Raw genomic sequence first — 917159 nt, 5'->3', positions numbered from 1 at the left:
GGACAAGGAAAGCGTCACGATGGCCTTGCCGGCTTCCTCAGCCGTTCGTTGCGGCCTTCACCCGGCGCAGTCGGACCGCCATGTACTCACGACCGGGAAGAGTGATCTTGGTCCGCCCCTCGGCCAATCCGGGCTGGGTTTCCACGGTCATGTTCCAGGTGTCGATGAGGTCCACCTCCCACTGCGTGCCCGGGGGCAGCTGGAGCCAGCGGAAGGTGGAGCAGCCGTTGCCGAAGTAGATGATGCGATGGTCGTCGTCTCCGCCGCACACCATGTCCCAGCTGGAGGGCAGAGCTTCGATGCGGCCGCTGGGGATTTCGGCGGTGATGCGGGCGAGGAAGCCGATGCGTTCGGCGGACTCACCGTGCAGGGTTCCGCCCTTGGACCACCAGAGGATCTCTTCGTCGTTGTAGTAGGTCTCGCCGTGGTTGACGTAGCCGCCGCGGATGGCGCCTTCCCAGCAGCGGCGCACAAGTTCACGGGCGCTGAGGTTGCCCCAGCCTGCGTCGATGTCGCCTTCGTAGCCGCATTCGTCGATGACGATGGGCTTGCCGTAGGTCTCCCGCCACTCGGTGGTGTTCTCCGCGGTCCGGTAGGTGTCGACGCGCTGGATGCTGCAGTGCGTGATCCAGGGCCGTGTGTGGTCGTAGAACGTGACCCCGTTGTGGATGCTGGTGAGGTGGCCGGCGTGGTCTTCCCGTCCGATCACCTGGGCAACGCGCTCCCAGTCCTCTTCGGTCTTGTGGGGCAGGAAGTCGTACTCGTTGGCCAGGGACCACCACACGTTGCGGTGCGCGGCCAGTCGCCGCACGACGTACGTGACGAACAGGTCGTCCGCCCAGGCGGGCATGGCGGAAAAGCCCCACCGGTCGTAGCAGTGGAAGAGGATCACGTCCGCTTCCACGCCGATGCGTGCGAGCTGCTCGACGCTGTGGTCCAGGTGCTGGAAGAACGCGACGTCGAACCGGGCGAAGTCGAAGGATCCGTCGTCGTTGCGGACGTAGGGGAAGAGCGGCGGTTCATCGGCGTTGAAGAAGTACGACTTAGGAAAGACACACATGCGGATCTTGGTGAAGGGTGCCTCTTCCAGCGTCCGGAGTGTGGCTGCTTGCAGCTGAGGAGTCTGGTGGGCCCAGGCGTATGCGGTCGTGCCGAGAGGCAGGTAGGGGGTGCCGTCCTGGTAGGCGAAGTGGTACGTGCCGGCCACGTGGACCGGACCCCGGTTGCCTGCCGAGGATGCGGACACCTGAAGTGACCCGGTCAGGCCGTCCAGTGAGCGGGCATTCGAGCGGGTCTCGAACGTCCAACGGCCGGGGTGGGGCGGCTGGAAGCGGATGCGGTAGGTTCCCGCACCGTCGTAGAAGCCGCCGACACGTACCTCGGGTGCTTCGGCGTGCCGGAAGACGGCGTCGAGTTCGACGTCGATGAAGGGGTTGCCGTGGTCCGGGCCCCGCAGGACGACCTCGGCGACGCCCCATTGCTCGGTGTCGCTGACCTCGCTGATAGTCGCCGATGCCCGGAGGGCTTCAGGGGAGTCGTAGTCCGGTACGGGGCGCGTGGGAGCTGGCTGGACCTTACGCAGCGGAGGGTCCGAGGGCAGGGAGGCCAGGTCTTGCCACAGCGCGTCCATCGCTGCGGGGGTCTCGCCAAGCGGTGGGTTGTGACCCAGCATCGCGCCCAGCGGGATGAAGGGCAGCACGGTGAAGTCGGGCATGTCGAGGATGCCGGGAAGGTGCCGCTCGAGAACGGCCGCAGCCTCCTTGGAGGCTTTGAAATCAGTCAGGGGGGTGTGGGGGCCGAAAGGCATCGCATTCTCCTGCGGGTGGGCCGAGGTGCGATCCAGGCTGGCTGGACGCGTGATGGACGGGGTGGACGAGGTGGCCGGGGTCGCCGAGGGACGTAGTAGGCGGATGCGCTGCATCCGTTTGTCGTCGACCGACGATGACGGTCGCGGCCGTGAAAAGAGCAGACCGAGCGGCGCGGGGCGGGCCGGATGGCGTCTGGCCGCGCGGTGAAATACCGGTCGGATCTGCGGCTCAGCCCCAGCGGCGGTGCGGATGACGGATGGGGTGAGACCGGCCTTGAGGTGGTGTGGGAGTGCCTGGCTGAGGGTCAGTCGCTCAGCAGGTTCCGTGCCACCTCGAAGTCGGTGATCAGAACGTTGATCCATCCGCCTTGCACCGCGCCGCGGATCGCAGGGGTCTTGGCCGTGCCGCCGGCCACGCCGATACGGCGCTCCACGGCACGCAGCTCATCGGGCCCGATACCGATGAGACGGTCGTTGAAGGGGGCGTCGACAGGATGGCCGTCGGCATCGAAGTAGCGGGTGCACACATCGCCCACCGCGCCGAGTTTTTTCAGCTGTTGCTGGTCCTCGGTGGTGATGGCGTTGCCCGAGCTGCGCAGCAAAGGTGACGGATCGAGGCCGCCGATGCCCAAAAGAGCGAGCGTGAGGCGCGACCACGCCTGTATCACCTCGTTCATGGCGGGCTCCTGTGACAGCAGGTCGCGCAGTTCACGGCTTCCGACCAGCGCCGCGGACGGCGCGAAGACCGGTCGGGCTCCGGTCAGTTCAGCCAGGCGGCTGGTCAGACGGGTGGCGTGGAGTTGCACTTCGGGGCTGCCCGAGCCGCCAACCATCTGTACGACTTCGTGAGCCACGGACGAGGTCTTCGCCCGCATCACCTTCACCGCTTCCAACAGCGTCGCGCTCCAGGAAGAGACACCGATGACGTCCCCGCCCTTGAGCGTGGCATCGAGGTAGGTGGCGGTCGCCGCAGCGAGTGCGGGGATGACGTCGATCCCCGCGCCCTCCACTTCCACCACGATGGCATCGCGCAGGCCGAACTTCGCGACGAGGGCTTCCTCGAGCTCGGCATGCACGCCCTCGGGGGAGACGACCACGGTGCGCACCACGCCACGGTCGGCGGCTTCCTTGAGCAGTCGCGAGACGCGGGGCTGCGACATGTTCAGGTGCGCTGCGATCTCGGGTTGGCGCACTCCGCGTTCGTGGTACATGCGGGCCACTTTCACCAGTAGCCGCAGGTGGTCAGGACCGGGAGCTGACGGCGCTGTCGCCACTGTTGTTCCCTCCTCGGTTCCCCTGACTGTCGCCGTGCGACACCCTATCGTCGTGCTGATGGTGCGATCGCTGGCTGCGGTTGCGGTACATGCTGTCCTGTCGTACTTGTGCGGAAAGGGCGAGTCTGTGGACCTTCTGTCACCGCAGGGTGCGAGCCGCCGCAAGGTGCCGGTGCCAGCGTGCGACCGCGCCGCTGCGCCGTAGCTCGTCCCAGCCGGGGCGGAAGACCTGAAGGCCGCTGTCGGCCCGTTTCTCCAGATCAGCCTGCGTCCACAGACCGAGTTGGACTCCGGCGAGATGGGCGCATCCTGCGGCGGACAGCTCGTGGTCCCGGGTGCGGGCCACGGTGAAGTCTCCGAGGTCGGCCTGCAACTGCATCAGCGTGTCACTGCGGCTGAGGCCACCGTCGGCAACGACCTGCTGCAGACCGGGCAGGACGGAGAGGACGTCGCCTACCTGGAAGGCAACCGACTCCAGAGCCGCGCGAGCCAGCTGGGCGCGACCGGTGCCGAGGGTGAACCCGGCGAGGACGGGCACGGCCTCAGGGTCGAACCATGGGGCACCGATGCCGCCGAACGCCGGCACCAGAGTGATCTCCTCCGCGTCCGCGTCGGCCGCGAGGCGGATGAGATCGTCCGGTTCTGCGCCAAGGAGGTCAGCGAGCCAGGTCAGGGTCCGCCCGGCTGAGTGGATGTTGGCCTCGTGTGCGTAAGTCGGCCGACCGGTGGACCAGGCGATGGTGCCGCACACGCCGTCCTGCGGTGCAGGCGAGTCCGCCACGGTCATGACCGACGAGCCGGTGCCGTAAGTGACCTTGACTATCCCCGGCCGCCAGCCGGCGTGCGCGAACAAGGCGGCGTGGGAGTCACCCATCACCGCCAGCACCGGGGTGCCGTCAGCCAGCGGCTCCAGGCCGCGCACCGTTGCGAACTCGCCGGTGGAGGCGACGATCCGGCTCAGCGCCGCCCGCGGGACGCCGAACAACTCAAGCAGCTCGTCGTCCCAGTCCGCGGTGGCGAGGCTGAGCAGCTGGGTGCGGGAGGCATTGCCGACCTCGGTGACCAGTTCACCGGTCAGCATGTGCAGCAGGTAGGCGTCCACCGTGCCCAGGCGCAGCTCGCCGGCCCGGCTGCGGGCCCGGGAGGGGTCGTGCCGGTCCAGGAGGTCCGCCATCTTCAGTGCGGAGAACATCGGGTCCAGCGGCAGGCCCGTGAGCCGACGGATCTCCGGCCCCATGCCCGCCTTGATGAGGTGCGCCGCACGTTCGGCCCCACGCCGGTCCTGCCAGCTGACCACAGGCGCGACGGCCCTGCCCGTGGCGCTCTCCCACAGGACGACCGACTCACGCTGCGTGCTCAGTGCCACACCGGCGACACCGCGCGGGTCAGTGTCCTTCATGCATACGGCGACGGCCGTGTGCACACTGTCCAGCAGCGCCGCGGCGTCCTGCTCCACCAGGCCAGGCCCCGGGTGGAACTGACGCAAGGGGGCATGCGCCCGGGAGACGATGTCGCCGGCGGCGTCCAGAAGCAGGGCCTTGGTCGAGCTCGTGCCCTGGTCGATGGCGAGAACGTGCGGCTTCATCAGGCCCGCCCCAGCACGGCACGCGCGGCGCCGGCGATGCCGTCGGCGGTCAGCCCGAAGTGCTCCAGCAGGAAGGCGGCGCTGCCCGTCGGGGCGAAGGCCGGCACACCCAACATGCGCACCGCCACAGGATGATTCTCTGCCACGACCTTGGCCACGGCTGCCCCCAGACCGCCGGAGAGCAGTCCCTCCTCCGCGGTGACGATGGCGCCGGTCTCCCGCGCCGCGGCCACCACCGCGTCCGCGTCGAGCGGCTCGACGAAGGTCATGTTGAGCACACGGGCGGAGATGCCATCACGGCCCAGGGCCGCGGCGGCGTCCAGCGCGCGCGAGACCATCGTGCCGATCGCAATGAGGGTGACGTCACTGCCCTCTGTCAGACGCACGGCCCGGCCGGCTTCGAAGGGGGCGTCGTCGGGGGTGACGGCGGGCACTTTGAACCGGGGCACGCGGATGTACGTCGGCTTGCCCGAGGCTGCGGCCCAGCGCACCGCGCTGCGCATCTGTGACGGATCCGCCGGCACGATGATCTCCAGGCCGGGAATCGCGCGCATCCAGGAGAGGTCCTCGATGGAGTGGTGGGTGGGACCGAGCTCGCCGTAGGCCATGCCGGGACTCTGGCCGCACAGCACGACGTGGCGGTGGGTGTAGGCGACGTCGGCCTTGATCTGTTCCATGGCGCGGCCGGTGAGGAAGGGGGCCGCGGCGGAGGTGAAGGGGATGAACCCGGCGTTGGCGAGGCCGGCCGCCACGCCGACCATGTCCTGCTCGGCGATACCGACGTTGATCAGCCGGTCGGGGAACTCATCGCGGAACTTCACCAAGTTGCTGGAGCCCACTGAGTCGTTGCAAACGGCCACGATCCGCTCGTCGGCGCGGGCCAGCGTGATCAGTTCGTCGGCGAAGTCCGTACGGCAGTCAAAAGTGGCAGCCTGCTGCGTCAGGGTGCTCATCGGGTCAGCTCCTCTAGCGCCAGACGTACCTGTTCGTCGGTGGGCACCTTGTGGTGCCACTCGACGCGGTCCTCCATGAACGACACTCCCTTGCCCTTGACGGTATTGGCGATCACCGCAACCGGACGGCCGGTGGTCGACGGCGCATACGCTTCCTTGATCGCCTGATGGTCGTGTCCGTCAATGACCCGCACCTCGAAGCCGAAGCTCTCCCACTTCGCGTCGAGCGGATCCAAGGCCGTGGTGTCCTCCGTGCGAGCGCCCTGCTGCAGGCGGTTGCGGTCAACGACGGCCGTCAGGTTCGACAGGCGGTAGTGGGCGGCGGTCATCGCGGCCTCCCAGTTGCTGCCCTCCTGCATCTCACCGTCGCCGAGCACCACAATCGTCCGCCACGCCTCACCGCGCAGCCGCGCGCCGAGGGCGATACCGGCGGCCACCGGGAATCCGTGCCCGAGGGGGCCGCTGTTGGTCTCCACTCCGGGCACCTTCAGTCGGGCAGGGTGGCCGTTGAGCGGAGACAGCGGTGCCATGAACTCGGAGAGCCGTGCCCGGGGGAAAAACCCGCAGGAGGCCAGCGTGGAGTACAGGGCGGCGGCGCAGTGGCCCTTGCTGAGCACGAACCGGTCACGCTGAGGGTGGCCGGGGTCGGCGGGGTGCATGCGCAGGGTGCCCCACAGCGCCGTGACCAGCAAGTCGGTGACAGACAGGTCACCGCCCACGTGGCCCATGCCGGCCGACTGGATGGTGGTGAGGATGTCGCGTCGGACGGCGGTCGCGATCCCCTTCAGCTCCGCGGCGGCCTCGGCGGGTGAGGACGCGCGCAGCAGGGCACTGCGCTGCTGGTAAACGTGGGCAGCGTGGTCATCGACCTGCAGCGGCGCTGCAGGCTCCAGGACGGTGGTCATTCGGATTCGCTTTCTGCGAGGGCGCGGAACAGCGCCCGCTTGGCGATGCGCTGCGCCCTCAGGGCGTCCTGGGCGGACTGGGCGGCCGCGAGTTCTTCCCGGTCGAGGTAGGCGAGGGCCTGGTGGAAGGCGCGCATGGTGCGGATGCCGGTGCGGGCGGCTTCGACGGGGTCCTCACGGAACGGGAACTGGTCGAGCTGCCACACCCCCTGCCAGCCGGCGTCGTGCAGGGCGAAGAAGAACTCGAAGGTCTCCAGCAGGTGGACCGAGCCGACGACCATGTCGTCGTCCCAGCCGCGGAAGTTGTCGTTGACGTCGATGGCGAACAGCCTGTCGCGGGCGATCGCCATGCGGGCGGCCTCGGCCGGGGTCTCCCCGCCGTACAGGGAGTGGCCGAAGTCCAGCAGGACGCCGACGTTGTCGACCCCCATGTCCTCGATGGCGAGCAGGGTGCGCGCCACGGACGAGAACACCATCCGGTTGCGCGGCTCGCGCGGCTTGTACTCGATGGCGAACTTCAGGTCTGGGAAGGACTGCGCCAGCTCCCGCAGCGCGTCCACCGACTTCGTCCACAGGTCGGTGTAGTCGGCCTGGAAGGGATAGTCGTAGCCGTCCTGTCCGGGCCAGATCTTGACGTAGTCGACGCCGAGTTCGCGGCCGACCTCGGCCGAGGCCGCGACCAGGTCGATGGCCTGTCGGCGCACGCCGGGGTCGGGGTTGGTGAACCCGCCCTTGGCGAACTTGCCGGTGTAGAACTCCGGCGTCACGGCGATCGCCCGCAGGTTCTGCTCGGCCAGCGCGTCACGCACCGCGGCCGTGCTGATGCCGCCCGGCGGGAAAGGCCAGTTCAGGTCGAGGACCGACAGGTCGCCCACCTCGCCGGCCAGCTTGATCGCGTCGAGGATGGTGCGCGGCTCGCCGTATCCGTCCGTCGCGTAGCGGTCGACGTAGGTGGCGAAGTGCCACACACCGGCACCGAAGACCGGCTCCCCCTCCGACGGCTCCTGAATGTCTATGCGTGCTTGATTGGGCATGCAGGCCAAGCTACGAACAGGCTTCTGGAGTGTCAACCCCGGCACACCCGGCGTCGCGGCGGCCGGCGAGGCGGCAAAGGCCGCGCCACCTCCATCATTCTGGGGCAAATAACGCAATACACGCCTGATCATCCGGGAGAGTCTGGGGGTCGGCACGCCAACCGTCCGCGCGGGCGGTGCAGGTCGCGCCGCGGCCATAGCCTCCTCTCGAGAGGTCTGCGGGCGTATGCCGACCACAGGAAATGCGCGACCGCCTGTCCTCGGTCCGGACAACATGGCGGTGCAGGGGTGGGTGCTCCGTGCCTGCAGCGGCTCAGGCAGAGCGGCACCGGCCCAGGCTTACGTGGTCGAAGCGAGGGCCGGGGCGTTCTGCGAGGTTGCGCGGACCATCCGTGTCGGGGCCGACGCCGGTGAGCCGGCAACCTCGCACCCGGATTGACGCCGTCTTCACGTGCCGCGCGGGCGTTGCCGCGCAGGTCTGCGGGCGTGGTGTGGCGTGCGGAAGACTGTCGGGGAGGTGAACTTGCTGAGCTGGGGCCGGTCCGGGCCCAGACCGGGCGCGCCTTGATCCATCTCGCACGTCGCAGGGCGGACAGCTCCGGCTGAGGTCTGTTGCTGGAGTGGGTCGCCGCGGGGAGGCCGGTGCTGCGGCTCGGCGTAGGCGGCGGGTCGGGCCTGCTACGTGCTGGTGATGCCCGTGTGATCGATGGTGAGGCGTCGGCAGAGGCTGTCGAGGTAGGTGAGGTGGGCGGTGAGGAAGTCGAAGGTGCCGTCGGAGAGCGCCCACTGGATCTGGTAGCCGTCCGCAACAGCGAGCATCTCGCGGGCGACGGCGCGGCCGTCGGTTCCCGGCATCAGGATGTTGCTCGCCACGCCATGGTCGATGGCCTTGGCGATGATGGCAATGATGCGCTCGTACCGCTCGCGGAAGTAGGCGTGGGCGGGGTGGTCCTCGCTGCCTGCCTCGGCGGCCAGAAGGGCGTACATCTGCATGAGGCCGGGCTGGGTGACGTTGAAGCGTGTCTGTTCGGCGATGAGGCGGAACAGCTCCACCGGGTCGGGCTCGGCGGGATCGAGACGGTGGAAGAACTGCTCGAACGCCTGGGTCTCACGGGTCTCGAGGACCGCACGCAGGAGTTCCTGCTTGCTGCCGAAGTGATGCATCAGGCCGGTGGTGGAGATGCCCACGTCGGCAGCGATCTTCTGCGTGGAGGCGTTGTGGTAGCCCTTGTTCGCGAAGTGAACGATCGCTGTTTCCAGGATGAGCCTGCGCCGCTCGTCCGCGGCGGCGTAGGTGCCGGTGCGGCGGCGAGTGCGCGGCTTCTTGGCCGCTCGGTCGTTGTGAGACGCAGGCGGCTCGGCGACGCTGGACATGGCAATGAGCATACGTGGAGGGCATTGACCGGATGACAGATCCGGTTCACGCAAATGCTCACTGGCCGACTGTTTTTAGCCAGGGCCCCATTCCACCCGTCGGCCGCGCAGACGGCTGTCCGGTGCCCGGGAGGTTCGACAGTCGCGTCAGTCCACCTCCCGCGTTCCTGGAGTGACAGTGACGTCCCGCCCCTGCGCACTACCTCCTTGTCGACCACCTGCAATAGCTGGGTCCGACAGCTGTCGGACCGGGACGGATGGCCAGCCGTGCTGGCCGAGCGCCGGCCGGCGCAACTGCAGGCGTACCTCGCGGGCCGGGAAACGCCGCCGTGGGACGGGGTGGACCTGCTACTGAGGGCCCACGAGCGATTCCGCGACACCGGCGCCGTACTGCGGGGGCGCACCTGATCTTTGTATACGCGCGTCCAGCGGTCCGAGGCCGCCCGACACCAGCCCGCGCCGCCCTCATGGCAGGCCCACGATCAGAACCTGGCAGGCGGGGTGTCACCGCAGCGAGCGCCATCCGCAACTGTCCCCGGAGCCGCGCCGGACAGCGAACGGTTCCTGAGCCGGCCCTGGACCAGTCGGCTCGGGAAGCGTCTCGCGACACGCCGCCGCCACGACCGCGGCGCAGGACGGCCGGTGCCTTACTGGCTGCGCCGGCATTCGGCGCCGCGGCTCCGCCGCTGGACAAGCCGGATCCCGAAGGCGCCCCCTCACAATCGGCGACCCGCATCCACAACTGCTGGCCCAGGCCCGCTCGACCGCTCGGCACCTGCGGGCTCTGCGCGCGGCCGGCGCGAGCGGGCAGGCCCACGCTGTGCTCTGCGACGCCGCTACGTGGCCCCGCGGCTTGCCCGCACTCGCTGCCGCCTGGAGGAGAACGGGCAGGAAGCGGAGATCGAGACGTCGCTGTGGGAGGGGCTTCGTTGCCGGCGAACGACCTCGCCCAGGCTGTCGAGGCTCTGGATGACGGCCGACGCTGGGCGCAGGCCGAGCATCTCGCACGCCTGGCCGCAGGCCGTCCGCCCAAGGGGACATCGCCGAGCTGGCTCGCGCGCTGCTGAAATCCGGCCATCGCGCCCTCGCCGGAGATCTCCTGCATCTCCTGCGGAGAGTGTTGGCGACCCGGCCGCGCCAGGACGCCGTAACCCTGGTGGCAGCCCGCCCCGCGTCCGTGCCCGCAATGCTTGCAGCAGCACAGGCCCTCTCCGACGCACACCGCAGGGACCTGCTCTACGCTCTGCGAGCGGCCGGTATGACCGGAGTGTTCTGAAAAACCGTGTCATGTGGAGAGGGTGGCAGCCCGCTGGGCCGCCCACGTCCGTTTGCAATATCGAATCTTCAACGCAAGGCGAGACCATTCTGGTGTGATCCAGGTCACATCGTTAAAAACCTGTAACGCAAACTGTTTTTAAGTTACGGTGCACGGCACCCGAACACTTCCCGCCACCCCGGTGGCTGGGCGGCCCGTCCAGCACGGCCTGCCGCCCCTGTCCGGAAGGACACGCGATGACGCGTACTCCTGCGGCCTCCCCGCCTCCCGCCCCCGTCGCGGACACGCCGCCAGGCGCCAGCACCCGCCTGGGACCCCGACTGACCATGGTCCTGCTGGCCATGCTGTGGCCCGCCCAGATGCTCACCGTGGCCGGTGTCTTCACCGCCACCTCGCAAGGGGCGATCGCCCAGCACTTCCACACCGCCCAGATCGCCTGGTTCACCACGATCTACGCCCTGGTCGTCGCCCTGGCCACCCCGTTCGTCGCCAAGGCCGGTGACCTGTTCGGCCGCAAGCGGGTCATGATCGCCATCCTCGCCGCGGGCCTGATCGGCGACCTCATCACCGTCCTCGCCCCCTCCTACGAGATCACGCTCGTCGGCCGGGCCGTCGCCGGCCTCTACGGGCCCATCGCAGCCCTGGTCTACGCATCGGCACGCGATGTCTTCCCACCCCGCCACGTCGGCATGGCTACTGGCCTGATCGGCAGCTCCGCCGGCGTCGTGCTGGTGGTGTGCCCACTGGCCGCAGGCTGGCTGCTGGACCACAGCGGCTTCCACGGCGTGCTGTGGGCACTGGCCGCAGGCATCGCGCTCGGTCTGCTGCTGGTGTTGCTGTTCATGCCGAACGTCCCTCCCACCGAACAGCGCGTCCACTTCGACTGGGTCGGCGGCCTGCTCCTGGGCGGCTCAGCCACGGTCCTGGTCTACGCCCTCGGCCAGGGCGGCACCTGGGGCTGGACCGACACCCGGATACTCGGCCTGTTCGCCGCCTGCATCGTCCTCGCCGTGGCCTTCGTACTCGTCGAACGCCGCGTGAGAGAACCCCTGCTGGACGTGCGCATGCTGGCCCGCCCCAGTGTCGCCACCGTCCTCGCCGGTTCGGCGATCGCACAGGGCACCTTCTTCACGGCGGGAACCATGGTGGTCTTCGTCGCGCTCTACCCCGCCATCCCCGGAGTATCCGCCGGGCTGGGCTGGTCGGGCACCCACAACGCCCTCGTCGGAACGCCGGCCGGTCTCCTGGTGATAATCGTCGGTCTCATCGCCGGTGTCCTCACCCGCAAGATCGACCCGCGCCTGCCCTGGCGAGCCGGCCTGCTGATCACCACCGCCGGCCTCATCAGCCAAGGCTTCTTCCACCACAACGAACTCCAGATCATCCTCGCCGGCTGCCTGACCAGCTTCGGAGGCGGACTGGTGCTGTCCTGCGCCGGCATCCTGCTGCTGGGCGCCGTCTCCCACCGCGAGCAGGGCCTGGCCAGCGGCATGGCCATCATGCTCATGAACCTCGCGAACGCCCTGACCACCCAGCTGATGTTCACCGCGCTCAACAACGACCGCCACATCCTCAAGGGCACCGCGTTCTACTCCGACGAAGCCCTCACCAACGCCTACTTCACCCTCGCTGGGTGCATGGCCGTCGCCCTGATTCTCTCCTTCTTCATCCCGCGGGTGCTGCGGCCCGACCAGATCGACACCGGCGCACAGCCGGCCACGGTCTGACCGATGCAGCCGGGTGCGTGAGTCCTGACCCCTCGCGCACCCGGCACACCCGCCACCTGAGCCGGACCACCGTCCGCCGCGTTCGCCACCCCTGCCGACCGTGACCGGCGTCCACCCCCCGGCGCACCGCCCGCCCCGCCTCAAGGAGCCCTGTGTCCCCCCACCAGCCCGCCACCGAAGCACACCCCTACCAGGACCCCGCACGCACCACCGAAGAACGCGTCAAGGACCTGCTCGGCCGCATGACGCTGGAGGAGAAGGCAGGACAGCTCTTCCACACCATGGTCACCATCGGCCCGGACGGCACCCTCGTCGACGACCCCGCCCAGGCCCCCGGCCAGACCACCGCACCGCACATGGTCACCGCCCAACACATGACGCACTTCAACGTCCTGGGCGCCGCCGGGTCCCGCGAGATGGCCCTCTGGCACAACCGGCTGCAGGAGACGGCCGCCGCCACCCGCCTGGGCGTCCCCGTCACCCTGTCCACCGACCCCCGCCACGCCTTCAGCGACAACCCCGGCACCGCGATGATGGCCGGTCCGTTCTCGCAGTGGCCCGAGACGCTCGGCCTGGCCGCCCTCGCGGACGCCGACCTGGTCCGCCACTTCGCCGACACCGTCCGCCGTGAGTACCTCGCGGTCGGACTGCGTGTTGCACTCCACCCGCAGATCGACCTGGCGACCGAGCCCCGCTGGTCCCGCATCCCCGGCACCTTCGGGGAGGACGCCGACCTCACCTCAAAGCTGGTGGCCGCCTACATCAGCGGACTGCACGGCCCCGGCGGCGCCCTGGGTGCCGACAGTGTGGCCGCCGTGGTCAAGCACTTCCCCGGCGCAGGCCCGCAGAAGGACGGCGAGGACCCTCACTTCACCTACGGGCGGGAACAGGTCTATCCCGGCGGATACTTCGACTACCACCTGCAGCCCTTCAAGGCAGCCATCGCCGCCGGGGCCACCCAAATGATGCCCTACTACGGCATGCCCGTCGGCACCGAGCACGAAGAGGTCGGCTTCGGCTTCAACAAGGGCATCATCACCGGCCTGCTGCGCGAGGAACTCGGCTTCACCGGCATCGTCGTCGCCGACTGGGGACTGATCACCGAAAGCGACATCATGGGCGAGAAGCACCCCGCCCGCGCCTGGGGCGTGGAACACCTCACCCCCGCCGAACGCCTCCTGAAAGCACTGCACGCCGGAGTCGACCAGTTCGGCGGGGAGAACTGCCCCGACCTCGTCGTCGACCTCGTGCGCGCCGGCCGCCTCGACGAATCCCGCGTCGACGCTTCCGTGGCCCGGCTACTGGCCGAGAAGTTCCGGCTCGGACTCTTCGACGACCGCCGCTACGTCAACCCCGACCAGGCTGAACAGACCGTCGGACGCGCCGACTTCCGCGCCGCCGGCGCCATGGCCCAGCGCCGCTCGGCCACCCTGCTGAAGAACACCACGCGAGCCGATACACCGCTTCTGCCTCTGGCCGCTCGCCCCCGCCTGTACGTGGAAAACCTCCAGCCTGACGTCGCAGCCGACTACGCCGACATCACCGCCGACCCCGCCGACGCCGACCTGGCCGTCCTGCGCCTGAACACTCCCTACGAACCGCGCCCCGGCCTCTTCGAGTCGTTCTTCCACGCCGGCCGCCTCGACTTCCCCGAGAACGACCTGAAGAAGATCCTCAACCTCCTCGACACGGTGCCCACCATCGTCGTCCTGCACATCGAGCGCCCCGCCGTCATCCCCGAAATCGCCGAACGCTGCGCCGCTCTCCTGGCCACCTACGGCGCCAGCGACGAAGCGGTCCTCGACGTCCTGTTCGGCCGTGCCCACCCAGAGGGTCGCCTGCCCTTCCAACTGCCCCGCAGCATGGACGAGGTCGAGCGCGGCCGACCCGACGTCCCCCAGGAAAGCGCCGACCCGCTCTATCCCTTCGGAGGTACCTTCGGTGGCCAGTAGAAATCGTATTCTTTCGTTCGCGGCCGTCGCCGCCGCATTTCTCCTAGGGCTCGGTGCTCCGCCCGCGAACGCGTCCGGGGGCGAGGGACACGACGGTTGCGCGGCGCCAGCCGCGCCAGGGCTCACCACACTGTCCGTCGACTTCAACGGCGGCACCTATCCGGTGACGGTGTACGTGCCCAAGGGGTACGACGGGCACCGGTCCGTGCCCGTCGTGCTCGACCTGCACGGCAGCTCCTCCAACGCTGTCGAGCAACTCGACCGCAGCGACATGGAACAGGCCTCGGACAAGCACGGCTTCCTGGTGGTCGCGCCCAACGGCGGAACGGCCTTGCCGACCGGCGGCTACGCCTGGGTGCTGCCCGGTGTCCCCAACACCTCCGGGCAGTACCCAGGCCCCCAGGAGCGCGACGACGTCAAGTTCGTGTCCGCCACCCTGGACGCCGTGGAGCACGGCTTCTGCGTGGACTCCCGCCGGGTGTACGCCACCGGTTACTCCGGCGGCGCCCGGATGACCTCCCTGCTCGCCTGTCGGCTCGCCGACCAGCTCGCCGCCATCGCCCCGGTCGCCGGCCTGCGTGCGGGCAACCCCGCCGCCGCCGACCCGTCCACGGTGGATCCCACCACCTGCGCGCCGAGTCGGCCCGTGCCCGTGGTGGCCTTCCACGGCCAGGCCGACCCCGTCAATCCCTACGCCGGGGGCGGGGCCGTGTATTGGCAGTACTCGGTGCCCGTGGCACTGCGGCAGTGGGCAACCCTCAACGGCTGCCGGATCGACCGCGGCCCGATCGAGCGGAAGCTCACGGAGCATGTGACGCGCACGGCGTATGCGGGGTGCCGGGCGGGTGCGGACGTGCAGCTGTACACCATCTCGGACGGGGGTCACACGTGGCCGGGGTCCTCGGCGGTCTTCCCCGAGGGACTGGGCAAGGTGACTGCGGAGGTCAACGCGACCGAGGTGATGTGGCGGTTCTTCCGGCAGCACGCGCTGGTGGGGTGACGGGGACTGGTGACCGGGTGGGGAACGCCTGCGGCGGGCCCCGCCCCACGCCGCCCTACACCGCCGGAGCGAGTGGTGGGAACGGACCGCAGAAGGGCGAGCGGGGCGTCTTCTGCGTCAGGGCATGGATTCTCGCCATCAAGGTCCGGGGGCCGGGCATCGATGAGGCGTAGACGTACCACTTGTTCGTTCCCCCACATGCGTTTCCATCGGATCCGGCCCGCACGGGCACCAGCCACGCCGCGGTAGCGTCGTACGGCACGTTCACCGCAGGTGACGGGACCGAGATCGTGCTCTCGGTGCAGAACGAACGCGAATGGGCCTCCTTCTGCAGGACCGTACTGGCGCGCGCGGACCTGACCGCCGACGAGCATTCGACAGCGGCAGCCGATGTGTGACGCATCGCCGTGCACTGGAGGCGTACATCACCAAGGTCTTCTCCGGTGACGGGTGAACAGGTCGAGCAACGCCTCGCCAAGGGACGGATCGCCCACGCCCGGCAACGCGGCGTCGCAGAGATTGCAGCGCACCCCCAACTTGTGGCCCGAAACCGACTGACCGAGGTGGAGTCGCCCGTCGGCTCGCTGACAGCAGTCCTGCCAGCCATCGGACTGCGGGGGCGCCCTTCGCGCATGGATCCCATCCCCGCCCTTGGGCAGCATGCGGACGCCATTCTCGAAGAGCTCGCCTACGACGGCCCGGCGCGCGACCGGCTGCACATCGAATCCGCCGTCTGAACCAACCGCTGCAAGCACTGTGTCCGCCGCGGCGAATGGGCCGTGGCGGACACACTGCTTGCAGATATCGAAGTCCTCGCATACACGATCCTGAAGCGTCCTCCGAAGCCGGTCGGGCCCGCCGCCAGCGCCCCAAGTGCATGGGTGATGCCGCAACTCCGGGCGAGACGGGCGACGGGGCGTGGAGCCGTCCCTCGTCGGCGTGTTTCGGACTGGGCGAGAATCGTGTCCAGTGAAGCTCGGTCGATCACACCGTGTCGTTGCGCACGTCGGCACCGGTCAGGAACGACGGCGAGTCTCTTGGCACGGCACCTTGCCGGCCAGGAGACCGGGCCACGCGGGTACCGCGCCGTTGTCTCCGCCGAGGACCTCGCCGACCCCGGCTGGAACCTCATGGACGAGAGCGACGACACCGGCATCGCCCCCCGCGTCCTCCCGTGCGAACCCGATCGGCTGCTGCCGCCCGACCGGACGCTGGTCACCGACAGCGGCCGCCACGTCGCTGGGTGCCCATGCACATGAACGTCACCGAGCCCCGCGGGTTCGTGTTCACCCAGTCGTTTATGTCGCTGCGACTGTCGCTGGCGACCGGACTGGGCGCCTCCGTCGAGAGACCGTCCTCCCTGACCGTGGTGGTGGTCGGGGAGGACGGTCGGCTGCTCATGAGCCTCGGCGAGCTCGACAGTCTTGTCGCGCAGTCCCGGGACGGTGCTCCCATCCTCGTCGTGGTCATCGACGACGGAGCCTACGGCGCCGAGGTGCACCACTTCGCTCCGCTGGGCGAGCCCACGGACATCGTCGAGCACGGCACCCGTGTCTTCCTCGGCGTGGCAACGGCCCTGGGCGCCCAAGGGCGCGTCGTCCGATCGAGCAAGGACCCACCCGGGGCCTCCCGGCATGGCTGTCCCGCCCCGAGGGCGTCTTCGTCCTCGACTGCAAGATCAACGGCGCCATCGTGGCGCAGTGGCCCGAAGAAGCGTTCCGGGGCCACGCCTATTAATCCAGCTGTAGGTCGGTATTTGGGCTGGTCAGGGGCCTGGTGGCGTGGAGTGTAGCGGGGCGCCGGGTGAGCGGGAGGGACTTCCCCACCGCGCCCAGTTCGAGAGGTGGTTGAAGGTGGTGCGGGAGCGGGGTGGCGAGGGGCCGCGGATCGGGCGTCCGTGGTGACCCCGCCCCCACCAACTGGCAACATCCAGCGCTTGCCTCGCCTGAGACCGCGGGGCAGCCGGGCCTGTTCGCCGGCCTCCTTGGCGGACTGGGCAGTACTGGACGTTGCTCAGGCGGTGGTTTTGGCCGGCCTGTTGGTGATGATGGGACCGCCAACCAGTGACGTCCGGTTGCCCGTCAGGCGCTGCTGTACCCGCTTGGCCACGGCGCCCAGGCATAGGTTGACTGCGATGTACATTGCGCCGACAACGACCACGGTCTGGAACTGGTTGCCGAACTGGGTCCAGATCTGCCTGCCGACCGCGGCCAGGCCGGGGGCGAGGATGTAGTAGCCGAGGCTGGTGTCCTTCAGGGCCACCACGCACTGGCTGATGATCGCGGGCAGCATGATCTTGACGGCCTGAGGAAACAGGACATGGATCATTGCCTGTGTCTTGCGCATGCCTATGGCGTACGCGGCCTCGGCCTGCCCCTTGGGCACGGCCTCGACGCCGGCACGGAAGATCTCGGCGAGGACCGCGCCGTTGTAGAGGGTGAGGCCGATAACCAGGGACCAGTAGGAGCCGATGCCGTTGTCGCCCGCACCGAAGGACATGAAGATGAAGATGATGGCCAGGAGCAGGGGAACGGCGCGGAAGAACTCCACGACGGCCCAGCTCGGCCAGCGCAGCCAGGGGCGCTCGGACATCTTGCCCACGCCGAAGGCGATGCCGAAGACCATCGCGAAAAGGATCGAGGTGAAGGCCATCTGCACCGTCTGGAGCAGGCCGTCCACCAGCAGGGCGTGTATGAAGCTTGGCGTGACGAACGGTTCCCACGCCGGGTAGGCGAACTGTTTCTTGCTTGCCAGCAGCCATACGACGCTGCCGACCGCGGCGATCAGACCCGCGATCGCGGAGGCGGTGTAGATGCGGTGCCGGGCGCGGGCGCGTGGGCCCGGGGCGTCGAAGAGAACGTTGGTCACCGAGCTGCCCTCCAGCGTCGTTCCGTTACCACGGCTCCGGCCGAGAGCAATTCGACGATGACGATGTAACCAGCTGCGAAGACAAGGAAGATGAGCGTGTCGTCGGTGGACTCGTTGGTGAAGTAGCGCATGCGGGCCGTGGCCTCCATCAGGCCGAAAGCTGCCGCGACCGACGTGTTCTTGGTCATCGCGATGAGCACACTGGTCAGCGGCGGTACGGCCACGCGGAACGCCTGGGGCAGGATCACCTGGCTCAGCACCTGGCCGAAGGAGAGCCCGATTGAGCGGGCGGCCTCTGCCTGCCCCACCGGGACCGCGTTCACGCCGGAACGAATGGCCTCGCAGATGAACGACGAGGTATAGACCGTCATCGCGATCACGCCCTTGACCAGGAAGGACGCGTCAATGAGGAGACCAAGATTGGGCAGCGCGACGAAGACGAGGACGAAGACGAACAGCAGTGGCGTGTTGCGGGCCACGGCCACGTAGACCGCCGATGCCTTCTGCAGGACCCGCACGGGGCCGACAGCGGCCGCCGCCAGCAGCGTGCCGGCCGTCAGCGACGCAATGCCGGACACGAGCGCCAGCTGGACCGTCAGCCAGAACGCTTGAAGAACTAGGTCGAAATGGGAAGTTATGTGGTCCATGCGTCAGCTCAGCACCTCGGGCGTGGGTGAGGGATGGGGCTCGGTGGCCTGGACGGGCCGGGTCTACGAAGGTCAGGAGGCGAGGCAGGCGTCCGGGGCCGGTGGGGTGGGAGTCTGAACGCCGGACTTGCCGAGGGTGGTCTCGAACGCCTTCTTCCAGGTGCCGTCCTTCTCGGCCTTGGTGAGCGTGTCGGTGATCCACTGACACATCTCCGGGTGCTTGCGGGAGTAGCCCACGCCCCATCGCTCGTCGGAGAACGGCTTGACGACAACCTTGAGCTGGCCCTTGTGCTGTGCGGCGTAGCCGAGCAGGAGCGCGCCGTCGGTGGTCATCGCGTCAACGGTCCCGTTGAGGACCTGGTCGACGCACTCGGAGAAGGTGTCGAAACCGCGCGGCTTGGCGCCCTTGGCCTCGATCTGGTTCAGTGACGTGGAGCCGGTCACGGAGCAGACCTCCTTGCCCTTGACGTCGGCCAGGCTGTCGATCTTGCTGTCGGAGCGCACCAGCAGCTGCTGACCGGTCGTGTAGTAGGGGCCTGCCTGGCCGACGACCTTGCGGCGCTCGTCCGTGATCGAGTACGACGCGACGACCAGGTCGACCTCGCCGTTCTCCAGGAAGGGCTCCCGGTTGTCGCTGATCGTCTCCTTCCAGGCGATCTTCTCCGGTGCGATGCCGAGTGACGCGGCGAGGATCTTCGCTATCTCGGGGTCGAAGCCGACCGGCATTTTGTCGGTGGCGCCCTTGAAGCCGACGCCGGGCTGGTCGAATTTCACGCCGATGGTGATCTTGCCGGCGTCGGCCAGCTTCTGCATTCTGCCGCCGACGGTGAAGGTGGGCTTGTCAGTGGCCTTGATGCCGACGTCGCTGGACTCGCTGCTGCCGGCGTTGCCGCAGCCGGTCAGGATGAGGGCGAGAACCGCGATGCTCGCGGCGGCGGTTCTGTTTCTGGCAGGGGGCATGGTTGTCTCCTCTGTGCGTGGGCATGACGGACCGACAGGTCGCGTTACTCGGAGGTCTCTACGGGAGCGGGTTGGGGGGAGGGAAATCTCGGCGTCGCGCGGGCGCGAACTGACATAGCCCGCGAGGCGACCAGTGGGGAATGTGTGGGCGAGGCGCGGCCCCGAGGGGAGAGTCAGTGCTTGAGGATCTTGCCGAGGAAGTCCTTCGCCCTGTCCGATCGGGGGTGGGTGAAGAACACCTCGGGGGTGTTCTCCTCGATGATCTGGCCGTCCGCCAGGAAGACGACCCGGTCAGCTGCGGTACGGGCGAAGCCCATCTCATGGGTGACGACGATCATGGTCATGCCTTGTCGGGCCAGGTCGGCCATGACGTCGAGCACCTCCTTGATCATCTCCGGGTCGAGGGCGGAGGTGGGTTCATCGAAGAGCAGGGCCTTGGGCTCCATGGCAAGGGCGCGAGCGATGGCCACGCGTTGCTGCTGTCCGCCGGAGAGCTGGGCGGGGTACTTCGCCGCTTGGTGCCCCACGCCGACCCGGTCGAGCAGCTCGGCTGCCCGCTGTTCCGCGTCGGCCTTGTTCTTCTTGCGTACCTTGATGGGGCCCAGAGTGACGTTCTCCAGGATTGTCTTGTGGGCGAAGAGGTTGAAGCTCTGGAAGACCATCCCGACCTCGGCGCGCAGTCCGGCCAGTGCCCTTCCCTCCTGTGGCAGCGGCCGGCCGTCGAGAGTGATGGTGCCCTGGTCGATGGTTTCTAGCCGGTTGATGGCGCGACACAGCGTCGACTTGCCGGAACCGCTGGGCCCGATAACGACCACGACCTCACGGCGGCGGACGGACAGGTTGATGTCCTTCAGGACGTGATGGCCTCCGTACCACTTGTTGACGCCGGTCAGGGCGATCAGCGGCGCGTCGTCGTCGCGTGTTGCGACAGCGCTGTCCGGGGATGTGGCGGGAGACTCAGGCATGGCGGGCTCCTATCTGTCCGGTCACGTAGGGCAGGCTGATGTGCAGGTAACCGACGATGCCGAAAGTCGGCCAGTCGAAGATCGATGCCTTGACGTTCTGTCGACCGCCACGATGGTCTTCGCCGTGTGTATGTCGATCCGGAGCTCGCCCCGGAGACGCCTACAGCCAGGTCGAGTTGGGGGAGGAGAGCGACTTACTGCCCCCACGCGTCACCGCTGGCATGCTGTTTACGCCGACGGGAGCAATGGCGCCATATCACTTTCAGCGGTCCCGGACCGGGCGGACAAAGAGCGTTCTCAGCACGCTGTATGGGGCCACGGGGCAGACATCCGTGTTGATCAAGGGTGGCCGAACTGTACGTGGATGATGGACTTGTACATTCGGTTGCGCCGCGGCGTATCGGGTTGCGTGCGGCCTTGCTCGTCCGTGGCGCGTGAGACGACGCAGTATTCACCTGCGGTGGGCGGTCTCCAGGGCAGGGTGAACCGTTGCCATGAGCTGTCCTGTCTCGGGCCCAGTTCGGCTGCGGTCCAGGAATGGCCGCCGTCGGTGCTGATGTCGAGGCGGGAGATCGGATACTCGCCCCAGCACCATCCCCATATATCGACCAGAGCGTCATGGACAGGCTGGCCGTTGGCCGGAGCGACGATGACCGAGTTCGGTGCCGCTTCCCAGACCGGGGTTTCCCGGGTGGAGTTCGCGACTGTCTCCCGGTCGGTGTAGTACGTCGTGGTGAAGGCGCTGGTTGATCGCGATGCCGACAGGGAGACCGATCGCAGCCATTTCGTTGAGTTGGTTCCGTAGTAGCCCGGTACCACGAGTCGCACCGGGCCACCGTGTTCGACCGGAAGTGGCATGTTGTTCATTGCAACAGCAAGCAGAACCGAGGGATCACAGGCCTTCGAAATAGGTAGATCCTTTTCGTAGGCGGGATGTCGTGCGTGTTGCCACATCCCATGGTCGACGCCTCTGGAGATGAGGTACTGCGCGTCCTCGTGTGCGCCCGTCAGGTCCAGTATCGCGGCGATCGGGACGCCGGCCCATTTGATGTTGGCTACCCTGCGCTGGGGGATGTCGGGGTGGATCGGGTTGCCCGCACACTCGTGAAACGCGGTCACCTCGCGTTGCGGCAGGCTGGCCAAATCCTGGAGGCTCAGCTCGAGTTTTCGTCGCACGAGCCCGTCGATGGTCACCGTCCAGGATTCGGCGTCAACTCGGGGGACACCGAAGTGATCGGCCTGGAAAACGAACGGCGCGGGGGTGATGAAATCGGTGAGTTTACCCGTCAGCGTGTAGTCCATGCTGGTTGTCCCTGCGTGGTGACTCAGATCGATGAGGTCTCGCGCGCTGCCGCGATCACTTCAACCGCGACCACCGCGCCCTCGGCCGGCAGCCGGGGAACCTGGACCACAGACCGGGCCGGTGGCTGGGCGAACCTGCGACGCCAGACCTGTTCGAAGATCGGGAAGTCGGCCATGTTCCGCAGGAAGACCTGAGCCTTCACGGTCCGCCCGAGAGAACTGCCCACGCTGGTCAGCGCGTCGTCGAGTCGGTCAAGCACCCACTCCGTCTGCAACTCGACGGCTGAGGAGTAGTAGGGATAGGCGTGATGCGGGAGCAGTTGCGGCGGGACGTCGCCGGTGTCCATGCCGGCGTAGACCCCGGCCGAGAATGCCAGGTCTCCGCAGCCGACCGCGTCCGGTCCGCGTGATGTGTCGCGCTCGGATCGGCGGACCGTGTCGCCGAGGTAGGCGGTGAGATCGATCTCGATGATGGTGTCCGTGACCAGAAGTGCGCTGATACCGATGGTTGCGAGCGCGGGAAGGCCGGTGTGTGAGGAGTTCCATATGGCGTCGAAACCCGCGGGGTCGGAAAGATCGGTGAGCAGTGTCTGAGCTTTGACCACCTGGTCGGCTGTGGCACCGGCGGCAGCCAGGGACCTGCGCATGTTGGCCAGGACGTAGGCGGTCTGCTTGCCGACATCGCACCGCGTCGTGGCACCCGTGGCCTCAGTCGGCAGGCCGTTGACGGCGTCGTGCGCGAGTTGTCCGGAGGTGAAGACGAAATCTCCCGCCGTGACGGCTTCGACCTTCTTGGTCATGGGACGAGGCGCGTCCGAGGTGGCAGGGACCGCCGTGATGCCGCTGTCCGCCCTGAGGGCCACGACCGAGATCTCAATTTTGGCCTCCGGAACAAGCAGACCACTGACGGCCACAGTGGTACGGGTCGGCGGGCGCGTGAAGTAGGTGTTCCACACGCGGTCGAACTCGTAGAAGTCCGTGGGATCAGCGAGGAAGACGTTTGCCTTGACGACGTGCGCCAGGCTGATCCCGGCCGCGGCGAGCGTGTCGGAGATCGACGAGAGAACGGATTCCGTCTGCAGCGTGATGTCGGAGACGAGGAAGGACGGCCGCGGTGTAGCCGGGGGTGTGATGCCAGTGCTCCCGACGGTTGCCAGGACCGCGGAGGTGAAGACGAACGGCCCGGCGACGGTGCTCTCTGCCTGCCAGATGAGGGGGTGTACCGCGGGTTCCCGGACAGCACTGCTCTGCTGATTGACCATTGGGTAGGGGCTCCTGTCTCGTGTGGTGGGATCGGACTCGGTCAGTCGGGGTAGAGGCCTTGGCGCCTGATCATGTATTGGAGCCATGAGGCGTGGGCGAGTAGTTCGTCATCGCGGTGACGGGCACCGATCGCTTGGACCGCGAGCGGCAGCCCGTGTGGACCCAGGGCTGCGGGCAGTGCCAGGCAGGGAAGGCCCAGCAGCGTCCACGAGCGGTTGAACGCCGCGTCGCCGGTCGATCGCAGACCCAGGGGTGCTTCCCCGGTCGCGGCGAGGGTGAGAACCAGGTCGTAGCCGGTGAACCTCTCATGCACGGCTGCGGCGAGCTTGCTGCTTTCCGTCTTCGCTTGTTCGTATTCGCTGAACGCTATGGGCAGCCCTTGCCGGATGTCGGCCTTGAGGGGGGCGCCCAGGCTGTGTCGTTTCGTTGTCCACTCGAAGGTCAGTGATCGGGACGTCTCGAATCGGGAGATAGTCCGCTGCCAGTCCAGTGATCGGTCGAAACCCGCCGGCGCGGTGAGGTTGGCCACCCGGCAGCCGAGTGCGGAGCAGAGTTCGGCGACCGTCTCCAGCGCCTCGATCGCCCAGAGTTCGGCCCGGTCGGCGTACGGTCCCAGGAAGACGCCCACCGTTGGCCGGTGCTGTGGCGGCGGACGTTCCGCCAGCGTCTGCTCCCCGCGCAGCGCCGCGAAGAACAAGGCGACATCGTCGATGTCTGCCGCGAACAGGCCGAGGGTGTCAAGTGACCACGACGGTGACCTGGTTCCGTACAGCGAGATCGAACCGAAGCTTGGTTTGAAGCCGACGACCCCGCAGAAAGACGCCGGCCTGATGACCGACCCACCGGTCTGGGTACCGGTGGCCAGCGGCACCTGTCCGTCGGCGACCGCGGCTGCTGAGCCGGATGACGAACCCCCCGGGGTGTGGGCGGGGTTGTGCGGGTTCCGGGTCGGAGTCGGCTCGCTGCCACCGAATTCGGTGGTGGACGTCTTGCCGAGGATGACGGCGCCTGCCGAGCGTGCCAGAGCGACACACGCCGCATCAGCCGGGGGCCGGTGCCCCGCATACGCTGCTGAACCGTAACCGGTGGGCATGTCCGCGGTGTCGGAGAGATCCTTGATCCCTACCGGAACTCCATGGAGGAGACCTTTCGGCGTTTCCCGGTCGCGCTGCCGGGACTCCGCGACGGCCTCCAACTCGGCGAGATGAGACCAGGCGCGCAGGTCGTTCTCGCGCTGCTTGGCGCGGCGCAGGTAGCTACGCACCAGTTGTTCCGATGTGAGCCTGCCGGACGCGATCAGCCGGGCGCCTTCCAGCGCGGTCCGGGGCGGAGGCTCCGCGATCATCGGACTAGTCAGCGCTGACAAGGAGGGTGCCGGCGTCCATCACGATGCGGCCATCGACGGTGATGGTCGGATCGCGCAGGATGAAGTCGTAATGGCAGGACGCCTTGACGGTGCCGCCCAGGTTGACACTTGTGCCCACGCCGATGTGGCAGGTGTTGGCGACGCCTTCGTCCTCGAGCATCAGGCCGATCAGCCGGCACTCGGGGTTCATGCCCACGCCGAGTTCGGCGACGTTGTACACGCCTGGATCATCCATGGCCGCCCAGGCGGCGCGCACCGTGTCCGCAGCCCGGCCACCCTTGATCTCCACGACGTTGCCGTCACGGACCTCAAGCACGACCGGTTGGTCCAGCACCCCGATACCGAGGTAGGGGATACTCGCGTCGCAGACAATCCGGCCCTCGGCCGTGACGGGTGACACTGGCGACTCGATGTCCGGCACGGGGTGGAACTGGCCCGGACGCACGATGCCGGTCTTGGCGTGCGGAGAACCGAGCCGCCCGCTGATGTCGAGCTGGAGGTCGGTGCCCGCAGCGGTGGTCACCTGCACCGAGCCGCCGGTGTCCCACACCTTGGCCAAGGCGCGCACCGTCGGTTCGAGCGCGACGAAGTCGGCGTCGATGCCACCGGAGACCATCATTCCCGCAGTCCACTGCGTCATGTTGACGATCCGGGTCCCGTCGGCGCAGGCCTCACTGCCCGCCCTCGTGTGAGTGATCGAGGAGGTGAGTGGTGTGAACACCACCGCCGAACTCCGCATGGCCGCGGCCACCGCTGCACTCGGCTCGCCGGAGTCGGTGCCACCGCCGCTGACCACCATGACGGTCGGCTGCGCGCCTGCGGCAACCACCGCCTGAGCCAGCACCGTGGCAATCCGGGGATCCTGCCGGGCGTCAGTGACTATCAGAGCGTCTTCTCCCGGCTGAACCGCGGCGCAGACCGAAACGAGCTTTGTCGCGCCCTTCATCATCAATACCTCGAGCATCTGTCCTCTTCTTCGTGCGGTTCCGCGCGGGGGGCGAGCAAGGCCGAGTTGCTTCGCAGATCGGGCGGCAGGCTTCCTCGAATCCCGGGCATAATTGGGTCACTGGGTGACCCAATTATGCTCCGAAGGGATGGAATCCTGTGTGTGATGTGCGCCACATTCGCATAGTGGCCTCTGGTCTTACGGCGGTGGCTTCACGTGGGCGGATGCGGGAGGCGGTGCCGACGCGGCAGTGGTCATCTCGGCTTCCACTGCGAAGCGTGCTACGAGTCATCCGTCAAACCCACGGGGCGGGCTTCGCCGGAGAACGCCGCAGTACAGTCGGCTACCGGAGTGTCGGCCCAGGATGTGGAGTGCTCGCCATGGAAGATCAAGTTCCGTCGGAAGGAAAAGCGCTCGAGCAACCGATGCACTTCCGGGCGGCACGCAGTCGCCGACTGTATGAAGACGTGGTTCAGCAGATCATCGAATTGATCGACTCGCAGCAGTTGCAGCCGGGAACCAGGTTGCCTCCGGAACGCGAGATCGCGAAGCAGATCTCGGTCAGTCGCAACGTGCTGCGCGAGGCATTCCGGGTCCTGGAGGAGCGCGGCATCATCATCTCCCGGCAGGGAGGGGGCCGGTTCGTGCGCGCCGTCGACGCCAAGATTCGATCCACAGGTGACTCGGTGTCCACGTTGGAAGTCGCGACGATCGTCGATGCCCTGGAGGCGAGAACGCTTCTGGAGGGGCAGATCGTGGCGCTTGCCTGCCAGCGCAGGACGGCCGAGGAAGGCCAGCGGCTGCGGGAGCTTGCCGAACGTGGCGCTACATGGCAGGACAACGTCGACTTCCATGTCGCTCTCGCGAACGCCACCCACAACTTTCTTCTGGTGCGCATGGTCCGGGAGCAACTTGACCTGCTCCACGAGCTTCACCAGCGCGATCACTATGCGATTCCAGAACAGGGCGGGTATCTGCACGGCGACCACGTCGCCATCGCTGATGCCATCGTCGCTCGAGATGCCCCGCTCGCTCAGCAACTGCTCCGGGAACACCTTGGGCACACGCAGGAAAGTCTGGAAGGCATCGACCCGAGCGACCCGAGCGACCCGAGTGCCGCGTAGCCTCGCTGCTTCGGTTCGGGTAGCCGGCATCTGCCCGGCGAGCAGGCCGTGCGGGACAGCGGACTGGAGTGGACGGTTCTGCGCCCCTCGTCCTTCGCCTCGAACACGCTGGCCTGGGCGGGTGCGGTCTTCACCGATCTCGGCCAGGAAGCGTGCGCCGGTGAGTGGCCCGATCCCGGGAAGCTGCCCAGGAATTCGGCGTCCGGTAGCCCCGCGAACGCCTTGGCCGGCGCCTCGGCGAGGTCATCGGCGGCCCGGCAGCCGGCATCCAACTGGGCGACCAGCGCCAGGGTTGCCGCCCCATAGTCTGCTCGACGAGCGGCGGCTGGTGCAGGTAGTCGCCGGTGAAAATGGTGCGCAGCCTTTCCACCCATACCTCGATGTTCCGCTGCCGTCCGGATCTGCGCAGGACGGCCCGCAGCTGGGCACGGGTCAGGCGGGCGGCGGCGTGGGTCGGGTGCCGCGGCGAGGACCGTGCGGGCCGCGGGAGTCCAGGCCGACGCCGCGGACGGCGAAGGCCGCGAGGGCGGCCGGGTAGTACTGCCGCGTCGTTCCCCACCGATCCGCCACCCAACCCCCGACAGCGCCTGGAGCATCGCGGCTCACGACTGACCTCACCTTAGAAGGGGTAGTGCGGCTGCTCGGTGGAGAGAGTGAGCCAGCGGATGTTCGAGAAGGACTCGATGCCCCAGCGTCCGCCGAAGCGGCCGTAGCCGGAGGCGGCGAAGCCGCCGAAGGGAGCCTGGGGTTCGTCCGCCACGGACTGGTCGTTCACGTGCACGATGCCGGTGCGGATACGGCGGGCCACCTTCAGGCCGTGGGTGCCGTTCTCGGTGAGAATGCCGCAGCTGAGGCCGTATTCGGTGTCGTCGGCCAGGGCCACGGCCTCGTCATCGTTCGCGAAGGCCCTGATGGCGACGAGGGGTCCGAAGGCCTCGGTCTGGTGCAGTGACGCGTCCTCGGGGACGTCGGTCAGCACAGTCGCCGGGTGCAGGGCGCCCTCGGGTGCGGCGCCGCCGGTGAGCACGCGTGCGCCCTTGCCAACCGCGTCCTCGACCAGGCCGGCGACCCGCTGAGCAGCGGCCTCGTCGACCAGCGGGCCGATGACGGTGGTGGGCAGACCCGGATCGCCGGTCGGCAGTTCGGCGATCTTCACGGTGAAGCGCCGGGTGAACTCGTCGGCGAGTGAGGCGTGCACCAGGATGCGGTCGGCGCACATGCAGATCTGGCCGGAATTCATGAACGCGGCGAACGCGGCGGCGTTCACGGCATGGTCGAGGTCGGCGTCCTGCAGCACGATCACGGAGTTCTTGCCACCGAGTTCGAGCACGGCCGGCTTGAGGTGCTGTGCGGCGAGGGTGCCGATGATCCGCCCGACGCCGGTCGAGCCAGTGAAGTTGACTGCGCGGACACGCGCGTCCGCTATCAGCGTCTCGGCAATCGCGGCGGCGTCCTGCTTGTCGTTGGTGATGACGTTGAGGACTCCGTCGGGCAGTCCGGCGTCGCGCAGCACGTCGGCGACGAACATCCCGCATGCGAGAGGGGCGTCCTCGCTCACCTTGGCCACGACGGTGTTGCCCGCCGCCAGCGGGGCGACGACGGCTCGGGTGCCGAGGATGATCGGCGCGTTCCACGGTGCGAACGCCGCGACGACGCCGAGGGGTTCGCGAACGGCCAGGCTCAGACCGCCCGGTTCCTGCGTGGTGAGGACGTCACCGAGCGGGGCGGTGAGCGCGGCGGCGGCCTCGCGCAGCACGTTCGCGGCCACGGTGACGTTGAACAGTGCCCATCCCTGGGTCGCGCCCGTCTCCGCGGCCATCAGTTCCACGGCCTGCTCGCCGCGCTGCTCCATCAGATCCGCCGCGTCGAGGAAGATCTTGCGCCGGGCGAAGGGCGTGAGGGCGGCCCACTCGGCGAAGGCGGCGTCGGCCGCGCCCACCGCGGCTCGCACATCCTCCGGTCCTGCGGCGGCGACCGTGGCGTACGGCTCGCCGGTCCACGGGTTGTGGTCGGTCGTGGTTTGGCCCGCGGCGGCGGGAATCTCCTTGCCGCCGATCAGGAGATTCCGATGAAGTTGCATGGGTCGTTTCCCTTTGTGCTTGGTCGGATGCGGATCTGCGAGTCAGGTGTCCATCAGGTCGAAGCCGCCGTCGGCGTTGAGCTATGCGCCGGTCAGGTGGGAGGAATCGTCGGTGGCCAGGAAGAGCGCGGTATCCACGAGTTCGGCCGGAGTCCGGATGCGGTCCAGCTGGTGTTGGCGATCAGGTCCTCGGGCGGGAGGACTTCCAGTCCGCTGTCTCGGTCTGAAGCCGGACACCGCGTTGACGGGTGCCATCAGCGGCCCGTTCCTGGGCCATGACATTCACCAGCTTGTCCAGGCTGCCCGTCGACAGGGACGAGAAGAACATCATGCTGTCCTGGCCCACTTCGCCGCTTCAGCCGACCCTTGGTCCACCCGGCGAAGACCGCACTCGACAGGTTCAGCGTCACGAGTGCGGTCCCACACCTCGTCCGGCGTGTCCACCGGGGGTCGCCGGTCGTTCGTACCCACGGCGTGCACCACCACGTCGAAGCGCCCAGTGCGCGCGCACCCGGGCATTCGAGCCCTGTGATGCGCGCGCCGCCCCTCAAGCCCTGGCTACCGCATAGGGAGCTTCTGGACTTCAACGGGCTGGGGGTGAGGAGCCGTCAGGCGAGTTCGATCCCGGTTCCGGCAGCCACCCGCGCGTAGTCGATGGCCAAACCCTGGAGGCTCGCCGTCAGAAGGACGTCCACCAGGGAGTTTCCGCCTTCGCTGAGACCGCCGTCGTGGATCGACAGAGCGTGCCGCGGTTTGATCTCGCGGACGTAGTCGATGACCTCGCCGGTCTTGGACCACGGGCCGTGGACCGGTACGAGGAGCGTGTCCACCGGGCGGGTGGGCACGGTGAACGCGTCGCCCGGGTGGAAGACAGCGCCGTCCGTGTTCCCCACGAGGAAGCCGACGTTCGTGTCCTGCGGCATGTCCGGGTGGATCGGCTCGTGGAGTTCGCCGTGGACCTCGACACTGATGCCCTCGATGTCGAAGGCGTCTCCGTTGCCGACGACGGCGACCCGGGTGCCGAGTCCTTCGAGCCTGGCCGCCACGGAGCGGTCGGCCCAGATCCGCAGGGCGGGGTCGGCCTCGGCCGCCGCGCGCAGCACGGCCTCGGCGAAATGGTCCTCGTGCTCGTGCGTCACGAGCACCGCGTCGGCACCCTCCAGTGCCCGGGGGTCGGAGAAGACACCGGGATCGATGACGATGACCACGCCGTCCCGCTCCAGCCTGATACAGGCGTGTCCGCACCTGATGAGTCGCATCTGTCCGCTCACTTTCGTAGTTCGTTCTCGGGAACCCACGTGCCGTGGAAGCCGTAGCGCAGCCGGAAGGGGATCTTCACGGTGGCGATGGGGCCGGCGGCGATGTCGAGGGCGTCGAGGATGACCAGGTCGTGCCGGTTCTGGTCGCGCCGACCGACAAGCGCCAGCAGGTAGCCCTCGCCTTCGGCCGCGTCTGCCGACTTCGGCACGAACACCGGCTCCTCGGGCGCGGCGTGCTCGCCGGGCGCCCAGTGCGTCGTCTCACCGGTGTCGTTGTCGCGGTAGACGAGGGAGTTGAACGGCGGGCCCATCGGACCGACCTCGCACATCGGCTCGTCGGGATGCATACTGCCGATCCACGCATGCCGGCTCTTCTCCATCAGCACACGGGGGTCCACGCGGGGCATGTCACCGGGCGAGGCGATCAGCTGTTCGCTGCGGTAGGTGTTCTTGGCGTCGTCCCAGTGAGCGGCGCCCTGGGTGAGGTCGAACGTCCAGCGGTGCAGGAACGGCGGCAGCTCGGGCAGCAGGCCGACGGTCGTCTTCGGGAACTGGGAGAACCAGCCGGACTTGGAGACGAAGTGGTCGGCGACCAGGGTGTCGCCGTCCGTCCATGCGTTGAGGGAGTGCGTCTCCATCAGCAGTTCGCTGCGGTACCACTGGATGCCGCTCACGCCCTGCTCGCGGGGGATGATCGCGACGTAGGTGCCCTGGTTCGGATCCCAGGCGAAGTACTGCTCGTCCGTCTTGAGCAGCTCCGCGTCGGCGACCATGGGCGAGATGGTGAACACGAAATGGTCCCGGGTGACCAGCCAGTCGTGCACCATCGCCGAGTACGGCACCTCGAAGGTCTGGGAGCGGGTGACCTTGCCGGAGGCCGAGATCTCGTAGATGTGGATCTGTTTGTCCGGCAGACCGGTCGCGTTGTACGCGAAGGCGATCAGCTCACCGGTGCGCGGATCGTGCTTGGGGTGCGCGGTGAACGTACGCCCGCGGATCTGGCCGGAGAAGTCGTAGATTCCCCGGGTCTCCAGCGTCACCGGGTCCAGCTCGTACGGGAGGGCCGCCTCCTTCAGCGCGAGCAGCTTCCCGGCGTGCCAGATGATCGACGTGTTGGCGTTGCCGTCGTCGATGCCGGCCACCGACGGATCATCGGTGTACGGGTTGCGGTAGGCGCCGAACAGGGCCTGGCGCGCCTGGCGTTCCAGCTCGAAGCGCTTGGTGCGGACGAAGCGGGTCTTCAGATCGGCGTGGCCGTTGTCGAACCGCACCATGTGGATCATGCCGTCGCCGTTGATGTAGACGTCGTTCGCGTACCGCGGCGGATACTGGGTGTCCGCGGCGGCCCGGTAGAAGGCGCCGGACAGCGCGGGCGGTATACGGCCCTCGACCTCCAGGTCGTAGACGTCCGCCTCGATCCGCGATGGGGCGAAGAACCCCCAGAACTTCGGCGTGTCCGGCCACGTCATGGTCTCCGGAGGCGGCTGGGTGCCCACAGGCTGCTGCCCGGGTGTCCCGCCTGGCTGCGTCGTTGCAGTCGCCATGGCTCTCTCCCCTGTGACTAGGGTTTGATCAAGCGAAGAAACTGATGGATGCTCCTGGGCGCCAGCGCTCTACTGTGAGAGCAGGCCTCGCAGGAAAGAGTGTAGGAATTGGTGGATCGGAGCTGAACAGCTCGTTCTGGCGCCATGATGTCCTCGTTGTGTCTTCGGAGTCCAACACTGAAACCCGCACGAAATGATCGGAGTTTGCGATGGATCTGCGGCAGATGGAGTACGCGGTGGCCATCGCCGACGAGCTCAACTTCACCCGGGCCGCGGCACGCTGCCGCATCGGGCAGTCCGGGCTCAGCCACCAGATCACCCAGCTCGAACACGAGGTCGGGACCCGGCTGTTCGAACGGACGAGCCGCAACGTCCGGCTGACCCAGGCCGGACAGACCTTCGTGGCCTCCGCACGGCAAGTGCTCAAGGTTGTACAGGAGATGCACGCCGAGATCGCCTCCCTCGACGGACGTGTGCGAGGACGACTGCGCATAGGCTCGGTGACGCTCACGGCCAGTGACATCGACCAGCTCGGCCTGCTGCGGGAGTACCAGGAGGCGTACCCCTCGGTCGAGGTCACCCTCTCCGACGCCGACGGGGTGGAAGCCGCCGCCCAGCTCCTGACCGGCGAACTCGAGGTCGCCATCATCGGCCTGCACGACCACCAGTTGCCCCAGGGCATCGCCTACCACCTGCTCCGCCTGGTGCCGCTCGTGGCCGTCGTGGGTCGTCAGCACCCGTTGCGAGGGGCCGGCGTCACGGATCTGGGCAAGCTCGCCGACGAGCGCTTCCTCGACTACGCCCCGGACACGGGACTGCGCCTGCAGGTGGACGCCGCCTTCGACCGTGCTCGGGCACGTCGCCGGAGTGTCTGCACATTGCGCAACGCGGGAGATCTCGTCTCGCTGGCCGTTGAAGGCATCGGGGTGACCGTCGTGCCCCGCCCGGTGGCCGACGCCATAGTCCCCGCGGACCAAGCCGACTGCATCCTGCGCCTCCACGACTGCCATGCACTCCAGCCACTGGCCCTCGCCCACCGCGACCCGGCACCGGCCTCACCCGCAGCCCAGGCCTTCCTGCGGCTCGCACTCGCCCGCCTGCCCAGAGCAGGGAGCACCTGATTACCTAGCCACCAACACCGGCTGGGTCAACGTCGGGACGGACCATGACACCGCCGGGTTCACCACCGAATCCATCCGCCGCTGGTGGCGCCGCCGTGGGCGAGTGGACCATCCGGACGCGGACCGGTTGCTGATCACCGCGGACGCCAGTAGCTCGAACAACGCCCTCTACTGGACCTGCTCGGCCAGGCGGTTCAACAGCCGCTCCACGATCGCCAGTTCCTCCCGCTCGACATGGACTTCCTGAAGCTGCTTGGTGAACTCCTCGGCGAGCGAGTCCAGTTCGCTTGGGCGAGCGCTGATCCACTGCCGCTCCTTCGTCCCTGGCCCTCCCGCGATCTCGTGGCGTGCCGTCCTGCCGACGGGTCGTAGGCGGGAGCGAGTCGCGGGCGCAGCCGAACCAGACATGCCACCGGAACCGGACCCACCCAATGATCAACACCAAGGCCATCGGCCGCCGACCGGCGCAAGTACCCCACTCGTCATGCACACCAGACCCGCGACCTGCGACTTCACGATGCACGCCGCTCAGTGGGGGGCGCGGTGGCTGACGCGCCGTGTCCGGTTCCCGCCGCCGCGCCCCCGCGCTGGGGGGCAGTGCGGCGGGACCAGCCGTCGCCCTTGTCGGCCGACAGGTTCCTGACCGGAACCGGGGCCGTGCTTCGCGTGGCTGCGCCGCAGCGGCGTAGCCGCCACCGGCAGCCGGTGGGTGGGCGGTCGTGGCCGCTGTCGGCCCGGATCACTGCCAGTCGGGCCACTGGTACGGGACTGAGCCGTCATCCCCGCGGTGAGGCGGAAGAGGGCTGAGCCGTCCCCGGAAGAAGACCATGGGCGCCGCGCCGGTCTTCTCGATCCCTAGTTCTCGCACATGACCGAGGACGAAGTAGTGGTCACCGGTGCTCTGGACGTCAGCGATGTCGCAGTCGATCCAGGCGAGGACGCCCGCCAGGATCGGGCTGCCCGAGGACGCGCCACGCCACTGGTGGCGTTCGAACCGTTCCGGTGACTTGGCGGTGAAGTCGCGGCACATGCCCTCCTGGCCCGCGCTCAGCACGTTGACGCAGAACGCACCGCTGGCCATGATCTGGGGCCAGGTGGTGGAGGAGCGACCGGGCAGGAACCCGACGAGCGAAGGATCCAGGGACACCGAGGTGAACGATCCGATGACCATGCCCACCGGGGTGTCGCCGGGTGCCATCGCGGTGACGACCGCGACACCGGTCGGATAGTTGCCGAGCACGTGCCGGAACCGGGCGGGATCGTCCATGGGGGTATCCCCATGAAGTGCAGCAGCCGACGCCGACGTCGAGTGGTTCATCAGGGGGTCTCCACGCCGAGGACGGAGCGTCCGTAGTCAGTCGCCCACATTCCGTACTGCGCGTTGAGGTGGGACTTGTAGGTGGCGACGTCGCGCAGGTAGCGCTGCATGCGCTCGCCGTTCGCCAGCGTGCTGGAGCCGCTGGCCGGGACCAGCCGCTCGACGGCCTGGCACGCGAGCTGGCCGGCCTGCCGGGCCGTGACCGAAAGGGATTGGTCGTCCAGATAGGAGAAGGGCTCGCCGCCTTGCATGCCGCGGGCGGCATACCCGGTGTAGTCGTCGGCGATCGACAGGATGATCCGCTGGGCGGCATCCGCCAGTCCCATGGCCAGGCCGAGGTTGCGCTGGTGCTCGGGCTCGTGACTGCGCGGATGGAACGGCGGTGTGTGAGTCTTCTTGGTGGTGATGATCCGCTGGTACTCGTCGATCGCGGCCCAGGCGACGCCCGCAAGGATCGAGACCAGTTGGATGTTGAAGAACGACGCCATCTGGCCCGCGTACATCGGGTTGCCGTGCAGACCGACGCCCGGTCCGTCCGCGACGTCGACAGCCTCGATATGGGTCTTGGACACGTACCCGTGGGGCACGAGCACGTTCTCGACGACGACGCTGTTGGAGCCGCTGCCACGGAACCCGAGAATCTCACCCCAGTTGTCCAGGACCTGCCAGTCAGAGGGGACGAGCACCATACCGGGGAGTGGCGGAGCGCCCTCGCCGTCGTCGATGAGCGCGCCGCCCAGGAAATGCGTGGAGACATTGACTCCGGAGGCGTAGTCCCATCGGCCGTTGACCAGGTAACCCTCGGGCGTCCTGACAGCGGTGCCGGTCGGGCTGACCGGCAGCGGCGCCCGGAAGTCGCCGGCCGGCCCGAAGACCTCGCGCTGAGTCTGCTCCGGGAAACGCCCGGCCACCACCAGGCTGTGGGAGGCGGCCAGGCACAGGTTCCAGCCGCTGGACGGGCAGCCCCGTGCCACCTCGGTGACCATCCGGGAGAAGGTGCGCAGGCTGAACTCATAGCCGCCGAAGCGGCGCGGCTGCAGGGTGCGGTAGAAACCGGCCTCCAGGAAGGCCTTGTGTGTGTCGTCGGGCATGCCTGTCAGCAGTTCCGTCTGGTCCTGCCGGTCACGCAGCGACGACTGGAGCTCACGTGCCCGGAGCACTAGGTCTTCCGGTGTCAGGCCCGGTTCGGGCTGCGGTATTTCCACGGTCACCTCGACTGTCTCTGACACTCGGCACCCCATCTGTGAACTGGCTTTTGTAGGTCTTGAATGGAGTGTCAGCACTCTTCGGAAAGCCGTCCAATGCCATTGCGTGTGACGCTGATGAGCGGCACGCATCAGAGAGCGCGGGAGGGAGCGCTCGTTTCAGTGGGATGACTGGCAGGGGGCGGGTGTGTAACCTGTGCCGCAGGTCACAGTGGCGTATCTAGGGCGTGACCTGGGGAGGGTGGAATGGAGATCCGGAGCCTGCGCCACTTCTCAGCGCTTGCCGAAACCCTGAACTATCGGATGGCCGCCGAGCGGCTGCACCTCACCCAACCCGCCCTGACGCGCTCGATCGCCACGCTGGAGCGCGAACTCGGCGTCACGTTGTTCGACCGCGACAAACGGCATGTGGAGCTCACCGCCGAAGGCGCCGAACTGCTCGAGCGAGCTCATCGGGTGCTCGTGAACGCCGACAGGCTCACCGCCACGGCGGGTGCCATCCGGGCTCAGTACACGCGCGAAGTACGGATCGGTCTCTACAGCATCGCCCTGGCCGAGCTGACCCATCCGATCATCGAGGCTTTTTGCGAGCGTTATCCGCACGCCTCGGTCCGCGTGCACGACGCGGATTTCCACCGCGGCATCGACCCGTTGCTCTCCGGGGAGTACGACGTCGCACTGCTGCGCGAGAACACAACCGTCTCCTCGCTGGTCACGGTGCCCATCTTCACCGAGCCCGCCTTCGTCACCCTCTGGAAGGGGGACCCGCTGGCCCGCGCGTCATCGGTGGACGTGGCCGAGGTCTTCGACCAGCCTTGGGTCACGCCTGACGTGTTGTCCGACTTCTGGGTGTGCGGGGATCAACGCAACGGAGTCCCCGCCGCGATCGGCTCCCACGCGCGCTCGGCCGCCGAGATGTCCGCGACGGTCGCCTACCAGCACATGGTGGGCCTGACACCGATGTCGGGGACACGGATGGCTCCACACCCGGGAGTGAGCGCGATACCTCCGAAGGAGCCCATCTTCTCGGTGGCCGCGATCGCGTATCCGGCAACCGGGTTCTCGCCGGCCGCTCCGGCCTTTGCCGAGGTGGCACGCCGGGTCGCCCAGCGCGAGTCGGCACGTGTCCCGCACGCCGAACTCGCAACGTGACTGCGGGGCCGCGTATGAACGACGGTGCGCTGTCGGCGGTCTTCGCCCGGACGGCGGCGTCCAAGAGGCTGCGTACGGCGCACACCGCACGCGCGCACAACTCGGTGCGGGACCGTGACTGACGCGGTCCCGCACTACGGCGAGCATCTCTACGTGATCGAGACGGAGTTGCCGAAAGCTCGATCAACGGCCTGATCGAGGACCTGATCGGTCACCGCCGTACGGGGTGGCCCTCCGCCGCTGCCAGCCGCTTGCCGAGCCAGGCCATCAGCACCTCGGCCACCTCGTCGGAGTTCCTCTCGCCCATGGGCATATGGCCGTTGCCGGTGAGTCCCATCTCCGGCAGGCGCAGGAGGTCGGCGTCGGCACCCGACTGCGTGAGGTAGTCGGCGATGCCGTGCTGGAACGCCGCGAACGGCGATGTGTCGGCCGCGACCACGGCGATGGGGAGGTTCCTCAGGTTGGGCAGGGACCGGGCGGGTTCGGCCTGGACGAGGCAGTCCTGCAGTCCTTCGGCTCCAGCCCTGCGGAGCTGCGTGCGCAGCTCCGCAGGATCCTCGACAGGTGGTTCGTAGGTGATCGGGGTTGCGGTGAGGCCCCAGTCCAGCCGGCCGAAGCCGGGCAGTTCGGTGAACGGCGGACCCATCGGCTCGACCGCGATGACGGCTTTGACCAGTTCTGGCCGGGCGTCGGCGACGACCCAGCCGAAGGGCCCGCCCATCGAGTGGGTGACGAGAACGGCGGGTCCGATGCGGTCCAGCAGTTCGGCTCCGCAGCGGCGCATCTGCTCCTGGTTGTCGGCGAACGTGGGCAACGTAGGTCCCTGGCTCGCGAGCAGCTGGTCCAGGGCGGGGTCGCCGATCTCGCCGGTCCCCGGCCACTGGCTGCCGGGCCGCGCCGTTCCGGTGCAGAACAGCGCCGTCAGGAACTCGTAGCTCGGCGGTGGGCCCACGATGGGTCCCAGCACGTCGGGGTGGTACGGGGAGCGCCCGTGTCCCGGCCGATCCACCACGTACACGGCGAAGCCGGCCTGGAGGAACCTTGTGGCCCACCCGGGGCGGCCGTCCGGTGTGGACAGGAAATCCGTTCCCTGGCCGCCACCGCCATGGACCATCACCACGGGAAAGGGATGCGTCAGGTCGGCCGGGATCTGGTACTGGACGTACATCGCGGCCTCGGGGACGGTGCCGCCCTCGGTCCGCCTGCGTCCGACCCCGACCCAGAAACCGCCCTGCTCACTGATCACAAGTGGTCCGTCGAGTGGTGGTGAGCTGGACATAGATCCTCCGTCACGGCAACTGCGCCTATGACCCGCACTATCCGTGAAGTGCGCCTGAGCGGTCCAATGCGAGTCGGGACGCAGTGATGCACGGCGCTCATCAGCACGCTCTCGCCATGGGAGCGGGCTCGCAACAACCGCGAGTAGCGGTGCGCCTCGTCAGCCCTCGCGGCGCAGGGCAGCCGGCGTCGTACCGAGGTGGGGGCGAATCACCCGGATCAGGAGCTCCTGGTGGGAGAAGCCGCCCATCGCCGCCACCTCGGCGATGGGCATGTCACCCACACGCAGCAAGCGGGCGGTCTGCTCCACTCACATGCCCGTGAGGTACCGATGGGGAGGGCACCCGTGCGGACCTTGAAACGCCGGGCTCACTGGCTGGCACTCAGCCCAGCCGCCAAGGCAAGGTCCTCCAACGACAAGGGCTCGGCAAGCCGGGCATCGAGAAACTCCCCTACGGCCGTGAACTGGCGGTCGCTGAGCCCGGCCGTACGTCCCGACGGCTCGGCGTCTTCCTCCCCAGCCCTCGGCCGGGGGGGCGCCCCCAGCCGTACGCTGTGCCGCCGGGCCAGATGGGCGGCGGATGAGCGCGAGCTGATCCACACAAGTGCGCCCATTGGGCTCCCAGCGCCGCACGACACCGTCGAGCGTCAGGACGAGCTGCTCCAGCAGCTGCGCAGCACGCAAAGATGCGGAAGTTCGCCGAGCACGGTCTGGGACCGGACATCCTCGACAAAGCCCCGAAGTTCTCCGTCTTCGGAGCCCAGAACGGAAGCCTGTTCGAGCTATACGGGTGCAGAACTCCTCAGTACCCCTGGCGGACCAGCTCCACGTCCGTAGCCGCGGGCTTCACCATCATCGATCTGCGCAAGGACATGGCCCACCTGGAGCAGAACAGAGCGAAGTGGGTCTCTCCCATCCAGGCGGCCCCCGGTGCCGGGGGAGATCTCCCGGCGGGCCCACCTGGTGAGCCCGCCGGGAGGGCGTCTGCGGCAACTCGCATACCCCCTGTGGAGCCGAACGCCTGTGCCACGGCAGAGCACCACGCCGTGCCGGGCAGGAGGCTGGCGGCCTCTGCGAGACCGCGGAAAGCCGTGTGGCGGGGCCGGTCAGGCGAAGGACGTAAGGAGTTCGCGGTAGTCCTTGGCAATGGAGGAGACATCCTCGTCGGAGAGTCCGAAGGCGGCGCCGTGCAGGGCGAACAGCGGCTGGATGTCGAACTGGCACAGGCCGAGCGTGGCGCGCCACGGGCCCAGGAGCTGGTGAATCGTGAACTCGGTCGGGCCTTCGAGGCTGTAATCGTCGGCCGAGCCGCCGGTGGTGACCGCCAAGATGGCCTTCTTGCCGGCGGTCTGCGACGGCTTGCCCTCGTAGTTGAACGCCCAGCCGTGGGTCAGGACCGTGTCCTGCCACTGACGGAAGATCGCGGGCGTGCTGTACCAGTACAGCGGGTGCTGGAAGACAATCACGTCGTGCTCCGCGAGCAGTGCCCGCTCGGTGTCGCCGTCGATCTGGAAGTCGGGGTAGACCGCGGACAGGTCGCGCACGGTCACGTGCTGCAGGTCGCGTACGGCGTCGACGAGTGCCCCGTTGTGCCTGGAGGCGGACAGATTGGGATGACCAACGAGCAGAAGAACCTTGGACATGATGAATGAAACCCTTACGTGGAAACGGTGGGACGAGGCGGTCGCAGCCGGCCGTCAGGCCAAGCGCACCGGCACCACTCCATGGCACCGGCGCGTACGCCTCTCACGGGCGATCGCCTGAACCGGCTGGTGCACTGACCGTGCCGCCCGAGGAACTTGATGCATCAAGTGAAGCCGTCCGAGCCCGTTCCTCCCAGGTACGCTCGGGACTCGTGACCGTCATTACCGGACCCGTCATCCCACGAGTCGACTACCAGCGCCTCGGACCCCTGCCGGGTCTGGGCATCGAGGTAGCGACCACGAACGAGGCACGCGAGCGTGCCGAGTGCATACCGGAATCGGGCCCTCACCGCCTCGACTTCGACCAGATCGCCTTGGTCACCGCCGGTTCCGACGAGCACGAGGTGGACTTCGTCCCCTATGCCTGCGCGCCGGGCACACTGCTGTGGATACGGACCGGACAGGTCCAGCGCGGCGTTCTCGCACCCGGTCTTTCGGGATGGCTGATCTGGTTCACACCGGACTTCCCGCATCCCCTGCCGACGACAGAGCACATGCTGCGGGACCCCGTCCGGACCGTGCGCAGAGATCTGGATCAGGAGGAGCTGAGTCGGCTGGTCACCCTCATCACCGAACTACACGCGGAGTCGAAAACGGCCACCCCCGACGCCCACTTCCTCCGACACATGCTCGCCGCCGTCATCCTGCGCATTCGTCGACTGCCCGCCCCCGCCGACCACCCCGACCCGGGAGACGGAGGGCACATCTACACCCGTTTCCTCCAGGAAATCGAACGCTCCTACGCCTCCACCCGCCAGGTCGAGGACTACGCCGCCCGGCTCGGCTACACAGCCAAGACCCTCACCCGGGCATCCCTGGCCGCCACCGGATACTCCGCGAAACACGTCGTCGACGCCCGCGTCCTGCTCGAGGCCAAACGACTGCTCGGCCACACCGACCGGACCGTGCTGTCCATCGCCACCCGGCTCGGCTTCACCGAAGCCAGCAACTTCGGCAAGTTCTTCACCCGCCACACCGGGGTGACTCCACTGGAATTCCGCAAGGCCAGCACCACCGTGTGACCACGACGAGCGGGAACACATCCGGCCGTGCGCCAAGCCGCTACCAGCCGGTGAGATCCCGAGCAGCACGAGCTCGGACGCAGCCGGACGAAGCCGGTGAAAGCCCAGTCGGCCGAACGCGTGAGGGATCTGCCGCTGTGGTTCTGCCTGATAGTTGTGGTGTGGCACGGTGAGGCCCTCTCGCAAAAGCAAGGGTGACGCCCAGGCCCGCTAAAACCACGGGCGATGCCCGGAACCGACCTCCAATCGGCTGCCCGCGGCAGACGTTCCGCGAGAGGTTCCCGGCTGTCGTGGAGCGCTACCAGCGTCGTACCAACCACATGACCGACCAACTCGGCTGCGGAATAGAGGAGTTAGCGGGCAGGGCGGGCGCCCGCCTCTGCCGCGTGCTGGCGGACGCCATCTCCCGTTCGACCGCTCTGCGCATGCTTACGCGCAGCACGCTGCCGCCGCTGCGCGTCCCGCGCGTGTTCGGCGTCGATGACTTCGCCCTCAAGCGCCTGCACCGGTACGCCACCGTGATCATCGACGCCTAGAGCGGTGAGCAGATCGACGTCCTGCCTGTCCGCACTGGTGCCCCAGACGCAGAGCAAAGACGCCAAGCTCATCGAGGTCTCGAACTCGACCGCAGCCCGTCGACGCCGGACTCACCCTCCCGGACCACAACGGCCGCACTGAAGGCGTCAACACACGAACCAAACGGATCACGAGGCAGATGCACGGCCGAGCCGGGTCCCCCCTGCTCCGCCACCGCGCTTCTCCAGTGATCGCTACACAGCGCTACCACCCATTACGGGCCAGAGCCTGATTCATGACACTCCCGTACGCGGGTGGGGACGTTCAGGTGTACGCCGACATTGCTCCCCGCCAGGTGCCTTATGACGAAACCCGACTACTGTGCACGGGGGTCGATCGTCCAGGTGCCCGCGATGTAGCCCGGGATCGCTGGCGCGTCCGTCGGAGTTGCCACGGATGCCTCCTGAGGTTTGGAGGTTGGGGTTCGAAGGTGGAGGCAGGAGTCCTCAGGGCCTCATCAGATGAGTGTGCCGGCGGCCTTGTCGTTGGCCCAACTCTCGAGCGTCTCGTAGCCGGCGCGCAGGTCCTGGCCGTTGAGCTCGCGCGCCTGGTAGGTCAGCTCGACCCGTTGTCCGTTGGGGTCGAAGAAGTAGAGCGAGTAGAAGAGACCGCCGTGGTCGACCTCACCGGCGACTTCAACGCCGGTTTGCTCAAGATGGCGGTGCCAGGCCTCGAGCTCCTCGTGGGAGTCGACCGAGAGTGCGAGGTGCTTGGCCCACGAGGGCACGCCGTCGTCCTGGGGGTCCAGGTCGGAGGCCAGCTCGAAGAACGCGATGCATGATCCGTCCTTGAAGGCGTAGAAGGCGTGGAGGTAGCCGGGGGCTTCCTCGCCGGTGCTCATGGTGTGTCCGTCGGCGCGGATTGCGGCTTTGAACTCGCAGCCCATGACCTCGGTCCAGAATCGGTGGGTCTCGGTCATGTCCTTGGTCGCGAGCGCGTAGTGGTTCACGCGCTCAGGGCTGAGGGTCCGGGTAGTCGTGTCGGTCATCAGTTGACCCCTGTGTTCGTTCCGGATGTCTGTTCGTTCCGGTGGAAGGACGGGTGGATACGGATGGGACAAGGGCACGGCGCGAGATCAGGGCGCGGCGACGTTGTTGGAGCCGTTGATACGGGTCATAAACAGCGCCAGCGGTCCGCTTGCACTTTGAGCGCCTGATCACGCGAGGGCGAGTGCAAGGCTGGCGGGGGCATCGGAAACGTCTTCCGTCGTGAGGTGGATAGGCGCGGCCCGCAGCCTTGGGCGGCCGCATCCTTTGACGGTGGAACCACGGGACTCTCCTGCTATCGTTAGCACAACGTATCAACGGGGGGCTGTCAAGGGTTCAGACGTGGCCGGCGATGTTACCGGTCGCCCTGGTCCGGGGGATCTCGGCGCTCAGCCGACGCTCGGCGGCGACGCGGCGGATCCCGTCCTGGCGGTACTTCCGCGCGGCGTCAACATGTCCGCCTCGTTCCCAGGCCACGACCGTGCTCACCCGGAGGACCGGGCCCTCGATCAGGAACCACCCATCGTCGAAAGGTCGTCATGCGTCTAGCCACCCAGTCAGGTCGCGCCGTGCTCGTCATCGGAGACAAGGCGCTCGACGTCGCCGAGGCTTCCGGCGGAGCCTTCAGCAGCGACATCACCAACCTCTACGACCGCTGGACCGAGCTCCGTGCCTGGGCCGAATCCGGCGTCGAGGGGCCGCTGCGCCCTCTCGACCCGGCCCGACTCGGTCCGGTCAGCCCCCGACCGCGGCAGTCGTTCTGCATCGGGTTGAACTACCGCAAGCACGCTGAGGAAGCGGGCTGGGAGGTTCCGGACGTCCCTATGGTGTTCACCAAGTTCCCGAGCTCGATCGCCGGTCCCGGGGACATCGTCGAGTTGACCGGCCCGACCGTCGATTGGGAGGTCGAGCTGGTCGTGGTGATTGGCCGGCGGGCGCACCGGGTCCCGGAAGAGGAGGCATGGTCGCACGTGGCCGGACTCACGGTGGGCCAGGACATCTCGGACCGAACGACGCAGAAGCGCCCGCGGAGCGCGCCCCAGCACTCACTGGGCAAGTCGCACCCGGGCTACTCTCCGATCGGCCCTGTCCTGGTCACCCCCGACGAGCTGTCGAACCCTGACGCGTTGGACCTGGGTTGCGCGGTGAATGGTGAGGAGATGCAGAACGGCAACAGCTCCGACATGGTCTTCTCCGTCTCCCAGCTGATCGCTTACGTGTCCGACATGCTGCCGATGCTCCCGGGCGACGTCATCTTCACCGGGACCCCGTCGGGTATCGGATCGACGCGGCAACCCCCTCGGTTCCTCCGTGCCGGTGACGAGGTCACGAGCTGGATCACCGGAATCGGCGAGATGTCGCAGAAGTTCATCGACGGCCCCGGCATACGGATGTGAGCCAGTGCCTGCCACGCTCTGCCTGACCGTCGACAACCTCGGGGCCGCGCTGGACATCGACCGTGGGCGCGCCGTACGCCCCGATCCCGACGAGCCCGGGCTCGCCATCGGGCTACCGCGCGCGCTCGCGCTCTTCCACCGACTCGGGGTGACGGCGACCTTCTTCCTCGAGGGCTGGAATGGGCTCCATCACCCGGACGCCGTCCGCCGGATCCTCGACCACGGCCACGAGGTGGGCCTGCACGGGTGGGTCCACGAACGCTGGGCCGAGCTGCCCGACGACCGTCAGGAGGTCCTCCTCTGGGACGGCACTGCCGCGCTCCGTTCGGCCGGGGCGAACCCGGGCGGCTTCCGAGCACCCGGCGGGTACCGGGGTCGGCGCACTGCTGCGGTTCTGGCCGATCTGGGCTACCGCTACGACAGCAGCATCGAACGGGCGACCGAGGAGCGACCCTTGGCGGTGCACACCCTGCCCGAGGGCCTCGGAGTAGTCCCGTGGCGCTGGGAGCACAACGACTACTGGCAGTACTTCATGAACCCATCCGGCGGGAGGACGGCTCGCCAGATCGAGCGATCGTGGCGCGCCGACCTCAAGGCGCAGGCAGCGAGCCGGGACGGGCTGCTGACCCTGACCGTCCACCCGTTCGTCTCCTTCGTCGACGACGAGCGCGAGGCCGTCGTCCGCCGACTGATCGAGTACGCGCTCGCGCAGTCGAACGTGCGCGTGTGCTCCGCAGGACAACTGGTCGGCGAAGTCCCGCGTTGACCTGGACAGCCGCAGATGGGCGTCAATGAACGCCGGCTGAGCCCGTCGTCGCTGCGAGGGGAGGGTTGTTGGGAGCAACTGCTGGGAGGCGACATGCCAGACACCACCTACGTGCAAGCACACGGCGCGCGCCGGGCGGCTGAGGCGGGCGGGGGAGGTCAGTGTCATGAAAGCCGTGATCAGTCACGCCTGAGTCGGCGTGAGGTACTGAGTAAAGGGCTCCCCATGCGCCCGACGAATGCTATCGTTAGCACATGTCAGAGAAGCGTACCGTGACGACCCGGGACATTGCAGAGCAACTCAACCTGTCGGTCTCCACCGTCGGGCGCGCGCTCTCCCAGGATCCTCGCATCAGTCAGGAGACCCGCGCCCGGGTCGAGCAGAAGGCCGGGGAGCTGGGTTACGTCGGCAACCTCGCGGCGCGGCTGATGCGCGGTGCTCCGAGCACGGTGGTTGGGCTGATGGTTCCCGATGTGCGTAACTCCTTCTACAGCACCGCGGCGCATGCGCTCACTCAGAGCATGGGCGAGGGCGGGTACCAGGTCATGCTGTCGCAGACCGACGACGACCGGGATGCCGAGCTGGCGCAGCTGCGCGGTCTGGCTGCGGCCCAGGTCGCCGGCGTGATCCTCGTGCCGTCGCCGAATCCCCGGCCCGAGGCTGTCCGGCTGCTTCGGGACCTTCCGAACGTCCAGCTCCTTCGACACCTCGACAGCATCGGCCATCACTGGTTCGGGGTCGATGACCGCGGAGTCCTGCGTGAAGCCACCCAGCACCTGGTGGACCTGGGGCATCGCCGCATCGCCTTCATCGGCGGGCAGCTCGGCTTCTCGACGAGCAACGACCGGCTGAGCGGGTATCGAGACGCGCTGCGCGGCGAGGTCGACGAATCCCTGGTCGTGCACGCCCCGCCGTCCTCGGTCGAGGAGGCTCGGCGGACCGTCGGGAAGCTGCTGGACCGCAAGGACCCGCCCACGGCCCTGGTGACGGCCTCGGTCAGGACGACGGAGGGTGTGTTGCAGGAGCTGACCTCGCGCGGCGTCGACGTTCCGACCGAGCTGTCGGTCGTCGGCTTCGGGGACGAGTCGGGCTTCTCGTGGTGGGGTCCCGGTCTGACCACGATGGCCTTGCCTGTGCACGAGGTGGCGACCCAGTGCTCGGTCTGGCTGCAGCGGCGAATCCGTAGCGGCGGCATCGAAGGGCCGTACGGCTCGAGCTCCCACGGTTACCTCGTCGAGCGCGGAAGCACGGCCGCCCAGTGACCTGCGCCTCCGACGAGACACCGGAATCTCCGGTCCTCGCCTCGGTCGTGCTGTCCGACGGCATCACGACGGCGGCCGCCGTGCACGCCGGCCGCTTCCTTCGGCTGGACCGGCTCGTGGAGGGCACTCCGGCCACCCTGACCGACCTGGTCCGGAGGTGGGAGGAGTTCGGCGACACGGTCGAGCGCGCGCTGCTGGGCGCGGCGCCCCGGATCGCCGAGGACGGCGCCGTCCTGCGCGAGGTCGCCGTGACCGCGCCGGTGGTCGGCGGGCAGACCTACTGTGCCATCGGGAACTACCGCGGGCAGCTCGCCCAGGCAGCTGCTGACGTCGCCGCAGGTGCCGGTGAGGGTTCGGCCGGTGACGCCGACGGCCGTCGGTTGCGTGCGGACCTGGAGCGCGGGTGGAGGGAGCGGCGCGCGACCGGCGCGCCCTATGTCGCGCTCACGGGCAGCGTCCGCATCGCTGGACCGTTCGATCCGCTCGAGCTCTCCGCCGACCTCACGACGCTCGACTGGGAGGTCGAGCTCGCCGCGGTGATCGGGTCGTGCGGGGCGGGACTGAGCCCGCACGCTGCCCTGGACGTCGTCGCCGGGTACTGCGTGGCCAACGACCTCACCCTACGGGGCGCGGTGTTCCGCACGGACGTGCCGGCTCTCGGCGGCGACTGGTTGACCAGCAAGGGCCGCCCGGGCTGGCTGCCCCTGGGGCCATGGCTGGTACCCGCGAGCAGCGTCCCCGACCCGGACGCACTCGGACTCGCCCTGCGTCTCAACGGCCAGCAGATGCAGGCCGACCGCACCAGCGACATGCTCTTCAGCGTGGCCGAGGTGATCGCCCACGTCTCCCAGCACACCGAGCTGCGGCCGGGCGATGTGGTGTGCACCGGGTCGCCGGCGGGATTCGGTGCCCACTACGGCCGCTACCTGCGGGCCGGTGACGTGGTCGAGGCCGGAGTCGAGCGGCTCGGCACCCAGCGCTTCACGGTCGTGTCCGAGAGCGCCGCAGTCGGCGCCGGCCACGGCCATCCCTGACCGACCGTCCTCCCGCTGTCCCCCTACTTGCGAAGGCTCTCCTATGGACTCAACCCGCCCAGTCGTCGTCCTCACCGACCGGGCCTGGCCCGACGATGAGATCGAGCGCCGCATCCTCGACGCGGCGGGCTTCGACCTCGTCGCCGGACCCGCCGATCCCGGGACCGCCGAGGAGATCGAGGCGCTGGTGACCGCTCACGACCCGGTGGCGATCATGACCTGCTGGGCCCGGGTCTCGGATGCCGCGGTCGCCGCGCCGAGCAACCTCGGCGCCGTCGCCCGCATGGGCGTGGGGCTCGACAACATCGACGTGGAGGCGGCCACCGCGCGCGGAGTCCGGGTCACCAATGTCCCGGACTACTGCGTGGAGGAGGTCTCCGACCACGCCGTCGCCCTGATCCTCAACTGGACGCGCGGGATCACCAGCTTCGACGCCCAGGTCCGTACGGGCTCGTGGAACCCTGCCGGCGCCCGGCTCGCTCGCACGGCGTCGAAGACTGTGGGGCTCGTCGGGTTCGGCCGGATCGGCCGCGCCACCGCCCGCAAGCTCACCGGTTTCCGCACTCGCATCCTGGTCACCGACCCGACCCTGGGCGCGGACGAGGCCGCCGATCTGGGGGTCGAGCGGACGCCGCTCGACGAGCTGCTGGCGACGGCTCAGATCGTCGTCCTCCACGTGCCGCTGCTGCCCACGACCCACCACCTCATCGGCGCGGAGCAGCTCGCGGCGATGCGAGCGGACGCGCTCTTGGTGAACGTCAGCCGCGGGGGCCTGGTCGACACCGTGGCCCTGGCCGACGCCCTCGATCACGGGATCATCGCCGGTGCGGCGCTCGACGTGCTCGATGAGGAGCCCGAGGTCGATCCTCGACTACTGGCGCACGCCTCAGTGACCGTGACGCCGCACGTCGCGTTCTCCTCCGACGAGTCGGTCGTCGAGCTGCGTACCAAGGCGACCGAAGAGGTCGTCCGGGTCCTGACCGGACGCCCTCCGCACTACCCCTGCAACGACATTGCAGAGCCCGACCCCATCACCGCCGGTGCGACCTCGCCCGCCGTGGACGCGAAGGAAGACAAGTGACCAGCTCCCACAACCGCACGCCCGACACGAGGGTCGCCTCGGTCCGCGGCCGCCAGATCTTCGACTCCCGGGGGCGCCCGACGGTCGAGGTCGACGTCGTCACCGCCTCCGGCGTGCTCGGTCGGGCCGCCGTGCCCTCGGGCGCCTCGACCGGAACCCACGAGGCATGGGAGCTCCGCGACGGCGGCAGCGACTACGCGGGCCTCGGCGTCCGCGATGCGATAGCGCACGTGGACGAGGAGATCGCGGCCGTCGTGATAGGTCGTGACGCCGTCGACCAACGCAGTGTCGACGCAGCGCTCCGCGAGCTCGACGGCACCCAGAACCTCCAGCGCCTCGGCGCGAACGCCGTCCTGGGCACCTCGCTGGCCCTGAGCCGGGCAGCGGCGGCCGCCCAGGGACTCCCGCTCTACCGCTGGCTCGCGCTGCTGGCGGGAACAACAACGCCGAGCCTGCCCATGCCCATGGTGAACATCCTCTCGGGCGGCCTGCACGCGGGCCGGGGGATGGATGTCCAGGACTTTCTCGCCGTGCCGGCCTCAGCACGCACGCTCGACGAGGCGCTCGCGCTGGTTGGCAGGCTGCGCTCGGCCGCGACCGACGTCATGGCCGACCGCGGTCTGACGACCTTGCTCGCCGACGAGGGTGGGCTGAGCCCGGGGCTGGAGACCGGTCGTGCCGCCCTCGAGATGATGGTCGAGGCCACCGAGCGGGCCGGCCTCGTCCCCGGGGAGGACATCGTCGTCGCGATCGACGTCGCGGCCCACGCGCTCTGGGATCCCGAGCGCGGCGACTACCACCTTGCCCGCGAGTGCCGGCACGCGAGCACCGAGGAGATGATCGAGATGGTCTGCGGCTGGGTCGCCGACTTTCCGGTCGTCTCGGTGGAGGACGCTCTCGACGAGGAGGACTGGGCCGGCTGGCGCGGGCTCACCGAACGAATCGGCGACCGGATCAACCTGATCGGTGATGACCTCTTCACCACCAACCCTGACCGTCTCCAGCGCGGCATCGAGTCCGCGGCCGGCAACGGGGTGCTGGTGAAGGTCAATCAGAACGGCACCCTGTCCGGGACGCTCGACGTGGTCGCCGCCGCCCGCGCGGCCGACTTCGTTCCGGTGATCTCAGCCCGCTCGGGAGAGACCGAGGACGCCTACATCAGCGACCTCGCGGTCGCCACCGCCGCGGGGCAGATCAAGATCGGCTCGGTGCGCTGCTCGGACCGGCTCTCCAAGTACAACCAACTGGTGCGCATCGCCGAGGACACCTCCTTGATGTTCGCCGGCATGAGCGCCTACCCGCACCACCGGGTGAGCCTGCCCGCCCGGGCACGAGCGAGCAGGGCATGAGCGAGCGGGGCATGAGGGAGCCGGAGGCCGCGGCGGACGTGCCCAACAGCGCCCGGGAATTCCTCACCGAGCAGGGCCTGGCCACCCCCGACGAGACCCCGCGGTGGACGCCCATGACCGGCGGCGTGTCCAGCGAGCTCTGGCGCGTCGACCTGGCCGGCGGCCCGGTCGCGGTCAAGGGGGCGCTGGCCAAGCTGAAGGTCGCCGAGGATTGGTATGCGCCCGTCAACCGCAACGCCGTCGAGTGGGACTGGCTGGTCTTCGCCCACAGCGTGAGCCCAGGCGCCGTCCCCGTCCCTCTCGCGCACGACGAGCGTCGTGGCCTCTTCGCCATGACGTTCCTGCCACCCGAGGACAACCCGGTGTGGAAGCAGCTGCTCCTCGACGGTGCCGTGCGACCCGCTGACGCGGCCGCGGTCGGTGACCTGGTCGGCCGCCTGCACGCCTGCAGCTGCGGTGACGACAGTGTCGCGCGGCGGTTTCGCACCGACGAGAACTTCCACCAGCTACGCATCGAGCCCTACTTCCTCGCCACCGCGGAGCAGCACCCCGATCTCGCGTCCGCACTGCGCGAGATCGCCGAGACGACAGCAGCGACCCACCGGGCGCTCGTCCACGGTGATGTGAGCCCGAAGAACATCCTCATAGGCCGATCAAATCCGGTGCTGCTGGACGCCGAGTGCGCTTGGTACGGCGATCCGGCGTTCGACGTCGCGTTCGTCCTCACCCATCTGGTCCTCAAGGCCGTCTTCCGACCCGACAGCGCGCGCCTGCTCGAGGCATCGGCGTCCGCGCTGCTCGCCGCCTACGAGGCACAGGTGGTCTGGGAGCCTGCCACCGATCTGCGCGCCCGAGCCGGTCGGCTGTTGTCAGCACTTCTGCTCGCCCGGATCGACGGCAAGTCGCCGGTGGAGTACCTCAACCCGACACAGCGCAATGACGTGCGCCGCCTCGCCCGGTCGCTTGTAGCAGGTGGTCCGCTGGAGGTCACTGCCGTGCTGACACTGGCCTACGAGCGGGTCGCCGCCAGCAACCTGGACCGCTGAACGCAATCGGACGCGCGTCGGGTCGTGCTATCGATGTCATGATCGGTGGGCGACAACCGGACGGGTTGCCTACTCATCGATCACGGCACGCAGGGGGAAAATGCTTGCGTGATCACAGTCACAGCATGCTATCGTTAGCACATGAAGCATCACAGCATCGACGCCGACGCCGATGTGGTCGTCGTCGGCGCAGGACCCTCCGGTGCCGCCCTTGCGGTGGAGCTGGGTCGGCGCGGCTTCTCCGTCGTGCTGCTCGAGGCCGGCGACGGGGTTGTCCGCGACGCGCGGCTGCACACGGTGTCCATCCGAACGATGGAGATCGCCCGACGTTGGGGGATCGAGTCCGAGCTGCGCAACTGCGGCTGGCCGTTGGACCGCCCTCAAGACGTCGTGTGGGGGACCAGCCTCGCGGAGCCTGAGATCGCCCGGCTCGAGTGGCCGGCCATCGCCGAGATGCGTCCCCCCGAGTTCAGCCCGACCTTCGCCCAGCGGTGCCCGCAACGGTGGTTCAACGCGATCCTGCTCGACCTGGCACGCCGCCAGCCCTCGGTGGAGGTCCGCACATCGGCGCGGATGGAGTCGTTCGTCCAAGACGAGAGCGGGGTGAGCGTCGAGCTCGCCGAGGCCGGCGACCGGTCGACTCGCCTGCGCTGCCGATACCTCGTCGGCTGCGACGGTGGCCGGAGCACCGTGCGCGGTGTCCTGGGGATCGAGCGCGAGATGTCGAGCACCTGGGGCACCTCCGCGGAGGCGATCATTCGCAGCCCCGACCTGGCGTCGTTCCCACTGGCGGGGCGGACCGGTCGGTTCACCGTGGTGGAACCGACCGGGATGTCGATCTCGCTGCTGCCCTTCGACGGCAGGGAGGAGTTCCGCGTGACTCTGATGGTGCACGACGGTCGCGGTACCCCAGACGACATCCGACGAGCCGTCACCACGATGGCGGGGCCCGACGTGGACTTCGAGTTCGTGACCGAGGTGATGCCCTGGACCAACCGGGAGGCCGTGGCGCACCAGTTCTTCGTGGGCCGAGTCATCCTGGCCGGCGACGCCGCCCACACGATGCCGACCACGGGAGGCATGGGCATGAACACCGGCATCCTCGACTCGACCGACCTCGGGTGGAAACTGCAAGCGCTGATGGAGGGCTGGGGAGGGCCCGGCCTGCTGCCCAGCTACGAGCACGAGCGGCGCAGCGCCGCGGTGCGCACCGCGGCGCTGGCCAGTGCGATCTACCGCGACTGGTTGGCGATGAAGGACCAGCTGAGCGACGTCGCCGAGCTCGAGCAGGAAGGCCCGGCCGCCGAGCAGGCCCGCCAGCGGCTGCGCGAGCTGCTCCTGACGGGGTTCCGGCGCGAGTTCAACGCGGTCGGCGGTGCCTTGGGCTACCGCTACGAGGACTCGCCGATCTGCGTGCCTGACGGGACGCCGCCGACCCCGGACGTCATGGAGACCTACGTCCCGACCGCACGGCCCGGGCACCTCGCGCCCCACGTGTGGCTGGAGGACGGGACCTCGACGATCGACCTCTTCGACCGCGAGTTCGTACTGCTCTGCCTGGGTGGGGACGAGAGTGCTGCCACTCAGATCACCGCCACCGCTACCGTCCGGGGCATCCCATGGCGGACGGTCGTGCTCACTGATCCGGCCGTCCGGAAGGCCTATGCGCGCAACTACGCGCTCGTACGGCCCGACGGGCATGTCGCGTGGCGCGGCGACGCAATACCCACCGACGTCGACAGCCTGCTCGATGTCGTCACCGGGCATGGCGGTGCGGACGCTCTGGCCCGCCCGAGCCATAACGCCGCCGCGCACGCCTGAACCCCGATGGCCGGTTCCGGCCACACAGCTCGAGCCCCAACGAGGGAAGAGGGTGTCCTTTGTCGACCATGAGAGCCGCACGCATGCACGCACAGCACCAGCCGTTCACGATCGACGAGGTGGAGGTCCCGGAACCTGGCCCGACCGACGTCCTCGTCCGGGTGGGCGCCTGCGGGATCGTCCCCAATCTGGGCAACGTGCTCAACTTCCTCCCCGAGTGGTGGCCCCACCTCACCTTCCCGCCGCTGCCGGCAGTCTTCGGCCTGGACGTGGCCGGCGAGATCGTCGGCAAGGGGAACCGGGTGCACGGCCTCGAGGTCGGTCAACGGGTGTATGTCAACCCCGGCCGGCAGTGCGGCGGCTGCTTCGCCTGCCGCACCGGCGACCCGCAGCACTGCCCGGCCTATACCTTCAATGGGTACTTCGGGTTCGGGGCCGGGTCGGCGCAGATCTTCGCCGACTATCCCTACGGCGGTATGTGTGAGTACATGACGGCGCCTCAGTCGAGCATGGTCACCATCCCTGACAACCTCTCCTTCGAGTCGGCGGCCCGGTTCGGTTACCTGGGTACCGCCTACCGGGCGCTGCGCATGGCCGGCGCCGACGCCAACAGCGTGGTCGTCGTCAACGGAGCCAGTGGCACGCTGGGTGTGTGCATCGTCTTGTTGGCCAAGGCCTTCGGCGTCCGCAAGATCCTGGGCGTGGCCCGCAACAAGGAGCAGCTCGAGAAGGTTCGGGCGATCGACCCGCAGCGCATCGAGGTCTTGTCGACGAACGACTCGGCAAAGGTCGCCCAGTGGATCATCGACTCCACGTCGGGTCGGGGGGCCGACATCGTGGTCGACGCTCTGCAGTCGGGCTCGCCCGCCGAGCCGCTCCTGGAGAGCTTCGAGGGACTGGCGCGCGGTGGTCGGCACGTGCCGCTCGGTGGGGTGCTCGGTCCCCTGCCGATCAACCTGAACGTGTTGATGTCCAACGACCGTCGCATCATCGGGTCGCTGTGGTTCGACGTCGCGGACGGCCAAGCCATGGCGAGCATGGTCGAGAGCGGCACCCTGGACCTCAGCTGCCTGGAGCACGAGGTCTTTGACCTGGAGGACGTGAACTCGGCTCTGGCGCTGTTCGAGAACCGCAACGGCGGCTTCAGCAACTACGTGATCACACCGTGACGACTCGTGGGCTGGGATCGCCCATGCGTGCCCCGGATGCCTCCCGATATGACCGAGGCTTGCCCGCCCTACCGAGTGGGCCCACGTATTGGCTCTACGGAATGGACCGTCTGTGAAGATCGTTCAGGTCGACAAGCCCGGGCCTCCCTCGGCGCTGGAGCTCGTGGAGGTTCCGATCCCCGAGCCGGGGCCGGGTGAGGTCTTGGTCCGGGCACACTCGATCGGGGTCGGGTACCCAGACCTCAGGATCCGGGCCGGCACCTACCCATGGATGCCGCCGCTGCCGGCGATCCCCGGCACCGAATTGAGCGGCGTCGTCGAAAGGATCGGTGAAGGCGTCACCTTGGTCCGACCCGGTCAGCTCGCGCTGCTCTCGGCCCGTGAGCGCACACACCGCGGAGGGCACTACGCGGAGTACGTCGCAGCACCGCAGGAGGCGACGTTCCTGCTGCCGGAAGGCATGAACCTGGAACAGGCTGCAGCACTCGCCAACTACCAGGTCGCCTACCACATGATCTACGACAGCATGCGGCCTCTGCCCGGTCAGGTGGCCCTCGTCTACGGCGCGGCCGGCGGCATCGGGAACGCGGTCATCGACCTGCTCAAGGGGCTGGGCGTGCGCGTCCTCGGCGTGGCGAGCAACGCCGAGCGCGCACGCTGGGCCACAACGTTCGGTGCGGACGAGGTGATCGACCGCACCAACGGAAACATCGTGGGTCAGGTCGCCGCGCTCACCGATGAACGCGGCGTGGACTGGGTGGTCACACCAGCCGCCGGCCCCACCATCCCCGGGAACATCGAGCTGCTCGCACCCGCGGGCACCCTGGTGATCTACAGCACCATGGGCGGTGCGGCGAAGAACGACCTCTGGGATGTGCTGTGGCCCAGCAGATCGGCAGCGGTGCGCCTGTTCAACATCCACACCTGGGACGACTTGGTGGAGGAGCGACGCGCGGGCATGCGGGCACTGATCGCCATGCTCGCCGAGGGACGCATCCGCCCCCACATCCACCGGCGGTTCAAGCTCAGCCAGGCACGAGAGGCACACGAGCTGCTCGAACAAGGCGAGGTCACCGGGAAGATCCTGCTCCAGCCCTAGCACGCTGGGGCGCGGTCCTTCGTGCCAGCACACGGCCGCCGGTTGCCCTCAGAGGTTGAGGTCGTGGAGCGATGGGACGTTCGGCAGCGCGGGTCTGGGCTGCACATGAACGCTTCTCCTTCAAAAAGTACGAGAACCACACTCACCGGGCCGCAGGCTCAACACCACTCAAAGGAGAGTTCGCCGTGACGCATGCGACCGTGCCTGTGCCCACCTGCGACGTCGACCTGTTCGCCGACGAGGTGCTGCACGACCCGTACCCCGCTCTCCGCCGACTCCGGGAAGCCGGCCCCGCGGTACGGCTGACCACCTACGACGCATGGGTCCTCCCCCGCTACGACCATATCCGCGCGGCCCTGGCCGACCACGAACGGTTCTCGTCCGCGCAGGGTGTGGGCTACGAGGACCAGTTCAACGCCCAGATGAAGGGAAGCGTGCTGGCCAGCGACCCACCGGATCACACCCGGCTACGGGCTCTGCTGTCCGACAAGCTCGCCCCCAAGGCCCTGGCCAAGCTCCGCACCCGGATCGCCGCCCTCGCGGACGACCTCGTCGCCGGCGTCGTGGCCAAGGGTGACTTCGACGCCGTGGCGGATCTTGCCGCGGTGTTCCCCGTGACCGTGGTCGCCGACCTGATCGGGCTCGCGGAGGAGGCAAGGGGCCCGCTGCTGTCGTTCGCGGACGCGGCGTTCAACACTTTCGGCCCGTTGAACGCCCGCGCCCAGGCATCCATCCCCTTCGTCGGCCAGATGTTGGAGTACCTGAACACGGTGATGGTGCCGGAGAACCTCCGCCCGGACGGCTGGGCCGCCGCCATCCATCAAGCCGCGGACCGGGGGGACATCGAAGCCGCCTCCGTGGTGCCCCTGCTGTCCGCGTACCTGATCGCGAGCATGGACACCACCATCAACGCGATCGGCAACACGATCCTCCTCTTCGCCCGGCATCCCGAGGCTTACCAGGAGGTGCGCGCGGAACCGGCGCTCGTCGGACCGGCGTTCGAGGAGTCACTGCGGCTGGAGTCCCCCGCACAGGGCTTCTTCCGGCGCACCACCCAGCCGGTGGACCTCGAGGGCATCACCATCCCCGCCGACACCAAGGTCCTGCTGTCCTGGGCATCGGCGAACCGGGACGAACGCAAGTGGGAGCGCCCCGAGGAGTTCCTCGTCCGCCGCAACCCGGTCGACCACGTCGGCTTCGGCTACGGCGTCCACGGCTGCGCCGGCCAGGGGTTGGCCCGTCTGGAGGCGCAGGCGGTGCTCGGCGCGCTGGTGCGGCGCGCATCGTTGATCGAGTTCGCGGGCGAGCCGGTCCGCAAGCTCAACAACGTGATCAGGGGCCTGGCTTCGCTGCCCGTCACGGTACGCGCGGAAGGGAAGTGAGATGTCCCGGATCGTGGTGGACTTCGACCGTTGCGAGGGCCACGGCCTGTGCGAGCAGACCGCGCCCGAGGTGTTCCGGCTCGACGACGAGGGCGACCTGCACCTGACCCACGAAGAGGTGGCTTCGGAGCACGAGAGCGCCGTCGCCGCCGCCGTACGGGTCTGCCCCGTCGCGGCCCTGAAGGTCCAGTCGTGAAGCGCATCGTCGTGGTCGGCGGGTCCATCGCCGCGCTGACAGCAGCGGAGAGCCTGCGGGCCGAGGGCTTCGACGGACCGGTGACCGTCCTGTCCGACGAGCCTCACCAGCCCTACTCGCGGGTCCCGCTGTCCAAGGGCGTCCTGGCCGGCAGGGAACCCGCGGATTCAGCCATGCTTCCTCCTCCGGGCGAGGACATCGAGTTCCGCACCGGAGCACGGGCCGCACAACTGGACGTCCGCGAGCGTGCGGTGCGTCTGACCGACGGCACACAGGTGCCGTACGACGGGCTGGTCGTCGCCACCGGCGCCCGGGCCCGTCGCCTGACCGGGCGCGACGATCTGGCGCTACGCACCCTGGACGATGCCCAGGTCCTCGCCTCCCGGCTTGCCGTCGCCCGGAGCGCCATCGTGCTGGGCGGCGGCTTCCTCGGCATGGAGATCGCCACGACCTGCCGTGCCCTGGGCCTGGACGTCACGGTGGTCGACCTCGTCCCGCCGTTGCTCAGGCTCCTCGGACCCTGGCTGGCCGATCTCGCCGTCGCGGCGGCGCGGGATCACGGTATACGTGTCCGGGTCGCGCCTGACGGCGTCGCCGTCCTGGGCGAACACCGCGTGCGCTGTGGCGAGGTGGTCCTGGAGGCCGACGTGATCGTGTGCGCGGTCGGCGACGTGCCGAACACCGACTGGCTGAAGGGCTCCGGCCTGCCTCTGGACGCCGGCGGCGGCCTCGTCGCCGACGCGTGCTGCCGCGTCACTCCCGGCGTGGTCGCCGCCGGGGACGTCGTATCGCGGGAAGGGCGCCGAACTCCACACTGGACCAACGCTGTTGAGCAGGGCCGGGCCGCGGCGGTCGGTCTGCTGCACGGCGCGTCGGCCCGGCCCTGCCGACCGGACCCGTACTTCTGGACCGAGCAGTCCGGACTCGACATCAAGATCAGCGGCGAGCTGCCGCTCACCGGGATCCCCGAAGTCCTCGCGGGCTCGGTGAACGACCGCAGTGCGCTGCTGAGGTGGCGGAACGACGGAGGGACGACCACAGCCGTCGCGGTCAATCACCGCCTCCCCGTCATCAAACTCAAGCGGCTCGGCGCCGGAGTTCCCGCCGCTCGCACGCCCGGCATCGCCCCGTCTTCTGACCCACCTCCTGATTCGTCTACCTCCCGGCTCACCACCGACGCGTTGCGTTCTGGCTCTGCGGGACCAGCTGATCATCTCTCCAGCCGCTGACCGTCGACCACCGCACCGCTCCCCGACACCCTGCGCGAGCACCTTGGCCTGACCGGCACGAAGAAGGGCTGCGGTCAGGTGCTGTGCGGTGCCTGCACTGCTCTGGTCGACGGCCTCACGACCGTCTCCTGCCTTCACCTCGCGGTGACCGCCGACGGGCGCGAGATCACCACCATCGAAGGGGTGGGCCGACGACGACCGGCTGCATCCGATGCAGACGGCGTTCCTCGACCTCGACGGCTACCAGTGCGGCTACCGCACCTTCTGTGGGATCTGCTCGCCCCTGGCGGTGATCGAGGAGCACGCGGCGGGCCGGCCGAGCGCGGTCACCACCGACGTGTGCCATGGCCGGCCCGCCGTCCCTGACCGCGGACGAGATCCGGGAGTGAATCAGCGTCGCCGCGAAATCAACCCCGCCAGCGACATTCAGACGGCATCCGGCGGCGCAAGGACGATGTCAAAGCGCACCCGCGACCAGGTTCCGTCGCCGAGTTCGCGACCATCAGGAGTCGGCGTGCCTTTTGGCTGCTCGATGAAGTCCTTAACGAGCGATTCCTTGACGCCAAACACGCTGTCGCTGCTCAAATAGCCGTCTCCCCGAACGAAGATGTGCGTGACCAAGGTGCGCAACCCAGGAGCGGTGACCATGAAGTGCAGGTGCGAGGCCCGCATCGGCGAGCGGCCGGTAGCCGCGAGCATGAGGCCGACCGGGCCGTCATGCGGGATCGGGTACGGCGTCGGTGTGATCGCCCAGAAGCGATAGGCGCCTTCGTCGTCGGTGAACAGGTGTGCGCGACCACCAGTACGAGCGTCGTCGTACTGAACGTCGTAGAAGCCGTCTTCATCAGCCTCCCAGACCTCGATGCGGGCACCCGCGAGAGCATTGCCTTCCGTGTCCTGGACGGTCCCCTCGACCCAGCACGGCTGACCGGTCGCGGCACCGGCGATGTCGCCGCCGAGCTCGACGCGAGGTGCGTCCTCCACGAAGAATGGCCCGAAAACAGTGGCCTCGGTGGCATCGGCGTACGCCTCGTTATTGATGGCGATGGTCTGCATCGAGGCGCCCAGCGTGTCGGATAGCAGAATGAACTCTTGGCGACGCTCGTCGCACATGTGCCCGACCGTGGTGAGAAAGTCGATGCCCTGCTTCCACTCGCCCTCGGTCAGCCGGACCTCACGCAGGAAACTGTGAAGGTGGCGCACCGCCGACGTCATGATCTCCTTGAGCCGCGCGTCTCCCGTTTGCTCGAAGGAGTCGAGCACGACCTGCACAAGAGCGTCTTCGCGGGAACGCTGCTCCTCGCTGATCTCCGGGTGCGATTGGGTCATCGCGGGTCAGCTCCTTCCCAGGCATCGTGCAGCAAGTGGGTGAGGTTGTCGATGGTGACCGAAGCCGGGTTGCTCGGGGGCACGTTGGGCATCACAGCAGCAGCGGCATCCGCCACCTGAGCCTCCTCGAGACCGACGTCCCGCAATGAACGCGGCGCACGCAGCAGAAGGCGCAGCGCTTGCAGACCGTCGAGGCCGGTGTTGGCCCCGAATGCCCGCGCGAGGCGCGCGTCGGCATCTGGGGCGAAAGGACCGTTCAGGGCGAGGACATACGGCAGCACGACAGCGTGAGTCTGCGCGTGCGGCAGGCCGTACCGGCCGCCGAGCACATGGCAGATCTTGTGGTGGAGCCCCGAGCCGGCGGAGGCAAATGCGACCGCTGAGAGGTAGGCCCCCAACAGCACCTGCTCCCGCCCGGACATCCCGGTTGGGTCGTCGACGATCCGCGGGAGGCCATCGGCCAGGGCTCGGACGCCCTCCGTGGCAAGCGCGACGTTGATGGGATCGGCCGCCGGCGCCCACATCGAGTCCACGCAGTGGGCCAGTGCGTTGAGCCCCGAGGCGACACTCAGCTCCACGGGCAGCGACAGAGTGAGCTCGGCGTCGTACACCACAGCACGCGGCAGCACCCGCGCGTCGGACCCGGTCGTCTTCGTCGTCCCCTCCGTCAACCCCCACACGTCGGTCGCCTCTGACCCCGCGTACGTCGTCGGCACGGCTACGACCGGCAAGCCGCTGGTCAGTGCCACGGCCTTCGCGAGACCTGTGGTCGAGCCGCCACCGACGCTGACGATGAGGTCGGCCTCGTGCTCGGCTGCTACTGCGCGGGCGCGCTCGGCCACGGCGACGGGCACGTGCATCACCACCTCGTGGTGCACCAGCACCACCGGGAGGTCACACGTGATCCGGGCTGCGAGCGCGACCTCGTGCGCGCCGACGACGACCATGACCCGGCGCGCACCGATCGCTTCAACCTCCGCGGCGAGCGACTCGGCCGCATCTCCGGTTGCGAAGCGCACCCGCTGGCCGAGCGTGTGATGGACGAACGGGCCGGTCACACGCGCCCCAAGACCTGAGCGAGCGCAGCGCGCAGCGCCGCGGTCGGATCGGCGGGCAGCGACGGCGAGCGCCAGGCGATGTGCTTGTCGGGACGGACCAGGAGTGCCCCGCTCTCCTCGATCTCGCGCGCCCGCGCCCAGTCGTAGTAGAGGTCGGTGACATCGCGACCGGGTCCGATGACGACGGCCTCAAGCGGAACACCGAGGTCGGCGGCAACAGCACGGGCGGCGTCCGCCCAAGCCTCACCGGCGATACCCGTGATGAGGGTGAACCGGTCGTAGGGCGCCAGGTCCATCATCGCCTGCTTGTGACGGTGATCGCCGACCCATGCGTGCGGCAGGTGGGCGCCTGCGGCGGTGGTCGACTCGTAGTAGAGATCGGCATCCCGTGTTGGCGCCGGACGATCGGCGCCATCGGGGACGATGGCGGCCGAGGTGTAGAACTGACCTAGCTCGACGCCGTGAGCATTGAACTCGTAGTTCTTGAGCTCCATCGCCTTGACCAGCGCCTCGCGCTTAGCCGCACCTTCGGGCGAGTTGGCCTTGCGCTCCTCTATCCGGGCAACCATCTCCTCCTCAGTCTTGGCCTCGGTGACGCCGAGTGCCACGAAAAGGTCGACGAACTCGCGGCTGGATCGGTTGGCCCGCTTCACGATCCGCTCCGCGACCGGCGCCCGCTCCTCGGAGTAGGTCTCCAGCAGGCTGGGCCTGGCGTATCCGCGCAGAACAGCGGCCAACTTCCACGCCAGGTTGTACGAGTCCTGGATGGAGGTGTTCGAGCCCAGCCCGTTGCTCGGTGGATGGCGGTGCACGGCGTCGCCGGCACAGAACACTCGACCGGACTGCAGGTGGGTCGCGTACATCTCGTTGTTGCCCCACAACGACGTGCCGGTGATCTCGACCTCGAGGTCGGGCATGCCGAGGAGGTTGCGCACGATCTGCGTCGCCGCGGCCTCGTCGACGGTCGGTGGCTCACCGGCGATGTCGTAGCCCCAGACGATCAGCCACTCGTCCCACGGCCGGACCATCCGCACCAGGCCGGCGCCGATGCCGCCGACGTTGGAGCCGGGCTGGATCACCCAGTAGAGGACAGATGGACGATGGCCGACGTAGGCCGCGATGTCGGCCTTGAAGGTGATGTTCATCGAACCGGCGATGTCCATCGCCCCCTCGAACGGCAACTCGAGATCCGCGGCGACCTTCGAACGGGCCCCGTCGGCGCCCACGAGGTACTTTGCGCGAATGACGTACTCCTGGCCGGTGAGCCGGTCGAGCACCTGCACGGTGACGCTGTCGGCATCCTGGGTGTGCGAGAGGTACTCGGTCGAGAATCGCGACTGGGTGCCGCGCGCGGTCGCATTCCTGACCAGGATCGGCTCCAGATAGGTCTGCGGGATGTCGACGGTCAGGCACGGCGACGCCAGCTGATAGTCGGCCTCGCGGGCGGGACTCGTTCCCCATGTCAGGATGCGCCCGATCTCCTCGCCGGCGATCGAGGTGCAGAACACGGTGTCGCCGACCAGCTCGTGGGGTGTCGCGTCCGCAAGGACCTGTGCCTCGATGCCGAGGTCGCGGAAGACCTCCATGGACCGCTGGTTCGTGATGTGGGCGCGTGGAGTGTTGGCTGTCCACCGGTACTTGGTGATCATGATGTTCGCCACGCCCAGCGTGGACAACGCGAGGGCCGCGGCCGATCCTGCGGGCCCGGAGCCGACCACTACGACGTCGGTCTCGACAACCGCAGTCGTCGGCAGCTCGGTCTCGGTCAGGCCGTCGTCGAAGCTCGGCATCACGCCACCCTTCCTCGGGCCAGCCGCGCGCCGGACCCATCTCCCTGCCAGGGTCGACGAACACCCCCGGCCAGGTCGATGACCAGCCGCCGTCTGGGCGGAAACGCAAAACGGTGGCCGAATGCCGCAATCGATCCGGTGGCTCAGCGCAACGCGGTGGCCCGAGCCGCGACGGCGCGTCGGCGGACCTCGCCGGCTCGCTCGCCGAACCGAGCGGTGAAAGCGCTCGAGAAGTGGGCCGCAGAGGTGAACCCGCACTGGTAGGCGACCTCGGCGATGGTCATCGAGGTCACGGCCGGAGTCTCGAGCAGCTTCCGGGCCCTCTCGAGACGCAGACCGCGCACGAGCTGGGGCAGCGTCGTGCCCACATCGGCCAAGACGCGCGACAGGTGGCGCGTGCTGATGCCGACCGCCGCAGCGACCTGTGGGGCCGAGAGCCGGCGATCGCGCAGGTGCTGCTCGATGTAGGAGTATGCCGCCGCGCGATGCGCCGCACGCAGGTCATCACGGTTGCGGCCGGTCAGGGCGACGACCAGCTCCAGCAGCGTCTCCTCCTGGATCGGCACCGGATCCTCGTCGCGAGCTGCACCCCCGACCGTGCGGGCCAGGGTGTGAGCAAAGGAGTTGGACCCGGCCGCGAAGTCCACTACGAGAGGTCGCAGGACAGCGTCGACTCCGGTCGCCTCGGCGAACACGTCGCGAGGTATCTTGAGCACCAGCTCCTCCAGCCCGCGGGAGAAGCCGCGCATGAAAGGCCGGTCGGCGTCGCACATCAGAAGCTGACCTGGCTGGACGGTGCGCAGACCGTCGTCGTGGTAGAAGAATGCCTCGCCGGCCAGGTTGAAGAACAGCGCGACCGACTCGGCCGGCCGGCGCCGCACCATCTCGGCGTCGCGCTCGACGACATGGGAGCTTCCCCGCACCCGTGCGAGGTGGACCCGGCCGAGCTGGACGTTGATCTCGGTGGCGTCGAGCGCCGCAGCGCCCAGGGTTCGACACCGCAGCCCGATCAGCGCGTCAGCGTTGTGACCTTCCCACAGCTCGACCCGCTGGTCCTCGGGAAGGTCGGCCGTCGAGAACACCACCGGATTGACTGGGACCTGTGTCATGTTCGGAGCCTACCTACCACCTGTGCTCGCCGTGGCTCGCGTCATGGCTCCGGGTTCGGCTCATCCTCGAGGCCGGGGCCGCCCCCGCCCAGCAGCAGGTCACAGCCGATGAAGAGTCGACTGAATCGCCAACAGCCGTGGGCCTCCTTGCGGAGCTCTCCGCGATAGAGAACCGAGGCGTGCAGGACGTGGCGGTCCCAGCCCGGTCGACGCGTGCGAGCGCACGACCGGGCAGAAAGCACCACGTCCTTACCGACGGGTAGTGCATCCCACTCGCGGTGTTGCTGACCGGCGGAAACCATAACGACGTCACTCAACTGCTGTCGTTGCTCGACAAGATCCCAGCTGTGACTGGGAATTGCGTGTCCCATGGAGCAGGGGACGGCACAAACGCCCGAGAGGCTCACAACCTTTTGGCGACGTGCTTGCCGAGATCGAGTTCGATTCCGTCAGGTTGCTGCAAGCCGCGTTCGAAGAGGCTGCGCACGTGATCCGCGTTCTCCGGACGTCCCCCTGTGCGCCTGATGGCGGCCAGAGCGGCTGCGTAGTCCCCCGCTGGGATTGCGGTGGCCGCGTCGACGAACTCCTTCGTGCCGGAGACCGCGGTCTTGTCGAAGCCGGCGATGCGGCGGGCGAAGGTGTCGACGAAGTCGTCCAGTTCGTCCTCGGGAAGAATGCGGTTGACGTAGCCGTATTCGGCGGCGAGCTGGGCCGGGAAGTCGTCTCCTCCCACCACGATCTCCATCGCGCGGCCCCGGCCCACCAGCTCGGCCAGTCGCCCCATCGGGTTGCCGCCGGGTACGGCGCCGAAGCCCACCTCGGGCTGTCCCAGGATGGCGTTGCTGCCGACGAAGCGAATGTCCGTGTTCAGGACGAACTCACTTCCCGCTCCTCGGGCACGGCCCTTGATGGCCGAGATCGTGACAGCCGGGACCCTGCTGAGGCGCAGAAGGCTGTCCGGGTAGGGGAGGAGTCCGGTGGGACCGGGCGCTGTGGCGTAAAAGCGCTGCATGTCGGACCGGAGGTCGAAGTGTGCCATGAAGAAGTCGGGGTTGGCACTCTGGAACACCACGACGGTCAGATCGGGGTCCTGCTCCATACGGGTCACCAGATCGCCAAGCTGCTCGACGGTGTCCAGATCGATGAGGTTGATCGGGCCGTTCTCGAAGGTCACCTTCCAGTAGGAAGGCGACACCGCATGTACTTGAAATTGCGAGGGATTGCTCATGGGGGTGACCCTAGAGCGTCTAACTTTAAAAATGCAATCCAGGTGGGATGTGACTCTGCCTCAACTGCCGAGGGAAGCGGCAAGTGCCCCGCCTGAAGAAGGCGCTGTGCATCCCTACCCGGCGGACGGGGCCGGTTCGGCCGTGGCACCCGGGAACTCCGCCGTCGGCGCCAATCGAACCCGGACCTGCCCAGCGCGGACATCCGCATCGGGTACGCGAGGTCCTTGACGGGCTCTCACCGCCCACCGCTCGCTCCCGGAAATGCTCGCCGGGCCCCTGCCCAGCATCTACGACCCCACAGGCCCGGGAAAGCCGCTGTTCGCATTCTTCGCGGCGGCGGAGACCGAGCGGCAGAACATCCGCGAGTCCACGCCTAAGGGCTCGACACCGCGGCCCGCGAGGGCAAGCAGGTTCCGCCCGTCATCACCGACGACATGCGCCACACCATGCTCGGCCGCCGCGCGGCCGGCGAGTCCGCCGAGCAGATCCAGCCCGACCTGATTTCTTCACTGGCAAACGCAAGGGCCAGAACCCCTGGATAGCCAGCATCTACCGGGCACTCGCCGAGCACGCCAAACGCGAGGCATACCCCGAAGCCGTCGCCCATGCACACGCCGACTTCTCCGCCCTCCAGGCCGGAGAGGTCCCGAGTCACGGGCCAAGTCACAGCTCGTACGGTGCCACGCCTTCAGGGGCACGGCAGCGCTGAGCGCTAACGACTGCTCCGCTGTTTCCCGAGGCCGGATGAGTTCTGAGGGTCAGGTGCTGCCATCAGCGACACATCCTCCATGGGGACCTCGCGGCCGTCCTCATCGAGGAACCCCACGTGGACGGCCCGACCCGTGGAGCGGGTCCGCTGGCAAGCGGAGGGGCCTGCGGGCCGCGGACGGTGACGGTCGCCCCACTGCTGCAGTGCACCCAGCACGGGCTGCAGTTCCAGCCCGGCCGGCGTCAGGTGGTAGCTCTTCCGGGGCCTGCTGCCAGCCTCCTGGTAGGCCAGTGTCCGCAGCACTCCGGCGTCGACGAGAACCTTTAGCCGGTCACTGAGCAGGTTCGACGCGATGCCGAGAGAATTCTGGATTTCAGCGAACCGGTGCCTGCCGTAGAGGACCTCACGCAGCACCAGCAGAGTCCACCGCTCGCCGAGTACCTGCAGGCTCCGCTCCATGGAGCAGGCCGGCTCGTCATCCATGGAGCCGGACACGTGCCTTCCTGACGGCACAGAACACACCTCCACATCGACGCCGGGTACTCGTTCCGGCGGCCACGTACTGCCCCCGCAGCCGCATCGTATGCCTGAGTTTACTATCAGAAGCCAGAAGACGCGCGCGCCTGCTGGGCGGGAGCAGGCGACTCGGGCAGGTCCTGCCACGGGATGGCGGTGTGCATCACGTGCAAGATCCGGCACTGCCAAGGGACACGGCAGACTCACGTGCGTTCCTGTCTGAGACATCCCGCGCAAGTCAGATGACACACAAACGGCGTCCCGGCACATCACGTCAGGCCGGTTTCTGGCTCTCCCGGTCGAGCAGCCTCCGAGCTGCCCGCGTGGCCGTCTCGCGCAGCCAGATGTGAGCGGCGTCGTGAGTATGCACCGGGTGCCACCACAGTGCCTCCCGCAGCGGAATGGCCTCGTACGGCGGCTCCACCACCCGCACGGCGGCGAGCGGCGCCATCAAGCGGGCGAGGCGGGCCTGCACCAGGGCGATCCGCCGCGTGCCTGCCACCAGGTGAGGCAGCAACTGGAAGCTGTCGACGGAGACCTCCACGCGGGGTTCGATGCCCAGCATGCCGAGCTGGCGCACCGCGGGGGCGTCGTACGTGCGCTGGTAGGTGACCCAGGGCAACTGGGACAGGTCCTCCGCCGTGATGCGGTCCTCGACGCTCGGGTGATCGTCGGCGACGAGGAACACCCAGTGGTCGTCGTAGAGGTCGGTGGCGGGGAAGTCGCTGATGATGCCGTGAGGCATGAGCAGGCCGTCGGTGGCACTCAGCAGCGTGGCGGTGTCGTCGACGACGGTGGGCGGGGTCTGGGAGAAGCGCAGCCGGATGCCTGGTGCCTCCTCGTGCACGACGCGGGCGAGCTCGGCGCCGAAGACGGCGACGGCGTAGTCCGACGCGATCAACCTGAACTCGCGGGTCTCCTTGGCCGGGTCGAAGTCGGCTTGGCTGGCGAAAAGGCGTTCCAGCACGTCATAGGCAGTGGAGGTGCGGTCGAGCAGTACCTGGCCGAGGGCGGTGAGTTCGTAGTGGCCGCCGACGCGGGCGAGCAGGTCGTCGTCGAAGTGGCGGCGCAGCCGGGCCAGAGACGCGCTCATGGCGGGCTGGCTCAGCCCGACTCGCTCGCCAGCTCGGGTGACATTGCGCTCTTCGAGCAGCGCGCGCAACGCGACGACGAGGTTGAGGTCGAGGCGGGCCAAATTCACGGACTTCCCCTTCGCGGTACGGCGATTACCAGCGAGAATAAAACACATGGATAGTGATCATCCATAGGATCGATTTCCCTGATTGCTGGTGCGCGGTCCAGATTAGTCGCACCGCAATCGGGAGGACATGTCCGTGAAACCTGAACCCGCGTCCGCGCTCTTCGTCGGACCATTCGCCCTTGCCACGCTCTCGGCTCCGGACGGGTCAGCCTTTCCCTCCTTGGTGACGCCCGACGGCCAGGCGCTCGACCTGCGGCGGGCCCTCGGCGACGAGCGGCTGACCGCGCTGGACGTACTGGACCGTTGGGAGGCGGTTCTGCCGCAGCTGCGCGCGCTGGCGGCCGACCCCGCCCTGCCCCGCACACCCGTCGCGGACCTTCGCGTGCACGCGCCGATCGCCCCGCGGCAGGTGTTCCAGTCGGGCGCGAACTATCGCCAGCATGTGATCGACCTGCACGTGGCCCATCGCGCCCCCGGTGACGACCGGCCCGAGGCTGAGCGCCGCGCGGAGGCGGCGGAACTCATGGACCGGCGGGCCGCGGAGGATCTGCCGTACGTCTTCATCGGACTGCCGAGCGCGATCACCGGACCGTACGACGACGTGGTCCTGCCTGCCTGGGCCGAACAGCCGGACTGGGAGCTGGAGTTGGCGGTCGTCATCGGTCGGGCCGCCTATCAGGTATCGGTGGAGGAGGCGCCGGAGTACATCGCCGGGTACACCATCGCCAACGATGTGACCGACCGGGCCACCGTCTTCCGCCGGGACATGCCGCAGATCGGCACGGACTGGCTGCGCAGTAAGAACGCCCCGGGGTTCACCCCGCTCGGCCCGTGGATCGTCCCGGCCGAGTCGATCGCGCACCCCGACGACCTGCAGGTCACGCTCAAGCTCAACGGCGAGACCCGACAGGACGAGTCCACCAAGGACATGATCTTCAAGGTCGCTCGCATGGTGGCGCACGCCTCGCAGACCGCCCAGCTTCTGCCCGGCGACCTGGTGCTCACCGGCAGCCCGGCCGGCAACGGCATGCACTGGGGCCGGCTGCTGCGCGACGGCGACGTCATGGAAGGCTCGGTCACCGGGCTCGGCGTGCAGCGCACCCGCTGTGTGGCGGAGGTCGCGCCGTGACGCTGGACCGCCACAACCCTGAGGCCGCAATCGCCGAAGCGGCCAAGGCCTTTTCCAACTGGGAGCGTTGGGGCGAGGACGACGTGCTCGGCACGCTCAACTTCCTCGACGAGGCCAAGCGCCGCGAGGGCGCGGCTCTCATCCGACGGGGCGTCAGTTTCTCGCTCGCCCAGTCCTTCGACATGAACGGCCCGCAGAAGGGCTGGCGGCGCCGCACCAACCCGGTGCACACCATGCTCGACACCGGCACCGACGCCGCCCTCGGCAACCAGGGCTTCCCGCACGGCATCGGCGGCGCCGACGACGTGATCGCGATGCCGCTCCAGTGCTCCACCCAGTGGGACGGGCTCGGGCACATCTTCGACCACGGCAAGGCGTGGAACGGCCGGGCGGCCGAGAAGGTCGTCACCTCCGACGGCGACCTGGTCACCGGCATCGAGCACATGGCTCCTCACGTCGCCGGGCGCGGCGTGCTGCTGGATGTGGGCCGCGTCATCGGTGACGGCGGCGAACTGCCCGACGGCTTCGCCATCACCGAGGAACACCTGACGGCGACGGCCGAGGCTCACGGGGTGGCAGTGGGCCGCGGTGACCTTGTGCTCGTGCGCACCGGCCGGCTGACCCGGGCCCGGCGTGACGGCTGGGGCGACTACGCGGGCGGCGACTCGCCCGGGCTGTCCTTCACCACGGCCAGCTGGCTGCACGGCACAGAGATCGCCGCGCTCGCCACCGACACCTGGGGCTTCGAGGTCAGGCCGAACGAGTTCGAGCCCGCCTTCCAGCCGCTGCACCAGGTCGCCATCCCGCACATCGGCCTGCTCATCGGCGAGATGTGGGACCTGGACGCGCTCGCCCAGGACTGCGCCGCAGATGGCGTGCACGACTTCTGGCTCACCGCAGCACCCCTGCCCATCACCGGAGCCGTCGGCTCCCCGGTCAACCCCATCGCTGTCAAGTAACCAGCGGAACAAGGGAGTTCCCCAATGACCCCTATGAGTAGAGCCCGCACGGTCCTGGTGATCGGCGGCGGTGCAGCCGGAAACGCCGTCACCCTCCTTCTGCGTCGCGGCGGAATCGCCGTGGATCTGATCGAGGCCAGGGATGACTGGAATGCCACCGCCGGCTCTGGCATCAGCCTCCAGGGCAACGCCCTGCGCGTCCTGCGTGAACTCGGGGTGTGGGAGCAGGTACAGGCGTCCGGCTTCAGTTACGACTCGGTCGGCATCACCGCTCCCGACGGCACCGTGCTACACGTCGCCCAAGACATCCGCACCGGCGGTGACGACCTGCCCGCCACGCTCGGCATGCAGCGTCCCCAGCTCCAGCAGATCCTTATCGACGCCGTGCGCGCGAGCGGCGCCTCGGTGCGCCTGGGCACGACCGCCCAGCTCCTCGACCAGGACGCGAACGGGGTCTCCGTACAATTCTCCGACGGTACCGAGGGCCGTTACGACCTGGTGATCGCCGCCGACGGGCTCGGTTCCTCGACCCGCGCGGCGATCGGCATCACCGACAAGCCGGAACCGACCGGCATGGCCATCTGGCGCATCGCCGCCCCGCGCCCCACCGGTGTCACCCGCACCGACCTCGCCTACGGCGGGCCCTCCTACATCGCGGGCTACAGCCCCACCAGCGACAGCACCCTGTACGCGTACGTCGTCGAGGACAACCGCGACCGTGCCTCGATCCCACCGGCAACGTACGCCGACGAGATGCGCCGCCTCGCCTCCGCCTACGGTGGCTTCTGGCCGGAGATCACCGAGCACATCACCGACCCGGCGAAGGTCAACTACACCTGGTTCGACCAGCTGCTGGTCGAGGGCTCCTGGCACCGCGGCCGCGTCGTGCTGATCGGCGACGCCGCGCACTGCTGTCCGCCCACCCTCGCTCAGGGCGCGGCCCTTTCCCTGGAAGACGCGTGGGTGCTCGCCCAGTTGCTGACCGCCACCGAGAGCTGGGACGACGCGCTGTTCCAGGCGTACTACGAGCGGCGTATCGCCCGCGTCCGACCGGTGGTGGTGGCGTCCGTGCAACTCGGCCAGTGGCAGCTCGACGGCGTCCGAGACGCGGACATTCCCGGTCTGATGGTCCGGACCATGACGATGCTGCGGGAGCTGCCGTGACCGCACTCACCGTCGACGTGCACGCCCACGTCCTGCTGCCCGAGGTCGAAGCACTGGTGGACGGCCTGCCGGGTCTGGCCGAGGCGAAGGCGCTGGACGCCCGGCGCAACGGCCCGGCGGCCCTGGCCGTCAACGGGCCCATGGTGCGCGAGCGCATCCCCCGGCTGACCGACGTCACCGTTCGGCTGGCCGCGATGGACGGGCAGGGCGTGGACGTCCAGCTCGTCAGTCCATCCCCCTCGCACTACCACTACTGGGCGGACGAGGATACGGCCGAGAAGATATACCGGCTCGCGGGCGAGGCGACGGCGACGCATTGTTCGGCCGCCCCCGACCGATTGCGCGGACTCGGCCTCATACCTCTGCAGCACCCGCGGCTCGCGGTACGCGCCCTCGAGCATGCCCTCGAACAGGGGCTGAGCGGCGTGGAGATCTCCAGCCATGCCCCGGGCCGTGAGCTGTCCGACCCGGCGTACGAACCGCTCTGGTCGCGGGCCGAGGAGACCGAGGCAATCCTCTTCCTGCACCCCTTCGGCTGCACGCTCGACCAGCGGCTCGACCAGTGGTACCTGTCCAACACTGTGGGACAGCCGACGGAGAACGCCGTCGCTCTCTCCCACCTGATCTTCTCCGGCGTTCTGGACCGGCATCCCGGTCTGAAGGTGATCGCCGCACACGGCGGTGGCTATCTGCCCACGCACATCGGCCGTTCCGACCACGCCTGGTCCACCCGTTCAGACGCCGGCGCCGGCTGCGCCCACCTGCCCAGCAGCTATCTGAAGCGCCTGTACTTCGACTCCCTCGTCCACGACCCGCACGTCCTGCGGGAACTGGTGCGCGTGGCCGGTCCCGACCGTGTCTGCCTCGGATCGGACTTCCCGTTCGACATGGGAACCGAAGACCCCGTCGGCGCGCTCCGCGCCGCCCAGTTGTCCGAGGCCGACTTCGACGCCGTACGCGGCGGCAACGCCGCCGCCTTGCTCAACCTCACCCTCGACTGAGGAGGATCCCCCCATGAGCACACGCCTGCTCACCCACCTGCGGCACGTCGACCTCGCCGTGCCCGACTACGACAAGCAGCTCGATTTCTACGCCGGTGTCTGGGGTCTGACCAAGGTGGCCGAGGACTCCGGCATCTCCTTCCTCGCCGCCGAGGGCTCCCCGGAGCAGTACGTCGTCCGGCTGCGCAAGGCCGGTGAAAAGCGCCTGGACCTGGTGTCCTACGGCGCCGCATCCAGCGAGGACGTCGACACGCTCGCCGAGCAACTCCTCGCTGGAGGCGTGCAATTGATATCCCAGCCGGGCAAGGTCGACACCCCCGGCGGTGGCTACGGCTTCCGTTTCTTCGACGTCGACGGCCGCACCATCGAAGTCTCGGCAGACGTCGAGGTCCGGCAGCACCGCAGGATCGAGGAGAAGGAGTCCATCCCGGTCAAGCTGTCGCACGTCGTCCTCAACTCCCCGGATCTCAACGTCACTCGGGAGTGGTACGAGCAGCACCTCGGCTTCCGCCTCTCCGACACCCTCAGCTCCCCGCACATGGGCGAGGTCATGCACTTCATGCGGATCTCCAACCAGCACCACTCCATGGCCATCGCCCAGGGCCCGCACACCTCCGTGCACCACGTCTCCTTCGAGATGCGCGGCCTGGACGAGTACATGCGCGGATCGGGCCGCGTCATCCGGGCCGGCTACCAGAAGGTCTGGGGTCCCGGCCGGCACATGGCGGGCGACAACACCTTCACCTACTTCCTCGATCCGCACGGCAACACCGTCGAGTACACGACGGAGCTGGAGCTGCTGGACGAGGACACCTGGCACCCGCACGTCTACGACTTCTCCCAGCCTGAAGTCGCCGACCAGTGGGGCACCGCCAACCCGATGAACGAACTCGTCGCCAAGGAGTCGTTCAACGACCCCGACCGCGGGGTCTTCGTCGCCCCGCCGGTCTGATCCCAACCTCGACACCCGGGGGCGCGGTGGCCCTGTCAACTGCCCTGACTGCACAAGCGCCGCGCCCACGGGCCCTGCCTGCCAGGAGCCGCACCATGCGTTTCGCCGCCTACGAACACCAGCACCGCCACCGCGTGGCCGTCGTGGAGGACGACGGCACACTCCTCCCGCTACCCGGCGTCCCGTCGTTCACCGCTCTGTTGTCGGAAGCCGGCGGTCTGCCCGGAGTGCTGGCCATGGGCGCGGCGGCGCTGGACGTACCACCTGGCCCCCATGTCTCGGAGGTCCGGCTGCTGCCTCCCCTACAGCCCGCGTCGGTACGGGACTTCGTCACCTTCGAGGAGCACGTGGAAGGCGTACGGCGGTCCGTGCAGAGCGCCGTCGGCGTACCGGAACAGTGGTACGCCGCTCCGACCTTCTACTTCACCAACCCGCACGCCGTGTACGGCCCCCACGACGACATCCCCGTCCCACCCGGCTCCACGGTCCTGGACTTCGAACTGGAGGTCGCCGCCGTCATCGGACGCGAGGGCCGCGACCTCACGCCCGAGCAGGCCCGCGACCACATCATCGGCTACACCGTCTTCAACGACTGGTCCGCCCGCGACCTCCAGTCCGCCGAGATGAAGGTCGGCCTGGGACCCTGCAAGGGCAAGGACACCGCCACCACGCTCGGCCCGTACCTGGTCACCGCCGACGAACTGGAGCCGTACCGGGATGCCGAGGGTTTCTTGCGGCTGGCGCTGACCGCCGAGGTCAACGGCGAGGTCGTCGGCAGGGATCTGCTGTCCAACATGAGCTGGACATTCGAGGAGATGGTCGCCTACGCCTCGCGCGGTACCCAGGTCATGCCTGGCGATGTCCTGGGCTCCGGCACGTGCGGCAACGGCGGCTGCCTCGCCGAGTTGTGGGGCGTACACGGCGAGCAGACCCCACCGCCCCTCAAGCCGGGCGACACCGTCACCCTCACGGTGGAAGGTATCGGCACCGTGTCCAACACCGTCGTCCCGGGCGCCGATCCGGTGGCCCTTCCCACCGGCCGACGCCGGTCCCGGGAGCGGCCGTGACCGACCTCCACCGCAAGAGGCTCCTGGGCCGAGTCGTTGTGGTCACCGGCGCGGCGCGCGGCCAGGGCGCCGCCGAGGTGGAGGCGCTCACCCGGGAGGGCGCCCGGGTGATCGCCACCGATGTGACCGAGGCACCCGGCTGCCGCCGTCTCGACGTCACCAGCGAGCAGGACTGGGCCGATCTCGCCGCAGAGTTGAGGGAGGCGTACGGGCAGGTCCACGGCCTGGTCAACAACGCGGGCATCACCTGGCGCGCCCGCCTCGGCGACGTCCGGGCCGAGGACTTCGACCGCGTCCACTCCGTCAACGTCACCGGCCCGCTCCTCGGCATCCAGCACCTCGCCCCGCTCATGCCACCCAGCTCCTCGATCGTCAACGTTGGCTCGTCCGCCGCGCTCACGGCTCACTATCCGGTCGCCTACACGGCCAGCAAGTGGGGGCTGCGTGGCCTTTCCAGGGTGGCCGCACTGGAACTCGGGCCGCGCGGCATCCGCGTCAACACCATCCATCCCGGCTACATCGACACCGAGATGACCGCCTCCGCTGCACCGGCCTTCCGCGAGACCAACATCCGGGAAACACCTCTGGGACGCACCGGAACCGTCGACGAGGTCGCGCCCCTGGTGGTGTTCCTGCTGTCGGACGAGTCGTCGTTCATCACAGGCTCCGAGATCCCGGTCGACGGCGGCCTGACCACCCACGGCGGCGTCAAGTCCGTGTCAGACGCCCTCCGCGAGGGGACGCAGTGAAGCTGCTCGAAGGCAAGGTCGCCCTGGTTTCCGGCACCGCGCGGCCAGGGCCGGGCCGCCGCGTTGCGCTTCGCGGCCGAGGGCGCGCTGGTCGGCGGCGATCCGCTGCACGAGGAGGCCGTCGAGACCCAGCGGCTCATCGCCCGGGAAGGTGGCACCGCCCTCACCAGCGCCCCCCCCTGGACGTTACCGACGAGGGGGGCTCCCTACGGATCTGGGTCGAGGACGCCGTGGACGCCTTCGTTGGATCGGCATCGCCAACGCCAACGCCGACGCCGTCCGGTTCGGACCCGTCGGCAGCCAGCCAGCCCACGTTGTCGCCTCGCGGGCCGAGCTGAAAGCGATGTGGCTGACCGCCCACGCGGCCTGGTCTCACCTCGTCCGCAGCCGGGCTGCATCCTGACGGCCAGCCGGAAAAGCAGCGTGATCGCGCTGACCCGGCACATCGCCGCGGAAGGCGCCCCGTACGGCATCCGCGCCCACTGCGTCAGCCCGGGCCTGATCGACACGGACGGTTCCCCCGCCGACTTCCTTGCGGCGGACCACCCGAGGCGCGACATCGCTCGCCCCAACCCGCTCAACCAGGGCGGTGCGTCCGACGACATGGTCAACGCGGACGTCTTCCTCGCCTCCGACGAGGCGTCGCACATCACCGGCACCCATCTGGTCGTCGACGGCGGCCGGTCCACCGTGCTGCCCGGCGCGGTGCACTGAAAGGACAACCGACACCGTGGACAAAGTCATCGGCAGCGCCGCCGAGTCGGTCGCCGACATCCCCGACGGCGCCTCGCTCGCAGTGGGCGGCTTCGGCCTCAGCGGCGTACCCCAGGTTCTGATCGGTGCCCTGCATGCCCAGGGCACGGGCGGTCTACGAGTCGTCTCCAACAACTGCGGGGTCGACGGCCGCGGCCTCGGCGTCCTGCTCACCGACGGGCGCATTGCCCGGGTCACAGGCTCCTACGTCGGTGAGAACAAGGAGTTCGCCCGGCAGTACCTGTCCGGCGAGCTCGAGGTGGAACTCGTCCCGCAGGGCACGCTCGCCGAACGCCTGCGGGCGGGCGGCGCAGGCATCCCCGCCTTCTACACCCCGGCCGGCGTCGGCACTCAGGTCGCCCAGGGCGGCCTCCCCTGGCGCTACGCCCCCGACGGTTCGATCGCCGTAGCCTCCCCGCCGAAGGAGACCCGCGATTTCGCGAGCCGCCCGTACGTCCTGGAGCACGGCATTACCACCGACTACGCGCTCGTCCGCGCCTGGCGGGGCGATCGGCACGGCAACCTGTGCTTCCGCCGTGCAGCCGCCAACTTCAACCCGCTGGCCGCCATGGCCGGCCGCATCACCATCGCTGAGGTCGAGGAACTCGTCGAAGTGGGCGAGCTGCGTCCCGACGAGGTGCACCTACCCGGCATCTTCGTCCAGCGGGTCGTGGCCCTCACCGCTGACGAGGCCGCCGACAAGCAGATCGAGAAGAGGACGGTACGTACCTGATGGCCTGGACCCGCGACCAGATGGCCGCCCGCGCCGCCGCCGAACTCACCGACGGCTCCTACGTCAACCTCGGTATCGGCCTGCCCACCCTCATCCCCGGGCACCTCCCGCCCTGCGTGCATGTCGTCCTGCACTCCGAGAACGGCATCCTCGGCACCGGTCCCTACCCCTACGAGGACGAGGTCGACCCGGACCTGATCAACGCGGGCAAGGAGACCGTCACCGTCCTGCCCGGCGCCAGCTTCTTCGACTCCGCCCTCTCCTTCGGCATGATCCGCGGCGGCCACATCGACATCGCCGTCCTCGGCGCCATGCAGGTCTCCGCCCGCGGCGACCTGGCCAACTGGATGATCCCCGGCAAGATGGTCAAGGGCATGGGCGGCGCCATGGACCTCGTCCACGGCGCCCGCCGCGTCATCGTGCTCATGGACCACACCGCCAAGGACGGCAGCCCGAAGATCCTCACGGAGTGCACCCTGCCGCTCACCGGCGAGCGATGCATCCACCGCATCATCACCGACCTCGGCGTCCTCGACGTCACCTCGGACGGCCTCGCGCTGGTCGAGACCGCTCCCGGCGTCACCGCAGAGGCCATCAAAACCCACACGCATGCCCCGGTGCGTGTGGACACCCTCACGGCCGCCTTCTGACCGGAGCCCTCCCAGCCGCTCCCCGTCGCACAGGTCCTCGCGGCCGCGGACATGGCCGGGAGCCGCTGTCACCGCTGCACTCGAGCGGGGGATCATCCGGATCGGCTGGATAGCCTTATGGCGACCGAAGCGCGAGAGGGACCAGTGCAGGTTGCCCGTACCGCTGAAAACGCCATGCCCGCCACCTCACAGGCGCGGGTGAGCAGCATCTGGCCCGGCGGGCTGGCATGGCTCGTCATCATGGAATGGCTGATCAAACGGACTTGCAACGCTTACGGGGTTTGGAGCAGGCACTCGTCGACCTGTACCAGCGCCACAGGCACAACGACTTGTCCGCCCTATGCCCGCCTTCGCATGCCGCCACCCCCCAAAGGCGGGGCACACCAAGCATGAGCGGTACAAGAAAAGTAGAGGCCATGAAGAAGCGGGAGTCAGCTGCACCGGCTCCCGCTTCCCGCGCCGGACACCACGTACTGATGCCGGAAGATCGATCTTGATTACCGTTGCTCGCTCCCGATGACGCCTACTAGCGCTGCTGCGGCAGTGATCCAGTCTGGGCTCAGTCCAGCGCACGCAAGCACAAGCACAGTGATCGTCACGGTGATCACGACTATGTGCCACCGCTCCGCGCCGTGTGCCCTGCGTCCATCGGGGGAATCCACACACTGAGGTACGGTCACGTACTTCTCCTTCCAGGTTCGCCTGGTGGGTTCGCCGCCCTCGACGCAGGCTGGTTGGCAAGCCGGGTACCTGCGTAGGGGGCGGCGTCTCTTGGTGGGTCCATACCCACAGATCCCTTCAGGTGGCCGTAAAGCGACGCACAGTGCGATGCATGAGGGGGCGCATGGTGGATTCGTCTCGCCAAATGGACATGATCCTGCGCCTGTCGACCAGCGGTACCGTGCCAAGGACGCTGGGATACGCCACGCCGGTTATCGAGTCGGTGGGCCAGCTGTGCACCGATACGCCAAACCACAGGTCACCGAGAGGTACCTCAGCCGGGCGGTGTGAGCGTCTCGCCCAGCTGACGGGTCCGGCGTACGACCACCTCGTACAGGTCCTGTGCCGCCTGCGGCACGGACTCGGTCCTGCGACGCTGGAGCAGCCGTCCCCGATACACCAGCAGTTCTCTCCAACTCACACCATCACGCGGGCTGTTCACAACTGCACGAGCCTGCCAACATCGTTGTCCGGGTTTGACGCCTTGGTGGGGGGTGGTGCTGTATGACGTCCGTACAGAACAACGACCAGCGGCTTCTCGACCGCATCCTGGAGGACCAGCATCGGAAGCTGGCGCCGGACAAGAGCAGGGACGACTTCTTCACGTTCTTCGCTGCCGACAAGGCCTTGCAGGACTGGGACCTCGACAACGACGAAATCATGGACGGCATCGTGGACGGTGCTCATGACTGCGGCATCGACGGCATCTGGACCTTCGTGGACGAGCGCTACGTCACCGCCGATGCCCATCAGTTCCTGCCGCCGCGTGCCGGCAAGATCGAATTGGTGATCCTGCAAGCCAAGACCTCGACGGGCTACCAGGAGACCGTTGTCGAGAAGCTGCACTTCCATCTGCCGACACTGCTGGACATGAGCCGGGACGAAGATGACCTGGTCGCACACACGAACGCCAAGCTCCTGGACCGCACACGGCGTTTCCTGCACATCCTCGAAGAGCTGGCGTCATCGTTCCCGCAGGTCCGCATCAAGGTGATCTACGCCAACAAAGCCGCCGAGACGCCGCACCCCAACGTGAAAGCCAAGGGAGACCGGCTTCGGCGAGAGCTAGCGAAGATCACTTCGGACACCAAGGCAGATCTGGAGTACCTCAACGCCGCTGACCTACGCGAACGCACTGCCCGAGGTGCCAAAGCGGTCGCGCAGTTGGTATTCACCGAAACCCCGATGAGCACCTCACTCGGTGAGGGGTACGTGTGCCTGGCCCGCTTGGACGAGTACTACCGGTTCATCACCTCGGACAACGAAGCGCTACGACTGGAACTGTTCGAATCGAACGTGCGTGACTACGCCGGGTCCACTGCGGTGAACAACGCCATCGGCGAGACGCTCAAGTCCGGCACCGGCGAGGATTTCTGGTGGTTCAACAACGGTGTCACCGTAGTCGCAGACGCTGCCCAGATCGCAGGTAAAAGGATCGTCGTCAAGGAACCGCAGATCGTCAACGGGCTGCAGACCAGCCATGAGATCTACAGCTACTTCCAGAACGGCGGCCAGCACCGCGACCGCTCCCTTCTGGTCAAGATCGTGGTCGCACCCGAGTCCGGTACCGCCCGCGACCGCATCATCCGAGCCACGAACAGCCAGACCCAGCTGCCGGCGGGCGCCCTGCGCGCCACCGAAGCCATCCAGAAAGACATCGAGGAAAGCCTGGGCCACGCCGGTGGTTACTACTACGAACGCCGCGCCAGCTACTACCGCAACCTCGGCTTCCCTCTCGACCGAGTCATCGGCATGACCCGCCTGGCCCGGGAGTTCACGGCATTCGTCCAGCGCGAACCACACACCGCCCTGCGACACTCGGACGCACTGCTGCTTGACGACCAGCACTACGCCCAGATCTTCTCCCCCCGCCACGACCTGGACATCTACCGCCTCTGCCTCGACGTCCACACCCGCCTACGGACCTTCCTCGCTCACTACGCCGAAGACCGCCCGCTGCTCGGAGAAACCCTGGAGAACTGGCTCTACCCCCTGGCAGCCATGTCCGCCCACACGCTCACTAGGCTTAGGCAGCCCACCTCGCGGGACTTGCTCAACATCGATCTTGAGCATCTCAGCGACGACCTCATGTCCCGCATGACGGGCACGCTGGAGCAGAACTTCAAGAGCGCCCTGCGTCAGAGCAAAGCCGGCGGCGTCGACCGCATCGCCCGCACACCCGAATTCACCACCAAACTCCGCCAGGCCGTCATCTCCCAAAGCCGGTATCACATCGAACATTAACTGCCAGGCAGCAAGCCCGCCCTCGACACGCAGCGCGTCGAGGGCGCTGGAGCAGACGGTGCGGCGACGGCTCGGACGAACGATTACGCCTCGGCCATGGGTATCGCCGCGAGCGAGACGATCAGGTGTGCCTTCGTCGAACTCGGCGTCCCCGAGGAGGCTGATGAAACGTCCCGCTGAGGGGGTGTCCGGGAAGTCGGAGCGGGTGTAGCGGTGCGCGACGGCCGCCCACAGTGCCGCTGTGGCCCCGATGCCGACCGAGCCGGTGTCCGGGTCCTTCGGTCGGCTGGGGTATATCTGCAGCCTGCCTTTTGCGCGCAGTGTCGTCAGGTAGGCGGGGTCGAGGTCCGCCGAGCAGGTAGTTGATCGCGTGCAGGACCGGGGAGGCGTGCGGCTTGACTGAGACACGGTCGGAGTGGTGGAGGACATGGAACTACAGCGCGACCATGATGTCGACCATCGAGGCCGAGGACGCCTGAGGTCCGCCGACCTTGACTCCACTGCTGTTGGGCCGAACCCCGGTTTGCTGCGTCGACGATGGCGGCCGAGAGCCAGAGCGCGCGCCGGGAAATGGAGCGCAGTACGTCCGCATCTTCCTTCGACGGCGCTTTGAGGGCTCCGCTCCAGCCAAGGCCGATGCTGACGCCGCTTGTGGGGCTGGTTGGAGCGGCGATCATGCGGGGCGCTCCTGGATCGTCGTTGCGTTGCACTGAGAATGCACTATGATGCACTCCATGAACGGTAGTGCCAGCGAGCTCTCGGCTGCGATCGGAGCCAAGGTGCGCGCCGAGCGTCAGGGTCGCAAGTGGACTCTCGACCGGCTCGCGGACGCGGCCGACGTGAGCCGTCGCATGATCATCAACGTCGAGCAGGGCACCGCGAACCCCAGCGTGACCACCCTGCTGCGCATCAGCGACGCGCTCGGCATCGGCCTGCAGGCACTCGTGGCAGTCCCGCAGACGAAACGGGTGAAGGTCGTGCGCAGCGGTGACGGTGCCGCACTGTGGACCGGCTCGTGCGGTGGTCGTGGGGTCCTTCTGGCCGGAACCGCACCGCCGGACGTGCTGGAGCTGTGGGACTGGACCCTCGCCCCCGGGGACAGGCACGACAGTGAGGCGCACGTTCGGGGGACCGAGGAGATCCTCCAGGTGCACGAGGGCTCGGTCACCATCGAGGTCGCCGGCCAGACGGAGGTCCTGGAGGTTGGTGACGCCATCTCCTTCGCCAGCGATGTCGCCCACTCCTACGCGAACGAGGGGTCCAAGGGAGCGCGCTTCTCCCTCACGGTGTTCGAGCCCGGTGTGGGCGCCGGCGGGAAGTCGGAGGCGAGCCATGACTGACCGGTCAAGCCTCGATCGAGGTCTAGGTCCTCCTCGCCGGGGCACTGATCGGCTCCGCCGTGGCCACCATCCGGCCGGTCTACCGCGCCCGCCTCATCGCAGGCGACGGCATCGCCCCGGTCCACCAGGATGACGACGCCACCGAAGCACTCCTCGCTCGATCGAGCCGAAGCCGCGGCGAGCGACCTCCTTGCGGATGGCCCCGCCGAAGGGGTTCCCCATGTCGCCGTGTGGTACGAGGCCTACCGCGCTTTCGGCGCCGAGCCGCAGCGCACTCGCAACAGCCGTGAAGCGCTCCTGCTTCGCGCCAGTACTGGTCTTCCGCGGGTCAACGGGCTCACCGACCTGTACAACGCGAGCGGCATCATCCACCAGGTCCCGCTGGGAGGCGAGGACCTCGACCGGTACGCCAGCCCGCCACGACTGATCCGTGCCACGAGGTCGGGTGCGACGACCAGGGCGTGACGTGCCGCCGTTGGAACTGGCGCCAGGGGCCAACGTACACAGCGCAGCCCGGACACCATGCGTGCTCTGTTCATCCTCGACGCCCCCGCATCGATGTCCGGCACGCGCTCGCCACGGCGGGCGACGACCTCACCGGCCATCTGCAGCGCATCAGCCGCGACGTCCGAGTCGCCACCCGCCTCCCGCAGTCTGAGCCTCACCACCCCAGGAGCAACCGTGATCTGCTGCCAGTTCATCTTCAAGCCCGGCACCTACGACGACGACTTCCACCGCCTCGACCAGGAGATCGACGAGTACGCGCGCAGCCTGCCCGGATTCGACAGGGTCGAGAAGTGGGTGGCGCCCGAGGGAGACGTGGTCAACGCGATCTACTACTTCGCCGACCCGGAGTCGGTGGCGCAGCTGGGCCGATTCCCGCAGCACCGCGAGGCCAAGGGTCAGGTGCAGCGCTGGTACGACGGCTACCGCATCGTCGTCAGCGACATACGAGCCACCTACGGGGACGGCCGGCTGCCCGCCTGACGGTCCCTGTCCCACACGAAGACCCCGCGAATGAAGCGGGCCTGTCCTTGCACGCGCCCGCCCACGAACTCGAAGGCAGACCATGACCACCGACGAGAGCACCCGCAAACCCTTCACCCGGCCGGACAAGCACGACTACGACAGCCTGACGGGCAACACGTGGTCCGTGCACGGCGGCAACCAGGCCGACGAGACCACGGGCGCGATCCGCACCCCGATCATCATGGCGAACTCCTACCGCCTGCCCACGGATCCGACCACGATCGATGACCCCGGCTTCGAGGGCCTCGTCTACACGCGCGAGCACGGAGCGAACCAGCGGGGCCTCGAGGAGAAGCTCGCCAAGCTCGAGCACGGCGAGGCCGCCGCGGTGTTCGGCACGGGCATGGCCGCCCTGCACGCCGCGTTCTTCACCCTCCTCAACCCCGGCGACCACGCCATCGTCTCCAACGTCGTCTACATGCGCGTCGCAGGACTCTTCGACAACCTGTTCCCGGCCAAGCTCGGCATCGAGGTCGACTTCGTGGACATCACCGACCTGGAGGCCGTCCGCACCGCCGTACGACCCACCACCTGTCTCGTCCACACCGAGGTCATCGCCAACCCCGACCTCCGCGTCGCCGACGTGCCTGCCCTGGCACAGATCGCCCATGACGCAGGGGCCCTGCTCACCATCGACTCCACGTTCACGCCGCCGCCCCTCATGCGTCCGCTTGACCACGGTGCGGACCTGGTCATGCACTCGCTCACCAAGTACTACAACGGCCACGGCGACGCGATGGGCGGCGTCGCGATCGGGGACCGCGCCCTCGTCGAGGAGATGCGCACCGGCGTCATGTTCCACGTCGGCGGCGCCATCTCACCGTTCAACGCCTGGCTCATCATGCGCGGCTCGACCACTCTGCCGCTGCGACTCCAGCGGCAGTGCGAGAATGCTCAGGCAGTCGCCGAGTTCCTCGACGCAGACCCGCGCGTCGCCCACGTCGCCTATCCGGGGCTGGCCGGCCACGGTCAGCACGCCGCTGCGGCCACCCAGTTCACCGGCGGGTTTGGCGGAATCGTCTCGTTCGCCCTCGCCGGCACGCACGAGAACCGCCTGCGGTTCGTCAACGACCTGCGCGTCATCACCTCCGCGGTCTCCTTGGGGCACGACGAGACTCTCGTTGCGTACGAGCAGTACCCCGACGGTCCCTCTGCCGCGTTCGCTCCGGTCTTCCAGGAGCACGGCCTGATCAGGCTCGCCATCGGTCTCGAGTCCCGGGAGGACCTGATCGCCGACCTCGACGCCTCCCTCACCACCGCCTACGGTCCGGCCCGCTGAACTCCCAGCGTCCGTCACCCCAGGCCCCAGAACGAAGCCGGCCCCAGCCGCGACTGGCCGACCCATCCAGCCCTCACTGGCATCCCGCACGAGCAGTGGGACTCGCTGGTCACCGAGTTGGCAGCGGCCCGCGGGGCTCAGCGGGAAGCAGACCTCCGTCACCTCCTCGCAGCACCAGCACCCGAGCAGGCCAACTCGGCGCTCCCCGCTCACTCAGCACACCTAGTGCCGCCCTGCGTTGTCCTACGGGGGGTTGTTGGGCGGATTTAGTGAGGCGTATTTCGTTGGGGCTCATTAAGTCAGGGGCGACGACGAGTAGGACTCCGCCGCGAAGGCTGGGTGGTCGGCTCTCCAGGACGCCAGTGGGTACTGGCGTTTCAACTGACTCCGCCCCTCATCGAGCGCACGGGCGAGGCCATCGGCGTATTCGTTGATGCGTTGAAGGAAGCGGAGTCTGGTGCCTTTACGGTTGCTGGGGGTCTGCAACTGTCCGATGGCGGAGACCAAGGCCTTGGTACTTCGCTTCGCTTCACGGAGTGCCTCCACTGGTGGGCTGTGCAGGTGGTCGCCTTGCGTCACGCGAGCCCACACGAGCGCGGTTGCCGCGGTCCGGGTCAGGGAGGACTCCGCGTCGGCAAGGCGGACCAGACCTACGGTGAGTGCAGCAAGGTCCTCGGCAGGGATCTGCCAGGTGCTCAGCGTTCGACGACGAGTTGCGAAATCCACGTGCCGTGCGGCAGCGTCCAATTCCTGTGCGACGGTCTCGACCGCCGTGTCGAGCAGCGGCCATTGGCCGCCGGGCAGCAGGTTTCGCTTGAGCACGGTCAGGCTACGTTGGGCGGTGACCCACGGTATTCCAAGGATCACGGCGCATTGTGGCCAGGTTCCGCCGCCGGCCATTTCGACGAGCTTGAGGGAAACGACGCGGCGTAGATGGCGTGGCTTCCATACATCCCCAGGGGCCCACAGGGACGTCAGATCGCCGAAGTGCGCACCGATCCAGGTCTCCGGTGCTAGAGCGGGGATGTGCTCGATCCCGAAATGGCAGTGACGTGAAGGAACGTGTTGTCTTGCGTGGTGATGGCCGCCAGCACGGTTGAAGCCAAGGGACCGCTGGGCCAGAGCTCTTGACAGGTCTGGGGAGACGTCCATGCGTCGGAAGGCAGCACCGGTGTTCGCCTCGTTACGCGTGAATGCGGCGCTCGCGAGCGGTTGGATCCGCTCGCGAAGGGCCGGACCGTCCTGGCCGCGGTCGCCGAGCAGGGTGTCAGCGGCCAGCAGCAGTGCTCCGCACTCGGCCGGGCCTTGAGGGGCGGCCCATGTATCACGGGCGCGCCTGCCCGGGCTGCGGTTTTTGCGGAGGGCGGTCCAGGTGGCAACGTGGCGGGCAATCAGGTCGGCGACGGTGCTGGAGGGAGCGAAGCGTGCACTGTCAGGCCAGCTGAGTCGGATGAGTTGAGCAGCGGTGATCAGGTCGGAAAAGAAGTGCTGCTCAGAGTTTGAGTTGTTGTCGCTGGTCGCCAGCGAAGGTTTGGTGGGCATCAGATGCTGTTCGATGCGTCGTTGCAGGGCAAGCATCATGACAAGGTCGCTGCCCGGTTGCTTAGCTGCACAAGCCGTCTGGTCGAGTCGTGCTGCACACAGCGGTGTTCGGGCGCTGACACCGACTGCACCGGATGCGAGGAGATGGCGGCACTGAGCTGGGTGCAGGCCACCGATCGTGCGCTGTGTGATGAGCCCTTGCCGCTCGGTGTTCGAGGGCCGGTTCGGATGGCCTCCGCACTGCGGACATCCATGCTCCAGGAGGCGGCTGTGGGCGGTGCACGCGAAAGAGACCGGGATATGCCAGCGCAGTTTCCACCGGCCGCCATACGTGTTCTGGATGGTGCTCCCATTCCCAGCCAGGCAGTTGGGGCAGAAACGGCTGGACAGGTTGAAGGCCCAGGTGCGTCGGGCGGAGGTCATGTTGCGGCTGCCGCCCAGACGCATGGTAGCCAGCGGCGGATAGGAGGCGGCCATGGCTGACAGAGTGAGCGCGTGGGCTTCGCCGTTGTGCAGAGACGCAGCTGCCTCAAGAGCTGCGGTTGACTCCGCAGGCAAGGTGATCAAGTACTTGGCGGGTAGTCGGTGTTGGTGGCGGCTCAGCCCGCACAGGGAGGCGATCCTGGCGGGCGGACGATCCAGCCGGTAGGCCAAGCGCAAGAGCAGGCCTGGCAGGGACTCTTCCGGTAGTGGGGCGAGACTCCGTGCCAGTGGACGTGTCGTCAATGGACCGGATCTTGGTGTCGGACGGCAGTCTGGATGGCCCAGATCGGTACTTCAATTCGCAAGTGAGTTCTTTCGTTGCAGACTAAGGCGAGCCGGGCAGCCATAAGCCGCGAGCCGACGATTCAGAGTCACGGAGTGGCGATGCGTCGCCGTTGGACTGTGAAGGTAGCTTGCTGAACGAGCCCCTGCGCGTTGTTCGCAAAGCCGGATGGATTCGCATGTAGCGGCGCAGACCTAAGTTCTGAACCTGGGGGACGGAAAGACGCGTCGGGTGGGCGAATTCGGCAGCGGTCTCAGCGGGCGGCTCGATCAGGCGATCGGCAGCGAGACGCCGTTGGCTTTTGATTCCAGTACCACGGCTCTGCCAAACGGGTGGGAAATCGGCGCACTCGATAAGCCGGGCGGAGAAGGAGTCGGTAAAGACTCCTCTGGGCCGGATCGTCGTCGTGCACAGTGATGTGGCCCTTCTGCTTCCCTTATAAATGAGTTTGTGGACCGGGATGTCGGCTGTTCACCGGAGGCGGCGTCGGGGTGAGGCATGTCGACCGGGATGACGGTGAACTGGTTGGGCATGTCCTTGGTCAGCCGTTCAATGCCATCTTCGATGGCGAGGCGACAAGCACGGTCGTTCCAGGCAGCGTGCCAGGGGACGGCGTCGGTCATCCGGCGTTGCTTTCGGCCGGGCCATCATCGTCGAACACGGTGTTGCGGCCCGGGGACTGCTTCTTCTGTGTCGGCTCGTGGGGCGGGATGTGGGGCTGTTCGCCGGATTCGGCGTCGAGGTCGGGCATGTCGTCGGGGGTGACGGTGAACTGGTTGAGCAGGTCCTTGGTCAGGTGTTCGCTCTTGTCCTCCATGGCACGGCGGCAGCCGTGCTGCACGAGCTTTTCCAAAATGCCGACCACACCCTTGGTACGGGTGAAGAGATACTCGGGCATGTCGCCTTGGGTGAGCATGCCGGCGGTGTTGGTCAGCAAGCGCAACTCGCCTTCCAGGCGCCGGAGATGGACCATCCATGCCTCCATCTCCGCAGGCGTGGCGTACCTGAACGGGCCGAGGTCGACGACCTGGAAGCGGCGTTCGTGCTGGCTGGCGGCGTGGTCGTTGGCACTGCGGCCGATATCCTTGACCGGCTTGTAGATCCACTCCTGCGTCTTGGGATCGCGGCGGCCTTCGCGTAGCAGGCCCGAAGTGGGGATGCCGACGCCGACGAGGATGAGTGTGACCGGCATGCTCATCATTTCGCGGATCAGGTCGAGAACGTCCTGGTCGGCTTCACGGTGGAGCTTGAGGCGGGTGATGTCGTCGATGACGAGTGCCTTCGTGGCGTGCTCGACGACCGCGGTCTTGACGGTGCGTACGAGGTCTTCCAGTCGCATGCCCTTGTAGTCCTCGCCGTAGAAGTCGAGGATCCGCTGGCAGGTGGAGATGGGAGTGGCCTTGACCGGGCAGCGTACATAGGCGACGGGGGCGACCAGGTCGCGGGTGCCGGGCATGGCGTCGGGGTTTGCGTAGTTGTTGAGGGCCAGCCACTCCTCCTGGAAGCAGGCTAGGGCCTCGCAGATCGTCTCGGTCTTGCCCTGGGCGCCGTCGCCGTTGACCATGATGCCGCCGCGGGTCCCGGCTTTGTGGCTGAAGGCGCCGTCCTCGACGCGGGCGAGCACCGCGTGGGCGACGTGTTCGCTCATGGGGGTGGCCTGGATAGGCAGGGAGCTGTGTGTCGCGAGGCGATGCAGGTCGTGGATACGCTTCTGGCGCTTCGATAGGCGGCTGTACTCCTGTGCCGTGAGGATCGGCGCGGGGACGAAGGCTTTGCGGGTCTCGCACCATCGGTTCCAGCCTTCGAAGGTGGTGCGGTCGATCGCCGGGCCGGGGAGGAACGACAGTGGGTTCTGCTTCGAGGTCATTGGCTGACTTCTTCCTCGGCCTCGCTGGCCGTGATGGTTACGTCGTCTTCGTCGAAGTCGTCATCCGGCAGCGCCAACAGACTTGAGGCGCGTAGCCGTTCAGAAAGATCGGGGGGCGTGGGTAGTTGGTCGGGGACCGCGGCTTCACGGCGGCGCTGGCGTTCGCTGTTCACCGCATCGTGTACTTGCTGGGCGCGATCGTTCGGGCGCAGAGGTACGACCTTGCCGTCGGGGGAACCTGCCCGCGCTGCGGGAAGGGAGGCGGGCTGTGTCGGCGGCTCCTTCCTGACCGAGTTCCCGGGCCGGTCGGCGGCCGCCGCGGACGCCTGGGCGACTTCGCGTGCGTGCTCGGTACGCTGCCTCTTGGCGAGCTGGGTCGGCCACTTCTCGACCGGGATGTTGCCGCCGATCAACTCCAAAAGCACCGGGAGGAGCTCGGTGTCCGCTTTCGGGGCAAGACCCCGCTTGCGTAGTTCCCGCATGGCTTCACGGACGCGGGCGTCGCTGAAGGCGGGCACCTCGCCCTCCTCGGGCAAGCCCGTCCAGCGCAGCGTGTGCCACTCGTGGGTCCGCGGGTCCTGGAAGAACACGAAACACGGATCGCGTGGGTCGCGGTGGATGACGTACTTGTTCTTGTTACGGCCCCCGCGGCGAGAGAGCTCCCCGCGGTAGGGATCCAGGGCCGGGGCGTCATACCAGAGGTTCTTGATCTTCACGCCGCGCTTGCCGTGGATCATGACCTTGTGCTGCGGCAGGAGCTGGTAGTACAGCTCGGCGGGCGGAATACGCAGGGCGAAGCCGCCCTGGAACATCGCCGCCGCGAATAGGCTGTTGGGGCTGTGGTCGCCGCGCGGGTCCCAGCTTGGGGCGTACGAGCCGAACCGGCGGTTCTGCCAGGTCTCGACAACCCAGGTGGCGATGAGGTGTTCCATCTCCGTCACGGTCAGACAGGCATCCGCCTCCGGGTCCACGCCCCGGTCGGCGACATCCGTGCCCTGGTAGCCGAGCAGGAGGGCGAACAGCAGCGACCTGATGGCGCCGAACGTCCGCTCCACGGAGTGCTTGTCCGTGGGGCGAAGAACGCGGCTGGGTTTGATGTTCGCCTTGATGATCCGCTGCACTTCGACCAGGTGGTGGTTGCGGTAGACGGAGCCGTGATCGGTGGTGACCGTCTCGGGAGGGAAGAACGGCAGTCCGGCGACCTCGTACCCGGCGAACTCCGCGACCACGGTGTTGGGAATGCCGGGGTAGGCCCACTCCACGTCCTTGCCCCAGTCCGGGCGCATCGGCAGGGGCATCATCATGTCCCGCAGCACCATCGCCACATCGATCGAGCTGTCGGACACAAGACTGAGCCGGAAGGCGACGATCGAGCGTGTGTAGACGTCCAGGGCCAGCGTCAGATGCACGGACACCGGGTCACCGAACACGTTGTCCAGCACCTTCACCGGCAACACGGTGCTGTCCAGGGCCACTACCTGGCCAGGCCGGTGCACCACGATGTGCCGGCCCGTCGCGTACTGCTTGGCCTTCGCCGCCGAGCGTGCGTAGCGCTGCCGCGCTCCGTTGGAGCCGAACCACTCCCTCCAGATGGCCCGCAGGGTGTCGTAGCTGGGCATCTTCATGCTCGGAGCGTCGGAGGACTTGCCTCCCACTGGATCGGGCGTCTCGCTTTCCGTTGGACCGAATGTCTCGCGCACGTACTGGTGGATGAGACGTTCTTTGTCCCTCATGGTCAGCTTCGAGCGGCGCTGCGACTCGGCATACACCGCGTACAGGGCCTCACGTAATTCGGGCGAAATCTTGTGACCGGTGGCCTCCCGTAGCCACCGGTCATCGACCACACCCACCGGCCCGTACTTCGCCCGTGCGGTGTCCCAGCGAATCAGTGTCCGCAGGCTCACACGGTGCAGGCCGTTCACCTTTGCCTGCGCAGGAGCCTCGGCTGCGGCCTTCCGTAACTCGTCCACTTTCGCAAGGCGGCGCTCGGTCAGAGTCGTGGTGTTCGGGTCGTACTGCGGCCGTGGTTCATGCGGAAGCGCGGCGAGTGGATGACCGTTGCGGAAGCCCGTTTCGACCTCCCGCAGGTGTTCCATCCGGAGCTCCACGATGGTGCGTTCCCCTAGCTCTAGGTCGTCCATCGCCTTGGGTTGCCGGCCCCGGTCCGAAGCTGGCAGGTCCGCACGGGTCCTGGTCGAGGGACGGCAGTCCGGACGATGGATCAGTGCACTCACCGAGGTCTTCCACGTCTCGCCGTCATCGTCGACGAGCGTCACCCGGCCGAGGTGGGGCAGGCAGGATTGGATCCGCCACGCGGTGTCGCTGATGATCAGCTCGGCGCCCGGTTCCAGGTTCCACATGGCCTCTACTGCCGTGCTCACCGTCCAAGCTCCTGGTGCTGCTGCGGAGCCAGCCGGACCAGGCTCGCGTCTCCCAACGGTACGGAGAGATCCACGCCGAGGTGGTGGTGCCACAGCAGATGGATCGCATGCGCCCGGCCGATCGAAGGGATGCGGCAGTGCTCCACCAACTCGCCGTAAGGCAAGGGTTTTTGCGCTGCTGCCTCCCGTAACTGGCCCTGCATCCCCAGCACATCGGGCAGTGGGCGCCGCTCCGCTGAGAGCGCGTCGATGTTCGTCCACACATGCTGGTGCCAGCCCACCACGACGCCGTAACGCCAGCCCGCCGACAGCGCAGTCGCCGACGCCGCAGCGAACTTCAACGCGTCCTCCGGCTTGATCCGCTCGGCAGGACGTACGTCGATCAGGAAGAGTCCGGACTCCGTCACCAGCAGAAAGTCTGGTGTGTGTTGGATCGCCTTCCCTTCGGCGAAGAACCGCAGCCGGAACGGCTGAGACAGGGCCTCCATGAGACCGGCGGCGAAGTCGGAGACCAACAGCAGGCACTCTTCCTCATGGCTCTCAAAACCGTGGTGCCGGTCCGTCGCCATCAGGTACTCCAGCCCCGGCCGGTGAAATTGATCTGTACGCCACGTGAAGCGGCGCACAGGAACACTCCGCCCGAGACTCACTTGGTCCAGGTCACGCACCGGAATGGCTGCTCGAGAACGGCCGAACTTCCACATCGTGGTCCAACGCACGGGCCACTTCTCGTCGAGATGCAATGCCTGCTCATAGTCGGTGAACCCGGTGTACAGAATGGCAAGATCTTCGAGGCCGCACGCATCCGACCACGCGAAACCCGGGGACGTTGCCGATTTGGAAGACCAACTCCCTTCGAAATCAATTGAGTTCATTCATGGATCCCCTGACCGCTTCTGCCTCCTGATCCGCATGTCAAGAGTGCAATCACGGTACGGCGCTTGGCCTAGCCATTGCCGGTCACTCTTCCCTGGGTCACGCAAACGAGTGAATGTGCGCTTGTTCTCTCGGTACAGTAGCAAGTTGTTCGGCTATGGAGTCAGGGATGCCGGCAGCGTGTGAAAGGTGCCAGAGAGCTACATCGGCGTGAGGCCGACCTCAGCGTCCCTATTGTTCCTGCTTGTTTCTTGATCTGGACTCAGTAGATCGCCCAGATCAACGTGAAGGCTGTTCCCGAGGTCACAGGCTCGTGCGATGGTGGCTGCGTAGCTCTCAAGCCGTTGGCGCAACCTTGGCCAACTGCCTGTCGGGCGATGATCTTCGTAGAATCGTCCTGCCTCTGATGTCAGCGGGGCTGATGGCTCTCCGATGCGTTTTAGCGCCTGGATCAGAGGGCTGTGTAGATGCTCGGACGAGGTTGCCTCGCTCCACACGAATACTGATCCGGGGGTGGGATATTCCTTATTCCGCAAACGGCTTAGAAAGGGAAGATCGCACAGGGTCATCCAGTCATCGAGCGGCATACGCCAATTAGTCAGCGCATGGCGCCGAATTGAATAGTTGATCGGATTCTTATCTCGTCCGAGCTGATGGGAGATTGCTAACACCTTTGCCTCGAATGCTGGCCATAGGTTTGGGGGCCCTAACTGCTCTCCAAGATAATTAACCGTGCCCCTTGCCGCCTTGTTGGGAATTCCCAAGGCCTCCGTACACCGGTACCAAGGTTGGCCGGAGGCTATTTCGGCGAGCCGCAGTGCGGCGCCGCGCCGCAGCTGGCGAGTGGTCCGCGGAGTGGTTCTGTGCATTTTATCCATGAAGTCGGAGAAGTGTGCATCGAACCACGGCTTGGGAAGAAAAGGTGGCACGTTCTGTAACTGGAAGCTGCCTTGGGGGGTTAGGGCTCGCGGTAATGGACCCGCTGGAAAACCATGGACACGCCGTGATACGGCACGTGCCATCGCGGGAGAAATGCCCATTGAATTCATTATGTTGAGCAGGTATTGAGGAGCACGTTCGTGTGCCATGCGGGCGATCGGCTGAACCCGTTCCTGTAGCGATGCTGCATCGCGGTCGCCGAGAAGTGCCTCCGCGGCCATGAGTAACGCCCCGCATGGCGCCGCTTCCTGAGGGAGATTCCGTGGTCCAACGAGACGGCCTGTAAAATTGGAGGTGCTGCGTTGTGCCGCGGCCTGGGCTGAGATAGGTGCAGCGTAAGCGTCGAGGCTGTCCTTCAAGGCAGTTGACGATAGCAGCGACGAACCGAGGGGCCAGCTAAACTTGATCAAGAGCGTGGATAAGATTAGGTCCTGAAGGTACTCTCCGTCCTGCTTCTCAAATACACTTCCCCCCAGCTTCCGATCCATCTGTTGCTGTAATGCGATGAGCAAGTTGATGTCTTCCGATGATATGGCGCCATCTGTGGTAATAGGCAGCTGGGATAATAGCGCGCCGCACGGTTTAATATGCGCCTTGCCGCCCGGGAACATGGGCACGTTTGGGGGGAGGAGATTACGACACTGCTGAGGATTCAGCTCTGGGACTCCTGGTGAGCAGATTAGGCCAATACGCGCATCTACGACGCCATTGATCGGTTGTCTGCATGTGGGACATTTGCTCGCCAATAGACGATGGTGTACTGGGCAAACGACATTCGTCGGTAGGTGCCAGCGCAAAATCCACGGGCCGCCGAAGGCATTCTGGATGGGGCTACCATCTCCATCCAGGCATTGGGGGCAGAAGCGCGTGGAGAGATTGAATGCCCAGTTTGCGCCCAACGTCGGACCTGAAAGTCGTGTTTCTGGCGGCATGGACGCCAACGGCAGATAGGCGTCAGTCAGACTGCTAAGGGTTAAGGATTCGGTTTCTTGAGCAGTCAGCCGGAGGCAGCCACTGACCCGTATGGTTAATTCGTGAGGCAGCTTGAGAAGATGGGTGGCTGGGATGCGATAGCCTTTCTGCAGGCCGCAAAGAGCCGCGATTCTATAAGGAGTGCGTCTCAAGCGATAGGACAGGCGAAGCAGGAGCCCGGGAAGGGACTCACCCGGCAGCGGGACGAGCCCCCGCGGGAGTTCATATCGTGTGGGCGGTGTCACCATGTCGTGAATTTCCGTGTACCTTGAAATCGAAGAACAATGAGTGGTTTGCAGCCCTCATGCTCTTGGATTACTCATCTCGACGCACCCGACCGATTCGCTCGTCCACCGTGGAAGTCCGACGGTACGGTGATTAGGTAGCTGGCGGCTGGCTGATCCTTTAGTGAGTCACTCTTACGGGTGATTAAGTTCCTACTGGGATCCGATTTCATTCCTGATGTGCCAGCGAACATTCGGTGGCCGGGCGGAATCCTGACGTCAACGCCCTTGGATTTTGACGCTCTCTCCGTACTCTTCAGTCACCTCTCCGGTGCGACGTCAGCATGAGCGTCTTTTCCCTATCGGCATCCCCGTGACCTGCGCTGTACCAAAGTGCCAACTACCTCTCTGATTCCGTGCCTGCAGCCGCTGAAGCTACTTGGCATCAGTGCAGGTCACGAACGTTGCCTTGTGTCAACTATCGATCCTGGTCACACTCGCTGTGACGAGGATTTTTTAGTTGGCACAAAAGATGGATAGTTGGCACCAAGATCACGCCCGTGTGATCGGTGGCTGCTGCCAGGCGAGGCTCATCTGTGCGCCGGCTTCCGCTCGCGCTGTAGACACGAGGCTTGCGTAGGGGCCCGCGACGGTCGCGGCCTCGATCTGGAGCCATGCCTGGTGGAAGGCCATTCGTGCCAGCAGGCTGCTGACCTCGTCGGTGAGTTGTTGCCGTACGGCGGACGAGGGCTCCGGCCGGCGCCGTATGCGGTAGGGCATCTCGAGGTACTCCTCGACCGCCGTCAGGGCTTCGGCGAACTGGCCCGGTGTTCCCTTCGCACGGCGCGTTGGCTGAGGGCGTAGGTCAGGAAGGCGCCGAGGAGCGCGATGCACGGGACGATCAGCCCGGCTGTCTGAGCCCAGGTCCAGCCGCTGTCCGTCGCTTGAGCCGCCGAGACGGCCTGCACACGTCACTCCCCGGGATGCCGTGCGGGGCATCCTTCACCAACCACTGGCCGCCGGACTCACCGCCGGTGAGCCGCCAGTAGTGTCGTGTGCCGTTCAGCTGGCTGAAAACTCTGACAGCCGGAGATCTGAAGCGCATGCCGCCGCGGGGAGCCCTGTCGCTCCCCGCGGCGGCATGACCCTTCCTAGGTGCAAACACCATGTTGCGGGAGTGTTGACACCCCGTGGCGCGAGCGTCGAGTATCTCGCCTACGAACACCCGATTGAATCGATTCATTTCGCTTGGGTGCCGTTCAACGCCGGATGCCGCCCCCTTCACGCTGCACTCCGCACAGCGAAAGCAGGAGCCCACGATGAACCATGTATCGCGCCGGTCCGCCCTGCGCTCGGCCATAGCCGTGGCTCTCACGCCCACTTTTGGTTCTCTTGCGCTTCCGGGGCTCGTGTCGACGGCGTCCGCAGCGGTTTCCTGGTCGGCGAGGTGGATCTGGGCGCCTTCCAGTGCGACGAACCAGTGGGTGGCGTTTCGTAGATCGTTCACGTCGGGTTCGGCTCCGTCGAAGGCGGTCACGCAGATCGCCGCGGACTCGAAGTACTGGCTGTGGGTGAACGGCACGCTGGTGGTGTTCGAGGGCGGGCTCAAGCGTGGCCCCAACCGTACAGACACCTACTACGACGAGATCGACCTCGCCCCGTACCTGCAGGCCGGTGGCAACACGGTCGCGCTGCTGGTGTGGTACTTCGGCAAGCAGGGCTTCTCGCACAACAGCAGCGGCAAGGGCGGGTTGCTGTTCCAGGCCGACATCACGACCGGCTCCACTGTGACCCGGCTCGTCAGCGACACCGGTTGGAAGCACGTCGTCCACCCCGGCTACTCGAACAACACGAGCGGAACACAGGTCAACTTCCGCCTGCCGGAGTCGAACGTCTACTACGACGCCCGCAACGCCACGGCTATGGCCGGCTGGCAGTCCTCCGGGTTCGACGACAGCGCCTGGACGGCACCGACCGACTTCGGCGCCACGGGTGCGGCACCCTGGAACGCCCTGGTCGAGCGGCCGGTCCCGCAGTTCCGCTACTCCGGTCCGAGGTCCTACACCAACGCCGCGTCCCTGCCGAGCACCGGGCGGGGCTCCACCGCGATCTCGGGCACCCTGCCCTCCAACCTCCAAGTGACCCCATACCTGAAGGTGGACGCCCCGGCCGGGGCGGTGATCGGCATCCAGAGCGACCACTACGACGACGGTGCGGGCCTGGTGGGCATCGAGCCCGGAACGCAGTACAACATGCGCGCCACCTACGTCTGCTCCGGCGGCGTCCAGGAGTTCGAGCCACTGGCCTGGATGAGCGGGACGGCCGTGCGGTACACGATCCCGGCGGGCGTGACGATCCTGGAGCTGAAATACCGCGAGTCCGGCTACGACACCGACTTCGCCGGGTCCTTCAGCAGCAGCGACCCCTTTCTCGACACCCTGTGGACCAAGGCCGCCCGCACCATGTACGTCAACATGCGGGACAACTACATGGACTGCCCCACCCGCGAGCGGGCCCAGTGGTGGGGCGATGTGGTCAACCAGCTGAAGGAAGGCTTCTACACCTTCGACACCCGCTCCCACGCGCTGGGCAAGAAGGCCATCGCCCAGCTGACCTCCTGGCAGGAGTCCGGCGGGGTGCTGTACTCCCCGATCCCCACGACCATCTGGACCAACGAACTGCCCGTCCAGATGCTCGCCTCGGTGTGGTCGTTCTGGACGTATTACCTCTACACCGGCAACGCGGACGCCGTCACGGGCGCCTATCCGGCGGTGAAGAAGTATCTGAACCTGTGGAGCCTGGACGCCGACGGCCTGGTCAACCACCGCGCGGGGGACTGGGACTGGGAGGACTGGGGCTCCGACATCGACGCCCGCGTCCTGGACAACTGCTGGTACTACCTGGCCCTCGACACCGCCGCAAAGCTCGCCGACCTGAGCGGCAACAGCGGCGATGTCGCCGGATGGAAGGCGCAGCGCGACAGCATCAGGGCCAACTTCGACCGCGTCCTGTGGAACTCCGCGCGCAACGAGTACCGCTCACCCGGCTACACCCGCGACACCGACGACCGCGCCCATGGCCTCGCCGTCGTCGCGGGCCTGGCCCCCGCCTCCCGGTACCGGGCGATCACCGAGGTGCTGCGCACCCATCTCAACGCCAGCCCGTACATGGAGTTCTACGTCCTGGAGGCGCTGTATCTGATGGGCGCGGCCACGGTCGCCGAGGAGCGGATACGCAACCGCTTCGCCGCCCAGGTCGCCGACCCCGCCTGCTACACGCTGTGGGAGGTGTGGGACAAGGCGGCCGGCACCGACAACCACGCCTGGAACGGCGGCCCGTTGTACGCGCTCTCCGCCTACACCGCCGGTGTCCGCCCGACCAAGCCGGGCTGGCAGACATACGAGGTGATCCCGCAGACCGGCACCCTCGCAAAGATCAACACCGTGACGTCGAGCGTCAAGGGTGACATCCGCCTGGGCATCACCCGCGACGGAACAAAGGTGACGCTGACCCTCACTTCCCCGAGCGGAACGGCTGCGCGAGTGGGCGTGCCCACCTACGGCGGAGCCCAGCCGGTCATCAAGGCGAACGACACCACCGTCTTCACCGGCGGTTCGTCGACCGGCGGCGTCAGCGGACTGACCTACGACGGCAAGGACTCCTCGTACGTGTACTGGGTTGTCCAGCCCGGCACATGGACCTTCACGGCGGCCGGCGTGGGCCGTCTCGACAACCTTGCCCTGGGCCGGCCGGTCACCGGCAACAACAGCCTGGAGAACAGCAACTGGGGCCGCAGCCGCCTGACCGACGGCACGCTTACCAGCGTGACCGGCGCCAAGGGCTACACCAGTAACGACTTCGCCTCCGCCGACGTCAGTGCCAGCCCTGTCTGGGTGGAGGTCGATCTCGGCGCCGACACCGACCTCGACGCCGTACGCCTCTTCCCCCGCACCGACACTCCCGCCGCCGGCGGTGGCGGCTCGGCGGGCTTCCCCGTCGACTTCACCATCCAGACCCGGCCCGACGGATCCGGCACCTACACCACCGTCCGCACCGTCACCGGACAGGCGAACCCCGACGGGTTGGTGCAGACATACGGTTTCAGAACCGGCACCGCCCGCTACGTCCGCCTGCAGGCCACGCGCCTGGGTACGCCCGCCTCCGATGAGACCACCAAGTACCGTCTCCAGTTGGCCGAGCTCACCATCCCCACCGCCGGGACCACCGTCACCGCCAACTACACGCTGGAGAACGGTGACTGGGGGAAGACCCGGGTACTGGACGGCACCACCACCAGCGTGACCGGTACCAAGGGCTTCACCAGCATCGACTTCGCCTCCGCCGACGTCAATGACACCCCCGTGTGGATCGAGATCGACCTCGGCGCCGACCGGGCCATCGGCTCTGTCACCCTTCACCCGCGCACCGACGCCAGCGGGGCCGGCGGCGGCTCGGCGGGCTTCCCCGTCGACTTCACCTTCCAGACCCGCACCGACGGCGGCACCACGTACACCACGGCCCGCACCGTCACCGGTGAGCCGAACCCCAACGGAGCCGCCCAGACCTACCCCCTCACCTCCGCCAACGGGCGCTACCTGCGGCTGCGCGCAACCAGGCTCGGCAGACCCGCCTCCGACGAGACCAGCAAGTACCGCCTGCAGTTGGCGGAGATCCGCATCAAGTAACACGCCCTTGGTCAGAGAGCAGCCCTCGGGGCCCAGCGTGTGCGCGAACGCGGAGATGGTTAGGGGTGGTTCTGAGCAGGACGATGCCGCGAAGGCCCGGCGAATCTCCCGCGGCGATGCGGTCAGGCGCTCGCAGCACGACAGCACCGGCAGGAAGAGCAGCAGCACGGGGTGGGAGGTGCAGCCGGTGTCCGGTGCCCTCCCCGAGCAGGAAGGCGAGACCCAAGGCCACGCTGAGTGCCCTTCCTCAGCAGCGAGTAGCCGGTGGACGCGGTGGCCACCAGGCGCCCGCCGCATCGATGAGCGCTCGGAGTGCCTTGAGATGGACTGGTCCTGGCCGGGACGCTCGCCGCACCGTCGGCGAGTGCATCGCCGGCGGCGGTACGAGGCGTCCGATGGACGGCCGGCGGTCGGCCATGAGCGAGCGGGACCTCCGCAGACGACTCGGGCCGAACCGGTCACCGACCCCGCACCCGCTGCCAGTAGTCGCGGCGCGCGTGTCCTTGGCGGTCACGGCGTTGCTGCTGAGGCTGCTTCGTTGATGTCGGCCGGGGTCAGGACGCGGTGCCTCCCGCCGCTACGGGCCGTCTGGATCATGGCCTGGCCCAGCTGCACACTGGTGGTGACGTAGCGCGGTGCGATGCGCCGCAGCACCGGGTACAGCGGACTGAGGACCCGGTACGCCAGGACGTGGAACCTGGCCTTCGCCTTGGTACCCGGCAGGGGCAGGACGAACGCAGGGCGGAACATGTGGGCCCGCGGTGACAGCTCCAGCAGGGCATTCTCCGTCTCGCCCTTCACACGCGCCCACATCATGCGGCTCTTGCCGGTGCTGTCGGTGCCGACGCCGGAGACGTAAGCGAAGGCGAGGCCGGGACTGACGGCCAGCAGGGCGCGGGCGGCGGCGAGCGGGAACTCGTGGGAGACGACCCGGTAGTCGGCCTCGCTCATGCCGATGGCCGAGGTCCCCAGGCAGTAGAAGCAGGCGTCGTAGCCGGTCAGCCGGTCTTGAACGGCGGTGAAGTCGGTGAAGTCCTCGTGGCGGAGCTCATGGAGCTTGGGGTGGGTGCGGCCGGTGGGGGTGCGGCCGACGACGAGGACGTCGGTGACCTCCTCGTCGCGCAGGCAGGCTTCCAGAGCCCCCTGGCCCACCGCGCCGGTGGCCCCAAAGATGATGACGCGCACAGTGTTCCTGTTCTCTCGTACGGCTTGGTCGGCCGGATCGCGGCCTCAGACGGGGAACCTGACGTCGGTGAGCTGCTCGGACACGGCCCACAGGCGCTGCTGGACGGCTGTGTCGTGGGACTTCTTGCTGGAGGCGACCACCTTGGGGTATCCGCGGGTTCCGCCCAAGCCGTTGGGGCCGTAGTACTGGCCGCCGGTGACGGCGGGATCGGTGGCCGCCCTCAGGGTGGGCAGCGCTCCCATGGCGGCCGACTGGGCCAGCAGAGGCTCGAACAGGTCGACCCCCTTGCGCGCCAGGCCGCTCATGTTCTGCGGGAGGTCGGTGGCCGCCGTGCCGGGATGCGCGGCGGCGGCGATGGTGGTGTGGTGCGGGGCGAGGCGGCGCTGGAGTTCGTAGGTGAACATCAGGTTGGCCAGCTTGGCCTGCCCGTAGGCGACAACCCGGTTGTAGGAGCGGTCGAACTGCAGGTCGTCGAAGTGGATGCCGGCCCGGATGCGGTGGCCGACGCTGCTGACGGTGACCACCCGGGAGCCGGGCACGGGCAGCATCAGGTCCAGCAGCAGGCCGGTGAGCGCGAAGTGCCCGAGGTGGTTGACCCCGAACTGCATGTCGAACCCGTCCTCGGTCTTCTGCCGGGGCGTATACATCACGCCCGCGTTGTTGATGAGCAGGTCGATCTTCGGGTGTGCCGCGTGCAGCTCATCGGCGGCCGCGCGTACCGACTTGAGGGAGGCGAGGTCCAGGCGCTGGAGGCTTAGCTTGGCGCCCGGGGCGCTCTCCCTGATGCGGGCGAGGGCCTGGCGGCCCTTGTCGGGGTTGCGCACGGCAAGGACGACGTGTGCGCCGTGTTCGGCCAGGGCCCGTGCGGTCTGCAGTCCGAGGCCGCTGTTGGCGCCGGTGACGACGGCGACCCTGCCGTCCTGGGCGGGGACGTTCTGTTCGGTCCATCGGTCGGTCGTGCTGGCCATGATGATCAACCTCCATAAGGTGAATGATGCTTCATGTTGTATGGTGAAGCATCATTCATCTTTCGTCAAATGATGCCGGAGGGCCGCCCTCATGACCTCACCTCGACCGCTGCGCGCCGACGCGGCGCGCAACCGCACCCGGATCATGACGGCGGCGCATGAGCAGATCACCGAGCACGGGCCCGAGGTCTCGATGGAGCAGATCGCCGCTGCCGCGGGCGTCGCGGTGGGCACCCTGTACAAGCACTTCCCGAACAAGAACGACCTGGTCGCATCCGTGGTCGCCGCCTCGTTCGAAACGCTCGCCGACGACGCCGAGGAGTGCCTGCAACGCGAGGTCCAGGGTGCGCCCGCCATGGCGGAGCTCACCGGCTTCCTCAACCGCGTCATGGACACCGTCGCCCACAATCGCGCCGTCAAGGCAGCCGCCGACGCGCTCAGCGCCGACCACACCACCCACCCCGCCATGCAGGCCGTGGAAACCCGCGTCACCCAGGCCCTCGGTCCACTCGTCCGCAGCGCACAGGCTCAGGGCGCCCTGCGTGCCGACTTCACCCTCGACGACCTGTACCTGATGCTCTCCACCCTCCCCGCCGACCAGCCGCCCACCGCCCGCGCCCGATGGCTCGCCCTCCTGCTCACCGGCCTCACTGCACGCTGACCGGCCGCGCGGCCGGTGAGCACAGCGCTGTGCACACACGACTCGGAAGCAGCGGGGTGCTGCCCTGCCCATGTATCCGCCGGTCCAGGTGGGCAGCATTCACCCGGCGCCGCAGCAGGTCAGGGGCCCATTCGGGCATAGCGTGCACCATCGTCGTACGGGGCGACGCGCACGGTCAGGTCCTTCCTCCTCAGCCTGATGAGCTTTCGCCGCAGGAGCGTGGGTGGGTGTGTGCAGTGCCGATTGTGCAGCTGTCTCCTGAGTGCTTTCCCGGTGCGGATGGCACGCTGGAAGAGCTCCATGACCTTCACCGGCACCGACGCGCGACGGGGTTTCTGCTCACTGGGCTGCCAGTCGAGTGCCGCACCTGCGCCCTCTGCGCTGCGGATTTCGAGTTGATCGCCAGGTTCAGCGAGCCCAGGCTTTTCGCCGTCTGCCCGCCGCCATGCAGTCAGGCCTGCTGCCGGCCGACCCGCGACCGCCCATCTCGCCGGCCCGCGGGCGTCATCATCTCGAACTCCTGCACCGCAGCGGTCCAGTTCGCCAGGCTCACGACCGCCGGCGCAGCGAGTCGGCAGGCCGGGGGGTGGCCGTCCAACTGGCGAGGAGTCTGAGTCGTTCTTCGTCGGGGGTGCCCGGCTGGGCGGTGTAGATAGTCAGAGAGTGCGCCTCGCGGGCGGAGATGGGCAGGTCCAGTGGCTGGTAGGTGAGTTCCAGGGGGCCGGCGTCGGGGTGGTGGAAGCGTTTGACGCCGCCGTGGTGGATGCGCACGTTGTGGGCGGCCCACCGGGTGCGGAATTCGGTGCTGATGGTGGACAGTTCGCCGACGAGTTCGCGCAGTGCCTTGTCGTGCGGGTAGCGGCCGGCTTCGGCGCGCAGCAGGGCGACGGTGGTGTGGGCGGCGCGGTCCCAGTCGTCGACGAAGTCGTGGGCGGCGTCGTCGAGGAAGTAGTACCGGGCGAAGTTGGGGCGACGGCGCTCGCCGGTGGTGCGGCTGTCGAACATCGGCGCGAACAGGGCGCGGGCGAGTGCGTTGGTCGCCACGATGTCCAGGCGGGCGTTGGTGACGAATGCTGCGGACAGCGTCATGGAGTCGAGGAGCCACTGGACGTGGGGCGGGACGTCGACGGCTTTGCGGCGGCGCCGCGTTGCCGGGCTGGGGTGGGCGGCTTTGGCGAGGTCGAACAGGTAGATGCGTTCGTCCTCGCTCAGCTGCAGGGTGCGAGCCACCGCGTCGAGGACATCCTCGGACACGCCGCTGATGTGGCCCTTCTCCAGCCGTGTGTACCACTCGGTGCTCACCCCGGCGAGGACGGCGACCTCTTCGCGGCGCAGCCCCGGTACGCGGCGCCGACCGCTGGTGGGCAGGCCGACCTGTTCGGGCGTGAGCTGGGCGCGCCGGCGGGCGAGGAAGTCACGGATGTCGGCGCGGTTGTCGGGGCGGGGTTCCATGCTTTCCACGCTACGGCCCGTAACCCCGGGCAGGGGGGTTGAGCTTGTACCCCCTATAAACGCAGCCTCCCGCGCGGGCGGCAGGAGCGGTTTCGTGGGATGCGCACCCCGATCTCGATCGCTGCGGAGATGATGCATGACCACGCGAGGAGGAGCCCTCCACGCCCCCGCCGATGTAAGCGCCGGTAACCGCGGGCGTCCGCCTGCCCGGCTTCCGCTCGTCGTGTACGTGCTGGCCCTGGGCACGTTCCTGATGGGCACGACCGAGTTCGTGGTGGCGGGACTGCTGCCGGAGATTGCGGGCGATGTGCAGGTCAGTGTGGCCCGGGCCGGGCTGCTGATCACGGTCTTCGCCATCGGGATGATCGTCGGCGCGCCGCTGATGGCGATGCTGACCCTGCGGCTGCCCCAGCGACTAACGCTGATCCTCGCACTGGGCGTCTTCGCGGCCGGACACGTCATCGTCGCGCTCGGCTCCAGCTTCACGCTGCTGCTGGCCGCACGGTTCCTGACGGCGCTGGCAACAGGGGCGTTCTGGGCGGTGGCCAACGTGGTGGCCACCCGCGCCGCCGGCCCCGCCGCGAGTTCCCGCGCGCTGGGCGTCGTGGGGGCCGGCGCGATGCTCGCCAACGTCGTCGGCGTGCCGCTGGGAGCCTTCGCCGGACAGCTCATGGGCTGGCGGGGACCGTTCTGGGCCCTGGCCGTCTTCGGAGCGGCCGCCATGGCACTCATCGCCCGCCAGGTTCCGCACGACACCGACGGCGGCCAGACGATCTCCGTGCGCTCCGAGCTGGCGGCTCTGCGTTCGGGGCGTCTGTGGCTGGCGCTGGCGGCCTGCACGACCACCACCGGCGGCGTGCTGTCGACGTACACCTACATCTCACCGCTGCTGACCGACCGGGCCGGTCTGGCCGCCGGCCTCGTGCCGCTGGTGCTGGTCGGCTTCGGTGTGGGCGCCCTGGCAGGTTTCCTGGTGGGAGGCCGACTGGGGGACCGCCGTCCGCACGCGACGACGATCCTGGCCCCCGCGGTGACCACAGTCCTGCTGCTGACGATCTGCCTGCTGTCCACCCACGCTGCGCCCACGGTCATCCTGATCGCCCTGCTGGGACTGTTCGGGCTGGGCGCGAACCCGGTCCTCATCTCCCTGGGCGTGCGCTTCGCAGGCAAGGCGCCCACTTTGGGGTCAGCACTGACCGTGTCGGCGTTCAACCTCGGCACCGCCATCGGTTCCTGGATCGCCGGACTCGCCCTCGAATCCTCCTTGGGCGCCACGGGCCCCGCCGTCATCGGCACCGTCATCGCCGCACTGACCCTCATCCCCACGATCGCCATCGCACTCATCCAGCGCCGTCGCTTGGCGACATGAGTCCCATCAACCCAGCAGGTCGCGGCACTGCCGTGCCTTCCGCAACACGAACCGGCGCCGTAGGCGCCAGCACAACAGAGCAAGGAGTACCACCATGCGTGGAGTAGTGATGTACACGGCCGGCGACGTCCGGGTGGAGGAGCGCGACGATCCGAAGATCGTCGAGCCGACCGACGCCATCGTGAAGCTGACCGCGACCTGTATCTGCGGCTCGGACCTGTGGCCGTATCGCGGCATCGAGCCCGCCGATCACCAGGTCATGGGGCACGAGTACGTCGGCGTCGTCGAGGAGGTCGGCTCAGAGGTCAAGAACGTCAAGGTCGGCGACTTCGTCGTCGGGTCGTTCGTCATCTCCGACAACACCTGCGAGATCTGCCAGGCCGGCTTCCAGTCCAAGTGCGTGCACGCCGAGTTCGTCGCGCAGACGATCGGCACCCAGGCCGAGAAGGCCCGCATCCCGCACGCCGACGGCACTCTCGTCGCCACTCCGGGACAGCCCGATCCCGAGCTGATCCCCGCCCTGCTGGCCGCCTCCGACGTGCTCGGCACCGGCTGGTACGCCGCCGTCGCTGCCGAGGCCGGGCCCGGCAAGACCGTCGCGGTCGTCGGCGACGGCGCGGTCGGCCTGATGGCCGTCCTCGCCGCCAAGCAGCTCGGTGCGGAACGCATCATCGCGATGTCGCGCCACCCCGAGCGGCAGAAGCTGGCCCGCTACTACGGCGCCACCGACATCGTCGAAGAACGCGGCGACGAGGGCATCGCGAAGATCAAGGAACTCACGGGCGGCCTCGGAGCGCACTCGGTGGTCGAGGCGGTCGGCACGCAGGAGTCCTTCATGCAGGCCGTCGGAGCCACGCGCGGTGGTGGGCACCTGGGCTATGTGGGCGTCAACTACGACGTAAAGATCCCCGGCATCGAGCTGTTCTTCGCCGGGATCCACACCCTCGGCGGCCCGGCCCCCGTGCGCCGCTTCCTGCCGGACCTGATCCAGCTCATCTGGGACCGCAAGATCGACCCCGGGAAGGTCTTCGACCTCACCCTGCCGCTGGAGCAGGCCCCCGAGGGCTACAAGGCGATGGACGAGCGGCGCGCCACCAAGGTGATCCTCACCTTCTGACCCGCATTTCGCGCCCTTGTCCGCCCCTCCACACCATCGCAGCAGACAGCGCTGGCCGAGGAACTCGTCTCCTCAGCCGCTCTGTCACCCCCATCGCGCGCCGACGTGTTGCTCTGACCCCGGAGCCGTCAAGGACCGTCCAGGCCGGCCTGGCCGCCGCCCCCCCGTCCGGCTGCCGGGCCATCCAGGGCCGCCGCCGCTTCCCACTCCCCGGAGGGTGCGGCGGCGGCCCGCCCCACCACACGAAGAAGCACACGCCGGAGGCAGTCCATGCTCAACATCGCAGACGTACTGCACCGCTGGTGCCGCACAGCCCGCCCCTTCGCCCTGGCCACCGTCGTCGACGTCACCGGCAGCGCACCCCTGCCCATCGGCACGTCGGTCGCGGTCGACGAAGAAGGCAACGCGGTCGGCAGCATCTCCGGCGGCTGCGTCGAAGGCGCGGTGTACGAGCTGTGCCAACAGGTACTCCACGACCGGGGCGCCCCACAACGCGCCTGGTTCGGCTACTCCGACGACGACGCCTTCGCCGTCGGCCTGACCTGCGGCGGCGAACTCGACGTCCTCGTCCAGCGGATCGACCCCACACAGCAGCCCCACCTGACCGCCGCCCTCGCCGAGGTCACCGAGGGCCGACCGGCCGCCGTGGCTCAGATCGTGGACGGCCCTGACCACCTACTCGGCGCGACTGTGAGCATCTTCGGCAATGACCACGTCGCCCACGGGACCATGGACGGCGGAACGGTATACCGCGCGGTAGCGGACCAGGCCCGTGGCCTGATGCGAACGGGGCGCACCGGACGCGCGGAGGCCGGCGGCGGAGGAGAGGCCTGCCTCGAACCGCTGTCCGTGCTGGTACACGTCCACGCCACCCGCCCGCGCATGCTGATCTTCGGAGCCGTCGACTTCGCCGCCGGCCTCAGCGAGGCCGGGGCCTTCCTCGGCTACCGGGTCACCGTGTGCGACGCCCGCCCCGTCTTCGCCACCACGGCCCGCTTCCCGCACGCGGACGAGGTCGTGACCGACTGGCCTCACCGCTATCTGGAACACACCGAGGTGGACGAACGCACCGCCATCTGCGTCCTCACCCACGACGCCAGGTTCGACATCCCTCTGCTGCGCCTGGCGCTCGGCACTTCTGCCGCCTACATCGGCGCGATGGGCTCGCGGCGCACCCACCACGAGCGCCTGCACCTGCTGAGGCAGGCCGGCCTGGCCGAGGACCAACTGGCCCGGCTGCGATCCCCCATCGGCCTCGACCTGGGCGCCCGCACCCCGCAGGAGACCGCCGTGTCCATCACAGCGGAGATCATCGCCCACACCAATCGGGGCACCGGGCTGCCTCTGTCGGTGACCAGCGGCCCGATCCACCGGCCGGCCGTGAGAGAACGAGCTGCCATGAAGTGAGCCGGGCATTGAGTGCTCCCCGAGGCGGCGCTCCACGCGACGGAAGTAGTGGGTCGCACCGGACAGCTACCTCACGGGTCACGTGTATGACAACACCGTCCTGAACGAGGTGACTTGTCGGCTGTCCGTGGCGCTCGACCGGCCAGCGACGGCCGGACGCCCGGGGGACTACTACTTCCTCCGCTTCGAAGCCGCCGGCATTGGGCACGAGTGGCACCGCGACTTCACCCGCAAGGTCGGCCGCGTCGTACCCGGTACGCCAGTACGCGTGCCATCTCCGAGTGGATGACGGCTTGGCCGCCGAGGGCCAGGGGTTCATGGCCCCAGACGGTAGTCGTGAGCCTGCTCAGGAGGGGGGTTGAGTTTGTGCCCCCTATAGACACGACCTTCTTCATGCGCGGCTGAGCCGGTTTCCTGAAGCACCGCAGCTCGGTCACGTCCCGTATCCCGTACTGCACGACTTCCCGCTTGAGCTGCCGCGGCGCCCTGTGCGCGGCTGATCCGTCCGTGATGTGAAGGCGTACGTATGTCCACTGAACTCCCTCAGTCCTCCGTTCCTCCCCCCACCGGAGTCGACGAGCCCTCCTCGGCCCCCACCCGGCGTACCTTCATCGCCACCACCACCGCGGTCGGTGGTGCCGTCGTTGCGGGCGGTGTGATCGGAGGCACTCTGCTCGGCGACGACGAGGTGGCCGCCGCCGAGGCCCCACCTGAGAGTCGCGTCCCCCTTACGGTCAACGGCACCCGGCGGACCGTGACCGTGGACAACCGCACGTCGCTGCTGGATCTGCTGCGCGAACAGTTCGGCCTGACCGGCTCGAAGAAGGGGTGCAACGCCGGAGCTTGTGGGGCGTGCACGGTTTTGGTCGACGGGCGTCGGGTGAACTCCTGTCTGACGCTGGTCGTCCGGCTGGAGGGTGCCGAGGTCACCACGATCGAGGGCCTGGCCGACGCTGACGAACTCCACCCGCTGCAGCAGGCGTTCATCGACGAGGACGCCTTCCAGTGCGGCTACTGCACGCCCGGCCAGATCATGTCCGGGGTGGGCTGCATCAAGGAGGGCCACACCGGTTCCCCGGAGGAGATCCGGGAGTGGATGAGCGGCAACATCTGCCGCTGCGGCTGCTACGTGAAAATCGTGCGCGCGGTCCAGCAGACCGCCGGCCGGAAGTAAGGAGCCGCTGACATGCATCCCTTCTCCTTCACGAAGGCCGCCAACACCCGTGAGGCTCTCAATGCCGGTCGTGCGGGCGGCCGTTACATCGCCGGCGGCACCACCCTCGTCGACCTGATGCGCGAGACCGTCGAGCGGCCCGAAACCCTGGTCGACATCAGCGACCTGCCACTGCGCGAGGTCAGCGTCACCGAGCGCGGAGGCTTGCGCATCGGCGCCCTGGTGAGCATGGCCGAGAGCGCCGCCCACCCCAAAGTGCGCTCTCTCTTCCCCGTCGTCTCCGAGGCGCTGGAGCTGAGCGCGTCGGCCCAGCTGCGGAACATGGCGACCATCGGCGGCAACATCATGCAGCGCACCCGCTGCACCTACTTCCGCGACGTCACCGCCGACTGCAACAAGCGCGATCCCGGCTCCGGCTGCGCCGCCCTGCACGGCTACAACCGCACGCACGCCATCCTCGGCGCCTCGGACCAGTGCGTGGCCACCCACCCCTCCGACGTGGCCGTGGCGTTTGCGGCACTGGAGGCGACCGTGCACCTGCTGGGCCCGGACGGAGAACGCCAAGCCCCCTTCGCCGACTTCCTGCTGCGCCCCGGCGCCACCCCCGACCACGAACAGGCTCTCCGAAAAGGTGAGTTGATTACGGCGGTGGAGGTCCCCGCGCTGCCTCGGCCGCTGCGGTCCGGCTATCTGAAGGTGCGTGACCGGCAGTCCTACGAGTTCGCCTTGACCTCGGCGGCCGTCGCCCTGCACATACGCGGCAGGGTCATTCGCGAGGCCAAGGTGGCCGCCGGCGGTGTGGCGACGGTGCCGTGGAAGCTGCCGGCCGTCGAGCGGGCCCTGATCGGCGAACGCCCTTCGGAGCGTCTGTGGGCCGAAGCCGCCCGCCACGCGGTCGACGGAGCCCGCCCCCTTCAGCACAACCGGTTCAAGGTCGAGCTCCTGAAACGGACCGTCGAACGTCAGCTGCGTGTTGTAGGAGGTACCAAGTGAGCCCTCAGCCGCAGGCAGCCGTGGGTGCGCCGCTGTCCCGTGTGGACGGGCGGCTGAAGGTCACCGGCAAGGCGCGGTACGCCGCCGAGTTCGACGTCGACGGGGTGGTGCACGCGGTCATCGTCGACGCGAGCATCGGACGCGGCCGTATCACCGGCGTCGACACGCGTGATGCCGAAGCCCATCCGGGCGTGCTGAGCGTGATCCACCACGGCAACGCGCCGAAGCTGCCGTACCGCGACAATCCCGGTTCGAACAACCTTCCCGGCCGCCGGCTGCGGGTCTTCCAGGACGACAAGGTCCTCTTCCATGGCCAGCCGGTCGCGGTCGTGGTGGCCACCACGCTGGAGGCCGCGCAGCACGGCGCGAGCCTGGTGAAGGTCCGCTATGCAGCCGAGCAGCCCTCGACCGACCTGACCGAGGCCAAGGCGGGCGAGCCGACCGAGTACGCGCGCGGTGACGCCGAGGCCGGCCTGCGCGAGGCGGTGGTACGGATGGACCTGACGTACCGGATGGCGCGCAATCACCACAACCCGATGGAGACGCACGCCACCATCGCCCGCTGGGACGGGAACAAGCTCACCGTATGGGACAAGACCCAGTGGGTGGTGGGCACCCAGACGGAACTCTCCACGGTGTTAGATGTGCCGCTGGACTCCGTGCGGGTCATCAACCCCTTCGTCGGTGGCGCCTTCGGCAGCGGACTGCGCTGCTGGCCGCACACGGTCGTCGCCGCGCTGGCCGCCCGCGAGATGAAACGTCCGGTCAAGGTGGTCCTGACCCGCAAACAGATGTACTTCGGCACCGGCTTCAGGCCCTCCTACGAGTACCGGCTGAGCCTGGGCAGCGACCGGCGGGGCCGTCTGAAGGCCACGGTCCACGAGATAGACGCGGAGACCTCGTCGTACGAGACGTTCGAAGAGGCCATCATGCTCGCCGGGCAGATGTTCTACAGCACACCGAACGTCAGCCAGGCGTACCGCAAGGTGCCCCTGGATGTGAACAGCCCGATCTGGATGCGCGGTCCGGGCTTTGCGAACGCCTCCTTCGCCATCGAGTCGGCCATGGACGAACTCGCGCACCGCCTCCGCATCGACCCGATCGAACTGCGCCTGCGCAACGAACCGGCCGAGGACGAGTCGAACAACCTGCCCTGGTCCACCCGCCGGCTGCGCGAGTGCTACACCGTCGGCGCCCGGGAGTTCGGCTGGCACCGGCACAACCCGAAACCCCGCGCGAGGCGTGACGGCGACTGGCTGATCGGTCTGGGCATGGCCGCGGCCGTGTACGACCCCAACAACATGGAGGCGCACGCACGGGCCCGCCTGAACGCGGACGGCACGGCGGTGGTCGAGGCCGCCGCCAGCGACATGGGCCCGGGCACCTACACCTCCCAGACCCAGGTTGCCGCCGACGCCCTCGGGCTGACCATGCGCGCGGTGACCTTCCGGCTCGGCGACTCCCTGTATCCGCAGACCCCGCCGCACGGCGGCTCCATGACCATGATGTGCGTCGGCTCCGCCAACCTCGACGCCTGCAACAAGATCCGCCGACAAGCGATCGAACTGGCCGTCGAGGACGAGGCATCACCCCTGTACGGCGCCGAGGCCGAGGACATCGTCGTGCGCAGCGGGCGCCTGCACATGGAGGGCAACCCGGCCCGTGGCGAGACCTACCAGCGGCTGTTGATCCGCAACAACCTCACCCACCTCGAAGCCGACGGCTCGTGGTCCGGGCCACAGGATCCCGAGCGGCACTCTTACTACTCCTACGGCGCGGTCTTCACCGAGGTCGGTGTGGACGCGGCGCTGGGCCTGGTGCGGGTGCGGCGGATGCTCGGCGTGTACGACTGCGGCCGCATCGTCAGCCCCAAGCTCGCCGACAGCCAGGCCCTGGGCGGCATGGTCGGCGGCATCGGCCAGGCGCTCCTTGAGCACACGGTCACCGACCACCGTGACGGCCGGATCGTCAACGCCGACCTTGCCGGCTACCTGCTCCCGGTCAACGCCGACATCCCCGAGATCAAAGCGATCTACCTGGAGGGCGAGGACATGCAGGCCGACCCGCTCGGCGTCAAGGGAGTCGGAGAGATCGTCCAGGTCGGGGTAGCGTCCGCCATCGCCAACGCCGTCTTCAACGCCACCGGCCGACGAATCCGCGAACTGCCCATCACCGCCGAGGCGTTGCTCTGAACCGGAGCGCCCCGGGCCACTGAGGAGCGGCCCGGTCGCCCGGGGCGCTCCATGCTCGTCCGGCAGCGGTCCCCCGTCCGGCTGTCGGACTTCCTCGAGGGCTGCCGTCGCGTACCCGCCTCGTCGGGCGCGGCGGCGGCCCGCCTGTCGCTCCGATCCCCTCGACCCACACGGAGAAATCCACCCATGCTGAACATCGCGGAGGCGCAGAACCGTTGGTGCCGCGAAGCTCGTCCCATCGCGCCGGCCACCGTCGCCTGCGTCTGCGGCTCGAACCTCTGGCCCAACCGCGGCGTTGAGGTGATCGACGGCCCCACCCCATGGGACCCAGTACGTCGGTGTCGTCGAGGGGGTCGGCCATGAATCCGCACGGCGTCAGCCGCCGCAAACTGCTGGGCCTGATCACCGCCGGCTCCGCTGCCGCAGCGGGGCTCCTGGCCGTGAACTGGCAGAACGCGTCCGGCCCCGGCTGGCCGGGCATCTCTCCCGTCAACGCCGGGGGCACACCACCAAGGCGGGGAAACAAGACCCTGGTCGTCTTCTACTCCAAGACCGGCAGGAACTTCCCCGACCTCAACCTCGAAGTCGGCAACACCGCCCAGGTCGCCGGATTCATCCACGACCGGGTCGGCGGCGACAGATACGAGGTCGTCCCGGCCGAGCCGTACCCGGCCGACTACGACGAGACCGACAGGATGGCGCAACGCGAGGCGAGTGAGCGCCTCTACCGTCCCATCAAGCCCGGCACACCCGACACCGACCAATACGGCACAGTCTTCCTCGGCTTCCCGGTCTGGTGGGGCGAACAGCCGATGGCGATGCAGACCTTCATGCGGGATCACGATCTGAACGGCGCCAGGATCGTCCCCTTCGTCACCCACGAAGGCTCGCAGTTCGGCAACTCACTTGAAATCCTCGAGCGCTACTACCCCCAGGCAGACGTCCTGGACGGCTACGCCCGGCAGGGCCAGCAGGTCTACCGCGATCCTGACGGCACCCGGACCCAGGTCAACTCCTGGCTGGAAGGACTGGGGTTCTGATGGCCAGGACGCTACTGCTGTGGGGCCTTGCCGCGGTGTTCCCGCTGCCCCTCGTGCTCACGCTGAACGCCCAGCTCACGGACGTGACGAGCATGCGGCTCTACATATCCCTGGGGCTGGTCGCGTACTGCTGGTGGCTGCTGGCGATCCTGCTCAGTGTGCGCCCGTCCTGGCTGGACCGGGCCGTAGGGCTGCGGCACATCTACGCGCTGCACGGTGTGCTCGGCATCCTCGCCCTCATCCCGGCATATCTGCACCGCGAAAACACTTTCGCCCCGAGCACCTGGGCCAGGGACCTCGGTGACTGGGCGTTCTGGGCGGCGTTCGCGGTGCTGTGCTATTCGCTCCTGTTCATGAGCGGATGGCTGACCGACAGGTCGCCTCTCCTGCTGAAGGTGAAGAGCCGGCTCGAACTTGTCTTCCGGCACCAGATCTCGGTCTGGATACATCGGCTCAACCTGGCCGCCGTCCTCCTGATCTGGCTGCACGTCCACCTGATCGACCGGGTGGCCCAGCACTTCGCGTTCATGGTCCTCTTCGACCTCTACACGGTGGCGGTGCTCGGTATCTACGTCTGGAAGAAGTGGATCGCACCAGACAGCTACCTCACGGGAAGAGTGCAGGACAACGTCGCACTGAACCGGGCGACCCGAAGGCTGGCGGTCACACTCGACCGTACGTCGACGACGTCACGGCCCGGCGACTTCTACTTCCTCCGGTTCGAGGACCCGGGCATCGGCCGGGAATGGCACCCCTTCTCCGCGACCGACGACCGTCACGACACCCTGACGTTCACGATCCGGCAGACCGGCGACTACACCCGCAAGGCCGGCGGCGTCGCGCCCGGAACACGAGTACGCCTGGAAGGGCCGTTCGGACAGTTCGACCAGACTGTCCGGCAACACCCTGCCGGTGCACCGCTCGTGCTCGTGGGCATGGGCGCAGGTGTCGCACCGCTGGTAGGTCTGATCTCAGCCCATTGCGGGGATCGGCGCATCCACCTGCTCTGGTCGGTCCGCCGTCCCGAGGACGCCTACTACGGCACCCTTCTGAAGGAGTACGAAAACCTCAGCGGCGGTCGCCTCACCGTCACTGTCCGGACCGGGCGGTTCACCCGAGACGATCTGGCCCATGCCCTGTCCGAGGAGGAGGTCGCGCGTGGGGCGTTCTTCGTCGTGGGGCCCAACCCGGCCGTGCTGGCCACCCAGCGCACGCTGCGCCGCATCGGGGTATCAAGAGGTCGCACCCACCACGAGCGACTCACGATGTAGTTCCGGCTCATGCCAACTCAGCGGCCACCATGGATAGTTCGCTGGTTGACGCCGATGATCCGGTCCCCCGTCTCGTCGCTGGTCTCCAGCACGTCGGCGGCGAGGCCGATGCCCGCGACGCTGGCAAGCACTGCCGGAAGGCCGACCGCCAGCGCGATCTGCCGGGCCACGTCACCCAGAGAGCGGGCGTTCCTCAGATCGGCGCGGAAGACGGTGGTCTCGGCTCCGGTGTCGAACGGCCGTGTGGCGGTGTCGGCCAGGCCGGGTTCGTCGACGTCGATGAGGACCAGAGGCCGCTGTTGGTGTCGGCGGCGCCGCGGTGTGGCTCCGCTCTGGTCGGGATGTGGCTCGCGTTCAGCCCGTCGTGGCGGGGTTTTGCCAGGGCTGGGGGCCGCAGACGACGCCTACGAGTCGTCAGGCCGAGGATCCGCTGTCGATGACCAGGTCGGCGCCTACTACCGCGCCGGCCACAGGCGAGGCGAGGTAGAGCACCGCGGCCGCCACTTCTTCGGCCTCCGCGACCCGGCCGAGCGGGTTGCCTGTCTTAACCCGCTCGGCACGGTCGGCCTCGCTCTCGCCGGGCAGCAGCGACATGGGAGCGGCGGAGGCGCCGGGGCTGACCGCGTTGATGCGGATGCCCTGGTGGATGTGGTCGAGAGCGGCGGCGCGGGTCAGCGCGGAGACCGCTGCCTTGGAGGTGATGTACGCGGCGCCGTTCGGGATCCGCAGGTGGGCGCCCAGGATCGAGGAGATGTTGACGATGGCGCCGCCGCCGTTCTCCTTCATGTGGGCGATCTCGTGCTTCATGGCCAGCCAGACGCCGGTGACATTGGTCCGCAGCACCGCCTCCCAGTCCTCCTCGCTCACCTCGCCGACGGGTCCGGTGCCGCGGAGTATCCCGGCGTTGTTGACCGCGATGTCCAGTCCACCGAAGCGGGTGACGCTCTCGCGTACGAGGTTCTGGAGCTGGCCGGAGTCGGTGACATCGGCGGTGACGGCGGCGGCCGTGCCGTGCGCGGCCTCGATGAGACCGACCGTCTCCTCCAGGGACGCCGCGGTGCGTCCCGCGGCGACCACGGATGCGCCCTCGGCGGCGAAGGCGAGCGCGATCGCGCGGCCGAGGCCGGAGCCTGCGCCGGTGACGAGGACGGTCTTGCCGGTGAAGCGGTTCATTTCGGTGACTCCCTTATGTGATGGACTACTTGGTGCGGTGTCTCATTGGTGTGGTGTTTCAGGAGAGGGGCCGCGATGGCGAGGGTTGCCAGGGGGCGAGGCGTCGCTGGGGAGCGTGGGCAGGACAGCGAAGCGGACGGTGGGGAAATTTGGTGGCGGTGTCACCACGCCACCCGTGAGCCCGGCCTGCTTTGAGTGCACGCCCTCGGTCTGTGCCGTTGGTTCTGGTGCTCAGTGGACTGGGTGGATACCCGGCCGCTGGTTTTCAGGGAAGCTGGGGGTAGAGCGTCGAGACGCCCCCCGACAGTGCGGCCTGTGCCTGGTGGGCGGCGTCGTCCGCGAGGATCTCGTAGGCGCCGGCGGCGATGCCGTCGATGGCGATGCGGGCGATGTCGGCGGGGTCGGACTTGGGCGCGTCGACGGCCCGGGCCATGTCGGTGTCCATGTAGCCGACGTGCAGGCCGGCGACGCGGATGCCCTGGTCGGCGAGTTGGAGGCGCAGGGTGTTGGTGAGTGACCATTGCGCGGACTTGGCGGCGCAGTAGGCGCCGGCCTCCGGGAAGCTGAACCAGGACAGGCCGGACAGGATGTTCAGGATCGCGCCACCGCCGCCCGCTGCGATCTGGGGTGCGAAGGCCCGGACCACCGAGAGGGTGCCGAAGTAGTGGGTGTCCATCTCCAGGTGGATGTCGTTCAGGCCGGCGGCCAGTAGATCGGCCCCGGTGGAGGACCCTGCGTTGTTGATCAGGACGGTCACGTCGCCGGTGGCCTGGGCGGCGGCCGCGACGGAGGCGGGGTCGGTGATGTCGATCGCGATCGGCTTGGCGCCGGGCAGGTCGACTTGGGCGGGGTTGCGGGCGCCGGCGTAGACCGTGGCGCCGCGGCTGAGCAACTCGGTGGCGAGGGCCCGGCCCAGGCCCCGGTTGGCTCCGGTGACGAGGGCGGTGCTGGTGGAGAGGTCCATGAAAAGCTCCTCGCGATGTGGGAAGGGCGCTGTGGCGGCGCATCGGCTGCGCCTGCTGATGGGCTCCCTCGAGCAATTAAATTACGAACATAATGCTATAGACCCGGTGACCGCAAGACGAAGGAGGCGGCCCGCGCCCTCGTCGTGTCGGGCTTCGAGGTGATCGGAACCGCTCGTAACACCGCGCGAGTCACCGAGCTCCCGTGACGCGCAGTGTCGGTTGCGGTTCGTGTCAGAGCACCAGTGCGGAGGCGAGCGCGGGGCCGATCGCGCCGCCGAGGAGGTAGAGCAGGGTGAACAGCCCGATCGCTGTCGGCTTGTCCTGTTCGGGCACGGAGGCCGTGGCCGCGATGACCTGAGTGGCGTGGGCCGACGTCGTGGCTAACAGCGCCAGGAAGATCCCGGCCAGCAGGAGGACCGGCACGCTCGCGAGGACCGCGGCGAGTACGGCAACGGTCCCGGCTGCGACGAGGGCGATCCGTACGTTCGTGCGGGAGAGGTGGGCGGCGATGGAGGTGAATCCGAGGGTGGTGAGCGAGGCCAGGACCATCGCGATGAGCTGTCCGGTGGCGGCGGCGTCTTTGGTCCAGTGGGCGCGGGTGATGAGCAGCTGCGGGATGACGAACAGCAGGGTGAAGTACCCCGCGGAGAGAGCGAGTGTCAGGCAGGTGGCGGTCTGGAACCGCGTGGACCGGATTGTCGTCATCGGCACATAGCCGTCGGGGCGGCGGCGCGTATGGATGATGAGCCAGATGATCGAGATGGCCGTCGCTGCCAGGGCCGGCAGCGGGTTCGAGGCGAACATCACGACGCTTCCGGAGAGCACCCACTGTGCGGACTTGGCGGCGCAGTAGGCGCCGGCCTCCGGGAAGCTGACCCATGACAGGCCGGACAGGATGTTCAGGATCGCGCCCCCGCCGCCCGCCACGATCTGGGGTGCCAAGGCCCGGACCGCCGAGAGGGATCCCGCGACCGCTTCCACCCGGGCCGGTCGATGGGCAGGGGCCCTGTATCCGTTTCCGAGGGGCCGCTTCCGCCGTGGGGGCTCATCCGACAGGCCGGTGGTGGTACCGGCCTGTCGGGGGCGCTTTCGGTCAGGCGAGGTTCTTGGTGAAGAACTCGTCGAACCTGTCGAAGGGGATGAGGTCTTTGCGGTCGTACAGGTCGACGTGGTCCGCGCCTGGGACGATTACGAGGTCGATGCTGTCGGGTGCCTTGGCCTGGATGTCCTCGGAGTAGTAACGGGAGTGCGCGTCGGCGCCTGCCACCAGGAGGGCCTTGCGGGGTGCCAGCATGTCGATGTTCGTCGCCAGCTGGAAAGCGAAGAATGACATCGGCGTGGTGCCGGTGAATGCGGTGGTGGAGTTGATCGAGCGCGGGTGGTAGCCGCGCTCGGTGCGGTAGTAGTCGAAGAAGATCGCCGTGATCGGGTCGGCGTTTGCCGGGAGGGTCTCGGGAAGGACGCGGTTTGTGGGGGCGACGTTGCCGTTGTCGTCGAAGGGGACCTCGTGTGAGAGTCGCGCGTAGGTGCCGTTCTTGGCGTCGATCCAGCGCTGCCGGCTGAGGTGGTCCACGACCTTCTGGCGCTGCTCACGTGTGTAGTAGTCCTTGTGGCCGCGGGACATGCTGCGCGACATGTCGTACATCGAGGCCGTGGCGACCGCCTTGATACGGCTGTCTGCAGCCGCCGCGGTGAGCGCCATGGCGCTCAAGCCGCAGACGGCCTGCGCGCCGATCCGCTTGCGCTCGACGATCTTCTGCAGGCCCAGGAAGTCGACGGCGGCGCTGTAGTCCTCGGTGTAGATGTCCGGCGAGGCCACGTCGCGCACCGTGCCGCCGCTCTCCCCGGAAAAGGAGGGGTCGAAGGCAAGGGCGACGTAGCCGCGACGGGCGAACTCGTTGGCGTAGAGCCCCGAGGACTGTTCCTTGACCGCGCCGATCGGACCGCTGACCACCAGGGCGGGCAGCTTGCCCCTGGCGTTCTTCGGCACGTAGAGGTCCGCAGCGACCTCGATGCCGTAGCGGTTCTTGAACCGCACGGAGGACCGCTCGACGTTCTTGTCCAGCGCGAAGGTGTAGCCGCCCTTGTCCGTGGCCTCGCCCTGTCCTGTAGCGCCCGCGGCGCGGCTCGTCTCCGCACCGAAGGAGGGCACGGTCGCGACGGAGGCGGCGGCGGTGGCGGCGCCGGTAGAGGCGATCAGTCCGAGCGCTTTACGACGTTCCATGGAGGCGACCTCATACTCGATCGGTGGAGGAAAGGGCGCGACGGTCGGTGATCTCGTGACCGAGGCGCGATTTCAGGAAACCGCTTCTGCGCCAGGCGTGGCAGGTCGCATCTATAGGGGGTACAAGCTCGACCCCCCACCCCGCGGGGCGTGTGTCGTAGCGAGGAAGGCGCAGCACACCGACGCCTCGGCCAGGCCGCCGCCATGTCCGAGGGCGGCCCAATTGGTGCAGGCGCCTCGGGCGGACGGCGTCTGCGCGGCGGCGGCCTCATGTGTAGTGGTCGGGTCAGGACTTGGTGACGACCACTTCGTAGGTGGGTGAGGCGGGCGGGTCCTGCGGCGTGGGGCGGGTGTCGAAGTGGGCGTTCACCGCGGCGAGCAGGTGGCCGAAGCGCGCCGCCGTCGCCGGGACGCCGTAGGCCGGGCTGGTGATCTCCTTCCCGAGGGTGCCGCTGCGCAGGTCGCGACTGAGCTTGAAGCGGGAGATCTTGTTGTCGAAGCCCTGCACCACCCACAGGTCTCGGCCGTGGAGCACGAGACCGTCGGCGTTGGGTGCCTTGACGCCCTTGACCACCGTGGAGGCACCGGTGTCCGGGTTGATGGTGTAGATCCGCTGGTTCGCGAAGTGACCGACGATCAGCGTCTTGCCATCGGGCGTGGCCTCGATCCCGTTGAGGTTGTACTCGCCGCTCAGCTCGGCGGCCGGGCCGGTGACGTCGAGGGTGCGGACCTGTCCCAGGGTGCCCTGCTTGCCGACGGGCACGAAGTGGAGTTTTGCCTGGGCGGAGTCGGTGAACCAGGCGCCGCCCGCGGTGAGGACCACGTCGTTGATGAGGCTGGTGGTGCCGGGGGCGGCGAGTTGGAGGGTGGCGACCTCCGCGCCGGTGGAGGTGCTGTACACGTACGCCTGGCCGCTCTTGTCGCCGGCGACGAAGAGCAGGCCGTGGCGCGTGTCGGCTTTCATGCCCACTGCTGCCCGGCCGGCGGGGGCGTCGATGAAGCGTTCTGCGGTGCCGGTGCGGATGTCGCCGCGGTAGATGTCTCCGGCGTAGAGGTCACCCGCGTAGAAGGTCGTGCCCTTGCCTGCCGCGATGCCCTCGGCGGAGGTGGCGCCGGGCAGCGTGATGACCTTGTTCTGTACGGCCACGTGGTGGGCGGTGGGGGTGGCGGCCACAGCGGTGGCCGCCGTGTGGGAACCGGCGACGAGCAGTCCCGCCGTGAGAAACGTGACGGGTACGCCCTTCAGGACACGGGCGGACGAACGCTTCCAGAGGATTGTGCGCATGGCGTCTTCCTGTTGTGTGAGTTCGGGTGAGTCGCGGCCCCACCTGTCCGGTGGGGCGCGGATGCGCCCCTGCGGGGTGGCATCGGGTGTGTGTGCCGGGGTCGTGGCGGACGGGCCCGTGACGCGCAATGTCGGCTGCGGTTCGTGTCAGAGCACCAGTGCGGAGGCGAAGGCGGGGCCGATCGCGCCGCCGAGGAGGTAGAGCAGGGTGAACAGCCCGATCGCTGTCGGCTTGTCCTGTTCGGGCACGGAGGCCGTGGCCGCGATGACCTGGGTGGCGTTGGCCGAGGTCGCGGCGAACAGCGCAAGGAAGATCCCGGCCAGCAGGAGAACCGGCACGCTCGCGAGGACCGCGGCGAGTACGGCAACGGTCCCGGCTGCCACGAGGACGATCCGCACGTTCGTGCGGGAGAACCGGGCGGCGATGGAGGTGAATCCGAGGGTGGCGAGCGAGGCCAGCACCATCGCGACGAGCTGCCCGGCGGCGGCGGCGTCTTTGGTCCAGTGGGCGCGGGTGATGAGCAGCTGAGGGATGACGAACAGCAGGGTGAAGTACCCCGCGGAGAGAGCGAGTGTCAGGCAGGTGGCGGTCTGGAACCTCGCCGACCGGATCGTGGTGACCGGCACATAGCCGTCGGGGCGGCGGCGCGTATGGATGATGAGCAGGGTGATCGAGATCGCCGTCGCTGCCAGGGCCGGCAGCGGGTTCGAGGCGACCATCACGATACTTCCGGAGAGCACCGCGACCAGCAGCGCGCCCCCGGCGTCGAAACGGCCGATGCCGGCTGTGTCTGGTGCCAGGCGGCGGCTGACGACGGGTACGGCGATCAGCGTGATCGCCAGCATGGAGAGCGCGACGCGCCACGACAGGACGTCGGTGAGCTGGGTGCCGATCAGCGGACTGACCGCACCGAACAGCCCCATCCCGGCGCTGATGGCGCCGATCCTGCGGGCGCTGCCGGCCAGGGCGATGGCGAGCACGTTCAGGCCGGCTCCGCCGGCGGCCTGGGTGGCCCGTCCGGCCACGGCCAGGGGCAGCCAGGGCGAGACCAGGACGATGAGCGTGCCGGCGGCGACGAGCGCGGCGCTGGTGAAGAGCACCGTGGGCCTGCCGCGATGCCTCATGAGCGCGGCTTGCAGCGGTGTCGCAACCGCCAGGGCGAGCGCGAACACGGTGGCGAGCCAGGAAGCGGTCGCGGCGGTCGTGTCCAGCGCGGTGCCGATGTCGTCGAGGATAAGCACCGTCGCGTTGTTCGCGGCGGCCACCGGCGACGCCATGAGCACGAGCCACAACACCGGCACCAGTGGCCGGGAGAGCTCCCGCGCGGGGCTCTGGCTGGACGTGTGTGAATGTGCGGGTGAGTTGTCCGTCATGGTCTCCGCGCCTTCGGGGTGCGGGCGGGGGCTTCTCCGGTCGCCGACCGCCGGCGCCCCGCCCTTGAAAGGGCGGCAGGGCCAGGACCGCATTCTCGGTGCTGACCCTGCGCATCGGGTGTTACCAGGGCAGGATCTGCTCGTCCTGGTAAAAGGCGCCGGTGCCAGCCTCGGCGGGCAGGTTGACGACGTGCTTGATGCTGGCCGCGCCCTCCGCGAGGGGACGGCCGCCCTCACCACCGAGATCACTCGCCGTCCATCCAGGGCTCGCGGCGTGAACGGTGATCCCGTCCTCGGCGAGCTCTGCGGCCAGCGAACGGGTCAGCGCGTTGAGAGCCGCCTTGGACGCACCGTAGGCAGGAGTGGCCGCCCCCATGCGCGCCAGCGACGCCGCCTCGCTGGACACGTTGACGATGCGGGCCCCCTGCGCCTTGCGCAGCAGCGGCAGCATGGCCTGGGTGACACGCCACGTCGTGAAGAGGTTGATCTCCAGTGCTTCCTGCACCACACCGAGATCGGCGGTGGACGCCTGCTGGGCGTAGTCGAAGATGCCGCCGACGTTGTTGACCAGCACGTCAAGACGACCGTGCTCGGCCTCAACCTTCTGCGCCGCGGCCTTGATGCTCGCCGGGTCCGAGGCGTCGAGCTGGACCGGGTGGGTGTCGCCGCCGATCTCTGCGGATGCCTGCGCTGCGGCATCGCCGTTGCGGGCGCTGAGCAGCACGGTGTCGCCGTCCGCGGCGAACTGGGCGGCGAGCTCGCGGCCGATGCCGCGGTTCGCGCCGGTGATGAGGATGACGCGTGACATAGCTGTGTCTCTTCCTTGCGGGGGGATGGGTGGGGGCCGGCCGATACGGCCGCTGACGCGGCGTCCACTACGGACGCGCCCTCGGTCACCACCTTGGTTCCGCGAGGGCACAATGTCAAACAATCAGGCCCTAGAATCTGCTAGAGTTCAACATTATGGAATCCGAGACGCCATCCGGCCGCGTGCTCCAGTCCGTGCAGCGGGCCTTCGACCTGCTGGAACGCATCGCGACGCATCCCGAAGGCGCGCGATTGAGCGAACTCGCCGACGGCGCCGGCCTCAACCGCAGCACCGCACACAATCTGCTCGCCTCCCTCGAAGGGCTCGGCTACATCACCCAGGACAAGAAGGGCGCCGCCTACCGGCTGACCGGCAAGCTCAACCGCCTGCTGCGCCTGGACGCCGAGGCAGAACACGCCCTGCGCGCCCGCATCCGGCCCGTGCTCAAGAACGTGAGCCAGGCATCGGGCGAGTCCACCTTCCTCGCGTTCGCCACCGGCACCGACTACCTGTGCGTGGACGCCGTGCAATCGGACCAGCCCCTGCACCTCGCAGTCAGACCCGGCGAGCGAAAGTCACTGATCGGCGAGGCGCTCGGCCACGCCCTGCTCGCAGCCGACGCCGACCTCGCCCACCTTGTCCGCGCCGAAGACCCGGACCGGTGGGAACGCCACGCACAGGAAATCGCCGACGCCAAGCACCACGGCTTCGCCCTCGACCTGGACAGCCAGCAGGTAGGCATCTCGTGTGTCGCCGTCGCGGTCACCCCACGCGCCGCGATCGCCGTCGCCGGGCCCACCACCCGCCTCCCGGAATCACGCCTCATCACAATCGGCCAGAAGATCCGCGAGGCACTGGACAAAGTGCGACCGGCCAACCAGGAATGGCTGTGACCCTGAACTACTCGAAAGCGGAAAGCCAGCGCATGTGAAAGCGCGCCGGCCTCACGGCCTAATCAGCCCGGTGGTCTGGGCGCAGGCTCTTCTTCAGGTGCGCCCAGACCACCCCCGGCCGGATTGAGGTCGGGGGTGTAGGTCGGGAAGCGGAAGACCGTCAGCCAGGGCCGTTTGCCGATCAGCTCGCGCATAGGGGCGTCGACGCGGTAATCCGGGTTCTCTCCGGCACACTGGTGACCGTGCTGCAACTCGGCCCCCGCTCTGCTGCATTGAGCGGAAGGCATCGCCGAACGCGGTTACGTGCAGGCCTTCTGTCGCCCTCGGTGGGCGCGCATGGGTATCCCATGTTTCGGTGAAGCGGGCGTGCCGTGCGAGCGCCTGGACGGTCTTTGGATCATGCTGGCCTGGTCCGCCGGATTTGCTGATCGGGCGCCGCGCAGGAGGTGCGCACGAATCCGTAGAGGCGCTCACTCCGCGCGGTGTCGACGCGCCCTGTGCGTAGGAGGCGCCCTGCTGTGGCACCTACCAGTCGTGAGGGGCCATCTCCCCTGCCGCTGTGCCGCAATGACGGTCGCGCACTGCTGTCTGGAGTTGGGCGACCTGACATGGCCATTTCCAGCCACGGGGAGGGATTCGTCAAACGAGGCACCAGTGTCGCGGTGAATCGTATGATGCGTCAGAACCGCATGCGGGTGGGGCACTTGAGGCGGTTACAACCGCCTGTGTCGTCGAGGGCGCGGGCCTCATCGCTCGGGGGATGTCGGTGTACCTTGCCTGTCTGTATGCGGAAACTTCCGGATCTTCGGCGCGGCGCCGCAGAAGGACGGCGACAAGGACGCCAGCCTGAGCCTGGACTTCGGTCCCGCCACGAACGTCCTCGTCGGCGAGAACGACAGCGGCAAGACGGCCATCATCGACGCGATCCGCCTATGCCTGCTGACAACCGCGGCTGACTTCTACCGCATCACACGCGACGAATGTTCAGGGGCTCCGTTCGGCCTCGACTTCGTGCCCCTGATCGCAACTGATTCTGCTGAGGGTACACATGACCTTGTGCCTGCTCGACGTGGTGTCAACATGGTGGAGCTTATGCCAGGGAGGCAACACAAGACGCTGGTTTCGGAAAGCCATACGCACTATTGATTACGGAAGGCGAGAGGGCGAGCCGGCTCAGGCATGGCGTCTGCCGGTCCGGCGGCGGCTGCCGTTGAGGGAACTCGACGCGTAGAGGGGCTTGAGCCCCGCCGTGCCCCCTGCGCTGCCGCTGCTCATGCTGAGCCTCGCCACACGAGGTCGGATAGAGGCACGCACACCCCGCATGGAAACGCGAACACGCAACGCAGGAAATGCTTTGCCCCTCTCACCGGGACCCTGTGAGGCACGAGCAGACGCCTGCAGCTACGTGTGAAGCTCCTCCGGTCTTGGCAAGTTGGCCCCGTGCTCCTGGCGAAACACTCTGTGACCTGCGCTGTACCAAAGTGCCAACTATCTCTCTGATTCCGCGCCTCAAGGTGCTGGAGCTAATTGGCATCAGCGCAGGTCCCGAACATGGCCTAGTGCCAACTACCGATCCTGGTCACACTCGCGTGTGACGAGGGTTGCAGTCGGCAGACAAGGCGAAGCGCCGGTCGTCGTAGCTCTCCTGGAGTCACGCCGGGGCTCGGCGGAGGACCGGGCGCAGGGTTTCGATGACGCCGGGGTCGTCCACCGTGGACGGGATGGGTTCGTCGCGGCCGTCGGCGATGCCGCGCATGGTCTTGCGCAGGATCTTGCCCGAGCGGGTCTTGGGCAGGGCGGCCACGACCGTGACGTCCTTGAGGGAGGCGACGGCGCCGATGCGTTCGCGTACGAGTTGGACGAGTTCGGCTTCGACCTCGCCCGGTTCGCGGCCGGTGCCTGCCTTGAGGACGACGAGGCCGCGCGGCACCTGTCCCTTGAGTTCGTCGGCGACGCCGATGACGGCGCACTCGGCGACGTCCGGGTGGGCTGCCAGGGCCTCCTCCATGCTGCCGGTGGACAGCCGGTGTCCGGCGACGTTGATCACGTCGTCGGTGCGGCCCATGACGAAGACGTATCCGTCGTCGTCGAGGTGGCCGCTGTCGCCGGTGAGGTAGTAGCCGTCGTAGGCGGACAGGTAGGAGCCGAGGTAGCGGTTGTCGTCGTTCCAGAGGGTGGGGAGTGCGCCGGGCGGCAGGGGGAGCTTGACGACGATTGCGCCGTCGACGCCCGGGGGCACAGGGTCACCCGCGGGATCGAGGACGCGGACGTCCCAGCCCGGCAGGGGGCGGCTGGGGGAGCCGGGCTTGATGGGGGCGGCTTCGATGCCGACCGGGTTGGCGACGATGGGCCAGCCGGTCTCGGTCTGCCACCAGTGGTCGATCACCGGGACGCCCAGGAGAGCGCTCGCCCAGTGATACGTCTCCGGATCGAGGCGCTCACCGGCGAGGAAGAGGTAGCGCAGGTGCGAGAGGTCGTGGCCCGCGGTGAGCGCCCCCTTCGGGTCCTCCTTCCTGATCGCCCGGAAGGCGGTGGGCGCCGTGAACATGGTCTTGACCCGGTACTCGGCGGCCACCCGCCAGAACTGGCCCGCGTCCGGGGTGCCGACCGGCTTGCCCTCGTACAGGACCGTTGTCGCGCCGGCCAGCAGGGGCGCGTAGACGATGTAGGAGTGGCCGACGACCCAGCCGACGTCGGAGCCGGTGAACATCGTCTCGCCCGGGCCCACGTCGTAGACGGCGCCCATCGACCAGTGCAGCGCGACCGCGTGGCCGCCGCAGTCACGTACGACTCCCTTGGGCTTGCCGGTCGTTCCGGACGTGTAAAGGATGTACAGGGGATCAGTGGCGGCGACCGGAACGCAGTCGGCCGGCGGCGCCGCGGCGACCAGGTCGGCCCAGTCGAGATCGTCCGATCCCAACTCGGCACGCTCCTGCGGGCGTTGCAGGATCACGCACTTCTCCGGCTTGTGGGCCGCGAGTTCGATCGCCTGCTCGAGCAGGGGCTTGTACGCGATGACGCGCTTGCCCTCGATGCCGCAGGAGGCGGAGACGACCACCTTGGGGGTCGCGTCATCGATACGCAGGGCGAGTTCGCGCGGGGCGAACCCGCCGAAGACGACCGAGTGGACCGCGCCGATCCGTGCGCAGGCCAGCATCGCGACGGCGGCCTCGGGGACCATCGGCATGTAGATCACCACGCGGTCGCCGTGCCCCACACCGAGCTGAGCGAGCGCTCCCGCGAAGGCCGCCACCTCGTCCCTCAGCTGCGCGTAGCTGTAGGTGCGGCGGGTGTCGGTCACGGGGGAGTCGTAGACGAGCGCGGGTTGTTCTCCGCGGCCGGCTTCGACGTGCCGGTCGAGCGCGTTGAAACAGACGTTGAGCCGGCCGTCGGGAAACCAGCGGTAGAACGGTGCGCCCGAGGAGTCCAGGGCGCGCTGCGGAGCGACATCCCAGTCGATGCCCTCGGCCGCCTTCAGCCAGAAGTTCTCCGGGTCCTCGGTACTGGCGCGGAAGACATCCTCGTACGTTCCCATCGCGCACTCCTTTGTGGCCTCGACGGACGGTGGTGGGACCGCGTGCGAAACGGTGTCGGACACAAGTACCGCATGCCGACCGGTACGGTCGAGCAGCATGCCGCACGCCGTTCAGCGACATCGCGGCGGTGCTGCGGTCCGGCCGTCAGGGCACGGCGTCGGTGCGGCTGCCGCTCACGCGCCGAGGTGCTCACGCAGCCACTGGCCCATCTGCTGGATGGCCTGGTCCACCTCGGGTACCCGCCCCGCGCCCAGCACGAACGAGTGCTGGCCCTCGGGCATCGGGTGGACCTCTGAGGTGACCTTGAAGTCGGCGAGCCGGCGGCCGAGCTCGGCGCCGTCGTCGGCGAGGGTCTCGTACTCGCCGTAGTGGACGGTCGTGGGCGGCAGGCCGGTGAGGTCGGCGTTCGCGATGCTGATCTCGGGTGAGGTGAAGTCCACGGCGGGGTCCTGCAGCCAGGCTCCGCGGAAGAGTTCGAGCGTGCCCCGGCTGAGCATCTTGTCGTTGTCCTCGTTCTCGTCCACCGCAGGGTTCTGGAGGGTGAGGTCGGTCCACGGGGAGACGCTGACGATGGCGCCCGGGGTGGCCTCGCCCTTTGCGAGCAGACGCAGCGGGAGCATCACCGCGAGGGTGCCGCCGATCGAGTGACCGGTGCTGCCGATGTTCCGCGGCTCGTAGCCCTGCGAGAGCAGCCACCGGTAGGCCGTCTCGGCGTCGTCGAGCTGGGCGGGATAGGGGTGCTCGGGCGCCAGGCGGAAGTCCACGACGAGGGAGCGGGCTCCGGCCGCCTTGGCGACATGGCCTGCGGCCTTGCGGTCCGAGTGCATCGAGGCGGTGACGGATCCGCCGAAGTGGAAGTGGAGCAGCGCCCGGTCGGGATCGGCGCCCTCCGGGATGGCCCACAGGGCGGGGACGCCGCCCGCGTCCACTTCGGCATACGTGACGCCTTCCGGCTCGGTCGACGCCTTGTGGTTCGAGTCGACGATGTCGCGGATGACGGCCAGGTCCAGGCCGGGTGTCGCCGACTTCGCGCTCACGCTCGCCAGGAACCGCGCGAACTCGTGGGCCTCGGGGCTTACTCCCATGGTGGTGCTCCTTCTCAGGCGGATGTCGGGCCGGGGTTCTCCCGCGGCAGCCGGGTCGTCGTGCCGGCACTCATGACGCTACGGGCTGAGTATAGAAAAGTAAACTCAGATGGCGGTGGAATCACCCTGCGGGGTGCGAGGGAGTGCGGCGGGCGGTCCACTGGCCGCACACGGCGGGACGCGTCACCGCCTCGCGGCGGACGGCCAGGGTGATGGGGGGCCGGATGGTGATCTCCGGTGCTCGCGTAATGCGGCCACGGTCTAGGGCGGGCCGTACCGCCCTTCTCGGGCGGCCTTGCCCAGAACGCGATCCGGACCATCGGCCGCCACCTCCGCCGCATCTACGCCGCCGGGGCAGACATCGAGACTCGTGAGGCGACGATGCTCGCCGTGACCCAGGTCGGCTTCGCCTTCTCAGGCTTCGGCGTGGTGCTGGCGCACGGGATGAGCCGCCCGATCGGCGCTCACTTCCGTGTCGCCCACGGTCTGTCGAACGCGATGCTCTTCCCTGCGGTGACCGCGTTCTCCGCGCCCGCCGCCGAGAGCCGGTACGGCGATTGCGCCCGCGCCCTCGGAGCCGCCAACGACGGTCACGGTGACGTCCTGGCTGTCCACAGGCTCGTAGAGGCACTGCGGTCACTGTGTCAGGATCTTGATGTGCCCGGCGAATGAGGAAGAGGAACAGGATGCCCATGACAGCCAGGTCCGCGCGGACCACGAGGCGCTGAGCCATGACCGATACCGCTGCCGCAGAGATTCTCACCGACGTCCACCGGGGCGTCGGGCGCATTCTGCTGAACCGGCCCAAGGCGCTCAACGCCCTGACCACGGACATGGTCGCCGCCATCGACCGCCGGCTCGCCGAGTGGGCGGACACACCACTGTCCGCCGTGGTGCTCGCGAGCACCAGCCCGAAGGCGTTCTGTGCCGGCGGAGACATCCGCACGATCCGCGAGAACAGCCTCGCAGGGGACGCCGAGGCCAGTGAGCGGTTCTTCGCCACCGAGTACCGGCTCAACGCCCGGATCGCCGAGTATCCCGTGCCGGTCGTGTCGCTCATCGACGGAGTGTGCATGGGCGGCGGTCTCGGTCTGTCCGTCCACGGCGGCTTCCGCGTCGTCACCGAGCGCGCGGTGCTGGCCATGCCCGAGACCGGGATCGGGTTCTTCCCGGATGTCGGGGCCAGCTACTTTCTGCCGAGGCTGCCCGGCGCGATCGGTATGTACCTGGGACTGACCGGGCACCGGCTCGACGCAGCCGACACCCTGTACACGGGACTGGCCACGCACTTCGTCCCCGCGGACGGGCTCGACGCGGTCGGCGACGCACTGGCCGGCAACCCCGGCGACCCGGTGGACGTGGTCCTGAACCGTCTCGGCAGCCGTTCCCCGGTGGCGGAGAGCAGGCTGGCGGAGGTGCGCGGGGAGGTGGACTGGGCGTTCGGCGCGCCGACCCTCGGCGAGATCGAGAAACGCCTGCGTCACCTCGACTCTGCCTGGGCGGCAGGCGCACTGGACGCCTTGGAGTCCGCCTCGCCGCAGAGTCTGGAGATCACTCACGCCCTGCTGTCCCGGGGCGGGCAGCGCACGTTGCGCGAGTGCCTTGCCGCCGAACTCGCCCTCGCGCGTACGACCATCCGCACGCCGGACTTCCTGGAGGGCGTCCGTGCGGCCCTGGTCGACAAGGACCGCACTCCCGACTGGCAGCGTGTGGCGCTCGGCGGACGGACACCGTCCTGATCACGCCCGCCGTGAGGAGGCCGGCACGGTCTCAGTCGTTGTCGGGCACCATCGAGACCACGACCTTGCCCGCCTTGGTGCGGCCCTGCTCGACGTACGCCATCGCTTCCAGCGTCCGGTCGAACGGGAAGGTGGTGTCGATGACCGGGTGGAGCTTCCCGCTGTCGTAGAGGGCACCGAGCTTGCGCAGCTGGGAGCCGTCGGCCTGCATGAACAGGAACTCGTAGCGCACGCCAAGCGCCCTGGCCTTCTTGCGGACCTTGCGACTGAGCACACTCATGACCAGGCCCAGGAACGAGGGGGCGCCGAGCTGCTTGGCGAACGCGGCGTCCGGCGGGCCGACGACACTGATGGCCAGACCGCCGGGCTTCAGCACGGTCAGCGACTTCTCGAGGTTCGCTCCCCCTACGGAGTCCAGCACCAGGTCGTAGCCGGACAGCATCTTCGAGAAGTCTTCCTTCGTGTAGTCGACGACGATGTCGGCACCGAGGCTGCTGACCAGTTTCTCCTTGTCGGTGCTCGTGGTTGTGGCGACCGTGGCGCCGAGGTGCTTGGCGAGCTGGATGGCCGTAGAGCCGAGGCCACCGGCACCGGCATGGATGAGCACCTTCTGGCCCGGCTGCACGTGGGCCCGGTCGACGAGGACCTGCCAGGCGGCCAGGGCCACCAGCGGCACGGCGGCTGCCTCTTGGAGGGTGAGGGTGGCGGGCTTGGGGGCGACATCGTCCATGTCGATGGCGATGAACTCCGCGAAGCCGCCGATCCGCAGGTCGCGCGGACGGGCGTAGACCTCGTCACCGACTTCGAGGCCGCGTACGGCGGAGCCGACCCGCGTCACGACACCGGCCAGGTCATGGCCGAGCACGAACGGAGGCTTGTGCTTGATGAGCTGCTTGAACTCCCCGTTGCGGATCATTTTGTCCAGCGGATTGATACTGGCGGCGCTCACCCTGACCAGGACGTCGCGGTCTCCGACCGTGGGCTCGGGTACGTCTGCGGCGCGTACGCCGTCCTTGCCGTACTTCTCGACGACGAATGCCTTCATGCCGGCCGCCCTCCTGTGGGGGTTCCCAGTGCTCGATGTGATTCTTCGCGCAAGTCGCCCTGCGCGCCCGTTCGCGTGCGGTCGGGTCGGTGTGCGGCCACGACGCTACTTCCTGAGTATAGAAAAGTAAACTCAGACGGGGTTCAGGGACCACTCGCGGGACGGCTGCCGATGCTGGTGAAGTGAAGGAAGCGAGCAGGGGGGTGGATCTCTGTGCCGCTCGTGAGGCGGCTGTTGAAGTGGAGTGACCGCTACCGTGGCGCCCCGGGGGGCCGGCGGTCCTGGCGCGACATCGCGAGTGCGGTGCGCACGTCGACGTCCGAATCCGCTGCGGACAGGGGGAGATGGCCCCAGGGGGCCGAGGACTCCGCCGCAGTGGGGCGTGGCAAGGCGACGGCGAGGGCGTCAGTGGCGGCTACGGGCAGGGGAGTGAGCCGGAAAACGCCGGACGCAACAAGGGCAGGGTGGGGCTTCCGTTGGCCAACGGCCGTTTGATCGCGTGCCGTTGGGGCCGGGCCGCCTGGTCCAGGTTCAGGATTCCGGGTCAGGTGAGTGGGGGGCGGTCAGGGCTTCGCGGGTGGACTCCAGGATCTTCTCCGACAGATCCGTGCCCGCCGTGGCCCTGGCGAGCAGGATCGCGCCGACCAGGGTGGCCACCAGGGGAAGACCGTCCTCGGCTTCGGTGGACATCCACGCGGCGAATTTCTCGACGCCGGCCGCGTACGTTTCGCGCATCTCCCCGGCTGAGGGCTCGCGAGCCGCGTCCCCCGCGAATCCCGCGGTGGGGCAACCGCTGCCGGGCTGGTCGCGGTGCTCGGCCGACAGGTAGAAGTCGATGAGGGCGCCGCGCGCGGTGTCATGATCGCCCCGAGCCGTGTCGAACGACGCCAGGAGCAGGTCGAGGTCCCCGAACGCGGCTTGGGCCGCCTCGGCGACCAGGGCCTCCTTGGAGGAGAACTGCTTGTAGAAGCCGCCCGTGGTCAGCCCGATGGACTTCATCAGATCGGCGACGCTGATGCCGTTCACCCCGCGCTCCCGGAAGAGCTGGGAGGCCGCGGCGACCGCGCGCCTGCGGTTCTCGAGCGCTTGTGCTTGCGAGACGCGACTCATCACTCACCTGCCCACGTTAGATACCAAAGTGTATCTATCGTATGCGACGTGCCGCGGGTGGGCGGTAGCGCCGAGCCGCGCCTCCGGGGGCGGCTTCCGCGGCGCTGGTATGCGGGCGGCGGGCAGGTCTGCGTAGGAGTGTCGCCGGTCTCCAGCCAAACCCGATCGGCAGCCGACCTCGCACTCCCGCGTACGCGTCGAGCGGTCCGGCCATCGGCGGTGACCGACGCCCTCGGGGGCGTTTGACGGAACCTCTTTAGATACCTATCGTAATCTAAAGCGAGATCGGGGCCGACGCTTCGGTCCGCACTCATCCCCCCGCTCAGAAATGAGATCCCGCTCATGACCACTCAGAACAAGACCGCAGTCGTCACCGGCGCATCGGCCGGCCTGGGCACCGCCTACGCGCAGCGGCTTGCCGACCGGGGCTACGACCTGATCCTGGTGGCCCGCAACACTGCGCGGCTGGAAACCCTGGCGTCGGACATCCGCAGCCGCACGGGCCGCGCGGTGGACGTCGTCACCGCCGACCTCACCGACACGGCGCAGATCTCCTTGGTCGAGGAGCGCCTTCGGACCGACGAGAGCATCGAGGTGCTGATCAACAATGCGGGCGGTGCGCTGCTCACGCCGCTGACAGCCTCCGACGCGGCGGCCTACGAGACGCTGATCAACCTCAATGTGACAGCGCTGACCAGGCTGACCATCGCGGTCCTGCCGGGGCTGACGGCCCGCGGGCACGGCACCGTGGTGAACATCTCCTCTGCCATGGCTCTCAACATCCTGCCCGTCAGCGCCGTCTACAGCGGCACCAAGAGCTACGTGCTGACGTTCACCCAGGCCCTGCAGCAGGAACTCGCCGAGAGCCCCGTCGTGGTGCAGGCTGTGCTGCCGGGCGCTGTTCGCACGGATCTGTGGGACGGCTCCGGCGTGGACCTCGATGCGTTCCCCGACGAGATAGTCATGAACGTGGACGATGCCGTCGACGCGGCGCTCGCCGGCCTCGACGCCGGGGAGCCCGTCACCATCCTGTCCCTGCCGGACATCAGCGACTGGGAGTCGTTCGAGAAGGCGCGTCAGGCTCTCGTCCCCAACCTGTCCCGGAAGGTCCCGGCCGACCGCTACCGCGGCTGACCGCCGCTCCGGCCCCGGCGGCGGAACCCCTCCCGTGACGACGGCCGGATCAGGCCGTAGAAGGCACGGTTGGCGCTTCTGCATACGACCCAAGCGTCATGGCGACGGTCAGGCGCGCGGCAAGCCGGTCAGCATTCTCGACCACCGAGTCCCCCTCCATGCGGCCGCCTTCCGTGGAGAAGGTCAGCGGCCCATCCGAGCGGTCATCGCGAACGCGTTACTTCCCGCGGGGCGGGCAGCCCGCCACCCGCAGCTCACTCTCACCCCTACTTGAGGAAACATCCATGTCGCACGCCCTGTGGAACCCGATCGTCGCCGGGGAGATCTCCCTGCCGCACCGACTGGCGATGGCCCCCCTGACGCGCAACCGGTCCACCCCGCAGGGCGTACCCACCGAGCTGAACGCCGAGTACTACGCCCAGCGCGCCTCGCACGCCCTCATCGTCACCGAGGGCACCCAGCCCAGCGCCGACGGCCAGGGCTACCCGGTGACCCCCGGTATTTACACGGAGGAGCACATCACCGGCTGGCGCAAGGTCACCGACGCCGTGCACAAGGCCGACGGACGCATCGTCATTCAGCTCATGCACGCCGGACGGATCTCCCACCCCGACAACACCCCCCACCACCGACAGCCGGTGGCTCCCTCCCCGGTCCGGCCGACGGGCGAGATGTTCACCGCGTCCGGCCTCCAGGAGATGCCGGTACCGCGCGAACTGTCGACCGAGGAGGTCGCCGCGACGGTCGACGACTTCCGGCGCGCCGCGGCGGCCGCCATCGCGGCCGGCGCCGACGGCGTCGAGATCCACGGCGCCAACGGCTACCTCCTGCACCAGTTCCTCGCCACCAACACCAACCAGCGCACCGACCAGTACGGCGGCTCCCTCGACAACCGCATCCGCTTCGCCGTCGAAGTCGCCACCGCCGTGGCCGACGAGATCGGCGCCGGCCGCACCGGCATCCGGATCTCCCCCGGGAACCCGTTCAACGACATCGCCGAGAGCGACACCCACGAGCTGTACCCCGCCCTGGTGCGCGCCCTCGCTCCGCTCGACCTCGCCTACCTGCACATCGCCCACGGCGGTGACGACGAACTCCTGCACACCCTTCGCAAGTTGTGGCCGAACACCCTGGTCCTCAACCGGGCCGGCACCGACATCGACACCCGCGCCAAGGACGTCGAAGACGGCGTCGCCGATGTCGTCACCGTCGGCACGATGGCGCTCGCCAACCCCGACCTGGTCGAGCGCGTACGCACCGCCGCGCCGCTCAACACCCCCGACCCCGCCACCTTCTACGGCGGCGGCGAGGCTGGCTACACGGACTACCCCACCCTCACTGCCTGACCGAACCCGGCTGACCGACCCGCCGTACCGGTCCTGGCAGGCCGGTATGGCCGTATGTAGGTGCCTTGTGCCTCATGCCTCGTGCCTGAGCGCGCTGCTGTTGCACCGAGCCCGGAAGCTGGCCGCTGTCCGGCCCGCGACCGCGAGTGCGATGTCTCAGGACCGGAGTCGGGCGCCCTTTCCCAGCCGGGCGGTGACTTCGCGGGGAGTGAGGGTGGAGTGGTCCGCGGAGCATTCGACGACGACGCGGACCGGGGCGTCGCAGTCGCTGTGGCGGACGTCCAGGACAGGCCCCTCGGGGCCAAGGGCGTATGCCTCGCCCCACTGGGTCAGTGCCATCAGAACGGGCCACAGGTCCCAGCCCTTGCGGGTCAGGCGGTATTCGTTGCGGGGACGGCTGCCGGGCTCCCGGTAGGGGACGGTCTTCAGAATGCCGGCCGAGGTCAGCTTGCGGAGGCGGTCGCTGAGCACCGCTTCCGAGAGGCCGATGTGGCGGTGGAAGTCGTCGAAGCGGCGGACGCCGTTGACGGCGTCACGCAGGATCAGCAGTGTCCACTTCTCCCCGATCACGTCGAGCGTGCGCTGGACGGGGCAGTTCTCCGTGCTCGCCTCAAGCCACTCCATCCCGCCATGGTAGGGGACCTGGCTTCTCCATTGACAGTCAGGCGAACAAAAGCCTAGCTTCGCTTGGGAAAGTCAGCTGACAGTCAGAGGGAAGGGCGCTGGATCGTGGGGCGAACGCGTACGTATCAATGGGACGATCCCGCGATCTCGGCGGAGGCGGCCGGACGCATGGCCGGCATCGACTTCCTGCGCGAGGTGCAGGGGGGTCGGCTTCCGGCGGCGCCGATCGGTCACACCGTCGACTTCACCCTGGACGAGGTGGAGCCCGGCAGGGCGGTCTTCTCGCTGACCCCGGGGGAGGAGCACTACAACCCCATCGGCAGCATGCACGGCGGCGTCTTCGCCACGCTGCTCGACTCGGCGGCGGGCTGCGCCGTCCAGTCGCTCCTCCCACAGGGGATGGCGTACACCTCGCTGGACCTGACGGTGAAGTTCCTGCGGCGGGTCACCGTGGACACCGGCCCGGTGCGCGCCATCGGCACGGTCGTCAACAAGGGACGCCAAACCGCCCTCGCCCAGGCTCAGTTGGTCGACGCGAAGGACCGTCTCCTCGCCCACGCCACCAGCAGCTGCATGCTCTTCCCGGTACCCGCTTCTGGGGCGTGACTCCGCAGGCAGGGCTCTCGGTCCGCGGGGGCGGGCCGTCGGGACAACACGGAGCTGCTTGGTCGGTGCGTTCCGGGTCTGGTTACTGGTGGGTCACAAGGTTTTGTAAGATCCACTTCGACCAACTCAAGCCCTACCTGGGGGAAACAACTCATGACCAAGCGCTTTTCCGTCCTGGCCGTCTCCGCGGCCATCGTCGGAGGCTTCTTCATTACCTCGGTGCCCGCTCACGCCGCCGTGTCGGCCGACCGGGGCGAGGTATCGGTCAAGGCCGCCGTCACCTGCAACACGAGCCAGCTGCGCCAGCAGATCGCCAACCTCAAGACCAAGGCCGCGAAGCTGAAGCAGCTGGGGGAGACCGCGGCGGCCAGGAAGGCGCTCAACGACGCGGCCGCCCTCCAGAGGAAGCTCGACGCGTGCATCAAGGCTGACGACGACGCCAGCAAGCCGTTCCCCGGATAAGTCCCCGGTTTCGACGTGTGGCGCTGCCCGTCCCGCTCTGCGGACGGGTGGCGCCACACGCTTGTGCCCCTCAGTTTCCCAGTGTTCCCGGTGCCCTCCCTCAGTGCGGGCAGCTGCCGCACTCGGGCCGGATCGCGAACAGGCCGAACTCGTCGAACGCGAAGGTCCAGCCCGGGAAGCGGTCCAGGATGCTGGAAGGCGCTGCCGTGGCGGGCGAGCGGGCAATACACCTCGCGGCCGATGTGGATGACTCGGCTGCCCAAGCCCACGCCGTTCCCGCCGACTGAGCCGGCGGCTTCATCGCGCATCGGACTGTTGCTGCCCCGTCCACAAGCGCCGCGCCCCACGTCTTCCCGACCTCTTTCGAATCATCAGGCCTGACCACTTGCCATTGCCTGACGATCGTCCTATGGTCGTACGTACGTAAGACATACGACCGTAAGACATACGGGAGTGCGTCAAAACCAAGGGAGCTCGTGATGGCGACAACTCGACCGGTGGTGCTCGTGACAGGTGCCTCCTCGGGGGTCGGTAAGGAGACGGCCCTCGCCTTCGCCGCGGCGGGCTTCGAGGTGATCGGGACCGCTCGCAACACCGCGCGGGTCGCCGCGCCCGCCGGGGTGACCTACCTCGACCTCGACGTGACCAGCGACGAGTCGGTCGCCTTGGTGGTCAAGCAGGTGATCGACCGGTTCGGGCGTATCGACGTCCTGGTCAACAACGCCGGCGTCGGCGCGAACGGGGCCGCCGAGGAGTTCTCCGTCGCCCGGACGCAGGAGGTCTTCGACGTCAACGTCTACGGCATCATGCGGATGACCAAGGCGGTCCTGCCGCACATGCGCGCCCAGCGGCGCGGACGCGTCATCAACGTCTCCTCCCTCAGCGGGTTCGTGCCCAGCCCGTTCATGGCCATCTACACCTCCACCAAGCACGCGGTCGAGGGCTACTCCGGGTCGCTGGACCACGAGGTCCGCGAGCACGGCGTACGGGTCCTGCTCGTGGAGCCCGGCCCGATCAACACCCCGTTCGGCGACCACAGCGTGCAGGGCGACACCCCCATGCCGCTGTACGCGTCGGGACGGCGCACCTTCGACGAGGTGCTGGCGAAGAACACCAGCGGCGGCGACGATCCCTCCACCATCGCCAAGGTGATCGTCGCGGCGGCCACCGACAAGAACCCGAAACTGCGGCGCACCGCCGGTAGGACGGCCGCCGGCATCAGCGTGTTCCACCGCGTCCTTCCGGCCCGGGTCTTCGACCGCATCGTCCGCAGGTTCAACCGGATGCCGAACTGACCCTCCCCCTTCGCGTGCCCCCACCTGTCCGAAAGCGACGACGCGTCCTCGACGACGTGATCGCGGATGTGATGAAGGACGGCGACAACCCTGCCGTCGTCGCCAAAACGATCGTCACCGCGGACCCGACGAGAAGCCGAAGCTGCGCGCACCCCAGCTGACCGCCGCCACGCCGCCCTCACGCGCCACGACGGTACGCCGCCTCGCTCCCGCCGGAACGTTCGACAAGCAGACCCGCAACAACAGCCGTCTGCCCGCCTGACCTCCCGGTCTCCCAAAGCCCATTGATCAGCCACTCGTGATTTACCTAGGAGAGTCATGCAGCAGCAACACCAGCACACGGCCCGACGCAGTGCATCCGGCACAAGGCGTTTTCTGAAGCGGAACGTCGGCATCGCGCTCGCGGTCACCGCGGCGGCTGCCGTCCTGGCCTCGGCGCCGTCCGTGTCCGCGTCGACATGGCCGGGACACTCGTACAGCGGATCCGCGGTCTCCGACGTACGGACCGCCGCGACGTTCGACTTCGCCGCCGGCGAGATCCCCGAGAACATCACCGCCAACCCCGACGGCTCGGTGACCCTGTCCCTGCTCGGCAGCTGTGCGGTGTGTCAGCGCACCCACGGTCCGGAGCTGATGCGTATCTCCGCGTCCGGAGAGCGCACGGTACTCGCCACCGGGCAGGTGGGCGAGGCCATCAGCGGCAACGCCCGTGGCAGTGACGGCACCGTCTACTACGCGTTGTGGGCCCCGGGCAACGCGGCCAGGAACGGCGTGTACAAGCTGCTTGCGGACGGTACCCCCGAGCGTGTCGCCGCCCTGCCCGCCGACTCGGGCCCCAACGGGCTGGCCGTCGACCCGACCGGACGCACCCTCTACATCGCGGACAGCCTGAAGGGCGTCGTCTGGTCCGCTCCGGCCTCGGGCGGCCCGGTGACCCCGTGGCTGACCGACGCCGCTCTCGCGCCGGTACCGACCGAAGCCCTGCCGATCGGCGCCAACGGGCTCAGGTTCCACAACGGCGCCCTGTGGATCAGTAACTTCAACAAGGGGAGCCTGCTGCGGGTGCCCGTCACCGCCACCGGCACGGCGGGCCCCATCCACCAGATCGCGGGCGGCCTGCCCAACATCGACGATCTCAGCTTCCTCACCCCCTTCTCCGACGTGGTCTTCGCGGCGCAGAACGGCTCGTCCTCGAACAACGGCCCGGACAGGGTCGTGGTCATCTATCCCAACGGCACCTACAAGCCCGTCCTGACCAGCGCGGACGGCCTCGCCTCGCCCTCCGCGACCGCGGTGCGCGGCGACCGGCTGTACATCACCGACGGCGGGGTCCCCGACCCCCACGACCCGAAGCTGCAGACCGCCAGGATCAACATCCCCGCTCTCCTTGCGGGCGCGGCACACTGACCCGACCAGCCGGCAGCCGGGGCACCCGCCCCGGCTGCGACGGAGGAACACATCGTGCGGTACACGAAAGAACACAAACAGCAGACGCGGCAGCGGATCATCACGACGGCAGGCCGCCGGCTCAAGCGCGACGGCATCGACGGCTCCGGAGTTGCGACCCTCATGAAGGACGCCGGGCTGACCAACGGCACCTTCTACGCCTACTTCAGCTCCAAGGACGACCTCGTCGCCACCGCGGTCGCCGACCAACTGCGCACACAGCACGCGAACATCGTCGCGCAGGCGGCACCCGGCCGCGCCGGACTCGAACAGATCATCCGCTGGTACTTCTCCACCGAACAGCGGGACACCATCGACGACGGCTGTCCCAACGCCGCCCTCCTCGACGAGATCGCACGCTCCACAGACGCAGCCCGGCAGGCCTACACCGACGGCGCGCTGGTCCTCATCGACGGCTTCGCCGCCCGCCTGGCACCCCACGACCCGCCATCAGCACGTCTCAAGGCGCTCAGCCTCCTCGGCATGATGGCCGGCACCCTGCAACTCTCCCGCGCCCTCACCGACCGGCAACTCGCCGACCAGCTCCTCGAACAGGGGATCCGCAACGCCCTCGCACTGATAGACGCCGAACAGCACGAATGAAATCCGGCCCGTGCCTGCCTCACTGATGCTGCGCCACGCCCGCTCGCCCTTCGCCCCTCCGTCGACTCTTTGGATTACGTTTGCAATACCATAGACTGGCTGAGTCGGTGAAGGGCAACCGGTCCTTCCGGCCGGCGAAGGAGCGTGTGGCGTGGTGCGGTACGGCAAAGAGCACAAGTCGGAGACGAGGCGGCGGATCATCGAGACGGCGGGCCGCCGGTTCAAGCAGGACGGTATCGACGGCTCCGGGGTCTCCACCCTGATGAAGGACGCGGGCCTGACCAATGGTGCCTTCTATGCTCACTTCGCATCCAAGGACGACCTCGTCACCACGGCCATCGCCGACCAGTTGACGGCGCAGGCCGAGAACGTCGTCGCGGCCGCTGAGCCCGGCCGTGCCGGACTCGAGCAGATCGTGCGCGGGTACTTGTCGCCCTGGCACCGCGAGAGCCTCGGCGACGGCTGCCCCAACGCCGCGCTGCTCGACGAGATCGGGCGCTCCACCGAGTCAACCAGGCAGGCGTACACCGACGGCGTGCTGATCCTCATCGACGGCATTGCCGCCCGCATGGCCCCCGAGGACCCGCCCTCCGCACGGGTGAAGGCGCTGAGCCTCCTCGGCCTGATGGCCGGAACGCTGCAGCTTTCCCGTGCCCTGACCGACACCCAACTCGCCAACGAGCTCCTCGATCAGGGGATCGAAAACGTCCTCGCTCTGCTGGACTCCTGGCAGCGCGTCTGACGTACTTCGGGCGCCATTTCGTCCCGCCGGAATGGGCCCCCTGGCTTCATCATTGACAGTCAGGTACACCATGGCTAGGTTCAAATCTCGAACCCAGGTGGAGAGGCAGCGGCGTGGAACGGACGCGTACGTATGAGTGGCAGGATCCCGCGATTGTGGGAGCAACCGCTGGACGCGTCTCGGGCGTGGAGGTGCTGCGCGACCTGCTCGAGGGCCGCCTGCCCCCACCGCCCCTCATAGCCGCTCTGGACTTCGCCCTCGAGGAGGTGGAGGAGGGCCGCGTGGTCTTCTCGGTGATGCCGGGCGAGGAGCACTACAACTCCCTGGGCAGTGTGCACGGAGGCGTCTACGCCACCCTGCTCGACTCGGCGGCCGGCGGTGCGGTCCAGTCGACCCTGCCGCAGGGCACGGCATACACCTCGCTTGATCTGACCGTGAAGTTCCTCCGGCGGATCACCGTGGACACAGGCAAGGTCCGCGCCATCGGCACGGTCGTCAACAAAGGACGCCAAACCGCTCTCGCGCAGGCTCACTTGGTCGACGAGGGAGACCGCCTGCTCGCCCACGCCACCAGCAGTTGCATGCTCTTTCCACTCCCCGCGCCCTGAGCCGCCACCGGCAACGGCAAGATCACGGTCGTGAGAACTGTCCCGTGTGAGCCGCATGCTCGCTGGTTTCGTGGCTGCTTCTCTACGCGGGAAATGGGTTGCGATCGAAGATCGTGACGCGAATGCTTCCACCATGAAAATGCACGCCAACCAGCTGACCGTGTTACCCGAGACGGTGCGCATGTTGGTAGACCAGCAGTTTCCTGAATGGCGCAGCCTGCCGGTCAAGAGCATCGTGTCGCAGGGTACGGTCAACGCCGTCTTCCGGATCGGCGATCGGCTCGCCGCTCGATTCCCTCTTGAGTCCGCAGACGTCGAGTCGACGCGGCGCTGGCTGAAGTCCGAGGCGGAAGCGGCTCGCGAGCTGGCAGGTCGCACGCGTTTCCCCACGCCCGAGCCGATCGCGCTGGGCGAACCCGGAGCAGGTTACCCGCTTCCGTGGTCGGTGCAGACGTGGCTGCCCGGCGTCGTGGCCGCCGACGAGGACCCGGGCGAATCGTCTGCGTTCGCCCGTGACTTGGCCGATCTCATCGGCGACCTGCGCGCGATCGACACGCAGGGCCGCACGTTCGCCGGCACAGGTCGAGGAGGCGACCTGCGGTCCCACGACACGTGGATGGCTACCTGCTTCAGCCACAGTGAGCAACTCCTGGACGTCCCTCGACTGCGCCGTATCTGGGCAACTCTGCGTGATCTGCCGCGAGGTGCGGCTGAGGACGCCATGGCCCATTGCGATCTGATTCCCGGCAACGTGCTCGTGTCCGAAGGCCGGCTTGCGGGGATCCTCGACGTCGGCGGCTTCGCGCCCGCTGACCCTTCGCTGGATCTTGTGAGCGCGTGGCACCTGCTCGAGGCCGGGCCGCGGCAGGTGCTCCGTGATCACCTGGGCAGCGACGACCTCGAATGGGAGCGAGGCAAGGCGTGGGCTTTCGTTCAGGCGATGGGGCTGGTCTGGTACTACGTCAAGAGCAACCCGCCCATGAGCCGGACGGGTCGACGATCCTTGGAACGCATCCTGGCGGACACGCCGCTCGCGTGACGTGAAACAGCTGCCGGCCGCGGGTGGGGAAATCCTGCTCATCGCCGCGTCGGCGGAGCGCGAGCTGCGCGGCGGTGCTCAGTGTGCGGGGGACAGGGCGCCGCGGAAGGTGCGCCGGTAGGCGAGCGGTGAGATGCCGATGGCGGCATGCAGATGCTCTCGCAGTGACGTGCCGCCGGCGAAGCCGACCTGGCCGGCGATCTCGTCCACCGGCTGGTCGGTGGTTTCCAGGAGGTGCCGCGCCCGCTCGACGCGCTGCTGGATCAGCCAGCGTCCCGGGCTCAGGCCCACCTCTTCGGTGAAGCGACGGGCGAAGGTGCGCAGACTCATGTGGGAGCGCTCGGCGAGATCCGTCAGCGTCATGGGCTCGTGGAGATTCTCCAGCGCCCATTGACGGGCGGAGGCCGTTCCGCCGGCCGTGGCCTCGGGCACCGGATGCCGGATGTACTGCGCCTGTCCTCCGTCCCGCCACGGCGGGACGACGCACAGGCGGGCCACCTGGTTGGCTACTTCGCTGCCGTGGTCCTTGCGGATGATGTGCAGGCAGACGTCCAGCCCGGAAGCCGCACCGGCCGAGGTCAGTACGTCTCCGTCGTCGATGAACAGGACGTCCGGATCGAGCAGGACCTGCGGGAAACATGCGCGGAAGAGGTCCGCGACCATCCAGTGCGTGGTGGCCGGCCGACCGTCGAGAAGACCGGCCGCGGCGAGAACGAAGGCGCCGGTGCAGATGGACACGAGACGTGTGCCGGCGGCGACGGAACCGAGCGCCTCCACGACGGCCTCCGGCACTTCCGTCGTGACGGCGGTGGGGGTGAAGGGCGGGATGACGACGGTGTCGGCGGTGCGCAGCGCCTCAGGGCCGTGCTCGACGGTGATCGAGAAGTCGGAGTTGGTGCGGACGGGGCGGCCGTCGACGCTGCAGGTGAGAACCTCGTAGCGACCCTCCGCCGCCTCGAAGACCCGACTCGGAATGCCCAGCTCGAAGGGGTAAACGCCGTCCACGGCCAGGACGACGACTCGGTGCGGGGAGGTCATGGCGTGATCCCGTCGAAAGGCGTAATTCATGCCAGCGTATCGGACCCGCACTCTTGCCGCTGGATCACGGTCGACGCGATGAATCGACGATCGCAGGCCATGGCGCGATCCCGTTGAAAGTTGGCATTCATGCCATGGTGCCGGGGGTGGCAGGCCGCGACGCTGGACGGATGACGAACTCCGACAACCCCACCATGCGCGCCATCCGTCAGGACACCCACGGTTCCCCCGACGTACTCAAGGAGGTCGAAGTGCCCCGGCCCGAACCGGGGTTGAGTGAGATCCTGATCGCCGTCCGCGCGGCCGGCGTCAACCCAACCGACTGGTGGAACCGGGCCCAGCCCATGACCGCCAACGGCCTGCCCCTCATCCTGGGCTGGGACGTCTCCGGAGTCGTCGAGGCCGTAGGCACCGGTGTCACCCTGTTCAAGCCGGGCGACGAGGTCTTCGGCATGCTGCCCTACCCCCACGGGGTCGGCGCCCACGCCGAATACGTGACCGCGCCCGCCCGCGCCTTCGTCCACAAGCCCGCCGGTGTCGACCACGTCCAGGCCGGCGCCCTGCCACTCGCCGCCCTGACCGCCTACCAGGCACTCGTCGACACCGCCGACATCCAGCCCGGGCAGCGCGTCCTCATCCACGCGGCGGCCGGCGGGGTCGGCCATCTCGCCGTCCAGATCGCCAAGTCCCGCGGCGCCCACGTCATCGGTACCGCCAGCGCCGCCAAGCACGACTTCCTGCATTCGCTGGGAGTGGACGAGGCCATCGACTACCACACGGTCGATTTCACCGAGGCCGTCAAGGACATCGACGTGGTCCTCGACCCGATCTCGCTGGACACCGCCGCCCGCGCCCGCTCCCTGGCCGTGCTGCGCCCGGGCGGCACGCTCGTCTCGATCCTGCCGGTACCCATCGACCCCGACGAACTGGCCGACATCGCCGAACGGGGCATCCGCTACGAGGCCCTCCTCGTCGAGGCCGACCGCGCCGGCATGCAGGCCATCGCCAATCTGGTCGAAACCGGCGCCCTGCGCGCCCACATCGATGCCACCTTCCCGCTCGCCGAGGCCGCCAAGGCCCACGCCCTGGGCGAGACCGGCCGTACCACCGGCAAGATCGTGCTGACCGTGGAAGGGACGGTGAAGTCGCAGATCACCGTTCAAACCCTCAGGACCGGCTTCGACGGAGGCGACACGACCCCCATCGACCGGCACGTACGGCCCGACTACATCCAGCACAACCCCCTCGCCCCCGACGGCCCCGAGGCCCTCAAGGCGTTCGGTGCCGCCTGGCGCCGGCAGTACCCGGACACCACGTACGACATCAAGCGGGTCATCTCTGAGGGCGACCTGGTGCTCCTGCACTCCAATGTCGTCCCGGCTCCTGGTACCCGCGGGATCGCCGCCTTCGACATCTTCCGCTTCCAGGACGGGAAGATCGCCGAGCACTGGGACATCCTCCAGGAGGTGCCGGAGACCACGGCCAACGGCAACGGCATGTTCTCCACCCTCTCCCGACCGCAGGTCGAGGTGCCGGGGGAGCGGTGGTTCACCGCCTACAACAAGAAGCTGGTCACCGAGTTCGTCGACCAGCTCATGGTCCGCAAGGACCTGGCCGCCTTCGACACCTACGTCGCCCCCGAGTATCACCAGCACAACCCGAACATCCCTGACGGGGTGGTCGGCGCGAAGGCCGGACTGAGCGCGTACTTGGAGAAGTTCCCGCAGCTGAGCGTGGAGCCGAAGAGGGTCATCGCCGAGGGCGACCTGGTGGCCGTCCACAGCCACTACGTCGACGCACCGGGCGAGCGCGGCCGGGCGGTCCTCGACCTCTTCCGGGTGCGGGACGGAAAGATCGTCGAACACTGGGACGCCGTGCAGGACGTGCCGGAGACCTCCGCCAACGGCAACACGATGTTCTGACGGCCACCGGGTCGTAGCGGTCGCGCTACGACCCTGGGGGGGGCACCCGCACCGGTCCATGTCAGACTCGGCCAAGCTCAGGACTCGAGGAACCGCAACGCCCTTGCGACGAAGTCCTCGTGGTTCTGGAAGATCCCCCCATGCCCGGAATCCGGGTAGAGGGGGACGAGCTCGCTCTTGGGCAGTCGGGCGGCCAGGTCGACAGTGTTCTGACTGGGCACCATCCGGTCGTTCTCGCCGTTTGCCACGAGTACCGGTTGGCGAATCGCCGACAGGTCGGACGGTGCCTGGCGTCCCCACCGTCTGATGGCCTTCATCTGGGCGCGGACCGACGTCAGCGAGATGTCCTTGTCGCGGTTGTCCGTACGCTCCTCCAGTCGCCGCAGAAAGGCGCGTCCTGCCCTTCGGCCGCTTGCGGTGTCGGTGAAGAAGAGGGAGAGCTTCGGATCCTGACGGGTCAGGGCGCCCTTGATCGTGGCCTGAACGGCCAGGGCCGGGACCTTGTCGATGCCGTGGCCGCCGGCGGGGCCGGTGCCCGCGAGGATGACCTTGCGGACAAGGCGCGGTTCTTCCGCCGCGACGACCTGCGCGACGAAGCCGCCCATCGACAGACCGAACAGATCGACCTGGTCGAAGCCGAGGGCGTGGATGAACCGCACCGCGTCGTGGGCCATCCCTTCGATCGTGTCCGGCGTGGAGCCGCCCGACCCGCCCACCCCGCGGTTCCCGAAGGTGATCACCCGACGCCGTGCGGCGAGTCCGTCGACGACGCTCGGGTCCCAGTTGTCCAGGTTTCCGGCCAGGTGGATCAGCAGCACCAGCGGCACGCCGTCCTCGGGGCCGAGTTCGCGATACGCGAAGTCCACCCCGTCGACGGACACGGAGCGGGTCGGTGCGTTCCTGTACGACGATCGCGAGGGGGACGGGGAATTCCGCGGTGCGCTCATGGCCAGGTCTTTCGTGTTGGTGGAGAGAGTGGACGAGCGTGCGCTTCGTCCTGGGCTTCCCCGCGCTTGGAAATGCGCCGATTCGGTACGGATGGCGCCGGCGCGCACGTAAGGCGCGCCGGGTGCTGCGCCCGTTGTCAGGCTCCCGCATATGGGATTACGTTCATCATGCTAAGTGGCCGGTCGGCGGGCCGCAAGCGGGGCAGTTGCCCAGCGCGCGTCACGCCTCGTGGTCGATGGCCCCCATGTCGCGACGCTCTGTATGACGCATCTCTTGCGAAGCGCATTAAAGTATGGTCATAATTCAATGGTCGGCGTGATGCTGAAGGGCTCAACCGGGCAGGGTCCGACCCCTGCGGGCCTTCTGCCGTCGTCCCCGTCCGGACCGCAACCGCAGTCCAGAACCCCCGCAGAAGGGCACGGCCGTGAACGACGCACAAGCAGCACGAGGCGACGTGGTGACGTCGTACCGGAAGGCGCCCACCCGCACCCTCACCGCTGGGGGAGTGACCTTCGCCTATCGCGACCTCGGCCCGCGGACCGGCGTCCCGGTGGTCTTCATCACCCACCTCGCAGCGGTCCTCGACAACTGGGATCCTCGGGTCGTCGACGGCATCGCCGCCAGGCATCGCGTCATCACCTTCGACAACAGGGGAGTTGGCGCATCCAGTGGCTCGACGCCGAAGACCATCGAGGAGATGGCGAAGGACGCCGTCACCTTCATCCGGGGACTCGGGCTCGACCATGTCGACGTTCACGGCTTCTCGATGGGCGGCATGATCGCCCAAGTGATCGCGCAGGACGAACCGCGGCTCGTCCGCAGGCTGATCCTCACGGGCACCGGGCCCGCAGGTGGCGAGGGCATCAGGAACGTGAGCCGACTGTCCCATCTCGACACCGTCCGGGCCCTGTTCACCCTCCAGGACCCGAAGCAGTTCCTCTTCTTCACCCGCACCGCGGGCGGGCGCCGAGCCGGAAAGCAGTTCCTGGCCCGGCTCAAGGAGCGCACCCACGACCGCGACAAGGCGATCTCCCTCACGTCCTACTTCGCCCAGCTCAAGGCCATCCACCGCTGGGGGCTCGCGCAGCCCCAGAACCTCTCCGTCATCCATCAGCCCGTGTTCGTCGCCAACGGCGAGAGTGACAGGATGGTGCCGACGAAGAATTCGTTCGAGCTGGCCCGGCGATTGCCGAACGCCGACCTGGTCATCTACCCCGACGCCGGCCACGGAGGCATCTTCCAGTTCCACGAGCAGTTCGTGGCGGAAGCCCTCGACTTCCTCGAGCGGTAGTGGGTGTCGGGCGGACGGGCGGCGCGTTTTGGCCGGGAGTGGCCATAGCCGGACGTGCGGAAGGGCCCTCGCATCCGGGCTCGGCTCGCCGCCTTCGCGCTCCGCTCGCCGGAGGCCGACATCTAACCGGCGCCCTCGTTGCGGCGCGGCCGGGCCTCTCAACCGATGAGCGAGGGAGCGGGACAGGTGCAGCGGTCCCACCGTCATGCGCAAGAGCCCGATGGCTCATGCCACGAGCGGACTGCAGATCCGTGGGCGCCAGGGGGCGGCGATCCACGATGGCCGTCGCGCCCTCGGCATGGGCCTGCTCGGTGCCGTCCGCGCACATCGGCCGATCTCGTCGCGGCGCGGCGGGAGGAGCATCAGGTCGGGCCGGGCCGGGCCGGTCACGGTGCTCGGGCGACAGGTAGCCGCGAACGAGGTCCGCGAGTCCCTCGCGGCCCGAGGTGATGGCCCCAGGACGGCTGAGTCTCTGAAAGTAAACTCAAACGGCTAGAATCGTTCTCATGGATGCGTGGACCGAAGTTCTCCAAGACACCGGCATGGATCCCCGGCTCGACCGGGACACGTCGAACTGCTCGATCGCGCGGACACTGGAGATCGTGGGTGAGAAGTGGACGATCCTGATTCTGCGTGAGGTCTGGTACGGCTCGTCCCGCTTCAGCGAGTTCGAACGAGTCCTCGGCTGTCCTCGTAACCTGCTCGCGGCACGGCTTCGGATGCTGGTGGAGGAAGGGATCCTGGCCACCGAGTCCTACAAGGAGCCGGGCTCGCGGAGCCGGCCGAAGTACGTGATCACGTCCAAGGGGATGGACCTGGTGCCGGCCGTGATGGGGCTCCTGCAGTGGGGCGACCGCTACCGTGCCGACCCCGAGGGACCGGCGGTCCTGGCGCGGCATCGCGAGTGCGGTGCGCACGTCGACGTCCAGATCCGCTGCGAACAGGGCCACCCGGTGCAGGCGAAGGACATCGAGAGTATCCCCGGCCCCGCCTTTCGGATGAGGTCGCCCGAGTGAGCTGAGGCCTCTTCGGTCAGGTTTCCTTCGTCGGGCCACTCTGTCGTGCACGCACCTGATGCAGGCGGACCTTGGTGCGGTTGCCGCAGCGGGACATGGAGCACCATCGGCGGTTGCGGGCCGGGGAGCGGTCCAGGAAACGCAGAGCGCAGTTGTCGGCTCCACACACGCGCACGCGCCGGATCTCGGCGGACAGAAGCAGGTCGACGGCGTCCTGGGCGATGAGCGCCAGGGCGAGTGCGGGGTCGGCGGCGAGGGGCGTGGGGCCGACGGGCTCCAAACGGTCGCCGTTGATGACGAGTTGCAGGGCGGATCTGGGGGCCGCCGCTGCCGACCGGTTGAGCAGGGTCACGTCGCCGGATGTGGGCAGTCGGCCGTCGGCGACCGCCAGCACGGCCCGGTCGACGCTCTCACGCAGCCGTCGGGCGGACATGAGAACGGCCGCCGTGGCGGGCTCGGTGGTCCCCGGTGCGAGCAGAAGTGCCTCCCGGAGCCAGCCCGCCAGGTCGTCCGGTTCCCGGAGGGTCTCCACCGGAGTGGTTCTCCACCGGCTTCGGAGGGTGTTGGCGAAGTCCAGGCAGACCCGTCCGCCGTCCCAGATCCACCTGCTGTCCGTTGCCACGCCTTCATTCTGCACGCTAATTTAACCGTCTAAGACGGTTAGCTCGCGTTGGCTCGTAGCTCACGTCAGGAAGGCGCACCCATGGGACAGCCGACAGTCACGACCGGAGTGACGCAGGTGGACGGGGTCCGCCTGCACTACGTCCGAGCCGGGGCCGGACCTCTGCTCGTCCTGCTCCATGGCTGGCCGCAGACCTCCGACTGCTGGCGGCCGGTACTGGCGGATCTCTCCGCCGACTACACCGTCGTTGCGCCGGACCTGCGCGGATACGGCCTGAGCGACAAGCCCACCAGGGGATACGACAAGCGGCGGATGGCCGCCGACATGGCCGGCCTCGTCGAGGCGCTCGGCTTCGAGCGGGCCATGGTCGTGGGCCATGACCGCGGCGCTCGCGTGGGGCACCGCTGGGCGCTGGACCATCCGGGCCAGGTGGAGCGGCTGGCCGTGCTCGACATCGTTCCCACCCGGGAGATGTTCCGCCGCCTGGACGCCTCACTCGCCTCCGGGTACTGGCACTGGCTCTTCCACATGCAGCCCGATATGCCCGAACGTTTGGTGGGGGACGACATCCGGGGATACCTCGAGTTCTTCTTCGAGCGGTGGACCTACAACCGCCACGGACTCACGGCCGACGCGGTCGACGGCTATGTCCGTGCGTTCTCCCGTCCGGGTGCCCTGCGCGCGAGCCTCGACGACTATCGCGCCCTGGAGGAGGACATCGCGCTCGACGACATCGACGCCGCCGAAGGCCACCGCCTGGCCATGCCGTTGCTGGCGCTGTGGGGTTCCGTGGGGCTGCCTGCCCGCCTGCCGACGCTGGAGATCTGGCGTGACTACGCGGACGACGTCACCGGTGCCGAGATCCCGGAGTGCGGTCACTTCATCGCGGAGGAGCGGCCGGAGGCCCTGTTGGCGCATCTGCGGCCGTTCCTGGCCGGTGAGACGAGCGGGTGAGCACCCCCGGTGCCGCATGACTCGGCGTGTCTGCGCGGACGACAGCCCAAGAGGCGGCCCCGCCGTAACTGGCGTGGCCGCCCCTCGGTCCCGGCTTCAGGCCGCGACCGTGACACCGGGCGGAGTATCGCCCACGAGGCCGACAGCGCAGGGCCGTCGGCCTTGAGCTGCCGGGGCATCAGCGGCGCCACGGCTGCTGCCAGGGCGACCGCGCCGGCGCCGGTCCAGAGCGCGGGGGTCAGGCCGGCTGTGAACTCTGAGGCGGATCCGTAGCCGCCCTGGCCGGAGAAGACGGCGGCCGGCGTTGCGACGCCGATGGCGCCGGCGGCGATGCCTTGTTCTTCCGGGCGGACGGTGCTCATCACGAGGTTGGCGCTGGGGGCGAAGAACATGCCCAGGCTGATGCCGCAGACGATCAGTGCGGCGGGCAGCATGTGGCCGTCGACCTCGCGCGGTTCGCCGGTGAGGGCCCCGAACTCGGGCGGATCCCTGGGCCGCTGCTCTCAGGGGAGCATCGGGTAGAGCACGGAGACACCTCCGGCAAGGGCGGCCTGCGCCTGGCGGGAGGCGTCGTCCGCGACGATCTCGTAGGCGCCGGCGGCGATGCCGTCGACGGCGATCCGGGCGATGTCGGTCGGGTCGGACTTGGGCGCGTCGACGGCCCGGACCATGTCGGTGTCCATGTAGCCGACGTGCAGGCCGGCCACGCGGATGCCGCGGTCGGCGAGCTGGAGGCGCAGGGCGTTGGTGAGCGACCACTCGGCGGACTTGGCGGCACAGTAGGCGCCGAAGTCCGGGAAGCTGACCCAGGACAGGCCGGACAGGACGTTCAGGATCGCCCCGCCGCCGTTGGCCGTGATCTGGGGTTCGAAGGCGCGGACCACGGAGAGGGTGCCGATGTAGTGGGTGTCCATCTCCAGGCGTATGTCGTCCAGGTCGGCGGCCAGCAGATCGGCGCCGGTGGATGACCCGGCGTTGTTGACCAGGACCGTGACATCGCCGGTGGCCTCGGCGGCGGCCGCGATGGAGGCGGGGTCGGTGATGTCGAGCGCGATCGGCTTGGCGCCGGGCAGGTCGACCTGCTCGGGGTTGCGGGCGCCGGCGTAGACGGTGGCGCCGCGGCTGAGCAGTTCGGCGGCGAGGGCCCGGCCGAATCCCCGGTTGGCTCCGGTGACAAGGGCGGTGCTGGTGGAGAGGTCCATGGAAGGTCCTGGTGCAGTAGGTAATTGAATTACGATCATAATCTAAATGGAGAAGGGCGGTGATCGCAAGCGCCCAGCGCGGAGAGGATGCGCTCCGCCCCCGGTGTGCGACCGGCACGCACTCCACGCGAACGGGGCCCGCCTACGGCCGGCAGGCCCCTTCACGGTCCGTCGAAGGCGGACTCGGAGTTTGACGATCACCTTTCCTGGCCCAGAGAAGCTGTGGACCGCTCATGAACCAAGCTGATAGCGCCGGGCGGAGAGCGCTGCGTGGCCGGCACGCAGCGAGGCCTTGTCGATCTTGCCGACCGCGTTCTTCGCGAGGGCTTCCACCACGAAGAACTCGGTCGGGCGCTTGTAGCCGGTAAGGCTGCGCGCGCAGAGGGCTCTCAGGGCCGACGGATCGACGGTCGACCCCGGTCGCGGCTGGACGTAGGCGACGACCACCTCTCCCCACTTCTCATCGGGTACGCCGATCACGGCGGCCTCGAGCACGGTCGGGTCGCCCGCCAGCACGTCCTCGATCTCCTTGGGGTAGATGTTCTCCCCGCCCCGGATGATCATGTCCTTGGAGCGCCCGACCAGGGTCAGATAGCCCTCGGCGTCGAGGTGGCCCACATCCCCTGTGTGCAGCCAGCCGTCGACGATGACGCGGGCCGTTTCGTCAGGACGGCCGAGATAGCCACGCATGACGTTGGGGCCCCTCACGACGACTTCACCATCCGTCCCCGGCGTCACTTCTTTGCCGTTGGTGTCGACGATCCGGATCTCCTGGCCCGGGAAGGGAATCCCTACGGTCCCGGCGCGTCGAGGGCCGGCGACGGGGTTGATGGTGGAGCCGCAGGTCCCTTCGGACAGGCCGTACCCCTCGACGAGCGGGAACCCGTACCGGGCCTCGAACCGGGTCAGCAGCTCGGCGGAGGCGGGTGCGGCGCCGCATACTCCGAAGCGCAGCGACGAGGTGTCGGGCCGGACGTCGTCCGGGAGTGCCGCGAGCATGCTGTAGATCGTCGGCACCGCGCTGAAGAAGGTGGGGCGTTCCCGCTCGACGAGTTCGAAGAAGGTTCGGGGATCGAAGCGGCCCGCGATGACGACGCTCGCGCCCACGAGCAGCGGCAGAAGGACGCTGACCACGATGCCGTTGACATGGAAGAGCGGCAGGACCAGCAGGCACCGGTCGGTCGGCCCGACCTCCAGCGCCCGGCGCCCCATCTCCACCATGGCGTCGATGTTGGCGTGGTCGAGCATCACGCCCTTGGGCACCCCGGTCGTACCGCTGGTGTAGATGAGCAGGGCCAGCGCGGCCGGATCCAGAAGCGGTGCTTGATCCGGCTCCGTTGTTCCTTCGTACAGTTCACCGACGGCGAGTACGGCGACCTCGTGCGCCATGACGGCCGTACCGTCCTCGACCACCAGCAGGCGCGCACCGGAGTCCTGGAGCTGCCGGACCACTTCGACGTCGGTCATGCTCGGGTTGACCGGCGTGACGGTGGCGCCGAGCCGCCAGGCGGCGAACAGCAGCACGACGAACTCGACGCGGTTCGCCAGCTGGAGGGCGACGACGTCACCGGGACCGAGGCCGAGGTCCTGGAGCTGACGCGCTGTCATGCGGACCCGGTTCAGCAGGTGGGTGTTGGTGAGGGACTGGTGCCCGTCACGGACCGCGGCCCCGTGGGGGTCGAGCTCGGCGCGGCGGTCGGGCAGGGAAGCGAAATTCATGGCGGGCGTACCTGTCTCGGTGTGATGCGATCCGGTCAGGGAGTCTGGGCGGCGGGCGCCGGGTGCAGCTGGCGGACGAGGAACTCGGTCTGGTCGTGGACCAGTTGCTCGAAGGTCTCACCGGTGTAGAAGTCGAAGTGGCCGGCGTCGTACCTCTTGATCTCGCCGTGGGGCGCGGTGCCCGCGTACCGGAGGGTCTGGGCGGGAGGCGTGACCGAGTCGGTGTTGCTGACGCAGAAGAGGATCGGGACGGTGACCTTCTTCGCCGCACGTCCGGGCCGGTAGGCGGCGATGGTCGGGATCACCCGTGCCGCCACCTCGTGGCGGAACGTCTTGCCGGGCGGCTGGAGAGCCTGGTAGCCGGGCAGGGCGTCCGGGGCGTTCATGAGGGCCGGTGAACCGGGGGCGGCGGCGATGGGAACCATCGCGGGCGCTTTGCCGCGGATCCTCGTCGCCAGATCCCGGGCGAGCACGGGGGTCATCCTGAGCGAGGCGAGCGGGCCCAGCGCGAGCGCGGAGGCGAGACCGTCGGTGAACGGGCACTGGGCCACGGCCGCGCGCAGTTCGGGATGGCGTGCGGCGACGGTGATGGCGTGGCCGCCGCCGAAGGAGCTGCCCCAGACCGCGACCCGGGAGCGGTCGACGTCCGTGCGGGAGCTGACGTAGGCGAGTGCGGCGTCCCAGTCGGCGAGCTGGCGCCTGATCGACAGCAGCTGGCGCGGGTGGCCGCCGCTGTCGCCGAAGTGCCGGTAGGTGAAGGCGACGGCGGCGATGCCCGCTTGGGCGAAACGTTCGGCGAAGGCGTCCAGACGCATCTCGCGGGTCGCGCCCAGGCCGTGCCCGAGGACGACGACGGGCGGGGAGGTGACGCCCGTGGGGAGGTAGAGCCAGCCGGCACAGGTGCTGTCGCCGGAGGGGAACGTGATGTCCTGACGGGTGAAGGAGTGCGCGGTGCTCATCGTCGACTCACCGCCGCGTCGTCTTCGTCGAGCGGCGCCCGGGCACACTGCCCGAGGCGAGCGCCTGCGCGTAGGTGTCCGGACGGTAGAGGGGGAGCTCGCCGGTGGCGTCCGTCGTCTGCAGGTAGTCGAGCATCAGTTCCTGCCCCTCCTTCGACATGACTCTGGTGAAGAACTCGGCGCGTTCGACGTGCAGGCCGTCCTCCAGCGACATGGAGCCGCCGAGGTACACCGACCGCTTGGCGGCCGCCACCGAGCCCTTCGGCCGCTTGCCGAAGCGTTCCGCGAGTTCGACCGCCTGCGCGAGCACCTTCTGCTGTGCGACGACCTGGTCGACGGCCCCGTTGGCGAGGGCCTCCGCGGGCGTGAAGGGCTTGCCTTCGAGAATCGCGGCCAGGGACCGGTGGGTGCCGATCAGGCGGGTCAGCCGCTGGGTGCCGCCTCCACCCGGGATGATGCCGAGGAGGATCTCCGGCTGGCCGATGAAATAGTCCCCGTCGGCCATGACCCGCAGATCGCACGCCCAGGCGAACTCGGCGCCGAGGCCCAGTGCGGAACCGTTGAGGGCGGCGACGAAGAGGACACCGCTGGCGTTCATCCGCAGGAAGGTCCGGTGCAGACGCTCCAGTTGGAGGGCTCCGCGCATCGGGGTCCTGCGCATCACGGCCCCGAGGACACGGGCCCGGTCCACGTGCTTCGCCACGCGTACGACGGCTGCGGCGGCGCGTAGTCCTACCGTAGGGCTCGCGGCGCCCTCTTCCTGCAGCCACCGCACCGCGGCATGGCTGACGAACCGCTCGGGATGTGCCCCGGTGAAGACGACGGCGCGGATGCCCGGATCGCGGTCGGCCCGGGCCACCAGCTTGTCGAGCTGCTGGGCGATGTCGAGGCCGAACTCCTGATGCGGGCCGCCGTCGACCCGGACGATCAGGACGGCCCCGCGATCTTCGATCTCCAGATGGCCCTTGTCTTTGTACGTCATGAATGTGCTCCCGTGCTGAGTTCAGAGGGAAGGTGTGCGGGGACAGGCGCGGAGTGGCCGCGTGTCGCAGCGAGGGGTCGGGTTCGCGCCGGTGGCAGGAGACTGGACCGGCGCGTTATGAGGTGCCCGAGGGCGGACGTCATGTCCGAGACGGCACGGCACGCGTGATGTGTACTATTGCCGCGAGGAATTACATAACCAAGTTATTTCGGGTGTGTCAACGATGGAGGCGTGCGGGACATGGCAGGGCGGGCGAGGCTTGACGACGCACCGGAACGGCTCGTGCGGGCGGCCATCGGCCTGCTGGCCGAGCAGGGGCCATCGGCCGTGAAGGCGCGCACGGTGGCTTCCGCGAGCGGACTGTCGACGATGGTGGTCTACAGCCACTTCGGTGGCATCCCGGAGCTGATGGGCGCTGTCGCCGACCATGGGTTCAGGGAACTCGGCACAGCGTTCGCCCGGGTGCCGGTGACGGAGGACCCGATCGCGGATCTCTTCGCGATGGCGTTGACCTGCCGTCGGCTGGCCCGCGAGAACCCTCACCTCTACGACCTGATGTTCGGACTGTCGACCAGGGCGACGTACCGGCCCCTCTCGGATGCGGACCTTCGCCTGAGCGGGCATTCCCCGGCCTTTCGGGAAGCCCACGCCCATGTGCTCGCGGCGTGCGAACGGCTGGTGCGCTCCGGCAGGGTCGAGCGGCAGGAACCCGAAGCCGTCGCCGCCCAGTTGTGGAGTTTCGTGCACGGTTACATCACCCTTGAACTGGCCGAGCACTTCGTCGAGTTCGACGACGCCGTGGCGCAGGTGCTCCTGCCGATGGGCGTGAACTTCTCGGTCGGGCTGGGTGACGAGCGGGAACGTGCCGAGGCCTCGCACGCGGCCGGCGCGCGCCTGTACGACTCGATCGTCCAAGGTGGTTGAGAAGCCGGGGGAGTTGGGCGCACCCTGGTGCGCCGGTGTGCGGCTAGGAGGATCTGGTCTCCGCGGCGAGGGCATCGGTGCCGGGCGTGACTTGGTCATGCCTCCCCAGCGCCGCGACCTCCCGTTCGAGGGAAGGCACCGCCCGGGCCGCGAAGCGCCTGGCCCAGGGCCAAGCCAGCGGTGAGTTCAGCGCTCCCTTCGCCCAGTTGGCCACGGCGACCGCGCGCGGCACGTACACGCGGCTGCGCCGGCGCACCAGCCCGTCGACGATCGCGGCGGCCGCCCGGTCGGCGCTCGTGGTGACGTTGCCGGGATAGGGCAGCCGGTTGCGCAGGCCCTGGAAGGACGGGAGATCCGCTTCGGCGCCCCGGACGAGGTCCGTGTCGATCCAGGAGGGGTGCACCAGGCCGACCGTGACCCCGAGGTGTGCCACCTCCTGGCGGTAGGTCAGGGCGAGCAGTTCGGCCGCCGCCTTGCTCGCGCCGTACGAGGCCATCGCGGCCAGCGGCATGAACGACAGCGCGGACGCCACGACCAGCACATGACCCCGGCTGCGCTCCAGGTGGGGCGTCGCGTACTTGAGGGTGCGGAACACGCCGTTGAGGTTGATGTCCATCACCCGCTCGAACGACGCCTCGTCCGTCTGCCGCACCGTGCCGTAGGCCACCACGCCGGCATTGGCGACGACGAGGTCGATGCCGTCCATGACCTCGGCGGCCCCGTCGATCGCCGACCGCAGAGCGGCGGCGTCGCACACGTCGGCCTCACGCCAGGAAGCGGTGGGGCCCAGCTCATCGGCGAGGTCACGCAATCGATCCGGCTCCAGCCCGATCAGGGTCACACGGGCACCTCGGGCGCCGGCGAGACGTGCCACCTTCGCGCCGATGCCGCGAGCTGCTCCGGTGACAACCAGCCTTCTGCCCAGCAAGTCACGTTTCATGGCGGCAACATAACTTCGTTATTGATGGAACACAAGAGGCTGCTCATCGGCCCATGTTCGGTTCACCTGCTGGGTCTCACGACTGGACGAACCTATGCTGGCCGTCATGAGGCGGACATCCTTTGCGCAGTGGCCCTGCTCGATCGCGCGGACCATGGATTTGCTCGGCGACCAGTGGACGCCGTTGGTGCTGCGCGAGGCGTTCTACGGGATCCGGCGGTTCGACGCGTTCCAGGAGTCGCTGGGGATCGCCCGCAACACGCTGACGGACCGGCTGCGCCGGCTGGTGGAGGAGGGGCTGCTGGAGAAGCGGCCGTACCAGACGGAGCCGGTTCGACACGACTACGTGCTCTCCGAGAAGGGGCGCGACTTCTACGGCGTGCTGCTGGTGATGAACCGGTGGGGAGACCGCTGGCTGGCCGGGGAAGCGGGTCCGCCGGTGACGATGCTGCACGACGCGTGCGGACGGGAAACCCATGCCGAGGTGGTGTGTGCCGCCTGCGGCGAGCCCATGACCGCGGACAACACTCGCGCGCTGATGGGCCCCGGCTATCCACCGCATCTGGCCGAACGGTCGGACGTGCAGGAGCGGTTCGCGGGCTGAATGGTCAGCCCTGTGGTGGCCTGTGCACGCCCTTGACAAGTAAGTCCTTTTACGCAACTTTACTGGTCAGGTGCTCGAATGAGGATTCTCGGTAGAGACAGGGGGCCGCAGGACCATGGAGTGGACAGGCGCGCGCTACGCGGACAAGCCGACGGTTGAGGTCCACACCTGGATCGCCGCCCCGTCGGCTCGAGTGTGGGCGCTGGTTGCCGACATCGAGCTCATGCCGCGGCTGAGCTCCGAGCTCCAGTCGGTCGAGTGGCTGGACGGCCGTAACGGCCCTGCGCCGGGAGCCCGGTTCATCGGCCGGAGCAAGCATGAGGCGTTCGGAGAGTGGGCCACCACGTCCCACGTCGTCGAGTACGAGCCGTCGAGGACGTTCGCCTGGGCGGTCGAGGGTCCGCAGCATCCGTCGGCGGTCTGGCGGTTCACTTTGGCGCCGCAGGACGGCGGCACTCTCCTCACGGAGTGGATGCAGATGGGGCCGGGCCGCTCGGGCCTCTCCTATGCCATTGATCGTATGCCGGAGAAGGAGCAGAAGATCGTCTTCGTACGGATGCGGGAGTTCGAGGCCAACATGACCGTCACCCTCGAAAAGATCAAGAAACTGGCCGAGAGCACCGGAGGCACCGAGGGGACCGGGACCTCGGGCGAGGTGGGTCTCTGATGCGTACCTCCACCACGATCGAGGCCTCCGGGGGCGACTGGCGGGAGATCGTCGACTACGTCACCGAGGGGGAGAAACTCGGTCTGGACATCTGCTGGGTCGCGGAGGCATGGGGTTCCGAGGCGCCCTCGCCGTTGGGCTACCTCGCCGCGAAGACCGAGCGCATGCTTCTCGGATCGGGGATCATCCAGCTCGGTACCCGCACCCCGATGGCCATCGCCCGCGCCGCGATCACGTTGTCGCAGCTGTCCCAGGGGCGTTTCCTCCTGGGGCTCGGCCCCTCCGGACCGCAGGTGATCGAAGGGCTGCACGGCGTGCCCTTCGCCCGGCCGCTGTCGCGCATGCGGGAGACCGTCGAGATCGTCCGACGGGCCGCCGCCGGAGAAAAAGTCTCGTACGAGGGGCGGGAGTTCCAGATCCCGCTGCCGGGCGGGGACGGCAGGCCCATGCGCCTGTCCATGCGCGCCGAGTACGACATCCCCGTCTACCTGGCCACCCTCTCGCCGAAGATGCTGCACCTGACCGGCGAGATCGCCGACGGCTGGCTGGGCACCAGTTTCGTGCCCGAAGGTGCCAAAGAGGCGTACTTCGATCACCTGGACCAGGGCTTGGCCACCGCCGGCCGCACTCGCTCCGACCTCGACATCTGCCAGGGCGCCGAGGTCGCCTTCGCGGACGACGAGGACGTGTTGCGCGCGATGGTGGCCGGGCGCAAGAAGGAGCTGGCCTTCAGCCTCGGTGGCATGGGCTCCGCGACCACGAACTTCTACAACAACGCCTACAGCCGCCAGGGCTGGGCCGAGGTGGCCGCCGAGGTCCGGACCCGCTGGCAGGCCGGAGACCGGGACGGCGCGGTCGCACTGGTCACCGACGAGATGGTGCTGGCGACCACGCTGATCGGAACCGAGGACATGGTGCGCGAGAGGCTGCGCGTGTGGCGCGGTGCCGGTGTCGACACGGTTCGTTTCTACCCCGCCGGCGAGACCCTTGACGCCCGCCTCGTCACCCTGGGCCGGGCCATCGAGCTGGTCCGCGACATCGAGGACGAGGCGGGCCGGTAGCGAGAGACCTTGGTGACCGAGGCGGGCGGTGGCGTCAGGCCATGGCGACGAAGGCGGGTCGTCCTGCGCCGACGTTGTCCACCCGACCCAGGTTCAGGGCTACCGGACGCTGATGCCGTCGACCGCCCTGGCGCAGACCCGCCCACAGCAGCCGGGCGACAGTGGCGACGGGAACGTACGGTTGCGGTGCACCGCGTTCGGCCGTGCAGACCGTCGCCAGGATCCACGTGGGCCGCTCCGGCCGGGTGGTCCGAGCGGCTCCCGGGATCGCCGGGCGAGCCGGACCCCGGCGGCCGTTCCCTGGCGACGGCGGTCGCCCGCGCCCGGCCACGACCCCCGCTATCGGATCCGATCCGTACGAGATGACAGGACCCCTTCTGGCGTGGGGCGCCGCCCGCGAGGCACAGCCGGATGCCGTCCTCCAGCCCGGTGCGCACGGCGTGGTCGCCGCCTTGGGCCTCGAAGCGCTCAGTCAGTGGCCGCCGAGGCAGGAGTACACGAAGTCGACGGGGCGTCGGTCCGCCGTCGATGATGGCGGAACGGGCATAGATCACGGCGCCGGGGCGCTGAAGCGGACGTGCGGGGAACTGCTGCCGAGGTGGTGCACCATGTGGTCGCCTCACTCGTCACCCACCGGCTCCCCGGCGGTGGGCGGTGGCGGATGCCGCCGCTGTCGAGTTGATGACCAGGTTGTTCGATCGGGAGTGAGCCGGCCCCTCGCGGGGAGCCGGCCGCCCCAGCGGAAAGGAAGCCGTCCATGGACGAGCAGGGTGAGCACTTCGACGTCGTCGTACTCGGCGCGGGCCCCGGCGGATACGTAGCCGCCATCCGGGCCGCCCAACTGGGCAAGCGCGTCGCGGTAGTCGAGGAGAAGTACTGGGGCGGCGTCTGTCTGAACGTGGGCTGTATCCCCACCAAGGCCCTGCTGCGCAACGCCGAGCTCGCGCACCTCTTCACGCGCGAGGCGAAGACCTTCGGCATCAAGGTGGACGGTGAGGTCTCCTTCGACTACGGGGAGGCCTTCCGCCGCAGCCGGAAGGTCGCGGACGGCCGGGTCAAGGGCGTCCACTACCTGATGAAGAAGAACAAGATCACGGAGATCAGCGGTCGCGGTACGTTCGTCGACCCGCACACGCTCCAGGTGGCCGACTACGACGGCAACACCCGCTCCATCGGCTTCGATCACTGCATCATCGCCGCCGGTGCGAGCCCCAAGCTGCTGCCCGGCACCCGTCGCACGTCGCGCGTGGTGACGTTCGAGGAGCAGATCCTGGCCGAGGACCTGCCGCAGTCCATCGTGATCGCCGGCGCCGGCGCGATCGGTGTCGAGTTCGCGTACGTGCTGCACAACTACGGCGTGAAGGTGACGATCGTCGAGTTCCTGGACCGGGTCGCCCCGCTGGAGGACGCCGAAGTCTCCGCCGAACTGGCAAAGCAGTACCGTAAGTTGGGCATCGATGTCCTCACGTCCACCCGCGTCGAGTCGATCGACGAGTCCGGCCCGCAGGTCCGTGTCACGGTGACCGGCAAGGACGGCGCCCAGCAGGTCCTGGAGGCCGACAAGGTCCTGCAGGCGATCGGCTTCGCCCCGAACGTCACCGGCTACGGCCTGGAGAACACGGGCGTGCGCGTCACCGAGCGCGGCGCGATCGACGTCGACGGCCGGTGCCGCACCTCCGTCCCGCACATCTACGCCATCGGCGACGTCACCGCGAAGCTGATGCTCGCGCACGCCGCCGAGGCGATGGGCGTGGTCGCCGCCGAGACGATCGCGGACGCGGAGACCATGGAGCTGGACTACGTGATGATCCCGCGGGCCACCTTCTGCCAGCCCCAGATCGCCAGCTTCGGCTACACCGAGGCGCAGGCGCGGGAGAAGGGCTTCGACGTCCAGGTCGCCAAGTTCCCGTTCACCGCGAACGCCAAGGCCCACGGTCTGGGCGACGCGACCGGTTTCGTGAAGCTGATCAGCGACGCCAAGTACGGCGAGCTCCTCGGCGGTCACCTGATCGGCCCGGACGTCACCGAACTCCTCCCCGAGCTGACCCTGGCCCAGCAGTGGGACCTCACCGTCCACGAGGTCGCCCGCAATGTCCACGCCCACCCGACCCTGGGCGAGGCGGTCAAGGAAGCCGTCCACGGCCTCGCAGGGCACATGATCAACATGTAGCACGGCGCTCGACGCGGCGGGGACAGGGCCCGTTGGCGCTCGGATCGGTTTCGCGACCTCGAGCCGCCAGGGGGCCCTGATGGCAGTGAGTCCGCCGGGGGCCGGCATCGTGATCGCCGGTGACAAGGGAATGACCCAGCGGCGTTCTGGGAACGATCCGGAGTGACCTCGGGTTCGGGGATCGGCGTGATGCTCTGGAGACAGGTGGGAGGCCGTGATCACACCTGGACGTACGGCAGGCACGGCCGGCTTCGAGGCCGGCGATCCCGGGCTGTTCACCCCGGAGTCGGTGACCTGGCAGATCCACGGCGACCCGATGATGTGGGTCGCCGGCATCCGCGCGCTCTACCTCCAGGCCCTGCATCCGCGCGCCCTGCGGGGGGTCATGCAGAACTCCGACTTCCGGCGCGAAGCCTGGGGCCGGCTGATGCGCACCGCCAACTTCGTCGGCACGACGACCTACGGCACCACGGAGGCCGCCGAGAAGGCAGGCGCCAGGGTCCGGAAGATCCACAGCATGCTCGGGGCGACCGACCCCGTCATCGGTGAGCGCTACGGCGTCGACGAACCCGGACTCCTGCTGTGGGTGCACTGCGCCGAGATCGACTCCTACCTCCAGGTCGCCCGCCGCTCCGGCTTCCGCCTCACCGACGAACAGGCGGACCGCTATATATCCGAACACCGGGTCAGCGCCCGCCTGGTGGGCCTGGACCCCGACGCCGTACCGGCGAGCCGGTCGGAGATGGCCGCCTACTTCGAGAAGATGCTCCCCGAACTCGCCGCCACGCCCGAGTCCCGCGAAGTGGACGACTTCCTCCTCCGCCCGCCGACGCACCCCCTCCTCGTCCCGGCGCGTGAGCTGCTGTGGCGGCGCGTGGCGCAGCTGGCGTACGCCGCGCTGCCGCCGTACGCCCACGAGCTGTACGGCAGGAAAGCGCCCGAACCCACCACCGTCACCCGCCAGTTGCGCGCCACCGGCACCCTGCTGCGCTGTGTTCCCGCACGTCTGCGCTGGCAACTCCCGCCCAAACACATCCTGCGCGCCATGGCCCGCCTCGGACCGGGCTCCCGCCCCGCCCCGTACAAACTCGGACGATAGGTCGCCATACTGGGCGAGACAGGGGAGGGCGGGGCGAACTTTACGGGGGCGGTCGCAGGAGATGGGGGACAGCAGGCTCATCCAGGGTCGGTACCGGCTGCTCGATCTGATCGGGCGCGGCGGCATGGGCGAGGTGTGGCGGGCGCGCGACGAGTCGCTGGGCCGCCATGTCGCCGTGAAGTGTCTCAAGCCGCTGGGCGGGCACCACGACCAGAACTTCACCAGGGTCCTGAGAGAGCGGTTCCGGCGTGAGGCGCGCGTGGCCGCCGCCCTCAGCCACCGCGGCATAACGGTCGTCCATGACTTCGGCGAGTCCGACGGCGTCCTCTACCTGGTGATGGAGCTCCTGGACGGCCGCAACCTCAGCCAGCTCCTCGACGACAACAAACAGCACCCGCTGCCCGTCGCGGACGTCGTCGAGATCGCCGACCAGGTCGCCGCCGCCCTCGCCTACACCCACCAGCAGGGCATCGTGCACCGGGACCTGAAGCCCGCGAACATCGTCCGGCTCACCGACGGCACGGTGAAGATCTGCGACTTCGGCATCGCCCGCCTCGGCCACGACGTCGACTTCACCTCCCGGCTGACCGGCACCGGCATCGCGATGGGCACCCCGCACTACATGTCACCGGAGCAGATAGGGGGTTCCGAGGTCGACCAGCGCAGCGACCTGTACTCCCTGGGATGTGTGCTGTACGAGATCGCCACCGGCGCACCGCCGTTCGACCTGGAGGACGCGTGGGCGATCCTCGTCGGCCACCGCGACACCCCACCCCGGCCGCCGCGCAGCCACCGCGCCGAACTCCCGGAGTACCTCGAGAGGGTCATCCTCGACCTGCTGGCCAAACAGCCCGAACAGCGCCCGCACGACGCACGTGAGCTGGGCCGCCGGATCACCCTGGGCCGCACCACCCCGGCTTACGTGCCCACCGTCGTGACCCCGCGGCCCGACTTCCGGCCGCCGGAGTCCGCCGAGCCCGCCCGCCCCCGCGAGACCCGGCTGCCGTCCTGGACCCGTGGCATGACCACCGGCCACAAGGCCACCGGCGCCGGCCTCGTCACCACACCCCCCGACGCCGGGGCCGGCCTCACCGGCGAGTGGATCGCCCGCCCCACCACCGGCCGCACCCAGGAACCCGTGCCGGACGAGCCGCCCGTGCCCTCCGCGCAGGCACTCGCGGCACTCGCCGGACGGCACAACGCGGGACTCAGCCTCGGTCGCCTGGGCCGCTGGGCCGAGGCCGGCGAAGTGCACCGCGCGGTCGCCGCCGAGCGCGAGCACCTGCTCGGCCCCGACCACCCCGACACCCTCGCCAGCCGCTACGAAATCGCCTTCACCCTCAGCCGCACCGGCCGCGCCGCCGACGCCCTGCGCGAGTACAAGCACGTGGCCGCGACCAGGACCCGCGCCCTGGGCGCCGATCACCCCGACACCCTCGCCGCCCGCCAGGAAATGGCGTACGTCCTCGGCCAGCTGGGCCGCCACTTCGACGCCCACCAGGTCTACAACTCGGTGCTCACCGCACGGGAACGCGGTATGGGCCCCGACCACCCCGACACCCTCCGCTGCCGCCACAACCTCGCCTTCAACCTCAGCAGGCTCGGCCGCCTGGAGGACTCGTACCGCATGGCCTGCGAGGTGGCCGCGGCCCGCACCCGGGTGCTTGGCCCCCACCACCCCGACACCCTGGTCACCCGCTACGAAGTCGCCTACGCACTAGGCCAGTTGGGGCGCTGGGGGGAGGCCCTGCAGACCTACCACGAGGTCGCCGAAGCCCGCGCCCAGGCGCTCGGCCCCGACCACCCCGACACCCTCGCCGCCCGCTACGAGGTCGGCATCAGCCTCGGGCGCCTCGGCCGCAGCGCGGACGCCCTCCAGCTCTACCGCGACCTCGTCGAGGACCGCACCCGCGTCCACGGGCCCGCCCACCCCGAGACCCTGCGCGCCCGGCACGGCCTCGGTGTCAACCTCGGCCGCCTCGGCCGCTGGGAAGAAGCCCTCGCCGAGTCCCGTGACGTGTGCGCGATCCGCGAACGAGTCCTCGGGGCCGAACACCCGGACACCCTGGTCAGCCGCCGCGAGGTCGCCGTGGGCCTGGGCTGGCTGGGCCGCTGGGCGGACGCCCTCACGGAGTACCGCAAGGTGGCCACCGCCCGCGAACGCGTCCTCGGCGCCGACCACCCCGACACCCTCGCCAGCCGCAATGACGAGGCCCACTGCCTGGAGCAGCTGGGGCGGGGCGCGGAGGCGGTGGAGCTGTACCGCCGGGTGGCGGTGCTGCGGCAGCAGCGGGCGTCGGGAGCACAGTGACCGGGGCCGGGGTTGTGGGCCGGCTGCGGTCCACCTCTGGCCGACCTAGATCACCACGTGTTACGAAGAACCATGCCTGCACACGAGGGACTCCACCGCAGTTACGACGCCGTCATCGTCGGCGGGGGCCACAACGGACTGGTCGCCGCCGCCTATCTGGCCCGGGCCGGGCGGTCCGTACTGGTGCTCGAGCGGCTCGGGAACACCGGGGGCGCGGCGGTTTCCACCCGGCCGTTCTCGGGGGTGGACGCCCGGCTGTCGCGCTACTCGTATCTGGTCAGCCTGCTGCCCAGGAAGATCGTCCGCGACCTCGGCCTGGACTTCCGCGTCCGCACGCGCAACGTCTCGTCGTACACCCCCGTGGAACGCGACGGCAGGCCGACCGGTCTGCTCGTCGGCGGCGGCGAGCGCCGCACCAGGGAGGCCTTCGCCCGGCTCACCGGCGGCGAACGCGAGTACCAGGCCTGGCAGCGGTTCTACGACATGACGGGCCGCGTCGCGCAGCGGATCTTCCCCACCCTCACCGAGCCGCTGCCCACCCGGGACGAACTGCGCCTGCGGGTGGACGACGAGGAGGCGTGGCGGGTCCTGTTCGAGGAGCCGATCGGCGTGGCCGTGGAGGATCGTTTCGCCGATGACCTGGTCCGGGGTGTCGTCCTGACCGACGCGCTCATCGGCACCTTCGCCGACGCCCACGACCCCTCCCTCAAGCAGAACCGCTGCTTCCTCTACCACGTGATCGGCGGCGGGACCGGAGCCTGGGACGTCCCCGTCGGCGGCATGGGCGCCCTCACCGACGCTCTCGCCACGGCGGCACGGGACGCGGGCGCGGTTCTCGCCACCGGGCACGAGGCCGTACGGATCGACACGGACGGCAGCGCGGCGGAGATCACCTATCGCACGGCCGCCGGAGAGGGCAGCGTCGCGGCCCGGCACGTCCTGGTCAACGCCTCACCGCAGCAACTCGCCGTGCTCACCGGCGACCAGCCGACCACGCCCGCCGAGGGCGCCCAGCTCAAGGTCAACATGCTGCTCAAGCGCCTCCCGCGACTGCGCGACAACGAGGTGGACCCGCGCGAGGCGTTCTCCGGCACCTTCCACATCGCCGAGGGCTACCAGGAGCTGGCCACCGCCCACGCCGAGGCCGCCGCCGGCCGGCTGCCCACCGCGCCGCCGTCCGAGATCTACTGCCACTCCCTGACCGACCCGACGATCCTCGGCCCTGACCTCGTCGAGCAGGGCTATCACACCCTCACCCTGTTCGGCTTGCACACCCCCGCCCGGCTCTTCGACCGGGACAACGACGCCGTACGCGAGGAACTCCTCAAGTCGACCCTCGCCCAGCTCGACGCCCACCTCGCCGAGCCGCTGGCCGACTGCCTGGCCACGGACGCGGACGGCCGGCCCTGCATCGAGGCCAAGACCCCGCTCGACCTGGAACGGGACCTGCGGCTGCCCGGCGGCAACATCTTCCACCGGGAACTGTCCTGGCCGTACACCCAGGAGGGCACCGGCCGCTGGGGCGTGGAGACCCGGCACACGAACGTGCTGCTGTGCGGGGCGGGCGCCGTGCGCGGCGGCGGGGTGAGCGGCGTGCCGGGTCACAACGCGGCGATGGCCGTACTGGAGGAACTCGGAGCCTGACATGCACTGGCCGCGGGGCCTGTCTTTCAGGCCCGGCTGCCGTGCGCTGCTCGGGTGTGCCTGTCTTCAGGCCGGCTGCCGTGTGCCGCTTGAGTGCGCGTGCCCTTCGGGCTCGGCTGCCGCGTCCCGTTTTCAGGGCGCTTGCCCTCGGGCGGTTGCCGTGCGCCGCTCGGGTGCGGCTCCCTTCAGGTCGGCCGTCGTGCCCCGCCGCGGCGACCACCCCTCACGTCCGGCTGCCGCCGTCGACCCGGAGTACCACGGCCCGGCCGCGTGTCCCGCTCGTGTGCGTGCCTGCCTTCAGGGCCGGTTGCCGTGCGCCGCTCGGGTGCGGCTCCCCCTCGGACGGGCTGCGGTGTCCCACCGCGGTGCCCGCCCCTCACGTCCGGCTGCAGCCGTCGACCCGGAGCACTACAGCCCGGCTGCGTGTCCCGCTCGTGTGCGCGCGACTGTCTCAGGCCGGTTGCCGTGCGCCGTTCGAGTGCGCCTGCTCTCGGACCGGTGGCCGTGTCTCGCCGCGGTGCCCGCCCCTCACGTCCGGCTGCCGCCGTCGAGCTGGAGTACTACGGCCCGGCTGCGTGTCTCGCTCGTGTGCGTGCCTGCCTTCAGGGCCGGTGGCCGTGCGCCGCTCGGGTGCGGCTCCCCCTCGGACGGGCTGCCGTGTCCCGCCGCGGTGCCCGCCTCTCACGCCCGGCTGCCGCCGTCGACCTGGAGTACCACTCCGGTGACGTACGAGGCCCGGTCGCTGAGGAGCCAGGCGGCGGCCTCGGCGATCTCGGACGGGTCGGCGCCTCGGCCCAGCGGTGTCTGCGCGACGAGCTGCTCGACGATGCCCGGGGAGTTCGTCTCCCATTCGTCGATCATCTCGGTCAGCGTGGTGCCCGGGGCGATGGCGTTGACGCGGATGCCTTCCGGGCCGTAGGTGGCGGCGGCCGACGCGGTCAGGCTGTTGACCGCACGCTTCGCGGCGCCGTACGCGGGCAGCCAGGGGTTGGCCATCAGGCTGCCGACGCTGGAGTTGTTGACGATCGCGCCGGTGCCCGCGGTGGCCCGGATCGCGGCGATCTCGGCGTTCATCGCCAGCCAGGGGCCCTTGAGGTTGACGGAGATGACGTGGTCGAAGTCGGCCTCGGACAGCTGGTCCATCGGGCCGGGCTGCTGGCTGGTCGCACCGTTGTTGAAGGCGATGTCCAGCCTGCCGTACAGCTCGACGGCCCGGTCCACGGCGGCCTGGACGCTCGTCGGGTCGGCCAGGTCACAGAGGACGTAGTCGGCGGTGCCGCCCGCCGCCCGGATCTCCTCGGTCACGGCCTTGAGCTGGGTTTCGGTGCGGGCGGCGAGCAGCACGCGGGCGCCCTCCTGGGCGAACAGCCGTGCGGCCGCCGCGCCGATGCCACGTCCGGCACCGGTGACGAAAGCGACCTTGTCGGCGAGCAGGGGTGTGATCGTGGTGTTGGTCATGCCGACGAGCCTCCCCCTGGCCACGATCCTCATCCAGGCACCAGTGGTACCTGGCTGGGCGCCCCCGAACCCGCGCACACTGGGCAGGTGGACCGACGAGAACTGGCCGACTTCCTGCGCAGCCGACGCGAGCGCATCACCCCCGCGGACGTGGGCCTGCCCGCCGGGCCGCGCCGCCGCACTCCGGGCCTGCGCCGCGAGGAGGTGGCGCAGCTGGCGTACATCTCCACCGAGTACTACACCCGGCTGGAGCAGTCGCGCGCACCCCGCCCCTCCCTCGAGGTGCTGGCCCAGGTCGCCCGCGCCCTGCGCCTGTCGGACGCCGAACGCGACCACCTCCACCATCTAGCAGGCACCCCGCCGGGCCCGCGGCCGGGCCCCTCCCGCGAGGTGCGCCAGAGCATCGTCGACCTGCTGCACCGGCTGCCGCAGGCCGCCGCGATCGTCATCTCGGCCGCCTATGAGGTCATCGCCTGGAACGACCTGGCCGCGGCCCTCATGGAGGACTTCTCCGCCCTTTCCCGCCGCGACCGCAACCTCGTCCGGCGTGCCTTCCTCGGCCCACACCCGGAGGGCCAGCGACTCTACGGGGTGTCGGACGGGGAGGAGTTCGCACTGTCCTCGGTACAGCAGCTGCGCGCCGCCTCCGCCCGCTATCCCGACGATCGCGAGCTGACCGGCCTGGTGGCGGAACTCCTCGACGGTAGCGAGGAGTTCGCCCGGCTGTGGGCCGCCCACGACGTCGCCTCCCGCCCCACCCTCCGCAAGACCTTCGACCACCCCGTCGTCGGCCCGGTCGCCGTCAACTGCGACGTCCTGGACATCGCCGACCGGGACCAGCGCGTGGTGATCTACACGGCCACGCCCGGTTCCCCGTCCGAAGAAGCGCTACGACTGCTGTCGGTCGTCGGCACCCAGCGGCTGGACATTCCCGGCTGAGCCGTCAGTTCCCGGATGACGCGGCGAACTGGACGCCCTCACCCGTCCGCCCCGATCCGGAGACCTGAATCTGACGGAGCATCAGAAAAACCCTTCCGTCGTCCGGAGGACTGCGGCATCCTGCGGCCATGCAGACGGAGCTGAGCAAGAAACTGGGAGTCGAGCACGCCGTCTTCGGCTTCACGCCGTTCCCCGCCGTCGCCGCGGCCATCAGCCGGGCCGGCGGTTTCGGAGTGCTCGGCGCGGTCCGTTACACGGCCCCCGACGAACTCAAACGCGACCTCGACTGGATCGAGGCGCACGTCGACGGCAAGCCGTACGGCCTGGACGTTGTGATGCCCGCCAAGAAGGTCGAGGGGGTGACCGAGGCCGACGTCGAGGCCATGATCCCCGAGGGGCACCGGCAGTTCGTCAAGGACACCCTCGCCAAGTACGGCGTGCCCGAACTCGCGGAGGGCGAGGTGTCCGGGTGGCGTATCACGGGCTGGATGGAGCAGGTCGCCCGCAACCAGCTGGACGTCGCCTTCGACTATCCGATCCGGCTGCTCGCCAACGCCCTCGGCTCCCCGCCCGCCGACGTGGTGGCCCGTGCGCACGATCAGGACGTCCTCGTCGCGGCCCTCGCGGGCAGTGCCCGGCACGCGCTCAAGCACAAGGAGGGCGGCATCGACATCGTGGTCGCCCAGGGCTACGAGGCCGGCGGTCACACCGGGGACATCGCCTCCATGGTCCTCACGCCCGAGGTCGTCGACGCCGTGGACCCGCTGCCCGTGCTGGCGGCGGGCGGCATAGGCAGCGGGCAGCAGGTGGCGGCCGCGCTGGCACTAGGGGCTCAGGGTGTGTGGCTGGGCTCCATATGGCTGACCACCACAGAGGCCGAACTGCCCTCGCCCAGGCTGATCGAGAAGCTGCTGGCGGCCGGCTCCGGCGACACCGTCCGCTCCCGTGCGCTGACCGGGAAACCCGCGCGCCAGCTCCGTACGGAATGGACCGACGCCTGGGACTCCGCCGACGGACCCGGCACCCTGCCGATGCCCCTGCAGGGCCTGCTGGTCGCCGATGCGGTGTCCCGGATCCAGAAGTACGAGGTGGAGCCACTGCTGGGCACACCGGTCGGCCAGATCGTCGGACGGATGACCAGCGAACGCAGCGTCCAGGCCGTCTTCGACGACCTCACCCGCGGCTTCGAGAAAGCCGTCGATCGCATCAACCGCATCGCCGGAAGGAGCGGCCAGTGACGAGCACACCTCCCGCGGGCTTCTGGGCCCAGGCCACCCAGGACCCTTCGCGTACGGTCCTCATCGCCCCGGACGGCTCGCCATGGACAGCCGGCCGCCTGCACGCCGCCGCCAACCAGCTCGTGCACGGCCTGCGCGCCGCCGGACTCCAACGCGGTGACGCCTTCGCCGTCGTCCTGCCCAACAGCGCGGAGTTCTTCACCGCGCACCTCGCCGCCAGCCAGGCCGGCTTCTACCTGGTCCCGATCAACCACCACTTCGTCGCCCCCGAGATCGCCTGGATCGTCGCCGACTCCGGCGCCAAGGTGCTCATCGCCGACGAGCGCTTCGCCGCCGCGGCACGGCAGGCGGCCGACGAGGCGGGCCTCCCGGCGAGCCACCGGTACGCCGTCGGCGGGATCGACGGCTTCCGCCCTTACGCCGAACTCCTGGACGGACAACCGGAGTCGGCGCCCGTGGACCGCGAACTCGGCTGGGTCATGAACTACACCTCGGGTACGACGGGCCGCCCGCGCGGTATCCGCCGACCCCTGCCCGGCAAGCGGCCCGAGGAGGCCTACCTCGGCGGCTTCCTCGGCATCTTCGGCATCCAGCCCTTCGGCGACAACGTCCACCTCGTCTGCTCGCCGCTCTACCACACGGCCGTCCTCCAGTTCGCGGCCGCGTCCCTGCACATCGGGCACCGGCTGGTCCTGATGGACAAGTGGACGCCGGAGGAGATGCTGCGACTCATCGACACACACAGGTGCACCCACACTCATATGGTCCCCACCCAGTTCCACCGTCTACTGGCCCTCCCCGAGGACGTCCGGGCGCGCTACGACGTCTCGTCCATGCGGCACGCCATCCACGGGGCCGCCCCCTGCCCCGACCATGTGAAGCGGGCGATGCTCGACTGGTGGGGCCCCTGTGTGGAGGAGTACTACGCCGCCAGTGAGGGCGGCGGAGCCTTCGCGACCGCCGAGGACTGGCTGAAGAAGCCCGGCACGGTCGGCAAGGCCTGGCCCATCAGCGAGCTCGCGATCTTCGACGACGACGGCAACCGGCTGCCGCCCGGCGAACTCGGCACGGTGTACCTGAAGATGAACACGGGCGGCTTCGCCTACCACAAGGACGAGGCCAAGACGAAGAAGAACCGCATCGGAGACTTCTTCACCGTGGGCGACCTGGGCCTCCTGGACGAGGACGGCTACCTCTTCCTCCGCGACCGCAAGATCGACATGATCATCTCCGGCGGGGTGAACATCTACCCCGCCGAGATCGAGTCCGTCCTGCTCCAGCACCCCGCCGTCGCCGACGCCGCCGCGTTCGGCATCCCGCACGACGACTGGGGCGAGGAGGTCAAGGCCGTGGTGGAACCGGCCCCGGGTCGGACGCCCGGGCCGGACCTGGCCGAAGACCTCCTCGCCCACTGCGCCGCGCAACTCGCCGGCTACAAGTGCCCGAAGAGCGTCGACTTCATCACCGAGATGCCCCGCGATCCCAACGGCAAGCTGTACAAGCGACGCCTGAGGGATCCGTACTGGCAGGGGCGCTCGCGACCGGTGTGAGCCTCAGGAACGGACCCGGACGACCCGCAGCGCCGGCGACGACAGGATGTCCTTCTCGCAGAACCGGGACGTCACCCACTTCTCCGCCGAGAACAGCCGCGTCTGGTCGCTGAAGTGCGGCGAGTTCGGGTTCGAGGACTGGGAGTACGTCAGCAGGGTGCGGGCCACCGGGCAGCGGCCGCCGTCCCAGCCCACCGCCTGGATGTAGCTCGACCCGGTCGTCACCTCCGTGTATCCGCCGCCCGCCGGGTTCCACACCGGCTCGACCTTGTTCCACACCCCCAGCGACTCGGTGCCGCCCGGAACCGCGATGCGCTCGCCGTTCCGTACGACGAACTGGTGCTCCCCGAGGCGCGAGTCCAGCGGGACACCGGCCGCCCCGAGCTCGGTCACCGTGTCCGCGAGGGCCGTGGCGAAGGCCGGCGCGTCGGTGTTGAGCGTGTTCGGGGTGCCCACCGGGTCGGCCGCCGAGAACGGCACCTTCCACAGTGAGGAACCGGGCAGTTTCCGCCAGAGCCGGTCGAAGAGCAGCGCGCCCCGGCTGTCGGTGTTCGCGGTGCGGTCCCAGGCCGCGAGCACCCCGCAGGCCTCGTGGACGTCAACGACCGTGCCGTCAGTGCCTGTTGCGGTGCCGCCAGGGAGCGCGGCACATGCCTTCGCCGCGTCCGCCGCCGCGAGGCCGCCCGCGGTCACCCGGTTGGCGAACTGCTGCGCCTGAAGGTCCCGTAGGGTCAACCGGCCGCGCGAGGCCATCGCGGACACGTCCTGGAGAGCGCCGCGGGTGCGCATCGAGCGCTGCGTGCCCACGGTGCCGAAGACCCGCTCGTACCCGGTGATCGGCCGCTCGGCGTTGGCGAGCCAGGCGCTGTCGTTGGAGTTCTCCGCGTACGGCGCGTCCTTGAGGACCGGCATCTTCGCGGGCCCGAAGATCCCCGGCTGTACGGCGTCCGGATCGCTGCCGAGGGCGCAGTCACCGCGTGAGCCGTCGAGGATCGCCACGCCCGAGGCGGGGTAGGTGACCCTGCCCAGGGGAGTGGAGCAGCGCTGGGCCATTTCGTCGGTGATCCGGGGGAGCACCTGGGACTGCGTGAACAGCGTGTGCCCCTGTGCGTCGGCGGCGATCGTGTTGACCCACGGCAGACCCTGGGTGCGCTTCAACGCGCCCAGAACGTCAGCGGTGCTGCGGGCCTTGCTGAAGCCGAGGGCCGTGTCGGAGCCGCGCAGATTGGCGGCGTTCGGGTCGTTGAGGGCGTACGCCGTCGTGGTCGTCCAGGGCAGCGGCAGCGAGGCGCCGAGCGAGGTGACGACCGGGCCGTAGCGCGTCCACCACTGGGTCCTCGTCACCGGTTCGCCGCCCTGGACGGCGACGGTCACCCGGCGTTCGGTCATCCGCTCCGGTCTGCCGTCGACGAGATACGTGGTCGGGTCGGCCGGGTCCAGGGTCAGTTGGTGCAGGTTGAGGGTGACGCCGGTGGCCACGGTGTGGCTCCAGGCCACCTGCGCGTTGTGGCCTATGGAGATGGTCGCCGAGCCGAGCAGTGAGCCGCCGGCGATGTTCAGCTCGCCGGGGATGGTCTGCTGCGACTGCCAGAAGCGGCGGCCGCCCTGCCAGGGGTAGTGCGGGTTGCCGAGGAGCAGCCCGCGGCCGTTCGCCGTCGTGGCCCCGCTGAAGGCGACGGCGTTGGAGCCCATGTCGGCGGAGTCGGCGGCGAAGAGTTCCCGGGCCGCGCGGGCGGTGTCCCGGGCGTCCGGCGCACCGGCCGTCGGGGTGGTGGACGCGGGCGGCCGCGCGGCCGTGATGCCGTCCACGGCCCGGCCCTGACCGCCGAGGACGGCCAGCGCGAAGTTGCGCGCGGCCACGTCCTGGACCGTCACCGGACGCACCCAGTCGGCACCCTTGCACGCCGGGTCGGTGATCCGGTTCTTCCGCAGCCAGGCGTTGTAGCCCGCCGCGAAGCCCCGCATCAGCTCCTTCACCGCACGGCTCGGACCCCGCGGCGCGGGCGTGGCCATCAGCTTCTCCACCGTCCCGGCCTCCCGCACCCCGCGGAAGTACAGGTCGCCGGCGAGGCTCGTCGTGGCCGAGGAGAGCGCGGAGTCGGAGGCCGCGTCGGCCCCGAAGAAGCGGGAACGCTCGCCGCGCACGGTCACGAACCCGTCGGCGAGCGCGCACACCTGGTCGGTGGCCTGCGCCCACCCGGTGCCGAATCCGAGGTCCGCGTAGTTCTTCGCGAGGATGTGCGGGATGCCGTACTCGGTGTAGCGGATGGTGGCGGACAGACCGCCGTGGGACGGATGGTCCTGTCTCTGCTGGTTCTGCGCGGCTGCGGCCGGCAGCGTGGCGGCGGTGGCGAACAGGGCCACGGCCGCGACGGCGGCGCGTCTGAGGCGGGTGCGCATCGTGCCTCCCAACGTCATTGAGGGAAGGGGCGGTTGAGCGTACCAACCGGTAGGTTGTCCCGTATGACGCCTGGACACGGCAGTACGGTTGACGGGGTGCTGCGGCGCAGCGCCCGGCGCACCCCGGCGCGCGTCGCGGTGGAGTACGGCGAGCGCTCATGGACCTACGAGGAACTCGACGACGCCGTCTCACGAGCGGCGCGCGTTCTCCTCGACCAGGGCCTGGACCGCGGTGACCGGGTCGGCGCCTACGGCCACAACTCGGACGCGTATCTGATCGCCTTCCTCGCCTGCGCCCGCGCGGGCCTGGTCCATGTGCCGGTCAACCAGAACCTGACCGGCGACGATCTCGCGTACATCGTCGGCCAGTCGGGCAGCACGCTCGTCCTCGCCGATCCCGACCTCGCGGGGCGGCTGCCGGAGGGTGTGCGCACGCTGCCCCTGCGGGACGCCGACGAGTCGCTGCTGGCCCGCCTGGCCACCGCATCGCCGTATGACGGCCCCGAACCGCGCAGTGAGGACCTGGTCCAGCTGCTGTACACCTCGGGGACGACGGCCCTGCCCAAGGGCGCGATGATGACCCACCGCGCCCTGGTCCACGAGTACCTGAGCGCGATCACCGCCTGCGATCTCAGCGCGGGGGACCGGCCCGTGCACTCGCTGCCGCTCTACCACTCGGCCCAGATGCACGTCTTCCTGCTGCCGTATCTCGCGGTCGGCGCCACCAACATCATCCTCGACGCGCCCGACGGCGACCGTCTCTTCGACCTGATCGAGCAGGGCCGCGCGGACAGCCTGTTCGCGCCGCCCACGGTGTGGATCGGACTGTCCAACCGTCCCGACTTCGCCACGCGTGACCTCAGCGGGCTGCGCAAGGCGTACTACGGCGCCTCGATCATGCCGGTGCCCGTCCTGGAACGACTCCGCGAGCGTCTGCCGAAGCTGGCGTTCTACAACTGTTTCGGCCAGAGCGAGATCGGCCCGCTCGCCACTGTCCTCGCACCCGACGAGCACAAGGGGCGGATGGACTCCTGCGGCCGTACCGTCCTGTTCGTCGACGCACGGGTCGTGGACGAGAACGGCAAGGACGTGCCCGACGGTACGCCCGGCGAGATCGTCTACAAGTCGCCGCAGCTGTGCGAGGGCTACTGGGACAAGCCCGAGGAGACCGAGGCGGCCTTCCGGGACGGCTGGTTCCACTCCGGGGACCTCGCGGTGCGGGACGCGCACGGCTACTTCACGATCGTCGACCGGGTGAAGGACGTCATCAACTCCGGTGGCGTGCTGGTCGCCTCACGCCAGGTCGAGGACGCGCTGTACACGCACGACGCCGTCGCCGAGGTCGCCGTGATCGGCCTGCCGGACGAGCGGTGGATCGAGGCCGTCACGGCGGTCGTCGTCCCGCGCGGCGAGGTCACCGAGGCCGAGCTGCTCGACCACGCCCGGGAGAAACTCGCCCACTTCAAGGCGCCCAAGCGGGTGGTCTTCGTGGACGAGCTGCCGAGGAACGCGAGCGGGAAGATCCTGAAGCGGGAGCTGCGGGACCGGTTCGCGGGCTAGCGGGGACGCAGGTCGACGATCCGGCGGATCTTTCCGACGGACCGCTCCAGGGACTCCGGTTCGACGATCTCGACGGCGACCGACACCCCGATGCCGTCCTTGACGGCCGTCGCGATGGTCCGTGCGGCCGCGTCCCGGGTCTCGGGTGTGGCGCCCGGCCGGGCCTCCGCGCGCACGGTGAGGGCATCAAGACGGCCCTCGCGGGTGAGGCGGAGCTGGAAGTGCGGTGCGACGCCCGGGGTGCGCAGGACGATCTCCTCGATCTGCGTGGGGAAGAGGTTCACCCCACGCAGGATCACCATGTCGTCGCTGCGGCCGGTGACCTTCTCCATCCGCCGGAACACCCGGGCCGTGCCCGGCAGCAGCCGGGTCAGATCCCGGGTCCGGTAGCGGATGACGGGCATCGCCTCCTTGGTGAGCGAGGTGAACACCAGCTCACCCCTCTCGCCGTCCGGCAGCACCTCGCCGGTGATCGGGTCGACGATCTCGGGGTAGAAGTGGTCCTCCCACACGTGGAGCCCGTCCTTGGTCTCCACGCACTCCTGCGCGACGCCCGGGCCGATCACCTCGGAGAGCCCGTATATGTCCACGGCGTCGATCGCGAACCGCTCCTCGATCTCCCGGCGCATCTCCTCGGTCCAGGGCTCGGCACCGAAGATGCCCACACGCAGGGAGGTGCCGCGCGGATCGACGCCCTGCCGCTCGAACTCGTCGAGCAGCGTGAGCATGTACGACGGAGTCACCATGATGATGCCGGGTTCCAGGTCCTGGATGAGCTGGACCTGGCGTGCCGTCATGCCGCCGGACGCGGGGACGACCGTACAGCCGAGGCGTTCGGCGCCATAGTGTGCGCCGAGTCCACCGGTGAACAGCCCATAGCCGTACGCCACATGCACCACGTCCCCCGGCCTGCCGCCGGCCGCCCGGATGGAACGCGCCACCATGTCGGCCCACAGGTCCAGATCGTTCTCGGTGTAGCCGACGACCGTGGGGCGCCCGGTGGTGCCGCTGGAGGCATGGATGCGCCGCACATGGTCCCGGGGCACGGCGAACATCCCGTACGGATAGTGCTCGCGCAGGTCAGCCTTGGTGGTGAACGGGAACCGGGCCAGGTCGGTCAGGGAGCGGCAGTCGTCCGGCCGGACACCCGCCTTGTCGAAGGACTCCCGATAGAACGGCACGTGCTCGTACGCGTGCCGCAGTGACGCCCGCAGACGCTCCAGCTGCACCGCCCGCAACGCCCCGGCATCCAGTCGTTCCCCCGAGTCCAGCAGCTCCGCCGCATCCGCCATCGGAACGTCCCTTTCCCCAACCGCGTCATCACGGGCGACCGATCATTCGGTCGTGGTGCTGGGGATCAGTAATCCAGGCGATCGGCGCGGAGGCAAGTCACTTCGCGAACGCCGTCATGAAGCGGTCGCGGAACTTGTCCATGCCCCACTCGGGTGCGTTGTCGGCGGGCTTGAGGCCGTCCGTCCAGTTCCAGCCGTCGACCCGGTCCAGCACCTTCGGGTCCTTGGCGACGATCGTGATCGGCACGTCCGTGCTGGTGGATCCCTTGGTGACGGTCGGGACGGGCTGGTGGTCGCCGAGGAAGACCAGGACCGTGTTCTCGTCGCCGTAGCGCTGCATCCACTGGGTCAGGCTGTCCACGGAGTACTGGATGGCCTTGCGGTACTCGGTGCGCACGCGCTCCTGGCTCTTCCAGACCTCCGTCGGGTTCGTGCCCTCCTTCTTGATCTGCTCGAAGACGGAGCCGTCGCCGAGGTCGTTCCAGTCGATCGTGTGGGCGATCGGCGACCAGGGGTTGTGGCTGGACGCCAGGATGATCTCCGCCATGATCGGGTCACGGTTCTTCTTGCCGTGCTCCAGCTTCTGGAAGGCCTCCAGGCTGAACTGGTCCGGCACGGGCGTCCAGCTGAAGTACGGACCCTTGTAGCCGAGGTGCGTGGAGTCGTAGATGTGGTCGAGGCCGAAGTACTTGCCCTCGGGCCAGGACTTGCGTACACCCGGCACGATGCCGACCGTGCGCCAGTCGCCGGTCTTCTGGAAGTAGCTGGTGAGGGTCGCGCGCTTGCTGGAGGTGAGGTTCAGGTATCGCTGCTGGTTCTTGACCCACAGGCCGGACAGGAAGGTGGAGTGCGCCATCCAGCTTCCGGCACCCGTCACGGGGGACTTCAGCCAGCCGCTGCGCGACGCGAACCCGGCCGACTTGAGCGTCGCGTCGCCCTTCTTGAGGGTCGCGTCGATCTCGGGTGCCATCGCCGGGTCGTCGATCGCCACGCGGCCGTAGCTCTCGATGAAGGTGAACATGACGTCCTTGCCGTGCAGCCCGGTCAGGAGCTGGTCGGGCGGTGTGGCGGCGAAGGCGTCGACGGCGGACTGCTTCTCGAAGACCTTCGCGTCCCCCAGCCCGTTGCGCACGTGCTGCACGCGGTTGGCGAGGAACTCGGTGTTGCCCTTGGTGGCGAACGAGACACCGCCGAACTGCACGCCGACCGTGAAGCAGGTGACCCAGACCGTGCCGAGGACCAGGGTGGTGCCGACGGCCGTCTGACGGTGCCGGGACATCACGTTCGCCAGCCGTACCACCGCCCACGTGCACAGCGCGAGCACGGCGATGAACAGGACGATCACCCCGGTCACGGCGAGTATCTCGCCGGTGCGGCCGAACGACTCCCTGAGCCAGTCCGTCGCGTTGCCCAGCATGATCCAGTCGAAGACCAGGTCGAACGGCCGGGCCAGGGTCTGGTAGAAGCCCATGTCCATGAACTTCAGGACGGTGAACAGCCCGAGGAACACCCCGAAGAGCACGGCCACGATCCGGCGCGCCTTCGGCGGCAGCACGAGGAGGACGACCGCGAGCACGATCGCCTCGACGGGGAGACGGAAGAACGACCGGAGGTTCATGTGGTCGAGCCGGTTGGGGAAGAGCAGCACGAGCAGCACCAGAACGCCGGCCAGCACGCTCGCCCCCACGGACACGCCACGGGCCGTGCGGGGGTAGCGGCGGCGCCAGCCGAACCAGCCGGGGCGCGGGGAGTCGGCGGCCTCGGAGGTCTCGCCGGCCTCAGCGGTCCCGGCAGTCTCAATGGTCGCGGCGGCTTGAGTGGTCTCGGCCGCCTCAGGAGCCTCCAGGACCTCCTCCGTCACCTCTTCCCCCGTCGCACCCCCACCATCCGCTTCCGCCTCGGCCTCAGTGGTGTCCGGCAGTTGACGAGAACGAGTGAAGAGCGACACCCGGTGGTCCTTCCGTGCGGTCTTGCTGTGGCGTGCGGTCCTGCGGCGACGGCATGACGAACAGGGCCCGCTGACCGAGCCTGCCACCACCAGTACGTTCGCACGTCACGTTCGGTTCAATCGCACGGGGTCGGGATTCGACCCTCACCCGTCCGCCGCCACCGCCACCTTCTGCGCCCACCGATAGTCCGCCTTGCCGCTCGGGGACCGGCGGATGGACTGGGCGATCACCAGCTGGCGCGGCACCTTGTAGCCCGCGAGCCGCTCCCGGCAGTGGGTCTGGAGATCGTCCAGGGACATCCGCGCCGCACCCTCGCGCAACTGCACGACGGCCGCCACATGGTGCCCCCACTTCACGTCCGGCACCCCGGCCACGAGCGCGTCGTAGACATCGGGATGCGCCTTGAGCGCCTGCTCGACCTCCTCCGGGTACACCTTCTCGCCGCCCGTGTTGATGCACTGCGAGCCCCTCCCGAGGACGGTGACGACCCCCTCCTCGTCGACGGTGGCCATGTCCCCGAGCAGCACCCACCGCTCGCCGTCCTTCTCGAAGAAGGTGTCGGCGGTTTTCCGCGGGTCGTTGTAGTAGCCGAGCGGCACATGGCCGCACTGGGCGACCCGGCCCACCTCGCCCACGGCCACGGGCTCGTGCGTGGCCGGATCGACCACCTGGGTGCGGGAGTTCACCCGGACGCGGAAGCCGCGCTCGGGGCCGGAGTCCGCCGTCGCCGTCCCGTTGAAGCCGGACTCGGAGGAGCCGAAGTTGTCGAGCAGCATGGCGTTCGGGACGAGTGCGCGGAACTGCCGGCTCACCGTGTCCGACATGATCGCGCCTGACGAGGACACGCTGAACACCGACGACATGTCGGTGCCCTTCATCCGGCCCTCCAGCGCGTCGATGAGCGGCCGCAGCATCGCGTCACCCACCAGCGACATGGCGCTGACCTTCTCCCGCTCCACGGTCCGCAGCACTTCCTCGGGCACGAACTTGCGGTGGAGTACGACTCGTTGGCCGAAGTTGAAGCCGATGAGGGTGGTCAGCGTGGAGGTGCCGTGCATCAGCGGCGGTGTGGGGAAGAAGGTGATCCCCGCCCCGCCCGCGGCGACCCGCTCGGCGAGTTCCTCGGGCCGCTTGACCGGCTCACCGGTGGGTGCGCCCCCGCCCAGCCCCGAGAAGAACAGGTCCTCCTGACGCCACATGACACCCTTGGGCATCCCGGTGGTGCCGCCGGTGTAGATGATGAACTGGTCGTCGGTCGAGCGCGCCGGGAAGCCACGCTCCGGCGACCCGCCGGCCTCGGCGTCAGTGAAGTCCACCGCCGACAGCAGACCCGGCTCCCCGTCCCCGACCCGCACCAGGTGCCGCAGCCGATCCGCCTGCGGCAGCGCGGCCGCCACCCGGTCCGTGAACTCGGTGTCGAAGACCAACCCCACCAGATCCGCGTCCCGGTAGAGGTAGACCAACTCCTCTTCCACGTATCGGTAGTTGACGTTGACGGGGACGATCCGTGCCTTCAGGCAGCCCAGCAGGGTCTGTACGTACTCCACCCCGTTGTAGAGGTGCAGCCCGACGTGCTCACCGGGCCGGACTCCGCTGTCGAGCAGATGGTGGCCGATGCGATTGGCCGCGGCGTCCAGTTCCGCGTACGTCAGCCTGCGCTCCGCACCCGTACCGGGGATGTCGATGTACGCGAGCGCCTCACGGTCCGGCACCACGTCGACGACCGACTCGAACAGGTCGGCAAGGTTGTACTCCACCGCTCCTCCTGACCCAACACGGCCTGCATCTCCGACGGTTCGCCGGTCATCAGAGCAAAGGGCGGCGTGACTGTGAAGGGTTCGCGCGAATAAATCTGACTGTCTGTCAGAAAACTCTTGAAGTGCGTCGGCGCCTCCTGCAACCTGTTCTCGTTCTGGCAGAGGGGAGACGGGCGATGGGTGGGACGGAACACCTCAACATCCAGCGCGAGGGCGCCACACTGGTGCTCACGCTCAACAGGCCGGAGGCGAAGAACGCGCTCTCGTTGCCGATGCTGGTCGGCCTCTACGACGGCTGGCTGGAAGCGGACGCGGACGACTCGATCCGCTCGGTCGTCTTCACCGGCGCGGGCGACTCGTTCTGCGCCGGCATGGACCTCAAGGCCCTCGCGGGCAAGAACACCGGCGGCGAGCAGTACCGGGACCGGCTGACCGCCGACCCGGACCTGCACTGGAAGGCGATGCTGCGGCACCACCGCCCCCGAAAACCGGTGATCGCGGCGGTCGAGGGCTACTGCGTCGCGGGCGGTACCGAGATGCTCCAGGGCACCGACATCCGCGTCGCCGGCGAGTCCGCGACCTTCGGCCTCTTCGAGGTCAAACGCGGCCTGTTCCCGATCGGCGGGTCCACGGTCCGGCTGCAGCGCCAGATCCCGCGCACCCACGCGCTGGAGATGCTGCTCACCGGCCGCCCGTACACCGCACGCGAGGCCGCCGGCATCGGCCTGATCGGTCACGTCGTTCCGGACGGCACGGCACTCACCAAGGCCCTGGAGATCGCCGAACTGGTCAACGCCTGCGGCCCGTTGGCGGTGGAGGCGGTGAAGGCCTCGGTCTACGAGACCGCCGGGATGACCGAGACCGAGGGCCTGGCCGCCGAACTCGAGCGGGGCTGGCCGGTCTTCGACACCGCCGACGCGAAGGAGGGGGCGCGCGCCTTCGCGGAGAAGCGACCGCCCGTTTACCGGCGCGCGTGAGCGATGTCGTCGCAGGTGCGTCGGACACTGCGGGCCGTCGGTGGCTGAGCGCGCCCACGCGGCGGAGCCGCAAGTGTCAGCGCCCCGCGCCCCTCGGGCGTCGCACCGCCGAGCCACCGTCCGCCCACCCACGCGCGTCCGTCCTCGAAGGAGGCACAACCTCGATGCCCGAAGTACTCAAAGCCCCCCTGGTCGTCGAATTCCCCTTCACCCGTTCCCTCAGCCCCGTCCAGAGCGCCTTCCTGACCGGCCTGCGCGAGCGTGTCGTCCTCGGCGTGAAGACCCGTGACGGCCGCACCCTGGTCCCGCCCGTCGAGTACGACCCCGTCACCGCCGAGGAGATCCGCGACCTCGTCCACGTGGGCACCACCGGCACCGTCACCACCTGGGCCTGGAACCACGAACCCCGTCGCGGTCAGCCGCTGGACACGCCCTTCGCCTGGGTCCTGGTGAAACTCGACGGCGCCGACACCGCCCTGCTGCACGCACTCGACGCCCCCGGCCCCGACGCCCTCCGCACCGGCATGCGCGTCCGGATCCGCTGGGCCGAGGAACGCTGCGGTGCCATCACCGACATCGCCTGCTTCGAGCCGTACGACGGAGACGATGCCGTGGTCACCGTCCACGCGGGCGAGTTCGAGGACCCCGTCCACGGCATCGTCGCCCAGGCCCGCCTCGACTACACCTACTCACCGGGCCGCGCCCAGACCGCCTACATCAACGCCCTCGCCGAACACCGGGCCGTCGGCGAGCGCTGCCCCGCCTGCCGCAAGGTGTACGTCCCGCCGAGGGGTGCCTGCCCCACATGTGGCGTGGCCACATCAGAACAGGTGGAGGTAGGTCCTGCGGGCACCGTGACCACCTTCTGCATCGTCAACATCAAGGCGAAGAACCTCGACATCGAAGTGCCGTACGTCTACGCCCACATCGCCCTCGACGGCGCCGACCTCGCGCTGCACGGCCGGATCGGCGGCATCCCGTACGACCAGGTGCGCATGGGCCTCAGGGTCGAGCCGGTGTGGAGCGAGGGCGGCCGCTACCCGGACCACTACCGGCCGACCGGCGAACCCGACGCGGACTACGAGACGTACAAGGAGCTTTTGTGACCAGCGACGCAGCCCCGGGGCCCCGCGACATCGCCGTCGTGGCGTTCGCCCAGTCCGACACCCTGCGCTCGACCGCGGAGGTCTCCGAGGTGGAGATGCTGATGCCGGTCCTGCACGACGTCGTCGCGCAGACCGGTATGAAGACCGCGGACATCGGCTTCACCTGCTCCGGTTCCTGTGACTACCTCGCGGGGCGTGCCTTCTCCTTCACCCTGGCCCTCGACGGCGTGGGCGCCTGGCCGCCCATCTCCGAGTCGCACGTCGAGACGGACGGGGCCTGGGCCCTGTACGAGGCGTGGACCAAGCTGCTGTCCGGGGACGCCGACACCGCGCTGGTGTACTCGTACGGCAAGTCCTCACCCGGCTCCCTGCGCGACGTGCTCACCCGGCAGCTGGACCCGTACTACGTGGCGCCCCTGTGGCCCGACTCCGTCGCCCTCGCCGCCCTCCAGGCCCAGGCGCTGATCGACGCGGGCGACACGGACGAACCCGAGCTGGCGGCCATCGGTGCCCGGAGCCGCGCGACGGACAATCCCCGCGCACAGCTGAAGGGCCCTGTTCCGCAGGGTGACTACCTCGTACGACCTCTGCGCACCGGAGACTGCCCTCCCATCGGCGACGGGGCCGCCGCCGTGGTCCTCGCGGCGGGGGAGCGGGCCAGGGAGCTGTGCGAGCGCCCCGCCTGGATCCGCGGGATCGACCACCGCATCGAGGCGCACTCGCTCGGCGTCCGCGACCTCACCGACTCCCCCTCCACCCGCCTGGCCGCCGAGCGGGCCGGCGCCTTCGAACGGCCCGTGGACACCGCCGAGTTGCACGCGCCGTTCACCTCGCAGGAAGTCGTCCTGCGCAAGGCGCTGCGGCTCGGTGACGAGGTCGACGTCAATCCGTCCGGCGGGGCCCTCGCAGCCAACCCGATGATGGCCGCCGGGCTCGCCCGTATCGGCGAGGCCGCCGCCCGGATCCACCGGGGCGAGTCCGACCGCGCCCTCGCCCACGCCACCTCCGGGCCCTGTCTGCAACAGAACCTGGTCGCCGTACTCGAAGGGGATCCGCGATGAGCAAGGAGCCCGTGGCCGTCGTAGGGATCGGCCAGACCAAGCATGTCGCGGCCCGCCGGGACGTGTCGATCGCCGGGCTCGTCCGGGAGGCCGCCCGAAGGGCGCTCGACGACGCCGAGTTGGACTGGGCCGACATCGACGCCGTGGTGATCGGCAAGGCGCCCGACTTCTTCGAGGGCGTCATGATGCCGGAGCTGTACCTGGCCGACGCGCTCGGCGCGGTGGGCAAGCCGATGCTGCGGGTGCACACGGCGGGCAGCGTCGGCGGCTCCACGGCACTGGTCGCCGCGAACCTGGTGGCGGCCAGGGTGCACTCCACCGTCCTCACCCTCGCCTTCGAGAAACAGTCCGAGTCCAACGCCATGTGGGGCCTGTCCCTGCCGATCCCCTTCCAGCAGCCCCTGCTGGCCGGAGCGGGCGGCTTCTTCGCACCGCATGTGCGCGCGTACATGCGGCGCACCGGCGCGCCCGACACGGTCGGCTCACTGGTGGCGTACAAGGACCGGCGCAACGCGCTGAAGAACCCGTACGCGCATCTGCACGAGCACGACATCACCCTGGAGAAGGTCCAGGCCTCGCCCATGCTCTGGGACCCGATCCGCTACTCCGAGACCTGCCCCTCCTCGGACGGCGCCTGCGCGATGGTGCTCACCGACCGGGCGGGCGCCGCGCGGGCGCCCCGGCCGCCGGCCTGGATGCTGGGCGGCGCCATGCGCAGCGAGCCGACGCTCTTCGCGGGCAAGGACGCCGTGTCGCCCCAGGCGGGCAAGGACTGCGCGGCCGACGTGTACCGGCAGGCCGGGATCGCCGACCCGCGCCGGGACATCGACGCCGTCGAGATGTACGTGCCGTTCTCCTGGTACGAGCCCATGTGGCTGGAGAACCTCGGCTTCGCCGACGAGGGCGAGGGCTGGAAACTCACCGAGGCGGGCGTCACCGAGCTGGACGGGGATCTGCCCGTCAACATGTCGGGCGGCGTGCTGTCCACCAATCCGATCGGCGCCTCCGGCATGATCCGCTTCGCGGAGGCGGCGCTCCAGGCGCGCGGACAGGCCGGGGAACACCAGGTGGAGGGCGCCCGCAGGGTGCTCGGGCACGCCTACGGCGGCGGATCCCAGTTCTTCTCCATGTGGCTCGTGGGGTCTGAGCCCCCTGATGCGTGAATTGACTCCTGAAAGGTCCCCCTCACGTGGCCTGTCGGCGGTCGGGCACGATCGCTAGGCTGGCCGCGGACGACGCAATCGGGAGGAGCACGGACGTGGCCGAGACCACCATCCAGCAGCAGCCGCTCATGGGCTGGGAGAAGCCGGAGCTGGACCTGAGCAACGCCGATTGGCACTCGAGCAGCCGCGGTCGGGGGGATGTGCAGATCGCCTTTGTCGAGGGGTTCATCGCGATGCGAAACAGCGGCCGCCCGGAGAGCCCTTCCCTGATCTTCACCCCCGCGGAATGGGGCGCGTTCGTGTCAGGGGCGCGGGAGGGAGAGTTCGACCTCACCTGAGGGTGAGCGCAAAGGGGTCCTGACCTACGTGTTAATGGATGCGGCGGAACCTATCATTAGCCGCATGCAGGACACGAACGACAGGGATGCCCGTCTCACCCTGGACCTGGCCCTCACCATCCGGCACGACGGACACGGCGGGGTCGCCGACGACCTGGCCGACGTCGCGGGTCTCACCGCCTGGGTCCGGGAGCACGCCGAGACGTTGCCGGACGCCTCGCACTTCGTCGCCGACGAAGGCACCCTCGCGGCGGTCCGTGACCTGCGGGCCGCCGTCCGAGCGCTCTTCGCCCGCGCCGTGCGTCCCGGCGAGCCCAGCCCCGCCGACGCGACCCGTCTGGTGTCCGTGCCCGAAGCGGTCGCCCGCCTCAACACGGCCGCCGCCCGCGCCCCGACCGTCCCCGTGCTGCACTGGACCGACGACGCCGAACCCGTCGTACACCGGCAGCCGGTGCCGCGGGGGACCGACCTCACGGCCGTACTCGCGCAGGCCGCGATCGCCTTTCTCGCCGGAGCCGACCGGCGGCGGCTGCGCGCCTGCCATGCCCCGCGCTGCGTGCGCTACTTCCTGAAGGATCACCCGCGGCAGGAGTGGTGCAAGCCCTCCTGCGGCAACCGTGCGCGAGTGGCACGGCATCACGAGCGGCACAGGGAACAGGGGAGGGGCCGTGACGTCGAAGGCGGGCAGACGGCGGTTCAAGGAGCGGGGACAACAGCGGGGTGACCGGTTCTGTTCGGTCGTAGCCGCCGACGTCGAGGGCTGATCCACGTTCCCGCTGTGCTGTCCGAACACCTCTTCCAGCCATGACCCGAGTGGGTCGACACGGGCCCGCCCGGCGCCCCGCAGGCGTACGCTGAGGTGCCTGTAGGTCACGGTGTGCCCTCGCTCCCCGCGCGGGTGTGCCACCGTGACGGGGGGTGCGCCATGGTGCAGCGCAGTGCGCGCAGCAGAAGGACTCTCCTGGAACGGGAGACCGAACTCGCCGCCGTCGACGAGGCGTTGGGAGAACTCACCGGGCTGCGCACGGACGGTGCCGAACCGCGCGGATGCTCCCGCGGAGCCGTGCTCGCCGTCGCCGGCCGGGCCGGCATCGGCAAGACGACCCTGCTCACCGAGGTCCGCCGCCGTGCCGCCGCCCGGGGCTGCACCGTGCTGGCCGCCCGCGGCGGCGACCAGGAGCAGCGGGTCGCCTTCCACGTCGCCCGGCAGCTGCTGCAGCCGCAGTTCGCCGGCGCGGGCGAAGCCGATCTCCGTGCCCAGCTGGGCAGTTGGTTCGACATCGTCGGCCCCGCACTCGGCCTGTGCGCCCCGACCGACGGGGCGCCGCCCGACCCGCAGGGCCTGCGGGACGGACTCGACTGGGTGCTCACCCATCTCGCGGTCCTGCGCGCCCCGATGGTGCTGGTGCTCGACGACGCCCACTGGGCCGACCCCGAATCGCTGGGCTGGCTGGCCGCGTTCGCACCCCGTGCCGAGGAACTCCCGCTGCTCGTCGTCGTCGCCTACCGGCCCGACGAACTCCCCGACCACGCCGAGTCGTTCAGGGCGCTGCCCGGCCGGGCCGGCGGACGCCCGCTCGACCTGGAACCGCTGAGCGCCGGCGCCGTCGCCCGTCTCGTACGGGAGACGCTCGGCGCGCACGCCGACGACGCGTTCTGCCGGGAGTGCTGGGCCGTCACCGCGGGCAACCCCTTCGAGACGGTCGAGCTGACCGCCAAGGTGCACGACCGCGGTGTGACCCCGACCGAGGACGCGGCGCACCTCCTGCGTGATCTCGCGGCCGCGGTCAAGGGCAGCGGCCTGGTCGCCCGCCTCGAACGCCTCGGCGCCTCGACCGTCCGCTTCGCCTGGGCCTGCGCGGTCCTCGGCACCGAGATCCATCCCTCGCTCGCCGCCGCCGTCGCCGGACTCGGTCACGAAGAGGCCGCCGACGCGGCCGACGCCCTGCGCGGCGCCCGCATCCTCACCGGTGGCGAATCCCTGGAGTTCGTCCACCCGCTCATCGCCACCGCCGTCTACCGGGCCATCCCGGCCGGGTTCCGCGTCGCGCTGCACGGCCAGGCCGCCTGGTGCGTGGTCGACGACGGACGGGGCCCGGCCGCTGCCGCCCGCCACCTCCTGGAGACGCATCCCGACAGCGACCCCTGGGTCGTGCAGCAACTGCGTGCCGCCGCGGCCGAGACCCTGCGCTCCGGCGCCCCCGACGCGGCCCGCAGCTGTCTCGCCCGCGCCCTGCGCGAACCTCCGCCCTCCGAGGACCGCGCCGCCGTCCTGTACGAACTGGGCAGCGCCTCCCTGCTCACCGAACCGGCCACCACGGTCAACCACCTGCGCGCCGCCCTCGAAGAGCCCATCGCCGACTCCGCCCTGCGGCACCGCATCGTCTACCGGCTCTCCCAGGTCCTCGCCCACAGCGACCGCCTCGCCGAGGCCTCCGACACCCTCGCCCGCGAGATCAAGGTCACCGGCGACGCCCGCGTCAAGCTGCGCATGGTCGCCGAACAGTTCATGTGGGACGCCTTCCGCGCCGACGAACCCGACCACCCCTCCCGCTCCCGCCGTATGGCGCGGCTCGCGGACCGTCTCACCGGCCGCGACCTCACCGAGCGGTACATCATCGGCCTGCGCACCTGGGACGCCGTCCTGCGCGGCGAACCCGCCCACATCGCCCTCCGCCACGCCGAGCGCGCCCTGGCCGGCGGACTCGGCTGGGCCGATCCCGACCGCGGCTTCGAGGTGCCCGTCCTGGTCGCCCTCGCCTTCACCTACGCCGACCGCCCGGGCCGTACCGAGGAGCTCTTCGCCGCCGGGATCGCCGACTTCGAACGCCAGGGTTGGCGCGGCGCTCACCTCTCCTTCGCCTACACCCTGCTCGCCTACGTCCGTTTCCGCCGCGGCCGCCTGGCCGAGGCCGAGGACTTCGTCCGCGCGGGGCTGCGCCTCGCCGAGCGCGTCGGGCCGGGCTCCCCGGCCCAGTGGTACGCCGTGGGCATCCTCATCGAGGTCCTGCTCGCCCGGGGCCGGGTCCACGAGGCCGCGCAGACCGCCGAGGACCACTCCTTCGGCGCCCCCTTCCCGGCCGTGGTGGTCTTCCCCGACGCCCAGACCGTTTACGGCGAGCTGCTGCTGGCGCGCGGCCGCACCAAGGACGCGGCCGCCGAACTGGCCGCCGCCGGCCGCCGCCTGGAACCGCGCGGCGTGCGCAACCCCGCGTGGTGCCCCTGGCAGCTCCACCTGGCCCGCGCCGAGAGCCACGAGGATCCGGAGCGGGCGGTCACGACGGCCCTCGAAGCGGTGGCGCGAGCCCGCCAGTTCGGGGCCCCGTCGGCGCTGGGCCAGGCACTCCGGCTGGCCGCCGAGGTCTCACCGGGCTCGGCCCGGGTGAAGCTCCTGGAGGAGTCGGTCGCCCACCTGGAACGTTCTCCGGCCGCGTACGAGCTCGCCTGCGCGTTGGTGGCGCTGGGTACGGAACTCCGTCGCACGGGGCGCGCCCGGGAGGCGGCGGAACACCTCTACCGGGGCCTCGACACAGCCGTCCAGTGCGGCGCAGACGGTCTGATCGACACCGCCCGCGACGAACTGACCGCCGCGGGCCTGCGCCCCCGCCGCCTGCACAGTACGGAGACGGACACGCTCACGGCACGCGAACATACGGTGGCGGACCTGGCGGCGCAGGGGCACACCGAGCAGGAGATCGCGAAGGAGCTGAACGCCGATGGGCAGACGGTGACACGGTTGCTGTCGGCCGTCTGTCGCAAGCTGGGAACGGACAGTACCGGCCTGCGAACGGTGAGTGGTCCCATATAGGGCCGTGGGAGAACCGCGCGGCAGGCCCCCACACCTGCGCCCGCGCGACCACGTGACTGGCCATTACCATTGGCGCATGTCGTTTCTCCGCCGCCGTAGCGCCACTCCCGCCGGTCCAGACTTCGATGTCCTGGCCATGGACCCGGGCGACTGGCCCGGCAACCTCGGCGCGGGGCTCCTGCCCGCCCCCGACGGCACCTGCCAGGGCGTCTTCCTGCGCTACGACCTCTTCGGCGGCCGCGGCCCCGCGATGATCATCGGCAATCTTCCCGAGGGCTCTCCGGCCCGCGATGTCCCCGACGGGCAGGTCCCCTTCGAGGTGGCGCAGCTGCTGATCGCGCTGGAGAACGACGAGGAGGTGACCGTCTCCGACACCGAGGAGATGCCGGTGATGCAGGGCGACAACCTCCTGATCGTGCGCCGCCTCAAGCTCTCCGAGAGCCGGATCTCCTGCGTCCAGTTCGACCGCAGCGACAACGTCCTGGTGACCATCGCCGCCTGGGACCGCCCGATCACGGACGACCTGTACGCCCTTCTCAAGCCCTTGCCGGCGGAGCTCTTCCAGCAGGGCTGAACGTTCGGCAGCGCCGCTCCGGAAGACCAGGCATTTCGGTCCCTGTTCCTCCGGAGCCGCCACCGGCCGGACGTTGACTAGCGGCGCCGGACCGAGGGCTTCACATCGACGTCCGCCGCTCGCACGAACTCCACCCGGTGGCCGTACTGGATCTCGTAGTACAGGTCCTGCCCGACCACGACCTTGTGCGAGTCCTTCGTGAAGGTGACCGCGTAGTAGTACTCGCCGGGCACCTTGTCACCGATCACATACGACTGGCCCTTGAGCACCTTGTACGGCAGCGGCGACACCGCCTGGGCGGGGACCCCCGTCGGATAGGCGGAGGCCTCGGGGTAGGCGCGGCCGTACACCGGGACGCTGTCGCGGCCCTCCTTGGGGGTCACGACGAGACCGGAGGCACTCACCGCGGTCCGGTTGCCCTTGGGGTTCTTGAACCAGGCCTTCTGGCCCAGGTACCAGATCGCCGTCCAGTCGCCGTCCCGGTCCGCGACCGCGTACTGCTGGCCGGTGGAGACCCGCGACGACAGGTCGTTCACGTCGGTCGTCGGAGCCCTGCCGCCCATACCGATGTCCGTGATGAGAGCGGAGTTCTCGTCGGGGGCCGAGTAGAGCCGTACCTCGCTCGAACCGTGGGTCGCGCAGGGCTCGCCCTTGGTGACGCAGCCCGTGTACTGCGGCTGGTTGGTCGCGTAGTCGGGCCGGATCGTCACCAGGCCGCCCCGCTTGCCGGCGGTCGCCTTGAAGGGGTGGCCCAGCAGCTCGAAGTAGTGCCGCCAGTCCCAGTACGGGCCGGGGTCGGTGTGCATGCCCGAGACGGTCGAGGTCGTCGGACCGGGCACGTTGTCGTGGCCGAGGATGTGCTGCCGGTCCAGCGGGATGCCGTACTTCGCGGAGAGGTACTTCACCAGCCGCGTCGAGGACCGGTACATCGCCTCCGTGTACCAGGCGTCCGGATTCGCCAGGAAGCCCTCGTGCTCCAGACCGATCGACTTGGCGTTGACGTACCAGTTGCCCGCGTGCCAGGCCACGTCCTTCGCCTTCACATGCTGGGCGATGTGACCGTCGGTCGAGCGCAGGGTGTAGTTCCACGACACATAGGTCGGGTCCTGCACCAGGTTGAGGACACCCTCCCAGGTGCCCTCCGTGTCATGAATGACGATGTACTTGATGCTCTGCGAGGCCGGACGGTTCCCCAGGTCGTGGTTGCCGTAGTCGTTGTCCCCGAACTCCTCGTAAGGTGCCGGGATCCACTCGCAGGACACCGACTTCGGGCACTCGGTGCTGCCGCCGCCGAGCGTGCGCAGTCCCGTCCGGGCGAGCTGCGCGCTGTCGGGGGTCAGCGTCGGCCGGGCGGTCAGGGCGACCCGCTGACCGGCGTCCGTGGTGCGCTCCTCGCCGGTGCGCAGCACGTCGAAGACGTCGTTCGCGTACGCCGCGGCCGTCGCGCTGTCGTCCGCGCCGGAGAAGCGGGCCACCGCGCCGTACCAGTCCGCCGGGTCCTGGCTCAGCGGCTCGCCCAGATCCTTCTGGGCGGCGGCCAGCAACGCGGCGCCGCCGGCGATGTTCGCCGCGGGGTCGGTGCGCAGGTCCCCGGCGCTCAGGCCGCTCAGCTCGGCCGCCTTCGGCAAGGTCTCCAGCCGGGCCGGGAGTTCGCTGGGCGTCGGCACCTTCGTCTCCGGGAGCAGCGCCGGGCGGGCGCTGTCGCCGCGGGCGTCCTCCGTGCCCTCGCTGTGGTGCGGTTGCGAGGCGAGTGCGGTGCGGGCGTCGGTCAGGTGCATCGGGCCGTAGCCACCGGTCACACTCGGCGCTCCGGCGTGGCCGTCCCAGCGGGACTGGAGATAGGAGACGCCGAGGAGGACGCTCTGCGGGACGTGGTACTCGGCGGCAGCCGAGGCGAAGGCCCGCTGGAGGCCGGCCGAGGAGTCCTCGGCCTGCGACGGGGCCGCGCCGAGCAGGGGCAGCAGCAGGGCGGTGCCGGCCAGTGTGCCGACGATCCTCCGGGCGGCTCTGTTGGGGTCGGTCGTGGATCCTCGCAATGCAGCCTCCTGGGACGGTCGGGCGCGATGAGCCGTGCGGGGCCGGGCGTGCGTCAGTGGTACCGGCTTGCCGACGATCCGTCAATCATGCCCAGGGGCAGACGATTTCCCATGTCAATGAGGGGTGCCGGGAGTTTCGTGGCGGGTGCTTCCAGGCCTGCGGGGCGTCAGTGGCGTACACCAATGTCTTCTGGCGAAAGCCGCACATACGAAGGTCCGCGGCGCGCCCCCGTCCTGCAGGGCGCACCGCGGACCTTCGTCCCCGTCAGCGAGTGCCGACCGCCGCGCGTACGGCCCGGCGGGCCAGCTGGCAGTCGTCGTGCAGCCGCCTCAGCAGCAGCCGCTGTTCCTCGCCGGACGGCGCGGCACCCGGGTGGGCCGGGCCCGGTGACACCGGGGCCGAGTCCTGCATCGAACGCTGCACGGCCATCTCGTACGTACGGATCTCACGGGTCAGGACGAGCATCAGGTTCACCAGGAAGGCGTCCCGCGAGGCGGGGCCCGCCGACTGGGCGATCTGGCTGATCTGACGGCGCGCCACCGGGGCGTCGCCGAGGACCGACCACAGTGTCGCCAGGTCGTAGCCCGGCAGATACCAGCCCGCGTGCTCCCAGTCCACCAGCACTGGACCGGCCGGTGAGAGCAGGATGTTCGAGAGCAGCGCGTCGCCGTGGCAGAACTGGCCCATGCCCTGTCGGCCCGCCGAGTGGGCGATGCCGTGCAGCAGCTTCTGCAGGTCGCCCATGTCCCGGTCGGTCAGCAGCCCCAGTTCGTGGTAGCGGGAGATGCGGGCCGCGTAGTCGAGCGGGGCGTCGAAGGTGCCCGCGGGCGGACGCCAGGCGTTGAGCCGGCAGACCGCGCCGAGCGCCGCCCTGATGTCCGCGCGCGGCGGGGCTTCGGCCGGATGCCGGTGCAGAGCCGCCGCCCGGCCGGGCATCCGCTCGATGACCAGGGTGCAGTTGTCCGGATCCGCCGCGATCAGCCGCGGGACGCGCACCGGGGGCCGGTGCCGGACGAACGAGCGGTATGCGGCTATTTCGTGCCGGATCCGCTCGGCCCATACGGGGGAGTGGTCGAGTAAGCACTTGGCGACAGCCGTGCTGCGTCCCGTCGTACCGACCAGGAGCACGGAGCGTCCGCTGCGGCGCAGGACCTGCACCGGGGCGAACTCCGGGCAGATCCGGTGCACCGACGCGATCGCCGTGCGCAGCTGGGCGCCCTGGGGGCCGGACAAGTCGAGTCTCCCGCTGAGCGGTTGGGTGCCGAGCCCCGGAACGCGCCGCGTCCTGCCCGCACCCGGTACGGGGGCCGTCGGCCGCGCGGGGTCGAGGTAGGGGCCACCGCCCGCCGGGCGGAGTCGCGGCGACCGGGGCGGGGCGGACACGGAGGACGATGCTGCGTACATGGGCGAGACAGATCCCTTCGTGTGCCTGCTGTGCCTGGAGAAGCAGTGCGCTGCCCGACCCGGAACACCGGGTGCACCCTGGGGAATGTCCCTGTGCGGTCCGGGTCGGGGTGGCGCTTTCCTACCTCACCGCAGAGGCGCACTGGCACACCATCTGGCGCACCCTGGCGAACCCTGGCGAATAGTCCCGGAGCAACTGACACGGGGCTACTGTCAACTCAGCCGAGTACCTGGGGGCTTGATGTGAGCGGACAACCCAACACCCGACTTTCGGACCTGTTCGGCCTCGCCGGCTGGTCCAAGGGTGAACTCGCGAGGCTGGTCAACCGGCAGGCGGCGGCCATGGGCCATCCCCAGCTCTCGACCGACACCTCGCGGGTGCGGCGGTGGATCGACATGGGAGAGATCCCGCGCGATCCGGTGCCGCGGGTGCTGGCGGCTCTGTTCACCGAGCGTCTCGGCCGTGTCGTGACCATTGAGGACCTCGGTCTGGTCCGGCACGGGCGTACGGGGAAACGGCAGGGCGACGGGAGTGTGGAACATCCCGACGGCATGCCGTGGGCGCCCGACCGAACCGCCGCGGTCCTCACCGAATTCACGGGAATGGACCTCATGCTCAACCGACGCGGCTTGGTGGGCGCGGGTGCCGCGCTCACCGCGGGATCCGTACTCAGCAGTGCCATGCACGACTGGCTGCACACCGATCCGGCCCTCACCGCCGATGCCCCCCAGTTCGACGACCCCCTGCACGCCGACCCTGCTGGGTTCGACCGTTACGAGGCCGCCCCCATCGGGTCGCAGGAGATCGAGGAACTGGAGCGCTCGGTCGAGGTGTTCCGGGCCTGGGACGCGGCCCGCGGCGGCGGGCTGCAACGCAAGGCGGTCGTGGGCCAGCTCAACGAGGTGGGCGGCATGCTCGCCTACCGGCACCCCGACCATCTCCAGCGGCGCCTGTGGGGCGTCGCCGCCAACCTGGCCGTCCTCGCGGGCTGGATGTCCCACGACGTCGGCCTCGAACCGACGGCTCAGAAGTACTTCGTCATCGCCGCCCATGCGGCGAGGGAGGGCGGAGACCGGCCCCGCGCCGGCGAGGCGCTCTCCCGGGCCGCCCGCCAGATGGTGCACCTGGGCCGGCCCGACGACGCACTCGACCTGATGAAGCTCGCCCAGTCCGGCTCCGGCGAACAGGTGCTGCCCCGCACCAGGGCGATGCTCTACACCATCGAGGCCTGGGCACAGGCTTCCATGGGCAAGGGCCAGGCGATGCGCCGCACCCTCGGACAGGCGGAGGACCTCTTCGTCTCCGACAAGAGCGACGTACCGGCGCCGAGCTGGATGCAGACCTTCAAGGAGGAGGACCTGTACGGCATGCAGGCCCTGGCCTACCGCACGCTGGCGGAGCACGAGCCGGGTGCGGCCGTGCACGCCCAGCACTACGCGGAGAAGGCCCTCGCCCTGCGGGTCGACGGACGGCAGCGGTCGAAGATCTTCGACTTCCTGTCGATGGCCTCGGCCTGCTTCATCGCCGACGACCCCGAGCAGGCGGACCGCTACGCGCGGTTGGCACTGGTGTCGATGGGCTCCAACTCCTCCCACCGCACCTGGGACCGGCTGCGCCAGATGTACCGGCTCACCGCCGAGTACTCCGGCTACCCGAAGATCAACGAGCTGCGTGAGGAGATCAGGCTGGCGCTGCCGAAGCCCAAGGGAAGGGGTGGCAACAGCGCTCGGGCATGAGGTTGTTATGAAGTCACCTTCGCGACGAGCACACAGGCGTCGTCCGCGCGCTCGGTCTCGCCGAACTCCTCCATGACCATGCGCACACAGTCCTGCGCGGTGCGCGCCCCGTCGAAGCGGGGGGCCAGGTCCAGGAGCCGGTTCACGGCAGCCGTACTGCTGCGTCCGGGCACCAGTCCGTCCGTGTGCAGCAGGAGCAGGTCGCCCGGTTCGAGGGTCTCCTCGGCCTGCGCGTAGACGGCTCCGGAGGTCGCGCCGAGGAGCACGCCGTCGGGTGAGTTCAGCCTGCGCCCCGTCCCGCTCCGGAACAGCAGCGGGGCGGGGTGCCCGGCCTGCGCCCAGACCAGGGTGCGGGACTCGGGACGGTAGCGACAGCAGACCGCGCTGCCGAGGGCCGGCTGCACGGTGGTATCGAGCAACTGATTGAGCAGGGACATCAGTTGGCCGGGCTGGGTGCCCGCCATCGCCATGCCGCGCACGGCGCCGAGGAGGGTCGCCATGCCGGAGGCCACGGCGACTCCGTGCCCGGTGAGGTCGCCGACGCTCAGGAGGGTGTCGCCGTCGGCCAGTTCGAGTGCGTCGTACCAGTCGCCGCCGATCAGTGCGCTGGCCGACGACGGCAGGTAGTGGGCGGCGAGGTCCAGGGTCTCGGTGCCCTGGTGCGGGAGCCGCAGGGAGCCACGCCACGGCGGCAGCACGGCCTCCTGCAGCTCGACCGCGAGCCGGTGCTCGCTCTGCGCGCGCTGCCTCTGGCGTTGTAACGAGTCACGGGTCTCGCTCACCGCCCGTTCGCTGCGCCGCAGTTCGCTGACATCCCGCAGCACGGCCCACATCGAGGCGGTGCTGCCGTCGGCGGCGAGCACGGGCTCGCCCATCATGTGGACGGTGCGCACTTCGCCGTCCGGGCGCATGACACGGAACTCGCCGTCTATGCGCTTGGCGTCGACCAGACAGTCCGTGACCATGCCCGTCAGCTTCGGCCGGTCCTCGTCGAACACCAGGGAAGGGAGCTCGTCGAGGGTGAGCGGGGGAGCGGTGGGGTCACGGCCCAGTATCTGGTACAGCTCCCCGGACCAACTCGCCTCGTCGGTAAGGAGATTCCACTCGGCGCTGCCGACCCGGCTGAGCAGCGAGCCGCGCCGGGGAGCGGGCGGCGCGGTTCGCGCGGCGGGCTGCGCCCCGGCTGCCGACCGCGCGGGCGGCGGGCCGTCCCGCAGCTGCGCCAAGTGCTCGTCCAGATCGGTGAGTTGGTGAAGCGCGAGGTCGTACAGCGCGCGCTGCCAGCGCTCCTGGGGGTCCGAACCGTCACTGGGCGCGTCCCGTCGTACGGCGTCCACGTCGCCCTTGAGCCGCCGCGTCTGCGAAATCAGCGCGTCGACCGAGCCGCGTCCTGGCGGCTGGGCGGCGGGGTGGTCCGCGGAGAGGTGGGACGGCATGACGCACTCCGATGCGGGGACGGTTCGACCTACGGGGGGCGGAGGGACCGTTACGACTGTTGCACAGGGCGCGACGCGCTGTAAGGGATTTGGCGGCACACGATACGGTGGTGCTTCTGGCATATGCCACAGTCTTCACGGAGCGCTCGAGCGGAGTGTGTCGCCTACGCCGTTTGATGTTTCAAGTCGTAGACCAGGTACGCGACTTGACGGGTCGGTGGGGTGGCCGATCCGGTGTTCATTTGTGTGTTCGACGTTCCTGTGTTCTAAGGAGTCTGGCAAGGCCTGGTGGTGAAGTCGAGGAATCTTGCTATGTGACGCAGGTCACATTAATTCCCTCCCGCTCAGGCGTAATGCAAACGGCACTTGCGAGGTCGTAATCGTATGGACACGACACTCGAGCAGCCTGCCCGCGCCCGGCTGATCACCGCGGAGAACCAGCAACTGCCCGTCCCCGCCATCCTGCGCTACGACTCCACCGACCCGCTGGCCGTCAGCGTCGACTTCCCGCCCGAGGTCTCCCTGGACGGACAGGGGGTGACCTGGACCTTCGCCCGTGCCCTGGTGGAGGAGGGGCTGCGCGGGCCGGCCGGCGGCGGGGACGTGCACCTCTGGCCGTGCGGCCGGAGCATGACGGTCGTGGAGTTCCACTCGCCGTACGGCCTCGCCCTCCTCCAGTTCGACACACCCGACCTGCGCGAGTTCCTGCTGCTCACCTATGCGGTGGTCGGCGCCGGACAGGAGGATCTCGACGAGGCCGTCGAACAGGGGCTCAACGCGCTCTTCGGGAGTGTCTGAGTGGAGTGTGGCGGCTCAGTACCGCAGCACTCCCGCGATGCCGTCGGAGCCGCCCAGCGTGCCGTCCGGTACGAAGCGGACGTCGGCGCCGGTGTCGAGACACTGTTCGACGATCTCGTCCACGATGTCCTCACGGGCGTCGAGGTCGCCGCTCTCTGCCGGGATCAGATGGTCACCGCCCTCGTCGCGGACCGTCACCCGGTAGTTCTCCTCGACGGCCAGCAAGCGCAGCCGTCCCTCCCGGGCGCTCCGCCAGATCTCGTCGACACCGGCCGCGAACGCCCGCCGTCCGCGCGCCGCTTCGAGCTCCAGGGTCACCGCGTCGGTGCTCTTGCGGGCCTCCGCGGCGACCAGTGGCCGGACCGCGTGCCAGACCGCGTCCGGGGTGCCGTGCGCGAGACCGCCGTGCCGGACGTGCACCGCGTCCTTGGTGACGCTGCCGATGTCGTCCAGCGCGGACAGCGCCGCGGTTTCGCCGGTGACGTACAGCGGCCGCGGGTCCTCGCGCAGGAGCTTGGCCAGCGCGGTGTCGGCGTCCCGCAGGAAGTGCCGCGTGTCCTCGTCCCGGAAGGTGCTCGGCATGTCACCGATCCGCTCCAGGCGCTCGGCGTCGAAGTTCTCGCGGGCCCTGGTCAGCGGAAAGCCGCCGGCGCGGTGCTCGGTGACGCGGTCGACGCCGCCGTTCCACAGTGAGGCGCGGTCGGCCGAGACCGACAGCACCCAGAACGGGCGCTCCGAGGCCTGGGCGGAGACGAGGTTGCGGGTCAGGAAGGTGTCCGAGAGCACCACGCGCTCCGGTACGGCACGGGACAGGGTCCACACCTGGTGCTCGCCCGGAGCGGCGAAGATCACCAGACCGTCCTCGGTGTGCGTCAGATCGATCTCGGCGAGGGCCAGGTCGAGTTGCCGGACGACGTCGGCGCGCCGCTCCCGGGGGACCGCCGGGTCGGCGTCCAGCTGCTTCTTGGCCTCGGCCACCACATTGCGCAGCCGGACCGGATCCTGGGCGTTCTCGGGTTCGCGGCGGTGGGTCGGCGTCAGTACGGACACCGCCGGATAGGCGCGCGGACGGCGCAGTTCGGAGAGGGTCGCAGGGCTGAGTGCGTGCTCCATAAGAGCACCATAGGACCGATCGGCCGATCGGGCATTTGGGGCAACTTGATCGAGCGTTCAGGAGCGCCGACAGCTCAGGTGCTCAGCGGCTCGAGGACGGCGATCGACCCCTGGGCCACCGCGCACAAGGTCTCGGAACCGTCGGCGTCCACGGTGTTCAGGTCGCAGCGGCACACCACGCGGGTGCGGCCGGCCCGTATGACCCGGGCGCGGGCGCGCAGCAGTTCACCGCGGGCCGGACGCAGGAAGTCGATCGAGAAGCCGGCGGTGGTCACCGCGGAGCCGGCCACCGAGCCCGCCGCGAAGGAGAGGGCGTTGTCCGCCGCGTAGCCGAGCACTCCGCCGTGCACGCTGCCGTGCTGCTGGAGCAGGTCGCCGCGGATGTCGAACTCCAGGGTAGCCCCGCCCTCCTCGAACGCCGTCAGACGGGCGCCGACCAACGTGCTGAACGGCTGTGCCGCCAGGACCTTCCGGGCGAGCTCCAAATCCAGGGTCCGGGTCATTCGCCCACCTCCGTCCCGCGTCTCACTTCACTGGTGAAGTGAGACTGGCGTGAACCACTCCCGTCTGTCAACATCGGCGCATGCCCGAGCCCGACGACCAGCGTCTCTACTTCCTGCTCCAGCGGGCCGCGCACCGCTTGCGGACCACTGCGGACCGGCGCTGCCTGGCCGCCGCGGGGGTCACCACGGCCCAGCTCGGCGCCCTGTTCGCCGTGCACGACGAGGCGGGCATCACCCAGCAGCAACTGGCGCGCACGCTCGGACTGCGCGAGTCGGCCGTGACCGGGCTGGTCGGCCGGTTGACGGCGGCGGGTCTCCTCGCGAAGAGGCCGCACCCGCGTGAACACCGGGCCGTCGTACTGGAGTTGACCGACGCCGGAACCGATGCCCTGCGGGCCGCCCAGCCCGAGATCGACCGCTTCAACACGGAACTGCGCGAGGCGCTGGGCGACGACGGTTTCGCCGGGGCGGCGACGGCCATGCACCGGCTCGCGTACTGGGAGTCCTAGGGAGCACCTGTTCAACTCCTCGGCTTTCTCGCCGCGTTCACTCGTGCGGGATCGCAGAGTGGATCTCAGTCGTCGCGTTCGGGTCCGCAGGAGCTGCCGTCGGGCGGCAGGTTGCCGTAGAGCAGGAAGTCGTCGACCTTGCGGCGCACGCACTTGGAGGAGCCGTAACCGGTGTGGCCCTCACCCTTGTTGTCGAGGACCACGGCCGAGTCGCCGAGGCGCTTCGCGGTCTCCACGGTCCAGCGGTATGGCGTCGCGGGGTCGCCGCGGGTGCCGACGAGGAGGATCTTCGGCGTGCGGACGTCTCGCACCTTCTCGCGGATGAAGTCGGTGCCCTTCGGGCGGCCGTAGCAGATGAGGTACTCGGTGAGCCGGTAGCGGCCGAAGACCGGCGACGCCTGCTCGTAGGCGGCACGCAGCCGGGTCAGGTCCCTGGGGATCCGGTCGGCGCCGGGGCGGTCGGGATCGTCCGCGCAGTTGACCGCCATCAGCGCCGCCGGAAGATTGTCGAGCGGTATGTCCTCCACGTCGGAGAGGGTGCTGTGCGTCGGGTCGCCGGAGGGAGAATGCGCGCGGGTGAGGACATCGGAGCCGCCGCCCGTGAAACCGAGGACGCCTGACGTGTCGCCCTGTTCCACCAGGTCGGCGAGCGCCCGCTCCAGCGAGGGCCACAGATCCTTGCTGTAGAGGGCCTGGCCGATGGCGCCCACCAGGTCCTGTCCGGTGAAGTCGGGGCCGAAGTCCGTCGGTACCGGGTCCTCGTCCAGCGACGCCACGAGTTGCAGGACCTGTTCCCGGGCCCCGCGCGCGTCGGTGCCGAAGGGACAGGCGATGTCCTTCACACACCAGTCGACGAAGTCCTCCAGCGCCGTCTGCTGCCCTGCGGCGCCCGCCACGCCCTGTTCGGCCAGCGGCTCGGTGAGGGTGTCCACACCGTCCAGCACCAGGCGGCCCACCTTCTTGGGGAACTGGGCCGCGTACACCGCGCCGAGCCGGCTGCCGTACGAGAAGCCGAGGTAGTTGAGCTTCTTGTCGCCGAGGGCCTGGCGTATGACGTCCAGGTCGCGGGAGACGTTCACCGTGCCGATGTGCGGGAGCACGGGCCCGGAGTGCTTGGTGCACTGGTCGGCGGCCTTCCGGAGCTTCCCGAGCACGGCCTGGGGGTTCCGGTTGAAGGCGGTGTCGTCGTCGGTGGCCGCGAGCGCCACGTCGGTGCCGTTGCCGCAGCTGACCGGGGAGGACCTGCCCACGCCGCGCGGGTCGAAGGACACCACGTCGTACTCGTCCGTGAGGTTCATGAAGTCGTCGCCGCCGGCCGCGAGTGCGGGCACGCCCGCGCCACCCGGGCCGCCGAAGTTCAGCACCACCGAGCCACGCTTGTGCTTGGTGGTGGCCCGGTAGCGGGCGAGTGCCAGGTCGAGGGTGCCCGCGCGGGGCTTCGCGTAGTCGAGGGGAACAGTGATCTTTGCGCACTGCAGGTCGCCGGGGGCCTCCATGCCCACGCACTTCGACCACTTGATCTTCTGGCGGTAGAAGCGCGACAGGTCCGGTCCGGATCCGTCCGTGACCACGGACGGCAGTCCGGCGCCGAGCAGGGCCAGCCCCACGGCTCCGGAGAGAGCGCATCGCCGCCTCGTCACCTTGGCGAGCATCCATGCCTCCAAGGACGCCCATCGGCGCCCTCGATCACGATAAGCGGCCCTTCGACGGGGCGCCTCCGGGAGAGCGCGATCACGGGTGGTGCCCTACTCTGTGCCCGCACGATGCCCATGAGCCGGCGGTCGCTGCCCCTGTCCCGCTTGCCCCGCGGCGTCGACCGGAGCTGCATCCCGGGAGAGCGGGTGTCAGCTCCGATGGAACCGGCTGTGCAACTGCCGCACACGCTCCGTCAGCTCGGGCACCGGCCCCTCCACGACCACGCCGGGTGCGACCTCGTTGACCGGCAGCGTCCGTACCGGTGGTGCCGGGACGCCCAACTCGGTGAGCCACTGGGCCAGTTGTTCGGACGAGGCGACGTACACGATGCGTCCGAGGCCCACCCAGGCGTGCGCGGCGGCACACATCGGACAGTGCTCGCCGGAGGTGTACACGGTGGCCGCCGCCCGCTCCTCGGGCGTCATGTGCGCCGCCGCCCAGCGGGCCAGCTCGAACTCGGGATGGCGGGTGCGGTCGCCTGACGCCACGCGGTTGTGGTCCTCCGCGAGGATCTCTCCGTCGGCGCTCACCAGGACCGAGCCGAACGGTTCGTCCCCGGCCTCCAGCGCCTCGGCGGCCAGCTCGACGCAGCGGCGCAGATACGGCAGTTCGGTGTCCTTCACGACTCGGTGCCCTTCACGACTCTGTGTCCTTCACGACCGTGGAATGCGGCCCTCCTGGCCACGAGCCTAAGGTCATCGCCGCGTCGCCGGGAACGCGTTTCGGGCCACGGTGACCACCCCGAGGGCCACCGCGACCAACGGCAACGCGGTCCACGGCAGCGCCCCGGCGCCCCAGCCGTCCAGTACGAGGCCCCCGGTCAGTGAACCCACCGCGATCCCGGCGTTGTACACCGTGGTCTGCAACGACGTCGCCACGTCCGCCCTCTCCGGACCCGACGCGTCGATCAGCGCAGTCTGGATCAGCGTCGGCGCACCCCCGAAGGCGACGCCCCACAGGGCGACCGAGATCAGCAGCACACCAGGAACCCCGGCGACGAGCCCCAGCGCGAGCATCACGGTCGCGCACAGCGACAGCGCGCCCACGAGCGTCGGCCGCGGATGCCGGTCCACCAGCACCCCGGTGATCCAGATCCCCACCACCGTCGCCGCCCCGAACACCAGCAGCACCAGTCCCGTACGGCCGAAACCGGCATGCGCCGCGAACGGGGCGACGTACGTGTACATCACCTGGTGTCCCACCAGCAGGAACAGCGTGACGGACAGGACGGCCGGGATGCCCGGCAGCGCGGCGACCCGGGCGAGCGGCACGCGCGCGTGCGGCGTCTCGCCCGGGAAAGTGGGCACCCGCCACCGCACCCAGACCATCAGCAGCACCGCTATCCCGGACAGCAGCCCGAACGCCGTGCGCCAGCCCACCGTCCCGGCCAGCGCGGTCCCGGCCGGGACGCCCAGGGCCAGGGCGAGGGTGATCCCGGCGAGGACGATCGCGATCGCCCGGCCGCGCCGCTCGGCCGGCACCATCCGTGCCGCGTACCCGGCAAGCATCGCCCACAGCGTTCCGCCCATGCCCCCGGCCACCAGCCGCGCCCCGAAGGTGAGGGCGTACGACGAGGACACCGCCACCACCGCGTTGCTCACCGCGAAGCCGAGCAGCGCCCCGACCAGCACCGGCCGGCGCGGCAGCCCGCGCAGCAGAGCCGTGAGCGGGATCGCGGCGGCGAAGGACGCGAGCGCGTACCCGGTGACGAGGAAACCGATCCGGGCCTCGGAGACGCCCAGATCCGGGGCCATGCGGGGCAGCAGGCCCGCAGGCAGCAGCTCGGTCAGCACAGCGGTTAAGGCGGCCGTCGACAGGGCGAGGAGCCCGGACCACGGAAGCGGGGCGGACGCGGGCGGAGCGGTGCCCTTGGCCGGGCAGGTGGTGGACATGCGACCATGCTCGGACCTTCACATCAGTGTGAAGGCAAGGGCGACCCCGGGAGTACGTGATGAGGATCGGCGAACTGGCCCGCCGTACCGGAGTCCCCACCCGGCTGCTGCGCTACTACGAGGAGCAGGGCCTGCTGCACCCCGAGCGCACCGACAACGGCTACCGCACCTTCGCAGAGGCGGCGGTCCGGGACGTCCAGCAGATCCGCGGGCTGCTCGACTCGGGCCTGACCACGGAGATGATCCGCGCGATCCTGCCGTACCTTTCGGGGCCGGAGGAGATCCTGTTGCCGCCCGAACACCTGACACCCCGGACCGCGGCCCTCCTGGAGGACCACGTCGATCGCATCCAGGCCCGGATCGACTGTCTGGCCCGCAACCGTGACCGGCTCAGCGCCTACCTGGCGGCGGTGCGCGCGGAGGCCGGGCGGCCGTAATCGCCATTGCCGCGGAGGCGTCCGGGTGATGAAGTGGGCCCATGGATCATGTTGCGGTACTCGCCCTCTTCGACCGGGACATGCGCGAAGGCGCCCAGCCGGACGGTCCCGGTGCCCGTGTCGAGCGGGTCGGCGGGGTGGTCCGCCAGGTCGCCGCCGAGCACGGCTGGAACGGCGTCGTCTGGTCCGACCTGGACGAGTCGAGCGCCGACAAGGCGATCGCCGAGCAGATCGCGTACTACACCGGGCTCGGCCGTGAGTTCGAGTGGAAGCTGTACGGTCACGACCTGCCGTTCGACCTCGGGCAGCGCCTCAGGGCGGCCGGGTTCACCGCCGAGCCCGAGGAGACGCTGATGATCGCCGAGGTCGCCGACCTCACCCTGGACGTCGAACCGCCCGAGGGGATCCGTTTCCTTCCGGTCACCGACCGGGCGGGCGTCGACCTCGTGGCGGACGTGCACGAGAAGGCCTTCGGCACCGACAGCTCCCGGCTGCGGCACCAACTGCTCGCCCGGCTCCAGGACGACCCCGATACGGTGGTCGCCGTCGTCGCGCTCGCCGGGGACGAGCCGGTCAGCGCGGCCCGTATGGAGCTCGTGCCCGGCACCCGCTTCGCCGGCCTGTGGGGCGGCGGCACCGTCGAGAGCTGGCGCGGTCGCGGGATCTACCGCGCCCTGGTGGCGCACCGGGCCCGCGCCGCCGTGGAGCGTGGATACCGCTACCTCCAGGTCGACGCCATGGCCACGAGCCGGCCGATCCTGGAGCGCCTCGGCTTCGCGCCGCTGACGATCACGCAGCCGCACGTGTACCAGCCGTAGTACCCGGCGGCCGGGACAGCCGTAGAGCCCGGCGGCAGGGATGCCACATCCGGGCCCGCCCGGTCCGTCGCACCGGTATGTCGTGTGCGCTCGCTCCGGCGACGACGATGCTCTGTTTCCGGTACCTCGCCCCGGCCGCACTGTGGGCCGCGACGGCCCGGTGATCACAGATCGAGCTGGTACTCCACGGACTTGTGCGTCGGCAGGTATCCGAGTGAGTCGTTGACGGCGAGCATCGGCTTGTTGCTCTCCGCGGTGTCGGTGCACAGCCCGGACAGTCGAGGGTGCCGTTCGAGGGCGTGGCGGACGGCCGCGGCCTTCATCCAGCGGGCGAGTCCCTTCCCGCGGTGCTCGGGCAGCACGGCGGTGCCGTAGTGCTGGCCCTCCGCCGACCCGTCACCCGCCACGACCAGTTCGGAGAAGCCGACCACGCTGCCGTCCGTCGCGTCCACGACGGCGACGGTGTGCAGCAGCTCGCCGCGTCGCGCGATCGCCTCCGCGGCCGCGACCACGCGCTCCACGTCCCAGACGACCTTGCCGAAGTCCGTGCCCTCCATCGGCATGTCGTCCATCGCCCGCCGCGAGTCGGCGAAGGACCGCGCCAGAGCGTCCGGCACGGTGCCCTCCCACTCGGTCAACCGGTAACCGGGGTGCGGCAGTTCGACGAGTGCGTCGATCGCGGCACGGTCGACGTCGGCCAGCGGGAGCCGGGCGTACGTGAGCGCCAGGACCTGCCGGAATCCCCGCGCGGCCAGGAACAGATCGGCGGGGGAGCCCTGTACGGCCTGCGCGATCACCGACCGCCGCCGTTCCGCCTTCGCGGCGCCCACGGCGGCCTTCAGCAGCCCGCTTCCGACGCCTTGGCGCCGCTCGGCGCCGTGCACGGCGAGTTGCAGTTCGGCGAGGTGCTCTTGGCCCTCTTTCGTGAACAGCCGCAGGAAGGCGGACCCGAGCGGGACCCCGTCGTCCCCGGAGGCCAGCCACGCCAGACGACGGCTTGAGGCGGAGGGTTCGGGGTCGGCGAGCGGAGTGATGTGGAAGGGCAAGCGAGGCTCCGTCACGGGAGGAGGGGCGGCAGGAGGTTGAAGCCTGCCGTCGCACTCCGGCGGGCGCAACGGGATTTGCCGGCGGGGGCACTCCCACTCGTCGGAGCCCCACACTCGTCTGACCACTCACACTCGAGGCACCAGCCCTCAGGGCACACGCGCGGCGCGCCGGAGACTCCGACGCGCCGCGTTCTCTCACGTGCTGGGCTGATGCCTTGTCCCGTACGACCCTCAGCGGCGCGCCTTCGACCGGTCCAGCGCCGCCACGCCGATCGCGGCGAGGCCGATCTGGATGAGCCACTCCACCCAGTCGACGCCCTTGGTGTCGGCCACGTCGAAGGCCCCGGCGATCGCCGAGCCGATCAGCGCGGCCACGATGCCGACCGCGATGGTCCACAGGATCCCGATGCGCTGACGGCCCGGAACCACAAGCCGGCCCAGGACACCGATGACTATGCCGATCACGATGGCACTGATGATGCCGTCGACTTCCATCTCCGCCCCCTTTTCCGATGAGCCCCGCTGCAGTCCGGATGCCCGCTGGGGGCGGCCTCAGTCCGGCTCCGTCCCAACCGCCGGTCAACACCCGGTCAATCCTGGCCGGGAGGACCGGACGATTCTGTTCAGCCCCCTTGGTGTCATGTACCGTTCAAATTGATCAGGTATCTATGCGCGTAGTCCCTTCCCTGCATCACCCTTCCCCAACTCCTCACGGAGGTATGCCGGATGCTCGGACTTACCGTTCCCCGCCACAGACTCGGCGCGGTCCTCGCCGGATTCAGCCTTGTCGCCGCAGGTGTCGCCGTGCAGGCCGCCACCCCCGCCGCCGCTGCCACCCCGCACCGGATCCTCTTCGACAACGCCCACGCCGAGACGGCCGGCAACGCGGACTGGATCATCTCCAGCAGTCAGCCCGACCCGCTGAGCGAGGACTCCTCGCCCTCCGCCGAGACCGACTGGACCGGTGCCCTCTCCTCCTGGGGCGTCGCCCTCCAGAAGACCGGCGACTACAGCCTCAAGACCGCGACGAGCGCCCTCACTTACGGCGGCTCCGCGGCCACCGACCTGTCGAACTTCGACACCCTGGTCCTGCCCGAGCCCAACACGCTCTTCACCACCGCCGAGAAGACGGCGATCATGACCTTCGTGAAGAACGGCGGCGGCCTCTTCATGATCTCCGACCACACCGGCGCCGACCGCAACAACGACGGCGAGGACGCGGTCGAGATCCTCAACGACCTGATGACCAACAACAGCGTCGACTCGACCGACCCCTTCGGCTTCTCCATCGACTCGCTGAGCATCAGCTCGGACTACCCGAGCGCCATCAGCGACAGCAGCAACCCCGTTCTGCACGGCTCCTTCGGCACCGTGACCAAGAGCCTGATAGCCAGCGGCACCACGGCCACCCTCAAGCCCGCCGACAACTCCGCCGTCAAGGGCCTGCTCTACCGCACCGGTTACTCGGGCAACACCGGGGCCTTCTTCGCGACCAGCACCTTCGGCAGCGGCCGCGTCGCCTTCTGGGGCGACAGCTCACCCATCGACGACGGCACCGGCCAGTCCGGCAACACCCTCTACGACGGCTGGAACGACTCCGGCGCCACCAACGCGGCCCTCGCCCTGAACGCCACGGAATGGCTGGCCGGTGGCAGCAGCAGCAGCGGCGGCGGCGATGACGGCGGCGGCGGTGCCGGCTGCACGTCCGCCCAGCTCCTCGGCAACAACGGCTTCGAGTCCGGCAGCAGCACCTGGAGTGCCACCAGCGGCGTGATCACCAACTCCGGCGACGAGTCCGCCCGCACCGGCTCCTACTACGCCTGGCTCGCCGGCTACGGCTCCGCGCACACCGACACCCTCTCCCAGTCGGTGACCGTCCCGGCCTCGTGCACCACGGCCACGCTCAGCTTCTATCTGCACGTCGACACCGCCGAGACCAGCACCAGCACCGCCTACGACACCCTCAAGGTGCAGGTCCTGAACAGCTCGGGCACGGTGCTGAGCACCCTGGCCACGTACTCGAACCTCAACGCGGCCTCCGGCTACACCCAGCGCAGCTTCAGCCTGGCGGGCTACGCCGGCCAGACCGTCACCCTCAAGTTCACCGGCACGGAGGGCTCCACCCTCCAGACGTCGTTCGTCGTCGACGACACGGCACTGAACGTCAGCTGAGCCCCGCCGGGACCCACCCGGTCGCGGCCGTCACCTCGGCCGCGATGTCGATCACCGTGCGCCCGTCGGTCACCACGCGCAGCGTGCCGGCGGGCGCACGCTCGTCCAGCATCCGTGCCTTGCGGGCACTGCCCCGCAGCTCCTGCTCCAGCTCGGAGCCGAGCTCCCGCCCGGTCAGCCGCCGCTCGGTCGTCTCGTCGCTCGCGGTGAGCAGGACCCTTACGATCCGGACGCCGTCGCCCATCGCCCGCCGGAACACGCCCGTCGACTCCTCCAGCACGCTCAGGGTGTTGGTGTGGACGAGACGCCGGTAGCCGAGTTCGGCGTAGTTCCCCCACACCGCGGTCAGGTTGCGCTCAGCGATGGCCGCCCGGTGCGGATCGCCTCGGGCGCCGGATGCACCTGCCCCATGAAATCGCCGTCGATCACCGCATGGGCGACCCGAGCGGCCCGCAACCGCGCCGAGACCTCCCAGCCCACGGTCGTCTTGCCGACTCCGGCGCGTCCTCCGATGAGCAGTACCTCCGCGTGATCCATACGGCGAGCGTGGCACGCCAAGTCCCCGCGGGGCCACGGTGTTTCAGGCACGCAGGCGCCACGTGCGCAGGACGATCTCCCGGCCGCGCGACACCCGCCTGACCGGCGGCTCGTCCGTGAGCTCGAACGCACAGGACCGGGCGACCGCCTCACTCGCCGCGTTGGCCGCGTCGATGCACAGCACCACCCGGCGGGGCCGGATCTCCCGGACCGCATACTCGGCGGCGAGGCGCACCGCCCGCCCGGCGAGGCCCTGGCCCCGGTGGGCGGGCCCTATGCCGTAGGCGAGCTCCAGGTCACGTTCGTCCGAACCACTGCGGAACAGCAGCACCTCCCCGCGGGGCAGGAGCCCGTCCGTGGTGACGGCCAACTGGATCTTCCGTCCTTCGGCCTGTCCCTCCCGCGCCCCGGCGAGATAGGCGCGCCCGGCGTCCAGGTCGAACGGCGAGGCCACCGGCGTCCAGCGGGCCATCTCCGGATCGTCGTAGAGCGCGACCAGGTCGGCGAGGTCGGTGTCCGCCCACTCGCGCAGCCGGACGCCGTAGCCTTCGAGACGTGCGGGCGGGACGAGGGTGAAGGTCCTGTTCGTGTCCATGGGTCGATCCTGCCCCGGGAGGCGGTCGGTGGAGGAGTCGGTGCTCGGCGGTGGCGCGGTCAACGAGGTCGTCCGGGTCGGAGAGACCGTGCGGCGCACACCGTCACAACGGTCGGCGTTCGTACGGGAGTTGCTCGCACTGTTCGAGAGCGCCCGGTGGCCGGGCGCGCCCCGGTTCCTCGGCATCGACGAACACGGCCGGGAGACGTTCGGCTACCTCGAGGGAAGGGCCGCGGTGACCTTGCCCGAGCGCGTCCCCGCCCGAGACGACGAAGCCCTCGTGGAGGTCGCCCGACTGGTCCGGGCCTTCCACGACCTGACCCACGGGACGCCGCTGGCCGGCGACCGGGATGTCGTCTGCCACAACGACCTCGCGCCCAAGAACACCGTGTACGCCGTGGCGGACGGCGTATGGCGCCCTTCGGCCTTCATCGACTGGGACCTGGCCGCCCCCGGCGCCCGGATCCACGACGTCGCCCACGTGTGCTGGCAGTACCTGGACCTGGGGCCGGCCGTCACCGACGTGGCGGAGGCCGCGCGCCGGATCCGGCTGGTCTGCGACGCCTACGGCCTCGACGGGCGGGACCGGCTGCTGGACACGGTGCTGTGGTGGCAGGACCGGTGTCGGCGGGGGATCGAGGCCGGGGCGCTGCGAGGCGAGCCTGCCATGGTCGGGCTGCGGGAGCAGGGGGCCGTGGACGAGGTACGGGCCGCGTGGGAGTGGGTCGCCGCTCATCGGCGCGAGCTGGACTCCCACCTGGGGTGACGACCTGTGGAGGGGGGCCGGTCCAACGAGCGTGGACCGGCCCCTGCACTGCTGGGTCGAGGATCCTCTACGGCTTGGGGGCGCTCTTCGCCGCCGTGACGGTGCACATCAGCCCCAGGATCACCGCGAGGGCGCCGATGATGATGTTGTTCAGCGCCACACCGGCGTCGGGGCTCTCGCCGACGACCCAGGGGGCGATGATCATCCAGACGCCGACCGCGCAGAAGGCCCAGCTGAGGCCGTACATGCGCTCGGGGGTCTGGGTGAACCCGAGGGCCAGCAGACCGATCGCTATGCCCACGATGAGGTTGTGGGTCACGAGGGCGGGCTGGCTCGTCGTGTAGTGGAGTATCCAGGGGGACACGGCGCAGTACAGACCGAGCAGGAACACCGGTCCGTCCACGAGCGCCACATCACGACCGCCGAGCATGCGGGCGTAGCGTTCCCGCATTTCTGGAGCGTCGGGGTGGCTGGTGATGTCACCTCTGGTGTGCGAGACGTTGGCCATGACTCGTCTCCTTCGACTTACTGGCCTGACCGCGTCTGGTGCGGTGTGCGGTTAGCGCCGCCTGCATACATTCTGCTCTTATTTTTCCTTTATGTGTAGCGGTGGCGGCCCGTCTCCCGGTTCCCGGCCGGTCTCAGTCACGGCCTCGGGCCCGCTTGAAGCGGGCGAGCCCCTCGGGCAGCTCCACGATCGGATCCGGATAGTCGACGGCGGCGCGGTCCAGGCCCCGCAGCTTCCACGGCTCGTGCACCACGGGCGCCCGCAGCTTGGCCAGCTCGGGCACCCAGCGGCGGACGTAGGCGCCGTCGGGGTCGTACCGCTTGGCTTGACTGACGGGATTGAGAACGCGGTTGGGCCGGGTGTCGGTGCCGGTACCCGCCATCCACTGCCAGTTGAGCTGGTTGTTGGCGAGGTCACCGTCGACCAGCAGCTCCAGGAAGTGCCGGGCGCCGACACGCCAGTCCACGTACAGCGTCTTGGTGAGGAAGCTCGCCGTGAGCAGACGGCCACGGTTGTGCATCCACCCCTCGTGGCGCAGCTGACGCATCGCCGCGTCGACGATCGGGTAGCCGGTGCGCCCCTCCTTCCACGCCTCGATGTCCTCGGCGGCGGCCCGCTCGGAGCGCCAACGGTCGTGCCGGGTGCGGTAGTCGGCGCCGGCCGCGGCGGGGCGGGCCGCGAGCACCTGCCGGTTGAAGTCGCGCCAGGCGAGCTGCCGTACGAAGGCCTCGGCACCCGGACCGCCCGCCCGGCGCACCCGGTGGACGAGTTCGACGGGCGAGAGGGTGCCGAAGTGAAGGTGCGGGGAGAGCCGGGAGGTCGCGTCGCCGGCCAGGTCGTCGTGGCGGTCCTCGTACGCGGTCACGCCCTCCCGGAGCCAGGCGGTGAGCCGCTTGCGGCCCTCCCTCTCACCGCCGGCGGCGAGTCCCTGCGAGAGTCCGGACAGCTCGTCACGGGACGGCAGGAGCTCGGACCTGACGCCGGCCGGGACCCGCACGGTCCTCGGGGCCGCGAGCGGGTCCCGCAGCCGCTCCTGGGACCAGCGCCGGAAGTAGGGGGTGAAGACGGCGAAATGGTCCGAGCCGGCCGGCGCCACGGCGCCGGGACCGACGGCCGTGGTCACCGTGTCGTGGACGTGCAGCAGTACGCCCTCCGCCTCCAGGGCCCGGCGCAGCCGCTCCTCCCGCCGGTGGGCGTGGGCGCTTACGTCGGACGCCATGTGCATCTCGTCGGCGTCCGCCTCGGCGGCGACCTTGCACACCTCGTCGACGAGGCCGCCGTGGCGCACGACCAGCCGGCCGCCCCGCTCGCGCAGACCGGCGTCCAGGTCGCGCAGACAGTCGGCCAGGAACGCCAGCCGGTTGGGGGCGGCGAATCCGGCTTCGTCCACGGCCTGGTCCCGCACGAACAGCGGGACGACCTGCTCGGTGCCGTCCAGGGCGGCTCTGAGCGGTGGGTGGTCGTGCAGCCGCAGATCGCAGGTGAACAGGACGACCGAGATGCTCATGGTGCGTACTCCGGGATGCAGAGAGGAGCCGGGAGGTCAGTGGGCAGGGGTGTGCCGCGGATCGCGGGCCGTCGAAGCCGCCGCGGCCCGGGCGATGTTGCGGGCCATGCCGCCGAAGACGATCGCGTGGAAGGGGGAGACGCTCCACCAGTAGGCCTGGCCGAGCAGACCGTGCGGATGGAACAGGGCGCGCTGCCGGTAGCGGGTGCGGCCGTCCTCGTCCGTGACCACGCCCATCTCCAGCCAGGCCAGGCCCGGCAGCCGCATCTCGGCCCGCAACCGCAGCAGCCGGCCGGGCTCGATCGCCTCGACACGCCAGAAGTCCAGCGAGTCACCGACCCGCAGCCGGGCCGCGTCCCGGCGCCCGCGGCGCAGGCCGACCCCGCCCACCAGCCGGTCCAGCCCGCCCCGCACCGCCCACGCGAGCGGGAAGGAGTACCAGCCGTTCTCGCCGCCGATGCCCTCGACGACCCGCCACAGCGCCTCCGGCGAGGCGTCGACCCGGAGCTCCCGGTGGTCGCTGTAGAGACTTCCGCCCGCCCAGTCGGGGTCGGTGGGCAGCGGATCGCTGGGGGCGCCCGGCACCGAGGCCGACGACCACCGTGTCGTGACCCGTGCCTCCCGCACCCGCTGCAGAGCCAGTCGTACGGCGTCGTCGAAGCCGATCGGACGACCGGGCGGGCCGGGGAGATGGCGGGCGATGTCGTTCTCGTGGCAGACCACCTCGTGCCGCAGCGACTCGGTGAGCGGCCGGGCGATCGAGGCGGGCACCGGTGTCACCAGGCCCACCCAGTGGCTGGAGAGCCCGGGGGTGAGCACCGGCACCGGAAGGATGATCCGGCGCGGCAGTCCGGCGACCGCCGCGTACCTGAGCATCATCTGCCGGTACGTCAGCACCTCCGGTCCGCCGATGTCGAAGGCCCGGTTGACGTCCGACGGCATGCGGGCGCCGGCGACGAGGGCCCGGAGCACGTCGCGGACCGCCACGGGCTGGATGCGGGTGTGCACCCAGCTCGGGGTGACCATCACGGGAAGGCGTTCGGTGAGGTACCGCAGCATCTCGAAGGACGCGGAACCCGAGCCGATGACGACGGCCGCCCGCAGGACCGCGGTCGGGACCCCGGAATCGAGCAGGATGCGGGCCACCTCGGCACGGGAACGCAGGTGCGGGGAGAGTTCGCGCTCGGGCACGCCCGCCGGGGTGAGCCCGCTCAGGTACACGATCCGCCGCACGCCCGCGATCCGGGCCTGCTCGGCGAAGATCCGCGCCGCCCTGCGGTCGGTCTCCTCGAAGTCCTTCCCGGAGCTCATCGTGTGCACCAGGTAGTACGCCACATCCATCCCGGCCAGTGCGCGGGCCACGGACGCGGCGTCGGTCACGTCACCGGCCACCACCTCGGCACGGTCGGCCCACGGTTGGTCGCGCAGCCGGTCGGGGGAGCGGGCCAGACAGCGCACCCGGTGTCCCGCCGAGAGGAGTTCGGGGACGAGCCGGCCGCCGATGTACCCCGAGGCGCCGGTCACCAGGCAGCGCAGTCCCTCTGGCGTGTCGTCGTGCTCCATCGGCCCTCGGTCCTCCGTCCGGTTCCCCCCTGCTGATCACTTCCGTGCCCTGGCTCGCTTCGGATGCGGTAGGCGTGAACTGGCCGACGGGGCGACCGCGGGCGCGGTTCCTGCCGACGGCCGACGCCGGTGAAACGGAAACGCGGGGTCGGGGACATGATCGCGCCCATCCCGGGAAGCCGCACTTTTACGAGACAGGACGGTTCGGGTCGTACATCGATGCTGGAGGTGTTCGCCGCTATGGGCGCGAAGGTGTTGGAGCGGTTTCCTGCGGGAGCTCCTCGCGGATCGTGGCCGGCGGAGGAGTTCGCGGCGGAGCGACGGGCCAAGGGTGAGCCCGCGACCGTCGTGATGGATCTGAAGTCGGACGCGTTCCTCGTGGTCGTCCCGGGGCGGGACGACGACTGAACGAGCATGCTCCTCCGCGGGGCGCTCAGCCGGGCGGGGTGAGCGTCCCGCCCAGGTGCCGGGCCCGGCGGACGAACACGTCGTGCAGGTCCCGGGCCGCCTGCGGCACGGACTCGGCCCTGCGGCGCTGAAGCATCAGCAGCACCCGGGTCGCGTCGCCCTCGATCGGCCGGTGGGTGATCGTGCCCTGCCGCTCCAGCGGATCCCCGACCACGCTGAAGTCGGGCAGCACGGTCACCCCCAGCCCCTCGGCCACCATCAGCTTGCCCATCTCGGCGCCGTCGGTGGAGTACGCGTAGGACGAGCGGCGATGGCCCAGCAGCCGGTGGACGAAACGGTGCATGACATAGCCGGTGCGCATCGCGATCAACGGCTGGGAGAGCAGGTCGTCCACCGACACACAGGTCCGCGCGGCCAGCGGACTGTCGGGGCGCAGGCACACCACCGGCCGCCCCCGCAGCAGCTGCGTGGACTCGAATCCCGCGGGCGTGTCGTCGCCGTCGAGGTGATTGACCAGGCCGAGGTCGAAGCCGCCCTCGGACAGGGCCCGGTGGATGTCCGTCTGCTGCGCGCCGACCACCTCGACCTGGGTGACCGGGTGAGCGGCGCGGAAGTCCTCGACCGCCGGAATGAGCAGCGGCACGGTCGCCGCGTTCACCGTGCCGACCCGGACCATACGGCTGATGCGGTGCTGCTCGCCCGCCGCCGCCCGGAGCCGGTCCACCGCCTCCAGTACGCCGACGATGTGCGGCAGCAGCTCCCGGCCCTCCGCGCTCATCGTCGCCCCGGACCGCTTGCGCTCCAGCAGGTCGACGCCGAGCTCCCGCTCCAGGTTCCGCACGGTCTCGCTCAACGCGGGCTGCGACAGGCGCAGTTCGTCCGCCGCCCGGCGCAGTGAACCGAGCCGCGTCACCGCGGCGATGTATTCCAGCTGTTCCGTCCGCATGCCCCGCAGAATGCGGGTCATTTCCCGCCCGGTTCAAGGGTTTCCCTGTCACACGTTCGTGAAATTCAATGGTCCGCGATACGAGACCGGTCGGGTTTTCCTTGACGCCTCTCGCCACCGGCTGTCACGATCGACGACATGAAGATGCGACTGGACCTCACGCGGCGACGCCATGTCGACCTCGCGCGCGTCTCCAGTGCCTCCTGTTGCGCCGCGGCCTGATCAACCTCCTGTGATCCGCCGCGCTTTCCCCCTTTCTGAGGCTTTCCCCGCCTGAATTCCCTGTGCCCGCGCACCTCTTGAATTCGGCGTGCCCGAAAACATTCCGCAACAGGAGTCACGTATGCCTGCCGCGCCCGTGAAATTCGCCTACTGGGTCCCCAACGTCAGCGGGGGACTGGTCACCAGCAAGATCGAGCAGCGCACCGACTGGGGCTACGACTACAACCGCGAACTCGCCGTCCTCGCCGAGAACAACGGCTTCGACTACGCCCTCAGCCAGGTCCGCTACATGGCCAGCTACGGCGCCGAGTTCCAGCACGAGTCGACCAGCTTCAGCCTCGCCCTGCTGCTCGCCACCCAGCGCCTGAAGGTCATCGCCGCCGTCCACCCCGGCCTGTGGCACCCGGGCGTCCTCGCCAAGCTCGGCGCCACCGCCGACCACCTCTCCAAGGGCCGCTTCGCCGTGAACGTCGTATCGGGCTGGTTCAAGGGCGAGTTCACCGCCCTCGGCGAGCCCTGGCTGGAGCACGACGAGCGCTACCGCCGCTCCGAGGAGTTCATCACCGCCCTGCGTAAGATCTGGACGGAGGACCACGCCGAACTCGGCGGTGACTTCTACCGGTTGCGGGACTTCTCCCTCAAGCCCAAGCCCCTCAACACCGAGGACCGGCCGCACCCGGAGATCTTCCAGGGCGGCAACTCCAGCGCCGCCCGCGCCATGGCCGGCCGGGTCTCCGACTGGTACTTCTCCAACGGCAAGGACTTCGACGGAGTCGTCGAGCAGATCACCGACGTCCGCAAGTCCGCCGCCGAAGTCGGGCGCAGCGCACCGAAGTTCGGCCTCAACGGCTTCCTCATCGCCCGGGACACCGAGGCCGAGGCCCGCGAGACGCTGAGGGAGATCGTCGCCAAGGCCGACACGGAGGCCGTCGAGGGATTCGGCGCGGCCGTGAAGCAGGCCGGCCAGTCCACCGGCGACAAGAAGGGCATGTGGCAGGACTCCACCTTCGAGGACCTCGTCCAGTACAACGACGGCTTCCGCACCGGTCTCATCGGCACGCCGGAGCAGATCGCCGAGCGGATCGTCGCCTACAAGAAGCTCGGCGTGGACCTGCTCCTCCTCGGCTTCCTGCACTACCACGAGGAGGTCGAGTACTTCGGCAAGCGAGTGCTGCCACTCGTGCGGGAGCTGGAGGCCCAGCTCCCCGAATCCGTTCCCGCACAGATCTGAGGAGGTCACTGAGATGAGCACCGTCACGAACACCGACTGGCAGAACCACCCCGCCCCCGAGACCGCCCAGGACTGGATCGCCCGCGCCGCCGAGGTCGCCGCCGTCCTCGCCACCGACGCCGCCGAACGCGACCACGCGGGCGCCACGCCGTACGCCGAGGTGCAGCTCCTCAAGGACGCCGGCCTCGTCACCCTGCTCGGCCCCACCGAGCACGGCGGCGGGGGCCAGGACTGGCCCACCGCCTACCGGGTCGTCCGCGAGGTCGCCAAGGCCGACGGCTCCATCGGCCAGCTGCTCGGCTACCACTACCTGTGGTTCTGGGCCGCCCGCCTGGTCGGCACCCGGGAACAGTGGGAGCACGTCGAGGCCGAGGCGTCCCGCAACCGCTGGTTCTTCGGTGGCGCGGTCAACCCGCGCGACAAGGACGTCGTGGTGACCGAGGACGGCGACGACCTCGTCTACACCGGCCGCAAGTCCTTCTCCACCGGCAGCAAGGTCTCCGACGTCACCGTCCTGGAAGGCGTCCTGGAGGGCACCGACCAGCACGTCTTCGCGATCGTGCCCTCCGACTCCGAAGGCCTGACCTTCCACGACGACTGGGACAACATCGGTCAGCGCCTCACCGAGAGCGGCGGCGTCACCATCGACGGCGTGCGCACCCCGTGGTCGAGCGCGGCCGGATATGTCGACAAGGTGTTCCAGCCGCGCGTCTACAACACCCTCAATGTCCCCACCATCCAGCTGGTCTTCGTCAACTTCTACCTGGGCATCGCGGGAGGCGCGCTGGAGACGGCAGCCACCTACACCCGTGAGAAGTCCCGCTCCTGGCTGCACGGCGGCTACGAGCGCGCGGTCGACGAGCCGTACGTCATCGACATCTACGGCGACCTCACCGCCAAGCTCTGGGCGGCCGAGGCCCTCGCCGACGCCGTCGCCGCCGAGGGGCAGAAGCTCCACGACGACCCCGAGGCGGTCACCGAGCAGACGCGAGGGGACTTCGAGGTCCGGGTGGCCGCGGTCAAGGCCCGCGCCACCGACGTGGCCCTGGAGATCTCGAACCGGATCTTCGAGGTGACGGGCGCCCGCTCCACGGCCACCTCGGAGGGCCTGGACCGGTTCTGGCGCAACGTCCGCACCCACACCCTCCACGATCCCGTCGCGTACAAGCGGCGCGAGGTCGGCCGCTGGGTCCTCGAAGGCGAACTGCCCGAACCCACCTGGTACTCCTGACCGCTTCCCCCGGGGGCGCCCCCTCCTGAACAGGGGGCGCCCCTCCTCCCCGAAAGAGGACCGCATGGCCACCGTCCTGTCCGTCTCCGGCAGTCCCTCCGCCTCGTCCCGTACCAACCGGCTGCTGCGCCACCTCGACCGGCGCCTGACCGCGCAGGGCCACGAGGTGATCCCGCTCGACGTCCGCACCGTCCCCGCCGAGGCCCTGCTCGGCGCCGACTTCAAGCACCCGGCGATCGTCGAGGTGACCGAGCTCTTCGAGCGCGCCGACGGAATCGTCGTAGGGACTCCCGTCTACAAGGCGTCGTACTCTGGTGTCCTCAAGGCCCTGCTCGACCTGCTCCCGCAGTACGCCCTCCTCGGCAAGACAGTGCTGCCGCTGGCGACCGGCGGCTCCACCGCCCACGTCCTGGCCATCGACTACGCGCTCCGCCCGGTCCTCAGCTCCATGGGCGCGGCCCACATCGTGCAGGGCTGGTTCACCCTCGACAAGGACATCACCGTGCAGGACGACGGCTCGCTGAGCGTCGCACCGGCCGCGACCGAGGCGCTCACCCAGGTCGTCGACCAGTTCTCGACCGCGCTGGGACGGCGGCCGGTGCTGGCGGCGGCGGGCTGATCCCCATGGCCGCCCATGTGATCGCCGACGACGCGGAGGCCCTCGAGGTCGCCGCGTCGCTCGCCGCGGAGTTCCGCGCGGGCGCCTCAGCCAGGGACGCCGAACGCAGGCTGCCGCGCGAGGAGCTGGACCGGCTCTCCGCCTCCGGGCTGCTCGCCGTCACCGTCCCCACCGACCACGGCGGGGCGGACGTCAGCGCGCCGACCCTGGCCGAGATCTTCCGGCTGCTCGCCTCCGCCGACGCGAGCCTCTCCCAGATCCCGCAGAGCCATTTCGCCTACGTCAACGTGATCCGCCGTCAGGGAACCGACGAGCAGCGGAAGTTTTTCTTCGCCGAACTGCTCGCCGGCCGCCGCTTCGGCAACGCGCAGTCCGAGGCCGGAACCAAGCACGTCCAGGACATCCGCACCCGCCTGCGCCCGGGGCCGGCCGGCTCGTACGTCCTCGACGGCGTGAAGCACTACTCCACTGGCGCCCTGTTCGCCGACTGGATCCCGGTGCTGGCCCGCGCCGAGGACGACAAACTGCACGTCGCCTACGTCCCCGGCAACGCTCCCGGCCTCACGGTGATCGACGACTGGGACGGACTCGGCCAGCGTACGACGGCCAGCGGCACCGTCCGCCTCGAAGGCGTCGAGGTCCCCGCAGACCGGGTCCTGCCCCACCACCTCACCTTCGAAGGGCCCCAACTCCACGGAGCCGTCGCTCAGTTGTTGCACGCCGCCATCGACGCCGGGATCGCCGGGGGAGCGCTCGCGGAGGCGGCGGAGTTCGTCCGGACGAAGAGCCGGCCGTGGTTCGAGAGCGGTGTCGAGACCGCCGCCGAGGACCCCCTGCTGATCCAGCGCTTCGGTGAACTTTCCATCCAGGTGAGGGCGTCCGAGGCCCTGCTGAGGGAAGCCGCCCGTGCCGTGGAAGCCGCACGGGCCGACCTCACCGACGACTCGGCGGCCGAGGCGTCCATCGCCGTGGCCGCGGCCAAGGTGTCGACGGCGCGGGCCGCGGTGGACGTCGCGAGCGCGCTGTTCGAGGTGTCCGGCACCCGGTCGGCACTCAACTCCCTGAACCTGCACCGGCATTGGCGTGACGCCCGCACCCACACCCTGCACGACCCGACCCGCTGGAAGATCCAGCACATCGGAAGGTACGTCCTCAACGGCACCCGGCCACCCCGGCACGGCCTTCTCTAGCGAACTGCGAACTGCGGACTGCCCAGATCGGAGCCCCCCATGTCCCTCACCTTCCACTGGTTCCTGCCCACCAACGGTGACAGCCGCCATGTCGTGGGCGGCGGTCACGGCACGCCCGCCACCGTCTCCGGACGGGACCGGCCGCCGACGGTCGCCTACCTGAGCCAGATCGCCCGCGCGGCCGAGGACCTGGGCTTCGTCGGGGCGCTCACGCCCACCGGCGCCTGGTGCGAGGACGCGTGGCTGACCACCGCCATGGTCAGCCAGAACACCGAGCGCCTGAAGTTCCTGGTCGCCTTCCGGCCCGGGTTCGTCTCACCCACCCTCGCCGCCCAGATGGCGTCCACCTTCCAGCGGCAGACCGGCGGCCGGCTGCTGCTCAACGTGGTCACCGGTGGGGAGAGCCACGAGCAGCGGGCCTACGGGGACTTCCTCGACAAGGACGCCCGCTACCGCCGTACCGGAGAATTCCTGGACGTCGTACGGGGGTTGTGGGAGGGCAAGACCGTCGACCTGCAGGGCGAGCACCTTCAGGTCGAGGACGCGAAGCTGGCGCGGGTGCCCGACCCGGTGCCCGAGGTGTACTTCGGCGGTTCCTCGCCCATCGCCGGGGAGGTCGCCGCCAAGTACGTCGACGTGTACCTCACCTGGGGCGAGCCGCCCGCGCAGGTCGCCGAGAAGATCGCCTGGATCCGGGGCCTCGCGGCCAAGCAGGGCCGTACCCTGCGCTTCGGAATCCGCCTGCACGTCATCACCCGGGACACCTCCGAGCAGGCCTGGGCCGAGGCAAACCGCCTCCTGGACGGCTTCGACCCCGAGACCGTCAGGTCGGTGCAGGCCGGGCTCGCCCGCAGCGAGTCCGAGGGGCAGCAGCGCATGCTCGCCCTGCACGGCGGCGGGGGTCGCGACGGCCTGGAGATCCACCCCAACCTGTGGGCCGGCATCGGCCTGGTGCGCGGTGGCGCGGGGACCGCGCTGGTCGGCAGCCACGACGAGGTCGCGGAGCGGATCAAGGAGTACCACGCCCTCGGCATCGACGAGTTCGTACTCTCCGGCTACCCGCATCTGGAGGAGGCCTACTGGTTCGGCGAGGGAGTCCTGCCACGCCTGGCCGCACAGGGGCTGTGGCAGCACCCGTCCGGCAAGCAGGCAGCGCCCTCGGCGCAGGTGCCGTTCGCGAGCTAGGACGTCACCACGTACGCTCACGGGCTCGACCTGCGAAACCGTCGAGAGGAACAGCCCGTGAGCGACTGGCCGTTGACCAGGACCTTCCGCAGCAGCTCCGGTGAGGTCCGCTGGAACAGCCTCGGAGACCCGGGCCGGGACCCGGTCGTCCTCCTCCACGGCACACCCTTCTCCTCCTATGTCTGGCGTTCCGTCGCCCGCGCCCTCGCCCGCCGCCACCACGTGTTCGTGTGGGACATGCCCGGCTACGGGGCCTCGGAGATGTTCGCCGGCCAGGACGTCTCACTGGCGGCCCAGGGCCGCGTCCTCACCGAGCTCCTGGCGCACTGGGATCTCGACCAACCTCGTGTCGTGGCCCACGACTTCGGCGGTGCCGTGTCCCTGCGGGCCCATCTGCTGCACGGCGCCCGCTACCACTCGCTCGCCCTGGTCGACCCGGTCGCGCTGGCCCCCTGGGGAACGCCGTTCTTCCGACTCGTCGGCAAGCACTCCGACGTCTTCGACCAACTGCCGCCCGCCCTGCACCGGGCCCTCGTCCGCGAGTACGTCAGCTCAGCCAGCAGCCCCGGCCTGCACCCCGCCGTCCTCGACCGGCTGGTCGAACCCTGGTTGAGCGACTTGGGCCAGCCGGCCTTCTACCGCCAGATCGCCCAGGCCGACCAGCGCTACACCGACGAAGTGCAGGACCGGTACGGCGAGATCGCGGTCCCGACCCTGGTGTGCTGGGGCGAGGACGACACCTGGATCCCCGCCGACAAGGGGCGCGAACTCGTCGCGCGCATCCCGGGCGCACGCCTCGAACCGATCCCGGGCGCCGGTCACCTCGTCCAGGAGGACGCCCCCGCACAACTCACGGCCGCCCTCGCCGACTTCCTGGCCTAGGGCCCGTCTGATGGGCCTCCGCGGCGTCACGGCGTCCGGCACGCATGCTCGGCGCACGGCGCAAAGAGACAGGTGGCTCCGCCACATGACCCTTCGCACCGCACGCCGATCGCACGCACCGGACGCCGCTCCTTCCTCCACGGAGATCCATCAGAAGGGACCCTAGAGCCGCGCCAGAGCGTCCAGATGCGCGCGGCGCACCTCGGTGGTCTGTCCCTGCACGAGCAGGAACATCCCCTCGCGGAACAGTCGTTGGGCCGTACCGTCGAGGCCCACTGCTCGGCCGCCCCCGGCCACGACGGCCGCCGTCGTGGCGGCGCGCATCAGGTCGTACGACCGTGTCTTGAGCGCCAGCCGTTCGGCGACGCGCTCGTGCGGAACGGGATGCTCGGCCAGGGCGTACACCTGCCCGCGCACGTCGTCGAGGCGGTCACGGAGGGCACCCGCGGTCTGCGACTCCCCGGCGTCCGCCAATACGCGGAGCGCCGCGTACGCCACCCCGAAGACGGCGGGGGAGGCGTTGGTGTTGCGGGGCCGGTCCACCAGCGCGAACTTCTCCTGCGGAGTGCGGAGCACCACCGCGTCGTCGGGCAGCCACAGGCCGTCCAGCTCCAGGGAGACCGTCCGGGCCGCCGTGAGCGCCGCGAGCCGCATCGGCTCCGACGCCCGCAGCCCCGGCCGCTCACGTGCCTCGGTGAACGCGAACACCACCTCGTCCGCCTCGCTCACCCCGGCCAGCAGCATCACGTCGTTCAGACCCCAGCCGGTGAACCACGGCACCGTCCCGTCGAAGCGCCAGCCGCCCCGCTCGGCCGTCGCCCGCACCGGCACCCGCGGAAACGCGCGGACGTGAGCGAACGCGATCCCGGCCAGCAACTCGCCGGTCGCCAGCGGCCCGAGCAGCCGCTCCCGCACCGGCAGGGCGGACTGCGCGAGCAGCCGCACCGGCGAGTGGTGCTGGGTCTGCACGAACCAGGTCGAGCAGCACGCCCCGGCGAGGATCTCCTGGACCTCCCGCGCCACCGCGTCCGGGGCGGCCGCACCGCCGTACTCCTTCGGTGCGCTCACCCCGAGCAGGCCCGAGCGCCTGATCGCGTCGAGGTGGCTCGCGGGCACGCCCTCCTGGTCGACGCGGGTCGCGTGCGGGGCGAGGAGGTCGTCCGCGAGGGCACGGGCGGTGGCCAGAAGCGGATGCGGTTCGGTGGTCATGAACAGGATTCTCCCGATCCCGTCGCGCGCGGTGTCGATCCGGGGGTGTGCCGTTCGTGTAGGAGGTGAGACACACTCACAGGAGGAGAGCGACATGCAGTACTACCTGCTCAACGTCATGCAGCCCGGCTGGGACGAACTGCCCGCGCCCGAGGTCCTGGCCGAGATCGGCAAGCGCCTCGACGCCTTCCACCAGGAGCTGCGCGAGGCCGGGGCCTGGGTCTTCGCCGGGGGACTGCACAGCCCCGACTCCTCGACCGTGCTGCGGCCCCGCGACGGCGACGTACTGATCACCGACGGGCCGTACGCCGAGGGCAAGGAACAGCTCGGCGGCCTGTGCATCGTGAAGGCCCCCGACCTGGACGCGGCCCTGGAGTGGGGCCGCAAGGCGGCCCTGGCCACCACCCTGCCCATCGAGGTGCGCCCCTTCCAGCACGAGTCCGAGGACTGATGACCCCGGACGTCGAGGGCGTCTTCCGCGAGGAGTACGGCCGCGCGGTCGCGGTCCTGGTCCGCTTCCTCGGCGACATCGACCTCGCCGAGGAAGCGGTCCAGGACGCCTTCACCACGGCTGTGCGGCGCTGGCCGGAGACCGGTGTGCCGCCCAGCCCGGCCGGCTGGATCATCACCACCGCCCGTCACCGCGCGATCGACCGGCTGCGTCGCGAGTCCACGAGAGAGGCCCGCCACGCCGAGGCCGCCCTGCTGCACGCCCCCGACGCACCGCCCGAGGAGGGCCCCGTGCGCGACGAACGGCTCCGCCTCATCTTCACCTGCTGCCACCCCGCCCTCGCGCCCCAGGCACAGGTCGCCCTCACCCTGCGCCTGCTCGGCGGCCTCACCACCGCCCGGATCGCCCGCGCCTTCCTCGTCCCCGAACCGACCATGGCCCAGCGCCTCGTCCGCGCCAAGGCCAAGATCCGCGACGCCCGCATCCCCTACCGCGTCCCCCGCGACGCCGACCTCCCCGACCGCCTCAAGGGAGTGCTCGCCGTCGTCTACCTGATCTTCAACGAGGGGTACGGCGGTACGGCCGACCTGTGCGCGGAGGCCGTACGCCTGGGCCGTCTGCTGGCCGAGCTGATGCCGGACGAACCCGAGGTCACCGGCCTCCTCGCACTGATGCTGCTCGTCGAGTCCCGCCGGGACGCCCGCACCGGTGACAACGGTGAGCTCGTGCCGCTGTCGGAACAGGACCCCGGCCGCTGGGACCGTGCGCTCATCGCGGAGGGCCAGTCACTCGTACGGCGATGTCTGCGCCGGAACCAGCCGGGCCCCTACCAGATCCAGGCCGCCATCCAGGCCGTGCACAGCGACGCGCCCACCGACTGGGGGCAGGTCCACCGGCTGTACGACCAACTCATGGCCGTGGCTCCCAGCCCTGTCGTGGCCCTGAACCGGGCGGTCGCCGTGGCCGAGACCGACGGACCGACGCAGGCGCTCGCCCTGGTGGACGCGCTGGACCTTGACGGCTACCACGTCCTCCACGCCGTCCGGGCCGACCTGCTGCGCCGGCTCGGACGGGACGCGGAGGCCGCCGACGCGTACGCGAAGGCCGCGGAACTCACCGGGAATCCGGCGGAGCGCACCTATCTCCAACACCGCAGCCGCTCGCTGTGACTCCCCTCACGGAAAGTACGGGCGGCGGCCTGGAATGGGCCCGGACGGGAAAAGGTTGCAATATACATCTGACCGTCGAGATCCGGCCGCAAGGGCCGCCCAACCCAGCGAGGCACCGTGAACCACCCCGCCCCCGAGCCGCCCGCCGACGTCGTGGCCCGACTGCGCGCCACCTTCCGCAGCGGCCGCACCAAGCCCGTCGAATGGCGTACGACCCAGCTGCGCCGACTGCGCGAGATGCTCACGGAGCACGGCACTGAGCTGGCCGCCGCCCTCCACGCCGACCTGGGCAAGAGCTCCACCGAGGCCTTCCGCACCGAGATCGACTTCACGATCCGCGAGATCGACCACACCCTCGACCACCTCACCGACTGGCTGCGGCCCGAGTCAGCCCCGGTCCCGGCGCACCTCGGCGCCGACGCGAGCGCCCGGACGCAGTACGACCCGCTCGGCGTCGTCCTCGTCATCGCCCCCTGGAACTACCCGGCCCAACTGCTGCTCGCCCCGGTGGTCGGCGCCCTCGCCGCGGGCAACGCGGTGGTCGCCAAGCCGAGCGAGCTGGCCCCGGCCACCTCCGCCGCCGTGGCCCGGCTGCTCCCGGCCTACCTGGATACGGACGCCGTGGCCGTCGTCGAGGGCGGCATCCCGGAGACCACCGCCCTGCTGGCCGAGCGCTTCGACCACATCTTCTACACCGGCAACGGCGCGGTCGGCCGTGTCGTCCTGCGGGCCGCCGCCGAGCACCTGACCCCGGTCACCCTCGAACTGGGCGGCAAGTCACCGGCGTTCGTCGACCGCGACGCCGACCTCACCGTCGTCGCCGACCGCCTCGCCCGCGGCAAGTTCCTCAACGCCGGGCAGACCTGCGTCGCCCCCGACTACGTCCTGACCGACCCGGAGACGGCGGCCGCCCTGGAGCCGCTGCTGGCCGGCGCCGTGGAAACGCTGTACGGCAGCGACCCCGCCGACTCCGGCGAGTACGGACGCATCATCAACGAACGGCACTTCGACCGCCTCACCGGCCTGCTCGACTCGGGCCGCACGGTCGTCGGCGGCGCGAGCGACCGTACGAGCAAGTACATCGCGCCCACCGTCCTCGCCGACGTGGATCCCAAGTCCCCGGTGATGCAGGAGGAGATCTTCGGCCCGATCCTGCCGATCGTCACCGTCCCCGGCCTCGACGAGGCCATCGACTTCATCAACGACCGGGACAAGCCGCTCGCGCTGTACGTCTTCACCGACTCCGACACGACCCGGCGCCGCATCGCCGACGAGACCTCCTCCGGCGGCCTCGGCTACGGCCTGCCCCTCGCCCATCTCACCGTCTCCGACCTGCCGTTCGGCGGGGTTGGGGAGAGCGGCATGGGCAACTACCACGGCCGCTACTCCATCGAGACCTTCAGCCACCGCAAGGCGATCCTCGAGAAGCCCCTCGGCTAGGCACTTTCGTTCGGTTCGTCGGACGGATCAGAGGACTGGCTCCGCTGGTCCGCCGGAACGGGGATCACCGCGCGCAGGAGGCCGAGGTCCCCCGCCGACCGCGCACGTCGTAGAGTTCCAGGTGTCGGCCGCCGAGACCGCCCGGACCGCCAGGCGGGACGGCGGATCCGAGGAGCGGTTCGACGTGCTGCCCGCCCGGCTGGTGGAGGATCTCCCCGGTGGCCGGGTCCGCGTCCCGACCCAGGAGACGCGGATCGGCAGGCCCGCCGCCGCGCCGGCCCAGGAGCGTCGGACCCCGATGCTCAACGGCCACCGGGCGTGGCTGGACGGACGGATCCGCCGCTTCCGGCAAGCTCGACGCCTGACCGTACATCCGCACCCCCCCCGCAGAGAGTTGACGTCATGACCGACAAGCTCACCGTGAGTGTCCTGGGCACCGGCATCATGGGCGCTGCGATGGCCCGCAACCTCGCCCGCGCCGGACACACCGTCCGCGCCTGGAACCGCAGCGCCGGCAAGGCACAGCCGCTGGCCGCGGACGGCATCGAGATCGCCGACAGCCCCGCCGAGGCCGTGCGGGACGCCGACGTCGTCCTGACCATGCTGTACGACGGTCCCGCGGCCCTGGACGTCATGCGCCAGGCCGCCGAAGGGCTCCGCCCGGGCATCGCGTGGGTGCAGTCGACCACCGCAGGCGTCGAGGCGATCGCCGACCTGGCCGCCTTCGCCGGCGAGCGTCGACTGGTCTTCTTCGACGCGCCCGTTCTGGGCACCCGCCAGCCCGCCGAGGCCGGTCAGCTGCTGGTCCTCGCGGCCGGCCCGGTCGACGGCCGCGCTGCGGTGACTCCCGTCTTCGACGCGGTCGGCGCGCGCACGGTGTGGACAGGCGAGGACGGCGCCGAAGGCAGCGCGACCCGGCTGAAACTGGTCGCCAACAGCTGGGTGCTCGCGGTGACCAACGCGGCCGGAGAGGCCCTCGCCCTCGCGAAGGGCCTCGGCGTGGACCCGCAGGGCTTCTTCGACGCCATCGACGGCGGTCCCCTGGACATGGGCTACCTGCGGGCCAAGTCGGGCATGATCCTCGACGACCGGTTGTCACCGGCCCAGTTCTCGGTCTCCACCGCCGCCAAGGACGCCCGTCTGATCGTCGAGGCCGGTGAGCGGGGCGGAGTCCGCCTGGACGTGGCCGCCGCGAGCGCCGAACGCTTCGAACGCGCCGCCGCCCAGGGGCACGGCGACGAGGACATGGCCGCCGCCTACTATGCGAGTTTCGACGAGAACGCCTGAAACCGAGGCCCCCAGGCTCCCGAGGAGGAACTCTTCGTGTCCAAGCCCCCGCTGCCGCCCGCGGCCGTCGAACTGCTGCGCCGTCCCAATCCCTGTGTGATGGCGACCCTGCGCTCCGACGGAACGCCGGTGTCGACCCCCACCTGGTACCTCTGGGAGGACGGCCGCGTCCTGATCAACCTGGACGAGGGCCGGATCCGGCTGAAGCACCTGCGCCGCGACCCGCGCGTCACGCTCACCGTCCTGGACGGCGACAACTGGTACACCCACGTCACGCTCATCGGCCGCGTGACCGAGACCTATGAGGACGAGGGCCTCGTCGACATCGACCGCCTCTCCACCCACTACGGCGGCCGCGCCTACCCGAACCGGGTCCGGACCCGCTTCAGCGCCTGGATCGAGGTCGAGCGCTGGCACGGCTGGGGCGAGATGAAGGACAGCGACCAGGCTTCCGGGTGAGGAAGGAACCGACCCTGGCGAGGGCGCGACCGCACGCTCGTCCGCCGCTGCGTCAGACGGCGTTGCTCAGCGGGTGGCTGAAGCCCTGGCCGGAGATGAGGCGAGCGCCCTCGGCGAGCTCCGTGGCGAAGCGCTCGACCGCCTCGTAGGGGAAGCGGTGGCTGGGGCCGCTCAGCGAGAGGGAGGCGACGACCGTGCCGGTGCCGCCGGTCACGGGCACCGCCACGGCGGTGAGCCCCTCGTCCCACTCGCTGCTGCTGACGGCATAGCCGCGCTGGGCCGCCTCCGCGACCCAGGCCCGCAGCCGCTCGACATGTGCCTCGCCCTGCGGTGAGGCGGCCGCGACCCGGCGCAGGAACACCTCGGAGGCGTCCCGCAGCAGGATCTTCGAGGAGGCGCCGGCCCACAGCGGCTGTTCGTCGCCGACGTCGACGACATGGCGCAGCGGGTGCGGACTCTCCTCGTGGGCGACGCAGATGCGGTGGACGCCTCGGGCGACGAAGAGATTGACGGTCTCGCCGAGCCGGTCCGCGAGATCGCGCATGACCTTCCGGGTCTCCTGCGGCACCTCCCACTGACTGCGCGCGAGATGGGCCCAGCGCCACAGCGCGGGCCCCGCGGTGTAGCCGGACGGGTGCGAGCCCAGCAGGCCGGTCTCCTCCAGGGTCTGCACCAGCCGCAGCGCGGTCGTCTTGGCGAGCCCGGTCGACTCGGTGATCTCCCGCAGGGTGATCACGGGCCGGTCCTCGGTGAGGAGGGTGAGGATGTCGAAGGCCCGCCGCACACTGCGCACCCCGCCCGCCTGCGCCTGTTCCTCACTCACCTGATGCCTCCCCGTACGTTCCCTGCGGCCCTCGAAGGATGTCGCTCCCGACCGTAGTCCGCTGTGCGGACCAAGGAAACCGCAACGCCGAAGAGATCTTGCTGCCGGGCCCCGTCGCCCTCCAACCGGGCCGCGTCGCCTTGTCCGCTTGCTCGCCCTCGTTCGCTACGCGCCCTTGTTCGAGGAATCCAGGCCACCTAGGCTGACCGCACAGCGGACCATCAGGACCATCTAGCGGAGATCTGGATCGACCTCGGGAGCGAGTATGCGCAAGTCCATCGCCACCGTCTGCCTCAGTGGCACCCTCACGGAGAAGCTGACAGCCGCCTCACGGGCCGGCTTCGACGGCGTCGAGATCTTCGAGAACGACCTCCTGGCGAGCCCGCTCACCCCCGAGGAGATCGCCGCCCGCACGGCCGACCTCGGCCTGCGCATCGACCTCTACCAGCCGATGCGGGACATCGAGGCGGTCCCGGAAGAGATCTTCACCCGCAACCTGAGGCGCGCCCGGCACAAGTTCGAGCTGATGCGAAGGCTCGGCGCCGACACCGTCCTCGTCTGCTCCAGCATCGCCCCCCAGGCCGTGGACGACGACGCCCTCGCGGCCGAGCAGCTGAGCCGACTCGCCGACCTGGCCCAGGAGTTCGGCGTCAGGGTGGCCTACGAGGCACTCGCCTGGGGACGGCACGTCAGCACGTACGGCCACGCCTGGCGGATCGTCGAAGCCGCAGACCATTCCGCGCTCGGCACCTGCCTGGACAGCTTTCACATCCTCTCGCGGGCTTCCGGGCCCGAGGACCTCAAAGGCATCGCGGACATCCCCGGCGACAAGATCTTCTTCCTCCAGCTCGCCGACGCCCCGCTGATGGCCATGGACGTCCTGCAATGGAGCCGCCACTACCGCTGCTTCCCCGGCCAGGGCGGCTTCGACGTGGCCGGACTCCTCCGCCACGTCCTGAACGCCGGATACGACGGCCCCCTGTCACTGGAGGTCTTCAACGACGTCTTCCGCCAGGCGGACGCGGGCCGCACCGCGCTGGACGGGCTGCGCTCCCTGCTCGCCCTCGAGGAGAACGCCGGTGTCTCCCCGCTCCCCGCTCCGGTGATCCCCTCCGGCGTCGCCTTCGCGGAACTCGCCACCAGCGACCCCGAGCCCGTCGGTGAACTCCTCACCGCCCTCGGCTTCACCCGCACCGCCCGCCATCACGGCAAGCCGGTCGACCTCTGGGCGCAGGGCGAGGCCCGCGTCCTGGTCAACACGGGTGCAGCCGGCCGCCGTACCGACACGGCCCTGGCCGCCGTAGGCCTGGAGACGGCGGATCCGGGAGCCTCCGCCCGCCGTGCGGAAGCCCTGCTCGCGCCCGCCTTGCCCAAGCGTCGTGCCGCCAGGGACGTTCCGTTGGAGTCGATCGCGGCTCCGGACGGCACCGAGGTCCTCTTCTGCGCGACCAGCCGCCCCGAACTCCCAAGCTGGACCGACGACTTCACGTACGCGGCCGAGAGCGGCCCCGGGGAGGCCATGGTCATCGACCACCTCGCGCTGACCCAGCCGTGGCATCACTTCGACGAATCGGTGCTCTTCCATCGCACGGTGCTGGGCCTCAGCCCGCACGAGACCGTCGAACTCGCCGATCCCTACGGCCTGTTCCGCAGCCGAGCCCTGTCCGCCCCGTCCGACGGGCCCCGGCTGGTCCTCAACCTCGCGCCCGCTCCGGAGGAGGGTGGCGAAACCCGGGCCCGGCACGTGGCGTTCGCCGTCGGCGACATCGTCGCCGCCGTGCGCCGCTTCCGGGCAGCCGGGGCGGGGCTGCTGCGCGTCCCGGCGAATTACTACGACGACCTCGAGGCGCGGTTCGAGTTCACCGAGGGGGAGTTGGAGACGTACCGCGAGCTGGGCATCCTCTACGACCGTGACGAGCGGGGCGGGGAATTCCGGCACTGCTACACCGAGACGGTCGGCCATGTCTTCTTCGAGTTCGTGCAGCGGACCGGCGGATATGCGGGGTTCGGCGCCGCGAACGCCCCCATCCGGCTGGCCGCGCAGCGAAGGTAGGAGTTCGGAAACCGTCGACGGTGGTGGGCCCAAGGTGTGTCATCATCCGCCGATGACCTCCGAAACGATCACCGCGGACGCGGCAGGCACCTGGACACTCGGCGATCTCACCGTCAACCGCGTCGGCTTCGGCGCGATGCGGCTGACGGGCAGCGCGGCCTTCCACTTCGGCACCCCGAGCGACCGGCAGCGGTCGATCGCCGTGCTGCGCAGGGCGATCGAGCTCGGTGTGAACCACATCGACACGGCCGCCTTCTACTTCTCCTCACTGCGCTCCGCCAACGAGATCATCAACAGCGCACTGGCCCCGTACCCCGACGACCTCGTCATCGCCGCGAAGGTCGGGCCCTTCCGGAACTACTCGGGTGAGTGGGGCACCTCGGCCCGGCCGGAAGACCTGCGCGGTCACGTCGAGGAGAACCTGCGCCAGCTCGGCCGCGACCACCTCGACCTGGTGTACCTCCGCCGGATGCGCCAGGACTCGGTCGCCGAGCACTTCGGGGCCCTGGCCGAACTGCGTGACAAGGGCCTGATCCGGCACCTCGGCATCTCCGACGTCGAGCCCCGGCACCTCGCCGATGCGCAGGCCATCGCGCCGGTGGTATCTGTGCAGAACCGTTTCGGGCTCGACTCCCGCAACCGGGTCACCGACGACATGGTGCGGATCTGCGGCGAACAGGGCATCGCCTTCGTGCCGTTCTTCGCGATCGCCGGGGACGCCGGAGCCGAGGGCGCGACCACCGCCCACGACGAGGCGGTGCTCGCCGTCGCACGGGCGCACGACGCGACCCCCGCCCAGGTCCGGCTCGCTTGGACCCTCGCCCAGGGCCCGCACGTCCTGGCGATCCCCGGCACCGGCAACCCCGACCACCTCGCCGAGAACATCGCGGCGGGCGCGCTGCGACTCAGCGACGACGAGCTGGACATCCTGAACTCACTGCATCAGAAGGCCGGTTGAGAAATCAGACGGCCCACACGCCGTCCCGCATGACGTGCCGCCCGCGCATCTCGTGCTGCCCGTGGAGGGCCTGCACCGTGCGCGGGCGCACCTGGAAGAAGGCGTAGGAGGCACTGTCGCGGCGCGGGTCCCAGCCCGTCTTCGCCATGAAGACCTCGATCGCCGCGGGCGGAACGTCGTCACCGCCGTAGGTCCGCACATCCCCGTCGATGAGCACGACGTCCTGGGTGTCCCCGAACGCCAGCCGGGTGCGCCCGCCGTCGCGCAGATTGCGGCCCGTGGGATTGGTGATCCGCGTGGACAGCCAGACGGACTCCCCGTCCCAGACGAACCACAGCGCGACCAGACACGGCAGTCCGTCGGCGTCCGCCGAGGCCACCCAGATGTCCATCTCGCGCTCCAGCCGGGTCAGTACGTCGCGCTTGCGCTGTTCGAGGCTGCGGCTCTCGGTGATCGTCATGGCCGGGACGCTACCGGCCGCCTGGCCCCGGCGCCTCGGTCCGGGGCCCTACGACCGCCGACGGAGGCGCCGGCCCCTGTGGGTCGTGCCGGGCGGACCATGACACCGACGCGCACCCTCCCGGCGGCTTTCCGCCAGTGTGCCGTCACCGTCCCTAAATTCGCACTCACTCGAGCGGGGACCCCTCGGCCGACATCCCGACCACACAGCTCCCGCCGTCACGGGCGCCTCAGCTGTGCGGCTGAGCGCGAGCTGACCGGGCAGGCCGCCGTCATGGGTCTCTTGCTGTGCGGATCGGTGCCCCTTGAGCTGACTGGACAGGCCGTTGCCACGGGCTCCCCGGCCGTATGGCTGGACGCACCGGGACGCGCCCGCGTGAGCCGACCGCGCAGGCCGCCGGCACGGCTTTCTTCGCTGTCTGGCCGGCGGCACCGGTCCCGCGTGAGCCGACCGGGCACGCCGCCGTCACCGACTACTCCTCCGCCCGGCTGGACGCACCGGGCCGCGCCCGCCGCAGCCGACCGAGCACGGCTGACCGCAGCAGCCCCGATCCGTCCCAGGGCACCCCGCCTTGCAGGCCGTCCAGCCAGCGGGGCGCCCGCGCTTTGCAGTTGGCCTGATCGGCGCAGGGTGCCTGGCCTTGCAGCAGCGCCGAGCCGCCGCAGGGGCACCTGCGCTTTGCAGACAGTCCGGTCCGCCGCAGGGCACCCGCGCTTGCAGCCGGTCCGAGCCGCCGCAGGCACCCCCGCCTCGCAGTCGCCCCGGTCCTCAGCGCAGCCCCTAACCCAGCCGCTCGTGTAGGAAGGGCACCGTGCTCTCCCACGCGCGGGTCGCGGACTCGGCGTCGTAGACCGGGCGCCCGTCGTTGAAGAAGGCGTGGTTCGCCGGGTAGAGGCGCAGGTCCGGGGTGATTCCGGACTGCTCACGGACCGCCTCGCGCAGAGCGTCGAGGCTCTTCGTCGGGATGCTCTCGTCGAGCTCGCCGTAGTGGCCCAGGATCTCCGCCTTCAGGCCCGAGAAGTCGGGCAGCTCGCCCTGGATCACGCCGTAGAACGGCACCGCCGCGCTCACCCGGGGGTCGGCCGCCGCCAGGTACAGGACGAATCCGCCGCCCATGCAGAAGCCGACCGCGCCGACGGTGTCCGAGGTGACCTCGTCCAGCGAGAGCAGGTGGTCCACCGCGCCGGAGAGCAGTTCCACACCCCGCGAGACCGGGAGGTCCTGCATCATCCGCAGGGCCTCGGCGCTCTCGTGGGCGACATTGCCGCCGTACAGGTCGGGGGCGAGCGCCACGAAGCCCTCCGCCGCCAGCCGGTCGGCGACGTCGGCGATGTGGTCGGTCAGGCCCCACCACTCCTGGATGACGATGACGCCCGGCCCGCTTCCGGACGGCGGCAGCGCCAGATAGCCGTGCGCGGTGGTGCCGCCGCTCGGGAAGGTGACGTTCTGGCGGGCGGGAGCTCCAGTCGACTTCGGCAGTTCTGTCATGGTGCTCGACTCCTGTGCGGCAGTCCGGTGACGGGGGGGCGCCGGAGCCGTGACCCCGGCGGTGATCACCAGCCTGTCACGCCCCGTACGGCCGGGGCACAAGAGCCCCGGAAGACCGGACTGGCGCCGATGACGTTTTACGTATAACCTCTCCCGTCAACCACCTGCCGACCACCCGTCGGGCAGCCGTCCCGAGAGGTTCCGATGAGACGCATCGCCCTGGTCACCCTCGTCGTCGACGACTACGACGAGGCGATTCGCTTCTACACCGAAGCCCTCGGCTTCCGGCTCGTCGAAGACGCGCCCCGTCCCGACGGCTCCCGCTGGGTCGTCGTACGGCCGGGCGGACCCGAAGGCGGCACCGACCTGCTGCTCGCCCGTGCCAAGGACGAGGCCCAGCAGACTCGGGTGGGGAACCAGACCGGCGGACGCGTCGGCTTCTTCCTGCACACCGACGACTTCGCCCGCGACCACGCCCGCATGCTCGGCGCCGGCGTCACCTTCCTGGAGGAGCCGCGCCACGAGCCCTACGGCTCGGTCGCCGTCTTCCAGGACCTCTACGGAAACCGCTGGGACCTGCTCCAGCGCGCCGACTGACCTCCACGCCACCCCTGTTCGAAGTCCGAGGAAGACCCCGCCATGACCGCTACGCGCGTAGACGCCCCACTGATCCGCCGCCTCCCCAAGGCCGTCCTGCACGACCACCTCGACGGCGGCCTGCGCCCCGCCACCGTGGTGGAGCTCGCGGCGGAGGTCGGCCACACCCTGCCCACCACCGACCCGGACGAGCTCGCCGCCTGGTACTTCGAGGCCGCCAACTCCGGGGACCTGGTCCGCTACATAGCCACCTTCGAGCACACCCTCGCCGTCATGCAGACCCGCGAGGGCCTGCTGCGCACGGCCGAGGAGTACGTCCTCGACCTGGCCGCCGACGGGGTCGTCTACGGCGAGGTGCGCTATGCCCCCGAGCTGAACACCAACGGCGGGCTGGCCATGTCCGAGGTCGTCGAGACGGTCCAGGAGGGCCTGGCCGCCGGTATGGCGAAGGCCGCCGCCGCGGGCACTCCGGTGCGGGTCGGCACGCTGCTGTGCGGAATGCGGATGTTCGACCGGGTGCGCGAGGCCGCTGACCTGGCCGTGGCGTTCCGGGACGCCGGTGTCGTCGGCTTCGACATCGCGGGCGCCGAGGACGGCTTCCCGGCCGCCGACCACCGGGACGCCTTCGAGCACCTGCGCCGCGAGAACGTGCCCTTCACCATCCACGCCGGTGAGGCCCACGGCCTGCCCAGCATCCACCAGGCCGTGCAGGTGTGCGGCGCCCAGCGCCTCGGCCACGGCGTGCGGATCACCGACGACATCGTCGACGGCAAGCTCGGCCGGCTCGCGGGCTGGGTCCGGGACCGCCGTATCGCGCTGGAGATGTGCCCGACCTCCAACCTGCAAACCGGCGCCGCCACCTCGATCGCCGAGCACCCGATCACGGCTCTGAAGGACCTGGGCTTCCGGGTCACCCTCAACACCGACAACCGACTCGTGTCCGGTACGACGATGACCCGGGAGATGTCCCTGCTGGTCGAGGAAGCGGGCTGGACGGTCGAGGACCTGCGCACGGTCACGGTGAACGCGCTCAAGAGCGCCTTCATCCCGTTCGACGAGCGCAAGGCCCTCATCGACGAGGTCGTCCTGCCGGGCTACGCGCTCTGAAGCAGCCCCCGCACATAAGCGGCCTGTCCGACGTGCTGGAGATCGTCGGACAGGACGCTGACCAACCGGACCGCGAGGGTGACCGGCGGATCCCAGTTCTCGTCCACGACCCGGTCCAGGTCCCCGGCGGTCAGACCGCGCAGGGCTTCGAGGGTCTGGGCGTGCACGGCGTCGTAGTACCCGGTCAGCAGGTCGGGGGAGTCGACCCGCACCGTGGCGACCTGCGCGGAGGTGTGGCCGTACCCGATGTCACGGGGCTTCAGGTCCAGGCCGAAGCGCTTCTCCCAGTCCTGTGTCAGCCAGACCTGGTCGAGGCCGAGGGCGCCGGCCACGTGGTCGTCCTGGACGCGGGTGAGATGCCAGACCAGCCAGGCGACGGAGTTGGCGTCGGGGCCGGGGCGACGGTGGAGGTCGTCGAGGGCCAGGCCTTCGACGGCCGCGTGGACCTCTTCCTGGATGCGGGTGTACGCGCCGATGAGGATGTCCTTTGCATGCATGGTGTCCACCATCGCGCATCGCGCCGCGTCACGCGTCGGGAATCCAGCTCCCGTGGAAGCCCAGCGGCACCCGCCCCGGCAGATGGATCCGGGCGACCGGCTCGCCGCTGAAGTCCTGGGCCGCGAGAATCACCAGGTCCGAGGCCCCGCGATCGGGGTTGTGCACATACGCGATCGCGTACCCGTCGTCCTCGGCGGCCCGCTCGTCGCAGGGGTCGGACGGCACGAACACGGCCTCGCTCGCCGCCGCGCCCCGGGGCAGCCGGTGCGTCTGCGAGGTTCCCCTCAGCAGGTCGTGCTTGATGAGCGCGTTGCTGAACGCACGGTCGGGAGGCGGGTTGCCGTCGACCGCCTGATAGGCCGCCGCCATCTCCGCGGCCGCCGCCGAGTAGCCGTAGCGGTGCCGGCGGGACACCAACGACTCGTTCACGCGCGGGAATTCCTGAGGACGGTCGTCGAGGGTCCGGGTCCGGACCCGCCCCTGACGCAGGTCGACCGTCCAGCGGTCAAGGCGCGGGGTGCCCGCCCCGTACGGCCCTCCCGAGCCGTTGCCCGCCACGAGGAACGGCGCGTCGAAGTTGGTCATGTCGATCACCAGGTTCGGGCCCTCCTCGTACGCGTTGAGGGTGTGCGAGTAGTACACCGGGTCGACCTCGAACCAGCGGACCGCACCCCCGGCGCGGGGCAGCACGCCGACCCGGGCGGGATGCCGGTCGTTCCAGACGTACGGCACGATGTCGCCGCGCTCGGCGCCCGCCGGGTCGAATGTGACCGGCATGTCGAGGATCACCACATGGTTCTCGGTGAGCGCGAAGTCGTGGATCATCGGCGCGTCCGCCACCGGGATCCGTGTGCTGCGCGAGACGCGGCCCGCCGGGTTCACGACCAGGTGCCGCACGTGGTCCCAGGTCGGGTAGTAGGCGATCGCGTGCAGCTCGCCGGCGTGGGCGTCGAACTTGGTGTGCGCGGTGAACGCGCCCTCCAGGGTGCCCCGGAAGTCGTACGTGCCCACGGTGTTCAGCTCGTCGTCGAGCTCGTACGGCAGCGGTCCGCTCTCCTGGAGCGCCAGGATCCGCCCCCGGTGCGGGATCACGTGGGTGTTGCAGGGGAAGTCGTCCGGCGGCACCGGGCCCGGGTAGGGCTCGCCCAGCTTCTTCGCGACCTGGGACGAGCGCACCCAGCGGTTGCGGTACCACTCCGCACGGCCCTCGCGCAGCCGGACGCCGTGCACCATGCCGTCGCCGAGCATCCAGTGGTGGGCGCGCGGGTCCTCCAGGCCGAGCACGTTGGGGCCGGTGCGCAGGTAGCGGCCGTTCAGCTCGCGGGGGACGCGTCCGGTGACCGGCAGGTCGAAGGCCGTCAGCTCCTCGGTGACGGGTTCGAACGCGCCCTCCAGGAAGGGGAAGCGGCGCGCTGTCCGGGGCGCCGCCGCGGCGGGCAGCGCGCCCGCTCCGGTGCCGACGAGAGCTCCGGCCGCCGTGACCGCCGCCGCGCCGCGCAGTACGTTCCGTCGGGTGGGATCCGTCATCTTCCCTACTCCTGACCGTAGTTGTTCTCGGGAACGGTCACGAGTCTGGTGTGCGGGACGGATCAGGTCACGAGGGGTGGGCCCCGTCCTGGGGTGTACCCAAGCCCCCTGTTTCCAGCAGCGCCATCAGCGCCCGCGCCGCCGGGCTCGTCGCCTGCGAGGGCGGCAGCAGGGCGACCGTCTCGTACACGGTCTCGCCGGTGCCCTTGACCGGCAGAGCCGTGAGCGACGACCGTTTGTGCCGGAAGTGCTGGGGAACGACGGCCACGCCGAGGTTCTCGTCCACGAGGTCGAGCAGACTGTGCACGTCGTTGACCTCCAGCGCGACGTTGCGACGCAGTCCCGCGGCGGCGAAGGCGGCGTCGGTGGTGCGGCGCGGGCCCCAGTCCGGATGGAAGTCGACGAAGACCTCGCCGCCCAGATCCTCCGGCGTCACGGCCGCCCCGACCGCCGCGAGCCGGTGGCTGGGGTGGCACAGCACCGTCATGGGCTCGCTCGACAGCGGTACGACACGCAGCTGGTCGGTGTCCTGCTGCGCCGCCCGCACGGCGAACGCCAGATCGAGCCGTCCGGCGGCGACCTCCTCGGCGAGGGCGGCGGACCCCGCCTGGCGCAGACAGATCTCCACGTCCGCGTGCTGCCGCCGGAACGCCGCGAGCAGCCCCGCCACATGCAGCCCGGCGATGCACTGCTCGGAACCCAGCGCGAGCATCCCGCGCAGCACCCCCTGCACGGCCGCCACCGCCTCGTGGGCCGCGCGCACCTGCGCGAGGATCCGCTCGGCCTCGCCGAGCAGTGCCCGCCCCGCCGGGGTGAGCGTCACCCGGCGCGTGGTCCGCACGAACAGCGGGGTCTGCAGCTCCCGCTCCAGCGCCCGGATGGACGCCGACAGTCCCGACTGGGACACCAGAAGCCGCTCGGCGGCCCGGGTGAAGTGCTGGTCCTCGGCGACCGCCACGAAGTGTTGGAGATGGCGTAGTTCCATGATTGAGAAGCCTATCCGCTGAATTCCATCGGATTCTTCTGTTGGACCAATGCCCCCAGGTCGCGAAAGAGTGGACACAGGTTCAAGACCCCTGGTTCCACCGTGCCAACCCCTCTGGAGTCGCGTTGTACACCGCACACCCCGACCGCTACGCGGAGATGCCCTACCGGCGCACCGGACGCAGCGGCCTGAAGCTTCCCGCGATCTCGCTCGGCCTGTGGCACAACTTCGGCCCGGCGGACCGTACGGTCGAGACCCAGCGGGCCATCCTGCGCCGCGCCTTCGACCTCGGCGTCACCCACTTCGACCTCGCCAACAACTACGGCCCGCCGCCCGGCGCCGCCGAGTCCGCCTTCGGCGAGGCCCTGAAGGCCGACCTCGCGGCCTACCGCGACGAGCTGATCATCTCCACCAAGGCCGGATACCTGATGTGGCCCGGCCCGTACGGCGAATGGGGTTCCCGCAAGTACCTGCTGTCCTCGTTGGACCAGAGCCTCACCCGGATGGGCCTGGACTACGTCGACATCTTCTACTCGCACCGGCCCGACCCGGAGACTCCCCTGGAGGAGACGATGGGCGCCCTGCACACCGCGGTCCAGCAGGGCAAGGCGCTCTACGTCGGCATCTCGAACTACTCGGCCGAGCAGACCCGCGAGGCCGCCCGCATCCTCGGTGAGCTGGGCACCCCGCTCCTCATCCACCAGCCGCGCTACTCGATGCTGGACCGCCGCCCCGAGGACGGCGGTCTGCTGGACGCGCTGGACGAGCTCCAGGTCGGCTCCATCGTCTTCTCCCCGCTGGAGCAGGGCCTGCTGACCGGCCGCTACCTCGACGGCATCCCCGAGGACTCGCGAGCCGCGAGCGACAGCCCCTTCCTGAACTCGGACGCGGTCACCGAGGACCTGGTGCAGCAGCTCCGCGCGCTCAACGACATCGCCAAGGACCGCGGCCAGACTCTCGCCCAGCTGGCCCTGGCCTGGGTCCTGCGCGGCGGCCGCGTCACCTCGGCCCTCGTCGGCGCCAGCAGCCCGAAGCAGATCGAGGACAGCGTGGGCACGATCGCCAACCTGGACTTCGACGCGGAGGAACTGGCGAGGATCGACGCGATCGTCAAGGCATGACCGACGTGGCCGTGATGGCCGCGGGAGGTTGAACGGACGGGCACCGGCTTCAGGCCGGTGCCCGTGCCCATTGCCCTGCCGTCCCCACGGCCAGGGGTGACCGACCCGGGGTGGCGGCCTGCACGCGGTCGGAGCGCCGCTGCTGGGCGCCCGTCACGCCACCGGCCGCTCCGAGTCGTCGTGCGTCACGATCGCTTCCACGGGCGTACTGTCGCCGCCGCGTCGACCCCGTGGGGCAGGCGTGCTCAGCCGGTTCGCTCCTCGATCCGCACGGTGACCGTGTCCCCGGCCTCCTTCCCGATGGCCTTCCGCACGTCGGCCTTCACGGGCAGCATGTGGGTGCCGTCCCCGAGCGCCATGAAGGAGCTCTGGAAGGGGTGTCCGTCGATCGTCCCGCGGACCTTCACCAGTCCGCGGGTGCCGAAGAACTCGACGGAGGCGGGCCAGTGGACACAGGTCCAACTGCCCTTCTCCGGTTTCCTGCTGAGGACCGCGGTGAATTCCGCGTCCACTCCTCCGGTGGTGGCCATGAGGTCCTCCCTCGCCGCTGGCTTCTCTCCAAGAGACCACCGGCGAGGGGAGAACTCATCGCGGCCGTCGCTCACGCCCCGTCCGGAACCCGGTCGAGGAATCCGAGTACGCTCTCGATCCGGCCGTCACCGGCCAGCGTGATCACGTCGGATCCGGCGACGGGCGCCGAGCCATCGACTTCGTTCACGAGTTCCCAGGAGAAACGCGCCGTGTCGTGATGTCCGTCGACGGCGCCGGTGAGCCGGAAGGCGAAACCGGGGAACTGCTCGTGGGCCGCCGCGATGACCCCGGCGATCTGCTCATGGCCGGCCACGTCGGCGAGCGGGTCGGTGTAGCCGCCGCCCACCGCCCAGGCGGCCGCCACGGCTTTCGTACGTGCCTGCGGCTCCCTGGCGTTCCAGGCTTCGAAGTAGCGGCTGACGGCGTTCTCGTAACGATCGGTGTTCGCGGGCATGGGTGATCAGCCTCCGTCGAGGTCGTCTGTGCTGGTGGGACCTGATATCGCAACTCTGCCCGCGCCCCTCGGAACCGTCGATTACTTCCCGGGTAATGACGTTTGAGCGTGTACCCGTCAGATTTCGGCCAGGAGGGTGGGCGAATATGCCAGGAGACTGGCCAAAAAGGTGTGGTGACAGTGTTTCAGTAGTGAACATACTCGACTGACAGGTCCTTCACGTCGAGCGAAGAGCCCGTCACGTACAGCACTGAGAACCGCGTACCGCGCATGAGCCGCACGAAAGCGAGGCCCTGCCGCCAGGTGAACGGAGCAAGCGGGGGAGTGGATCGTGCACGACGAATTCCTGTGCCATGTCACGGGGTACGGCATCTGCGACGGGCGGCGCATCGGCGTACCTCTCGGAACCTATCGCGCACCCACCCTCGCCCTCGCCCTGTGGTGGTTACGCGACCGGGCCTCGTGGATCGCCGACCGATTAGACCCGCAGCCCGAGGCCGAGTACTTCCCTGCGGGCGCCCTCGCTCCCGTCGCCGGTACCGTGCTCGACGTGCCGGCCGTCATGCGGGCCTGGTGCGCCGACCTGCACCAACAGGATCTGGTCGCCGACGAGTTGGCGGCCGGTCGGCTGGTCCGGATCGCCGCCAGTGACGACACCACCGAGTACGAACTGCTCGCCGAGTCCGTGGACGCGGTGAGAATGCACCGGACGGCCTCGGCGCTCTTCACGCCGGTCGCCTGAGCCGGGCCGGTGCCCTCTGTGCGCGCCGCCCGATCCGCTCCGCCGGGCGGCAAAGGTGGCGAATCGGTAGAATCTTGGCATGGCGGAGCGGCCGGTCGCACCGACGGCGCCCGAGCTCGTCCTGGAGACCGACACCGGCTCCACGGTGATGAGCCCGGGCCACGACTACCATGTCGGACGCGACCCGTTGAGCGACATCGTCATCGACGACGCCCGGGTCTCCTGGCACCACGCGGTGCTGCGACCCGAGGCCGACCACTGGACCCTCGCGGACGAGAACAGCACCAACGGCACCTTCGCCGACGGCCGCCGCGTCCGCGAGCGGGACGTCGGCCCCGGCAGCGTGATCCACTTCGGCAGCCCCGCCGACGGCCCCTGCGCGGTCCTGCTGGGCCGCCTCGCCCCCGAGCGCCCGTCCGCCGTCTCGATGCCGGGCCTGACCGGCACCTTCCGGCGGCCCACCGCCGTCCGCCCGCTGCCCACCCGCACGGTCCGTATCGGCCGCGCCGACGACAACGACCTCGTCATCGACGACCTCGTCGTCTCCCGCCACCACGCCGAGCTGCGCGCCCTGCCCGACGACAGCTACGAGATCGCCGACCTGGGCAGCCACAACGGCACCTATCTCAACGGCCGGCCCGTCACCGGCGCCGCCATCGGCCCCGGTGACATCGTCGGCATCGGCCACTCGGCGTTCTGCCTGGTCGGCGACACACTCCAGGAGTACGTCGACACCGGCGAGGTCTCCCTCGACGTCCAGGACCTCACGGTCGCCGTCGACCACGGCCGCAAGACCCTGCTCGACCACGTGTCCTTCCCGGTGGGGGAGAAGTGCCTGCTCGCGGTCGTCGGCCCGAGCGGCGCCGGAAAGTCCACCCTCCTGAACGCCCTCACCGGACAGCGTCCCGCCGACCACGGCACCGTCCTCTATGACGGTCGCGACCTCTACCGCGACTACGCCGAGCTGCGCCAGCGCATCGGCCTGGTCCCGCAGGACGACATCCTGCACGCCCAGCTCACCGTCCGCAGCGCCCTGTCCTACGCCGCCGAACTGCGCTTCCCGCAGGACACCGCCAAGGCCGAGCGCCGGGCCCGGGTCGACGAGGTCATCCGGGAACTCGGCCTGGAGCAGCGAGCCACCCAGCCCGTGCACAGCCTGTCCGGCGGCCAGCGCAAGCGGGTCAGCGTGGCCCTGGAGCTGCTGACCAAGCCCTCCCTGCTCTTCCTCGACGAGCCGACCTCCGGCCTCGACCCCGGTATGGACCGCTCGGTGATGCACATGCTGCGCGGCCTCGCCGACGACGGCCGCACGGTCATCGTCGTCACCCACAGCGTGCTGAGCCTCGACGTCTGCGACCGCCTCCTCGTCCTCGCTCCCGGGGGCCGGATCGCCTACTACGGCCCGCCCGAGGACGCCCTCGCCTACTTCGGTTTCGCGCAGTGGCCCGAGGCGTTCGAGGCCTTCGAAAGGGACCAGGAGCGCGACTGGGTGGGCGACTTCCGCCTCTCGTCCTTCCAGCACCAGTACGTCGCCGAGGCCACCGCACAGCCGCGGATGCCCCGCTCCGAGCCGGTCATCATCGCGCCCCCGCCGAGGCCCCGCAGCCGCGGCGCCCAGCTCGGCACCCTGATCCGCCGCTACAGCGCCGCTCTCGGTGCCGACCGCACCTTCCTCGCCATCATGATCGCCCTGCCGTTCGTCATGGGCGCCATGGCACGGGCCCTCGCGGGCGGCCGACTCACGCAAGAGACCGCGATGAACGCGCTGCTCATCCTGTGCGTCGGAGGCGTCCTCACCGGCGCCGCGAACGCCGTGCGCGAACTGGTGAAGGAGCGGGTCATCTACCAGCGCGAACGAGCCGTCGGCCTGTCCAGATCGGCGTATCTGATGTCCAAGGTCGTCGTGCTGGGCACGATCACCGTCGTGCAGGCGGTGGTCCTGACCTTGGTCGCCCTCCTCGGGGTCGACCTCAACGCGCCCGGCGGCGAAGGCGTGTTGATGCCGCCCCTTGCCGAGATCACCATCGCCGTCGCCCTGCTGGGGTTCACGGCGATGATGCTCGGTCTGCTCGTGTCCGCGCTGGTGCGCAAGGAGGAGGTGACGATGCCGCTGCTCGTGCTGCTCGCCATCGTCCAGGTCGTCTTCTGCGGGGCCCTGCTGCAGCTCGACGGTGTGCCCGGCTTGGAACAGCTGTCCTGGCTGGTGCCCTCGCGCTGGGCCCTCGGAGCGATGGCCGGCACGATCGGCCTCGCCCGGATCGTGCCGGGCGACCTCACCGCCGATCCGTTGTTCAAGCACTCGGCGGGCGTGTGGCTGCTGAACATCGGCATGCTCGTCGTCCTCTCCGTGCTCTTCGGCTACGTCGTCTCCCGGCTGCTGCGCCGCCACGAGCCCGCGGTCATGCGGAAGTAGGCCGCCGATGACCACCCCCGACTTCCGGCCCACCCATGTCGTCCCCGGCCAGGGCATGCCCGCCTGGGACGCCCCCGACCCGGCCCGCCCCACCGTCCCCCTCGACCCGCTCCTGCCCGTCCAGCTCCTGGAGCGACGCGGCGACTGGGCCCACGTCCTGTGCGCCAACGGCTGGTCCGCCTGGGTCGACGGCCGCCACCTGGTCGCCGTACCGCAGGATCCCCCCGCCTCCGACAGCCCGCTGACCCGCGCCGCCGACCCACGCCCCCTGCTGGCCCGCGCCGACGAGGCCCTCGCCCGTTACCGGGCCGCGGTCGAGGAGCTGGCCGGCGGCGGCCTCGACGGGGAGGCGTTCCGCGGGCGCACGCGGGGACTGCGGATCGGGGTGGTCGTCGACGGGGAGCACATGTGGCTGTACGACGCCCAGCACGGACGCTGGGTGTACGCGGACGGGACCCGGCTGAACACCTACGCCACCGATGACGGGCCTCAAGCGGACGGGCCACAAGCGGGCGGACACGCCCCCACCCAGGTCGTGACGCGCGATGGCACGTGAGACCAGCCTCTTCTCCGGCAGCCCCTCCGAACTGGTCGGCAGACAGGTCGCGAGCTACCGCATCGAGCAGGAGATCGGACGCGGTGGCATGGCCGTCGTCTACCGGGCCCGGGACCTGCGCCTGGACCGCACGGTGGCGCTGAAGCTGCTGGCTCCCGAACTGGCCCGCAACGACACCTTCCGCAACCGCTTCAGCCACGAGTCCCGGGTGGCCGCCGCGATCGACCACCCGCACATCGTCCCCGTCTTCGAGGCGGGCGAGACGGACGGCGTTCTGTACATCGCCATGCGGTACGTCGCCGGCAGCGACCTGCGTCATCTCCTGGACCGCCAGGGCCCGCTGCCCCTCCCGACCGCCTTGCGGATCGCCGCCCAGATCGCCTCCGCGCTCGACGCGGCCCACGAGCACGGGCTTGTCCACCGGGACGTGAAACCCGGCAACATCCTGGTCGCCCGCGGCACCGACAGCGACCACCCCGAGCACACCTACCTCACCGACTTCGGCCTCACGAAGAAGTCCCTGTCGCTGACCGGGTTCACGACGGTCGGCCAGTTCGTGGGCACCCTCGACTACGTGGCCCCCGAGCAGATCTCGGGCCGCCCGGTCGACGGCCGCTGCGACGTGTACGGCTTCGCCTGCGTGGTCCATGAGTCCCTCACGGGCCACCCGCCCTTCCGCCGCGACGACGACATGGCCCTGCTGTGGGCCCACCAGTACGACGCCCCGCCCGCCCTCTCCGAGTCCCGCCCCGGCCTCCCCGCACCACTCGACGCGGTGTTCGCCAAGGCCCTCGCCAAGGCGCCCGAGGACCGCCACGACTCCTGCCTGGCCTTCGTCGCGGCCCTCCGCTCGGCGGCGACGGGCGCCCACCCCCCGACGGAGGTCGCCCTGCCGACCGCGGAACCACCGGCAACCCGGCCGAAACCCCCACCCGGCTGGGCGGAGCCGGTGGTCCGGGGGTGGTAGTCAGCGCCGGCCCAGGCCGTTCAACGGCGACTTCCGCGCCAGCACCCTGCGGTGGCTGATCCGCCACCGCGCACCCACGCGGATCACGGTGTCCTCGTACGTGACGGAGCCGCACGAGCCGTCCGCCATGACGCCGAGGCCCTTGGACCGGGCGTGGACCCGGTCGTCGGTGATCTCCTCGACGAGCACATTGGTGACGTGGTGCGCCACGGGGTTTCCGGCACCCAGAGCCAGGGCCGCGTCCTTGACCGCGACGAGCCCGGTGAGTTCACCCTGGCCGAAGTCGGACACGTCGTAGACGACGTCCGCGGTGAAGACCTCGTCCATCCGGTCCAGCGCCCCGGCGTCCACCAGGTGCCCGTGCAGCGCGATCAACTCGGTCACGGCCAGGCGGTCTTCGAGAGCCAACGGCATGCGGTGCCCTTTCCTCGGCTGAGCGCACCCTGCCACGCCCCCGCGTCACGCGTCAGCCGGTTTGATCTCTCCTTTGCGTCGCACCGGCCGTGCCAGCAGGGCGCCGAGGAAACCGGTGACCAGGCCCCACAGGGCGCCGAGACCGACCGCCGCCCAGAGCTCCGGCTCGAGGAACAGCTTGCCGCCCAGGCCGCCCCCGAGGTCACCGATGCCGAGTACCGACAGTCCGTACTGGGCGGAGATCCGGCCCACGAGGCAGATCATGAGAACCGTCAGGGCGAGGGCGACCGCCATGTGCACGGCGTGCTGCCAGGCGCGGACCCGGGCGGGTGAGCGGGCCGCCATCAGGAACGCCACGGCGAGCAGCAGGACCGCGTCGACGACCACCAGCCACCAGACGCGGCCGTCGTGCTCGGCGAGAGTCCGCAGATTCAGCGTGGCGGTGTCCTTGGAGCGCAGCACCTCGTCCAGGAGGTGCGGCATGGGCAGTCCGAAGGGCCCTTCCACCCGGCCGTTCCAGGTGGCGCCGAGGCCGATGGTCAGGGTGAGCCAGACCAGGTTCGGCATGCCCAGCAGAATCACCGCGAGCGTCTCGCGGGCATGGCCACGCGTCACGGCGACGACGAGGGCGATGAGGGTGCCGAGGACGACGTAGGCGAGCAGCAGGACGACCATGGCGTGTGCGGCCGGCCGTACCGACTCCTGGAACGGCACCAGCCGACCGGGCAGCGGAGCCCTGGCCGACACCAGCAGGGCCAGCAGCAGTACGCCGGCCATCCACAGCAGGCCGAACAAGAGGGTCTGCGGCACGTCCGTGGTGAAACCGACCTCGGGGGAGACACCGAAGAGATCTCCCAGGTCGCTCAGCGTGTCGTCGCCGAGGGAGAGCTTGAACGTCTGGCGGGCCGCGTAGGCCAGGGCGAGGAGCGCCGCCAGCCACACGACGGCGATCCGGGCCGCCCATCCGGCGAGCTCCCGGCCGGCCGCGACCGCCCGGTGCCGTAGCGGGCGCAGAAAGCCCGCGCCGAGCACCAGCGCACCGGTCAGACTGACGGAGAGAGGGATCACGGTGAGCCCGGCCTTGGTGTCGGCGAGCCCTCCCGCGCTTCCCGACAGCTTGATCGTGCCCCCGACCGCGGTGACGACGGTCGCCGCGACGACCCGGGGGAAAGCGTTGTCCGGAAGGTCGGACGCACCCGCCGCCCACAGCCCCAGCGCGGCCACCACCCCCATGGCGCCCAGCGCGACCAGGACCGTGGCCACGGCCTGCGCCCAACCGTGGCGAGCGACGACTGCCTGGTCAAAGGGGGGTTGCGGGATCACCCTGCCACGCTAAGCAGCCCCGGCACCGGGCGCCTGCCGGGAGGTCCGTCCGCGTCCGCTTGCGGGCGGCACAGGGCCGGTGCAGACAATGGGTAGGGCACGGAAAATGCGGCTGAATCGGGGCAAAACGCATCGCGGCCGCAGGAATCCCGAGTCGGGAAGAAGAAGAGCTCGTGAGCGTCGAACCTCCGTCCTCCGGCCGTCCCACGGGGCCGCCCTCAGGCCCGCTCTCGGGCCCCTCGCAGCCGCCTTCGGGCCCGCCTTCGCAGCCCCCGGACAGCAGCGGCGGGGCATCCGCGCCCGAACCCCGCCGCCCCTGGTGGAGGTCGGCGCCGCGCGTCGCGGTGATCGCCGCCGCGGTGGTCGCCGCCGTAGTCCTCGCGGTTGTCTTCACCCGCTCCGACGGCGGCTCCACCTCGGCCGGCGGCGACGGCGAGGTCTTCCTCCAGGCCGCCGCCAAGACCGGCCCCGACCCCTTCACCGAGTCGACCGCGAAGGACAGCTCCGTCCCGCCCGTCTCCGCCTCCCCGACGGACACCTCCGAGCCCGCCAACGCCGTACGCGGCGTCGACGGCGGCGCCCCCGGTCTCTACGGCGGCACCCGCAACGTCTCCAGCTGCGACGTCGAGAAGCAGGTCAAGGCCCTTCAGGCGGATCCTTCGAAGAACAGGGCGTTCGCCTCGGTCGCCGGCGTCCAGCCGACCGGAGTCCCGGCCTATCTGCGCTCGCTCACACCCGTCCAGCTGCGCATGGACACCCGCGTCACCAACCACGGCTACCGCGACGGCGGCCCCACCAGTTATCAGGCCGTCCTCCAGGCCGGCACCGCCGTCCTCGTCGACTCCCACGGCGTGCCCCGCACCCGCTGCGCCTGCGGCAACCCGCTGACACCGCCGGTCGCCCAGCAGACCACGCCGAAGCCCACCGGCGACACCTGGTCGTCCTACCAGCCCTCGAACGTGGTCGTGGTCGCACCCTCCACGACGGTCATCAACATCTTCGTGATCTACGACCCCGACCATCACGACTGGATCGCCCGGCACCGCGGCGACACCGGGGGCAAGGACCACAAGACCCACCCGCCGGTCAGGCCCTCCCCGTCGGTGAGCGTGTCCACGCCACCCCCGACCTCTCCGTCGCCCTGCGTCTCCACGTCCAAGGGAGCCACGCCCTCCGGATCGGCGAGTCCCTGCCCGCCGACCTCGACCGCCCCGTCCTCACCGGCCCCCAAGACGCCCTCCTCGCAGCCGCCCACCAGCGAATCCTCGAGTGACGAGCCCTCCACACCCGACTCCTCGGCACCGAAGTCGTCGCCCCAGGCCTCCGACACCACGCCCGGCACCACACAGTCGGCGTCCCTGTCCAGCGGTCCGGTGTCCTGGGTGATGTGACGCGTCACCTGGACTGCGGCGCGTGGCTCGGGGTACGAGCACTGGTGCAGCAGCGTCCGGCCAGTCCGGCTTCCGAGAGAGAAACGCATGATCGAGCACCTGGACGGGGCAGTGATACCGACTGGTTTCGACGTGCCCGTGGAACCCCTACGGCGAGCGGCGCACTACACCGGGGAGCCGGGAAGTATCGCCGAGGCGCGGTCGTTCGCCGCGGACTTCCTCGGCAGGCTCAGAACCGAGTGGTGTGCCGCCATCGGTGACCGCACCGAGGAGGAGGTGCTCCTCGTGGTGAGCGAACTCGTCACCAACGCCGACCGGCACAGCAACGGGCCGTACATCCTCGAGCTGGAGGGCACCGACGCCACGGTCACCGTCACGGTCTACGACAGCAGCGCCACCCTGCCCCGCAGGTTCCCGCGGGATCCTCAGCGCGTGGGCCGGCACGGCCTGGAGATCGTGCACGTGCTGGCGCGCGAGGTCGCGGCGGAACGCGTACCGGTGGGCAAGCGCGTCAGGGCCGTCCTGGGCTTCAGCAGCAAGGAATGAACCCGCCCGGTCGTGCAGCGGGTGCCGTCCTGGGACGGCACCCGCTTTTCGCGCTGTCCGTATGCGTCAGGCGCAGCCCAGCTCGCCCAGCATGCCCTCGCGCAGCCGTGTGATGATCCGCTTGATCAGCCGGGACACATGCATCTGCGAGCAGCCGAGCCGCTCACCGATCTCCGACTGGGTGGCCTCCTCCACGAACCGCATGTGGATGATCTGCCGGTCGCGGTCGCTGAGCTCGGCCATCAGCGGGGCGAGTGACTGGAAGTCCTCGACGAGCCGCAGCCCGTCCTCCTCCACACCGATGAAGTCGGCGAGCACCGCTTCGCCGCCCTCGGGGCCGTCGCCGGTCAGGGCCGCGTCCAGGGACGAGGAGTTGTAGCCGTTCGAGGCGATCTGGGCCTCGATCACCTCGTTCTCGGAGATGTTCATCAGGGTGGCCAGTTCGGCCACCGACGGGTCCCGGTCCAGACGGCTGGCGAGCTCCTCGCGGGCCTTGGCCAGCTCGACGCGCAGCTCCTGCAGACGCCGGGGGACGTGCACCGCCCAGGTGGTGTCACGGAAGAAGCGCTTGATCTCGCCGACGATGTAGGGCAGCGCGAACGACGTGAACTCGACCTCCCGGGACACCTCGAACCGGTCGATCGCCTTGATCAGGCCGATCATGCCGGTCTGGACGATGTCCTCCATGTCGTCCCCGCGGCCCCGGAACCTTCCGGCTGCGAAGCGCACGAGCGACATGTTCATCTCAATGAGGGTGTTGCGCGCGTACTGGTACTCGTGCGTCCCCTCCTCGAGCTCGGTCAGACGGTGGAAGAACTGACGGGACAGCTCCCGCGCGTCCCGCGGTGCGACGGCCCGCGGTTCTTCGACTCCCGGCAGCGGTGTCTCACCCGTCCTGGTCCCGCTGGCGTGCTCGGCGACCTGTGCCTCCGAACGGTTCACGGCGGTGACGACGGTATGCATTACCTCTCCCACGAAAGTCACGGCTCGACGTCTGCCTCTTCGGCCTGGGTTGTCTCGGGTCCTGCGGATGGCGCGCCCCACCGTGTACCCGGAACGCGACGACATATGCGTCCCCGGGCCACCGGCAGACCAACCGCCCGCAGCTCCCTCACCTTGCGCGTACCCGAGGAGTGACGACGCATGCCCGGCAAGTCGCCGGGTGGCGCGAAATCGACGCTGCTCAGGGACCGACCCGGGTCGCGACGATCAGCTCGTGGAGGTACCGCTTGGTGACACGGCCGCCGTGGCGCGACTCGATCAGGTCCCCGATGCAGGCCAGCAGGCCGTCGCGGCGGGTGCTGTCGAGGGCCCGGTGGCCCGAGTAGGTCAGGAGAACGTCGATGTACTGGTCGGTGGTGTAGGTGATGTCCTGCTCGAAACGGGTCACCGTGACCTCAGCGAAGCGCGGGCAGCTCTCGAACTCCTCCGTGTCCGAGGGGATCTCCGACGACGGCTGGAGGCGCAGCCCGGGCGGTGTGGCCGGATCCCAGCGTTCGTAGCAGTCCTGGGCCCGGGCGAAGAAGTCGACGGAGCCGCCCGCGACATGCGAGGTGACGACCACGGCGAGGTGCCCACCCGGGCGCAGCGCGGCCGCGGACTTCTCCACGCGGACCGCCGGGTCGAGCCAGTGCCATGCGGTGGCACAGGCGACCAGGTCGAAGGGCTCGTCCGGCAGGGGCCAGCCCTCGAAGTCCGCGTGGCGCACCTCGACACGGGGGAAACCGGCCAGTTGCCGCCGGGCGACCGCCGCCATCGCGTCCCCCAGTTCCACGGCGGTGATGCGGCAGCCGGACGCGGCCAGGGCGCGGGTGAGCTGGCCGGTCCCGGGAGCCACCTCCAGGACACGGCTTCCAGGGCCGAGGCCCGCCACCCGGGCCATCTCCGAGACCAGAGCCGGCGGATAGCCCGGTCGCGCCCTGTCGTAGAGCTCCGCCGCTTCGTTGAACGTCTCGCGCAGCACCGGGTTCCGCACTTTCCTGTCGGACGATTCCACCCAGGGCAGAATGCCGCACCCTTCCCATGGCGGCCACGGAATTTAGGCTGGGCCGGTGAGCAATGAAGCGCCGAACCAAGCCCGCGTGATCCCCCTGCGCCCGCAGTCCGTGCGCCCGGGGACCGCCCGCCCAGTGTCCGAACGCCCCGCCACGACCCCGCCGGGAAAGCCCGCCGACAGGCAGACCAGGGAACCCCTGTGGCGTGACCTCGTCGGAGACGTCCTGCGTCGCGAGCGTCTCGCCCAGGAGCGCACGCTCAAGGACGTGGCCGACGCGGCCCGGATCTCGATGCCCTATCTCTCGGAGGTGGAGCGCGGCCGCAAGGAGGCCTCCTCGGAGGTTCTCGCGGCCGCCGCCAACGCCCTGGGCCTCGGCCTCGGCGATCTGCTCTCCCTGGCCCAGGGTGAGCTCACCCGGCACTCGGCGCGCAGCCGCCGTGCGGTGCCGGGATCGCCGTACAACGGGATGTGCCTGGCGGCCTGAGACGGCGGGGCCGGTGCCTCAGACCGTCACGAGGCGCCGGCTCACCACCTCGTCGGCCAGCCCGTACTCCACGGCCTCGTCCGCGGTGAACACCTTGTCACGGTCCATGTCCGCGCGCAGGGTCGCGATGTCGTGGTGGGTGTGGCGGGCCAGCACCTGCTCGACCTGGGAGCGGATGCGGACCATCTCCTTGGCCTGCAGGGCGAGATCGGAGATCGCGCCGCGGCTGCCGCCCGAGGCGGGCTGGCCGAGCAGCACGCGCGCGTGCTCCAGCACGAGCCGTCGGCCGGGATCCCCTCCGGCCAGCAGGACGGCCGCGGTGGAGGCCGCCTGGCCCACGCAGAGCGTCGAGATCGGCGCCTGCACGTAGGTCATCGTGTCGTAGATCGCCATCAGCGAAGTGAACGAGCCGCCGGGGGAGTTGATGTAGATCGAGATCTCGTTCTCCGGCGCCGCCGACTCCAGATGCAGCAGCTGCGCGATCACGACGTTGGCCACGCCGTCGTCGATCTCGGTGCCGAGGAAGATGATCCGCTCGGACAGCAGCCGGCTGAACACGTCGGAGGACCGCTCGCCGTGCGCGGTCCGCTCGACGACGTACGGAATCGTGTAGTTCGCCATGTCACAGCCCCATCCGTCGCTTGGAGGCGGCCGGGCGGACGTCCGCAAGGGACTCCAGGACCCGGTCCACCATGCCGTACTCCCTGGCCTCCTCGGCCGTGAACCAGCGGTCGCGGTCGCCGTCGCGGGCGATGGTCTCCGGTGTCTGGCCCGTGTTCTCGGAGAGGAGTCGCTCCATGGTCTGTTTGCTGTGATCCAGGTTCTCTGCCTGGATCAGGATGTCGGCGGTGGTCCCGCCGATGCCCGCGGACCCCTGGTGCATCATGATCCGGGCGTTGGGCAGGGCGTACCGCTTGCCGGGGGTGCCGCCGCAGAGCAGGAACTGGCCCATGCTGGCCGCGAAACCCATGGCGAGCGTCGACACGTCGTTGGGAATCAGCCGCATCGTGTCGTAGATGGCGAGGCCCGCGTACACGGAGCCGCCCGGACTGTTGATGTACAGGCTGATGTCGGTGCGCGGGTCCTCCGCGGACAGGACAAGCAGCTGGGAGCAGACGCGGTTGGCGGAGACCTCGTCGACCTGGGTGCCCAGCAGCACGATGCGCTGGGCGAGGAGTTGGGCGGCCAGTTGGTCGTCGAAGCGGGTGGGAGGGGTGTCGCCCTCCTCGGCCCTGATGGAAGTCATGGGCTGTCCTCGTGGTCGTAGGGATGCCGTCGGCTCCACTGTTGACCTCGGACGATGCCCCGAAGCGGTTTCTCTGCCGGTGGCAGATTCGCCACCGGCAGAGCGCGGGCCCCGCGGGGACCTCAGTCCTTCTCGCGCAACTGCCGGAAGAACGCCCGCACGTCGTCGACCAGCAGGTCCGGTTCCTCCATCGCCGCGAAGTGGCCGCCGCGGTCGAACTCGGTCCAGCGCACGAGGTTCTCGGTGCGTTCCGCCTTGTGCCGCAGCGGGATCTGGATCTCGGCCGGGAAGACGGCGAGGGCGGTCGGCGCGGTCGACGGTTCGGTGGGCCGGGCGGCCCTCGCGCCCGTGGCGTGCGCCCGCTCGTAGTAGATCCGGGCGGCCGAACCGGCGGTCCCGGTCAGCCAGTACAGCATGACGTTGGTCAGCAGCCGGTCCCGGTCCACGGCCTCCTCGGGCAGCTCCGCGGAGTCGGTCCACTCCTGGAACTTCTCGACGATCCAGGCGAGTTGGCCCACCGGCGAGTCGGTGAGCGCGTAGGCGACGGTCTGCGGCCGGGTGGAGTGCAGAACGGCGTAGCCGGTGCCCTCGCCCGACCAGGCGCTCCACCGGCGCCACGACTCCAGCGCGCGCTCCCGTTGCTCCGGTGGGAGGGGGGCGAGTTCCTCCTCGGTCGGTTCGTGCGTCGCCTGAGCGCCCGGCAGCAGATTGAGGTGGACGCCGATGACCCGCTCGGGGTGGGCGCGGCCCAGCTCCCGTGAGATCGCCGAGCCCCAGTCGCCGCCCTGAGCGCCGAACCGCTCGTAGCCGAGCCGCGTCATCAGCTCGGCCCACGCGTCGGCGATCCGGCCCGCCTCCCAGCCCGTGTCGGCGGGCGGCCCCGACAGTCCGAAACCGGGGATGCTCGGTACGACGACGTGGAAGGCGTCGGCCGGGTCGCCGCCGTGGGCCACCGGATCGGCCAACGGGCCCACCACGTCCAGGAATTCGACGATCGAGCCAGGCCAGCCGTGCGTGATGACCAGCGGGGTGGCGTCCGGCTCGGGGGAGCGGACGTGGGCGAAGTGGACGGTCGTCCCGTCGATGACGGTCGTGAACTGCGGCCACTCGTTCAGCCGTGCCTCGGCCGCACGCCAGTCGTAGGAGTGCCTCCAGTGGTGCGCGAGTCCACGCAGATAGCCGGCCGGCACCCCGTACGCCCAGCCGGTGGCCGAGAGGTCGTCGGGCCAGCGGGTGCGGTCGAGCCGGTCGTGGAGGTCGGCCAGGTCGCTCTGCGGAATGTCGAGGCGGAAGGGCAGGACCGGGTCCGGGTGCTCTGTGGGCGCAGACGTCATGCCCGGATGCTAGTGCGCACCGGTGTATCGGCCATCTGGATTAACCGGCGGCCCGACCGATGAGTTCCGCGGCGAGGATCGGTCGACACAGATGACGGACGTTCTCACCACCCCAGGAGGTACGCATGACCACCGAAGGTTTCACCACTTGTCTCTGGTTCGACGGCCAGGCGGAGGAGGCCGCCCACTACTACGTCTCCGTCTTCAAGAACTCCAGCATCGGGGAGATCGCCCGCTATCCGGAGGGGGCGCCCCAGCCCGCCGGCAGCGTGCTGACCGTCGAGTTCACGGCCAACGGCCAGCGGTTCCTCGCGCTGAACGGCGGCCCCGAGTTCAAGTTCACCGAGGCCGTCTCCTTCATGGTCTTCTGCGAGAACCAGGAGGAGATCGACTACTACTGGAGCAAACTCACCGAGGGCGGTGGCGAGCCCGGCCCCTGCGGCTGGCTCAAGGACAGGTACGGCCTGTCCTGGCAGGTGGTACCGGACCGGCTGCAGGCCATGGTCACCGACCCGGACCCGGCGAAGTCGGCCCGGGTGATGAAGGCGTTCATGGCCATGAGCAAGTTCGACGTCGCCGCCCTGGACAAGGCCTACGCGGGCGAGTGAACACTCCTCGAACGCTCACGAACCGTCCTCAGGACGCCCCGATCACCCGCGTGATCTCCCGGGCGATCCGCAGGATGCCGGGGGAGCGGGCCGGACAGGGCCTGGGCGTGGACGTGGTGGGCGCCAGACAGAAGTGCAGATAGTCCTTGTCGAGGTGCAGGGCGGTGCGGTCGCGGTCCGGCTGGGTGCAGTAGTCGGCATGCTCGTGCTCGTAGGAGGTGCACGGCAGGTACTGCACCCAGGTGTACCGGGACCCGGCGGGTGCCACCGTCGCGCCCGCGTCGGCGACGACGTCCCCGGAGGCGGCCGCCTGCTCCTCGTACAGCTCGTTGACGCGCCGGACCCGGTCGGGGGTGATCGGGTCCGGGCCCTGCGCCACCCACACGATCCGTGGCCGTCGCTCACCGCCCGCCGCCGCGATCTGGTCGGTCAGCCGGCGAAGGTCGGCCCGGTACCTGCTGAAGTACTTCTGCGGCGAGGCGGCATGGCTGATCCCGTCCATGCACCACGTGTAGCCCCAGGCGTTGCCCCAGAACTGCAGCACCACGAAGTCCGGGTGCTGCGCGCGGACCAGCGCGGCCGCCTTGTCCCGGTCGGGCACCAGCGACCTCTTCCCGGTGCCCTCCAGGTAGTCGCACGGCGTGGTCCCCGAGTACGGCGCGCTCGTGTACGTCGCCCGCAGGTCCCGGCGCAGCTGTTGCCCGAGGACCTGCTGGGCCTCCATGGCGAGCGAGTCGCCGAGATACAGCACACGCGGGGCGACGACGGCCGCGGAGGCGCTCGGGGAGGCCTGGGCGCGCTGATGCGTGGTGGCCGCCCGGGAGACGTCCGGGGTCGGTGGCGCCGTCTCCGGTCCGTCCGACGGGTCGCTGCAGGCGCCGAGCAGCAGGACTGCGGTCAGTACCCCCACGATCCACGATGTCCGCATGCGCGACTCCCGCCCCGGTCGCCGAAAAACGGTTCCCCAGGCAAGCACAGCCGGGCCCGAGGGGGAAGACACACGGCGTGGTTCAGTCGCCGTCCGGACGCTCCAGGATGTCCGTCAGCTCGGCCAGCGGCAGCGGCTTGGTCAGATGGGCGTCGAACCCGGCCTCCCGGGACAGCGCACGGTCGGTGCCCCGGCTGAAGCCGGAGACCGCGATGAGCCGGAGCCGCTCGCCGTTCTGCCCCGCCCGCATCCGGCGGGCGACGGTGTGGCCGTCGATGTCCGGCAGACCCAGGTCGCACAGCACGACGTCGAACGCCTCGGTACCGGTCACGGCGAGCGCGGCGGCGCCGGTGTGCACGGTCGTGACGCGGTGACCCTGCCGCTCCAGCAGCGTGTGGTAGGTCGCGGCCAGGTCCTCGTTGTCCTCCACGATCAGGACGGCCAGCCGGCGCGGGGCGGACCGGGCGGCCGTGGGCCGCGATCGCGGCGGGGCCGTGGGGGCGACAGTGGGCAGGACCACCGTGAACGTCGCTCCCTTGCCGGGCCCGTCGCTGTGTGCGCCGATCCGGCCGTCGTGCAGTTCCACGATCGTCCGCGCGACGGCGAGCCCCAGCCCCAGGCCCTCCGGCGTGTCGGGACCGGCGGGGGCCGCCCGCATGAACACTCCGAACAGTTCCTCGGCCTGACCGGGCTCGAAGCCGATGCCGTCGTCCCGCACGGACAGCCGTACCTCACCGGCCCCGGCCGCGAGCTCCACCTCGGTGCGCCCGCCGGGCCGGGTGTACTTGAGCGCGTTCGACAGCAGGTTCGTCAGTACCTGCGCGAGCCGCAGCCGGTCGCCGTCCACGACGAGGGGCGCGGCGGGCAGCCGTACGTCGAGCGGACGGCCGTCGTGCGCGAAGAGGCCGCGGATGTCCGCGCACGCGCCCTCGACGACCGAGCGTACGTCGACCGGCTCCCGCACCAGCTCCAGCCGCCCGGTCACCGCCCGGGTGCCGTCCAGCAGGTCGTTGCTCATCCGGGCGAGCGTGCCGAGCTGCCGCTCCAGGACGGCCAGCGCCGGATGACCCTCCGGTATGTCGAGGGCGAGCAGTTCGGTGGCCGCCGTCGCGGCGGCGAGGGGGTTGCGCAGTTCGTGCGAGAGCGTGGCGATGAAGCGGTCCTTGGCCCGCTGCTCCTCCCGCAGCCTGTGCCCGGCCGCGTCCAGCTCGCCGTTGGCCCGGCTCAGCTGCTCGTTCACCTCGCGGATCTCCCGCGCCCGCACGAACAGGTCGATCTCCATGCCCTCCGCGCGCATCTGCGCGTCGGCGACCGCCCGCTGCTGCTCCCGCCCCACCAGACGCAGATGCACGAACTCCGTGACGTCCTCGACCCGGTGGATGATGTGCGTGAGCCGCCCCTCGCCGTCCAGGACCGGGGCGTTGACCGGACTCCAGTACCGCTCGGCGAAGACGCCGTCCTCGCCCGTCGGGATGTCGTAGCGCTGCAGGGCCATGGTGTCCGTACGGCCGCTCGCCACCACCGTCTCCAGCGAGCGGCGCAGATTGGCCACGCCGTCGGCCGACGGGTCCTCGGGATTGTCGGGGAACACGTCGAAGATCGGCCGCCCCACGATGCCGCGCCCGGTGCGCGTGGCCGTCAGATAGGCGCGGTTGACCTCGACGATGACGAAGTCGGGGGTGAGGACGAGCAGGGGGGACAGGTTCGAGTCGAACAGGCGCCGGAAGTCCGGGGCATCGGGCATGGGCGGCCTCCTGGCCGGGCCGGTGTCTCAGGGGTCGAGGCGGTAACCGAAGCCGCGGACCGTGGTGATCCGCGGTGCGGGGGCGGGCAGCCCGGCGAGTTTGCCGCGCAGCCGGTACACATGCTCGACGACGGTCGCGGACTGCTGCCAGGACGAACCCCAGATCCGCTCCAGCAGCTGCTCCGCCGAGAACACCCTGCCGGGCGCGGCGGCCAGCATCTCCAGCAGCGCGAACTCCTTGGGGCGCAGGGTCAGCACGGTGCCGTCGACGGAGGCCTGCCGCGCCGCCGTGTCCATGAGCAGGGAGCCGGCCTGGATCACCGTCGACTCGTCCGGCGGTCGGGAGCGGCGCAGCACCGCGTGAATACGGGCCACCAGTTCGCGTTGGGAGAACGGCTTGACCAGGTAGTCGTCCGCGCCGATCTCCAGCCCCGCCACCCGGTCCGTCTCCGCACCGCGTCCCGAGACGACGATGACCGGGAGCCGGCTCGTGGACCTGAGCGCCCGCAGCAGTTCGAGGCCGCTGCCGTCCGGGAGGCCCAGGTCCAGGATCGCGAGGTCCACGCGGCTCTCGTGGAGCACGGACTTTCCGGCCCGGGCGTCCATGGCCCAGGTGACGGTGAATCCGGCCCGCTCCAGATACGAACGGCACATCAGTGCGAAGTCGGGCTCATCCTCGATCAGGGCGAGGTGCGGGCGCATTCCGCATCACCTGGCCCGTCCGGTACCCGCCCGTTGTGTCGCTGATGAGCGGGCGTTGATGCCCAGACCATGTGGCGAAGGTAGAACAGTAAGCACCACGGTTCAAGGGGGGAGCCGCGCGGGGGGGTTCCGGCGCGGACACGTGCGGTGCGGGGATCGCGAAACCGCCGTACGCGTCCGCGCCGGAGCGTGTGCCCCGGCGCGGACGGCCCGGTCCTTCGGTTCAGACGCGGTCGGCGGCGATGAGCAGGTACTGGAAACTGCCGTTCCGGTAGGCCGTCAGGAAGGTGTCCTCGATTCCCGTGACCAGATGGTCGGCCTTCTTGCGCAGTTCCCAGTAGGGCAGGGCCGCCTCGGTGAGGTCCTCCACGTGCACCGGCACCAGCCGGTTGCGGGCCATGGCGCGGAAATACGCCGAGCGGGGATGGATGTCGCAGATGTAGTGGGCGTTGATGAGCGAGACCTCACGGGATGCCTGTCCGTAGGTGTCGTTGTAGCAACCGGTGATCACCACGTAGCGTCCGCCGCGGCGCAGCAGCCGCGCGTGCTCGGCGAACAGCAGGTCGAGCTCGACGTACATGGTCGACTCGTTGTTCCAGGAGGCCGCGTAGGCCCCGGAGGGCAGCCCGGTGTCGAGCATGTTGCGGTGGTGGTAGCGCACCCGGTCGTCGATGCCCCGCTTGCGGGCATGGGCGTTGGCGAACTCCGCCTGCTTCTCGGAGATGGTGACGCCGTCGGCGTGGCAGCCGTGCCGCAGATGTGCCACGACACTGCCGCCGCCGCGCCCGCACCCCGCGTCGAAGACACGGTCCTCGGGACGGAGCGTTCCGAGCCGGGCCGCGAGGAATTCCGCCTGGGCGTGTTCGAGGCGGTGCAGTTCGGCGGTGATCCGCTCCCGCCGCCGTGCCGGATCGGGTTCGTCGAGGACGGAGCGGTCGGCCTCCCCGATGCCGTAGTGGTGGTGGTAGAGGTCGTCGAGCTTTCCGAGTTCGAGGTTGACCGGGTTCTCCTCGGCGTTCCAGTAGTCCGCGACTCGGCTCTGGTACGTCGACTGGGTCGGCACGGGAATGGTCCGGGTGCCGGCGTGGGGGGCGGTGGTCAACGGTGACTCCTCGTGCTGGTGCGTGGGTGACGTTCTGTCATGCGGTCGCGCTCTACCAGTAGTTGGGCAGGTGGTAGCGGTGGCTGTTGGTGGCGTGCCACTCGTGGTTTCCGGCGACCCAGTCGGACAGGCTCCGGGTGTAGCGCTCCACGAGCGGTGACGTGGCGGAGAGCAGGGCCGACTCCTCGTCGAAGGCATCCATGATCTGGTTGTGGATCCCGACGGCCTTCAGATAGGCGGCCTTGAGCCCGCACCGCTCGTTGGCGGCGATGACCTGGGGCAGGTTGAGATGGGTGGGGTCGGCCAGTTCCTTGGTGAAGGAGTACAGGTCGTTGACGAGGGTGGTGGCGTTGCCGGCGAGTGCGGTGAGGCGCTGGATCTCGGGGCGGGCGTACACCGCCTCGGGCAGTTCCCAGCCGTCGATCGCGTCGACGATCGACAGACAGGGACGGAAGTTGTTGAACTGCCGCATCACCAGGTACTCCCATACCCGGGGCATGTACCGGGTCTCGCCCCAGGCGGCCTCGCCCAGATAGCCGAGGTGGAGCCGGGCGATGTCGTGCAGGAACCGGTCTGTCTGGCTGGGAGTGGCGATGACGGCGTAGTCCTTGAGGGCCCAGTGGTACGACCTGAGCGGCCCGTCGGCCTGCACTCCGCTCAGCCACCGCTCCTGGAGGTCGGGCGGGCCGTGGTACGGGTCGAGTGCCGACTGGGCCAGGACCAGCCGTCCGCCGAGGCCACTGCGCGAACCGCCCTTGTCCTCGTCCTCCTCGCAGTAGCAGTTGTCGACGATGTTCTCGGCGAGGAGCAGCTTCCCGGCCACGGTGAGGCGTTCAGGATCGGCCGCCTCCGGGTGTTGCAGCACCACGGCCCTGCCGAACTGGAACCCGGAGAAGTCCCCGTTCCATGTCTCGGGGAACAGCTCCAGGCGCCGGGCCCAGGCCTCGAGCCTGCGGTCGATCTCCGCGGCCTTCACCGGGTCGGCGGGGGCGACTTTCCGGTACCTCAGACCGGGGATCGCCCCGCCGGGCCGGCCGGCGCGCAGGGTGCTCGCGATGTCGGGCGGCCCCGGCAAGGACTGGGTGCTCATCGCGGTCACTCGGCCGTCCGCCCGATCTGGGCGTTCTCCAGGATCCCGACCGCGTCGGGTACGAGGATGGCCATCGAGTAGTAGGCGGTGACGAGGTAGCGGATGATCGAGTTGGCGCCGATGCCCATGAACCGTACGTTCAGGCCGGGTTGGTACTCCTCGGGGATGCCCGTCTGGTAGAGCCCGATGGCACCCTGGTCGCCCTCCCCGGTGCGCAGCGCGATGATGCTGCTGGTGTGCTGCGGGCTGACCGGGATCTTGTTGCAGGGGAAGATCGGCACTCCCCGCCAGGCGGGGATCTCGTGCCCCTCGACGCTCGCCGTGCCCGGCACCAGACCGCGCCGGTTGCACTGCCGGAAGAACGCCGCGATGGCCTTCGGATGGGCGAGGAACAGTTTGGTCTTGCGGCGCATGGCGAGCAGTTCGTCCATGTCGTCGGGGGTCGGCGGCCCGGTGAAGGTGCTGACGCGCTGGCCGTGGTCGGCGTTGTGCAGCAGCCCGAACTCCCGGTTGTTGACCAGCTCCCACTCCTGGCGCTCGCGGATCTCCTCGATGGTGAGCCGGAGTTGCTGCTCGGTCTGGTCCATCGGGTTGTTGTAGAGGTCGGCGACCCGGGTGTGGACCCGCAGCACGGTCTGGGTGAGGGACAACTCGTACTCACGCGGGGCGAGTTCGTAGTCGACGTAGCCGCCGTTGATCGTCGGCTCCCCGACGTGCCCCGCCTGGACGGGGACGTCGGCCTCGCCCTTGCGGTTCATCGGCAGGCTCTGCCGCCGCGCGTAGGCCTCCAGATGGGCCGCGAGGGACGGGACCCGCTCGGTGAACTCGGTGACCACCGACCAGGGCAGGGTCAGCACCACGCCCGCGGTCTCGGCCCGGACCGAGCTCAGCCACAGCGGATCGGGCTGCCCTATGGCCTCGTCGCCCATCTGGGCGCCGTCGGTGACGACACCGACGATCTCCTCCTCACCGTACTTGCCCTCGGTGAAACGGGTGAAGCGGCCGTGCACGACGAGGTAGGCCTCGGTGACCGGCTGCCCGGCCTCGACCAGGACCTGGCCGGCGCGGATCTCCCGCACCCGGAAGCGGGTCGCGAGCTCTTTGAGGACCTCGGTGTCGGAGTAACCGCGCAGAGTGGGGAGTTCGGTGAGTGTCTGGGGGATGACCCTGATGTCGTCGGCGCCGTTCTGTTCGAACTGCACCCGGCCTCGGCCCACCCGGAGCTGGAGGCGCCGGTTGACCCGGTAGGTGCCGCCCTTCACGTCCACCCACGGCAGCATGCGCAGCAGCCAGCGGGAGCTGATGGCCTGCATCTGGGGTTCGGACTTGGTGGTGGTGGCGAGTTGCCGGGCGGCCGTGGTGCTGAGGCTGGTGAGCCGGTCTTCGGACGGGGGGTCGGGTTCGTCGACGGCGGGGCCGGTGGCGCTGTCCGGTGTGGACACATTCCCTCCTGGGAGGTGAGCGGGCTGGCCTTGCGCGAGGACCAGCCAAACAGCCGGGGCGGTCGCCTGATCAGGGCGTGAAGGGGGCGGCTTCACGGTCGTGAAGGTGTAAACCTTGCCGGTGAGGCAGTCGGCGCATCATGAGTGCCCCCGTGCTCCTCGGGACGGGTCGTTCACCAGTACGGCCGCCCCGTCGAAGCGCCCCGCCTTCGGGTCCCGCAGCGCCCGGTCGTCACCCGGCTCCGGGACCGGTTGTCGCGACGAACCCGGAGACCGCCTTCCTCGACTGGTCCCGGAGCCGCCACCGACCATGCCCGGATCGTCATGGAAGCTCCAGATCGCGGAGAGCATCCCTTCCATCCCGTCTGAAGCGGAATCGTCCGTTCGGCGCGCGGTCGGGCGCACCCGTGACTAGCGTGTGGAGTCGTACCGACCACCGATACGGGAAAGGCCGCGATCATGGCCGTACAACCTGAGGGAACCCCCTGTTGGGCCGACGCGATGTTCAGCGACGTCGAAGGGGCCAAGAGCTTCTACGGCGACGTCCTCGGCTGGACCTTCGGCGAGTCGTCGTCGGAGTTCGGCAACTACACGCAGGCCTACGTGGACGGGAAGGCCGTCGCCGCCGTCGTGCCGCCGATGCCCGGCCAGGAGGGCCACTCGCAGTGGTGCCTGTACCTCGCGTCGCCGGATGTCTCCGCCACCGCCCGCAAGATCCGTGACAACGGCGGCGAAGTGCTCATGGAACCGATGCAGGTCGGCGACTTCGGCACGATGTGTCTGGCCCGCGACCCGAGCGGCGTCGTCTTCGGCGTGTGGCAGGCAGGCACCCACGAGGGCTTCGAGGCGCCGCCCGAGCAGCCGGGGGCGTTCTGCTGGGCCGAGGTCTACACCCGCGAACCCGAGAAGTCCGACGCGTTCTTCCCGGCCGTCTTCGGCTACAGCGCCCGGCAGATGCAGGACGACGCCGTCGATTTCCGTATGTTCAACGTCGGCGACAGCACCGTCCTCGGTCGCATGAAGATGACGGACGACTTCCCGCCCGAGGTGCCGGCGTACATCAACGTCTACTTCAGCGTCGACAACTGCGACGACGCCGTCGCCCGCGCCACGAAGCTCGGCGGCATCCTGCGCTTCGGGCCCATGGACTCCCCGTTCGGCCGGTTCGCCGCCCTCAGTGATCCGCAGGGCGCGAGCTTCTCGGTGATCGACGTGACGACGACCCAGGGCGACATGCCCCAGATCTCCGACGTGCCCTAGCTGCTGCGCACCGCCGTGACCACCACGGCTGTGTAGTGCATCGAGAAGCTCCCGCCCATCGCGTCGACGGCGTCACCGAGACCGCCGAGCAGGGCGTCGAGCTTCTCGGCGGGCAACTGCCCGTGGCCGCCGAAGGTGGGTACCTGGTCCAGCCACTCCTCGCGGGTGTAGACCCGGTCCCACTCGAAGCGCCACTCCTCCGGCTCACCGAAAGCGGCCGACTTCCGGATTCCGTCGGCCGCGGTGGCGCAGACGCCCGCGTAGGCGTCCGGGCCGGTCATCCGGCGCCAGTCCATCGGCATGTCGGGCACGGCCCGGGCGTACGCCTCGGTGAACGCCTCGGCCACGTCGTTCGCGGGCTGGAAGGCGTTCCAGAACAGGGCCAGCCGTCCGCCCGGCCGCAGCGCCCGGTCCGCGCCGGCGACGGGGTCGACCCAGTGCCAGACGGTCCCCGCCACGACCGCGTCGAAGGCGCGGCCGGCCGGATCCCAGTCCTCGAACGTGGCGACTTCGACGTCGAGCCCCTTGGAACGCGCGAACGCGGCCATCCGGGCGTCGGGTTCCACCCCGAGCACCCGGCAGCCGTGCGCCCGGAACGCCAGCCCGGCGATGCCGGTGCCCGTGCCCACGTCCAGGACGTCCCGGCCGGGACTCCCGGCAGCGATCCGCTCCACCAGGGCGTCGGGATAGCGGGGGCGGGTCCGGTCGTAGCGCTCGGCGTCCGAGCCGTACGACTCGGCGATGTCGCGTCGGGTGTGCGGCTGCTGTTCCCGAGGTCGAGTGGGCATGCGCCCACTCTAGGTGGGCGCATGCCCACTCGACAAGAATCAGGGAGGATGTTCGAGAAAGAGTGAGGTGGGCCGTGCCGACAGGGATCGCCATCCGCGATGTGCGGGAGCAGTTGTTCGACGCCGCCGAGCGGATCCTGCTGCGGGCCGGGGCGAACGCGCTGACCAGCCGGGCGGTCACCACCGAGGCAGGGGTCGCCAAGGGGGTTCTGCACCGCCACTTCGAGGACTTCGACGCGTTTCTCGCCGACCTGGTGCTCGACCGCATCGGGCGTATCGAGGCCCGCTCCCGGGCCCTGCGCGAGTCGGCCGGGACCGGCACGGTCGTCGACAACCTCACCGCGGCCCTGACCGAGCTCTTCGGGACGATCGCCCTGCGGATCGTCGGCCTGGTCATCGCGCGCGACGCCCTGCGGGCCCGGTTGCGCGAGGCGAGGGGTGGGGGAGTGCCGGTGCTGCGGGAGGCGACCGCGATGGTGGCCGGCTATCTCGCCGCGGAGCGCGACCTGGGGCGCGTACCGGCCGACGCCGACGTGGACCTCCTCGCCCCCGCGCTGATCGGGGCGGCGCATCTCCTCTTCGCCGACACGGAAGGTGCGACGCCCGGGGAGGGGGAGGTCCGCAGGGTCGTGGCCATGGTGGTCACGGTGGAGTGAAGGGGCGTCCCTCCGCTCATGGCATGATCGAGCGCATGCGTGAACGACTGGTGGCCGCGTGCGACGGCGCTTCGAAGGGAAATCCTGGACCTGCGGCCTGGGCCTGGGTCATCGCCGACGAGTCGGAGACACCGGACCGCTGGGAGGCCGGCCCGCTCGGCAAGGCCACCAACAACGTCGCCGAACTCACCGCACTGGAGCGGCTGTTGGCGGCGACCGACCCGGATGTGCCGCTGGAGATCCGGATGGACTCGCAGTACGCCATGAAGGCCGTCACCACCTGGCTGCCCGGGTGGAAGCGCAACGGCTGGAAGACCTCCGCGGGCAAGCCGGTCGCCAACCAGGACCTCGTCGTCCGCATCGACGAACTGCTCGACGGACGTTCGGTCGAGTTCCGTTACGTCCCCGCCCACCAGGTCGACGGCGACCCGCTGAACGACTTCGCCGACCGCGCCGCCAGCCAGGCGGCGATCGTCCAGGAGCCCGCGAGCAGCGAACTCGGCTCTCCGCAGCCGCCGTCGTCGCCGGACACCCCGAAAGCCGACCGCCCCGCCCGGGCCAAGTCGCCCAAGCGGAGCGGCGGTTCGTCTTCTCGTACGATCAAGGCCAAGTTCCCCGGCCGGTGCCTGTGCGGACGTCCCTACGCGGCGGGCGAGCCCATCGCGAAGAACGCCCAGGGCTGGGGGCACCCGGAGTGCCGTACGGAGGCGGCCGGTTAGCGGCCGGTCCGGGCGCGACGGTCAGATGACCGCTCCGCGCCACTCGCCGGTCTCCTGACCACGCTCTTCGATGAACGTCTTGAAGCGCTCCAGGTCACCCTTGGTCTGCCGCTTCACGAACCCGAGCTTGTCGCCGACCTTCTCGGTGATGGTGTCCGGATGGAAGTCCATCTGGAGCATCACCTTGGTGTGGGCGTCGTCGAGGCGGTGGAAGGTCACGGCACCCGCCTGCTTGGCCTCGCCGGCGATCGTGGTCCACGCGACCCGCTCGTCCGGGATCTGCTCGGTGATCTCCGCGTCGAACTCCCTGTGCACGCCGTTGACGTTGGTCACCCAGTGCGTGAGCGTGTCGGTGCGCTGTTCGATGCGCTCGACCCCGCTCATGAACTCGGGGAAGGTCTCGAACTGCGTCCACTGGTTGTAGGCGGTATGCACCGGCACGCCCACCTCGATGGATTCCTCGACCTGCGACACGGGTGAATCCCTCCTTCGTCCTGTCGGTGTGTACGGCGCGGGTACCGCACGACCTGCGCGGCAAACCGGACGAGACGATCGTTACTCGCTGTCGAAGTCGCCGGCCCCTGACTGACACGACGGGCTCACCCGTAAGCGTCCGAGGTGGACGCGCATCCCGGACTGCTACTCTGCGTTGCCAATCGATCGCTTTGAGTAATTACTAGGGGTGCGTGTGAAGGTCGCCTGCGTCGGCGGCGGGCCCGCCGGTCTGTATCTCTCCGTCCTGCTGAAGCGGCAGGACCCGTCCCACGACATCACTGTCCACGAGCGCAACCCGGAGGGCTCGACCTACGGCTGGGGCGTCACCTACTGGCGCGGACTGCTCGACAAGCTCCACGCCCACGACTCCGAGTCGTCCCGCGCGATCGAGGAGGCCTCGGTCACCTGGAACGAGGGCGAGGCCCGGGTACGGAACCTGGTCACCCGGCGCGGCAGCGACCCGGGCTTCGGCATCGGCCGCCACCGACTGCTGGAGATCCTCGCCGAGCGGGCCCGCTCGCTGGGTGTGCGGCTGGAGTTCGAGCACGAGATCACCCACGGCAACCTCCCCGAGGCCGACCTCGTCGTGGCCGGCGACGGCGTGCACAGCTCCCTGCGCACCGGACACGCCGACCACTTCGGCGCCGAGATCAGGGAAGGCCGCAACCGCTACATCTGGCTCGGCACCAGCAAGGTCTTCGACTCCTTCACCTTCGCCTTCGTCGAGACCGACCACGGCTGGGTCTGGTGCTACGGCTATCCCTTCGGCCCCGAAGGCAGCACCTGTGTCGTCGAGTGCGCGCCCGAGACCTGGACCGGCCTCGGCCTCGGCAGTGCGAACGAGGCCGACGGACTGGCCCTGCTGGAGAAGCTGTTCGCCGACGTCCTCGACGGTCAGCCCCTGATCGGCCGCTCCGCCGGGTCGGGCGGCGCCCAATGGCTCAGCTTCCGCACCCTCACCAACCGCACCTGGCACCGCGACAACCTCGTCCTCCTCGGCGACGCGGCCCACACCACCCACTACTCCATCGGCGCCGGCACCACCCTCGCCCTGGAGGACGCCATCGCCCTGGCCGACTCCCTGCACCGGCACACCGAGCTTCCGCAGGCCCTCGCCCGCTACGAGCGGCAGCGCAGGTCGGAACTGCTCTCCATCCAGAGCGCGGCCCGCTACAGCGCCCAGTGGTACGAGAACCTGCCGCGCTACATCGGCCTGCCCCCGGAGCAGATGTTCGCCCTGCTCGGTCAGCGTCACTCGCCGCTGCTGCCCTATTTCCCGCCTCAGCTGTACTACCGGCTCGACAAGGCCGCCGGGCAGCTGGAGGCGCTGCGCAGGGTCAAGTGCTGGCTCGGGCCGAAGGTGGCGCGCAGCGTGCACGCACGGGAGCTGGCTTCCCGCAAGTAGCTCGGCGGCCCTGGACGGGTATTGGGTGAATGGCGATTCACCGCTAAAGTGAATTGTCATTCACCCCGTTTTCCGTATCGAGTCCGGAGCGCCGATGGACCAGCAGGGCCCGATATCCCCGCCGCGCGGAGCAAGCCTGCGGACCCGGCTCACCGTCCCGGTGCTGGCGATGTGCGGCACGCTCATGGCGGTCATGCAGACCGTGGTCGTCCCGCTGCTGCCGGACCTGCCCCGGCTGACCCACTCCTCGCCCGGCGCCGTCTCCTGGATGGTCACGGCGACCCTGCTCGCCGGCGCGGTCCTCACCCCGGTGCTCGGCCGTGCCGGTGACATGTACGGCAAGCGCCGGGTACTGACCGGCGCCCTCGGCCTGATGACGCTCGGCTCGGTGATGTGCGCCCTGTCGTCCGACATCACCGTGCTCATCGCGGCTCGCGCCCTGCAGGGCGCCGCCGCCGCCGTGGTGCCGCTGTCGATCAGCATCCTGCGTGACGAACTGCCGCCGGAGCGCCGGGGTTCCGCGGTCGCCATGATGAGCTCCACGGTCGGTATCGGCGCCGCGCTCGGTCTGCCGCTGGCCGCGATGGTCGTCCAGTACGCCGACTGGCACACCATGTTCTGGATGACCAGCGCCCTCGGCGCCCTGGGCGTCACGGCCGTGTGGTGGGCGGTCCGCGAGTCACCGGTACGACAGCCCGGCCGCTTCGATGTGCAGGGCGCCCTGGGACTGGCCGTGGGCCTGGTGAGCCTGCTGCTCGGGGTGTCCCAGGGCGGGCAGTGGGGCTGGGGCAGCCCCCGGGTCCTGGGGCTGTTCCTGGTGTCCGTCGCCGTCCTGGCCCTGTGGTGGTGGCGCCAACTGCGCACCGACCAGCCCCTGGTCGACCTGCGGCTGGTCACCCGGCCGCGGGTGGGCCTGTCCCATGTGGCAGCCCTGCTCACCGGCTTCGCGTTCTACGCCAACTCCCTGGTCACGGCCCAGCTCGTGCAGGCGCCGAAGGCCACCGGCTACGGACTCGGTCTGTCGATCGTGGCCACCGGCCTGTGCCTGCTGCCGGGCGGAGTCACCATGCTCCTGTTCTCACCGCTCTCGGCCCGGATCTCCACCTCCCGTGGTCCGCGCGTCACGCTCGCCCTCGGCGCCGCCGTCATGGCGTGCGGCTACGCGGTACGCATCGCGGACAGCCGCGATCTGTGGATGATCATCCTGGGCGCGACCGTGGTGGCCACCGGCACCACCCTCGCCTACTCGGCGCTGCCCACGCTGATCCTGCGCGCCGTCCCGGCCGAGCAGACGGCCTCCGCCAACGGCGTCAACGTCCTGATGCGCACCATCGGCCAGGCCGCCTCCAGCGCGGCGGTCGCGGCGGTACTGGTCCACCACACCAGCCCGGTCGGCGGCGCACTCGTGCCCACCCTGCACGGCTACCTGATGGCCTTCGCCATGGCGGGCGCCATAGCCCTCGCGGCGTGCGCGGCGGCACTGACCATCCCCGGCGACTCCGCCCCCGAGGAAACCCGCCGGGCCAAGGGCCGCACCCGGGGAGCACGGAACGAGGCGATGGAGGGAGCATGAGTGGTGTGACCACAACGCCCCCCACCACCACGACCGCCCGCCGGGACGCCGAGGCGACCAAGGCCGCCATCCTCAGGGCGGCCCGCTATCTGCTGGCCCGCACCCCCCACGCGGACATCACCCTGAAGGCGGTCGCCGAACGCGCCGGAGTCAGCCCGCCGTTGATCGTGAAGTACTTCGGCAACAAGGACGCCCTCCTCGCCCGCGTCATGTCCTTCGAGTCCGACGCGACGGCCCTGCTCGACGCCCCGCTGGACGAACTGGGCCGTCACATGGTCCGCCATGTCCTCACCGGCCAGATCGAGCGGGGCGCCGACCCCCTGCTCCGGATCGCCTTCGCCCCCGTCCAGGGCGAACACGGTGACATCCTGCGCGTCAACTTCCGTTCCCAGGTGGTCGAACGCCTCGCGGAGCGCCTGCAGGGCCCCGACGCCGGCCTGCGCGCCGAACTGGCGGTGGGCACCCTCCTGGGCCTGGGCGTGATGTACGGCATCGCCCGGGGCACCGAGCTGAGGGCGACCGCCGTGGAGGACGTGGTGGACCGGTACGCCCCCACGGTGCAGGTCCACCTGACGCCCTAACGGAACAGCCGGTCCAGGAAGGCGTTGCCGAACACACCGTGCGGATCGAGCCGGTCCAGCACCCCCGCGGCCTGGCCCCACACCGCCTCACCGAACGAACCGGGAATGACCGTCCCCAGCACCTCCTCGTCCTCCCACACGGCGTCGTCCGTGTAGGCCCACCCCTTGGACCACTCGACGCGCGTCCCGTCGTAGCCGTCGACGAGGAACTGCTCGATCTCCCGCAGGAACGCCTCCGCGTACGGCGTCCCCGGCAGCGTGAGGATGTCCAGCCACACCGCCGTGTCCCACTCGGGATGCTCCTGATCCGCCCGCAACGCCGACAGCAGCGGAGCCCGCGCCCCCTCCAAGCCGGCCTCGGCCGGATCATCGAGCCCGGTGACCCTGATCTCCACCGTGCCGTTGACCGGGAACCGCCCCTGCGCCGTGTACGCGTCGAGCCGCTCCCGGTAGAAGTCCGTGAACTCCGAGACGACCCGCTGCACTTGATCCCGGCCGGTCAGCACCGCGTACCCGTTCGCGGTCACCCTGAGTGTCGTCGGCTTGATGTAGAGCAGCGTGTTCTTCGACGGCCCCCAGATGTCCGCCGACAGTGTTGCCGTGAGCCCCACCGTCGCCACGTCCAGCTGCGCGTTCCCGAGCACCGGCGCCAGATACCAGGCCGCGTCCGACACCATCCGCCCGGCCAGATCCGCGACCAAGGTCGGGACGTTGTCGGAGAAGGGGTAGTTGTACGGCGAGGTCACGCGCCGTGAGGTCAGCGGCCTGGTCGGCGCCACGCTCCACACCTTCAGCCACGGGAACTCCGTGTAGGCGAACCAGATCGCCTCGACCCGTCCGGCCTCCTCCAGGAAGCTCGCGAAGGTCCGCCCGTCACCGCCGGGGGCCGCGAAGAGCTCGGCCGCCGGAATGTCGACCCGGCTGACACACCGCAGATTGCTGTTGGCGCCGACCCGCAGCACGACCTCGGTCACGAAGGCCCGCCCCAGATGGGTGAGCAGGGCCGCGCTGTCGGCCTCGGCACGGCTGAACTCACGCGGCACGTACGCCCCGCTGTCCTCGTCCCACACCACCGCCGTCAACGACAGGATGCGATTGCTGAGTGAGCCGTACGTCTGTCCCGGCAGCCGCTGCTCCCCGTCGGCCGGAACGGCGGTGCCGTGCGCGTCGACCGCCAGCGCGCCGCCCAGGGTGAGATCGCCTGGGGCGGGCGCGGCGGTGACCCCGAGCCCGTGCCCCTCCAGATAGGTGAGCAGCGCCTCCAGCGTGACGCCGGTGCCGGCCCGCACGGCGGAGGCGGAGTCCAGGGACAGGCCGGTGAGGTGGGAGGCGGTGTCGACGAGGAGGACGGGCGCGTCCGAGGCCGTGCCCTCCGTGACGGTGAGGGGCGACCAGCCGTGCGAGGAGCCCCGGGCGCGCACCCGCCAGCCGTGCCGCCAGGCCCAGTTGACGACCTCGGCCACCTGGTCCGGGCCGGTCGGGGCACAGGCCCACAGCCCGTCGGCGGTGATCTCGCCGACCCAGTTGCGGTACGCCGAACGGTGCAGGGCCACGCCCGCCGGGAAGTCGGGCAGTTGCTCGGCCGCGGCCGCCGGGTCAGCCGGCAGCAGAATCGGTACGGCGGCCAGGGCCGCGGCGCTGAGAAGGAAGCCGCGGCGGGACCAGGACGAGTCGTCCTGCGGATGGTTGCTCACTGAACGATCAGTCACGGGATCACGCTAGGCGCTCGTTGACACGTGCATGCCTTACGTCGATGCGTGTCACCCATGTGAGTGAATAATTCCTCGATGCCGGCCCGGAGCGGCCCGTTCCGCGCAGGTCGGCGACGGATGACAGACTGACGCCATGGACGAGCGCACATTCGGCAGGTCGCAGCAGCACGCATCCGTGGTCGGACTCGGCACCTGGCAGCTGGGGGCCGACTGGGGAGACGTCGACGACAAGGAAGCCCTCTCGGTGCTGGAGGCGGCGGCCGAGTCGGGGGTCACCTTCTTCGACACGGCGGACGTGTACGGCGACGGGCGCAGCGAGCAGACCATCGCCACCTTCCTGAGCGGCCGGCCCGACCTGCACGTGCTGGTCGCGACGAAGATGGGCCGGCGGGCCGACCAGATCCCGGAGAACTACGTCCTCGACAACTTCCGGGCCTGGAACGACCGTTCGCGCCGCAATCTCGGCGTCGACCGCATCGACCTGGTCCAGCTGCACTGCCCGCCGACGCCCGTCTACTCCACCGACGAGGTGTTCGACGCCCTCGACACCCTGGTCGAGGAGGAGCGCATCGCCCACTACGGCGTCAGCGTCGAGACCAGTGAGGAGGCGCTGACGGCGATCGCCCGGCCGGGTGTGGCCAGTGTGCAGATCATCCTCAACGCCTTCCGCATGAAGCCGCTGCGCGAAGTGCTCCCCGCCGCGCGGGAGGCGGGCGTCGGCATCATCGCCAGGGTCCCGCTGGCCTCGGGCCTGCTGTCCGGAAAGTACACCAAGGACACGGTCTTCCCGGAGAACGACCACCGCGCCTACAACCGGCACGGCGAGGCCTTCGACGTCGGTGAGACCTTCTCCGGCGTGGACTACACGACCGGTGTCGAGGCCGCCGCCGAGTTCTCCGCGCTCGCCCCCGAGGGTTACACCCCGGCCCAGCTCGCCCTGCGGTGGATCATCGAACAGCCGGGCGTCACCACCGTCATCCCCGGCGCCCGCTCGCCCGAACAGGCCCGCGCCAACGCGGCCGCCGCCAAGCTGCCGCCGCTGTCCGGTGAGACCCTCGCCGCCGTCCGGGACCTCTACGACCGCCGGATCAAGGACCAGGTCGAGAACCGCTGGTGAGCCGCGCCCGGCTCCGAGAGGCGGCTTCTCGCTGCTCACGGAGCCGCGCTGTTTGAACGATCAGCCACCGGATACCCGTACCGCATGGTCGAGACGGTGAGACGGACGGGCCGCGACGAGACCGAGGACGAGCGCGCGGACCGCATGTGGGGCGAACTCATCCAGGAGATCCGCGTCGCCCAGACAGGCGTTCAGATCCTGTTCGGCTTCCTGCTCACCGTGGTCTTCACACCCAAGTACGACGACCTCGCCCACACGGACCAGGTCATCTACATCGTGACCGTCGTCCTCGGCTCCTGCGCCACCGGAGCCCTCATAGGACCGGTCTCACTGCACCGCCTCGTCTCGGGGCGGCGCATCAAACCCCAGGCCGTGCGGATCGCCTCCCGTCTGACCTTCGTGGGACTGGTTCTCCTGCTCACGACGATGACGGCCGCCCTGCTGCTGATACTGCGCGTGGCGACCCACGACGACTGGGTGCCCTGGCTCGTCACCGCAGTCGTGGCCTGGTACCTGGTGTGCTGGTTCGGAGTGCCCCTGTGGACGCGTCGGCGCTATACGACGAGGTGACCCGCGGCGCGTCCAGCTGCCGGTCGTGCAGATGGCTCAGCGTGATCACGGACACCGTGGCGCCGATCAGCGCGCAGAACATGTCCCACTGGGTGTCCCACACATCGCCCTGCGTGGCCAGGAAGGCGTCCGCCGCCTGACCTCCGATCACCGCGGCCGCCCACTCCAGCATCTCGAACACGGCACTGAAGGCCAGACACGCGCACACCGTCAGCGGCGCCAGCCAGCGGCTGCCCCGCAGCGGTGAGGTACGGCTGAGCAGCTCCCGTACGAGGACCGCCGGCACGAAGCCCTGCATGAGGTGGCCGAAACGGTCGTACGGATTGCGGTCGAGCCCGAACGTGTCCCGCACCCAGTCGCCGAGCGGCACCTGCGCGTAGGTGTAGTGACCGCCCACGATCAGTACGAGCGCGTGGACCGCGAGCAGACAGCACAGCAGATCGGTCAGCGGGAAGCGGCGCCACGTGAACACGATCAGCGGCAGCCCGACCAGAACCCACACGGTCTCCAGGAACCAGGTGGTGCGGTCGCGCGGGTCCCAGGCGGACAGGACCAGCGCGGCGACCACGGCCCACGCGAGCAGGACCGGCAGGAAGCGTCGCACAGTGGTCATGAGGTGCTCCTTGTCGTAGGAGCTCTCATCGTGGGGGCCGGGGGAGGACGGCGGCATGAGTACGGCTACTCAGGCCGGGTGCGCACCGGCCCCTGTCTCAGCCTCCCGCGATGACCGAGGCCAGGAAGTCGTCCACGCTGACCTCCTCCTGTCCCGGCGGCACGATCTCGCGGGTCTCCCGCAGGAAGGACGCCAGCGCCGGGGCCCAGGCGAAGACCACGGCGTGCTGGCGGCCCCCGTCGGAGCGGGCGTCGCCGTAGAACTCCATGCGCAGCTCCTCCCAGACGCCGGTCGAGACGGGGCTGAGCCGCACGTCGCCGACCCCGACCGGACCGCGCAGTCCTTCGGCGAGCATCTCGCGGTCCAGCCGCCACCGGGCCAGCACCCGGCCGTCATGGCTGAAGACAGCGGTGACGGCGAACGGGTCCGCCGCGTCGTAGCCGAGGTGGGCGAGCACGGGGCAACGGCCCGTGCCGCCCGCCTGCAGTTGCACGACCAGAGTCTTGTGCGCGGTTCTGGGGACGAAGGAGTTCACCTGAAGGCCTCCGGGAAGAGCGACGTGTCGCCCTCTAGTACCCCTCACACGCCTAAGATGCTCAGCCGTCCGGGTGATTCACCTTCGCGGTGCGCAAGGCGGTGATGCACGAGGCGATGGCCTGCTGGAGTTCCTCCAGTTGCTGGACCATGTCGTCCTCGTAGAAGTCCTGGGCGTCGTCGAAGGTCAGCTCCTCGAACACCTTGGTGGCCTTCTGGAGGCTGTTGTAGAACTTCGTCCGCCGTTCCTGGACCCGGAGTTCGGGGTCGGCCTCCACGGCCTCGGCGACAAGGGACTTCATGGTGTCGAAGGCCTCGGCCGCCCACTCACCGGTGTCCTCGTCCTCCTCCAGCTCCTCGAGGAGGGACAGGTGCCGCTCGGCCTCCTGGCGCAGGTCCACGGGCGCGTCGATGGTCTGCCCGGCCGGGGTCCTGACCTGACCGGACTCGGCGATCTGGCGGACGTATCCGATCCGGTCGGCCGCGCGGCTCTCGGTGGCCACGGCCTTCTTCAGGTCGTCCGTGCGCACCACGTCCCGGGCCAGCGAGGCCTGGAGCTCCGGGTCCTCCTTGATCCGGTCGAGCAGTGCGCCGCGCGCGGCCCGGGCGGTGGAGGGGTCGGCGAGGATCGCGGCGCGCAGCGCGGTCGGGTTCTCGGCGACCTCCAGGGCCTTGGTGGGCCGGATGCCCTCGGCCTCGGCGGCCTCGGCGATGGCGGTGCCCCGCTCGGAGCCGGCGCTGTTGCGGGAGACGTAGTAGTCGAGCCACACGTCGGCGTCCGGCAGCTCCACGTCCTGGCCCGGCGCCAGCGCCTCGAACTGCGGGACCATCCCGTCGTCGGCGGCCCGGTCCCAGGCCTTGTAGTAGCGCATGACGCGCTCGGGCGAGCAGCCGGCGAGCTCGGCGAACTCCTTCGCGGACACCTTCGGCGTCTCGTCCGCGCTCTGGCCGCCGGGCCGCACGCTGCGCGCCACCATCAGGCCGAAGGCCCATCCGCCGGTCCGCGCGTAGACACCGAACTCCCGGGCGTCCCGCGCTACGAGGTCGGACAGGGGCGCGCCGGACGTCTCGACCGTGGCCTGGGAGGACGTGTCGGACGGGTCGATCGCTAGGGTCACGGGTGCTTCTCCTGGGCAGGCTCGTTCGGACCGCACGATGTGCGGGTCGGAAGCCTATTGCACGTCCGGGCACCGCCGGGCGGTCCGGCCCGCTCAGGCGAACGCGTCGCGCAGCGCGGGCAGCAGCGTCTTCGCCGACCAGTCCAGGAACTCCGCCTGCGAGTCCCCGCCGATCTGCACCAGGGCGATCTCGGTGAAGCCCGCTTCCGCGTACGGCCGTACCGCCTCGACGAAGTCGTCCGGGTCGTCGCCGCAGGGAATCGACTCCGCGACGTCGTCGGGCGTGACGAACTGCGTGGCCGCCTCGAAGGCATCCGGGTGCGGGAGCTCGGAGTTGACCTTCCAGCCGCTGCCGAACCAGCGGAACTGGGAGTGCGCCCGCTTGACCGCCGTGTCCCGGTCGGGGTCGTAGCAGACGGGCAGTTGCCCCACGCGCGGCTTGCCCTCGCCGCCGTGCCGGTCGAACGCGTCGAGCAGGCCGGCCTTGGGCTCCGTGGCGATGACCAGGTCGGCGAGGCGGCCGGCCAGTTCGCAGGACTGTTCGCCGGAGACGGCGATGCCGATCTGCGGCGGCTCGTCCGGCAGGTCCCACAGCCGGGCCGACTCCACGTCGAAGTGGTTCCCGCGGTGGTTCACATGGCCGCCCCGGAACAGCGCGCGGATGATCTCCACCGCCTCTTCCAGCCTCTCGTGCCGTACGTCGGCCGAGGGCCAGCCGCCGCCCACAACATGCTCGTTCAGGTTCTCGCCGGAGCCGAGCCCCAGCCGGAACCGGCCCTCCGAGAGCAGCTGTATCGTCGCCGCCTTCTGCGCCACCACCGCCGGGTGGTAGCGGAAGGACGGACAGGTCACGTACGTCATCAGCGGGATGCGGGAGGTCGCCTGGGCGGCAGCCCCGAGCACGCTCCACGCGTACGGCGAGTGTCCCTGCGTCCGCAGCCACGGGAAGTAGTGGTCCGAGGTCACCGAGAAGTCGTAGCCCACCTCCTCGGCCCGCACCACATGGCCGACGAGCTCTCGAGGGCCGGCCTGCTCGGTCATCATCGTGTATCCGATTTGCACCATGAGGGCCGAGTCCCCGGTGACCGGAGGGGAAAACGGGCTTCCGGGGCCCTCTCGATCAAGGCCGGGGAACAAGAGAGGATGCCCCCATGAGCTCCCTGCCCACCAGCACCCCCGCCGCCCAGGGCGTCGACGCCGCCGGCATACAGGCCTTCCTCGACGCCCTCGAAGCCGACCCGGCCATCGAGCCGCACAGCCTGATGCTGCTGCGCCACGGTCAGGTGGTGGCCTCGGGCTGGTGGGCGCCGTACGCCCCGGACCGGCTCCACCTCCTCTACTCGCTCAGCAAGAGCTTCACCGCGACGGCCGCCGGGTTCGCCCTCGCCGAGGGACTGATCGGGCTCGACGACCCGGTGATCTCGCACTTCCCGGAGTTCGAGGCCGATGTCACCGACCCGCGCAGCCGCGCGATGCTCGTACGGCATGTGGCGTCGATGGCCAGCGGTCATCTCGAGGAGACACTGGACCGGGCGCGCGCACAGGACCGCGAGGAGCTCGTCCGGGGCTTCCTGCTGGTGCCGCCCGACCGGGACCCGGGCACGGTCTTCGCCTACAACCAGCCCGCCACCTACGCCCTCGCCGCGATCGTCCAGCGCGTCACGGGTCAGAAGCTCACCGAGTACCTGCGGCCCCGGCTGTTCGAGCCGCTCGGGATCGGCGAGGTGGCCTGGATCCCCGACCGCAGGGGCCGTGAGCTCGGTTTCAGCGGGCTGCACGCCACCACCGACGCCATCGCCAGGCTCGGTCTGCTGTATCTGCGGGGCGGGGTGTGGGAGGGCGAGCGGCTGCTGCCCGAGTCATGGGTGGCCGAGGCGACGCGGGTCCAGATCGCGCACGAGGTGCCGGCGGCGGGCGGCTGGTCGGACTGGCAGCAGGGCTACGGCTTCCAGTTCTGGATGGCGCGGCACGGCTACCGCGGGGACGGGGCGTACGGGCAGTTCTGCGTGGTGCTGCCCGAGCAGGACGCGGTGCTGGCGATCACCTCGGAGACCGTGGACATGCAGAAGGTGCTGGACCTGGCCTGGGAGCATCTGCTCCCCGCGTTCGGGGCCGGCCCGCTGCCCGGCCGCGAGGCGGTGGACGCGGCCCTGGCCGACCGTCTGGCACGGCTGGCGCTGCCGCCCGCCGAGGGCAAGGCGGCCCCCGCGGACCGGGTGGCGGACTGGAACACCGCCTTCACTCCGTACGGCGGTGCCTGCGCCGACCAGCCGTCCCTGAGCGCGGTCGAGGTGGACCCGCGGGGCCGCGTGACGCTCGTCGACGACGGCGACCGGCTGGAACTGGGGCTCCGAGCCGGGGAGGACCGCTGGACGGTGGCCGACGAGCCCGTGCCGGTCGCGGTGAGCGGTGGCTGGACCGACGCGGAGACCCTCGCCGTCGACGTGGCTTTCCTGGAGACACCGCACCACCTGCTGGTGACGTGCTCGCTCGGGGACCGGACCTTCACCGCGCGCTGGCGCACCCAGCCCCTGCACGGCGGACCGCTGCGGCGGATGCGCGCGCCGCGCTCAGCCTGAGGGCACGTGGAGGGTGCTCAGGAAGGTGTCCAGCGCCACCTGGTTGGCGGCGTCGTTCCAGTCGGCCGCCGGGGTTGTCCAGCGCAGTGAGTAGCCGCGGCCCCCGCCGATGAGGAAACCGCGGCCGAAGGTCCGCACCCGGGTGCCGTCGACGTCCTCGACCCACTGCATGTCGGCGGCCTCGTGGCCCTGGAAGGTCGTGGCGCGGATGTCACCGAGGCGCTCGTAGCCGGGGTTGTTCTCCAGGCCCGGCTCCACGTCGTCGCGCCACACGGCCACGGCGTCCGTGCCGACGGCCTTGCTGTAGGTGACGGCGAGCGTGCGCGGGTCACCGGAGGCGCCGAACGTGACGCGGTACGCCAGGTCGCCCTGGCGTTGCGTCTCCAGTGGCTTCCATCCCTTGGGCAGGGCGACGGAGAAGCCTTCGGGGGAGTGGTACTCGCTGTATCCGGACGGCAGCCCCGTGCCCGTGGTGGGAGAGGCCGTCCGGCTCGGCGTGCGCGTGGGCGTGGGCTTGGGCGTCGCTGGCGGTTCGACGCTCTCGTCGGTGCGGCTGCCGGGTGCGGTGACCGACGGGGAGGGGGCCGGAGGCGGTGGGGCGGGCGCGGAGGCGGAGGCCGACGCGGACGGGGCGGGCGCCTCGCCTGTCGTCGCACTGTCGCCGCCGGGCAGCGCCTTGGTGACGGTGAGGACGGCGGCGGCCACCGCGACGACGGCCACGGCGGTCCCCGCGATCAGGAGGCGGCTGCCGCGACCCGGGGCCACGCCGTGCAGGACACGCAGCCGGGGGGACCTGGGTTCCTCCGGCAGGGCCGCGTCGGGGTCCTCGTCGAGAACCCGGAGGAGGGCGCCCCGCACGGCGGTGCGGCTCAGCCGCTCCCGGGAGTCCTTGCGCAGCAGCCCCTGCACGGTCTGGGTGAGCGGTCCGGCGCGCACCGGGGCCCTGAGCGGCAGCCGGTCGACGCCCTTCAAGGTGGCCGCGGGCCGGTCGCGGTCACGGAAGGGCGGACGTCCCTCGACCAGCGTGTAGAGAATCGCGCCGAGCGCCCACAGGTCGGCGGCCGGCCCGATGCGTTCGTCGCGGGCCTGCTCGGGGGAGGCGTACGACGGTGCCGAGAGCCGGGGGGCGAGGGTCGCGCCGGCCAGGCCCCAGCCGGTCACGACGACGGAGCCCTGGTGGTGCACGAACACCTGGCCCGGGCTGAGTTCACCGTGTGTGATGCCCTCGCCGTGCGCCGCCTCCAGCACCTCCAGCAGCTCCAGGCCGACGCGGGCCGCCCGCACGTGGTCGAACGTCCCCTGTCGGCTGAGGAGTTCGCCCAGGGGGATGCCGTCGACGGGCTCGGTGACGGTCCACAGGGTGCCCTCCTGCACGACGGCGTCCACGACCGCGGCGATCCGGCCGGGGGAGAGGACCCGCATGGTCTTGGACATCCGGACGACTCCCGCGGCCGTGCGCAGCGAGGTCTCCTCGTCGGTGCCGGCCGGCAGCCCGATCTCGGTGAGCAGACAGGGGCGTTCGGCCGCGACGTCCTCGCCGTACCAGCAGGTCCGGTTGGTCTCGCGGTGCAGGACATCCAGGGGCCGGTACCGTCCTGCGACCAACTCGTGTGTGGAGACGTGCGCCTTGACCATGGTCATCCCTCGCTGAACCCCTGGCTCTCACCTTTCACAGAGGTACGGCGGGTGCGGCGGGGTCCGTTCAATCAAATCGTCAACCGATGGAATCCGCTTTCTGGTTGCTCGATTTCTGACTTTCGAGTCAGGAGAACGAACGCAGTCGAGCACTTCATTCACCGCAGCCCGAACCGCCCGGCCCAGTCCATGACGTCGGCGGTGGTCGCGTTGCCGCCGCACACGACGAGACCCAGCCGGCAGTCCTCGCCGACGCGCTCCAGCACCCTCCGGGCGGCGGGCAGCAGACATCCGGCCGCCGGTTCGCCCCACACCTTGGCGTGGTCGGCGAGGTCGAGACAGCCCTGCACGGCCTCCCGGTCCGGGACCACCAAAACCTCGGTGACCAGAGCCGCCACATGGTCGTACGTCAGCCGCGAGACGGACGGGGCGCTCAGCGTGGACACGATGGAGGACAGCGCGACCGGCACCGGCCCGCCCGCGGCGAGTGCCCGGGACATGGCCTCGGCGCCCTCGGTCTCCACACCCCAGACCCGGACACCCGGACGACGCGCCCGCAGCGCCGCCGCGACCCCGGCGATCAGGCCGCCGCCCCCGACGCTGACGAGGACGTCGGTGAGGTCGCCCGCGTCGTCGGCGAGTTCCAGTCCGACGGTCCCCTGTCCCGCGATCACCAGAGGGTCGTCGAAGGGGTGGACCAGTGTCAGCCCCTCGTCCCGCAGCCGGTTCACGAGCGAGAAGGCGCCGTCCATGTCGTCCGTCAGCCGCAACGAGGCCCCGGCCGCCGCCACGATCTCCACCGACCGGGCGGGCGCCGAACGCGGCATGACCACCGTCGCCTTGACGTCGAGCGCCGCCGCCATGTGGGCCAGGGCGATGCCGTGGTTGCCGCCGCTGACCGCCACGACCCCGGCGGCCCGCTCCGCCTCACTCAGCGACAGCAGCTTGGCCGTCGCCCCACGCGCCTTGAACGAGCCGGTGCGCTGGAGCAGTTCGAGCTTGACGGTGACGGGAGCACCGAGCAGCGCCGACAGGCCGGGGCTGGGCAGGGTCGGCGTGCGTACGACGTGCCCGGCGATCAGCCCGGCCTGCTGCTCGATGTCCGTGATCCCGATCAAGACGATTCCTTCCGGCGGGGAGAGCTCATCTCGAACCCTGTCCCGAGGACCGGCGCCGGTCAACTCGGCATCACAGATCACGCCGCAGCAGGTAGTCCAGCAAAGGCCGCAGCTCGTACGCGGTCTCCGCCAAGGCCATGCGACGTCGGGCCTCGGCGAGGGCGGCCGACCGGCCGCCGCACTTCTCGACCAGGTCCGCCATCTCCTGCGGGGGCCCGTCCGACTCCAGGAGCCGCGCCAGCTGCGCCGCCGCAGGTGTCGGTGAGTCGAGCGCGGCCAGTATCGGGAACGTCTTCTTGCGCTCCCGCAGATCGCCGTGCACGGGCTTGCCCGTGACGAGGGGGTCGCCCCAGATCCCCAGGACGTCGTCGACGATCTGGAACGCGACCCCCAGATGCCGCCCGGCCCGGTCCAGGGCGGCCACCGTGGCCGGGGGCGCCCCGCCGAGCAGAGCACCCAGTGCCGCCGCGCAGCCCAGCAGCGCTCCGGTCTTGTGCTCGGCCATGGCCCGGTACTCCTCCGGCCGCACCCGCTCCGGTCCCGTCCAGGGGCGGGTGGCGAACAGGAGGTCGTCCGCCTGCCCACGCACCAGGTCGGACAGTGCCGCGGACAGGAGCCGTACGGCGTCGGAGCCGGCATCGGCCAGGGTCTCGACGGCCAGCGCGAACAGGGCGTCACCCGCGAGCACGGCCGGGCCGGTGCCGTACGCCTTCCACACCGTGGGGCGGCCGCGCCGGGCCGGATCGCCGTCCATGATGTCGTCGTGGAGCAGCGAGAAGACGTGCACCAGTTCCACCGCGACCGCCGCGGGCACCCCGGCCCGCCCGGGCGCGCCGGCCGCCTCGGCACCCAGCACGGCGAGCGCCTGGCGCACCCCCTTGCCGCCGGACGCGATGGCCGGGGCGCCGCCGACCTCGCACCAGCCGAAGGAATAGGCGGCCATCTCGCTCACCCACGGGTGCAGTCGGCCGACCGCCTCCTGGAGCGCCGGCCGGACCAACCGGCGGGAGCGGGTGAGGACTTCGGGAGCTGCGAGCGTGGTCACCGTACCGCCTCCGTCCGCACGCCGAACTCCTCCTGGGCCCGCGCCACCATCTCCCGCGCGTGCCGCAGCCCGGTCCGCTCCAGCACGCGGGCCAGATCGTCCAGTTCGGCCGCGGTCTCGGCGCGGTCGCGGCCCAGACGGGCCAGGGACTTGGCGAGCCCCAGCCGGGCCAGGGCCTCCCCGCGAGGTTCGCTCATGGCGCGGAACTCGGCGAGCGCCTGCTCGTACACGTCGCGGGCCTCGGGGTAACGCCCCGCGCGGTAGAGCACGTTGCCGCGCATCTTGTGGTTGTATGCCAGCGCGCTGGACAGGTTCATCTCCCGGCAGGTCGTCTCCGCCTCGGACAGCAGGGCGAGGGCCCGCTCCGTGTCGCCGTCGCGCACGGAGAGGAGGTCGGCGAGCCCGCGCAGCGCCCAGGCGTGACCGCGCCGGTCGTCGGCGCCCGCGGCGATCCCGGCCGCCTCCTCGAACATGGCGAACGCGGTGTCGTAGGACCCGGTGTTGCGGTGCATCTGCGCGATCCCGGACAGCGCCCACACCGTGTGCCGTGCCTCGCCACGTCGTCTGGCCTCGGCCAGTAGCTGTTCGTGCAGGTGGCCGACGGCCTCGTAGTCGCCCTGGATACGGCCGGTCTCGGCCAGTCCCGCCAGCGAGTAACCGCGCACGACGACATCGCCGCCACGCTCGCCGAGTTCGGCCGCCAGCCCCAACAGCCGCCGGGCCAGGGCGAATACGCCGCGCTGGCGGGCCAGCGTGCCGCCGCTCCACAGCGCCCAGGCCATGCCCGCGGTGTCCTCGGCCAGGCGGGCCGCCCGGTAACTCGCCTTCCACGCGCGGTCGGCGTCGGTGACCCGGCCGAGCCTGCGCAGCGCCTCGGCGACGGCGAGTCCGGAGCGGGCCGCCTCCGCGTGCCGTCCGGCTCGCTCGGCCGCTCTCAACTGCTCGGTGCCGGCGGCCAGGACCTCGTCCAGCGAGGAGTTCACGGAGAGGGTGGTGAGCGCGCCCTGGTACTCCGGGGCGAATGCCTTGCCGTACATGCATGCCTTTCCGTCCGTATACACCGCATCTATACATGCTGTGTATACATGGTGTGCATAGTGCCTCGAAAATGAGCCCCGGCCCGGGGGCCGGGGCTCATCCGCTGCCGGTCAAGACGTGGACGGAGCCGGACGGGTTGCCTCTGAGGCGCAGATCACTGCCTGGGGCCTCAGTGCTGCTGCGCCTTCTGCGGGGTCGCCTCACTCGGCCGTACGACGACGTATCCCGAGCCCTGCAGCACCAGCTGCACCGCCTCACCGGAACCGCCGCGCAGCATCGACCCGATGGACTGCGAACGGTGCAGCGAGGTCGCGAGGCCCGCCGTCCATCCGACGACCGCGTCCGTGTCGACGTACACGGGGAACTCCGGCGAGACCGGGATCACCAGCGGATTGCCCTCGCAGACGAGCCCGAGTCGGCCGTGGCCGGTGAAGACGCTGTTGAACAGGCCGCCACCGGCTATGCCCGCGCCCTTCACGGTTGCTATCCGGTACGCCAACGAGGCGTCGAAACACAGGACGTTGCGACCGTTGACCGTGAACTCGTCACCCTGTTCCACGTCGACGATGAAACAGTTCTGCGCCTCGTGTGCGAACCAGGCCTCGCCCTGCCCGCGCACCGCCATCAACGGCAGTCCCTCGCCGGTGACGGCCCGCTTGAGCATGCCCCCGACGCCCTGGCCCTTGCGCTCGAACTGGAGATTGCCGCGGTAGGCGACCATCGCCCCCTGGCGGGCGAGCATCTCGCCGTGCACCGCGTACCTGATGCACTTGGAGTTCTCGACCGTCATACCCGGCGCCGTGGCCGGCTGCACCATGTGCTCACTGGAAAAGAGGTCACCCTTCATGGGGGCATCCTGGCCCGGAGGGATACCCTCCGCCAAGATCCCACCGGGTACGGGAATCAGCCGCCGAACAACTGGGTCCAGTACGTGCCTGCCGGGCCGCCGCCCGCGAAGCCGATCCCGATGTGGGTGAAGCCGGGCTTGAGGATGTTGGCGCGGTGCCCCGGACTGTTCATCCAGCCCTCGACGACCTCGGCGGCCGAGCGTTGGCCGCACGCGATGTTCTCCCCGATCGAGCGCCGGGTCGAGCCCGCGGCGGCGGCCCGGTCCCAGGGCTGGGTGCCCTCGGGGGAGGTGTGGGAGTAGAAGGCGCGGACCGCCATGTCGGTGCTGTACGCCTGAGCGGCACGGGCCAGGAGGGGATCGACGCCGAGCGGCGGCAGACCGGCCCGGGCGCGCTCGCGGTTGGTGAGGCTGACCACCTCGTCGGCGGTCCGCGTCAGGCCGTCGGGCGTGAGCGGCCTGGCCCACAGCGCCGTCCAGTACACGTCGCCGGAGCGGCCGTTGGCGGCGTGGGCCAGACCGACGTGGCTGAAGGCCGGATCCTGCAGGGTCCGCCGGGGCTGCTCGGTGCGCAGGCAGTACTCGACGAACTCGGACGGGTCGCGGGGACCGGAGACGAGGTGCTCGCCGACGGTGAGGTACGCGAATCCGGTGGCGGTGAGCCGCTGGAAGAGGGAGACGCCGTCCGGGCCCTCCACGCCGAGACGGTCCGCGGAGGCCATCGCGGTGGCATGGGCGCGGGCGGCGTCGGCGAGACGGGGGTCGAGCACGACCGCGGGTGAACCAGCCGCAGAGCGCGCCGAGTTGACCAGAGCGAGGAAGGCCCCCGGATCGGCGGTCGCAGGGGAGCGGAGCGGGGGCGCGGATCGGGTCGGAGACGGCGGGTGGGCCGGGGACGAGCCCGAGGGCGTCCGGAGGGCGGGAGCAGCGGCACGGCGTGTCACCGCTGCCGGCGACGGCACGAAAGGCACCGCGGTCGCCGGCGTGTCGTCCGTGACGTCCACCCCGAAGTCCCGCGCCAGCCCAGCGAGCCCGTCCGCGTATCCCTGCCCCAGCGCCCGCAGCTTCCAGCCGTCGCCCCGCCGGTAGATCTCCGCGAGCAGCAGGACGGTCTCCTGCCGTGGCCGCGATGGCGTGAACCGGGCGAGCGGGCGGCCGCCCGCACCGGTGACCTGAAGGACCGGGGCGGGCAGCCGGCCCAGCGGGGTGCCGGGGTCGGCCGGGCTGACGACCACCGTGACCCTGGAGGCGCCCGCGCGCAGTCCCCGGGGATCGATGGTCAGGGTGTCACCGGAGAGCCGGGCGCCGGGAGCGGAGGGCTGGTTGTAGAACACGAAGTCGGCGTCGCCCCCGACCTTGCCGTCGTCGTCCGTGACGAGGGCGGACACGTCGAAGGGGCCGGGCACCCGCACGGTGACGGCCCCTTCGGGGAGGGGCAGATTGCCGCCGGGGACCAACTCGCTCATCGTGCCGCCCTGGTGTCGTCGCTCGCCGGGAAAACGCACACCAGGGGGCAGGGGTTCCCGCGGGCTCAGTCCAGCGTGACCGCCGGGGCCATGTCCTCGTGCCTCTCCACCGGCGCCTTGCCGCGCGGGGCCTTCGTGGCCTTGCCGCAGAACGTGGAGTCGAGGGTGCGCAGCATCGTGTTGAGGACCTTGCCGTTGTTGGAGGTGTTGGCGACCGCGGCGAGAGCACGCTTGCCGTCCTTCGAGGCGAACGCGTACGTGTAGAAGCCCTGCACGGCACCCGTGTGGCCGTACACCGAGACCCCGCACGACAGATCACGACGGCGCAGCCCGAGGCCGTACGCCTGACCACTTCCCGCCGGTGCCCACCGCTCCATCTGCGCCAGTTGCGCGGCCGAGGTGAGCCGGCCCCCGAGCAGGGCGGACAGGAAGGTGTTCAGGTCCCGGGTGCTGGAGATGAGAGCGCCCGCGCTCTGCGCCCACGACGCGGTCTGCTCGGTCGCGTCGACGAGTGGGGCACCGGCCTGGTCCGGGGTGAGATAGCCGTGGGCGTGACGGCCGGGGATCTTCATGCCGGGGTGCACGTAGAACGTGTCGCGCAGCTGCAGCGGTTCGATGATCCGCTTCTCGTACTCGGTCCGCACCGGGTTCCCGGTCAGCTTCTCGATCAGCATCCCGGCGACGACGAAGTTGGTGTTCGAGTACGAGTACACCGCGCCGGCCGCGTTCGTGCGCGGTTTGCGCAGCGAGCGCTTCACCAGCTCCTCGGGGGTGAAGACCTTCTTGCGGACCGCCTCGAACCCCTGGACCGTCTTGGCGAACATCTCGTTCGTGTAGTCGTAGAGCCCGCTGCGGTGGCTCAGGACGTGCCGGACCGTGATCCGGTCGTCCGGCAGCAGCCCCGGCAGATAGCGGTTGACCGGCGCGTCGAGTTCCAGCTTCTTCTCGTCGACCAGTTGGAGCAGGACGACGGCGGTGAAGGTCTTGGTGACGCTGCCGATACGGAACCGGTCGGTGTCGCTCATCGTCTGCTGGCTCTTGCGGTCCGCGACGCCGACCGCGGCCCGGTACACCGAGTTCCCGTCGTCGATCCGGGCCATGGACCCCGGTGCGCCCTGCGCCGTCGCGGAATGCAACACGCTGAGCAGACCTGTGAGATCCACCGCGGGTGCGGCGGGCGAATCGGCGTGGGCGGGGACCGCGAGCAGGGGCAGCAGGACCGCTCCGGCCACCGCCCCGACCATCACTCGTGCTGATGCCATCCGGCTGATCTCCTGTCGTTTCGTCAGTTTCCATACGAACGCGGAGATTATCGCCATGAAAGCCGCAAAAAGTGATGATTGACCGCACCGATCGGCACAGAAGTCTCTTCGGGAACGCACAGCCAATCCTGCTTCTTTTATTGACGAAGGAAAAGAAGCCCTCTAAGTTCCCGGCCATGCGCTTCACCCCTCGCGCCGAGACGTTCCCCGCCAACACACCCGCCGCCTCGCAGGTGTTCACCACCGTCCTGTCCCAGGGCCCCCTGCCCCGCCTGGAGGTGGCCCGGCGGGTCGGTCTGTCGCCGGCCGCCGTCACCAAGGCGGTCCGGCCGCTCATCGAGGCCGGATACCTGGTGGAGGGCGCGGACGAGGAGGCCCGACCGGCGCTCGGGCGGCCCGCGAACCTCGTACGGGTCGACGGAGGGCGGGCCCTGTTCATCGGCGTCAAGGTCACCGGCGACGAGATCATCGGGGTCCTCACCGACCTGTGCTGCCGTATCCGCGTCGCCCGGCACCTGCCGCTGCCCGACCGTGAGCCCAGGACGGTGCTCGCGAGCATCACGGAACTCGTCCAGCGGCTCATGGCCGAGACGGACGGCTCCACGGCTCCGGTCCTGGGTCTCGGCATCGCGGTCTCCGGTGACGTCGACCGGGGCGAGGGCGCCGTCCGCTACTCGCCCTTCCTGGAGTGGCGCGACGTGCCGCTCGCCGAACTCGCCGCCATGACCACGGGTTTGCCGGTCACCGTCGACAACGACGTACGCGCTCTGACGGTCGCCGAGCAGTGGTTCGGTGCCGGAGTGGGCCTGTCCGACTTCGCCGTGGTCACCGTGGGCGCCGGCATCGGCTGCGGCCTGGTGGTGCACGGCCGGGTGGTCGCCGGGGCGCACGGGGTGGCCGGGGAGATCGGCCATGTGACCGTCGACCCGGCCGGGCCGATCTGCCACTGCGGCAACCGCGGCTGCGTCGAGGCGATCGCCGGGGAAGCCGCGATCGTCCAGCAGGTCCGCGAGGCCACCGGGGCCGAACTCCCCGACGCCGCCGCGGCCCTGCACCTGGCCCGCGAAGGGGTCGCCGGAGCCCGGGACGTGTACGCGCGTGCGGGCGAGGCGATCGGCCGGGGCATCGCCACCGTCGCCAACCTCCTCGGCCCCGAGCGCGTGATCATCTCCGGCGAGGGGCTCGCCGCCTACGACCTGTTCGCCGAGCAGATCCGCGACGCCTTCGTCGGGGCCGCCTTCGGCTCCGCCGCCCAGTGCGACGTCCGCACCCACCCGCTGCCCTTCGACGAGTGGGCCCGCGGAGCCGCCGCCACCGCCATCCAGTCCTTCATCACCCCGGACCCGACCCGATAACGACCCGCACCCCACCCGCACCCCATTGGAGGTACGACCCATGCGGTCATCCTCGTACTTCGCCCTGCCCGCCAGAGCCCTGCTGGTGCTCGCTCTCACGGCGGTCGCCGTCCCCACGGCCCACGCCGCCGACGCTCCCGCGCCCGCCCTCGCCGCCAAGCCCTACATGGGCTGGTCCAGTTGGAGCATGCAGTCGTCCAAGTACCCCGGCCTCAACCCTGACGGCGACTACAGCTACCTCACCGAGGCCAACGTCCTGAAGCAGACCGACGCCCTGGCCGCCAAGCTGAAGAAGTACGGCTACCAATACGTCAACATCGACGCCGGCTGGTGGATGGACAAGGCCTGGAAGTCCGGGTTCGACCAGTACGGCCGCCAGAAGCCCGACCCCGTCCGCTTCCCCAGCGGCATGAAGGCCGTCGCCGACCGCATCCACGCCAAGGGCCTCAAGGCCGGCATCTATCTCCCGGCCGGCCTGGAGAAGGGGGCGTACGGCGACGGGAAGACGCCCATCTGGAACGCCGACGGCTGCACCACCGCCGACGTCGTCTACGACGACCTGCGCACCACCAACGGCTGGGACAGCGCGTACAAGCTCGACTTCGCCAAGCCGTGCGCCGGCAAGTACATCGACTCCCAGGCCCAGTTGATCGCCGGCTGGGGCTACGACTTCCTCAAGCTCGACGGGGTCGGCCCCGGCTCCGGGAAGAGCGGCGACCAGTACGACAACGTTGCCGACGTGGCCGCCTGGAACAAGGCGATAGCCGCCACCGGCCGCCCCATCCATCTTGAAGTCTCCTGGTCCCTCGACATCGGACACGCCGCCGACTGGAAGAAGTACTCGCAGGGCTGGCGCATCGACACCGACGTCGAGTGCTACTGCAACACCCTCGTCAGCTGGGAGAACTCGGTCGACGACCGCTGGGACGACACCCCCGCCTGGACCCGGCACGCCGGACCCGGCGGCTGGAACGACCTGGACTCCCTCGACGTCGGCAACGGACAGATGGACGGCCTGACCAAGGCCGAACGGCAGAGCTACGCCACCCTGTGGGCCATCGCCAAGTCCCCCCTGTACACCGGCGACGACCTCACCCGCCTGGACTCCTACGGTGTGTCCCTGCTGACCAACCGCGAGGTCATCGGCCTCAACCAGGGCCCCAACCCACCCGCACACCCGGTCACCCCGTCCGACCCGCAGCAGGTCTGGGCCGCCAAGAACACCGACGGCACCTACACCGTCGCCCTGTTCAACCTCGCCGACGCCCCCGCCGCCGTCACCGCCGACTGGACCACCCTCGGCTTCACCGGCAACGCGTCCGTCCGAGACCTGTGGAACCACGAGAACCTCGGCACCTACAAGAACAAGGTGACCCAGGCCCTGCCCGCCCACGGCTCGCGCCTGTTCACGGTCACCCCGCACGGCGCCGGACTGGCCTTCACGGGATACGAGGCCGAGTCCGCCGCGAACACCCTCGGCGGCAACGCCTCCGTCGCCGACTGCTCCGCCTGCTCCGACGGAAAGAAGGTCGGCAACTTGTACCTCGGCGGGACCCTGACCTTCCGCGACGTCGTCGTCGCCAAGGCCGGCACCTACCAGATCAAGGTCTCCTACATCAGCGGTGACGCCCGCTCGGTGGACATCTCGGCGAACGGCGGCGGCGCCACCCGCCACAAGCTCCCCGCCACCGGCGACTGGGGCACCGTGTCGAGCGTGTACGTGCCCGTGACGCTCAAGGCCGGCGCCAACACGATCACCTTCGACAGCGGCACCGGCTACGCACCGGACATCGACCGGATCGACGTACCGAAGTCCTGACCGAGCCTCCAGGAGCCGCCATGACCCCCGCCCCGTCCAGACGCGGTGTCCTCGCGCTGACCGCCGCCCTCGCCGCCCTGCCCACCTTCACCGCGACCGCGGCACCTCAACGCCCCGCCGACGCGCCCGCCCTCGACGCCGACCCACGCCACCGACTCCGGTGGCAGGCTCCCGCCGACGAACACTCGATGATCGAACAGGGTCTGCCCGTCGGCAACGGCCGCCTCGGCGCCCTCGCGAGCAACGACCCCGGCCGCGAAGTCCTTCTCGTCACCGACGCCACCCTGTGGACCGGCGGCCTCAACGACACCCTCGACGCCGACGGTCAGTTCCCCTACGGCCGCCAGGACTTCGGCTCCTTCACCCTGCTGGCCCGGCTCACCGTCGACATCCCCGACCACGACCTGTCCGCCGTCTCCGGCTACCGCCGCACCCTCGACCTCGCCCAGGGCGTGAACGAGACGTCGTACGTCCGCTCCGGCGTGACCTACCGACGCCAGATCTTCGCCAGTCACCCCGACGACGTCATCGTCCTGCACTTCGGCCAGAGCGGAGGAGGCCGCTACACCGGCACGATCACACTGGAGGGAACCCATGGCGAGGAGCCCGCGGTCTCCTTCGGGGCCGCCCTCCCGAACGGCCTGAGATACGGGGCCGCCATCGCGGCGTACGGCTCCGGCGGCAGTGTCACCGTCGAGGGCCCGCACATCGGCTTCACCGGGTGCAGGGAGCTCACCGTCGTCCTGAGCGGGGGCACCGACTACGCCCCCGACGCCGCCGCGCACTTCCGTGACCCGTCCCTCGACCCGCACAAGCTCGCACGCGCCAAGGTCCGCGCCGCCGCCCGGCACTCGGCGGACACCCTGCTGCACACCCACATCGCCGACCATCACGCCCTGTTCGGGCAGTTGGATGTCTCGCTCGGCACCTCCTCCGCCGAGCAGCGCTCCCTCGACACCTGGGAGCGCCTGCGCGCACGCGCCCGGGACGGGGTGCCCGACTCCGAACTGGAGGCCCAGTACCTGCAGTTCGGCCGCTACCTGATGATCGCGGGATCACGCGGCAGCCTCCCGCTGGGCCTCCAGGGGCTGTGGCTCGACGGCAACGACCCGGACTGGATGGGCGACTACCACACCGACATCAACATTCAGATGAACTACTGGGCAGCCGACCGGACCGGCCTGTCCCAGTGCTTCGACACGTTCACCGACTACTGCGTCGCCCAGCTCCCGTCCTGGACCGACCTCACCCGCAGGCTGTTCGACGACCCCCGCAACCGCTACCGCAACTCCACGGGGAAGAACGCCGGCTGGACGGTGGCCATCTCCACCAACCCCTTCGGCGGAGGCGGCTGGTGGTGGCATCCGGCGGGCAACGCCTGGCTGTGCAACTCCCTGTGGGAGCACTACGAGTTCACCGCCTCCCGCGCCCATCTGGAGAAGATCTACCCCCTCCTGAGAGGCGCCTGCGAGTTCTGGGAGGCGCGGCTGCTGACCACGACCCTCCCGGGCACTTCACGGGAGGTCCTGATCGCCGACAGCGACTGGTCGCCCGAGCACGGCCCGCTAGACGCCAAGGGCATCACGTACGCCCAGGAACTCGTGTGGGCCCTGTTCGGCAACTACTGCACGGCCGCGGCCGAGTTGAGGAAGGACGCGGAGTTCGCCGCCACGATCGCGGGCCTGCGCAAGCGCCTGCACCTTCCCCAGGTCAGCCCCACCACGGGCTGGCTGGAGGAGTGGATGTCCCCCGACAACCTCGGCGAGACCACCCACCGCCACCTGTCGCCGCTCGTGGGTCTCTTCCCCGGCGACCGCATCCGCCCCGACGGCTCCACCCCGGCCGACATCGTCGAGGGTGCCACCGCCCTGCTCACCGCACGCGGCATGGAGAGCTTCGGCTGGGCCAACGCCTGGCGCGCTCTGTGCTGGGCCCGCCTCAAGAACGCCGACAAGGCGTACCAGCTGGTGGTCAACAACCTCCGGCCCTCCAGCGGAGGCAGCAACGGCACCGCCTTCAACCTCTTCGACATGTACCAGGTGGAACAGGGCCGCGGAATCTTTCAGATCGACGCGAATCTGGGTACCCCTGCGGCGATGATCGAGATGCTGCTCTACTCCCGCCCCGGCCACCTGGAACTCCTGCCCGCCCTGCCCGACGCCTGGGCCGCCTCCGGCTCCCTCACGGGAGTGAAGGCACGCGGCGGCTTCGTCGTGGATCTACGCTGGCGGGATGGGAAACCGACCGAAACACGGATCCGCAGCACCGGCGGCCGCACCACGACGGTCGTGTACGCGGGAAGCGCCCGCACGGTGACGCTGAAGCCGGGCGCCACCGTCACCCTGAAGGGCTTCGACCGATGAGGCGCCGGACGGCCCGAGGGGCCCGACTCCTCGCCGTCACGGTCGCGGCCGCCGCACTCCAGGCCACGCCCGCACCGGCCGCCGTCAGCCCGCCCGACGGGGTGATCACCTGGGGCACGAGCGCCTACGCCATCGGCGACTCGGCCGCCGACCGCGGCTACCGCATGGTCGTGCACACCAGCGTCGGCGGCCAGGACCCGCGCATCCGGCTCTCCAACGCGTTCGGCCACCAGCCGGTCACCTTCGACAGCGTCTACGCCGGTCTCCAGCTGAAGGACGCCGAGCTGGTGCGCGGCAGCAACCGGCGGCTCACCTTCGACGGGTCGTCCTCCGTCACCGTGGAACCCGGCGCCACGGTGTACAGCGACCCCTTGTCCGGCAGGCTGGCCGCCGGGTCGAACCTGGTCGTCAGCCTCCACACCCCGGACGCGGAGGGTCCGGTCACCGGCCACTGGATGGCCCTGCAGACGTCGTACGCCACCCAGGGCGACCACACCGCCGAGGAGAGCGGCGCCCACTGGACCGAAGCGATCGGGTCGTGGTTCTACCTCGACGCGGTCTCGGTGCGCACCCCCGCGGCCACCGGTGCCGTGGTCGCACTCGGCGACTCCATCACCGACGGCTGGCAGTCCACCAGCGACCACAACCGCCGCTGGCCCGACTACCTCGCCCGCCGCCTCCAGAAAGCCCACACCACGGTCAAGGGCGTGGCCAACGAGGGGATCTCCGGCAACAAGGTGCTGGCCGACGGCGCCGGGCCGAGCGCCCTGAACCGGCTGGACCGGGACGTCCTCTCCCAGCCGGGCGTGCACACCGTGTTCCTCTTCGAGGGGGTAAACGACCTCAAGGCCCACACCGGTGTCACCGCACCGGATCTGATCGCCGGGTACCGCGAGATCGTCGACCGGGCCCACGACGCCGGCAAGTGCGTGGTCGTCTCCACCATCGCCCCCTTCAAGGGCTGGCCGGAATGGGACCCGGCCGCCGAGGCCGTACGGCAGGAGGTCAACGACTTCGTCAGGAGCCACAGCGACGAGTTCGACGCGGTCACCGACTTCGACCGTGTCCTGCGCAGCCCCTACGACCAGGAGCGGATGCTCCCCGTCTTCGACGGCGGGGACCACATCCACCCCAACGACAAGGGCATGCAGGCGATGGCGGACTCCGTCGACCTGAACAGCCTGGACTGCGCAGGCCACTGAGGCAGCGTCAGCCGCGGGCCGTCGTCTCCGGGGCGATCAACCCCTTGCGGTAGGCGACGGCCACGGCCTCGGTGCGGCTCGCCGCACCCAGCTTGGCCAGGATGTTGGAGACATGCACACTCGCCGTCTTGCCGGTGATGAACAGCTCCTCGCCGATCTGGCGGTTGCTGCGCCCCCGGGCGAGCAGCCGCAGCACGTCCTGCTCGCGGGCCGTGAGCAGCTGCGCGCTGGGCGGGGCCTCGGCGAGCCGGCCGCGCCGGATCAGCTCGTCGACCTGGTCGAGCAGCACCGTGGCGCCGAGCCGGGCGAACACCTCACGAGCGGCACGCGCCTCGGCCACGGCCTCCCCACGCCGGTCGGCGGCGAGCAGGGCCTCGGCGTACCGCAGCCGGCAGCGGGCCGGTTCGTACACGTCACCGAAGTCGAACGCGGCGACGGCCCTCGCCCAGGCCTCGGCGTCCGGGCCCGACGCGGCCCGTGTCCACTCCGCCTCGGCCCGGGCCAGCCAGGCCTGCCCCTCCGGGCCCTGCGGTATCCCGCGCTCGCCGTGCGCGGCGGTCATCCTGGCCAGTTCCACCAGCTCGGTCGCGGTCTCCGCCCAGCGAAGCGCCCCGGCCTGGTCGCCCTTGCGGCGCAGATCGAAGGCCCGGTCGGCGACCGCGGACAACGCGAGGCCGGCCAGCCGGACGGTGACGTGAGGAAGCGCGCCGGTGTCGTCGGTCAGCGCCGCGACGGTGGACCGCATCCGCTGCACGGCGTCCTCCGCATCGCCCCGCAGCGCCGCCGCGTCGGTCAGCGCGATGCCCGCGACGAGCGTGGCCATCCAGTCGAAGGGCCCCTCCAGCAGCGCCCGCGCCCGGTCGACGGCCCTGAGGTCGCCGCGCGCGAGCCCGACGTACAGCGCGGGCGCCATCGTGTACCCGCCGGCCGCGGGCAGCACCTCGGCGTCGGCGTGCGCCGCCCGGACACAGTCGTCCCAGCGGCCCAGCGTGTACAGCACCAGCAGCTTCAGGTAGCGCATCTCCATCGGATAGGGCGACGACAGCAGCCCGGCGCGACGGGCACGGTCCAGCCCTTCGGTGAGCCAGGGCAGACACTCGTCGAGGTGCCCCGACTCGAAGCAGCCGACGGCGAGATTGAACAGCGCGCGCATCTCCACGGGGGTGCTGCCCGCCCGCCGGGCCAGCTCCCGGGCCTGCCGCAACCGCTCCCGCCCCGCCTCCGTGCGACGGCCGCCGCCTTCGAGGACGGCCAGGGAGATCAGCAGATCCGCCTGGGCGTCCGGCACGCCCAACTGCTCGGCGGTGCCGAGCGCCTGCCGGGCGACCCGCAGCGCGACCTCGTTCTCCCCGACCTGCCGGGCCGCCAACACATGGGTGGCCGCGGCCCACACCCAGGTACGGGACGGAGGATCGGCGGGGATCATGGCGAGCGCCTCGCTGCTGTAGGCGAAGGCCGCGGTGAGGTTGTCGACGCTCATCAGGTTCCCGGCGAGCGTGTAGCGCACCCGGGCGGCGAGTTCGGAGTCCACCTCCTGACCGACACCGGCGAGCGCGGCGCGCGTGAGCGAGACCGCCCGGTGCAGTTCGCCGGTGTGCGCGGCCGCCGCCGAGGCCCGCAGCATGAGCCGTACCCGGTCGACGCCCTCGCCGGAGGGCCGCGCCGTCGGCTCAACCGCCGACCACAGGTCGAGGGCCGCCTCCAGATGCCGTAGCTCCTCGGCGGGTGCGCCCACCCGCCGGGCGTGGTCCGCGGCCTCCAGTGACGCGGCGAGCGCCTCGGCCAGGTCATGGCTCTCGCGGTAGTGGTGGGCCCGCTCCGCCGCGCTCTCGGCCCGATGTCCCCGCGCATCGAGCAGCCGGGCGAACGCCCCGTGCAGCCGGGCCCGCTCGCCCGGCAGCAGATCGGCGTACACGGCCTCACGGGCGAGGGCATGCCGGAACGCGTACGTGTCGCCCTCACCGGGCACCAGGAGCTGTCGCCCGATGGCCTCCCGCAGCGCCGTTTCCAGCTCTTCCTCGGGCAGTCGTACGGCATCCCGCAGCAGGTCGTGCTCGACGCGCCGCCCGGCGACGGCGGCGGTGCGCAGCACCTGCTGAGCCGTGTCGGACAGCTGCTCGAACCGGATCAGCAGCACGTCGGCGAGCCCGCTGGGCACCCCGCCGTCCCCGCTCCCCGTGGCGGCGAGCAACTCCTCGGCGTAGAACGCGTTGCCCTCGGCCCGCTCGACGATCCGCCGCACGGTGTGGTCGGGCAGCGGAGCCTCCCGCAGGGACCGCACCAGGCGGGCCACCTCGCCGTCGGCCATCGGCCGCAACTCCAGCCGCTCGACCCCGGGCAGCCGCACCAGCTCGGCGAGCAGCGGACGCAACGGATGCCGCCGGTGCAGATCATCCGCCCGGTACGAAGCGAGCACGGCCAGCCGGTGCGTGGGCGCCCCACCCGCCGACCGCTGGAGGATGCCCCGGCTGAGCAGGAACCGCAGCAGATCGCGGGACGACTGATCGGCCCAGTGCAGGTCCTCCAGGACGAGCAGCAGGGGAGCGATGTCCGAGAGATCGGCGAGCAGCCCGGCGATCCCCTCGAACAACCGGAGCCGCCCACCGGAGTCGCCGACAGCGCCGCCTCCCAGCAATCGCTCCACCGACGGATAGGCGGCGAGAACATCGGCGAACCGCTCGTCCTGGGCGAGCGCTCCCAGCACCTCGGTGAACGGCAGATACGGCAGGCCGACATCACCGAGATCKACACAGTGCCCGGTGAGCACGGTCATCCCGGCCGTCGCGGCCCGCCCCGTGACCTCGTCCAGCAGCCGCGTCTTGCCGACCCCGGCGTCCCCGGCGACGAGAACAGCCCGAGCCTCACCGCCGCGGGCACGCTCCAGCACACCTGAGAGCCGGGTCAGTTCGTCTTCCCGGCCGATGAGAGGCGCACTGATGGAAATTTGCGACACGAATACATCCTGGCACGCGACACTGACAGCGCATTTGATCTGAGGGCGCGGTGACCGAGCAAGGGGCGCGGGGCTGTGTCAGTATGCGGCTCCGCCGCGTGGGCGCGACCAGCCACTACGTACCCGCAGCCGCCGTCAGACAAATCCCCCCGAGCTCATCTGCGCAACGTTCGGGCCCAATCCGCCGGCACCCGCCCTTCAGGGCCCGGCGCCGGCTGCGAATCCGGATGACTCACCGGCGCCGCAAGCTCCGGCCCCGCCTCGAACATCTCGTTCGTCTCGAAGTTCCAGAACCACTCCTCACCCGGCTCGAAACTCCGCACCAGAGGATGCCCCGAGTCCCGGAAATGCCCTGTCGCGTGCCGCCCGGGCGAGGAGTCGCAGCACCCCACGTGCCCGCACTGCGCGCACCGCCGCAGATGGAACCACCAGCCGCCCGCCGCGTCGCACTCCACGCACCCGTCCCCGCTGGGCGGCACGCTCGGGTCGATCCCCTTGATGTCGCTCATTCCGACTCCTCGGTCGTGTCGTTGTCCACGGCGGTCAGTGGAAGCAGTACCTGGAAGCGGGTGTCGCCCGGTGACGCCTCCACCTGAAGCGTCCCGTGGTGCTTGTTGACCACGATCCGCCAGGAGATGTCGAGCCCGAGCCCCGTCCCCTCGCCCACGGGCTTGGTGGTGAAGAAGGGATCGAAGATCCGCCCGCGGATGTCCGGCGGCACCCCGGGCCCGGTGTCCCGGAACTCCACCAGCAGCCGGTCGTTGTCGAGCGCGGTCCGGACGGTCAACGTCCCGTCCCCACCGACGCTGTTGATGGCCTGCACCGCGTTGTCGATCAGGTTCGTCCACACCTGGTTGAGCTCGGCGGGGTAGGCCGGGATCCTCGGCAGCGTCCGGTCGTACTCCTTGACGACCTTGATCTGCTGCCCGATCTTCCCGGACAGCATCAGCAGCGTGCTGTCGAGGAGTTCGTGCACGTCGGCCACCTGATAGGGCGCCCGGTCCAGCTGGGAGTACTGCTTCGCCGCGTCGACGAGATGCGAGATACGGGCCGTGGAGTCGTTGATCTCGTCCATCAACAGCTCGGTCTCGACGGTGTAGTTGAGCCAGCCGATCGCGTTCGGCAGGATCTCCTCGTCCACGGCCGCCGCGACCTGGTCGAGCCAGTCCACGTCGAGGCCCGCCTGCACGAAGGTGGGCGCGATCCGCCAGCCCTCCTGGATGCCGTGGTCGTCGAGCCAGTCGCCGAGCGCGTCCTCCCGGTCGGAGGCCTCCAGCGGGCTCAACACGGGCGCCTTGGCGACCCGTTCGGCCGTGCGCTCCTGGATGTCGATGAGGTTCGCCATCACCTCCGGGCTGTAGGAGCCCTGGGCGATGACCGCGAGCTTGTGCCGCATCTTGCCGACCCGTTCGCGCAGCGTCGACGTGGCCCGTACGGCGGCCGCCGCCGGATTGTTGAGCTCGTGCGTGAGACCGGCGGACAACGAGCCGAGCGCCAGCAGCCGTTCCCGCTGCCCGATGGCCCGCTGGGTGTTCTTGGAACCGAAGAAGAGCCCCTCCAGCAGATGGACCGCCATCGGGAACCATTCCTGCATGAAGGCCGAGAACGACTCCGCGGGCAGCACGAAGAACCGCGACGGCTCCGTCACCCGCATGGAGTTGTTGTAGGTCTGCTGCACCCGGTCCTTGAGATAGGCCTGCATGGACCCCGAGTACACCCCGCGCTGCGAGGTGCGGTTGACCTCCACGTCGTCGCCGGCGACCCGGCGGGAGAGGACGACCGTGCCCTCGAGCATCACGTAGAAGCAGGTGGCGGGTTCACCCTCGGTGTACACCGGGCCGGGTTCGAACCGCTCCACCCGGCCCGCGGCGCACAGCTGCCCGAGTTGCTCGGGGGAGAGCTTCTCGAACAGGAACAGCGATCCGATCTCCCCGGGGGCGCACGGCATCAACTGCCCGCTCATGACTGCTCCAGGTACCGGTGGACGAGCATCACGGCCATGGCTCCCTCTCCGACGGCGGACGCGACCCGCTTCGCGGACTCGGCGCGCGCGTCGCCCGCGACGAACACGCCCGGAATGTTGGTCTCCAGGTGGTACGGAGGCCGGTCCAGTTCCCAGTCCGCCGGCGGTCGCCCGTCGGGGGTGAGGTCGGGCCCGGCCAGGATGAACCCGTGCTCGTCCCGCAGCACCGTGCCGTCCAGCCAACCGGTCAGCGGGGCCGCGCCGATGAACACGAACATCCACTGCGCGTCGACGAGTTCGGTCTCGCCGGTCTCGGTGTCGCGCAGGGTCAGCTGCTCCAGGTGGTCGGAGCCGTGCGCGGCGTCGACGACGGTACGCGCGCGTACCGAGATGTTGGGAGCTTCCTCGATCTGCTGGATCAGATAGTGCGACATCGAGGCGGCGAGGTCGGGGCCGCGCACCAGCAGGGTCACCGACTTGGCGCCTCGGGACAGGTACATCGCCGCCTGCCCCGCGGAGTTGGCGCCGCCGACGATGTAGATGTCCTGCCCCTGGCAGGAGGCCGCCTCGGTGAGTGCCGAGCCGTAGAACACCCCGCAGCCGGTCAGGTCCGCACAGCCCGGCGCCTGCAGCTGGCGGTACGACACGCCGGTCGCCAGGATCACGCTGTGCGCGGCCACCGCCGACCCGTCCGAGAACCGCACGGTGCGGGCCGCGCCGTTGACCTCCAGGCCCGCCACCTCGCGGGCGGTGAGGATCTCCGCGCCGAACTTCGTCGCCTGCCGGCGGGCCCGGTCGGTGAGCTGGCCGCCCGAGACACCGTCGGGGAAGCCCAGGTAGTTCTCGATCCGGGAGCTCTGCCCGGCCTGCCCGCCGGTCGCCGACCGTTCCACCAGCACGGTCCGCAGCCCCTCCGAGGCCCCGTACACCGCCGCTCCGAGTCCGGCCGGGCCGCCGCCGATGACGACGAGGTCGTAGAAGTCGGCGGTCGGGGTCGTGGCGAGGCCCACGTGGGCGGCCAGGTCGGGTGCCTCCGGCTTGACCAGGGGCGTGCCGTCGGGGGTGATCACCACCGGCAGCCGCTGTCCGTCCTGCCCCGCGGCGGCCAGCAGCCGCTGTCCCTCCGGCTCCTCCGTGGAGTACCAGCGGTACGGCACCTGGTTGCGGGCCAGGAACTCCCGCACGTCCGAGGAACGCGCCGACCAGCGGTGTCCGATCACCTTGGTGGCGGGCACCGGCCGGTAGTCGCTGCAGCGCCACGCCTCCAGGAGGTCGTCCAGCACCGGATAGAGCTTCTCCTCGGGCGGGTCCCACGGCTTGAGGAGATAGTGGTCGAGATCGACGACGTTGATCGCGTCGATCGCCGCGCTGGTGTCGGCGTACGCCGTCAGCAGCACGCGACGGGCGCCCGGATACACGTCCAGGGCCTGTTCGAGAAACTCGATGCCGTTCATCTGCGGCATGCGGTAGTCGGCCAGGATCACCGCCACGAGGTCGCCGCGCAGCTTCAGCTCCCGCAGCGCCTCCAGCGCGGACTCGCCGGACTCCGCGCGCACGATCCGGTACGACTCGCCGTAGCGCCGCCGCAGATCGCGGGCGACGGCACGGGAGACCCCCGGGTCGTCGTCCACGGTCAGAATGACGGTCCGCGCCGATTCGGCGGCCTGTGCCATACGTCTCCCACCCCGAGCGGTCGGTCAGGGCCCAGCGCCCCCCGTGGTCACCGACCCGGTCCTGCCCATCGTATGTTCGATCGCCGGGCTACGCGCAGGTATGGCAGACCCTGCCGGGGTCAGGCTCGACGCTCGCCCAGTACGCAGAACTCGTTGCCCTCGGGATCCATGAGCGTCACCCAGGACACGTCGCCCTGCCGCACGTCTACGTGCCGGGCGCCCAGGGCGAGGAAGCGGGTGACCTCGGCCTCCTGGTCGTCGGGGCGGAAGTCGAGATGGAGCCGGTTCTTGACGGTCTTCGCCTCCGGCACCGGCACGAAGAGCAGCCCCGGCATCCGGTCCTTCTCGGGGCGGATCTCGAACTCGTCGGGGGCCTCCCCGACCACCACCCAGCCCAGCGCCTCGGCCCACCAACGTCCGAGGGCGACGGGATCGGCCGAGTCCACGATGACTTGCTCCCACTCCAATGCCATAAGGGCAGCGTAGTGAAGACTGGACCGGCACGGACGTGACCGCGAACAGGGAGGCCACCGCATGACCCGCCCGATCACCGCAGGGATCGACGGAACCGAGGAGAGCCTCGCCGCGCTGGACTGGGCCGCGCGGGAGGCGGTCCGGCGGGACGTGGCGCTACGGGTGGTGCACGCGTGGCGGTTCCAGTCGTACGAGGGGATCGACGCGGGGGACCGGGACACCCAGCGAGGCTGGGCGCGGGACGCCGTGGGCGAGGCCGTGCGGACGGTCACCGGGCGGCACACCGGGCTCGACGTGTCCACCGAGGTCGTCGAGGGCGGCAGCGTGGACGTGCTGGTGGCCGCCGCGGCCGAGGCCGAACTGCTGGTCCTCGGCTCCCGCGGGCACGGGCCGGTCGTCGGCTTCCTGCTGGGCTCGGTCGGCCGGCAGGTGATCGCCGAGGCGGCGCGGCCCGTCGTCCTGGTGCGCGCCGGGGACCAGGCCACCGCGGAGGCCGCGGGACGCGAGATCGTCGTGGGTCAGGAGGGCGACCCGGAGGACAGTGCCGACGTCCTGCGGTTCGCCTTCGAGACGGCGGCGGCACGCGGGGCGACCGTGCGTGCCGTACGGGCCTGGACGCTGCCGCCGGTGTTCGCCTACAGCCCCGGCTCGCTGAGGCTTCTGGACGAGGCCGGGGGACTGGAGCCGTACGAGAAGGAGGCGCTGGCCGCGGCGCTCCAGCCGTGGCGGGAACGCTTCCCCGGCGTGCCGGTCGTCGAGCACGTCGAGCTGGGCAGCGCGGGGCAGGTGCTGCTGTCGGTGACCGCGCGGGCCCAGCTGATGGTCGTCGGCCGCCGGGCCCGCCGTACCGCTGTCGGGGCCAGGATCGGATCGGTCGCGCACGGCGTGCTGCACCACGCGGACTGCCCGGTGGCCGTGGTGCCGCACGTGTGAGGTCAGTCCGCGGTGGCGGGGGTGGGCTGGAGCGTCTCCCGGGCCTTGGGGAGGATGTTCTTGATGTAGTCGTCCACGGCCGTGTCAAGCCCGATGTCATGCTGGGCCCGCTCGGACAGGTACCAGCGGTGCTCGAGCAGCTCGTGGTAGATCTCGGCCGGGTCCATCGACCCGCGCATGTCGAGCGGCACGGCCCGCACCGTGGGCCGGAAGACGTCCCGCACCCAGCGGTGCGCGAGTACCTCCGGGCGGGCGCCGAGCGGGTCGCCCGGAGCGTAGTCGTCCTGGGTGGCCATCCAGCTCTCCAGGTCGTTCAGGAGCCGGCGGGCCTGGTTCTCCTCGGCGTCCAGGCCCGTCAGCCGCAGGAGCTGGCGCTGGTGGTGGCCCGCGTCCACGACCTTCGGCACGAACGTGACCGTGTCGCCGTTCGGCGCGTGCTCGATCTGCATCTCGGCCACGTCGAAGCCGAGGTCGTTGAGCCGCCGGATCCGGCGCTCGATGTACTGGTACTTGCCCGCCGGGTAGACGGACCTGCGGGTCAGCTCCTCCCACAGGCTGTTGTAGCGCGAGCAGATCTCCATGCCGAACTCGATCGCGTCCACGGAGGGGTGCAGCGCCCCGGAGGCCTCCAGGTCGAGCAGCTCGCCGCTGATGTTCACGCGGGCGAGGTCGAGGTCGTAGTCCCGCTGCCCGGGGCTGAGCTGCGGATGCAGGTCACCGGTCTCGGCGTCCACCAGATAGGCGGCGTAGGCGCCCGCGTCCCGCCGGAAGAGCGTGTTGGACAGCGAGCAGTCGCCCCACGCGAACCCGGCCAGGTGCAGACGGACCAGAAGGACGGCCAGCGCGTCCATGAGGCGGTGCATGGTGGCGGGCCGCATGGTCGTCTCGAACATCGAGCGGTACGGCATCGAGCCGCCCAGATGCCGGGTGACCAGCACCGGCTCCAGCGGGGCGTCCTCGGCGTCGGCGCGCCCGGTGACCACGGCGAGCGGATCGACGGCGGGTATGCCGAGCCGGTCCAGGTCGCGCAGCAGCTCGTACTCGCGCAGCGCCGGGCGCTCGGCGAGCTCCTTGACGGCGATGACCTCGTCACCGGCCCGGGCGTAGCGCACCACGTGGCGGGATATGCCGCGCGGCAGCGGGACCAGGACCTCTTCCGGCCACTGCTCCAGCGGCAGCTGCCACGGCAGTTCGAGCAGGAGCGCGGGGTGCTCCGGGTTCGTCGCGCTGATCTGCAGTGCCATCGGTGCTCTGTCCTTGCCTGGGCGGTGATCGTCACCTCACCTTAGAGCGCACGGTCCCTGGCCTGAAGTGCCGCTTCACGGACCGGACCACGGTGTACGGGCCCGTGCCCCGGCAGCAGCACGTCGCCCTCCAGTTCCGCGAACACGTCCAGCGACGCCACGGCACGGGCGCGCTCGTGATGGAACATGTCCGGCAGCAGCTGGGGCCCCTTGACCCGCGAGGTGGGGTGACCGCTCACCAGGCCGTCACCGGAGATCACCACACCGCGCTCGGGGAGGTGGAAGGCGCAGTGCCCGTCGGTGTGGCCCGGCGTGTACACGGGCACCGGACGGCCCGGCAGATCGAGCGTGCCCTCAGCCGGGAACGGCTGCGGGGAGGCGACGGGCACATGGGCCGTGCCGCCCACCCGGATCGAGTGCACCGCCCACGGCAGCACACCGGGCCGCCAGCCGTTCTTCAGGACCGTCCCGACGGACACCTGGTGCAGGAACTCCCGCCGCGCGTGCGGCACTTCGGCCTCGTGCAGGTAGATGGGCGTGCCGTAGGTGCTGCGCAGGTACTCGGCGGAGCCGAGGTGGTCGTTGTGGGCGTGCGTGATGAGCACGGCGGTGACCGCCTCCGGGGAACTCCCCACCTCCGCGAGGGAGGCGAGCACCTGCTCCCGGTCGCCCGGATAGCCGGTGTCGACCAGTGTGGCGGCGCTTCCCTCGGTCACGATCACCCAGTTGGTGTTGCTGCCCTGCACCAGGTAGGTGCCGTCCGCGACTTGCTGCACGCCTGCGCTCATGATCGCCCCACCCGATGAGTCCCTGCCCGACGGCACACAGCAAAGCAGACGCTCAGGCGATCCGGAGCGGCGGGTACCGGTCTTCCAGCCGTCAACTTCCGTGCTGACAAGGCTGCCTCCGACGCCGTCCGCGTGGCTGCCGCGCCCGGGGCGCGGCGCCGGACGGAGGGGTCGGCGTCTTCCGTCAGCCTTGAACGCCACGGGACCGGCGGGTATCCCGGGCCGGGCGCGCTCCTGGAGACCTGCGCCCCCGGGCTCCCGGCCCGCCCACGCCACGGTTTCGTCCTCCCGGCCCGCCGCTGCAGCGGCTTGTCGCCGGTCCTCCCCGTCCGGCCCCGGAGGGACGAGGCTGCCTCCGGCGCCGTCCGCCGGAGGCAGCCCCCGCGTGCGGTGGAGGCAGCCGCCTCTCCGCCTCACCGCACGCCGTGCGGGCGGAACTGGATGCTGATGCGCGGTCCCGTCGCGCGCGTGGACTTCGGTACGGCGTGTTCCCAGGTGCGCTGACAGGAGCCGCCCATCACGATCAGGTCGCCGTGCCCCAGCGGCCGACGTACGGTCTCGGCGCCGCCGCGCGCCGGTCGCAGCACCAGGTCGCGCGGTGCGCCCACGGAGAGGATGGCGACCATGGTGTCCTCGCGGGCGCCCCGCCCGATCCGGTCGCCGTGCCAGGCGACGCTGTCCCGGCCGTCGCGGTAGTAGCAGAGCCCGGCCGTGGTGAAGGGTTCGCCCAGCTCCTCGCCGTAGTGCGCGGTGAGCGCCTCGCGGGCCTCGGTGAGTACGGGATGCGGCAGCTCGTCGTCCACGCCGTAGAAGGAGAGCAGCCGCGGGACGTCGACGACGTGGTCGTACATCGTGCGGCGTTCCGCTCGCCACGGCACCTCGGTCGCCAGCTGTTCGAAGAGGGCGTCGGAGCCGCCGAGCCATCCGGGCAGTACGTCGATCCAGGCGCCGAAACCGAGCACGGTACGGCGGATCCCGTCGAGGGGGCCCAGCCGCAGCTCGTCGGTCTGGTCGAAGAGAGAGCCCTGGAGGTGCGCGGTCATGTATCCAGCGTACTCCTTAATCGAAAATCTGTTCCCATGAGATCGATCGAGGTGTTCGACCCTTTCGATGCATCGGTGTATCGGATACATTCGCGTATCGAACGGAGGACCCGACATGGCGACACAGGACACGACCAGGCGCGTGACCAGGCGCCGGGTCCGCACGCGTGCCAATCTCCTGGACGCGGCCTTCGCGGTGTTCGCCGCAAAGGGCTTCGGGCGCGTGTCGATCGAGGAGGTCTGCGAGGCCGCCGGATACAGCCGGGGTGCCTTCTACTCGAACTTCGACAGCCTCGACGAGCTCTTCTTCGCGCTCTACCAGCAGCGCGCGGACCTGATCGCGGAGCAGGTCTCCGGAGCCCTCGCCCTGGACGGCCCGGAGCTCGACGTCCTGGCCGCCGTCGACCGGGTCACCGACGTGCTGCTCCTCGACCGGGACTGGCTCCTGGTCAAGACCGACTTCCTGGTGCACGCCGCCCGCGTGCCCGAGGTCGCCCGGACCCTGCTCGAACACCGGGCGCGCCTCAGGCGGGCCGTCGCCGACCGGCTGGCACGCGCGCGTGGGCACGCCGAACTGCCCGCCGTACTGACCGACGTCGAGGGCGCCGCCCACGCCGTGGTCGCCGCCTACGACGGTGTCACCGTCCAACTGCTGCTGGACGGAGACCTCGAGCGGGCCCGTGTCTGGCTGAAGCAACTGCTCACCGCGCTGCTCACCGACGGCAGCGACACCACCGTATGAGGGAAGGGACGGTCGCCATGGATGCCGACGTCATCGTCGTCGGAGCGGGGCTCGCGGGCCTGGTCGCCGCGCACGAGCTCACCAGCCGCGGCAAGAGGGTCGCGCTGGTCGACCAGGAGAACGCCGCCAATCTCGGCGGCCAGGCCTTCTGGTCCTTCGGCGGACTGTTCCTGGTCGACTCCCCGGAACAGCGGCGCCTCGGCATCAAGGACTCCTTCGACCTCGCCTGGAACGACTGGCAGGGCAGCGCGAAGTTCGACCGCGTCGAGGACGAGGACTCCTGGGCGGTGCGCTGGGCGCGCGCCTACGTCGAGTTCGCGGCGGGGGAAAAGCGGTCCTGGCTCGAGGGGCACGGGATCAAGTTCCTGCCGACCGTCGGCTGGGCCGAGCGCGGTGACCTCACCGCCCACGGACACGGCAACTCCGTGCCCCGCTTCCACATCGCCTGGGGCACCGGCACCGGAGTCGTCGAGCCCTTCGTCGGGTACGCCAAGCAGGCCGCGCGCGACGGACTGCTGACTTTCTACCACCGCCACCAGGTCGACGAACTGGTCGTCGAGGACGGCACCGCCCGCGGCGTGCGCGGCACGGTGCTGGCCGAGGACAACTCCGCGCGCGGTGTCGCCTCCAACCGTGACCGGGTCGGCGACTTCGAGCTCACCGCCCACGCCGTCGTCGTCACCACCGGCGGTATCGGCGCCAACCACGACATCGTCCGCCGCTACTGGCCCGAACGGCTCGGCAACCCGCCCGCCGAGATGGTCACCGGCGTGCCCGCCTACGTCGACGGCCGGATGCTCGACATCAGCGCCGGCGCCGGCGTCCGCCTGGTCAACCGCGACCGCATGTGGCACTACACCGAGGGCATCCAGAACTGGGACCCGATCTGGCCCGGCCACGGCATCCGCATCCTGCCCGGCCCGTCCTCCATGTGGTTCGACGCCCTCGGCCGCCGGCTGCCCGAGCCGTGCCTGCCCGGCTACGACACCCTCAGCACCCTCGAACACCTGCGCACCACCGAGGACATCGCGGAGCACGACCACTCCTGGTTCATCCTCACCCAGAAGATCATCGAGAAGGAGTTCGCGCTCTCGGGCTCCGAGCAGAACCCCGACATCACCGCCAAGGACCGCGCGGGCTTTCTCAAGGAGCGGCTCCTCGGCAAGGGAGCTCCGGGACCGGTCGACGCGTTCCTGCGCAAGGGCGCGGACTTCGTGACCGCCCCGAACCTGGAGCAGCTGGTCGAGAAGATGAACGGGCTGACGGACAAGGCCCTCCTGGACGCCGCCTCGCTCCGCCGCCAGATAGAGGCCCGCGACCTCCAGATCGCCAACTCCTACAGCAAGGACGCCCAGGTGCAGGGCATCCGCAACGCCCGCCGCTACATCGGCGACCGCCTCGGCCGGGTCGCCACCCCGCACCGCATCCTCGACCCCGCCGCCGGCCCCCTCATCGGCGTCAAGCTGCACATCCTGACCCGCAAGACCCTCGGAGGCATCCAGACCGACCTCGACTCCCGCGCCCTGGGCACCGACGGCAAGCCCCTCGAAGGCCTGTACGCGGCGGGCGAGGTCGCCGGCTTCGGCGGCGGCGGTGTGCACGGCTACAACGCGCTCGAGGGCACCTTCCTCGGTGGCTGCCTCTTCTCGGGGCGCGCGGCGGGCCGGGCGGCGGCCAAGCAGATCGGTTAGTGCCTCGGCAGGCAGCGTCTGCCCGTTGAGGAGCGGGGCGGCCGGTGCGTGCTCTGGGGGTCCCCCGGCCGAAGGCTGGGGGGTGCCGGCCGGAAGGCCTCGTACCGGATTGCTTGGGCTTTCGCCCGGTGCGGCGAGAGGGCGTGCCGGGTGTCGCGACGGGGCGAACGCTGCCTGCCGACGGACTAGGACTCCAGCAGGCGCACCAGCACGGTGGCGTGACTCCGCTCCGGCGTCTTCGACGCGGTCAGCAGGGTCACGTCGCCCTTGCTCGCCAGCTCCCGGACCCGGTCGAGAAGCCCGGCCGCCTCGGGATCGGCCAGCTCCGCCTCGTAGCGCTCGGCGAACTCCTCGTACGACCCCTCGCCCGCGTGGTACCAGCGGCGCAGCTCGGTCGACGGGGTGAGCGCCTTCGGCCACTCGTCCACGCGGGCCGCGTCCTTGGACAGCCCGCGCGGCCACAGCCGGTCGACCAGGACGCGCACGCCGTCCGCGGGCTCGGGGGGTTCGTAGACACGGCGGATGCGAACGCTCACGGGCGACCTCTCGACGAAGGCAGGAGTGCGTCGGGAGCGTACTGCGCAGCCGGGCGTGACTTGACCTCATCAAGGGTGAGTTGCGGCGGAGGCGGCCTTTAGTGTGAAGCCATTGCCCACCCCCCGACCTGTAGGAGCGCACGTGCCGAAGGCCGTCAGACGCACTCTCGTCCTCGTCACCACCCCGGTCGCCCTCGTGGCGCTGCTCGGGGCTGCCGCAGGGTCCCCTCCGTCGACGGGCTCATCCGGAGCCGGCGATCCCTACTTTCCGCTCGCCGGAAACGGCGGATACCACGTCGACCACTACGACCTGACGCTCGGTTACGACCCCGGGAGCGGCCATCTCGACGGCAAGGCGGTCCTCACCGCCCGCGCCGGCCAGCGACTCAGCCGCTTCGACCTCGACTTCAAGGGCCTGACCGTCACCGGTCTGACGGTCGATCACGCCAAGGCCGGCTTCCGCCGCGACGGACAGGAACTGGTCGTCACCCCGAGGCGCGCCCTGCGCAAGGGGGAACGGTTCACCATCACCGTCACCTACCGGGGCAAGCCCCGTCCCGTCACCGACCCGGACGGCTCGCTCGACGGCTGGATCCCCACCGACGACGGGGCCTTCGTCGCCGGGGAACCGCAGGGCGCCATGACCTGGTTCCCGGCGAACAACCACCCCACGGACAAGTCGTCGTACGACTTCACGATCACCGTCCCCAAGGGGCGCACCGCCGTCGCCAACGGCGTCCTCCTCTCCCAGCGGACCACGCACGCGAAGACCACGTTCCGCTGGCGCCAGCGCGAACCCATGGCCGCCTACCTGGCCACGGCCACCGTCGGCAAGTTCAAGGTGCAGCAGTTCACCACCAAAAGCGGCATCCGGGTCTACAACGCCGTCGACCCGCGCGAGGCCGCCGCGGCAGCCCCGGTCCTCAAGAAACTGCCCTCCGTCCTGGAGTGGGAGAGCAAGCTGTTCGGGCCCTATCCGTTCCGTGCCGCGGGCTCCATCGTGGACCGCGCCCCGAACGTCGGCTACGCGCTGGAGACCCAGAGCCGTCCGGTCTACGACCGGGCACCCGACCTGAGCACCCTCGTCCACGAGAACGCCCACCAGTGGTTCGGCGACTCCGTCTCCCTCACCTCGTGGAAGGACATCTGGCTCAACGAGGGCTTCGCCACCTACGCGGAATGGCTCTACGACGAGCAGCACGGCGGCGACAGCGCGCAGAAGACCTTCGACGGCCTGTACGCGAAACCCGCGAGCGACGACCTGTGGGAGTTCCCGCCCGGCGACCCCGGCAGCGGCGCCAACATCTTCGGCACCCCCGTCTACGCCCGTGGCGCCATGACCCTGCACGCGCTGCGCACGCGTGTCGGCGACCGGGCGTTCTTCCTGATCCTGCGCGCCTGGGCCTCCGGGCACCGCAATGGCAACGGGACCACCGCACAGTTCCAGCGCCTCGCGGAACGGGTGTCGGGCAAGGACCTGGACAGCCTGTTCCATACCTGGCTCTACACAGCGGGTAAACCGAACCGGGCCTAGAACCTGACCAGTTCCTTACAAGTGTCGGCCAGAGTCGTTCCATGATCACACGCAGAACCCACGTGGCCCTGCTCGCCGCATCTCTGCTTCTCACCGGATGCGGCGGCGGTGCCGTGGCCAGCACGGCGGCCGGGCCCACGCCCTCTCAGGACACCTTGGAGCCCGCGCCCACGCCCTCACCTGAGATATCCGTCGCGGTCGTCCCCCGGCAGATACCCGGGCTCGGTCCGAAGACGTGGGCGAAGGTGCCGGCCGACGCACGACAGGCCGTCGTGGTCACCGGGCGGGGCCGCGACTCGTCGGCCTCCACCGTGGTCCTGTACGAGCGCACCGAGGCCGGTTGGCAGGCCGGTGCGAGCTGGCCCGCGCACAACGCCCTCAAGGGCTGGACCGACCACCACCTGGCGGGCGACCTGCGCTCACCGACCGGCGTCTACACCCTCACGGACGCCGGAGGGCTGCTGAAGAACCCCGGCACCAAGCTGCCGTACGACCGCGGCGTCGGCTTCACCTCACCCGGCACGGGCTTCGAGGGCGAGCCGCTGGCCGGATCCTTCGACTACGTGATCGCCATCAACTACAACCGGCGGCCCGGGACTTCACCCCTGGACTGGACGCGGCCCCTCGGCGCGGGGCGCGGTGGCGGGATATGGCTCCACGTCGACCACGGTGGACCCACCCACGGCTGTGTGAGCATCGCCGAGGAGCACATGAAGGAGCTGCTCCTGACCCTGGACCCGGGCCTCCATCCGGTCGTCGTCATGGGCGACGCCAAGTCCCTGACCCGCTGACCGCTTAGGATCCGCCGGGTGTGCGCACATGTGCTGGTAGCCGAGGACGACGAGATGCAGGCCGAACTCATACGGCGCTCCCTGCTCGCGGAAGGCCACACCGCCACCGTGGTCCACGACGGGCGGGCCGCCCTGGAGGCGGCCCGGCGGCTCGCCCCCGACCTCGTCGTCCTGGACCTGATGCTCCCGGTGATCGACGGCTTCGGCGTGTGCCGGGTGCTGCGCCGCGACGAGGACATTCCCGTCGTGATGCTCACCGCGCGCTCGGAGGAGGACGACGTCCTGCTGGGCCTGGAGCTGGGCGCCGACGACTACATGACCAAGCCGTACAGCCCGCGCGAACTGATGGCCCGGATCCGGACCGTCCTCAGGCGCAGCGGACGGGGCGCGGCCGCCGACCGGCCCGAGGATCCCGTCGTGCGCGCCGGAGGCCTGGCGGTCGATCCCGTACGGCACGAGGTGCGCTGCGACGGGGCGCCGGTGGAATGCACGCCGGCCGAGTTCGAGATCCTCCTCGCCATGGTCGCCGAGCCGGAACGGGTCTTCTCACGGCGGCAGTTGCTGGAGATCACCCGGGGCACCGACCGGGCCTCCACCGAACGGGCCGTGGACGTGCACGTCATGAACCTGCGCCGCAAGATCGAGGCCGATCCGCGCCGGCCGGTGCGGCTGCTGACGGTGTTCGGCGTGGGCTACAAGCTCAGCGGCGGCCGTGGATGAGAGCTCGGATACCCCTGCACAAGCGGCTGCTGGTCCGCCTGCTGATCACGTCCGGGCTCATCGCCGTGTGCTCGGTGGCCGCGACCGCCTGGCTGGCCGTGGCGACCACCACCCAGGCGCTGCGCGAGGAACAGGGGCAGGCACTCGCCGACGACATGGAGGTCCTCGCCGAACTCAGCGGATACGCGGCGACCCACCCCGACTGGACGGGGGTGGCCGCCACCGTGCGGGAGCTTTCGGCGAGGACCGGCCGTCGTATCGCCCTGACCGCCTCGGACCGCCGGATCATCGCCGACTCCGCGTCGCGCGGCACCTCCCTGCCACCGAGCGCGGCCGCCACCGTCGACCCGCTGCACACCGACACCTACACCGAGCGCGGCGCCCAGGTCCCCGGCATCGACCCGCGGGCGGTCGGCCCGTACCGGCTCACCGAGGCGGAACGCGTCAAGGTCGCCGCCCTGGCCCGCAAGCGGCAGGCCTGTTTCTCCCAGTTCGGTGTGCGGACCCGTCTGAGCCGTACGCCGAGCGGGCGGACGGTCCTCACCGACGCGGAGACCGGCTCCGCGCCCGACCATGTGCCCGACGCCTGCGCCGACGGACTGCTCAACACACCCACCCCTTCGGAGGACAAAGCGGTGAAGGAGGTGAAGTCGCTCGGCCGCGCCTGCCTGACCAAGGCCGGACTGGACCCCCGGATGGCCGCGCTGCTCGGAAGCGAACCGGCCGGGCTGGACGCGCGCGATCCCCTGGGCGGCAAGCTCGGCACCGATGAGGCGCGTTCGGTTCAGCCCTGCCTCGACAAGGCCCGCCGCACCCAGCTCGACCCGTACGTGGCGCCGGTGGCCGAACTCTTCCTGGGCACCGGGGACACGCCCGCCGTGCTGTTCGACATGTCCCCGGGCAACAAGGCCAAGGTCGTGGGCACCGCGGGTCTCGTGCTCGCCGTCACCGTCGCCGCGACCGCGCTGGTCGCCACCCGGCTGGTGCGTCCGCTGCGCGCGCTCACCGCCGCGGCCCAGCAGCCGCCCGAACTCCATGTGCGCGTTCCCGTCACCACTCGCGACGAGACCGGCATCCTCGCCGCGGCCTTCAACGACCTGACCGAACGCCGCGAGCGCCTGGAAGCCCAGCGCAAGGCGATGGTCAGCGACATCGCCCACGAACTCCGCACCCCGCTCACCAACATCCGCGGCTGGCTGGAGGTCACCCGGGACGGTGTCGTCGACCCCGACCCCGCCCTGCTCGCCTCCCTGCACGAGGAGGCCCTCGTCCTGCAGCGCGTCATCGACGACCTCCAGGACCTCGCCGCCGCCGACGCCGGCACCCTGCGCCTGCACCGGGAGCCCGTCCGCTGCGACGAACTCCTCCAGCAGGTCGCCGCCGCCCACCGCGTCACCGCCGGCGCGGCCCGTGTCGAACTGCGCACCGACATCGACGGCGAGCCCTGGCTGGACGGCGACCCGCTCCGGATGCGGCAGGCGCTCGGCAACCTGGTCTCCAACGCCCTGCGCCACACCCCGGCCGGCGGCACGGTCACCCTATCCGCGCGCCTGGACGGCGACGACATCGCCTTGGCGGTCGCCGACACCGGCACCGGTATCGCGCCGGCCGACCTGCCCCACGTCTTCGACCGGTTCTGGCGCGCGGAGAAGTCCCGCAGCCGCCGTACCGGGGGATCGGGCCTCGGCCTCCCCATCGTCCGCCACCTGGTCGCCGCCCACGGCGGAACGGTCGAGGCGGCGAGCGAGCCCGGCGTCGGCAGCGTCTTCACCCTGCGGCTGCCCGGGGGCCCGGCGCCTCAGCCGTACCCCTGATTTTCTTCTCGGCGCGCGGGTACCCCGTATGCCTGCGAAAGCAGAGGTGAGAGGAGAGGGAGGCCGGGACATGAGCATGTCGGACGGGTTGCCGGTGGTACGGACACTCGCTGAACTCGGGAGCCTGACCGAACGGCACGGACAGCTGTACGTCCGCTGGTCGCGCGGCCCCGAGGTCGATCTTGCCCGCGTGTCCAGCACCGACGAGCTCACCGGCGTGTCACTGCCGGGACTGTCGGCGAACCCGCTCGGCGTGGAGGAGTGGTGGCAGGGCCGACCCGTGCAGCTGTGGGTGGCCCGACGCCTGTACGACTACTCGCACCTCCCGCACGAGAAGGGCCCCGACGTACGCCCCTGGGTCCTCCAGGGACGCGAGCGGGGCCGGGGGCCGGACAACGAGCCCCTCGTCACGGATGTACGGCCGATGTGCTGGATCGACACCCGCGTGATCGACGAGGCGCGGGCCGAAGTGGAGCGGCAGGAGAACTCCTGGGGCCCACTGCGCCGCACGGTCCGCTGACCGGGCCCGGCCCACGAACGTGTCGTGGGCCGGGCCCGGTCAGCGGACCGTGCTGAACGGACCCGCTCAGCCGGCCCTTCTCCGTGCGGCCGCCGCGCGCCGGGCGAGTGCCCGGCGTTCCGTCTCGCTGGTGCCGCCCCAGACGCCGATGCCCTGCCCGGTGTCGAGGGCCCACTGCAGACACTGCTCCTGGACGGGACAGCGCCGGCAGACGGACTTGGCCTGCTCCGTCTGGACCAGTGCGGGGCCGGTGGTGCCGATCGGGAAGAAGAGGTCCGGATCCTCGCGGCGGCACGCGGCATGGGTTCGCCAGTTGTCCATCAATAGTCACCTGCGATCGAAGTCGTACGTGCCCTCGTGCATGCCTTACTCGCTTTCGGGTCACCTGTCGATGCGCGGTGAAACAATCGGGTCCTGTGGGCTGTGCCGAATCACTGTTCCCGCATGCCCCACGGGGAGCCGTACGCGGTCAGCAGATCCAGGAACGGACGGGCCGGGAAGGCCTCCGGACCGAGGACGCCCGCGCCGGACCAGGCACCGGTGGCGAGGAGTTCGAGGGCGACGACCGGGTTCACGGCGGTCTGCCACACCACCGCCTGACAGCCGTACTCCGCCATGGACCACTGGTTGTCGACCACGTGGTAGAGGTACACCTCGCGCGGCGCCCCGTCCCTCACCCCCTTCACCCAGGTGCCCGCACAGGTCTTGCCGTGCATCCGCTCGCCCAGCGTCGCCGGATCGGGCAGACACGCGGCCACGACGTCGCGGGGCGAGACCGCGACCGGCCCCGCGGCGCTCGGCACGGTCACCGGCGCAGTGCGGTCGAGGCCGAGCAGGTGCAGCGTCTTCAGCGTCTCCACGAACTCGCGGCCCAGTCCGTACTTGAAGGTGACCCGGCGCGCACCGACCCAGCGGGGGACGAGCAGCACCTCCTCGTGCTCCACATTCACGCACTCGACCGGGCCGATGCCCTCGGGAAAGTCGAAGACCTCCGGCTCGCTGAAGGGTTCCGTCGTGAACCAGCCGCGGTCGGCCTCGTAGACCACGGGAGGGTTCAGGCACTCCTCGATGGTCGTCCAGATGCTGAAGGAAGGGGCGAAGTCGTAGCCGTCGACGGTGAGATCCGCGCCGTCGCGGACCCCGATCTCCTCGATCTCGTCGAAGAGCTCATCGGCGGCGTGCCGGGCGAAGACGTCCGAGAGACCCGGCTCCACACCCATGCCGACGAGCGCCAGAGCGCCCGCCTTCTCCCACTCCTCGGCCCGCGCGAACTGCTCGTCGCCCAGCTTGACCCCGCACTCCTCGTACGGCCGCTCGGCATGCGGACGCGACAGGGACATCGCCATGTCGACATAGGTCGCCCCGGCGGAGCGCGCCGCCCGGAACAGGGGCATCACGAACCGCGGGTCGGTGGCGTTGAGGAGGACGTCGCAGGCATGCCGCTCCAGCAGGGCGGTCACGGCCGACTCGTCGTTCGCGTCCACGCGCTCGGCGCGGAACCGGTCTGCCCTGTCGCCGAGCGCGGTCACCGCGGCCTCGGCGCGGGCCGGGTCGTAGTCGGCGACGACCATGACGTCGAAGAACGGCCGCCGGGCAGCGATCCGGGTGATGGCCGTGCCGACGCCCCCGGCGCCCACGAGCAGTACACGCATGACAAAAACTCCCTTACGGGTCAAAGGTCGCAGATGTGAGGGGCCCCTGGCGGAGATACAACGCCGTGCGCCCGTTTAAGGTCAATGGCGTTGGCATAAGGAGGCCGCCATGCCCAAGCCCGTGGTCCCCGAGGACAAGCGCCGTCGGCGCAGGCCCACCCGGAGCGGGACCGTGCTGTCCGAGGAACTGATCGTCGAGACGGCTCTGCGGATGCTCCGCGAACACGGCAGCACAGGCCTCACCGCCCGCTGCCTTGGCCTGGCACTGGACGCCGACCCGAGCACGCTCTACCGCTACTTCCGCGGCATGGACGACCTGACGCTGGCCATCGGCGACGCCCTGATCGGGCAGGCGCTGGCGGGCTGGACGCCGACGGGGCGGTGGCGGCACGATCTGCGCGAGGTGGGCCTGCGCATCCACGCCGCGTACGTCGCCCATCCCCAGGCCGCCGTGCTGACGACCAGCAGGGTCACCGGCCGGGCCAACGAACTGGCCGCGGACGAGGCGGTCCTGGACGTCCTGCGCAGGGCGGGCTTCCCCCTCCCGGACACGGTGCGGATCTACCACGCCTTCATCGACCAGACGCTGGCCTTCGCGGCCCTGGATGCGGCGTCGCTGGCCCTGCCGAGCGCGGCGCTGGACGCCGACGAGTCCATGTGGCGCTCGACGTACGCCCACTTGCCCGGCGACCGCTACCCCCGCATCGCGGAGGCGGCACCCCTACTGGCGACCCGCATGGTCACCAGCGCATACGAGACGGCCTTGGACATGCTCCTGGACAGTGCGGAGACACGGCTCCGAGTGGCGCCCTGAAGGCCAGCGGGGCTGTATCACCATGCGGCGTCGCCGCACGGGCGCGACCGGCCACGACGGACGAGGCCAGGCCATCGACGGCGGACCTCACCGCAGCGTTTCCGACGCGGCCACCATCACCGCCTCCGCCACCGCGGCCAGCGCGGGCGAGTCGAGTTTCCACTGCTGCCAGTGCAACGGGACATCCACCGGTTGATCCGGCACCAGCGAGACCAACCGCCCCTCGCGCAGCAACGGGCCCGCCTGAATCTCCGGCACCATCCCCCACCCCAGTCCCAGCGCGACCGCCTCCACGAACCCCTCCGACGCCGGCACCGCATGCCGCACCCGGCTCGCCCCACCACGGCCCAGCCGCCGCAGGAACCCGTCCTGGATGTCGTCGCTGCGGTCGAACGTCACCACCGGCGCCTCCCCGAGCCCCTCCCGCCCAGACCCCTCGAGATACCGCGACACGAACCCGGGACTCGCCGCGGCGAGATACCGCATCCGCCCCAGCGCCCGCACGGAACACCCCGCCACGGCCTCGGGCGAGGACGTCACCGCCGCCATCACCAGCCCCTCCCGCAGCAGCTCCGCCGTACGGGTCTCGTCCTCGCGCCGGAGCTCGAAACACAGCCGCTCCCGTTCGGGAACCCGTGTGAGTGCTCCCAGGAACCAGGTCGCCAGGGAGTCCGCGTTCACCGCGACCGAGATCCGGGTCACCTCGCCCTCGCCCGGCATGCCCAGCTCGGCGAGAGCGTCCCGCTCCAGCCGGGCCAGCTGCCGGGCGAACCGCACCACCACCTCCCCCGACTCGGTCGGCCGCACCGGCTTCGTGCGCACCAGCAGCACCCGACCCGTGCGCTGCTCCAGCGCCTTCACCCGCTGACTCACCGCCGACGGGGTCACGTGCAGAGCGGCGGCCGCGGCGTCGAAGGTGCCCTCGTCGACAACCGCGAGCAGCGTGCGCACCTGATCAAGGGGTAGCTCGGTCATCATCACGACAACTAATGATACTTAAGAATCTTTAGCTGTACGCGCGGTGATCGTCTCCGTACCGTCGAAGCCATGCCCGCCTCCCTGTCCGCCGCTGCCGCCGGTTTCGGCACCGGCCTCTCGCTCATCGTCGCCATCGGCGCCCAGAACGCCTTCGTCCTGCGTCAGGGGATCCGCCGCGACGCCGTCCTCGCCGTCGTCGGCATCTGCGCGCTGTCCGACGCCCTCCTCATCGCTCTCGGCGTCGGCGGTGTCGGCGCCGTGGTGGTCGCCTGGCCGGGCGCGCTGACCCTGGTCGGCTGGATCGGCGGCGGCTTCCTGCTCTGCTACGGCGTCCTCGCCGCCCGCCGGGTCCTCAGGCCGGGGGAGTCGGGCCTGCGGGCGGAGGGCGAGGCGACGGGCTCCCGGAAGCGCGCGGTGCTGACCTGTCTGGCGATGACCTGGCTCAACCCGCACGTCTACCTCGACACCGTGTTCCTCCTCGGATCCATCGCCGCCGACCGCGGTCCGCTGCGCTGGACCTTCGGACTCGGTGCCGTCCTCGCCAGTCTTTGCTGGTTCGCGGCGCTCGGCTTCGGGGCCCGGCTGCTCAGCCGCTTCCTCGCCAAGCCGACCGCCTGGCGCGTGCTCGACGGCCTGGTCGCCGCCACGATGGTCGCGCTCGGCGCCACCCTGGTGGCCGGCGCGTGAAGTCGTCAAGGGCCGGATCCACGAGCTGAGACACCGCGTCCCGGACTCCTGGACGGTGCTGCGATAGTGAACCCCGGATCCGTTAGATGTAACGAGCAACCAGGACACGTGTGGACACCGGCGAGAGCAGCACCGAATCCAGGACACCGGCCGCGGACGAGGCGCCGTCGACCCGGCGCGGCTGGCGTCGCTGGGCGATGGACACCCGCCCGCTGCGCATACCGGCCTACCGCCGACTGTGGAGCTCGACCATCGTCACGGCCGTCGGCAGCCAGCTCACCGCCGTCGCGGTGCCCAAGCAGATCTACGACATCACCGGCTCCTCGGCCTGGGTCGGCGCCGCGAGCATGGCCGGACTGCTGCCGCTGATCGTGTTCGCGCTGTGGGGCGGCGCGGTCGCCGACAGCATGGACCGCCGCAAGCTGCTGCTGATCACCAACACCGGCATCGCCGTCACATCGGTCCTGTTCTGGCTCCAGGCCCTCAGCGGGCTCGACTCGGTGGCGGCCCTGATGGTCCTGCTCGCGGTGCAGCAGGCGTTCTGGGGCCTCAATTCCCCTGCCCGCAACGCCTCCATCGCCCGGCTGGTGCCCGAGGACCAGCTCCCTGCCGCCAACGCCCTCGGCTCGACCGTCATGCAGACCGGCCAGGTGATGGGCCCGCTCCTCGCGGGCGTCCTGATCCCGGTGATCGGCCTGCCCGAGCTTTACCTCATCGACGCCCTGGCGCTGTGTGTGACGGTGTGGGCGGTGTACCAGCTGCCGTCCCTGCCGCCGCTCGCGGCCGCTGCGGCGCGTCGGGCCGGCGTCCGCGAGATCGCCGAGGGCTTCCGCTACATCTCCGCGCACAAGGTGCTGTTGCTGTCCTTCCTCGCCGACATCATCGCCATGGTCTTCGGCATGCCCCGGGCCCTGTTCCCGCAGCTCGCCTCCGAGACCTACGCCTCCTACGACGAGGGGCTCGCGCTGGGCCTGCTGTTCGCCGCGATCCCGATCGGCGCCGTGGTCGGCGGTCTGTTCTCCGGCGTCTTCTCGCGGGCCCGTCGGCACGGCTGGATGGTCATCGGCGCGGTCGTCGCCTGGGGCCTGGCCATCACCGGCTTCGGGCTCAGCAGCAGTCTGTGGCTCGCCGTGGTGTTCCTGGCCGCGGCCGGGGTCGCCGACATGGTCTCGATGGTCTTCCGCGGGGCGATCCTGCTCTCCGCCGCGACGGACGAGATGCGCGGCCGTATGCAGGGTGTCTTCACCGTCGTCGTCGCGGGCGGCCCCCGCCTCGCCGACGTCCTGCACGGCACCGCCGGCTCGGCCTTCGGGGCCCGGCCCGCGGTCGCAGGCGGCGGCATCCTGGTCGTCGCCCTCATGCTGATCCTGGCCTTGGCCGTGCCGGCGCTGCGCCGCTACCGCATCTGAGACCTGCGGAGCCCCCTGCCGCCAGGGGCCCAGTGCCTCGGCAGGCGGGGCTCGCCCCGCCGCGACGCCCGGCACGCCCTTTCGCCGCACCGGCCGAAGGCCCCGGTACATCCAGTACGAGCACTTCCGGCCGGCACGCCGCGAACAGGCATCGGACGCCGGCTCTCAACGGGCGGACGCAGCCTGCCGAGGCGCTAGAGAACACCGCGCCGACGCGTGCCGTACTGCTCCATCAGCTTGCCCCGGGTGGTCTCCAGCCGGTGGGCGAGGATCTCGGCGACGCTGCGGACCAGGATCATGCCGAGCTGCCGGTCCTCCTCGCACAGCCGGAGCACCGCCGCCGCGTCGAACTCGTAGGCCCGCACGGGGCTGAAGGCCTCCGCGCCGAAGTCCCACTGGTACGGCGGGAACAGCCAGGACCAGCCGAGCAGGTCGCCCGAGCCGAGTCCGGCGACCGTGACCCGGTGCTGGGGGGTCACCTGCTGGGTCAGCGAGACCGCTCCGGAGCGGATGACCCAGAAGCGGTCGGCCCTGCCGCCCGCCTCGAAGATGTGGAAGTCCTCGGGGAAGGAGACCTCCTTGCCGAGCGTCATCAGGCTCTGGCGCTGCGGCTGCGGCAGTGCGGTCAGCAGTTTTATCGCTTTGGTCATGAGGCGGGGCTCCTCGCCGGCGATGGATTCCGGTGTTGTGCCTACGCCCATTTCAGCGGCTGCCGTCGCCCGGGGCACCTCGGCGGATGTGAGGATCTGGCCAGGGCATGAAAAAGCCCTGGCTGGACGGGGGAGACCAGCCAGGGCAGACAGAGGTGGTGTCGGAGGACGGTATGTCGACCCCGTCACCACGTATGAGTGAACCGTAAACCATCCATGGCGATTTCGCGCAATGGAAACCGAGGTGCGTGACCGGTTTCACTCGGCGGGCGCGTTTGCCACCCTGATCGTCTTCAACTCCGCGTCGGCGGGATCGGGCAGGTTCATGCCCGCGGCCAACCCGGTCCGCAGGTACTCCAGTACAGGCTCGGTCAGCAGTTCACCGGGCAGCACGGCCGGGATTCCCGGCGGGTAGGGCGTGATCATCTCGGCAGCGATCCGCCCCGCGGCCTCGGCGACCGGCACCTTCTCGGCCGGACCGAAGAACGCGTCCCGGGGAAGCACGACCTGCTCCATCCGCAGTTCGGACGGCGGCGGTACCTCCACCCGCGGGGCCGGGCCCAACTCCGGCGCCACCCGGGCGAGATCCCTGAGCGCCGCGAGCAACTCGCCGGTCGTCTCCTCGTCGTCGCCGTGGGTGATCTGCATCCCGATACGCCGGTGGTCCGTGAGGTGGGCGTCGATGTGCCGGTGCTCGCGCAGCCAGTCCGCGGCCTGGAATCCGGTGATCCCGAGCCCGTCGAGGTCGATGACACCGGGCAGCGGATCGAAGTCGTCGGCCAGGCCGGGCCCGCAGAAGTCGTCGCGGTCGGCGACGTGCATCCCGTCGATCTCCTCGATCGCGGAACGGACCCGCGCCGCGAGATCCAGCGCCCCGCCCATCAACTCCTTGCCCCGCAGCGCCATCTGGCGGCGCCAGCCGTCCAGACCGGCGTAGAGCAGCACCGAGGGGCTGGTGGTGCCCAGCAGGTCCGCGCGCATCTTCAGCAGATCCGGCGGGACGAGGTCGCCTTGCAGGTGGAAGACCGATCCCTGTTCGAAGCCGCTGCCCATCTTGTGGATGCTGGTCACACAGATGTCGGCGCCCGCGTCCATGGCCCAGGACGGCAGATCGGGATGGAAGGGCAGGTGCGCGCCCCACGCCTCGTCCACGATCAGCGGGACCGAACGGCGGTGGCAGACCTCGGCGATGTCCCCGAGGGCCGCGCAACTGCCGTAGGGAGTCGGGCTGGTGACCAGGGCACCCTTCGCGTCGGGATGGGCTTCGAAGGCCCGCTCGTACTCCGCGGCGGACGGCGGGTGCGCCAGGTGGCGTTCGGCGTCCCACCGCGGCTCGATCCAGACCGGCTCGATCCCCGACAGGATCAGCCCGGACACCACCGACTTGTGGGCGTCCCGTCCGATCAGCAGCTTCTCGTGCGGACCCGCGACGGCCAGCATCGCCGCCTTCACCGAGAGGGAACTCCCGCACGTGGTGAAGAACGTGTGCTCGGCGTGCACGGCGTCGGCCATCAGCTCCTCGGCCCGCTCCAGCACCCGCCCCCGGGTCAGCCGGTCGTCCAGACCGCCCGACGCCAGCACGTCCCCGAGGAAGACCGCGTCGCCCAGCGTCTCCCGGACCGCCGGGTCGGCCCCACGGGCCTGTTTGTGTCCCGGCGGCGTGAAGGACAACTGTCCCCGGCGGTGGTAGTCGGCCAGAGCTTCCAGAACGGGTGCTTGGGTGTGGTCGACAGTCATGGGGCTCGGGTGCCCGGCCCGGCCCACCGTCAATCAGCGCGCACCGGACGCCCGGGCCATGCTGCCCGCGACGGCGGCGGTATCGATCCTGGTCAGCCGCCCGATGGGCGCGCACTGCGTGATCGGCGCGATGGTCCGCACGGCCGGGATGCCGGCCCCCGTCCGGATCCGCCGCTACGACCGCGCCGCCACGAATGCGGGCGGTCAGCGACTGCCCGGCCTGAGCACCTCGTCCAGCACCCTGATCACGGCCTCGTAGGCCAGGGTGCGTACGGCGGCGTCCCCGGCGGCCTCCGGATCGGAGGGCCGCAACTCGTCGCTCCGCGCCCGCCAGGACCGTTCTTCCTCCACCGCGCAGGCTCGGGCCCGCTGGATCCGGCGCAGCAGTTCGTCTGAGTCCACGACATCCGTCATACCGCCCGCGTACCCCGGGATCGCGATCGAATGACCCGGCGTCCCGCCCGAAACGGGGAGGTTTGACCGGACGAGGAGAGGTCAGCCGATTACTGGAGGCCCACGGAGAAAGCACCGTCCAGCGCGGTCAGCGGGCCGTGGGCAGGGCCGGGCTTCCGCTCCACCGACGCAAGAGCCAGCCGATCCACGATCAGGAGCCACTTCATGTGCGAGGAGCACAGGGCCGAATCCGCACCCGAACTCGCCGTCGCGCACCCGCACGCACGGTCACGGCCGTGCAGGCCGGACGAGGCGCGCCGGGCGGTCGAGTGGGCCGTGTCCGAGCGCTGCCGCACCACGCACGTCTCGTGCGACGCGCAGGCCCTCTCGGACGCGCTCCTCGTCGCCTCCGAACTCACCACCAACGCGATCCTGCACGGCGGCGGCATCACCGACTTCCACGTCGACGTCGGGGGCCGGGGCGTATGCCTCTCGGTCAGCGACCGCAGCGCCGAACTGCCGGTCGCCAAGGAGCCCGTCGACCCGCAGGGCAGGTGGCGCCCGGGCGGTCACGGCTGGCCGATCGTCTGCCGACTGGCCCGCGACGTCCGCGTGACCGACCTGCCCTCGGGCGGTAAGTGCATCACCGCCGTGGTGCCTCTGAACTGAGCCGGCACCTCCGCGGAAGCCGCCAGAAAACGGAGTTTCAAAAGCCGAGTTTGAGCCCCATACAGCAGGGCAGACGCAGTTTCGTGCTTCGGACCGGAGGCGCGCCAGCGGGAGCTGTATGGCTGCTGCGGGCCCCTCTTCGGCGGTCCCGGCGGCGTCCCTCCCGCGGTCAGTCCCTGAACCCGTTCTTCAGGAGCGAATCCGCATGCTCACCGACACGTCGACCAGCCGTACCACCACCCAGACCCGCCCCACCGCCGGCAGGCGGCGGCACGACGACGCCCCCGACACCATGGCCCTCTTCGCCCGGCTGGCCGGGCTGGAGGAAGGCCCCGAGCGCGACGCCCTGCGCGACGAACTCGTGACCGCCTGGCTGCCCATGGCCCACCGCATCGCCGGCCGGTTCCGCGACCGCGGCGAGTCGCTGGAGGACCTGCGCCAGGTCGCGGCACTCGGGCTCGTGAAGGCCATCGACCGGTTCGAACCGGAACGCGGAGCCTTCGAGAGCTACGCCGTGCCCACCATCACGGGCGAGGTCAAGCGCCACTTCCGGGACCGCATGTGGGCCCTCAGGGTGCCCCGCCGCGTACAGGAACTGCGCAACAAGGTGCGGGTGGCCCGGCGCGAACTCACCCAGAACCCCGGTTCCCCCGAACCGACGCCCGCCGACCTCGCCGCCCACACCGGCCTGACCGAGGACGAGGTCACCACCGGTCTGGAGGCCCTCGAAAGCTTCAGCACGCTGTCCCTGGACGCCGAGCTCTCGGCCGGCGACGACGGCTACAGCCTCGCCGACACCCTCGGTGCCCCCGACTCGTCGTACGACGTCGTGGTCGACCGCGAATCCGCCAAGGAGGGCCTGCGTCGGCTGCCCGAGCGCGAGCGCGCCATCCTCTACATGCGCTTCTTCGAGGACATGACACAGAGCCGCATCGCCGACCAGCTCGGCATCTCGCAGATGCACGTCTCGCGGCTCATCAGCCGCAGCTGCGCGCGTGTGCGCGACGAGGCGCTGGCGGACCGGGCGCGGCGGCAGGCCGCCGACGGGTCGGGAGAAGCGTGAGCTTACGAGGAGCGAGCCCGAGACTGATACCCGATCCCGCGTACCTGCGCCAGTCTCGTCGACGCGTACGAGGCACTGCGGGCCGAGGAGGCCGCGATGGCGGCCGAGCCGAGCCCGCAGGCCCGGGATCTCGCCTACACGCTCTGTGTTTCCACCGGCACCCGGGATGTGCGGCCGGCCCTGGAGACGGCTCACCGCCTGCTCGCGGCCATGCCTGAACACGCGCGACTGACCGATTGACCACACTCCGTGTGACCGCCCGCCAGGACGGCATCCGGACTTCAAGGGGGGGTCTACATGACCACGAGCTCCACGGCACAGGCCGGCCGGATCCAGGCCAGGCGCGCGGCACGCGGCTCCGCCATGGAGTATGCCGCCCGCGCGGGGTTCACCGCCCGCGGAGTGATCTATCTGCTGGTCGGTGTACTGGCCCTGCAGATCGCCTTCGGCGACGGCGGGCGTCAGGCCGACCGCGGCGGTGCCCTCGCCGCACTTGCCGACAAACCGTTCGGTTCCGTCGTCCTGTGGGCGCTGGGCATCGGGCTCGTCGGCATGGCCCTGTGGCGGCTGTCCGAGGTGGTGTTCGGCGCGGTCGGTCCTGACGGCCGTAAAGCCACGAAACGGCTGCTGTCGGCGGCCCGCTGCGTCTTCTACGCGTTCGTCGCCTACTCCGTGCTGTCCTTCGCCGCCGGCTCCGGCAGCGGAGGATCGAGCGACAAACAGTCCAGGGACATCACCGCCCGGGCCCTGGAGTGGCCCGCGGGGCAGTGGCTCGTGGGCGTCGCGGGCGTCGGTGTCTCGGTGGCCGGTGTGTGGATCGCCGTACAGGCGCTGCGCAGGTCCTTCCACGACAAGCTCAAGCTCGCCCAGATGGGCCCGCGGGTCCGGAAGCTGGTCGATGTGACCGGTGTCGGCGGCGGAACGGCGCGTGGAGTGGTGTTCATCGCGGCGGGCGCGTTCGCCGTCCGCGCCGCGGTCGACTACGAGCCCAAGAAGGCCAAGGGCCTCGACGACACGCTCCGCTCGTTCGCCGAGACACCCCTTGGACCGTGGCTGCTCGTCCTGGTCGCGGCAGGGCTGGTGCTGTTCGGTGTCTTCTCGTTCGCGATGGCCCGGTGGCGACGTGTCTGAGCGGCGGAACACGGGGAACCCGAGGGGCATGAACGAACCCGAGCTTCCGCCCGACGGTAGGCCCGTGGACGTCTACCTGAATCTGTTGCGCATCCGCATGGCCTCGGAGGACTACGAGACGCTGCTCGACGTGGTCAGCCCGGTCCTGCGGGCGATCGAGGAGCAACAGCTGCCCGCGTTGGACTTCGCGCTGGAGGACAGCCGGCAGGACGGGCTGCCCCAGGTGGTCCGCGACGAGGCCGCCCTGGTCATCGCCACCGCCGTGACCGGCCGACTGGACAACAAGGTGATCGAACTCCATGTCGACGAGGGCACCAGTCCGATCCGGGTGGTCACCGACGCGGACACCGCCGAGGACCCGGTCCGCCTCGGGGAGATCGCCGACTACATCCGCGAACGCCGTCGGCTCGACGACGAGCTGCGCGGCATCGCCGAGGTGAGCGGTCTGCCCACGGACCTGTGAGCACCGGGCCCTAGCGTTTCGGCGCCGCGACCGGCACGTGCAGCGGCCGGGCCAGACCCATCACGGTCTCGTCCAGGCGCTGCACATGCCGCAGCACGCGGTCGGTGACACGGCCGAAGCGCGGGGTGCCGGGGACTTCGGTGTCCAGCAGGGACGCGATGCTCGGCCCGGTCTCGACCCGGTCGGTGGAGCGCTCGTCGGCGACATGTGCGGCGATCGCCGCGATGTTGTCCTCGATCCGCCGGCCGGCCCGGCGCAGCCGGGGATCCGCCGCGATCGAGGGGTGCGTGGACAGCAGTTCGGCCGTCGCCGCCAGCGAGCGCGCGTGGTACGCGCACGTCTCCAGGAGCGCCACGACATAGCGGGCCGTGTCGCGCCGGGCCCGCAGCGGTGTGATCGGATGCGTGAGCGGCTTGGTCGCCGCCCGCAGATCGGCCAGCGCCTGGTCCAGGCCGCGCGCCTGGTCGAGCAGTTCGGCGGGCGTGCCGCCGCTGAGCTGGTCCACGGCGGCCTCGGTGACCTCGCCGAGCCGCTCCAGGACGGTGACGAGCAGGTCGTTCGTACGGCGGTCCGTGCGCACCGGCAGGACGAACGCCGCCGCTATCACTCCGCAGGCCGCGCCGAGCGCGGTCTCCTCCACCCGCAGCACCAGCACCGAGAGGCTGTAGGTGTGCAGCAGGGTGTAGAGGAGCCCGAGGGCCGCGGTGACGAAGAAGGACATCAGCGTGTAGGAGAGCGGCGCGGTGTAGAACATCGCGAACACCAGCACCAGTACCAGGACGAACGCCGTCCAGGTGTGCTGCCCGACCGCCCCGGCCAGCACGATCCCGGCCAGCACGCCGAGGACGGTCCCCACCAGCCGACGGTAGCCCTTGACCAGGATCTCGCCCGTGGACGCGGTGTTGATGAAGACGATCCAGCAGGTCAGCACCGCCCAGTACCAGCGCTGGCTGGAGAGGAACTCGCCCCCGACGATGGCGAGCGAGGACCCCACGGCGACCTGAACCGCGGCCCGCGTCGTGGGCCGCCTGAGCCCCGTGAGCTCCTCCTGTGTCCCGGTGTCCTCGTCACCGGCGTCGATGACCGCGTCCTCGGCGTCCAGCTCCTCGCGCGACCGGGCCGTCGCGGGGGAGTCGTCCGACTCGTCCTGCGGACCGTCCAGGGCGATCCTGAGCCCCAGCACCGCGCGGGCGGCCTCACCGATGCCTCGGAAGACGTCCTGGACGGAGGGCGGCGCGGGCGGCAGGTTCTCCTCCTCGCGGTAGCCGAGGAGCCGGTTGCGGACCTGGGACAGCGCCGTGCCCGACCTGGCGGCGACGGGACGCAGCACCAGCAGCCGCAGCGCCTCCAGATCGTGGCGCACCCGGGCCATCGCCTCGTCCCGGCCGGCCATCCGGCCCGCTCGCGGGGCCGGCGCGCCCGGCAGATGCAGGGTCAGGGTGTCCGCCCGCTCGGCGCTGCGGGCGCTCAGCAGCAGCAGTCCGAGCCGCTCGGCGGCGATCTCTGCGTCCGCGATACGCCGCTGCACGAGCCGCGCCGCGGCCGCGTCGGACGTGCCCTCCTCCAGCCGCCCCTGGATCATCAGCGCGGTCTCGTGCAGCCGCGCGGTCCCCTCGCGTACGTCCTTCAGCGCCTCGTCGATCTCCTCGGGCCCGGCGTCCAGCAACTCCAGCTGCGCGGAGACCAGCTGGGCCAGCCGGGCCCGGAAAGCCTCCCGCAGGCGTTCGAGAAGGCCCGCGGGAGTCTCCGGCACCAGCAGGAAGCGTGCCGCCGCGCTGCACAGGAAGGCGACGCCGAGGACGCCGTACAGCTCGGGCAGACCGGAGACCTTCGCCCCGACGAACAGGGACACGAAGTAGATCTGGAAGCCGATCAGTCCGAGCGCGGTGCCCCGGTCGCCGAAGCGGCGGCTGTAGACCGCGCAGAAGATCAGCGCGACGAAGAAGAGGTCACCGGACACCACACGGGAACTGAGGAGGGCGCCCAGGGACAGCGAGGCCAGTGCCACCGGGAGGCCCAGGGCGAGCGTCACGGCCTGCGCGGCGCGCTGCTTCTCCCGGATGGCGAACGTCGCGACCATCGCCGCGATGGCGCCCGCCACCAGATGCGGGACGTCGGCCCGCAGCAGGCCGAGTACGGCCAGCGTGAGCGCGATCGCCCCCACCGTGCGCAGCCCGGCGGCCAGCCGGAGCAGCCCCGGGTCCGACGCGGCGAGCCGATCGCGCAGCCTCGCTGTGTTCACTCCGCCGTACTCACTCCCGTGTCACGTCATGATCCGTTCCAGCATGGCACGGCGGGGTGGCTGCGGTGATGTGCGCCCCCCTACAGGCCCGGTCCCCGCGCTCCCTCGACCTGCTCCCGGACCTGTTCCGGCGTCAGATACGCGTCGGTGTACTCGAAGTCCTTCAGCTTGGCGGGCTTGCGTGCCTGGAAGCCGGTGCGGACGAAATCGTCTCCCGCGATGGCGTTGAGCGTCCAGTTGGTCGCCACCCGGACCTTGGCGACGTTGGTGCGCAGCGCGGCCCAGTGGTAGCCGCGGGCCGCGAACTGGGCGGGCAGGCCGCGCAGTTCGATGCCGAGCGGCTTGGACACGGCATCCGTGCCGCCGAGGTCCACGACGAGGCCGAGATCCTTGTGGACGTACGGCTTCAGCGCCTGGCCCCGGAGCGTCGCGATGACGTTGTCGGCGACCACCTTGCCCTGGCGCATGGCGTGCTGCGCCGTGGGCGGGCAGATCGCGCTGTCGTCGTCCTTGGCCTTGTCGGGCACGGCGGCGGAGTCGCCGAGCGCGAAGACGCCGTCCTGGCCGGGCAAGGTCATCTCGGTGGTGACCGCGAGCCGCCCGCGAATCGTCTCGGCGCCGAGCGTGGCGATCAGCGGGCTCGCGACGACCCCGGCCGTCCAGATCAGGGTCCGGGTCGGGATCACCCGGCCGTCGGTGAAGGTGACCTCCTCGGGGCCCGCCTTCTCGATGGAGACACCCAGCGACACGTCGATACCGCGCCGGCGCAGGATCTCCTGTGCGCTGCGTCCCAGCTTGTCGCCCAGCTCCGGCATCAGCTTCGGGGCGATGTCGATCAGATGCCACTTGATCAGCGACGGGTCGATGCGCGGGTAGCGCTTGACCGCCGCGTGGGTGAGCTTCTGCAGACAGGCGGCGGTCTCGGTGCCGGCGTATCCGCCGCCGACGACCACGAACTGCAGCCGGGCCGCGCGCTCGGCCGGGTCGTGGCTGGCGTCCGCGAGATCGAGCTGGGAGATGACGTGGTCGCGGATGTAGGCGGCCTCGGCGAGGGTCTTCATCCCGAAGGCGTGCTCGGTGAGCCCGGGGATGTCGAAGGTGCGGGTGATGCTGCCGGGAGCCAACACGATGTAGTCGTACGGCTCGTTGACGATCTCGTCCGTGATGGTGCGGATCACGCAGACCTTGGACTTGAGATCCACGCCGATCGCGCCGCCCGGGATGATCCGGGTGCGGTACTTCTTGCTGCGGCGCAGCGAGACGGCGATCGACTGGGGCGTCAGCACGCCGGAGGCGACCTGGGGCAGCAGCGGGAGATAGAGCTGGTAGGCGAACGGCGTCACCAAGGTGACGTCGGCTTCGTCCGGGGAGAGTTTCCGCTCCAGCCGGCGAACGCATTCGACACCGGCGAAGCCGGCGCCAACCACCAGGATCCTGGGTCGTGTCACGGTGTTCATCCCTTTCTGCGGCTCCAGGCGGTTTGCCTCGAACGCCCTTCGTGTGCCCGTGCGGGCGCGACGAATGCGTCGAGGACCACCATGCCCGTCCTGGCCTGAAAGTGCACCGGGAGAAAAGTGAAGGAGGTGCGCGGACCGGACGCGGGGAAACCGCTTGTGACGGTGCCGGTCGCCGAATGTGTGTGCGGCAGAGGGGTATGGGGTGCTGTGGGCCCGCTCGCAGCGGAGAGCCGGGCCGTGCAGGACCACGGAGGGGAGGAGCAACGTGACCACCGACAGAATCTGGTCGTACGCGCCGGACAGCGGGTACGACGAGGGACAGGACCTGACGGGCTTCACCGTCGTCGCGAGCGACGGCACGATCGGACACGTGGACCGGCAGGCCGCCCCCCACGGCATGGCACACCTCGTCGTCGACACCGGCGTCTGGGTCTTCGGCAGGAGCGTCCTGGTACCGGTGGGCGTCGTCACCGCCGTCGACACCCGGGACCGCCGCATCACGCTGGCCTGCACCGGGTCGGAGGTGAAGGCGGCCCCGCGGTTCGGGACGGACAGCGAGACCAGGGACCGCGAATACCTTGCGGCGGTCGGCACTTACTACCTTCGGCTCGCGGCCACGGCCTGACCGCGGCCCGGGGAGGTCACCACGGCAGAAAGGCGTGCACATCCTTGCCGCGGTCGTCCGTGACCACGCTGACCTGGTCGCACAGCGCGTGCACGAGGTGCCAGCCGACGCCCCCGCCGCCGCTGCGCGGATCGAAAGCGCGCGGCGCGGGCGGTGTGGGATTGGTGTCGCGCAGGGTCACGTGCACGCCGTCGAAGGTGCGGCGCAGACGGAGGGCGAAGGGGCCGGGAGCGTACTGGACCGCGTTGGCGGCCAGTTCGGTGACGATCAACAGGATGTCGTCCCAGTGCTCGGCGCTCGCGGGCGGCACCCTCTCGGCCAGGTCGCCGAGGAATTCCTCAGCGGCAAGCCGCGCGCCCGTCACGCACTGCGGTTCTCCCGCGAAACGGGTGGTACGGCTCGGAATCGCCTCGGAAGTCAGTGTCTCGTCCCAACGCGGCTCGGTTGCCATGCCGGAGTTCACCCCCGTGGAGTCGGCAAGGCTTTGTCCTTTCACTGGCATCGCCATTGTGCTGTGTTCCCGAGGGGACGCGCCCCAATCGTCCTCGAGCATGTCGGCTCAGGCGCATCACCGGAACACGTCGTCCGAGTCGTCCCAGCTCAGCAACTCCTCGGCCGGTGTGCGCCGGGCGCCCGGCGAGCGGGCCTGGTACATCGCGTCGATCTCCAGCGCGTACCGGCGCACGATCTCGTCCCGGCGCAGCTTCATCGACGGCGTCAGCAGGCCGTTGGCCAGATCGAACGGCTCCGACAGCACCCGGAACACCCGGATCGACTCCGCCCGCGAGACCGTGCTGTTGGCGGCGGCCACGGCCCGTGCGATCTCCTCCCGCAGCGCGTTCTCCTCCCGTGCCGAGGGGTCCTGCTGGGCCACCAGCACCCCTCGCCAGTGGGCCAGGAACACCGGGTCCAGGGTGAGCAGGGCGCCGACGCAGGGCCGGTTGTCACCCACCACCACGGCCTGGTGGATGAGCGGGTGCATCCTCAGCCGGTGCTCCAGGGCGGCCGGGGCCACGCTCTTGCCGCTGGTGGTGACGATGATGTCCTTCTTGCGGCCGGTGATCGTCAGATAGCCGTCGGCGTCCAGCCGTCCGAGGTCCCCGGTGGCCAGCCAGCCGCCGTACAGCGCGGCCCGGGTCGCGGACTCGTCGTTGACGTACCCCTGGAAGACCGACGGCCCGCGCACCAGGATCTCCCCGTCGTCCGCCACCCGCAGGTCCACGCCCGGCAGCGGCCGGCCCACGGTCCCGGACTTCTCCCGGCCCAGCGGCTGCATGGTGATTCCGCCGCAGGTCTCCGTGAGCCCGTATCCGTCGTGGACGTAGACACCGATGCCTTCGTAGAACAGGGAGAGCTCACGGTTGAGGGTGGAACCGCCCGAGGTGGCACGCCGGGCCCGGCCGCCCAGCGCCGCCCGCAGTCTTCGGTACACCGTCCGCTCGTACAGGGCGTGCTGGAGCCGCAGGTCGAATCCGGGACCGGGGCCCTCGCCCAGCCGCTGCCGCTCGCAGGCCAGGGCGAAGTCCCGCGCGGTGTCGGCGGCCCGCTCGAACAGGGCGCCGCGGCCCGCCTGCTGGGCGACGCGCAGGAAGTTCTTGTAGATCTTCTCGAAGACCGAGGGGACGGCGTAGAAGTAGGTGGGGCGGAAGGAGTTCAGGGAGGCCGCCAGCGCCTCCTCGCTCAGGTCGGGCTCGTGGGCCATGAGCAGACCGCCGCGGATGCACACGCCCTGGATCATGAGGCCGTACACATGGGAGAAGGGCAGGAAGGCGAGGACGGACGGCTGCTGTCCCGCCGGTGCCGTGATCTGGCGCCAGCCTTCGAGCAGCGTGTCGACGGGGCTCGCGAGGCCGCGGTGGCTGAGTGCGCAGCCCAGTGGACGGCCCGCGGTGCCGGAGGTGTAGGTGATGACCGCCGTGGAGTCCGGCAGCACGATGCGGCGCAGCGACTCGACCGTGGCGAGCGGGATCATCCTGCCCCGTTCCGTCAGCTCCTCCAGCGCGGCCGCGTCCAGCTGCCAGACATGGCGCAGCCGGGGCAGCGAGGCGCACACCGAGCCGACCGTCATCACCGCCTGCTCGTCCTCCACCATCACGGCCACACAGCCGGTGTCCCGCAGGATCCACTCGACCTGTTCGCGCGACGACGTCGGATAGATCGGTACGACCTCGGCGCCGACCGTCCACAGCGCGTAGCTGAGAACCGTCCACTCGTAGCGGGTGCGTGCCATGATCGCCACCCGGTGACCGGGTGAGATCCCGGACGCGATCAGCCCCTTCGCGAGGTCCACGACCTCGTCCCGCAGCTCCACGGCCGTGACCTCCTGCCAGTTTCCCGGGGAACCCTCGGGACGGCGGGCGAGCACCGGCAGGGTGGGGTCGAGTTCCGCCCTCTCGAAAACGCTGTCGGCCAGACCACCGCTGGAGCGCGAGATGGTCCGGGGAGCGAGGGCGAAGTCACGCATGCGCTGGCTCCTGACGTGTACGGGCTGTGACTGAGCCGACGAGCTCGGTCATCGGCGGTGCTCGAATCTAGCCCAGGTGTGAGCGGGCGGTACCTGGAATACGGAAGTAAGCGGTCACCCGTGATCTGGTCGAGATCGGGGCACTCGGACCGCATGAGTTACACGAACCCTGATCCCGAACCCGAACGCACCACCGGACTGGAACCGGGCGGCGGCGTACCCCCGGGCGAGACGCCGCCCGCCGAGAGCAGCCTGCCCGAGGCAGGCCCCCGGGAGACGCACAACCCGACCAGGGGCTGGGCCAAGGGACCGATGGCCCTGATCCTGCTCCTGGTCGTGCTCGTCGCCGCCTTCTTCCTGGTGTACGCGATCGTCCTGGCCCTGTGACGGCTACGACTGGGTCAGCCGCACGCACTCGGTGACCACGTCCCGCAGGCTCCCGGTGCGCTCCAGCAGCTCACGCTGCACCCGGGCACCGTTGCCGCGCCGCAGCAGTTCGGCACAGGCCTCGCGGGCCCGGTCCAGGTCGCCGCTGTCGGCGAGCGCGTCCTCGACGTGCTCCAGCAGGGCCCGCAGCACCGTTTCCGCGGGCATCCGGTGCATGGTCGCCGGGTGCAGCAGCTCCTCGGACAGCCCGGAACGCGCGGCCCGCCAGGCGGCCAGCCGCAGCAGGCTCACGCTGTGCGTCACCGGTTCCCGGCCCGCCCGCCACTCGCGCGCGGCCGTCTCCACCAGCCCACGGGCGAGGGTCGCCACGAGGACGGCCGTGTCCGCGTGCAGACAGACGTCCGAGACCCGGATCTCCACCGTCGGGTAGTTCCGGGACAGCCGGGCGTCGAAGTAGATCATTCCCTCGTCCAGGATGACGCCGGTCGCCACCATGTCCGCGACCCGCCGGTGATAGCGCTCCGCCGAGCGGAAGGGCTCCGTCGGACCGGCCGAGGGCCAGCGCTGCCACACCCGGCTGCGGTAACTGCTGTAGCCGGTGTCCTTGCCCTGCCAGAAAGGCGAGTTGGCGCTTATCGCGGCCAGCACGGTCAGCCAGGGCTGCATCCGGTCGACGACGGCGACGGCCTCCTCGTCGGACTCCACCGACACATGGACGTGACAGCCCATGACGAGCTGCTCGCGGGTGGCGATGCCGTACTGATCCGCCATCCACTGGTAGCGGCGGCCGATGCCGACCGACGGGCTGACGGGCAGCGGCGAGGTGGCCAGGGAGGCCACGGCACACCCGCTGTCGCCGGCGAGTCGGGCGGCCTCCTTGCGGCAGCGCACGATCTCGGTGCGGAGCTCATCCATCCCCGACTGCGGGTGCGTGGCGAACTCCAGCATCTGGTTGTGCAGTTCCTTCTCGAAGACGTCCTGGTCCGGCCCGTCCTTCGCGGCCCGCGCGAGTACGGCCGCGGACAGCGCCTGCGGCTCGCCGGTCTCGGGGTCGACGAGGAGGAGTTCTTCCTCCACTCCGACGGTGCGCACGTGATGAAGCCCCTTCTGTGGCCCTCGGCGACGACGAGGATGCTCGTTCTCGTACGACCCCGACTGCCCCTTCGGGACCGGTCGGACACCTCCGCGTCACCCGCGGACTCAGCCGGGCACGGGGACCAGCCACACCGTCGCGAGCGGCGGCAGGGTGAGCCGCAGCGCACCGTCCTCCGCCTTGACCGGGTCACGCCGGACGATGTCGCCGCCGCCGTACCGTGCGGCATCGGTGTTGAGGGACTCCTGCCACAGGTGGAGACCGTCGGGAACGGTGAGGCGGTAGTCCTCGCGCACGACGGGGGAGAGGTTGGAGACCGCGAGCAGCGGGCTGCCCGCCGCATCGAACCTCAGGAAGGCGAAGACGTTGTCCTCGGCCGCGTCCCCCACCACCCACCGGAAACCGCCGGGGTCGGTGTCACGCTGCCAGAGCGCGGGGGTCGCCCGATAGACGGTGTTCAGATCGCGCACGAGGTCACGGACGCCGCGGTGATCGGCCTCGGCCCCGTACGCCGGGTCGAGCAGCCACCAGTCCGGGCCGTGGGGCTCGGACCACTCGGCGCCCTGGACGAACTCCTGGCCCATGAACAGGAGCTGCTTTCCGGGGTGGGCCCACATGAAGCCGAGATACGCACGGTGGTTGGCGCGCTGCTGCCACCAGTCGCCCGGCATCTTGGACACCAGTGCCTGCTTGCCGTGGACGACCTCGTCGTGGGAGATGGGCAGGACGTAGTTCTCGCTGTACGCGTACACCATCGAGAAGGTCATCTCGTTGTGGTGGTACTTGCGGTGCACCGGCTCATGGCTGATGTAGCCGAGGGAGTCGTGCATCCAGCCCATGTTCCACTTCAGGCCGAATCCCAGACCCCCGCTGTCCGTGGGGCGGGTCACGCCGTCCCAGGCCGTGGACTCCTCGGCGATCGTGATGACACCCGGCGCCCGGCGGTACACGGTCGCGTTCATCTCCTGGAGGAACGCGACCGCGTCGAGATCCTCCCGCCCTCCGAACACGTTGGGGCTCCACTGGCCGGAGTCGCGCGAGTAGTCGAGGTAGAGCATCGAGGCGACGGCGTCCACCCGCAGGCCGTCGATGTGGAACTCCTCGCACCAGTACACGGCGTTGGCGACCAGGAAGTTGCGCACCTCCACGCGCCCGAAGTCGAACTCGTAGGTCCCCCAGTCGGGATGCTCGGCCCGGCGGTCGTCTCCGGGCTCGTACAGGGGGTCCCCGTCGAACCGGGCCAACGCCCAGTCGTCCTTGGGGAAGTGCGCCGGAACCCAGTCCATGATCACGCCGACGCCGGCCCGGTGCAGGGCGTCGACCAGGTACTTGAAGTCGTCCGGGGTGCCGAGCCGTGCCATCGGCGCGTAGAACCCGGTGACCTGGTAGCCCCAGGAGCCGCTGAAGGGGTGCTGCGCGACCGGCATCAGCTCGACATGGGTGAAGCCCAGGTCCCTGACGTACGACGGCAGCTCGTCGGCCAGTTGACGGTATGTCAGTCCTGGTCGCCAGGACGGGAGATGAACCTCGTAGACCGAGAACGGCGCCACGTGCACGGGCGTGTCCCCGCGGTGGGCCATCCAGTCGTGGTCGCCCCACTCGTAGCGCGAGGAGGTCACGATGGACGCCGTGTCGGGCGGCACCTCCGCGCGGCGGGCCATCGGGTCGGCCTTGAGGAACCGGCCGCCGTGGCGGGAGGTGATCTCGAACTTGTACCGGGCGCCCTCTCCGATCCCCGGCAGGAACAGCTCCCACACCCCGGACGAGCCGAGCGAGCGCATCGGGAACGCCTGCCCGTCCCAGAAGGTGAACTCCCCGGCCACCCTGACCCCTTGGGCGTTGGGCGCCCACACCGTGAAGCGGGTGCCGGTCACCCCTTCATGGTTCATCGGCTCGGCGCCGAGCGCCTTCCACAGCTGCTCGTGGCGGCCCTCGCGGATGAGGTGGAGGTCGGTCTCGCCGAGCGCGGGCAGGAAGCGGTACGGGTCGTGCACCTCCTGCTCCCCGTCCGCGTACGCCACCACCAGGTTGTAATCGGGGATCGAGTCGAGAGGCACCAGACCGGAGAAGAGGCCGTCGCCCTCCGAGGCCAGCCGTCTGCGCTCGCCGTCGATCACCACGCTCACCGCGCGGGCGAACGGACGCAGCGCACGGAAGACGATCCCGCCCGCGACCGGGTGGGCGCCGAGCAGCGCGTGCGGATCGTGGTGGGCGCCCGCCAGCAGCCGGCCCCGGTCCCCGGGGTCGAGTGGCGGGGCCGGAGCGCAGCGCGCCACTCCGGACGGCTCGGGCAGTGAGGTGTCGCGCAGGGCCACGGCTCAGTCTCCTCTCACGGCGAGTCGTTCGATCGCCGCCATTGGCACGGGCAGCCAGTCCGGCCGGTGTCGTGCCTCGTACAGGACCTCGTAGACGGCCCGGTCGGTCTCGTAGGCGCGCAGCAGGCCGTGCTTCTTTCGCGGATCCCACCCGGCGAGGGCGGCGTAGCCCCCGCAGAAGGCCTCCCGGCAGCGGCGCGCCCACTCCGGCCGCCAGGGCCGGCGCTGCCGGGCCGCGTAGTCGAAGGAGCGCAGCATGCCCGCGATGTCCCGCACCGGGGACTGGGCGGTGCACCGCTCGGCGAGCGGGCGGGACGGCTCACCCTCGAAGTCGATGACGAACCACTCGCGGCCCGCCCGCAGCACCTGCCCGAGGTGCAGGTCGCCGTGGACGCGCTGTGCGGGCGGTCCGGAGTCGCATGTGGCCAGCGCGCCGAACGCGCTCTGGAGGCCGGGGACGAACGGCCGCAGCGCGGGCACGCTGTGCGCGGCGGACTCCAGGCGTTCGGTCATCGCGGCCGCCGTCGAACCGTTGCCGTCGTGGCCGCTGCCGGGAAAGGCGGCGGCCAGCGCGAGGTGCACCTCGGCCATGGCCCGCCCCAGTTCGTGGGCCTGCACGGTGAAGTCGTCACCCGAGGCCAGCGCCTGCAGGGCCAGCGCCCAGCCGTCGGACGCGTCGCGCAGATACGGCTGCAGCACACCGAGGGTCGCGCCCTGCGGATGCGTGGTCCGGAACCAGGCCACCGGCGCCGGCACCCGACGGCAGCCCTGCCCGGTCAGCGCGACCGGCACCTCCAGGTCCGGATTGACCCCGGGCTGGATGCGGCGGAAGACCTTCAGGATGAACTCGTCGCCGTACACCAGCGAGGAGTTCGACTGCTCGGTCTCCAGCAGCCGCGGTGGGAGCCCGGCGGGCACATGCACCGACGGGTCGCCCTCGAAGCGCAGGGGGCCGGCCGCGCCGGGATGCCTCAGCCGCTCCAGCAGCAGCTGCGCCGAGCGCGGGTCGTGCAGGGCGTCGTAGATCGTCAGACCGGCCAGCGGGCCCCGCTCCGCACGGCCGATGAGGGCACGGCCGAGACGCGGCGAGAGGTTTTTGCGCACACCGAGCAGCAGCTGGTAGCAGTCACCGGCCGGGACGCCGCCGGGCCCGGGCAGCCCGCCGTGACCCGTGTGGACCAGCAGATGCAGACAGCCCGGGAACAGCTCGGTCATCGACAGCAGACCGAGCTCGCTCACGGGGCGGTCCTTGCCCGCGAACCAGCGCTGCCGCGGCAGCCATTGGCGCAGCAGCTCGCCCAGCGAGGTCATGAGATCGGTCGCGAGCGCGGGCCTCGGGCTGACCGATGCGGTCTTCGGCATGGTGACGCGTCCTTTCGTCGGCACGCTCAAAGGCGTCGGCCGATGCGGGATGCGACTCGGGAGAGCCGGAACCAGTAGAAGCCGTGCCCGCCGAGGGTCAGCAGATACGGCAGTTCACCGATGGCGGGGAAGCGCACCCCGCCGAACAGCTCGACCGGATGCCGGCCGTCGAACTCACGCAGGTCCAGCTCCGTGGGCTGCGCGAACCGGGAGAAGTTGTTCACACACAGGACCAGGTCGTCCTCGTACTCCCGCAGAAAGGCCAGCACCGCGGGGTTGGAGGAGTGCAGTTCGGTGAAGCTGCCGAGACCGAACGCGGGGTTCTGCTTGCGGATCTCGATCATCCGACGGGTCCAGTGCAGCAGGGAGGACGGCGAGGCCATCGACGCCTCGACGTTGGTGACCTGGTGCCCGTAGACGGGGTCCATGATGATCGGCAGGTTGAGCCGGCCCGGATCGGCCGCGGAGAAGCCCGCGTTGCGGTCGGGGGTCCACTGCATGGGGGTGCGTACGGCGTCGCGGTCGCCGAGCCAGATGTTGTCGCCCATGCCGATCTCGTCGCCGTAGTAGAGGATCGGCGAGCCGGGCAGGGACAGCAGCAGGGCGGTGAACAGTTCGATGGTGTCACGGTCGTTGTCGAGGAGGGGGGCGAGCCTGCGGCGGATGCCGATGTTGGCGCGCATACGCGGGTCCTTCGCGTATTCGGCCCACATGTAGTCGCGTTCCTCGTCGGTGACCATTTCGAGGGTGAGCTCGTCGTGGTTGCGCAGGAAGATGCCCCACTGGCAGTTGTCCGGGATGGCCGGCGTCTTGGCCAGGATCTCCGAGATGGGATAGCGGGATTCCCGCCGTACCGCCATGAAGATGCGGGGCATGACCGGGAAGTGGAACGCCATGTGGCATTCGTCGCCGCCGGCCTGGTAGTCGCCGAAGTAGTCGACGACGTCCTCCGGCCACTGGTTCGCCTCGGCCAGCAGCACCGTGTCCGGATACATCGCGTCGATCTCGCGGCGCACCCGCTTCAGGAACTGGTGCGTGGCGGGCAGGTTCTCGCAGTTGGTGCCCTCCGCCGCGTACAGATAGGGGACGGCGTCGAGGCGGAAGCCGTCGATGCCGAGGTCGAGCCAGAAGCGGAGGGCGGCCAGGATCTCCTCCTGGACGGCCGGGTTCTCGTAGTTGAGGTCCGGCTGGTGGGAGAAGAAGCGGTGGAAGTAGTACTGGCCGCGGACCGGGTCGTGACTCCAGTTGGAGGCCTCGGTGTCGACGAAGATGATCCGCGCGTCCTCGTACTGCTTGTCGTCGTCGGCCCACATGTAGTAGTCGCCGTACGGCCCGTCCGGGTTCTTGCGGGACTCCTGGAACCACGGGTGCTGGTCGCTGGTGTGGTTCATGACGAAGTCGATGATGACCCGCATGCCGCGCTGGTGGGCGGCGTCGACGAACTCCACGAAGTCGGCGAGGTCACCGAACTCCGGCAGGACGGCGGTGTAGTCGGAGACGTCGTAACCGCCGTCCCTGAGCGGTGACTTGAAGAACGGCGGCAGCCACAGGCAGTCGACACCGAGCCACTGGAGATAGTCGAGTTTGGCGGTCAGACCCTTGAGGTCGCCGACACCGTCGCCGTTGCTGTCCTGGAAGGAACGGACCAGCACCTCGTAGAAGACCGCGCGTTTGAACCAGTCGGGATCCCGGTCCTTCGCCGGGGTGTCCTCGAAAGTGTCGTGGACGGGCTCGTTGACGGTCACGGTGTGGTTCCTCCGGTCTGCGGCGCCGACCTCCGGACGTGGAACACGTGTGCGGGCGCCCGACCGGGCTCCAGACGCACATAGTTGTTGCTGCTCCAGTGGTAGGTCTCACCCGTCAGTTCGTCGTGTACGGACAGGGACTCGTGCCGTTCCAGGCCGAGTTGCGGCATGTCCAACGAGACCGTGGCCTCCTGGGTGTGGTGCGGATCCAGGTTCACGACCACCAGGACCGTGTCGTCACCGGTGCGCTTGCTGTAGGCGATGACCGCGTTGTTGTCGGTGTGGTGGAAGCGAAGGTTCCGCAGGCGCTGGAGGGCGGGGTGCCGGCGCCTGATGGTGTTGAGCTGGGTGATCAGGGGGGCGAGGCTGTCGGGGGTGTCCCAGTCGCGGGCCTTGAGCTGGTACTTCTCCGAGTCCAGGTACTCCTCGCTGCCCTCCCGCACCGGGGTGTTCTCCGCGAGTTCGTAGCCGGAGTAGATGCCCCAGGTCGGCGAGAGCGTCGCGGCCAGTACCGCGCGCAGCGCGAACGCGGGGCGGCCGCCGTGCTGGAGGAACTCGTGCAGGATGTCGGGGGTGTTGGCGAAGAAGTTCGGCCGCATGTAGGAGGCCGCCTCNGCTGTCGGGGGTGTCCCAGTCGCGGGCCTTGAGCTGGTACTTCTCCGAGTCCAGGTACTCCTCGCTGCCCTCCCGCACCGGGGTGTTCTCCGCGAGTTCGTAGCCGGAGTAGATGCCCCAGGTCGGCGAGAGCGTCGCGGCCAGTACCGCGCGCAGCGCGAACGCGGGGCGGCCGCCGTGCTGGAGGAACTCGTGCAGGATGTCGGGGGTGTTGGCGAAGAAGTTCGGCCGCATGTAGGAGGCCGCCTCACCCGAGAGCTCGCTCAGGTACTCGGTGAGTTCTTCCTTGGTGGTACGCCAGGTGAAGTAGGTGTAGGACTGCTGGAAGCCGATCTGGGCCAGGGTGTGCATCATCGCCGGGCGGGTGAACGCCTCGGCCAGGAAGATCACGTCCGGGTCGGTGGCGTTGATGTCCGCGATCACCCGTTCCCAGAACACCACCGGCTTGGTGTGCGGGTTGTCCACCCGGAAGATCCGCACCCCGTGGTCCATCCAGTGCCGCAGCACCCGCAGCGTCTCCGCGATCAGACCGTCCATGTCGGCGTCGAAGGCGATCGGGTAGATGTCCTGGTACTTCTTCGGCGGGTTCTCCGCGTACGCGATGGTGCCGTCCGGGCGNGGGGGTGTTGGCGAAGAAGTTCGGCCGCATGTAGGAGGCCGCCTCACCCGAGAGCTCGCTCAGGTACTCGGTGAGTTCTTCCTTGGTGGTACGCCAGGTGAAGTAGGTGTAGGCCTGCTGGAAGCCGATCTGGGCCAGGGTGTGCATCATCGCCGGGCGGGTGAACGCCTCGGCCAGGAAGATCACGTCCGGGTCGGTGGCGTTGATGTCCGCGATCACCCGTTCCCAGAACACCACCGGCTTGGTGTGCGGGTTGTCCACCCGGAAGATCCGCACCCCGTGGTCCATCCAGTGCCGCAGCACCCGCAGCGTCTCCGCGATCAGACCGTCCATGTCGGCGTCGAAGGCGATCGGGTAGATGTCCTGGTACTTCTTCGGCGGGTTCTCCGCGTACGCGATGGTGCCGTCCGGGCGATGGTGGAACCACTCCGGGTGCTTGTGCACCCAGGGATGATCCGGCGAGCACTGCAGCGCGAAGTCCAGCGCGATCTCCAGACCCTGCTTCCCGGCCTGCTGCACGAACCAGTCGAAGTCCTCGATCGTGCCCAGGTCCGGGTTGACCGCGTCATGGCCGCCCTCCGGCGAGCCGATCGCCCACGGCACGCCCACATCGTCCGGGCCCGCGGACAGGGTGTTGTTGCGGCCCTTGCGGAAGGTGCTGCCGATCGGATGGATCGGCGGCAGGTAGACCACATCGAAACCCATCGCCGCGATCGCCGGCAGCCGGCGGGCCGCGGTCCTGAACGTGCCGTGCGGCCGCTCGGGCGTGCCCTCCGAACGGGGGAAGAACTCGTACCACGACCCGAACAGCGCCCGCTCCCGCTCCACCAGCAGCGGCAGCGTCTCCGACGCCGTGATCAACTCCCGCAGCGGATGACGGGCCAGCACCGCGTCCACGTCAGGCGTCAGGGCGCCCGCCAGACGGGTGGCGACCGGCAGTGAGTCATCGGCGAGCGTCTTCGCCGCAGCCACCAGCACCGCATGCCGGGGGCCCTCCGGGACGCCCGCCGCGGCACGGGTGTAGAGCTCGGCGCCCTCCTCGAGGACGAGACCGGTGTCGAGGCCGGCAGGAACCTTTATGCGGGCGACGCGGCGCCAGGTGCCGATCGGGTCGCTCCAGGCCTCGACGCGGTAGGTCCAGCGGCCCTCTACGTCCGGAGTGACCTCCGCGCCCCAGCGATCGCTGCCCGGGGCCAGTTCCCGCATCGGGGTCCAGGGGCCGTGCCGCCCTTCCGGGTCGGTCAGGACGACATTCGCGGCGACCGTGTCGTGGCCCTCGCGGAACACCGTCGCGGTGACCTCGAACGCCTCTCCCACGACCGCCTTGGCCGGACGCCTGCCGGACTCGACGGCAGGGCGGACGTCCCGTACCGGGATGCGGCCGATGACCGGGGTGGAACTCATGCTCTCGCCTCCGCCGTGCTCGAGGCCGGGCGCTGACTGCGCCCGGCCGGGGATCCAAGCTGCGCCGGAAGGGGTTACCTCCCCGCGGGGGAACGTTCCGCGGATCTCGGCGGCCCACGCCTGGCGACGGAACCCGTGCGGGGCAGGTCGCTCTGCTCATGGAGGTAGGCCCCCACGCTGGTGCGCAGATAGCGCTCGGCGGCCTCGGCCGCCTCACGCGCGCAGCGCTTGCCCATCAGCACGCACAGCGTGTAGCCCGCGTCCTCGAAGGTGCCCCGGACGGTGCGGTCGGCGGGGGAGGCCAGCATGACGCGCTCCCAGGCGCGATACCGCCGAAGTTGCCGGGCGACTTCGGCTTTGGCCGGTAGCAGCATGGCGCCATACACCTTTCCGGGCGGGGAGCAGATGCGGGACTCGCGAGATCTTCACTCATGGTGCACGGGTAACGACTCAGCGTCTTGTTGGGTCTTCAACCACCTCATGGATCGCTCGTGTTGCACGAATGGCGTAGCACTCCCACTCTGGAGTGACTCTGAAGCGATCAGCACTCACGCTCCGTGTTTCGGGGTCCGGTCCCGCGGGGGCCGGGAGGAGCGGGAGCTTCGCCGGTGAGGAGTGACGATGAAGACCGCAGTGCCCTGCTACTACCACCTCGACGTGGAGGTCAGCCCGGAACGGGTCGGACAGGTCAGACGCATCCTGGCCGCCCATCTACGGCTCTGGGACCTCGAGACCCTGGTCGAGCCCGTCTGCGGTGGTGCCGAACTGCTGCTCAAGGCCATCGACGAGCACGCGAGGGACAAGAACACCTCAATCGAGCTGTGGTGGAACGGCCAGCACCTCATCACCGCCGTCGCCGAGAACGACAGCGAGCTGCGCCCTGACCTGGATCTGCGCGCCTGCCTGGAGCGGATCGCCGCGATGAGCGACGGCTGGGGCTGCTGTGCCACCGACACCGGCAGCAAGGTCATCTGGTTCTCGCAGCGGGCCCGCGCCGGCGAGCGCGTCCCGCTCGTGCCGACGGCCCCCGAGCCCACCCTGCGGGAGGTGCTCCAGGTGCCGCGCGAGATGCCGGTCGCGGTCCTGGCCGCCACCACCGTCGACGGCGGGTGCTGAGCGTGCCGTCGTCCAGGAAGAAGCCGTACAGGAGCGGGAAGCGGGTGCCGGCCTGGAGCGGGCACCCCTACCCGCTGGGCGCCCAATTCGACGGCGAGGGCACCAACTTCGCCCTGTTCAGCGAGGTGGCCGAGCGAGTCGAACTCGTCCTGGTCGACGAGCGGGGCACCCACACTGCCGTCGAACTGACCGAGGTCGACGGCTTCGTGTGGCACGGCTTCCTGCCGGGCGTTGGGCCGGGACAGCGTTACGGCTATCGGGTGCACGGACCCTGGCAGCCTTCACTCGGCCACCGGTGCGATCCGGCGAAGCTGCTCCTCGACCCGTACGCCAAGGCGGTGGACGGCGAGACGGACAACCACCCCTCGCTCCACACCCCCGAGGCCGACAGCGCTGGGCACACCATGCTCGGCGTGGTCACCGACCCGGCCTTCGACTGGGGCGACGACCAGCCGCCCAGGCGCTTCTACGCCGACAGCGTGATCTACGAGGCCCACGTCCGCGGACTCACCCGCACCCACCCCGAGGTGCCGCCGGAACTGCGCGGCACGTACGCCGGTCTCGCACACCCGGTGGTGATCGACCACCTCACCTCGCTCGGTGTGACCGCCGTCGAGTTGATGCCGGTGCACCAGTTCGTGCAGGACGGGGTGCTCCAGGACCGCGGCCTCGCCAACTACTGGGGCTACAACACCATCGGCTTCTTCGCGCCGCACAACGCCTACGCCGCCCACGGCACCCGCGGCCAGCAGGTCACCGAGTTCAAGGCGATGGTGAAGGCGCTGCACGCGGCCGGCCTCGAAGTCATCCTCGACGTCGTCTACAACCACACGGCCGAGGGCAACGAGAAGGGCCCCACGCTCTCCTTCCGGGGCATCGACAACGCCTCGTACTACCGGCTGGTCGACGGTGACTGGGGGCACTACTACGACACCACGGGCACCGGGAACAGCCTGCTGATGCGCCACCCCTACGTGCTCCAGCTGATCATGGACTCGCTGCGGTACTGGGTGACCGAGATGCACGTCGACGGCTTCCGCTTCGACCTCGCGGCCACGCTGGCCCGGCAGTTCCACGAGGTGGACCGGCTGTCGGCGTTCTTCGACCTCATCCAGCAGGACCCGGTGATCAGCCGCGTCAAGCTGATCGCCGAGCCGTGGGACGTGGGGGAGGGCGGCTACCAGGTCGGCAACTTCCCGCCGCTGTGGTCGGAGTGGAACGGCAAGTACCGGGACGCCGTGCGGGACTTCTGGCGGGGCGAGCCGCACACTCTCGGCGAGTTCGCCTCCCGGCTGACCGGCTCCTCCGACCTGTACCAGCACAGCCGGCGGCGCCCGCGCGCCAGCGTCAACTTCGTGACCGCGCACGACGGTTTCACCCTGCGGGACCTCGTCTCGTACAACGACAAACACAACGAGGCCAACGGCGAGGGCGGGCAGGACGGCGAAAGCGACAACCGGTCATGGAACTGCGGGGCCGAGGGCGAGACCGACGACCCCGCCGTACTGGAGCTGCGGGCCCGCCAGCAACGCAACTTCCTTGCCACCCTGCTGCTCTCGCAGGGCATTCCGATGCTCTGTCACGGCGACGAACTAGGCCGCACCCAGCTGGGCAACAACAACGCCTACTGCCAGGACAACGAAGTCTCCTGGATCCACTGGGAGCTGAGCGAGGAGCAGCGTGAACTCGCCGAGTTCACGCGGCGCGTGATCGGCCTGCGCGCGGCGCATCCCGTCCTGCGCAGGCGCCGGTTCTTCCGGGGCGAGACCGTCACGCACGCGGGGCAGCCGCTGCCCGACCTGGTCTGGCTGCTGCCGGACGCCCGCGAGATGGCCGAGGCGGACTGGCAGCGTTCCGACGCGCACGCGGTCGGGGTCTTCCTGAACGGCGATGCCATCGCCGAACCGGATCCGCGCGGACGCCCGGTGGTCGACGACTCGTTCCTGCTGCTGCTGAACGGTCACTGGGAGCCCGTCGACTTCCGGCTGCCCGGGCCCGCGTACGGCGAACGCTGGACGACCCTGCTCGACACGGCGGAACCCCAGGGCGCCGACGAAGCGGAGCACAAGGCCGGCTCGGAGATGACCATCGAGGCGCGCAGCCTGGTCCTGCTGTCGAGGCCGTCCCGCGCGGGCGCCTGAAAGTCGGTCGTCAGCCCTCACCGCACGCGAAGGGGAGCCCGGCGACTTTCGGTTGCCGGGCCCCGCGTACGGCGAACGCTGGACGGCCCTGCTGGACATGGCGGAGGGGACCGTCCCGCGCGGGCGCCTGAAAGGACGGGCGTCAGATCTCGGCGTACACGAAAGGGAGCCCGGCGACTTTCGGTTGCCGGGCCCGCGTACGGCGAACGCTGGACGGCCCTGCTGGACATGGCGGAGAGGCCGTCCCGCGCGGGTGCCTGAAAGGACGGGCGTCAGATCTCGGCGTACGCGAAGGGGAGCCCGGCGACTTCCGGCTGCCGGGCCCCGCGTACGGGCGAAAGCTGGACGACGCTCCCGGACAGGGGCCGTCCCGCGCGGGTGCCTGAAAAAGCGCCGCGTGCGCCCTCAGCGCACGCGGCTCGAGGTCACCGTGAACTGGGCGCCGTCGGGGTCGCGCAGGACGGCCTCCTCGCCATTCTGCGAGAGCACGCTGCCGCCGTGGATCTCCGCCGCCTTGGCGCAGGCCGCCACGTCCGCGACCGCGAAGTGGACCTGCCAGTGCGGCCGGATGCCGGGATCGGGGGCCGAGCCCAGCGCCCCCGACTCGATGCGCGCCACCACGTCGCCCCTGCTCCGCAGCACCACCTCGCCGGCCTCATAGCGGACCTCGCAGCAGCCGGGCCGCTCCGTCGCCCAGTCGAAGACCTCGCCGTAGAAGATCGCGGCGTCGAACGCGTCGCGGGTGTGCAGCCGTACGAAGGCCGGTTGGGCGCGGCGCCACCCCTCCCAGTTGGCGATGAGCTCGCCCTCCCAGACGCCGAAGGTCGCGCCGTCGCGGTCCGAGAGCAGAGCCGCCCGGCCGGGCGGGAAGGACAGCGGGCCGACGGCCAGGGTGCCGCCGCGTTCCTGTACGCGGGCGGCTGCCTCGTCCGCGCTGGGCACCGCGAAGTACGCGGTCCAGGCCACCGCCATCTGCCACATCGACGCCACCGCCGCGATCCCGGCGACCGGCGTGCCGTCCACCAGCGCGACCCGGAAGCGGTCGCCGAGCTTCAGGGGCTTCCACTCCCACCCGAGCACGGCCCCGTAGAACGCCTCCGTGGCCTGCAGGTCGCGGCTGGTCAGGCTGACCCAGCAGGGGGCGCCGAACACATGGTGCGTGGAGACGACATCCGCGGTCGCGGTGGGATGCCTCGGATCGTGGTTCATGGCAGTCGCGTCCTGCTCTCGTCGGCCGGCGGCCACCGGTTCGGTCTTCGACCAGTGTCCGTCCGGAACCGCTTCGGGCGCCTGTCGAGTACCCCGGAGGCAGCGCCGAAACGGTGGCCCGTACGCCTCACGCCCGGTGGCGCGGGCCTGTCCGAGTGACAGGATGGATGAGTGCCAGTCGTACCGAACGAACCCGCCGACGAGTCGGACCGGATCTTCGCCCTGCAGGAGGAGATCGGCCAGCTCAAGGAAGCGATGGCCTCGCACGCGGTCGTGGACCAGGCCATAGGCATGGTCGTCGCGCTCGGCAGGGTCGCCCCGGACCAGGGCTGGGAAGTGCTCAAGGACGTCTCCCAGCACACGAACATCAAGCTGCGCAACGTCGCGGACCTGATCCTCATCTGGGGACGGTCCGGAGAGATCCCGCCGGAGATCCGGGCCGAGCTGGAGGACGCCCTCGACCGTTACGGCCCGACGCAGATCCCCGGGGCGCCGCCCCAGTGACGGTGTCCTCCGGGTTCACTCGGCGTCGGCCATGACCTCCTCGCGCAGGTGCGCGAAGCATGTGCTGAGCAGCCGGGAGACATGCATCTGCGAGATGCCGAGCTCCTCCGCTATGCCGCTCTGTGTCATGCCCTGGAAGAAGCGCAGGTACAGGATCGTCCGCTCGCGCTCCGGCAGGGCCTCCAGGCAGGGCCTGACGGCCACCCGGTCGATCACCACGTCGAAGCCGGGATCGGGACCGCCGAGGGCGTCGCCCAGGGCGTAGCCGTCGGTGCCGGGCATCTCCGCCTCCAGCGACAGCGCCGAGAAGCACTCCAGCGCCTCCGCACCCGTGCGTACCTCGTCCTCGGTCAACTGCGCCTGCTCGGCGATCTCGGCCACGGTGGGCTCCCGCCCGGGCGTCTGTGCGAGCTCCTTCGACGCCTGCCGGACCCGGTTGCGCAGGTCCTGCACCCGGCGCGGGACGTGCAGCGTCCACATGTGGTCGCGGAAGTGCCGCTTGATCTCACCGGTCACGGTCGGCACCGCGTACGCCTCGAAGGCGCTCCCGCGGCCCGGGTCGTAATGGTCGACCGCCTTGACGAGTCCGAGCGCGGCCACCTGGTAGAGGTCCTCGAGGGACTCCCCGCGGCCCCGGAACCGGACGGCGATCCGCTCCGCCATGGGCAGCCAGAGCTCGACCAGTTCGTCCCGCAGAGCCTTGCGCTCCGGACCGTCGGGCAGCCGCGCCAGGCGCACGAACGCCTTGTCGGTGTCGGGGGCGTCGTCGTGCGGATGAGGTTGTCTTCTGGTGGCGACGGACGACATGCCGCGCACCTCCCTGTGGTGCTGGATGGACAGACACCGTGGGAGGCGCGGAATCGGACGTGAGGAAGTACATCCAGGGCCCGGTGTGCGGGCTCCCACGGAGACGTGCCTCCTGTCCGAAGCACTTATCTGCGGATTCCCGTTCTCGGATGAAATGAAACAAAAAGAGCTAATCATCTGATATGCGCTTGACCAGCGCTTGGGCGAGTTACCTCTGTTGCAGAGGTAACCTCGGTGATGTGGACGACAAGACCTTCCCGGAAGAGCTGGCCGACGCACTCGTCGGGGTTCAGCGGCTGCTCAGGCGCAGGTTGCGCGCCGGACTGACCGTGCCGAGGCTGCGCGGCGCCGAGGTCGAACTGCTGCGCCTGGTCGAGTCGCGGCCCGGCATCGGTGTCTCCGACGCCGCCAAGGAGCTGCATCTCGCCGGGAACTCCGTCTCGACCCTGGTCAACCAGCTGGTCAAGGAGGGTCACCTGGTCCGTGAGACCGACCCCGCCGACCGGCGCGCCGCCCGTCTGCTGCTCACCGAGAAGGCCGAGACCCGCCTCGGCGACTGGAAGCAGCGGCGGGTCGCGCTCATGAGCCGGCACGTCACCCGGTTGGACGCGGCCGATCAGGAGGCCCTGCGCGCCGCGCTCCCCGCGCTGCGCGCGCTCGCCGTCACTCTGCACGAGGAGGCCGAGGACGCATGACACCCGAAGCTGTTTCCTGTACGGGGCTCGCCTACGCCTTCGGTGACACCAACGCCGTGGACGGGCTGGACCTGACCGTCGCAGAGGGGGAGGTCTTCGGACTGCTCGGCCCCAACGGCGCCGGCAAGACCACCGCCATCCGCTGCATCACCACCCTGCTCCCCGTCCCGGCCGGCATGATCCACGTCTTCGGCCGCGACACCGCCACCGACGCGATGGCCGTACGCCGGCTGCTCGGCTACGTCCCGCAGCAGCTGTCCGCCGACGCGAACCTGACCGGCCGGGAGAACGTCACCCTGTTCGCCAGGGTCTTCGACGTCGCCCGCAAGGAACGCGCCGAACGCGTCGCCCAGGCCCTGGCCGCCGTCGACCTCACCGACGCCGCCGACCGGCTCGCCGGCACCTACTCCGGCGGCATGGTCCGCCGCCTCGAGCTCGCCCAGGCCCTGGTCAGCGCGCCCCGGCTGCTGATCCTCGACGAGCCGACCATCGGCCTCGACCCGATCGCCCGCACCGGCGTGTGGGAGCACATCAACGCCGTGCGCGCGGCGACCGGCATGACGGTCCTGGTGACCACCCACTACATGGACGAGGCCGACCAGTACTGCGACCGGGTCGGCCTCATGCACCGCGGCCGCATCCGCGCCCTCGGCACCCCCGACGAACTCCGCCGGGGCCTCGCCGAGAGCCGGGGCACCGACACCCTGCCGACCCTGGAGGACGTCTTCCGTGACGTCGCCGGCAGCGGACTCGAAGACGAGGGAGGGGATTTCCGCGATGTCCGAAGCACCCGCCGCACCGCGAACCGCGTCGGCTGACCCGAGCGGCATCAGCCTGCTGCTCCGCCCGCCGGAGCCCAGCGCGGGCTGGCGAGTGCTGCCCGCCCGGGTCGTGGCGATGTGCGCCGTGGAACTGCAGAAGCTCGGCCATGACCGCACCGAGCTCTACACCCGCGCGGTCCAGCCCGCCCTGTGGCTGCTGATCTTCGGCCAGACCTTCACCCGCATCAAGGCGATCCCCACCCAGGGCATCCCCTACATCGACTATCTGGCGCCCGGCATCATCGCCCAGTCCGCGATGTTCATCGCGATCTTCTACGGCATCCAGATCATCTGGGAGCGGGACGCGGGCATCCTCAACAAGCTCCTGGTCACGCCCACCCCGCGCTCGGCACTGACCACCGGGAAGGCCTTTGCGGCCGGCGTGAAGTCGCTGATCCAGGCCGTCGTCGTCATCGTCATCGCCGCCCTCCTCGGGGTGTCCCTGACCTGGAACCCGCTCAAGCTCCTCGGCGTCGGGGCGATCGTGATCCTCGGCTCGGCGTTCTTCTCCTGCCTGTCGATGACCATCGCCGGCATCGTGCTGAGCAGGGACCGCCTGATGGGCATCGGGCAGGCCATCACCATGCCGCTCTTCTTCGGCTCCAACGCCCTGTACCCGCTGTCCGTCATGCCGGGCTGGCTCCAGGCCGTGAGCAAGGTGAACCCGCTCAGCTACGAAGTCGACGCCCTGCGCGGCCTCCTCCTCGGCACCCACGCCCATCTGGCGCTCGACTTCGGGGTGCTGGCCGTGGCCGCCGCGCTCGGCATCACGGCGGCCTCCTCGCTCCTCGGCCGGCTGGCCCGTTGATCATGCGTGCGGAACGTGATGTGCGGCACGCCGGTGGAAGGGTCCTTCCGGCCGCTCGGCGGAGTTCTTCCTGCGCACGGCTTGATCAGCGATCAAAGGGGGTGAATACCCTGGCCACAGCGCATTCCGCTCATTTGACAGTGCATTGAGCACACAGATAGGAAGCAGCTCTCTGAGGTCGAAGAGGTGCACTGTGTACGAGCCGAACGTGGTCGGGGACTGGCAGGAGTACGACGAGCATGCCGGTCTGCGTGTCCGCGTCCACCGTCTGGAGGCGGCCGAGCCGCCGCGTGGACGAGACGACGCCGCCGAAGGGCTCACGTACTTCAGCGTCCGTGTGACCGTCGAGAACCGTGGCGACCTGCATCCGACCGTCCATCTCGAGGACGGTCAGATCGACGTGCGGATCGGCCCCGACGGCGAGAGCGCCTTCATCGACTGGCGCAACTCGCAGTTCATCGAGGGCTTCGACGTCTATCCGCTGCGCCGCGCCACCGCCGTGCTGTTCGCGGCGGGACCGGAGGCGAGCCTCGGCCAGATCGACGTGCAGATCCAGCTGCGGGTCGACGACGAGTGGGCCGACCGCCGGCTGTGGGCGGGCGGCATCGGACTCGACGAGGGAGCCACCCACCCGGGCGTGGGCCGCGAGGGCCTGGCCTGCCAGGTGAGCAACTTCCTGCGGGACCAGGCCGAAGAGGGCACGGCCTGAGCCGTCCCCGGGCTCAGTGGGGAATGCCGTCGATGATCTCGCGGGCGCCCTGACGCAGCAGCGCCACGGCGACCGAGGTGCCCAGCGTGGCCGGATCCAGTCGCCCCGCCCACTCGTGGGCGTTCAGCCGTGTCTTGCCGTCCGGGGTGAACACACAGGCGCGCAGCGACAGTTCGTCGCTGTGGTCCACGCGCGCGTACCCCGCGATCGGGCTGTTGCAGTGGCCCTGCAGGACGTGCAGGAACATCCGCTCCGCGGTCGCCTCCCGGAACGTGTCCGGATCGCCCAGCGCGCTGACCGTGTCGATCAGCTCGGTGTCGCCCTCCCGGCACTGGAGCGCGAGGATGCCCGCGCCGATCGGCGGCATCATCGTGTCGGGGGAGAGGATCTCGCTGATCACGTCCTCGCGGCCGATGCGTTCCAGGCCGGAGACCGCGAGCAGCAGCGCGTCCGCCTCGCCGGCCGCCAGCTTGGCCAGCCGACGGTTGGCGTTGCCGCGGAACGGCACGCACTCCAGGTGCGGGTGGGTGGCGGCCAGCTGGGCCACCCGGCGCACCGAGGAGGTACCGATCCGGGTCCCCTCCGGAAGCTCGTCCAGAGTGAGGCCGCCCGGATGGATCAGGGCGTCGCGGATGTCGTCCCGCTTCAGGAACGCCGCGAACGTGGTGCCCGCCGGAAGCGGACGGTCGGCGGGCACGTCCTTCACGCAGTGCACCGCGAGATCGGCCTGCCCGGCCAGCAGCGCGGCGTCGACCTCCTTGGTGAACGCGCCCTTGCCCTCGACCTTGGACAGGTCGCCCATCCACTTGTCACCGGTCGTCCTCACCGGTACGACCTCGGTGCGCACACCGGGGTACAGGGCGGCCAACTCGCCTCTGACGCGTTCCACTTGGGCCAGCGCCATCGGCGAGTCACGGGAGACGATGCGGATCAGTTCCGGGAGGGACATGCGGGACACGATAGACCTTGCGGAGGTTCGGTGTTTGACGCTCAGGGAGCAACGGGTAGGGAGTAGCGCATCTTTTGCCCGGCGCGGGCGTCCATCCGGCCGAAGCAGTACCTGTGCAGGTGGTCGCGGCCCTCCCCTCGGAGGCACTGGGGCGGCAGCGCGCGGCGATCCTGGCCGGGCTCGAGAACCCGGCCTCGACGACCGACCTGGCCCACCGCCACGGTCTCGCCCCCTCGACCGTCTCCGGCCACCTGTCGGTCCTGCGCGAGGCAGGCCTGCTCGCCTCACGACGGCAGGGTCACCACGTGCTGTACGGGCGAACGCCGCTGGGGGACGCGGTGGCCTCCGGCGGCTGATCTGTGGGGCGGTTCGGGCCGGTTGCTGAGGGGAGCCGGGGGCCCTGGGCTCGGCCGGGCGGTGAGTTGGGCGAGGGACGCGGTCGGGGTCTGCCCGCACGGGGTCCCTGTCCGCGGTGGTGCGATCGAGGGTCGGCCGCATGGGATCACCGCCGGCCGGCGTGATCGTGGTCGGAGACCCGGTGGGCCTCAGACGAGCGGCTCGCTGAGCTCGACCGAGCGCAGGGCGGCCGCGAGGGCCTGTTCGTCGCCGACGTCCAGGGCGGTGTCGGTGAGTTTGATGACGTGCTCGTCGCCGTGGGCGAGGGCTCGTTCCACGACCTCTTCGGGCGCCAGGTGCGCGGGCGGGGCGTAGGCGACCGGTGCCACGGGTGCGTACATCGCCGTCACCGCCGCCGACGCCGTCCAGGCCGCGTGCAGGCTGGGTATCCACTGGTCGCGGGGAAGGGAATCCAGGGTCCGCAGCACGGCGTTGGGGGCCGTGGCCGCGTGGACGAGCATCGTCGGCTCGCCGTGACCGTGGGTGGCGTAGCGGTGGGTCGCGGCGCGGACGAGTTCGGTGAGCCGCTCCTTAGCGGTGTCCGGATCGGTCACCTCCTGCGCCCACACGGGCAGTCGGTGTACGGCGGCCAGACGGTTCCGGAACCCCACGTGCCCCGGCCCGATCGCGGGTACGGCGTCCAGGGCGTCCGCGGCGGTCGCCGCACCCGGCAGTGCCACGAGACCCGTCACGGGCTGGTGGCGTGCCGCCCAGTAGCCCAGCGCGTGCGCGAGTTCGGTGCGCCGGGGCCCGTTCTCCTCGGCCGCAACCGCACGGACGGCGTGGCCGACGCGGATGACCGTGTGCGTGGCACCGCCGTACAGGCCCGGCAGCAGGCGCGGCCACCACTCGGCGAGCACGTCCTTCCAGGGGCGCTCGGCGAGGGTGCGGGAGAAATAGTCGGTCCAGTCCGCGATCCGGCGCGGATCGCCCAGCGCCGAGGGCCAGTTGTCGTCCGTGACGGGGGCGGTGCGGTCGGGGAAGTCCTCCAGCTTGTCCCGGTAGAGGTCCAGCCACCGGTGCACCGAGCCGGCCTGTCCGTGCGCGGCGAGCGCCTCGACCACCATGGGGGCGTGGTTGGTCAGCCAGCCCTCTCGCTCCGGCCCCGACGCGTGGACGCGGTCCAGGGCCTCCTCGAGGTGTCCGCTCGTGTCGCTCGTATCGATCGTGTCCATGAACGCGACGCTATGCCGGGTGCGGCGGAGCGGGGATCGGGCGCGGGACGGAACCCGCGGGGGCGGGGGACCTAGGTCCAGCGCCCGATCGTGTCACCGCGTCAGGCGTTGGGGTCGAAGGAGATCCCCGACGGCTTGGCCGACGACAGGTGGGCCGCGAAGTTGGCGTCCTTGAGGCCGAAGTTGGCGCTGCCGAAGTCGTACGCGCTCAGCTTGTCGCGCAGCCCCGACGGGTAGCCGTTCCAGCCGACCAGCGGCGGGTACTGCCAGGTGCCCTTGGCGTTCTCCGGGGGCTCATCGCCCGAGTTGGCCAGCCGGAAGCAGTGCGTGCTTATGCCGTCCTTGTGGTAGACGATCTTCGCGTGCGTGCCGTCGAAGCGGACGCCGGAGGCCGCGCTCACCGTGAACGAACCGTGGTTGGACGTCGACACGTACTGGACCGTGCCGTTCTGCACCCAGATCACGACGTGCTCCCAGTCGTTCCGGTGCCCGCCGATGCTGCTGTTCGCTATCGCCTGGTCCTTCTCGAAGTACAGGCCGTACATATAGGCGCACCAGCCGTTGTTGCACTTGTAGCGCGAGTACGTGTTGGTGTTGTCGAGGTCCGAGGCGTCATGGCACTCGCCGCTGAGCGAACCCGTCGGATTCAGACCGCCGTTGATCGTGCCGTCGGGGCCGATGGCGGGAGTCGAGTAGCAGCCGTCGGTGTCGTAGTCGAAGGCCGGCTGGTAGGTGAACTCGGCGCTCTCGGCGTTGGCGGGCAGCGCCTTGGGCGGGGCGGCGAACGCGGCGGAGGGGAAGGCGACGACGAGCGCGGCGGCGCCGGCCAGGCCGGTGAACCATCTCGTGCGGTGCTTCTTGAACGACGGTGACGCCACTGCGTCCTCCTCGTGGTCCGGGCGCAGCCCAACGGCTGTGGGTTACTGGGGAGTTCAGCTTCCCCCGCTCTTCATGTCCGCGCCAAGAGGTCGAAGGCGTCACTCCGGTTACGGCCTGCCCAATAGTTCGGATCACGCAGGTGCGTCGTCGGGGAGGTCGGCCGAGGACTCCTCCGGCGCGAGATCCGGCCGCAGCCGCAGCCAGGACGGCTGACGCAGCAACCCCGCCCGGGTGCGGGTGCTGTAACGGACCTCGCCGACCAGCCGGGGCAGCACCCAGCGCGCACCCGGGACCCGCGGTACGGGGTCGAAGGGGCACACATCCGTCGCCGCGGTGGCCAACAGCGAGGCGAGCTCGGTCCGTTCCGCCTCGCTCCAGCCGGTGCCCACACTGCCGACGTAGCGCAGCCGCCCGCCGCTCCGCTGACCGACCAGCACCGCGCCCGGCAGACCGGTGAGCCTGCCCTTGCCGGGCAGCCAGCCGCCCACGACGACGTCCTCGCTGCGCATGTTGCGGATCTTGATCCAGGCGCGGGAGCGCACCCCGGGTTCGTACACCGAGTCGAGCCGCTTGCAGACCAGGCCTTCCAGGCCGTGCTCACGAGTGGCGCGCAGGGCCTGTTCGCCGTGACCGACGAGGGCGGCGGGCGTCGACCAGTGCGGGCCGGTCAGCTCAAGTTCGTCCAGTCGAGCGCGCCGCTGGGTGTAGGGGAGGGCGAGGAGCGAGCGCCGCCCCAGGTGCATCAGGTCGAACAGCACGAGATGCACGGGCGCTTCGGCAGCCCGGCGCGCGGCTCTGCCGGGGGCGTGGGCCAACTGCATGCGCGGTTGCAGCAACTGAAAGTCCGCACGGCCCTGTTCGTCGAGCGCGAGGATCTCCCCGTCGAGCACCGCGGGCGTGGCGCCGAGCGCGTCGCCCAGTGGCCGCAGTTCGGGATAGGCGCCGGTGATCTCCTCCCCGGACCGGGCGCGCAGCAACACGTCGCCGTTCCCGGCGAGGTAGACCACCACGCGCTGGCCGTCCTGCTTCGTCTCGTAGGCCCAGCGCGCGTCCTGGGAGACGGGCGGCAGGGCGCCGGGGGTGGCGAGCATGGGTGGGATCAAGGGGAGCGTCACGGGTGAGTTGTCGACGCGGGCACCGCCGGTCACGCGCTCCGTGCACCGGTTTCCCCTGAACGGGCGCCGCCCCGGGGGCTGCTCAGACCTCCTGGTACAGGTTCACGATGTCGCCGTCCGGGTCCCGCAGCCCGCCGACCGGCGGCCTCACGGCTGGGTGGTCGGTGGCTCGATGATCTCGACAACCTGGGCCGCCCGTCGTTCGTGGCGTGCGTCCACGTCGGTGACCCGGAACTCCACGGCGAAGCTCCCGCTCGCGGCGGCAGCCGTCGAACCGGGCACCATCGACTGCATGCCGCGGGTGCCGAAAGAAGGGCAGGACGGCGCCGGGAACGGTCACCCGGGCGAAGGGCGCCTCGCCCTCCACCTCCGCGTCGAGGACTCGCGTAGAAGGCGGCGAGCGCCGGGACGTCGACGGTGATCAGGGAGGGGCCGGTGAAGTGGGGCCGCATCCGCGGATCGCAGGCGGAGGGTCGGACAATCGGGGCGGGGAGCGGACTTGGCTTAGGTGGTGCCGGGTGCCGGGTGCCGGGTGCCGGAAGACGCAGGTCAGATGATGCCCCCGTTGGCCCGCAGCACCTGTCCGTTGACCCAGTGACCGGCCGGGCTGACCAGGAAGGACACCACGGAAGCGATGTCCTGCGGGGTCCCCAGCCGCTCCAGCGGGGGCTGCGCCGCCAGGCGGGCGACGGTCTCCTCGTCCTTGCCGTCGAGGAAGAGGTCGGTCGCCGTCGGTCCGGGGGCCACGGCGTTCACGGTGACGTCACGGCCGCGGAGCTCACGGGCGAGGACCAGGGTCACTGCCTCGACCGCGCCCTTGCTGGCCGCGTAGGCGCCGTAGCCGGGGAAGGCCAGCCCCACGACCGAGCTGGAGAGGTTGACGAGCGCGCCGCCCGGGCGCAGCCGGCGTGCGGCCTGCTGGTCGACGACGAAGGTGCCGCGGATGTTGGTGCGGTACAGGGCGTCGAGCTCGGCGAGGTCGAGGTCCGCGATCGGGGAGAGGGGCATCCGGCCCGCGGCGTGGACCACCGCGTCGACGCCGCCGTACGTGGCCTCCGCCTGGTCGAACAGGGCGGCGACCTCGGTCTCGTCGGCGACGTCGGCGCGGGCGGCGTACGCGGTGCCGCCCGCCCCCTCGATGGCGCGCACGGCTTCGTCGGCGGCGTCCTTGTTGCCCGCGTACCCGGCGACGACCGCGAACCCGTCGGCGGCGAGCTGCTGGGCGATCTGCCGTCCGATGCCGCGCGACCCGCCGGTCACGATCGCGACACGCTGTTCCGTCCGGGGCTGAGTGGTCATGACTGCATCCTCCTCTGTTAGCACTGCTACGTCCAACTCGTATCGACGATAACACAGACTCGTAGCGACGGTAACCCTCATCTCGTATCGGCGCTACGAATGGCGTACCGTGAGGGCATGGATGCGAGGGAAAAGATCCTGGAAGCGGCCACCGAGCTGCTCGCCGGTGCGTCGGCCGCCGATGTCTCCACGCGTGCCGTGTGCGAGAAGGCGGGGGTGGGTGCGCCCATGCTCTACCGGCTCTTCGGCGACAAGGCCGGTCTGCTGGCCGCCGTGGTCGACCGGGGATTCGAGCGGTATCTCGCGTCCAAGCGGGCGGCGCGGCCGAGCGAGGATCCGGTCGAGGACCTGAAGAGCGGCTGGGACAACCACATGCGCTTCGCCCTGGAGCACCCCAGCCACTACCGCCTGATGTACTCGCCAGAGCTCACCGTGCCCCCGGCCGCGGCCCAGGAGGCTCACGACCTGCTGCACGGCATCCTCGAGCGCTGTGCGGCCGAGGGGCGGCTGACAGTGCCGCCCGCGCTGGCCACGCAGATGATCATGTCCGCCAACGTCGGGGCGGCCCTGTCGATGCTGACCAGACCCGAGCAGTACGCGGACCCGAAGTTCTCGGAGCGGCTGCGGGACGCGGTGCTGGATTCGGTGACCCGGCCCGCCGACCCCGGCACGCCCCGGGGCGGCAGCCCGTTGCCCGTCGCGGCCGCCACGCTGGCGGCCCGCCTGCGCGCCGACCTGCCGCCGGCGCTCACCGCGGCGGAGTCGGCCCTGCTCCAGCAGTGGCTGGAGAAGCTCTCCGAGCGGTGAGGATCAGCGGTCCTCGGGCGGCAGCGCCTGCACCAGACCGGACTGGTAGGCCATGACGACGAGTTGGGCACGGTCCCGGGCGCCCAGCTTCGTCATCGCACGGTGCACGTGGGTGCGCACCGTCAGGGGGCTGACGAAGAGCTTCTGCGCGATCTCGTCGTTGGAGTGGCCCTCGGCGACCCACGCCATCACCTCCCGTTCCCGGGTGGTGAGGCCGCTCAGGTCGTCGGCGGCCGCGAGCCGGGTGCCCAGGCCCGGAGCGGAGAGAAAGCGGGTGATCAGGGTGCGGGTGGCGCCCGGGGAGAGCAGGGAGTCGCCGGCCGCCACCGTGCGGATGCCGGCGAGCAGGGCCTCGGCGGTGACGTCCTTGCCGAGGAAGCCGCTGGCGCCGGACCGCAGCGCCTGTGCGACGTACTCGTCGATCTCGAACGTGGTCAGGATCAGTACCCGCGTGTCGGACAACTCGCGATCCGCGCAGATCACGGACGTGGCGGCCAGGCCGTCGGTCCCCGGCATGCGGATGTCCATCAGGATCACGTCGGGGCGATGGACGCGCGCGAGGTCGACTGCCGCGGCGCCGTCGGTGGCCTCCGCGACCACCTCCATGTCGTCGCACGAGTCGATGAGGATCCGGAAGGTGGCCCGCAACAGGGCCTGGTCGTCGGCGAGCAGTACGCGGATGGTCATGGGGTCCGATTCTGACGTGTCGAGGCGAGGGGCAACCGGGGCAGCGGGGACCGGCCCACCGCGTCCGGCCGGTCGATGCCGGCACGGCCGTCGCCGCCGGACAGGGACGTCGGCAGTCGCAGCGCGGCCGTCATGGCGACGACCGTACGGACATGGTCGTCGGCGTAGCGCCGCAAGGGGATGCTCATCGGTTCTCCGGTCCTGTCCTTGAACCACGGTGGCCGATGCCCGCCGAGTGCGGCCGCCGCGCCCCGTCCCGGCCGCGTGGGCCACGTCCCCACCTCGACGGTCCGGAACGCCAGTCTTGCGTAACCTGGTCCGCTCGTCGTCGTACCACCGCCGACCCTCACGCGTACGAGGAACGCAGTACGCGCCGGGGGCGGGTCATCCTCGGGCAGGACCCGGTGGCCGCCGGACGGCGGCCACCGGACGGGGTGTCAGCGTCCCGAGGGCGTTCCGGCCGAGGCCTCCGCGGCGGCCGGGGCCGCGGGCTCCGCCGGAGCCGCGGCGCGCGGGCGCGGGATGAAGGAGGCGATGGCGAAGGCGAGGAGCGCGGCGCCCGCGCCGATCGCCATGACGGTCTTGAAGGCGTTCTCGGACGGCAGCGCGTAACCGCCCAGATCGATGGTCATCTGGGCCAGCACGACACCGGCGACGGCACTCGCGCAGGACGTGCCGATGGACCGCATCAGGGTGTTGAGGCTGTTCGCGGCCGCCGTCTCGGACGCGGGTACGGCGCCCATGATGAGCGCGGGCATGGAGCCGTACGTGAACCCGATGCCGGCGCCGATCACGGAGGAGACCAGCACCAGGTGCCAGACCTCGGACATCAGCACGATGTTCAGGCCGTACCCGCATGCCACGATCAGCGCGCCGATCATCAGCGTCACCTTCGGGCCCCTGGCCTTGGAGACGGCTGCCGAGACCGGGGCCAGGGCCATCATCACCAGGCCGGACGGGGCCATGACCAGTCCGGCGGTCAGCAGGGATTTGCCCAGGCCGAAGCCGGTCTGGGTGGGCAGCTGGAGCAGCTGCGGGAGCACGAGCGACATCGCGAACATCGAGAAGCCGACCGCGATCGAGGCGAGGTTGGTGAACAGCACCTGACGACGGGCGGTGGTGCGCAGGTCGACCAGCGGCTGGGCGGTGCGCAGTTCGAACAGACCCCAGACCAGCAGGACGATCACGGCCGCGGCGAACAGGCCGATCGTGGTGCCGCTGGTCCAGCCCCAGTCGGCACCCTTCGAGACGGCCAGCAGGAGGGAGACCAGGCCGACCGCCATGCCCACCGCGCCGATCGCGTCGAAGCGGCCGCCGGTGCGCACCCGGGACTCCGGCACGAACGCCAGGACGAGGACGAGGGCTGCCGCGCCCATCGCGGCCGAGGCCCAGAACAGGACGTGCCAGTCGAAGTTGTCCGCGATCAGCGCGGCGGTCGGCAGGCCCAGGGCACCGCCGACACCGAGGGAGGCACTCATCAGCGCGGTGGCTCCGGCCAGGCGCTCCGCGGGCAGTTCGTCGCGCATGATGCTGATGCCGAGCGGGATGACACCGGAGGACAGGCCCTGCAGGGCACGGCCGACGATCATCGGGACCAGGGCGTCGCTGAGTCCGCAGACCACCGATCCGACCACCAGCATCACCACGCTGACCAGCAGCATCCGGCGCTTGCCGAACATGTCGCCGAGCCGCCCGACTACCGGGGTGGCCACGGCTGCGGCGAGGAGGGTCGCGGTGACCGCCCACGCGGTGTCCGAGGCCGGGGCGTCCAGCAGTTTGGGCAGCTCCGGCACGATCGGGATCACCAGGGTCTGCATCAGCGAGACGACGATTCCGGCGAAGGCCAGTACCGCCACCACGGCGTTCGGCCGCGGCGCGACCTCAGCGCCCGTGTCGGCGGATCCGGCTGGAGCGTCGGACATGAAGGAGCCTCCAGGGCATGGGAGCGGGCCGAGAGCTCGGCCACAATTAAGTCAGGTGCTTGACTTAGCTTACTGGGCCCGGTGCCGGCGTCCGCCGAGGGGACCCCACGGTCCGGCGCACCGTCCTCGACGTGCGGTTGCGTAGGCTTCCGGCACGGGAACCCGCCGCACCGCCGGCGGACCTCGGGCGGCTCGAGGGACTGGCCGTCGGAGGGTTCAGCGAAGTCCCGGTGCGGTGGTGAGCATGGCGGGCAGGACGGTACGCGAGGAACAGGTCAGCGCGACCCGGGAGCTGATCCTGACCGCGGCCGAGCGGCTCTTCGCCGAGCGAGGTGTCCTCGCGGTGTCCAACCGCCAGGTCAGCGAGGCCGCGGGACAGGGCAACAACGCCGCGGTCGGCTACCACTTCGGCACCAAGGCCGACCTGGTCCGGGCGATCGCCCGCAAGCATCACGCCCGTATCGAGGAGATCCGCGCCCGGCTGCTGGCCGGCGCCCGCGGCTCCACGGACGTACGCGACTGGGTGGACTGCCTGGTCCGGCCCGTGCCCGAACATCTCGCCGCGCTGGGCAGCCCCACCTGGTTCGCCCGTTTCTGCGCCCAGGTCATGACCGACCCGGTGCTCCAGCAGATCATGGTCGAGGAGTCGATGTCCTCACCGTCGCTCCGGCAGATCGTCGAGGGCCTGAACCGCTGTCTGCCCGAACTGCCCGCCGACGTCCGCGCCGAGCGCGCCGAGATGGCCCGCCATCTGATCGTGCACATGGCAGCCGACCGGGAACGGGCCCTCGCCGAGAACACCCCGACGCCCCGCGCCAACTGGCACGACGCCGCCACCGGTCTCGGTGACGTCGTGGTCGCCATGTGGACGGCTCCGGTCACGGTGACTCGGTAGAAGATCGGACGGGGGATACGTTACTTGAGTTAGGCAAGGAAGGCGCTAGGGTGGGCGGGCGACCCCCTCCGACGAACGGTCTCGTCCATGCACGGCAGTTCCAGCGAGAGACCGGCACTCGCCCGTGGTGCCGGTCAGCGCCTCCTGATCGTCGCGGGCGACTCGGATGCCGCCGAACTGGTCTCCACCACACTGGAGTTGGCGGGCTACCGGATCGCCGCCGTCGCCGCTGCCGCCGAAGGTGTGGCGCGGCTGACCCGGGAGCGGTTCGATCTCGTGGTCGTCGACGCGAACCTGCCGGACGTGACCGAACTGGGCCGCAACCGGCCGACGTTGGTCCGCCGCCCGCCGGTGCTCCTGCTGATCGACTACGAGTCCCTGGACCGGATCGTGCCCGAACTGGGCCTCGGGGAGCGGGACTACGTCACCAAGCCGCTCCGTGTGGCCGACCTCCTGGCCAGGGTGCAGGTCCTGCTGCGCGGCACGGGGGCGGGGCCCGCCCGGGGCGGCGCCCTGTGCTACCGCGACCTCGTGCTGGACGACACCCTGTGCGAGGCCCGTCGCGGACCGCGCGGCCTCGATCTCACCCCGGCCGAGTACCGGCTGCTGCGTCACCTCCTGGTCAACGCCCACCGGGTGCTGTCCAAGGAGCAGATCGGCCGGTACGTCTGGGGCGACCACCGCGGCGACAACGCGATCGAACAGCTCGTCTCCCGGCTCCGGCGCAAGGTGGACCGGGAGGCTCCCGAGCTCATCCACACCCGGCGTGGCTTCGGCTACTGGCTGGGACGCGCCGACTCGGAGGCGTGAGGATTCGGCTGCAAACGGTGGGTACCGGTGTTTCGGAACGCCCCCTCTGGTGGACAACTCCCCTGCTAACAGCGGCAGTTGACGGCGCAGAGGGCGTGTGATCCGGGTCACGTCAGCCTCCCGTCAGGTCACTGGCGGGAGGACGTCAGCCCGGTCTGTTTGCATGTGCTCATCGAGGCCTCGACCACTTCGCCCCGGCGCTCCGCCCCCTCGGGCAGAGCCCCCCACCACCGAGGAGAACCATGGCCGAAACCGTGGCCGGTCCCGCGCACGACGTCGCGGGCACCGCCCCCGAGTTCCCCATGCCGCGTGCCTCCCGCTGTCCCTTCGACCCGCCGCCCGGCCTCAGGGAACTCCAGGAACAGGGGCCGCTCGTGAAGGTGCGCCTGTGGGACGGCAGCGAGCCCTGGCTCGTGACCCGCTACGCCGAGCAACGGGCCGTCCTGGGCGATCCCCGGGTCAGCGCCGACACCGATCAGCCGGGTTATCCGACCAAGGCCAGTGCCGAGGCCGGCGAGGGCAAGCTCAGCTTCATCATGATGGACGACCCCGAACACGCCCGGCTGCGCCGGATGGTGACGGCACCGTTCGCCATCAGGAAGGTCGAGGCCCTCAGGCCCGCCGTACAGCGGATCGTGGACGGCCTGATCGACGACATGCTGGCGGGTCCCGGTCCCGTCGACCTCGTCGAGGCGTTCGCGCTGCCGATCCCCTCGCTGGTCATCTGCGAACTGCTCGGCGTGCCCTACGACGACCACGCCATGTTCCAGGACAACACCAGGACGATGGTCCGCACGACCGCGACCCCCGAGGAACGCGGCGCCGCGACCCGGGAGGTCGCCGGATATCTGGCCGGTCAGATCGCCCAGCGCCTCACCGACTCGAAGGACGACCTCCTGTCGGGCGTCGCCGGGCGCGTCGCGGCGGGAGAGCTGACGCACGGACAGGCCACGGAGATGGCCCTGCTCCTGCTGATCGCGGGCCACGAGACCACCGCGAACATGATCACGCTCGGTACCGCCGCCCTCCTCGAACACCCCGACCAGCTCGCCCTGTTGCGCGACACGGACGACCCCAAGCTCGTCGCCTCGGCGGTCGAGGAACTGCTGCGCTACCTCCACATCACCCACCTGGGCCGCCGGCGCGCGGTCACCGCGGACATCGAGATCGCCGGGCAGGTCATCAGGGCCGGCGAGGGCGTGATCATGGCCAACGAGATCGGCAACCGCGACCCCGAGGTGTTCGAGGACCCCGACCGTCTCGACATCACCCGCGACGCCCGCCGCCACGTCGCGTTCGGCTTCGGCGTCCACCAGTGCCTGGGCCAGCCGCTGGCCCGCATGGAGCTCCAGGTCGTCTACGGCACCCTCTACCGGCGCATCCCCACCCTCAGGCTCGCCTGCGCCCTGGAGGACGTGAAGTTCAAGCACGACGCGTTCATCTACGGCATCCACGAACTGCCGGTGGCCTGGTAACGGCTCCCGCCCACCCACGACAACCGCGAGAAGGACAAGGGGAATCCCATGAAGGTGGAACTGGAAGCCGACAAGTGCGTCGCCTCCGGACAGTGTGTGGTCGCCGCCATGGACGTGTTCGACCAGGACGACGACGGCATCGCGATCCTCCTGACGGACCAGGTCGGCGACGACCAGGTCGACGACGTGAGGGAAGCAGTCGCGGTCTGTCCGGCCGCGGCGATCCGGCTGGTCCGGGCGTGAGGCGGATCGCCGTCGTCGGCGCCTCGGCCGCTGGGCTCTCGGCGGCCGAGACACTGCGCCGCGAGGGGTACGACGGCACGATCACCCTCGTCGGAGAGGAGCCCGAACCTCCCTACGACCGGCCGCCGTTGTCCAAGCAGGTCCTGGCGGCGGAGTGGGAGCGGGACCGGCTCGCCCTGCGCACCTCCGCCGACCTCGCCGCGCTCGACCTCGACCTGCGGCTCGGTGTCGCGGCGACGGGCCTGGAACTCGTCTCCCGCACAGTGGAGTTGGCCGACAGCTCGAAGGTGTCGTACGACGGACTGATCATCGCCACCGGGGTACGGCCGCGCCGCCTGCCCGGTGAGGGCGCGCACGTGCTGCGCACCCTGGACGACGCGCTCACGCTGCGGGAGCGGCTGAGCGCGGGGCGGCGCCTGGTCGTGGTGGGCGCAGGTTTCCTCGGCGCTGAGGCCGCAGCGGTCGCCTGGCGCCTCGGGGCCGAGGTGACCGTCCTGGAACCCGCCGAGGTGCCCATGGCGCACGCGGTCGGCGCGGAGGTCGGGCGGATGCTGGCCCGGGTCCATGTGGAGCGGGGCATCGACCTGCGCTGCGGAGTCACCGTGACCGAGGTGACCGAGGACGGCGTCAGGCTCGCCGGTGGCGAGGAGATCGAGGCGGACGAGGTGCTCGTGGCCATCGGCTCGCTGCCCAACGCCGAGTGGCTGGAGGGCAGCGGGCTCACGGTGGGCGACGGGCTGGTGTGCGACCAGTACTGCGAGGCCGCGAAGCACGTGTACGCGGCCGGCGATGTCGCCCGCTGGTACAACCCGCTGTTCGGCACTTCCATGCGGATCGAGCACCGCACCAACGCCGCCGAGCAGGGCATGGCGGCCGCCCGCAACCTGCTCGCCGCCGAGGGGGCGCGCAAGCCGTTCGCGCCCGTGCCGTACTTCTGGTCGGACCAGTACGACATGAAGATCCAGGCGTACGGCTTCCTGCGCGGGCACGACGAAGTAGCCGTCGTAGAAGGTGACTTGGCGCAGCGCCGGTTCGTCGCCGGGTACCGCACCGGCGACCGTGTCAGCGGTGCCCTCGCGGTGGGCATGCCGCCCAAGGCGATCCGGCAGTGGCGGCAGGCCGTCGCGACCGGAGCGGCCTGGCACGAGACCGTACGGACCGGGGTCCCGGCCGTCGACGTCTGAGTGTTCGGGGGGAGCGCCGGCAGCCGGTCTGCTGCCGGCGCTCCCCGCGTACCCTCGAGCTGTCGGAGATTACTTGAGTTACGCAACAAGATGGTAAACTGGCGAGTATGTCCTCACAGCCGCTCCCCGACGTCCCCGCGTCCCCGGAAGTCATCGAGATCGAGCGGGCGCTCACCCGCATCACCTACCTGAGCACCCGGGCCCGGCAGCACGACCGGCTGATGTCCCTGGCCGAGGTGCCGCTGGACCGTGCCGCCGTGGCGTTGCTGCGGCAGGTCGCCGACACCGAACCGATGCGCCCGGGGGAGCTGGCCAACCGACTGGGGGTGGAGGCCTCCCACGTCACCCGCACCGTCCAGCAGCTGCAGAAGTCGGGTTACGTCACGCGCGTCCCCGACCCCGAGGACCGGCGCGCCCAGCGCATCCAGCTCACCGAGACCGGTCAGCAGGCGATCGACCGCATCCGCGACGCCGGCGCCCGCGGTATGCAGCTGGCCCTGGCGGAGTGGTCGCCCGAGGAGCTTCGGCAGCTGGCCGGGCTCTTCCATCGCATGGTGGACGACTTCCTTTCCCACGCGATCGACGACGACAGCGAGGAGCCGACACCGGCCGGGACCGCCTGACGGTCATCGCGCCGGTAGGCGCGGAGTGGACTGTCGTTCCGGTGCGGGCTCGCGAAGCCCTCGCAGCAGTAGGCCTCCCAGTGCGGGCAGGATGATCAGCGGCATCAGCGCGGTCCGCAGCGACGTGGAGTCGGCCAGCGCCCCGAGCGCCGGGGCGGCCAGCCCGCCGACGCTCACCGGCCGGCACCGCCTGACGGTCATCGCGCCGGAAGGCAGGGAGTGGACTGTCGTTCCGGTGCGGGGTCGCGAAGTCCTCGCAGCAGTAGCCCGCTCAGTGCGGGCAGGATGATCAGCGGCGCCAGCGCGGTCCGCAGCGACGTGGTGTCGGCCAGTGCCCCGAGCGCCGGGGCGGCCAGGCCGCCGACGCTCACCGTCAGGCCCAGCGTGACCCCGCTCGCGGTACCCACCCGCCCGGGCAGAAAGTCCTGGCCGAGGGTGACGTGCAGGGAGAACGGCACGTACAGGGCGGCCGAGGTGAGGGCGACGAAAAGATAGACCGCGGGGCCGGGGACGAGCACCACCCCGGCCACGGCGAGCCCGGTCAGCGCATACGCCCGGCGCACCACCGCGAGGCGCCCGTACCGGTCGGCGAGCCGGCCCCCGAGGACCGTGCCCACGGCACCGCCCGCATAGAGCACACACAGTGCCGCCGTACCGGCCACATCCGCGCCGCCGACGCGCTCACGGACGTACAGCGAAACGAAGGCACTGAGCCCGACGAACACGACCGACCGGCAGACCACCGCGCCCGAGAGCCGCAGGAACGACGGCCAGTCGTCGCTTCCGGAGCCCTCGGTCGGCCGTCCGGCCGGTGTGCGGACCCGTAGGGCGCGGACCGCTGCCGCGCACAGGGCCGCACCCGCCACGGCCGGCACGACCAGCAGGGGGGAGGCGCGCAGCCCGCCCGTGGCGATCACGGCGGCGACCAGCAGCGGGGCGAGGGCGAAGCCGACGTTGCCGCCGAGCGAGAACCAACCCATCCCCGAGTTCCCGCCGGACGCGACGGTTCGGGCGGCCCTGGCGGCCTCCGGATGGTAGGCCGCGACGCCGATCCCGGACACGGCGACCGCTGCGAGCGTGAGCGGGTAGGAGCCGACGACCCCGCTCAGCGCGACCCCCGACCCCGCCGCCAGCGCGCTCAGCGGCAGCAGCCACGGCATCGCCCAGCGGTCGGTCAGCGCCCCGAACAGCGGCTGCACCACCGACGACAGCAGGGACGCGGCCAGGACGACGCCGGACGCGGCCGCATACGAGTAGGCGCGCTCGGCGACGAAGTAGGGCACCAGGGCGGCTACGGCCCCCTGGTACACGTCCACACAGGCGTGACCGAGCGACAACAGCGTGAGGGAACGATTCCTGGACACCGGACGAGCTTCGCCGGAGCGGTGCCCGGCCCGCTTTCGATAATCTGCCCATTGATGTCGGAGATCCGCCACCCGGCCATTCGCCACACACCTGCGGCGCCCACGCGTGCCCAGCACCTCGCCGCAGGCGAACGCATCGACGCCCACCGGCACGACGAGCACCAGATCGTCTATGCAGGCTCCGCTGTCCTCGCGGTCACCACCGACGCCGGCACCTGGTTCGCGCCCGGTACCCGCGCCATCTGGGTCCCCGCAGGCACCGTCCACGCCCACCGCGCCCACGGCCGGCTCGACCTGTACCTGGTCGGTCTCCCCGCCGACGACAACCCACTCGGTCTGGACGCCCCTACGGTCCTCGCCGTCGGCCCGCTGCTGCGCGAGCTGATCCTCGCGTACACCCGCGACCCGGCCGACGACAGCCCCGAACGTCACCGTCTGCTCGCCGTCCTGCGCGACCAACTGCGCGCCTCGCCCCAGCAGCCCCTGCTGCTGCCCACCCCCACCGATCCCCGGCTGGCCGCGGTCTGCGCGCTCGTCCACGCCGACCCCGCCGACCCGCGCACCCTCGCCGCACTCGGCGTCGCGACCGGGGCCTCGGAACGCACCCTCAGCCGACTGTTCCGCGGCGAGTTCGGCATGACCTTCCCGCAGTGGCGCACCCAGTCGCGGCTCTACCACGCCCTGCGGCTGCTGGCCGACGACGTCCCCGTCACGACCGTCGCCCACCACTGCGGCTGGTCCTCCGCGAGTGCCTTCATCGACGTCTTCCACCGCTCCTTCGGCTACACCCCGGGTACCCACAACCGGCGTTCCCGATGAGGGCACAGGCCGCTGCACGAGGTGCTTGTACCGTCCAGTAGTGTGCGCGGCAGCCCCCAGGAGGAGGAACCGTGCCACGGTCCCCACGCTCACCCCTGCTGCTCGCCGGCCTGCTGGCCACCGCGGGCGTCACCCACTTCGCCGCACCACGTCCCTACGACGCCACCATCCCGCGGGCCCTGCCCGGCAAGCCCCGGACCTGGACCTACGCGAGCGGTGCCGTGGAGCTCGCGCTCGCCGCCGGTCTGGCGCTGCCCAAGACCCGGCGGACCGCCGCGCTCGCCACGGCCGCCTTCTTCGTCGGGGTGTTCCCCGCCAACGTCAAGATGGCCGCCGACTGGCGCCACCGTCCCGCACCGCTGAAGGCGGCGGCCCTCGGACGGCTGCCGCTGCAACTGCCGCTCGTGCTGTGGGCACGCAGCATCGCGAAGAACGGGGAGGGCCAGGCATGAGCAAGACGATGGAGACCGGCGACACCGTCGAGGACTTCGAGCTCCCGGACGAGACCGGCACCAGCCGCAAGCTGTCCGAACTGCTCGCCGACGGCCCGGTCGTCCTCTTCTTCTACCCCGCCGCCCTGACCGCCGGCTGCACCGCGGAGGCCTGCCACTTCCGCGACCTCGCCGCCGAGTTCGCCGCGGCCGGCGCCCGGCCGGTGGGCATCAGCGGCGACACCGTCGAACGCCAGCAGGAGTTCGCCGGACAGCACACCCTCGGCATGCCTCTCCTGTCCGACGTCGACGGCAAGATACGCGAGCTCTTCGGCGTCAAGCGAGGCTTCTCCCTGGCTCCCACCAAACGCGTCACCTTCGTCATCGCCCAGGACCGTACGGTGCTCGAGGTCGTCCGCAGCGAACTGCGCATGAACACCCACGCCGACCGCGCCCTCGAAGCCCTGCGCGCACACCGGGAGTGACGAGCGGGGCCCGGTTGCACCGTTTCGGTTGATGCGGCCTGACAAAGGGACCATCCTGGACGATATGGAGCACGTCTCCGCTACGGCGACCACCGATGCCTCAGGCATGGTGACGGGGTGGAGCGAGGGTGCCCGGCGGCTGACGGGACGCACGGCCGAGGAGGTCGTGGGGCGGGCGGCACGGGAGCTGCTCGCCGAGGACCCGCCGGGGCCGGCTGTGTCCGCGCTGAAGGGGACCGTCGTACTGCGGCACCGCGACGGCTCCTCTCTCACGCGCTTCGTTGAGGCGTGCCCGGTCCTGGGCGGGAACGGCGCCCCCGCCGGATACGTGATCACCGCACGGCCACCCGGCTCCGCCGAGCCGACCCTGGCCGGACAGGCCTTCCAGCAGGCGGTCATGTCCATGTCGATCTTCGACACCCGTCAGCAGTACCTGCGCCTCAACGACGTGGCCTGCCGGGTCATGGGGGTCCCGGAGGAAGCCCTGCTCGGCCGGTTCTTCTCGGACACCGTCGAGGACGCCGAACACAGCCGCGGGTTCCTGGCCAACCTGCGCCAGGTCGCCGAGACCGGCAGACCCGTCCGCTACGAGAGCTACACCGGCGCGCCCGCCCTCAACCGGGAACACGCCTGGACGATCGAGATGTGGCCCGTGCGGGAGGAAGGCTCCCAGGAGCTCACGGGTGTCGCCCTGGCCGCGTTCGACAACAGCGACCAGTACTGGGCCCGCCGACGGCTGGCCCTGCTCAACGAGGCGGCGGCAGCCATCGGCACCACCCTGGATGTGGTGCGCACCGCGGAGGAACTCGTCGAACTCCTCGTGCCCCGGTACGCCGACTTCGCCAGCGTGGATCTCCTCGACTGGGTGCTCGGCGCGGACGAGCCGCCGACCGCGCTGGAGGGCGACGTCGTGCTGCGCCGTGTCGCCCACGGCTCCGGCCACGAGGGCACCCCCGAGGCCGCCGTCCGCCTCGGCGAGACGGACATCTACCCCGCCTCCTCGCCGCCCGCTCGGGCCCTGCGGGAGGGACGGGCGGCCGTCAGCCAGGCAGGCGAGCCCGACTTCATGCGCTGGGTCGCCGAACGCAACGCCCGCGCTCCGGCCGGCCGCTCGTACCGCAAGGGCGTCCACTCCGTGCTCGCCGTACCGCTCAAGGCCCGCGGCACCACCCTGGGCGTCGCGGTCGCCGTCCGCATCGACCACCCCGACGACTTCGGGGACGACGACGCCGTCCTCGGCGAGGAACTCGCCAGCCGGGCCGCCGTCTGCGTCGACAACGCCCGCCGTTTCGCCCGCGAACGCACCACCGCCCTGGCCCTGCAGAGCAGCCTCCTGCCGCGCGGCCTGCCCGGACAGGCCGCCGTCGAGGTCGCCCACCGCTATCTGCCCTCGGGCTCGCTGGCCGGGATCGGCGGCGACTGGTTCGACGTCATTCCGCTCTCCGGCAGCCGCGTCGCCCTGGTCGTCGGCGACGTGGTCGGCCACGGCATCCCCTCCTCGGCGACCATGGGCCGCCTGTGCACGGCCGTGCGCACCCTCGCCGACGTCGACCTGCCGCCCGACGAACTCCTCACCCACCTCGACGACCTCGTCACCCACCTCGCATCCGACGACCGCTCCGACGAGGGGGGCGAGGTCGCCGAGCTCGGTGCCACCTGCCTCTACGCCGTCTACGACCCCGTCTCGCGCCGCCTCACCGCGGCCGCCGCCGGTCACCCGCCACCCGCCGTCGTCCTGCCCGACGGCACGGCGCGCCTCGTCCCCCTGAGCACGGGACCCCCGCTCGGCGTCGGCGGCCTGCCCTTCGAGGCCACGGAGATCGAACTGCCCGAAGGGGCCGTGGTCGCCCTCTACACCGACGGACTGACCGAGGACCGGGACCGCGACGTCGACCACGCCACCGACGAACTGTGCCGCGCGCTCACCGCGAAGACGGACACCCTCGACGAACTGTGTGACACCGTTCTGAAGGCCGTACTGCCCGAGGAACCCGGTGACGACGTGGCCCTGCTGCTGGCCCGCACCCGGGTTCTCGGCGCGGACCGGGTCGCCACCTGGGACGTCGAGCCCGACCCCGCGCACGTGTCCGCCACCCGACAGGCCGCCACCGAGCAACTCGCCGTCTGGGGACTGGAGGAGGCCTCCTTCGTCACCGAACTCGTCGTCAGCGAGCTGGTCACCAACGCCATCCGCTACGGCGAACCGCCCATCCAGCTACGGCTGATCCGTGACCGCACGCTCATCTGCGAGGTCTCCGACGGCAGTTCCACCTCACCGCACCTGCGGCGCGCCCACGCCTTCGACGAGGGCGGCCGCGGGCTGCTGCTGGTCGCCCAGCTCACCCAGCGCTGGGGGAGCCGGCAGACCGGCAGCGGAAAGACGATCTGGGCCGAGCAGTCGCTGGAACCGCCCGAGTTCTGATCACTTCGCTCACTGGAAGGAGCAGCCGGGGTTCGGCACGTCCTCCGAGTACGGCGAGCCGTGCGGGAGCACGTACAGCACCTCCAGGACGAGCGGGGTGGTGCCTTCGTTGCGACCGAGGTGGACGTCGCTCGGGCCGCCGGGCTCGCGCACCACGGTGCCCTGCGGATAGACGCCGTCACTGGCGCAGTCGGCGTGGTAGTGGCTGAGGGTGCCCTGCTTGACGTATCCGTAGACGAGACCGTCGTGGTAGTGCCAGCCGGTCGCCTGGCCCGGCGGGACGGTGATCTCTCTGAGGACGTAGTCGGTGTCGCCCACGGTCTTCTGGGCGATCAGCGTGCCGGTCACTCCGGGGCCGGGCGGGGTCGCCTGTGCGGTGCCGCCGGCGAAGACGGTGGCGGTGACGACCGCGCCGGATATGGCGGTACGGAGCGCGATGCGCATACGGAAGGCCTCCTGGCTCGTGTTCTGGGCGACGACATGTCGCGGTGAACGTCGCTGTGAACATAGAGGCACAGAAGGCCAGTTGGGGCGGTATTCGGTGGATCTTCCGGCTCAGTTCTCCTCGGCGGCGACCTGCGCCAGGGTCCGGCCCGTCCGCACCGAGCGTGCCCGGCGCGGATCGGGCGTGCCGTGCCCCGGTTTCCGCCCCTCGGCTGCCTTCACCAGCAGCCAGGACCCCTCACGGAACCGGGTGAGCGCGTACGTGCCGTGCAGTTTCGACCCGTGCAGCCGGAACGTGGCGTGCCCGCGCTCCAGCGACTCGCCGAAGTCGACAGGACGCCCCTTCTTGTCGTGGCTGAGGGGCTCGTAGGTCCCGTGGTCCCAGACGATCACGGTGCCGCCGCCGTACTCGCCCGGCGTGATCACGCCCTCGAACTCCTCGTACTCCAGCGGATGGTCCTCCGTGGGCACGGCGAGCCGCTTGTCCTGGGGGACGTCGGAGGGGCCCTTCGGGACCGACCAGGACTTCAGCACGTCACCGACCTGGAGGCGGAAGTCGAAGTGCAGGGTGCTCGCGTCATGGATCTGCACGACGAACCGCGGCTTCGCACCGGCGTGCCCTTCCCCGCCCTCGGGCTCACCGGTGCGGGCGAAGTCCCGCTTGCCGTGATATTCCCGCAGTCGCTCAGTCACGCGCACCGGGTACCCCTCCCGCGGTTCAGAACTCCTCGTGCACCTCAGGGTCCCCGCCGAGGCGCCGGTGCGGACGGTCGGCGATCGCCGCCATCTCGGCCTCGCTCAGCTCGAAACCGAACACGTCGAGGTTCGTGCGCTGCCGCTCGGGGTCACCGGACTTCGGGATCGGCAGGGCGCCGAGCTGGATGTGCCAGCGCAGGATCACCTGGCCGGGCGTGACACCGTGCGCCTCGGCCACGCCGGCCACGGCCGGGTCGTCCAGGAGATCCGAACCCCGGCCCAGCGGACTCCAGCTCTCCGTCACGATGCCCTTGTCGGCGTGGAAGGCGCGCAGCTCGTCCTGCGGGAACAAGGGGTGCAGCTCGATCTGGTTGACGGACGGCAGGACCCCGGTCTCCTTCTCCAGCCGCTCGATGTGCGCGGCCGTGAAGTTGGAGACGCCGATCGACCGTACGAGACCGTCCTCGCGGAGCTTGATCATGGCCTTCCACGAGTCGACGTACTTGTCGACGCGGGGGAGCGGCCAGTGGATCAGATACAGGTCCACGTACTCCAGGCCGAGACGGGCGCGGGACTCCTCGAACGAGGCCAGGGTCTCGTCGTAGCCGTGATGCCGGCCGGGCAGCTTCGTCGTCACGAGGATCTCCTCGCGCGGCACTCCGCCGGCGGCCACGCCACGGCCGACACCGGTCTCGTTCCGGTAGTTCGTCGCCGTGTCGAGGAGCCGGTAGCCGCTCTTCAGGGCGGTGACGACCGCCCGCTCCGCCTCGGCGTCGTCCATCGGCCAGGTGCCCAGACCGAGGGCGGGGATCCTCGTACCGTCGTTGAGCGTGTGTGTCGGGATGCTGATCACGTCCGGACCTTCCCTTGACTGTGTCGTCCCCCCAGCCTCACGGACAGGGCGGGCAATGATCAACCGGGCGGGCGCGGACGGGGACGGCGGACGGCGCGTTCGGCGGGATCCGGGTGTCCCGTGTCAGGCGACGGTGTGGGCCGTGCCGCCTTCGGCGGCGAGGGCGGCGGCGATCCGCCGGTGGGCCTCTCGGCGTTCCTCGTCCGGGACGGGCGGCAGGAGTTCTTCCCAAACCGGAAGGAAGGTTCCCCGCAGCTGCGTCAGCCCCGCGGGCCGCGCGAGCAGCCAGAAGTGCAGATGGGCGGCTCCGTCGCCCCACCGGTTGACATGGACGCGGGCGACGCCGTCGAGGCTGCGCACCGCCCACTCCGCCCGCTGGAGCAGGGGCCCGAGCTCGGCCGCGCGTTCCACGGGCAGGTCGGTCAGGTCGTAGTGGCCGCGAGGCTGCAGCATCACCACCGCCGGGAGGCGGGACTCGGTGCCGACCGCGTCGAGCCGCCAGTGGTCGTCGGACCAGAGGGCTTCCGTCACGGGCTTGCGGCAGGTGGGGCACTGCTCGGGGCCGTCCTCGCCGGCGCGCGCGGGCTCGGGAAGGACCGGGGGCTGCAAGGGCCTGACCCGCAGGTCCCCTTCGAAGGGGAAGGTCTCCCAGCCGGTCACCGAGTCGGCGGGCAGGGGCAGCTGTTCACCCGCCCGCAGGCGCCGTACGAAGGGGCTGGGCTCCTGGGGAGTTGAGGGAACGGTCACGCTGGGCAGTCAACCATGGGTGACGTGCCCCGTGGGGCGCGGACCTAGGACGGATGCCGGCGATCAACGGAGCACGCATGACGACGGACACGGGCACGGCGGAGTGGGACGCGGGCATCGAGGTGAACCCGGTGGCCGGGTACATCGGAGCCGAGATCACCGGGGTCGATCTGGCCGGCGATCTCGACGACTCCGTGGTCGCCGCGATCCGGGCGGCGGTGCTGCGCTGGAAGGTGGTGTTCTTCCGCGGACAGAGACTCGACCATGCCGGCCATGTGGCCTTCGCCCGCAGGTTCGGTGAGCCCGTCGTCCTGCGTAGGCGCGGCAGCGCCTCGCCCGCGGACTTCGCCGAGATCGAGACGACCGCCGACCGACTGGAGCTGGGCGGGAAGTTCGGCATGGAGCACGAGGAGTGGCTGCAGCGTCGGCGGCACACGCTGCTGCGCGGCTGGCACTGCGACCACGGCGCCCGTATCGACCCGCCAGCGGCGACCATCCTGCGCGCGGAGACCGTTCCGCCGTACGGCGGCGACACCACGTGGTCCAACCTCGCGGCCGCCTACGCCGGACTGTCCGCGCCGGTCCGGGAGTTCGTGGACGGCCTGCGGGTGGAGCACCGGCTCGGGGTCGGCTACCAGCCCCGCCCGGGCGATGACGCCTACGTCCGCCATCTCCTGGACCACCAGGTCGCCTCGCTGCACCCGCTGGTGCGGGTGCACCCCGAGTCGGGGGAGCGGATCCTCTACGTCAACGGCTACTACGTCGAGCAGATCGCCGGCCTCTCCCGTGCCGAGAGCCGGGCGATCCTCGACATGCTCCTCGAACAGGCGGTGCGGCCCGAGTACACGGTCCGCTTCCGCTGGGAGCCGGGCAGCGTGGCCTTCTGGGACAACCGGGCCACCATCCACCTGGCCCCCGGCGACAACGCCCACCTCGGCTTCCCCCGGACCATGCACCGGGTGATGCTGGCCGGGGATGTGCCGGTGGGGGCGGACGGGAAGCCGTCGGAGGCGATCACAGGGACCGAGGTGGGGCGCTGGTGACGGCGCCGATCGGGCCCCCTCGGCCGCCGGCCAGGCCTACGTGCCCGGCCGCCACCCCAGCGCCGGCCCCAGTTTCGTCGCCATGTCGGTGAGGATCTGCACATAGTCCTCGTGCTCGAAGGTGAACGGCAGCGCGAACGCCACCTCGTCGACCTCACGGAACGCGGCGTGCGCGTGCAGCCGTTCGGCGATCTCCTGCGACGTGCCGACGATGTCCGGCGCGAACATCAACCGTGCCGGGCCCTGCGGTGACGTGGTCCGGGGGGTGCGCTTCGCCGCGTACGCCTCGTACTTCGCGCGCTGCTCCGGCGAGGCCGAGTCGGTGGGGATGACGACGAGCCCCTGGGAGACCCGGGCGTCCGCGCCGTCCTGGTGCGCGGCGCGGAAGGCCTGGATGTGCGAGAGCTGGATCTGAGCGAAGTCGTACGGGCCCTCGTCGCCCTCCGCCTTGACGACGCTGCTGGTCAGGAAGTTCATGCCGTGCTCACCGGCCCAGCGTGCGGAACTCAGGCTGCCGCCGCCGTACCAGAGCCGTCGGCCGAGGCCGGGGGAGTGCGGCTGCACCCGGTCGGAGAACACCTCGAAGCCCTGCACCCCGCTGAAGTCGCTGGCCGGCTTGCCGCGCACGAAGTCCAGCAGCCGCCGCACCCGCTCGTAGGAGAAGTCCTCGGTGTCGGCCGTGTCCGGGTACAGCGCCCCCTTGGCCTCGGCGAAATGCATCGGCGGGCCCACGCTCACGCCCGGGTTGATCCGGCCGCCGGACAGGATGTCCACCGTCGCCAGGTCCTCGGCCAGCCGCAGCGGGTTCTCCCAGCCGAGCGGGATCACCGCCGTGCCGAGTTCGATACGGCTGGTGCGCTGCGAGGCCGCCGCCATGACGGCCACGGGGGACGAGATGCCGTACTGGAGATGCCGGTGGCGAAGCCACGCGCTGTCGAAGCCGAGCCGCTCGCCCAGCTCGATGATCTCCAGAGTGGACTCGTGGCCGCGTCGCGGATCCGCCTCGTCGAACAGGCCGATGGTCAGGAAACCCAGCTTGCGCAGAGGGCGGGGGGACGACGGCACGGGCTCCTCCGAGTTGTTTGACGTATCAAGTAGTACGGCAGTGCCAACCCGCCTGTCCCGCATGATGTTCCCGATCGTGGGGCCCGCCGAGTCAAGATCGGGGCAAGGGGATGGTCACCTCGTCCTCGACGGGCGGGTCGATCTCCTGCGCGAGATTGCCGGTGGCCGCGAAACAGCGCAGACGCACCGCCTCCGGAGTGACGTCCAGGCGCAGGAAGCACTTGAAGAACGGTGGGCTGTACGTCGCCGAGCTGGGCGAGAACAGCTGCGTGTAGATCTTGCGCACCGGCAGGCGGAACCGCGAGGTGCGGTCCGGGCGGCCGCCCGCGCCCAGCAGAGTGGCGACCAGGCGAGTGCGGAAGGTGACGCGCGCCGGCTCACCCGGGAGCCGGGTGGGCGGGATGCCGAGCCGTTCGGCGATCACCGCGGTGGCCTCGGCCTCGGTGAGGGTGAAGAAGCGGCGCAGGTGCAGCCGACGGCCGTAGAGCCTGCTGTAGAAGGCCAGGGAGTCCCCACGCAGTGGATAGCAGCGGAAGTCCTTCTCGGCGACGTTCGCGACCGAGACCTGCGGGATGGTGTGGGTGGCGTGCATGAACGCGCCGCCGCCGCCCGAGACGACGTACTGGATGGTGCGGCCGTCCACGTCGACCGGGTAGCGCTGATAGTTGTGGATGTCGCCGCCTATCGCCGCGACGTAGTGGTGTTCCGGGGCCCGCACGATGTCGTCGACCGTGCCGCCGCCCTCGATGGCACAGGGATGGTGTTCGCCGTCCACGTACAGGGGCGAGCCCGTGATGAGGATCTTCGGGCGCGGGCCCTGCGAGACCTCGCGCAGCCAGGCGCCCTGTTCGGCGTCTATGGTGCCGAGCAGTCCGGTGTCTATGCCGATGATGCGAAGCGGGCCGGCGTCGACGGCCCAGTACGGACCCGGCTGGACGGTCCGTTGGGCCGGTGCCGCACGCAACCGGCGTGCCTCGTCCAGGCGTTGGCCGTCCTCGGCGCGCGGTCGGTGCCACAGCAGGGAGCGCAGCCAGGCCCGGGTCAGGGGGCGGGGCGCGGGCTCGGGACCGAGGGGCGGGGCGTCGTCGCAGAAGACCCGCATGAAGGCGCCGAGGTCCTCGTACCAGTCGTGGTTGCCGGGTACCGCGTAGATGGGCGCCGGATAGTCCTGGTACGGCCGGAAGAACTTGGTGCCGTAGTCGTCCGCGCTGCCCACCGGGTAGATCACGTCACTGGCGACGACCGCGAAACCGGTGTCCTGACTGACCTTCAGAAACCCCGGCACGACGGCGTATTGGGGGTCATCGCCCTCGCCGGTGTCGCCGATGACCATGAACGAGAACCGTTCGGGGTCCTCGCGCCGGATCACCTTGTCGGCGGGGGCGCCGGCCGCCGCGCGCTGGGCCACCCAGCGGCTTCGGGTGCGGCCCGTCGGGTCCCCGAACCAGGAGGCGACCACGCCGTTGCGGGCGGCCCACAACGTCTTGGGGTTCAGCCACGAGATCTTCTCGACCTTGGACGGCATCAGCCGCCGGTACTCGCCGAGTTGGGCAGAGCCCCAGCCGGCGCCTTCGGCGGTATCGCGTGAGGAGTCAGACACCGGTGCACCGTAACAACGATCCAGAACCGGCCAGGAAGGGGGGACTGCCCTACGGCACTCCCCCCTTCCTGGCCATTACCGGATCCGTGGGGACTCCAGGGGGATGACTCTCACCACTGCGGGCCGTGCGGTGCGGCCCACTGCGGATCCTGCGGTGCGCGGGCGTGGACCACCCTGCCCTCCTGGTGCTCCATGAGCGGGTCGGGCTGCGGTGCGGTGCTCTCCGTCGCGGCGGACGAGCGGTTCCAGTCGCCGTCGCCGAGCACCAGGAGCGGGTCGAACATGACCACCACCCCGGCCAGCAGCAGGAAGATCACCGGCCCCAGGAGCATGGGCAGCAGCAGCGAGGTGGGCGAATCACCCGCCCATGAGCCGCCGGTCGTGCTGTGCACATGGACACTGACCGCGGACATGCCCGTGTAGTGCATCCCCGTCACGGCGACGCCCATGATCAGGCTGGCCCCGAGGCTCGTCAGGAAACCCCGGATCGTGACGGCCGCCCACAGTGCCGCGGTCGCCGCGACGATCGCGATGACCACGGAGAGCGCGACGGCGGTGGCGTCGTACCGGATCGTCCCGTTGAGGTGCAGCGCCGCCATCCCGAGGTAGTGCATGGCCGCCACGCCGAGCCCGGTGATCACACCCGCGAAGGACAGGTTCAGGGTGCTGGCGCCGCGATAGCCGACGATGAACACGCCGATGCCCACGACGACGACGGCCACGGCGAGACTGAGGACGGTGAGGCCGGCGTTGTAGCGGATCCGGGTCTCCACGACCTGGAAACCGATCATCGCGATGAAGTGCATGGTCCAGATGCCGCAGCCGATCGACGCGGCACCGAGTGCCAGCCAGCCGGCCTTCCACGACTGATTGCCGAGCAGGGTGCGCACGATACAGCGCAGCCCCAGAGCCCCTCCCAAGCACGCCATTAAGTAGGCGGCCACCGGGGTCACCGCACCATAGCGGAACCCGTCAACTGTGCCTTCCATAAGCCAACTCCCCCCAGGGTCTTGGCTGGTTGTCGTCGAAGGCTTACGGCAGGGGATCCGGTAAGGCAAGGCATTACCGGTGGTAAGAGGAGAACTCTCCAATAACTCGGTTGAACTTAAGTCACAATGAGTCGGGTTTCAGCCAAGCGGCCTTCTGAGGGCTGCCGCCGTGCCAGAGTTGAGCGAATGTCAGGTCCTCGGCCAGGGGGTGGGACGCGTCCCTGGTCGTGAAAAGCGCTTGCCGCTCCGCGGGTCGCTCGTGAACGATCCCGTCCCGTGACGACACCATCTCTCTCTGCCGCCCGCCCCCGCGCCCTGATCACCGGCGTGGGCCGCACCGTCGGTATCGGCGCCGGTATCGCACAGCGGCTGGCGGGCTCGGGTTGGGACATCGCCTTCACCTACTGGAACCCGTACGACGCCCGCATGACCTGGGGTACCGAGCCCGGCGCGACCGGGACGATCGAGGCGGGCCTGTCCGAGCGGGGCGCGGCAACCGCCGCCATCGAGGCGGACCTCGCGGACCCCGACACACCGGCCCGGGTCTTCGACGAGGTGGAGCGGCGGCTGGGCCCCGTCACCGCACTGGTGACGAGCCACTGCGAGTCGGTCGACTCCGGCCTGCTCGACACCACCGTCGAGAGCTTCGACCGGCACTTCGCCGTCAACACGCGCGCGACCTGGCTGCTCATCCGAGAGTTCGGCCGCCGCTTCACCGCTGAGAAGGGCACCGGCCGGATCGTCAGCCTCACCAGCGACCACACCGTCGGCAACCTGCCCTACGGGGCGAGCAAGGGCGCCATGGACCGCATCACGCTGGCCGCAGCCCACGAACTCGCCCATCTCGGCGTGACCGCCAACGTCATCAACCCCGGCCCCGTCGACACCGGTTGGATGACCGAGGAGGTCCGCGCGCACTGCGTCGGCGCCACCCCGCTCGGCCGCCTCGGCACCCCGCAGGACACCGCCCACCTGGTGGACTTCCTGTGCTCACGGGAGGGCCAGTGGATCAACGGGCAGCTGCTGAAGAGCAACGGGGGCTTCGAGTAAGCCTGTTCCCCTCGTCCCCCTCCGACCCCGAGCCCCCGGTGCCCGGTCACGTCATCACGTGAAGAACTCGCCCAGCAGCGGCAGCAGCAGGGATGTCCGCCGCATGAGGGACATGTGCGTGGTGGCCGGCAGGACGGCCAACTGCGCCTCGGGGATCAGGCGTTGCATCTCCGCCGCGTGCTCCACCCGTACGAAGTCGCGGTCACCGACGAGCAGCAGTGTGGGCGCCCGCAGTCCGCGCAGGTCGTCGGCGGTCCAGGGCAGCGGGGCGTGCGCCCCCGCCGAGACCTTGGCGAGGAAGTCCTGGAAGTGCTCGGGGTCGGGTGCGACGGCCGCGTACGTGTCGGCCATCTCCTGGAAGTCGGCCTGGCTGGGCAGCCGGGGCGAGCTGTAGTCCGGGACGCGGACCTCCTCGTGGACCCCGTCCTGGGTGTACATGGTGGCGGCGAGCGCGAGCCGTCCGACGCGCTCCGGGTGCCTGACGGCGATCTCCAGCGCGGTCAGCCCGCCCAGGCTGAACCCGAGGAAGTCGGCCTGCTGGACACCCAGTTCGTCGAGCAGCGCCACCACGTCCGAGGCCAGATCCGGCACCGTCAGCGCACGGTCGGTGTCGGCGGTGTGGCCGTGCCCCTGCAGCTCGGGAGCCACGACATTCCGGCCGGCGGCCAGGGCGGGCAGTACGGCGGAGAAGGCCAGGCCGACCGTCTGGGCGCCGCCGTGCAGCAGTACCAGCGGACGGCTCCCGTCAGGGGCGTCGCCGTGGGTCTCGTAGTACATCTCCAGGCCGTTGACCTTGGCGTGGGCGGAAGTGTTCGGCACGGTCATCACATCCGTTCTGCGGGAGCCGTATGCGAGGAAGACCTTGCGTGGACGCGGAAGTCATCGGTGGTCGGCCGTGCTCGTCAGCTCAGTCGTACTCGTCGGGAAGCCGCATCGCCGGACCGCCGACCTGGAGCCCAAGAGGGGTCGCGCGGCCCTTGGGCTCCTCCCATGCCTCCTGGCGGCCGAGGGCGGTGAGGTCGAGGTGGGGATAGCCGTTGTGGAACTCCTCGATGCCCCGGCCGAAGGTGGAGTAGGTGTGGAAGACCTCGTCGTCGACCCGCAGGAAGGCGCTGATCCCGGGCCAGTCGCCGCGCATGCCCGGGGACCAGGGCGTCCCGGCGTCGGCGAGCTCGGCCTCGGAGCGGTGGAAGATCTGTACCGGTGCGACCCGCTCGTCGACCGTCGCGTGGAAGTCGTAGTTGAAGTCGCCGCCCGCCGAGGAGTACCAGGGGAACGACCAGCCCATCCGCTCCCGGAACGCGGCGAGTTTCGCGTACGGCGCCCTCGTCACCGCGGCCAGCGAGGTGTTGCGGACATGGAGTTGCCGCAGGTTGCCGATCTGGTCGGCGGCGGAGGAACAGCTGGGGCAGCCGGTGTCGCGGGGGTGCTCGGTGCCGTCGGCGTCGAGGTCGAAGGTCCACATGAAGTGATGGACGACCAACTGGGCCCGTCCCTCGAAGAGTTCGAGCAGGCTCACCTCGCCGTGCGGTCCTTCGAAGACGTACGGCTTCTCGACGTGGACCATCGGCAGCCGCCGCCGGGCGGCGTTGACCCGGTCGCGCGCCCGGGTGACCTCCTTCTCCTCGGCCAGCAGCTCCTTGCGGGCGCGGAGCCACTCCTCGCGTGAGACCACCTCGGGCAGACGCGCCATCGCCGTCATCTCGATCCTCCCAACCGCTGCTGCCACCTGCCGGGCAACGGGTACGCCTCCGGCGGAAGCCGCATCCTGCTGCGGATCGCGCCGGACGCGGGCCACCTCTCTCCAGCTTGCGCCCGACGCGGACACGAGGCGAACGTGCCTGTCGGGAGCGTGCCTGCCTAGAGCGCCACCACCCGCCCGCTGCGGCCCTGAAGCCGGACCGAGGCCAGGGTCGCGCAGACCACGGCCACGCCGAAGAGCGTGCCGCAGGCCACGGCGGCGGTGCGGGTGTCACCCGCGAGAGCGGCGCGCAGGCCGTGCGCGGCCCAGTAGCCGGGGGAGACCGGAGCCACGTCCGCCACCCACGCCGGCAGGACGCTGAGCGGGACGAGCGCACCGCCGACGCTGCTGAGGAGCATGCCGCCGATGTCGTAGGCCGCCGAGAGCTCGCCCATGGTCCGCACCAGCACGCCGAGCAGCGCCCCGAGCGCGAGCAGCGTGCAGCTCCAGCTGAACAGGACCCCCAGCAGCAGGAACGGATGCGGGACCCGCAGCCCGAACACGCACACCCCGAAGCCGACGATCAGGAGCTGCTGGGCGAGCAGGGCGGTGAGGACCGGGACGGCCTTGCCGAGGAGCAGCTCCGCCGGACGCAGCGGCGTGCCACGCAGTCGGTCCCAGGTGCGGCCGAGGCGCTCGGTGAGGATCGCGTTGCCGGAGATGCTGAGCGCGAGCAGCGAGAAGGTGACCAGCGTGCCGACGACAGCTTGTTCGGTCCCGGCCGTGCTGCCCTGCGCGGACAGGTAGAGCGGACGCAGCAGGGTCATGAAGACCAGCGGCAGGATCATCCGGCTCAGCAGCGGGCCGGGTTCGCGCACCATCAGCAGCGCGTTGTGGCGTACGAGGGCGCCGAGGCGGGTGGCGGACTCACGCGACGGCGTCACGGGCCTGTGTCCCCTCGTGCGCTGCGGTTTCCAGGGAGTGGTAGAGGTCGTCCAGGCCGGCGCGGTGTACGTCGACGGAGGCGGGCGTACGGCCGGAGGCGAGCAGGGCGGCCAGGTCGGCGCCGGGATCCGTCGTCGGCATCCGCAGTTCGGGTTCCGCCGGGTCGGCGAAGGTGACCCTGAGCTCGCCGGGCAGGTGGCGGGTGAGCTCCTGCTGGGTGCCGCGTGCGATGATCCGGCCCGCCCTCGCGATCGCCAACGTGGCGTCCAGGTCGACGAGTTCGGGGAGATAGTGGGTCGTGTAGACCACGGCGACACCTGTCTCGGCCCGCGCCCTGACGGCCGCCAGCAGCGCCGATCGGGTCTCCGGATCGGCTCCGGCGGTCGGCTCGTCCAGCAGCAGAAGGGGCGGGGAGCCGACCATCGCGGTGGCCGCCTGGACCCGGCGACGCTGCCCGCCGGACAGCACGCCCACCGGCCGGTGCGCGAGGGCCGACAACTGAAGCTCCTCCAGGACCCGCCCGATCCCCGCCTCGCGGCGCCGGCCGCGCAGCCCGGCAAGTCCGGCGAACAGCCGCAGGTTCTCCCGCACCGTGACGCCGCCGTACAGGGCCAACTCCTGAGGAGCCACCCCGATGAGCCGTCGCGCGGCCCGCCCTTCGGCCAACGCGTCGTACGGCCCGATGCGGATCCGGCCCGCGTCAGGGAGCAGGAGACCGGCGACGATCTCCACGAAGGTGGTCTTGCCTGCTCCGTTGTGACCGATGAGGCCGACGATCTCGCCGGGCTCGACCGTCAGATCGAAGCCGTCGAGTGCGCGAAGACGGCCATGACACTTCACCAACCCGTCCGCTACGAGCATCCTTCCCCCTCATGTCTACGGCGTATACGTCTACACTGTAGACCCATGGGTGGCAGGCGGGAAGAGATCCTGGACGCGGCACTGGACATCGCCGACGAGCACGGCCTGGAGGCGCTGTCGATGCGTGCGCTCGCCGACCGGGTCGGTGTCACGCCGATGGCGCTGTACCGGCACGTCAAGGACAAGGCGGCACTGCTGGACGGCATGGTCGGACGCCTGCTGTCCGCACTGCTGCCGTCGGACACGGTGGCGGAACAGGCCTGGGACGAACGCCTGAACACCCTCGCCCACGCCTGCCGGAAAGTCACCCAGCGTCATCCCTGGGCAGCACACCTGCTCTTCTCGCGCCCCGCGGTCACACCGGACGCCGTGCGAGCGGTGGACATCATCTACCTGGCCCTGATCGAGGCCGGGGTCCCGGACCCGGAGGTGCCCCGCCTCGAGCGGCTGATCAGCACGTTCGTGATCGGCTTCGCCGCCTCTGAAGCCTCGGGCCGCTTCGCCCCCGGTGCCCTCGACCCGCGCAGCCGCCGCGGCCAACTCCCGGACAGCGAACTCCCCGGCCACAGCGGTCTCGGGCCCTGGCTGGACCTTCCCGTCGACCTCAACGCGGAGTTCGAGGCCGATCTGTCGGACATCCGGCGACTGGTGGAGGGGGCCGCGCGGGGGAGGAGTGAGGTGGGTACGGCCGGTGGCAGGAGCGCCACCGAGGCCGTCGACCAGTCCGCCCCTCACGCCTGAGCGGTCAACTCCCCGCCGTTCGCCGGAGTTCGGCGAGAGTCAGTACGTTGCCGCCGATGCCCCAGCCGCCGTCGGTGACCTCCTCGACCAGGACGAGGGTGGTGGCGCGGGCACGTTCGCCGTAGATGTCCACGTAGAGCTCGGTGGTGCGGGTGATGATCTGTTCCTTCTGCTCCTCGGTGAGGGTGCCGGCGGGGACCTTGAAGTTCGCGAACGGCATGCGCTGCTCCATCTGCGTCTGCGGGGTGTGTCTGCGGGTGGCGGCTGTGCGGACCGAAGCCGTCGGCCGGGCCTGCCGCCGCACACCACCCTCGCCCGCTGCCGCACGTACAGCCAGGGTTGCGTCCACCCTGGGGGCGGCATCCCCTGGCTCCGCCTCCGCGTCCCGCGTGATGATGGGCGGATGAACCTTGCCGAACTCGCCGCGTTTCTGCGATCCCGGCGCGACCGCGTGCGGCCCTCCGACGTGGGACTGCCCACCGGGCCTCGGCGCCGGGTCCCCGGCCTGCGGCGTGAGGAGGTCGCGCAGCTGGCCGGTCTGTCGGCGGACTACTACACCGAACTCGAGCGCGGAGGTGACGTGCAGCCCTCCGCGCAGGTGCTGGCCGCGCTCGCACGGGCGCTTCGGCTCGGCGGCGACGAACGCGACCACCTCTTCCACCTCGCCGACCGACCCGTTCCCACGGTGGCCCGCGGCTCGAACGCTCATGCCCAGCCGGCCTTGCTCGGCCTGCTCGACCGGCTCACCACGACGCCCGCGCAGATCATCACCGACCTGCACGAGACGCTCGTCCAGAACGAACTCGCTGTCGCGCTGGTCGGCCGTGCCCCCACGCGCCGTGGGGCGGCCGGAAGCTTCGTCCACCGCTGGTTCACCGACCCCGGCTCCCGCACCGTCTATCCCACCGAGGACCACCCACAGCACTCCCGGGCCTTCGTCGCCGACCTCCGGGCCGTCGCCGCCCGGCGCGGTCGCGACACGGAAGTCGCCGGGATGGTGTCCGATCTGCGGCGGCGCAGCGAGGAGTTCGCCACACTGTGGGACATCCACGACGTCGCGCTGCGGCGGACCGACCACAAACGCATCGTCCACCCCACGCTGGGAGTCGTCGAAGTCGACTGCCACACCCTGTTCAGCGAGGACGGACGCCAGCGCCTGCTGTGGTTCAGCGCCCCGCCCGGCACCCAGGGTGCCGCCCAGCTGGAACTGCTCTCCGTGATCGGCACCCAGGACATGACCGCCGACGACGAGACCACGTTGCGGTAGCCGATTGCAGACCTCGTCGAGTTCGTCGTCCGCGGGCACGAAGCAGATCTCGTAGCCGTCGCGCCGGACTCGGTAAAAGGATGGATGTTGGAGACAGGCCACCCCTGTGTCCGAACATCCTCCGCCCGCCTTGGGCCACGGTGCTCAGCCGCCGCGACGTACCTGGGCCGCCTTCCGGGCCTCCGCGAGCTTGCGGGCCTCGTCGGCCTTGCGGGACCTGCCGCCGGTGCCGCGGGAGGCGTCCTTGCTGGTGCCGAGGCCGCGGAAGGGGGCGTTGGTGTTCTTGGGCCGCGGCACGGCGGGGCCTCGGTCGAGCGGGGTGCCGGAGGGAGCCTTGGCCCCGGTGATCCGGCTCAGCTCCGCCTCGCCCGAGCGCACCTTGGTGACGGTCGGCTCGATGCCGGCCTCGGCCATCACCCGGCTCGTCTCGCGGCGCTGGCCCGACAGCACCAAGGTGACGACCTTTCCGGACTCACCCGCCCGGGCCGTACGCCCCGCGCGGTGCAGATAGTCCTTGGGGTCGGTTGGCGGATCGACGTTGACGACGAGGTCCAGGTCGTCGATGTGCAGGCCCCGGGCCGCGACGTTGGTGGCGACCAGGACGGTGACCTGGCCGTCCTTGAACTGCGCGAGGGTACGGGTGCGCTGCGGCTGGGACTTGCCGCTGTGCAGGGCCGCGGCGTGCACTCCGCCGGCCCGCAGATGCCGGGTGAGCTGGTCGACGGCGTGCTTGGTGTCGAGGAACAGCAGCACGCGGCCGTCACGGGCGGCGATCTCCGTGGTGACGGCGTACCGGTCGGGGCCGTGGACGACGAGGACATGGTGATCGCTCGTCGAGACGGCGCCTGCGGACGGGTCGACCGAGTGCACCACGGGGTCGTTGAGATAGCGGCTGACCAACTGATCGACGTCACGGTCCAGGGTGGCCGAGAAGAGCATCCGCTGGCCGTCGGGTCGTACCTGGTCGAGCACCTCGGTGACCTGCGGCAGGAAGCCCATGTCGCACATCTGGTCGGCCTCGTCGAGGACGGTGATCCGCACCCGTCCCAGGCGGCAGGCCTTGCGCTCGATGAGGTCGTGCAGACGACCGGGGGTGGCGACGACGATTTCGGCCCCCTCCCGCAGCTCGGCGGTCTGCCGGCCGATCGACATGCCGCCGACGACCGCGGCCATCCGCAGCCGGAGTGCGTCGGCGTACGGCGCGAGCGCCTCGGTGACCTGCTGGGCCAGCTCCCGGGTGGGCACCAGGACCAGCGCGAGGGGCTGCTTCGCCTCCGCGCGCTGCCCGGCCGTCCGGACGAGCAGCGGCAGTCCGAAGGCGAGCGTCTTGCCCGACCCGGTGCGCCCGCGCCCCAGGACGTCACGTCCCGCGAGGGCGTCGGGCAGGGTGGCCGCCTGGATCGGGAAGGGCTCGCGCACACCGTGTTCGGTGAGGGTGCGCAGCACCTGGGGCGGGAGGGCCATATCGGAGAAGGAGGCGGTGCCGTGCTGGTCCGGGTGGTTCATGCAGAGCCTTCCGCAGAGGAGACGTACCGAGGAAGGCCCGGCAGGAAGTCATGAGCGCGCAAACGTTAGACGGTAACACAAAGTGATGGTTGGGGTGGCGCGTCCGTCGATTGTATCGAACACATGTTTTAATCTGTGGTGGTGATGGAAGGAACTCGCGCATGGCGCCCACCACCCTTCCCGAACAGCTCGTCCGCACCTGCCGCTTCACCCGAGGCGTCCCCGAGCGGTTCACGGTCTCGTCCGACGGAGGAACCATCCTGTTCCTTCGTGGCCGCACGGGTGACGATCCGGCCGCCTGTCTCTGGGCGCTGGACGTCGGCTCCGGGAGGGAGAGGCTGCTGGCCGATCCCGTCCGGCTGCTCGCGAACGGGCGCTCCCCGCGAACGGCCGGTATCGAGGCGTACGGCACCGACGCGGCGACCGGTGTCGTCGCCTTCGCCCTGTCCGGAGGGCTCTGGAAGCTGGACGTGGGCAAGGGGGAGCCTCGCCGACTGCCCGTGGCCGGCCCGGTCGCGGACCCCCGGCCCGACCCGACCGGCTGCCGCATCGCCTACGTGTCGCACGGCGCCCTGCGTGTGGTGGAGGCGAACGGCTCCGGGGACCGCTCGGTGGCCGAACCGGACACCCCCCTCGTGGAGTTCGGAACCGCCGTACACACGGGCACCACATCCCTCGACGGCGCCCGCGGGCACTGGTGGTCCCCGGAGGGCGGTCAACTGCTGCTCGCCCGGAGCGACTTCACGCCTGTCCAGCCCTGGCCGACGGCCGAGCAGGCCAGGCCGCCGACGACCCGCACCGCCCTCGCCGGAACCCCCAACCCGGACGTCACCCTGTGGCTCTCCGCACTCGACGACCCACCAGTACCGGTGAGTTGGGTCCGGACGGCCTTCGAGTACGTCGTGGGCGCCGGCTGGGACGCACACGGACCCTGGACGGCCGTGCAGTCCCGTGACCAGCAGACCGTCCGGTTCCTCACCATCGACCCGGAGGACGGGCGGACAACCGTCCTGGACGAGCAGCGCGACCCGTGCTGGGTGCAGCTCGTGCCCGGACTTCCCGCACGTACGGGATCAGGAGCTCTCCTCGCCCACCGCGACCTGCGGGGCACGAGACATCTCACGCTGGACGGAACTCCGGTGACCCCCGGCGGACTTCAGCTGCGGGCCGTGCTCGGCACGGACGGTGACGAGGTCCTGTTCACGGCCTCCGGCGAGCCCACGGAGACCCACCTGTGGAGCTACGGCACCAAGTCCGGCCTCCGGCAGCTCAGTTCCGGGCCCGGCGTCCACTTCGGCGCCTCCCGTGGCGGCACCCTGGTCCGGGTCACCCGTGACGCCGAACGGCCCGGCGGGCGGGCCGAGGTGCTGCGTGCAGGGAGACCGGCGGTCGCTGTCCTGTCGTACGCCGAACGCCCGGTCCTCGACCTCCACGCACAGCGTCTCGTCCTCGGGTCCCGAGCGCCGGCCGCCCGGCTCCACTTCCCCTCCTGGTACCGCCGGGGCAGTGGCCCGCTGCCGGTGCTCGTCGACTCGTACGGCGGAGCGGCCCTCCAGCGCGTCACCGCGGAGCTGGACTGGCGGGTGCTGCTGTCGCAGTGGTTCGCCGAGCAGGGATTCGCGGTGCTCACGACCGACGGCCGCGGCACACCGGGCCGGGGACCCGACTGGGAGCGCGAGGTGTACGGCGACCTGTTCGTGCCCGTCCTCGACGACCAGGTCACCGCCCTGCACGAGGCCGCGCGCCTGCACCCCGACCTCGATCTCGGCCGGGTCGCCGTCCGCGGCTGGTCCTTCGGCGGGGCGCTCGCCGCGCTGGCCGTGCTGCGCCGCCCCGACGTCTTCCACGCCGCCGTGGCCGGTGCGGGCGTCACCGACCAGCGGCTCTACGCCGCCCATTGGCGCGAGCGGTTCCTCGGCCACCCCGACGCGTTCCCGGAGCGGTACGACGCCTGCAACCTGCTCCTCGACGCGCCCCGCCTGACGCGTCCGCTGCTGCTGATCCACGGTCTGACCGACACCAACGTCCCGCCGGTCAACACCCTCCGCCTCTCCGAGGCGTTACGGGCCGCGAGACTCCCGCACGAACTCCTGCTCCTGCCCGGCACCGGCCACCAGCCGATCGGCTCGACGCTCACGGCGCAGCTGCTGGACCGGCAAGTGCGCTTCCTGCGGCGCCACTTGGACGGCGGACCGACGCAGGAGCCGACCGGCCGGCCCGTACGAAGTTCGCCCTAGAACGTGCGCTTGAGCAGGTCGAGCAGCGCCGCCCAGTGCCGCTCGTCGCCCTCGCGGTGGTACGCGGCGGTGTCGGCCTGGGTGAAACCGTGCGGGGCGCCGTCGTAGACCTCGTAGCGGTGGCGGACCCCGGCCTCGGTCAGCGCGGCGGCGAGGCGCTCGATCTGCTCGGGAGGCAGCGACGGGTCCTGGTCGGCGTGGCCGAAGTACAGCTCGGCGGTGATGTGCCCGGCCACCAGGTGCGGGCTGTCCGGAGCTTCGGTCGCCAGGCGTCCGCCGTGGAAGCCGGCCGCCGCGGCCACCCGGTCCGGGTAGGTGCCGGCGGTGAGCAGGGACAGTCGTGCGCCCATGCAGTAGCCGGTGAGGGCGACCGGGCCGTCGGCGACCTCGGGGCGGTCGGCCAGCCAGCGCAGATACGCCCCGGCGTCCCGCATCGCGAGCTCGGGCGTGAGCGCCTGCACCACCGGCATGATCTTCCTGAAGAGCTCCGGCCGCGCGTCGGTGTCGATGAACTCGGGCAGGTCGAAGACCGGCGCGCGCCCGCGACGGTAGAACAGGTTGGGCACGAGGGCCGTGTAGCCGGCCTCGGCGAGCCGGTCGGCCATCGAGGTCAGCTGGGGGCGCAGCCCGAAGGCGTCCTGGAAGATCAGGACGGCCGGCCTGGGCGCACCGTCGTCCGGGTGGGCCAGATAGGCGTCGGCGACGCCGTCCTCGGTGGGGATGTCGACGGCGGTTCCCTGTACGGAGGTCATGGGGGGTGCCTCTCTGTGCATGCGACGGTGAGCAGGTCGCCGGCCCGACGGAACCGGGCCGGGCACATGGTTGCACGCACCATCCAACTGGCCGTGGCGACCCCCGCCCACTTGAGGGCCGCTTTACTCGAACCGGCTGGTGTCACCCGCGCCATGCCGCACGATCTCGGCCTCGCCGCCGGAGAAGTCGATCACCGTCGTCGGTTCGGTGCCACAGTCCCCGGAGTCGACGACCGCGTCCAGCACATGGTCGAGGCGGTCCTTGATCTCCCAGCCCTGGGTCATCGGCTCCTCCTCGTCGGGCAGGAGCAGGGTGCTCGACAGCAGCGGCTCCCCGAGCTCGGTGAGCAGTGCCTGGGTGACGACGTGGTCCGGGATGCGCACGCCGACCGTCTTCTTCTTCGGGTGCTGGAGCATGCGCGGCACCTCCTTCGTCGCCGGGAGGATGAAGGTGTAGCTGCCGGGCGTGGACGCCTTGATCGCACGGAACACGTCCTTGTCGACCCGTACGAACTGGCCGAGCTGCGCGAAGTCCTGGCAGACCAGGGTGAAGTGGTGCCGGTCGTCCAGATGCCGGATGGTCCGGATCCGGTCGATGCCGTCACGGCTGCCCAGCCGGCACCCGAGCGCGTAGCAGGAGTCCGTCGGATACGCGATCAGCGCGTCCGACCGGATGCTCTCGGCGATCTGGGAGATGGTGCGGGGCTGCGGGTTGTCGGGGTGCACGTCGAAGTACTTCGCCATCCGTCGAGCTTATGCCGTCCCCGGACGGCGGCGACGCAGGCACTTGGGTGCCGCCCCCGGCCGCCGTACGTGCGCGTGGACGACCGAAGGCCTCGGCACGAGCAGAGGCGGCCGGGTTGAGTCTCCCCCGGAGGGAGACCGCAGGATGAGGCCATGGACGACGGCGGCACCCTGTACTCGATCGGTGAACTCGCCCGGCAGACCGGGCTGACGGTGAAGACGATCCGTTTCTACTCCGACCACGGCATCGTGACCCCCGCCGACCGCACCCCCGCCGGCTACCGCCGCTACGGCACCGAGGCCGTCGCCCGGCTCGCCTTCGTACGGACGCTGCGCGAACTGGGCCTCGGTCTCGACGCGATCCGGCAGATCCTCGACCGGGAGCTCGCCCTGGACGAGGTCGCCGCACAGCACGCCGCGGCGCTGGACGCCCAGATCGCCGTCCTTCGGTTGAGGTGGGCGGTGCTGACCGCCGTGGCACGACGAAGGCCCACGCCCGAGGAGACCCATCGCATGCACGAACTTGCCCGACTCTCCGAAACCGAACGCCGACGCCTGGTCGACGACTTCCTCGACGGCGTCGTGTTCGAGGCCCCCGGCAGCGAGGGGATCCGCCGCTCCATGACGCCGGAACTCCCCGACCGGCCCACGGAGGAACAACTGCAAGCCTGGGTCGAGCTGGCCGAACTCACCCTCGATCCGGACTTCCGGGCCGACCTTCGCCGCACTGTCGAGACTCACCGCTCCGAAGCCGCCGCGACGCCGCCGCGCCCGGACGTCGTGGCCCTGGCCCGAGCACACGCGGAACCCGCCCTCGCCGCAGGGGTCGCCCCGGAGTCGCCGGAGGCCGATCCCGTCGTCACGGCACTCCGCGCACACTGCGCCCGCATCCTGGACCGCCCCGACGACAGCACCCTGCGCCACCACCTGCTGAACCGTCTGGAAACCGCCCACGATCCGCGCAGGGACCGGTACTCCGAACTGCTCGCGGTCATCAACGCATGGCCCGCGCCGAGCCCCCTCTCCCCGGCCCTCGCCTGGTCGACGGCCGCACTGCGTGCCCGGACGGCTCGGTGACGCGACCGCGGTCTTCGACCTTTGGCGAGGCTGATTCGGTCCGTGCCGGGGCGTGGCTGGGGTTTTCGTCCGGTTGATGGCCGCACTGCGTGTCCGGGCGGCTCGGTGACACGGCCGCGGTCTTGGGCCTTTGGCGAGGCTGATTCGGTCGGTGCCGGGGCGTGGCTGGGGTTTTGTCTGGTTGATGGCCGCGGTGCGTGTCCGGGCGGCTTGGTGACGTGGCCGCGGTCTTGGGCCTTTGGTGAGGCTGATTCGGTCGGTGCCGGGGCGTGGCTGGGGTTTTGTCTGGTTGATGGCCGCGGTGCGTGTCCGGGGCGGCTCGGTGACGTGGCCGTGTCCCCGGTCTTGCCGAGGCCGATTCGGTCCGCCGGGGCGTGGCTGCGGCTCTCGCCTGGTCCATGACCGGACGGTGCCGGGACCCCTCTCCTCGCGCTCTTGCGCCACGGGCACCTCCCCGCACAACTCCCACCCATCCGACCGAGCCCCCGCCCGCCGCACGTGAGGTAACGTCCCGAGCGGTGTGCCATGTGGGACGAGGGGCGAGGAGAAGGGTGACGTGGCAGGTCAGGAGGGCGGGCTAGGTCGGAGCCGGGCGACGGACGCCGGGACCCCGACATGGGCGCAGGAGCTCCTCGACCATCTGCGGCCGACAGGACGTGACGTCCGCCGGATCGTCGCCTGGCTCGCGGAGACGCTGCAGGGCACGGCCTCGCTGCAGGACCACACCGGAACCCTCGTCGCCGGAACCCGCATGCCGCTGGACGAGTGCCTGGTGGCCGACATCCTCGCCGGACGCATCGCCTCCGCGGCCTCGGGCGACGAGGACGGGCACCTGCGCCTGGTCAGGATCGAGGAGCCGAACCAGACGTTCGCCGGAGTGCTCGCGGTGGCCCGCCAGGACCCCTTCGACCGGCGCGCCTCCGACATCCTCACCCACACCGTCCAGGTCCTGGAACTTCTGCTGCGAGCCCGCGAGACCACCGCGGCCGGGCGGCGCCTCAAGCGGGCCACGTCCGATCTGCGCCTGGCCATCCTCCAGCTGCTCATGGTGGAGGACACCGTCTCCGCCCGTCGCGTCGCCGCGGGACTCTGGCCCGGCCTGCTCGACACCGAGACGGCATGCGTCTACGTCCTCGAGGGAGACGCGGCGCAACGCGACCGGCTCGTGGAGGAGTGCCTCGGCGTGACCGGCGACCGCGCACTGGTGGTGCGCTGTCCGGCCATGGACGAGCACGTGATCATCGTGACCACCGCAGACGCGGTTGGCGAGGCCCTGCGCTCACTCGTCGACCGCAACCCCGGCACCCTGCTCGGCGGCAGCTCCCCGCAGAGCCTGGCCCGGACCGCCACCGCCTACGGGCAGGCGGTCAGCGCCCTCGCCGTGGCGCGGGTGCAGCCGGACAAGGCAGCCGTGTACGCCGAACGCAACCACCCCGAACGGCTGATGGACCCGGCCGCGCTGCGCGAATGGACGGCCCGACTGCTGCGCCCGCTCGACACCCTGCCGCACCACACCCGCGCCGAACTGCTCGTCACCACCCGCCTAGGGCTGGAGTTCACCGCCGTGAGCGCGGCCAAGGTCCTCGGCGTCAGCCGCAACACCGTCCGCGCCCGTATGGAACGCGTCGAGTCCCTGCTGCGGACCGATTTCACCGACCTCACCGTCCGCGCGACCGTCCACCTGGCGCTGAGCACCCAGGTCAGCCTCGCGGACGGACAGGACGGACAGGACGGACAGGAGGGTCACGGCGGCACCCCGCAGGCCCGCGCCCGGCTGGGCGACCTGCTGGCCGGACCCGCGCTGGGGACCTGGGCGCGGGAGCTGCTGGGACGTCTGGACGGCGACGCCCGCGACCTGCGCCGCACCCTGCGCAGCTGGATCGCCGCCGGCGGCAACGCGGAGCGGGCCGCGCAGACACTGGCCGTCCACGCGCAGACCGTGCGCGAACACGTCCGCAGCGCCGAGCCGGTTCTCGAACGCCGGCTGATCGCCTCCGGCAGCGACCTCTACGAGGTCGTTCTGGCCCATCTGGCGACCGGCGAACTCGAACACCCCGTCCTGCTCCGGGACGATCCGGGCCATCCGGACGCATCTGTGCACGGGTGAGCCCTGTGCCGCGCACAGCGGGCATCGACGCGATTCACAAGGATGCGCAGGTCACGTAAGTTCGACGCACCGCAGGGGGAACGACCGGAACGGGGGACCGGTCGCGCCCCCTGCGACGCGTTTCCCCGCGACTCCCGCCGGTCCGTGCCCACGCCGTCGACGCCGGTTCGGTTTTCCGGCACCGGTGTGGACTGACCTGCGCAGGACGGGTACTCGTCCCCTCCGGAACGACTACCGCTGGAGGAGGCCCGAATGACCAGCAGCACGGAGACCGGCGGCGCTACCGGCACGCCGGACAAGGACTACAACCTCATCTGGTACGTCGAGGCGTGCCTGAGCAACGCGCTGCGACTGGAGAGCTACATCCAGGACGCGGAGCGTGACAAGGACACCGAGGTCGCCGACCTGTTCCGCAAGGCCCAGGCGGACAGCCGCAAGGGCGCAGAGATCGGCAAGGGGCTCCTGCGCGCCCGGCTGAACGGCGGCTGACCCGGTAGGTGCGGAAGGGCCGGACAGACGGGTGTCCGGCCCTTCCATCCTGCGCGGACATCGCGATGCCGTCCGGGACTGAACAGGCGTAACCGATCTTCCGTACCCCAGGGTGTAGTCGTACACCGACCGGATACGGAGAAGCTCGTGCCGCGACGAGGACACCATCATCGGACCACCGTGGTACGGCTGGGCACCCTTGCCGGGAGCCTCGCGCTGGTCACGGCCTGCGGCGGAGGCGAGGACGACACCGCCAAGACCCCGCGGCCGTCGAGCAGTTCCGCCGCGCCCGCGGCCGGCATCGTGGCCCCGGCCAGGATCGAGGTGATCGCCGGACTGGCCGGCTGCAAGGCCGAGATCCGTATCGAGGCCGACGAACTGCGTGAGGGACTCTGCCACTCGGGGCAGGCCGACTACCGCATCACCACCTTCCCCGCGGAGAAGTACAAGGAGTCGTGGCTCGACGCGGCCAGTGTCTACGGGGGCAAGTACCTTGTCGGCCCGCGCTGGGTGGTCAGCGCCAAGGCGGAACACCTGGAGCAGGCCAGGAACAAACTCGGCGGGACGATACGGCAGTTGCAGGGCACGTCGTAGGTTCTGCCGGGCGCGCCCCCGGCAGAACCCACACCGTCAGGCGACCAGCGCCGACACCTTGCCGCGAGCCGGTTCCGGCTCGAGGACCCGCTCCGCCAGATAACCGAAGAGCAGCCCGAATCCCGCCCACAGCACGGCCTGGACGCCGAGGGAGGCCAGGCGGAACTCCCACAGGTCGGTGGCCGGGAAACCCTTCGGGGTGTTGTCCCCGGCGGGCAGGACGACCATCGCCACCGCCACCGCGGCGACGAAGGCCGCGGCGGCCGCGGTCGAGGCGTTCCAGTTGCCCCAGGCCGGGGCCAGTCTGCGGCCCAGCAGGACCGCGCCGATCCCGAGGAGCACGCTCAGCGCGATCATCAGGACGAACAGGGCGGTGCGCTTGTCGATCGTGTCCGGGTCGCCCACCGCGGGCGGGTTCGCCGGATACTTGAGCATCGGCACGAGACAGACGGTGAGGAAGCCGCCGAGCGCGGTCAGACCCGCCGTCGCCCGGGCTCCGAACCGGCCGATCCGGCCCAGCGCGAAGCAGAACGCCAGCGCCAGGATGCCGCCGATGGCGACCCCGAACACGAGGACCCCGGTGGCGAGTCCGGCCGTCGACTGCATGGAACGGCTGACGAGTTCCTCGCCGTGCTCGTGGGAGCCGGCCTCCTCGAAGGCGATGGCCGCGTCCACCGGGCCCTCCCCCACCAGGTAGGCGAAGACGAAGGCCAGGACGCCGGCGCCGAGTCCCGCGAGCATGCCGCGCACCAACAGGGTGCGTACGACTGTCGAGTTCATGGTGGTCCGCCCCGCCTCAGTGGCAGGGGAAGCCGAGCAGGTGGCGTGCGTCGTGCACCCACTCGTGGACACCCTCGCCGGAGACGAGTGCGGTGGCGCCCTGTTCGGCGCCGACGAAGTACAGCAGGACGAGCATCAGGACGCCGAAGAAGACGGCCCAGGGGACGAGCGCCCGCACCGGCAGCGGGGTGATCGCAGGGGTGGTGGGCGTGGGGGCGGCAGTGGACTGCGCCATGGCGAGACCTCCTCGGGAACAACGCGTCCCGCATCGTGTGGAGCACTCGACGACGGCGTTGGGTCTGACTCACCACCACCTCGTCGGCCGAGGGGTGGCACACAGTGGCGCGACCGTGCCGGGCTTGCACCGGACTTCCGTGGCGCCGTCGTCCTTGTCGTCCCAGATGGTAGGGGTAATACGGGCTTCGGCCAACAGGGCGTACGCCACCTACGATGAACCGCCCCCGGCGACCCGACGAAAGGGCCTCCATGACCGTCCGGCTCACCCTCCTGTGCGCCGCCGCCCGCACGGAACGCGCCGTACGCTTCGCCGACGACCCCCTCGACGAGCGGGCGCTGCGCCGGGCCGAGGCCGCCGCCGGAACCCTCCCGCAGGCCGGCACCGTCTACACGGCACCTTCTCGCCGCTGCACCGGGACGGCCGAGGCCCTGGGACGGGAGGGCGCCACGGCCCAACCGGCGCTGCGGGACCTCGACATGGGTTCCTGGTACGGCCGCACGCTCGACGAGATCGCGGCAACCGACGCGTCAGGACTGGCCGGTTGGCTCTCTGATCCGGAGGCGGCGCCGCACGGCGGGGAGAGCGTGGAGCAGATCTGTGACCGCGTCGCCGCCTGGCTGGACGCGCTGCCGTCCGACGCCGGACGCGTGCTGGCGGTGGTCGAACAGGCCGTGGCACGGGCCGTGGTGGTGCACGCGCTCGGAGCACCGCGCCAGGCGTTCTGGAGAATCGACGTCCCCCCGCTGTCCACCGTCGAACTCACCGGCCGCGACGGCCGCTGGAATCTGCGGATGGCCGAGCTGCCGCTCAGTCCTCGCCCACCACGCTGAGGTCGTCCCCGAGGGCCGCGGCGATCCGCGCGGCCCGGAAAACAGGATAGGGAGGCAACGGGTCACGCTCCCCGAAGAGTGAGCTCCCGCACGGCCTTCGCCACGTCCGCCGGCGCTTCCTCCGCCATGAAGTGGCCGCAGGAGACGGTCGTATGACGAAGGTCGTCGGCCCAGGCCTCCCACAGGGCGGTGGCCTCGTAGCCGAGCGCGGCTCCCCAGTCCTGCTGGAGTACGGCCACCGGCATGCCGAGCCGGTTCTGCGTGGCCCGGTCGGCCTCGTCGTGCTCGACGTCGATGCCCGCGGAGGCGCGGTAGTCGGCGACGATCGACGGCACCGCCCCGCGGCAGGCCCGCAGATACTCGGCACGGACCTGAGCCGGGATCGCGTCGGGGCGGTTCGCCCACACGTCGAGGAAGTGGCCGAAGAACGCGTCCGCGCTCGCGGAGATCATCCGCTCGGCGAGCCCGGGCGGCTGGGCCATGAGGTAGAGGTGGAAGGCGACCGCCGCCGACGTGCCGTGCAGGGCGTCCCACATGTCGAGTGTCGGGAGGACGTCCAGACAGGCCAGGTGGGAGACCGCCTCCGGATGGTCGAGGCCCGCCCGGAAGGCGACCAGCGCGCCCCGGTCGTGCCCGGCCAGCGCGAACCGGGGGTGCCCCAGTCGGCGTGCGAGCGTGACGATGTCGTTGGCCATGGTCCGCTTGGAGTAGGTGTGGGGGCCGTCCTCGCGCGGCTTGTCGCTGTCGCCGTAACCGCGCAGGTCGGGGGAGATGACGGTGTGGTCGGCCGCCAGGTCCGTCGCGACATGGCGCCACATCAGGTGGGTCTGCGGGAAGCCGTGCAGCAGGACCACGGGTGTGCCGGTCCCTCCCACGGCCACATGGAGGGACACGTCCTCGGCGACGGACACGCGCTGATACTCGAATCCGGCGATGGTGGGTCTCACGGCGGGGCTCTCTTCCGTCGTACGGCGAGTGGGAGGCATCGGAGTCCGGGCCCGGGCGCCGATGAACCCAGGATCCGGGGAGCGAATGAGCAACGAATGAACGCGTGTACGTTGAGGCATGTGCCTGTGATCGAGTTCGGAGTCCTGGGGTCGGTGGCGGCCTGGGACGAGACCGGGGAACCGATCGCCCTGAGGGGTCCGAGGCATCGTGCGGTGCTGGCCCGCCTCCTCATCGCCCGCCGCGGGGTCGTCCCCGTCGGCCGCCTGGTGGAGGACCTGTGGGCGGGGGACCCGCCGGCGGACGCCGTGGGCACCGTCCGGACCTTCGTCGCCGGGCTGCGGCGCGCTCTGGAACCCGAGCGGCCCCGCCGGACCCCGTCCCGCCTCCTCGTCACCGAAGGCCCCGGCTACGCGCTGCGCGCCGAACCCGCCCACGTCGACGCCCGGCGGTTCGAGCACGCCGTCGCCGCGGCGGCGGACCTGCCTCCCGCGCAGGCGGTGCCCCGGCTGACCGAGGCTCTGGAGCTGTGGCGCGGGCCCGCCTACGCCGACTTCGCCGAGGAGCGCTGGGCGCGCGCGGAACGCTCCCGGCTCACCGAGCTCCGACTGACCGCCGTCGAGCGCCGGGCCGACGGCCGGCTCGCCCTCGGCGCCGCGGCCGACGCGGCGGCGGACCTCGACGCCCATGTGGCCGAGCATCCGTGGCGGGAGGACGCCTGGCAGCTGCTCGCCCTCGCCCTGTACCGCTGTGGACGGCAGGCCGACGCCCTGTCCGTCCTGCGGCGCGCCCGACAGCTGCTGCGCGAGCACCTCGGAGTGGAGCCGGGCCCGCGGCTGAGCCGCACCGAGCAGGACATCCTGCGGCACGCCGACCACCTGGACCCGGGCCCCTCGGACGCGGCCGCACACGTCTGGGCGCAGGCCTCCGCGTCGTACGCGAGCATGGTCGCCCCGAGGGCACGCACGCGTCTGGAGTCGACCGCGGGGTTGATGCGCGACCTCGCCGTCACCGGGGGCGGCGGCCTGGAAGCGGCGCGCCGGCATCGCGTGGCGGCCGTGGCGGCGGCGGAGCAGCTGGGCGATCCGGAGCTGACGGCACGAGTCATCGGCGTGTACGACGTCCCCGCGGTCTGGACCCGTTCCGACGACCCCGCCCAGGCCGACCGGCTGGTGGGTGCGGCGGAACGCACCCTGCTCCTCCTGCCGCCGGGCGCGTCCGAGGCGGCCAGGGCACGGCTCCTGGCCACTGTGGCGGTGGAGTCCCGCGGCACGCTGCCCGAGGGGACGCGCGCCCTCCGGGCGGCCCACCAAGCCGTGGCGAGCGCACGCCGACTCGAGGACGCCAACCTGCTCGTGTTCGCCCTCAACGGCCTGTTCATGCAGACCTTCGAACGAGCCGGACTCGCCGCCCGGCGGGCCGGGATCGGCGCCGAGATCACCGAAGCGGCCGCTCGGCACGGCCTGTTCACCTACGAGGTCCTCGGCCACCTGATCCGGCTCCAAGCGCACTGCGCCACCGCCGACTTCACCGCGGCCGACCGGCACGCGGCCACCGCCGACGCACTCGCCGAACGGCACGAACTGCCTCTCGTCGCCGTCTTCACCACGTGGTACCGCGCCCTGCGCACCGCGACGACGGAGCCCCCGCAGCTCGGCGAGTCCGCGTACCGGGCCGCCGCCAAGTCCCTCGAGGGCGCCGGAATGCCCGGCCTGGAGCGGGGGTTGTTGCCGCTCGCCCTGCTGTGCCTGCGCCTGCACCATGGCCTCCCCGTCACCGCCGACCCGCACACCGACTGGGGCCCCTACGAGCCATGGGTGCGCCCCCTGTTGCTGCTCGCCGAAGGGCGCGACCAGGACGCCGTACGCCTGCTGGCTTCCGTGCCCTCCCCGCCCGGTGACCTCCTGTACGAGGCCCTGTGGAGCCTCCTCGCCCGCGCGGCGATTCAGTTGGACGACCGTCCGCTGATGCGGCGCGCCCAGCGTGCGCTCGAACCCGCCCGGGGCGAACTCGCGGGCGCCGCGAGCGGTTTGCTCACCGCCGGTCCTGTCGCGGACCACCTGGACGCGCTCGCTGCGGCGCTCGCACCGCACGCCTCTTGACCTCGGCCGGAGCGGCGGCTTAACGTTCCGGCGTTTGCCAGTGATTGAAACGATTCAATACCTTGGGGCGCCCTTATGCATGAAGCCGACCCGCAGCGTGACGGCATATCCCGACGCGCGCTCCTGACCGCCGGACTGACCGCGAGCGCCGCCCTGGCGCTCGGGGCGGGGGCCTCGCCGGCGGTGGCCGGGACGGGAGGCGCCGCCGACTGGTTCGCGGCCCCCGCCCGCTCCGTGCGGCCCCGGTTCCGCTGGTGGTGGCCGGACGGGCTCGTGGACCCGGACGAGATCGCCCAGGAGATCGACCAGATCGCGGCCGCGGGCTTCGGCGGTGTGGAGATCGCCGCCGTCCACCACAGCATCAAGGACAAGTCGGTCCTGGACACCGCACACCACGGCTGGGGGAGCAGACCCTGGCGGGACGGCGTCGAGGCCGCGCTGCGCCGCGCGGCGAGACGGGGCCTCACCGTCGACCTCACCCTCGGCCCCAGCTGGCCCGTGGCCGTCCCCGGTCTCACGCCCGACGACGATGCCGCCGCCAAGGAACTCGCCCACGGCCGCGCCGCGTTGACCGGCGGCAGCACCTACCAGGGGCCCGTCCCGCCACCTCTCCACGCCGCGGCCGCGGGAGTGACCCGTCAGCAGCTCCTCGCCGTACAGGCCGCCCGGGTCGAGCCCGCCAACTCCACCCGCAAGGAGACCGGACTCGACCCGGACAGCGTCCAGGACCTCACCGCGAGCGTCACCGACGGCGCGCTGACCTGGACCGCGCCCGAGGGTGGGGACTGGGTGCTCATCTCCTACTGGGTGCGTGGTTCGGCCCAGCAGCCCGAGTCCGGCCCCCACTCCGCCCCTGCCGCCTACGCCGTCGACCACTTCAGCCCGGCCGGCACCACCGCGGTCACCTCCTACTGGCAGGACCACCTGCTGACCCCCTCCCTGCGGCGCCTGTTGCGAGCCGCGGGCGGCTCCTTCTTCGAGGACTCCGTGGAGCTGGAGACCGACGGCCTGACCTGGACGTCCCTGCTGCCCGAGGCCTTCGAGAAGCACACCGGACGGCCCCTGCTGCCGTACCTTCCCGCCCTCGTCCTGGACAACAGCAACCAAGTCTTCGCCTACGAAGCCCAGTTGACCCGCCAGATCCGGCACGACTTCTGGGAGACCGTCTCCGGCCTCTTCAACCGCAACCACCTGACGGCCCTGCGGGACTGGGCGCACACCCTCGGCATGACCCTGCGCTCGCAGCCCTACGGTCTCCAGACGGACGCCATCGCCTCGGCCGCGATCCTCGACATCCCCGAGGGCGAGTCCCTCGGCTTCAAGAACCTGGACGACTACCGCTGCCTGGCCGGCGGCCGGGACATGGCCGGGCGGAGAGTCCTGTCCTGCGAGGCGGGCGCCTACAACGGATCCGCGTACAGCACCACTTGGGACCGCTTCCTGCGCACCATGGGCGGCGCCTACGCGGCCGGCGTCAACCAGACCGTCGTGCACGGCTTCTCCTACGCCACCGCGCCCGGGGTGAGCTGGCCGGGATTCGCCGCCTTCAGCCCGTACAACGGCACCGCCGGTTACGGCGAATCCTGGGGCCCGCGCCAGCCCACCTGGCGGCACGTCCAGGACATCTCCGGATACCTGGGCCGCGTTCACCAGGTGCTGCAGACCGGTACCGCCCGAGCGGACGTCGCCGTGTTCCGGCAGACCGGCTACACCGCCACCGGAATCGGGGCCTCCTGGTTCACGGCCACCGGCGTCCCGCTCGGCTGGAGTCACCAGTTCCTCAGCGGGCCCCTCCTCGACCTGCCCTCCGCCACCGTCTCGGACGGCCGGCTCGCCCCCGACGGCCCCGCCTACAAGGCCCTGTTCGTCGAGGGCGACTTCTTCTACGGCTCCACCCCCACCCTTGCAGTCGAGGACGCCCGTAAGATCCTCGCGCTGGCCGAAGCGGGACTTCCCGTGGTCCTGTTCGGCGCCTTCGACCAGGCGCTGACTTCCGGCGTCCCGGACCAGGGGGAGACGGACCGGCTGCGCGACATCCTCGCCCGGCTGCTCACGCTGCCCCACGTCGTCCGGGTCACCGACAAGGCCGCGGTCGGCGACGCCCTCGCCGCGCTCGGGGTGAGCGCCGACGTACGGCACGCCACCGCGTCCACGCTCCTCAACGCCCACCGGGTCACCGCCGACGCGGACTTCTACTACCTCTGCAACGGCAAGCACGCCGAGACGGTCAAGCCGCCCGTGGCCGCGATCGACCACGACGTCACCTTGCGCCGCACGCACGGCGGCAGGACCGTGCCGTATCTGCTCGATCCCTGGACCGGCGAGGCGGTCAGGCTCGCGCGCTACACCGAGGACGGGGCCGACATCACCCTGCGGGTCACGCTCCAGCCTGGGCAGACGATGATCGTCGCCCTGGGACGGCCGGGGCTGTTCGGCGACCGGTACGGCAACAGCCCCCACGCCGAGGCCACCGACGCCGACGCGGTGCTGTTCACCGAGCGCGGGCTGAGCGTGCGGGCCCGTACGGCCGGTACGTGGACCACGCGGCTGTCCCAGGGCCGTACCGCCACCACCAGGACCCCCGCCGTGCCCGCGCCGATCACACCGGCCCGCTGGGAACTGGAGGTCGAGGACTGGTACCCGGGCCCGGACGCCACCCGGACCGACCACGTCATGCGCAGCGTCACCCTCGAGACGCTGCGGCCCTGGTCGCAGATCCCCGAGCTGGCCGACTCCGCGGGCATAGGCCGGTACCGCACCACGGTCACCCTGCCGGCCGACTGGACGTCGTCCCACGGCGCCGAGTTGGAGCTGGGGCAGGTCAGCGACACCTTCCGGGTGAGCGTCAACGGCAGTCGTCTGCCCGCGGCCGACCGGCTCCACCCCGTCGTCGACCTCGGCCCCTACTTGCGGCGCGGTGAGAACACGCTCGAGATCGAGGTGGCGACCCCGCTCATCAACCGGCTCAGGGTCGCGCAGCCCACGGTGTTCGGCGGGGCCGCCCGCCAGGACCACGGTCTGGTCGGGCCGGTGAGACTGGTTCCGTATGTGCAGGCGGTCGTGCGCTGACGGACGAAGGGCGCGCCCGGCCCGTGCCGGGCGCGCCCTCGTTACGCAGGCATCCTGCAGTACAGGAACAGATGCGGTTCGGTGGCGCCTTCGGGGTGGTCCGGGGTGAACTCCACGGCCTGCTCGTGCTCCACGGCCAGACCCGCCTCGCGCACGACGGTCACCACGTCCTCCGGGGCGAAACTCGTGGCCCGGACAGGCTGGCCCATGAACTCGACCGGCAGGTCCTCCACGTCCACGGGCACGGTGGCGAGCACCAGGCTCCCGCCCGGCCGCAGGGCCCGCGCCAGTCGCCCCAGCACCTCCGACTGCTCCGCCCGGGTCATCTGGAGCAGCGAGAAGTACACGCACACCGCGTCGAACGAGCCCTCCTCCAAGGGCAGTTCACGGATGTCCGCGTGGCGGAACACGGCCTGTGGCACCTGCCGGCCGGCCAGGTCGACCATCACGGGAGAGACGTCCACGCCGAGCACCTCGTGGCCCGCGGCCACCAGCGTGGACGCTGTGGGACGGCCGGTTCCGCTGCCGACGTCCAGGACCCGGCTGCCAGGGCCGAGCCTCCCGAGCAGCCACTCCAGGGACGCCAGGTGAGCCTCCGAACGCGCGAACGCCTTCTCGTACGTCAGCCCCAGCGCGTCGAAGACCGCTGCTGCCGGCTGCCCTTTGTCTGCCACGACCTGCTCCCCCCTCGCGGTGTCCGGGCATCGTAGCCCGGCGGCACCTGACCACGGCACGGCTTGCGGACGAAAGCCGAGGCGGGCAGGGTTCCACCGTGGCCACCCTGCTGATCGTGCATCACACGCCCTCGCCCAACTGCCAGGCGATGTTCGAAGCCGTCGTCGCCGGTGCGACGGCGCCGGAGATCGAGGGCGTCCGTGTCGTACGCCGCGCGGCCCTGTCCGCCACGCCCTCGGACGTGCTGGAGGCGGACGGCTACCTGCTGGGCACCCCGGCCAACCTCGGCTACATGTCCGGAGCCCTCAAGCACTTCTTCGACCAGGTGTACTACCCCTGCCTCGACGAGACCCGCGGCCGCCCGTTCGGCGTCTACGTGCACGGCGGCAACGACGTCACCGGAGCCCTGCGCGGCATCGCGTCGATCACGACGGGTCTCGGCTGGCGCAGTGCGGCCGAACCGGTGACCGTCACCGGCGAACCGGGCAAGGCCGGCATCGAGGCGTGCTGGGAGCTGGGGGCGACGGTCGCGGCAGGACTGATGTCCTAGGGGTCGCGGAGGGCGCCTTCCGCGGTGCCGCCCGGTGTGATCAGCCCGCTCTCGTAGGCGAGGACCACCGCCTGGACACGGTCGCGCAGCTCCAGCTTCGACAGGATCCGGCCGATGTGTGTCTTCACCGTCGTCGGACTGAGAAACAGCCGCTCCGCGAGCTCGGCGTTGCTCAGCCCCGTCGCCAGCAGCCGCAGCACCTCCAGCTCACGTGGCGTCAGCCCGGACAGGTCCCGGTGCGGGTCGGCAGAGGGAGCGGCCTCCTCACGCCGGGCGAAGCGCTCGATGAGACGGCGGGTGATCGTGGGCGCCAGCAGGGCGTCGCCGGACCGCACCAGCCGTATGGCGGCCACCAGATGCTCGGGTGTGACGTCCTTGAGGAGGAAGCCGCTGGCCCCGGCGGTGAGCGCGGCGTAGACGTAGTGGTCGAGGTCGTACGTGGTCAGGATGATCACCCTGATCTCGCCCGCGGTGTCGTCGGCGAGGATCCGCCGGGTGGCCTCGATGCCGTCCATGCCCGGCATCCGGATGTCCATGAGGACGACGTCGGGGCGGGTCCGCCGGACCGCGGCGACCGCCTCCGCCCCGTCCGCCGCCTCCGCCGTCACCTCGATGCCGTCCGCGGTCAGGATCATCCCGAACCCGGTCCGTACGAGGGCCTGGTCGTCGGCGATGACGGCCCGCAGCCTGTTGTCGTGCCCGGTGTTCACGCCGTCAGCCAACGCAGCGACTCCTTGCCCGTGCCGTTCGCCGACGAAGCGGCACCACCCGTTCGTCGGCCCGCCGAGGGAGCCGTCCCGCCCCACCGCTGCCGGAGCCTGCCCGTCGAGGGAGCCGTCTCGTCGTGCTGTTGCTGGAGCCTGCCCGTCGAGGGAGCCGTTCCGGCGTGCTGTTGCTGGAACTGGTCTGCCGGGGGAGCCGTCCCGCCCCAGCGCTGCTGGAGCCGGTCTGTTGAGGGAGCCGTCTCGTCGTGCTGTTGCTGGAGCCTGCCCGTCGAGGGAGCCGTTCCGGCGTGCTGTTGCTGGAACTGGTCTGCCGGGGGAGCCGTCCCGCCCCAGCGCTGCTGGAGCCGGTCTGTTGAGGGAGCCGTCCCGCCCCACCGCTGCCGGAGCCTGCCCGTCGAAGGAGCCACCCCGCCCCCCGTTGCCGGAGCAGCCCCGCCGAACCGTCGCCGCTCACACCGTCCGCCACGGCACCTCCGCCCTGATCCGGAAGCCCCCGGCGAGGGTCGGGCCGGCCGTCAGCTCGCCGCCGTAGACCGTGAGGCGCTCCCGCAGACCGATCAGCCCGCGGCCGTTCCCGTCCGCGGGCACCCCGTCGCGGACTCCGCCGGTGTCCATGACCTCGATCTCCAACCGGTCACCGGACCAGCCGACGGTCACGACGGCCTCGGCGCCCGGCGCGTGCTTGATGGTGTTGGTCAGCGCCTCCTGGACCACTCGGTACGCCGTGAGGTCCACTCCGGGCGGCAACGCTTCCGGGGGCAGCGAGACCGCGACCCCGACCGGTGTGCCGGCGGCCCGCACCCGGTCGATCAGCGCGTCCAACTGCCCGAGTCCCGGCTGCGGTTCGAGGCCGTCGGCGGGGGAGTCCGGACGGCCGGTGTCCGGCGCGGCCAACAGGCCCATCACATGCCGTAGTTCGGCCATCGCGGCCCGGCCCCCGGCCTCGACCGCGAGCAGCGCCTCCTTGGACCGCTCCGGGGCCGCGTCCATGACCTTGCGCGCGGCGCCCGCCTGGATGACCATCACGCTCACATTGTGGGTCACAACGTCGTGCAACTCCGCGGCGATCCGCGCCCGTTCCTCCTCCACGGCCCTGCGTGTCTCCTCTTCGTGCGCCCGCTCCAACGCGGCGAAGCGGTCCCGGCCGGCCGCCAGGCGCCGCCGCCCGAACCGGACCGCGCCGGCCACCACCCCCGCCACCAGCAGCACCACCCCGGGACTCGACCACCCCGGCAGCACCGGCTGCGTCGAACGGAAGGCGACACCGGCAAGGACGGTGGCGACGACGAGCCCGACCATCGCGCCCGCCCGGTGCCGGCTGTGCATCACCGCGCTGTAGGTGCCGATGACACAGGTCAGGACGTTGATCCAGGAGGCGTCGTCGCCGATGGCCAGCCCCGCGCAGAGCACCACGGCGAACACGGTCAGCGGAAACCGCCGCCGAGCCGCCAGCGGCAGCGCCGACAGCATGATCAGTCCCCACGGCGGCGAGGAGACCGGCGGCTCGATCCGCCCGCCCGGCAGAACGGGAGGCCGGGGCGGAACCGGCCCCCCGTACTCCATCCTCGACACCTGGACCGGACCGTCACCGGGATAACGCGACGCCACCACCAGCGCGACCACCGTCAGCAGTACGGCCAGCAGCACGTCGAAGCACAGCGACCGCCGTGACAGCGCGGCGCCCTTCGCCTCCGGCCGCAGCGCGAGACGCGTCTGCCGTAGCCATCGGCGCAGGTCTTCCGTCCCCATGAGCACATTGTGCGGGCCCGTGCCCGGCCGCGCGTCCGTCTCGACGACCAACCCGCCCTCCCGCGGTCGTACTTCGCAGGGATGACCCCCGGCCGGCTCCTCCGCGCGGAGGGCCACATGTCGGTGTCCCGGCCGACGCGCCCGCGACCCGGCCGCCCGTACCTTCGCCACGCCGACAAGGACACGACCCGACGACGGACAGGACGGGCACCTCCCATGACCGCAGTGATCGAACTGAAGGGCGTGGCCAAGCGCTACGACAACGCCGGCGCACCCGCGCTCGGGCCCCTCGACCTCTCCGTCGCCCAGGGCGAGGCCCTCGCCGTGACCGGTCCCTCCGGCAGCGGCAAGTCCACGCTGCTGAACCTCGTCGCGGGCCTCGACAAGCCGACCGAGGGCACCGTGAACGTCGCCGGACAGCAGGTCGACCGGCTCGGCGAGCACGCCCTGGCCCGGTTCCGCCGGGAACGGATCGGCATGGTCTTCCAGTTCTTCAACCTCCTCGACGACCTCACCGTCCTCGACAACATCCAGCTTCCCGCCCAGCTCACCGGAGGCTCACGGCGCAAGACGCAGGCCCGGGCGCATGAACTCATGGAGGTCCTCGGCATCCAGAAGCACGCCGGCGCCTACCCGGGCCGCCTCTCCGGCGGCGAACGTCAACGCGTCGCCGTCGCACGGGCGTTGGTGAACCGACCCGCCCTGCTGCTCGCCGACGAACCGACCGGCGCACTCGACAGCGCCTCGGGCCAGGACGTCCGGGACCTCCTGGTCGACCTGCACCGCGGCGGCCAGACGATCGTGCTCGTCACCCATGACCCGGCCCTGGCCGAGGCCTGCGCGAGCCGTACCGTGCACCTCGTCGACGGCCATGTCGCCCTCGACTCCCGCGCGGAGGCCGTACGATGACGGGACCGCTGCTGCGTGTCGTCCGCTCCGGAGTGGGCCGGCGCCGCGTGCAGACCGTCGTCATCGCCATCGCCACGATGATGGCCGTGGCGGCCGCCGTGGTCGCGGGTTCCCTCATGGTCGTCTCGAACGCGCCCTTCGACCACGCCTTCGCCGCGCAGAAGGGCGCCCACCTCACCGCCGAGTTCGACCCGGCGAAGGTCACGGACGGACAGCTCGGGGCCACCGGGCAGCTGGACGCGGTCACCGCGAGTGTGGGGCCGTACCCCTCCACGATCATCGAGGCGACCGACTCGTCCGGCCGCCGGCCCCCGGCCATGACCCTGGTCGGACGCACGGGTCCGCACGCGGACGTGGACGACCTGGACCTCACGTCCGGCCGGTGGGCGAGGAAGCCGGGCGAGATCGTGCTGAGCTCCTCCTACGAGGGGCCCGCCTTCACGCTGGGCGACACCCTGACAGTCTCCGACACGACTCTCACGGTCGTCGGTTTCGCCACCTCGGCCAGCAAGACGGCAGACCTGTGGGCAACTCCCGCGCAGGCCAGGGCTCTCGCCACCAAGGAACACCCCGTCACCGGCCAGATGCTCTACCGCTTCGACTCGGCGGGCTCGAAAGGCGACATCGCCGCCGACCGCAAGAAGCTCCTCGCCGCCGTCCCGTCCGGTGCGCTCCTCGGTACCCGCTCCTACCTCGACACCAAGCACGCCGCCGACCAGGGGGCCGCCCCGACCATCCCGTTCCTGGTCGCCTTCGGAGTCCTCGGCATCGTCATGTCGGTGATCATCGTCGGCAGTGTCATCAGCGGCGCGGTCGGCACCAGCCTGCGCAGGATCGGCATCCTCAAGGCCATCGGCTTCACCCCGCGCGAGGTCGTCCGCGCCTATGTGGCCCAGGCGCTCATCCCGGCGACGGTGGGCATCGCGCTGGGAGTCGTGCTCGGCAACCTGCTGGCCGTGCCGCTCCTCGACGACACGGAGCAGGCGTACGGCACCGCCACCCTGGCCGTCGCCTGGTGGGTGGACGTCGTGGTCCCCGCCGGTGCGCTGCTGGTCGTCGGGATCGCGGCCTTCGTCCCCGCGCTGCGGGCCGGGCGGCTGCGCACGGTCGAGGCCATCGCGGTCGGCCGGGCCCCGCGCACCGGACGCGGACAATGGGCGCACCGCGCGGCGGGTCGGCTGCCGCTGCCGCGCGCGGTGACCTACGGCCTCGCCAGTCCCTTCGCGCACCCGGTCCGCACCCTCGCGATGCTGCTCGCCGTCGCGTTCGGCACCATCGCGGCAACCTTCGCCGTCGGGCTCACCTCCTCACTGAACGAGGTCAACGCGGTACAGGACCCCGAGAACCGTTCCGCGGTCACCGTCTTCACCGGCGGTCCGGGCGTCGCGGGCGGCGAGCACGTCCCCGCACCGGGCACCGCGGAACCCGAGCCGGCCGACCCGGCACAGGTGAGCGCCGCCATCAAGGCAGAGTCGGGCACCTCCTCGTACTACGGCATGAGCCAGCAGGACGCCACCGTGGCCGGGGTCTCCGGAACCGTCCGGGCGACCCTCTACCAGGGCGACTCCAGTCGGGGCGGCTACGCCATGATCTCCGGGCACTGGCTCACCGGCGCGGGCCAGGTCGTCGTGCCCGGCCAGTTCCTGGAGACCACCGGCACCGAGGTCGGTGACACCGTACGCGTGACCGTCGGCAAGGAGACGGCCGTCCTGCGGATCGTCGGCGAGGCCTTCGGCACCTCGGACGACGTGCTGGAGATCCAGGCGAACTCCGCGGACTTCCCCGCGACCAGGCCCCAGGTGTTCCAAGTCGACGTCAAACCGGACGTCTCCGCGGTCGCGTACGCCGAGAAGCTCGCCGCGCGGGTCGAGCCCCTCGGCGCCGACGCCCGGGCCAACACACCTTCCGAGCACGGCAACCTGGTGCTCATCCTGAACACGATGGCCGCGCTCCTCACCCTGATGCTCGTCTCCGTCGCGGGCCTCGGCGTCCTCAACTCCGTCGTCCTGGACACCAGGGAGCGCGTCCACGACCTGGGCGTGTGCAAGGCACTCGGCATGTCACCACGGCAGACCGTGAGCCTCGTCCTCGCCTCGGTGGCCGGCATCGGCGTGCTCGGCGGTCTCGTCGGCGTCCCCGCCGGATACGCCCTGCACGGATTCGTGCTCCCGGTGATGGGACACGCGGCCGGCACCGACCTGCCCAGGTCCGTCCTCGATGTCTACGACACCCCGCAGCTCCTCCTGCTGGGCCTGGCCGGTCTCGCCATCGCCCTGCTGGGCGCGCTGCTCCCGGCGGGCTGGGCGGCGAAGTCCCGCACGGCGACGGCCCTGCGCACGGAGTAGCCCTCACTCCTCTCGGCGCAGGCTGAGAACCAGGTCGCGGGGCAGGCCGTGGGTGTCGTGCAGGTACTCGTAGTCCTCCTCGCCCAGCGGCCCCCGGTACCGCGGCCCGGACAGCAGCCGCCGCCCCCGCTCCAGCAGCCTGTCGAACCGGCGTTCCTCCTCCAGCAGCACGTCACGGACGAGCCCTGTCCCGCAGCTCGTACGGAAGTGGTCCAGCGTGTGCTGGAGGAGCTCCACCGGCAGGTCGGACAGGGTGCGGGACGGGTCGTCGCGCCGCAGGGTGGTGAGCAGGCGGCGGACGACGCGGCGCAGGACGTAACCGCGGCCGGTGTTGGACGGCCGTACGCCGTCGCCGATCACGACGACACCGGAGCGCAGATGGTCGCAGACCAGACGCAGCGACGGCTCGTCGAGCCTCCACAGGGGAGGCAGCAGTCGCATCCATGGCTCGAACAGGTCGGTTTCGTAGACCGAGTGACGGCCCTGCAGGACGGTGACCAGGCGCTCCAGCCCCATGCCGGTGTCGATGCTCGGACGCTCCAGGGGCCGCAGGGAGCCGTCGTCGAGGCGGCGGTATCGCATGACGACGTGGTTCCAGATCTCCACCCACCGCGGGTCCGTGGTGGGGGTGCCCCGGGGCGGGGTGTCGCCGGTCCACACGAAGATCTCCGAGTCGGGGCCGCACGGGCCGACGGGCCCGTTGGACCACCAGTTGTCGTCCCGGGTGAGTTCCACGGGCACGCCCGACTCCTGCCAGGTGCGCAGCGATTCGAGGTCGGGGCCCACCTGCTCGTCACCGCCGAACACCGTGACATGGAGTCTCTCCGGGGGGATGCCGAAACCGTCACGGAGCAGCTCGTGGCCCCAGCGCAGGCTCTGCGAGTGGCCGTAGTCGCCGAGCGACCACGAGCCGAGCATCTCGAACACCGTCAGATGGGTGGAATCCCCGATCTCGTCGAGATCGGTGGTGCGCAGACAGCGCTGCACATTGACGAGGCGGCTGCCCCGGGGATGGGGGCGGCCCTCCAGATACGGGGTGAGCGGATGCATGCCCGAGGTGGTGAACAGCACCGGATCCCCGGGCGGTGGCAGCAGTGTGCTGCCCGTGATCAGGTGGTGTCCGCGCTCGCGGTAGAAGTCGGTGAAGACGCGTACGGTCCGGTCCGTGTCCATGGCAGTGGTCCTTCGGTCTCGTGGGACCGGAAACGACCGCGGGGAACAGACGGCGACCAGAGGTCCTGCACCGGCGGTCCGTTTCCGGCCGCCGGGAAGTGGGGGAGATCAGGCGTCGGCAGCCGGCGAGCTGGTCGCTCGCGCGGCTGCGGTGTGGGTACGGCTGCTGATCTCCATACCGTCAACGGTACGCACAGGCGTCCCCGCTCGTCACTCGGATTTCCCGGAGGGGGCGCCGCCGTAGACCGTGCACCGCTGTTCCTGCCGCTGCCGTATCAGCGACCGGCCGCCGTGCGTCGCGCGCGCATCGGCCAGCGCGATGCGCAGTGCCGGGCGGAGCTCCGCCGGAAGGCTGCCGAGGTCGGGCCAGCGCACGACGTGCTGGGCGATGTCCCGCAGCTTGGTGTTGGTGCGCTGGGACACCGCCTTGAGGACCTCCCACCCCTGGTCGGGACGGAGACCGCTGAGGGAGATGACGACCCCGATCGCCTGATCGACGACGGCGTGAGAGACGAGGGCCTGCCGGAGCTGGGCGATTTCCTCCTGGAGCTCTTCGATCTTCTCAACCAGCTCTTCGCGTTGCGTCATGCAGCCCTGTCGCCCTCTCCTCTGGTGCCCGGCGACTTCCGCGGTCGCCATCCCTCCAGCCTGGACGGATGGGCCCACCCGCGACGAGCCACCGGACGCACACCTTGTGACCGAGCAGGACAGAAAACGAAACGCTGTCGGGCAGCATCGCGACATTCGCGGGTACGTGCGCATGAGGAGCGGAGAGTGGGAGGCCCTGGCGCGATGGAGACGCTGACGTTCGACAGCGACGATCTGGATCGGACCGAGGAGTTCCTCAACCATGCCTACGCGAGGATGCGCATCGGCAACGGCACCCCGGACAGCAGCCGGGCGCGGATCCACCGCAGCGCCATCGACTCGGTCAGCGTCGACGAGGTCGACTTCGACTTCGACATGAGCTACGCCGTGACCCCGCTGGGCCGGATCTGCCTGTGCGTGATCCACGAGGGCACCATCGAGGACCACGTCTACCAAGGAGTCTCGGACTCCTTCGGCCCCGGCGACGTCGTGTCCTTCGCCCCGCCCGAGCTGTCCTACGCGGGCCGTGTCCACGCGGCCCGCTACAACTTCACCATGCTGGACACCGACCTGCTCACCCAGGTCGCGGCGACCGCGGACACCCGGAGACCGGAACCGGTCCGGCTCACGGGGCACCGACCGCTCAGCCCCGCCGCGGGCGCCCGGCTGCGGGCGACCATCCGCTATGTGCAGGACCACGTCCTGGCGGACGCCGCCGTCGCCGACGAGCCGCTGGTGGCCTCCACCGCCGCCCAGCACCTGGCCGCGGCCGTCCTGGCCACCTTCCCCAACACCGCGTCCACCGACCCCACCGGCCCCGACCGCCAGGACGCCCACCCCGCCGCCCTGCGCCGCGCCCTCTCCTACATCGACGACCACGCCGACCGGCCCCTGACCGTCGCCCAGATCGCGCAGGCGGCCCGCCTCAGCGTCCGCGCGCTGCAGTACGCCTTCCGCCGGCACCTGGACAGCACCCCGCTCGCGTACGTCCGGCAGGTCCGTCTGTCCCACGCGCACGACGAGCTGGCGGCCGCCGATCCCGAGGACGGGGCCACGGTCACCGACATAGCCGCCCGCTGGGGCTTCTACCACCCGGGCCGCTTCGCCACCCTCTACCGGCACTCCTACGACCGCTCGCCGCGCCGTACCCTGCACGACGGCTGAGGTCGTCTCTGCGGCTGGTGACAAAGCGTCCACCAGGCCCTGCGTTCTTGTGAGCAACCGCGGAGAGCCGTGCCCGCGCAGCCCTACGGTCCGAAGCATGAACACGAGTCGCAGCAAAGGAAGAACCCCGAGGATGCTACGTGTCGCGGCGCTGGCGGTGCTGCTGACCACCGGGGCGTTCACCCCGTCGGCGTCCGCGGACAGCGCGAGAACCGAGACACCTGTCGGGACGAGCGGAGGTGTGACCGAGACCGTCGTACGCGTGAAGGCACCCCTGCCGGCGTCCTTCGGGGCCCGTCCGGCGGCGTGCGACTGGCTGTCGTATCTGCGCTACCGGTCCTCGTCGGGGCCCGCGTCGTCCGCCGACGCCGATCGGGTCCTGGTCGCGCAACCGGGCATCCTGGAGGGCGCCGGAGCCTTCGACAGCGTCGCCCGCAACACCGTGACCCGCGCCGCCGAGCAGGGTCGGCACATCGAGTTCTGGGCCCTGGACCGACGCTCCAACTGCCTCGAGGACCGCACCGGAATCGCCTCCGGCGACCAGCACACCGCCGTCGACTACTACTACCGCGGCAAACAGGTTCAGGGCCGCACCTTCGCCGGGTTCGTCGGCAACGACAAGCTCGGATGGATGGCGAAACTCGGCATCGAGCAGACCGTGCGCGACGAATACACCCTGCTCGCCGCCGAGTTGCCCGACCAGGCCGTCCGCAAGGACAAGGTGCTGTGCGGCGGCCACTCACTCGGCGGTGTCATCACCGGGTACTTCGCCGCCGCCGACTTCGACGGCGACCCCGCCACCACCGCCGACGCCGGACACAACCAGTGCGCCGGCTACTTCGCCCTCGACACCACCGTCTCCACCTCGCTCGGCGACCTGAGCGGCAGCATCCCGGACGACACCAACCTGCCCGACGTAGGCCTGGGTTACGGCGTCGTCCAGGCCGGACTCGACAGCGGACTGCTCCCGCGCTCGCTGTCCGCGCCCGTCCTGCTCAACCCCGAGACCATGACCCTGCTCGCCATCGCGGGCGTGGGTGCCCTGCAGGATCCGGGCGGCGAGGCAGACCTGCCGCGTTATCTGCCCGCCAACACCAACATCGAGGCCACCAACCGCTTCCTGTTCTCCAAGGACACCGCCACCTTCCTCAGCGGCTCACCCGCGGTGAAGGACTTCCGGCTCACCAACGAGGCGATCCTCGGTTCGTTGATGGACGACCAGTCCGTCCCGCTCGCGTTCCTCCAGAGCAGTGTGGGCTTCTTCGACGGCGGGCCCATCACCGACAAGAACTTCCCCGCGGCCAACGGCAGTTCGTCGCAGCCGGGCCTTTTCGGCACCGAGTACAAGGCCATTCCCGCCGAGCCGCACGGTCCGCTCTACACCTGGCGCGACCACGACCGGGTCGGCGATCCGGACGACCCGGGGTACCGGTCGTCGGACGGGACGCCGTTCACCGCGGCTGGCAAGGAGGTCACCGACATCCAGGAGCTGGCGCGCAGTATGGCCGGGCAGCCGCTGGACTTCACCGAGCAGTACTTCCCGACCAAGCTGGTCACCGACCTCGAACTGGCCACCTCCCCGCAGGTGAAGCGGCTCGTCGTGCACCCGGACGGGCTCACCGCCAACCCGACGCTCACGGTCCTCGCGGGCGACGGACTGCTCGCCGGTCGGACCCCGGCCGACCTGCACCCCGTCATCGCGGACGGCTACCAGCACCTCGACGTGCTGACCGCGGCGCCGGTACAGAACAACGGCCGGCCCGAGCCGGTGTCCACCGCTCTGACGGAGTTCGCCCGCACTCCCCGATAGCCGGAGGGCATGCGAAGGGCCCGGGAGGCAAGCTCCTCCCGGGCTCTTCCGTGCGCTGTCGCTCAGACCTCGCGGGCGACGGACTGCTCGCCTGCGGTGTCCAAACAACGGCCGGCCCGAACTGGTGTCCAGACACGTGGCAGGGCCCGGGAGGGAAACTCCTCCCGGGCCCTGCCACATGCGGTCGGTCAGACCTTGCCCGCGGCGAAGGTCGCCGCCGCGTCGGCGTTCGCCGTGTAGCCGAGGTGCGCCAGTGTGTCGTTGCCGCCCGCCTCACAGACGGGGTCGCCCTTGGCGCAGAAGTCGATGGTGCGGCTCTGGTACGTGCCGGTGACGCTCTTGCCGATCGCCCGGATCGGATTGCCGAACAGCAGCACCGCGGCCACCCGTGACTGCAGCGCGGCGGGAATGGTGGCGACGATGGGACTGCCGACCACCGCACCGGCGCTGCTGATACCGATGGAGTTGTCGACGACGTTCGCGCCCTGCGAATAGCCCACCAGAACGAAACGCTGATTCGGACAGGCGGACGCCTGGCTGTTCACGTGGTTCACCAGGTCCGCGTTGCCCTGCGCGGCCGAGGTGAGGGAAAGGTCCGCGGGGTAGTTCACCTTGTAGCTGCTCACATTCTTGCCTGTGAGTTTCTTCTGGAGTGCCGAGTACACCGGGTCGCCGACGATCAGGCCGAGGTTGCCCGGCTCGAACGTGCCGCGAGCGGCGACGACGTCGATGTCCGAGCAGGCCGCGGCGGATGCCGATGGTGCCGAGACGGTGGCCACACCGGCCCCGCCGACCAGCGAGAGCGCGGCGAGGTACAAGCGAATACGCATGGGGGTCCTTTGCGGGTGGGGCGTGTGAAACGCCTGTGGAAAGGATGTCCCGAACGTATTCGCTTGGCGGTGACAGGTGTTATGGACGGGAATTCAGTAATTCCTCGTTCTTTTGTGCGGTGGTGAGTGCCAGAATGAGATCAAGACGCGCCCCTGGATCGTGCAGGGCATCGCCGAATACTTTCTCCAGCTGACGCAGCCGATAACGCACTGTCTGCGGATGGACATGAAGACGGGCGGCGACGTCGGGCACATTGCTGCCGCTGAGCAGCCACGCCAGCAGCGTCTCGGCGAGCCGCTCGCGCTGCCCCTCCGACACCGTTTCGAGCGGTGCGAGGGCCCGCCCCCGCAGCTGGTCGAGCATCGGCTCGTCGCTGTGCAGCAGCAGGGTCGACAAGTGGTCCGCGCAGCGCACCACCCCCTGCCGGGGGAGGATTCCGCGTCCCATCAACCCCAGCGCCCGGGTGGCCCAGCGCAGCGACTGGGCGGCCTCGGCGAGCGGCACCGTCGGCCCGATCGCGGCCGGCCGCCCGCGCAGCGCGAGGCTGAACGCCCGGCCCCCGAAGCGCCCGGAGCCGTCCGGGTCGGGGATCAGCATCCGCGGCGGCCGCGACTCCATGTCCACCAGTGCCCCCGCGGCGGCCAGCGGCCACTCCTCGTCCCGCTGGTCCGGCGTGGCCGCGAGCGCGACGACAGCGACCCGCGTGGGCACCGACCACCGGGCACCGTGCGCCAGGTCCTGCACCGCCGCCGGCGCGATCGGCCCCTCGCCGAGCAGCAGGTCCAGCAGGCGTCTGCGGCGCCGCTCCAGCTCGTCCGTGTTCTGCGAGCGGGCCTCGGAGTACCCGGCCGCAGCCGCCTCCGCGACCTCGTGCACCGTGCGGAAGGCGAGCTCGCCCAGCGCCGTGATCACCGCGGAGTCGAGGCCGAGTTGCTCGGCCGTACGGCCCATCAGGCGCCAGGCGTGCAGCCCGCCGACCCGCAGCGCGGACTGCAACGCGTCCAGACTGCGCCCCTCCAGGGCCTCACCGCGCCCGAGTTCGTAGTACGTCGCCGCGATCGCGTCCCCGCGGCCGCGCGGGTCGGCGATGTGGTCGACGAACAGGGTCAGCGCCTGCACCACACCGGCTCTGAGGTGTTCGCGGTAGGTTCCGTCGGCCGGGCGCGCGTACTCGGGCACCTGCCGGCGGACCTCCTCCTCGACCTCGTCGGCGACCTCCTCCAGCTGGGCGCGCAGCAGTTCGGCCAGGTCGGGCGGGACCGCGGCGGCGCCGCGGCCCTCCGGGACGCCGTGCGGGGCGGGGGTGGCCAAGGGGGGCCCTCCTTTCACCCGGAAGCGGCTCACCCGCGGGCTGTTTCCCGTGGGGCGAGGGGTAAGTCCTGTGTTGGACGGACGACCCCTGCGTTGCGTTCCGTGACCCGACGGTACCGACATCACTGCGGCACCCCCAGTCCCCGGGCGAGCAACGGCCACGACGCGGTGAACTCCTGTTTCCAGTAGGCCCAGCTGTGCCCTCCTCCTGCGTAGAAGTGTGTGGTGACCGGGATGCGCTGCAGCGCGAGCGCGTCGGTGAAGCTGTGGGCTGGGGGCCACAGGGCGCTCTCCAGCGCCTCGGGCAGCCAGTCACCCGTGCCTCCCGCCAGCCCGCTGCCGCTGGAGACGTACAGGGCGGTGCCGCGCAGTCCCGCGGCCCGGTTGCGCGGGTTGAAGTCGAGCCAGGTGAGCAGGTTCAGGAACGGATTGCCCCACAGTGACGTGGGCACCAGGTTCTCGCGGGCCACGATGGCGTCCATCAGGGTGGGGACACCGGGCGCCATGGTGTCGAGGATCCCGCTGTAGGAGGCCGCCGCGGTGAACGTGCCCGGGTGCCGGGCCGCGTGCGCCATGGCGCCGTAGCCACCGGTCGACACCCCCGCGACGACCCGCACACCGGAGGCCCGGTAGTCGCGGGCGAGCAGCGCCGGAACCTCCTTCAGCTGGAAGGTCTCGTAGTCGGGCCCGCCGCGCCAGGCGGTGGGAATCCCGGTGGGCCCCGCGTCGGGCATCGCCACGATCAGGTCCCGGCCCTCGGTGAAGGCCTCGATGTCCGTCTCCCGCGTCCAGGACGTGTAGTCGTCGTGGGCGCCGTGCAGCAGATACAGCACGGGGTAGGTACGAGTGGGCTGCGAGCCGAAGCCCGACGGCAGGATCAGCCGCACCGGCGCACTGCGGCCCAGGGCGGCGGAGGACACGGACACGTCGACGGTGCGTGACCCCAGTGCGGCGGCGGTCCGGGCGCCGAACAGGACGGCCAGACCGGCACCGGCCGCGGCCTTGGTGACGGTACGTCGGGACACTCCGGTGGTGCGACGGTGCATGGCGGCTCTCCTCGGATCACGTTCAGCGGGTCCCGTCGGCGAGCTCGCGCCCCAGACGGGCGGCGATCTCGTCGACGTGCGGCGGGTCGAGCAGCGACAGATGGTGTCCCGCGACCGGTACGACGGTCAGGCGCGGGCACACCTCGTCCCAGCCCAGCGACTGGTCGTCGCGTTCGTAGGCGGGGTCACGCACGGTGTGCGGGGCGGGTTCCGTGGCCCGGTACAGGACCACCCGCCCGTCGTGCCGGCCCGGCCGGTGGGCCTCGCCGATCCTCAGGTCCAGGTAGGAGGAGCGCTGGTGCTCCAGGGCGGCGGGCGGCACGTCGGCGGACGCGCGCAGGATCTCCAGCACGGTGTCGATGCGCTCGCCGTCGTCGTCCATGGCGACGAGGTCGTCGTACGGCAGCTCGAGCCCGACTCCGTAGGCGTCGCGGACGTGTCGGGCGAACCCCTCGAAGTGGGCGCGCAGCCGCTGGGCCGGTGTCCGCTCCGGCTGGGGAAGGGGGCGTACGGAGTCGATGAGGACCACGAGGTCCACGTCCCGCCCCGCCGCGGTCAGTTGCCGCGCGGTCTCCTGGGCGACGAAGCCGCCGAAGGACCAACCGCCCAGCAGGACCGGCCCGTCGGGGTGGACGGCTGTGACGGCCTCCGCGTAGCGGCGCGCCTTCTCGGTCACCGTGGGGGCGTCTTCGAGGCGTTCGAGACCGTACACCGACAGCTCCTCGCCCAGCCGTTCGGCCAGCGCCCGGTAGACGTCGGTCGTTCCGCCGGCGGCGTGCACGAGGAAGAGCGGGGGACGCCCGCCGGTGACGTGCAGCGGGCGTACCGGCCCCGGCAGGACACGGTCGGCCAGCTCTTGGACCGTGGTGGCGCCGAGCAGGTCGCGCAGCGGCAGCTCGACGCCGAACTCGCGCTCGACGGCCGTGCGGACCCGGACCGCCATCAGCGAGTCGAGCCCGAGGCCGGCCAAGGCGGTGGCGGGCGTGATCCGGCCGGTGGGGTGGCCGGTGACCGTGGCGATGTGGTGGCACAGACGGGCTGCGACGGAGGTGTCCTCGATGTCCTCAGGTACCTGCGTCCGCGCCTTAGTGGGCGCCTTCGCGGGCGACACCCCCCGCCCGTCCGACCACCAGTGCCGCGTGTGCTTCCAGCGCGGCGCGGGCAGATCGACGACCCGTCCCGGCGGCAGCGGCAGCCGTCCGCCCGCGCAGTACAAGGTCCCCACCTGCGTGAGGAAGTCCGCGCATCCGTCGGCCTCCCGCCGGAGTGTGCCGATCGTGAGGGCACCGGGCAGGTTGTCGGTGATCGCCCGGGCCAGGACCGGGTGGGGCGAGATCTCGACGAAAGCGGTGTGGCCGTCGGCGGCGGCCGCGGCGACGGCCCGGTCCAGCCGTACGGGCCGCCGCAGGTTCGCGGCCCAGTGAGCGGCGTCGAAGGCACAGTCGCCGCGCGGGTCGTCCAGGACGGTGGAGTAGACCGGCACGAGAGGCGCTCTGCCTCCGACGTCGGCCAAGGCCTCGGTCAGCTCCGCGAGCAGCGGCTCGACCTGGGGCGAGTGCCCGGCACCCACGACCCGCATGGACCGGGCCGCCCGCCCTTCCCGCTCCAGCCACCGCACCAGCCGCGCCACCGCCGGTTCCTCACCGGTGACGACCTTCTGCCCGGGCGAGGAGTGAACGGCGACATGCACGCCGGGGAAGTCCCGGTCCAGGGCGTCGAGTTCACCGTCGTCCAGGTCGACGACCGCCATGGCCCCGCCCTGCAGCCTGCTGAGCAGCCCGGCCCGTACGGTGACGATCCGGGCGCCCTCCGCCACGTCCAGCGCACCCGCGCACACCGCGGCGGCCACCTCGCCCAGCGAGTGGCCGATGACGGCGGCGGGCTCGACGCCGTAGGAACGCCACAACTCGGCCAGTGCCACCTGGAGTCCGAACATCACGGGCTGGGCCGCCTCCAGCCGGTCGAGTTCGCTCCCGGACGTGAGACGGTCGTACAGGGACAGCCCGCACTCCGCGTCGAGCTTCTCCACGGTGGCGGCGAAGGCGGGCTCCTCCGTCAGCAACCGGCGTCCCATTCCCACCCATTGGCTGCCGTACCCGGAGAACACCCACACCGGGCCCGGTCCCACGAGATCACGCTCACCGGTCACGACCCGCCCGTGCGGGCGCCCCTGCGCCAACGCGTCCAGCCCGTCCGCGAGTTCGGCACGGTCCCGGGCGACCACCGCCGCCCGCACCCCTCCGCGGCCGGTCCGTCCGGCCAGCGTGCGCGCCACGTCGGCGGGATGCGCGGCCGCCGTCCGCAGCCAGTCGGCGAGCCGGGCCGCGGTGTCCCGCAGCCGCTCCTCGTCCACGTCGGACAGGAGATGGAGCCGGGCCCCGGGCTCCTCGCCCGGTCGCGCGGGCAGCACGCCCGGTCGCCATTCCTCCAGCACCACATGGGCGTTGGTGCCGCCGAACCCGAACCCGGAGACCCCCGCAGTGGCGGTGCCGCCGTAACGCGGCCACGGCTCGTCCTCGGACACCACCCGCAGCCGAACGTCGTCCAGGGCGCTGCCCTCGGAGCAGTGCAGGGACGGTGGGATGACGTCGTGGTGCAGGGCGAGCACCGTCTTCACCAGCCCGGCGATGCCCGCGGCGGACTCCAGGTGCCCCAGGTTCGACTTCACCGAGCCGAGGAGCAGCGGCTGGTCGGGATCGCGGCCCGCACCGAGCACGGCGCCGAGCGCGCCCGCCTCGATCGGGTCGCCGAGCAGGGTGCCGGTGCCGTGCGCCTCGACGTAGTCGACGTGGGCGGGGGTGAGTCCGGCACGGGCGTACGCGGTGGTCAGGAGGGCCTGCTGGGCGGCCGGGTTGGGGGCGAGGAGGCCGTTGGAGCGGCCGTCGGAGTTGACGGCCGTGGCGCGGATGACGGCGAGCACCCGGTCGCCGTCCCGCTCGGCGTCGGACAGCCGCTTCAGGAGCACCGCCGCGCAGCCCTCACCGCGGCCGATGCCGTCGGCGTCCGGCGAGAACGGCTTGCACCGACCGTCCGGCGCGAGAGCGCCCGCCCGCCTGAACGCCACGGTGACGGTGGGGGAGAGCAGCAGATTGACGCCCGCGGCGATCGCCGTGTCGCTCTCGCCCGTGCGCAGGCTCACGCAGGCGTGGTGCACCGCGACGAGCGAGGAGGAGCAGGCGGTGTCCACGGCCATGCTCGGCCCACGGGTGTCCAGCACATACGCCAGCCGGCCCGCGGTCACGCTCAGCGCACCGCCCGCCGGCGCCCAGGGATCGACGGCCGCCGGGTCGGCGCCGGTCAGCGAGCCGTACTCGGGGGCGGAGACGCCGACGAAGACACCGGTGGCCGTGCCCGCGAGGGACGCGGCGGGGACGGCGGCATGGGCGAGGGTCTCGTGGACGACCTCCAGGAGGATCCGCTGCTGGGGGTCCATCACGGCGGCCTCGCGCGGGGTGATCCGGAAGAAGTCCGCGTCGAACCCGGCGATGTCGTCGAGGTAGCCGCCGTACGGGAGCGCGTCCTCGGGCGGGAAGGGGGTGAAGTCGCGCCAACGGTCCTCCGGGACCCGTCCGATCGCGTCGACGCCGTCGGTCAGCAGCCGCCAGTAGTCGGCCGGGCCGTGCACGCCGCCGGGGAGGCGGCAGCCGAGCCCTATGACCGCGACGGGCTCCGAGGGAGGAGCCACCGCGGCGGGCGCGGGCGGCACGGTCGGCGATGGTATGCGGCACAGGTGCGCCACCAGAGCCTCCCCGGTGGGCGCCTCCCACAGCAGCGTCGCCGGCAGCTCCCGTCCCGTCAGCCGGGAGAGTTCCCCGGCCAGCACGACCCCGTCCCGCGAGGACATGCCGAGATCCGCCAGCGGCCGGTCCATCGCGACCTCCGCGACGGCCGTACCGGTCCACGCGGCGACCCGCTCCGCGACCAGGCGGCGAACCGCACCCGCGTCCACGGCCCTCACGCGGCGCCGTCCGCCACGTAGGCACCCGCAAGATAGCGTTCACGTGTCAGCGCCCGCGACACCTTGCCGCTCGACGTCCGCGGCACCGTGCCCGGCGGGACCAGCAGCACGTCGGCGAGGCGCACCCCGTGCCGTCCGGAAACGGCCGCGCGCACGGCCCGTACCAGAGCCGGTACGTCGATCTCGGCGAGGCTCGTGGTCCGCGTGTGCTCGGCCACCACGACCACCCGCTCACCGGCGCCGCCCGCGACCCCGAACGCGGCGAGCCGGTCGCGCCGGACAGCCGGATGCGTGTCCTGGACGGTGGCCTCCAGGTCCTGCGGATAGTGATTGCGGCCGTCGACGACGATCAGGTCCTTCAGCCGACCGGTGACGATCAACTGCCCCTCCAGGACCGTTCCCAGGTCACCGGTGCGCAGCCGGCCGTCGGTTGTGAAGACACGCCGGGTCTGCTCTTCCTGGTTCCAGTAGCCGCGGCCCACGTTGGGGCCCCGCACCTGGATCTCACCGACCTCGCCCTCGGACAGAAGGTCGCCGGAGACGGGATCGACGATACGGACCTGCTGCCCCGCCGGGACGCCGCAGCCCGCCAGCAGCACGGCCCTGGGGTCGTCGGGCCGGGCGGGCAGCGCCTTCCCCTCGGCGAGCGCGTCCCGGTCCAGGGCGAAACGCCGCAACGGTTCCCCGGGCCGGGCGGCGCTGACGAAGACGGTCGCCTCGGCGAGCCCGTACGAGGGACAGTGGGTCTGCGCGACGAGCCCCTGACCCGCGAAGGCCGCCTGGAACCTGTCGGCCGTGCCGGGGCGGACCGGCTCACTGCCGTTGATCAGGGCGACGATCCCGTCCAGCCGCAGCTCCGCCTTCTGCGCGTCGGTCACCGCCGAGGCGCAGTAGTCGTAGGCGAAGTTGGGCGCCGCGCTCAGCGCGCGCGGATGCGCGGCCAACAGCCGCAGCCAGCGGGCGGGTTCGTGCAGAAAGGCGACCGGATCCATGAGCACCGACAGCAGCCCCCGCACGACCGGGGCGGCGATGCTCAGAACGAGCCCCATGTCGTGGTACAGCGGCAGCCAGCCCACGCACGTCACCGGATGGGCATCGGCGCCGTAGGCGCCCAGCGCCTGACGGGCGTTGGCGACGACATTGGCGTGACTGATCTCCACACCCGCCGGGGTGCGAGTCGAACCGGAGGTGTACTGGAGGTAGGCGACCTCCGAGCCGACCGGCTCCAGGTCTCCCGCGGCGGCGTCCGGGACCTGGTCCACGGCGACGACCCGGTCGCACAACTCCTGTACCTCACCCAGGTGCCGGCTCGTCGTCACGACGACCGAAGGCCGCGCGTCGGCCAGGACCGCCGTGAGCCGGTCCCCCTGGCCCGGCAGACCGGGCGGATACAGCGGTACGGCGATGAGGCCGGCGGCGAGCGTCGCCAGGAAGCCGGTGACGTACTCCAGCCCCTGGGGGCACAGCAGGGCGACCCGCGCCCCGGGCTCGGCCTCCTCGGCGAGCCGGGCGGCCACCGCCCGTATTCGCACGTCGAGGCGGCGCCAGGTCAGCGTGCGGTGGACGCCCCGCGAATCCGGGGCGGGATGGTCGACGAAGGTGAACGCCCGGCGGTCGGGGCTCGTTCGGGCCCAGTGCTGTACGTACTCCGGCAGGCTCCGGAACGCGGGGGCGAGCGGGGGACGGCGGTTGTCCATCGGGCAGGTCTCCTCGCGAGGCGGGTCAGAGCGGGATGTTGCCGTGCCGGCGCTCCGGCATCGGGGAGCGCTTGCCGCGCAGCGCGCGCAGGGCACGGCAGATGTGGTCACGGGTCTCGCGCGGGGCGATCACGGCGTCGACGTACCCGCGCTCTGCGGCGAGGTAGGGCGTGCCGTGCGTGCTCTCGTACGCGTCCACGAGCTGGGCCCGCAGCGCCTCGGGGTCCTCGGCGGCGGCGAGTTCACGCCGGTGCAGGACGCCCACCGCACCCTCGGCGCCCATCACCGCGATCCGTGCGGTGGGCCAGGCGAGGTTGATGTCGGCGCCCAGGTGCTTGGAGCCCATCACCGCGTACCCGCCGCCGTACGCCTTGCGCACCACCACCGTCACCTTCGGCACGGTCGCCTCCGCGTAGGCGTACAGCAGCTTGGCGCCGCGCCGGATGATCCCGGCCTGCTCCTGCCGGACCCCGGAGAGGTAACCCGGCACATCGGCGAAGGTCAGCAGCGGAATGCCGAACGCGTCACAGAACCGTACGAACCGCGCCGCCTTCTCGGAGGCGTCGATGTCCAGCACACCGGCCGCGTGCGACGGCTGGTTGGCGACGACACCGACGGGCGACCCCTCGACGAGCGCCAGCGCACAGATGATGTTCGGCGCGAACAGCTCCTGCACCTCCAGGAGCTCACCGTCGTCGACGACCGCCCGCAGGATGTCCCGCATGTCGTACGCCTGCCCGAGCCGGTCCGGCACGATCTCGTCGAGCGGCACGTCGGCGGGCGGTGGCAGGGGAGCGTACTGCGGCGGCCGCTCCAGGTTGTTGGCCGGCAGGTACGACAGCAGCTCCCGTACGGTGTCCAGGGCCTCCGCCTCGTCCGCGGCGAGGAAGTGGGCGTTGCCGTTGAGGGAGTTGCTGGTGCGGGCGCCGCCCAGCTCCTCGGCGCTGGTGCGCTCCCCGGTGACCGCCTCGATGACGTCGGGGCCGGTGACGAACATGTGCGAGGCGCCGTCCACCATCACGGTGAAGTCGGTGATGGCGGGGGAGTAGGCCGCACCGCCGGCACACGGGCCCAGGACGACGGAGATCTGCGGGATCACCCCGGACGCCTGGACGTTGCGGCGCACCAGCTCGGCGTAGAGGGCGAGCGAGACGACACCCTCCTGGATGCGGGCGCCGCCACCGTCGTTGAGCCCGATGACCGGGCATCCCGTCCGCAGGGCGAGGTCCATGAGGGCCACGGTCTTCTCGCCGAAGGCCTCGCCCATGCTGCCGCCGAAGACCGTGGAGTCCTGGGCGAACACGCAGACGGGACGGCCGTCGATCGTGCCGCACCCGGTGATCACCCCGTCCCCGTAGGGACGACGGGCACCGTCCCCGGTGGGCCGGGAGCGTACGAACAGACCGGTCTCGGTGAACGAGCCGGGGTCCAGCAGCAGGTCGATCCGCTCCCGGGCACTGAACTTGCCGCGTCTTCTCGGTCCGTTACCCGCCACGGCCTGTGCCCGGCGGGCCTCGAGCGCGAGGACGCGGTCGGCGGTGCGGTCCGGCAGACGTGTCGTCGTCACCTCTAGTGTCACAGCCACCTCCGAAGTGGCCTTCGAATATGGCAGCGCCGCCACGGCGCGCCGAGCCCAACGCCGTGCTGTTTGCGCGAGGTGAGTCCCGAGGGGCCGGCCTTAGTCCGTGAGTGACAAGGACCTGTGCGCGACGCGGAACGCCCCCTGTGCACTGCATTTGAGACAACCTGGCCGGAGGGAAGGTGCAGACCTATTACGGAGTTCGGCCTTTTCGCAGGCCGCGGGATGGCGCGGACGAGTATCGACGCACGTGAATGAGTCAGTTCCCCGATTCGGTTCGACCGGCCGGTTGATAGTTCAACGGGGGCACTGCAACAATCCCGGTCCTGGCCTCGTCGCCACCCCCGACTCCCCGGCCGACCGCCCTACCGGGCTTGTCGTCAAGCACGAATTCGAATCACGTGAATTCAAGATTCACGAACCCCCCACAAGACCGCACGAGCACGACTCCGGCATGCCTTTGATGCATCGAGCGGCGCGGCAGTAAAGAAGGTGCATGTGTCACGGCACTCCACGGGGCTCGGCGGGCCGCCGCCCCCCTACGAAACGGGCCCCGAACCGGCGGACCGGCCATCGGTGTTCCGCGAGCCCGCGTTTCAGTCGCTGCGCCGCGGCCACCGCCGCTTCGGAGTCCGGGCCACGGCCGTCGCCGTCGGCGGCTTCCTGCTGTACGTCCTGCTGTCCAGCTTCGCACCCGGCCTGATGAACACCTCCGTGAGCGGCCATCTCACGGTCGGACTGGCGCTGGGTCTCGGGCAGTTCGTGCTGATGGGCGTGATCGTGTGGCGCTACCTCGTGCACATGCGCACCCGGGTCACCCCGGTGGTCCGCGGTCTGCGCGGGCTGGTCCGCCACCACGCGAGCGCGGAACGCGAGCGCGCCGCCTTCGAGGCACGCACGGCCCCCCGCGGTGAGGAGTACCGCCCATGGTGACGCTCGGTGCCTCCGTCGTGGACCGCCTCAGCCTGCAGCTGACGCTCGTGCTCTTCCTGTCCGTCGTTGTGGTGACCCTGTTCACCGCGTTGCTCACCGCACCACAGCGCGACGAGATCGGCGAGTTCTACCTCGGCAACCGCGCCATGTCCCCGCTGCGCAACGGCCTGGCGATGTGCGGCGACTACCTGTCGGCCGCGACCCTCCTGGGCAGCACCGGCCTGGTCGCCCTGACCGGCTACGACGGACTGCTTTATCTGTGCGGCACCGCGGTCGCCTGGATGATGGTCCTGCTGCTGATCGCCGAACCCCTGCGCAACACCGGCAAGTTCACCCTCGGCGACACCCTGGCGGTACGGCTGACGCGTATGCAGCGGCCGGTCCGCCTCGCCCTCGCCCTGTGCACGCTGGCCGTCACCACCCTCTACCTCGTCGCCCAACTCGTCGGCAGCGTCGCCCTGTTGACCCAGTTCACCGGCGAACCGAGCGCCGCCACCCGCACCCTGTGCGTCATCGTCATCGGCACCGTCGTCATCGTCTACGCCGCCATCGGAGGCATGCCCGGCGCCACCTTCATCCAGGTCGTCAAGGCGGTCATGCTCATCTGCGGTGTCACCGTGGCCGGCGTGATGGTGCTCCACCGCTTCGACTGGAACTTCGAGAACCTGCTCGCCGCCGCCGCGGACAACAGCGGGCAGGGCGTACGGTTCCTGGAACCCGGACTGCGATACGGAGCCAGCGCCACCAGCAAACTCGACTTCTTCAGCCTGCAGTTGGCCATCGTGCTCGGTCTCGCCGCTCTCCCGCACGTGATGATGCGCCTGCTCGCCCCGAAGTCGGTCGACGTCCTGCGCACCTCGGTGGTGTGGGCCATGGGCCTGGTCAGCCTCGTCTGCCTGGCGGCCGGAATCCTCGGCCTCGGCGCCACCGCGGTCCTGGGCAGTGACACCATCGCGGAGAACGACCGCACGGGGAACGCGGCCGTGCTGCTGCTGGCGCACGAACTGGGCGGCGCCGTCCTGACCGCCCTGCTGTCCTGTCTCGCCTTCGTCACCCTCCTCGCGGTCGCCGCGGGTCTCACCCTGGCCGCCGCCTCCTCGCTCGCCCACGACCTCTATGGCGAGGTGATCCGCAAGGGCAGGGCGACGGAGACGGAAGAGCTGGCCGTGGCCCGGCTCGCGGCGGCCGTCATCGGCGTCCTCGGCATGTCGCTCGCCCTGATCTCCTGGGGGGCCAACTCCGCGACCCTCGCCTTCCTCGCTTTCGCGATCGCCGCCTCCGCCATCCTCCCGACCCTCGTCTACAGCCTCTTCTGGCGGCGGTTCACCGCTCAGGGCGCCCTTCTCAGTCTCTGCGGTGGCCTGCTCACCTCGGTCCTCCTCGTCGTCTTCTCCCCGGTCGTCTCCTCCGCCCCCGCCTCGCTCTACCCGGACGCCGATTTCGCCTGGTTTCCCTTGCAGAATCCCGGAATCGTCTCCATCCCGGCCGGCTTTCTCCTCGGCTGGCTGGGCTCGGTACTCAGCCCTCCGGAAACGAAGGAGACGTACGAGGACTTCGAAGTGCGCAGCCTCGTGGGGGCCGACTAGCCTATTTCCCGCCACCTTTCGCGAATCGTGTGACGAATACGTGGATATTTCGTCGACGGCAGATCATGGCTTGCGGCAACAACGCCCGTGCAGTAATTAGGTGATGTATGAACTTGTTCAACCGTGGCACCCCGTTCCGTCGCGCGGACCGCACGGAACCCGCCGTCACTCAGCCCCCCACCGGGTCGTCGGCCACTGCCACAGCCGTCCTTCGCGATCCTGGACTGGCGGCCCTGACCGGGGAATGGGCCATCGACCCCGCACACAGCAGGATCGGCTTCTCGGTGCGTCACGCCATGGTGACCACCGTGCGCGGGGCGTTCCTGGAGTACCAGAGCCGCCTCTACTTCGACGGCCGCGACCCGTCCCGCTCGAAGGCGGAGATCATCATTGCCACCGAAAGCGTCGACACCGGTGTGGAACAGCGCGACGGCCACCTCGTGGGCCGCGACTTCCTGGACGCCGCGACCTATCCGCGCATGCGGTTCCTCAGCACCGCCGTGGAGGCGGTCGGCCCCGACGTGTACCGGATGAGCGGCGACCTGACCATCAAGGCGACCACCCGCCCCGTGGTCCTGGAACTCACCTACATAGGCCATGTCACCGACCCGTTCGGCTACCAACGGGCCGGCTTCGACGGCACCACCACCATCAACCGCTCCGAATGGGGCCTGACCTACAGCACCAGGCTCGCCGAGGGCGGCGCCATGGTCAGCGAGAAAGTACGCCTCCAGTTCGACATCGCCGCGATCCGCACGCCTCCGGCCGGCTGACCCGGCCCTACCGCGAAGAGCGGGCCACGAACTCGTCGGAGTCCGTGGCCCGCTCCGGTGTTCCCGGGGCCGTCAGCGCCCGCGCACCAGCCCCGCCAGGTAGCGCCACAGCGACGACCGCGGCCGTACGGCGGACTCGTCGGCCGGAGCCGAGTCGACCGGCGCGGGCAGAGCCGGGGGAGGGGGCACCGGCAGGGCCGCCGCGTCCGAGAGGGTGTAACGCACGGGGAGTGACCGCAGACCTCGCATGAACGGCGAGGAGCGCCAGGGCAGTTGGTCGACGGGCAGCGACAACTCCAGCCCGGACAGCCGCTCGAAGAGCCTGCTCACCCCGATCGCCGCCGCTCCGCCCGCCAGTTCCCGGGCCGGACACTGGCGTGGGCCCGCGCCCCAGGACAGGTGGGCCCGCGTGCTGATGGTCGACTCCGGGCAGACCTTGCCCGCGAACGCCGGGTCCGCGTGCGCGGCGCCGACCGACACCCACACCGGATCGCCCGCCGCGATGGTGTACTCGCCGAGCCGCATGTCGGTCAGCGGGAACCGTGGCACGAAGTTGATCAGCGGTGGCTTCTGCATCACCACCCGGTTCATGGTCTCCCTGATCAACCCCGCCGACAGACTGGCGCTCGCGGGCAGGTTCCCGGTGATGACCTCGACGACCGTGTTGGAGATCAGGATGCCGACATGGTCCGAGGTCATCCCGAGCAGCATCATCAGCTCGCGCGACAACTCCTCCACGCTCAGCCCGGGATGGGAGGCGAGCAGGTAGGAGGGGAAGTCGTCGCCGGGCTGCTTCATCTTCCACGCGCCGAGCTCCGACAGGGTCGCCAGCAGCCGCTCCAGCGCGGGCCCCGCGTCCGGTCCCGCGTCCAGCACCCGCCACATGTCCATCAGCGCGTCGTCGTGCTGCGAGCCGGGGAAGCCGAGCAGATGGCTCGCCACCATCAACGGCAACGGCCGTGCGAACTGCGCCGACAGATCGGCCCACCCCGTGCGCCCGCCCTGTGAGAACAGCGTGATCAGCTCGTCGGCGTCACGGGTGATCCTCGCCTTGAGCCGCTTGGCCACCGGATGCCGGGGGTCCTGGAACGGCCGGAGAGCGGTGTCCCAGGCCACCCGGAGGCCCCGGTAGCCCTCACCGCCCTGGATCAGCACATGGTTGACGTCCAGCGACGGCGCGAGCGGCCAGTCCTCGGGCAGCCGCCCCTCCCGCCGCGCCCGCCAGTTCTCGAGCCCCTTCGGCCAGGCGTGGTCGTCACGGAGAACCTGGAACGCCTCCTCGTAGCCCAGCACGAGCCAGACGGGCACTCCCAGCAGGTCGACCGGCGCGACCGGGCCGTGCGCCCGGCGCAGACGCTCGTACACGATCGCCGGGTCCCGTTCGTAGTCGCGGGTCATGAGCGGTTCGAGACTCATCGACTCCAGCGACCCGTGACCGGCTGCCGCTCCGCTGTCCAGTTGGACCCCCATGGCTTCCTTCCCTCGGTCAGGCGCTACGCCAGAGTAATGTGACCCGCTGCGCTGCCCTCATGGCGGGGGGTGATTATCGCCCCGGCGCTCCGGGAAGCCGGAGGGACGACGAACGGCACCGCCCGGCGGCGGTGCCGTTCCTGGTTCAAGTCACCTTCTACGGGGCCCACTTGATGTTCGGGTTCACATTGCCGGTCCAGTTGAAGACGGCCATGTTGTCCCAGCCGTTGCCGCTGTTGCTGATGTCGGCCGGGTCCCATCCGTTGCCGGTCACCGCGTACCAGGTGGGCTCCCAGTAGAAGACCCCGATCGCGCCGTTGCTGCGGGCGGCGTTCTGCACGGCGGTGAAGTTGTCCGCCTGCCCCTGCCAGCTGAGCGGATAGCCCGAGCAGCCGGTCGTTATGGAGTTGGCGGTGCTGTCGGCGTTGGCCGAGGTGAACGGGTACGCCGTCTCCGCGATGATGACGTTCTTGCCGTAGCGCGACTTCATGTCGGCCACGACACTGCCCATGTTGGCGATCGTGCCGTGCCACGGGCAGTAGTAGGACAGCCCGGTGATGTCCCAGTTGACGCCCTTGGCCTTGATGCCGTCGTAGAACCAGCGGGCGTTGGCGTCACTGTCGGCGTCGGCGGTGTGGATGATCACCTGGGTGCCGCTGTTGCACGCCTTGGTCGCGTTGTAGCCCGACTTGAGCAGCAGACTGAGGTTGGTGAAGTCGTTGTTGACGACCTTGCCCTCGTTCCACAGCATGCCGACGTTGATCTCGTTGCCGATCTGCACGCTGTCCGGGGTGGTGCCCTGCGACTTGAGGCTGTTGCAGACGTCGTAGGTGTAGTTGTAGACGTCGGTCTGCAGCTGGCTGATGTTGTGGCCGGCCCACGCCGCGGGCTTGTTCTGGTTGCCCGGGTCCGCCCAGGTGTCCGAGTAGTGGAAGTCGACCAGCAGCTTGAGCCCCTTGGCCTTCGCCTGCTTCGCGTACGACAGCACCTTGGCCTTGTTGTTGTAACCGCTCGCGGGGTTGTTCCAGACCCGCAGGCGGACGTAGTTGACGCCGAGGCCCTTGAGGATGTCCAGCGGGTCCTTGGCGGTGCCGCTCGCGTCGTAGTACTTGGCACCGAGGTCGAGGGCGCGCTGGGCGGTCGACACATCGGCACCGAGCATCGTGAGCGAGCCGGCGGCAGAGGCGCTGGTGGGCGCGGTGAGCAGGGATGCGGGCAGGGCGAGGGCCGCCAGGAGCATGGCGGCTCTCACGAGGCGGCGCGGACCTGTGACGGTCATCCCGACCTCCTTGTCTGACATGACCATGTGGATGATTTCCGTGAACGTTCACAGTAGGAGGTGCTGATGACGCTGTAAATACATGTGTCGGCAGCATTTCTACGAGGTTAGAGAGGTGTCGAGTGCGATGCTGGATTGTGTACGTACACAGTTTCTGTGCAAGGCGGTGGCCGCGCACTACGGCATAGGGGCGCCTGCTGATGCGGGCGCCCCTGTGCCGTAGTGCGCGGCCTGACGCCACGCCCTGTATGTCAGTTGAGGATCTCGGCTGCCTTGGTCATCGGGCCCCCGGCGTCACCGGTATTGATCGTTCCCGCCGGTTCCAGCAACAGGATCGCGGTCTCCTCGTCTGCCAGGGGGCAGTGTTCGACTCCGCGGGGAACGACGAACAACTCGCCAGGTCCCAACACCACGTCCCCGTCCCTGAGCTGGATGGTGAGCCGCCCGCTGATGACGAGGAACAGTTCATCGGTGTCCTCGTGGGTGTGCCAGACGAACTCCCCCTTCAGCTTGGCCAGCTTGACCTCGTAGTCGTTGAGCACCGCCACTTTCTTCTGCGACCACAGCTCGCTGAACTGCGCCAGCTTGTCGGCGAGATTGACGGGAACGGCAGACTTGGACATCGGGGATCCCTCCTCATGGGCCGGGCAACCGACCGGTGTCACCAGCCTGTCGGGCCCGGGCTCGGTCAGTCTTGTACGTTCCTTGCGCGGCCGCTTCTTTCGACGACTTCGCCGCCGTCGGGGGACCGGCAGCGTCCGGCGTCCTCCTGCTGTGGTGCATCGGACGTCGGCGCTGATCGGGCCGTTGAGCCCAGCGGCGGGCGTCCTGCTTTCCGGGGGACTTCGGTTCGTGCATGCGCGATCATGGCCCGATGGACGCTCGTTTCCTTGGCATCGCTGAGCTGGTCGACGCCCCGCCCGTGGCCGTCGTGGTCGACGTCATGCGTGCTTTCACTGTGGCTGCCTGGGCCTTTGCCCAGGGGGCGGAAAAGATCGTTCTTGCCGAGTCGCTGGACGAGGCACTGGCACTCAAGGGCCGCCACCCGGACTGGGTGGCGCTCAAGGACGGTCCGCCCGCGCCCGGGTTCGACACCGTCAACTCGCCTGGCCTGCTGCGCTCCCTTGACCTCGGCGGCCGGACCGTCGTGCAGAAGACCACGGCCGGGACGGTCGGCGCCCTCGCGGTCAAGGATGCGTCGCTGGTGCTGTGCGCGAGTTTCGTCGTAGCGGGGGCGACGGCTCGACTCCTACGGACACGCGAGTGCGCCGACGTCACCTTCGTGGTGACCGGCGAGGACGGACACGCCGACGAGGACCTGGCCTGCGCTCAGTACATCGCTCGGAGGGCCACCGGGGCTGCGACGGACGCAGTCGACTTCCTCCGCCGCGCCGGCAAGTCGCGCGCCGCCGCCGAGCTGAGGGAGGGCGTGCGTCAAGGAGTCCATCCCGACGACGTCGCACTCTGTCTTGAGCTCGACCGGTTCCCTTTCGCCATGGTGGCGACCTTGGAGGACTCGCTCATGGTGCTGCGTCCCTACGCAGTGCCTTCGCCGAGCGCCGGGGCTTCTCTCTGACGGTGCGGTGGTGCCCCGTGGATGGGCCTGCCCCGTCTACTACTGCCAGCCTGCTGTCTCGGCGGTACGCGCCTGCCACTGCCTCACCCCTGGACCGTTCGGATCCGCTCGGTGACAGAACTGCTCCAGGTCGGCGCACCTGGCCAGCATGGCGGCCCGGCGAACCGGCCACGCGGGCACAGCCCCGCCGTAGGCGCTGAAGAAGTGGCCGAGCTCCCGATGGTGCTCCGCGTGGTGCATCCGTACGATCCACTCGCACCAGGCCAGATCTTCGACCGCGTCACCAAGGTGAGCGAACTCCCAGTCGACCACGGCAGTGACCTGGAAGGACACCGGGTCCAGGAGCAGGTTGTTGGGCCCGAAGTCCCCGTGGACGAGCACCTTGCCGGCATCGTGCGCGCCCGCCCCGAGGACGCTCGGCGCGGTCTCATGGATGCGACGCAGGAGCGCCCCGCAGGCTTCCAGGACCTGTGCCGCGTGACCCGCCTCCACCAGTTCCTGGCCCGGCGCACCGGCCACGAACCCGAGCGTGAGGACCCCGTCGTCCAGGCCACGCACCGGAGGTACAGGCAGTTTCCCCTGCAACCGGGTCAACAACGCGTACTCCCGCGTACGCCTGATTCCCGCATCGGGCCCTTCGTAGGTCTTCTCCACCACCGATCCGTCGCCGACGGTGCGGTTGGTGTAGCCGTGCTTCAACGGGCGCATCCACCGAGCATCGTTCACGGTGCCGCACTGCGCCTACACCAACCCCGACCTCTCTCGCGCACCATGTCGTACGGGCACAGGCCTTGTCTCGCACGAAGCCACTGCTCGGGCCGAAAATCAGAGCGGACGAGTCTGGAACCCACTCCCATCTGGGCAGGTTGATCACCATGGCCAACGCCCCGAGCCCCATCCACCACCATCTCGTCGAACAACCGCGCCTGACCGACCTGGCCCTCGCTCCCGACGGCGCTCGCTTGGTCGCGTCCGTCCAATCCCTGGACGACGAGGGCACCCTGGACTGCTTGGCGCGGGACGTGGACCGGCCCCGCGTGGTGTGGTCGCTGGGGAGGACGAGCGGCAGGCGTGCGATGGTTTCGAGGAACGCCGCGTTCCGGCCGACGACCGTTCTCGCGCATGCCGTCGCCCTGGCACGTCCAACAGCCCGAGGAGGGAGTCCCGATGACGGCACGACACATCCGGCGCATCGCCGCGCTGGGCAGCTCGTACGCGGCGGGTCCCGGCATCGAGCCGGTCGCCGACCGAAGAGCACACCGCTCCGCCCGGAACTATCCGCAGCTGCTCGCCGAACGGCTCGGTGCCGCACTCACGGACCTCACCGTGAGCGGAGCCACCACCGAGACGATCACCTCCACGCCCCAACGCGTCAGGTTCCACACGTTTCCACCCCAGTTGGACGGTCTGCCCACGGACGCCGACCTGGTGACGGTCACGGTCGGCGGCAACGACCTCCAGTACATCGGCAGCATGGTCCGGCTGGGCCTGGCCGGCCGTCTCTCTTCCGGCCGCCTCTCCCGCCCGCTGGGCACGATGCTGAGCCGGGACGGTGTGCCGCGACCGTCGGAAGCGGACATCGACCGGGCGGCGGCCGGTCTCACGAGGGTCGTGGAGGAGGCCCGAGGCAGAGCGGGAGACGCGCGTGTGATCCTGGTCGACTACCTCACGGTGGTCGGACCGGACACCGGCTACGGCCGCGCGACCCCCTTCGACGAGACGACATTGGAAGAGTTCCGCCGCCTCGGCGGCCAGGTCACCGACGTCTTCACCCGCGCCGCCACCGACACCGGGGCCGAACTCGTCGCCATGGGGCTGCGCAGTCGCGACCATGCCCTGGGCTCGCCCCACCCCTGGGTCACCGGGCTTCCCGAGCGCCTGAGTCGCTCCGGCATCATGGGCGCGTTCCACCCCAACAGCGACGGCATGCGGGCTGTGGCGGACGCGATCGCCGATCAGCTGTGAAGGCCCCCGTGATGCCGACTCTCGCGGCCGGCGTCGAGCGTTTGGCGGAGCTTCAGTCGAAGAGGATGTGCCGCAGCATCCGTGTGAGATGTGCCGTGAGCTGTTCCGGCGGCATCGAGGCGAGCGGGTCGGTTCGTGCGATGTAGCGGCTGAAGGTGGTCCCGATCATCAGGGATCCCACGAGCGCCACCCGAGCGTCCAGGTCGTCGTCCCGAGCCGCCGGCCCTTCGGGGGAGAGCACGGACCGGTAGACGGCGGCGCTGCGCTCCTGCATCGCGGACAGGAGGTCGGCGGCAGCGCGTTCGTCGGATGCGGCACCTCGTACGAGGGCGACGAGCGGGTCGCCCACGGCGTCGGTCTCCATCCGCCGTACGAAGGCGTCGGCGATCCGGTCGGGCAGCGTCGCCGGGTCCCCGGCCGCCACCTGCTCCAGATCACGGTTGCCCGGTACCGCCGCCAGGAAGAGCCGTTCCTTCGACGCGAAGTGACGGGTGATCAGGCCGTGGGTGACACCGGCCCGGCCGGCGATGTCCCTGAGCGTGGTGCGGGCGTAGCCGCGCTCGGCGAAGGCGTGGCGTGCCGCGTCCAGGATGGCCGCCCGGTGTCCCTCGGGATCCCGTCGGCGCCTGCGTGGCGGACTCCCCGGCTCTTCCCGGTCTTTCGCGGTGCCCTCTTCCATGTGATCACTGTACTTCTGGCCGAAGCGTCGTGGGCCGGTGCCGCTATGGTTAATATCCAAACGGATATTAAGAGTTGGGTGCGCCCAACCGGAAGCTGAAGGACGGTCACCGTATGACCAGAACACTCGTGGTAGGCGGCAGTGGCGGATTGGGCGGAGTGATCGCCCGGCACTTCGCCGACCGCGGCGATGACGTCGTCATCACCAGCACGGACAAGGCGCGGGCGGAGGCCACCGCCGCCCGGATAGGCGCCGGCACCCGAGGGCTGGCCCTCGACCTCGGCCAACCGGAGACGATCGGCGCCGCGTTGGCCGACGTGACCGAGGTCGACCACGTCGTCATCACCGCGGTCGGCCAAGCGGCGAACTCCCTGGCGGAGTTCAACGTCACCGATGCGGTCGCGGCGGTGACCATGAAGCTCGTCGGCTACGCCGAGACCGTCCGTGTGCTGCGCGACCGTTTCAACCCCGGCGCCTCCGTCGTGCTCTTCGGCGGGCTCGCCAAGGAACGCCCGTACCCCGGCTCGACCATCGTCAGTACCTTCAACGCCGGGATCACCGGCCTGGTGCGGACCCTCGCCGTGGAGATCGCCCCGCATCGCGTGAACGCCCTGCACCCGGGCCTGATCGGCGACAGCCCGAAGTGGCGGGACGTCCCCAATCCGCCGCACTCGGCCCAGACGCCGATCGGACGGCTGGTGACCATGGCCGAGATCGCCGATGCCACCGAGTTCCTGCTCCGCAACACCGGCATCAACGCCCACGACCTGCACATGGACGGTGGTCTCCTCGTCACCTGACCCTCAGCCGTCCGACCGACGCCGCAACCGCAGCGTAAGGATCTGGAACGGCCGCAGCGTCAACCGGACAGCGTCCTCCAGTTGTTGATGGCTCGAAGGGTCCTCCAGTGGGCGTTCCAGCAGGTCGGTCACGAGGGAGGAGGCCAGAGGGAACCCGGTGGTGAGTGTCGCCGCAGCCCGGGTGCCGCGGGACTCGTAGAGCCGTACGACGACGTCTCCGCTGCGGTCGTCGGCGAGCTTGACGGCCTCCACGATCACGCCCTCGTGGTCCACCGACACCAGCGGGGCGACCGTCGCCCCGCCCGGCACCGCACGCTCGGGCAGATTGAAGCGGTACCCCTCGCGCCTGGCGTCGGTGACATCGGCGCCGATCACCAGCGCGTAGCCGAGCCGGTGGGTGCCCTGGTCCTGGTCCGGGTCGGGGAAGCGGGCGGCGCGCAGCAGGGAGAGGCGGACCGTCGTGGTCGTACCGCCGTCGGAGCGGACGTCACGGGTGACGTCGTGGCCGTAGGAGGAGTCGTTGACCAGGGCGACTCCCCAGTCGGGCTCGCCGACGTGCACGAAACGGTGGGCGCACGTCTCGAACTTGGCCGCGTCCCAGGTGGTGTTGGTGTGCGTGGGCCGCTCGACGTGTCCGAAGGGGATCTCGGCGGTCGAGTGGGCGGCCCGCACGTCCAGCGGGAAGGCCGCCTTGAGGAACTTCTCCCGCTCGTGCCAGTCGACAACCGTGTCGATCCTCAGCGCGCGGGACCCGGTCGGCAACGTCAGGGTCTGCTCGATCCTCGACGCGCCGAAGACCCGGACCACCCGGACACCGTCGGCGGTCGCCGTCACCGACTCGGCATCGGTGAGGTCGCGCACGGTGTTGCGGTAGAAGACGTCGACGTCCCAGGCGTCCCACTGGTTGGGGAAGTCCTGGTGCAACTGGAGCAGATTGCCGACCGCCCCGGGAGCCAGCGCCTCCCGTCCGGCGGTGTGGTCGTGGGCGGAGGTGATCAGACCGCGGGCGTCCACCACGACCCGCACCAGACCGTTGTCGAGGACGAACCCGTCCCCGTCCGGGACCGGCGCCACCGGCACGGCGACGGCCTCCGGGCGCGGGCCCGCGCCGAACGCGGCGACGCCGCCCCGAGCGTGCGGCGCGGAGTTGAAGACCACCACGCCTCCAGCCACCGAGCCTCCAGGCTCCCCGGCCAACGCCCCCTGAGCGGCGCCGATCAGCTCCTCCAGTTCCCCGGCCACGGCCGCGTACGTCTCCTCCGCCTCCCGGTGCACCCAGGCGATCGACGTCCCGGGCAGGATGTCGTGGAACTGGTGCAGCAGCACCGTCTTCCACAGCCGGTCCAGGGCGTCGTACGGATACGGCTGCCCGTGCCGTACGGCCGCGGTCGCCGCCCACAACTCCGCCTCGCGCAGCAGGTGTTCGCTGCGCCGGTTGCCCTGCTTGGTGGCGAGCTGACTGGTCAGCGTGCCGCGATGGAACTCCAGGTAGAGCTCCCCGGACCACACCGGTGCGCCGCCGTTGGCCTCGTACTCGTCGTGCGCGCGCCGGAAGAAGTCGGCCGGTCCCTCCATCTCGACGCGTGCCGAGCCCTCCAGGTCCCTGAGCCGGTCGGCGCGCGCCAGCATCTCGCGCGTGGGGCCGCCACCGCCGTCGCCGTAGCCGAAGGGGATGAGGGAGTGGTTGGCGCCGGCCTTGTCCTGGAAGTTCCGCACGCTGTGGGCGACTTCGGCGCCGGACAGCTCGCCGTTGTAGCTGTCGACGGGCGGGAAATGGCTGAAGATCCGGGTGCCGTCGATGCCCTCCCACCAGAACGTGTGGTGCGGGAACTTGTTGGTGGTGTTCCAGGAGATCTTCTGGGTCAGGAACCACTTCACCCCGGCCAGCTTCATCAGCTGCGGCAGGGCCGCGTTGTAGCCGAAGGTGTCCGGCAGCCACATCTCCTCGGTCTCGACGCCGAACTCCTCCAGGAAGAACCGCTTTCCGTGGACGAACTGGCGCACCAGGGCCTCACCGCCGCTGATGTTGGTGTCGGGCTCCACCCACAGGCTGCCGGCCGGCAGGAACTGCCCGGTCTTCGCCTTCTCCTGCGCCCGTGCGTACACCTCGGGGCGGTGCTCCTTCAGCCAGGCGAGTTGCTGCGCCTGGGACATCACGAACTTGAACTCCGGATGGTCGTCCATGAGGTGGGTGACGTTGGAGACCGTCCGGGCCACCTTGCGCACGGTCTCGCGCAGCGGCCACAGCCAGGCGGTGTCGATGTGCGCGTGCCCCACCGCCGAGATCCGGTGCGCGCTCGCGTGCGCGGGCGAGGCGAGCACCGGCGCGAGGACGGCCCGCGCGGCGGCCGCACTGCCGCTGATGTCCTGCAGGTCGACTGCGTCCAGGGCGAGTTCGACCGCCCGCAGGATCTGCCACCGACGCGGGGAGTCGGGGGACAGCTCGGGCATCAGCTGGTGCAGCACCTCCAGATCCTGGACGAGCTCGTGGACCTCCCGGTCGAACACGGCCAGGTCCAGACGCCGTAGCCGGTAGAGGGGTGCGCCGGGGTCCGCGGCCGGGTCGCCCAGCCACGGCGCCCGGCCGCCCACCGAAGTGGGCCCGAACGTGAGCTCGCCGGGAGCGGTGTGCATCACGACCGGGTTGGCGGCGGCCTCGACGTGAACGGTGAACTCCTCACCTCCTGCGGCCCGTTCGGTCACCGGCAGCCAGGTGTTGCGCGGGTTGAGCGCCTTCACCGCGGTGCCGTCCGGCCGGTAGACCAGCCCCTCGGCGGAGAAGCCCGCGGAGTGGGTGGCGAACCCCAGGTCCAGCACGGCCTCGACCGTCTCGCCGGCCCAGTCCGCCGGGATCGTCCCGCTGAGCTTGAACCAGCTCGTGGACCAGGCGGGACCCCACCACTCGCCGACCCGGGCCGGCCGGTAGGGAGCGGCCAGGCCCTCGGGGACCGGGACCGGCTCGCCGGGGACGTTCCAGATCTCCACGCGGAGAGGGACGGACCGGGCGTGGACGGCGGGCCGTATCCGCTCGTTGAGCACGCGGGCCAGCCGCTGTTCGGTGACTTCACGGTCGTTGTGCATGAGGTGTCCGTCTCCGTGCGAGGTACTACGAGGTGGGGGGAGCGAGTCCGGGTCAGCCCTTGAGCGCGCCGCCGAGCGCGAAGCCGCCGCCGAGTTTGCGGGCCAGCAGCAGGTAGAGCATCACCACGGGCAGCGAGTAGAGGAGCGAGAACGCCGACAACTGCCCGTACTGCGTCTGGTCGTGGGCGGAGAGGAAGGTGAACACGCTGACGGACGCGGGAAGTTTCTCCGGGGACAGCAGCAGGATGAAGGGGACGAAGAAGTTCCCCCACATGCCGATGAACGTGAAGATGGTGACCACGACGACACCCGGCCGCATCAGTGGCAGCACCACCCGCCACAGCACCTGCATGGTGTTCGCGCCGTCGATCCGGGCCGCCTCCTCCAGGACGATCGGCACGCCGTCCATGAAGTTCTTCATCAGCCAGATCCCGAACGGCAGCGCGGACGCGGCCAGGAACAGGGTCGTGCCCGGCATCGAGTCGATCAGGTTCACCTGCACGAACATGCTGTACACGGGGATCATCACGGCGGTGATGGGCAGCCCGGTGGAGAACAGGATCGTGTAGAGGAACGGTCGGCGCACCCGGGACCGGTAGCGCGAGAGCGGGTAGGCGCACAGGACCGACGCCACCACGGTCACCGCCGTGCCGAAGCCGCACAGCAGCAGGCTGTTGAGCATCGGCCGGTAGGTGGTGTCGACGTTGAGGACCGCGTCGAAGTTGTCGAGCGTCAGCGCCGAAGGCCACTTGAGGCGGAAGGAGTTGGTGTCGCTCACCGAGGCGAGCACCATCCACAGCAGCGGCAGGACGTACAGGACCGACACGGCGATCAGGACGAGGTTGATCACGAGGCGACCGGGACGCACACGGCGCGGACGCCCGGGGGCGGGTGCCGGGACCGTCTTCGAGACGGGCGGGGCGGGGGGAGTGGCGACGGCGGCCATCAGTCGTCCTCCAGTTTCAGCAGCCGGATGTACACGACGGAGAAGAGGGCGCCGACGACCAGCAGGACGAGGGCGATGGCGGTGCCGTAGCCGATCAGGCTGTTCTGGAAGGCCTGTTGGTACATGAAGATCGGCAGTGTCTCGCTCTTGTTGCCGGGGCCGCCGCGGGTCATGGTGTAGATCAGCCCGAAGACGGAGAGCGTCTGGAGCGTGATCAGCATCAGGTTGGTCAGGATCGAGGGCCTGATGACCGGCAGCACGACCCGCCACAGCCGCTGCCAGGGGCCCGCGCCGTCCATCTCGGCGGCCTCCACCAGCTCCTGCGGTACGTCGTTGATGGCGGCGGTGAAGACCATCAGCGAGAAGGCGGTGCCGCGCCACACGTTGGCCAGGCACACCGCGAGGATCGGCATCGTGTAGAGCCAGTTCTGGTTCGGCAGATGCACCGCGTCCAGCAGCGAGTTGAGTGAGCCCTGGTCGTAGAAGAAGGCGTACATCAGATAGCCGGCGACCACCTCGGGAAGCACCCAGGCGGCGATGACCACGCCGTTGACGAGGGCCCGTACCGGCTGGGTGGCCTTCTGCATCAGGACCGCGAGCGCGAGCCCGAGTGTGTTCTGGCCGATCACCGCGGAGCCGACCACGAACAGCAGGGTCAGCCACATCGCGTTGAGGAAGTCGGTGTCCTTGAACGCCCTGGTGAAGTTGTCGACGCCGACGAAGTGGGTGCCCGAGGCGCCGGTGAGCTGCATGTCGGTGAACGCGTAGTACACGCAGTACGCGATCGGACCGGCCAGGAACACCGCCAGCAGGACCACGGCCGGGACGGTCGGCAGACCGCGCAGCAGCGAACGGACGGCGGGGGCGGGCGCCCCGCGGGACCGGCGGGGGTGACCGCCGGTCCCGGGAGGCGCCGGAGCGAGGGTGGTCACGAAGTGCCCTCCGCGGTCTTGTCGTCGCCCACCGCCGCCTTGACATCGTTATCGAAGGTCGAGGCGGCCTTGTCGACGGAGGCCTGACCGGTCGTCACGGACTCCATCGCCTTCTGGATCGCGGTCGAGACCTGGTTGTACTCCGGCAGCCCGGGCCGGTAGTGGGTGTCGGCGACCAGCTCCGTGAAGAACTTGTTGGTCGGCACCGAGTTCAGGTACGTCGGGTCCGACGCGACGTCCGTGCGCACCGCGATGTTGGCGTTGGTCGCGTTCCACTTGGCGGCGTTGGTCTTCGTCTGGAGGGTGGTCGACAGGAACTTCCAGGCCAGGTCGGGGTTCTTGGCCTTCGCCGGGATCGACCAGGCCCAGCCGCCGGACATGCTCGTGCTGCCGGGCGCCTGACCGTTCTGGGTCGGCATCGCGGCGGTGCCCATCACCGACTGCCACTCGTTCCATGGCTTGGCCGCCGCCGAACTCCAGTTGTTGGGCATCCAGGAGCCGTCGATGTCGATGGCGAGCTTGCCCTCAGGGATGAGTTCGGTGCCCACGGCGGTCCCGAAGTTGGCGCCGAGCGCCTGCTCCTTGGCCGGGCCGAGCCCCTGGCTGTAGAGGGTGTGCACGAAGTCCAGCGCGTCCTTGAAGCCCTGGCTGCCCACGACCCACTTCTTCTGCGAGGCGTCGTAGAGCGACTTGTCGCCGGCCGGGGTGCCGTACAGGAGCATCTCGAAGCCCTGCATGGAGGAGGCCTCGCCGCCCGCCTGGCCGGTGTAGAGGTTGAGCGGGGTGACGCCGGGCAGCTTCGCCTTGATCTTCCTGGCGGCGGCGATTACGTCGGCCCAGGTCTTCGGCTGCCAGGGCACGGAGATCCCGGCCTTCTGGAGGAGCTGCTTGTTGTACCAGATCCCGCGCGTGTCGGTGTCGTCCGGTACGGCGTAGGTCTTGCCGTCGGAGGCTCCGGTCACCGCGCCCTTGGCCGCCTTGGCGTACTGCGCCCAGTCGGCCCACTTGGCGGTGTAGGGGTCCAGCGGCTTGAGGTAGCCGCCCGCGATGTCGGAGTTGATGAGCGCGGTGTCCTCGTAGACCAGGTCGGGCGCGGTCGCGGGGGAGCGCATCATGAGCTGGAGCTTGGTGTAGTAGTCGTTCTCGGAGGCGGTCACCGGCACGAGGGTCACCTTGGTGCCCGGGTTGGCCTTGGTGAACTCCTTCACCATCGAGGCGAGGAAGTTGGCCTGGAGCTTGTTGGTGCTGTCCAGGTTCTGCCAGTAGACGACCTTGATGGACTTGGACGAGCTGCCTGACGAGCCCGAACCGCAGCCGGTGGCGGCCAGGGCGGTGGCGGCGGTGAAGGCCGCGACGGTGACGATTCTCGAGCGCACAGTGGTTCCTCCGGGACGCGAAACCTGAGGGAAAGCCGCGAGTTTTCGGCCTGGAGGCCAGCCCGGACGGCGCGCCGTACTCTGCGCCACCCTGCGCTGATCGGCCTCGATGGCCGGAATTTGATGGGCGTCAGCTAAATCCATTTGATGGATGAAGTCAATGCTTCGAGTATGTAAACTTTCGCCATGCGAGTGCCGGGGGCGGCGGATGTGAGGGGATCAGGTGACCAACAGGTGACGATGCTCAGCGGGACGAACCTGCCACGGGTCGGCGGCTACAACCAGGCCGTCGTCCTGGACGCCATCCGCACCACGGGCCAGGTGAGCCGGGTCGAGCTGGCCGCCCTCACCGGCCTGACCAACCAGACCGTCTCCAACGTCGTCCGCAAACTCCTCGACGCGGGCCTCGTGGCCGAATCCGGCCAGGCCCCCTCCAGCGGCGGCAAGCGCCGCACCCTGCTGACCATCCGGGCCGACGGGGCGTGCGCGGTCGGCGTCCACCTCGACCCCGACGCCGCGGTCATCGTGGTGGTCGACCTGGCCGGCGAGGTGATCGGCAGCCGACGGCTGAGGCTCACCGACCCCGGCGACCCGGCCGACGTGGTGGACCGCATCGCGCGCACCACCGGGCGGCTCCTCGACCGCAGCGCCGTGGACCGCACCCGCCTGCTCGGCCTCGGCATCGCCGCGCCCGGGCCCCTGGACGGCAGCACCGGCGCCGTGGTGTCCCCGCCGAACTTCCCCGGCTGGGGCCGCGTCCCCCTCGCGGACATGTTCGCCGACGCCACCGGCCTGCCCGTCGCCCTCGACAACGACGCCACCGCCGCGGCCATCGGCGAGCGCTGGATCGGCGGCGCGGACCGGGCGGGCAGCTTCCTGTTCATCTACCTCGGCACGGGCGTCGGCGCCGGCATCGTCCTCAACAACACGGTCCTGCACGGCGATTCGGGCAACGCCGGCGAGTTCGGCCACATGGCCGTGGAGCCGGGCGACCGTATCTGCCACTGCGGTGCGATGGACTGCCTCGGCCCCTATGTCAGCCCGGCCGCCATCATCGACGACCTGCTACGCCTGCACGGCCGAACCGCCGCCGACCGCATCGGCCTCACCGGTACGCCCGACTCCGTGCACCACGACTGGAAGGCCCTGCGCCGAGCGGCCCGCGCGGACGACCCCGACGCCTGCGATGTCGTACGACGTGCGGCGCGCCGTATCGGCGAGGCCGCGCGCGGCGCTGCCAGCCTCCTCGACGTCAGCCGGGTCGTCCTCGGCGGCGAGGCGCTGCGCGGCATCGAGCCGATCATCCGCGAAGAGGTCGAGGCCGCCGTCAACCGCACGTCCGTCGCCCGTACGATCCGCGCGGTCGCCGTCGAGCAGAGTGTGATCGGCGAGACGGTGGGCGCGGTGGGGGCCGCGTCGCTGGTGCTGCACGGGAACTATGCGCCCGGGTGGCGGATGCTGACGGATGTGCCGGGCTGAAGTGGGGGCGGTGCGCGTCGTGTTGGGGGATGCGCGTTGGAGTCCCTTGAGCTGCAGCGTGCGCCGGCGGCTCAGTGCCTGTTGCTGATCTCGGGTTTGAGTAGTTTTGGGGCCTAGGCCGGCGGGGTGTCCGAGAGCGCCGGACAAGCCGGAGAGCGGGTGTGCGCGGGCTGCGGTGAACGGCTGAGGCCGGAAGCACGGCCCGTGGCCGTGTACTGCTCGGCGGCATGTCGTTCCAGGCGGTGGCGTCGGGTCCGCCGGCTGCGTAAGCGTGCGGCCGCGGAGTTGAGAGGCGTCGGCCGAGCCAAGTGCCCCGAATACGGGACCACTTGAGTGGCAGGGGTAGGCCGGCGTTTGAATGCCGTCTGCTGCTTGCGGCGGTGCGTCACAAGAGCCTGGCGGGCCCGGAAGGAAGCGTTCGGCGAACTGTGACCGTTCGCCGTAGTCGGTGATTGAGACTGGGCGGCTTCGCTGGTCGCGCACCGTCTGCTCACGCGGGTTGGCGGGTTGTGTTCGCGGTAGCTGGTGAGAGGAGGGGCAAGTAGCCAGTGCTCTGATCGGGAAGGTTAGCCGGGTCGGCAGTTCCAGCGGTTGGATGTCCGGAGACATCCGATCCGACCGTTGGGGGTGTGGCGGCTGAGCCTGTCCGTGTGCGCAGGTTGACCGACGAGGAGGGCCAGAGACTGCAGCGGAATGTGCGCAGGGGCAGCACCAGCTCGGTGCGGTACCGGCGCGCGATGATGCTGCTGGTCGCGGCCGGCGGAAACCGGGTCCCGGTGATCGCGAAGCTGGTGCAGGCCGATGAGGACACTGTCCGCGACGTGATCCACCGGTTCAACGAGATCGGCCTGGCCTGCCTGGACCCTCGGTGGGCGAGAGGCCGTCCCCGCCTTCTCAGTCCTGACGACGAGGACTTCGTCTTTCAGACGGCCACCACCCGCCCGACCAAGCTCGGACAGCCCTTCACTCGCTGGTCGATCCGCAAACTCGTCGCCTACCTGCGGAAGGTGCACGGCCGTGTGATCCGAATCGGCACCGGCGGCGTCGGCTTCGTTCGCCTCAACCTGGCGACCTCACCCGAGATCCTCACCGAGGCCGTTCGGCGCATGACCAACTCGTAGCCCGTGCCTGCGGCACGTCGTACCCCAGCCCGGGACCGGACCCTGCCCACGGTGATCTCGTGCATCGACTCCGCTTTGCGGGCGATCGGCGGGGCACCGACCTGTCTACTCACCGACAACGAGAAGACGATGACCATCGACCGGGTCACCGGGATCGCGGTCCGTCATCCTCAAGTCGTGGCCGCAGGACGCCACTACGGCCTGCAAGTACACATCTGCGTCCCGTTCGATCCCGAGTTCAAAGGGGGCGGCGAGGCCACCGTACGTATCGCGAAGACGGACCTGATCCTCGACCTCGGCAAACCTGCGGGAGAAGCACAGCGGCTTCGCCGAACTCCGCGGGGCCCGCGCGATCTTCTGCCGGCAGGTCAACACCCGCGTCCACCGCGAGACAGGCAGGGCGCCGGCCTCCGCGCCAGACGGTCGAACACACCCGCCTGCACCCGCTACCCGTGGCCCCTCACACCCTCAACTGGACCGGGCGGCAACCTTTTCGGGAGCGGCGGCAACCGGTACTGCAACGGTGCCTGTCCAAGCCCGCGCTCGCACCGCTACCTGACCCACAGTCAAAGGCTCGTGCGGGCAGGGGACTTGAGGCCGCCTGGTTTCAGCCTGCGAGCGTTTCTGCTCGCGAATTGTGTGCGAGGTATTGACGCTGATCACCGGAACCCTATTATCCAGTTGCTCGACACTCCGACCCATGTTCGCTATGTCGAACACTTTAGGGCCGCACTGCACCGCCGTCCGGACAGCCCCTGACGGGGTGTACCGGAGCCGCTTGCTCAAGGATAAAGAGGTCCTTATGCGCAGACGCAGCTTCAGCCCCAGGCATCCATCTGCGGTGCTCGCCGCTGTGGTCGCGGCCCTGGCCGCGTTGGCGGCGCTGCTCGTCGCCGGCCCGGCTCAGGCGGCCACCACCAGCGACGTACGCGGTGTTGATTCCGGCCGCTGTCTCGATGTGGCGGGCTTCAGCCAGACCGACGGCGCGGACGTGCACATCTGGGACTGTCACGGGGGAGTCAACCAGCAGTGGACGTTGACGGACAGCGACCAGCTGACCGTGTACGGCAACAAGTGCCTGGATGTCCGGGGCGGCGGTACCACGTCCGGGACCCCGGTGCAGATCTGGACGTGCAACGGCAATGACAACCAGCAGTGGCGGGTGAACCCCGACGGCACGATCGTCGGCGTGCGGTCCGGGCTGTGCCTGGAGGTCGCGGGCTGGGGCAAGGCCAACGGCACGGAGGTGCGGCTCTGGTCGTGTACCGGCGGCGCCAACCAGAAGTGGACCGGCCTGTCAGGGGCGAACAACGTGTGTGCTCTTCCGTCGACGTACCGATGGACATCGACCGGCCCGTTGGCGGAGCCGAAGGCGGGGTGGGCCTCGCTCAAGGACTTCACCAGCGTTGTCCACAACGGCAAGCACGTCGTTTATGCCACGACGCACAACACCCTTGCCGGTGACGACGGGCGCTGGGGATTGACGACCTTCAGCCCCTTCACGAACTGGTCCGACATGGCCACCGCCACCCAGAACACGATCCCCTTCGACGGCATCGCGCCGACGCTGTTCTACTTCGCCCCGAAGAACCTCTGGGTGCTTGCCTACAACGGGGGTTGGCCATACAGCTTCTCCTACCGCACCTCGAGCGACCCCACCGACCCCAACGGCTGGTCCGCGCAGCAGGAGCTGTTCACGGGCACCCTCCCGAAGGGGGGCCCTCTCGACGTGACTCTCATCGGCGACGACACGAACATGTACATGTTCTTCGCCGACGACGAGGGCGGCATCTACCGCGCCGGCATGCCCATCGGCAACTTCCCGGGCACCTTCGGTTCGTTCACGAAGATCATGAGCGACACGCCGCTCAATCTGTTCGAGGCGCCGGAGGTCTACAAGGTCCAGGGTCAGAACCAGTACCTCATGATCGTCGAGGCCCAGAACTACACAGGATACGGTCGCTACTTCCGCGCGTTCACGGCCACCAGCCTCGACGGCACGTGGACACCGCAAACCGGGGCCGACACCGTGACCAGCCCCTTCGCCGGCAGTGCCAACAGCGGCGCGACGGCCTGGACCAGGGACATCAGCCACGGCGATCTGGTGCGCACCAACCCCGACCAGACCAAGACCATCGACCCATGCAATCTGCAGTTCCTCTACCAGGGGCGCGACCCCAGCACCGACGGCGGGGACTACGGCCTCCTGCCGTACCGGCCGGGCGTGCTGACACTGCAGCGCCAGCCGGTGGCGTGACGCAGGTCCTGCTGTTCCTGACGTTCGCGGGCAACGACGTACGCCGAACCGGGTGAGAGTGTCGCAGCGAGCGATCAGGAACGGGGGAGTCGGAGCGACGGGCTCGGTGCAAGGCCGAGCCCGCCCGTGCACCTGGAGAACCCGGTTGGTGGCGGCCTTGTCCCGGTCGACCACGAGACGCGGAACGTGTCAAGCCTGGCGAGTCGGTCGGTTTCAGGGTTTGTCGAGTGAGCCGGGGTCGTCGGCGTCCGAGATGATCACTGGGCGGCGTGGTCGTCCGGCTGGTTGATCCACACGTTGGTGGGGACGATCGGCGGGGTGGGTGGCTTGTGACGAACCGTTCAGGGTTGCGCTGGTAGACGTCGGCGCGGACGGCGACCATCCAGACGACGGTGTAGCGGCTGTAGATGTCGATGATTGAGTACAGGTGGTAGAAGACCCGTTTGCCCGGTCCGCGCAGCCGCGTTACGTCCCGGGACCGGATCTCGTTCGGGCGGGTGCCCGGCAGTTCCGGTTTGGCGTGCGCTGGGTGGACGGCGTGGCGGCGACGCTCACGGAGCGTGTCAGGCTCGCACAGTGCGGTACATGGTGGACACACCGGCCACGTACCCGCTTCGGTCGGGCGCTGTCACGTTGTTGGGTGCGTGAGCCTGACAGCGTGCTGGAGTGTGGCAGGTCCGGGTGCCGACGTAGGACACGACGGCGCCGTGCACCAGCATGAGCTCCTCAACCTCGCGGAAGCTGAGCGGAACCGGAAGTACAGCCACACGCCGTGCGAGATGATCTCGACCGGTGCCGGTGTCCCTTGTACGACGGCGACGCGGACGCAACGGCGATCCCGTCCAGACGCGAACAATCACGAGATCATCCCACTCCGCTCAGTCAACGTGACATTGCCCTTGGGCGAGGCCGATCCCCAGGCCTGTCGACGTACACGCTCTCCAGCGGGGAGACCGCGACGAACCCGCCCTGGCTCGGCTTGAGCACGCTGTTGCGGCGGTCGACGTAGCCGAGCCGGACCGGGCCGGTCTGAGCGACCAGTTCCCGCAGCTGCGGCTCACCGTATGACAGTGCTTCGTCGAAGGTCGTGCGGCCATCGCGTCGCAGGGCCGTGCCGTGATGCTCGGATTTGCCGACGTCCAGGGCGCCCCTTGGCAGGCTGAGCGGCGCTGATCGACGTGCGTGGACCGTGAGTCCACCAGTTTTCTGAGCGGCGTGGTCGAAGGCGAGCTTCCCGCGCACTGGGCGTCCGAGCACGGTTCCTGTTACCTCCACGAACTGGGAGACGTAGTAGGTGCCGTAGTCACGACCGGGCAGGTACCAGTGCAGACCAGGGTTGATCGGGTGCCGGTGAGCTCGAACAGACCCTCCTCGCGCCAGGTGAAGGAATCGAGTCCGTACCGGACTTCGAAGGGCTGCCCAGGAACGCCGGTGGCCTGCCGCCGGACCACCTCCTCGCCCTCCCGGACTCCGACGGTGCCCTCGGCGGACGCCGCTGCCTGCATACGCTCCATTGTCCAGCGCAGGGTCTTGTCGTCGATGAGCGTGGACTGGAAGAGCAACAGCCGCGGGATGCCTCCCTCGAGGCCGTCGCCCTGGTGAGAGTTGCGGGCCGATGGCCCGGCGCGCACGCCACGGGTGGGTGGCGTTGCTGCCGGGCCGTCAGTCACTCACGCGGCCTCACTTCCCGTGCAAGCCCCTGCGGCGACGTCCGCGAAGCACCAGCACGCCGCCGGCAGCGATGACCAGCAGGCCACCGAGGGCGCTGTACGTGACAACAGTGTTGCTCGCTCCGGTGGAAGCCAAATCGCCGGACGGGCTGCTCGGGGTCGCCTGGCCGACGGGTGCGCCGATCCCCCCCTGCGCACGGGTGCCGGTCGTGCCGGAGGCGGAGACAAGCGGCGTGACGGCGGTCGGCGTGGCGGCGGGCGTCGGCTTGTCATCGCCGGCAGTCCCCGACGCGCGCTTCAGCTGAAGAGTCGTGATCGAGTACGGCGGCAGCGTCTGTCCGACCGCCGTACCCCGCTTCGCCGTCGTCAGGGCGGTGCCTCCCTTGGCATACGAAACGGTCGTGACCACCCCTGCGGCCGGGGTGAATCCGGCGTACGAGAGCGACACCCGCGCCGCGTTCTTCGGGCTCTTGTTGATCAGCATGACGTTCAGACGGCCGTTGCCGCTCCGCACCGCGTGCACAGCAACCGAAGAGTTGCCCGAGGACGACTTGACCATGGTGTCACCGGGCTGCGCCAGTGCGGTTAGTGAGCGGACGCCCCAGTAGGTGGGGAAGGGCGTGTCGCGCGGCGGTTGGCACTTCCCTCCGGCGCAGGTTCCGGCGGAGAGAATGCCCCCGTCCTGGTAGTCGGTCTGGCCGTCGACGGTGGTGGGTGCGTCGCCCGAGCCGTTGTGCAGGTTCCACCAGTCCACGTGGGTGGCACCCTGCTCGAACCAGGTCATGTAGGTGTCCGGCGCAAAGAGGGCTGCGGCCTGACTGGTCTTGGCGGGCGAGAATTCGGCGTCGGTCTCAGTGACCGCGATCTCCACCGAAGCGGCGCGCGAGCCCGCGTACTTGGCGATCAGAGAGCGCAGCGAGGACCTGACACCGGCGACCCGGGAGGGGGTCTTCAGCAGGTCGGCCGTGGTGGTGCCGCCCGGATACCAGTGGACGATGACGAAGTCGATCGAGCTTCCCGCGATGGAGAGCACCGTGTTGTTCCAGTCGGCGCTGTCACCGGGAGCCTTCTCCGCGTCCGGCCAGAAGCCGGGGGTGGTGAGCACCGCTCCGATCTTCACCTTCGGGTCCACGGCCTTCATCGCCTTCGCGTAGGCGACCAGGTTCTTTCCGTACGCCGTCGGGCTCTTGTCGGCGTGCTTGTCGATTTCCCAGCCCTTGCCGTCGCTGTAGTGCCCGTTGCCGTAGACCTCGTTGCCGATCTCCCAGTACTTCACGCCGTAACCTTTGTCGACATTGGCGTACTTGACCCAGCCGGCGGCCTCCTGGGGGGTGCCGGAACCGTAGTTCGCGGTCAGGATCGGCTGGGCACCGACCCGCTTCGCGGTGGCCATGAAGTGGTCGAAGTCGGTGTTGGGTACGATCCAGCCGCCGTCGCTCATGGTGTGGGTCTTCCAGTGGTAGCCGTCCGCGCCGGAGCCGCCGGGAAAGCGCAGCTGCCGAACTCCCGCGGCCTTCATCAGCGATGACACCTTGGCGTCCCCCATGTGCTCGTCGCCGACGCCCGTGTTGAGGCCGGCACCACTGCTGGGCACCGTGCCCAAGGAGGTACCGGCATCCACACGGATGTCGACGGTCGACGCGGCGCCCGCACTGGGCGCCAGGGCGCCGACACCGGCCGAGGCGGCGAGCACCGCCACCGCCCCCGCGACAAAGCGCCGGCGCATCCGGCTACGGCGGGGCGTGCGCCCCCGAGGCATCGGCTGCTCGGCGGATCTCGGGTTGTCTGGTGACATGTGGGGCTCCGATCGGGTGGTGACACCGAGGGCGTAGCACCGCTGACCACGGCTCGCCCTCGTCGGTACATCCCTAAGTGGCCACTCAGAGTGGAAAGGTTGCTATCTCAATCATCTTTCTCCGAGACGCGGTCGCACCGTCTCACCGGACCCGGTGACCCCGTGACCTGCCCGGTCTCCCATTCCACCTCGCCGGCGCGAACCATCACATGCTTCCAGCCGCACACCGCCCCGCGGCGGCCGAGCGGCTGAAGCCGCACAGGAAGCACAGGAAAAGACAGACGGCGGCCGCCGCCACCGCGACGGCCCTGTTCTCGTACAGCTACCGCCACGTGGTGTGTAGCGCTGAGTAACTACTTGGGGCTGCGGTCGCGCTACTGAAGGGCGGCGAAGTCGGCGTGTGCTGTCTCGACGGCCTCGTCGCGGCCGAGGCGCGTCGTCTCGTACACCGTGAAGATGACCCAACTGGAGCGCGAAGCCCAGTTGGTGGTGCGTGGAGCGCCGCCGCGCGATCAGATCGCGGTCGACGTCGTCCAGGAAGAAGAACCGCTCCAGCTCGGGGCGGGTCGGCTCCTCGGCGAACGTCCCGTACGCCTCAGCCTGCTCATCAGTCAGAAACTCCACCGGCACGAGCGGACCGTAGCCAGCACCGGTGCCCGCCCGGCGATCTTTCCGCGAACCCCAGCGGGGCCTCCAGCCGGTGTGCTGGCTGACCATGATCGTTCTCAGCGTCAACCGCTGTACCGATGTTTCCCGAGGCCGTAAGCCCTGGGCAGCGCACGGCTCTTGGCCCGATGATACGGGGTTCAGACACAGGCACTCAACTCGGCCTGGTGCGTAGGCACTAGGACATGTGAGCGGCTGGTCCGGGCGCACCAGGGGAAGACGGCGGCGCAGGACGATGCCCGGCGGGGCGCCGGAAGGAAGGGTTGGAGGCGTGCGGAAACCGCGCGTTCCCCCTGCCTAACGGCGTCTGGAGTGATCAACAGGTGGCTGGTTTTCTTTACGGGATCGGACGGTGGGCGTTCCGTCGGCGCCGTCTCGTGGGTGGGCTGTGGCTGGGTGCCCTGCTGGTGGCCGTTGCCGCGGCCGCCCTGGCGCCGGGCGGGGAGGAAGAGGAACTCTCCATGCCCGGCACCGAGTCGCAGAAGGCGTTCGACCTGCTGGACGAGCGCTTCCCGCAGAGCAACGCACAGGGCGCCGAGGCCCGCCTGGTGTTCCGGGCCCCGGACGGGCAGCGGGTGACGGCCGTGGAGAACAAGGCGGCCGTCGAGAGCGCGCTCGGCTCGCTGGACGGGGGCGGTCAGGTCGCGTCGACCACCGACCCCTATACGACCGGCGCGGTCAGCGAGGACGGCACCATCGCCTACTCCACGATCACCTACACCGCGGACGCCGTCGACCTGACCGAACCGACGAAGAGCGCCATCGAGGACGCCGCGAGCCGGGCCCGGGACGCGGGGCTGACCGTGGAGATCGGCGGCTCGGCCCTGGACGCGGAAGAAGAACCGGGCGGTACGACGGAGATCGTCGGCGTGGCAGTGGCGGCGGTGGTGCTCGTGCTCGCCCTCGGGTCCCTGGTCGCGGCCGGACTGTCACTGCTGACCGCGTTCACGGGCGTCGCCATCGCCTTCGGTCTGGTCTCCGCACTGGCCGTTCCGCTGGGTCTGACGTCAACCGTCGCCATCCTGGCGCTGATGCTGGGCCTGGCCGTCGGCATCGACTACGCACTCTTCATCACCTCCCGCTTCCGGGACGAGCGCGCCCAGGGCCGCGACCCGGAGGAGGCCGCAGGCCGGGCGGTGGGCACGGCCGGATCCGCCGTCGTCTTCGCCGGCGCGACCGTCATCATCGCCCTGGCCGGGCTGGGGGTCGTCGGAATCCCCGAACTCACCAAGATGGGCCTGGGCGGCGCGGGCGCCGTGGCCCTTGCCGTACTCGTCGCCCTGACCCTCGTCCCCGCGCTGTTCGGGTTCTTCGGCCGACGGGTGCTGTCCCGCCGTGTCCGCAAGGCCACCCGGCCGGGAATCGAGCACCCGCACCGGGTGCCCACCGCAGCCGGCCGGCCCGGGCTCGGCACCCGCTGGGCGCGGTTCGTGCTGCGCCGGCCGGTGGCCGTGCTGATGATCGCAGGACTGGGTCTCGGCGCCGTCGCCCTGCCGGCGCTGAGCCTCGAACTCGGGCTGCCGGGCGACGAGTCCAAGTCGGTCCAGACCACCCAGCGCCGTGCCTACGACCTGCTGTCGGAAGGCTTCGGCCCCGGCTTCAACGGCCCGTTGACCGTGGTCGTGGACATGAAGGCGTCCGAGGACACCCGGGCGACTACGGACCTGGTAGCCAAGACCGTAGGGGGAGTGGACGGCGTCGCGTCGGTCGGTGACCCGGTGCTCAGCCGGACCGAGGACACGGCCGTCCTCACCGCCGTCCCCCGGACCGCGCCGAACAGCGGCGAGACCAAGGACCTGGTGCACGCGATCCGGGACGCGGTCCCGGGCGTCGAGGCAGACACGGGCGCCACCGTCCTGGTGACCGGCACCACCGCCATGAACATCGACATCTCCGAAGCCATGTCCGACGCCCTCGTCCCCTATCTGACCGTGGTCATCGGCCTGGCGGTGCTCCTGCTGACGGTGGTCTTCCGCTCGGTCCTGGTCCCGGTCAAGGCCGCGCTCGGCTTCCTGCTGTCGGTGGGTGCCGCGTTCGGCGTCCTCGTCGCCGTATTCCAGTGGGGCTGGGCGGCGGACCTCCTAGGCATCGAACAGACCGGCCCGGTCATGTCGTTGATGCCGATTCTCATCATCGGCATCGTGTTCGGCCTCGCCATGGACTACGAGGTCTTCCTCCTCACCCGCATGCGGGAGGCATACGTCCACGGAGCGGCTCCCGGCGAGGCGATCGTCAGCGGGTTCCGGCACAGCGGACGCGTGGTGGCCGCGGCGGCGATCATCATGATCAGCGTGTTCGCGGGATTCGTCGGGATGAGCAACCCGACCATCCAGACGATGGGCGTCGGACTGGCCGCCGCCGTCGCCTTCGACGCCTTCGTGGTCCGGATGGCGATCGCACCCGCCGTCCTGGCACTGCTCGGCCACCGGGCGTGGTGGCTGCCTCGTATCCTGAACCGCGTGCTGCCGAATGTGGATATCGAGGGTGAGGCACTGAGCGGGCATGTCCCGGCCCCCACGGCCGAGTCGGACGTGGCAGTGCGGCGGCTTCCCGTCGGGCGGGACTGAGCCGGCCATGACGAACACAGGGGGCGGTGCCCCGCCACCACGCGGCACGTGGTGGCGGGAGGGAGCGATCACGGCGACGGCGTTCGCGCTCTGTCTGCTGGGCGGCGTGGTGAAGGACGACGGCAGCACGCTGTCACCGCCGTCCGCCGTCGCCTATCTCATCGCCGTGGTGTCCTGTGCCGTGCTGCCGATGCGGCACCGGGCGCCCCTGGCCGCCATGGCGGTCACGACCGCGAGCGGCGTGCTGGCGCCGTTCCTGGGCCTCCTGCTGAGCCCGCTCATCGCGGCTCCGGCCGTGGTCACCGCCTACTCCTACTCGCTCACCGCGCGCAGCGAACGGCGCGCGGTGAGCGCGGTGGGACTCATCTCCGTGGCGCTGCTGGTCGCCTCGACCCCCCTGTTCGGGGCCCTGTCCTGGAAGGACGCCAGCAGGGTGGGAGCGGTGGCGGCGTTCCCGCTGGTGGCCGGCGTACTCGGGCACTCGGTGCGGAACCGGCGGGCCTACCTGGCGGCCATGGAGGAGCGGGCCCTGCGGGCCGAGCAGAGCCGGGACAGCGAGGCGCGCCGGAGAGTGGCCGAGGAACGGGTGCGTATCGCCCGCGAACTGCACGACCTCGTGGCCCATCAGATCACCCTGGCCAACGCGCAGGCCACGGTCGCCGCCCACCTCTTCGACACCCGCCCGGAGCAGACCCGCAAGAGCCTCAAGGAGCTCGTCGAGACCACCAGCGACGCGCTCGACGAACTGCGGGCCACGGTCGGTCTGCTGCGTCAGTCCGGGGACGCGGCCTCGCCCGCCGAACCGGCGCCCGGCCTCTCCCGGCTTCCCACGCTCCTCGAATCCTTCCGCCACGCGGGACTGGAGGTGTCGGCGCACCAGGAGGGCACGGCCAGGCCGCTGCCGCCGGGCGTGGACCTCACCGCCTACCGCATCGTCCAGGAGGCCCTGACCAACGTGACCAAGCACGCCGGCACCCGGAGCGCCCGGGTGCGCCTCGTCTGGAACCGCGACCGCGTGACCATCACGGTCGCCGACGACGGAGGGAGCGCCGCTCGAACGGCATCGACCGCCGCCGCGGGGCCCAGCGCGTCCACGGCGGGGGACCGCCCGCCCGGTTACGGTCTGATCGGGATGCGGGAACGCGCCACCGCGGTCGGGGGACACCTCTCCGCGGGCAGGAGCCCGGAGGGCGGCTTTCTCGTCTCCGCCCAACTGCCCCTCCCGCCCGCCAAGGACGCGACGCACGGGACGGACGGAGCGACAGCCGTCGAGAACCGGACGGCCGACGAGAACCGGACGGCCGACGCGGCGACGGGCGACGGACGGACGGGCGACGCAGAGGCCGGGGATGCGCTGTGACGCTCCGCGTGCTGCTCGCCGACGACCAGGCCCTGCTGCGGGGTGCCTTCCGGCTGCTTCTCGACTCCGCCGACGACATCACCGTGGTCGGTGAGGCCGCCGACGGCAGGGAGGCGGTGCGACTCACGCGGGAACTGCGCCCGGACGTGGTGGTCATGGACATCCGGATGCCCGAGGTGGACGGTCTCACCGCCACGGCGGAGATCTGCGCGGACCCGGAGTTGCGCGCCAGCCGCATCCTGATCCTCACCACGTACGAGACCGACGAGTACGTCGCCCAGGCGCTGCGCGCGGGGGCCGGCGGATTCATCGGCAAGGGCATCGGCGCCGAGGACCTGCTGGACGCCGTACGGACGATCGCTGACGGCGACACCCTTCTGTCCCCCGCCGCGACCCGTTCCCTCGTCGCCCGTTTCCTCGCCACACCGGACGATGCCCCGTCACACCACTCCGCACAGCTCGCCGTGCTCACCCCGCGCGAACGCGAGATGGTGGCTCTGGTCGCGACCGGCCTGTCCAACCAGGAGATCGCCGAGCGGATGTTCCTCAGCCCCTTCACCGTCCGCGCCCACGTGCAGCGCGCCATGACGAAGCTGGACGCCCGCGACCGGGCACAACTCGTCGTCATCGCCTACCGGACGGGCCTGGCCCAGGCCGCCCCCGACGGCCGCACCGACCGCCTGGCGTAGTACTCGCACTCGCCCTCGGCGCCCGTCAGTCAGTGGTGGATCCCGCGCTCCCGCTGCTGCAGCGCGAGTTGGGGGTCAGCCCTGCCGAAGGGGCCCTGGTCGCCAAGGCGTTACTCGTCACCCCCGTCGCGGGAAAGCTCGGCGACCGCTACGGCGGAAAGTGGTAGCTGGTCCGGCTGATGGCCGTGGTCTCGGCCGGTGGTGTACTGGCCGGCCTGGCGCCGAACCTGCCGGTGCTGTTGCTCGGTCAGGTGCTGCAGGGCGTCATGGTCGCGGAAGGTCTGTCCGGGCATTGAATGTTCGTGTTACCGGCGATGGCGATCACCGCGCGGCGACGCTCGTCGTGGCTCGCCTCATGCCGCATGATCCGCCGATACCGTCGGACAGCGGGATCGACTGGCCCGAGTTCGTGGCCATGGATCAGGCACTGGTCGACAACGGTGGGGCCACGCTCTTTCCCATCACGGCGCGGGCCTTGAGCGGCGGAACACCATGCTGCCCACTCAGCCCTGACGCTGCCGAGTTCAGGTCAGGTTCAGGCCGCCGTCGAGCACGATGACCTCCCCGGTCAGATAGCCGCTGCCGATCACCGACGCCACCAGGTCGGCCACGTCAGCGGGGCGCGCGGGGCGGTGCATCGGTGCGCGGTCCCGCCACAGTTCGTGCGCCTGTACCCAGTCCTTCGTCATCGGCGTGTCCACGAGACCTGGCGCCACCGCGTTCACCCGCACGTCGGGCCCGAGCGCGGCCGCGAGCAGCCGGGTGACGTGGTTTAGCGCGGCCTTGCTCGCCGCGTACGGCACCGAGGAACCCTTGGGCCGTACGCCGGCGTGGCTGGTGATGTTGACGATGCAGCCGCCGCCGGGGGACTGCCGTAGCGCCGGAAGGGCCGCGGTGCACAGCACCCAGGGCGCGATGAGGTTGACCTCCAGCAGGCGCCGCCAGTCCGCCGGGGTCGCCGCCGCGAGGTCCGCGTGCGGGATCGGCCAACTGATGCCCGCGTTGTTCACCAGCACGTCCAGCCGCCCGAAGTGCCCCCGTGTCGTCTCGACCAGCCCCCGGGCCTCCTCCTCCACTTCGAGATCGGCCTGTACGTAGGCACCGCCGAGTTCCGCCGCCAACGCCTGCCCGGCCTCTGTGCTTTGCCGCGAGTGCACGACGACCCGCGTCCCGTCCGCCGCGAGGCGCCGAGCGACGGCCTCGCCGATCCCCGACGTGGACCCGGTGACCAGGGCGACGGGCCCGTCGCCGTGTTGGATGCTCATGACAGTGGATCTTGTCACGGCCCCTGCGGAAGGTGGTCACGGGTTTCCGGCGCGCCCTCTCCTGGGCCTACTGAGCGGCCGGCCGCCCGCGTCCCCAGGCGGCCAGCGGCCGGAGCGCGTCGTTGAGGCGCTCGCCGTCCTCGGTCAGTGAGTACTCCACGCGGGGCGGCACCTCGTCGTAGGACACGCGGCGCACCACCCCGTCCGTCTCCATCTCGCGCAGGTGGGAGGCGAGCACCTTCTCGGTGACCCCCGGAAGCAGCCGGCGCAGCTCGCCGAACCGGCGGCAGGGGTGCTCGTGGAGCGCCCACAGGATCAGCACCTTCCACTTGCCGCCGATCACCTCCATCGCGGCGTCGATCCCGCAGACATGTCCGTCCGGCGCACCCGGCCGGTTCAGCGTCGTCATGCCCCACCCCCTCCGACGTGCTCACTCACCTCGGGGTAACCACCCACTCCGAAGTGCGTACTTGATCACTCGTGGGCCTGTGACCAGCCTAATCGGTATGACACAGAACACCGTTGAGAAGGAATCCGTCACCCTGCTGGGCCTCGGCGCGATGGGCACCGCGCTGGCCCGTGCCTGGCGTGCCGCCGGCCACCCGCTCACCGTCTGGAACCGAACTCCGGCCCGTGCCAAGCCCCTAGCCGCCGGGGGCGCGAAGGTCGCGGACAGCGCTGCCGAGGCCGTCGCCGCGAACACCCTGGTCGTCGTCTGCCTGTTGGACGACGCCTCGGTCGAGGACGCGCTGGCCGGCATCGACCTGGCCGGCCGGGACCTGGTCAACCTGACCACCAGTACCCCTGCCCAGGCCCGCGCCCGCGCAGAGTGGGCCCGCGAGCGCGGTGCCCGCTACCTGGACGGCGGAATCATGGCCGTCCCGCCGATGATCGGTGCCCCGGAGTCCGGCGGTTACGTCTTCTACAGCGGCTCGCGGGAGCTGTTCGAGCGGCACCGGGAGACGCTGGCGGTCCCCGCGGGCACCGTCTACGTCGGCCACGACGCGGGCTTCGCGGCGCTGTACGACATGGCCCTGCTCAGCGCCATGTACGGGATGTTCGCCGGGGCAGCCCACGCCTTCGCCCTGATCCGCAAGGAGGACATCGACCCCGCGTCGCTCGCCCCGCTGCTCGCCGACTGGCTCGTCGCGATGGCCCCGGCCGTGCACCGGACCGCCGACCAGTTGCGGAGCGGCGACTACACGCGAGGGGTCGTCTCCGACCTCGCCATGCAGGTGGCCGGCACACCGGCCTTCCTGAGCACCGCCGAACAGCAGGGCGTCAGCCCGGAACTGCTCCGCCCGTACTTCGAGTTGATGCGTCGCCGGCTGGCCGAGGGCAGCGGGGAGGAAGACCTGACGGGCGTCATCGACCTGCTGGTGCGCTGACGGCCGTTCACCGTCCGGGCCGCCGTGCGGGCACTCGACGCCCGCACGGCCGACGCCGTGTCACGGCTTGATGCCCACCCCGGCCCACGCGCTGACCTCGGCGTCCGTGAGCTCCGGTCCTGAGCCCTGCGGGTCGTCCGGGCGCCACCGGTGGGTCAGTGAGACGCCGGGGTCGAGCAGGTCGAGGCCCTTGAAGAAGCGGGCGACCTCCTGCCGGCTGCGGACCTGGGCCCGGGTGCCGGCGGCGGCGTAGATGCCGACGAGTTTCTCCCAGAGCTCCGGGGCGAAGTCGCCGGTGCAGTGGCTCACGGCCAGCGCGCTGCCCGAGGGCAGGGCGTCCAGGAGGCGGGAGACGATGCCGTACGGCTCCCAGTCGTCCGGGACGAAGTGCAGGATGGCGTTGAGGGACAGGGCCACGGGCCGGTTCAGGTCCAGGGTCCTGGCCAGCTCGGGGGAGCCGAGGATCGCCTCGGGGTCGGTGAAGTCGCCCTGGACGTAAGCCGTGCGGCCCTCGGGGGTGTTGCGCATCAGGCGCTCGGCGTACTTGAGGACCAGGGGGTCGTTGTCTGCGTAGACAACGCGGGCCTCGGGGGCCACGGACTGCGCGACCTGGTGCAGGTTCGGCTCGGTGGGGATGCCGGTGCCTATGTCCAACCACTGACGGATGCCGTACTCCAGCGCGAGGACGCGGGTGGTGCGGTGCATGAAGGAGCGGATCTCCCGGGCGCAGGTGAAGATGCCGGGGTAGACCGCCGCGACGGTCTCGGCCGCCTGCTTGTCGACGTCGAAGTGGTCCTTGCCGCCGAGGTAGTAGTCGTACATCCGGGCCGAGTGGGGCCGACTGGTGTCGATCTCCCGCGCGGTGTGGGAGTGGGTCATCCGGTCCCTTTCAGGTGCGGTGCGTGGGGGTGTCGGGCAGGTCGCTGCCTGGGGCAGGTCGGGCTCGGGTCGAGGTTCAGCCGGCGGTGAGATGGTCGGCGAGGCCCCGCTTGATGCCCGCGACGAACGCGGCGATCTCCTGCGGGGTGTAGATCAGCGCGGGTCCGGCCGGATCGGTCGACTGGCGCAGCGCAACCCGCCCGTCGGCCAGCAGCTTGGTCTGCACGCACTGGCCGCCGTTGGGCCCGCTCCACGGCGACTCCCAGCCCTGCTCGCCCAGGTCGGTGGCCGGCATCCCGTTGTAGACGTGAGAGTCGGTGCTGGTCATGAGTACTCCTTGCGCATGCGGTTCAGCAGCGCCTTGCTGTCCGCGTCCGAGCTCAGCAGGGACATGCGGTTGTGCGCCTCCAGATGTGCCGACACGTCGGAGCGCTGATCCAGGTACATCGCGCCGGAGAGGACCTCGGTGTACACGATGTCCGGCAGCTCCGGCTCCTCGAAGCGGAAGTAGGTGAACGGCGCGCACGCCCCCACATGGGCGCCGGCCGTGAACGGCACGACGTCGACGCTGACGTGTTCCAGCTCCGAGACCTCCAGGAGCCGCTCGATCTGCTCCCGCATGACCTCGGGGCCGCCGACCACCCGGTGCAGCACGGCCTCCTCCATCACCACCCACAGCGTGGGCGCGCCCGGTCTGTCCAGCAGGCCCTGGCGGCGCAGCCGCAGGTCCACCCGCCGCGCCAGGTCCTCATCCGCCTCGCCCGGAAACCCGCCGCGCAGGACCCCGCGCGCGTAGGCGTGGGTCTGGAGCAGCCCCGTGACGTAGTGGGGCTCGTAGGTACGCAGGGTCCTGGCCCCGGCCTCCAGGCTGACGTAGGCGCTGAACCAGTTCGGCAGGACGTCCCGGTAGGTGTGCCACCAACCGGGCTCATTCGCCCGCTCGGCGAGCTCGACGAACTCCTCGATCTCCTGCTGCTCCGCCCCGTAGGTCTCAAGCAGCTTCTCCACATAGAGCGGCTTGAGGGCGACCTCTGGAGCAGCCCCGTGACGTAGTGGGGCTCGTAGGTACGCAGGGTCCTGGCCCCGGCCTCCAGGCTGACGTAGGCGCTGAACCAGTTCGGCAGGACGTCCCGGTAGGTGTGCCACCAACCGGGCTCATTCGCCCGCTCGGCGAGCTCGACGAACTCCTCGATCTCCTGCTGCTCCGCCCCGTAGGTCTCAAGCAGCTTCTCCACATAGAGCGGCTTGAGGGCGACCTCGGCCTTCTCCAGACGGCGGATGGTCAGGGACGTCACCCGCAGAGCCCTGGCCGCGTCCTCCAACGAGGCCCCCGCGCCCTGCCGTCGCTCCTGCAGTCGGCGACCCAGGATCATGCGCAGCACGGTGGGAGCACTGGTGCCACCGGTGCTCGTACGGCCTTCGCTCACGTCCTGACCTCCTGAGGAACTGTCACCGTCCCGAGTCTGACAGCGACTTGATGACGCGACCAGACGGATATCGGCTTTCTGAAATTATCAGGCAGCTGGTTGCAGGTTGAACTTGGGTGCGAGCATAGTTACTTGCGTACACCGTGCCGCCGAACGCGAGCGCGGTGTCGTCAACCGTCCCCACCCAGTGGCGTGTTGGCATTCCCTGACCCCCGATGCTGCTCGCCCGGCCGCGCCGCCGCCCCCACGGAAGGCCAACACCGTGTCCCCCCACACGACCTCGTTCCCCCAGCTGTTAGACGCCGTGGACCAGGAACGGACCCACTGGATCGAACTTCCGGCCCACCGCTCCAGCGTCGGTGTCGCCCGGCGCTCCGTCGGGACCCGACTCAAGGCCTGGAGCCTGCCGGGCGAGCTGTGCTCGGACGCGGTGCTGCTGCTGTCCGAGCTCGCCACCAACGCCGTGTGCCACACCCTCAGTCCGCGCATCCTGTGCGGCATCGGGCTGGTCGCCGACGGGATCCTCCGGCTGGAGGTGCACGACCACGACCACTCGGGCCCCACGTTGCGCCGGTGCCGGGCGGGACTCGACGACGAGGGCGGGCGCGGACTGTTCCTCGTGGAACAGCTCGCGGACACCTGGGGGGTGGACCGCTCGAGACTCACCGGCGGCAACGCGGTATGGGCGAACCTGTCGGCCTGAACCAGGGCCTGTCCGGCGGATCAGGCCGGCTGAAAGAAACAGTGCCTACCGGCCGAGCCGAGCGGGCTCTGGTGCGTGCAGCTGCAAGGCGGAGGAGGGCGGCGACGCGGAGCGTCGGCAACCGACGACAACGCCGCTGGGGGCACCCCCTCTGGGGGAGTGCGTGCCAGAACCCGCGACGCCGGGATGCTCCGCCGGACAGGCGCTAGCCCTTGGTGGGCGTGAGTTCGGCGAGGAGCAGGGTGCGGTCGTCCGCGCCGGCCGGATCGGAGGGGGCGTGCAGCAGCCGTCGGCACAGGGCGGGGAGCGGGTCGTGGTCGACGGCCGCCGCATCGAGCGCCCGGGCGAGGCGGGCGATCTGGTGGTCTATGTCGGAGTCCCGCGACTCGACCAGACCGTCGCTGTAGAGCACGAGCAGCGCGGGCTCGTCGATGCTCAGGACGGTCGGCTCGTAGGCGCCCGCGCCGAGACCGAGCGGCAGGCCCGCGCCGACCAGCGTGACCGGAGCGGTCCGGCCGTCAGGCCCGCGCAGCAGCGGTGGGGGGTGACCGGCGCCCACGAGGGTGCAGGTGCCGCGCCGGGCGTCCCACTCGGCGTAGATGCAGGTCGCGAAGGATGCCCCCGGGGTGTCGCTGGCGAGCGCGTCGAGCCGTCGTACGAGATCGACGGCGGGGATGTCGAGACCGGCCAGCGTGCGTACGGCGGTGCGCAGTTGGATCATCGCCACGGCCGACTCCGGGCCGTGCCCCATGGCGTCCCCGACGATCAGGCTGACCCGGTCGTCCGGCCGTCTCAGCACGTCGAACCAGTCACCGCCGATGATCGAGCCCTGTCCGGCGGGCAGGGACCCGTGGGCGATGCGGCAGCCCTCGACCTCCTGGATCGTGCCCGGCAGCAGGCTGCCCCGGATGGCCAGGGCGGTGCGGCGCTCGTGCTCGTAGCGGCGCGCGTTGTCCAGGGCGACCGAGGCCCGCGCGGCCAGCGACTCCACGGCCGCGATCTCCGCGGTCAGGAACGGCCCGCGGTCCGGTCCGCGGGAGCAGGCGACGAAGCCGATCGCCCCGCCCCGCAGCCGCAGCGGCGCCACAAGGAAGGAGCGCGTCTTGAGGAGTTCGCCGATGCGCGCGTCCTCACCTACGGAGGCGGCGAGCCGCTCGGCCGTGTGGTCGTCGACCGAGTCGAGCAACTGCGCGTGTCCGTCGACCAGGGCGCGGGCGTACGGGGTCTCGCGGGGGAAGACCAGTACCTCGCCGACCGGCAGGGTGCGCTCCCAGGACTCGGGTGCGTCCGTGCCGACGCGCAGTGCCAGTCTGCGGGCCTCGATCTGGGCGGGGTTCCCGCCGGCGTACGTGGTCTCCTCGCGCCGCCACCGCTCCAGCAGATAGAGGGACGCCGCGTCGCAGAAGCCGGGCGTCAGCGCGTGCACGACATGGCTGCCGGTCAGCCCCAGGTCGAGTTCCGAGCCGATGACGTCGGCCGCGGGTGAGAAGGCCGACCGACGGGGCGGGGGCACGGCGGCGGGGGTGTCGTCGGCGCGGCTGTGCGGTTCGTTCCGCAGGGTCGTGGTGCCTTTCCGGGTGGGGGTCCGGGCGCCCGGCGCGGGACAACTGATCGCCAGACGTCGACGGCAACTATATGATGAGTCGTCAAGTGCCTTGGCAGGAAAGGACCTTCTGGTGACCGACACGGATGCTCTGCCGCCAGGGACCGATCCGGACAAGGCGAGCGTAGCCCGGATGTACGACGCGATGCTGGGCGGGGAGCACAACTTCGCCATCGACCGGGAGGCGGTGGCGGCGGTCACGGCCATCGACCCCCAGGTGCGCACGCTGGCCCGCGCCAACCGCGCCTTCCTGGGGCGGGCGGTGCGCTTCCTGGCCCGGTCCGGTGTCCGGCAGTTCATCGACCTCGGCTCGGGGATCCCGACGCAGGGCAACGTCCACGAGGTCGCCCAGGCGGCGAGCCCGCAGGCCCGGGTGGTCTACGTCGACAAGGACCCGGTGGCCGTCGCCCACAGCACCACCCTGCTCGCCGACAACCCCTACGCCGACATCGTCGACGCCGACATCCGGCGGCCGGCCGACGTCCTGGCCTCGCCGCAGGTGCGCAAGCTGATCGACTTCGACCAGCCGGTCGCCGTGCTCATGGTCGCGATCCTGCACTTCGTCGCGCCCGAGGAGAATCCGGCCGGAATCGTCGCCGCCTTCCGGGACGCACTGCCCGAGGGCGGCTGGCTGGCCCTGTCCCACGCCACCAACCAGGACCGCCCCGACACGGCCGCCGCGGTCACCCAGCTGTACCGCTCCCGGGCCACCTCACCGGTCACCGTCCGTTCCCACGAGGAGATCCAGGGCCTCTTCACCGGCTTCGAGCTGACGGAACCGGGCCTGGTCCACGTACCCCTGTGGCGCCCGGACGAGAACGAGGACATCCCGGAGAACCCGTCGGAGTACTGGGTGTACGCGGGGGTCGGCCGCAAAAGCGGGTGACCCCCGCGACGGTCCCGTCCCGAGAAGGCTCACATCCGCAGGCGAACGGCGTCTGCACGGCGTACCGGTGACGGCCCGCACGGCCTCCTTCCGCCGGCCCGGGCGCCCGGCAGGAACAGGTACCGGGCCGTAGCGTCGACGCCTTTCACCGCGCTGCCTGACGCGGCACTCGGCCCGCGCCGAGGCGGTCGCCGCCCGCGGGACGGCGACCGGGCGCTCGACCTGTCCACAAGGCCCTGACGGGGCCCTCACCCCGCGATGGAGTCGAGCTGTTCCGCCGCCGGACGCAGGGCCCACAGGTCGCCGCCCGGCGGCGCCTCCAGCAGCGGAACAGCCGTGCGGGCCCGCTTGTCGCCCGCGTCGGCGGCCGCGTGCACGACGTCGGTCGCCGCGTACCGGAGGAACTCCAGCTCCGGATGGGGCCACGCGGTGGCTCCGGTCGCGGCGGGCAGCAGATAGTCCACCGCCTTGAACAGGCTCTGCCCGTCCGGGCCTCGGTACGCCCACAGATCGGCCCCGACATTCCGGCCGATGGCCGCGAGCCGGGTGTAGGCGACCAGGTCGAAGGTCGAGTAGTGCCAGCTCCGGGTGCGGGCCAGCTCCTGGGGCTGGCTGCCGTCGGCCGCGATCTGCGGTGCCACGCGCTTGCCGCGGGCGTCCAGGACCGTGCGGCGGGCCAGGGCCTTGTCGCCGGTCGCACAGGCGAGGCCGGCGAGCAGCATGTCGTAGAAGGTGCCGTGGTTGTTGGCGGCGGCCGCCTCCTGCTTGCCGAAGTCACTGTCCTTGAGCCAGCCGAGGAAGTCGGTGTTCCACTCCGTCATGCCGGTGCGGTCCTTCCGGTTCCAGCCCGGAGCGCCGGTGTCCAGCAGGGCGAGCGCGTCGAGGACGCTGGTGTACGACTGCGAGAAGTCGATGATGCCGATGGCCCGACCGTCGTACTTGCAGGGGATGAACTGTGCGTGGTCCAGGTTGGGGTTCATTCTCGTGGCGGGGTCGAGGAACCAGGTGCGCAGCACCTGCCCGGCCTTGCGTGCGTACCGCTTCTCGCCGGTGTAGTACCAGGCGAGGGAGAGGTCGTACGCGGAGTCGAAGACCTTCTCGACGTCCTGGCGGTCGGTGCCGGAGTCGACCTCGGGGTTGCGCTGGCCGTCACGCTGGACGTAGGGGCAGCCCCAGGGGTTGTCGGCGGTGGGGGGCTGGGAGGGCCACCAGTACGGGGCCTGGCTGAGGTAGTCGTGGATGTCGCCGCCGGGAGCGGGCCTGGGCTTGTCGACGACGGTCCAGGGGCCCTGGTCCAGCCACTTGTCGGCGCGGACCGTCAACGCCTGCACCGTTCTCCGTAGTTGCGGATCACCACGATCGAGCCGGGCTTTCGTCTGCTGCAGCCGGGCACCGTCCAGGACCGCGGTGTGCGGCGGGGGCGTGCTCTGTGCCGCCACCGGTGCGCAGAGCCCGGTGGTGAACGCGGCCAGAACCGTCACCAGGACGCACAGGCGGGAGCGCACGCTCATCGGCCCGCTCCGTTCAGCCGGCGCTGGGCCTCGTACAGGTTCCGTGGCCGCACCGCCCCCGAACTGCCGTACAGCTCGAGGCGCGTGTGCAGATCGCCCGTGAAGTCGGGGACGTCGATCTGGTCGAACTCTGTGACCTCGTCGATGCCGACGGTCGCGGAGTACGGCGCCAGACCGTCGATCTTCACCAGCCCCGCGCGGCCGTTGGTGACGCGGATGTTCCAGTGCGTGAACCGGGCGCCGAAGAGGGGGCCCGCGCTCGCGTCACCGCCGTGGCGGCCGTTGTTGTTCAGGGTGATGTCGGTGCGGACATTGGCGAAGGGCAGGCCTCGATGGCTGTCGAAGGTCCCCATCCGCATGTCGCCGCGCGACCAGACGTTGTACGACGACAGTCCCTCGACGTTGATGCCGTGCAGCTGGGTGTTGGTGGGAGCGGGGTTGGTGCGCTCCTCGATCGTGAAGTCCTCGACGAGGTTGTCGTGCGAGCCTTCGCGGCAGAAGTAGGGGTGATGGGAGCCGCGGCCCGCCACGCGCGTCCGGCGCAGAGTGCAGGCGGAGGCGGCCACCAGGCCGAAGCCGTTGTCCACATGGCGGACCGTCACGTCGTCCACCCAGCAGTCGTACGCGCACTGCAGCACGACGCCGTTGTGCCCCTTGTCCAGCAGATGCGGCTGCTGTGGGATGTCGGGTGCCTCCAGAGTCAGGCCCTCGACGCCCGAACCGCTCAACTCCGCTACATGCGTGGTCAGTTGCGGAGACCACTCCGGGCGCAGGTCGAGCGGGAGCGGTCGTTCGAGGGTGACCTTCCGGCCGTGGACGCGGGCGATGCGGACGGGCCACTCGTAGGGCACGTACGACGTCAGCTTCGTCTTGTCGTCCCAGAAGTAGGCCTCGGGGCCGGGCCCGCCGCCGCACATGTGCTCGAGGAGGGTGTGGTCCGCGTCGTCCGCGAGCCGGAGGAGGACCAGGGCACCCGGCCGCAGTGCGCGGGTGTCGGCAGCCGTCACCGTCCAGGAGCCCTGTCGTGCCGGGGCGAGCTCGGTGAGCGTCCGCCACTCGTCGCGCCGGTTGCCCGTCCAGCCCTCGAAGGGCCATGCCTTGGCCCGGATCGCGGCGACGAGCGATTCCCAGCGGACCCGGGGCGCCAGCCAGATCAGTCCGCCCGCCCATGACCAGGACGACTTGTCCCCTCCGTAACGGGAGCCGTAGGTCCCGATCAGCTCGGTGAGGTTCTTCGTCGCGTACAAGGTCGTACGACCGCTGCCGGCGCCCCTGAGCACTACGTTCGAGTGGTTCACGCGGATCACGTCGTCGATGCGGAAGGTGCCCGGCGGGATGGTGACCGTGCCACCGCCGGCCCTTCCGGCAGCGGCGATGGCACGGTTGATCGCGGGGGCGGAGTCGGTCGTCCCGTCCGCCACGGCGCCGAAGTCGCCTACGTCGGCGACGACTCGATGGCGCGGGAAGCGGGTCGCCCCGCCGTGGCACCCGGCGCGGCCGACGTACGGGATCTGCGGATGAGTGAAAGGAGTGCGGTTGAATTCCCGCCACAGCGACGGGACTTCGACCGCTCCGGCGGTCGGCGCGGTGACGGCGCCGGCCGCCACGGCGACCGCGCTTCCCAGCAGCACTCGCCTGGTCATGCCCATGACATTCCGAGGACCCAGGGGTCCGGTGTGCGCATTGCTCATGTCCGTTCGCCCTTCCCATGTGCTTTTCATGGATGTGAACGAAGTTCATAACTGCGTTGAGCGGTGAGCATGCCATGAGGTTCTTCCGCGCGAAAGAGGTTGCGCAGCGGTTAATGGGCCATGTCCGTGAACAGCTACCCATGCCGAACCCCGCCGACAAGGTGTCTGTCGGCGGGGTTCGGTGTGGAGGCGCGGGGCCGGGATCTACCGGCGGCCCCAGCCGACGGCGATGATGCCGGTGATCTTCGATCCGGTGACGTTGTCGTAGACGACCTCACCGCCGGTCTTCTTCCAGATCCTGAGGTGGAAGGTGTCCGGGGCATCGGTGGCGGTGATCCGGAAGCCGTATCCGCTCTTGCCGTCGACGGTGCCGGACCCCTGATAGACGGCCTGGGAGCCGGTGACCACGAGCCAGTCCGAGCCGGTCGAACGGAACTTCAGCCTGGCCGCGCCGAAGTCGAAGGAGGCCTCCCCGACGGGTGCCGAGGCTCCTGGCAGGTAGGCCGCGGCGAAGGAGAAGGCGGCCTTGCCCGTCAGGTCCGGCTCGGCGGGGTAGGCGCCGGCCGCGGAGCCGAGGACTCCGGTGCCGAGCGCGGGACCTGCCGAGCGGTCGTAGACGATCAGCTCGGGAAGCGTCCTGCTGTCCGAGGCGCCGTCGTCGTCGGTGACGGTGATCACCGGACGGTGGATTCCGGCCTTGGCGTAGGAATGTTCGGCGCGGCAGCCGGACGCGGTGACCGTGCCGGACTGCGGCGCGCTCCCGTCCTTCCAGTCGACCACGCACGTGTGCGTGTCACTCGTGCCCGGGTCGGTGAACCCCGCCGTGACGACTGTGCGCCTGCCGACAGGCACGGGGGAGCGCGGACCGGTGCCGGAGACCACGGCAGGCGCCGCGTTGGCCACCTGGACCGTCGCCGTGTCCTCGCTGCGCCCGCCCGTGAGGGTGACCGTGTAGGTGCCGTTGTCGGTGCACGTGAGGGTCGTCGCGGCCGAGCCGGGGTCGGCGAAGGAGCAGGGCGCCCCCTTTTCGACGGTCCACTTCGGGCTGCCCGCACCGGAGATCGTGCCGTGCAGCGCGATCGCGTCGCCCTCCGTCCCGCTGACGTCCTGGCCTGCGTGCACGATGCTCACCGGGTCGATGCTCGTCAGGGTGGGCACGACCTTCTTGATCAGGCCGTCGGAGTCGAACTCCAGCTTGTCGACGGTCGTTTCGCGGTGCATGCCGTCACCGCCCGGGATGGCGAACCGGTGATAGGCGATGTACCAGTCGTCGGTGCCCGGCACCTGGACGATCGAATGGTGGCCGGGGCCCTTGATGCCGAGCGAGAGGTCCTTCTCCAGGATCACGCCCCGCTTGGTCCACGGGCCGGTGGGGGAGGGGCCGGTGGCGTAGGCGACACGGTAGTTCTCGTCGCGGGTGTCGTTCTCCGACCACGTGAGGTAGTAGGTGCCCTTCCGCTTGATGACGAACGAGCCCTCGTTGTAGCCGCTGGGCGTGATGTCCTTCATCTTCGGGAGGTCGACGGACGTCATGTCGTCGTTCAGCGGGGCCACGTAGGCGTGCCCGTTGCCCCAGTAGAGGTACGACTTGCCGTCGGCGTCGGTGAACACGGCCGGGTCGATCATCTGGCCGCTGAACTGGCCCGCCTTGAGCAGCGGTCGGCCCAGTGCGTCCTTGAAGGGACCGGTCGGCGAATCCGACACCGCGACACCGATGTTGGCGTCGGCACAGAAGTAGAAGTAGTACTTCCCGCCCTTCTCGGCGATCGTCGGCGCCCAGGCCCTGCTGTCCGCCCACGAGATGTCCGGACCGAGGTCGAGGATGACGCCGTGGTCCTTCCAGTGGACCAGGTCGGTGGAGGAGTACGCCTTGAACTGCGTGCCGCTCCAGCCCTCGAAGCCGTCGGTGGTCGGGTAGATGTAGAAGGTGTCACCGAAGCGGACGATGTTCGGGTCGGCGTTGAGCCCCGGCAGGACCGGGCTCCTCATGATGAGCGCCGAGACCGTCCAGGTGCGCTTCTTGCCGTCGGAACCGGTCACCTCGTACGTCACCGGCTTGCTGAAGTCCTGCACGCTGCCGGAGGCGGGGCTGATCGCCGCTCCGTGCGCGAGGGTGAACTCCGGGGCCAGCGCGGTGAGATCGGTGCCCTCCTTCATCGGCAGCGTGACTTTGCCGTCCGCGTTGTCGACGATGGCGTCGACCTTCAGCGCCGGGTGCGTGGCCTTGGCGATGCCCGCGGTGTTGCCGCTGAGCTCCATGACCTCCGCGGCCGACAGGGCCCGGTCGTAGATGCGGAAGTCGTCGACCTCGCCGCCGAACGAAGGGTCGGCCGCGTACAGGGACCTGCCGATGTAGCCGCTGTAGTCCTTGTTCGCGTCGTACAGCTCGGACGGCTTGACGGTGGTCGTCGTGCGGGCCGCCTCGACGCCGTCGACGTAGAGGACCATCGTGCCACTCGCCCCGCCGAGGGTGACCGTCACGTGCCGCCACTCGCCGGGTGTGAGCTGCGAGCCGGCCGTCAGCTTCGACTCCGCCGACCAACTCGCCTTGGTGATCGCCGAGTAGAGGCTGTTGCCGCCGTTGGAGGGGGTGGCGAAGAGGTACTTGTCACTGTCCGGACCGAGCCCGAAGAGCCACTGGAAGCTGTTGCCCCCCTTCCACTTGGCGTACGTCGACACGGTCACACTGTCGGCGTTCTTCAGCACACCGCTCGGGATCTTGACGTACGGCGAACCAGTCGCGTCGCCCGACATCTTGAAGGAGCCGCCCCGCACACCCGTGCCGAAGCCGGGCGTACCGACATAGGTGCCGTGATAGCCGTGCCCGCTGGAGTCGACCGCGATGTTGCCGCCGGTCTCGTCGAAGCCGTAGTGCAGAAGCAGGTCGGCCGGGACGTCAGGTCCTTCGGCGGACACGGTGACCTCGGCCTGGACGGGTATCGCCGCACCGTCGGGCAGGCTCCCGGTGACCGTGAAGGTTCCGGCCTGTGCGTACTTCGACGCCGGGACGTCGTCCCAGGTGACGGCGACCGGGCGCCTGACGCCGTCGGCGTACGTGGCGATCACGGTGGCGGGCAGGACCGGCGCCTCGCCGGTCCGTGTCTTCACCTTGACGGCCTCGACGCTCTCGACGAGCTGGTCCGGCTGGTAGGCACGCAGCAGCCGGTCGTACTCCGCCTGTGTGACGGGCAGGACGGTGCCGTGGCGCGGCTTGGCCGGAAGGTCGTAGTCGGCGACCGGAGTCCAGTTGCCGGAGTCGAGGTCGGTCGTCTCGAAGGGGAGGTAGCCGCGCCCGCCGAACTCGTCGAGGAACGCGTACCACTTGTCCCCGGTGTTCGACTTGAACACCAAGGGCCCCTCGGCGGCGCTCATCGCGCCCTTTCCGATGCCCTCCGCGACCGCGGTCCAGGACGGGTTCAGGATCGAGTCGCTCTTCTCCTCGAAGATGAACTTGCTGTTGGGCGTCGAGGAGCTGTTGTTCCGCTCGTCCTTCGACAGACGGTAGTAGGTGCCGTTGTTCCGGATCATCGTGGAGTCGATGACCGAGTAGCCGCGGTCGATCCAGACCTTGGGCTCGCTGAACGTGTAGAAGTCGCGGGTGGTCGCGTACATCATGCGGTTGTACGTGTCGCCGGAGTGCGCCTCGTTGTCGTACAGCTTCGACGCCCAGAAGACCACGTACTCGCCGAGCTTCGCGTCGTAGAACGCCTCCGGCGCCCAGGTGTTGCCCGCGCTGTCCGGGGAGATCCTGATGAGCCGCTGGTTCGTCCAGTGGACCAGGTCGGTGGACTCCCAGATCATGATGGACTTGCTGCCGGAGCGCTGGGCGGCGTCCCAGTCGCCGTTGCCGTAGATCCTCAGATCGGTGGCGATCTGGTAGAACTTGTCGCCCTCGGGGGAGCGGATGATGAACGGGTCGCGCAGGCCCTTCTCGCCGAGCGTGGAGGTCAGGACCGGCTTGCCGTCGTTCAACTCCCGCCATTTCAACGGGTCGTTGCCCTTGCTCAGGGCGGAGTAGAGCTGCTCGCCGTCCGAGGTGCCCTCACCCGTGAAGTAGCTGAACATATAGCCCTTGAGGGCCTGCTCCGCGGGGAGTTCGGGAACCTTCGCGGTGAAGGTGCGGGTCGCCTTCGCCTCGCCCTTCGTGACGGTGGCGGTCAGCGCGACGGTGGTGGAGCCCTCGCCGTGCGCGGGGCGATGGACCACACCGTCGTCCTCGACGACCTTCTCGTCGGCGGAGGACCAGGAGACGGCGGTGCCGTAGTCGCCCGCCGCCGGGAGGGTCAGGTTTCCGCGTACGTCGTCGAGGTTGTGCACGGCGAGCGACTGGGCGGCCCGCTCGGTGGCCGCGGTGTCGTCGAAAGCGGGCAGGACCGTGACGTCGAAGCTCTTGGTGCCGGTCACGGTGCCCTTCTTCAGGGTCGCCGTGAGCGTGGCATGGCCGTCCGGTTCACCGGCGGCGGGGCGGGTCACCTTGCCGGAGCCGCTCACCACATCCGTGTTGTCGCTGGCCCAGGTGATGGTGGACCCGCCGGCCGTGCCGGTCTTCGGCAGGTCCAGGTCGGCCGTGACGGCGCTCGTGTCGCCGAGGCTCAGCGCGGCCTTGTCGTCGGAGACACCCTGGCCGGCGACCGGGAGGGAGAGCCGCTCGACCTCGGAGGCCGCGAGGGCCCGGTCGTAGACCCGGAAGTCGCGGATCCGGCCCTTGAAGAGCTTGTCGCCGGAGTAGACCGACCTGCCGATGTAGTTGGCGGTGGTGGTTCCCGATCCGATGGCGCCCGGCGTGGTGGTGACCGCCGTGTTGCGGCCGACCTCGACACCGTCCTCGTACAGGACACCGGTGTTGCCGGTCTGGGTGTAGGTGAGCTGCTTCCACACCGCGCGGGTGAGGTTGTGCGCGTCGGAGGGCTTGGTGGTCTGCTCGGTCGACCAGTTGCCGGTCGCGATCGAGGTGCGCAGGGAGTTGCCGGTGGCGAACAGGTACCCGTTGCCGTTGCTGCCGCTGGAGTTGCCGAAGCCGTAGATGAAGTACGGCGTGCTCTGGGCGGAGTCGAGCAGCACGTCCGTGGAGACGGTGATCGAGTCCATGCCTTTCATGACGTCGTCCGGCACCTTGACGGAGGTGTCGGAGCCGTTGAAGGCGAGCCCCTGCGTGGGATCCGACCAGTCGGCGGTCCCGTTCACCGTGCCGTCGCGGCCGTGACCGGAGGCGTCGGTGACGGTGGTGCCCGAGGCGCCGTCCAGCTTGTACCAGAGGGCCAGGCCGCCGGTGACGTCCGCGGTGTCCGCCGCCTGGGCGGGGACCATGGGTGCGGCGAGGCCCAGGAGGAGCGCGGCGGCGGTCAGACCGGCGAGGCGGTCCGCCCAGCGTCTCGCGCGGGTGCGCGGACGTGCGAAGTACGTCATGTGGGGTTCCCCTGCTGAGGCGTGGCGGGGCCTCGGCGGGGGCACCCTGCCGTTTCGGCTGTGTGACGTCGTGTTGCGAGAGTGTCAATCGCGTGGTGCGGGGACGTCAAGAGTTTTCGAACGATGTCCGACCAGCCGAACGTTACGTTTTCCCCACATGTACCCGGGAGTTGGGGGCAAGCGGGTTGTACCCAGCGTGACTGCCTCAGACAATCGAAGGGATGGGCACCATGCTCGCCATCATCTCCGCCGTCCTGTTCTTCATCTCCTTTCTGATCAACGCTGCGGACATATCGACCAACGACACCTTCACCTCGACGAACATCATGCTGCTCGGTCTCATGGTGCTGGCCCTGCATGTGGCCGGCATCGGAAGCGGCTGGTCCGTGAGCGGTCGCAGGCGGTGAGACCCGTCAGACGCGGGGCAGCCCCCAGCGGGGCGCCTCCTCGTTCGGGCGCACGGGCGCGACCGTCAGGTCGGGACGGTCGCCCTTGGCGGTGATGAGCGCCGACGCCCCTTTTCGCAGGGGGATTTGGACGGCTCCGTCGCCTAGGTCGACGTGACGGAGGGGACGTCCCTGTCCGTCACGTACGTCGACGGGGCCCGCGATCCCGTGCCGTACGACGCAGGGCGCCCCCGCCTCGCTCACCAGCCGAACCCAGCGCGTGGCGCCGTTCTCACGCCGCGCGCCGAGCAGGAAGGCGCCCTGCGTACGGAAGTCGTGCAGGACCAGGTCCGCCCAGGCGGCGGGCAGCGCGGGAAACACCCTGATGACACCGCCCCATGACTGACACACCATGTCGTGCAGTGACTGTGCCGCCGACAGCGGTGTCTCGATGACCGGCCCGGACTCCTTGTACATGGTGTTGGGCTGGATGAATCGGGTCATCAGCTCGCCGAGGTATCCCAGCGCGTCCTCGCCCTTGCCGAGCAGCGCCGACATGGAGGCGGCGCCGGTGAAGGTGTAGCCCTGCAGGGCACCTTCGAAGCCCACCCAGTGCGCCAAGGACCGCTCGATCAGGGCGCGTTCGTCGGGCGTGCGGCCGGTGACCTCGTACAGCGGGTAGACCGCGAGCAGGTGGGAGTAGTGGCGGTGCGATTTCGCGAAGGGGATGTCCGCGCCGATCATGAAGCCGTTGTCGTCCGTCGGATACGGCGCCCGTTTCGCCAGCACCTCGCGCCAGCGGGGTGCCAAGGGGTCGTCGACGCCGAGGAGTTGGGCGGTGTCGAGAAGGGTTCGGCAGCCCCAGGTCAGGAGCATCAGGTCGTAGTTGCAGTCGCGCGAGTCGCCGCCGTACTCCGGGGAGAAGGTGGCGGGCAGGTGCAGCTTGCCGTCCGGGCCGGGCTCGAGGAAGTGCAGGTAGTAGTTGATCGCCTTGCGCAGCAGGGGGAACAGCACGTCCTGGAGGATCGATCCGTCCATCGTGTGCCGGTAGCTGAGCCAGACGTTGTGCAGCGCCCAGGTCAGATTGCCGACCTCGGGGGTGGGAGGGTCCTGGCCGGGGACGCCGACGCCGTAGCCCATGAGGCTGCTGGCCGCGCCGTTGACCAGTTGGGGATCGGTGGTGCGCGGGATGCCCAGCGAGTCGGCGCGGTACGGCGTCGGTGTCTCCTGGGCGAGGTTGTCCCGGAACTCGCTCAACGCCCGGGTGATGGCGTCAAGTTCGAGATGGTTGGAGCCGTGGATGAGCCAGTACTCCAGTTGGGCGTTCAGGTTCCACCAGGTGTTGGGCCAGGGTGTGGGCTCCAGCCAGGGCCCGCTCGTCGCCATCACCGGGGCGTCACGGCGGGCGGCGGAGGCGGTCTTGTACAGCTGGATCCAGTAGAAGCGCTGGATACGTGCGTCGGGGAGAGACAGGAAACTCTTGCGGTAGTAGGCGTGCCACCAGGCACGGTGGTCCACCGCAAGGGCGGAGTAGGGGAGTTGTTCCGTCCGGCGGACCGCCTTGAGGGCCCGGCCCAGTGCCGTGGTCCCGGGGTGCGAGTGCGCGACATGTGCGTACAGCGTCCTCGTCCGGCCCCGGGCCCGCTCCCGCCACGCGGTGACGTGCTGCCCGCCCGCCAGCAGGGGCTGTACGGCGGCGGTGATCCCGTCGTGGTCGGCGACCTGGGCGGGCGGATTGCCCTGGTAGCCGTCCGGCAGCGGCTTGAAGGCGGCCCGCGGACTGATCGCGTCCGCCGGATGGAAGACCCACCGAAAACCGCGCTCGCCCTCGCTCGCGGTCACTTCCACGGCCAGGACCGAGCGGTCGTTGTGGATCAGGGCGCGCAGGGCCAAGGTGCCCTTGTCGGTGGTGAGCGTGCCGGTCAACTCGGCGTCGTGCAGCGACAGCCGCCAGTCGAGCCCGGTGACCGCGCCCACCGGCTCCAGGGTGAAGTACCCGATCGGCAGCCGGGCGAGGCCGAAGAGAGAGCCGAACTCGGGACGGTGGTCCTGCACCTCGGAGTGCTGGATGTTGAAGCGCACCGCCGTCGAGGCGGCTCCTGGTTCGGCGTAGATCCCGGAGCCGAGGAGGCCGTTCCCGAGGAAGGGGCCTTCGTACCAGGCCGTCGGCATCCGCTGCCAGACCAGGTCGGCGTCGTCGAGAACGGTGCGCCAGGGGTTGCCGGCCGGCCGGGTGGCCTCGGTTCGGTCGGCAGCCGTCGCCTGCGTGAGAGGCAGACCCGACGCCAGGAGCGTGCCGCCGAGGGCGGAGCCGGTGGCGAGCACGGTGCGTCGGGACGGATCGGGCGCGGAGGGGCTGGACACGGTGCCTCCAAGCGGGCTCAGCGAGGGCGATTCATCGGAGCTATATCGCGTTGCAACATAGAGTTGGGGTTGCTGCGCGTCAATGGAACGGGATAGATCCGATGTCCCTTATCGCTCCTGCATCCAGGCCCGCGTGCCGAACGAGGCACACGCCCGTGCGGCCACCACTGCCGCGGTGCGCAGGGCTTCACCGAAGCCGTATGGAGTCAACTCCCCCTGGGCGGCGAGGTGATGGGTGAGCGCTCCGTGGAGGACGTCACCGGCGCCGAGCGTGTCCGCGACCCGGACGGCAGGTACGTCCACGGTGCCGCCGCCTTCGGGGCTCGCCCACTCGATGGGCCGCGCTCCGCGGCTCACCGCCGACCAGGCAACCCCGTGCTCCGTCAAAAACCGCAGGACGTCCGCCGGGGTGTGGGTGCCGGGCGGCCGGAAGTCGTCCGAGCAGACAGCCACGTCGACGAACGGCAGCAGCCGCTCCGTACCGCGCTTCCAACTGCCCCCGTCCAGAACGGTCATACGCCCGACGGCACGTGCGGCGCGGGCGGTCGCCGTCGCCAGCTCCATGTGGTGGCCGTCGAACTCGACGATGTCGCAGGCGGCCACCAGCGCTTCGAGATCGTCGGGCGGCGCCAGCCGGTACCCGGTCGCGTTGGTCGACGCCACCGCGCGGTCCCCGCTCGACTCGGTGACCAGAATCGACGACACGGCGGGCGGGTCGGCCGAACCGGCGGCCAGGTCCGACACGCTCACCCCCAGCGTCCGCAGATCCGCCGCTGCCGCGATTCCCAGCGGATGGGAACCGATCCCGGTGAGCAGCCTGGCCCCGCCACCCAGATGGCTGAAGGTCACGGCCGCGTTCGCGGCAGGGCCGCCCGCGGCCACCACCTGCTCGCGAGCCGTCAGTTTCTCGTCGGACGACGGCACATGGTCCACGAGCTGAATGACGTCCAGGGTGCACAGGCCGACGAACAGCCCTTGAGGTCGTCGGCTGTTCGTCGGCTCCACTGTGTGCACCTACCTCTTCCTGCTCGCAGCCCCCGGGCCTCAGCCCGCCGCCCGCTTCACGAGTTCCCCGATCCGCGCCTCGTCGGCCGCGGTCAGCTTCGTGAGCGCGAAGGCGGTCGGCCACATCGTGCCCTCGTCGAGGTCCGCCTTGTCGTTGAAGCCGAAGGTCGCGTACCGCGCGTTGAACTTCTGCGCGCTCTGGAAGAAACAGACGACCTTGCCGTCCTTGGCGTACGCGGGCATCCCGTACCAGAGCTTCGGCGCCAGGCCGGGCGCGCTCGCCCTGACCACGGCGTGGATCCGTTCGGCCATGGCCCGGTCCCCGTCCTCCATCTCGGCGATCTTCGCGACCACGGCGGCCTCGTCCTCCGCCGCCTTGTCGGCACGCGAGCCGCGGCGCGCCGACGCCTTCACCTCCAGGGCGCGCTCCTTCATCGCGGCGCGCTCCTCGTCGGTGAACGTCTGGTTCGTCGTGGTCGTCTTCCTCGTGCCGGCCGCCATGACGGTTCCTCCTGGTCTACGGATGATCGGGGACATTCTCACGCCGCACTGCCGTGCCGTTCACCCCCACGCGCCGGCGATCTGCCGGGTCGTGGCGTTGAGCCGGTTGAACAGGTTCGTCACGCCGATCATCAGGACGATCGCGGCGAGCTGCTTCTCGTCGAAGTAGGTGGCGGCCGTGTCCCACACCTCGTCGTTCACCGCGTCGGGACGGTCGGCGAGACGCGTCGCCGCCTCGGCCAGCGCGAGCGCCGCCCGCTCCTCCTCGGTGAAGTAGGGGGCCTCCCGCCATGCGGCGACCGTGGCCAGCCGCTCGTCGCTCACTCCCGCCTTACGGGCCGTCTTGGCGCCGCCGTCGACACAGGCGCTGCAGCCGTTGATCTGACTGACCCGCAGATGCACCAGCTCCAGCGTCTGCTTGTCCACCCCACCGGAGTGCACGGCCTTGAAGAGCTGCTGGATGGGCTGCATGGCGTCGGACAGGACGACGGCGGGGTTCTGCATACGGGACTGCATCAGGAATCTCTCCTCTGTCGGGCTGTGCCCCGTCCGTCGGGGCGTGATTCCATCTCAGCCGAGAGGGCTTGTCACGACGACTGCAGTGGGACACCGTGGGACAGCCGAAACGGCCTTGAACAGGCACGATCCGGCCCGGAAGAGTTCGGCCGGGGCGGGACAGGGGGAGTGGGGAGCAATGGTCGAGCACGACAGGACGGTGGGCGCAGACCCGCAGGAGGAGCTGGCTGCCCGGCTGCGCCTGCTCCAGGAGCTGTCGAAGCGGGGTGTACGGGCCCTCGCACGGGAAGCGGGTCTCAGCTCGTCGTCCCTGTCCCGCTACCTCAGCGGCCGGACGGTTCCGCCGTGGCCCGCGGTGATCGCGCTGTGCCGGCTCGTCCAGCGCGACCCCCGCCCGCTGCGCCCGCTGTGGGAGCGGGCCTCCAACCCCCTGCCGGCACCGCCGAGGACCAGCCGCCAGGTCCACCCCCCGGCACCGCCCGCCGGTGCCCCGCGCCCGCCCCGCAACGACCTCCCGCGCGACGTGCCCGACTTCACCGGCCGCGAGGACCAGCTCACGGCCGTACTGGACGGGCTGGGCGACAGCCGGGTGATCGCCGTCGACGGCATGGCGGGCGTCGGCAAGACCTGCCTGGCCGTGCACGCCGCGCACCGGCTCACCGCCGACTACCCGGACGCCCAGCTCTACCTGGACCTGCACGGCTTCACCGAGGGCCGCAAGCCGCTCGACCCCGACCGCGCCCTGCGCACCCTGCTCGCCGCCCTCGACGTGCCCTCCGAGAAGGTCCCGCAGGAAGGCGGTGTCGAGGAGCTGGCCGCCTGCTGGCGATCCGAGCTGGCCCACCGGCGAGCCGTCGTGGTCCTCGACAACGCCGCCGACGCCGACCAGGTCCGCCCGCTGCTGCCCGGCGCCGGCCCGTCCGTCGCCCTCGTCACCAGCCGCAACCGGCTGCTCGGCCTGGACGAGGTCCCTCCGGTGTCACTGGACGTGCTGACCGAGCAGGAGAGCGCCGAGCTGCTGGCCCGCGCCAGCGGCGAGGCCGACGGCCGCGAGGGGCGCCTGGCCCGTGACCCCGAGGCCACGGCCGAGGTCCTGCGCCTGTGCGGCCGTCTGCCGCTGGCCCTGCGGCTGGCCGCGGCCCGGCTGCGGCACCGGCCGGGCTGGACCGTCGGCATCCTCGTTGAGCGGATGGCGGAGGGCGCGAGCGAGTTCGACACCGCGTTCGCCATGTCCGTACGGCAGTTGGACCGCGCCAAGGCCCGGCTGTTCCGGCTGCTTGGCCTGCTTCCCGGGTCGTCGTTCGACGAGCACGTGGCGGCCGCCCTGGCCGACGTGCCACTGCGCAGCGCCCGCGAGATGCTGGAGGACCTGCTGGACGCGCACCTCGTCCAGCAGCCGGCGGCCGGCCGCTACCGCCTGCACGACCTGGTCCACCAGCACGCCCGCCACGCCACCATGGAGCAGGACTCCCCGGCGGAACGTGACCGGGCGCTGACCCGGGTGCTCGACCACTACGTGCATGCGGCGGCAGCGGCGGACGCCGCGATGCCGTTCCTGTCCCGGAGCCGCGAGGCCACCGTGGACCGCCCACCGGCCGAACCTCCGCACTTCGACGACAAGATCGCGGCCCTCATCTGGTTCGGCACCGAGTACCTCAACCTGCTGGCCGCCTTCGAGGCGGCGGAGGAGGCCGGGGCCGACCGGCACCTGTGCGAACTGCCGCGCTTCATGCGGGCGTACTTCGCCCGGCGCTGCGGCACCACCATGCTCAACGGCCTCTTCGAACGGTCCCTGGCCGCCGCGCAACGCCTCGGCGATCCCCTGCAACTGGCGGAGGCCCACAGCGACTTGGGATTCGCACGCTACAACGCGGGCCGCATGGCGGAGGCGAGTGCCGCGTACGAGGCGGCGGCACTGCTGGTGTCACAGGTGGGGGACATCCGTACGGAGGCCGAACTGACCATGCGTCGCGGGTACTTGGCGTGGGACGAGGGATACGTCGAGGAGCCGCTGGGCATGTTCCGTCTGGCGGGGAAGCTGTACGCGGACGCCGGCTGTCCGATGGGCACGGCCCACGCGACCGCGTACGAGGCCTGGGCGCTGCTGCAACTGGGACACCGAGAGGAGGCGGCGCAGCTGGCCCGCACGGAGCTGGAGGCCCCGCACGCCGACGGAGCATGGCCGCCCACCCTGACCGCCCTGATCACGCTGGGCGTGGCCATCGCCCACGAGGACCCCGACGAGGCGGTCGGCCACCTCGACCGGGCGCTCGCGCTGGCCCGCGAGGACGGACACCGGCACAACGAGGCATGGTGCCTGAACTGCCTCGGCGTCGCTCTGCGCCGGATGGGCCGCTACGAGGAGGCCCTGACCCGTCACGAGCAGGCGTTCGCGCTGCTGGACGCACTGTTCGAGGACCACTGGAAGATCCACTTCCTCAGCGCCTACGGCGAGACCTGCCGCCTGGCGGGCCTGCCCGACCAGGCCCTGCGCCTGCACCACCAGGCTCTGGAACTGGCCCCGAAGCTGGGCCACCACCACGCCGAGGCCCTGGCCCACGAGGGCATCGCGGCGATCCTCGACGAGACGGACCCGACCGCGGCGGCCGAACACCGGGCGGCGGCGCGGGCCGTACTGCCGGACCACGGCGAAGGGCGCACGGCCGACCGTCGGCCGGGGCCGGGGACTTCTGGCTGCTGACACTTTTCCGGGAGGCGGCGCCGCACCGCATGCGACTGGCGGACGAACTGGCGGCCTGCCCCTATGGCGTGGACATCGTCCACCTGCCGCTGGTGGCCATCGTCCAGTACTGCCTGGCCGGCCGCGGGCTGCCCGCGGCCGGCGCGTGGGCGGTCGTGTGCGTGCTCGTCGTAGTGGTGTCCTTCCTCCTGGCGGCGGGCCTGCGCCGGCTGCCCGGGGTCCGCCGGTGCTGTGAACCGGACGGAGGCGGAAGGATTCCGGGCGGCGGTCAGTGGCGGACCTTCACCTTGCTGACCGCGGCGACGCCGACGGCGGCGAGGGCGATCTGGATGAGCCACTCGATCCAGTCGACACCGTTGGTGTCGGCGACGTCGAGACCGGCGGCGATGCCGGACCCGATGAACGCGGCGATGATGCCGATAGCGATCGTCCAGAGGATGCCGATGCGCTGACGTCCGGGGACGACGAGCCGGCCGAGGACACCGATCACAATGCCGATGACGATCGCGCTGATGATGCCTGAGATCTCCATGAGCGGTCTGCCACTCCTCGTTTCAGTCGTTGGTGACATACGACTGCCCGTTCGAACCGAGACCACTCTGCCCCATGTATGAGACAAATAAAGATCTCTCCGATCTGCCGGTAGGGCGTGATGGCGGGCAGCGGGTCCAGAAAAGTTCGGCGCCGGTTCGCCGATCGCCTTCATCTCCCAGCCGCCGGGGCCGCAGCGGACCTTGGCCCGATCTGTGCCGTGTGTCGGCCGCCGGTGTGCCGGCCGGAGCCGTCGTCGCTGACAGGTGTTGGTCCCGGCGGCCCGAAGGGCTTGCCCGGCGACCCGTCCGGGTTGTGCGCGCTCGGGCCGATGCTCGTGACCACCGTGCCGCCGGCTCTGCGTCGCCGGTTTCCCCTGACCGTCGTGTGGGCCGTCGTAGCCGCATCGCTTTTCAACGCGGAGGCATGAGTGAGGCCAACGTGGCCGGCTGCACGGCGTCCGCCGCGGCCGAGCCCCGCAGCAGCGCGGACAGGTCGTGCGGTTGAGCCTGTTCGTCGGTGGGGGCCGCCGCTGCGATGCGGTCCAGTCGGAAGCCCCGGCCCGCCTGCCGGGTGCGGCACCAGGCGATGAGATACCACCGTCCGTCGGCCGTGAGCAGCCCGGCCGGCTCCACCACGCGGTCGCTTCGGCGTCCGGCCGCGTCGACGTAGGACAGGCGTAGGACCGTCTGGGTGGTGACGGCTTGTTCCACCGCGGCGCGCATCGCGGAGTCCGCCGGCGCCGGCAACGAAACGATTCGTGCGGCCAGTTGCCGTGCCGCCGCCGAGGCGCGGCCGGTCATCGAGGCCGTGACTTTGAGGCCGGCCATGCGGGCCGCCCCGGCGTACGGGGCGGAGGCGTGGACTGCGGCCAGTGCGACCACCAGTGCCGAGGCCTCCTCGGCGGTGAAGTGGATCGGGGACAGGCTCATCTCCGGGTCGATCGCCCAGCCCCCGCCCCGCCCGGCCGTGGTGCGTACCGGCACACCTGCCTCCATCAGCGCCTGGAGGTCACGCTGCACCGTACGCGTGCTCACGTCGAAGCGTGCCGCGAGCGCGGCGACCGTCAGCGGCCGCGGCGCCGCCGCGCGCAACTCCTCCACCAGGGCGTACAGCCGGGCAGTGCGATTCACGTCGGTGACGCTACCGTCCCGTCGTGGACAGGAAGTGCCGCTCGCGCCGCAGTTCCCGCTCCGTGACGGTCAGTGGGAAAAGAGTGAAACCGTGCATGGCCCCGGCTACGACGCCGAGCCGTACCGGCGCCCCGGCCGCCTGCCACCGCCGCGCCAAGAACAACGAGTCGTCCAGCAAAGGATCTTCGGTGCCCACGACGATTCTGGCGGGCGGCAGGCCGGCAAGGTCGGCGAACAGCGGGGAGACCTCGGGATCACGGCGCTGTTCCGCCCCGAGGCCCGGTGTGCACAGCTCGTACGTCCGCCGCAGGGTGTCGGTGTTGCTCAACAGCCGCCTGGAGCCGAACGACCGCTGGCTCGGTGTCATCGACAGGTCGTAGGGCCCGAAGAGCAGGTGGGCCGCCCGGAACGCGCCGATGATGCCGTGCCGGTCCCGAAGTCGCAGCAGGGTCAGCACGCTCAGGTGGGCCCCGGCCGACTCGCCGCCGATCAGCAGCCGTTCGGTACCGAACTCGGCCGCGGCGTGCTTCACCAGCCACCGGGCCGCCACTTCGCAGTCGTCGGGCCCTGCAGGGAAGGGGTGTTCCGGCGCGAGCCGGTACTCCACGCTCACCACCGCCAGCCGGGCCCGGACGGCGAGCAGCCACAGCCTCTCGTCCTGCCCGTCCGCAGAACCGAAGGCCCAGCCGCCGCCGTGGAAGTGCAGGTACACGCCGTCGACGCGATCCGGCACGAACACCCGCACCTTGACACCGCCCTCGACGACACGGTCTTGTCCGTACGGCAGTCTCGTCGGCGGCGTGTCGCCGCCAAGTCGGTTATGCCGCAGGGCGGCCAGCAGGTCCGCGCCCGGTCTTCCTTCGCGCGCCGGCCGGCGCGGCGCAGTCGCCTCGTACTGTGCGTTGAACGCCAGGGTCTCGGCGAGGCAGTCCTCATCGGTGATCATCACGCGCCCACGGTCACACCCGTCCGCGACAACCCCCTGTCACCTTTTTCCGGTGAGCTGCGTCACGCCCGGGCTGGGGAGCCAGGGTGCCGGCCGGGAGTGACCTACCGGGTGCCGTCTCGTAGGGAAGATCGGTGCCGCAGGACCACCGCGGCGACACCGAGAAGGCCGGCCGTCGGAACTGCACGCCATCGCGTCGGCGCGCCGCGACGGCCCAGGAGACGTGCGGCGATCGGGCCCGGCGAGGAGGAGCGCGGCCGACGCGAACACGCCCCACCTGACGGCGTCAGCCCGGCAGACGCAGACCCGCAATGAGGATCCCGACCAGCCGCCGCGGGTCGTAATTCGGATCGCTGTCCGCGCCGATACAGAGGTTGCCGACCCCGCGCATCAACTCGTACGCCCCGACGCCCGAGCGGATCTCTCCGGCCGCCGTCGCGGCGTCGAGCAGCTGGGTGCATACGGGCACGAGGCGGTCGAGGAAGTAGGCGTGCAGCGTGTCGAAGCCGGAGTTGTCGGACTGCAGGACGCCCGCGAGCCCGTGCTTGGTGACCAGGAAGTCGACGAAGAGGCTGATCCACTGCTCCAGTGCGGCATGCGCCGTCGCGCTGCTCGCGAGCAGGGCGGGACCGGCCTCGGCGCAGGCGTCGACCTGGTGCCGGTAGACGGCGATGATCAGGTCCGACCGGGTGGGGAAGTGCCGGTAGATCGTGCCGAGCCCGACACCGGCCTCGGCGGCGATGTCACGCACCGGTGCCTCCACACCCTTGCTGACGAACACCGCGGCGGCCGCATCGAGCAGCGTCTCCTTGTTGCGCCGGGCGTCTTTCCGGCGTGGGGCCGCGCGCCCCGAGTCGTCGTTCACCGTGCTGCTTCCTCCGTCGCCTTGCAAAAACGGAACTATGTTCCGTATCGTTTCCGGAACGAGGTTCCGTTTGCCCATGATGGCAGAGCGGAGCCCCGGCGACCAAGCCATGCCACGGCGAGCCGAGGCGAGCCAAGACAGGCCATGCCACCGCATGCCGCACGGCTGTACCCGTTACGGAGGAACAACATGCAGTACCGCACATTGGGCCGCACCGGTGTCCAGGTCAGCGCCCTCGCGCTGGGCGCGATGAACTTCGGCCGGATCGGCCGCACCACACAGGACGAGGCCACCGCGATCGTCGACGCCGCTCTCGAGGCCGGTATCAACGTCATCGACACCGCCGACATGTACGGCGACGGCGAGTCGGAGGAGATGGTCGGCAAGGCCGTCGCCGGTCGCCGCGACGACATCGTGCTGGCCACCAAGGCCGGCATGCCCATCGGCAACGAGCGCAACCACCAGGGCAGTTCACGCCGCTGGCTGGTCACCGAACTGGACGCCAGCCTGCGCCGCCTCGGCGTCGACCATGTCGACCTGTACCAGATCCACCGGTGGGACCCGAACACCGCCGACGAGGAGACGCTGTCGGCCCTCACCGACCTGCAACGTGCCGGAAAGATCCGCTACTTCGGCTCCTCCACCTTCCCCGCCCACCGCATCGTGCAGGCCCAGTGGGCCGCCCACGAGCACCGCCTGAGCCGTTACGTCACCGAACAGCCCAGCTACTCCATCCTCCAGCGCGGCATAGAGACCCACGTCCTGCCCGTCACCCAGGAGTACGGCCTCGGCGTGCTGGTGTGGAGCCCGCTGGCCTCGGGCTGGCTGTCGGGCGCGATCCGCGCGGGCCGGGACATCACCACCCATCGCTCGGCCTTCCTGCCCGCGCGATTCGACACCACGATCCCCGCCAACCGGGCCCGGCTCGACGCGGTCGAGCGGCTGGCCGCGGTCGCCGACGAGGCGGGCCTCACGCTCATCCAGCTCGCACTCGGCTTCGTGACCGCCCACCCCGGCGTGACCAGTGCCCTCGTCGGCCCTCGCACGGTCGACCACCTGCGCGCCCAACTCGCCGCCGCGGACGCCGTCCTGACCGACGACGTGCTCGACGCGATCGACGAGATCGTCGCCCCCGGCACCGACCTGGCCCCCGAGGAGAAGTACGACACCCCGCCCGCGCTCCTCGACCCGTCACTGCGTCGTCGCTGACCGCCGGGGGAGACCCCAGGACGAAAGGAATCCACCGTCCATGCCGCACCGACCCCCGCCCAGTTTCGGGATCATGACCGCCCCCATGCAGGTCGACTACGACGACATCCTGCGGGTCTGGCGCGAGGCCGACACGATCCCCGCCATCGAGCACGCCTGGCTCTTCGACCACCTCATGCCGATCGGCGGCGATCCTGACGGCCCGGCCTACGAAGGCTGGACCCTCCTCGCGGCCCTGGCCGCCCGGACCCGACGCCTACGGCTCGGAGTCATGGTGACCAGCAACCGCTTCCGACCACCCGCGATGCTCGCCAAGATCGCCACCACCGTAGACGTGGTCTCCGGCGGCCGGCTCGACTTCGGCATCGGCGTCGGCTCCCGCCCCGACCATCCCCTGGCCCGGCGCGAGTACGAAGCCCACGGCCTGCCCTTCCACGACTCCCCGCAAGCGGTGAGCAGCCTCGCGGAAGCCTGCACGCTGATCAAGCGCCTGTGGACCGAGGAGAAACCCTTCGACCACCACGGCACCCACCACCACGTCACCGGAGCCTTCGGCAATCCCAAACCGGTCCAGCGCCCCCACCCCCCGATCCTGATCGGCGGCCGTTCGGCCGCGACCCTGCGCATCGCGGCCGAACACGCCGACCTGTGGAACATCCCCGGCGGCGACACCGAGGACGTCGTCCGCCGCAGCGCCCTGCTCGACCGCTACTGCGAGGAGATCGGCCGCGACCCGGCCGAGATCACCCGCTCGATCCACGTGCCCGTCTCCTACGACCGCCCGGGCTCCACCCGCGACGCGATCAGCGAGGCGATCGACGCGGGCTTCACCCACCTGGTCCTCGGCCTGCCGTCGCCCTACCCCGCCCACGTCGCCCGGTGGGTCACCGACGAACTCATCAACCCGTCCGTCCGAGAGGTCACTTCCAGCCGTACGCGTACGCCGCCACCCACGTGATGTCGAGCTGCGCGCTGCTTCCCGGTGCCGCCCCCGGGCCCTCCAGGGCGCTTTCGTTCTGGAGCACCCAGGACAGGGGGAGGTCCGGCACGTCACGGGTGTCATGACCCGTCTGTCGGCCGTCGACGAAGAACCGGACGTGGCCGGGAGTCCACTCGGTGGACACGGTGTGCCACCGCGTCCAGTCGTCGCTTCCCGGGAAGTAGCCCTGCTCACCGCCACCACAGGGGTGGTGGAAGGAGCTCAGGGAGCCGGTCCACTCGCCTTCGGGGTGGTCCATCTCGCAGCCTCCGCCGTAGTGCAGCCACGCGGACTTGTAGCCGGGCGCGAGTTTCGTGACCTTGATGCGCGCGCTGTACTTGCCGTACTTCATCTGCATCACCGCTCGCGGCACCAGCGCCGCGGCATGCACGGGGCCGCCGTCGGCGGGTCGCCACATCCGCACGGACATCCTGCCGTCGCCGTTCGCCGCGGGACCGACGCTCACGGTGTCCTCCGGGTGGTAGACCCCCACCACGTCCCGCCCCCGGCTGCCGGCCGTGTCGGGCCAACCGGTCGGATACGCCCACCAGTTGTCGCGGTACTTCCCCTTCAGGCCCCCGCAGTGGGCCGCAGAGGTGTCGACGTCGTGCTCGCAGTCGCTGAACGAACCCAGCGGCACCCGGTCGCCGTTGAAGTCCTCGGCGAGGACCTGCCAGAAGGGGCCGCAGTCACCACGGGGCAGGTGCGTGGCGGTGGTACGGCAGGCGTCGGCCGGAGCGGGCGCTCCGTCGGCCCGAGGGAGGCCCAGGAGGCCGCCTCCCACGAGCAGGAGGCTCGAGACCATCACCAGGGTGCGCTTGTGGTGGTGCGGCGCTGCGTGTGAACCCATCCCGAGGCTCCTTCAGGCGGCCGACGTCGTCCGCCCGTGCCGCGCGGGGGCACCGAAGAGGCCAGGAACCGCGGTGGGCGGACCGCGCTTGCGCGAAGGAACATCCTCGCCCGCCGGACTCCGCGGCGCCATCCCCCGGACACGCCGCGAACCGGATGGCCGCTTCGGCGCCTGCCTCAGAGCTCGCTGTCGATGCCGGTCACGACGGCCGGGCCCAACGGCGAGTCCTCCTCGGCCAGGCCGCTGTCACGCAGGGCCCGGGAAACCAGCCGTACCGCCTCGGCCTCGGCCTGCAACCGGTCGGCGGCCTCGACCTCGACCCGGGCGGCGAACATGCCGTCCTCCTCCACGGTCAGCACATTCAGCTCCTCGCTCTCCCCGAGATCCGTGTTCCTGGGGTCCTGAGGCCGCAGCCTTCGCCCGATGTCGGAGTGGACGCTGTCGGGGACTCCTCGCAGAAACGTGCCGGGGACGGTGATGACGTAGGTGGTCACGGCGACTCCTTTCTGACGTCCTACCCGGTTCCCCGTGAGGCCGATCGGAACCGAAGGCCCGGGGAAGGGCCGCGGATGTGGAGAAGGTGTGCCGCGGAAGGTCGTTTTCTGCAGCCGCCCCTGCATGGTGCCGCCGATCGGGGGTACACGCGGCCCGAACGAATGCAATCTCGGGATGGGCGGACGATGACGACCTCGATGAGGGCTGCCACAGGCAGGGCACTGCCCGTGGCGCAGGACCCCGCGCGGTGCGGCGATGGGCTCCGTTGCCTTCTCCGTGACGTGTGAAGATCGGATCGTCACTCTGGCTGAGCTCCCATCGTTGTGCTGGACAACGTCTGGAGGCAAACGACACGTATGGGAGGGCGGGACCGCAGTGATCTCGGGGACTGGGGCTGCCGAGTTGGTGTCGGCGACGGCAGCCGGTGCCGAGACGGCGTGGGAGCGCTGGGAGCCTTCGGTTCTCCTCGTGGAGGACGATCCCGGCGACGCGCTGCTCGTGGAGGAACTGGTCGCCGACGGCGACGTGAAGATGCGGCTGCGCTGGGTGCGGTCGATGACCGAGGCCACCGAGGTGCTCGCCACCGAGACGCCCGACTGTGTGCTGCTCGACCTGCACCTGCCGGACGCTCATGGACTTGAGGCGGTCTCCCTGGTCCAGGGGCTGGCCGAGCAGGTCGCCATCGTGGTCCTCACCGGGCTAGCCGAGGAGCAGACCGGCCTCGCCGCGGTCGCGGCCGGCGCACAGGACTACCTGGTCAAGGGCCGGGTCGAGCCCGAGCTGTTCGGACGGGCGGTGCGCTACGCGATCCAGCGCAAGCAGACCGAGCAGGCGGCGGTGGCCCTGCAGGCCGGCGCGCTCCAGGCACAGGAGAACGCCCGCCTGGAACGGGGACTGCTGCCCCGCCCCCTCCTGCGTGCCGAGGGCGTCCAGGTCGTGGCCCGCTACCGGCCCGGACGCGCGCAGACACTGCTGGGCGGCGACTTCTACGACATCGTCCAGAGCGCCGACGGCACCCTCCACGCCCTCATCGGGGACGTCTCCGGGCACGGCCCGGACGAAGCGGCCCTGGGAGTCGCCCTGCGGATCGCCTGGCGCACCCTCGTCCTCAGCGGCATCACCGGCGCGCAGCAGATGGCCCGGCTCGAGGAGCTGCTGATGGCCGAGCGGGCGCGTGACGAGGTCTTCGCGACCCTCGTGACGCTGGCCGCCGTGCCGGGAGAGCAGCAGGCCCACGTCGTACGAGCCGGTCATCACGGCCTGCTCCACCGCACCGGATCGGACGTGGAGTGGGTGGAGGTGCCCGGCGGACCGGCCCTGGGCATGGTCCCCGGCGGCGCGCGATGGCCGACCGCACACCTGCCGGTTCCGGCGGGAACGTCGGTGGTGCTCTTCACCGACGGCCTGTTCGAGGGACATGTGAGCCGGGGCCCGGAACGCCTGGGCGAGGAGGGGCTGCTGGCCCTCGCCCGCGAGGGCGCCGCCCTGGATGCGGAAGCCTTCGTGGACCGGCTGATCGGGAAGGCCGAGAGCCTCGCCGAGGCGCGGGGCGGCCTGGCCGACGATGTGGCCGTCGTCCACCTGAACTGGAACTGAGTGAGCGGGAGCGTGGTGTCGGAGCACACGGTGAGGCGAGGCATGGACACGGCGTGGATCGGGCGCCGGCTGACGGTGCAGGGCTGGGTCTACCTGGCTCTGGCCGTCATGACGCTGCTGGTGGTGGTCGGCAGCGTGGTCGGCGCCCATCTGCTCGGCCGGACGGCAGAGGTGAGCGACCAGCTGCTGCGCCGCGTCCAGCCCGCCCAGACCGAGGCGTACCGGCTGCAGGCGGCGCAGGTCAACCAGGAGACGGGCATCCGCGGCTACGCGATCGCCGCCGACCGGCAGTTCCTCGACCCGTACACCCAGGGCAAACAGGCCGAGGCGGGCTCGGCCGCCCGGCTGCACGAGTACATCGGCGACCGGCCGGCACTGCTGGCGGACCTCAAGGCGATCGAAAGCCAGGCGGCCGACTGGCGCCGCACCTACGCCGAACCCCTCGCGGTCTCGGTCACCCCCGGCCGGCCGAAGCCGCTGGACCAGCAGAAGGCCGATCAGGGCAAGAAGGAGTTCGACCGGCTGCGCACCTTGTGGCACAAGCAGAACACCGACCTGGCGAAGGCGGTGGAGGACGGCCGCTCCCACCTCGCCCATGAACGGAACGTGCGCGACTCGGTCCTGGCCGGCATGGTCGCGGCCTTCCTGTTGGCCGGCGTCGCCTGTGCCGTCCTGGTCCGGGTCCTGGTGACACGCCCCCTGGAGGCGCTCAGCACGGCGTCGGGGCGGGTGGCCGGCGGCGACTTCGCGTACGTCATCAGCGGCGGCGGCCCGGCCGATCTGATCGCGGTGGCCAACGCCGTCGAGGGCATGCGCTGGCATGTCGTGGCCGAGCTCGAGGCCTCCCGTGCACAAGAGCAGGTGCTGACCAGGCAGGCCGCCGACCTGGACGCCCAGGCCGAGGAACTGCGCCGCTCCAACGCCGAGTTGGAGCAGTTCGCCTACGTCGCCTCCCACGATCTTCAGGAGCCCCTGCGCAAGGTCGCCTCCTTCTGCCAGCTGCTGGAGAAGCGCTACGGCGACACACTCGACGACCGCGGTCGGCAGTACGTCGATTTCGCGGTCGACGGGGCCCGGCGCATGCAGGTCCTCATCAACGACCTGCTCACCTTCTCCCGGGTCGGACGCGTCAACGACGCCCGGGTACCGGTCGGTCTCGACGAGGCACTGGACAAGGCGCTGGCCAACCTCGGGACCGCCGTCGAGGAGTCCGGTGCCCGCGTCGACCGCCCGGAGCACCTGCCCGAGGTCGTCGGGGATCCCACCCTGCTGGCCATGCTCTGGCAGAACCTCGTCGGCAACGCCCTCAAGTTCCGCCAGCCCGACCGCGCTCCGCACGTGTCCATCACCTGTGGAACCGACCCCGACGACCCCGGTAGCCTGCTGATCACCGTCACGGACAACGGCATCGGCATTCCGGAGCCGTTCACGGAGAAGGTCTTCATCATCTTCCAGCGGCTGCACGGGCGGGACGCCTACGGTGGCACCGGCATCGGTCTGGCACTGTGCAAGAAGATCGTGGAACAACACGGAGGCAGGATCTGGATCGACACCGTCCACACGGACGGCACCCGCTTCTGCTTCACGCTCCCGTCCATCGCCGAAAGCCCGGAGACCTCCGCTGTCGGCACCGAGGAAAAGGCCCTGACATGACCACCCCCGCCGCCAGCCCCATCGACGTACTCCTCGTCGAGGACGACCCCGGCGACGAGTTGATGACTCGTGAGGCCTTCGAGGACAACAAGATCGGCAACACGCTCCATGTGGTACGGGACGGCGAGGAAGCACTGGACTTCCTCTACCGACGCGGCGACCACACCGACGCGCCGCAGCCCGACCTGATCCTCCTCGACCTCAACCTCCCCAAGTACGACGGCCGTCAGGTCCTGGAGAAGATCAAGTCCGACCCTGACCTGGCCCACATCCCCGTGGTCGTCCTCACCACCTCCGCGGCCGAGGAGGACATCCTGCGCAGCTACAAGCTCCACGCGAACGCCTATGTCACCAAGCCGGTGGACCTGGACCAGTTCATCGCCGCGGTCCGCCAGATCGACGACTTCTTCGTCCAGGTCGTCCGACTGCCACGGCACTTCTGAGGCCACGGCCGAGGTCTCATTCCCGCTCATCCCCGTTCGCGGAGGTACGCCTCCGGCGCCCCGAGCGGCTCCAGCCCTTGTCGTAGACGCGATACGCGGTGAGCGCGTCACGGCGCGGGCGCACTAGCCTCCGCGCTCCCGTTTGCGCAGCGTCGCGGGCCGGATTCCGAGCTTGGCTGCCAGCGGCCCGATGAAGATGCCGCCGGACCCGGCCACCGCGGCGCGCTCGGACACCGTGCCGGCCTCCAGGTCGTGCGCGCCCCGTAAGTCCCCCTGGTTCGGCTCCGTCCCGCTCTGGGCGACGGCCTCCTGTTCGCGAAGGACGTTTTGCGGAGCTAGCTCCCACCTTCGACCGGCTGGTCGAACTCACGTCTTGCCGAACATCATTCGTTCGAACCTACGAAGTTCCGCGCAGTGGGTTACTGATCGCTCCTCGCACTGGTAGGAAACGTTCCTAACAATCAGGTACGGACCAACTCTCCACCCCCCACCTCCACTTGGAGCCCCCGTGGAACCTGACACAGTGCCCCCGATCGCCCACACCTCCCGCCGCACCCTGCTCGCTCTGATGGGAGCGGCGACCTGCGGCGCCCTGCTCAGCTCTCCGCGCGCCGCGGCAGCGCCCGCGGCCGCAGTGGGCCTCGACGACCCCGCGAAGAAGGAGATCGCCATGAAGCTGGTGTCGAGCGCGGAGAACTCCTCGCTCGACTGGAAGGCCCAGTACAAGTACATAGAGGACATAGGTGACGGCCGCGGCTACACCGCCGGCATCATCGGCTTCTGCTCCGGCACCGGAGACATGCTCGACCTCGTCGAGCTGTACACCGACCGCAAGCCCGGCAACGTCCTTGCCAGGTATCTGCCGGCGCTGCGCCGCGTCGACGGCACCGACTCGCACGACGGCCTGGACCCGAACTTCCCCGACGACTGGCGCAAGGCCGCCCGGGACACGGCGTTCCAGCAGGCGCAGAACGACGAACGCGACCGCGTCTACTTCAACCCCGCCGTCAAGCAGGGCAAGGCGGACGGCCTGCGTGTGCTCGGTCAGTTCGCCTACTACGACGCCATCGTCATGCACGGCGACGGCGGCGACGCGACCAGCTTCAGCAGCATCCGCCGCCGGGCCCTGCGCCAGGCCAAGCCGCCGGCGCAGGGCGGCGACGAGACGACGTACCTGAACGCCTTCCTCGACGCACGTGTATGGGCGATGAAGCAGGAGGAGGCGCACAGCGACACCAGCCGCGTCGACACGGCCCAACGTGTCTTCCTGCGCAAGGGCAACTTCGACCTGAACCCGCCACTTGACTGGAAGGTCTACGGGGACAGCTACCACATCGGCTGAGACGGGTGACGCGTGACGGCCCGGTGCTGCGGCACCGGGCCGTTTCCAACGGAGCGTGTTTGCCGTCGAAGCGAGCGGTAACGCGTTGTCCATGAGTGAATCGAACGAGCAGACGAACCAAGATTCCGTGACCACGCGGTCCGCGTCGGCGAAGGCCCGCCGTACCACGGCGAAGGCCACCGCCCCGGCGACCAAGGCGGCGAACAAGGCGGCCACGAAGACGGATGACGCTGCGTCAGCGGGCAAGGAGGCGACGGAGCGGGCGGCCAGGACGGCGAGTGGGGCCGCGCAGACCGCGGCCAAGAGCGTCGAGTCCGGGCGCCAGACCGTCATCGCCGCCTCGGGGCAGGCCGCGGCCGTCGCCAAGACGGCCTGGACGGTGATAGCCCAGCGAAAGCTCATCGCCGCGGGCGTGGGTGCCGGGCTGACCGCGCTGACCGCGACGTCGTACGCAGCCGGCCGACGCGCCGGGCGTCACGTGCACGGTCCGATCACCCGCTTGACCGGCGGGCGGATCTGACGGGGGAGAGGCAGACGAGGAGACGTTCCTGCGCGACAGGGGCGTACCGACTGCCGGTCACCAACCCTGCGACAGCACGTCGTTGAGTCGTGCGCCCGCCGCCCACTGCCGCAGAGCGGACCCGTCGAGCAGGCAGATCGTCTTCTCCCGCCGAGCCCAACGGATGTCTCGGGCGGTGAAGACGCCGCGGTGGACGACCAGGCGCAGGGGTGATTCCTGGTCCCCGCGGTGCGGGTGAGGGTGCGGCGCGTCCTCGTCGGGGAGGGGTTCCGCCACCGGCCGGAAGGCCACGTCGATCCGACGGCCGGCCGCGTCGCGGGCGCACAGCCGCGGCCGGTCCGGCGCGGGCATCAACCGCACCCGCCACCCGTCCCGGCGCAGCATCCGCGCCACCGCCAGCGCGAGTCCCTGGGTGTCGAGTTCGAGCAGTTCGTCCTCGGTGTAGTAACCGATACGGCGACGAGCGCCAGGACGTCCGTGCCGTATCGCGGCCGTGACGACCAGGGCCAGGAACGCGACGCCGGCGACCGGGACGACGATCCCGGCAGCCCGGTATCCCGCGGCGAGCACGGCGGCCACTGCGCACACGGCCGCCACGACACCGGCGAAAGCGGGCAGCACGTCACGGAACCTGGGCCCGTAGAACCCCTGAGCCCGCAGCGCGCGCACCACACGGCGCTTGCGCGACCGGCGTGACGGGATGGGGCCGGACGTCCACGACAGGCGTGCCACAGCCCCAGCCCTCCCTTGTGCCGCCGGTCTCCACCCGTGACTTCACGGATACCCAGTCCGCGGCCAAGTGCCTTGAAAGCAGGGGGAATTCGGCCACACGCATCCGGCGCACGGAAGCGTCAGGGGGCGCGAAGGTGTCGCGGCTCCTCCTTTTCCACGCTGGCGGCCCCGCCGACCAGGTTGCGAGGTCTCGCTCACACGCGAGGCTGGATACATGGGTGTCGGGGCAGACGGGAAGGCCAGTACCGCCGAACGACATGCCACCGACGGGCAAAGGGCGGCAGCCGACCAGCGAGGAGAGGGAGACATGACAGGCGCGGAGGACGCGGCGACCCCCGAGAGACGATACCCGGCCATACCCGCCGGGGGACTCACGGAGGCCCTGGAGGCCATCGGGACCGCGGCGTACGTCGTGGACGAGGAGGGCAGCGTCCTCGCCGTCAACGCCCACGCCGAACAGCTGCTGGTCCGGCCCGCCGAGGAGTTCCTCGGCCGCGACGCGCACGACCTGCTGCACCGGGACGCCCACGGCCACCACTTGCCGAGGAGCCGGTGCGACATGCGGCAGGCCTTCCACGCCGGGCGCACCGCGCAGGCCGACGGGGATTACTTCGAGTGCGGGGACGGCTCCTTGCTGCCCGTGTCCTGGATGATCACGCCGTACGTCGTGGACGGCCGGGAAGCCGGCACGCTCGTGCTCGTCCACGCCCAGCGCCCGCCGGAGACCGCCAGACGACTCGAGACGCCGGCCGATCCGCTGCCGGAACTCGAGCGGCTCGCGCTGCTGGCCGAGACCACCACCCGGCTGACGTCCACTCTCGACGCCGAGGAGACGCTGCGCCGGCTGCTGGCACTGGTGGTGCCCCGGCTGGCGGACTGGGCCGTCGTCGATCTGATCACCGAGCGCGACGAGGTGTGGCGCGCTGCCGTCGTCCACGGGGAGAACGACACCCTGGTGCACCACGAGGATCTTCAGGGACCGATGCCGCCGGTCCCGGAGGATTCGCCGATGCCCCTGTCCAGGGCCCTGCGCGGGGTCGCCTCGACGCTGGCCGGTCCGCAGACCTACCAGCAGGAACCGGACTCCGGTATCGCGGTGGAACAGCACCGCCTGTTCGAGGCCACCGGTATCCGTTCCGCCGCCATCGCCCCCATTCGCAGCACCCGCGCGGTCCTGGGCGCACTGACCCTGGGCCGCACCAAGGATCCGGTGGACTTCACCACCGCCGATCTCCCCCTGCTGGAGGACATCGCCCGCCGCGCCGGCCTGGCCCTGGACAACGCGCGTCTGTACCAGCGTCAGCGCAAGGTCGCCGAGACCATGCAGAACCACCTGCTGCCCCAGATGCCGCGGGTTCCCGGACTGCAGATGACGGCCCGCTACCTGCCCGCTCCCGATGCCTCACAGGTCGGCGGCGACTGGTACGACGCCTTCTCCCTCTCCGACGGCGCCACCGCACTGGCGGTCGGAGACGTCGTCGGCCACGACCTGGAGGCGGCGGCCGGCATGGCGCAACTGCGCAACATGCTCCGCGCCTACGCCTGGGCCCACCAGGAACCCCCGAGCCGGATCGTCGCCCGGCTCGACGAGGCGGTCATGCACATCACCGACGTCACCATGGCCACCACGATCTTCGCCCGGGTGGAGGAGCGGGACGACGGCCACTGGGAGCTGTCCTGGACCAACGCCGGCCACCCGCCACCCCTGCTGATCAGCCACGACGGCCTGGCCCGTTTCCTGACCGACGGCCACGGCATCCTCCTGGGCACCGGAGTCCGTACACCGCGTACCGAAGCGACCACCCCGCTGCCGCCCGGCTCCACGCTGCTGCTGTACACCGACGGCCTGATCGAGGCGCCCGGCCAGACCCTCGACGAGGGCCTGGAGCGCCTGCGCAGACACGCCGCCGCCCTCGCCCACCGCCCGCTGGCCTCCTTCACCGACCAGGTGCTGCGCCGGGTCCGAGACGTCACCAACGACGACGACGTCGCCCTCCTCGCCGTACGAGCCCCCTCCGAACATGATCCCGACAGCTGGTCCGACACCCGCAGGGAGCCCGCGTCGGTACCCCGCGCCACCTGGGCGACGGACGACCGTGATAGACAACGCCCGTGACCCCACGGGCCGTTTGCGCCCACCACCCGGGCGACCGCCCGAAGACAGGACTTGGTGCCAGTGATTCTGAAGACCTTTCGCTGGGCTTTCGCGGTCACCGCGCTCGGCCTGGCCGCAGGAGTGCTGTACGACGGCTGGGCCGCGTTCGGCGTCGTGGCGATCCTGGCCGTGCTGGAGATCTCGCTGTCGTTCGACAACGCGGTGGTCAACGCCGGAATTCTGAAGAAGATGAACACCTTCTGGCAGAAGATCTTCCTCACGGTCGGCGTTCTGATCGCCGTGTTCGGCATGCGGCTGGTCTTCCCGGTCGTGATCGTCGCCATCACCGCGAAGCTCAATCCGTACGACGCGGTCCAGCTGGCCTTGACCGACAAGGACCGTTACCAGCAGCTCGTCACCGACGCGCACCCGGCGATCGCCGCGTTCGGTGGCATGTTCCTGTTGATGATCTTCCTGGACTTCATCTTCGAGGACCGGGACATCAAGTGGCTGGCCTGGCTGGAGCGGCCGCTGGCCAAGCTCGGCAAGGTCGACATGCTGTCGGTCTGCATCGCCCTGATCGTGCTGCTGGTCACCGCGTTCACCTTCGCGACCCACGCCCACCAGCACGGCGGCGCGCACGCCGACAAGGCGCAGACCGTCCTGATCTCCGGTATCGCGGGTCTGATCACCTACATGGTCGTCGGCGGCCTCTCCGGCTACTTCGAGAACAGGCTCGAAGAGGACGAGGAACGCGAGGAGGAGGAGGCCGAACGCTCCGGCGGGACCCGTTCGCCGGTCAAGCTGGCAGGCCAGGCGGCGTTCTTCATGTTCCTCTACCTCGAGGTCCTCGACGCCTCGTTCTCCTTCGACGGCGTGATCGGCGCGTTCGCCATCACCAACGACATCGTCCTGATGGCGCTGGGCCTCGGCATCGGCGCGATGTACGTCCGGTCCCTGACCGTGTACCTGGTCCGCCAGGGCACCCTCGACGACTACGTCTACCTGGAGCACGGCGCCCACTACGCGATCGGCGCCCTCGCGGTGATCCTCATGGTCACCATCCAGTACCAGATCAACGAGATCATCACCGGTCTCGTCGGTGTCGTCCTGATCGGCTGGTCCTTCTGGTCCTCCGTGCGCCGCAACAAGGCGCTCGCGGCGGAGGGGGCGACGGAGACGGACTCGGTCCCGGTGCCGTAGACCCGGAGGGTTCGGCCCCGCCGTCCGTCTCTGCCATGGCTACGGCGAACCGGGGCATCCGAGGCTGTATGAAGGCGATGCCGACACGGCGCCTGACGCGCCTGATGGTGGTACTGGCGCTGCTGCCCCTCGCCGGGGCGTGCAGCGACGACGGCGGCGGGGAATCCGGCGGCCCGCAGGCGGCGGGAGCCTTCCGCGCGGCGGGGTCCGGAGACCACGTGGTGATCGCCACCGACAACGGCCTGCGGCTGCGCCCGGCCGACGGCCGCGGCGTCACCGTCGACGACCGCGTCGACCAGCACTGGTCCCATCGCGGAAAGGTGTGGACGCTAGACCTGTCGTGCGCCGACCGGACCGCGGGCGACGAGGGCTGCCCCCGGATGCCGTACGTGGAGATCCCCGACGGTGTGAGCGTCACGGCCACCGCCCGCAACGCCGGCGTCGACGTGGCCGGCGTCGGCGCCGCGCTGGACATCACGACCGTCAACGGAGATGTGACGGTGACCCGTTCCGGACGCGATGACGCCGACGTACGGCTGTCGACCCGCAACGGCTCGGTGCGCGCGACGAGCGTGGCGGCGGAGCGGGTGCACGCGGCCACCACGAACGGCGACGTGGTGGTGGGATGCGCCGCAGTCCCGTCGGGCGTCAGCGCCGCGACCGTCAACGGCTCGGTCGACGTCACCGTGCCCCACGACAGCCCGGCCTACCGGGTCACCGCCTCCACCGACAACGGCCGCGCCACGGTGGGCGTGCCGGCACAGCGCGCCGACCGGAACCACACCATGACCCTGACCACGGTCAACGGCGATGTCGACGCCCGCCGGGACTGACCCGGCACGAGGGCAGACGGATGACCGAGACCGTCAGCCGTGACCGGTCCACCGGCCCGGTGTGGGGCATGACCGTCGCGCCCGCCGGGCGGACCCCCGTCGGCAGCGGCATCGACGGCAGCGTACGGCTGTGGCACCCCGACGTGCGCGCCCGCACGGCCGCCGTCCGCCGTCCGGCACGCCCGCTGGGCGGCCCGCGCGGCAACAGCTGATGGCGGATCTACCGGCGGACCCGTGCCGGGAAAAGAGGTGAACGGGAGGCGGGTTTGGGCCGGGAAGGCCCGGGCAGACGGGCGGCAGGTGCTTGGGATCACAGGCCCACCGCGGAAGCGGCCGAATGCGGCCCTCCTTGGTGCGTCCGCCGAGGCCTCTCCCGCGACAGTCCGAGTGACGCGGCGGATGCGACCGCCCTCACTCCCCTGCGCAGATGGAGGAGCGAATCATGCTCATGGCCCACCCCGCCCTTCTGACCGACCTGCTCGAGCGCTACGAGGCGCTGCGTGTTCTGCACGCGGAGGAGGGCAGCGCCGGGGCGCGGCAGCGCCTCGAGGACGTGTCGTACACCCTGTGCATCGCCACGGGCACCCGTGACGTCGACTCCGCCCTGGCCGCTGCCCGCCGTCAGCTGTCCGGCGCCCGCCCCGACGACGACGCACTGATGGCGGACGCGTGAGGTGAGTGGCGCGAGCCGACCGGGTACTCGGGTGATCCGCCGAACACCGGCCGGGGGCGCCCGCTGTGCCTGGGGCTCCCACCCGCCGAGAACCCGAGAACCAAGGAGTCCCTGACCATGACGGACGTGTCCGCTAACGGTCCCGCTCCGGCGGACGACCGCAAGGTGCTCACCAACCGCCAGGGCCACCCGGTCCACGACAACCAGAACCAGCGCACCGTCGGCGCCCGCGGGCCCGCCACGCTGGAGAACTACCAGTTCCTCGAGAAGATCAGCCATTTCGACCGGGAACGCATCCCCGAGCGCGTCGTCCACGCTCGCGGTGTGACCGCCTACGGCTACTTCGAGTCCTACGGCGCCTGGGGCGATGAGCCGATCAACCGGTACACCCGGGCCAAACTGTTCCAGGACCGCGGCAAGCGCACCGACCTGGCGGTCCGCTTCTCCACCGTCATCGGCGGGCGCGACTCCTCCGAGGCCGCCCGTGACCCGCGCGGCTTCGCCGTGAAGTTCTACACCGAGGACGGCAACTGGGACCTGGTGGGCAACAATCTGGGTGTCTTCTTCATCCGGGACGCGATCAAGTTCCCGGACGTCATCCACGCCCTCAAACCCGACCCGGTCACCTTCGAACAGCAGCCGCGCCGCATCTTCGACTTCATGTCGCAGACACCGGAGTCGATGCACATGCTGGTCAACCTGTTCAGCCCGCGTGGCATCCCCGCGGACTACCGCCACATGCAGGGCTTCGGCGTCAACACCTACAAGTGGGTCAACGCCGACGGCGAGACCAAGCTGGTCAAATACCACTGGATGCCCAAACTCGGCGTCCGCTCGATGACCGAGGAGGACTCCGCCAACGTGCAGGCCGACTCGCTCGGCCACGCCACCAAGGACCTGTACGAGGCGGTCGCCCGCGGGGAGTACCCCGAGTGGGAGCTGCTGGTCCAGATGATGGACGACCACGATCACCCCGAGCTGGACTTCGACCCGCTCGACGACACGAAGACCTGGCCCGAGCAGGAGTTCCCGCCGAAGCCGGTGGGCCGGATGGTGCTCGACCGGATGCCGGACAACTTCTTCGCCGAGAACGAGCAGATCTCCTTCGGCACCGGAGTCCTCGTCGACGGACTGGACTTTTCCGACGACAAGATGCTCGTGGGCCGGACCTTCTCCTACAGCGACACCCAGCGCCATCGGGTCGGTCCGAACTACCTCCAGTTGCCCGTCAACCAGGCCAAGAACGCCGACGTGCGGACCAACCAGCGCGACGGCCAGATGACCTACCACGTGGACGGTGCGGGCGAGAACCCGCACGTCAACTACGAGCCGTCCATCACCGGAGGCCTGCGCGAGGCGCAGTACCCGACCCACGACGAACAGGGCCCCGAGATCCACGGCCGGCTCACCCGCAAGCGCATCCCCCGCACCAACGACTACCTTCAGGCGGGCCAGCGGTACCTGCTCCTGGAGGAGTGGGAGCGCGACGACCTGGTGAAGAACCTCACCGACCTGATCGCCCAGTGCGACCGGCCCGTGCAGGAGCGCATGGTGTGGCACTTCCTGCTGGTCGAGAACGACCTGGGCCTGCGGGTCGGAGACGGGCTCGGCATCAGCCCGGAGGACGTCGCCGGGCTCGAGCCGCTGGCCGGCCAGGACCTCACCGACGAGGACCGCAAGCGGTTGGCGAACCTCGGCAAGAACCCGCCGCGCGACGTCGAGGGACTGACCATGACCCACTGCGTCCCCGATGAGCGACATGTGGTGACCCGCTGAACCACAGTGGACCGGGGCGGCACCAATACCGACAACATGAGATCGTTGGGCCACCGATCCGTGAGAGGCGACCCGGACGATGAACGAGGTGGAGCCGGACGGCTCCGGCACTGCGGCGCGGACGCTGGCCCGGCTGGCTCTGCTCTGCCTGGCAGGCGTGGTCGCGGCGGTCGTGGCCGCGGGCCAGTGGCTGGTGCCGCTGCTGGGGCTGGTGGGCATCGCCCTGGCCGGCGCGGGCATCTGGTGGGCCCTGGCACATCGGGGTGTGGCGCGTCTGTGCGGCGCCCTGCTGGCCGTCGCCGCGCCCGTCGCCGTCCTGGTCCTGTACGCGGTATCCGGCCTGTGGCCGTTCGCGGCGGCGGCGCTGGGTCTGTGGGCGGCGGCACTGGCCTGCGCGAGAAGCGCACTGCGCCGGCTGCGCTCACCCCGTGGCATGCGCTCGCATCCGGTCCGTCCGCCCCGCAGACCGGTGCTGATCATGAATCCGCTGTCGGGCGGCGGAAAGGTCGCCGAGCACGGCCTCGTGGAGCAGGCCGAGGCGTTGGGTGCCCGGGTGATCCTGCTCGACGTGGACAACAGCCCCGATCCGGCGGCGCTGGCTCGCCAGGCCGTCGCCGAGGGCGCGGACCTGCTCGGCGTGGCCGGCGGCGACGGCACCCAGGCGCTGGTCGCGGCGGTGGCCGCCGAACACGACGTGCCGTTCGTGGTCCTCGCCGCCGGGACCCGCAACCACTTCGCGATGGACCTGGGCCTGGACCGCGACGATCCGGCGAGCGGCCTCAAGGCTCTCTCGCACGGCGTGGAGATCCGTGTCGATCTGGGCGACGTGGCGGGTCGGCCCTTCGTTAATACGGTCTCGTTCGGGACGTACGCGGAGATCGTGCAAAGGCCCGAGTACCGCGAGGCCAAGGCGTCCACCACCCTCGACCTGCTGCCGGACCTGCTGGCCGGCGAGGTCGGAGCACAGTTGACCGCCACGGCGGACGACCAGCGCCTCGAAGCCCCGCACGCGCTGCTGGTGAGCAACAACCCCTACGTACAGGCCGGCCCGATGGGCGGCGGGCGAAGATCCCACCTGGACGGAGGCCGACTCGGTGTGATCAGCCTGCGGATCGAGGGCCCGGCACAGGCCGCCGAACTCGCGCTGCGGGGCGAACGCGCCAGCGGAATCACCACGTCGACCCCGCGGCGGGTGGTCGTCGAGGCCGACGCGGAGACCATCCCGGTGGCCGTGGACGGCGAAGCGCTGCTGCTGCCCCCGCCGGTCGTGTGCACCGTACGACCCAGGGCCCTGCGGGTTCGGGTACCGAGAAACCGTCCCGGCGCGCCGTACACCGCCCCGTCCGTCGACTGGCGCCGTGTCGTCCGACTGGCCCTCTTCCGGACTCCCTTCCCGGCCGTCAAGAACCAGGAGCAGAGCGATGCTTGACCGACCACAGCGCCAACAGCCGACCCCTCGCGCGCTGTTGCGGGATCTCGCCGCCCTCGACCAGGCGCTGTACGAGGCCGTGACGGTCACCAGGACACCGGCCCTGGACTACGCCCTGCGCCGGCTGTCGGCCGCGGCGGACCACTCCAAGATCTCGTTCACGATCGCCGGACTGCTCGCCCTGTGCCCCGGCCGGCCCCGGCGCGCCGCCGCCCTCGGAGTCGCGGCCATCGGTGTCGCCTCGGCGAGCGCGAACATGCTCGGCAAGCGCCTGGTCCGCCGGCCCCGTCCGCACCGGGCCGAGGACTCGCCGTTTCCGGGGCGGCACGTGCCGATGCCGGAGTCCGCGTCCTTCCCCTCGGGGCACACGGCGTCCGCGGTCGCCTTCGCGGCGGCGGTGGGGCCCGCGCTTCCCGTCGCCACGGTGCCGCTGGGCCTGTTGGCCTGCGCGGTGGGCTACTCACGGATCCACACCGGGGTGCACTATCCGGGCGACGTGGTCGCCGGTGCCGTATTGGGCACCGGAGCGGCGGCCGCGGTCCTCGCGGCCGCCGGATGGCAGGGACGGGGCGGGGGCGGTTTCCGACCCTCACGGCCGGCCGGCTGAACGACCCTCGGCGCGGCGTTCGTCAGTCCGCTTGCCGGGAGCTGTCCTCGGTCTGCGCGGCGGGTTCGCTCGCGTCGGGTGAGGTGTAGAAGACCGAGGATCCCTGCTTGGTGCGCTGGGCCTGGTTCCTGGCCACGAGTCCCTCGAGTGTGGTGCGCACGACGGTGGCCTTGATCGTACGCTCGGGGTGCTGACGTCCGAGCGCGGTGGAGATCTCGGCCGCCGAGCGGGGTTCCCTCTGGCCGGTCAGATGCTCTCGGACAAGGTCGACGAGGGTGGTCTCCGACCGTACGGCCGAAGCCTTGGCGGCTGCCTTCTTTCCGGTCCGCTTTCCGGCCGGTGCGGTGGATTTCCGGGTGCCCGTCCGCTTGTCCGAGACGGCGGCCTTCTTACGGGGAGCGGGCACCACCGCGCCTGGTGGGGTGGTCGGCGAGTCGGCTGCCGTTGGCGTGCCCAGGACCTGCCGGATGTTCAGCAGGACTGTGTGGTCCTGCCGCAGAGCGGCCAACTGACCCTGGAGTGCTTCGATTTCGCCGCTGAGGCGCTCTTGTTCCTTGAGGTTGCGTTCGAGGTCGCCGGCCACCTGGTTGCCGTACTGGGAGGTCAACTGAGTGGTGCCGGGGGCGATTTCGGACATGGGCTCGCACCTCTTCCTGGGGCCGTGGCCCGCAGTGCGCGGGCCTGCGGCCTCCGCGAAATCCGATGGGCGTGCTGTCTCGTCTGCGTCCGCTGATGCGGTGTCAGTTGCTGCCGCACGCCGCTGTCGTAGTGATAGTACGCAGGACAAGGTGTCTTGTTCTGTGCTTGTGCCGCACCCGCGGACTGTCCGGTGCGGGACTCGGCCGCCGAGGGCCGCGTATATCGGGCTGCGGGTGGGGCATCCGGTGGGGCGCAGCACTTTTGGCAGCACAAAGTGACGAAGGGATGTCAGGCGCGATGAAACCGTCCTTACGTACTTCTCGCTTAGAGGTCCTAACAGAAGCTGTTGATCATGTGACTGTTGGTCTGGTTGTTCGTTGGTCTGGTCGTGGGAAAGAGGGAGTCGCGTCCGTGGATCGTCTCAGACGAACTGTGGTCGCTCATCGAACCGTTGCTGCCGCAGCCGGGCCCGAAGCTGGTGGAGGGCCGGCCACGCATTCCGGACCGGAAGGCGCTGTGCGGGATCCTGTTTGTCCTGCACACCGGCATCCAGTGGGAGTACCTGCCGCAGGNCCCGGCGACCGCGTGGTGGTGCCGTCCACCGTGGCGTGCGGGACGTGCAGTTACTGTCGCGCGGGCTACTACGCGCAGTGCGACAACGCCAACCCGGGGGGGACCGCGCGCGGGCACGGTGTTCTTCGGCGGTCCGGAGGCGGCCGGTGGACTGGACGGGCTGCAGGCCGAGTACGCCCGAATCCCTTAGAGGTCCTAACAGAAGCTGTTGATCATGTGACTGTTGGTCTGGTTGTTCGTTGGTCTGGTCGTGGGAAAGAGGGAGTCGCGTCCGTGGATCGTCTCAGACGAACTGTGGTCGCTCATCGAACCGTTGCTGCCGCAGCCGGGCCCGAAGCTGGTGGAGGGCCGGCCACGCATTCCGGACCGGAAGGCGCTGTGCGGGATCCTGTTTGTCCTGCACACCGGCATCCAGTGGGAGTACCTGCCGCAGGAGTTGGGCTTCGGGTCGGGGATGACCTGCTGGCGGCGGCTGGCCGCATGGAACGAGGCGGGCGTGTGGGACCAGTTGCACCTGGTGCTGCTGAAGAAGCTGCGGGCCGCGAAGACGCTCGACTGGTCGCGGGCGGTGATCGACTCCTCCCATGTGCGGGCGGCTCGGCGCGGCCCAAAAGCGGGCCCAGCCCGGTCGACCGTGCACGGCCGGGCAGCAAGCACCACGTCCTCACCGACGGGCAGGGCATCCCGCTCGCGGTGTCGCTGACCGGAGGAAACCGCAACGACGTCACACAGTTGCTGCCCCTGCTGGACAAGGTTCCGCCCGTGGCCGGCGCAGTCGGCCGGCCACGACGCCGACCCGACGCGCTCCTCGCGGACCGCGGCTACGACCACGACAAGTACCGGCGACTGCTTCGTGCCCGTGGGATCCGTCCGGTCATCGCCGAACGGGGCGAAGAACACGGCAGTGGCCTGGGCACCTTCCGTTATGTGGTCGAGCGCACGATCGCCTGGCTGCACGGATTCCGCCGTCTCCGGGTCCGCTGGGAGAGACGCGACGACATCCACGAAGCCTTCCTCGGCCTCGCCACCTGTCTGATCACCCACCGACACGTCCAACGCCTTTGTTAGGACCTCTTACGCCCATGTCGGGCTGGTCCCGCTGCCCGACACCGTCGACGACGCCCAGGCCATTCTGCTCTCCGACATCTACCCCACCGCGTGGTTCGGGGCGAGGCTGGCGGAGGTCGGTGACGGCGACACCGTGGCGGTTCTGGGGGCCGGTCCGGTCGGGCAGGCCGCAGTCGCCTGCGCCCGTCTGCAGGGAGCCGGACGNCACGACAAGTACCGGCGACTGCTTCGTGCCCGTGGGATCCGTCCGGTCATCGCCGAACGGGGCGAAGAACACGGCAGTGGCCTGGGCACCTTCCGTTATGTGGTCGAGCGCACGATCGCCTGGCTGCACGGATTCCGCCGTCTCCGGGTCCGCTGGGAGAGACGCGACGACATCCACGAAGCCTTCCTCGGCCTCGCCACCTGTCTGATCACCCACCGACACGTCCAACGCCTTTGTTAGGACCTCTTACGCCCATGTCGGGCTGGTCCCGCTGCCCGACACCGTCGACGACGCCCAGGCCATTCTGCTCTCCGACATCTACCCCACCGCGTGGTTCGGGGCGAGGCTGGCGGAGGTCGGTGACGGCGACACCGTGGCGGTTCTGGGTGCCGGTCCGGTCGGGCAGGCCGCAGTCGCCTGCGCCCGTCTGCAGGGAGCCGGACGCGTCATCGTCGTGGACGGCGTGGCCGACCGGCTGGCGCTGGCGCGCGACCAGCATGCCGAGACGGTGGACTTCAATGCGGAGGATCCGGTCGAGGCCGTTGTGGAGCTGACCGGAGGCATCGGCGTCGACCGAGTCATCGAGGCGGTGGGCGTGGACGCCCAGCGGCCCGCTCACGGGCCGGCCGCCGACGCGCTGAGGGAGCAGGCCGAGCAGTTCGATCACGAACGCGAGGAGGTGGCTCCGGAGCAGAACCCGGACGGGAAGACCTGGGTGCCGGGCGACGCGCCGACGCTCGCGGCCCGCTGGGCCGTCCAGATGGCGGCGAAGGCCGGCACGGTCGGCACCATCGGCGTCTATCCGCCGCAGGTGGAGCACTATCCGTTCGGTGAGGCGTTCATGAAGAACCTCACTCTCAAGCTGGGCAACTGCAACCACCGCCGCTACCTGCCCGACCTGGTGTCGATGGTTGCGACGGGCCGTCTCGACCCGACCCCGCTGATCACCCGCTGGGAAGGCACGGAGGACGCCGTCGACGCCTACCGCATGTTCGACCGGCGGGAGGCGGGCTGGACGAAGGTGGCACTCGGTGTGGCGGGCGACGGCTCGGTCGCCCCGGGCATGGGCGAAGCCGCCGGTACCGGCACAGCCACCACCGCGGGCACACAGGGACCGAAGGCAACGGACAACCAGGGAGGGTGACCGGCGGTTGTCCGGACGCCCGCTGGTGATCCCACTCGACCCTCGGGCGTCGCGAAGCGGTGCTGACGGTTCGGCCGTCAGTCCAAGGAGGCGATCAGGTCGTTGCACCCCTCCTCGCAGTGGCGGCACGCCTCGGCACAGACCCGGCAGTGATCGTGCATATCGGCGTGGCGTGCGCACTCGCCGCTGCAGGCTTTGCAGACGGAGGCACACGCCTGGAGGACGGCAGGGATGATGTTGGCGTCGTAGCCCGTGTGGCGGGAGAGCACCGCGGCGGTCGCGCTGCAGATGTCGGCGCAGGCGCAGGGGCGGATGGGTAGGCGGTCACGGCGCGTTCTCGCACCGAACGCTGCTGGGCCGCCGACCGTGCGGGCTGCTCGGCGCGGAAGAAGAGGGGGCGGCCGGTGTGCCGCTGGAAGAACGACCGGCTGCCCGATGCCATGCCCCCGGCGCGACGACGGGCCCTCGGTACGGCTGTGCAGCCGTAGCGACTCACCCGCACCCGCACGACACTGTCGCCGCCGCCCGCGCGCTACCCGGCCTGCTCACGCCGCGCGGTGGCGAACCGGCGCTGGTAGGCGGCGGGAGTGATGGACAACTCCCGCGCGAAGATGCGGCGCAGACTCTCGTAACTCGGGAATCCGGCCATGGACGCCGTCTGCGTGGCGCTGTACCCCTGGTCCAGCAGCGACTTGGCGATGTCGAAGCGGATCGACTCGACGTACCGGGCCGGCGTGGTGCCCAGTTCCTCGCGGAACAGCCTGGTGAGGTGACGCGTACTGACGTTGAGCCGTCCTGCCAGTTCGGTCAGGGAGTAGGGACCGGCCGGATCCGCCGTGACGAGGTCGACGACTCGGCGCAGGGCGGGCGACCGGGGTGGTGGACCCTGCAGAGGAGCGGAGAACTGTGATTGGCCGCCTGCTCGATGCAGGTAGACCACCAGCGAGCGGGCCACCTGCCGACTGAGGTCGGGACCGTGGTCCTCCTCGACGAGAGCGAGCGCAAGGTCGATGCCCGCTGTGACGCCCGCTGACGTGTACACAGAGCCGTCGCGCACATAGATGGCGTCCGGCTCGACATGGGCCTTGGGATGCCGTGCGGCGAGTTCGCCGGTGATCTTCCAGTGGGTGGTCGCCCGTCTGCCGTCCAGAAGGCCCGTCGCGCCGAGGACGAAGGCACCGGAGCACACCGAGGCGACCCGGCCGGCGCGGGCCGCCAGGTCCCTGGCCGCTTCGGCGAGTTCGCGTGTGACGGGGGTCCTGGGATAGACGTCTCCGCCCGGGATCAGGAACGTGTCGGGGTCCGGCTGCGTGGTGGTGCTGGCGTCGACGGCCACGCGCATGCCGATCGAGGAGGTGGCGTCGGCGCCCGTCGTCGACACCAGGGTGATCCGGTAGTCGGCGCCGAGCAGGTTCGCCTCCCCGAACACCTCGGCGGGACCGGCGACGTCCAGCAGCTTGACGCCGTCGTAAACGAGGATCGCCACCCGATGCGGGGCGGTGCTCACTGCCCCACCCTGGGATGACCGGATTCGAGGGGTTCATGGCCGTACGGAGGCGGCGCCGTGGGTCGTGCGATCGGCACTGTGGAGAACGGACGCACGGTCCCCTCGTAGCGCAGCGCATCGGAAGGCAGGGACGTCATGACGGACATCATCGCAGGGGTGGAGATACCCGAGACATCTGCTGTCGTGGAGGCCACGGAATTTCTCCGGGAGAGGACGAACCCCCTGATCTTCCATCACTCCAGGCGGGTATTTCTCTTCGGTTCTCTCCACGCGCGGGCAAAGGGCCTTCGGCCAGACCCTGAGTTGTTTTATGTCTCGGCGATGTTCCATGACGTGGGCCTTATGATTCCGTTTTCCGAGACGCAGCAGCGCTTCGAGTTGGACGGTGCCGACCACGCGCGGAAGTTCCTGCTCGACCACGGGTTCTCCGAGACCGCAGCCGAGGTGACCTGGAGGGCGATCGCCCTGCACACGACGCCGGGGATTCCGGGCCGTATGGAGCCCGAGGTCGCCGCCACGAATTACGGCGTGCTGACCGACGCGATCGGCTGGAGGATGGACAGCCTGGAAGTCGACCAGAGGGACGCTATCGTCGCCGCTCACCCGCGCGGCGATTTCAAGAAGGAATTTCTGCAGGCATTCGTCGACGGCCTCAAAAACCGCCCGGACACCACCTACGGGACCGTCAACGCGGATATTCTGGAACACTTCGTTCCGGGTTTTCGCCGTACGTCCATGGTGGAGCGCGTCCTTGATGCTCCCTGGCCGCGATGACCGGGCGGCAGCCGGTGTCGGGTCGACGCCGTCACCGCGTGGCGGGCTGCTGCGTCATGAGCCCGTTCGATCCATCGAATGAAGATCTACTGAGGGATCTGCGTCTTGCATCTCCCACCCCACACGCCGAGAAAGGAACGCTCATGCAAGCCATCACCGTCCGGGATCGTGAGGCCGGGATCACAGGGTTGACCTTGGAGGACCTTCCCCACCCCCATGCCGCCGAGAACGATGTCATCGTTCGAGTGCACGCCGCCGGCTTCACCCGGGGTGAGCTGGACTGGCCCGCGACCTGGACCGACCGTGCCGGCCGCGACCGTACGCCGAGCGTGCCCGGCCACGAGGCCTCGGGGGTGGTGGCGGAACTCGGTTACGGAACCACCGGCCTCACCGTCGGCCAGCGGGTCTTCGGACCGACCGACTGGGCCCGCGACGGCTCGCTCGCCGAGTACGTCGCGGTGGAAGCCCGCAACCTCGCCCCGCTCCCCGCCGACGTCGACCACACGGCGGCCGCCGCACTGCCGATCTCCGGACTGACCGCCTGGCAAGGCCTGTTCGACCATGCCCGTCTCACCACCGGCCAGACCGTCCTGATCCACGGAGCCGCCGGCGGCGTCGGCTCGATCGCCGTCCAGCTCGCTCACGAAGTGGGAGCCCGGGTGGTCGGCACGGGCCGCTCCGCCGACCGGGACACCGTCCTTGACCTGGGCGCGCACGCGTTCCTCGACCTGGAGGCCGACCGGTGGGAGGACACCGGCCAGGTCGACGTCGTGTTCGACGTGATCGGCGGCGACATCCTCGACCGCTCGGCCGCCCTCGTGCGCCCCGGCGGCACGCTCGTCAGTATCGCCCATCAGCCCACCGTGCGCCCCGACGACGGGCAGGCCGTGTTCTTCGTGGTGGAACCCGACCGCGTGCGCCTCGCCGACCTCGCCCGGCGTCTGCGGGACGGCCGGCTGCGGGTGCGCGTCGGTGCGGTGCGGTCGCTCGCCGACGCGGCCGCAGCCTTCACCTCGCGAGAGCGCTTCCCCGGCCGCACGATCATTCGTGTCGCCGAGGACTGAGCGCGGGAGAGCCGACAGCCTGATCCTCGTCAACGAGGGTTCTTGGCCCACCTGGCCGCGTTGAGACGTGGTCGGAGGCGTCCGGCGCTACGGCCACTCCTGCCGCTGCACTCAGGAGCGCGGTGTCGTGCCGGTTCCCCGACAGGACGCGGTCGTGGTGGCCGGGCCGTTCGCTCGGCCACCACCGGTCCGGGGTACGGCGTGGCGGGCCTACTCGGCCATCTCGTACACGCCGGACAGCGCCTCGACCCGTTGCCACACTCGCTCGGTGCGTGCCGGGTCGACGACCGGCCGCCGGACCGCACCCAGCGCCCACTCCTGCTGCTGCCGGGTCGCAGAGTCCTTGCCGTGCAGTTCGACGGCGTGTGCGGAGAAGTCCCGTACGACGACGGCGAAGAGTTCGTCGAGCACGTCTTCGTCGAGGCCGGTGAGGTGGGCCTGTTCCAGGACGAGCTGTGCGTGCACGACGAGGGCGAAGAGCTGGCCGACGGCGAGGAGAAGGTCGAGGTCGCGGCTCTGCTCGGCGTCGGGGGCCGCGGTGGCGACGAACTCGCAGAGAGCGTCGGCCTGTTCGCGCAGGCGGGCGACGTTGGGCAGGTGCGCGTACGTCTCGAAGGCTGGCCGCCAGTCGTGGAAGCGCACCGAGCCGAGGCCGCGGGCCGGCCCCTGCTGGAACAGGAAGGCGTCGTCGGCGGCGTCGAGGCGGGTCGGTACGTCGGGGTGGTGGGCCGGGTCGAGGAGGTGGCTGCGCATGAACTTCAGGATCAGCGCCAGGTTGACGTGGACCGTGCCCTCGAGCTTCGGCAGACCGCGGATCTCCACGGCGGCCTGGGCGAAGTAGTTGTCCTTCTCGAAGCCCTTGGCGGCGATGACGTCCCACATCAGGTCGATGACCTTCTCGCCCTCAGTGGTCACCTTCATCTTCGTCATCGGGTTGAAGAGCAGGTAACGGCGGTCCTCGGGGCCGGCAGAGCGGAAGTAGTCGACGGCACGGTCGCTGAACAGCTTCATCCCGACGAGCCTGACGTAGGCGTCGGTCAGCTCGCGCCGCACATGCGGGAAGGCGGTGACGGGACGGCCGTAGAGGACGCGGTTGTGGGCGTGGGTGACGGCCTCGTACATGGCGTGTTCGCAGATGCCGATCGAGGCGGTGCACAGGTTGAACTTGCCGACGTTGACGGTGTTGAGGGCGGCGTCGAAGGCGGCGCGGCCGGTGTGCAGGACGTCCTCGGCCCGGACGGGATAGTCCTCCAGGCGGAACTCGCTGACGTACTTGGACGAGTCGACGACATTCTTGACCAGGTGGTAGGCCGGATGACGGCTGTCGGCGGCGAAGAACACGTAGCCGCCGGGGCCCTCGACGTCGCTGCGGCGGCCGAAGACGGAGACGAGTCCGGCGGCGTTGCCGTTGCCTATGTAGTACTTGGAGCCGGTGGCGCGGAAGCCGCCTTCGCCGTCGGGCTCCAGCAGCATGTCGGTGGAGTAGATGTCGGCGCCGTGGGTTTTCTCGGACAGTCCGAAGGCGAACACCTCGCCCTGGGCGAGGAGTTGTGCTGCGCGGTCGCGGGCGGCGGCGTTGGTGCTCTGCCACACCGGGCCGAGGCCGAGGATGGTGACCTGCCAGGCGTACCAGTAGTCCAGGCCGTAGAAGCCGAGGATCTCGTTGAGCGCGGCGATCCGGGCGGTGTCCCACCGCTTGTCCGCCTCCCCCTCCCCGGCGGCGGAGGAAGGCGTCAGAAAGGTGGCGAACAGGTTCTCCTTCGCGGCGAACGCCAGGAAGTCACCGAGCCACGCGCGCGTGCGGTAGTCCTCGATCAGCTGCCGCTTCCCACGCTCCTCGAACCAGTCGACGGTGGCTCGCAGCAGGCGACGCGTCTCGGAATCGAAGTGCGCGGGGTCGTAGGTGTGCGGGTTGAAGAGGAGTTGGTCAGGCACGGCGGGAACCCCTTTGCGATGACGGATGTTCGAGCTGGAGAACGTTTGAGAAGCGGGGGAAGTCTGGAGACTGGGGAGCCGGAGGCGCGCAGCAGTCGGCGAACGACGCGGCGACGGTCAGCGGTCGGGGCCGAAGCGGGCCAGTGTGGCCAGCACATCGTCCAGCCAACCGATCATCATCCGCTCGTAGGCGATGCCGCCGCGCAGGACGACGTGCTGGAGCTCTGCTTCCGCGTCCGGCGCCGCCGCCTTGGGCCCGCTGAAGTCGCGCTCCTCGCCCGCGAGGTAGTGCGCCAGCCGGTCGCGGTGCGCCTGCCGGTGCCGCTCCACCTCTTGGATCAGGGCGGCCGGGTCGTCGAAGGCGGCCCCGCGGATCTTCACCGCCAGGTCGTGGCGGACACTGTCAGGCTCGATCGGGTCGTGCAGCCACGAGGACAGAGCGGCCCGGCCGAGGTCGGCGACGGAGTACTCCTTCTTGTCCGGCCGCCCGCGCTGCGGGACGTCACGGGCGTCGACCCAGCCGTCGTTCTCCATGCGCTTGAGCACGCGGTAGATCTGCTGGTGGGTCGCGGTCCAGAAGTAGCCGATGGACCGCTCGAAACGCCGGGCCAGCTCATAGCCGGACCCCGGCTTCTCCAGGAGCGACACCAGGATCGCGTGTTCGAGCGCCATGCCGACGATCGTGCTATGCAACTCGTTGCATAGCAAGTCCCGCGCACTTCGATGCGGTACGGCTCACCCCGCCGGGGTCGCCGACGTCACGGCGCGGCCTTCTGCGGCCGGCTCACGACGACGGCATGCGGAATGTACAGCGGCTCCGCTGCCGGTTCACACAGCCGGTACCTACTAGGTACCATCTGATGTATGCCATCCCTGAACGTGCCGTTCACCGAGGAAGAACTTGAGGGCGTCCGCGCGGCCGCGGCCGCCGAGGGCAAGAGCCTCAAGCAGTACCTGCACGACCTCGGCGTCCGCGAGATGCAGCGCAAGCAGTTCATCACGGGCGCGAGCGCCTGGGCCGAGCGGCTGCGCGACGAGTTCGACGACGCATTCCCCGACGAAGTCCCTCCTGCCGAGCGCCCCGGCGGGGCCGCGGCCGCCTGATGCACCTGCACATCGACGTCTCCTGGCTCCTCGATGTCCAGGAGACCGCCCTCGGCTCCGAGGACATGTCCGTCGCCGACTACTCCGCCCTGGTCGCCGCCGTCGCCCGGCACAAGACCAAACTGCCCACCCTTCAGGCAGCCGACCCGGACGCCGCCTGGCGCGCGGCCGCGCTCATGCACACCATCGTGCGCCTCGAGCCGCTCCCGCACCGCAACAGCCTCTACGCCGCGTTCGTCGCGGCCCAGTACATGGACCAGTCCGGCGAGGGCATCGACCCGCCCTACGGCGCCCTGTCCGAGCTCGTACGGAAGATCCGCGACACACGCCTGCGGGTTCCCGAAGTCGCCGAGCGGATCCGCTCCTGGAAGATCTGAGAGGTCGACCGGCGACAGCGACGCCGATGGCGCTCCGGGTCAGTGCGTGGACAGACCTCGTCACGGGCGGGCTGCGTTGCTCGAACTCCCCTTGCCGGAGCCCAGGATGGTCACAGCGCACTCCAGTGCGAGACCTGCTCGTATCTGCCACTATGTGACGTCTCTTCAACAACCCCTGGGGCAAGGGACATGCGGACCACGGCAGCGCTCATATCCACGGCAGCCCTGCTGCTGACACTTGCCGCCTGTTCGGACGGATCAGGGGATTCCGGCAGCCCGGCGGACGGTGCCACAGCTTCCTCCTCGACGGCCACCACCGCGCCCCCGGCCGACGCCGAGGCGATCCGCGCCTGTATGAAGGGCATCGACTCGCTCTACACCGGGGACTGGTCGCCGACGACCCCGCCGAAGACCCGGCCGCCCGGTTGCGAGTCGCTGTCGGTCAGCGAGTACGGCTACGCCTACCAGAGCGCCGTGGCGGCGATCGCCCAGGACGGGGAAGACTTTTACAACGAAAACGACGGACTTCCCTCCGACTGGCCTTCGTGAGCGATCCCCTGTTCCGTCACCTGGTGCGGATCACGGACCGTTCGGTCGCACCAACCGTGCCTCGTACGACCCCGCAACCCCGACTTCACGCCAACACCCTGCCGACCTGCGCCCTGATCGTCAGCTCCGCAACCACCAGCGCAGAGGACATGACGCGCAGGCCTCGCCATCGGTGCATCGCCGCCGGCATCCGCCGCAACGCCCGTGGTACCAGCAGTCGGCCCTTCTGACGCCGACGCCGACGCCTTCGCAGTCGGTGCGACCTGTGGCGGCGAACTCGACGTCTGGTCCGGTGCGTCGACCCCGAAGCTCGGCCCGCCTGACCGCCGTCCTCGCCAACGTGACGGAGGACCGGCCCGCCCGCCGCGGCCCAGGTCGCGAAGGCGGCCGAACCACTCGGCGGGAGGCATCCACCACGGCACCGCTGACCGGAGCAGAAGGTGCGGGCACTGGTGAGGGCCGGCGGCACCACCCGGGCGGAGGTAGGCCGGGACGCCGACACGTGCTCGGACCCGCTTTCTGGGCTGGATCTGCGTCCTCACCCGCGACGCCGTATTCGACACCCCTCTGCTGCGATTTGTCGGCGCCATGGAACCCCGGCCCACCCATACCGAACGCCTACGTCGGCCGCACGAGGCCGGGCCTCCGAGACGGTCAACTGGTCCTGCAGTGCTGGCCCATTGGGCCGGATCTCGGTGCGCGTAGGGCACGACTCCGGCGACAGGCCGACACCGCGGCCGTGGCCTCCGCGACAGCGGCTACGCGTGTCCCTGTCGGGCAGCCGATGGCGGGCGCGGTGGTGGCAGCACAACGATCCTGGCAGGCCGAAAACCGGTCGCCGTGTGTACCGATTTGCCTGACCTGCGTGATCAATTCAAGCCGTTGATTTGATGCTTGCATGACAAGGGCGCGTCCGCGGTGTCACTCTGCTCCGGGAATTCACAGCTCCCTTACAGGTTCAACACGCGGCTCAGCCGCGTTTCCACCACCCCCCCACCTCCTTCCACCCGCATGCCGTGCAGCGCTCCGGACCGGCCCACCCCGCCGATCCGTCTCGTCCACGGCCCCCACCCCGGGTCGGCCGTCGTACCGAAGGAGAACCCCCTTGCCCCTGCGACAGAACGCCCTCGTGCGCCCGAGACGCCTCACGGCCCTTACTCTGGCGGCGGTGGGCTCCCTGCTCGCCCTGGCCGTCCCGGACTCCGCCACCGCGGCACCGGCGCACCCGGCAGGCGCGAAGATCGCCGCCACGCCTCGGGCCGACGCCGCCCCGGCCCCGCTGTCCCCTGCCCGCCGAACCGCCCTGATCAGGAGCGCCCAGTCCGAGGCCGCCGGTACCGCGCAGCGCATCGGTCTCGGCGCCAAGGAGAGGCTCGTCGTCAAGGACGTCATCAGGGACGCCGACGGCACCACGCACACCCGTTACGAGCGCACCTACGCCGGATTGCCCGTCCTGGGCGGCGACTTGGTCGTCCACGACGACAGCGGCCGTACGACCGTCACCAAGGCCAACGCGGCCAAGCTGTCGGTGCCCTCGCTCAGCCCCGAGGTCACGACCGCAGGCGCCACCGCCAAGGCTCTCACCGCCTCGAAAAAGGATCACGTCAGGGGCGCCAAGGTGGCCGACGCCTCCCGCCTGGTCGTCTGGGCCGGAACCGGCAAGCCCGTGCTGGCCTGGGAAACCGTCGTCGAAGGCGTCCAGAAGGACGGCACGCCCAGCGAGCTCCAGGTCGTCACCGACGCCGCCACCGGCAAGGAACTCCTGGCTGCCGAGAAGGTGCACACCGGCACCGGCACCGGCCAGTACGTGGGCACGGTCCCGCTCGGCACCACCCTGTCCGGGTCCACGTACCAGCTCGCGGACCCCGACCGCGCCGGGCACAAGACGTACGACCTGGGCCAGGGCACCTCGGGCACCGGCACCCTGTTCACGGACGACAACGATGTCTGGGGCGACGGCCTGCCGTCCAACCGCCAGACCGCGGGCGTCGATGTGGCCTTCGGCGCCGCGGCAACCTGGGACTTCTACAAGGACGCCTACGGCCGCAACGGCATCCGCAACGACGGGGTCGCCGCCTACAGCCGCGCGCACTACGGCAGCAACTACGTCAACGCCTTCTGGCAGGACTCCTGCTTCTGCATGACCTACGGCGACGGCTCGGGCAACACCCACCCGCTCACCGCGCTCGACGTGGCCGCCCACGAGATGAGCCACGGCGTCACCGCCGCCACCGCGGGCCTGGTCTACTCGGGCGAGTCCGGCGGCCTGAACGAGGCGACCTCCGACATCTTCGCGGCGGCCGTCGAGTTCCACTCGAACCTCGCCGCCGACCCCGGTGACTACCTCGTCGGCGAGAAGATCGACATCAACGGCGACGGCACCCCCCTGCGGTACATGGACAAGCCCTCCAAGGACGGCTCCTCGTACGACAGTTGGAGCTCCACCCTGGGCGGCGTCGACGTCCACTACTCCTCCGGGCCGGCGAACCACTTCTTCTACCTGCTCTCCGAGGGCAGCGGCGCCAAGACCGTCAACGGTGTCTCCTACGACAGCCCGACCTACGACGGTCAGGCCGTCAGCGGCATCGGCATCGAGAACGCGGCCGCGATCTGGTACCGGGCGCTGACGACGTACATGACCTCGACAACGAACTACGTGGGCGCACGCACCGCCACCCTCTCGGCAGCCGCAGACCTGTTCGGCGCCTACAGCCCGACCTACCTCGCCGTCGCCGACGCCTGGGCCGCGATCAACGTCGGCAACCGCATCGCCCTCGGCGTGAACCTCGCGCCGGTGGCCGACCAGATCAGCGGCGTCAACCAGGTCGTCAGCCTGCAGCTGGACGCCTACACCACCAACACCGGAGCCTCGCTGACCTACGAGGCCACCGGCCTGCCGGACGGTCTGACCATCAGCCCGAGCGGCCTGATCAGCGGCACTCCGACCACGCTCGGCACCGGCGACGTCACGATCAAGGTGACCGACAGCACCGAAGCGACCGCCTCTGTCACCTTCGGCTGGCAGATCGCCTACGTCTACGCCAACGCCGCCCGCGTCGACATCCCCGACAACGGGGCCGCCGTGGAGTCCCCTGTGACCATCACGGGCCGCGACGGCAACGCCTCCGCGACCACCAAGGTCTACGTCGACATCGTCCACACCTACCGCGGTGACCTGACCGTCGACCTCGTCGGCCCCGACGGCACCGTCTACTCCCTGCTCAACCGCAGCGGAGGCTCCGCCGACAACGTCGACCAGACGTTCACGGTCGACGCCTCCACGCAACCGCTCAACGGCACCTGGAAGCTGCGCGTGCAGGACCGGGCGTCCATCGACGTCGGATACATCGCCCGCTGGCAGCTGACACCCTGACCCTGCGCCACCGGCACCCCGCCGCCCGGGCCCCTCGGGACCCGGGCGGCGGCGTCGGAACACCAGCACGCGCGAGGCGTCCCCACGCGGTTGTCAGGGCTCCGACCGGAGCGGCATCCGTCCGTCGGCGCGAAGGTCCAGAACATCTGCGACAGAGTGCAGGGCGGTTCCCAGCGGAAGGCTGACGCGGGTATGGGCGAGCAGGTCACCGCGGGTGGGATCCCGGTTGATGATGAGGACACGCTTGCCCGCCTGAGCGGCTTGGCGGACGAACCTGAGTCCGGACATCACCGTGAGCGAGGAGCCCAGAACCAGCAGCGTGCTCGCCTCACGGACCAACTGACGGCAGTGCTCGATCCGTTGCGCGGGCACGGTCTCGCCGAAGAACACCACATCGGGCTTGAGGATGCCGCCACAGTCCAGGCAGGGCAGGACGCGAAAGCCGGCGACCTGTTCGTCGGACAGGTCGGCGTCACCGTCGGGGTTGATTCCCGCGACCACCGGCTCGAACGCCGCGTTGGCCTCTTCCAGTCGTACGGACAGGTCCTGGCGGGTGGTGATGGCGTCGCAGCCCAGGCACCGGACTCTTGCCAGGCTCCCGTGCAGTTCCACGACGCCCTCGGTGCCGGCGGCCTGATGCAGACCGTCGACGTTCTGGGTGATCACTCCCGAGAGCAGCCCCTGCCGAGCGAACGCGGCGACGGCCTGGTGCCCGGCATTGGGACGGGCCCGGCCGAAGGTACGCCACCCCAGATGGCTGCGAGCCCAGTATCTTCGCCGTGCCTCAGCGCCGGCGGTGAAGTCCTGGTACGTCATCGGCGTGTGCCGACTCAGACTTCCGCCTTCGCCCCGGTAGGCGGGGATGCCCGACTCCGTGGAGATTCCCGCCCCGCTGAGCACCAGCACCCTGCCGGCGCTCAGCGCATCGACCACCGGCCGCAGGTCGAAGGTGCCCGGCGGCAGGTCCGGGGGAGGGGTCCAGTGAAGTGTGGGACGCGTCCGCATGCGTGCAAGGGTACGAAACCGGGCCCGCCCGACCCCGAGCTTCGCAGGGCGCTGCTTCGGATGACTGGACTTCCCCCCCACATCACAGAGTCCGTACTGCGCGCCGAATTCGCTTCTCCGGTGTTACGGATGTCTTACGCGTTCCGCGCAGGGCACGGCGGACCCGGCACGGCCTCCTACGGTGACGGGATGCGATCCATGCGTGTTCTGCGTACGACGGCGCTGGTGACGGCGGCCCCGATACTGCTGGCTGTCGCCGGTCTCGTTCACCCCCGGCACTTGACGCCGACGACGGCGGGGGACTGGGCCGGGCTGCACATCGCTCTCCTGCCGGTGTTCCCCTTCCTGGTGCTCGGTCTGGTGGTCCCGTTGTGGGGCAGGCCGCGCCGCGACGCCGAGGGGGCTCTGACGGTGCTCGCCTGGCTCGGATCCCTCGGCTACGCGGCGTACTACTCCGGACTCGACGCCGTCGCGGGAATCTCCGCGGGCACGGTGGTGGACCACGGAGTCCACGGGGCGGCCGGGCGGCTGTTCGCGACCGGCGACGCACTGGGCCGCGTGGGGGTGTACGCGCTGGCCGTGGCCTGTCTCGCGACGTGCGCGGTGCTGTATCGGCGGCACGGAGTTCGGACGCTACCGGGTGCCGTGGTACTGCTCGCCGCCTGCTGGTCGTTCGTCGACAGTCACATCTTCTGGCCGCGGGGTGTGCTCACCATGCTCGGCTTCGCCCTCGCCTTCGCGCTGTTGACGGCCGCGACGTTCTCGAGCGGAGACGACAGGGCACGGTCCCGCACGCTTACGAGCCGCTGACGGACCCGCGCCGAGCGGTCTACGGCCGCGTGTCATCGGCTCGCACACCGACACCGACACCGCCGTCGTCGGAACGGGGTCACCGCCGGTCCCGAAGAGACGGACCGGCGGCCGCCACCGACGCACCGGGCGGCGTGAACGCAATCTGCTACATGGCCGCGATGGTCGGGCTCGGCAAGGACGTCGCCGACGCGCCGGACTGGAACGAAGCGGCCCTCGAACGGTCACGGCTGTCCCTCGGTGCGGACGGCTGAGGCTTGCCTTGTGTCCGCGCCGGAGCTGACGTGCCGCTGGGTTTCCTGAGGGCCGTGCCAGTCCAGGCACATCACGGTGGCATCGTCTTCGAGCCGGCCGTCGGCGGCGTCCCGAACGGCGGATGTCAGTGCCATCGCGGTCTCCCGCGGATGCAGGTGGCGGGTGTTCTCCAGCAGGGCGGCCAGGTCGACCTTCTCGCCGTGACGTTCGAGCATGCCGTCGGTGATGAGGAGCAGACGGTCACCGGGACGCAGGTCGAGGTCCTGCACACGGTAGGGGTGGGGCGTGAACTCGGACAGCCCGAAGGGATGGTCCACCTCGCAGGTGATCACCTCCGCAGTCCCTTCGCGCATGCGCAGTGGCCAGGGGTGGCCGGCATTGACGAGCTGGGCCTGACCGGTTCGGAGATGGACGCGCAGCAGCTGTCCGGTGGCGTGGCCGTGGCCGTGGGCGATCAGTGCCTGGTCGGCCCGGTGGGCCTGCTCGGCCAGGCCCGCCCCCGCGCGACGGGCGCCGCGCAGGGCGCTCACCAGGACCGTGGCGGCCAGGGCGGCATCGATGTCGTGGCCCATGGGGTCGGTCACCGACACATGCAGGGTGTCGCGGTCCAGGGCGTAGTCGAAGGTGTCACCGCTGAGGCCTTCGGACGGCTCCAGGCTCCCGCAGAGCGTGAACTGCGCCGCCTCGCACGACAGCGACGGGGGAAGCAGCTGGTACTGGATCTCTGCCGCAAGGGTGGGAGGTACGGAGCGTCTGCCCCAGGTGTAGAGGTCGGTGAAGCGCCCGTTGGCGATCACGATGTAGGCCAGGAGGTGGGCGGCTTCCCCGACCGCGTCAAGGACATCGTCGCCGGGGTCGGTCGGCAGGAGCAGTTCCAGCAGCCCGATCGCATCCCCCCGGTTGGTGACCGGCATGATCACCCGATGTCCGTGGCCGGTCGCCTCGTGATACAGCAGCTGGGTACGAACCACTTCCTCGTAGACACTCCCGAACAGGGGAATGCGCTCCGCCTCCCGGCCACTGTCCGCGGGGACGGTGGCCAGCCGCGCCACTGCCTTCCCCGTCAGATCCACAATGAGGAAAGACACCTCCGTGGCCCTGAAACGTCGCCTCAGGTCCTCCGCGACCACGTCGACAGCGTCCACCGGTGCCGCCGTCTCCGCCGCCGTCAACACCCGAGGAAGACCACTCTGTCCACGACGCACGGCCGCAGCCCCTTCCATCACCCCCTCTTACCAGCATCGGAGCCGTCACGGAGTACGTCAATCCGTGAGCAGTCACGCTGAGCCGGGGGAGGTCCAAGGGGTCGCCGCATCGGCCGACGGGCCCACCACTGGGTCCCTGTTCCCCACCCAGCCCACCCGACCCCACGGGGGCCTGATGCTGACGACGCCCTGGGGGACGTCAGCGATCTGTAAGAACATCAAATCCCTTATGTCCGCTTCGAGTTCGTAGGGTGAGTGGGGTGATCGAGACATCCCCTTCCCCTGTGGACGTCGAGCCGCCGGGCCTCGACGAAGCCGAGGCCCGGCCCTGGGTTCTGGAACGGATCCCGCCCAGTCGGCGCGTGCCCGTCGTCGGCAACGGGTCCACCGACGGCTCCGCGGACAGCGCCCGTGCCCTCGGGGCGTACGTGGTCCACGAGCCGCGGCGCGACTTCGGCGCCGCCTGCCACGCGGGCCAACAGCCGCGGTCCGTCCGCTCGCCCGCACAGCTCGTCACCTCTGCTGTGCCCTCCCGGCCGCCCGCGACCGCGGAACCCGGCGAACCCTGGGTGGAAGACCCTTACGCCCACGCCCTGCGCACCGGCCGCGGCCCGCTGTATCTGCGTCGTATGGCACCGCTCGCCTCAGGGGCGGCGGAACTGCTGCCGCTGGACGTGGAGCGGTGGTGCGCCGCCCCGGACGCCGCGGACGCCGACGTCCTGCACCGCTGCACCGGACCCGTGCTCGACGTCGGCTGCGGCCCCGGGCGTCTGGTGGCCGCCCTGGCAGCACGCGGCATCCCGGCCCTCGGCGTGGACGTGAGCCCGGCCGCCGTCGCCCGGACCCGGCGACTCGGCGGAGCCGCCCTGCGCCGCTCCGTCTTCGACCGCCTGCCCAGAGAGAGCCGGTGGGGCACCGTCTTGCTGATGGACGGCAATGTGGGCATCGGCGGCGATCCCGTGCCCCTGCTCGCTCGACTGCGTGACGCGGTCCGCCCCGGTGGCCGCCTGCTGGCCGAGGCAGCCGGTGACGACGTGGACGAGCGCCTCACCGTCCGCGTCGAGGACGCCCACGGCCGCCACGGCCGGCCCTTCTCCTGGGCTCGCGTCGGCACGACGGCCCTGCTGCACGCCGCCGACGTCACCGGCTGGATCGTCACCGGCCGGTGGACCGCGCAGGGCCGTCCCTTCGTGGAACTCCACCGCCCGAACGCCGGACAGGACCGGCACGGCATGCCGAAGCAGGAGCACACCACGGCTGATGACGGAACCGCCGCCACGGTTCTCCCGGCGGACGGGCGGCCATGACCGAGACCGCCACGGACCGTCCAGCGCGGGCCGGGACTTCCGCGTCACAGTCCTCGCACCCCGCCGCCCCGACGAAGCGCCCGACCGTCCGGCTCGCCGTCACCGCGGCACTCCTGGCCGCGCTCACCGCCGTCGTCACGGACACACTTCACGCGGGCGACAACCACAGCGCCCCCGCCCGACTGCTGGCCGGATACGCCGTCGCGTGGGCGCTGTTCGCCGCCGCCGTGTGGACGGTGCGCAAGGTTCCGGCGCGGGCCGCGACGGTCCTGGTCCTGATCGGCGCTGCCGCCGTCGCCGTGGCCGGTCTCTCCGCGCCGCCGCGCACCAGCGACGACATGTACCGATACGCCTGGGACGGCCGCGTCCAGGCCGCCGGAATCTCCCCGTACGCCTACCCACCCGCCGCGCCCGAACTGGCCCACCTGCGTGACGGCTGGCTCTTCCCCACCGAGGGAGCCTGCAAGGGCTGGGGCCTGAGCCACACGGGCAGCGGCCTGTGCGTACGCATGAACCGCCCCACCGTGCCCACCATCTACCCACCCGTGGCCGAGGGCTGGTACCTGGCCGTGCACGCCGTCTCCCCACCCGACAGCCGCCACAAGCCCCTCCAGGTCGGCGGCGCCGCCCTGGCGCTCGGCACCACAGGGGCCCTGCTGGTCGTCCTGCGCCGGCGCGGCGATCCGCAGCGGGCCCCGGCGCGGGCCGCGCTGTGGGCGTGGTGCCCGGCTGTCACCTTCGAAGCCGTCAACAACGCGCACATCGACACTCTCGGCGTCCTGTTCGTCGTACTCGCGCTCGGCACCGGCACCGTCGGCGCCCGACGAGGAGCGCTGCTCGGCGCCGCGATCGCCGTGAAGATCCTGCCCGTACTGGTCCTGCCCGGTGCCCTGGCGGGACAGCGCGGTCCGGCGCGCGTCCTGCGCGTCGCGGCCTCCGCCGTCGCCGCTGTCGCGCTCGCCTACCTGCCCTACGTCATCGTCTCCGGCGCCGACGTCCTGGGATACCTGCCCGGATACCTGCACGAGGAGGGCTACGAGTCAGGGCGTGTACGCCGCTTCGCCCTCCTGCGATTGTTCCTGCCGGACGCCGCAGCGGGAGTGACCGCAGCAGTGCTGCTCGCACTCACCGCGCTGTACGTGTGGTGGCGTGGAGACCCTGCCCGCCCCTGGCACGGAGCCCTGCTGCTGACCGGCACCGCGATGCTTCTCTTCTCACCCAGATACCCCTGGTACTCCCTGCTCGTCATCGCCCTCGTGGCCCTGGACGGCCGCTGGGAGTGGCTCACCGTCACCCTCGCCGGCACCACCCTCTACCTCGCCGGCCGGCTCCTGCCCGGCTTCCCCCTCCAGGCGTGGACGTACGGCGTGGCCGCCTTGGTCGTCACGGCTGGAGCCTGCCTGCGGTGCCCTCCGGTACGGGAACTGGCGAAGCGATGCCGTGGGCCCGCGGCGTTTGCGAAGGGGCCCGGCGACTGATCCGTGCCGGTGAGGGGACACCGGTCGTCGGATGGCGAGAAGGCGCTGCCGGATGCACGAAGGAGCGTTCCCCGTCGCTCCTGGAGGCCGCCGGTCCGACGGACGTGGGGCTGGATCTCGACACCGGAGTACGGGCCCACCGGGGCCGTACCGCCCTGGCCGCCCTGCGGGAAAAGGTGCCGTCGGCCGGGGCCGTGCACGTCGTCAACAACGGTGCCGTCGCGCTGGTACGGGGGGCCACCGCGCCGGCCCCCGGACGGGAGATCGTGATCAGCCGGGGCGAGATGGTGGAGATCGGGGACAGTTTCCGCCTGCCCGAGCTCCTGGTCTCGACGGGGGCCCGGCTGCGTGAAGTGGGCACCACCAACGTCGGCCACGACTGAAGGGGCCATCGAGACGCTGCAGAGTCCGCCTCCCGGGCCGAACGGCTGCAGTCTTCCTCTGCTCCGCGCCAAGCCCGCCCCTGTCACCTCCAATGAAGTGGCCATTCTCATCCTATGGCGGAGCAAAGAATCCCTTGCGGCACTGCCGGTTCGGCCGCCCCGGATTTACGTTCCTCTCGCACCCTGTCATGTCACGTTCATCGGGCATCTCGGGTCAGTCGAATGTCATGCTCATGGCTGCGCGGTTTCGCCGCCGCTACGCGCGTCACGGGCCTGCCAATCCAGTGCGCATCCCCACGTCAACGGAGGCAGAACCCCATGCGTGAGTCACGTCTGAGCAAGCGGAGACGGAGTCTGCGAAGACTTCTCGCCGTCTCCTTCCCCGCCCTCGCCCTCACCGTCGCCGGACTCGTCGCGGCACCGACGGCCGGCGCCCAGCCCGCCGCCGCCCACCCGCACACCACCAAGGTCACGCAGAACAACAAGGCGCTGACCGAACCCGCGCGTCAGACCTTCCACTCCACCGGCAAGGCGGGCCAGAAGGTACCCACTGCCCACCTGTGCGCCACCGCCGAGCCGGGCCACGCGTCCTGCTTCGCCCAGCGCCGCACCGACATCAAGCAACGTCTCGCCTCGGCGCTCGCCGCCGCGGCCCCCTCCGGCCTTTCCCCGGCCAACCTGCACAGCGCCTACAACCTGCCCACCAGTGGCGGCAGCGGCCTGACGGTCGCCGTGGTCGACGCCTACAACGACCCCAACGCCGAGTCGGACCTCGCCACTTACCGCTCCACCTACGGCCTGTCCGCCTGCACCAAGGCCAACGGCTGCTTCAAGCAGGTCAGTCAGACCGGTTCGACCACCTCGCTGCCGACCAACGACAGCGGCTGGGCCGGCGAAGAGGCCCTCGACATCGACATGGTCAGCGCCGTCTGCCCGAACTGCAACATCACCCTCGTCGAGGCCAGCTCCGCCAACGACTCCGACCTCGGCATCGCCGAGAACGAAGCGGTCTCGCTCGGCGCCAAGTTCGTCTCCAACAGCTGGGGCGGCGACGAAGCCTCCTCCCAGACCAGCGAGGACACCTCGTACTTCAAGCACCCGGGCGTCGCGATCACCGTCTCCTCCGGTGACTCCGCCTACGGTGCCGAGTACCCGGCAACCTCCCAGTACGTGACGGCAGTCGGCGGCACCGCCCTGTCCACGTCCTCCAACTCCCGCGGCTGGAGCGAGTCCGTCTGGAAGACCAGCTCCACCGAGGGCACCGGCTCCGGCTGCTCCGCCTACGACGCGAAGCCGAGCTGGCAGACCGACACCGGCTGCTCCAAGCGCATGGAGGCCGACGTGTCCGCCGTCGCCGACCCGGCCACCGGCGTCGCGGTCTACGACACCTACGGCGGCTCCGGCTGGGCGGTCTATGGCGGCACCAGCGCCTCCGCCCCGATCGTCGCCGGCGTCTACGCCCTCGCCGGCACCCCGAGCTCCAGCGACTACCCGGCGAAGTACCCCTACTCCCACACCTCCAACCTGTACGACGTGACCAGCGGCAACAACGGCTCCTGCTCCACCTCGTACTTCTGCACCGCGACCACCGGCTACGACGGCCCGACCGGCTGGGGCACCCCCAACGGCGTCACCGCCTTCGCCTCCGGCAGCACCTCCGGCAACACGGTGACCGTCACCAACCCGGGCAGCCAGTCGACGACGACCGGCGGCTCGGCCAGCCTGCAGATCAGCGCGAGCGACAGCGCGGGCGCGACCCTCACCTACAGCGCCTCCGGGCTGCCAACCGGCCTGTCCATCAGCAGCTCGACCGGCAAGATCACGGGAACGGCGTCCACCGCGGGCACTTACCAGGTCACCGTCACCGCGAAGGACTCGACCGGCGCCTCCGGCTCGACGTCCTTCACCTGGACCGTCGGCTCCGCCAGCGGCACCTGCACCTCGACCCAACTGCTCGGCAACGCCGGCTTCGAGTCGGGCAACACCACCTGGACCGCCTCCAGCGGGGCCATCACCAACTCCACCAGCGAGGCGGCACACGCCGGTTCCTACTACGCCTGGCTGGACGGCTACGGCTCCGCGCACACCGACACGCTCTCCCAGTCGGTGACCGTGCCGAGCGGCTGCAAGGCCACCTTCACCTTCTACCTGCACATCGACACCGCGGAGACCTCGACCAGCAGCGCGTACGACAAGCTGACGGTCACCGCTGGGTCGACGACCCTGGCCACCTACTCCAACCTCAACAAGGCCTCCGGGTACGCCCAGAAGTCCTTCGACCTGTCCTCGTACGCCGGCTCCACCGTCACCGTGAAGTTCAACGGAGTGGAGGACTCGTCCCTCCAGACCAGCTTCGTCGTGGACGACACCGCCCTGACAACCAGCTGACCCTCCCGCGGGAAACACCCGATCCCCGCACGCGGAGACCGTCCGCGTGCGGGACCCTCGTTGTCCCCTCGGTCGCCCGCCGTCAGCGGTGGCGGATGACGCGTTCGCAGCTGGTGACGTACGGGCGGGCCACGCACCGGGAGCAGGTGCTCATTGCGCTGATGGGCCAGGCCGAGTAGGCAAGCCGGGCGACACTGCAAAGGCGACCCGACGGCCGGGACCTGTGCCGTCGGGTCGCCCTCCGGGCGTCGGTCAGGCGGATTCGAGGATCGGGCGGATTTCGACGGTCTCCGGGGTGGGGAGGCTCTTGGCCAGTTCGAGGGCTTCCGCGCGGTCGGCCACCTCGACGATGAACCAGCCGCCGAGGGTTTCATCGCCCGAGTGCGCGGGCCCGTCGGTCACCGTTGATGTCCCGTCGGCCGCAGTGCGCACTGTCGCGGGGGCGGTGTGCTCGGTCTCCAGAGCGTCGCCGCCGACCAGTTTCCCGGCCGCGGCGAGGCCGCCGATCCAGCCCTCGTACTCCTTGCGGTACGCGGCCCGGTCGGCCTGGATCCGGCGGCGCGACTCGTCCGTCTCGAAGATCACGAGTGCGTATTTCATGGGACTTCCTCTCCGGCCGCCGTACGGGCGACCACTGGTGATGTCGGCGCGCAGCCACTTCGACTGCCCAAGGCGGTTGTTGTCAAAGGCGGTTAAACGGATGCCTCGTTCGAGGTGATGACCGCATGTGCTTCGGTGGGGCGTTGCGGGGCCGCAGAGTCTTTTGCGGGCGTGGACTTCGCCAGCCACAGGCCGGTGAACACGGAGGTGACCAACGTGACGGTGCCGGCAGCGAGGAAGGCGCTGTTGAGGCCGGTCTCGAAGGAGGCGCCGCCGGATTGCCGGGTGCGGACGACGGCTCCGAGTACCGCCACGCCGAGCACCGCGCCGATCTGCCGGGTGGTGCTGCTGATGCCTGAGGCGAGGCCGCCTTCCTGCGGGCTGACTGCTTGGATGGCGGCGCCTGTCAGTGGGGACAAGGTCAGGGCGAAGCCGATGCCGGCGAGTCCCAGCCGCCACCACACGTTCCCGTAGCCGGTGTCGGCGTGCACCATGCCGAGCGCCAGTAGTCCCAGGCCGGCCAGGGCCAGACCGGTGGTGACCACGATGCGGAAGCCGTACCGGGCGGCGAGCCGGCCCGCGTACGGGCTGACGATCACCATGGCGAGGGATACCGGCAGGGTCTGCAGGCCGGCGCGCAGGATCGAGCTGCCCTGGACGTACACGAAGAACTGGGAGAAGAAGAACGACGATCCCATGAGTGTGAACCCCACCACGGTCATGGCGCTGTTGGACACGGTGAACAGCCGCTGCCGGAACAGCCGCGGCGGCAGCATCGGTGCGGAGCGATGCGCTTCGACGGCCAAGAAGGCGGCGAGGAGGATCACCGCGGCGGTGAAGCTGCCCAGGATGACCGGTGAGGTCCAGCCGCGGGCGCCGCCCTCGATCAGCCCGTAGGTCAGCACACCCACCGCCAGAACGGACAGCACCGTGCCCGGGATGTCGATCGCGGGGGCGCTCGGATTGCGGGACTCACCGAGGTGGCGCAGGCCGACCAGCAGAAGGACCGCGCCGATGGGCAGGTTGACCAGGAAGATGGCGGGCCAGCCGAAGGCTTGTGTCAGCACGCCGCCGGCCAGGGGGCCTGCGGCCAGACCGATTCCGCTGAATCCGGCCCACAGCCCGATCGCCTTGATCCGTTCCTGCGGCGCGGGACAGGCGGCGGCGAGCAGGGCGAGCGAGGCAGGGCTCAGCGCCGCGGCCCCGATGCCCTGGAACACCCGGCCGGCGACCAGCCAGCCGAGCGAGGGCGCGAGGCTGCACAGCAGCGACGCGGCGGTGAACACCGCCACGCCGGTCAGGTACACCCGCTTGCGGCCGAAGCGGTCGGCGAAGACACCGCCGGACAGCAGCAGCATGGCGACCAGCAGAACGTACGCGTCGACGATCCATTGCAGACCGGTCAGCTGAGTGTGCAGCCGGTGCTGCATATCGGGCAGTGCCGCTCCAACGATCGTGTTGTCGAGCAGGACCATGAACTGGCCCAGGCAGGTCACCGCGAGCAGCACGGCCCGGTTCGGTCGACTGCCTGAGGTCGCATGCGTTGCAGCCATGGGATTCCCCCTCAATCGGTAGTTGCGCCCGGTCACGGCCGATGCGGGTGGCGATACACCTCAGCGACCTAAAGCAGTCAGCGACTGCGTTAGGTGACTGTACGAGGTCCTGCACCCTAAACGCAAGTCCCAGCTGCGTTAAGGTGGGATGCATGAACGAGCAACAGCGAGCCCGGCGACCCGGTGGGCGCAGCGCCCGCGTCGGCGCGCAGGTGCACCAGGCCGTCACCGACCTGATCAGCGAGCGCGGCTACGGCAACTTCACCGTCGGCGAGGTCGCAGCCCGCGCAGGCGTGGCCGACAGCAGCATCTACCGCCGGTGGGGCAGCCTGGAAACCCTGCTCACCGACGTGGCGCTCACCCGCCTCAACGCGCAGTCGCCGATGCCCGACACCGGGAGCCTGGCCGGCGACCTGCATACTTACGCGGCCCAAGTGGCCCGCGAGATCACCGGCCCCGACGGTCCGGCGGTCCTGCACCTGGCCTTCGCCCTGTCGAGCAGCGGTCAGCAGGGCCTGCAGGCCGGTGCCGCACTCCGCGCCGAACGCACCCGGCAACTGCAGGCCATGCTCGATCGCGCCCGCGACCGTGGCGAGCCCGCACCCGACGCGTTCGACGTGCTGGACCACATCCTGGCCCCGATGTACATCCGCGTCTTGTTCGGCATGGTCCCGCTCACCCCGGAGTACATCGACGGGCTGGTCGACCGATTGCTGTGACCTCAACCCGGTTCCCGCGATCAGCCCTCGGACGCGGTGGCAGGGCTCCGTGAGGCGCTCACCGCCGGGCGTTCACATACGCGGGCAGCGGCGGTCCGGGTGACGTCATCGGCGGGCGTGCCGCGGCGAGCAAAGTCTTGTTCGGGTTCGGGTTGAGTTGCGGTTGATGCGCCAGGAATCGTCGTCGTGCAGCGCGTGCCGATCCGCCACTCGGCGTTCGACCTCTACCGGCTTCGGCGCCCGCACGGCGGCAACGGCGCGATGGGTGACGGCAGTTGATCTCCAGTAGGTCGATGATGCGGAGCTGGGTGCCGGGTCGGCAGCGGGGGCAGGTGTGCGGTCGTCACTCGAGCGCCCCGGACTGCTCGGGGCGCTCGTCGGGGTCCGCACGGACGCTCCGCGCCAAGGGCACGTCCCCGGTGCCGTAGCGGCGCAGCAACCACACCCCGAACGTGACGTGGAAGACGTACACGGACACCTGCCACCAGTCCGGCGCCGCACCCGGCGAACGGATCTGGAAGAAGTCGTCCAGCCCGTGCACCACGACCATCGGCCACACCGACCCGATCGCGAAGCGCAGCCCGGCGCAGACGAAGCCGAACAGAGCGGCGGAGAGCATCTGCCAGAGCGTGTCGTCCAGAGGCGCGCCGAAGAACAGGTAGTTCTGGACGTGGCCGACGCCGAAGAGGAAACCGACACCGATCGCGGCCCGCATCGCACCTAGCGGGGCGAGGATTTGCTGCACCATCCCGCGGCTGTAGATCTCCTCGTTGATGCTCACCCACAGCAGTGAGATCAGAGCGCTGGCCACCACGGCCGTACTGCCCTCGATGCCTGCAACGGCGTACGAGCAGGCCACGACGAGCATCGGCAGCGCCAGCCACCAGCGCCGCAGCCGGCCCAGCACCGCGACGCCGCTGGGGCGTAGCCACCCCCACCGGTGCAGGACGCCCCAGACGCCTGCGAAGCAGAGCGCATTGACCACGGTGGCACCCAGGTCGGGGAACCAAGACGGGGCCATGGGAGGCAGGATCACCTCGGCGAGCAGCACCAGCACCACATGCCAGGCGAGCGTGAACTCGACGGCCCCCCAAAGGGGATGGCGGCTTACGTGGCCTCTCCACCGACGCATCACCCGCTGAGCGTAACCGCCGGCACCCGCTCGTCGCCCCGGGCTTCCAAGACATCAGCGGGGCCGTACCTGGAGCGGCTGGCACCACCGCGTCACGCTCGCTGGGGGTGGGCAAGAGCCTTTCGTAGTGCTGCTGTTCGTGCCACCGGGCCGGTCCCGGCATGGCGGGCGTCGGTGCGAAGAGCGTGATCGCGGGCCTTGCTCTGATCCTGAACGGCCTGGTGCACCGTACTGGGGTGTAGGGAGTCGACTGGCCCCGCCGGAAAGGCGCCAGATAGGCACTGGCCAGGTGTGGGGTAACTCAAGGCGGGCTGACCCGGCAACGGGGCGAGTAAAAGACTCGGCCCCACTCCTCCGCGCGGCTACTGTGCTGCTGACAGATCGTTCAGCGACGAGGGAGTTGAGTCGTGCGGACCACTTCGCACCCGCCGTAGGTACCTCTGGAGAGCCCAGAGGGCCCTACGGAGGCTCTCGATGTCCAGGACTGTTCGCACGACTCCCTTGCGACGCCGCGTCCAAGACGGCGCATCGGAGTCCATGTCCCTGTACGACCTGCGCTACACACACGCTGAATTGGCCCAGGCCGCCCGCGCAGGCCGTCGCCCTGCTCCGACGAAGACGCTGCGCCGGATCACCTCCTGGCAGCCGAGGGTGCTTGACTGCAGAGACGGCTCGCTCGCCGTCGAGATTGCTACGGCAGAGGGTCGGGCCCGGCTCCAGGGCCGACTCGGAGCCCAGCGCATCCGCGGACTGCACCACGCCGGCCACGACATGGACGACGTGGACATCCCTCCCGTCCGGCATCGTCACGGTGGGCTCTGGCATGCCTGATAGACCCGAAGCCCCAAGGATCGACCGCACGTGCAAGCACCGTGAAGCTCATGGCCGGTTGAGGCCGAGTATGCGCGGCGCCCGCTCGGGCACGGCCGGCTCCGCGAGCAGGCCCAGCAGCCGCGTCCGGTCCGCATCCAACAGCAGCCGCTGACAAAGCCGTTGACAGGGCGCACCAGCAGCCTGATCGCCGTTCTGTTGGGTCGGACGCTGAGCCGGCACAACCAAACCCCGAGCGACACCGGCGGATGCGCGAGGGACACGGCGCGTGTGAGCGCCGCTTGGTGCGGTGCGGGGCCAAGCGGATGGGCTGGTATCAGGCTGCCTGGGCGGTCAGGACGGCCCTGGCCGCCAGCCGGAGATTCCTGATCATCGGATTCGGGTCGTCCTTGCGGCTGACCAGGAGGACCTGGCTGGGGGGAGCGCCCTCGATCGGGACGGTGACGAGGTGGGGACGTAGTGAGCTACGCCGATCACCGACCGGCAGCACGGCGATCGCCCTGCCACTCGCGACGAGTTCGAGCTTGTCCTCGTAGCTCTCGATCGGCGGCACGCCGGCCCCCAGGATCCGGTAGGAAGCCCAGTCCGCGGTCTCGAACGCGCATGGCGCCGCCTCCTCGTCGGCCAGTTCTTCCGCGGTCACCGACGTGCGGTCGGCCAAGGGATGGCCGCGCGGGACCACGAGCATCCGGGGCTCCTCGTACAGCGGCGTGGTGAACAGGTCGTCGTCGGCGAGTGGCAGCGGGGCCCGTGCGATCAGGGCGTCGACGCGCTTGTCGGACAGCGCCCCGACGTCGCGGCAGCTCAGATGCCGGGTGGCGATCTCGGCGTGCGGGTGACGGCGGCGCAGTTCCGCTACGGCGGTGGTGATCACCAGGTCTTCGACGTAGCCGATGGCGATGCGTTCGGTCTCGGCTTCTTCACGCACGGCCAACTCGGCGTGGCGGGCGGCCTGCAGCAGGGCTTGGGCCCGGGGGAGGAACCTCTCCCCGGCCGGGGTGAGGCGGGTGCCCTGGGGTGTGCGGTCCAGCAGTCGTGCGCCCAGGTGTTTCTCGAGCCGTTGGATCTGGCGGCTCAGCGCCGGCTGTGCCACGTGCAGGTCGGCGGCGGCCCGGCCGAAGTGCTGGTACGCCGCCACCACGGTGAAGTAGCGCACCAGCCGTAGTTCCAGGTCCTGTCCGAGATCGTTCACTCCTCCAGCGTACGTGTCATGCCGTTTCGGAATGATCAGGTTGCCGAACAGGTCTTGGACGGCCGTGCCGTCCTGGCCCTTGACTGAAGGAGCAACGTTTCCCCGAGAAAGTGACAGGCGTGATGAAGGCGATCCAGTTCCACGAAGCGGGCGGGCCGGAGGTTTTGCAGTATGACGAGGTGCCGGTTCCCGAGATCGGCCCGGGGGAAGTGCTCGTCCGGGTGCATGCGGTGGGCATCAACCCGCCGGACTGGTACCTGCGTGAGGGAATGAAGGTCATGCCGGCCGAGATGCGGCCGGCGCTGGAGTATCCCCTGATCCCCGGAACGGACATGTCGGGCGTGGTCCAGGCGGTCGCTCCGGACGTGCTGGGGTTCGCCGTCGGTGACGAGGTCTTCGGCATGCTGCGGTTCCCCGGATTCGACGGCCGGACGTACGCCGAGTACGTGGCCGCGCCGGCTTCGGACCTGGCTCACAAGCCGGCCGGCATCGACCACGTGCAGGCGGCTGGGGCGCCGATGGCCGTGCTGACGGCCTGGCAGTACCTGGTGGATCTGGGCCACGACGTGCCGTCTCCCTTCACCGGCCAGGTGCACCGGCCGGTGCCGATCACACCAGGGATGACCGTGCTGGTCAACGGGGCCGCCGGGGGAGTGGGCCACTTCGCGGTGCAGCTGGCGAAATGGAAGGGGGCACACGTGATCGCGGTGGCCTCGGGCCGGCACGAGCAGTTCCTGCGCAAGCTGGGCGCCGACGAGTTCATCGACTACACGAGGACGCGGGCCGCGGACGTGGTCAACGGTGTCGACCTGGTGATCGACACCGTCGGTGGCCAGGACAGCTCACGCTTCCTGACCGTGCTCAAGCGCGGCGGCACCATGCTTCCGGTGTTCTTCGCCCAGTACGACCCGGAAGAGACGGCGAGTCTGGGCATCACTGTCTCGAACATTCAGGTGCGCTCCAACGGCCCCCAGCTCGCCGAGATCGGGCGCCTGTTCGACGAGGGGAAGCTCCAGGTCGGGGTGGACAGCACCTACCCGCTGCGCGAGGCGGGCAGCGCGCACGCGCGGGCAGCGCAGGGCCACATCCAGGGCAAGATCGTACTGACGGTGGCCTCGTGATCGCCGAACTCCAGCAGGCGGTGGCGAAATACGCCCACGCCCTGGACGAGCTGAATGTGCCCCAGCTGGAAGCGGTCCTGACCGAAGACACCACCTGGACCTTCACGATGCCCGGGCGGGGAGTGGTCGGCCCGGTCGCCGGACGTGTGGCGGTGCTCGACTTCATCCGTGAGGGACACACGGCTCAGACCGGAAAGGTGTGGCACCACCTGGGCAACGTCGTGGTCACGACGACCGACGCCGCCACCGCTGAGGTGCGGGCCTGCCTGGTGCAGACGAGGAACACCGGCGAGAGCATCCAGATGATCTCGACCGGGGTCTACACATTCGGCCTGCGCCGGTCCGACGGTGGGTGGCGGATCGCCGAGCTCACCCTGACGTTGGACAACGACCTTTAGGGCGGGGCCAGTCGGTGCGTCCGGCGGATCATCGGGTGGCTCCGCCGATGCCCGATGCCGACGTGGGGCCGCCCATCGTGGTGGCCACTCGTGGTGCTTCGACCACTTGACCCCAAGTGGACCGGACAGTCGTGACAGGGACGCTGAGCCTGGCGTGAGCCGCCCTGCTAGAGCAGTCGCCCGAGAGGGCGGTATGTGAGTGCATAGGTGATTTGCGCCTTGCGGGATTTCCGCTGGCGGAGTGCCTGGACGGTGGGCCTCGGACACGGGGTTCGGTTTCGCGCCTCACCGTCCACACCAGATGCATCAGGTGACGAGGCCGGCGCTGATCAGCCAGATGTGTTCGCAGGTCGAAGATGCCTTTTGCAACTCCTCGCGTGACTCTTGCGAGGCGTGGTAGAACGTCCGCTCGATCATCCAGCACAGGGCGCGTGCCATCGCCGACGCTTGCTCTGGTTCGGTGCCGGCCTCAACGCCGGCTCGTTCCAGGACGGCGGCGATGGCCGTGATGAACAAGTCAGCTGTGTGGCTCCACAGCTCGCCGATCTCCGACACGGTCAACGACAGGTCGATCGCCGTGCGCATGACCAGACCGTGCTCGTTCCACAGCTCGACCGTGCGCCGCATGGCTGCTGCGATGGCCTGGCGTGGCTCGTCGGTCTGCGCGGTGGCCCGGGACCGCTCCCACAGGTGCTCAACGGTGCGGGCCACGAGCGCCGTGACCACTTCTTGCTTGGAGCCGAAGTAGAAGTACAGGGCGCCACGTGTGATGCCGGCGCCCTGCGCGATGTCGCCAACGGTCATGGCGTCATAGCCCTGTTGCGCCAGCAGAGCTTCGCAGGTGTCGAGGATGGCCCGCTCCCGGACGTCACCCTTGCGTTCGGTGGTGCGTCGGCTCCGTGCGGGGTGGTGGTCGGGCATCAGAGCTGAGCGCCCTCGGCGAAGTCGGTGGTACGGGAGAGCGTCTCCCATGCGCGGATGTCCTCGTCCACGGCCGTGCGCGCGGCGGTGACCAGTCGCAGCGCGTCCGAGCCCAGGACGAGGTGGGCCGGCGGCTGGTCGACCGACGCGATGTGCACGACGGCGTCCCCGGCCTTGGCCGGATTGCCCAGCTGGTTCCCGCTGGCCTTCTGCCGCGCTTCACGGATGGGGGTGAACAGCTCGTCGTAGTCGTCGATGGACCGCGCGGTGCGTGTCATGGACCGTCCGGCCCAGTCGGTGCGGAAAGACCCGGGTTCGATCGCCGTCACGTGGATCCCGAATTGTGCGACCTCCTTGCCCAGTGCCTCAAGGATGCCTTCCAGGGCGAACTTGCTGCCGCAGTAGGCGGACATGCCGGGCACGGCCATCAGCCCGCCCATGGAGGTGACGGCCATCAGGTGTCCGCGGCGGCGCCGGCGCATGTGGGGCAGGGCCGCCTGCAGCGTGGCCACTGTCCCGAATACGTTGACCTCGAACTGCCGTCGCACGTCGGCCGGCGGCGTCTCCTCGAAGGTGCCCTCCAGGCCGTAGCCCGCGTTGGCGACGACGACATCCAGGGGGCCGACGCTCTGCTCCACCTCCGTGATCACACTCGAGACGGCGGCGTCGTCGGTCACATCCAGGATGCGGCCGTGAGCGTACCCGGGTTTGAGCTCTTGGAAGGCCCGCAGGTCCTCCTCGGAGCGGACCGTGCCGACGACGGTGTGCCCGGCGGTCAGGGCGGCTTGGGCGAAGGCACGTCCAAGGCCCGTGCTGACGCCGGTGATGAGCCACTTCTGCTGCTGCACTGCTCCTCCAGAAAGGTCTCGCGAGGAGCTGGACTGCCCCCTCACCCAGAGATTCTACACAACGTCGAATTTTATCAACGCGATGTTGATTCTGTCGCCCCGACGGCATCATGCTCAGCCGACGTCAATCCGGTCCCTCACCGACCCGCAGGCGCACGCCGCTGTACGCACTGACTGGTGAGCTGCAGGTGCTGTCCTGCGATGTCACTCCGGCCGGCACCGCCCGCATCCGGCGGATCCTGGCCCGTCATGCTCTGGCGTCGCGCTCCTCAGTCAGCCATGTCCTGAGAAGGCGGGATGAGGGCTGATGGGGTGAGCGGGCAGGTCGTGGTGACACAGGGTGGCTCAGGTCGGTCTTGTAGGACTTGCGCTCGCTCACAGCAACCAGCCCAGCACGCCCATCGCCGCCGACCGGCCGGGATACCGCACTGCCACACATTCAGGTGACGCCAAATCACCTATGCACTCTCATACCGTCCTCTGAGCCACAACACGGCAAGGCCGTAGGCAACAGCCGACACGGCAAGTCCCGCGAGGACCGTGGCGGTGTACGCCCGGTCGGGCAGCGTCTGCCTGAAGAACCCGAACGTGACGTCTCGGGTGATGAGGAATGCTGCGACGGCGGCGAACATCGCACCTGCCGACTGCCGGGTCCACCGTCCCGGCCTGGAGGCGACGCGGCCATCCGGGCGAGGAACAAAAGGATCTGTCACCCGTCACTTGTACCGGTCCCGACGCGACTCAGCATTGGCCGGACCAAGCCCGACCCCGTCGTTGAGCACGCACCGCACAACCGGTGCTTGGTCGGCGGCGCCCGCGCTACCGCACTGGCTCCGCCGCATGAGTGTCCGTTGGGAGATTCCGCGGGCGACATCCACCACGGCTTCGTCACCCTTGGCCGCGCCGTCATCCGGCGGCGGCGACTGCGCACCGCACTCTGTCGGGGCCAAGGGGGGCGAGCCCCCAGGTGATGGACTGCTCGATGCGGCGGAACGCATACGTGGCAGTCGGGCTCGCGCAGCCTCACATACGGGATCTCAGTACGTCGACCTCACAGCCCGGTGCGAACGCGTCGAAGCCGTGCTCGATCAGCCAGCGAACTCCCAGCAGGCTGCGCAACGACCACCACGCGCGGATCTCGTCGAGGTCGATGTCGGTGCCGTAGCCGGCGATGACGTCGTCGAGGTGTTCCTCGTGTCCGAGCGTGAGGGTGGCGAGGTCGAACAGCGCATTACCTTGGCCCGCTTCGGACCAGTCGATGATGCCGGTGACCTCGTCGTCGTCGACGAAGACGTGGTCGATCTGCAAGTCGCCGTGCGTGAACGCCGGCGTCCACGGCCGGAGGGCGGCCTCGGCGACCTGGCGGTTACGGGTGACAAGGTCGGCGGGCAGGACACCGTTCTTCACGAGCAACTCGCACTCGCCGTCGAGTTCCGCCGCCAACTCGTCGGGATCCCGGCGGCGCCGGCCGCGCCAGGGCGGCAACGGTGCGTCGTGCAGCTTCCGGATGGCGGCGCCCGCCGCGGCCCACGCCGCCGGCGACGCGGTCGACGGCTCGCCCAGGCGGCCGAGCGCCGTCCCCGGGACCGCGGCGATCGCGAGCACGGGCGGCTTGCGCCACAGGACCTGCGGGGTCGGAACCGGCGCGAGGGCCATCGCCTCGACCTCGACGTCGATGCGTGCCTGATCGGTGTCCACCTTCAAGAACACGTCGCCGACGCGCAGGGTCGCACGCTCGGAATGGGCGACGACGACTTTGACCTCATCCATGGGCGACCAGTATCCCGGGGACGGTCGCCGACGTCTCCGGGTTTTACCGCGTGCGATGACGCGGCTGACCGCGTCCCGCAACCCGGCGGCCTCGCGCCCGACATCGACCTCTGACCAGGTCAAGCCCACCACTGTGAGGAGGAGTCCTTGCGAACCTCAACCTCACCAGGATGCTCACTCTGGCATCCGCGACTTCGTTGGCGGCAAGGGGAGTTCGTGAGCAGGCGCAGTGGATGTGCGGATCCGGGAGGCGAGTTGCATCACGGGAGTGTGATGACGGCGATGCTTTCTGCCTGCGCGACGGCCAGCCGGGTGCCGTCGGGGTGAAGGGCAGCGACGGGAGAGGGGACGGCGCTGACGCCGAAGCAGGTGGTCTTGACGGATACGCCGACCTCGGGCCATTCCGCAACGAGGCGCCCGGTAGCAGTGTCCAGCAGTCGCGGGTGGCCGAGGAGAGAGATCACGTGGTCGCCGCGGGGGAGGAGCAGGATGCCCGGTTCGGCGTCGGCGATCGGGTTGCGGTGGAGCCAACGTGTCTCGGACAGCGACCACACACCGAGGTGGCGAGGCGGAAGCGCGGACTCCTCTCCGTCGTTCCAACCTTCGGCCCCCGTCGCCAGTACCAGCCGATCTGCGTCGAGCCAGCAGCCCGCTGTCACCTCGCCGTCCATGACGGCCGTTGTCGGCAGCAGACCCTCGCCGTCCAGAGTGCCGGGGTCGGTGAGCGCGAGCGCCGTGTCGTAGACCATGGCGATCCCGAAGGGATGCCAAAACCATCCGACCGCCAGCAGGTGCCGGCCGTCGGGGCTCAGGCTGAGCCTGGAGTGGAAGACGTCCTGCGGCTCACGACTGCCGACCGTGAGCCGCTCGCCGCTCGCCGCGTCCTCGATCTGGAGCTCGTTGTACTCGTCGGGGCAGTGCACGACGACCTCGCGCCCGTCACCCAATGTGCCCAATGCGAGCGGGTAGTCGTAGTTCGGCGCCTGGTAGTCGCTACGGACCAGCTCTCGCACGACCCGTTCTCGTGCGAGCAACACCCCCTTGCTGCCGCGTTCCTGGTACACCGCGGAGTACCGCCCTGAGGCCGAGGTGGTCCCGGCATCGAACGGAGAGCTCCACGTGAAGACCGCCTTCCGCTCCACCCCGTCGAGGCCCCAGCGCCGACCACATTCGGAGACCAGTTCGTCGCCCTGCCACACCAGCGCTTTCGGCGTGGCCGTTACCGGTATCGACTCCACCGTCATCGATGCCCCCCATTCTGAGAACCTTGGACTGGCCCTTCGCGGGGAATGTACGGGATCCCATCGGCTGGGAAGCGGCCGGGAGCACACGGATGGCTCACCCGATAGCTCTCGGGCCACCGCCACGTCTGGCTTCTGACTGCCTCGCGGCGAGACGAAGCGAACTGTCAGGTACACGACGGCGAGCATGCCGCCTGCTCCTAAGTAGTTGGGGCTCGGGACTCACCCGCGTCTACGGCGAGAAACCGATCGGTATGTCAATCGTGAACTGATCGGTTTCCGCCCGCAAGTCCGAGCGGAGGGGCGCCGTTCGGCGTGTCCCTATGTCGGCGCGGCCGCCTTCCCTGTGTCCTGGTCGCGCACCTTGAACTCGTGAAGTCGTTGCGGTGGGGAACGGCCCGGTCCCGGCGAGGCAGGGTTCCTCGCGGTGACCGTCGCGCTGCATGGGCGCTCGGCCAACGCTCATACGTCCAGCACCAACCGCTCGCCTTTCGGTGCGCGCGAGACGCAGGGCAGCATGGCGCCGGCCGCGCGTTCGGTGGCGGTGAGGCGGCGGTCACGGTGATCGACCTGGCCGTGGGCCACCCGTAGCCGGCAGGTGCCGCAGAATCCCTGGCGGCAGGAGAACGGCAGGTCCGGCAGGGCCTCGTGGAGTACGTCCAGGGCGGAGCGGTCGTACGGCACTGGCAGCACGCGTCCGGTGTCGCCCAGCTGGAGTTCGAAGGGCTCGCCGTCCGTGATCGGGGCCGGGGCGAAACGCTCGAAGTGCAGGGCTGACGCGCGGCTGTCACCGAATGCGCGCCGGACACCGTCGATCATGGGCGCTGGTCCGCAGCAGTACACCGCTCCCGCCGCCGGGCTCATGTTCAGCAGATCGGCTGCTTCGGGCGCGCCGAACTCGTCGTCAGGGCGGATGGAGACCCGGCCAGGGGCTGCGGCTCCGAGATCGGCCAGCTCCGGCGCGAAGGGCATCGAGCTGCGGCTGCGGCCGGTGTGCACGAGCCTCCAGTCCAGCCCGCGTCGGGTGGCTTCCCGGGCCATCGGCAGGATCGGGGTGATGCCGATGCCTCCCGCGATGAGCAGGATGGATGCTTCGGCGGCGAAGGGGAAGGCGTTCCGGGGCCCGGTGATGGCGACCCTCGTACCCTCTCGGAGGGCGTCGTGTACCTCTGTCGAACCGCCCGCGCCGCCGATGATGCGGCGCACCGCGATGCGGTAGCGGTACCGGTCGGCAGAGTTGCCGCACAGGGAGTACTGCCGTTTGCGGCCGGAGGGCAGGTGCAGTTCGATGTGGGCGCCGGGCTGCCAGGGCGGGAGCATTGCCCCGTCGGGTGCTGCCAGCCGCAGGGAGACGACATCCTCGGCCTCCTGCTGCTTGGCGGCGACCACCAGTTCCCGGATCACGGGCAACTCGGTGGTGGGCGGGCGCCTGGGAGGAGTGCTGCGCCGCGCGAGGCGCGCGACCGCGTTGTCGCTGAAGGCTGCCAGCTTCTGCATGAAGGAGTCGCTGCGCGGCCTGCCGTACAGGTCCGGCGGTCGAGTGACGGGTGTGCCGAGGTCCATGGGATGCCTCACTGGTTGCTGGGTCATCGGGCAGCCGCTCGGGCAGCGGGTGACGCCGCCAGGTAGGCGACCGCCTGCTGGGTCGAGCCCTCCTGGGTGGGGTGGTAGCCGGGGCGGAAGTAGCGCAGAACCGAGCGGGCGAACGCGCCCGGCGGGGGCAACAGGTCCTTGCGGGCCGCGGCCAGGTAGTCGCGGAAGCGGACCTTGACCCGGTCGTCGACTTCGGGGTCGGCGCTCATCAGGAAGCGGACTCCACGGATCCACAGCCGGGTCAGCACCGGAGCGGTGACGAGCATGCCGACCACGCGGCGCCGGTACCCGGGATCGAGGTGCACCAGCAGGTCGAACGCGACCGAACGGTGTTCGACCTCCTCCGCGCCGTGCCAGCGGAACAGATCGAGCATCGCGGGGTCCGCGCCGGCCTGGTCCAGGTGTCCGTTGCTGAGAATCCAGTGACCCATGTAGGCGGTGAAGTGCTCGAAGGCCGCTATGAGGGCGAGCCGTTGGAGGAGGTGCGTGTGTGCGGCGGCCGGCGTCAGCTCCGGCCGGTCTCCGAGGACCCTGCGGAAGATCCATTCGGACTGCAGGGTGTACGGAGCCGGGTCCAGCCCCTTGGCGAGCAGGTGCTCCAGAACCTCCTGGTGCGCCTCGGCGTGCATCGCTTCCTGGCCGATGAAACCGCGTACGTCCTCGCGCAGCCGGTCATCGGTGATCAGTGGCAGTGCCTGCTCGAACGTGCGGACGAACCAGCGTTCGAGTTCGGGGAGCATGAGGTGGAGTACATCGAAGGTGTGGGTTGCGAAGGGTTCGCCCGGCAGCCAGTGCAGCGGGGTGGTGCTCCAGTCGAAGGTGACGTCCCGGGGTTGCAGCACCAGGTCGTGGTGGTCGATGGGCTCGGACTGACGGTGTGGGCGGGCATGTGCGGCTCGGAACATGAGAAGTTCCTCCCTCGGCGATCGGTGTGTGCGAAGGGGCGGTCAGGCAGTCGTCCAGTACTGCGGGTCTGTTGCGCCGTCAGATCGGTTGGTCGGTGTGGTCCGGAGTGCGGCGGGCGCCGTTTTCGACGCGGTGGGCGAATTCCGCGATCAGGGACGCGACCTGCTCGGGGTGGCTGAGCTGTGCCCAGTGCCCGGCGTCGATCGGGCGCCGTTGTATCTGGCCCGTCCAGTGCTCCGCTCCGTAGGACAGCACCGGGGTGACGCAGAAGTCGCGGGTGGGGATGATGAGTTGAACCGGGACGGTGGTTCGCCGGTCCCGGGGACGCAGCAGGCGGGGCAGCATGTTGGCGCGGTACAGCGCGGTGCCGGACGCGGCGTCGTGGGCCAGCGTCGGCGCGGGGTAGGGGGTGTTCCCGGGCACACCTTGAGAGCCGGTGAGGAAGGCGCGCCAGCGGTGTCCCAGTGCTCGCCAGGTCAGGGCGGGCAGGAGCGGGATATGGAAGTAGGCGATGTACCAGGACCGTGCGGCCTGCCTCAGCATCTTCGGCAGATCCGGATGCCGCGGCCGGAGGCGGGCCCGGATCAGGTGGCCGACGTGGTCCAGGCAGGGGCCGGAGATGGAGGTGAACGAGGCGAACCGCCCGGCCAGTCGGGTGCCGGTGACCGACTCCCAGGAGTGGATCGATCCCCAGTCGTGTCCGACCAGGTGCACCGGGCGGTCGGGGCTCACGGCGTCGAGAACCGCCTCCAGGTCGGCTTCCAGGCGGGACATCCGGTAGGCGCGCAGACCCCTTGGCCGGTCGGAGGCACCGGCTCCCCGCACGTCGAAGGCGGTGACGTGGAAGCGGTCGGCCAGGCGCTCGGCGACCGGGCGCCACACGGCGCTGGTGTCCGGATAGCCGTGGACCAGCACCACCGGAGGAGCCGTGGACGCTCCCCATTGGTAGGCGGCCAACTCCACGCCGTCAGCAGCGATGCGGCGGGCAGCCGGGCCGGTCATCGACCTTCACCGGAAGGGGTCAGTTCGCCGTAGTGCAGACCGCCGTGGAGGAAGCTGGGCCGCACCGGCCAGTGCCGCTTGAAGGGGGCCAGCTCCGAGGAGGGCAGGATCTGCAGCCAGCGCGGATCGCGTCGGCTGGGGTCGGCGAGGGTCTTCTCCTTGACCATGGAGTCGTACTGGTCGAGGGAGTCCTCCAGGGTGTTGGCGTTGGGCACCACCTCATGGCCGTAGAACGCGGCGTGGCGGCGCACCCCGGGGATGCGGGAGAGCTCGGGCTGCCAGTTGTCGGCCGAGATGCCGTTCTCGGAGGAGACCCACACCCCGTCGGGGGTGTTGAGTACCAGGGAGTGGTTGCCGTCCGTATGGCCGGGGGTCCACAGCAGGCTGACGCCGACACCGAGTTCGACATCGCCGTCGAAGGCGGTGACGCGCTCCTCTGGTACGCCGTCCATGCCTCCGTCGACGTACCAGGCCCACTGCATCGGATGCGTCGACTCGAAGGTGCCCAGCTCCCTGCGGTGTACCAACAGCCGGGCGCGCGGGAACAGCGCTTCACGGGGCGCCAGTTCGCCGGGAATGGCGCCGGTACTTCCCATGATCATGCGCACGTCCTGGACGTGCAGGTGGTCGAAGCTGACGTAGTCCACGTCCTCGGGCCGCAGACCGCAGGAGGGCAGGACGGTGTCCGGATCCTGGTAGTAGCGGGCGAAGACGTGCTCGGTGAGAAACTCCCCCCCCAGCCGCTTGAGCTGGGCGTAGAACGGTGCTTGAGCCGTTCCGGCGGCGACGGTCGGCTCCCACACCAGTGTTTTCGGCTCACCGTCGAAGCCGTCGAACTGCACGACGAGCATCCGGTTGACGATGCTCACGAACGGGTTGACGGCGAGAGCGGCACCGTGGAAGGCAAACCGGGTCGGGTACGGGGCGGCGGCGATGTCGAAACTGCGGACGGCGTGGATGCGGCCCTGCTGCACGAACCGCTCACGGTAGGAGGCCGCGGCGCTGCGCACGGCGCGCAGCCGGTCCCCGCGGGGCCATACGTCGTGGACACCTTCGAATTCGGGGATGGGACGCGGAGCGGCAACGTCCTGGGCCTTCTTCGCGCTGGGCGCCGGCTTGGGCGTGGTGGTCACGGGCTCAACCTTCGGGGTGGCGGGCGGTCCGGGTGCGCTGCTCGTAGGCCGCGCGGACCGACCGGTCGGACAGGGCGGCGAGCTGGTCGGGGACAAGGAAGTGATGCAGGGCGTCGCGGGCACGGCCCGGCAGCACCGCGGCCAGCCGGGTCAGGGCGGCCACCTGGCGTGGCACGAAGACCTCGAACCGCGGGCGCAGTACGACGTCGAGCACCGCGTCGGCCACCTGATCCGCCGTCAGGCGTCGGGTGGGGCCGGTCGCGGTGCCCACGGCCAGCTCGGTGTCCACGACGCCGGGCATCACCAGGGACACCTGCACGCCGGATCCGCGCAGTTCGGCGCGGACGGCCGTGCTGTAACCGTGGAGGGCATGTTTCGTCGCGGCATAGGTCGCCTCGCCGGGCGGGGCGACCTTGCTGGCGGCGGAGGCGATGTTCACCACGTGGCCGCGACCGCGTTTCCGCATCCCCGGGATCGCGAGTTTCATCCCACGCAGTACGCCGTGGACGTTGACGTCGAACTGGCGCAGGGCGGCTTCCTCCGGTTCCTCCGCGAAGGGACCCACCCACATGATTCCGGCGTTGTTGATCAGTACGTCGATCGGCCCCAGCCGGGTCTCGACGGTGCTCAGGAAGTGTTCGAAGGACGGTGTGTCCGTGACGTCCAGAGACAGCCCGAGCAGTCGGCCACCCGGGTACGCGCCGATGGCACCAGCCGTCTCCATGGCAAGCTCCGCGTCCAGATCGCCGATCGCCACCGTGGCTCCGGCTGCGGCGAGCCGGGCTGCGACGGCACGCCCGATTCCGCGGCCCGCCCCGGTAACCGCGATCACTCGGCCCCTCAGCGGTTGTGCGCGGGGGAGCCTGTCGCGGTTTCTCCGGCTGAACCTGTACGGGTGCCTGGGCGGTGCTGCCACGGTCGAGCCCCTTCCTTGCCCTGAGCATGAGCGGAACGCCGAGCGGCGAGCAGCCCCAGAACGTTTCTGACATGAAGCCATGTCAGATGAACTGACAAGCTAGAGTGTCAGTTCGGAGCACACCGGTGTCAACACCTCTGCGAAGGGGAAAAATGACCGGCACACAGACCGCCGGGCGGCGCTATGGCGGACGCGATGCGGCGCAACGGCAGCAGGAGCGCCGCACCCGCCTCATCCAGGCGGGCCTCGACCTGTTCGGCACGGCCGGATACGCCTCGGCCTCCGTGAAGCAGGTGTGCTCGCATGCCGGACTGACCGAGCGCTACTTCTACGAGTCGTTCCGCGACCGCGAAGACCTTCTCGCCGGCGTCTACAACGAGCTGATCACTGCGATCCAAGCCGAAACCGCGCAAGCCGCAGCCGCCGCCGCACCCGATGTCGACGCCCAACTGCACGCAGGCCTCGAGGTGTTCATCCGGACACTGACCGGCGACGCCCGCAAGGCCCGCCTGGTGCTCATCGAAGTCGTGGGCGCCAGCCCCCGCCTCGAAGTACGCCGCCGTGAGGTCCTGCACGAATTCGCCGCGATGGTCGCCGCCGTCGTAGCACCGCTCCCTGACCCAAAAGCCTCCTCCACCCGGCTCACCATGACCACGATGAGCCTGGTCGGAGGGGTCAACGAACTCCTCGTGGACTGGACCCTCGGCCACCAGAACGCCACCGTCGACGAACTGATCGACTTGTGCCACACCCTGTTCATCGCGGCCCACCGGGCCATCAGCGACCAGATCTGATCACGCAGGCCCGGATCCCTTCGTCGGGCGGATTCCATACCCGTCATCCGTCCGGAAGCGACGCAAGGCGATCGGCCTGAGTGGCCGCGAACCATGGCGGGACCGTTGCGTCGTGAGAGCTGCTGAACGGCGGGGATCACCCACCGCCCGCGTCCCCGCGAGCGTGCGTCCGGGACCTGGTCCACGCCGGACCGACCCTGCCGCTGTCGCTGGGCGCCCGTACATATGCAGGTCCGCCAAGTGACCGGTCTCTCCCCGACCGCTGCCACTGTCCGTATTCGCACCGGGGCGCATTCGGCGGAATCGTCGCCATGATCTAACGGAATGATGGGCGGCCGGGCGGGGGGCCGCTTTGGCTTGTTGGCAGCCGGTCCGGACGCTCGCCGATCTCGTCACAGCCCCGTGCGGCGATGGCTGTTGCGACGACGTACCCCTGTAGTTGTATCTGGCGTTTCGGGTGTGCCGAGATCGGTCACGTGCCACCGATCGCCATTGGGGCCGCCCATGGCGCGAGAGGCCCGCTCGTGTCCCCCATTCTTTGCGCCCCTCTCGAACGCCAGGCGGGCATCTTCCGTGCTCCGCCACTAGGCGGCGACGACTCGCCTCCTCGCCCGGGAGGCGGCGCAAGAGGTCCGGCTGCGTAACACCGACAGGCCGAGTGCGAACTCGCGTTCGCTGCGCGGCGATGGTGCTTTCACGTCCTTCCTGCCTGCTCATCCGGCGCGTGCCGTCAAGCCGGCGGGCGCCGGTCAGCTCGCCCCGCAGTCGGCCGTCGGAGCGGCCTGGCTCAGTTCGCCGCTTGGGCTTGCGCGCTGGAAACTGATCGGTTTACAGTGGACCCAAGGGGAAACCGATCGGTTTCCCAGGAGTTCGGGAGTGCATGATGACGACAAATCGACCGGTGGCCCTGGTGACGGGCGCGTCCTCCGGCATCGGCAAGCAGACCGCGCTAGCGCTGGTCGCGGCGGGTTTCGAGGTGGTCGGCACCGGCCGCGACACCTCACGCGTCGCCCCGCTGCGGGGTGTGACGTTCTTCGACCTCGACGTGGTCAGTGACAAGTCGGTCAGCGCCGCGGTCCAGCAGGTGATCGAGCGGTTCGGGCGGATCGACGTCCTGGTCAACAACGCCGGCATCGGCTCGATCGGCGCGGCCGAGGAAACCTCGGTCGAGCAGGCCCAGGGAGTCTTCGACATCAACGTCTTCGGGGTCATGCGCATGGTGAAAGAGGTCCTGCCGCACATGCGTGCCCGGGGACGCGGCCGCATCATCAACCTCTCGTCCGTGCAGGGCTTCATCCCCGCTCCCTACATGGCCGTCTACGGCGCGTCCAAGCACGCGATCGAGGGCTACTCCCAGTCCCTGGACCACGAGGTGCGGCAGTACGGCGTCCGCTCGCTCCTCGTCGAACCCGCCTACACCAACACCGGATTCGAGGCCAACAGCGCCAAGCCTGCCACCCCCCTGCAGACCTACGCCGACCAGAGGCGCATCTTCGACCGTCTGATGACGGAAGCGATCAAGGACGGCGACGACCCCGCCGTCGTCGCCAAGGCGATCGTCACCGCCGCCACCGACAAGAAGCCGAAACTGAGCTACGCCGCCGGCCCCATGGCCGGCCGCGCACGCCTGCTCCGCTTCGTCCCCGCCTGGGTCCTGGACAAGCAGATCCGCACGATGAACAAGCTCACTGGTTGACACCCGCCACCCGCAAACCCGTGCACCCACAAGCTCGTTCGCGCTGTTGATTCCGGGAGAGACTCATGTCAGAGACCCTGCACGCCGCGGCCGCCACGGTGGCGAGCTGGCGCTCCGCCGAGGAACGCGGTGACGTCGACGCCGCGGTCGCGTGCCTGAGCCGGGACGTCGTGCTCAGCTCGCCGCTCACCGAGCAGTTCCGCTTCGAGGGATCCGACCAGCTGCGTGACTTCCTGACCTCGGCGTTCGCGGCGGTGAAGGACGTCCGCTACCACACCCAGACCGGCGAGGGCGACGCGTACGCGCTGGTGTACCGGGCGCGGGTGGGGGCGCAGTCGTTCGAGGAGGTGCAGTTGCTGCGGCTCGACGACGAGGCAAAGATCAAGGAGATCACGCTCTTCGGGCGTCCGATGCCGGCCCTCACCGCCCTGATGACCACCCTGGGACCGGAGCTCGCCCGCCAACAGGGCCGCCGGGGCCTCGCGGCGCTCATGCGCGCCAGCACCATGCCCATCCACGCGATGGTGACCTTCGGGGACCGCAGCATGGTCGCGAAGACGCGGCCGACAGCCCGGTAGACCTGAGAGCGACCCCTTTCCCTTCCAAGAGTTGGCGGCCGCCGCAGGCGGTGTCCCTGGCGGACAGCTTCAGGTCCCAGGACCGCGCGAGGTACCTGCCGTCCAGGTGAACCCCGGCTCGCCCTGACCACACGGGCGAGACCGACTCCTGAGAGCGGCTGCTGGATGCACCGTCCTCCACCGGTCACGGCAACGTCCCGCCATTCTCTCTGCTCCCACGCGCGCCGAAGTAATGCGGGCAACTCGCCGCGCCTTTCAGTAACTTGACCCAACAGGAGACCCTCCCATGAAGCGACGTACGTTCCTTACGGTGACCACCGCGTCGCTGGCCGCCACCCAACTCGCGGGACCCGCCTACGCCTCCGCCTCCCCCTCGGGTTCAACAGCCGGTCACTACGAGGTCGTTGCCCGCTTCTGGGGTGCGATGCCGACGGGTGTCACCGTCTCGCGCCGCGGCCGGGTCTTCGTCAACTTTCCCCGCTGGGGCGACGACGTCCCGTTCACCGTCGCCGAACTGCGCGGCGGGAAGCCGGTGGCCTACCCCGACGCCGAGGTGAACCGCCAGGACGCCGCCGACCTGGCCGGGCACTTCCAGTCGGTGCAGAGCGTCGTCGTCGACCCGGCCGACCGGCTGTGGATCCTCGACACCGGAAGCCCGCTGTTCGCCGGGTCCTCCTACGGCGGTCCGAAGCTCGTGGCGGTCGACCTGCGCACGAACCGGATCGTACGGAAGATCCTCTTCCCGCCCGAGGCGGTGCCGGCGAACAGCTACCCCAACGACGTGCGCTTCGACCTGCGGCGCGGCGTCGGGGGCATGGCTTTCATCACCGACTCGGGCGGCTCCAACGGCGTGATCGTGGTCGACCTCGCCACGGGCCGCTCCTGGCGGCGACTGACCGGGCACCCCTCGACGCTCCCGGACGAGCGGTTCCTTCCGGTCATCGCGGGCGAGCCCTTCATGGTCCGCCCCGCGGGCGGCGAGCCCACGTACTACGAGACCGGCTCCGACGGCATCGCCCTCAGCGCCGACGGCACGCGCCTCTACTACTGCCCGCTGTCCAGCCGCCGACTGCACAGCGTGTCCACGGACGCCCTCGCCGACCCGGACGCCACAGACACCGAGGTGGCGGCGACGGTCGAGGATCTGGGGTTCAAGCCGATGGCCGACGGCCTGGAGAGCGACGACAAGGGGCGGCTCTACGGCGGCGACCTGGAACACAACGCGATCTGGCGCAGGAACCCGAACGGCACCTACCGGACCCTCGCCCAGGGCAGCGATCTGCTCTGGGTCGACACCCTGTCCGTCGCCTCGGACCGACACCTGTACGCCATCGCCAACCAGCTCAACCGGCTCTCGCCCTTCCATGAGGGCAAGGACCTGCGCCGCAAGCCCTATCTCCTGGTCCGCCTGCCGATCGACGCAGGACCGGTCAGGCTCGTCTGACCTTCCCGGCTCGCGTCAGTTGGTCTGTTGGTCGCTGGATCGGTGCGTACCCCAGCCGTGCAGCGGGGAACTGCTTGCGCGACCTGAAGCGAGCCGCTCCACTCTCGGCTCGAAGCGACCCGAGGGCAGGGGCGGCGCCGGCATCCCGCTTCCTGGCGCTGCCGGGATACGGAATAGCGCCCCGACTTGGAATCCGTAAACTGATCGGTTTACGATGGCCGTGAAACCGACCGGTGTCATCGGTCGGAGTTCCAGTGGCGTGCTGCATCTCCGGTTCCGCGTCGACGACCGTGTGTGCCGAGGTTGAAGGTTCCGAGGGTCGCCGAGACCGCAATGAAGCTGTCCGGCCTTCTCTGGATATGAGTGTGTGTTGTCCAAGACCGGAGTAAGTCATGAGTGGGATTCACCCGTTCCGCGTCCTGCGTGCCAAACCCCTGTGGATCGCCAACGGCGTCATCACGGGCGTCCTCGCGCTGCTGTTCACCGTGTTCTACGTCGGGGCCAACATCGACCCGGTCGATCACATGAAGAATCTGCCCGTCGGTCTGGTCAACGCCGACAAGGGAGCCGCTGTCGGTGGCCAGCAGGTCAACCTGGGGGCTCAGATCTCCGAGTCGATCAAGAAGTCCACCGAGAGCGGGGACAAGATCGACTGGAGGGCGATGGACGAGAAGGAGATGAAGCAGGAGCTCGGCAAAGGCAAGCTGTACGGCGCGCTCGTCGTCCCCACCGACTTCACCACCTCCGTCACCGCACTGACCGGCACAGCGACCACCGCGACCCCGGCCCGTCCGTCGCTGACGGTGCTGACCAACCAGTCCGCCGGCAGCGTGGGCTCCAGTCTGGCCCGGGCAGCGACGACGCAGGCGGCCGAGAGCGCCTCGCTTCAGATCGGCAAGGAGCTCACCGTCCAGAGCGGGCCCGGGCAGGCGGAACTGCCCGCCGCGGCCCGCCTCTTCCTGGCCGACCCGGCCGCCGTCACGGTGAAGGACGGGCATCCGCTCGACTCGCACAGCGGTCTGGGTCTGACGGCGTTCTACTACGCGCTCGTCCTGGTGGTCTGCGGCATGCTCTCCGCCAACGTCATCAGCGGCCAGGTCGACCACGCCCTCGGCTACACCCACAACGACATGGGCCCGCTGCGCATCCACCGCCCGCTGATCCGGGCGACGAGGGTGCAGACCCTGGCCATCAGCAGCACCCTCATGGCCGGTCTGTCCCTGCTGATGGGCACGCTGGTCATGGCGGGCGCGGTCGGCCTGATGGGCATGGACGCCGCCCATCTGCCGCTGCTGTGGCTGTACTCGGTGTGTGCCATCGCGGTCTCCGGGATCGGTGCGCTCACGCTGCTCGCCGTGTTCGGTACGCCGGGCATGCTGGTGGTCACGCTGGTCTTCATCGGGATGGCGGTGCCAACGGCCAACGCCACCACGCCGCTTCAGGCGCTGCCCGGCTTCTACCGCTTCCTTGCGGAGTTCGAGCCGCTACGGCAGATCACCGGCGGCATCCGCTCGATCCTCTACTACGACGCCCAGGCCGACGCCGGTCTGACGCGGGGCTGGGTCATGATGGCCGTCGGTCTCGCGGCAGCCGTCCTCTTCGGCTTCGCCATGACCGGCTGGTACGACCGTAAGGGACTGCACCGCATTCCCGCCGAGACGGAGCCCGAGAAGACCGCTGCCCCGGCGTAGCGAACGCTGGGCCACCCTCGCCTGCGGGAACTGGTCCGGATACTTGGCAGCGCGGCGGGCTGCCCCACAGGGCTGGGCAGTTGAGCAGGGCAGTGTTCAGAGTCTGCGCTATTGGGGGATGGTGAGCAGGATGCGGCCGTGGCCACCGCCGGCGTCGACGTGGTCGTGGGCCTTGGCGATGTCGTCCAGCGGGTAGCGCTCGCCCACGGCGACGGTGAGGGCGCCGACGGCGGCGGCGGAGGTGAGGTCGCGGGCGGCCTGCCGCTTGGCCTCGGCGGGGAAGTCGTCGCTCCCGAGCAGCCGCAGGGTGACGTTGTTGAACAGCAGGGGCCAGAAGGGGATCTCGGTGCGGTCCGCGCGGGTGGCGTAGGCGGCGATGACGGCGTTGCTGGCGGCGACGGCATTGTCCAGATCCGCGTTGTCGGACAGCGCGACCTCGATGATCCGGTCGACGCCCCGCGGCGCGTAGGCGCGGATGGCCGCGGCGGGGTCGCCGCCGTCCAGGGCGACGGCGTGGGAGACGACGGCCGGGTCGACGCGGTCGAGGTCCGCGGTTCGGCGGACGGTGGCGATCACGGTGGCGCCGGCCCAGTGGGCGAGCTGGGCGGCCAGGGAGCCGACGCCGCCGAGAACTCCGTGGACCAGGACCAGTTGGCCGTCGACCGGGCCGTCGGCGAAGACGGTGCGGTGGGCAGTGATGCCGGGGATGCCGAGGCTCGCGCCCAACTCGTCACTGAGGTGGTCGGGCAGGGGTGCGGCCTGGTGGTCGGGTACGACGGTGTACTGGGCGGCGGTGCCGAAGGGTCGGTAGGACTGGGCGCCGTACACCCAGACCCGTTGTCCGACGCGGCGGGCGTCGACTTGGGTGCCCACGGCGTCGATGACTCCGGCGGCGTCGCTGTGCGGGATCACCCGCGGGAAGGGCATGGACGAGCCGAGCCAGCCGCGCCGCTTCTTGGTGTCGCCGGGGTTGACGCCCGAGACGGTGACGCGGACGCGCACCTCGCCGGGGCCGGGGACGGGATCAGGGAGTTCACCGACGTGCAAAACGTCGGCGGCGGGGCCCTGGTCGTCGTACCAGGAAGCAAGCATGGGGATACCTCCGTGGGCAGTCAGCTCGCGGGAGCGGCGGGCGCATGCGGATCGCTGTCGGTGACCGTGGTGTCGAATGCGGGCGGTTTCTCACCGAGGGTCTCGCGCAGCCAGGTCCGTTCGGCGCGGCTGGTGGCGCGGGCGGTGAGCAGCATGCCCCGCCGGTAGGGGTCGGCCATCTCCTCGGCACGCAGGGGCCGCTCCTTGTCGTAGAAGAAGCTCGCCGGTTCTTCCAGGAATTCCAGCCGTCTGCGCAACACCGCGTGCTGTTCGGCCACGTCGGGCAGGTGGGAGAGGAAGGCCAGGACGATGTAGAACCGGGTGAAGTCGGTGATCTCGTGGTCGGCGGGCTTGCGCAGACGCTGAAGCATGTCGGCCCGTCCGGCCGCGGTCACGCTGAGCACGTACCGGGCCGCCCCCGCGGCCGGGTCGGCGCGCCGCTCGATCAAGCCCGCCCTGGTCAGACGATTGATCGCCGGATACAGACTGCCGTCGCTGACCGGTCGCGTGTAGCCGGTCAGCTGTGAGACGCGGCGGCGCACTTCGTGTCCGGGCAGGGGGCCCTCGGCCAGGAAGCCGAGTATCGCGAGTTCCAGCATGAGTCCATCTTCGCACGCAAACATCGAATCGATGTACACATCGATTCGATGTTACGCTCGTAGGCATCCGCCCAAACGTCTCTGGAGAGGCACAGCAAGATGCCATCGCAGTCCACCGAGTCAGTGATGAATCGCTTCGTCGAGTTCATCAACACGGGCAACGAGGATCTCGCCCGCGAGGTGATTTCTCCGGACGCGGTGTTCCACGCACCGAGCCACCCGGAACCACTGCGGGGGCCCGAGGGGTACATGGAAGTCCTCGGGATGATGCGCGGCGGTTTCCCGGATGTGGAGTGGACGCTGGAGGAGACGGTCACCGAAGGCGACACCGTGGCCGCGCGGTTCACCATGCGGGGAACCCACGACGGTGACTTCTTCGGGATCCCGGCGAGTGGCAACAAGATCTCGGTGCAGGCCATGAACTTCTACTACCTGGCCGACGGCCGTATCGTCGGCGAGCGGGGCCAGCCCGACCTCCTCGGGGTGATGCAGCAGATCGGTGCCGTACCGGCGCCGTGAACCTCGTGGCGCCGGGTGCGCCTTCTGTCGCGCAGGATTGCCGCTGCCGGGAGGGGGCCGTACGGCGCGGTGGCAGAGGGCGAAGGCCCGCACCGGAGCTGCCGGCGTGCGTTCACCGCAGGCGGTTGGTTCCTTCTTGATCCGACGCCTTCGCGCGAACGGCGCCCGTTGCGGCGAGCGCTCTGACGCATCCCCCCACCCGACACCTGCACTGCGTACTGACGATGACCTTCCAGTCGTCGGCCACCAAGGAGGCTGTGGCCCGTCGGCTGGAGTTCTGCACGTAGCGCCGCTACCTGACGCAGGGCATCGGCGAAGTAACGGGAACGGGTGGGGCTCGGGGTGACACAGGGACACCTGCCCGACTGACACCCCGGACGTCGGCCGCGTGACACGTCGCACCACATCCTCGGCCGACAAGTCGTAAGCGAGCACCACGGCCTGAACCCGGTCGCGCAGTTGGTATTTGTCCAGGATGTGCGCGACTCGGGTATTCACCGTCGTCTCGCGAATCCCCAGTTCACGCCCGATCTCGGCTTTCGACAGTCCTCGGGTCAGTGTGCGCAGGACGTCCAGTTCACGGGCAGTCAGTCTGTCCGGGCGAGGTGGCCGGGAGGAGCGGCCTGCGCGGGCATACCGGCGAATCAGTCCAGCAGCCGCCGTGTGAACCGGGGAGCGAGCACGGCGTCCCCGGTATCCCAGACCTGCTCCCGCACGACTTCCCGCCACCCGGTGCGGTGAAGTACTACTTCTCCACCTGGCCGGCGACATCCGGGACGCCCGCCTCCGCGTACACGCGGCGCACCGCCTCCAGGTCGACCGGCCGCTCGTAGTAGTCCTCCGCCCACTCCCGGAACGCCTCCGGGGTTCCCTCGATGAGAAGGTCGAGGAGCCACTCCGCTCCGTCCACGTCGTCCTCTTCGTCGTCGGGGAACGCGATGTCACCGGTGTGCCAGTGGGTGTCTCCAGTCTCGCGCCAGATGCAGGCCGTGACGCGCGGCAGGCCGTCGTCGGTGAACGCGGGATCGTCGACGTACGCGCGGAAGACCTCGGGCACCGAGTCGAGGACGCCGGGCCAGGCCTGCATCTCGTCGTTGCCGTACGGGCTCATCGGCGACTCGTGGCTGAAAGCCCGTATGTAGATACCGGCTGGGGCGAAGACAACCGTGCAGTCGTCCCCCGACCCGGTGTCCAGGAACAGCGCCTCCTCGGACTCGCCCCAGTTCGCTGCGTACACGTGATATGCGTACTCACCACTGGGGTTGACCATCGCCTCCGCCGCCGCGAGGGCACGGCAGCGGGCGCGCAGGGTCGGGATGTCGGGCAGTCGGCGGGCAACGTCTGGTGCGGTCATGGAGCGATTGCATCAGACGCCACTGACAACGCCCGCCCGCCCGTACGGCGGTCAGCCCCTGCCGCACCGGCCCCGGCGCGAGGATTTGCGGAACGGTGTCCGTCTCTTCCCGGCCCGGCCCGGCCCGTGTACGGAGCGAGCGTCCGGGCCGTGGCACCGTTCTCGGGCGGCGCGCCCTCCGGCTGCCCGGCGCCTGAGCCTGGCCGGCCACGGACCGTCTCCGCCATCTCCAAGTCGACAATCACCGGACCTTCGGGCAGTGGGTGGGGCCTTCCCGGTGGGCGCCTATCTCGTTGATGAAGTTCTCGCGACGCGGGAGCGTCGCAGTCCTCTTCCTTCGCTCCACCTGTGAGACGCATTGACCCACAACTAACTCTGATACATACTGTCTCATAGGTGGAGTTGGATACCCGTTAAGGCGGGCGCCGCCTCCACTGTCATGCACGGGACCATTGCTGCGGCTCTGTCGACCGAGGGGGAGCTCATGTCCGGAGCGGCGCTCGGGGGCGGCGGCACGGACCTCGGTCGTGGCGGACGGCGTCCGCAACGAGCTGAAGGCCATGGAGAGGCCGCCGAACAGGCGAGGAAGGAACGGTCGCGGCAAGAGCGGGGCGCAAACGGGCCGAGCCGAGACGTGGCAGCTTCCCCCTGCCTCACTCGGCGAGGTCGGCCCTCCCCGCCCGTCCTCCACGCCTTGACCCGCCGGCCCTTGAGATGACATGACCACCCTTCACGTCCACGAGGAGCACACCTCATGCGAATCCTGTTCAGCGCCCCGGGCTCGGCCGCGCACGTCTTCCCCATGGTCCCGACCGCCCAGGCCCTGCGGTCGGCCGGTCATGACGTCCTGTTCGCCGGGCAGGCCCCGGTCACCGTGCTGAAGCCGACCGGGTTCCCCCTGGTGGAGGTGGGCGACGGAATCACTACGGCCGAGATCTTCGCTCGCTTCAGCGAGAACGGGCCGAAGGAGTTCACGCAGGAGGAGATCAGCCGCCTTGCCGTGATCGGCTTTGCCGAGCACAGCCGGTCCGCTCTGGGCGATCTGTCCCGGCTGGCCGAGATGTGGCGGCCGGACGTGATCGTGCACGCCACGATGCAAGGTACGGCGCCACTTGTCGCGGCCGTGATGGGCATCCCCACGGTGGTCCACAACTTCGGTGTGACCGCAGGCCTGCCCTATGTCGAAGGGATGGCCGCCGAGTTGGCCGACGAGTACCGGGCCCGCGGGGTGACCGGGCCGCCCGAGCGCACTGTGCTCGACGTGGTCCCCGCCTCGCTCGGCGGTGACGGCACTGGCTGGCGGGTGAGATACGTGCCGTTCAACGGCGGCGGCTCCGTGCCGGCGGACCTGGTCGCGCGCGGCGGGCGGCGGCGGGTCGTGGTCACGCTCGGCACGGCGCTGTCGCGGACGGCAGGCGCGCGGTACGTCGTCCGGCTGATCGAGCAGGCGGCAACGGTGGACGCCGACTTCCTGCTCGCCCTCGGCGGCGCCGACCTCGCGCCGCTGGGCGAACTGCCGCCCAACGTAAGGCCGTTGTCGGACTGGGTGCCGCTTGCCCAGCTGCTGGCCGGCTGCGACGCCGTGGTCCACCATGGCGGAGCGGGCACCATGATGGCGGCGGCGGCCGTCGGCATCCCGCAGCTGTTCATGCCGAGTGGTGCCGACCACTTCACCAACGCCGCGGCTGCCGTTGCGCAGGGCTTCGCCCTGCGCGCCGAGCCCCAGGTGGTGGACGGTGACCTGCTCGACACCCTCCTGAACGACGACTCCCTGCGCAAGGCCGCCTTCGCCATGCGGGACGAGATCGTCGCGCTACCCTCCCCGGCCGACCTGGTCGGCGACATCGAGAACCTGGTGACCGCGCGATGAGCACCGCGTCGCCTCCGCCCTGGTTCGCTCCCGGCACCCCAGCGCCGCCGCCCATGCGTACCTGCCCGACTGGAACGAGCAACGCCTCCACCTGGCAGGCGGTTTTTGGGCGAGGGCTGCCGGGGATCCGTAGCGTTCCAGCAGCCATGGCACGGCACTGAGGTCCAGGGGCGGCCTGAGGGCACGGTCCAGGCGGGGGTGGAACTGGGCGAACAGGCCGCGCACGGGTTGGAGGTGCGGGTCGCCTCGGCCGCCAGCTCCTGGTCGAAGCCCACCAGCACGGTCAGTTCGGCGGTGATCAGGCGTTGAGGACGCTGAGTTGGGCGGCGGCGTGAGCCCGCAAGACGCCCTGGGAGTGGCGGCGGCGGTGCGTGACGCGAGCCGTGAGGTGGTGGCCGCACTGGCGGTGATCGTCCCCCACGAGTCAGGGGCCTCGTCCGTCGTGCCCGTGGTGCGGACGGCGGCACCCGGTATCTCCCGTGCGCTGGGGGCACCGGATGCTCCGGATGTTCGTCTCTCATTGATTGAGAATGCCGTCGCGCCCGTCCGTCGTCGCCGCCCATCCTGCGTGAAACCCAACGACGGGAGGCGACAACGTGGTCGGAACCAGCGTGGTTGCGGATACCGGATCCGGCGCCGGTCCAGGGCGGCCGGCGCCGAGGAACGCGGTGACTCTGACCGTCTCCGCCAAGGAGGACGTCGCCGAGGGCGTCGTGTCACTCACCCTCACCCACCCGGGCGGCGCCCGGCTGCCGGACTGGACGCCGGGTTCGCACATCGACTTGGTGCTGCCGGAGGGGACGACTCGGCAGTACTCGCTGTGCGGCGACCGATGGGACGCGCATACCTACCGGATCGCCGTGCTGCGGGAGCCCGCGGGCAGGGGAGGATCCGCTTACGTGCACGACCGGTTGAGCCCGGGGGACCATGTCGGTGTCGGCGGCCCGCGCAATCACTTCCCCCTCGTACCGTCGGAGAAGTACCTCTTCATTGCGGGCGGCATAGGCATCACGCCACTGCTGCCCATGGTGCGCCAAGCCGAACTGCTCGGTATGGAGTGGCAGTTGCTGTACGGGGGGCGTACGCGATCGTCGATGGCCTTCGACGAGGAGCTGATGGAGGCCTACGGCGAGCGGGTGCACATCGTGCCCCAGGACGAACTCGGGTTGCTGGACCTGGCGGCCTGGCTGGGCGCACCACGGCCGGACACCAAGGTGTACTCCTGCGGCCCCGCCCCGCTGCTCGCCGCCGTCGAGGCGGCATGCGTGGCGTGGCCGCCGTACGCCCTGCGCACCGAGCGCTTCACCGCCGCCAAGCAGACGGCGCCGGTCCGCAAGGCGCCCTTCGAGGTGGAACTGCGGCGCACCGGACGCACGGTCACCGTCACCCCGGACGTGTCCGTGCTGGAGGCGGTGCGCCGGGCCGGCGTGGACGTGTTGTCCTCCTGCGAGCATGGCACCTGCGGCACGTGTCTGACACCCGTGCTGGAGGGGCGGCCGGACCATCGGGACTCGGTGCTGGCCGACCACGAACGGGCCGCGAACGACTGCATGTTCCTGTGCGTGTCGCGCTCCTGCGGCGACCGCCTCGTCCTCGATCTCTGACGCCGATCTCTGATCGCTGAGACCTTTCCAAGGAGCCGTGATGACCGAGGCACTGGAGCATTCCGTCGTGCCGCCCGTAAGTGACGTCGATCCGTTCGCCGACGACGTCCTGCTGGACCCCGAACCGCTGCATCAGGCGCTGCGCGAGGCTGGTCCGGTCGTGTACCTCTCCCGTCACGACGCCTACGCGCTGGCCCGCTACGAGCAGGTGCATGCCGCACTGGTGGACTGGCAGCACTTCGAGTCGGGCTCGGGTGTGGGGCTGGCCAACTTCCGGCACGAGGAGCCGTGGCGCCCGCCGAGCCTGCTGCTGGAGGCCGACCCGCCCCGCCACGACGCCCCGCGCCGGGTGCTGCGCGAGATCCTCGCCCCGCCCGCCCTGCGCCGCCTGCGCGAGAACTGGCACGCCATAGCGGAGGAAGTCGTCGAGCAAGTTCTCGCCCGGGGGCCCGAGTTCGACGGCTTCACGGCGCTGGCGGAGGCGTTCCCCCTGCGGGCCTTCCCGGACGCGGTGGGCCTCGGACCGGACGGCCGGGAGAACCTTCTGCCGTACGGCAACATGGTCTTCAACGCCTTCGGCCCTCGCAACGACCTCGTCAAGGCGGACGCCCCCCGGCTGGCCGAACTGTCGGCATGGGTCAACGCCCAGTGCCGACGCGAGGCGTTGAGCGGGGACAGCTTCGGGGCCGCCATCTGGGCTGCTGTCGACCGTGGAGATCTGACGGATGAACAGGCACCGTTGATGGTGCGCTCCCTGCTCTCGGCCGGTGTCGACACCACCGTGCACGGCCTGGCGGCCTGCCTGTACGCCTTCGCTACTCACCCCGAGGAGTGGCAACGGCTGCGGCAGCGGCCGGAGTTGGCGCGGGCCGCGTTCGACGAGGCGGTCCGCTGGCAGTCACCGGTGCAGACCTTCTTCCGTACCGCCACCTCCGACGTCGCCATCGCCGGCACGGTCATCCCCGCGGACACGAAGATCCTCATGTTCCTCGGCGCGGCCAACCGCGACCCGGCCCGCTGGAGTGACCCCGACCGCTTCGACCCCACCCGGGACCCCTCCGGCCACGTCGGCTTCGGCATGGGCATCCACCAGTGCATCGGCCAGCATGTGGCCCGCCTGGAGGCCGAAGCGCTGCTGACCGCGCTGGCCCGACGCGTCGAGCGGTTCCAGCTGGCCGGAACCCCGCGCCGCCACCCCAACAACACCCTGCGCTCTTGGGCGTCACTGCCCCTGCGCGTCCAGCCCGTTTGAACAGGAGGGAATCCAGCAATGTCCCAGCAGGTACGAGGCGTCGTCGCACGCGCGAAGGGCGAGCCGGTCGGCATCGAGACGATCGTGATCCCCGCCCCGGGGCCGGGAGAGGTGGTCGCACGGATCCAGTCGTGCGGGGTCTGCCACACCGACCTCCACTACCGCGAGGGCGGCATCAACGACGAGTTCCCCTTCCTGCTCGGCCACGAGGCGGCCGGGATCGTCGAGTCGATCGGTGAAGGCGTGCCGCTCGTGCTGCCGCCGGAAACGGTGGTCCGCACCGGCCACGGCGAGTCGACCACCATCGGAGCCGAGGCCCCGCACCTCGAGGAATGGATGGCCCGGGGCCACTGAGGCCCATCGAGGGCAGCCGACGTCGGCCAGCACTTGATGGGTTACAACGTTTGAAATCTGTAACCCCAATATTGTAGGGTCGCACCATGGACGCACGAGTCCCATGCCGAGGGTGAGGTCACTCCGCCTTCATTTGTGGACGCTCCTGCCTCGCACCGAGGGGGAGGGGTCGGTACTCCGGCCGTTGTCGTGACAGTTCAGCTACGCAGGCAGGTCTTCGCTCACCGGGAGGCAGGGATCATGGAAACACGGCGGCTGGGGGCCGGTGGTCCGCTTGTCTCGGCGTTCGGTCTGGGTTGTATGAGGATGTCGAACAGCACCGCTGCGGCGGATGAGGAGGAGGGCATTGCGACGATCCGTGCCGCGCTCGACGCGGGAGTCACCTTGCTGGACACCGGTGACTTCTACGGACAGGGCCACAACGAGCAGTTGATCCGCCGGGGGCCGGTAGAAGGCCGTTCTCAGCGTGAAGTTCGGCGCGATGACGGATCCCGATGGGAACTTCGGCGGCACGGACGGGCGCCCGCAGGCCGCGAAGAACTATCTGGACTACTCGCTGCAGCGACTAGGCACCGACCACGTGGACATCTATCGCCCGGGCCGCCTCGATCCGACGGTGTCGATCGAGGACACGATCGGAGCCATCGCCGAGATGGTGCAGGCCGGGCACGTGCGGGCGATCCGACTGTCGGAGGTCGGTTCGAAGACGATCCGGCGGGCTCACGCGGTTCACCTCATCGCGGATCTGCAGGTCGTGTACTCCCTGTTCAGCCGCGACATCGAGGGCGGCGTCCTGGACACTTGCCGGGAGCCGGGCATCGCCGTCACGGCCCACGGGGTGCTCTCCAACGGGCTGCTGAGCGGCGACTGGACGCGGCAGGTCCCCTCACCGACGACCTTCGGGCGATCATGCCGCGCTTTCAGGACGGCAACGTGGAGAGCAATCTCCAACTGGTCCAGACACTGCATGAGATCGCCGACGCCCGCGGGGCCACCGCTGCACAGTTGGCCATTGCCTGGGTGCTCGCACAGCGCCGCGAGCCGGGTGACATCGTCGCCGTCGTCGCGTCGCGCACGCGCCGGCAGCTCGCCGAGGCACTGCCCGCGGCAGGGCTGGTCCTCACCGACGAGGAGCTGGCAGCGATCGAGGAGGCGGTGCCGATTTCCGCGGTCGCCGGGGACGTCGGAATGCCGGGCATCAGAGACGGGGAGCGCTGAATGCGTTCGCGCACGGCGCTGGACGCCGAGACCATTCTGGCCGCCACCGAGGACGTCCTGCGCCGCTACGGGCCGGAGAAGGCGACGGTGCTGGACGTGGCGCGCGCTCTGGGGGTCAGTCACGCCAGCGTCTACAAGCACTTCTCGTCCAAGGCGGCACTGCGCGAAGCCGTCACCCGGCGCTGGATCAGCCGCGCGCACGGCAACCTCGCGGCGGTCGCGGCCGACACCGGTTCCGCAGCGCCCGAGCGGCTGCGCTCCTGGCTCACCGCGCTGTTCGCCTCCAAACGGGCGGTGACGTCCGAGGACCCACAACTCTTCGCCACGTACCGGGTCCTGGAAGCCGAGCACAGCGGCGCGGTCGCGGACCACATAGCCGACCTGATCGAGCAACTGCGCGTCATCATCGCCGACGGGGTCAGCAGCGGGGACTTCACCTCGGCCGACCCTGCCGCGACGGCGCGGACCGTCTTCGAAGCCACCATTGGCTACCACCACCCCGTCCACGCCGCCCAGTGGCAGGCCCCAGGGGCGGACGCCGCCTTGCAGGCCCTGTGCACCCTCCTCCTCGACGGACTGCGCTCACGCTGACCTCCCACTACTGTCCCCGACCACCTGTCTGCCGGCGCCGCGCACGCATGCCGGAGGCTTCCGCGTCACCGGCTTAGCCCTCCAAGCCGGCGTTGGGGCCTCCAACAGCGGCTCGGCGGCGGTCGGGGCCTCTGATCGCCGCAGTTTTCCTGACCGCCGTGCGCACCGGCATGGAGCGCCGGGCGAGCCATGAGTCCGCCGGTGACGAGGACGACTCCCCGGCTCAGTACGTCGAACGCTCCGCGGGGCTCCTGCACTTTCTGCTGCCCCGCGACGGTCGGTTACGACCACGTGCGTGCCCGGCCGTCGCGTGTTCCCTCGCTCTCACCCATCCACCTAAGGAGCCCCCTTGAGCGACTCGACCCCGGCCGTGGAGGCGGAGGAACACAACTCCTCCGGGACCCCTCGCCGCTTCGGCCTCATATTCGCCGCCCTCATGGCCGCGATGCTGCTCGGGTCCCTGGACCAGACGATCGTCAGCACCGCCCTTCCGACCATCGTCGGCGAGCTGCACGGCGTGAACCACATGGCGTGGGTGACCACCGCGTACACCTCGCGGCCACCATCGCCATGCCCGTCTACGGTCGACTCGGTGACCTGCTCGGCCACAAGGCACTGTTCCTCGGCGGCATCGGTGTCTTCCTCGCCGGCTCCGTCGTTGCAGGTGCGGCGCAGGACATGACCATGCTGATCATCGGCCGCGCCATACAGGGTCTGGGCGGCGGCGGACTGATGATCACCTCGCAGGCGGTCATCGCCGACCTGGTACCACCGCGACAGCGCGCGAGATACATGGCCCCGATCGGTGCCGTCTTCGGCCTCTCCTCCGTCGTCGGACCGCTGCTCGGAGGCTGGTTCACCGACGGCATCGGCTGGCGCTGGTGCTTCTGGATCAACCTGCCGGTCGGCGCCCTGGCCCTCGCAGTCGGCGCGTACGCCCTGCGCGTGCCGCGCAGGGCCGTCAAGGTCGTCTTCGACTACGTCGGCTTCGTGCTCATGGCGGCCGCGGTGACCTGCACGGTCCTGGTGACCACCTGGGGCGGCACGCAGTACGCCTGGTCCGACCCGCTGATCATCGGCATGGCCGTTGGCGGCCTGCTGACCTGGGTGCTGTTCTTCCTCTCGCAGCGCCGCGCCAAGGAGCCGATCATCCCGCTCTGGCTGTTCCGCAGCCGGATCTTCAACACGGCCACCCTGATCGGGCTCCTGGTCGTCGGCATCGGCATGTTCGCCATCATCGGCTACCTGCCCACGTACCTGCAGATGGTGTACGGCCTGAGCGCCACCGAGTCCGGGCTCCTGCTCATTCCCATGGTCGTCGGCATGATGGCCACCGCCCTGCCGTCCGGACGGCTGATGAGCAGCACCGGCCGCTACAAGATCTTCCCCATCGTCGGCACGGTCCTGGTGTGCGCCGCCGCGCTGCTGATGTCGACCCTGGACACCGAGACCCCACTCGTCCTGGTCTGCGTCTACGTCTTCCTGCTGGGCGCCGGTCTCGGCGGCACGATGCAGCCGCTGGTCCTGGCCGTACAGAACGACTTCCCTGCCTCGGACGTCGGCACCGCGACCTCCGCCAACAACTTCTTCCGCGAGATCGGCTCCACTCTCGGCACCGCGGCCGTCGGCTCTGTGTTCGCCCACCGCCTCGCCGACCAACTCGCCGAACGCCTCCCCGCTGACGCCGCCGGTCCGGTCGGGGACACCCACTCGCTCACCCCGGCCCTGGTCCACTCCCTCCCTGACAAGATCCAGGACGCGGTGATCCTGGCCTACCAGCACGCCCTGACACCGGTCTTCCGCTATCTGGTCCCCGTGTTCCTCCTTGGCCTCCTCCTCGCCTTCCTCCTACCGGAGAAGAAGCTCGCCGACGGCAACGACGACGATCCCGAGGTGACGCCGGCCGTCCAGCCTGGCGAGACAGGGCCGGACAATGCCGAGGTATCGGCGCCGACAGGGCGGTGAGTCGCATGGTGAGGGCGGGCCGGGGTGGGCCCGCCCTCACCATGCGGGGCAGGGGGAGCCGCCTCGCGTCCGCGGTGCCGCCCGTCCCGGTTATGCGGTGGCCTGCTGCGGCGGTGTCGCGCCGCCCTTCCTCGTCTTCTTCTCGGCGCGCTCGCGGTCGCGCCGTTGCTTCGCCTCCTCCTTCCTGCTCCGGTCGGCGGCCTCTTCCATGGCCTTCAGCTCGGCGCGTACGGAGTCGGCCGGGCGGCGTTCGAGGACGGCGTCGTAGCGCATGGCCAGCTGGTCCAGGGCGTGGGTGTCGGACTCCTTGACCTCGGCCAGGATGGCTGTGCCGCCCGCCGGGACCTGCTGGGCGAAGATGCCGACGGCAGTGGTGGCACGTTCGGTCCGCTTGTAGTCGTGGCCTCCTCCGATCAGCGCGCCGACGCCCCAGCCCATCAGTACGCCGAGGGGGCCGCCGAGGATGCCGACCAGCGAGCCGACCAGCCCGCCGACCGCGGCGTTCTTCCCCTCCTCGCCGTCCATGCCCTCGGGGACGCGCACCGCGCCGTCCTCGAGGCGCTCGATCAGGACGGCGGCACGGATCTCGGTCGTGGCAGGGCTGAGGTGCTTCAGTGCGCTGAGCGCCTGGTAGGCGGTGGCGCGGTCGGCGAAGCGGAGGGCGATGGCGTTCTCGTGCACGGACATGAGCTCTCTCCTTGGGGCGGCAGGCCTCACCGGCCTACGGCCGGTGGTGGCTGGATTGGCGAGGTCTCCCTCATCTGTGAGACAGTATGTATCGAAGAGAGGTTGTGAGTCAACTTGTCTCACAAAAGTTCCCGAAGAGGTGTCCGATGACCCGCATCAACGACGACCCCCGCGCCCGCCGCAGCCGCGCCGCCGCCCTGACGGCCGCCACCGAACTCCTCGTCGAAGGAGGGCCCGAACGCGTCACGCACGCCGCCGTCGCCGTACGAGCCGGAGTCGGCCGCGCCACCGTCTACCGGCACTGGCCCGACCAGCAGTCCCTCCTCTTCGACGCACTCGCCAACGATGTCCGCCCTCTGCTCGCCTTCGGCGAAGGCCCGATCCGCCACCAGTTGGTGAGCCAGCTGGAACACATGGCCGAGTGGCTCAATCAACCCGTCGCCGTGTCGGTCATCGCCACCATCGTCGAACGGGCTGAGCGGGACGAGGACGTGCGGCGCATCCGCGAAGAGATGTTCGGCCACGCCGACGAGCACTTCGCGGGCGCGCTCGCCGCCGCCGTCGAGCGCGGCGAATTCCGTCCCGGCATCGAGGGATACGCCAGAGAAGTGGTCTCCCGGATCGTCGGCCCCCTGCTGTTCCAGCGGTTCATGCTGGGCGCACGACTCGACAAGGACATGGTGATCAGCTCGGTCGACGCCGCGCTCGCACCCTGGCTCCCGAACGCGTGACGCGCGGCTCCGGACATCGGCTGCAGCACCGGACAGGTACCTCGGCAAGGCCGACCGGGAGCGGCGGTGGTCTTGGGTGGAGGAGGGCGAGGAACCGTAGCAGGAGCGGGAGCCCGAACCGCTCAGGACGGTGTTCGTCGAATGCGCGGGCCCGCCTGCTACAGCCGCCCGGACCCGCGACGAAACGGTGCCGGGCATCGACCTGACCGCGCCGTGCCTGGGGACCCTCGCCCGGTCCCATCGCCCGGCAGCCGACTGAACGTCATGATGCGGATTCCCGACGGAAGTTGCACCCCTGCCCTTGCCGTAGCGGGCCACCGCTGTCAGAGCGCGAGGCGGGGCGCCCGCTCTCCGTTCAAATTGTGCTGGTGGGCTGGGTGGATCGGGGTGGGCGGTTATATTCGGAGGGTGATCGACAAGGATGGGCATGCTTCTGAGTCGGCGGGGCGGCGGCGTCATCGGCGTTCGGCTGATCCCAGCCGTCGGCATGATCCGGAGTTGACGCGTCAGAGCATCATGGATGCGGCGAACGAGGAGTTCGGCGAGCATGGGTTCAAGGGGGCGCGGGTTGAGCGGATCGCTGCCGCGGCCGGTGTGAACCATTCGTTGATCACTTACCATTTCGGTGGCAAGCAGGGTCTTTACGATGCTGTCACCGAGCGGTGGATCACCAAGGGCGCGACCATGATGAGCGGTGCGGAGCCGTTCGCGGAGATCGTCCGGGATTTCGTGCGCTGGGAGCACGAGGAGAAGGTGTCGATCATCCGTACGCTGGTCCGTGGGGAACTCGACGGCAGGCCTCCGCCTCCGGAGGCGTGGGCGGCCCGGCTGCTCGATGTCGTCGATGAGACCCGCAGAAGGCAGGCCAGGGGCGAGGTCCGGGCCGATCTGGATGTCGGCGCGTTGACGCTGGCGTTCTTCACCGCGGCGATGGCGCCGGAGATCCTGCCGCAGCTGGCCGCTACCGTCACGGGTGCGGATCCGGCCTCCCCGGAGTTCATCGACCGCTACGCCGAACAACTGGCACGCCTGGTCCAGACGCTCGTTGAAGTTCCCCAGGACGGACCGGGGAGCGGGACGGTCCTCCCGCAAGACGGCGACGAGACGCAGGACGAGACTCACTCCGGCAACTGACGGCACCCCAACCCCCCGTTACGAACGCTTGAGGGCGTCGACCTGGTGCTCGGTCGGTCGGCGCGTTCCCGCCAGATGGTGTCCTCACCTGCGCCCCGGCTCAGGCATCCCGCGTTCTTTCTGAAGCGCTCTTTGACGGCGCATGGGCCGGCGTGGGCGTCAGCTGAACGGGGCGGGCGAAAGCATTCCATTGAACGGAATCCGCCGTGTCGCCGCCGGCTGGAGCCACGCACCATGACTGGCAGGGGGCTGCGTCGTGTGCCTGGTTGCGGGGTGAGGTGCGTCGTTCGTCGAGGACACGACGCTCGGCCTCTTCGGCCGATCGAGCCGGGGAATGCGCGCAGGGCCACTGGTCTTGAGGGGCCGCGCGGATGGCTGTGGGGGCAACGCTCACGGATCCCTTCGGCCCCACGGAAAGGGAGTTGAGTCATGGCGGGACGTCTGGCGGGAAGAATTGCCGTGGTGACCGGCGGTAGTGCCGGAATCGGTCAGGAGATCGCCCGGAAGCTGTCGTCCGAAGGTGCCGACATCGCGGTTGCCGATGTCGACGCGGCGGACGATACGCAGGGATCTGTCGAAGGGAACGGCCGGCGGTTCATCAGCGCGAAGGTCGACGTCTCCGACGAGGCTCAGGTGAACGCCTTCGCCGTGGAGGTCCGGGATGCGCTCGGCCCAGTCGACATCCTCGTGAACAACGCGGGCATCGTGCCCTTCGCCGGCATCGACGACGTGACGTTCGAGCAGTGGACCCGGACCTTCGCGGTCAACGTCGGCGGAGCCTTCTTGATGGCGAAGGCATTTCTCGAGGACCTCAAGCAGTCCAGCGCCGGTCGAGTGATCAACATAACGTCCGGAAGTTACTGGGTGAGCCCGCCGCCGTTTGTCGCGTACGTCTCCTCCAAGGGAGCTCTCAACGGTTTCACCAACGTCCTGGCGGCAAACCTGGCGGCACACGACGTCACGGTCAACGCGGTCGCTCCCAGCCTGGTCCCGACAGCCGCGGCACTCCGGAGCGCGGACGAGGCGTTCTTCGACATGACCGTACAGATGCAGGATCTGAAGCGACGACAGCGCCCGACGGACGTCGCCGACACGGTGGCGTTCCTGGCCTCCGACGAAGCCGCGTTCATCACCGGCCAGATCATCGCCGTCGACGGAGGGCTCACGCGTCGCTGACAGCGCGCCCTTCGTAGCGCGCGTCTGTTACCCGTGAGACAAGGAGGCGGCCGGAGGAGGTTCCGCACCCTCCGGCCACGTCCACGGGTCGCGGGTTGGACGGAGGAAACAGCGGCCTGAACGCTGTCGGCCACGGCATTGATGTCCTCGCGCGACAGCCCCAGACCACGCAGCGGACGGCGGCTGCCGGTGCGGTCGTACAGGGCGGACAGGCCGTCCAGCGCCTTGGCGGTGCCAAGACCTTGTGCGATCCGATCGGCTGCGGCGGGCGCGTTGAACGCGAGAGCAGAGGGCAGTACCGCGGCGTGCAGTGTGGCGCGGGGGAGAACGCAGGGCGTCAGGTGCTGGTGTGGGAAGACTCCGTGAGATGGCGTCCTCGGCTACGGCGTACCGCAGGTGCCAGCCGGTTCACCTGGTCCGGTTCCGGTGCGAGAACGGCGAGTGCCGCGACGAACCGGCCCATTGCGTCGAAGGCCCGCGCGACAGCCGACGGCGATCCGGCTGTGAGTTCACCTTGTGAGTAGCCGATCCGTGCGTCCCGCACCTTGACCAGTTCGGCTTCCACTCTGCCGGGGCCGGCGATGGCCCGCGTGGTGCACCGAACAGCTAGACGCGGACCCCCGCGTGGCGGGCACGTCCGCCGTAGCCCCTGGATCCAGCCGCTGCTCACTGGGGAGACAGGACACGGCCAGTGCCGCTCGTCCCAGCAGCGACTCGCCGGCCGCATTCCGTCGGTCTGTCCGTTGCGATTGTGCTGGTGGGCTGGGGGGACCGGGGCGGCGACGAGACGCAGGACGAGAGTCACCTCGACAACTGACAGCGCAACTGCTGTTGGCCAGCTGTCATCCGACCTGTTTGGGCGTCGGGGGAGTAGGCGACGCACGTCTCCCGCAGACAGGGCTCGGCGCGCATGACGACGCATGCGCGGTGCATCAGACGCCGCATCGCATCGGGACAGTGGCGGTCACGGCTTCGGTGAGGTCGGCGGGGTCGTGGGTGATTCGTTCACAGGTCCAGCTCCAGGATGGGCGAGAGCGCTCGGGACGTGCAGGTCGCGAACATGCCTTCGGCGTGCTCGTCGGCGGTGAGCACCTCGTCGTGGTGGTCGGGTTCGCCCGCCAGCACCCGCACGACGCAATCCCCGCAGATGCCCTGCTGACATGAGTACGGCGCGTCCACGCCCTTCTCCAGCAGCACATCGAGCACGCTGCGCCCCTCGGGGACCAGGTACTCGTCCCCTGTCGAGGCCAGGCGTACGGTGAAGCCGCCCGAGCCGGCTGCACCGGGTTCCGAGACGGGCCGAGCGCTGCTGAACCGCTCCTTGTGCAGGACGTGCGGTGGCCAGCCCAGCGCTTCGGCCCTGCCGAGGACGTAGTCCATGAACCCCGCAGGACCACAGATGTAGGCCGCCGTGTCCATGTACGGACCGCCGAGGTCACGTTCCATGTTCAGCTTCTGCTCCGGGTGCTCGTCATCGAAGTGAAAGGCGACGCGGGGGTTGCCTGTCAGCTCCGACACGAAGGCCGCGCGAGCGCGGCTGCGGGCACAGTAGTGCAGTGTGTAGTCGCCGCCCGTCTGCTCGAGGTGGCGCGCCATCGCCAGCAGCGGGGTGATGCCGATGCCTCCTGCGATCAGCAGATGCCGTCGGGCCGTGACGAGGGGGAAGCGGTTGCGCGGCGCCGAGATTCGCAGCCGGTCGCCGACCCTGAGCGCGTGCATCGCCCACGAACCGCCTCGGGACTGCGGCTCGTTCAGCACGGCCAGGCGGTACCGTCCGCTCCCGGGCGGTCCGCACAGGGAGTACTGGCGGACCAGTCCCGAGTCGGTGAGCACGTCGATGTGCGCGCCCGCGGTGTAGGCCGGGAACTCGGCCCCCTCGCCCGGGGCGAGGTCGATCACCGCGACATCCGGGGTCGCGAGGAAGTGGGAGACCACTACCGCTTCCGTCCACGTCACGGCCGGGCTCCCCCTCAGGCTCCGGTCGCGGGCACAGCCGCCGCGGTGTCTTCCACTGCCCCCGAGGACACCGTGTACACACCGGAGTCGACGTGGCGCGGAGGCTCCTCGGCCATGCTCACGTTCAGCGGGTCCCGGCCGGCCTCCACATCGTCGATCATGGTCTTGAGCATCCTGCGGAGCATCACCACGCCGCGGTCGGTGGTCGCCAGGGTCTCCTCGGAGTGCATCGGGATCGCTCCCTGAGAGCCCTGAGCCTCACCGTCACCGGGGAACCGCTGGCGTTCCTCTTCGGTCAGTTCCCACGGGTTCTTGCCGTTCTGCGTGAGGCCGAAGGCGAACCGGACCACTCGCTCGGGATCGCTGGACCGGATGGAGAAGAACACCCGGTGGTGGGTGTCGTCCATCGGGACGACCCACATGATGTGGTCGGGCCGCTTGTCCGTGGGCAGGTCCACGTAGTCCGGCAGCCCGAAGACGTTCGGCATCTGAAGTTCCACGCGGAAGGTCCGCACTCGCGGGTCGCCGTTCTCCGCCTTGTCCCGGATGAGCTCGTCGTACTTGGCCCCGAACTCGGTCCTGGTGTACGTGATGCTGTCCTGGAAGGCGTCGGGATCGTAGAAGTTCTCGGGGAGGCCGGTGGTGCCCGTGCCCAGGGCCTGGTAGCCGCTGTGCGTGGAGTGCAGCCAGCTGACGTGCGAGGGGTCGAGCGCGTTCTCGTACATGTTCAGCCAGCTGAAGTCGGACACCAGGCCGGTCGGGGGCAGCCCGGGAATCGGCCACGCGGCGTAGTACTGGTCGCCCTCTTCCAGGGGTTCCAGGGCCGTGTAACGGGGGAGGGCGGGCTTGCGCTGGGGCGGTCCCATGTAGACGAACACGAGGCCGTAACGCTCCTCGACCGGGTACCACGGCTGGCGCGCGGCGTCGCGGCGGCGGCCACGGTCGGGTTCGAGGGCCTGCTCCAGGCAGTTCCCCCGGACGTCGAACTTCCATCCGTGGTAACAGCAGCGGATGCCGTCCTGCTCGACACGGCCGTAGAACAGGCTGCTGCCGCGGTGCGCGCACCGCTCGAAGACGACGCCGGGCCGGCCCTGACCGTCACGGAAGACGACCAGGTTCTCGCCCAGGACACGCGTACGGTGCGGAACGTCGCTGGTGAGCGTCGCCGACGTCGCGATCGGGTGCCAGTAGCGCCGCAGCAGCTCACCCATCGGAGTGCCGGGGCCGACTTCGGCCAGCCGTGCGTCGTACGACGGTGTCTCGCGGCCGTAACCGGTACCGGTGTCCGCGGGAGTTGCTTCAGTCATGTCGATCTCCTCGACGTTGAGGGACAGCGAAATGCCGACGGAAGGTCGTCACCGTCACGCTTCGAGCGGCACGGCGAGTTGTCCTCCGGTGAGTGGGAGGTTCTTCGGGTGTTCCGCCCGTCGGCGTGCACATCGGCGAGCCGGGTACGGATGGGGACTGGCCACGGTCATGGGCCCGGTGAGCCTGCCGGCACTGCCACGGCCGACGCGGTGACGCCGGCACCGAGCACGACCTTCATGGGACGGACAGCCGACCGACGCGGCGCTGTCGGGCAGTCCTTCGTCGACCGCCCTATCTCTGCTCGAACGGCAACGTAGCACCACGAAGTGCCTCTGCTAATACTTCTGACAAAAGTTTGTCAGAAAATTCGTGCGGCCGACGGCTCGCGTGGTGGCCGCCCGGTCCAGGACGCGCGATCTCCTCAGGGGCCAAGTGCCTGCTCGGCTCTCCTGCCAGAACGTCCGGCCGCAGAGCGTTGCGACGCCGCTGACGGCATCTCACATGGAGGCCGGCCTACGTGGATTCGTCGTCAAAGGTATGCGTGAGCTGAGCGGGTCTGAACCGCCGGCCCGGCCAAGCGCAAGGCGTCCGCACCGCACTGTTCCGCGCCCGCCGTCGAAGCCGTACCCACCGCGCCACCGGCCGGTCGGCCGCACCGCGTCTATGAGTTCAACTTCAGCGAGGACTCATGACGAAGCTCGTGCCGGTCAGTTCCTCGGACAGTGCCCAGAGGCGCTTCGCCGCCGCCGGATCGCTCGCGGCCGCGGTCCGGCTGACCAGCGCCGGGCCGCCGCGCATTCCGGAGATGCCGTCCGGGCCGATGTAACTCGCACTGGGAAGGTCCTCGGTAGCGGCGAAGAGCGTTGGCAGGGCACCGGCCTCGGCATCCTGCGCGACCAGCCGGATGAAGGTGCGCAGCATCGGCTTCGGAGTGCGTAGCAGATTTGTCGCCGCGAGCCCGGGATGTGCGGCGAGCGCACGCACAGGTGATCCGATCTCGCGGAGCCGTCGCTGCAGTTCCAGCGTGAAGAGCAGGTTTGCGAGCTTGGACTGGCCGTAGGCCTTCCGGGCGTTGTAGGCACCGGTGAGGTACGGGTTGTCGAAGTCGATTCCGCTCACCCACCGGTGCGCTGCGGCCGAGACCGTCACGACGCGATCGGTGATGTGCGGCAGCAGCAGATTGGTGAGCGCGAAGTGGCCGAGGTGGTTGGTGCCGAAGTGCGTTTCGAAGCCGTCCTTGGTGCGTCCCTCCGGTGCCATCATCACGCCCGCGTTGTTGATCAGCAGGTCGAGGTCGCCGTCCCAGGAAGCGGCGAACTGACGCACTGAAGCAAGGTCGGCGAGGTCGAGGCGACGGACCTCGTGGCTGCCTGGGACCTTGGCCGCGGCCTCCCTGCCCTTGTCGAGGTCGCGGACGGCGAGCACCACGTGGGCGCCGGCCTTGCCCAGAGCCTGGGCCGTGGGGATGCCCAAACCGCTGTTCGCGCCGGTGACGACTGCGGTGAGGCCGGTCAGGTCGGGCATGTGGCTGGTCTGCCAACTGGCGGACATCGGTTGCTCTTTTCGCTTTAGTGGTGGGAGAGCGTCACGTACTGGTGGGAAGGCGCCGTGAGATGGCGTCCGCGGCTCGGCGTACCGCCGGCGCCAGCCGGTCCACCTGGTCCGCTTCCGGTGCCAGCACACCGAGTGCTGCGACGAACCGGCCCTCGGAGTCGAAGACCGGCGCGGCGACCGACGCTGTTCCCGCAGTGAGTTCACCTTGTGAATATCCGATCCGTGCGTCCCGCACCTTGATCAGCTCGCCGGCCAGTCTGCCGGGGTCGGCGATCGTCCGTGCGGTGTAGCGGCGCAGCGATGCGGACTGCAGGACGGTGCGGACGCCGGCGTCGTCGGAGTAGGCCAGAATCACCTTTCCCACGCCGGTCGCGTGCAGGGGGAGGCCGCCGGCCACCTCCGCAACGTTGACGACCGCCCGGGGACCGGTGACCTTGTCGACGCACACGGCCTGGTGGTGGCCGGCGACGGCGAGGTGAACGACGGTGTGGGTACGGCCTGCGAGTGACTGCATGACCGGGTGGGCCGCGCGGCGCAGGCCACGCTGTCGTGGTGCCGCGGAGCCGAGTTCCCACAGTGCCGTTCCGATTTGGAGGGTGCCGTCGTCGTTCCGCTCCAGGGCGCCTTCGGCTATCAGTTCGCGGGTCAGCCGGTGGGCGGTCGCCACCGGGATCTGTGACCGGCGTGCGAGGTCCGTGAGAGTCACCGGGGCGGTGCCGTGTTGGCAGGCATGCAGAATCGCGAAGACGCGGCTTGTGCTGCTACGGCCCGGCTCATTGGAGATGGGCATGATTTCGCCGGTGACAGCTCAGGCCGCTCGAAGGCGGAGCAGTCGGTGATCGGCCTGGTAGGACGCGGGCGCGACGGTGTTGCGGACACGCTTCTCAGGGTCGCCGACGTGTCCCCAGCCGACGGGGCCATTGGTGTCGGGCCGGGCGTACTGGGCCAACATGCAAAGTACTTCTCGTCCCATGAGCTCATGGCTGGAGTTGCTCACCTCGCCCCACCAGGCCTCGACCGGGCTGTCGTAGCAACCGGAGATCGTGATCCGCGCACCCGTCCTGCGCATCACGAACTCGGCGTCGACGTCGAGGATCGTGGCGTGGACCTCGCCCGCGATCGTTCGGGGACCTTGGATCTCACAGCAGATCTCGCCCGACATGTTCTGCCGCAGCGTGGTTTCAGTCATGTCCATCTCCTCGACGTTGAGGGAGAGTGAAATGCAGGTGGATGTCACAGCCTTCGGGGCTGTTCGGAGAAGTTCGTCAGCGGAGCCCGTCAGGAGCCGAGTCGGGGCGCTGCGGTGGATCTCAGAGCACGACGTCGAGTCGGGCCGGGCGGCGGGTCAGCAGGAGGCCCTCAGGAGCCTCGCGATGGTAACCGGGGGCGAGCCGCAGTTCGGGGAAGCGTTCCAGCAGGTGTTCCAGAACGACGCGGGCCTGCAGCCGGGCCAGTGGAGCGCCGAGGCAGGTGTGGATGCCGTAGCCGAAGGCCATGGTGGTGGCCTGTCCCGCCGGCCGGTCGAGAGAGTAGTCCGCGGCGTCGGCGCCCCAGGCGCGTTCGTCCCAGTTGGCCGACTGCAGGCTGACGGCCAGGCGGTCGCCGGGTTCGACGGGGCAGCCGGAGATTTCCCGTTCCTGTTTCACGGTGCGCAGTACGTACTGCAGGGGCGCGTCGTGGCGCAGCGACTCCTCGACCGCTGCCGGGACGAGGGAGCGGTCGGTGAGCAGCCGTTCCCAGTGGCTGCGGTCGGCGAGCAGTTCGTAGAGGAGGTTGGTGATCAGACTGCCTGTGGTGTCCGTGGCAGCCACGATCAGCTGGAAGGAGTGGATGACGGCCTCGAACGGAGTGAGCGGCGGCTCGCCGTCAGCGGGGTGCGCGAGACCGTCCAGGACGCCCTCCCCGGTGGCCGGCGCGGCGGCCCGGGCGGCGAACTGCTCTCCGAGGTAGCGGGTGAGTGCCACGAACTCCGGCATGTCGAGCGGCATCTTCGGGAGGATGTCGTCGATCGCGTCGGCCCACTGGTGCAGGCGCTCCCAGTCCTCCTCCGGCAGACCGAGGAAGGCGTACACCACCCGGGTCGGTACCTGACGGGCCAGGTCGTGGTGGAGCTCGGCCTTCTGGCCGGGCTGCCACGCGGCGAGGACGTCGGTCACTATCTCGCGGACGCGCGGTTCCTGCTTGCGGATCACGGCCGGAGCGAACCAGCGCCTGAGACGGGCGCGCAGTGCCGTGTGGTCGGGCGGGTCCAACTGGGTGATCGTGGCCGCCGGCAGGTCGGCGGTCGTGGCGGCGCCTTCCAGGGCGAAGTTGTCGACGGACGAGTACGTCTCGGGGTCGGTGAGGACGTCCCGTACATCATCGTGGCGGGCGAGGAAGTGCACGCCTGGGCGTGGCTGGGACACCGGACAGCGGTCGCGGGCTTCGGCGAGCCGGGCCGCGGGATCGGCGTGGTGGGCTGGATCGAGCGGATCGTAGGGGGCGAGGTGCGGGACAGTCATGGTCGCGTCCTTACCTATGGGCTTTCGTCCGGGCAGGTACTGGTGCAGGTACTCCCGCTCCGAGGCGCTTGAGTTTGACGACGGGAAGTCGGTGATTGACGGCTACGGCGGTGGCCGTGCCGCTGTCATGGCGCCATCGCAGCAGAACGCTGCGCTCGTCCACCGAACCGGCGACGACTTCGGGGCTTCCGGCGAGCGGGAGTTCGCCGCTGATCTTGATGTCGAGTCCGGACTGCTCGGTCCAGAAGTAGGGGTCCGGCCGGTACGGGTGCGCCGCCTCACCGTGCAGCAGACTTGCCGCGGCCATACGGCCTTGCTCGACGGCGTTGGTCCAGTGGGGAGTTCGGCGTCCCCCGCGCGATACGACGTCTCCGGCGGCGACGATGCCGGGGGCGACGCGGCAGCGCGCGTCGGTGACCAGTCCGCCGACGGGGTCAAGATGGAGTCCGGAGTCCTGCAGCCAGTCGGTGTTGGGTACGTCGCCCGCCGCGCAGACGATCACGTCGGCCTCCAGGACCGAATTCCCGCAGCGCACACGGTGGTCATCGAGTACGTCGACCCCGTCCGGCGCGACCCGGACCCGTATGCCGTGGTCACGGGCGGCCGCGACGGCGAGATCGGCCAGCCACGGCCCGAGCAGCCTGAGCAGCGGCGGGAGGATGTCGACGACGGTGACCTCCAGGCCGAGTGCGCGGCAGGTGCCGGCGACCTCCATGCCGAGGAAGCCGCCTCCCAGCATGATCACACTGCGGGCCCGGGCCAGCCGGGCGGCGAGTGCCGAGGCGTCGTCCAGAGTGCGCACCACGAGGTCGCTGTCGCCGGTGAGGCGGCGTGCCCGGGCGCCAGTGGCGATCACGAGCCCGTCGTACGGTACGCCGCTGCCGTCGGCCGTTGTCACCAGACGGCGGCGCGTGTCGAGCCGTACGGCCCGTGCTCCGGTGCGGAACTCGATGTCCTCGCTCGGGAGCGGCAGCAGGGCCGACTCCACGGATTCCCGGCCTGCCAACACGCCCTTCGAGAGGGGAACGCGCGAGTAGGGCGGATGAGGCTCCTCGGCTACGACGGTCACCTGGCCGTCATAGCCCTCGGTCCGCAGGCTCTGTGCTGCCGTGACTGCGGCGATGGACCCACCGACCACGACGATCTGTCTCACGGCTGGACCTTCAACGCCGCGACGGGACATACCCGAACGGCGGCCGCGACGACGCTCTCGTGTTCCGCGACCACCTCGTCACTGGTCAGGTGCAACTCGCCCTCGTCGTCGAGCCGGAACACCTCGGGCGCGGTCTGCTCGCACAGCCCATGGCCCTCGCAGCGGTCGAAGTCGACCACGATGCGCGTCATCTGATGTCCTTTCACGCGTCACGCGTACGGTCGGAGCTCGGCAAGCCTGGAACCGGCCCGGCGGGCACGCGCGTGCCGCTGACGAGGTCCGGCCGGGGATTTGTGCCTCGTGCACCTGCGTGGGTGTGGTGTGCCCGATGACACTCTGTTCGCAGGGGATGACAGCCGACCGTGCGGGTCTGCCGGGCGGGCCGTACCGGCGGCCCCACCCCTGCTTGACCGGCAACGTAGCACCGAGATGGCGCTTTGATTAATACCTTCGACAAAAGTTTGTCAGAGCGGTCTGATGCGGGTCGAGGCTGGAGAGATGGCAGACGGTACGGCGCCGAACGGAGCCGAAGCCGGTGGGTCGCCGTGCGGGCCCGCACGGCGCGGCCGTCGAGAGGGGTGGCCGTCAGGACATGCGAATCGTCAGGGCCGGCACGTGCCGGCCGACCCTGACGTCGTGGTCGGAGAGGTCAGACGAGGTCGAACCGGTCGAGGTTCATGACCTTTTCCCACGCGTCGACGAAGTCCCTCACGAACTTCTCCCTGGCGTCGTCGCTCGCGTAGACCTCGGCGAGGGCGGGCAGCTCGGAGTTGGAGCCGAAGGCCAGGTCGGCACGGGTGCCGGTCCACTTGACGGCACCCGATGCGCCTCTGCCCTCGAAGCTCGTCCGGTCCTCGGATGCTGACTTCCACGTCGTGCTCATGTCGAGCAGGTTGACGAAGAAGTCGTTGGTCAGGACGCCCGGACGGTCGGTGAAGACGCCGTGCGCCGTGCCGCCCTGGTTGGCGCCGAGGACACGCAGACCACCGACGAGGACGGTCATCTCGGGGGCGCTCAGGGTGAGCAGGTTGGCCCGGTCGAGCAGCAGGTACTCGGCAGGCAGGCGGTTGCCTTTGCCGAGGTGGTTGCGGAAGCCGTCCGCGACCGGCGCTCCCACTCCTCGTCGCTCGCCGATGGAGCACTGACTCGTGCAGCTTCGGCGGCGTGATGTCGGACAACACACGGGGAACGATTGATGAGCGACGGGCCGCTTGCTCCACCGTCCGCGGACCACCGATGGCAACCATAGCGTTTCTGACAAAAGTTTGTCAGAACTGTTCAGTGAAGCGAATAGCGGTGCTACGTTGTTCACGAAGCGGAAGTCGGATGGTTGGCGATCCCCCGTCCGGCGGCACCGAGTCCTCGGTACGTCGTCCTCTGAGAGCGTGACGATGGCGGAACCTCGCCGTGAGCGAGGACACATCTACGTCTTGGTCGGTGCGGCAGTAACTGTTCTTGTTCGGCTACGCGGCTTCCGGCCGTTCTGGCCCTGATCCCATTGGCCCGATGGCGGCCGGCCGAGCGGCACACCGATGTCCTCGCCGGCTCCGGTAGTCGACGACAACGCCACCGTCGTCATTGGCGCCGGGAGGCGCGCGAACTCACCACTCTTGAGCGCACGAAACCGGTCGTGAGTCCGGTAACACGCAGGGAAGGGAACGATATGAGGGAACCGTTGAGCTACGAGATCGCGCGCCGGGCCGCGGAGGCGGTCCTTGAAGCGGCACGCGCCGAGGGCGAGCGAGTCTGCGTCTCTGTGACCAACCGGAGCGGTATCACCAAGGTCATACTCGCTGACGACGGCGCTGGACCGATCGCCGTCGAGACGTCTCGCCTCAAGGCCTACACGGCCTCGGTGATGGGCGTATCGACCGCCGAGTTCGCCAAGTTCGCCGCGGAGCCCGTACTGCAGGCGTGTCCGCCTCATCTGGTGGACAGGCAGCTGCACCCGGTGCCCGGGGGATACCCGATCGTCACGGACGACGGCGAAGTCATCGGCGGCATCGGGGTGGGCGGGGCCCATGGAGAGGTCGACGCTCGCATCGTCGGCAAGGGGCTGAAGAGCGTCGCCGACCTACTGACCTGAGCGACGACGCAGCTGAAGAAGAGGGTGGTCGGAGACGCCCTCGTGGGCAGGGTATGGCACGCGATATGCCCACGGCGTGCCGGCAGAAGGGATGAATCACATTGACCGCCAAGGTGCACCGTCGGCTGCTGCGCCCAGCCGAGCTCCGTGAGCTGTTGCGCCCCGCTCCGGTCCAACTCGGCGGCGCAGAACGGCAGTTGGCGCGAGCGGCTTCCATCGCCGACCTTCGCGCCCTCGCGCGACGACGGGCGCCCAGGGCGGTCTTCGATTTCGCCGACGGAGGGGCCGGCGTGGGTGAACTCGCCCTGCGTCGAGCTCGTGAGACGTTCCGGCGCATCGAGTTTCATCCGTCAGCGCTCCGGGATGTCTCCCACGTCAGCGCGGAGACGATGATCCTCGGCAAGCCGTCCACCCAGCCGTTCGCGTTCGCGCCCACCGGGCTGACGCGCATGATGCACACCGGAGGGGAAAGAGCCGTCGTCGCCGTCGCGGAGCAGGCCGGGATTCCCTACGCGCTCTCCATGATGGGCAGTACGACGATCGAGGACACAGCGAGGGCGGGCCCTCAGGCTCGGAAGTGGTTCCAGCTGTTTCTGTGGCGGGATCGGGGCCGCGTCAAGGATCTGGTCGACCGTGCGGCCGCGGCCGGGTACGACACGTTGATACTCACCGTGGACACCCCGGTCGCCGGGACTCGGCTGCGCGATGTCCACAACGGGCTCACCGTGCCGCAGCAGCTCACGTTGCGCACCTTCGTCAACGGAGCCCTTCACCCGCGCTACTGGTTCGATCTGCTGACCACCGAACCGCTCACCTTCGCCAATGTGGCTGCCTCCGAGGGCACGGTTGCCGACCAGATCGACCGCGTCTTCGATCCCGCCATCACGATCGCCGACCTCGAATGGCTCCGAGGCCACTGGCAGGGCAACCTCGTGGTCAAAGGCATCCAGTCGGTGTCCGATGCCCAACGGGTGGTGGACGCCGGCGCGGACGGCCTCGTGCTCTCCAGCCACGGCGGGCGGCAGCTGGACCGCGCCCCCGTACCGGTCGAACTGGTCCCGGCGGTGCGCGAGAGGCTGGACGGGCGGGCCGAAATACTGGTCGACTCGGGTATGACGACCGGTGCTGACATCGTGGCCGCCCTGGCGCTGGGCGCCGACGCCGCGCTGGTGGGTCGTGCCTTCCTCTACGGCCTCATGGCCGGCGGTCAGCGCGGAGTCGCTCGGGCCGTGGAGATCCTGTCGCGTGAGGTCGTCCAGACCATGGCACTGCTCGGGGTCAACAGCGTCACCGAACTACGCCCGGAGCATGTCTCGATCCGCTTCCCCTGACCACGGGCCACTGGTGCGAGCGGGCCAGGCGGGGACCCTGCACCTCTCCCGCGGCGCCGACCACGTAGGGGCTGTGCCTGCTTGCCCCTCGTCCGGTCGAACGCGGCTGCCTGCGCCGTAACAGCGCGGCTGTCTTCGGGCCCTGAGGGTGACCTACTTACTGACAACTGTCCATGAAGTTCGGTAGAGAGTAGCGAGAGTATGGCCGAGGAGATCAGTACCCCCAGCGCTGCCGGCGTCCCGTTCACCGGTGAGAACGTCACTGTGGCCGGGTTGAACGCGTATCAGTCCCGCCCCCTCGGAGGCTCCACAGGCGGCATGTTGCTGTTGCCCAGTGTCAACGGGATCTCTCCGCAGTTGCGCGAGTTCGCCGACGGCCTGGCCGCCGCCGGAGTCACCGCGCTGTCCTGGGACCTCTGGCGCGGTCGGCCCGGCAGCGATGACCTGGCACAGCTGGAGACCCAGTTGCAGTGGGTGTCGGAGCTGGCTGACGAGTCCAGTCTGACCGAAATGGACCAACTGCTCGCCCACATGTTTGACGAGCTCGGCTGCCGACAGGTCGGTGTGATGGGCTGGTGCGTGGGCGGCCGGTTCGCCCTGCTGCTCGGCGGACGGGACAGCCGGTTGGCGAACGTGGTCGCCTATCACCCCACCGTGCCGGACACCCCGGCTCCGAACCACACGCTGGATGCCACGGAGTTCACCACCCGGATCGCCGCGCCCACCATGATCCTCTATCCAGGAGCGGACGAGGTGGTGTCGGTGGAGAGCTTCCGCCGACTGCAGGCCGCTCTGAACTCGCGGACCACCGGGCCGAGCATCACGCATGTCTACCCCGGCGCCGGGCACGGCTTCACGGGCCGGGCACAGCAAGGCGATCCGGTCAACAAGGCGGCCACCGACCTGTCCTGGCCCCAGGTCATCGCGTTCATCCGGGCCACCACCCTCGTCTGAGCGGACTCGTTCCCGCGCCTCGTCGGTGTCGTCGGCAGGGATCACCCGGTCCTGAAGTCGGTTGAATTTCCTGGGTGTTCGGCGACCATCCACGATCGCTGCGATGACCGAGCCCCCTTCCGCGGATCCGCGGAAGGGGGCTCGGTCCTGCGGTCAACGCCCCGTACAACTCGTGGCCGCGCGCCGCGCGGGCGGCCACGATGTCCGCTACCTGGATGCTCCAGACGTCACGGTGACCGGGAGGCTCTCCAGACCCCGGATGACGTTGTTGAGGTGCCGCCGTGGCGGCCCGGCCAGTTGGATCACCTCCACGTGATCCAGCAGCGCCGACAGGATCGCCTTGCCCTCCACCCGTGCCAGTCCCTGGCCGGCACAGGCGTGCACGCCGGAGCCGAACCCGACGTGGTCCATCGGCGCTCTGGCGATGTCGAACGTGTCCGGCTCCGGCCACTTGCGCGGATCCCGGTTGGCCGAACCGAACAACATCGCGACCTGAGCCCCCGGCGGGATCGTGACACCGTCGATCTCGACGGCCCGCGTCGTGCGGCGGAAGAACGTCTGCACCGGTGACTCGAAACGCACGACCTCCTCGAAAGCGGAACGGAGCAACGTCCGGTCGGCGCGCAGGGCCGTCCAGGCGGACGGGTGCTCGGCGAACAACCACAGTGCGCTGCTGATCGCGTTGATCGTCGTGTCCATGCTCGCCACCAGGTAGGCGCGCAACAGCCGTCCCACCTGGTGTTCCCCGATCACGCCCCGGTCGGCCGCCTGATACAGCGCCTCGCCCCAGCCGCCTGGCGCGAGGGTGTCGCGGTTCATCATCGAGATGAGCTCGTCGAGCAGGGTTTCGGATACCTGGACCGATGCCGTCGTCCGCTCGTTGAGAGGGCCGAAGGTGTTGAAGAACGCGTCGGCGAATACGAGAACCTGGTCCCGCGCGCGGAGGGGGATCCCGATGAGATCGGCCACCACCGTCAGCGGGAACACGCGCGCCAGGTCACCCACGACGTCGAACGAACCGCGGGCCACCACGGCCTCGACCAGTTCGGTCGCGCGCCGACCGATGTCGTCGTTCAGGCCGGCCAACGCGCGCGGGGCCAGGCTCTCCGACAGCACCGAACGCAGCACGTCGTGTTCCGGCGGGTCCGTCGCCAGCACACCACCCCGGCGGGCTTCGTTCAGCGACGGCTCATAGCCCACACTGTCCACGGAGGAGAACCGTTCATGGTCGCGCAGCGCCGCCCGTACGTCCTCGTACCGGGGCAGGGCCCAGCAGTCGTAGCGCTCCAGGTACACCGCGGCGCCTGCTTCCCGCAACGCCGCGTAGGCGGGGTAGGGATCGGTCAGGACATCGTCGGCGAAGATGTCCACATCGGACGCCGGAGTAGCGGCCGTTGTCATGGTTGACTCCCATCATTCATCGCGGTGAACCGCACCCGCTCGTGTGTGCAGCCTCATTCAGGCCGCCTGCCTGCAAGAGGTGACCCGGTCCGCGCCGCGACGTGTTCGAAGGTGACGCCGGGTGCCGTTTCGACCAGGACGAGGCCGTCCGGGGTGACGTCGAGGACGCCGAGGTCGGTGATGATCCGGTGTACGCAGCCTTCGCCGGTGAGGGGCAGGCCGCACTCCATGACGATCTTGGAGCTGCCGTCCTTGGCGGTGTGGTCCATCAGGCCGGTGGCGCCGTGGGTGTGGAGGGCCTTGATGAGCACCGTGGGAACACCGCTGAGGCCGAAGCCGTCGACGGCGAGTGACGCCCCGTCCGGGATGTCGGCGATCGCCTCCGCGGCGCTGTGCTGACTTTGTCCACAAGGAGTCCTTCTGGGAGCTTCGTTTCCGCCAGGAGCCTGGGCAGCACAGTCGACCGCCCGTGGTCGGTGACGTGGCAGGCCTGCGCGGTGCTGCTTCCGGTCACCGGGAATTCGACGTGGCTGTGTCAGGCGCCGATCATGTTGAAGCCGCCGTCGGCGTTGAGGTAGACGCCGGTCATGTGGGAGGCGTCGTCGGAGGCGAGGAAGAGGGCGGTGCCCGCGAGTTGGGCCGGCCCGGGGATGCGACCCATCGGGGTCTTGGCGATCATGTCCTCGCGGCGGCCGGACTTCCAGTCCGCGCGGCTCAGGAGGGTCTCCGTCTCGATGAAGCCGGGTGCGAAGGTGTTGACCCGTACGAAGGGCGCGAAGGCCTGGGCGTAGGACTTGGTGATGCCGAGGATGCCGTACTTCGCGGCGGCGTACTGCGGAGCCCGAGCGCTGCCGCGCACGATGACGGTGGAGCCGATGTTGACGATCGATCCGTGGCCTTGGTCCAGCATCCGGGAGCCGAACTCGTGCGTGCAGAGCATGGTTCCCTTGATGTCCACGGCGAGTACGTGGTCGATGGACTCCTCGGTGAGGTCCCGCCAGGACATCTGATCACTTGCCACGTCACCGACGTTGTTGACCAGCACGTCGAGGCCGCCGAACTGGATGAAGACCTCCTCGGCCATGCGGATGACGTCGGAGTGGACGGCGATGTCGGCCTGCACGGTGAACGCCTCGCCGCCCACCTCCTTGATGCGGGCGACGGTCTTGTCTGCTCCGGCGGCAGAGCTGCGGTAGTGGACGGCGACGTTGGCGCCCTCCTGGGCGGCGCGTACGGCGATCTCGGCGCCGTAGCCGGTGCCGGCGCCGGTGACCAGGACGGTGCGGCCCTCGAAACGGCGGGGGATGGGCATGGGGGGTGGGGTGTGGTCGGACATGCGGGTCCTTGTCTGCGAGGGTCGGACGCGGTTCCGGGGGCGGGAGTGACAGAGAACAGTCGGCGCGCTGTCGCGGCTCTCAGCTCCCGGACGACTGCCGGGCCGGGCCGGTGAACTGTTGGCGGATCTCGCCGATGCCCTCGATGCGGCTGACGAGTTCGTCGTCGGCGGTGAGGTAGCGCGGCGGGTTCATGCGGTTGCCTACGCCGGCGGGGGTGCCGGTGAAGACGAGGTCGCCGGGGAAGAGCGGCAGCACGGCCGAGAGCCGGGCGATGAGTTCCGGCACCGGGAAGATCATGGACTTGGTGCGGTCGTGCTGGACGGCCTCGCCGTTCAGCAGTCCGGTGATCTCGAGGTCGTCGGGGTCGTCGAGTTCGTCGGGGGTGACCAGGACAGGGCCGATGGGGCCGAAGCCGGGAAAGGACTTTCCCAGGCTGAACTGGGCCGGCTTCCCCTGGAGTTGGGTGACACGTTCGGAGAGGTCCTGACCCACGGCCAGGGCGGCCACCGCCTCCCATGCGTGGTCCTCGCTGACCCGGTACGTCTCTCGGCCGACCACCGCTACGAGTTCGATTTCCCAGTCGACCTTGCCCCAGGGGAGGGCGACGGTGGTGTGCGGGCCGGTGACGCAGGCCGGGAACTTGGTGAAGACGAGCGGTTCCTCGGGCGGAGTGAAGCCGGCTTCCGCGGCGTGCGGTGGGTAGTTGAGGGCGACGGCGAACACCTGGCGGGGGCGGGGCACCGGCGCGCCGAGCGCGCTGGGGTCGACCGGGATGTCGTACGCCTCCTCGGGCAGTCCGGCTGCCCATTCGCGCAGGCGTGGCCAGTCCTCCAGCAGTGCCATGGGATCGTTGGGCAGCCTGCCCTGCGAGGCCCAACGGACGTTCGCGGCCCGGTCGCCGCTGACCACGACGGTGTGGCCGTCCAGGACGCCGAGCCTCACCAGTCCACCTTCGCGGGTACGGGGGTCCCGTGCCCCTCCTGCCAGCTGACGATGGGGGTGCGCAGGACGCCGAGCCGCTCGACCTCGGCCTCGACGACGTCGCCGGGCTTGAGGTACATGTCGGGGTCGCCGCTGAAGCCGGCCACGCCCTGGACGGTTCCGGTGGTGATGAGGTCGCCTGCGCTGTAGCCCTGCGGGGAGTGGTAGGCGACCAGGTGCGGGATGGAGACCGACATGCGGCTGGTGTTGGACTTCTGCCGGACGACGCCGTTGACCCGCAGTTCCATGTCGAGGTTCTGCGGGTCGGGGATCTCGTCGGCTGTGACGATGTAGGGGCCGACGGGGCAGAAGGTGTCGATGGCCTTGCAGAAGGAGAAGACGCCGGACTCCATCTCGCGGCGCTGGATGTCGCGGGCGGTGATGTCGTTGAAGACGACGTAGCCGGCGATGTGGTCGGGCGCGTCGTCGACGCCGAAGAACTTGCCGGGCTTGCCGATGACTACGGCGATCTCCAGCTCGTAGTCCAGCTCGCTCGTCAGGTGCTCCGGGTAGATGACCGGCTCGTCGGGGCCGACGATCGCGTCGACGTTCTGGAAGAACACGATGCCCTTGTGCATGGGGTGTGACCAGTCGACGTTCTTCGACTCGGTCTCGTGCTCACGGAAGTTGCCCGAGGTGTGGAAGAACTTCTTCGGCACGATCGGCGCGCGCAGCGTCACGTCGTCCAGCGGCAACCGCTCACCCGTCTCCAGGACCTTGCCGTCGCGCTCGAAGTACCCCCGGGTGCTGTGGACTTCGAGGGGCAGCACGAGCCGTTCCTCGAGTTCCAGTCGGCCGACTCGCCCGTTGTCGAAGGTGATCAGCTTCACGATTCCCTGCTCTCTTTCGAAGAGTGAAAGCTCGATTCATTGTGTGAACTTGAGTTGAGTATTGAAGGGGCACTGTGGGCTGTCAAGCCGTTGCCCAGGGGCTGAGAGCGGGAGGCATCGAATGCGGATGTGCTTCCCTCGCCCACAAAGACCCGCAACTGGAGGGCGAGCATCGAGTAGTAGCCGACCAGCGTCGTCAGCTCGAACACGCCTCGCTCCCCGGTCGCGGCCACGGCGTCGGCGTACTCGTTGTCGCTCACTGTGCCGTGTCGCAGCAGTGCCCTCGTCGCCCGCAGGGCAGCGCGCTCGGCCGGCTCGGTGAGTTCCGGCATCCGGCCGGAGCGCAGTGCGGCCATCTCCGATTCGGCCAGGCCGGCGCTGGTGCGGCCCACGGCTTCGTGAGCTTCTCGCTCGAAGGCGCTGCCCCAGTGGGCGGCCACCGCGAGGATCGCCATTTCCCGCACGCGGTCGCTCAGCGAGGAGCTGTAGCGCACGGCCGCGCCGAGGGCCTGCGCCGCGAGACCCACCGGCGGGCTCAACAACATGGCGTTGAAGGGGCCGCGCAGCCGCCCCTCCTGGTCGGTCAGCGGGAACGCCCGCGGGCCCGAGGCCCGGGCGCCCCCGGTGATGGCCCGGTAGACCTCGGCCTGCTCCTCGTCCAGTTCACCGGGCAGCAGCCCGTCCAGTCGCACTCCCATTTCCGTCCTCCTTGCCGCCCGTGGCGGGTGACTCTGATGCCGACTTCCATACAATGAAAGTGGCAGTGCTCCTCGTAGCGCCGACCGTGCCCAGCAGACAGAAAGCGAGACCTTTCGTGCCGCGTGAAAAGCCGACCAGCTCCCCATCCGCCGACGGCTCCGCTGTGTCCAAACGCAGTTACCAGGTCGAGGCGCTGGCCAAGGGGCTGCGGCTGCTGGGGCAGTTCTCCGAACAGCGGTCGTCGATGAAGCTGACAGACATGGCCGCCGAGGCAGGGGTGCCGTTGCCGACCGCCTTCCGGATGGCCGCCACCCTGGTGACCGAGGGGTTCCTGGAGCAGCTTCCGGACGGCGCCTATCGTCCGGCCCCCAAAGTCCTCACGCTGGGCTTCGCGGCACTGCGGGGCATGGACGTCGTGGAACTCGCCGACGGACCGCTGCGCCGGCTCGCAGCGGAGACGGGACAGACGGTCAACCTGGGCACCCTGTCCGGCGACCAGGTGCTGTACCTGATCCGGCTGCGCAACAACGACCTGGTGACCGCGAACATCCAGGTGGGGTCGCGACTGCCGGCGGTCAACACCTCCATCGGAAAGGTCCTGTTGAGCGGTCTGGACGAAGCCGAGCTGGACAAGCGCCTCACCGAAGAGTCCTTCACGGGGGCGACCGGTCCCAACGCGATCCGGTCGTTGGCAGAGCTGCGGCCGGTGCTGGCGCATGTTCGCGAGCGGGGCTGGGCGGTGCAGGACGAGGAACTCGCCTACGGATTGCGCTCGGTGGCCGCGCCCCTGCGTGACTCCTCCGGTGCGGTGGTGGCCGCGGCCAATGTGGCCGTACCCGCGATGGGATTTCCCGTCACCCGCCTGCTCGACGAACTGCGTCCACGTCTGCTGAACACCTGTCAGGAGATCACGCGGCTGCTCGGCGGAAGCTGACGGATGCGGCAGCCTGCACTGCCGTCCTGTCCGGTCGACTCCTGGCTCAGACGAGTGTGCGGCCACCGTCCACATACAGCACCTGCCCCGTGATGAATGACGCCCGCGCCGAGGCGAGGAACAGCACGGCGCCGACCACGTCCTGCGGTGTGCCCAGACGCCCGGCCGGCACCAGACCGAGCATCTCCTCGCGCATCCCGGGCCTGGCCAGGTACTCGCGAGTCAGTTCCGTCTCCGTGTAGCTGGGGGCGACCGCGTTGACGGTCACGCCATCGGCGGCCCACTCCCGGGCCATCACCTTCACCAGCTGGTCCAGTCCGCCCTTGGTCGCCGCGTAGGGGGCATGGTGCGGATGGGCGAGCCGGGAGGAGACCGAGGAGAAGAACACCATGCTCCCGTGCCCCGCCTGACGCATCAGACGTCCCGCCGCCCGACCGGCGTAGAAGGCGCTCGACAGGTTCAGCGTGAGGATCCGTTCCCATGTCTCGTCCGGTGTGTCGACCACCGCCCGGCGGTCGTTGGTTCCCACCGCGTGCACCAGCACGTCCAGCCCGCCGAGCGCCTCCGCCGCCGCCCGGACGGCTTCCTCGCAGGCCTTCGACGCCGTGACATCGGCCGGAATCACGTGCACATCGACGTCCGCGAGCGCCGGATCGTCCCGCAGAGCCTTGAGCTTCGCCTCGTCCACGTCCACGACGGCCAGCTGTGCCCCGGCGTCCGCGAGCCCTCGGGCGCAGGCGGCTCCCAGGCCGCCGGCCCCTATGACGAGCGCACGGCTGCCCTCCATGCCCAACCAAGCCATGGCACACTCCTTCGCTTCACTTTCTACTGACGAAAGCCACTTTCAAATCTGACAATAAGCCTGCCGGGGTGCGATGTCACGTCCCGCACGCCTGGATCCGTAGCGGGTGCGGGTGCGGGTGCGGGTGCGGGGGCGTGGCGGTGCGGCGGGCCGATCAACGGACGCCCGAGTCAGACGGTGTCTCGCCCAACAGGAACGACACGAAACGGCGGTCCGGATCCCACCGGTCACGCAGGGGTCCCAGACGGGACAGAGCGTCGGCGGAGAAGTAGGCGTCCGGTCCCAGCCCGCGGGACGCCATCGAGTCCGCGCCGATCTGGCTTCCGACGGCCACCGGTTCCAGCTGCCGGGCATGGTCGGTGACCCACGCCTGCAACTGGGCGTCCTGGCTCGGATCGTCCCCCACCGCGACCACCTCGATCAGGGTGTCGCCGAGCAGGGAGAAAGCCATGTCCGGCAGTTCGGGGACCCCCGCAAGGTTCTGCCAGTTGATGTGTGACCGGGGCGTGGGGAGCGAAGTGAGGGCTGCGTCGAGGGCCGGCACCAGGGCGGATGCCGCCGCGCTCGACATGATGTTGTCGTGCGCGTACCGGAGACCGGCCGGATACAGGTCATCGACGCCCGTGAGGTGCTGCACGCTCCCGACCGTGGTGCCGTCATCGCCCCAGATCGCCTTCTCCCGCAGAGGGGCGTTCGCGAAGAGCGCGAGCGCGTCGTCGGCCTCGCGCTCGGAGTCGGCGAAGGCCACCGTGCCCAGCAGCATCGTCGGCCCGTCCGGCGAGTGGGTCACGTGCTGGGTGACACAGAGAGCCTGGTCCACGGTCGGCGCCATCTCGTGACGGATCTCGTGCAGCCAACCGAGGAGTTCACCACGCGCCGCGAGCGGGTAGTTGTGCGCGGCGGCCTTGATCACGGCCGGCTTCGGCCGCATCTCCAGGTGGAAGGCGGTCACGACGCCGAAGAACCCGGGGCCTGCGCCCCGGGCCGCCCAGTAGAGATCGCTGTTCTGCGACTCGTCGGCCCGGACCATTTCACCGTCCGCCGTGACCACGTCGACGGCCCGGACCAGACCACACCCGGGACCGTACGCACGCCAGTTCCACCCCAGGCCCCCACCCAGCAGGAAGCCGCCCACGGCCACCGTCGAACAGTGTCCGTGGGGGAAGAACAACCCCAGCGGATCCAGCGTCAGATCGAGGTCCCGTCCGATGGCCCCGGGGCCGACGACCGCGGTCCTGGCCCGGGCCTCGGTGTCGATGCTCGCAAGGCGGGACACGTCGATGAGGAGCGCGCCCTCACGAACACCCGCGGCGGAGGTGCTGTGCCCGCCGGCGCGGACGGAGACGCGGAGCCCCCGCTCCTGCGCCAGTCGTACGGCGGCCGCGACGTCGGCGGCATCCTCGGCCAGCACGATTCCGGCCGGACGTCGCGGAGGCTTACGGCCGTTCCAGACGGCGTCGCGGCGAGCTTGCTCATAGCCCTGGGCGTCGGACCAAAGCAGCTTCCGCTCCAGTTTTCCCGCGAGTGTCACATTCTTCCTTTCGATGTGGGATGCCGGGCGCTCAGGCACCGGTGAGGTGATCGAGGGCAGTCGAACCGGGTGAATGCCTCGTCCGGCGTCACGACAATGGTTCAACAGCAGGTGCGAGACAGGCGTCAGCGGCGGAGAGTCGTGACTGTCCGGAGCAGGCTGGGTGCGACGGCGTTGACCGTGACGTCATGGCTGGCCAGCCGCCAGCACGTGTGTGAATCCGTTGCCGGCGCCCTTGGAGGAGACGTTGATCGCGAAGGTGCGTTTCCAGTGCTCGAATGTCGCGTTGGCGAAGTCGGGGAAAGGCACGACGGCCGCGTTGTTCACGAGGATGTCGACAGGACCCAGTGCGTCCCGGACCTCCCCGGCGAAGACATTCACCTGCGCTATGTCGGACACGTCGGCCGTCGCGCTGAAGAACCGTTGCCCCGTTGCTTCGACGAGCGTCTTGGCCTCTTCCGCCGGGTTGATATCGGCAACCGCGATGTCGGCGCCTTCGGACGCCAGTTTTCGGGCGATCTCCTGGCCGATTCCGGCACTTCCTCCGTCCGTCGGGTGTTTAGCCATGACACAACTCCTTTGTTCCGGTGGGCCTGAGAGGCTCGTGACGGTCGCCTGTGCGCCTTTGCGTGCGTGTGCGTTCCAGGTGCGGTACAGGCGCCGGTGGCGAGGGCCGCAGTGCCTCATCGGGCTCATCGGGCTGGTCGCCGGCCCGGGGGCCGGTTCAGCGCACCGGAACTCACCAACACGCGAACACCGGCAGGGATTCAGGTGTCTCGGAGCGCGGTATTTAGGTCCCGATCCGCAGGCGCGTGCCGCCGTCCCGCAGACGTACGTGCAGCGGGTGGGGACGGTACGAGGTCACGGGGTCGTCCCGGCGGTCGTGACTTCGCTGGGCATGGCGTCCTCCCTGTCCGTGCGGCGCTCGGCGGAGATCGGCTGCGGCCGGCCGGTCCGGGCACGCGCAATGCTGCGTGGCCCCGGCGCGGGGAGGAACAGCATCTTCCGATGATTGGAAGCGAGGTACGGGGCAGCCCGGGGCAGTCGGTGCCGGTACCTGTCGACAGCGCCTCCCGGAGGAGCCGGACCTCCTGCCAGGCTCTCCCGCTGGGGCTGCTCAGGTGAGCTACGGTCAGGGGCCGGGACTCTTCACGGCGGGGGTCAACGGCCACGCCGGGCGCTCCGGCGAGTCGGCAACTCGTGTGTCATCCGTCTGTGTCAGCGGGGCGATCACTGGTGTGGGTCGTTGGCTCGCAGCCGCGGAAAGAGCTCTGTGGCGTTGCCTCGCAGGAGGTCGCAAGTATCGCCGTCGTTCAATGAACGTGTCTCCACCAGGGCTCTCTCATACGCCCGATCCCACGGCCTGAGCAACATCCGCGCCGCAACGTCCTTCCGATACGGTTCCGCCATGTCCGATCTCGACGCTGAGCAACTGTCGGCCGCAGGCTCCTCGGAACCTTCAGCCCAGAACTTCGAACTCCGGCGTGAGCGGCTCAAGGAACGGATCTACTCGGTGATCACCATGCTCGCCGTGGTGGTCGGGCTGGCGCAGAACGCGCATACCCGGCACAGCACGGCGGCGCTGTACGTCACGGGCACCGCGGTGGGCTTGTGGCTGGCGACGTTGGTGGCCGACATGCAGGCTCACCGCGTCGTTCACCGGAGATTGGCCGACCGTCGCGAGATGCGGAACCTGCTGTCCGTCAGCAGTCCGCTGCTCACCTGCGCCGCAGGCCCGCTCCTGATGATCGCCCTGTCCTGGGTCGGCGACGTCGACCTGTCCACCGCGCTGTGGATCGGAGTCGGCGTGGACGTCGCCTCGATGGCGGTCTGGGGCTTCGTGGGCGGGCGGGGGATGGGCGGAGGGGTACTGCCTTCGTGCGTGGCGGGGCTGCTGGACGCGGCGATCGGCTCGGGCGTGGTGATGGTCAAAGTGATCACTGGGCACTGAGTGCGGCGGCAGGATGTCCCTTGGTTGAGCGCCGACTTCAGCCCTCCATCGGGTGCGCCCGGGGGATGAGGCAATCAGTTGCCGGTCGCCTGCCGCTGCAACCGCTCGGTCGGACTGCGTGCTGCCGTCATCCATGCGGCTGCCACGTCGTCAGGGCGGCGTCGACAGTGTCGGCCACCGTTTCCCTGTCCGGCTGCGTGCCGAGCATGAGCCGCTGGAAGAGCAGCGGGCCGAGGATCCGGGAGGACAGGTCCCGGGTGTGTTCTTCGACGCCGGCGCGCAGTTCACCGCGTGCGACGGCGGCGGCGAGCGCGTCGGTGAGGTGTTCGCCGGCGCGGCCGAACATTTCGTCGCGCAGGCTTCGTACGGCCGGGTCCCGCTCCGCGCGTTCCATGACGGTAGCGATGACGGAAGCGGAGACCGGACGGTTGAGCCAGTCGGCCTGCCGCTGCAGGTAGGTCACCAGCTCGTCGCGGACCGGGCCGTGGCCCAAGGCGAGCATGGGGTGGGCTGCGCTGGTCAAGGTGTCCAGGAGCAGAGCCTGTAGGTCGGGCCAGTGCCGATAGACGGTGGCGCGCCCCACTTTGGCCCGTGCGGCGACGGCGGCGTGGGTGATGTTGCCCGGTCCTCCTTCCGCGAGGAGTTCGGTAGCGGCGGCCAGGGCGCTGGCGCGGCTGCGGCGGGCTCGGGGGTCGTCGTTCGTACGAGGCATCGGGGCACCTCTTCCTTCCGAGCAGTCTATGAGACGACTTGACTCACAGGCTGGCTCTGATACATACTGTCTCATAGATGGCGGCGAACCCGCGACAGCGAGCCCCGCACGCCAGCACCCCGTGAGGCCGCAAGGAGAGAGCTCATGTCTGTGACCATGAACGAGAACGCCATCGTCCTCCGCTTCGCCGACCGTGCCACCGCCTATCAGGCGCTCAGCGACCTGAAGCACCTCAACTCCGCCACCACCGAAGTCCGCGGCGCCGTTCTGATCGAGCGCACCGAGGACGGCACCGTCCACTTCCCCGAGGGCATGGACACGGAGTCCGGACGCGGCACCGCGGTCGGCTCGCTGGTCGGTTCACTCGTCGGCATCCTCGGCGGTCCCCTCGGCCTGATGATGGGCTGGGGCATCGGTGCGCTGATAGGCGGAGGCCACGACTACAAGCGGGCCACCGAAGCGACCGAGGCCGTCGGTGCCTTCACGCCCCATGTCCCGCCCGGCGGCACCGTCATCCTGGCCGGGGTCGAGGAAGCCGACACGGAGGCTCTGGACCTTCTGGCCGCGCACTACGGCGCGACCCTGGAACGCCGCCCCGCCGACGACGTACGCGCCGAACTGAAGGCGATGGAGAAGGCGGCCGACGAGATCAGGAAGCAGGAGGCCAAGGACAAGCGCGACGGCAAGCGCGCCGAGCGCGAACGCAAGGCCGGCGAGCGGAAGAGCAAGGACGGCGCCGGCACGCCGGGGGCGAACCTTGCCCCGGCCGCCACAGACGCGGGGTAACACCCCCCTGCCCCGCAAGGTGGGAGCGGGCCGGCCAGGCCCGCTCCCACCGCGTTCATTCAGTTCCCTGCCCTTCGAATCATGTCCTGCGGAAACATCTTCGGGCGGGACGGCTGATGCGTGACGGGCCAGGACCGGCGGGATCCTGGCCGAGACCGGCCTGCCGAGCGTCAGAGGCGATGCACATCAAGAGGGCGGAACGTCGGCTCGGGGAGTGGAGCAGCTCTCAGTGGGCATGGGCGCCCGCGACGGCGCTGCAGGCCGACCTTCGGCCACCTTGGAGGGCGAGTCGGTCTGCAAAGCGTTCCGAGTCGGCCGGAGGATGGGGGACGGCTCTGCTCGCCACGAAGTCCAGGAAGCGCCGAGCGGCGCGGCCGCTCGTGCCGTACTGGCGTGCCACCGCACCGTAGGACCGGAAGGCACCCTCATCGCTGAGCGGGGGGTTCCGCGTGGTGGAGACGTGACCGGGTTGCGGGGCCGGCACCAGGACGACGTCCATTCCAGCGGACACCAGCTCACGGAGCGTGGAGAGTTCGGTCACCTCGATCATGAGCCTGGGCGAGACCTGGGTGCACTCCTACGCTCTGTGGGTGCTGGCGTTCGACGCCTGGACGCGTCAGTCCTTGGACGTCGCGGGTGAGCTGGTCAAGGAGAGCCTCGAACTCAAACACGGCTTCCGAATTGCCGATTTCTGAGCGGTAGACCGGCAGAACTGCACTTTTGCAGTTCACTGGACAGACCAACTCAGCCGACGGCCGAGGACTCCACGCGGACAACGCTCCAGTCGACCTCCGGGGCCGGCACCGCTGCGCGCTCCACTGCGGCGTCATGACGGAGAAGGTCGCGAGCGATCTCCCCGACGGCCCATGTGGGTGTGTTCGCGGCCAGCACCCGGCCCTCCCTGGTGATCACCACGGCCTCGCCCCCCAGGTGCTTGAGCGAGGGGATGACGAGTTGCTCGAAGGCGGCCACGGGGACGTCGGCCCCGACGACGCCGACGAACTCACCGAGCACCGTCAACGGTCGCGTGAACGTCAGGATGTAGAGGCCGGCGCAGTGCAGATCGACGTAGGGCCCCATGACCGTGCCGTGGCCCTCGTCGCGGGGAACCACGAACCATGGCTTGAGGGTGTAGTCGTAGAAACTCTCGCTCTGCGGATCCAGGTTCAGCCGCAGGGGCCGGGCGCCCTGGTCCTCGGTCCGCTGCCACCATTCGAGGTGGAGGGGGGCGTCGGCGAGCGAGTCGGGCGCCATGACGACACCCGTGCCATTGAACCGCTCGCCCTGCTCGCGCAGCAGGGTCTGGATCGTCGGCCGCAGGGCAGTGAGGTCACTCGTCCCGGGACGCCTGTCCTTCAGGCCGATCGCGCTCAGGCGTTCGCACGCTTCGGTCTCCAGGACGGCCAGCGCCGAGAAGACGGGTTCCACCGCGTCCCGGATGGACTCACTGCACTGGACGATGCCGGTGGCTGGGGTGCTGGTCATCAGTGTGCTCCGTCAAGGAGGGCGACGCGGGGGTGCGCCACCGGGTCAGGCATCGGTCAACCGTAGGTGTGTTCGTACCAGATGGCGAGTGCCGACAACCGTGTGCGCCTCGGCCAGGTGGCGCGCTTCCGCGGCGTCTCCGGCCATGATCGCCACCAGGATCTCGTGATGCTGGTCGGCGAAGGCCGTCGCGTCGGGCCCGTCGCCCCCCGGCAGCCACAGAAGCGGCCCGAGCTCCGCCTGCAAGCGGACCTCCAGCCGCGTCAGACGGACGGACTGCGCGGCGACGGCCACCTCGATGTGGAAGCGGGCGTCGGCCTTGCGCCGCTCCGCGGGGGATTCGGCCTTGCGCAGGGCGGTGACCAGGCGGTCCAGGCTCTTGGCGAGGTCCGAGGGGGCGCGGTCGGCCGCGAAGCGGGCTGCGGTGCCCGAGACGGCGAACTGCTCGTCGCCGAGATCGCGCAGCTCCGAGATGCCCAGTTCCCTCAGGCGGGCCAGGTGGATCCGGGTCAGGCCCTCCTCCGGGCTGCGGATGAAGCTTCCGCCGTTGCGTCCGCGCCGCGTCTCGATGAGTCCCTGCTCACGCAGGATGGCGAGGGCCTCGCGGACCGTGCCGTTGGCGACACCGAGCTGACAGGCGAGGTCGCTTTCGCTGGGGAGCTGCTCCCCGTCTGTCATCAGCCCGATGGTGACCGCTTCAGCGATCCGGCGGACCACCATGTCCGCCCGGCCGGAGTCGCTCAGGGGTGCGAACGCGGCGCTCAACACCGGCGAGCGGCCGTCCACTGCCGCCACGGCCCCTCCTCAGACGTCGCAGATCGGTAGCGAGAGATCGTCCCCAGGCTACCAGTCAAACCGTTGTCCTTTGAACTTCAATGTAGTAGGTTTTCGCGCACTCGACCGGCTGGACACCTGCCGGTCCTCGTCGGCCTCCCCACAGCCCCGGTCCCGCCGCCCTCCCGCTCGCAGCGTGTTTCCCTCAAGGAGCCCGTAGATGAACGACGCCAGGCACTCCCCGCCATCCCCCGCTCAAGCGGAAGCAGACGCCGACGCCCAGCGACTTGCCACTCTCGGCTACGAGTCCGAGTTCAAGCGGGACATGAGCCTGTGGGCCAACTTCTCGCTGGGCTTCACCTATCTCTCGCCGGTCGTCGGCGTCTACACGCTCTTCGCGGCCTCCCTGATGGCCGGCGGTCCGCCGATGATCTGGGCGTTCGTGATCGCGGGCGTCGGCCAGCTGCTGGTGGCCCTGGTCTTCAGCGAGGTCGTCGCCCAGTTCCCGGTGGCCGGCGGGGTGTACCCGTGGGCCCGCAGGCTGTGGGGTCGCAAGTGGGGGTGGATGACCGGCTGGATCTACCTCCTCGCCCTGCTGTCCACCATCTCGGCGGTCGCCTACGGCGCCGGACCGTACGTGGCCGCGGTCTTCGGCTTCGCCTCCAGCACCAGCACGACGATTCTCTGCGCGCTGGGCCTTCTGCTGCTCGCGACGGTCATCAACTTCGGCGGCACGAAGGTGCTCTCCGCCGTCGCTGTGTTCGGATTCGTGGCCGAGATCGTCGGTGCCGTCCTGGTGGGCGGCTGGCTGCTGATCGCCGACCGCCACCACGGGCTGGGCGTGCTGTTCGACAGCTTCCAGTCTCAGGGCAGCCACTCGTACCTCTACGCCTTCGCGGCCGCCTCGCTCATCGGCGTCTTCCAGTACTACGGCTTCGAGGCGTGCGGTGACGTGGCCGAGGAGGTGCCCAACCCCGGGCGGCGCATCCCGATCTCGATGCGGCGCACCATCTACATCGGCGGTGCCGCCGCCACCGCGGTGTGCCTTGCCCTCATCCTCTCGGTCAGTGACTTCGGTGCGGTGATATCGGGCAAGGATGCCGACCCGGTGACCACCGTGCTGACGGACGCGTTCGGCAGCGGCGGTGCCCGCGCCGTCCTGGTCGTCGTCCTGCTGTCCTTCATCTCCTGCGCGATGAGCCTGCAGGCCGCCGCCAGCCGGCTGACCTACTCCTTCGCCCGTGATCAGATGATCGTCGGCAGCCGCGTGCTGTCGGCCTTCTCCGAGCGGCTGCGGGTGCCTCCGTACGCGCTGCTGCTCGCGGCCGTCCTTCCCGGGCTGATCATCGTGGGTTCCGCGTACTCCGCCGATGCTCTGGTGAAGATCATCTCCTTCTCCACGCTCGGCATCTACCTGGCCTTCCAGATGGTCGTCCTGGCATCCCTGCGCGCGCGGCTGTGCGGCTGGCGTCCGTCCGGCGAGTACCGACTGGAGCGGTGGGGGCTTCCGGTCACGATCGGTGCCCTGGTCTACGGCGTCGTCGGGATCGTCAACATGAGCTGGCCGCGCACGCCCGGCACGCCCTGGTACGACAACTACATCGTCCTGGTCAGCGGCGCGGTCGTGGTGGGCGTGGGTGCCGTGTACATGGCCATCGCCAAACCGCACGAGCGGGGAGACGCCCCAGCGGGAGACGCACTTGCCGCGCCGGCCCCGCGGGAGACGCACTCCCCGGCCGCCTCCGTCTGAGGCGCGTCTACGCACCGCTTCTCATCCGTCCGTCGCACGCAACGCGACGGTGACATCCGAAGGTGGAGACCAACATGTCACAAACCCTGCCCACACAGGCCCTGATCGACGGTTCATGGCTGGACGGCGGCGCGGGCACCTTCCCGGTGCACTCCCCGCAGTCCGGTGAGCTCATCGCGCAGGTGGCCCGCTGTGACGCACAGGACGCCGAGCGCGCCGTGGAGGCGGCCCGCCGGGCGCAGCCGCAGTGGGCCGCGACGCCCCTCATCGAGCGGGTCAAGATCCTGCGCCGGGTCCACGCGCTGTTCGCCGAGCGTGCCGAGGACATCGCCCGGGTGCTGACGCGTGAAATCGGCAAGACGGTCGCGGAGGCCCGTGAGGAGGTCATCGAATACTCGGCCCCCGCCTGGCAGAAGGCCGGTGAGGAGGTCCTGCGGCACCGGGGCCTGTCGTTCCCCTCCACACAGGAGCAGACGAACAACAAGCGGCTGGTCATGAACTACCGCCCGCTCGGCGTCGTCGGAGTCATCACCCCGTACAACTTCCCCACCGACATCTCCTCGATCGCGCTGGCCCACATCGTCGCCGCCGGCAACACGGCCGTCTGGAAGCCCTCGGAGTACGCACCCGTCAGCTGCAACCTCGTGGCGGAGATCTTCGCCGAGGCCGGGCTGCCGGACGGCGTGATCAACGTGGTCCACGGATTCGGCGACGTCGGGGCGGCCATCGTCGAACACCCGGGTGTCGACGGGCTGTTCTTCACCGGTTCCACCGCCACCGGTGAACGCATCGCTCGTGCCGCCGCCCTGCGCCCGCACCTGCTCGAACTCGGGGGCGACGGCCCCTTCATTATCCTGTCCGACGCCGACATCGACGCCGCGGTGGAGGCGGCGGTCAACGGCTGCTTCTACTACGCGGGTCAGGTCTGCACCTCGGCGGAACGGCTTCTGGTCCACGAGGACGTCCACGACGAGTTCGTCACCAAGCTGACCGCCCGCGCCGCCCGGCTCCGGGTCGGTGACCCGGCCCTGGAGGACACCGACATGGGTCCCGTACGCAACGAGGTCACCCTGCGGCGCATCGCGGAACACGTCGAGGACGCCCGGAGCAAGGGAGCGGATGTCGTGCAGTTCGGCAAGGAGGAGGGTCTCTTCTTCCCGGCCACGATCCTCACCGGTGTCACGCCGGAGATGCGCATCGCCCGTGAGGAGACCTTCGGCCCGGTCGCACCCGTCATCAAGGTCTCCTCGGTGCAGGAAGCCGTGGAGATCGCCAACTCCAGCGACCTCGGCCTGATCGCGTCCCTGTGGACACGGGACCTCGCCACCGCCTGGCGCGTGGGGGAGGCCCTGCAACACGGCACCGTCAACGTCAACGAGACCAGCAACTACTGGGACCAGCTCGCTCCGTTCGGCGGCACCGGCAAGAGCGGCGTCGGCCGCGAACTCTCCGGCTGGTTCCTCGACACCTTCACCGAGTCCAAGCTGCTCGTCTTCGACCTGGGAGACAGCGAAGTGCGCAACGACCGCCGTGCCGAAGGCGGCTGGTAACCATGGCGAAGTTCCGTCTCGTCGCTCTCCTCTCAGCCACCGTCTGTGTGGTCCTGGCGATCGGGCTCTCCGTGGCACAGGCCGCCCCGCAGTCCCCGGGTCGGCAAGGAGGCGCCTTCACCTTCACCGTGATCGAGCACGCCGACACCGACACGGTCGTCGACCTGGGACCGCGCGGTGACAGCATCGGGGACACACTGGCCTTCGGAAACCCCGTCTACGACACGACAGGGAACCAGGTCGGCGGGTCCCAGGGCTCCTGTGTGCGGACCAAGGTCGGCACGGCATGGGAGTGCAGCTGGACGACGACGCTGAGCGGCGGATCGATCGTCGTCCAGGGCCCGTTCTACGACAAGGCCGACTCCACGCTCGCCATCACCGGCGGAACGGGGAAGTGGCGTACGGCACGCGGGCAGATGCACCTGCACGCCCGCGACGCCACGGGAAGCGCGTACGACTTCGCGTTCGCCGTCCAGCCCTGACCGGACGACTCCGGCGACGCTTTACCTCTATTTCTAAATGTCATGGATGGTGAGAGCGGTGGGCGTACCGCTTCTGTGGCTGACGCGGCGCCAGGATCTGCGCCTGCGGGTGCTGGCGGGCCGTGGCGGCCTGGGCCGGGACGTGGTCTGGGCGCACAGCATCGAACTCGCCGACCCGGCGCCGTGGTTGACCGGTGGTGAGCTGGTGCTCACCACCGGCCTCCGGCTGACGTCGGACGCGGCTGCCTGCGAGGACTATGTCGGCCGGCTGGTGAAAGCCGGGGTGGGCGCAGTCGGCTTCGGGGTCGGACTGTCCCACGAGCAGGTGCCCCAGGCTCTGATCGACCGAGCCGAGGAGGCCGGGCTGCCGCTGCTGGAGGTGCCACTGCCCACACCGTTCGTGGCCGTAACCAAGGTGGTCATGGAACGCCTGGCTCAGCAGCAGTACGAGGGTGTCGTCCAGGCGTCACGCATCCAGCCCCGGATGACCCGGGCCGCGCTGCGCGGTGGGGCTCAGGCGGTGGTGCGGGAACTGGCCGTCTCCACCCGCACATCCGTCGTTTTCCTGGACCACGAGAGCAAGGTGCGCGCGGCCCATCCGCCCGGCGTCGCAGCACCCGGGGCCGCCGTGCTCGCCGGCCTCGGCATCGCGGAGCAGACGACGGCAGCGGTGAGCAGCAGTCAGGACGGTGTGACGGCCGTACAGCAGGTCCGCGTGGGACCACGTGTCCACGGCCGTCTGGTCGTGGTGGCCGAGCGGGCTCTCACGCCGGTCGACCACCTTCTGCTCGGGCACGCGGCATCGCTGGTCGCACTGGAGGCGGAGAAGCCCCTGTCGCTGCGTGACGAGCAGAACCGCGTCAACGCTCTGTTCCTGCGGTTGCTGCTGGAGGGCACCCTCGCCGCACCTCTGGCTCGGGACCATCTGACCGAGGCGGGCTTCCCCGTCCGTGACGGCATCCGTGTCCTCGCCCTGCGCGGCAGCGGCCCACGACAGTCCCTCCAGCTCGTGGGGGAGGAGATGGCCGAGCGCGGTCTGCCCCTGTTCGGCCGTGGGCACGGCGGAGGTACGGCCGTCCTGTTGCCGGCCGGTCACGCGACCACGGCACAAACGGTTACGGACGGCGCGCGTGCGGGGCTGAGGTCGCCCCTGTGGGCCGGCCTGAGTGCCGTCCATGATCTGTCCGACGGGCCCGTGGCCCTGGCCGAGGCCCTGAACGCCGCTTCGGTGGCCCAGGCGCGCGGCAGCCTGGCCGTGGTGCCGTTCGAGTCCCTGGCCGGCCGCATGCTCACCGCCACCCCTGAGACCAGGAAGATCCTCGCGACGCTGGCTGAGACCCTGCTGGCTCCGCTCGCCGCGCACGACACCGCACAGGGCACCGACCTGCTCCACTCGCTGCGCGCCTTCCTGGAGCACAACGGCCAGTGGGAGGCCGCCTCGGTGGCTCTCGGCGTGCACCGGCACACCCTGCGCAGCCGTATCGAGCGGGTGCGCAGCCTGCTCGGCGCAGACCTCGACTCGGCGCACGTGCGCGCCGAACTCCTCCTGGCGTCGTCCGCCTGGCAGGAGCCCGGCGGCAGCAACCCCACAGGCTGACCTGGGATCACGCGATTGAGGCCAGCTCCTTGGCGAGGGCCTCTCCCAGGACAGCCAACCCCTCCTCCAGCAAGGCGTCCGAGATCGACAGAGGCGGCAGGAACCGCAGCACGTTGCCATAGCTGCCCGCCGTGAGGACCAGCAGCCCGTTCTCGTGGCAGCGCCTGGCCGCGCGGGCGGCGAGGTCGGGAGCGGGCACCCTGTCACCCTCCGGCTCCACCAGCTCGATCGCGATCATGGCACCCCGGCCCCGGACGTCACCGATCGCCGCATACGTGTCGGCGAGCTCGCCCAGGTGTTCCAGCATGGTGGCGCCGATCTCCCGGGCCCGTTCCCGCAGGTCATGCGCCTCGATCTCCTCGAAGACACCGAGCGCCGCCTCACAGGCCACCGGGTTGCCGCTGAAGGTCCCGCCCAGACCACCTGCCGCGACAGCGTCCATCAGCTCGGCGCGGCCGGTCACCGCGCCCAGCGGCAGACCACCGGCGAGTCCCTTGGCGGTCGTGATCAGATCCGGCTGGATGCCCTCGTGCTCGCAGGCGAACATCCGGCCGGTACGGGCGATGCCGGACTGGATCTCGTCCACGATCAGCAGGATGCCCCGGGCCCGGCAGATATTGGCGACGCTGCGCAGAAATCCCGGAGCCGGGACGACGAAGCCACCCTCGCCCTGGATCGGCTCGACCAGGACGGCGGCCACGTTCTCCGCACCCACCTGACGGTCGAGCAGATCCGCAAGCGCGTACGCCGCCTCCTCGGCACACCGGGCCGGACCGGTGGGCCAGCGGTACGGGTAGGCCATCGGAGCGCGGTGGACTTCTGGCGCGAAGGGTCCGAAGCCCTGCTTGTAGGGCTTGTTCTTGGCGGTGAGGCTCATGGTGAGCAGCGTGCGTCCGTGGAAGGCGTGGTCGAAGACGACGATGCCGGGGCGGCCGGTGGCGGCGCGGGCGATCTTGACGGCGTTCTCCACGGCCTCGGCGCCGGAGTTCACCAGGATCGTGCGCTTCTCGCCGGGGATGGGCGCCAGCTCGTTCAGCTTCTCGCACACGTCCAGATACGACTCGTACGGGTTGACGAGGAAGCAGGTGTGCGTGAACCGGCGCAACTGTGCGGCCGCGCGCTCGGCCACCGCCGGGGCGGAGTTGCCGACCGTGGTCACGGCGATGCCGCTGCCGAAGTCGATGAAGGAGTTGCCGTCCACATCGACGATCACCCCGCCGCCGGCCGCCTCGACGAACACGGGCAGGGTGGCGCCGACTCCGGCGGGTACCAGGCTGCGCTGTCGGGCCAGCAGTTCACGGGAACGGGGTCCCGGGATCTCGCTCACGACGCGTCGCACCTGCGCGAGATCGGGACCGCCGACCGGCTGGGAAACACCGGACATGAATCGTCCTCCGGGGTGTGCGGGGATGGGGAACGCCGAGCCAATCACCGCCGCGACCCCACAGCCATGGACGGAACGGAGTGCACTGGTCGCCGAGTACAGGACATCTCGTCGAGTGCGGCGCCGCCGTCCGGTCCCGAGAATGACGACCTCACAAGGTCGAGGCGCCCACGCGGCGGAAACGGACGTAGGAGAGGAAGGCCGATGCCACAGAATGCGGGCAGCAGCGCGACGGCGGGCGGGCTGTCCCGGTCCGCCCGGTCCCTGCGCCACCTGATCGCGGGGGAGTGGCGAACCGGGGACGGCGACGAACTGGTCGACGTCAACCCGGCGCGTCCCCACGAGACCGTGGCCACCGGACGACTCGTCCAGGACCGGGACCTCGACAAGGCGGTCGACGCCGCACGGGACGCCTTCCCCCGCTGGGCTGCGACCCCCCACCATGTGCGCGCCCGGATCCTGGACCGGGCCGCCGACATCCTCGACGCGCACGCCGGGCCGTGGGGCGAGGAACTGTCGTGGGAGGAGGGCAAGACCCGGGTCGAGGGCACCGGGGAGGTGCGGCGCGCCGCGGAGATCCTGCGCTACTACGCGAGCGAGGCGTCGCGCCCGGCCGGCGAGGTGTTCGCCTCGCCACGGCCGGGCGAGCAGATCCACGTGATCCACCGCCCGGTGGGTGTCATCACCGCCGTCACCCCGTTCAACTTCCCCATCGCGATCCCGGCCTGGAAGATCGCCCCCGCCCTGAGCTACGGCAACGTGGTGGTGTGGAAGCCTTCCGGCCTGGTGCCGCTGCTGGCGGTACGACTGGCCGAAGCCCTGGTGGAGGCCGGGCTTCCCGAGGGAGTGCTGTCGCTGCTGATCGGCGACGGCGCCCTGGGCCGCCGACTCGTCGAGCACCCGGGGGTGGACGCGGTGACGTTCACCGGGTCGACCCCCGTCGGCCGGAGTCTGATCGCGGCCTGCGGCCGGCTGGCACGCCCCGTCCAGACCGAGATGGGCGGCAAGAACGCGGCCGTCGTCCTGTCCGACGCCGACCTGGAACTGGCAGCGGGTGAGGTACTCGCCGGAGCCTTCCGTTCTGCGGGCCAGAAGTGCACCGCCACCTCCCGGCTCGTCGTGGAGGAGCCGGTCGCCGACGAGTTCCTGGCCCTCCTCACGAAGCGGGCCTCGGCCCTGCGCGTCGGCGACCCGCTGGAGGAGGGCACCGAAATGGGTCCTGTGGTCTCCCTCAAGGCCCGGGACACCGTTCAGCGGGCCGTGGATGCCGGGACCGCCCGCGCGGGCGTCGACCTCCTGACGGGCGGCCGACCGTACGACGACGACCGTATGACGGGAGCCTTCCTGCCGCCCACCGTGGTCGAACTGGCGGGAGACGACCCGCTGTGGCGGGAGGAACTGTTCGGCCCCGTGCTCTGCGTGCGCCGGGCCCGTGACATCCGGGAGGCGTTCGCCCTGGCCAACGACAGCGACTACGGGCTCTCGGCGGCCGTCTTCACCGACGATCTGCGGGCCGTGGCCTTCGCCACCGAAGAGGTGGACGTCGGCGTCCTCCACATCAACTCCGAGACGGCGGGCGCCGATCCGCACGTCCCCTTCGGCGGAGCGAAGCAGAGCGCGTACGGCCCCAAGGAACAGGGACGCGCGGCACGCGAGTTCTTCACCCGGCCCAAGACGGTGTACGTCCGCCCCTCGGAACGGAAGGAACAGTGACCGGGGCAGGCGGCGGGCCCCTGTCCGGTGTGCTGATCGCCGACTTCGGGCGTGTCCTGGCCGCCCCTTACGCCACGATGCTCCTGGCCGACCTCGGCGCCGATGTGATCAAGGTCGAGCATCCGGTCACCGGGGACGACACGCGGGCCTGGGGTCCACCTCACGCTCAGGGCGAAGCCACGTACTACTTGTCGGTGAACCGCAACAAGCGCTCCCTCGCCCTTGACCTGCGCGACGAGCGGGACCTGCGCAGGGCCACCGAGTTGGTACGCCGTGCCGACGTGCTCTTCGAGAACTTCCGGCCCGGGACCATGGACAAGTACGGGCTCGGCCACGACCGGTCCCGCGAGCTCAATCCCGGCCTCGTGTACTGCTCGGTCACCGGCTTCGGCGCCGGCGCGGGAGCCGCCCTGCCCGGTTACGACCTGCTGATCCAGGCGGTCGGCGGCCTGATGAGCGTCACCGGGCCGGCCCCCGGAAAGCCGGTGAAGACGGGGGCTGCGCTCGTGGACGTCCTCACCGGACTGCACGCGACGGTCGGCGTCCTGGCCGCCCTGCGCCACCGCGAGGCCACCGGGGAAGGTCAGCACGTCCAGGTCGATCTCCTCTCCTGCATGCTGTCCAGCCTGGTCAACCAATCCGGCGGCTACACCCTGGCCGGTCAGGTGCCGGGCATCCTGGGCAACCGCCATCCGTCGATTGCGCCGTACGAGGTGTTCCAGGCCAAGGACCGGCCCATGGTGGTGGCCGTCGGCAACGACCGGCAGTTCCACGCACTGTGCCAGGGGCTCCAGACACCGGGCCTGGCCCAGGATCCCCACTTCGCGACCAACACCGACCGGGTGGCACACGTCGACGAACTCGCCGAGCTACTGGGGAAGTTGCTGTCGGCGCGGACCGCGACCGACTGGTTCGACCGCCTCACCCCGCTGGGTGTGCCCTGTGGCCCCGTGAACGACCTGGCCCAGGCGTTCGACCTGGCCGAACACCTGGGCCTCGGCCCACGCGCCACCGTGACCGGACCGGACGACGAGCCGATGGACCTGGTGGCCAACCCCATCGGCCTGTCCAGCACCCCGCCCCGCTACGAACGCCGCCCACCCCGGCTCGGCGAGCACACCGAGGACATCACCGCCTGGCTGGACGCATGACCCGGCCTCCCCGCCAACCGCGACCGACCAACACCGCACCCAGGAGCACACGATGAGCGGCGCCAAGCCGATGAAGGACCCCCTCGACCTGATCGACCTCGCCTCCGTCCTCACGGACGAGGAGCGTGAGATCCAGACGACCGTCGCCAAGTTCCTCGCCGACCGGGTGCGCCCGCACCTCGGGGAATGGTTCGAGAACGCTCACTTCGCCCGCGAACTTGCCCCCGAACTCGGCAAGTTGGGCGTGCTCGGCATGCACCTCGACGGGTACGGCTGTGCCGGCACCAACGCCGTCAGCTACGGACTGGCCTGTCTGGAACTGGAGGCCGCCGACTCCGGCTTCCGCAGCTTCGTCTCCGTACAGGGCTCGCTGTCGATGTTCTCCATCTGGAAATGGGGCTCGGAGGAGCAGAAGCAGGAATGGCTGCCCCGCCTCGCCGCCGGTGAGGCGATCGGCTGCTTCGGACTGACCGAGCCCGACTTCGGCAGCAATCCCTCGGACATGCGGACCAAGGCCGTCCGCGACGGCGACGACTGGATCCTCAACGGCTCCAAGATGTGGATCACCAACGGCGGCATCGCCGACGTGGCCACGGTCTGGGCGCAGACCGAGGACGGCATCCGGGGGTTCGTGGTGCCCAGAGGAACGCCGGGCTTCAGCACGCAGAACATCAAGCACAAGATGTCGTTGCGTGCCTCCATAACCTCCGAGCTGTACTTCGACAACGTGCGTCTGCCGGACTCCACCCGCCTGCCGCTCGCCCAGGGCTTGCGCGGCCCACTGGCCTGCCTGAACGAAGCCCGCTTCGGCATCCTGTTCGGCGCTGTCGGCGCTGCCCGTGACTCCCTCCAAGCCGCGCTGGAGTACGCCGACGCGCGCGTCCAGTTCGGCAAGCCGATCAGCGCCTTCCAGCTCACCCAGAAGAAGCTCGCCGACATGAGCGTCTCCCTGGGCGGCGCCGCACTGCTCGCCGTGCACCTGGGCCGACTGAAGGACCAGGGCCGCATCCGCCCTGAGCAGATCAGCGTCGGCAAGCTCAACAACGTCCGCGAGGCCCTCGCCATCGCCCGCGAATGCCGTACCGTCCTGGGCGCCAACGGCATCTCCCTGGAGTACTCGCCCCTCCGCCACGCCAACAACCTGGAATCAGTGCTCACTTACGAGGGCACCAGCGAAATCCACACCCTGGTCATCGGCCAAGCTCTGACCGGCCAGGCGGCCTACCGCTGACCGGCCCCACGCCCCGGTTCCGGACACGGCGAGCGGCTTTCCCGCGCTCGGAACGGGACCTCTTCCTGTCCGGAGGACGAGTTGGAGGATGTGCTGCGGTCCGCGGACCCTGGGTCACGTACGCGCCGCGCGGGAGGACACAGCTCTCGGCATCGGGCTGACCGCAGCACAGAGCACCCGTCGATCCCGGCGAGGGCTCTCGCTCCGCCAGCTCGTGTCCTGGTCAACAGCCGCCTGTCCACGCCCATATGGTGATCAGCGGGAGCAGACCGATCGCGGCGAGGAAACCGGCCGTGGGCGTCAACGCCTGCCATGACCTGGTCGTGGGTATCCGGCGCAGCCGATTGATGCGTTCGGGGATCCTGCCGTCGGCGGTCCGCCGCACGGCCGGCGTGCCCGTCGCCGCGGCCAGGACGCGCGGGGCTTCCGACCGCGAAATCGGATCGGCAGTGCCGTGACATGCAGCCATCCGCGGCGACGGCGGGCCGGGCCAGTCCGAACAACGGCACGTGCGGGAGGCCCGCGCCAGAGACGTCGTCACGGCCGTCAACAGGTGGTGACAGCCCAGCAGGTGGGCCCGTCCCTGCTCGACCACGGCGGCCCCCTCGCTCGGCGTGACCCGACTGAGCGCACCCGAGGTGATCACCACCCGGCCGCCCGCGTGGGTACGCCGTACGCGGCAGGAGCCGCGTGTTGGGCGGCCCGGCATTCCGTGGCGCCTCCCTACACCGTTGCCGCCAGGCAGGCGTTCGCGACGAGCCGGCTCAGGGCGGGGCAGGAGAGGGGCTCGACGCAGCACCTCAGCACGGCACTGCCCGCCGAAGGCCGGAGCGCACGCTGTGCCCTCATGAGTACGGCGGCGACCGCGGCGGGCACGCCGCCCGGGACGTGCCTTCACGGGGCAGGTACTGCTTGGGGCTCGTGCGTGGCCGCATCAGGGCGACGCCGCCCGACGGCAAATCCACCTGGATGTCCTCAACTCCACTGCGGCGTTGGCCATCGGTGGTGGACGATGATACCCCCTGGGGGTAACGTGTCCGTGGGGCGGGAGTGTTTCCAGTTCACTCTGAATCCACTAACGTCCTTAGTGGCATGGTGCTTCAGGTGCCAGTCCTGGGTCGCACCTCCAGGGCCCGAACGAACCAGCCGGTCGCGCACCATGAGCGGTATGACGCCGAAGAAGGAGATCGGGCGGGATGGACGCATGGCAGCCGATGCTGGTCCTTCTCGGTGTGGTCGGGGCCGGTCTGGTCGCCGTGTACGGGCTGGGGCTTTGGCTGGCGGCAGCGCGAACCCCCCTCGAAACAGGTCCTTTCGCCGGAGGCCTCAAGCCGGGCGAGCACGCCGTGTCCCGGTTCCATGTGCGCTGGTACGCGGTCACCATGATTTTTCTGGCCTTCGACATGGAGATGCTGTTCATGTACCCGTGGGTGAAGGTCGTCTCGGAGGTGGGGACCACGGCCGTGGTGGAGATGTTCCTCTTCCTGGGCATCCTGTTCGCGGCGGTGGCCTACGCCTGGCGTGAGGGAGCCCTGAGGTGGACCTGAGGGGCCTACTGCGGCGCGCCGCGATGCAGCGCCCGGCGGTGCTGGCGGTCACGCTGCCCGGAGCGACGGATGTGCGGGTGGCCGTGGAAGCGGAGGTGCGTCGGCAGGGGTGGCCGGTGGCGGGCGCCCCTGCCGACGCCGACCTCCTGGTCGTCTGTGGCAGTTCGCAGCCCGGGGAGGCGGAGTGGCTGGAGGACATCAAGCGGTCGATGCCGGAACCGGCCGTGCGGATCGTTGTGCAGGAGGCGGGGCAGGTCGTACGCGCGCTCGACAAGGCGCGGAGGGATCTGACGGACAGGGCGGTGATGCCGGACGAGGCCGACGCAGGCGACCGGCAGGACGCCGTGCGGGGCGAGCCCGGTGGTGATGTACACGGTGGGGGCCACGGGCACGGTGACGATCATCGCGACGGCGCGCACCACGGCGGCTCGCCGCCCGGAGCCCCCGACGATCAGGGTCACCCCGACCACTCCATGGGCCACGCCCACGGCGACCATGCGGTTCATACGGGCCACGAGGGCCACGAAGGGCATGAGGGCCACGAACGGCATGAGAATCACCAACCCGACGACCATGCGGCGCACATGGACCACATGGACCACATGGATCACCAAGGCCATGCCGACCGCCATATGGACCGTATGGGTCACGACATGCACGCCATGGGTGAGGTAGCAGGACTGCCGATGGCCGAACGGGGCGACGACCGGGACGAGTTGAGGCTCGACCAGCTGCACGTGCCGATCGGCCCCGGGCTGGCCGACTGGCCAACGGGGCTTATTCTGCGCCTCACCCTGCAGGGAGACGTCGTGCAGGGGATCGAGGTGGACCACCTCTCCGTGCCGTCCGGTCATCGGCTGCCCTTCTGGGTTGACCCATGGCTGCGGGCCGCGCAGGGCGAGGAGGTCACCAGGGGGAGTGCGGCGCGTCGACGCTCTGCCGCGCATCTGGACAGTGCGGGACGGCTCCTGGCTGTCGTCGGCTGGGACGACGCCGCAGCGCGGTGCCGTCGGCTGCGGGACGAACTGCTGTCGGGGGCGTCGCGTGAGCGGATCAGCGGCGACCTGCGCGGAGCGCTGCGCAGGGTGGAGCGGTCGCGCACCCTGCGCTGGTCGATCACCGGGCTGGGGGAGTTGCCGTCATCCAGAGCGCGGGCCGCAGGAGTGACCGGGCCGGCGCTCGCTGCGGACGGGGACGCGTATGACCGGCTGCTGATGTGGCTGGGCGAGATCGGGCACGGCATCGAGGGGCTCGACGACGAACGGCCGTTGACGCCGGATGAACTCACCGGTCCGCGCGGACGGCTCGACGGAGCGCAGCCGCCGTCGCGGGCGCTGCTCGGCGTCCTTCCGGAGTTGCTGACCGGCGCCGAGTTCGCCTGCGCGCGGATCATTCTCGCCAGCCTGGATCCCGACATCGAGGAACTCACGCTCGCGCCCGTGTCCGGAGCGGCCCATGTCTGATGCCGCGCCCCTGTGGACGACCGTCGTCCTTCCCGTCGCCCTGGCCTTGGCGGCCGTGGTCACGGCCGGGTTCGACGCGGTGCTGTCCGGGTCGGCGGAGCGTGGTCCCGCCGGGAGCGTCCGGGAGGCTGGGCTGCGTGCCGTGGCCCCGTTACGAGAAGCCCTGCGGCTGCTCGTCCAGCAGCCGCGCCGTACGACGGCCGCGGACCGGCTGCTCGGAAGGCTGGGCGTGGTGCTGGTCCCGGTGGCCGCGGTGCTCGCCGGTGCCGTATTGCCGTGGGGCTTGCGGTCCGTGAGCGATCCATCGGTGGGGGTCGTGTGGTTCAACGCGATGGAGGCGCTGGCCTGGGCGGCGGTGTGGCTGGTCGGCTGGGGGCCGAACTCGGCGCTGTCGCTGATCGGTGGGTACCGGTTCCTCGCGCAAGGGCTGGCGTACGAGCTGCCCCACATGTTCGCGATCACCACCGCCGCTCTCGGTGCCGAGTCCCTGCGGGTCGGGGACGTGGTCGCGGCGCAGGACGGGCTGTGGTTCGTGGTGTGGATGCCGGTGGCGTTCCTCGTCTATCTGCTGAGCGCGCTCGCGATGGCGTTCTGGGGGCCGTTCGGGCATCCGCTGTCGCGCGACGCGGCCGGAGGTGCAGCCGCAGAACTGGCGGGCGTGGACCGGCTGGTGTTCCTCGGCGGACGGTGGCTGCTGCTGGTGGTGACCGCCGGCTTCAGCGTGCCGCTGTTCCTCGGCGGCGGGCACGGACCCCTGCTGCCGGGCTGGACGTGGACGCTGATCAAGACCGCAGGGGTGCTGGCGCTGCTGGTGGCCGCGCGCCGCGCCCTGCCGGTGCTGCGGATGGAGCGGTACATGGAGGTGGCATGGATGGTGCTGGTGCCGCTGACCCTGCTGCAGGCGCTGGTCGTGGCCGTTGTCGTCCTGAACCGATGAGGAGGTGATGGCCGTGCTTGACGACGTGATCTTCTGGGTGCTGGCCCTGCTGGCGGTGGCCGGTGGCGTCATGGTGTTCCGTTTCGACTCCATGGCCCGGGCGACGTACGCGCTGCTGACCTCGCTGCTGTGCGTGGGCGGTGAAGTGCTGCTGCTCGGGCTGGACTATCTCGGGGTCGTGATCGTGCTGATGATGACCATCGAGATGGCCATCATGGCCGTGTTCATGGTGATGTACATGATGAACCCGGCCGGACTCATGCCGATGACCATGGTCCACAACACGAAGGGCGCGGCTGTGATCTGCGGGGCGGTCTTCGCCGTGCTCGCCGCCGGGATCCTCCTCGCCCCGTGGCCGTCCCGCCGCGGCAGGCCGTCCCACGATCCCACCATGGACCTGGGCCTGTCGCTGATGGGCCCTCAGATGCTGACCATGATGACTCTGGGACTCACCCTGTTCGCCACCATCGTCGCCACCGTCGTCCTGGCCACCCGCCGGGGCCGCTACGACCGCTTCGGCGACCACCTGCGGTCGCGTACCGCCGACGACCCCGTGCGGGGAGGGATGGGCCGATGAGCCTGGAGCTCTTCCTTCTGCTCGCAGCGGCTCTGTTCAGCATCGGCCTGTTCGGCGCGCTCACCCAGCAGTCGATCGTGATGCTCATGATGGGACTCGAACTGATGCTGGGCGGCATCATCGTCGGCGCGGCGGCCGTCTGGCACTACATCGCCCCGGCCGCCGCCGACGGTCAGGTGCTGGTCGTCCTGGCGGTCACGGTCATGGCGGTGGAGATGGCCATCGGGTTCGCCGTGGTCACGGCGCTGTTCCGGGCTCGCGAGGTCGACATGACCGACATGGCGGCGGAGTTGAAGGAGTGAGCGCGCTGCTGTGGGCGCTTGTCGCGCTGCCGCTGACCGTGGGGACGCTGCTCGCGGTCGTCGGCCGCCCGGCGGACCGGTACGCCCCGGCGGTCGCGGTCGGTACGGCCGTCGCCGCGCTCGGCCTCGCCATCACGGTGGCCTTCGAGCATCCTCGGGTCGAGGCGCCGCTGCTCGAAGGGCTTCCCGCCGGCCTCGCGGTCGACGGGCTGTCGGGCCTCATGGCTGTGACCGTCACGGCGGTGACCACGGCGGTCCTCCTGTTCAGCGTCGCGGACATCGGACCGGCCGAGGCCCGCGCCCGCTTCTTCGGACTGATGCTGCTCTTCGCCGGCGCGATGCTGACGACGGTCACCGCGACCACACTGCCGGTCCTGCTGATGGCCTGGGAGGTCATGGGGGCCACTTCCTGGGCCCTGATCGGCTACTGGTGGCGCGACCCCGAGCGCGGCCATGCTGCCAACACGGCCTTCCTCACCACCCGCGCCGCCGACCTCGGCCTCTACCTCGCCGCCGGGGCGGCACTGGCGAGCGGGCAGGCCGGCTCCCTCGCCTTCGACGAGCTCCCGGACGCGACCGGCGCGTGGTCGGCGGTCATCACCGCCGGCGTCATCGCGGCCGCGTTCGGCAAGTCGGCCCAACTGCCCTTCAGTTTCTGGCTGTCCCGCGCCATGCAGGGTCCGAGCCCTGTCTCCGCCCTGCTGCACTCGGCGACCATGGTGGTGGCCGGCGCGTATCTGCTGCTGCGCCTGGAGCCGTTGCTCGCGCAGTCCGAGTGGGGCGGACCCGTCGTGGCGTGGACGGGTGCCGTGACGGCGGTCGTGCTCGGTCTGGTCGCCGTGGCGCAGACCGACCTCAAGCAGCTGCTCGCCGCCTCCACCTGTGCCCAGATCGGCTTCATGGTCCTCGCCGCCGGGACTGGTGCGGTCACCGGCGGAACTCTGCAGCTCATCGCCCATGCCGCGGCGAAGAGCCTGGCCTTCCTCGTCGCGGGTGCCTGGCTCACAGCCCTCGGTACCAAGGCGCTGCCCGCCCTGCGCGGTGCGGCCCGGCGGCATCGTACGGCCGGAATCACCTTCAGCGTCGCGGCCCTGACTCTGGCCGGCGTTCCGCCCTTGGCGCTGTGGGCGGCCAAGGACGTACTCCTCGCCGGCGCCCTCGAAGACAACATGGCGCTGTACGTCGTCGGGTTGGCCGGTGCCGTCATCTCCGCGATCTACAGCATCAAGGCTCTGTGGTTCGTCTGGCAGCCCAGTGCTGCGACGGACGACCGTACGGATCCGCTGCCGTACACCACCCGGCTGCCGCTGGTAACCCTGGCTGCCACCTGTGCCGCCCTGACCGTCACGTCCTTCCCACCCGTACGGGACGCCGTCGAGCGAGTGCTCGGCGGCGAGGCGCAAACGAGCCCGCACGTATGGGAGTTCGCCCTGTCCGGCGGGCTCGCGGTCGCCGTCTCGGCCGTGGTGTGGATCCGCGGCCCTCAACTCCTCACGGTCCCTGGCCGGATCACCGCCTGGGCGTCCGACTGGCTTCGCCTGGAGAACGCCGCCCACATGCTCCTCGTACGTCCGGTCCTACGCCTCGCCGACGCGCTCGCCGCCTTCGACGACCGGGTGCTGGACCGCACCGTCGAAGGCACCGCCCACGGCTCGGTACGACTGGCGCGGTGGACCAACATCCAGGTGGAGCGGCTCGTCGACGGCGCCGTGGAAGGTGTGGCGGGCGGCGCGCGGGCGCTCGGCCGTTGGGCCCGCAGGCCGCAGACCGGGCAACTGCACCAGTATCTCGCTCAGGCGGTCGCCGCCTTCACCGTCCTCGCCGTCGTCCTCGTCCTCGTGAGGTGACCGCCGTGCTCACGGCCATCGTCCTGCTCCCGACCGCCATGGCGGCCCTCCTGCTGTGCGTGCCCCGCAGCGCGCCCCGCGTCCTTTTCTCGTCGGCGTGGGCGGTGACCGCGGCCGCCGAGCTGGTGCTGACCGTGATCGTCTGGGCCGGATACCAGGCCGACGGCGGAATGCAGTACGAGACGCGGGCCCGCTGGATTCCCAGCGCGGGAATCAGTTACCACGTCGGCGTCGACGGACTGTCCCTGCCACTGGTGGCCGTCACCTGCGTCCTGTTCCTCGCCTGCGCGCTGTACGCATGGCGCGAGACCAAGCGGGTCAGGGAGTTCGCGGCGCTGTTCCTCTTTCTGCAGACCACATGCCTCGGCCTGTTCGTGGCCCTCGATCTCATCCTGTTCTTCGTCTTCTTCGACCTGTCCATCGTGGCGATGTACTTCATCATCGCCGGATGGGGACACCAGGGCGCCGCCCGCGCCGCGCTGAAGTTCTTCCTTTACACCTTCATCGGGTCCCTCGCCCTGCTGCTCGGCTTCATCGGCCTCTACCTGGCCGCCGACCCGCACACCTTCGACATCATCGACCTGACCCGGGCCAACCCGCTGGCCGGACGCTCCACTTACGCAGCCCTGGTCCTCCTCGCCATCGCCGTCGGACTGGCGGTCAAGACGCCGACCGTGCCCTTCCACACCTGGCTGCCGCCCGCCCACACCGACGCCCCGGCCGCAGGATCGGCGATCCTCGCCGGCGTGCTGCTGAAGATGGGCACATACGGCTTCCTGCGCATCACCCTGCCGATCCTGCCCGACGCCTGGCGCGACCACGCACTCGTCTTCGTCGTCGTCGGCGTGGTCTCCGTGCTGTACGGGGCACTGGTCGCCCTCGCCCAGACCGACTTCAAGCGGATGGTCGCCTACACATCCGTGAACCACATGGGCTACATCATCCTGGCGATCGGCGCGGCAGGAGCCGTCGGTACCGGCCAGGACGACGCCCGCCGCCTCGCCGTCACCGGCTCGGTCTTCCAGATGGTCAGCCACGGCCTGCTGACCGGCGCGCTGTTCCTTCTGTCCGGCGTGCTCTACGAGCGCGGGCGTACGTACGAGATGTGCGCGTACTCGGGCATCGCCGAGCGGGCGCCCGTCTTCGCCGCACTGACCGGCCTCGCCGCCTTCGCCTCGCTCGGGCTGCCGGGCTTCTCCGGCTTCATCGCCGAGTTCCAGATCCTCACCGGCAGCCTCGGGCCCGAGCCGGTCGCCACCGGCCTGGCCGTGCTCGGAATCCTGCTCACCGCGGGCCTGTTCCTGCGCGCCCTGCAACAGGTCTTCCTCGGGCCCCTGCGGCTGCCACCCGCCGCACCGGGGGCCGACCGCCCGTTCCCCGACATCCGCCTCCACGAAGGACTCGCGATCGTCCCCCTGCTGGCCCTGGGCGTCGTCCTCGGCCTCGCCCCCCGCTTCGTCCTCGACGTCATCGAACCGGCCTCCCGCGTCGTGCTGGAGCTGCTGGCGCGATGAACGAGATGACCGGCATGAACGAGAACCCCCTCGACCTCCTGCCCGAAGTGCTGCTGGCCGCCTCGGCCGTGCTCGGGCTGCTGCTCGGAACGTGGCTGCCGCGTCGCCGTCAGTGGCTGATCGGGGCGCTGGCAGGCGCAGCCTGCATCGGGGGCATCGTGGCTGCGGCCATCGCCGCGGCCGGCCCGGTGGAGACGGCCTTCGGCGCCTCCTTCGCCATCGATCCGCTCACGTCCACCAGCCGAATCGTCATCCTTGGCGGCACCCTGCTCGTCCTCGCGCTCGCCATGCCGCGCCTGTACGCCGATCCGCGCGAGACCGAGTTCTACGTCCTGCTCCAGCTCGCCACCACGGGCGCCCTAGTCCTGGCCGGAGCCCAGGACCTGCTGCTCCTCGCCGCCGGCTACCTGCTGGCCAGCGTGCCCGCGTACGCGCTCGCCGGCTTCCGCAAGGACGGCCCCGGCACCGAGGCGGCCCTGAAGTACTACGTCGTCGGCGCGCTCCTCGGCGTCCTGATGCTCGCCGGCATCACCGTCCTCCTCGCCGCCGGCCGGGCGACCGCATACCCCGTGCTGCGCACCGAACTCGCCGAGGCACCGGCCGGACTGGTGGCAGTCGGCACGCTCGCCCTGCTCGCCGGTGTCCTGTTCAAGGCCGGAGGCGTGCCCGGCCACTTCTGGGTGCCGGACGCCGTCCAGGGCAGCTCGGCGCCGGTCGCCGCCTTCCTCACCACCATCCCGAAGGTCGGCGCCCTGGCGGCCCTCTACCGGCTCGCCGCCGTGCCCCTCGCGGATGCCGACCTGCCCTGGTCCGACCTGGTGGCAGTGCTCTCGGTCGCCTCGATGACGCTGGGCAACCTGGCAGCCTTCTTCCAGCAGGACGTCAAACGGCTGCTCGCCTACTCCACCATCAGCCAGGTCGGCTACCTCCTGCTCCCGGTGGCCGTAGCCGGACGCACCGACCTCGACCAGGAGGCCCTGCTGTACTACCTGGCCGGGTACGCGCTGACCAACCTCGGGGCCTTCGCCGTGGTCTGCGCACTCCCCGAAGCACAGACCATCGACGACTACCGGGGTCTGGCACGAACACACCCGGCCCTGCTGGCCTCGCTCGTGGTCTGCCTGCTCGGCCTGGTGGGCACGCCCCCGACCGCGGTCTTCCTCGGCAAGCTGGAAGCCTTCAGCGCGGCCTTCGACGGCGGCTACGCCTGGCTGGCCGTCGTCGCAGCCGTCAACACCGTGGCCTCCCTCTTCTACTACCTGCGCTGGATCGCCCCGGCGTTCCTCGCGCGTGGACCCGCAGGTGACTTCGGTACGGCATCACGGACGGCCGCCGTGATCGCCTACGGGGCGGCCGCCGGAACCGTCGTCCTCGGAGTGCTCGGCGGGACCGTCCTGGACGTACTGGGCGGGCCGCTCGCGCCCTGACTCCCCAGGCCGTGTCGCCGACGGCAAGGCGATATGGCAGCGGTGCTGGCCGTCACCGATCGGCGCGTTGATTCTCGTGGCCATGGTCTACGACACGACTCGGCTCGTGACGCCTCAACCGCTACACCGCTGTCAAAAGGCCACGGCCAGCCGATCGACGTTCGAGATGCTGTGAGCGATTGAGCGGTGCCATGTCAGTGGCGGGTGGGGCGCGCCGGGTGGTCGTCGCGGCCGACGGACAATTGGGCCGGGTGGTACGGGACATACGCTGCGCCGTCCAGACCGAGCGCCGTGGCCGACCGCTGGAGCGCGGCCGGAGTCGCGACGTTGTCCCATCGGCCGGTGCTGACGCGGTGTTCGAGCGCGTGCAGGGCGGCCACGGTCTCGGCTGTGGTGAACGTGCAGTGGCCCTGTCGCTCGACGAACGCCTGCCGCAGCAACGCGCCGTCGCCGGAGGCGCGCACACGGGCAGCGAAGCGGTTCTCCTGCTCCACCGGAACCAGGTTGTCGCCGGTGGTGTGGATGTCGAGCAGGGGTACGTCGAGTCCTTGGCCGGCGGAGGAGGTCTGCTGCGCTCTGCGGACGGCAGCGGGATCGGCGGTGATGGTGGCGCCCTTGGTCAGTGCGCTCAGGTCGGCCCGCAGGTCGAGGCCGGCCGCCTGGTAGAGGGCGTGGACCTGGGGCGCGTGTGGGGAATTGGCGAACAGGCCGGCGTAGTCCACGCCTCGGTTCCAGGAGTTGTTGCCGCCGACGGACTGCTCCATGCCGTACCGGGGGATCTCGAGGAAGGTCAGGAGGCCCTGCGTGAACCAGTCGTACTGCTGTGCCTCCTGCCCCGCCCAGTCGGTCGCGGCGGGCCGGTCCTTTCCGGGCGACCAGCCGGGCAGGTTGAGGTAGGCGGCGGCCAGCGCGATCCGGGCCCGGCCCTGCGGTGTGGCCTGCGCGGCGGTGACCGCCTTGGTGAGCAGGGTGGCGGTGGCGACCGCCTCGTCGGCGGAGCCGAAGCGGACCAGCTTGACGTCCTGCTCCGGCAGGAGCAGCTGGGCGATGGTGTGTTCGGCGTCGAGCTGGTAGTTGTCCAGGTCGGTGCCGCCCGCGACCAGGCCGCACTGGTCGAGCGCGCCGTCGATGCGCCCGCCGCCGTCCCGGGCGATCTGCGCGTTGATGAGCCCGCCCATCGAATTGCCGATGGCCAGCGTGCGGCGTGGGGTGCCGATTTTCGTTGTGACGGCGTCGAGCGTGGCGAACTGGTCGCGTTCGGCGCTGTTCAGGGCCCACAACGAGCCGTTGGGGTCGTACGACGACCCGGCCATCGCGTAGCCCTCGGCGAGCAGTTCGGTGCGTACGGCGTCGGTGGGGGCGTCCTGGGCGGTGAGGGTGCCGAAGCCGTGGCTGAACAGCAGCAACGTGCCGTTCCAGTGGTCGGGTACGTCCGCGACCCAGGTGGCGTCGTCGGAGAGGGTGCCGGTGAGGTGGGTGGTGGCCGGCGTGTCCGCCTCGGCGGCCGACAACGGAACGGAGGCGAGGGCGACGGATGCCAACGCGGCCAGGGCGATACGCAGGCGGGTGCGGCCGACGCGAGGACGGATGCTTGCAGACATGGAACAGCTCCTTGAGAGCGGCTGCGGAAAGGGACACGGGCTGATACTCAGTGCACTGAACGAAGGTGCCGAGGAACGTGGGGCTTGTTTCTTGCAGCCCTCAAGAAAATGCACAACATTGATCGTCTGAGGGCAGGTTGGCCCACTTGGCGCCGTTGTCGGCCACATAGCGGACTGTGTCGATCATCTGCCTGTGGCAGAAGCCCTTCGGTCGGCCGCCCCGCCCTTCCAAGCAGGCAGGAACTGGCAGCACGACCGGATGACCTGCCACTCCGCCTCCGTCATGTCGGAGGCATGGGACGGGGTGCGGTTCGGCCGGTCCGCCCGTTGCCGAACCTGTGCGCGAGGCAGTCACACGACAGGGGTGGCGAGTTGGACTCCACGTACACGGGCACGAGAGGGGCCGCGGCAACAGGACATCCCGGTGATCGGTTTGGTTTGCACCCCCGAGCTACCAAGAGGCCCTGCTGTCATGCGCCGGCCCTTGCGCGATCACCCGATCAGGAACCCTGTCCGGCCAGGCCGGCCCCGTGATCGGTAAGCGGATGGCGTCCAAGCGGCGGCTGGCGCAGCGGCACGAGGTCGGCTGCTTGTAGCCGCTGAGGCTGCGCGCGGCGAGTGCTTCCAACGCCGCCGGATCGACTGTCGGACTTGGTCGTGGCTGCACATAGGCGACGACGACTTCTCCCCATTTCTCGTCGGGGACGCCGATCACAGCCGCCTCGAGGACCGACGCGTCACCGGCCGGCAGTTGTCGGCGCTGAGCGCGATCGTCTTTCTGGCACATCGGGGTGTGCCCGTCGCGTCATCGGCTTTTTGGTCCGGCGATCAGAACAGGCCGTTGTCGTGCGGCAGGGTGTCCGGGATGGGAGCCACGATGTCCCAGTGCTCGACGATCCTGCCGTCGGCGACCCGGAACAGGTCCCAGTACGCGACCGGAACATCGAACACGCCCTCGGTGACCACCAACACGAAGTTGCCCTCGGCGATCACCCGGTGAGTCGTCCCGTAGGCGATCTTCTTGCCCTGCTCGGTCCACGCCGCAAAGGCGGCGCCGAGCCCGGCAAGCCCGTCAGCGACCTCCGGGTGGTGCTGGTCGTACTGCTCCGTGGAGATGAAGTCGGTCACCACGGAGAAGTCACCACCCTTGAGGATCTTCTCGACGAACCCGAGGACCAAGGCACGGTTGGCCTCAGTCTTGTCGAGCTCGGTGACCTCTGTCGGGCCGTCGACCTGCGAGCGGCCCGAGACGGTCCTGGTGGCCTGGGGGGTGAGCGCGTCCCAGTGCTCGGCGAGCTTGCCGTCGGCGACGCGGAACAGGTCGAGGGCGACCAGCGGATCCGGACCGAAGCCGTGGTAGACGCCATGGACCGCGACCAGGTCACCCTCGACGATGACCCGGGCGACCTCGTGACGGACGTCGTCGGTGAGTGACTCGATCAGCCCACGCAGGCCTTCGGGGCCGTCGGGCGCGGCCGAGCTGTGCTGGCGGTAGTCGGCGGCGACCCACCGGTCGACGGCGGTCACGTCCTTGTCGCCGAAAAGCTCCTTGACCGCGGTGAGGACGGTGGTCTTGTTGTCGCTCATGTTCGTCATTCCCTCGTGCTTGTGGCCTGGTGGGCGGCTTGTGGTTCTGGCATCAACATTGGGCCAAAATTCGGTCGGTGCTGCGGTAGATTCTGGTCTCGTGATGGTGAATTTCGGACAGAGCACCGGCATCCTGAGGGTGGACTTCGACGCGGGCGTCGGAACTCCGGCCGGCGTCGAGGTGATGTCACTGGCCGAGTTCCGGCGGCGTGGGGCCGTCAGGTTCACGACACCGCAACGCCCCGATTTCCACCACCTCATCGCCGCGGTCAGTGGGACGCTGACGCAGGAGGTCGACTTCACCACCTACGAGGCGACCCCCGGGAGCTGGTTGTGGATCCGTCCGGGGCAGGTCCACAGGTGGGGAGACCTGAGCAAGGTCGAGGGGCATCTGGTGCTCTTCGAGAGCGACTTCCTCGATCCGATGGTCGCGGCGCGCTTGGAGACGTCGGATGGCCCGGTGCAGTACGACGCCGTCGACGACCCTGCCGTCGATCTGGCGATCGAGCACCTCTGTCACGAGTACGGTGCCGTCGGCACGAGTCCGCTCGACGTGCACATCGCCATCCTGCGGCATCTGCTGTCCGTGCTGGTGCTCCGGCTGGCCGACCGGCCGGGTGGGCTTCCCGGCCCTACGGAAGACAGCGAGACCTTCCGCCGATTCCGCGAGGCAGTCGAGCGTGACTTCACCAAGACCCATCAGGTCGCTGACTACGCGAGAGCCCTGGGCTACTCCCCGCGCACGCTGAGGAGGGCAACCGCATCAGCGGTCGGCACCAACGCCAAGGAGTTCATCGACGAACGCGTCATGCTGGAAGCCAAGCGCCGCCTGGCCCACAGCGACGAGACCGCCGCCCGCATCGCCGCACACCTCGGCTTCAGCAGTGCCACCAACTTCAACAAGTACTTCCAGTCCCGAAGCGGACAGAGCCCGATCCAGTTCAGGAACGCGGCCCGACATCCACGAGGTGGGGCCTGACGCCGCGAACGGCGATCGACAACGCGACCTCGGCACGGCCACGACCATCGGAGCGACCGGTCCCCACGGCCACGACCACCGGAGCAACGGGTCCCCACGGCCGCACCGCAGTGGCCCGAACTCAGCCGCAGATCCGCGACATCGTGCACCTGCGCTGGAGGCAGCGGCCAAGTCGCCGGACGGCTGGGCATGCCCGCCTTCGTTTTCCTTTACGCACGGTCCGGTTTCCATCGATCACATCGGAGATGTGCGGTGGGGCCGCCTCCCGTCGTCCGGTGGTCAACCCGCTCTTATGCCTGGCTGGAGCGGAGGGGTACCGAGCGAAGCGGCCCAGCCGCTACGCCGTCAACGCCGTTACCTTCAGTGTGTTCGTGAATTCCGGACAAATCTGCATGTCGGCCGACCGCATCCTCGTCCACGAGTCACTGGCCGAGGAGTTCACGCAGAAGTTCATGACCAAGGTCGCCTCCCTCCAGGCCGGCGACCCCATGCACCCGCACACGGTGGTCGGTCCGCTGGTCACCGCCTCCGCCGCCGACCGCATGGCCGAACTGGTGAAGGACGCAGTCGCCAAGGGCGCCACAGTACTGGCAGGCGGCGGGCAGCCGGACGGCGCACTGCACCCTGCAACCGTGCTCATCGGTATCCCCAGCGACGCCGACCTGTACTACGCCGAGGCCTTCGGCCCGGTCTGTGTCGTCGAAGCATTCACCGACGACGAAACCGCCATCGTCATCGCTAACGACGCCGAGAACGGATGACCTGCGGAATCATCACCGAGAACGCTACCCACGGTCTCACCGTCGCCCACCGCATTCGCACCGGCATCGTGCACATCAACGACCAGTCCGTAGCCGACCAGCCGCACGCGCCCTTCGGCGGTGTCAAGGCCTCCGGCTACGGCCGGTTCGGCGGGCGATGGGGGATCGAGGCGTTCTCCAACACTCGCTGGGTGACCATCGCCACCCAGCAGGCCCACTACCCGTTCTGACCACCCGTCAGCATCTTCAGGGCCACGTTGCCTGATGCGGCCCACCCACACTCACCCACTATGGAATGCCGAGGATCACCGGTTCCGACACAGCTTCTGACCGAGCCGGGTACGGAACTGCTCGCTCTACGGCGAATACTGCAACCTCGAATACCGACAGTCCACCAGTGCGAGTCCCCGGGAGCAGCAACCGGTCGGCCTGAACACTGTTCCGCCTCGAAGCCGCGATCGGACCCGGCGGGGTCCAGTCATCTACTAAGATGATTAGCAGAAGTCTGCTTCGTTGGACTTCGCGAGCCGGATGCCTCCTTGTGCGCACAGCGTGCCAGGAAGGCGAGGAGGTGTCCGGCGCCGAGAAGGGAGTCGCCATCCGGGTCGCCAGCGCGTCCTCCCGATGACCGCGGCGATGTGACACAACCACAGGACCAGCGCCCAGGTCACCCGATCCCCGATCACGTAGCGGTCCGGCGCAGGCCGGTTCAGGATCGGCGGGTCGATCTGCTCGACGGCGAGTTCGCGGAAGACGTCGTGCCTCCGGGAGGGGCGGCGGCTCCGACAGCGGTGATCAACGCTGTTCGCGTCGGCTGCGGATGCTCAGGGTGATGACGGAGACAAAGAACCAGAAGGCACCGAAGGCTGAGTATCCGGCGATGGCGGACAGGCCGCTGGTCGCCGAGGCGGACTTGGCGGCGAAGGAGGCACCGGCGAGGACGGACAGTCCGCCGCTGATGACCATGGGCCACTGGGCACCGACGGTGCGCCGGCGCCGAATTGCCACGACGAGCTGGATCGCTCCGGAAAGGAGGGCCCAGATGCCGAACACGAGCAGGGCCGTCCCGATGGTGGAGAAGACAGCGATGATCATCCCGGCGGTGGCGGCGAGGCCGAGAGCCATGTTGGTGGTACCGACGTGGTCCATGGAGCCGGTGCCGGCCATGCGACGCTCCAGGAGCGTGGCGATGACGTCCCACAGGGGGTAGATGACGAGCAGCACGGCCGCGATGGCTGTGGGCTTGTCCGTCGATGTGAGCGAGGAGGAGGTCGTGGCGACGAGTGCCACCCAGACCAGCGAGAAGGTGGCTCGGATCAGGTAGAGCGACCGGAGCCCGGAGGGCGTTGCCGTGCTCGTGGTCGTGCTCGAAGTCAGGGTGGTCTGAGTCATCGGGTGTCCCGTTTTGTGATCGTGATGGTGTGAGACGGTCGCCTCGATGAGGAGTGTCAGCGGCTTCGGGAGGGGCCGTGTACTTCGAACGAAGTAGTTCTGCCATCCACTTCGAAATCGCATGAGTTCTGCCGTCCCCATCGCCCGGACGGGGCTCGCTGTCTACATCATTCGAAGTACACGGCCGCAGCACATGTGGGCGAGAATCGGGCCATGGTCAAGGCGCAGAACAATCAGGACGGCCCCGTGGCGCCTGTGTGGGTCCGCCGCCCCGAGGCGCTGCACCTCGTCGCGTATTCGGTGGCCGCGCTGGTGTTCACCGGCCAGATCGTGGCAGTGATCCTGCGGGGGTCGGACTGGCCGACGGCCCTCTCCGTGCTCCTCGCCGGTGGCGGTGTCGCCCTTTCATGGCGAAGGCCGTGGGCAGGACTGGTCGTGGCGAGTGCGGCGTCCTTCGCCGTCACCGCGGTGGGCCACGACCCTCTGTCGGTGTGGATGATGGCCGTGCTCGTGCTGTTCTCGGTCACCGTCAGGGGGAAGCGGCCGCTGGCCGCGACCGGCATCGTGGCGGCGTTCTTCCTCGGGGCGTTCATGACGCTGGGAGGATTTCGTGGCGGCGCGATCGTGGGGGCCGCCGCAGTCTTCTCGGCCATCGCGGGAGGTGCGACAGGGGCCGCGCTGCGCATCCATCGAGAGCACTGGCGCACCCTGGAAGAACGGGCCGAAAGCGCCATCGCCACCCGCGAGATCGAAGCCGTCCGACGGGTGACCGAGGAACGACTGCGCATCGCCCGGGACCTGCACGACGTCATCGGCCACCAGGTCGCGATGCTGAGCATGCATCTCGGTGCCGCGGAGATCGGGCTGCCCGAAGACGCCGAGTCCTCCCGGCAGGCCCTTGTCTCAGCCAGGTCCAGCGCCCGCACCGTGGTCGTCGAAACGCAGCGAATCCTCGCGCTCCTCCGCCTCGGTGACGACATCTCCGACGACGAGGCGCTCCGCCCGACCCCGGCGCTCAGCGGCCTGGAAGGCCTTGTCGCGTCTTTCGAGAGCATCGGCCTCGACGTCCGGCCCTCCATCGACATCCCCGCCGGTTTCGTGGAGCCCGGCGTCGGCGTGGCGGTCTATCGCGTCGTTCAGGAAGCGCTCACGAATGCCTACCGGTATGGAGAGGGGGCGGCAACGGTGGATGTCCGCGAGCGCGACGGCAGGATCTGCCTCACGGTGGAGAACCGCGTCAGTCACTCACTGCGCGGCGCCGACTCGGGCAGCGGACTCGGACTCGTGGGGATGCGCGAACGCGTCGAGTCCTCCAACGGGCGGCTGACGATCGACAGTGACGACGGGCGATTCCGGGTCCATGCGGAGTTCAGCCCGCTGGGGGCCGTCGTATGACGACACGGATTCTGATCGTCGACGACCAGGACGACATCAGGGCCGGCATCAAGGCGATGCTCCGGCTCGACCCGAGTCTCGTTGTTGTGGGAGGTCTCTCCGACGGACTCCAGGCCGTCCCCTTCCTCCGGGACCATCCCGTCGACCTGGTCCTGATGGACATCCGGATGCCCGGCATCGACGGTGTCGAAGCCACCCGCCGGATCCGCAAAGAGCACCCACCCGAAAAGATGCGGGTGATCGTGCTGACCACTTTCGACCAGGACGACATCGTTCTCGCCGCCCTTCGCGCGGGCGCCAACGGCTTCCTGAGCAAGACCGTCAGCCCCGCTGAACTCGTCGCCGGAATCACCGAGGTCGTCGGCGGTGGCGGTGCGCTGTCGGCCGCCGCGACGGCCGCGCTCATCGGTCACATGACGGACAGTCCGCCCCCGGTGATCGACCAGGAACTGCTGCGACGCTTCGACGCCCTGACACCCAGGGAGCGGGACGTGGTCGTCCTCGTCGCGAGCGGTCTCGGCAACGACGAGATCGCGGCCCAGATGTCCGTGTCACCCTTCACCGTGAAGACGCATGCGGTGCGGGCCATGACGAAGGTCGGCGCACGCGACCGAGCGCAACTCGTCTCATTCACCTTCCGGGCCGGCCTCTATCCCTGAGAGGTCGTTCCGGAATGCGTAGTTGGTCCGGTGATGTCGGGTCGCGCCAGGAGATGGTGTTCTCGCCGGTGAGGCGGCGTGCCATGAGGTCGGTCCTGGCGAGGTAGATCATGGCTTCGGAGCGGGCAGGGAAGGTCTCGTAGTCGCACGCCAGGCGGCGGTGCAGCGTCACCACGAGCGCCGCAGCCCGACCGAGACAACCGGTCTGGCGTGATCACACATGCTTCTTGGGCTTGTGCGGGAGTTATCTCCCGCTGTTCCATATGCCCCATGACACAGCGATCTTTCCTGGGCGAGGTCAAGCGCCGCTTCAGCCCGCACCCTGCTCAAATACCAAGAACGACCTGGCAGAAACTAAATCGAGCAAAAACAGACTCCGGCTGGCTACTGCTGGCGGTCAACTTTTTCACATTCGCCCTATTTGCTGCAATTTTCATAAATTCGGCAACGACTATGCACGCATTCTCAGTCCTCTATTGGTGGTTGAGCGTCAGTTGCATCCTTGGTCTGTTGCGGACTGGACAGGTAATGGTGTGCGTCGCCAGGGGCGGGGCAGGGCAGCTCGCACCGCAAGCGCCCGGGACCTTGTCAGGCAGGTACCGGGGTAGGCATACCTGAAGTCCCAACGGCGTAGCCACTTCCGCATACGCCCACGCGTTCCGCAGCGCGGTGAACAACCTCGACGGCAGCGATGGCAACCAGTCAGACCGGACGGACCGCCCCATGGGCGAAAGCACTTGGGGTGGTCCTTCTCGCCCTGCTCGCGGCCATCATCGTTGCGTACAGCATCGCCGGCTCCCGGGAAACCGACCGCAAACACTCAGCCTTCGAGGCAACCCGCACGGATGCGCAGCGCTTTGCTGACAGCGTCGTAGCCCAGCGCGGCGCCCCGCCCACCAGTCGGCAGGACATCCAAGCGGCTCTGGACACCTCCGCAGCCAACAAGAACGGCCTGCTCTACTCGATGCAGCCCGCCGAGCGCCGCACCAAAGTCGTCATACAGCTCACCCGCTCCTACCAGCGTTCGCTGGCTCTGTTTGGTCCGGCCGAAGCAACGGTCGACCGCTGCTTCACCGTGATTTTCGAAGTCGACGAGGTCCGACGCCTCGGCGCGGACATCACCGCGCACACCTCTGACGAACGCTGCACTGAAGTCGCGCACCAGAATTCTTGAGCAGCGAAGTCCAGGCGGCCGACGCAGCGGCTGAGGCGTGGCAGACGGATCTGTTGGGTGCCTACAAACTCGGTTGCGGCGGGACGGGGGCGCCCAGTGAGATTCGTTCCATGGACGGTGCAACAGACGGTGTGAACCACGCGATCGCGGGCGAGTTGCAGCTCATGGACCCGCATGTCCGCGCCTCCCGGGACTCGCCGGGCAACTGCTCGATCCAGAGTTTGTGGAGGTCGGCGCGTCCGGGCAAAGGTGGACGTACGAGGCCATGCTCGCCGAGCTACCCGACCATCCGGGTAGTTCGCTGGATGCTCCCCGCTTCGAGCCATCAGAGATCTCAGGCGTGTTGCTCGCGCCAGGTCTGGTGCATCTGACGTTCGAGACCATGCTCGGCGAGCGTAGGACGAGGCACAGTTCGATCTGGCGCAAGGGGGAGGGAGCCGCGGGGTGGCGGATGTACTACCACCAGGCCACATGCGTTCCCCCAGGTGTCGAGTGAGCAGAAGCTCTCGCGCCCGGGTGTATGGGCGATATCGAAGGCCATGCCTCTTCCGCTGAGCTCGCCACGTCTGGCAGGAAGAAACGCTGCGGTCACGGACCACCCGGCTCCCCGGCACGCGCTGGCGGTGCTCGCGGGCCGGGGAGCTCGACGTCCTGGACAGGCGCGGGCGCCGCGTTGGTCACGTGCGTATCTTCAGGGGGCGACCGGGACGTACGGCGTCCACATCGGCGGAGCGATACGTCCCGGCGCGGGAAGGGACTCGCGTTGCTGGGCCGGGATTCTCGGCGAGGTGGTCAGACCCGGCCGACGAGCTCGTAGCCGGCCTCGTCGACGGCGGCACGCACGGCCTCGTCGTCGAGCGGCATGGCGGACGTGACGGTCACCTCGCCGCTCTTGGCGACGGCCGTGACCGCGGTGACGCCGTCCAGCGCGGAAATCTCTTGCGTGACGGCGCCCTCGCAGTGACCGCAGGTCATACCGGACACCTTGTACACGGCGGTGACGCCGACGCCCTGGACGTCGACCGTGGTGTCGGAGCCGCAGGAACCGGAGCCGCAGCAGGAGCCGGAGTTCGTCTCGGTGGTCATGGTTTCTTCCTCCGAACGTGGGTGCGTGAGTCGTCATCGGGGAGAGGTGTTGCTTCAGGCCTCTCACCGGATGCCAACACTATACCCCCCAGGGGTATTTCTGCGCCTGTGGTGCTGTCGCAACGCCAACCCGGAATAGCGAGAACCCCAGGCGTCAACCGGGGGAGGGGTTACGGGATGTTCGCTGCCCAGCGCGCGAGGAGCGGTCCCGGCCACGTGCTCGTCACGGCCGGGGGCATGAACTTCAGCTGCTAATGTCCTTAGTAAGTTGCGGGCTGGGGTGCGTTCAGGTCCCGGAAGCTCTCATGCGGTGCTGCACGACCGGACAGTGGCGTCCGTTGGACGAGCCGCATGTACCCCCGGGGGGTAGGATGTCGACTCGGCAGGGTGACCGGTGAGGACGAGTGGAGCTCATGAGGACTCGGACAGCTCGCAGCGGCGGCGTAGCCGTCCGCTGGGCGTACGGTGTGTTCCTCACCCTGTGCGTGGCGCTGGCCGTACTCGTCCACCATGAGACATCCGTGACCGCGGTCTTGCCGATGCCGGGTGCCGCCCATGCCGCCCACGCGACGGCGGCGGGGACCCCGCACTCGCACCACATGCTGGATTCCCCCACGCACAGAGCCGACGCCGGTGGCTGCACCATGCCGGGCATGCAGCACTGCACCACGGCGAGCGTCGACTCCGTACAGCTCGTGCCGCCCCGCAGAAGCGCGTTCGACCCCTCGGCGGACCTGCGGCAGGCCCCGGTCGGCCGCGCGCCCGGTGCTACGGTCGGCCGCTCCCCGCCAGACCTGTCCGTCCTGTCTCAACTGCGCATATAGGCCGCGCCGGACGGCGCGCGATGTGCCGTCCCTCCGTGACCACATCGGCAGTTACGACACAGAGGACACCCACACGATGAACAGCATCAACCGCCGCTCCGTCCTGCTCGCCGGGCTCGGAGCCGCAGGCGCAGGAGCACTCGCCGCCTGCACCAACGCGGATGGCTCCGGCAGCGGCACCGCCCTCATCGGCCCCAACGCCTCGGCGGTGGCCGCCACCGAGAGGAAGCGCAAGAGCACCGGACACCAGCGGAAGGTCACCCTGACGGCCGCACCCGCCATGATCGACCTGGGCGGCGGCGTCATGCCCAGGACCTGGGCCTTCGACGGCCGCACCCCCGGCAGGGAGGTCCGGCTCTCGGTCGGCGACACCCTGGTCGCCGAGCTCTCCAACCAGCTCCCGAACAAGACCACCACGTCGATCCACTGGCACGGCATCGCACTGCGCAACGACATGGACGGCGTGCCCCCGGCGACCCAGACCGCCGTCCGGCCCGGGTCCACCTTCACGTACCGCTTCCTCGCCGACGCCCCGGGCACGTACTTCTTCCACCCGCACGTCGGCGTCCAACTCGACCGCGGCCTGTACGCCCCGCTGATCGTCGAGGACCCCAAGGAGACCCTCGCGTACGACGACGAGTGGGTCGTCCTCCTGGACGACTGGATCGACGGAGTCACCGGCACCCCCGACGAGGTCTACTCCGAACTCAGGCAGGGAATGGGCGGGATGGACATGGGGGAGAGCGCCGGCTCCGGCTCCAGCGGCATGGAGGGCCACGACATGGGGGACATGGGCGGCATGGACATGGGCGGAGACTCGGCGGCCCCCGCGGCCTCCGCCTCGTCGTCCGGCGACATGTCGATGAAGTTCATGCTCATGGGCGCCGAGAGCGACCTGCTCGGCGGCGACGCCGGCGACGTGAAGTACCCCCACCACCTGATCAACGGCCGGGTGGCGGCCGACCCGGACGTCTACACCGGCAAGCCCGGCAAGAAGGTACGGCTGCGGATCATCAACGCGGGCGGGGACACCGCCTACCGCGTCGCCCTCGGCGGCCACAAGCTGACCATCACCCACACCGATGGCTTCCCGGTCCGCCACCAGGAGGTCGACGCGCTGCTGGTCGGCATGGGCGAGCGGTACGACGTCCTCGTCACCCTTGGCGACGGCGTCTTCCCGCTCGTCGCCCTGGCCGAGGGCAAGAACGCCAACGGCCTGGCGCTGGTGCGCACGGGCTCGGGGAGCAAGCCGCCCGCGACCGTCCGCCCGAAGGAACTCAACGGCATGATCATGACGGCGTCCCAGCTGCGCGCCGCCGACGACGTGCTCCTGAAGTCCGCCAAGACGGACGCCACGCACCAGATCAAGCTCACCGGCGGCATGGACAAGTACAACTGGGCCATCAACGGCAGGCCCTTCGACATGAAGGACCCCGAGGCGAACCCCATCGTCATCGAGGAGGGCCAGCGCGTACGGCTCGACTTCATCAACGACACCGACATGTGGCACCCGATGCACCTGCACGGCCACACGTACCAGCTCGGCGCCTCGGGGCCGCGCAAGGACACCGCGATCGTGCTGCCCAAGAAGAAGCTGTCCGTGTTCCTCGACGCCGACAATCCGGGCCAGTGGATGCTGCACTGCCACAACGCGTACCACGGTGAGGCCGGGATGATGGCGAACGTGGCATACCGAGGCTGACCGCACGCACGCCGGAGGGCGAAGGGTCCCACAGCCCTCCGGCATGTGCACGACCCCGATGACGCGCGGAAAGCTGGGCGTCGTACGGCCGCTCAGAAGGAAGCCGAAGTGCGTGCCCACTCTCGGCACCTGTGGCAGTGGCCGTCCTCCGCGTTGGCGTGCCTGCCCATGGGCAGGTCCTTGGTCCACCGGAACCGGACCCGGCCGACCCTGGGGATGTTGACCATGTCCCAGCGGCGGTGCACGCGGGTGACGTACAGGTCGCGGCCCTGCGGGTCCACGGACATCGCGGTGCGCAGGCGGCCCTTGAAGTTCGGGGCGTCGGCGCGGCCGTCCCAGCAGTTCTTCCACGCCCGGAAGTACGTCTTGAGTACCGCTTGCGCAGCCTGCGCAGGCAGGACGGCGAGAAAGTCGATGTCCTTGCCGGCCTGGCGAATTGCGGCATCGGCGTCCGTGAGCGTCCGCTTTCCCTTCGGCATCATCCGCCACCATGCGTGCAGCAGGGTCCACATCGTGCGGGCCGCGTGCGGTTGATCATCTGCTGCGCAAACCCCGGCAGGTGACAGCGCAAGCCGGGCACGGTGCCCGAACTGCCGCTTGATCAGCGTGCCTTGACTCACAACCTAAACCCTAGGTCTGGCTCATGTGACCGTGCTGGAACCCTAGTTCGAATTGCAAGCAAGTCCGCGTCACATCGGTCTCACAAGGAATCAGGTCAGCCGAGAGCGGGCGGGCAGGCGACCAGCAGCGGTAGCAGCGGTACGGCAGCGGCGACGGCGGCGACAGCGCCCCGGAGGACGGGATGAGGCGCTTTGCGCGGGCCGAGAACCCGTTTCATCCGGATCAGGACCGTGTGCCCGCCCGCCGCGAACGCGCCCCTGGGTGCGCGGGCCGCCGCCATCTCGTACATGGCCGTGGCCAGCACCTCGCGGGACTGGGTGCGCAGTGCGCGATCATCCGCGACCATCTCCAGCAACAGCGCCATCTGCTCCCGAGTATGCCGGGCCAAAGGCAGCCACCGGAACACCGAGTGGAACGCCTCCACGCCGGCGAGAACCAAGTGGTGACGCCCCGTGATGTGCGCCTGTTCGTGTTGCAGTACGGCGTCCAGCTGCGCCGGCGTCAGATGGTCCACGGCGCCGTCACTGATCACGATCCGGGGGCGGCGGCCGGGCAGGCAGTACACCGCGGGTACGTCGTACGGCATGACCGTGGCGCACAATCGGGCCGAGTAGCGGCCCACCAGGTCCACGGCCTCCCGGTGCCGCTCCCGCGCCCGCCGTGCTCGTACGACGTGGAAGGAGTAGCTGACGAACAGGGCGATTGCGATGACGGCGGGCACGCCGAGAGCGAGCCGGTCCGCTCTGTCGGGGTCGGGGTGACCCGCGTCCGCACCCAGGCCGCAGGAGTGCAGCAGCCCCATGAGGCCCGCGTGCAGGTGCTCGGCCGGCATGGCCAGGTTGTACGCGGCGAGCGCGGCCCCGATCGAGAACGACACCGCCAGGGCGTGCCACACGGCTGCCGCGAGAGCGGGAGCCCGGTGCGGCCAGCTGCTGCGCAGCATGACGTGGGGTGCGACGAATCCGACCGCTGCGGTGTAGCCGACGAGGACGGGGGCCGCGTTCACGCCTTCGCCTGTCGTCCTACGCTCCGCAGGGCCTTGCGCAGGGCGGCGACCTCTTCCTCGGACATGTTCTCCACGAAGTGGACGAGCGCGGCCGGGCGGTCCTTGCTTTCCCCCAGGCCGTCCTCCATGAGTGCGGCGGCATACGCCTCGCGGGTGCGGACCGGCGTGTAGACCCAGGCGCGGCGCTGCTTCTCGCGCAGCAGCCAGCCCTTCGTGTACAGGATGTTGGTGACGGTCATCACCGTGGTGTACGCGACAGGCCGGGTCTCGTTTATGTCGTCGACGACCTCACGCACCGTCGTCGGCCGGTTCCACGTCCAGAGGCGATCCATGATCTCCGCCTCGAGATCCCCCAGTCGCCGCATGCCCCTGTCTTCCCTTCGCCACCGAATACGCAAGGCCATAGTAGGCGGCCAGGCCCGCTACCACGTCGGCTCCGGGAGGACGCCCATTGCCCTGGCCCGTGCCGCGGGGCGCAGGGGTCGGGCGGCCGGCGGTGTCCGTATCAGGTCAGGTAGTCGGCGACGAGCAGCGCGAATTCGTCGGGTGCGGCGAGGCGGATGCCGAGGGTTTCCGCCTTGGCCCGCTTGGAGCCCGCGCCCTCGCCGGCGACCACGAGGGAGGTCTTCTTGGAGACGCTGGAGGAGGACTTGCCGCCGGCCCGCTCGATGAGCTCGTTCATCTGGTTGCGGCTGAGGCTTTCCAGCGGCCCGGTCATCGCGCCGGTGACGACAACCGTCATACCCGTGAGCGGGCGATCGTCCGTGGTGTCGGCCGGTGCTGCCAGGTCGTCGCCTGCCGTGGGTGGGGGAGTGGCGCCGGGTTCGGTCATGTTCACCCCGGCCGCGGCGAGTCTGTCGATGAGTTCGGCGAGTTCGGCGAGTTCGGCGACGATGGAGGGGGCCTTCTCCGGGCCGATGCCCTCGACCTGTTGCAGGGTCTCGGCGTCGGCGGCACGGATGTTGTCCATGGTGGCGAAGTGGCGGGCGATGCGGCGGGACATGGAGCGGCCGGTGCCGCGTACGCCGAGCGCGCACAGCACCCGTGACAGCGGCCGGGTCCGGGCCGTGGCGAGGGCGGCGAGCAGATTGTCGGTGCTCGTCTCGCCCATCCTGTCCAGCGCCAGAAGCTGTTCACGGGTCAGGGCGAACAGGTCGGCCAGATCCGCGACGAGTCCGGCTTCGACGAGCTGCACCACGCGGGTGGCGCCCAGTCCCTCGATGTCGAGCTGGTCGCGGCCGGCGGCGTAGGAGAGGGAGGCCACCAGATGGCAGTTACGGCCCTGCTCGCACCGCCAGCGCTCCTGGCTGGTGTCGATGGCGGAGCCGCACCGCGGGCACACGAGCGGGAACACGATGGGCTGCTCGTCGCCGGTGCGCAGGTGGGCGACCGGCGCCTCGATGCGCGGGATGACATCGCCGGCCCGGTGGACCATGACGTGATCGCCCATCCGCAGGTCGCGGCGGGTGATGTCGGCCGGGTTGTGCAGCGTCGCGTAGGTGATGGTGGCGCCCTCGATCACCACCGGCTCCAGGACGCCGCGCGGGGCGATGATCCCGGTGCGGCCGACGTTCCACTCCACCGCCACCAGGCGGGTGATCTTCTCCACGGCGGGAAGCTTGTAGGCGATCGCCCAGCGGGGCGCGCGCGAGCCGGAACCGGCGGCTCGCTGGTCGGCGGCCAGGTCGGCCTTGATGACGATGCCGTCGATCCCGAAGGGCAGCTCGGCGCGGAGCGCGGCGATCTTCCGCACGCGCTCCAGGACCTCGTCCACGGTCGTGGCCAGGACGGTGGGCACCGCGGTGGCGTTGTTCGTGTGCACTCCCAGCCGGGCGGCCAGGGCCATCAGCTCGCTGTGGGCGAGCCCGTCCAGCCGTTCGGCGAGCTCGGCGTCGGTGTCCGGCAGGGGCAGCAGGCCGTAGCCGAAGAACGTCATCGGCACCGTGTACGCCCGCTCCTTGGCCCGCAGCGTGCCCGCGGACGCGCCGCGCGGGTTGGCGAACGGCTGCCCGCCGTGCGCGGTGCGTACCTCGTTGGCGTGCTCGAACTGGGCCGTCGTCATGAGGACTTCGCCGCGCACCTCCACGGTGACCGGCTGGTCCAGCTTCTCCGGCAGTCCTTCGAGGGTGCCGATCGCGTGCGAGACGTCCTCCCCGGCGATGCCGTCGCCGCGGGTGATCAGCCGGGTCAGGCGCCCTTCGGTGTATCGGGCCGCTACGGCGAGACCGTCGAGCTTGGCCTCCACGCTGAAGCGTTGCGCCTCGTGCCCGATCCGGCGGGCCAGCGAGGCCGTCCACGCGGTGAACTGCTCGGGCGAGAACACGTTGTCCAGGCTCAGCATCGCCACCGTGTGCGGCACATCGCCCTCGACCGCGCCGCCGGCGACCTTGCCCGTGGGGGAGTGCGGCAGTACCTGGTCGGGGTGCGCGTCCTCCCATGCGGCGATGCCGCGCACCAACTGGTCGTAGGCGTCGTCGTCGAGCGGAGAAGTGCCGTCCGTGTAGTAGGCGGCCGCGGCCGCCACGACGTGCTCGACGGCCTGCGCGTAGGCAGCGGCGTCCACGATCTGCGCAACTGGTGTGGTCATGCCGTCATCCTGCCTTCCACCACTGACAACGCCGACTGGCTAAGCGATCGTTTCAAAATAAGACTCGCGCAGCGAAGATGTTGGTGCAGAGTCTCCGGCCCCCTCGAATCCTCCTGGTTCGGAACGTGTTGAGGTTGCACCTTTCGGTGGATCCGCCCCCGATGCCGGCCCGAGACACAAGGTCAGCGGACCTGCACGGCGCCACCGTTCACAGAGATGATCTGGCCGGTGATGAACCGGGAGCCGTCGGAGACGAGGAAGTCGAGGACCGGGGCGAGGTCGGAGTCGGGGTCACCCAGCTTGCCTCCCAGCGGGATGATGCGGGCCTGCTCAGCGTCGTGGGCCGCGAGTTCCTCCTCGGTCATCCGCGTCCGGTACCCGTCGTACATCCCCGTCCATATCACCGGATCGACGGAGTTCACCCGGATCCCGTAGCGCCCCCATTCGGCGGCGAGGGTACGAGTGAGCGAGAGCACCGCCCCCTTGGATGCCGAATAGTGCGCTCCGTTCGGATAGGGGATGAGGGCGGCGTCGGAACCGAAGTTGATGATGGTGCCGCCGTTTTCCCGCAGGTACGGGAAGACGGCCTGAGCGGTGAGGAAGGTGCCCTTGGCATTCACCGCGAAGACACGGTCCCAGTCCTCTTCGGAGATACCCTCCGCAGGCGCCCCCATTTCGATGCCGGCCACGTTGACCAGGGAGTCGACGCCGCCCAGCTCCTCGGCGGCGGCGGCCACTGCCGTGGTCACCCCGGACTTGTCCGAGACATCGGCGTGGAAGTAGGAGACGGTGCCAGGCCCTTCGGACGTGATCTTTTCGGCGAGAGCCCTGCCCGATTCGTCGCTGATTCCCAGTGCGGCGACCCGGGCTCCGGCTCGGGCAAATGACGCGATGGCCGCGCCGGCGATTCCCCGGGAGCTGCCGGTCACGATGATGCGCTTGTCCTGAACAGTCATGGCGCTTTCCGTATATGACGAGTGGATGCGAGGCAGACGTGTGCATATCTGGCCTCACTCCGCCAGCGTTCCGTGGGCCATACGGTCATTGACAGGTCAAACCCTGCTCACTACTCGCCAGAACTTCTCCTGACCCGCGCCGTCCGCCTCGGCCGGCAACTGGCCGAACACGCGGGCCACCGCACCCCCGACGGCCTGCACGCCTTGGCGTTACTGGGGCTGCCCAAGGTCGTCGCGGACGTCGGCGGCGTTCCGGCACCAGTACTCCGGCACCGCCGGCGGGCTTCATGTGATGGCCTGGCAATGCGCGCCTCCAACGGCGCCCCGTCGGCGCCGACAAGAGCCCCGTCCTGGCCTGACTGCGCCACGTCGTCGACCACAAACCGGCACGCAGAAGGCCCGGTGCCCACTGCGCCTGCCTGTCAGGATCTCGCCCTCCCTGGCAGGCGCCACGCTGCCTAATGTGAGGGCTGTGAATGCACTCGGAGATTTCCTACGAGCCCGACGTGCCGCCGTCAGCCCGCTGGACGTCGGCTTGCCTCCGGGAGGCCTGCGTCGTACACCAGGCCTCAGACGCGAGGAGGTCGCCGCACTGGCCGGGATCAGCACGCAGTACTACGTGCGCCTCGAGCAGGGACGGGAGCGGTCGCCCTCGCCGCAGATTCTCGAGGCACTGGTGTCCGTGTTCGGCCTTGATGCGCCGGCGATCAACCACATGTATCTGCTCGCCGGCCGCGCCCCTGCGACACTGCGCCCGGAGAACGATCGGGAAGCCGTAGCGCCCGGCCTGCAGCGCCTGCTCCAGATGTGGACGGGGCAGCCCGCGATGGTGCTGGACCGGTGGCACAACGTGCTGGCGCGCAACGCTCTTGCCGAGGCCTTGACCAGCGGCTTCACCATCACGGGCAACTATGTGCGGACCACCTTCCTCGATCCGGTGGCACGCAGCTTCCACGTTGATTGGCACAAGGCGGCCCGTGCTGTCGCGGCCTCACTGCGCGCCACCGCCGGCACGGCCCCCAACGATCCCCGGCTGACAAGGCTCGTGAGAGAGGTGTCGGCGGTCAGCCCGGACTTCCGGCGCTACTGGGCGGACCACGAGATATTCGAAAAGGGAAGCGACATCTGCGGCTTTTCCCATCCTGTCGTCGGCTCCCTGGAACTGGTCGTGGAGACCTTCACAGTGGACCGTGACCCCGGCCAGCGGCTCATCGTGTATTACGCCGAACCGGGCAGTCCGTCGGCTGACGCGCTGGCACTTCTGGGGAGCGTGCACGCGGAGCCCGTCGGCGGAGAAGGCGGCCGTCCGGTCGGCGGGACAGCCCCCTCGGCGGAGTCCCTGTCCCGGTGGCAGAAGAACGGCAGACAGTGACGCAGCGGGGCTCCGCCGCCCCGGCTTCATCAGCGACTGATCTGCCTGGCTGATCCTTCGGGCCGTGCTGCGTGATCACCCGCCGGCACGTTCAACTTCCTTTCTTGGGGTTTCTAAGTGGCTGCCTTATGTGCTGACCGCCGCCACCGGCGGAGGCGTGAATCAAGTCATACCCACGCACGTCTCATTCCTTCGGTTGACCAAAAATGACCGACGTCATGTATCTGGTCAAGGATTCGCGTTTTTCGCCGCTCGTGAATATGGGGTACGGCGGCTCCTTGGGTGACCGTGTGGTCGCGGCGCGGGATCGGGCTTTCGTCGGGCGGGCGGTGGAGCGGGCGCTGTTCCGGTCCGTGCTGGCGGGGGATCCGGCCGGTGCGTCTGTTGTCTATCTGCACGGGCCCGGGGGGATCGGCAAGTCGGCTCTGCTGCGGCGGTTCGCCCTCGATGCGCGGGAGGCGGGGCGGCTGGTGGTCGAGGTGGACGGCCGTACGGTTACCGCGACGCCGCAGGACTTCGAGTACGTTGCGGGAAAAGCCATCGGCGAGCCGGGCGCGGTGCTTCTGATCGATGCCTTTGAGTACTGCCAGGGCCTGGAGCACTGGTTGTGGGAGCAGTTCTTGCCGCGCCTACCGCTGGGCGGGGTCGTAGTGATCGCCGGACGCGTGGGCCCCGATCCGCGCTGGGTCGCAGATCCCGGATGGGGCGACCTTCTGCATGTGGTGCCGCTGCGAAACCTGACCCCGGGTGACGCCGCGGCGTTTCTGCGGGTGCGCGGCGTCCCGGCTGGAGCGCACCACGCGGTGCTGTCCTTCACCGGCGGCAATCCGCTGGCCCTGTCCCTGGCGGCGGCGGTCGCCGTTCAGCAGGACGCGGAGGGGACACTGCGGGCGGCCGACTGGTCACCGGGCGGCGAGGTGATCGCGACGCTGTTGTCGCAAGTCGTGGGAGATCCGCCGAGCCCGGAGCATCGCGCGGCGCTGGAGGTGTGCGCTCAGGCCGAGGTGACTTCCGAGGCCCTGCTGCGGGCGATGACGGGTGAGCGGGCTGCCGAACTCTTTGCCTGGCTGCGCGCACAGCCGTTCATCGAGTCCACCTCGTCGGGACTCCTTCCGCATGATGTGGTGCGCGAGGTGCTGGTGGCTGATCTCCGGTGGCGTGATCCGGACGAATTCGCAGCCCAGCGTGGGCGGATGCACCAGTATCTGCTCGGCCGGGTACGGGAGGCCCCCGCCGCGCAGATGCTCCAGGCGATGCAGGCCCTGATGTACCTGCGACGGGATGTCGGCGCAGCCGGCCATGTCTCCGACACCTTCGAGGGCCAACCCCGCGGTCTGGTGCGGGAGATGCCCTGTACTCCTGCCGACCGGGAGCGCGTGGTGGAGCTGGTCCATGAGGCACAGGGCGCCGAATCGGCCGCGATCGCCCGGTTCTGGCTGGATCGGCAGCCCGAAGCGTTCAAGGTCTACCGGTCGACTCGGAGCGATGACATCGTTGCCTGCTCCGCATGGCTGCAGTTCGACAGGCCTGAGGGGGAGGACGCCGATCCGGTGGTGGCCGCCGCCTGGGCCCACGTACGCGTCGACAAGCCGTTGCGAGCAGGGGAGCACATAGCCATCGCGCGGTTCGACGTGGACTCGCAGGCGTACCAGCGGCCGTCGGCGTCCAACACTTTGGCCAAGTGGCGTGCGATGGGTGAGATCATCCGGGCCGACCATCTCGCATGGTCGTTCAACGTGATGCGGGACGACGGCTTCTGGAACGGTTACCTGGAGCGCTCCGAGATGCTGCCCCTTGATGTCAGGCCCGCGGTCGGCCACCACCAGTACCGTCTGTTCGCCCACGACTGGCGTACCCAACCCGTGATGGCGTGGATGGCGGAGAGACACGAAGCTCTGCTGACCGGCGCGAATGTCGTCACGTCTCCGGGCGGAACTGCTCAGGAACGGGCCGAGCATGTCGTGCTGTCCCGCTCAGAATTCGACGCCGCCGTACGGGACGCCCTGCGCGCGCTGTGGTGGCCCAGTCAGCTGGCACGAAACCCACTGAGCCGCACCCGCCGCGTCGCCGAGCACGGCCAGAACCTGCACGATGCCCTGCTGCACGCCATCGACACCCTGCAGGACGAGCGTGGCGGAGAGAAACGTCACCACGTCGTCATGACCACGTACAGCAAGGCCGCACCCACCCAGGAAGCCGCGGCCAGGCGCCTCGGAATGTCCTTCAGCACCTACCGTCGGCACCTGACAGCCGCCGTGAAACACATCAGCGATGTCATGTGGGGCCATGAACTGAACGGCGCACCGTTCCTCCCCGCCGACCGGGACCGGGACCGGAATGGCTCGTTGTAACTCCCCATCACGGACGATGCATGGTTGATCTCGTGCTTGGGGTTGGTGAAACCAGGGAGGTGATCCCGGCGTCCAGGCCGACGGCTCTCAGCGCCTGGTCATGGACGACGTGCGCGCCGACATGATGCGCTCCCACCACCGCGTTCAGATCGGCCCGCCGCCGGGGTCACTCACGCTCTTCGCCGAGAAACGGGGAGGAATCATTTGAGGGCCGGCCGCTTCGATCGCCGAGGCACTCGGCCTCGACGGCCCCGAGCCCTGGGACATCGAGGCCGCCGGCGCCTTCTGGGGACCCGCTTTCACTGGCGGGGCCATGGCCTCCAACAGTCGCGTCCGCACCGCATGAGCCCGCGACATCCTCGGCCGGAAGCACCACCGCGGCTCGGTCACCGAGTGGATCGCCACGGACCTGACCCCGTGACCCGACGCGGGGTGGGTCAGTGACGGCACGACTGCCTCGTCGGTCAAGTGTGGTGTGTGCAGCACTCCTAGGAAGATCCCGGCCTTCTCCTGCCATCGAAAGCACGGCAAGTTCGCAGGTGAACGATCCGCCAACGGGGCTTCTGCCCTGACTGAGCAAGGAGGACACGGTGACACGGACAACCTCGGAAACCACAGGGCAGGGCAGCGACCGGAAGGTCGTACTCGTCACGGGTGCCACGAGTGGTATCGGCGAAGGCATCGCCAGGCGGCTTGCTGCGGAAGGCCACCACGTCGTTGCCGGTGCGCGTCGAGAGGATCGGCTGGCCAGTCTGGCGGAGAGCGTCCGGGCGGAGGGCGGCCGCATCGACGTGCACCGTCTCGACGTCACCGACCGGGTTGACGTGGCCAGGTTCGTCGACGACACGGTTACTGCCCAAGGGCACATCGACGTGATCGTCAACAACGCCGGCGTCATGCCGCTGTCGCGCCTCGACTCACTGCTGGTGGACGAATGGGACCGGATGATCGACGTCAACGTCAAGGGCCTGCTGCACGGCATCGCCGCGGCCATGCCGCACTTCCAGCGCCAGAACAGCGGGCACTTCATCACCATCGCGTCGATCGGCGCCTACTCCGTGGTCCCCACGGCCGCTGTGTACTGCGCCACGAAGTATGCGGCCTGGGCGATCACCGAAGGCCTGCGGCAGGAGGCCGAGCCGTTCATCCGGGTCACCACTGTCTCACCTGGCGTCGTCGAGTCCGAACTGGCCGACACCATCACCGAACCAGATGCCGCGGCGACGATGAAGGCTTACCGCTCGGCCGCCATCTCGCCCGATGCCATCGCTCGTGCGATCTCCTATGCGATCAGCCAGCCCGCCGACGTCGACGTCAACGAGTTGGTCATCCGGCCTGTGCGGCAGCGCCCGTAGCGTCGCGGCTGTCGGCGGTCTGCGCCTGCAGGCGTGCGCATGTCGGTGCACAACGAGCACTCCGGTCGGCGAGCATGGCCTCCTCCGCACAGTGGCCGAGCGAGGCGACGAGTTCCGCAATGCGCGACACGGCGTCGACCATTGGCCTACGGCAGCGTGAAGTACGGCATACCGGCGCGCATTTCCAACCCTTCGACGGGACGACGTGTGCGACGTAGGCTGCTCGGCCATGTACAGAGAGAGCACGGGCGAAGAGCCGGGGTCTCCGTCCGGTGCTGACCGGAACGGGGCCCGCTCGGCGACCCGGCCGGCGAGAGCCCGGTCCCGTGCCGCGACCACAAGGTCACCCGAACCGAACCGGACCTTGCTGAGGCGGTTCGCTCTCGGGGCGTGGCAGGCGGGACGGCCGGTGGTCGAGGTGGACGGGCGGACGGTTCCCACGACGCCGGAGGACTTCGAGCGCAGACACCTCAGCCGTGGACTCACACGCGTGGCCGACCGGCTGTGGGAGCCGGAGCACAACGAGCGGGTGGCCGGGCGTGAAGGTCGACTGAGCGCGAAGTGAACAATGAGCGGACAGGGAAAGGGCTGGTCCAGGCCTGGGCGAGGGCTGAGAGTGGAGCCGTATCCACCGTCCGCGCACCCACCGGATCCGGAGCGTGTGCGGACCACGTTCGCCCGAGGAGCACCATCGTGACGACGGCCCCAGCACAGGCCACCAGCATGCCCGCAGAACGGCCGCTCGGGGTGGCTGAGCACTTCATGTGGCTGATGAACCAGAACCACCCCACCCACTCGGCCACCGCCATCGAAGTCGCGGGCCCCACCGAGGTGCATGAGTGGCGAACGGCGCTGAACACCCTTCAGCACCGCCACGCCCTCCTCGGCGCCCGCATCCGCGACAGCGGCGACGGCCCCCGGCTCTCGTTCGGCCACGCCGCACAGATTCCGCTGCGAGTGACCGACCTGGCGGCGACCGGGTGGCAACACGAACTGGCCACCGAGATGCGCCACGGAGTCGATGCGGCCGCGATGCCGCCCGTACGGGCCGTCCTGCTGTACAGCCCCGAACGGTGCGCGCTGGTTCTCGTTGCGCACCATGCAGTGGTCGATGGGCTGTCGCAGGCATTTCTCGCACGAGACCTGTTGACCCTCGTCAGCGGCGGGAGCATCGAGGGGGCGGCCGAGGGGCATCCTGGACATCCGGTGGACCACTTCCTGGCTCGAGAGATCGCCGCCGCAGCCACGACTCTGCCGAGTGACATGGACATCCCCCTGTCCGACAGGCCCGGCAGCTACCGGACACCCGACCCGGACGCCGCGCTCTCCATCGATGCCGCCACTCTGAACCGGACCCAGACAGCCGCACTGCGCGAACACGCCCGGGCAGAAGGCACCACGGTGCACGGCGCTGTCGCCTCCGCGGCCCTGGGCGCGGCGGCCGAACTCAACGCGGACTGGTCGACCGTCCCGCTGCGGGTGCACTCGCCCCTCAGCCTGCGCGGGCTCCTTCCCGCGCCGGCTGAAGGCATGGGCAACATCCTCGCCCCGGCCACCACCGGACAGGTCGGCAAGTGGAGCGACCCGTGGGAGGCGGCCCGGTCCTTCACCGACACCCTCGCCCCGTTCCGCCGCAAGAGCGCGTTGCTTCAGTCGCTCGCTCTGTGGACTGGCGTCTTCCAAAACCGCCCGGCCCCGGCTGACATGGCCGGTATGCTCGCCGCCGCCGCACCCCACGAACTGCTGCTCACCAATCTCGGAGCCCTGCCCATCGGGACGTCCTACGGTTCGTTGACCCTCAAAAGCTTGTGGGGACCTTCGGTCCTCTTCGGATTCGAGGGAGAGCAGACCCTCGGCTTGAACACACTCGCCGGCACACTGCGCATTCTGCACACGAGCTTCAGCCCGGTGCCCGAGCTCTTGGAGCTGACCCGAGAACGGCTGCTGTCAGCCATCGGTGGCACTGGCTGATCCCCCGATACCTACGGGCGGCTGTCCAGTGGGCCACTGGCTCAACTCGCGCAGACGGTTTGGAAGTCGCGGCCCTCGGCGTGCTGTCGCCACAGGAGTTCGGCCACCGTCGCCGGCTCATGCTGTAGCCCGGGGCCCAGTGCGCCGACGATCGCGGTGTGTGCCACACGTATGCCTTCGGGGCTGAGCTCTTCGTGCAGCAGACGGGCGTACGCCACCTCCGCGGCGTAGGAGACGGCGGAACTGGCACGCGCGGCGCTGGGTGCGACGGCGGCACCTCCTGTGGTGAACAGAAGGGTTCCGCGGCCACGCTCCCGCATGGCGGGCAGCACGGCCTGAACCGAGTCGATGGCGCCGAGGACGCTCAGGCCCAGGGACAGTCGGACGTCCTCGGAGGTGGTGCGGGTGACAGGCTTGATCCAGTCCAAAGAAGGCAGCGGGCTGTACAGCAGGACGTCGATCGGGCCGAGGCGCTCCGCCAGTTCCGTCAGCGCCGCGGCTGCGGCCTGGGGACGAGTGATGTCCGTTGCCGCAGTGCGGGCAGTGATGCCTTCTTTCGCCAGTGTGTCCTGCATGTTCTGCAGCCTGTCGCGGTTGCGTGCGACCAGGCCGACGTCGAAACCTTCCGCTCCGAATCTGGCGGCAGTGGCCAGACCGAGGTTCGGTCCTGCTCCGATGATCGCCAGGGTGGGCATGGATCCTCCATGGTGGGGTCGTTCCGGTCGGACAGCGGTGCGGTCGTCGGGGGAGTCGGCGCTGAGGGTGACGTCGCGCCAGGCCGTGAGGTTGGCCTTGAGGGTGTCGAGGGACGATGGCGACGGGGTCGCCGGGCTGGTGCCGTAGGTGTCCAAGGTGCTCTTGCGGCGGGCGCCTGCGGTGACCGCGTAGTCGTCGATCTGCGTGGCCCACGTTGATGCCCGGCGTTGACACCTCGGCCGCGAGCGCGGCGTACGGGCGCGGCGGACTTCAAGGCATGGCGGCCCCGAGTGCATTCAGTCGTCTGCGACGATGTTCTGCCGCACGGCCTCGGATGCCTGTGCCGTTTCCGTCGCGGTGAGGCTGCCGAGCAGCGACAGTGCGTGGGCGGAGGGGCTGCCGGGCTCGGCCTGGTAGACAACGAGTTGCTGACCTGGCGCGCTGTTGATGGTCAAGGACTCGTATTCCAGGGTTAGTTCACCGACGACCGGGTGCCGGAAGCGTTTGGTCTCGTGCCTCTTCTGGCGGATGTCGTGACGCGCCCACAACGTGCGGAACGCTTCGCTCTTGAGCGACAACTCGCCCACCAGCTCGATCATCCGCGGATCGTCGTAGTCGGTTCCCGCCGCCTCGCGCAGGCCGCCGACCGTGTTGGCGGCAACCCGGTCCCAGTCCGGGTAGAAATCCCGGGCGTCGGGGTCGAGGAAGACGAGCCGCATCAGGTCCCCGCTGTAGGTGTGGCCGGCGAACAGGGCACCGCCCAGGGGGTTGTGGGCCAGCACGTCCATACAGCGCCCCAGAATCACGGCAGGTGTGCCGGTCCAACTGTCCATCATCTGCCGTAGAACTGGACTCACCCGCTGACGCCGGGCTTTCTTGCGGGAAGGTGCCGGCACAGGCCGAGCCAGCCGGTGCAGATGTGCGATCGCGTCGTCGTCCAGCAACAGTGCTCGGGCCAGTGCGTCGAGCACCTGCACCGAAGGGTTCCTTTCGCGGCCCTGTTCCAGGCGCACGTAGTAGTCGGTGCTCAGCCCGGACAGCATGGCCACTTCCTCCCGGCGCAGGCCCGCCACACGGCGGCGGCCGATCACGGGCACGTCCTGTTCCTCGGGCTGCACCAGGCCGCGTCGAGCTCGCAGAAACTGTCCCAGAAGGTTGTCGCCGTCCATGCCATCGACATTAGCCCCGCCCGGCATCCCACGCAGCTGTGCAGGGTGGCCGTGATACTCCTAGGGTCGCCGTGCCGGGCGCCAAGCCCGCCCGGCGGAACGGGACTTCCGGCCCTGCGCTCTTGCCGGCTGTCCCCGACGGTGGCACCGGACATCGCCTGAGCACCGGCAGGCCGAGAGACCCGTGCGCGCGTCGGCCTGAACGGCGCGATCACGCACATGCCCCATGGCTACCCCTGGGCGGCGCCTTCGGTGCCGGGTGGGGCGCTGAACCACAGCAGGCGCCGGCGTCCGTCCTCGCTGAACAGGCTGTGGCAGTCCAGCTCGATGACGTCCAGCGTGGCGTGCACGATGCGTTTGCGGTCGGTTCGTCTCGGGGCGACGTCGTGGGTGTCCCACAGGGTGATGAACGCTTCACTGCGCGGTCGCAGGGCGGCCACCATCTGGTGCACTTCGGTGTCGTCGCCGCGCCGGGCGGCGACCGCCTGGAGGTCGGCGACGAAGACCCACGAGTGGTGGGGGCGGTCCTCGGCCGGACAGAGGGTACGGGCGTCCGGATCGGTGAACCAGCGGTAGATGAAGCTTTCCGCGGGGCCGCGCACCGCCGGGGGCCGGCCGACAAGCGGCAGCCAGGGGGTTTCGGGCGAGGGTTTGGTGCAGGTCGGTGATGACCTGGGCGGGAGTGGTGGTGAGCTGGTCCAGCAGGCCGAGCAGGCCGAGCAGGCCGAGCAGGCCGAGCAGGCCCGGCTGGACGTGCGCGGTCGGACCGTGTGCCGCCGGGGGACCATCCGCGATTGGGCCGGAGCGGCCAGCACCTGGGCCGAGGGCTGGACGCCTCGTCCCGGTTCCAAGTTCCAACTCCGTGTAGTAGTCGGCGGACAGGCCCGCCGGCTGGGCCACCTCCTCACGTCGCAGTCCGGGCACCTGGCGCCGCGGCCCCGTGGACACGCCGCCGTCGGACAGGCGGATTCGGGGCGCCGGGATCTCAGCAACGCGACGAGTGCGGAGTGGTTCACGCTCCCCATCGTGACGCGTACCGGCGTCCTGAGACAGGGGGTGGCGACCCCTGGGTGGAGACAGCCCTGGCTGGTGGGACACGACCGGCCCACGCTGGAGAAGCAGGCAGGGAGCAGCCGGTACCAACGCCGACGCGCCACGCCCCGATCCACCCGTCGTGCCAGTCCGCCTCTGGCGTCTCTCACAGGAGTCCCCTTGTCCTCCCAGGAAACCGCGGCGAGTCGTGCCGCGCTCAACGACCATGCAGACGAGCCCCGCGTCGCCATCGTCACCGGCGGCTCCCGCGGTATCGGCCGCGAGACGGTGACCCGGCTGGCCGCCGACGGATTCGCCGTCGTGGTCGGTTACGCCGGCAATCGTGATCTGGCCGAGGTGGCCGTCAAGGAGGTCACCGCCGCCGGGGGCCGGGCCATCGCCGTCCAGGCCGATGTCGCCGACGAGCAGGAGGTGGCCGCACTGTTCGACACCACCGAGTCCGAGTTCGGTGGGGTCGACGTGGTCGTCCACGCGGCCGGCCGACTGTACCTGTCCCCGGTCGCCGACCTGGACCTGGCGGAACTGGACGCACTCCACCGCACCAACATCCGCGGAAGCTTCGTCGTCGCCCGGCAGTCCGCCCGCAGGATTCGCAGCGGCGGGGCCGTGATCACCTTCTCGACTTCCATAGTGGGCCTGGCCCTTCCCGGCTACGGTGCCTACAGCGCCGGCAAGGGTGCCATCGAGGCGCTCACGATGATCCTCGCCCGGGAGATGCGCGGTCGGGACGTCACCGTCAACGCCGTCGCCCCCGGTCCAACTGCCACCGACCTGTTCCTCGACGGCAAGGACGAGGCGACCATCGCCCGCCTGGCCGCCCAGCCCCCGCTGGAACGACTTGGCACCCCCGCGGATATCGCCGAGGTCGTCGCCTTCCTCGCCTCACCGGCCGGTCACTGGGTCAACGGCCAGGTCGTCCGTGCCAACGGCGGCATCGTCTGACCGACCTCGGCGCCGACGCCGTACGTGTTCCGCACCCACTGCAAGGACGGCCATGGCCTCCGACACCGCCGGAACCATCCGCGTGACCGGACTCGTACGCCGTTGAATTCGGCGTCACCTGCCAGGTATCCGCCGACGCCGACGCCGACGCCGATGCCCGCTCCCGCCGATACCTCGACACTGCGCATGCGCAGGCAGCTCCCTGTAACCCATCCAGAAAAGAGAACCACCATGCCGTTCGCCAACTTCAAGGTCCCCGCAGGAACCCTCGACGAGAAGCAGAAGGAAGAGATCGTCACCCGCACGACCGAGCTCTACGTCGAGATCTACGGCGAACGGGCCCGCGCCAACACCATGGTCCTGGTCGAAGAGGTCACCGACGGCGGCTGGGGCATCGGCGGCAACGTCCTGACCCTCGCGATGCTCGCGCAGTCGCCCGAGAACTGACGCCGCTACCGACGGGCGGGGGGAGCGCGAGGTTCCCCCGCCCGGCGCCCCCTAATTCCCGCATAGCACTCGGCGCACCAGAAGCGCCCGCCGACAGCTGGCCGATTTTCCCAATTCCTCCGGAATCCATATCAAGAGGGTGATCGCGCCATCACGCAGCGCACTCAACGAGGGATCATGGTTACTGGTTGAGCACTTTATGAACATCGTCTTGCCTGTGCGCGGCCCAATGCTTCAGGGCATGCTCTTGGCCATCATCCACTATCTGCACTACGTCGGGTTTCCGTAATGCCCATCCCTCAGACTCTGCACGCGCCGGAACCTTCCCCATCGGTCAACTCCGGAATTCCAGCCCCGGTCGACGTGGTTTTCTCGATGCAGCGAGACGGAACAGCGGCCTTGCTGCGCGATATGAGGAGCCAGGGCGTCATGCCGACGTTTCCCCATCCATGGGGATCGACAGGCGCCTACCTTTCCCTGCTGCGCCGGCCGCAACCCCTGGCAGTTCTGGATGTGCCGGGCACCAGCCTGGTCCCTGACCTGCCGCAGCGCGTTCACGTACTCAGCAGGCTGTCCGCGGTCGTCGTACTGGTACCAGACGACACCGACTCGGTGTCCTTACTGCGGGCCGGCGCCGCCAACGTACTGTCTCGCAGTGCGTCGCCCAGGGAGTTGGCCAGCCGAATCGCCGCGGAGCGCCGCTGGCTGGCAGTGCTTTCCCCGCTTCATTCCACGGACGACGACAATGAGTGCCCGAATCTCGCACGGAACGTGAAGCACGCCTCTCAGAAGATTCTTCTGGAGCTCATTCAGGCCGTGAGGCATCCATGGTGCTGTCACGACCTGTGCCTCCTTCTCGGCGATGCGCAGCGTCCGCTCAGCCGGCGCGCCCTGCAGGCCCGGATGACGCGCCTGACCCACCGTATGGCGGAGTGTGACACCTCGTTCACCATTACCAAACAGTGGGGGCGCACCATCTTCGGCTGGGCTACAGAACAGCAGCGCGCCGCCTCGAGGCCCACGCCGTGATCTGTGACGAGCCGGCTACGTTGCGGCGGGCTCACACGCGGCTTCCGCCGGGCACTGAGCCTTTGAATGCCCTTTCACCTCACGCGGGTGTCAATGGCCTTGCGGTGTGCCGGGCTGTCCTCGCGATAGAAGACGTATCCGCCGTGGTGAAGGACGTCGCCCTGGAACGTTCCGTTGGCCGTGAAGCCTGTGTCGTCCGCATACTCGATGCGATTCCCCTTGACCCAGTAGCGGCCGGTATAGGCGCTTTCACGGTTGCCCCGCGCTTCGTCGTAGCGGCCGTTCGGGAGGAGCTCTTGTCGGATCTGATCGTCCGCGGTGACCCACATCCCGACGTACGTGTGGAGCTCACCCGAGTTACTCGTCTCGCTGCCGGCGGGTGACCGACTCGACGTCGTCGGGCCGACGGAGGCAGGTTGTTCACCGGGCTCCTGCTGACAGGCCACCGCCGCGGCCACACTGAGCAGGGGTGCAACGATCCTTGAAGTGCTGTTGTTTTGGCGCATGCACGGATGATGACGCGCGAACCCCGTGGAGCGAGAGGCCGCGCTGCTCCTGGGTGCCGTGCACCCACCCGCCGGCACCGGCGAGTGTGATCGAAACAGGTCGCGCGTGCCAGTCATGTGTGTTCGGCGGTCTTGCCGATGTCCGGCGAGCCGCCGTTCACCATCGGTTGGGACATCGCCGACACAGTCGATGCCGTCGGGGTGTGTCCGCCTTCGCTCCGGGACGAGGTCCTCGGCATGCTCGCCCTCCCGGGGGCAGGCAACACCTACGCCGAGTACGCCCTCACCTCCATCAGCGAGATCATCCACAAGCCCGCCCAGCTCACCACCGAGCAAGCGGCCGGCCTCCGATGGCCGACATCACGGCCTGACACCGAGCTGCGGGCGGCGTCGGCCACCTCGCGGTGCAGATCGCCAAGAGATCCAGGGCGCCCACGTACTCGGCATGGCGAGCGCGGGCAAGCACGAACTGCTGCGCCGCCTCTGCAAGCCCCATCGCCTCAGCTCAGAGGCAAATCTTCGCGCATGTGACCAAGCCTCGGACACCTACCTTCGCGAAAGCGCGCGGTCAGAGGCTCCGACCCACGCCGGGGGCGTCTCACCCGGCAATGGAGCAATTGTTGGACAGGGAACGGCCTGGCTCTCATCAGTACGGCCGCGTGAGTCTGGGTCGTATCTGTTTCGCCTTTCAGGAGAACGTCCATGACTCATGTGCTGGTCCTCGGCGCCGGTCCCACCGGGCTCACGACCGCGATGCTGCTCGCCGCCGACGGCCACCGCGTCACCGTGGTGGAGCGGAACCCCGACGAGCCGCACGGCGACGCCGCCCGGCTGTGGGAAGGGTGGGAGCGGCGGGGGGTGAAGCAGTTCCGCATGCTGCACATGGTCATGCCTCGCTGGCGGACGGAGATGGAGCATGAACTCCCGGAGGTGATCGCCGAACTGGAGGCCCTCGGCGGCACCCGGATGAACCTGATCCAGTTCGCGGACTTGCCGGCGGAGGCTGCCGGGGCCCGCCCCGGCGATGAGCGCTTCGACAGCGTGGCGGCCCGCCGCCCGGTGTTGGAGGCGGCGGTAGCGCGCGTCGCGTCTCGGACGGAGGGTGTCACCGTCTTGCGGGGCGTGCACGTCACCGCGCTGGTCACCGCCTCGGCGACGCAGAGCGCGACCCCGCGCGTGGGCGGGGTGGTGACCGCCAACGGCCAGGTGCTCCACGCGGACCTGGTGGTCGACGCGAGCGGCCGGAACTCCGCCGTCCCACAGATGCTGGACGCCATCGGAGACCGCGCGCCCGTCGTGGAGAGAGAGCCGAACGGATTCGCCTACTACTCCCGCTACTTCCGGGTGCCCCCGAACGACCGGCCGTCGTACCGGGGCTGGGTGCTGGAACATCACGAAGGGCTGACGGTCGGCAAGTTCGCCTGCGACAACGACATCTGGGCCGTGGGGCTCTATGTCTCCTCCCGGGACCGGCAGTTGCGGGCCCTGCACGACACCGACACCTGGCAGCGGGCGGTCGCGCTCTTCCCCGATGTCGCCGAGTGGGCGGCCCGTGAGCCGGTGGGCGGTGTGCGAGCCATGTCGGGCACCCAAGGCGAGTACCGCCGCCACGTCGTCGAGGGTCGGCCGGTGGTCACCGGCTTCGTCGCGGTCGGGGATGCCTGGGCGACCAGCAATCCGGCGCGCGGAGCGGGCCTCAGCACGGGGGTGCTGCACGCCCAGGCACTGCGCGACACACTGCGCGAGGTCGGCCCCGCCGACGCCGAGAAGTTGGTGCTCCGGTTCGACGAGCTCACCGAGGCCCGCCTGACACCCATCTACCGGAGCATCACAAGCTGGAGCCGCCACCGGCTGGCGGAGATCGACGGGGACATCACCGGCGAACCGTACGAGACAGCGGACCCGAGCTGGGTGATCGGCAAAGCCCTTGACGCGGCCAAGCTCCGCGACCCGGACGCGCTCCGCGCGTTGGCCGACCTGGCGATGCTCCACCTTCCGGCCCAAGAGGTACTGGCGGCCCCGGGCCTGACCGAAAAAATCATGACCCTCGGCGCCAATCAGCCGCGTTACCACGCTCCCGGCCCCTCACGCGCCGAAGTCCTGGCCGCCATCGGCGCCTCGCGCGACTGAGCCGGATGCCTCCCCGGCCTCAGGCATAGCGCGCTCGAGGACGTCGCCGCGCAGCGGGGTGGTGAAGGCCCTCGTCGGCACCTCAACACCGGCCCGCGTCCGGGAACCCAGGCACGGGCCGCTGCGCCAAGGGAGCTGGTGCAGGAGCGGACTCAGGCAGGCAACACCACCTGGCCAAGGCAGCCAGTGCCGCCGGCACGCGAGGCGCGTCAGCCAGACGGAGGGTGGACACCGACGGGGCGGGGGCGGCCCGCCGCGGCCTCGGCAGTGGCAGGTCAATCAGTGCCCACATGTGCGGTCACCGAACAGTCGAAGGTGCCTGCGCCCCACCTGATCGGCGCCCGCCGGGACTCACCGGAGCCGACCGCCCCGCTCGGCCTGATGGGCCTGCCATGCCGGACGCGAGCTTCAGTGCCGCTGCCCCGCCTCTGACCACCACCGCTACCAGCTCACTACCCGATCAGGAACTTCCCTGCGGAGGGACTACACCCGTGCGAGACAAGTCACCCATGGCCGCCATCGCTGAGATACCGGGTCCCAAAGGCCTTCCCCTGCTCGGCTCGGCACTCGACCTCCGGCGCGACTCACTGGACACTCTGCTGCGCGCGCGGCGAGAGTTCGGCGACGTGGTCCGTATTTCCGCCGGCCCACCAGGACTGCGTTCGGTGATGCACTGCGTCTTCTCCGCAGAGGGCGCACAGCAGGTCCTGGCCACACAGACGGCCAACTTCCGCAAGGACAACCGGCTTTACGAGGAGATCCGGCTGTCCATCGGCAATGGCCTACTCACCAGCCAGGACGCCGACTATCTGCGCCAACGCCGCCTCATCCAACCGCTGTTCACCAGGCGGCAGGTGGACGGCTACGCCGCAGCGGTGACACTGGAGGCCGGCAGCATGGTGGGACGCTGGCGCACCGCCGGCGACACGGTCGTCGACGTGAACAGGGAGATGGACCGGTTCGCACTGCGCACAGTGGCGCGCATCCTCTTCGGCGCGGACATCGAGGCGGCCGCCGACGTCGTGCACGACCACTTTCCCGTGATCAATGCGTACGTGCTCCGGCGCGGCTTGTCCCCCGTCAATCCGCCGCGCTCCTGGCCCCTCCCGGCCAACCGCCGCGCCGAGGAGGCGACCCGCGCGGTGTACGCGGTCTGTGACCGGATCATCGCCGAGCGCCGGGCGGCCGGAACGACAGCGGCTGCCGACGACCTGCTCTCTCTCCTCTCCCGGGCGAGCAGCGCAGAGGACGGCAGCCTTGACGCCGCCGAACTCCGCGACCAACTCCTCGTCTTCCTGATCGCGGGCCACGAAACGACCGGGACATCCATGACCTTCGCGCTGCACTTGCTGTCCCTGCACCCGGAGGTCCAGGCGCGGGCACAGGAGGAGGTCGACCGCCTGGCGGCCGGGCGTACGCCCTCGGCCGCCGACCTTGACCGGCTGCCGTATCTGACGAGGGTGCTGAAGGAGGCCATGCGGCTGTATCCGGCCGCTCCGTTGATCGGCCGCCGGTCCGTCGAAGCCGCCGAGGTCGACGGGCACCTCATTCCCGCCGGGGCCGACGTTCTGGTCCCGCCGTGGGTCATCCACCGCCACCCGGACCTGTGGGAGGACCCTGAGCGCTTCGCCCCCGAACGCTTCACCCCCGAGCGCGAGGCTGCCCGGCACCACTACGCCTGGTTCCCCTTCGGTGGCGGTCCACGCGCCTGCATCGGCCAGCACTTCGCGATGCTCGAGTCCGTGCTCGCGCTGGCGGTGTTGCTGCGCGCTTACGACCTGGAGGCGGTGGACAGGGACATTTCCTTGATGGCGGGGGTCACGCTTCAGGCGACGGGGACGGCGCGGGTGCGGCTTCGGGCCCGCGCTCAGGCCCGTTGATACGTAGGCGCTGCCCTGGCTTGACGGGCGATGTCAACCTGTCGAGCGCGTTGCTGGTGGCGGGTGGGAGTTCTCGGCCTGGTTGTCGAGGGCACTGCGACTGCCGGTGTCGCGCATATCGCATCCGCATCCGGCGCAGCCCGGCGGCGTTCTCGGCGGCGGACTTCGCGCACCCGCTGGGGCCGAGCGGGCCAGGAAACAATCCGACCCGACGTCAGGAACCCGCGGCGGAGACACAGCGAGGATCGTGTCGATCTCGGCTCCCGTGCTCATGGCCGGCCTCACCGGTGACATCCCGGCCTGGAACCCGCTGGCGCATACTCCGCTCGCCGGCCGCCTCGATGTGCACGCCCCCGAGGACCCGGAGCACCGGTGGCAGCCCTGGCACTTCCAGGCACGCCCGGTCCCTACACCGACACTCGGGTTACCGGCGGCGGAGTGAACCAAGTCATATCGACGCGCGGTCTCATCCCTTCGGTTGGTCCGGGGTGCGCGGCGTAAGGTGCTCGGCCATGCATGGTTCGGTTGGTGGGGGGCTCGTGGATTCGGGGAACGGTGGCTTGTTGGGTGACCTGGTGGTCGCCGCGCGCGACCAGGCGTTCGTGGGGCGGGTGGCGGAGCGGGCGGTCTTCCGGTCCGCGCTGGCGGGGGACTCCCACGCGCCGTCGGTTCTGTACCTGCACGGGCCCGGCGGGATCGGCAAGTCCGCGCTGCTGAGGCGGTTCGCTCTCGAGGCGCAGGAGGCGGGGCGGCTGGTGATCGAGGTGGACGGGCGTACGGTTGCCGCGACGCCGGAGGACTTCGAGCACGCGGCCGGGAAAGCGATCGGCGAGCCGAACACGGTGCTGTTGGTCGACACCTTCGAGCTCTGCCACGGCCTGGAGCACTGGCTGTGGGAGCAGTTCCTGCCGCGGTTGCCGCTGGGCACGGTCGTGGTGGTGGCCGGACGCGCGGCCCCCGATCCCCGCTGGGTCGCCGATCCGGGGTGGGCGGACCTGCTTCGGGTGATGCGGTTGCGGGATCTGGCCCGGGAAGATGCCGCCGCCTTCTTGCGCGTACGGGGTGTCCCGGCCGGGACGCACCACGCGCTGCTGTCGTTCACCAGTGGCAATCCGCTGGCCCTGTCGCTGGCGGTGGCGGTCGCCGCGCAGCGGGACACGGACGGGGCCCCGGGCACTGCCGACTGGTCACCGGGCCAGGACGTGATCGCGACGTTGCTGCCCCAACTCGTGGGCCACGCCCCGAGTGCGGCGCACCGCACGGCGCTGGAGGTGTGCGCGCAGGCCGATCTCACCTCCGAGGCCCTGCTGCGGGCGATGATGGGCGAAGACGCCGCTGAACTGTTCGCCTGGCTGCGCACCCAGCCGTTCATCGAAGCCACCGCCTCCGGGCTCTTTCCGCACGATGTCGTGCGCGAGGTGTTGGCCGCCGATCTCCGCTGGCGGGACCCCGAGGGATTCGCCGTCCTGCGCCGGCGGATGTACCACCATCTGCTCGCCCGGGTCCGCGAGGTGCCCGCCGCACAGGTGCTTCAGGCGATGAACTCACTCGTGTACCTGGACCGGTCCCTCGGTCATCTTGCCGACACCCTCGTATGGGACCCTGAGGACGCGGTGCGGGAAATGCCCTGTACGCCTGACGACGAGAGCCGCGTCGTGGACATGGTCCACCTGACGGAGGGCGCCGAGTCCGCCGCGATCGCCCGCTTCTGGCTGAACCGGCAGCCCGAAGCGTTCAGGGTCTACCGCTCGAACCGGACCGACGAGATCACTGCCTTTTCGACGTTGCTGCGGCTCAGCGGACCGGAGGGGGAGGACGTCGATCCGGTGGTGGCCGCCGCCTGGTCCCATGCTCGCGCCGGCAGCCCACTGCGAGCGGGCGAGCACATGGCTGTCGCACGGTTCATCGTGGACGCACAGGCATACCAGCGGCCCTCGGCGTCTCTGAACCTGGTCACGTGGCGCGTGACGGCGGAGATCATCCGGGCCGACCGTCTGGCCTGGCTGTTCGTCGTGATGAGGGACGACGGGTTCTGGAACGCTCACCTCGCGCCCGGCGACATGCTGCCGACGGATGCCAGTCCCGTGGTCGGCGACCACGGCTACCGCCTGTTCGCCCACGACTGGCGTACCCGGTCCGCAATGGAGTGGGTGGCGGAGAAGCACGAAGCTCTGCAGGAGGGCATGGCTGCCGGCACGCCTGCGGTCACACCTCCGCAGGAGCGGTCGGACCACGTGGTGCTGTCCCGGCCGGAGTTCGACGCCGCCGTACGGGACGCCCTGCGTGCACTGTGGTGGCCGGGCGAACTCGCGGCAAACCCCCTCAACCGCAGCCGACTGGTCGCAGAGCACGATCAGAACCTCCACGATGTACTGCTCCACGCCATCGACACCCTGCTGGGGCAGCGCGGCGGAGAGACACGTCATCAGGTCCTCACGACCACGTACAGCAAGACCGCCCCCACCCAGGAGGCGGCGGCCCGGCGCCTCGGGATGTCTTTCAGCACCTACCGCCGCCACCTGACGGCCGCGGTGCAGCACATCAGGGACGTCCTGTGGAGTCACGAACTGAGCGGAACACCGGTCCTTCCGGTGGGCCGGGACCTGCCGGCGGAGCAGTGAGGCGGGCAGCCCGGCTGAGCGATGTCCGCCGCCGCACCGTGGAGGTGGCCTCGCTCAACGAGCTTTCTGCCGCTGCACGCCGGGGCCGTCAGTCGGTGGCCTGTGACGTGGGGCCGTTCGGACCGACGGAGGAGAGCGTGTTGCCGGCCATCGCCACGATCTCGTCCCTGACGAGGACAACGCTCGGCGCCCAGTCCTGGGACGCGTCCCCGAGGATGTCGACGGCGGAGGTGCGCCAGAGTTCCTTGCCGGTACTCAGGTCCAGGGCCACCACGCGGCCGATGCGGTTGGAGATGTAGATCCGCTCGTACGTCGCCGACAAGACCGGCTGCGAGAGGCCTTCCATGCTGGTCGACCGCTGCCACAACTGCTTGCCGTCGTCGGCGGACACCGCGGTGACGGTTCCGTTGGTCTGGGCAAAGACCACGACGTCGTCGCCGAGCAGGGTCGGCGCGCCGCGCAGGGTGCGGTACAGCGGCACGGGACGGACGGCGCCCGTACGCGGGTCCACCCGGAGCAACGTGGTGTACCGGCGCTCGCTCTCGATCTCCCCGTCCTGGTTCGCCGCCGCCGCGGGCTGCGCGTAGACCGGTGCGCCTCCGGACTGCCCGATGCCCTTCGACCCGATCGGCAGGGCCGCGAGCCTGCGTGCCGTGCCATTGGCCGGGTCGAGGCGCAGCAGGGTGGTGGTCTGGCCGGTGATCGTGCACTCGGCGTACGGAACGCCGGCCAGGGACAGCGGTGCGCAGAACGCGGCCTTCGGCGACTGCCACAGTTCCTTCCCCGACGTGTCGTACGCGATGACTCCCTGGATGTCGTTTGTGGAGGTCAGCAGCCCGCCGCTGAAGACGACCGAGCCGTCGCTGTCTCGCACCCACCTGCGCTTCCCGGTGGCGGCGTCCAGAGCCGCGGTCCGGAATTCACCCTGGGTCTGCTCGGCGACGTACACGACCCCGTCCCGCACGCCGTACGGCATCGTGTTCTGCACGGAGTCGCCGTACCGCCAGATGACGCGGCCGGTGGCGGCATCGACCTTGGCGACGGTGAAGCCCTCGCCGCCGCAGTACAGGACGGTGCGCTCGGGAACGCACCCCGGCGGGCCGGAATCCATAGCGGTGTCGGGCACGGAACCGAGGCGGAGCGTCGTCTGCCACGGCTGCCAGCCGGCGGGGAGCGAAGGAGTGCGTGCGGCGGCTGTTTCGTCGCCGCCGAAGGCGTTGACCGCCGCGAGGCTCAACGCGGTGACGGCGACCGCTGTACCGACGGCCGTGAGCAGACGAGTGAGCCGTCGGCCACGACGTTCTCCGCGCAGACCTCGGCCGGTGAGGGGTTCGGTGGAGGCTCCGGGCATTGCCCTTTTGCCTGTGTCGACCGCGTTGCCAGGGTCGTCGGGGTGGCCGTGTTCGCCGGAACCGGTGGTGTGGTCGGAGTTCCCGGAGTCGGCTGTCTGCGGCAACGCGCGGAGCCAGGCGTGCAGTTCCACCAGTCCGGGGCGTGCCGCCGGGTCCTTGTCCAGACAGCGCTCGACGATACCGCGCAGTGGTTGCGGAACCTCGTCCAGTGTCGGCGGCTCGTACATCACCTGATAGCCGGCCATGTACGGCGTGTCCGCGTCGAACGGGCCGTTTCCGGTGGCCGCGTAGGCCAGCAACGAGCCCAGCGAGAACACGTCCGACGCCGGGGTGACGTCGCGCGGCGAACGCAGCTGCTCCGGTGACATGAACGGCGGCGTGCCGATCAGGTTGCCCGTGACGGTCAACTGCTGGTTGTCGGCGGCACGCGAGATGCCGAAGTCGATGACTCGTGGGCCGTCTTCGGCCATCAGCACGTTCCCCGGCTTCAGATCGCGGTGCACCACCCCGGCCCGGTGGATCTCGCGCAGCGCCTCGATGAGCCCCAGTGCCAGGATCCGCAGCTCCGGTCCCCGCAGCGGGCCGCCGCGGTCCACGCAGGCCGACAGGCTCGGGCCCGGCACGTACAGCGTGGCCATCCATGGCCGCTCGGCATCCGGGTCGGCGTCCACGACGGGTGCCGTGAACGCCCCGCTGACCCGGCGGACCGCCTCGATCTCCTGCCGGAAACGGACGCGGAACTCCTCGTCCTCGCAGAGCTGTGGGTGCACCAGCTTCACGGCGACCCTGCGTCCGGCGGCCGAGCGTCCCAGGAACACGGTGCCCATGCCGCCGGCACCGATCCTGTCGAGCAGGACATAGCCCCCCACGGATTCAGGGTCACCATCTCGCAATGGCATGGACGGTCACACCTTTTTTCTTACGTGGGTCGACGGCTGAGCTTGGGCCAAGGCCCTTGTGTGGGACGCCAGTTCCAGTTTCACCAGGCGAGCGCGTCGCTCACGTTGTCCTGCCAGAAGGTGACCTGGGCGTTGTCGTCCTCGACGTACAGGGAACCGCCGGGAACGGGTACATCCACCCCGTTCTCGGTGGACGAGTCTCCCGCGTCGGGGCCGTGCAGCGACAAACCGATCGAGGAGGTCGTGACCTTGGTCTGACTGTTGCGGTCGACGGACGCGGTGATCAGGCCCGCGTACGCGGTGGCGCCGCGGTCGAGGGTGACGACGGCTTGTGGCTGGCTCGGCCCCAACCTGGCTGTTTCGGATTGCGAGTTCTCACTCAGCCGCAGGGCGGGGTAGCGGTAGATGCGGCAGGGCTTCGAGCCGGTGTTGGTAGCCGTGATGAGGGCGTGGTTGATGGGGCTCTTCACCTCTTTGATGGCGAACTTCAACGAACCGGTGGTGCAGTCCACGGGCTTGGCACTGCCGGAGCCCGTGCCGGCGGACGAGGTCTTGCCGGCACCCGCTCCGCTGCCGCCACCGTTTCCGGAGCCTTGGGAGCCCGCGCCCTTCGTGGCTTGCCCCGTGGCGGGGGCAGACGCCGATGCCGAAACGGCGGTGGCGGCGGCGGTGGGCGTGACGGTCGTGTCGGTGGGCTCCGTGGTTGCCGTTTCGACCGACTTCGACTCGGCGTCGCTTTCTCCGCAGGCGGTGAGCGCCAGGGCCAGGACGGCGGAACTGGCCAAGGCCACGGCAAGTCGATGTGTGCGCAAGCTGGTTACCTCTTCATGACAGGACGTTGTCGGCCCACGGGCCGCGTCGGTTCGTGCTCGGACAGCGCCGTCAGCGTTCTGCGACGCAGGCCGGCTGCCCAGCGGGCACCGGGCGCCTCGGGGTCCGATCGTGGCATCGTCACCGGCCCGGACTGCGTGGCCACGGTGCTCATCTCCTGGTCGTCCCATGCCAACCAATGCTCACCGCCATGACGCTCGCCGAGCCGCTGAGACGACCTCGTGAAGCCGACGCTTCATTCATCAGGAATGGTCAGCCTCAATGCGGTCTTCGCCGAGTTCGGCGGAGCCAAGCCGGCGGCCTCGGTGCGAGCGCCGACAAGCCCGTTGGGATCAGCCTGCGTCCAGACCTGCGCTATGAGTTGGCAGTTGGGCTCAAGCCTTTGGCCGTACAGGAATGGGCACGAGTGAGCACCTATTGAGCACCTCGTGTTGTGGTGTCGGGGTGGTCACTCTTGCCAGACTCCGACTGCGGTGGGAGGCACTTCATGGTGTGTCCGCCGTTTCAACGCCACATGAGTCAAAGGATCACGCGTGTCCCTACACATTCCCCCCGTGCATGTTCCGCCGGACGGTGGTGAGCCTGTTTACCTGGTGGGTGACACGTACACCACGCTGCTGAAGGCGACGCACACCAATGGTGAACTCTCCCTGGTGGAGGCCATCATGCCCGCGGACGCCGGACCGCCTCCGCACACGCATCACGGCGAGTCGGAGACGTTCATCGTCATGGACGGAGAACTCGTCATCACCGCCGGGGACGAAAAATACGAGGTCGAGGCCGGCGGGGTGGTCTACGTGCCCAAGGGCGTACGGCACTCCTTCAGGAACCTGAGCCGGACCAAGCCCGCGCGCATCTACTTCCTGTACGCCCCGGGCGGCATGGACGCGATGTTCACCGAGATAGGTACTCCGGGCGTGCGCGGACAGGTGGGCCCGCCGCTCAACGAGGTCGACGTGAAGGCTATGGCCGCCGTCGCCGACACATACGGATTCACCTTCGACTGACGCCGCACCGCGGTGCAGCTCATTACTCAGGCCAGGCACTGGGGCAGAACCACTCGGTTCCCCCAAGCATGTCCCTCCTCCGTCCCGCCGGAACGGGCTGCCGTGGGCCAAGGACGCTTCGGCCCAGGGTCGTTGGGCGGACGCGCGGTCCGTCCGGTCCGGTAGTTGCCTGCCCGCTGCCAGCCGACGTTCCGCGTCGCCTTCGAGCGGCCGATGACATGGCCGCCACATCACGTTGAGGAGTTCCGTGCGCATCCTGTTCTCCACCACGCCCGCCTTTGGACACTTGCTGCCCATGCTGCCGCTCGTTGCGGCGGCTCGCCGTGCTGGTCACGAAGTTGCCGTGCTCAGCCATGCGTCGATGGCCGCCTCGACTGCTCCGACGCCCTTACTCCCCGCCGGCCCGAGCATCCCGGAGACCCTGCAGGATGTCACCCGACGCGCCGAAATAGACGCTATGCAGGACATGGCGGCCGGACCGGTCGAGTTCTTCGTCGAATCCCGAGTGGGCCTCGGTGCGGAGGCCGCGGTTGCCGCCGCCACCGCCTTCGCCCCCGACCTCATCGTCGCCGACATGGTCGACTACCTCGGCCCACTTGCCGCTGCCTCGCTCGGCGTCCCGTGGGCAGCGCATGGGGCGGCCCTGCCGCTCGACGCCGGGCTGGCTACCATGCTTGCCGAGGCTGCCGTCGCTCGCTTCGCCCATTACGGAGTGGCCCCCACGGCGCCCGTCGCCTACATCGACCCGTGGCCCGACAGTCTGCTTCGGGACGGCTACACGCTGCCCGCGGAGCGAATAGCCATCCGTCCCGAGCCGCACTCCGACGAGAACAGCATGTGGTCCCGGCCGAAGTTCGCCGACCGCGAGGACCGCCCGTTGGTCCTCGTGACGCTGGGCACGGTTGTCGAGGGTCCCGGCACCCTCGCCGCAATCCTGGACTCGCTGGCCGCCCTCGACGTCAACGTTCTCGTCGCTCCTCACTCCGCAACAGACGTCGGGGACCGGCCGGTCGACCCCGCGCGGGTGCACCTGGCGGGTTTCGTTCCGATGAGGTACCTGCTGGAGGGAGTGGACGTGGTGGTGTCCTCTGCGGGAGCGGGCAGTGTGCTGTCCGCGTTGAGCGCTGCCCGGCCGATGGTCCTGTGCCCGATGGGCCTGGACAAGCCCGTCAACGCCGCGCGCGCCGCCGAAGCGGGCGCGGCCGTGGTCATCGACACCCCGGACCAGGTCGCCGACGCGGTCGCGCGAGTGCTTGCCGACCAGGCGGTGGCCGACGGCGCCGCGACGGTGGCCGAGGAGATCGCCGGGATGAACTCGGCCGACGACGTTCTCGGGCTCTTGTTGAAGCGCCTCGGGTAATACGCCTGCGAGACGTTCCCAACCTGGCTCCGGTACGGGCCCGGCCGCCGACCCGCCACGACGAGAAAACTCACGTAAGCGCCGCGTCGGTCTCTCCGGGCGAGGTGGTGCCGACCATGCGCAGTGCCTGACGGGGCACGTCCTGGTCCTGCGGGTGGCCGAGCGGGACGACGCCGACACACCGGCCGTCCCCGTCCAGGAGTCGGCCCATGTGCTTGACCGTGCGCAGCACCACCGAGCGGTCGCCGATGGTCAAGCGGGGCAGTCGGCCCGACAGGTGTGCCTCGAAGGTGTGCACGTCGGCCAGGGCGCGCAGCCAGACGTCGATCACGAGGTTGTGCGGTCCGGCCGTGATCGCGCACGAGCGGACCTCCCGTACGCCGGACAGTGCCCGGCTCGTCTCCTCCAGGTACTGAGCCGGAACGGACGCGAAGTACACCGCGGAAAGCGGCCATCCGGACAGCGGGCGGGCGAGGTCGCAGCGCAGGCTCACCCCGGTGGCGAGCAGCGACCGCAGTCGGCGACGCACAGTCGTCAGGCCCCTGTCGGTCTCCGCGGCCAACTGGCGCAGAGGCATGCGGCCGTCGGTGCTCAGCAGTTCCACGAGTCGCTCGTCCAGGTCGTCCCATCCCGTTGTGTCCTCGCTCTCGGGCGGAGTCGGCAGGGCCGCCTCGATCTGGGCGCACTGGACGGCGTCCAGGCTGCGCAACCGCCATCGGCTGCCTTCGGTGGTCACTCCCGTCGACACGTGCGTACGGGTCGCCCGTACTCCCGGCGTTCCCTGGAAGAGCAGGGTGGTGAGGTGGGCCAGCTCGGTCAGGTCCCGAGCCTGTACGGAGGCCACCAGGTCGCGGCCGCCCGCCATCAGCTTGACGTTCGCCACCGCCGGGTCCGCGGCGAGGATCCGCGCCACGTCCTCGGCGGCGCCGGGTTCCGCGTCCACTTCCACGATCCCGGTGACCACGATCGTGGCGTTGGTCAGCCGCGGGTAGGCCGTCACCCAGGCCAGCCCGGCGTTTTCCATCCGGTGCCAACGTCGGGCGGCGGTCACCGGGTTGACGGCAAGGACCTCTCCTACGAGCGTCCACGGGGCCCGAGGGCGGATCTGCAGCGCGTGCACGACGGCACGGTCGAGCTCGTCCAGTCCCAGTGCGGCGAAATCCTGCGCTCCTCCGGGGGGCGCGTTCCTGCGCGCCTTGGCGGAATCGGGGTCGAAAGCTGCACTGTGACCCGGAGTTTTCTCGTGCATTCCACACTCCATTCGCCTGTTCCATATATCGGAGGAGTGAATCGCCCGCCATGACGGATGCCACGACCGGTACCGCGACGGATGTCACCGCGCGAGAGACCAGCAGGACCCCTCTGCGTATCCACCATGCCCGGCTCATCGACGGCACGGGTGTCGCCCCTGTGAACGACGCCGTCGTCGTGACGGATGCCGAGGGAGCCATCACCTACGCCGGACCCGCCGCGGCAGCCCCGCCCGCTACCGAGGACGTCCGGACCATCGACGCGGGCGGCCGTACGGTGCTGCCCGGTTTCTTCGACTGCCACGTCCACCTCGCGTACGCGCAGGGCTCGCCCCCCGGCCGCCGCGCCGAACTCGATCCCGTGCTGGTCACTCTGGACACTGCCGCCCGGCTGCGCCAGACCCTCGACGCGGGCATCACCACCGCCCGCGACCTGGGCGGCCTGTCCGCGGGCTACCGCACCGCCGTCGAGACCAGCCGGGTCATGGGCCCACGACTGCACACGGCCGTACGCATCATCAGCCACACCGGCGGTCACGCCGACGTGCGCCTGCCCGACGGCACCGACCTGAGCGCCGGGATGTCCGAGATCGCCGACACCTCCGACGAGGCCCGGCTCGCCGTCCGCAAGGTGCTGCGCGAGGGCGCCGACCTGGTGAAGGTCTGCGCCACGGGCGGGATGGGCAGCCCGTACGACCAGCCCGACGACGAGGGCCTGCTGGAGGAGGAGATCCGGGCCGTCGTGGACGAGGCCCGCCGGCACGGCGACAAGCCGGTCGCCGCGCACGCCCAGGGCAACGCCGGCATCCTCAACGCCCTGCGCGGCGGCGTCACCAGCATCGAGCACGGCTACGGCCTGGACGAGCGGGCCCTCGATCTGGCCGGCGAGCGCGGCGTCTTCGTCGTGCCGACCCTGTCCACCGTGTACGCCGGCATCAACAAGGACACGATGCCGCCCTACCACTACGAGAAGAAGGTCCGCTGGTCCGGGATCACCAAGGAGAACATCGCCCGGGCCATCGAGTACGGTGCCCGGATCGCGCTGGGCACCGACGCCGCCGTAGGTCCGCACGGCGTGAACCTGATGGAACTCACTTACCTGGTGGACCTGGGTATGGACCCGATGGCCGCCATCGTCGCCGGCACCCGCACCTCCGCCGAACTCCTCGGCATGGCCGACCGGTTGGGCACCCTCACCCCCGGCCGCACCGCCGACCTGCTGCTCTGCGACGGCGACCCGCTCACGGACATCGGCGTCCTCGGCGATCCCGCGAACATCGTCTGTGTCGTCCAGGACGGCGTGGTCCGCAAGGACCTGCTGCCGACGGCACCGACCGGAAGGCGGCCCTGATGTCCTCCTCCTCATTGACCGGCCTCCCCACCCCGGAAGGCAGGACCCCGGACAGGGAACGGCGCGGCGTCCTCGACCGCGTCCTCGCGCTCATCGAGCGGGCCGGCAACGCTCTGCCCAACCCGATCGTGCTGTTCGCCGCCCTCTTCCTCCTGCTGGGCGTCGTCTCCACCGCCCTCGCACTCGCCCATGTCGCCGTGGACGTCCCCGGCACCGACGACACCAAGGCAATCACCGGCCTGTTCACCGGCGAGGGGCTGCGCTGGCTGGTGGAGAACCTGATCCCCAACTTCGCGACCTTCCCGCCGATCGGCGCCGTGCTCGTCCTGATCATGGTGGTCGGACTCTGCGAGCGGACCGGTCTGCTGGAGGCCGCGATGCGGGCGACCCTGGCCCGGGTCCCGCGCGCCACGCTGCCGTATGCCGTTGCCCTCATCGCCAGTCAGGCGCACATGATGAGCGATGTCGCCGCCATCGTGCTCCCGCCGCTGGCGGCCCTGGTCTTCAAGAACGCCGGGCGTCATCCGGCGGCAGGCCTGATCGGCGGCTTCGCCTGTGTCACCGCGGGCTACGCCGCCGGGTTCACCATCGGTTCCCTCGACGCCCTGTACGTGGGCATCACCCAGCAGGCGGCGGCAGTGCTCCCGGCGGCCGACGGGCTCGACATCCATCTGCTCATCAACTACTTCTTCACGGCGTCGAGCAGCGTCGCGCTCGCGCTGCTGGGCGGATTCCTCATCAGCCGCGTCCTGGAGCCGCGCCTCGGCCCGTACGAGTCGGCCGACGACGAGCCGGTCGGGCAGGACATGAGCCTCACCCTCGTCCAGCGCCGGGGCCTGCTGCTGACGGGCATCGTCGTCGTGGTCTATCTGGGTGCGGTTCTCGCCCTGTGGCTGCCGCCTGGGGCGCCACTGCGCGGCGATGGCGGCGCCTATGTGCCTTCGCCGCTGCTCAGCGGCATCGTTCCGGTCCTCTTCGGCGTGTTCCTGCTGGCGGGGCTGACGTACGGGATCACCGTCAAGACGCTCACCAGCACCGAGGACGCGGTCACCGCGGTGACCGACTCGGTGAAGACCATGTCCGGCTACATCGTCATGATGTTCGTCGCCGCGCAGGTCATCGCGTTGTTCACCTGGTCCAATGTCGCGGTGCTGCTGGCCGTGAAGGCCGCCGCGGTGTTCAACTCGCTGGGCGTGACGGGCTTCTGGGCGATCATGGCGTTCGTCCTGCTCGTCGCCTGTCTCAACCTCTTCATCCTCTCCGGTTCCGCCCTGTGGTCGCTGGTGGGTCCGGTCTTCATCCCGGCGTTCATGCTCATGGGCATGAGCCCGGCACTCAGCCAGGCCGCCTTCCGTATCGGCGACTCCGCGACCGGCGTCCTGACACCCATGAACCCGTACGTGTTCCTCGTTCTGGCGATGCTCCGCGAGTACGAACCCGAAGCCAGGCTCGGCACCCTCATCTCCCGGTTGGCCATCTTCGCCGGACCGTTCCTGGTGCTGTGGCTGGCGATCCTGGGGATCTTCTACGGGTTCGACCTGCCGCTGGGGCCCGGTGCCCACATCGGGCTCAGGTGAGCGGTGGAGTCGAGGGACTCGACCTCAACCTGAAGTTCTTGCGCAGCGAACGCGCCCAGGCCCACCGAGCCGCCGCCACAGCCGGCGTGGGCCTGGGCATGCCCATACGTTCCGGCACCGCTCCGGCCACGGCGCATGACCTCTGCGGCCCTGCTGCACGAACGACGCACCGAGTCTGGCGATGCCGCTGCGCTCGCGTCCAGCCGGTTGATGTGGGCCTGCCCTTCCGGCCGGGCTTGCGCAGGATGGCGGGGTTGCGTAGTGAGGAGGTTGCCTGGCTCGCCGGCGTCTCACCGCATACGTCAAGTGCCGTCCTGCGCGCGTTCTTACGGACGCAGCGCCTGCCGGAGGCCGAGTACGAACCGCCCTGCCACCTGGCAGGGCAGGCCGCCGAAAGCGGGGGCCGGTGCCGCTGCACGTCGGCCCGGACGTGCAGCGCCTGCTCGACCGCCTGACCGACATTCCGATCGCCCTCTTCGACGCGGCCTGCACCCTCATCCAGCACAACGATCCGTGGCCGCGCTGACCGGAGACGACTGGCGCGAACGCGGTGGCGGTCGGCGAACATCGTGTGGCGCGCCTTCCACAACGACAAGCCGTAATCGACTGCGCGTTGGGCCGGCCGATGCCGAAGCCGGTCGGCCGGGAACTGGACGTGGTGGTGCATCGGCGCTCGCCTCACACCGAGTTGGTGGATGGCCCGAGGGCAGGGCGAGCTCAGGTGGTCAGCGCGGTCGGTCGAGGTTGCCGCAGCCCTTGGAGGAGCAGTTCGATCAGGCGGCGGGGCTCGTAGCGGGGGTCGTCCTCGCCCCCGATGCAGAGATTGCCGATGCCGCGCATCAGTTCGTAGGGCTGGATGCCGGGCCGGATGTCGCCCGCCTCCACCGCGGCGTCGAGGAGTTGGGCGCTCACGGGTTCCAGGCGCTCGACGAGGTAGGTGTGCAGCGTGGCGAAGCGGTCGCTGTCGGACTGCAGGGCGTCGGCGAGTCCGTGCTTGGTGGCCAGAAAGTCGACGAAGAGGTCGATCCACTGACGCAGTGCGTCGAACGGGGATTCCGCACTGGCCAGCAGCTTGGGACCGGCCTCGACGCATGCCTCGATCTGATGGCGGTAGACGGCGGTGACGAGGTCCGCCCGGGTCGGGAAGTGGCGGTAGATCGTGGCCATCCCGACGCCCGCCCGTGCGGCGATCTGGCGAATCGGCGCGTCGACGCCGGAGGTGACGAACACCTCGGCGGCGGCGGTGAGCACCGTCTGCTGGTTGCGCAGGGCGTCGGTCCGCTTGCTCCGGGCCGGCGCCTTCCCCGTGGGGCTCTCGCTGGGCATCACGCTCTTCCTTCCGGCACCACTTGACAAAGCGGAGCGCTGTTCCGGATATTAAGTGGTGCGACGCTCCACTTCAGGTTAGCCGAAACCGGGGGCGCCCCCCATCTCCCTTGCCCTACCGCCTCCGAACCGGACCGGTGGCCGACAAGGCCCGCAGAAAAGGAAACCGCGCATCATGAGCACAGCCAACATCACCGACAACCTCGCCTCGCCGGCTCCGGTCCTGTCCTACAGCCCCGTGGTGCTGTCCGTACCCGGACGCCCCGTGGACCTCCAGGTGCGGGTCTCCGCGCCCGAGACCGGCACGGACCTTCCGGTCATCCTGCTCTCCCACGGCCAGGGCCCGTCGAACAACCTCTCGTCGCTCAACGGCTACGCGCCCCTCGTCAACTTCTGGGCGGCCCACGGCTTCGTCGTCATCCAGCCCACCCACCTCACCTCCAGGACACTGAGCCACCAGGTCGCCGACGCCCCCGGAGCCCCCTTCTTCTGGCGCTCGCGCTCCGAGGACATGAGCCACATCCTCGACCGGCTCGACGAGATCGAGAAGGCCGTACCGCTGCTCGCCGGACGGATCGACCACACCAAGGTCGCCGTCGCCGGACACTCCTTCGGGGGCTTCACGTCGAGCCTCCTGCTCGGCGCCCTCGTCACGGACGACGGCGAGGAGGTGAGCCTGCTCGAACCCCGGATCAAGGCGGGCGTACTGCTCGCCGCGCCCGGCAGGGGCGACGTCATCAACGGGCCCATGGCCGACGCGCTGCCGGTCTTCCGGACGATCGACTTCTCCACGATGACCACACCCGCGCTGGTCGTCGCCGGCGACGAGGACGACTCCCGGCACTTCACGGACATGGGGCCTGACTGGCACGCCGACCCCTACACCCTCGCCCCGGGCCCCAAGGCCCTGCTCACCCTGTTCGGCGCGGGGCACGCCCTCGGCGGAATCCCCGGATACGACGTCGCCGAGACCACGGACGAGAGCCCCGAACGGGTCGCCGCCGTCGGCCGCCTCACCTCCGCCTACCTCCGCAGCCAGCTCCACCCCGGCGACAACGCCTGGCAGACCGCACGCGAGGCCCTTACATCCGGCCCCGACCCGGTCGGACGAGTCGAAGCCAAGTAGGCCGTCCGCGAGCCTCATGGTCATGGCCACTCCCGCCGACCCGTATGCGGCCGCAGCCGCGAAGGAAGTCCACTTCCGCCTGCGCCTGGTGCACCGCGACAGCACAGATCGTCTGGGCCGACTCCGCCTACGCCGGGAAGCTCGTCGACTTGCCAGACAGCACCTCAACCTCACGATCAAGCCCGTCAGCCGTCCCAAGGACGCCTCCGGCTTCGTCGTGCTGCTAACCACTGCTGGGTCGTTGCGAGGTCGCTCGCCTGGATGATGCATGCACGCCGCCACGCGAGGGACTACGCACGGCTCATCCAGCACTCCGAGACCCTAGATCACCTGGGCCGCCATGCCACTGCGATCCACCTGCGTCTTGCACATCGGCCATCATCGAACAGGCACTTAAGCGTCAATCCTGGTGTCGTGCGCCCGCTGGCAGTTCTGGATCTCTCCGCTGTGCTCGACGGTCCAGTCGTAGAGCAGGCCGAACTGCTTGCGCAGGGACTCGCCCAGGGGTGTGAGCGAGTACTCGACGCCGACCGGTGAGGTCGGCAGCACCCTGCGCTGGATCATGCCGTTGCGCTCGAGGCGGCGCAGTGTCTGGGTGAGGACACGTTGGGTGATGCCCTCCAGGCCTCGCTTCAGTTCATTGAACCGGGTGGGCCGCTCCAGCGGCGCCATCACCATCATCGACCACTTGTCCGCAATCTGGTCGAGGATCGGTCGGCTGGGGCAGTCCGCCCGGAAGACGGTCCCTATTTCGGCGTCAACGCCGTGCAGATCGGTGTCCTTGATGATCCTTGGTGCTCCCAAAGTGCGTTCTTGACCATTTGGGCGCAGAGGTGCTCATGGCCAACAGCGGCATCCGGACCACCTCGTCGTCCGTCGCGGTGGCTGCCTCGCGGCGCTTCGCCGCGCTGCTGATCCAGGGCATGCGGGCCGAGCCGGCCATCCCGCCGCTGCCCCCGGCGGTCCGGCTGCCGCTGACGGTTTTGACCTAGGAGCGTGCGTCAGTAACTGTGACTGAGCACGCCGGTTGGCAACTGGGCGCCATAGGTGGCCATTCCGGCGCTCAGTGGCGAAGAGCATCTGCTCAGTCCAGGACCGCGGTGGCTTCGATCTCGACCAGATGCTCGGGGACGTCCAGTGCCGCAACGCCTATCAGCGTGGTCGGCGGGGCCGGGGTGACGCCCAGCTTGGCCGCTGCCAGGGAGATCCCTTCCAGGAGCGGGGACATCTTGTCGGGGGTCCAGTCGACGACGTAGAAGGTCAGCTTCGCCACGTCGTCGAAGGAGCCACCGACCTCGGCCAGGGCGGTGCCGACGTTGAGATAGCTCTGTTCGACCTGGGCGGCGAGGTCGCCTTCGCCGATCGTGACGCCCTCGGCGTCCCAGGCGACCTGCCCGGCGATGAAGACCAGCCTTGACCCGGATGCGATCGACACCTGCCGGTAGACGTCGATCTCGGGTAGCCCGCTGGGGTTCACAAAGGTGATGGCCATGCTGTCTGTCTCCTCGTCCTGAGCGCGTGTGGGCTCGCATCCGCGCCGACCCAGACGATCACTCTCTTGTGGTTACTCAGGAACTGTAAGAGAGTGAGTGCTGACGTGGAAGAACGCACTTTTCAGTGACTGGAGAACCTTATGGTGACCAAGCAGTTCACAGGCTCGCCCGAGGATGCGGACCTGGCGCGTGCGGGCTCCCTGGCGCGGGAGATCTTCTCCGACGTCGCCAACAAGTGGGCGTTCCTCATCGTCGAGGGTCTCGGTGATCGCACCCTGCGCTTCAGCGAGCTACGGAACGAGATCGAGGGCATCAGCCACAAGATGCTCACCCAGAACCTGCGCATGCTGGAGCGCAACGGCCTGGTCGAGCGCACCGTGCACCCCACCGTCCCACCGCGGGTCGAATACACCCTCACCGAGCCGGGCCAAGCCCTGCGCGCAACAGTCGACGGCATGTGCGGCTGGACCCATCAGTACTTCGGTCACATCGAGGCCGCCCGCCGACGCTTCAACACCTGACGGCGGGCGCACGCGTTGCCGTGGGTCGGCCGGCTGCAATGCTCAGAGCGACCAACCAGCGTGCCCAGTCACAGTAACCGGCAACCCGCGTGTGTCTGGTGATCGCCCGTGCGGGCCGACCGACACCCCCTCGCCCAGCACATCCGAGAAACCCTGGACACCGCCGGGCACCTCACCGCCCCTGCCGAACTGGTCGTCGCGACCGGCGGCGTGAGGATCGTCGCGGTGGTGAGTAGGCGACCTGACCTTTCAGCAGAGCGGTCTCGCAGGCGTGGCAGACGCCTGTGCGGCAGGACCACTGGGCGGGGACGTCGCAGGCCTCGGCGAGCTCCAGCAGCGTCCCGTACGCGGGGTCCCAGGGCACGGTGATGCCGCTGCGCGCGAAGGAGACCGGGCATCCGGTTCCCTCGCGGTCACCGCCCGCAGCGCGAACCGAAGTGAGCGGTCGTCACTTCCCCCAGATCTTCCGGTACGCCTCCCGGTAGCCCGACGGGTCCCAGGTGGTCGCGCCTTGGCTGTTGGCGGCCGTGGCGATGTGCACCGGTGCCACGTATCCGCTGTGGGGACGGCCGGAGAAGGCGCGGTTGAACTCGTCGACGATCTGCCAGCCCTGGAGGGACAGCGGCTCGGGCACGGTGGCGGCCTCGTACTGCCTGCTGTTCACGCGCTGGAAGGCGGACGGGTCGCCGTCGCCGGCTCCGATGTTGAAGGGCGGCCCCGAGCCCTTCTCACCGGCGGCGCGGAACGCGGGGGCGGCGTCGGCGAAGTACAGGTCGTTGATGGCCACGGAGTGGGTCCAGCGGTCCTGGAAGCGGGACAGCAGGGAGGAGATCTGCTGAGGGGTGCGGGTGCTGGCGTCGGGGATCGGGATGTTCTCCACCGAGAGCAGGCGTACACCCTGACAGCTCGCCAGGTCCTTGCGGATCAGGTCGGACTTGTTCCGCGCGAAGGGGATCGAGGCGTCGGTGATGAGCACGACGCCGGCGCGGCCGTGGGAGTCGTAGATGATCCACTGCGCGCTGATCCGGGCCACGTCCTGGAGGCGCGTGGTGACGTTGGTGAACAGGTCGGGCTGCCGGCTGGGGCCGGGCTCGGGGACGGCGTGCCAGCCGACGAGGGGGATGCCCTGTTCGTTGGCCCGGGCGGTCTGCTGGGCCGTCGAGTCGGGGTCGAAGCCGCCGATGACGATGCCCGAGGGCCGCAGGGCCACGGCTTCGCTCATGGCGGCCTGGATGCCGGCCGGGGTGCCGCCGCCGTCGATCACCCGGACGTTCCAGCCGATGGTCCGCGCGGCGTCCTGCACGCCGCGGGCGGCGCCGGCGACGCCGGGGTTGGTCATGGTCTGGGCGACGTAGACGATCGTCCTGCCGGACACCGCTGCGGGGCCGCTGGTGGGCCCGCGCCAGGGGATGTCGCTTCGCTGCGCCCGCGTGACGGCTTCCTGGGCCCGGGCGTGGACGGCGGGGCAGCCGTTCGGTCCCGTCGCGGTCTCGTCAGGGCTGTCGGAGGTACCGCGTTCGCAGCCGGCGAGGGCGGCGACCGTGGCCAGCAGGGCGCAGGAGGCGAGCCGCGCGGTGCGGGCTGCGGTGGCGGCCTTGCGGGTGCGGTGCACGGGAGCTCCAGTGAGGGATCGACGCGGTGGGCGTGCCGAGGGTCAGGGCGGTGACGTTCCGCTCTCCGGCGCCGGGGAGGACGGGGCCGGGGGCGGCGCGGGGGGTGTGTCGCGGACCGCGCCGCCGCGCAGCCGACGACGGGCCGCGTAGCCGGCCAGGCCCACGGCGATGAGCAGGGTGCCGCCGTTGAACAGCGGGACCGTCCAGAACTCGCCGCCCAGCTGGGCGATGCCGGTGAGGCCGACGGCGAGGACGGCGACGGCGACGACGGTGCCGAGGGCGTTGGGCCGGCCGGGTTTGATCGCGGTGGAGCCGAGGAGGGCGCCGACGAAGGCGGGCAGCAGGTAGTCCAGGCCCACGCTGGGGTTGCCGATCTGCTGCTGGGCGGCGAGCAGTACGCCGGCGAGACCGACGATCAGGCCCGAGGCGGCGAATGCGTAGACGGTGTACCTGCGCGTGGGAATGCCCACGAGGTCGGCCGCGCGCGGGTTGGAGCCGACGACGTACAGGTACCGGCCCAGCGGCAGCCGCTCCAGCACCAGCCAGAGGACGGCCGCGAGGGCGAGCACGTAAAAGGCGGGGACCGGGAGGCCGAGGAACGAGGAGTCGTAGAGGTCGGTGAACGCGGGCGGCAGGCCCTGCGGGCCGGCGACGATGCGGCCGCCGTCGGTGATCCAGCCGGTTGCGGCGTACATCATGCTGCCGGTGCCGAGGGTGGCGATGAAGGAGTCGATCCGGCCGAACTCGACGACGACGCCGTTGAGGACGCCTACGGCCAGTCCTCCGGCCAGCACGGTGAGACAGGCGAGTGGCCAGGGCCAGCTCTGCTCGACGATCAGCCACAGCACCATCACGTGGGCCAGGCCGAGGCCGTAGCCGATGGAGAGGTCGAACGCGCCGGTGACGATGGGCACCATGGCGGCGAGCGCGAGGATCGCCGGGATCGACTGGTTGGACAGGATCGAGTCGACGGTGTCCCGGGTGGGGAAGGTGTCCGGCAGGGCGAGGGAGAAGACCAGGTAGAGCAGGGCGGTGAGGGCGAGCAGGCCGTAGGCGCCGACGAGGTGGCCGCCGGGACGGTGCCGGGGCCGGGGCGGCGGCGTCATGAGTGCCGGGCCGTGGACGGGGGCAGGGCCGAGGCCGCCCGGGTGAGTCCGGCGACGGTCAGGGCGGGGCCGCTCAGTTCCGCCGTCACGCTCCCGCGCACGAAGACCAGCGTGCGCCGGCAAAGGCTCGCCACCTCCTCGAAGTCGGTGGACAGCAGCAGGACCGCGAGGCCCGCCTCCAGTGCCTCCTGGAGCAGACGGTGGATCGCGGCCTTGGCGCCGACGTCGACGCTCGCGGTCGGCTCCTCGAGGATCAGCAGCCGTAGGTCCGACCGCAGCCAGCGGCCGATCATGACTTTCTGCTGGTTGCCGCCGGACAGTGTGGCGATGGGAGCCTCGGTGTCCGGGGGGTGCACGGCGAACCGTTCGATCAGAGCCGCGGCCCGGGTCCGTTCGCTGCGGGGGCCGATCCAGCGTGGTGCGGTGGTGCCTCCGGCGCGGGGATTGGCCAGGAGGTTCTCCCGTACGGTCAGTTCGGCGAGGCAGCCCTCCCGTAGCCGGTCGCCCGGTACGAGGCCGACTCCGAGGGCGACGGCCTCCGTGACCGAGCGGGGGCGGTACGGCCGCCCGTGCAGCACGGCCCGTCCGTCCAGGAGGGGATGGGAGCCGGCGAGGGCGCGGCCCAGGTCCATGTGCCCGGCTCCGGAGAGGCCGACCAGTCCGAGGACTTCTCCGGCTCTCAGTTCGAGGCTGACGGGCCCGGTTCGGGCGGTGCGTACGCCGTCGAGGGCCAGGGCGGGCTGCGCGTCGGCCGGGGCTCCGGCGGTGCGGTGGACCGCTGGTTCGTCCGCCTCGCCGACGATGTCGTGGACCAGTCGGGCGGGGCTGAGGCCGGCCAGCGGGCCGTGGCTGACGAGACGGCCGTCGCGCAGGACGGCGAAGGTGTCGGCGACCTGGTAGACCTCGTCCAGGCGGTGGCTGACGTAGAGGATGGCGTGCCCTCGGTCGCGCAGGTCGTGCAGGACGCGGAAGAGCCGGGCGCTGTCCGCGGCGGGCAGGCGGGCGGTCGGCTCGTCGAGGACGACGATCCGTGCGTGTGCCGTCAGTGCCCGGGCGATGGCGACCAGTGAGCGGTCGGCCGGCGCGAGTCGGGAGACCGGGGTGCCGGGGTCGAGTCGGGCGGAGACGATCCGCAGCGCGTCGGTGCAGCGCTCGCGGGTACGTCGCCAGGAGATCAGCCCGGACCGGCGGGCGTACCCGGCGGTCAGGGCGAGGTTCTCGGCGACCGTCATCCACTCCACGAGCCCGAGGTCCTGGTGGATGAAGGACATGCTCCGGGTGGCGGTCGGGCCGGCGAGCGGCTCCCCGGCGACGGTGATCCGTCCCGCGTCGGCGTCGTGGACTCCGGCGAGGATCTTGATGAGGGTCGACTTCCCCGCGCCGTTGGGCCCGAGCAGGGCGAGGACACTGCCGGGGTGGACGTCCAGGTCGACCCCGGCCAGCGCGATGGTGCCGCCGAACCGTTTGCTGAGCCCGCGGATACGGACCAAGGGTTCGGGCCCGAGGGGCGAAGCCGCCTTCGCCGGCATGTCGGGAGCGTCACACACCCGATCAAACTACAGCACTTCAGGCATCTCTCGGATGTGGGCGCGGCACCGATGGAGCGCCCTCCCGGACGGGAAACCGGATGGGAACTTGACGGGAAATGGACGGGAAAGGGATCGGCTCGGGGGCCGCTTGCCTCGTCACGCGGCGTCGAGCCCGCATTCGGCCCAGATGACCTTGCCCTCCGGCAGGTAGCGCGTGCCCCAGCTCTGTGAGAGCTGCGCGACGAGGAACAGACCGCGGCCGCCCTCGTCGGTACTGGCCGCGCGGCGCAGGTGCGGGGCGGTGTTGCTGGCGTCAGCGACCTCGCAGATCAGGGTCCGGCCGTAGAGCAGCCGTACTCGAATGGGCGCGGCGCCGTGCCGGATGGCGTTCGTGATCAGTTCGCTGAGGATCAGCTCCGCGGCGAACGCGGCCTCGTCGAGTCCCCGGTCGGACAGCCACCGCATGGCGGACGCCCGGACCTCGCCGACGAGGGCCGGGTCGGCGGACATCTCCCAGTCGGCGATCCGGTCAGGGTCCAGGGCGTGGACGCGGGCGACGAGCAGGGCGATGTCGTCGTTCGGGTGCGCGGGTGCGACGGTGTCCAGGATCGCCCGGCAGGTCTCCTCGGGGGCCCGCTCGGGGCGGGCCAGTGCCTCGCGCAACTGCTCCAGGACCACGTCGACGTCACGGTGCCGGTCCTCGATGAGCCCGTCGGTGTACATGACCAGCTGACTGCCCGCGGGGAGATCGACCTCGGCGGCGTCGAAGGGCAGGCCTCCGAGGCCGAGCGGGGGCCCGGCGGGGAGCTCGGGATAGGTCACGGTGCCGTCAGGGTGGACGATAGCGGGCGGTGGGTGCCCGGCGCGGGCCATCAGGCACCGCTGCGTGGTCGGGTCGTAGATGGCGTAGAGGCAGGTCGCACCGATGACGCCGGGGCCCTTGCCGTCCGGGTCCTCCCGGTCAAGGCGGCCGACGAGGTTGTCCAGGTGGGTGAGGACCTCGTCCGGCGGGAAGTCGAGCTCGGCGAAGCTGCGGGCGGCCGTGCGCAGGCGGCCCATGGTGGCCGCGGAGAGCATGCCGTGGCCGACGACGTCGCCGACGAGGAGCCCGATGCGGGAGCCGGACAGGGGGATGACGTCGTACCAGTCGCCACCCACGTCGGACTCGGCGGGCAGATAGCGATGAGCGACCTCGACGGCGTCCTGGTCGGGCAGGCCGTGGGGGAGGAGCCGGCGCTGGAGGGCCAGGACCATGCTGCGTTCGTGGGTGTAGCGCCGGGCGTTGTCGATCGACAGTGCGGCGCGGGAGGCGAGTTCCTGGGCCAGGGAGCGGTCGTCGTCCCCAAAGGAGTCACCGGATCGGTAGAAGCTGGCGATGCCGAGGACGACACCGCGGGCGAGCAGCGGGACCGCGATCAGGGAGTGGACGTGCGTCAGCAGGCGCGCGGTGTGCTCCAGGTCCTGGGCGAGCCAGCCCGCTGCGGCCCCGAGGTCGGGCTCCAGCACGGCCTCGCCACTGGTGAGGCAGCGCAGCTGGGGCGCGGTCGGGCCGAAGTCGATGCGCGTGCCGGGCTGGGTGAAGGGCAGGCCGCCACGGATGCCATGGAGGACCGTACGGCGCAGGTCGGTGAGGGGATCGGCGGACTCCTCGCCGCGCAGTACGGCGTCGGGGAGGTCGATGGTGACGAAGTCGGCCAGTCCGGGGACGGCGGTCTCGGCCAGTTCCTCCGCGGTGCGGAGCACGTCCAGGGTGGTGCCGATGCGGGTACTGGCCTCGGACAGCAGCTCCAGACGCCGGCGCGCGGCCAGGGCGTAGGCCCCGACGTGCGGTTCCCCCAGCATCACCAGCGCCCGGGCAGGGAGCGCCGCCGCCTCGGAGTGCTCATCCGCCGGGTCCTGGTCTGTGCCGGCCGTGAGGGGCGGCGCGGGCTCGGAAGCGTTCTGGCCCTGGCCCCTGCCGGCCGTGACGGCCGCGTCGGGCTCGGTGACGCCGGTGCCCTTGCCGACAGGGCCGGGCTCGGTGCCGTCCTTGCTCCTGCCGACCGGGCCGGGCTCGGCGGCCCAGAGGTGACCACCGGCCGCGTCCGGCTCGGCGGACCCCCGCCCACTGGCGCCCGCGACCGGGCCGACGGCACGACCGTCGCCCGCCGCCGAGAGTCTCGCGCCGGGCTCGGCGGTCGCGTGCGGCCCGGCCGGGCCTGCGTCTCCGTTGGCCGTGATGACCGGGCCGGGGACCGCGGCCGGATGGCCGGGCGTCAAGATGATCGCCGGGCGCGCGGTCGAGAGCGGGGCGGTGAGGGTGGGCAGCTCGTCCGTCTGGCGGGATACGGAGAGCAGCTGCCCCACCGGGGCGCCCGGCAGCACGGCCTCGATGGCGATGCCCCGCACCCCGGAGCCGCTCGTCACCGGGCGGCTCACGAGGGTCACCCGCCGGCCGTCGGGAAGGGCCACCTCGACGGCCCCCCGCTGCGCGCCGGAGATCAGCTCGGCGGCCTTCTCCCTGAGGATCGCCTCGTCACGGGAACGGAACTCGTTCGCCAGCGCGTCCATCGCCACGCCGCGCTGCGGACCGCCGGTTGCGGCCCCGACAGCCGTCAGGTACGTCTGCAGCAGGGCGCCCTCGTGCGCGGAGCTCTGCGCCAGCAGCCGCCGCTCGATGCCCTGCGCCGCCCTGCGGATGGCGAGGCCCAGGACGGGCCGCTCGAAACCGCGCGGATAGCCGAGACACAGGACGCCTTCGATGCGTCCGCTGAGCGGGTCCCGGACGGGCAGCGCGACGCAGGCGCTCTGCTGGGAGCGCTCCGCGAAGTGCTCTGCGCCGAAGACGCGGATGAGCTGCCGCTCCGCCAGGGCCAGCCCGATGCCGTTGGTGCCGGCGACCTGCTCGGCGAACACGAACCCGGGCACGACCTGGATGGCCGGCAGACTCCTGGCCATCGAGGGATCCCCGAAGCGGCGCAGCAGCACCGTCCCGTTGGCATCGGCGACGGAGATGTTGACCTGGGTCCCGGCGAACGTGGCCTGCAACTGATCGAGCACCGGCACGGACGCCCGGACGATACGGCCGCCCGTGTCGAAGTCCTCCCGGTAGGGCAGGTCGAGCGCATCGGGCGACAGGCCCAGGGAGCGGGAGCGCTGCCACGAGTTCAGGATCGACGTCCGTACGCCCTCCGCGACGGGCTCGCCCTGGAGAAACAGCTCACGCGGACTGGCGGGCCCCGTGCCGTCCGTCGCACGTCCCGCAGGCTTGGATTCCTCGCCGGACCGAACCACGCTTCGCCTCACTTGCGCCCGCGACAATTCGCTGCTCGGAAGAGAGTCTGGCATTGATGAGGATACGGGCATTACGGTCAGGCGTCACGGAGCGCCTGTGCCGCACGGCCCTGTGACTGGCAGATGCGGCGGCGGGCGGCACTCAGCCCGGGAAACTCAGACACACTGAACACTGCACCAGAGCGACTTCGACGTGGACGAGCGCTGCATCGGGCACGGCGTACGGGTTCTGACGCACACCGCCATCCGCAGCCTTGACCACCGAAACGTCGTAGTGATGGGGCGCAGGTCGGCGATGTCGCGGGAGATCGGCTCGCGGTGCTGTTCCCGGCGGACACCGAAGAACTCGTGGACGGCCACAACGCCTTCCGACAACCGGTTTCCCGTATGGGCGCAGTGGACTGTCGGTTCCACCCGAGTGGTTGACTACGCCCCAAGGGCACGTGATCTTCTCCCCCCGGAGATTGGAGAAGACACCATGAAGAAAGTACTCGCGGTGACAGCCGCCGCGATCGTCGTCGCCGGTGCGGCCGCCTACGCCCTCCCCCACACCGCGGCGGCCGGCGAACTGCTCATGTCGCTGACTCAGGACACCGCTGACCTGACGCAGTCGTCCGCGATTTCCTGGGGGAGCTGCCCTTCACCGCCGGTTGGCGTGCAGGTCGATCGGCGGCAATCGTGCGGCACGCTGAAGGTCCCGCTCGACTATCGGCGGCCCCGAGGCAAGCAGGTCACCATCGCCGTATCGCGCATCCCTGCCACCGACCAGGCCAAGAAGCGCGGCATTCTGGTGGTCAACCCCGGAGGTCCGGGTTCTGAAGGCCTCAACTGGCCGAGCGTCGTCGCTCAGCAGACGAGCGGGCCGGTGCTGGCCTCCTACGACCTGATCGGATTCGATCCTCGCGGGGTGGGCCACAGCGATCCCGTCACCTGCGGCCTCACCGCCCATGAACTCCTGCCGCCGACCCCCTACCCCCGCCCGGACGGCTCGATCGCCGAGAACGTCGTCGAGGCCCGATCCGTCGCCCGGCGCTGCGCCGCCGAGTCCGGCGACGTCATGCCATACCTGACGACCGCGAACACCGCCCGCGACATGGATCGGATCCGGCAGTCTCTCGGACAGCCGAAGATCTCCTACCTCGGCAGTTCGTACGGCACCTATCTCGGCGCCGTTTACGCGACTCTGTTTCCCCGGAACGCTGATCGCTTCGTGCTCGACAGCGCCGTGGACCCGAGCCGGGTCTGGCATGACCAGTTCGCCACGCGGAGCCAGGGCGTCGCTGATCGATTCCCGGACTTCGCCAAGTTCGCTGCAGATCACCCCGGCGAGACCGGATTCGGAAGTACGCCCCGAGCCGTCAAGGCCGCGTACCTCAAGCTGGCCGCCTCTCTCGACACCCGGCCGGTTGCCGTTCCGGGCACTCCGACCACGCTGAACGGCGACCTGCTCCGTTACCTCACGTCCGCCCTGCTCGGCCAGCCCGACGAAGTTTTTCCGGTGCTCGCACAGACGTGGCGTGCCGCCGCCGGCCTGGCCGCCGGCAACGCGGGCGAGGAGGACATCGCCTGGCTGAACCAGCTGCTTCCCAGCGCAAGCGCAAGTGCCGGCGTCTCGCCCGGCGTTCCGGCGGACAATGCGATCGCCGCCGCGTACGCCGTGGCCTGCGACGACATCAGCTGGCCACGCGACATCAAGACCTATGCCCGTGCCGTAGCCGCGGACCGTAAGGCACACCCTTTGACGGCCGGCGCCCCGGCAACCGTCTGGCCCTGCGCCTTCTGGCCCAGCACACCGATCGAGCCGGTCGTCAAGATCACCGGCCGCGGCGAGCGCAACATCATGATTCTGCAGAACGAGCGCGACCCCAACACGCCCCTCGAGACCGGCAAGGGCATGCACAAGGCGCTCGGCAACCGCAGCGCGCTGGTCACCGTCAGCGCCGGCGGCCACCTCGTCTACGGCAATCAAGGCCCGGCAACCTGCGCCACCGACGCCGCCAATCTGTTCCTGCTCAGCGGGAAGCTGCCGCACGGGAACGTCCACTGCTCCTGAGCGGGTCCGATAACAAGCCTTTCGGGACCGGCTAGCGTGCTCCTGCCGCAGAACATGCGCCAGGAGCACTCCCCGTGGTCAAGGCCGCCGGCCGCAACGTGACCGGGACCGCCCGGCGGCCGCTCACCCGCCGCTCCTCAGTGGTAAGCGCCCTGCCATGACGATTCGATACATGAACGCGATCGTCACACCGCTATGCGCCGGACAAAGGCGTACAACTTCCTCAGCGACTGTCTCCTCGTAACCAGGCTCATCCGGGCCTGGCCTTTCCTGCGAAGACAAAGTGAGTAGGTCAGATCCGAGCACAGGTGCTCACCGACGGAGTTGCCTTTGCGTCTGGACGGTCCGACCAACGCCGCCGCGGGACGAATGCTCGGCCTTGCGCAGCATCACCGACTGCACGCGTTCGTTGTCGTCCGGTACGACGATTGTGACGCGCAGCGGTGCCGACGGGTCGATACACCCGTAGAAGGTCCCACGGGGTGTCGGGGAAATCGGCCAGCACCTTGATTCGCGTCGCCTCACCGCGCGGCTGCAGTTGAAGAAGGACCTTCGGATCGCCGCTTCACTGAGGTTTCCTTTCGGTTCGTCACCCAGCGGCGCGCCTCTCGATGAGCTCGATGGCAGGCTCATGCGCAAGTCCCTTCAAGTAGACGAATCGAGTCCCGTCGGCCACGGAGGCGTCGAAGGTCACCTCGACCTCCTCCCCGAGCCCGCGCAAGTGGTCCAGGTAAACATCGATCCGGTCGACGAAGTAAGCGAGATGGTGTACGCCGCCGACAGACAACAGTTCGTCGTATGGCGAAGGCTGGGAGGTCGGTTCGATGAGTTCGATCTGTGAGGCACCGGTGTCGATGAAGCGGTAGCGGGCGGACACGTCGGTGGGAACTCCGGACAACTGAGCCTGGGAGAAGCTGAGATCGACGATCGGGCCCGCGGTGACTCCCCACCGGCGCTCGTGGTCGAGGGCCGCCGCCTCCACATCGGCCACGACAATGCCGACGTGGTGCAGGGCTGGAAGAGTGATTGACATGGTGATCCTTCGTCTGTTGAGAAGCTTCATCGGTGTACGGGTGAACGGTCTGCCACCAGGAAGACTCGCCGCAGCGCACCCGGCCGTCGTAGTCAGCTACCGTCCAGCAGGCGGCTTTACCGCATGCGTGACCCGCGCTCCACGCTCGCTGACGCTGCTGCCACACCGAGCGCGGTATTGAGCCACCGCAGTAGGTCGATCGGCGAGGTGAACGTCCCGAACCGCTTGGCCAGTTGCGGCACACGAGAGGCCGCCTCGGCCAGCTGCGGGACGAGCAGGAGCAGTGGGATGACGACCATCAGCAACGAGCCGATACCGATCAAGCGGCTGAGCGCCGGACGCTCACTGCCGAGTCGTGCCCGGCGCCCCTCGGCGGAGGCGGGGAGAAGCTGTTCCTCGGTGCCGTCCTCGGTCACGTAGTGGCAGCGCTTGAGACCGAAGCTCGTCGCAGCTACCCCGATCCACCTCCCGGCACGGGAAATGCCGCGGGCAGCCGGGCCTCGGAGATCTGAGTTCCCCCGCGCGTGCGCGGCCTCCGCCAGGCGCAGGTGGTGCAACGATCGAAATATTGGCTGCCACCAGCTGAAAGCTTTCACCGGTTGACCGTTGCCAGGCTCGACCCGCTGCGCAGCTCGTTCCCGCTTTCGTTCCTTGCTGAACATCTCGCTTCCCTCGCGGCTTCTCGTATCAGGCCAGTCGACGCCATGCCGTGAGGGCATGGTCAAGGCGGTGGTGACCGGTCATGATTCCGCCGTACAGGCGCGATCCCGTTCCGGACGCTCGCCGGTGGTCAGGAAGGCCGTGACCGTGTTGTTGGCGCACATGTTCTCTGCGAACAGTCCGTAGGCACCGTGGCCGCCCTGGTCCGCCGTGACCAACCGGGCCCGGTTGCCGAACGCCCGCCGCAGTTCCAGAGCACCGACCAGGGGCGTCCCCGGGTCACGCAGGTTCTGCACGAGTAGCACGTTCGACGGTCCGCGGTCATGGATGCGTACCGGGGGCGCGGCCGACTTTCGCCAGAACGCGCAAGGATTGACATTGGCTGCGGCCGCACCGAACAGCGGATGCTTGGCCCGTTGCGTCGCGACCTGACGCTGATAGGTCCGAAGCGATCGCGGCCAGCTCGAGTCACCGCAGAGCACATAGAAGTGCGAGGAGTAGAAGTTGTCCATGTCGCCGGCGGGCGGGGTCACCTGCACTGGCTGACTCGCGTCGAGCGCCTTCATCTTCTCAGCAAGGCCTGGGAAGAGCACGTCGGCGTAGAGCGCCTCATGCGTCAGGTTGCGCAGCAGGGAGCCGTCGACGCCGCCGATCGGCTTGCGGTCGAGCCGCGCCGCGAGGTTCAGATACTTGGCTCGGACCTGCGCGGGCGTGGTGCCCAGCCCGTACTGTGGGTTTGCCACCACAAACCTGGCGAAGTCCGGGAACCGATCGTCGAACCCGATGGCGAACCGGAGTTGCGCCTTGTGATCATAACCGCCGGCACCCAACACGCTGTCGAGCACAATCCGTTCGCCGCGTAACGGGAACAAGGTCGCGTAAACCGCGCCAAGGTAGCTGCCGTAGGACCCACCGAAGTAGGAAATCTTACGCTCACCCAGCGCTTCTCGGATCCGGTCCATGTCACGTGCGGTGTTCGCGGTAGTGATGTGGGGCAACAGATCCTGCGTCTCCGACGTCGCGCACTGCCGGGAGACAGTCCGCGCTACGCCGGCATGCCGCATTACCTCGCCCGGGCTCTCCGGGTACGGCAACCAGCGAGGCGCAAGCTGTTCCGGCGTGACGTCGCAGGTCACCGGCGAGCTGAGGCCAACACCACGAGGATCCAAGCCGATCACGTCGTACCTGTCCCGTACGCTCTGCGGCAGCGGATGCGGGACCGTCGGATCCGTGAGAAGGGCAGGGTAATCCAGGCCGGGCCCGCCAGGTCCGCCCGGATTTGTCAGCAGCACGCCCCGACGCTGCGAAGGGTTCTTGCTCTTCAGCCGGGAGATCGCAATCTCGATCTTCCGGCCCTCCGGACGCCGGTAGTCCAGGGGCACTCGGAGTGTCGAGCACTCCAGACCCGGTGCGCCGACCGCCGCCGCGCAGGGCTTCCACCTCAGGGCGTCGCGCGCCGCCGCCGGCGACATCTGCGCAACCACGACCGACGACGCGGCAACGACAACGGCGGCTGCGGCCGCCAATGCTCTCCGCATTCCTTCTCCAGACGTTGCAATGAGATTCGATCATTGAAAATGATGCCCGTGGGGCACGGTCAAGCCTTGTACGACGGCAGTTCCCTCGCGAGCGGATCCGATTCGGGCTGCTTCGCGAACCGTTCCTGCAAAAGGGCAATCTTCTCGCCGATCTCCGGGTCAGGGTCATCGGTGGTGTCGTACGTGACGAGGCTTTCGAGCAAGGATGCACCGAACTCGATGGTGCGTACGTGTGCCGGATCGGTCAGATAGTCCCAGTAGTCGTCGAGGTTCTCGATGACGAAGACGGCCCCCCACGAGTAGTCGCCGCCCACCTCTTTGCCGACTACGAAGGACTTCACGGCGTCAATCCGGCCCTGAGCACGCAAATACTCGAGCCCTTCCTCCCGTTGCTCTGCGGTGACCCCGGCCCTGAAGGTGATCCGGTTGTGGTGATAGATCATGGCCCCTCCCTAAAGAATGCTGGCCGGTCCGGGAGGACCGGGTATGGCTGATGGTTGCTTGCCGCTGATGCCTCGAAAGAAATGGCCGCCTGGTCCTCCGGGACGCTCCGACCACTGATTGAGAACTGCGGTCATCGCTGGTTGGGGACCTGTCGGCGGAGTGTTCCTCGGGCCATGAAGGCGCTGGTCACGGTGGAACGGAGCGACGGGCTTGAGCACGCCTCACACGCGGACATGGTCGGCATCGACGCCGGCAAGGGGCGTCACTGGGCGGTTGGGGTCGACGCCGACGGCGAGACGCTGTTCTCGACGAAGGTGATCAACGACGAGGCCGAGATCCTCACTCTCGTCGAGACCGCCAGCGAGCGGGCCGACGAGGTGCGGTGGGCGGTGGCCATCTCCGGCCGGGCTTGCACGCTGTTGGTGGCCCTGCTGATCGTGAACGACCAGCAGGTCGTCCACATGCCCGGCCGGACGGTCATCCGCGTGTCCGGCGCTTACCGGGGCGAGGGAAGGACCGACGCCAAGGACGCCCGCGTCATCGCTGATCAGGCCCGCATGCGACAGGACTTCGCCCCGCCGGACACACCACCAGGGCTCGTCTCCGCGCTGCAGGTGGTGACCAACTACCGGGCCGACCTGATCGCCGACCGCGTCCAGCTGATCAACCGTTCCGGGACCTGCTCATGGGCATCTGCCCGGTGCTGGAGCGAACCTTCGATACTCCGCGGTGAAGGGCCCGGTCATCATGTTGACCGAGTACCAGACCCCGGCCACCCAACGGCGGATCGGCGTCAGGCGCCTGACAGCCAGCGAGATCATCGAGTCCATGCCGGCATGGGTCCCATCCTCGGGGCAGAGTTCGTTGCCATCGTCGGCGACCTGTCCGGCTACCGCGATGCCGGCCGCCTCGCCTCCCACGCGGGCCTGGCCCCCGTGGCCCGGGACTCCGGCCGCCGCACTGGCAGTTATCGCCGGCCCAAGCGCCACAACCGGCGCCTGAGGCACGCCTTTTACCTGGCCGCCCAAACGGCGATGATGCGCCCCGGCCAGTCCCGGGACCGCTACCTCAGGAAGCACGCCGAGGGGCTGCTGCACACCCAGGCGCTGCTCGCGCTCACCCGCCGACGGGCTGACGTCCTCTGGGCGATGCTGCGTGACAAGAGGCTCTTCGTCTCCTCCCTGCCGGTCGCGCAGACGGCTTGACTCCGTCATTGACATTCCTTTCGATCGCTGAGCATCGCCTGCCGCCCTTGTTGTGCGCAGCCAGGGGGATTTCATCAGCCGGTAGGGGGTGGCGTCGTAACCTTGCCTTTGGGGTAGACGATGGCGTTCATCCGCCGCAGGACGTCCAACTGCGCCGCGTTGTGCAGTTCGATGGCCCCCCGCCTCAGTACTGCGGTCAGGTGCGGATCCTCGCCCGACGCCGCCCGCTCGCCCAGATCACGCAGCAGGGGATAGTCCTGCTGCTCCTGCACGACCTCGACGACGAAACGTTCGGCCACGCTTTGCCGGTACCTGTCATCGGCCTCATCAGTGAGCTCGTCGAACTCACGTCTCACCTCGGAGCGCGGGAACTTGTGCACTTCCCGTAGCGCCTCCAGGACAGCGGGCTCGAGGACCCGCGAGCAGATCAGCAGGAAGGTCCGCCCGGGCTCGGACAGGTCCGTGGTGACGTCGCCGAAGCCCGACGGCAGATCAAGCAGAGCACGATGCCGCAAGATCGCGGCAAGTTCCGTACGCACGTCCCGCTGGCGCTCGATACCCGCCGCGAGTTGGTCGTCGATGGTGCGGAACAGCTTCGCTACGCCCTCGTCCGACTCGTCCATCGCAGCAATGCGGGCCAGCGGCATGCCGAGGCCCACGAGCCAACGAATCCACAGCAGCCGTACCAAATGATTGAATGTGTACCTTTTGTAGCCGTTCGGCAGGCGTTCCGGCTCCTCCAACAGCCCGACGTTGTGGTAATGCCGGACAGTCTTCAGCGTCGTGCCCGCGAGCTCGGCCACCTCACGAGTGCTCCATCCGAGGTTCTTCTGCACCGGGGAATTCCACCCCATGCCCCTACGGCACAGTCAAGGTCGCCAAAGCCCAAAGCGACTGACGGAGAGCGAAACAGGTCCACCTGACCACGAAGTCGCCCTCCCGTGACTCGTGAACCGTTTGTCGCGATCGCACGTTTGGGGCGGCATGGCAGAGGCAGGCGCTCCGCCCACCACAACGCCGACTGCGCTCCTGGGCGACGCAGGGGGAGACCGGACCGGAGATCGTGCTCGACGACCGAACAAGGAGACGACCATGACCAAAGCTGTCGCCATGATGAGCGTTGCATTGCCGACCGCCGCTGGGCTTGCGATCGCCGGGCCGGCCGCGTCCGCCGCGCCGTCCCCACAACCCTCCCCCTCTGCCGGCCACCGCCCGGGCCGCCGTCCGCGGATCGGACTCGAACCGGCCGGGCACGATCGCGTCTCACCCAGTGTCAGCGGACTGGCCGGAATCCGGCCCACGACGGGGTTCCGGCTCGCTCGAATCCGACTGCTCAGGGGAGACCAAGTCAGACCTCTTGCGGAGGATCGCGCTGATGCGCCGCAGAACATCGATCTGGGCCGGGTTGTACAGCTCGGGAACTCCCTGGAGGAAGAGCGACCAGTTGCGGGGATCACCACCCGCCGCTCCGCGTTTCGCCGGATCCGTCAGGCGCGGTTCGCTCCGTTGCTCGCGCGCCACTTCCGGGGCGTAGCGCTCGGCCAGGTCCTGCCGGACCTGACCGCTCGCCTCCTCGGTGAGAGCGTCGAACTCCCTACCGACATCCGTACGCGGCGTCGCCAGTGCTCCCCTCAGGAGAGCCGCCACCCAGGGATCGTGGATCCGGGAACCCAGCAACGCGAACGCCCGATGAAACTCCGACAGATCACCGGAGATCTCCCGGAAAGTCGGTGGCAGCTCGGCCGGGTCGAGATGCCGCAACGACCCGGCCAGATCCGCGCGCATCCGCTGCTGCCGCTCGATGCTCGCCGCCAGCTCGGCGTCGAGAGCCCGGAGTATCCGCTCGGCGTCCTCCTCTGATTCGTCGAGCGTGGGGATGTCGGCCAGCGGTACGCCCAGAGCCACCAGACGGCGGATCCTCAACAGCCGGATCAGATGGGCGACCTGGTAGTGCTTGTATCCGTTGGCCCCACGGTCCGGCTCCGTCAGCAATCCGATCCGGTGGTAATACCGCACCGTCTTCAGCGTCGTGCCAGCCAGCTCGGCCAGCTCGCGTGTGCTCCACCCGCCCTGCGAATCCATGCCGCAATTGCATACCCTGCCCCGAGGGCATGGTCAAACATCGGAACTCAGTTCACCAGTTGGTCAAGTCAGTTGTGACGTCCTCCGTGGCGACGTGCCAAACCCTTGGCTTCAGATTCCGGCTTCCGCGCACAGCCGGGCGTACGTCTGGCTACAGATGTCGGCCCGGGGGACGAAACCGGCATCGGTGACCTTCCCGATGGAGGTCTTGGTGATCGCGTCCGGCGTGAGCTTGACGAATGGTGGATAGGCGCCCGACTCGGGGGTTCTTCACCTGGTCGGCGACCGCTGGGACGCCCCCGTTGAAGAGCGTGACGGCGAGTTCCGGGGGCGCGCTCGGCCTCCGGTTCGATGTCCTTGCAGACGGTCATGCGCTGGTCACCGGCCAGGATGTGCTGCAGCCCCTGCACAGTGGTGTCCTGGCCGGTGACCGGCACCTGACCGTTGAGACCGTTCCTCTTGAGTACGCCGATATCGGCGTTGGCGATGCCGTCGTTGGAGACGTAGTAGTCGGCGTCACCATTGAAGGTGAACCGGTCGTAGTCGATCGTCCGGACGCCCGCAGCCTTGGCCTTGGTGAGCACCGCCTTGCCCGACGGTGAGTCCGGTTGGTAATCATGAGAACCCGCGCCCCTTCCGCGATCATCTCGTCGACGAACCGCACGAACAGGTCCCGGATGCCGCCGACGTTGCGGATGTCGACCGGTACGCCCGCGTGGTTGAAGACAGCCTTCAGACCTCGGGCGTCCTGCTGCTCCCAGCGCTGGGACCGAGGTGGTGTCGGGCATGACACGCCGAGCTTGGCGCGTCGTTGGACGCCGGTGGCACCGCCGGCGCTTCGCTCGGCCTCCTCCGTATCGGCGGCGCAGCGATCGCGACCCGGTGCACGGCTTCCTTCTTGGGGCCCCGGATGGGGACTGTGCCTATGAACGACCGAGTAGGGGACGGTCTCGAATTAGGCGATCACGCGAGCGGGCTTGGCGAAGCAGACCATCGATTGCATGCGGACGCGGGTCGTGGCGGCTGTCCCCACCGTCGACGAGATACGGCCCGGAACGCCCACGGCCGACGTGGTGATCCTCGACCTGCCCCGGATCACCGAGGAGGCACTGGCCGTCGTGGCCAAGGCCGCCGACTCTGGGCGCCTCTGGTCAGCTCGACCTGGCATGGTTCCCCCACCTCCTGGCCACCATGAGGACCGGTGCACGAGGGCGCATCGGCCGAACTCGTCGTGCTGTCAGACATCGTCAACGGCTTCCCGCCCGTACTCCCGGCCCGGGGTTGGCACCACCTCTTCCCCCAGCTCGGGCGGGCGGCAATTCCGGTCGCGCGCCGGCGTCGATGGGATATCCTGTCCGGGATTTCGCGCGGCAGATTCCCTGCCGCCCCGCTCGGCGCGCTCGGCGTCGACACGCACCGCGTGCCCTGCCCGGAAGGAGGCGAGAGACATGGACCGTGCCGAATGCGTTGCGGCCATAGTTGCCTCCGGCCGTGTGCCCTCCCTCCTCTGCGGCGCGCGGTAACTCTTCCCCCTTCTTGTTTCTTGTCTTCGGCATCTTCCTGAGATGCCGCGTCACGAGATGTCCTGGCCTGCGCGGTTCGTCGCCGCGGGGGCCGCGGGGGCGCGTGCCCGAAGACGGGCCCTTCTTTTGCTGGTCACCGTGATCTCGGCACTCTCCGCCTCAGGACCAGCAAGAGCGCCGACGTGAGTGACACGCGGCTGGTGAGGCAGGCCCCGGGTGCTGTCCGCGGTTCCCGCTGCCCCACCGCCATGCCGTGTCCCCGTGCTGCGTACACCGGCCCGTCGTCACCACTGCGACCGTCCCTGGCCGGCTGTCTCGACAGCACTTCGACACGAAACGTGCGTGATCGCCATGAGCAAGAAACGTCGCGGAGGGGAATCCCTCCCGTCCACCCCTTCCACGGCCACCGACCGTTCCCCGAACCGCGAGGTTCCCACCGCGACTCCGACACCGGATCCGAAGCGCTGGTGGGCGCTGGCCGTCATCGCCCTCGCCCAGCTGATGGTGATCCTTGACGGCACCATCGTGAACATCGCGCTGCCCTCCGCCCAGCGCGCTCTCGGCATGTCGGACGCCGACAGGCAGTGGGTGATCACCGCCTACACGCTGGCCTTCGGCGGGCTGCTGCTGCTCGGCGGCCGGATCGCAGATCTGGTGGGCCGCAGGCGCACCTTCGTCATCGGCCTGGCCGGGTTCGCCGCGGCCTCCGCGCTGGGCGGCGCGGCGGCCGGTCCAGGGATGCTGTTCGCGGCGAGGGCCCTGCAAGGTGCGTTCGCGGCGGTCCTGGCGCCCTCGGCCCTGTCGCTGCTGACGACGACGTTCACCGACTCCAAGGAGCGGGCCAGGGCGTTCGGGGTCTACGGTGCGCTGGCCGGCGGCGGCAGCGCGGTCGGGCTGATCGTGGGCGGTCTGCTGACCGAGTACCTGAACTGGCGCTGGTCCCTGTACGTCAACGTGCCCATCGCGCTGGCCGCCCTGCTCGGCGCCCCGGCCTTCCTGCGCGACCGCTCCGGCCGCCGGGGCGGGCACCTGGACGTGCCGGGCGCGCTGCTGGGCTGCGGCGGGCTAGTCGCCCTCGTGTACGGCTTCAGCGAGGCCGAACCTCGCGGCTGGACGAGCCCGTCGGTGCTCACGCTGCTCCTGGCCGGCGTGATCTTGCTCGCCGCCTTCGTGTGGTGGCAGAGCCGCGCGGCGAGCCCGCTGCTGCCGCTGCGCATCGTCAAGGACCGTGTCCGGGCCGGATCGCTCGCGACGATGGGCTTGGCCACCGTCGGCATGTTCGGTGTCTTCCTGTTCCTGACGTACTACCTGCAGGTCGTCCTCGGCTACCCGCCGGTGCGGACCGGCCTGGCCTTCGTCCCGATTTCGGCCGGCATCGTCATCGGCGCGACCCAGATCGCGGCCCGCCTGCTGCCACGCGCGGCGCCGCGCACCTTGATGTCGTCCGGCATGGTGCTGGCCGCTGCCGGCATGGTGCTGCTCAGCAGCCTGACCGTGCATGCGCAGTACGTCCCGCATGTGCTGCCCGCCCTGCTGCTGCTCGGTCTGGGCATGGGCCTGACCTTCATGCCGGTCTACGCGATGGCCACCGCCGGCGTGCCCGCGCAGGACGCCGGTGTGGCCTCGGCTGTCCTCAACACCGTTCAGCAGATGGGCGCCTCGCTGGGCACCGTACTGCTCAACACCATCGCCACCGGCGCCGCCAGCCGTTACCTCCACTCGCACTTGCACGATCCGGCCCACGGCGGCGCGACCCTCAACGAAGGCATGGTGCACGGCTTCTCCGTCGCCTACTGCTGCTCGGCAGGCGTCCTGCTGCTCGCCGCCCTGGTAGCGGGCCTCACCGTACGGCGCAAGACGCCGAAGCGCGCCGGAAACGCCGCACCGGCCTAGCGAGCCGGAGTCGAGTCCCGCCACCGGCCACCTCACCCCGAAGGATCCTCCATGAAACCCCTGACCGAGCACGACATCCGTACCTCGTTCGTCAACTGCTCGAAGGGCGAGGCCAAACGCCTCCCCCTGCCCAAGAACCTGGCGGACCTCGACCACTGGGACGACCTGGACTTCCTGGGCTGGTTCGATCTGTCCGCGCCCGATCGCAGGTATCTCGTCGTCGAACGCGCCGGTGAACTCGTCGGCCTGTCCCTGCGCTTCGCTTCCGCCAACCGCGGCTTCCTGCGCCGCAGCCTGTGCTCGCTGTGCCTGACCACGCATCCCGGCAGCGGCGTCTCCCTCATGACCGCCCCCAAGGCAGGCCCGGCCGGCCGCGAAGGCAACTCGGTGGGCCTCTACATCTGCGCCGACCTGGACTGCTCGTTGTACGTACGGGGCAGGAAGAAGGCGGCACCGGGCGGGCGCATGGAGGAGTCCCTCACTGTCGAGCAGCAGATCGAGCGCCTGCGCGGCAACCTCGACGCGTTCGTGGAGCGGGTCTTCCACTGAGGCCGGCAGGGGCTCGACGGCTATCGTCGCCGAGCCCCTGTCCACTCCTTGAACCGCCGTCTCCTCGCGGCTCCTCCGGTCTCACGCGCCGGACCTCAGAGGACGTTTGAAGTAGGCAGATTATTGCCCTTGATGTCCTAGTGCGTTCCTCGCCTGGTGGGCCTGGTCTCGTCCGTTATGCGCCTGGTGAGGTTGTCGACCGAGGTGTGATGTGGATCATTGTGTGAAGAACGAAGACCTGGACGCCCTGCTGACCGCTCTGTACGAGAGGATCGACGACGATTTGGGCGGCGGAGCGATGGATGTACTGAGTGGCCGGGCCCCAGCCATGAGGATCGGCTCCGGGAAAGGTGGTAGTTCCACTGTTCACCCGGCGAGACGTACTGATCCGGGACATGCCTGTGGGCTCCGGTGTCATCCGGAGCCCACAGGCATGCCGCTGATGGGTGGTGGATTACCAGCGATACCAACGGCCCTTGCGGCCGCCCGTGTCGGCGGAGCGCATGACGAAACCGAGCAGCCACACGACCAGCACGATGACCGCGAGCCACCACAGTGCCTTCAGCGCGAAACCCGCGCCGAAGAGGATCAGAGCCAGCAGAAGAACGACAAGCAGGGGAACCATAGTTATCAACCTCCGTCGCTCCTCGTGCCCGGCGAATGCCAGAACACACGGTCGATTTCCCTGGTTTCTCCACCGCTCATGCGGGCACTGGGACTCAGTTTCTCCACGGCGTCCACCTCACCGCCGGACCGAGTTGAACGCAGAGTGGTCGCCGGTACCAGCGGTGCGTGACATGTTCGGAGTCTTCCGCTGGGGCACGATCGATGAGCCCGCGGGTCTGCTGCGGTCCACCCGATCGGCCCAGCCTGGTGGCCGGATGGCGGGGCACTGGCACGGGATGCCCCGGGGCGTGTTCTTCCTGCCGCGCCGGGCTGGGTCGGTCGGTGCCGCAGCCCCCCGAGTCTGCTGCGGCACCGACCTGGCCAACTGTCCGCGCCCGTACGGACCGTGAAGTGTGAGCGTGGACGCGGCGACCACCGGCCGGATAAGGGTTGGCTTACAGCAATTCGCGGATCTTCGCCGTCCGCCGGGCGGCGAAGATCCGCTGTAACCGTATCCTCGCCGACTTCGCTCAGAGAGCGGACATCGCCATCGAGCTGTTGGCCCGCCACGCCGTTGTGGAGGCCGTGGACGAGAAGGGGAACACGCCGCTGTGGCGGGCGATGTTCCCAGTGCCGGGGCGATGCGGCCGCGCACGATGTGCTGCGAGAAGCGGCGACGACCCGGATCGGGTGAACGCGCATGGAGTCAGTGCGCGACAACTGGCGGGGCGGATCGCGAACTGAGACGTCGCGAGGCATGTGAACTGGTAGGCAGGGGCGCACGGTGCGACCGGCGGCCGGCACTGTCCGGAGAGCCACTACGACCTCGCCCACCAACAACCGGGCCTTATCAAGACGCTCATCAGCCGCGCGACGTGAGACCCTCCGACGGACACGAGGGTCCGTGCCGAGTGCGTTCGGAACTGTCATAGTGTCGCGACCGTTGCCCGAAGCCGGTGCTCGGACAACGAAGATCATGGCCGGGAACGGGGGCGCTTCGCCACGGGCCTGCCCGAACGTCCCGGTCGCCGGTCAGCGCTGGATGTTCTCCAGGTCCTCCAGAAGGCTGGGGAGCTTGGGCTCCCAGCCGAGCGCCTGCCGGGTGTACGTGCTGGACGAGGGCTGGTCGCTGGCGAAGATCTGGCCGAGGGGGCCGAAGGTCTCCGCCGATACCGACTCGACCGGCAGGCCCAGCCGTCGGCCGATGACCGTGGCGATATCGCGAACCTTGTCCCCCTCGTCGGCCACGGCGTGCCAGGACGTACCCGCTTCCGCCTGTTCCAAGGCGAGCCGGAAGAGGACTGCCGCGTCGAGCGCGTGCACGGCGGGCCAGCGCTGTGCGCCGTCACCCGGGTAACCGGACACTCCGCTCCGCCGGGCGATGCCGGTCAAGAGGCCGGCGAATCCGCCGGAGCCCTGGTTGTGAACCGTGCGCGGCAGGCGTACGGCGCTGCTGCGGACCCCGCGCGAGGACAGGCCCAGGATCGACGTGACCGCACGACTGCGACCGCCGACCGGCCCCTCGGTCATCAGCGGGTCGGCCTCGGTGGAGGCGCGGCCGGGTACGTAGGGCGTACCCGAGCAGGTGACGAGGGGGCGGTCGCTGCCGACGAGTTCCTCGCCGAGGGCCGCGAGGGCGGCACCCTCCTCCGCGACCGACTTCGCGAGGGTGTCGGGGCTGCTGAAGTCGTGGTCGAACGCGAGGTGGATCACCCCGTCGGCCCGGGCGGCGCCGGCGCGAAGGGTGTCCAGGTCGGCGAGGGCTCCCCGGACTGGCTCGGCACCGGCCGCCTTGACGGCCTGCGCGGATGCGTCGGAGCGAGCGAGTGCGAGGACGGTGTGGCCGTTGTCGAGCAGTTCGGCGACGACAGCGGAACCGATCAGGCCGGTGCCGCCGGTGACAAAAACGCGCATGGCAAATTCCCTCAAGAAGTGATGGGACTCTTGTCCCATCACTCTAGCGCAGTGATGGGACAAGAGTCCCATCGCCTAGGATGGTGACCATGGCCAGATGGGAACCAGGCGCACGCGAACGCCTCGTCGTGGCTGCCGTCGACCTGTTCACCGAGCAGGGCTACGACGCCACGACGGTCGCGCAGATCGCCGAGCGCGCAGGAGTCACCAAAAGCACCTTCTTCCGGCACTTCCCCGACAAGCGCGAGCTGCTGGTGGCCGGACAGGAGACGCTGAGCCGACTACTGGCCGAGGGGATCGCCGACGCGCCCGCCGACGCCAGCCCGCTAGAGGCGGTCGCCGCCGGCCTCGAGCGCGCGTCGAGCGCCATGGGCGCCATGAGCCGCGAACTCGCGCCTCGCCTGAAGGCGGCCGTCGCCGCCAGCGCCGAACTCCAAGAGCGCGACGCCCTCAAGAGCGTCAGCCTCGCGGCCGCGATGACGACCGCACTGATCGCCCGCGGCACACCCGACCCGACCGCGGCCCTGGCGGGAGAACTGGGCCTCCTCGCCTTCAAACGCGGATACGCCCAATGGTCCGAGACCGGCCCTGACGCCAAGGACGAGCTCGCCGGGTACGCCTTGGCGGCCCTGGACGAACTGCGCGCAGCGAGCGCCTCGCTGGGCTGACCGGCGACCCCAGCCCTTCACGGAACTGCGGCCAGAGCCTGGGAGGGCGGATGACGTGCAACGACTTCCGACGACGGAGTTCCGCCCCACAGGATCTTGAGCCCAGGCATGGATGTCGGAGGGCGACGATGGAACAGCCGCGGATACGCCTAGGCGGCGGTGATGTGTGGGTGGAACTGGCTCGGACCGGTGGGGACAACTGGCAGATCACCGCAGACTGGATCTCCTACCTGACGGCTGACTTCACCGCAGATCTCAGCGCTGCGGAGACTATGGACTTCGCAGCCCGGATGCTCTCACCTGCGCACTCCGTCGGGTGTCCGCTTTTCGGCGGCGGTGACTCCGGGCGGCGACAATCCGCTGACGCTGAACGCGGAGCCAGTCGGGGACGCTTTCGCCTTTTTCGTGCGCCTGACCCCCAACGGCGACGACACCGCGTGTCAGTTGCAGATGGAGATCGATCCGATCGCCACGTTGGAACTTCGTGAGCATTCCATGCACTGCACGCGGCGCTGGTGGTGTGACCGCCCGGAGCGTTTTGGTCAGCCGGCGGTCGTGAGTGAACGTCCGCCCCAGCGGATGCCTTTCTCGCTGCGGATGTGGGGCCGTTCTTCGCGTTCGGCGGCCAGGACGTCGCGGCGGCGGGCGGGACGACCCGGTCGCCGGTCTCGACGGTCCGATTAGAGGACCGTGTCCTGGAGGCCGTAGACCGCCCCTTGGGAGAGGGAACGATGAGACACGGTGGCTTCCTCACATCATGATGTGGTGTGGCGCAGCCAGCGCTGCAGGGTGGTGTTGATGCTGGAGGGCAGGGCGCTGAGCTGGTCGATTGCGTCGCGGTCCTCGGGAAGCGGCGGGACACCGGCGGCAGTCAGTGCGGCGTGCAGGGCCAGACGGTGCTGGTCGCGGGGGTCGGTGAGGATGCTGAGGCGCTCGGAGGGGTTGGGCGGCGGCAGCAGGTAGTCCATGTCCTGCCCGGCTGGGGCCGGAGGCCAGGCGCTCTCCGCCGGCTCGGCGGCGTAGAGGTCGACGAAGGCCTGCGGCGTGTGGTGTTCAAGGGCGATGCTCACGTCGGTCTCCTCCAGTAGCGGGTGGATGTGCATGGGAAGAGCGGCACGCGGCCATCTGCGGTTGCGGCTGCCGGGCGATGTCACGCCGATGGCGTCATCGGCGGCTCATCTTCTTCTCCGACTGGCTTCATAAGTGAGAGAGGGTTCTGGCTCGCTTCGAAAGCCGTAAGGCAGGCGCTGAGGCAGGACGCCCGGGTGGCAGGCGTTGGCGCTGCGCCACCGGAAATAGGCGGGGCCACCAGGCGGGCGTGCAGGCTCTGCCACGCAGACTCGCCCTCGGTTCTGGAACTTCGTCCCCTTTGGGCGGAGGACCGGCGGCGGGTCGGTCCGGGCGCCGGCCGCGTGCTGCCAACCGCGCCACGATGGGCCCGGAGCGGCTCGCCGCCAAACTGACCGCATAAGAACTCCTGCCGAAATGTTCTTAAGGTGGCTGGATCACTCCGGGGCTGATGATCCGGGGTGCGTGGTGGATCGGCCGAAGCCGTGGGAACGTGGCGACGAGTTGTGGGCGGTTCACGCTCCGCTGGGGAGAACGTAAATGCGTCGACAGCGCCCCTCGGCCCCCGGCAAAGTGGCCGCCCGCGACGCGCAGTGAACTGTGGACCCGTGCGACCGCCGACCGCTACGACGCCGAGGGAGGCCGAAGCGACCTCGGCTGCCGTCCTCGGACCGGCTCTCGCCTTCCTTGCCGAACTCGCCGGAGACGGCCGGGCACTGGAGTTCGCCATCGGAATCGAACGAGTGGGAGTCCCGCTCCGGGAACGCGGCGTTCCGTTAGTGGGCCATCGAACTGTCCGAGCGCATGGCAACCGTCCTGCGGCACAAGATCGACGAGGACACGCTCCCGATAGTCATCGGAGACATGGCCACCACCGTCGTTCCCGGTGAGTTCGCCCTGGTCCATCTCGTCTACAACATCATCAAGAACCTGCATGATGACCTGATGGCTGGCATTGTTTCAGGTATGTCTTCGCCCAGGTCACGACCTGTCCGGCATAGGCGGAGCCGGCCCAGACGATGGTGATCTCGAGGTGCATCAGCCGCCATCTATGGGCGGATGCCTCTGGCCTCGCAAAGGTCGCGGCCCGTAGTTGCTGTGACTGACGCGACTACTCCGTACCGTAGGCCGCCCACCGCCCGAGGGTGAACGCGTCGCCCTCTCGCCGGACTTCCACGGCACCCGCCCCGCCGAAGTGTGCGGGGATGACCAATTCCCCTTCGTCTGCGGCTCGTTGGAGGATCCGACGGCGGCTGGCCACTGCTTGTTCCGCATCAAGGCAGAAGCAGCTGTTGCACGAGGGCGTGAGGATCTGCACCGGGCTGTGCAGCAGATCGCCGACGAAGACCGCCCGGTCGCTCCCGGATGCGAGCCGCAGTACGGATGAGCCGGGTGTGTGGCCTGGCGCAGACTCCAGAGTGAGGTGTTCATCGATGCGGTGGGTGCCGTCCCACAGGACGGTCTGTCCCGCCCGGTGGACGGGCATGATGCTGTCCTCGTAGATCAGCCGGTCATCCTCCCGCAGGCCGTTCCCGTACGAGTTGTCCGGTCCGAAGTGGAAGTCGTCCGCGGCCGGGATGAGATACCGGGCGTTGGGGAACGTGGACTCCCACCCACCGTCCACACCGACAGTGTTCCAACCGACGTGATCACCGTGGACGTGGGTGTTGACGACGACGTCCACGTCATCCGGCCGGACTCCTGCCCGCGCCAGCCGGCCGAGGAAATCGCCCTGCCAGTGGTGGAACTGCGCCGAGCCGGGCCGCTCGCGCCCGTTCCCCACCCCGGTGTCGACCAGGACGGTCCGTCCGCCGCTGCGCAGCACCCAGGTCTGCAGCGCCACCACCGCCCGGTCGCTGTCCGGTTCCCAGTGATCCGGCGCCAGCCAGCCCTCGTTAACCTTCCACACCTGGGCGCCGGACTCCGGAACCAGGCCGCGTGCCGGCGCGAACGCCCCTTGCCACTCGACGACTCGGATGACCTCGACATCGCCGAGCATGATGCTCTGCAGGCTCTCGCTCTTCATACGGTCGACTCTAGGAAGGGCGGATGAGCCTCTCAATGCCTGTTCGACTCATTCAGATACGCATCCACCTCACCATTGACGCTGTCGGTAGTCTGGCTTGATGGATGTGGTGAGCGACGCAGTCTCGGCAGTACGCGTCGGTCGGCCTTCCTCAAACCGGGTGCGGGTGAGCGGGAGCTGGTGCACGCGCCTCGCCCCGTACGACGGTGCGGGCTTCCACGTGATCCTGGAGGGCAGTTGCTGGCTGCTGCCCGACAGCGGCTCGCCAGTCTCACTCGGCGCGGGTGACGTGGTGCTGCTGCCACACGGCACAGGGCACGTGATCGCCGACGCCCCCGCCGATGCGACGACCGTGAAACAGGCGGTGCCGTTCGAGCGATGGCTCGATGACAAAGGGCCGCGCCGGCCCCTAGCCACCTCTGGCGAGGTGCAGATGCTGTGCGGCAAGTACCGGCTCGACCGCAGTCGCATGCACCCGCTCATGGCGGAACTGCCGAAGGTCGTGCACCTGCCGAACCGAGTGGGCGCCCATCCCGAACTGCGCGCCGCCGTCGACCTGCTGGGCCACGAGCTGGCCACACAGGGACCCGGCGCCTGCATCGCGGTACCCAGCCTGCTCGACCTCCTCCTCGTCTACATGATCCGCTCCTGGGCAGCCCAGGGCACGGGCGGCACCTGGCCGACCGTACTGGGCGACCCCGTGGCGGCCGCTGCCCTACGCGCGCTGCACTCGGACCCGGCCGCCCCGTGGACCAACGACCGTCTGGCCGCCGAGGCAGGCGTGTCCCGCGCCACCCTGGCCCGCCGCTTCACCACCCTGGTCGGCCGGCCGCCGATGGCGTACCTCACCTGGTGGCGCCTGACCTTCGCCGCCACTCTGCTGCGCGACACCCCGGACCCCCTGGCCGCCATCGCTCGCCGCGTCGGCTACGGCACCCCGTATGCCCTCTCACACGCCTTCAGTCGAGAATTCGGTACTACGCCGGGGCAGTACCGGGCACAGGCAGCGGAGCGATCGGTCTCCACTGATGAACCCGCCTGATCACACAGACCCGTCAAGAGATCAGGCGCCAGCTGGAAGACGCGTCGTACACGCTGTGTGTGGTCACCAGCACCCGCCAGCTGGATACCGCGCTGAACGTGGCCCGGGACCGGCATGGAGCACGCGGTATCTACGCGGCCACCCTGGTGGTCCAGGCGCTGACCACGGTCGGCTTCACCCTGCGCGATCCGAGCACCACTGGCGGCTGCGGCTACGGAAAGCCCCGGCCTTCGTGTCTGCACGCAGGGCCGGGACTTTCGGGGCGAGGTGGGGGTCAGATGCTGACGCAGATCCCGTCTTCGATCGACCGGCCGTCGCGCTCGAGGCCGCCGCACACCAGCTTCGCGTCTTGCTGCTCATAGCCCACGACCCACCGGTGGGATGCGGCACTGACCTTCCGGGAGTGGTAGTTGCCCCAGTAGGCGCGAAGCTTTCCCGGGAGGCCGTCCTTGGTCTGGACCGTGATGTCCTGGACGTAGCGGTTGTGGTGTGCCGTCATGACGCAGATGTACCTGCCGCAGTGACTGTGCACGCCTGCGCTGGCCGGGGTGGCGGCGAGCAAGGAGAAGGCGATTGCTGCGAGAAGGGCCACGAGCTTCTTGGTAGGAGACATGGCCTGCTTAACGATCAAGAGGGCAGACGGTAACGGTCGACCATCGGCCCGCCGTGCTCATCAACCGGCATGAGGCATTGCCGGCACCATCCCGTGCTGGATCAAGGTCGAATGGCTACTTGTAACGCTCCAGTTTGCTGTCACGGGACATCGATGACCCCTCGCAGCGCAGGTTGAGCGTACTTGGCCCGTCACAGTCGGTCTGGTCCGAATCTCGGATGATCTGGTCGGTTCGCTTGTGACCTGAGGCGATCTGGTTTCTGGCGTCGAAGCAGGTCACCGGGGGAAGTCGAGGGGCAGTCGGCGTCCGCCCTCCCACCGGGGGTGAACACCTGAAGAAGGCGCCTGAGCCGGTCGCGGCTATGATCCGCATCTTCGAGCGATGGGGGATCTGGTGGGGATATTTCGGCGCGGAGAGCGTCGGGAGGGGGTGGACGTGCCGCGCGACGGGGAGTTCGCGCTCCTGTCTGAGGCGGAGGCTGCCCGGTTGCGTACCTTTGTTCGTGAGGCCTTCGCAGAGCGCGGCATCGAGGTAACGGGCGAACCGGGACGCGTGACCACGGACTCGGGTTGGCGCTTCGGCCTGTCCAATCTCGCGGCCGTGTGCCACAACGACAGCCGTGGCCCTCGGTGCTGGCGGAGCTTGGTGGACGAACATGTTGACCGGGTCGTCCGTTCGATGGATGGAGCGCAGGCTCTCAGGGCCCTGCCGCACGAACGGCTCCTGGCCCAGCTCTACCCGCGCTTCATTCCCAGCGAGCCCGCGCTCCTGAAGGCGTTCGGGTACGGTCCCCCATCGGTCCCGGGACTGCTGGAGGTGCTGGCGCTCGACCTCCCGGAAACCGTCGACATGCTGACCGCGGACTCCCTCTCCGACCTGGGTGACATCACGGCCCTTCGGGACCGTGCGTTCCAGAATCTACGGGCCGTCCGCGTTGACAAGCACAAGGTGGTCAGGGACAAAGACGGCTCCCACTTCGACGTGCTGATGGGGAGCTCGTACTTCATCGCGAGCCTTGCCCTGGTCCTCGACGAGGTCGCACGCCGCTGTACCAAGCACGCCCCGGCGCGGGACGGAATCCTGGTCGCGCTGCCGCACCGGCACCAACTCGCCTTCCACGTCATCCGCGACAGGAGCGTGGCCGCCTCGCTGCACACCATGGCCCGGTTCGCCGCCGTGGGCTTCGAGCAGTCACCGGGCGCGCTGAGCCCCACGGTGTTCTGGTGGCACGAGGGCAGCTTTATCCAGGTCGCCACGCAGGACCACGCCGGCCGGCACATCAGGCTCACCCAGAAGGCCATGGACCTGGGGGCACGCTTCGCGGGCGGATAGCGAGGCCTGGCTCGACACATAGCCTCGCAGTCACTGCGAGTCGTCACCGGCCAACCACGTCGATTGAGACGATAGGCACCATCCGCCGGCGACGGACCGGATCACGTGAGATTCGAGGGGGGTCGGTCGGGGATGGCGAACCCGCGCTCCGCCAGGAGCGGGCGGATCTCGCTGATGGCGCGGCCGATGGTTGAGGAGCCCACGTCGTAGATCACGCCGAGAGCCTCGTGGGTGAGGCCGGTGCGCAGGTGAACCGGGCGGCCAGCAGCCGATCAGTGAAGGCGAGTTCGCACTTCGGCCCGGCCCCGGCCTGCCGTCAGCGCGCACCCGGCGCCGCTTGTGCCGCGCGGACTCGCAGCGCGCTTCCCAGCGTGGGGCGAGCTCTTCGATCAACTCTCCGAGATGTTGGTGCGCGACGCGGCAGAAGGCAGCATGGGGCCATGGCCGTGCGGGCCTGCTTGATCTTCACACCTCAAGAACCCGCGCGGCCGTCGTCATGTCACGGCCTGCCCGAAAGGCTGGTCAGACGCGGTCCAGGGGTCGGTGCGGACCGCTGGGAAGTTCCCTTTCGATCGTGTCGCCAGGGCACACCACGCCGCTTTCCCTCACGACGCTCATGATTCCGGCTTTGCGCACGATGTTCCCCGCCTCGTCGCGGCCGACGACCTGCTTCAGCAGCCCGTCCTGGAAATTGTCGATCTGCAGGCAGGGATTGCGCAGGCCGGTGACTTCCAGGACTGCGGAGTCACCTATGTACAGCAATGTGCCGACCGGTAGCCCGAGCAGATCGATGCCGCACGTGGTGATGTTCTCGCCGAGTGCGCCGGGCGTCACCTTGAACCCTTCTTCACCGACCTCGGTGAAGAGCTCTTCATGAATGAGGTGGACCTGGCGCAGGTTCGGCTGGGTGGGATCCTGTGCGACACGCGAGCGGTGCTTGACCGTCACACCCGCGTGAACGTCTCCCTCCACACCGAGCCCGGCGAGTAATCTGACGCTGTCCCGGTTCGGCTTGGTGAACGAGTACTCCCCGTTGCTGCTGACCGCCGTCACTCTCCCGCTCATACCGCAGAACCCCCTCGTCGGTAACCGTCATCAGCCACGAGCCTAGCTCTGGCCCTGAAGGCGCAGCACCCCAGATCTAACGCGGGTGGGGCCGTTAGGCGTGCAGTCCCGGGAGGTCGGAAATCGCGGCCGCGAGCAGCAGTCAGCAGCGGCTCCAGGGATCTCAGGCTGCTCCGCCCGCGGCGAGCAGCTCGCGTTCCGTGGGACTCCGGTGTTTCCACCTGGACGGCGAAGGAACGCGAGACCGCGCCCCGGAAGGCGCTGGGCTTCTAGACCCAGCGGAAGGCCACCAGGGAGTGGTCCAGCACGAGTCGGGCCTGACCTATGGCGATGAGCCGTTCGTACCGGGCGAATCCTTCTGCCGTCGTAGGCCACCAGTTGGGGCGCGTGCAGCATGACCCGTACTGTCCGTCCGCTCGTACGGTTGCTGTTGAATGAGCGGAGTGAATGAGGCTGCTGCTCTTCGACTTCGTCAGGCCGTCAGGCGTACTCGCGTCGTCACCCGTGAACGTGTCGCCACGGGGCGTGGCTTGGAGGAAGCCGATGACGTCGCCGGTACGTTCGCCACGGACGGTCCGCTTGGCTTCGATCCGATCTTTTTCCTTCGGGCCCTTGCACTAGGCTGGTTCTCAAGCGGTCGTCATAGGACAGGTCGCGGGCATCATGCATGGCTCGACGGAGCTGACCGGCGACCTCGACCTGTTGTGGGACGGCCCGCCTGAGCAGGCACACGCGCTGCGCGATGCCCTGGCTGCCGCGAGCTGCACACATCTGCCCGACCTTGGCCAATCTCAGGTGGCCTACCGGGTAGCCAGTGCCAGCGGCGACTTGTGCACACCTGCTCTGCCCTGGGGTGACATGGATACTGCCTCCTGCCTGGCCCGGGCGGTGAGCGCCCGCGATCCGGCAGGCTTCACCATCCGCTACACCGCCTTGGACGACCTGATCCAAATGCGGCGTGCCCTCGGCCGCCCCAAGGACCGCCGCCGTGCGGACGAGCTTGCGCGGTTGCGTCCATGAGCTTGTGCAGATGTGTTTGCCAGCAGTGAGTTGATCGCGTTCTGCGGCGCCCTCGGGGCGCCTGGTCGTCTTGCCACGTCATGGCGTGCGGGCGGGGCTCGGTTCCTGGATCCAAGTGAGCACCTCAGGCCGGGCGTTGATGATTTCGGTGTACGGGTTGGGAAGTGCAGGTGCGGGGAGGTTCCGAAACTCCCGGCGGAGCCGGGCCCGGCTTGGTCGGCTCTCCCCGGGGCGGCTGAGATCGTCGGCGGTCTTTCTGGCGAGCGTCAGCTGGGTGTGGGCGGCGATCACGAGCCACCTCCGCCGGTGCTCAGCTTCGGGGACGCGTCCAGCCGAGTGTCTGCTTGATCATGCGGAAGGTGTGCTCAAGGTCGAACCATCGCAGGATTGCCTGCCGGCGCAGGTCGACGTCCTCGCTGCTCATACCGGCCTTCGAAGACCACAGTCAGAGAGGCAGCGGGCATGAGCGGCCGGGCAGGTGATCGACCTGGAGACGGATCGACGTGTCTTCGAGAACGGGAGTTCACGCTCGTGGCCGATTCATGCGGAGTGCTGTGACCGCATACGTTCACCGGGTTGGTGACCGTGACGCCAGGAGCTGAGCTGCTGTCGGAGACGGCTTGTACTCTGCATTTATTCGACGGTCGGACGATCACGGACACGGGCAAGCGGGCACGGGGCGGGCGTCCAGGGGCGGAGCGCGGGGATTTCGATGAGTGACGCACCTCCGATACGAAGCCGCAGAACGGGCCTTTCGGTCGGTGTGTGGATTCTCGCCGGGGTCTTCCTGGCTGTGTTCGGGGCCGTTGGCGCCTGGCTCCAGCGCGACGCTCCCGGCCGGAGTGCGGAGCCGCGTACGGAGTTCACCGCGAACAACCCGCCCGCCGGTCTGCCCACCGCGCTCACCACCGGCCAGCACCTTCGTTGGTCCCGCTGCACCTCGCCGCCCACTGCGCGCATGGGCTACGACTGCGCCGCCATGAAGGCCCCGCTCGATTACGGGAAGCCAGATGGCAGGACGATTGACGTCGCCCTGATCCGCCGTAAGGCCACCGGTTCGAACGCCCGGCGTATCGGCTCGCTCGTCCTCAACTTCGGAGGCCCCGGCGTATCCGGCGTGAGCGGATTACCCGAACGCCTCAACCAGTACAAGCCGCTCCTCGACCGCTACGACCTGGTCTCCTTCGACCCGCGCGGCGTTGGCGCGACCATCCCCGTCCGCTGCGGCAAGAACGCGGACGACACCGGCTACGACGGGGCCGACGCCTGCGCCGAGCACTCCGGGGCGCTCCTCCCGTACATCGGCACCTCGCATACCGCGCGAGACCTCGACGTGATGCGCTACCTCCTCGGCGACGAGCGGCTGCACTACTTCGGCGTCTCGTACGGAACGGCGCTCGGCGCGGTCTACGCCCACCTGTACCCATCACACGTCGGACGGCTCGTCCTCGAAGCGTCCGTCGATCCGACCGAGGACCTCGATGAGGAGCAGGTGTCGCAGGTCAAGGCGGTCCAGGCGGCGTTCGATCGGTTCGCTGCGCACTGCGCGGCCCGTATCCGCCAGTGCCCGACAGGCGACGGGCCCGAGGAGGCCGCGCGACGCATGGTGCGCCTGGCCGACCGCCTGGAGAAGACGGCCGCCCCGGCCGGCGGCGGAAGGAACCTCGACGCCGATGACCTCGCGTACACCGTCAGTGACTATCTCGACCTCGGCACAGACGGCTGGTCGCCGCTCGCCAAGGCGCTCACCGCGCTGATCGACCACAACGACGGCGGTCCGCTGAGCAAGGGCGCGGACGACATCGGCTCGGCCGACCGCGCAGCGACCCCGCGCGACAGCAGCCGCGCCGCCCGGGTCGCGATCACCTGCGCGGACTCCAACCTGCGCCCTGACTTCGAACGCCTCGACAGGGACAAGGCCCGCGTCAAAGCCGCCTCACCCGTCTTCGGCGCGGCCTGGTCCACTGGCGTCTACCTCTGTTACGACTGGCCGTTCGACGGCGAACGTGCCACGCCCCAGGTGAATGCCGATGGCGCGGCTCCCGTCCTTGTGGTCGGCGGCACCGGCGACCCGACTACCCCGTATCCCGGCGCCCGCCACATGGCCCGCGCCCTGGGCGACGGTGTCGGCGTGCTCCTGACGGCCGAGGAGGAGGGCCACGGCACATACCCGCAGAACCGCTGCGTCGCTGAGGCGGTCGACAAATACCTCCGCACGGGCCGCACTCCGGCCGTGGGGACGGTGTGCCGGGGCAGCATGTCCTGAGGCCCGTACGGATCGGCCGGGCGGCCGTCAGCACACTGATTCGTTCGCAGATGTGCACCAATCACGGCCCGGTCCGAGACCGCCTTTGGATGGGTGCCGGTGCGGTGGTCGGGGCAGAGCGGCCGGACGATGCGCAGGCGGGCTGCGAGGTCGCTCCGGACGGCCTTGGCCACAGCGACGTGAATCCCCGGCGCACGATCTCCTGCCGTGCGCGGTCGAGTTCCCGTATGCCAGGGTGCGTGGCGCCCGGAGGGCCTGTTACGCACTTTCGGGTGACGGCCTGCCAGGGACTGGGGTGGCGCGCTCCGGCGAACACGGGCGAGGGACCAAGGCGCATACCGGTCGATGATCTGACGTGGCGTCAACATGGTGCGTTCGCGGCATAAATGGACAATGCATCCAAGAGTCACAGCAATGTGGATGACCAGTAACGGACCGTCCGTATTGCGTTCACAACCTGCACGGCACGGCCATGGTGTGGATGTGCGGCCAACCGGCCGCCACCCGCACACCGCACCAGCCCGTTCCACCGGCCCCGCTGCAAGGGGTCGTCCGGGACAGGGCGGGTGCTCGTACAGCCTGGGGGCTTTGTGTCTTCTTCCACGGTGACCGCCCGTCGTCTCTCCGCCGCCGTGCTGTCGGCCGCCGCGATCGTCGGGGCGGTGGCGCTGCCGGCGTCGGCGGCCGACCACGCCCGGCCCGACCGGACCAAGGTGGAGATCAGCGCGGTCCAGTACGACGCACCGGGCCGTGAGGACCGCTCGCGGCGCTCGCTGAACAAGGAGTGGGTGGAGCTGTCCAACACCTCTCGCCGCACCGTCAACCTCGACGGCTGGACCCTGAAGAACGAGGACGGCGACACCTACACCTTCGACCACTACCGCCTCGAGGGCCGCGCCACGGTCCGTATCCACACCGGTTGGGGCCACGACACCGACAGCGACCTCTACATGGACCGCCACAACGAGGTGTGGGACAACCGCTCCGACACCGCCACCCTGCGCAACGACCACGACCGCTTCGTCGACGACGAGTCCTGGGGCCGCCACCACCGCGGCCACGGCGGTCACCACCACGGCGGCAACCGCCACCACTGACCTCCCGGGCATCCGCCACAGCAGGTGATGCCCGCAGGGCGAGGCGACAGCGCCCCGACCGGCTTGCCCGGTCGGGGCCATCCGCTTGTGGCCCGCCACTGCTCGAGTCAGGGCTCGGGCAGACCGATGCGCACGGGGGCTTCTTGCCGCCGCCAGATGGACTTCATCGGGGTGGACTATGTGTCGTGTCTCTAGTGCGAACCACACAGGCCGACGCTGACCGAGGTCCGTAGGCGATCCGGTTGTGACAGCTGGTGAAGACGAGGGTGTCGTCGAGGGCCTCGGCCAGAGCGGTGCTGGCGTTGGTCGCGACGCCCACCGCCATGAGGAGGATGGCGACCGGCAATCGCAGCGGTAGCGCGTCCCACCGGCGGCGCGCCCGCGCGGGGACCGCCTGACGGGTCGTGACCCCTGACACTGGGCGGGGCACGCGGAGTTGATGGGCGTGCGCACTGTTCGGTAGGTGCGGGCCGCTGTCAGGGTGCCCGATGTCCTGACCGTGCGGGACCAAGAGGTACGGATATCGCGGCCTGCGAACTTTTTTCTGGTCGGGATGTCGACCACGACGACCACGCGGGCATACGGCGGGGCGTCCGACGACGAGCAACAGGTCGAGCCCGGGCCGGAGGATCACACCGGAAACCGACGGCACCGCTAAGGCTGCGCGACGTGGGCCGGCTTAATTCGGTTGCCGCCCCCCGTGTCCGACCCCCACCATGGGCGAGCCACCGGGAGCTGCCCGGTGCTCCACGAGAGGAGGCATGACCGTGACCGTGACTGTCCTCGGCCTGCCCGCAGACCGCCTCTCTCTCGCCTCATGGAGCACCTCCAGCGATGTCTCACGACCATCCTCAGTACCCGGCATTTCCTGACGCCTTCAGCACCGACGCCGACCGCTACGTCCCGCCGTCGCGCGACCTGGGCGACATCGACGACCGGTTCGTCTTCGACTTCCGTTCCTACGACGATCTCGCCGACGGCCAGCGCTGGTCCACCTGGCTCAGCGTCGAACCCCTCTCCCGAGGCCCCGAGCCGCTCCCGGACTGGGTGGTGACCTCGCAGGGCGCGATCGACACCGAGCTCGGTGTCCTCAAGACCGGCAAGGAGGCCGACGTCCACCTCGTCGAGCGGGCCGACCCGCTCGACCCCGCCGGTGGCGTGGTCATGGCGGCCAAGCGGTACCGCTCTCCCGAGCACCGGTCCTTCCACCGCGCGGCCTCCTACACGGAGGGCCGTTCGATGAAGCGCTCACGTGACGAGCGCGCCCTCAAGCGGAAGAGCACCTTCGGCCGGCAGGTCGCGGCCGGCGAGTGGGCGGTGTCCGAGTGGGGCGCGCTGGTGCGGCTCTGGAATCTGGGGCTGCCGGTTCCCTATCCGGTCCAGATCGACGGCACCGAGATCCTGATGGAGTGGATCACGGTCGTCGACGAGGACGGCACCGTCGCGACCGCGCCCCGGCTCGCCCAGGTTCGGCCTTCACGTGAGCTGCTGGCGGTGTACTTCGAGCAGCTGACCGATGCGCTGGCGACGATGGTGCAGAGCGGTGTCGTCCACGGCGACCTCTCGGCGTACAACATCCTGGCGGCGGACGAGCGGCTGGTCATCATCGATCTGCCGCAGATCGTCGATCTGGTGGGCAACCTCAACGGAATGGACTTCCTCCAGCGGGACTGCGCCAACATCTGCGGCTGGTTCCGCTCGCGTGGCCTTGAGGTCGACGAGCACGCGCTGTTCGCAGAGCTGATGGCGCACGCCTTCTGAACCTGGGTGGGCCGTTTCTGACGGCTCTTGAGCTCTCACCGTGCCCGCCCTCGCCGTCCAGCTTGTTTCCGCCGCCCGCCCTCGGCTCCTACAGCGCCGAGCGGGCGGCGGCCAAGGCGACCGGCGGCCGAGTGCGTGACCGAGGGCCTCGGCAGCTTGGCCGCTCTCCCGGCGCAGGACCCCGTCGACCTCGCCCTCGGCCAGTTCACCTCCCATGCCATCTGCGACAGCGGCAGGGCGATGAAAAGCCGCAACGCGGTCGGCTGACCGGATTCGTCACCAAGGACGGCGTCAGCTGGTGCCTGACGCGGCCCTCCCATCTCCTGCTGCGCCCCGACGGCCGCTCCAACAAGGTCGAGATGTGCAGCCTCGATGCTTCCACCGTCGGCTCGTGGGTGACCGCCACCGGCACCTGGATCCCCGAGGGGAAGTTCGCCTCGGACGAAGCCTGGCCGCCCGTGCTCGGCCAGGCGTCCGGCAATCAGGTGACGCAGCCGGAGAATTCGTACGAGAAGCGGTAGTCCCGAGCAGTCGGTGAGTTGCTCATCGTAATCAATCGATTACGTTGAGTTCGTGATCGGTGTGCGAGTGAGCGGACATCCGAGGCGGGCCGGCCTCCTGCTCGGTCTCGTGCTGCTGACCGTCGCCCACCTCGTGGGGGCCGTTCACGGCTCCGCGTTCGAAGGGCCCCATCTGAACGCCGTCGCGGACGTCGCACCCGTCGGTGTCCAGGAGACAGCGGACAGCGGCAGATTCACCCCGCATCCCGGTCATCACCACCACTGGGACGGTCACATCGATCACGCGGCGGACCGGCCGCGGACAGCCTCCCCCGACGACACCGTCCCGCCGTCCGTGCCTGACGGACTCGCACTCCCGCAGGCCCGCGTCGGCACGGGCGGCGCAGCACCGCGTGACCCGCCTGGCACCAACTCCCCATCCCCGTACGGCCGCTCGGCCCTCGCGCTCCACTGCGTCTGGCGTCAGTAGGACCGCCCGCACGCCCTCGCCCTCACCGGCAGGGGCGTGCCCGTGCGTCCACCGAACCGCCAGCACCGCGCCTTGCCCTACGCAGGGCGCGAAGGAGCCGTATCCCATGCATCTCTCCCTGCTCGAACCCCTGCCCGCGCACGCACCTCTCCCGGCCCTCGCCCGCCGCTCCGCCCAACTCGTCGGCAACACACCGGTCCTGTGGATCGACACTCCCTTCGCCCCGGTCGGCCGCGGCTTTTACGCCAAGCTGGAGGGCGCCAATCCCGGCGGCATCAAGGACCGTCCCGGCCTGCACATGGTCCGCGAGGCCCGTAGGCGCGGCGACCTCGTGCCCGGCGCTCCGATCATCGAGTCCTCCAGCGGCACCCTCGGCCTCGGCCTCGCCCTGGCCGGACTGACGTACGGCCATCCGGTCACCGTCGTCACCGACCCCGGCATGGAGCCGTCGATGCTCCGCCTGCTCACCGCGCTCGGCGCGGACGTCGACCAGGTCGACGTTCCGCACCCCCAGGGCGGGTGGCAGCAGTCCCGCCGCGAGCGGGTCGCCGAACGTCTCGAAAGGACCCCGGGCGCGTACTGCCCGGACCAGTACCACAATCCCGACAACGTGGCCGCCTACCGACCGCTGGCCGCCGAACTCGTCGCCCAACTCGGGCGCGTCGACGTCCTCGTGGCGGCCGTGGGTACCGGCGGCCACTCCGCCGGTACGGCCGCCGTCCTGCGGGAGTCCTTCCCCGGCCTGAGGCTGATCGGCGTCGACGCGGTCGGTTCGGTGATCTTCGGCCAGCCTGTCGCACCGCGGCTGATGCGTGGCCTGGGCTCCAGCATCCATCCTTCCAACGTCGACTACGACGCTTTCGCCGAGGTCCACTGGGTCGCTCCGGCCGAGGCGGTGTGGGTCTGCCGACAGCTGGCCCGGCACCAATGCGTCTCCGGCGGCTGGAGCGTGGGCGCGGTCGCCCTCGTCGCCGGATGGGCAGCACGGGCGTATCCGCCGGACACCCGTATCGCGGCGATCTTCCCCGACGGGCCGCACCGCTACCTGGAGACGGTCTACAACGACGCCTGGTGCCGCGACCACGCCCTGCTCGACCGGGAGCCACCCGCCGAGCCCGACGAGATCACCGCCCCCGACGAGTGTGTGGTGACCGGCTGGACCCGGTGCAGCCGGGTCCGCGATCCGCTGGGGCGCGCCGGGCGGACGGACGCGAAGGCGGGTGTCGCCCGGTGAAGCGGCTGCGCGCCCAAGTGGTGTCCTTCGATAGCCCTGCCCGTCTGTTGATGGTCAACCAGTTCGCCATCAACCTGGGCTTCTACATGCTGATGCCCTACCTCGCCGACCACCTCGCCCACGGCCTGGGTCTCGCCGCCTGGACGGTGGGCCTGGTGCTGGGCGTGCGCAACCTGTCCCAGCAGGGCATGTTCCTGGTCGGCGGCACCCTCGCCGACCGCTACGGCTGCAAGCCGATGATCCTCGCCGGGTGCGCCCTGCGTACGGTCGCGTTCGGGCTGCTGGCGGTGGCGGCGAGTCTGCCCGCGCTGATCGTCGCCTCGGCGCTGACCGGACTGGCGGGCGCGCTGTTCAACCCGGCCGTCCGCGCCTACCTGGCCGCCGAGGCGGGGGAGGAGCGGCGCGTGGAAGCGTTCGCCGCCTTCAACGTCTTCTACCAGGCCGGCATCCTGGTCGGCCCGCTCGCCGGACTCGCCCTGCTGGCCTGGGACTTCAGCGCGGTGTGTGCGGTGGCGGCACTCATCTTCGGCGCCCTGGCCGTCCTCCAGACCCGCGCCCTGCCCTCCCGGCCACCGGCCGGCCGCAGTGCCGAACCCGCCTGGCGGGCGGTGGCCGCCGACTGGCGCACCGTCGCAGCCAACCGGCCTTTCCTCCTCTTCACCGCAGCGATGACCGGCTCGTACGTCCTCGCCTTCCAGGTCTACCTCGCCCTCCCGCTGCGCGCCCGTGAACTCTTCGGCGCACAGACCGGGTTGGTGACCGGCGCGGTCTTCGCCGTCTCGGCCCTTGCCGCCCTGTCCGGGCAGCTGAAGCTGACCTTGTGGGCGAAACGGAACCTGCCCGGGCCCCGGGCGATCGTGTGCGGGCTGGCGGTGATGGGGATCGCGTTCCTGCCCTTGCTCGTCAAGCCGTACGACACACTCGTCGGCGTAGGCGCGCTTGTCCTGTGCGCCGCCCTGCTCGCCTGGGGCGGGGCGCTGCTCTACCCCTTCGAGATGGACACCGTGGTGCGGCTCTCCGGGGAACGGCTCGTGGCCACGTACTACGGCGCCTACAACACCGCCTCCGGCATCGCGATCTCCCTGGGCAATCTGGCCGTCGGGGCGCTGTTCGACACGGGGGAGCGGTGGTTGCCGTGGGCGGTGCTGGCGGCCACCGGGCTGGTGTGCGCGGGGCTGGTGGAACGGCTGCACCGAACGGGCTGTCTCCTGCCACCACCTGGCGCTGTGCCGGTATCGGCATAGTCACGGTGGGCGCTGCTCGGCGGCTTCGGTGATCAGCCGTGCCTCGTCGGCCGGTAGGGGGAAGATGGCCGTGACCGCCCGGATGTCCGACGTCGACCAGGCCCCCGTGTCGACGACCGTCACCGCCGTCGACCCTTGCCGTGTCGCCGGCCGCCCGCAGCCTGCGCCGGGGTCGCGTCATACGCCGGTCGTCAGCGTCAGGTCGCCGGGCACACCGGCGTCGAGCCGGTCATGACGGCACGGCCCGCCGGCGCGATGCCGACGGGCCGTGACCTGATACGGAATTACGGCTGGTGCAAGGGCTTCAGCTGATGAAGGAGCCCGGGGCGCAGGCGCTCGAGGTCACCCAGGCGTGCGACTCGATGCTGTTGTTCATGTACACGCCGTTGGTGTAGCGGTTCCGGCCGAGGTCGTCCACGTACTTCTCGCCCGGCAGGAGGCAGCCGTACGCCCTGTCGTCGTACCCCCCGAGGTAGTAGAAGGCCACGACGTCCTTGCCGCCGACGAATCCGCTGTTCATGACCGACGAGGCTCGGTTCACGTCGGAGCCCTGGAAGGGGCCGGCGCTGTCGCCCCACTCGGGGTCGTTGCCGGGGGTGACGCCAAGGAGCGTCCCGCCGCAGTCGGTGCCGTCCCAGGCGCGGACGTTGCCGTCGCGGCCGTGTGCGTTCCAGTTGGCGTTGCAGCCGGGGCCCGCGTGGGCGGCGGCCGGGAGGGCGATGCCGAGGGCCGCGAGGCCCAGGGTGGCGAGGGATACGGTCAGTTTGCGCATGACGGATTCCTGTTCTGCTTCCGCCTCGTGGGAGGCGTGGGTGGAGTGACAGTCCGCGAGCGTCGTCGCGGAGTCCGTCCGTGACGCGGGGTCACGGAAGTCTGGGGGCCGGCGCGGCCCGGATCAGGTGCGAGCGGGGACCATGCGCTCGGCGCGGGTGAGGGCCTGCTGCTGCATCCGCAGGTGCGCGTCGAGGGCGTGGCCGTACTTGGCGGTCAGTTCTCCGACGTAGTGGGCCTCGCGCTGCTCGCCGATCGAGCGGAGGGAGACGGAACGGGCGCAGGTGGCGTCGGCGACCGCGATCCGGGTCTCGTTCGCGAAGGTCCTGGCCTCCTCGGCCCGGGTCTGCTCCGCGCTGTGCTCGCGCGTGGACCGGCGGGCCGCGTCGGGGTCGGGGAAGGGGTGGCCCGCCTTGCTCATACAGCGCGACCAGGCGCCCACCGCGCTCTTGAACTCCTTGTCGCGCAGCAGCTTGCCCACGTACAGGGGGCGCAGGTTCCTGACGGTCACGTCGGCGCGGAACCATGCCGCCGGATCGCCGTACAGCATCTTCTCGGCCTGGCCGGCGCAGCCGCCGGACTGCTTGGTGATCGTGCCGCCGGACGGTGTCCGCGACGTCAGCAGCACGGCGTTCCGGTCGCCGTCCATCGCGATGTCGTAGGCCTTCTGGCGTGAGTGGGAAAGGGACTTGCGGTAGGCGATGTTGGGGTTGCGCAGGCGAGCGCGGTCGTCCTTCGCCATGATTCGGCTGCCGTAGCCGTGGCTGCGAGCCCAGTCGACGTCGTCCTGGACGTAGCCGACGGGCCGGCTCTCGTCCAGGCTCAGCGGCTTTTCCTCCCAGTAGCGGAAACCCTGTTTCCTCATGCAGCGCGTGATCAGGTGCTGCTCGGCGTCGGAGATCCGCAGGTCCTGGGCGTAGGTGAGTTTCTCGCCGGTCGCGGCGGCGTCGGCCCTCGCGGCCGGTGAGGTGCGTTGGGCCGCGTCGGTGTCCGCCGTGCAACCGGTCAGGACGAGCGAAGCCAGCGCGGCGATCGCGCCCACGGTGGTGATCGCGCGTCGCGTGCTGCGTCCGTGCGGTACCACCGTCCGGCGTGGGGCGTCGGTGCGCTTCATCGGCATGCTCCCGTGGCGAGGTCGAACTGGCTTGGTCTTACGTGTCGTTGACGCTGCGGGAGGCACGTCCGTATGACCCTCGGACCACGGTTTTCTTTCTCGCGTGAACGGTCATACGGGGCGGGCGCGAGAGCCGTCCACTCTGCACGCCCACCTGGCTTGCGTAGCGCTCTGGGCCTGACGGAGGCTCTCGACTGTCCCGAGGGGGGGGCGGAGTCGACTCCACGCAACGGGGTGCAGTTCTTCGCCCGGCGAGGCGGTCTGTGCCCAGCCAGTGGTGGATTACCGCGCGTCTGAGCCGTACCTGTGCCGGCGGCGCCCGTGACCTACTTGTACAGGCTGCTTCACCAACTTCCGCAAGGGCACGACCCGCAACAGCCCACCACGCCCTGCGACTTCGCGGCGCGGTTCACCTCTGGCCCAGCGGGTCGAGTGAAAGGCGGTATTCGCCCTGGCCGCGGGCTTTCAACGCACCCGATATCGCTTGCATTTTGCCTCATAGGCAACTCTGCGTACGCGAAATCGAACCCACCGTGAGAATTACGTAACCCCGCTTTGTTCCGGATGACGTCGTTCGGTAATTCCCGCTGGCTGAAGTGGTCGTCACAACCAGCGGCGAGGTGTAAAACCTCGGCGCCTCGCATGGAGGATTTCATGCCGGAGCTGTATTTCCATGTGCGCTGGCCCGACGGAGAGACGCAGCGCTGTTACTCACCTTCCACGGTAATCGAGGAATACCTCACCACCGGTGGCGTGTACGAGCTCGGTGACTTCGTGGAGCGGAGCCGGACGGCGCTCGGTATCGCCAGCGACCGGGTGCGCGAGAAGTACGGGTTCGCGTGCACCGGGGCGTCCGACCAGCTGGGGCAGATCGAGGAGACCGCTGCCGCGTACGCCGGTCTCGACGGGGCCCAGGTCGCCGTCGAGGCCCTGCGCAATGCCGACGGGAGCGCGCGGTGACCGCGCGGCGGCCGGTCGGGGTCCTCCCTCATAGCCTGAAGAGCAGGCGAGGCACCCCCATCCCGGTCGCGGTCATCGGTGGCGGCCAGGCCGGTCTGTCGGTCAGTTACTGCCTGCGTGAGCGTGGCATCGAGCATGTCGTCATCGAGCGGAACCAGGTAGGCCAGGAGTGGCGCGAGCGCCGGTGGGACTCGTTCTGCCTGGTGACTCCCAACTGGCAGTGCAGACTGCCCGGCTTCCCCTACCAGGGGGACGACCCGGACGGGTTCATGGTCCGTGAGCAGATCGTTCAGTACCTGGAGGACTACGTCGCCTTCTTCCAGCCCCCGCTGGTGGAGGGAGTGTCCGTCGACGGGCTGCGGCGAACCCCGAGCGGTGTCTTCGAACTGACCACACCGGACGGCGAGTTCACCGCCGACCAGGTGGTGGTGGCCACCGGCCCGTACCACACTGCCTCCGTCCCGCGGATGGCCGAGCGGCTGGCCGCCGGCGTGGAGCAGGTCCACTCCTCCCGCTACCGCAACGCGGACCAGCTTCCCGAGGGCGCCGTCCTGGTGGTCGGCACGGGCCAGTCCGGGTGTCAGATCGCTGAGGATCTGCACCTGGCCGGACGCCAGGTCCACCTGGCCGTCGGCAGCGCGCCGCGTGTGGCCCGTTTCTACCGCGGCCGGGACTGTGTGGCCTGGCTGGACGACATGGGCCACTACGCCAAGGACATCGGCGAGTTCGACGACGCCGGTGCCGTGCGGATGAGGGTCAACCACTACGTCACCGGGCGGGACGGCGGGCGTGACATCGACCTGCGGGCCTTCGCCCGGGACGGAATGCGGCTGTACGGGCGGCTGACCGGCATCGAGGGGACGCGGCTGGACTTCGCCGACGACCTCAAGATCAACCTCGACCGTGCGGACGCGGTGGCCGAGGGCATCAAGGACAGCATCGACGCGTACATCGCCGCGCAGGGGATCAACGCCCCGGACGAGGCGCGGTACGTACCGGTCTGGGAGCCCTCCGAGCACGCGGCCTCGCTGGATCTGCAGGACGCCGGCATCACCTCCGTCGTCTGGTCGACCGGCTTCACCCGCGACCACCGGTGGATCGAGATACCGGCCTTCGACGGCCGCGGCTACCCGATGCACTGGCGCGGTGTCACCAGCACACCCGGCCTGTACTTCCTGGGCCTGCCCTGGCAGTACTCGTGGGGCTCGGGACGCTTCGAGGCAGTGGGCCGCGACGCCGAGTTCCTCGCGAACCACATCGAGGCCTCACGCCGCATGGCCGACGTCTGCGGGGCCCTCACCGGCGCGCCCAGCGCACTCACCTCCGCCCTCCCGATCGGCTGAGGAACCAAGCCCATGGCCCACGACGCACACCGCCACATCGGCGTCCTGCCCGCCTACCCCTTCTACGGCGGCCCGCCCGTCAACCCCGACACCACCGCCCGCGCCACGGTCAAGCAGCTGATCGCCGACCTGGACGCGGAGGGAACCGAACGCGCCCTGGTCATCCCCAACTACGGCGTCCCCGACCCCGCGATCGCCTTCTCCTTCAACGAGCTGGCGATCGAAGCGGCCCAGAGCGACGACCGGATCCGGGCCGGGCTGTGGGTGTCCCCGCGTCCCGAGGACTCGGAGCGAACCGAGCTCGCCCTGGCGCTGGCGGGGGAGCGGGGCGTGAAGGCACTGAAGCTGAGCTTCCTGCTGGGCGGACGCCCCACCGATCCGGCCTGCCGGCCGATGCTGGACCGCATCTTCGCCGAGGCGGCCCGACACCACCTGGTAGTCCATGTGCACACCTCCCCGGGAGCCGCCTCCGACATCGACGAGGTAGGCCACCTCGTCGACTGGTACGGCGACCAAGTACCCGTCCATCTCGTGCACTTCGGCGGCGGGATGAGCGGTCACATCAAGCTGGTCGGCTCCCGGTTCTTCGACTGGATCACCGCCGGCAAGCGCGTCTACACCGACCTCTCCTGGGCCATCGGCTTCACTCCCCGCTGGCTGGCCCAGGAGATCGAGCGCCGCGGCATCGGCCACGACCGGGTGCTCTTCGCCAGCGACCAGCCGTGGGGCGACTTCACGGGCGAGTACGCCCGCCTCGCCGAAGCGACCGGTGGTGGCGAACTCGGCGAACTCGTCTTCAAGGACACGTTCGCCGCGCTGTACGACTGACCCACCGTCACCTCCTCCCATCCGCCATCCGCCATCCGCCATCCGCCATCCGCAAGGAGACAGCCATGTCCGAATCCGTCGTCACCCCCGAACTCTCCGAGATCGAGCAGAAGTCCCTCAACGAGATCCCCCACCCCTCCCTCCCCGAGGGCACCAGCATCTACGGCGACACCAAGGTCTTCCCCGACTACAAGGCCGAGGACGGCGAGACCTACTTCACCCTCGTCCACGGCATCGCCCACGAGTCGTCCGTCTCCTTCGTCGCCGTCCTCCAGGCCACCCGCGCCCTGCGCAAGGGCTTCGAGACCGCCATCTACTTCTACGGCCCTGGCTCGCTGAACTGCCTTGCCACGCGCGGCTTCCCGACCGTCGGCAACTCCGCCTTCCCCGGCGAGCACAACATCAACAACCAGCTCAAGACGTTCATCGCGGAAGGCGGCAAGGTCTTCTGCTGCCGCTTCGGCCTGTCCCTGCACGGCGCCCGCGAGGAGGACCTCATCGAGGGCGTCATCCCCACCCATCCCCTCGACGTCCAGGACGCGCTGATCCACTACGCGCGCAAGGGCGCCATCATCAACTCCACCTACCAGCTGTAAGGGGCAGACCGTGAGCGTTGGCACCAACACAACGGTGGACGTGCGGATCACGACCCGCGCCGAACTCGCCCTGCACGGACTCGCGTGGGAAGCGCCCGTGCGACGGCCGGACGGCGCGGGGCCCAGCGACGACGGACACGTCCTCGTAGACGGTGCCAACGCCGCGCTGCCCACCAACCCCGCCAGCCCCTACTCCGTTCGCGACGGCAAGGTCTGGCTGGGTGACGAGGCCGGACACTTCCAGGACACCGGACTCACCGTCGAAGCCGTACAGCGACCGAAGTTCTACGACCTGACGACCGCCGACGGCATCCGCTACGAGGAGATCGCCCGCCTGCACGGCGCCGACGTCCTCGCCACCACGGTCGTACAGACCTGCATCCGCTACGCCGAGTCCGACCGCTGCCGCTTCTGCACCATCGAGGAGTCCCTGCGCTCGGGTGCGACGGTGGCCGCGAAAACGCCTGCCCAACTCGCCGAAGTCGCACAAGCGGCCGTGCGGCTGGACGGCGTCCGGCAGATGGTGATGACCACCGGCACGACCACCGGACCGGACCGGGGCGCCCGCAATCTCGTACGGTCCGTGCGTGCCGTCCTGGAGGCGGTACCCGGGCTGCCCGTCCAGGTGCAGTGCGAACCGCCCGGCGACCTCGCGTGGATCGGCGCGCTCCACGACGCCGGGGCCACCGCGATCGGCATCCACGTCGAGTCCCTCGACGACGAGGTGCGCCGGCGCTGGATGCCCGGCAAGTCGACGGTGCCGATGGCCGAGTACGAGGCCGCGTGGGACGAGGCGGTACGCGTCTTCGGCCCCAACCGGGTCTCCACCTACCTGCTCGTCGGCCTCGGTGAGGATCCCGACGAACTCATCGCGGGGGCAGGCAGGTTGATCGAGCGGGGCGTGTACCCCTTCGTCGTCCCCTTCCGCCCGATGGCGGGCACGCTCGCCGCCCGCGACGGGGTCCGCGCGCCCGGCACGGAGGTGCTGCGCCACGTCACCGAGGGCGTCGCCGCGAAGCTGCGCGCGGCGGGGATGAGCGGCGCCGACCAGCAGGCGGGCTGCGCGGCCTGCGGGGCGTGCAGCGTACTCAGGACGGCAGGCGGGTGAGCGCCGTGTACCTCGACGGATCCGCCGCACCGTCCCTGGCGGACGCGCCGGTCGACATCCTGGCGCTGCTCGGCGACCACAGCACCCTCGCCCGCATGCCCGCCTTCCGCATCGAACAGGCGTACCACACAGCGGAGTTGGCCGCTTACCGGCGGCTGCGCCGGGAGACGTTCGTCCACGAGCAGGGTCTGTTCGCGGGCCACGACCTCGACGACCGGGACGCCGACCCACGCACCCTCGTGCTGGTGGCCAAGGACCACGCGGGTACCGTCATCGGCGGGGTACGGCTCGGTCCGGTGGCCGACGGCCCCGACATCGGCTGGTGGGCCGGCGGCAGGCTCGTGGTCGCCCCCGGTGCCCGCGGCCCCCACGGCATCGGCGCGGCACTCGTCCGGGCCGCCTGCGCCCGGGCGGAGACCGAGGGCGTACTGCGATTCGACGCGACGGTCCAGGCCCGCAACGAGGTCCTCTTCAAGCGGCTCGGCTGGCGCTCGGTGCGCGGGACGACGGTTGCCCACACGCCGCATGTGCTCATGCGGTGGCCGATCGGGCGGATCGCGGCCCTCGCGGCGGCCACCAAGTCGCCCCTCGGGCCGCTTCTCGCGGCCCTCCCCGCTGCGGCGATCCGCGCCTTCGGTGAGGAACCGGCCGGCGGAGTCCCGGGAGTGGGAGGGCCGGCCGTCACCGGTGCACCAGGCGGCGCCGATACCGCCCCGGGCATCCCGGGCGCCCTCGGCGGCGCCGGATTCGTCGGAGACGACGGGGCACCGGTGCCCGGCACGGATGTGATCGCCGCCTGCGACGCGATCGTGCCGTCGATGGTCGAGCGCGATCCGGAGTGGGCGGGCTGGTGCTCGGTCCTCGTGAACGTCAACGACCTTGCCGCGATGGGAGCTTCACCGCTCGGGCTGCTCGACGCGGTGGGCGCCCGGGACGTGGCACACGCCCGGCGGATCCTCGCCGGACTCGCCCGCGCGGCGGCGGCGTACGGGGTGCCGGTGCTCGGCGGCCACACCCAACTCGGCGTGCCGGCAGCGCTGTCGGTGACCGCGCTCGGCCGCACACAGCACCCCGTGCCGGGCGGGGGCGGGCGCCCCGGACACGCGGTGCGGCTGACCGCCGACCTCGGCGGCGGCTGGCGCCCCGGATACCGTGGCCGCCAATGGGACTCCTCCAGCCACCGCCGTACGGACGAACTGCGGACCATGACCGGCGCGGTGGCAGCCGCGAGGCCCGCCGCCGCGAAGGACGTGTCGATGGCGGGAATCGCCGGAACCCTCGGCATGCTCGCCGAGGCGAGCGGCTGCGGAGCCGTCCTCGACGTGGCCGCCGTACCCCGCCCGAGGACGGCCTCCGTGGGCGACTGGCTGACCTGCTTTCCCGGCTTCGCGATGCTCACCACCGACGAGATCGGCGCCCCGCCGCTCCCGGCGGGGCCCGCGACGGGCGCCGTGTGCGGGGAGCTCACCGAGGGCCAAGGCGTCGGGCTGCGCTGGCCCGACGGAGAGATCACAGAAGCGGTCACATCCACCGTGACCGGGATGGGGACAGCATGACCGCCCTGCGTATGGCCGCCGTCGCCGCAGAGTTCGGCCGCGACCTCGAGGAGGACTTCGCGATCGCCGAGCGGTTGATCAAGGAAGCCCGCGAACAGGAGGTACAGCTCCTCGCCCTGCCCGAGGCCTGCCTCGGCGGCTACCTGCTCAGCCTCGACGACGACAGTGAACTGGACCAGGGCCCGCCCGCGCTCGCCCTCGACGGTCCCGAGATCCGCCGACTGGCCCTCCTGGCCCGTGAGATGACCGTGGTCGCGGGCTACTGCGAGGCCGACGGCGACGCCCGCTACAACAGCGTCGTCTGCGTCAACGGTGACGGTGTGCTCGGCAACCACCGCAAGGTCCACCAGCCGCTCAGCGAGGACGCCAGCTACGCCTCCGGGGACCGCTTCCACGCCTTCGACACCCCGGTCGGCCGGATCGGCATGATGATCTGCTACGACAAGGCGTTCCCGGAGTCGGCCCGCGCCCTGGCCCTCGACGGCGCCGAGATCGGCGTGGTCGTCTCGGCCTGGCCGGGCGCACGGACCAACGCCGCGACCGATCTGGTCAACGACCGCTGGAAGCGCCGCTTCGACCTCTTCGACCGGGCCCGCGCCCTGGAGAACCAGATCGTGTGGATCTCCGCCAACCAGGCGGGTACCTTCGGGTCGCTACGCTTCGTCGGCAGCGCCAAGATCGTCGACCCCGGCGGTGAGATCCTCGCCGACACGGGCGTCGAGGCCGGCCTGGCGATCGCCGAACTCGACGTCGCCCAGGCCCTGGAGACCGCCCGCCGCTCGATGGGTCACCTACGCGACCGGCGACCCGAAACCTACACGTACGCAGGAGCAGTCACCGCATGAGCACTGTCCGGATCGCGGCCGCCGCCGCCCACTTCGGCCGCGACCTGGAGTTCGACCTCGCCCGCATCGCGAAACTCATCGACGACGCCCGCTCGTCGGGCGCGGGTCTGCTGGTCCTGCCCGACGCCGCGCTCGGCGGCTACCTCGCCGACCTGCGCCACCCCGACCCGCAGGCCCTGCCCCCCGCCCTCAAACCGGACGACCCGCTGATCCTCCAAGTCGCCCGCCTCGCCGCCGACATGGTCGTGTGCCTCGGCTACTGCGAGGACGGCGGCGACGAACGCTACAACTCCGCGGTGTGCGTCAGCGGCGACGGCGTCCTGGGCCGCCACCGCAAGGTCCACCTCCCGGCCGGTGAGGTCGCCGCCTACGCACCCGGCGACCGCTTCGACGCCTTCGACACCCCCGTCGGCCGGATCGGCATGCTCATCGACTACGACAAGACCTTCCCCGAGTCCGCCCGCTCCCTGGCCCTGGACGGCGCCCAGGTCCTCGCCTGCCTCTCCGCCTGGCCCACCAGCATCACCAACCGGGCCCCGCGGATGGCCCAGGACCGCCAGGCCAAGCTCTTCGACCTGTACGACCAGGCCCGCGCCGCCGAGAACCAGGTGGTCCTCGCCTCCTCCAACCAGACCGGAACCATGGGCGGCATGCGCTTCCTCGGCCAGTCCAAGGTCGTCGGACCCGGCGGCGACATCCTTGCCCGCACCTGGGCCAAGGCCGGACTCGCGATCGCCGAGGTCGACGTGGCCGTCGAGATCGACCGCGCCCGGCGGGTGCTGCGGCACCTCGACGAACGCCGCCCCGCCGCCTACCGGGAGACCACCTCGTGAAGATCGCCCTGCTCAGCTACTCCACCAAACCGCGCGGAGGTGTCGTTCACACCCTCGCCCTCGCCGAGGCCCTCGCGGCGACCGGCGAGGATGTGACGGTGTGGTCTCTGGGCCGCGGCGGCGACGACGGCTTCTTCCGGCCCGTGGACCCGGCCGTACGGCTGCGGATCGTGCCCTTCCCCGACGGACCCGAACGCGAGACGGTCGGGGAACGCATCCTGCGCTCCATCGCGACCCTGCGCGCGGCCTTCGATCCGTCCCCGTACGACGTCGTCCACGCCCAGGACTGCATCAGCGCCAACGCCGTGGACGGCCGCTGCGTCCGCACCGTCCACCACATCGACCACTTCACCACCCCCGAACTGGCCGCCTGCCACGAACGGGCCATCGTCGAGCCGTACGCGCACCTGTGCGTCTCGCAGTCCGTGGCGGACGAACTCACCGAAGGATGGGGCATCAAGGCGGAGGTGATCCCCAACGGCGTGGCGTACGAGCGCTTCGCACGGACCGAACCGGAGGCCCGCGACGCCTGGCGCTCTCAGCTGGGCCGGTACGTCCTCACCGTCGGCGGCATCGAACCCCGCAAGGGATCACTGGACCTCATAGAGGCGTACGCCCTCCTGCACGCCAAGCACCCGGACGTGCGGCTGGTGATCGCCGGCGGGGAAACCCTCTTCGACTATCGCGACTACCGCGCCCATTGGGAGATGCGGGCCGCCGAACTCGGCATCGACCCGGTCGTCCTCGGACCGGTCCCCGACGACGAACTCCCGGCGCTCGTCGCGGCCGCCGACGCCTTCGCCTTCCCCTCCCTCAAGGAGGGCTTCGGCCTGGCCGCGATGGAGGCGCTGGCCGCCGGAGTCCCGCTGGTGGTACGCGATCTCCCCGTCCTGCGCGAGGTCTTCGGCCCCGCGGCCCGCTTCGCCGCCACCCCGGAGGATCTGGCCGACCAGCTCGGCCAGGCCCTTGCCCACCACGACCCGGTCCTGCGGACCGCCGGCCGGGAACTGGCCGTCCGCCACACCTGGTCCCGGGCTGCGCGGCGGCACCTGGACTTCTACCGGTCCCTGAGCTGAACGCCGCGAACCCTCCCCCCGGTGAACCTCCGCTCGGGAGGGGGAGCAGCCTGGGTCAGGGGCGGTTACTCCGGATGGCCGCTCGCGTCTTCCGGCGTGTTCTCGCCCTGGCGGTGCGGAGAGCCGGGCAGGGGGAGGGAGAACCACACGGTTTTGCCTTCCTCGGCGAGCAGGGTGCCCCAGGTGGAGGCCAGTTGGTCGAGAAGGGCCAGTCCGCGGCCCGACTCCTCGTCGGGGGCTGCGGTTCTGGCGCGGGGCAGGACCGGGCTGCCGTCGCAGACTTCGATGTGGAGTTCGTCCCGGGTCCGGCGCAGGCGCAGCCGCAGCGGGTCGCAGGCGTGGCGCACCGAGTTGGACAGCAGCTCGGAGGCCAGCAGGCACGCCGTGTCGGTGAGAGCCTCGCAGTGCCAGTCCTGCAGCGTGCGGCGCAGGAATTGGCGGCCTTCCCGCACGCTGATGGGCTGTGCGGGAAGGAGCGCGGACACGGCGGTCACGGGAGCGGGCGGGATGCGGGCCAGGAGCAGGGTCACGTCGTCGCTGTAGTCCTGGGGGTCGGGCAGCAGGGCGGTGAGGACGGAGTTGGCGGCCTGTTCCAGGCAGGCGGTGTCGGCGACGGCTTTCTCCAGGGCGATGGCAAGGGCGTCGATCTGCAACTCGATGTCGCTGGTGGGGGTTTCCACCAGGCCGTCGGTGTAGAGGGCCAGTACCGAGGCCGGCGGCACGGTGAGCCGGGTCTCCTGGTGGGGCACGTCGCCGACGCCCAGCGGCACACTGACATCGACCGGGAGCCTGCGGACCTGTCCGGTGGTATCGACCACCAGCACCGGCAGATGCCCGGCCGAGCACACCGTCAGGGCGCTCTCGTCGGGGTCCAGGACCAGGTAGCAGCAGGTGACGAGCTGGTCGGGAAGTTCGCTGACGACCGCGTCCAGGGCCCGCATCAGCTGCCAGGGCGGCATGCCGGTCTTGGCCAGGGCGTGAGAGGCCGAGCGCAGCTGTCCCATGACGGCGGCGGCCTCCAGGCCGCGGCCCATGACATCGCCTATCAGGACGCCCATGCGGCCGCCGCCCAGGGCGATCAGGTCGAACCAGTCCCCGCCCACGCCGGGTCCCTGGCGGGCGGGGAAGTAGCGGCTGGAGGTGTCCATGCCGGGCAGGGGGGCAGGTGAGCCCATCAGGCTGCGCTGCAGGGTCAGGGCGACATGGCGCTGCTGTTCGTAGAGTTCGGCGAGCTGGGTCTCGGCCTTCTTGCGTTCGCTGACGTCGCGGATGGCGGCGGAGACCAGTGTGCCGTCCGGGGTCTCGAGCGGGCTGAGGCTGATCTCGACCGGGAACTCGGCCCCGTTCCGGCGTAGTCCGTACAGCTCCAATCCCGCGCCCATGGGACGCACACGGCGGTTGTCGACGTAGCCGTGGCGGTGGGTGGGGTGGTGATGGTGGAAGCGTTGGGGGACCAGGATTTCCACGGGCTTTCCCAGGAGTTCTTCGCGCCGGTAGCCGAAGAGGGCTTCGGTCTGGGCGTTGACCAGCTGGATGGTGCCGGTGTCGTCGACGATGACGATGGCGTCAGGGGCGGCTTCCAGCAGGGCGCGGAAGCGGGCTTCGGCGGCCTTGCGTTCGCTGACGTCACGTACGGCGGCGGAGATCAGCAGTCCGTCGGGGGTCTGCAGCGGGCTGATACTGATCTCGACCGGGAACTCGGCTCCGTCCCGGCGCAGTCCGTACAGGTCCAGGTTGGCGCCCATGGGGCGGACCTGCTGGTTGGCGGAGTAGCTCAGACGGTGACCGGGGTGCTGAGCGCGGAAGCGCTGGGGGACAAGCATCTCGATGGGACGGCCGAGCAGTTCGTTGCGGGGGTACCCGAAGAGGGCTTCGGTCTGGGCGTTGACCAGGCGGATGATGCCGGTGTCGTCGACGATGACCATCGCGTCGGGGGCCGCCTCCAGCAGTGCGCGAAACGGCTCCTCAGCCATAGGGATCATGCTGGGGTGCGGGGGGCGCCTGCCTGGTTCCATGGCACATTTCAGCATCGACTGCGGTGAGGGCGGGCGTCTTGTAGCGAAGTGTCCTTTCGTGACATTTCCTGGCCCGAATGGAGGCGTGGCTTCCGGGGCGCGGAAGGGGCGAGCTGAGGGGGCTGCCGAGGGTCAGCCGGCAGCTACGGATGATTCAACGGATCGGGCGCCGCCGCAGCGGTGGGGGGCCGCCAGCAAGAGGGGCAGGGTGGCTGCCGTTTGGCGTCACTCCCTGAAGGCTGCCGGCGGGTCAACCGGTCTGCGGTGTGCACAAGTTGCAGGGATTCTGTTGTCCGAGGGCTTGCCGAACCGCTGAGGTCAATATTTAAATCAAGGCATGAACTAAGCCGTGAGTCAGCTTAGTTGCCTGTTGTATAACCCCCACGCACCGCACGACCGGCACAGCACGGCCTTTCGTGACCATCCTTCACCCACCCCCAGAGGAACATGGCATGGGCCTCAGATCTCTCGGCGTCGCGCTCGCCAGTACGGTGGCGCTGATCGCCCTTCCTGTCGTCGCACCACCGTCGGCCCTCGCGGCCGACGCCAATCTGTCCCAGGGCAGGACGGCCGCCTCGTCCTCGACGGAGAACGCAGGGACGCCCGCCGCCGCGGCCGTCGACGGGGACACGGGCACCCGCTGGTCCTCGGCCGCGGCCGACGACCAGTGGCTCCAGGTCGACCTCGGGACCACGGCCTCGATCAGCCAGGTCGTCCTCGACTGGGAGGCGGCCTACGCCGCGGACTACAAGATCCAGGTCTCGCCGGACGGCGGCTCCTGGACCGATCTTCAAACCGTTACCGCAGGGGACGGCGGCACCGACACCCTCACCGTCTCGGGCCAGGGCCGCTACGTCCGTATGCAGGGCATCCACCGGGCCACCCCGTGGGGGTACTCGCTCTGGGAGTTCCAGGTCTTCGGGACCCCCGGCACAACCCAGCCCGGCAGCTGCTCGGCCGCCAACTCGGCGGAGGGAAAGACCGCTTCAGCATCCTCGACGGAGAACGCCGGCACCCCCGCGTCCGCCGCAGTCGACGGCAACGATTCCACCCGTTGGTCCAGCCAGGCCGCGGACCCGCAGTGGCTCCGCGTCGACCTGGGCTCCTCCCAGGACATCTGCAAGATCGACCTGAACTGGGAAGCCGCCTACGGCAAAGACTTCCAGCTTCAGGCCTCCGCTGACGGCCAGAACTGGAACACCCTCAAGACCGTCACCGGCGCCACCGGAGGCCGCGCCTTCTACGAGGTGAGCGGCACGGGCCGCTACGTCCGCATTCTCGGAACCGCCCGCGGAACGGCCTACGGCTACTCGCTCTGGGAAGTCGCCGTCCACACCACCTCCGGCGGCACCTCAGGCCCGGTCCAAGGCGGCGGCGACCTCGGCCCGAACGTGATCGTCGTCGACCCCTCCACCCCCAACCTCCAGCAGAAGTTCGACCAGGTCTTCTCCCAGCAGGAGTCCGCACAGTTCGGCTCTGAGCGCTACCAGTTCCTGCTCAAGCCGGGCACCTACAACGGCATCAACGCCCAACTCGGCTTCTACACCTCGATCTCAGGTCTCGGAATGAACCCCGACGACACCCAGATCAACGGTGACATCACCGTGGACGCGGGCTGGTTCAACGGCAACGCCACGCAGAACTTCTGGCGCTCGGCGGAGAACCTCGCCATCACTCCGTCCAACGGCACCGACCGCTGGGCCGTCGCCCAGGCGGCACCCTTCCGCCGCATCCACGTCAAGGGCGGCCTCAACCTGGCACCCAACGGCTACGGCTGGGCCTCCGGGGGATACATCGCCGACTCCAAGATCGACGGCACCGTCGGCCCGTACTCGCAGCAGCAGTGGTACACCCGCGACAGCTCCGTCGGCGGCTGGACCAACGGCGTGTGGAACATGACGTTCACCGGGGTCCAGGGCGCCCCCGCGACCAACTTCGACACCGGCCCGTACACCACGCTGGACACCACTCCCGTCTCCCGCGAGAAGCCGTTCCTCTACCTCGACGGCAACGACTACAAGGTCTTCGTCCCCGCCAAGCGCACCAACGCCCGCGGTGTGTCCTGGCCCGCCAACGCCGGGACCTCGCTCCCGCTCAGCCAGTTCTACGTCGTCAAGCCCGGCGTGACCGCCGCCACCATCAACACCGCACTGGCCCAGGGCCTCAACCTGCTCTTCACCCCCGGCGTCTACCACCTCGACCAGACGATCAACGTCACCCGGTCCGACACCGTGGTGCTCGGGCTGGGCCTGGCCACGCTCGTCCCCGACGGCGGCATCGACGCCGTGCACGTCGCGGACGTCGACGGCGTCCGGCTCGCCGGATTCCTCATCGACGCCGGCGCGACCCGCTCCGACACCCTGCTCCAGATCGGCCCCGCCGGCGCGGGCGCGGACCATTCCGCGAACCCGACCACCATGCAGGACGTGTTCATCCGCATCGGCGGCGCGGGCCCCGGCCTCGCGACCGACTCCGTAGTGGTCAACAGCGACGACGTCGTCATCGACCACACCTGGATCTGGCGCGCCGACCACGGCCAGGGCGTCGGCTGGGAGACCAACCGGGCCGACTACGGTCTGGTGGTGAACGGCGACGACGTCCTGACCACCGGCCTGTTCGTCGAGCACTTCAACAAATACGACGTGCTGTGGAACGGCGAACGGGGCCGCACGATCTTCTTCCAGAACGAGAAGGCCTACGACGCCCCCAACGCCGCCGCCATCACCCACGACGGCATCGTCGGCTACGCCGCCTACAAGGTCGCCGACACGGTCGACGTCCACGAGGCCTGGGGCCTGGGCAGCTACTGCAACTTCACCTCGGACCCCTCCATCGTGCAGCACCACGGCTTCCAGGTGCCCGTCAAGACCGGCATCAAGCTGCACAGCATCCAGGTGATCTCCCTGGGCGGCAAGGGCCAGTACGCCCACGTCGTCAACGACACCGGCGCGCCCACCTCCGGCACCGACACCATCCCGTCCAAGATCACCCAGTTCCCGTGACCTGCGGCCGGTGAGCCGGCCCGCCACCGACCCCAACGTGTTGCGGACCGCGCTCGTGGTCCGCAGCACATTGGTGTGTCAGGGGCAGAACCACACGAATCCTGGGTTGGAGGCGCGGAGCCTCGGAGGGCTCTGCTCCTGCGTGGTGGTAGAGGCGAGCCTTACGGCGCCCCGTGGGTACCGGCCTCACCGGATGATCGAGGTCAGCACGTCCACGCCCAGGTGCATGAGGCGGTCCGTATCCAGCCGGTGGTGGATCTGTCGGCCGTCCCGCCGGGAGGTCAGCAGGCCCACCTCGCGCAGGCGTCCGAGGTGGCGGGAGACCTGGGGCAGGGTCATCCCGGTGCGTACGGCCAGGTCGGATGTGGTGATGGGTTCGTTCACCAAGTGGCGGCACAGTGACAGCCGTGCGGGGTCGGACAGGACCGCCAGTCTCAGGCGTACCTGTGCCAGCGTGGCTCGTTCCACCTGCGTGGTGTTTTCGACGGGGAAGTGCACGACGAGCGGGTAGGGCGGGTCGTCCTTGACGATCAGGTGCGGGCGGGAGTGCGCGGACGGTACGAGCAGGCAGCGACGGCCGCGCAGGTCGGCTGTGAGTGACTGCAGTTTGTCGTAGACGACTGCCGGTGGGTTGTGCCGGACGACGGCGTTCGGGCTGAGCGAGGCCAGCGCCTCGGGGAGTGGCAGGGCCTGGACCCGGGCCCTCAGACGGGTGCACTCGCTTTCCAGCCGGTGCTGTACCCGCGCCCATTCGGCGTCGAAGAACTCGGCGGCACAGCGCCGAAGCAGTTCCAGCAGCCCTGCCCGCATCAGCTCGGGGGCCTGGAGCAGGCTGCGGGCCAGCTCGCCGCGGCTGAAGGAGCGCCGTTCGCTGGAGACCGTGTAGGCATCGCGGACCGCCTGGTCGGTGAGCAGGGGGCGGGTGTCGAAGACACCGCCGTGCACACTCGGCGCGACACCCAGCACGAAGTCGTTCAGCGGCAACGCCTCCAGCCGGTCGAGTTCCTGCTCGAGTGTTTGTCCCAGGGGCGGTTCCAGCGGCATCAGCAGACGGCAGCGCCGCCTGGTCCACAGGGGCGCGTAGACCGCGATCAGGCTCTGGGCCTCCGGAGACAGGTCGGTGCGTACGCGTTCCAGCCACGGGCGTACGGCGAGGTGGTGCTCGGGCTCGGCGATCGAGTGGAGGCACGCCATCAGCTCGGCCAGCGGTGAGAGACCGACGGCCACGTCCGCCGGAACCGCGCCCTGCAAGGTGATGACCACGGCCACGCGGCGCAGCGTACAGCGGATGCTTGTCGCGTGTGCGGTAAGCATCACTGCCGCCGCCGGCCGGCCGACCTAGGCTGCGTCCCATTCCCGCCGCTCCGAGCAGTCGTTTCCGCTCTGAGCAGTCCGAGCAGCGAGAGGCTCCGGCCATGCACCTGTTTCTGCAGACGTTCTTCAACCTCGACGAACTACTCAAGGCGTTTCCCGTCCTGCTCACCGAGGGCCTGCGCAACACCCTGCTGATCGCCGGGCTGGCGATCGTCTTCGGTGTCGTGCTCGGTGTGCTGCTCGCGATGCTGCTGCTGTCGCACCGCCGGTGGGTGCGGCTGCCCGCACGAATCTATGTGGACGTGTTCCGCGGTCTGCCCGCGATCGTGACCGTCAGCCTGGTCGGCCTGGGCCTGCCGTCGGCCGGGATCCGGCCGTTCGGCCGTGATCCGCTCGGCTACGCGGTCCTCGCCATCGGCCTCATATCGGCGGCCTATCTGGCGGAGATCTTCCGGTCGGGTATTCAGGCCGTTCCGTCGGGACAGCTCAGCGCGGCCCGCAGCCTGGGCATGTCCTATCTGACCGCGATGCGGGTGATCGTCGTCCCGCAGGGCGTGCGGAACGTGCTGCCTGCTCTGGCCGGCCAGTTCATCATCGACATCAAGGAGAGCGCGCTGGTGTACCTGCTCGGGCTCGGCCTGGGGCAGCGCGAGCTCTACTTCATCGCACAGGAGCGGCAGGCCGCGACGTACAACTCCTCCGCACTGGTGGCCGCCGGCGCCTGCTATCTGATGCTGACGGTCCCGCTCACCTTCCTGGTCAACCGGCTCGACCTGCGCCTGCGCACCGGCGGACGGAAGACGAACAAGCCCCCGACCCCTCCGGTCGCCGGCACGCCCGCCCCCGCCGTGATGGAGGTCTGAGCCATGGCCAAGACGCTGTCCGAGAAGAACTCCCGCTCCGAGCAGGCGGGCACGGGCACCGCGGCAGCGGTCGCCGTGCGCGAACTGCACAAGCGCTACGGCGACGTGGAGGTCCTGCGTGGGGTGGATCTCGATGTCGCCGCGGGTGAGACCGTGTGTGTCATCGGCCGGTCCGGTTCGGGCAAGTCCACGCTCCTGAAGTGTATGAACCTGCTGGAAGCACCGACGGCGGGCGAGATCCGCCTGAGCGGCGACCTGATCACCGGTCCCGGCGTGAACGTCGACGCGATCCGCACCCGGGTCGGCATGGTCTTCCAGCACTTCAACCTGTTCCCGCACCTGAGTGTCCTGCACAACGTGACCGTGGCCCTGCGCAAGGTCCGCGGGATGGGCAGGGAAGCGGCCGACACCGCCGCCATGACCCAGCTGGAGCGGCTCGGCCTCGCAGGGCTGGCTCACTCCCGGCCGAGTCAGCTCTCGGGCGGTCAGCAGCAGCGGGTGGCGATCGCCCGAGCCCTGGCGATGGAGCCCGAGGTCATGTTGTTCGACGAGGCCACCTCGGCGCTGGACCCCGAGCTCGTCAAGGACGTGCTCGACGTGATGCGGCTGCTCGCCACGTCCGGTATGACCATGATCGCCGTCACCCACGAGATCGGCTTCGCCCGTGAGGTCGCGGACCGAGTGATCTTCATGGACGAGGGGCGCATCGCCGAGTCGGGCCCGGCCCGCCAGACGCTGGAAACCCCCGAGACGGTACGCCTGCGCGAGTTCCTCGCCCGCGTCCTCTGAAGCGCCGCTTCTCCGTACCCCCTCGCTCTCACCGCCCACCACTTCCTCAAGGAGACCCGTCCATGTCCATATCATCCCGTAATAGCCTCGGCCGTCGCAGACTGCTCGCCCTCGCCGCCCTCTCCGGCTTCGTCCTTCCGCTCACCGGCTGCGGAGGCAGCAGCGGCGCGGACACCGGCAAGGCATCGGACCCGTACGGTCTGATCGAGGCCGGGACCATCAGATCCGCCACCCAGACCGGCCAACCCCCCTTCGCCTACGCCGAGGACTCGGGCAAGCCCGCCGGATTCATCGTCGACGTGACCGACGAGGCCGCGAAGCGTCTGGGCCTCAAGGTCGACTACAAGTCGACGTCGGTCGCCGGATCGCTGGCCGGCCTGACCGCCGGTCAGTACGACCTGGCCTCGTCCGGTCTCGGGGTCACCGAGGAGCGGCAGAAGAGCGTCGACTTCACCAAGCCGCTGTTCTGGAGCACCGTGACCGTGCTGACGACCTCGAAGAGCACGATCTCCACCTTCGACGGCTTCAACGGCAAGCGCGTCGGAGTGGTCACCGGATCCTCGCAGGAGGCTCAGCTGCCCACGCGGATACCGAAGGCACAGCCGGTCCGCTTCCAGGCCCAGAACGCGGCGGTGAGCCAGCTGCTCAACGGCAGCATCGACGCCTTCCTGGTGGGCGGCCCCGACGCGACGGAGTTCATCAAGCAGTACAAGGGCCTGCGCCAGGCGGTGTCCGCGCCGGTGGACCACCCGACCTCGATGGCGGTGCCCAAGAAGCACAGCGCCTTCCTCAAGGCGCTCGACAAGGAGATCGGCGCCATGGTCGCCGACGGCACCTACGCCAAGCTCTACCGCAAGTACTTCACCACCCGGCCGCAGCCCGAACTCCTCGCCGCCTGGCCCGCGTTGAAGTCCCAGTTCCCCGGAGTCAAGTAATGCCCGCAGTCGACGACGAGTGGCAGCCGGTCCTGCTGCCCGGCGGGCGCACGTGCTGGCGGCGCGTCCTGCGGACGACGGCGCGGGACGGCATCCAGCTCGTCGCGGACGTCTACGCCGACCGGCCCGACCCGGGACCGGGCCCGGTCATCCTGGAGCGCACGCCGTACGGCCGCCGGGCCGCGCGCACCTCGGACGGCGCCCTCGGCGGCGAGATTCCGCCGGCACCCGAGACCGTGGCCGAGGTGTTCACCCGCGGCGGGTACCGGATCGTACGGCAGGACTGCCGCGGCCGGGGCGACTCGCAGGGCACCTTCGTCAAGTACCTGAACGAGGCGACCGACGGCTACGACACCGTCGAGTGGATCGCCGAACAGCCCTGGTGCGACGGCCGGGTGGCGACCATGGGGGTCTCCTACTCCGCACACGCCCAGGCAGCCCTGGCCTCCCTGGGCGCGCCGCACCTGGCCGCGATGTTCCTCGACTCCGGCGGCTTCGCCAGCGCCTACGAGGCCGGCACCCGGATGGGCGGAGCCTTCGAACTCAAGCAGGCCACCTGGGCGTTCCACCGGGCCAAGGTGAGCGAGACGGTGCGCACCGATCCGGTCCTGCGCGCCTCACTGGAGTCGGAGGACCTTCGGGCATGGTTCACCCGCATGCCGTGGCGGCGCGGCGCGAGCCCGCTCCGCTTCGTCCCCGAGTACGAGGACTACCTCCTCGAGCAGTGGGAGAACGGCGCCTTCGGCCCCTACTGGCAGCAGCCGGGCATCTACGCACGCGGCTTCTACGACGACTTCCCGGACGTCCCCAGCCTGCACATGTCCAGCTGGTACGACCCCTACATCCGCACCGCCACCGAGAACTTCCGCGAGCTCGGCCGAAAGAAGCACAGTCCCGCGTACCTGGTGCTCGGCCCGTGGACCCACGGCGGGCGCAGCCACAGCTTCGCCGGTGACGTCGACTTCGGTCCGCAGGCCCGACTGGACGGCAGCCTCGCCGAGCACTACGCGGCGATGCGACTGAGCTGGTTCGACGCCCACCTCGGCCCGGACGGCATGGCCGAACCGCCGCCTGCGGTGCGGTACTTCCTCATGGGCGGCGGCTCCGGACGGCGCACCGCCGAAGGGCGGCTCGACCACGGCGGCCACTGGTGCACGGCGACCTCGTGGCCGCCCGAGGAGAGCGCGAACCTCACCCTCGTCCTCGGCAGCGCGGGCACCCTCGAGACGGCCGTCGTCACGAGCGACGCCCAAGGCTCCTTCCTGGAATACGACTTCGACCCCCGCGACGCGGTGCCGACCCTCGGCGGCCAGGTCACCTCCGGCGAACCGGTGATGAGCGGCGGCGCCTTCCACCAGCACCCCGACGACCGGTTCTTCGGCGTGGCCGAGCCCCACCTGCCCCTCGACAGCAGACCCGACGTGCTGGTGTTCCAGACCCCGCCGCTCACCGAGGACCTGGCGGTCGCCGGGCCGGTCGCCGTGCATCTCACCGTGTCGTCCACCGCCCGCGACACCGACTTCACGGTCAAGCTCATCGACGTCCACCCGCCCAGCGAGGACTATCCGCAGGGTTTCGCCATGAACCTCACCGACGGCATCCTGCGCTGCCGCTACCGCAACTCCTTCAGCGAGCCAGAGCTGATGACGGCGGGGGAGACGTACGAGATCACGGTGGAGGCGCCCGACACAGCGAACCTGTTCCTGGCCGGCCACCGGCTGCGGCTCGACGTCAGCTCCAGCAATTTCCCGCGCTTCGACGTCAACTCCAACACCGGGGGTACGGAAGTCGGCGACCGTCGCAAGGTCGTCGCCACCAACCGCGTCCACACGGGCGGCCGTTCGTGGCTGACCCTGTCCGTACTCCGCCCGAAGCTTGAGGGCGCCCCGCATGACTGACGGAAGGCTGTCTGACTCCTGGCGCCTGGCCAACGTGCATGACGGCTTCACTCTGACCGCCGTCGGTGACCTGGTCGTGGACGACGCGCTCGCCCCGCTGCTGGAAACCCGCTCGCCCGGCCTGCTGGACCTGCTGCGGTCGGCGGACGTGACCTTCGGCAACTTCGAGAGCACAGCCGTCGACCTTACGGACTTCGACGGCTGGCCCGAGGCCGAATCCGGCGGATCATGGCTGATCAGCACCTCGCGGGTGCCCGCGGATCTACGCCGGATCGGGTTCGACCTGATGGCCAGGGCCAACAACCACACCACCGACTGGGGCGTGGCCGGCATGCGGTCCACCGACCGTCTGCTCACCGAGGCGGGCATCGTCCACGCCGGCACCGGCGATACCCTCGCCGACGCGCGTTCTCCGCGCTTCCTCACCACCCCCGCCGGCCGCGTCTCCCTGGTCTCCGTCGCTTCCCGCTTCGAGCCCATGTCCCGGGCCGCCGACCCCCTGGGCCGCGTCCCCGGCCGCCCCGGTGTCAACGCCCTGCGCACCACCCGCCATGTGCTCGTCGCGGCCCAGCGTCTTCGCGAACTCGCCCTGATCCGTGACGCGTTGCCGCCCGGCTCGGTCCGCGCCTCCGTCCTCGCCGCCGACCGCAGGGACGGCACCGTGACCCTCTTCGGCACCCGCTACGCCGCGAAGCCCGGTCCCGGACCCCACACCGACGCCGTGGAGTTCCACTTCGTCGTGCACGAGTCGGACCGCGACGAGGTGCTGCACGCTGTCCGGCAGGCCAAGCAGACCTCCGACTTCACGATCGCCACGATGCACACCCACGAGCCGGGCAACTATAGCCAGGAGCCCCCCGACTTCCTCCCGCTCATCGCCCGCGAGACGATCGACAACGGCGCCGACGCGTTCCTCGGCCACGGCCCCCACCAGCTCCGCGGCATCGAGGTGTACCGGGGACGCCCGATCTACTACTCCCTCGGCAACTTCATCTTCATGGAGAACACCCAGCAGCCACTGACCCCGGGTGCCTACGACAAGGACGGCAGCCGCGAGCACGAGACCGAGGCCGAGTTCCTGGAACGCAAACGGGTCCATGGCGTCTTCGGCGAACAGATCTGGTACGAGTCCGTGGTCGCGGTCAGCCGGTTCGACGGCGACGGTGCCCTCCGGGCCGTGGAACTGCATCCGATCGAACTGCACTGGGACGGCCCACGCGATGCCGACCGTGGCATTCCCCGGCTCGCCGACCGTCCCACCGCGGAGCGGATCCTGCTACGCCTGCAACGGCTCTCCAAGCCCTTGGGCACGCAGATCACCATCCGGGAGGGCATCGGACACCTCAGCCTCTGACCGGTCGATGGGTGCTTGCGAGGCGTGACTGGGCCGGCGAAAGCGCCCACGATGATCTGCGCGTTGATCGCCCAGGGGCCGGCTCCGGACCGGGAGCCCGATGCGCGCAAGTACATGTACGAGGTGTCTTTATGTTGACCCGCTCTGGCTGAACTCGGTCACCGATGGTGCGCCCTGCACCGTCACTCCTCGCGAGAGAAGCCCCCCGAGAACACCGCCGTCCTCATCGACCAGATCCCGACATCCGAGCTGAACCCGCCCCGCACGCTGCCTGACAACGGGCGAGCGCGCTCGCACTACACGTAGGACCCGGAACTACGTAGCGGATACGTGTTCGTCCGAATGCGGGCGGCGGGCGGAAGGCGGAGGGTGGAGCCTCATCTACCTGCCCTCATGCGGAAAAGAGGTGACCACGATGACCGGTCGGGACGCCGAAAGCCGTGGGAAACCGGGTCTTCGTCGTGGACGTTTCGTTCGCCCGACGTTGCCCGCGGGACTGCCGTGGGCCGCCCGACGCGCCGGCGGCGGGGAGGAGTGACCATGGAACTGCGCGAGCTCGAGTGGTTCACGACCCTGGCCGAGACCGAGCACATGACGGAGGCCTCGCTGCGCTTGAATGTCAGCCAGCCCACCCTGTCGCGAGCCTTGGCCCGGCTCGAGCGCAAGCTCGGGGTGAAGCTTTTCGACCGTCATCACAACGGGCTGCGGCTCAACAAGTACGGGGAGATCTTCCAGGCCCACGCCCTACGGGCCATGAGCGAGCTCGACATGGGCGAGGAGCGGATCGTCACTCTGGTCGATCCGGAGCGAGGCTCGGTATCGCTCGGGTTCCTGCACTCGTTCGGCGGATGGCTGGTGCCCGACCTCTTGAACCGCTATCGCAAGCTCGCCCCGAGCACGTCCTTCGAGCTGCGCGGTGGCGCCTGTGACACCGTGATCGACGACGTACGTCGAGGGAATGTCGACATCGGCTTCGTGGCTCCCGAGCCGGTCGCCGACGATCTGGACTGGATCCCGCTCGGGCGCGAGCCGCTGTGCCTCGGCGTTCCGCCGGGCCACGTGTTCGAGGGCCGCGACCAGGTGGCGATCGCCGACCTTGCGCACGAGCCGATGGTCGCTCTCAGGGCCGGGTTCGGTCTGCGTCACGTCACGGACCGCTTGTGCCGTGAAGCAGGGTTCAGTCCCCGTGTCGAGATCGAGGTGACCGAGCTCTCCACCCTCCACGCTCTGGTGGCGGCGGGAATGGGCGTGGCTGTCGTGCCCGCACCAAGAACGGGGCACACTCCGGGACCCACGATCCGCGGCATCCCGTTCAGTGACCCGACCGCCTTCCGGCACTACGGCGCGGTCACCCGGCGGTGCGGGCCGAGCGGCCTGGCCGCGAGGCGCTTTCTGAAGTTCGTCGAGAGAGGCTCGACGCCTCCCTCGCAGTCAGGGCGACCGGCAGCCAAAGAAACCGTGACGGGAGCGCTCACGGCAGCCAGGACCGCCTGATCGAACTGGCCGGGCCGCACCCGCCGCCGGCGTGAGTGGCCCCGGACATGCTCGCGTCCCGCCCGACCGGCAGAGGGGCAGGCGGCAGTCGGTGCGTGCAGATGGGTTTGCCCGTGGGGGACGTCGGCCCAGAATGACCCTCATGAGCAGGCACGCAGCCACCTTTCGACCGTCGGCATCCCCTTCGACCGCTCTGTTCGGACGTGAGGGTGAGGTTGCCGCTGCCCGCCAGCTGTTCTCTTCCCACCGCCTCGTGACGCTCACCGGTCCCGGCGGGGTGGGCAAGACCTCGTTGGCTGCCGCGATGGCGACGACACTCGAACGAGCTTTCACAGAGGGGACGTGGTTCGTCGAGCTGGGTGCTCAACGGAGCTCGGACACCATCGCCGAAACGGTGGCGACGAGCCTCGGGCTGAGTGCCGTACCGACCATGGAAGCCGAGGAACAACTCCGCCGTCATGTGGCGGGCCGCTCGATGCTCCTGGTCCTGGACAACTGCGAGCACGTCCTCCCGGGATGCCGACGACTCGTGACCGCACTCCTCGCCGCCTCCAGCGAGCTGCGGGTGCTGACCACCAGCAGAGAGCCGCTGAGGATCAGGGATGAGCGCGTGATCGTCGTCCGCCCCCTGCCCGTTCCTCCGCAGGAGCGGGACGTCACCGTAGGTGAGCTGCGCGACTATCCGGCTGTGGCCATGCTCGAAGCCCGCGCCAGGGCCGTCAACGATCAGTTCGAGATCACCGAGTACGAGACGTCGGCAGTGGCGAAACTGGTCGCTCGCCTGGACGGCATGCCGCTGGCCATCGAACTCGCCGCCGCGCGACTGCGGTCCCTGCCGGTGAAGGAGCTGCTGGACCGCATCAACGATCGATTCGCGCTCCTGAACCGGGGCGACCCCACCGCGACTCCGCACCACCACTCGCTCGACGCGCTGGTGCGGTGGAGCTACGACCTCTGCTCCCGGGACGAGCAGCTGCTCTGGGCGAGGATGGCCGCCTTCAGCGGCAGCCCCGATCTTGCGGCGATCCAAGCCGTGGGGGGTTTTCCGCCCCTGGAAGGCGCCAAGCTCATCGACGCGCTCGACGGCCTGGTCTCCAAGTCGATCCTCCTCCCTGAACTGACGCGGGGAGACATGCGCTACCGGCTCCTGGAGACGCTGCGAGATTTCGCCCTGGAGCGCGCTCAGGGGAGTGAGGACCTCGTCCACGCTCGGAGTGCGCACGTGGCGTACTACCGGGCGTGCGCGACGCACTCCGCGAGTAATTTCTTCGGCCCTGGCCAGGCCGATGCCATACAGCGGTTGGAATCCGATTTCAGTAACCTCGAGCTGGCCTTCAACGATCTCTCCCGGGACCCGGGTAGCTCCCGGGACGTGTTGGAGTTCGCATCAAGCCTTCGCTTCTACTGGATCACCGGCCATCTCCGTGAAGGCAGACGCTGGCTGGAGCGGGCACTTGCCGTGGACATGGCCGAATCCGTCGAACGTGGCAACGCTCTCTGGGCAGCGGCGGCGGTCATGGCCATGCACGGGGAATTGCCCAGGGCCCAAGAATTCCTGAGAGAGGCCGACGAGATCGCGCGCTCGACCAAGGACCGGAGGCTGGCTGCGCACACGGCTACATGGAGAGGGCAAACCGCCCTGACCGCAGGGGATCTCGACGCCGCCCAGGAAGCCTTGGAGGCGGCATATAGAGGTCACACGGACCTGTCGGACGCAGAGGGGCAGCTCATAACCCTGTTCCTGCTCGGGATGGTCAAGAGTGTGCTGGGAGACCACCAGGGGGCGTCGGACGCCTGCCAGGAAGTCGTCAGCCTCAGCGAGAGCCTGGGCGAGACGTGGGTGCGCTCCTACGCCCTGTGGGTGCTGGCGTTCGACGCCTGGACGCGTCAGTCCTTGGACGTCGCGAATGAGCTGGCCAAGCAGAGCCTCGAGCTCAAACACGACTTCCGGGACGACCTCGGCACGGCGCTCGTCATCAACCTGATGGCCGGCATCGCCCTGGACAACGGCGACCCCAGAAGGGCGGCAGAGCTGCTCGGGGCCGTCGCAGCCATGTGGACCCTGCTCGACACCGGACTCAAGGCCTTCGGGCCGGTGCTTGTCTCGCGGTACGAAGCCATTGAGCGCGCCGTACGAGACCGCCTGGGAGAAGGCGCGTTCCAACGAATCCACGAGATGGGGCGGCGCCTGGAGCCGGGCCGACGCATGAGCCTCGCACTCGGCGGTGCTGCCGGCGCACCGGAGGACCAGGCAGCCGTAGTGGCCGAGCTCGACCTGCTGACTCGAAGGGAAAGGGAGGTCGCGTCACTGCTTGCGGAGGGCCTCAGCAATCGGTCCATTGCCACAAGGCTTGTGCTTTCCCCGAGAACAGTCGAGGTCCACGTAGAACACATTCTTCACAAGCTCGGCTTTCGCTCGCGCACCGAAGCAGGCGTATGGGCGGCCCAGGCGCTAGGGGGCGAGGGGTGACGCTTCGGGTCAGGACGGGCCGAGACCGAAGACGGCGAGGTCGGTGAAGACCCGGCTGATCGGCTCCCGGCGCCGGATAGCTGATAGGCGCACGCGGGCACCGGCTTAGGTGCGCCGGAGGATGTGAAGAGGGCCGTCATGACGTAGACGTCCTTGGCTCCGATCGCGAGGTCCATGTTGCCGCCGACCGCGAGGACGGGGCCGCGCTCGCCGGTGTGCCGGTTGGCGAGGCAGAAGGCGCCAGCACGATGTCGAACCTGACGCGCGCCCAGTCGTGGTCCACCGGGCGGCCGTCGGGGGGCAAGGTGCCCGCGGGTTGCTGTACGAAGTCCTTGACCAGCGACTCCTTCACGCCGAAGACGGCGTCCGTGCCGAGCAGCTCGTCACCGCGCACGAAGATGTGCGTCACCAGCCGGCGGGTGCCCGGCGCGGTCACCATGAAATGCAGGTGCGAGGCGCGCATGGGCGACCGGCCCGCAGCGGCGAGCAGCCGGCCGACGGGGCCGTCGTGCGGGATCGGGTACGGCGTGGGCGTGATCGCCCAGAAGCGGTAGCCGCCGTCCTCGTCAGTGAGGAGATGGGCCCGCGCGGCCACCCGGTCGTCGTCGTACTGCACGTCGTAGAGGCCGTCGTGGTCGGCCTCCCATACGTCGATGCGCGCGCCGGGCACAGGTTTGCCCTCGGAGTCGGTGACGGTTCCCTCGACCCAGCACGGTTGCCCCTGGGCGCCGAAGGCGATGTCGCCGCCGTTGTCGATGCGTGGCGAGCCGTCGACGAAGAAGGGCCCGAAAACGGTGGCCTCCGTGGCGTCGCCGTACACCTCGTTGTTCATGGCGATGGTCTGCATCGAGACGCCCAGCACGTCGGAGAGCAGGACGAACTCCTGCCGCTTGTCGTCGGTGACGTGGCCTGCCTCGGTGAGGAAGTCGATGCCCGTCTTCCACTCCGCCTGGGTGAGCCGGACCTCGCGCAGGAAGGCGTGCAGATGCCGGACGAGCGAGCGCAGGACTTGGTCGAGCCGGGGTTTCTCGCAGTCGTCGAACGAGCGCAGCACGCGCTGGACGAGGTCGTCCTCGCGGGCACGCTGCTCTGCGGAGAGTTCCTGGGGCAACGTCATCGGGACTCGCTTCCCTGGTTCCTTGTGTGTCTTCATCACAGCCGGCCTCCCGCTCGGTCCGGCAGGAGGTGCGGCGGCGCGTCGCGGCACCGACGAACCGGCCGTCATCTTTGAGGTCGCGGGATTCATGGCTGACCCGGGTGCGGCAGTCGAGCACGAGGTCCCCTCTGGCCAGTGATCCCTGTGCGTCCATCGTGCGAGGCGGCCTGTTCGATGGGAACCGGCGGGTTGTTGAGGAGTCCTATGCGTCAGGTGCATGAGAGGCCGCGAGGACAGACGTGCGCGCCCTCCCGGCCGACCTGCTCGGCGCGGCGTCCCTGTCGGGGAAAGGGGCGGCTCAGTCGGCCGACTCCCCGGTCTCGTCCACTCCGAAGAGCCCGGCGAACCTCCCGGCGACGGGTGTCACGATCCCGTCCTGCCTGCGCACAAGGCCCAGAGGCAGCTCGGGCCAGCCCCCGGCGACGGGGACCCGGTCCACGCCGGGGTGGTGCGCGGCCATCTCGTCGCTCATCACCGATACGCCGAGACCTGCCGCGACCAGTGTCACCGCGGTTTGCACCGTCGGGACGGGGATGATCTTCGTGGGACTCCCGCCCACGGAGGTGAAGCGGTCGTCGATGAGCCGCGAGAGGCTTCGCGCGCCTGGCAGCCTTCTGGGCAGAATCCACGTCTGGTCCCTCAGGCCGGCAAGGGAAAGGGGCTCCGAGGCACCGAGATTCCAGCTTTGCGGGGCGATCAGCGTCAGCGGCAGCGTCGCGACGACCTCGACGGTGAAAGCGACGTCGCCGATGGGCTGCAACGGTTCCTGGGGCAGAACGGGAATCACGGCGAGGTCCAGGTAGCCGTTGGCGAGGTTCTCGAGCTGAACCCGCGGTGGTGCGTCCATCAGTTCGAGCGATACCCGAGGGTGCGCGGAAAGGAACGATGCGACGCGTGTGCTCACGACCCGCCACAGCCCCATGGGCTCGGCTCCGACCCGCAGTTCCCCTTCGAGCCCTTCACCCATCGCCCGCAAGGTCGCGGACAGCCGCTGCTCCTCGGCGATGAGCCGTCGGCCGGCGGCCTGCAGGTAACGACCGGCCGGAGTCAGGGTGACGCCGCGCGGCAACCGGTTCAGCAAGGGCACGCCGAGCTCCGATTCGAGCTTCGCCATGGCCGTGCTGAGCGGCGGCTGGGACAGGTGCAGTGCCTTCGCCGCCTCGGTGATGGATCCGGCGTCCGCCACGGCGAGGAAGTACCTGATGTTCCGCAGATCCATGCGCGGAGTGTATCGAAGCGACGAACAACCAACATTGGACCAATGGCTGCCTCTCCAGCAAGGTGACTTGAGGCTCGCGGTCCGTATCGGCCGGTGGCTTCCAGAGCTGGAGGACAGGTGGCAGAGGAACAACAGGTGATCGTCGCAGGGGCCGGGCCGACCGGGCTCCTCAACGCACTCGGCCTGGCGCAGCAGGGCGTCGCCGTCACTGTGGTCGAGCGGGCGTCGGCCCTGCAGGACGCGCCACGGGCGATGGTCTACCACTGGGCCACACTCGATGGTCTGGCTCGTCTGGGTGTCCTCGACGACGCGCTTCGGGCCGGGTTCCTGAAGCAGGACTATGCCTACCGGGTGCGTCGGACCGGCGAGATCATCGCGTACGGACTGCACGCGCTCGAGGGCAGGGTGCGGCGCCCCTACAACCTGCATCTGGGGCAGGGAGCGCTGGCCCAGGTGATCCTGCGGCACCTGGAGACGTTTGAGAACGCCCGCGTGCTCTGGGACCACGAGGTCACCGCGGTCATCCAGGACAGCGACGGGGTCGAGGTCACCGTCCGCACCGAGAGCGGCGGGAAGGTTCTGCGCGCCCCCTGGCTCGTCGGAGCAGACGGCGCCGGCTCCAGGGTCCGTGTCGAGGCCGGGCTCGGTTTCGACGGCATGACATGGCCCGAGCGGTTCGTCGCGACGAACGTGCGCTTCCCCGACGCCCGCCCGGGCTGGGCGCAGTCGACGTTCTACGTCGACGACGTCTACGGCGCGATCATCGCCAAGATCGACGAGTCGGGTGACCACGGCCTGTGGCGCTACACCTACATGGAGGATGACGCGCTGCCCGCCGAGTCCGCGGCCGAGCGGCTCCCGAAATTCCTCGCCGGCGTGTTCGGGGAGGACATCGCCCAACGCACGGAGTTGGTCGCGCTCTCGCCGTACCGGATGCATCAGCGCAGCGCGTCCGCCTACCGCGCGGGCCGGATCCTGCTCGCCGGCGACGCGGCACACGCCACCAATCCGACCGGCGGCCTCGGACTGACGATGGGACTCTTCGACTCCTACGTCCTGAACGAGGCACTCGGCGCCGTGATCCAGCAACGCGCCGACGAGGGCGTCCTCGACCTCTACGCCGAACTGCGTCGCCGCGCCTTCCTGGAGAGGGCGAGCCCGCGGGCCTCCGCGAACAAGCGACTGCTCTTCCACTCCGCCGATCCGGTCAAGCTCGACGAAGACCTCGAAGTCTTCCGGCGGATGTCACGCGACCCCGAGTTCGCCGCGGAACGCCTGTATTTCACAAAGGAGTTGGAGACCCCCTCCCTGCTCGCCGCACAGACCCGTGTCTGAGACAATCGAAGGAATTCAGCATGAACCCCCTCGACGGACTCCTCGTCGTCTCCCTCGAGCAGGCCGTCGCCGCGCCGTTCGCGACGCGTCAGCTGGCTGATCTCGGAGCCCGAGTGATCAAGATCGAGCGTCCCGGCGCCGGCGATTTCGCCCGCGGCTACGACGAAACCGTCCGCGGGCTGGCGAGCCACTTCGTCTGGCTCAACCGGTCGAAGGAGTCAGTGGCGCTCGACCTGAAGAGCGACCACGGCAGGTCGGCCGTTGCGGCTCTGGTGAGCCGGGCCGACGTGTTCGTCCAGAATCTGGCCCCTGGCGCGGCCGAGCGGCTCGGGCTCGGCGCCGAAGCGCTCCGAGCCGTCAACCCCCGCCTCGTCCACGTCTCGATCTCCGGCTACGGCGGCGACGGACCCTATGCCGACAAGAAGGCGTACGACCTGCTCGTCCAGTGCGAGGCCGGCCTGGTCTCCATCACCGGCACCCAGGACGAGCCTTCGAAGGTCGGCATCTCCATCGCGGACATCGCCTCGGGCATGTACGCGTACAGCGGCATCCTCTCCGCACTCATCCAGCGCGGTCGGACAGATGAGGGCGTCACGATCGAGATCTCGATGCTGGAGGCGCTCGCCGAATGGATGGGCTATCCGCTCAACTACGCCATGTACGGCGGCACGCCACCAGAGCGGACCGGGGCGCGACACGCGGCCATCGCTCCGTACGGGCCGTTCCGTTGCGGGGACGGCGAGCAGGTCTTCCTCGGGCTCCAGAACGAGCGCGAGTGGGCCACGTTCTGTGAGCGGATCCTCGGCGAGCCGACCCTCGCCGTCGACCCGAGATTCATCCGGAACTCCGCGCGAGTGGAGCACAGCACGCAGCTGCAGGCCGAGATCGAGCGGGCCTTCCGTGACAGCACCGCCGAGGAGGTCGCACAGCGACTCGAGGCCGCGGGCATCGCGAACGCCCTGCTGAGGGACATGACCGGCCTGGCGCATCATCCGCAGCTCAAGGCCCGAGGACGCTGGCTGGAGTACGACTCACCGGCCGGGACCCTACGAGCGCTCATTCCGCCGGCGACTTTCGTGGGCGCGAAGCCGGTCATGGGCCGGGTTCCGGAAGTCGGCGAACACACCGACGCCGTACTTGCCGAGTTCGGAGCACTGCCGCCGACAGAGCTCACGGACAGCCGCCGTTAGGTGCGGGTGGTCAGCATGCCGCACACACATCGGGACAACGTCGTACAAGCGGCGAGGTCGTTTCTCTTCGTGCCCGGCGATCAACCGGCGCGCTTCGACAAGGCGGTCGACTCGGGCGCAGATCTGGTGGTGATCGACCTCGAGGACGCGGTCGCGGGAGACCGCAAGGACAGCGCGCGCGCAGCAGCGGTCGAGTGGCTCTCACATGGTGGTCGTGCATGCGTGCGGATCAACGAAGCGTCGAGCCCGCGGTACGGCACCGACCTCGACGCCCTTGCCGGAATCCCCGGCCTCGTGGCGGTCATGGTTCCGAAAACCGACTCGCCGGAGTCGTCGACGGCTGCCGCCGAGCGGGCCGGCGTACCGGTGATCGCCTTGATCGAGTCGGCGATCGGCATGGTCCGCGTCCATGACATCGCCCGCACCCCCGCAGTCGCCCGCCTGGCTTTCGGGCACCTCGACTACGCACTCGACCTGGGCGCCGACCCCGGGTGGAGCGCGATGCTCCACGCCCGGTCGTCCCTGGTACTCGCATCGAGGGCGGCCGCGCTGCCAGGCCCCGTCGACGGTGTCACCACGGCGCTGGACGACGCCGAGGCCCTTGACGGGGATCTGAGACGGGCGAAGGAGACCGGCTTCACGGCGAAGCTCCTCGTCCACCCCAAGCAGGTGGCGCTCACCCACGCCGCCTTCCGGCCCGACGAGGAGGCGGTCCGCTGGGCCCGCCGCGTCGTCGCATCCGCCATGGGGAGCAGCGCTGCCCGCGTGGACGGACACATGGTCGACGCCCCGGTCCTCGCACGGGCCAAGGCCATCCTGCAGCGAGCCGGCTGACACCCGCACCGGCGTACCGGCGTACCGGTGGCGCAGCACGCCGTGCCCGTGGGTCTGCGCACACCTTCATGCACCAGATGAATCACCGGGCGAACATTCCCGGCCTCGTCAACTCCGGCTCCGGCCAACATCCTTTGTTTACAGGCGATGTCCGTCTTGTGACAGGCAGGAGAAGCCATGTCCCTCACCACCCAGCGCCCCAGCGACCTCGACCGGAAGCGCTTCTTCATCGATGGAGAATGGGCCGCCCCGAGCGGCGACCGCGTGCAGGAGCAGATCGAGGCCGCCACGGGTGAGCGCATCGGCGTGGCCGCGCTGGGCACGGAAGCGGACATCGACGCCGCCGTCCGCGCCGCCCGGCGCGCCCTGGACGAAGGACCGTGGGGTCGTACCACCGCGGCCGAACGTGCCGAGGTGCTGCGCAGGTTCGCGGACGCGCTCGAAAAGCGCGCCGGGGACACCTCGACCCTGGTCAGCCGCGAGAACGGAATGCCGATCGGGCTCTCGCAGATGCTGAACGGCGGGGCGCCCGCCGTCCTCCTGCGGATCTATGCCGACGTCGTCGAGAGCCTTCCGCTGGAGGAGGCGCGCCCGAGCATGGCCGGCTCGACGATCGTCCGCCGCGAACCGGTCGGCGTGGTCGGCGCGATCACACCGTGGAACTTCCCGCAGGCGCTGGCCATGTTCAAGATCGCACCCGCACTGGCCGCCGGGTGCACGGTGGTGCTGAAGCCCTCGCCGGAGACCGCGCTCGACTCGTACGTCTTCGCCGACGCCGCCCAGGAAGCCGGGCTGCCGGCAGGCGTGCTGAACATCGTGCTCGGTGACCGTGATGCCGGCGCCGCACTCGTGTCCCACCCGCTGGTCGACAAGATCGCCTTCACCGGGTCCACCGAGGCCGGCCGGGCCATCGGCCAGGAGTGCGGACGGCTGATCCGCAGGGTCACCCTCGAACTGGGTGGCAAGTCGGCTGCGATCTTCCTCGAGGACGGGAACGTCGAGACACTCCTCGCCGGCCTGGACAACGCCTCCTTCCTCAACAACAGCCAGACCTGCACGACCCAGTCGCGGATCCTCGTCGCACGCTCCCGCTACGACGAAGTCGTCGACGCCGTCGCGGGTTTCGCTGACGCGTACCAGCTCGGAGACCCCCTCGACCCCTCGGTGACGCTGGGGCCGATGGCCACCCGTGCGCACCTCGAACGGGTCCTCGACTACATAGAGATCGCCAAGAACTCGGACGCCCGACTCGTCACCGGCGGTGGCCGGCCAGATCACCTGGAGAGGGGATGGTTCGTGCAGCCCACAGTCTTCGCCGACGTGGACAACGCCGACCGGCTCGCCCGCGAGGAGGTGTTCGGCCCGGTCATGGCCCTCATCCCCTTCGACGACGACGATGACGCGGTCCGGATCGCCAACGACAGCAACTACGGTCTCGGCGGCTCCGTCTGGAGCGCCGACGAGGACCGCGCGCTGGCCGTGGCGCGCCGCGTCCGCACCGGCACCATCGGGCTCAACTACTACACCCTCGATCTCGGCGCCCCGTTCGGCGGCTACAAGGACTCGGGCATCGGCCGCGAACTCGGTCCGGAGGGGATCAACGCCTACCTCGAGTACAAGTCGGTCTACGCCTCGACGAAGTACCTCCCGGCATGAGCCGGACACCAGGAACAACACGAGAGGAAGGGCAGTGATGACGAGTCCCGTCGAGGTCGTCAGCGCCTACTTCGCCTCAGTCGCCGCGGGCGATCCGCAGGCCGTGGCAGCCCTCTTCGCCGCGGACGCCGTCCTGCAGAACGCCGTCGGCACGCTGACCGGTGCCGACGCGATCAGGCGGATGTACGAAAACGGTCTCGCGCCCGGTGCGATGAAGCCGAACCCCAAACGACTTGTCGTCGATGGCGAGAACGTCGCTGTCGAGATCGACCTGATCGCGAACGGGAATGCCGTGGCACTCGCCGACTTCTTCACCGTCCGCGACGGGAAGATCGCGCGTCTGGCCATTTACAGCCTCACCCCCACCGACGGACGTCTCTTCGACAAGGTCGGCGTCGACCCCGACGCGGCGTGATCTGCCGCCCCGCCGTACGGGGCGTTTCCCCACCAGTTCACAAGGAGAACAATGAAGGTCGCAGTATTCGGCCCCGCTCGGCGGGTCGGTGTGGTGCACGAAGGTTCCGTCGTCGACATCAACGCCGCGTACGCGAAGTACCTGGCCGAGACCTCTTCTGCCGCCCGGCCACTCGCTGACGCGGCCGCAGCAGTCCCCGCTCACCTCAACGCGTTCATCGAAGAGGGGGCGCGTGCCCTCGACGGTGCACGGGCCGCACTGGAGTACCTGCTGAAGCAGGCGCAGGACGTGCGTGGGGCGGCAGGTGAGCAGCTCTGGTTCGGACTTGACGAGACGCGGCTGCACGCCCCGATCGAGGGCCAGTCCCGCATCCTGTGCGCTCTGGCCAACTTCGCCGACCACATGCAGAGCGCGGCCGAGAACTCTCACGGCGAGGACACCGAGGCGACCATCAACCGTCTCCTCGCGGGAGGACCCAAGTTCTTCGTGAAGGACCACCGTGCCGTCACCGCGAGCGGCGATCCGCTGCGCTACCCGGCACGCACCCAGCGGCTGGACTACGAGGCGGAGGTGGCCGTCGTGATCGGCAAAAGCGGCCGCGACATCAAGGGCGATGACCTCGCTTCCCATGTGTGGGGCTACACCCTGTTCAACGACTGGTCGGTGAGGGACAACGTCTCCTTCGGCCCCGACTTCATGTACTCGAAGAACTTCGACGGCTCCGCGACGATCGGACCCTGGATCGTCGTCGACGACGGTATCGATCCGCAGGACATCCCCATCGAATGCCGGGTCAACGGCGACGTGCGCCAGAGCGGCAACACGCGTTCCATGGTCCACTCCTTCGCCGCGCTCGCCGAGCATCTCTCCAGGGACACAACCCTGTTGCCCGGTGACCTGATTGCCAGTGGCACGCCCAAGGGCACCGCCGTCGACTCCAGCCGGCAGCAGTCCGACGGATCGTTCCCGGACACGCTGTTCCTCAAGCCCGGTGACGTCGTGGAAGTCTCCTCCGCCCTGATCGGCACCATCCGCAACGAAGTCGTCAAGCCGACCGACTGAGGAGACCAACATGACCACGCAGAAGTTCCAGGTCGGCGGCGTCCTGTACGACCGCCCCTTCAAGATCCGGCGGCTCAACCACTTCGGCGTCAGCGTCGACAACACCGCCGAGTCGGCGGGGTTCTACCGGGACGTGCTCGGATTCGCGGTGTCCGACGCCCTCGATCTCCAGAAGTACGACCCGGGCCCCTGGCTCGACTCGGTGCCCGACAAGCACGTCTACTTCCTGCGCCACAACAGCGACCACCACACCTTCGTGCTCATGCCGCGCCCGTGGATCGAGCACCGGGAGCCGCCGGCCCGTTCGGACATCACCGTCAACCAGATCACCTGGCAGGTCGGCAGCCTGCGCGAGGTCGTCGAGGCGCGGCTCTGGCTCGCCGAGCTGGGGCAGAAGATCGGGCGCTACGGCCGCGACCCCGGGTCCAACTGGCACACCTACTTCCCGGACCCGAGCGGCCACACCAACGAGCTGGAGTACGGCATCGAGCAGGTCGGCTGGGACGGCCTGAGCAAGCCCGAGGTGACGTGGCCGTGGCTCAACGAGCATCCCGAGCTGCCGTACAAGGCGGAGTCGACCGAACTCGCCGAAGCCCGCACCAGCGGCATCGATCTGACGTCGGGTCACCGCTGGGTGGATGAGCTGCCCAAGACGTACGACGTCGGCGGTGTTCTGCTCGCGCGACCGTTCAAGCCGGTGCGGATCGGACCGGTGAGCATCTTTGTCGAGGACCTCGATGCGGCGGAGCGCTTCTACACCGAGCGTCTCGGCCTGCGGACGAGCGAGGAGTCCTCGATCGCCGGCCACCGCGTCCTCTTTCTGCGGGCGAACACCGAGCATCACAGCCTGACGCTCCTCCCACTGGAACTGCGCAGCGTGCTCGGCGCGCGCGAGGACACCACCTTGCTCGCCTTCGGTGTACAGGTCGGTTCCTACGAGCAACTCCGCGCGGCGAAGGAGTACTTGGAGGAAATGGGCGTCAAGCTCATCGACCTGCCGCAGGAGATCCACGCGGGGATCGACTACGTGATCCACGCGGTCGCCCCCGACGGGCACGTGATGCAGCTGTACTACTACATGGAGCAGGTCGGCTGGGACGGCCGCGTACGGCCGACGGACGAACGCCGGAAGGTCCAGGCCGGCGTGTGGCCACAGACGCTGACGCCGCTGTCCGACACCTACGGCGGCGAGACCTTCTGGGGACCGCTCGGCTGAGGGACTCCGCCGCGCCATCCGTCGCTCATGACGCGCTAAGAGAGAGGTTCTGTTGCCTAAGATCATCTTCCACCATGCCGGAGGCACGACGGACATCGTCGAGGCGGATGCCGGTGTCAGTGTGATGCGGGCGGCCGTGCAGAACGGCGTGGTCGGCATCGTCGGTGAGTGCGGGGGGCAGGCGATGTGCGCGACCTGCCATGTCCTCGTTCGTGATCCTTACGTGAGCGAGCTGCTGCCCATCGGCGATGACGAGGAAGAAATGCTCGAGTGCACGGCCAGCCCGCGCGACGGGCGACGCAGCCGCCTGGGGTGTCAGCTGACGCTGGGCGTGGATCTGCAGGAGGTCGAGGTCGATGTGCCCGAATCCCAGGTCTGACCCTGCCGGGCGCCGAGTGGTCGTCATCGGTGCCGGACAGGCCGGGGTTCAGGTCGCGGATGCGTTGCGCCAGAGCGGCCATGTCGGTCCCATGGCCCTCGTCGGCGACGAGCCCGTCCTGCCCTACCAGCGACCACCGCTGTCCAAGGAGTACCTGTCGCCCGCGGGGACACGGACGGCGCCGCACTTGCGGGCGCAGCAGTACTTCGCAGACCACCGCATAGACCTGTACATCGGTGTCACCGCGGCCACTGTGGAGCTGCGATCGCGAGCCGTTCGGCTGTCCGACGGTCGCGAGTTGCCCTACGACGTCCTGGTGCTGGCCACCGGGGCGGCCAACCGCACGCTCGCCGTCCCAGGAGCCGACCTGGCGGGTATCCATACGCTGCGTACCCTCGCCGATGCCGAGACCCTGCGTTCGGCCCTGCCCGACAGCCGGGCGGTCCTCGTCGTCGGTGCCGGATTCATCGGCCTGGAGTTCGCCGCTGCGGCCCGCGAGCATGGGCTCCGGGCCACCGTCATCGAGGCCGCGGACCGCCCCCTGGGGCGAGCCCTGTCCCCGGAAATGGCAGGCCACATCGCCGCCGCACACCAGAAGGCCGGCACCGATCTACGGCTCGGTGAGGCGGTCGCACGGTTCACCGGCGACGGCGGTCGCGTGAACGGTGCCATCAGCACAAAGGGCGCAAGGTACCCGGCCGATCTGGTACTCGTCGGTATCGGCGTCGTGCCGCGGGTCGAACTCGCCGTTCAGGCCGGCCTTCCGGTCGCGGACGGGATCGTCGTCGACGAGTATCTGCGCACCGCCGATTCTGCGGTCTACGCCGTCGGTGACTGCGCCAACCACCCCAACGTGCACGCCGGTGTCCGGATGCGGGTGGAGTCGGTACAGAACGCCACCGACCAAGCTCGCCACGCCGCCTCGATGATCCTCGGTGGCACTGACACCTACGCGGACCTGCCCTGGTTCTGGAGCCACCAAGGTGAGCTGAAGCTGCAGATCGCCGGCGTGCGCCGGCCCGATGACGAGAGTGTCGTGACCGGTGATCCCGATGTCGGCCGTTTCTCGGTCTGCTGCTACCGGCGGGGCCGCCTCGTCGCTGTCGAATCGCTCAATTGTCCCGCTGACCACGTGGCGGCGCGGCGCGTGCTGGCGGCCGGTCGCTCACCAGAACCCGGACAACTGCGCGATCCGGGGTTCAGCCTCAAGGAGTTCGCCCGGAAGACCGTGGCGGCCCGCTGAGTATCCGCACTTCCTCCGAGGAGCTCCCATGACAATGACGTCGCCTTCTCCTGTGCCCAGCGCGGACTGGGTGGACCCCGTGGTGATGTCCGCCGATCCCTACCCCACCTACCGCCGTCTGCTCGACGAATCCCCGGTGGCATGGGTCCCCTCGCTGAACCTGTATCTGGTGACCTCGTCCCGGGCGTGCCGGGCCATCGAAGAGGACCAGCAGACCTACAGCGCGAAACTCACCGGGGACGGCGGCACCATGGCCAGGGCGGTGGGCGCCCGGCCGATGCTCAGCAAGGACGACCCTGACCACGCGACCGAGCGGCGAGTGATCAACCCCACCCTGCGGCCCAAGAACCTGCGCGCCCGCTGGGCCCCGGTGTTCGAACACAACGCTCGCACTCACCTCGTCGCCCTGCGCGAGCAGGGCCCCGACCAGGCCGAGCTCAACCGCGACTACGCCGCCCCCGTCGCCTCGCAGAACCTGATCGACCTGCTGGGATTCAAAGACGTCGACATCGAGGACATGCGGCGTTGGTCGAACGCCTTCGTCGCGGGCATCGGCAACCTCTTCGACGATCCGGAGATCTGGCGACGCAACGACGCGGCCCGCGAGGAGGTCGATGCCCTGCTCGACGAACTCATCCCTTACTACCGGTCCCACCCGGACGACACGATCGTATCCGCGTTCGCCAACGCAGAGCTCCCGCTGACGCAGGTCATCGCGGACATCAACCTGATCATTTCCGGTGGCATGAACGAACCGCAGCACGCGATCACGAGCTCGGTGTGGGCTTTGAGCCGCCATCCCGGCCAACGCGAGCGGGCGCTCGCCGATCCGGCCCTGTGGCCGGCGGTGTTCGACGAGACCGTGCGATGGCTGTCCCCGATCGGCATGTACCGTCGGGTGACGACGCGTGAGGTTGTGCTGAGGGACGTGACGCTTCCGGCGCACGCACCGATCGGCGTTGTCGTCGGCGCGGCCAATCGTGACCCCGCCGAGTTCGATGGCGCCGATGAGTTCGACATCACCCGCCCCCGACAGCCGCACCTCGCTTTCGGCAGCGGCGTGCACCTGTGCGCCGGTCACTGGGCCGCCCGCATCGGCATCGGGGAGATCGCGATACCGTTGCTGTACACGGAACTTCCGGGGCTCCGCACCGACCCGCGTCGCCAAGAGGCATGGCACGGCTGGTTCTTCCGCGGGCTCACCACACTTCCCGTGACCTGGAACTGACCGGGTGCAGCAGGAGGCGCCCGGTCCCCGCCGTCTACTACTGGTGCGTAGTCTGCTCGCCGGAGACGGCATCCACGGTCGCGGCCCCGTCTCTCACTCGACAGCGTCGCCCGCCCAGGCCGCGTGCAGCAGCGCCTCGAGGGCGGCTCGGGTCACCGGGCGGGGGTTGGACGGCGGGACGGCCGGGAGGATGATGCCGGCCGCCTCGGGGATGGCCTCCTCCTTGAAGCCGAGCTCCCGCAACGACATCGGGGCCTCGACCTCCTGCCGGAGTGCGTGGATTCCGGCAGCGGCAGTGCGGCCGTCGCCGATGGCCGCGGCGATGCGTTCGGCGGCGTCAGCGGCGTACGGGGCGTTGAACGCCGTGACGTAGCCGATGACTACGGAGTGCGTCTCGGCATGCGGCATGTTGTAGGTGCCGCCGAGCGCGTGGCAGATCTTGTGGTGCATTCCGGAACCCGCCGAGGCAAACGCGACCGCGGCGAGGTAGGCACCGTAGAGCGTTTGCTCGCGGGCCCCGATGTCGTCGGGGTCGGCGTGCAGGGCGCGCAGTCCGGGGAAGAGGGCGCGCAGTCCCTCCGACGCCATCGCCTTGTTGATCGGGTCCTGCCGGGGTGCCCAGAACCCGTCGACGGCGTGTGCGACCGCGTTGAGGCCGCTGGCGACGGCCAGTTGTCCGGGCAGGCTCGCCATCAGGGACGCGTCGTAGACGATGACCTTCGGCAGTACCTTGTCGTCGACGCCTGTGGTCTTGCGCGCGTCCTCCGTGACGCCCCATACGTTCGTCGCCTCGGAGCCGGCGAAGGTGGTCGGCACCGCGATGATCGGCAGGTGGGTATCCCGGGCGACGATCTTCGCCAGGCCGATGGAGGACCCGCCGCCGATCGTGACGACCGCATCGGCCTGGTGCTCTCGCGCAAGCGCGACGGTTCTCGTGGCGTTCTCGACCGGCACGTGCTGGACGATCTCGTGGACCCGCGCCACGACGGGGGTCCGTTCGGCGATCGCGTCGCAGAGGGCCATCGCGAACGCGTCCGCGATGAGCAGTACCCGCTTCACGCCGAGGCCCTGAACCGCCTCCACCGTGTTGGCGACGGCGGCATTGGTGCCCAACAGCACCCTCTGGCCGTGCGTCGTGTGATCGAACGAGAGCGTCATGGTGTTGTCCTCCGGGCTCGGCCGTCACTGCGCACAAGCCAGTCCCTGATGCGTGCTGCGACTGCGGCCGGGTCTTCGAGGGGGGAGAGGTGGCCGATCCCTTCCAGCACATGCAGCTCCGCATCGGGGATCGAACTCGCCATCTCCGCGCTCAGCCGGAGTGGAGTGATCACATCGGCATCACCCGCGACGATCAATGTGGGCGCCGCGATCTTCGCGATCTCCGATGTGCGATCGCGACGGTCCAGCACCGCGAGTTGCTGTGCCTTGAAGACTTCGGCGCCGAGGCCACGAGCCATCGCGGCCGCGAGGGCGGTCACATCGGGGCGGGCCGGCGCGACGGCACCACTGACCAGGTCCACCGCCTCGTCGAACCGGCCGGACTCGGCCAGTTCGACGACGCCGATCGAGCTCTGCCTGCGGTCGGGCGGTGCGGCGATCGCGGACGTGTTCAGCAGCGCCAGTCCCGCGACCCGCCCAGCCGCTTTGAGTGCGATGTCCAAGGAGACGTAGCCTCCCATCGAGATCCCGGCCAGGTAGAACCGGTCCGGTGCCTGGGTGAGCAAGTCGTCCGCCATGGACGCGATCGAGGTCCCGCTGCCTTGAACGACCACGCATTCCACGAGGTCGTGGACCCGGTCGACGACCGGGTGCCACAGCCGGGCATCGCAGCCCAGAGCGGGCACGAGGACCAACGGATACTGGAGCACGGTCGGCTCCCTTTCTTGTCGCTCTGACACGTGGCGGTTGCGGGACGAGGACGGAAGCCAGGGCCCCAACGTCCCGGACAGCACAACTAGGAGGCCGCGCCGTCGACACTCAGCACTGTGCCGGAGGTGAAGCCGGCGTCCTCTGAGACCAGATAGGCGACGGCCGAGGCGATCTCATGGGCCGTACCGGCTCGACCGGCCGGTATCGCCGCCCGGATGGCGGCCTGGTCGGCGTCGGGGAGTGTGTCGAACACCCTCCTCACACGGCCCTCCTCGGGCAGGACGAGCCCGGGGGAGACCGCGTTCACGGTGATCCCGCTGCGGGCGAGGTCTTTGGCGAGTTGCCTGGTGAAACCGTTGATCGCCGCCTTGGATGTGGCATACGCAAGCCGTGCGCCGACGGTCCCGGACGGGCCGGAGAGGCCACGTGACACCGCGGACGAGAAGGTGACGATCCGGCCGTAGCCGTTCCGGCGCATGATCGGGACGGCGTACCTGCAGCACAGGAACGCGCTCGTGACGTTGTTGTCCAGGACGGTGTGCCAGGTCTGCGACGACACTTCTTCGATGTCGCGCACCTGCTCGGTCCCGCTGCCGCCCGCGGTGTTCACGAGCGCGTCGACGCGCCCGCGAGCGGCGTCGATCTCCGCGAACGCGTCCGCGACGAGTTCCTCGCTGGAAAGGTCGACCGGGATCGTCGTGACCGTGGTGTCCGCGAACTGGCGCTCTATCTTCTGTCTGGTGTGTTCCAGGCCCTCCTTCTGCAGGTCCAGGAGGGCGATCGCGTATCCCTCACCGGCAAGGCGGAACGCTATCGCTGCGCCTAGTCCCTGAGCCGCCCCTGTGATGACCGCTGTCCGCCGGTTCGCCACGTCACCCATCACTGATACTCCTTGCTGAAGACTGTTGAGGGCACGAACTCGCCGACGGCCTGCCAGCTCAGTTCCTGGCGCAGGCGCGCGCGCAGCTTGACGAATTCGGCGCGCCGCTCGAAGGCCAGCACGCCCGTCACCGCCTTGCCCCGCCGGTAGAGGAAGAGGGAGCCGTCCTCGGCGCGGCTCTCCACGATCTCCTCGTCGCCGGTCAGATGACCGGCGAACTGGATGCGGACGCCGTGCTGGTCCGACCAGAAGTACGGCACGTTCGTGAAGCCTTCGCCCCCGCTCCCGCGGATGCGCTTCACGGCGTTGATTCCCGCGGCGCGTCCTTGCTCGGCGGCGCTGGTCCAGTGCTCGATCCGCATCACCGTGTCGAACCGCGCGTTCGGCCAGCGGACGATGTCGCCGGCGACGAACACGTTGTCCGCCGCCCGGAGAGTGGCATCGGCCAGGATCCCGTTGTCGAAGGTCAGGCCGGAGTCCTGGAGCCAGTCGATCGACGGGCGAACGCCGACACCGACGACGATCACGTCGGCGGGAACCCGCGTGCCGTCGTCGAGCACCAGCGAGCGGCGTCCTTCGTGCTCGCTGACGTCGACGACACCGCTGCCCAGGAACAGGCCGACGCCCGCCTCCCGATGCAGTGCCGCGTAGGCGTCGGCGACCGGCTCGCCGAACCGCCCCAGCGGCTTCGCCGCCAGGTCGATGAGGGAGACAGTGCGCCCTGCCTTCACGAGCGTCGAGGCGAACTCGCCACCGATGAAGCCGGCTCCGACGATGGCGACACAGGCCGCCGGATCGGCGACCGCCGCACGCAGGGCGGTCGCGTCCTCGAAGCGGCGCAGTGCGTGCACGCGGGAACGACCGGCGAACAGTGGCGGGATCACCGGCTCGCACCCGGTCGCGATGACGAGCGCGCGATACGTCAGCGGTCCGTCCGGCAGGAGGACGGTGTTCGTCCTCGTGTCGAGCGCCTGGGCACGGGTGTTGAGTCTGAAGTCGACCCCCTGGTCCCGCAGGCCCGTGGCGAAGGGATAGACGAGCGCGTCCACGTCGAGCCGGTCGTGCAGGGCGACCTTGGACAGCGGCGGGAGCTCGTACGGCAGGTGCGGCTCGTCGCTGATGACCGTGACGCGCAGCTCCGGGGCATGGCGCGCGACGGCTTCCGCGGCCCGCAGGCCGGCGGTCGATCCGCCGACGATGGCGACATCGGTGGTGGATGGGGTCACGGTCTCAGACCTCCGTGAGGGTGCTCACGGCGGCGACGGTTCCGTCGGCGCCGCGTGCCTCGGCACCGCGCTCCAGCCCGTCCGCGCCGGGGACGACCGTGATGGTCTGCGGTTTGGTCAGCGGAGAGACGAACCGGTAGCCGAAGGTGCGGCCCCGCAGATCGATGCCCTGGCGGCGGAGGTGCTCGCCCGTCATGAGCGCCAGCAGGGGCCCGTGGATGACGAGACCGTCGTACCCCTCCCGCCTGCACCAGTCCAGGTCGTAGTGGATGCGGTGCGCGTTGTAGGTCAGCGCCGAGAACCGGAACAGCAGCCGCTCGTCGACCGCGAGGGCCAGCGCCGGCCCCGCCGGGGGCGTCGTCGTCGCGGGCGGCGGCGGCAGCGCACCGGAGCCGGGAGCGCGGTAGACGATGTCCTGTTCCTCCCGGATCACCAGTTCGCCGTCCTGGAAGATTTCCTGGAGGACGGTCGTCAGCGTCAGTGGCCCGGTCCTGCCCACCTTGTCGACGGATCGCTTGACCGAGGTCACCTTGGTCGCGGGCTGCCCGATCACGAGGCGGCCCAGCGTCGTCACCCGGCCGCCGCCGAACATCCGTCGGCGTCCCGGGCCGGGAGGCGCGGGGATTCCCGTCGCCGGATGGCCGTCCTCGCCGAGCTCGCGTTCCGGGCCACGCTCCAGCAGGTAGGTCCAGTGCCACAGCGGGGGTACCGGGTCTCCCGCCGCGTGCGGGATCTCGATGTCCAGCGCGGCCGCCAAGGCCTCCGTCGGCTCGGACGCGATGACCTCGGTCCGCTCGACCGTTCGCGCCCCCTCGCTCGTGACCATGTCATTCTCCTTGTCTTCCTACGCGAAGAGCGCGCAGGAGCTCCGACAGGTCCGGAGCGTCGTCCAGGTTCTCCACCGCACGCACCAGGTCTCGTGCGACCTCGTGTCCGTAGGGCGCGAGCACTGCCTCCGCCTTGTCCACGACCTCCGCGTGGGAGAGCGGGTTCTGCGCCGACCCCTTGGCGGTGGTGGGGTTGCCGGCGGGGAGTGTCACCGTCTCGCCGTCCATGAACTCCACCGCCAGCCGCGGCCCGTCCTCCAGTTGGATGCTGCTGTCGACGTGCATCGAGATCTTCTGGAACGTGGCGCGGATGCCGGGCTCGTCGATGCGGGGCGGGTCGAACTGGTCAAGCCCGACGCTCCTGTTGTGCAGAGCGATCGTCACGGCGTACGGGAGGCTGAACTGTGCGTCGAACACCGTGTGGATGGGGTCGATCGACAGCATGTTCACCGCTGTCTCCCCTGCTGTGATCGAGATGTGCCGCACATGTTCGGGCTTGACGTCCCGCTCCTGGATGAGAGCGAGCACTGTGTCGATCGTGGAGTGGCTTCCGCGGCAGCAGGCGTAGGGCTTGATGTACGCGGTCGCGACGTTGAAGTCGGCGCCGAGGTCGTGCAGTGCCTGCTCCGGGTGTCCCTGCCCGCCGTTGTAGACGGCGAACAGGCCGCCCCACTCGGCCTCGAAGATGTGCCGTGGGCCGGTGATCCCGGCGCGCGCGAGCAGCGCCGCGTCGACACCCGTCTCCCCGGCCTTGCCGGGATGGATCCGCTTGGTCCACGCGCCGTCGTCGATGAACGCCCAGACGCCGCCCGTGAACGATCCAGCGATGCCGAGCGCGTCGGCGAAGCGCTCGGCGTCCAGGCCCAGGGCCTTCGCGCCGGCGGCGGCAGCGGCGAAGCTGCCCATGGTGCCGCTGGAGTGCCAGCCCCGGTCGGTGTGCGCGGCGAAGCCGCCGAGCGCCTGCAGGGTCCGGTAGCCGATGTCGTACCCGGCGATCGTCGCCGCGATCAGCGCCCGCCCGTCGGCATCGGTCGCCTCGCCGACGGCGAGGGCCGCCGGCAGCACGGTGGAGCCCGCGTGGCCCGGTCCGCCTCCGTCGTCGAAGTCGCGCGCGTGCGCCGACGTCCCGTTCGCGAGGGCGGCGTGTGACGGCGGGAGCAGGAACGGTGTCCCCCAGACGAGGCTGCCCGCCCCGGTCTGCTGCACGCTGGTCAGGGCGGCCCTGACTCGCCGCGCCTCCTCGGTGCGCACCCCGGCGAGCGCCACCGCCAGCGTGTCCAGGATGTTGTCCTTGACCCGTCCGACGACCTCGGCCGGGATCTCGTCGAACGGCAGGCCGGCCCAGTGTGCGGCCAGACGTTCCGTCAGTGACCCTTCGGTGTCCGTCATCACGCCCCGCCTACGACTTGAGGTCGACGGTGAGCGACTTTACGAGCCACCGGCCGCCGGCCTGCCCGATCTCGGTGTCCTCCTCGACCACGACGGCGTAAGGGAAGTGCTCGACCAGGAAGGTGACGACCTCTTCCATCTCGACCTTCGCGAGCCCTTGTCCGAGGCAGTTGTGGCTGCCGGTGCTGAAGGTCAGCGGCTGGTTGCGCTCACGTTCGAGCACGAAGTCCGACGGGCTGTCGAAGCGCGCCGGGTCGCGGTTGGCCGACCACACCGCCACGTGCACGTCCGAACCGGCGGGAACGACGGTCCCGTTCAGCTCGACGTCCTCGGTCGCGATCCTGCTGATGACGCCGGGCCGGGGATACAGCCGAAGCACCTCGACGACCGCCGCCGGGATCAGCGCCGGATTCGCGACCAGCCGCTGCCAGACCGCCCGGTCGCGCAACAGCGTCCATACGACCAAACCCGTCTGGTGCGTGGTGTTGACGGAACTCGCCTCGAGCATGGCGGCCGCCTCGTTGAAGAGCTCCTTCTCGGAGAGCTTGCCGGAGGCGTGCTGCGCGACCAGGAACGAGAGCATGTCGTCGCCCAGGCCCTGTGCACGCTTGCGCGCGACCAGGTTCTCCAGGTAGGCGAACAACTCGTCGTACGCGCCGACGATCACCGGTGTGAGGCCCGGGTCGCGGTTCAGCAGCGACAGCGTCCGCTCCGAGAGGCTCGCGACCTTGGGGGCGTCCTCGACCGATGCGCCGGCGAGGTGGCAGTACACCCGCGCGGGCAGACGCCGGTCGACGGCACCGTGGAAGTCGACCGGCGCGGACGGGTCGAGGTCGGCGGCGAGGTCCTGGATGATCCGGCGCAGGGCGCCGCGGATGTTCTCGACGGTCGCCGGTCCCATGAAACGGGCCAGCGGCGTGCGCAGCCGGAGGTGACGCGGGCCGTCGGCCATGAGCAGGCTGTGGGCACGAAAGTCGTGCACCGGACCGTCGGTGATGCCGAAGTCCTCCATCAGCTTGAGCGCGGCGTTCTGGAATCGCTTGTCGCGCAGCACGGAGGTCGCGAGCTCGAAGCTCAGGACGGTGTAGCCGGCCGAGCCGAGCGCGAGGGGGCCCTCGGTCAGGGCGCCGCCCGGGTGCGAGAGGGCATCCGGGGAGAACGGTTCGAAGTGCGGCAGTGTCGTGGTCATGAGCGTGAGATCGCCCCCAGCGGACAGCAGAGGATGACTTCCTCCAGCTCGTCCGCACGAGCGTCTTCGACTTCGGTGGTCAACTGCTCGAGCAGGCCGTTCTCACCGATCCGGAACACGTCCGGCATCAGTGCCGCACAGGTGCCGTTGGCGTCGCACCGGGCGAAATCCACTGTGACCTCGACCATCGCGGGACTCCTTTCTCGCGGAGCCCTCCCGGTGAAACGGTCCCGGTGGATCGGTGTCGCGCCAAGAGGGCGGGCTCCAGCTGTTCCTCAACACTGAGTCAGGCCACGACATCTGGCAAATATCAAAAGTTTTCCTCATCCATACAGCAGAGGTATGGGAGGGGGGCTGGCCCGCGTGAAGGCCCCCCTCGCCCAAGGGAAAGCGGCCGACGCGGGAGCGCTCATCCCGGACGAGTTGCTCGATATGTTCGCCTTCTCCGGCACGGCCGAGCAGGTCGCCGTTCAGGCTCGCCGACTCATTGAGCAGGGTGGAGTTCGGTACCCCGCACGGCCTGAGCGAGGACCTCGGTGTCGACCTGCTCGGGACCCGGGTCCTTGCGCTGCTCGACCCCTGACCCGTCGCGCTCGTCAGACACGCATGTGCCGCAGCAGCGACTCCCCGTGGAAGGTCGCGGAGAAGGCTGACCCGATCCATGCCTGACAGCCCACGGTTCCCCAGCAGGCGTGAAACGTCGCGAGTCAGGCACTTGATCTATCGCGATGCTGCAGACATCGGTACGTACTCGGGCCACCGCTCGCGCAGCCGACGGAACCGGGTCTGGGCCTGACGGCGGTCGGGCATGCCGAGCGCAGAGGCGATCTGTTCCCAGGTCTGCCCCTGGGCGCGGGCACGGTCGATGAGCTGGAGTTCGGTGAAGTCGACAGCGCTGCGGGCGTCGGATATCCGGGCCAAGTCGGCGGTGAGGTCCTCGCCGGTCTGAGTCTCGGCGGACGCGCTGATGTCCTCATCCTGAGGACAAGCTCGGGAACTGTCAGCGTCATCTTCGAGATGACCACGATGACCAACGAGGGCCTGTCTGCCCGAGGCAGGGTCATCGCCCGGATCTTCACGAATCTCGGACCGCAGCAGCGCTGTGCAGATCCCCTCCAGCTCATCGAGCTGCCGGGGACTGAGCGCGTCGAAGACCGCCGAGCGCACCGCCGCCACATGCCCCGGGGCGATGGCCGCCACCTTGGCATATCCCGCGTCGGTCAGTACGGCGACGCTGCCCCGTCCGTCCTCGGCGGCACGCTCGCGGCGGACCCATCCCCGGCGCTCCAGGCTCGCCACTTGATGGGACAGCCGCGATTGAGAGCCGCGGGCCATCGACGCCAGGTCGGTCATGCGCATGGCCCGCGCCGGTGCCTCCGACAGTGCAGAGAGGACCCCGTACCCGAAGTGCGTCAGGCCGGCGTCACGCTGCAGCTGCGCCTCGACCTCGTCGGGCAGCAGGAAGAGCACGGCCGTGAAGAGCCGCCACACCCGCTCTTCACGCGCAGTCAACCACGGCACCTGTTCCATCGCACCGACGATACGACAGCCCTGTCCGGCCCGTGCGGGTGGCGGGGGAGAGGCCGGTGTGACGCGCAATACTTGACGCCTCAAGTAGATCGGTCGTAGTGTCGCCACCAGTTACTTGAAATCTCAGTCACCTTGAAGGGCTCGGTCCCATGACCTCATTCAGCAGGCGGCGGATAATCGGCGGCGCGGGTGCCGCACTGGGCGCGACGGCACTGGGCGCGTCGATCACCGGAAGCGCCGCCGCGGCAACCGGGGGCACCGCGAACTCGGCGTTCCGGCCCGGCAGTCACGTGCGGGAAGAGAAGAAGTCGCTCGACGAGCTGTACGCGGACGCCAGGCGTGAGGGCGGCGAACTCGTCATCTACGCCGGCGGCGACCTCCCTGACCAGCAGGACGCAACAAAGCAGGCGTTTGTCTCGCAGTTCCCGGACATCAAGCTCACCATGGTCGTCGACTACAGCAAGTACCACGACGTACGCATCGACAACCAACTCGCCACGGACACGCTCGTCCCCGACGTGGTGCAACTGCAGACCGTGCAGGACTTCGCCCGGTGGAAGGCCATGGGCGTGCTCCAGCGGTACAGGCCGGCCGGCTTCTCCGCGCTGTACCCCCAGTTCAGGGACCCGGACGGCGCATGGGTGAGCATCGCGGTCTTCGCCTTCAGCTACATGTACGACCAAACCCTCGGCAGCGACGCCCCCGCCACACCGCGGGCCTTGGCCGACCCGCGGTGGAAGGGTGCCATCTCCTCCACCTACCCGCACGACGACGACGCGGTCCTGTACCTCTACAAGCTCTACACGGAGGCGTACGGCTGGGACTGGGTACGCCGACTCGCCGCACAGAACGTCGAGTTCGGCCGCGGCAGCTTCACCCCGATCGTCTCCGTCGCAGGCAAGCAGAAGCTGGTCGGAATCGGTGGCGCCGGCTCGCTGACCGGGCCCATCGCGCCCAGCGTGAAGTGGGCTGCGCCAAACGGCCACCCGTTCATGGCCTGGGGGCAGCGGGCGGCGATCCTCGCCCGCGCCAAGCACCCCGCCGCGGCCAAGCTCTACCTCAACTGGCAGCTCTCCCGCGCCGTGCAGGAGCAGTCCTTCGACGGTTGGTCGGTGCGCACCGACGTCACTCCGGCAGGCGGGCTCAAGCCGATCTGGGAATACCCCAACGCCCATCTCGACGGCTTCCCGCGTTTCATGGCGGACCGCGCCGAGGTCGAACGCTGGAAGCAGACCTTCGCCCTCTACTTCGGCGAGGTACAGGGCGCCCCCACACCGGGCTCACTCGGGCTGCACCCCGGCCAGTAGTCCCCAAATGTGTCAGCCACGGGCTGATTTGGGTTTTGGATCAATGTTGGTGCCAGGGCCACGGAGGGGCACCAGCTCCCCGATCATGAACCCCCAACCACCGAAAATGCAGCCTGACGCCAGCTGACCCCCGCGGCCACCATCCGGCGCCGGACAACCGCCCGCCAGAAATCCATCCACCATCGCATGCAGAAGCCGTCGCGATCTGTGCGACGTCGCGGACTCAGCTGCGTGGCACGGCGGCTGAGGTCCGCGAACGATCCCAGCTCAATCGCCTCGCCGTACACCGTTATCCACGTGCTTGCGCGGGACGGGTCAGGGGTGGCCCCGCCCGCCCGGGGCGCCGCAAGCCGCGAGGAGGCGGGGTCGCGGCAACGGTGTTGCGCCCACGGTTGCTCGACCCGATGAACCGGCCCCGTGTCCGCGCAGGCCACCATGAGGATTCTGCGTGGTCGGGGTGCTGACGTCCCCGAACGACGCCGGCGGCTCCGGACCCATAGGCCCGTGCCCGCCGGCCCACGACATCACTCGCCGCTACCGGATCACTATGTAGGCCCTCGAGACCCCGAGTCCGGTCCTGCCCGCCACCAGCACGCCCGCCGGGGCCGCCTTCACCCTGAGCCGCCACATCCTGGGCTACGGCCGCATCACGGCCACCGCCCGACAGTAATCCCGTAATACCCCGAAAGGAAAAGACGCGATGAGCGCCAACGACCCCTTCGCCCGCCTACCGGAGGCAGCGACCTTCATCGTCACCAGCACCACCGTCGCCGATGGCGCCGCCTGGGCCGCCGAGCAGTTCTCCGGCGCCTTCGGCGTGCCCGGCGGCAAGGACGTCTCCCCGCAGCTGTCCTGGAGCGGCGCCCCCGAGGGCACGAAGAGCTACGCCGTGACGGTGTACGACCCCGACGCCCCCACCGGCTCCGGCTTCTGGCACTGGGCCGTGGTCGACATCCCGGCCGGCGTCACCGAGCTGCCCGAGGGTGCGGGCGACGACACCGGCTCGGGCCTGCCCGAGGGCGCCTTCCAACTGCCCAACGACGCCCGCGCCGCCCGCTTCATCGGAGCCGCCCCACCCGCCGGACATGGCACGCACCGCTACTTCATCGCGGTCCACGCCCTCGACGTCGAATCCATCGGTGTCCCGGCGGAAGCCACCCCGGCCTACCTCGGCTTCAACATCGCCAGCCACATCCTCGGCCGCGCGGTCCTCACGGTCACCGCTGAGATCCCAGCGGCCTGACGAACGGCCGTGCCGAGCGGTCTCGCCCTCGGCCGTCGCCGAGACCGCTCAGCACACGCATCGGAGTTTGTGCCCACACCGAGGCCTGTCATCACCAGGCTCGGCAGCCCGGCCGACACATCCGGGTGTGCTACGGCCGGCAATAGCAGGCGTAACTGCCCTAATTTGCAAAATTCAACTTCGCCAGCCGAAGGGGAAGGAACCCATCGTGAAGACTCCCGCGCTCTACCTGAGCCACGGCGCTCCGCCGCTCGCCGACGACGCGCTCTGGACCAGCCAGCTCGCGGCATGGTCGGCGACGCTCGCCAAGCCCGAGGCGATCCTCATGGTCTCCGCGCACTGGGAGGACACGCCCACCACGCTCGGCGCGACGACCACGGTGCCGCTGACCTACGACTTCGGAGGCTTCCCCGAGCGCTACTACCAGGTCGCCTATCCCGCGCCGGGCGCGCCGGAGCTGGCCGCGAAGGTACGCGGGCTGCTCGGCGGCAAGGTCGCGGACGCGCCGGAGCGAGGCTTGGACCACGGCGCATACGTGCCGCTCAAGGAGATGTTCCCCGAGGCTGACATTCCTGTCCTGCAGATGTCGATGCCGACCCTCGACCCGCACGGCCTGTTCGAGCTCGGCCGCCGACTCGCCCCGCTCCGGGACCAGGGCGTGCTGATCATCGGCAGCGGGTTCTTCACCCACAACCTGCGCGGCATCATGATCGGCGCAGGGGTGAACGAGGCGCCCAACTGGTCCAGGGACTTCGACGCCTGGGGCCGCGAAGCCCTGGACACGGGCGATCTGGACGCGCTGCTGGACTTCCAACACGCTGCCCCCGCCGGCCGTATCGCGCACCCGCACACCGAGCACTTCGCCCCGCTGTTCGTCACCCTAGGGGCCGCAGCCGACGAGCTCGACACCCAGAAGACCGTGATCGACGGCTTCTGGGGCGGCCTCGCCAAGCGCTCCATCCAGTTGGGCTGAACCCTGCCCCATTATCGGGCGCCGCGGGCAGCGATGGCCCCGCCCCACCGAGGAGCAGTTCTTCGACAGTTGGTCGATGCGCACCGACGTCACTCCGGCAGGCGGGCTCAAGCCGATCTGGGAACACCCCAACGCCCATCTCGACGGCTTCCCGCGTTTCATGGGGGACCGCGCCGGGGTCGAATGCTGGAAGCAGACCTTCGCCCTCTACTTTTGGTGAGGTGCAGGGCGCCCCCACGCCGGGCTCACTCGGGCTGCACCCCGGCGCGTAGCGTGCTATGAAACCCGCGCGGCTATCTCGTCGTAGCGCAATGACTTGCAACGCTCCATCACAGAGCGCAAAGAAACAGGTTCCTGGCCTGTTATGTGCTTCACATGGTGGGACATGACGGCTTGGTAGCCCTCGGCAATCGCGACTTCCGCGGATACCAACTCGTCACTGGCCCACATGTGCCCGTCCGCGCTCGGCGGCATGTCGGGGTCGTAGGTCCGGGGAATCCCCACGGAGTCGTAGAACGCAAGGCGTTCTTCGGCCGAGACCGGCGCGTACTTGACGGGGACGCCGTGGACTTCGGTACCGATCGCCGCGATGTCGTGGAAATTCAGCAACTCGCCGCCGGTGATCTCGTAGACGGCGCCGGGGTGCCGCTCGTTCTGCAGCAGGCACATGGCGGCGCAGTTGGCGACATCGCTCTTCGCGACCGGCGCGAGGAAGCCGTCGCCCGTCGCCTGCCTGAGCAGACCGGTTTCCACCCCGGGCGCCACAAGAACGTTGCTCACGATTTCGGAGTAGAGGGAGTTCCTGAGAATCGTGTACGCCAGACCGGAGGCTCGCAGATCGATCTCGGTCTGACAGTGGTCCTGGGAGGACAGAGCGGGATTGTTCGGCTGCACGCCTCCCACCGAGGTGTACACGATATGGCGGATACCGGCCCGCTGTGCCGCGGAAATCGCGTTCCGGTGCTCAGAAACCCTTCGCCCGAGATTCAGTCCGCTGATCAGGAAGAGAATCTCCCCGCCGCTGTACGCGGCGTCCAGGGAACCGGCGTCCCGGTAGTCGCCCCGGCGGACGCGTAGCCGCTGTGTCTCGCTTCGGCCGAGCCTTTCCGGGGTGCGCGTCACAAGTGTCAGTTCGGCAGCCGGATCCGCGGCCAGAAGCAGGTCGGTGACGCGGTGCCCCAAGTCTCCTGAGGCCCCGCTGATGACGATGCGACCCATGGTGTGTCTCCTGTTCGTCTTTTTCGAAACGTCTGCAGCGCGCGTCAGCGTGCGAACAGAGCCGGCCTGTCGGGCACGAGGGCCTTCAGGCTCAAGGGCAGTGGGGCAGTGGGGCAGTGGGGCAGTGGGGCAGCGAGGCGCTGAAGCAGTGAAGGCGACGCGGGCCGTGGGCAGCCGCGGGTGGTCACCCGGCGGTCGTGCCGTCTTCCTGCGCCGCGTAGTGGACGACCCGGGGCCTGGCGACACAGTGCGGTGCGACGGCCTCGGCGAAGGCTTTCGCCTGCGGCGTTCCGGGGAAGACCTCGGTGTGGTCCTCGAGTCGTTCCCACCCGACGCGCAGCAGGTAGGTGTCGGGTTGGTCGACGCTGCGCAGCAGTTCGGCGGACCGGCACCCGGAAGTCTCCAGCAGCAGGTGCCGGGCCGTGGCGAAGTCCGCTTCGAGCCGGCCGCCTGCCCCCGGGCGGACGAGCAGTTCGGCGTGCTCGTAGATCATCCGTCCCCCTCGTCGCGTCCGGGCGCGGTGCCCGAGGCGCTCAGGTCCAGGAAGCCGCCGCGCAGGAAGATCAGCGGGGGATCAGTGGCGCGCAGTTCCAGCGACTCGACGCGGCCTACCACCTGGTAGTGATCGCCGATGAGGTCGACCTTGAACCTCGTGCATTCCATGGTGACGATCGCCTCGTCCAGGAGGGGCAGGCCGCGAGCCGACAGGTGCCAGTCCACGTCGAGGAAGCGGTCCTCGCTGCGCCGGGAGAACGCCTTGCACAGCTCGCTGTGGCCGTGCCCGAGCACGTTGACGCCGAAGTGGCTCGCCTCGTAGAGGCGCGGCCAGGTCTTGGAGGACCGGTCGACGAAGAAGGCGATGAGGGGCGGGTCCAGCGACACCGAGGTGAAGGAGCCGACGGTCATCCCGACGGGCCCGGACCTGGCGCTCGCGGTGACCACCGCCACACTGGTCGGGACGTGCCCGAGGGCGCGCCGGTAGTCCACGGGGTCGCCGGTGGCGGCAGGGGTGCCTTGTTGCGCGGTGAGGGCAGGTGTGTTCTCCATGGTCGCTGTCCTCACAGAGCGATCGTCGGTTCTTCGTTGCCCAGCAGCAGTCGGCCGTAGGCCTCCCGGCCGATCTCGGGGGTGACGAGGGCATGTCGGGCGGCGGTCTCGGAGTCCCGCCAGATGCGGTTCAGCACGTTGACCTCGGCGAAGGAACCGGCGCCGTTGGCGGTCAGCAGTGCGCCGATCGCGTCTGTGACCAGTTCGGCCACCACGCCCGTGTCATTGCGGATCCGGGCGCGGGTCTCCAGGTCGGGCAGCCGGCGCTCGTCGGCGGCCCGGTCGAGGTCGAGGCATATGCGGTTCAGCGTCAGCTCGGCCAGGTGCAGCTTGGTGGCCGCGTGGGCGACGCCGATCTGGTGGGTGGGGGAGAGCCTGGCCTCCTGGTAGCTGGTGTAGGCCACCGGCTTGAGGGGGAGTTTGGCCCGGGTGATCTCCAGTGCGTGCCGGCCCAGACCGATCTGCGGTGCGACGAGAATGGCGGCGGCGACCGCGTTGAAGGACATCGACGCCATGCGCTCATCGGTGTGCGGCGTGAGATAGCGTCCCTCGAACATGTCCTTGACCGGCTGAATCCGGTGATCGGGCACGAAGTGGTCTTCGATCACGATGGTGTCGCTGCCTGTGCCCTGCATCCCGGCGACGAACCAGGTCGGTTCGATCGTCCAGGTCTCCGCCGGGATCAGCGCCAGCGCCAGCTCGCCGCCCTCGATGGGTATGCCCAGAGACCCCCAGTCAGCGGTGAAGGAACCCGAGGCGTAGGGCCAGCGGCCACTGACCAGGTAGCCGCCGTCGACCCGCTCCGCCTTGCTGCCGGGGGAGAAGACGCCGCACACCTTGGCTTTCGCGTTCGCACCGAAGATGTCCTCCTGGGCCTGGGCGGAGGAAGTCGAGGCGAAGCCCGTGCCGACGGTCATCAGCGCGGCGATCCACCCGGTCGAGCCGTCACCACGGGCCACCTCCGCCACGGCCTCGACGGCGGTGCGCAGCGTCGCCCCCTGGCCGCCGTACCGGTTGGGCACGAGCAGACGGAAGACGTCCGCGTCCTCCAGTGCCTTGATCACCTCGGGGGCCACCCGACGCGCCTCGGAACCTTGTGTGGCGTATTCACGGATCAGCGGAACCAGGCTGGTGGCGCGGCCCACCAGTTCGGCGTCAGGGATTTCGAGCTGCGGCACTGCGGCGCTGGACGACATTGTCATGGTGCCTCTCCCAGAGAACGACGTGGGCCGATGAAGGTCATGACCGACGTAACGGAGTGATGTCAGCCAGCATGCGTATCCGTTTCGAGGGGCGTAAAGACCAGGGACTTCACCGGAAGTTCGGGCCTGTGATGCATCAGGCGCATGACGCCGCTCCCGCGCGGCCGGGTACCGGACCCGGCGTGACATCGACACCGACCAGGTGGAGGCGATCGCCGTCTGAGGCAGGGTCCGGCTCGTGTGGCCGTCGCGCGCGGCAGGCATCGACGGCCAAGGGAACGCCCGTTGCCCTGGCCGGCGCCTGCCGGCTCGGGCTCTTCCCGCTGTCCATGGGCCGGTTCGACGGCGACAACCTGGTGTGCGGCTGCCAGCGTGGCGTACGGCCCCAACGGGCGCTGCACGCGGATGCCGGCCCAGGAGATGCTCAACCCCTCAGCGGCCGTGACGGCGTACTGTCCTCGGGCGAACTCCAGGTTCGGGCGATCCTGATGACCGGTCACAGGACCGCGAAGAACACGACAGGGGAGACCGCGGTGTCCCACACCCTCCGTCTCCAAAGGCGTGGGCCTTCCATGTCACCTGACCAGCCCGTCCGGCTGTCGCGCTTGTCGGCCAGCGTCCGCGCAATGTGGGTAGTCCAGGCCTCGGCGACGGCCGTAGCGTTCCGCCAGAGACTCAGCTGACAGGCGGACCTTTGCCCGCGGCTCCCTATCCCGCGCCCAGCAGACCTGACGACGTGAGCCGCCCATACCGAAGGCGGCAGTAGAAGGAGACCGGGAAAATGGTCACGAAACCGACGGCGGATCTGCTGGTACTGGCGGGTGCCGTGCAGACCATGGAGGCGGCTTCCGCGCCGGTGACCGCCCTCGCCGTGCGCGACGGCATGATCGCGGCCGTGGCAGGACCCGCCGGGGCAAGCGATCTGCTTGCCACCTGGCGCGGTCCGAAGACCGTCATCCTCGACGAGCCGGGACTGGTGGTGCTTCCTGCGTTCGTCGACACGCACAACCATCTGATGCTCACGGCCTGTGACGTTCTCGGGGTTCCGGTGTCCGAAGCCCGCGACATCTCCCAGCTCGTCGGTCTCGTCCGCGAGCGAGCCGAACGCACTCCGCCCGGGCAGTGGGTCGTCTCCGGTGCCGCTTGGCACGAACTGCAGCTGGCCGAACGCCGGCTTCCCACTGCCACCGAGCTCGACGGCGCCACCACCGACCACCCGGTGCTCGTTCTGCGAGGCGGCCACAACGGAGTGCTCAACACAACCGGGCTGCGCGCGGCGGGCATCGACCGGGACACTCCGGACATGCCTGGCGGCTTCATCGCACGCGACCCAGCCGGCCATCCGACCGGCTGGGTGCAGGGCGGAGGGCTCGTACGCGCGCGGAGGGTATTGCCCCCGCTTCCCGAGAAAGGCCTTGTGGCGGCCCTGACCCAGACGGCGGCGCGGTACGCCGCCCATGGACTCGGTACCGTGCGCGACCCAGCGGTGACCCCTCAGGAATGGCGCACCTACGTGAAGGCGCAGGCCGCCGGGCAGTTGTCCGTCCGCAGCCACGCCATGATCTTCTCCCCGAGGGAGGCCATCGAGGCCGCGGGATCGATCGACGCCTACCTCGACGCCCTTGAGGAGGAGGGGTTCGAACCGGGCATCGGCGACGGACTTCTGCGCCTGTGGGGCTTGAAATTCATCCTCGACGGCGGTGCGGAGGCGGCGGCACTGGAGCAGCCCTACGCCGGCCGGCCCGACTACCACGGCGAGCTCAAGTGGAGTCGCGACGATCTCGCCCATGCGTTGGCGACCTGCGTACGACGGGGCTGGCCGGTCGGGACCCACGTCATGGGCGACCGAGGCATCGCCCTGCTCCTCGACGCCATCCGCGATGCCTCCGAGCAGGTCGGCCCCATTCCCGCAGGGAGGCTCGTGATCGAACACGGTGGCCTCATCGGCGACCGTATCGCCGACGCCGTAGCGATGGGCGTGCACATCACCGCCCAGCAGGCGTTGCTGGACGGGCTCGGCCAAGCCCTGATCGGCGCGTGGGGCCGGGAACGGACGGCCGCCCTGTTCCCCTGGCGGGGGCTTGTCGACTCCGGCGCCTGGGTCAGCGCCGGCACCGATCACCCCATCGGTCCGCTCAACCCCATGCGTGCGATCCACGGTATGACCACCCGGGAGACTCCGGCTGGAGTGCTCGGCCCGGAACACGCCGTCAGCCGGGCGGAAGCACTACGGCTCTACACCGTCACCGGAGCACGGTTGCTCGGCGCTCCAGCCACCGGGACGCTCGTGCCCGGTTCTCCGGCCGACCTGGCGATCTACTCCACAGACCCGTTGACCTGCCCGGACGCCGAGCTGTTCGGGCTCACCCCTGCCGCCACCGTGGTGGCAGGGCGGCTCGCGTACCGCAGCAGCTGACAGAACGCATGGCTGAGGTGGCCGCCTCGGCCCCCGTTGTGACCCTGCGCCCGTCCCGGTGCAGCCACCCGCTCATGCTCACTTCGTGACCCGCTCGACCACGTGCCTGACGACCCGTCACCAACACGTGCACCATCCAAGGGAGTTCACTCATGCCGTACCTGGAGCACGCCGACGCGAGAATCTTCTTCACCGACGAGGGATCCGGGCCGGTCACCCTCATGCTGATCCATGGGCTCGGAACCGACTCGAACGACTGGAACTGGGTGGTACCGCTGCTTCGCGACCGGTACCGCGTCGTGTCGTTCGACCTGCGTGGGCACGGCCACTCGACCTCTTCCGCAGGGTCCGCGCTCGCCGACTTCGCCTACGACGCCCTCGCGATCGCCGACCAGATCGGCTGTCAGCGTTTCGTGCCGGTGGGTCACTCGCTGGGCGGGGCGATCGCCGCCCATCTCGCGGTTGAGCACCCGGACCGCGTGCAGGCGGTCATCGGGCTCGACGCGGCGTACGCCCTGCCACCGTTCGTGATCGATCTGTGGGAGGCGGAACGTGCCCAGTCCCTCGACAAGAAAGCCAAGCTCCCGGACTTCTTCTTCACCTCACCGGTGATGCAGTCATTCCTGCTGACCTGGGTGGCCCGGCGTGTCGAGGCCATGCACCCCGTCTCGTTCTGGGCCGCCTATGACGGCCTCGCGGGGGGCCCGGAGCGGATGTTCCACGCGTCGCCCGAGGCCGAGGCGTACCTGCGCCGGCGCGCCTGCCCAGTACTGTCGATCTCCGCTTTGCCAGGGCGCGCCGGGTGGGAGACGGCGCTGTTCAGTCATCCCGCCTCGCGCGCGCTGGAATGGGAAGGCTCGTCGCACTACCTGCACCTGGAGCGTTATCGCGAGCTGGCGGTGGTGGTGTCGGGCTGGCTCGACGCGTTGACTGCGCAGGACGCGCTCGCGGCCGGCGGTGCGACACCAGCCGGTGCGCCGTGAGCGTCGACAGAAGCCTCCTTGCTGTCCGATGCGGATACTGACCGCTGCGGTGCAATTCGGTGGCCGCAGCACGTCGCTGGGGAGGCTGCGCCAGAATGGCCGTCGCCCAGGCGCCGTTGCCGGTTCGCGCCTGCGAGGCATCTTCGGTCTTCGCCGCTGAGCGTGGACGCCTTGAACATCCTGCGGAGGGCCGCGAAGACCTCCGCTGACGTGGTGCGAAGCCGCGACGGTAGACGACTTTTCCCGGGAAGGCGGCTTCGCCCGCCGCGGGCATGGCGGCTCAGGTCCGCAGAGTCGTCGACGGCAGCTGACCGTAGCGGCGCCGGTAGTCGCGGGCGAAACGGCCCAGGTTCGCGAAGCCCCACTGGTAGGCGATCTGCGCCACGTTCGTTCCGCTGTGCGGGTCGGCCTGGGCGAGCGCCTCGTGCGCGCGTGCCATCCGGACGTCGCGGACGAACTCCATCGGCGTCATGTCCAGATGCCTTCGGAACCCCTCCTGAAGGGTGCGCGGACTCAAGGCGGCGGCTGCCGCCAGCACCGCCATCGAGAGCTCGGCCTCGGGTTCCCGCTCCACGAGTTCCATCACCTTGCGCAGCCCGCGCGGCAGTACGCTGCCCGGTCGGCCTCCTTCGTCGGTGTCGACCACGGGGTGGGTGCCCACGAGCGCCGCGGCCAGCATTCTGTTGAGCTGCGACGTCAACAGCGGGTGGCGGGTGAACTCACCCTGTTCGGTCGCCTCGTGCCGGAGCAGAGCAACGACAGCGAGCCAACTGCGGGCGGCCGCCGGTGTCAACGGTCCGCCCAGTCCGAATCTGACAGTCCCGCCGGACGCGAGTCCGGCTGACTCTCCGGCCTCGTCCACGAGGTGACGGGGCAGCCTGACCGTTTGCAGTCGGCAGCCCTCCTCCCAGCTCAGAGCGAACGGGCGGTACGGGTCGATGGCCATCGAGTCGCCGACGGTCAGCATCCGCTCCGTCCGCCCCGACCTGATCGTCAGGGCACCGCGCAGGGGCGTGGAGACCAGAACCCAGTTCCCGAGCGGGGTCGGTTCGACCTCGACGTCGGCGCCGTAGGACAGCTGGTGCACGGCGACCTCGCCGAGGAGTGCCTCCGTCTGCACCGCATGGAACTCCCCCGGCCGGCGGGTCACGGTGAGCTCGTGCGGGCAGTAGCTGGCCGCGACGCGCGTCTGCGCCTCAGCGAGATCACGTGTGTCGAGGAGCGTCCGCGCCCGAGGGGTCATGTGCATCTGTACTCACCTGCGTCCTGTGGCCAGTGTCCGCGTATTCGGGCTGGAGCACCAGATCGTGCCGTTCCACAGTGGCGCGACAACAAGCGCGACCGGTTCGCGGCATCGCGGACCAGGAGGGCTCGCGCACGAGGAGAGGAGCTGCCATGACCACCTTCGTCCTGGTTCACGGATCCTGGCACGACGGCGCCCTGTGGAAGCCGGTGATCGACAGACTCGAGGAGCTGGGCCACACCGCGTACGGACCGACGATCGCCGGCCACGGAAAGGGCGTCGACAAGGCGGTGGACCACGACGACTGCGTGGCCTCGATCGTCGGTTTCGTCAAGGACGAGAGCCTCAGTGACATCGTCCTGCTCGGCCATTCCTTCGGCGGCACCGTGATCGCCAGGGTCGCGGAGGAGATCCCCGACCTGATCAGCAGACTGATCTTCTGGAACGCGTTCGTGCCCCAGCCGGGCAACTGCCTGCTCGACGAGGTTCCCCCGCACTACCGCGCTCTGTTCACGCAGCTGGCGGCGGCGTCCGACGACAACACCGTGACGATGCCGTTCCCGATCTGGCGGGAGGCGTTCATCCAGGACGTCGATCTCGACACCGCCAGGAGCACGTACGAGCAGTTGTCGTCGGAGCCGTTCCAGCCGTTCGTGGACAAGCTCGATCTGACCCGGTTCTACGCCCTCGAGACGCCGAGGTCCTACCTGAACGGCACCGAGGACATCGCTCTCCCACCGGGGGAGTGGGCCTGGCACCCGCGTATGTCCGGCCGCCTCGGGATGTACCGGCTGGTCCAGATGCCCGGCAGCCACGAGGTGATGCTCAGCAACCCGGCCCTTCTCGCCGAGAAGATCGTCGAGGCCGGGCGGCCCTGATTCCCGGCGGCCGCCGTACGCGCCGGAGGCCGGGCGAGGGTGCGGGTGGGACAGGGGCGGTCGGCGACTCCTGTCCCACCCGCTGTCGCGCCGGGGCAGGGTTGCGTGGGGGGATCGCATCCCGGGACCACCCGGTCCATGCCCGGGGCGGGTGGCCGGTTCGTGGTTCGTCCGGGACACGACTCGGCGCGGCCTCTCGGCGATGCCGTACGCGACGTTCGTCATGTCGTTCCCGCGTTGGTGCCTGGTGCCTGGTGCCTAGGTGCGTCGGGGTCGGCTCGGATGCCCGTGTGACCGGCCCCTGACGTCGGATTTCTCAGCTCTCCGGGCGGATCAGCCGTTCGTCCGGAATCACCGCGACGCCGAGGATCTCGATCATCGCCTCCGGCTGCCAGAGCGCGGTGGTGCCGATGCCGGCCATCGCCGGGTAGACCTGGCCCGCGAGCTCGCGCCAGACCTTCCCGATCTCCTTGCCATGGGCCTGGTAGTCGGGGACGTCGGTGAGGAAGAGCGTGATGCTCACCAGGTCCTCGGGGATCCCGCCGGCGGCACGCAGCGTGGTGAGGACGTTGTCGAAAGCCTGCCGGAACTGCTCGACGATGCCGCCGGGGACGATCCGCATGTTCTTGTCGAGCGCGGTCTGTCCGCCCAGATGGAGCGTGTTTCCGCTCAGGGTGCCGTGCGAGTAGCCGCTCGGTACGGGGAGCGAGGGCGGGTTCACCGGGATCGGAGCCATGTGCGCGTACCTCCTGGGACGGGGTGGGTGCGGTCAGCGTAGCTCATCTATTGACTGTTTTCGACGATCGTGAAAATCTCGCTATAAAGCTGCTCCGAAGCCCCCGGGAGAACTCCGATGAAGCTCGCCACCGTGGCCCATCGCGGCCGTCGTACGGCCGCCGTCCTCGACGGCGGCCGCTGGCGGGCCCTGCCGGCCGACGACCTCTCCACGCTGCTGGCCACCACGGCGCCCGATCGCTTCGCGGACCTCGCCGGGGCCGAGCTGCCCGGCGCCGTACCGGTGCTGCCGCTGCCGTCGCCGCGCAAGGTCGTGTGCTGTGGCCTCAACTACGCCGACCACATCACCGAGATGGGTCGTGAGCTGCCGGCCCACCCCACGCTCTTCGCCAAGTACGCCGACACGCTGACGGGCCCCGAGGACGACCTGGTCCTTCCCAAGGGCCTCGACGTGGACTGGGAAGCGGAACTCGCGGTCGTCGTCGGCGCCGAACTCAGCGGCGCGGACCGGGACCTGGCCGCACGCTCCATCGCGGGCTACACCGTCGCCAACGACGTCAGCGTGCGGGACTGGCAGCGGCGCACCCTGCAGTGGTTCCAGGGCAAGGCATGGGACCGGACCACCCCGCTCGGCCCGCTGCTCGTCACCCCCGACGAACTCGACCCGGTCGCGGGCGTCGAGGTGATCTGCCGCGTCAACGGAGCCGAACGCCAGCGCGGCAACACCCGCACCCTCGTGTTCGACGCGGCGGATCTGCTCGGCTACGTCTCCGCCTTCACCACCCTGCGCCCCGGCGACATCGTCCTGACCGGCACCCCCGGTGGTGTGGGGATGGGCATGACACCGCCGGTCTTTCTCGCCGACGGCGATCTCCTGGAGACCGAGATCCCCGGCATCGGCACCCTCCGCAACCGCATCCGCCTCACCGACCCCAGGAGCTGACCATGGAACCCGATCTCTCCAAGTACGTACTGGAGGGCGACAACTCGATGTACGCCGACCCGTCCGGCCTGGTCGTCCCGGTCGTGACCCGTGGCGGCCTCGAAGTCGGCGCCACCGGCCAGTCCGCCGGCGCGAGCCGCGTCTCCGGCGTCTCCGTCCAGCACACCCCGGCCACCAGGCTGTGGTTCGGAAAGGTGCGCAACGAGCCCGGCTACCGCTCGGTGACCCACCACCACGGCGAGGCGGAGACCGGCGGTTACGTCCTGTCGGGCCGGGCGCGCATCTACTTCGGCGAGAAGTTCGAGGACTACGTCGACATGGCGGAGGGCGACTGGGTCTTCGTACCGCCGTTCATGCCGCACATCGAGTGCAACCTCTCGCGTTCCAAGCCCTTGACCTGGATGACCACCCGTACGCCGGAGAACATCGTCGTCAACCTGGCCGACGTCGCAGACGCCGACCTGCGCGACTGGCTGAACCGATGAAGGCCGGGACGGAGCCGACGTCCGCGCTCTTCGCCGCGGCGGTCACGCTGAAGCCCGCCGAGCCCGAGCACTACGACCGTGCCTTCACCGCGACCACCCAGCCCTGCCCCTGGCCCAAGGCGTACGGCGGCGACATGGTCGCCCAGGCCGCGGCCGCCGCCATGAGGTCGGTCGAGGGCAAGACGCTGCACTCGACTCACTCCTACTTCCTGCGGCCGGTCGACATCGGCGCCGAGGTCCGCTACGAGGTGGAGCTGCTGCGCGACGGCCGCGGCTACGCCACCCGGCAGGTCCGCGGCTTCCAGAACGGCAAGCCGGTCTACGTCTGTCTCGCCAACTTCGCGGCGGGCGAGCCTGGTTCGGCGACATACAGTGCCCAGCCGCCCGTGGGTGTCCCGGCCCCCGAGGAGCTGCCCAGCTCGGCGTCGTACCTCTCCGGCACAGCTTCCGAGGCGCCTCGGGGGACGATGACGGACGCGTCGCGCGCGTACTGGAGCGGCGGCCGCAGCTTCGACATGCGACACGTTCCCGGGCCCGTCTACCTCACGATCGAGGGCGAGCAAGTACCCCAACAGGCCGTGTGGGTACGACCGTTCGAGAAGCTGGGGCCCGTGGACGGGCTGACCGACGCCCAGCGCGATCTCGCCGCGCTCGCCTACGTCTGCGACTACACGATCCTCGAACCCGTCCTGCGGGTGCTCGGCCTGGCCTGGGCCCGGCCGGGACTCGTCACCGCCAGCCTCGACCACGCGATGTGGTTCCACCGGCCCGGCCCAATGGACGGCTGGCTCCTGTACGCCCAGGAGGCCGTCGCCGCCGAGTCCGGCCGCGGTCTCGCCACCGGCCGGTTCTTCACCGCCGGCGGAGTCCACCTCGCGACCGTCGTCCAGGAAGGCCTGATCCGCACCACCTCCTGAACTCCATCCCTCTGCACGGCCCGCACCCGGTGCACAGGACGGACCAGGCAGACGCCTTTCCGATCCCTTTCCCTCCTCCGCACGATCCGCACCCTGTGCACGGAACCCCCGGCAGAAAGGAACGCCGATGGACCTCGCGCCCTCCGCCTACCCGGACACGTTCGCCCGCGACCATCTCCCGCCACGCCATCTGTGGCCGGTGCTGGAGTTCACCACGGACGAACTCCAGTACCCCGAGCGCCTCAACGCCGCCACCGAGATCATCGACATACCCGCCGACACCTTCGGCCCCGACCGCCCCGCCCTGCGCACGCCGGAGGGCGAGGTGTGGACCTACGGCGAACTGCGCTGTCGGGCCAACCAGATCGCCCATGTGCTCACGGAGGACCTCGGCCTGACCCCCGGCAACCGGGTGCTCCTGCGCTCCCCGAACAACCCGTGGACCGTCGCGGCCTGGCTCGGCGTGCTCAAGGCCGGCGGCATCGTAGTGACAACAATGGCGGCGCTGCGCGCCCGCGAACTCACGCCGATCGCAGAGAAGACCCGCCCCGCCGTCGCGCTGGTCGACCACCGGTTCACGCACGACGTCGAGGCCGTACGCGACACCGTTGCGCCGGACCTCACGATCGTGGCGTACGGCGGCGACGCACCCGACGACCTGAGCCGCCGGGCGGCGGTGAAGCCGGCGGAGTTCGCCGCGGTCGACACGGCGTCCGACGACGTGGCCCTCTTCGGGCCCACCTCGGGCAGCACCGGCGTACCGAAGATCACCACCCACTTCCACCGCGACATCCTGTCCATCGACAACACCTTCGGCCGGCACACGCTCCGGGTGCGGCCCGACGACCTCGTGTCGTGCACGGCGCCGTTCGCGTTCACCTTCGGCCTCGGCATCCTCGTCGTGTGTGCCCTGCGCGCCGGCGCGTGCGCACTGCTGACCGAGGCCGTCGCGCCGGAGCCCCTCGCCGACCTGGTCGCCGGGACGGGGGTCACCGTCCTCGCGACCGCACCGACGGCGTACAAGCAGATCCTCAAGGCGGACAAGGCCGACCGGCTGCGCGGCCTGCGCACCGCGGTCAGCGCCGGGGAACACCTGCCCGACGAAGTGTGGAAGCAACTGCACGCCGAGACCGGGCTCAAGGTCATCGACGGCATCGGGGCCACCGAGATGATCCACATATTCATCTCCGCCGCCGGTGACGACATCCGCCTCGGGGCGACCGGAAGACCGGTGCCCGGCTACCGCGCCACCGTCCTCGGCCTCGACGGCGAGGAACTCGGTCCCGGTGTCGAAGGGCGGCTGGCCGTGATCGGCCCGGTCGGCTGCCGCTACCTCGACGACCGGCGCCAGGAGAACTACGTCGTGGGCGGCTGGAACGTCACGGGCGACACCTACGTCCGCGACGAGGACGGCTACTTCCACTACCGCGCCCGCACGGACAACATGATCGTCTCCTCCGGCTACAACATCGGAGGCCCCGAGGTCGAAGCCGCGATCGACACCCACCCGGATGTCGTCGAGTCCGCGGTGGTCGCCAAGCCCGACCCCGAGCGCGGATCGGTCGTCTGCGCCTTCGTGGTGCTGCGCGAGGGCGTCACCGGCGACGACGCCAAGGCCAGGGACATCCAGGACTACATCAAGACCCAGCTGGCGCCGTACAAGTACCCGCGCGCGGTCCGCTTCACCGACGCCCTGCCCCGCAACACCAGCGGGAAGCTGCAGCACTACCTGCTGCGCCAGTTGATCGAGAAGGCGAACGAGGAGAACAACGCATGAGGATCGCGATCGTCGGCGGCGGGCCGGGCGGGCTCTACTTCGCCGCCCTGATGAAGCAGCTGGACCCCGCCCACGAGATCACCGTCTGGGAGCGCAACGCCCCCGACGACACCTTCGGCTTCGGTGTCGTCTTCTCCGACGAGACCCTCGGGGGCATCGAGAACGCCGACACCGTCGTCCACGACGCGATGGAGAACCGTTTCGCCCGGTGGACTGACATCGACATCGAGTTCAACGGGCACCCGTTCACCGTCGGCGGCCAGGGCTTCGCGGCCATGTCCCGCAAGGACCTGCTGCGCATCCTCCAGGAGCGGGCCGCAGCACTCGGGGTCACGGTGCACTACCGGATCACCGCGCCGGACGTCGACGAGCTGCGCGAGTCCCACGACCTCGTGGTCGCGGCGGACGGACTCAACTCGGCCGTGCGGACCAAGTACGCCGACACGTTCGGCCCCGACCTGGACCGGCGGGCGAACAAGTACATGTGGCTGGGCACCGACCGGGTCTTCGAGGCCTTCCAGTTCTTCGTCAGGCAGACGGATTTCGGGACCATGCAGATCCACGGCTACCCGTACTCCGACTCCGGCTCGACCTTCATCGTCGAGATGGCGGAGGACGTCTGGCGCCGCGCCGGCTTCGACGCGACCGAGGGCACGGAGTTCCCGCCCGGAGTCTCCGACGAGCAGGCCGTCGCGCGGATCCGTGAGATCTTCGCCGAGGAACTGGCCGGTCACGCCCTGCTGACCAACAACTCGAAGTGGCTCAACTTCACCACGGTCCGCAACGAGCGCTGGCACCACCACAACGTGGTTCTCCTCGGCGACGCCGCCCACACCGCGCACTTCTCGATCGGCTCTGGCACCAAGCTGGCCATGGAGGACGCCCTGGCGCTCGCCGCGTGCCTGCACGAACACCCCGCCGTGGACGAGGCGTTGACGGCCTACGAGACCGAACGCCGGCCCGTGGTGGAGTCCACGCAGCGCGCCGCGCAGGCCTCGCTGGAGTGGTTCGAGAACATCGGCAGGTACGCCGGCCAGGACCCCGCGCAGTTCTGCTTCAACCTCCTCACCCGCTCCCGCCGGATCACCTTCGACAACCTCAAGGACCGCGACCCCGGCTTCGCCGAGCTGATCGAGCGAGGCTTCGCGAAATCCCAGGGGCTGCCGGAGACGGAGGCCGCTCCGGCGATGTTCCAGCCCTTCTCGATCGGCGGTCTGGAGCTCAAGAACCGGATCGTGCTCTCCCCGATGGACATGTACTCGGCTGTGGACGGCGTACCGGACGACTTCCACCTGGTCCACCTGGGCTCCAAGGCGCTCGGCGGCGCGGGCCTGGTCATGACCGAGATGGTCTGCGTCTCACCCGAGGCACGGATCACCCCGGGTTGCACGGGCCTGTGGAACGACACCCAGCGCGACGCGTGGACCGAGGTCACCTCCTTCGTGCACGAGCGCAGCACGGCGAAGATCGGGCTCCAGCTGGGGCACGCCGGCCGCAAGGGCTCGACCAAGGTGATGTGGGATGGCATCGACCAGCCGCTCGACGAGGGTAACTGGGAGGCCGTCGGCCCGTCCCCGCTGCCTTACGGCGCGGGCTGCCACGTACCGCGCGAGATGACCCGCCAGGACATGGACGCGGTCGTGGCCGACTTCGCGGCGGCCGCGCGCAGGGCCGCGGAGGCCGGCTTCGACCTGCTCGAAGTGCACGCCGCCCACGGCTACCTGCTGTCCTCCTTCCTCTCCCCGGTCGCGAACCACCGCACGGACGAGTACGGCGGCGCACTGACGAACCGGCTGCGCTTCCCCCTGGAGGTCTTCGACGCGGTCCGCGCCGCCTTCCCTGCCGACCGCCCGGTGACGGTCCGTATCTCGGCGACCGACTGGTCCCCGGACGGCAACACCGAGCACGACGCGGTCGAGATCGCGCGGGCGTTCGTCGCGCACGGGGCGGCGGCGATCGACGTCTCCTCCGGCCAGGTCACCAAGGACGAGAAGCCCGCCTTCGGCCGCTCCTACCAGACCCCGTTCGCCGACCGGATCCGGCACGAGGTCGCCGCCCCGGCGGGCGTGGCCGTGATCGCGGTGGGCGCGATCTCGTCGTACGACGACGTCAACTCGATCCTGCTGGCCGGCCGCGCCGACCTGTGCGCGCTCGGCCGTACCCACCTCTACAACCCGCAGTGGACCCTGCAGGCGGCCGCCGAACAGGAGTACCGCGGCCCGGGCGCCGAGTGGCCGGCCCAGTTCGCGGCCGGCCGGCGCAAGCCGCCGACCTCACGCACCGACGCGGTCCGCCCGCGCCTGGCGCTGCTGCGCGACACCCCCCGGGAAGCCGTCCACCTGCGGTGGACGCCCAGCCGGACGACCGGATGAGCGACGACCCGGTCCGCCCGTCCGGTGTCCACCGCGCCCGCGTGGAGTGGGTGGACACCGACGCCGCGGGGATCTACCACAACACCACCGTCGTGCGGTACGCCGAGGCGGCGGAGGCCGCGCTGATGCGCGAGCACGGCATCCCCGACTACTTCCCGGTGGCGCCCAGGGTGCGCTACGAGGTGGAGTTCGAGGCGTCCCTCCGGTTCGGCCAGGAGGTGGAGACCCGGATCGAGCTCGTCCGCCTCGGCCGATCCTCGATGACCTTCGCCTTCGAGGTGTGGCGGGAGGCCGCCGACAGCGAGCCGCGCCGACGTGCCGCCCGGGGGAGCTATGTCACCGTCCACGTCCCCGACAAGGAGGCGGGCGGCAGCGCACCATGGCCCGCTGCCTGGCCCACGGCGCTGAAAGCAAGGGCGTCCGCGGAGGCTGCCGGGCGAACGCAGTAAAATCCTGCATTCGTGACGATGAGCGACCTCCTCGACGACGACCCGGCCCAGGCGGCACCACCGCGATCCCTGATCGTGACGGTCTACGGCCTCTACGCGCGCGAGGTCGGCGGCTGGATCGGGGTGAGCACTCTGATACGGCTGCTCGCCGAACTCGGCGTCGACGCCCAGGCGGTCCGCTCGTCGATTCACCGGCTCAAGCGCCGCGAGATTCTGGTGTCGGAGCGGCGGGACGGCAGGGCGGGTTACGCGCTCTCGCCGTATGCCCGCTCCGTCCTGGAGACCGGCGACCGCCGGATCTTCGAACGCCACACCGCCCCCGATGACGGCTGGGTCGTCGCCGTCTTCTCGGTGCCGGAGAGCGAGCGGCAGCACCGCCACCAGCTCCGGTCACGGCTGGCATGGCTGGGCTTCGGCACGGTCTCGTCGGGGGTATGGATCGCTCCCGCCCACGCGCTCGACGACACCCGCGACCATCTCCTCCGACACGGCCTGGACCAGTACGTCAACCTCTTCCGCGGCGACTACGTGGCCTTCGGCAACCCCGCCGAACAGGTCAGCCGCTGGTGGGACCTGGATGCGTTGCAGGGGCTCTACGACGAGTTCGTCGCCAAGTTCACGCCGATGGCCACACGCCTGGCCGAGGCCGAGAAGAACACAACGCCGGCCCGCGACGCGTTCGTCGACTACGTCCACGTTCTGACGGCCTGGCGCCGCTTCCCCTACCTCGACCCGGGGCTGCCCGACGCCCTCCTCCCGGCCAAGTGGTCCGGCACAACGGCGGCGGACCTCTTCTTCGAGCTCCGGCGCGCTCTGGAGGAGCCCGCACACGAGTTCGCGCGGGGCGTGCTGACCGACTCCTGAGCGTCTGCCCAGAAGCGCAGCGCATATCGGGAGTTGAGACCGTCCGGTGCAAGAAGCGATGACACGCCCCTCGCCTCCGGGCTCTCGAACCGAGGTGTCACCCGTCGTCCCTGGCCTGCGGGTTCTCCGGGACGGTGATCCGGTCCGGGACCTCGGGTCTCTGATCGACCAGGACGCCGCTACCGAAGTCGGAGGCCACCCCGTGCGAGGCCACGATGGAGGGTAGCTGGCTGGTCCTCGCGCTCCCGCCCGCCGCCGCGCCAGCGGCGGGACGCTGGAAGCTTGCCACCAACACCGCCGCGTCTCCGCAGTGCAGGGCACCTCGGCTGCGGCACTTTTCGAACCGGAACCCGTGAGCACTTTTGCTGTCCCAGCACCTGCACAGCAAGTGGGGCTCGCCGCGGCCCCGGGCAGGCTCGCGGCATGACGTGCGCCCTGCAGATGACCATGATCCCCGCCACGGGCAGTCTCACCACCGCGCCCGCTCCGCCCACCGGACGAGACCAGGCCGAGCTCTCCGGCCCGGCCGACCGCGGCATCGCCGCACCCGGCGAGGCATCGGCCTGCCGCAGGTCACGGCACCACCGGCACTGGTTTGGCAGACCACCCTCACGGTGAAGACGGTGCCCAGTATCTACCGCTGTGAGACGGCTCCTGCACCTACGCCCCTGGCGTCGGGGTGGCCGAAGATCCCGTCTGCGGCAGCATGAATGATTGCTTCGGTCGGCCAGTGGCTGACGAGCACAGGCGCGGCGCCCGCGAGCTACAAGGTCTCCCAGAGCGCGCGGCTGCGCCGGGCGGGAGGATACGCGGCCCGGCTTGGGCGCCGAGCGGGTATTGGTCTTCGCGCTCGCCGCAGGGCGGCGGTGCCATGGAAGCAGGTGGTAGTCGCTCCGCCGACCCAGACGGTCCCGCCGGGGCCAGCAGTGATGGTGGCCGATGTACAGCCTGCGTTTCTCGACCCGGTAGGCGCTCATTCGGTACGACAGTGCCACACGGTCCATGCCACCCGTTGCGCTCTCCCGCGAGCCCCGCCGCGGCTCGGCCGGCCGCGCCCCAGCGCCAAGTACCTGGCCGGGGCAGATGGAGTATTGAGATGCGAGAATCTAGGGTCAGCACGTGGCTTTCATCCTGGTGTGCGAAGACGACGCGGCGGTTCGCGACATCCTCAGGCGGGCCCTGGAACACGACGGTCACACCGTTTCCGTCGCCGCCACGGCAGACAGCCTGTTGCGGCAGCTCGCACCGGTGCCCCAGCTGGTCGTCCTGGATCTCGGACTGCCGGACGCAGACGGCCGCGATGTCTGCCTGGCCCTGAGGGCTCGGGGCGTCGACGTGCCGGTGTTGATGCTCACCGCCCTGGACGGTCTGCACCACAAGGTGGGCGGCTTCGAGGCAGGCGCCGACGACTACATGACCAAACCCTTCGACATCCCGGAACTGCTGGTCCGCGTCCGGGCGCTGCTGCGCCGGGCCACCGTGGCGCCCGCATCGCACGAGGTCGTCCTCGATCCGGCGAAGCACATGGTGACCTACGACGCGGTGAGCATGAGCCTGACCCCGACCGAGTTCCGCCTACTGGGCCGCCTGATCGCCTCGCAGGGCGACGCGGTACGTCGGCACGCCCTCGTCGCCGCCGGCTGGCCGCACGGGGCACACGTCAGCGACAACACCCTCGACTCCTATGTGCGCCGGCTGCGGACCAAGCTCGGTCCGCTGGGTGCGGCCGGGCGTCTGGCGACGGTCCGCGGCGTGGGCTACCGATGGCAATGACGGGATTCCGCAGAAGCGTCGTCGCGCTCACCGTCCTGATCGCCACCGCCGTGGTCGCCATCCTGGTCGTCGTCTCGCATGTGCTGCTGAGCAGGGTGACGGACGCCGACGCGCACGATCTGGCCCGTACGCGCGCCGAGGCGGTCGCGGCGAACGTCACCGCCAAGGGCGGCCGTGTCGTGCTCACGGAGAACGGCAGTGAGGCGTTGGACGAGGTCGCCTGGGTGTATGCCGACGGCCGCCTGATCGACGGGAACGTACCGGCGAGCGTGGTCAGGCGTGTCGAGGAGCTGGCGGACTCGAGGCGTTCGCAGACCGTGACCGCCGGCGACTCCCTCCTGTACGCGCGGCAAGTCCCCGTCGACGGCCACCACGTCATGGTGGTCGTCCGGGTGGACCTCACGCCTTATGAGACGTCCGAGCAGCGCAGTCTGACCTTGTCGTTGGTCCTGGGCGGCCTCACGATCCTCCTCGCCGGCGGTGTCGCGCATCTCGTAGTGCACCGTGCGCTGCGGGTCGTGCACGAAATGGCAGCCCTCGCCGACGACTGGGGCCATCACGAACCCGGGCGCCGCTTCAACCTCGGGGTCCCCCGCGACGAGTTCGGGGAACTGGGACAGACGCTGGACCGCCTCCTGGAACGCGTCGACAGCGCGTTGGCGGACGAGCGCCGGCTCACCGACGAGATCGCCCACGAGCTGCGGACACCGCTCACGGTTCTGCGGGGCGAGGCGCAGCTCGCTCAGCTGTCCGGCGAGCCGGTGCCGCCGGAGGCGGTACTGAGCGAGGTCGACCGCCTCGACGCGGCGATCACGACGATTCTGCGCGCCGCGCGCGCCCACACGGACGAGGGCACCCGGTGCGATCTGCGCTCCGCCGCGCGGCAGGCGATCGGCGGTCGCGCGGTCGAGGTCGCCTTTCCCGCGAAGATCGAGGTGGCCATGGCGCCCGACGTCGCCGTGTCGCTGCTGTCACCCCTGCTGGAGAACGGCCTGCGGCATGCGAAGACGCGTGTGTGGATCACCGCGCGCAACCAGGGTGCGGCCGTCGTGGTCGATGTCCTGGACGACGGCCCAGGGTTCGATCCCGCGGACGTCGAGCGGGTCTTCGAGGCGGGTGTGACCGGCGGCGATGGATATGGGCTGGGGTTGCCGGTGGTCCGGCGCATCGCCGCCTCGGCCGGTGTGGAGGTCCGTGCGATCGCGGACGGCCGCGGTCATATCGAGGTGACGCTCCCGGCCGTGCGTGAGATCACGTAGTCAGGTTACTTGCAGGTTCCCCGCGTAAACCTGGCCGCATGACAACGACAACGGAAGAGCGCACGCGCAGCGGGCCCCTCATGCTCAACAAGGTCCCCGAGGTCACCATCTGGTTCTGGGTCATCAAGATCCTGTGCACCACTGTGGGTGAGAGCTTCGCCGACTGGATCAACATGAAGCTGGGCGTCGGCCTGGTGAGCACGGCCTGGATCTTCACCGCGGTATTCGTCGTGGTCCTGGCGGTCCAGCTGCGGCTGAAGCAGTACGTGCCGTTCCCGTACTGGCTGACCGTGGTCGTTGTCAGCGTCACGGGCACCCTGTACACCGACATCCTGACCGACCAGCTCAACGTGCCGCTGTGGATCAGTTCCGCGGTGTTCTCGGTGCTGCTCGCGGTGGTCTTCGGCGTGTGGTGGCTGCGCGAGCGCACGCTGTCGATCCACTCGGTCACGACGCTTCCGCGTGAGTCGTTCTACTGGCTCGCCGTCCTTGTCACCTTCGCGCTCGGCACCGCGACCGGCGACTGGACCCTGGAGCTGACCGGCTGGAGCCCGGGCGCCTCGGTGCTGCTGCCGCTCGGCCTCATCGCGGCGATCACGCTGCTGTGGAAGTTCGGCGCGAACCCGGTGTTGTCCTTCTGGCTCGCCTACATCCTGACCCGCCCGCTGGGCGCGAACATCGGTGACTGGCTCGCCTCCCCGAAGGTCGCTCAGCCGGGCGAGCCGACCGGCATCGCACTGGGCACCTTCACCACCAGCCTGATCTTCCTCGGTCTGATCCTGGCGACGGTGGTCTACCTGACGGTGACGCGCTCGGACGTGACCGAGACCCACGACGCCACCCACGCCGCACACGCCACCGGGGACCTGCGAAAGGAGCGCGTCGGCCTGGCCGGCTTCGGACTGCTCGCCGTCGCCACCACGAGCCTGCTGATCTGGGCCCACAGCCAGCCGCACGTCGGCCCGGCGCCGGAGGCCGACAACACCTCCGCCGTGCAGATGGCCCCCGGCGAGGCGGTGAAGAAATTCCCGCCCGCCAAGGTCACCGCCCTGAAGACCCTCGCCTCCACCTCGCTCAAGGACGCCCGCTCCGGGAACGCGAAGGGTGCGCACACGGCTGCACAGTCGCTGCGTGACCTGTGGGATGCCGACCAGGCCTCGCTGCAGCCGCTGGACCAGACCGGGTGGACCTCCATCGACGCCCAGATGGACAAGGTGCTGGGGACTTTCGGCATCGATCACTCGAACCCGCCTATGCCGCCCGCGCAGCAGGAGAAGGAACTGAACGCCCTCCTGACGGACATGGGCTGACAAGCCACTCCACGCCCGGCCGACGGAGGTGGCGAGTCGCCTGCGCCGGCCGGGCGTATCCGCGAACCCCGTTGGGGCGGTCGAAGCCGGTGTTGATGGCTCCGACCGCCCCGTCTCTCACAGTGAGCCACCATCGCAGCCGGGAATCCTTCGTTTGGCTGGGTTGCGGCCGAACGACCTCCCACATGGTCAGCCGTGCTTCTGAGGAGATGGCGATTCCGCTCGCTGGAACTTGTTGGCGAGAGGCCACAGAGCGCCGCCACGACTGAGCACACCGGGCCGACACCGTACGCTGGGGGCGCAAACCATCTCCCGACCTGCGGATTCCGGTGCCTTGATCGGCTGCACCACCCGGCGAGACGCCATCCCCGTGCTTCGTCGCCCGGCTCTGTCGTGCGTGGCCCTACCTCACGCCGCGGCGTGCGCGCCCCTGTCGCGTTGTGACACGGCCAGGTAGCCGACGAACCCGATGATCGCCACCGTCCAGGCGAGGGTGACCGGTGCCAGGCCGAGGCCGAGGCCGCCGCGGGTGTGGGGGAGGGCCATCCAGTCGGCGAGGGAGGCTCCGAGGGGGCGGGTGATGACATAGGCGGTCCAGAAGGCGGTCACCGCACCGAGGGCCCCGAAGCGGTGGGCCAGGGCGGGTACGCACATGGCGGCCGAGAAGAGGGCGACCGATCCCAGGTAGCCGAAGCCGACGGTGGCGGTGAGATCGCCCGTGGCGGTGCCGAGGGCGAAGGTGGCGAGGACGGCCGCCCAGTAGAACGCCTCGCGGCGTCGGGTCCGGATCGTGTGGATGGAGAGGGTCTGCTCGCTCGCGTACCAGAGGGCGAAGACCGCGGTCAGTACGACGAGGAACGCCGGCGTCGAGACGGCGTACGGTACGCCGAGGCCGACGTGCAGGACATCGGCGGCCATGGTGCCGAAAACGCTGACCATGACGACGGCGGTCCAGTAGGCCCGGGCGACGTACCGGCGGAGTGTGAACTGCACGGCCAGGGACGCCACCAGGGCGAGGCCGCCGAGCGCCACCGCCGGGATCGGGCCGAGCGTGCGGGCCAGGACGTCCGACGCCGTCTCGCCCATGCCGGTGGTCAGCACCTTGATGATCCAGAAATAGACGGTCACCTCCGGCACCTTGTTTGCCAGTTGGCGTACGGGGGCGAGGGGGTGTCCATCGAGGACGGGCTCTGCGGTCATGATCCGCACGATCGCATTTCGAGCATGAACGCAACCTGAACGGTGCGCGGGGCAGCGGCTGCTGGGCACTGCGCCGTTCGGACTTCTTCTCACCCGTCTCTAACCGGCGAGCCGTACGGTGAAGTTACCTCCTACGAAACGTAGGAGAACATGGTTCCTGGGTGCGTGACGATGAAAGGTGCGGGATGGCCGACGGCTCGGACGTCACGATGACCGGTGCCTCTCGCACCGGCTTCCCACCGTGGACGGCCCGGCCTCGGCGGCGGTGGGGCGAACCTTGGCTCGCGGCCGTTGCGGGGGCTTTCACGCTCGCCCAGCTCGTGCTCGTACGACCGGATCTTGGTCTTGGCTGGGACGAGACGGTCTACGTCAGTCAGGTCAGCGGCCAGGTTCCCGCCGCCTTCTTCAGTGCGCCCCGCGCCCGCGGCATCTCTCTGCTTGCCGCGCCGATCGCGTCGTGGTCCGACTCCACCGCCCTTCTGAGGGTCTATCTGGCGGTCCTCTCCGGTCTGGGCCTCTACTTCGCCCTGCGCATCTGGCGAGCCCACGTCATGCCGCGCGTCCTGGCGCTGGCGGGTGCCCTGTTCGCTTCCCTGTGGGTGACCCTGTTCTACGGCCCGCAGGCCATGCCCAACTACTGGGTCGGGGTCGGCGCCCTGGCCTGCGTCGGCTGCTTCCTGCGTGTCCGCGCCAACGCAGGGGACCGGGCGGCCTGGTGGGGCGTGTTCGCGAGCGCGGCACTGATGGCGTGGATGCGCCCGATGGACGCCGTTTACGTGGTGCTTCCCCTGCTCGTTCTCGCCCTCGCCTTGCGCTGTCCCCGCCTGCTCGCCGTACTGGCCGCCGGACTGCTGGCCGGTGCCGGTGAGTGGGTGATCGAGGCGTACCTGAGCTACGGGGGCCTTGCTCAACGCCTCTCAGACGCCTCCCGCATCCAGGGCGGCCTCGGCTGGCATCTGACGGTGGTCGACCAGCTGCGCAGTCTCGGCGGGCGTACTCTCTGCCGTCCCTGCACCGGATCGGTCCCCAACTCGGTGGTGACCGTGTGGTGGTTCGCGCTGCCCGTCCTCGCCGCGCTCGGCGCGCTCACCGCCGTCCGCGCCCGACGCGCCCTGCCCGTCCTGCTGCCGCTGGCTTGCGCGGTCACGGCCGCCGTCCCCTACCTGTTCCTCATCGGCTACGCGGCCCCCCGCTTCCTGCTGCCCGCCTACGCCCTGCTCGCCCTCCCCGTCGCCCATGGCCTCGGTCACCTGGTCAGCGCCCCGATTCGGGGGAGCGCGCGCACCGTCGCCGTGAGCCTGGTCGCGGCCTGCCTGGCGGCTCATCTGGCCGTGCAGTACGTCGTCCTGGAACACACTCTGCACAGCTCCGCCGCCAACCGTGACAACTGGTTCCGCACCGCCTCAGCCCTCCACACGCTCGGCGTACGGCCGCCGTGCCTGCTCAGCGGCTATGAGGCCGTGCCCATCGCCTTCTACACCCGTTGTGGCTCGGCACAGACCGGCGGCCACGACAGCAGCACCACCGCGGCCGCACTGGCCCGGGCCGCCCACCGGACCACCGTCGCCGTCCTCGCCCAGCCCGGCGACCGTCCGCCCGCCTACGCGCGCACCTGGCCCATGGAGCGGGCCGGCGTTCTCCACGCCTACGTCGCTCCCTTCGTCCGGCAGGGGCGGTGACCGTGGCGACCGTGTCCGACAGCGTGACCGTGACCGCGGGCAAGCGCCCCTACGTCCGGCTGGGCATCACCCTCGCGGTGCTCGTCCTCGCCGGCGGCATGCTCGCGGCGCACCGCGCCACCCTCGACAGCGGTACCGACCAACTGGCCGCCGCCGACGGGGAATGGCTGGTGCTCGCCTGCTTGGCCACTCTCGCCACGTGGGTGTGCGCGGCTGTGGCGCAGCAGGGGGCGGTCATCGAGCGGTTGCCGAAGGGACGGCTGGTGGCCGCTCAGTTCGCGGCGTGCGCCGTCAACCACATCCTGCCCGCAGGGGCCGGGGCGAGCTTGGTCAACCTGCGGTTCCTGACGCGGTGCGGCCTGTCCACCAGGCGCTCGGCGACCGCGCTGGCTGTGAAGGCGGCCGTCGGCGGGATCGTCCGGTGCGTGCTGGGCGTCGTCCTGCTGGTGGCATCACCGGGCGCTGTCCCCCTGTCGGCACGGATCCCACACGTGCTGATCCTGGTGCCGGTGGTGGCGGCAGCCGTCGTGCTGGCGGTGGTGGCCAGCGGTCGGCTCAGGCGGGCGGTGGGGCGGGCCCTGGCCGACGTGCGGGAGGTGCATCGCTCCCGGGGTCGGGCCTGCGCGCTGTGGGGCGGCTCGGTCGCGTTCGCGTTGCTGCACGCGGGCGTGGTCGTGGCCGTGGTCCAGGCGCTCGGTCTCGCGTTGCCCACGAGCCATGTGGTGATGGCATACCTGGTTGCCAGCGGGGCGGCGGCCCTGCTTCCCACGCCCGGTGGACTGGGATCGCTGGACGCCGCACTCGCCTTCGCGCTCACGGCCGCCGGAGCACCGGGACAGACGGCGATCTCGGCGGTCATCGGCTACCGCCTGCTCACCGGATGGCTGCCGATGGCACCGGGACTGCTGGTCCTGGGATTGCTTGCCCGCCGTTCGGCGCTCTGAACCGGTGGCGGTGCTCGCTGCCCCTCTCCCTTGTCAAGGGCACACCTACGTGCCCGACGCTCGAGCTTGAGCAAGCCCTGAATGGGTCATGGACGTTTCGTCTGCCGCCTTGCCTTGCGTGGCGGTCCGGTCGGCACGCCGGGTACCGGGCGGTGCAGGTGATGGCGGGCGACGAGTTCTAGCGTCACGGCGACCGCGACGGACTGCACAGCCATGAGCGCGATCAGGACGAACAACTGCACCGCCCCGGCCATCACGGGACTCGCCCCTGCCATCAGCATGCCGACGAAAGCACCGGGGAGGGTGACCAACCCGACCGTCCGAGTCTGGTCGAGGCCCGGCAGGAGTGCCTCTGATGCCGCCGGCCGTGCGATCTCCATCCGTGCGTCCCGGTCCAGGAAGCCCAGGGCCATCGCGGCTTCCACTTCCCCATGGCGCTGGGTCAGTTCGTCCAGGGCACGGCGTCCGGCAAGGACGGTCACGGTGAGTGCGCCGCCGATGAGGATCCCAGTGATCGGGATCAGTGCTATGCCTCGCAGCGGGACGAGCCCCGTCAGCAGCAATGCCGCGACGACCGGCACCACGCCGGCGGCGATCGGGGCGGCCGTGAGCCACCAGGTGCGGTCGCTGGTGATTCTCCGTCCGGCCGTACGCACCGCCACCGAGAACATGACGACAAGGAAAGCCAACAGCCCTGGCACGGACTTGACGGCCCACGCGATGACCACCGACACGACGGCCAGCTGGGCCGCGGCCCGCAGCCCGGCGACGAGGATCTCCCGGGCTCGGTTCTTGTACGGGAGCGGGTCGAGATGGAACCGCCCCGCGACCACCGCCGCCGCCAGGAGCAGAGCGGCGAGGAGGACACCGAGGGTGGTGTTGACCGGTACGAGGGATGCCGCACTCGACGTCACGTTCCCCACCTCAAGGAGCCGCTGCCTGGGCCGGGTGGTGCCGTGCAATCAGCCAGACCGCGCACCTGTTGCCAGCAAGGCAGTCTACGTCGACGCTGCGCGGACCGGGCCCGCGCGACTTTGCCGGATGATCACTGGCAGCCGCTCACCTCCAAGCCGGGCACAATCGACGCTCTGCGTATCACGGTCACCATCACGGTCCGGGCGTCCTTGCTCGCGCACACATCAGCCGCTTCTCAATCCACCGGATCCGGCTGCCGTTCCAGCCGGTATCCGTGCCCTCGCAGCGTGGTGATCTCCGGCAGGCGGACAGGACCGTCCCCGGCCTGCGCTGCCTCGGTCAGTCTGCGTCGCAGGCCCGCCATCGTGACGTCGACAGTCTTGGTGGGTCCGAACCAGTTCTCGTCCCATACCTCGGCCATCAACGTCTCCCGCGGCACCGCCTCGCCGATCCGCTCGGCCAGCACCGCGAGCAGGTCGAACGCCTTGGCCGACAGCGGGATTTCGACACCGTGCAGCGCGCATCGCCGAGCGGAGAAGTCGACGATCAGATCGCCCAGCCGCATCGGCTTTTCGGACCGGGGCAGCCACTGCCTGCCGCCGCAGATGCGCTCGCCGTTGGGCGAGCAGCACGGTCATGCGCCTCGGTGCCGGACGGCATGCGCGACTCCGCGAGCGTGCAGACCAAGCAGATCGCGCCGACGATCCTGTGTCGGCTCGGTCTCAACCCCCGCTCCCTGCAGGCCGTACGACGAGGAACACACCACCGCCCTGCCGGTCTGCTGACCAGTCCGGCGCGTGGTCGGCAACGACGGAGCAGCAGATCAGCCGACCTCGCTCGTTTCGGAGGCTACGGAAACTTCGGGATGACGACCGCTCGGCGGCCGGCAGCGCAGGGAACACCTCGCGCAGGGCCCTGCGTCAGTCGCAGATCGTCCCGGTCCCGACGGCAGGCCGGCGGTTGTGACCGTGGTGACTGTAGGCAGGTGGTGGGGCCGGGCGGGCGTAGGCGGCGCTCGTGGTCGGGCGCGCCCGCTCACGGTCCGCAGCGAGCAGCCGGACTTGACGGTGAGGTTGCGGCCACGATTCACAGGGGGCATACGGGGCCGCCCAGGTGGGTGCTACCTGGGCGGCATCGTGCCGGGTGGGAGTTCAGCCGGTCGGTCCTGCCGGGGTCGTGGTGGTCTTGAAGCCCTCGGTCCTGTTGGCCTTCAGGGCGAACTCATTGGTGAAGGTCGTGCCGAGGTTCACCTTCGAGGTCGCGTGGCCGACGAGTTCCTCGGTCGCCAGGACGGTCTTCGGGCCGCCGGCCGGCATGATGCCGTCCGGGAGGAACTGTCCCTTGTCCTGGTCCAGGGCCTTGATGTAGTCGGCCTTGGTGACCAGCTGGTTCGACACGTACGACTGCGGCAGCTTGTCCGCGATGTCGGCCGCGCTGTGCGTGTTGATCCAGTGCATGGTGGCGACGAGCGCGTCGACGACCTTCTGCGCCGCGTCCTTGTGCGAGTTGACCCAGCTGGTCTGGGCGAGGACGGTCGCTGCCGGCCAGGTGCCGCCGAGCGCCTTCTTGGCGCCGGCGGTGGTGGCCAGGTCGATCGCGGAGGTGCCGATGCCTTTCTTCTCGATTGCGGCCACCGTCGGCTGCGTCGTCATGACGCAGGCGGTCTTGCCGTTCTGAAGCGCGGCGATGGCCGTGGAGCCCTGGCTGACGCCGATCCGGCTGAACTGGCTGGCCTTGACGCCCTTCTGTGCGCCGATGAACTGGGTGAGGGTGTCGGTGCCCGACCCGATGTCGGTGACGCCGAGCGTCTTCCCCTTGAAGTCCGCGCCGGAGTGGACGCCGCTCTTCGGGACACACATTTCCCGCTCGCCCGGCGCGCCGGACAACTGGACGAGGCCCTCGACCGCCTTGCCCTTCACCTGGAAGTCGATGGTGTGGACGTACCAGGCGCCGGCCATGTCCACCTGCCCGGAGGCCATGGCATCCTCGGCGCCGACGCCGCCGTCCTGCTCGGTGCTCAGTTCGACGTTGACGCCGTACTTCTTGTAGTAGCCGAGCTGCTGGGCGAGCTGGTACGGCAGGTAGATCTGCTTGTCGAGGCCGCCGGCCATGAGCTTGACGGTCGGCGTGGAGCCCGAAGCGCCAGTAGAGGCTGAGGAGTTGCCGGAACAGGCGCTGGTGGTGCCGAGGGCGAGGACGGCGAGGACGGACGCGGCGACAGCGGCGGGTCGTCTGGACATGACTGATCACATTCCTTGGTTAAGGGAGTTGGGCGAAGGAGGGGGAAAGGGCTCGGGAGTCAGATGGTGTTGGCGGCCTCGGTCGGGGCCGGCGGGCGCCAGGACAGCAGCCGGTGTTCGAGCTTGCCGATCAGCCACTCGGCGCCGAGCACGATGACCGAGATGACGAGCATCGTGGCGAACACGCCGTTGGGGTCGAAGTTGTTCTGAGCGGTCTTGATGACCAGGCCGAGCCCGCTCTGCGCGCCCAGCACCTCGCCGACCAGCGCGCCGACGATGGCGAAGCCGAAGGCGCTGTGCAGGCTGGCGATGATCCACGTGAGCGCGGACGGCACGGTCACGTGCCGGATGATCTGCAGCTGCGAGGCGCCGAGGACCTTGGTGTTGGCGAGGATGTTGCGGTCGACCTCGCGGACGCCCTGGAAGGCGTTGAAGAAGACGATGAAGAACACCAGCACCGCGGCGAGCAGGATCTTCGGCAGCACACCGATGCCGAACGCGACGATGAAGATCGAGCCGAGGACGATACGCGGGATCGCGTTGACCATCTTGATGTAGGGGCCGAGCACGTCGGCGAGGAAGCGGCTCTGGCCGAGCGCGACGCCGAAGACCACCCCCGTGACGGCCCCGAGGGCGAAGCCGGCGAGCGCCTCCTGGATCGTGGTCCAGATGTTGGCGTAGAAGGACCCGAACTCGGTGCCCTGCCTGAAGAGGTCGACCAGCCGTTGGGCGATGCCGGACGGCTGTCCGAAGAAGAACTTGTCGACGATCCCCCAGGCGGTGAAGGCCTGCCAGCCGCCGAGGACGAAGACCGCGAGACCGATGCGACCCGCCCACACCAGCGCAGCACGCCGCCGGACGGCGCTCTTGGCGGCGGCCGTGGCCGAGACCTGGAAGCCGTCCTCGATCGGGGCGGTGGAGACGGTGGACGTCGTACTCATGCCGTACCTCCTGCGGTGCGTGCGTAGGCGCGCTCCACCTCCTCGCGCAGACAGTCCCAGATCTGGTGCTGAAGTTCGATGAAGCGGGGCTGGAAGCGGATCTCCTGGACCGCGCCGCGCGGGCGGGGCAGGTCGATGTCGAAGACCGCCTTGACCGAGCCGGGGCCGGAAGTCATGACGACGACCCGGTCGGCGAGCGCCACGGCCTCGTCGAGGTCGTGGGTGATGAAGATGACCGACGGGCGGATCTGCTCCCACAGGCCGAGCAGTTCGGTCGACATGATCGCCTTCGTCTGTACGTCCAGGGCGCCGAACGGCTCGTCCATGATCAGGATCTTGGGTTCGTTGATCAGCGCCGCGGCCATCGCCACGCGCTTGCGCATGCCGCCGGAGAGCTGGTGCGGATAGCGGTCCTCGAACCCTGTCAGGCCCACCCGGCGCAGCCAGTCGCGTGCTGACGCCTGGGCCTGCTGCTTGGGCACCTTGCGGAAGACGGGGCCCATCAGGACGTTGCCGAGGACCGTCTTCCAGGGCAGCAGCGCGTCGGTCTGGAACATGAAGCTGACGCCGTCGGTGACGCCGTCCACCTCACGGCCGCCGACTTTGACGGAGCCCTCACTGGGACGGTCGAGCCCGGACACCATGCTCAGCGTCGTCGACTTGCCGCAGCCGGTGGGGCCCACCACCGCGCAGAACTGGCCCGGCTCCACGGTGAACGAAACGTCCTGCAGTGCCGTGAACACCTCACCCGCGGGAGTCAGAAACCGTTTGGTGAGTCCTGAAATCTCGACTCGCGCGCTGTCCCGGCCGATCTTCTCGGCGCCGGGGCTCGTCGCAACATCGTTTCGTGAAGCCATCTGAGGCTGTCTCCTTCCTGACCTCGGAGGTCGAGGAAGGCAGACGCTAAGGGCCGCCCGGAGTTACGTCGCTGTTTCAGACGTATCTCGCGTTAGTCGTGTTAAGAGGGGTTCTGCGCGTTCTGCTCAGTCGGCCGGGGGGTGGGCAGAATGTCCTCGGTGGGACACAATCACGCCACCACGGGTACGGCGAAGGGGCCGGCCCGGCAGCATGACAAGGGCGTAGGCACCTGTGATGCCCATACGTATCCGGATCGGCCGCGGCGGGAACGGGAGGCTCTCCGCGAGGATCCTGGCCAGCCAACTGGCCATCCTGGCTCTCACCGGAGTCATCGGTTTCGTACTGTTCGCGTTCGCTCAGCGGAGCGAGATCGACCGTGCCTACGAGCAGCGGGCACTGGACATCGCGCAAACCACAGCGGCCGAGCCACAGGTCCAGCAGGCCGTGGAGCACGGCGGTGGCGGTGATGTCGTGCAGACCGTGGCCGAACGGATCCGGAAGGCGTCGGGAGCCTCGTACGTGGTCGTGATCGACCTGCATGGCATCCGCCGCTCGCATCCCGACCCGGCGCTGATTGGCGAGCCGGTGGGCGATCCGATCGTGGTGCTGGACGGCCGCACCCATGTGGGCTCCGATCAGGGCGCGACCGGTCGGTCTGCCAACGGCAAGGCTCCGCTGTACGGGCCTACGGGAAAGCTGGTCGGCGAGGTCTCCGCCGGTATACCGGAACGCGATGTGCTCGGCGAGCTGTGGCGGGAGCTGCCCACCTTCGGCCTGTATGCCGCGATCGCCGTCGCGCTCGGCTCGGCCGCGGCGTTCCTGCTGGCCAGACGGCTGAAGCGGTCGACCTTCGGGCTGGAGCTGGAGGAGATCGCAGGGCTGCTCCAGGATCGCGAGGCCATGCTCCACGGCATCCGGGAAGGCGTGATCGCCTTTGCTCCCGACGGCCGGATCACCGTGGTCAACGACGAGGCCCGCCACCTGCTCGGCCTCGGTACCGCGCTCGGCAGCAGGCTTGAGGAGGTGCTGCCCGACGGGCGGCTGCGCCGCGCCTTGGACGGCACTCTGTCCGGCACCGACCTCAACGTGCTGACCGACGACCACTGCCTGGTGGTCAACCGGATGCCGGTGACGCTGCACGGCCGGGAGCTGGGCGCGGTGGTCACCGTACGCGACCGCACCGAACTGATCGGGCTGCTGCGTGAACTGGACTCGGTGCGCGGGCTGACCGACGCCCTGCGGGCCCAGCAGCACGAGTTCACCAACCGCATGCACACCGTGGCCGGGCTGCTCGATATCGGTGACCTCGATGCCGCCTACGAGTACGCCGTCGAGTCGGCCGGCGCCGACCAGGCGCTGACCGAGTCCGTACGCGAACGGATCGGGAACGCGCTGCTCGTGGGGCTGATCGTCGCCAAGACCACGGTGGCCGCGGAACGCGGGGTACGGATGGTGCTCAGTGAGGACTCCGCGCTGGGTGAGGACCCGCCGCATCTGCGCCGGCTGCTGACCATCGTCGGCAACCTGCTGGACAACGCGATCGACGCGGCGGCCGACGGACCGCCTCCGACGGGTGGCCGCGAGGTGGAGCTTTCGCTGATCGAGGCCGTCGATTGGGTGATGGTGCGGGTCGCGGACAGCGGCCCGGGGATTCCGTCGGGCGTGGCCGAGTCGATCTTCGAGGACGGCTGGTCGACCCGGCCCGACCGTGGCACCGCCCGGCGCGGGCTGGGGCTGGCCCTCGTCCATCGGCTGACGCAGCGGCACGGCGGGACGATCACGGTCAGCGAGGGGCCGGGCGCGGTCTTCACCGTGATGATCCCGCTGCCGGACACCGTCCACGTGCCACGAGACGCACAGTTGACGATGGCCTCGCTGACAGGGGGTGATCACGGATGATCCGGACCCTGGTCGTGGAAGACGACTTCCGCGTCAGCCACATCCACTGCGACTACGCGTCTCGCGTCGAGGGCTTCGAGGTGGTGGGCCGGGCGACGACCGTGGCCGAGACGCTCGACGCGGTGCGCACCCTCCACCCCGACCTGCTGCTCCTCGACGTCTTCCTGCCGGACGGCAGCGGACTCGACGTGCTGCGGCAGCTCAGTGGAGACGAGGGAGGCGCCCGCCCCGACGCGATCATGATCACCGCCGACAGGGACATCACCTCGGTGCGGACCGCCATGAAGCTCGGCGCGGTGGGCTATGTGGTCAAGCCGTTCGGCTCCGCAGACCTGGCCGAGCGGCTCACCGCCTTCCGCGAACTCCAGCACCGCGTGGACGCCCTCGGCCAAGCCCCTCGAACCGACCAGGCCGACGTGGACGCCCTCTTCAGCGCCGCCCGGCCACCGGCCGTTCCCCGGGTCCCGGCCAAGGGGCACTCCGCCCCGACCCTCGCCCTCCTGCACCAGGTCCTCCGCACCACTCCCGATGCCCTGTCCGCAGCCCAGGCCGCCGAACTCACCGGCGTCTCCCGCGCCACGGCCCAGCGGTACCTCTCGTACCTCGTACGGGAGGGCATGGTCCGGCTCGAACTGCGGTACGGAGCCACCGGCCGTCCCGAGCACCTGTACCGCATCGCGCACTGAGCGGGCACTTTCGTCTGCCGAGCCGGTCGAGCCGACGGCATGTGGCGGTAGGACGCCTTCTCGACGTCATCGGCCCCGGTTGCGACTTCGCCGTATTCATGGGTGGGTCCTACGCCTTGGTGCGTGTCCTTCCACCGCGTTCGTGCTGCTGCCCCTCGCCGAGAGCGGTGTTCACGGTGACGCAGGGCAGGGCGGGTGCCGACGACCCGCTGTCCGCACGACCCGGCTCGCGGCTGTCTTCTGCAGCAACCCGTAGGCGAGCACAGGCAGGAGCAGGTGCGGTTTGTCGGGCAGCGCGGTGGTGATCAGGACCGCGCTCGCGCTGCTGTTGTTCATCCCGCAGGCGAGCGTCAGCGAGGAGGAGGCGGGGGCGTCCAGGCGCAGGAGCCGCGCGGCGGTCCGGCCCAGCACGAAGGACAGCAGGCAGACGAGCGCCGCCACGACCAATGCCGCGCCGAACAGCAGCGGGCGTGGGTGCGCGAGGAAGGAGCCCAGGGCGCCACTGGCGTTGACGTAGGTCAGGACGAGCGATCCGGCCAGCGCCACGGGCACGATCACGCGCAGGGCGCGGCTGAGCCAAGCCGTCGGCAGTACGAGACGGAACAGGATGCCGGCTGCACAGGGGAGGACCACGGTGACGAGGGCGAAGCCCCCGCCGGCTGTGCGGCCCGTCGTTGCGAGCGTGTCCGCGTAGCCGCCGTCGAGGAGCGGCATCAAAGTGGTGATGACCAGTGGGATGGTGAGCGGGCTGAGGAGCGTGGAAGCGAGGACGAGTCCCACCATGGCGGGTTGGTCGCCATCACCCTTGCCGGTCCAGACGGTGGCTCCGGCGGCCACAGGCATCGCCACGATCAGGATCATCGCAGTGATCAGTCCGCTGCCGCCGTCGCTGTCCGGGGTGCGGTGCAGTCCGAACGCGACGACGGGGATGACCAAGAGCGGGATCGCGAGGTGGAGGACCAGCCCGGCCACCAGGGCGGTCGGCTTGCGGAGCAGGCGGCCCAGTTCGCGGACGGGTACCTGGAGTCCGGCGGAGAAGAGCACCAGGGACAGAAGTAGGGGGGCGGTGCTCAGGGGCAGGCCGGTGACGGTGCCGATCGGCACGGTGTGGTGGCGGCGCAGCCACAGGCCAGGGCCGGGTAGGAGGAGTGCGGCGACGTAGGCCAGCACGACGGCCCGGCCGAGCCGACGGCGCAGCCAGGCCGTCACCAGGTCGGAAGGCGGTGGGGAGGCGGTCGAACGGTTCAAGGCGGCCTTCTTCCACGGCGGCGGAGGGGACGGGGCGGGACGCCGCTATGCAGGAGCCGTGATCATGAATCGTCATGGCACTCATAGTGCTCGGGTGAGGCGGATGGGGCAGCCGGTGACGCACGGCAGTCAGGATGCTTTCAGGTATCCCGTGGCACGGTCGGGCCTCATGACATACGAGACCTCGCAGACGCCCGGGCCCTCGGCGGCCGACACACAGGTGTCGCCCTCCGGTCGCCGACTGGGCTGGAACAAGGTGCCCGAGGTCACCGTCTTCTTCTGGGTCATCAAGGTGCTGTGCACGACGGTCGGTGAGACCGCGGCCGACCTGCTCAAAGAGAAGGCCGGTCTCGGCCTGACCGGTGTGTCGGTGCTGATGAGCGCGCTGCTGGCGGTCGTCCTGGTGGTGCAGTTCCGTACCACCGCCTACCGTGCGGGGGTGTACTGGCTCGCCGTCGCCCTGATCAGCGTCGTCGGCACGCTGATCAGCGACAACCTCACCGACAACATGGGCGTACCGCTGGAGACCAGCACCACCGTCTTCGCGGTCGTCCTGGCGATCGTCTTCGTGGTCTGGTACCGGCGCGAGCGGACCCTGTCCATCCACCACATCGACACCATCAGCCGCGAGTCCTACTACTGGCTCGCCGTGCTGTTCACCTTCGCCCTCGGCACCGCGGCCGGTGACCTGGTCTCGGAGCGCATGGACCTGGGCTACTGGCTCTCCGCGGTCCTGTTCGGCCTGGCCATCGCCGCAGTCGCCCTCGCGCACTTCCAGCTCGGCCTGGACGCGGTGTGGAGCTTCTGGATCGCCTACATCCTCACCCGTCCGCTCGGCGCGTCCATCGGCGACTACCTCTCCCAGCCCAGCGGAGACGGCGGCCTGGGCCTGGGCACCGTCATCACCAGCGCGCTGTTCCTCACGGTCATCCTCGGCCTGGTCGTGTATCTCTCGGTGACCCGCAAGGACGTGGCGCAGCCGCAACACTCCGCCCGACACGCAGCCTGAGCAGGCAAGCTGCAGGCGTTCAGGATGCGTTCGGACTGACGCTGCCAAGGTCGACTCCGGTGACTGTCCTCACTGTCGCCTCTTCTCACAGGGCGCTCGTCCTCCATCGCGGGGCGGGCGCCCTGCGGTTCTTCCGAACAGGAGCCCCCACCTTGGAGCAACCGGAACTCCTCACCCAGTCGGACGTCGCGAGTACGACCACGTCGGTGATGAAGAAACTCCCAGAAGTGACGTTGGCGTTCTGGATCATGAAGATCGCCGCCACCACCCTCGGCGAGACAGCCGGCGACCTCTTCGCGCAGACTCTCAAGCTCGGCTACTTTCTCACCACGATCGCGCTGTTCCTGGTCTTCGTGGTGACCCTGGTCGTCCAGCTCAGGTCCAGCCACTACAAACCCTTCTTCTACTGGACCGTGATCCTGTCGACCAGCATGGCCGGCACCACGATGTCCGACTTCATGAACCGTGACGCGAGCGCCAGGTACCTCTCGGGCGGCGCCACTTCACTCGGCTGGGGTCCGCAGGGCCTTGGCATGGGCTATCCCACCGGTGCCGCGATCCTCATCTCGATCCTGCTGGTCATCTTCGCCGTCTGGAAGGCGACCGGGATGACCTTCCGGATCCGCGACATCGTCACCTTCCGCGGCGAGGCCCTGTTCTGGTCGGCGATCCTCGTCTCCAACACCCTCGGCACCTCCATGGGCGACTTCCTCTCCGACAGCTCCGGCCTCGGTTACGCCGGCGGCGCGCTGCTCGTGACGGGCGCACTGGCCGTCCTCGTCTTGCTGGTGAAGGTGCCGGTCGTGCCGAACGTGCTGCTGTTCTGGATCGCCTTCGTCCTCACCCGGCCCCTCGGTGCGACCGCCGGGGACTTTCTGACCAAGCCGGTCGCCAAGGGCGGCCTGGACCTCGGTACTGCGGGATCTTCCGCCGTGCTGCTGACCGTTCTGGTTGGGTTGATGGCGTACGCGCAGGTGCAGGAGCGCAGAACACCGCACACGACGGAGCGGGAGCCGGTCGCCCGGCGGGCCGACTGAATCACGTCATCCGGCGGGCAGGTCGACCAGGAAACGTGCTCCGCGTGTGTGCTCGGGATCGTGGGAGACCTCGCCGCCGACGGCGCGGGCCAGGCGCCGCGCGAGCGGCAGTCCCAGGCCTGCCCCGTCCTGCCCGTCGCCGGAGTCCGCTCGCTGGCCGGGTTGGAAGAGATCGTCGAGGAACTGCTCTGGTACGCCAGGACCGTCGTCGGCGACGTCGATGCGGACGCCGCCGCCGCCGGGCAACCGCCTTGCAGACACGGTCACCGTGGAGCCGGCTTAGCGAACGGCATTGGCCAGCAGCGGGCTGACGATGCGTTCGAGAAGGGCGGAGGTGACGCCCGCCTCAAACTGCTGGTTCGGCACGTCGACGACGGTCTTCAGCTGCTTCTGTGTGTCGAGGTCCTCGACCAGCCGTCGCAGCACGGGAGCGACAGCGGTGGCACCGACGGCCGTGGTGGTGTTCTGCGCGCCTTCGCGGGCGTCGTCCAACAGCGTGTCGCAGATGGTGCGCATGGACTGGGCGGCCTCCGCGATCACCTCGTGGGTGGCTGCGGTCTCGCCGGCCGAGCGCGGGCGGGCCCGCCACCAGTCGAGCTCGGCGACGATCCGGGTCAGCGGGGTGCGCATCGCGTGGGACAACTCCCCGGTCAGCTGCTGCTCGTGACGCAGCACGGTGCGGATGCGGTCCAGCAGTGCATCCAACGAGGAGCCCAGGCGGGCGAGTTCGGCTGGCTGGTCCTCAGCGCCGAAACGCTGGCCGGAACTGACGGCGCTCCACTGGATGGCTCGGTCGGTCATGGTGCACACCGGGCGCAGCGCCCGTCCTACGGCCAGCCGCGTCAGCGCATAGGTGCACGCGAGCATGACAGCGTCCAGGATCAGCGAGCCCGACAGCAGGGTGCCGGCGGAGTTGCGGTAAGGGGCGGGATCCACGGCCGTGATGACGGTGGCGGTGCTGCGTGGGCCGGACATCGGTTGGGAGCACAGGCGGACGAAAAGGGGGTTGTCGGTCTGCTCGGTCTCGCAGACCGGCCTGGCCCGCGCGGCGAGCCGGTCGGCGGCCTGGGTCGGCGCACTGTCGGCCGCGGCGGACGGCGGTTTCTCCAGCAGCCGTGTCCCGGTGTAGATCCACACGTTCGCGTCGAGCAGGCTGTCGCTGACGGTCTCCAGGACCCGCGCTCGGGGCCCGCTGGTGTCGACGGTGGTGGCGACGGCGGCGGCGCGGTTGCGTAGTTCGTCGTCAGCCTGGTGCTCGAGGTGCCGGTCCATCACGGTGTTGAACACGACGGTCAGCACGGTCATCAGGAGCGCGGCGGTGGTCAGTGCCACGAGCGAGAGCCGACCGCGCAGCGTGCGGGGCGCCAGACGGCGCGCGAGCCGGTTCATGACAGCCGGTGCCCGATCCCGCGTGTCGTGGTGAGGCCGAGGCCGCTGCCCGCTTCGCGCAGTTTGCGGCGCAGTCGGCTCAGATACTGGTCGAGGGTGTTGTCGCTGACCTGGGCGCCGTCCGGCCAGGCGGCCCTGACCAGGTCGCGGCGGGACACGAGGGTCCCGCCTGCGGCCATGAGCGTGGCCAGCAGACGGAACTCCGTGGGAGACAGGTCGATGTGGACGTCGCCGACGCGCGCGCTGTGCCGGGTCGCGTCCAGGACCACGTCTCCGGCGGTGGACACGGCCGCGGGTACGGCCCGTTTGAGCGCGGCCCTCAGCCTGGCGACGAGTTCGGCGAGATGGAACGGCTTGGGCAGGTAGTCGTCGGCTCCGGCGGAGAACCCGGACAGCCGGTCGGTGAGGTGATGGCGGGCCGTCAGGAAGATGATCGGGGCGGCGAACCCGCCCGCGCGCAGCGCCTGGCAGACGTCCCGGCCGTCCGCGTCGGGCAGCCCGACGTCCAGGACGACGGCCGCGATGTCGTCGGTGGCCAGCCGCAGGGCGGTGGCGCCGTCGGCGGCGGGCACGGGGTCGAAGTCCTCGTCGAGCAGGCCGCGGCGCAGCACGTCACGCAGGGCGTGATCGTCCTCGACGACCAGGATCTTGTGGCGCATGGTCCTCCGTTGGATTGTCCGGCGCACGGGGCGTACCAGAGACAAACGATGCGGGCAGCCATCGGGTCATCGCGTACAGGCACACTCCGAGCCATCCGGTGGCGAACAGCCAGCCGCCGATGACGTCGGTGAACCAGTGCACGCCGAGATAGACCCGGGACAGGCCCACCAGCACGCCCCAGCACCCGATGACGACCCGGAGTGGGGTGGCGCCGCGCGCGGCGCGCAGTGAGACCGCGACGATCAGCAGCCCGGCAGTGAGGGCCGCTGTGGTGGTGTGTCCCGAGGGGAACGCCCAACCGCCCGCGGACGCCGCCCAGTCGGCACGGGCGGGACGCGGTCGCTGGACGGCTTCCATCACCCCGTAGCGCAGCGACTGACCGGATACCAGACAGGCAAGGCCCAGTGCCGCGGCCCCCATCCGTCGTCGTACGGTTCGTCCCGCGACCATGCCGGCCAACACGGCGAGGATGTAGGGGACGGCACCGCTGCCGGTATCGGTCACCCCTCGGGCCAGAGCCCTGGCGACGTCCGGCCGATGGCCGAGCGACCAGGCCAGGAAACCGTCGTCCGACCACACCTGAGCGCCGTCCTGGCCGACCACCACTAGCGTGAGGACGCCGAACGCCACCCAGGCGCCGAGACCGACCGCCCCAGCCAGGTCGGCGGCGTCGCGCCGATTCATGAGGGGCTCAGCAGCCGGCGCAGGCGGCCGGAGCCGATCCACCGGTCCACCGATGGCGACCACCGTCGCAGCACGAGCATCGCCATCAGCGCGACGAGGCCACCGACCAGCACGCCTGCCGCGACGTCGTGCGGATAGTGCGCGCCGACCCACACCCGCGAGACCGCCATCGCCAGGGCCGCCACGGCCGCGACCGCTCCCAGCCGACGCGAGACGAAGAACAGGGCCACGGCAGCGGCGGACGCGATCGCCGCATGGTTGCTGGGGAAAGACCAGTCGCCGGGCGCCGGACACGCCTCCAGGGTCTTCACCCGAAGGCTCTGGCACGGCCGGTCCTCGCGCACCGCCAGCTTCGTCAGGGCATCCACGCCATAGCCAACGACCACGACCACCGGTACGGCCAGCGCCCTCACCGCAGCCGCATCCCCATCCCGTCGAGCGAACCACCAACCCACGACCGCGAGCAGGGCGAACACCGCGAGCCCGTATGTCGACCAGAACGACACCGCTCCGTCCAGCCAGGCCGGCGCATGCCGGGCCAGACGCACCACATCCAGATACGCGGTGCCGTCGACGGACGACCCGTCGAAAGCCATGATCACCTGCATCCCCCCTCGGGCCGGCCATCCCGCCGAGCCCTGTGCACCTCGGCAGCCAGGGGGATCAGCGACACGAAAATGATCAACGTCACCAGCGGGAGCAGGTAGCGGTCGACGTTCGGGATCGACGAGCCCAGCGCGTACCCCGCGAGGGTGAGTCCGAGGCTCCACACGAGGCCGCCGATGATCTGCCACAACGTGAAGGTGCGCACCGGTACCTCCAGCGCACCGGCCACCGGATTGAGTACGGTCCGCACCACTGGCACGAAACGGGCCAGCGCGATCGCCTTCGCATGTCCGTATCGCGCCAGCAGTTCCTCGGCGCGTTTCGCACCCTCGTGCAGACGCTGCGAGCGGCTGCGGGCCAGCAGTGCTCCACCCGCCTTCCGGCCGAGCACATAGCCGCACTGCGCCCCGGCCAGGGCGCCTGCCGCCGCCGCGACCAGGAGCGGTCCCAGCGACAGGTGCACACTCGACTCCGCCGAGCCCGTGCACAGCAGACTGGCCGTGAAGAGCAGCGAGTCGCCCGGCAGGAAGAAGCCGACCAGCAGCCCTGTCTCGGCGAACATCACCACCCCGACGCCCAACACGCCGAACGCCGCCAGCAGCGAATGAGCGTCCAGCACGTTCACGGCCAGCTGTGATGCCGAATGGATCGGTGTGGTCATGGCGAGGACGCCTTTCCGGCAGACAAATCCGCGCAAACTTCCTTGATTGGTTAACCGCGTGTCTGCGATTCGCCCATCCGTATGTACATGGCCTGGAGGGAACCGCACTCGCCGAGCGTACATCTACAAGATGTAGTAGATGTTCCGTGGGTGACCGGATGCAAACGGTCACTCAAACGGAATGCGATGCGGAGGAGACGGGCGTCATGGCTGACACCTATCGCACAGGGACCGGCACCTGGACTCTGCGGCGTGCGGCCACGAACCCGACGGCGCCACCCCCGACCCGGGTGTCCGGTGTCCCGGGCGCCGGGCCCCAGCAGTTGCATCGAGGGATGACCCTTGTGGCCGCGATCAGCCTGTTCATCGGGACACGGGCCGCTTGGACCACCGCGATGGCCTCACGTCCGGCCGTCGCCGGCGTCATCTCCGTCTGCTACGCCTCGATCCTCGTCTGCGCCGCTCTCAGCCTCCTCGTACGCAGCCGTCGCGCGCTGGTCAGGGTCGACGCCGTCGTACTGATGACCGCCGTCGCTCTGGTGATCTGCGGCTACCTGCTCGATCACGCGGGCACCGACGAGGGAGTACTGACGGCCCAGGCGGCGAACCAGATCCTGCACGGCCATCCCGTCTACGGACAGCCGTGGCCCTGGCTGTTCGGCACACCGCGCGTCGGGATCACCAAGACCATGTCGGGAGGCGCCGACTACACCTACGGCTACCCGCCGCTGACCGCACTGCTCGCGGCCCCGGTGCACGCCGTCGTCCACTCGACGGCGGCCGCCACCCTGGTCACCACGGCCGCGCTGCTCGTCTCCTCGGTCCTGCTGTGGTTCCTGTTGCCGGCACCCTGGAGGTCAGCCGCCACCGCGGTCTGTCTCGGCTTCGGCCTCCTGCCCCACTACGCCTACGCCGGCTACCCGGCGATCACGGCCCTCGCCCTGCTGATCCCGGTGGTGGTCCGCTGGCCCGCCACCGGCGAGGGCGGCCGTCTCGGCTCAGGGGGAGTGCTGCGGGCGGCGTGCCTGGGTGCCGCCTGTGCGGCCCAGCAGCTCGCCTGGTTCCTGGTCCCGTTCCTGCTGATTGGCCTGTACGCCGTCAGGCGCGGGGAACTCGGTCCGAGGCGGGCTCTGGCGGTGACCGCCCGCTACACGGCTTCCGCTGCTCTGACCTGCGCAGCGGCCAACGCCTACTTCGCTGTCGAGGGCTTCTCCGCCTGGCTGCAGGGCGTACTCCTGCCGCTCGAACAGAAGGCGATCCTGCACGGCCAAGGCCTAATGGGCATCTCCTACTACTTCACCGACGGCAGCGGCCGGCTCGACTACTACTCCTACGGCAGCCAGCTGCTCCTGCTCGGTCTGCTCGCCGCCACCCTGCTGTTCGTCCGGCGTCTCGGCCCCGCCCTCACCGTCCTGCCGTGGGTCGCGTTCTACCTCGCCACCCGCTCCCAGGACGGTTACTTCCTGATGATGACCCCACTGTGGCTCGCGGCCGCCGCCACCGTTCCGGCCGCCGCGTTCGCCACCGCCTGGCAGCCGCGACTTCCCCACGTCACCGGCCGCGCGAAGGCAGTCGTGGCGGGCGGGTTGCTCGCCCCCGCCCTCGTATGCGCCGCGATCGCCGCGGCGAGCCCGCCGCCCCTGCGCATGAGCCTCTCGCCGCGCTTCGCCACGCATCACGCGCGCGTGGGTGTCACCGCCATCGACGTGCGGGCCGTCAACACCACCGGTACGGCGCTCACCCCGCATTTCGCGAGCCGCGCCGGCCAGGGCGCCTCCAACTGGTGGACCATCGCCTCCGGTCCCGCGGTGCTCGGCCCGCACGCCTCCGCCGAGTACCACGTGAAACCCGCGGGAGGGTTCCGCGCCCTACCCCGCGGCCACGGTCCTGGGACCTACCTCATCGCCGTCACCGGCACCCCGATGACGATCACCACCGCCCACATCCCGGCTGCTCCTTCCGCGATCCAGTAGCAAGGGGCCAGGCGGGCGTACACGCACAAGCGCGCCTGGCGAAGCCGCGGCAACTGCCGGCGAGGCGTGCTATCGAGCCCGTACCCCGACTGTTCGGCGTTCGTACTGTTCAGCCGTGGTCGCGCAGCGGACCGACGCCGCAACCCCGTTCCTCGCAGGTGTCCAGGATCCGGGGGAGCGCGCCCAGCGCCGAGCGCCAGGCGCCGGGGGCGGAGGTGCAGTCGGAGTCGTGGAGCAGGATCGTGCCGCCGCCGTCCAGGTCGGCGGTGACGGTGCGGTGGACGGAGTGCGGGGTGGCGCGTGCCGTCCAGTCCTCCCCCCAACAGGTCCACAGCACTGGGGTCAGGTCGAGGCGGCGGGCCGCGAGGTGGGCCGCGGTGGACATGACGCCGTACGGGGGCCGGAAGAGCGTGGGCTGCCGTCCGGTGATCGCGGCGACGGTGTCGCGGGCCCGGCGGAAGTCGTCGTAGGTGGCGCGCGGGCCACGCAGCAGCAGGGGGCGGTGCAGCCAGCCGTGGACGGCGACCTCGTGGCCGGCCGCCGCGATCTCGCGGACCAGGCCGGGGGAGCGGTGTGCCTCGCTGCCGAGCAGGAAGAACGTGGCGTGCACTCCGCGCCCGGCGAGCAGCCGTAGAAAGTGCGGGGTGGAGCGGGGGTCGGGGCCGTCGTCGAAGGTCAGGGCGATGTGGTTCGTGCGACCGCGGCCCGAGAGGCGGGGCATGAGGCGGTTGCGCAGCGGTCCGAAGGTGGAGACGACGGGTGCGGCGTGGGCGGCGAGGACGGGTACGGCGGCGAGGGCGACCGTGCGCAGCGTCGGGGCGATGTTCACGAGTGGTCGTCTACCGACGGGGAGGTGTGCTCCCGTGGGAAGCCATCCGGGTCGAGACGGTGGCTGATGGCGTGGATGAGGTCGGGACCGTCGTACGTCGTCGCCACCCCGGTGGCGACGGCGCCGGCGCACACGACGGACGCGAGGACGGCCGTGGCGGCGAGCCGGCGCGTCGTCCGGTGCCAGTGTACAAGCGGGCGAAAACCTCGGTCGGGGACTCCTGACCGGTGCACGCGCGCAATCTCGGCCGTCGGGCAGCCGTCGGGGGACTGAGCGAACAGGGCGAATCCCGTTGCCCGTTGCCGGCGCCCGAGCGGGCCGTCGATCAGCTCGCACAGCACCGCCTTGAGGCCGGCAGGGTCGCGTATCCAGACGGCCGCACCGGCCTCGTCCAAGGCGGCGGCGTTGGTCAGCCCGTGCCCGGGTATGCAGCGGTAGCTGGCGACGGGCAGGCCGCAGGCGAATGCCTCCAGCGACGTGAGCCCGCCGGCGTTCTGGACGAGGACGTCGGCGGCGTGCATCAGGGAGGGCATGTCGTCGACCCAGCCGAAGGCGTGGTCGATGCCGTCGGCGCGCAGCTGCTCGGCCAGGGCCTCGTTGCGGCCGCAGACGACGACCGGGACGGCGGCGCCGCAGTCACGCAGCTCCCGGGCAACCGTACGGACCGGGCCCACCCCCCAGGACCCGGCGACCAGCAGGGCCAGCGGGGCGTGGGACGGCAGCCCGAACCTCTCCCGGGCACGGCCACGCCCCCGTGCATCGCAGGGACGGAAACGGGGGTCCGTGACCGGCCCGTGCACTCGCACGTCGCGGGCCCCGGCGGCCCGAGCCTGGGCGGCGGGCACGGTGTGAGCGGCGAGGTGGACGTCCACACCCGGCGCGACCCACAGCGGATGCACCGAGAAGTCGGTCAGATAGGTGAGGACCGGCACGGCCAGCCGACCGTCCAGGCGCAGGTTGCCCAGGACCCGGCTGGCCCCGGGGTAGGTGGAGACGACGGCATCGGTGCCCGGCGGCAGGGCGCGCAGCACCCGGTCCTGCGCCGTGCGCAGCAGCGCCCGCGCCACCGGCCCGCCGCCCCCGGCGCGCTCGGTGCTGGAGTAGATCCGCTGGTAGGCCCAGGGGGCCCGCACCAGCATCCGGTGATAGCCCTCCTGGACGGTGCGGCCCAGGTGGGCGGGGAGCAGGTCCAGCAGGTCGAGGCGGTCCACGGCGTAGCCCTGCGCGGTGAGACGGCGGGCGAGCTCGGCGGCGGCACCGTCGTGACCGGCTCCCACGCTCGCGGAGACGATCGCGACCCGTCCGGCGCCGTCTGTCGCGCCGGGCCGCGGGGGAGCGGCGCCGGTGAGCGGGGATCTGGGCGCCGTGCTCGCGGGGTGGGGCATGGGTCTTCCTCCGCAGGGGACGGGAGCGGCCGAACTCTACGAGTTGTAGTAGTTCGAGGTTCGAAGCCCGGAGCATACCTCCTACAACTAGTAGGAGATGGCCGGGTAGTCTGTGCGGGACGGCGAACGGAGGCATCCGGTGCAGGAACGAGGGGATGGCGGCGCCCGCGAGGCGTCCGGGAGGCGGGCCCGTGGCGAACTGGAGAGCGATGTGCTCGCCGCGCTGTGGGGCGCCGACGGCCCCCTGACCGCCGGCCAGGTCCGGGAGGCGCTGCCGGGCGACCTGGCGTATACGACCGTCCTGACCATCCTGTCCCGGCTGTACGAGAAGGAGATGCTCGTCCGGCACCGCGAGGGCCGCGGCTACGCGTACGAGCCGGTGCGCGACGAGGCCTCGCACACCGCCCAGCGCATGCGGTCGCTACTCGAGGGTGGTTCCGACCGCGAGGCGGTCCTGGCGCGCTTCGTCTCGGAGCTGTCCGAGCAGGACGAATACGTGTTGCAGCAGCTCCTGTCCGGGCACGATGCCCGCACCGGAGACGACCGCTCGGGGGAGAGGGCGTAAAGCCGTGCTGTTCAGCGTCTACGTCCCCTTCGCAGTCACGGCTGTGCTCGCCGTGCTCGCGCCCCGGCTGGCCCACGTGCTGCCCCCGCGCCGCGCTGCCTGGGCCCTGGCCTGCGCCGCGCTCGTGACTGCGATCGGCTGGGCGGGGGCACTCGCCTTGCTCGCCTTCACCGGCGTGGCACAGATTCCGGAAGTTGCGGAGGAGGGCCGCTGGTCCGTGGCCGCTCTGCAAGCCGAGGATCCGGTCTATCTCGTCGTCGCGGGAGGCAGCGCCCTCATGCTGGCCGTGGGCGTCGTCTCGCTGGGCGTGGCCGCCGTGAAGCAGGCCCGCCTCTTCGTCCAGGCGCGACAGGAGCAGGCCCGGCTGCCGCAGGACACGGAGCTGGCCGTGGTCGACGACGACGTCCCGATGGCCTTCGCGTTGCCCGGGTCGCCTGGCCGGATCGTGGTCTCCCGGGGAATGCTGCGCTGTCTCACCGACCGCGAGCGCGAGGCCCTCCTCGCACACGAGCGGGCTCACCTGCGCTGCCGCCATCACCTCTTCCAGATCCTGTGGCGGCTCACGGCGGCCTTGAACCCGCTGCTGCGGCCGCTGGCCGTCGCGGGCGGCTTCGTCCTGGAACGCTGGGCCGACGAGGAGGCCGCGCAGCGCGTCGGCGACCGTAGGATCGTCGCGCACGCCGTCGGGCGCGCCGCGCTGGCATCCGCCGGTACCTCATTCCCGGCTGCACTGGCCGCGACCGGCGGGGCGGTGCCGCAACGGGTGCGGGCCCTGCTGGCGCCCCCGCCCCCGCGCCGGAGCCTGCCCCTGGTCGCGGGCGGCCTCCTGCTCGCCGTGTGCTGCGCGAGCCTCGCCAACGCCGCATCCGACAGCGATGAGATGGTGGACAGTGCGCAGTGCGCGGCGTACGCCGCCACGGCGAGCGCACCGTCGGCCACAGAACACCGGCACGGGCCCGACTTCTGCTTCGGGGAACACAATCGCCGGGAACTTCAGGAGCACCGGCCGTAACGACAGAGCCCTCGAACTCCAATCGATCACCGACGACGCCGACCGCATCGCCGTCGGGACCCCGCTGCGCCGTCTCGGCACCCCGGCGGAGCTGGCCGTACCCCGGCCTTCCGACTGCCCCCGCCGCGTCGTACGTTACCGGGGCCATGGCGACGATCGACGGCGGAGCCAGGGGCAGCTTCTAGCGATCCGGGCCCGCCCGACAGCTCCGTCCATCTCGCCTTCGGGGCGAGAAGTCGGTCATCGATGTCGACTCCACCCACAAACGCGTCTACGGCCGCACCAAGCAGGGCGCCGAGTACGGCCGGTTAAAGGGGATACGCGGTCGCCGAGCGGGTCCTGAATCGGCTGGGCCGAGCAGGACGGGGCCGCGTTCTGCAACATCACGATGCACCCAACTCACTGGGGGCTCTGGTGGATTCGGCGGAAGTCTCCGGGGGTGGCGCCGGTGTGGCGGGTGAAGAACTTGCCGAAGTTGGTGGCTTCGGAGAATCCCAGCCGACCGGCAATGGCCGCGACGGGCTCGTCCGTGTGCGAGAGCAGGCGTTGCGCTTCCAGAGCGACACGGGCGTCGATGACCTGCTTGACGGTTTGTCCGGTGGCGGCCAGGCAGGCACGGGTGAGGGTTTTGACGGTGTAGCCGAGGCGGTGGCCGTAGTCCTCCGCCCTGCGTGTGTCGGCGTAGCAGCGTTCCAGTTCGATGCGGAACCGGGCGTAGATCTCACCGCCCGCCTGCGGGTCGTCCCGCTTGCCGTGCCGCGGTAGCCGGTCGATCTGCAGCAGCAGGGTGGCGAGCTGGAGTTGGAGGATCTCCTGCGACACAGCACCGTCGCGCCGGGTGAACTCAGCGCGTATCTGTCCCACGAGGGTGGAAAGGAGGGCGTGGTCCGGGCCGGTGGCCAGTTGCCAGCAGGTGGGTCCGTACCACTCGTTGATCAGACGGTCGGAACTCGGGAAGTGGGGCGGGAAGGCGGGGGTGAACAGCAGGTGGGTGCCGTTCATGGTGCCGCGACGGCCGAAGCGCTGGACCTGGCCGGGGCGGATCCACAGCAGGGTGCCGGGGCGGCAGGGGTAGGTGACGAAGTCGACGGTGTGCTCGCCGCTGCCTTCGGTGATCAGGGTGAGGGTGTGGAAGCCGACCCGGTGGACGCGCTCCAGGCCGCCCTGACGCATGCGGTCGTGCAAGGTGCGAAGGTCGGTGATCTCCAGGCCGGACACGGGAGCCGTCGGCGGATTGAAGCCGAATCCGGGGATCGGCTCGTCGCCGCTGAGGCCTTCGTCGTGAGCGCCTGCGGAGGTCATGCCGATCTCACTCTTGTCCGTTTTTGACCATGACGGGTCTCCAGCATATCTCGCCGCCCAAGGGTGGGCAGGGGAGAGTGGAGGCGATCCGGACGGCGATGGGATGCCGTCCGGCCGCGAAGGAAGTGGGCATCATGCTCGGCACGGTCACGATCGTCGACAAGGGCGCGGTCCGCGTCCACAGCTACATGGCACCCGACGGCAGTCTGAATGTCACCACCCAGCTGATCGAGACGCCGGCCCGGATCGTCGCCGTCGACGCGCAGTACGCCCTCGGACACGCGGACGAGGTCGTCGCCTACGCCCAGGGACTGGGCAAGCCGCTGGACCGGCTGATCGTCACCCACGCCCACCCCGACCACTTCCACGGCGCCGCCCGCTTCGGCGTTCCCGTGCACGCGCTGGCCGCGGTACGCGACCAGATCGCCGCCCAGGGCGACGCCCAGGACCCCACCGGCGAGGTCATCCCGGTCGGCGACGTCACGCCGACCGTGGAGATCAGGCCGGGCACCGAGGTCATCGACGGCGTCCCCTTCGTGTTCGAGGCGGTATCGGGCGGCGAGGCCGCCGACGAGTTGCTGATCAAGCTGCCCCAGCAGGGTGTGCTGGTCGCCCAGGATCTCGTCTACCACGACACCCACCTGTTCCTCGGCAACAACGACATCGCCGGCTGGCAGAAGGCCGTCGAGCAGCTGGCCGCCCAAGAGGCGTACGACACGATCCTGGCCGGGCACGGCCTGCCCGCGGGACCGGAGGTCTACGCCGCACTCGGCCGCTACCTCGCCGACGCGCGCGAGCTGCTCGGCGACGACGGTGAGGCGTACAAGAAGGCGATCCTGGAGCGCTATCCCTCCTACGGCGGCCCGTTCCTGATCGACATCGGCAACCAGTACCTCTTCGGCACTCAGGACATCTGAACCCTGTACGAGCAACAGCAGCGATACCAGCAACAGGAAGAAGAACGCCATGAGCAGGATCGTCGTGTTCGGAGCGGCAGGAAAGGCCGGCTCCAGGGTCGTCACCGAGGCCGCCGCGCGCGGCCACGAAGTCACCGCCGTCGCCCGGGACCTCTCCCGCCTCGGCCAACTCCCCGTCGCCGTACGGGCGGTGCACGGTGACGTCACAGAGTCCGAATCCGTCGCCGGCCTGGCCAAGGGCGCCGACGTGCTGGTGCTCACTGTCGGCGGACCCGATGCCAGGCTGTACACCGACGCCGTGGCCACGGCCGCCGCTGCCGTGCGGGCCCTGGGCTCCGGCGGCCCCCGCATCATCCACATGGGCGGCGGCGCCAGCCTGCTGAACGACGACGGCGTGCGCTTTTTCGACGCCCCCGGGTTCCCCGAGGAGTTCAAGCCGTACGCGATCGGCCAGATCCAGGCACTCGACGCCTATCTGCGCCTCAGCGACGACGTGACCTGGACCTACGTCTCCCCGCCGCCGGTCCACTTCGCACCCGGCGAGCGCACCGGTCGTTACCGCACTGCCCTCGACCGACCTGTTACAGGGGATGACGGCCAGTCCCGCGTCTCCTACGAGGACTACGCCGTCGCCCTCGTCGACGAGATCGAGAACCCCAGGCATCTCAATCAACGTTTCACCGTCGGCAGTTGAGCCTTGGTCCACCGGGTAATGGCGGGTCCAGGGCTTGGACATGAAGACGCGGATGCCATCTGAGCTGGGGTGATGGGACTCGACCAGGCATGGCAGCAGATCACGTATCCCACCGCCGTGGCCGCCCCCGGCACCGGTGAGACGCCGGCCTGCTCATCGCTCAAGTCGCCGGGAAGAAACCAGGCCATACGGCGACCGTCATGGCTTTCTTCGTTCGGTGCCGGGGAAGTACAGCCCGTGCGACTCGGGCGGCCGTCAGCCCCCGCGGCGCAGCGCGGCCGGGGTCGTGTTGAGGTGGGAGCGGATCACTCGGGTCAGGTGCTCCTGGTGGGAGAAGCCGCAGGCCGCCGCCACCTGTGCGATGGGCATGGATCCCGCCCGCAGCAGGCGGGCGGCCCGCTCCACCCGCAGTCGCACGAGGTACCGGTGCGGAGGGCGCCCCGTGCGGGCCTTGAAACGCCGGGCGAACTGGCTGACGCCGAGACCCGCGGCCGAGGCGAGATCCTCCAGGGACAACGGCTCGGAAAGACGGGATTCGATGAGTTCCCGAACGGCCGCGAACTGCAGGTCGCTCAGCCCCACCAGCCCTCCCGCAGGCTCCTCGGCCCCCTGCCGCACGCTGTGGCGACGGGCCAGCTGGGCCGCGGTCATCAGCGTGAGCTGATCCGCATAGGCGCTGCCGCTGGGTTCCCAGCGCCGTACGACACCGTCGAGCGCCAGGACGAGCTGCTCCAGCAGCGGATCCGTGCTGCCGAACTCCTCCCTCAACCGCACCGGCCGGTCATCGTCGGCCGTCGCTTGGAGGGCCGCGTCCGACAGGTAGACGTGCACGGTGTTGAGGTATCCGCCGAGCTCCACGTCCAGCTCAGTGGCCGCCGGATGCAGGAAGAGACCGCCGGGCGGCACCTGCTGGGCGGCCGTCAGTCCGCGGCGACCCCTGCGGATGGTGACGGGCCCGTCCAGATGCAGGATCACCAGGTTGCTGCCGGCTCCCTGGAACGCGTCACGGTACGGCAGTTCCCGCTGCGTCGACACATACAGCCGCTCCCAGCCGAGCCCCGCGCTGGTGCGGACGGGACGCACCCCTGGCCTGGCCAGTATGCCGTGGGTGTCGCCAAGCCCCATCTCGCTCATGCGGCCCTCCTTCGCGGCACAGTCTTCCCGCCCTCGGCATGGGCGGGCAAGCACGGACCGGGCGCCGCGCACGCCGTTTTCGTGCAGGGCGATGCCGCAATTGTGCAGGAACAGCCGACGCGGGAGCTCGAATACTGCGTAGACCCCCTGCCCCTGCAGTATGGAGAGCAGCTTCATGAGGAGTTTCGTGCACACAGTCGGCCCGAGCCGGGTCGTCTTCGGCGCGGGCACGCTTGCGCAGGTCCGCGGTGAGGCGGAGCGGCTCGGCAGGTCCCGGGTCATGCTCGTCTCCGACGGGGCGCCGGCCCTGCGCAAGGACACCGAACGGCTCCGTGACGCCCTGGGCGACCTGCTGGTGGCGGAGTTCGACGGAGCTGCCATGCACACTCCCGTCGAGGTCACCGAGCAGGCCCTGACAGTGCTGCGCGAGCATGACGTGGACTGCCTGGTGGCGATCGGCGGCGGCTCGACGACCGGCCTCGCGAAGGCGCTGGCGGTCCGTACGGACCTGCCCCAGGTCATCGTGCCCACCACCTACGCCGGCTCCGAGGTCACCCCCGTCCTCGGCGAGACGCAGAACGGCCGCAAGATCACCCGCTCCGCGCCCGGGATCCTGCCGGAAACGGTGGTCTACGACGTGGAGCTCACCCTCGGGCTGCCCGTTCCGATGACGGTGACCAGCGGCGTCAACGCGCTGGCCCACGCCGTGGAGGCCCTCTACTCGCCGGATGCCACTCCGGTCACCGACGCCATGGCCCTGGAGGCGGTCGCGGCCGTCGCCCGTTCCCTGCCCGTCCTCCACGACGACCCCTCCGACCAGGAGGCACGGTCGGATCTTCTGCTGGCGGCATGGCTGGCGGGCACCTGCCTCGGTGCCGTCGGCATGGGACTGCACCACAAGCTGTGCCACACGCTGGGCGGCGCCTTCGGCCTTCCGCACGCCGAGACCCACACGGTGATCCTTCCGCACGCCATGGCGTACAACGCGCCCGCCGCGTCGGAGGCGATGGACCGCATCGCGCGCGCCCTGGGCGCGCCCGACGCTCCCACGGGCGTCTTCGACCTGATCCGCCGGGTCGGCGGCCCGGCAGCCCTGCGCGATCTCGGCATGGCCGAGGCCGACCTGGAGCGCGCGGCGGATCTGGCCACCTCCCAGCCGTATCCGAACCCGCGCGAGCTGACCCGCACCGGCCTCACGGGCCTGCTGCGGGACGCCTGGCAGGGCCGTCGCCCCCAGGCGGCGGCCGGGGCCCTACCCGACCTGCGCCCGCTGACCGACGAGGTCGTGGCGAGCTTCGACGGCTGCGCGGACCCGCGCCTGCGGCAACTGTTGACCGACCTCGTGCGCACCCTGCACGCCTACACGGCCCGCAACGACCTCACCCCCCTGGAGTGGCAGCAGGCCATCGGCTTCCTCACCGAGGCCGGCCACATCACCACCGACACCCGGCAGGAGTTCATCCTCCTGTCCGACACCCTCGGGGTGTCCAGCGTGGTCGACGCCATGGCCAACTCCCGTACCCCGGACACCACTTCGTCCGCCATCCTCGGCCCTTTCTACGTCGACGGACCACCCGCCGCCGACCACGGCAGCGACATCGCCGGAGACTTCACGGGTACGCCGATGTGGGCGGACATCCAGGTGACCGACCAGGATGGGGAGCCGGTCGCCGGTGCTGTCGTGGACGTCTGGCAGTCCAACGAGGACGGCTTCTACGACGTCCAACTCCCCGACCTGGACGGGCCCGTGCTCCGCGCCCGATTCACCACCGACGCCGATGGACGGTTCACGTTCTGGTCGATCCTTCCGTCGGAATACCCGATCCCGAACGACGGTCCGGTCGGCAGGATGCTCTCCGCCGTGGGCCGCCACCCCTACCGCGCTCCCCATGTCCACTTCCTGATCAACGCCCCCGGACACCAACCGCTGATCACCCAGCTCTTCGTACGTGGCGGGGCCTACCTCCACGGAGTCCCCGGACAACGCGACGCGGTCTTCGGCGTCAAGGACGACCTGATCACCGACTTCACACCGCGCACCGGGCCGACGCCCGACGGCCGACCGGTCGACGGCGAGTGGCGCCTGCTCGAGTTCACCTTCCGCATCGCGCGCTTTGACCAGCACTGATCGAGCGATCCCCTGCCGACCTTTCACGCATCTTCACCGGAGAGAGCATGAGAACACCTGAAAATTACGACACCGATGTCCTGGTCGTCGGCAGCGGACCCGCCGGCGGCACCGCCGCCCTCCTGCTCGCCACCTACGGCATACGCACCCACCTGGTCACCAAATACGGCTGGCTCGCCGACACTCCGCGCGCCCACATCACCAACCAGCGTGCCATGGAGGTCTTCCGTGACCTCGGCATCGAGAAGCAAGCGCTGGAGAAGGGCACCCCGAGCCACCTGATGGGCGACACCGTCTTCGCCACGTCACTCCTCGGCGACGAGATCGGCCGCATCCGCACCTGGGGCACCGGCGACGAGAGCCGGACCGAATACGCGGCCCAGAGCCCCTGCGGCATGATCGACCTTCCGCAGACCTACCTGGAGCCCATCCTCCTGGCCAACGCCGCCGAGCGGGGCGCCGTCGTCCGACTGAACACCGAGCTCATCGACTTCGAGCAGGACGCCGACGGTGTGACCGCGCGCCTGCGCGACCGGCCCAGCGGAACCGAGCACACCGTCCGCGCCCGCTACCTGATCGGCGCCGACGGCGGCCGCAGCATCGTCGCGGGCAGGCTCGGACTGCCCATGGAAGGACAGATGGGCAAGGCCGGCAGCATGAACATCGTCTTCAGGGCCGACCTCACGCAGTACGTCGAGCACCGTCCCAGCGTCCTGTACTGGATCATGCGCCCAGGCGCTGACGTCGGCGGCATCGGCATGGGTCTGCTGCGCATGGTCCGGCCCTGGAACGAGTGGCTCATCGTCTGGGGCTACGACATCGACAACCCCCCGCCGAAGGTCACCGACGAAGCGGCGGCAGCGATCGTCCGGGACCTCGTCGGCGACGACGAACTCGACGTGCAGATCGACAGCGCCGCCCTCTGGACGGTCAACCACGCCTACGCGACACGGCTGCACGCCGGCCGCGTCTTCTGCGCCGGCGACGCCGTGCACCGGCACCCACCGTCCAACGGCCTCGGCTCCAACACCTCCGTCCAGGACTCCTACAACCTGGCCTGGAAGCTCGCGGCCGTCATCAAGGGACACGCCGGGCCTGAACTGCTGGACACCTACACCGACGAACGAGCCCCCGTAGCGAAGCAGATCGTCGAACGCGCGAACCTGTCCCGCGACGAATTCCTGCCCCTCTTCGAGGCCCTCGGCGTCGTCGGCGGGGACGAGGAGGGCATCACCAAGGCCCTGCACGCGGCGCGGCAGCCGGACGCCGACGGTGCGAAGAAGCGGCGCGCCATCCGCGAGGCGATCGAGCAGAAGAACTACGAGTTCAACGCGCACGGCGTCGAGCACAACCAGCGCTACCAGTCGGCAGCCGTCATCCCCGACGGCACCGTGGAGACGATCTCCCGCGACGACGAACTCTTCGGGCGCCCGACCTCGCGCCCCGGCGCGAAGCTGCCGCACGCCTGGCTCGCCGACGACAGGGGCGGGCGCGTCTCGACGCTCGACCTGATCGGCAAGGGCCGCTTCTCCGTCGTCACCGGCCTCGCCGGGACGCCGTGGGCCGACGCCGCCGACGCGCTGGCCCAGGAGCTGGGCCTCGACCTGCGCGGCGTCGTCATCGACCGCGACGCGCACGACGCGTACGGCGAGTGGAGCCGCCGCGCGGAGATCGACGAGGAGGGCGTGCTGCTGGTCCGCCCCGACGGGTACGTTGCCTGGCGGCGGCCCAGCGGTGCCACCGACATCGCCGAGGCGACCCGCCTGCTGAGGGAGGCGCTGACCGCGGCGCTCTGCCGGCCCGCACTTCCGTGACTGCGAGCGGCGCCGGCGTCCAAAGTGAGCGGGCGCCGATCCCGCCGGGGATACCGTCGGGCTCGGCGCAGAAGGCGCCGCGGACACCTTGGCGGTCGAGATAGCCGAGCCCGAACTCTCCTGGCGGGCAGCCGCCCCGCGCTCAGCACGCTAGGGCACTCCCTACCCGTCCTGAGCAGGGAGGCGAGGGCGTCCGTCCCAGCTCGGCGGCCCGGTTCACCGACCGGCCGGAGGAACCGGGGGCTGCGGCCCAGGGCAGCCGCCCCGGCTCAGGGCGCAAGGCGATCTCCGCGATCGAACGGATCACCATCGTCGCGGAGACCGTCGGCATCGCCGGCCACGGTGGCACCACCATCGAGAGCTCCCCCGGCCCGGCCGCCGCCACCGCCTGTTCTGCACCACACCAGGCGTCGGGGCACCGGATCGGAGCGCCTCGGCCTTCTCCTGGTCACCGACGATCTGGTGGCCGATCCGGTCACCTGCACCGACGCCGCATTCCGGCCGCCAACGGCACCCGGCTCGGCGTCACCTTCGACGACGCCCAAGTCGTCGAGTTCACCCGCAGTGTCGTCCAACCGATTCATCCATCAGCGGAGGAAGACCCATGGCTCAACGGCGAGCACAAACCTCCCATGACGCTCCGGACACCGCTCCGCGCGGTGAGTACCTGATCCGGGGCGGCCACGTCCTGAGCGTCGACCCCGAGATCGGGGACATCGCCGAAGGAGACGTACACGTTCGTGACGGTGTGATCACCGGCGTGGCTCAGAAGATCGACGCACCGGACGCCGAGGTGATCGACGCGCGTGACTGCGTCGTGATGCCTGGATTCGTCGACGTGCACTGGCACATGTGGAACTCGGTCATGCGTGGCATGTCGCACGACGCCGTTCAGTACTTCGGACTGTTCCACCTGGCTCAGTTCTACACAGCGCGGGACCACTACTGGGCCGTCCGGTACGCGGCCACGGAAGCGGTCAACGCCGGACTGACCGCCTGCCACAACTGGGCCCACGGGCTACGCGACTTCGCGGACGCCGAGGCCGAGATGCAGGCCCTGGCGGACTCGGGTCTGCGCGCCCGTTTCGGTTACGGCGACACGCTACCGGGACTTGACGTCTCGATCGGCGAGGCCGAACTCAAGCGTGCTCTCGCATGGTTGGACGAGCACGGTGACGGCCGTGTCAGTCTCGGCATCGCGATCCAGAACGGCAAGGCGCTGCCCGAAGAGGTATGTGTGGCGCGTGGACTCGGCCTTCGGACGATCGCACCCCACACCGACTTCTCCGGGCATCTCGATCTGGTGGGTCCGGACTTCCTGTACACCCACGGTGCCGGAGCCTCAGCCGAAGAGATCGCCTTCGTCGCGGCCACCGGGATGAAGGTGGGACTTTGTCCGTCCACCGACCCCCTGGTGGGCGCGGGGCTGCCACCGCTGCAGGAGATGCTTGCCGGTGGTGTCCGCTTCGAGGACATCGGCTTCTCCGTCGACGTCAACTGTCAGACCGCCGTGGACCCGTTCGCGTCCATGCGCATCCTCCTGCATGCCGCGCGCATCGCACAGCGTCCCGAGACCTCGTTCACCGATGTGGTGGCACAGGACTTCTTCGGCGACGGCCCGCAGGCGCCCCTCATGCACCCCCGGGAAGTCATCGAGCTCGCGACCCTGGGTGGTGCCCGCGTACTCGGCCTGGACGAGGTGACCGGATCGCTCACCCCCGGCAAGCGCGCGGATGTGATCCTCGTCCGCACCGACCAGATCAACATGCTCCCGGCGCCCGGCAACGACCCCAGTCTCCAACTCGTCCAGAGCGCTGGGCCGGCGAACGTCGACACGGTGATCGCCGACGGACGCATCCTGAAACAGGACGGTCGCCTGCGTCACGCCGACGCCGCCGCCGTGAGTGCACAGGCCGTGGCCACCCAAGTCGGGATCCGGGAGAGAGCCTCTCGGGACGCGTCCCCGGATGCCCGGCCACGCACTTGATCGCACCGAGGTCGCACTTCGGCACCGCCACGACTGACAACACCACCAGCCGACAACACCGCAGAGAGGGACGGTGTTCGCTCAGGAATCAGTCGGGAGCGCAGGAGGACCGACTGCCTGGTCCGGCGTGGGTGGGAATGCTGAGAACTCGGGCTGTCCCGGCCTCGTTTGGTCGGGCTGCCAGGTCTCGGATTCCCAAGTCGACGAGTTGTTCGGCGAGTGCGTCGTCGAGCGGGCTGACGCCGAACAGGAGATGGAAGTAGACAGGCGCGTAGAACAACTGGGCTGCCGCGCTCGGGTCCAGGTCCGGGCGGAAGACGCCTTCGTCGATCCCCTGACGCATCAGTTTCTCGACGGCCGCGGCGCGCTCCTGCCAGAAGCGCTCGCGGAAGTTGGCCATCGTCTCGGGGTCGTACTGTCCCTCGGCGATGATCTGGGCGACGAGTTTGCCCTGCGGGCCGGCGTAGTGAGTGATCAGCGACTTGAGGTGGGCCAGGAGGGCGTCGCGCACCGGTACCCCTTCGGGGATGCGGGTGTGCGTCAGGTGGTTCTCCATGAAGGCGTCGATGACGACCGCGGCCTTGTTCGGCCACCACCGGTAGATCGTCGCCTTGCTGACCTTGGCCCGCTTGGCGATCGCCTCCATGGTCAGCTTCTGCACCGTGATGGCACGCCGTCCGTCGCGCACAAGGAGGTCCATGGTCGCGTCGAGGATCGCGCGACGGCTCGACTCGCTTCGTACAGCCACAGTAGAAATTCACCTCGGGTGCGACCGCGATCCCCATGCCAGCGCGACTGGCACACTCAATAAAAGGATACGACACGTATCGAATCGGTAGCGCCTGTCAGGCGGTTACTCCCGGGATGCCCGTGTCGACTGTCGCAGTTCGAGCGATCCACGCAGGCGTGACCCTTCGTGTCCGCAGGTCCAGTTCATGGGGTTTTTGGAGACAGTGCGACTGGATCTTCGTTGTGCGAGGGGGGCGGGTGAAGCACATGAGATGCGAAACGTATCGTTTCGCATGTAGTGTTGCGTTGCCTTTCGTAGGAAGGAGGGCGCCCGATGACGGTGTGCCTTCGACAGGCGGTGTTCGTTCCGCCTTCTGTCTGTGTCGTAGCTGACGAGCTGGGGATCTACGCCGATATGGGTGTGGACGTCGAGACGGTGCTCGTCGAGTCGTCCACGGACCAGAGAGACCGCTTGCTGAGCGGGAACGTCGACGTCGGTGTCACAGCCATGGACAACCTCTTGGTCTGGAACGCCGACGGCGGGGATCTTCGGATCGTGGCCCAGGTGGAGTCGACAACACCTCTTGGACTGGTTGCCCGGCCCTCGGTGACCGGGGTGCAGGGACTGCGGGGTGCGGTGCTGGGCGTCGATGCCGTGAACAACGGGTTCGCTGTGGTGTTGCGTCATCTGCTCGCTCGGCGTGGTCTGTCGGCCGCCGACTACACGTTGCTGCCGGTGGGTGGGGTGCGTGAGCGGTGGGAGGCGCTGCGTGCGGTGTCGATCGATGCGACATTGCTCGGGCCGCCCCTGGACGAGCAGGCGACGGTGGAGGGCTTCGCGTCGCTGGCCTCTGTGGAGGCGGAGGTGCCGGACTTTCCCGGGCAGGGTGTCGTAGCCGGCCCAGGGGCGTTGAAGGCGCACGGCGACGGGCTTCTGCGGTATTTGGCGGCGTTGGAAGCCGCACGGCAGTGGCTCTGCGATGCGACGCACGAGCAAGTGATGGACCTGATGGCGAAGTGTGGTCACGGGCCGGCTTCGGCGCGGGCGGCTTTGCGGACGCGTCCGGAGTCGTTGGTTCCCGCGCGTGCGGGTCTGGAGCGGATCCTGTCGATGCGCGACGGTCTCGGCCTGCTGCCGCAGCCCGTACCGGGCGTCGGGGATCTGTACGCCGACGGGCCTCTTGGCGCGGCGTTGCGGCCATGACCTCGGCCAGCACTGCCCACCCCCGACGTCTGCTGTCTCGGACAGCACACGAGTGCGCGCAGATGGGGAGGCCGGGCCGTGACGCGGGTCTCGTCACAGAGTTCTGCGGGCTCGCCACCCACCACTCACGTGCGCGATCGGTGACCCGCTCGTGCCGGGGCGGACTCCGGGCCGTCAGGAGCGCACAGCCGGCGCAGGCCGGCGGAGTGCCCAAGTAAGAGCGGTACTTCCAACAAGTACCAGAGAGAATCAGGGGAAATTTGGTGTCCCAAGACTGCGAAGTCCTGGTCGTCGGCGGTGGCCCCATCGGGGTGAAGATGCTGGCCGAGTTGGGCCATGCCGGCGTCCAGGCCGTGGGTATCGAGATGTGGCCCGAAATGTGGAAGCAGGCCAGGGCCGTGCACTTCGATGCCGAGGCGATGCGCTCCTTCCAGCCCATCGGCCTTGCGTCTCAGGTGTCCGCCGTGACAAGTCCGATGCGCCATTACCGGATGGAGAACGAAGCCGGGGACACCCTCCTGTCCTTCGTCACCGGACAGTGGGGATCGCAGGCGTGGCACGGCGAGAACCTGTTCCATCAGCCGGAGATCGACGCGCTGCTGCGCGCAGAGGTCGACCGGCTCCCTGGTGTGGATCTCCGCCTCGGGACGACGCTCGAGGAGATCGAGGAGGACGAGGAAGGCGTCCACTGCCATGTCCGGACGACCGAGGGAGCGCGGCAGACGATCACTGCGCGCTGGGTGGTCGCCTGCGACGGTGCCAACTCCACGGTCAGGGAGGCTCTCGGCATCCCCGTCGAGAACCTCGGCGTCGACGACCCGTGGCTCGTGGCCGATGGACACCTGCACGGGACCGCGGACATCGAGGGCGACATGGTGCTTCTGGGCCGGCACACCCGTCCCGCGCTCTGGCTGAGGCTGCCCGGCGACCGTGCGCGCATCGAGCTCAAAGTACTGCCGGGCGACGATCCGGACGAGATCATCACGCCCGAGGGGATTGCCCGGCTCAGCAAGGGCCTCCTCACACCTGAGAACTTCACCCCGGATCGTCGCTCGATCTACACCTTCCGCGCCCGCGTTGCCGAGCGGTGGCGGGTTGGCAACGTGTTCCTCGCGGGTGATGCCGCCCATCAGGCGCCGCCCCTGTTCGGTCAGGGTTTGTGCGCCGGTATGCGGGACGTGACCAATCTGGTGTGGAAACTGCGGCTCGTCTCCAGCGGCAGGGCCCCCGAGTCCCTGCTCGACACCTATGAGTCCGAGCGTCGGCCCCACGCTTGGTACTGGGTCAACGAGGCGGCGACCATGGCCAACCTCGTGCAGACCACCGACGCTCATGTCGCTGCCCAGCGGGATGCCCATCTTCTCGCCGAGCCCGAGAAGGGCTTCCCGGCAGACCCTGCCCTGGGACCCGGGTTGCACACGGGAGACGTCGACGTCCACGCCGGGCGCCTCTCGATTCAGCCGCTGCTGCACGACGGGACACGTCTCGACGACATAGTGGGGAATCGCTTCCTGCTCGCCGCTGAGGCAGAACTGCTGGCCGGGCTTCCCGCCTCCCTCCAGGCAGCCCTGGAGGACGAGCCCGAAATCACCGTGCTCACCTCGACGGAGCAGATCGGTGAGCTGCTCCATTCCGTGATGTCCCCGGCCGTCGTGGTCCGTCCCGACCGCTACGTGGCCGGGACCGCGCAAACGGCCCAAAGCCTCGAAGAGCTGCTCCGCGTGCTGCCTCTCGGACCCGCGCGAGAGGCCCACCGCGATATGACTCGGACCGAGGAGACGGCGGCCTTGAGCTGATCGTCGCCATCCCGTAATCACTCATCATCGTCACTAATGGAGTGCGTCATGCCTGAACGTCCGATCACTCATCTGCGGCACGTGGACATCGCGGTGCAGGACTACGAGAAGCAGGTCGCTTTCTACGAGGAAAAGTGGGGGCTGACCAAGGTCGGCACCGACGGTGACGTCACGTACTTCGCTGCTGAGGGTTCGCCGGAGCAGTACGTGATCCGTGTCCGCCGCTCCCAGGACAAGCGTCTGGACCTGGTGTCCTACGGCGCGGCCGACCGTGCGACGGTGGACGCTCTGGCCACGCGACTGGCCAGGGACGGCGTGAAACTGGTGGGAGGGCCGGACACGCTGCAGACGCCGGGCGGCGGCTACGGCTTCCGGTTCTTCGACGTCGAGGGGCGCACCATCGAGATCTCCACCGAGGTCGCCGCCCGCACCCACCGCAAGGTCGAGGAGCGCGAGGACATTCCCGTGCGGCTGTCGCATGTGGTCCTCAACTCGCCGGAACCGGAGCGACTGCAGGCCTTCTACGAGAAGTACCTGGACTTCCGGCTCACCGACACCAATGTGCATCCGAAGCTGGGCGGGATCATGTGGTTCATGCGGTGCAACCCGCAGCACCACAGCATGGCGATCGCCCGGTGCCCGCATGTCTCGCTGCACCACGCGTCGTTCGAGATGCGCGGGCTGGACGAGTACATGCGCGGCAGCGGCCGTCTCATGCGCGACGGAGTCCACAAGGTGTGGGGCCCGGGCCGGCACCGCGCGGGCGACAACACCTTCACGTACTTCCACGACCCCAACGGCAACACCATGGAGTACACCACGGAGCTGGAGACGCTGGACGAGGACACCTGGCATCCCCACCTCTACAGCACCGACGACCCGGAGACCTCGGACCAGTGGGGAACCTCCAACCCCATGAACGACTTCGTGTCCAGGGAGATGTTCAACGACCCCGACCGCGGACTGTTCATCGCACCCCCCGTATGAGACGAGGACGGGCCGCCCACGCGTCGGCAGTCCGCCCCGCCCCGCTGCCACGACAAGTCGCCGGCCTTCTACGGCACATGAGTACACAAGACGAGATCGAGCCCCCGGTCAGCCGCTCGCTCAAGCCGGCCTTCTGAGCGACGCCGCGGGCCCGGGGCCGCGGATGACGCCGAGCAGATTCCCGCCCGGCCGGTCCGCCCGCCATCACCAGAAATTTGAGGACACTACTTATGAGCAGCAGTACGCCCTTCTCGCTGGGAACGTTCGCCGAAGCGTCCGGCAGTCCGTTCCCCGGCATCGTCCTGGATGACAAGGTGTACGACACCCGGGCCGTTCTGCCCGAGGCCGCCACCACCCGGGACCTGCTCGCTGACTGGGAGGCGGCCCTCGACGCGCTGCAGGGTCTCGCCGACGCCCCCGTCGGCCCGGGGCTGCCGCTCGGTGACCTGCGGGTGCTGGCCCCGGTCCAGCTGCCGGGGCAGATCATCGCTGCCGGAGCCAACTATCGCGAGCACGTCATCCAGATCACGGTGGCGCACCGCCTGGGGAAGGCGGACGCCACCGAGGAGGAGTTGCGCGAGCAGGCTGCTCGGGAGATCGACGAGCGCCGGGCGAACGGTGAGCCGTATGTGTGGATCGGCGTTCCGTCAGCCATCAGCGGCCCTTACGACGACATCGTCCTGCCCTCCATCGGGGAGAACCACGACTGGGAACTCGAGCTGGGCGTGATCATCGGTCGCGAGGCGCGAGAGGTGAGCCATGACGAGGCACTGAACTACGTCGCCGGGTACACCATCTGCAACGACCTCACCACGCGCAGTCTGGTGCCCCGTCCGGAGATCCCCATGATGGGCACGGACTGGATGCGGTCGAAGAACCAGCCCGGCTTCTACCCCACGGGACCGTACGTCGTCCCGGCGCGGTTCGTGGCCGACCCGCACGATCTCGACATCACCCTGCGGCTCAACGGCAAGGTCATGCAGAAGGGCAACACGGGTGACATGGTCTTCGACATCCCCGCCCTCATCTCCTACGTCTCCCACCGGTTGGTCCTGCAGCCGGGCGACATGCTCATCACCGGCTCGCCGGAGGGCAATGGTTCCCACTACGGGCGGTTCCTGCGCGCCGGGGACGTGATGGAGAGCGAGATCTCCGGCCTCGGGTCGCAGCGCAACGTCTGCAGGTAGGCACGTTCGTTCCGTCCCTAGGGAACCGTCACCTGGTTGAGGGGACCGCAGGGACGGCCCTGCCTATGGAGGCCCGTCGCCGGAAACCCCGGCGAGGAGCCGGACCGTAGCGATTGCCGTGGGTGCCGCCGCGGTTGTCCGTCGACCGCGGCGGCACCCACGGACCACCTGATTCGGCCGACGTCGTCCGAAGACCTGCTCCCCCTGCGCGCCGGAACGGTGGCATGCCGGCTACCGGGACTGCCCCACGGTCTCAACTCCAAGGAGAATCATGTCTGTCGGTGTCAAGGCCGACTCGCTTCACCAGCACACGTCGCACAAGACGAGAGGGGTCACCGGGCTCCTGGCCACGGCCACGGGGCTGTGCGTGGCCAATCTCTACTACGGGCAACCGCTGCTCGACGCCATCGCGCGCGGGCTGCATACGTCCTCGTCCACGGCCGCACTCCTCATCACGCTGACGCAGGCGGGCTACGCGGTAGGACTGCTCCTTCTGCTGCCTCTGGGTGACCTCGTCGATCGAGCGAAGTTCGTGCCGTTGATGTCGCTGGCGACGGCCGTCGCCCTGGCGGCGATGGCGATCGCTCCTTCCGCCCCGCTCTTTCTGGCTGCCGCCGCCGTCGCCGGAGCAGGCGCCTCGACCGCACAGGTGCTGGTCCCGTTCGCCACCGAACTTGCGCCGGCGCATCATCGCGGCCGGGTCGTCGGCACGATGGCGATGGGGCTGCTGCTCGGCTCTGTGCTGGCCCGTACCGTGGCCGGTTACCTTGCCGACCTCGCCGGCTGGCGCACGGTCTACGGCGCTGCCGCCGTGGCCATGGGAGTGCTCGCCCTGGTCCTGCGGCTACGGATGCCCGTGGTGACGTCCTCCACGCGGATCGGCTACGGGGCGCTGCTGGCCTCCACTTTCCGCATCATCAGGCGGGAGCCGGTGCTTCGCGTGCGGATGGCGCTCGGTGGTCTCAGCTTCGCCGGGTTCTCGGTGCTGTGGACCGCCCTGACCATGCTGCTGAGCGGATCGCCTTACCACTACTCCATGGGAACCATCGGATTGTTCGGGCTGCTCGGAGTGGTAGGCAGTCTGGTGGCCCGACCGGTCGGATCACTCACAGACCGGGGACGTGGGGGCCTGCTGACCACCCTCAGTTGCCTGTTGCTCGCCCTGTCCTGGGTGGTCTTGTTCTTCGGCAACCACCACATCGCGCCGGTCATCATCGGAGCCGCGCTCTTCACTCTGGCAGTGCAAGGACTCCAGGTCGCCAATCAGAGCCGCATCTACCAGTTGGGCAGCGGTGCGCTGAGCCGCGTCAACTCTGCTTACATGACGGCATACTTCATCGGCGGAGCAGTGGGCTCCGGGCTCACGGGCGCGGTATACGGGACGGGAGCCTGGACCGGGGTGTGTGTGCTCGGCCTGACCCTCGGCGTGTTGACGGTGCTGGCTTGGGCGTTCGGCAGCCGCGCCGGCCGGCGGCGTCCTGCGCCGGCGCACACCTGACAGGCTCTGCGCCTTCGGAGGCCAGATGCGCCCGTCGCATGGGGCGCGGAGTCAATGCCCGTCGAGGTGCCGGTCTCGGCCGGGCTCGACACCGGGCCGGCGCGGCACTCACGAGTTCTCGGCGACCGTCGCTTCAGCGAGTGCGGAGATGATCCGGCTCACCTGCTTCGCGTAGTGGTCGATGAACTCCGGTGAGGCGTGGTTCTGTTGGGTGGTTCACGGGGGAGCCACGGCAAAGCCACCGGAGAGATCGAGGCGGCGAAGAAGACGAGGGCGAGGGCTCCGACGTCGAGATCACTGCGGAATTCACTGCGCACCTGTCGTTCCCGCATGTCCTCGATGCCCTTGAACAACTCGGCGACCCGCGCGTCCTCGGCAGCGGGCGGGCGCATGCCGGGGTCCTGGCGGGTCAGTGCGTGCACCCACGCCGGGTTCTCACATGCCCAGTGCGCGGAGCCTCGTGCGGCCTCCGCGAGCCTGCGAGTCCGAGTGACCTGGATGGACTCCTCGAGCCGTCGCTCCCTACTCGGCGTCGGCCACCACGAGGATGGCGCGTCGGGTACCTGCGGGATCGCGTTGGCGGTCCTGATCCCGGGGGCGCCTTCGGCACTGTCGCTTCCCGGAAGATGCTGCGGGCTTCGCTGAACTCGCCTCCTGCGCTGTCTCAGCGGCGACTCCGTCGGCCGGGCCGAATACCCTGTCCTCCACTCGATGCACCTCCTCGTAGCTGCCGCGGTCTTCGGAGTGGCCTTGCCGATGCGGCAGTCGTGGGCTGCACGCGGATCACGCTTCAGTCGACTTTCGGAGCCCACTCGGCTGCCCCGGGGAGCCGGTCCCGCCCGGAATCCGGGAGGGACTGGGCCGGTCAGTGCATCCCCCAGGCGCTCCCTTTCGAACTCCACGCGGGTCGCTGGGGCGGGTACGCCAAGCTGCGCCCGTTTGCGTCGGACTCCAGGTCCGCGAGGGGGCGATTCAGCTGAGGCGTTCCAGCACCACGGCCATGCCCTGTCCGCCTCCGACGCACATGGTCTCCACGCCCCACTGCGCGTCGCGCGTACGCAGACCGTTGATCAACGTGGTCATGATGCGGGCACCGGTCGCACCGAACGGATGCCCCAGCGCGATGGCCCCACCGTGCACGTTGAGCCTTTCCAGCGGGATGCGGAGTTCGCGCTGAGAGGCGATGACCTGAACGGCGAACGCCTCGTTCATCTCGAACAGGTCGATGTCCCCGATCGAAAGACCGGCGTGCGCGAGGGCCCGCCGTGTGGCCTCGACCGGTCCCAGGCCCATGATCTCCGGGGACAGGCCGGACACGCCGGTGGCCACGATCCTGGCGAGGGGAGTGATGCCGAGCTCGCGCGCCCTGACGTCGCTCATGATGACCACGGCGGCGGCTCCGTCGTTCAGCGGGCAGGAGTTTCCGGCGGTGACCGAGCCGCCTGGCCGGAAGGCAGGCTGGAGACCTTCCAGAGCCTCGTACGTGGTGCCGGGGCGCGGGCTGTCGTCGGTCGCGATCACCGTGCCGTCGGGCCTTCGGACAGGGGTGATCTCCCGGGCGTGGAACCCGGACTCGGCGGCCTCGGCGTACAGCTGCTGGCTGCGCAGGGCGTAGTGGTCCTGCTCCTGGCGGCTGATCTTGGAAAGGCCCGCGACGTTCTCCGCTGTCTGCCCCATCCCGATGTAGACGTCGGGCAGCAGGCCGTCGGAGCGGGGATCGGTCCACAGGCCGTTGGTTCGCGCGTCCTCCGCGGTGCGGTCCCTGGCCTGATCGAATGCCGGGTTCAAGACGTCGTCGGCATCCGCTCCGGTGGGCCCGAAGTGCTGATACCGGGAGACGCACTCGACACCCGCGCTGACGAAGACGTGGCCTTCTCCTGCCTTGATGGCGTGGAAGGCCATCCGGGCGGTCTGCAAGGAGGACGAGCAGAAGCGGTTGACCGTGGTGCCGGGCACCTCGTCCAGCCCCAGCTGTACGGCCACCCGCCGGGCGATGTTGGCGCCGTGCTCGCCGCTCGGCTCGGCGCAGCCGAGATGCAGGTCATCGATCTGTGTCGGGTCCAGTCCGGGTAGCTGGTCGAGGGCCGCGCGGACCGCCGTCACCGCGAGGTCGTCGGGGCGGACATCCTTCAGGGAACCCTTGAAAGCGCGCCCGATGGGCGTGCGGGCGGCAGCGACTACGACGGCTTCAGGCATGTCATGCACCTCTCAGGATGGCGAACGGGTGCGTGCGGGCAGGCCGGCATGAAGGCGGCTCTCCAGCGAGGAAGATACTGTACGGACCGTTTCGAATGGAAGCGTAGGCCGCTTCATTTCGCCAGGTCATCCGCGTTGGCACCCACTGCGCTGCGTGCGGACCCCAGCGTGCCCTGCATGAGAAAAGATTACCGGCTGCGATCCTAGACGTTCCGTTTCGATTGACCTACTGTGAGGCCACCTCGTGCAGAGAGGAGCACTCCAATGACGGCGTGCTTTCGACAGGCGGTCTTCGTTCCGCCACCCGTGTGTGTCGTTGCCCACGAGCTGGGTTTCTTCGCCCACGTCGGCCTAGAGGTCGAGACCGTGCTGATCGAGTCGTCGACGGACCAGCGTGACCGACTCCTGACCGGCGACGTCGATGCGGGCGTCACGGCCATCGACAACCTGATCGTGTGGAACTCCGGCGGAGGCGACCTCCGAGTCGTCGCCCAGATCGAGTCGACGACACCGCTCCGACTGGTCGCGCAGCCCTCGGTGACGAGGCTGGAAGACCTGCGGGGCGCAACGCTCGGCGTCGATGCGCCGGACAACGGCTTCGCCGTCCTGCTCCGTCATCTCCTCGGGCACCATGGTCTCCCGCCCGGCGCGTACGAGTTCGAGCCGGTGGGTGGGGTGCGCGAGCGCTTCGAGGCCCTGCGCTCACGGTCGATCGACGCGGCGTGGCTGGGGCCGCCGCTGGACGAAATGGCGCAACAGGAAGGGTTCGTCTCGCTGCTCGCGGTCGAGGACGAGGTGCCGGACTTCCCTGGGCAGGGTGTCGTGGCCGGCCCCGCGACGCGGCAGGCGGGGCGGGAAAAGCTCTCGCTCTATCTCACGGCCCTCGACGCGGCGCGGAAGTGGCTGCACGTCACTGAGGACGAACAGATCCTGGACGTGCTGACGAGAGGCGGCTATGGACCGGCCTCGGCGCGGGCCGCGCTGCGCACCCGCCCGGTTTCGCTGGCTCCTGCTCGTGCAGGTCTGGAGTGCGTCCTGACGATGCGCGACAAGCTCGGCATGATGCCCGACCGGGCGCCCGCTGCCGATGACCTGTACGACGGCCGCCCGCTCGGTCTGGAGCTGCGTCCATGACGCCCGACCCGTTCACGTCCGACGGCCGTCGCGATGACGCGGAGCGCGTCACGGACGGGCAGGTGGCGAAGAGCGTGCGCCAACTGCTCAGCGAGGACCGTACCTGTGAACTCCTCGGAATACAGGTCGAGTCGGCCGCCGACGGGCGGGCGCGCGCACGGATGCGGGTCCGGCCGGACATGGTCAACGGGCACGCGATCGTGCACGGAGGCCTGGTGTTCGCTTTGGCCGACACCACCTTCGCCTGTGCCGTCAACAGCTACGGCCCGCCGGTCGTCACGGCGAGCGCGGACATCACCTTCCGACGCCCCGGCCACCTCGGTGACGACCTGATCGCCGAAGCGGTGACCCGCTCCCGGCAGGGCCGCTCAGTGATCTGCGAGGTCACGGTGCGGCGCGGTGACGAGGTCATCGTCGAGTTCAGCGGGCGGGGGGCGCAGATCGCCCTAAGGGACGGTGCGCCGTCGGCGGGGAGCAATCCGGTCCCGGGCCGCCCGTCCGGACGAGCCGGCCATGAGGAGCACCGCGCCCGTCCGTCGGGCGCGGACAGCGAGGCCGTGGACGGACCCGCCGTGCCAGGGCACACGCCGGGCCGCTAGAGCCGCGGACGCCGAGCGCCCAGGGCGTCCGGCGGACGCGCGGGTGCAGAGATCAAACGGTACTTCCAAGTACCCGAGCCGCAAATGGAGTTCAGGTGTCACAGGACTGCGAAGTCATCGTTGTGGGTGGTGGACCCGTCGGGGTGATGGCCCTTGCCTTGCTGGGCCATGCCGGTGTGCGGGCCGTGGGGATCGAACGCGAGCCCGAACTGTGGGAACAGGCGCGGGCCGTGCACTTCGACGGTGAGACGGTGCGTTCCTTCCAGTCCATGGGGCTGGGGGAGGAACTCTCCGCCCGGATCAAGCCGATGTGCGACTACCGCATGGAGAACGAGGCCGGCGAGACTCTGGTGGCCCATGCCACGGGGCAGATGGGACCCCAGGCATGGCACTCGGAGGTCCTGTTCCACCAGCCTGAGATCGACGCGCTGCTGCGCGCCGAAGTCGAGCGGCTCGCCGATGTGGAACTCCGGCTCGGTACGACGCTGCTGGACATCCAGCAAGGTGACGGCTCAGTGCACTGCACCGTCCGTACACCGGACGGGACGACGCAGACGCTCACCGCGCGTTGGGTCATCGCCTGTGACGGTGCCACCTCGACCGTCAGGCGCACGCTCGGGATAACCGGCGAGAACCTCGGCACCGACGATCCGTGGCTCGTCGTCGACGGACACCTGCGCGGGACGGCGGGCATCAAGGGCGACATGGTCTTCCTCGGCCGGCACACCCGTCCCGCGCTCTGGATCAGGCTCCCCGGTGACCGGGTACGCATGGAGTTCAAAGTCCTCCCCGAGGACGACCGGGAGGAGATCGCCACACCGGCGGGCATCGCCCGGTTGAGCCGAGGGGTTCTGTCACCGCAGAACTTCGAACCCGACCGCGTCGCCGTTTACACCTTCCGCGCGCGGTTGGCCACGTCGTGGCGGGTCGGCAACGTGTTCCTCGCGGGCGATGCCGCTCACCTGGCTCCTCCGCTGTTCGGCCAGGGGCTGTGCGCCGGCCTGCGTGACGTGGCCAACCTGGTGTGGAAGATCCGGCTCGTCTCGCGTGGCAGAGCTTCCGAGTCCCTGCTCGACACCTACGAGTCCGAACGCAAGGACCACGCCAGGTACTGGGTCCAGCAGGCGGCGACGATGGCCGGTCTCGTCCAGACCACCGACCCCGTGATGGCCGCCCGGCGGGATGCGCACATCCGTGCCAACCCGGCCGACGGCTACCCGCCGGCACCCGCCCTGGGCCCGGGTGCGCACACGGGCTCGGCCGACCCGCACGCCGGACGTATTTCGATGCAGCCGATGCTGCCCGACGGGACACGGCTCGACGACCTGGTGGGACGCCGGTTCCTGCTCGCGGCCACGCCCGAACTGACGGCCGGACTGCCCGATTCCGTACGCAAGGCGCTGGAGGAGGAGCCCGAGGTGGCCGTACTGACCTCCCCGCAGCACGTCGGCCAACTGCTGACCTCGGTCGAGGCGCCTGCCGTCCTGGTCCGTCCCGACCGCTATGTGCTCGGGACGGCACACACCCCCGAAGGACTCGAAGCGCTGCTGCGACTCCTGCCTCTCGCAGTCGCCCCGGAACCCCGGCGCGAGATGAGTCCGCCGCAGCAGGAGAACATCCCGCAGGCCTGACGCCGCGCGTGCACACACTGTTTCACCCACAGGAGTTCACCATGCACGACCAACCCATCACCCACCTTCGGCACGTCGACATCGCCGTTCAGGACTACGACAAGCAGGTCGCCTTCTACGAGCAGCAGTGGGGGCTGACCAAGACCGGCACCGACGGCGATGTCACGTACTTCGCCGCCGAGGGTTCGCCCGAGCAGTACGTCGTCCGCGTCCGCCGCTCCCAGGACAAGCGCCTCGACCTGGTCTCCTTCGGCGCCGCCGACCGCGCTGCGGTGGACGGCCTCGCCACCCGCCTCGCCACCGACGGCGTGAAGCTGGTCAGCGAGCCGGACACGCTCCAGACGCCCGGCGGCGGCTACGGCTTCCGGTTCTTCGACGTCGAGGGGCGCACCGTAGAGATCTCCGCGGAGGTCGCCGCCCGTACCCACCGCAAGGTCGAGGAGCGCGAGGACATCCCGGTGCGGCTGTCCCACGTCGTCCTCAATTCCCCCGAGCCCGAGCGCATGATGGCCTTCTACGAGAAGTACCTGGACTTTCGGCTCACCGACACCAACGTGCACCCGCAGCTCGGCGGGATCATGTGGTTCCTGCGCTGCAACCCGCAGCACCACAGCATCGCGATCGCCCGCTGTCCCCATGTCTCGCTGCACCACGCGTCGTTCGAGATGCGCGGCCTGGAAGAGTACATGCGCGGCAGTGGCCGCCTGATGCGCGACGGAGTCCACAAGGTGTGGGGCCCGGGCCGGCACCGCGCCGGCGACAACACCTTCACGTACTTCCACGACCCCAACGGCAACACCATGGAGTACACCACGGAGTTGGAGATCCTCGACGAGGACACCTGGCATCCCCACCTCTACAGCACCGACGACCCGGAGACCTCGGACGTGTGGGGGACGTCCAACCCGATGAACGAGTTCGTGTCCAAGGAGATGTTCAACGACCCCGACCGGGGATTGTTCATCCCACCGCCGGTGTGACCCGCTGCCTCCTGAGGCGCACTCGAAACGCCGCCGGGGGAGGGGTCAGGATTGCCCGTCCGGCGACGGGTGCGCTTCCAGACCGCGGATCCCCAGTTCCACGAGCTGTTCCGCGAGCGCGTCGTCGAGCGGGCTGACGCCGAACAGGAGATGGAAGTAGACCGGTGCGTAGAACAACTGGGCTGCCGACTTCGGATCGAGGTCGGACCGGAAGACGCCTTCGTCGATTCCCCTGCGCATCAGTTTCTCGACGGCCGCGGCGCGCTCCTGCCAGAAGCGCTCGCGGAAGTTGGCCATCGTCTCGGGGTCGTACTGTCCCTCGGCGATGATCTGGGCGACGAGTTTGCCCTGAGGGCCGGCGTAGCGGGAGATCAGCGACTTGAGGTGGGCCAGGAGGGCGTCGCGCACCGGCACCCCTTCGGGGATGCGGGTGTGCGTCAGGTGGTTCTCCATGAAGGCGTCGATGACGACCGCGGCCTTGTTCGGCCACCACCGGTAGATCGTCGCCTTGCTGACCTTGGCCCGCTTGGCGATCGCCTCCATGGTCAGCTTCTGCACCGTGGTGGCGCGTCGGCCGTCGCGCACAAGGAGGTCCATGGTCGCGTCGAGGATCGCGCGACGACTCAATTCGCTTCGTACAGCCACGGAGTCAAGTTAACCCACGCACGGCCTCATTCCCCAATGTCAGCGCAGGATCGACAAGGGGACAAGCCTGCCATACGATACGAAACGTTTCGAATAGATGAAGGAGTTGCACACATGAAGCTCGGTCGGATCTCAGTACCTTCCCCCGACGGTGACCAGATCAGGATCGTCGCCGCGCGACCCGACGAGGGCAGGGTCATCGACCTGGCCAGGGCCTACGCCCTGGGCAGGCAGGCCGAGGGCGCGACGCCGGACGCGGCCCGCCGACTGGCCGCGGCCCACTTCCCGTCGAGCATGGCCGCCGCCATCGCCGCCGGGCCGGCCTTCCTCGACGCCGCCCACCGCGCCGTGGGCGGGGCCGCCGATGACGCCTCGCTGCCCATCGAGGGCCTGTCCTGGGTGGCGGCCGTCGACCCGCCGGTCATCCGCGACGGACTGACCTTCCCGGCGCACATGAAGGGGTTCCACGAGAGGGTGGGCGGCGGACTGCCCAACCCTCAACTGTTCAAGACGCCCGGCTACTTCAAGGGATCCACCGGAGTGGTCTACGGCCACGACGAGGAGGTCCCCTACCCGAGCTACTCCGAATACGTCGACTACGAACTCGAGATGGGCCTCATCGTCGGAGCCGCGGGCAGCAACCTGACCCCCGACGGCGCCCGCGCCCACCTGTTCGGCGTCACGATCTTCAACGACTTCAGCGCGCGCGACATCCAGGGCTACGAGATGGCCATGAGCATGGGCCCGCAGAAGTGCAAGGACTACGCGTACGGCATCGGTCCCTGGATCACGACCGTCGACGAGCTGCCCTCCACCGACGGACTCAAGGGCGTCGTCCGCGTCAACGGTGAGGTCTGGAGTGAGACCGTCGCCGAGGGAATGATCTACACGCCGGAAGAAATGCTCGCCTACGTCTCCATCAACGACAGGCTTCAGCCCGGAGACCTCATCGGCTCCGGCACCCTGCCCAACGGCTCCGGCCTGGAGATCGACCGGCGGCTGTCGCTCGGAGACGTCATCGAACTCGAACTGGAAGGCGTCGGTGTCCTGCGCAACCGACTGAGCGCCGAGCCGGACAAGGCCCCCTGGTGGCCCGAGCCCCGCCCGTACCCCTTCGGTACGCCGGCGAACTGACGACGGGACCGACAGAGATGACCCACCCGCACGCCATCAAGCCGATACGCCGCATCGTCACCGGCCACACCGCCGACGGCCGCTCCACCGTCATCAGCGACGGCCCGGCTCCCAACGTCTTCGTGTCCGACTCCATCAAAGGATTCGGCGCGATCGTCCCCTGGCAGACCGAACCGGGCGATGTCAGCAACGACGGCAACCTGGACGCCGCCTCCGCCGACGTCCAGGTGCCTATGCACCCCAAGCCCGGCGGAACGGTCTTCCGGATCGCGAGCTTCCCGCCCGACACCGCCTACACCGACGCCGCCGCCGACTCCCTCTTCGACGACATCGACGGCGAACACGCCCGCGACGCCGCCCAACACACCGTCGGCGGCCGCCACTTCTGGTTCCACCGCACCGACAGCCTGGACTACGCCCTTGTCCTCGAGGGTGAGATATGGCTGCTGACGGACGAGGGAGAGACCCTCGCCAGAGCCGGTGACGTGATCATCCAGCGAGGCACCAGCCACTCCTGGTCCAACCGCAGTGACACGACCTGCCGCGTGGCCTTCGTCCTCATCGGCGCCCTGCCCGTCGACACCGCCGTCTCATGAGCACCGCACAGGACATCCTGTGGACGCCCAGCAGTGCCCGGCAGGACGGCAGCGAACTCGCTCGCTACCGCCGGGGGCTGAAGGACTACGACGGCGGTGCCGACTACCTCGATCTCTGGCGCTGGTCGACGCGAGACCTGGGCCGGTTCTGGGAGTCCGTCGCCGAGTTCGAGGACGTACGACTCGGTGGTACCCCGACCGGTCCGGTGGCTCCGCGGGAGATGCCCGCAGGTACGTGGTTTCCCGGCCGTACCGTGAACTACGCCGAGCATGTGCTGCGCCGCTGCCCGGACGAGGCACTCGTCGTCGTGGACGACGACGGCACGTCCCACACGCTCTCGCGAACCGAACTCCGCAGCCAGGTCGCCGCCGTCTCCGCCGCGCTGCGCCGGATGGGTGTGGCCCACGGCGACCGGGTGGCCGCCGTCCTGCCCAACCGCGCGGAGGCCGTCGTAGGGCTCCTCGCCTGCGCGGCGGTAGGGGCCGTCTGGTCGGTCTGCTCCCCGGAGTTCGGAGCGGACGGGGTGACCTCCCGGTTCGCCCAGCTGGAGCCCAAGGTGCTGCTGCTCACGGACGGCTACCACTACGGCGGACGGACGCACGAACGCACGGACGAGATGCGCACCCTGCTCGACCGGCTGCCGTCGGTGGAGCACGTGCTCTGGGTCGATCACCTCCACCCCGGAAGCCTGCCCACGGCCGACCGCCCCGTGTCGCTCTGGGGCACGGTTGCCGCGGGAGGAGGCGAGCCGGAGTTCGACGAGCTGCCCTTCGACCACCCGCTGTGGGTGCTGTTCTCATCCGGCACCACCGGGGCACCCAAGGGCATCGTGCACGGCCACGGAGGTGTCCTCCTGGAACACCTCAAGGTCCTACGGCTGCACTCGGACCTACGGGCCGGTGACCGCTATCTCACCGTCGCCAGCACCAGCTGGGTGGTGTGGAACATGCTGGTCTCCGGGCTCGCGGTCGGAGCCACGATCGTTCTGCTGGACGGGAACCCGGTCCGCCCCGACCTGGGGCGCGTCTTCCGCGTCGCCGACGAACACGACGTCGACACGCTCGGTGTCAGCGCCGGCTACCTGCACGCCTGCCTCAAGGCCGGCCTCAACCCTGGAACCGGGGCGCTGCGGACGGTGCAGGTGACCGGATCACCGCTGTCCACCGACGGCTTCCGCTGGGTCTACGACCGGCTCGGCAACGTGTGGCTGACGTCCATGAGCGGCGGCACCGACGTGTGCTCGATCTTCGTCGGCGGAGCCCCCACGCTGCCCGTCCGCGTGGGCCGCATCCAGGCGCCCGCCCTGGGCGTTTCCGTCGAAGCGTGGGACGAGGACGGCAAGCCCGTGGTCGGCAAGCGCGGCGAGCTGGTGATCACGCAGCCGATGCCCTCGATGCCGCTCCGCTTCTGGAACGACTCCGACGGCCGGCGCTACCGGCAGAGCTACTTCTCCGTGTATGACGGAGCCTGGCGGCACGGGGACTTCATCGAGTTCGAGCCCGACGGCAGCAGTGTGATCCACGGCCGCTCGGACTCCACCCTGAACCGGCAGGGCGTGCGCATGGGTCCCGCGGACATCTACCGGGTCGTCGAGGCGCTGCCCGAGGTGCGCGAAGCCCTCGTCGTAGGCGCCGAACTGGGTGAAGACGCCTACTACATGCCACTGTTCGTCGCCCTCCAGGAGAACGCCGACCCCGAAGCGGTGACGCAGCGCATCAACCAGGTGATCCGGGAAGAGCTGTCACCGCGCCACGTGCCCGACGAGGTCGTGCCGATGCGCGCGATCCCGCACACCCGCACCGGAAAGAAGATCGAGGTGCCGGTCAAGCGCCTGCTGCAGGGAGCTTCCCTGAACGACGTCGTCGACCTGGGCGCGGTGGACGACAGCGCACTGCTCCAGGAGTACGCGGAGTTCGCCCACACCCGCCGGAAAGCATGAGGAAACCATGAGCCAGACCCCCTTCTCGCTGGGAACGTTCGCTGACGGACCGTCCGGTCCGTTCCCCGGCATCGTCGTGAACGACAGGGTGTACGACACCCGGACCGTCCTGCCCGCAGCCACGACCACATCGCTCCTGCTCGCCGACTGGGACACATCGCTGGACGCGCTCCAGTCCCTCGCCGACGCACCCGAGGGCGAAGGGCGGCCGGTCGGGGAGCTCACTGTGCTCGCCCCGGTCCAGCCACCGGGCCAGATCTTCGGCGCCGGGGCCAACTACCGCGAGCACGTCATCCAGATCACCGTGGCGCACCGCCTGGGCAAGGCGGACGCCACCGAGGAGGAGCTGCGCGAGCAGGCCGCCCGGGAGATGGACGAGCGTGCCGCGCACGGCGAGCCCTACGTGTGGGTGGGCGTCCCGTCCGCGATCAGCGGCCCGTACGACGACGTGGTCCTGCCCTCCCTCGGTGAGAACCATGACTGGGAACTCGAGCTGGGCGTGATCATCGGACGCGAGACGCGCGAGGTGAGCCGTGACGAGGCACTGGACCACGTCGCCGGGTACACCATCTGCAACGACCTGACGACGCGCAGCCTGGTGCCCCGGCCGGAGATCCCGATGATGGGCACCGACTGGATGCGGGCGAAGAACCAGCCCACGTTCTACCCCACGGGCCCCTACCTCGTGCCGGCACGCTTCGTGCCCGACCCGCAGGACCTGGACATCACGCTCCGGCTCAACGGCAAGGTCATGCAGAAGGGCAACACCAACGACATGATCTTCGGGATCGCGGCCCTCATCTCCTACATCTCGCACCGGGTGACGCTGCAGCCGGGCGACATGATCATCACTGGTTCTCCGCAGGGCAACGGCTCGCACTACGGCCGGTTCCTGCAGGCGGGCGACGTGATGGACAGCGAGATCACCGGACTCGGCACGCAGCGAAACCTCTGCAGGTAGCAGCCGTCACGTTCGTTGCTTGACCTCGGAGTGCAGCGAGTGGGTGGTCAGCTTCTCCAGCAGTGAGATCAGCGTCCGCTGCTCGTCCGAGCTGAGCGAGCCCGCCCACTCCCGTTCACGTTCGTTGTGCGCCTGGAAAGCCGTGGTGATCGCCTGCAGACCACTTTCGGTGAGGCTGAGGTTGACCGCGCGTCCGTCGTGCGGGGCACGCGCCCTGGTGACCAGACCGTCCCGCTCCAGCGTGTTCACCAGCGCCGACACGGCCGCGCGACTCATGCCGGACAGCTCCGCGACCTTCTTCGCCTCGACGGGGCTCGACAGCCAGATCGCGAACAGCACACGGAAGCCGGGCCACGACCATCCGCGAGGTCGGTGGACGGTTGATTCCAGGTCGTAGACCAGCATGTTCGCGGCCCGGTGGAGGGTGAGCACCAACCGCATCGCCAGCGGATCGACGCCGGGGAGCTCACGGCTCGCGCGGCTGATCGCATGATCGATGAACGACCAGAAATGCAGGTCCTCGTTGTCCGAGTGCTCGTGGTCCACACCAGGAGTGTAGGCCGGACGGCCGCTCATCCTCCGGCCCACCTCCGCAGCCGGACTCTGCCGCGTACCGCGCCCCGTTTTCCGAAACGTATCGAATGTCCCAGGGAAAAGAAGAAGGCCTTATGAGCACCAGGACCGCTGCCGCAGAATTCCTCAGCGAGAAGTCGCTCTTCCAGGAGTCGGCCTACGTCGACGGACACTGGGTCAGCCACGGGGAGTCCGGGCGGTTCTCCGTCGACAACCCTTCCACCGGCGCGACGATCGCGGATCTGCCGTCCATGAGCCGGGCCCAGGTGGCCGATGCCATCACGGCGGCCGGGCGCGCGCTCCCGGACTGGCGTGCCCGGTCCGGCAAGCAGCGGGCCCAGGTCCTGCGCCGTTGGTTCGACCTCGTGACGGAACACACGGAGGATCTCGCTCGCCTGATCACCCTGGAGGAAGGCAAGCCGCTCGCGGAAGCACGTGGCGAGGTGGCGTACGCGGCGTCGTTCATCGAGTGGTTCGCCGAGGAAGCGAAGCGCGTGCGCGGCGACATCTTCCCGGCCCCCGAACCGTCACGCCGCGTCCTCGTACTCAAGGAGCCGGTCGGCGTGTGCGTCGCCATCACGCCCTGGAACTTCCCGGCGGCCATGATCACGCGCAAGGCCGCGCCGGCCCTCGCCGCCGGATGCACCATGGTCGTCAAGCCGGCCGCCCAGACGCCGCTGACCGCGCTCGCGCTCGCTGAACTCGCCGAACGCGCCGGTGTCCCGGCGGGCGTCCTCAACGTCGTCCTCGGCAAGGCCCGTGAGATCGGTCCGGAGCTGACCGGCAACCCGGCGGTGCGCAAGGTGAGTTTCACCGGCTCGACCGAGGTGGGACGCGTCCTGCTCACCGAGTGCGCGCAGACGGTGAAGAAGGTCTCGATGGAGCTCGGGGGCAACGCGCCGGTCCTGGTCTTCGACGACGCCGACCTCGAGGCGGCTGTCGAGGGCGTCCTCGCGAGCAAGTACCGCAACACCGGCCAGGCCTGCATCAGCGCGAACCGGGTCTATGTCCAGTCCGGCATCTACGACCGCTTCGCCGAGGAACTCGCCGAGCGGGTCAGCGAGTTGACCGTCGGCGACGGCTTCGAACCCGGCGCGGAGCAGGGGCCGCTCATCGATGCCGCCGCCGTCGCCAAGGTCCAGGAACACATCACCGATGCCACCGGCCACGGTGCACGCGTCCTGTGCGGCGGGTCGGGCCATGAACGTGGCGGGTTCTTCTTCCAGCCGACCGTGCTCGCCGACGTGGCCCCCGGGATGAAGATCACGCGGGAGGAGACGTTCGGTCCGGTCACCCCGCTCATCCGGTTCGTCGACGAGGCGGACGCGATCCGCATGGCCAATGACACCGAGTACGGGCTCGCGGCCTACGTCTACAGCCGGGACGCCGAGCGGATCTGGCGAGTCTCCGCCGCGATCGAGGCGGGCATGGTCGGCATCAACTCGGGGCTGATCTCCAACGAGGTCGCACCGTTCGGCGGCATCAAGCAGTCGGGCCTCGGGCGTGAGGGCTCGGTCCACGGCATCGACGAGTACCTGGAGATGAAGTACCTCTCCTGGGAAGGCGCGGGTGCCCGGTAGACCTCCACGGACTCAACGCACACCACGAACGAAAGGACAGGCATGTCCGCATACACCCGTGCCGAGGCACGTGACTGGGCCCGCGAGAAGCTTGTCGGCGCGGTCAACTGCACCATCCCCTCGTTCACCGGCGACCTGCGGGCCGTCAACGAGCGAGCCGTCCGCCACGACATCCGCCTCGCCAAGGAGCATGGTTTCATCGGCACCCTCGGTGTCTCCGAGATCAGCATCACCCTCGACGAGTACCTGGAGTTCCTCCGCATCTCCAAGGACGAGGCCGGCGACGACTTCTACGTCGTCCACCACGCGAGCTGGAACGACCTCGAGCAGAACCTCGAAGCGGTCCGTGGTGCCGAAGCGGCAGGAGCGGACCTGGTGCTGCTGGCCTACCCGCCCAACTTCTACCCGGAGTCCGAGCAGGAGATCTACGACTACACCAAGGCGGTCTGCGAGGCCACGAACCTCGGGATCATCCTGTTCCCGATGACCATCTGGAACTTCGGCGCTCGCATCCACCCCTCCGATCTCCCGACCCGGCTGATCCGCCGTCTGATCGATGACATCCCCAACATCGCGGTCATCAAGGCCGAAGGCGGCTACCCCAACATCCAGAGCGCCGTCGAGTGCAACCGGCTCTTCGGTGACGAGGTGGTCATATCGGTGCCGATCGAGGGCGATCTGATCCCTCTGTCGCAGGTGATGCCCATTCAGTTGTCGGCGACCAGCGACCACGAGTACTTCGGTCCGATGATCCCGCGCGTCATGCAACTGCTGCGCGACGGGAAACATGACGAGGCGACGGCGATCTACTGGCAGCTGCACCCCGCCCGCAAGACCAAGGCCGCACTCTTCGGGACCCTGCACGGTGGGTCGGTCCTCAACCGCCAGGCCTGGAAGTTCCAGGGCTGGCTGCAGGGGTACAACGGCGGACCGCTCCGCCAGCCGACGATGCGCCTCCAGGACAGCCAGATGGCCGCCCTGCGCAAGGGACTCGTGGACGCCGGCCTGGAGCCGAGCATGGATCCCATCCGTGAGTTCTTCACCGGACGCAACCGGGCCTGAGCTTGAACCTCAACCTCGCCGGGGCACCTGACCTGCTGATCTCTTCGTCCTCGTGAGACAGCAGTACAGCCGTTCTTCACCCTTCGGCATATCGGGCAACGTCGCGTGGAGTACGGCCGCCGTGCGGAGTCCGGCTTGAGCAGGTACCGTCGACGCCGCGCTGAGCGACCGGGTCGTCCACATCGTGCGCGACGAACCGGAGTGCCATACACGCTCTCGGTCTGGCGTGGCTGGCCGGGCTCAGTGCACACGCCCTCCCGTACAGCTTTTGGGAGGGCTCAGAGGACGTTGACACGGCGGCGAGCGAGGGCGAGGACCGCCTGGCTGTCACGCCTGCCCCCGACGTGCCAACGTGTGCGCTGAGCGGTCAGCTTCTCCCCGCCGACCGACACCCGTCGCTGGGAACGTCACTGCGGCGGAACAAGCCGTCGCTGTCGTTCGGCGAGCGGCTGGGGCTGGTGCCGGGAGACTTTGGCGAGCAGACGCGCGAGGGTGAGCTCCTCGTCGGGGGTCAGGTGTTCCAGCCAGCTCTTCTGGCGATGCGTGGTCCACCAGTGCAGAAACTCGTCGATGACGGTCTCGCCCAGCTCGGTGAGGGCGATGACGAGCATGCGTCCGTCGTCGGGCTGGGGCGTCCGGGTGAGGAGACCGGCCCGTTCCAGGGTGTGCAGTGCCGAGGTGACGCTCGCGGTGGAGATGCTCAGCAGATCGGCGAGTCTGCGCGGGGACATCGCACCCTCGTACTTGAGCGTGGTCATCAGCCGGAAGCCGGCGAAGGTCAGGCCGGCGGGCCGGGCGAAGTTGGTCTCGATGTCGCGTTCGATCTTCTTGGCGACCCGGACCAGGTTGAAGCCCACCGACGCGGACGCCAGGTGCGGGTCGGCGTCGGGCAGGTCGAAGCCAGAGGCGGCAGCCAGACGTTCGCCATGGCGCGGCGGGGCCGGATCTTGAGTCACGGGCACCACTCTGCCTTCGTCACTAGCACCCTCACAAGGGACTCACCCTTCATTTCCTGCCCGCCAGTGTCTTGACATATCGGTTTCGGGAGCCTTCTACTGCACTTCAAGTCGCTAGAAGTCTAGCAATATCCCGGAGGTCTTCCATGACAGCGTCGTCCGCGCCCTCCCCCAGCCGCACGGGCATGCGGTTCCCCGACCAGCCGGTGTACTCGGGCTGGTCGACCCCCTCGCGCGTCGAGGCCGACATCTGCGAGATCGAGGCCGACGGGGAGATCCCCCGCGACCTGCGCGGCCGCTACTACCAGATCGCTCCCGACCCGGCCTTTCCCAACCGCACCGGCGACGACCTCCCCTTCAACGGCGACGGCATGCTGCGCATGTTCACCTTCGCCGACGGCCACGTCGACTACCGCAGCCGCTACGTGCGGACCGAGAAGCTGAAGCTGGAACGCGCCGCCCGCCGTTCACTGTTCGGCGCCTACCGCAACCCCTACACCGACCACGTCACCGTGGCGGGCAAGAACCGGGGGGCGGCGAACACCAGCGTCGTCTTCCACGCCGGGAAGCTCCTGGTCCTGAAGGAGGACGCCCGCCCCACGCGACTCGACACCGACTCCCTGGAGACCTACGGGGATTGGGACTTCGACGGTGGGGTCAGCAGCCCGACCTTCACCGCCCACCCCCGCGTCGATCCCGTGACGGGTGAGATGTTCGCCTTCGGCTTCGAGGCGAAGGGCCTGGCCAGCCGGGACATCGCGTACTACGTCCTCGACGCCCACGGCGAGGTCCTGCACGAGGTGTGGTTGGAGGCCCCGTACACCAGCATGATCCACGACTTCGTCGTCACCCAGGACTATGTGATCTTCCCGGTGATGCCCACCGCCGCCGACCTCGACCGGCTCAAGGCGGGCGGGCCGCACTGGCAGTGGGACGCGTCCAGGGAAACCTGCCTCGGAGTGATGCCGCGCTACGGCACCGCCGACCAGGTCCGCTGGTACCGCGGCCCGGCCCGGTTCGCCTACCACTTCTTCAACGCCTACAACGAAGGCACCACGATCCACATCGACGGCTGTGTCGCAGAGGCTCAGCCGGCCCCGTTCCTGTACCCCGACACGCTCGTATATGACGTCACCAAGGGCGTGTCCAGGATCACCCGCTGGACGGCCGACTACGCGGCCGACGACGGCAAGGGCTTCGAAGAGCAGGTACTTCAGCCGGAGTTCGCCGAATTCCCCCTCATCGACGACCGGGTGGAAACGGGCCGGCACCGCATCGGGTTCACGGGGGCGCGTGTCATCGGTGACGAGCACAAGAGCGCTGACGGCATACAGGCCCTCAACACGATCATCCGCTATGACTTCGACAAGCAGCAGGCCACCGGCCAGTACGTCCTGCCCGAACACTTCACCTTCCAGGAGCCGGTGTTCGTGCCCCGCAGCGACGGCGCACCCGAGGGCGACGGTTATCTCCTGGCCCTGGCCAACAACTGGACCACGATGCTGAACGACCTGCTCATCCTCGACACCGCCGATCTGGCCGCCGGTCCTGTGGCCACTCTCCATCTCCCCCTCCGCCTGCGCAGCGGCATCCACGGGACCTGGGTCCCCGAGCACCTCATCCAGGCAGGCTGATCCGGCGGAACGGCAACGACCGTCTCTACGCGGTCCAGGCCCCGGACGCACCAGAGCACCACCTACGGGGCCGCCTTCGCACCTGTGAGGACCGGTTGCTTTCTTGGCCGCAAACCCCATCCCGCATGACGGGCCGGTGCCGGACCGCAAACGGCACATCGGGACCGACATCCTCGGCCTGCTCTTGATCGGCTGCGTCACCGCCGCGATCATCGGCGACCGGGACGCCGCCGTGGGCCTGCCGCCACCGGCGACGCGATGATCCGGTGGCTGATGGTCACGCGGATGAGTCGGCGTCCGGCACGGCCACGGACCGCGGGCCGGCACTGAATTCCTCCGACGCCTCCAGCAGGAGCCACCCACGCTCCGCCAGGCGCCGGGCTTTCGACCGCATCCCTCGACCTTCGCCGGCGTCGCCCCAAGGCCCCGCTCCATCGCGAACTCCTTGGCCCGAAGCGGCCCGCAACCCGTGGATCGCCGCTGTTCCAGCACGCCCAGAAGCCGCTGACAGTCCGGCGCCAGAACCGCCACCGGCAGCCCTTCCCGCCAGGGCGGCACCGTCGAGCCCGGCACCGGCGCGAGCGACAGCGCCGCTTCCTCCTCCGGTCGTGGTCACGGCAGCGGACTCGGCCGCGGAGACCGCCAGGGCCTCGGCCAGTTCCTCCCGCGCGATCACCCGCCGGGCCGGATCGATCTCCGCGGCCGCCAACACCTCAGCCAACCGCGCGACTTCCTCCCGCGAACCCCCCACCCGCACGCGAGCAGCCGCCTCCCGCTCATCCAGCATTCCCAGCACCGACGCCACCGCGCACCGCTCGACCATGAAGCGGGCACAAGACGTCTCTTGGAGGGCGGATGCGTCAGCGGCCGGTGCGCCGCACCCGCCGGCGGTCGGCTGCTCGACTCCGCGGACCGGCTGCTCGCGCCCGCCGCCAGTCCGTGCGGGGTGTGCCCCGGCAGATCCTCAACTCCGCTGCTGTCGTTCGTCCATGCCCGCCATGAGGGCCTGGTGGCTGCGGCTGACGTGCTCGCGCATCACGCGTTCCGCGCCGTCGCCGTCCTTGGCGAGGATGAGGTCGAGGACGCGGTGGTGCTCATGGTCGGACTCGCTCAGTCGGCCGGGCTGGGCGAGCGAGGTGCGGACCAGGCGCTCGTAGGCCAGCTGGTTCATGAGCGTGCGGTAGTGCGCCTCCAGTTTGGAGTTGTCCGCGCCGATGACGATCAGGTCGTGGAACTCGTGGACCAGCTGGGCGTACCGCTCGGCGTCGCCCGCGCGGACGGCCTCGTCGGCCTCCCGCATGTTCTCCTCGATGCGGGCCACTTCGGGGACGTTGCCGCGGAACGCCAGCAGCCGGGCGGCGGCGCCCTCCAGCAGTTCCTTCATCTGGAACAGCTCGGTGATCTCGCGCCGCGACGGCACGGCGACGAACGTGCCCACCCGCGGGCGGACTTCCACGAGACCCTCGATCTGCAACTGTTTGAGTGCCTCGCGGATGGGGGTGCGGCTCACGCCGAACGTCTCCGACAGTGCCATCTCGGACAGGCTGGAACGGGGCGGCAGCTCCCCGCTGATGATCATCTGGCGCAGCTCTTCGGCGACCCTGGCCTGCATGCTGGTCTGCTGCAGCGGTTTCCGCGCCCGTCCACTGGGTTGTTGCATGGTACGTGAACGTAGTGTGGGGAGGCGCGCGGCGTCAACCTCCCTCGGCTCTGCCTTCTGCCATGCAAGGCGGCTCATGACCGCAGGACGAAGGGATCACCCACGGGTTCCTCGCTCGTGTTGACCCACACGCTCTTCAGCCGGGTGTACTCCCGGATGACCTCCGTGCCGTGTTCGACGCCCGTGCCGCTGCTCCTGAAGCCCGAGCGCGGTGACATCGGCGACATCGACCGGTACGTGTTGGCCCAGACGGTGCCCGCCTCCAGGCGCGCCGCCATGCGGTGGACGCGGTTGACGTCCCGGGTCCACACGCCCGCGGCCAGACCGTAGACCGTGTCGTTCGCGATGGCGAGGGCCTCTTCCTCGGACGCGAACGGCATGACCGTGGCGACGGGACCGAAGATCTCCTCCTGGCAGATGCGCATCGAGTTGTCCGTGCCGGTGAAGACCGTGGGGGAGTAGAACCAGCCGCCGAGACCGGTCACGGGCCGCGCTCCTCCGCAGACCACCTTGCCGCCCTCCGACAGACCCAGCTCGACGTACGACTCGACCTTCGCCAGCTGGTCGGCCAGGGCCAGCGGGCCCAGCTCGGTCGTGTCCTCCAGGGGGTCGCCGATGCGGATACCGGCGGCTCGCGCCGTCACCCGCTCCAGGATCTCGTCGTAGACGTCCCGGTGCACGAGCACGCGGCTGCCCGCCACGCACGTCTGGCCGGCGGCGGCGAAGATGCCGGCGACCACACCCATGGCCGCGGAGGGGAGATCGGCGTCCGGGAAGACGATGTTCGGTGACTTGCCGCCGAGTTCGAGAGTGCAGCGTACGAAGCGGTCCGCGCAGGTACGGGCGATACGGCGGCCGGTCTCGGTGGAGCCGGTGAAGGTCACCTTGGCCACGTCGGGGTGCTCGGTGAGCGGGGCGCCCGCCGTGGCGCCGTATCCGGTGACCACGTTGACGACGCCCGGCGGGAAGCCGGCCTGCTCGAAGAGCGGGGCGAGGACCAGCAGGGACGCCGAGGTGTGTTCGGACGGCTTGACGACCACGGTGTTGCCGGCGGCGAGTGCGGGGGCGAGTTTCGTGGCGGTCAGCAGGAGAGGGGAGTTCCAGGGGGTGATCGCGCCGACCACGCCCACCGGTTCGCGCAGGGTGTAGTTGAGCAGGTCGCGGCTCGCGCCCGGGATGACCTCGCCGTGGATCTTGTCGGCGAGTCCGGCGTAGTAGTGGAAGTACTCGGGGAGACCCGCGAGTTGGGCGCGCATCTCGCGCAGCAGTTTGCCGTTGTCGAGGGTTTCGGTACGGGCCAGCTCCGCCGCGTTTTCGCCGATGAGCTCGGCGAGGTTGCGTAGTAGGCGGCCTCGTCCGGTCTGGCTGAGGTCGCGCCAGCGACGGTCCTCGAAGGCGGTTCGGGCGGCTTTGACGGCGCGGTCGATGTCCTCGGCGGTTCCGTCGGCCGCCTCGTACCAGGGCCGGCCGGTGGTCGGGTTGAGGCTCTCGAAGTACTCGCCGGAGGCGGGGGCTGTCCATTCGCCGGCGATGTAGTGCTGGTGGCGAGGGAGTGGGGTCATGCGGGCTGCTCCTCGGCTGCGGGTTGTGTGTGGTTGCTCGCGGCCACGCGGCGGAGCCGCATGTCGGCGCGGACCGTCGCCCCTAGTGGGGCGCTGTCGTCGCCTCCGTGTGGTGAAGGATCGCGTCGACGAGGTCCTTCGGGCGCTCCAGTGGGAGCAGGTGACGTGCTCCTGGCACGATCATCGCGCGGGCGCCGGGGATCCTCTCGGCGAGCAGTCGGGACATCGCCGGGGTCGAGCCGGGGTCGTCCTCGCCTGTCACCGCGAGGGTCGGTGCCGTGATGTCGGGCAGGTGGGGCCACAGCGCCGCGTCCGCGGTGGCGAACACGTCGTAGCAGGCCAGGTACGACGTGCGGTCGTTCTTCAGCAGGGTGGTGAGGACCGGCTGGGACAGCTCCGGCTCACTGGTCCGCCACGTCGGCGAGAACCAGCGCTCCACCGCCGCGAGCGCCGACGCCTCGAAGTCCGCCACGGCCCGCTCCCGGCGTCGTGCCACCGCCGTCCGCTCTTCCTGCGATCGTCCGGCGACCGAGCTCACCAGGGTGAGTGAAGCTGTCAACTCGGGTCTCACAGCAGCCAGTTGTTGCGCGATCAGGGCGCCGAGGGAGAAGCCCACGAGGTGTGTGGGGCCTTCCAGTAGTGCCGCCACGTCAGCCGCCAGTTCCGGCAGGGACACCCCGGGAGCCGCCGGCGGAGAGGTGCCGTGTCCGCGCAGGTCGACCACTCTCACACGGTGCCGTTCGGCCAGTGCGGGCAGGCAGCGCGCCCACATCGACCGGTCGAGCCCCACGCCGTGGAGCAGCACGAGGTCAGGACCGGTGCCGTGCACCTCGTGGCTGAGCGCCACCGGCGGGCCCACCGTGGTCATCGTTCCGTCGACAGCGGCGCCAGCCGGGCCTGCGGCCGCCCCTGGGCCGCGGCCGCCAGGCCGATGACGATCTCGTCGGCGCGCGGGCCGTCCGGCACGCGGACCTCGATCGTCTGGTGGTGGGAGCGGATGGTGGCGTCCGTGATGTGCTTCAGCGGGATGTCGAAGACCGTTCCGGCCGCCGCGCGCTTCTCCACGGCCGGCAGCAAGGTCGTCGCCTGAGCCGCCTTACGGAAGTGGTCGCCGAACTTCAGCGTGTGGATCAGCGCCGAGCCGTGCTCGATCTCCCCGTCCAGTCCGACGATCGCCGCCTTCCCGTACGCCTCCACCGGCACCCCGAGCGCCTCCACCACCCGGGGGGCCAGCAACTCGCCGAGTTTCGGGGCGACTTCGTCGATCCCGGGCAGGAGGTCGGCGACGAAGCCCTGTCCCGCCCACGGGTTCTCGATCACGGCGAGCACCACCGCGGTACGGGCGGGCGGGTCGACGGGGCGGCCGCCCTCGGTGTGGATGTCCTCGGTGAAGGTGATGATCTTGCGGACGTTCATCGGGCGTTCTCCAGCAGGTCGACGAGACGGACGGCGGGATCCGTACGGCGGTCTCCGATACGGGCATTGGGGCGCGGGCCGGACGCTGCGGCGGCGACCACGACGAGCTCGTCGGGCCGGGGGGCGTCCGGGACGCGGATCTGGACGGTCTGGTAGTGCGAGCGGGTCGCGGCGGCCGTCTTGTGCCACAGCGGGACGGTGAGCGGCTCACCGGCCGGCAGCCGGTCGTCGCTGAAGACGATGATCGACGTGCCCTCGGTCAACTCCCGCAGGACGTTGCCGAAGTACGGCGTGTGGATCAGCGCGCCGCCGTGCTCGATCTCGCCGTCCAGGCCCACGACGGCCGCTTTGCCGAAGGCTTCGACGCGGTCGGCTCCGCCCAGCGCGTCGATCAGCTTCCCGGTCAGCAGCTGCGCCAACTCCGGTGCCACCGCCTCGACCTCGGGCTGCAGGTCGGCCACGAAACCGCGCCCCGCCCAGGGGTTGCGGAGCACCGCGGCCACCGCGACCCGCCGTACCGGAGTCGCCACCGGGCGGCCGAGTTCCAGCAGCACCTCCTCGACGACGGTCACGACCTTCCGGACGCCCGTGCTCATGCGGCGAACTCCGGCATGACCTTCTCCGCGAACAGCTCCAGGCTGCGCATCGCCTTGCGGTGTTCGAGCCCCGGGTGCGTGGTCCACAGCAGGAGGTGCTCCAGGCCGACCTCGTCGCGCAGCTCCGCCACCTTCTCGGCGACGTACTCGGGCGTGCCGACGAGCAGGTTCCTGTCCTGGAGGAAGTCGAAGGACAGCTCGTGCGCGTCGGTGAGCTCCTCGCCGGCCTCCATGAGATTGCTCAGCCCGCGCCAGTGCATGATCCAGCGGTAGGTCGTCATCAGCGCCTCCTCGAAGTCGGCGCGGGCCTGCTCCATGGTGTCGGCGACATAGACGTCCCGTACCAGGCCGATGCCCTCGCCGAGGGTGTACTCCCGGCCCGAGGCCTCGCTCGCCGTGGCGCGGTACAGCTCGAAGCGGTCCTTCAGCGCGGACACCGGCGGGAGCCAGAACATGCCCTGGACGCCGTCGGCAGCCGCTGCCTGGATGGAGCGGGGGCTGTCGATGACCTGCCACAGGGGCGGGTGCGGGCGCTGCAGGGGGAAGGGAGTGACCTGCATCTTCGTGATGGCGCCGGCGGTCGTGTAGTCGTCCGTCGCGGGGGAGAGCGGGTGGTTCCATTTCACGCCGGGGGCCGGGAACTCGTAGAAGCGGCCCTTGTGGGAGAAGAACTCGCCGCTCCACGCCTTGCGCAGGATCTCGACCGTCTCGTCGTACAGCGCCCGGTTCTGCTCCTGGTCGCGCGGGTCGGCCAGGGCGTTGAGGTTGAGTGCCTCGCGGCCGTACAGACCACGGCCGAGGCCGACCTCGACGCGGCCGCCGGAGAGCTGGTCGAGCATCGCGATGTCCTCGGCGAGCCGCAGTGGGTGCCAGAAGGTGGCGATGGACGCCGCCTGGCCGATGCGGATGCGTGACGTACGGGCCGCGATGTCGGTGCCCATGAGGACCGGGTTCGGCGTGATCTCGATCGCCTCGTGCCCGAAATGGTGCTCGGTGTACCAGGTGGACCAGAAACCGGCCTGTTCCGCGGCGACTGCGAACTCCCGGGCCTCGTCCATCATTTGGGCGTACTCGCCGAGCCGCCCGGGGGCTCCGAGGTTGTGGAATATCGAGAACCGCATCCCGTGACCTTCCCTCTCTCGCTGTGCCATGGCAGTGAGGCTAGGAGTCCGGAATCGGTGCCGTCAAGGGTTAACTACTCCGAAACAAGTCTGACCTGTGTGTTTGATCGACATCGCGGCAATCACCAGGCTTTTCCGGATGAGGTGTTGACACCGAACCATCCCCTCCCTACGGTCCTCTGCCATACAAGAGCTGACTGAGGGACCCACCATGACCCACACTCTTGACCGCCCCGCCGCCGCCGATCGCAGCTCCCGTGTCCGCTCCGCTTGGCGCGCCGCCTGGGACCAGGGACACCTCGACGCCCTGGACGATCTGCTCAGCCCCTCCTACGTCCGCCGCCGCGGGCCCGCGTCCGTCACACAGGACCGGGACCAGCTCAAGGACTCCATCCGCGCCGTCCGTGAGGCGTTCCCCGACCTGCGGACCGAGATCGAGGACATCGTCGAGGACGGCGACCGGCTGGCGATCCGCTGGCGCAGCGCCGGCCGGCACACCGGGGACTTCCTCGGTGTGCCGCCCACCGGGAAACCGGTCGAGGTGTCCGGCGCGACCTTCGCCCGCTTCGAGGGGCCCTCGGTCGCCGAGGAGTGGGTGACCTTCGACTCCCGGCAGCTCCTGGAGGCGCTCGGGATCATCTCCACCGTCCAGCGGGCCGCCGTCGACGCCGACCTGGTGCGCGGGGTGCACCGCAAGTTCATCACCGGCGTCACCGTGGTGACCACGGACGACGACGGCACGCCCCGCGGCCTCGCGGTCAACGCCTTCTCCAGCATCTCGCTCGACCCGCCAATGGTCCTGGTCTGCGTGCAGCACAGCTCCAGCACCCATCCCGCACTGCACCGGTCGAGCCATCTCGGCATCAGCATCCTGGCCGCCGACCAGCTCGACGTGGCGAAGACCTTCGCCTCCAAGGACGACGACAAGTTCGCCCGTATCTCCTGGACCCCCGGTGACTTCGGCGCCCCGCTGATCGACGGCTCCTGCGCCCAGCTGGAGGTCGAGATCGGACAGCGGCTCGAGGCCGGCAGCCACACCGTGTTCACCGGCCGGGTGGTCTCCGCCCGGCACGACGACCTCGCCCCGCTGGTCTACAGCGGCGGCGGTTTCTTCGACATCTCGCACACGGCGCCGTTGCCGTGGTGACCCCGACCCACCCGAGCAGGAGCACCACATGACAGACGGAACACCGGCGCCGGTCTACGGCAGCGCGGTCACCAAGATCGAGCCCTTCGGCATCGACCACATCCCCGACAACGAACGGCACGGCAAGCCCAGCTCGCAGTTCTTCGTCTGGTTCGCGGCCGGTCTCAACTTCCCGATCATCCTGCTCGGCTTCAGCGCGGCCTGGTTCGGACTGAGCTTCGGCGCCGCCGTCACGGCCATCGCCGTCGGGGCGGCGGTCGGCTCGCTGCTGATGGCCGTCATGTCCCGGATGGGAGTACGGCTCGGCGTGGCGCAGCAGGTCCAGGCGCGCGGCCCGCTCGGATTCTTCGGCAACTTCCTGCCCGTGGCATACATCAACGTCTTCGCCGGGATCGGCTGGGCCGCGGTCACCGTCATCCTGGGCGGCAAGGCGTTCGCCGAACTGACACATCTGCCGTTCTGGCTGTGCGGCGCGGTGCTCACGGCGGTCGAGCTGGTGGTGTCGATCTACGGCTACAACATGATCAACTACCTGCAGAAGGCGCTGACCTACGTCCTCACCCCGCTCTTCCTCCTCATCACCGTGGTCGCGGTCGTGCGCGGCGGAAGCCTCTTCCACGCCGACCCGAAGGCGTCCGGCTACATCGGCTCCGCCGGCGGCTGGGTCACCTTCGGAGGCTGGTTCCTGTCCTTCCTGGTGGCCTGGGCGCCGTTCGCCTCGGACTACTCCCGCTATCTGCCGGACACCCCCGAGGTCGTCACCCGTACCGCCTGGTACACCGGCCTCGGCAACTTCGTCACCATCTGCTGGCTGGGCATCCTGGGCGTGGTCGTCGGCGGCAGCGCGACCAGCTCGGACTCGATCACCGCTCTGCACCAACTGGCCGGCCCCTTCGCCGTGCCCGCCCTGCTCGCCGTCGGCCTGTCCGCACTCGCGCAGAACTTCCTCAACGTCTACGGTGGCGCGATCTCCGTGCAGACGCTGAAGATCCCGGTCAGCCGCTCCCAGGCGGTCACCGTCATCTGTCTGCTGGCCTACGCGATCAGCCTGTGGGGCGAGTCGGGCACGGAGGACAAGTTCAAGGTGTTCCTCAACCTGACCGCGTACTTCATCGCCCCCTTCGCGGCCGTGCTGCTCCTCGACTTCTACCTGGGCGGCCGCTCCGACCCGTCCCGCGTCTCCGAGCTCTACGACCGCCGCCGGGTGCTCGACTGGGGCTTCGTCTCCTGGGCGGGCGGGGTGGCCGCCTCGGTGCCGTTCTGGCAGTCCAGCTTCTACACCGGCCCCTTCTCGACCGCGTATCCGGGCGCGGGCGACCTGAGCATGTTCGTCGCGGCCGGAGCGGGCGCGGTGCTGTACCTGCTGACGTACCGGCTGAAGCCGCTGTGGGTGCGGGGTTCCTCCCGAGGTTCGGCCGAGCTGGGCTCCAGCGAACCGACGGCTGTCGTGTCCTGACGGAGCCTCAGGGCCGGGTCCGCCTCTTCGGAGGCGGTGCCCGGCCCTTCGGCTTACGGGGACCTTCCATGGCGGAAATCCGGCCGTAACACCCAGGATGTCTACTCAGATGCAACATTGATTCACCACAGTGGACACCCTGGGAGGGGCCATGACGACCGACCCGGAACCGGACGCCCCCGATCTCGCCGAGCTGGTCCGCGCCGACGGCATCGAGTTCGTGCTCGCCGTCTTCGTCGACCTCACCGGCAAGCCGTGCGCCAAGCTCGTCCCGGCCCAAGCCGTCGAGGAACTCCGGGACGCGGGCGTGGGGTTCGCCGGATACGCGGCCGGCGCGCTTGGCCAGCAGCCCAGCGACCCCGATGTCATCGCCCGGCCGGACGCGGCCTCGTACACGCCCGTCCCCTTCGTCAAGCCCGGTCTCGCGCTCGTCCACTGCGACCCGTACGTGGAGGGGAAGCCCTGGCCGTACGCCCCGCGGGTCATCCTGCGCGGACTGCTGAAGCGGGCCGCCGAGCGAGGACTGTCCCTCTCCGTGGGCGCGGAAGTCGAGTACTTCCTCGTCAACCGGGACGAGCACGGCGTGCTCAGGGTCGCCGACGTCAGGGACACCGCTGCCCAACCCTGTTACGACGCACGCGGGTTGACCCGGATGTACGACCACCTCACCGCGGTCTCCAGCGCCATGAACTCCCTCGGCTGGGGCAACTACGCCAACGACCACGAGGACGGCAACGGCCAGTTCGAGCAGAACTTCCAGCACGCCGACGCCCTCACCACCGCCGACCGGGTCATCACCATGCGGTACCTGGTGTCGGTACTGGCCGAACAGCGCGGCATGACGGCCACGTTCATGCCGAAGCCCTTCACCGACCGCACCGGCACCGGCATGCATATGCACATGTCGCTCTGGCGGGGCGACGACCCCGCCTTCCCCGACGCCACCGACGGACGCGGACTGGGCCTCTCCCCGCTCGCCTACTCCTTCCTCGCCGGGATCGTCGAGCACGCGCCGGCCCTGCAGGCCGTGATCGCCCCCACGGTCAACTCCTACAAGCGCACCGGCGCGGTCTCCACCCGCTCGGGCGCCACCTGGTCACCGCGCGTGGCAAGTTACGGCGGCAACGACCGCACCCACTTCGTCCGCGTCCCCGACGGCAACCGCATCGAGCTGCGCGGCGGAGACGGCGCCGCCAACCCCTACCTCGCCGCTGCCGCCGCCCTCGCCGCCGGCTTGGACGGCATCGAGCGCGACCTCGACCCCGGCGAGCCGGGCGCGGGCGGCAAGGGCCCCGAACTCCCGCCGACCCTGCTGCACGCGGTCGAGGCCCTCCAGACGGACGACGTGATCAGCGGCGCCCTGGACGTGGCCGGGAGCGGCGTGAGCCGGTACTTCGCGGACCTCAAGCGCCAGGAGTTCTTCGACTGGCACGCGACGGTCGGCCCCTGGGAGCTCGACCGCTATCTGACCGCCTTCTGATCGCCTCTCGCCTTTTGATCGTCTTCCGCCTTTGACCGCCTTCCGAAGGGACTTGAGATGTGCGGAATCGTGGGGCTCCATCTGCGTGACCCCTCACTCGAACCACGGCTCGGCGAGTTGCTGAGCGCGATGCTCGGCCAGGTCGTCGAGCGCGGCCCGGACTCGGCGGGTGTCGCGGTGTACGGCGACCCGCGGCTGTCCCCGCCGGGACAAGCCGTCGTCTCACTGCTGGGCACCTCGAAGACCGAGGTGGAAGCCGCGCTGCCAGGGGTGGTGGCCCTCGACGCCGACGCCACCACCGTGGTGCACGCCGGTGCCGACCAAATTGCCGCCGCGCTTCCCGAAGCCACTGTCATCGGCTCCGGCGAGGGGTTCGCCGTACTCAAGGGCACCGGGAATCCCGTCGAGTTGGCGGACGCGTTCGGGCTCGCCGGGGTGAGCGGCTGGCAGGGCGTCGGCCACACCCGCATGGCCACCGAGTCGGCCGTCACCCCCGAGGGCGCCCACCCCTTCTCCGTCGGCCCCGGACAGTGCCTGGTGCACAACGGCTCCTTCGCCAACCACGCCACCATTCGCCGCGAACTGCGCGCCCAAGGCGTCGAGTTCGACAGCGAGAACGACTCCGAGGTCGGCGCCCGCTTCGTCGCCCACCAGCTGGAGCAGGGCACCGACCTGGAGAAGGCGCTGCGGCTGCTGTGCGAGCGGTTCGACGGTTTCTACACGTTGCTGGTGTCGACCGGCGACTCCTTCGCGGTCGTCCGCGACGCCATCGCCTGCAAGCCGGCGCTGGTCGCCGAGACCGACGCATGGGTGGCGATGGCCTCCGAGTACCGGGCGCTGGACGTCCTGCCGGGTATCGAGAGCGCCCGGATCTTCGAACCCGAGCCGGAAGAGGTGTACATATGGCGACGCTGATCGACCTGGCCAGGACACCGGTGCGGGAGCTCAACCAGGCCCTGCACGCCCCCGAGGCCGCGTCCTGGCGTGTTCTCAACCCGCGCGGCGCGCACGCCGTGGCCTGCGGGATCCGGGAGGATCTCGCCGTCGACATCGAAGGTCACGTCGGCTACTACTGCGCCGGCATGAACCAGCGTGCCACCGTGACCGTCCACGGCAACGCCGGCACCGGAGTCGCCGAGAACATGATGTCCGGCACCGTGCGGGTGCGCGGCAACGCGTCCCAGTCGGCCGGGGCCACCGCCCACGGCGGACTGCTCGTCGTCGACGGGGACGCCGCCGCCCGCTGCGGCATCTCCATGAAGGGCGTGGACATCGTCGTCGGCGGAAACGTCGGCCACATGAGCGCGTTCATGGGGCAGGCCGGGCGGTTGGTCGTCTGCGGCGACGCGGGGGAAGCCCTCGGGGACTCCCTCTACGAGGCGCGGATCTACGTCCGGGGCACGGTGAAGTCCCTCGGCGCGGACTGCGTGGAGAAGGAGATGCGGGCGGAACACTTCGTCGAACTGGCCGAGTTGCTCAAGGCGGCCGAGCGGGACGAGGACGCCGCGGATTTCCGACGGTACGGCTCCGCCAGGACGCTCTACCACTTCAATGTCGGCAACTCGGCGGCGTACTAGCGGCGGCGTATCAGCCCCGCTGGGAGTCCGAATTCATCTGCCTTCCGTATTCATCCGCATTCCGCGGGCCGGATGTCGCCGGTCGCGCCCGCGCGGTGGAGCCGCACATCCGTACGGCCCCGCGCCCCTCAGGGGGTGCGACACCTCGCCCCATCAGAGGAGTTGACATTGGAACCCGCGGCTTACGGCCTGCGCGAGTCGGCCACCTTCGACCGTGCCACCATCCACGCCATCCAGCGAGCCGCCGAGACCGGCGTCTACGACATCCGTGGCTGGGGCGCCAAGCGGAAGCTTCCGCACTTCGACGACCTGTTGCTGCTCGGCGCCTCCATGTCGCGCTACCCGCTGGAGGGTTACCGCGAGCGCTGTGACACCGACGTCGTCCTCGGCACCCGGCACGCCAAGCACCCCCTGCGGCTCGCCACCCCCGTCACCATCGCCGGCATGAGCTTCGGCGCCCTGTCCGCCCAGGCCAAGGAGGCCCTCGGCCGCGGTGCCAGCGAAGTCGGCACATCGACGACCACCGGCGACGGCGGGATGACCCCGGAGGAGCGGGGCCACTCCAAGCACCTCGTTTACCAGTACCTGCCGTCCCGCTACGGCATGAACCCCGACGATCTGCGCAAGGCCGACGCCATCGAGGTCGTCCTCGGCCAGGGCGCCAAGCCCGGCGGTGGAGGCATGCTGCTCGGCCAGAAGATCACCGAGCGCGTCGCGGGCATGCGGACGTTGCCCGTCGGCATCGATCAGCGCAGCGCCTGCCGCCACCCCGACTGGACCGGCCCCGACGACCTGGCCATCAAGATCCTGGAGCTCCGGGAGATCACCGACTGGGAGAAGCCGATCTATGTGAAGGTCGGCGCGACCCGGACGTACTACGACGTCAAGCTCGCCGTGCACGCCGGCGCCGACGTCGTGGTCGTCGACGGAATGCAGGGCGGCACGGCCGCCACCCAGGACGTCTTCATCGAGCACGTCGGCATCCCCACCCTGGCCGCGCTGCCCCAAGCGGTACGGGCGCTGCAGGAGCTGGGGGTCCACCGCGAGGTCCAGCTCATCGTCTCCGGCGGCATCCGCGGCGGCGCCGACATGGCCAAGGCCCTCGCTCTGGGCGCGGACGCGGTCGCGATCGGGACGGCGGCGCTCATCGCGCTGGGCGACAACCACCCCAGGTACGATGCCGAGTACCGTCAACTGGGCTCCGCCGCAGGCTACTTCGACGACTACCAGGACGGCCGCGACCCGGCCGGCATCTCCACCCAGGACGAGGAGCTCGCCGCCCGCCTCGATCCGGTGGAGGCCGGTCGCCGGCTCGCGAACTACCTGCGTGTGATGACCATGGAGGCCCAGACCCTTGCCCGCGCCTGCGGCAAGGCCCACCTCCTGCACCTGGAGCCCGAGGACCTGGTCGCCCTTACGATCGAGTCCGCCGCCATGGCCCGCGTCCCACTCGCGGGTACGAACTGGATCCCGGGGGAGGGGCTTTGATCGCCGTCGTAGGCGCCGGACTGATGGGCGCGGCCACCGCCTGGCAACTCGCTCGTCGCGGCCACGAGGTCACGCTCGTCGAGGCGTACGACATCGGCCACAGACACGGCAGTTCGCACGGCAGCTCAAGGATCTTCCGGCGGGCCTACGCCGACCCCTTCTACGTACGGCTGACCGGGCAGGCGCACGAGCAGTGGCGGGAACTGGAGAAGGACAGCTCGACTCCCTTGCTGCGCACCACCGGTGGCCTCGACTTGGGCGAGGGCCGCGACACGAAGGAACTCGCCGCCCTCCTCGATGCGGCCGCGGTGCCCCACGAAGTCCTCGGCCCGGAAGCCGCCTCGGAGCGCTGGCCGTACATCCGCATCACAGGACCCGTGCTGTACCACCCAGACGCGGGCGTCGTCGACGCCGACCAGACCGTCGCGGCCTGCGTTCGGCGGGCGATCGAGCACGGCACGGAAGCGATCATCGGCGTGCGCGTCACGGGCATCGACGTCCAGGGCGACGAGAAGGTGCTCCTGCGCACCGACGACGGCCGCGAGATCGTCGCCGACACGGTGGTGATCGCTGCCGGTGCCTGGCTGCCGGACCTCGAACTACCCTTCTCGCTACCGCCGTTGGAGGTGACCCAGCAGCAGGTCTTCCACTTCCGGCAGCGGGATCCGTCCATGCGGTGGCCGACCCTGATCTGGGACGGGGAACTGCATCTCTACGGGCTGCCGTCGGGAAGCGACGGCGGTCCGCTGCCCGCGGTCAAGGTCGCGGAGCACGATCGCGGCACCCCCACCACCGCCCGCACCCGCAGCGGGGCCGTCGACCCGTCGTCGCGCACGCGGGTGAGCGGCTTCGTACGCGACCGCCTCCCGGGCCTCGAACCCGACCCGGTGGCCGATGCGACCTGCCTCTACACCACCACCCACGACGAGGACTTCGTCCTCGACCGGCACGGTCCGTTCGTCATCGCCTCCCCGTGCTCCGGCCACGGCGCGAAATTCGCCCCGTTGATCGGCGCGATGGCGGCCGACCTCGCCACTGGCCGGGCCGAGCCCCACCCGCGCTTCCGACTGCACCGCGCGGGCTAGGATTCGCCGGTGACCGAGCATCCCGCCCCCGCACCGGACTCCGCGGCCCCCGACGACTCCGACGACAAGGCGCTGGAGCGCATCATCGCGGTCCGCGCCCGCGAGTACCGGCAGGCGGCCGGGCTGTCGGTCGGCGACATGGCGCAGCGGGTCGGCATCTCCAAGGCCATGCTGTCGAAGATCGAGAATGCCCAGACCGCGTGCAGTCTCACCACGCTCTCCCGGCTCGCCCGCGGTCTGGACGTCCCCGTCACGGCCCTGTTCCGCGGCATGGACGACGAACGCGAGGCGGTCTTCGTCCCCGCCGGTCACGGCGCCCGGATCGTACGGCGGGGCACCAGGGTCGGTCACGAGTACGCCCAGCTCGGCTCGCTCCGGGGCGCCCACAAGCGGATGGACGCCCTGCTGGTCACCCTGACCGAGGAGAGCGAGGTCTTCCCGCTCTTCCAGCATGCGGGCACCGAACTCCTGTACATGCTGGAAGGCGTCATGGTCTACGGCCACGGCAAGTCCAGCTACACGTTGCGCCCCGGCGACGCCCTCCAGTTCGACGGCGAGGCCCCGCACGGCCCGGAGACGCTGGTCGAACTCCCCATCCAGTTCCTCACCGTGACGGCCTTCGGGGACAGCCCCCAGCACTGAAGCTCGGCTTTGATCAGCCGCGGAGCCGCCCTATGACATCCCTGTCTACTGTTGTGAAACGATGTTTCTCCCAGTTAGACTCCTCTGAAGGAGTCTGCGCACGGAAGGGCGACCCGACGGCGGGCATCCCGCCCTCCGTCTTTGCCGCCTTCCAGTCCCCTTCGCGTTACGCGTCACTGAGGTCGGTGCCTGAGCCGATTCCGCGCCGGCCGGGGGAGCCGCCACCCCCGCTGCCCCTTCCGTGGATCCCACTCACCAGGACAGACAGGTCGACGATGACGGAACACCGAGCCGACACGACAGCGGACCGCCCGATGTCCCTCCACCACCCCGACGACCGTTACGGCGAGGTACCCGCCGTCCCGCTGCCGCTCACCCTGCCTGCCACTGCCACTGCCACTGCCCCCGGCTTCCTCGGCACGCCTGCCCTGGGCCGGGACCGCGTCCGCGCACAGGAGGGGGCGGTGACCGTATGACGACCGGCTGGCTTGCCGTCATCGACATGCAGGACGTCTTCGCCGACCCCGCGAGCCCCTGGGCGGCTCCCCGCTACACCGAGGCGGCAGCAGGCGTACGTCGCTTGCTGCCGGCCTTCGGCGAGCGTGTCACCTTCACCCGCTTCATCGCCCCCGCGCAGCCCACCGGCGCCTGGCGCGCCTACTACGACCGCTGGCCCTTCGCGCTCCAACCGCCCGACGCCCCGCTCTGGCGGCTGACGGACGAGTTCGCGGCCCTCGCGCACGACGTCCTGGACGCGTCCACTCTCGGCAAGTGGACCCCCGAACTCGCCGCCCGAGCCGCACCAGGCGGCCGCCTGGTCCTGGCAGGCGTCAGCACCGACTGCTGCGTACTGTCCACGGCGCTCGCCGCCGCCGACGCCGGAGTGGAGGTGCTGGTCGTCGCCGACGCCTGCGCGGGCGTGGACGACGACTACCACGCCCAGGCCCTGCGCGTCATGGACCTGTACCGGCCGCTCGTCCGCGTCACGACCGCCACGGAACTGCTGGGCGGCCCTCTGGCGTGACCCTCGCCCCTGGCCGCCGCCGTCCACCACGCGGCCACCGCCCTCTGGAGCGCCGCTTGCTCCGCGGGCGGGTGGCAGTCGTGGTCAGGACGCGAGCTACAGCGGGGGCGCGGAGATCACCTTCGAGGTACTGGGCGCGGCCGAGCCGAAAGGACCTGTCGGCGGGGGTGTTCTCATACATCACGCACGTGGCCGCGTCGGCGTCGGCGAGTTCGGACCGCCCCCGGGGTGGCAGCTCTGCGGCTACCACCCCCGGGGGCCGTAGTGGCCCGGCTCAAGCCGCTGATGACCGTTCAGTGTTCTTGGAAGCCACGACTGATGCGGGCGTCCAGAGACACACCCGCGCCCCGTTCGCCCGCGAGACGCGCGCACAGTGCCGCCACCGTCAGATCCTGCAGAGCGGACCCGACCGACTTGTAGAGCACGATGTCATCGGTTCCGGTCCGGCCCGGTGCGCGGCCGGAGACCACGTCGGCGAGAGACACGAGCTTGTCGGTGAACTCCACGCCCTCGGCGCGTGCGGCGATGAAGTCGCCGGTCTCGTGGGCGACTTCGTCGACAAGGTCGCACACCACGACATCCGCGCGGTCGATGGCGACAGGGTCGAGTTCACGCTGCTCGGGCAGCGTCGACCCGATGGACACGACGGTCGTCCCCGGCTTGAGCCAGGTGCCGCGAACGGTGGGCGTCTCGTCCCGGGACCGTGCGGCGCACAGCACCAGATCCACGCCGTCGACCGCGTCCTCGGGCGCGTCGGCGGGGACCACATCGGCCGCCAGGTCGCTGAACGACCCCGCGAACCGGGCTCGGCTCGCCGGGCTCGGGCTGTAGACCCGTACGGAGGTGAGCTCCCGCGTCGCGGCCAGGGCCCGAAGGTGATTCGTCGCCTCGAACCCCGAGCCGATGACGGCGACCGAGAGCGGCCTTTGCGGCGCCAGGAACCGGACGGCGAGGGCCGAGGTGGCCGCAGTACGGAAGCCCGTGATCGACCGGCCGTCCAGCAGGGCGACCAGCTCCGTGGTCTCGAGGTCGAACAGCGCCACGAGGTAGGCGCCCCTGCGCTTGCCGTTCGACACGGCGATGAGCTTGGCTCCCATCACACCGCTGCTCGGGAGTATCCCGCTGAGGGTGCGCATCCACTCCTGCTCGCCCCTGGCCATCGTCCGCGGGGGAAAGTGCGCTTCGGAGACCGGAGCGGCGTAGGCCTCGTGCAGAGCCTTCAGCGCGGACTCCCAGTCGAGCAGGGAACGGACGTCGTCGTCGGTGAGATACACGGCCATGGGGAAGCTCCTTGCGGGTGAGCCGGTCGACCGGAGGAGGGGGGGCGCGACAGGCCGGAATACGCCATCTCCTCGTGCGCATGGGCTCGTTGACGGCGGGGCCGAGCAGATCGCGGGGGAGCCGGTGGGGCACGAGTCGAGCGACCGGCCCACTCCTCCGATGCGGTACGTATCGTTTCGATTAGCGCTCACATTAAATGGCGGTCGCACTGTCCGCAATCCCGTGCGCGCCTTTCAATAAAGGTGGCTACGCCGAGATCTCCCCGAAGCGGATCACGCGTGGTCCCCGACCGCCGGCCGTACCGGCCCGTCCTCAAGGGCCCGGCGGCAGAAGTCGGCGAACGCCTTGGCTCGTCTGGTGAGGTTGGCGCGGGCGGGCCAGGCGAGCAGCACGGGCATGTCCGGCACCTCCTCCCGGATCTCGCATTCGGCCAGCGGTACGCCCTCGTGGCTGATGCCGGAGGCGGGCCGCTGGATCAGAAGTGAGTAGCCGAGGCCCCGGGCCACCAGTGACCGCACCGTCTCGAAGCTGCTCGTCGTGTGCCGGATCACCGGCCGAATGCCGAGCGAGGCGAGCAGCTCCGTGAAGTAGTGCAGGCTCGGCGGGTTGTCGAGCATGACCATCGGTTCGTCCGCGAGGTCGCGCAGGCTCACCGGCGCCTGTCCGGCCAGGGGGTGCGTGCGGGGCAGGAGCAGATGCGGCCGGGTGACGTACAGCGTCTCCTGCTGAATGCCCGGCTGCACGTCGAGGTCGTACAGCAGGGCCATCTCGCAGCTGCCGTCGAGGAGTTTCTCCTGCAGTTCCACCTGAGTGCCCTCCGTGAAGCTCAGCCGCACCGTCGGATGTTCGGTGGCGAAACCCTCCAGGACGCCGGGCATCAGGAACGGGGCCAGGGTCGTGTAGCAGCCGACCGTCAGGTTCCCGGAGAGCTCCCCGCCCAGGTTGCGTGCACTGGACACGAGTTCGTCCGCGTGAGCGAGCAGCGGGCGCGCGTCGGCGAGCACGGCCAGGCCGGCCTGAGTGATCGTCAGCCCTTTGGCCTGGCGACGCAGGAACAGCTGGACGCCGAGGGTGCGCTCTAGCTCGCTGACGGCCAGGGCGATCGTCGACTGGGAGATGTGCTCGTGCGCCGCGGCGCCCGCGATGGTTCCGGCCTCGGCCGCCGCCACGAAGAACCGGAGCTGGCGCAGAGAGAGCGTCATGGTCCATACCTCAGGATTCCTGTGGTTGTTGTCGGCGCATTGCTGGATTCCAGAGTATTCCGTGCTCAGGCGGCGTACCGCACAGTCGTTGCAGCCCGATGCGGCGGACATCCCCTGTCCGGATGTCGCCGACACGTGAGGAGCCGCCATGTCCATCGCCCGCAATCTCACCAGCAAAGACCTCTACGCCGACCCGTATCCCGTCTACCGCGAACTCAGGGACGACGAGCCCTGGGCCTGGTCGGACGGGCTCGGTCTGTGGCTCGTCAGCCGCTACGAGGACGTCGTCTTCGTCGACGAGCACCCCGAGATCTTCACCGCGCACCAGGAGAACTCCCTCGCCGAACGCACCATGGGTCTGGTCATGATCCGTACCGACGGCGACGCCCACCGCAGGCTGCGCTCGGCGGTGGACGGCCCGCTGAAGCGCCGCAACGTGCGTCAGCAGTGGTCCGCGGGGCTCACCTCGCACGCCACGGAACTCGCCGGGCGGTTGGCCGAGAAGCCGGAGTTCGACCTGGTGTCGGACTTCGCGGCGCCGTTCGCCGCTCAGGCGCTGATGCGGACGGCGGGGCTGCCCGACGTGACCACCGAGCAGGTGGTCGAGTGGTCGCGTGCCTTCATCGCGGGCCTGGCCAACCACGACGACGACCCCGAGGTCTGGGAGCGGGCCGGACGCGCCAGCACCGAGGTGGGGGAGCTGGTCCGCGAGGCCGTCGCCCGCGTGACGGCCGTACCGGACCACACCGTGATCTCCGCGATGGTGCACGCCGAACTCGCCGAGCCGCTGACGGCCGAGGAGATCGCCACCCAGGTGCGTCTGATGATCTCCGGCGGCTTCAACGAGCCCTGGCACGCACTGGCCACCCTCGTGTGGCAGCTGTGTGAACAGCCCCAGCTGCGCGACCGCGTACTGACCGACTGCGAGGCCCTCGACGCGGCCATCGAGGAGACGATGCGCTGGCTGACCCCCGTCGGCGCCTTTCCGCGCCAACTCGCCGTCGACCACACGGTGGGGGACGTGACCTTGCGGGCCGGGGACAAGCTGCTCGCGCTCGCCGCGTCGGCCAACCGGGACGACCGGAAGTTCGCCGCCCCCGACGCCTTCGACATCGACCGTCCCGAACTGTCGGACCACCTGGCCTTCTCGCTCGGCGCCCACTACTGCCTCGGCACCTATCTGGCGCGGGAGCAGCTCCGTACCGCGGTGCCCGCACTGTTCAACTCGCTCACCGGGCTGCGCGTCACCAGCACTCCGAACCTCGTCGGCTGGATGTTCCGCGGACCGGAATCGGTCCTCATGCGTCACGACGCCCGGGGCGTGAAGGGAGCGGCACAGTGATACAGCTCTGTCCGATCGCGGACCTCACCCCCGGTGTGGTCACCCGGATCGCCAGTCCCGACGTGCCGGTGCCGCTGGCACTCGTCAAGGTCGGCGAACGTGTCTTCTGTGTCGACGACACCTGCTCCCACGAGACCGCCTCGCTGTCCGACGGCTGGCTCGACGGCCATGAGATCGAATGCCCGCTGCACGAGTCACGTTTCGACCTGCGCACCGGCAAGCCCGACTGCCCGCCGGCGCGGCGGCCCATCCGTACCCACGTCGTGCAGGTCGTCGACGGCATGGTGTGCGTCGACGCAGCGTCGTTGGCGCCGGCCACGGAGACCGCGCGATGACCACGATCGCCGTCGTCGGCACCGGACTGGCGGGCGTCAGAGCCGCCGAAGCCCTCCGCACCGACGGCTACGACGGGCATCTTGTGCTGGTCGGTGAGGAGGCCGCGCAGCCCTATGACCGGCCTCCGTTGTCCAAGCAGGTGCTGCTGGGCAAGTGCGAGAGCCAGGACATCGCGCTGACGGACGAAGACCTGCGTGCCGTGCTCGACGCCGAATGGCTGCTCGGTACCCGCGCCACTGCCCTCGATCCGGCCTCACGGGCGCTCACCCTCGCCGATGGGCGAACCCTGCACGCGGACGGTGTGGTCATCGCGACGGGAGCCCGCGCGCGCACCCTCCCCGGGATGCCGCGGCTGCGGGGGGTGCACACCCTCCGCACGCTCGACGACGCACACCGGTTGCGCGAGGACCTGTCCCGTCCCGGACGGGTCGTCGTGGTGGGAGGCGGGTTCATCGGCGCGGAGGTCGCTTCCTCGGCGCGTGCCCTCGGACACGAGGTGACCATCGTCGAGTACGAACAGAAACCGCTGCTACGTCAGTTGGGGCCCGACGCAGCCGACATCCTTGGCCGCCTGCACACGGACCACGGGGTCGCTCTGGTGACCGGCGTGGGTGTCACGGGCCTCGTCGGCGAGGACGGGGTGCGAGCGGTGGAGTTGTCCGACGGCCGCCTCCTTCCCGCGGACGTGGTGGTCGTCGGCGTGGGAGCCGTGCCCAACACCGAGTGGCTGACGGGTTCCGGTGTCGCCTGCGACAACGGCGTCCTCACGGACGAGCGGTGCCGGACCACCGTGCCCGGGGTCGTCGCGGCGGGCGACGTGGCCGCGTACCGCTGCCGCGGGGGGCGGCTGCGCATCGAGCACTGGACCAACGCGCGGGACATGCCGGTCATCGCGGCCGGATCGCTGCTGGCCACGTTGCGAGGGCAGGACCCCATCGCGCAACCGGTCCACGACCCGCTGCCTTATGTGTGGTCGGACCAGTACGGGGTCCACCTCCAGATCGCCGGCCGACCTGGCGTCGACGACGTGCTCGAACTCGTCTCCGGCTCCTTCGACGACAGCTTAGCAGCCGTGTACCGGCGCGACGGCGAGATCTCCGGCGTCCTCGCGGTGGACAGCCCAAGGGAGTTCGGACGGCTGCGGCGGGACCTCCGCGGCGCCTGGAGCATCCGGTAGCCCGGTCGCGCGTAGCCGACCCACTCAACTTTCCAGAGGAACCCTTCCAGAGGAACACAGACATGTCTCATGAAGTCCGCGCTGTCCTGGCCCGGAGCAAAGGCGCCCCTGTCTCGGTGGAGACCATCCTGGTGCCCGATCCCGGACCGGGGGAGGCCCTGGTGCGGGTGCAGGCCTGCGGGGTGTGCCACACCGACCTGCACTACCGGGAGGGCGCCATCGGGGACGACTTCCCCTACCTGCTCGGCCACGAGGCCGCGGGAGTCGTCGAAGCGATTGGTGAAGGCGTCACCGACGTCGTCCCCGGTGATTTCGTCATCCTCAACTGGCGTGCGGTGTGCGGTCGCTGTCGTGCCTGTCGGCGTGGGCAGCCCTGGTACTGCTTCGACACGCACAACGCACGGCAGAAGATGACGCTGAAGGACGGCACGGAGTTGGCGCCCGCCCTCGGTATCGGGGCCTTCGCCGAGAAGACCCTCGTGGCCGCAGGCCAGTGCACGAAGGTCCCCCAGGTCCGGCCCGAAGCGGCCGGTCTCCTCGGCTGCGGGCTCATGGCCGGGCTGGGAGCCGCGCTCAACACCGCACCCGTCAGCAGGGGGCAGAGCGTCGCGGTGATCGGCTGCGGAGGTGTCGGCGACGCGGCGATCGCCGGTGCGCGCCTCGCCGGAGCGGGCAGGATCATCGCGGTGGACATCGACGACCGGAAGCTGGCCCTGGCCGAGACTTTCGGCGCCACACACACCGTCAACTCCCGCGACACCGACCCGGTGACGGCGATCCGCGAGCTCACCGGCGGGCACGGAGCGGACGTGGTGATCGATGCCGTCGGCCGTCCGGAGACGTACCAGCAGGCCTTCCACGCACGTGACCTGGCCGGGACCGTCGTACTGGTGGGTGTCCCGGCTCCGGACATGAAGCTGGAGCTGCCGCTGCTGGACGTCTTCGGCCGCGGTGGGGCGCTGAAGTCCTCCTGGTACGGCGACTGCCTGCCCTCGAGGGACTTCCCGATGCTGGTCGACCTGTACCGGCAGGGGCGACTGGACCTGGACGCCTTCGTCACCGAAACGATCGCTCTCGACGAGGTGGAGAAGGCCTTCGAGAAGATGCACTCAGGTGAGGTGCTGCGGTCCGTGGTGGTGTTCTGAGTGGCCGCACGAGTCGAGCATGTCGTCACCACCGGGGAGTTCACCCTCGACGGCGGTACATGGGGCGTGGACAACAACGTCTGGATCGTCGGGAACGACGAGGAGGCCCTCGTCATCGACGCCTCCCACGACGCGGACGCGATCGCCGCAGCCGTCGGCGAGCGTCGACTGACAGCGATCGTGTGCACGCATGGGCACAACGACCACATCAACGCCGCCCCGGCGCTCGCCGCCCGCACCGGTGCGCCTGTCCTTCTCCACCTGGACGACCGCCTGCTGTGGCGGAACGTCCACCCGGACAGATCCCCGGACGGTTACCTTTCCGACCGGCGTCGGCTCACGGTCGCCGGTACGGAACTCATCGTGCTGCACACGCCCGGCCACAGCCCCGGGGCCATCTGTCTGTACGCGCCCGACCTCGGCACCGTGTTCACCGGTGACACGCTCTTCGCCGGCGGCCCGGGTGCCACCGGGCGGTCGTTCTCGGACTTCCCCACCATCATCCGTTCGATCCGCAGCGAACTCCTGTCCCTGCCGCCGGACACCCGGGTGCGTACGGGGCACGGAGCGGCCACGACCATCGGGGCCGAGGCTCCGCATCTGGGGGAGTGGATCGTCCGCGGTCACTGAATTCTCCGCTCCGGTCTTCCCAGGAGCGGTCGGCACCGGTACCGTCCAAATAATCAAAGCTTTGATTACATGCTTTGATCAGGATCTTGCCCGCTTCGTCCCCAGCCCTGCTGGGCCGGCGCCGCCCCTGTCCGGCCCTTTGCCAGAGGGCACAGCCGACGATCGACTCAAGGAGTCCTCCTCATGTCCCGAGCCCTCGCCCCTCCCAGCCCTGGCGCCCTGCGCGCCTGCATGTCCCGGTTCGCCACCGGCGTCACCGTCGTGACGTACGCGGGCGAGGACGGTCCCCGGGGCGCGACGATGAACTCCTTCACCTCCGTCTCCGCCGATCCCGCGCTGGTGCTCGTCAGCGTCGCCCGACGCGCCCGCTGCCACGACCAGCTGATCGACAGCTCCTTCTGCGTCAACATCCTCGGCGCCGAACAGGAGCCGCTGGCCCGGCTGTTCGCCGGGGCGCAGGGTGCCACCGAGCCGCGCTGGGCGACCGCGGCCCGGGTGCCCCGCCTCACGAACCCCCTGGCATGGGTGGAGTGCGAGCCGTGGCAGGCGTACGACGGCGGAGACCACACCCTTCTCGTCGGCCGCGTCACCGACCTCGGCCACCGCGACGGCGACGCCCTCACCTACGCCTGGAGCCGCTTCGGCACCGCGGCCGAGTCCACCGACGGCATCGAACACCTCATCTGAACCCGACCCCTCCCGCTGATCACCTGCACAGGAGAACCACCATGGCCGCACGCACCGGCAAGGAATACCTGGAGCGCCTCGCCGCCTCCCGCCCCACCGTCCACATCCAGGGCGAGACCGTCACCGGCGGCATCCAGGACCACCCCGCCTTCCGCAACGTCGTCCAGACCTACGCCGAACTGTTCGACCTCCAGCACTCGGACGAGCACAAGGACACCCTCACCTACACCTCGCCCACGTCCGGCGAGCCGGTCGGCACCTCCTTCCTCACCCCGCAGACCCCGGACGACCTGGTCAAGCGCCGCAAGGCGTTCAAGGTGTGGGCCGACCACAGCAACGGCATGCTCGGCCGCACCGGCGACTACATGAACAGCTCCCTGATGGCGCTTGCCTCGGCCGCCGACTGGTTCGCCCAGGCCAACCCCGCCTTCGGCGAGAACATCCGCCGCTACTACGAGAAGGCCCGCGAAGAGGACCTGCTGTGCACGCACACGCTGATCCCACCGCAGGTCAACCGGTCCGTGGCCGGTACCCAGCAGGCCGGCGGCAAGCTCGCGGCACGCATCGTGAAGGAGGACGACAACGGCGTCGTCATCAACGGTGCGCGCATGCTCGCCACCATCGCCCCGTTCGCCGACGAGATGCTGGTGTTCCCCTCGACCGTGCTGCGCGGCACCCCCGAGGACAAGCCGTACTCCTACGCCTTCGCCATCCCGAACGACACCCCCGGCCTGCGCTACATCGCCCGCGAACCGCTGGACTACGACCGCCCCCGGCACGACCACCCCCTCGCCTCCCGCTTCGAGGAGTCGGACTGCGTCGTCGTCTTCGACGACGTGCACGTGCCGTACGAGCGCTGCTTCGCCCTCGGCGACGCGGAACTGTGCAACGGCTTCTACTCGCAGACGTCGTCGGTGGTGCACATGACCCACCAGGTCGTCACCCGCACCACCGCCAAGACCGAGTACGTCCTCGGCCTGGTGTCGCTGCTGACCGAGGCCATCGGCATCGAGCAGTTCCAGCACGTCCAGGAGGACGTCGCCGAGATCATCACCACGCTGGAGATGCTGCGGGCCTTCCTGCGCGCCGCCGAAGCGGACGCCGAGGTCAACGAGTATGGGGTCCTCACCCCGGCTTTCGCCCCGCTGAACGCCGCCCGCAACCTCTACCCCAAGCTCTACCAGCGCTTCCCGCAGATCCTGCGCAAGCTCGGCGCCTCCGGCCTGATGGCCACCCCCACCGAACTCGACATCCAGGGCCCCGCCGCCGCCGACATCGAGGCGTACCTGCAGTCGGCCACCCTGTCCGGCCCCGAGCGCGTCAAGCTCTTCCGCCTGGTGTGGGACACCTGCATCTCGGCGTTCTCCAGCCGCCAGGCGCTGTACGAGTACTACTTCTTCGGCGACCCGGTGCGGATGGCCGGCGCGTACGTGAAGAGCTACGACCGCGAGCCGTACAAGGCCAGGGTCCAGGCGTTCCTGGAGCGTTCGTGATGACGCATCCCCTGGGGACCCCACCCTCGAAGATCATCGCTCTGCATCTCAACTACCCCAGCCGCGCCAAGGAGCGCGGCAGGATCCCCGCCCATCCGTCGTACTTCCTCAAGCCACCCTCGTCGTTGGCGGGTACCAAGGAGGCACTCGTCCGCCCCGAGGGCTGCGAACTCCTCGGCTTCGAAGGCGAGATCGCCCTCGTCATCGGCTCGCGCGCGCAGCGGGTGCGGCCCGAGGACGGCTGGCAGTACGTGCGTTGGGTGACCGCCGCCAACGACGCGGGTGTGTACGACCTGCGTTACGCCGATCGCGGCTCCAACCTCCGCTCCAAGGGCGCAGACGGCTTCACGCCGATCGGGCCGCGACTGCTGGACGCACGCCAACTCGACCCGGCCGCCCTGCGGTTGCAGACATGGGTGAACGGCGAACTGGTCCAGGACGACACCACGGACACGCTGCTGTTCCCGTTCGGCGAGCTGATCGCGGACCTGTCGAGGCAGGTCACCCTGGAGCCGGGGGACGTCATCCTCACCGGTACGCCGGCCGGCGCCTCCGTGGTCGCCCCCGGTGACGTGGTCGAGGTCGAGGTGACCGGAAACGGGCTGTCCACCGGCCGCCTCCGTAATCCCGTCGCCGCCGGGCCCGCGCTGGACTCGTACGGGGCGATGCCCAAGGCCGATCTGGCGGAGCGGGAGGCCGCGTACGGGACGGCGTACACTCCCGCGCCCCTGCTGGACAAGCGGTTGGAGGAGGGGCTGCGCTCGGTGGCCGTCGCCACCCTCAGCGCACAGCTCCGTGCCCGCGGCCTGCCGCACATGTCCATCGACGGTGTCCGCCCCACGCTGCCGGAGCGGACCATGGTCGGCGTCGCGCACACCCTGCGCTATCTGCCGCTGCGCGAGGACCTGTTCAAGAAGTACGGCAACGGCATGAACGCTCAGAAGCGGGCGATCGAGGAGCTGAGGCCGGGCCACGTGCTCGTCATGGACGCGCGCCGCGACACCTCCGCCGGGACCCTCGGCGACATCCTCGCGCTGCGGGCCCAGACGCGTGGTGCGGCCGGCGTCGTCACCGACGGCGGCCTGCGGGACAGCGCCGCGGTCACCGAACTCGGCCTGCCCGTCTACCACGGCGGGGAGCACCCCTCCGTCCTGGGCCGCCGCCACGTCCCGTGGGACTCGGGCGTGCCCATCGCCTGCGGCGGCGCCCTGGTGCAGCCGGGCGACCTGATCGTCGGTGACGCGGACGGTGTCGTGGTGGTGCCCCCTGACCTGGCCGAGGAGCTGATCGCCGACTGCCGGGAGCAGGAACTGCGAGAGCGCTTCATCACCGAGCAGGTGCGCGCCGGGCACAGCGTCGACGGGCTGTACCCACTCGGTCCCGACTGGCGCGAACCGTTCGAGCAATGGCGCCGCAGCAACGCCCCCTCGCAAGAGCCGCAAGGAGAAACCGCATGAAGTTCCGCAGTGATCCCGCCACCATCCGCGGATCCATCGCCCCGGTCGTCACCCCGTTCACCGACGAGGGCGCCGTCGACCACGACAGCCTGCGCTCCCTGATCCGCTTCCAGCTGGAGTCCGGTTCGCACGGCATCTCGCTCGGCGGCTCCACCGGAGAGCCCAGCGCACAGACCGTCGCCGAGCGGATCGCCGCCATGCGTACGGCCGTCGAGGAGACCGGCGACCGGGTGCCCTTCCTGCCCGGTACCGGCTCGCACAAGCTGAACGAGACCCTGGAGCTGACGGCCGCCGCCCAGGACCTTGGAGCGGACGCGGCGCTGGTGATCACCCCGTACTACGCGCGCCCCACCCAGGAGGCGCTGTATAAGTGGTATGCCACGGTGGCCCGGGAGTTCCCGGACCTGCCGATCGTCGCGTACAACGTGCCCTCCCGCACGGCGGTCGACATCGCCCCCGAGACGGTGAAGCGGCTGTTCACCGACTTCGACAACTTCGTCGGAGTCAAGGAGACCACCAAGGACTTCGAGCACTTCTCCCGCGTGCTGCACGCCTGCGGCCGCTCCCTGCTGGTGTGGTCCGGCATCGAACTCCTCTGCCTGCCGCTGCTCGCGCTGGGCGGCGCCGGCTTCGTCAGCGCCGTGGCCAACCTGGCGCCGACCGCCGTGGCAAGGATGTACGAGCTGTGGGAGTCGGGGGACTTCGACGGCGCACGGGACCTGCACTACCGCCTGCACCCGCTGGTGGACCTGCTCTTCGTGGAGACCAATCCGGCTCCGGCGAAGTGGGTCCTCGCCCAGCAGGGACGGATCGCCTCGCCGCACGTACGGCCGCCGCTCATCACACCCACCGCCCCGGGCCTGGCCCGAATCAGCGCCCTCCTCACCGAGGGCGGGGACCTGACGCAGCAGCTCGCAACGCAAGCGAACGGAGCCGACAAGTGAGCACCGCCCCCGAGGGCCTGCCCTCGACCATCCGGCACTGGATCGGCGGCGAACTCGTCGACGCGGCCGACGGCCGCACCTTCGACGTCACCGACCCGGTGTCCAACACCGCCTACACACAGGCCGCACGGGGTGCGCAGGACGACGTCCAGCGGGCCGTCGAGGCAGCGCGGGCCGCCTTCCCCGGCTGGTCGTCGATATCCAACCGCGAGCGCGCCCGCGTCCTGTACCGCATCGCCGACGCCGTCGAGGCCCGCCACGACCGCCTCGCCCAGTTCGAGTCGTACGACTCGGGCCTGCCGATCACCCAGGCCAAGGGCCAGGCCCGGCGCGCCGCGGAGAACTTCCGCTACTTCGCCGACGTCATCGTCGCGCTCGGCGAGGAGGCCTTCCGGCAGGGCGGTGAGCAGTTCAGCTACGTGGTCCGCACCGCGGTCGGAGTCGCCGGCCTCATCACCCCGTGGAACACCCCGTTCATGCTGGAGAGCTGGAAGCTCGCGCCGGCCCTCGCGTCCGGCTGCACCCTCATCCTCAAGCCCGCCGAGTGGACGCCCCTGTCGGCTTCGCTCTGGCCGGAGATCTTCGCCGAGGCGGGCGTGCCGGCCGGAGTCGTGAACATCGTCCACGGCATCGGCGAGGAGGCCGGGCAGGCCCTCGTCGACCACCCGAACGTGCCGCTGATCTCCTTCACGGGCTCTACCGACACGGGCCGCCACATCATCCGTTCCTCGGCCGAGCACCTCAAGACGACGTCGATGGAGCTGGGCGGCAAGTCCCCGGTCGTCGTCTTCGCCGACGCCGACATCGAGGCGGCGCTGGACTCCGTGGTCTTCGGTGTGTTCTCGCTCAACGGCGAACGCTGCACGGCGGGTTCCCGGGTGCTCGTCGAGCGCCCGCTGTACGAGGAGTTCACCCGCCGCCTCGCCGAGCGAGCCGACCGGGTCAGGGTCGGCCTGCCCTCCGACCCCGCCACCGAGGTGGGGGCGCTGGTCCACACGGAGCACTACGAGCGCGTCTTGAACTACGTCGAGATCGGCAAGAAGGAGGCCCGGCTGGTGGCGGGGGGCGTCCGCCCGGACCACCTCACCGAGGGCAACTACCTCCAGCCGACCGTGTTCGCCGACGTGTCCCGTGACGCCCGGATCTTCCAGGAGGAGATCTTCGGCCCCGTCGTGGCCGTCGCGCCCTTCGATGCCGAGGCCGAGGCGATCGAACTGGCCAACGCCACCCAGTTCGGCCTGGCCGCGTACATCTGGACCTCCGACCTCAAGCGCGGCCACCGCATCGCGCACGCCGTCGAGTCCGGCATGGTCTGGATCAACTCGCACAACATCCGTGACCTGCGCACCCCCTTCGGCGGGGTGAAGGCCTCCGGCGTCGGCCGGGAAGGCGGCGCCCACAGCATCGACTTCTACACCGAGTCCAAGATCGTCCACGTCGCCCTCGGTGACGTCCACACTCCACGATTCGGAGCCGTCTGATGACTGGAACAGCCGCACCGGACGTCGTGCGCTCCGCCTACGCCCAACTCGCCGTCACCGACCTGGCCAGGGCCCGCTGGTTCTGGGTGGACATGCTCGGATTCCACGTCCAGTACGAGGACGCCGACTCCCTCTACCTGCGCGGGACCGATGAGCTCACCCATCACTCGCTCGTATTGCGCAAGGGTGAGATCGCCGCTCTCGACCACATCTCCTACCGCGTCCGCACCCCGGAGGACGTCGACAAGGCGGAGAAGTTCTTCCGCCAACTCGGCCGCCCCGTCAAGCGGTTGAAGAAGGGCGAGGGCACGGTCGGAGTCGGGGACGCCGTACGCGTCGTCGACCCGCTCGGCTTCCCGGTCGAGTTCTTCCACGAGATCGAGCGGGGTGAGCGCCTCATCCAGCGTTACGACCTCCACCGTGGCGCCCAGATCGCCCGCCTCGACCACTTCAACATCTGCACCCCCGACATCCCCGCCGCCTACGCCCACTACCAGTCCCTCGGCTTCGGCTGCTCGGAGACCATCGAGGGCGACGAACACGAGCTGTACGCGGCCTGGATGTACCGCAAGCAGACCGTCCACGACGTCGCCTTCACCGGCGGGGCCGGCCCCCGCCTGCACCACCTGGGCGTCGCCACCCACGAGTCCCACCAGGTGCTGCGCACCGCCGACATCTTCGGCGCGCTGCACGAGGAGAAGCACATCGAGCGGGGGCCCGGCCGGCACGGTGTCTCCAACGCCTTCTACGTCTACCTGCGCGATCCCGACGGCCACCGGGTGGAGATCTACACCTCCGACTACTACACCGGCGACCCGGACCACGAGACGTACCGGTGGAACGTCAACGACGACCGCCGCCGCGACTTCTGGGGCAACGCGGTGATCGAGTCCTGGTACAAGGAGGCGACCCCGGTTCTCGACCTCGACGGACGGCAGCAGCCGGTGAGCAGCTCACTGCTGGACGAGTCCGCCGTGCAGGTCGGCGCCGACGGACTCGGCTGACCGCGCGGAACAGCTCCGGTGCCGGGTGCGGCACCGGAGCGTTCAGCACGGCGGGGTCAGAGCACGGATAGACGTGGACGGCCTCAGGTGGGACCCAAACGCGGTGATCGTGAACCGGCCACTAGAGTCGGCGTTGATCAAGGAGCCGTCCAAGGCTTCGACCTCGTCGAGGCAACTGTCTGACTCGACCGTTGTGGGATGAGCGTTCGGGCACGCGCCGAGATTGTCCACGTTGTAGAGCGAGGGGGGCCATGTCCGAGTCCGAGGCACCGGCCACGGCGGTCGCCCGGCCTGCCAAGAGGCTCTCGGCGAGCCGTGAGCGGACCATCCTGCGAGCCGTCTACGAGATACTCGCCGAGTCCGGGTACCAGGGACTGCACTACGAGGCAGTGGCGACCCGCGCCAGGACGAGCAAGGCCACGCTGTACCGACACTGGCCCACCAAGGCGGAACTGGTGAGCACGGCCATGAGCTTGCGCCCGGCCGAAGACCTGCGGGTGCCAGACACCGGCACGCTGCGCGGCGACCTCCTGGCATACCTCCAACTGCTCGCCGAGTGGATGAGCGGTGAGCCAGGCGCCGTGATCAGCGGCCTTTTCGTCACCATGCGCAAAGATGCCGAGCTCGCGGCGCTGCTGCGCCCCTTGCTGATCCCCGCTGTACCGCCGGTCCGGGCTGTCTGTGAGCGGGCAGAACGGCGTGGCGAACTCGCCCTGGACCGGGACGTGCGATTCATCGACGAGCTCTGTGCGCCGGCCCTGTTCATGCGCCACGCTCTCCTCGGCCTGCCTCTGGATGCGGACTTCGTCGAGTATCTGGTCGACGGCGTTGCCATGCCGCTGCTCGTTCGAGTCACGCCGTGAGCCTGAGGTGGCGAGAGATGACGAGTCCGGCGGGGCCGGGCACCGTGGCCTGATCGTTGGCTCCGGCGAAAACGATCCGTGCGAGAACGGGATCCCGCTCGGGCCGCCCGGGATCGGCAGGACGCACCTGGCCGTCGGGCTCGGCGTCAAAGTCGTCCACGCCGGCTACTCGGTCTTGTTCGACACCGCCAGCATCTGGATAGCCCGCCTGGCCGCCTCCCATCAAGCCGGACGCCTGGAGGCGGAGCTGAAGAAGATCCGCCGTTACAAGCAGATCATCATCGACGAGATCGGCTACCTCCCGTTCGACCAGGACGCGGCCAACCTGTTCTTCCGGCTCATCGCCTCGCGTTACGAGCATGGCTCGGTCATGGTGACCTCGAACCTGCCCGTCGGACGCTGGGGAGAGACTTTCTCCGACGATGTGGTCGCGGCCGCGATGATCGACCGCCTGGTCCTCACCCTCACCGGCGGCTCCTACCGTGCCCGTCAGCGACGCGAACTGCTGGGCAAGGCCGACGGCGACGGATGCCGGTGACTCACAGGGCCCACCAGCAATACAGCCGCCGGTCGGAAGCCTGAGCGCGCTGAGCCAGGCCGGCCAGGGCCTCCAGCACACCAGCCGCCACCTCGACGCTGATCCCGATCTGCTGGAGCTCGTCGGTCATCGACCACGGCTCGGCGAAGCGGACGAGGTCGTCCTGCGTCGCCGAGGCCAAGGCAGCGGTCAAGGTGTCCGTCACACTCACGACGAACGCCCCGTCGCGCTCCGGGTCCGACAGCAGTTCTCCGGACCGGGGACGTTCGCCGGCCTCTTCAAAGCTGCAGCCCGTCATGATCGCTTCGAGCCTGGCGATCGCGACGACCGGGTCGATGTTCTCAAGGAAGACCACGTCGAGGTCCGCCTGCCCCGGGCCGCCCCCAGTCTGCAGGACAGCGACAGCACCCTGATCGTCGGCGGCAGAGAAGTAATCGCACAGCGGCATGTCGAGGATTCTGGCATCTGCGGCCGACAGTCCTGCCGGCACCGCCGGGGCAGATGACGTTTCCGCCGACTCGTCCCCTCGGTCGTCGTCTCCTTCGTTCCGGACTTCTTCCAGTTCGGCGAGGGCGACGTAGCGACGGTGGGGCAGTCAGTGGTCGGGCTGTGTGATCACGTGGACGCTCGGGGCGGAAGGTCCTGCTCGGTCCAGATGCATTTGCCGTCGTCGAGATAGCGGGCGCCCCAGCGCCGTGAAAGAGCGGCGACGAGTTGTAGGCCGCGTCCGCCTTCGTCGGTGTAACTGGCGTGGCGTATGCGGGGGGTGGTCAGGCTGCCGTCGTAGACCTCACAGGTCAGGGATCGGCTGCGCAGCAGGCGGAGGCGGATGGGGCCCTTGGCATGGCGGACGATGTTGCCGACCAACTCGCTCACCAGCAGCTCGGTGGTGGGTACGAGATCATCGAGTTCCCATGCGTCCAGTTGTTCGCGCACGTACTCGCGAGCCTGTCTGGCTGCCCGGGGATCGTCAGGGAGGGGGAAGGAGGCGACGTCGCCGGCGGCGGTGCACCGGGTACGGACGATGAGCAGGGCGGCGTCGTCCGTCGTCTGTTCGTGGTCGGGCAGCAGAGCCGTCACGACCCTGCCGCACAACTCCTCCAGGCGTCGGATGCCGTCTTCCTCATCGGTGGTCCGGAAGGAGGCCGTATCCACCACGGCTTGGGAGAGGGCCTGGCGCAGTTGAGCCAGTCCCTGGTCGGCGTCCCGGGCGGCGGATTCGACGAGCCCGTCGGTGTACAGGACGAGAAGGCAGTCGTCGGGCAGGTCCAGCTGATGGGTCTCGAAGGGGGGCCTGGCGGCTCCCAGCGGTGGGTCGGGAGCGACCTCGGGGGCGTCGACGGTGCCATCGCGTTGGACGACGAGGAGCGGCGGGTGACCGGCCAGGGAATACGAGCACGTGCGGGCCACAGGGTCGAAGACGGCGTACAGGCATGTGGCGTAGAAGTCCTCGCCGAGGTCGGAGACCAGGTCGTTGAGGCGGCTGAACAGTTCGTCGGGGGGTATTTCCAGGTCGGCGAGGGTCCGTACGGCCGTGCGCAGTCGGCCCATGGTGGCTGCCTCGCTGATGCCGTGCCCCATGACGTCGCCGATCACCATGGCGACCCGGTCGGCCGACAGGGGAATCAGGTCGTACCAGTCGCCGCCCACTTCTTCACCGCGGCCCGCGGGCAGGTACCGGGCGGCGGCACCGGCGGCGGGCAGGCGGGGCAGCGCCCTGGGCAGCAGGCCACGTTGCAGTTCCTGGGCGCGGGCGTGCTCCACGTCGTAGAGGCGGGCCCGCTCCAGCGACTGACCGACCAGACCGCTCAGCGCTGTCAGCAAGGCGCGCTCGTCGTCGGTGAAGGGACGGGGTTCGCTGAAGGACACCACGCACAAGCCGATGACATGTCCGGAGGACATCATCGGCAGAAACGCCCACGCTTGCTTCGGTGACGCCTCATTCACCTCAAGCATCGTGGGATAGCGTCCCAGCAGCTCGGCTTTCGATCCGATGAAAAGAGGAGCTCGGGTGCGCACCATGTCCTCGAGCGCGGCATCGCTGTCGGGCGGGATCCCGTCCACCAGGCTGAGGAACTCCTGCGTGTATCCGGCAGCGCCGACTATGCGCGGGCGGCCGCCTTCCAGCAGCTGAAACACCAGCCCGTCGGCGCCGAAGGGAGGCATGACGAACTTGGCGACGGCATCCACGACGTCGCGCGTCGTGGCGGCTTCGGCGAGCGCGGCGGTCAGCTCTCCCATGCGTACCGACCGCTGGTCCTCGGCCGCCGAGTCCGGACCGGAGGACCGGGCTGGGCCGCCGTCCAGGCGGGCATCGGCCCACGCCGTGAGCGCGCGAAGCAGGGACCGTTGCGCCTCATCGGGCTCGTCCGGCCCCGGAGTGAGAACGGACAGCACACCGACCGGTCCCTTGGATCCGGGAAGGGGAACGGCGACCGTAGCGCCCGCGCCGATACCCAGGCTGTCGCCGGCATGGCAGACGAGGCCGTCGCGCCGCAGGGCGAGGGCGGGAGTCGCGTCCTGATCGTCGTGCAGATCCGCCCACTGCCCCGCGTCGGCCTGGATCGTCGCGCTCGCCGCGACCAGACGCAGCCGACCGGCGGTCCTGTCGTGCCGGTGCACCAGCGCGCCCAATCCGCCCAAGCAGGTCGTGGCATGCCGGAGCAGGAGCGTCAGGGTCTCCGTGTCCCACGCTCCGTCCACCCGAGCGTCTTCGCCCGAGGCCGTCAGGTAACCGAACGGCAGCCGCTCTGTCTCGCTCAAGGGCCCAGCCTTCTCGGCCGTCACCGCGCCCCCTGCTCACCTGCACACCGGAGGTGATAGTGACATATCGATCACTAGATAATGTCTTATAGAGCCATATTACAGACGGAATTGTCGCTGCTGCTTGGGAGCCGACCGCCCGGAAGTGCGGAAAATGCAGTGCAGGCCGCTTCCACCACGCGAACGCTGGGCCGGCCTCTGCCCGGGCGGCCCGAAACGCCCAAGGCCGAGCCGCCGCCGATCACGGTCGCGGTCTCCACCATCAGAGGTGCGGTAGTGGCCTTGCGCGGCATACCTGGTTGCGCCTACAAGGGTCGTCCGGCGACCGTCTGACACGCACGCCCTGCTGTCATGGGGAGAGCGGCATGCCCCGGACGAGGTGACCCTCCACGCTTGCGTACGCTGAGCGGCTCGAGTACCGGAACGGGATCCCGCTCGATCACCGGTTGACCATGCGACCCATCCCGTCGATGTTCACTTCCTCCGCTCCGGGCTACGACCCCGTCGCGCGAGGCTGGGTCGTCGGGATGCGGGAGGTGAAGAACAAGGCGAGCAGAGCGGCGAGTGCGAGTGCGGCGAGTGCGGCGCGCAGACCGTCGAGCCTCGCTTCGGTGTTCGCGTCGAGCACTTCCTGGGATGTCTGCCCGCTCAAGCCGGCGTCGTCGAGAGCCCCCTTCAGCTGAGCGTCGGACAGGAAGGGCACACCGCTTTGGAGTTCTACGGAGGCTTGGCTCTTGACCTGGTCCGGGACCGCCGGGTTCTGCTCGACACTGGTCAGGAACGACGACGTGAGCGCGGCGATCATGATCGACCCGGCGAGTGCCGTGCCGATCGAGGCGCCCAGGTTGGTGACGGCGTTCTGGACTCCGCCGACTTCCGCGCTCTGGGCCTCCGGGACTGCGGAAACGGTGACCGAACCGAGCTGGGACGCCAGCGAGCCCATGCCGAGCCCGATGAGCAGGAGAGGGATGGTGACGATCTCCCCACCGGCGTCGGCGTCGAGCGCGGCCATGAGGACCACGGCGCCCCCGAGCAGCGCGAGGACCCCGAGCCGAACCACCCGACGCGGTGAGACGTCGGGGAGGAGGCGGGGGATCAGGATCGCGGCCGCCAGCAGTGTCAGTGAGAGGGGCAGGATGCGGGCGCCGGTCTGGAGCGCGGACAGGCCCAGGGCGACCGACAGATAGAGCGGTACGACGAAGAACACGCCCATCTGCACGAGGTACTGGAAGAAGAACATCGTCAGGCCGCCGGTGAGCTGCTTGTTCTGCAGCATGGCCGGCGCGACGAGTGGCTCCTTGCGCTGCTGCACGACGCGGGCCTCCCAGCGGAGGAAGAGCCAGATCAGCAGCAGACCGGCCAGCATCAACCACACGACCAGCGAAACCCCGAGCCACGAAGGCGCGTCGGGTTTCGGCCGGAACCAGCCCCATTCGTCCGAGCGGAGCACCCCGTAGACGAAGATCCCGAGCCCGAGGGCGGAGAGCACGGCACCGATGACATCGATCCGCGCGCGTTCGCCGATCGGCGCCTCGGTGATGCGGCGGGCGAGCAGCAGGATGCCGAGCACCATGACGACCTCACCGGCGAACACCCAGCGCCAGGAGAAGTAGGTGGTCGCGAGACCCCCGATGAGTGGTCCCAGTGCGATGGCCACGGCGCCTGCGGCCGCGACGAGTCCGTAGGCGGCGGGGCGGCGTTCGACGGCGAAGTTGCTCGCCACGAGTGTCACGATCGCGGGCAGAATGAGCGAGGCTCCGATTCCTTCAAGGAACGCCCAGCCGATCAACAGGACCGTCAGGTTCGGTGCGAGCGCCGTGGCCAGGGAGCCGCAGCCGTAGACAGCGCAGCCGATCATGAAGGCGCGTCTGCGGCCGATCAGGGCGCCGATCTTGCCGCCGGGGATCATGAACATGGCCATCACAAGGGTGTAGGCGGTGATGGCCCCCTGGATTCCGGTCACCGTCGTGCCCACGTCCTCGGCCACGGTCGCGATCGACACGTTCATGACAGAGCTGTCGAGCGCCATCAGGAACTGACCTGCTGCGAGTGTCATCAGGACGAGGCGCCCTGTCGCCGGCTTGACGGCAGCATCTGATTTGGGTGCCATGGGCGAATTGTGGCAATTATTCCGAAGGTGGCCCCGCGACCCGCCACCGAGGTCAGCCGCTTGGCGGCGACGGGGTGAGGATGATCGATCGAGGCAGCCTCCTCGCATGCGTGAACCTGCGGTCGGACTCCTGACTGCGCGCCGATGTGCGTGTGCCGCAATCCCGTACTGCCGGCGGTCGACGGCTCGTCGGCGGGCGAGAGAGCCGTTGAGTTCCCCCTCACCGCGGCGACGAGCCGTCTGGATCGTGCGTAGGCCGAGTGGCCACTGCGGACTGAATGGAGGGAGGCTGGAGGGAGCTGATCCGTGTTCCCGAAAGCTGTTTCGGTCCCCGGGAAGGCTGCCACGAGGCCGGGTGACCAGCTGATGGGAGGAAGCCATGAGGGTTGGAGTGCTGACCGGCGGCGGTGACTGTCCCGGCCTCAACGCCGTGATCCGCAGCGTCGTCCGCAAGGGCATACAGGAGTACGCCATCGACTTCGTCGGTCTGCGAGACGGCTGGCTCGGCGCGCTCCAGGACAGGGTGATACCGCTCGACATCCCCAGCGTGCGCGGAATCCTTCCCCGCGGCGGAACCATTCTCGGCTCCTCCCGCACCAACCCGTTCAAGCACGAGGACGGCCTGCGGCGCGTGCAGGACACCCTTGCGGCGCACAAGGTGGACGCGCTCGTCGTGATCGGCGGCGAGGACACGCTCGGCGTCGCCACCGAGCTGAGCCGTCAGGGGATCAACCTGGTCGGTGTACCGAAGACCATCGACAACGACGTGTCCGGCACCGACTACACCTTCGGTTTCGACACCGCCGTCGGCATCGCGACCGAGGCCATCGACCGCCTCCACACGACCGCTGAGTCGCACATGCGCACCCTGGTGGTCGAGGTGATGGGACGGCACTCCGGGTGGATCGCGCTGCATGCCGGCATCGCGGGCGGCGCCAACGCGATCCTCATCCCGGAGCAGCCCTTCGACATCGATCAGGTCTGTGCGTGGGTGCGGAGCCGATTCGAGATCAACTATGCGCCGATCGTCGTGGTGGCGGAGGGGGCCGTCCCCCATGAGGGACAGATGATCCTCAAGGACCAGGCGTTGGACGAGTTCGGCCATGTGCGGCTGTCCGGCATCGGCGAGTGGCTGGCCCGGGAGATCTCGGCACGCACGGGCACGGACGCCCGCACCACGGTCCTCGGGCACATCCAGCGCGGCGGCACTCCGAGCGCCTTCGACCGGTGGCTGGCCACGCGCTTCGGACTGCACGCCGTCGACGCGGTCAAGGACGGGGACTTCGGCAAGATGGTGGCACTGCACGGAACGCAGATCGCGCGGATTCCGCTCGCCGATGCCACAGAGACGACCAAGAAGGTCGATCCGTCGCTCTACGCCGAGTTCGACGTGTTCTTCGGCTGACCCCCAGGCACTCGCCGCATCGCCATCCAACCTGCTGGTCCAACCATCAACCCAGATGCGGAACGACCGCCACCGGACAGCGGGCGTGGTGCAGTACGGCGTGGGCGACGGGCCCCAGTCTGCCCTCGGCCGCCTGCGGATCGGTACGGCGGCCCACGACGAGCAGCTCCGAACCGCGGGACGTGTTCAAGAGCGCTTCGGCGGGGTGGAGCAGCATGACGTCGGAACGGACCGTCACCCGCGGGTACTTCTCCTGCCACGGGCGCAGGGCGTCGGAAAGCTGCAATACCTCCTGATCCTCCCAGGTGGCACGGTCCTCCTCGGTCACCGTCAGCGTTTGGGAAGACACGGAGTCGGCAGGAAGAGCCCATGCGTGGACCACCCGCAGATGTGCTCCCCGTGCCTCAGCGGCCGAGAACGCGAAGTCCAGCGTTTCGCTGACCGCGTGATGCGCGTCGAATCCGACCACCGCCTGGGCGGCGCCGCGTGCTGCGGGTCTCCCTACTCCCAAGGAGCCGACGCCCTGTTGAGGTACCAACACGACAGGGCAAGGGGCTGCCATGGCCATTCGCAGGGCCACCGAGCCGACCACGAGCCCGTCGAAGCCGCCCGCGCCCCGTGTGCCGACCACAAGGATCCCGGCAGTGCCTGCCGCAGCCAGGAGCGCCGAGGCCGGTGCGTCATCGGCCTGCTCACTGCGTACTGCGAGGCCCGGGTAGCGTTCGGTGAGGTCGGCAACCGCCCGCTGGAGCATCTGCTCACCCACGCGCCGCAACCTGTCCACGGCCGGGGGCGGCACGGCGGCGCCCGGCAGCAGTGGGGAGGCCTGTATCAGGCGCAGCTGAGAACCACGCCGCACGGCCTCTCGCGCGGCCCAGTCGGCTGCCACCGAACTGTGCGCGGACCCGTCGACACCCGCCAGCACAGGGCGACTCATCGCGTCCTCCTTCGCCCGGCGTGGACCTCCGCAGGAGAACCGCTGAACCCCTGCCTTCTCCCTTCCACTGTTCCACGGCGGGAACGCGATGGCGTCTGCAAGACCCCGGCAAGCCACCTCGCCAGTCTCCGTCTGCTCAACGTGATCGGTACCTGACTCCCGGTCCTCGTCCTGCTGGCGGCGCTCCCGTCCGCAATGCGCCCGCGCATCGTGTCGCCCTGATGACCGCGGCTATCGGATCGCTTGGACATCACTCGCGAGACGATGCTGAAACGGCTGGCCCTGGAGTCGCATACACCGGTCGAGGAATGGCTCGATCACGGACTGGTGGCCAGCCAGATGGTCGCAGCCGCGGTGGCGGTGAGCCCGACGTTGAGTGCGATCCGCCGGTCTTCGCCGGTCAGGTGGACGGCGATCGCACCGGTCTGCAGGAGGACGAAACCGATGGCCGCGGCTGGCGCCAGCGAGGGAGCGATGCCGGTCAGCGGCGGTAGGACCAGGCCGGTCGCGCCGAGTATTTCGACCGTCCCCAGTGCCCTGAGGGCGGGCAAGGGTACGCGGTCGACCCAGGCCATCATTGGTCGGAGTTGATCGCGGCTGCGGCTCACCTTCAGCGTGCCGGAGTAGAAGTAGAAGAGGGCGAGCAGTCCCGCGACGATCCAGTAGGCGATGTTCATCGTTCCCGTTTCGTGGGCCACCGGTTCGCCGGGGCCCGTCGATTGCGTCGATTGCCAGGGAGCCCGGGGACGGCCCGGGCTGTCGTCCGAGGGACCGGGGCACCGAAATGCGGGAGCACCACGGCCCCGCCGGTCGAAAGGGAGGGCAGCCCGGCCGTGCCGTCCCGTCGGCTTCAGGCGAGGTCGGTGGCGTAGCGGCTCATCGCGTCGATGTTGGCCTGTGGCGTCAGCGGCCGGCCGCCCGCGAGCACCTGCTGGAGGTCTCGGAAGTACTGCACGTACAGGTCGGGGGTGAATGTGCTCAGCATGACGGCGGGGTGGTCGGTCAGGTTGGCGAAGGTGTGCGGGGCACCGGGCGGAACCATCACGAGCGTGCCCGTGGTGGCGTCGTAGTCGTCGTCCCCGACGGTGAACCGCACAGTGCCGGAGAGGATGTAGAAGCCCTCGTCGTGCAGGCCGTGGCGGTGCTGTGGCGGTCCCTGGGTGTGCGGGGCGAGGACGGACTCGGCGATCGCGAGGCGGTGCCCGGTGTGGCTGCCGTCCTCCAGAACGCGCATGTGCGTGGTGCCCAGAACGATCGTCTCGCCGTCGCCGGGACCCACCACCGATACGGCGGGGTCGGGCTGCGGCTCGCTGTTCTTCGCTTCTTCGGTCATGCGCACAAGTGCACCGCCGACGCCCTGCCGGTGTCCAAGACCCATCCCGCAGCGCCGATACCTCGTGGGTATCGTTGCAGCGTGGAGCTACGGACCTTGCGTTACTTCGTGGCGGTCGCCGAGGAGCTGCACTTCGGCCGGGCCGCCACCCGACTGCACATGAGCCAGCCGCCGCTGAGCCGGGCGATCAAGCAGTTGGAGGCCGATGTCGGGGCCCTGCTGTTCGCCCGCTCGCCTGCCGGTGTCACGCTCACGCAGGTGGGCACGGTGCTGCTCGACGAGGCGCGGGCCCTGCTCGACCATGCCGACCGCGTCCGTGTACGCGTCAGCGCGGCGGCCGGCGCCGCGACCGTCACCGTCGGCATCCTGGGCGACGGCACCGACCCGGGGGTGTCCAGGCTGGCCGCCGCCTACCGCCGAGACCACCCCGGTGTCGACATCCGCATCCGCGACACCGACCTGACCGACCCCACGTGCGGGCTGCGCGCCGGACTGGTCGACGTCGCCCTCACCCGGGCGCCGTTCGACGAGACCGCGCTGACGGTGCGTGCGCTGCGAAGCGACCCGGTCGGTGTGGTCCTGCGCGCCGACGATCCGCTGGCCCGCCGCGATCGGCTGCGGCTGGCCGAACTGAGCGACCGCCGCTGGTTCCAGTTCCCGCAGGGCACCGACCCCATCTGGCAGTCGTACTGGAACGGTGGCAGGCCGCGTGAGGGGCCAGTGGTGCGCGCCGTCCAGGAATGCCTGCAGGCCGTGTTGTGGAACGGCACGGTCGGCCTGGCCCCGCTCGGACACGACCTGCCAGCGGAGTTGGCCGTGGTACCCCTGATCGACATGGCGCCTAGCCGGGTGGTGGCGGTGTGGAACGAAGGTGACACCAACCCGTTGATCCGGTCCTTCATCGAGATCGCGACAGCCGCGTACCGCCACTGAGCACCGGAAACCGGCGCTGCCGCAGCCCGAGAACAACTCGAACGGTACCGGTCCGGGTCGTGCTGCCCGCCGATCCTCTTCTCGGTGGGTGCGCTCGCCGGCGTCGGCCGGGTGCCGCCCGCATTCGGGGCGGTAGCACGACCGCCCGGCGCCGGCAGACGGAAACCGGCTGGGGCTACCTGGTGGGCATGCCGTCGTACCGAGACCGTGAGGACGGCGGCGTGGAGGCGGCGGAGTACCGGGCATACGGCCCGCCGTCCTTCGTGATCAGTGAGAAGCGATTCCTGAACCGAGGGACACGGCTGACCCTCGAACTCTCGTGTACATCAGGCTCGGCGGTGTCGAGGTCGCTCAGACCTCGACGGATGGTGCGTCAGGAGTGGAGTCCCGGTCTTGGCGTTCGGGGTCGGCTCGGCCCGGCAGCAGGAGGCAGAGCGGCACCGCTGCGGCGGTGAAGCCGGCGGCCCACCAGAAGGCGTCACCGAATCCCGAGGCCAGGGCGGCCCGGGTGTGGGTGCCGGCGGTGGCGTGCTGCAGGATCATGACGAGGAGCGCGGTGCCGATGGAGCCGCCGATCTGCTGGGCGACGCGGCTGATGCTGGAGGCGGCCGGGATCTCCTGGGGCCGCAGTCCGACGAAGGCGCCGCCCATCAAGGCGATCATGGCCGCGCCCAGCCCGAGGCCGCGGGCGAACAGCACGGCCATCAGCATGGTGTTGTCCGTGGTGGCGGTGATGAAGCCGAACGGCACGGTGGCTGCGAAGGTGACGGCGAAGGCGGTGACGGCGACCGGGCGCGCCCCGATGCGGTCCATGTACTTTCCGGCAAGGGAACGGGACAACAAGGTGCCCACACCCTGCGGGATGAGCAGCATCGCGGCGCCCAGAGCGGATTCACCCCGGACCTGCTGCCCGTACAGCGGCATGACCAGCATGGCCCCGTAGAGGGCAGCTCCGGCCAGTAGCAGCAGTGCCGTGGACGAGGCCAGGGCCCGATGGCGGAGCAGACGGATGTCGAGGAGGGCGTCGGCTCCGCGCCGAAGGGCCCAGGCGAAGTAGCCGGTGAGCAGGACGACTCCGGCGAGCAGGGGCAGCCCGGCCTTGATGCCGATGAACCAGTCGGGTCCGCCGAGCTGCGTCAGGCCGTAGATGACGGCGGCGATGCCGGGCGAGAGCAGGAGCACGCCCACGAGGTCCAGTCGGGGGCCGGTCCCGGGGCGAGGCCGGTCCTTGGGCAGGTTGCGCCAGGCCAGGTAGCCGCCGACGAGGCAGAAGGGGATGTTGAACAGGAAGATCCGGCGCCAGTCGCCCAGGTGCAGGATGACGCCGCCGATCACCGGGCCGATGATCGGGCCCAGGGCGGTGGGCACGGTGATCAGCGACATGACCTTGCCGATGTTGCGGCCCCCGGCGGCCTGCATGGCCAGCGTGGCCATCAGCACCATCATGATGCCGCCGCCGATGCCCTGGACAACGCGGAATGCGATCAGGCTCGGGGCGTTCCACGCCGCGGCGCACAGCATAGATCCGGCGAAGAACAAGCCCAGGGCGAGGATCCACAGCCGCTTGCCGCCCAGGACCGACTGGGCCCAGCCGACGGTCGGCATGGTGGCGGACAGGGCCAACAGGTAGGCGGTGGTCACCCACTGGATGGTGGCGAGCGAGGTGTGCAGTTGCCCGGCGAGGCTGTCGATGGCGACGCTCATGATCGTGGTGTCGAAGATGACGGCGAGCGCGCCGACGATCAACGTGTAGGTAAGGCGCCGCAAGGCCGGGTCGACCCGGTTGGAACCGGGGACGGGTGGTGACTGGGTACCGCTGGCGTTCATGGACGCCTCCTTAAGATACGGTGCTCTATCTTACGGACCTCAGGCTAGGGCGCTAAGTAAGATAGGCAAATCTATCTAACTGGAGGAGTGGCGATGCCCGAACGGCGCCGCGGAGCGGCCCTGGAGAATGCCCTGCTGGACGCGGCCTGGGACGAGCTCACGGCCACTGGCTACGCCAGGTTCACCATGGATGCCGTCGTCAAGCGGGCCGGCACCAGCCCCCCGGTCCTCTACCGCCGCTGGCCCGACCGCGACGCACTCGTCCGGGCGACCCTCGTCCACGTCCTGCACAAGAACGTCCTGGCCGTTCCCGACACCGGAAGCCTGCGCGAGGACGTCCTGACGCTCATGCGGGAGATCAACGCCACCCGCGTCCAGCTCGTCACCGTCATGAGCATGTACCTGGCCGACTACCACCGGGCGACCGGGACCAGCCCCAGCGAGCTGCTCGATCCCGCCGAGTCGGGCCGCAAGCAAGCCATCGACACGATCTACCACCGTGCCGTCGACCGCGGGGAGGTCAAGGCGGAGCACCTCACCGAGCGCATCAAGACCCTGCCCTTCGACCTGCTTCGCCACGAGTTCCTGACGACCTTCGCCGCCGTACCCGACCAGGTTCTCGAAGAGATCGTCGACACGCTCTTCTTCCCCCTGGTGCGTTGACAAGCGCTTGCCAAATCGAAGGAAGGGTCCCGTTCTGAACTGCCTAGGAGGCTCTTCTCCTACGCACCGGCCGCGGAGCGATCCGACCGCGCCACGATGTGGCTCGACGCCAGGCGCCGGATCGTCAACGAGCCGGACAGGCCCTATGGCGGGGCGGCGCACGGAGTGGGTCCCGGCGCGCCTCCCTGCATTGTCATCGCGCGACACCAGTGCCGTGTGTGCGCAGCCCTGGGGGAGCGTAACTACATCGTCGACACCGAGCATGAGACGACAGGGCGGGCGCCGGTTCCCGCCGTCAGCACACTGCGGTGATCCTGATCCCGACCACTGTGCCCTCGCCTCGTAGAGTCAGCGCCGCCGGGCCTTCGTGCTGCACGCAGTCGAGACGGCCGAGCGTGGTCTCCCGCCTGTCCGGTCCGCCGACGCCGATCCCCCGGTGACAGCCATGACGAGCAGAGTCTCGCCCGTGGCGCAGGCCATCTCCGTCCCTGGTGAGGTGGCGGCGGTGATGATCCGTACCGTTGCCGTTGCACGGCTCCTGCGGGTCATCACATTCACATTGCGGACTGCGCCCGCCTTCAGCCGACAGTCCGTCGCTGCGTCGCCGGAGAAGGCGAAGGGGCTCAACGGCGCGACTGGATGCGGTGTCCCGTCCACCGTCAGCACCATGCCCTCGCCCTCGACGAGGGTGATCACGCGATCGACCCCGGGAGGTCCTCGCGGCGCGGAACGCGCCGCTGTCGTCGATCTCCCGTTGGCTACACCCCGGCCCGGCCCAGCCCGGCCCAGAAGACTCGAGTGAATTCCTTGCTGTACGGGTCGCGGCAGGGGGCTCAGTGCTACGCGGCTTAAGGTCCGTACGTGACCCACACCTTTGAAGAGCTCCTGGACAAGCAGCGCGCCGCCGACCAGGCGCACGCCACCGTGCAAGCCCTACGCGGCCAAGGCGACCCGCCCGCTTACGAGACCGCGTGGCAGGTATGGCGCGACCTCGTCCGCGACGTACAGGCCGCCGTCACCGAGCACGCGAAAGAGCAGGGCGCGATGCGGGCCGGAGTGGAACTTGAGGTGAAGAGGGCGGTCCGGTACACCGAATAGCGAGAACGCAGTGGTCGCCGCTGGGGCGTGGCGCTATCCGGCGCCGGGTCAGCGCGACGACAGGCGCTCCTCCTCGACGGGCGGGTTGACCTCGTATTGCTCATCACGTCGCCGCCCTCGACCCGGTACATCACTTGTCCGTAGCGCTGCCCCAGCGGGCCGGGGCAGGCGCTGCACTCGGTCGCAGACGTCGGGAGTGGACCGCCGCGGGGGCTGCGTTCGAGACATCCCGCGGCCTGTTGCTCTCGGTGTTACGGACCGGCAAACGGCAGGCATTCGCGATCAGCCCGATGGCTGCAGCCCGCTACCGCGATCGCCACTCGGTCTCGCCCAAGAAGCCTGATCCCGGCGATGCCCTGGTCCTGGCGAACCTCCCGGCGCACCGACATGCACGCCCACCGGCCACTCCCCGCCGACAGTGGGCCGGCCCAAGCCATCGCCGTCCTCGCCCGCGCTGAGCAGGGCGCGACCTGGAGCCGCGTCTAGGGGATGCGTGGCGCCACGAGAGCTTGCCAACGCGCCCTGTCGAAGCGGTGGTTGGCTGCTCCCCGTCTGTCTTCGAGAGCAAGCGCGCTACAAGTAACAGTCCCTGCACCCAAGTTCAATCTGAAACCAGCCTTCTGATAATTTCAGCGAGCTGGCGTCTGTGTGGTCCCGTCCTCAAGTCGGTGTCAGACTCGAGCAGATGACAGCCCCTCAGGAGGTGCCAGAGTGAGCGACGGCCGGCCGGCTTCGGGTAGCGGTAGTGCCCCCACCGTTCTCCGCATGATCCTGGGCCGGCGTCTGCAGGAGCGACGGCAGGGCGCAGGCGCCTCACTGGAGGACGCGGCACGGACCCTGCGGGTGGGACCCCTGACGATCCGCCGTCTGGAGAAGGCCGAGGTCGCCCTCAAGCCGCTCTATGTGGAGAAGCTGCTTGAGACCTACGGGGCGGAGCAGCAGGAGATCGAGGAGTTCGTCGAGCTCGCCGAGCGGGCGAATGAGCCCGGTTGGTGGCACACCTACCGGGACGTCCTGCCGAACTGGTTCAGCGCCTACGTCAGCCTGGAGGCCGGGGCCAGGACCCTGCGTACCTACGAGCCCCACTACGTCACGGGGCTGCTCCAGAGGTCGCCCTCAAGCCGCTCTATGTGGAGAAGCTGCTTGAGACCTACGGGGCGGAGCAGCAGGAGATCGAGGAGTTCGTCGAGCTCGCCGAGCGGGCGAATGAGCCCGGTTGGTGGCACACCTACCGGGACGTCCTGCCGAACTGGTTCAGCGCCTACGTCAGCCTGGAGGCCGGGGCCAGGACCCTGCGTACCTACGAGCCCCACTACGTCACGGGGCTGCTCCAGACCCACGCCTACGCGCGCGGGGTTCTGCGTGGCGGGTTTCCGGGCGAGGCGGATGAGGACCTGGCGCGGCGGGTGGACCTGCGGCTGCGCCGCCAGGGCCTGCTGGACAGACCGGGCGCGCCCACGCTGTGGGTGGTGATGGAGGAGGCCGTGCTGCACCGGGTGGTCGGCGGCCCCGAGGTCATGCGGGAGCAGATCGAGCGGCTCCTGGAGGTCTCGGAGCTGGAGCACGTCAGCGTCGACGTGGTGCCGTTCACGGCCGGCGCTCATGTGGGGGCGTGCGCGCCGTTCACCTACTTCCGTTTCGAGGAGCCGGAGCTGCCGGACATCGTGTACACCGAGGTCCTGTCGGGCGCGATGTACCTGGATCAGCGCTCGGACGTGTCGGCGCATCTGGAGGCGCACAGCCGCATGTCCCTGCTGAGTTCGGACGCGGACAGCAAGGCGCTGCTGAACCGCATGCGCAAGGAGTACTCATGACCAGCACCGACTCTCACGTCTACAACGGGATGCCGGCCACCGACCTGGGCGAACAGGGCTGGGAGTCGCCGTGGAGCGGGCCCAACGGCGGCCAGTGCGCGCAGACGAAGCTGCTGGGCGACGGGCGGGTTGCGCTGCGGCAGTCGACCGATCCGGCCGGACCCGCGCTGATCTACACCCCGCAGGAGATCGCCGCGTTCGTCGCGGGCACCAAACACGGCCTCGCCGACCCTCTGGCGGCCCGGCTGAGTCCGGACCGGTGGGACTGAGCCTGCCTCGGGCCACCACCTTCCCGGCACCCCCCATGCACAGCACCGAAAGGTATGGACAGGATGACCCACTCGCACGCCGCGCGGGAGATCGACACCAGTCGGCCCCACTCGGCCCGGATGTACGACTACTACCTCGGCGGCAAGGACCACTTCGACGTCGACAAGCAGGCGGCCGAGACCGTCGCGGCGGTCTACCCCGGCATCTTCACCTGCGCCCGGGAGAACCGTGCCTTTATGCACCGGGCCACCCGCGTCCTTGCCCGTGAACACGGCATCCGTCAGTGGTTGGACATAGGCACTGGCATCCCCACCGAGCCGAACCTGCACCAGGTCGCCCAGTCGGTGGTACCCGATGCCCGGGTGGTGTACGCCGACAACGACCCGCTGGTCCTCAGGTACGCCGAGCGCCTGATGCGCAGCACGCCTCAGGGCCGCACGACGTACATCGAGGCGGATGTCAACAACGCGGGCGCGCTGCTGAACGCGCCGGAGCTGGCCCAGGTACTGGACACGGGCCGGCCCGTAGCGTTGTCCCTCAACGCGCTCATGCACTTCGTCACGGATGCGCAGGACCCGTACGGCATCGTGAGCCGCCTGCTGGAGGTGCTCCCCTCGGGCAGTGCGCTGGCCCTGAGCCACTGCACGCCGGACTTCGACCCGGCCACGTGGCAGAAGGTCACGGACATCTACACCAACGCCGGCACACCGGTGCAGTTCCGCAGTCAGGCGGAGGTCGCCCGTTTCTTCGAGGGTCTTGAGCTGCTCGACCCCGGGGTCACGGTCGGTCACCGCTGGCGCCCGGACGAGGAGCCCACCGCCTCGGACGCCGAGGTCAGCCTGTGGACCGCGGTGGGCATCAAGCCGTAGCGCAGCCGCGGGTATCCGCCGTGCGGGAGCTGGATGCACCCGCACGGCGGGGGCGGCTGGATGTGTCGAACGGTGCCGCGTGGCGGACCGTCGGGATCAACGGAACGGAACCGCCGTCGGCCGACTCGTGTGGACCTCGTTGCTGCTCCTGGCCGTCTTCACCGGTCTGCTGGCCACGGCCTGCCGCTGGCTGCGGTCCACCGGGACCCCCGGTCGACGTCACCTCCATCGCGCCGCGTTCTCCGCCAGGACCGGACGGCACGCGGTGTCCAAGTCCTGACCAGGATCCGCCTGGTGGGCCAACTGTCCGGCACCCGCCGACCCGGCTTGAATGCGGTACGGGCACCTCGGGGAGGCCGGCGTCGGCCGGGCAGCGCGGTGAGCAGAACCGGCAGGGGATTTCTGGAAGGACCGGCCGTCCCGGAAGGGTGGACCGGGGAGTACGTGCGGTACCTGACCCGGCGTCCGATCGAGTGCCGCTTGCCGCATCTATCAGGGGCGGATGTAGGGGTCGTTGAACAGCTTTTGTCCTGAATGGTGTTCGCGGCGCGGCCGCGTTCGCGGGCGCTGACCCGTGCACGCGTTCACGGGGCTTCCTCAGGGAGGGCGAGGCGGACCGCAGGGGCGTCGTCGAAATCCGGCCGTCGTCGCGATCGCCCAGGGGCACGGCAAGGGTCCCCCAAGTACGGCCCGCCGGTGCCGTCCCGCGTCGACTGACGCCTTTCGGTCGGTAGCGCAAGGTGAACCACATCACCGTCTGGTGCCGTTGGCCGGTACTCGTCCGACGGGTTAGGTTCCAGCGATCACGGGGCAGGACGTCGTCACCCCCCGAGCGCAGATCTCCGTTTCGCACCCTCCTTTGACGAGAGATACAGGACATGTCTGCTCAAGAACGCGCACACCATCCTCCTCGCCGCGTCGGCGTCGTGGCCGAGTCCGTCTCCGGGGAGACACGGGTCGCGGCGACCCCGCCGACGGTACGGCTGCTGCTGGGCCTGGGCTACGAGGTCGTCGTCGAGTCAGGGGCCGGGGAGGCCTCCGGTTTCGACGACCGGGCATACGCCGACGTCGGCGCGGGAATCGGCGAGGCCTGGGACGCGGACGTCGTCCTCAAGGTGAACGCCCCCATCGAGGCGGAGATCCGCCGGTTGCGGTCGGGCGCGGTCGTGGTCGCCCTGCTGGCCCCGGCGCAGAGTCCGGAGTTGCTTCAGGCACTCGCCGACGCCGGGGTGACGGCCCTGGCGCTCGACGCGGTACCGCGCATCTCGCGGGCGCAGTCGATGGACGTGCTCTCCTCGATGGCGAACATCGCCGGCTACCGCGCGGTCATCGAGGCCGCGCACGTCTTCGGACGGTTCTTCACCGGTCAGGTCACCGCGGCGGGCAAGGTGCCGCCGGCGAAGGTGCTGGTGGCCGGCGCGGGCGTGGCCGGTCTCGCGGCGATCGGTGCCGCCTCCAGCCTCGGCGCGATCGTGCGCGCCACCGACCCGCGTCCGGAGGTCGCGGACCAGGTGAAGTCCCTGGGCGGCGAATACCTGCCGGTGAACGCCGTCCAGGAGGCGAGCACCGACGGCTACGCCAAGGCGACCTCCGCCGACTACGACCGCGCCGCCGCCGAGCTCTACCACGAGCAGGCCGGGGACGTGGACATCGTCATCACCACCGCACTGATCCCGGGGCGGCCCGCGCCGCGACTGCTGACGGCCGAGGATGTGGCCGTGATGAGGCCGGGCAGCGTCATCGTCGACATGGCCGCCGCGATGGGCGGCAACGTCGAGGGCACCGTGCCGGGCCGGATCGTGGTCACCGACAACGGCGTCACCCTCATCGGCTACACCGACCTGGCCTCCCGGCTCCCGGCCCAGGCCTCGCAGCTGTTCGGCACCAACCTGGTGAACCTGCTGAAACTGCTCACCCCCGGCAAGGACGGGCAACTGACGATCGACTTCGACGATGTCGTGCAGCGGGCGGTGACCGTGGTGCGCGACGGTGATGTCACGTGGCCGCCGCCCCCCGTCGCGGTCTCGGCCGCCCCCGCCGCACAGCCCGCGGCCCCGTCCGAGGCGCCCGCACCGAAGCCGGGACTCACGCCCGCCCGGCGCTTCGGCCTGATCGGGCTCGGGATGCTCGCGATGTTCCTGCTGGTGGCCTTCGCTCCGGCCCAACTCGCGGGAAACTTCACCGTGTTCGCGCTGGCGGTGGTGATCGGCTACTACGTCATCGGCAAGGTGCACCACGCGCTGCACACCCCGCTGATGTCGGTGACCAACGCGATCTCCGGGATCGTCGTGATCGGCGCTCTGCTGCAGATCGGGCACGAGAGCTGGATCGTCACCACGCTGTCCTTCGTGGCGATCCTGCTGACGAGCGTCAACATCTTCGGAGGCTTCGCCGTCACCCGCCGCATGCTGTCCATGTTCTCGAAAGGCTGAGCCGAGATGACCTCCCTGACGGCTTCCCACGCTGCCGACCTGGTCGCCGCGCTGTTGTTCATCCTCAGCCTGGCCGGACTGTCACAGCACCGAACCTCCCGCGCCGGCGTCGTCTACGGCATCGCCGGCATGGGCCTGGCCCTGGTCGCCACTGTGGTGGTCGCGGCGCAGAGCATCACCGCCGGAGCGGTCGCGCTGATCGTGCTGGCGACGGCGCTGGGCGCGGCGACGGGCCTGTGGCGGGCGCGCCGCGTCGAGATGACGCAGATGCCCGAACTCATCGCCGTCCTGCACAGTTTCGTGGGCCTGGCCGCGGTGCTGGTGGGCTGGAACAGCTACTTGGAGGTGGAGTCCCACGGCGCGGCGCAGGACCGGATCGGTGCCGATCTGCTGGGCATCCACCACGCCGAGGTGTTCATCGGCATCTTCATCGGCGCGGTCACCTTCACCGGCTCGATCGTCGCGTTCCTGAAGCTGTCGGCTCGTATCAAGTCCCGGCCGCTGATGCTGCCGGGCAAGAACGCCCTGAACGTCGGGGCGCTCGCGGCGTTCGTCGGGCTGACCGTCTGGTTCACGATCAGCCCGAGCCTGCCCCTGATGATCGCGGTCACCGCGCTGGCGATGGCGCTCGGCTGGCACCTGGTCGCCTCCATCGGCGGCGGCGACATGCCCGTCGTCGTCTCCATGCTGAACAGCTACTCGGGCTGGGCGGCGGCCGCGGCCGGCTTCCTCCTCGACAACAACCTGCTCATCGTCACCGGGGCGCTGGTGGGCTCCTCCGGTGCCTACCTGTCGTACATCATGTGCAAGGCGATGAACCGGTCCTTCCTCTCCGTCATCGCGGGCGGTTTCGGCATCGAGGCGCCGTCCGGCGGCGAGGAGGAGCAGGGGGAGCACCGTGAGGTGCGGGCCGCGGAGGTGGCCGAGATGCTGACTCAGGCCCGCTCGGTGATCATCGCTCCCGGCTACGGCATGGCCGTCGCCCAGGCCCAGCATCCCGTCGCGGAGCTGACGCGGCAGTTGCGCGGACGGGGTGTGGAGGTCCGCTTCGGTGTCCATCCCGTCGCCGGGCGCCTGCCCGGTCACATGAACGTGCTGCTGGCCGAGGCGAAGGTGCCCTACGACATCGTCCTGGAGATGGACGAGATCAACGACGACTTCGACGGCACGTCGGTCGTGCTGGTCATCGGCGCGAACGACACCGTCAACCCGGCCGCGACCGACGACCCGGCGAGTCCGATCGCCGGGATGCCGGTGCTGCGGGTGTGGGAGGCCGAACAGGTCGTCGTCTTCAAGCGTTCCATGGCCTCCGGGTATGCGGGGGTGCAGAATCCTCTGTTCTTCCGGGAGAACAGCAGCATGCTGTTCGGCGACGCCAAACAGAGCGTGGAGGAGATCCTGCACGCACTGGGCAGCGAGAGCCGAGGCGGCGCGGCGCCTGCGGCACGGCAGACGTCGGTGTCCAGCCGCTGACGGACCGGTGCCTTCGTGCCGGCTGTGGCACGGAGGTGCGGATCCGTCGGAACAGGGCCGGTACCGGGGCATGTCGCTTCGGGGCCGGCCCTGCCGAACACCTGGTATCGGCGGGCACCTCGTCCTCGCGACCGCGCTCCAGCGGATCCGGACTGGTCGTCACCGGCCGTGGAGGGCGCGGCGGATCGCTCTGCGCTGGCTCGCGGTGGTGTCGCCCCAGACGCCGTCCGCCTCCCCATGGCGAACGGCCCAGTCGCGGCAGGCGAGCAGCACCGGGCACCTGCGGCATACGGCGCGGGCACGCTCCGTGGCACTGTCCGTCTCCACCAGCGGGAAGAACAGTTCGGGGTCCTCGCCGACGCACAGCGCCCGGACACGCCAGGCAGAACGACGACTCTCGATCGAGGGTGGACGAGCCATACCGCACCTCCGCGGTCCGATCAGGGCACAGGTGTGAACGCGGCTGGGGAGCCGCGGTCCCGGCAGAGGTGCACGGCATCCTATGGCACATACCCATAGAAGGCCATAGCCGACTTTCGCGACATAGCGACTCCCGCTTGCGGTGCCCCCGTGCCGATGCTCCAGGGGTGGGTCCTTTTGCGGTGAAGAGTGCCGGAGTATCGATTCGGGGAACGTTCACCCTTGTTGTGTAGGAAATGTGTGCACGCCGTGATTGAATCTTGCATGACTCGGCCGGGTGGCTTGAACCGACCCAACGGATCCACGCGGCCTGCTTCCGGCGGGGCAGTCCCGGCGTGCGCTCCGTTCACGTCCCCCGGCCCGAGCCGCAGCGCACGCACGACAGGAAAGTGAGCGGACGCACCTCGCGTCCGGCGGGGAGAACCTGTCCGGAACGGTCTGCCCACCACCAGGCGGGACGTGCGCCCCGACACCGTGCCGGTACACCGCGTGCGTGGTGCCGTCACCCTTGCGAAAGGGCCCAGAATGACCGCCAACATCTCGAACTTCCACTACGGCGCCGTGACCCCCGTCGCCGCCTACCTGATGGCGTGCCTGGGCGCCGCCCTCGGGCTGCGCTGCACCACGCGGTCGTTGCGGCGCCCGCAGCGCAGAGCAGGATGGCTGGCGCTCGGTGCCATATCGATCGGCTGCGGCATCTGGACCATGCACTTCATCGCCATGATCGGCTTCAGCGTCCAGGGCGCCCTGGTCGGCTACGACGCCGTGAAGACGCTCCTGAGCCTCATCGTGGCGATCGTCGTCGTCTCCGTCGGCGTGTTCCTCGTCGGCTACCGGGGCGCTTCCCCGATGACGCTGGCGACGGCGGGCACCGTCACCGGGCTCGGCGTGGCGGCCATGCACTACCTCGGGATGGCCGCCATCCACACCAACGGCGCCCTGCACTACGACCCGCCCACGGTGGTCCTGTCCGTCGTCGTCGCCATCGCTGCCGCCACGGCGGCACTGTGGGCAGCGGTCACCATCCACGCCCTGTGGGCCAGCCTCGGCGCCAGTGTGGTCATGGGCGTCGCCGTGACCGGCATGCACTACACCGGCATGGCCGCCGTGTCCGTCCACCTCACGGGCCAGTCCGCGGTCGCCGCGTCCTCCACCAGCCTGCTCTCGTTCCTCCTCGTCATGCTCGCCGGCCCCGTCGTCGTCCTCGTCGTGGCCGCCGGCATCGTCATGTTCGACCCCGACATGATGCTCGGCGACGACAACTGGGACGGGGCCACGCCCACACCGTCCCTGGCCGACGTCCCCTACTCCGGTCATTGACCTGTTCCTCGTCCTTCAGGGCGAGGAACACCGCGCTGAACAGGTCTGCCTCGCGGGCCCGCACGCCGCGGCGGATGCTCGTTCCGAGTGACGCGCATCGCATCAGCCGTATTCCGAGTTGACCTCAAGCGCTTGAAGTGTCGCAGGCTTGCCGCATGGCAGTGAGCAGAGAGCACGCCGCAGGCCTGACCATCCAGGAGATGGCGTACCGGTCGGGCTTCAGTGAACCCACCTTGCGCTACTACGAGAAGATCGGCCTACTCGGAACGGTCGCCCGTGACGAGTCCAGTGGCCACCGGCGCTACGGCCCGCAGACCGCGGAGCGCGTTCTGGCGCTGTCCTGTCTGCGTTCGGCGGGGATGACCGTCACCGGCATGCGGCGCTACCTGGACCTGCGGGCTCAGGGAGATGCCGCGGCGGCCGCTCAACACGAGCTGTTCGCCGCGCAGGCCGACAGGCTGGCCGCCGAGATCGGGGAGCTGCAACTCCGCCTTGCGTACCTCCGAGGCAAAGCGGACCTGTGGGATGCCCGGGTGCGAAAGGACGTGGACGCCGAGAAACAGGCCATCGACGACGTCACGCGCGTTATCGACGGATTCGCCGAGCGAGGGACCTCACGATGAGCACAGAGAATGTCGCCACCTCGTTCCGAGACCACGGGACCGTACTCGTCACCGGCGGCACCGGGCTCGTCGGCAGCCACTCGATCGCCCGGCTGATCACCGAGGGGTACCGGGTCCGAGTGACACTGCGGGAGCCGGGACAGCAAGGGCCAATCCTCGCCGCGCTCCAGCGGGCTGGGGCCGAACCGGCCGACCGGCTGGAGTTCGCCGTCGCCGACCTCGGTGCCGAGCACGGCTGGGCAGAGGTCATGAACGGGGTCGGTCACGTACTGCACCACGCCTCGCCCTTCCCCCTCACTCCACCGGAGACGGAGGACGAGGTCGTCCTCCCGGCCCGCGACGGTGCGCTGCGCGTGCTCGCCGCGGCCCGGGCAGCCGGGGTCGCGCGGGTGGTGATGACGTCGTCCTTCGCCGCGGTCGGATACACCGTGAAGCCCGACAACCACTACTCCGAGATCGACTGGACCGACCCGAACACCCCGGGTCTGCCCGCCTACCACAAGTCAAAGGTGCTCGCCGAGCGAGCTGCCTGGGACTATGTCGACTCCCACGGGGACATCGAGCTGACGGTCATCAACCCGACCGGCATCTTCGGCCCCCGACTGAGCGACCGGCCCTCCGGCTCCCTCGGACTGGTCCAGAACATGCTGAGCGGGCGGATGCCGGTGGTCCCGCTGATGTACTTCGGCGTTGTCGACGTGCGCGACGTCGTCGACCTGCACCTGCGCGCCATGGTGCACCCGAAGGCGGCGGGCGAGCGTTTCCTCGCCGTCGGCGGGCCCTCGATCAGCCTGTTCGGGATGGCGCAGATCCTGCGTGAGCATGTCCCGGCCGCGGCCGCCGGGCTGCCGGCGAAGGAGATGACCATCGAGCAGGTACGCGAGGCAGCCAGGACCGAACCGGCGCTGCGGGACGCCGCGGCCCTGCAGGGGCGTATCCCCGTCATCAGCAACGCCAAGGCCCGTTCCGTGCTGGGCTGGAGGCCCCGGGACGTCGTCGAGACGATCGTGGCGAGTGCGGACAGCGTCCTCGGTCCGGGCCTGGGCCTGCCACGCGGCGAGTGACCCGCCGGGACCGGTCCCGGCGGGTGTGGTCCCGGAACGCGGCACTGCGCATCGACGCAACGACGGGTCGGAGTACCTCGCGGCGGGCGCGAAGCCGGTGCTGCACGACCCGGAAGCCTGTGCGGAAGGGAAGTCTGAGCCAGGAGAGGTTTCGAAAGTTGTCCGAAAACATGCGCCGACTGAGCGGTCCTCGCGCCCGGAAGTACGGTGAGGCGCCGGCGAACACTCCGGATTCCCAGCCTCCGCATGTTCGGGATCGGCCGTGATCAGGCAAAGGTGCCTATCACACGTATGAATGGCGAGGGTTGTTTCCCGACTAAGTGAACTCGTGTGCGCGCAGGGGCCGTTGGTGTCCTTCACTCACTCGAAAGGGTGACTAGCATGAGCGGCACGCGTGATCCGGAAGCGCACCGTCCCCGATCGGTCGCCCTTCAGATCGCCGACGACGTGCCGTCCACCTTCCTGCTCGTACGAACCGAGGGACCGCGGAATGCCAGTGCCTGCTCGCTCCCGTCAGCGTCGACGTGGGAAAGGGGCGAGCTCCTCTCCGGCCGTGTTCCTGGTCGTGCTGGTCGCCGCGGCCGCGGGCGGCGCCGCTGCGGCCGTTCTCGCTCCGGATGCCGCCCGCTCCTGGGTTCTCGGCACGGCGATCGTCGCCTGGTGCTGCGTCGCCGTCGTCACCGGCATCGCCTCCTACCTCGTGCGCCGTGCCCGTCGGCAGGCGGCCGCCCGGGACAGCGAGCTCGGGATGACCAAGGACAACTGGAAGCAGCAGGGCAACGAGGTCGCCCAGCTCGTCAACGTGAGCCTTCCAGGTGTCGCACAGCAGCTGAAGAGCGGCGCGAGCGCCGAGGAAGCCCTCTCCCGGGTCGCCGCACCGTCCGATCCGCAACTGCGCCAGATACTCGACATTTTCGCCACTGAGCTCGGCGCATCGGTGGGGCGGGCCGTCGGCGCCGAGAGCGAACTGCGCGGGATGCGCAGCGAACTGGCCAAGGGCAGGGCGGAACTCGAGCGGCTGATCGAGGAGACGCTGCCTGCCGCGGTGGCCCTGCTGCGGGAAGGCAGTTCCGGCAACACCGTCCTCACCAAGTTCGACTGGCCGCAGAACGCCCTCGTGCGGGGAGCGGCCGAGTGGTTCGTCCGTGAACTGGCCTTCAGTGAACGGCGTTCCGCCGCTGCCCAGGTCGCCTCCGCCAAGGCGCTGAGCCGGGTCCAGTCCAAGACCGTCGCGATGCTGGCCGATCTGCGGGAGATGCAGGACCGGCACGGCCAGGAGGTCTTCGGTGACCTGCTGCGGCTGGATCACAGCACTTCTCAGCTCGGTCTGATGACGGACCGGCTGGCCCTGCTGATGGGCGGTCGCTCCAGCCGCGTCTGGAACAAGCCGATCGTCATGGAGAGCATCCTGCGCGGAGCCGTCGGCCGTATCGCCGCCTACCGGCGCGTACGCCTGCACTCCTCCAGCAAGGCGTCGATCGCGGGCTTCGCGGCCGAGGGTGTGATGCACCTGCTCGCCGAACTCATGGACAACGCGGCGAACTTCTCGCCGCCCATCGACGAGGTCCACGTATATGTGGAAGAACGCAGTGCCGGCCTCGTCGTCACCATCGAGGACAGCGGCCTGAAGATGTCGGACGCCGCCATGCGCCGTGCGGAGGAGTCCGTGTCTGGCCGGGTCACCGACCTCGCCTCGCTGCAGGGCACCCGGCTCGGCCTGACCGTGGTGGGGCGGCTCGCCGAGCGCTACGGCATCAGCGTCAACTACCGGCCCTCCTCGCGTGGCGGCACCGGCGTCGTCGTACTGCTGCCTCCTCAGCTCTTGGCCCAGCAGCGCGAGCCCGTCGTCGAGCGCCCGCGGCGCACCGCACAGGTCCCGGCCGCACCGGCACCCGCCGCCGAAGCCGACGAGACGCCGTCCCCGCGCACCCGACCGGCCGAGTCCGCGGAACCGGTCCCGTCCGCCGAGGTGACGTCCATGCCCAGCGCCGATGTCCCCGGCGACCGCAGCGCGTCCCCCGGCCACACGCTGCCCGTGCGCGCCCCCGGCCGCACGATGGCCGCCGCCGAGCGCGCACGGCAGAAACCGGCGGCCCCGGCCCCCTCGGCCGAGCCGGGCGAACCGGGACCCGCGCGCGATACCGGCAGCAAGTTCGGCGCCTTCCACCGTGCCCGTCATGGCGGTGGCGTACCCGGCGACTCCGTCAGCCCGCCCGGTGACGGGCACGGGACCGCGGCCGAGTGAGGCGCGAACCTCCGCGCATCTCGGCCTTCCCGCACTTCACGGGCAGCAGCCCACTACCCAGCACCTCGCCGCCGCATTCGATGGATTGGAGGAACGGGCCGGGTGACCGCCGACCGGTCGCAACCCGTCCCGATCACCATGGAGACCACCGACAACAGCCTCACCTGGCTCCTGATGAATCTCTTGGAGCGCACCCCGGGCACACGCCACGCCCTCGTCCTGTCGCGGGACGGCCTGAAGCTGTGCTGGACGGAGCACATGACGCTCGACCAGGCCGACCAGCTGGCGGCCATCTGCTCCGGCATCCAGGCCCTCGCGCAAGGCGCCTCCATGGAGTTCGGAGACGGATCGGGTGGTGTGCGGCACTCCATGACCGAGTTCCACGGCGGCCTGCTGTTCATCGTGGACGCCGGTGAGGGCGCGCACCTGGCGGTCGTCGCACAGGAGAACGCCGACCCGGGAGTCGTCGGTCACCAGATGACGGAACTCGTCGAGCAGATCGGTGAGCATCTGAGGGCGGAACCGCGTACGCCCGCCGACCGGGGTGCCCGCGCGTGATCCGCAAACCCGTGGACGTCGGAGATCCTGACCGGCTCTACATGGTCACGGGCGGGCGCAGCACGGCCGACGACTCGTTCGACCTGGTCACGCTGATCGTCAGCGAGAGCGAACCCAGTACCGGCATGCAGTCGGAGCACGTGCGGATCCTCGAGCTGTGCCGACACCCCACGGCGCTGGTGGAGATCTCCGCCGAGCTGAAGCTGCCCGTCACGGTCGCCCGCATCCTCGTCGGCGACTTGCACGACATGGGCAAGGTCAGCGCCCGTCACCCCCGCGCCGCCGAGTCCGTCGCGTCGCTTCCCGAAACCGCCTTGCTCCAGGAGGTCCTCAATGGGCTCCGCAACCTCTGAGCTCCCCTCCCAGCGCACGCCGCTGGCCCATGCCGCCGAGACCGGCCTGAAAATCGTCGTGGTGGGCGGCTTCGGCGCAGGCAAGACCACCCTGGTTCGCTCGGTGAGCGAGATCCGGCCCCTGAACACCGAAGAGGTGATGACGCAGGCCGGGCAGGGCGTCGACGAAACGGCCGGTGTGGAGGGCAAGACGACCACGACGGTCGCGTTCGACTTCGGCCGTATCACTCTCAACGAGCGCATGGTGCTCTACCTGTTCGGGGCACCGGGCCAGGAGCGGTTCTGGTTCCTGTGGGACCGCCTGTTCTCCGGGACGCTGGGCGCGGTCGTCCTCGTCGACACGCGCCGTATGGAGGACTGCTGGTACGCGATCGACAGGCTCGAACACCACAAGACCCCGTTCGTGGTGGCCGTCAACCGCTTCGACGGTGACGAGAACCGATTCTCGCTCGAGGAAATCCGCACGGCCCTCGCGCTGGGTGAGCATGTGCCGATGGTCGACTGTGACGCCCGAGTCAGGTCCTCGGGCAAGGAAGTCCTCATCGCCCTCGTGGACCACCTCTACTCAATGGCACTGTCCCAGGAGAGCACACCGTGAGCGATCCCACCGGCTCCCCGTCCGCACCCACTCCGCCCCCCGGCTGCCCCGCACACGACGGCGCGGTGCAACTGGGCGGCCTGGAGTACCAGCAGACGCCCTCGCAGCTGTACCGCTCGATGCGCCGGGAGCACGGGGCGGTCGCGCCGGTGCTGCTCGACAACGACATCCCCGCCTGGCTGGTTCTCGGCTATCCCGAGGTCTGCTATGTGACCAGCCATGACGAACTGTTCGCGCGGGACTCGCGGCGATGGAACCAGTGGGATCACATTCCCTCGGACTGGCCCCTCCTGCCGTTCGTCGGCTACCAGCCTTCCGTGCTGTTCACCGAGGGGGCTGAGCACCAGCGCCGGGCCGGTGTGATCACGCAGGCGCTGGAGGGCGTGGACCAGTTCGAGCTGGTCCGCGAGTGCGAGCTGATCGCCGGTCAGCTGATTTCCTCGTTCTCCGGCAGCGGCCAGGCCGAGTTGATGAGCGTGTACGCGCACGCGCTGCCGGCGCGTGCCGTGCTGTGGATGTGTGGCATGCCGCAGGACAGCACCGACACCGAGCAGCTCGTCGACGATCTGAGGATCTCGCTCGACGCCGGTGAGGGCGACGACCCGGTCGCGGCGTACATGCGGGTCGGCGAGCGGATCATGCAGCTGGTGAAGGAGAAGCGGGAGCGCCCCGGGCCGGATGTCACGTCCCGGATGCTGCTTGATCCGGCCGGGCTCAGCGACGAGGAGATCGTGCAGGACCTGATCTCCGTGATCGCGGCGGCGCAGCAGCCGACCGCCAACTGGATCTGCAACACGCTGCGACTGCTGCTGACCGACGAGCGCTTCGCGCTGAACGTCTCCGGCGGCAGGGTCAGCGTGGGAGACGCGCTGAACGAGGTGCTGTGGCTGGACACACCGACGCAGAACTTCATCGGCCGGTGGGCCGTGCGCGACACGCAGCTGGGGGGACGTCTCATCCGCGAGGGGGACTGCCTGGTGCTGGGCCTCGCGGCCGCCAACACCGACCCGCAGATCTGGCCCGAGTCGCATGCCGGCGCGGAGAACTCGGCGCACCTGTCCTTCAGCAACGGCGAGCACCGCTGCCCTTATCCCGCGCCGCTGCTGGCGGATGTGATGGCACGTACGGCGGTGGAGACGCTACTGGAGCGGCTCCCCGACCTGGTGCTGGCCGTCGAGCCGGAGGAACTGACGTGGCGTCCGTCGATCTGGATGCGCGGACTGACCTCTCTGCCCGTGCAGTTCACCCCGGCCGTGCACTAGCTTTATCGCCCATTGCCATTGCCATTCCCATCGCCCGAGCCGGACGCGTGAGCTGCCCGGACCGGACGACAGTGGTGGTGCGGACGGTGCGGGTTCAGGTGCCGCTCGGAGTGAAGCGCACCGGCAGCGCCAGTGGGCCGCGTGTGAACACGCCCTGCTCGACCGGGTCGAAGCCATCGGCGAGGCGGAGGTCGGGCATGGCGTCCAGCAGCTGGTTCACCCCGGTTTCGACCTCCGCCTTGGCGAGCAGGGCGCCGACGCAGAAGTGGCGGCCGAGCGCGAAGGCGAGGTGATCCGCGGCGGCCGAGAACGCCGAGGTCGTGGTGAGGTCGTCACGGAAGATGTCGAACCGGTCGGGCTCGCGGTAGCGCTGCTCGTCCCGGTTGGCGGCGCCGATCAGGCACGTCACCGTGGCTCCGGCCGGGATGGTGCCGCCGGTGACCTGGACGTCGGTGGCCGACTGGCGCATGATCATGTGCACGGGCGGGGTGTAGCGCAGCGTCTCGGCGAAGGCCGCGGGTATCAGGCTCCGGTCCTCGCGGACAGCCGCCAACTGATCCGGATGAAGCAGCAGGTTGGCCAGGATGCTGGCGATCGCCTTGTCGGTGGTCTCACCGCCGGCCGCGAGCAGCAGGCTGCAGAACGCCTTGATGTCCTCGTCGTTCATCCGCACACCGTCGACCTCGGCAGTACACAGCGAGGACAGCAGGTCATCGCCCGGATTGTCGCGCCGCTCACGGATGATCGGAAACATGTACTCGGCGAACTCCACCCGGGTACGCTCGCCCGCCGCGGTCACCTCGGGGTCGCCGGCGAGGTTGCCGAGGAAGGCGATGACCGCCGTGTACCAGCCGTGGAACCGAGCATGGTCGGCCTTGTCCAGGCCCAGCATGTCCGCGATGACGTTGACCGGGAAGCGGGTGGCGTAGTCGCTGACGATGTCGGCGGAGCCGGAGTGCCGAAACGCGTCGATGAGTTCGCGGGAGTTGCGCTCGATGACCGGCATGAACTTGTCCTGCAGTTCCCTGCCGCGGAAAGCGGGTGCGACGAGCGCCCGCCGAACCGCGTGCTCACGGCCGCTGAGCTGCAGGATCGTCTTGCCGTGGACCGGCTCGATCTGCCAGTTGTAGTTGTCGGTCGTGAACTCCGCGTTCTTGTCCTTGAAGACCCGTTCGACGTCCTCGTAGCGGGAGATGACGTAGCTCTGGGTGGCCTCGTGCCAGATCAGGGGTTCTTTTTCCCGCATGACCGCGTAGGCGGGGTAGGGATTCGTGGCGAACTCGGGCGAAAGGATGTCAGGAACCTGCTGGGCGGTGGACACGGCGCTCCTTCAAGGTCGATGCCTGCGCTCGCACCAGGTTAATGATCTTACGTTGACTCAAACAGGCCAGTCCTGGCCGAAGTTGAGCCTGCGAGCAAGTCGGCAGGAGCAAGCAGCGGCTGAGCGGCAGGCATGCTGAGCCCGTTCTTGATCACCGTGAATCTTGTCGCTGCGGATCGCAGCGTCGGGGGAGCCCCTGAAAGCCTCGGTGACGGCATCGGCGAGGTCATGCGCACTGGCGCAGCGGCATCGAGCTGCTGCAGGAGGGGGCGCAGGCGATGCGTTTCGGTCATGGACGGGCTTGGCGGCAGAGTTTGTTCCGGCCCTCGACGGTGTCGTCGGCGCGGGCTCGTGCGTTGAGCGCGACAGCGGCACATGGGCGACTTCGGGGCCATCGACCACTCGATCGTCTCGCACGCTTGTCCCGGGCCGGGCCCGCTCAGCGGCGCCGATCAATTGCTCCCTGACAAAGCCTGTGGGCGTGCCGATGGGTGATCAGGCAGTGAGATGATCTCGATTCCCCACGTTGGTGCGGATTCTCCGTCAGTTTGTGGGACGTTTCGAGCTTGTGGTCGAGACCGAGCACGGCTTGTTCACCCAGCCGCGGCCGTAGCGTCCCGGCGACACCGCGGCCAGCCCGCTCGCCCCTCCCGAAAGCGCGAAACGAACATCATCTCATGCACCGCCCCTCAGCTCCTGAACTGCATCGATCACGCTGTCCACCACCTCCGTCACTGGCGTGGATGCATCGATGATCGTCGCGCCACGGTTTTCGTAGATCGCTCGCATCCGAGGATTCCACTTCAGGGCCGCTGCGAGCTCTTCGGGATGTTGACCGAATGCGTTCGTGGTGCGGGTCGCGAGCCGGTGGCGGAGGGTGTCCTCGTCAATCACCAGGCACACGATGCAGTCGAAGAGATCGAGGACGTCTGCCTCGTTCTCTGCCGATCCGCACAAGAACGCGATTCGGAAACGAGACTCCTCGACGAGGGTCTCAACGCGCTCGCGGACGATCGCCCATCCGTATCGATCGAGCCAGCCCCCGGGAACCGGATACGGAGGATCCATCACGGCTTTACCGCTAGCTCGGTCGATCCAGCGACTGAAGCCGTCCTCGTCGGCGTCGAGCGCGACGTAGCCACGCTCTCGCAACAGCCCGCAGACCGTGGACTTACCAGTCCCTGAATTGCCCGTCACCCACACCAATGTCACGCCGCCAGCGTAGACATGACCACCCCGGCCGGCGACGCCATCGCCGCGATCAGGAAGGACTCCCAATCGATTTCACCCGCCGGGTCGGCGGCGGCTTGGACTCGCTGGAGCAGACGCTCCCACGTCCTGTCGGATAACCACAGCCGGTGCCGTTCGTAGACGGTCTTCCACGGCCCGAAGCGTTCGGGCTGTCACGCCACTGCACGCCGGGTCTGAACCCGGGGCAAAATCCCGTCGATCACCTGCCGGTGATCCCGCCACCGGCCACAACGCCTGTTGCTGACTGGCAGGAACACTCCGCATCACTCAGATCACGCCGCCGCATGCCAGGAAGAACGACCAGACCACACGCCGGTCACAAGATCACACGAACCCCCGCTTCCTACTCCGTGACGAAGGGTGCGTATCCGACCGGGACCTCGCTCACCTGAAGGTCGGAGAAGAGCAGGCTCAAGTTGTGCGCGTTGGTCTCAACGCGTACCTCATGGAAATCGATCCCAACGGCCGTCGACCAGCGGCGGGTCGCCTCCGACTCGGGGAGAAGCTTGGCCCCCGGGTACAGGCAGTGGCACTTCACGCCCCAGACGTAACCGTCAAGGTCGACGCCGGTTTCGTGGTCGATGAGCCGGTCGTCCAAAGAGCGCCCCCAGGTCTCCGCGGGCACTGACGTCTCGCATCGGGCCTCGACGCAGTACCGGAACAGATACCGCCGGTACGACGGCGTGATGCCGGTGCGGGGATCAGCCGTCGCATAGACGATGACCTCGTAGTCACGCATGTAGTTTGTGTATCCGTGATGCACGACAGCGTGATCGATGGCTCCTCCAGCATCTGTTCAAGGAGGGCGGTATCCATACCGCTCTTCTACCTCACCCGACGAGACGTTCGACAATGAGATTCACGGGTGTCGTACGCCGTTGCCTCAAAGATCGGCCGGACCAATCCAGTCGCGCGGGCCTTCGTGACCGGCTCGAGAACGGTCACCGGAACCGGCCCGGCGCCTGGGTGGTCCGGTCCCTGGAGGAGCGAGGCGCCGTCGGTTCACCTGAACGCCCAGCTTGTCTCCGCGGATGACGGCTACGGCGTGATGTCGAACGGCGCCGAGTTCGATTCGGGGCTCATCGTGTGGATTGCCGGCAGTGCGTCGAACTCGACCGTACACAATCACACGGACTTTCCCGTCGACGACCGGGGTCTTCTACTCGCACGGCCCGGCCTTCGGGTGGGCACAGAGGCGAACATAGTGTCAGACGTGTGGGTCGCGGGCGACGCCGCCGCTGTCTCCGACCTGGCAGGACCACCAGGAACGTACACCGCCCCGAACACCTATCGCGATCTGGTCATCAAGGGCTTCCCGGCATGGATCATGCACCGTGGCCATCTCGTGCTCGCCGTACCGTCGTGGTACCACAAGGTCCGCGTGCTGGCTGTCAGGATGACTGCCGTGCTCTGCGGACGTCACATCGTTCCCCTACCTCAGTGCAGCATCCCCGGGGGTCTTCGTGGCACGGAGAAATCCACGTCGGAGTGAGCGGTCGAAGGCAGCCGCCCTGTGAGTTCAGCCGTTTCCGGCTCCCTGGCGCGGTGACCGACGTGAGGGGGACGCGGTCTGATTCCTGTTGAACAACACAGCCAAGCAACATCTAAACCTGACGTGACCCGGCGGGCCGTGCACCTTTTCCTCCGGCGGTCCCGACCACGCTCGTTAGTGTGTATATTGATCACAACGTTTGCGACGTCATGTTCGACACGGTCATCGTGAGGATGTCGCGCGTTGGCACCGAGGTATTAGAGCAGACCTGGTGCCGTGCTCCGGGCGCCGTCCTCCCCCCGTGGACGGTGCCCGGAGTCACGCCTGACCAGGTGGTGAGCAGCAAGGCTTGGGCGTCGGCGGTCTCAGGCCTGCTTGGCGTAGAGGCCGCGCCCCGTCCGCCGGATGCGAGAAGTGCCTACCAGGCGGTCCAGGGTGCTGCGGACCGCGTTGATGCTCCCACTGTCCGTGTCGCGGCCGAGTGCCGCCGCGACATCCCGAGCCCGCACGTGGGCGTCGCCGGCTCCCGCGAAATACTCCAGGATCTGTTCGGTGAGTTTGCCGTACTTCTTGTCATCGTCACCGTCGCCGCTGGTATGAGGCCCGGGGGTAGGACTGACCGCGTTGGCTACGGCCGGGGAGGCGGAGTCCCGCCGATCCCGCCGACTCGCCGCCGACTGCTCTTTCTGGACACCACGTGTGAGGGTGGCGCCGTCCGCTGATTGCGAGGAGGGGGTGCCCTCCTGCTGGGGCACGGGTGCTGAGGGGCGAGGCCGTTTCGTGGACACCACAGCCGTCGTGTCGGCTGCCTGCGGCTGGGCAGCTCCGTGCATGAGAGCCTCGAGGGTGTTGAGGGCCCGCTGTACGGAGCCGAGATGAGCGACGACCGCGGCGAGCTCCCTCTCCAGCGCCTGCTTCTGAATCTCCAGGCGGGCCAGATCCTCTTGAAGGCTCTCGGCGGTGATCTCGATATTGTGCGCCGTGTGGCTTGCGGAGACCATGTGTCCTCTTGTCCTCAATACTTTTGCGTGCTCGTCAGGCACACTCTTGGTGCCGCTAGCCCGCCCCATACGATGAGACGGGTACCCCTGAACATCATAGGCGGATTGCGCACACAGCGTCACCATCGTGTGCGGAACAGCCCGCAGTGGTCAGCCAAAACGAAAGACGGAACGATGCCTACAGCACGGTCAGTCCGGGTGGCGCCATCCCCACAGCGGGAGGGACACGCAAGCGGGTGGGCTACCACGGCTTCCGGTCCGTTGCGAGGAGATAGTGGCAGTCGGTGACTATCGGACACCCAAGGCCATGCCTGCTCCCAGGACCGTGCGGCACACCAAGCGGCACTGGACCGGTTCCATAAACGGAGCTTGTCGGGATGCAGGACCAGCACGCCGCGAGCGTCACCGACAGAAGGTCTTCACGACCACGAGGCCGCGCGCAGTGTGCACACCCATGACCAATTCGACCTCGCCCTCCTCGCCTCGACAGCGGATTGGAACAGGAGAAGTGCCCTGGTGCGCTGCCGGACATGCTTCGGTTCAGACGGTCCAGGCCAAACATGGGAACTCCGGTTGCACCGACGAGACGGCCACCACCGTCAGCTCGCGATCAACGCGCCTCCACCGACAGCGAAGGAGTAGAGGACGTACGTCATTGCGCACAGCGCGATGTCAGGGACCGGGCGTGGGTGACCGAGGGCCCGGTGGAGGCAACAGTGGCCGACGGCTGCGCAGATGGTCTTCTGCGCAGCCGCGTTGTGGTTTCCGCTGACCGCTGTCGCCGCCGGGAATCCGTACTGCGAGCACAGTCAGGAGGCTGCCCCAGGTGGCGGGTATGTCGGCAATGGGGGGCTGGATGGCGTGGACGTCCCCTCGATATCGGGGGCCGTCGCACGAAACCCTGGCCGACCGTCCTGCCTCGGGACGGCATCTTGCCCGTTCCGCGGGGGACTCAGCGTTCGGTGACGTGGCCGTCACGATGCTGGTGCTCTACCTCTTGGGCCGTGCACTGCGGTCGCTGACCCGCGAGACGCCCGCGCCGCGCTCCACTGTCGAGAGGAGAGACGCCGGAACTCCGAGAGATCGGCCATTTCTGGGACGGGTCAATGCCCCTGGGGGTGGTCATCATGCTGCTCACACTCCACTGAACGGACACGACGGCCCGCCCCGCCTCACCGTGCGTCGAAGACGGCTTTGCTGCGCATCAGGAAATCCGAGAGGTAGCTGTCGTGGGGCACTCCCGGAGCCATCCAGTAGGTCGGCTGATCGCCGATGTACAGGTTGGAGATGGTGGGTTCCGAGAGCAAGGTGTCCAGCAGTTCCGCGTCGCGCGTCAGAGCTGACAGCACGAGCGTGTCCCTCAGCGGAGCAATGCCGTCCGACCGGCTCCAGGGCGCAACCCACACGCAGGGGAAGGGCAGTTCGCTGCGCAGCTGGACGGCGTCGGCGCTGTCGGTCTGGTGGACGGCGGGGCGCAGTACGGCACTCCCGTCGCCGAGGTCGTCGGCAATCCCGTCTCCACCGAGCCAGGCGCGCGTCCCCGCGGCCACGGTTCCCAGGTATGCGCTGAGGGCGTGCGCCCGCTCCCGCGCACAGACTGGCAGAACCGCCCTCTCGTCCTGCGGAGGGAGGCTGGGCAGTGCTGACAGGCGTGTCGCGATGGCCTCGGCGAGAGGTGCTGGATCGCCTTCGAAAAGGACTGCGGTGGCGTTGACACACGCGGTTCCGCCTTCGTCGGCGACAGAGGCCACGATCGTGTCCAAGTGGTCACGCCAGTCCGTGTCCGCGGTGATGAGGATCTTCGACCGGCCTGGTCCTTGCGGCAGGACTCCGGGATCGTTCGCGTACTTGGCGACCACGTCGTCACCGCCGTACACCAGAGCCCGGTCGGCGTCGCGGACCACCGTGTCGGCGGTCCGGTGGTCGGTGGGCAGCAACACGAGCTGGTCATCTCGTACGCCGGCCTGATGCAGCGCTCCGACCAACCGGTACGGAGTGAACGGCTCACGCCTCGACGGGCGGACGGCGACGCGGTAACCCAGCGCCAGCGCTTCCAGCCACAGACGGTGAACGCCGGGGTGGTTACCGGAGGCGTTGACGGCGAACACGTCGCCCTGACGCACCCAGACCGCATGTCCCTCGCGGACGGCAGAGTCATGCAGACCGGGGGCCGCGCCCACTGGCCTGCCCCGCCAGGCGGACGAGCGGGCCTGGCGCACGAAGCGAGCTGTGCCATCGGTCGAGGCGCGTACCACCGGCAGGGGAGTGCCCGACGTCCGGCTCACGAGTTGCTCGTACTCCCGCACGCTCAGACCGCCTACCGTGCCGGAGGCGAACACATCGGCCGCCGCCGCGAGCAGACCGTCGAGGTCTGCCGACGGGATCGGCCCGGCCTGCCGCAAGGCGGCCATCGCCCGCGTCACGAAGAGCGGCGGCACCAGGCTCAGCCGCGCGACCTCGGTGCCGGCCACATCCTTCACCGAGGTCGGGACACGCGTCCGGTAAGCACCCCGAGGGCCCAAGGCGTCCAGGTAGATGGGGTCGGCCAAGGTCACAGTCGTCATCAGTAGACGCCCTCGATCACCGTCTCGCCCTTGACCGTGGGTATGGGCGCGACGTCCGCTACGGCATCGCCGGCGTGGTCTTCGTCGGGACGGGCCCGCAGCGCGGTGTCCCGCTCCATGTTGTTCGGGATCAGCATGGACTTGCTGACGTGGCTGACCACGACCTGACCGCGTTCGCCGACCTCCACCCGTTCCCCGGTGTCGGGATCCACGACCGACAGGAAGACGTACGGCGACACCGGGTCGAACACGCACGGCTCCGAGGCCGTGAGACCGGCCCTCTCCATCAGCGCGGTGAGCATCAGGGTGTTGCCGTACATGCCGATGACCGGCACATCGGGGAAGACCTCTGTGCTCAAGAGCTCCCGCGTGTCGGGGTCCATGTGCGTACCGCCCCAGATGATCGCTTTGGCACTGCGGTTGATCATCTCGACCAGATCGTCCTCCCGGGCGAACCGCTCCAGGAGCGGGGTGGTGGCCGCGATGACGCCGATGTCCTGGCTGAGCAGGATGCCTCGGCACTGTTCGACGAGGTGGTCGGTGTAGGCGTCGACCTCGTCGGCCCGGCCCGCGGCGACCAACTTCTTCACCCACCGGGGGTCCATGTCGACGCTCAGGCCCACGCTGCCGAGACCGGCAGCCGCCCGCTGCAGCACGTCTCCCACGAGGTGCGGCCCCGTCGGCGCCACAGTCAGCCACAGACCGCCGGCGGGCAGCCCATGGGCCCCGAGACGTCGGTTCACCTGCTCAGTGCTGTGCCGCATCCAGTCGTCCAGCTGGATGACGCGCTTGGGTGCTCCGGTCGTCCCGCCGCTGTCGAACACGTTCAGCAGCTTGGCCCCGGATCCGTAGCCCCTGGGGATGAGATCCGCCACCCGCACCCCCCGCAGTTCGTCCGCCAGGTCGGGAAACAGGACCAGGTCCGCCACGCCCTTGACGTCGTGCCGGGGGTCGAAGCCGAGCCGATCGGCCCGGTCGAGCCAGTACCGGGAACCGGTCGCGGGGTCGAAGTGCCACCGCATGGCCGCCCGGACGAATTCGTCCGGGTCCACGTGGTCAAAGGGACCGGCGTCCAGAATGGTCAATGACTCGTCCACCATCGCAACGTCCTTTCTCGAAGCCCGTGGGGCCGGTACCGGAGTACGGGACAGGATCGGCGCGTCAGCACTCACGGGACAGGCTCGTCTCCGTTCCACTCCGCAGCGGCGACGCGCGCACCCATGCCGGTACGACATGTCCTGTACACCTTTGGTGCACCAGGCCTGACGGCCATGGCCCCCACACACAAGACCGAGCTCCTCCCGTTTGTGTGACACCAGCCGTACGGGGCGAGCAAGGCGCGAACTAAGCCCGAACCGGGCTGCCTTGCTGCCCGTCAGGCAGGTTTCCGTGTCCTGGCCCGGTCGGTGTGAACGCCGAAGCAGTCACCCTGTCCCCGGTCCGCCGGGTACCTTCAGCCCGTCGCGAAGGTGACACCGGTGAGCCGCTCGGACAGCTGCCAGAGCCGAGATGCGTCCGCCTCGCTCCGGGCCGATTTGTAGAGCGCCAGTTCCGTTGGACTGCCCGTGAACTGGCCCCAGCCGTCGGGGCCGTACAGATGCCCGCCCTTGGCTTCCGGGCTTGCCGCCGCGTACAGCAGCGGACGCAGGCCGGCGTCGACGGACTGCACGAAGACACCCCAGCGCGCGAGCCGCCTCATGATCGCCGCGTGAGGCGCGGGACGGGCGCGGCCGAGGTTGGGCCCGGCTGCGTAGAGATTCGTCAGAGTCGTACCGGGATGGGCCGCGTTGCTGACGAGACCCCAGCCGCCCGACGCGCTGCGACGCTCCAGTTCGAGAGCGAACAGCAGGTTGGCCAGCTTGGACTGTCCGTACGCGCGCACCGGGGAGTACCGCTTCACACCCTGCGGATCGTCCCAGTTGATCCGGCTGCCACGCGCGGCGCTGCTGGTCACTGTGGTCACACGAGCGTGACCGGCCCGCAGTGACGGCATCAGCCGCCCGGTGAGGGCCACATGACCGAGGTAGTTGGTTCCGAACTGCAGCTCGTAGCCGTCCTTGGTCGTGTGCCGCAAGGGCGGTGACATTACGCCTGCGTTGTTGACGAGCAGGTGGATCGGCCTGCCTTCAGCATTGAGCGTGTCGGCGAGGTCCTCCACCGAGGCCAGGGAGGCAAGGTCGAGGAGGCGAAGGGAGATCCGCGCACCCGGCACGCTCGTTCGGATCAGTTCGAGGGCGCTGGTTCCTTTGGCCATGTTGCGTACCGGCAGGATCAGTTCGGCGCCGGCATGAGCGAGTCGTGTGGCCAGCCCAAGGCCGACCCCGTCGCTCGCCCCGGTGACCACGGCCAGCCTTCCTCGCAGGTCGGGCTCCGTCATGTCGTTCATCAACACTCCTTGTTGGGCGGTACGTCCGGGGCGCCAGCGTCCACGCAGCGCGCGGCCCGATCCATGTGCTGATTGACCATGGATCAATCGGACACGGCATGGAACCAGGGAGCACGAGCTGAAGAAGCGACCCGGACCAGACGGAGATGACAACACCGTGTGACACGATGTTGTTCCTGGCAATATGGTTGCGGAACACCTCCGCGAGGTACGGCTGCTCACTCGTGGCAGTCGACCGATCTCCGATCGACGAAGGGCACTCCCTATGCCTGCCATCCTGATACACGGGGTCCCCGACACCCATCACGTCTGGGACGACGTGCGTCGCCACCTCTCCCGGACCGACGTGGAAGCCTGGGACCTGCCCGGGTTCGCCGCCGCCCGGCCGGACGACTTCGGATCCACCAAGGAGGAGTACGTCAGTTGGCTCATCGACCGCCTGGAGCGGATCGGTGAGCCGGTCGACCTCGTCGGGCACGACTGGGGCTGCATATTCACCGCCCGTGTCGCATCCCTCCGGCCCGATCTCGTGCGTACCTGGGCCGGAGGCAACGGACCGGTCAGCTCCGACTATGTATGGCATCCGCTTGCCGTGACATGGCAGGACCCGGTCGAAGGCGAGCGCTTCATGAACGAGCTGCAAGCGGAGTCCTTCGCCGACGACTTGGTAAAGGGCTTCGACCTCCCCGCCCAGCCGGCCAAGGAGATGGTCAGCCGCGTGGACGGGGTGATGAAGGACAGCATCCTCAGGCTCTACCGCTCCGCCGTGACCATGGGGGCGGAATGGGAACCGGCACTGGCGAACGTGTCCGCGCCGTCTCTCGTGTTCTGGGGAGCGCTCGACCCCGCCTGCCAGATCGAGTTCGGTGAGAGGCTCGGCGCGTCCCTGCGCGCCTCCAAGGTCGCCAAGCTCGAGTGCAACCACTGGACGGTGCTCGAGCGGCCGGCAGAGGTCGCCGCACTCCTGGAGGCTCATTGGGCGGCCTTGCCCAACAGCTGACGCGTACGCGAGGAGGTTGGCCGTGCGCGCCCGGAGCGGGGGGACCGGGATCATCCCCTCGATGCCGCACGGAGATCTCGCGCTGTAACCAACCCGCGCCCGAGCACAGCGTTGAGCGTGAGTGTCGTGCCGGACGAGGACGCCCTGCATCACGCGTTCGGCCAGCCGGGCGCGGGCCACCTCTCAGCCTCTTCGCGAGCAGAGCGCCGGGATCGTTGAGCAAACGCTCGTGGGCTTCGAGCAGGACGACTTCTGCCGCCGGCGTGGCGCCGATCGCGGCATGGTCCGTGCCGGCGTTCCGGGCCGGTCGCGGGGGAGCCGATTCAAGTCGCCTCGGAACGGCCGTCACAAAGCCGATCCCGCTGAAGTCACCTCGGTGGGCTCGCAGGAGGTTGCCGTGGCCACAGCTCGCCCCGATGCGACACGAAGCGGCACCCGACCTGATCTCGGCACCTACAGCTCTGCGGTCATCGTTCGGCACCCGTCCATGTCCGCACCGAGCCCTGCCTGGTCGGCACGCTTGACGCGCGATGCCCCGCAGAGGGGCGATGTGGGCGCGGGGAGTTGCCGCGGGTCCATGACGGACGGCACATCCAGTGCTCCCGTCAAGAGATCCGGTCAGCGATGACCGGGCGCCGACGTCGTGGGCAGCCGGGCGTGGCCCTGGTCGCAAGAGAAGCGCTGTGCTGGTGGGAACTGCCGTGGTGGGGACGGCAGTTCCCGACTCCTCTCGTCACCTCATGCAGTGCCCTCCGAGACGGCAGAGAGGAACTCGACCACTGCCGTGGTGAATTCTCCGGGGCTCTCGATGTGGCCAAGGTGCCCTGTCCGATCAAGGACCGTGAGCTGTGACCCGGATACCGCCTTGTGGATCATCCTGGCCCAGTGTGGCCCACAGATGAAGTCGTCGTCTCCGACCAGTACCAACGTGGGGGCGGTGACGGCGGACAGTTCTTCTCGTACGTCGAACGCGGGGCCCTCGCCCCAGGAGGGTGCCGCGTACATGCGCAGGGCTTGGCGCCCAGGGGCGAAATCGTCCTCGCGGCCCCAGTAGTCGTGAAAGTAGGCGGGAGCGATCGTGCGCAGTACCGCCGTCGCGCCTTCGTCGTCGAACCGGTCGGGCCGGCTGGTCAGCCCGGCGACGTAGTCGGCCACCTCCGGGTGCTCGGAGACGTGGTGACGGGCGAACTGCTCCAAGTTGGCAACGGCGGTCTGCCAGAAGTCGTCGCCGGTCACCGGAGAGGTGTCGTAGAGGATCAGCGAGCCCACGCGGTCCGGATGATCAAGAGCGTAGCGTTGAGCTACGAACCCACCGTGGGAATGGCCGAGCAAGATGACTTTCGGCAGCGCCAGATGCTCGATCACCGCGTGCAGAAAATGTGTGTACGTGGACAGGTTGTAGCCGCGGGCATCGGCCAGTCGGCCGGACTCACCCGTGCCGACGGGCTCCAGGTACACCATCGTCATGCTTTGCTCCAGCTCGGGAATGCGCAGGTATTCCCAGCCGATACCCGGCCCCCCGGGGTGGACGAGGCATACGGGGCCGGTGCCGGCGACGTGATAGCGCTGGTCTATGACAGAAGTACCCTGCCGGACGGAGACGGTGTGAGTGGCGGGAGAGAGAGGAGAGTCCGGGGCAACGGTTGGACGAGGAAGGGCCATCGGCCCCTGTGCGGCATTCACATCTCCCAGATGCTGCGGCATCCGGGCACTCAGTTCAATACGTTGTGCCCCGCATCACACACTGTCTCGCTGGATTTTCACACTGTGCGGCTGCACGGAGAGCACACGGAGCCGGTCTCGTCGGCGCTAGGACGCAGCGAAGCCGAACACGTCCGCGTAGAACCGCAGTTCCTCTTCGAGGCACATGATGAGCGTCGACTGTCGGCGAAAACCGTGGCCCTCGCCTTCGAAAGTACGGTACTTGTACGGCACCCCGTGCCGGGACAGCGCACCCGTGAAGGCTTCGGCCTGGGACGGCGGGCACACGGCGTCGTCCAGTCCTTGGAAGAGCAGTAGCGGTACGTCTATCCGGCCCACTTGATGGATCGGGGACCGGAGACGGTAGAGATCCGCGCACTGTTTCGGTCCGATCAGCGAGTCCAGGTAGTGCGACTCGAAGTCGTGTGTCCCTCCCGCGGAGAGAGCAAGGAGATCCAGAACGGGACAGTAAAGCGTGGCACAGGCGTACAGATGGCGATCGTGTGCCGCAACCGACAGGGCCGCGGTGAAACCGCCCGCGCTGACGCCTCGGATCGCCACTCGCCCCGCGGCGGCCGTGCCCTCGGCGATCAACTCCTGTGCGACCACGGCACAGTCCTCGACGTCCACCACGCCCCACTGCTCGCGCAGTCGCTCGCGGTAGGCGCGTCCGAATCCCGGCGTGCCACCGTAGTTGACCTCCGCCACGGTGATGCCTCGAGAGGTGAAGTAGGCGATTTCCGGGTTGAGAGCAAGAGGGGCCCGCAGACCGGGCCCCCCGTGCACCCAGATCACCAACGGGGACACTTCGCCGGACGGGCCCGAGAAGGCGGCGTTGCGCGGAGCATGAACCTGCGCGTAAATGGCATGTCCCGCCTGGGCCTTGAACATCCGAGGGACCGGTACCGGCAGGTACTCGGTGTCCACCGCCATCCTGGGCGTACGACTTATGGCCCGGGCGGCCAGGGAGTCCGCGTTCACCTCCATCACCTCGTAGGGAGTGAAGCGTCCCGCCGCCACCCCGACGATTCGGTTCCCAACGGCGTCGATATGGGGCAGCCACTCGTCTTTCGGGCCAGGCACGTCGACGTACTGCCCGCGCGCGGGGTCCAGGACGGCGAGCCGCTGGCCTCCCACGCCATGGAGGATGGCGAGACGGCCGTCGGCAAGTGGGCGGAACCACCGGAGCCCCAGGCGTTGCAGACCAGCGAACTCCTCCTCGGCCCGGTGCAGCGAACGCTTGTCGCCTGTGTCCGGGTCCACCTCGTACAGGTTCCACCACCCGGTGCCCTCACAAGCCACGAGCAACGTGCCGACGGCAGACCACTCCACTTGCGCCACCGGGTCGCCCGGCCCTCCGGTCAGCGTTGTCCCACGCTGCAAGGAACCGTCGTCGGTCACCTCGGCGATACACAGTTCAGCCGCGTCCCACGGCATGTGGGGATGGTTCCAGGCGAGCCACACGGCACGTCGTCCGTCAGGCGAGAGTTGTGCTTGAGTGACGAAACGATGGTCCGTCGCCGACAGCTCCCGGACGACGGAGCGGTGGGCGGCGGCCGCGCCACTGAGCGGTACGGCAGCATGAACCCTCCGTACATCGCTGGGGCCGTCCCCTGTGAACTCCTCCATCACGCAGCGCACTTCGCCGCGCGCCAGATCGAGCACCGGCTCGGCCCAACGGATGCCTCCGCCCACCGGTGAAACCGGGGTCAGCGCGATGGGCGCGGTGCTGCCCCCGTCGTGCAGACGAAATGTGTACAGTCGCTGGTCGGCATGGTTGACGAAGACGACACGTGTGTCTGCACCATCCTGGGCGGCGGTCCAGGGCCGGCCGCCGTATTCGATGACTCGACTGCGCACGTCCCACGGGGCGGGCAGAAGCGATTCCGTCGTACGGTCGGCTCGACCGCGCACGAGCGCCGACCGGCCTTCCTCCTTGGGACGAGGCTCCACCCACCACGCCTCGCCGTCGACCAGACCGACGTACGACGGTGCCGCGATCTGTCCTGCGGCAACACCAGCCGTCGCGGCCGCGCTGTCGACGGGGGAGCCCCATGACCCGAAAGGCGCCGGTGTCGTCACGGCATCACCTTCACTGGGACCTGGGGGCGTCGCGCTCACAGACACCATGCTTTCCTCATCCTCGAGCTGGGTGATGGGCTGTCGTCGACAGCATGCTTTCCTCTTCACACTGCGAAGGGGAGTCTCGAACCTACACGAGATGTGACAACACAAGGTGCGATAGTGTTTCGTCGCCTCAAGGAGGGCACGGTTCTACTCGTTGTCCTCGAGTTTCCTGCTCCGAGCGAAAGGTGATTGCCGTGGCCGAGCTGTTCTACGACGCCGACGCCGACCTGTCCGTCATCCAGGGCCGCAAGGTCGCGGTCATCGGTTACGGCAGCCAGGGCCACGCCCACGCGCTGTCGCTCCGTGACTCGGGTGTCGACGTGCGTGTCGGCCTGCACGAGGGCTCCAAGTCCAAGGCCAGGGCCGAGGAGCAGGGCCTGCGCGTGGTGACGCCGTCCGAGGCCGCCGCCGAGGCCGACGTCATCATGATCCTCGTCCCGGACCCGGTCCAGGGCCGGGTCTACGAGGCGTCCATCGCCCCGAACCTGAAGGACGGCGACGCGCTGTTCTTCGGCCACGGCTTCAACATCCGCTTCGGCTTCGTCCAGGCCCCGGTCGGCGTGGACGTGTGCATGGTGGCCCCCAAGGGCCCGGGCCACCTGGTGCGCCGTCAGTACGAGGAGGGCCGCGGGGTTCCCTGTCTTGTTGCGGTGGAACAGGACGCCTCCGGCAACGGCTTCGCGCTCGCGCTGTCGTACGCCAAGGGCATCGGTGGCACCCGCGCCGGCGTCATCAGGACGACCTTCACCGAGGAGACCGAGACCGACCTGTTCGGTGAGCAGGCCGTCCTCGCGGGTGGTGTCACCGCCTTGGTCAAGGCGGGCTTCGAGACGCTGACCGAGGCCGGCTACCAGCCGGAGATCGCGTACTTCGAGTGCCTGCACGAGCTGAAGCTCATCGTCGACCTCATGTACGAGGGTGGCCTGGCGAAGATGCGCTGGTCGATCTCCGAGACTGCCGAGTGGGGCGACTACGTCACCGGCCCGCGGATCATCACGGACGCGACCAAGGCCGAGATGAACAAGGTCCTCGCCGAGATCCAGGACGGCACCTTCGCCCGTGAGTGGATGGCCGAGTACCACGGCGGTCTGAAGAAGTACAACGAGTACAAGCAGAAGGACGCCGAGTCCCTGCTGGAGACCACCGGCAAGCAGCTGCGCAAGCTGATGTCGTGGGTGAACGACGAGGCTTGAGCCTCCTGCGGCTCGTGTGAAGTGTTGGATGCGTGATTCCGGCGCGGAGTCGGCACGCTTCAGAACACGGGAACGGACCGTGACCGAGTCGACGCCTGGTCAACTGCAGCCGAAGCCAGCAGGGATTTCCGACAGAGAGCACCAGCGCCCTGAGCCCATGACACACGCCTTGGAGGTGCCCGGACAGTTTGTTGTGACACAATGTGTGGAGTGTTAGTGTGGAAATCTCGCTTGTGTTCCGAGCGGATCGTGTGGCTGCGGGCCGTCCGAGACGCCGACAAGAGACCCTTGAGACCGGCATGGAAGAGAATCGGCAATGACGACACTGCACCTCACCCTGCTCGGCGCGGTCCGCGAACTCACGGCCGTAGAGCTGCCTGCCGTCGCTTCCGTCCACAACGGCCGTTCCCTGCGCCGCTTCGCGCTGGAGCTCCATGTGCCGGACGAACGGCACGAGGAGCTGGACGCCGAGCTCCGGGCGGCCTCCACGGCCAACGGAACGCACATTCAGGGGACTGACGCGACCTGGCGCGTGTCGGAGGACTGGACCGCCGTCTCCCAAGGACGCAGACCCGAGATCTACATCTACAAGGCGGAGATCCAGGAGGTCGAGGAACTCCACGTCTCTGCTCTCGAGATCGAAGGACTCACTCTCGTTCCGATCAGGTACAGAGAGGACGTCAACGAGGAGACGATCACCGCGACGCTCGTCACCGAGGTGTCCGATGAGGACAATGAGCGGCTGGATGAGCTTCTCACGAAGACGCATGAGTTCTTCGACGTCATCCGCCGAGGCATCAGTGACGAACCCCTGCGCATGCGCTTCGGGCGTCGCGTGTGGCAGCGGGCCGGGGAAGGAGCCCGTCGTCACAACCTGGTGCTGATCGCCGATGAGGACAAGTCACGAGCGGCGCCCGATCCTCTTTGGCTGGCGAACCAACCGCAACTCGACCGGACCATGGAGAAGGCGTGCGCGAATACCAACGCGCTGACTCTGCTACTGGAAGAGCTGCGGTCCAAAGGTGTCCTGGACAAGGATGCCTTTCACGCGATCAAGCATGCTGCCTCCGCGCATCCGTTGACACACCAGGAGAAAAGCGAGTTGTCTCGAACTGATCGCCTGGACGACTACTGGCGTTGAGGCCACGCGCAAGGCCAGTTCTGTCATCCAGCACACTTTCACGCGGATCCGAAGTGATCAGATGACACATCTGCCGCTGCCGGCCGGAAGGGAAACGCTCATGACCGGAGACGTCGCGGAACCGGTGCCTCAGATGGTTCTGTCCCCGCTGACCAGCGCGGCGATCTTTCTCGTCGCGACGATCGACAGCGGCGGCGAGACCATCGTCCGTGAGCTGCTGTCCGACATCGGCTCGCTGGAACGGGCCGTGGGATTCCGCGCCGAGCCCGACGGCAGATTGAGTTGCGTCACCGGCATCGGTTCGCACGCCTGGGACCGCCTGTTCTCCGGGACGCGTCCCGCCCGGCTTCACCCCTTCCGGGAAGTGAACGGTCCCGTGCACCGAGCCGTCGCCACTCCGGGCGACCTGCTTTTCCACATCCGCGCCTCCCGACTGGATCTGTGCTTCGCGCTTGCCACGGAGATCATGAGCCGACTGCGCCAAGCAGTGACAGTCCAGGACGAGGTGCACGGCTTCAAGTACTTCGACGAACGCGATCTGCTCGGCTTCGTCGACGGAACGGAGAATCCGACTGGTCCCGCGGCGCACGCCGCGGTAGTCGTCGGCGACGAGGATCCGTCCTTCTCGGGCGGGAGTTACGTCGTCGTGCAGAAGTACCTGCACGACCTCGACGCATGGGAGGAACTGTCCGTAGAGGCGCAGGAGAGAGCAATTGGCCGCCGAAAGCTGTCCGACGTGGAGCTCGCCGACAGCGTCAAACCTGCGGATTCACACGTCGCCCTCACCAGCCTCACCGACGCGGACGGCAAAGAACTCGAGATCCTACGTGACAACATGCCCTTCGGCGCCGTGGGGCGTGCGGAGTTCGGCACGTATTTCATCGGCTACGCCCGCACCCCCGAGGTGACGGAGAAGATGCTGGAGCAGATGTTCCTGGGCACAGCGTCGGCGCCGCACGACCGCATATTGGACTTCTCCGTCCCGGTGACAGGTTCCATGTTCTTCGCGCCGGCTGCGGACTTCCTGGAGGGACTTCCCGAGCCGCCGACTGCTGGGGCTTCCGCCGTCATTCCTTCGGAGAGCAGGGACCCGTCATCCCGATCCCCGACGGAGTCGGCTGTCTCGTGATCGGAATGAGCCGTCCCACCCTCGTACGTCATCCGAGATGACGACACTGCTTCTGACCGTGGTACCAGGTGGTGCCAAGCCCTCCGTCCGTGAAAGCGATGACGACATTGGATTTCAAGCTGGAAGTTGTGGTTCTGCCTGTCTCCGACGTGGACCGGGCCAGAGCGTTCTACGAGGCGGTGGGGTTCCGCCTGGATGCTGATCACGTCACCGATGACACCTACCGGGTGGTGCACATGACTCCCCCCGGCTCGCCGTGTTCGATTCTCTTCGGTGTCGGGGTCACCACTGCAACTCCCGGTTCGGCGCAGGGGCTCCACCTCATCGTTTCCGACATCGTGAAGGCCCACGAAGAGCTTCTCGGCAGGGGTATAGAGATGGGCGGGATCTTCCACGACACGAGCGAGATATTCCACCGCTGCACGGATGAGAGGCGAGTCAGCGGCCCTGATCCGCAACGCCGCAGTTATTGCTCATATGCGGCGTTCAGCGACCCGGACGGCAACGGATGGGTGCTTCAGGAGGCAACGAACTGAAATCAGCCGCTCACGCGACGCGCGTTCTCGCGCGATGCCACCGCGATCCCCTTGGGGGAGCGGCTTCTCGGGTTCGCCCACGGTCACAGGGCGGTCCCCGGCTCCTGTTCTGGTGTCGGCCTGTCCGAGACCGAGCCGGCGCGGTCTCGGCCCGCGTTTGCTCAGGTGCTCGGCGATCCAGCGCGGCTCGGCAACGTCCGAGTCTCCTCGGTGGCCGTACGGGCCACCGAGGGGACTCCGTGGCCGACATCGCACATGAGAGCCCGCTGTACGGAGTCATTGGGCGTCGGTCCGGGACGAAAGCGGGCGGATCCGTCAGGTCGCATGCCGGGCCCCGACGACCCGGGACGACAGGCTCCGTGCGGTTGCTCAGTCCGTCAGTGGTGGTGCGTCGCCGCGTGGCCGGGGCCGGCGTCTTCTGAGTCGCCCGAGCGGGACTCGCCGTCATCGGGCCCGGACGCCGTGTGGCGCAGCTTCCGGAGGGTCTCGGAGATCGACTCGATGCGTGCGTCCACCGTGTGGATGGCCTCTCGGAGATGGCGCAGCCGCCCCTCGAGCAGGGCGGCCTCTGCCGCCAGCGACGCAGTCGCGGCGACGGGATCGGCATGTCGGTCGGTGCCTCGGAGCATCTTGCCGCCCTCCCTCGGTTCGTGCCGGAAATCCGTCGGCGGGCCTTCGGTGATCGGCCGAGTGCCTCGACTGATTTGCGTCCCTGCCATGCTGCTTCCTCCTCGCTGCGGGGCCCGGATGGATGCCATCCCAAGCTGCTGACACTCGATTGACCGCGTAGCGGGAGGAGCTGTGACAGCTGTCGACGATCGGCCGCGCCCGTACGCAGGACGCGGCCGTAGTGCGGCGCGCTGGGCTACTGGAACTTGCAGCCGGGGTTGGGGGCGTCCTCGGCGAACGGGGCGCCGTGCGGCAGCACGTAGAGGACTTCCAGCACGACGTCCGTCGTGCCACGGTTCTGGCCCAGGTGCACGTGGTTCGCTCCCGACGGTTCCTTGAGGGAGCTGCCCTGGTCGTATACGCCGTCGGATGCGCACGTGGCATCGAAGTGACTCAGCGTTCCCTGCTTGACATATGCGTACAGGGTGCCGTCGTGGTAGTGCCAGCCTGTTCCCTGGCCGGGCGGAATGGTGACCTGTCGGAGGATGTAGTCCCGGTTCCCGATGGTCCTCTGGTCAAGGACCTTGCCGGTGACGCCGGGACCTCCGGGAGTCGCTTGGGCGACCGCCGAGGTGAGTGAAAGCGTGGTGCACGCTGCACCGACAGCTGCTGCACGCAATATCTTGCGCATGATGATGCCTTTCGGGACGTGGGGATGTGGCGACCGCCCAGAGGTGGGAGGGCACTCGGGAGCGTGTTGGTTGGGGCATGCCCGAACCGAAAGGCGGCCGGGGTCGCGACGGAACCGTCTGGGTAAAAGCGGTTCCGCGCCGCAAGGTTGCGACGGTCGTGAAGGTGGTGGCGAGGACGGCGGGAGCCGTGACCGGGGGAAGGACGTCGGCCTTGGCGGGCTGCTGCGCGGCCCGCCGGTGCAGTAGCTACACGCAGGCGATAAGGACGCGGTGATAGCCACGATTGCTCCCCTGGCTCCGGGTGGTCACTGACTAGGACCAGGTCCGACGGTGGTTTGTGACATCGCGAAGGCAACGGCAGCGCTCGCCAGGCAGTTGCTCACGCGTGTGAGGACGGTGAGCGCGCGAGTGTGAACAGCGCGGAATGTCCGCAGGGTCGGTCAGGGGAAGCTCTGAGCGACGCCTCGTTGGCCAATGTCAGCAGGGCAGAGAGACGGCGTCCGGTGTCAGAAGAGCCTCCAGGGACGCGATGTCCCCGGTACGCGCTGCCGATACGAAGGTGTTGAGAAGTTGCCGGTGCTCGGCCGCGTCCACGCTCTCCTGATGGTCGTCCGAGAGGTGCTTACGGGCCCGGCTCACGACTTTGCGCACGTTGACGACGGTGAACCCCAGTATCTCCGCGATATCGGAGTAGGCGTAGTCGAATGCCTCACGCAGCACGTAGGCGGCCCGCTCGGTCGGATTCAGCTTGCCCAGCACGAGGAGCAGGGCCACTTCGAGGGCCTCAGCCCGCTGCGCGCCCACCTCCGGGTCGTTGCTCGTGTCGATGGGCTCGGGTAGCCATGGGCCGATGTAGGTCTCACGCCGCACGCGGGCGGACTGGGCCACGTTGATGGCCAGCCGGGTGGTTGCTTTGGACAGGAACGCGACGGGACTCACCACCGCGGAGCGGTCTGTCTTCTGCCAGCGCAGCCACACCTCCTGGACCACATCCTCGGACTCCACCGCGCTTCCCAGCAAGCGGTACGCGATACCGAACAGACGTGGGCGGAGCTCCACGAAGACAGAAACGGCCTCGTCCATCGTGCTCGCGGTGGAGGGCTTGTCAAGATGCATGTTCCTCTGTCCCCGTTCCTCTCAGGACCGGTGCTGTCGATGGCACACTCGTTGGATCACCGTGTGACGGCACGGTCCCCGTGGCCGCCTGGACACGGTTGCTCTGGCTGCATGCGCACAGGGGAGGGCCGGCCGACACAGAGTCCGGCGTCACCACAAGGCGGGCACCAGGTCGTTTGCGTCATCTCTTTCGACCGGGCAGACCTTCATTCCGTTACAGGTCTGCCATCGTTGGTTGTCCGCGGCGAGCACAAACGTCGAGAACTCGTAGAGCATGCGGATGCATCGCACTGCCACTTTCGACAGAGCGATCACACTATGTTGACGACGCCCTCAGTCCCGGTCTGTCGCGGGCACGTTGTTCGACCCACCAGGCCCACCGGATACACCAGGCATCTGAGGTACGCCGGAAGAGGCATCCGGCTGGTTCCAGGTCCGCAGCTTGTCGGGGTTCAGGACGGCCCAGACCTGGACGACGTGGTGGTCGGCTATGTCGAAGCTGATCACGGCGGCGACGCGGCCGTCATAGCGCACGACGACCCCCGTCCGGCCGTTGACGGAGTGAAGGTCAAGTGCGGTACGCGGGCGGTGGGAGAGAAGAGTGAGCAGGCTGCGGGCGACCTTCAGAGCGCCGTGGACCGGCCGGACCAGAGCCCGCACCTTGCCGCCGCCGTCGAAGAAGGCCGTGGCGTCAGGGGCCAGCAAAGATGACAAAAGGGCCGAGTCCTCAGCGGCGCAGGCCTCACGGAACGCCCGGACCATCCGGTCGTGTTGCTGCGGCATGGTGGGACTCGAACGCCTGAGCCGCAGCGTGCGACGGGCTCGTTCGGTAAGTTCCCCGATTTCCCGTTCCGTCTGGCCCACGATCTCGGCGACCACCTGTGGCGGCATCCCGAAAGCATCATTGAGGACGAATGCTGCCCGCTCGGCCGGGGACAGGGAATCCAACGCGGTCAGCAGAACCTCGCTGACCTCGTCCGCCAAAGAGGGACAAGTCTTCGCTGTCGTACAACCGGCTGCCGCCGCCGCACCCGGCCCTCGCCGCTCGGGCAGGTTCGGCCACGTCAGGCAGAGGGCGCCCGCCGTCTTCATCAGCCAGAGGAGCGGCTCCGCGATCCGCGCCCTCTCCGTATCGGACAGGCCGTACCACCGCCGATAGGTCTCGGTGACGACTTCGTCGGCATCAGGACCTGTGCCCAACATCCAGTAGGCGACGTCCAGCAGATGCTGCCGCTCGCCAAGCATCTCCGCGATCGGCACCGTGTCATCGGCCTGCTCCATACGGCATCTTCCCTCTCACGCGGCCCTCCATCGCCAACACCGCGACGCCTCGGCCGACCTCCGGAGCGACCTCGGTGGACCGAGCGCGCTGTCCAGACCTGTTCAACGTTTCGTGACGCTGTTCTCGCCAGTGCAGACCGGACGGGTATGGATCATGTGACACGGGGCGTAACGCGGAGGAGGGAGTGGGCCGCGCAGCGCTCTCGCACTTTCCGGGACTGAGTGACGACCTTGTATGTGACAGGGACCGGCCGGGCCCGCACCTCTCAAGCCCGCCTCGACGAGGGTCATATGTCACACATTCGATGAGCGTCCTGTCATAAGGGCGAAAGGCGGTAAGTGGGACTGTCGAGTCAACCGGCAGCCCCGTCCGGCAGTTGGCACCCGGCACGTACACATCGCCGGTCGGCCTCCTACCTGGCTTCCGCGGCGCAGCAACGAAGCTCACCGCGCCGCCGTACACGGCGCCCCAGCCCCGCCTCAGCAGTGGGCTGTCGCGGGCCGCCGACCATCAGCGCCGCGCTCCTTCCGAAGAAGTCGGAGCGTCTGCGCAACCTCGAAAGGTATCTGCATATGTTCCGCTCATCCCTCGCCCGCCGGTCCCGTACCTCGCTCACCGTTGTCGCCGGGGCCAGCATCGCCGCGGGCCTACTGGCCGTCGCAGTCGCCCCCGCCTCCGCCGACAAGGGCGTTCATGAACAGGGTCCCAAGCCCACGGTCGTCCTGGTCCACGGTGCTTTCGCCGACTCCACCAGCTGGAACGATGTCATCAAGAGGCTTCGCCGCGACGGATATCCGGTCATCGCGGTCGCCAACCCGCTGCGGTCCCTGAGGGGCGACTCGGCCTATCTCAAGGACGTCCTGGCGGGCATCGACGGTCCCGTCGTTCTGGCCGGGCACTCGTACGGCGGCTCGGTCATCAGCAACGCAGCCACGGGCAACAAGAACGTCAAGGCGCTGGTCTACCTCGCCGCGTTCCTCCCCGAGAAGGGCGAGAGCGCGGCCGACCTGTCGGGCAAGTTCCCCGGCAGCACCCTCGGCGAAGCCCTCCGCTCAGTGCCGTTCACCGAGACGGACGGCTCCCAGGGCACCGACCTCTACATCCAGAATGACAAGTTCCGTCACCAGTTCGCCGCCGACGTGCCCCGTAACAAGACCGACCTGATGGCCGTCACCCAGCGACCCATCACCAACGCCGCCCTGACCGAGGGTGCCGCCGAGCCGGCCTGGAAGACGATTCCCTCCTGGGTCCTGGTTGCCACGCAGGACCTCAACATCCCGGCCAAGGCTCAGGAGTTCATGGCCAAGCGGGCAGGTGCTCACACCACGGAGGTCCGCTCGTCGCACGCGGTGAGCGTCTCACAGCCCGGAAGGGTCACCGACGTCATCGAGGACGCTGCGCACTCGGTGCGCTGACGCCTCTTACGCATGTCGCTCATGGATCGGGACGCACCAGACGGTCCGTCCCGATCCATGAGCGTCTGGTGCCGGCCCCTCGCGGGCGGGCCCCGTCAGATGTCGGGGACAGCGAGGCCCCTTCCGACCTGCAAGGGCACACCACCACGGCCGGCGCCGGACAAGTGTCCCGGTACCGGCCGCCTTGCGGTCAAGAGGAGCGGAGCGGATCCCGAGCCCTGGCCGGTCTCCGGTTCTACTGCGCCGCCGCGCGATCCAGTCGGTGAATCGCGTTTCGCCGAGGCGCGCGTCCGGACCGGGCAGCAGCGTCTCTCCTCCAACTGGGCGCCGAAGTAGGGGGCGTTGGAATCGGAGACGACCGTGCGCGGGTCGTTCTTGGCGGCCAGGCCCTTGCGGATCGTCCAGCTGGAACGCGTCAGGTCCGGCGACCTCGACGACACCTCCCACCGGCTCACCGACGGCAGTACGGCCCACCGCGGCGGCGGCGTCGGAGTGGACGGCCTGGATCGCGATGGGGCCAGGTGCGCCGTGTTGTCGTCCGTGGTGGCGGAGTCCGCGATGCCCTTCATGAACTCGAAGAACCGGGTGACGTGCACGATGGAGAACGGAACACCGGAGTCCCTGATCAGCTGCTCCTGCGCCTGCTTGGCACGGAAGTAACCACTCTCCTGGAGCCGCCCTGTGCCCACCACGGACGGCGCGAATGGTGCGTTACACCGGGCTCCTTCGCGGTGCGCGGCGCGTGGTGGCGGCATGGCCCGGACCACGCTTCTCGACGCTGTGTGTCACAGATCCGACGCCTCGCCTGTCTCATGTACGAACCGGACCGGCCCGTATTAAAAGGGGTGCACCGTGCCGTGTGCCGCATCGTGCCCCTCCTCCTGATCAGATGACGCGACGCCGACTCAGCCAACGCATCGGGTGCTGAGCGCTTGCCGGAGGGTGTCGGGAGAAGTGTCGACTTGCCACATGAGAGACCACATATGATCACCTCCTTCCCATGGCCGGACGTGCCTGCCGGCCTGCCGTGCCCAGGGGATGTCGAGCAGGATGCCCGTCCGCTGGTGGACTTCGCCTTCCGCCGTGACGTCACCCTGTTCCTGGTGTCGCACGACGAGCAGGACGCAATCCTCGTCCGGCGCCTTCTGGCTCCGAGCCGGCTGACCGAGTCGCTGGTCTGGCATCGTCACCTCCGGGAGGCCCGCTTCTTGTCCGCATCGCGCGGCGCTCCGGTGTGCATCCTGGTGGGAAGTACACCCGTGGGGCAGTCGTTGTCCGATGTCGTCGGCTGGATACGCCGAAGAGCCCCCCGCGCGGCCGTACTTCTCCTCGGCGGCACGAGGAAGCAGACCGCCAGGAATCCGTACGTCGGCATCACCCCTCTCGCCGGGTGGGTACAGGGCTGGGTCGATCACCGGCGGACGGCACCCCTCGAGTTCCGCCGGGAGATCTGGCTGGCCCTTGAGCGTGCCCATCGGGACACAGCACCGGCCGCAGTACGGGTCGAGGAGCTGATCGCACAGGACAGTGCCTTGCTGGAGCGGGGCCTGCTTCCCGACGTGACCCTGCGCGGCGACGGCTTCACCACCGGCCTGCACTATGCGCCTGGTCGCTCGCACGCCCTGCTGGGGGGCGACTTCTGCGACGTTGTGCAGACCGACGACTCCACGGTCCACGTCGTGATGGGCGACGTCTCCGGGCACGGCGCTGCCGAGGCTGCCCTGGCCGTCCACTTGCGCCTGGCTTGGCGCACCGCCGTGCTGTGCGGGCAGAGTCAGCTGGGACAACTGCGCCTGCTCGAACGGATTCTGGTCGACGAACGGCCGGACGAGGACACCTATGCCACCGTCGTCTCCCTGGTGTTCCCTCCCCATGGGCGGTCTGTCCGGATGATCAGCGCAGGCCACCCCGGGCTGCTGCACCGGCACTCGGGCAAGGTCAGCTGGGTGGAGCCGCAGCCGGGCATCGCGCTGGGCCTCTTTCCCGGACGGGGGGACTGGTCCGAGACCGAGATGGCCCTCGCAGACCGGGACAGCGTGGTGCTCTTCACCGACGGACTCTACGAAGGCCGTACCGCAGGCGGAAGGCTCGGTGAGGAGGGACTGCTTCGCCTGGCGGCCCAGTACGCCCACCTGGAACCCCAGGCTTTCGTCGATGCCCTGGTGCGGGGCGCGTCGCTGCTGGCCGCCCCCTTCGGGGGACTGCTGGACGACGTGGCTGTCCTGCACCTGGGCTGGAACAGGCCCGGCCGAGTCTGAGCCCCGTGGACCCGGGCGCCGTGGGGAATTCCGCACGCGTGCAGCCGGTCCCGGTTCCCCAGTGAAGAGAGCCAGGACCGGCCGGCGGGACGGGAACACCTCACCGCCTCCGCGAGAGCCGGCGTGGTCCGTCGACTCGCCGGCATGCCTCACCCCGCGGCATCAGGGAACAGGCAGCCCTCGAACCGGCAGCCTCCGGGATGCCCGTGACCGTCATCGGACAGCGGGCCGCGTCCGCTCCGTCCACCAGCCGGTGGTCAACGGACTGCGGCCGCTGCCGTGGGTGTCGGGGCGGAATCGGACGGTGGCGGGGGCGTGCGCGCCGGGATCGCGTTCGGCGTGCCGATGACGGCAAGCCTGGCGCGCCGACCTCGGCGGTCTCGTCCGCACCGAACGTGTCGACCACGGTCCGCGTCACGCAGGCCCCGGTTGCGGCACCGCCCGCTCACTGGTCGAGGCCGTAGCGGGCGGGCACGGGCCTGCGCGACGGTTTTCGGGGCGACCTGCCCGGTCCTGACCAGCCGGTACAGCGCTGTTACCACGTGCCGCCCTGGTGGAGGCAACGCACATTGAGCCGGTGACCGGCACGATCTCCACCCCGTGGCCGCGGAGCCCGGCGACGGTCCTCGCGGTGATGATGCCGGCGGCGCATG

Annotated in this window: 810 protein-coding genes and 38 pseudogenes; 456 read left to right on the top strand and 392 right to left on the bottom strand. The window is 69.7% G+C overall.

The genetic code is table 11. The features are described 5' to 3' along the window. Positions 1-37 precede the first annotated feature (37 nt). From BFN33_RS05605 to BFN33_RS05575, 7 genes are all read right to left on the bottom strand, one after another. Positions 38-1807, bottom strand: coding sequence for a DUF5605 domain-containing protein (locus BFN33_RS05605; protein WP_057617635.1), 1770 nt, complete (start codon positions 1805-1807; stop codon positions 38-40). 305 nt (positions 1808-2112) lie between these two features. Beyond that, the gene (locus BFN33_RS05600; protein WP_079077596.1) at positions 2113-3018 is read right to left on the bottom strand and encodes a sugar-binding transcriptional regulator; all 906 of its coding nucleotides are present in this window, start codon (positions 3016-3018) and stop codon (positions 2113-2115) included. A 202-nt stretch (positions 3019-3220) separates the two neighbouring features. Beyond that, complete coding sequence (locus tag BFN33_RS05595) at positions 3221-4666, bottom strand: FGGY family carbohydrate kinase (protein ID WP_069758663.1); 1446 nt, start codon at positions 4664-4666, stop codon at positions 3221-3223. Beyond that, positions 4666-5619, bottom strand: coding sequence for a transketolase family protein (locus tag BFN33_RS05590; RefSeq protein ID WP_069758662.1), 954 nt, complete (start codon positions 5617-5619; stop codon positions 4666-4668). The genes BFN33_RS05595 and BFN33_RS05590 overlap by 1 nt, the downstream gene beginning before the upstream one ends. After that, complete coding sequence (locus BFN33_RS05585; protein ID WP_079140636.1) at positions 5616-6524, bottom strand: transketolase; 909 nt, start codon at positions 6522-6524, stop codon at positions 5616-5618. Before BFN33_RS05585 ends, BFN33_RS05590 begins: the two co-directional genes overlap by 4 nt. Beyond that, entirely contained in the window at positions 6521-7558 is a 1038-nt protein-coding gene (locus tag BFN33_RS05580; protein ID WP_069758661.1) for a TIM barrel protein, read from the bottom strand. Before BFN33_RS05580 ends, BFN33_RS05585 begins: the two co-directional genes overlap by 4 nt. A gap of 678 nt (positions 7559-8236) precedes the next feature. Continuing rightward, positions 8237-8932, bottom strand: coding sequence for a TetR/AcrR family transcriptional regulator (locus tag BFN33_RS05575; RefSeq protein WP_176742304.1), 696 nt, complete (start codon positions 8930-8932; stop codon positions 8237-8239). 1512 nt (positions 8933-10444) lie between these two features. On the opposite strand from BFN33_RS05575, the gene BFN33_RS05570 reads away from it, so the two are divergent. The 7 genes from BFN33_RS05570 (at position 10445) to BFN33_RS05540 (ending at position 16679) form a co-directional block, all read left to right on the top strand. Further along, complete coding sequence (locus tag BFN33_RS05570) at positions 10445-11935, top strand: MFS transporter (RefSeq protein ID WP_079140630.1); 1491 nt, start codon at positions 10445-10447, stop codon at positions 11933-11935. A gap of 152 nt (positions 11936-12087) precedes the next feature. Next, positions 12088-13887, top strand: a complete 1800-nt coding sequence (locus BFN33_RS05565) for a glycoside hydrolase family 3 protein (protein ID WP_069758659.1) — start codon at positions 12088-12090, stop codon at positions 13885-13887. Further along, a complete protein-coding gene (locus BFN33_RS05560) occupies positions 13877-14887 on the top strand; it encodes a PHB depolymerase family esterase (protein WP_218108953.1) in 1011 nt (336 codons plus the stop codon). The genes BFN33_RS05565 and BFN33_RS05560 overlap by 11 nt, the downstream gene beginning before the upstream one ends. Positions 14888-15069: 182 nt before the next feature. Beyond that, complete coding sequence (locus BFN33_RS55425; protein ID WP_069758657.1) at positions 15070-15285, top strand: CoA transferase; 216 nt, start codon at positions 15070-15072, stop codon at positions 15283-15285. Positions 15286-15330: 45 nt separating this feature from the next. Next, the gene (locus tag BFN33_RS05550) at positions 15331-15624 is read left to right on the top strand and encodes a hypothetical protein (RefSeq protein ID WP_057617615.1); all 294 of its coding nucleotides are present in this window, start codon (positions 15331-15333) and stop codon (positions 15622-15624) included. A 300-nt stretch (positions 15625-15924) separates the two neighbouring features. After that, complete coding sequence (locus BFN33_RS05545) at positions 15925-16146, top strand: hypothetical protein (protein WP_057617613.1); 222 nt, start codon at positions 15925-15927, stop codon at positions 16144-16146. Beyond that, positions 16143-16679 carry a thiamine pyrophosphate-dependent enzyme gene (locus BFN33_RS05540; protein ID WP_158013155.1) on the top strand — a complete coding sequence of 179 codons (537 nt, stop codon included), beginning with the start codon at positions 16143-16145 and terminating at the stop codon, positions 16677-16679. Before BFN33_RS05545 ends, BFN33_RS05540 begins: the two co-directional genes overlap by 4 nt. 221 nt (positions 16680-16900) lie before the next feature. Here BFN33_RS05540 and BFN33_RS05535 read toward each other — a convergent pair whose 3' ends face one another. From BFN33_RS05535 to BFN33_RS05500, 8 genes are all read right to left on the bottom strand, one after another. Continuing rightward, the gene (locus BFN33_RS05535) at positions 16901-17755 is read right to left on the bottom strand and encodes an amino acid ABC transporter permease (protein WP_069758656.1); all 855 of its coding nucleotides are present in this window, start codon (positions 17753-17755) and stop codon (positions 16901-16903) included. Continuing rightward, on the bottom strand, positions 17752-18402 hold the full coding sequence (locus tag BFN33_RS05530; protein ID WP_057617607.1) for an amino acid ABC transporter permease: 651 nt from the start codon (positions 18400-18402) through the stop codon (positions 17752-17754). The genes BFN33_RS05535 and BFN33_RS05530 overlap by 4 nt, the downstream gene beginning before the upstream one ends. Before the next feature lie 72 nt (positions 18403-18474). Then, positions 18475-19362 (bottom strand): glutamate ABC transporter substrate-binding protein, encoded by an 888-nt coding sequence (locus BFN33_RS05525; protein WP_069758655.1) that lies wholly within the window; start codon positions 19360-19362, stop codon positions 18475-18477. A gap of 173 nt (positions 19363-19535) precedes the next feature. Further along, positions 19536-20327, bottom strand: a complete 792-nt coding sequence (locus BFN33_RS05520) for an amino acid ABC transporter ATP-binding protein (RefSeq protein WP_057617603.1) — start codon at positions 20325-20327, stop codon at positions 19536-19538. A 339-nt stretch (positions 20328-20666) separates the two neighbouring features. Beyond that, positions 20667-21629, bottom strand: a complete 963-nt coding sequence (locus tag BFN33_RS05515) for a molybdopterin-dependent oxidoreductase (protein ID WP_057617601.1) — start codon at positions 21627-21629, stop codon at positions 20667-20669. Between the two features lie 23 nt (positions 21630-21652). Then, entirely contained in the window at positions 21653-22891 is a 1239-nt protein-coding gene (locus BFN33_RS05510) for a RidA family protein (protein WP_069758654.1), read from the bottom strand. A 41-nt stretch (positions 22892-22932) separates the two neighbouring features. Next, complete coding sequence (locus BFN33_RS05505) at positions 22933-24237, bottom strand: amidase (RefSeq protein WP_057617596.1); 1305 nt, start codon at positions 24235-24237, stop codon at positions 22933-22935. Positions 24238-24241: 4 nt separating this feature from the next. Next, positions 24242-25222 carry an aminopeptidase gene (locus tag BFN33_RS05500; RefSeq protein WP_069758653.1) on the bottom strand — a complete coding sequence of 327 codons (981 nt, stop codon included), beginning with the start codon at positions 25220-25222 and terminating at the stop codon, positions 24242-24244. Positions 25223-25584: 362 nt separating this feature from the next. On the opposite strand from BFN33_RS05500, the gene BFN33_RS05495 reads away from it, so the two are divergent. Both BFN33_RS05495 and BFN33_RS54100 read left to right on the top strand, forming a co-directional pair. After that, the gene (locus tag BFN33_RS05495) at positions 25585-26328 is read left to right on the top strand and encodes a FadR/GntR family transcriptional regulator (protein WP_242436202.1); all 744 of its coding nucleotides are present in this window, start codon (positions 25585-25587) and stop codon (positions 26326-26328) included. A gap of 18 nt (positions 26329-26346) precedes the next feature. Further along, positions 26347-26457, top strand: a pseudogene (locus BFN33_RS54100) (SDR family NAD(P)-dependent oxidoreductase); the annotation flags it as partial. A 490-nt stretch (positions 26458-26947) separates the two neighbouring features. On the opposite strand, the gene BFN33_RS05490 reads toward BFN33_RS54100, so the two are convergent. The 4 genes from BFN33_RS05490 to BFN33_RS05480 all read right to left on the bottom strand — a co-directional run bounded on the left by BFN33_RS05490 (position 26948) and on the right by BFN33_RS05480 (position 31211). Then, positions 26948-28408 carry an aldehyde dehydrogenase family protein gene (locus BFN33_RS05490; RefSeq protein WP_057617589.1) on the bottom strand — a complete coding sequence of 487 codons (1461 nt, stop codon included), beginning with the start codon at positions 28406-28408 and terminating at the stop codon, positions 26948-26950. 181 nt (positions 28409-28589) lie between these two features. Continuing rightward, positions 28590-28754, bottom strand: a complete 165-nt coding sequence (locus BFN33_RS53655; protein ID WP_158013154.1) for a hypothetical protein — start codon at positions 28752-28754, stop codon at positions 28590-28592. A 262-nt stretch (positions 28755-29016) separates the two neighbouring features. After that, positions 29017-29667 carry an MBL fold metallo-hydrolase gene (locus BFN33_RS05485; RefSeq protein WP_057618117.1) on the bottom strand — a complete coding sequence of 217 codons (651 nt, stop codon included), beginning with the start codon at positions 29665-29667 and terminating at the stop codon, positions 29017-29019. An 8-nt stretch (positions 29668-29675) separates the two neighbouring features. Continuing rightward, entirely contained in the window at positions 29676-31211 is a 1536-nt protein-coding gene (locus tag BFN33_RS05480; RefSeq protein WP_256122641.1) for a carotenoid oxygenase family protein, read from the bottom strand. A gap of 209 nt (positions 31212-31420) precedes the next feature. On the opposite strand from BFN33_RS05480, the gene BFN33_RS05475 reads away from it, so the two are divergent. Continuing rightward, positions 31421-32332, top strand: a complete 912-nt coding sequence (locus tag BFN33_RS05475) for a LysR family transcriptional regulator (RefSeq protein ID WP_069758652.1) — start codon at positions 31421-31423, stop codon at positions 32330-32332. A gap of 4 nt (positions 32333-32336) precedes the next feature. After that, positions 32337-32492: pseudogene (locus tag BFN33_RS49470) on the top strand (ISAzo13 family transposase); the annotation flags it as partial. Positions 32493-32500: 8 nt separating this feature from the next. Here BFN33_RS49470 and BFN33_RS05470 read toward each other — a convergent pair. The 3 genes from BFN33_RS05470 to BFN33_RS05460 form a co-directional block, all read right to left on the bottom strand. After that, positions 32501-32740, bottom strand: coding sequence for a hypothetical protein (locus BFN33_RS05470; protein WP_057617585.1), 240 nt, complete (start codon positions 32738-32740; stop codon positions 32501-32503). Positions 32741-33071: 331 nt separating this feature from the next. Beyond that, complete coding sequence (locus BFN33_RS05465; RefSeq protein WP_057617583.1) at positions 33072-33599, bottom strand: flavin reductase family protein; 528 nt, start codon at positions 33597-33599, stop codon at positions 33072-33074. Positions 33600-33649: 50 nt separating this feature from the next. Continuing rightward, positions 33650-34879: an acyl-CoA dehydrogenase gene (locus BFN33_RS05460; RefSeq protein ID WP_158013153.1), complete on the bottom strand. Its 1230-nt coding sequence runs from the start codon at positions 34877-34879 to the stop codon at positions 33650-33652. Positions 34880-35101: 222 nt separating this feature from the next. On the opposite strand from BFN33_RS05460, the gene BFN33_RS05455 reads away from it, so the two are divergent. Further along, entirely contained in the window at positions 35102-36007 is a 906-nt protein-coding gene (locus tag BFN33_RS05455) for a LysR substrate-binding domain-containing protein (protein ID WP_057617579.1), read from the top strand. A 211-nt stretch (positions 36008-36218) separates the two neighbouring features. Here the strand turns inward: BFN33_RS05455 and BFN33_RS05450 are convergent, their stop codons facing one another. The 3 genes from BFN33_RS05450 to BFN33_RS05440 form a co-directional block, all read right to left on the bottom strand. Then, the gene (locus tag BFN33_RS05450) at positions 36219-37253 is read right to left on the bottom strand and encodes an alpha/beta hydrolase (RefSeq protein ID WP_218108952.1); all 1035 of its coding nucleotides are present in this window, start codon (positions 37251-37253) and stop codon (positions 36219-36221) included. A 192-nt stretch (positions 37254-37445) separates the two neighbouring features. Next, positions 37446-37595 carry a helix-turn-helix domain-containing protein gene (locus BFN33_RS53650; protein ID WP_256122640.1) on the bottom strand — a complete coding sequence of 50 codons (150 nt, stop codon included), beginning with the start codon at positions 37593-37595 and terminating at the stop codon, positions 37446-37448. Positions 37596-38392: 797 nt separating this feature from the next. Continuing rightward, positions 38393-38929, bottom strand: a complete 537-nt coding sequence (locus BFN33_RS05440; protein WP_057617575.1) for an NAD(P)H-dependent oxidoreductase — start codon at positions 38927-38929, stop codon at positions 38393-38395. Between the two features lie 212 nt (positions 38930-39141). Here BFN33_RS05440 and BFN33_RS05435 point away from each other — a divergent pair, with 212 nt between their 5' ends. Then, positions 39142-40011: an AraC family transcriptional regulator gene (locus BFN33_RS05435; protein WP_057617573.1), complete on the top strand. Its 870-nt coding sequence runs from the start codon at positions 39142-39144 to the stop codon at positions 40009-40011. Between the two features lie 239 nt (positions 40012-40250). Continuing rightward, positions 40251-40544, top strand: a pseudogene (locus BFN33_RS52600) (ISL3 family transposase); the annotation flags it as partial. Between the two features lie 500 nt (positions 40545-41044). On the opposite strand, the gene BFN33_RS05430 reads toward BFN33_RS52600, so the two are convergent. Next, a complete protein-coding gene (locus BFN33_RS05430) occupies positions 41045-41575 on the bottom strand; it encodes a VOC family protein (protein ID WP_057617571.1) in 531 nt (176 codons plus the stop codon). Positions 41576-41909: 334 nt separating this feature from the next. Beyond that, a complete protein-coding gene (locus BFN33_RS53045; protein ID WP_158013151.1) occupies positions 41910-42062 on the bottom strand; it encodes a hypothetical protein in 153 nt (50 codons plus the stop codon). Between the two features lie 80 nt (positions 42063-42142). Between BFN33_RS53045 and BFN33_RS05425 the strand changes: the two genes are divergently transcribed. The 14 genes and pseudogenes from BFN33_RS05425 to BFN33_RS54095 form a co-directional block, all read left to right on the top strand. Further along, the gene (locus BFN33_RS05425) at positions 42143-42970 is read left to right on the top strand and encodes a fumarylacetoacetate hydrolase family protein (RefSeq protein WP_370743246.1); all 828 of its coding nucleotides are present in this window, start codon (positions 42143-42145) and stop codon (positions 42968-42970) included. Positions 42971-42974: 4 nt separating this feature from the next. Further along, positions 42975-43736 carry a polysaccharide deacetylase family protein gene (locus BFN33_RS05420; RefSeq protein WP_069758648.1) on the top strand — a complete coding sequence of 254 codons (762 nt, stop codon included), beginning with the start codon at positions 42975-42977 and terminating at the stop codon, positions 43734-43736. Between the two features lie 254 nt (positions 43737-43990). Next, entirely contained in the window at positions 43991-44998 is a 1008-nt protein-coding gene (locus BFN33_RS05415) for a LacI family DNA-binding transcriptional regulator (RefSeq protein WP_057617564.1), read from the top strand. Beyond that, positions 44995-46032, top strand: coding sequence for a fumarylacetoacetate hydrolase family protein (locus tag BFN33_RS05410; RefSeq protein WP_069758647.1), 1038 nt, complete (start codon positions 44995-44997; stop codon positions 46030-46032). The genes BFN33_RS05415 and BFN33_RS05410 overlap by 4 nt, the downstream gene beginning before the upstream one ends. A gap of 43 nt (positions 46033-46075) precedes the next feature. Further along, complete coding sequence (locus tag BFN33_RS05405) at positions 46076-47113, top strand: C-terminal binding protein (RefSeq protein WP_069758646.1); 1038 nt, start codon at positions 46076-46078, stop codon at positions 47111-47113. After that, the gene (gene eno / locus BFN33_RS05400; RefSeq protein WP_069758645.1) at positions 47110-48462 is read left to right on the top strand and encodes a phosphopyruvate hydratase; all 1353 of its coding nucleotides are present in this window, start codon (positions 47110-47112) and stop codon (positions 48460-48462) included. The genes BFN33_RS05405 and eno overlap by 4 nt, the downstream gene beginning before the upstream one ends. After that, positions 48459-49508 carry a phosphotransferase family protein gene (locus BFN33_RS05395; RefSeq protein WP_242436168.1) on the top strand — a complete coding sequence of 350 codons (1050 nt, stop codon included), beginning with the start codon at positions 48459-48461 and terminating at the stop codon, positions 49506-49508. The genes eno and BFN33_RS05395 overlap by 4 nt, the downstream gene beginning before the upstream one ends. A 141-nt stretch (positions 49509-49649) precedes the next feature. Then, entirely contained in the window at positions 49650-51329 is a 1680-nt protein-coding gene (locus tag BFN33_RS05390; protein ID WP_057617553.1) for an FAD-dependent monooxygenase, read from the top strand. Positions 51330-51412: 83 nt separating this feature from the next. Next, the gene (locus tag BFN33_RS05385; RefSeq protein ID WP_256122639.1) at positions 51413-52498 is read left to right on the top strand and encodes an alcohol dehydrogenase catalytic domain-containing protein; all 1086 of its coding nucleotides are present in this window, start codon (positions 51413-51415) and stop codon (positions 52496-52498) included. A 112-nt stretch (positions 52499-52610) separates the two neighbouring features. Further along, the gene (locus BFN33_RS05380) at positions 52611-53597 is read left to right on the top strand and encodes a zinc-binding dehydrogenase (RefSeq protein WP_069758644.1); all 987 of its coding nucleotides are present in this window, start codon (positions 52611-52613) and stop codon (positions 53595-53597) included. Positions 53598-53782: 185 nt separating this feature from the next. Next, a complete protein-coding gene (locus tag BFN33_RS05375) occupies positions 53783-54979 on the top strand; it encodes a cytochrome P450 (protein ID WP_069758643.1) in 1197 nt (398 codons plus the stop codon). 1 nt (position 54980) lies between these two features. Next, positions 54981-55175, top strand: coding sequence for a ferredoxin (locus BFN33_RS05370; RefSeq protein WP_069758642.1), 195 nt, complete (start codon positions 54981-54983; stop codon positions 55173-55175). After that, positions 55172-56404 carry an NAD(P)/FAD-dependent oxidoreductase gene (locus BFN33_RS05365; RefSeq protein WP_079140616.1) on the top strand — a complete coding sequence of 411 codons (1233 nt, stop codon included), beginning with the start codon at positions 55172-55174 and terminating at the stop codon, positions 56402-56404. The genes BFN33_RS05370 and BFN33_RS05365 overlap by 4 nt, the downstream gene beginning before the upstream one ends. Then, a pseudogene (locus BFN33_RS54095) lies at positions 56401-56790 on the top strand (2Fe-2S iron-sulfur cluster-binding protein); the annotation flags it as partial. The gene BFN33_RS05365 and the pseudogene BFN33_RS54095, both read left to right, overlap by 4 nt. A gap of 40 nt (positions 56791-56830) precedes the next feature. Here BFN33_RS54095 and BFN33_RS05360 read toward each other — a convergent pair. From BFN33_RS05360 to BFN33_RS05345, 4 genes are all read right to left on the bottom strand, one after another. Then, entirely contained in the window at positions 56831-57733 is a 903-nt protein-coding gene (locus tag BFN33_RS05360; RefSeq protein ID WP_057617545.1) for an intradiol ring-cleavage dioxygenase, read from the bottom strand. Next, positions 57730-58791: a maleylacetate reductase gene (locus tag BFN33_RS05355; protein ID WP_069758641.1), complete on the bottom strand. Its 1062-nt coding sequence runs from the start codon at positions 58789-58791 to the stop codon at positions 57730-57732. Before BFN33_RS05355 ends, BFN33_RS05360 begins: the two co-directional genes overlap by 4 nt. Then, positions 58788-60581, bottom strand: a complete 1794-nt coding sequence (locus BFN33_RS05350; protein WP_069758640.1) for an FAD-dependent monooxygenase — start codon at positions 60579-60581, stop codon at positions 58788-58790. The genes BFN33_RS05355 and BFN33_RS05350 overlap by 4 nt, the downstream gene beginning before the upstream one ends. Positions 60582-60724: 143 nt before the next feature. Beyond that, on the bottom strand, positions 60725-61663 hold the full coding sequence (locus BFN33_RS05345; protein ID WP_176742302.1) for an AraC family transcriptional regulator: 939 nt from the start codon (positions 61661-61663) through the stop codon (positions 60725-60727). A gap of 199 nt (positions 61664-61862) precedes the next feature. On the opposite strand from BFN33_RS05345, the pseudogene BFN33_RS54090 reads away from it, so the two are divergent. Beyond that, a pseudogene (locus BFN33_RS54090) lies at positions 61863-62046 on the top strand (transposase); the annotation flags it as partial. 47 nt (positions 62047-62093) lie between these two features. Here BFN33_RS54090 and BFN33_RS05340 read toward each other — a convergent pair. The 3 genes from BFN33_RS05340 to BFN33_RS05325 form a co-directional block, all read right to left on the bottom strand. Beyond that, entirely contained in the window at positions 62094-62918 is an 825-nt protein-coding gene (locus tag BFN33_RS05340; RefSeq protein WP_069758638.1) for an enoyl-CoA hydratase/isomerase family protein, read from the bottom strand. Positions 62919-63631: 713 nt separating this feature from the next. Continuing rightward, positions 63632-64123 (bottom strand): helix-turn-helix domain-containing protein, encoded by a 492-nt coding sequence (locus tag BFN33_RS05330; RefSeq protein WP_256122638.1) that lies wholly within the window; start codon positions 64121-64123, stop codon positions 63632-63634. A gap of 295 nt (positions 64124-64418) precedes the next feature. After that, complete coding sequence (locus BFN33_RS05325; RefSeq protein ID WP_057617532.1) at positions 64419-65345, bottom strand: LysR family transcriptional regulator; 927 nt, start codon at positions 65343-65345, stop codon at positions 64419-64421. A 127-nt stretch (positions 65346-65472) separates the two neighbouring features. Here BFN33_RS05325 and BFN33_RS05320 point away from each other — a divergent pair, with 127 nt between their 5' ends. The 10 genes from BFN33_RS05320 to BFN33_RS05275 all read left to right on the top strand — a co-directional run bounded on the left by BFN33_RS05320 (position 65473) and on the right by BFN33_RS05275 (position 74502). Continuing rightward, positions 65473-66474 carry a fumarylacetoacetate hydrolase family protein gene (locus BFN33_RS05320; protein WP_057617530.1) on the top strand — a complete coding sequence of 334 codons (1002 nt, stop codon included), beginning with the start codon at positions 65473-65475 and terminating at the stop codon, positions 66472-66474. Beyond that, positions 66471-67433: a cyclase family protein gene (locus BFN33_RS05315; RefSeq protein WP_069758637.1), complete on the top strand. Its 963-nt coding sequence runs from the start codon at positions 66471-66473 to the stop codon at positions 67431-67433. The genes BFN33_RS05320 and BFN33_RS05315 overlap by 4 nt, the downstream gene beginning before the upstream one ends. A 33-nt stretch (positions 67434-67466) precedes the next feature. Further along, positions 67467-68597, top strand: a complete 1131-nt coding sequence (locus tag BFN33_RS05310) for an FAD-dependent oxidoreductase (RefSeq protein ID WP_069758636.1) — start codon at positions 67467-67469, stop codon at positions 68595-68597. Beyond that, entirely contained in the window at positions 68594-69598 is a 1005-nt protein-coding gene (locus BFN33_RS05305) for an amidohydrolase family protein (protein WP_057617524.1), read from the top strand. Before BFN33_RS05310 ends, BFN33_RS05305 begins: the two co-directional genes overlap by 4 nt. Before the next feature lie 13 nt (positions 69599-69611). Then, positions 69612-70550: a VOC family protein gene (locus BFN33_RS05300; RefSeq protein ID WP_057617523.1), complete on the top strand. Its 939-nt coding sequence runs from the start codon at positions 69612-69614 to the stop codon at positions 70548-70550. A gap of 95 nt (positions 70551-70645) precedes the next feature. Beyond that, positions 70646-71617, top strand: coding sequence for a fumarylacetoacetate hydrolase family protein (locus BFN33_RS05295; protein WP_069758635.1), 972 nt, complete (start codon positions 70646-70648; stop codon positions 71615-71617). Further along, positions 71614-72366: an SDR family NAD(P)-dependent oxidoreductase gene (locus BFN33_RS05290; RefSeq protein ID WP_069758634.1), complete on the top strand. Its 753-nt coding sequence runs from the start codon at positions 71614-71616 to the stop codon at positions 72364-72366. Before BFN33_RS05295 ends, BFN33_RS05290 begins: the two co-directional genes overlap by 4 nt. Positions 72367-72789: 423 nt before the next feature. After that, on the top strand, positions 72790-73080 hold the full coding sequence (locus BFN33_RS53040; RefSeq protein WP_057617517.1) for an SDR family NAD(P)-dependent oxidoreductase: 291 nt from the start codon (positions 72790-72792) through the stop codon (positions 73078-73080). A gap of 16 nt (positions 73081-73096) precedes the next feature. After that, positions 73097-73852: a CoA transferase subunit A gene (locus tag BFN33_RS05280; RefSeq protein ID WP_057617515.1), complete on the top strand. Its 756-nt coding sequence runs from the start codon at positions 73097-73099 to the stop codon at positions 73850-73852. Next, positions 73852-74502, top strand: a complete 651-nt coding sequence (locus tag BFN33_RS05275; protein ID WP_057617513.1) for a CoA transferase subunit B — start codon at positions 73852-73854, stop codon at positions 74500-74502. Before BFN33_RS05280 ends, BFN33_RS05275 begins: the two co-directional genes overlap by 1 nt. Before the next feature lie 994 nt (positions 74503-75496). On the opposite strand, the gene BFN33_RS51795 is transcribed toward BFN33_RS05275, so the two are convergent. Next, positions 75497-75643: a hypothetical protein gene (locus BFN33_RS51795; RefSeq protein WP_347336168.1), complete on the bottom strand. Its 147-nt coding sequence runs from the start codon at positions 75641-75643 to the stop codon at positions 75497-75499. Between the two features lie 83 nt (positions 75644-75726). On the opposite strand from BFN33_RS51795, the gene BFN33_RS05270 reads away from it, so the two are divergent. The 5 genes from BFN33_RS05270 to BFN33_RS05250 all read left to right on the top strand — a co-directional run bounded on the left by BFN33_RS05270 (position 75727) and on the right by BFN33_RS05250 (position 81114). Next, entirely contained in the window at positions 75727-77466 is a 1740-nt protein-coding gene (locus BFN33_RS05270) for an AIPR family protein (protein ID WP_057617511.1), read from the top strand. 734 nt (positions 77467-78200) lie between these two features. Then, positions 78201-78806 (top strand): helix-turn-helix domain-containing protein, encoded by a 606-nt coding sequence (locus BFN33_RS05265; protein ID WP_176742301.1) that lies wholly within the window; start codon positions 78201-78203, stop codon positions 78804-78806. Between the two features lie 129 nt (positions 78807-78935). After that, positions 78936-79271, top strand: a complete 336-nt coding sequence (locus BFN33_RS51790) for a hypothetical protein (RefSeq protein ID WP_141757944.1) — start codon at positions 78936-78938, stop codon at positions 79269-79271. 57 nt (positions 79272-79328) lie between these two features. Next, a complete protein-coding gene (locus BFN33_RS51785) occupies positions 79329-79793 on the top strand; it encodes a hypothetical protein (RefSeq protein WP_199874021.1) in 465 nt (154 codons plus the stop codon). Positions 79794-79875: 82 nt separating this feature from the next. After that, the gene (locus BFN33_RS05250; RefSeq protein WP_069758633.1) at positions 79876-81114 is read left to right on the top strand and encodes a PLP-dependent aspartate aminotransferase family protein; all 1239 of its coding nucleotides are present in this window, start codon (positions 79876-79878) and stop codon (positions 81112-81114) included. A gap of 294 nt (positions 81115-81408) precedes the next feature. Here BFN33_RS05250 and BFN33_RS49430 read toward each other — a convergent pair whose 3' ends face one another. The 8 genes from BFN33_RS49430 to BFN33_RS54075 form a co-directional block, all read right to left on the bottom strand. After that, complete coding sequence (locus BFN33_RS49430) at positions 81409-83382, bottom strand: TniQ family protein (protein ID WP_256122637.1); 1974 nt, start codon at positions 83380-83382, stop codon at positions 81409-81411. A gap of 309 nt (positions 83383-83691) precedes the next feature. Continuing rightward, the gene (locus BFN33_RS52595) at positions 83692-84045 is read right to left on the bottom strand and encodes a hypothetical protein (protein ID WP_141757943.1); all 354 of its coding nucleotides are present in this window, start codon (positions 84043-84045) and stop codon (positions 83692-83694) included. Next, positions 84042-85289, bottom strand: a complete 1248-nt coding sequence (locus tag BFN33_RS05235; RefSeq protein WP_069758630.1) for an AAA family ATPase — start codon at positions 85287-85289, stop codon at positions 84042-84044. Before BFN33_RS05235 ends, BFN33_RS52595 begins: the two co-directional genes overlap by 4 nt. Beyond that, on the bottom strand, positions 85286-87649 hold the full coding sequence (locus tag BFN33_RS05230) for a transposase (protein WP_069758629.1): 2364 nt from the start codon (positions 87647-87649) through the stop codon (positions 85286-85288). Before BFN33_RS05230 ends, BFN33_RS05235 begins: the two co-directional genes overlap by 4 nt. 17 nt (positions 87650-87666) lie before the next feature. Continuing rightward, complete coding sequence (locus BFN33_RS05225) at positions 87667-88545, bottom strand: TnsA-like heteromeric transposase endonuclease subunit (RefSeq protein ID WP_079140610.1); 879 nt, start codon at positions 88543-88545, stop codon at positions 87667-87669. Positions 88546-88746: 201 nt separating this feature from the next. Further along, entirely contained in the window at positions 88747-90705 is a 1959-nt protein-coding gene (locus BFN33_RS55420) for a TniQ family protein (protein WP_079140692.1), read from the bottom strand. Between the two features lie 528 nt (positions 90706-91233). Further along, complete coding sequence (locus BFN33_RS54080) at positions 91234-91461, bottom strand: hypothetical protein (RefSeq protein WP_256122635.1); 228 nt, start codon at positions 91459-91461, stop codon at positions 91234-91236. 23 nt (positions 91462-91484) lie between these two features. Then, complete coding sequence (locus BFN33_RS54075) at positions 91485-91649, bottom strand: hypothetical protein (protein WP_256122634.1); 165 nt, start codon at positions 91647-91649, stop codon at positions 91485-91487. A 516-nt stretch (positions 91650-92165) separates the two neighbouring features. On the opposite strand from BFN33_RS54075, the gene BFN33_RS05215 reads away from it, so the two are divergent. Then, positions 92166-95366, top strand: a complete 3201-nt coding sequence (locus tag BFN33_RS05215; RefSeq protein ID WP_256122633.1) for a discoidin domain-containing protein — start codon at positions 92166-92168, stop codon at positions 95364-95366. Positions 95367-95876: 510 nt separating this feature from the next. Here BFN33_RS05215 and BFN33_RS05210 read toward each other — a convergent pair. Then, the gene (locus tag BFN33_RS05210) at positions 95877-96551 is read right to left on the bottom strand and encodes an epimerase (protein WP_069758627.1); all 675 of its coding nucleotides are present in this window, start codon (positions 96549-96551) and stop codon (positions 95877-95879) included. A 45-nt stretch (positions 96552-96596) separates the two neighbouring features. Then, entirely contained in the window at positions 96597-97520 is a 924-nt protein-coding gene (locus tag BFN33_RS05205) for an SDR family NAD(P)-dependent oxidoreductase (RefSeq protein ID WP_069758626.1), read from the bottom strand. Between the two features lie 91 nt (positions 97521-97611). On the opposite strand from BFN33_RS05205, the gene BFN33_RS05200 reads away from it, so the two are divergent. After that, entirely contained in the window at positions 97612-98181 is a 570-nt protein-coding gene (locus BFN33_RS05200; RefSeq protein ID WP_069758625.1) for a TetR/AcrR family transcriptional regulator, read from the top strand. 549 nt (positions 98182-98730) lie between these two features. Here BFN33_RS05200 and BFN33_RS05195 read toward each other — a convergent pair. Next, entirely contained in the window at positions 98731-99633 is a 903-nt protein-coding gene (locus tag BFN33_RS05195; protein ID WP_069758624.1) for a helix-turn-helix domain-containing protein, read from the bottom strand. 136 nt (positions 99634-99769) lie between these two features. Between BFN33_RS05195 and BFN33_RS05190 the strand changes: the two genes are divergently transcribed. The 8 genes from BFN33_RS05190 to BFN33_RS05155 all read left to right on the top strand — a co-directional run bounded on the left by BFN33_RS05190 (position 99770) and on the right by BFN33_RS05155 (position 110196). Continuing rightward, entirely contained in the window at positions 99770-101002 is a 1233-nt protein-coding gene (locus tag BFN33_RS05190) for an MFS transporter (RefSeq protein ID WP_079140607.1), read from the top strand. Positions 101003-101096: 94 nt separating this feature from the next. Further along, positions 101097-102119: a zinc-dependent alcohol dehydrogenase family protein gene (locus BFN33_RS05185; RefSeq protein WP_218108950.1), complete on the top strand. Its 1023-nt coding sequence runs from the start codon at positions 101097-101099 to the stop codon at positions 102117-102119. Positions 102120-102389: 270 nt separating this feature from the next. Then, positions 102390-103526 carry an XdhC family protein gene (locus BFN33_RS05180; protein WP_069758622.1) on the top strand — a complete coding sequence of 379 codons (1137 nt, stop codon included), beginning with the start codon at positions 102390-102392 and terminating at the stop codon, positions 103524-103526. Positions 103527-104052: 526 nt separating this feature from the next. After that, entirely contained in the window at positions 104053-104700 is a 648-nt protein-coding gene (locus BFN33_RS05175) for a (2Fe-2S)-binding protein (RefSeq protein ID WP_069758621.1), read from the top strand. 12 nt (positions 104701-104712) lie between these two features. Continuing rightward, a complete protein-coding gene (locus tag BFN33_RS05170; protein ID WP_069758620.1) occupies positions 104713-105693 on the top strand; it encodes a xanthine dehydrogenase family protein subunit M in 981 nt (326 codons plus the stop codon). Then, positions 105690-107885, top strand: coding sequence for a xanthine dehydrogenase family protein molybdopterin-binding subunit (locus BFN33_RS05165; protein ID WP_069758619.1), 2196 nt, complete (start codon positions 105690-105692; stop codon positions 107883-107885). Before BFN33_RS05170 ends, BFN33_RS05165 begins: the two co-directional genes overlap by 4 nt. 359 nt (positions 107886-108244) lie before the next feature. Beyond that, entirely contained in the window at positions 108245-108925 is a 681-nt protein-coding gene (locus tag BFN33_RS05160; RefSeq protein ID WP_069758618.1) for a flavodoxin, read from the top strand. Next, positions 108925-110196 carry a ferric reductase gene (locus BFN33_RS05155; RefSeq protein ID WP_069758617.1) on the top strand — a complete coding sequence of 424 codons (1272 nt, stop codon included), beginning with the start codon at positions 108925-108927 and terminating at the stop codon, positions 110194-110196. The genes BFN33_RS05160 and BFN33_RS05155 overlap by 1 nt, the downstream gene beginning before the upstream one ends. A 17-nt stretch (positions 110197-110213) precedes the next feature. On the opposite strand, the gene BFN33_RS53035 is transcribed toward BFN33_RS05155, so the two are convergent. From BFN33_RS53035 to BFN33_RS05120, 8 genes are all read right to left on the bottom strand, one after another. After that, the gene (locus BFN33_RS53035) at positions 110214-110366 is read right to left on the bottom strand and encodes a hypothetical protein (protein ID WP_176742299.1); all 153 of its coding nucleotides are present in this window, start codon (positions 110364-110366) and stop codon (positions 110214-110216) included. 244 nt (positions 110367-110610) lie between these two features. Beyond that, complete coding sequence (locus tag BFN33_RS05150) at positions 110611-111369, bottom strand: SDR family NAD(P)-dependent oxidoreductase (protein ID WP_069758616.1); 759 nt, start codon at positions 111367-111369, stop codon at positions 110611-110613. A 265-nt stretch (positions 111370-111634) separates the two neighbouring features. Next, the gene (locus BFN33_RS05145) at positions 111635-112333 is read right to left on the bottom strand and encodes an SDR family oxidoreductase (protein ID WP_069758615.1); all 699 of its coding nucleotides are present in this window, start codon (positions 112331-112333) and stop codon (positions 111635-111637) included. A 232-nt stretch (positions 112334-112565) separates the two neighbouring features. After that, a complete protein-coding gene (locus BFN33_RS54070; RefSeq protein ID WP_256122632.1) occupies positions 112566-113276 on the bottom strand; it encodes a hypothetical protein in 711 nt (236 codons plus the stop codon). 151 nt (positions 113277-113427) lie between these two features. Then, positions 113428-114558 carry an alpha/beta hydrolase gene (locus BFN33_RS05135; protein WP_107487971.1) on the bottom strand — a complete coding sequence of 377 codons (1131 nt, stop codon included), beginning with the start codon at positions 114556-114558 and terminating at the stop codon, positions 113428-113430. A 286-nt stretch (positions 114559-114844) separates the two neighbouring features. Further along, a complete protein-coding gene (locus BFN33_RS05130; RefSeq protein WP_079140605.1) occupies positions 114845-115843 on the bottom strand; it encodes an SMP-30/gluconolactonase/LRE family protein in 999 nt (332 codons plus the stop codon). A gap of 147 nt (positions 115844-115990) precedes the next feature. After that, complete coding sequence (locus BFN33_RS05125; RefSeq protein WP_069758613.1) at positions 115991-117217, bottom strand: MFS transporter; 1227 nt, start codon at positions 117215-117217, stop codon at positions 115991-115993. Positions 117218-117338: 121 nt separating this feature from the next. Next, positions 117339-118025, bottom strand: coding sequence for an SDR family NAD(P)-dependent oxidoreductase (locus BFN33_RS05120; protein WP_069758612.1), 687 nt, complete (start codon positions 118023-118025; stop codon positions 117339-117341). A 155-nt stretch (positions 118026-118180) separates the two neighbouring features. Here BFN33_RS05120 and BFN33_RS05115 point away from each other — a divergent pair, with 155 nt between their 5' ends. Further along, a complete protein-coding gene (locus BFN33_RS05115; protein WP_079140601.1) occupies positions 118181-118918 on the top strand; it encodes an IclR family transcriptional regulator in 738 nt (245 codons plus the stop codon). A gap of 723 nt (positions 118919-119641) precedes the next feature. Further along, on the top strand, positions 119642-120064 hold the full coding sequence (locus tag BFN33_RS55415) for an ATP-binding protein (protein WP_218108964.1): 423 nt from the start codon (positions 119642-119644) through the stop codon (positions 120062-120064). Positions 120065-120569: 505 nt separating this feature from the next. On the opposite strand, the gene BFN33_RS05110 is transcribed toward BFN33_RS55415, so the two are convergent. Together BFN33_RS05110 and BFN33_RS05105 are read right to left on the bottom strand one after the other, a co-directional pair. Next, positions 120570-122453 (bottom strand): propionyl-CoA synthetase, encoded by a 1884-nt coding sequence (locus BFN33_RS05110; RefSeq protein WP_069758610.1) that lies wholly within the window; start codon positions 122451-122453, stop codon positions 120570-120572. 174 nt (positions 122454-122627) lie between these two features. Then, positions 122628-123539: an alpha/beta hydrolase gene (locus BFN33_RS05105; RefSeq protein WP_069758609.1), complete on the bottom strand. Its 912-nt coding sequence runs from the start codon at positions 123537-123539 to the stop codon at positions 122628-122630. A gap of 288 nt (positions 123540-123827) precedes the next feature. Between BFN33_RS05105 and BFN33_RS05100 the strand changes: the two are divergent. Together BFN33_RS05100 and BFN33_RS05095 are read left to right on the top strand one after the other, a co-directional pair. After that, positions 123828-124211: pseudogene (locus BFN33_RS05100) on the top strand (iron-containing alcohol dehydrogenase); the annotation flags it as partial. Positions 124212-124270: 59 nt separating this feature from the next. Next, on the top strand, positions 124271-125278 hold the full coding sequence (locus BFN33_RS05095; protein ID WP_069758607.1) for an enoyl-CoA hydratase/isomerase family protein: 1008 nt from the start codon (positions 124271-124273) through the stop codon (positions 125276-125278). A 31-nt stretch (positions 125279-125309) separates the two neighbouring features. Here BFN33_RS05095 and BFN33_RS05090 read toward each other — a convergent pair whose 3' ends face one another. After that, on the bottom strand, positions 125310-126323 hold the full coding sequence (locus tag BFN33_RS05090; protein ID WP_069758606.1) for an NADP-dependent oxidoreductase: 1014 nt from the start codon (positions 126321-126323) through the stop codon (positions 125310-125312). 531 nt (positions 126324-126854) lie between these two features. Continuing rightward, positions 126855-127433, bottom strand: a complete 579-nt coding sequence (locus BFN33_RS05085) for a TetR/AcrR family transcriptional regulator (RefSeq protein WP_069758605.1) — start codon at positions 127431-127433, stop codon at positions 126855-126857. Positions 127434-127775: 342 nt separating this feature from the next. On the opposite strand from BFN33_RS05085, the gene BFN33_RS05080 reads away from it, so the two are divergent. Next, positions 127776-128567, top strand: a complete 792-nt coding sequence (locus BFN33_RS05080; RefSeq protein WP_069758604.1) for an SDR family oxidoreductase — start codon at positions 127776-127778, stop codon at positions 128565-128567. Between the two features lie 284 nt (positions 128568-128851). Beyond that, complete coding sequence (locus BFN33_RS05075; RefSeq protein WP_069758603.1) at positions 128852-129913, top strand: alkene reductase; 1062 nt, start codon at positions 128852-128854, stop codon at positions 129911-129913. 156 nt (positions 129914-130069) lie between these two features. On the opposite strand, the gene BFN33_RS05070 is transcribed toward BFN33_RS05075, so the two are convergent. Then, positions 130070-130537, bottom strand: a complete 468-nt coding sequence (locus tag BFN33_RS05070) for a helix-turn-helix domain-containing protein (RefSeq protein ID WP_069758602.1) — start codon at positions 130535-130537, stop codon at positions 130070-130072. Positions 130538-130642: 105 nt separating this feature from the next. Between BFN33_RS05070 and BFN33_RS05065 the strand changes: the two genes are divergently transcribed. The 8 genes from BFN33_RS05065 to BFN33_RS05030 all read left to right on the top strand — a co-directional run bounded on the left by BFN33_RS05065 (position 130643) and on the right by BFN33_RS05030 (position 137338). After that, entirely contained in the window at positions 130643-131143 is a 501-nt protein-coding gene (locus tag BFN33_RS05065) for a PaaI family thioesterase (RefSeq protein WP_069758601.1), read from the top strand. Positions 131144-131296: 153 nt separating this feature from the next. Further along, positions 131297-131605 (top strand): hypothetical protein, encoded by a 309-nt coding sequence (locus tag BFN33_RS05060; RefSeq protein ID WP_069758600.1) that lies wholly within the window; start codon positions 131297-131299, stop codon positions 131603-131605. A 479-nt stretch (positions 131606-132084) separates the two neighbouring features. Further along, complete coding sequence (locus BFN33_RS05055) at positions 132085-132900, top strand: oxidoreductase (RefSeq protein ID WP_079140595.1); 816 nt, start codon at positions 132085-132087, stop codon at positions 132898-132900. A gap of 318 nt (positions 132901-133218) precedes the next feature. Continuing rightward, on the top strand, positions 133219-134307 hold the full coding sequence (locus tag BFN33_RS05050; RefSeq protein WP_256122631.1) for an SMP-30/gluconolactonase/LRE family protein: 1089 nt from the start codon (positions 133219-133221) through the stop codon (positions 134305-134307). A gap of 51 nt (positions 134308-134358) precedes the next feature. Then, complete coding sequence (locus tag BFN33_RS05045) at positions 134359-134949, top strand: TetR/AcrR family transcriptional regulator (protein ID WP_069758599.1); 591 nt, start codon at positions 134359-134361, stop codon at positions 134947-134949. A 151-nt stretch (positions 134950-135100) separates the two neighbouring features. Beyond that, positions 135101-135691 carry a TetR/AcrR family transcriptional regulator gene (locus BFN33_RS05040; protein ID WP_069758598.1) on the top strand — a complete coding sequence of 197 codons (591 nt, stop codon included), beginning with the start codon at positions 135101-135103 and terminating at the stop codon, positions 135689-135691. Positions 135692-135804: 113 nt separating this feature from the next. Then, on the top strand, positions 135805-136299 hold the full coding sequence (locus BFN33_RS05035) for a PaaI family thioesterase (protein WP_069758597.1): 495 nt from the start codon (positions 135805-135807) through the stop codon (positions 136297-136299). Positions 136300-136432: 133 nt separating this feature from the next. Further along, entirely contained in the window at positions 136433-137338 is a 906-nt protein-coding gene (locus BFN33_RS05030; protein ID WP_088245249.1) for an aminoglycoside phosphotransferase family protein, read from the top strand. Between the two features lie 78 nt (positions 137339-137416). Here BFN33_RS05030 and BFN33_RS05025 read toward each other — a convergent pair whose 3' ends face one another. Further along, positions 137417-138376 (bottom strand): GlxA family transcriptional regulator, encoded by a 960-nt coding sequence (locus BFN33_RS05025; RefSeq protein WP_069758595.1) that lies wholly within the window; start codon positions 138374-138376, stop codon positions 137417-137419. A 194-nt stretch (positions 138377-138570) separates the two neighbouring features. On the opposite strand from BFN33_RS05025, the pseudogene BFN33_RS53030 reads away from it, so the two are divergent. Both BFN33_RS53030 and BFN33_RS55410 read left to right on the top strand, forming a co-directional pair. Continuing rightward, a pseudogene (locus tag BFN33_RS53030) lies at positions 138571-139833 on the top strand (zinc-binding dehydrogenase); the annotation flags it as partial. 39 nt (positions 139834-139872) lie between these two features. Beyond that, complete coding sequence (locus BFN33_RS55410; protein WP_370743253.1) at positions 139873-140298, top strand: nuclear transport factor 2 family protein; 426 nt, start codon at positions 139873-139875, stop codon at positions 140296-140298. Positions 140299-140375: 77 nt separating this feature from the next. On the opposite strand, the gene BFN33_RS05015 is transcribed toward BFN33_RS55410, so the two are convergent. Beyond that, the gene (locus BFN33_RS05015; RefSeq protein WP_370743244.1) at positions 140376-141179 is read right to left on the bottom strand and encodes an alpha/beta fold hydrolase; all 804 of its coding nucleotides are present in this window, start codon (positions 141177-141179) and stop codon (positions 140376-140378) included. 491 nt (positions 141180-141670) lie between these two features. Between BFN33_RS05015 and BFN33_RS05010 the strand changes: the two genes are divergently transcribed. After that, on the top strand, positions 141671-142537 hold the full coding sequence (locus BFN33_RS05010; RefSeq protein ID WP_069758593.1) for an alpha/beta fold hydrolase: 867 nt from the start codon (positions 141671-141673) through the stop codon (positions 142535-142537). Between the two features lie 506 nt (positions 142538-143043). After that, on the top strand, positions 143044-143553 hold the full coding sequence (locus BFN33_RS05005) for a helix-turn-helix domain-containing protein (protein ID WP_256122630.1): 510 nt from the start codon (positions 143044-143046) through the stop codon (positions 143551-143553). 16 nt (positions 143554-143569) lie between these two features. Here BFN33_RS05005 and BFN33_RS05000 read toward each other — a convergent pair whose 3' ends face one another. Continuing rightward, entirely contained in the window at positions 143570-144175 is a 606-nt protein-coding gene (locus BFN33_RS05000; protein ID WP_069758591.1) for an ABATE domain-containing protein, read from the bottom strand. Positions 144176-144256: 81 nt separating this feature from the next. On the opposite strand from BFN33_RS05000, the gene BFN33_RS04995 reads away from it, so the two are divergent. After that, positions 144257-145129 carry an alpha/beta fold hydrolase gene (locus BFN33_RS04995; RefSeq protein ID WP_069758590.1) on the top strand — a complete coding sequence of 291 codons (873 nt, stop codon included), beginning with the start codon at positions 144257-144259 and terminating at the stop codon, positions 145127-145129. Positions 145130-145632: 503 nt separating this feature from the next. On the opposite strand, the gene BFN33_RS04985 is transcribed toward BFN33_RS04995, so the two are convergent. From BFN33_RS04985 to BFN33_RS04970, 4 genes are all read right to left on the bottom strand, one after another. Continuing rightward, positions 145633-146331: an SDR family oxidoreductase gene (locus tag BFN33_RS04985; RefSeq protein WP_069758588.1), complete on the bottom strand. Its 699-nt coding sequence runs from the start codon at positions 146329-146331 to the stop codon at positions 145633-145635. 231 nt (positions 146332-146562) lie between these two features. Further along, positions 146563-148050 (bottom strand): class I adenylate-forming enzyme family protein, encoded by a 1488-nt coding sequence (locus BFN33_RS04980; protein ID WP_069758587.1) that lies wholly within the window; start codon positions 148048-148050, stop codon positions 146563-146565. A 35-nt stretch (positions 148051-148085) separates the two neighbouring features. Further along, a complete protein-coding gene (locus BFN33_RS04975) occupies positions 148086-149009 on the bottom strand; it encodes an alpha/beta hydrolase (protein WP_069758586.1) in 924 nt (307 codons plus the stop codon). Between the two features lie 7 nt (positions 149010-149016). Next, the gene (locus tag BFN33_RS04970; RefSeq protein ID WP_069758585.1) at positions 149017-149991 is read right to left on the bottom strand and encodes an enoyl-CoA hydratase/isomerase family protein; all 975 of its coding nucleotides are present in this window, start codon (positions 149989-149991) and stop codon (positions 149017-149019) included. A 240-nt stretch (positions 149992-150231) separates the two neighbouring features. On the opposite strand from BFN33_RS04970, the gene BFN33_RS04965 reads away from it, so the two are divergent. Next, positions 150232-150915, top strand: a complete 684-nt coding sequence (locus BFN33_RS04965) for a TetR/AcrR family transcriptional regulator (protein ID WP_069758584.1) — start codon at positions 150232-150234, stop codon at positions 150913-150915. Between the two features lie 43 nt (positions 150916-150958). Here BFN33_RS04965 and BFN33_RS04960 read toward each other — a convergent pair whose 3' ends face one another. Beyond that, positions 150959-151855 carry an SDR family oxidoreductase gene (locus BFN33_RS04960; protein WP_069758583.1) on the bottom strand — a complete coding sequence of 299 codons (897 nt, stop codon included), beginning with the start codon at positions 151853-151855 and terminating at the stop codon, positions 150959-150961. A gap of 106 nt (positions 151856-151961) precedes the next feature. On the opposite strand from BFN33_RS04960, the gene BFN33_RS04955 reads away from it, so the two are divergent. The 7 genes from BFN33_RS04955 to BFN33_RS04925 all read left to right on the top strand — a co-directional run bounded on the left by BFN33_RS04955 (position 151962) and on the right by BFN33_RS04925 (position 161411). Then, complete coding sequence (locus tag BFN33_RS04955; RefSeq protein ID WP_069758955.1) at positions 151962-152459, top strand: helix-turn-helix domain-containing protein; 498 nt, start codon at positions 151962-151964, stop codon at positions 152457-152459. 115 nt (positions 152460-152574) lie between these two features. Continuing rightward, the gene (locus BFN33_RS04950; protein WP_069758582.1) at positions 152575-153126 is read left to right on the top strand and encodes an SRPBCC family protein; all 552 of its coding nucleotides are present in this window, start codon (positions 152575-152577) and stop codon (positions 153124-153126) included. Further along, positions 153126-154187 (top strand): LLM class flavin-dependent oxidoreductase, encoded by a 1062-nt coding sequence (locus BFN33_RS04945; protein WP_069758581.1) that lies wholly within the window; start codon positions 153126-153128, stop codon positions 154185-154187. Before BFN33_RS04950 ends, BFN33_RS04945 begins: the two co-directional genes overlap by 1 nt. A 757-nt stretch (positions 154188-154944) precedes the next feature. Further along, complete coding sequence (lpdA, locus tag BFN33_RS04940; protein WP_069758580.1) at positions 154945-156357, top strand: dihydrolipoyl dehydrogenase; 1413 nt, start codon at positions 154945-154947, stop codon at positions 156355-156357. Between the two features lie 316 nt (positions 156358-156673). Continuing rightward, positions 156674-157456 (top strand): oxygenase MpaB family protein, encoded by a 783-nt coding sequence (locus BFN33_RS04935; RefSeq protein ID WP_256122662.1) that lies wholly within the window; start codon positions 156674-156676, stop codon positions 157454-157456. A 61-nt stretch (positions 157457-157517) separates the two neighbouring features. Beyond that, a complete protein-coding gene (locus tag BFN33_RS04930; RefSeq protein WP_069758579.1) occupies positions 157518-159767 on the top strand; it encodes a serine/threonine-protein kinase in 2250 nt (749 codons plus the stop codon). Positions 159768-159839: 72 nt separating this feature from the next. Further along, positions 159840-161411, top strand: a complete 1572-nt coding sequence (locus BFN33_RS04925) for an NAD(P)/FAD-dependent oxidoreductase (RefSeq protein ID WP_069758578.1) — start codon at positions 159840-159842, stop codon at positions 161409-161411. A gap of 681 nt (positions 161412-162092) precedes the next feature. On the opposite strand, the gene BFN33_RS04920 is transcribed toward BFN33_RS04925, so the two are convergent. Then, entirely contained in the window at positions 162093-162902 is an 810-nt protein-coding gene (locus tag BFN33_RS04920; protein ID WP_069758577.1) for a glucose 1-dehydrogenase, read from the bottom strand. A gap of 54 nt (positions 162903-162956) precedes the next feature. On the opposite strand from BFN33_RS04920, the gene BFN33_RS04915 reads away from it, so the two are divergent. The 3 genes from BFN33_RS04915 to BFN33_RS04905 all read left to right on the top strand — a co-directional run bounded on the left by BFN33_RS04915 (position 162957) and on the right by BFN33_RS04905 (position 166596). After that, entirely contained in the window at positions 162957-163808 is an 852-nt protein-coding gene (locus tag BFN33_RS04915; RefSeq protein ID WP_069758576.1) for a helix-turn-helix transcriptional regulator, read from the top strand. A gap of 128 nt (positions 163809-163936) precedes the next feature. Next, positions 163937-165046 (top strand): nitronate monooxygenase, encoded by a 1110-nt coding sequence (locus BFN33_RS04910; protein WP_069758575.1) that lies wholly within the window; start codon positions 163937-163939, stop codon positions 165044-165046. Continuing rightward, positions 165043-166596, top strand: a complete 1554-nt coding sequence (locus tag BFN33_RS04905; protein ID WP_069758574.1) for an acyl-CoA synthetase — start codon at positions 165043-165045, stop codon at positions 166594-166596. The genes BFN33_RS04910 and BFN33_RS04905 overlap by 4 nt, the downstream gene beginning before the upstream one ends. 3 nt (positions 166597-166599) lie before the next feature. Here BFN33_RS04905 and BFN33_RS04900 read toward each other — a convergent pair whose 3' ends face one another. After that, entirely contained in the window at positions 166600-168996 is a 2397-nt protein-coding gene (locus BFN33_RS04900) for a penicillin acylase family protein (protein ID WP_069758573.1), read from the bottom strand. A 63-nt stretch (positions 168997-169059) separates the two neighbouring features. On the opposite strand from BFN33_RS04900, the gene BFN33_RS04895 reads away from it, so the two are divergent. Then, the gene (locus tag BFN33_RS04895; protein ID WP_069758572.1) at positions 169060-170556 is read left to right on the top strand and encodes an acyl-CoA synthetase; all 1497 of its coding nucleotides are present in this window, start codon (positions 169060-169062) and stop codon (positions 170554-170556) included. Here the strand turns inward: BFN33_RS04895 and paaK are convergent. From paaK to BFN33_RS04880, 3 genes are all read right to left on the bottom strand, one after another. Beyond that, complete coding sequence (paaK, locus tag BFN33_RS04890; RefSeq protein WP_069758571.1) at positions 170553-171848, bottom strand: phenylacetate--CoA ligase PaaK; 1296 nt, start codon at positions 171846-171848, stop codon at positions 170553-170555. The two genes, BFN33_RS04895 and paaK, sit on opposite strands and share 4 nt — an antisense overlap. A gap of 97 nt (positions 171849-171945) precedes the next feature. Further along, on the bottom strand, positions 171946-173796 hold the full coding sequence (locus BFN33_RS04885; RefSeq protein WP_069758570.1) for a sulfatase: 1851 nt from the start codon (positions 173794-173796) through the stop codon (positions 171946-171948). Between the two features lie 144 nt (positions 173797-173940). After that, the gene (locus BFN33_RS04880; protein ID WP_069758569.1) at positions 173941-175554 is read right to left on the bottom strand and encodes an acyl-CoA synthetase; all 1614 of its coding nucleotides are present in this window, start codon (positions 175552-175554) and stop codon (positions 173941-173943) included. A gap of 176 nt (positions 175555-175730) precedes the next feature. On the opposite strand from BFN33_RS04880, the gene BFN33_RS04875 reads away from it, so the two are divergent. From BFN33_RS04875 to BFN33_RS04840, 8 genes are all read left to right on the top strand, one after another. Beyond that, entirely contained in the window at positions 175731-176531 is an 801-nt protein-coding gene (locus BFN33_RS04875; protein ID WP_069758568.1) for a crotonase/enoyl-CoA hydratase family protein, read from the top strand. Positions 176532-176695: 164 nt separating this feature from the next. Continuing rightward, positions 176696-177637 (top strand): OB-fold nucleic acid binding domain-containing protein, encoded by a 942-nt coding sequence (locus tag BFN33_RS04870; protein ID WP_069758567.1) that lies wholly within the window; start codon positions 176696-176698, stop codon positions 177635-177637. Continuing rightward, the gene (locus tag BFN33_RS04865) at positions 177634-178698 is read left to right on the top strand and encodes a thiolase domain-containing protein (protein ID WP_069758566.1); all 1065 of its coding nucleotides are present in this window, start codon (positions 177634-177636) and stop codon (positions 178696-178698) included. The genes BFN33_RS04870 and BFN33_RS04865 overlap by 4 nt, the downstream gene beginning before the upstream one ends. After that, a complete protein-coding gene (locus tag BFN33_RS04860) occupies positions 178695-179861 on the top strand; it encodes a thiolase domain-containing protein (RefSeq protein ID WP_069758565.1) in 1167 nt (388 codons plus the stop codon). Before BFN33_RS04865 ends, BFN33_RS04860 begins: the two co-directional genes overlap by 4 nt. 95 nt (positions 179862-179956) lie before the next feature. Further along, on the top strand, positions 179957-180199 hold the full coding sequence (locus BFN33_RS04855) for a DUF397 domain-containing protein (RefSeq protein WP_028807758.1): 243 nt from the start codon (positions 179957-179959) through the stop codon (positions 180197-180199). Between the two features lie 64 nt (positions 180200-180263). Further along, positions 180264-180923: an ABATE domain-containing protein gene (locus tag BFN33_RS04850; protein WP_069758564.1), complete on the top strand. Its 660-nt coding sequence runs from the start codon at positions 180264-180266 to the stop codon at positions 180921-180923. Between the two features lie 201 nt (positions 180924-181124). Then, a complete protein-coding gene (locus BFN33_RS04845) occupies positions 181125-184007 on the top strand; it encodes an AAA family ATPase (RefSeq protein WP_069758563.1) in 2883 nt (960 codons plus the stop codon). A gap of 76 nt (positions 184008-184083) precedes the next feature. Beyond that, positions 184084-184581 carry a hypothetical protein gene (locus BFN33_RS04840; RefSeq protein WP_069758562.1) on the top strand — a complete coding sequence of 166 codons (498 nt, stop codon included), beginning with the start codon at positions 184084-184086 and terminating at the stop codon, positions 184579-184581. Between the two features lie 77 nt (positions 184582-184658). Here BFN33_RS04840 and BFN33_RS04835 read toward each other — a convergent pair whose 3' ends face one another. Beyond that, positions 184659-186617 (bottom strand): N-acetylmuramoyl-L-alanine amidase, encoded by a 1959-nt coding sequence (locus tag BFN33_RS04835; RefSeq protein WP_069758561.1) that lies wholly within the window; start codon positions 186615-186617, stop codon positions 184659-184661. A gap of 265 nt (positions 186618-186882) precedes the next feature. Further along, positions 186883-188022 carry an aminoglycoside phosphotransferase family protein gene (locus tag BFN33_RS04830; protein ID WP_069758560.1) on the bottom strand — a complete coding sequence of 380 codons (1140 nt, stop codon included), beginning with the start codon at positions 188020-188022 and terminating at the stop codon, positions 186883-186885. Between the two features lie 243 nt (positions 188023-188265). Between BFN33_RS04830 and BFN33_RS04825 the strand changes: the two genes are divergently transcribed. Next, the gene (locus tag BFN33_RS04825) at positions 188266-189759 is read left to right on the top strand and encodes a hypothetical protein (protein ID WP_069758559.1); all 1494 of its coding nucleotides are present in this window, start codon (positions 188266-188268) and stop codon (positions 189757-189759) included. A 5-nt stretch (positions 189760-189764) separates the two neighbouring features. Here BFN33_RS04825 and BFN33_RS04820 read toward each other — a convergent pair whose 3' ends face one another. Then, positions 189765-191195: a PP2C family protein-serine/threonine phosphatase gene (locus BFN33_RS04820; protein WP_069758558.1), complete on the bottom strand. Its 1431-nt coding sequence runs from the start codon at positions 191193-191195 to the stop codon at positions 189765-189767. 384 nt (positions 191196-191579) lie between these two features. Here BFN33_RS04820 and BFN33_RS04815 point away from each other — a divergent pair, with 384 nt between their 5' ends. Then, positions 191580-191993, top strand: a complete 414-nt coding sequence (locus BFN33_RS04815) for an SsgA family sporulation/cell division regulator (RefSeq protein ID WP_069758557.1) — start codon at positions 191580-191582, stop codon at positions 191991-191993. 15 nt (positions 191994-192008) lie between these two features. Here BFN33_RS04815 and BFN33_RS04810 read toward each other — a convergent pair whose 3' ends face one another. Both BFN33_RS04810 and BFN33_RS04805 read right to left on the bottom strand, forming a co-directional pair. Further along, complete coding sequence (locus tag BFN33_RS04810; protein WP_069758556.1) at positions 192009-193106, bottom strand: chemotaxis protein; 1098 nt, start codon at positions 193104-193106, stop codon at positions 192009-192011. Positions 193107-193180: 74 nt separating this feature from the next. After that, positions 193181-193609, bottom strand: coding sequence for a PaaI family thioesterase (locus BFN33_RS04805; RefSeq protein WP_069758555.1), 429 nt, complete (start codon positions 193607-193609; stop codon positions 193181-193183). A gap of 80 nt (positions 193610-193689) precedes the next feature. Here BFN33_RS04805 and BFN33_RS04800 point away from each other — a divergent pair, with 80 nt between their 5' ends. Further along, entirely contained in the window at positions 193690-194118 is a 429-nt protein-coding gene (locus BFN33_RS04800) for a MarR family winged helix-turn-helix transcriptional regulator (protein WP_069758554.1), read from the top strand. 65 nt (positions 194119-194183) lie between these two features. On the opposite strand, the gene BFN33_RS04795 is transcribed toward BFN33_RS04800, so the two are convergent. The 3 genes from BFN33_RS04795 to BFN33_RS04785 all read right to left on the bottom strand — a co-directional run bounded on the left by BFN33_RS04795 (position 194184) and on the right by BFN33_RS04785 (position 197705). Next, positions 194184-195770 (bottom strand): alpha/beta hydrolase, encoded by a 1587-nt coding sequence (locus BFN33_RS04795; protein WP_069758553.1) that lies wholly within the window; start codon positions 195768-195770, stop codon positions 194184-194186. 192 nt (positions 195771-195962) lie between these two features. Continuing rightward, a complete protein-coding gene (locus BFN33_RS04790) occupies positions 195963-196436 on the bottom strand; it encodes a nucleoside deaminase (protein WP_069758552.1) in 474 nt (157 codons plus the stop codon). Between the two features lie 72 nt (positions 196437-196508). Next, on the bottom strand, positions 196509-197705 hold the full coding sequence (locus tag BFN33_RS04785) for an MFS transporter (protein WP_069758551.1): 1197 nt from the start codon (positions 197703-197705) through the stop codon (positions 196509-196511). A 59-nt stretch (positions 197706-197764) separates the two neighbouring features. Here BFN33_RS04785 and BFN33_RS04780 point away from each other — a divergent pair, with 59 nt between their 5' ends. Then, complete coding sequence (locus BFN33_RS04780; RefSeq protein WP_069758550.1) at positions 197765-198142, top strand: MerR family transcriptional regulator; 378 nt, start codon at positions 197765-197767, stop codon at positions 198140-198142. Between the two features lie 41 nt (positions 198143-198183). Further along, a complete protein-coding gene (locus BFN33_RS04775; protein ID WP_069758549.1) occupies positions 198184-198960 on the top strand; it encodes a GNAT family N-acetyltransferase in 777 nt (258 codons plus the stop codon). Positions 198961-199124: 164 nt separating this feature from the next. On the opposite strand, the gene BFN33_RS04770 is transcribed toward BFN33_RS04775, so the two are convergent. Next, complete coding sequence (locus tag BFN33_RS04770) at positions 199125-200006, bottom strand: GNAT family N-acetyltransferase (RefSeq protein WP_069758548.1); 882 nt, start codon at positions 200004-200006, stop codon at positions 199125-199127. Between the two features lie 231 nt (positions 200007-200237). Continuing rightward, positions 200238-200501, bottom strand: coding sequence for a GlsB/YeaQ/YmgE family stress response membrane protein (locus tag BFN33_RS04765; protein ID WP_069758547.1), 264 nt, complete (start codon positions 200499-200501; stop codon positions 200238-200240). A 231-nt stretch (positions 200502-200732) separates the two neighbouring features. Between BFN33_RS04765 and BFN33_RS04760 the strand changes: the two genes are divergently transcribed. Next, positions 200733-202178 (top strand): hydrolase, encoded by a 1446-nt coding sequence (locus BFN33_RS04760; RefSeq protein WP_069758546.1) that lies wholly within the window; start codon positions 200733-200735, stop codon positions 202176-202178. Here the strand turns inward: BFN33_RS04760 and BFN33_RS04755 are convergent. Together BFN33_RS04755 and BFN33_RS04750 are read right to left on the bottom strand one after the other, a co-directional pair. After that, positions 202171-202715 (bottom strand): annotated as a pseudogene (locus BFN33_RS04755) (hypothetical protein). The gene BFN33_RS04760 and the pseudogene BFN33_RS04755 sit on opposite strands and share 8 nt — an antisense overlap. A 43-nt stretch (positions 202716-202758) precedes the next feature. Then, positions 202759-203310 (bottom strand): GNAT family N-acetyltransferase, encoded by a 552-nt coding sequence (locus BFN33_RS04750; protein ID WP_069758545.1) that lies wholly within the window; start codon positions 203308-203310, stop codon positions 202759-202761. Between the two features lie 28 nt (positions 203311-203338). Here BFN33_RS04750 and BFN33_RS04745 point away from each other — a divergent pair, with 28 nt between their 5' ends. Next, positions 203339-204076, top strand: a complete 738-nt coding sequence (locus BFN33_RS04745; RefSeq protein ID WP_256122629.1) for a phosphotransferase — start codon at positions 203339-203341, stop codon at positions 204074-204076. Positions 204077-204143: 67 nt separating this feature from the next. Here BFN33_RS04745 and BFN33_RS04740 read toward each other — a convergent pair whose 3' ends face one another. From BFN33_RS04740 to BFN33_RS04730, 3 genes are all read right to left on the bottom strand, one after another. Continuing rightward, complete coding sequence (locus tag BFN33_RS04740) at positions 204144-204584, bottom strand: SPW repeat protein (protein WP_069758543.1); 441 nt, start codon at positions 204582-204584, stop codon at positions 204144-204146. A gap of 133 nt (positions 204585-204717) precedes the next feature. Next, the gene (locus BFN33_RS04735) at positions 204718-206091 is read right to left on the bottom strand and encodes a deoxyribodipyrimidine photo-lyase (protein ID WP_069758542.1); all 1374 of its coding nucleotides are present in this window, start codon (positions 206089-206091) and stop codon (positions 204718-204720) included. Between the two features lie 36 nt (positions 206092-206127). After that, positions 206128-207654: an SDR family oxidoreductase gene (locus tag BFN33_RS04730; RefSeq protein ID WP_069758541.1), complete on the bottom strand. Its 1527-nt coding sequence runs from the start codon at positions 207652-207654 to the stop codon at positions 206128-206130. A 219-nt stretch (positions 207655-207873) separates the two neighbouring features. Here BFN33_RS04730 and BFN33_RS04725 point away from each other — a divergent pair, with 219 nt between their 5' ends. Then, complete coding sequence (locus BFN33_RS04725) at positions 207874-208062, top strand: hypothetical protein (RefSeq protein WP_069758540.1); 189 nt, start codon at positions 207874-207876, stop codon at positions 208060-208062. A gap of 25 nt (positions 208063-208087) precedes the next feature. Here the strand turns inward: BFN33_RS04725 and BFN33_RS04720 are convergent, their stop codons facing one another. Further along, positions 208088-209008 carry a LysR family transcriptional regulator gene (locus BFN33_RS04720; RefSeq protein WP_069758953.1) on the bottom strand — a complete coding sequence of 307 codons (921 nt, stop codon included), beginning with the start codon at positions 209006-209008 and terminating at the stop codon, positions 208088-208090. Between the two features lie 138 nt (positions 209009-209146). Here BFN33_RS04720 and BFN33_RS55405 point away from each other — a divergent pair, with 138 nt between their 5' ends. The 7 genes from BFN33_RS55405 (at position 209147) to BFN33_RS04690 (ending at position 215568) form a co-directional block, all read left to right on the top strand. After that, positions 209147-209230, top strand: a complete 84-nt coding sequence (locus BFN33_RS55405) for a putative leader peptide (RefSeq protein ID WP_350760414.1) — start codon at positions 209147-209149, stop codon at positions 209228-209230. A 121-nt stretch (positions 209231-209351) separates the two neighbouring features. Then, positions 209352-210461 (top strand): dimethylsulfone monooxygenase SfnG, encoded by a 1110-nt coding sequence (gene sfnG / locus BFN33_RS04715; RefSeq protein WP_069758539.1) that lies wholly within the window; start codon positions 209352-209354, stop codon positions 210459-210461. Between the two features lie 13 nt (positions 210462-210474). Then, positions 210475-211692 (top strand): acyl-CoA dehydrogenase family protein, encoded by a 1218-nt coding sequence (locus tag BFN33_RS04710; RefSeq protein WP_069758538.1) that lies wholly within the window; start codon positions 210475-210477, stop codon positions 211690-211692. 64 nt (positions 211693-211756) lie between these two features. Then, entirely contained in the window at positions 211757-212311 is a 555-nt protein-coding gene (ssuE, locus tag BFN33_RS04705) for an NADPH-dependent FMN reductase (protein WP_069758537.1), read from the top strand. Between the two features lie 5 nt (positions 212312-212316). Then, a complete protein-coding gene (locus tag BFN33_RS04700; protein ID WP_069758536.1) occupies positions 212317-213501 on the top strand; it encodes an SfnB family sulfur acquisition oxidoreductase in 1185 nt (394 codons plus the stop codon). A 39-nt stretch (positions 213502-213540) separates the two neighbouring features. Then, positions 213541-214686 carry an LLM class flavin-dependent oxidoreductase gene (locus tag BFN33_RS04695; RefSeq protein WP_069758535.1) on the top strand — a complete coding sequence of 382 codons (1146 nt, stop codon included), beginning with the start codon at positions 213541-213543 and terminating at the stop codon, positions 214684-214686. A 57-nt stretch (positions 214687-214743) separates the two neighbouring features. After that, positions 214744-215568, top strand: coding sequence for an alpha/beta fold hydrolase (locus BFN33_RS04690; protein ID WP_069758534.1), 825 nt, complete (start codon positions 214744-214746; stop codon positions 215566-215568). 162 nt (positions 215569-215730) lie between these two features. On the opposite strand, the gene BFN33_RS04685 is transcribed toward BFN33_RS04690, so the two are convergent. Further along, positions 215731-216777: an acyl-CoA dehydrogenase family protein gene (locus BFN33_RS04685; RefSeq protein ID WP_069758533.1), complete on the bottom strand. Its 1047-nt coding sequence runs from the start codon at positions 216775-216777 to the stop codon at positions 215731-215733. A 94-nt stretch (positions 216778-216871) separates the two neighbouring features. On the opposite strand from BFN33_RS04685, the gene BFN33_RS04680 reads away from it, so the two are divergent. The 6 genes from BFN33_RS04680 to BFN33_RS04655 all read left to right on the top strand — a co-directional run bounded on the left by BFN33_RS04680 (position 216872) and on the right by BFN33_RS04655 (position 221583). Then, complete coding sequence (locus tag BFN33_RS04680) at positions 216872-217228, top strand: YciI family protein (RefSeq protein WP_069758532.1); 357 nt, start codon at positions 216872-216874, stop codon at positions 217226-217228. Further along, the gene (locus BFN33_RS04675; protein WP_069758531.1) at positions 217228-218397 is read left to right on the top strand and encodes an RNA polymerase sigma factor; all 1170 of its coding nucleotides are present in this window, start codon (positions 217228-217230) and stop codon (positions 218395-218397) included. Before BFN33_RS04680 ends, BFN33_RS04675 begins: the two co-directional genes overlap by 1 nt. Before the next feature lie 117 nt (positions 218398-218514). Next, positions 218515-219837, top strand: a complete 1323-nt coding sequence (locus tag BFN33_RS04670; protein WP_069758530.1) for an aldehyde dehydrogenase family protein — start codon at positions 218515-218517, stop codon at positions 219835-219837. A 121-nt stretch (positions 219838-219958) separates the two neighbouring features. After that, positions 219959-220243 (top strand): hypothetical protein, encoded by a 285-nt coding sequence (locus BFN33_RS53025; protein WP_176742297.1) that lies wholly within the window; start codon positions 219959-219961, stop codon positions 220241-220243. Beyond that, complete coding sequence (locus tag BFN33_RS04660) at positions 220240-221124, top strand: NAD(P)-dependent oxidoreductase (protein ID WP_069758529.1); 885 nt, start codon at positions 220240-220242, stop codon at positions 221122-221124. The genes BFN33_RS53025 and BFN33_RS04660 overlap by 4 nt, the downstream gene beginning before the upstream one ends. A gap of 36 nt (positions 221125-221160) precedes the next feature. Then, on the top strand, positions 221161-221583 hold the full coding sequence (locus BFN33_RS04655) for a PPOX class F420-dependent oxidoreductase (RefSeq protein ID WP_069758528.1): 423 nt from the start codon (positions 221161-221163) through the stop codon (positions 221581-221583). A 52-nt stretch (positions 221584-221635) separates the two neighbouring features. Here the strand turns inward: BFN33_RS04655 and BFN33_RS04650 are convergent, their stop codons facing one another. Then, a complete protein-coding gene (locus BFN33_RS04650) occupies positions 221636-222406 on the bottom strand; it encodes an IclR family transcriptional regulator (protein ID WP_069758527.1) in 771 nt (256 codons plus the stop codon). A gap of 265 nt (positions 222407-222671) precedes the next feature. On the opposite strand from BFN33_RS04650, the gene BFN33_RS04645 reads away from it, so the two are divergent. Beyond that, on the top strand, positions 222672-224459 hold the full coding sequence (locus BFN33_RS04645) for a bifunctional sugar phosphate isomerase/epimerase/4-hydroxyphenylpyruvate dioxygenase family protein (RefSeq protein ID WP_069758526.1): 1788 nt from the start codon (positions 222672-222674) through the stop codon (positions 224457-224459). Positions 224460-224511: 52 nt separating this feature from the next. After that, a complete protein-coding gene (locus BFN33_RS04640) occupies positions 224512-225417 on the top strand; it encodes an aldo/keto reductase (RefSeq protein ID WP_069758525.1) in 906 nt (301 codons plus the stop codon). Positions 225418-225421: 4 nt separating this feature from the next. Here the strand turns inward: BFN33_RS04640 and BFN33_RS04635 are convergent, their stop codons facing one another. Next, positions 225422-225877 (bottom strand): pyridoxamine 5'-phosphate oxidase family protein, encoded by a 456-nt coding sequence (locus BFN33_RS04635; RefSeq protein ID WP_069758524.1) that lies wholly within the window; start codon positions 225875-225877, stop codon positions 225422-225424. A gap of 347 nt (positions 225878-226224) precedes the next feature. Here BFN33_RS04635 and BFN33_RS52585 point away from each other — a divergent pair, with 347 nt between their 5' ends. Further along, positions 226225-226497 carry a hypothetical protein gene (locus BFN33_RS52585; RefSeq protein WP_141757941.1) on the top strand — a complete coding sequence of 91 codons (273 nt, stop codon included), beginning with the start codon at positions 226225-226227 and terminating at the stop codon, positions 226495-226497. A gap of 160 nt (positions 226498-226657) precedes the next feature. On the opposite strand, the gene BFN33_RS04630 is transcribed toward BFN33_RS52585, so the two are convergent. Then, entirely contained in the window at positions 226658-227365 is a 708-nt protein-coding gene (locus BFN33_RS04630) for a dienelactone hydrolase family protein (protein ID WP_069758523.1), read from the bottom strand. Between the two features lie 204 nt (positions 227366-227569). Here BFN33_RS04630 and BFN33_RS04625 point away from each other — a divergent pair, with 204 nt between their 5' ends. Together BFN33_RS04625 and BFN33_RS04620 are read left to right on the top strand one after the other, a co-directional pair. Next, positions 227570-227962 carry a VOC family protein gene (locus BFN33_RS04625; protein ID WP_069758522.1) on the top strand — a complete coding sequence of 131 codons (393 nt, stop codon included), beginning with the start codon at positions 227570-227572 and terminating at the stop codon, positions 227960-227962. Positions 227963-228004: 42 nt separating this feature from the next. Next, positions 228005-229069, top strand: a complete 1065-nt coding sequence (locus tag BFN33_RS04620) for an adenosine deaminase (protein WP_069758521.1) — start codon at positions 228005-228007, stop codon at positions 229067-229069. Here the strand turns inward: BFN33_RS04620 and BFN33_RS04615 are convergent. The 3 genes from BFN33_RS04615 to BFN33_RS04605 form a co-directional block, all read right to left on the bottom strand. Then, entirely contained in the window at positions 229057-229566 is a 510-nt protein-coding gene (locus BFN33_RS04615) for a DUF664 domain-containing protein (protein ID WP_069758952.1), read from the bottom strand. The genes BFN33_RS04620 and BFN33_RS04615 overlap by 13 nt on opposite strands. A gap of 28 nt (positions 229567-229594) precedes the next feature. Then, positions 229595-231094 (bottom strand): carotenoid oxygenase family protein, encoded by a 1500-nt coding sequence (locus BFN33_RS04610; protein WP_069758520.1) that lies wholly within the window; start codon positions 231092-231094, stop codon positions 229595-229597. Between the two features lie 67 nt (positions 231095-231161). Beyond that, entirely contained in the window at positions 231162-232079 is a 918-nt protein-coding gene (locus BFN33_RS04605) for a LysR substrate-binding domain-containing protein (protein WP_069758519.1), read from the bottom strand. Positions 232080-232204: 125 nt separating this feature from the next. On the opposite strand from BFN33_RS04605, the gene mgrA reads away from it, so the two are divergent. Next, positions 232205-233200 carry an L-glyceraldehyde 3-phosphate reductase gene (mgrA, locus tag BFN33_RS04600; RefSeq protein WP_069758518.1) on the top strand — a complete coding sequence of 332 codons (996 nt, stop codon included), beginning with the start codon at positions 232205-232207 and terminating at the stop codon, positions 233198-233200. A 245-nt stretch (positions 233201-233445) separates the two neighbouring features. On the opposite strand, the gene BFN33_RS04595 is transcribed toward mgrA, so the two are convergent. Together BFN33_RS04595 and BFN33_RS04590 are read right to left on the bottom strand one after the other, a co-directional pair. After that, complete coding sequence (locus BFN33_RS04595) at positions 233446-233730, bottom strand: DUF1905 domain-containing protein (RefSeq protein WP_069758517.1); 285 nt, start codon at positions 233728-233730, stop codon at positions 233446-233448. Between the two features lie 71 nt (positions 233731-233801). Further along, on the bottom strand, positions 233802-234185 hold the full coding sequence (locus BFN33_RS04590) for a nuclear transport factor 2 family protein (RefSeq protein WP_069758516.1): 384 nt from the start codon (positions 234183-234185) through the stop codon (positions 233802-233804). 331 nt (positions 234186-234516) lie between these two features. Between BFN33_RS04590 and BFN33_RS04585 the strand changes: the two genes are divergently transcribed. From BFN33_RS04585 to BFN33_RS04570, 4 genes are all read left to right on the top strand, one after another. After that, complete coding sequence (locus BFN33_RS04585; RefSeq protein WP_069758515.1) at positions 234517-234927, top strand: hypothetical protein; 411 nt, start codon at positions 234517-234519, stop codon at positions 234925-234927. Positions 234928-235006: 79 nt separating this feature from the next. Then, on the top strand, positions 235007-237340 hold the full coding sequence (locus BFN33_RS04580) for an FHA domain-containing protein (protein ID WP_069758514.1): 2334 nt from the start codon (positions 235007-235009) through the stop codon (positions 237338-237340). A 7-nt stretch (positions 237341-237347) separates the two neighbouring features. Next, entirely contained in the window at positions 237348-237896 is a 549-nt protein-coding gene (locus tag BFN33_RS04575) for a hypothetical protein (protein WP_069758513.1), read from the top strand. After that, entirely contained in the window at positions 237886-238863 is a 978-nt protein-coding gene (locus BFN33_RS04570; RefSeq protein WP_069758512.1) for a serine/threonine-protein kinase, read from the top strand. The genes BFN33_RS04575 and BFN33_RS04570 overlap by 11 nt, the downstream gene beginning before the upstream one ends. Here the strand turns inward: BFN33_RS04570 and BFN33_RS04565 are convergent, their stop codons facing one another. Both BFN33_RS04565 and BFN33_RS04560 read right to left on the bottom strand, forming a co-directional pair. Next, on the bottom strand, positions 238864-239277 hold the full coding sequence (locus tag BFN33_RS04565; protein ID WP_069758511.1) for a nuclear transport factor 2 family protein: 414 nt from the start codon (positions 239275-239277) through the stop codon (positions 238864-238866). Between the two features lie 45 nt (positions 239278-239322). Next, positions 239323-240600: a streptophobe family protein gene (locus tag BFN33_RS04560; RefSeq protein WP_069758510.1), complete on the bottom strand. Its 1278-nt coding sequence runs from the start codon at positions 240598-240600 to the stop codon at positions 239323-239325. A gap of 173 nt (positions 240601-240773) precedes the next feature. On the opposite strand from BFN33_RS04560, the gene BFN33_RS04555 reads away from it, so the two are divergent. Further along, positions 240774-241991 carry a DUF6777 domain-containing protein gene (locus tag BFN33_RS04555; RefSeq protein WP_069758509.1) on the top strand — a complete coding sequence of 406 codons (1218 nt, stop codon included), beginning with the start codon at positions 240774-240776 and terminating at the stop codon, positions 241989-241991. 87 nt (positions 241992-242078) lie between these two features. Further along, positions 242079-242537 carry an ATP-binding protein gene (locus BFN33_RS04550; protein WP_069758508.1) on the top strand — a complete coding sequence of 153 codons (459 nt, stop codon included), beginning with the start codon at positions 242079-242081 and terminating at the stop codon, positions 242535-242537. A gap of 66 nt (positions 242538-242603) precedes the next feature. Here the strand turns inward: BFN33_RS04550 and BFN33_RS04545 are convergent, their stop codons facing one another. Next, positions 242604-243500: an RNA polymerase sigma factor SigF gene (locus tag BFN33_RS04545; protein ID WP_069758507.1), complete on the bottom strand. Its 897-nt coding sequence runs from the start codon at positions 243498-243500 to the stop codon at positions 242604-242606. Between the two features lie 220 nt (positions 243501-243720). Further along, positions 243721-244500: a class I SAM-dependent methyltransferase gene (locus BFN33_RS04540; protein WP_069758506.1), complete on the bottom strand. Its 780-nt coding sequence runs from the start codon at positions 244498-244500 to the stop codon at positions 243721-243723. Between the two features lie 88 nt (positions 244501-244588). Between BFN33_RS04540 and BFN33_RS04535 the strand changes: the two genes are divergently transcribed. Continuing rightward, a complete protein-coding gene (locus BFN33_RS04535; protein ID WP_069758505.1) occupies positions 244589-245017 on the top strand; it encodes a helix-turn-helix domain-containing protein in 429 nt (142 codons plus the stop codon). A gap of 18 nt (positions 245018-245035) precedes the next feature. Here the strand turns inward: BFN33_RS04535 and BFN33_RS04530 are convergent, their stop codons facing one another. The 3 genes from BFN33_RS04530 to BFN33_RS04520 all read right to left on the bottom strand — a co-directional run bounded on the left by BFN33_RS04530 (position 245036) and on the right by BFN33_RS04520 (position 247597). Further along, on the bottom strand, positions 245036-245638 hold the full coding sequence (locus tag BFN33_RS04530; protein WP_069758504.1) for a ClpP family protease: 603 nt from the start codon (positions 245636-245638) through the stop codon (positions 245036-245038). 1 nt (position 245639) lies between these two features. Continuing rightward, positions 245640-246263, bottom strand: coding sequence for a ClpP family protease (locus tag BFN33_RS04525; protein ID WP_069758503.1), 624 nt, complete (start codon positions 246261-246263; stop codon positions 245640-245642). A gap of 122 nt (positions 246264-246385) precedes the next feature. Next, positions 246386-247597: an epoxide hydrolase family protein gene (locus tag BFN33_RS04520; RefSeq protein ID WP_069758502.1), complete on the bottom strand. Its 1212-nt coding sequence runs from the start codon at positions 247595-247597 to the stop codon at positions 246386-246388. Between the two features lie 125 nt (positions 247598-247722). Between BFN33_RS04520 and BFN33_RS04515 the strand changes: the two genes are divergently transcribed. After that, positions 247723-248205: a VOC family protein gene (locus BFN33_RS04515; protein ID WP_069758501.1), complete on the top strand. Its 483-nt coding sequence runs from the start codon at positions 247723-247725 to the stop codon at positions 248203-248205. A gap of 28 nt (positions 248206-248233) precedes the next feature. Here BFN33_RS04515 and BFN33_RS04510 read toward each other — a convergent pair whose 3' ends face one another. From BFN33_RS04510 to BFN33_RS04485, 6 genes are all read right to left on the bottom strand, one after another. Continuing rightward, entirely contained in the window at positions 248234-249133 is a 900-nt protein-coding gene (locus tag BFN33_RS04510; protein ID WP_069758500.1) for a hypothetical protein, read from the bottom strand. 82 nt (positions 249134-249215) lie between these two features. After that, a complete protein-coding gene (locus tag BFN33_RS04505) occupies positions 249216-250877 on the bottom strand; it encodes an ATP-binding protein (RefSeq protein ID WP_069758499.1) in 1662 nt (553 codons plus the stop codon). 27 nt (positions 250878-250904) lie between these two features. After that, the gene (locus BFN33_RS04500) at positions 250905-251579 is read right to left on the bottom strand and encodes a response regulator transcription factor (RefSeq protein WP_069758498.1); all 675 of its coding nucleotides are present in this window, start codon (positions 251577-251579) and stop codon (positions 250905-250907) included. 223 nt (positions 251580-251802) lie between these two features. Continuing rightward, complete coding sequence (locus tag BFN33_RS04495) at positions 251803-252681, bottom strand: geranyl diphosphate 2-C-methyltransferase (protein ID WP_069758497.1); 879 nt, start codon at positions 252679-252681, stop codon at positions 251803-251805. 52 nt (positions 252682-252733) lie between these two features. After that, the gene (locus BFN33_RS04490; protein WP_069758951.1) at positions 252734-253771 is read right to left on the bottom strand and encodes a family 2 encapsulin nanocompartment cargo protein terpene cyclase; all 1038 of its coding nucleotides are present in this window, start codon (positions 253769-253771) and stop codon (positions 252734-252736) included. A gap of 5 nt (positions 253772-253776) precedes the next feature. Continuing rightward, entirely contained in the window at positions 253777-255213 is a 1437-nt protein-coding gene (locus BFN33_RS04485) for a family 2B encapsulin nanocompartment shell protein (protein ID WP_069758496.1), read from the bottom strand. A gap of 459 nt (positions 255214-255672) precedes the next feature. On the opposite strand from BFN33_RS04485, the gene BFN33_RS04480 reads away from it, so the two are divergent. Then, positions 255673-256473 carry a VOC family protein gene (locus BFN33_RS04480; protein ID WP_069758495.1) on the top strand — a complete coding sequence of 267 codons (801 nt, stop codon included), beginning with the start codon at positions 255673-255675 and terminating at the stop codon, positions 256471-256473. Here the strand turns inward: BFN33_RS04480 and BFN33_RS04475 are convergent. Further along, positions 256470-257261 carry a class I SAM-dependent methyltransferase gene (locus BFN33_RS04475; RefSeq protein ID WP_069758494.1) on the bottom strand — a complete coding sequence of 264 codons (792 nt, stop codon included), beginning with the start codon at positions 257259-257261 and terminating at the stop codon, positions 256470-256472. The two genes, BFN33_RS04480 and BFN33_RS04475, sit on opposite strands and share 4 nt — an antisense overlap. A 74-nt stretch (positions 257262-257335) precedes the next feature. Between BFN33_RS04475 and BFN33_RS04470 the strand changes: the two genes are divergently transcribed. Both BFN33_RS04470 and BFN33_RS04465 read left to right on the top strand, forming a co-directional pair. After that, entirely contained in the window at positions 257336-257917 is a 582-nt protein-coding gene (locus tag BFN33_RS04470; protein WP_069758493.1) for a TetR/AcrR family transcriptional regulator, read from the top strand. 23 nt (positions 257918-257940) lie between these two features. Further along, positions 257941-258636 carry a ribonuclease H gene (locus BFN33_RS04465; RefSeq protein WP_069758492.1) on the top strand — a complete coding sequence of 232 codons (696 nt, stop codon included), beginning with the start codon at positions 257941-257943 and terminating at the stop codon, positions 258634-258636. 21 nt (positions 258637-258657) lie between these two features. Here BFN33_RS04465 and BFN33_RS04460 read toward each other — a convergent pair whose 3' ends face one another. Beyond that, positions 258658-259110 (bottom strand): SRPBCC family protein, encoded by a 453-nt coding sequence (locus BFN33_RS04460; RefSeq protein WP_069758491.1) that lies wholly within the window; start codon positions 259108-259110, stop codon positions 258658-258660. A 214-nt stretch (positions 259111-259324) separates the two neighbouring features. Here BFN33_RS04460 and BFN33_RS04455 point away from each other — a divergent pair, with 214 nt between their 5' ends. From BFN33_RS04455 to BFN33_RS04445, 3 genes are all read left to right on the top strand, one after another. Next, complete coding sequence (locus BFN33_RS04455; RefSeq protein WP_176742296.1) at positions 259325-260536, top strand: FAD-dependent monooxygenase; 1212 nt, start codon at positions 259325-259327, stop codon at positions 260534-260536. Positions 260537-260630: 94 nt separating this feature from the next. Next, complete coding sequence (locus BFN33_RS04450; RefSeq protein WP_069758489.1) at positions 260631-262109, top strand: MFS transporter; 1479 nt, start codon at positions 260631-260633, stop codon at positions 262107-262109. Continuing rightward, the gene (locus BFN33_RS04445; protein WP_069758488.1) at positions 262106-262690 is read left to right on the top strand and encodes a TetR family transcriptional regulator; all 585 of its coding nucleotides are present in this window, start codon (positions 262106-262108) and stop codon (positions 262688-262690) included. The genes BFN33_RS04450 and BFN33_RS04445 overlap by 4 nt, the downstream gene beginning before the upstream one ends. Here the strand turns inward: BFN33_RS04445 and BFN33_RS04440 are convergent. Then, complete coding sequence (locus BFN33_RS04440; protein WP_370743243.1) at positions 262687-264399, bottom strand: cholesterol oxidase substrate-binding domain-containing protein; 1713 nt, start codon at positions 264397-264399, stop codon at positions 262687-262689. The two genes, BFN33_RS04445 and BFN33_RS04440, sit on opposite strands and share 4 nt — an antisense overlap. A 136-nt stretch (positions 264400-264535) precedes the next feature. On the opposite strand from BFN33_RS04440, the gene BFN33_RS04435 reads away from it, so the two are divergent. Together BFN33_RS04435 and BFN33_RS04430 are read left to right on the top strand one after the other, a co-directional pair. After that, complete coding sequence (locus BFN33_RS04435; protein ID WP_069758486.1) at positions 264536-265519, top strand: aldo/keto reductase; 984 nt, start codon at positions 264536-264538, stop codon at positions 265517-265519. Positions 265520-265603: 84 nt separating this feature from the next. Continuing rightward, positions 265604-266089: a DUF6328 family protein gene (locus BFN33_RS04430; protein ID WP_069758485.1), complete on the top strand. Its 486-nt coding sequence runs from the start codon at positions 265604-265606 to the stop codon at positions 266087-266089. Here BFN33_RS04430 and BFN33_RS04425 read toward each other — a convergent pair. From BFN33_RS04425 to BFN33_RS04410, 4 genes are all read right to left on the bottom strand, one after another. Continuing rightward, positions 266010-266702, bottom strand: coding sequence for a DUF2238 domain-containing protein (locus BFN33_RS04425; protein ID WP_069758950.1), 693 nt, complete (start codon positions 266700-266702; stop codon positions 266010-266012). The two genes, BFN33_RS04430 and BFN33_RS04425, sit on opposite strands and share 80 nt — an antisense overlap. A 97-nt stretch (positions 266703-266799) precedes the next feature. Further along, positions 266800-267237, bottom strand: a complete 438-nt coding sequence (locus BFN33_RS04420; RefSeq protein ID WP_069758484.1) for an SsgA family sporulation/cell division regulator — start codon at positions 267235-267237, stop codon at positions 266800-266802. A 61-nt stretch (positions 267238-267298) separates the two neighbouring features. Next, positions 267299-268354: a hypothetical protein gene (locus BFN33_RS04415; RefSeq protein ID WP_069758483.1), complete on the bottom strand. Its 1056-nt coding sequence runs from the start codon at positions 268352-268354 to the stop codon at positions 267299-267301. A gap of 93 nt (positions 268355-268447) precedes the next feature. Next, positions 268448-269419: an LLM class F420-dependent oxidoreductase gene (locus BFN33_RS04410; RefSeq protein ID WP_069758482.1), complete on the bottom strand. Its 972-nt coding sequence runs from the start codon at positions 269417-269419 to the stop codon at positions 268448-268450. 86 nt (positions 269420-269505) lie between these two features. Here BFN33_RS04410 and BFN33_RS04405 point away from each other — a divergent pair, with 86 nt between their 5' ends. Beyond that, on the top strand, positions 269506-270933 hold the full coding sequence (locus BFN33_RS04405; protein WP_069758481.1) for a serine hydrolase: 1428 nt from the start codon (positions 269506-269508) through the stop codon (positions 270931-270933). On the opposite strand, the gene BFN33_RS04400 is transcribed toward BFN33_RS04405, so the two are convergent. The 7 genes from BFN33_RS04400 to BFN33_RS04370 form a co-directional block, all read right to left on the bottom strand. Next, positions 270925-272574 (bottom strand): serine/threonine-protein kinase, encoded by a 1650-nt coding sequence (locus BFN33_RS04400; RefSeq protein ID WP_069758480.1) that lies wholly within the window; start codon positions 272572-272574, stop codon positions 270925-270927. The genes BFN33_RS04405 and BFN33_RS04400 overlap by 9 nt on opposite strands. A 152-nt stretch (positions 272575-272726) precedes the next feature. Continuing rightward, the gene (locus BFN33_RS04395) at positions 272727-273686 is read right to left on the bottom strand and encodes a threonine/serine dehydratase (RefSeq protein ID WP_069758479.1); all 960 of its coding nucleotides are present in this window, start codon (positions 273684-273686) and stop codon (positions 272727-272729) included. A 70-nt stretch (positions 273687-273756) separates the two neighbouring features. Then, positions 273757-274731 carry a polyprenyl synthetase family protein gene (locus BFN33_RS04390; protein ID WP_069758478.1) on the bottom strand — a complete coding sequence of 325 codons (975 nt, stop codon included), beginning with the start codon at positions 274729-274731 and terminating at the stop codon, positions 273757-273759. Then, positions 274728-275768, bottom strand: coding sequence for a tetratricopeptide repeat protein (locus BFN33_RS04385; RefSeq protein ID WP_069758477.1), 1041 nt, complete (start codon positions 275766-275768; stop codon positions 274728-274730). Before BFN33_RS04385 ends, BFN33_RS04390 begins: the two co-directional genes overlap by 4 nt. A gap of 170 nt (positions 275769-275938) precedes the next feature. Next, positions 275939-276616, bottom strand: coding sequence for an AIM24 family protein (locus BFN33_RS04380; RefSeq protein ID WP_069758476.1), 678 nt, complete (start codon positions 276614-276616; stop codon positions 275939-275941). 56 nt (positions 276617-276672) lie between these two features. Next, positions 276673-278082, bottom strand: coding sequence for a CAP domain-containing protein (locus tag BFN33_RS04375; RefSeq protein WP_069758475.1), 1410 nt, complete (start codon positions 278080-278082; stop codon positions 276673-276675). Between the two features lie 65 nt (positions 278083-278147). Beyond that, entirely contained in the window at positions 278148-279344 is a 1197-nt protein-coding gene (locus tag BFN33_RS04370) for a serine hydrolase (RefSeq protein WP_069758474.1), read from the bottom strand. 176 nt (positions 279345-279520) lie between these two features. On the opposite strand from BFN33_RS04370, the gene BFN33_RS04365 reads away from it, so the two are divergent. Genes BFN33_RS04365 through BFN33_RS04350 form a run of 4 tightly spaced genes read left to right on the top strand, consistent with a single transcriptional unit; the run spans position 279521 to position 286083 of the window. Further along, positions 279521-280699 (top strand): ROK family transcriptional regulator, encoded by a 1179-nt coding sequence (locus tag BFN33_RS04365; protein ID WP_069758473.1) that lies wholly within the window; start codon positions 279521-279523, stop codon positions 280697-280699. Between the two features lie 40 nt (positions 280700-280739). Beyond that, complete coding sequence (locus BFN33_RS04360) at positions 280740-282518, top strand: carbohydrate-binding protein (RefSeq protein WP_069758472.1); 1779 nt, start codon at positions 280740-280742, stop codon at positions 282516-282518. A 20-nt stretch (positions 282519-282538) separates the two neighbouring features. Then, the gene (locus BFN33_RS04355; protein ID WP_069758471.1) at positions 282539-284881 is read left to right on the top strand and encodes a glycoside hydrolase N-terminal domain-containing protein; all 2343 of its coding nucleotides are present in this window, start codon (positions 282539-282541) and stop codon (positions 284879-284881) included. Then, positions 284878-286083: an SGNH/GDSL hydrolase family protein gene (locus BFN33_RS04350; protein ID WP_069758470.1), complete on the top strand. Its 1206-nt coding sequence runs from the start codon at positions 284878-284880 to the stop codon at positions 286081-286083. The genes BFN33_RS04355 and BFN33_RS04350 overlap by 4 nt, the downstream gene beginning before the upstream one ends. A 7-nt stretch (positions 286084-286090) precedes the next feature. Here the strand turns inward: BFN33_RS04350 and BFN33_RS04345 are convergent, their stop codons facing one another. The 5 genes from BFN33_RS04345 to BFN33_RS04325 form a co-directional block, all read right to left on the bottom strand. Beyond that, positions 286091-289036 carry a helix-turn-helix transcriptional regulator gene (locus tag BFN33_RS04345; RefSeq protein WP_069758469.1) on the bottom strand — a complete coding sequence of 982 codons (2946 nt, stop codon included), beginning with the start codon at positions 289034-289036 and terminating at the stop codon, positions 286091-286093. A gap of 155 nt (positions 289037-289191) precedes the next feature. Further along, on the bottom strand, positions 289192-289545 hold the full coding sequence (locus BFN33_RS04340; RefSeq protein WP_069758468.1) for a UBP-type zinc finger domain-containing protein: 354 nt from the start codon (positions 289543-289545) through the stop codon (positions 289192-289194). Continuing rightward, positions 289542-290999 carry an ATP-binding protein gene (locus BFN33_RS04335; protein ID WP_069758467.1) on the bottom strand — a complete coding sequence of 486 codons (1458 nt, stop codon included), beginning with the start codon at positions 290997-290999 and terminating at the stop codon, positions 289542-289544. Before BFN33_RS04335 ends, BFN33_RS04340 begins: the two co-directional genes overlap by 4 nt. After that, complete coding sequence (locus BFN33_RS04330) at positions 290996-292672, bottom strand: FAD-dependent oxidoreductase (RefSeq protein WP_069758466.1); 1677 nt, start codon at positions 292670-292672, stop codon at positions 290996-290998. Before BFN33_RS04330 ends, BFN33_RS04335 begins: the two co-directional genes overlap by 4 nt. A 119-nt stretch (positions 292673-292791) precedes the next feature. Next, positions 292792-293145: a VOC family protein gene (locus tag BFN33_RS04325; protein ID WP_069758465.1), complete on the bottom strand. Its 354-nt coding sequence runs from the start codon at positions 293143-293145 to the stop codon at positions 292792-292794. Positions 293146-293206: 61 nt separating this feature from the next. Here BFN33_RS04325 and BFN33_RS04320 point away from each other — a divergent pair, with 61 nt between their 5' ends. After that, a complete protein-coding gene (locus tag BFN33_RS04320; RefSeq protein ID WP_069758464.1) occupies positions 293207-294079 on the top strand; it encodes a universal stress protein in 873 nt (290 codons plus the stop codon). A 2-nt stretch (positions 294080-294081) separates the two neighbouring features. Here BFN33_RS04320 and BFN33_RS04315 read toward each other — a convergent pair whose 3' ends face one another. From BFN33_RS04315 to BFN33_RS04305, 3 genes are all read right to left on the bottom strand, one after another. Next, positions 294082-295323 (bottom strand): DUF4032 domain-containing protein, encoded by a 1242-nt coding sequence (locus BFN33_RS04315; RefSeq protein ID WP_069758463.1) that lies wholly within the window; start codon positions 295321-295323, stop codon positions 294082-294084. A 41-nt stretch (positions 295324-295364) separates the two neighbouring features. After that, on the bottom strand, positions 295365-296111 hold the full coding sequence (locus BFN33_RS04310) for an MBL fold metallo-hydrolase (RefSeq protein WP_069758462.1): 747 nt from the start codon (positions 296109-296111) through the stop codon (positions 295365-295367). 413 nt (positions 296112-296524) lie between these two features. Continuing rightward, the gene (locus tag BFN33_RS04305) at positions 296525-297154 is read right to left on the bottom strand and encodes an alpha-ketoglutarate-dependent dioxygenase AlkB (protein WP_069758461.1); all 630 of its coding nucleotides are present in this window, start codon (positions 297152-297154) and stop codon (positions 296525-296527) included. A 115-nt stretch (positions 297155-297269) separates the two neighbouring features. On the opposite strand from BFN33_RS04305, the gene BFN33_RS04300 reads away from it, so the two are divergent. After that, complete coding sequence (locus BFN33_RS04300) at positions 297270-297896, top strand: TetR/AcrR family transcriptional regulator (RefSeq protein WP_069758460.1); 627 nt, start codon at positions 297270-297272, stop codon at positions 297894-297896. Between the two features lie 17 nt (positions 297897-297913). After that, a complete protein-coding gene (locus tag BFN33_RS04295) occupies positions 297914-299587 on the top strand; it encodes an FAD-binding dehydrogenase (protein WP_069758459.1) in 1674 nt (557 codons plus the stop codon). A 185-nt stretch (positions 299588-299772) separates the two neighbouring features. Here the strand turns inward: BFN33_RS04295 and BFN33_RS04290 are convergent, their stop codons facing one another. Next, positions 299773-300123, bottom strand: a complete 351-nt coding sequence (locus tag BFN33_RS04290) for a DUF488 domain-containing protein (RefSeq protein WP_069758458.1) — start codon at positions 300121-300123, stop codon at positions 299773-299775. Between the two features lie 142 nt (positions 300124-300265). Between BFN33_RS04290 and BFN33_RS04285 the strand changes: the two genes are divergently transcribed. From BFN33_RS04285 to BFN33_RS04265, 5 genes are all read left to right on the top strand, one after another. Continuing rightward, a complete protein-coding gene (locus BFN33_RS04285) occupies positions 300266-301657 on the top strand; it encodes a M1 family metallopeptidase (protein ID WP_069758457.1) in 1392 nt (463 codons plus the stop codon). Positions 301658-301698: 41 nt separating this feature from the next. Then, complete coding sequence (locus tag BFN33_RS04280) at positions 301699-302448, top strand: L,D-transpeptidase family protein (RefSeq protein WP_069758456.1); 750 nt, start codon at positions 301699-301701, stop codon at positions 302446-302448. Positions 302449-302466: 18 nt separating this feature from the next. Further along, positions 302467-303168: a response regulator transcription factor gene (locus BFN33_RS04275; RefSeq protein WP_069758455.1), complete on the top strand. Its 702-nt coding sequence runs from the start codon at positions 302467-302469 to the stop codon at positions 303166-303168. After that, complete coding sequence (locus tag BFN33_RS04270; RefSeq protein ID WP_069758454.1) at positions 303165-304982, top strand: cell wall metabolism sensor histidine kinase WalK; 1818 nt, start codon at positions 303165-303167, stop codon at positions 304980-304982. The genes BFN33_RS04275 and BFN33_RS04270 overlap by 4 nt, the downstream gene beginning before the upstream one ends. A 70-nt stretch (positions 304983-305052) precedes the next feature. Continuing rightward, a complete protein-coding gene (locus BFN33_RS04265) occupies positions 305053-305502 on the top strand; it encodes a DUF6098 family protein (RefSeq protein WP_069758453.1) in 450 nt (149 codons plus the stop codon). Between the two features lie 66 nt (positions 305503-305568). On the opposite strand, the gene BFN33_RS04260 is transcribed toward BFN33_RS04265, so the two are convergent. Both BFN33_RS04260 and BFN33_RS04255 read right to left on the bottom strand, forming a co-directional pair. Continuing rightward, positions 305569-305823: a WhiB family transcriptional regulator gene (locus tag BFN33_RS04260; RefSeq protein WP_069758452.1), complete on the bottom strand. Its 255-nt coding sequence runs from the start codon at positions 305821-305823 to the stop codon at positions 305569-305571. 110 nt (positions 305824-305933) lie between these two features. Continuing rightward, a complete protein-coding gene (locus BFN33_RS04255) occupies positions 305934-307154 on the bottom strand; it encodes a saccharopine dehydrogenase family protein (protein WP_069758451.1) in 1221 nt (406 codons plus the stop codon). 109 nt (positions 307155-307263) lie between these two features. Between BFN33_RS04255 and BFN33_RS04250 the strand changes: the two genes are divergently transcribed. Beyond that, positions 307264-307968 (top strand): TetR/AcrR family transcriptional regulator, encoded by a 705-nt coding sequence (locus BFN33_RS04250; RefSeq protein WP_069758450.1) that lies wholly within the window; start codon positions 307264-307266, stop codon positions 307966-307968. Between the two features lie 87 nt (positions 307969-308055). Here BFN33_RS04250 and BFN33_RS04245 read toward each other — a convergent pair whose 3' ends face one another. Then, entirely contained in the window at positions 308056-308946 is an 891-nt protein-coding gene (locus BFN33_RS04245) for a LysR family transcriptional regulator ArgP (protein WP_069758449.1), read from the bottom strand. Between the two features lie 69 nt (positions 308947-309015). Between BFN33_RS04245 and BFN33_RS04240 the strand changes: the two genes are divergently transcribed. Together BFN33_RS04240 and BFN33_RS04235 are read left to right on the top strand one after the other, a co-directional pair. Then, positions 309016-309633: a LysE/ArgO family amino acid transporter gene (locus tag BFN33_RS04240; protein WP_069758448.1), complete on the top strand. Its 618-nt coding sequence runs from the start codon at positions 309016-309018 to the stop codon at positions 309631-309633. 110 nt (positions 309634-309743) lie between these two features. After that, on the top strand, positions 309744-311042 hold the full coding sequence (locus tag BFN33_RS04235; RefSeq protein WP_069758447.1) for an MFS transporter: 1299 nt from the start codon (positions 309744-309746) through the stop codon (positions 311040-311042). A gap of 194 nt (positions 311043-311236) precedes the next feature. Here the strand turns inward: BFN33_RS04235 and BFN33_RS04230 are convergent, their stop codons facing one another. The 3 genes from BFN33_RS04230 to BFN33_RS49395 all read right to left on the bottom strand — a co-directional run bounded on the left by BFN33_RS04230 (position 311237) and on the right by BFN33_RS49395 (position 313843). Continuing rightward, positions 311237-311692, bottom strand: coding sequence for a cyclic nucleotide-binding domain-containing protein (locus tag BFN33_RS04230; protein WP_069758446.1), 456 nt, complete (start codon positions 311690-311692; stop codon positions 311237-311239). A gap of 258 nt (positions 311693-311950) precedes the next feature. Then, positions 311951-313429, bottom strand: coding sequence for an aminotransferase class I/II-fold pyridoxal phosphate-dependent enzyme (locus BFN33_RS04225; protein WP_069758445.1), 1479 nt, complete (start codon positions 313427-313429; stop codon positions 311951-311953). Positions 313430-313633: 204 nt separating this feature from the next. Further along, positions 313634-313843, bottom strand: coding sequence for a hypothetical protein (locus BFN33_RS49395; RefSeq protein WP_079140589.1), 210 nt, complete (start codon positions 313841-313843; stop codon positions 313634-313636). Between the two features lie 204 nt (positions 313844-314047). On the opposite strand from BFN33_RS49395, the gene BFN33_RS04215 reads away from it, so the two are divergent. The 5 genes from BFN33_RS04215 (at position 314048) to BFN33_RS04195 (ending at position 317148) form a co-directional block, all read left to right on the top strand. Next, positions 314048-314491: an ATP-binding protein gene (locus tag BFN33_RS04215; RefSeq protein ID WP_069758443.1), complete on the top strand. Its 444-nt coding sequence runs from the start codon at positions 314048-314050 to the stop codon at positions 314489-314491. Between the two features lie 205 nt (positions 314492-314696). Beyond that, positions 314697-315554: a SigB/SigF/SigG family RNA polymerase sigma factor gene (locus BFN33_RS04210; protein WP_069758442.1), complete on the top strand. Its 858-nt coding sequence runs from the start codon at positions 314697-314699 to the stop codon at positions 315552-315554. A 33-nt stretch (positions 315555-315587) separates the two neighbouring features. Beyond that, entirely contained in the window at positions 315588-315794 is a 207-nt protein-coding gene (locus tag BFN33_RS04205) for a DUF5133 domain-containing protein (protein WP_107487970.1), read from the top strand. 57 nt (positions 315795-315851) lie between these two features. After that, complete coding sequence (locus BFN33_RS04200) at positions 315852-316685, top strand: DUF1206 domain-containing protein (RefSeq protein WP_069758440.1); 834 nt, start codon at positions 315852-315854, stop codon at positions 316683-316685. A gap of 28 nt (positions 316686-316713) precedes the next feature. Next, positions 316714-317148: a hypothetical protein gene (locus BFN33_RS04195; protein WP_069758439.1), complete on the top strand. Its 435-nt coding sequence runs from the start codon at positions 316714-316716 to the stop codon at positions 317146-317148. Positions 317149-317158: 10 nt separating this feature from the next. Here BFN33_RS04195 and BFN33_RS04190 read toward each other — a convergent pair whose 3' ends face one another. Together BFN33_RS04190 and BFN33_RS04185 are read right to left on the bottom strand one after the other, a co-directional pair. After that, positions 317159-319390, bottom strand: a complete 2232-nt coding sequence (locus BFN33_RS04190) for an FUSC family protein (RefSeq protein WP_069758438.1) — start codon at positions 319388-319390, stop codon at positions 317159-317161. A gap of 80 nt (positions 319391-319470) precedes the next feature. Continuing rightward, positions 319471-320847 (bottom strand): NAD(P)/FAD-dependent oxidoreductase, encoded by a 1377-nt coding sequence (locus BFN33_RS04185; protein ID WP_069758437.1) that lies wholly within the window; start codon positions 320845-320847, stop codon positions 319471-319473. Between the two features lie 265 nt (positions 320848-321112). On the opposite strand from BFN33_RS04185, the gene BFN33_RS04180 reads away from it, so the two are divergent. After that, complete coding sequence (locus tag BFN33_RS04180; protein WP_069758436.1) at positions 321113-321472, top strand: hypothetical protein; 360 nt, start codon at positions 321113-321115, stop codon at positions 321470-321472. Between the two features lie 16 nt (positions 321473-321488). Here BFN33_RS04180 and BFN33_RS04175 read toward each other — a convergent pair whose 3' ends face one another. After that, on the bottom strand, positions 321489-321923 hold the full coding sequence (locus tag BFN33_RS04175; protein ID WP_069758949.1) for an ATP-binding protein: 435 nt from the start codon (positions 321921-321923) through the stop codon (positions 321489-321491). A gap of 117 nt (positions 321924-322040) precedes the next feature. Continuing rightward, positions 322041-323936, bottom strand: coding sequence for a long-chain fatty acid--CoA ligase (locus tag BFN33_RS04170; RefSeq protein WP_069758435.1), 1896 nt, complete (start codon positions 323934-323936; stop codon positions 322041-322043). 153 nt (positions 323937-324089) lie between these two features. Here BFN33_RS04170 and BFN33_RS04165 point away from each other — a divergent pair, with 153 nt between their 5' ends. Next, positions 324090-324323: a DUF6480 family protein gene (locus BFN33_RS04165; RefSeq protein ID WP_069758434.1), complete on the top strand. Its 234-nt coding sequence runs from the start codon at positions 324090-324092 to the stop codon at positions 324321-324323. Between the two features lie 3 nt (positions 324324-324326). On the opposite strand, the gene BFN33_RS04160 is transcribed toward BFN33_RS04165, so the two are convergent. From BFN33_RS04160 to BFN33_RS04125, 8 genes and pseudogenes are all read right to left on the bottom strand, one after another. Continuing rightward, positions 324327-325415: a glutamate--cysteine ligase gene (locus BFN33_RS04160; RefSeq protein WP_069758433.1), complete on the bottom strand. Its 1089-nt coding sequence runs from the start codon at positions 325413-325415 to the stop codon at positions 324327-324329. Positions 325416-325523: 108 nt separating this feature from the next. After that, positions 325524-327731: a 1,4-alpha-glucan branching enzyme gene (glgB, locus tag BFN33_RS04155; RefSeq protein WP_069758432.1), complete on the bottom strand. Its 2208-nt coding sequence runs from the start codon at positions 327729-327731 to the stop codon at positions 325524-325526. Positions 327732-327734: 3 nt separating this feature from the next. Beyond that, a complete protein-coding gene (locus BFN33_RS04150; RefSeq protein ID WP_069758431.1) occupies positions 327735-329093 on the bottom strand; it encodes a maltokinase in 1359 nt (452 codons plus the stop codon). A gap of 26 nt (positions 329094-329119) precedes the next feature. After that, positions 329120-330838, bottom strand: a complete 1719-nt coding sequence (gene treS, locus BFN33_RS04145; protein WP_069758430.1) for a maltose alpha-D-glucosyltransferase — start codon at positions 330836-330838, stop codon at positions 329120-329122. After that, positions 330835-331452: pseudogene (locus tag BFN33_RS04140) on the bottom strand (alpha-glucosidase C-terminal domain-containing protein); the annotation flags it as partial. The gene treS and the pseudogene BFN33_RS04140, both read right to left, overlap by 4 nt. A 1-nt stretch (position 331453) precedes the next feature. After that, positions 331454-332071, bottom strand: a pseudogene (locus tag BFN33_RS54060) (alpha-1,4-glucan--maltose-1-phosphate maltosyltransferase); the annotation flags it as partial. 1 nt (position 332072) lies between these two features. Next, on the bottom strand, positions 332073-333476 hold a 1404-nt coding region (locus BFN33_RS04130), incomplete at its 3' end, for a maltotransferase domain-containing protein (RefSeq protein ID WP_079140689.1). 74 nt (positions 333477-333550) lie between these two features. Continuing rightward, positions 333551-333850 (bottom strand): DUF5133 domain-containing protein, encoded by a 300-nt coding sequence (locus BFN33_RS04125; RefSeq protein ID WP_069758428.1) that lies wholly within the window; start codon positions 333848-333850, stop codon positions 333551-333553. Positions 333851-334097: 247 nt separating this feature from the next. Between BFN33_RS04125 and BFN33_RS04120 the strand changes: the two genes are divergently transcribed. Both BFN33_RS04120 and glgX read left to right on the top strand, forming a co-directional pair. Continuing rightward, positions 334098-334592, top strand: coding sequence for a pep a2 (locus BFN33_RS04120; RefSeq protein WP_069758427.1), 495 nt, complete (start codon positions 334098-334100; stop codon positions 334590-334592). A gap of 44 nt (positions 334593-334636) precedes the next feature. Further along, entirely contained in the window at positions 334637-336733 is a 2097-nt protein-coding gene (glgX, locus tag BFN33_RS04115; RefSeq protein WP_069758426.1) for a glycogen debranching protein GlgX, read from the top strand. A 405-nt stretch (positions 336734-337138) separates the two neighbouring features. On the opposite strand, the gene BFN33_RS04110 is transcribed toward glgX, so the two are convergent. Beyond that, entirely contained in the window at positions 337139-337942 is an 804-nt protein-coding gene (locus BFN33_RS04110; protein WP_069758425.1) for a VOC family protein, read from the bottom strand. A 171-nt stretch (positions 337943-338113) separates the two neighbouring features. On the opposite strand from BFN33_RS04110, the gene BFN33_RS04105 reads away from it, so the two are divergent. Next, a complete protein-coding gene (locus BFN33_RS04105) occupies positions 338114-338446 on the top strand; it encodes an ANTAR domain-containing protein (protein WP_069758424.1) in 333 nt (110 codons plus the stop codon). A 15-nt stretch (positions 338447-338461) separates the two neighbouring features. Here BFN33_RS04105 and BFN33_RS04100 read toward each other — a convergent pair whose 3' ends face one another. Then, the gene (locus tag BFN33_RS04100) at positions 338462-339253 is read right to left on the bottom strand and encodes an RNA polymerase sigma factor SigF (RefSeq protein ID WP_069758423.1); all 792 of its coding nucleotides are present in this window, start codon (positions 339251-339253) and stop codon (positions 338462-338464) included. 239 nt (positions 339254-339492) lie between these two features. Here BFN33_RS04100 and BFN33_RS04095 point away from each other — a divergent pair, with 239 nt between their 5' ends. The 4 genes from BFN33_RS04095 to BFN33_RS04080 all read left to right on the top strand — a co-directional run bounded on the left by BFN33_RS04095 (position 339493) and on the right by BFN33_RS04080 (position 342286). Further along, entirely contained in the window at positions 339493-339948 is a 456-nt protein-coding gene (locus tag BFN33_RS04095; RefSeq protein WP_069758422.1) for a MarR family winged helix-turn-helix transcriptional regulator, read from the top strand. After that, a complete protein-coding gene (locus BFN33_RS04090; protein ID WP_069758421.1) occupies positions 339945-340766 on the top strand; it encodes an ABC transporter ATP-binding protein in 822 nt (273 codons plus the stop codon). The genes BFN33_RS04095 and BFN33_RS04090 overlap by 4 nt, the downstream gene beginning before the upstream one ends. Further along, a complete protein-coding gene (locus BFN33_RS04085; RefSeq protein ID WP_069758420.1) occupies positions 340726-341577 on the top strand; it encodes an ABC transporter permease in 852 nt (283 codons plus the stop codon). The genes BFN33_RS04090 and BFN33_RS04085 overlap by 41 nt, the downstream gene beginning before the upstream one ends. 193 nt (positions 341578-341770) lie before the next feature. Next, positions 341771-342286 (top strand): hypothetical protein, encoded by a 516-nt coding sequence (locus BFN33_RS04080; protein ID WP_069758419.1) that lies wholly within the window; start codon positions 341771-341773, stop codon positions 342284-342286. Positions 342287-342299: 13 nt separating this feature from the next. Here BFN33_RS04080 and hemC read toward each other — a convergent pair whose 3' ends face one another. Next, entirely contained in the window at positions 342300-343235 is a 936-nt protein-coding gene (gene hemC, locus BFN33_RS04075) for a hydroxymethylbilane synthase (protein ID WP_069758418.1), read from the bottom strand. Between the two features lie 113 nt (positions 343236-343348). On the opposite strand from hemC, the gene BFN33_RS49390 reads away from it, so the two are divergent. Beyond that, positions 343349-343591, top strand: coding sequence for a winged helix-turn-helix domain-containing protein (locus BFN33_RS49390; RefSeq protein ID WP_069758417.1), 243 nt, complete (start codon positions 343349-343351; stop codon positions 343589-343591). Between the two features lie 189 nt (positions 343592-343780). On the opposite strand, the gene BFN33_RS04065 is transcribed toward BFN33_RS49390, so the two are convergent. From BFN33_RS04065 to BFN33_RS04050, 5 genes are all read right to left on the bottom strand, one after another. After that, positions 343781-344806 carry a questin oxidase family protein gene (locus tag BFN33_RS04065; RefSeq protein ID WP_069758416.1) on the bottom strand — a complete coding sequence of 342 codons (1026 nt, stop codon included), beginning with the start codon at positions 344804-344806 and terminating at the stop codon, positions 343781-343783. A 101-nt stretch (positions 344807-344907) separates the two neighbouring features. Next, a complete protein-coding gene (locus BFN33_RS04060) occupies positions 344908-345684 on the bottom strand; it encodes an NPP1 family protein (protein WP_069758415.1) in 777 nt (258 codons plus the stop codon). 132 nt (positions 345685-345816) lie between these two features. Next, the gene (gene ligD / locus BFN33_RS04055) at positions 345817-346800 is read right to left on the bottom strand and encodes a non-homologous end-joining DNA ligase (protein WP_069758948.1); all 984 of its coding nucleotides are present in this window, start codon (positions 346798-346800) and stop codon (positions 345817-345819) included. Between the two features lie 147 nt (positions 346801-346947). Next, complete coding sequence (locus BFN33_RS53020; RefSeq protein ID WP_176742294.1) at positions 346948-347094, bottom strand: hypothetical protein; 147 nt, start codon at positions 347092-347094, stop codon at positions 346948-346950. 255 nt (positions 347095-347349) lie between these two features. Then, entirely contained in the window at positions 347350-348099 is a 750-nt protein-coding gene (locus tag BFN33_RS04050; protein WP_069758414.1) for an SDR family oxidoreductase, read from the bottom strand. Between the two features lie 117 nt (positions 348100-348216). On the opposite strand from BFN33_RS04050, the gene BFN33_RS04045 reads away from it, so the two are divergent. Further along, positions 348217-348906, top strand: coding sequence for a TetR/AcrR family transcriptional regulator (locus BFN33_RS04045; RefSeq protein WP_069758947.1), 690 nt, complete (start codon positions 348217-348219; stop codon positions 348904-348906). Positions 348907-348909: 3 nt separating this feature from the next. On the opposite strand, the gene BFN33_RS04040 is transcribed toward BFN33_RS04045, so the two are convergent. From BFN33_RS04040 to BFN33_RS04030, 3 genes are all read right to left on the bottom strand, one after another. Beyond that, the gene (locus tag BFN33_RS04040) at positions 348910-349593 is read right to left on the bottom strand and encodes a response regulator transcription factor (RefSeq protein ID WP_069758413.1); all 684 of its coding nucleotides are present in this window, start codon (positions 349591-349593) and stop codon (positions 348910-348912) included. Next, positions 349590-349781, bottom strand: coding sequence for a hypothetical protein (locus BFN33_RS04035; protein WP_069758412.1), 192 nt, complete (start codon positions 349779-349781; stop codon positions 349590-349592). Before BFN33_RS04035 ends, BFN33_RS04040 begins: the two co-directional genes overlap by 4 nt. 249 nt (positions 349782-350030) lie before the next feature. Continuing rightward, a complete protein-coding gene (locus BFN33_RS04030; RefSeq protein ID WP_069758411.1) occupies positions 350031-351515 on the bottom strand; it encodes an MFS transporter in 1485 nt (494 codons plus the stop codon). A gap of 244 nt (positions 351516-351759) precedes the next feature. Between BFN33_RS04030 and BFN33_RS04025 the strand changes: the two genes are divergently transcribed. The 6 genes from BFN33_RS04025 to BFN33_RS04000 all read left to right on the top strand — a co-directional run bounded on the left by BFN33_RS04025 (position 351760) and on the right by BFN33_RS04000 (position 356745). Continuing rightward, positions 351760-352410 carry a TetR/AcrR family transcriptional regulator gene (locus BFN33_RS04025; protein WP_069758410.1) on the top strand — a complete coding sequence of 217 codons (651 nt, stop codon included), beginning with the start codon at positions 351760-351762 and terminating at the stop codon, positions 352408-352410. An 87-nt stretch (positions 352411-352497) separates the two neighbouring features. Next, positions 352498-353220, top strand: a complete 723-nt coding sequence (locus BFN33_RS04020; protein ID WP_069758409.1) for a response regulator transcription factor — start codon at positions 352498-352500, stop codon at positions 353218-353220. Positions 353221-353462: 242 nt separating this feature from the next. Beyond that, on the top strand, positions 353463-354695 hold the full coding sequence (locus BFN33_RS04015; RefSeq protein ID WP_069758408.1) for a cytochrome P450: 1233 nt from the start codon (positions 353463-353465) through the stop codon (positions 354693-354695). 48 nt (positions 354696-354743) lie between these two features. Beyond that, positions 354744-354938, top strand: a complete 195-nt coding sequence (locus BFN33_RS04010) for a ferredoxin (RefSeq protein ID WP_069758407.1) — start codon at positions 354744-354746, stop codon at positions 354936-354938. After that, positions 354935-356122, top strand: coding sequence for an NAD(P)/FAD-dependent oxidoreductase (locus BFN33_RS04005; RefSeq protein WP_069758406.1), 1188 nt, complete (start codon positions 354935-354937; stop codon positions 356120-356122). The genes BFN33_RS04010 and BFN33_RS04005 overlap by 4 nt, the downstream gene beginning before the upstream one ends. Positions 356123-356229: 107 nt before the next feature. Beyond that, complete coding sequence (locus BFN33_RS04000) at positions 356230-356745, top strand: MarR family winged helix-turn-helix transcriptional regulator (RefSeq protein WP_069758405.1); 516 nt, start codon at positions 356230-356232, stop codon at positions 356743-356745. A gap of 3 nt (positions 356746-356748) precedes the next feature. Here the strand turns inward: BFN33_RS04000 and BFN33_RS53015 are convergent, their stop codons facing one another. Together BFN33_RS53015 and BFN33_RS03995 are read right to left on the bottom strand one after the other, a co-directional pair. Further along, positions 356749-356946 carry a hypothetical protein gene (locus BFN33_RS53015; protein WP_079140584.1) on the bottom strand — a complete coding sequence of 66 codons (198 nt, stop codon included), beginning with the start codon at positions 356944-356946 and terminating at the stop codon, positions 356749-356751. Next, on the bottom strand, positions 356943-358109 hold the full coding sequence (locus BFN33_RS03995; protein ID WP_069758404.1) for an MFS transporter: 1167 nt from the start codon (positions 358107-358109) through the stop codon (positions 356943-356945). The genes BFN33_RS53015 and BFN33_RS03995 overlap by 4 nt, the downstream gene beginning before the upstream one ends. A 54-nt stretch (positions 358110-358163) precedes the next feature. On the opposite strand from BFN33_RS03995, the gene BFN33_RS03990 reads away from it, so the two are divergent. The 4 genes from BFN33_RS03990 (at position 358164) to BFN33_RS03975 (ending at position 362266) form a co-directional block, all read left to right on the top strand. Further along, complete coding sequence (locus BFN33_RS03990) at positions 358164-358928, top strand: helix-turn-helix transcriptional regulator (RefSeq protein WP_069758946.1); 765 nt, start codon at positions 358164-358166, stop codon at positions 358926-358928. A 71-nt stretch (positions 358929-358999) separates the two neighbouring features. After that, a complete protein-coding gene (locus BFN33_RS03985) occupies positions 359000-359380 on the top strand; it encodes a DoxX family protein (protein WP_069758403.1) in 381 nt (126 codons plus the stop codon). Further along, positions 359377-359844 (top strand): peroxiredoxin, encoded by a 468-nt coding sequence (locus tag BFN33_RS03980; protein WP_069758402.1) that lies wholly within the window; start codon positions 359377-359379, stop codon positions 359842-359844. Before BFN33_RS03985 ends, BFN33_RS03980 begins: the two co-directional genes overlap by 4 nt. Before the next feature lie 64 nt (positions 359845-359908). Beyond that, a complete protein-coding gene (locus BFN33_RS03975) occupies positions 359909-362266 on the top strand; it encodes a SpoIIE family protein phosphatase (protein ID WP_069758401.1) in 2358 nt (785 codons plus the stop codon). Between the two features lie 9 nt (positions 362267-362275). Here the strand turns inward: BFN33_RS03975 and BFN33_RS03970 are convergent, their stop codons facing one another. The 4 genes from BFN33_RS03970 to BFN33_RS03955 form a co-directional block, all read right to left on the bottom strand. Continuing rightward, positions 362276-362710: a cupin domain-containing protein gene (locus tag BFN33_RS03970; RefSeq protein WP_069758400.1), complete on the bottom strand. Its 435-nt coding sequence runs from the start codon at positions 362708-362710 to the stop codon at positions 362276-362278. A gap of 111 nt (positions 362711-362821) precedes the next feature. Beyond that, positions 362822-363403 carry a DNA polymerase ligase N-terminal domain-containing protein gene (locus BFN33_RS03965; RefSeq protein WP_069758399.1) on the bottom strand — a complete coding sequence of 194 codons (582 nt, stop codon included), beginning with the start codon at positions 363401-363403 and terminating at the stop codon, positions 362822-362824. Positions 363404-363428: 25 nt separating this feature from the next. Beyond that, positions 363429-364259 (bottom strand): aldo/keto reductase, encoded by an 831-nt coding sequence (locus BFN33_RS03960; RefSeq protein ID WP_069758398.1) that lies wholly within the window; start codon positions 364257-364259, stop codon positions 363429-363431. A gap of 123 nt (positions 364260-364382) precedes the next feature. After that, positions 364383-365006: an HIT family protein gene (locus BFN33_RS03955; protein ID WP_088245245.1), complete on the bottom strand. Its 624-nt coding sequence runs from the start codon at positions 365004-365006 to the stop codon at positions 364383-364385. 77 nt (positions 365007-365083) lie between these two features. On the opposite strand from BFN33_RS03955, the gene BFN33_RS03950 reads away from it, so the two are divergent. Next, entirely contained in the window at positions 365084-366049 is a 966-nt protein-coding gene (locus BFN33_RS03950; protein WP_069758944.1) for a TauD/TfdA family dioxygenase, read from the top strand. A 36-nt stretch (positions 366050-366085) separates the two neighbouring features. On the opposite strand, the gene BFN33_RS03945 is transcribed toward BFN33_RS03950, so the two are convergent. The 3 genes from BFN33_RS03945 to BFN33_RS03935 all read right to left on the bottom strand — a co-directional run bounded on the left by BFN33_RS03945 (position 366086) and on the right by BFN33_RS03935 (position 369703). Next, positions 366086-367114 carry an LLM class flavin-dependent oxidoreductase gene (locus BFN33_RS03945; protein WP_069758397.1) on the bottom strand — a complete coding sequence of 343 codons (1029 nt, stop codon included), beginning with the start codon at positions 367112-367114 and terminating at the stop codon, positions 366086-366088. 91 nt (positions 367115-367205) lie between these two features. Then, on the bottom strand, positions 367206-368714 hold the full coding sequence (locus BFN33_RS03940) for a metallophosphoesterase (protein WP_069758396.1): 1509 nt from the start codon (positions 368712-368714) through the stop codon (positions 367206-367208). A gap of 110 nt (positions 368715-368824) precedes the next feature. Next, positions 368825-369703: an MHYT domain-containing protein gene (locus tag BFN33_RS03935; protein WP_069758395.1), complete on the bottom strand. Its 879-nt coding sequence runs from the start codon at positions 369701-369703 to the stop codon at positions 368825-368827. Between the two features lie 276 nt (positions 369704-369979). Here BFN33_RS03935 and BFN33_RS03930 point away from each other — a divergent pair, with 276 nt between their 5' ends. Further along, a complete protein-coding gene (locus BFN33_RS03930; protein ID WP_069758394.1) occupies positions 369980-370753 on the top strand; it encodes an SDR family oxidoreductase in 774 nt (257 codons plus the stop codon). Positions 370754-370807: 54 nt separating this feature from the next. Here BFN33_RS03930 and BFN33_RS03925 read toward each other — a convergent pair whose 3' ends face one another. The 4 genes from BFN33_RS03925 to BFN33_RS03910 form a co-directional block, all read right to left on the bottom strand. Beyond that, positions 370808-371578: an alpha/beta fold hydrolase gene (locus BFN33_RS03925; protein ID WP_069758393.1), complete on the bottom strand. Its 771-nt coding sequence runs from the start codon at positions 371576-371578 to the stop codon at positions 370808-370810. A gap of 82 nt (positions 371579-371660) precedes the next feature. Then, entirely contained in the window at positions 371661-372455 is a 795-nt protein-coding gene (locus BFN33_RS03920) for a DUF899 domain-containing protein (RefSeq protein WP_069758392.1), read from the bottom strand. Between the two features lie 158 nt (positions 372456-372613). After that, complete coding sequence (locus BFN33_RS03915; protein WP_256122628.1) at positions 372614-373378, bottom strand: ABC transporter permease; 765 nt, start codon at positions 373376-373378, stop codon at positions 372614-372616. Continuing rightward, on the bottom strand, positions 373362-374240 hold the full coding sequence (locus BFN33_RS03910) for an ABC transporter ATP-binding protein (protein WP_069758391.1): 879 nt from the start codon (positions 374238-374240) through the stop codon (positions 373362-373364). The genes BFN33_RS03915 and BFN33_RS03910 overlap by 17 nt, the downstream gene beginning before the upstream one ends. A gap of 45 nt (positions 374241-374285) precedes the next feature. Between BFN33_RS03910 and BFN33_RS03905 the strand changes: the two genes are divergently transcribed. Beyond that, complete coding sequence (locus BFN33_RS03905; protein WP_079140582.1) at positions 374286-374981, top strand: TetR/AcrR family transcriptional regulator; 696 nt, start codon at positions 374286-374288, stop codon at positions 374979-374981. 4 nt (positions 374982-374985) lie between these two features. On the opposite strand, the gene BFN33_RS03900 is transcribed toward BFN33_RS03905, so the two are convergent. Beyond that, on the bottom strand, positions 374986-375201 hold the full coding sequence (locus BFN33_RS03900) for a 4-oxalocrotonate tautomerase family protein (protein WP_069758390.1): 216 nt from the start codon (positions 375199-375201) through the stop codon (positions 374986-374988). A gap of 183 nt (positions 375202-375384) precedes the next feature. On the opposite strand from BFN33_RS03900, the gene BFN33_RS03895 reads away from it, so the two are divergent. Beyond that, positions 375385-376248, top strand: coding sequence for a helix-turn-helix transcriptional regulator (locus BFN33_RS03895; protein ID WP_069758389.1), 864 nt, complete (start codon positions 375385-375387; stop codon positions 376246-376248). A 144-nt stretch (positions 376249-376392) separates the two neighbouring features. Here the strand turns inward: BFN33_RS03895 and BFN33_RS03890 are convergent, their stop codons facing one another. Next, entirely contained in the window at positions 376393-377754 is a 1362-nt protein-coding gene (locus tag BFN33_RS03890) for a DEAD/DEAH box helicase (RefSeq protein ID WP_069758388.1), read from the bottom strand. A 161-nt stretch (positions 377755-377915) separates the two neighbouring features. Between BFN33_RS03890 and BFN33_RS03885 the strand changes: the two genes are divergently transcribed. After that, complete coding sequence (locus BFN33_RS03885; RefSeq protein WP_069758387.1) at positions 377916-379991, top strand: prolyl oligopeptidase family serine peptidase; 2076 nt, start codon at positions 377916-377918, stop codon at positions 379989-379991. Here the strand turns inward: BFN33_RS03885 and BFN33_RS03880 are convergent. Together BFN33_RS03880 and BFN33_RS03875 are read right to left on the bottom strand one after the other, a co-directional pair. Then, positions 379988-380743, bottom strand: coding sequence for a dienelactone hydrolase family protein (locus tag BFN33_RS03880; protein ID WP_069758386.1), 756 nt, complete (start codon positions 380741-380743; stop codon positions 379988-379990). The genes BFN33_RS03885 and BFN33_RS03880 overlap by 4 nt on opposite strands. Positions 380744-380866: 123 nt before the next feature. Beyond that, positions 380867-381487: an L-threonylcarbamoyladenylate synthase gene (locus BFN33_RS03875; protein ID WP_037712834.1), complete on the bottom strand. Its 621-nt coding sequence runs from the start codon at positions 381485-381487 to the stop codon at positions 380867-380869. A 153-nt stretch (positions 381488-381640) separates the two neighbouring features. Here BFN33_RS03875 and BFN33_RS03870 point away from each other — a divergent pair, with 153 nt between their 5' ends. The 4 genes from BFN33_RS03870 (at position 381641) to BFN33_RS03855 (ending at position 385754) form a co-directional block, all read left to right on the top strand. Beyond that, positions 381641-382564 carry a MerR family transcriptional regulator gene (locus BFN33_RS03870; protein WP_069758385.1) on the top strand — a complete coding sequence of 308 codons (924 nt, stop codon included), beginning with the start codon at positions 381641-381643 and terminating at the stop codon, positions 382562-382564. Between the two features lie 556 nt (positions 382565-383120). Continuing rightward, the gene (locus BFN33_RS55230) at positions 383121-384671 is read left to right on the top strand and encodes a helix-turn-helix domain-containing protein (protein ID WP_069758384.1); all 1551 of its coding nucleotides are present in this window, start codon (positions 383121-383123) and stop codon (positions 384669-384671) included. 252 nt (positions 384672-384923) lie between these two features. Further along, positions 384924-385160: a hypothetical protein gene (locus BFN33_RS03860; protein ID WP_059209764.1), complete on the top strand. Its 237-nt coding sequence runs from the start codon at positions 384924-384926 to the stop codon at positions 385158-385160. A 147-nt stretch (positions 385161-385307) separates the two neighbouring features. Beyond that, positions 385308-385754, top strand: coding sequence for a hypothetical protein (locus BFN33_RS03855; RefSeq protein WP_069758383.1), 447 nt, complete (start codon positions 385308-385310; stop codon positions 385752-385754). Between the two features lie 36 nt (positions 385755-385790). Here the strand turns inward: BFN33_RS03855 and BFN33_RS03850 are convergent, their stop codons facing one another. Both BFN33_RS03850 and BFN33_RS03845 read right to left on the bottom strand, forming a co-directional pair. Beyond that, entirely contained in the window at positions 385791-386534 is a 744-nt protein-coding gene (locus BFN33_RS03850; RefSeq protein WP_069758382.1) for a CbtA family protein, read from the bottom strand. Between the two features lie 16 nt (positions 386535-386550). After that, positions 386551-386769, bottom strand: a complete 219-nt coding sequence (locus BFN33_RS03845) for a CbtB-domain containing protein (protein ID WP_037712826.1) — start codon at positions 386767-386769, stop codon at positions 386551-386553. A gap of 251 nt (positions 386770-387020) precedes the next feature. On the opposite strand from BFN33_RS03845, the gene BFN33_RS03840 reads away from it, so the two are divergent. Continuing rightward, a complete protein-coding gene (locus tag BFN33_RS03840) occupies positions 387021-387602 on the top strand; it encodes a histidine phosphatase family protein (protein ID WP_069758381.1) in 582 nt (193 codons plus the stop codon). A 62-nt stretch (positions 387603-387664) separates the two neighbouring features. Here BFN33_RS03840 and BFN33_RS03835 read toward each other — a convergent pair whose 3' ends face one another. Beyond that, positions 387665-388549 (bottom strand): alpha/beta fold hydrolase, encoded by an 885-nt coding sequence (locus BFN33_RS03835; RefSeq protein ID WP_176742293.1) that lies wholly within the window; start codon positions 388547-388549, stop codon positions 387665-387667. Positions 388550-388669: 120 nt separating this feature from the next. Here BFN33_RS03835 and BFN33_RS03830 point away from each other — a divergent pair, with 120 nt between their 5' ends. Together BFN33_RS03830 and BFN33_RS03825 are read left to right on the top strand one after the other, a co-directional pair. Beyond that, positions 388670-390649, top strand: coding sequence for an AfsR/SARP family transcriptional regulator (locus BFN33_RS03830; protein ID WP_256122627.1), 1980 nt, complete (start codon positions 388670-388672; stop codon positions 390647-390649). A gap of 75 nt (positions 390650-390724) precedes the next feature. Then, positions 390725-393718 carry a glycosyl hydrolase gene (locus tag BFN33_RS03825; RefSeq protein ID WP_069758378.1) on the top strand — a complete coding sequence of 998 codons (2994 nt, stop codon included), beginning with the start codon at positions 390725-390727 and terminating at the stop codon, positions 393716-393718. Between the two features lie 41 nt (positions 393719-393759). Here BFN33_RS03825 and BFN33_RS03820 read toward each other — a convergent pair whose 3' ends face one another. Continuing rightward, positions 393760-394392, bottom strand: a complete 633-nt coding sequence (locus BFN33_RS03820; RefSeq protein ID WP_069758377.1) for a class I SAM-dependent methyltransferase — start codon at positions 394390-394392, stop codon at positions 393760-393762. Positions 394393-394490: 98 nt separating this feature from the next. Between BFN33_RS03820 and BFN33_RS03815 the strand changes: the two genes are divergently transcribed. Continuing rightward, a complete protein-coding gene (locus BFN33_RS03815; protein WP_069758376.1) occupies positions 394491-394943 on the top strand; it encodes a flavodoxin family protein in 453 nt (150 codons plus the stop codon). On the opposite strand, the gene BFN33_RS03810 is transcribed toward BFN33_RS03815, so the two are convergent. From BFN33_RS03810 to BFN33_RS03805, 3 genes are read right to left on the bottom strand one after another with little or no spacing between them, the layout of a single operon-like run. Further along, positions 394940-395665 carry a response regulator transcription factor gene (locus BFN33_RS03810; RefSeq protein WP_069758375.1) on the bottom strand — a complete coding sequence of 242 codons (726 nt, stop codon included), beginning with the start codon at positions 395663-395665 and terminating at the stop codon, positions 394940-394942. The genes BFN33_RS03815 and BFN33_RS03810 overlap by 4 nt on opposite strands. Beyond that, positions 395650-396075, bottom strand: a complete 426-nt coding sequence (locus BFN33_RS52580; RefSeq protein ID WP_141757940.1) for a hypothetical protein — start codon at positions 396073-396075, stop codon at positions 395650-395652. The genes BFN33_RS03810 and BFN33_RS52580 overlap by 16 nt, the downstream gene beginning before the upstream one ends. A gap of 43 nt (positions 396076-396118) precedes the next feature. Beyond that, positions 396119-397417 (bottom strand): sensor histidine kinase, encoded by a 1299-nt coding sequence (locus BFN33_RS03805; RefSeq protein ID WP_069758942.1) that lies wholly within the window; start codon positions 397415-397417, stop codon positions 396119-396121. Positions 397418-397633: 216 nt separating this feature from the next. Here BFN33_RS03805 and BFN33_RS03800 point away from each other — a divergent pair, with 216 nt between their 5' ends. Both BFN33_RS03800 and BFN33_RS03795 read left to right on the top strand, forming a co-directional pair. After that, positions 397634-398326 carry an ABC transporter ATP-binding protein gene (locus BFN33_RS03800; RefSeq protein ID WP_069758941.1) on the top strand — a complete coding sequence of 231 codons (693 nt, stop codon included), beginning with the start codon at positions 397634-397636 and terminating at the stop codon, positions 398324-398326. Beyond that, entirely contained in the window at positions 398323-400671 is a 2349-nt protein-coding gene (locus tag BFN33_RS03795; RefSeq protein ID WP_069758374.1) for an FtsX-like permease family protein, read from the top strand. Before BFN33_RS03800 ends, BFN33_RS03795 begins: the two co-directional genes overlap by 4 nt. Before the next feature lie 3 nt (positions 400672-400674). Here BFN33_RS03795 and BFN33_RS03790 read toward each other — a convergent pair whose 3' ends face one another. Together BFN33_RS03790 and BFN33_RS03785 are read right to left on the bottom strand one after the other, a co-directional pair. Further along, positions 400675-401844, bottom strand: coding sequence for an alanine--tRNA ligase-related protein (locus tag BFN33_RS03790; RefSeq protein WP_069758373.1), 1170 nt, complete (start codon positions 401842-401844; stop codon positions 400675-400677). A gap of 210 nt (positions 401845-402054) precedes the next feature. Continuing rightward, complete coding sequence (locus BFN33_RS03785; protein WP_069758372.1) at positions 402055-402432, bottom strand: ANTAR domain-containing protein; 378 nt, start codon at positions 402430-402432, stop codon at positions 402055-402057. A 204-nt stretch (positions 402433-402636) separates the two neighbouring features. Between BFN33_RS03785 and BFN33_RS03780 the strand changes: the two genes are divergently transcribed. Next, a complete protein-coding gene (locus BFN33_RS03780; RefSeq protein ID WP_069758371.1) occupies positions 402637-403596 on the top strand; it encodes a helix-turn-helix transcriptional regulator in 960 nt (319 codons plus the stop codon). Positions 403597-403693: 97 nt separating this feature from the next. Next, positions 403694-405406, top strand: a complete 1713-nt coding sequence (locus BFN33_RS03775) for a hypothetical protein (protein WP_069758370.1) — start codon at positions 403694-403696, stop codon at positions 405404-405406. Positions 405407-405594: 188 nt separating this feature from the next. Here BFN33_RS03775 and BFN33_RS03770 read toward each other — a convergent pair whose 3' ends face one another. The 6 genes from BFN33_RS03770 to BFN33_RS03745 form a co-directional block, all read right to left on the bottom strand. After that, on the bottom strand, positions 405595-406236 hold the full coding sequence (locus tag BFN33_RS03770) for a cutinase family protein (RefSeq protein ID WP_069758369.1): 642 nt from the start codon (positions 406234-406236) through the stop codon (positions 405595-405597). A 79-nt stretch (positions 406237-406315) separates the two neighbouring features. Then, entirely contained in the window at positions 406316-407548 is a 1233-nt protein-coding gene (locus BFN33_RS03765) for a CdaR family transcriptional regulator (protein ID WP_069758368.1), read from the bottom strand. A gap of 122 nt (positions 407549-407670) precedes the next feature. After that, positions 407671-408594: an alpha/beta hydrolase family protein gene (locus tag BFN33_RS03760; RefSeq protein WP_069758367.1), complete on the bottom strand. Its 924-nt coding sequence runs from the start codon at positions 408592-408594 to the stop codon at positions 407671-407673. Between the two features lie 22 nt (positions 408595-408616). Next, positions 408617-412552 carry a type I polyketide synthase gene (locus tag BFN33_RS03755; RefSeq protein ID WP_069758366.1) on the bottom strand — a complete coding sequence of 1312 codons (3936 nt, stop codon included), beginning with the start codon at positions 412550-412552 and terminating at the stop codon, positions 408617-408619. Continuing rightward, positions 412549-414249, bottom strand: coding sequence for a fatty acyl-AMP ligase (locus tag BFN33_RS03750; RefSeq protein WP_069758365.1), 1701 nt, complete (start codon positions 414247-414249; stop codon positions 412549-412551). The genes BFN33_RS03755 and BFN33_RS03750 overlap by 4 nt, the downstream gene beginning before the upstream one ends. Before the next feature lie 25 nt (positions 414250-414274). Further along, complete coding sequence (locus BFN33_RS03745) at positions 414275-415816, bottom strand: acyl-CoA carboxylase subunit beta (protein ID WP_069758364.1); 1542 nt, start codon at positions 415814-415816, stop codon at positions 414275-414277. A gap of 510 nt (positions 415817-416326) precedes the next feature. Here BFN33_RS03745 and BFN33_RS03740 point away from each other — a divergent pair. From BFN33_RS03740 to BFN33_RS03730, 3 genes are all read left to right on the top strand, one after another. After that, positions 416327-416761 carry a DUF485 domain-containing protein gene (locus BFN33_RS03740; RefSeq protein ID WP_069758363.1) on the top strand — a complete coding sequence of 145 codons (435 nt, stop codon included), beginning with the start codon at positions 416327-416329 and terminating at the stop codon, positions 416759-416761. Beyond that, the gene (locus tag BFN33_RS03735) at positions 416755-418347 is read left to right on the top strand and encodes a cation acetate symporter (protein WP_069758362.1); all 1593 of its coding nucleotides are present in this window, start codon (positions 416755-416757) and stop codon (positions 418345-418347) included. Before BFN33_RS03740 ends, BFN33_RS03735 begins: the two co-directional genes overlap by 7 nt. A 107-nt stretch (positions 418348-418454) precedes the next feature. Then, positions 418455-419120 carry a YceI family protein gene (locus tag BFN33_RS03730; protein ID WP_069758361.1) on the top strand — a complete coding sequence of 222 codons (666 nt, stop codon included), beginning with the start codon at positions 418455-418457 and terminating at the stop codon, positions 419118-419120. 72 nt (positions 419121-419192) lie between these two features. On the opposite strand, the gene BFN33_RS03725 is transcribed toward BFN33_RS03730, so the two are convergent. The 3 genes from BFN33_RS03725 to BFN33_RS03715 form a co-directional block, all read right to left on the bottom strand. Next, a complete protein-coding gene (locus tag BFN33_RS03725; protein WP_069758360.1) occupies positions 419193-420590 on the bottom strand; it encodes a cytochrome P450 in 1398 nt (465 codons plus the stop codon). Between the two features lie 157 nt (positions 420591-420747). Continuing rightward, positions 420748-421869 carry a glycosyl hydrolase 53 family protein gene (locus tag BFN33_RS03720; RefSeq protein ID WP_088245267.1) on the bottom strand — a complete coding sequence of 374 codons (1122 nt, stop codon included), beginning with the start codon at positions 421867-421869 and terminating at the stop codon, positions 420748-420750. Between the two features lie 251 nt (positions 421870-422120). Continuing rightward, positions 422121-422492: a cupin domain-containing protein gene (locus BFN33_RS03715; RefSeq protein WP_069758359.1), complete on the bottom strand. Its 372-nt coding sequence runs from the start codon at positions 422490-422492 to the stop codon at positions 422121-422123. Between the two features lie 251 nt (positions 422493-422743). On the opposite strand from BFN33_RS03715, the gene BFN33_RS03710 reads away from it, so the two are divergent. Continuing rightward, positions 422744-423445, top strand: a complete 702-nt coding sequence (locus tag BFN33_RS03710; protein ID WP_069758358.1) for a 2-phosphosulfolactate phosphatase — start codon at positions 422744-422746, stop codon at positions 423443-423445. A gap of 39 nt (positions 423446-423484) precedes the next feature. On the opposite strand, the gene BFN33_RS03705 is transcribed toward BFN33_RS03710, so the two are convergent. Then, positions 423485-424153, bottom strand: a complete 669-nt coding sequence (locus BFN33_RS03705) for a phosphotransferase family protein (protein ID WP_069758357.1) — start codon at positions 424151-424153, stop codon at positions 423485-423487. A gap of 459 nt (positions 424154-424612) precedes the next feature. On the opposite strand from BFN33_RS03705, the gene BFN33_RS03700 reads away from it, so the two are divergent. After that, positions 424613-425410: an SGNH/GDSL hydrolase family protein gene (locus BFN33_RS03700; protein WP_079140580.1), complete on the top strand. Its 798-nt coding sequence runs from the start codon at positions 424613-424615 to the stop codon at positions 425408-425410. Between the two features lie 52 nt (positions 425411-425462). Here BFN33_RS03700 and BFN33_RS55225 read toward each other — a convergent pair whose 3' ends face one another. After that, a complete protein-coding gene (locus BFN33_RS55225; RefSeq protein WP_069758356.1) occupies positions 425463-426089 on the bottom strand; it encodes a TetR family transcriptional regulator in 627 nt (208 codons plus the stop codon). A 113-nt stretch (positions 426090-426202) separates the two neighbouring features. On the opposite strand from BFN33_RS55225, the gene BFN33_RS03690 reads away from it, so the two are divergent. Further along, positions 426203-426889, top strand: a complete 687-nt coding sequence (locus BFN33_RS03690; protein WP_069758355.1) for an SDR family oxidoreductase — start codon at positions 426203-426205, stop codon at positions 426887-426889. 3 nt (positions 426890-426892) lie between these two features. Here BFN33_RS03690 and BFN33_RS03685 read toward each other — a convergent pair whose 3' ends face one another. From BFN33_RS03685 to BFN33_RS03670, 4 genes are read right to left on the bottom strand one after another with little or no spacing between them, the layout of a single operon-like run. Continuing rightward, a complete protein-coding gene (locus BFN33_RS03685; RefSeq protein WP_069758354.1) occupies positions 426893-429970 on the bottom strand; it encodes a glycoside hydrolase family 38 C-terminal domain-containing protein in 3078 nt (1025 codons plus the stop codon). A gap of 52 nt (positions 429971-430022) precedes the next feature. Continuing rightward, positions 430023-430916: a carbohydrate ABC transporter permease gene (locus tag BFN33_RS03680; RefSeq protein ID WP_079140578.1), complete on the bottom strand. Its 894-nt coding sequence runs from the start codon at positions 430914-430916 to the stop codon at positions 430023-430025. Next, positions 430916-431848 (bottom strand): carbohydrate ABC transporter permease, encoded by a 933-nt coding sequence (locus BFN33_RS03675; protein ID WP_069758353.1) that lies wholly within the window; start codon positions 431846-431848, stop codon positions 430916-430918. The genes BFN33_RS03680 and BFN33_RS03675 overlap by 1 nt, the downstream gene beginning before the upstream one ends. After that, entirely contained in the window at positions 431845-433224 is a 1380-nt protein-coding gene (locus BFN33_RS03670; protein WP_069758352.1) for an extracellular solute-binding protein, read from the bottom strand. The genes BFN33_RS03675 and BFN33_RS03670 overlap by 4 nt, the downstream gene beginning before the upstream one ends. A gap of 240 nt (positions 433225-433464) precedes the next feature. Between BFN33_RS03670 and BFN33_RS03665 the strand changes: the two genes are divergently transcribed. From BFN33_RS03665 to BFN33_RS03650, 3 genes are all read left to right on the top strand, one after another. Beyond that, positions 433465-434703: an ROK family transcriptional regulator gene (locus tag BFN33_RS03665; protein WP_069758937.1), complete on the top strand. Its 1239-nt coding sequence runs from the start codon at positions 433465-433467 to the stop codon at positions 434701-434703. A gap of 629 nt (positions 434704-435332) precedes the next feature. Next, the gene (locus BFN33_RS55400; RefSeq protein ID WP_370743242.1) at positions 435333-435824 is read left to right on the top strand and encodes a helix-turn-helix domain-containing protein; all 492 of its coding nucleotides are present in this window, start codon (positions 435333-435335) and stop codon (positions 435822-435824) included. Positions 435825-436626: 802 nt separating this feature from the next. Continuing rightward, the gene (locus BFN33_RS03650) at positions 436627-438081 is read left to right on the top strand and encodes a non-reducing end alpha-L-arabinofuranosidase family hydrolase (RefSeq protein WP_176742292.1); all 1455 of its coding nucleotides are present in this window, start codon (positions 436627-436629) and stop codon (positions 438079-438081) included. A 1265-nt stretch (positions 438082-439346) separates the two neighbouring features. Here BFN33_RS03650 and BFN33_RS03645 read toward each other — a convergent pair. The 3 genes and pseudogenes from BFN33_RS03645 to BFN33_RS55395 form a co-directional block, all read right to left on the bottom strand. Beyond that, on the bottom strand, positions 439347-439712 hold the full coding sequence (locus BFN33_RS03645) for a hypothetical protein (protein ID WP_069758349.1): 366 nt from the start codon (positions 439710-439712) through the stop codon (positions 439347-439349). 49 nt (positions 439713-439761) lie between these two features. Further along, positions 439762-441477: an LPXTG cell wall anchor domain-containing protein gene (locus tag BFN33_RS03640; protein ID WP_256122626.1), complete on the bottom strand. Its 1716-nt coding sequence runs from the start codon at positions 441475-441477 to the stop codon at positions 439762-439764. Between the two features lie 528 nt (positions 441478-442005). Next, a pseudogene (locus tag BFN33_RS55395) lies at positions 442006-442176 on the bottom strand (DUF4158 domain-containing protein); the annotation flags it as partial. 359 nt (positions 442177-442535) lie between these two features. Between BFN33_RS55395 and BFN33_RS03635 the strand changes: the two are divergent. The 4 genes and pseudogenes from BFN33_RS03635 to BFN33_RS49375 form a co-directional block, all read left to right on the top strand. Then, positions 442536-444779 (top strand): MMPL family transporter, encoded by a 2244-nt coding sequence (locus tag BFN33_RS03635; RefSeq protein WP_069758347.1) that lies wholly within the window; start codon positions 442536-442538, stop codon positions 444777-444779. Between the two features lie 7 nt (positions 444780-444786). After that, on the top strand, positions 444787-446139 hold the full coding sequence (locus tag BFN33_RS03630; protein WP_069758346.1) for a sensor histidine kinase: 1353 nt from the start codon (positions 444787-444789) through the stop codon (positions 446137-446139). Next, complete coding sequence (locus BFN33_RS03625) at positions 446136-446828, top strand: response regulator transcription factor (RefSeq protein ID WP_069758345.1); 693 nt, start codon at positions 446136-446138, stop codon at positions 446826-446828. Before BFN33_RS03630 ends, BFN33_RS03625 begins: the two co-directional genes overlap by 4 nt. A gap of 32 nt (positions 446829-446860) precedes the next feature. Beyond that, positions 446861-447261, top strand: a pseudogene (locus tag BFN33_RS49375) (MFS transporter); the annotation flags it as partial. A gap of 91 nt (positions 447262-447352) precedes the next feature. On the opposite strand, the gene BFN33_RS03620 reads toward BFN33_RS49375, so the two are convergent. Together BFN33_RS03620 and BFN33_RS03615 are read right to left on the bottom strand one after the other, a co-directional pair. After that, positions 447353-448093 carry an SDR family NAD(P)-dependent oxidoreductase gene (locus BFN33_RS03620; RefSeq protein ID WP_069758344.1) on the bottom strand — a complete coding sequence of 247 codons (741 nt, stop codon included), beginning with the start codon at positions 448091-448093 and terminating at the stop codon, positions 447353-447355. Positions 448094-448160: 67 nt separating this feature from the next. Beyond that, positions 448161-448502: a helix-turn-helix domain-containing protein gene (locus tag BFN33_RS03615; RefSeq protein WP_069758343.1), complete on the bottom strand. Its 342-nt coding sequence runs from the start codon at positions 448500-448502 to the stop codon at positions 448161-448163. 97 nt (positions 448503-448599) lie between these two features. Here BFN33_RS03615 and BFN33_RS03610 point away from each other — a divergent pair, with 97 nt between their 5' ends. After that, positions 448600-449481 carry an NAD(P)-dependent oxidoreductase gene (locus BFN33_RS03610; RefSeq protein ID WP_069758342.1) on the top strand — a complete coding sequence of 294 codons (882 nt, stop codon included), beginning with the start codon at positions 448600-448602 and terminating at the stop codon, positions 449479-449481. Positions 449482-449541: 60 nt separating this feature from the next. Here the strand turns inward: BFN33_RS03610 and BFN33_RS03605 are convergent, their stop codons facing one another. From BFN33_RS03605 to BFN33_RS55390, 4 genes and pseudogenes are all read right to left on the bottom strand, one after another. Further along, entirely contained in the window at positions 449542-450360 is an 819-nt protein-coding gene (locus BFN33_RS03605) for an SAM-dependent methyltransferase (RefSeq protein ID WP_069758341.1), read from the bottom strand. 76 nt (positions 450361-450436) lie between these two features. Then, a complete protein-coding gene (locus BFN33_RS03600; RefSeq protein WP_069758340.1) occupies positions 450437-450688 on the bottom strand; it encodes a DUF397 domain-containing protein in 252 nt (83 codons plus the stop codon). Beyond that, positions 450685-451506, bottom strand: a complete 822-nt coding sequence (locus BFN33_RS03595; RefSeq protein ID WP_256122624.1) for a DUF5753 domain-containing protein — start codon at positions 451504-451506, stop codon at positions 450685-450687. Before BFN33_RS03595 ends, BFN33_RS03600 begins: the two co-directional genes overlap by 4 nt. After that, positions 451413-451787, bottom strand: a pseudogene (locus BFN33_RS55390) (helix-turn-helix domain-containing protein); the annotation flags it as partial. The gene BFN33_RS03595 and the pseudogene BFN33_RS55390, both read right to left, overlap by 94 nt. Before the next feature lie 262 nt (positions 451788-452049). Here BFN33_RS55390 and BFN33_RS03590 point away from each other — a divergent pair. Beyond that, positions 452050-452490, top strand: coding sequence for an ATP-binding protein (locus BFN33_RS03590; RefSeq protein ID WP_256122623.1), 441 nt, complete (start codon positions 452050-452052; stop codon positions 452488-452490). A 205-nt stretch (positions 452491-452695) separates the two neighbouring features. On the opposite strand, the gene BFN33_RS03585 is transcribed toward BFN33_RS03590, so the two are convergent. Further along, entirely contained in the window at positions 452696-454003 is a 1308-nt protein-coding gene (locus tag BFN33_RS03585; protein WP_069758339.1) for a PP2C family protein-serine/threonine phosphatase, read from the bottom strand. A gap of 163 nt (positions 454004-454166) precedes the next feature. Between BFN33_RS03585 and BFN33_RS03580 the strand changes: the two genes are divergently transcribed. Next, positions 454167-454979: an SAM-dependent methyltransferase gene (locus BFN33_RS03580; RefSeq protein WP_079140570.1), complete on the top strand. Its 813-nt coding sequence runs from the start codon at positions 454167-454169 to the stop codon at positions 454977-454979. A 248-nt stretch (positions 454980-455227) separates the two neighbouring features. Here BFN33_RS03580 and BFN33_RS03575 read toward each other — a convergent pair whose 3' ends face one another. From BFN33_RS03575 to BFN33_RS03565, 3 genes are all read right to left on the bottom strand, one after another. Continuing rightward, entirely contained in the window at positions 455228-456490 is a 1263-nt protein-coding gene (locus BFN33_RS03575) for an alginate lyase family protein (RefSeq protein WP_069758338.1), read from the bottom strand. Next, entirely contained in the window at positions 456487-458139 is a 1653-nt protein-coding gene (locus BFN33_RS03570) for a glycosyl hydrolase family 28-related protein (RefSeq protein WP_069758337.1), read from the bottom strand. The genes BFN33_RS03575 and BFN33_RS03570 overlap by 4 nt, the downstream gene beginning before the upstream one ends. Positions 458140-458385: 246 nt before the next feature. Further along, complete coding sequence (locus tag BFN33_RS03565) at positions 458386-463587, bottom strand: family 43 glycosylhydrolase (protein WP_069758336.1); 5202 nt, start codon at positions 463585-463587, stop codon at positions 458386-458388. 221 nt (positions 463588-463808) lie between these two features. On the opposite strand from BFN33_RS03565, the gene BFN33_RS03560 reads away from it, so the two are divergent. Continuing rightward, positions 463809-463994, top strand: coding sequence for a hypothetical protein (locus BFN33_RS03560; protein ID WP_069758335.1), 186 nt, complete (start codon positions 463809-463811; stop codon positions 463992-463994). A 6-nt stretch (positions 463995-464000) separates the two neighbouring features. Here BFN33_RS03560 and BFN33_RS03555 read toward each other — a convergent pair whose 3' ends face one another. From BFN33_RS03555 to BFN33_RS03540, 4 genes are all read right to left on the bottom strand, one after another. After that, positions 464001-466337 carry a Tat pathway signal sequence domain protein gene (locus BFN33_RS03555; RefSeq protein ID WP_079140568.1) on the bottom strand — a complete coding sequence of 779 codons (2337 nt, stop codon included), beginning with the start codon at positions 466335-466337 and terminating at the stop codon, positions 464001-464003. A gap of 108 nt (positions 466338-466445) precedes the next feature. Beyond that, on the bottom strand, positions 466446-467351 hold the full coding sequence (locus tag BFN33_RS03550) for a PfkB family carbohydrate kinase (RefSeq protein WP_069758334.1): 906 nt from the start codon (positions 467349-467351) through the stop codon (positions 466446-466448). 30 nt (positions 467352-467381) lie between these two features. Continuing rightward, positions 467382-467843, bottom strand: coding sequence for an iron chaperone (locus tag BFN33_RS03545; protein ID WP_069758333.1), 462 nt, complete (start codon positions 467841-467843; stop codon positions 467382-467384). 60 nt (positions 467844-467903) lie between these two features. Further along, positions 467904-468359: a carboxymuconolactone decarboxylase family protein gene (locus tag BFN33_RS03540; RefSeq protein ID WP_069758332.1), complete on the bottom strand. Its 456-nt coding sequence runs from the start codon at positions 468357-468359 to the stop codon at positions 467904-467906. 178 nt (positions 468360-468537) lie between these two features. On the opposite strand from BFN33_RS03540, the gene BFN33_RS03535 reads away from it, so the two are divergent. Then, complete coding sequence (locus tag BFN33_RS03535) at positions 468538-471060, top strand: tetratricopeptide repeat protein (protein ID WP_069758331.1); 2523 nt, start codon at positions 468538-468540, stop codon at positions 471058-471060. 268 nt (positions 471061-471328) lie between these two features. On the opposite strand, the gene BFN33_RS03530 is transcribed toward BFN33_RS03535, so the two are convergent. From BFN33_RS03530 to BFN33_RS03515, 4 genes are all read right to left on the bottom strand, one after another. Further along, positions 471329-471592 (bottom strand): GlsB/YeaQ/YmgE family stress response membrane protein, encoded by a 264-nt coding sequence (locus BFN33_RS03530; protein WP_069758330.1) that lies wholly within the window; start codon positions 471590-471592, stop codon positions 471329-471331. Positions 471593-472004: 412 nt separating this feature from the next. Beyond that, positions 472005-472724 (bottom strand): YafY family protein, encoded by a 720-nt coding sequence (locus BFN33_RS03525; protein WP_069758329.1) that lies wholly within the window; start codon positions 472722-472724, stop codon positions 472005-472007. Between the two features lie 10 nt (positions 472725-472734). Then, positions 472735-473670: an alpha/beta hydrolase gene (locus tag BFN33_RS03520; RefSeq protein ID WP_256122658.1), complete on the bottom strand. Its 936-nt coding sequence runs from the start codon at positions 473668-473670 to the stop codon at positions 472735-472737. A gap of 286 nt (positions 473671-473956) precedes the next feature. Then, a complete protein-coding gene (locus BFN33_RS03515) occupies positions 473957-474535 on the bottom strand; it encodes a TetR/AcrR family transcriptional regulator (RefSeq protein ID WP_069758327.1) in 579 nt (192 codons plus the stop codon). A 189-nt stretch (positions 474536-474724) separates the two neighbouring features. On the opposite strand from BFN33_RS03515, the gene BFN33_RS03510 reads away from it, so the two are divergent. Together BFN33_RS03510 and BFN33_RS03505 are read left to right on the top strand one after the other, a co-directional pair. Further along, positions 474725-475744: an aldo/keto reductase gene (locus BFN33_RS03510; RefSeq protein ID WP_069758326.1), complete on the top strand. Its 1020-nt coding sequence runs from the start codon at positions 474725-474727 to the stop codon at positions 475742-475744. A gap of 40 nt (positions 475745-475784) precedes the next feature. Beyond that, positions 475785-476702 carry an LLM class flavin-dependent oxidoreductase gene (locus BFN33_RS03505; RefSeq protein WP_069758325.1) on the top strand — a complete coding sequence of 306 codons (918 nt, stop codon included), beginning with the start codon at positions 475785-475787 and terminating at the stop codon, positions 476700-476702. Here BFN33_RS03505 and BFN33_RS03500 read toward each other — a convergent pair. Together BFN33_RS03500 and BFN33_RS03495 are read right to left on the bottom strand one after the other, a co-directional pair. Further along, a complete protein-coding gene (locus tag BFN33_RS03500; protein ID WP_069758324.1) occupies positions 476665-477573 on the bottom strand; it encodes a glycoside hydrolase family 16 protein in 909 nt (302 codons plus the stop codon). The genes BFN33_RS03505 and BFN33_RS03500 overlap by 38 nt on opposite strands. Positions 477574-477749: 176 nt before the next feature. Then, complete coding sequence (locus BFN33_RS03495; protein ID WP_069758323.1) at positions 477750-478067, bottom strand: hypothetical protein; 318 nt, start codon at positions 478065-478067, stop codon at positions 477750-477752. 376 nt (positions 478068-478443) lie between these two features. Between BFN33_RS03495 and BFN33_RS03490 the strand changes: the two genes are divergently transcribed. The 5 genes from BFN33_RS03490 (at position 478444) to BFN33_RS03470 (ending at position 483622) form a co-directional block, all read left to right on the top strand. Further along, positions 478444-479664, top strand: a complete 1221-nt coding sequence (locus BFN33_RS03490) for a PP2C family protein-serine/threonine phosphatase (RefSeq protein WP_069758322.1) — start codon at positions 478444-478446, stop codon at positions 479662-479664. A gap of 42 nt (positions 479665-479706) precedes the next feature. Next, positions 479707-481317 (top strand): ATP-binding protein, encoded by a 1611-nt coding sequence (locus BFN33_RS03485; protein WP_088245242.1) that lies wholly within the window; start codon positions 479707-479709, stop codon positions 481315-481317. Further along, complete coding sequence (locus tag BFN33_RS03480; RefSeq protein ID WP_069758321.1) at positions 481314-481760, top strand: response regulator; 447 nt, start codon at positions 481314-481316, stop codon at positions 481758-481760. Before BFN33_RS03485 ends, BFN33_RS03480 begins: the two co-directional genes overlap by 4 nt. A gap of 568 nt (positions 481761-482328) precedes the next feature. Further along, the gene (locus tag BFN33_RS03475) at positions 482329-483102 is read left to right on the top strand and encodes a chitosanase (protein ID WP_256122657.1); all 774 of its coding nucleotides are present in this window, start codon (positions 482329-482331) and stop codon (positions 483100-483102) included. A 91-nt stretch (positions 483103-483193) separates the two neighbouring features. After that, positions 483194-483622, top strand: coding sequence for a hypothetical protein (locus BFN33_RS03470; RefSeq protein WP_176742291.1), 429 nt, complete (start codon positions 483194-483196; stop codon positions 483620-483622). 57 nt (positions 483623-483679) lie between these two features. Here the strand turns inward: BFN33_RS03470 and BFN33_RS03465 are convergent, their stop codons facing one another. After that, complete coding sequence (locus BFN33_RS03465; RefSeq protein ID WP_069758318.1) at positions 483680-484354, bottom strand: hypothetical protein; 675 nt, start codon at positions 484352-484354, stop codon at positions 483680-483682. A gap of 307 nt (positions 484355-484661) precedes the next feature. On the opposite strand from BFN33_RS03465, the gene BFN33_RS03460 reads away from it, so the two are divergent. From BFN33_RS03460 to BFN33_RS03425, 8 genes are all read left to right on the top strand, one after another. Beyond that, positions 484662-486470, top strand: coding sequence for a SpoIIE family protein phosphatase (locus BFN33_RS03460; protein ID WP_079140564.1), 1809 nt, complete (start codon positions 484662-484664; stop codon positions 486468-486470). A gap of 60 nt (positions 486471-486530) precedes the next feature. After that, positions 486531-487652: a DUF475 domain-containing protein gene (locus BFN33_RS03455; RefSeq protein ID WP_069758317.1), complete on the top strand. Its 1122-nt coding sequence runs from the start codon at positions 486531-486533 to the stop codon at positions 487650-487652. A 68-nt stretch (positions 487653-487720) separates the two neighbouring features. Further along, positions 487721-488485 carry a DUF4097 family beta strand repeat-containing protein gene (locus BFN33_RS03450; protein ID WP_069758316.1) on the top strand — a complete coding sequence of 255 codons (765 nt, stop codon included), beginning with the start codon at positions 487721-487723 and terminating at the stop codon, positions 488483-488485. A gap of 20 nt (positions 488486-488505) precedes the next feature. Then, entirely contained in the window at positions 488506-488697 is a 192-nt protein-coding gene (locus BFN33_RS03445; RefSeq protein ID WP_069758315.1) for a hypothetical protein, read from the top strand. Between the two features lie 230 nt (positions 488698-488927). Then, a complete protein-coding gene (locus BFN33_RS03440) occupies positions 488928-489158 on the top strand; it encodes a DUF5133 domain-containing protein (RefSeq protein ID WP_069758314.1) in 231 nt (76 codons plus the stop codon). A 117-nt stretch (positions 489159-489275) separates the two neighbouring features. Next, a complete protein-coding gene (locus tag BFN33_RS03435; protein ID WP_069758313.1) occupies positions 489276-490934 on the top strand; it encodes a catalase in 1659 nt (552 codons plus the stop codon). A gap of 79 nt (positions 490935-491013) precedes the next feature. After that, on the top strand, positions 491014-492363 hold the full coding sequence (locus tag BFN33_RS03430; protein WP_069758312.1) for a diacylglycerol kinase family protein: 1350 nt from the start codon (positions 491014-491016) through the stop codon (positions 492361-492363). Next, positions 492356-492970 carry a phosphatase PAP2 family protein gene (locus BFN33_RS03425; RefSeq protein ID WP_069758311.1) on the top strand — a complete coding sequence of 205 codons (615 nt, stop codon included), beginning with the start codon at positions 492356-492358 and terminating at the stop codon, positions 492968-492970. Before BFN33_RS03430 ends, BFN33_RS03425 begins: the two co-directional genes overlap by 8 nt. A gap of 22 nt (positions 492971-492992) precedes the next feature. On the opposite strand, the gene BFN33_RS03420 is transcribed toward BFN33_RS03425, so the two are convergent. Further along, on the bottom strand, positions 492993-493607 hold the full coding sequence (locus tag BFN33_RS03420; RefSeq protein WP_069758310.1) for a hypothetical protein: 615 nt from the start codon (positions 493605-493607) through the stop codon (positions 492993-492995). Positions 493608-493997: 390 nt separating this feature from the next. Here BFN33_RS03420 and BFN33_RS54025 point away from each other — a divergent pair. The 4 genes and pseudogenes from BFN33_RS54025 to BFN33_RS03400 form a co-directional block, all read left to right on the top strand. Beyond that, positions 493998-494181, top strand: a pseudogene (locus BFN33_RS54025) (transposase); the annotation flags it as partial. Between the two features lie 251 nt (positions 494182-494432). Further along, a pseudogene (locus tag BFN33_RS49345) lies at positions 494433-495250 on the top strand (IS5 family transposase). 205 nt (positions 495251-495455) lie between these two features. Then, the coding region (locus BFN33_RS51760) for a transposase (protein ID WP_218108949.1) at positions 495456-495695 on the top strand (240 nt) is incomplete at its 5' end. A gap of 133 nt (positions 495696-495828) precedes the next feature. After that, entirely contained in the window at positions 495829-496599 is a 771-nt protein-coding gene (locus BFN33_RS03400) for a zinc-binding dehydrogenase (RefSeq protein ID WP_256122622.1), read from the top strand. A gap of 77 nt (positions 496600-496676) precedes the next feature. Here BFN33_RS03400 and BFN33_RS54020 read toward each other — a convergent pair. Further along, positions 496677-496898, bottom strand: a pseudogene (locus tag BFN33_RS54020) (four-helix bundle copper-binding protein); the annotation flags it as partial. 233 nt (positions 496899-497131) lie between these two features. Then, positions 497132-498106 (bottom strand): GlxA family transcriptional regulator, encoded by a 975-nt coding sequence (locus BFN33_RS03390; RefSeq protein ID WP_069758308.1) that lies wholly within the window; start codon positions 498104-498106, stop codon positions 497132-497134. A gap of 135 nt (positions 498107-498241) precedes the next feature. On the opposite strand from BFN33_RS03390, the gene BFN33_RS03385 reads away from it, so the two are divergent. Both BFN33_RS03385 and BFN33_RS03380 read left to right on the top strand, forming a co-directional pair. Then, positions 498242-498880, top strand: a complete 639-nt coding sequence (locus BFN33_RS03385) for an HD domain-containing protein (protein ID WP_176742290.1) — start codon at positions 498242-498244, stop codon at positions 498878-498880. 143 nt (positions 498881-499023) lie between these two features. Beyond that, on the top strand, positions 499024-499944 hold the full coding sequence (locus BFN33_RS03380; RefSeq protein WP_069758307.1) for an NADP-dependent oxidoreductase: 921 nt from the start codon (positions 499024-499026) through the stop codon (positions 499942-499944). A gap of 210 nt (positions 499945-500154) precedes the next feature. On the opposite strand, the gene BFN33_RS03375 is transcribed toward BFN33_RS03380, so the two are convergent. Further along, positions 500155-501879: an acyl-CoA dehydrogenase family protein gene (locus BFN33_RS03375; RefSeq protein WP_069758306.1), complete on the bottom strand. Its 1725-nt coding sequence runs from the start codon at positions 501877-501879 to the stop codon at positions 500155-500157. A gap of 117 nt (positions 501880-501996) precedes the next feature. Then, positions 501997-502551, bottom strand: coding sequence for a PadR family transcriptional regulator (locus tag BFN33_RS03370; protein ID WP_069758305.1), 555 nt, complete (start codon positions 502549-502551; stop codon positions 501997-501999). Between the two features lie 192 nt (positions 502552-502743). Between BFN33_RS03370 and BFN33_RS03365 the strand changes: the two genes are divergently transcribed. The 4 genes from BFN33_RS03365 to BFN33_RS03350 all read left to right on the top strand — a co-directional run bounded on the left by BFN33_RS03365 (position 502744) and on the right by BFN33_RS03350 (position 507282). Beyond that, positions 502744-502983, top strand: coding sequence for a hypothetical protein (locus BFN33_RS03365; protein ID WP_069758304.1), 240 nt, complete (start codon positions 502744-502746; stop codon positions 502981-502983). Further along, a complete protein-coding gene (locus tag BFN33_RS03360) occupies positions 502983-503360 on the top strand; it encodes a toxin Doc (RefSeq protein ID WP_069758303.1) in 378 nt (125 codons plus the stop codon). Before BFN33_RS03365 ends, BFN33_RS03360 begins: the two co-directional genes overlap by 1 nt. A 189-nt stretch (positions 503361-503549) precedes the next feature. Further along, on the top strand, positions 503550-503909 hold the full coding sequence (locus tag BFN33_RS03355; protein WP_069758302.1) for a hypothetical protein: 360 nt from the start codon (positions 503550-503552) through the stop codon (positions 503907-503909). A 1105-nt stretch (positions 503910-505014) separates the two neighbouring features. Continuing rightward, a complete protein-coding gene (locus BFN33_RS03350) occupies positions 505015-507282 on the top strand; it encodes a M4 family metallopeptidase (protein ID WP_069758301.1) in 2268 nt (755 codons plus the stop codon). Between the two features lie 93 nt (positions 507283-507375). Here the strand turns inward: BFN33_RS03350 and BFN33_RS03345 are convergent, their stop codons facing one another. Continuing rightward, positions 507376-508287, bottom strand: coding sequence for an NAD-dependent protein deacetylase (locus tag BFN33_RS03345; RefSeq protein WP_069758300.1), 912 nt, complete (start codon positions 508285-508287; stop codon positions 507376-507378). A 189-nt stretch (positions 508288-508476) separates the two neighbouring features. Here BFN33_RS03345 and BFN33_RS03340 point away from each other — a divergent pair, with 189 nt between their 5' ends. Then, positions 508477-509097: a hypothetical protein gene (locus BFN33_RS03340; protein WP_069758929.1), complete on the top strand. Its 621-nt coding sequence runs from the start codon at positions 508477-508479 to the stop codon at positions 509095-509097. A 224-nt stretch (positions 509098-509321) separates the two neighbouring features. Here BFN33_RS03340 and BFN33_RS03335 read toward each other — a convergent pair whose 3' ends face one another. Beyond that, complete coding sequence (locus tag BFN33_RS03335) at positions 509322-510497, bottom strand: PP2C family protein-serine/threonine phosphatase (protein ID WP_069758299.1); 1176 nt, start codon at positions 510495-510497, stop codon at positions 509322-509324. Between the two features lie 584 nt (positions 510498-511081). Here BFN33_RS03335 and BFN33_RS03330 point away from each other — a divergent pair. The 4 genes and pseudogenes from BFN33_RS03330 to BFN33_RS03315 all read left to right on the top strand — a co-directional run bounded on the left by BFN33_RS03330 (position 511082) and on the right by BFN33_RS03315 (position 516113). Then, positions 511082-511864, top strand: coding sequence for a class I SAM-dependent methyltransferase (locus BFN33_RS03330; protein WP_069758928.1), 783 nt, complete (start codon positions 511082-511084; stop codon positions 511862-511864). Next, positions 511861-513342, top strand: coding sequence for a glycosyltransferase family 87 protein (locus BFN33_RS03325; RefSeq protein ID WP_069758298.1), 1482 nt, complete (start codon positions 511861-511863; stop codon positions 513340-513342). Before BFN33_RS03330 ends, BFN33_RS03325 begins: the two co-directional genes overlap by 4 nt. Positions 513343-513422: 80 nt before the next feature. Then, positions 513423-513710, top strand: a pseudogene (locus BFN33_RS03320) (L-seryl-tRNA(Sec) selenium transferase); the annotation flags it as partial. 333 nt (positions 513711-514043) lie between these two features. Beyond that, positions 514044-516113 carry a putative Ig domain-containing protein gene (locus BFN33_RS03315; RefSeq protein ID WP_069758296.1) on the top strand — a complete coding sequence of 690 codons (2070 nt, stop codon included), beginning with the start codon at positions 514044-514046 and terminating at the stop codon, positions 516111-516113. 252 nt (positions 516114-516365) lie between these two features. Here the strand turns inward: BFN33_RS03315 and BFN33_RS03310 are convergent, their stop codons facing one another. Continuing rightward, on the bottom strand, positions 516366-516713 hold the full coding sequence (locus tag BFN33_RS03310) for a YciI family protein (protein WP_069758295.1): 348 nt from the start codon (positions 516711-516713) through the stop codon (positions 516366-516368). A gap of 92 nt (positions 516714-516805) precedes the next feature. After that, positions 516806-518266 carry an MFS transporter gene (locus BFN33_RS03305; protein WP_069758294.1) on the bottom strand — a complete coding sequence of 487 codons (1461 nt, stop codon included), beginning with the start codon at positions 518264-518266 and terminating at the stop codon, positions 516806-516808. A gap of 152 nt (positions 518267-518418) precedes the next feature. Here BFN33_RS03305 and BFN33_RS03300 point away from each other — a divergent pair, with 152 nt between their 5' ends. Beyond that, positions 518419-518985: a TetR/AcrR family transcriptional regulator gene (locus BFN33_RS03300; RefSeq protein WP_069758293.1), complete on the top strand. Its 567-nt coding sequence runs from the start codon at positions 518419-518421 to the stop codon at positions 518983-518985. A gap of 343 nt (positions 518986-519328) precedes the next feature. Here BFN33_RS03300 and BFN33_RS03295 read toward each other — a convergent pair whose 3' ends face one another. Next, positions 519329-520117 (bottom strand): CPBP family intramembrane glutamic endopeptidase, encoded by a 789-nt coding sequence (locus tag BFN33_RS03295; protein ID WP_069758292.1) that lies wholly within the window; start codon positions 520115-520117, stop codon positions 519329-519331. Between the two features lie 1147 nt (positions 520118-521264). After that, complete coding sequence (locus BFN33_RS03285; RefSeq protein WP_069758290.1) at positions 521265-522140, bottom strand: LysR family transcriptional regulator; 876 nt, start codon at positions 522138-522140, stop codon at positions 521265-521267. Between the two features lie 122 nt (positions 522141-522262). Here BFN33_RS03285 and BFN33_RS03280 point away from each other — a divergent pair, with 122 nt between their 5' ends. Beyond that, the gene (locus BFN33_RS03280) at positions 522263-523261 is read left to right on the top strand and encodes an NADP-dependent oxidoreductase (protein WP_069758289.1); all 999 of its coding nucleotides are present in this window, start codon (positions 522263-522265) and stop codon (positions 523259-523261) included. Continuing rightward, the gene (locus tag BFN33_RS03275) at positions 523258-523659 is read left to right on the top strand and encodes a nuclear transport factor 2 family protein (protein WP_069758288.1); all 402 of its coding nucleotides are present in this window, start codon (positions 523258-523260) and stop codon (positions 523657-523659) included. The genes BFN33_RS03280 and BFN33_RS03275 overlap by 4 nt, the downstream gene beginning before the upstream one ends. A gap of 306 nt (positions 523660-523965) precedes the next feature. Here the strand turns inward: BFN33_RS03275 and BFN33_RS03270 are convergent, their stop codons facing one another. The 10 genes from BFN33_RS03270 to BFN33_RS03230 all read right to left on the bottom strand — a co-directional run bounded on the left by BFN33_RS03270 (position 523966) and on the right by BFN33_RS03230 (position 533989). Then, a complete protein-coding gene (locus BFN33_RS03270) occupies positions 523966-524580 on the bottom strand; it encodes a TetR/AcrR family transcriptional regulator (protein ID WP_069758287.1) in 615 nt (204 codons plus the stop codon). Next, the gene (locus BFN33_RS03265) at positions 524580-525428 is read right to left on the bottom strand and encodes an oxidoreductase (protein ID WP_069758286.1); all 849 of its coding nucleotides are present in this window, start codon (positions 525426-525428) and stop codon (positions 524580-524582) included. Before BFN33_RS03265 ends, BFN33_RS03270 begins: the two co-directional genes overlap by 1 nt. A gap of 458 nt (positions 525429-525886) precedes the next feature. Then, entirely contained in the window at positions 525887-526060 is a 174-nt protein-coding gene (locus BFN33_RS53010) for a hypothetical protein (RefSeq protein ID WP_176742289.1), read from the bottom strand. A 391-nt stretch (positions 526061-526451) separates the two neighbouring features. Further along, positions 526452-527198, bottom strand: a complete 747-nt coding sequence (locus BFN33_RS03260) for a phosphotransferase family protein (protein WP_069758285.1) — start codon at positions 527196-527198, stop codon at positions 526452-526454. Positions 527199-527458: 260 nt separating this feature from the next. Further along, a complete protein-coding gene (locus BFN33_RS03255; protein WP_069758284.1) occupies positions 527459-528442 on the bottom strand; it encodes a hypothetical protein in 984 nt (327 codons plus the stop codon). Positions 528443-528901: 459 nt separating this feature from the next. Next, complete coding sequence (locus BFN33_RS03250) at positions 528902-530002, bottom strand: PDR/VanB family oxidoreductase (RefSeq protein WP_069758283.1); 1101 nt, start codon at positions 530000-530002, stop codon at positions 528902-528904. 23 nt (positions 530003-530025) lie between these two features. Continuing rightward, positions 530026-530937 carry a metal-dependent hydrolase gene (locus BFN33_RS03245; protein ID WP_069758282.1) on the bottom strand — a complete coding sequence of 304 codons (912 nt, stop codon included), beginning with the start codon at positions 530935-530937 and terminating at the stop codon, positions 530026-530028. A gap of 79 nt (positions 530938-531016) precedes the next feature. Continuing rightward, a complete protein-coding gene (locus BFN33_RS03240; protein WP_069758281.1) occupies positions 531017-531940 on the bottom strand; it encodes an alpha/beta fold hydrolase in 924 nt (307 codons plus the stop codon). Continuing rightward, entirely contained in the window at positions 531937-533073 is a 1137-nt protein-coding gene (locus BFN33_RS03235) for a hypothetical protein (RefSeq protein WP_069758280.1), read from the bottom strand. Before BFN33_RS03235 ends, BFN33_RS03240 begins: the two co-directional genes overlap by 4 nt. 4 nt (positions 533074-533077) lie before the next feature. Further along, positions 533078-533989 (bottom strand): SDR family oxidoreductase, encoded by a 912-nt coding sequence (locus tag BFN33_RS03230; protein WP_218108948.1) that lies wholly within the window; start codon positions 533987-533989, stop codon positions 533078-533080. A 152-nt stretch (positions 533990-534141) separates the two neighbouring features. Between BFN33_RS03230 and BFN33_RS03225 the strand changes: the two genes are divergently transcribed. The 5 genes from BFN33_RS03225 (at position 534142) to BFN33_RS03205 (ending at position 540192) form a co-directional block, all read left to right on the top strand. Beyond that, entirely contained in the window at positions 534142-534783 is a 642-nt protein-coding gene (locus BFN33_RS03225) for a TetR/AcrR family transcriptional regulator (protein ID WP_069758279.1), read from the top strand. A gap of 883 nt (positions 534784-535666) precedes the next feature. Further along, positions 535667-536479: an oxidoreductase gene (locus tag BFN33_RS03220; RefSeq protein ID WP_218108961.1), complete on the top strand. Its 813-nt coding sequence runs from the start codon at positions 535667-535669 to the stop codon at positions 536477-536479. Positions 536480-536544: 65 nt separating this feature from the next. After that, entirely contained in the window at positions 536545-537057 is a 513-nt protein-coding gene (locus tag BFN33_RS03215) for a nuclear transport factor 2 family protein (protein ID WP_069758277.1), read from the top strand. A 286-nt stretch (positions 537058-537343) separates the two neighbouring features. After that, a complete protein-coding gene (locus tag BFN33_RS03210; protein WP_069758276.1) occupies positions 537344-538501 on the top strand; it encodes an L-dopachrome tautomerase-related protein in 1158 nt (385 codons plus the stop codon). 392 nt (positions 538502-538893) lie between these two features. After that, positions 538894-540192, top strand: a complete 1299-nt coding sequence (locus BFN33_RS03205) for an SNG1 family protein (RefSeq protein ID WP_069758275.1) — start codon at positions 538894-538896, stop codon at positions 540190-540192. A 108-nt stretch (positions 540193-540300) separates the two neighbouring features. On the opposite strand, the gene BFN33_RS03200 is transcribed toward BFN33_RS03205, so the two are convergent. Both BFN33_RS03200 and BFN33_RS03195 read right to left on the bottom strand, forming a co-directional pair. Then, on the bottom strand, positions 540301-541284 hold the full coding sequence (locus BFN33_RS03200) for an NADPH:quinone reductase (protein WP_069758274.1): 984 nt from the start codon (positions 541282-541284) through the stop codon (positions 540301-540303). A 20-nt stretch (positions 541285-541304) separates the two neighbouring features. After that, the gene (locus tag BFN33_RS03195; protein WP_069758273.1) at positions 541305-541883 is read right to left on the bottom strand and encodes a PadR family transcriptional regulator; all 579 of its coding nucleotides are present in this window, start codon (positions 541881-541883) and stop codon (positions 541305-541307) included. A gap of 126 nt (positions 541884-542009) precedes the next feature. On the opposite strand from BFN33_RS03195, the gene BFN33_RS03190 reads away from it, so the two are divergent. After that, a complete protein-coding gene (locus BFN33_RS03190; RefSeq protein WP_256122621.1) occupies positions 542010-542402 on the top strand; it encodes an ester cyclase in 393 nt (130 codons plus the stop codon). A gap of 486 nt (positions 542403-542888) precedes the next feature. On the opposite strand, the pseudogene BFN33_RS55385 reads toward BFN33_RS03190, so the two are convergent. Both BFN33_RS55385 and BFN33_RS03185 read right to left on the bottom strand, forming a co-directional pair. Next, positions 542889-543173, bottom strand: a pseudogene (locus BFN33_RS55385) (LuxR C-terminal-related transcriptional regulator); the annotation flags it as partial. Then, positions 543148-543756: a hypothetical protein gene (locus BFN33_RS03185; protein WP_141757938.1), complete on the bottom strand. Its 609-nt coding sequence runs from the start codon at positions 543754-543756 to the stop codon at positions 543148-543150. The pseudogene BFN33_RS55385 and the gene BFN33_RS03185, both read right to left, overlap by 26 nt. Positions 543757-544510: 754 nt before the next feature. Between BFN33_RS03185 and BFN33_RS03180 the strand changes: the two genes are divergently transcribed. Continuing rightward, a complete protein-coding gene (locus BFN33_RS03180) occupies positions 544511-545626 on the top strand; it encodes a glycosyltransferase (protein WP_069758270.1) in 1116 nt (371 codons plus the stop codon). A 111-nt stretch (positions 545627-545737) separates the two neighbouring features. Here BFN33_RS03180 and BFN33_RS49330 read toward each other — a convergent pair. Then, a pseudogene (locus BFN33_RS49330) lies at positions 545738-545925 on the bottom strand (IS110 family transposase); the annotation flags it as partial. A gap of 369 nt (positions 545926-546294) precedes the next feature. Here BFN33_RS49330 and BFN33_RS03170 point away from each other — a divergent pair. The 6 genes and pseudogenes from BFN33_RS03170 to BFN33_RS03145 all read left to right on the top strand — a co-directional run bounded on the left by BFN33_RS03170 (position 546295) and on the right by BFN33_RS03145 (position 552610). Next, a complete protein-coding gene (locus BFN33_RS03170; RefSeq protein ID WP_256122620.1) occupies positions 546295-547230 on the top strand; it encodes a PDR/VanB family oxidoreductase in 936 nt (311 codons plus the stop codon). Positions 547231-547270: 40 nt separating this feature from the next. Next, positions 547271-548482, top strand: a complete 1212-nt coding sequence (locus BFN33_RS03165; RefSeq protein WP_069758267.1) for a cytochrome P450 — start codon at positions 547271-547273, stop codon at positions 548480-548482. A gap of 18 nt (positions 548483-548500) precedes the next feature. Next, a pseudogene (locus BFN33_RS03160) lies at positions 548501-548758 on the top strand (alcohol dehydrogenase catalytic domain-containing protein); the annotation flags it as partial. A gap of 318 nt (positions 548759-549076) precedes the next feature. Beyond that, positions 549077-550054, top strand: a pseudogene (locus tag BFN33_RS03155) (aldo/keto reductase). Next, positions 550055-550645: a TetR family transcriptional regulator gene (locus tag BFN33_RS03150; RefSeq protein WP_069758265.1), complete on the top strand. Its 591-nt coding sequence runs from the start codon at positions 550055-550057 to the stop codon at positions 550643-550645. It begins immediately after the preceding pseudogene. A gap of 531 nt (positions 550646-551176) precedes the next feature. Next, entirely contained in the window at positions 551177-552610 is a 1434-nt protein-coding gene (locus BFN33_RS03145) for an MDR family MFS transporter (protein ID WP_256122619.1), read from the top strand. 90 nt (positions 552611-552700) lie between these two features. Here the strand turns inward: BFN33_RS03145 and BFN33_RS03140 are convergent, their stop codons facing one another. Then, complete coding sequence (locus tag BFN33_RS03140; RefSeq protein WP_069758264.1) at positions 552701-553297, bottom strand: DUF1269 domain-containing protein; 597 nt, start codon at positions 553295-553297, stop codon at positions 552701-552703. 146 nt (positions 553298-553443) lie between these two features. Between BFN33_RS03140 and BFN33_RS03135 the strand changes: the two genes are divergently transcribed. From BFN33_RS03135 to BFN33_RS03125, 3 genes are all read left to right on the top strand, one after another. Next, positions 553444-554028, top strand: a complete 585-nt coding sequence (locus BFN33_RS03135) for a TetR/AcrR family transcriptional regulator (RefSeq protein WP_069758263.1) — start codon at positions 553444-553446, stop codon at positions 554026-554028. Positions 554029-554436: 408 nt separating this feature from the next. After that, complete coding sequence (locus BFN33_RS03130; RefSeq protein WP_256122618.1) at positions 554437-555162, top strand: TetR/AcrR family transcriptional regulator; 726 nt, start codon at positions 554437-554439, stop codon at positions 555160-555162. 429 nt (positions 555163-555591) lie between these two features. Next, positions 555592-556338 (top strand): SDR family NAD(P)-dependent oxidoreductase, encoded by a 747-nt coding sequence (locus BFN33_RS03125; RefSeq protein ID WP_256122617.1) that lies wholly within the window; start codon positions 555592-555594, stop codon positions 556336-556338. A gap of 1005 nt (positions 556339-557343) precedes the next feature. Here the strand turns inward: BFN33_RS03125 and BFN33_RS03120 are convergent. The 9 genes and pseudogenes from BFN33_RS03120 to BFN33_RS03080 all read right to left on the bottom strand — a co-directional run. Then, positions 557344-558294 carry a PDR/VanB family oxidoreductase gene (locus BFN33_RS03120; protein WP_069758261.1) on the bottom strand — a complete coding sequence of 317 codons (951 nt, stop codon included), beginning with the start codon at positions 558292-558294 and terminating at the stop codon, positions 557344-557346. Between the two features lie 14 nt (positions 558295-558308). Beyond that, positions 558309-559601 carry a Rieske 2Fe-2S domain-containing protein gene (locus BFN33_RS03115; protein WP_069758260.1) on the bottom strand — a complete coding sequence of 431 codons (1293 nt, stop codon included), beginning with the start codon at positions 559599-559601 and terminating at the stop codon, positions 558309-558311. 676 nt (positions 559602-560277) lie between these two features. Continuing rightward, positions 560278-561153, bottom strand: a complete 876-nt coding sequence (locus tag BFN33_RS03110) for an oxidoreductase (protein ID WP_069758259.1) — start codon at positions 561151-561153, stop codon at positions 560278-560280. 34 nt (positions 561154-561187) lie between these two features. Continuing rightward, positions 561188-561946 carry an IclR family transcriptional regulator gene (locus BFN33_RS03105; RefSeq protein ID WP_256122616.1) on the bottom strand — a complete coding sequence of 253 codons (759 nt, stop codon included), beginning with the start codon at positions 561944-561946 and terminating at the stop codon, positions 561188-561190. Positions 561947-561964: 18 nt separating this feature from the next. Then, positions 561965-562345, bottom strand: coding sequence for a hypothetical protein (locus BFN33_RS03100; protein ID WP_256122615.1), 381 nt, complete (start codon positions 562343-562345; stop codon positions 561965-561967). Between the two features lie 121 nt (positions 562346-562466). After that, entirely contained in the window at positions 562467-563657 is a 1191-nt protein-coding gene (locus BFN33_RS03095; RefSeq protein ID WP_069758257.1) for a cytochrome P450, read from the bottom strand. A 10-nt stretch (positions 563658-563667) separates the two neighbouring features. Beyond that, positions 563668-564810 carry an NAD(P)/FAD-dependent oxidoreductase gene (locus tag BFN33_RS03090; protein ID WP_069758256.1) on the bottom strand — a complete coding sequence of 381 codons (1143 nt, stop codon included), beginning with the start codon at positions 564808-564810 and terminating at the stop codon, positions 563668-563670. Continuing rightward, on the bottom strand, positions 564807-565001 hold the full coding sequence (locus BFN33_RS03085; RefSeq protein ID WP_069758255.1) for a ferredoxin: 195 nt from the start codon (positions 564999-565001) through the stop codon (positions 564807-564809). The genes BFN33_RS03090 and BFN33_RS03085 overlap by 4 nt, the downstream gene beginning before the upstream one ends. 458 nt (positions 565002-565459) lie before the next feature. Beyond that, positions 565460-565918: pseudogene (locus BFN33_RS03080) on the bottom strand (peroxidase family protein); the annotation flags it as partial. 555 nt (positions 565919-566473) lie between these two features. Here BFN33_RS03080 and BFN33_RS03075 point away from each other — a divergent pair. From BFN33_RS03075 to BFN33_RS03065, 3 genes are all read left to right on the top strand, one after another. Beyond that, positions 566474-566896, top strand: a complete 423-nt coding sequence (locus BFN33_RS03075) for a heme-binding protein (protein ID WP_069758253.1) — start codon at positions 566474-566476, stop codon at positions 566894-566896. 101 nt (positions 566897-566997) lie between these two features. Further along, positions 566998-568227, top strand: coding sequence for an alpha-hydroxy acid oxidase (locus BFN33_RS03070; RefSeq protein WP_079140552.1), 1230 nt, complete (start codon positions 566998-567000; stop codon positions 568225-568227). 201 nt (positions 568228-568428) lie between these two features. Then, positions 568429-569181, top strand: coding sequence for a dienelactone hydrolase family protein (locus BFN33_RS03065; RefSeq protein WP_069758252.1), 753 nt, complete (start codon positions 568429-568431; stop codon positions 569179-569181). Between the two features lie 207 nt (positions 569182-569388). Here the strand turns inward: BFN33_RS03065 and BFN33_RS03060 are convergent, their stop codons facing one another. The 6 genes and pseudogenes from BFN33_RS03060 to BFN33_RS03035 form a co-directional block, all read right to left on the bottom strand. After that, positions 569389-570582, bottom strand: a complete 1194-nt coding sequence (locus BFN33_RS03060; protein WP_069758251.1) for a cytochrome P450 — start codon at positions 570580-570582, stop codon at positions 569389-569391. Positions 570583-570635: 53 nt separating this feature from the next. Continuing rightward, a pseudogene (locus BFN33_RS54015) lies at positions 570636-570851 on the bottom strand (CoA-transferase); the annotation flags it as partial. Positions 570852-571117: 266 nt separating this feature from the next. Beyond that, complete coding sequence (locus BFN33_RS03050; RefSeq protein WP_069758250.1) at positions 571118-571894, bottom strand: SDR family oxidoreductase; 777 nt, start codon at positions 571892-571894, stop codon at positions 571118-571120. Between the two features lie 103 nt (positions 571895-571997). After that, positions 571998-572861, bottom strand: a complete 864-nt coding sequence (locus BFN33_RS03045; RefSeq protein ID WP_069758249.1) for a fumarylacetoacetate hydrolase family protein — start codon at positions 572859-572861, stop codon at positions 571998-572000. After that, the gene (locus BFN33_RS03040; protein ID WP_069758248.1) at positions 572858-573730 is read right to left on the bottom strand and encodes a fumarylacetoacetate hydrolase family protein; all 873 of its coding nucleotides are present in this window, start codon (positions 573728-573730) and stop codon (positions 572858-572860) included. Before BFN33_RS03040 ends, BFN33_RS03045 begins: the two co-directional genes overlap by 4 nt. Continuing rightward, complete coding sequence (locus tag BFN33_RS03035) at positions 573727-574428, bottom strand: carboxymuconolactone decarboxylase family protein (protein ID WP_176742288.1); 702 nt, start codon at positions 574426-574428, stop codon at positions 573727-573729. The genes BFN33_RS03040 and BFN33_RS03035 overlap by 4 nt, the downstream gene beginning before the upstream one ends. A gap of 164 nt (positions 574429-574592) precedes the next feature. On the opposite strand from BFN33_RS03035, the gene BFN33_RS03030 reads away from it, so the two are divergent. Continuing rightward, positions 574593-575363, top strand: a complete 771-nt coding sequence (locus tag BFN33_RS03030; protein ID WP_256122613.1) for an IclR family transcriptional regulator — start codon at positions 574593-574595, stop codon at positions 575361-575363. Positions 575364-575409: 46 nt separating this feature from the next. Here BFN33_RS03030 and BFN33_RS03025 read toward each other — a convergent pair whose 3' ends face one another. The 3 genes from BFN33_RS03025 to BFN33_RS03015 all read right to left on the bottom strand — a co-directional run bounded on the left by BFN33_RS03025 (position 575410) and on the right by BFN33_RS03015 (position 578263). Next, positions 575410-576165: an SDR family NAD(P)-dependent oxidoreductase gene (locus BFN33_RS03025; RefSeq protein WP_256122612.1), complete on the bottom strand. Its 756-nt coding sequence runs from the start codon at positions 576163-576165 to the stop codon at positions 575410-575412. A gap of 154 nt (positions 576166-576319) precedes the next feature. Continuing rightward, complete coding sequence (locus tag BFN33_RS03020; RefSeq protein WP_069758245.1) at positions 576320-577696, bottom strand: FAD-binding oxidoreductase; 1377 nt, start codon at positions 577694-577696, stop codon at positions 576320-576322. A gap of 186 nt (positions 577697-577882) precedes the next feature. Beyond that, on the bottom strand, positions 577883-578263 hold the full coding sequence (locus BFN33_RS03015) for an SDR family NAD(P)-dependent oxidoreductase (protein ID WP_069758244.1): 381 nt from the start codon (positions 578261-578263) through the stop codon (positions 577883-577885). An 841-nt stretch (positions 578264-579104) separates the two neighbouring features. Between BFN33_RS03015 and BFN33_RS03010 the strand changes: the two genes are divergently transcribed. Beyond that, positions 579105-579647 (top strand): hypothetical protein, encoded by a 543-nt coding sequence (locus BFN33_RS03010; protein WP_069758243.1) that lies wholly within the window; start codon positions 579105-579107, stop codon positions 579645-579647. Positions 579648-579774: 127 nt separating this feature from the next. Here the strand turns inward: BFN33_RS03010 and BFN33_RS03005 are convergent, their stop codons facing one another. Further along, on the bottom strand, positions 579775-580359 hold the full coding sequence (locus BFN33_RS03005) for a TetR/AcrR family transcriptional regulator (protein ID WP_069758242.1): 585 nt from the start codon (positions 580357-580359) through the stop codon (positions 579775-579777). Positions 580360-580503: 144 nt separating this feature from the next. Between BFN33_RS03005 and BFN33_RS03000 the strand changes: the two genes are divergently transcribed. Beyond that, positions 580504-581145 carry a DUF1269 domain-containing protein gene (locus BFN33_RS03000; RefSeq protein WP_079140548.1) on the top strand — a complete coding sequence of 214 codons (642 nt, stop codon included), beginning with the start codon at positions 580504-580506 and terminating at the stop codon, positions 581143-581145. A gap of 524 nt (positions 581146-581669) precedes the next feature. Then, complete coding sequence (locus tag BFN33_RS53005) at positions 581670-581840, top strand: hypothetical protein (RefSeq protein WP_176742287.1); 171 nt, start codon at positions 581670-581672, stop codon at positions 581838-581840. 49 nt (positions 581841-581889) lie between these two features. On the opposite strand, the gene BFN33_RS02990 is transcribed toward BFN33_RS53005, so the two are convergent. Both BFN33_RS02990 and BFN33_RS02985 read right to left on the bottom strand, forming a co-directional pair. Then, on the bottom strand, positions 581890-582630 hold the full coding sequence (locus BFN33_RS02990; RefSeq protein ID WP_069758240.1) for a cache domain-containing protein: 741 nt from the start codon (positions 582628-582630) through the stop codon (positions 581890-581892). 45 nt (positions 582631-582675) lie between these two features. Then, positions 582676-583425, bottom strand: coding sequence for a FadR/GntR family transcriptional regulator (locus BFN33_RS02985; protein ID WP_256122611.1), 750 nt, complete (start codon positions 583423-583425; stop codon positions 582676-582678). 199 nt (positions 583426-583624) lie between these two features. On the opposite strand from BFN33_RS02985, the gene BFN33_RS02980 reads away from it, so the two are divergent. From BFN33_RS02980 to BFN33_RS02965, 4 genes are all read left to right on the top strand, one after another. Continuing rightward, positions 583625-585154, top strand: coding sequence for an APC family permease (locus tag BFN33_RS02980; RefSeq protein ID WP_069758238.1), 1530 nt, complete (start codon positions 583625-583627; stop codon positions 585152-585154). A gap of 74 nt (positions 585155-585228) precedes the next feature. Further along, positions 585229-586704, top strand: coding sequence for an aldehyde dehydrogenase (locus tag BFN33_RS02975; RefSeq protein ID WP_069758237.1), 1476 nt, complete (start codon positions 585229-585231; stop codon positions 586702-586704). A gap of 2 nt (positions 586705-586706) precedes the next feature. After that, positions 586707-587186, top strand: a complete 480-nt coding sequence (locus BFN33_RS02970) for a dirigent protein (protein ID WP_069758236.1) — start codon at positions 586707-586709, stop codon at positions 587184-587186. A gap of 58 nt (positions 587187-587244) precedes the next feature. Beyond that, on the top strand, positions 587245-588783 hold the full coding sequence (locus tag BFN33_RS02965; protein ID WP_069758235.1) for a PucR family transcriptional regulator: 1539 nt from the start codon (positions 587245-587247) through the stop codon (positions 588781-588783). A gap of 7 nt (positions 588784-588790) precedes the next feature. On the opposite strand, the gene gabT is transcribed toward BFN33_RS02965, so the two are convergent. After that, a complete protein-coding gene (gabT, locus tag BFN33_RS02960) occupies positions 588791-590167 on the bottom strand; it encodes a 4-aminobutyrate--2-oxoglutarate transaminase (RefSeq protein WP_069758234.1) in 1377 nt (458 codons plus the stop codon). Between the two features lie 204 nt (positions 590168-590371). Between gabT and BFN33_RS02955 the strand changes: the two genes are divergently transcribed. From BFN33_RS02955 to BFN33_RS02940, 5 genes are all read left to right on the top strand, one after another. After that, positions 590372-591880 (top strand): aldehyde dehydrogenase, encoded by a 1509-nt coding sequence (locus BFN33_RS02955; protein WP_069758233.1) that lies wholly within the window; start codon positions 590372-590374, stop codon positions 591878-591880. Further along, positions 591877-593031, top strand: coding sequence for a CaiB/BaiF CoA-transferase family protein (locus tag BFN33_RS02950; protein ID WP_069758232.1), 1155 nt, complete (start codon positions 591877-591879; stop codon positions 593029-593031). The genes BFN33_RS02955 and BFN33_RS02950 overlap by 4 nt, the downstream gene beginning before the upstream one ends. Positions 593032-593083: 52 nt before the next feature. After that, positions 593084-594262 (top strand): acyl-CoA dehydrogenase family protein, encoded by a 1179-nt coding sequence (locus BFN33_RS02945; protein ID WP_069758231.1) that lies wholly within the window; start codon positions 593084-593086, stop codon positions 594260-594262. Between the two features lie 293 nt (positions 594263-594555). After that, positions 594556-594720 carry a hypothetical protein gene (locus BFN33_RS53000; RefSeq protein WP_176742286.1) on the top strand — a complete coding sequence of 55 codons (165 nt, stop codon included), beginning with the start codon at positions 594556-594558 and terminating at the stop codon, positions 594718-594720. 738 nt (positions 594721-595458) lie between these two features. Beyond that, positions 595459-595809, top strand: a complete 351-nt coding sequence (locus BFN33_RS02940) for an NADH-quinone oxidoreductase subunit A (protein WP_069758230.1) — start codon at positions 595459-595461, stop codon at positions 595807-595809. A 5-nt stretch (positions 595810-595814) separates the two neighbouring features. On the opposite strand, the gene BFN33_RS55380 is transcribed toward BFN33_RS02940, so the two are convergent. Further along, positions 595815-596429, bottom strand: a complete 615-nt coding sequence (locus BFN33_RS55380; RefSeq protein WP_370743241.1) for a hypothetical protein — start codon at positions 596427-596429, stop codon at positions 595815-595817. A gap of 42 nt (positions 596430-596471) precedes the next feature. On the opposite strand from BFN33_RS55380, the gene BFN33_RS55375 reads away from it, so the two are divergent. From BFN33_RS55375 to BFN33_RS02905, 7 genes are read left to right on the top strand one after another with little or no spacing between them, the layout of a single operon-like run. Beyond that, positions 596472-597272 carry a hypothetical protein gene (locus BFN33_RS55375; RefSeq protein ID WP_370743240.1) on the top strand — a complete coding sequence of 267 codons (801 nt, stop codon included), beginning with the start codon at positions 596472-596474 and terminating at the stop codon, positions 597270-597272. Further along, entirely contained in the window at positions 597265-598209 is a 945-nt protein-coding gene (locus tag BFN33_RS02930; protein WP_069758228.1) for an NADH-quinone oxidoreductase subunit H, read from the top strand. The genes BFN33_RS55375 and BFN33_RS02930 overlap by 8 nt, the downstream gene beginning before the upstream one ends. A 7-nt stretch (positions 598210-598216) precedes the next feature. Next, entirely contained in the window at positions 598217-598786 is a 570-nt protein-coding gene (locus tag BFN33_RS02925; protein WP_370743239.1) for an NADH-quinone oxidoreductase subunit J, read from the top strand. After that, positions 598783-599088, top strand: a complete 306-nt coding sequence (gene nuoK / locus BFN33_RS02920; RefSeq protein ID WP_020275585.1) for an NADH-quinone oxidoreductase subunit NuoK — start codon at positions 598783-598785, stop codon at positions 599086-599088. Before BFN33_RS02925 ends, nuoK begins: the two co-directional genes overlap by 4 nt. Continuing rightward, positions 599085-600935, top strand: coding sequence for an NADH-quinone oxidoreductase subunit L (locus tag BFN33_RS02915; RefSeq protein ID WP_069758227.1), 1851 nt, complete (start codon positions 599085-599087; stop codon positions 600933-600935). Before nuoK ends, BFN33_RS02915 begins: the two co-directional genes overlap by 4 nt. Positions 600936-600940: 5 nt before the next feature. Further along, positions 600941-602449, top strand: a complete 1509-nt coding sequence (locus BFN33_RS02910) for a NuoM family protein (RefSeq protein WP_176742285.1) — start codon at positions 600941-600943, stop codon at positions 602447-602449. Between the two features lie 5 nt (positions 602450-602454). After that, positions 602455-603876 (top strand): NADH-quinone oxidoreductase subunit N, encoded by a 1422-nt coding sequence (locus tag BFN33_RS02905; protein WP_069758922.1) that lies wholly within the window; start codon positions 602455-602457, stop codon positions 603874-603876. 194 nt (positions 603877-604070) lie between these two features. On the opposite strand, the gene BFN33_RS02900 is transcribed toward BFN33_RS02905, so the two are convergent. From BFN33_RS02900 to BFN33_RS02895, 3 genes are all read right to left on the bottom strand, one after another. Next, positions 604071-605477: a hypothetical protein gene (locus BFN33_RS02900; protein ID WP_069758225.1), complete on the bottom strand. Its 1407-nt coding sequence runs from the start codon at positions 605475-605477 to the stop codon at positions 604071-604073. A 451-nt stretch (positions 605478-605928) separates the two neighbouring features. After that, the gene (locus BFN33_RS49315) at positions 605929-606264 is read right to left on the bottom strand and encodes a hypothetical protein (protein ID WP_079140542.1); all 336 of its coding nucleotides are present in this window, start codon (positions 606262-606264) and stop codon (positions 605929-605931) included. 41 nt (positions 606265-606305) lie between these two features. After that, complete coding sequence (locus BFN33_RS02895; RefSeq protein WP_069758920.1) at positions 606306-607064, bottom strand: nuclear transport factor 2 family protein; 759 nt, start codon at positions 607062-607064, stop codon at positions 606306-606308. Between the two features lie 103 nt (positions 607065-607167). Here BFN33_RS02895 and BFN33_RS02890 point away from each other — a divergent pair, with 103 nt between their 5' ends. Together BFN33_RS02890 and BFN33_RS02885 are read left to right on the top strand one after the other, a co-directional pair. Beyond that, the gene (locus tag BFN33_RS02890) at positions 607168-608043 is read left to right on the top strand and encodes an AraC family transcriptional regulator (protein WP_069758224.1); all 876 of its coding nucleotides are present in this window, start codon (positions 607168-607170) and stop codon (positions 608041-608043) included. 338 nt (positions 608044-608381) lie between these two features. Beyond that, positions 608382-609034: pseudogene (locus tag BFN33_RS02885) on the top strand (aldehyde dehydrogenase family protein); the annotation flags it as partial. A gap of 565 nt (positions 609035-609599) precedes the next feature. On the opposite strand, the gene BFN33_RS02880 reads toward BFN33_RS02885, so the two are convergent. Next, positions 609600-610196 (bottom strand): DUF308 domain-containing protein, encoded by a 597-nt coding sequence (locus BFN33_RS02880; RefSeq protein ID WP_069758223.1) that lies wholly within the window; start codon positions 610194-610196, stop codon positions 609600-609602. A 213-nt stretch (positions 610197-610409) separates the two neighbouring features. Here BFN33_RS02880 and BFN33_RS02875 point away from each other — a divergent pair, with 213 nt between their 5' ends. Next, complete coding sequence (locus BFN33_RS02875) at positions 610410-611591, top strand: sensor histidine kinase (protein WP_069758222.1); 1182 nt, start codon at positions 610410-610412, stop codon at positions 611589-611591. Then, positions 611588-612250 (top strand): response regulator transcription factor, encoded by a 663-nt coding sequence (locus BFN33_RS02870; protein WP_069758221.1) that lies wholly within the window; start codon positions 611588-611590, stop codon positions 612248-612250. Before BFN33_RS02875 ends, BFN33_RS02870 begins: the two co-directional genes overlap by 4 nt. Here the strand turns inward: BFN33_RS02870 and BFN33_RS54010 are convergent. Then, positions 612222-612416 (bottom strand): annotated as a pseudogene (locus tag BFN33_RS54010) (hypothetical protein); the annotation flags it as partial. The gene BFN33_RS02870 and the pseudogene BFN33_RS54010 overlap by 29 nt on opposite strands. A gap of 576 nt (positions 612417-612992) precedes the next feature. Here BFN33_RS54010 and BFN33_RS02865 point away from each other — a divergent pair. Beyond that, entirely contained in the window at positions 612993-613424 is a 432-nt protein-coding gene (locus BFN33_RS02865) for a hypothetical protein (RefSeq protein WP_069758220.1), read from the top strand. A gap of 110 nt (positions 613425-613534) precedes the next feature. Continuing rightward, positions 613535-613920: pseudogene (locus BFN33_RS02860) on the top strand (DUF4440 domain-containing protein). A gap of 296 nt (positions 613921-614216) precedes the next feature. Here BFN33_RS02860 and BFN33_RS02855 read toward each other — a convergent pair. Next, complete coding sequence (locus BFN33_RS02855; protein ID WP_069758219.1) at positions 614217-614510, bottom strand: heavy-metal-associated domain-containing protein; 294 nt, start codon at positions 614508-614510, stop codon at positions 614217-614219. Between the two features lie 413 nt (positions 614511-614923). On the opposite strand from BFN33_RS02855, the gene BFN33_RS02850 reads away from it, so the two are divergent. Both BFN33_RS02850 and BFN33_RS02845 read left to right on the top strand, forming a co-directional pair. After that, the gene (locus BFN33_RS02850; protein ID WP_069758919.1) at positions 614924-615334 is read left to right on the top strand and encodes a hypothetical protein; all 411 of its coding nucleotides are present in this window, start codon (positions 614924-614926) and stop codon (positions 615332-615334) included. Between the two features lie 76 nt (positions 615335-615410). Further along, on the top strand, positions 615411-617036 hold the full coding sequence (locus tag BFN33_RS02845; RefSeq protein WP_069758918.1) for a multicopper oxidase family protein: 1626 nt from the start codon (positions 615411-615413) through the stop codon (positions 617034-617036). Between the two features lie 143 nt (positions 617037-617179). Here the strand turns inward: BFN33_RS02845 and BFN33_RS02840 are convergent. The 5 genes and pseudogenes from BFN33_RS02840 to BFN33_RS02820 all read right to left on the bottom strand — a co-directional run. Beyond that, positions 617180-617548 (bottom strand): annotated as a pseudogene (locus BFN33_RS02840) (RNA-guided endonuclease TnpB family protein); the annotation flags it as partial. Between the two features lie 203 nt (positions 617549-617751). After that, complete coding sequence (locus BFN33_RS02835) at positions 617752-618663, bottom strand: M56 family metallopeptidase (RefSeq protein ID WP_069758218.1); 912 nt, start codon at positions 618661-618663, stop codon at positions 617752-617754. Continuing rightward, complete coding sequence (locus BFN33_RS02830; protein ID WP_069758217.1) at positions 618660-619028, bottom strand: BlaI/MecI/CopY family transcriptional regulator; 369 nt, start codon at positions 619026-619028, stop codon at positions 618660-618662. The genes BFN33_RS02835 and BFN33_RS02830 overlap by 4 nt, the downstream gene beginning before the upstream one ends. Before the next feature lie 140 nt (positions 619029-619168). Beyond that, positions 619169-621250 (bottom strand): NAD-dependent DNA ligase LigA, encoded by a 2082-nt coding sequence (gene ligA, locus BFN33_RS02825; protein ID WP_069758216.1) that lies wholly within the window; start codon positions 621248-621250, stop codon positions 619169-619171. 182 nt (positions 621251-621432) lie between these two features. Further along, the gene (locus BFN33_RS02820) at positions 621433-622206 is read right to left on the bottom strand and encodes an SDR family NAD(P)-dependent oxidoreductase (protein ID WP_069758215.1); all 774 of its coding nucleotides are present in this window, start codon (positions 622204-622206) and stop codon (positions 621433-621435) included. Positions 622207-622741: 535 nt separating this feature from the next. On the opposite strand from BFN33_RS02820, the gene BFN33_RS02815 reads away from it, so the two are divergent. The 4 genes from BFN33_RS02815 to BFN33_RS02800 all read left to right on the top strand — a co-directional run bounded on the left by BFN33_RS02815 (position 622742) and on the right by BFN33_RS02800 (position 629255). Further along, the gene (locus BFN33_RS02815; protein WP_069758214.1) at positions 622742-623578 is read left to right on the top strand and encodes a helix-turn-helix transcriptional regulator; all 837 of its coding nucleotides are present in this window, start codon (positions 622742-622744) and stop codon (positions 623576-623578) included. A gap of 206 nt (positions 623579-623784) precedes the next feature. Further along, positions 623785-625929, top strand: coding sequence for an ATP-binding protein (locus tag BFN33_RS02810; protein ID WP_107487966.1), 2145 nt, complete (start codon positions 623785-623787; stop codon positions 625927-625929). A gap of 590 nt (positions 625930-626519) precedes the next feature. Then, a complete protein-coding gene (locus tag BFN33_RS02805) occupies positions 626520-627284 on the top strand; it encodes an SDR family oxidoreductase (protein ID WP_088245239.1) in 765 nt (254 codons plus the stop codon). Between the two features lie 693 nt (positions 627285-627977). Then, positions 627978-629255, top strand: coding sequence for a condensation domain-containing protein (locus BFN33_RS02800; RefSeq protein WP_107487965.1), 1278 nt, complete (start codon positions 627978-627980; stop codon positions 629253-629255). 41 nt (positions 629256-629296) lie between these two features. Here the strand turns inward: BFN33_RS02800 and BFN33_RS02795 are convergent, their stop codons facing one another. The 3 genes and pseudogenes from BFN33_RS02795 to BFN33_RS49305 form a co-directional block, all read right to left on the bottom strand. After that, positions 629297-630106, bottom strand: a complete 810-nt coding sequence (locus BFN33_RS02795; protein ID WP_256122609.1) for an SDR family NAD(P)-dependent oxidoreductase — start codon at positions 630104-630106, stop codon at positions 629297-629299. A gap of 141 nt (positions 630107-630247) precedes the next feature. Beyond that, a complete protein-coding gene (locus tag BFN33_RS02790; RefSeq protein WP_069758210.1) occupies positions 630248-631120 on the bottom strand; it encodes a helix-turn-helix domain-containing protein in 873 nt (290 codons plus the stop codon). Positions 631121-631350: 230 nt separating this feature from the next. After that, positions 631351-632136: pseudogene (locus BFN33_RS49305) on the bottom strand (transcriptional regulator). 196 nt (positions 632137-632332) lie between these two features. Here BFN33_RS49305 and BFN33_RS02780 point away from each other — a divergent pair. The 3 genes from BFN33_RS02780 (at position 632333) to BFN33_RS02770 (ending at position 634591) form a co-directional block, all read left to right on the top strand. After that, positions 632333-633115: an SDR family oxidoreductase gene (locus BFN33_RS02780; RefSeq protein ID WP_069758208.1), complete on the top strand. Its 783-nt coding sequence runs from the start codon at positions 632333-632335 to the stop codon at positions 633113-633115. A gap of 231 nt (positions 633116-633346) precedes the next feature. Next, entirely contained in the window at positions 633347-633562 is a 216-nt protein-coding gene (locus BFN33_RS02775; RefSeq protein ID WP_069758207.1) for a tautomerase family protein, read from the top strand. Positions 633563-633991: 429 nt separating this feature from the next. Continuing rightward, positions 633992-634591 carry a hypothetical protein gene (locus BFN33_RS02770; protein ID WP_141757937.1) on the top strand — a complete coding sequence of 200 codons (600 nt, stop codon included), beginning with the start codon at positions 633992-633994 and terminating at the stop codon, positions 634589-634591. A 74-nt stretch (positions 634592-634665) separates the two neighbouring features. Here BFN33_RS02770 and BFN33_RS53640 read toward each other — a convergent pair. Then, positions 634666-634935 (bottom strand): annotated as a pseudogene (locus BFN33_RS53640) (Atu4866 domain-containing protein); the annotation flags it as partial. Between the two features lie 864 nt (positions 634936-635799). Here BFN33_RS53640 and BFN33_RS02760 point away from each other — a divergent pair. From BFN33_RS02760 to BFN33_RS02745, 4 genes are all read left to right on the top strand, one after another. Beyond that, positions 635800-637227 carry an NAD(P)/FAD-dependent oxidoreductase gene (locus BFN33_RS02760; RefSeq protein ID WP_069758204.1) on the top strand — a complete coding sequence of 476 codons (1428 nt, stop codon included), beginning with the start codon at positions 635800-635802 and terminating at the stop codon, positions 637225-637227. Positions 637228-637736: 509 nt separating this feature from the next. Continuing rightward, positions 637737-639107: a cytochrome P450 gene (locus tag BFN33_RS02755; protein ID WP_069758203.1), complete on the top strand. Its 1371-nt coding sequence runs from the start codon at positions 637737-637739 to the stop codon at positions 639105-639107. A 247-nt stretch (positions 639108-639354) separates the two neighbouring features. Further along, positions 639355-639549: a hypothetical protein gene (locus BFN33_RS02750; RefSeq protein WP_069758202.1), complete on the top strand. Its 195-nt coding sequence runs from the start codon at positions 639355-639357 to the stop codon at positions 639547-639549. Positions 639550-639670: 121 nt separating this feature from the next. Beyond that, positions 639671-641728: an ATP-binding protein gene (locus BFN33_RS02745; RefSeq protein WP_079140539.1), complete on the top strand. Its 2058-nt coding sequence runs from the start codon at positions 639671-639673 to the stop codon at positions 641726-641728. Positions 641729-641816: 88 nt separating this feature from the next. On the opposite strand, the gene BFN33_RS02740 is transcribed toward BFN33_RS02745, so the two are convergent. Together BFN33_RS02740 and BFN33_RS02735 are read right to left on the bottom strand one after the other, a co-directional pair. Next, positions 641817-643949 carry a PQQ-binding-like beta-propeller repeat protein gene (locus BFN33_RS02740; protein ID WP_370743238.1) on the bottom strand — a complete coding sequence of 711 codons (2133 nt, stop codon included), beginning with the start codon at positions 643947-643949 and terminating at the stop codon, positions 641817-641819. 110 nt (positions 643950-644059) lie between these two features. Then, the gene (locus BFN33_RS02735) at positions 644060-644770 is read right to left on the bottom strand and encodes a DUF4232 domain-containing protein (RefSeq protein ID WP_069758199.1); all 711 of its coding nucleotides are present in this window, start codon (positions 644768-644770) and stop codon (positions 644060-644062) included. Between the two features lie 594 nt (positions 644771-645364). Here BFN33_RS02735 and BFN33_RS02730 point away from each other — a divergent pair. Further along, positions 645365-645817 carry a cupin domain-containing protein gene (locus BFN33_RS02730; protein ID WP_141757936.1) on the top strand — a complete coding sequence of 151 codons (453 nt, stop codon included), beginning with the start codon at positions 645365-645367 and terminating at the stop codon, positions 645815-645817. 457 nt (positions 645818-646274) lie between these two features. Continuing rightward, positions 646275-647177 (top strand): glycosyltransferase, encoded by a 903-nt coding sequence (locus BFN33_RS02725; RefSeq protein WP_218108947.1) that lies wholly within the window; start codon positions 646275-646277, stop codon positions 647175-647177. Positions 647178-647247: 70 nt separating this feature from the next. On the opposite strand, the gene BFN33_RS02720 is transcribed toward BFN33_RS02725, so the two are convergent. Continuing rightward, positions 647248-648426 (bottom strand): Lrp/AsnC family transcriptional regulator, encoded by a 1179-nt coding sequence (locus BFN33_RS02720; RefSeq protein WP_069758196.1) that lies wholly within the window; start codon positions 648424-648426, stop codon positions 647248-647250. A gap of 50 nt (positions 648427-648476) precedes the next feature. Between BFN33_RS02720 and BFN33_RS02715 the strand changes: the two genes are divergently transcribed. Both BFN33_RS02715 and BFN33_RS02710 read left to right on the top strand, forming a co-directional pair. After that, positions 648477-649778, top strand: coding sequence for an amidohydrolase family protein (locus BFN33_RS02715; RefSeq protein WP_069758195.1), 1302 nt, complete (start codon positions 648477-648479; stop codon positions 649776-649778). Continuing rightward, the gene (locus tag BFN33_RS02710; protein ID WP_079140537.1) at positions 649778-651355 is read left to right on the top strand and encodes an AbgT family transporter; all 1578 of its coding nucleotides are present in this window, start codon (positions 649778-649780) and stop codon (positions 651353-651355) included. The genes BFN33_RS02715 and BFN33_RS02710 overlap by 1 nt, the downstream gene beginning before the upstream one ends. A gap of 717 nt (positions 651356-652072) precedes the next feature. On the opposite strand, the gene BFN33_RS02705 is transcribed toward BFN33_RS02710, so the two are convergent. Further along, positions 652073-652681, bottom strand: coding sequence for a TetR/AcrR family transcriptional regulator (locus BFN33_RS02705; protein WP_069758194.1), 609 nt, complete (start codon positions 652679-652681; stop codon positions 652073-652075). A gap of 175 nt (positions 652682-652856) precedes the next feature. On the opposite strand from BFN33_RS02705, the gene BFN33_RS02700 reads away from it, so the two are divergent. Together BFN33_RS02700 and BFN33_RS54005 are read left to right on the top strand one after the other, a co-directional pair. Continuing rightward, positions 652857-653807 carry a chlorophyllase gene (locus BFN33_RS02700; RefSeq protein WP_069758193.1) on the top strand — a complete coding sequence of 317 codons (951 nt, stop codon included), beginning with the start codon at positions 652857-652859 and terminating at the stop codon, positions 653805-653807. 13 nt (positions 653808-653820) lie between these two features. Then, positions 653821-654183, top strand: a pseudogene (locus tag BFN33_RS54005) (IS5/IS1182 family transposase); the annotation flags it as partial. Between the two features lie 17 nt (positions 654184-654200). On the opposite strand, the gene BFN33_RS02695 reads toward BFN33_RS54005, so the two are convergent. Continuing rightward, on the bottom strand, positions 654201-654593 hold the full coding sequence (locus BFN33_RS02695; protein ID WP_069758915.1) for a helix-turn-helix domain-containing protein: 393 nt from the start codon (positions 654591-654593) through the stop codon (positions 654201-654203). A gap of 53 nt (positions 654594-654646) precedes the next feature. Here BFN33_RS02695 and BFN33_RS49295 point away from each other — a divergent pair, with 53 nt between their 5' ends. Beyond that, a complete protein-coding gene (locus tag BFN33_RS49295) occupies positions 654647-654799 on the top strand; it encodes a hypothetical protein (protein WP_256122608.1) in 153 nt (50 codons plus the stop codon). Between the two features lie 92 nt (positions 654800-654891). Here BFN33_RS49295 and BFN33_RS02690 read toward each other — a convergent pair whose 3' ends face one another. Continuing rightward, complete coding sequence (locus tag BFN33_RS02690) at positions 654892-655299, bottom strand: RidA family protein (protein ID WP_069758192.1); 408 nt, start codon at positions 655297-655299, stop codon at positions 654892-654894. A gap of 141 nt (positions 655300-655440) precedes the next feature. Between BFN33_RS02690 and BFN33_RS02685 the strand changes: the two genes are divergently transcribed. Then, positions 655441-655821 (top strand): helix-turn-helix domain-containing protein, encoded by a 381-nt coding sequence (locus BFN33_RS02685; RefSeq protein ID WP_069758191.1) that lies wholly within the window; start codon positions 655441-655443, stop codon positions 655819-655821. Between the two features lie 172 nt (positions 655822-655993). Here BFN33_RS02685 and BFN33_RS49290 read toward each other — a convergent pair whose 3' ends face one another. The 5 genes from BFN33_RS49290 to BFN33_RS52995 form a co-directional block, all read right to left on the bottom strand. Continuing rightward, entirely contained in the window at positions 655994-656191 is a 198-nt protein-coding gene (locus BFN33_RS49290; protein ID WP_079140535.1) for a 2Fe-2S iron-sulfur cluster-binding protein, read from the bottom strand. Positions 656192-656269: 78 nt separating this feature from the next. Next, positions 656270-657433 (bottom strand): substrate-binding domain-containing protein, encoded by a 1164-nt coding sequence (locus BFN33_RS02680; RefSeq protein WP_069758190.1) that lies wholly within the window; start codon positions 657431-657433, stop codon positions 656270-656272. A 42-nt stretch (positions 657434-657475) separates the two neighbouring features. After that, positions 657476-658540, bottom strand: a complete 1065-nt coding sequence (locus BFN33_RS02675) for an ABC transporter permease (protein WP_069758189.1) — start codon at positions 658538-658540, stop codon at positions 657476-657478. Next, the gene (locus BFN33_RS02670) at positions 658537-660069 is read right to left on the bottom strand and encodes a sugar ABC transporter ATP-binding protein (protein WP_088245237.1); all 1533 of its coding nucleotides are present in this window, start codon (positions 660067-660069) and stop codon (positions 658537-658539) included. The genes BFN33_RS02675 and BFN33_RS02670 overlap by 4 nt, the downstream gene beginning before the upstream one ends. Positions 660070-660225: 156 nt before the next feature. Then, positions 660226-663342, bottom strand: a complete 3117-nt coding sequence (locus BFN33_RS52995) for a SpoIIE family protein phosphatase (RefSeq protein WP_069758187.1) — start codon at positions 663340-663342, stop codon at positions 660226-660228. A 193-nt stretch (positions 663343-663535) separates the two neighbouring features. Here BFN33_RS52995 and BFN33_RS02655 point away from each other — a divergent pair, with 193 nt between their 5' ends. Continuing rightward, positions 663536-665395, top strand: coding sequence for an alpha/beta hydrolase (locus BFN33_RS02655; RefSeq protein ID WP_079140534.1), 1860 nt, complete (start codon positions 663536-663538; stop codon positions 665393-665395). Positions 665396-665984: 589 nt separating this feature from the next. Here BFN33_RS02655 and BFN33_RS02650 read toward each other — a convergent pair. The 4 genes from BFN33_RS02650 to BFN33_RS02635 all read right to left on the bottom strand — a co-directional run bounded on the left by BFN33_RS02650 (position 665985) and on the right by BFN33_RS02635 (position 669069). Next, positions 665985-666458 carry a VOC family protein gene (locus BFN33_RS02650; RefSeq protein WP_079140533.1) on the bottom strand — a complete coding sequence of 158 codons (474 nt, stop codon included), beginning with the start codon at positions 666456-666458 and terminating at the stop codon, positions 665985-665987. Positions 666459-666544: 86 nt separating this feature from the next. Then, entirely contained in the window at positions 666545-667090 is a 546-nt protein-coding gene (locus tag BFN33_RS02645) for a hypothetical protein (protein WP_079140532.1), read from the bottom strand. A gap of 78 nt (positions 667091-667168) precedes the next feature. Beyond that, complete coding sequence (locus tag BFN33_RS02640) at positions 667169-668614, bottom strand: alpha/beta hydrolase (RefSeq protein ID WP_370743237.1); 1446 nt, start codon at positions 668612-668614, stop codon at positions 667169-667171. A gap of 71 nt (positions 668615-668685) precedes the next feature. After that, the gene (locus BFN33_RS02635; RefSeq protein ID WP_069758183.1) at positions 668686-669069 is read right to left on the bottom strand and encodes a Dabb family protein; all 384 of its coding nucleotides are present in this window, start codon (positions 669067-669069) and stop codon (positions 668686-668688) included. Between the two features lie 211 nt (positions 669070-669280). Here BFN33_RS02635 and BFN33_RS55370 point away from each other — a divergent pair. Continuing rightward, a pseudogene (locus BFN33_RS55370) lies at positions 669281-670275 on the top strand (transposase). 74 nt (positions 670276-670349) lie between these two features. Here BFN33_RS55370 and BFN33_RS02625 read toward each other — a convergent pair. After that, complete coding sequence (locus tag BFN33_RS02625) at positions 670350-671111, bottom strand: MerR family transcriptional regulator (protein WP_218108946.1); 762 nt, start codon at positions 671109-671111, stop codon at positions 670350-670352. A gap of 427 nt (positions 671112-671538) precedes the next feature. Continuing rightward, a complete protein-coding gene (locus tag BFN33_RS02620) occupies positions 671539-672357 on the bottom strand; it encodes a MerR family transcriptional regulator (RefSeq protein ID WP_069758181.1) in 819 nt (272 codons plus the stop codon). A 302-nt stretch (positions 672358-672659) separates the two neighbouring features. On the opposite strand from BFN33_RS02620, the gene BFN33_RS51240 reads away from it, so the two are divergent. The 3 genes from BFN33_RS51240 to BFN33_RS02600 all read left to right on the top strand — a co-directional run bounded on the left by BFN33_RS51240 (position 672660) and on the right by BFN33_RS02600 (position 676322). Beyond that, a complete protein-coding gene (locus BFN33_RS51240; protein WP_141757935.1) occupies positions 672660-672959 on the top strand; it encodes a hypothetical protein in 300 nt (99 codons plus the stop codon). Positions 672960-674231: 1272 nt separating this feature from the next. Further along, positions 674232-675773, top strand: a complete 1542-nt coding sequence (locus tag BFN33_RS02605) for an MFS transporter (protein WP_176742282.1) — start codon at positions 674232-674234, stop codon at positions 675771-675773. A gap of 51 nt (positions 675774-675824) precedes the next feature. Beyond that, on the top strand, positions 675825-676322 hold the full coding sequence (locus tag BFN33_RS02600) for an FBP domain-containing protein (protein WP_069758178.1): 498 nt from the start codon (positions 675825-675827) through the stop codon (positions 676320-676322). 454 nt (positions 676323-676776) lie between these two features. Here the strand turns inward: BFN33_RS02600 and BFN33_RS02595 are convergent, their stop codons facing one another. Together BFN33_RS02595 and BFN33_RS02590 are read right to left on the bottom strand one after the other, a co-directional pair. Beyond that, positions 676777-676947 carry a hypothetical protein gene (locus BFN33_RS02595; RefSeq protein ID WP_020121623.1) on the bottom strand — a complete coding sequence of 57 codons (171 nt, stop codon included), beginning with the start codon at positions 676945-676947 and terminating at the stop codon, positions 676777-676779. Positions 676948-677960: 1013 nt separating this feature from the next. Beyond that, on the bottom strand, positions 677961-678842 hold the full coding sequence (locus tag BFN33_RS02590; protein WP_069758177.1) for an SDR family oxidoreductase: 882 nt from the start codon (positions 678840-678842) through the stop codon (positions 677961-677963). 89 nt (positions 678843-678931) lie between these two features. Between BFN33_RS02590 and BFN33_RS02585 the strand changes: the two genes are divergently transcribed. Next, the gene (locus tag BFN33_RS02585) at positions 678932-679510 is read left to right on the top strand and encodes a TetR/AcrR family transcriptional regulator (RefSeq protein ID WP_069758912.1); all 579 of its coding nucleotides are present in this window, start codon (positions 678932-678934) and stop codon (positions 679508-679510) included. A 755-nt stretch (positions 679511-680265) separates the two neighbouring features. On the opposite strand, the gene BFN33_RS02580 is transcribed toward BFN33_RS02585, so the two are convergent. Continuing rightward, on the bottom strand, positions 680266-680580 hold the full coding sequence (locus BFN33_RS02580; RefSeq protein ID WP_256122607.1) for a hypothetical protein: 315 nt from the start codon (positions 680578-680580) through the stop codon (positions 680266-680268). Between the two features lie 596 nt (positions 680581-681176). Here BFN33_RS02580 and BFN33_RS53990 point away from each other — a divergent pair. After that, positions 681177-681511 (top strand): annotated as a pseudogene (locus BFN33_RS53990) (SAM-dependent methyltransferase); the annotation flags it as partial. Positions 681512-681689: 178 nt separating this feature from the next. On the opposite strand, the gene BFN33_RS02575 reads toward BFN33_RS53990, so the two are convergent. After that, on the bottom strand, positions 681690-682604 hold the full coding sequence (locus BFN33_RS02575) for an MBL fold metallo-hydrolase (protein ID WP_069758175.1): 915 nt from the start codon (positions 682602-682604) through the stop codon (positions 681690-681692). Between the two features lie 100 nt (positions 682605-682704). Between BFN33_RS02575 and BFN33_RS02570 the strand changes: the two genes are divergently transcribed. Next, entirely contained in the window at positions 682705-683646 is a 942-nt protein-coding gene (locus BFN33_RS02570; protein WP_069758174.1) for an AraC family transcriptional regulator, read from the top strand. Beyond that, positions 683643-684008 carry a DUF5133 domain-containing protein gene (locus BFN33_RS49265; protein WP_079140530.1) on the top strand — a complete coding sequence of 122 codons (366 nt, stop codon included), beginning with the start codon at positions 683643-683645 and terminating at the stop codon, positions 684006-684008. Before BFN33_RS02570 ends, BFN33_RS49265 begins: the two co-directional genes overlap by 4 nt. Here BFN33_RS49265 and BFN33_RS02565 read toward each other — a convergent pair. Beyond that, complete coding sequence (locus BFN33_RS02565; protein ID WP_069758173.1) at positions 683921-684259, bottom strand: hypothetical protein; 339 nt, start codon at positions 684257-684259, stop codon at positions 683921-683923. The two genes, BFN33_RS49265 and BFN33_RS02565, sit on opposite strands and share 88 nt — an antisense overlap. A gap of 679 nt (positions 684260-684938) precedes the next feature. Between BFN33_RS02565 and BFN33_RS02560 the strand changes: the two genes are divergently transcribed. Next, the gene (locus BFN33_RS02560; RefSeq protein WP_141757934.1) at positions 684939-685592 is read left to right on the top strand and encodes a hypothetical protein; all 654 of its coding nucleotides are present in this window, start codon (positions 684939-684941) and stop codon (positions 685590-685592) included. Between the two features lie 101 nt (positions 685593-685693). Here the strand turns inward: BFN33_RS02560 and BFN33_RS49260 are convergent, their stop codons facing one another. Together BFN33_RS49260 and BFN33_RS02555 are read right to left on the bottom strand one after the other, a co-directional pair. Then, a complete protein-coding gene (locus BFN33_RS49260; RefSeq protein ID WP_079140528.1) occupies positions 685694-685840 on the bottom strand; it encodes a transposase family protein in 147 nt (48 codons plus the stop codon). Between the two features lie 274 nt (positions 685841-686114). After that, entirely contained in the window at positions 686115-686657 is a 543-nt protein-coding gene (locus BFN33_RS02555; RefSeq protein WP_176742279.1) for an MOSC domain-containing protein, read from the bottom strand. Positions 686658-687320: 663 nt separating this feature from the next. Here BFN33_RS02555 and BFN33_RS53985 point away from each other — a divergent pair. The 8 genes from BFN33_RS53985 (at position 687321) to BFN33_RS02515 (ending at position 696269) form a co-directional block, all read left to right on the top strand. Continuing rightward, positions 687321-687677 (top strand): hypothetical protein, encoded by a 357-nt coding sequence (locus BFN33_RS53985; RefSeq protein ID WP_256122606.1) that lies wholly within the window; start codon positions 687321-687323, stop codon positions 687675-687677. Between the two features lie 712 nt (positions 687678-688389). Then, the gene (locus BFN33_RS02545; protein WP_069758170.1) at positions 688390-689943 is read left to right on the top strand and encodes an alpha/beta hydrolase; all 1554 of its coding nucleotides are present in this window, start codon (positions 688390-688392) and stop codon (positions 689941-689943) included. Between the two features lie 605 nt (positions 689944-690548). Next, positions 690549-691040: a lamin tail domain-containing protein gene (locus tag BFN33_RS02540; protein ID WP_079140526.1), complete on the top strand. Its 492-nt coding sequence runs from the start codon at positions 690549-690551 to the stop codon at positions 691038-691040. A gap of 834 nt (positions 691041-691874) precedes the next feature. Continuing rightward, positions 691875-692801: a serine protein kinase RIO gene (locus BFN33_RS02530; RefSeq protein WP_069758167.1), complete on the top strand. Its 927-nt coding sequence runs from the start codon at positions 691875-691877 to the stop codon at positions 692799-692801. 359 nt (positions 692802-693160) lie between these two features. Then, a complete protein-coding gene (locus BFN33_RS52990; RefSeq protein ID WP_176742278.1) occupies positions 693161-693322 on the top strand; it encodes a hypothetical protein in 162 nt (53 codons plus the stop codon). A gap of 52 nt (positions 693323-693374) precedes the next feature. Further along, positions 693375-693791, top strand: a complete 417-nt coding sequence (locus BFN33_RS02525; RefSeq protein WP_069758166.1) for a hypothetical protein — start codon at positions 693375-693377, stop codon at positions 693789-693791. Positions 693792-693897: 106 nt separating this feature from the next. Then, positions 693898-695025: a PLP-dependent cysteine synthase family protein gene (locus BFN33_RS02520; RefSeq protein ID WP_069758165.1), complete on the top strand. Its 1128-nt coding sequence runs from the start codon at positions 693898-693900 to the stop codon at positions 695023-695025. Beyond that, the gene (locus BFN33_RS02515; RefSeq protein WP_069758164.1) at positions 695022-696269 is read left to right on the top strand and encodes an MFS transporter; all 1248 of its coding nucleotides are present in this window, start codon (positions 695022-695024) and stop codon (positions 696267-696269) included. Before BFN33_RS02520 ends, BFN33_RS02515 begins: the two co-directional genes overlap by 4 nt. Here the strand turns inward: BFN33_RS02515 and BFN33_RS53980 are convergent, their stop codons facing one another. From BFN33_RS53980 to BFN33_RS02505, 3 genes are all read right to left on the bottom strand, one after another. Then, a complete protein-coding gene (locus tag BFN33_RS53980; RefSeq protein WP_256122605.1) occupies positions 696270-696392 on the bottom strand; it encodes a hypothetical protein in 123 nt (40 codons plus the stop codon). It abuts the gene before it with no gap. Positions 696393-696573: 181 nt separating this feature from the next. Further along, positions 696574-697041 (bottom strand): hypothetical protein, encoded by a 468-nt coding sequence (locus BFN33_RS02510; protein WP_069758163.1) that lies wholly within the window; start codon positions 697039-697041, stop codon positions 696574-696576. Positions 697042-697164: 123 nt separating this feature from the next. Next, positions 697165-698154: a hypothetical protein gene (locus BFN33_RS02505; RefSeq protein WP_069758162.1), complete on the bottom strand. Its 990-nt coding sequence runs from the start codon at positions 698152-698154 to the stop codon at positions 697165-697167. A 654-nt stretch (positions 698155-698808) separates the two neighbouring features. Between BFN33_RS02505 and BFN33_RS02500 the strand changes: the two genes are divergently transcribed. From BFN33_RS02500 to BFN33_RS02460, 9 genes are all read left to right on the top strand, one after another. Continuing rightward, positions 698809-699114 carry an MSMEG_0570 family nitrogen starvation response protein gene (locus BFN33_RS02500; protein WP_069758911.1) on the top strand — a complete coding sequence of 102 codons (306 nt, stop codon included), beginning with the start codon at positions 698809-698811 and terminating at the stop codon, positions 699112-699114. After that, positions 699111-700457, top strand: a complete 1347-nt coding sequence (locus BFN33_RS02495) for an MSMEG_0569 family flavin-dependent oxidoreductase (RefSeq protein WP_256122604.1) — start codon at positions 699111-699113, stop codon at positions 700455-700457. Before BFN33_RS02500 ends, BFN33_RS02495 begins: the two co-directional genes overlap by 4 nt. 12 nt (positions 700458-700469) lie before the next feature. Further along, positions 700470-701285, top strand: a complete 816-nt coding sequence (locus BFN33_RS02490) for an amidohydrolase family protein (RefSeq protein ID WP_069758161.1) — start codon at positions 700470-700472, stop codon at positions 701283-701285. A gap of 65 nt (positions 701286-701350) precedes the next feature. After that, on the top strand, positions 701351-701881 hold the full coding sequence (locus BFN33_RS02485; protein WP_069758160.1) for an MSMEG_0572/Sll0783 family nitrogen starvation response protein: 531 nt from the start codon (positions 701351-701353) through the stop codon (positions 701879-701881). 10 nt (positions 701882-701891) lie between these two features. Next, a complete protein-coding gene (locus BFN33_RS02480; RefSeq protein ID WP_256122603.1) occupies positions 701892-702989 on the top strand; it encodes an MSMEG_0568 family radical SAM protein in 1098 nt (365 codons plus the stop codon). 5 nt (positions 702990-702994) lie between these two features. Then, positions 702995-704545 carry an MSMEG_0567/sll0787 family protein gene (locus BFN33_RS02475; RefSeq protein WP_069758908.1) on the top strand — a complete coding sequence of 517 codons (1551 nt, stop codon included), beginning with the start codon at positions 702995-702997 and terminating at the stop codon, positions 704543-704545. Continuing rightward, positions 704542-705390, top strand: coding sequence for a carbon-nitrogen hydrolase family protein (locus BFN33_RS02470; protein ID WP_069758159.1), 849 nt, complete (start codon positions 704542-704544; stop codon positions 705388-705390). Before BFN33_RS02475 ends, BFN33_RS02470 begins: the two co-directional genes overlap by 4 nt. Beyond that, a complete protein-coding gene (locus tag BFN33_RS02465) occupies positions 705387-706223 on the top strand; it encodes a carbon-nitrogen hydrolase family protein (RefSeq protein WP_069758158.1) in 837 nt (278 codons plus the stop codon). Before BFN33_RS02470 ends, BFN33_RS02465 begins: the two co-directional genes overlap by 4 nt. After that, complete coding sequence (locus BFN33_RS02460) at positions 706220-707299, top strand: MSMEG_0565 family glycosyltransferase (protein WP_069758157.1); 1080 nt, start codon at positions 706220-706222, stop codon at positions 707297-707299. The genes BFN33_RS02465 and BFN33_RS02460 overlap by 4 nt, the downstream gene beginning before the upstream one ends. Positions 707300-707364: 65 nt before the next feature. Here the strand turns inward: BFN33_RS02460 and BFN33_RS02455 are convergent, their stop codons facing one another. Beyond that, positions 707365-709272, bottom strand: a complete 1908-nt coding sequence (locus BFN33_RS02455; protein ID WP_256122601.1) for a PAS domain S-box protein — start codon at positions 709270-709272, stop codon at positions 707365-707367. 494 nt (positions 709273-709766) lie between these two features. On the opposite strand from BFN33_RS02455, the gene BFN33_RS02450 reads away from it, so the two are divergent. Further along, positions 709767-712316 (top strand): discoidin domain-containing protein, encoded by a 2550-nt coding sequence (locus BFN33_RS02450; RefSeq protein ID WP_069758155.1) that lies wholly within the window; start codon positions 709767-709769, stop codon positions 712314-712316. Between the two features lie 186 nt (positions 712317-712502). Here the strand turns inward: BFN33_RS02450 and BFN33_RS02445 are convergent, their stop codons facing one another. After that, complete coding sequence (locus BFN33_RS02445) at positions 712503-713585, bottom strand: DUF5937 family protein (protein WP_069758154.1); 1083 nt, start codon at positions 713583-713585, stop codon at positions 712503-712505. Between the two features lie 146 nt (positions 713586-713731). Between BFN33_RS02445 and BFN33_RS02440 the strand changes: the two genes are divergently transcribed. From BFN33_RS02440 to BFN33_RS02410, 7 genes are all read left to right on the top strand, one after another. Beyond that, entirely contained in the window at positions 713732-714493 is a 762-nt protein-coding gene (locus BFN33_RS02440; protein ID WP_069758153.1) for an amino acid ABC transporter permease, read from the top strand. A gap of 3 nt (positions 714494-714496) precedes the next feature. Beyond that, positions 714497-715282, top strand: coding sequence for an amino acid ABC transporter ATP-binding protein (locus tag BFN33_RS02435; RefSeq protein ID WP_069758152.1), 786 nt, complete (start codon positions 714497-714499; stop codon positions 715280-715282). A 62-nt stretch (positions 715283-715344) separates the two neighbouring features. Next, the gene (locus tag BFN33_RS02430) at positions 715345-716217 is read left to right on the top strand and encodes an ABC transporter substrate-binding protein (RefSeq protein ID WP_069758151.1); all 873 of its coding nucleotides are present in this window, start codon (positions 715345-715347) and stop codon (positions 716215-716217) included. Then, positions 716217-718115 (top strand): CocE/NonD family hydrolase, encoded by a 1899-nt coding sequence (locus BFN33_RS02425; protein ID WP_079140518.1) that lies wholly within the window; start codon positions 716217-716219, stop codon positions 718113-718115. Before BFN33_RS02430 ends, BFN33_RS02425 begins: the two co-directional genes overlap by 1 nt. Beyond that, positions 718108-719469, top strand: a complete 1362-nt coding sequence (locus tag BFN33_RS02420) for a CapA family protein (protein WP_069758150.1) — start codon at positions 718108-718110, stop codon at positions 719467-719469. The genes BFN33_RS02425 and BFN33_RS02420 overlap by 8 nt, the downstream gene beginning before the upstream one ends. A 540-nt stretch (positions 719470-720009) precedes the next feature. Further along, a complete protein-coding gene (locus BFN33_RS02415; RefSeq protein ID WP_079140516.1) occupies positions 720010-720963 on the top strand; it encodes a LysR family transcriptional regulator in 954 nt (317 codons plus the stop codon). A gap of 142 nt (positions 720964-721105) precedes the next feature. Further along, positions 721106-723433 (top strand): LuxR C-terminal-related transcriptional regulator, encoded by a 2328-nt coding sequence (locus BFN33_RS02410; RefSeq protein WP_256122600.1) that lies wholly within the window; start codon positions 721106-721108, stop codon positions 723431-723433. Positions 723434-723569: 136 nt separating this feature from the next. Here the strand turns inward: BFN33_RS02410 and BFN33_RS02405 are convergent, their stop codons facing one another. Further along, complete coding sequence (locus tag BFN33_RS02405) at positions 723570-724550, bottom strand: intradiol ring-cleavage dioxygenase (protein WP_079140514.1); 981 nt, start codon at positions 724548-724550, stop codon at positions 723570-723572. Positions 724551-724887: 337 nt separating this feature from the next. After that, a complete protein-coding gene (locus BFN33_RS02400) occupies positions 724888-725808 on the bottom strand; it encodes a LysR family transcriptional regulator (protein WP_069758148.1) in 921 nt (306 codons plus the stop codon). Between the two features lie 117 nt (positions 725809-725925). Between BFN33_RS02400 and BFN33_RS02395 the strand changes: the two genes are divergently transcribed. The 10 genes from BFN33_RS02395 to BFN33_RS02350 all read left to right on the top strand — a co-directional run bounded on the left by BFN33_RS02395 (position 725926) and on the right by BFN33_RS02350 (position 736366). Next, positions 725926-727143 (top strand): NAD(P)/FAD-dependent oxidoreductase, encoded by a 1218-nt coding sequence (locus BFN33_RS02395; RefSeq protein WP_069758147.1) that lies wholly within the window; start codon positions 725926-725928, stop codon positions 727141-727143. A gap of 20 nt (positions 727144-727163) precedes the next feature. Further along, positions 727164-728333 (top strand): CaiB/BaiF CoA-transferase family protein, encoded by a 1170-nt coding sequence (locus tag BFN33_RS02390; RefSeq protein WP_069758146.1) that lies wholly within the window; start codon positions 727164-727166, stop codon positions 728331-728333. Positions 728334-728348: 15 nt separating this feature from the next. Continuing rightward, the gene (locus BFN33_RS02385; protein ID WP_069758906.1) at positions 728349-729167 is read left to right on the top strand and encodes a CoA ester lyase; all 819 of its coding nucleotides are present in this window, start codon (positions 728349-728351) and stop codon (positions 729165-729167) included. Positions 729168-729344: 177 nt separating this feature from the next. Further along, positions 729345-730823 (top strand): aldehyde dehydrogenase, encoded by a 1479-nt coding sequence (locus tag BFN33_RS02380; protein WP_069758145.1) that lies wholly within the window; start codon positions 729345-729347, stop codon positions 730821-730823. A 37-nt stretch (positions 730824-730860) separates the two neighbouring features. After that, positions 730861-731238, top strand: a complete 378-nt coding sequence (locus BFN33_RS02375) for a nuclear transport factor 2 family protein (protein ID WP_069758144.1) — start codon at positions 730861-730863, stop codon at positions 731236-731238. 51 nt (positions 731239-731289) lie between these two features. Continuing rightward, positions 731290-732300 carry a fumarylacetoacetate hydrolase family protein gene (locus tag BFN33_RS02370; protein WP_069758143.1) on the top strand — a complete coding sequence of 337 codons (1011 nt, stop codon included), beginning with the start codon at positions 731290-731292 and terminating at the stop codon, positions 732298-732300. Between the two features lie 10 nt (positions 732301-732310). Further along, positions 732311-733516, top strand: coding sequence for a VOC family protein (locus tag BFN33_RS02365; RefSeq protein ID WP_069758142.1), 1206 nt, complete (start codon positions 732311-732313; stop codon positions 733514-733516). A 52-nt stretch (positions 733517-733568) separates the two neighbouring features. Continuing rightward, the gene (locus BFN33_RS02360) at positions 733569-733895 is read left to right on the top strand and encodes a 2Fe-2S iron-sulfur cluster-binding protein (protein ID WP_069758141.1); all 327 of its coding nucleotides are present in this window, start codon (positions 733569-733571) and stop codon (positions 733893-733895) included. Beyond that, positions 733873-735138: an NAD(P)/FAD-dependent oxidoreductase gene (locus BFN33_RS02355; RefSeq protein ID WP_069758140.1), complete on the top strand. Its 1266-nt coding sequence runs from the start codon at positions 733873-733875 to the stop codon at positions 735136-735138. Before BFN33_RS02360 ends, BFN33_RS02355 begins: the two co-directional genes overlap by 23 nt. 28 nt (positions 735139-735166) lie before the next feature. Continuing rightward, a complete protein-coding gene (locus BFN33_RS02350; RefSeq protein WP_069758139.1) occupies positions 735167-736366 on the top strand; it encodes a cytochrome P450 in 1200 nt (399 codons plus the stop codon). A gap of 93 nt (positions 736367-736459) precedes the next feature. Here the strand turns inward: BFN33_RS02350 and BFN33_RS02345 are convergent, their stop codons facing one another. The 9 genes from BFN33_RS02345 to BFN33_RS02305 form a co-directional block, all read right to left on the bottom strand. Then, complete coding sequence (locus tag BFN33_RS02345; RefSeq protein ID WP_069758138.1) at positions 736460-737524, bottom strand: maleylacetate reductase; 1065 nt, start codon at positions 737522-737524, stop codon at positions 736460-736462. Next, positions 737521-738234 (bottom strand): alpha/beta fold hydrolase, encoded by a 714-nt coding sequence (locus tag BFN33_RS02340; RefSeq protein ID WP_256122599.1) that lies wholly within the window; start codon positions 738232-738234, stop codon positions 737521-737523. Before BFN33_RS02340 ends, BFN33_RS02345 begins: the two co-directional genes overlap by 4 nt. A gap of 86 nt (positions 738235-738320) precedes the next feature. After that, positions 738321-739115: an SDR family NAD(P)-dependent oxidoreductase gene (locus BFN33_RS02335; RefSeq protein WP_069758137.1), complete on the bottom strand. Its 795-nt coding sequence runs from the start codon at positions 739113-739115 to the stop codon at positions 738321-738323. Continuing rightward, positions 739115-740341 (bottom strand): NAD(P)/FAD-dependent oxidoreductase, encoded by a 1227-nt coding sequence (locus BFN33_RS02330; RefSeq protein ID WP_069758136.1) that lies wholly within the window; start codon positions 740339-740341, stop codon positions 739115-739117. Before BFN33_RS02330 ends, BFN33_RS02335 begins: the two co-directional genes overlap by 1 nt. A gap of 4 nt (positions 740342-740345) precedes the next feature. After that, positions 740346-741167, bottom strand: a complete 822-nt coding sequence (locus BFN33_RS02325; protein WP_069758135.1) for a mesaconyl-C4 CoA hydratase — start codon at positions 741165-741167, stop codon at positions 740346-740348. A 1-nt stretch (position 741168) separates the two neighbouring features. After that, the gene (locus BFN33_RS02320) at positions 741169-742557 is read right to left on the bottom strand and encodes an MmgE/PrpD family protein (protein ID WP_069758134.1); all 1389 of its coding nucleotides are present in this window, start codon (positions 742555-742557) and stop codon (positions 741169-741171) included. A gap of 10 nt (positions 742558-742567) precedes the next feature. Then, positions 742568-743746, bottom strand: a complete 1179-nt coding sequence (locus BFN33_RS02315; RefSeq protein WP_069758133.1) for a cytochrome P450 — start codon at positions 743744-743746, stop codon at positions 742568-742570. Next, complete coding sequence (locus BFN33_RS02310; RefSeq protein ID WP_069758132.1) at positions 743743-743934, bottom strand: ferredoxin; 192 nt, start codon at positions 743932-743934, stop codon at positions 743743-743745. The genes BFN33_RS02315 and BFN33_RS02310 overlap by 4 nt, the downstream gene beginning before the upstream one ends. A 532-nt stretch (positions 743935-744466) precedes the next feature. Then, on the bottom strand, positions 744467-745276 hold the full coding sequence (locus tag BFN33_RS02305) for a MarR family winged helix-turn-helix transcriptional regulator (protein WP_069758131.1): 810 nt from the start codon (positions 745274-745276) through the stop codon (positions 744467-744469). 149 nt (positions 745277-745425) lie between these two features. Between BFN33_RS02305 and BFN33_RS02300 the strand changes: the two genes are divergently transcribed. The 4 genes and pseudogenes from BFN33_RS02300 to BFN33_RS49250 all read left to right on the top strand — a co-directional run. Next, positions 745426-746583 carry an ABC transporter substrate-binding protein gene (locus tag BFN33_RS02300; RefSeq protein WP_069758130.1) on the top strand — a complete coding sequence of 386 codons (1158 nt, stop codon included), beginning with the start codon at positions 745426-745428 and terminating at the stop codon, positions 746581-746583. 700 nt (positions 746584-747283) lie between these two features. Continuing rightward, a complete protein-coding gene (locus tag BFN33_RS02295; RefSeq protein WP_069758129.1) occupies positions 747284-747826 on the top strand; it encodes a YbhB/YbcL family Raf kinase inhibitor-like protein in 543 nt (180 codons plus the stop codon). Positions 747827-748031: 205 nt separating this feature from the next. Beyond that, positions 748032-748799, top strand: a complete 768-nt coding sequence (locus BFN33_RS02290; protein ID WP_069758904.1) for a dioxygenase — start codon at positions 748032-748034, stop codon at positions 748797-748799. Between the two features lie 61 nt (positions 748800-748860). Further along, a pseudogene (locus BFN33_RS49250) lies at positions 748861-749071 on the top strand (ABC transporter substrate-binding protein); the annotation flags it as partial. A 4-nt stretch (positions 749072-749075) separates the two neighbouring features. Here BFN33_RS49250 and BFN33_RS02285 read toward each other — a convergent pair. From BFN33_RS02285 to BFN33_RS02270, 4 genes are all read right to left on the bottom strand, one after another. After that, positions 749076-750017, bottom strand: coding sequence for an SDR family oxidoreductase (locus BFN33_RS02285; RefSeq protein ID WP_069758128.1), 942 nt, complete (start codon positions 750015-750017; stop codon positions 749076-749078). A gap of 184 nt (positions 750018-750201) precedes the next feature. After that, positions 750202-750510 carry an antibiotic biosynthesis monooxygenase gene (locus BFN33_RS02280; protein WP_069758127.1) on the bottom strand — a complete coding sequence of 103 codons (309 nt, stop codon included), beginning with the start codon at positions 750508-750510 and terminating at the stop codon, positions 750202-750204. Then, the gene (locus tag BFN33_RS02275) at positions 750507-751064 is read right to left on the bottom strand and encodes a flavin reductase family protein (RefSeq protein ID WP_069758126.1); all 558 of its coding nucleotides are present in this window, start codon (positions 751062-751064) and stop codon (positions 750507-750509) included. The genes BFN33_RS02280 and BFN33_RS02275 overlap by 4 nt, the downstream gene beginning before the upstream one ends. An 11-nt stretch (positions 751065-751075) precedes the next feature. Then, positions 751076-752266, bottom strand: coding sequence for an acyl-CoA dehydrogenase family protein (locus BFN33_RS02270; protein WP_069758125.1), 1191 nt, complete (start codon positions 752264-752266; stop codon positions 751076-751078). A gap of 781 nt (positions 752267-753047) precedes the next feature. Here BFN33_RS02270 and BFN33_RS02265 point away from each other — a divergent pair. After that, a complete protein-coding gene (locus tag BFN33_RS02265) occupies positions 753048-754682 on the top strand; it encodes an amidohydrolase (RefSeq protein ID WP_069758124.1) in 1635 nt (544 codons plus the stop codon). Between the two features lie 152 nt (positions 754683-754834). Beyond that, a complete protein-coding gene (locus BFN33_RS02260) occupies positions 754835-755665 on the top strand; it encodes an alpha/beta fold hydrolase (RefSeq protein ID WP_069758123.1) in 831 nt (276 codons plus the stop codon). Between the two features lie 280 nt (positions 755666-755945). Here BFN33_RS02260 and BFN33_RS02255 read toward each other — a convergent pair whose 3' ends face one another. Beyond that, positions 755946-756914: an AraC family transcriptional regulator gene (locus tag BFN33_RS02255; RefSeq protein WP_069758122.1), complete on the bottom strand. Its 969-nt coding sequence runs from the start codon at positions 756912-756914 to the stop codon at positions 755946-755948. Positions 756915-757060: 146 nt separating this feature from the next. Between BFN33_RS02255 and BFN33_RS02250 the strand changes: the two genes are divergently transcribed. Further along, a complete protein-coding gene (locus tag BFN33_RS02250; RefSeq protein ID WP_069758121.1) occupies positions 757061-757786 on the top strand; it encodes an alpha/beta fold hydrolase in 726 nt (241 codons plus the stop codon). A gap of 316 nt (positions 757787-758102) precedes the next feature. Here BFN33_RS02250 and BFN33_RS02245 read toward each other — a convergent pair whose 3' ends face one another. Then, positions 758103-758522, bottom strand: a complete 420-nt coding sequence (locus BFN33_RS02245) for a RidA family protein (protein ID WP_069758120.1) — start codon at positions 758520-758522, stop codon at positions 758103-758105. 117 nt (positions 758523-758639) lie between these two features. On the opposite strand from BFN33_RS02245, the gene BFN33_RS02240 reads away from it, so the two are divergent. The 10 genes from BFN33_RS02240 (at position 758640) to BFN33_RS02190 (ending at position 770670) form a co-directional block, all read left to right on the top strand. After that, positions 758640-759464, top strand: coding sequence for a fumarylacetoacetate hydrolase family protein (locus tag BFN33_RS02240; protein ID WP_069758119.1), 825 nt, complete (start codon positions 758640-758642; stop codon positions 759462-759464). 2 nt (positions 759465-759466) lie between these two features. Continuing rightward, entirely contained in the window at positions 759467-759949 is a 483-nt protein-coding gene (locus BFN33_RS02235; protein ID WP_069758118.1) for a cupin domain-containing protein, read from the top strand. Next, the gene (locus tag BFN33_RS02230; RefSeq protein WP_069758117.1) at positions 759946-760866 is read left to right on the top strand and encodes an acyl-CoA thioesterase II; all 921 of its coding nucleotides are present in this window, start codon (positions 759946-759948) and stop codon (positions 760864-760866) included. The genes BFN33_RS02235 and BFN33_RS02230 overlap by 4 nt, the downstream gene beginning before the upstream one ends. A 127-nt stretch (positions 760867-760993) precedes the next feature. Beyond that, positions 760994-762643, top strand: coding sequence for an AMP-binding protein (locus BFN33_RS02225; RefSeq protein ID WP_069758116.1), 1650 nt, complete (start codon positions 760994-760996; stop codon positions 762641-762643). Beyond that, a complete protein-coding gene (locus BFN33_RS02220; protein ID WP_069758115.1) occupies positions 762640-765015 on the top strand; it encodes a bifunctional salicylyl-CoA 5-hydroxylase/oxidoreductase in 2376 nt (791 codons plus the stop codon). Before BFN33_RS02225 ends, BFN33_RS02220 begins: the two co-directional genes overlap by 4 nt. Beyond that, the gene (locus tag BFN33_RS02215; RefSeq protein WP_069758903.1) at positions 765012-765464 is read left to right on the top strand and encodes a thioesterase family protein; all 453 of its coding nucleotides are present in this window, start codon (positions 765012-765014) and stop codon (positions 765462-765464) included. Before BFN33_RS02220 ends, BFN33_RS02215 begins: the two co-directional genes overlap by 4 nt. Before the next feature lie 18 nt (positions 765465-765482). Beyond that, positions 765483-766328: a PaaX family transcriptional regulator C-terminal domain-containing protein gene (locus BFN33_RS02210; RefSeq protein ID WP_069758902.1), complete on the top strand. Its 846-nt coding sequence runs from the start codon at positions 765483-765485 to the stop codon at positions 766326-766328. Between the two features lie 1119 nt (positions 766329-767447). Beyond that, a complete protein-coding gene (locus tag BFN33_RS02200; RefSeq protein ID WP_069758113.1) occupies positions 767448-768101 on the top strand; it encodes a response regulator transcription factor in 654 nt (217 codons plus the stop codon). Beyond that, positions 768092-769360 (top strand): sensor histidine kinase KdpD, encoded by a 1269-nt coding sequence (locus tag BFN33_RS02195; protein ID WP_069758112.1) that lies wholly within the window; start codon positions 768092-768094, stop codon positions 769358-769360. The genes BFN33_RS02200 and BFN33_RS02195 overlap by 10 nt, the downstream gene beginning before the upstream one ends. Before the next feature lie 38 nt (positions 769361-769398). Continuing rightward, on the top strand, positions 769399-770670 hold the full coding sequence (locus BFN33_RS02190) for a hypothetical protein (RefSeq protein WP_069758111.1): 1272 nt from the start codon (positions 769399-769401) through the stop codon (positions 770668-770670). A 408-nt stretch (positions 770671-771078) separates the two neighbouring features. Here the strand turns inward: BFN33_RS02190 and BFN33_RS02185 are convergent, their stop codons facing one another. Next, positions 771079-771870, bottom strand: coding sequence for a hypothetical protein (locus BFN33_RS02185; protein ID WP_069758901.1), 792 nt, complete (start codon positions 771868-771870; stop codon positions 771079-771081). A gap of 185 nt (positions 771871-772055) precedes the next feature. Here BFN33_RS02185 and BFN33_RS02180 point away from each other — a divergent pair, with 185 nt between their 5' ends. Both BFN33_RS02180 and BFN33_RS02175 read left to right on the top strand, forming a co-directional pair. Next, on the top strand, positions 772056-773549 hold the full coding sequence (locus tag BFN33_RS02180; protein ID WP_069758110.1) for a hypothetical protein: 1494 nt from the start codon (positions 772056-772058) through the stop codon (positions 773547-773549). A gap of 11 nt (positions 773550-773560) precedes the next feature. After that, positions 773561-774493, top strand: a complete 933-nt coding sequence (locus tag BFN33_RS02175; RefSeq protein WP_069758900.1) for a lysylphosphatidylglycerol synthase domain-containing protein — start codon at positions 773561-773563, stop codon at positions 774491-774493. A gap of 86 nt (positions 774494-774579) precedes the next feature. Here BFN33_RS02175 and BFN33_RS02170 read toward each other — a convergent pair whose 3' ends face one another. The 5 genes from BFN33_RS02170 to BFN33_RS02150 form a co-directional block, all read right to left on the bottom strand. Next, complete coding sequence (locus BFN33_RS02170) at positions 774580-775407, bottom strand: ABC transporter permease (RefSeq protein WP_069758899.1); 828 nt, start codon at positions 775405-775407, stop codon at positions 774580-774582. 236 nt (positions 775408-775643) lie between these two features. Further along, positions 775644-775973, bottom strand: a complete 330-nt coding sequence (locus BFN33_RS02165) for a winged helix-turn-helix domain-containing protein (RefSeq protein WP_069758109.1) — start codon at positions 775971-775973, stop codon at positions 775644-775646. A gap of 586 nt (positions 775974-776559) precedes the next feature. Beyond that, positions 776560-777648, bottom strand: a complete 1089-nt coding sequence (locus BFN33_RS02160) for an ABC transporter substrate-binding protein (protein WP_069758108.1) — start codon at positions 777646-777648, stop codon at positions 776560-776562. A 59-nt stretch (positions 777649-777707) separates the two neighbouring features. After that, entirely contained in the window at positions 777708-778589 is an 882-nt protein-coding gene (locus BFN33_RS02155) for an ABC transporter permease (protein WP_069758107.1), read from the bottom strand. Further along, positions 778586-779446, bottom strand: a complete 861-nt coding sequence (locus BFN33_RS02150; RefSeq protein ID WP_069758106.1) for an ABC transporter ATP-binding protein — start codon at positions 779444-779446, stop codon at positions 778586-778588. The genes BFN33_RS02155 and BFN33_RS02150 overlap by 4 nt, the downstream gene beginning before the upstream one ends. A 235-nt stretch (positions 779447-779681) precedes the next feature. On the opposite strand from BFN33_RS02150, the gene BFN33_RS02145 reads away from it, so the two are divergent. After that, positions 779682-781346, top strand: a complete 1665-nt coding sequence (locus BFN33_RS02145; RefSeq protein ID WP_079140506.1) for a sensor histidine kinase — start codon at positions 779682-779684, stop codon at positions 781344-781346. Further along, positions 781343-782032: a response regulator gene (locus tag BFN33_RS02140; protein WP_069758105.1), complete on the top strand. Its 690-nt coding sequence runs from the start codon at positions 781343-781345 to the stop codon at positions 782030-782032. Before BFN33_RS02145 ends, BFN33_RS02140 begins: the two co-directional genes overlap by 4 nt. A gap of 171 nt (positions 782033-782203) precedes the next feature. On the opposite strand, the gene BFN33_RS02135 is transcribed toward BFN33_RS02140, so the two are convergent. Continuing rightward, positions 782204-783280 (bottom strand): sodium-dependent transporter, encoded by a 1077-nt coding sequence (locus BFN33_RS02135; protein WP_069758104.1) that lies wholly within the window; start codon positions 783278-783280, stop codon positions 782204-782206. A 169-nt stretch (positions 783281-783449) separates the two neighbouring features. Between BFN33_RS02135 and BFN33_RS02130 the strand changes: the two genes are divergently transcribed. Then, entirely contained in the window at positions 783450-784289 is an 840-nt protein-coding gene (locus BFN33_RS02130) for a hypothetical protein (RefSeq protein ID WP_069758103.1), read from the top strand. 152 nt (positions 784290-784441) lie between these two features. Further along, on the top strand, positions 784442-785326 hold the full coding sequence (locus tag BFN33_RS02125) for a hypothetical protein (RefSeq protein WP_069758102.1): 885 nt from the start codon (positions 784442-784444) through the stop codon (positions 785324-785326). A 6-nt stretch (positions 785327-785332) separates the two neighbouring features. Here BFN33_RS02125 and BFN33_RS02120 read toward each other — a convergent pair. The 5 genes and pseudogenes from BFN33_RS02120 to BFN33_RS02100 form a co-directional block, all read right to left on the bottom strand. Then, positions 785333-786715 (bottom strand): annotated as a pseudogene (locus BFN33_RS02120) (sensor histidine kinase). Then, complete coding sequence (locus BFN33_RS02115; RefSeq protein ID WP_069758101.1) at positions 786712-787374, bottom strand: response regulator transcription factor; 663 nt, start codon at positions 787372-787374, stop codon at positions 786712-786714. Before BFN33_RS02115 ends, BFN33_RS02120 begins: the two are co-directional and overlap by 4 nt. Further along, on the bottom strand, positions 787328-788059 hold the full coding sequence (locus BFN33_RS02110; protein WP_069758100.1) for a phosphatase PAP2 family protein: 732 nt from the start codon (positions 788057-788059) through the stop codon (positions 787328-787330). The genes BFN33_RS02115 and BFN33_RS02110 overlap by 47 nt, the downstream gene beginning before the upstream one ends. Continuing rightward, entirely contained in the window at positions 788056-788661 is a 606-nt protein-coding gene (locus BFN33_RS02105) for a phosphatase PAP2 family protein (RefSeq protein WP_069758897.1), read from the bottom strand. Before BFN33_RS02105 ends, BFN33_RS02110 begins: the two co-directional genes overlap by 4 nt. After that, entirely contained in the window at positions 788658-789326 is a 669-nt protein-coding gene (locus tag BFN33_RS02100) for a DedA family protein (protein ID WP_069758099.1), read from the bottom strand. Before BFN33_RS02100 ends, BFN33_RS02105 begins: the two co-directional genes overlap by 4 nt. A gap of 206 nt (positions 789327-789532) precedes the next feature. Here BFN33_RS02100 and BFN33_RS02095 point away from each other — a divergent pair, with 206 nt between their 5' ends. Next, complete coding sequence (locus BFN33_RS02095; RefSeq protein ID WP_256122598.1) at positions 789533-791299, top strand: hypothetical protein; 1767 nt, start codon at positions 789533-789535, stop codon at positions 791297-791299. Positions 791300-791408: 109 nt separating this feature from the next. Here BFN33_RS02095 and BFN33_RS02090 read toward each other — a convergent pair whose 3' ends face one another. Both BFN33_RS02090 and BFN33_RS02085 read right to left on the bottom strand, forming a co-directional pair. Beyond that, the gene (locus BFN33_RS02090; protein WP_069758098.1) at positions 791409-792128 is read right to left on the bottom strand and encodes a polysaccharide deacetylase family protein; all 720 of its coding nucleotides are present in this window, start codon (positions 792126-792128) and stop codon (positions 791409-791411) included. Then, positions 792125-793513, bottom strand: coding sequence for a glycosyltransferase (locus tag BFN33_RS02085; RefSeq protein WP_069758097.1), 1389 nt, complete (start codon positions 793511-793513; stop codon positions 792125-792127). The genes BFN33_RS02090 and BFN33_RS02085 overlap by 4 nt, the downstream gene beginning before the upstream one ends. Before the next feature lie 139 nt (positions 793514-793652). Here BFN33_RS02085 and BFN33_RS02080 point away from each other — a divergent pair, with 139 nt between their 5' ends. Together BFN33_RS02080 and BFN33_RS02075 are read left to right on the top strand one after the other, a co-directional pair. After that, positions 793653-794078, top strand: coding sequence for a BlaI/MecI/CopY family transcriptional regulator (locus BFN33_RS02080; protein ID WP_069758096.1), 426 nt, complete (start codon positions 793653-793655; stop codon positions 794076-794078). 4 nt (positions 794079-794082) lie between these two features. Then, on the top strand, positions 794083-795090 hold the full coding sequence (locus BFN33_RS02075) for a M56 family metallopeptidase (RefSeq protein ID WP_088245234.1): 1008 nt from the start codon (positions 794083-794085) through the stop codon (positions 795088-795090). Positions 795091-795489: 399 nt separating this feature from the next. Here the strand turns inward: BFN33_RS02075 and BFN33_RS02070 are convergent, their stop codons facing one another. Continuing rightward, entirely contained in the window at positions 795490-796392 is a 903-nt protein-coding gene (locus tag BFN33_RS02070) for an AraC family transcriptional regulator (RefSeq protein WP_069758094.1), read from the bottom strand. A gap of 134 nt (positions 796393-796526) precedes the next feature. On the opposite strand from BFN33_RS02070, the gene BFN33_RS02065 reads away from it, so the two are divergent. Beyond that, positions 796527-797309 (top strand): MBL fold metallo-hydrolase, encoded by a 783-nt coding sequence (locus tag BFN33_RS02065; RefSeq protein WP_088245259.1) that lies wholly within the window; start codon positions 796527-796529, stop codon positions 797307-797309. Positions 797310-797358: 49 nt separating this feature from the next. Then, positions 797359-798003: an NAD(P)-dependent oxidoreductase gene (locus tag BFN33_RS02060; RefSeq protein WP_069758092.1), complete on the top strand. Its 645-nt coding sequence runs from the start codon at positions 797359-797361 to the stop codon at positions 798001-798003. A 255-nt stretch (positions 798004-798258) separates the two neighbouring features. Here BFN33_RS02060 and BFN33_RS02055 read toward each other — a convergent pair whose 3' ends face one another. After that, positions 798259-799137 carry a helix-turn-helix domain-containing protein gene (locus tag BFN33_RS02055; protein ID WP_069758091.1) on the bottom strand — a complete coding sequence of 293 codons (879 nt, stop codon included), beginning with the start codon at positions 799135-799137 and terminating at the stop codon, positions 798259-798261. Positions 799138-799324: 187 nt separating this feature from the next. Between BFN33_RS02055 and BFN33_RS02050 the strand changes: the two genes are divergently transcribed. The 3 genes from BFN33_RS02050 (at position 799325) to BFN33_RS02040 (ending at position 805066) form a co-directional block, all read left to right on the top strand. Further along, the gene (locus tag BFN33_RS02050; RefSeq protein ID WP_256122597.1) at positions 799325-801265 is read left to right on the top strand and encodes a maleylacetate reductase and hydroxyquinol 1,2-dioxygenase domain-containing protein; all 1941 of its coding nucleotides are present in this window, start codon (positions 799325-799327) and stop codon (positions 801263-801265) included. A 47-nt stretch (positions 801266-801312) separates the two neighbouring features. Next, positions 801313-803079, top strand: a complete 1767-nt coding sequence (locus BFN33_RS02045) for an FAD-dependent monooxygenase (RefSeq protein ID WP_069758090.1) — start codon at positions 801313-801315, stop codon at positions 803077-803079. Between the two features lie 604 nt (positions 803080-803683). Then, a complete protein-coding gene (locus BFN33_RS02040; RefSeq protein WP_069758089.1) occupies positions 803684-805066 on the top strand; it encodes an amidohydrolase family protein in 1383 nt (460 codons plus the stop codon). Between the two features lie 88 nt (positions 805067-805154). On the opposite strand, the gene BFN33_RS02035 is transcribed toward BFN33_RS02040, so the two are convergent. Beyond that, the gene (locus BFN33_RS02035) at positions 805155-805814 is read right to left on the bottom strand and encodes a TetR/AcrR family transcriptional regulator (RefSeq protein WP_141757932.1); all 660 of its coding nucleotides are present in this window, start codon (positions 805812-805814) and stop codon (positions 805155-805157) included. A gap of 315 nt (positions 805815-806129) precedes the next feature. On the opposite strand from BFN33_RS02035, the gene BFN33_RS02030 reads away from it, so the two are divergent. From BFN33_RS02030 to BFN33_RS02010, 5 genes are all read left to right on the top strand, one after another. Next, entirely contained in the window at positions 806130-806999 is an 870-nt protein-coding gene (locus tag BFN33_RS02030) for an ABC transporter substrate-binding protein (RefSeq protein ID WP_069758087.1), read from the top strand. 263 nt (positions 807000-807262) lie between these two features. After that, entirely contained in the window at positions 807263-808795 is a 1533-nt protein-coding gene (locus tag BFN33_RS02025) for a bifunctional 3-(3-hydroxy-phenyl)propionate/3-hydroxycinnamic acid hydroxylase (protein ID WP_176742277.1), read from the top strand. A 48-nt stretch (positions 808796-808843) separates the two neighbouring features. After that, positions 808844-809782: a VOC family protein gene (locus BFN33_RS02020; RefSeq protein WP_069758085.1), complete on the top strand. Its 939-nt coding sequence runs from the start codon at positions 808844-808846 to the stop codon at positions 809780-809782. A gap of 230 nt (positions 809783-810012) precedes the next feature. Further along, positions 810013-810969 (top strand): fumarylacetoacetate hydrolase family protein, encoded by a 957-nt coding sequence (locus tag BFN33_RS02015; protein WP_069758084.1) that lies wholly within the window; start codon positions 810013-810015, stop codon positions 810967-810969. Between the two features lie 367 nt (positions 810970-811336). After that, positions 811337-812467, top strand: a complete 1131-nt coding sequence (locus BFN33_RS02010) for an MFS transporter (RefSeq protein WP_256122596.1) — start codon at positions 811337-811339, stop codon at positions 812465-812467. A 158-nt stretch (positions 812468-812625) separates the two neighbouring features. Here the strand turns inward: BFN33_RS02010 and BFN33_RS52565 are convergent, their stop codons facing one another. Both BFN33_RS52565 and BFN33_RS02005 read right to left on the bottom strand, forming a co-directional pair. Further along, positions 812626-812859, bottom strand: coding sequence for a hypothetical protein (locus BFN33_RS52565; protein WP_141757930.1), 234 nt, complete (start codon positions 812857-812859; stop codon positions 812626-812628). A 580-nt stretch (positions 812860-813439) separates the two neighbouring features. Beyond that, on the bottom strand, positions 813440-814663 hold the full coding sequence (locus tag BFN33_RS02005; protein ID WP_069758082.1) for an acetyl-CoA C-acetyltransferase: 1224 nt from the start codon (positions 814661-814663) through the stop codon (positions 813440-813442). Positions 814664-814927: 264 nt separating this feature from the next. Between BFN33_RS02005 and BFN33_RS02000 the strand changes: the two genes are divergently transcribed. The 4 genes from BFN33_RS02000 to BFN33_RS01985 all read left to right on the top strand — a co-directional run bounded on the left by BFN33_RS02000 (position 814928) and on the right by BFN33_RS01985 (position 819007). Then, complete coding sequence (locus BFN33_RS02000) at positions 814928-815797, top strand: ABC transporter substrate-binding protein (RefSeq protein WP_069758081.1); 870 nt, start codon at positions 814928-814930, stop codon at positions 815795-815797. Continuing rightward, positions 815794-816396 carry a PaaI family thioesterase gene (locus tag BFN33_RS01995; protein WP_069758080.1) on the top strand — a complete coding sequence of 201 codons (603 nt, stop codon included), beginning with the start codon at positions 815794-815796 and terminating at the stop codon, positions 816394-816396. The genes BFN33_RS02000 and BFN33_RS01995 overlap by 4 nt, the downstream gene beginning before the upstream one ends. 95 nt (positions 816397-816491) lie before the next feature. Further along, a complete protein-coding gene (locus BFN33_RS01990; protein WP_079140500.1) occupies positions 816492-818027 on the top strand; it encodes a bifunctional 3-(3-hydroxy-phenyl)propionate/3-hydroxycinnamic acid hydroxylase in 1536 nt (511 codons plus the stop codon). A 41-nt stretch (positions 818028-818068) separates the two neighbouring features. Further along, positions 818069-819007 (top strand): VOC family protein, encoded by a 939-nt coding sequence (locus BFN33_RS01985; protein ID WP_062039220.1) that lies wholly within the window; start codon positions 818069-818071, stop codon positions 819005-819007. Between the two features lie 45 nt (positions 819008-819052). On the opposite strand, the gene BFN33_RS01980 is transcribed toward BFN33_RS01985, so the two are convergent. Further along, positions 819053-819652: a TetR/AcrR family transcriptional regulator gene (locus tag BFN33_RS01980; protein ID WP_069758078.1), complete on the bottom strand. Its 600-nt coding sequence runs from the start codon at positions 819650-819652 to the stop codon at positions 819053-819055. A 114-nt stretch (positions 819653-819766) separates the two neighbouring features. Here BFN33_RS01980 and BFN33_RS01975 point away from each other — a divergent pair, with 114 nt between their 5' ends. From BFN33_RS01975 to BFN33_RS01960, 4 genes are read left to right on the top strand one after another with little or no spacing between them, the layout of a single operon-like run. Continuing rightward, a complete protein-coding gene (locus tag BFN33_RS01975; RefSeq protein WP_069758077.1) occupies positions 819767-820786 on the top strand; it encodes a fumarylacetoacetate hydrolase family protein in 1020 nt (339 codons plus the stop codon). 17 nt (positions 820787-820803) lie between these two features. Continuing rightward, a complete protein-coding gene (locus BFN33_RS52985; RefSeq protein WP_069758076.1) occupies positions 820804-821382 on the top strand; it encodes a cupin domain-containing protein in 579 nt (192 codons plus the stop codon). Next, on the top strand, positions 821379-823322 hold the full coding sequence (locus BFN33_RS01965; protein WP_069758075.1) for an acetoacetate--CoA ligase: 1944 nt from the start codon (positions 821379-821381) through the stop codon (positions 823320-823322). Before BFN33_RS52985 ends, BFN33_RS01965 begins: the two co-directional genes overlap by 4 nt. Positions 823323-823329: 7 nt before the next feature. Beyond that, positions 823330-824283, top strand: a complete 954-nt coding sequence (locus BFN33_RS01960; RefSeq protein ID WP_069758074.1) for a fumarylacetoacetate hydrolase family protein — start codon at positions 823330-823332, stop codon at positions 824281-824283. A gap of 6 nt (positions 824284-824289) precedes the next feature. Here the strand turns inward: BFN33_RS01960 and BFN33_RS01955 are convergent, their stop codons facing one another. After that, positions 824290-824829, bottom strand: a complete 540-nt coding sequence (locus tag BFN33_RS01955) for a MarR family winged helix-turn-helix transcriptional regulator (RefSeq protein ID WP_256122593.1) — start codon at positions 824827-824829, stop codon at positions 824290-824292. Between the two features lie 122 nt (positions 824830-824951). Here BFN33_RS01955 and BFN33_RS01950 point away from each other — a divergent pair, with 122 nt between their 5' ends. Both BFN33_RS01950 and BFN33_RS01945 read left to right on the top strand, forming a co-directional pair. Next, on the top strand, positions 824952-826436 hold the full coding sequence (locus BFN33_RS01950) for an NAD-dependent succinate-semialdehyde dehydrogenase (RefSeq protein WP_069758072.1): 1485 nt from the start codon (positions 824952-824954) through the stop codon (positions 826434-826436). Between the two features lie 42 nt (positions 826437-826478). Continuing rightward, on the top strand, positions 826479-827498 hold the full coding sequence (locus BFN33_RS01945; protein WP_069758071.1) for a dihydrodipicolinate synthase family protein: 1020 nt from the start codon (positions 826479-826481) through the stop codon (positions 827496-827498). A 407-nt stretch (positions 827499-827905) separates the two neighbouring features. On the opposite strand, the gene BFN33_RS01940 is transcribed toward BFN33_RS01945, so the two are convergent. Next, a complete protein-coding gene (locus tag BFN33_RS01940) occupies positions 827906-828454 on the bottom strand; it encodes a MarR family winged helix-turn-helix transcriptional regulator (RefSeq protein ID WP_256122592.1) in 549 nt (182 codons plus the stop codon). A gap of 146 nt (positions 828455-828600) precedes the next feature. On the opposite strand from BFN33_RS01940, the gene BFN33_RS01935 reads away from it, so the two are divergent. Together BFN33_RS01935 and BFN33_RS49245 are read left to right on the top strand one after the other, a co-directional pair. After that, on the top strand, positions 828601-830088 hold the full coding sequence (locus BFN33_RS01935) for a carotenoid oxygenase family protein (protein ID WP_079140496.1): 1488 nt from the start codon (positions 828601-828603) through the stop codon (positions 830086-830088). Between the two features lie 103 nt (positions 830089-830191). Then, entirely contained in the window at positions 830192-830350 is a 159-nt protein-coding gene (locus BFN33_RS49245; RefSeq protein ID WP_256122591.1) for a hypothetical protein, read from the top strand. A gap of 702 nt (positions 830351-831052) precedes the next feature. Here BFN33_RS49245 and BFN33_RS01925 read toward each other — a convergent pair. The 6 genes from BFN33_RS01925 to BFN33_RS01900 all read right to left on the bottom strand — a co-directional run bounded on the left by BFN33_RS01925 (position 831053) and on the right by BFN33_RS01900 (position 836473). After that, positions 831053-831748, bottom strand: coding sequence for a GntR family transcriptional regulator (locus BFN33_RS01925; protein WP_069758068.1), 696 nt, complete (start codon positions 831746-831748; stop codon positions 831053-831055). Between the two features lie 74 nt (positions 831749-831822). Next, the gene (locus BFN33_RS01920) at positions 831823-833310 is read right to left on the bottom strand and encodes an aldehyde dehydrogenase (protein ID WP_069758067.1); all 1488 of its coding nucleotides are present in this window, start codon (positions 833308-833310) and stop codon (positions 831823-831825) included. An 82-nt stretch (positions 833311-833392) separates the two neighbouring features. Beyond that, entirely contained in the window at positions 833393-834178 is a 786-nt protein-coding gene (locus BFN33_RS01915) for an alpha/beta fold hydrolase (protein ID WP_069758066.1), read from the bottom strand. Then, positions 834175-834726 (bottom strand): amino acid synthesis family protein, encoded by a 552-nt coding sequence (locus BFN33_RS01910; RefSeq protein ID WP_069758065.1) that lies wholly within the window; start codon positions 834724-834726, stop codon positions 834175-834177. Before BFN33_RS01910 ends, BFN33_RS01915 begins: the two co-directional genes overlap by 4 nt. Beyond that, complete coding sequence (locus BFN33_RS01905) at positions 834723-835322, bottom strand: amino acid synthesis family protein (RefSeq protein ID WP_069758064.1); 600 nt, start codon at positions 835320-835322, stop codon at positions 834723-834725. Before BFN33_RS01905 ends, BFN33_RS01910 begins: the two co-directional genes overlap by 4 nt. Then, complete coding sequence (locus tag BFN33_RS01900) at positions 835319-836473, bottom strand: LLM class flavin-dependent oxidoreductase (protein ID WP_256122590.1); 1155 nt, start codon at positions 836471-836473, stop codon at positions 835319-835321. The genes BFN33_RS01905 and BFN33_RS01900 overlap by 4 nt, the downstream gene beginning before the upstream one ends. Before the next feature lie 181 nt (positions 836474-836654). On the opposite strand from BFN33_RS01900, the gene BFN33_RS01895 reads away from it, so the two are divergent. The 10 genes from BFN33_RS01895 (at position 836655) to BFN33_RS01850 (ending at position 846342) form a co-directional block, all read left to right on the top strand. Further along, positions 836655-837590 (top strand): flavin reductase, encoded by a 936-nt coding sequence (locus BFN33_RS01895; protein ID WP_069758062.1) that lies wholly within the window; start codon positions 836655-836657, stop codon positions 837588-837590. 28 nt (positions 837591-837618) lie between these two features. Next, positions 837619-839046, top strand: coding sequence for a cytosine permease (locus tag BFN33_RS01890; RefSeq protein WP_069758061.1), 1428 nt, complete (start codon positions 837619-837621; stop codon positions 839044-839046). Positions 839047-839197: 151 nt separating this feature from the next. Then, a complete protein-coding gene (gene glnT / locus BFN33_RS01885) occupies positions 839198-840526 on the top strand; it encodes a type III glutamate--ammonia ligase (protein WP_069758894.1) in 1329 nt (442 codons plus the stop codon). Between the two features lie 57 nt (positions 840527-840583). Then, positions 840584-841441: a glutamine amidotransferase gene (locus tag BFN33_RS01880; RefSeq protein WP_069758060.1), complete on the top strand. Its 858-nt coding sequence runs from the start codon at positions 840584-840586 to the stop codon at positions 841439-841441. Continuing rightward, complete coding sequence (locus BFN33_RS01875; RefSeq protein ID WP_069758059.1) at positions 841429-842103, top strand: glutamate synthase; 675 nt, start codon at positions 841429-841431, stop codon at positions 842101-842103. Before BFN33_RS01880 ends, BFN33_RS01875 begins: the two co-directional genes overlap by 13 nt. A 168-nt stretch (positions 842104-842271) precedes the next feature. Then, on the top strand, positions 842272-843591 hold the full coding sequence (locus BFN33_RS01870) for an FMN-binding glutamate synthase family protein (protein ID WP_176742276.1): 1320 nt from the start codon (positions 842272-842274) through the stop codon (positions 843589-843591). Further along, a complete protein-coding gene (locus BFN33_RS01865; protein ID WP_069758057.1) occupies positions 843588-844676 on the top strand; it encodes an FAD-dependent oxidoreductase in 1089 nt (362 codons plus the stop codon). The genes BFN33_RS01870 and BFN33_RS01865 overlap by 4 nt, the downstream gene beginning before the upstream one ends. Positions 844677-844685: 9 nt before the next feature. Then, positions 844686-845318, top strand: coding sequence for an XRE family transcriptional regulator (locus tag BFN33_RS01860; RefSeq protein ID WP_069758056.1), 633 nt, complete (start codon positions 844686-844688; stop codon positions 845316-845318). Between the two features lie 275 nt (positions 845319-845593). Next, a complete protein-coding gene (locus tag BFN33_RS01855) occupies positions 845594-845794 on the top strand; it encodes a hypothetical protein (RefSeq protein WP_069758055.1) in 201 nt (66 codons plus the stop codon). Further along, positions 845791-846342: a cysteine hydrolase family protein gene (locus tag BFN33_RS01850; protein WP_069758054.1), complete on the top strand. Its 552-nt coding sequence runs from the start codon at positions 845791-845793 to the stop codon at positions 846340-846342. The genes BFN33_RS01855 and BFN33_RS01850 overlap by 4 nt, the downstream gene beginning before the upstream one ends. A 293-nt stretch (positions 846343-846635) precedes the next feature. On the opposite strand, the gene BFN33_RS01845 is transcribed toward BFN33_RS01850, so the two are convergent. Beyond that, positions 846636-847622 carry an ornithine cyclodeaminase family protein gene (locus BFN33_RS01845; protein WP_069758053.1) on the bottom strand — a complete coding sequence of 329 codons (987 nt, stop codon included), beginning with the start codon at positions 847620-847622 and terminating at the stop codon, positions 846636-846638. 273 nt (positions 847623-847895) lie between these two features. Next, positions 847896-848825 (bottom strand): LysR family transcriptional regulator, encoded by a 930-nt coding sequence (locus BFN33_RS01840; protein WP_069758052.1) that lies wholly within the window; start codon positions 848823-848825, stop codon positions 847896-847898. Positions 848826-848973: 148 nt separating this feature from the next. Here BFN33_RS01840 and BFN33_RS01835 point away from each other — a divergent pair, with 148 nt between their 5' ends. From BFN33_RS01835 to BFN33_RS01775, 13 genes are all read left to right on the top strand, one after another. Further along, positions 848974-850167 (top strand): cytochrome P450, encoded by a 1194-nt coding sequence (locus BFN33_RS01835; protein WP_069758051.1) that lies wholly within the window; start codon positions 848974-848976, stop codon positions 850165-850167. Then, positions 850164-850502 carry a bifunctional 3-phenylpropionate/cinnamic acid dioxygenase ferredoxin subunit gene (locus BFN33_RS01830; RefSeq protein ID WP_069758050.1) on the top strand — a complete coding sequence of 113 codons (339 nt, stop codon included), beginning with the start codon at positions 850164-850166 and terminating at the stop codon, positions 850500-850502. Before BFN33_RS01835 ends, BFN33_RS01830 begins: the two co-directional genes overlap by 4 nt. Then, the gene (locus tag BFN33_RS01825; RefSeq protein ID WP_069758049.1) at positions 850499-851680 is read left to right on the top strand and encodes an NAD(P)/FAD-dependent oxidoreductase; all 1182 of its coding nucleotides are present in this window, start codon (positions 850499-850501) and stop codon (positions 851678-851680) included. Before BFN33_RS01830 ends, BFN33_RS01825 begins: the two co-directional genes overlap by 4 nt. A 62-nt stretch (positions 851681-851742) precedes the next feature. Further along, positions 851743-852825: an S-(hydroxymethyl)mycothiol dehydrogenase gene (locus BFN33_RS01820; RefSeq protein ID WP_069758048.1), complete on the top strand. Its 1083-nt coding sequence runs from the start codon at positions 851743-851745 to the stop codon at positions 852823-852825. Then, positions 852826-853455 carry an MBL fold metallo-hydrolase gene (locus BFN33_RS01815; RefSeq protein WP_069758047.1) on the top strand — a complete coding sequence of 210 codons (630 nt, stop codon included), beginning with the start codon at positions 852826-852828 and terminating at the stop codon, positions 853453-853455. It begins immediately after the preceding gene. Between the two features lie 183 nt (positions 853456-853638). Beyond that, positions 853639-854142 (top strand): flavin reductase family protein, encoded by a 504-nt coding sequence (locus tag BFN33_RS01810; RefSeq protein ID WP_069758046.1) that lies wholly within the window; start codon positions 853639-853641, stop codon positions 854140-854142. A gap of 41 nt (positions 854143-854183) precedes the next feature. Continuing rightward, entirely contained in the window at positions 854184-855635 is a 1452-nt protein-coding gene (gene hpaB / locus BFN33_RS01805) for a 4-hydroxyphenylacetate 3-monooxygenase, oxygenase component (RefSeq protein ID WP_069758045.1), read from the top strand. Further along, positions 855635-857092 carry a fumarylacetoacetate hydrolase family protein gene (locus tag BFN33_RS01800; RefSeq protein WP_069758044.1) on the top strand — a complete coding sequence of 486 codons (1458 nt, stop codon included), beginning with the start codon at positions 855635-855637 and terminating at the stop codon, positions 857090-857092. Before hpaB ends, BFN33_RS01800 begins: the two co-directional genes overlap by 1 nt. Next, entirely contained in the window at positions 857089-858036 is a 948-nt protein-coding gene (dapA, locus tag BFN33_RS01795; protein ID WP_069758043.1) for a 4-hydroxy-tetrahydrodipicolinate synthase, read from the top strand. The genes BFN33_RS01800 and dapA overlap by 4 nt, the downstream gene beginning before the upstream one ends. Further along, positions 858033-859517, top strand: a complete 1485-nt coding sequence (gene hpaE, locus BFN33_RS01790; RefSeq protein WP_069758042.1) for a 5-carboxymethyl-2-hydroxymuconate semialdehyde dehydrogenase — start codon at positions 858033-858035, stop codon at positions 859515-859517. The genes dapA and hpaE overlap by 4 nt, the downstream gene beginning before the upstream one ends. Beyond that, positions 859517-860521, top strand: coding sequence for a 3,4-dihydroxyphenylacetate 2,3-dioxygenase (gene hpaD / locus BFN33_RS01785; RefSeq protein WP_062039154.1), 1005 nt, complete (start codon positions 859517-859519; stop codon positions 860519-860521). The genes hpaE and hpaD overlap by 1 nt, the downstream gene beginning before the upstream one ends. A gap of 251 nt (positions 860522-860772) precedes the next feature. Further along, entirely contained in the window at positions 860773-861384 is a 612-nt protein-coding gene (locus tag BFN33_RS01780; protein WP_069758041.1) for a TetR/AcrR family transcriptional regulator, read from the top strand. Positions 861385-861391: 7 nt separating this feature from the next. Next, positions 861392-861922 (top strand): ATP-binding protein, encoded by a 531-nt coding sequence (locus BFN33_RS01775; protein ID WP_305144221.1) that lies wholly within the window; start codon positions 861392-861394, stop codon positions 861920-861922. A 1-nt stretch (position 861923) separates the two neighbouring features. Here BFN33_RS01775 and BFN33_RS01770 read toward each other — a convergent pair whose 3' ends face one another. The 3 genes from BFN33_RS01770 to BFN33_RS01760 form a co-directional block, all read right to left on the bottom strand. Further along, positions 861924-862370, bottom strand: coding sequence for a hypothetical protein (locus BFN33_RS01770; RefSeq protein ID WP_069758040.1), 447 nt, complete (start codon positions 862368-862370; stop codon positions 861924-861926). A gap of 167 nt (positions 862371-862537) precedes the next feature. Further along, positions 862538-864685 carry a SpoIIE family protein phosphatase gene (locus BFN33_RS01765; protein ID WP_256122589.1) on the bottom strand — a complete coding sequence of 716 codons (2148 nt, stop codon included), beginning with the start codon at positions 864683-864685 and terminating at the stop codon, positions 862538-862540. 493 nt (positions 864686-865178) lie between these two features. Beyond that, complete coding sequence (locus tag BFN33_RS01760; protein ID WP_069758039.1) at positions 865179-866795, bottom strand: MFS transporter; 1617 nt, start codon at positions 866793-866795, stop codon at positions 865179-865181. Positions 866796-867174: 379 nt separating this feature from the next. Between BFN33_RS01760 and BFN33_RS01755 the strand changes: the two genes are divergently transcribed. Next, a complete protein-coding gene (locus BFN33_RS01755) occupies positions 867175-868200 on the top strand; it encodes a 6-phosphofructokinase (RefSeq protein WP_069758038.1) in 1026 nt (341 codons plus the stop codon). 46 nt (positions 868201-868246) lie between these two features. Here BFN33_RS01755 and BFN33_RS01750 read toward each other — a convergent pair whose 3' ends face one another. From BFN33_RS01750 to BFN33_RS01740, 3 genes are all read right to left on the bottom strand, one after another. Further along, entirely contained in the window at positions 868247-869137 is an 891-nt protein-coding gene (locus tag BFN33_RS01750; RefSeq protein ID WP_069758037.1) for a universal stress protein, read from the bottom strand. A gap of 317 nt (positions 869138-869454) precedes the next feature. Then, positions 869455-869814, bottom strand: coding sequence for a DoxX family protein (locus BFN33_RS01745; protein WP_069758036.1), 360 nt, complete (start codon positions 869812-869814; stop codon positions 869455-869457). Positions 869815-869987: 173 nt separating this feature from the next. Continuing rightward, positions 869988-870470, bottom strand: coding sequence for a cupin domain-containing protein (locus tag BFN33_RS01740; protein ID WP_176742275.1), 483 nt, complete (start codon positions 870468-870470; stop codon positions 869988-869990). Positions 870471-870551: 81 nt separating this feature from the next. Between BFN33_RS01740 and BFN33_RS01735 the strand changes: the two genes are divergently transcribed. Next, positions 870552-871403 carry a LysR family transcriptional regulator gene (locus tag BFN33_RS01735; protein WP_370743235.1) on the top strand — a complete coding sequence of 284 codons (852 nt, stop codon included), beginning with the start codon at positions 870552-870554 and terminating at the stop codon, positions 871401-871403. 351 nt (positions 871404-871754) lie between these two features. Here BFN33_RS01735 and BFN33_RS01730 read toward each other — a convergent pair whose 3' ends face one another. Next, positions 871755-873230, bottom strand: a complete 1476-nt coding sequence (locus BFN33_RS01730) for an MDR family MFS transporter (RefSeq protein ID WP_069758033.1) — start codon at positions 873228-873230, stop codon at positions 871755-871757. A 93-nt stretch (positions 873231-873323) separates the two neighbouring features. Here BFN33_RS01730 and BFN33_RS01725 point away from each other — a divergent pair, with 93 nt between their 5' ends. Continuing rightward, positions 873324-873893 (top strand): TetR/AcrR family transcriptional regulator, encoded by a 570-nt coding sequence (locus BFN33_RS01725; RefSeq protein WP_069758032.1) that lies wholly within the window; start codon positions 873324-873326, stop codon positions 873891-873893. A gap of 348 nt (positions 873894-874241) precedes the next feature. Here the strand turns inward: BFN33_RS01725 and BFN33_RS01720 are convergent, their stop codons facing one another. Next, positions 874242-874562, bottom strand: coding sequence for a HutD family protein (locus BFN33_RS01720; protein ID WP_256122654.1), 321 nt, complete (start codon positions 874560-874562; stop codon positions 874242-874244). A 192-nt stretch (positions 874563-874754) separates the two neighbouring features. Between BFN33_RS01720 and BFN33_RS01715 the strand changes: the two genes are divergently transcribed. From BFN33_RS01715 to pntB, 9 genes and pseudogenes are all read left to right on the top strand, one after another. Further along, positions 874755-874991, top strand: a complete 237-nt coding sequence (locus tag BFN33_RS01715; protein ID WP_069758031.1) for a hypothetical protein — start codon at positions 874755-874757, stop codon at positions 874989-874991. 215 nt (positions 874992-875206) lie between these two features. Beyond that, positions 875207-875471, top strand: a pseudogene (locus tag BFN33_RS49235) (transposase); the annotation flags it as partial. A gap of 231 nt (positions 875472-875702) precedes the next feature. After that, positions 875703-876086, top strand: a pseudogene (locus BFN33_RS55365) (helix-turn-helix domain-containing protein); the annotation flags it as partial. Continuing rightward, the gene (locus BFN33_RS01705; protein ID WP_256122587.1) at positions 875984-876805 is read left to right on the top strand and encodes a DUF5753 domain-containing protein; all 822 of its coding nucleotides are present in this window, start codon (positions 875984-875986) and stop codon (positions 876803-876805) included. The pseudogene BFN33_RS55365 and the gene BFN33_RS01705, both read left to right, overlap by 103 nt. Further along, entirely contained in the window at positions 876802-877074 is a 273-nt protein-coding gene (locus BFN33_RS01700; RefSeq protein ID WP_069758029.1) for a DUF397 domain-containing protein, read from the top strand. The genes BFN33_RS01705 and BFN33_RS01700 overlap by 4 nt, the downstream gene beginning before the upstream one ends. A 63-nt stretch (positions 877075-877137) precedes the next feature. Continuing rightward, a complete protein-coding gene (locus BFN33_RS01695) occupies positions 877138-877944 on the top strand; it encodes an SAM-dependent methyltransferase (protein WP_069758028.1) in 807 nt (268 codons plus the stop codon). Between the two features lie 79 nt (positions 877945-878023). Further along, positions 878024-878224 carry a hypothetical protein gene (locus BFN33_RS01690; RefSeq protein ID WP_069758027.1) on the top strand — a complete coding sequence of 67 codons (201 nt, stop codon included), beginning with the start codon at positions 878024-878026 and terminating at the stop codon, positions 878222-878224. Between the two features lie 598 nt (positions 878225-878822). Beyond that, positions 878823-880376 (top strand): Re/Si-specific NAD(P)(+) transhydrogenase subunit alpha, encoded by a 1554-nt coding sequence (locus BFN33_RS01685; RefSeq protein WP_069758026.1) that lies wholly within the window; start codon positions 878823-878825, stop codon positions 880374-880376. Between the two features lie 6 nt (positions 880377-880382). Continuing rightward, entirely contained in the window at positions 880383-881849 is a 1467-nt protein-coding gene (gene pntB / locus BFN33_RS01680; protein WP_069758025.1) for a Re/Si-specific NAD(P)(+) transhydrogenase subunit beta, read from the top strand. A 159-nt stretch (positions 881850-882008) separates the two neighbouring features. On the opposite strand, the gene BFN33_RS01675 is transcribed toward pntB, so the two are convergent. Continuing rightward, a complete protein-coding gene (locus tag BFN33_RS01675) occupies positions 882009-882269 on the bottom strand; it encodes a WhiB family transcriptional regulator (RefSeq protein WP_069758024.1) in 261 nt (86 codons plus the stop codon). Between the two features lie 525 nt (positions 882270-882794). Here BFN33_RS01675 and BFN33_RS01670 point away from each other — a divergent pair. The 8 genes from BFN33_RS01670 to BFN33_RS01635 all read left to right on the top strand — a co-directional run bounded on the left by BFN33_RS01670 (position 882795) and on the right by BFN33_RS01635 (position 890292). Beyond that, positions 882795-883589, top strand: a complete 795-nt coding sequence (locus BFN33_RS01670) for an MHYT domain-containing protein (protein ID WP_069758023.1) — start codon at positions 882795-882797, stop codon at positions 883587-883589. Positions 883590-883744: 155 nt separating this feature from the next. Continuing rightward, the gene (locus BFN33_RS01665) at positions 883745-884212 is read left to right on the top strand and encodes a MerR family transcriptional regulator (RefSeq protein ID WP_069758022.1); all 468 of its coding nucleotides are present in this window, start codon (positions 883745-883747) and stop codon (positions 884210-884212) included. Then, a complete protein-coding gene (locus BFN33_RS01660; RefSeq protein WP_069758021.1) occupies positions 884209-885276 on the top strand; it encodes an NAD-dependent epimerase/dehydratase family protein in 1068 nt (355 codons plus the stop codon). Before BFN33_RS01665 ends, BFN33_RS01660 begins: the two co-directional genes overlap by 4 nt. Before the next feature lie 490 nt (positions 885277-885766). Next, positions 885767-887521 carry a sensor histidine kinase KdpD gene (locus BFN33_RS01655; RefSeq protein WP_069758020.1) on the top strand — a complete coding sequence of 585 codons (1755 nt, stop codon included), beginning with the start codon at positions 885767-885769 and terminating at the stop codon, positions 887519-887521. 138 nt (positions 887522-887659) lie between these two features. Next, entirely contained in the window at positions 887660-888079 is a 420-nt protein-coding gene (locus BFN33_RS01650; RefSeq protein WP_069758891.1) for a roadblock/LC7 domain-containing protein, read from the top strand. Beyond that, the gene (locus tag BFN33_RS01645; protein WP_062051353.1) at positions 888076-888432 is read left to right on the top strand and encodes a DUF742 domain-containing protein; all 357 of its coding nucleotides are present in this window, start codon (positions 888076-888078) and stop codon (positions 888430-888432) included. The genes BFN33_RS01650 and BFN33_RS01645 overlap by 4 nt, the downstream gene beginning before the upstream one ends. Then, complete coding sequence (locus tag BFN33_RS01640) at positions 888413-889030, top strand: ATP/GTP-binding protein (RefSeq protein ID WP_069758019.1); 618 nt, start codon at positions 888413-888415, stop codon at positions 889028-889030. Before BFN33_RS01645 ends, BFN33_RS01640 begins: the two co-directional genes overlap by 20 nt. Continuing rightward, positions 889027-890292 (top strand): cytochrome P450, encoded by a 1266-nt coding sequence (locus BFN33_RS01635; RefSeq protein WP_069758018.1) that lies wholly within the window; start codon positions 889027-889029, stop codon positions 890290-890292. Before BFN33_RS01640 ends, BFN33_RS01635 begins: the two co-directional genes overlap by 4 nt. Positions 890293-890386: 94 nt before the next feature. Here BFN33_RS01635 and BFN33_RS01630 read toward each other — a convergent pair whose 3' ends face one another. From BFN33_RS01630 to BFN33_RS01620, 4 genes and pseudogenes are all read right to left on the bottom strand, one after another. Next, positions 890387-891613 carry a cytochrome P450 gene (locus BFN33_RS01630; protein WP_069758017.1) on the bottom strand — a complete coding sequence of 409 codons (1227 nt, stop codon included), beginning with the start codon at positions 891611-891613 and terminating at the stop codon, positions 890387-890389. Positions 891614-892288: 675 nt separating this feature from the next. Then, complete coding sequence (locus tag BFN33_RS01625; protein ID WP_141757928.1) at positions 892289-892825, bottom strand: AAA family ATPase; 537 nt, start codon at positions 892823-892825, stop codon at positions 892289-892291. A 62-nt stretch (positions 892826-892887) separates the two neighbouring features. Further along, positions 892888-893097, bottom strand: a pseudogene (locus BFN33_RS53970) (transposase); the annotation flags it as partial. 110 nt (positions 893098-893207) lie between these two features. Further along, the gene (locus tag BFN33_RS01620; protein ID WP_256122586.1) at positions 893208-893603 is read right to left on the bottom strand and encodes a hypothetical protein; all 396 of its coding nucleotides are present in this window, start codon (positions 893601-893603) and stop codon (positions 893208-893210) included. A 126-nt stretch (positions 893604-893729) separates the two neighbouring features. Here BFN33_RS01620 and BFN33_RS01615 point away from each other — a divergent pair, with 126 nt between their 5' ends. Next, positions 893730-894356 (top strand): hypothetical protein, encoded by a 627-nt coding sequence (locus tag BFN33_RS01615; protein ID WP_069758015.1) that lies wholly within the window; start codon positions 893730-893732, stop codon positions 894354-894356. A gap of 365 nt (positions 894357-894721) precedes the next feature. Here the strand turns inward: BFN33_RS01615 and BFN33_RS01610 are convergent, their stop codons facing one another. The 4 genes from BFN33_RS01610 to BFN33_RS01595 all read right to left on the bottom strand — a co-directional run bounded on the left by BFN33_RS01610 (position 894722) and on the right by BFN33_RS01595 (position 900307). Beyond that, on the bottom strand, positions 894722-895357 hold the full coding sequence (locus BFN33_RS01610; protein WP_069758014.1) for a hypothetical protein: 636 nt from the start codon (positions 895355-895357) through the stop codon (positions 894722-894724). Positions 895358-896529: 1172 nt separating this feature from the next. Next, positions 896530-897921, bottom strand: a complete 1392-nt coding sequence (locus tag BFN33_RS01605; protein WP_069758013.1) for an aldehyde dehydrogenase family protein — start codon at positions 897919-897921, stop codon at positions 896530-896532. Continuing rightward, the gene (locus tag BFN33_RS01600; protein ID WP_069758012.1) at positions 897921-899021 is read right to left on the bottom strand and encodes an AMP-binding protein; all 1101 of its coding nucleotides are present in this window, start codon (positions 899019-899021) and stop codon (positions 897921-897923) included. The genes BFN33_RS01605 and BFN33_RS01600 overlap by 1 nt, the downstream gene beginning before the upstream one ends. A gap of 353 nt (positions 899022-899374) precedes the next feature. Next, positions 899375-900307, bottom strand: a complete 933-nt coding sequence (locus tag BFN33_RS01595; RefSeq protein WP_069758011.1) for an SDR family oxidoreductase — start codon at positions 900305-900307, stop codon at positions 899375-899377. Positions 900308-900572: 265 nt separating this feature from the next. On the opposite strand from BFN33_RS01595, the gene BFN33_RS01590 reads away from it, so the two are divergent. Beyond that, complete coding sequence (locus BFN33_RS01590) at positions 900573-901307, top strand: alpha/beta fold hydrolase (protein WP_069758010.1); 735 nt, start codon at positions 900573-900575, stop codon at positions 901305-901307. A gap of 738 nt (positions 901308-902045) precedes the next feature. On the opposite strand, the gene BFN33_RS01585 is transcribed toward BFN33_RS01590, so the two are convergent. Beyond that, positions 902046-903011 carry an alpha/beta fold hydrolase gene (locus tag BFN33_RS01585; protein ID WP_256122585.1) on the bottom strand — a complete coding sequence of 322 codons (966 nt, stop codon included), beginning with the start codon at positions 903009-903011 and terminating at the stop codon, positions 902046-902048. A 105-nt stretch (positions 903012-903116) separates the two neighbouring features. Continuing rightward, positions 903117-905243: a S9 family peptidase gene (locus BFN33_RS01580; RefSeq protein WP_370743234.1), complete on the bottom strand. Its 2127-nt coding sequence runs from the start codon at positions 905241-905243 to the stop codon at positions 903117-903119. Between the two features lie 86 nt (positions 905244-905329). On the opposite strand from BFN33_RS01580, the gene ilvC reads away from it, so the two are divergent. From ilvC to BFN33_RS01560, 4 genes are all read left to right on the top strand, one after another. Then, a complete protein-coding gene (gene ilvC / locus BFN33_RS01575) occupies positions 905330-906328 on the top strand; it encodes a ketol-acid reductoisomerase (RefSeq protein ID WP_069758008.1) in 999 nt (332 codons plus the stop codon). Positions 906329-906644: 316 nt separating this feature from the next. Then, positions 906645-907469 (top strand): hypothetical protein, encoded by an 825-nt coding sequence (locus BFN33_RS01570; protein WP_069758007.1) that lies wholly within the window; start codon positions 906645-906647, stop codon positions 907467-907469. A gap of 100 nt (positions 907470-907569) precedes the next feature. Then, positions 907570-908598, top strand: coding sequence for a Dyp-type peroxidase (locus tag BFN33_RS01565; RefSeq protein ID WP_079140493.1), 1029 nt, complete (start codon positions 907570-907572; stop codon positions 908596-908598). A gap of 107 nt (positions 908599-908705) precedes the next feature. Continuing rightward, positions 908706-909134 carry a VOC family protein gene (locus BFN33_RS01560; protein WP_069758889.1) on the top strand — a complete coding sequence of 143 codons (429 nt, stop codon included), beginning with the start codon at positions 908706-908708 and terminating at the stop codon, positions 909132-909134. A gap of 377 nt (positions 909135-909511) precedes the next feature. Here BFN33_RS01560 and BFN33_RS01555 read toward each other — a convergent pair whose 3' ends face one another. The 4 genes and pseudogenes from BFN33_RS01555 to BFN33_RS01540 form a co-directional block, all read right to left on the bottom strand. Further along, complete coding sequence (locus BFN33_RS01555; protein WP_069758006.1) at positions 909512-909763, bottom strand: hypothetical protein; 252 nt, start codon at positions 909761-909763, stop codon at positions 909512-909514. 236 nt (positions 909764-909999) lie between these two features. Then, a complete protein-coding gene (locus BFN33_RS01550) occupies positions 910000-910434 on the bottom strand; it encodes a cupin (protein ID WP_069758005.1) in 435 nt (144 codons plus the stop codon). Positions 910435-910921: 487 nt separating this feature from the next. After that, a pseudogene (locus BFN33_RS01545) lies at positions 910922-911551 on the bottom strand (sigma-70 family RNA polymerase sigma factor); the annotation flags it as partial. Positions 911552-911884: 333 nt separating this feature from the next. Then, on the bottom strand, positions 911885-912832 hold the full coding sequence (locus BFN33_RS01540; RefSeq protein WP_069758004.1) for a sigma factor-like helix-turn-helix DNA-binding protein: 948 nt from the start codon (positions 912830-912832) through the stop codon (positions 911885-911887). A 573-nt stretch (positions 912833-913405) separates the two neighbouring features. Between BFN33_RS01540 and BFN33_RS01535 the strand changes: the two genes are divergently transcribed. Beyond that, the gene (locus BFN33_RS01535; protein ID WP_079140491.1) at positions 913406-914248 is read left to right on the top strand and encodes an alpha/beta fold hydrolase; all 843 of its coding nucleotides are present in this window, start codon (positions 913406-913408) and stop codon (positions 914246-914248) included. A gap of 95 nt (positions 914249-914343) precedes the next feature. Here the strand turns inward: BFN33_RS01535 and BFN33_RS01530 are convergent, their stop codons facing one another. Continuing rightward, positions 914344-914937, bottom strand: coding sequence for a hypothetical protein (locus tag BFN33_RS01530; protein WP_370743233.1), 594 nt, complete (start codon positions 914935-914937; stop codon positions 914344-914346). A 375-nt stretch (positions 914938-915312) separates the two neighbouring features. Between BFN33_RS01530 and BFN33_RS01525 the strand changes: the two genes are divergently transcribed. Next, complete coding sequence (locus BFN33_RS01525) at positions 915313-916506, top strand: PP2C family protein-serine/threonine phosphatase (RefSeq protein WP_256122584.1); 1194 nt, start codon at positions 915313-915315, stop codon at positions 916504-916506. The last annotated feature ends 653 nt before the right edge of the window (positions 916507-917159 follow it).

Source organism: Streptomyces sp. LUP47B (assembly GCF_001746295.1).
Lineage (GTDB): Bacteria > Actinomycetota > Actinomycetes > Streptomycetales > Streptomycetaceae > Streptomyces.
This window is presented reverse-complemented; position numbering and strand designations above follow the sequence as displayed.

What these genes read in the sequence shown, in the direction of transcription:
- BFN33_RS49395 (WP_079140589.1), bottom strand. Translation starts at nt 313,843, where the DNA reads ATGACGGATGTCGTGGACTCAGACGAACTGCTGCGCCGGATCCAGCGG.
- BFN33_RS04955 (WP_069758955.1), top strand. Translation starts at nt 151,962, where the DNA reads ATGAGGCGGACATCCTTTGCGCAGTGGCCCTGCTCGATCGCGCGGACC.
- BFN33_RS05205 (WP_069758626.1), bottom strand. Translation starts at nt 97,520, where the DNA reads ATGGCCAGCACGACCGACCGATGGACCGAACAGAACGTCCCCGCCCAG.
- BFN33_RS04935 (WP_256122662.1), top strand. Translation starts at nt 156,674, where the DNA reads ATGATGTGGGTCGCCGGCATCCGCGCGCTCTACCTCCAGGCCCTGCAT.
- BFN33_RS03795 (WP_069758374.1), top strand. Translation starts at nt 398,323, where the DNA reads ATGACGGGACCGCTGCTGCGTGTCGTCCGCTCCGGAGTGGGCCGGCGC.
- BFN33_RS04195 (WP_069758439.1), top strand. Translation starts at nt 316,714, where the DNA reads ATGAACGAACCCGAGCTTCCGCCCGACGGTAGGCCCGTGGACGTCTAC.
- BFN33_RS03650 (WP_176742292.1), top strand. Translation starts at nt 436,627, where the DNA reads ATGCGCAGACGCAGCTTCAGCCCCAGGCATCCATCTGCGGTGCTCGCC.
- BFN33_RS01695 (WP_069758028.1), top strand. Translation starts at nt 877,138, where the DNA reads ATGACCCACTCGCACGCCGCGCGGGAGATCGACACCAGTCGGCCCCAC.
- BFN33_RS02890 (WP_069758224.1), top strand. Translation starts at nt 607,168, where the DNA reads ATGGTGAATTTCGGACAGAGCACCGGCATCCTGAGGGTGGACTTCGAC.
- BFN33_RS04150 (WP_069758431.1), bottom strand. Translation starts at nt 329,093, where the DNA reads ATGCCGAAGACCGCATCGGTCAGCCCGAGGCCCGCGCTCGCGACCGAT.
- BFN33_RS05525 (WP_069758655.1), bottom strand. Translation starts at nt 19,362, where the DNA reads ATGCCCCCTGCCAGAAACAGAACCGCCGCCGCGAGCATCGCGGTTCTC.
- BFN33_RS01800 (WP_069758044.1), top strand. Translation starts at nt 855,635, where the DNA reads ATGACGCATCCCCTGGGGACCCCACCCTCGAAGATCATCGCTCTGCAT.
- BFN33_RS02390 (WP_069758146.1), top strand. Translation starts at nt 727,164, where the DNA reads ATGAACCCCCTCGACGGACTCCTCGTCGTCTCCCTCGAGCAGGCCGTC.
- BFN33_RS52990 (WP_176742278.1), top strand. Translation starts at nt 693,161, where the DNA reads ATGTGCAGCCTCGATGCTTCCACCGTCGGCTCGTGGGTGACCGCCACC.
- BFN33_RS02980 (WP_069758238.1), top strand. Translation starts at nt 583,625, where the DNA reads ATGAACGACGCCAGGCACTCCCCGCCATCCCCCGCTCAAGCGGAAGCA.
- BFN33_RS02225 (WP_069758116.1), top strand. Translation starts at nt 760,994, where the DNA reads ATGGACCTCGCGCCCTCCGCCTACCCGGACACGTTCGCCCGCGACCAT.
- BFN33_RS03100 (WP_256122615.1), bottom strand. Translation starts at nt 562,345, where the DNA reads ATGACTGAAACCACGCTGCGGCAGAACATGTCGGGCGAGATCTGCTGT.
- BFN33_RS01915 (WP_069758066.1), bottom strand. Translation starts at nt 834,178, where the DNA reads ATGACCACGGTGGGCCCGCCGGTGGCGCTCAGCCACGAGGTGCACGGC.
- BFN33_RS03500 (WP_069758324.1), bottom strand. Translation starts at nt 477,573, where the DNA reads ATGGGTTCACACGCAGCGCCGCACCACCACAAGCGCACCCTGGTGATG.
- BFN33_RS03925 (WP_069758393.1), bottom strand. Translation starts at nt 371,578, where the DNA reads ATGACCGTGCCGAACACTTCCGCCCACGCCAAGGTCAACGGCCTGGAG.
- BFN33_RS02145 (WP_079140506.1), top strand. Translation starts at nt 779,682, where the DNA reads ATGCCCATACGTATCCGGATCGGCCGCGGCGGGAACGGGAGGCTCTCC.
- BFN33_RS01655 (WP_069758020.1), top strand. Translation starts at nt 885,767, where the DNA reads ATGCCAGTGCCTGCTCGCTCCCGTCAGCGTCGACGTGGGAAAGGGGCG.
- BFN33_RS05575 (WP_176742304.1), bottom strand. Translation starts at nt 8,932, where the DNA reads ATGTCCAGCGTCGCCGAGCCGCCTGCGTCTCACAACGACCGAGCGGCC.
- BFN33_RS05310 (WP_069758636.1), top strand. Translation starts at nt 67,467, where the DNA reads ATGAGTAGAGCCCGCACGGTCCTGGTGATCGGCGGCGGTGCAGCCGGA.
- BFN33_RS05295 (WP_069758635.1), top strand. Translation starts at nt 70,646, where the DNA reads ATGCGTTTCGCCGCCTACGAACACCAGCACCGCCACCGCGTGGCCGTC.
- BFN33_RS04515 (WP_069758501.1), top strand. Translation starts at nt 247,723, where the DNA reads ATGACCACCGAAGGTTTCACCACTTGTCTCTGGTTCGACGGCCAGGCG.
- BFN33_RS01755 (WP_069758038.1), top strand. Translation starts at nt 867,175, where the DNA reads ATGAGGGTTGGAGTGCTGACCGGCGGCGGTGACTGTCCCGGCCTCAAC.
- BFN33_RS01540 (WP_069758004.1), bottom strand. Translation starts at nt 912,832, where the DNA reads ATGGAGCAGGCCGATGACACGGTGCCGATCGCGGAGATGCTTGGCGAG.
- BFN33_RS01600 (WP_069758012.1), bottom strand. Translation starts at nt 899,021, where the DNA reads ATGGTGGACGAGTCATTGACCATTCTGGACGCCGGTCCCTTTGACCAC.
- BFN33_RS04230 (WP_069758446.1), bottom strand. Translation starts at nt 311,692, where the DNA reads ATGACCAAAGCGATAAAACTGCTGACCGCACTGCCGCAGCCGCAGCGC.
- BFN33_RS01585 (WP_256122585.1), bottom strand. Translation starts at nt 903,011, where the DNA reads ATGCCGCAGCATCTGGGAGATGTGAATGCCGCACAGGGGCCGATGGCC.
- BFN33_RS02645 (WP_079140532.1), bottom strand. Translation starts at nt 667,090, where the DNA reads ATGTTCAGCAAGGAACGAAAGCGGGAACGAGCTGCGCAGCGGGTCGAG.
- BFN33_RS04660 (WP_069758529.1), top strand. Translation starts at nt 220,240, where the DNA reads ATGACCGACAAGCTCACCGTGAGTGTCCTGGGCACCGGCATCATGGGC.
- BFN33_RS49315 (WP_079140542.1), bottom strand. Translation starts at nt 606,264, where the DNA reads ATGTGCCAGAAAGACGATCGCGCTCAGCGCCGACAACTGCCGGCCGGT.
- BFN33_RS04430 (WP_069758485.1), top strand. Translation starts at nt 265,604, where the DNA reads ATGGTCGAGACGGTGAGACGGACGGGCCGCGACGAGACCGAGGACGAG.
- BFN33_RS03380 (WP_069758307.1), top strand. Translation starts at nt 499,024, where the DNA reads ATGCAAGCCATCACCGTCCGGGATCGTGAGGCCGGGATCACAGGGTTG.
- BFN33_RS03715 (WP_069758359.1), bottom strand. Translation starts at nt 422,492, where the DNA reads ATGTCCAAGTCTGCCGTTCCCGTCAATCTCGCCGACAAGCTGGCGCAG.
- BFN33_RS05050 (WP_256122631.1), top strand. Translation starts at nt 133,219, where the DNA reads ATGCAGCAGCAACACCAGCACACGGCCCGACGCAGTGCATCCGGCACA.
- BFN33_RS04815 (WP_069758557.1), top strand. Translation starts at nt 191,580, where the DNA reads ATGGACACGACACTCGAGCAGCCTGCCCGCGCCCGGCTGATCACCGCG.
- BFN33_RS01780 (WP_069758041.1), top strand. Translation starts at nt 860,773, where the DNA reads ATGTCCGAGTCCGAGGCACCGGCCACGGCGGTCGCCCGGCCTGCCAAG.
- BFN33_RS04780 (WP_069758550.1), top strand. Translation starts at nt 197,765, where the DNA reads ATGAGGATCGGCGAACTGGCCCGCCGTACCGGAGTCCCCACCCGGCTG.
- BFN33_RS04910 (WP_069758575.1), top strand. Translation starts at nt 163,937, where the DNA reads ATGCAGACGGAGCTGAGCAAGAAACTGGGAGTCGAGCACGCCGTCTTC.
- BFN33_RS04325 (WP_069758465.1), bottom strand. Translation starts at nt 293,145, where the DNA reads ATGGCATTGGAGTGGGAGCAAGTCATCGTGGACTCGGCCGATCCCGTC.
- sfnG (WP_069758539.1), top strand. Translation starts at nt 209,352, where the DNA reads ATGCCTGCCGCGCCCGTGAAATTCGCCTACTGGGTCCCCAACGTCAGC.
- BFN33_RS02070 (WP_069758094.1), bottom strand. Translation starts at nt 796,392, where the DNA reads ATGACCTCCGCAGGCGCTCACGACGAAGGCCTCAGCGGCGACGAGCCG.
- BFN33_RS04805 (WP_069758555.1), bottom strand. Translation starts at nt 193,609, where the DNA reads ATGACCCGGACCCTGGATTTGGAGCTCGCCCGGAAGGTCCTGGCGGCA.
- BFN33_RS02520 (WP_069758165.1), top strand. Translation starts at nt 693,898, where the DNA reads ATGCATCTCTCCCTGCTCGAACCCCTGCCCGCGCACGCACCTCTCCCG.
- BFN33_RS05340 (WP_069758638.1), bottom strand. Translation starts at nt 62,918, where the DNA reads ATGAGCAATCCCTCGCAATTTCAAGTACATGCGGTGTCGCCTTCCTAC.
- BFN33_RS04710 (WP_069758538.1), top strand. Translation starts at nt 210,475, where the DNA reads ATGAGCACCGTCACGAACACCGACTGGCAGAACCACCCCGCCCCCGAG.
- BFN33_RS04065 (WP_069758416.1), bottom strand. Translation starts at nt 344,806, where the DNA reads ATGGACACGATCGATACGAGCGACACGAGCGGACACCTCGAGGAGGCC.
- BFN33_RS04240 (WP_069758448.1), top strand. Translation starts at nt 309,016, where the DNA reads ATGCCCGCCTCCCTGTCCGCCGCTGCCGCCGGTTTCGGCACCGGCCTC.
- BFN33_RS02700 (WP_069758193.1), top strand. Translation starts at nt 652,857, where the DNA reads ATGAGCACAGCCAACATCACCGACAACCTCGCCTCGCCGGCTCCGGTC.
- BFN33_RS03600 (WP_069758340.1), bottom strand. Translation starts at nt 450,688, where the DNA reads ATGACCAGCACCGACTCTCACGTCTACAACGGGATGCCGGCCACCGAC.
- BFN33_RS04525 (WP_069758503.1), bottom strand. Translation starts at nt 246,263, where the DNA reads ATGACTTCCATCAGGGCCGAGGAGGGCGACACCCCTCCCACCCGCTTC.
- BFN33_RS05195 (WP_069758624.1), bottom strand. Translation starts at nt 99,633, where the DNA reads ATGGAACCCCGCCCCGACAACCGCGCCGACATCCGTGACTTCCTCGCC.
- BFN33_RS03990 (WP_069758946.1), top strand. Translation starts at nt 358,164, where the DNA reads ATGTCGGAGATCCGCCACCCGGCCATTCGCCACACACCTGCGGCGCCC.
- BFN33_RS53020 (WP_176742294.1), bottom strand. Translation starts at nt 347,094, where the DNA reads ATGCAGTCGATGGTGCCCGGTTCGACGGCTGCCGCCGCGAGCGGGAGC.
- BFN33_RS03420 (WP_069758310.1), bottom strand. Translation starts at nt 493,607, where the DNA reads ATGTCCGAAATCGCCCCCGGCACCACTCAGTTGACCTCCCAGTACGGC.
- BFN33_RS05605 (WP_057617635.1), bottom strand. Translation starts at nt 1,807, where the DNA reads ATGCCTTTCGGCCCCCACACCCCCCTGACTGATTTCAAAGCCTCCAAG.
- BFN33_RS04975 (WP_069758586.1), bottom strand. Translation starts at nt 149,009, where the DNA reads ATGAGCACCGCGCACTCCTTCACCCGTCAGGACATCACGTTCCCCTCC.
- BFN33_RS03200 (WP_069758274.1), bottom strand. Translation starts at nt 541,284, where the DNA reads ATGCTTGCTTCCTGGTACGACGACCAGGGCCCCGCCGCCGACGTTTTG.
- BFN33_RS55375 (WP_370743240.1), top strand. Translation starts at nt 596,472, where the DNA reads ATGGGTGAGGTAGCAGGACTGCCGATGGCCGAACGGGGCGACGACCGG.
- BFN33_RS03430 (WP_069758312.1), top strand. Translation starts at nt 491,014, where the DNA reads ATGAACGAGGTGGAGCCGGACGGCTCCGGCACTGCGGCGCGGACGCTG.
- BFN33_RS01740 (WP_176742275.1), bottom strand. Translation starts at nt 870,470, where the DNA reads ATGACCGAAGAAGCGAAGAACAGCGAGCCGCAGCCCGACCCCGCCGTA.
- BFN33_RS01820 (WP_069758048.1), top strand. Translation starts at nt 851,743, where the DNA reads ATGTCTCATGAAGTCCGCGCTGTCCTGGCCCGGAGCAAAGGCGCCCCT.
- BFN33_RS04720 (WP_069758953.1), bottom strand. Translation starts at nt 209,008, where the DNA reads ATGCGGACGGAACAGCTGGAATACATCGCCGCGGTGACGCGGCTCGGT.
- BFN33_RS03385 (WP_176742290.1), top strand. Translation starts at nt 498,242, where the DNA reads ATGACGGACATCATCGCAGGGGTGGAGATACCCGAGACATCTGCTGTC.
- BFN33_RS02425 (WP_079140518.1), top strand. Translation starts at nt 716,217, where the DNA reads ATGCCCGCAGTCGACGACGAGTGGCAGCCGGTCCTGCTGCCCGGCGGG.
- BFN33_RS04590 (WP_069758516.1), bottom strand. Translation starts at nt 234,185, where the DNA reads ATGCCCGCGAACACCGATCGTTACGAGAACGCCGTCAGCCGCTACTTC.
- BFN33_RS05385 (WP_256122639.1), top strand. Translation starts at nt 51,413, where the DNA reads ATGCACGCACAGCACCAGCCGTTCACGATCGACGAGGTGGAGGTCCCG.
- BFN33_RS04945 (WP_069758581.1), top strand. Translation starts at nt 153,126, where the DNA reads ATGCGTACCTCCACCACGATCGAGGCCTCCGGGGGCGACTGGCGGGAG.
- BFN33_RS02015 (WP_069758084.1), top strand. Translation starts at nt 810,013, where the DNA reads ATGAGCAGCAGTACGCCCTTCTCGCTGGGAACGTTCGCCGAAGCGTCC.
- BFN33_RS02620 (WP_069758181.1), bottom strand. Translation starts at nt 672,357, where the DNA reads ATGGATTCGCAGGGCGGGTGGAGCACACGCGAGCTGGCCGAGCTGGCT.
- BFN33_RS03150 (WP_069758265.1), top strand. Translation starts at nt 550,055, where the DNA reads ATGCGTTCGCGCACGGCGCTGGACGCCGAGACCATTCTGGCCGCCACC.
- BFN33_RS51785 (WP_199874021.1), top strand. Translation starts at nt 79,329, where the DNA reads ATGCGTGCTCTGTTCATCCTCGACGCCCCCGCATCGATGTCCGGCACG.
- BFN33_RS04355 (WP_069758471.1), top strand. Translation starts at nt 282,539, where the DNA reads ATGACCCCCGCCCCGTCCAGACGCGGTGTCCTCGCGCTGACCGCCGCC.
- BFN33_RS04120 (WP_069758427.1), top strand. Translation starts at nt 334,098, where the DNA reads ATGAAGACCGCAGTGCCCTGCTACTACCACCTCGACGTGGAGGTCAGC.
- BFN33_RS04435 (WP_069758486.1), top strand. Translation starts at nt 264,536, where the DNA reads ATGGACGAGCGCACATTCGGCAGGTCGCAGCAGCACGCATCCGTGGTC.
- BFN33_RS02715 (WP_069758195.1), top strand. Translation starts at nt 648,477, where the DNA reads ATGACGGATGCCACGACCGGTACCGCGACGGATGTCACCGCGCGAGAG.
- BFN33_RS05005 (WP_256122630.1), top strand. Translation starts at nt 143,044, where the DNA reads ATGGATGCGTGGACCGAAGTTCTCCAAGACACCGGCATGGATCCCCGG.
- BFN33_RS02005 (WP_069758082.1), bottom strand. Translation starts at nt 814,663, where the DNA reads ATGCCTGAAGCCGTCGTAGTCGCTGCCGCCCGCACGCCCATCGGGCGC.
- BFN33_RS02150 (WP_069758106.1), bottom strand. Translation starts at nt 779,446, where the DNA reads ATGGCTTCACGAAACGATGTTGCGACGAGCCCCGGCGCCGAGAAGATC.
- BFN33_RS01550 (WP_069758005.1), bottom strand. Translation starts at nt 910,434, where the DNA reads ATGCGCAAGATATTGCGTGCAGCAGCTGTCGGTGCAGCGTGCACCACG.
- ssuE (WP_069758537.1), top strand. Translation starts at nt 211,757, where the DNA reads ATGGCCACCGTCCTGTCCGTCTCCGGCAGTCCCTCCGCCTCGTCCCGT.
- BFN33_RS05465 (WP_057617583.1), bottom strand. Translation starts at nt 33,599, where the DNA reads ATGGACGATCCCGCCCGGTTCCGGCACGTGCTCGGCAACTATCCGACC.
- BFN33_RS01590 (WP_069758010.1), top strand. Translation starts at nt 900,573, where the DNA reads ATGCCTGCCATCCTGATACACGGGGTCCCCGACACCCATCACGTCTGG.
- BFN33_RS02650 (WP_079140533.1), bottom strand. Translation starts at nt 666,458, where the DNA reads ATGAAGCTTCTCAACAGACGAAGGATCACCATGTCAATCACTCTTCCA.
- BFN33_RS02905 (WP_069758922.1), top strand. Translation starts at nt 602,455, where the DNA reads ATGACCGGCATGAACGAGAACCCCCTCGACCTCCTGCCCGAAGTGCTG.
- BFN33_RS05125 (WP_069758613.1), bottom strand. Translation starts at nt 117,217, where the DNA reads ATGACGGACAACTCACCCGCACATTCACACACGTCCAGCCAGAGCCCC.
- BFN33_RS04850 (WP_069758564.1), top strand. Translation starts at nt 180,264, where the DNA reads ATGCAGGACACGAACGACAGGGATGCCCGTCTCACCCTGGACCTGGCC.
- BFN33_RS02415 (WP_079140516.1), top strand. Translation starts at nt 720,010, where the DNA reads ATGGAACTGCGCGAGCTCGAGTGGTTCACGACCCTGGCCGAGACCGAG.
- BFN33_RS03560 (WP_069758335.1), top strand. Translation starts at nt 463,809, where the DNA reads ATGGGCACCATGCTCGCCATCATCTCCGCCGTCCTGTTCTTCATCTCC.
- BFN33_RS03300 (WP_069758293.1), top strand. Translation starts at nt 518,419, where the DNA reads ATGAACGAGCAACAGCGAGCCCGGCGACCCGGTGGGCGCAGCGCCCGC.
- BFN33_RS04445 (WP_069758488.1), top strand. Translation starts at nt 262,106, where the DNA reads ATGAGTGGTGTGACCACAACGCCCCCCACCACCACGACCGCCCGCCGG.
- BFN33_RS02685 (WP_069758191.1), top strand. Translation starts at nt 655,441, where the DNA reads ATGGTGACCAAGCAGTTCACAGGCTCGCCCGAGGATGCGGACCTGGCG.
- BFN33_RS05250 (WP_069758633.1), top strand. Translation starts at nt 79,876, where the DNA reads ATGACCACCGACGAGAGCACCCGCAAACCCTTCACCCGGCCGGACAAG.
- BFN33_RS01555 (WP_069758006.1), bottom strand. Translation starts at nt 909,763, where the DNA reads ATGCTCCGAGGCACCGACCGACATGCCGATCCCGTCGCCGCGACTGCG.
- BFN33_RS04925 (WP_069758578.1), top strand. Translation starts at nt 159,840, where the DNA reads ATGCCTGCACACGAGGGACTCCACCGCAGTTACGACGCCGTCATCGTC.
- BFN33_RS04125 (WP_069758428.1), bottom strand. Translation starts at nt 333,850, where the DNA reads ATGCTGCTACCGGCCAAAGCCGAAGTCGCCCGGCAACTTCGGCGGTAT.
- BFN33_RS02255 (WP_069758122.1), bottom strand. Translation starts at nt 756,914, where the DNA reads ATGCACATGACCCCTCGGGCGCGGACGCTCCTCGACACACGTGATCTC.
- BFN33_RS04630 (WP_069758523.1), bottom strand. Translation starts at nt 227,365, where the DNA reads ATGACAGAACTGCCGAAGTCGACTGGAGCTCCCGCCCGCCAGAACGTC.
- BFN33_RS04795 (WP_069758553.1), bottom strand. Translation starts at nt 195,770, where the DNA reads ATGCTCGCCAAGGTGACGAGGCGGCGATGCGCTCTCTCCGGAGCCGTG.
- BFN33_RS02030 (WP_069758087.1), top strand. Translation starts at nt 806,130, where the DNA reads ATGACGGTGTGCCTTCGACAGGCGGTGTTCGTTCCGCCTTCTGTCTGT.
- BFN33_RS04320 (WP_069758464.1), top strand. Translation starts at nt 293,207, where the DNA reads ATGACCCGCCCGATCACCGCAGGGATCGACGGAACCGAGGAGAGCCTC.
- ligA (WP_069758216.1), bottom strand. Translation starts at nt 621,250, where the DNA reads ATGACCACACCAGTTGCGCAGATCGTGGACGCCGCTGCCTACGCGCAG.
- BFN33_RS02020 (WP_069758085.1), top strand. Translation starts at nt 808,844, where the DNA reads ATGCCTGAACGTCCGATCACTCATCTGCGGCACGTGGACATCGCGGTG.
- BFN33_RS54080 (WP_256122635.1), bottom strand. Translation starts at nt 91,461, where the DNA reads ATGCCCTACCGCATACGGCGCCGGCCGGAGCCCTCGTCCGCCGTACGG.
- BFN33_RS03860 (WP_059209764.1), top strand. Translation starts at nt 384,924, where the DNA reads ATGACCAGCAGCACGGAGACCGGCGGCGCTACCGGCACGCCGGACAAG.
- BFN33_RS03805 (WP_069758942.1), bottom strand. Translation starts at nt 397,417, where the DNA reads ATGGGGACGGAAGACCTGCGCCGATGGCTACGGCAGACGCGTCTCGCG.
- BFN33_RS01745 (WP_069758036.1), bottom strand. Translation starts at nt 869,814, where the DNA reads ATGAACATCGCCTACTGGATCGTCGCGGGACTGCTCGCCCTCTTCTAC.
- BFN33_RS03165 (WP_069758267.1), top strand. Translation starts at nt 547,271, where the DNA reads ATGACCGAGGCACTGGAGCATTCCGTCGTGCCGCCCGTAAGTGACGTC.
- BFN33_RS03135 (WP_069758263.1), top strand. Translation starts at nt 553,444, where the DNA reads ATGACCCGCATCAACGACGACCCCCGCGCCCGCCGCAGCCGCGCCGCC.
- BFN33_RS03180 (WP_069758270.1), top strand. Translation starts at nt 544,511, where the DNA reads ATGCGAATCCTGTTCAGCGCCCCGGGCTCGGCCGCGCACGTCTTCCCC.
- BFN33_RS04225 (WP_069758445.1), bottom strand. Translation starts at nt 313,429, where the DNA reads ATGACTGTCGACCACACCCAAGCACCCGTTCTGGAAGCTCTGGCCGAC.
- BFN33_RS02310 (WP_069758132.1), bottom strand. Translation starts at nt 743,934, where the DNA reads ATGGTCGAGGTCACAGTGGATTTCGCCCGGTGCGACGCCAACGGCACC.
- BFN33_RS03705 (WP_069758357.1), bottom strand. Translation starts at nt 424,153, where the DNA reads ATGCGCCCGTTGAAGCACGGCTACACCAACCGCACCGTCGGCGACGGA.
- BFN33_RS03640 (WP_256122626.1), bottom strand. Translation starts at nt 441,477, where the DNA reads ATGCGCCGGCGCTTTGTCGCGGGGGCGGTGGCGGTGCTCGCCGCCTCG.
- BFN33_RS53010 (WP_176742289.1), bottom strand. Translation starts at nt 526,060, where the DNA reads ATGTTCGCCGCCGTCGCAGCATTCCTCATCACCCGAGACGTCACGTTC.
- BFN33_RS02345 (WP_069758138.1), bottom strand. Translation starts at nt 737,524, where the DNA reads ATGACGCTCTCGTTCGATCACACGACGCACGGCCAGAGGGTGCTGTTG.
- BFN33_RS04490 (WP_069758951.1), bottom strand. Translation starts at nt 253,771, where the DNA reads ATGAGCACCCAGTCCTTGCCGGGGCCGCCCGACATCGCGAGCACCCTG.
- BFN33_RS02900 (WP_069758225.1), bottom strand. Translation starts at nt 605,477, where the DNA reads ATGTCTGCAAGCATCCGTCCTCGCGTCGGCCGCACCCGCCTGCGTATC.
- BFN33_RS01965 (WP_069758075.1), top strand. Translation starts at nt 821,379, where the DNA reads ATGAGCACCGCACAGGACATCCTGTGGACGCCCAGCAGTGCCCGGCAG.
- BFN33_RS04200 (WP_069758440.1), top strand. Translation starts at nt 315,852, where the DNA reads ATGACCACGAGCTCCACGGCACAGGCCGGCCGGATCCAGGCCAGGCGC.
- BFN33_RS03890 (WP_069758388.1), bottom strand. Translation starts at nt 377,754, where the DNA reads ATGAACCACCCGGACCAGCACGGCACCGCCTCCTTCTCCGATATGGCC.
- BFN33_RS04675 (WP_069758531.1), top strand. Translation starts at nt 217,228, where the DNA reads ATGACCCCGGACGTCGAGGGCGTCTTCCGCGAGGAGTACGGCCGCGCG.
- BFN33_RS02240 (WP_069758119.1), top strand. Translation starts at nt 758,640, where the DNA reads ATGAAGCTCGCCACCGTGGCCCATCGCGGCCGTCGTACGGCCGCCGTC.
- BFN33_RS01880 (WP_069758060.1), top strand. Translation starts at nt 840,584, where the DNA reads ATGTGCGGAATCGTGGGGCTCCATCTGCGTGACCCCTCACTCGAACCA.
- BFN33_RS01725 (WP_069758032.1), top strand. Translation starts at nt 873,324, where the DNA reads ATGCCCGAACGGCGCCGCGGAGCGGCCCTGGAGAATGCCCTGCTGGAC.
- BFN33_RS02370 (WP_069758143.1), top strand. Translation starts at nt 731,290, where the DNA reads ATGAAGGTCGCAGTATTCGGCCCCGCTCGGCGGGTCGGTGTGGTGCAC.
- BFN33_RS04050 (WP_069758414.1), bottom strand. Translation starts at nt 348,099, where the DNA reads ATGACCACTCAGCCCCGGACGGAACAGCGTGTCGCGATCGTGACCGGC.
- BFN33_RS03575 (WP_069758338.1), bottom strand. Translation starts at nt 456,490, where the DNA reads ATGAGCGTGCGCTCCCGCCTGTGCGTCCTGGTGACGGTTCTGGCCGCG.
- BFN33_RS02295 (WP_069758129.1), top strand. Translation starts at nt 747,284, where the DNA reads ATGAGCGCCAACGACCCCTTCGCCCGCCTACCGGAGGCAGCGACCTTC.
- BFN33_RS05540 (WP_158013155.1), top strand. Translation starts at nt 16,143, where the DNA reads ATGAACGTCACCGAGCCCCGCGGGTTCGTGTTCACCCAGTCGTTTATG.
- BFN33_RS04765 (WP_069758547.1), bottom strand. Translation starts at nt 200,501, where the DNA reads ATGGAAGTCGACGGCATCATCAGTGCCATCGTGATCGGCATAGTCATC.
- BFN33_RS04615 (WP_069758952.1), bottom strand. Translation starts at nt 229,566, where the DNA reads ATGCATGCAAAGGACATCCTCATCGGCGCGTACACCCGCATCCAGGAA.
- BFN33_RS04845 (WP_069758563.1), top strand. Translation starts at nt 181,125, where the DNA reads ATGGTGCAGCGCAGTGCGCGCAGCAGAAGGACTCTCCTGGAACGGGAG.
- BFN33_RS03735 (WP_069758362.1), top strand. Translation starts at nt 416,755, where the DNA reads ATGGTGACGCTCGGTGCCTCCGTCGTGGACCGCCTCAGCCTGCAGCTG.
- BFN33_RS02705 (WP_069758194.1), bottom strand. Translation starts at nt 652,681, where the DNA reads ATGCCCAGCGAGAGCCCCACGGGGAAGGCGCCGGCCCGGAGCAAGCGG.
- hpaB (WP_069758045.1), top strand. Translation starts at nt 854,184, where the DNA reads ATGGCCGCACGCACCGGCAAGGAATACCTGGAGCGCCTCGCCGCCTCC.
- BFN33_RS02235 (WP_069758118.1), top strand. Translation starts at nt 759,467, where the DNA reads ATGGAACCCGATCTCTCCAAGTACGTACTGGAGGGCGACAACTCGATG.
- BFN33_RS03685 (WP_069758354.1), bottom strand. Translation starts at nt 429,970, where the DNA reads ATGCACAACGACCGTGAAGTCACCGAACAGCGGCTGGCCCGCGTGCTC.
- BFN33_RS05520 (WP_057617603.1), bottom strand. Translation starts at nt 20,327, where the DNA reads ATGCCTGAGTCTCCCGCCACATCCCCGGACAGCGCTGTCGCAACACGC.
- BFN33_RS04970 (WP_069758585.1), bottom strand. Translation starts at nt 149,991, where the DNA reads ATGACGTACAAAGACAAGGGCCATCTGGAGATCGAAGATCGCGGGGCC.
- BFN33_RS02420 (WP_069758150.1), top strand. Translation starts at nt 718,108, where the DNA reads ATGACTGACGGAAGGCTGTCTGACTCCTGGCGCCTGGCCAACGTGCAT.
- BFN33_RS03870 (WP_069758385.1), top strand. Translation starts at nt 381,641, where the DNA reads ATGGACGACGGCGGCACCCTGTACTCGATCGGTGAACTCGCCCGGCAG.
- BFN33_RS02185 (WP_069758901.1), bottom strand. Translation starts at nt 771,870, where the DNA reads ATGACCGCAGAGCCCGTCCTCGATGGACACCCCCTCGCCCCCGTACGC.
- BFN33_RS03615 (WP_069758343.1), bottom strand. Translation starts at nt 448,502, where the DNA reads ATGACGACGCTGAACCGGCCGGGTGCGCCGGACGGACATGTCTGCGGG.
- BFN33_RS02975 (WP_069758237.1), top strand. Translation starts at nt 585,229, where the DNA reads ATGTCACAAACCCTGCCCACACAGGCCCTGATCGACGGTTCATGGCTG.
- BFN33_RS01925 (WP_069758068.1), bottom strand. Translation starts at nt 831,748, where the DNA reads ATGCAACAACCCAGTGGACGGGCGCGGAAACCGCTGCAGCAGACCAGC.
- BFN33_RS03770 (WP_069758369.1), bottom strand. Translation starts at nt 406,236, where the DNA reads ATGCGTATTCGCTTGTACCTCGCCGCGCTCTCGCTGGTCGGCGGGGCC.
- BFN33_RS03905 (WP_079140582.1), top strand. Translation starts at nt 374,286, where the DNA reads ATGGGTGGCAGGCGGGAAGAGATCCTGGACGCGGCACTGGACATCGCC.
- BFN33_RS03700 (WP_079140580.1), top strand. Translation starts at nt 424,613, where the DNA reads ATGACGGCACGACACATCCGGCGCATCGCCGCGCTGGGCAGCTCGTAC.
- BFN33_RS03935 (WP_069758395.1), bottom strand. Translation starts at nt 369,703, where the DNA reads ATGGAAGGCACAGTTGACGGGTTCCGCTATGGTGCGGTGACCCCGGTG.
- BFN33_RS01750 (WP_069758037.1), bottom strand. Translation starts at nt 869,137, where the DNA reads ATGAGTCGCCCTGTGCTGGCGGGTGTCGACGGGTCCGCGCACAGTTCG.
- BFN33_RS02110 (WP_069758100.1), bottom strand. Translation starts at nt 788,059, where the DNA reads ATGAATCGGCGCGACGCCGCCGACCTGGCTGGGGCGGTCGGTCTCGGC.
- BFN33_RS02060 (WP_069758092.1), top strand. Translation starts at nt 797,359, where the DNA reads ATGAGCAGGATCGTCGTGTTCGGAGCGGCAGGAAAGGCCGGCTCCAGG.
- BFN33_RS03520 (WP_256122658.1), bottom strand. Translation starts at nt 473,670, where the DNA reads ATGATCACCGATGAGGACTGCCTCGCCGAGACCCTGGCGTTCAACGCA.
- BFN33_RS05480 (WP_256122641.1), bottom strand. Translation starts at nt 31,211, where the DNA reads ATGGCGACTGCAACGACGCAGCCAGGCGGGACACCCGGGCAGCAGCCT.
- BFN33_RS05025 (WP_069758595.1), bottom strand. Translation starts at nt 138,376, where the DNA reads ATGACCTCCCCGCACCGAGTCGTCGTCCTGGCCGTGGACGGCGTTTAC.
- BFN33_RS02265 (WP_069758124.1), top strand. Translation starts at nt 753,048, where the DNA reads ATGGTCACGAAACCGACGGCGGATCTGCTGGTACTGGCGGGTGCCGTG.
- BFN33_RS04875 (WP_069758568.1), top strand. Translation starts at nt 175,731, where the DNA reads ATGGGTGGGACGGAACACCTCAACATCCAGCGCGAGGGCGCCACACTG.
- glnT (WP_069758894.1), top strand. Translation starts at nt 839,198, where the DNA reads ATGACGACCGACCCGGAACCGGACGCCCCCGATCTCGCCGAGCTGGTC.
- BFN33_RS04800 (WP_069758554.1), top strand. Translation starts at nt 193,690, where the DNA reads ATGCCCGAGCCCGACGACCAGCGTCTCTACTTCCTGCTCCAGCGGGCC.
- BFN33_RS03880 (WP_069758386.1), bottom strand. Translation starts at nt 380,743, where the DNA reads ATGACCTCCGTACAGGGAACCGCCGTCGACATCCCCACCGAGGACGGC.
- BFN33_RS03845 (WP_037712826.1), bottom strand. Translation starts at nt 386,769, where the DNA reads ATGGCGCAGTCCACTGCCGCCCCCACGCCCACCACCCCTGCGATCACC.
- BFN33_RS01660 (WP_069758021.1), top strand. Translation starts at nt 884,209, where the DNA reads ATGAGCACAGAGAATGTCGCCACCTCGTTCCGAGACCACGGGACCGTA.
- BFN33_RS04505 (WP_069758499.1), bottom strand. Translation starts at nt 250,877, where the DNA reads ATGCCCGATGCCCCGGACTTCCGGCGCCTGTTCGACTCGAACCTGTCC.
- BFN33_RS03105 (WP_256122616.1), bottom strand. Translation starts at nt 561,946, where the DNA reads ATGCCCATCTCCAATGAGCCGGGCCGTAGCAGCACAAGCCGCGTCTTC.
- BFN33_RS03460 (WP_079140564.1), top strand. Translation starts at nt 484,662, where the DNA reads ATGACAGGCGCGGAGGACGCGGCGACCCCCGAGAGACGATACCCGGCC.
- BFN33_RS02160 (WP_069758108.1), bottom strand. Translation starts at nt 777,648, where the DNA reads ATGTCCAGACGACCCGCCGCTGTCGCCGCGTCCGTCCTCGCCGTCCTC.
- BFN33_RS03900 (WP_069758390.1), bottom strand. Translation starts at nt 375,201, where the DNA reads ATGCCGTTCGCGAACTTCAAGGTCCCCGCCGGCACCCTCACCGAGGAG.
- BFN33_RS03250 (WP_069758283.1), bottom strand. Translation starts at nt 530,002, where the DNA reads ATGGACCTCGGCACACCCGTCACTCGACCGCCGGACCTGTACGGCAGG.
- BFN33_RS02810 (WP_107487966.1), top strand. Translation starts at nt 623,785, where the DNA reads ATGACCGACGTCATGTATCTGGTCAAGGATTCGCGTTTTTCGCCGCTC.
- BFN33_RS05115 (WP_079140601.1), top strand. Translation starts at nt 118,181, where the DNA reads ATGGAATCCGAGACGCCATCCGGCCGCGTGCTCCAGTCCGTGCAGCGG.
- BFN33_RS05085 (WP_069758605.1), bottom strand. Translation starts at nt 127,433, where the DNA reads ATGAGTCGCGTCTCGCAAGCACAAGCGCTCGAGAACCGCAGGCGCGCG.
- BFN33_RS03840 (WP_069758381.1), top strand. Translation starts at nt 387,021, where the DNA reads ATGACCGTCCGGCTCACCCTCCTGTGCGCCGCCGCCCGCACGGAACGC.
- BFN33_RS02595 (WP_020121623.1), bottom strand. Translation starts at nt 676,947, where the DNA reads ATGGTTCCCCTGCTTGTCGTTCTTCTGCTGGCTCTGATCCTCTTCGGC.
- BFN33_RS02210 (WP_069758902.1), top strand. Translation starts at nt 765,483, where the DNA reads ATGAGCGACCTCCTCGACGACGACCCGGCCCAGGCGGCACCACCGCGA.
- BFN33_RS02430 (WP_069758151.1), top strand. Translation starts at nt 715,345, where the DNA reads ATGTCCATATCATCCCGTAATAGCCTCGGCCGTCGCAGACTGCTCGCC.
- BFN33_RS05320 (WP_057617530.1), top strand. Translation starts at nt 65,473, where the DNA reads ATGTCCGTGAAACCTGAACCCGCGTCCGCGCTCTTCGTCGGACCATTC.
- BFN33_RS03225 (WP_069758279.1), top strand. Translation starts at nt 534,142, where the DNA reads ATGACCGGCACACAGACCGCCGGGCGGCGCTATGGCGGACGCGATGCG.
- BFN33_RS02300 (WP_069758130.1), top strand. Translation starts at nt 745,426, where the DNA reads ATGACCTCATTCAGCAGGCGGCGGATAATCGGCGGCGCGGGTGCCGCA.
- BFN33_RS02140 (WP_069758105.1), top strand. Translation starts at nt 781,343, where the DNA reads ATGATCCGGACCCTGGTCGTGGAAGACGACTTCCGCGTCAGCCACATC.
- BFN33_RS03775 (WP_069758370.1), top strand. Translation starts at nt 403,694, where the DNA reads ATGAACACGAGTCGCAGCAAAGGAAGAACCCCGAGGATGCTACGTGTC.
- BFN33_RS01730 (WP_069758033.1), bottom strand. Translation starts at nt 873,230, where the DNA reads ATGAACGCCAGCGGTACCCAGTCACCACCCGTCCCCGGTTCCAACCGG.
- BFN33_RS05475 (WP_069758652.1), top strand. Translation starts at nt 31,421, where the DNA reads ATGGATCTGCGGCAGATGGAGTACGCGGTGGCCATCGCCGACGAGCTC.
- BFN33_RS04255 (WP_069758451.1), bottom strand. Translation starts at nt 307,154, where the DNA reads ATGCGTGTACTGCTCGTGGGCGCCGGGGGCGTCGGCACGGCCATCACC.
- BFN33_RS02380 (WP_069758145.1), top strand. Translation starts at nt 729,345, where the DNA reads ATGTCCCTCACCACCCAGCGCCCCAGCGACCTCGACCGGAAGCGCTTC.
- BFN33_RS03785 (WP_069758372.1), bottom strand. Translation starts at nt 402,432, where the DNA reads ATGACGCAACGCGAAGAGCTGGTTGAGAAGATCGAAGAGCTCCAGGAG.
- BFN33_RS01905 (WP_069758064.1), bottom strand. Translation starts at nt 835,322, where the DNA reads ATGAGCACGGGCGTCCGGAAGGTCGTGACCGTCGTCGAGGAGGTGCTG.
- BFN33_RS03790 (WP_069758373.1), bottom strand. Translation starts at nt 401,844, where the DNA reads ATGGACACGGACCGGACCGTACGCGTCTTCACCGACTTCTACCGCGAG.
- BFN33_RS04725 (WP_069758540.1), top strand. Translation starts at nt 207,874, where the DNA reads ATGCTGGAGGTGTTCGCCGCTATGGGCGCGAAGGTGTTGGAGCGGTTT.
- BFN33_RS04385 (WP_069758477.1), bottom strand. Translation starts at nt 275,768, where the DNA reads ATGTACGGCAAGGCATTCGCCCCGGAGTACCAGGGCGCGCTCACCACC.
- BFN33_RS04960 (WP_069758583.1), bottom strand. Translation starts at nt 151,855, where the DNA reads ATGAAACGTGACTTGCTGGGCAGAAGGCTGGTTGTCACCGGAGCAGCT.
- BFN33_RS04980 (WP_069758587.1), bottom strand. Translation starts at nt 148,050, where the DNA reads ATGAATTTCGCTTCCCTGCCCGACCGCCGCGCCGAGCTCGACCCCCAC.
- BFN33_RS03800 (WP_069758941.1), top strand. Translation starts at nt 397,634, where the DNA reads ATGACCGCAGTGATCGAACTGAAGGGCGTGGCCAAGCGCTACGACAAC.
- BFN33_RS55420 (WP_079140692.1), bottom strand. Translation starts at nt 90,705, where the DNA reads ATGGTGACACCGCCCACACGATATGAACTCCCGCGGGGGCTCGTCCCG.
- BFN33_RS04045 (WP_069758947.1), top strand. Translation starts at nt 348,217, where the DNA reads ATGGATGCGAGGGAAAAGATCCTGGAAGCGGCCACCGAGCTGCTCGCC.
- BFN33_RS02530 (WP_069758167.1), top strand. Translation starts at nt 691,875, where the DNA reads ATGTCTCACGACCATCCTCAGTACCCGGCATTTCCTGACGCCTTCAGC.
- BFN33_RS04750 (WP_069758545.1), bottom strand. Translation starts at nt 203,310, where the DNA reads ATGGACACGAACAGGACCTTCACCCTCGTCCCGCCCGCACGTCTCGAA.
- BFN33_RS04315 (WP_069758463.1), bottom strand. Translation starts at nt 295,323, where the DNA reads ATGGCACTGCAGATCAGCGCGACGAACCCGGAGCACCCCGCGCTCCTG.
- BFN33_RS04410 (WP_069758482.1), bottom strand. Translation starts at nt 269,419, where the DNA reads ATGGTGCAAATCGGATACACGATGATGACCGAGCAGGCCGGCCCTCGA.
- BFN33_RS01950 (WP_069758072.1), top strand. Translation starts at nt 824,952, where the DNA reads ATGAGCACCAGGACCGCTGCCGCAGAATTCCTCAGCGAGAAGTCGCTC.
- BFN33_RS03065 (WP_069758252.1), top strand. Translation starts at nt 568,429, where the DNA reads ATGGCCGAGGAGATCAGTACCCCCAGCGCTGCCGGCGTCCCGTTCACC.
- BFN33_RS01620 (WP_256122586.1), bottom strand. Translation starts at nt 893,603, where the DNA reads ATGCGTGACTACGAGGTCATCGTCTATGCGACGGCTGATCCCCGCACC.
- BFN33_RS04680 (WP_069758532.1), top strand. Translation starts at nt 216,872, where the DNA reads ATGCAGTACTACCTGCTCAACGTCATGCAGCCCGGCTGGGACGAACTG.
- BFN33_RS04510 (WP_069758500.1), bottom strand. Translation starts at nt 249,133, where the DNA reads ATGCGGACATCGTGGATCGTGGGGGTACTGACCGCAGTCCTGCTGCTC.
- BFN33_RS01875 (WP_069758059.1), top strand. Translation starts at nt 841,429, where the DNA reads ATGGCGACGCTGATCGACCTGGCCAGGACACCGGTGCGGGAGCTCAAC.
- BFN33_RS02895 (WP_069758920.1), bottom strand. Translation starts at nt 607,064, where the DNA reads ATGAGCGACAACAAGACCACCGTCCTCACCGCGGTCAAGGAGCTTTTC.
- BFN33_RS02065 (WP_088245259.1), top strand. Translation starts at nt 796,527, where the DNA reads ATGCTCGGCACGGTCACGATCGTCGACAAGGGCGCGGTCCGCGTCCAC.
- BFN33_RS02180 (WP_069758110.1), top strand. Translation starts at nt 772,056, where the DNA reads ATGGCCGACGGCTCGGACGTCACGATGACCGGTGCCTCTCGCACCGGC.
- BFN33_RS04700 (WP_069758536.1), top strand. Translation starts at nt 212,317, where the DNA reads ATGGCCGCCCATGTGATCGCCGACGACGCGGAGGCCCTCGAGGTCGCC.
- hemC (WP_069758418.1), bottom strand. Translation starts at nt 343,235, where the DNA reads ATGTCCCTCCCGGAACTGATCCGCATCGTCTCCCGTGACTCGCCGATG.
- BFN33_RS02365 (WP_069758142.1), top strand. Translation starts at nt 732,311, where the DNA reads ATGACCACGCAGAAGTTCCAGGTCGGCGGCGTCCTGTACGACCGCCCC.
- BFN33_RS02870 (WP_069758221.1), top strand. Translation starts at nt 611,588, where the DNA reads ATGACGACACGGATTCTGATCGTCGACGACCAGGACGACATCAGGGCC.
- BFN33_RS02635 (WP_069758183.1), bottom strand. Translation starts at nt 669,069, where the DNA reads ATGATCTATCACCACAACCGGATCACCTTCAGGGCCGGGGTCACCGCA.
- BFN33_RS03710 (WP_069758358.1), top strand. Translation starts at nt 422,744, where the DNA reads ATGGACGCTCGTTTCCTTGGCATCGCTGAGCTGGTCGACGCCCCGCCC.
- BFN33_RS02790 (WP_069758210.1), bottom strand. Translation starts at nt 631,120, where the DNA reads ATGGACGGCGACAACCTTCTGGGACAGTTTCTGCGAGCTCGACGCGGC.
- BFN33_RS02400 (WP_069758148.1), bottom strand. Translation starts at nt 725,808, where the DNA reads ATGGATCTGCGGAACATCAGGTACTTCCTCGCCGTGGCGGACGCCGGA.
- BFN33_RS02880 (WP_069758223.1), bottom strand. Translation starts at nt 610,196, where the DNA reads ATGACTCAGACCACCCTGACTTCGAGCACGACCACGAGCACGGCAACG.
- BFN33_RS02055 (WP_069758091.1), bottom strand. Translation starts at nt 799,137, where the DNA reads ATGAGCGAGATGGGGCTTGGCGACACCCACGGCATACTGGCCAGGCCA.
- BFN33_RS03730 (WP_069758361.1), top strand. Translation starts at nt 418,455, where the DNA reads ATGAACTTGTTCAACCGTGGCACCCCGTTCCGTCGCGCGGACCGCACG.
- BFN33_RS03215 (WP_069758277.1), top strand. Translation starts at nt 536,545, where the DNA reads ATGTCAGAGACCCTGCACGCCGCGGCCGCCACGGTGGCGAGCTGGCGC.
- BFN33_RS02325 (WP_069758135.1), bottom strand. Translation starts at nt 741,167, where the DNA reads ATGGTCACGAGCGAGGGGGCGCGAACGGTCGAGCGGACCGAGGTCATC.
- BFN33_RS03000 (WP_079140548.1), top strand. Translation starts at nt 580,504, where the DNA reads ATGTCTGTGACCATGAACGAGAACGCCATCGTCCTCCGCTTCGCCGAC.
- BFN33_RS04695 (WP_069758535.1), top strand. Translation starts at nt 213,541, where the DNA reads ATGTCCCTCACCTTCCACTGGTTCCTGCCCACCAACGGTGACAGCCGC.
- BFN33_RS01850 (WP_069758054.1), top strand. Translation starts at nt 845,791, where the DNA reads ATGACGACCGGCTGGCTTGCCGTCATCGACATGCAGGACGTCTTCGCC.
- BFN33_RS02845 (WP_069758918.1), top strand. Translation starts at nt 615,411, where the DNA reads ATGAACAGCATCAACCGCCGCTCCGTCCTGCTCGCCGGGCTCGGAGCC.
- BFN33_RS04810 (WP_069758556.1), bottom strand. Translation starts at nt 193,106, where the DNA reads ATGGAGCACGCACTCAGCCCTGCGACCCTCTCCGAACTGCGCCGTCCG.
- BFN33_RS02355 (WP_069758140.1), top strand. Translation starts at nt 733,873, where the DNA reads ATGTGCCCGAATCCCAGGTCTGACCCTGCCGGGCGCCGAGTGGTCGTC.
- BFN33_RS02040 (WP_069758089.1), top strand. Translation starts at nt 803,684, where the DNA reads ATGGCTCAACGGCGAGCACAAACCTCCCATGACGCTCCGGACACCGCT.
- BFN33_RS04475 (WP_069758494.1), bottom strand. Translation starts at nt 257,261, where the DNA reads ATGCCCACTCGACCTCGGGAACAGCAGCCGCACACCCGACGCGACATC.
- BFN33_RS02320 (WP_069758134.1), bottom strand. Translation starts at nt 742,557, where the DNA reads ATGACGGACACCGAAGGGTCACTGACGGAACGTCTGGCCGCACACTGG.
- BFN33_RS03355 (WP_069758302.1), top strand. Translation starts at nt 503,550, where the DNA reads ATGCGGACCACGGCAGCGCTCATATCCACGGCAGCCCTGCTGCTGACA.
- BFN33_RS01650 (WP_069758891.1), top strand. Translation starts at nt 887,660, where the DNA reads ATGGAGACCACCGACAACAGCCTCACCTGGCTCCTGATGAATCTCTTG.
- BFN33_RS01975 (WP_069758077.1), top strand. Translation starts at nt 819,767, where the DNA reads ATGAAGCTCGGTCGGATCTCAGTACCTTCCCCCGACGGTGACCAGATC.
- BFN33_RS04400 (WP_069758480.1), bottom strand. Translation starts at nt 272,574, where the DNA reads ATGACCATGGTCAAGGCGCACGTCTCCACACACGAGTTGGTCGCAGGA.
- BFN33_RS03340 (WP_069758929.1), top strand. Translation starts at nt 508,477, where the DNA reads ATGCGATCCATGCGTGTTCTGCGTACGACGGCGCTGGTGACGGCGGCC.
- BFN33_RS01760 (WP_069758039.1), bottom strand. Translation starts at nt 866,795, where the DNA reads ATGGCACCCAAATCAGATGCTGCCGTCAAGCCGGCGACAGGGCGCCTC.
- BFN33_RS04900 (WP_069758573.1), bottom strand. Translation starts at nt 168,996, where the DNA reads ATGCGCACCCGCCTCAGACGCGCCGCCGTCGCGGCCGTGGCCCTGTTC.
- BFN33_RS03005 (WP_069758242.1), bottom strand. Translation starts at nt 580,359, where the DNA reads ATGCCTCGTACGAACGACGACCCCCGAGCCCGCCGCAGCCGCGCCAGC.
- BFN33_RS04895 (WP_069758572.1), top strand. Translation starts at nt 169,060, where the DNA reads ATGACGCCTGGACACGGCAGTACGGTTGACGGGGTGCTGCGGCGCAGC.
- BFN33_RS03605 (WP_069758341.1), bottom strand. Translation starts at nt 450,360, where the DNA reads ATGACCCACTCCCACACCGCGCGGGAGATCGACACCAGTCGGCCCCAC.
- BFN33_RS05585 (WP_079140636.1), bottom strand. Translation starts at nt 6,524, where the DNA reads ATGACCACCGTCCTGGAGCCTGCAGCGCCGCTGCAGGTCGATGACCAC.
- BFN33_RS03440 (WP_069758314.1), top strand. Translation starts at nt 488,928, where the DNA reads ATGCTCATGGCCCACCCCGCCCTTCTGACCGACCTGCTCGAGCGCTAC.
- BFN33_RS04985 (WP_069758588.1), bottom strand. Translation starts at nt 146,331, where the DNA reads ATGGACCTCTCCACCAGCACCGCCCTTGTCACCGGAGCCAACCGGGGA.
- BFN33_RS01810 (WP_069758046.1), top strand. Translation starts at nt 853,639, where the DNA reads ATGTCCCGAGCCCTCGCCCCTCCCAGCCCTGGCGCCCTGCGCGCCTGC.
- BFN33_RS01960 (WP_069758074.1), top strand. Translation starts at nt 823,330, where the DNA reads ATGAGCCAGACCCCCTTCTCGCTGGGAACGTTCGCTGACGGACCGTCC.
- BFN33_RS05600 (WP_079077596.1), bottom strand. Translation starts at nt 3,018, where the DNA reads ATGTACCACGAACGCGGAGTGCGCCAACCCGAGATCGCAGCGCACCTG.
- BFN33_RS03780 (WP_069758371.1), top strand. Translation starts at nt 402,637, where the DNA reads ATGGAGACGCTGACGTTCGACAGCGACGATCTGGATCGGACCGAGGAG.
- BFN33_RS01825 (WP_069758049.1), top strand. Translation starts at nt 850,499, where the DNA reads ATGACCACGATCGCCGTCGTCGGCACCGGACTGGCGGGCGTCAGAGCC.
- BFN33_RS03980 (WP_069758402.1), top strand. Translation starts at nt 359,377, where the DNA reads ATGAGCAAGACGATGGAGACCGGCGACACCGTCGAGGACTTCGAGCTC.
- BFN33_RS04380 (WP_069758476.1), bottom strand. Translation starts at nt 276,616, where the DNA reads ATGAAGGGTGACCTCTTTTCCAGTGAGCACATGGTGCAGCCGGCCACG.
- BFN33_RS02850 (WP_069758919.1), top strand. Translation starts at nt 614,924, where the DNA reads ATGAGGACTCGGACAGCTCGCAGCGGCGGCGTAGCCGTCCGCTGGGCG.
- BFN33_RS03195 (WP_069758273.1), bottom strand. Translation starts at nt 541,883, where the DNA reads ATGCTGGAACTCGCGATACTCGGCTTCCTGGCCGAGGGCCCCCTGCCC.
- BFN33_RS05130 (WP_079140605.1), bottom strand. Translation starts at nt 115,843, where the DNA reads ATGCGCACAATCCTCTGGAAGCGTTCGTCCGCCCGTGTCCTGAAGGGC.
- BFN33_RS04350 (WP_069758470.1), top strand. Translation starts at nt 284,878, where the DNA reads ATGAGGCGCCGGACGGCCCGAGGGGCCCGACTCCTCGCCGTCACGGTC.
- BFN33_RS03445 (WP_069758315.1), top strand. Translation starts at nt 488,506, where the DNA reads ATGACCGAGACCGTCAGCCGTGACCGGTCCACCGGCCCGGTGTGGGGC.
- BFN33_RS04265 (WP_069758453.1), top strand. Translation starts at nt 305,053, where the DNA reads ATGAGCATGTCGGACGGGTTGCCGGTGGTACGGACACTCGCTGAACTC.
- BFN33_RS04570 (WP_069758512.1), top strand. Translation starts at nt 237,886, where the DNA reads ATGGCACGTGAGACCAGCCTCTTCTCCGGCAGCCCCTCCGAACTGGTC.
- BFN33_RS04280 (WP_069758456.1), top strand. Translation starts at nt 301,699, where the DNA reads ATGATCACACGCAGAACCCACGTGGCCCTGCTCGCCGCATCTCTGCTT.
- BFN33_RS05470 (WP_057617585.1), bottom strand. Translation starts at nt 32,740, where the DNA reads ATGTCTGGTTCGGCTGCGCCCGCGACTCGCTCCCGCCTACGACCCGTC.
- BFN33_RS03205 (WP_069758275.1), top strand. Translation starts at nt 538,894, where the DNA reads ATGAGTGGGATTCACCCGTTCCGCGTCCTGCGTGCCAAACCCCTGTGG.
- BFN33_RS03310 (WP_069758295.1), bottom strand. Translation starts at nt 516,713, where the DNA reads ATGAAATACGCACTCGTGATCTTCGAGACGGACGAGTCGCGCCGCCGG.
- BFN33_RS03095 (WP_069758257.1), bottom strand. Translation starts at nt 563,657, where the DNA reads ATGACTGTCCCGCACCTCGCCCCCTACGATCCGCTCGATCCAGCCCAC.
- BFN33_RS03895 (WP_069758389.1), top strand. Translation starts at nt 375,385, where the DNA reads ATGAACCTTGCCGAACTCGCCGCGTTTCTGCGATCCCGGCGCGACCGC.
- BFN33_RS05515 (WP_057617601.1), bottom strand. Translation starts at nt 21,629, where the DNA reads ATGGACTACACGCTGACGGGTAAACTCACCGATTTCATCACCCCCGCG.
- BFN33_RS04830 (WP_069758560.1), bottom strand. Translation starts at nt 188,022, where the DNA reads ATGTACGCAGCATCGTCCTCCGTGTCCGCCCCGCCCCGGTCGCCGCGA.
- BFN33_RS05395 (WP_242436168.1), top strand. Translation starts at nt 48,459, where the DNA reads ATGAGCGAGCGGGGCATGAGGGAGCCGGAGGCCGCGGCGGACGTGCCC.
- BFN33_RS01890 (WP_069758061.1), top strand. Translation starts at nt 837,619, where the DNA reads ATGACAGACGGAACACCGGCGCCGGTCTACGGCAGCGCGGTCACCAAG.
- BFN33_RS03480 (WP_069758321.1), top strand. Translation starts at nt 481,314, where the DNA reads ATGACCACCCCCGCCGCCAGCCCCATCGACGTACTCCTCGTCGAGGAC.
- BFN33_RS04930 (WP_069758579.1), top strand. Translation starts at nt 157,518, where the DNA reads ATGGGGGACAGCAGGCTCATCCAGGGTCGGTACCGGCTGCTCGATCTG.
- dapA (WP_069758043.1), top strand. Translation starts at nt 857,089, where the DNA reads ATGAAGTTCCGCAGTGATCCCGCCACCATCCGCGGATCCATCGCCCCG.
- BFN33_RS02710 (WP_079140537.1), top strand. Translation starts at nt 649,778, where the DNA reads ATGTCCTCCTCCTCATTGACCGGCCTCCCCACCCCGGAAGGCAGGACC.
- BFN33_RS04595 (WP_069758517.1), bottom strand. Translation starts at nt 233,730, where the DNA reads ATGGCCACCACCGGAGGAGTGGACGCGGAATTCACCGCGGTCCTCAGC.
- BFN33_RS05485 (WP_057618117.1), bottom strand. Translation starts at nt 29,667, where the DNA reads ATGCGACTCATCAGGTGCGGACACGCCTGTATCAGGCTGGAGCGGGAC.
- BFN33_RS04270 (WP_069758454.1), top strand. Translation starts at nt 303,165, where the DNA reads ATGAGAGCTCGGATACCCCTGCACAAGCGGCTGCTGGTCCGCCTGCTG.
- BFN33_RS05270 (WP_057617511.1), top strand. Translation starts at nt 75,727, where the DNA reads ATGACGTCCGTACAGAACAACGACCAGCGGCTTCTCGACCGCATCCTG.
- BFN33_RS02275 (WP_069758126.1), bottom strand. Translation starts at nt 751,064, where the DNA reads ATGGAGAACACACCTGCCCTCACCGCGCAACAAGGCACCCCTGCCGCC.
- BFN33_RS03680 (WP_079140578.1), bottom strand. Translation starts at nt 430,916, where the DNA reads ATGGCCGCCGTCGCCACTCCCCCCGCCCCGCCCGTCTCGAAGACGGTC.
- BFN33_RS04450 (WP_069758489.1), top strand. Translation starts at nt 260,631, where the DNA reads ATGGACCAGCAGGGCCCGATATCCCCGCCGCGCGGAGCAAGCCTGCGG.
- BFN33_RS04735 (WP_069758542.1), bottom strand. Translation starts at nt 206,091, where the DNA reads ATGAGCATCTCGGTCGTCCTGTTCACCTGCGATCTGCGGCTGCACGAC.
- BFN33_RS02570 (WP_069758174.1), top strand. Translation starts at nt 682,705, where the DNA reads ATGGATGTGGTGAGCGACGCAGTCTCGGCAGTACGCGTCGGTCGGCCT.
- BFN33_RS03245 (WP_069758282.1), bottom strand. Translation starts at nt 530,937, where the DNA reads ATGTTCCGAGCCGCACATGCCCGCCCACACCGTCAGTCCGAGCCCATC.
- BFN33_RS05430 (WP_057617571.1), bottom strand. Translation starts at nt 41,575, where the DNA reads ATGACCGACACGACTACCCGGACCCTCAGCCCTGAGCGCGTGAACCAC.
- BFN33_RS04305 (WP_069758461.1), bottom strand. Translation starts at nt 297,154, where the DNA reads ATGACCGCGCACCTCCAGGGCTCTCTCTTCGACCAGACCGACGAGCTG.
- BFN33_RS05185 (WP_218108950.1), top strand. Translation starts at nt 101,097, where the DNA reads ATGCGTGGAGTAGTGATGTACACGGCCGGCGACGTCCGGGTGGAGGAG.
- BFN33_RS05095 (WP_069758607.1), top strand. Translation starts at nt 124,271, where the DNA reads ATGACCGATACCGCTGCCGCAGAGATTCTCACCGACGTCCACCGGGGC.
- BFN33_RS02190 (WP_069758111.1), top strand. Translation starts at nt 769,399, where the DNA reads ATGACAACGACAACGGAAGAGCGCACGCGCAGCGGGCCCCTCATGCTC.
- BFN33_RS05175 (WP_069758621.1), top strand. Translation starts at nt 104,053, where the DNA reads ATGTCCACTGAACTCCCTCAGTCCTCCGTTCCTCCCCCCACCGGAGTC.
- BFN33_RS02560 (WP_141757934.1), top strand. Translation starts at nt 684,939, where the DNA reads ATGGATGGAGCGCAGGCTCTCAGGGCCCTGCCGCACGAACGGCTCCTG.
- BFN33_RS04035 (WP_069758412.1), bottom strand. Translation starts at nt 349,781, where the DNA reads ATGAGCATCCCCTTGCGGCGCTACGCCGACGACCATGTCCGTACGGTC.
- BFN33_RS02260 (WP_069758123.1), top strand. Translation starts at nt 754,835, where the DNA reads ATGCCGTACCTGGAGCACGCCGACGCGAGAATCTTCTTCACCGACGAG.
- BFN33_RS01670 (WP_069758023.1), top strand. Translation starts at nt 882,795, where the DNA reads ATGACCGCCAACATCTCGAACTTCCACTACGGCGCCGTGACCCCCGTC.
- nuoK (WP_020275585.1), top strand. Translation starts at nt 598,783, where the DNA reads ATGAGCCTGGAGCTCTTCCTTCTGCTCGCAGCGGCTCTGTTCAGCATC.
- BFN33_RS04090 (WP_069758421.1), top strand. Translation starts at nt 339,945, where the DNA reads ATGACACCCGAAGCTGTTTCCTGTACGGGGCTCGCCTACGCCTTCGGT.
- BFN33_RS03540 (WP_069758332.1), bottom strand. Translation starts at nt 468,359, where the DNA reads ATGCAGTCCCGTATGCAGAACCCCGCCGTCGTCCTGTCCGACGCCATG.
- BFN33_RS02670 (WP_088245237.1), bottom strand. Translation starts at nt 660,069, where the DNA reads ATGCCGGCGAAGGCGGCTTCGCCCCTCGGGCCCGAACCCTTGGTCCGT.
- BFN33_RS51790 (WP_141757944.1), top strand. Translation starts at nt 78,936, where the DNA reads ATGACGACGCCACCGAAGCACTCCTCGCTCGATCGAGCCGAAGCCGCG.
- BFN33_RS03720 (WP_088245267.1), bottom strand. Translation starts at nt 421,869, where the DNA reads ATGACCGTCACAGGTCCGCGCCGCCTCGTGAGAGCCGCCATGCTCCTG.
- BFN33_RS04215 (WP_069758443.1), top strand. Translation starts at nt 314,048, where the DNA reads ATGTGCGAGGAGCACAGGGCCGAATCCGCACCCGAACTCGCCGTCGCG.
- BFN33_RS03450 (WP_069758316.1), top strand. Translation starts at nt 487,721, where the DNA reads ATGAAGGCGATGCCGACACGGCGCCTGACGCGCCTGATGGTGGTACTG.
- gabT (WP_069758234.1), bottom strand. Translation starts at nt 590,167, where the DNA reads ATGTCCGGTGTTTCCCAGCCGGTCGGCGGTCCCGATCTCGCGCAGGTG.
- BFN33_RS02230 (WP_069758117.1), top strand. Translation starts at nt 759,946, where the DNA reads ATGAAGGCCGGGACGGAGCCGACGTCCGCGCTCTTCGCCGCGGCGGTC.
- BFN33_RS49295 (WP_256122608.1), top strand. Translation starts at nt 654,647, where the DNA reads ATGGCCAACAGCGGCATCCGGACCACCTCGTCGTCCGTCGCGGTGGCT.
- BFN33_RS05505 (WP_057617596.1), bottom strand. Translation starts at nt 24,237, where the DNA reads ATGATCGCGGAGCCTCCGCCCCGGACCGCGCTGGAAGGCGCCCGGCTG.
- BFN33_RS02000 (WP_069758081.1), top strand. Translation starts at nt 814,928, where the DNA reads ATGACGGCGTGCTTTCGACAGGCGGTCTTCGTTCCGCCACCCGTGTGT.
- BFN33_RS02990 (WP_069758240.1), bottom strand. Translation starts at nt 582,630, where the DNA reads ATGACCAGCACCCCAGCCACCGGCATCGTCCAGTGCAGTGAGTCCATC.
- BFN33_RS03280 (WP_069758289.1), top strand. Translation starts at nt 522,263, where the DNA reads ATGAAGGCGATCCAGTTCCACGAAGCGGGCGGGCCGGAGGTTTTGCAG.
- BFN33_RS05265 (WP_176742301.1), top strand. Translation starts at nt 78,201, where the DNA reads ATGAACGGTAGTGCCAGCGAGCTCTCGGCTGCGATCGGAGCCAAGGTG.
- BFN33_RS04085 (WP_069758420.1), top strand. Translation starts at nt 340,726, where the DNA reads ATGTCCGAAGCACCCGCCGCACCGCGAACCGCGTCGGCTGACCCGAGC.
- BFN33_RS02945 (WP_069758231.1), top strand. Translation starts at nt 593,084, where the DNA reads ATGAGCGGCGCCAAGCCGATGAAGGACCCCCTCGACCTGATCGACCTC.
- BFN33_RS03345 (WP_069758300.1), bottom strand. Translation starts at nt 508,287, where the DNA reads ATGCGGACGCGTCCCACACTTCACTGGACCCCTCCCCCGGACCTGCCG.
- BFN33_RS02095 (WP_256122598.1), top strand. Translation starts at nt 789,533, where the DNA reads ATGGCTGACACCTATCGCACAGGGACCGGCACCTGGACTCTGCGGCGT.
- BFN33_RS02155 (WP_069758107.1), bottom strand. Translation starts at nt 778,589, where the DNA reads ATGAGTACGACGTCCACCGTCTCCACCGCCCCGATCGAGGACGGCTTC.
- BFN33_RS03630 (WP_069758346.1), top strand. Translation starts at nt 444,787, where the DNA reads ATGACGAACACAGGGGGCGGTGCCCCGCCACCACGCGGCACGTGGTGG.
- BFN33_RS02830 (WP_069758217.1), bottom strand. Translation starts at nt 619,028, where the DNA reads ATGCGGCGACTGGGGGATCTCGAGGCGGAGATCATGGATCGCCTCTGG.
- BFN33_RS02725 (WP_218108947.1), top strand. Translation starts at nt 646,275, where the DNA reads ATGCAGGACATGGCGGCCGGACCGGTCGAGTTCTTCGTCGAATCCCGA.
- BFN33_RS02760 (WP_069758204.1), top strand. Translation starts at nt 635,800, where the DNA reads ATGACTCATGTGCTGGTCCTCGGCGCCGGTCCCACCGGGCTCACGACC.
- BFN33_RS04840 (WP_069758562.1), top strand. Translation starts at nt 184,084, where the DNA reads ATGTCGTTTCTCCGCCGCCGTAGCGCCACTCCCGCCGGTCCAGACTTC.
- BFN33_RS02100 (WP_069758099.1), bottom strand. Translation starts at nt 789,326, where the DNA reads ATGACCACACCGATCCATTCGGCATCACAGCTGGCCGTGAACGTGCTG.
- BFN33_RS01605 (WP_069758013.1), bottom strand. Translation starts at nt 897,921, where the DNA reads ATGACGACTGTGACCTTGGCCGACCCCATCTACCTGGACGCCTTGGGC.
- BFN33_RS02115 (WP_069758101.1), bottom strand. Translation starts at nt 787,374, where the DNA reads ATGCGCCACAAGATCCTGGTCGTCGAGGACGATCACGCCCTGCGTGAC.
- BFN33_RS05135 (WP_107487971.1), bottom strand. Translation starts at nt 114,558, where the DNA reads ATGGAACGTCGTAAAGCGCTCGGACTGATCGCCTCTACCGGCGCCGCC.
- BFN33_RS03025 (WP_256122612.1), bottom strand. Translation starts at nt 576,165, where the DNA reads ATGGCTTGGTTGGGCATGGAGGGCAGCCGTGCGCTCGTCATAGGGGCC.
- BFN33_RS04730 (WP_069758541.1), bottom strand. Translation starts at nt 207,654, where the DNA reads ATGGAGCACGACGACACGCCAGAGGGACTGCGCTGCCTGGTGACCGGC.
- BFN33_RS04465 (WP_069758492.1), top strand. Translation starts at nt 257,941, where the DNA reads ATGATCGAGCGCATGCGTGAACGACTGGTGGCCGCGTGCGACGGCGCT.
- BFN33_RS04260 (WP_069758452.1), bottom strand. Translation starts at nt 305,823, where the DNA reads ATGGACAACTGGCGAACCCATGCCGCGTGCCGCCGCGAGGATCCGGAC.
- BFN33_RS05090 (WP_069758606.1), bottom strand. Translation starts at nt 126,323, where the DNA reads ATGAAGGCATTCGTCGTCGAGAAGTACGGCAAGGACGGCGTACGCGCC.
- BFN33_RS03570 (WP_069758337.1), bottom strand. Translation starts at nt 458,139, where the DNA reads ATGGGCATGACCAGGCGAGTGCTGCTGGGAAGCGCGGTCGCCGTGGCG.
- lpdA (WP_069758580.1), top strand. Translation starts at nt 154,945, where the DNA reads ATGGACGAGCAGGGTGAGCACTTCGACGTCGTCGTACTCGGCGCGGGC.
- BFN33_RS05350 (WP_069758640.1), bottom strand. Translation starts at nt 60,581, where the DNA reads ATGCCGAGCTTCGACGACGGCCTGACCGAGACCGAGCTGCCGACGACT.
- BFN33_RS04575 (WP_069758513.1), top strand. Translation starts at nt 237,348, where the DNA reads ATGACCACCCCCGACTTCCGGCCCACCCATGTCGTCCCCGGCCAGGGC.
- BFN33_RS05235 (WP_069758630.1), bottom strand. Translation starts at nt 85,289, where the DNA reads ATGACCTCGAAGCAGAACCCACTGTCGTTCCTCCCCGGCCCGGCGATC.
- BFN33_RS05170 (WP_069758620.1), top strand. Translation starts at nt 104,713, where the DNA reads ATGCATCCCTTCTCCTTCACGAAGGCCGCCAACACCCGTGAGGCTCTC.
- BFN33_RS04425 (WP_069758950.1), bottom strand. Translation starts at nt 266,702, where the DNA reads ATGACCACTGTGCGACGCTTCCTGCCGGTCCTGCTCGCGTGGGCCGTG.
- BFN33_RS03010 (WP_069758243.1), top strand. Translation starts at nt 579,105, where the DNA reads ATGTCCGATCTCGACGCTGAGCAACTGTCGGCCGCAGGCTCCTCGGAA.
- BFN33_RS03470 (WP_176742291.1), top strand. Translation starts at nt 483,194, where the DNA reads ATGAGTGAATCGAACGAGCAGACGAACCAAGATTCCGTGACCACGCGG.
- BFN33_RS04870 (WP_069758567.1), top strand. Translation starts at nt 176,696, where the DNA reads ATGCCCGAAGTACTCAAAGCCCCCCTGGTCGTCGAATTCCCCTTCACC.
- BFN33_RS04370 (WP_069758474.1), bottom strand. Translation starts at nt 279,344, where the DNA reads ATGGCATCAGCACGAGTGATGGTCGGGGCGGTGGCCGGAGCGGTCCTG.
- BFN33_RS03035 (WP_176742288.1), bottom strand. Translation starts at nt 574,428, where the DNA reads ATGGGAGTGCGACTGGACGGGCTGCTGCCCGGTGAACTGGACGAGGAG.
- BFN33_RS05300 (WP_057617523.1), top strand. Translation starts at nt 69,612, where the DNA reads ATGAGCACACGCCTGCTCACCCACCTGCGGCACGTCGACCTCGCCGTG.
- BFN33_RS02590 (WP_069758177.1), bottom strand. Translation starts at nt 678,842, where the DNA reads ATGCGCGTTTTTGTCACCGGCGGCACCGGCCTGATCGGTTCCGCTGTC.
- BFN33_RS01935 (WP_079140496.1), top strand. Translation starts at nt 828,601, where the DNA reads ATGACAGCGTCGTCCGCGCCCTCCCCCAGCCGCACGGGCATGCGGTTC.
- BFN33_RS05415 (WP_057617564.1), top strand. Translation starts at nt 43,991, where the DNA reads ATGTCAGAGAAGCGTACCGTGACGACCCGGGACATTGCAGAGCAACTC.
- BFN33_RS04020 (WP_069758409.1), top strand. Translation starts at nt 352,498, where the DNA reads ATGCACGGCAGTTCCAGCGAGAGACCGGCACTCGCCCGTGGTGCCGGT.
- BFN33_RS04995 (WP_069758590.1), top strand. Translation starts at nt 144,257, where the DNA reads ATGGGACAGCCGACAGTCACGACCGGAGTGACGCAGGTGGACGGGGTC.
- BFN33_RS55405 (WP_350760414.1), top strand. Translation starts at nt 209,147, where the DNA reads ATGAAGATGCGACTGGACCTCACGCGGCGACGCCATGTCGACCTCGCG.
- BFN33_RS04185 (WP_069758437.1), bottom strand. Translation starts at nt 320,847, where the DNA reads ATGAACACCGTGACACGACCCAGGATCCTGGTGGTTGGCGCCGGCTTC.
- BFN33_RS02215 (WP_069758903.1), top strand. Translation starts at nt 765,012, where the DNA reads ATGAGCGACGACCCGGTCCGCCCGTCCGGTGTCCACCGCGCCCGCGTG.
- BFN33_RS02270 (WP_069758125.1), bottom strand. Translation starts at nt 752,266, where the DNA reads ATGACAATGTCGTCCAGCGCCGCAGTGCCGCAGCTCGAAATCCCTGAC.
- BFN33_RS02820 (WP_069758215.1), bottom strand. Translation starts at nt 622,206, where the DNA reads ATGACTGTTCAGGACAAGCGCATCATCGTGACCGGCAGCTCCCGGGGA.
- paaK (WP_069758571.1), bottom strand. Translation starts at nt 171,848, where the DNA reads ATGGCGGATGCGGCGGAGCTGCTGGACTCGGGGGAACGACTGGATGCC.
- BFN33_RS04640 (WP_069758525.1), top strand. Translation starts at nt 224,512, where the DNA reads ATGACCTCCGAAACGATCACCGCGGACGCGGCAGGCACCTGGACACTC.
- BFN33_RS02925 (WP_370743239.1), top strand. Translation starts at nt 598,217, where the DNA reads ATGGCCGTGCTTGACGACGTGATCTTCTGGGTGCTGGCCCTGCTGGCG.
- BFN33_RS03015 (WP_069758244.1), bottom strand. Translation starts at nt 578,263, where the DNA reads ATGGCTAAACACCCGACGGACGGAGGAAGTGCCGGAATCGGCCAGGAG.
- BFN33_RS05180 (WP_069758622.1), top strand. Translation starts at nt 102,390, where the DNA reads ATGCTCAACATCGCAGACGTACTGCACCGCTGGTGCCGCACAGCCCGC.
- BFN33_RS05370 (WP_069758642.1), top strand. Translation starts at nt 54,981, where the DNA reads ATGTCCCGGATCGTGGTGGACTTCGACCGTTGCGAGGGCCACGGCCTG.
- BFN33_RS04100 (WP_069758423.1), bottom strand. Translation starts at nt 339,253, where the DNA reads ATGTCGTCCGTCGCCACCAGAAGACAACCTCATCCGCACGACGACGCC.
- BFN33_RS04610 (WP_069758520.1), bottom strand. Translation starts at nt 231,094, where the DNA reads ATGACGGATCCCACCCGACGGAACGTACTGCGCGGCGCGGCGGCGGTC.
- BFN33_RS01985 (WP_062039220.1), top strand. Translation starts at nt 818,069, where the DNA reads ATGCACGACCAACCCATCACCCACCTTCGGCACGTCGACATCGCCGTT.
- BFN33_RS02455 (WP_256122601.1), bottom strand. Translation starts at nt 709,272, where the DNA reads ATGGCTGAGGAGCCGTTTCGCGCACTGCTGGAGGCGGCCCCCGACGCG.
- BFN33_RS03240 (WP_069758281.1), bottom strand. Translation starts at nt 531,940, where the DNA reads ATGACCGGCCCGGCTGCCCGCCGCATCGCTGCTGACGGCGTGGAGTTG.
- BFN33_RS05490 (WP_057617589.1), bottom strand. Translation starts at nt 28,408, where the DNA reads ATGCAACTTCATCGGAATCTCCTGATCGGCGGCAAGGAGATTCCCGCC.
- BFN33_RS04030 (WP_069758411.1), bottom strand. Translation starts at nt 351,515, where the DNA reads ATGTCCGACGCTCCAGCCGGATCCGCCGACACGGGCGCTGAGGTCGCG.
- BFN33_RS55380 (WP_370743241.1), bottom strand. Translation starts at nt 596,429, where the DNA reads ATGGCCTTGGTGATCCATGTGGTCCATGTGGTCCATGTGCGCCGCATG.
- BFN33_RS04645 (WP_069758526.1), top strand. Translation starts at nt 222,672, where the DNA reads ATGCGCAAGTCCATCGCCACCGTCTGCCTCAGTGGCACCCTCACGGAG.
- BFN33_RS03920 (WP_069758392.1), bottom strand. Translation starts at nt 372,455, where the DNA reads ATGACGGCGATGGCGCGTCTGCCCGAGGTGGTCTCACGCGAGGAGTGG.
- BFN33_RS03485 (WP_088245242.1), top strand. Translation starts at nt 479,707, where the DNA reads ATGGACACGGCGTGGATCGGGCGCCGGCTGACGGTGCAGGGCTGGGTC.
- BFN33_RS04000 (WP_069758405.1), top strand. Translation starts at nt 356,230, where the DNA reads ATGTCCTCACAGCCGCTCCCCGACGTCCCCGCGTCCCCGGAAGTCATC.
- BFN33_RS04295 (WP_069758459.1), top strand. Translation starts at nt 297,914, where the DNA reads ATGGATGCCGACGTCATCGTCGTCGGAGCGGGGCTCGCGGGCCTGGTC.
- BFN33_RS04310 (WP_069758462.1), bottom strand. Translation starts at nt 296,111, where the DNA reads ATGAGCGCAGGCGTGCAGCAAGTCGCGGACGGCACCTACCTGGTGCAG.
- BFN33_RS01610 (WP_069758014.1), bottom strand. Translation starts at nt 895,357, where the DNA reads ATGGTCTCCGCAAGCCACACGGCGCACAATATCGAGATCACCGCCGAG.
- BFN33_RS03950 (WP_069758944.1), top strand. Translation starts at nt 365,084, where the DNA reads ATGACGACGGACACGGGCACGGCGGAGTGGGACGCGGGCATCGAGGTG.
- BFN33_RS04480 (WP_069758495.1), top strand. Translation starts at nt 255,673, where the DNA reads ATGGCCGTACAACCTGAGGGAACCCCCTGTTGGGCCGACGCGATGTTC.
- BFN33_RS04860 (WP_069758565.1), top strand. Translation starts at nt 178,695, where the DNA reads ATGAGCAAGGAGCCCGTGGCCGTCGTAGGGATCGGCCAGACCAAGCAT.
- BFN33_RS02505 (WP_069758162.1), bottom strand. Translation starts at nt 698,154, where the DNA reads ATGAAGCGCACCGACGCCCCACGCCGGACGGTGGTACCGCACGGACGC.
- BFN33_RS03510 (WP_069758326.1), top strand. Translation starts at nt 474,725, where the DNA reads ATGCAGTACCGCACATTGGGCCGCACCGGTGTCCAGGTCAGCGCCCTC.
- BFN33_RS03565 (WP_069758336.1), bottom strand. Translation starts at nt 463,587, where the DNA reads ATGACGTACTTCGCACGTCCGCGCACCCGCGCGAGACGCTGGGCGGAC.
- BFN33_RS03370 (WP_069758305.1), bottom strand. Translation starts at nt 502,551, where the DNA reads ATGGCGCTCGAACACGCGATCCTGGTGTCGCTCCTGGAGAAGCCGGGG.
- BFN33_RS05070 (WP_069758602.1), bottom strand. Translation starts at nt 130,537, where the DNA reads ATGGAGTGGCTTGAGGCGAGCACGGAGAACTGCCCCGTCCAGCGCACG.
- BFN33_RS03315 (WP_069758296.1), top strand. Translation starts at nt 514,044, where the DNA reads ATGCGTGAGTCACGTCTGAGCAAGCGGAGACGGAGTCTGCGAAGACTT.
- BFN33_RS04250 (WP_069758450.1), top strand. Translation starts at nt 307,264, where the DNA reads ATGCCCAAGCCCGTGGTCCCCGAGGACAAGCGCCGTCGGCGCAGGCCC.
- BFN33_RS02450 (WP_069758155.1), top strand. Translation starts at nt 709,767, where the DNA reads ATGGGCCTCAGATCTCTCGGCGTCGCGCTCGCCAGTACGGTGGCGCTG.
- BFN33_RS03075 (WP_069758253.1), top strand. Translation starts at nt 566,474, where the DNA reads ATGAGGGAACCGTTGAGCTACGAGATCGCGCGCCGGGCCGCGGAGGCG.
- BFN33_RS02775 (WP_069758207.1), top strand. Translation starts at nt 633,347, where the DNA reads ATGCCGTTCGCCAACTTCAAGGTCCCCGCAGGAACCCTCGACGAGAAG.
- BFN33_RS03260 (WP_069758285.1), bottom strand. Translation starts at nt 527,198, where the DNA reads ATGGATGAGGTCAAAGTCGTCGTCGCCCATTCCGAGCGTGCGACCCTG.
- BFN33_RS04965 (WP_069758584.1), top strand. Translation starts at nt 150,232, where the DNA reads ATGGCAGGGCGGGCGAGGCTTGACGACGCACCGGAACGGCTCGTGCGG.
- BFN33_RS04170 (WP_069758435.1), bottom strand. Translation starts at nt 323,936, where the DNA reads ATGCGTGACTTCGCCCTCGCTCCCCGGACCATCTCGCGCTCCAGCGGT.
- BFN33_RS01895 (WP_069758062.1), top strand. Translation starts at nt 836,655, where the DNA reads ATGACCCACACTCTTGACCGCCCCGCCGCCGCCGATCGCAGCTCCCGT.
- BFN33_RS04110 (WP_069758425.1), bottom strand. Translation starts at nt 337,942, where the DNA reads ATGAACCACGATCCGAGGCATCCCACCGCGACCGCGGATGTCGTCTCC.
- BFN33_RS05105 (WP_069758609.1), bottom strand. Translation starts at nt 123,539, where the DNA reads ATGGGAGTAAGCCCCGAGGCCCACGAGTTCGCGCGGTTCCTGGCGAGC.
- BFN33_RS03725 (WP_069758360.1), bottom strand. Translation starts at nt 420,590, where the DNA reads ATGGGGGTCCAACTGGACAGCGGAGCGGCAGCCGGTCACGGGTCGCTG.
- BFN33_RS03050 (WP_069758250.1), bottom strand. Translation starts at nt 571,894, where the DNA reads ATGCCCATCCCCCGCCGTTTCGAGGGCCGCACCGTCCTGGTCACCGGC.
- BFN33_RS55225 (WP_069758356.1), bottom strand. Translation starts at nt 426,089, where the DNA reads ATGGAAGAGGGCACCGCGAAAGACCGGGAAGAGCCGGGGAGTCCGCCA.
- BFN33_RS02280 (WP_069758127.1), bottom strand. Translation starts at nt 750,510, where the DNA reads ATGATCTACGAGCACGCCGAACTGCTCGTCCGCCCGGGGGCAGGCGGC.
- BFN33_RS02220 (WP_069758115.1), top strand. Translation starts at nt 762,640, where the DNA reads ATGAGGATCGCGATCGTCGGCGGCGGGCCGGGCGGGCTCTACTTCGCC.
- BFN33_RS02195 (WP_069758112.1), top strand. Translation starts at nt 768,092, where the DNA reads ATGGCAATGACGGGATTCCGCAGAAGCGTCGTCGCGCTCACCGTCCTG.
- BFN33_RS05110 (WP_069758610.1), bottom strand. Translation starts at nt 122,453, where the DNA reads ATGGGAACGTACGAGGATGTCTTCCGCGCCAGTACCGAGGACCCGGAG.
- BFN33_RS05495 (WP_242436202.1), top strand. Translation starts at nt 25,585, where the DNA reads ATGGAAGATCAAGTTCCGTCGGAAGGAAAAGCGCTCGAGCAACCGATG.
- BFN33_RS02970 (WP_069758236.1), top strand. Translation starts at nt 586,707, where the DNA reads ATGGCGAAGTTCCGTCTCGTCGCTCTCCTCTCAGCCACCGTCTGTGTG.
- BFN33_RS02855 (WP_069758219.1), bottom strand. Translation starts at nt 614,510, where the DNA reads ATGACCACCGAGACGAACTCCGGCTCCTGCTGCGGCTCCGGTTCCTGC.
- BFN33_RS53015 (WP_079140584.1), bottom strand. Translation starts at nt 356,946, where the DNA reads ATGACCGTCAGGCGGTGCCGGCCGGTGAGCGTCGGCGGGCTGGCCGCC.
- BFN33_RS05390 (WP_057617553.1), top strand. Translation starts at nt 49,650, where the DNA reads ATGAAGCATCACAGCATCGACGCCGACGCCGATGTGGTCGTCGTCGGC.
- BFN33_RS03270 (WP_069758287.1), bottom strand. Translation starts at nt 524,580, where the DNA reads ATGCCCGACCACCACCCCGCACGGAGCCGACGCACCACCGAACGCAAG.
- BFN33_RS04165 (WP_069758434.1), top strand. Translation starts at nt 324,090, where the DNA reads ATGAGTTACACGAACCCTGATCCCGAACCCGAACGCACCACCGGACTG.
- BFN33_RS05080 (WP_069758604.1), top strand. Translation starts at nt 127,776, where the DNA reads ATGACCACTCAGAACAAGACCGCAGTCGTCACCGGCGCATCGGCCGGC.
- BFN33_RS04685 (WP_069758533.1), bottom strand. Translation starts at nt 216,777, where the DNA reads ATGACCACCGAACCGCATCCGCTTCTGGCCACCGCCCGTGCCCTCGCG.
- BFN33_RS03360 (WP_069758303.1), top strand. Translation starts at nt 502,983, where the DNA reads ATGCACCTGCACATCGACGTCTCCTGGCTCCTCGATGTCCAGGAGACC.
- BFN33_RS05275 (WP_057617513.1), top strand. Translation starts at nt 73,852, where the DNA reads ATGGCCTGGACCCGCGACCAGATGGCCGCCCGCGCCGCCGCCGAACTC.
- BFN33_RS03910 (WP_069758391.1), bottom strand. Translation starts at nt 374,240, where the DNA reads ATGCTCGTAGCGGACGGGTTGGTGAAGTGTCATGGCCGTCTTCGCGCA.
- BFN33_RS03970 (WP_069758400.1), bottom strand. Translation starts at nt 362,710, where the DNA reads ATGCGCATCGCGCTCCGTACCGCCATATCCGGCGCGGTCGTCACCGCC.
- BFN33_RS02940 (WP_069758230.1), top strand. Translation starts at nt 595,459, where the DNA reads ATGGACGCATGGCAGCCGATGCTGGTCCTTCTCGGTGTGGTCGGGGCC.
- BFN33_RS02045 (WP_069758090.1), top strand. Translation starts at nt 801,313, where the DNA reads ATGAGAACACCTGAAAATTACGACACCGATGTCCTGGTCGTCGGCAGC.
- BFN33_RS03110 (WP_069758259.1), bottom strand. Translation starts at nt 561,153, where the DNA reads ATGTCCGCCAGTTGGCAGACCAGCCACATGCCCGACCTGACCGGCCTC.
- BFN33_RS03665 (WP_069758937.1), top strand. Translation starts at nt 433,465, where the DNA reads ATGCTCAGCGGGACGAACCTGCCACGGGTCGGCGGCTACAACCAGGCC.
- BFN33_RS02930 (WP_069758228.1), top strand. Translation starts at nt 597,265, where the DNA reads ATGTCTGATGCCGCGCCCCTGTGGACGACCGTCGTCCTTCCCGTCGCC.
- BFN33_RS02245 (WP_069758120.1), bottom strand. Translation starts at nt 758,522, where the DNA reads ATGGCTCCGATCCCGGTGAACCCGCCCTCGCTCCCCGTACCGAGCGGC.
- BFN33_RS01685 (WP_069758026.1), top strand. Translation starts at nt 878,823, where the DNA reads ATGTCTGCTCAAGAACGCGCACACCATCCTCCTCGCCGCGTCGGCGTC.
- BFN33_RS04245 (WP_069758449.1), bottom strand. Translation starts at nt 308,946, where the DNA reads ATGATGACCGAGCTACCCCTTGATCAGGTGCGCACGCTGCTCGCGGTT.
- BFN33_RS52565 (WP_141757930.1), bottom strand. Translation starts at nt 812,859, where the DNA reads ATGCGCCCGCCCGCTGCCGAGGACGCGCGGGTCGCCGAGTTGTTCAAG.
- BFN33_RS04785 (WP_069758551.1), bottom strand. Translation starts at nt 197,705, where the DNA reads ATGTCCACCACCTGCCCGGCCAAGGGCACCGCTCCGCCCGCGTCCGCC.
- BFN33_RS05580 (WP_069758661.1), bottom strand. Translation starts at nt 7,558, where the DNA reads ATGCCCAATCAAGCACGCATAGACATTCAGGAGCCGTCGGAGGGGGAG.
- BFN33_RS02405 (WP_079140514.1), bottom strand. Translation starts at nt 724,550, where the DNA reads ATGACGTTGCCCCAGGAACTCTCCGCAGAGCAGCGTGCCCGCGAGGAC.
- BFN33_RS05155 (WP_069758617.1), top strand. Translation starts at nt 108,925, where the DNA reads ATGGCCAGGACGCTACTGCTGTGGGGCCTTGCCGCGGTGTTCCCGCTG.
- BFN33_RS05360 (WP_057617545.1), bottom strand. Translation starts at nt 57,733, where the DNA reads ATGACCCAATCGCACCCGGAGATCAGCGAGGAGCAGCGTTCCCGCGAA.
- BFN33_RS04330 (WP_069758466.1), bottom strand. Translation starts at nt 292,672, where the DNA reads ATGGCACAGGCCGCCGAATCGGCGCGGACCGTCATTCTGACCGTGGAC.
- BFN33_RS02285 (WP_069758128.1), bottom strand. Translation starts at nt 750,017, where the DNA reads ATGGGTCGCATCGTCATCAGCGGGGCCTCAGGAGACTTGGGGCACCGC.
- BFN33_RS02510 (WP_069758163.1), bottom strand. Translation starts at nt 697,041, where the DNA reads ATGCGCAAACTGACCGTATCCCTCGCCACCCTGGGCCTCGCGGCCCTC.
- BFN33_RS02690 (WP_069758192.1), bottom strand. Translation starts at nt 655,299, where the DNA reads ATGGCCATCACCTTTGTGAACCCCAGCGGGCTACCCGAGATCGACGTC.
- BFN33_RS02955 (WP_069758233.1), top strand. Translation starts at nt 590,372, where the DNA reads ATGCCACAGAATGCGGGCAGCAGCGCGACGGCGGGCGGGCTGTCCCGG.
- BFN33_RS04010 (WP_069758407.1), top strand. Translation starts at nt 354,744, where the DNA reads ATGAAGGTGGAACTGGAAGCCGACAAGTGCGTCGCCTCCGGACAGTGT.
- BFN33_RS02470 (WP_069758159.1), top strand. Translation starts at nt 704,542, where the DNA reads ATGACCGCCCTGCGTATGGCCGCCGTCGCCGCAGAGTTCGGCCGCGAC.
- BFN33_RS52585 (WP_141757941.1), top strand. Translation starts at nt 226,225, where the DNA reads ATGGCTGGACGCACCGGGACGCGCCCGCGTGAGCCGACCGCGCAGGCC.
- BFN33_RS03325 (WP_069758298.1), top strand. Translation starts at nt 511,861, where the DNA reads ATGACCGAGACCGCCACGGACCGTCCAGCGCGGGCCGGGACTTCCGCG.
- BFN33_RS02465 (WP_069758158.1), top strand. Translation starts at nt 705,387, where the DNA reads ATGAGCACTGTCCGGATCGCGGCCGCCGCCGCCCACTTCGGCCGCGAC.
- BFN33_RS04620 (WP_069758521.1), top strand. Translation starts at nt 228,005, where the DNA reads ATGACCGCTACGCGCGTAGACGCCCCACTGATCCGCCGCCTCCCCAAG.
- BFN33_RS03210 (WP_069758276.1), top strand. Translation starts at nt 537,344, where the DNA reads ATGAAGCGACGTACGTTCCTTACGGTGACCACCGCGTCGCTGGCCGCC.
- BFN33_RS02565 (WP_069758173.1), bottom strand. Translation starts at nt 684,259, where the DNA reads ATGTCTCCTACCAAGAAGCTCGTGGCCCTTCTCGCAGCAATCGCCTTC.
- BFN33_RS03825 (WP_069758378.1), top strand. Translation starts at nt 390,725, where the DNA reads ATGCATGAAGCCGACCCGCAGCGTGACGGCATATCCCGACGCGCGCTC.
- BFN33_RS01570 (WP_069758007.1), top strand. Translation starts at nt 906,645, where the DNA reads ATGACGACACTGCACCTCACCCTGCTCGGCGCGGTCCGCGAACTCACG.
- BFN33_RS03545 (WP_069758333.1), bottom strand. Translation starts at nt 467,843, where the DNA reads ATGGCGGCCGGCACGAGGAAGACGACCACGACGAACCAGACGTTCACC.
- BFN33_RS02485 (WP_069758160.1), top strand. Translation starts at nt 701,351, where the DNA reads ATGTCCGAATCCGTCGTCACCCCCGAACTCTCCGAGATCGAGCAGAAG.
- BFN33_RS03295 (WP_069758292.1), bottom strand. Translation starts at nt 520,117, where the DNA reads ATGCGTCGGTGGAGAGGCCACGTAAGCCGCCATCCCCTTTGGGGGGCC.
- BFN33_RS03475 (WP_256122657.1), top strand. Translation starts at nt 482,329, where the DNA reads ATGGGAGCGGCGACCTGCGGCGCCCTGCTCAGCTCTCCGCGCGCCGCG.
- BFN33_RS02490 (WP_069758161.1), top strand. Translation starts at nt 700,470, where the DNA reads ATGGCCCACGACGCACACCGCCACATCGGCGTCCTGCCCGCCTACCCC.
- BFN33_RS05060 (WP_069758600.1), top strand. Translation starts at nt 131,297, where the DNA reads ATGACCAAGCGCTTTTCCGTCCTGGCCGTCTCCGCGGCCATCGTCGGA.
- pntB (WP_069758025.1), top strand. Translation starts at nt 880,383, where the DNA reads ATGACCTCCCTGACGGCTTCCCACGCTGCCGACCTGGTCGCCGCGCTG.
- BFN33_RS02435 (WP_069758152.1), top strand. Translation starts at nt 714,497, where the DNA reads ATGGCCAAGACGCTGTCCGAGAAGAACTCCCGCTCCGAGCAGGCGGGC.
- BFN33_RS05150 (WP_069758616.1), bottom strand. Translation starts at nt 111,369, where the DNA reads ATGAACCGCTTCACCGGCAAGACCGTCCTCGTCACCGGCGCAGGCTCC.
- BFN33_RS01910 (WP_069758065.1), bottom strand. Translation starts at nt 834,726, where the DNA reads ATGAACGTCCGCAAGATCATCACCTTCACCGAGGACATCCACACCGAG.
- BFN33_RS04015 (WP_069758408.1), top strand. Translation starts at nt 353,463, where the DNA reads ATGGCCGAAACCGTGGCCGGTCCCGCGCACGACGTCGCGGGCACCGCC.
- BFN33_RS04820 (WP_069758558.1), bottom strand. Translation starts at nt 191,195, where the DNA reads ATGCCGTCCCACCTCTCCGCGGACCACCCCGCCGCCCAGCCGCCAGGA.
- BFN33_RS02305 (WP_069758131.1), bottom strand. Translation starts at nt 745,276, where the DNA reads ATGGAACAGGTGCCGTGGTTGACTGCGCGTGAAGAGCGGGTGTGGCGG.
- BFN33_RS03365 (WP_069758304.1), top strand. Translation starts at nt 502,744, where the DNA reads ATGCCATCCCTGAACGTGCCGTTCACCGAGGAAGAACTTGAGGGCGTC.
- BFN33_RS02410 (WP_256122600.1), top strand. Translation starts at nt 721,106, where the DNA reads ATGAGCAGGCACGCAGCCACCTTTCGACCGTCGGCATCCCCTTCGACC.
- BFN33_RS04365 (WP_069758473.1), top strand. Translation starts at nt 279,521, where the DNA reads ATGCGCTTCACCCCTCGCGCCGAGACGTTCCCCGCCAACACACCCGCC.
- BFN33_RS01840 (WP_069758052.1), bottom strand. Translation starts at nt 848,825, where the DNA reads ATGACGCTCTCTCTGCGCCAGCTCCGGTTCTTCGTGGCGGCGGCCGAG.
- BFN33_RS02720 (WP_069758196.1), bottom strand. Translation starts at nt 648,426, where the DNA reads ATGCACGAGAAAACTCCGGGTCACAGTGCAGCTTTCGACCCCGATTCC.
- BFN33_RS04950 (WP_069758582.1), top strand. Translation starts at nt 152,575, where the DNA reads ATGGAGTGGACAGGCGCGCGCTACGCGGACAAGCCGACGGTTGAGGTC.
- BFN33_RS03220 (WP_218108961.1), top strand. Translation starts at nt 535,667, where the DNA reads ATGACGACAAATCGACCGGTGGCCCTGGTGACGGGCGCGTCCTCCGGC.
- BFN33_RS05570 (WP_079140630.1), top strand. Translation starts at nt 10,445, where the DNA reads ATGACGCGTACTCCTGCGGCCTCCCCGCCTCCCGCCCCCGTCGCGGAC.
- BFN33_RS04360 (WP_069758472.1), top strand. Translation starts at nt 280,740, where the DNA reads ATGCGGTCATCCTCGTACTTCGCCCTGCCCGCCAGAGCCCTGCTGGTG.
- BFN33_RS05190 (WP_079140607.1), top strand. Translation starts at nt 99,770, where the DNA reads ATGACCACGCGAGGAGGAGCCCTCCACGCCCCCGCCGATGTAAGCGCC.
- BFN33_RS03690 (WP_069758355.1), top strand. Translation starts at nt 426,203, where the DNA reads ATGACCAGAACACTCGTGGTAGGCGGCAGTGGCGGATTGGGCGGAGTG.
- BFN33_RS55410 (WP_370743253.1), top strand. Translation starts at nt 139,873, where the DNA reads ATGTTCTCCACCCTCTCCCGACCGCAGGTCGAGGTGCCGGGGGAGCGG.
- BFN33_RS02600 (WP_069758178.1), top strand. Translation starts at nt 675,825, where the DNA reads ATGAAACCCCTGACCGAGCACGACATCCGTACCTCGTTCGTCAACTGC.
- BFN33_RS05590 (WP_069758662.1), bottom strand. Translation starts at nt 5,619, where the DNA reads ATGAGCACCCTGACGCAGCAGGCTGCCACTTTTGACTGCCGTACGGAC.
- BFN33_RS02165 (WP_069758109.1), bottom strand. Translation starts at nt 775,973, where the DNA reads ATGCGGCTGGGCGATCTGATCGTCGACTTCTCCGCTCGGCGATGCGCG.
- BFN33_RS05230 (WP_069758629.1), bottom strand. Translation starts at nt 87,649, where the DNA reads ATGTGGAACCTGGAACCGGGCGCCGAGCTGATCATCAGCGACACCGCG.
- BFN33_RS01855 (WP_069758055.1), top strand. Translation starts at nt 845,594, where the DNA reads ATGACGGAACACCGAGCCGACACGACAGCGGACCGCCCGATGTCCCTC.
- BFN33_RS03760 (WP_069758367.1), bottom strand. Translation starts at nt 408,594, where the DNA reads ATGCACCGTCGCACCACCGGAGTGTCCCGACGTACCGTCACCAAGGCC.
- BFN33_RS05030 (WP_088245249.1), top strand. Translation starts at nt 136,433, where the DNA reads ATGAAAATGCACGCCAACCAGCTGACCGTGTTACCCGAGACGGTGCGC.
- BFN33_RS03425 (WP_069758311.1), top strand. Translation starts at nt 492,356, where the DNA reads ATGCTTGACCGACCACAGCGCCAACAGCCGACCCCTCGCGCGCTGTTG.
- BFN33_RS05145 (WP_069758615.1), bottom strand. Translation starts at nt 112,333, where the DNA reads ATGGACCTCTCCACCAGCACCGCCCTCGTCACCGGAGCCAACCGGGGC.
- BFN33_RS02085 (WP_069758097.1), bottom strand. Translation starts at nt 793,513, where the DNA reads ATGCCCCACCCCGCGAGCACGGCGCCCAGATCCCCGCTCACCGGCGCC.
- BFN33_RS03530 (WP_069758330.1), bottom strand. Translation starts at nt 471,592, where the DNA reads ATGGAGATCTCAGGCATCATCAGCGCGATCGTCATCGGCATTGTGATC.
- BFN33_RS05500 (WP_069758653.1), bottom strand. Translation starts at nt 25,222, where the DNA reads ATGCTCGAGGTATTGATGATGAAGGGCGCGACAAAGCTCGTTTCGGTC.
- BFN33_RS03975 (WP_069758401.1), top strand. Translation starts at nt 359,909, where the DNA reads ATGGAGCACGTCTCCGCTACGGCGACCACCGATGCCTCAGGCATGGTG.
- BFN33_RS02675 (WP_069758189.1), bottom strand. Translation starts at nt 658,540, where the DNA reads ATGACGCCGCCGCCCCGGCCCCGGCACCGTCCCGGCGGCCACCTCGTC.
- BFN33_RS04565 (WP_069758511.1), bottom strand. Translation starts at nt 239,277, where the DNA reads ATGCCGTTGGCTCTCGAAGACCGCCTGGCCGTGACCGAGTTGATCGCG.
- BFN33_RS52595 (WP_141757943.1), bottom strand. Translation starts at nt 84,045, where the DNA reads ATGACCGACGCCGTCCCCTGGCACGCTGCCTGGAACGACCGTGCTTGT.
- BFN33_RS02440 (WP_069758153.1), top strand. Translation starts at nt 713,732, where the DNA reads ATGCACCTGTTTCTGCAGACGTTCTTCAACCTCGACGAACTACTCAAG.
- BFN33_RS01675 (WP_069758024.1), bottom strand. Translation starts at nt 882,269, where the DNA reads ATGGCTCGTCCACCCTCGATCGAGAGTCGTCGTTCTGCCTGGCGTGTC.
- BFN33_RS04775 (WP_069758549.1), top strand. Translation starts at nt 198,184, where the DNA reads ATGGATCATGTTGCGGTACTCGCCCTCTTCGACCGGGACATGCGCGAA.
- BFN33_RS03885 (WP_069758387.1), top strand. Translation starts at nt 377,916, where the DNA reads ATGGCGCCCACCACCCTTCCCGAACAGCTCGTCCGCACCTGCCGCTTC.
- BFN33_RS05455 (WP_057617579.1), top strand. Translation starts at nt 35,102, where the DNA reads ATGGAGATCCGGAGCCTGCGCCACTTCTCAGCGCTTGCCGAAACCCTG.
- BFN33_RS01700 (WP_069758029.1), top strand. Translation starts at nt 876,802, where the DNA reads ATGACCAGCACCGACTCTCACGTCTACAACGGGATGCCGGCCACCGAC.
- BFN33_RS03850 (WP_069758382.1), bottom strand. Translation starts at nt 386,534, where the DNA reads ATGAACTCGACAGTCGTACGCACCCTGTTGGTGCGCGGCATGCTCGCG.
- BFN33_RS05200 (WP_069758625.1), top strand. Translation starts at nt 97,612, where the DNA reads ATGACCTCACCTCGACCGCTGCGCGCCGACGCGGCGCGCAACCGCACC.
- BFN33_RS02350 (WP_069758139.1), top strand. Translation starts at nt 735,167, where the DNA reads ATGACAATGACGTCGCCTTCTCCTGTGCCCAGCGCGGACTGGGTGGAC.
- BFN33_RS04580 (WP_069758514.1), top strand. Translation starts at nt 235,007, where the DNA reads ATGGCGGAGCGGCCGGTCGCACCGACGGCGCCCGAGCTCGTCCTGGAG.
- BFN33_RS04500 (WP_069758498.1), bottom strand. Translation starts at nt 251,579, where the DNA reads ATGCGCCCGCACCTCGCCCTGATCGAGGATGAGCCCGACTTCGCACTG.
- BFN33_RS05120 (WP_069758612.1), bottom strand. Translation starts at nt 118,025, where the DNA reads ATGTCACGCGTCATCCTCATCACCGGCGCGAACCGCGGCATCGGCCGC.
- BFN33_RS04025 (WP_069758410.1), top strand. Translation starts at nt 351,760, where the DNA reads ATGGCGGGCAGGACGGTACGCGAGGAACAGGTCAGCGCGACCCGGGAG.
- BFN33_RS02755 (WP_069758203.1), top strand. Translation starts at nt 637,737, where the DNA reads ATGGCCGCCATCGCTGAGATACCGGGTCCCAAAGGCCTTCCCCTGCTC.
- BFN33_RS02500 (WP_069758911.1), top strand. Translation starts at nt 698,809, where the DNA reads ATGCCGGAGCTGTATTTCCATGTGCGCTGGCCCGACGGAGAGACGCAG.
- BFN33_RS05440 (WP_057617575.1), bottom strand. Translation starts at nt 38,929, where the DNA reads ATGTCCAAGGTTCTTCTGCTCGTTGGTCATCCCAATCTGTCCGCCTCC.
- BFN33_RS05530 (WP_057617607.1), bottom strand. Translation starts at nt 18,402, where the DNA reads ATGGACCACATAACTTCCCATTTCGACCTAGTTCTTCAAGCGTTCTGG.
- BFN33_RS03620 (WP_069758344.1), bottom strand. Translation starts at nt 448,093, where the DNA reads ATGAGCATCCAACACGGCGACGGGCCCGTCGCCCTGGTCACCGGGTCC.
- BFN33_RS03305 (WP_069758294.1), bottom strand. Translation starts at nt 518,266, where the DNA reads ATGGCTGCAACGCATGCGACCTCAGGCAGTCGACCGAACCGGGCCGTG.
- BFN33_RS02575 (WP_069758175.1), bottom strand. Translation starts at nt 682,604, where the DNA reads ATGAAGAGCGAGAGCCTGCAGAGCATCATGCTCGGCGATGTCGAGGTC.
- BFN33_RS02250 (WP_069758121.1), top strand. Translation starts at nt 757,061, where the DNA reads ATGACCACCTTCGTCCTGGTTCACGGATCCTGGCACGACGGCGCCCTG.
- BFN33_RS01720 (WP_256122654.1), bottom strand. Translation starts at nt 874,562, where the DNA reads ATGGTGCTGACGGTGGACGGGACACCGCATCCAGTCGCGCCGTTGAGC.
- hpaD (WP_062039154.1), top strand. Translation starts at nt 859,517, where the DNA reads ATGACTGGAACAGCCGCACCGGACGTCGTGCGCTCCGCCTACGCCCAA.
- BFN33_RS03140 (WP_069758264.1), bottom strand. Translation starts at nt 553,297, where the DNA reads ATGTCCGTGCACGAGAACGCCATCGCCCTCCGCTTCGCCGACCGCGCC.
- BFN33_RS03535 (WP_069758331.1), top strand. Translation starts at nt 468,538, where the DNA reads ATGGTCGAGCACGACAGGACGGTGGGCGCAGACCCGCAGGAGGAGCTG.
- BFN33_RS01595 (WP_069758011.1), bottom strand. Translation starts at nt 900,307, where the DNA reads ATGAACGACATGACGGAGCCCGACCTGCGAGGAAGGCTGGCCGTGGTC.
- BFN33_RS02545 (WP_069758170.1), top strand. Translation starts at nt 688,390, where the DNA reads ATGAGTGACGCACCTCCGATACGAAGCCGCAGAACGGGCCTTTCGGTC.
- BFN33_RS03435 (WP_069758313.1), top strand. Translation starts at nt 489,276, where the DNA reads ATGACGGACGTGTCCGCTAACGGTCCCGCTCCGGCGGACGACCGCAAG.
- BFN33_RS05405 (WP_069758646.1), top strand. Translation starts at nt 46,076, where the DNA reads ATGGACTCAACCCGCCCAGTCGTCGTCCTCACCGACCGGGCCTGGCCC.
- BFN33_RS03060 (WP_069758251.1), bottom strand. Translation starts at nt 570,582, where the DNA reads ATGACAACGGCCGCTACTCCGGCGTCCGATGTGGACATCTTCGCCGAC.
- BFN33_RS04545 (WP_069758507.1), bottom strand. Translation starts at nt 243,500, where the DNA reads ATGCATACCGTCGTCACCGCCGTGAACCGTTCGGAGGCACAGGTCGCC.
- BFN33_RS04300 (WP_069758460.1), top strand. Translation starts at nt 297,270, where the DNA reads ATGGCGACACAGGACACGACCAGGCGCGTGACCAGGCGCCGGGTCCGC.
- BFN33_RS02875 (WP_069758222.1), top strand. Translation starts at nt 610,410, where the DNA reads ATGGTCAAGGCGCAGAACAATCAGGACGGCCCCGTGGCGCCTGTGTGG.
- BFN33_RS05510 (WP_069758654.1), bottom strand. Translation starts at nt 22,891, where the DNA reads ATGGTCAATCAGCAGAGCAGTGCTGTCCGGGAACCCGCGGTACACCCC.
- BFN33_RS04040 (WP_069758413.1), bottom strand. Translation starts at nt 349,593, where the DNA reads ATGACCATCCGCGTACTGCTCGCCGACGACCAGGCCCTGTTGCGGGCC.
- BFN33_RS01640 (WP_069758019.1), top strand. Translation starts at nt 888,413, where the DNA reads ATGGGCTCCGCAACCTCTGAGCTCCCCTCCCAGCGCACGCCGCTGGCC.
- BFN33_RS05075 (WP_069758603.1), top strand. Translation starts at nt 128,852, where the DNA reads ATGTCGCACGCCCTGTGGAACCCGATCGTCGCCGGGGAGATCTCCCTG.
- BFN33_RS03185 (WP_141757938.1), bottom strand. Translation starts at nt 543,756, where the DNA reads ATGACCGCACCAGACGTTGCCCGCCGACTGCCCGACATCCCGACCCTG.
- BFN33_RS04550 (WP_069758508.1), top strand. Translation starts at nt 242,079, where the DNA reads ATGATCGAGCACCTGGACGGGGCAGTGATACCGACTGGTTTCGACGTG.
- BFN33_RS04405 (WP_069758481.1), top strand. Translation starts at nt 269,506, where the DNA reads ATGAGCTCCCTGCCCACCAGCACCCCCGCCGCCCAGGGCGTCGACGCC.
- BFN33_RS04920 (WP_069758577.1), bottom strand. Translation starts at nt 162,902, where the DNA reads ATGAGGATCGTGGCCAGGGGGAGGCTCGTCGGCATGACCAACACCACG.
- BFN33_RS05160 (WP_069758618.1), top strand. Translation starts at nt 108,245, where the DNA reads ATGAATCCGCACGGCGTCAGCCGCCGCAAACTGCTGGGCCTGATCACC.
- BFN33_RS03255 (WP_069758284.1), bottom strand. Translation starts at nt 528,442, where the DNA reads ATGACGGTGGAGTCGATACCGGTAACGGCCACGCCGAAAGCGCTGGTG.
- BFN33_RS03610 (WP_069758342.1), top strand. Translation starts at nt 448,600, where the DNA reads ATGACACAGAACACCGTTGAGAAGGAATCCGTCACCCTGCTGGGCCTC.
- BFN33_RS01945 (WP_069758071.1), top strand. Translation starts at nt 826,479, where the DNA reads ATGTCCGCATACACCCGTGCCGAGGCACGTGACTGGGCCCGCGAGAAG.
- BFN33_RS04635 (WP_069758524.1), bottom strand. Translation starts at nt 225,877, where the DNA reads ATGACGATCACCGAGAGCCGCAGCCTCGAACAGCGCAAGCGCGACGTA.
- BFN33_RS03125 (WP_256122617.1), top strand. Translation starts at nt 555,592, where the DNA reads ATGGCGGGACGTCTGGCGGGAAGAATTGCCGTGGTGACCGGCGGTAGT.
- BFN33_RS04530 (WP_069758504.1), bottom strand. Translation starts at nt 245,638, where the DNA reads ATGGCGAACTACACGATTCCGTACGTCGTCGAGCGGACCGCGCACGGC.
- BFN33_RS02555 (WP_176742279.1), bottom strand. Translation starts at nt 686,657, where the DNA reads ATGAGCGGGAGAGTGACGGCGGTCAGCAGCAACGGGGAGTACTCGTTC.
- BFN33_RS02585 (WP_069758912.1), top strand. Translation starts at nt 678,932, where the DNA reads ATGGCCAGATGGGAACCAGGCGCACGCGAACGCCTCGTCGTGGCTGCC.
- BFN33_RS04335 (WP_069758467.1), bottom strand. Translation starts at nt 290,999, where the DNA reads ATGAGCGGGCAGTTGATGCCGTGCGCCCCCGGGGAGATCGGATCGCTG.
- BFN33_RS02770 (WP_141757937.1), top strand. Translation starts at nt 633,992, where the DNA reads ATGCCGACGTTTCCCCATCCATGGGGATCGACAGGCGCCTACCTTTCC.
- BFN33_RS01900 (WP_256122590.1), bottom strand. Translation starts at nt 836,473, where the DNA reads ATGGCACAGCGAGAGAGGGAAGGTCACGGGATGCGGTTCTCGATATTC.
- BFN33_RS04210 (WP_069758442.1), top strand. Translation starts at nt 314,697, where the DNA reads ATGCTCACCGACACGTCGACCAGCCGTACCACCACCCAGACCCGCCCC.
- BFN33_RS05225 (WP_079140610.1), bottom strand. Translation starts at nt 88,545, where the DNA reads ATGAACTCAATTGATTTCGAAGGGAGTTGGTCTTCCAAATCGGCAACG.
- BFN33_RS01665 (WP_069758022.1), top strand. Translation starts at nt 883,745, where the DNA reads ATGGCAGTGAGCAGAGAGCACGCCGCAGGCCTGACCATCCAGGAGATG.
- BFN33_RS01845 (WP_069758053.1), bottom strand. Translation starts at nt 847,622, where the DNA reads ATGGCCGTGTATCTCACCGACGACGACGTCCGTTCCCTGCTCGACTGG.
- BFN33_RS01565 (WP_079140493.1), top strand. Translation starts at nt 907,570, where the DNA reads ATGACCGGAGACGTCGCGGAACCGGTGCCTCAGATGGTTCTGTCCCCG.
- BFN33_RS04520 (WP_069758502.1), bottom strand. Translation starts at nt 247,597, where the DNA reads ATGACGTCTGCGCCCACAGAGCACCCGGACCCGGTCCTGCCCTTCCGC.
- BFN33_RS04740 (WP_069758543.1), bottom strand. Translation starts at nt 204,584, where the DNA reads ATGGCCAACGTCTCGCACACCAGAGGTGACATCACCAGCCACCCCGAC.
- BFN33_RS52985 (WP_069758076.1), top strand. Translation starts at nt 820,804, where the DNA reads ATGACCCACCCGCACGCCATCAAGCCGATACGCCGCATCGTCACCGGC.
- BFN33_RS04760 (WP_069758546.1), top strand. Translation starts at nt 200,733, where the DNA reads ATGCTCGGACTTACCGTTCCCCGCCACAGACTCGGCGCGGTCCTCGCC.
- BFN33_RS05055 (WP_079140595.1), top strand. Translation starts at nt 132,085, where the DNA reads ATGGCGACAACTCGACCGGTGGTGCTCGTGACAGGTGCCTCCTCGGGG.
- BFN33_RS04375 (WP_069758475.1), bottom strand. Translation starts at nt 278,082, where the DNA reads ATGAGCGAGTTGGTCCCCGGCGGCAATCTGCCCCTCCCCGAAGGGGCC.
- BFN33_RS01995 (WP_069758080.1), top strand. Translation starts at nt 815,794, where the DNA reads ATGACGCCCGACCCGTTCACGTCCGACGGCCGTCGCGATGACGCGGAG.
- BFN33_RS01770 (WP_069758040.1), bottom strand. Translation starts at nt 862,370, where the DNA reads ATGCCGCTGTGCGATTACTTCTCTGCCGCCGACGATCAGGGTGCTGTC.
- BFN33_RS53985 (WP_256122606.1), top strand. Translation starts at nt 687,321, where the DNA reads ATGCATGGCTCGACGGAGCTGACCGGCGACCTCGACCTGTTGTGGGAC.
- BFN33_RS02385 (WP_069758906.1), top strand. Translation starts at nt 728,349, where the DNA reads ATGCCGCACACACATCGGGACAACGTCGTACAAGCGGCGAGGTCGTTT.
- BFN33_RS03085 (WP_069758255.1), bottom strand. Translation starts at nt 565,001, where the DNA reads ATGACGCGCATCGTGGTCGACTTCGACCGCTGCGAGGGCCATGGGCTG.
- BFN33_RS02375 (WP_069758144.1), top strand. Translation starts at nt 730,861, where the DNA reads ATGACGAGTCCCGTCGAGGTCGTCAGCGCCTACTTCGCCTCAGTCGCC.
- BFN33_RS02315 (WP_069758133.1), bottom strand. Translation starts at nt 743,746, where the DNA reads ATGACCACGACACTGCCGCACTTCGAACCGTTCTCCCCGGATGCCCTC.
- BFN33_RS05595 (WP_069758663.1), bottom strand. Translation starts at nt 4,666, where the DNA reads ATGAAGCCGCACGTTCTCGCCATCGACCAGGGCACGAGCTCGACCAAG.
- BFN33_RS03115 (WP_069758260.1), bottom strand. Translation starts at nt 559,601, where the DNA reads ATGACTGAAGCAACTCCCGCGGACACCGGTACCGGTTACGGCCGCGAG.
- BFN33_RS04175 (WP_069758949.1), bottom strand. Translation starts at nt 321,923, where the DNA reads ATGGCAACCGAGCCGCGTTGGGACGAGACACTGACTTCCGAGGCGATT.
- BFN33_RS03505 (WP_069758325.1), top strand. Translation starts at nt 475,785, where the DNA reads ATGCCGCACCGACCCCCGCCCAGTTTCGGGATCATGACCGCCCCCATG.
- BFN33_RS02605 (WP_176742282.1), top strand. Translation starts at nt 674,232, where the DNA reads ATGAGCAAGAAACGTCGCGGAGGGGAATCCCTCCCGTCCACCCCTTCC.
- BFN33_RS04605 (WP_069758519.1), bottom strand. Translation starts at nt 232,079, where the DNA reads ATGGAACTACGCCATCTCCAACACTTCGTGGCGGTCGCCGAGGACCAG.
- BFN33_RS03750 (WP_069758365.1), bottom strand. Translation starts at nt 414,249, where the DNA reads ATGGACAACCGCCGTCCCCCGCTCGCCCCCGCGTTCCGGAGCCTGCCG.
- BFN33_RS02335 (WP_069758137.1), bottom strand. Translation starts at nt 739,115, where the DNA reads ATGGGTGACGTGGCGAACCGGCGGACAGCGGTCATCACAGGGGCGGCT.
- BFN33_RS02130 (WP_069758103.1), top strand. Translation starts at nt 783,450, where the DNA reads ATGACATACGAGACCTCGCAGACGCCCGGGCCCTCGGCGGCCGACACA.
- BFN33_RS01835 (WP_069758051.1), top strand. Translation starts at nt 848,974, where the DNA reads ATGTCCATCGCCCGCAATCTCACCAGCAAAGACCTCTACGCCGACCCG.
- BFN33_RS03190 (WP_256122621.1), top strand. Translation starts at nt 542,010, where the DNA reads ATGAATCGCTTCGTCGAGTTCATCAACACGGGCAACGAGGATCTCGCC.
- BFN33_RS03875 (WP_037712834.1), bottom strand. Translation starts at nt 381,487, where the DNA reads ATGGCGAAGTACTTCGACGTGCACCCCGACAACCCGCAGCCCCGCACC.
- BFN33_RS01920 (WP_069758067.1), bottom strand. Translation starts at nt 833,310, where the DNA reads ATGACCCCACTCCCTCGCCACCAGCACTACATCGCCGGCGAATGGACA.
- BFN33_RS04625 (WP_069758522.1), top strand. Translation starts at nt 227,570, where the DNA reads ATGAGACGCATCGCCCTGGTCACCCTCGTCGTCGACGACTACGACGAG.
- BFN33_RS04340 (WP_069758468.1), bottom strand. Translation starts at nt 289,545, where the DNA reads ATGAGCGACATCAAGGGGATCGACCCGAGCGTGCCGCCCAGCGGGGAC.
- BFN33_RS01535 (WP_079140491.1), top strand. Translation starts at nt 913,406, where the DNA reads ATGTTCCGCTCATCCCTCGCCCGCCGGTCCCGTACCTCGCTCACCGTT.